The sequence below is a fragment of the Parasphingorhabdus sp. NYA22 genome (genome assembly GCF_976973735.1).
The window spans coordinates 1366437-2289182 of record NZ_OZ333477.1 but is presented as its reverse complement, the minus strand read 5'-3'; the positions used below and the strand labels follow the sequence as shown (position 1 = coordinate 2289182).

Here is a 922746-nt window from a genome sequence, read left to right as displayed (position 1 = left end):
AGGTCTGCCGCCGCTGATCCATCATGAAGACGGGTTTAACGAGGACGAGCAGAAAAAGCTTAACTGGAAACGGAACCTGTTTCGCAAATTCGCGCTCGGGGCAGCCCGGGCGCTGGTCGTACCGTCGGAAAGTCTGGTTCGGATCGCCGAGGACGTCTGGAAACAGCCAGAGCAGAAAATCCATCGCATTCCGAACGGTATCGATGTGAAGCGTTTCGAGAAAAAAACGCAACGCGGTGCTTTGCCCGGCTTCACCCGGCGTGAAGGCGAGGTTGTTGTCGGAACCGTGGCCGGACTCCGCGCGATCAAGAACCTGCCGCGACTGGTGCGGGCCTGTGCTGCAGCGGGTGATAATGTCCGGCTAGTAATCGTCGGCGAAGGGCCGGAGAAGGACAAGATACTCGCCGAGGCACAGCGTCTGGGTCTAGCGGATCGCTTGTTGATGCCCGGATTTCTGGCGGACCCGGCGCGCTATATCGGTCTGTTCGACATTTTTGCCCTGTCCTCCGACAGCGAACAATTTCCGATTTCACTGATCGAGGCAATGGCCGCCGGCTTGCCGGTCGCAGCGACCGATGTCGGCGATATCAAGTCAATGGTGTCGCAGGCCAATCAGGGTTTCATCAAACCGCTCGGTGACGAGAACAAGTTTTTCGAATCGCTGACGACGCTGGTCCAGCATCAGCAATTGCGCGAAGATCTGGGCATGCAGAACCGGCTCAAGGCGCAGGCAGAATATAACGAGAGCAAGATGCTGGCCCGCTACGGACTGCTTTACGGTCAGGCGCTGGGACGCGCGAATTTCGGTTCGGCTAAATAACGAGTTTCATAACAGAGTTTTTTCGAGCATTTTGATGCGCTGCCGTCTATATCGGCATTTGGGGAATAGAGGAGAATTCATTGTTCAAGGGCTTAAAACCTATCCAGTATAACGGTCAGGAAGTATGGCCGTTGATCGAGGGTGGAAAAGGCGTCGCTGCCACCAATCACGCCAGTTCGGGAGCCTGGGCTGCTGCCGGCGGCATTGGTACGGTTTCGGCAGTCAATGCAGACAGCTATGACGAACATGGCAATGTCATCCCGCAAATCTATCATGGCCGGAAACGCGAAGAGCGGCATCAGGAACTGATCCAATATGCGATCGACGGTGCGGTTACACAGGTCAAGCAGGCCTATGAGATTTCGGGCGGCAAGGGCGCGATCAATATCAACGTCCTTTGGGAAATGGGCGGCGCGCAGCAAGTGCTGGAAGGCGTGCTCGAACAGACCAAAGGCATGATCGCCGGTGTTACCTGCGGTGCAGGCATGCCCTACAAGCTGTCCGAAATTGCCCAGCAATATAACGTAAATTATCTGCCGATTATCAGCTCCGCCCGCGCCTTCCGCGCGCTATGGAAGCGGGCCTATAAAAAGGTTCCGGAACTGATGGCAGCGGTGGTCTACGAAGATCCATGGCTGGCGGGCGGTCACAACGGCCTGTCCAACGCGGAAGATCCAAGAAAACCGGAAGACCCCTATCCGCGCGTCAAGGCTCTGCGCGACACGATGCGTGCTGAAGGCATAGCCGACAGTGTTCCGATCATCATGGCTGGCGGTGTCTGGCACTTGCGCGACTGGCAAGACTGGATCGACAGTGAAGAGCTGGGGCAGATTGCTTTCCAGTTCGGCACAAGGCCCTTGCTGACCAAGGAAAGCCCGATTCCGGAAAGCTGGAAGAGCGAGCTGACCAAGATCAAGGAAGGCGATATCCTGCTGCACAAATTCTCGCCGACCGGTTTCTACAGTTCCGCGGTGCGCAATGAATTCTTGCGCAGTCTGGAAGCGCGATCGGAGCGGCAGATTCCCTATTCGACAGAGAAAGCCGGTGAACATACCCATCAGCTCGACGTCGGTATCAAGGGCAAGAATTTCTGGGTTACCCGCAACGACCTGCTCCGTGCGCGCGAATGGGACGGTCTCGGCTTTACCATGGCGATGAAGACGCCGGACAATACTCTGGTCTTTGCCACGCCGGAAGAGTCGAAGATGATTCGCAAGGATCAGGCCGACTGCATGGGATGCCTGTCGCATTGCGGTTTCTCGGCCTGGAAAGACCATGATAATTGGAGCACCGGACGGCTTGCCGATCCGCGCAGTTTCTGTATCCAGAAAAGCCTGCAGGAAATCGTCCATGGCGCGCCGGTTGAGGAACATCTGATGTTTGCCGGCCATGGCGCTTTCAATTTTGGTACCGATCCATTCTATTCCAACGGCTTTGTACCGACGGTGAAGCAGCTGGTGGATCGCATTTTGACTGGCGACTGAATTGGATATCCGGCTCGACGATCTGAGCGGCCAGCTGGTTCAGGACCTCCTGGCCGCGCATCTCGCCGGGATGCAGGAAAACTCGCCTCCGGATAGCGTCTATGCGCTCGACTTGAGCGGATTGCTGGAGCGCGATGTATCGGTGTGGACGGCCTGGGATGAAGCAGAATTGATGGGCGTTGGCGCGCTCAAGCAGCTTTCGTCATCGACAGGTGAAATCAAGTCGATGCGCACCGACCCGCGGCATCTTCGTAAAGGCGTGGGCCTGGCTCTTCTCGATCATATTGTCGCTGTCGCGAATGAGCGCGGCTATCGTCGTTTGAGTCTGGAGACCGGCTCGGGCGCGGAATTTGAAGCCGCGCTGACCCTGTATCGGAAACGGGGATTTGAAAATGGCGAACCATTTGGTGGCTATAAGCCGACCGCATTCAACCAGTTTCTGCATCTGGATCTCTGATATATAATCTGATCGCTGACCGACAAACCTTCTCCCTCAAGGGAGAAGTATGCGCAGACTTGGCAGCTTGCTGCCTAGTCGAAGCTGGGTGAGGGTTTACCTGTTCCACGAGAGCAGAGCACCCTCATCCAACTGCGCCTAATTCGCTTCGCTCATAAGGCTTCATATCCTTCTCCCACAAGGGAGAAGCTGTTCCAATCAATCGAGATCCCACGCCCGTTCGCCATGGTTGGAAATATCCAGACCATCGCGTTCGTCATCCTCGCTGACCCGCATCGGCAGGATATAGCTGATGCCAAAACCAAGGATTGCCGTGGCGACCGCAGACCAGATGGCAACCGCGCCAACGCCGATAAGCTGGGCGACGAACTGGCTGCCGAAGGCCATGCCGTCTGCATAACCGGTGCCGCCGAAGCTGTCGGAGATGAAGAGCGCCAGCATCAGGCTGCCAAGCATCCCGCCGACACCGTGAACCGCGAACACGTCCAGACTGTCGTCAATCTTGAAGCCGTTCTTCACCAGACCGACGGCGAAGAAGCAGACGATCGCAGCGGCCGCGCCGATGATGATCGACGCGCCGGGACCGACATAGCCAGCCGCCGGAGTGATTGTCGCCAGCCCGGCAATGGCGCCGGTAGCGACGCCAACAGCGGTCGATTTACCGACCTTGAATTTCTCGATCAGGATCCAGACCAGAGCAGCCATGGAAGCCGCAATATGGGTGTTGATGATCGCCGAGGACGCATCGTCGGTCGCGGTCAGTGCGGAGCCGCCGTTGAAACCGAACCAGCCGACCCAGAGCATTGCTGCCCCGACAACGGTCAGGGCAGGGCTATGCGGCAGCATCAATGTTTTCGGCCAGCCCATGCGCTTGCCGAGCATGATCGCTACAACCAGAGCCGATACGCCGGCAGTGGTGTGAACGACGATACCGCCGGCAAAGTCGAGCACTCCGAGATTGCTCAGCCAGCCGCCGCCCCAGACCCAATGGGTAACCGGAGCATAGACCACGAGCAGCCAGAGGCCGCAAAAAGCAATCACCCAGCCGAAGCGCGCGCGTTCAACCCATGCACCGATCATCAGTGCGGGCGTGATCACGGCGAAGGTCAGCTGGAACATGACAAATGCGGATTCGGGTATCGCGGTTGCTTCCCGGACATTGCCCAGATTGTTCAGCATCGCGTTGAAGCCGTTGCCGAGAAATCCGTTGGTTACCGGACCAAAAGCCAGCGAATAGCCGATGACAATCCAGAGCACCGAACAGATGCCGACCACGGCCATGCACTGGATCAACACTGACAGAAAATTCTTCGAGCGAACCAGGCCACCATAGAACAGCGCCAGACCGGGCAGGGTCATCAGCAGGACAAGGGCGCTGGAAGTCAATATCCAGGCTGTGTCGCCGCTATTTGCCGCATCGGCAGCAATTGCGGGGTCGATGGCTAGCTGCGCATGGAGCGGAGAGGCCGCCCATCCGGCCGCTAGCAGCAAACCAATGGATTTGACTGGATATTTCATGATGATCCCCGCAGCTATAATTATATTATGTCTGTTCGCCGTTGCGAATCAGAGTGCGCCGAATTTCTAGTCGAGACCGCGTGGCGACTCAACGGAAAGCTCAAATCCAGCCGTCGAGTACCTGATCCGGCGGGCGATGGCCGTCTGCCCACACACGGATATTGGTGATCACCCGTTCGCCGGAAGCCTCGCGTCCCTCGAAGGTTGCGCTGCCCATATGCGGCAGAAGCACCGTATTTTTGAGGGTCAGAAAACGCGGATCGATGGCGGGTTCATTCTGGTAAACGTCGAGGCCGGCACCGCCGATCCGCTCATTTTGCAGCGCATCGATCAACGCATCCTCGTTCACCAGATCACCGCGCGCGGTGTTGATCAGATAGGTGGAGGGTTTCATCATGCCGATCCGCTCGGCATTGATCATTTCATGGGTTTCCGCGGTATGCGGGCAGTGGAGCGAGATGATATCACACTCGCGAACCAGCTCGTCGAGATCTGCGACAAAACTGGCGCGCAGGGATTCTTCGACAGCAGGCGGCAACTGACGGCGGTTGTGATAGACAATCGACAAGCCAAAACCGGAGGCACGACGTGCAACCGCCTGGCCAATGCGGCCCATGCCGATAATGCCGAGCTTTTTTCCGCCGATACAGTGACCGAGCATACCGGACGGCTTCCAGCCTTCCCATTGCCCGCTGCGCATCAGCTTTTCGCCGTCCGAAAGCCGGCGCGGCGCCGAAAGGATCAATGCCATGGTCATGTCTGCGGTATCCTCGGTGAAGACACCCGGGGTGTTGGTCACCAGAATCTTTTTCGCGCGTGCGGCGGCAAGATCGATATGATCGACACCGGCGCCAAAGCTGGCAATCAGCCGGAGCCGGTCCGGGGCATTGGCAATCATTTCCGCGTCGATATGATCGGTCACCGTCGGCACCAGAACATCGCAATCCGCCATTGCCGCAATCAGGTCGTCACGGGAAAAGGGTTTGTCGCTAAGGTTGGGCACCGCATCAAATAGTTCGCACATGCGATTCTGATTGGAGTCCGCCAATTCGCGGGTGATGATGACACGGGGATTCGAGATGGCTGGTGAGTCTGGCATAGACCAAGCGCTATGCCTGAATTTTGGTTCAGGTCAAGCAGGCGGCGCTTGAAGCGGACATGGCTTTCGGGCTATGCTTTGATCAATCTGGGGACGAGTAACCAATCATCATGCGTATTTCGGCTTTCATGCTTGTTGCGATTTCGGGCCTGTCCCTGTCATCGCCCGCTGCGGCGCAACAGGAGCCGCCCTATTGGGCATCGATCGACGAACCCGAGGCGCGGATGCGCACCGGCCCGAGTACCGAATATCCGACGATGTGGATATACAAGCGCGAGAAGCTGCCGATAAAGATTCTCGCCCGCTACAAGGCCTGGCGCAAGGTCGAGGATCATGAAGGCACCCAAGGCTGGATGCACGCGCGCCTGCTCAGCGCATCCCGCACCGGTCTGGTGCTGGCGACCAGCGGCAAACCGGTCGCCATGCGCGCTTTTCCCGATGCCAATGCAAAGGTCATCTGGCAGGCCGAACCAGGCGTCGTCGGTAGTCTGACCCAGTGTGAAGAGGGTTGGTGCCTGTTCGACGTTACCGGCCGTCAGGGATATATCAGCATGACCGATGTATGGGGCGATGAACCGCTGAAATGATCAGTCGATCAGTTCGATCGCCACTGCTGTCGCTTCTCCGCCACCGATGCACAAGGCGGCAACGCCTTTTTTCAGGCCCCGCTTTTTCAATGCCGCAACCAAAGTCACCATGATCCGGGCTCCGCTGGCACCGATCGGATGACCCAGAGCGGTTGCGCCGCCATTGACGTTCATCTTGTCGTGGCTGATGCCAATATCCTGCATCGCAAACATGGCGACGCAGGCGAAGGCTTCGTTCACTTCCCAGAGATCAACATCGTCAACCGACCAGCCGGTCTTGTCGAGCAGCTTCTTGATCGCGCTCACCGGAGCCGTGGTAAATTTCGACGGGGCGTGGGCATGGGCGGCATGGCCGACGATCCGGGCAACGGGCTTAAGGCCTTTGGCTTCTGCGACGCTGGCCCGGGTGAGCACCATCGCTGCAGCGCCGTCCGAGATAGAGGATGCATTGGCTGCCGTGATCGTTCCGTCTTTGACAAAGGCTGCGCGAAGCTGGGGAATCTTGTCGGGATTGCCCTTGAGCGGCTGTTCGTCCTTGTCGACCGTGACGCTGCCCTTGCGGGTTTTGACTTCGACCGCGACGACCTCGTCATCAAAGGCGTCGCCTTCAACAGCGGCTTTGGCACGCGCAAGGGACTCGATTGAAAAGTTGTCCTGTGCTTCCCGGGTCAGCTGATATTCGCTGACGGTTTCTTCGGCAAAGCTGCCCATCGCCCGACCCGGCTCATAGGCATCTTCGAGACCGTCGAGGAACATATGGTCCTTGGCTTCGGTGTGACCGAGGCGTGCGCCGCTGCGCATCTTGGGCAGGAGATAAGGAGCGTTGGTCATGCTTTCCATGCCGCCGGCGACGATCATGTCGATCGAACCCGCTGCCAGCGCTTCTGCGCCCATGATCGCGGCCTGCATGCCGGAACCGCACATCTTGTTGACCGTGGTTGCTTCGACCGATTGCGGCAAGCCGGCAAAAATCGCTGCCTGACGGGCAGGGGCCTGGCCCTGGCCAGCGGAGAGGACGTTGCCCATATAGATGCGTTCGACATCCGCGCCAGCAACGCCAGCGCGTTCGACCGCAGCCTTGACCGCGACAGCACCGAGATGGGATGCGCTGACTTCACTCAATGCGCCCAGCATTCCGCCCATCGGCGTGCGGGCATAGGAAAGAATGACGATCGGATCGGAATTGGACATGGGTGGGCCTTTCTGGGTTTGATGCGCCGCCAAGAGCAAGCGCGATTCTTGGAGAGGACATAGGCGCGGCCAACCGGTTTTTCAATTGCGTCATTGAATGCCCGGGCTGGCCGTGCCAATCGACCCGTGAAATCGTCCTTGGAGTGCCCGTTGCCCGCTTATCTTGTACCTATTGCCGGTTTGCTTGTCGGCCTGATCATCGGGAGCTTTCTGGCGACATTGATATTGAGATGGCCGGAAGACCGTTCGGTGGTCGGCGGTCGGTCTTCCTGTGACCATTGCGGGCACCAGTTGCGTGCCTGGGAATTGGTCCCGGTGGTGAGCTTCATTCTCCAGGCAGGAAAATGTCGTCGATGCGGAGCGGAAATCGCGCCGGATCACCTGGCAATAGAACTGGCCGCTGCGCTGATTGGCGGTCTTGCCCTGTTTGCCGCGCCCGGTTTGGAAGGGCTGGCGGGCGCGCTCTTCGGCTGGCTTTTGCTGACGCTCGCCGCGCTAGACGTAAAGCATCACTGGTTGCCCGATCGTTTGACGGCGGTACTTGCTATATCCGGAATGGCGGCCAGCCTGCTGTTTGCGGATCCATCGTTGCAAGACCGGTTGATCGGCGGCCTTGCCGGATTTATCTCTCTCGCCATTATAGCCGCCATATATAAGAGCATCAGAAAGCGGGACGGCCTCGGTGGCGGTGATCCGAAGATGCTGGGTGCTATCGGCTGCTGGCTTGGCTGGCAGGCGCTGCCGTTCGTGATCCTCGGCGCAAGCGCCGTCGGGTTGTTGGTTGCGCTATCGTGGCGGTTGCGCGGAACCGGTGTCGACAAGGAAACCATGCTACCGCTCGGCAGTCTGATGGCGATCGCCGCTTTTCCGCTCTGGCTTTTCCAGGCGAGCGGCACCGGCTTTCCATATTGATTTGCCGGTGTTGCAGCGTCACTGGAAAAAGCCGTTGCCAGCGCAAAGTCTCTTCGCTAACAGAGCCTCGATTTCGCTGATCGTCAAATGACGCAGCCAAAGAGCCCCTGTGGTGGAATTGGTAGACGCGCTGCACTCAAAATGCAGTTCCGCAAGGAGTGCCCGTTCGAGTCGGGCCAGGGGCACCATTCCCGGAAACTCAAATATTTGTGACTTAGTTGCAACGATATTTGGATTTCTGCAATAATCGGCAGTAATGCAGTCTTTCCTGGCCTCAATATGCTGGACTATCCATGCGATTTGAACGAGGGGACCGAGGCATAAATGGACGGTCCGCTCCATTTTATTTCATGCTCACGGCAAAAGGCCGGAGCGCAGGAGAAACACATGAAAATCGCTAAATTTTTAGCCGCTACTGCTCTTGGCGGCGTTATGGCAGCATCGCCTGCCTATGCACAGGATGTTCAGGAGGAAGAAACCTTTGACAGTAATGTAATCATTGTCACCGCTTCCAAGCGCGAAACCACATTGCAGGAAACACCGATTTCGGTTTCGGTGACAACCGGCGAAACGCTTGAAAATGCGCAGATACGTGACGTGCTCGACCTGCAATCTGTTGCTCCTTCGCTGCGTGTCAGCCAGCTCCAGACTTCATCAGCATCCACTTTCATCATTCGCGGCTTTGGTAACGGCGATAACAATTTCGGCATCGAGCCCTCCGTTGGCGTATTCATTGACGGCGTGTTCCGTTCGCGTTCGGCTGCGGCTCTGTCAGATCTTCCCAACGTCCAGCGCATCGAAGTGCTGAACGGCCCACAATCGACCCTGTTCGGCAAGAATGCTTCTGCCGGCGTGATTTCGGTGGTTACACGCGAACCGCAATTCCAGTTTGGCGGAGCGGTTGAAGCTGTTTACGGCAATTACAATAATGTTGTTCTCAAGGCCGATATTACCGGCCCGATAACAGACAATATCGCCTTCTCGGTCGACGGTAGCTACAACCGCCGCGACGGTTATGCCAAGATTGTCAATCTGAACGAAGAGCAGAATGACCGTAACCGCTGGGCTGCTCGTGGCCAGCTTCTGATCGAGCCAACATCGGATTTGACGATTCGTGCGATTGGTGATTATTCGCGGATTGACGAGATTTGCTGTCAGGTTACGACAGTTCTCGCCGGACCAACCGCCGGAGCGATCCAGTTGCTTGGTGGCGAATTCTCGACAGATCGTTACAGCTATGATGCGTATCTCAATCAGGTTCCGATCAACAAAGTCGACAATTACGGCGGCTCGATCCAGGTCGATTATGACACTGGCCCGCTGTCTTTCACCTCGATCTCTTCCTACCGGGAGCTGAAGAACCTGTTCGTTTCGGACATCGATTACAGCAGCCTGGATGTTGCGAACGAAACCCGCAACCAGAAGGTAAAGACGTTTACCCAGGAATTCCGCGTTGCATCGGACTTTGACGGTCCGGTCAACTTCTTGCTCGGCGGCTATTATTTCGACGAAAGCATCTCGCAGAAAAGCCAGATCGAAAACGGTAGCCAAATCCGTGACTTCTTTGAGCTACTGGCAGGTGGAAACCCGGCTGATGTCCTCGCGGGCAACCCGAGCGTATTCAATGCGGTTGAAGCCGGTCTTGGCCTGCCGCAGGAATCGATCTTCCTCACACCGCTGCTCACATCCGAGCAGTTCTCGATGGATAATACGTCCTATTCGATCTTCGGTACCGTTGATTTTGAACCGATTGACGGCCTCGTCTTCACCGGTGGCTTCAACTACACCGATGACAAGAAGGACTTCGCACTCGCACAGCAAAGCTTTGATCCATTGGGTCAGATCAATCTGGTCGATGCGTTTATCGTAGGTGCAACCAGCGGAACGGTTACCACGCGCGAACAGTTCCAGGCGCTGCCGGCGGCTAACCAGGCGGCTCTGCTCGCTGCAGCACAGTCGGCTGCGAACCCGCTGTTCGGCCTGGATGCTTTCCAGTTCCAGCCTCCTTTCGTGACCATCCCGAACGCTGTCGAAGACGGCAAGACCCGTGATGACAAGTTTACCTATCTGCTGCGCGCATCCTATGCGATCTCGGACCAGGTGAATATCTACGGTAGCTATGCAACAGGCTTCAAGGCGAGTTCGGTTAACCTGTCGCGTGACAGCCGGCCTTCGAGCACCGACTATATCGCGGGCCCGGGTGGATCGACTTTCGCTGCGCCTTCGTCACCGATCCTGGACGCCGGCCTGGCTGTGCCAAATCTGAGAAGCGGCTCGCGCTTTGCAGGACCAGAAAATGCCACCGTCTATGAAGTTGGTGTCAAGGGTCAGTGGGAAGGCTTCGGCTTCAACCTCGCATTGTTCGACCAGACCATCAAAGGCTTCCAGAGCCTTGCTTTCACCGGCACCGGCTTTGCATTGCAAAATGCGGGTCAGCAATCGGTCAAAGGCTTCGAGTTTGATAGTAATATCAACCCGGCCGAAGGTTTGGTGTTCACCTTTGCAATGACCTATCTGGATCCATTGTATGACGATTTCCCGGGTAGTGTCCTGGGCGACCTGAGCGGCCAAACCCCGGGCGGTATCCCCGAGTTCGCCATTTCGACTTCTGCGACCTATTCGCACGAATTCGGCGCCAGCGGGAATATGCTGATCACGCGTATTGATTACAATCATGAAAGCAACACGGCGATCAACAACGGATTGCCGACATTCAACGCTGCATTGGGCAACACCCAGATTTTTGATCGCGAGGTCAATCTGGTCAATGGCTCGATGACGCTCAAGCTTGAAAATGGCCTTGAAGTCGGTGCCTATGTTCGTAACCTGCTCAACGACCAGTTCCTCACGACTGTATTCGATGGCGTCGCGCAATCAGGAACGGTTTTGGGTTATCCAAGTGCGCCCCGTACATATGGTGGTGTCGTCCGGTTCAAATTCTAAACTTGAACTAAAATTACAAAAACAGGCCCTGTCAGGAAACTGGCAGGGCTTTTTTGTATCCAAATTGCATCAAATTGCCCCGATCTGGTGCAAAAATGTAATGAGCTGGTGCATTTTTTATATTTCCGTCTGGACTTAATCACGCGATTAGTTGAATGTTAGGAAATCGGGGGGATGAGCATAAGCTTCACTCTCCGGTGAGATCGTTGGGATTTGGGAGAGAGAAATGCGTAAATCGCTACTGTTGGCTGCTACAGCTATATCTGCAATGTCCGTACCTGTTATGGCACAGGATCAGGACAATGATGTTATTGATGACAACGTCATTATCGTTACCGCGCAACGTCAGGCACAAAGTGCCCAGGACGTGCCGATCGCCGTTTCGGCATTCTCACAAGCGGCGCTCGAAGCGCAGCAGATCGAGAATAGCTCCGATCTCCAGCTAACGCTTCCGAATATCACATTTACCAAGACCAATTTCACCAGTTCAAGCTTTACGATCCGCGGAATCGGCGATCTTTGTGTCGGCGTGTCTTGCGATCAGGCAACTGCCATTCACTTGAACGATCAACCGTTATTTTCAACGCGACTGTTTGAAACAGAATTTTTCGACCTTGAGCGCGTAGAAGTCTTGCGCGGTCCACAAGGCACATTGTTCGGACGCAACGCAACCGCTGGCGTGGTCAATGTTGTGACGGCTAAGCCAAGAATGGGCGAGTTCCAGGCATCCGGTGATGCCGAATATGGCAATTATAACGCCATCAAAGTCAAGGGCATGGTCAACATTCCGATTGGCGATACCCTGGCTTTCCGTGGCGCGGGCATTTACGTAAAACGGGATGGTTATACCACCAATCTCAATGGCGGACCGGATCTTGATGATCGGGAGCTCTATTCGGTGCGTGGTTCCCTGCGTTTCGAACCAACCCCGGACACGACAATTGACCTGTTCGCTTCCTATTTCCGCGAAGACGACAATCGCATGCGGATCCAGAAGCAATATTGTCAACGTGACGAGACAGGCATTCTGGGTTGTCTGAACAACCGCCGCGATGCCCAATCGTTCAATGGCAACGCGACCTTCACGGCAGCGCTGTCTTCGGAGGAATTCCTCGCGACTCAAGGCATTCCGACCATTTTCGCGCTGGGCAGCCTTTATGGTCCGGATCAATATGAAGGCATTGATATTCCGTCCGATCCGCGGACGGTCAACACAGCGTTCACGCCCGAGTATTTTACCAGCGAACTGACGTTCCAAGGCAAGATCGAACATGACTTTGGACCAATCAGCGCGCAGCTTTCCGGTACCTATCAAAAGGTGAAACTGGATTCACGGCAGGACTATAACAACAATATCGGTCGTCGGGACGGATATGCGCCTGGACTGAACTCGCTTGCTGCAGCGGCAGCGGGGCTTATTCCAGGTCTTCCGGCATCCTATTTTGCGCCACTTGCCGCGGCGATCATTCCCAACGGACCAGATGGCGTTTTATGTACGTCGGACACGGACACAATCGGACTTGGATCGTTCGGCGGAAACAGCAATTGTGCGACCACACCGCTACAATATGACCGTTCCAACCAGTATAATAGCAGTTGGTCGGCGGAGGCTATCATCTCAAGCGATCTTGATGGTCCGTTCAACTTCCTGCTCGGCGGTATTTATGCCGACTATCATCTGACCGAGAATAGCTATTATGTGAATGCGTTTGCGATTGATTATGTCGCAGGTTTGCTTGGTAGCTTTACTTCACTCGGCGCTGGTTTGCCGCCTTCATATCTCGGCACACCATATTTCCGCAACAATACGAGTGATTTGAAGGTCAAATCTTATGGTCTGTTCGGTGAGGTCTATTTTGACATCAGTGACACGCTGAAATTTACCGGTGGTTTGCGTTATAACAATGACAAGAAGGACGTAGAGGCACGTTCGACGCTGGCAAGTTTCCTTGTTCCCTATAGTCAAACAACCAACGCGTTTGAATCGCCATATGTCGGATCGTTCGATGCTGACCCTGGCACTTTAGGCAATCAGATTTTACAGAATCGTCAGGTTAAAAACGACGAGATTACGGGTCGTGCGGTTCTTGACTATAAGATATCCGACGACAATCTGATCTATTTTTCTTATTCTCGCGGCTATAAGTCAGGCGGGCTGAATCCACCACTGCAACCGATTTTCGAAGTTCCGGAATCTTTCCGGCCAGAACAGGTTGACGCGTTTGAAATCGGTTCGAAAAATACCTTTGCCGATGGTGCCCTGCAACTCAACGTGACTGCATTCTACTATAAATATAAGGATTTGCAGCTCAGCAAGATTGTCGCACGGACAGCGGTGAACGAGAATATCGATGCCGATATCTATGGTGCGGAAGTCGAGGCAGTCATTCGCCCTGATCCGGACTGGATGATCAATCTCGGGTTCAGCTATCTGCACACCGAGGTCAAGGGTGACACGTTCAATAGCGATCCGCGCGACTTTGGCGGGGCCCGTTCCGATGCCGTTATCATCAAGGACATCACCAACGCATCCAATTGTGCGGTGACTTCTACGTCCGGTAATATCGCTGGCGTGAACCAGTTCGTCAACTCGGTGAACGGTGTCATTAATGCCGGTCTGGTTCCTGGCCTTGCTGCTGGTGCCGGGCTGCAGCCAACCGTCGCTTTTCCGGCAGATGGCGGTATCGCCTCTACCGGCGCGTTCGGTGTTTGCGGTGTGCTTGAAGCCGCAGCCGCAGGCGCATTTGCAGCTGCCGGGCTGGATCCGGCGGCATTTGGCGGGATAGAATATTTTGCTGCAGGTGTTCCCAAGAACATACGTGGTAATGATCTGCCACAAGCGCCTCAGCTAAAATTCTCGGTCGGCGTCCAGTATACCATGAACTTTGACAATGGTATGAGCCTGGTCCCGCGTGTTGACCTTGCTTATACGGGAGAGAGCTATGGCAGCATCTTCAATGGCAATGTCAACCGGATCGATGGCTACGCGCAGGCGAATGCCCAGATCCAGCTGAACGGCACGGATGATCGCTGGTATGTTCGCGGTTTTGTCCAGAACCTCTTCGACAGCAACTCGGAAACCGGTCTTTATGTGACCGATCAGTCTTCGGGTCTCTACACCAATGTATTCACGCTGGAACCACGGCGCTATGGCATCGGTGCAGGCTTCAAATTCTGATCTGAAGCGCCAACGATATGAAGAAAGCCCTGCCGGGAAACCGGCGGGGCTTTTTGTTGTTGGATATTTTATAAGACGGGCTAGCTGTATATCTTATGTTGTTTAGTAATTATAAACCTCCTTTTGACTTTCGCAGTTCGATCGGCATTCACCGGGGGGTCTCTCGCCGCTAGATATTGCATTCCAAGGATTTGATGTATGAATGAAAGACTGGATATCGACTCGATACGAGAATATATTAATCAAAAGATATTGGATTCCGGGCGATCTAGAAGATCAATATCAATCGGTGCAGGATTAACTTCAACAGCTATCAAGGACCTTATGCAGCGTACCGAAGACCCTGGAATTGTAAGAATGTTCAAGATTACTCAAGAATTGGGCATTCCTTTTGAAGAATTTATTAGGAACGTTACGGTTGGAGCCAAATCGGGACTAAGGTGAGGTGATAACTTTATTTAGTAGCCTACACTTTTATAACAGAAGGTAGAAAATAGATCAGGATGAGATTTGCTTCTCATAATATATGCGAAATGAATGAAGTCCTCCTTCGCCAAAGCTTCGGCGGACAGCCTTTCCTCCCCGCGGTTGCTAGACGGCTGGCTTGACAGCCGAATCATTAAGATGGTTGAAAGAAGCCCTTGCATGCGGTGCGGGATTTCTGCGGTCGTCGATCCCCCGGATCGACTTTACTCCGCAAAAATGGTGCCGAATATCCGACTCGAACGGATGACCTACCGCTTACAAGGCGGTTGCTCTACCAGCTGAGCTAATTCGGCATGCACTGGATTTGCTGGGCGCTATTAGCGTCAAACCACGCCAAAGGTCCAGCCCTCTTTTTGCGCGATCTCGTCGGTCATCTCGGGAGGGTTCCAGAGCGAGGGATTGGCCGCTACCTGCTTCATCCACGCTGCGGTTATCAATGCATCGGTACTATGGTCGTCATAACGGGCCAGTCTTGCCGGTGTGGCCGTGTTCAGCCGTGTCAGGGCCTGCTTCAGACCGGCGCGGTCGCGGACCTTGCTGCGTCCTCTGGGCTGGCCGGCGGCCAGAGCGGCAACGGTCGTGTAGATTTCGACGATGGCCGGACCGGAATCGGGAACGGGATCAAATGGCCAGACCGGTATCGCGCCATATAATTGATGCAGCATCCGCATCCCGGTCAGGCTGGATTTCCCGACCTGTGCAGCGCCAACCAGATTAAAGCAACTGGCGCTGTTGGCCTGTCCCGTCGCCCGTTGGTAGCGCTCAACTTCGCGCAAGCGTCCGACGCCGCCCGTGAAAAGATCGCCAACTTGGCCCCCGCCATGACGAAAATGGCGGCTCGCCTGGTGATGGTTCAGAAAACTGGTGACGTTCAAATGCGGATCAGCATCGCACATGGCATCGACGGCACGCCACAAGGCCTTCGCATGGTCGGGGCTTTCGCTCCATTCGGGGAAATAGGCGCCGCGATCATGAAAGGGGAGCGCCATCGACAGGTCAAAGCCGATCAATATGTCCCGTCGGTCTTCTGCAAGACGGAGCAGCCAGTCAAGAACATCAGCCCGAGACCAGCGCGGTTGGGGAGATAACAAGGCGGGAGGTCCGTCCGGACCGATGATCGCTACCGCAATGCCGTCCGGACGCTCGGTCTTGGCACCGGACCAGTCGACACACGCAAAATGGGAGAAGCTTCGCACGAGCCCTCTCTAGCGGATCATAAGGTCAAAAGAAAAGGGCAGGTCCATCGGACCCGCCCTTGTTCATTAATTTTGTCGCCAGTGTCTATTTTTTGACAACTGGTTTCCGGACCGCAGGCTTCGCTGCCGCAGATTGGCGCGCAGCCGGTGCTTTCGGTTTCGGTGGATTGGCGTAGACATCTTCCAACACCTTGCCAGCAACGTGGCGTCCGCCCCAGCCAAAGGCCAGTGCCGCCGCTGCTGCGCCGCCGATGACCAATGCCGTGAAGGCCGTTTGCACGATTTCCTGTCCAACACCCATGAACTGCAGGCCCATGAAGGTGAACAGGATGATCGTTGCATAGCGGACGATCGTCGAAGCCATGCTGCCTTCATCCGTGCCGCCAACAATCTTGGACAACAAGTTGGCGATCAGGAAGCCTACCGCGATCACGATCGAGCCAAAGATAACTCTTCCGCCGAGTTCGAGAACCTGATCAAGGATGGATGTCAGTTCTGCAAATCCGAGCAAGCGCATCGCCGCGATTGCGAAGAACAGCATGATCGCTACCTGGGCAATTCTTGCCAGCACCGACGTCAACGACGTTTTAGCAGGCAGAATTCCTAGAGCTGCAACCGACTGATCGACACCCAGACCTGGCAAGATTTCCGATATGATCTGAACCACAAATTTGCTGATCAGATAGCCGATACCCAGGATGATAGCCGCGCCGATGATGTTCGGAATTGCCGCAAGGATCATACGGAGCATATCGCTGGCCGGTCCTGAAACCGATTCCAGATTCAACGCTTCCAGCGCCAATATCGCGATCGGGATGATGATCAGAACATAGATAATCGTTCCGATCGTCTTGCTGATCGTGGAATTGCCGGTGACCGCATCAATACCGCCACGATTGGCCCATTTGTCGAAATCGACCGTTTGCAAAGCCGTCACGACAAGGTCACGAACGATCCGTGCAACTACCATTCCGATGAAGAATATGATTGCAGCACCCAGCAGATTGGGAACAAAGCCCATGATGCTGTTGAGCAATGTCTGGATTGGGGCGTCGACGCCGCCCAGTCCGAGAACGCGCAGGATGATCAGAAGCCCGAACAGCCAGATCAACAAGGATACAATCTTACCAAGGGATTCGCCTACCGACGTACCAGTAGATGTGTCACGCTGCAGAAACTGCACATTGTCGACAAGCTTGGCAAAAGTCCATTTCGCGGCCTTTGCCAGAACCCAGGTTCCAAGGAGGATGACTAGAGCCAAGCCCAGCTTCTCGCCCCATATCATCATCAGCTCTGTATCCAGAGCATAATTGCCTATTCGCATCCCATCCATGTAGCTTCCCCTATTCCGTTCATTGTTACGCCTGAAACCTTGTTAACACATTTGACGGTGAATAGACAGGAATCAATCTCGGGATAGAAATAGGGCGGCGTAAAAACTGGTAAAGATCAAGAACTTGTAGCCATCTCCACGACAATCCGGCCGATAGCTTCGCGTTTTTCAAGCACCGCCAGCGCCTTGGCTGTATCGGTCAGGGGAAAACGGTGGAAAATATGCGGACGCATTGCGCCATGTGCCGCCAAATCGCTCAGTGCGGCGGCTTGCCGGACGGCGAGTTCGGGATCGCGGCGCGGGCTTTCTCCGGCGCGAACGCCGATCAGGCTATAGGTCTTTATCAACGCATGATTGGCTGGAAAAGACGGGATTTCGCCACTGGCAAAGCCGACAATCAGATAGCGTCCGTTCCAGGCGATCGCTCGCGTGGCCGTCAGCGCCAGGTCACCGCCGACCGGATCGTAGACGACGTCCACGCCTTTGCCATCGGTCAACGCCTTGACCTTTGTCGCGAGGCTCTCGTCCGCTGGATCAAGTAGATGATCAGCCCCTGCTTCCCTGATGGCCTCTCGCTTGGCCTCACTTGAACCGGTGCCGATGACCATCGCGCCGATATGCTTGGCCATCTTGACGGCCGCCATGCCGACGCCGCCACTGGCACCGAGAATGAAAACGGATTCTCCCGCCTGCAGATGCCCCCGCTCGACCAGAGCGTGCCAGGCGGTCGATGCGCCGGTTTGCCAGCAGGCGCCTTCGCTGAAGGAAAGAGCCGGGGGCAGGGGAGAGACTGCCGCCGCATTGACAATCCATTGCTCCGCCAGCGCGCCGCCCTTGCCGCCGGCCATGACGCGGTCGCCGGGTTTGACGCTGTCTACATCAGCTGCAACCTCGATCACCTCTCCCGAAGCTTCCAGTCCGGGGATGAATGGTGGATCGGGGCGGAACTGATATTTGCCTTGGGTCATCAGGAGGTCGGGAAAGTTCAAACCCGCCGCGTGGACCTTGATCCGGACTTCTCCCGTTTGCAGAGGAACCGCATCCTGTTCGATTATCCGGATGGACGAGGGGCCGGTCAGCTCTGTGCAAACCGCTGCATTATATCTGGAGTTCATTATTTTGCCGCTTCTACAAGGTCTTTGGTAAAGGCTTCGATATCAAAGCGATTGTCGCCGGTATCATAGCCACGCCGGACAATTACGAGATCCAGCGAGGGGATGATCACCAGATATTGGCCACGATTGCCAAAGCCTGCAAATGCGTCTTTCGGTATTCCCTCGGAATTGTTCATCAGCCAGAATGTCGCGCCATAGCCAAAATTGCGCGCTTCTGGTTGAGGTCCAGATGGGGTGCTGACAAAATTCCGCCAGTTTTCGGGGAGCAGGCGCTCGCCGTTCCAGACGCCGTTGTTCAGATAAAGCAATCCCAATCGTCCCAGATCCCGCGCTGTGGTCCACACCTGACTGGAGAGGATATAATTGTCCTGCCAGTCGGTCTCGGCATAGGTCCGCGTCATGCCGAGCTTCTGGAAGAAGCCAAAGGGATCGAAATCAGGATGTTGCGCGCGCGTCGCGTGTACGGCTAGCAACGTGTCGTTATTGGCGTAGCGAAAACGCGTTTCCGGATTGTAGAGCAAAGGCCAGATGGTTGCCCGCTCCGTTACGGTTGCACCGCCCATGTAAAGCGCATCGGTGCGATTGCCGGCGGTGTCGCTGACCAGACCGCTGCTCATCCGCATCAATTGATTGATGGTGAGTGACGCGCGGGGATCGCCCGGCCTTTGCCATTCCGCGATTTCCACCGGAGCATTTATATCGACCGTCTTTTGCTGGACAGAATGTCCAATCAAAGTGCCGGCAAGGGATTTTGCGACGGACCAGGTCCGTTGTGCCGTGTGCAGGTCATGGCCTTGTTTATAGGCTTCCGCGTGGATTTTACCATTTTTGATGATCAGCACAGCACTGGTTTTTCCGCCATATTGATCCGTCCGGAATGCGCGTTCGGCCGCGTTTTCAACGGTGGTGGACTGGCGAGCAGATGTTGTCGCCGCATCTCGATCACCGATTGGCCACGGCTGATCATCAACAAGCGTCCGTTCCTCTGTCGGCATCACTTTCTCGGACTCGTCGAAACCGATCGGCATCGATGTACACCCGCTCTGGCTGTTCCAGATCGCCATGCGCGGCGGAACATCATCAGCAAAGCGGACGCGAACCCGTCGCGCTTTTTCATCCACTTCTTCAGCCAGTGTAGGGACGATCTCTGCGACCCGGTCATATATGCCGGTAAGTTCGTCCGACTTGATATCTTCTAGTGATTTTCCGCCGTTCCACAGACCCGAGCAGATGAATTGTGCTTTATAGCCGGCTGCCAGAGCCCGGTCATAGCGCGTCGTTTCATCTTCCTGTGCCAAGGCGCTGGTGGAAAACAACGCACCGACGACGCAAAGACTAGCCAGTTTTTTCCGCACGCAATTTCTCCCAATAATCCAGCCGCTCGCGAATCTTGTGTTCAAAGCCACGATCTACAGGCTGGTAAAAATGTTGCGGCTGCATCTCTTCCGGCCAGTAATTATCGCCCGAAAATCCGTCATCACTTTCATGATCATAGCTATAGCCTGCGCCATAGCCAATTTCCTTCATCAGCTTGGTCGGGGCATTGAGAATATTTTGCGGTGGCATCAGCGAGCCGGTATCTCGCGCAGATTTCCATGAGGCTTTCTGGGCCTTGTACGCAGCATTAGATTTTGGCGCAGTCGCGCAATAGAGGCAGGCTTGGACAATGGCCAGTTCGCCTTCGGGACTACCTAGAAACTCGTAAGCCTGTTTCGCAGCAAGAGCCTGCACCAGCGCCTGCGGATCGGCCATGCCGATATCCTCGCTGGCAAAGCGCACAATCCGGCGGAGGAGAAATAGCGGCTGCTCGCCCGCCACCAGCATCCTTGCCAGATAGTAAAGCGATGCCTGGGGGTCGGATCCGCGCAAGGCTTTGTGCAGCGCCGAGATCAGATTATAGTGACCCTCGCGATCCTTGTCGTAGACCGCCATCCGGCGATGCAGGATTTTTGCCAGTTGGGACGGATCGAGCGGATCTTTGATATCGAGCGAAAACAGCGTTTCGGCCTGATTGAGCAGAAACCGGCCGTCGCCGTCGGCGCTGGCTATCAGCGCTTCTTTTGCATCGACGGTTAGCGGGAGGATCTTGTTTTCGATTGTTTCCGCTTTTTCCAATAGCTGACCCAGGGCTGCGGTATCGAGGCGGTTGAGGATCAGCACCTGCGCACGGCTCAGCAGAGCAGCATTGAGTTCAAAGGACGGGTTCTCGGTCGTGGCGCCGACCAGCACCACCGTGCCGCGCTCAACATAAGGCAGGAAGCTGTCCTGCTGCGACCGATTGAAGCGGTGGATTTCGTCGACAAACAGCAGGGTAGCCTTGCCGGACTGGAACCGCATATCGGCTTCGGCAAAGACTTTCTTCAGTTCCGCAACCCCGGAAAAGACCGCCGATATTGCCTTGAAATGCAATTCCGTCTGATCGGCCAACAAACGAGCAAGGCTGGTCTTGCCTGTACCGGGTGGCCCCCACAGTATGATCGAGGACAGCCTGCCGGCGGCGATCATTCTTCCGATCGTGCCTTCTGCGCCGACAAGATGATCCTGCCCGACGATTTCGCTAAGCAGGCGAGGGCGCAAGCGGTCTGCCAAAGGCGCGTCCGGCGTGCCTTCTGTCTCGCGCTGCTCGTCATTTCCGTCGTCAAACAGACCCTGCATATCTAGCGGACAGCCGCTTGCTTGATCGGACCATGGCCGGCCTGCCGCTGGCGGACCAGTCGCATATAGGTCTGCGCAACAGCATTGTTGATCTGGTCCCAGCTATATTCCTCTGCACGCCGTTCCCCGGCAGAGCCATGGGAGTTGCGCAGATCGATATTCTCGCAATAGAGTTGCAGCGCGTCTGCAAATCCGCGGACCGCTCCGGGTGTGACCAGCTTGCCGGATTCGTTGTTCTTGACGAGGCTTTGGCTACCCGTGGCCTTGGCCGCCACTACCGGCAATCCGCAGGCCATGGCCTCCAGCGTGACATTGCCGAAAGTTTCGGTAATCGACGGGTTGAACAGCATATCCATGCTGGCAACCGCTCGGCCGAGATCCCTGCCTTGCTGGAACCCGACGAAAATGGCACCGGGAATTCTGTCTTCGAACCACTGTTTGGCTGGCCCTTCACCGATAACGATCACTTTGTGTGCCACTTTGCGGCGATTGAGTTCGTCGATTGCATCGGAAAAGACATCGAGGCCTTTTTCCATCACCAGCCGTCCGAGAAAACCGATTACGGGTACGTCGTCTTCGATGCCCAATGATTGCCGCCACGCCAGATCACGGCGTTCGGAATTGAATATGTCACGGTCGACGCCGCGAGACCAGATCCCGACGTCATAGTTCATCCGTTGGTCGCGCAAAACCTGGGCCATCGATTCCGACGGTGCCACCAGCGCGTCGCAACGGCGGTACAGGCGGCGCAATATCGCCTCGATTACCGGCTCCAGAAAAGCGAGATTATAATAGCGGGGATAGGTTTCGAACCGGGTGTGGACGGAGGCGAGTACGGGAATATTCTGGCGACGGGCCCAGGATACCATCTTGTGGCCCACCCGGTCAGGGCTCGAAATCTGCATGATATTGGGATTGAACGCCGCGAGATCCTTGCGAATATCGCTGGAAATACGGGTTGGAAAGCGATATTCGCCGCGCCCGGGAAAGGCGACGGATGGCACGCTGATCAGATCACCGGTGGGTTCAAAAGCCGGCGTATCAGTGGTCGGAGAATAGACCCGGACCGCGGCTCCCTGACGCAGCAAATAGTCGACCAGCCGGTTTAGCGCCTGGTTGGCGCCGTCGCGCACGAAATTATAATTGCCGCTATAAAGAGCAATGCGAAGGTCACTGATTTCCATCAGCGCCTTGAAGCATAGTCAGCAGTAAATTGCCAATATGAACTTGATCGGTTAGCAGTCTGATATGATACAGACTCGCCTCGACCAGTTGCTGATCGGCACGCCAAAAATATTTCGCGAAGATGGCGAAATGAGCGCAATTGCCAAAAAGTCGACGGATGATAGCCTGATGCTGGGGTTCGAGGGCCTCGAAGGAAATCAGGTTGGCGATCCGCTGCGCCATGGCGGCCGTGACAAGGCTGTGCATCTCTATCCGGCTGAACATTATGCCTTCTGGCAGGATAAATATCGTGATGTGGATCTGTTGAGCCAGGCTGGCGCGTTTGGAGAAAACTTCAGCTGCACAGGATTGACCGAAGATCGGCTTTGCCTCGGCGATATTTTCCGCTTGGGTGAGGCGCTGATCCAATGCAGTCATGCTAGACAGCCGTGCTGGAAACTCAATCACCGCTTTGGCAAACCCGATGTTCTGAAAACCGTGATGAAGACCGGAAAATCAGGTAGCTATTTTCGCGTGTTGGAAACCGGTAAAGTGCGGGCAGGGGACGAGTTCGTCCAGCAGGACCGCCCGCTTCCCGAATGGCCGCTGGACCGGGTCTTTGGGTTGATTATCGGCGGCCAGCACAAGGGGCGAGACACCGAACTCAGAGCATTGTCGGAAAACCCTCTGCTTGCTGAAAACTGGCGGCTGCGGGCAGAACAACTCGCCCAATCTTGACTGGCTTACGCGCGGACCTGCTTCGGCGGGTGCAAACGCAGTTTTGTCACGCGGCGATCATCGGCTTTGGTAATTTCCAATATCCAGCCGCTGGGATGTTCGAGCTTCTCGCCGACTGTGGGAATATGACCTGCCAGCACGAAGCACAGACCACCGATTGTATCGACATCCTCGTCGATAATTTCGAGCGCCGGATCAATTGCATCACCGACTTCGTCCAGTTCGGCTCTGGCATCCGCTTCCCAGATACCATCGTCCAGTTTGACCAGCATCGGCACCGGCTCGTCATCATGTTCGTCTTCAATCTCGCCGGTGATTTCCTCGACAATATCCTCGATTGTGACGAGACCTTCGGTGCCGTTATATTCGTCGAATATAATCGCCAGATGGGTGCGGGTGGCGCGCATTTCGGCGAGCAAGTCCAATACGCCCATCGATTCAGGGACGAAGCGAGGCTGCCGCAGAAACGGTGTTATATCATCGGGATGCTTGCCGCCCTTGGCGACGATCGCGAAGATATCCTTGATGTGGATCATGCCGACAATATTGTCGAGATTATCGCGGTAGACCGGGATGCGGCTGTGGCCGTGCTCGGAAAAAATGTCGACAAAATCGCTGAACGGAGAGCTTTCCTCAATGGCGATCATGTCGGCGCGCGGTACCGCTATGTCATCGACCCGATGCTCGCTGAAATGTAGCATGTTGCGCAGCATTTCCAGTTCGAGCGACGATACGTCCGGCTGATTATTGGGATCGGCCTCGGCGTCGCTTTCATGATCGTCGATGACTTCTTCGATCTGCGCGCGCAGGCTATTGTCTTCGTTATTGCCGAACAGCAGAGCCTTCAGGCTCTGCCATATTCGTCCAGGCTCGTCATCTTCCTTGGACTGGTTGCTGCTGCGAGCCGTACCCGTCACACTGTCATTATCAACGTCGGTCATTCTATTTCTTGATTACCTGCTTTACGCTTGTTCTGAATAAGGGTTGGCAATTCCCAGCGTTGCCAATGCATTGATTTCGCAATTTTCCATCAAAGCTGCATCTATCTCGTTTTCGTGATCATAACCTAGCAAATGCAGCGTCCCGTGCACAATCAAATGTGTAACATGCGTGGATATGGCAATATTCTTTGCCGCTGCTTCGTCGAGGCAGGTCTCGTAAGCCAGGATTATATCCCCCAGCAGGGCCTCGCCATCGTCGGTATTGGCCAGGGTTTCGAGCAGATCTGGCTGAATCTGGGGAAAAGACAGCACGTTGGTCGGCTTGTCCTTGCCGCGATAGGCATTATTCAGGGTCCGGACTTCGGCATTGTCGGAGAGCTTGACGCTAAGCTCCATTTCAAAATTCCGGGCCAGTAGATCGGCATGGGATGACGCCGTGATCGCAGCCTTGGCCGCACGCGCTGCCAAGTCCGTCCAATCCTGTTTCTGGTCCCATCGGGAAGATGCGGTCAGTTCAGTCTGGAGCATCTTTGCCTTCATAGGCTTCGACAATTTTGCCGACCAAAGGATGGCGCACAACATCGCTCGCGCCAAATTCGACTACGCTGACTCGCTCGATATTCTGCAATTTGGATACGGCGTCGGCCAGACCGGAAGTGGCTTCGCGCGGCAAATCGACCTGCTTGGGATCTCCGCAAATCACCATCCGGCTGTTCATGCCGAAACGGGTCAGAAACATTTTCATCTGCGCGGCGGTTGTGTTCTGGGCCTCGTCGAGAATGACAAAGGCATCGGACAGGGTGCGCCCGCGCATGAAGGCGATCGGAGCGATTTCGATTTCGCCGCTTTCTATGCGTCTTTCCACCTGTTCGGCGGGAAGCGTGTCATAGAGCGCATCGTAAAGAGGGCGTAGAAACGGATCGACTTTTTCCTTCAGATCGCCCGGAAGAAAACCGATTTTCTCGCCCGCTTCGACAGCAGGGCGCGACAGAATAAGCCTGTCCACAGAGCCGCTCACCAGTTGGGATACCGCCTGCGCCACTGCGAGATAGGTTTTGCCGGTCCCTGCAGGGCCAAGGGCAAAAATCATGTCATCGCGGGCGAGGGCTTCCATATAATGGGCCTGCCGTACAGAGCGCGGGAAAATCGTTTTCTTGCGCGTGCGGATCATCACCTTGGGCGCATCGGCGACATCATTTTTCTCGGTCTTCACGTCGGGTGTGGATTGGTTCGCTGCTTTTGCCACGCGCGGATCTGCTGCCATTGCGATAATCGCTTCGACTGCACCGGCATCAATATCCTGCCCTTGCTCGAGTCGATTATATATGCCGGTCAGCACAACACGCGCTTGAGACACGGCTTCTTCCTCGCCTTCTATCTTCAGTTTCGTCCCGCGGGCAGCGATATAGACACCAAGCCGGTTTTCGATCGCCACGATATTCCGGTCATATTCGCCAAACAGATCGCCCAGTATCTGCGGATCGTCAAATTCCAGATCCACGGTGGTGAGCTTTCCGGTCGTTCCGGCTTTCGTTTTTTGGACCATCAGGCAGCGAGTCTTTCTTTGATCTGGCCGGTCAGACTATTGGGACCGGCCTGGGTGATTTCAACGTCGACCAAATCGCCGATTTGCAGGTCGGGCGAAATGATATGTACCGATTGCAGCCATGGCGTCTTGCCAATCAACTGGCCTTCCAGCTTGCCCTGCCGCTCGAGCAGGATATCCGTCGTCCGGCCCACGGTCTGCTGATTGAATGCATATTGCTGCTCGTTCAGCAAGGCCTGCAATCTTTGTAGCCGTTCATCCATCACTTCTGGTGCGATCTGTTCGTCCATTCCTGCTGCGGGCGTGCCCGGACGCGGGGAATATTTGAACGAGAAGGCTTGGGAATAATTGGCTTCGCGGACAATCTGCAGCGTTTCTTCAAAATCCTGATCGGTTTCACCCGGGAAGCCGACGATGAAATCGCCTGACAAGGCAATATCCGGACGCACTTTGCGCATCTGATCGAGAATATCGAGATAGCTTTGCGCGCTATGCGAGCGGTTCATCGCTTTCAGTATCCGGTCACTGCCGGATTGTACCGGCAGATGCAGGAATGGCATAAGCTTGGCGACTTCGCCATGGGCAGCAACCAGGCCTTCGGTCATGTCATTCGGATGACTGGTCATATAGCGGATGCGCTTCAGGCCAGAAATTTTGTCGAGCGCGCGGATCAGGCCATCGAGACCCTGATGTTGGCCCTTGTCATCCTCGCCGGTCCAGGCGTTGACATTCTGGCCGAGCAGCGTGATTTCGTACGCGCCGCCATCGACCAGTGCCTTTGCTTCATTGACCAGATCCGTCCACGGGCGCGAAATTTCAGCGCCGCGGGTGTAGGGAACCACACAATAAGTACAGAATTTGTCGCAGCCTTCCTGCACGGTCAGGAAGGCCGTTGGCCGTGCCTGTTTGCCGCGCGATGGCAAGACATCGAATTTTGAAATGGCGGGCATGTCGGTGTCGAGCGCCTTCTTGCCCGATTTTGCTGTTTCCATCAGTTCCGGCAGCCGGTGATAGGCCTGCGGCCCGACAACGATATCGACGCTGGGAGCGCGGCGGGAGATTTCCTTTCCCTCGGCCTGGGCGACGCAACCGGCAACAGCGATCATCGGGCTGGTGCCGTCTTTTCTGCGCAACCGTCCGATATCCGAATAGACTTTGTCGACCGCCTTCTCCCTGATGTGGCATGTGTTCAGCACCACCAGATCCGCGTCCTCACCATTTTCGGCGGCGCTCATGCCCTGATCGACGAGCAATTCGGACATGCGCTCGCCGTCATAGACATTCATCTGGCAGCCAAAGGATTTGATGTGGAATTTTTTAAGATTAGCCTGGGTCATAGAGCGCGCCTATACAATGGGTTTGCCCCCCAGGGAAGCTGAAAGCGGTTCGACAATACGTCGTCTCGCCTCGGCTGCGATGTCTTTTCGGGAAGAATAATGGTCCGGATCGAAGGGCTCGAGGAAATGTACTTCAACTAGAAAACTGCTGCGCCGGGTGAGCAGTCGCCAGGCATTTGCCTGAGCGGTTTCTTCGCCGGTCCAGCTGACTTCATGGGCATTGTTCCCATAATTCAGAAATATCGGTTGTACCAATATGCCGGGGGGAGGCGGTTCCAGCACTTTCAGCAGCGGTGCCTTGAATGGCAGCAGGGTGGAGCCGTCGGTCGTGGTGCCCTCCGGAAAGATCGTGATTGCCCAGGTTTCCTCAAGTGCATCGCGCAACTGATTGATCTGCTGGGCTATACCCATCCGGTCCGATCGCGAGACAAAGACCGTATCATTGAGCCGGCAGAGCCAGCCGATAATCGGCCAGTTGCTGATTTCTTCCTTGGAAACAAAGGCGGTGCCACTGTGGCCACCGAGAATCGCAATATCCACCCAGGACAGATGATTGGATATGAAGAAGACATCCCGCTTGATCGGGGTGCCAATGATATTGACTCGCGCACCGCAGGCGAAGGCTGCGATCTTGAGAAAGGTCCGCGGCCAAGGATTGGACAGTCCCAGCAGTCGCCACAGGTAATAAAAGGGAATGCAGACAATCAATGCTGAGAACAGCAGGACTATCCGGAGTGCGAATCTCAAATAACCCATTGGTGACGCTCCGTCCCACAGCCGATATGCCATTGGCTGGGTGTCACAAGGCCTTGCCTCCGGGTCGGGGTCAGGCACTTCAGGTTTTTCTGGCGAGAGATACGCCATATAGCTCCATGCGATGGTCAACCAGCCGATAGCCCAGTTTCTCTGCAATTTGTTTTTGCAGCGCTTCAAGTTCCGGATCGACAAATTCGATGACTTTTCCGGTTTCGACATCGATTAGATGATCGTGATGGGCTTCCGGTACCGCTTCATAGCGCGCCCGTCCGTCGCCGAAGTCGTGACGATCCAATATGCCGGCTTCTTCAAACAGCCGAACCGTCCGGTAGACGGTCGCTATTGAAATGCGGGAATCCACTGCTGAAGCGCGTTCGTGCAGAGTCTCGACGTCGGGATGATCCTCGGCATCGGATATCACACGGGCGATCACGCGACGCTGGTCGGTGATGCGGAGCCCTTTTTCAGCACATAGTGCTTCAAGATCAATTTTTTGCGGCATGGACCCTTTCCGTTACGCTGGGGAAGACTCTATGCGGGGTGCAGGATATTGCAAAGGGAAAATTGCGGCAAGCTTGCCGCAATTTTCCAAATCCAGTGCAATAAGAAATCAGTCTAGTTCTTTTTACCCTTTTTCTTGCCGAGGCCGATGGCCTTTGCAAGCTGCCGGCGCTTTTCCGCATAATTGGGAGCGACCATCGGATAGTCGTTGGGCAGCCCCCATTTTGCGCGATAATCCTCAGGCGTCATGCCGTAATGGGTCATCAGGTGGCGCTTCAGCATTTTCAGCTTCTTGCCATCTTCCAGACAGACAACATAATCCGGCTTTATCGATGCTTTGATCGGAACCGCAGGCTCAGGACGGGCCTGTTCCGCTGCTTGTCCCGAAAGGGAAGCGAGTGCTCCATGAACACTGCTAATGATAAGCGGCAAATCGGATACCGCAACGCTGTTATTGCTGACATGTGCAGCAACAATGTCTGAAGTGAGCGTAATCAACGTCTCATTCAGAGCAATTTCTTCCTCTGTCATAATTTAATACCTTTGTGCGACCATTATTATTATATTGCATATTTTGCGCGCTGGTATTTACACGAACGGTCAACCGCTGCAACAGTCAAACTCATGATACATTTGTTTAGACGGTTAATATCGCTTTGTAAGTAACCGCATCGAATTTTTCCATATTGAGGCCGGTATAATAGGCCTTGCGTAATCCAATCCTCTGGAAGCCGAATTTACTATAGAGTTTTCCCGCCGGATTATCCGCTCTCATTTCCAGGAAAACCGCTACAACGCCGTGGTTTAGCGCCGATTGCAGCATATGTTCGAGTAAACGGTAGCCTACGCTCTGTCCCTGGCAGACAGGCGAAACCGCTATCATCAGAAGCTCTTCTTCATCCGCGGCCTGTCGGCTGATGAGAAAGCCGCAGACCATGTCTTTGCGTTCTGCAATCAATAGTCTCGCATTAGGCATAGAAAGCATCGATCGGCACTGATGGTGGTTCCATCCTTCGCCATAAGTCTTTGGAAAGGCATGTTCCATGACATGCATCACGTCGCTCAAGTCGCTCAGATCACCGGGCCGGATAGCCACCGGGTCAACGCCATTATCATCCCACGAGCTTTGGCGAGTGGCCATCGCTCAGGCCGTTTTCGCAGGCTGGGCGTCTGGTTTGCGCCCGTAATTCGGTTTGGCAGGCATATTTTTCATAGCGGCATCCACTAAAGAGATATGAGCGGCATTTGGCAATATCGGAAAATGCTTTTTGCCTCCGACCAGTGCCGCCAGTTCCGCCGCAGCGGATCCGGCTATCACATCAGCCTCGACCTGGCTCGCGGCCTGTTCGGGCGTGAGCGAGGCGAATTCGTTCGACGGTTCGCCACTTCCGGAAAAATTCTGCACGAAATACTCGCCATGGCCGGCCAGCATCGCGACGCAGACCGGTTGAGGTTCGTTCAGTTGTTCCAGAGCTTGCGCCGCAACCAGAGCGAGGCAGCTATATCCATGAATTTTTGCACCCCAGGCCAAAGCAAGGGCCTGTGCTGCGGAAATACCGATGCGGACACCGGTAAAACTACCGGGGCCGCAATCGACCAGAATCTTGTCCGCTCTGCCGCGTTCCGGAAGCTGCGCGATTGCCGGGATCAGCTTTTCCGCATGGCCGCGACCAATCTCGGCATAGTCCGAGGCGATCAGGGCGCCATCCTCGAACAGCGCAACGGAACATGCGATGCTGGCCGTGTCGATCGCGAGAAGGCGCTCGCCCATCAACTCGTCAGATCAGACTGTTGAATTTGTCGAACTCCGGGCGCGGACTGCGGTCAAAAATGGTCGCCGGATCGCCATAGCCCAAAGTCGAAATGAAGTTGGATTTGACATTGGGCTGGTCGCCGAAAAATTCCTTGTCGACAGCGTCATTGTCAAAGCCTGACATCGGGCCGGTATCGAGCCCAAGAGCGCGGGCAGCCAGAATAAAATAGGCACCCTGCAACGAACTGTTGCGCATCGCGTGCACCTTGCGGGCCTCAGCATCGCCTTCGAACCAGCTTTTGGCGTCTGCGTGCGGAAAGAGTTCCGGAAGATGCTCGTGGAAATCCTGATCCATGCCGATGATGACCGCAACCGGTGCCTTGCGGATTTTGTCCTGATTGCCTTCCGAGGAGATGTTGGCCAGCTGGTCGCGTGATTGCTGGCTATGGCACCAGATCAGACGGGCAGGCAGCATATTGGCGCTCGTTGGCCCCATTTTCATCAGGTTCCAGATAGCATGCAACTGCTCCACCGAAACCGGTTTGTCGTGATAGCCGTTATAGGTGCGGGCTTCGAGAAACAGCTGGTCCAGCGCCGCTTGACCGAGTGGAGAATTCATTAAACTGCCTTTGGTTTGATAATGCTTAAGCGGCCCGGACTTCGGTGACTTCCGGTACATAATGTTTCAGCAAGGATTCGATACCATGTTTCAGCGTGGCCGTGGACGAAGGGCATCCGGCGCAGGCGCCCTGCATTTTCAGGAATACTGTGCCCTTGTTGAAGCCGCGATAGATGATATCGCCTCCATCATTGGCAACTGCGGGTCGGACACGGGTTTCGATCAGTTCCTTGATTTGCGCTACAATATCCGCATCTTCCGGATCATCATGTACTTCCTCTTCGGGCGGCACGATGATGTCGCCGGCACTACCCGGTTTGAATAGTGGCAATCCGGCCGAGAAATGATCGAGCAGGATGCTCAGTACCTGTGGCTTCTGGTCACTCCAGTCGGCGCCCGGTCCACAGGTTACCGAAATGAAGTCCGACCCGAAGAAAACGCCGGTCACATCGCCAAGCGTGAACAGGGCTTCTGCCAGCGGGGAGGTCTCGGCATCTTCCGGCGAGGCAAAGTCGCGGGTTCCGTCGGTCATGACCGGCTGCCCCAACAGGAATTTGAGGGTCGAGGGGTTTGGTGTTTTTTCGGTTTCAATCAACATGACTGTTATCTGGCGATTATATGCGCAGCGATCAAGGGCTAAACATAACTAGTCGAAGCCAGGAGCCGAGAATGTCGGGAATATTCACTGGCCAGTCAGATTGAGCCTGCTTATATCCGGCGCATGAAAACAACATCCCCGCTTCTGTCTCCCTGTCTCTCCACACTGTTTCTGCTATTCGCCTTGCTGGCGATGCCCGGCATGGCCAATGCCGAAGAGGCCAAGGACGATGATGGTTTGCCGTGGCTATATAAGAATAGCGATGTCCCGGTCGACAAGAGCTGGACCTTTGGCGAACTGGACAACGGGATGCGCTATGCGGTCAAACGCAACGGTGTCCCGCCAGGGCAAGTCTCGATCCGCTTGCGGCTTGATGTCGGCTCGCTGATGGAGACCGAGCAGGAACAGGGATTTGCCCATTTCATGGAGCATCTGACCTTTCGCGGCTCGACCCATGTGCCCGATGGCGAAGCAAAGCGTGTATGGCAGAGGCTGGGCGCGACCTTCGGCAGCGACAGCAATGCGGAAACCACGCCGACGCAAACGGTCTACAAGCTGGATCTGCCCAATGCCAACGGTACCAGTCTCGATGAAAGCCTGAAAATACTGTCCGGCATGGTACGCTCGCCGGGGCTAAGCATCACGGCGGTCAATGCGGAGCGCCCCGTAGTATTGGCGGAATTGCGAGAACGCGCAGGGCCCCAGACCATAGTACAAAATGCGACGCGGGAATTATTCTTTGCCGGACAGCGTCTGGCAAACCGCGCGCCGATCGGCACCCCGGAAACATTGGGCGCTGCAACGCCGCAGATGCTGCAACTATTCCATCAGCGCTGGTATCGCCCGGAGCAAGCCGTGATCGTTATCGCTGGAGATGGGGATCCGACATTGTTCGAGGAGTTGCTGAACAAGCATTTCGCGCAATGGCAGGGCAAGGGTGAAGCTGGCATCATTCCTGACTTCGGAGAAGTACAGGATAATGCTGATATCAGCCGGATTGTTATCGAACCCACTTTGCCCCGGTTCATTTCCATGGTCATTGCGCGGCCCTGGGAGCAGGTCGAGGATACGATAGTATATAATCAGCAAATATTGATCGACCTTTTGGCTTTGCAGCTGATCAATCGCCGTCTGGAAGCCCGGGCGAGGGCCGGCGGCAGCTATTTGCAGGCCAGCGTCGGTCAGGATGATGTCAGTCGTTCGATCGACGGCACCTTCATCAGCATCATCCCTCTCGGTGACGACTGGGAAGCTGCGCTCGAAGACGTCCGGGGCGTTATCGCCGATGCTACCACCATAGCGCCTTCCGAAGCGGATATTGCCCGGGAGATTGCCGAATTTGACGCTGCCTTGGCCATTGGCGTGGAGAGCTATCAGACCGAAGCTGCTCGCAAACAGGCCGATGATATCGTCAACGCCGTCGACATCCGCGAAACCATTGCGACGCCTCAAGTGGCGCTCGATGTATTCCGCGCGATGCGGGATCTTTACACCCCCGAGCGGCTACTGGATTCGACTCGCAAATTATTTTCCGGCGTCTCTACCCGCGCCTTGCTGACATCGCCGGATGCCGTTGACGATGGAAAGGTCAGGCTGGCCCAGGCGTTGCGCCGCTCTGTCGATGCGGCGAGTGATGTCCGCGTCACCCAATCCGATATCGGATTTGAAGCGCTGAAAAAAATCGGGATAAAGGGATCGATTCTGTCGTCCAAAATTAACGAGCGCTTCGATATCGAACAGCTGGAGTTGGCCAATGGCGTCAGAGTGTTGATGTTCCCGAACAATGCCGAACGCAACAAGATCATGGTCAATGTCCGTTTCGGCAAAGGCTATAGCGGCCTTTCGTCCCGGCAGGAAACGCTGGCATGGTCAGGCGCCATGGCGCTGATGGCCAGTGGCGTCGGCGATCTCGGGCAGGAGGAACTGGACAAGATTACCACGGGACGCCGGATTGGACTGGGTTTCGGCATCGACAATGATGCCTTCGAGATTTCCGCCGACACACGGCCATCCGATCTTGAAGACCAGTTGCATCTGATTGCAGCCAAATTGGCTTTTCCGCGCTGGGATGCAGCCCCCGTAATCCGCAGCAAGGCCGCTTCCCTGATCAGCTACGACAGCTTCTCGGCCTCACCGCAGGCGGTCATGGGGCGCGATCTGGAATGGCTTGTCCGCGGCAAGGACCCTCGCTGGAAGACCCCGGACAAGGAAGATTTTGATCAGCTGACCGCCGAAAATTTTCGGCAATTCTGGAAGCCGATACTTGCAAGTGGGCCGATCGAGCTGATGCTGTTCGGTGATTTTGACCGGGATCAGGCGATCGAGTCTATTCTCAAGACATTCGGGGCATTGGCAAAACGCGAGCCTCAAGCAGTTTCAGCCGATGCAGAATCTCCGCAATTTCCGACACCGCAAGCTGGTCCGGAAATCCTGGTTCACAAAGGCGATCATGAGCGGGCCGCTGCCATGGTGGCCTGGCCGACAGGCGGCGGGCTGGACAATGTCCGGGAAAGCCGCAAGCTGGAAGTATTGGCGTCGATCTTCAACGACCGGCTATTCGAAATTCTCCGGTCTCAACAGGGCGCAAGCTATAGCCCGCAGGTGGTCAACAGCTGGCCGGTCGAATTTGAATCGGGAGGTTATATTGGCGCGCAGAGCCAGTTGACACCGGACAATATTGACCGTTTTTATAATGTCGTCGCGTTGATTGCCAAGGATCTTCGGGAAAAGCCGGTTAGCGCGGATGAATTGCAGCGCGTGGTAGAACCCTTGCGTCAGTTAATCGCCCGGGCCAGCAGCGGCAATAGTTTCTGGGTGGGCCAGCTTGAAGGAGCGAGCTACAATCCGCAGAAATTTGTCGCCCTGCAAAGTCTGCTTCGTGACTATACGGTGATTACGCCCGAAGAAGTGCAGGCGCTGGCGATAAAATATCTGAATGATGACACGAAATGGAAGCTGGCTGTGTTGCCCGAATCCAATCGTCTGGCTGCCAACGACAATGAACCGACCATCCAGCCTGCGGATGCCGCCGCCAGCAACTAGCCGACAGCTAGCCAGTCACTAGATAGAGTCGACGAGCGCCAATATCTGCTCGTTGCTGGGCCGCTGTTTATAGTCGCCGGATACGGTTCTGGCGATGATCTTGCCGCTCTTGTCGATCAGAAAGACCGAAGCATAGGGGACACCCGCGGCGCGCCCTTCGGTATATTGCGGGTCGCGCAGCCCAAAGCCGTCGATCACTGCGGAAGGCTGGTCGGACAGCATCTCATATTGCAGCATCTGGTTCTTGGAGAAACGGTCCTGCTGGTCAGGACTGTCGTAACTAAGGCCATAGAGATTATAGCCACGTTTCTTCAGATCGCCGACGATCGTGTTGATCGATTTCAATTGTGTCTGGCAATAAGGACACCATTCGACCGAACGCGTAAACACAAGGAGGGCAGGGCCGTTTTCCAGAACCTGGCCCAAAGTGGTTTCGCCCGTGCTGGTCAGCAGGCTGGTGGTCAAGGGAACCTGCTCCCCGACCGCCAGTCCGGCATCTATGCTTTCCGCTTTCGCAACGGGAGCAACCACTGTGTCCCGCTCTTTTTCCGCCTGACCAGTGGCTTCGCCGCTGGCATCGGGAGCAGATTCAGAGCATGCGCTGAGCGCAAGCACTGCAACGGAAGACAATGTCAAAGCGGTTCGTGTCATGGCGTGGTCCATTCGGCTATCTCTGCTCTGGTTCGTCGTTCAAAGCCAGGTCATTACAACTTTGCCATCCCGTTTGCCGGGTGTCAGATACGACGCCCAGAACCTGCAGAGTCTTATCAAAATTCAGCTTTTACCATCACAATACATATTTGGACAGGTCGGTGTCTTTGGCGACGTCCGAAAGCTGTTTCTCGACATAGGCCTTGTCGATGGTAATTTCTTCACCGGCCCGGTCTTCTGCCGTAAAGCTGATCTCTTCGAGCAGCTTTTCCATCACTGTCTGCAGCCGGCGCGCCCCGATATTCTCTACCGTTTCGTTCACATTCGCTGCAATTTCGGCGAGCTTTTCGATCGCGTCGTCGGTAATTTTGATCGTGACATCTTCCGTCCCGAGCAATGCTACATATTGTTCCGGCAAATTGGCTCTGGTTTCGGTCAATATCCGGATGAAGTCGGCTTCGGTCAATGCCCGCAATTCCACACGGATCGGTAAGCGCCCCTGCAATTCGGGGAGCATGTCGCTCGGCTTGGATATAGAGAAAGCGCCCGATGCAATGAACAGGATATGGTCGGTCTTCATCGGACCATATTTGGTCGCAACTGTTGTTCCTTCGATTAGCGGAAGCAGGTCGCGCTGGACGCCCTCCCGACTGACCGATCCGCCGCGCACGTCGCTGACTGCAATCTTGTCGATTTCGTCGAGAAACACGATACCGTTGGATTCGGCGTCGGTGATCGCTGCCCGCGATATATCCTCGTCGTCGAGACGCTTGTCGGATTCTTCCTCGACCAGCTTGTCCCAGGCGTCCGCAACACGCATTTTACGGCGTTTCATGCGCGTCTGGTTAAAGGCTTTGCCCATCATGTCGGAAAGGTTGATCATGCCGACCTGACCACCCATGCCAGGGAGATCCATCGGCATGTTGGGCGCATCTTCCACTTCGATCTCGATCTCGGTGTCGTTCATATGATTGTCGACTACCCGCTGGCGAAAGCTCTCGCGAGTGGCTTCGCTGGCATTCTCGCCGCATAAAACGTCGAGCAGCCGATTCATCGCCGCTTCCGCCGCCGCTTCATGCACGGCCATTCGCCGACGTTCGCGTTCCAGCCGGACAGCCTCTTCCGCGAGATCACGGGCAATTTGTTCGACATCGCGACCTACATAGCCGACCTCGGTGAACTTGGTGGCTTCAACCTTTATAAAGGGTGCATCCGCCAGCTTTGCCAAGCGCCGGGAAATCTCCGTCTTACCGCAACCCGTGGGCCCGATCATCAGGATATTCTTGGGCGTTACTTCCTCGCGCAGCTCGGCCGGAAGCCTCTGGCGGCGCCAGCGGTTCCGCAACGCAACGGCAACGGCGCGTTTGGCGTCTTGCTGGCCGATAATATGTTCGTCCAGTGCTTTGACGATGGCTTTGGGGGTCAGGTTCGCCTGCATGCTAATTTTCTCTTTGTTAGTGATTGTAACGGATCCGACAAGATTTAAGTGTCGCTATCGAGCGTTTCAATCGTGACCTGGTCGTTGGTGAACACGCAAAGTTCGGCCGCAATCTGCATTGATTTTCGGGCCAGCTTTTCGGCGTCCTTTTCATAGTCTTTCAGGGCCCGCGCTGCGGAGAGAGCGAAATTTCCTCCGGAACCGATCGCTGCAATACCTTCTACCGGTTCGAGCACGTCGCCGTTGCCGGTAAGAATCAGCGTTACATCCTTGTCGGCCACGATCATCAACGCTTCCAGATTGCGGAGATATTTGTCAGTCCGCCAATCTTTTGCCAGTTCAACCGCTGCGCGCATCAACTGCCCGTTGTGGCGTTCGAGTTTTGCCTCGAGCCGCTCGAACAATGTGAAAGCATCTGCGGTCGCACCGGCAAAGCCGCCAATCACCGATCCGTCGTGCAATTGCCGTACCTTACGGGCATTCGGTTTCATTACGGTATTCCCCATGGATACCTGACCGTCGCCGACGACAACGACCTTGCCATTTTTCCGTACCGATAGGATTGTTGTGCCGTGCCATTGTTGCAGGCCATGTTGCTGATTTTCTGTCATGAAAACGGATATGGGTAATCCGTTCCAAATGTGCAACCAAAGGCTTCTCAGCTTTACTTCAGGACAGGAAATAGACCAGCGGAATCCGGGCTTCTGCTAGCCCCATAGCCAAAAAAAATGGCGACCGATTGGCCGCCATTTTCAAAATCTATATCTGAACGAGTTCAGGGGGAGGTTGGCGTATCTTCGCTGCCGTCGGCCGCGATGATGATGCCAGCAATCACAGCTGCTGCTGCGAGGATTGCAATAATGATACCGGAACCGCCTTCGAGATCATTTTCGCTATCAACAGTTGCGCTGGTACGTGCAACTGAAGAAACAGGCTGACTAGCCTGTGCCAAAACGGGTGCGCTTACAAGCGATGCGGCTGCAGCTGCAGCCATTCCAATTTTACCGAAACGCATAATTTGCTCCTTCAGGGTTTCGCATTTCACTTAATACGCAACAATCTTTGGCATAACAGGCTACTGAAATCAACCATCTTATTGTTCAAAATCATAATATCGCCGTTCAGTTGCAAAGATCACACAGGTTGAACTTTTGGCCGTTAAATTGAGAGCTTAGGTGCAAGTCGATGGCTCAGGGTTAATTTTTCTGGCCTATCATTCCGGAGTCCCTTGGTTTCCATAGCATGTGCCAATTCAAGACGTTAACCACGGACGTGAATTTCGCTCTGGAATATATAGCTAACAAGTTGTTAACCAGCGCCATGGATAGAGATAGATTGAGAACATTGGCTCTGACCGACGAGGTCGCAAGACATAGCTTTCGCCGCAGTTTGCCGGAAAAAATCATAGGCATTGCGAGAGAAGAGCATGATCTGGATAGAGTATCCACTGCAAAGCAAAAAGGATTCGGGGAAGACATCAGCCTGTTTCTGCTTAGCTTCCTTGCTTTCTTTACTGCCTTTTACATGTTCATCGTCTGAATCGGATTCGGTGACCGATTAGTCGCACGCGCGATGGAGTTGCTCGCCCAGCCATGCTGCTACCAGACACATGGCGGCAACCAGCAAAAGCTGTTCTGTCGTGGAAACGCCCAGCATGCTCAGCCCCAGCGCGACCAGCGCGCCCATAACCATACATCCGGAATTGACGACATTATTGGCGGCAATAGTGCGGGCGGTCTGGCTGATGTCGACCGTCGTGGTCAGAAAAGCGTATAAGGGGACAACAAACATGCCGCCGAATATTGACACGCCGCCCAGCGTACCGAGCAGCGCCCAGGCCCCTTCATGGACGATGAAGGTTTCGAATGTATAGAGCTGGCCATCAGGCAGACCCTGCCAACTGCGGGCTATGAAGAATAAAATAAGCACGAAAACACCCATCATGATGACGCTGGCCGGGGCAAAACGCGCCGAGACTTCGCTCTTCAACAGCCGGTTGACCAGAACCGACCCGATGGCAATGCCGATCGAGAACACCCCCAGAAAAAGACTGGCAACCTGCGGTGTCGCTGTGAGAACATTTTCCACCAGTGGCGGAAATTGAATGATCATGACCGATCCGATGGTCCAGAAAAAGCTGATGGCGATGATCGCAAGATATAATCTGCGCACGTGCAAGGTGGCGGATATCAGCCGGATCGAAGAGCGGACAAAATTGAAATCGATCTTCTCGACTTCTTTTTGCGCTGGGGCCGGCGGCATGAACTGGGCCGCGACACGCCCGATGAGCGCCACGACAAAGACCGCGACAACCGCAATTTCGACTCCGTTTCCATTACGGTCGATGATGATACCGCCGAGAATCGTACCCGCAAGAATCGCGATATAGGTTCCTGCTTCGACCAGCCCGGTACCGGCTAGTACTTCGTCTTTCTCCAAATGTTGCGGCAGAATGGCATATTTTATCGGACCGAAGAAAGTGGATTGCAGGCCGAGGAGAAACAGGGCGGTCAGCATGATGGGAATCGAATGCAGCCAGAGCCCAACGCCGCCGACAACGGCAATGAATATCTCCAACGTTTTTACAAATCGTGTGATTCGCGCCTTGTCGTAATTGTCCGCCAACTGGCCCGCTAGCGAGGAAAACAGGAAGAAAGGCAGAATGAACAGGCCGGAAGCGAGCGCATTGAATGCGAAATCTTCGGATTCACTTTCGTAAATATTGTAGGTCACCAGAATGACCATCGAGAATTTGAAGAGATTGTCGTTAAATGCCCCGAGCAGCTGGGTGAGGAACAGCGGCAAAAACCTTCTAGTTCGCAGCAAATGCGCAGTATTTTGCATAAAGTGAAAATCTCTTTTCGAGCGAAAAATGAGCGTTGCCGTATCCTTAGCCCATTCAGCCCCGGCGTCAAATCGATTGACCGAAGCACCCGCGACGAATTTCCACTCTAGTTGATTGAAACAATTTTCATTTCGGGGAAATCTGTTTATGCGAGAGCCAGCATGCTGAACTTGCCGAACATATTGACACTCTCGCGGATATTTGCGGTGCCGATTCTGGTTTTTCTGCTCTGGCCGAACTTCGAGTCGGCTCGGTCACAGCCTTTGCCGATCGACTATTTGCTCGCCTTCGGGCTGTATTGCCTGATGGCGATTACTGATTATTTCGACGGCTATCTCGCCCGGTCGCAGGGAACGGTATCCAAGCTGGGGATCTTTCTGGATCCGATTGCCGACAAGATCATGGTCGCCGCAGTGGTGCTGATGTTGATATTCACGCGGGATATTAATGGATGGCATACCATAGCCGCGATTGTCATATTGTTGCGGGAAATCACCGTCTCGGGTCTCCGCGAGTTTCTTGCCGGATTGCAGGTCAGCGTTCCCGTGTCGCAACTGGCCAAATGGAAAACCGGATTTCAGATGATTTCGCTCGGTGCTCTGATCCTCGCGGGCGGCTTGCCGCATTTCCCGATTGTGCAGACCGTCGGCTTGTGGACGCTCTGGGCAGCAGCGATTCTAACCCTGATCACCGGATGGGATTATCTGCGCGTCGGCCTGAAGCATATGGACTGATGGATCGCTCGCTCGACATAGTCTATTTTGCCTGGGTGCGGGAACGGCTTGGCGTGGATCAGGAACAGGTAAAACTCGGCGACGGGATCGAGACCATCAGCGATGTATTGAATATGCTTGTCGCCCGAGGCGACGTCTATGCCGATATCTTCGCCGACATTGCAAAACTGCGTTTCGCACTCGATCAGGATTATGGCGTCCCAGCGTCGCCGATCGGATCGGCTCAGGAACTGGCTATTTTCCCGCCGGTAACGGGCGGATGATCAGGATCGAAGTCGGTTCGGCAGATTTCGACATCGGCGTCGAAACGGCGAAAGTCGCCGGGCAGGGCGGCGGCGCAATCGCCAGCTTTGTCGGCCAGGTTCGCGACGACGGCAACCTGCAATCGCTCGAACTGGAACATTATCCGGCGATGACCGACAAGGCACTCACGAAGATTGCCAAAACCGCGCTGTCCGACTGGCCGCTCCACGCCGTCACGATCATCCACCGTGTGGGCACATTGTCAGTCGGCGAGAATATCGTGCTGGTGGTGACCGGATCCGATCATCGCGGGGCGGCGATCGAAGCCTGCTCCTTCATCATGGACAAGCTGAAGACGGTGGCGCCATTCTGGAAGAAAGAGACCCGGACCGACGGTGCAACAAAATGGGTGGAAGAGCGCGCATCCGACGTCGATGCATCGGAAAAGTGGCAGAAATAACCACGAGAATTATGACTGGTTTTTCGAAACCCAGTGCTGAGCACCCTTCATGATCTCCGCCAGCAGCTGAAACTCGCTGCGCCGTGGACTGTTCTTGCGCCAGACCAGAGCGATGTCACGCGTGGCCCGATCCGATTTGAGCGGTCGCGCAACAATATTCGTGTGGTTCAATATTCCGCTGTCGATTGCCATCTTCGGCAGCAGGGTCAGGCCAAGACCATTGTCGACCATTTGCACCAATGTGTGCAATGACGTTCCCATCATCCGGGCGGAGGCTCTCAATTCGGGGCGGTTGCAGGCCGCCAGCGCATGATCTTTCAGGCAATGGCCGTCTTCGAGGAGCAGCAACTGGGTCTCGTCGATTGTCGCCGGATCAACCTGGGCCGGAGGATCGCGGGGATCATCTTTCGGGAATGCTACGAATATTTCATCGCTGAACAGCACTTCGGACTCGACATCGCCGCAAGGGAAGGGCTGCGCCAGCAAGACGCAATCGGCATGCCCATGATGTAGCGAATCGCAAGCCGCCTGACTGGTTTCCTCTTTCAGATAGAGTTTCAGTTCCGGTCGTTCCTTGCGCAGTTGCGGCAGCAGACGCGGCAAAAGAAAGGGTGCGATTGTCGGAATCACGCTCATCCGTATATCGCCCGCCAGCGGTTTGCCCGCAGATCGCGCCATTTCGGACAGCTCTTCTGCCTCGCGCAAGATCCGATAGGCCTTCTCTACCATCTGGTTACCCAGTTCGGTAAAACGGACAACCCGGCGGGTACGCTCGACCAGCACGATATCGAGCAGGGCTTCCAGTTCCTTGATGCCGGCCGACAAGGTGGACTGGGTAACGAAGCAGGATTCCGCCGCTTTACCGAAATGGCCATGTTCTTTCAGCGCCACCAGGTATTGCAATTGTTTGAGCGTGGGCAGGTAGGTCGACATTATCGAGACTTTCGATCAGTAGAAAGGTATTGATCTAATATAGTGATTATGAGGCTTTTGAAAAGCATCATCCGATTTACGTTGCAAGAAAGAACTGGAAATCCGAGCGTGTCGTGCCTAGTTTATGGTCTTCGCAACATCCGGAGGAAATATATGTTTCGGGAACTTGGCGCTTATCTGGATTCCATCAAGGCCCGCGACCCGGCCCCGCGATCGCGCTGGGAAGTGCTGCTCTATCCTGGTGTGCTGGCTATCGGCCTGCACCGGTTCGCGCATTGGCTGTTCAAAGGCGAGCTTTATTTCTTCGCACGGCTGATCAACCACATCTCGCGCTTTTTGACGGCAATCGACATCCATCCGGGTGCAAAAATCGGCCGGCATCTGTTTATCGATCATGGCTTTACCGTGATTGGCGAGACCGCGCTCATCGGTGATAACGTGACCATATATCAATGCGTTACGCTGGGCGGTACCAACCCCACCAATGGTGTTGGCGGAAAACGCCATCCGACCATTGAAAATGACGTTATTTTGGGATCCGGTGCCCAGGTCCTCGGTCCGATCACAGTCGGCAAAAGGGCACGAGTTGGCGCCAATGCCGTGGTCACTCAGGATGTACCGGAAGGTGCCACGATGGTTGGTGTTCGCGCCCGGCCGACTTTGGTCGAGGCAAAAGAATATCAGAAAGAATTTGTTCCCTACGGGACGCCCTGCAGCGAAATTTTTGACCCGTCGACGCAGAAGCTGGAAATTCTCCAGTGTGAAATGGAACAATTGCAGAAACGGATCGCCGCCTTCGCCAAAGAGCGGAACGGCGACGGTGATGCAATCAAAACAAAGGGACGCGATAGCGCTTGATGCGTTTCAGCGATTCCAACATATCGCCTTTTCCACAGCGGGGAACCCCGTCGCAGGTGGGATTCGAGCGCCGCGAAATGGAGCGCATCCTCAGCCTCTACGGCCGTATGGTCGCTGCCGGTCACTGGAAAGACTATGCTATGGACATGCGCAGGGATGTCGCAATATTCGCAGCCTTCCGCCGCGCTTCTGAACGTCCCCAGATCCGGATCGAGAAGCGCCCGTCCGAGCGCAACCGGCAAGGTATGTGGACTCTGCACGGTGAACAGGGGCAGATATTGAAACGCGGCCATGATCTTGCCGGCGTGCTGGCGCCGGTCGAGCGCAAGCTTATGAAACTGGTCGCTGACTAGCAGATCAATTCTGAGCTTGTGCGGGACAGGTCGAAAAACTAACCTTCTACAGCATCGGTATCCAGTGCATAGCCCGCCGATCGGACGGTACGGATGATGTCGGAACGGTCATTGGCGTTCAGCGCTTTTCTGAGCCGCCGGATATGGACGTCGACGGTGCGCAGTTCGATATCGCTATCCTGCCCCCAAACGCTGTCGAGCAGCCGCTCGCGGGAGAATACCCAGTTGGGATGTTCCAGGAAATGGCGAAGCAGGCGAAATTCTGTCGGGCCGAGCGGGATTGTGTCGCCGCCGCGTTTGACCTTGTGGCCGACGGTGTCCATTTCCAGGTCACCAAAGCTGAGTTTTTCACCAGCCAGAGCGGGACGCACCCGGCGCAACACGGCTTTGACCCGAGCGATCAGCTCGCGTGGGCTGAAAGGCTTGGTGATATAATCGTCCGCCCCGGTTTCGAGGCCGCGGATTTTGTCTTCTTCCTCACCGCGTGCGGTCAGCATGATGATCGGGATATTGGCGGTTTCCGAGGAACGGCGCAGCCTGCGACAGACCTCGATACCGGAGAGGCTTTCCAGCATCCAGTCGAGCAAGATCACGTCCGGGCGATGTTCCTGCACCAGCAGCAACGCTTCCTCGCCATCCGGTGTGTGGATGACGTCATATTCTTCTTTTTTGAAGTTCCAGGTCAACAGCTCCGCAAGCGCGGCATCATCTTCGACCAGCAATAATTTGGCATTTACCATCAGTCGGCCTCGTCGCTGAGCGCGTTATCGAGCGGCGTCGTCGGATTCTCGCCGCGGGTCCGCTCCGGCATCGGCTCACCGGTCGCGGCGAAATAGACCATCTCGGCGACATTGGTGGCATGGTCGCCAATACGTTCCAGGTTCTTGGCAATGAACAACAGATGCGCTGCCTCGCCAATGTCCTTTGGGTTTTCGATCATATGGGTGATCACGGCGCGGAAGATGCTGTTGTAGAAATCATCGACGATCTGGTCGCGCCGGTTCACTTCCATCGCCAGTTCCGCATCGCGACGGGCAAAGGCATCGAGCGAGTCCCGCACCAATTCGCTGGCAATTTTCGACATGGATGGCAGCAGCGAAATAGGTGTCAGGCGGTGTGTCTTTGTCACCAGCGGCACCCGTTTGGCGATATTCTTGGCGTAATCGCCAATCCGTTCAACCACTCCGGAGATCTTGAACGTTGCGATCAATTCCCTGAGGTCGTCGGCCATTGGCGCCCGCAGCGCGATCGTCTGGAATGTCAGCTCGTCGATACGCTTTTCGAGTTCGTCGATCAGCTTGTCTTCCCGGACGACTTCTTCTGCCAGTTCGAGATCGCTGTTTTCCAGCGCGCGCATCGCCTTGGCAATCGCCTGCTCGCTGCGTCCGCCGATTTCCGCAACCATCCCGCGCAATTCATTAATGTCGGAATCGAAGGCTTTGACCGTATGCTCTGTGCCAGTGTTGACCATTTTTGAGTTCCTAAACTTCGAGATATCAGCCGTAACGTCCGGTGATATAATCCCGCGTTTTTTCTTCCCGCGGATTGGTGAAAATATCGGTCGTTTCGCCATATTCCACCAAGGTTCCAAGGTGGAAAAACGCCGTTTTCTGAGATACGCGCGCGGCCTGTTGCATATTATGCGTTACGATAACGATCGCATATTTGCCGCGCAATTCATGGATCAGTTCTTCGATCTTTGCGGTCGCGATCGGATCGAGCGCAGAGCAGGGCTCGTCCATCAGGATCACCTCGGGATCAACCGCGATCGCGCGTGCGATACACAGGCGCTGTTGCTGGCCACCCGACAAAGCGGTGCCGCTATCCAGCAGCCGATCCTTGACCTCGCCCCAGAGACCGGCGCGCTGCAAAGAGGATTCGACGATATTGTCCAGTTCGTCCTTGCCGGTGGCGAGGCCATGGATACGCGGGCCATAAGCGATATTGTCATAGATAGACTTGGGGAAGGGGTTCGGTTTCTGGAAAACCATGCCGACCCGCGCCCGCAACTGGACAACATCCATTTGCGGTGCGTAAATATCTTCGCCTTCCAGCTGGATATCGCCGGTGACCCGGGCGATCGGGATCGTGTCATTCATCCGGTTCATGCAGCGCAAAAAGGTCGACTTGCCGCAGCCGGACGGGCCGATGAAGGCAGTGACGCTATCCATGTTTACATCGATGGATACGTCGTTGATCGCCTGCTTGTCGCCGTAGAAAACGTCGACATGACGAGCCGTCATTTTCGGCGTGCCGGCTTCGCTTGTCATATCTGTCTTGGCCGAATCTGTCATATTTACGCTTTCACTCGGTTTTTGCATTGTCTGGTCATCATTCATCATTGCACCTACCAGCGGGTTTCAAAACGGTTGCGCAGATAGATGGCCAGCGCGTTCATCGTCAGCAGGAACAGCAATAGCACGATGATCGCTGCGGATGTTTTCTCGACAAAGCCGCGATCGACTTCATCCGACCACAGGAATATCTGGACAGGCAATACCGTTGCCGGATCGGTGATGCCGCTGGGCGGTGTGGCAATGAAGGCGCGCATGCCGATCATCAGCAGCGGCGCGGTCTCGCCCAGCGCCCGGGCCATGCCGATTATGGTGCCGGTCAATATACCGGGAAGCGCGAGCGGCAATACGTGATGAAACACCACCTGCAGCGGGCTCGCACCGATGCCCAGCGCGGCTTCACGGATCGAAGGCGGCACCGCTTTTACCGCGTTGCGTCCGGAAATGACAATCACCGGCATGGTCATCAGCGCCAAAGTCAGGCCGCCAACCAGTGCACCGGATCGCGGCATCCCGAAAAAGTTCAGGAACACGGCCAGCCCCAGCAGACCGAAGATGATCGACGGCACCGCTGCCAGATTATTGATCGAAACCTCGATCAGGTCGGTCAGCCGGTTTTTCGGTGCATATTCCTCAAGATAGAGCGCCGCCAACACGCCGACCGGGAAAGCCAGGAGCAAGGTCACGATCATGGTGATCAGCGAGCCTTTGAACGCCCCCCAGATGCCTACTTGCATCGGGTCCGTAGCATCGGAATGGCTGAGGAAATTCCAGTTGAAGCCGGTCGATAGTTGATCTCCCAGCTCGCGGACCTTCTGTTCGGATTCAGGATTGCCCGCGTCCTTGTAGGCGACATCGATATCCGAAATAACCGGCAGATATATCGTGGTCTTCTCCCCGACAATATCCGGATTATTCAGGATCATTGCGTTGACTGCTGTCCAGCCACCCGGCGAGAACAGATCGGTGCCGTCCGGTCCATATTGGATTTCGATACTGCTATCGACAATTTCGCGCAGCCCCATGGACTGCAAATTGGCATTTGCATTCGGTCCTTCAAACTGGCTGGGCGATGCGCCTCCGGTCACCGCAGGAAAATCTATCTCGACCGGCAATTCGGTCTGGGTAAAGCCGCGGAAGCCGTTGCCAACCATGACCACCAGCAGAAAAGCCAGAAAACCAGCGGACAGCATGACTGCAGCCATGCCCAAAGCCTTGAATCGCCGTTCGGCGGCATAGCGCCGGGCGATACGCTTTTGCATCGCCGTGCCCTGCCAGTCGGTCGGGTTGCGCTTCATGTCGGTGAGACTATTCATATGCTTCCCGATATTTTTTGACCACGCGCAAGGCGATGAGGTTGAGCAGCAGGGTTACGATAAACAGGACCAGTCCCAGGGCAAAAGCCGCCAGTGTCTTCGGACTGTCAAATTCCTGATCACCGGTGAGCAGTTGGACAATTTGTGTCGTAACAGTGGTAACACTGGAAAAGGGATTGGCGGTCATATTGGCAGCAAGACCGGCCGCCATCACAACGATCATCGTTTCGCCGATCGCGCGGCTTACGGCGAGCAGGACACCGCCCACGACACCCGGCAAAGCGGCGGGGATCAGGACCTTCTTGATGGTCTCGCTATGGGTCGCGCCCATCGCCAGCGAACCGTCGCGCATCGCGCTGGGTACCGCGGCAATACTGTCATCAGCCATTGAAGAGACGAACGGAATGATCATGATGCCCATCACCACACCGGCGGCCAGAGCAGATTCCGAAGAGGCACTGGTGATCCCGATCGAGACTGCAAAATCGCGCAGCGCAGGCGCTACGGTCAAGGCTGCGAAATAGCCATAGACCACCGTCGGTACTCCGGCGAGAACCTCCAGTATCGGTTTCATCCAGGCACGGAATTTCGCAGGCGCATATTGGGTGAGATAGATGGCGCTCATCAGGCCTAGCGGGATCGCCACGATCATCGCGATTATCGCGCCGATGAAAACCGTACCCCAGAAAAGCGGAATGGCGCCAAACCCGGTCTCGCCTCTCGGTCCGGCGACCGCTTTCGGATTCCATTCGGTGCCGAACAGAAAGTCTATCGGTGAAACCATGGAGAAGAAGCGGGCGGATTCGAACACCAGCGACAGAAAAATGCCAACGGTGGTAACGATTGCGATCAGCGATGCGAGCAACAGGACCAGCATCGTCACACGTTCGATTTTTGTGCGCGCTCTCAGATCCGGCTTGATCTGAAGCCAGGCGTAAACGCCGCAAGCAAATACCATGAGCAGCGCCGCAACCGCCCCGATCATCTGGTAATAGGAAATGGCGTCGCGATAAGGCTCGACCATCGATTGGGACAGCGGATTGAAGGCATTGACCTGATTGCCATAGGCAATGGCGCGGGCCTCGGACAGAATCGCCGCCCGGGAGAAACCGTCTTGCGGCAGTCCCGCCGCTGCAGCGCTGGTCAGCGCGGCATCGGTTATCAGCGCCGGGCTGACAAAGCTCCAGACCATCATGAAAATTGCGGCGGGAACGATCGCCCACAAAGCGACATACCAGCCATGATAGCTCGGCAGCGAATGCAGCGCAGATCGGGATGTCTTGCCGCCCGCTTGCATTCCGGAAGCCTTCAGGCGACCAAAAAACCACGCGACCAGACCCAGGCCGATTACGAGAAAAAGAAGCGTTGCACTTGTCACAATATCTGGTTCCGCCCCTGCATCAATATCATCTAAAACGTAACGCCCGCTCAGGCGTGCCTATTTAAGTTCGCCAATGGCAAGCGGTGTCATGTTGCGGACCACATCGGTCATTTTCTCACGTACATTGTCTGGCGAAGCAATCAATCCGGCTTTAACCAGATAACCGTCGCGGGTTCCCGCGTTGATGAACTCCAGCATATATTCGCGAAGCCCCGGGATGACGCCGACATGCTGGTTCTTCACATAAACATAGAGCGGCCGCGCACCGGGATATTCTCCTGAAGCAATGGCTTCATAAGTCGGATTGACGCCTGAAACCGAAATGCCCCGCACGCTGTCGAGATTCTCTTCCAGAAAACTATAACCGAAAATGCCCACGCTATTCGGATTGGCTTTCAGCTTCTGGACGATGAGATTGTCATTTTCACCGGCATCCACATAGGCGCCATCGGCTCTCACTTCATGACAGACGGCATTAAAAGCCTCTTTGTCGCTATCCTTGAGCGCTTTTGTCGCCGGATCGGTAACACATCCGACTTCCATGATCAGTTCGGTGAGCGCATCGCGCGTGCCCGACGTTGAAGGCGGCCCGTAAACGCTGATCGCAAAATCCGGCAGCGACGGATCAATATCCGACCATTTTTTTGCTGTATTTTCTTTTCCGAACGGCCGTTCGGCAATGGCTTTGTATATCTGTGCCGGGGTCAGCGAAAAGGAGACGCCGTTATTTGCCTGAGCAATGGCTATGCCGTCGATGCCGACCTGTACCTCTACGATTTCGGTGACACCATTGCTCTGGCACAATTCAAATTCGGACGCTTTGATCCGGCGGGAGGCGTTGGCGATATCGGGAGTGTCTGCTCCGACGCCAGCGCAGAACAGGCTCATGCCGCCGCCGGTACCGGTCGATTCGAGAATCGGAGACGGATTGGCTCCGTTGATGCTGAATTGTTCGGCCACTGCTTTTGCAAAGGGGAAAACGGTAGACGATCCGACAATCCGGATCTCACTGCGAGTGCCGCCCTGGCCGCCGGAAGCCTGATCCTGACAGGCGGATAGCCCAAAAGAAGCGATCGTCACGAGCGCGAGTGTTCTTAACATTCAAAAATTCCTAATTCATCTGCGCTCGATCCATGGCGATAAGCACCAAGGGCCGGATTAACAGGCTTGTTGGGGAGGCTTTTAGGGAGGTGCAATGTCCTGTTCGTTACAGTTATATTACGAAAATGTGACAGAGGTGAAGAACGGGCTTTTCCGGAAAGAAAATTCCGGCGGGCATTGGTCAATCAACGCTCTTTTCGACAGGATCTACGCCCAGACTATTATTCGCGATCGGCAGCAGCACGGAGACCGTCGTGCCGCGGCCTACTTCGCTGGTAATTTCCATCCGTCCGCCGTGCCGTTCGGAAATATGTTTGACGATGGCAAGGCCAAGTCCTGTCCCGCCGATCGATTTGCTGCGCCCTTTGTCAACGCGATAGAAACGTTCGGAGAGCCGGGGAATATGTTCGGGGGCAATGCCATCCCCCTGATCGCTAATGGCAAGATATAACATCGTCCCGGCTTTGTTGGGCGCGACATTAATTTTGACCGGCGTCCCTTTTTTTCCGTATTTGAACGCATTGCTCAGCAGATTGTTGACGACCTGCGCCAATTGCGCGCGGTCGCCATGGATCATCGGTATATTGGCCGGCAGATGGACCTGTATTTCATTTTCCTTTTTGCCGCGGCTGTTGATGTAAAAATTGCGGGCTTCCTCGACCAGTTCGCTCAGGTCGATTTTGTCGGAGGGCAGTTCGAATTTTTCCGCCTCGATCCGGGAGAGCGACATCAGATCTTCAATCAGGCGCTGCATGCGGTCGGCTTCATCATACATGATTTTCAGGAAACGGGCGCGGGTCGCATCATCCTTGCCGGCCTTGGGGTCTTCCAGCGTTTCCAGAAATCCTTTGATCGCGGCCAATGGCGTACGCAATTCATGGCTGGCATTGGCGACAAAATCGGTGCGCATTCTCTCGGCTGCATAGCGGCTGCTGCGATCCGAAAGCTGGACCAGTTTCAGACCATCCTGCAGCGTATGAATTCGCAATTCCCATCTTTGATCGGTGCTGCCGACGCCGACAAGCAGGATAGGCTCGCCTGTGTGCTTCGCATCCGGATTGGCGAGCCGGTCAGCCGCAGCGGGGTGGCGAATGGCGATCCGCACATCCTCGCCGACAATATGATCTCCCAGAACATGGGCCGCTGCAGGATTGGCTGCGGCCACCTTTGCATTGCGTATCAGCATAATCGGATCGGTAATCGGGTCGATAATATCCTGATAGGCTTCCGACCGGCCCTGATAGAGGATCCGTTTACGCTGCCGCTCCAGCGCTGCCGGGTCTGGCAAGGGCGGAGCAGGCCGGTCCTGCAAGACTGTGAACAAGGCGATTGCTCCGGAGACGATGACGACAATGAACTGCGGACCGGATTGCGACAACTGGCCCGCAAGAATGCCGCCTCCGACAATGAATGCCAGGGCAACCAGCAAGCGAAAAGGGGACACCGAAGTCATCTGGTCGATTCTGGCATTTTCATAGCGGCTATTTAAGCGGTGCAGGGCTGGATCGGCAACGGGAATGTTTCGGCGTCAAAACAGGGTGCTGTAAAATATAGGCGATATTAACGATTTCCATGTCTATGTCCCGAATATAGACGGGGATATCGGCGAGGGAGTGATTGCTCGCTTTTTACCCGATTTCTGCTTATGTGCGGATATCTGAAGCAAGAGAAACCATGGATGGAAATTCGATGAAAGAGGGCCTTCCTTCCGAATCGTCAGTCGAAACTGGCCAGAAAAACGGTATCGTAACCCGCCGTCGCGCCTTGATGATGGGCGCGATCACGGCCTCTGCAGTGGTCAGTATCAAGCCGGCATTGGCCCAGACCGCGGGTTCGGTGCTCAATTGCGAAATCCCGGTTCCCGGCAACCATGCGGCAGGCGGCTATATCGCAGCCGACGGCACGGTTGTCACGGCCGACACGCCAGGTGCTTTTCCGGCAGCAGGGCGCAATTTTACCGGTGAAGAAGTACTCCAGGCGATGAACGGACGGACGCTTCCGGGCACCTCCTATGACCAGTCGCAGGCCTATGTGAATTATATCCGCCGGCTGCAATCCGGGCAGAGCGGGTTCACATGCTATGCTTCGCTGCAGATGCCGCGCTGATATAACCCACGAATTTTAACGTTTGCCTGCTATCATATCGCTATGTCGTAACAGATTCGCAGGTAATCCATCATGACCCAGAAATATCGGGCTGCGCCGAAAGATGATCTGATCTGGCATGATCTGGACAGCATGATGCTGTTATATCACCGACCGTCCGGAATCACCCATATGCTTGCCGACCCTGCGCCCGCGATAATCGAGGTGATGGACGATGCGCCGCTGACCGCTGGTGAAATTGCAGCACGACTGACGGCATTGTTCGACCTTGAGACCAGCGTGGATGCGGAAGATATAGTGATTGCCCGTCTCGACGAGCTGCGCACATTGGGTCTGGTATCGCGAGTATCCGGCTGATGGGCGGGATGCATCAGATCTTGCTCAAAATCGGACCTGCCGCGTTCCGGATTGCTTCGGCATGGCGTGAGCCGCTGGAACAATTGGAGGCACTATACCAAGATTATCCGCAGCCGACCGGCGAACATGTTGATTTCACGGTTCGTCTTGAACCGGAAAAGCCATGGCGGCGCCATATTCGTCCCTCGGTGCATATCGGCGGTGACTTCTGGCTGCCCGATGCCGCGCCATTGCCGCTAACCCAGGGACTGCTGGCCGCCGAAATGGGCATGAACCTGCAAATGGCGCTTGGCTGGCGAAGGCATTTGCTGCTCCATGCCAGCAGCGTCGAAAAGGAGGGCAAGGCACTGATCATGACCGGCCTGTCCGGCTCGGGGAAATCAACCTTGTCGGGGATGCTGGCCGAAAGAGGCTGGCGGTTCATGGGCGATGAATTTGCCTTGCTCAGCCTGGATACCGGCGAAATTACACCATTTCCGCGCCTTATCAGCCTGAAGAACAAAGCTGTCGAGGCGATGCAGCAGCTGGCGCCGGCGAACCGTTTCGGCCCGGAAATGAAGGCCACGCCCAAAGGCGATATTCGCCATCTCGTCCCGCCGAAAGAAGCGATCGCCCGAATGGATGAAACCGCCAGGCCGGCACTGCTGCTCTTCCCCCGCTTTGGTCATGCCCCCGAATTGCGCGATATGGGGCAAGCGGAGATATTCGTCCGGCTGACCCAGGCTTCGACCAATTATGTCGCGCTCGGCGAGGCGGGTTTTCATGCCTTGACGCGGTTCGTCGATCAGGTCCCTACCAGGGCAATGGATTATCAATCGGTTGAACAGGCGGAAGAACTGATCGACAGCCTGTGGAGCCAGTTGCCATGATGCGCGACGCCCGTCCTTTGGTCGATGCTCTGCGGGAACCGGCAAGCGCCGAGGCGCTGAACGGCAGCCAGTGGACTGACCTGATCAGCATAGCGCGGGCGGAATCCTTGATTGGTTCGCTCGCCCACCGGCTCAAACAAGTGACCGTGCCAGATCGCGTTCGCGCGGTTCTGCAGGATGCCATTGAGGCGCATGATCTGGCGCGCAGTCAGGCTCTGTGGGAAGCGGATTGTGCGCAAAGAGCGCTCGCCGATTATCCCGGCAAGATCGTTCTGATGAAGGGCACTGCTTACGTTGCGGCGAACATGTCCGCCGGCGTGGGGCGCAGCATCGGCGATCTCGATATCATGGTTGCCCGGGAAGATCTGACGGTCGTTGAAACCGCCTTGCTTGACGCCGGTTGGGAATGGGTCAAACCCGATCCCTATGATGATCAATATTATCGCGATCACATGCACGAACTGCCGCCTCTGATTCATCGCGAGCGCGACCGGATGATCGACGTCCACCACACGATTTTGCCGCTGACCGCTGGTCCGACACCGAATGCAGGGGCAATATTGAACAGCGCGGTTCGATTGGACAATGGGCTATATGTGATGGCCCCCGCCGATATGGTGCTGCATTCCATCGGCCATTTGTTTGCCGACGGCGATCTGGCGGGCGGCTTGCGGAATCTGTGGGACATCAATCATCTGCTGCGGGACTTTTCTGCAGCGGACGAGGAATTCTGGGCGCAGTTGGATAGTCGCGCAAAGGTTCACGGGCTGGTCGACGAACTGGCGCGGGCGTTGCGCCTTGCCGCCGCGCTATATGATACGCCGGTTGATCCTTCTCTGGCTGGCCGCCCTGCGTTGACTGACTCTCTTTATGTTCGTCGTTTGCTTGCCCGCGACGGATATGGTCGCGAAACACGCAAATTTACCCGCTTTGCATTCTATGTCCGTTCCCACTGGCTGCGGATGCCACCTTTGATGCTGGCGCGGCATCTGTGGACCAAATGGCGAAAAGCCGGAAAGCCGTAAAATAAGACCCGCCATTAGGTAAATAAACGGGCTGGCTTAAGCCCGCTTTGCATGGCATTAACCGCTGCAAATGGCCATGAAGTGGCCGCTATAGACCAACTTTTCCCGGAGAATTTCGATGTCAGATCGCCCGCTAGCCGCAATCATATTGGCCGCCGGACAAGGCACCAGGATGAAGTCGGGAAAGCACAAGGTGCTGCACCCGATTGCCGGCAAGCCGATGCTCCACCATCTGCTCGATACAGTTGATTCTATCGGCGTCGAGCGCACTGTCATCGTCGTTGGTGCGCGCCGTGAACAGATAGAGGCAAGCGTCGAGGGCCGCAATGTCGCGATTGCGGTGCAGGAAGACCAGCTCGGCACCGGCCATGCGGTGGCGCAGGCGCATGACGCGCTCAAGGGCTTCGCCGGAGATGTGCTGATCCTATATGGTGATGTCCCGATGGTCAGCGCCGACACCATGCGCGACATGATTTTCCGTCTGAACAATGGTTCCAAGCCACGCGCGGTGGTCTTGGGCTTCCGTCCGGATGATGCAGGCGCTTACGGCCGGATCATTGCCGATGATCAGGGCGAAATCGAGAAGATGGTCGAGTTTAAGGACGCCAGTGACGCCGAGCGCTCGGTAAACCTGTGCAACAGCGGCCTGATGGCGGCGCGCTCGACCGATCTATTCATTTTGCTCGACCAGATCAGCAACGACAATGCAGCGGGTGAATATTATCTTCCGGACATCGTCATGCTGCCGGGACAGAAAAGCGCGGTCATCGAAGTCGATGATCCAGCCGAGGTCGCTGGTGTGAACAGCCGCGCCGAACTGGCCGCGGTCGAAGGCGAGTGGCAGGCCCGTCGTCGCGAAAAAGCGATGGCCGATGGCGTCAGCCTCATTGCGCCGGATACCGTCTGGTTCTCCCATGATACGGAAATTGCTGCCGATGTCGTGATCGAACCGAATGTGATTTTCGGCCCCGGCGTTTCCGTCGCATCCGGCGCCAAAATATACGGCCATAGTCATATCGAAGGCGCGACCATCGGACCCAACACAAATGTTGGTCCCTTCGCCCGCCTGCGCCCCGGCGCGGTGATGGAAGAAGGTTCTAAAGTCGGCAATTTTGTCGAAATGAAGAAAGCGACACTGGGCAAGGGTGCCAAGGCCAACCACCTGACCTATCTCGGTGATGCCGAAGTGGGCGAGGGCGCCAATATCGGCGCGGGTACGATCACCTGCAATTATGACGGCTATTTCAAATATAAGACGATCATAGGCAAAGGCGCGTTCATCGGCTCGAACAGCGCGCTGGTGGCGCCGGTGACCATTGGTGACGGGGCGATTGTCGGGGCAGGGGCGACGGTTACCAAGGATGTGGCGGCCGGCGATCTGGCCTTGGTTCGTGCGGAGCAGACGGCGAAGGCGGGCTGGGCTACGAAATTTCGTAGCGCTATGCTGAAGAAGAAGGCAGGGAAATGAAGCTAAATTATAGAACATTTAACAGCTTAGCATTGTTACTAATGATTTTTGGCTGTTCTGAATCTGATCAAAGCACTGATGAAGATAATTTAGCATCATCGCCGATTGAAGAGCAAATGTGGGTCACTTCTGAGCGGCTGGATCGCCGAACATGTCCTTCCGATAACTGTGGTGTTGTAGGGCGTTTGTTCTTTCGGGAATCAGCAAAAGTCCTAGAAAAAGAGGATGGATGGGCACGGATTACTGAAGCGTACAATGCATCCTGCACCGCCGGAGTTAGCAAATACATTGACGAAGGTCGACAAGAATGTTCCCAAGAAAATGGGATAATCGATGGAAAATTTGCTGAATGGGTGAAGCTGGACAATTTGTCTACTGAGCGTCCCGCTGATCCAGCGCTTACAGCAAATGCTGATGATAGTTTAGTCGCACAGTCAGATGACTTTTTAAAATATCGGAAGTCGTTTGTGAGTCTGGCTTCGCAATTGATTGCGGATGGCCGTTGCACTGCCGACGACTTTAACCAAATGGGTGGGTGGGTAAAATCTGTGACTCAGTATCGCAACGAACCAGTATATTTTACTTATTGCGGCGGAATGAATTCAGCTAACAAGGTTTACATTAACGCTGAAACAGAAAAAGTAGTTTATTGACATGATATCATGATATGATATCATTATTTCATCATGACCCGAATCCTCGCTGACCTTCCCGAAGACGATGTTAAATGGCTGGACGCGCAAGCGGCGGAGCTGGGCAAGTCGCGGGCGCAGTTGCTGCGCGAGGCGGTAAGCGCCTATCGTTCCGAAGCGCCGAAAGATTGGCTCGATATTGGTTTTGGTGCGTGGAAAGATCGCACGGACGTCGGCGATTCTGTCGATTGGCAACGGCGCGAGCGGGCAAGCTGGACGCGACCATGGGACGATGATTATGAAGCGGTGAAGGCTGAATTCCCAGATCTCTTCGATGAAGAAGATGACCGGCAACGGCAAATCTATATCAACATGCTGGCCGGACAATATCCCGCGCCGAAAAAGCCTTCCTCCCAGTGAGCGGCTTCACCTTCGATTCCAATATCATTATCGATGCGTTTGCGGGCTATGAACAGGCCCGCGCGGAAATCAGGCGTGCGACCGAAGGCGGCTCACGCCCCTGGGTCAGCCGCATGGTCTGGATAGAAGTATTGTCAAAAGGCACCGAGGAGCAGCTGCGCCGGGCATCAATTCTTCTGTCCGGTTTCGGAATTGACGAGATTGACGAGGAAATTTCTGAACGCGCTGCCGCGTTGCGCCGCCAGCGACCCCGGCTAAAATCGCCCGACGCCATCATCCTCGCGACCGCGATGACACGCGGTCGTGTTCTGGTAACTCGTAATATAAAGGATTTTCCTGCAAATATGCCGGGAATCCGCGTACCCTATACACTTTAGTAGAAAGCCCGAAAACCATGTGCGGAATTATTGGAATTGTAGGCAACCAGCCTGTCTCGGATCGTTTGGTGGATGGTCTGAAACGGATGGAATATCGCGGCTATGACAGCGCCGGTATCTGTACCGTGCATAATGGCCAGCTGATCCGTCGCCGCGCCGAGGGCAAACTGGGCAATCTTGTAAACGTCCTCAAAACCGATGATGCCGCTGGCAATATCGGTATCGCGCACACCCGCTGGGCGACGCACGGCGCGCCTACGACAAGCAATGCCCATCCTCATGCGACCGACGAAGTGGCGCTGGTGCACAATGGCATTATCGAGAATTTCAAAAGCCTGCGCGAGGAACTGAGCGCGCGTGGACGGTCGTTCGAGAGCGAGACCGATACCGAGGTGGTTGCGCATCTGGTCAGCGAACAGGTCGAAGCGGGGAAATCACCGGAAGAGGCGGTCAAAACTGTTCTACCTCTGCTTAGGGGTGCATTCGCGCTGGCGATTGCTTTCCGCTCGCAACCCGATTTGCTGATCGGCGCGCGTCTGGGTTCACCCCTGGTGGTCGGCTATGGCGACGGCGAAACTTACCTGGGGTCCGATGCGCTGGCGCTGGCTCCCCTGACCCAGAAAATTGCCTATCTCGAAGAAGGCGACTGGGTCGTCATCACCCGTGAAGGTGCCGCCATTTATGACAAGGACAACAACGCCGTAGAGCGCGAAATTACGACATCCGGTGTCTCGGCTGCAGCCATTGAAAAGGGCAATTACCGCCATTTCATGCAGAAAGAGATTTTCGAGCAACCCACGGTGGTCGCCCAAACCCTGCAAAGCTATATCCGTCCGCTGGAGCAGCAAGTGGCGCTGCCACAAATGGATTTCGATCTGCGCGATATCAAGCGGGTTACCATCGTCGCCTGCGGGACCAGCTATTATGCGGGTATGGTGGCGAAATACTGGTTTGAGACCTTCGCCCGCGTGCCCGTCGATCTGGATTTCGCCTCCGAATTCCGCTATCGGGATCCGGTGCTCGAGGCCGGCGGTCTCGCGCTGTTTATCTCCCAATCGGGCGAGACTGCCGATACGCTGGCGGCATTGCGCCATTCGAAAGAAAACGGTCAGAAGATCGCGGTAGTCGTCAACGTCCCGACCAGCAGCATGGCCCGCGAAGCCGATCTGCTGCTACCTACCCATGCCGGCCCGGAAATCGGCGTTGCCTCGACCAAGGCCTTCTCCTGTCAGCTAGCCGTCCTGGCGGCGCTCGCAGCGCATCTGGCTGTGGTGAAGGGTAGAATGACCCGCGACGAGGAACGCGATGTCGTGAAACATCTGACCGAGGCTCCCGCAGCTTTAAACGCCGCTCTAGACCATGATGAAGATATTGCAGGCATAGCGCACCTGATCGCACCGGCGCGGGACGTGCTCTATCTCGGTCGCGGCCCTGAATATCCACTGGCCCTGGAAGGCGCGCTCAAGCTCAAGGAAATCAGCTATATCCATGCCGAAGGCTATGCCTCTGGCGAGATGAAACATGGTCCGATTGCGCTGATCGACGAAGCTGTACCGGTCATCGTGCTCGCACCATCGGGGCCTTTGTTCGAGAAAACAGTATCGAATATGCAGGAAGTGATGGCGAGAGGCGGAAAAGTCGTACTGATCTCCGACGCAGAAGGCATAGCCGAAGCCGGAGATGGCTGCATGGCGACGATCGAAATGCCGAAAGTCCATCCGCTGATCGCGCCACTGGTCTATGCTGTGCCGGTGCAATTGCTTGCTTATCATGTAGCAGTCGCCAAAGGGACCGATGTCGACCAGCCTCGCAATCTCGCGAAATCAGTAACGGTAGAATAGTCATGGCATCAAATCCCTCCCTCGTCTCCGTCGAGACCGCAAGCGGCAAGTTCCAGCAGACGGTTACGGTCGGAAAACATGTCTTCCTTGCCGATGAACCCGAATCATTCGGCGGCACCGACAGCGGTCCGTCACCTTATGACCTGCTGCTCGCGGCGCTGGGCAGTTGCACGTCAATGACGATGAAAATGTATGCCGACCGCAAGGGCATTGCGCTTGAAGCCGTGCATATCGTGCTCGAGCACAGCCGCGAACATGTCGACGACTGCTTGAGCTGCAATAATGACGACAACCGTATCGATGTGATTGACCGGTCGATCGTCCTGCAAGGCGACCTGACCGACGAAGAACGCCGGAAATTGCTGGAAATCGCGGAGAAATGTCCGGTGCACAGGACATTGGAAAACCGCATCGACATTCACACCACCGAAGTGCGGGACTGATCCGACAGCAGAAAAGATAAGCGGCTGGCGAGCGCTGAACTTGCCAACCCTGCCTGTGTCGCATAGCTGTTTTTATGAAGCGGAGACCGGTGATTGTCTGACAGAAAAATCAATATTTGGCTGGATGCGGGCCTGATCGATGCGGAATCTGCGCAGCGTATCCGGGAATATGAAGCCGATCGGTCACGGCCTCTGGGGCTCTGGTCGCTGATCGGACTGGGCGCTCTGGCCATCGGCCTGGGCATCATCTCGCTGGTAGCAGCCAATTGGGATGACATCCCCGGAATGGTCCGGCTTGCGGTTCACGGACTTCTGATCGCCGGCCTTTGCGCGGCAGTCTATCTCCTTCAGCCACGCAAGGGCTTTCTCGGCCTCTATTTGAAGGACGTATTGCTGTTCGTCCTTGCGGTTCTGGGTTTGACCTTTTTCGGCCATCTTGGCCAAGTCTACCAAACCAGTTCGCCCTTGTGGCAACCGCTGGTGATCTGGCTTTTGCTCTTCTCGCCGCTTCTGCTGCTGACCGGCCGCGGCTGGCTGATTTCCATGCTCTGGATGGTCGGGCTTCTCGGCACAGCGCTCACCTATCTGGGCTGGTATTTTCAACAGACCGATGCACCGCAATCATTCTATTTGGCAATGATCACCAGTATGCCGGTTTTCGCTCTGGTCTTTGCGGTATTCATGCGCAAAATCAGTGCGAGACAGGCTTTCTGGAAGCAGATCGGGCAATTTGCGCTGGCCGCATTTGTCGCAGCTGTTAATCTCAAGTTGATGGCAGACAGTGTGAGTGCAGGCGGCTTTCTGGGTTCGGAAGACTATGTCAGCGATATAGCCGCTATCCAGCTTGTGCTCTGGAGCGTGGCAGCGCTGCTGATCTATAGCTTCAATCGTATCGCCACCGGTGCCAGCATCGGCGGAATTTTGATCGCTGCGGCAATCATCAGCTTTGTCAGCAGTATCGCGCAATCCAGCGAACCATTGGGCAACGCGATATTGTTCATGGCATTTTGGGCCGCAGTTGGCTGGAGTGCGATATATTCCGGATGGCGAAACGTGTTTCAGGTGGTTGTCGCGATCATCGCGCTGCGCCTGATCGTCTTGAGTTTCCAGCTGGCCTATGATCTTTTCAGCAGTGGATTGGGCCTGATAATCGCGGGTTTGATTACCATCGCCATTGCCGTGCTGGCCTATCGTGTTTCCAGGGTTCTCGCTCCCACCAAAATTTCCGCTGGCGAGCAGGATGACGAAGGGGACGATCAATGAACCGCTATCGTCAACTCTTCCTGCCGCTTGCGCTGCTGTTGCCGCTGGTCGGACTGGGCCTGATCTGGTTGATGACGGATCGGGAATCGCGACAGGGAACGGAATGGGATGTGCCGATTGCCGGCTATGACCCGCGCGATTTGCTGCGAGGACATTATGTACAGTTTCGGTACGACTGGCCCGCCGTCGGGCAGGAAGATATTCCGATATGGTCCGCCTCGCGAAAAAGCCTGTGCATCCGGGGCACTGCGCCAGATATCGACAGCGTGGAAGTGCTCGATATCTCCGGTTTCAGCGAACAGATGGAAAGCAGCTGTGATGCCACGGCAAAGGCAAATCCGTGGAGCGAAGAAGGCAATGATGGGCTGATCCGCGACCGCATTTACGTCCCTCAGGAAGAAGGGCGTGACTATGACAGGAAGCTCGCCAATCCACGATTGCAGGGCATCGTGCGCATTCGCATAAACAATAGCGGTTTTATCACTCCGCTTTCGCTGAGCTTTCAGCCGCGGCCCGAGGACGATAGTGAACAGGAGAATGTGCAGTGAAGGCCAGTATATCCGGCGGTTGCCATTGCGGAGCCGTCCGCTTTGAAGCGAAAGTGGAAAAAGCGCCGGAAATGCTCGACTGCAATTGCTCGATCTGCGCGCGGACCGGCTTTCTGCACATGTTCGCGCCACATCAGGATTTTACCCTGCTGAAAGGCGACGTGGATCTTACCAGCTACAGATTTGGCAGCGGGCAGGCAGAGCATCTGTTCTGCAAAATTTGCGGCGTCAAAAGTTTTTATCAACCCAGATCCCATCCGGATAGCTGGAGCGTAAATTATAACTGCCTCGACGCCGGCCATGATCTGCAGCCGAAGATCATCAAATTTGACGGACAGAATTGGGAATCGTCGAAAGCCGGTTTGGCATAGAAGGCGAGCCAAATTGCTCTGATTAAAAAACGGCCCGCGGGACAATCCCACGAGCCGTTTCTGCAGATGCTAGCTGAAAATCAGGCCAGATCAAATCGATCGGCGTTCATGACCTTGGTCCATGCGGCAACAAAGTCGCTGACGAACTTCCGTTCATGGCCGCTTTCGGCATAGACTTCGGCGATCGCCCGCAGTTGCGAATTGGAACCGAAGACGAGATCGGTCCGCGTCGCTGTCCACAATTGCTCGCCGCTTTCACGATCGCTGCCGATGAACTGCTCGTCGCTGCTCGTGTCGACGACCTTCCAGGCTGTCTTCATATCGAGCAAATTGACAAAAAAATCATTCGTCAGCTGGCCGACCCGGCCGGTCAACACGCCATCCTCGATATTGCCGGCATTGGCGCCAAGGACGCGCAATCCTCCGACCAATACTGTCATTTCCGGCGGACTAAGCTGCATCAGCGCCGCGCGGTCGAGCATCAGTTCCTCGGTCGGCACCGAATGTTTGGTCGACAGATAGTTGCGGAAAGCATCCGCCTTGGGTTCGAGTGGATCAAAGCTGTCCGCATCGGTCAGTTCGTCGGTGGTGTCGCCGCGACCGCCGGTGAACGGCACGTCGATGGCGAATCCGGCATCTTTCGCGGCCTTCTCGACCGCTGCCGTGCCGCCGAGCACGATCATGTCGGCCATAGAGATCGGGCTGTCGCCCTTGATCTCTTCGAGCTTGGACAGGACTTTCGCCAATTCCGCCGGATCATTGACCGCCCAGTCTTTTTGCGGTGCGAGACGAACGCGCGCGCCATTGGCACCGCCCCGGTGATCTGAAGCGCGGTAGGTTGCGGCCGAAGCCCAGGCACCTTTCACCAGCTCGGAAACGGTGAGCCCGCTGCCGAGGATTGCCGCTTTCATGTCGGCAACTTCGCTGTCGGTCGGAACATGACCGGCGGGAACAGGATCCTGCCAGATCAGGTCTTCTGCTGGCACTTCCGAACCGAGGTAGCGGATCTTCGGCCCCATGTCGCGGTGGGTCAGCTTGAACCATGCGCGGGCAAAGGCGTCGGCAAAGGCGTCCGGATTGTCGCGAAAATGCTCCGAAATCTTGTGATAGGCGGGATCGACCTTCATCGCCATGTCGGCGGTGGTCATCATCGTCGGCACCTTTTTGGTCGGATCGTCCGCAGCCGGTGCCATATCTTCCGGCCTCTGGTCGATCGGCTGCCATTGCTGGGCACCGGCCGGGCTGTGCACCAGCTCATATTCATAATCGAGCAGCATGTGGAAATAGTTCATCGTCCACTGGATCGGGGTCGGCGTCCACGCGCCTTCCAGACCGGAAGTGATGGCATGTCCGCCGACACCGCTCTCATATTTGCTGTTCCAGCCAAAACCTTGTGCGGCAATATCCTCGCCCTCCGGTTCGGCACCGAGCAGGGCGGCATCGCCCGCACCATGGCACTTGCCGAACGTGTGGCCGCCAGCGGTCAGCGCGACGGTTTCCTCGTCGTTCATCGCCATACGGTCGAAGGTTTCACGAATGTCGCGGGCGGACAGCGCCGGATCGGGATTTCCGCCCGGGCCTTCCGGATTGACGTAGATCAGGCCCATCTGGATCGCCGCCAGCGGATTTTCGAGAACCTTGTCCTCTGCAATCCGGGTTTCGGCACCGGTGTTGACCCATTTTTCCTCGGTGCCCCAATAGATGTCCCGCTGCGGTTCATAGGTGTCGGTTCGACCGCCACCGAAACCGAAGACCGGACCACCCATGGATTCGATGGCGACATTGCCGGTCAGCACGAGCAGGTCGGCCCAGCTGATCTTCTCGCCATATTTCTGTTTGATCGGCCAGAGTAGCCGGCGCGCCTTGTCGAGATTGGCATTATCGGGCCAGCTGTTGAGCGGGGCGAAGCGTTGCTGGCCTTCACCGGCACCGCCGCGTCCATCAGCGGTGCGATAGGTACCGGCCGCGTGCCAGGCCATGCGGATGAAGAACGGGCCATAATGACCGTAATCGGCAGGCCACCAGGGCTGGCTGTCGGTCATCAATGCCGTGAGGTCTTTCTTCAGCGCTTCAAAATCGAGCGACTTGAAGGCTTCGGCATAGTTGAAATCGGGGCCCATCGGGTCGGACGACATGCCGCCCTGGGTCAATATTTCGAGCTGGAGCTGGTTGGGCCACCAGTCGCGGTTCTGCCGGCCAAGCAGGGCGCGTACGCCGCCGTCAAAGCCCATCGGGCAACCTTCTGGGGAACCGATTGTTTTCATATCCATTTGAACGTCTCCTTTGCTGGTGCTGCGTGTCCGTCGCCAGTCACCGATGCCTTTGCCTACGATGTGGCGATGGACCGGCTAAACAAATTATCCCTGTCTCTGTGATCAGAATAGTCACTCAGGTCGATCGTTAGCGCAATGGCGGTCACCGCATTCTACCACGATTGACCGGCTTCACGAAGCGGCATATAAGGGCCGCCTGTTTCGAGAGGCGGCCAACCGGGTCGCCTTTTCTTTTTCGGTTTGCGTCCAATTGTTGGAAGGAAAGTAAGATGACGATTACCCCGCTCATGCCCGTATATCCCCGGTGTGGTTTTCGTCCTGTGCGAGGCGAGGGGGCCTGGCTTATTTCCGAAGACGGTTCCCGGGCGCTGGACTTCGCCAGCGGCATAGCGGTCAATCTGCTCGGCCACGGCCATCCGCACCTGACCAAGGCGATCCAGGATCAGGCCGCAACCCTGATGCATGTCTCGAATCTCTACGGTAGCCCGCAGGGCGAGAAATTCGCCCAGCGCATCGTCGACACGACATTCGCCGATACGGTATTTTTTACCAATAGCGGCGCGGAAGCGGTGGAATGCGCGATCAAGACCGCGCGCGCCTATCATCAGTCGGCTGGCAGCGACCGGTTCGAGATCATCACTTTCAAAAACGCCTTCCATGGCCGGACAATGGCAACAATTTCGGCTTCCAATCAGGAAAAAATGCACCACGGTTTCTCGCCACTGCTCGCCGGATTCAAATATGTCGACTTCGACGATCTGGCAGCGGCTGAAGCGGCGATCACGGACAAGACCGCTGCGTTTCTGGTTGAACCGATCCAGGGCGAGGGCGGTGTGCGCCCTGCCTCTGACGAATTCATGAAGGGCCTGCGCGACCTAGCTGACAAGCACGGCATCTTGCTAGCCCTGGACGAGGTGCAATGCGGCGTCGCGCGCACCGGCGCGCTTTATGCTTACGAACTCTACGGCATCAAGCCTGACATCGTCGCGAGCGCCAAGGGTATTGGCGGCGGTTTTCCGCTGGGCGCTTGCCTGGCGACAGAAGACGCCGCACGCGGCATGGTGCCTGGCACTCACGGCTCTACCTATGGCGGTAATCCACTCGCTATGGCCGCCGGCAATGCGGTCTGGGATGTGGTTGCCAATGACGAGTTTCTCGAAAACGTCCGGACGACCGGCGAGAAACTGCGCGCCGCGATCGAGCAGTTTATCGGCAATTATCCCGATCTGTTCATCGGTGTCCGGGGCAAGGGTCTGATGCTCGGCATGATGATGAAGCAGGAGGCGCGCAGCTTCGTTGCCCATCTCCGTGATAATCATGGTCTGCTGACCGTGGCAGCCGGAGACAACACCCTGCGGATATTGCCGCCGCTGAATATCGATGACAATCATATCGCGACCTTCATTGAAAAACTCTCGGCCGGTGCGGCTGATTATCAGGCACCTGAATCATGAGCCGGCATTTTCTCAATCTCGCCGATGCGGGCGGAGACGCCATTGCAGCGATGATCACCGATGCGATCGACCGGAAAACGGCGCGCGCTGGCTGGCCCAAGGGAAAGCCGGATGCCGACAAACCGCTGGCCGATCATGTGCTGGCGATGATTTTTGAAAAGAGCAGCACGCGAACGCGCGTATCATTCGACGTTGCAATCCGCCAGCTTGGCGGCTCCAGCATCGTCATGGACAGCGGCTCTATGCAACTCGGGCGTGGCGAAACAGTCGATGACACGGCCAAGGTCCTGTCCCGCATGTGCGACGCGATCATGATACGCACCGACGACCATGCGAAAATCGAGCAAATGGCAGCCAATGCCAGCGTGCCGGTGATCAATGGCCTGACCGATCTGTCGCATCCCTGCCAGATTGTCGCCGATCTGCTGACTCTGGTGGAACATGGGAAATCATTGCCGGGCCTTGAAATAGCCTGGCTGGGTGATGGTAATAATGTGCTCAACAGCATCGTCGAAGCCGCCGGGCTGATGAAATTCAATGTCCGGATCGGCTGCCCCGAAGGCTATGAATCGGACCCAGAGTTCATCAAAGATGCTCGGGCTGCAGGCGCGAACATCACTATCCATCGAGACGAGAACGAAGCCGTTGCAGGCGCGGATGTAGTCGTGGCGGATACCTGGGTGTCGATGGGGCAGGAACATGCGGAGGCCAAGCTTGCCGCAATGATGCCCTATCAGGTCAATGATGTAATTATGGAACAGGCCAAGCCGGACGCCTTGTTCCTGCATTGTCTGCCGGCGCATCGCGGCGAGGAAGTCATGCCTTCGGTTATCGATGGCCCCCAATCGGTTGTCTGGGACGAAGCGGAAAACCGGATACACGCGCAAAAATCCGTGTTGCGCTGGTGCTTCGGCCAGATCTGATGGTGGAATTAGCTCTAACAGACAGCATATTATCCTTTGCGATCCCGGCGAAAAATTGTCGGGGACGAGTGGTTCGTCTGGGCCCCGCGCTCGACGAAATCCTGTCGGCCCATAGTTATCCGCCAGTGATCCGCGATATTCTGGCTGAGGCCGTTTGCCTGACCGCGATGCTCGGTGCGCTGTTGAAGGAAGAAGGCTCGCAACTGACTTTGCAGGCCCAGACCGAGGCTGGTGTAATCAGCCTGCTTGCCTGTGACTATAAGGATGGCGCCCTGCGCGGTTATGTCGAATTCGACCGCGAACGGCTCGCCGCCCAGCCTGTAGGACCGAGCCTGATGGCGCTATTTGGCAAAGGCTATCTCGCGATCACCTTCGATCTGCCCGAACCGCGTGGTCGCAATCAGGGGATCGTACCGCTGGAAGGGGGCAGCCTGTCCGAAGCGGTGCAGAATTATTTCTTCCAGTCGGAGCAGATCCCGACGCTGATCCGCGTTGGCGTTGAAGAGATTGCCGGCAATATTTCTGCCGGCGGGCTTCTGGTGCAACATTTGCCAGAAGGCGAGGAAGGTCGCGAACGGCTCCACGCCAAGCTGGATCATCCGGAATGGGAACATGTAGCGATCATGGGCGGCAGCGTGCGGGCTGCAGAATTGACCGACAGGATGCTACCGCTCGAGGACATATTGTGGCGGCTTTTCAGCGAGAGCGACGAAGTGAGAGTTTTGAGCGGTAAAGCGTGCGTTAAGGGATGCCGCTGTAATGAAGAGCATATCAGGGACGTAATCGCACGTTTCCCGAAGGAAGATAAGGACGATATGGTCGACGAACAGGGTGATATCGCGATTGATTGTGCATTTTGCAGCAAGACTTTCACGATTACGGGCGCCAGCCTGAACAACTGAATGCCGTCAAAAATAGGGCAATCACGCGCGATTGTCGAAAAAATCCTATCGATGGACACAATTAGCGACAATATTCGCCGTATTTCGGGAATATCACTACATTTGCAGAAACCATTCACGCGAACGAACATGACAGGAGAATATGTATGAAAGGCTTGAAACTGATCAAAATCATCAGCGGAACAGCCGCCGTCCTGTCGGGGTTTGCGATTCCTGCTCCTGCACAGACCCCCGGCATGGCTTTGCTCGATGGGTTGATGCAGGGCGAGTGGACACTGAAAGAGCGTGGTTCGCGCGGGCCGGGCAAGAAAGTGTGTCTGGGAAACCCCGAATTGCTGCTGCAAATTCAGCATGGCAACGCAAATTGTACGCGTTATGTCATCGAAAATGGTCCGAAGAAGCTTCGGGTCAGCTATAAATGTGGCAATGCGGGCCAGGGCGTTACCGAAATCAAACAGGAATCCAGCACTCTGGTGCAGATTTTCTCTCAGGGCATCCGCAACAACGCGCCGTTTTCCGTCAATGTAGAAGGCCGCCGTACGGGCAGTTGCTGAACCAGTTTTGCGTGCAAAACTTGCGCCGCGCGAGCAAGGTCATTAGCGGGGCGCATCATGACTTCCGAATCGAAAACAGCAATCATCTTATTGTCCGGCGGACTCGACTCGATGGTGTCGGCGGCGATTGCCGCCGAACAGGGCTATCGGCTGATCGCGCTCACCGTCGACTATAACCAGCGGCACAAGGTCGAATTGCAATCCGCGCAGAAAATCGCGTCGAAGCTCGGCGTGGCCGAGCATATCGTCCTGCCGCTCGACCTGAGCCGTTTTGGCGGATCGGCGCTCACCGCCGATATCGATGTACCGAAATCGGGGGTGACCGATGATATTCCGGTGACTTATGTGCCGGCGCGTAACCTGATTTTCCTGTCGCTGACTCTCGGTCTCGCCGAAGCACGAAACGCGCGGGATATTTTTATTGGCGTGAATGCGCTGGATTATTCCGGTTATCCGGATTGCCGACCCGAATTTATTCAAGGATTCGAGAGACTGGCCGATCTGGCGACCAAGGCCGGTGACCAGGGCAGCGGCTTTCATATACAGACGCCTCTGCAACATATGACCAAGGCGGACATCGCCAGGGAAGCGATCCGGCTGGGTCTGGACCCGGCCTGGAGCTGGTCCTGCTACGATCCGACCAAAGACAATCTGCCCTGCGGGCTTTGCGACAGCTGCCGCCTGCGGCAAAAGGGATTTGAAGAGGCTGGCATAGTCGACCCGACGCGATACGCAGCGCTATGAGCTATGCGGTCAAAGAAAGATTTCTGACCCTGCAGGGCGAAGGCGTGCATGCCGGACGCCGGGCGGTGTTCGTCCGCTTCGCCGGCTGCAATCTCTGGTCCGGGCTGGAAAAAGACCGCGCCACCGCAATCTGCCAGTTTTGCGACACGGATTTTGTCGGGATGGACGGCGAGGGCGGCGGACGGTTCCGGACAGCCGGTGATCTAGCCACCGCTGTCGCCGAAACATGGGACGGTGACCGCGAATCGCGATTCGTGGTACTGACTGGCGGCGAACCGATGCTGCAGGTGGACGATGAATTGATCGATGCGCTGCACGCCGAAGGATTTTTCATCGCCATCGAATCGAACGGGACGCTGGCGGTGCCGCGAACCATTGACTGGATCTGCATCAGCCCGAAAGCGCAGAGCGAGACGGTCCAGCGATCCGGCGACGAACTGAAACTGGTCTGGCCACAGGACGATAGCGATTGGCAAGGCATGGAAGGCTGGGATTTCGCCAACCTTTTGCTACAGCCGAAAGATGCAATTGCCGATCCCGCTGCAAGCCAGGGCCATCTCGAACAGGCGATCGCCTTTGTGCAGGCCCATCCGAAATGGCGTCTGTCGTTACAGACTCACAAGATTATCGGACTGGCCTGAGACCCTATTCGGCCGGTTTTTCAGCCGAATCGCCTTCGTCTGCCGATGCATTTTCTTCTTTCTTGTCAGACGATTCGCCGGTCTCTTCGCCGGTCGCGTCGACTTCCTTGATAGTATCGACATCGACCATCTCGTCGCTGATCGTGCCGTCGATAACATCGACATCGTCCATCTGGGTTTCTGTAACGTCGCCGGAATCGGGCGCGTCATTGCCCGAACAGGCAGAGATGGTCAGTGCGACTGCTGCGGCAGCGGCGATTCTGGCAAATTTATACATAATCTTGTCCTCTCGTCGTGGATGGGTGACCGCAGCTTCATAGCCTGCAATCAGTCCTGATCAATCGCTTCGAGGAAACCGCCAACCGTTTTCTGCAACGCTTCGTCAAACTCCTGAAGCTTTATCGCGATACCCAGTTGGGCAAGGCTGGTCACTGGATATTCGCTGATGCCGCAAGGGACGATGCCGCCGAAGTGGCTGAGGTCGGGATCAACATTGACCGAGAAGCCGTGCATCGTCACCCATTTGCGGATCCGGATGCCGATTGCGCCGATCTTGGCTTCCTGTCCGTCAGGTGTATCGCACCAGATACCGACGCGGCCTTCGACGGCCCGGGCCGCGACGCCAAATTCTGCCAGCGCGGCAATCACCCAGTCTTCCATCGCATGGACATAGCCCCGGACATCGGCATTGCGTTTCTTCAGGTTGAGAATCACATAACCCACCCGCTGGCCCGGACCATGATAGGTATGGCGGCCCCCGCGACCCGTGTCATAGACGGGAAAGGCCTGGCTCAACAGCTCCGCCGGATCAGAGCTGGTGCCAGCGGTATAAAGCGGTGGATGCTCGAGCAGCCAGATCAGTTCCTTCGCATCACCTGCCTGAACCGCGGCGTTGCGCTGTTCCATTTCGGCGAGCGCCTCCGGATATTCGATCTTTTCCGACGCAACGCGCCATTCGATGTCTTTGGGACCATTCATAGAAATTTCGTGCACTTTTGCTGACCGGGTGGCAAGGGCTGGCGAGACAGAAATGGATTTGGGAACGAAAACATGAAGCTCGACTATATGCAATGCTGGAATGGTGCGATGGCCCTGCTCTTAGCGCATAAAGAGGCTATCCTTGCGATTGCCGGCGTTTTTCTCTTTCTGCCGACTCTGTTGTTCGCGCAATATGTCGCTCCGCCTGTTTTGACCGGCGATGAAGATGCAAATGCGCTAGTCGCCGCCTATTCCCTCTATTTCAACGAAAATGCGCTTGCTATCCTGGCATCCAATCTTGTGATGGGCTTCGGCGGACTGGCGATCTATTTCGCGCTCGTTCCGTCGCGCAGCCATACTGTGGCCGAAAACCTGGCCGCGGCGCTGAAATTCTTTCTGATCTATCTTCTCGCCAATCTGCTTTCCGGCCTGGTCATTCTGCCCGGCCTTCTGCTGTTCATCCTCCCCGGCCTCTATCTTAGCTGCCGGTTCGTTCTGATCCCGGTGATCCTTGCCGATCAGCAGGAGCGCAGTCCGGTGGAGTTGCTGAAGCAGAGCTGGTCAATAACCCGGGATAATGGCTTTTCGATCCTGCTGTTTCTGGCGATCATCATGGTCGTCGGCGGGATTACACTCAACGTACTGGAAGCGGTGACCGGCGTCGTGGTCGGGCTTGCTACCGGCGGCGAGGGCTGGATGTTGATATTGAATCTTGTCGCTTCGCTGGTCGGGACGATCTTTCAGCTGATAATCTATGCCGTGATTGTATCCATCTATATCGAACTTACCGGTCGCCGGGCGGGTGCGGTCTAGAGGCTATTCGAATATCGGCACATGCGGCGCGGCTGATTTTGGCAAATAGCCGGTCAGGCGCGGATCTTCCATCATATCGATTTGCTGCCTGAAGATGCGAAAGCCGCATTGCTGGTAAAAGGGCAGGGCCCGCGGCGAATCCTGGGTGCAGGTATGCAACCAGACCCGCTCGATATCTTCCCGCCACGCCAATTCCAGCGCCTGATTCATCATCCAGCGGCCATGGCCCCTGCCGTTCATCGCCGGAACCAGCCCGAAAAACGCGATCTCGCACTGGCCGGGCACGCGGAAATCCAGCTCGATAAAGCCGACCGGCTCTTCATCGTCGCGAACGATCGAGATTTCGACTGCAGGATCATCAAGAATCGGCTTGAGTTCATCTGCATCCATTAACAGCCGCGATGTCCACAGCCAGGGTTCTCCAACCTTGCGGAACAGCGCACAATAATCCGCCACCGGCGGATTTGGCCAGCTTTCCAGTATAAGGCTCGATTCGGTTGCTGGCAGCGCAGGTCTTGCACGCATCTCGAGATGGGTGATGATGGTCGCAACATGGCCCTTGGGAATGTCCTGCGGTGCCATATTCAGCTGTTCAGACCCATTTGGCTTCGGGTGGCAGGCTCATCAATATCGCATCGACATTGCCGCCGGTCTTCAGCCCGAAAGTCGTGCCCCGGTCGTAGACCAGATTGAATTCAGCATAGCGACCGCGCCATTCCAGCAGTTGCTGTCTTTCCTCATCCGACCATTTCATATCCATGCGCTTGCGCACCAGTTTCGGGAATATGTCGAGAAAAGCCCGGCCGACATCCTGGGTGAAGGCAAAATGCCGATCAAAATCCGATTCCTTGTCGAGTTCGATATGGTCGTAGAAGATCCCGCCGACGCCGCGGTGCACCTTGCGGTGGGGAATATAGAAATAGTCATCCGCCCATTTCTTGAATCGGGGATAATATTCCGGATTATGAGATGCACAGGCGGAACGGAACCGCGCGTGAAATTCCTCGGTATCCTCGTCATAGACAATCGCGGGGTTGAGATCGGCGCCGCCGCCGAACCAGCGCTTGGTCGTGCACAGGAACCGGGTGTTCATGTGCACAGCCGGGACATGGGGGTTTGCCATATGTGCAACCAGACTGATTCCGGTGGCAAAGAATCGCGGATCCTCTTCCGCGCCGTTGATCTGGGCCTGAAATTCTTCGCTGAACACGCCGTCTACCGTCGAAATATTCACGCCGACCTTCTCGAATATCTTGCCCTTCATCAGGCCCTGGGTGCCGCCGCCTCCCGGGCTGCCATCGGGATTTAGCCGATCCCAGGGGATATAGTCGAACTTGGCATCGCTGCCGGCTTCGGCTTCTATCTTTTCAAATTCCGCACAAATCTGGTCGCGCAGTTCCTTGAACCACGTCTGACTTGTGCGCTGCTGATCATCCAATCCTGAGGTCATTCCGGAAATTGTCCTGTTTGTCTAAGTGCTTCACCCAAAGCCATGCCAGCCGATACCGCGAGATTCAAGCTACGCATGCCCTCTCTCATCGGGATCGTGATTCGACCATCGCATTGCACATGTATAGTCAGGGGAACTCCTGATCCCTCCGATCCGAATAACAAAATATCATCCTTGCGATAGGCGAAGTCGTAATGCGGCGCATCCGCCTTGCTGGAAAGCAGGATAACCCTTGATTTCCGGGAATCAACGCTCGCACGGAACGCATCCCAGTCGGCATGGCGTGTATATTCGACATGCTCGAAATAATCCATTCCGGCACGTTTCAAACTTCGATCGCTAAACGGAAAACCGCAAGGTTCTATGATATCGACTGCGACGTTCAGACACGCGCAAGTCCTTAAAATCGTTCCTAAATTTCCCGCAATCTCGGGTTGATATAATGCTATCCTCATGGTTCGGGCACCTTGCGCGGGAAGTGAATGTTTGGTCAATCGAAAATTCCCTGTTGGCAAACCCTATCCTTCGCGGCTATCAGGCGCGCAATTCACTGCCTGTTCAAACTGCTGTTAAGCGGTGTGGGACGTTCAGGCGGTCTTGGGGTCATAAATTTTCTATAGGGCTTGTTTGCATGGCAACGGTTGAAACAGCTGATACGGCAGTCGCAGAAGAAGGCGGCGTTCGCCGCCGGGACTTTATCAATATAGCAGCAGTGAGCTTCGCTGGTGCCGGGGCGGTGGCGACGGTTTTTCCGTTGGTCAACCAGATGAACCCGAGCGCCGACGTTCTCGCGTTGTCATCGATCGAGGTTGATATTTCCGCGATCGAAACCGGTCAGTCGATCAAGACCAGCTGGCGCAAGCAGCCAATCTTCATTCGCAACCTGACGGAAGCGGAAATCGGCCAGGCCAATGCGGTTGATGTCGCCGGTTTGCGCGATCCCCAGACCCTCGCCGAGCGGACAACCGCCGGCAAGGAAAACTGGCTGATCACTCTGGGTGTTTGTACCCATCTCGGCTGCGTGCCGCTGGGTGCAGCGCAGGGCGAAGTAAAAGGTGAGTTTGGCGGCTATTTCTGCCCGTGCCACGGATCGCATTATGATACGGCCGCCCGCATTCGCAAAGGTCCGGCTCCGAAAAATCTCGAAGTACCGGAACATGAATTCCTATCAGACACTGTCGTGAAAATCGGCTAAGGGGCAGAAGAAAAATGAGCTTTCCTTGGGCAAAACAATATACACCAACAACTGATTTCGGTCAGTGGATGGACAAGCAGCTTCCGCTGCCACGGTTCGTCTACAACAGCGTTGGTGCTGGCTATCCCGCGCCACGCAATTTGAACTATATGTGGAACTTCGGTTCGATGGCCGGCCTGTTTCTGGTTATCCAGATCGTTACCGGCATCATCTTGGCCATGCATTATGCAGCCAATGCCGAAATCGCATTTGATTCCGTCGAACATATCATGCGCGACGTGAACAGCGGCTGGATGATTCGCTATGCGCACGCCAACGGCGCAAGCTTCTTCTTCATTGCCATCTATCTTCATATCGGCCGCGGTCTTTTCTACGGCTCTTACAAGGCGCCACGCGAAATGCTGTGGTTGCTCGGTGTCGTTATCTATTTGCTCGCTATGGCGACCGCATTCATGGGTTATGTTCTGCCATGGGGGCAGATGAGCTTCTGGGGTGCCAAGGTGATTACCGGCCTGTTCGAAGCCATTCCGCTGGTCGGCAAGCCGATCCAGGAACTGCTGCTTGGTGGTTTCGCTCCGGACAATGCCGCTTTGAACCGTTTTTTCTCGCTCCACTATCTGCTGCCATTCGTCATCGTCGGCGTTGTCATCATGCATATCTGGGCGCTGCACATTCCGGGTTCTAACAATCCGACCGGTGTAGATGTGAAGGGACCACAGGATACGGTTCCATTCCATCCTTATTATACCGCGAAGGACGGATGGACGATCGGACTGGCGTTGATTTTCTTCACCGCGCTGATGTTCTTCCTGCCAAACGCTCTTGGCCATGCCGATAATTATATCCCGGCCAACCCGCTTTCCACGCCGGCTCATATCGTTCCGGAATGGTATTTCTGGCCCTGGTATGCGGTACTGCGTGCCTTCACATTCGACTTCCTCTTCATTCCGGCGAAACTGCTTGGTGTGCTGGCGATGTTCTCGGCAATCCTGGTCTGGTTCTTCCTGCCATGGCTCGACAAATCACCGGTACGTTCGGGCAGCTTCCGCCCCAAGTTCAAGATCTTCTTCGGCATCCTCGTAATCGATGTCCTGGTCCTGGGTTATTGTGGCGGTGCGCCGGCAGCGGAACCATTTGTGATGATCAGCCAAGTCGCCGCAGCCTATTATTTTGCGCATTTCCTGATCATATTGCCGCTGTTGTCGCGGATGGAAAAGCCTGAGCCTTTGCCGAACAGTATTACGGAATCCGTAACCGGCAAGCCACTCAACACTGCCAGCTAAGAATTAGGGACCTGTCGTAATGGTAAGAATTTTCGGAATCTTGATTGGCCTGTTCTTTTCAGGTTGGCTCTTGGTCTCATTTGGAATGGGGGCAAAAGAATATATCACGAACCCGCCAGCGGAAACTGCAGAGCATGAGTTCCATCTGGAAGCGAAGGACATTTCCTTCACTTCGGACGGTCCGCTCGGCAAATTTGATCGCCAGCAGCTGCAACGCGGTTTCCAGGTGTTCAAGGAAGTCTGCTCGGCCTGTCACTCGATCCGTCTCGTCGCTTTCCGTAATCTGGAAGAAATCGGCTATAACGAAGACGAAGTGAAGGCGATTGCAGCCAATTGGGCGATCCAGACCCCGGATATCGATCCGGCAACTGGTGAGATGTCCACCCGCGCACCGCTTCCTGCAGACAAGTTCCCCAAGCCGTTCGCCAATAATGTTGCTGCCGGTGCTGCAAACAATAACGCGATCCCGCCAGACCTTTCACTGATCACCAAGGCGCGTGAAGGCGGGGCACCTTATATCTACTCGCTGCTGACCGGCTATAAGAACCCGCCTGCGAACTTGCCCGATGCAAACAAGCCGGGACCGGGACTGCATTATAATCCCTATTTCGCCAACCTGAACCTGGCGATGGCACCACCGCTGGCGGCTGAAGACATGGTCTCTTATTCGGACGGTACCAAGGCCAGCATCGAACAGATGGCAGAAGATGTTTCCGCCTTCCTGATCTGGACTGCAGAGCCCAAGCTCGAAGAGCGGCATCAAACTGGCTGGGCGGTTATCGCCTTCCTGCTGATCGCGACGATCCTCGCCTATCTGTCCTACCGGACAATCTGGGCGGACGTGAAAGCGGAAAAGAAAAAGAAAGCGGCCTGAGGCTGATTGCCTTCACCGCAGATGATTAGAAAAGCCCGCTTCGTGCGGGCTTTTTTATGTCTGGCAGAAATCTAGCTTGCGAGGACCGAATTGATCGCCCGCTTCCACCCTGCCAGCCGCAAATCTCTGGTCTCGGGATCGATAGACGGTTCGTGCACATCCAGCCCCGATATCATCACCGAAGCCGCTTCGAGCGATGGATAGATGCCGCACCCGACCGCCGCGAGCATGGCTGCACCGAGCGCCGTGGTCTCGAAAAACTCCGGTCGTTCTACGGTGATATCGAGAATATCGGCGAGATCCTGCACCATCCAGTCATTGGCGACCATGCCGCCATCGATCCGCAAATTCTGCCAGTCAACGCCATCGGCGGAAAAGGCGGTCTTAAGGTCATTACACTGATAGGCCGTCGATTCCAGCGCAGCGCGGGCGATGTGGGCCTTTTTCGACGCGAAGCTGAGGCCGGATATCGTCGCGGTCGCGTCTGCCCGCCAATGAGGTGCGCCCAAGCCCGACAGGGCAGGGACCAGATAGACCCCGCCATTCTCGTTGACCGAGCGCGCCAGCTCTTCGCTTTCTCCGGCAAATTTCAACAAGCCGATATCGTCACGCAGCCACTGGATCAGACTTCCGGCGACAAAAATGGCGCCTTCCAGCGCATAGATCCGCTTGCCCTCATATTGATAGAGTATGGTGGACAACAGGCGGTTGTCGGAGCGCGGCGGCGTCTCGCCGCTGTTGGTCAGGATAAAAGCGCCGGTTCCGAATGTCGCCTTGGTCTGGCCGACCTCGAGGCACGCTTGACCGATGGTCGCGGCCTGTTGATCGCCCGCAGAACCGCAAATCGCAATAGCGCTGCCAAACAACCCCGCAGCAGTCGCGCCAAGATCGCCGGCGCAGTCGACGATGCTCGGCAGAGCCGCTCTCGGAATGTCGAAGAGCGCAAGCAGCTCGTCATCCCAGTCTTCACCATCCAGCGCCAGCAGCATGGTTCTGCTGGCGTTGCTGGCGTCAGTAACATGCTCGCCACCGGTCAGCCGGTAGATGAGATAGGAATCGATCGTGCCGAACGCCAGATTGTCCCCCGCAGCGCGCACTTCAGGACAGTTGTCGAGCATCCAGCCGATCTTGCTACCCGAGAAATAGGGGTCAAGCAGCAAGCCGGTTTTGGCCTGTACCATCGGCTCGAGGCCGTCGGCTTTCATCCGGTCGCATTTCCGCGCGGTCCGGCGATCCTGCCATACGATCGCCTTGCAAAGCGGCTCGCCGGTGCGCTTGTCCCAGGCCACTACGGTCTCGCGTTGATTGGCAATGCCTATGGCGGCAATCTTGTCGGCGCCGCCGACCTGCTCGATCATTTTCTGGCAGCACCGCAACGTCTTGTCCCAGATTTCTTCCGCATCATGCTCGACCAGACCGGGAGCCGGATAATATTGCCGCAATTCTTCCTGCTGCGAGCCTTGCAATTTGCCGTCGACGCCGAACAGCATCGCCCGCGTCGATGTCGTTCCTTCATCGATGACCAATATATGCTGTGCCGCCATGATCCGCTCCCTTATTGCCCTCGCACGCTATAAGCTGGCATCCAAAAGGCAAGCTAAAGTGGTTTATGTTGCGATGCAACATTGCACTAATCTCCACTTTCTCTATTAAGTGGCTAATGTACGACTTGGCGATCATTGGTGGCGGTATAAACGGCGTCGGAATTGCGCGCGACGCAGCGGGCAGGGGACTGAAAGTCCTGCTGGTCGAGCGCGACGATCTCGCCTCGCATACCTCGTCGGCCAGCACCAAGCTGGTCCACGGCGGTCTGCGCTATCTTGAGCATTATGAATTCAACCTTGTACGCAAGGCGCTAAAAGAACGCGAAGTGCTGCTGCGCGCTGCCCCGCATATCATCTGGCCGATGCGCTTTGTCCTGCCCGTTGACGAAGGCATGCGGCCTGCCTGGCTGCTACGCCTCGGACTGTTTCTTTACGACAATCTCGGTGGCCGCGACATATTGCCCGGCACCAGGAGCGTCAATCTGCTCAAGGACCGCCGCGGCGACCCGTTGCAGAAACGCCTGAAAAAGGGATTCGCCTATAGCGATTGCTGGGTCGAGGATGCCAGGCTTGTTTCGCTCACCGCCCGTGATGCTGCAGACCACGGTGCGGAGATCCGGACCCGTGCGGAATGCGTCGGGCTGGATCGCGGGGCCGATCACTGGGACCTGCAAATCAGGCAGAACGGCGAGACCACCACCGAGCATGCCAGGGTTCTGGTGAACGCCGCCGGCCCTTGGGTCGACCCGGTTACAGCCCTGTATGATCGCAGCAACCACGCGGCGAAACTGCGTCTGGTCAAGGGCAGCCATATTGTTGTGAAGCGCAAATATCAGGGCGATCACAGCTATATTTTCCAGAACAAGGACGGCCGCATCATTTTCGCCATTCCTTATGAAGGCGATCACACGTTAATCGGTACAACCGACGAGCCGTGGACCTATGCCGAAGGCGACGCCAGGATCAGCGACGGGGAAATCGCCTATCTTTGCGATGCCGCCAGCGAATATTTTGCCAAGCCGGTCACCCGCGACGATATCCAGTGGACCTATTCGGGCGTGCGGCCGTTGTTCGATGACCACAGCCGCAGCGCGGCTACCGTCACCCGCGATTTTGTCTTCGACTATGACAAGGATGACGGCGCGCCGGTCCTCTCTATCTTCGGCGGCAAGATTACCACCTATCGCGTGCTCGCCCTGCAAGCGATCCGGACACTGTCGGACGCGCTGGACGTCGACGGCGATGACTGGACCAAAGAAGCGCATCTGCCCGGTGGCGATTTCCGGCCAGACGGTTTTGACGCGCTCGTCGACGAATATGCAGAACAATGGGATTTCATCGACCGGTCTGTCCTGCACCGGCTGGTCCGGGCATATGGCACCGATACCGCCATCATTCTGGCTGACGCCAAAAGAATCGCGGATCTGGGACAGGCTTTTGGTGCCGGCCTTTACGAAATTGAAGTGCAATGGCTAATCGAACGGGAATTTGCCTCCACCGCGGAGGATGTCCTCTGGCGGCGCTCAAAACTGGGATTGCACATGAGCAAGCCCGAGCAACAGGCTGTGGAACTATGGTTTGATCAACAGGACCTCAAGTGAAAGGCAAATCTCGCCCTTTCCTGATTGACGGACCAGAAAAGCGGTGGCAATAGCGGCGCATTCGGTCGATCTGACGTTCGATCTGGAAATGCGGGTGTAGCTCAATGGTAGAGCAGAAGCCTTCCAAGCTTACGACGAGGGTTCGATTCCCTTCACCCGCTCCACATTTCTCAACTAGCCGCAGAAAACCGCTACTTTTAAGGCGGTCTGGCGATGACTTATCCCATAGCTTCTCACATAGCTTCTCACATAGCTTCTCACACATCCATTACCCGGTGTTTGGTGCGTTCACTGATCGCGTTCACCATACAGGGGCGGGGAGATGCGTAAGCAGACCTATCTGATCCGAAAGGGCGCGAGATACCATTTTCGTCGGCGTTTTGAATCAAAACTGTCCAAACGTCCTATAAGCATAACACTGGGCACAGCGGATCCAGGCGAGGCGCGCCGTCTTGCCAGCCGGCTTGCCGTGATATGGGATAAAACAGAAATGGACATGCAATCAAATTTTCAGCGCGGGACATTGACGATCGAAGAGCGCGAGGCAATTTTCAAAAATGCATTAAAGGAAGAACTGGGTCACGCGACAGCGCATAAAGATTCTCCAATAGGAAGTTCCTCAACTCCCCCATTTCTGCATAAGATAATGGCAGCCGCTTACCGGATCGTTCAACAGGTGCCGCATGATGCAAAAGGGATTGATGCAGAAATCATAGAATCCGTAATTGGCGATAACTGGTCAGATAGCGATTTTTTGCGGTTGATCAAAACACTGGAGATCGCGGTTACACCAATGAGCGTCAGCTTGTCTGATGCAAAAGATGCACTGGACGAGCTCGGTATATCTCACAACCAGGCGATCCTTGGCGATGCGCGCTACCAAAAGTTCCGCGGTTATGCCGAGGCTCACGATCGAGCAGCTTTACTCGATCATTCCGTTATCAAAACGTCCGGAAGGGGAGTTATGGCACTCCTCGATGATGATATTATATCGCGCGCTTTGCAGCAGCTGAGCGAGAATAAAACGATCGATCTTTCGCTAGGGCAAGCTGCTGCTAGCATCGGTCCAGAAATCGGTCGTGGAAACCAATATCTAAACCCCAGCAGCTTGAAATTTAGCGAAATTATCGAGCCAACACTCAAGGCGCTTTTCATCCAGAAAAATTGGAAGCCGGACAGGGGGCAGCGAAATGCAATCGCGGAGCGGTTTGCCTGGGTTACAGGTGACAAAAGTCTAAGTGATTATAATCAGCAAGATATAAGAGATTTTGTCGAAATCATGCATCTCATCCCGAAGGATTTTCGGTTCGGCCATTTGGGAAAGTCTGGTCCGATGGCCAAGGCCTTTGATCTTGAGAACATTCCAAAGATCGAGGAAGGCATGGAAAGAAATGACCGCACTATCAACCGAGATTTGAGCGTATTGCAGAATATATCCAAATATCTTTCAAAAACACATTGGCGCTCACAATACAAAGATATTGAAATGAATTTCGTAGAAGAAGGGTCTACGATTGAATTAGACCCAGATGACCCGGATCGTATGCCCTGGACGCCTGCACATCTTAAAGCGATGTTCAATTTACCGCTTTGGCAAGGCGGTGGTGGAGCCCACAACCGGGTCAAAGAAAATCATTCACCAGTAATCTATCAAGATGCTGCCTATTGGGCGCCGCTCATCGGAACTTACTCAGGGCTTGCTCGCGAGGAAGTTTGCGGGCTGGAAGTAGTCGATTTTGGTTTCGACTGCGAAATTCCGTTCCTGATGGTCCAATCAAATATGACACGAAGCCAAGATGGCAAAACTCCTGGAGGTCTTAAACGCAAATCACGGCGGCGCGTGATGCCGCTCCATCCGCAACTTTTGAGGTTAGGATTAAAAGCCTATGTCGAAGCTATTTCTGCGGAGCATGAGAGCAAAAACAGCAAGATACTACCAATCTTCCCCGAGCTTTATGAAGACGAAGCAAAAATTACCAAGAACGGAAAAGTCCCATCGACTTTCGGTGGAAAGCGATTTTATGCGATAGCCTGGTGTTTCCTAGCTGATGCAACGCACGCCGTATTGCCGCTTCCCGAAACAAATAGTGGCAAGCATTCCGATTTCCATTCTTTGCGGACCTATAATCAATCTGTGCTGGCATCACCGGAAATCAGCCAAACCATAATAGACAAACATATGGGACATTCATTGAAAGGCACCGGGCCAAGAAGTTACAACAAACGCGCCGCTGCATTGGGTGAAACCACGGAATTGAAGGAGCGACTACAGATCATGATTTCTGAAATGCCTAACGTAACTGCTCATGTTAAGCTCGTGCCAAAATTGAGACTGCTTCCTATTAACAACCGTTCGCGAGTTGGTTCGGCGAAGGGGCGCAGTGCAAAGCACCGCTTTTGTCAATGATTGCTCCCGTCCACGCGTCCCTCTTGGACCGGAAACGGACTTACCGCTTTTCGGATAGTTACTTGTAACTGGCTGCCTTTTGAGGTTTGCTGGGTGGCGCAAAAATTTGATCCGAACTAGAGACTGTCGATGCTCTTGCAAAAGAAACGCCATACGAGCTTCACGCTCCATCAGCTATCCGGCATGACGGGAGGCAGAAGTGACTGACCGCCCCGTTCCGCTGGAGCGCCGTTTTGAAGCGGTGTCATCTGATGTCGATGAAGCTCAGCAAGCCGACTATCTTGAGATGATGGGCTACGGCAAGCCGATAGGCTGGCGGGAAATCGATGCGCGCTACAGGACGGTCATTCTGGCCGCGGGCGGTGCAGGCAAGACCTTCGAACTGGAGGCTCGCGCCAAATATCTTGATACGCAAGACCGGCATGCTTTTTTCATCCGTATTGAAGATATCAACAGCGATTTCGAAAAGGCTTTCGAAATTGGTAACGCGGCAAAATTCAAAAAATGGCGGAATTCATCCGATGAAGCGTGGTTCTTTCTCGACTCCGTCGATGAAGCCCGGCTCAGCCATCCGCGGGCTGTTGAAAAGGCGCTGCGGACTTTCGCGATAAAGATAGCAGGTGCCAACGATCGCGCGCATATCTGCATCTCCAGTCGCCCTTATGCTTGGCAGCCACGCCGCGATTTTTCTCTTGTAGACCAACTTTTCCCATCGGTGAAGTTGAAACAGGAGCCGACGGGACAAGATGTCGATCCAAGCGACGATGCCGTAACCGTAGACACAGGCTTGAAGGTGTTCCAGCTCAAGCCGCTGGATATTGACGAAATCCGTCTTTTCGCAACACACCGTTCCGCATCAAGGATCGAAGATTTTGTTACGGCCATCGAACGCGCTGATGTTATGGATCTGGCTGGACGGCCATTCGATCTGGAGGGCTTGATTGCCAAGTGGAACAGTGATCGCACATTGGGGGGTAGGCTAGCCCTTCTTCAGCACAATATTGCAGCCCGCTTGCGGGAAATCAGACCTGAGCGAGAATGGCAACAGCCACTCGATATCGAAGGCGCCCGTGAGGGAGCCAGATTGCTCGCCGCAGCTGTCCTTTTGACCGGTGAGCCGGGTATATATGTTCCTGATGAAAGCCACGAAAAACCTGGAATTGACGGCGCAGAGCTTTTGTCGGGCTGGGGGGATCAAAAGGACATTCGCGCGCTTCTGGAACGGCCGCTCTTCAATGATGTGCTTTACGGAATGGTGCGTTTTCGTCATCTTGACGTGCGCGAACTTCTGGCCGCCGAGTGGTTCGATGACCTGCTAAAAAAGGGCTATCGCCGCGCTGTCGAGGACCTCATATTTCGCGAACAGTATGGCGAGCAGATCATCACGCTGCGGTTGCGCCCGATCTTGCCTTGGTTGATCTTGTTCGACGAAGAAATCCGCAAAAAAGCTCTCGCGCTTGAGCCAGAAATAGCGATGGAAGGTGGCGATGTAGCCGGATTGCCGGTCGGCGAACGACGAAAATTGCTTCAGGACGTGATTGCACGCGTTGTCAGCGGCGAAGGTAGCCGGTCGGTTAGCGACAACAGCGCCATTGCCCGGATTGCACAGGAAGACCTGGCCGACGACGCTCACAAACTAATCAAGAAATACGCAGGCCACGACGATGCCATATTCTTTTTGGGCAGGCTCGTCTGGCAGGGGGATATGAAGGTTTGCGTCCCCGCATTGCTGCGCATTGCAGCAGACAACGAGCGGGGAAAATATGCCCGCATCGCCGCAACCCGCGCGGTAATGACATGCGGTGATGTAAAGCAAAAGCGGCGTCTATGGGCTGCGCTGCATGATTCAGCGGACGATCTGCCCCGCGAACTGCTATCGGAAATTATCCAAAATTCCGCTGCCGATGCAGAGGCGGTTGAATTGCTGCTTTCCAGCTTGGAGAAGTTACCACCTTACGAGCGCTTTGAAATAATGGGTCTTAAACAGGCGATGCACGGTCTGATTGAGAGGATGACGATTAACAAGGGTGCAACCGGTAGCCAGCCGTTGTTGGACATGGTCACAGGACTCAATGTCCTTCTGGAACGCGAGCCCTATATAGAGCGCGGCGAGTGTCATGTGTCCGAAGACTATGTCTGGTTGCTTGCTCACGCCAGCCACGCAGCTGAAAAGTTGGTCTCTGCGCATGTCGATGTGGCGCTGTCGGACGACGTAATCTCCGTCATGTTGAAGATCCCTGCTGTGCGATTTTGGCGATCGGGGGATGTCGATGAATATAAAACCAAATTGCATGAACTGGTGCCGGCTTGGCCAGAACTGAATGACAAATTGTTTTGGGCGAGTATCCATCAGACGCGGGCAAGAGCGGAGCGGAACGGCGACCGTCTGACGACTCATCATCAAGTCGACTGGCTTGGCCATTACTGGAAGTTTGCAGCCGAGCGCTTTGACGACGCCCTTGCTTTCATCCGCGATAACACAGGCGGTCATCCCGACGATCCGCAGGTGGCGCTGTCGCTTGCCTATAGAATCTTTGTCGATAACGATAGGCCGCAGCCGTTATTGAGCGCGTTGCGGAAAAGCTTGGTAGGCGACACGGAGCTAACGACCAATTTGGCAAATTGGTTGGATCCTCAGGAATCCGAACAAATGAAGAAGATGCGTGAGGACTCGTTGTCGCGCCAGCAGAAGCGCGAAATGCGAAAAGAGGAGCAGCAACGAAATCGATCGGAATGGATCGCCAAGATAAAGGCCAACCCCGATCATATCTGCTATCCGCCGGGATTGGAGTCGGGCCAGATCAGCGATGACCAATATCGGCTGATGCAGGAAATCGAAAAGGACGAGATGCGGGTCAGTCGCGGAGAAGCCGCGGCTAACTGGCGCTCACTCGTGCCCGAATTTGGCGAAAAAGTTGCCTCCGCGTTTCGCGATGCAGCGGTCGCCTTTTGGCGGACCTACAGTCCCGGACTACGCTCTGAAGGGGCGGATGCCAGCACAATCCCCTATGCGCTGATTTTCGCAATGACCGGCCTCTCGATAGAAGCGGAGGAGCGTCAGGATTTTCCGGAAGGCCTAAGCCCCGAAGAGGTCAAGCAAGCGCTTAGATATATGACCTCCGAACTAAACGGCTTCCCGGCGTGGCTAGAGAGTGTTTACAATGCCTTCCCCGAGCAGGTCCTGACGGCGGTTCACAAAGAACTTGATTGGGAGCTGGATAATAGCGGTCCTGACACATCGCATCACTATATCCTCCATGATCTGGTATATTACGGATCATGGCTCCATGCCGCGCTGGCACCCGGTCTCATCGAGCGCTACATTTCGCAGGACTTACCCAATGACGACGCCTTGCGCCATGTTCTGAACATTCTAGCGGGCGGCAAGACGGAACCGACAAAGCTGTTGCAACTCGCCAAGCGCGGCATTGCAGCAAAGCCGGGGCCGAACCATCTGGCGATCTGGTATGCTCTGTGGGTCGATAGCGAACCGGAAACTGGTATCCCTGCATTGGAAAAATGGCTGGCAACCCTAAAAGCGGGCGAGGCCAAAGAGACTGCGCAAAGCTTCATCACGCGGCTTGTCGGAGGGCGCGGAATGCGCCGAGAAATTGAGTTTCTCGCCAGCAATTTCAAACAGCCAGCATATCTGAAATCGCTCTATGTTCTGATGCACAAGTATATCCGTGCAAATGAGGATAATCACCGCGCAAACAGCGGCGCTTATTCACCCGAACTGCGAGACGATGCACAGGACGCTCGCAATATGCTGTTCAACCTCCTTGTCGAATTGCCCGGCAAGGAAAGCTATATCGCGATCAGAGAATTGATAACCGAGCACCCGGACGCAAGCTTTCGAGAGTGGATGGCACATCAGGCACGCCGGCGCGCGGTTCTGGATGGTGATCTGCCCCATTGGACGGCCGAACAGGTCCGCAAGTTTAGCAAGTCGTTGACGTTCCTTCCGACAACCAACCGTGAGCTTTTCCATCAAGGTATATTGCAGCTATTCGAACTCAAGCACTGGTTGGAACAGGGCAATGAGAGCCCGTATGCTGCTTGGCAAGCGGTTAAGGGCGAAACGAAAATTCGTAATCTGGTGGCGGGCGAACTTAACCGGCGCGGAGAAAAGCTTTTCCGCTGTGCACAGGAAAACGAGTTTCCTAACCGGCAACGGCCGGATATCTGGCTACTGAACAATGATGTGTCCGCGCCCGTGCCGATTGAACTCAAGGTGCTTGACGAGGGCTGGAGTGGGCCGAAGCTGTGTGAAAGACTGCAAAATCAGCTGATCGGTGACTATTTGCGGGAGGATGGCGCCGAATGCGGTATCATGCTGTTGCTCTGGCAAGGCCGTGCAGAAGCGAAGCGGTGGCGGATTGAAGGCAAATCTGTTCCGCTCGATAAACTTGCCGAGTCTTTGAAGCGATACTGGTCCACTATTGCGAACAATTATCCCGAGGTGTCGGCCGTCGAAGTGATTGTCATTGACCTTACTCGGCGGGCTCCAAAGGCGGATACCTTACCGATAGGGAACTGGAAGAGATAATGTAGAGTGAGCGTCCCCTATCTGGGTGACGCTTTGATCAATTTATGTCCGAGATTGGGCGCATTTCAGACTGGCGGCAATTGGGCCGAGACAGGACTGGCAGGTTTGGATCGAGAACCCTCACAAACTGGACCTGAAGGTTAGGCGTGTTCGAGGATCGGAATCTTTCAAAGTGGACGTCAACGCGAGGTCTTCGTCAACGAGGCGGGTATTCGCCTTCAGCCATTGCGTCAATCGCTGCTCCTTGCCGATCAAGTGTTGTCTGAACTGCCGTCACATCCACACCGAACACATTGCACATGCTCGTCTCTGTCTTGGGGTCCAATCGTTGCCACCAATTCTGGACGATCGTCTCTTCATCCAGCGGGAACTGATGCCCCGCCAACCGCGCGTGGGCTTCTTCGATCCTGGTCTGGATGGGCTCCTCCAGTTGCTTGATCAAATCGAAGGGCGTTGGCAGGTCGCCCTCCCAGAGGGAGGCTATCGGAACACGGTTCGCGATCGTCTGCCCATTGACCCGGTGAAGCCTCGTTATATGATAAGCGGGTTCCTGAAAGAAACGGGTGAGAGCTGACCAATCGTGGACGTAAACGCCGTCAAGCGCGCCCGCTAATTGCCAAGTCTCGTTGTGGAGAACAATCGGGATGATGGGCAAGATCGGTGCATCTTTCCCGAAATGCTTCTCAAGGATAGACGAGTTGTCCGCCAACCCCTTCTTCAACCGCTTCACCTGCTCGATATCATCCGCGGTCTGGCTGATCTTGTGATACGCGGTTGCCGGATCATTGTCGCTTAAACCGCGATTTTTGCATTCGATCAGAAGTATGTGATCCTGCCAGCGCGCGAGCACATCATACTGAAGCTCTCCGACGTTCTTGTCATCATGCTTGACGGTTCGCGCATCCATACGCTGTTTGCTAAGAAACTCGAGCACACGCTCCTCAAAAGCTGCGCCTTTGCGCTTGAGCTGCACCCCGCGTGACGCAAGCATGGAGGGAATGATTCTTACAAGGCGCTGGTCAGCCAAGCCCGGCCCTGCCAGCAGAAACCCTGATGGGGTCGCGATCAGAGGCGCGTCTTGCAAGTCACGCGAACTGCGTCCGAAGCTGGCAGCCTTTAGAAACTTTCCAATCTGCTTCGCTCCGATCGACATGCGACTAAGGAACTCGCTGATCTCCTCCATTGTTGACGGAAGAAACCCGTCCTCACCTTCCCGGCTGCTGGCGAGGGCCGAAAGCGATGAATAACAGCGCAACCATTCGACCAGACGAAGGCCGCCGGGTCTATGCTGGTCCGTTGCGACATTATAGCCCAGCGCTTCGCTCAGTGCGGCTGCATGACCTGCCTCCTCGGCGCTGACCCAGGCCTCGGGCCAAAGCGGAACCATTCCATCGATACCGCTCGCACCGTCCAAGACATTGGTCGTGAAAACCATTTTCCCGCCCGACAAGCCCTCACGACGCAAACTGCGCTCATTTGCTATGAAGTCGACCTGATTGGCGTTCCGAGAGCGTTGAAAGAGGGTCACCTTTCGCAATGGCCCCTGGGTAGCACCATCGCCTCCATCCCCCACCGGGATCTCGGCCTGTTCCACCGATATTTCATCACCAAGATAGCGGGCGGTCTTGTGAAAATGCTCCCATTGAAGCCAAAGAGTTCCTAGCACGAGTTCCGAACCTATCGCTATCAACGCGGCCTGGTCCGGAACCACAGGTTCGGGGACGACGAGGCGACCGTCGACATCGAAAAGACCGGCGCCATAGCCTTCCAGCTTCAAGGCTGCTCCGAGGGAGCGGACCAACTGAGAGTGCACGGCCTCGGGCGATATGGGTTCTGCTTCGTCGCGCGGGATCGAAAGCGAGTCGCCCAGGGTCAAAGACCCTGAATCGGCAATAGAACGTTCGATCGACCTATGCAGGTCGTGCAGTTCATGACGAGCCCGGGCAATAAGCGCTCCAATCCGCGCCGGCAGATCCAAGGCTAGAAAGTCGCACTTCTCTCTTGCAGCCAGTATCCGGTGATGACCGTCCTCGGCATGATGGATTGTATTCACTGCTCCGTCAAAACCCGCCAAGGCCACTTCTGAAGCGCCGTCCAGAGCTTTCCTGAGCTCGGTCAGAAAAGCGTTCCGCCGAGCCTGTCGCACGGGATCAGGCCGGTTCTGGATCAAACCGGCATGTCGCAAGATCCTGCCTGCCAATTCGGTAACAGCCATATCTACATCGTCCATCTCGCCGATTTTTGCGACAACCTGTGTGCCGTCCAAGGCCTTAACCGCGTCATTGAAGGCGCTTTGCCCAACTTTGGGGACTCCCAGATTGATGTCGACCACTAACTCTTCTCTTCAAATATAAATGGACGCGATGGCTTTCGCTTAGGTGTCGAACTTTGACAGACGAAGGAATATCGCCTTTCGGAATTAGCTAGAGCCCCTCTTCCTTACGGCGCCAATCGACGCCGTCCTTCGCGATGAGCACAGTATTAGGAATGCCAAGCTTTCTTCCCTCGATATGGTAATACCGTTTGCCGGTCCGCGACAACCGGAATCGGTAAGTGAAAGCGTCAAAATCGTCAGCGTCCGCATCGGGTTCGGAAACGAGATCTTCTCGAAGGAAAGTGAAGACCTTACTTACGGTCGCTTCGCCAGTCTTGAGACTGCGCCAAACCCATCCCGCGTCCTGACTCGCATCGTATTCTAAGACGATGGAACGGCGAAGTTTCTTGAAAGCTACCATGCCGTTAACAACCAATAATCTGCGGATCGTGCGAATTCAGGAACCTAGACGTTTTTGGGGGAGAACGCGAGATCATATTTCGCTACCCTCCTTGCGGAAGAGGTGGCTGCTTCCAGGATCGCGCAGCGACAGGCTCAATGATCGATATTGGGCGCGAAGCAGACTTAAAATCGGACTGCAGGGAATTTCGAAGAATGGTGAGGTCGCCGATAAGCAGCTTGCCGCGTCACAGGCGGAAGCACGACTTTTCGGCAATCCCGACCTAATCACCTAACTCTGAGCGGGAGTAAGTTGGGATTGCCGAAAAACGCAACTCCTTTCAGGTTTAAGCCGCCTGTGCTGCCAACCCAAAGACTTTCTCTAGAAGACTTTCCTGCTCTTCCTTCAAAATCGGCCCAGCTATCGCTTCTGGCCGCTGCCGCAAATATCCTTCAATCAACGCAAAGATGGCTTCCGGAATACGAAGACATGGATCACCCTGAATGCGCCGCCACGCTACCAGCGCAATCGCCGTTAGCAAGGTGTCCAACTCACAATGCTGGCGTGCAAGGTCCCAATTGCCTGTTTCAAACGGGAGATCAGGATTTGCCTTGTCGCGGATCAGCGCCACTGGAATACCGATTCTCACGAGCACCTCAGAAAGATGATGCCATGTTTTGCCAAATCCTTTCATAGCTGCGTTGATATCCAAATGGGCTGGGCGCATTGTGCGAGGGCCAAAGGCCTGAACAAGCTGTGGGGGTAGCGGGAGATCATGCGTCATAGCGGCCAGTTCGATAACTTTGGCGTCCATGGCTGAGCCTCCATATGTGACCAGCATCCGATCGGCAGAGGCGCGCAAATCGTCGAAGGCCGACATCAGCATTTCCCCTTCATCCTGATGTTCTGTCGTCCAGCTGCGCAATTTCCCTACCGATATCCGGCCAAGATCATCGATGCTGATGTCGAGCAATGCGATCATATTGAGTTTGCGTGCAGCGATGCGGGTCTTCTCACATTTCGGATTAATTTCCCGATAGGCTTCGGTATAGTAGCGGTCGAACACCATTTCGGTGTCGAGAATTGTATATTTTTGCATGGTTTTTCTTTCTCCTGCTGACGTGCAGCAGGTTCTTGTTGTTAAAAAGTAACGGGACGGAGGTCGTCAACGCGGCGCCAAGCCTGGAAGGCCGCTACCAAGCTGGCCTGATCCGGATCTTCGGCGAGACAATTGAACACCCAGGACAGCCACAGTGCCTGAGCGTGATCTGCTGCTCGCCTAGATTTTTCCGATGGCCCGGCCATCTCGGACGCCAAAGTTATGCCGAAGAGTTCCGCACTGACCCTGACATATTGGTCTTCCGTTCGGTGAACATGGATCTTGCGGTGGAGACCCAGATTAAAAATCGGCAGAGCATGAAGGACGTCATCAGCAAAGTCGGCTTTGTGTTTTGGCCGGTGAGACCCGCCCGGAGCTTCCAGAACCCCGCAAACGCAGTCGGTTTGTTGATCCAGCAGCTTCGTCATCTCCAGTAAAGGAGCGGTTCGATCCTTATCTGGATATGTATGATGATGGCGCGTGAACAACACGTCATCACCAGGCTGCAAGTTGACTTCAAAGGCTCCAAAGGCGCGAATGAAGCGCTCGGTATTGCGGCGGTAGGGATGGTAGATGACGGAGAAGGTGACGATCCGCTCGGAATATATGGGAGGTTTCATAAAAATTGTCCTGAAACGCCAAACGGGCGGTCATCCGAAGATGCCGCCCGTTTGGCTGGTGAATAAAAATACGCTGCGAAAATCTAGTCGTTCTGGGTTTTGATAATATCTCCTTCAACGGTGACGCGGGTATGTTCCCATCGGACAGTCCGCTCAGAGCCATCAGCGGCAGCTTTGTCCAATATGGATTTGCCCCGGCGAATTGCCCGTTCGACCTTTCCTCCACGGTCGCATTTCGCTTCCACGACAATGGCTCTCTCGTTCAAAAAGAACATCCGCTTTCGATCGAGTGAGACCATAACCAATGGCCGGCTCCTATCGAGCTGCGCTGGCTCGACTTCCAAAACTTCAGCGCCGCCAATGGAACGCAGGATCAGCGCATAGCCAGATGGTTTTTCACAGCTGTTATCGGCCCAGACGCTGACTATCATGTCATGCCTGTTATCGATGGCAGCATCTGCAGCGGCGTTGAACACTGCCTCGGATGGAAAACTGATAGCTCCAAAGGTTATGGCGCAGGTTCCAGTCCGCTCTGCCTGCAAACCCAGCTCATAGCGCAAGGCATGCGTCATCGCCTTGCGCGGACAGCCCGCGCCAGTTGTATTCTTCTTCATTCTGTATTCCTTTTCTTAGTGACGTCCTTTCTGGACGGAGCTTTTCCATTCACTTCGGAAGCTCAAATTCACTTTCAATTTCATTGTTCTCCGGGCAGCGCTTCAGCTGCCCGTTTCTTAATCTTCAGGATTCAGCGGTATCGCTCTAGCCATGTGATTGGCTCGATATGCGGCGTGCCCGAAAATGGCTTTAAAGCCCGCGCATACCAAGCCTCTTCTGCCTCGCGCTGATCATGCGCGACTTCAGTCCACCAGACCTTGCCATTCCAGCGCCAGCCTCGATCTTTTATGATCTGGCGATAATCATATGGCAGTCCGCGCGCTTCAAATAGCCACGTGTCGCGGCGGGCGTTGTCAATTGCTTCGCCCAAGGCTGTTTTGCCGGATGGCGTGACAAAGGTCAGCAAATTGGTGAGACTGGTCACGTCATCCATTGCGCGATGCTTGACCGGATTAAACATGCCAGCCTGCATCAGCAGATGATCGGCCTTGGCCCCATCAAAGCCCCAGCCAGCCCAATCGCAATCGCGCATGGAGCAGATCCATGGTTTTGTATTAAGATCTGGAAGCAGTCTCTCGACAAATCGCCGATCATGAAAGCTGTTGTGAGCGCAAATGGCATCCATCTCATTCAGACGTTCTGCAATGCGAGCAGGATTCATAGTCTGGCCGGCTAACATTTCGTCCGTCAATCCGGTGAGCTGGACAATTTTTGGCGACAAGGGAACGCCAGGGTCTTGCAATGACTTCCCAGCGCTTTTGATCCTGACAATTTGCCCCATTGAATCGACGATGACAAACGCAACTGCAATTTCGATCACCACATCGCGTTTGGGATCAAGGCCCGTGCTTTCGGTATCAAGGATTGCAACGTCCATCAGCGGTTCGACAGGGTCTGCAACTTCTGGCCATTCGCGGAAGGGCGTAACACGGTGCAAAACTCGGACTTTATCGTTTTCGGTTCCGGACGGGTGACCTGTCGGCGAATGCCCAGCAGTGGTTTTTATATTCATGATATACCTCTTGGTAGGAGGCTGGCCGACGGAAACATTTTCCATTCAAATTCCAACCTCAAAAATGAGGCTTCAGCCGGATGCTATTCTACTTTTGACGCGAAAGATAGAACTGCCGCTTTTCCCAATGTGGATTCATGCGGAGGCAAACGGGAAGGCGGTTTATCGACTAGCGGCGCAATAATGGAGGAGGCGGTAAGTCCTCCACCGTTTTCGCCGATGACGATTTCAAATTTGTACACTTTCGCTCGGCCAACATAGAATTATGGCTATGAGGTCAGGCTGGTTTGACGCAATATGGTGTGGCGATTATCTATCGTGGAGTTCAAAACTTTTGATCGGCTGAGAATATGTGCAACCACTATCAAAACCATCCGGAAGCTATTCCCACTTGGAAAGAATATATTGGCGCGGCTGATGATACCCCGTTCTCTGAAATCAAGGTTGATGTCTGGCCGAAATATCAGGGCATAATTGCTCGCGTTGATAACGGTCAGAAGAAACTGGATACCATGCAATGGGGCGTTCCGCTCACCATGAAAGGGAAGCGCCCGGGCACGACTGTTACAAAGAGAATCACCAACGTCCGCAATCTCTCCAGTTCTTTCTGGCGCTCAATGCTGACAAAGCCTGAAAATCGCTGTCTTGTGCCGTTCACCCAATTTGCAGAGCCCAAACCCAATGCGGGGAGGGAAGAATGCTGGTTCAAGGTCGATGAAGCGTCTGTCTCAGCTTTCGCCGGGATCTGGCGACCTTCAGATGAAGGCAGTGTTTATGCGTTTCTAACCTGCGAACCCAATCCGCTTATCAAACCAATCCATCCCAAAGCCATGCCGGTGATTTTGCATCCTGAAGATTATGACGATTGGCTGTCAGGAGATGAGGCGGAGAAGTATGCGGTGCCGTTTCCATCGCAATTGATGTCCATGGCAAACTGATCATAGACTATTATGATCCAGTGCATGAGCAGCAAATGTTGGCTGAAGGCCAAAATTAATCAGTCCATCGATCAAGCGTGATCATTGGTGTTCCTTTGTCAGACGATACCAAAAAATTGCATCGGCCGTCACAATCATAAATTCGGCACGGTGGATGCTTGCCAACTAATGAATAGTCCGGGCCTTTGACCATGATGAGAGCCACAAGGTCGACCTTGAATGTCGTTTGGCATTTCGTGCACCAAGCTTTGATCTGGATGCCATTGAGGAGCATATACGAAAAATCATGCCTACGAGCGCAAGCAGGTTGACCAACTAAATCACAGGGGTGTTTAATCGTAGAAGCATTTTATTGCTTCCTATAAACATGCCTTGCAATATAGGTGTCAGATGACCTCAGAGGCAAAAAACAGAACACTTGCTCTGCTGCTATATCTCGCGGTGCTTCTTGGGATACAGCATTGGTGTATTTCGAGCGGACTAACGCCGGGCGAGAAGTCCATCTGGCTTTATGGCGGAATCGCGAGTCTGCTGTTCGGCAGTCGCCTACTTAATCCTTACTTCGTGGCTCCTGCGGACACAGCCGCAAACGGGTTTGTCGCTCTTTTGGTAATCCTTCCAGTATTTCCAGAAGTGAAGCCGTGGACTGATGATGCCATCGTCGTTGGTGTGATTACGAGTTACGCTGTCATCGTCGCGCTCGGATCAATTGCAGTAATTGTCGTCCGTCGCGCTCAGGGCACACAACAGACGAGACTGGTCCAAGCAATTGACCGGGCCATGAAGGGGCTGGGTCGACCCAATGTAATCTTTGGGTTCTTGATCCTTTCTGCGGTCTGGCTGTTTCATCGAGATAATGCGGTGGAAGCGATTACGATCCTCGTCGCACTCATCGTGATCACCGTAATTAGGCCGTTTGAAGTTGTGCTGGATTTCTTCGGGTGGGTTGGGAAGCTGCCTAAGCCCATAGCGACGGAAAACGTCATCGGAACGGTTGCCGCTCATCAGTCACCCGGCATGGTGCTCATAAGACAAGCTGACGCCAACCCAGTTGCTCGTGGAACGCCGATGGTCGTATCGGATCAGCATGGTCCACCTTTGTTGGCTGTTGCGCTCAACTATGTAGGCCGAGACGAAGGCAACCTCTTACGTGCCGTCACTGGTAAGCTACCTGCATCCATTGCCGCTAGAGCGCAAATACCGGCCTCAGTAGAGGCAGGCACGGCCTACTCCGTGCATCTCGAGCCAGAGGAAGCGGAGCAGATCGCAGCGATTAAGCGAATCGAGAGGCTCTGCGGAATCGTCGATAGCGACACGAGTATCGAATACATGGAGTTCGAAGTGGTCGATGAGTCAGGCCTTTCGGAAGGTTGCCTCGTAGAAGCTCGCATCGGCGACGAGCGCAATGTCATTTATCAGGTGATCGATGGGGTTACTCGGGAAGAAGTTGTTCAGCAGAAGAACAAGTATGGATATGCTCGCGCGAAGGCCCGAAAGATCGGGGCGTGGAATGAAGGGAACGGAAAATTCATCCCTGTTTCTTGGTTGCCGAAGATGAACGCGCCGGTCTTCCTGTTAGAGGCGCAGGATCAAGAATTTGACCCATCAACAATCGGACACTTTCCAGATACTCCCTATGGGGTGCGATTCGATGTCACCTCGGCAGTAACGCACAACACGGCGATTCTGGGCATTTTGGGCGTGGGCAAGAGCTACCTTGCTATCGAACTCGTGGAAAGAATGATCAGTGAGGGTGTGAAGGTTCTGTGCCTCGACCTCACAAATCAATATCAGCTGATGCTAGCTGACTTTCTCGACGAACCATTTGAAGAAGCCAAGCGGCAGGAACTGATGGAGGCAGGAAAGGGCGGCAAGGCTCATCAAAATCGAGTCCTGGGAGGGTCAAAACACGAATTTAAGAAGGCTGTCATCAAGCAGCTGCGCCAATTCATGTCAGGGGACGACGATCACTTTCTGCGTATTGTAAATCCGGCTCAGTTTCGGGTCACGAAGCAACCTTCGTTTATGAGCAAGGGGGAATCCGAGCTTATGCCCCTCACTGCTTCGGAGATAACCGCCGTCTTTTCGGATGCTGCGTTGTTCGTCTGTCAGGAACTCGGCATGACCGAGAACGCTCGCCTTTGTCTTGTCTATGAAGAAGCTCACTCGCTCGTTCCTGAGTGGAATTCTGTTGCCCAAGAAGGTGATCGTCTTGCGACATCGACTAGCGCTCGGGCAATCCTTCAAGGACGAAAGTTTGGCTTAGGTTGCCTACTGATCACCCAGCGCACAGCAAACGTCACAAAGACGATTCTCAATCAGTGCAACTCGATCTTCGCAATGCGGACGTTTGACGACACAGGAAAGGACTTCTTGGGCAATTACATAGGCTCGGACTACGCAAGCGTTCTGCCTTCACTGCAGTCGCGACAGGCGGTAATTTTTGGTAAGAGTTCGTCTTGTGAGAATCCCGTATTAGTGAGGTTGAACGACGCGGAAAAGTTTCGCCCGGCTTTTAGAGCTGACCATCCGCCAAAGGTTCCTACTCCATACGAGCCGGAAGAGGTAATTGAGGACGGTGAAGCAGCCGCTGAAACTGCCGCGGCAGCGGATGAAGGCATTGCCCATTCCACAGACGGTCAGTGATCACCCCTCACAAAAAGCGCACAAAATGGATTCCAGCCTGACCGAAATAATCGAAGAACCGTTTGAAAAGAATGGTGGACGCACGAGAGCTTGAACCTAGGACCCACTGATTAAGAGTTAGCTGCAAACGGTAGCTATTGCTGATCCGACTGTGAAACCCGCCGGTCCGCCAACGGCCCAACTGTCGACGGGAGAAGCACCATTATTAACCGATTGGTCAGACTGTTTCTAATTGGGACAGAAAAATTCATGAAAGTTATTTGAAACTAACCAATTGAAATATTATTCAAAAAATAATACCATACCGATATGGCTGACAGTGATCTTGATAAAGGCGAACAACTTTCGAGTTGTGAAAAATCGGAGATGGTTCCGATCAACATCGGCCGCCTGCTTGCCTATGTCGCTGAAATAATGTTCCCACTGCCATTGTGGGTATACGGACGTTTTGCAGCAATCTCCATTTTCAGCGGAGGGAATGCTGACCAACTGACTTCGGAACAAGCAAAAGATCCCTTGTTAAAATGGATCGTTTTGCAGCAGAATTCTGTTCGGCTGATTGCCAATCCACCAGCTGCCTGGACCGCTCCCTAAAATTTCGCATTATCGATAACCTGTTTGAGCGTGGTTGCGCTTGGACACCATTGATTATGCGAGAGCGTTCTGAAACCCGCCACAACTGCGTCAAGTGCGTTACCGCAGTTGCCGCAGTTGCGTAAGCGAGAGCTGTAGGCCGCCTTGCGCGTTATGGCATTTAAGGGTTGAAGGCTGCTTATTTGGGAGCGGCGATTATGGACGACATGGGTTCGGGATCAGCGAGCAGTCATACGATTAGTCATATGACCACTCATATGAGTGGTTCTAGTCTTGGCCGTGTAGAGATTGTCGGCGGCCGTCGGCGCTGGACAGCCGAGCAGAAGCTGGCGATGCTGGCAGATGCATTTGGTCCGGAAGGATCGGTTGGCCAGACTTGCGAGCGTCACCGGATTGGCAGTGGCCAGCTATACACATGGCGGCGTCTGGCGGTGAACGGTCAGTTAGGTGGCATGAACCCGTCAGGCCGAGCGCTTGCCGCACCTGCTTTTGCCGAAGTCTCGCTGGATACTGGCCCAAGCGACCGAGCGGCGGTAAATCCTGCACAGCCTAGTCTGATCAGGATAGACCTGCCGACAAGGATAAGACTGACGGTGGACGCGGCGGTCGATGCCGATGCGCTGACACGGGTGCTCGCGGTGCTTTCCCGATGATCCCGCCATCTCCTTCGACGCGCATTTACCTAGCTTGCGGTGCGACCGACATGCGCAAGGGTTTTAATGGTCTGGCGGTACTGGCGCAGCAAGTATTGCAGAAGAACCCGCATTCAGGGGCGCTGTTCGCCTTTCGTGGCAAGCGCGGTGATCTGGTCAAGCTGCTGTGGTATGACGGCCAAGGGATGTGCCTGTTTTCCAAACGGATGGATCGTGGCCGTTTCGTCTGGCCGGTGACCAGGACCGGCAAAGTGCACCTCTCTTCTGCCCAGCTTTCCATGCTTCTCGAAGGCATTGACTGGCGTAGACCTGAACGCACGGCCGTTCCGCTTCTGGCGGGATAAAACGGCATATTTGGGCGGGTTTTACTGGTAATCCATGAGCCACTCGGCTATTAAATGGCGGTGTCAGATACCGCTCATTCTTACCCCGATAAAGACGCCCGGATCGCCGAGCTGGAAGCTGCTTTGGCGGCCCGTGACACGCTGATCGAGACGCTGCGGTTACAACTGGACAAGCTGCGCCGTATGACCTTTGGCCAGTCGTCGGAGAAGCTGTCGCAGCAGATCGAGCAACTGGAACTGACGCTCGAAGAGCTGGAGAGTGAAGCTGCGATTTCCGATGCCCGGGCGCCTGAGCCGATCGTAAAAGCCGGACGGCCATCGCCCGTTCGCGCTTTGCCTGATCATCTGCCACGCGATGAACGCCGCATTGAACCGGAGACAGGTGCCTGTAATTGTCCTGATTGCGGCGGCACCCTTCGCCCGCTTAGCGAAGACAGCGACGAGATACTTGATGTACTGCCGGTGCAATGGCGCGTTATCCGTACCATCCGTCCCAAATATAGCTGCCGTTCCTGCGAGAAGATTGTGCAGGCCCATGCGCCTGCCAAAGCCATTGCCCGGGGTAAAGCCAGCTTCGCCACCCTTGCCCATGTCGTCGTGAACAAGTTCGATCATCATCTACCGCTCTACCGTCAGTCCGAGATGATGGCGGCGCAAGGTGTGGACATCGACCGTTCGACGCTGGCCAGTTGGGCTGGCCAAGCCGCCAGTCTGCTCGATCCTATCGTTAGCCGTATCCGCGAAGAAGGCTTAAAGGCCGCAAAGATCCATACCGACGATACGCCGGTCCCGATGCTGGTACCCGGCAAGGGTAAAACGGCACAAGCGAGGCTGTGGACCCATGTTGTCGATGACCGCGCATCCGGCTCTACCGGTCCGGCATTGGTCTGGTACAAGTTTACCCTTGATCGCAGCGGTATCCATCCGCAGACCGAGCTTAAGACATTTACAGGTTTGCTGCAGGCCGATGGCTATGCTGGTTACGATAAGCTCTATCAGGATGGCCGGATACGCGAGGTCGCCTGCTGGGCGCACTTCCGGCGCAAGATATTCGAGAACCATCAAGCAAGTCCGACGCCGCTCACCACCGACCTGCTGGAACGGATTGCAGGACTATACCGGATCGAGGACGATGTTCGCGGTCAGCCACCCGATATCCGCCGTCAGCAGCGCCAAGAACATAGCAAACCGCAAATCGAGACGCTGCACAGCGTGATCGACGATGCCTTGCGCCGTCTGTCGCCCAAATCAAGCATGGCCAAGGCGCTAACCTATGGCCGCAAACGCTGGGATGCGCTCACGCGCTATCTCGGTGAAGGCATAGCCGAGATGGATAATAACATTGCAGAACGCTCCATCCGTTCCATAGCGATAGGCAGAAAAAATTGGCTATTTACCGGATCCAAGGCCGGAGGAACACGCGCTGCCGCTATCTACTCGGTTATCGAAACCTGCAAACTCAATGGCGTAGAACCCCAAGCCTATATTACCGATGTTATTGAAAAAATCGCATCCGATTGGCCCGCTTCCCGTTGGGACGAACTCATGCCATGGAACTGGACAGACAATAACAAACGGAACCGTCAAGCCGCATAATACGCGGCCCCCAGCTCTCGCTTACGCAGTTGCCGCACCTTAGGGTTTTTCAGCGCCTCGCCGTTTCAGGCGAATAGAAATGAAAAAGCAAACTCATTGGAAAAATCAAACAGAAGTATTCAATGCGGCCGACCAAATGGTGGCCGCCAAGAACTGCGGGCCGTATGATATCACAGGCTACGACGTAGCAAAATCGCTGGGCATGGATAAGCCGAACGGGCAGCTCTATAAAAACTTCAGACAATGGCAAGAACAGACCAGCGCCTTAAATGCTGGAGCTGCCGTTGCCGCGCCTCCTTCAGTTATCGAACCAATATTCAAACTGCTTGATAACCAGCACCAGGAGCATCGCGACTTAATCACCAGCGCTCTGGGAACGGCATACACAGAATTGAATAATTCTGCGGAATTGAAAATCACTGCAATGTCCCGAAAGCGGGACGCGATCGAGCATTCGTCGGACGAGATGATCGAACTGCTGACAGACGCAGAAAGCGATCTGCAAGCGACAAGAGATGCAAATGACGAACTGACGGCACAGAATGCAAGGTTGAGCGGTGAAAACGAAAGGCTTGCGGCGCGTAACAGACAGCTGAGCGAGATACTCGAGAAACATTTAAGCACGCCGCAATCCGGTATTGGACTTCAATCCGCTGAAGCAGCTGAACTCGACGATCAAGTTGGCGCAGAAACTTCTCGGACGGTCGCTGAACAAGTCCCGGATGCGGGTTTAACACAGGCCGTTTCTGATGAAACGGAGCCAGCGCTGAATGATGCTGAGCCAAATATTGATCCTGATGCTGCTGCTCGAGATGCGCCGGGCTCATTAGCACATGACCAGGCCCCGACTGAGCAATAGCCTCTGTGGCCTGCATCAAATTTTTGAGGTCTGTGGGCCACCTATAGCCAATTCAATCAAGATAGCGCGAATTTATGTTCGTGCAGGAGAAAACTCATGACTAACAAAAAAACACTCCCATATGGCGAGACAAAGAAAGTCGAGCTGATGGATCAGTTTGGAACATTGCAAGCTCACTTCCCGGATTCTGACGACATCAGCATGGCTCCGATGTCGAAAATTGAAGCGCTGCATAGGTTCGCTGAACAAGCTGAGGCGACGATCGACGATAGATTTGCTGAAATGTCAGACAATTTGTTGATGCCTGAAACCTTTTCAAGCGACGAGTTTCCGGCGCGGAATTTGGATCAATTCTATTCTCCCTGGGAGAACGACGAAGCTGGCAAATGGGATATTGTCGATTACGACTTCAAAGGCGTCGAGGAATATGATGCTCAAACAATGCAAATCGTATCAGAATGTAAGGCCAGATTTCTGGATGATGATGACATCGAAAGCCCGCCGGCTGCCCTAACTGACGAGTGCCGTGAAACAAACGAGGCAGAGCAGGCACAGCCTGCTACACTTCTGCTCGAGGAAAGACTGCTCGAAACCAGTGCTCCTAAGCTTCCTCGGTCACTAAGCGTCGCCCCTGTTGAGGGCGGCATAACGCAGGGACCGAATGCGGATGATCCGCACGGAAGCTCCCCTTCTGGAAACTATGGCGGCGATGATGATTGAATTCATCAACGCCGGCAGTGCTTGCCGTTTCGGCAAGCACTGCCCCGTGCCGGAAGGCGAAGGGGCATTCAACGGCGTGTATTCCAACGCCGGCGAACGGGGCTAATTCGAAGTATTAGCCCGGAGTGAGTGTTTAAAGCTAATTAATCTCAGGGACCGAACGCGTAATGCGAGCGGAAAACATTATGACGATAAAAAAACATTATGCCATCCTTCGGGTGGAGAAGATCAAAACTTTTGCGGACCTTCGGGCCGTCGGGCAGCACAACACTAGGGCTATCCCGGCAGCAACCGTTCCAGGGGCAGCCCCACCAGTGGAGCGGCTACGACTGACCGGTCCATTCGATCAGCGCGCTAAATCGCTTCTTAAAAAACTGGAGGTGAAATTTAAGAAGAACCAGATAATTGCCGTTGAAATTTTGCTGTCAGCTTCTCCTGAGTGGTGGGCACAGGCTTCCAATTTGCATAAAAAGGAGTGGATCGAATCTACCGAAAAATTCTTGCACGAGAAATTTGGCAAAGGTCTGATTTCTATTTCGTACCACACGGACGAAAGTACGCCGCACATTCAGGCGGTCGCATTGCCCATATATTATCGAGCTGTAAAGAAATGCGGTGCAAAACCAATCAAGGCAGAAAGCATCGCCAAACGGCAACTCGAAGAAGCCAACGCGCCTAAGATATGGCGCTTATCTTATGATGAAATATTGGGAGGCGAACCAGAAAATTTGTCTAAACTCCAGACCCGGTATCATTCCTTTGTCGCCCATCTTGGCCTCGAGCGAGGAAAAATCACCCTTGGCCAGGGCATCAAGCACGGACCACTGAAGCAGTATGCAAAAGAACTGAGACAAAAAGAACGCGAATTGGAAGCGTGGCAGGAATCGCTTGCGGGCGATCAGGCTTTTTTAGCTCATGAAGAAGACAAGCTCCGTGATCAAATATACAACTTCCGTCACGAGGAACGTGACGTCGATGCTAGACTGAAGGCTCTGATCAAAAGAGAGGAAGCAATTACGGACCGGGAGGTTGAACTCGATGCCCGCGAGACGGGATTAGCAAACCGCGAAGAGACACTTAAAAACCGCGAATTTATGTGCGAAATACACGAGAAAAAAGTGGAAGAGCGTTCTAATTCTATACAAATCCAACAGCAGGATATTGATCGCCAATCCCAAAATATCCAAGCCAATATCCAAAATATTGCTGATCGCGAAAATAAACTGCGCTCAGAAATCGCTAGGCTTGAAACCCAAAAAGAAAAACTGGGAATATTTGAGCAGCAACTGATCTGGGTCAGCCAAATCCCAATCACAAAACCTAAAAAAATGACGTCAGGAATAGAATCTCTCGCTCCAAACGCCGACAGCGATAGTAAGCGGATCTATCACAAGGCCTTAAATGCCGAATGGTCAGAGCCCCTAAAAGCCATCTTTTTGAACTTTATGAAAGATCTTGCGAGAAAGGCGAGGCTGAAAGCGATGATCATTCGGGTTCGAAAGACAATGAATGCACTGCGCCGCAAAGAGGTGGCTTTAACCGATAGAGAAAATAGGCTCATTTCCGAGGAACGGAGAATTGAACCGTTGGTCAGAAAGGCAGAGGATAAACTCGCGGCGGCTGAGGAAATTACAAAAATTGCTGAGCAGTCGGTGCAGCAGAATATCAGTCACGCCAAATCCGCTCAGAAAATAGCTGAGAACGCCGAAAACCAGTGGAAAAGCGCAAAGACCAGCTTGAATGCAGTCAATGCCGGCATTCAAGTTTCCCAACGAGAAGTGGAGGATCTCCAGGAAAAACGTGATAATCTAGCGAATGAGCTTTCAGGATTGGAAGCCAATAATACGCTCATTGTAGAACATACCAAGGCGTTACGCGTTGAAGTTGCAAGTTTGAATTCCCGCAAAACGGAACTTGAAGCCCAGAAGCGTGAGCTGAGCGATGAACGCCAAAAGTTGGATGGAGATCGAGAACAGCATAGTTTGGAGCGAAAAAGCTTCGACAAGGAACGGAGCGCAGCCGATTTGGCTGAGCAGCTGCTTAACGATGCAGTCTCCGGCCGTGTATCGTTGAGGTTGAGACATGACATGGTGTTGATGACGCCTCTAAATAATGATAAAATGCTTCAGCGGAGAATTTATCAAACTTTCGAACTACCTACTTGGCTGCCGGATATAGTTGATGGGCTAGAGACGCTGGATAATGTCGTGAAGCAGACGGATACGGATGCGATGGATCTTCAGGTATCTCGCAAAAAATTGGCGGCGCTCCATCCGGAACTGGCGCCGAAAATTGAAGAACAGCGGAAGGAAGACCCGATTGCCGTTCAGAGAATGCTCCATCAGCTGTCGTCAGATGGACAGAGGAAAGGATATTGAGAGGGTCTGCGCGGTGATGACAGTATCGCCGACAGGTGCTCGTGGAAAATTATCGATGGCAAGCGAACATTGAGCCGTTGAACACCGCGATGACCGCTAACGCCCCAATAGCGGACATTCCGAGGGCCGGGGGTGACTGCGGGTTACGTGCCTGTTAGGTGAGACCGCTAATGGCGATCGGAAGTCGATCAGCCTTAAGGAGAGTATGCATGCTTTTTCACACCATGGTCGGATCGAACGACATTGAACGATCCAAGCGCTTCTACGACACGGTGCTCGGCACCTTGGGTGCAGGGGAAGGGACGCGGAACATCGCCGACAGCGGCCATACCCGTCTGATCTACAATAACGGCAACGGAACCAACTTCATCGTCAGCCAGCCGATCAACGACGAACCGGCAAGCGTCGCCAACGGCAGCACAGTCGCCTTTTCCTGCGACTCGCCCGAGCAGGTTAAGCAGCTTCACGATACCGCCGTTGCCGCTGGCGGAACCTCGATCGAAGCTCCGCCAGGACCGCGCGAAACTGCCTCCATGGGCACCATCGAACTGGCCTATTTTCGTGATCCCGATGGCAACAAACTGTGCGGAATTCATTTTCCTGCCTGATCCGTCAGGCACGGGTCTGCTTCTAAACCTAGCGGACCTCGATCATGCGATCCCGCGAATGACCGCTTTCCACCCACTTGTTGCCATTCGAAGGGATTAGATGGGAAATGGAAGCGGCTGGTCTGCAAACGCCCCAGAAGCCGACAAAAAGGGATTGAGATCAAAACAGAGCTTCGAAATTCCCGCAATACCACTCTGTGGCCACCTTTTCACGTTTAAGCTCAAAGCCTAGGCCCTCCCCAACGTAGTGCGTTTGACGGAAAAACAGGATCGGCGCGATAGGATAAAGTTCAGTGCAGTATCTACGATAGTCGAGTTGGCCGGACGGTCCGCGAACCTCTTCAAACTCTGCAACGAACTCGTTGCCCTCGCGAGCTGCCCTCAAATCAATCGGCTGTCCGTGTGCAGTCACTGGCTGATTGATCGACCATAAACCATGACGGATTAAATAGTCAGAGTTCGATACTTTTTTCGACAGCTCGTAACATCGGTTTCGGAGTGACTCCCAAGAAGTTCTGTTGAGGAACTCAACGCGATTGGGATGAGTGATCGTTTGACAATCGACCTCAGCCCTTCTTCGATACGTTGCTGACGTAATGATGCGACCAGCCTCGCCCCGTCGCAATTCCGTATCCGATAAAGGCTCAATGTTGGCCATAGTGACTGTGACAACGTCGTTTTGGTAGAGCAGAGTCTTGCAGAAATTATCACAGCTGACGCCTCGCTGGAATCGAGTTTTACCGGACACAGTAGAATCGTGCCATTCAACGCTGACATTCCCTTTTACCTTAATAGGGTTCGATACAATGCTATGTTCACCCACCGGATGCAGCGCGTAAGTCTGCATTCGATAATGCGCGATTACTTGGCTGGGTAAAGGCACGATTACATGCACAAAAACCATGAAACACGCCGCGAGAAAAAGTGAAGTGGCAACTGACCAAGATTTTCTAGCAAAATGGAAACCGGTAAGAAAAAAGATAATTGGCAAAACAAAGATTGATGCACCGATTATTATGAGCGCAGCATGCATCGCGAAAAAAACAGTAAGAGTTGCTGCCCAAAACCATTGAGAGCGATCACGGCTAGCCGACACCTCAATTTCGAAATCTTGCGTCATCCTGCCTCTTTAATTTGCGTTTGGCCGCCTGTGCAAACGTCGCCGAAAGTTCTTGGCTGTATATGGATTGCAAAGGCGAACAAATTCTTACGATTCAAAGCGCTGCTAATCGGCCAAACAGGCGATTAGGCATTTTAAAAAATCAGTCTGCCGAAAATTCGATGTGTTAACTACCGTTCCGCAAGGAGAAGTATGATTACTGTCGCACAATTCCGCTCACGCCTACGTCAGCTTCCCACCCAGTTTCGGACATTATGATTTGACCGCATTGACTTCAGGCAATGGCAGCTTTCAGGAACGTGCGTCGACCTTGGGAATGACGACAATTGGGCGCATTTCGGGCCGACTGTAGTTGGGCCAATTGCGGACTGTGCGGTTCTGGTTAGGCTTGTGAAAGTGTTCAGCAAACAAGTTTGGCCCTTTGTAAGCCGCAATATAAATTGGTCCTTGACCTTCTCACATAGCAGGATACATATAGATTTCGAACTCATATAAACCTAGGTTTTGTGCGGCTTACAGAGTTTTGGGAATGTGGAGCAGAATCCCTTCACCCGCTCCATCACCAAGATCAGTTCACGCCAGTCCGCACAGAATTTTCTTCAGCCATCCGCCCGATCACCCAATATATCTTCAGCGACACGCCGTGCGTGGCGGGAACATTCCACCAGTCCCTGCGAAAACGGATAACGTTCCAATATTTGCGGCAGCGCCAGGCAATGGATCCGGCTTGCTTTATCCGTGGCGAAGTCCAGCGCAAACGGCTGTAACAGTGGCTCGTCGGGCGCGCGCAGGGCCTCTACCAGTCCCGGGAATGGTAATTCCGTCAGACTTGCCGGAGCCTGTCCGCGCGCATCCACCATGACGTCAAATCTGGCGGTGCCATCTTCGGTCTCCACCGCAATATCGCCATTTTCCGTCTGCGAAAATTCAGCACCTTCTTCGGTCGCCACAAGCTCGAGCACACCGGCATCATGAAGCGCAATGACCCGCGCCAGAGAAAGATGCGGAACTGCCGCATAGCAATCGGCAAAAACAGGCATGAGATGGTCGAGAAAACGCGCATAATCCGCTTCCGTCAGTTCGCGTAATATCCGGTCGAACGCTTCGTGACCGCGGAGCAGGGCATAGCGATGGGGGATGGTCTCCTTGCGCCGCATCGTCTCGCGCGCTCCAGCCAGATCCCGCTTTACCGAACGCAGCCCGCCAAGCTCGCGCCGACGGGAGAAATAGGCCGATGCAAATCCCTCTACAGTCCGTGCGGTTTCAGGCAGGCCGGCCAGATGGTCCGGATCGGCGGCATCCAGTTCATCGCAGAGCAGCGCGAATACGCGATCGAGCAGTCCATCCGGCCCGCGGGCGATCTCCTCGTCAATGGCCTCCTGTGTGAGGCAGGTCAGCGGCTCGTAGGGAAATGGATAATAGAAATCACCCTCCGGCATGATCCCCATATGCGACACCATCGTGATCTTTAGCGCGTCATCCACATCATTCGGCAACCAGCTGATCCGGTCGCCGCTTTCCGCAAATTCGCCCCGCGCATGGCCGATGGCCACGACGATATCGATCGCCGACAGCGAGGATCCAAGGACGCCGATATCGTCCTGATCCAGCCCGGTGATATTGGTATAGGGCCAGGGCGAGACCAGCTTTACGTCGTCAATTTCGGGAACGTCCGGCCAGCTGTGACCCGATGCGATCACGACTTCGTCAAATGCTATGGTTTTGGCAGACTGCCCGGACTCACAGTGAACCGTAGCCTTCGTCCCGTCTGCGACCTCAATATCGGTCACGCGGCATTTCGTCAGCACGTTGATCTTGTGCCCGGCAGCACGCGCATTCTTACATAGATCGCCAAATTGTGAATGAAGATATTCACCGATCAGCACGCGCGGATAAAAAGCCCGGGCCGTCAGGTCATGCGCCGACAACTCCCAGTCGCCGAGCTCGCGGGCCGGACGGTCCTTCAGCCAGTCGACCAGAGGCCGAACCGGTGCCGGGATTTCGCGACTGAACGCGTTGCAAAGCATGTAATCGGCGTTGAGGGCAGGGTCATAGGGCATGCCGGTCCCGGCAGTCGACGAGGCTTCAAAGATGCTGATGGCAAGCGGTTCATCGCTGGCAGCAAGATACTTCAGCAGATAAATCGCCATCGGGCCGCTTCCCACGATTCCAATCTCACGCACGAAACAATCCTTTCCATCCGGGCAAAGCGCAGGTTGGTTACGACCTACCGAAAATAGCGGTCAACGCCGATATGTCACGAAAACAGTATTTATTATCTCCCAACGCTGCACAGGATAATCCGTTGCGTGATCGGTTATCCGTGTTGAACGGCCTCGAACGAGGAGCAGTCAAAAATTTTCATACACTCGAAAAGTTTTGGTTACATTTTCTGAAAATAGACTAAATTGCCCGGCTACGCCGCCGTACCCCGAATTGTTATATCACCTGAGCTTCAGTCTCAACAAACAGTGGAAGCTGATTATGCCGACCCGTAGCCAGATCAAGAATTTCAGGTTGAACGAGTTTAAAGACCGACAGGCAAATGACTCCCGATTGCTAGAACGTGGAGCGTTGCAACAGAGTGGCGATGCATTCCATGCGCTGGCCGACACGATGCCGCAGATGGTCTGGTCGACATTGCCCGACGGCGATCATGATTATTATAATGCCCGCTGGTATGAATTTACCGGAGCGCCCGCCGGATCAACCGATGGCGAGGCCTGGGCCGACATGTTCCATCCCGAGGATCAGCCGGAAGCCTGGAAAAGATGGACGCATAGTCTGGAAACCGGTGAGCCCTATGAAGTCGAATATCGGCTTCGCCATCGCTCCGGCCAATATCGCTGGGTTTTGGGGCGGGCGCTGCCGATCATCGGGCCGGACCAGAAAATCCAGCGATGGATCGGCACATGTACCGATATCGAAGACGCGAAGCAGACGGCGAGCCATAACGAGATGCTCAGTCAGGAACTGAGCCATCGTATCAAGAATATTTTCGCGATCATCTCAGGCCTGATCAGCATGACCGCGCGCGGGGACGAGAATTTCCGTGAGCCGGCGGAAACGCTGAAGGGACGGATAGCTGCTCTCGGGCGTGCGCATGAATATGTCCGGCCGCATAATGACAACGAGCAGGCAGAAATGGGCGACGTCACGATGCAGCGCCTGCTGTCCGAGATATTTGCATCCTATCCGGCTTTTTCGGACAACAGGTTGCTGATTTCCGGAGGTGATATCGCGGTGAGTGATCGGGCGGCAACGCCTATTGCCCTTGTTTTTCATGAACTGGCGACCAATTCGATGAAATATGGCGCACTGGCCGCCGATGAAGGCCAGGTAGAGCTGGCCATATCACGCGATCAGGACATGGTGGTCTTCAAGTGGTCGGAAAAAGGAGGCGCTCCGATCACGAGCCCGCCGACCGAGTCAGGATTTGGCTCCAAGCTTGTCGAAATGTCGGTTACGCAGCAACTTGGTGGCAAGCTTGACAGAATGTGGCTGCCAACCGGTTTGCAGATAAATATGGAGGTTCAGGCGTCCCGGTTGTCGGGCAGCTAGAACGCGGGCTTGTCTTGCGTCAGTCGAAAAGCTTCATTCGTGGCGGCGGCTCGACATCGTCCTTGTCGTTCGAAACATCTACCAGATAATTCAGTACATCCTTCAGTACTTCGATCTCGACGGGTTTGGTAACCGCGCCCAGCGTTCCCTCGACACCGTCTCCCAACAGCCTGGGGTTGGCGGTGATAAAAACGACCTTTACCCCGAAATCGTTGGCCAGACGCGCTCCGATGATCGGTCCGGTCGGACCATCGCTGAGATTGACGTCGACAAGAGCAATGCCGGGCTTTTTTGCAACCAGCTTCAGGGCGGATTCCGTGTCATCGGCTACGCCGATACAGTCATATCCCAAGTTACCGACAATTTGTTCCAACTCCATGGCGATGAGAAACTCATCTTCCACGATCATAATCTGAGGGGTCATAATAATGGTCCGCTAAATTGTATTTGCATCCTTAACGCGAGAACCGCGAATCTGGTTCCCGGAAATGATCAAATACTGCATATTTCAAACGTTTGGACAAAATCAATCGTCGATAATCACTGCGGACGGGATTGATACAGAAGCCGTTCACCAATCCGGTATTTTTTCCGATCACGCTTTGTAAAATCTGTTCCGGAGTCATGATGCGGCCCTAATCCATTTGCTTCGCTTTCTGACAAGGCTAAGGTTCAGGCCGAGAGGGAGTTTGATGAATATTGAGGTTTTGAAGCGGGCTAAACTGGTGATTATAGCGACCAGCATGGGTGTGATTCTAACGCCAATGCCGGCGTCGGCGCAATTCGGCAGTTTCTTTGGTGGCAAATCCAAGGAAGAGCTAAGCGATGAAGCAACGGCTAGCGAAGACCAGGATGTCGCGGCAGAATCCGGGGATAAAGCCGTCACCGCCGCAGATCCGCAGAGCGCCGCCGCCGCGCCGACCGGTGCCAGTTCTTTCGATACATTGTGCGGGAACGGACAGGGAAAGCTGGACGGGACGGAAGCCAGGCCAACGCGCAAAGGCCTGTTCGGCATGGCCGACCGGATGGCGAGCATGACCAGAAAAATACCGCTGGTCGGCGATTTTCTTGTCGATAGCGCCAACAATCTGTCACAGGCAGCCTCGTGCCGGCTCTATCCCGAAGAACAAGAACAGGCTGCGGAAGCCACGCAGGTCGCTACCGAGGGCGGGGAGATCGGCAAGAAGGTCGAATGGCAGAGCACTGTCCGCGAAAATGTCTCGGGAAGCTCGACAGTCTCGTCGAAGAATGCATTGCCCAACGGCACGCCGTGCATGGTGCTCGCCGATATCGTGATCGTTGACGGCGAGGAGCTGAAAGTCTCGAAGACCATGTGCAAGCTGCCCGGTGCAGCCCGTTACACCATCATGGATTCCTGACCCGGGGTATCGCTCCGCTTCACTTCCACGCTAATTTTGCGCCATTCGTGGCTGCAATCTGTCGTGGATATGAACCGTTTCCGCCAATTGTTACAAATTGCGACAATTTTCGTCTGTTCTGACAAAGTTCAGCGACAAGTTGCTATTAGAACAACATTCATGGCGGAACGATAAACCGTTTCCCTGAACAGGAACATGAGGAACATATTATGAAAAAAGCAATTTTGATCTCGAGCGCTACCGCACTTTTGATGGCTGGCGGAATCGCCGTTGCCGCACCCGGTGACCGCGGCATGCGGGCTGATACCAATGCAGACGGCGCCATAAGCCGCGCTGAAATGACAGCGTCGCTGAACACCCGCTTTGCCAAGATGGATGTGAATAGCGATGGCTATCTCTCCAAGGAAGATCGTGAAGCGAAACGCGCTGACCGTTCATCGAAACGCGGTGAACGCTTTGCCAAGGCCGATACCAACGGCGATGGCGAATTGAGCGAGGCCGAAATGGAATCGGCTCGTGCTGAACGCAAGGCTGCCAAATTTGCCCGCGCCGACAAGGACGGCAACGGCAAGCTCAGCCAGGAAGAAGCCCAGTCCATGAAGGGCAAGCGCGGCGGCAAAGGCATGCGCGGCAAAGGCGACAAACGTGGCGGCGGTATGGCAATGATGCGCAATGCCGACACCAATGGTGATCAGAAGATCAGCAAGGCCGAATTTACCACAGCAGCGCTGGCCCGTTTCGACGCAGCCGATGCCAACAAGGACGGCAAGCTCACCAAGGAAGAGCGTCAGGCTGCCCACAAAGGCCAGCGTGGCGAACGGAATAAAAGAGGCGGTTAATCCCTGAACCACTCTTTTCGCGAACGGATCGTCAGCCATCTCCCCCTTCTCCCCCAATTGGCTGGCGGTCCGTTCCTTTTTCAAGATCCTGTGATAGGGCGATCCGATGACGAACAAGACTCACATATTGCTGGTCGATGACGAAGCATCATTGCGCGAGCCATTGGCCGAATATCTGATCAAGCAGGGCTATAAAGTGCAGCAGGCAAGCGACGCCAGCGTCGCTCGGTCACTGCTCAACGCCTATGATTTCGACATCATCCTGCTCGACATCATGATGCCCGGCGAAGACGGCCTCAGCCTGTGCCGCTTTGTCACCGACAAGACCGATATCCCGGTCATTTTCATCAGCGCCAAGACCGAGGAAACCGAGCGGATCATCGGCCTTGAACTCGGTGCCGACGACTATATCACTAAGCCATTCAGCCCGCGCGAACTGGTTGCGCGGATCAAGGTCGTCCTGCGTCGCGCCGACAAGGGTGGAACCAGCCAGAACGGCACCACCGGCGGCGCTTACCAGTTTTCCGGCTGGACGCTCAAATGCGACAAGCGCAGCCTGATCGATGCCGATGGCGTCAATATCTCGCTCTCCACCGGTGAATATCAGATGCTGCTGGCGCTGGTGTCCCGTGCCGGCAAAGTGCTCAACCGCGACCAGTTGCTCGACATCACCCAAGGCCGCGAGGCCCATGCGTTCGACCGCGCCGTTGACAACCAGATAAGCCGGCTTCGGCGCAAAATCGAGAGCGATCCGAAAAATCCGGAAATTATCAAGACCGTGTGGGGCGGCGGCTATGTGCTGGCCGGAGAGGTTAAATCCCTGTGAAACGTCTATGGCCTAACAGCCTGGTCGGCCAGCTGCTGCTGGTCGTCGCGCTAATTCTGCTGCTGGCGCAGGGTATCAACAGCTTCCTCCTCTATCGCGGAGCCCAGAACCAGAATCTGGTCGAAGCGTCGACATCTGCGGTCGCCCGCATTGCCTATGGTTTCGAACGGACGACTAATGATCGCTCGGCCTCGCGCCGCGGTGGCAAACGGTCCCGACGGTGGGGGCAGCTTAAATTTAGCCCTGAAAGTGCAGTTGGCGACGATATGCGGCGGTTACCGGAGCTGGAAGCGCGCGCCGGTCAGGCCTTTGCCAATATGGGCATCGGATTTTCGGATATTCGTGCGACTTCAATCCGCGATCTGACGACCGATATGACTGGCTATGTGATTGGTGCCAATCGCGGCGAGTGGCGTAACGATCCTATCAACCGGTCGATGGGCGGTGACCAAAATACCCCGGAGACCAAGGGTTTCGTGATCATTTCGGCGCAGCAGGCCGACGGCCAGTGGGTGAGCATCGCTTCGGCTGTACGAGAGCGCACACCCTTGCTGGTCCGGACCCTGCTATTCCAGACATTCACCATCTATCTGCTGATGCTGATCCCGCTGATTCTGCTCGGGCGCTATATTTCGCGCCCGCTCAAATCGCTCACCGCCGGAGCACAGTCTTTCCAGCCCGGCACGACCAAAGCGCTGGAAGAGCAGGGGCCACCCGACACTAGGGAACTGATCCGGGCATTCAATGACATGAGCGGTCGCGTCACAAGGATGATCGAAGAGAAAGACGTCATGCTGGGCGCCATCGGTCATGATCTGCGGACACCGCTGGCGGCGCTGCGGGTGCGCGTCGAAAGCGTCGAGGACGAGGCCGAGCGCGAACGGATGGTCGCGGGCATCGAAGACATGAACAGCATGCTCGAGGATATATTGTCGCTTGCCCGGCTGGGGCGCTCGACCGAACAGTCTGATCCGGTCGACATCCGCTCGTTAATCGAAACCGTCGTCGACGAGTTTACCGATCTCGGTCAGGACGTCCGCTATCAGCGTGGAGACAAGCAGATTGCCACGGTTCGCGAGACTCTGGTCCGGCGGGCGCTACGCAATTTGATCGGCAATGCGACCCTCTATGGCAAGGCTGCGGATATATCTGTGGAAAAGTCCGGTAGCAGCCTGTTGATTCATGTGGATGATGACGGACCAGGGATCCCCGAGGGAAAGATCGCTGCGATGTTCGAGCCGTTTCTGCGCGGAGATGCATCGCGCAATCGCGCCACCGGCGGGTCCGGTCTGGGGCTGACGCTAGCCCGCGCCATTGCCCGCGACCATGGCGGTGATATCATCCTGAAGAACCGGGAAAATGGCGGATTGCGCGCCACATTAATTTTGCCGGTTGGCTGATCGGGCCGCAAATCGCCACACGACTGGCGCAGCGATCTAATGGCTAGTTTGCCTTAGTCTCCGAAGTAGTTTCCGAAATCGCAGCCGGATCGGCAATGCCATCAGCGGCCAGTTCGGCGTCAATATCCTCGGCCATCACCTTCGCCGCCTCGTCAGCCGCTTCTTCGAGCGAGCGCGCGTCCTGCTCGATATCCGCTTCCATTTCGGCAATCGCTTCGTCGCCCTTTTCCTCGACCGGCGTTTCGGAACAAGCGGCCAGCAGCAGGGCACTCAGACCGAGAAGCGGGAGCGCTCTCATTGTTTTGCCGGCATGGTGAAGTCCGCATCGCTATTCGCTATGATCGAAAGCACCGTGCTCCAGGCCGCGACATTCTGCCGCAATTGTTCCGGGTCGATTTTGTCCAGCGTATCATCCGGCGTGTGGTGCAGATCGAAATAGCGGCTGCCGTCCTGCTGCAAATCGATGATCGCGAGATTGCCGTCGCTGATGATCGGACCGACATCGGCGCCACCACCGGCCATACCGGCAGAGCGACCAATGCCGAGGTTAAGCAGGCTGGACGAAATTGCATCTTCCACCTGCTTTGCGCCATCGGGCAGAGTATATTCCACCCGCCAGACATTGTCCGCGCCAAAATCCGATTCCATGGCGATGGCGTGTTTCTTGTCACGATGGGCATCGCGATAAGCCTTGCCGCCCCAGATGCCGACTTCCTCCGCGCCAGCCCACAGCAACCTGATAGTGCGCAGCGGCTGGCCGTGGTCCTTGATATTCTTCGCAGCGGCGGCAATGATCCCGCAACCGGCAGCATCATCAAATGCGCCAGTGGCCAGGTCCCAGCTGTCGAGATGGCAGGCGATCAATATCATCGGCAGATTCGGGTCACGCCCGACCACTTCGGCGATAACATTACCCGATTCCTGCTGACCGATATTCATCGGCGTCAGCACCAGATTCATCGTCACCGGCTTGCCCAATTTGCGCGCCAGCTTGACCATCCGTTCGAGATTATCGGCATCGGGCAGGGACAAAGCACCCGCCGGGATCGGCTTGACGCCTTCGCCAAAACCGGTGCTGCCGGTGTGGGGATTGCGGTGATAATCGGTTCCGATCGACTTGATGACATAGGCCGCCGCACCTTTTTGCGAAGCAATCGAAGGTCCAAACCAGCGAACCGGACCGAACGCGCTATAGCTGGAGCCATCCTGCGTCCGGTGCATATTGTGAGTTACAAAGGCGATCTTGCCGGCCAGACTGCCATCGGGAACCGCCTTCAGCGCCTCGAGAGAGTCGAAATAGGCGACCTCGGCCGTAATCCCCTTGTCGCCTGTGCTGGCACTATTGCCGAGTGCGGTCACAAACAGCTTCTGCGGATAAGGCGCGACCACCGCCGCCGTTTCATCGCCGCGCACCCAGGTCGGCATCATGAACAGCTCGTTGCGGACATTGTCGAAACCGAGCGCCTTCAGCCTGGCAACCGCCCAGTCCCGCGCACGCGCTTCGGCTTCCGTGCCTGCCTGCCGTGGCCCCACTTCGGTGGTCAGTCCTTCAATAATGTCATAAGCGACATCATCCTGCAGCGCTTTGGCCTGCAGCATCATCGGATCATGATTGTCGGCCAGAGCGGCGGTGGACAGAAACAGCGCGGACGCGCCAGCGAGCAGGGTGGATATTTTTCTCATGGACGCTGACTAACCCGCCTTTTGCCGTTTGCCAATAGCCTGACCAATGGTCCCTTGCGACAGGCGGGCGGAATAGCTACATGGTCCATCAAACAAGCCCTATTTCCCGTTAATGCTGTGCTTGCCGAAACATGCCGAACGATCGGCGCGTTCGACAGGTTCAGGGCTAACGATATTGAATAAGAAAGAATATAAAATGGCCGTCCAATATAGCTATGTCATGAAAGGTCTGACCAAGACTTTCCCCGGAGCGCCAAAGCCGGTTCTCGACAATATCCATCTGCAATTTCTGCCCGGCACCAAGATTGCCATCATCGGCAAGAACGGCGCCGGTAAGTCGACATTGATGAAGATCATGGCTGGCCAGGATGACGAATTTCAGGGTGAGGCATGGGCAGGCGAGGGCATTCGCGTCGGCTATCTGGCGCAGGAACCGCAGCTCGACGAGACCAAGACCGTCAAGGAAAACGTCATGGACGGCGTCCGCGAAGTCGCCGATCTGGTCGCGCGCTTCAATGAAATTTCCACGATCATGGGCGATCCGCCGGAAGACGTCGATTTTGACGCGCTGATGGAAGAAATGGGCGAACTGCAGGAAAAGATCGACGCAGTCGACGGCTGGACCCTCGACAACCAGCTGGAAATTGCGATGGAAGCCTTGCGCTGCCCTCCCGGTGACAGTCCGGTGACCGATCTCTCCGGTGGCGAGAAGCGCCGCGTTGCGCTCTGTCGCCTGCTGCTCGACAAGCCGGAAATCCTGATGCTCGATGAGCCTACCAACCATCTCGATGCCGAAAGCGTCGCCTGGCTCGAAAAGCATCTGATCGACTATGCCGGCAACGTCATTCTCGTCACCCATGACCGCTATTTCCTCGACAATGTGGTGAACTGGGTGCTCGAACTGGATCGCGGCAAGGGCTATCCGTTCGAAGGCAATTATTCCAGCTGGCTCGACAACAAGTCGAAACGTCTGGCGCAGGAAGAACGCGAAGACAAAAGCCGCCAGAAGGCAATCGACAACGAACTGCAGTGGATGCGGCAAAGCCCTAAGGCGCGGCAGACCAAGTCCAAGGCGCGTATCAAGTCTTTCGACGATCTGGTTGCATCGCAGGAAAACCGGGTGATCGGCAAGGCGCAGATCCTGATCCAGACCCCGGAACGGCTCGGCTCCAAGGTGATCGAGGCCAACGGCCTGACCAAGGCTTATGGCGATAAACTGCTGTTCGAAAATCTCGACTTCTCGCTGCCACCGGGCGGTATTGTCGGCATCATCGGCCCCAACGGCGCCGGTAAAACGACCCTGTTCCGGATCATCACCGGTCAGGAAACCCCGGATAGCGGTACGCTGGAACTCGGTGAAACGGTGAAGCTCGGCTATGTCGATCAGAGCCGCGATACGCTCGACGCGTCGAAGAATATCTGGGAAGAAATTTCCGGCGGCCACGACTATTTCACCTTCGGCAAGAATGAAGTCCAGACCCGCGCTTATGTCGGCGCGTTCAACTTCAAGGGCGTCGACCAGCAGAAGAAGGTCGGCCAGCTCTCCGGCGGTGAACGCAACCGCGTCCATCTCGCCAAGATGCTGAAAGAGGGCGGCAACGTGCTGCTGCTCGATGAGCCCACCAACGATCTCGACGTCGAAACGCTCCGCGCGTTGGAAGACGCGCTGGAAACCTTCGCCGGCTGCGCCGTGGTCATATCGCATGACCGCTTCTTCCTCGATCGGCTTGCAACCCATATCCTGGCTTTCGAAGGTGACAGTCATGTGGAGTGGTTTGAAGGAAACTTCGAGAGCTATGAAGAGGACAAGCGCCGTCGTCTGGGTGATGCGGCGGATCGGCCTACACGGGTGGCTTACAAGAAATTGACGCGATAATTATATCACAGGGGATTGGCTGCGATTGCGAAAGCTCCGGCCATTCCCGCTGTGAGTTCGTGAGATTGTCAGAATCGGCCAATTAACTACTGACATCTCTTGTTATCAGAGTTGAGGCTCACAATCTTGAGAGCATGAACGATCCCACAGCAATTGAGGAATTTGAGCGTACGGCCCGAAAGGCGTTCAAAGATATTCCCTCGCCCTTTGCTGATTATCTGGGCGATATCGTGCTGCGAATTGACGACTGGCCTTCACAGGAAATTCTCGACCATTTCGGGTTGGGCAGTCCTTTTCAACTTTGCGGTCTCTATCAGGGTGTCCCGGTTGGTGAGAAATCACCTTGGTCCATACCCAACGGGCAGGGGGACCGGATCACTCTCTATCGACGCCCATTGCTAAATGAGATGCAAGCGACCGGTGTCGAACTGGACAAGTTGATCCAGCATGTTGTGATTCATGAAGTTGGCCATCATTTTGGTCTATCTGACGCGGACATGCACCAGATCGAGGACAGCGCGGACGATTAATGGTTCGACGAAGCGAAAGCGGAAAACGTTGAACCCTTCTCCCGTGAGGGAGAAGGATAAGGAGGCTTGCGCGCGTAGCGAGTTAGCCGGAGTTGGATGAGGGTGTTCTGACGGTGGTTTGGGTGCGCATCTTTTGGCGGCTGTGATCCCTCACCCAGCTGCGACTAGGCAGAAAGCTGCCAAGTCTTCGCAACCCTCTCCCTTGTGGGGGAGGGGGATTATTCGCCTCTGGCGTTGTGTACTTCCCTGACTATCGTCTCCAATACACCTTCAACATTCTCCATCACGTCGTTGTTCCAGAAACGGATGACGCGATAGCCGTGGGCTTCGATGACCTTGGTGCGCTCGGCATCCTTGCTTGGGCTGTGCTGGCCGCCATCGAGTTCGATCACCAGACTGAGGCTCCTTGCGGCAAAGTCAGCGACATAAGGGCCGATGGGAAATTGTCTCACAAATTTGGTGTTCTCTAGTTGCCGGTTGCGGAGACGAGACCAGAGCTTGCGTTCAACGCCGGTCATATCGCGGCGCAGAGCACGGGCTCTTTTGGTAAGACGCTTCTCTCCCAACATCCCCTCATTCACCTTCTCCCGTGAGGGAGAAGGATACAGAGCCTTATCGCTTTAGCGATCAGGCGGCGTTAGATGAGGGCATTCGGCCCTCTGGAATGTGGAACACCCTCATCCAGCTACGACTAGCGAACAAGTTCGCAAGTCTTCACATCCTTCTCCCTCACGGGAGAAGGAGAGCGCAATCTTTTCAGATATAAATGACCGTCAGTATCAAGCGGTAGCGGTCGGTTTCCCGGCCAGACTAACCCCGACGATCGCCGCCAGCGCCGCCGCAAACCCCGGAATGATCTCGTAAACCCCGGGACCACCCAGAAACTCCTTGTTCCAGCCCATAGCGATCCACAGGATCACCACGCCAGCACCAATCACCAGTCCCGACACTGCGCCAGCACCAGTCATCCGCTTCCAGGTCAGCGACAGCAGGATCAACGGCCCGAACGCCGCACCAAAGCCTGCCCAGGCGTTTGACACCAGTCCCAGCACCTTGCTGTCGGGATCGCGCGCGATATAGATCGCGACCAAGGCCACCAGCGCGACGAACAACCGCCCGACATTGACGGTTTCCCGCTCGCTGGCGTTCTTACGCAGGAACAGGCGGTAGAAATCCTCGGTCAGCGAGCTCGACGAGACCAATAATTGCGAGCTGATCGTGCTCATGATCGCGGCCAGCAGGGCGGCGAGCAGGAAGCCGGTGATCAGCGGGTGGAATAATGTGTTGGCCAGCAATATGAAGATGGTTTCGGGATCCTCGAGCGCCAGTCCGTTCATCTCGACATAGGCGCGCCCGGTGATGCCGACGCCGATTGCGCCGAGCAATGCCACGCCCATCCAGCTCATGCCGATGGTCCGCGCCTTGGCGACGTCGGGAATCGAGCGGATCGCCATGAAACGGACAATGATATGCGGCTGGCCGAAATAGCCGAGTCCCCAGGTTACGGCGGAGAGAAAGCCGATGAAGGACAGGCCAGCGGTCAGGCTGAGGAAATTCGGGTCAACCCCTTGAAGAGTCTCGGAAACCGCGCTGATCCCGCCTTCGTCGGTCAACACCACGATCGGCATCAGCACCAGCGCAACCACCATGATACATCCCTGAACAAAATCGGTCAGGCTGACGGCAAGAAAGCCGCCAACCATTGTATAAGCAAGAACCACGCCTGCGGTTAGCCAGATGCCGGTCATATAGTCGCTCATGCCGGTGTCGCCGAACAGGCCGGCGAAACTGGTCTCGAACAATTTGCCACCGCCGACCAGACCGGCTGCCGTATAGACCGCGAAGAACAGGACGATGATGATCGCCGATGTTACGCGCAAGGCCAGGGCCTTGTCAGGAAAGCGGTTGGCGAGAAACTCGGGGATGGTGAGGGAGTTGCCCATGCGCTCGGTCTGCTCGCGCAATCGCGGCGCGACGACGATCCAGTTGACCAGAGCACCGGCGAATAGCCCGATCCCGATCCAGACCTCGACCAGTCCCGCCGCATAAAGTGCTCCGGGAAGGCCGAGCAAAAGCCAGCCCGACATATCGGACGCGCCGGCAGACAGCGCGGCGACGGCCGGATGGAGATTTCGTCCCCCCAGCAAATAGCCTTCGCTACTGTCGGTGGATTTGCGCCAGGCGTAAAAGCCGATGGCCAACATGCCGACGAAATATAGGGCGAGTGAAATCAGGGCTCCGGTTTGCATTCGCTCTACATAACGATTTTGGGCAGGGAGTCACCACCTGCCTTTTGGAGAGGCCGCTTCGTCTGGCCGAGGCGGTTAATGTGTACCTTCTCCCGTGAGGGAGAAGGATGTGCAGACTTGGCAGCTTGCTGCCTAGTCGAAGCTGGATGAGGGCGTTCTGCGCTTCGGAGATCGAAACGCCCTCATCCAACGTCGCCTAATTCGCTTTGCTCATAAGGCTTTGTATCCTTCTCCCGCACGGGAGAAGAAGCACTCACCGCAACCGTTTCACAAATAACTGCCCGTTTTCAGCGCGTTTCGTCTGAAAGTTCGGAACCTCTTCAAACATTTCCGAAAGCCGCGCGAAACCATAGTTGCGTACATCGAAGCTCGACCGGTTGCCGGCAATCTTGCCGACTTCGCTGAGGCTGGCATAGCCCTCGGCGTCGCGTTTGGTGGCCTGATAGGCGTCGATCAGCAGGTTGAGCAGTTCGTCGTCGACCTTGCCGCCGTTGCTCTCGCCTGAGCCGCTTGCGGTTTCCGGTTTGGCTGACGGCTTGACGTCACTCCTGCCTCCGATCCGATGGCGCTTGTCCGCCTTGATCAGCGCATCGACGTCGATAAAGCGACTGCATGCCTGCTTGAAGGCTTCCGGTGTCTTGGCGCTACCGAAACCATAGACGGGCAGGCCTTCCTGCCGGATGCGCATCGCCAGCGGCATGAAGTCACTGTCGCTGCTCATGATCCCGAAACCGGTGACATTGCCGCGGAACAGCAGGTCCATCGCGTCGATGGTCATTTTCATGTCGGTGGCATTCTTGCCCTTGGTCATGTCGAACTGCTGCTGCGGCTCGATGCCATATTTGTGGAGGATATCAACCCAGCCCTTGAGCGATTGCTTGCGCCAGTTGCCATAGGCGCGGCGGATATTCACCGTGCCCAGTTCGGCCAGCGCGGTGAGCACGGGATCAAGGCCATTGTGACTGGCGTTATCGGAATCGATCAGCAGAGCGATATTGTCATTATGTTGGTTCATCCGATCAAGATGGACCGCCAGGGGAGGGCGTTCAAGTAGAAAAATGCTATCCTACAACACGGCACATGGATTAGGCTGGGCGAGGCTCTTTGACAATTTTCATGCTGGGATCGTGTGGTCGATGCTGCCCAGAATCACGAGGAATTATTTAATCGTGATCCTTCTCCCGCGAGGGTGAAGGGGAAGGGATTTCTTTTCATAACACTGTAAAGTTTGTAAAGATCAGGCTGACGTCTGCTCCAAAAAAGATTCGACACATCCTGAAGAGTCAGACTCACATCTTTGAAATCACTGAAACAATCTGATTTTTCAGTCCACAGCGGCGAATTTATCGCTCTCTTCGTCTAGCACATGCAGCTTGCCTTCGGCAATCGCGAACCAGGCGCCGATCAGGCGAATCGATCCATCGGCCTCTTTCTCCTGGATGCAGGGGAAGGTCCGCAAATTGGCAAGACTGGTGCGAATGCCTTCATGCTCCATCGCCAGTTGCGCTTCGGCTCCGCTCAAGTCGCCATGATCATGGGCAACCTTGGCCCGGGCGCCGTCGAGCAGGGTGATCCAGTCGGCGATAAAGCCGCCTTTGCCGTGCGGCATATCCTTCATCTGCTCGGACAGTGCCGCTGCACAGCCGCCGCAACTGCCGTGACCCATGACCACCACTTCGTCGACTTTGAGAAACTGGACGGCAAATTCGAGCGCGGCCGATACGCCATGCTGCCCGGGCGTCGTTTCAAACGGCGGAACGAGAGCGGCCACATTGCGGACAATGAAGGTCTCGCCGGGGTTGGTGTCGAAAATCTGCGTGGGATCAACGCGGCTGTCGCTGCAGGCGATGATCATCACCTTAGGGCTCTGGCCTTCCTTGAGTTCATCCCAGCGTTTGCGCTGCGTCTGCCATTGGTCGGAACGGAAGCGGCGATAGCCATCGAGCAGATCGGTGAATTTTGTCATGTTTCGATCCATATCACCGGTTTTGGGGGTGGCAAGAGCGGTTTTCCATCGCTATCTGATAGAAATGAACGAAATCACCAAGATCACCACGCCCGATAGCCCCCCAGAGCGCCTGCGCAAGCCCGACTGGATTCGCGTCAAAGCCCCGATGGGTGCCGAATTCGAGAAAACCCGCGCCTTGATGCGCGAGCATAAACTTAACACCGTCTGTGAAGAGGCCGCTTGCCCCAATATCGGCGAATGCTGGACCAAGAAGCACGCGACCGTGATGATTCTCGGCGATGTCTGCACCCGTGCCTGTGCCTTCTGCAACGTCAAGACCGGCATGCCGATGCCGGTGGACGCGCTGGAGCCGCAACATACAGCCGATGCCGCCGCCAAGCTGGGGCTCGAGCATATTGTCGTGACCTCGGTCGACCGCGATGATCTCGCCGACGGCGGCGCCAGCCAGTTCGTCAAGGTGATCGAGGCCTTGCGACGGACGACACCGAAAACGACGATCGAGATTTTGACCCCGGATTTCCGCAACAAGACCGAAGCAGCGGTCGAAGCGATCGTCGCGGCGCGTCCCGATGTCTACAATCACAACCTCGAAACCGTTCCCCGGCTCTATCCTACGATCCGCCCCGGCGCGCGCTATTATGCGTCGCTGCGTCTGCTCGAACAGGTCAAACGGCTCGATCCGTCGATCTTCACCAAATCGGGTGTCATGCTCGGTCTGAGCGAGCAGCGACTCGAAGTACATCAGGTAATGGACGACATGCGCAGCGCCGATGTCGATTTCCTGACCATGGGCCAATATCTCCAGCCGACGACAAAACATGTGAAAGTCAGCGAATTCGTCAAGCCGCAAGCCTTTGACGCTTATGCTTCAGTTGCCCGTGCAAAGGGCTTTCTGCTGGTCGCCTCGAGCCCGCTGACCCGCTCCAGCTATCATGCTGGCGAGGATTTCGCCAAAATGCGTCAGGCGCGTGAAGAAAAACTGGCGCGTTCGGGTGCTTCGAATGCCCGTCCATAGGGAAACCCGCGATCTGCCTTACAGCGCTGCACAAATGTACGCGCTGGTGGCCGATGTCGGTCGCTATCAGGAATTCCTGCCCTGGGTGGTCGGCACGCGGATCCGGGCCAATAGCGAAACCGAAATGCTTGCCGATGTTCTGGTCGGTTTCAAGGGCCTGCGCGAGCAATTCTCGTCTCGGGTGATCAAGGCGCACAACCGGTCGATCGATGTCGATTATCTCGATGGTCCGCTGAAGCAGTTGCACAATGAATGGCGTTTCCGGTCCCGCGAGAGCGGCGGCTGCCATGTCGACTTTTACGTCGAATTCACCTTCAAAAACCGGATGTTCGAGAAACTGGCAGGCCAGATGTTCGCCAAGGCCTTGAACAAGATGACCGGTGCCTTTGTCGAACGCGCTGGCGAAATATACGGTAGCAGCTACTCGCTTTCGTCGGGCAGCAGCAGTTCGAGCGCGACCAGCACAGCCTGAAGCCGGATATCGGCACGGCTTTTATCATCGCCAAAATTCTTGCGGTCGGCAACAACGTCATCGACGCTTTTGCCCTTTTCCGCCTTGGCGAAGACGACAGTCCCAACCGGCTTTTTCTCGGAACCACCACCTGGTCCGGCTACGCCGGTAATGGCAACAGAGACATCACAACCGGAGCGGCCCAGAGCGCCCTGTGCCATTTCCCAGGCAACCGCGATTGAAACCGCACCGAATGTCTCGAGCAAGTCACCGCTCACGCCGAGCATATTCTGCTTGGCATCGTTGGAATAGGTAGTGAAACCGCAATCGAATACATCGCTGCTACCGGCCACTTCGGTCAGCGCCGCGGCGACCAGACCACCGGTACAGCTTTCGGCGACGGTGATCCGCCTGCCAATCTTGCGGTTCTGTTCAATCACTTTGTTAGCCAATGTGACCAGCTCGGGGGGAAGAAGATTTTGCATGGGGGTGCGGTTAGCCTATTTTGCGCCGGTTTCACAAATATTTATCGGCGGATTCTTGTCACCTTCAGCACCGACCTTCATAAGCAAGCCGATCAGACCGCCGAAATTGGCTGCGGGCAGTGGTTCCAGCAATGTATAGGCCTCGCTGATTATCGAGCAGCTTTTGGGCTTGATCCCGTCGCTGACCATCGCGGTGACGAGACCGTCGATGAAGGGGCGCACCGCTTCGATATCCATGCTTTCCGGCATTTTATCACCAAAGATGATCCGGATGCCGTTACTGGCCGTCGGCCAGGCCTGCTCTGAAGCAATGACATATTTCTGATAGGATTCAGATTCTTGCTGCATCAATGCAACATTCTTGTCCAGATACGGACTGCATTTTGATCCGGCAGCATCGAAAACCACCGGCAGGATATAGGTGAATATGGCGTTGGCTTGTTCGGAAGATACGCAGGCTTTCGTTTCTGCAGCCTGAGCGGCGCCCATGTTGAACGCACTGAGCAAGGTCACGCAGCAAGCAAGCTTTTTCACTCTTCTATCCTTCCAATATAATCGTAGCAATGGCTTGCGCCGCTATGCCTTCCTTACGCCCGGCGAAGCCCAGACCTTCGGTCGTCGTCGCCTTAACGCTCACCCTATCCTGGTCAAGGTTCAGCATGGTTGCAATATTCTCCCGAATGGCATCCCGGTGCGGCTTGATCTTGGGGGCTTCGCAGATAATTGTCATGTCGACATTCTGGATGATGCCGCCTTTTTCCGCGATGAGCGCGGTCGCATGTTCGACAAACCGCGACGAGGCGACGCCGCGCCATTGTGGGTCCGAAGGTGGAAAATGGTCACCAATGTCGCCGGCTGCAATTGTTCCAAGCAAAGCATCGGTCAGCGCGTGCAGCAGAACATCGGCATCGCTATGCCCGGACAGGCCTTTGTCATGTTCGATTTCAACGCCACCCAGCCACAATTCTTCACCTGCGGCCAGTCGGTGGACATCATAGCCCATTCCGGTTCGTGTCTGGCGCATATGCTCTTTCCCTTTTTCGGCGAAATCCGCTGGCAATGTATATTTCTTGAGCGCTTCATCGCCTTCTACCGTTGATACGTCATGGCCGGCTGCCAGGATTATCTGCGCGTCATCGCTGGCATCATCGCCTGCAGCAAAGTTTTCATGGGCAGCAATGAGCTTCAGAAAGTCGAATGCTTGCGGGGTTTGCACGCGCCACAGACTGTTCCGGTCAACCGTCCGTTCGAGCCGGTCGTTGTTCAGTTGCACCATCGTATCGACGCAGGGCAACACCGGAATGGCGGCGGGCGCGATTTTCAATTGATCAAGGAGACGGTCGATCACCATATCCGCTACAAAGGGCCGCGCCGCATCATGGACAAGAATATCTCTGGCGCCTCCGGCCTGCCGGATCGCCATCAGACCGTTGTAAACCGATTGCTGGCGGGTGGCGCCGCCGATCACGATCTTGTGGGAGAAAAAGGATCCAAGAGCCTGGTTTAACTGTTCTTCCTGTCCCGCTGCCACCACGATCCAGATCTGGTCAATAGCGGGATGGGCTGAAAGCCTCTCGACGCTGTGCCGGACCATCGGCTTCCCGCCAATGACCTCGAACTGCTTCGGAACGTCCAGACCCGACCGCGCGCCGACACCGGCGGCAACAATCAGTGCATGGGTTTGTTCGGAGGGATCAGGGGCTTCAACCATGAATCGCGATCTACGCCGAGAAAGTAGATGAAGCAATTCTTGCCTCGAAATTGATTTGTCGATAGAGGCTGCTTAAAATTTAGGCAGTAGATATGAAACTTGACCCCATCTTCATTGGCGATTTGAAAATTGAAAGTCCGGTCATTCTGGCTCCGATGACCGGTGTCACCGATTTGCCGTTCCGGAAACTGGTCCGGCGATTTGGTTCCGGGCTCAATGTGACGGAAATGATCGCCAGCCAGGCGATGATCCGGGAAACGCGCCAGTCGCTGCAGAAATGCGCATGGGACGCGACCGAAGAGCCGGTATCGATGCAACTTGCCGGCTGTGATCCCGCTATTATGGCCGACGCCGCAAAGCTGAATGAAGATCGCGGTGCGCAAATAATCGACATCAACATGGGCTGCCCGGTGAAAAAAGTCGTCAACGGCGATGCCGGTTCCGCTTTGATGCGCGATCTTCCTCTGGCGGCGTCGCTGATCAAGGCAACGGTCGAGGCGGTCAATGTTCCGGTCACCGTCAAGATGCGGATGGGCTGGGATCATCAGAGCCTGAATGCGCCCGAACTGGCGCATATTGCCGAAGATCTCGGTGCGAAAATGATTGTCGTGCACGGGCGGACTCGCTGCCAGATGTATCGCGACAGTGCAGACTGGGAATTTGTCAGCAACGTCAAACAGGCGGTTTCCCTGCCGGTGATCGTCAACGGCGATATTTGCTCCATCGAAGATGGACAGATGGCGCTCGAGCAAAGCGGTGCTGATGGCGTAATGATCGGACGCGGCGCTTATGGCAAACCCTGGCTATTGGGTCAGTTCATGCATTGGTTCAAAACCGGAGAGCGTCTGCCTGATCCGGATATTGCTACCCAATATGCGATACTCAACGAACATTATCGCGACATGCTGAAGCTCTATGGCGAAGATGTCGGGGTCAAAGTCGCGCGCAAACATATCGGCTGGTATACCAAGGGGCTGACCGGTTCGGCGGAATTCCGCAATCGGGCGAATAGCGAGGCCGATCCTCATATTGTGCTGGAAATGCTTGAGGAATTTTATACGCCCTGGCTGAATCAAGCCGCTGCTTGATGGACGGTATCCCTCCGGCTGAGCAAATATTGGCGGGGCTCAGCCATGCTTTGCTGGTCGTCGACTCGGATCATATCGTAACCCGGATCAATCCATCCGGCGAGGCCCTGTTCGGGACCAGTGCCAAACATCTGATCGGCCGCAAGATCGATCACGTCCTGCACTTCTCCGATCCGAGACTGGATGCGGCGCTTACCGAGCAGGACATCAGCCTGACCGCGCGTGGGGTGATGATCTCCGGCGATGACCGCAAGCTGGGCATTGTCGATTTTGACATTCACCCCCTGGCTTCGGATTCCGAATGGCGGCTAATATCCCTGTCGCCGATGCCGCAGGATGGCCCGATTCTCGAGAACGAGAATAATGATCCGTCCAATCTCGCCATCCGCGCGCCGGACATTCTCAGCCACGAGATTAAAAATCCGCTGGCGGCGATAAAGGGCGCGGCGCAATTGCTCGACCGCCAGCTCGACGAGAGCCAGAAACCGCTGACCCAGATGATCACCGGAGAAGTGGAGCGGGTGGTCAATCTGCTCAACCGGATGCAGACCCTGTCGTCCAATCAGCCGGCGCAGACCAAGGCGGTCAACATCCACACATTGATCGATCGCGCGCGGCGTTCGATCGAGGCGGCAACCGGCCAGGCGGTGAAGATCAATGACAAGTTCGATCCTTCCTTGCCCGATGCCCTGATCGACCCCGATGCGATGATGCAGGTATTGACCAATGTGCTGGCCAATGCCGTCGATGCGACCAAACATCTGCCCAATCCGGAAATCCGGATCATCACCCGCTACAGCTTTGGCGCATCCCTGTCGGCGCAGGGCCAAACGGCGGCGGTCCGGCTGCCGATCCAGATCATGGTCTGCGACAATGGCCCGGGCGTTCCGGCGGAGCTGGAGCGGGAAATTTTCTCGCCCTTCGTCTCGACCAAGAAAGAAGGGCAGGGGCTCGGCCTCGCTCTGGTGAAAAAACTGATGCGCGATATGAACGGGCGCATCCGCTATGACCGCGAAAATCAGGACGAGATGAGCCGGTTCACCCTGTTTCTTCCCGTTGCTCCGAAAAACTGACGTCAGGACATAATCATGGCCAAAGAAAAAATCATATTGGTGGAAGACGATCTGTCGGTCAGTCATGTCATCATCACCGCCCTGCGCGCCGAGGGCTATGAAGTCGAGAATTGCAAATCGATCGCCGAGCGCGACGCGCTGATGTCGAGCAGCCGCTATGATCTGCTGCTCACCGATGTCGGGCTGGGCGAGGGCGAGGGTGACGGGATTTCCTCGCTCGCCAGCGTCAAGGCGACCCATCCGGATATCCCGATCATCATCATTTCCGCCCAGAATACGCTGAACACCGCGGTGCGGGCATCGGAGACCGGAGCATTTGAATATCTGCCCAAGCCCTTTGATCTCGACGAACTGGTCGAAGTCGTCGGGCAAGCACTGAAGCCGAAGAATATCCAGCCACTTGAACCGTCGATGGACGAGGAAAGCCTGCCGCTGGTCGGCCGCAGCCCGGCGATGCAGGACGTCTACCGGATGATCGCGCGACTGCTGAAAAATGATCTGTCGGTGCTCGTGCTCGGTGAATCCGGAACCGGCAAGGAACTGGTCGCCGAAGCCATTCACGGTCTCGGGCACCGCAAGTCCGGTCCGTTTATCGCGGTCAACATGGCCGCCATCCCTTCGGAACTGATCGAAGCGGAGCTGTTCGGCCACGAAAAAGGCGCTTTCACCGGTGCCGTCGCCAATGCATCGGGCAAGTTCGAACAGGCGCAGGGCGGCACGCTGTTTCTCGACGAGATCGGCGATATGCCGATGCACGCGCAGACCCGCCTGCTGCGCGCGCTGCAATCGGGTGAAATCAACCGGGTTGGCGGCAAGGGGCTGGTCAAGCTCGACGTCCGGATCATCGCTGCTACCAACCATGATTTTCTCGACCTGATCGAGCAGGGCAAGTTCCGTGAAGATCTGTATTACCGGATCAACGTCGTGCCGATCGAACTGCCGCCGCTCAGGGAGCGCGCCAGCGATATTCCGGCGCTCACCAAACATTTCCTCAAGCTCGCTGTCACCGAAGGCCTGCCGCACAAGCAGATTTCCCCGGAGGGGATGAACCTGCTCTGCCATCATTACTGGCGCGGCAATGTCCGCGAGCTGAAGAATGTCATCTACCGCCTGGTCGTCACCGGCAGGGAGAATACGCTCTCCGAAGACGCCATCCGCCAGATACTCGCAGCCGAGCGCGGAGAAGACCGGGTTGAATCGGCCAGTATGGAGTTCGAAGCCCATATCAAGTCGATTGTGCTGGGCCTGATGGCCGCGCCCGAGAAGGAAAATCTCTACGCCCAGGCGCTGGAAAAATTCGAGAAGCCCTTGCTGACCGAAATGATGCACCACGCCCACGGCAACCAGATCAAGGCAGCGAAGATTCTCGGTATCAACCGCAACACTTTGCGCAAGAAGCTGAACGAATATCAAATCGATCCCGCCGAGTCGAAATAGCGCGCCGCGATGAAGTGACGTATTGCTTCGCCCAACCGTGATATTTTTACAATATTAGTGCTTTTTCTGCAACGAAACTGTTGTATTGAAAGCACAATGACAGTTTCCAACCATTCGACGGAACAGCGTGTCCCCAACTGGCTCCGGCGTCTCTCGCTGATGGCCGAAAAAGAGGCGATCATGCGCCGGGTCGAGTGGATCGTGGCGCTGCTGTTCGGCGCGATCATGCTGGGCACATATTTTCTGCTCCGCACCCAATCCGACCAGACCGACTTCATTTCCCCGCCTTTGACCGCCGCTCTGCTGGTCGCCAATCTGATTCCCGCGATGACCCTGCTCGTGCTGTTCGGGCGCCGGATCGCCAAGGGCAGGGCAGCGCAATCATCGATCGGCAGCAAGGGCCGTCTGCACGTCCGGCTGGTCGCCCTGTTCTCGCTGGTTGCCAGCATTCCTATGGTGCTGGTGGTTATTTTTGCCTCGCTGCTGTTTCAATATGGCGTCGAATTCTGGTTTTCGGATCGCGCCCGCGGCATGCTGGAAAATGCCAATGATTTGGCGCGCGGCTATTATGAGCAAAACCAGCGCGAAGTCGGTGAAGAAACGATCACGATGGCCAATGACTTGCGCAATTATTTGCAGCAGGCCGACCTGGAAAGTCCGGAATTTGCCGAGGGCTATGTGTTTCAGGTGCTGTCGCGCAAGCTCAATGAATCGGCGATCATCGAATATGGACCGGATGGGGTGGCAAGAACCGCGGCGGCGGTCGATCCCGATGACGGAGACCAGCAGCCGAAGATAACCGAAGCGGTGCTGAAACAGCTGCAGCAGGGTCAAAGCTACGTCGTAACCGCAAGGCCCAACAAGATCGAGGCGGTGACCGCGCTCGACCTGAACTCGCGGATATTCCTCTACGCGGCCCGGGACTCCGACATGCTGGCGCTGAGCCAATGGGAAAGGGCGCAATCTGTCCTTGCCGATTATGAGGACCTGTTCTCGCGATCGCGCAGCCTGCAATTGCAGTTCAACATCGCCCTGTTCGTGATCTCGCTGTTGATTGTCGGGCTGGTGTTATGGATCGCTCTAGTGGTTGCCGACCGGATGGTGAAGCCGGTCAGCGATCTGGTGCACGCGGCCAAGCGGGTCACCGAAGGCGATCTTGCCACCCGGGTGCCGACAACATTCGAGAATGACGAGATCGGTACGTTGGGCCGGGCCTTTAACCGCATGACCGAGCGGCTGGAAACCCAGACAACCGCCCTGATCACCGCCAACGAGCAATTGGGTAGTCGCCGGGCGTTTATCGAGGCGGTGCTGGAATCGGTCACCGCCGGTATCATCAGCCTGGACGAGAAAGGCGAGATCAAGCTGGTCAATTCGCAGGCCCAGTCGCTGCTTTCCAAGCCGATTGACGACCTGCTCGATGTCGATATCGCCAAGGCTGCACCGCAATTTGGCGAGCTCATTCAGGATGGTGTCGAAAACAGCATCATCGAATTTGCCTCGGATTCGGACATGCGCACTCTGGCCGTCAAAATCGTCGGCGGACCGAACGGCCATGTCATCACTTTTGAAGACATCACCCAGCAATTGCTCGATCAGCGGCGGGCCGCATGGTCCGACGTCGCAAGGCGTATCGCCCACGAGATCAAAAACCCTCTGACGCCGATCCAGCTGGCTGCGGAACGGCTGCAGCGGCGATTTGGCTCGCGGATGACGGAGGATGTCGCGATATTTGAAAATCTCACCAACACGATTGTCCGGCAGGTTGGCGATTTGAGAAATATTGTCGATGAATTCTCTTCTTTCGCGCGGATGCCCAAACCGGTATTCCGGCAGGAGAATCTCGACGATATTCTGAAGCAAGCCCTGTTCATGCAGGATGTCGCGTGGCCGACTGTCGCATTTAACTTTATCTCGGACGATCAGCCGATATCACTGGTCTGCGATCGCCGCCAACTGGGACAGGCATTCACCAATATCATCAAAAACGCTGCGGAAGCGATTGAACAAAAAGCGGAATCCAGCGCAGATTTTCAAGTATCCGATGGCGAAATAGATCTGGCGATCCGGACCGAAAACCAGATTGTCGTCATCGAACTGACGGACAATGGCATTGGCCTGCCGATCGAGCGGGACCGGATCGTCGAGCCTTATATGACAACCCGGGCCAGCGGCACCGGACTGGGCCTAGCGATCGTTAAAAAGATTATCGAGGAACATTTCGGCGAGATGAAGTTCAGTGACGCGCCCGATGGTGGCACGCGAGTGACGATCCGCCTCAGCCCTTCGCAACTGGCGCGATTATCACACGGAACCGCAGAGATCTCCGACGATGGCGACAATGGTCCGGACGGGGATGACCCGAAAACCGCAGAAATTGAGTAATGAGGAATAGAGGTTCAACATGGCGTTAGATATTCTGGTTGTCGACGACGAACCCGATATCCGTGATCTTATATCCGGTGTTCTGGAAGACGAGGGCTATACCACCCGCGTAGCCGCCGACAGTGACGCAGCCCTTGCGGCTGTCAACGAGCGGCGGCCGTCGCTGGTACTGCTCGACGTCTGGCTGAGAGGATCGCGTCTGGACGGACTTGAACTGCTGACCGAGTTGAAGCAGCTCGACGCAAAAATGCCGATCATCGTGATCTCCGGCCATGGCAATATCGACACGGCGGTTGCCGCGATATCGCAGGGTGCGGTCGATTTTATCGAAAAACCTTTCGAAGCCGAACATCTGCTGCATCTGGTCTCGAGAGCGACCGAAACCGAACGGCTTCGCCGGGAAAACGAGATTCTCAAGGCGCGGGTCGGCTTTGCTGACGAGTTGACCGGAAATTCTGCTGCCGTGAATAATGTGCGTGCCACGTTGAAACGCGTCGCCGGCACCGGCAGCCGCCTGCTGATTTCCGGTCCGGCTGGTGTCGGCAAGGAGGTTGCGGCCCGTTTGATGCACAACTGGAGTTCGCGCTCCAATGCCGCCTTTGTCACCATCAGCGCCGCCCGACTGTCACCGGAGAGCGTCGAAGAGGAGCTGTTCGGTACCGAACGCAACGGCAAGATCGAAAAAACCGGCCTGATGGAAGAGGCCCATGGCGGAACCCTGTTCATCGACGAAGTCGCGGACATGCCGCTCGACACCCAGGGCAAGATATTACGGGTTTTGACCGAGCAGAGCTTTAACCGGCTCGGCGGTTCGCAAAAAGTGAATGTCGATGTCCGGGTCGTCTCGGCAACATCGCGCGATCTGGAAATCGAGATCCGCGAGAAGCGTTTCCGCGAAGATCTGTTCTATCGTCTCAACGTCGTGCCGGTCATCCTGCCGCCACTAAACCAGCGGCGCGAAGATATCCCGGTTCTGGTCGACCATTATGCCGCCCGTTTCGCCGCTGAGCAGCGTTTGCAGCCACCCGAAATCTCCGATGAAGCCATGGCGGCACTGCAGGCTTGCGACTGGCCGGGCAATGTCCGGCAGTTGCGCAATGTTGTCGAGCGCACGATCATCCTGGCGCCCAAGGACAATTTTAACAAAATAGAGGTGGAAATGTTACCACCGGAAGTGCTGGGCAATGACGATGATCTCGACCAGGGCGTCGCTTCGCTTATGGGGTCGCCGTTGCGGGAGGCGCGGGAAAGTTTCGAACGGGAATATCTGAAAGTGCAGATCCGGCGCTTTTCCGGCAATATTTCCAAAACCGCGAATTTCATCGGCATGGAACGGTCGGCCCTGCACCGCAAATTGAAGATATTGGGCCTGGCTTCGCGAAAGAAAACCGACATCGAATGATATTGCGGGTTTGCCGGTTGTCGTGACCGAGCGAATATCATATATGTCAGACAACGCTCCTCAAGAAGAGCAGATGCTGTCAGAGAAATATAAAATGCCATCGCAAAGCTGGCCAATAATTGGAGTCAAATATGACCGATAAATCAAACAACTTGCAGGATTTATTCCTGAACTCCCTCCGGAAATCGAAAACCTCTGTGACCATGTTTCTGGTCAAGGGCGTCAAACTTCAGGGCATCGTGACCTGGTTCGACAATTTTTCTGTACTGCTGCGTCGCGACGGGCAATCGCAACTGGTGTACAAACATGCCATTTCGACGATCATGCCGTCCGAAGCGCTCGATACGCAGCCTTTTGCCGACCTGATGGACAATGCCAAGGCGCGGCCAGGGGTATTGCAGGAAGTATTCCTCACTGCGGTACGCGACAGCAACGATCCGGTGACGATGTTTCTGGTCAACGGCGTGATGCTGCAGGGTGAAGTCGCTGCCCATGATCTATTCTGTATCCTGCTCGAGCGGGAAGGCCTGTCGCAACTGGTCTACAAGCACGCCATATCGACCGTGCAACCGGGCGGAGCGCTAAATCTGGCCGATTATAACAATGCTGATGACGGTGCGCATTGATACCATTTGAGAAGGAAAGTCTCGACAGCAAGAGCCGCAAGGCGCTCGTCGTACATCCCGACATGGTGTCGCTGAGCCAGTCCGCGCTCGAGCATCGCCTTGATGAAGCCGTCGGCCTCGCTCTGGCCATCGGACTGGTCGCGACTGCGTCCCATTATTTTTCGGTTCGCAAGCCCAAGCCGGCAACATTGTTCGGATCGGGTCAGGTGGACCAGATACGCAAGATGATGGAAGAGCAGGAAGCCTCGATATTGATTGTCGATGGCAGTCTCAGCGCGATCCAGCAGCGCAATCTGGAAGAGAAGCTCGAGGTCAAGGTCATCGACCGGACCGGCCTGATCCTCGAGATATTCGGCGCCCGGGCGGCTACCGCGGAAGGCCGTTTGCAGGTCGAACTGGCGCATCTTGATTATCAGGCAGGCCGCCTTGTCCGCAGCTGGACCCATTTGGAACGGCAGCGCGGCGGTTTCGGTTTTCTCGGCGGACCGGGCGAGACTCAGATCGAGTCCGATCGGCGGATGATCCGCGACCGCATGGCCAAATTGCGCAAGGATCTCGCACATTTGCGCAAGACCCGCGCTTTGCACCGGGAGCGGCGCCAGCGCGCGCCTTGGCCAGTCATCGCGCTTGTCGGCTATACCAATGCTGGCAAGTCGACCTTGTTCAACCGGCTATCCGGCGCCGACGTCTTTGCCGAGGATCTGCTCTTTGCCACGCTCGACCCGACGATGCGGGAATTCCCGCTGCCGGGATATGACAAGGCCATCCTGTCCGACACGGTTGGATTTGTGTCCGACCTGCCGACTCAACTGGTAGCGGCTTTCCGGGCGACGCTTGAAGAGGTTAGTGCGGCCGATATCGTCGTCCATGTGCGGGATATCTCGCACGAGGCAAGTGATGCCCAGGCCCGTGATGTCAGGCAGATATTGGCTGACCTTGGAGTGTCGGAAGAAGCCGGCGAGGGGCCGCCCGTCATCGAAGCGTGGAACAAGATCGACAAAATCAGCCCCGACGATCCGCAATATGCGCGTATCTCGTCGCCACTACCGGAAAATGTCTGCACCATTTCTGCCGAGACCGGAGCCGGCGTCGATACGCTGGTCAACCTGATCGCGAAAACATTGTCGGAAGGCTATAAATCGGAAAAAATCACGATTGATGCGTCTGATGGCAAGAAAATGGCCTGGCTGCACGAAAACGGCCGGGTGTTGAGCAGCGAACAGGATGGGGACAATCTGATATTGTCGGTCGAAATGTCACCGCGCAATTGGGGTCGTTATCACGCGCTTGACTGAGCGATCAGCTGTCTGCCAGACTTGCCTTGGCCCTTTGCCATTCCACTTCCAGTTCGTCGATCGACATTTCCTTCAGGTCTTTGGTAGAATTTGATTCTATCTGATTGAATCTATTGCTGAATTTCTCCGTTGCATCGGCGAGGGCGCGTTCTGCGTCGACCTTGTAATGGCGGGCAAGATTGACCGCGGAAAAGAGCAGATCGCCGATTTCCTCGTGGACTTCTGCTTCGCTGGTGGCAGCCGCAACCTCGTCCAGCTCTTCGAGCAATTTATCCTTCACCGGAGCCTTGTCGGGCCAGTCAAATCCGACACGGGCCGCCCGTTTCTGGATTTTCTGCGCCCGCAACAAGGCGGGCAGGGCGAACGCGACGCCATCCAGAGCGCTTGACTGACCGGTTTCCGCGCGCTCATCGGCCTTGATCTGTTCCCATCCGGGGCTCTGCTGCGCTTCACCAAAGATATGAGGATGACGCCGGGTCATCTTGTTACAGATCGATGTGACGACATCCTCGAAGGAAAACTCTCCTGCATCTGCCGCAATCTGGCTGTGAAACACGACCTGGAGCAGGAGATCACCGAGCTCGTCCTTGAGCGCCAACATATCGTCACGATTTATCGCATCGGCAACTTCATAGGCTTCCTCGATCGTATAGGGTGCAATGGTCCGGAAGGTTTGCACCTTGTCCCAGTCGCAACCATCGTCCGGATCGCGCAGACGCCGCATGATTTCTAGCAGGGGATCGATCAATATCGCTTCCATTCTAACCCATATTTAAGGTTGATAATATATATTATGTTAAATTATTCTTCATCCGGCAGGGCCGGTTCCAACACCATTTCACCCCCCGCTACGCGCCAACTTCCCAACTTTGACAAAAAATTCATGCCGATCACATTTGAATCGCCAAATTCCTCCGCCACAACAATCGGCAGATCATGCGCGACCAGCGGACCGACCTGCAAAGATTGGATTTTCCCGCGCTGGGCCTCAACTGATCCATTGGCTGTGCTCAATATAACCGGAAACGGACTGCTGCTGATATCGACGCCAGCGGCTTCCGCCGTTCGCAAAGTCATCGCCGTTGTCGTGGCTCCGCTGTCGATCAGGAACCGAACCGGCTCCGCGTTAACCTTTGCATCGACCCAGAAATGGCCATCGGCAGATTGGCGAATCCGAAGCGTCTCTCCGACCACAAGTTGTTCATTCGAACCTATCAATTCACCCGAAACCCGGTTCCAAACGGCCAATATTTCCGGCTTGTAAGAGAAACCGACAATGAAAAGTGCAAATATCGCGACCCAGGCCAAAGCGGTCCGGACAATCTCGCCGAAGCCTATTCGCCGGGAAAACAATGCGCTCGCCACCAGCACCAATGCACCGATTGCAAATATAAGATTGATATTCTGGTCTTCGGTCAAGGTTTCAGATTTCTTTCACATAGCCATCATAAGCGGGCCGGACATGGTCGGGCAATATGGACATAAGATGGTGATAATCCATCGACTTGTCCATATGTGTTAACAGGCTTAGCTTCGGTTGGACATCGCCGATCAGGTCCAATGTCATGCCCAGATGCGCGTGAGTGGGATGCGGTTCGTCGCGTAACGCATCCACGACCAGAAGATCGCAATCGCGATATAAGGCTCGCATATCTGGCGTTATCTCGCCAAAATCGGTTGCGTAAACGATCGATTTACCCTGATGCTCGAAGCGCAATCCCGCAGACGTGATGCTGCCATGCGGCTGATCGACATAGCGAACCGAAATATCACCAATCTCGACATCGCGATCCAGCGCAATTCCTTCACAAATTGATGGATAATATTTGTGTCCTTCAAAGGCATAGGCAAAGCGATGTTTCAGACTTTCGAGTGCAAATGGCCGAGCATAGCCGGGTATCGGTTTGCGCGTCTGCTGGAATACAGCCCTCAGATCGTCAATGCCATGGCAATGGTCGGCATGATCATGGGTCCAGATCACCGCATCGATCCGGTCGATATCATTGTCGATGAACTGATTCCGCAAATCCGGAGATGTATCGACCAAAATGCGCGTAGTCGCGCTTTCTACCAGGATCGAGACACGGCTTCTCCGGTTTTTCGGCTCGTTTGGATCACAATCACCCCAGTCATTGCCAATCCGGGGCACGCCCGCCGAAGTCCCGCATCCCAATATCGTCAGTTTCAAAGCCACATTCAGGGGCGTGCCTTGGTGAAGAGCTTATAGAAATTGCGACTGGTTGTTTCGCAAAGCTGACCATAATCCTCGTCCCGCAGTGAAGCGAGAAAACGGGCCGTATCTGCGACAAAGGCTGGCTCCCCTGTCTTTCCACGGTGCGGCACGGGAGCCAGGAAAGGTGCATCGGTTTCGACCAGAATCCGGTCCGAAGGCAGTTTTGCCGCCGTTTCCTGAAGATCCTTGGCATTTTTGAAAGTCACAATGCCGGAGATCGAAATATAGAGCCCCAGAGCCAGCGCCTTCTGTGCGAAATCCTCGCTAGCGGTGAAGCAATGGATGACACCGGAATAGGCGCCCTGCTCCATTTCTTCGTCCATGATTTCGGCCGTGTCCGCTTCGGCATCGCGGGTGTGAACAATGATAGGTAGGCCGGTTTCGCGCGCCGCATGAATATGGGTGCGAAAACTCTGCTTCTGGCGATCCCGGTCGCTGTGATCATAATAATAGTCCAGCCCGGTTTCACCAATGGCGATAACCCGCGGATGAGCAGCCTCCTCTACCAGTTTGGCGAGATCGACATCGGGATGGGCATCGGCTTCGTGCGGATGGATACCGATGCTGGCCCACACATCTTGTTCCCGCTCGGCAGTAGCGACAATGTCGCGCCATTCGCTCTCGCGGGTCGAGATGTTGAGCATCGCGGTAACACCGCTCTGCCGTGCGCGATCCAGGGCAGCGCCCTGCTCCTCGACGAGACCTTTGTAATTTAGATGGCAGTGGCTATCGACGAGCATATCAGGCCTCTGCCTCATCTTTCAGCAGTTCGAGACGCGGGAAAATTCCTTCCGGCTTCGGCAGTTCAAGCCCCTGCTCTATCGGCATACCAAGATGTTTAAAATCGCGGCTGTCCGGCGACTGGGCAAGCAGATCGAGCATCCTGTCACAACTGTCCGGCATCGCCCAGCGCAACATGATCGCCAACTGCCGGATCGCTTCTGCGGTATAGTAAAGCACGCTGTCAGCGCGGGCAGGATCGGTCTTGCGCAAGGCCCATGGTGCCTGATCAGCAAAATATGTGTTGGTGGCGCTCAACCGCTCGCGAATGATATCCAGCGCCTGGTCGATCTTGAACAGGCCGCCCGTCATCGCCGACTTCACATCCGCAAAACAACTGTCCAGCTGGCTGAGCAATTCCTGCTCAGCGGCGGTTGGCTCACCCCGAGGCGGTATTTTCCCGTCACAATTTTTGGCAATCATCGACAGGCTGCGCTGCGCCAGATTACCGAAATTATTCGCGAGATCGGCGTTGGTCTTGGTGACAATCGCGTCGGCCGAATAAGTCCCGTCCTTGCCGAAAACAACGTCGGCAAGCAGGAAATAGCGCAATTGATCAACACCGAAGCGCTCCGCCAATTCCATTGGATCGACGACATTGCCGACCGATTTCGACATTTTTTCACCGCGGTTGAGCAGAAAGCCGTGCCCGAAGACCTGCTTGGGCAGCGGCAGACCGGCACTCATCAGAAAGGCGGGCCAGTAGACCGCGTGAAAGCGGACAATGTCCTTGCCGATAAGATGAAGGTCCGCCGGCCAATATTTGGCAAACATCCCCTCGGTATCGGGATAGCCGACTCCAGTCATATAGGTGGTCAGCGCGTCTACCCAGACATACATCACATGTCCCGGTGATCCAGGCACCGGAACCCCCCAGTCAAAGCTGGTTCGGGACACACTGAGATCCCGCAATCCGCCTTCAACAAAGCGCATGACTTCATTGCGACGGCTTTCTGGCTCGATGAATTCCGGATGCTCTTCGTACAGCTTCAGCAATTTGTCCTGATATTTGGATAATTTGAAGAACCATGTCTCTTCTGCGGTCCACTCGACCGGAGTGCCCTGAGGAGACAATTTCTCACCCCCCTCGCCTGTTTCCAGTTCGTCTTCCGCGTAAAAGGCTTCGTCGCGTACCGAATACCAGCCTTCATAACGATCCAGATAGAGATCACCATTGGCCTCCATCGCTTTCCACAATGCCTTGCTAGCCTCATGATGAGCGGGCTCACTGGTTCGCCGGAAGCCGTCATGATTGATGTTAAGCTTATTGCACATCTCAATGAAATATGACGACATTTCATCGGCAAGCTTGATGGTTTCGACACCGGCTTCACGGGCCGTCTGGACCATTTTCAGTCCATGCTCGTCGGTTCCGGTGATCAGACGAACGTCGCGCCCGCTCAACCGGTAAAAACGTGCGATGGCATCGGCTGCGATCGCTTCATAAGCATGACCGATGTGCGGGCGGCCATTTGGATAGCTTATGGCGGTGGTAATATAGAAAGGTTCTGACATAACCGTCTCTCTTGATGCATTGGCGGCGCTTGTAAACAGCCAAAATATCAATTCTTTTCAACCGTCCTTGGCGAGATCCCCCATCAGGCTACCAAGCCGGAATATTACCGCCTGGTTATCCAGCGCTTTCGGAAGCGCAGCCGAAGCCAAGTCGCTGGCTTCGCGCCATTTTTCGATGGCTCGCATCGAACAGGCAAGCTCGGGTCCTTTGATCTGTTCCGCAATGAGGCTGGGGGCCCGTTCCAGAAATGCGCGATATCGTGGTGTTGCTGCCTTCAACGCAAGCTTTCGGGCCAATTCGCTCTTCAGACTATTATCCCGGTCGCCGGACTTTATAATTTGTCGGGCAATACCTTCCAATTCAGCAAGTCCGACTTCGGCATATTGCAAGGCACGTCCCGGCGAACCTCCACCGGCGAGAATAAGCGCCTCGAGATCGGCCTCTCCCAGTTTCGGTGCGGCATTCTTCAGCACAATGCGCATGTCCTCAGCACCCAGAGGGTCAAATCGCAGCATCTGGCAACGCGACCGGATCGTCGGTAACAGCCGGTCCGGCATATGGCTGATCAAAAAGAAGATGGTATTCTTGGGCGGTTCTTCCAGGTTTTTCAAAATGGCATTGGCGCCTGCACGCTCCAGATCGTCAGCGGCATCAATGATGACGACCCGATATTCGGAAATGGAAGCCTGATTCTGGAACAGAGGTTGCAGGGCACGAATCTGGTCGACCTTAATATTGCGGGCCAGTTCATGCTCGTCGAGCGAATCCAGCCCATTGTCCCGCGCCTTTTTATCTTCCTTGTCACCTTTCGGCCCCCGGCGGAGCAATCGAAAGTCCGGATGCGAGCCAGCGGCGAGAAGGTGCCCGGCCTCATCATCCTGATTGTCCGAGAAACCCGATTGCAAATTGCGCGAATTGAGGAGAAAATGAGCAGCTTGCTGGGCAAAGGCTGCCTTTCCCAATCCCTTGTCACCAGCCAAAATCCATGCGTGGTGAAGCATATCTTTTGCGAGAGCCTGTTGGAATATCTGCCTGGGCCTGTCGTGACCGAGATATGACGTCATGACATCAAGCCATCGAGATTCTGCACGAGATTTCCTGTGATAGCTTTCACGGATTGCGACGCGTCAACAAGGCGGATGCGCTCAGGATCGTCCGCTGCAAACCTTCGGAAATTGGTCATGACTGCCCGATGATATTCACTGTCCCTGCCTCCGATCCGGTCACTGTCGCCACGATCCCTCGCGTCCGCTCTTCTCGACGCAACTGCTTCCGGCAAATCAAGAATGAAAGTACGATCCGGCATCAGATTTTCACTGCCGATCCGGTGCAGATCCATAATTTCTGAGTCGCTTAGCTGTCCATCGACACTTTGGTAGGCTCTGCTGCTATCGATAAACCGATCACAGATCACCCATTCTCCCCGTGCTAGCGCCGGACGGATCAATTTTGCGCAATGTTCGGCACGGGCCGCAGCGAACAGCAGCGCTTCGGTTCGAATATCCCATTTTTCCTCTGCGCCAGTCAGCAACAGTTCGCGAATTGTCTCCGCGCCTGACGTGCCACCCGGTTCCCGGGTCAACAGGACTTTATAACCGATTTTTTCCAAAGCGGCCGCGACTGCTCTCGCCTGGGTAGACTTACCCGTCCCCTCCCCGCCTTCCAGGCTGATGAAGCGGCCCTGGGTCACGCCAATCCGAGCAAGGATTTCAATCCGGCCCAGACACGATCAAAGAAACCGGCTTCGCCAACATCTTCGCCAGAGACCAGAGCCACTGACTGCTGTCCGGCATCCGCCGTGCTGACAATCAGTGTAGCGATTGGCTGACCTTTGCTGATCGGGGCTTTGATCGGACCATCGTAAGTGACCTTCATTGAGATCTTTCCGTCCGAAGCTTTTGGAATAGTTGCAAAAAGATCCTTCGCCGCAACCAGCGATACCGTAGAGTTGTCGCCCAGTTGCACTTCTGCATTCTGAATTCGTGTACCCTTGTCGAAAAGCTTCTTCGGCTCCCAGGCATTGAATCCCCAGTTCATGAATTTGACCGATTCCTCGACTCGACCACCATAGCTATCAAGCCCGGCGAGCACCGATACCAGACGCCGGCCCTTTTGTTCGGCCGAACCGGTAAAACCATAACCGGCTTCTTCGGTATGACCGGTCTTCAGCCCGTCCGACCCGGCCACTTTGCCCATCAGGGGATTGCGGTTCGATTGCGTGATACCATTCCAGGAAAATTCGTCCTGGCCATAGAAACCGTCATATAGTTTCGGGAAATTATTAACCGTCGCCGAACCGAGTTTGGCGAGGTCCCGTGCTGTGACCATGGTCCGGCCTTCATCCGGCCAGCCATTGCTATTGCCAAAGCGGCTCTTCGACATGCCCAGTTCTTTGGCGCGCTTGTTCATCAGCCCGACAAAAGCTTCTTCGGTGCCGGCGATGCCTTCGGCCAGCACGACACAGGCGTCATTGCCAGAGAGAGTCACGATACCGTGCAGCAGATCGCTAACACTGACCTGATCGCCCACGCCAAGGAACATCGTGGACCCCTGGTTGTTCCATTTCTTCCAGGTTTCCTCGTTAACGCGAAACTTGTCATCCAGCTTGAGCTTGCCCTTGTTGATCAGATCAAACGCGACATAGACGGTCATCATTTTCGCCATCGATGCGGGCGGGATTTGCTTGTCCGCATTTTTTTCGAACAGAACCGCTCCCGATGACAGGTCCGTCATATAGGCGATTGGGGCATCGGTATCGAAGCTGGGTGCAGCGACTACAACGGAGGATAAAGCGATGAAAGGCAGTGAAGCCAGAAGATATTTTTTCATTTAGGCCAGGATTCCCGATCAAAATTTAACGGCAAAAACTATTTGTCCGCGCGCAAGATTCGAGCTCCGCTATAGCCGCGCTGCTGCGCCTGTGCCAGCCCTGCTTGTGCATCCTTTTCGTTGGAATAGGGCCCGTAGCGAACGCGCCAAATGGATCGCGTGCCGTCGGGCATAACCTTCGCCCCAATCTTTTGGGCTAGCACATCGGCCCGCGATTTATCGCTAAATGCTGCGACTTGCACGAAAAAGAACCCTGGCAAACCGCCAACATAATTGTTGCCGACACTATTTTGAGCGGCAACCGGACGTCCGGCGCCTTCAATGATGAAGCGGCCATCGCGTGTTCCCGCTGCCGGCGAAGGCCTGGGGCCAGCAATAGCATCTTTGCCCGGAGGGGTAGAGCCAGGCGCAGCGGTTGGCCTGATTGGCGCTGCCGGTCTTGGCAGCTTGGCCAGGTTTTTCCGCAATATCAGAAGCAGTGAATCCGGTGTCGCGATGCGCTCGGTGGCAGGCGCGCCCATGCGAAGCACCGCGCGTTCCTGTTCATTGGGATTGACCTTGCGAACGCGGACACCGGAGACACCGTCCTGATCGATACCCAGTTGCTTGGCCGCTCCATGGGACAGGTCGATCAGCCGGTCGTTGGCAAAAGGTCCACGATCGTTGACCCGAACCAGGATTGTGCGCCCGGTATCCAGCGCCGTTACTTCGACATAGGATGGCAGCGGCAGCGTCTTGTGCGCAGCCGAAATGCCCTGAGGATTGTAGAATTCACCATTGGCCGTCTGATTGCCCGACAGCTCTTCACCATACCAGCTGGCATAGCCCACTTCATCGTAACTCTGCACATCTTCGGGCGTATAGGTGCTGCCACCGACCTTGTAGGGATCACCAATTTTCCGCGGATAGTCGGAAACCGCTGCGGATCCCGCTGCCGGTCCCGCCCCACTGGGCGGAGGCGCGCCATCCGGAAACTGCCCAAAATCGCGCGAACTGCTACACCCGGCCAATGCCAGGGTGGCAGTCGATAATATTCCAAGTTTAACTGCGTATTTCATCCGCTAATAACCCCACTGCTAGCCCGTAAAAATTCGAACAATTATAATCCAGTATGACGCGATAATTGCCGGTCAGCAAATAGGCGGTGCTGCCCGCGCCGTCTGGCTCAAGCAGGGTCGCCATCACATTCTTGTCAAGACTCTTGCCCGTCGCAGGCACAACCCCGAGCGAGCGCCATTCGGCCATGCTTTTCCATTGGCTATGGCGGCCAAATACGCGCGGACAGCGTGTCGGCACGATCTTGCTCGCCACCGCGTCACGGTCGAGCGACGACGGGACGTTGACGGCGATGCCCCACGGCTCTCCGCGGCGCCAGCCCGAATTGACAAAATAATTGGCGATCGAGGCAACCGCATCATATTCGCTGTTCCAGATATCTGCATATCCGTCACCGCTGCCATCTTTCGCCAGTCGCAAATAAACCGAAGGCAGAAATTGCGGCATGCCCATGGCCCCTGCCCAGCTCCCCTTGAGCGCGGATTGCGGAACGCCCTTGTCGATCAGCTGGAGCACGGCGAGCAATTCAGGTTCGAAAAGCGAGCGGCGCCGGCCTTCATACGCCAGGGTTGCCAACGAGCGGGGAATATCAAAGTCGCCCATGTAGGAACCATAGTTGGTTTCTTTGCCGTAAATCGCCATAATGATCGGGCCGGGCACTCCGGTCTCGCGCTCGACATCGATCAGCTTGGCAACCAGGCGACGATAGGCCGCTTTGCCGTTTGCGATCCTCTGACTCGTTATATGCCGCTGCTGATAGGGCGCGAAGGGCGGAATCGCGCTATTGGTACTTCCGCCAGGCTGCGACTGGTCCAGCTGGATCACTCTGGGATTATAAGTCAGGCCCGGCAGCACTTGATCCAGGGTCTGCGCCCGCACACCCTGCTGCAAGGCCTTCTGACGCACCTCCTGCAGATAGGATTCAAAACTGGAGCTGCTTTGTGCTTTGGCGTCTTGCATCGGTGTTGCGGCGCTCATGCCAAAAAGAGCAAAAGCGCTGCAAGCGATAGCGGTCATGATACGCATGAATACTTCCTTTTCGTCTTCCCCGTTGTCGCACAAAGCGAGTCGGAGGGGAATCCCTAAATAACCCGGAGAAGCAACCACTCGCCCCGAAAGCCGTAATCCAGCAAAATCTTGTTCGGATATTTCAAACATTTACAAAATGTTTTGCGCTTTCAAATCGGGAACGCTAGGACGCGTGCGACCCGGCCCTAAGGGCCATGCGGACAGGTGGCAGAGTGGTCGAATGCAGCGGTCTTGAAAACCGCCGAGGGTGCAAGCTCTCCGTGGGTTCGAATCCCACCCTGTCCGCCACCGGCTTGTCCAGCCCAATCCACTGACATCCAGAACTGCACGAAAGCCTTGACTTTTCTGGCGTTTTCTCATCAATTCCATCCAATCCAATCCAGCCTTATCCACAAGATAGTTGGGGTATATTGGGGGTATGATTTTACCAAAATGGGGGTATCAAGATGCTAACGGACAAAGGTGTCAAAGCAGCGGCTGCAAAGGAGAAGCCGTATAAGATAACTGATGGAAACGGGCTTTTCCTCCATGTTTCGAAAAAAGGACACAAAACCTTCCGCTTTAAATTTCGATTCGAGAAGAAAGAGCAGCTTCTTATTATAGGTGCCTATCCAGAGATGTCTCTGGCCGATGCCCGAGAACGGCGCAACGATGCACGCAAGCTGCTCCGCGAAGGCCGCGATCCGCGCCACTCTTTTAACCGCTTGAAACTGGTAGGTAATGCCGCAGGCACCAAAAGCTTCGAGACCTTGGCGCGCGAATGGCATGATAATAGGCGACCACATTGGAAGCCCGTCCACGCCAAGGATGTCATTACAAGTCTCGAACGGGATATATTTCCTATCCTGGGTCCGATGCCGCCCACGGAGATTGATGAGCAGCTCTTGCTTAAGGTCTTACAAAACGTTGAAAATCGCGGCGCGATCGAAACAGCGCGGAGGCTTAGGCAAAGGATTAGCTCTGTATTTGTCTACGCCCGCGCCCATGGAATTAGGATCAGCAATCCTGCTGCGCTGATAGGCGAGTTGCTTAAGCCCCGCCCCCCTTCCCGAAAGCATCCGGCTATTTTGACCGTGGACGGCATACGCCGCTTGTTGTCGGACTGTGATCGGGCCGGAGCTTTCCCCGTTACAAGATTGGGGGCACGGTATTTGGCGCTTACCAGCCAGAGGCCGGGTATGGTGAGGCATATGGAATGGAATGACCTTTCCGGTATCGATTGGGGTGACCCCAGCGCCGACAGCCCGGAAGCCTTGTGGACGGTTCCCGCAGGAAAGCTGAAATTGGAATTGAAGCTAGCAAATGATGAAACCTATAATCACATAGTTCCGCTCGCTCCTCAAGCTGTTGAAACACTGCGAGCAGTTAGATGGCTCACTGGGCGCGACCGATATGTGTTTCCCAACTCGCTATCCGGGTTAAAACCAATGACCGAGAATGCGATTGGCTATCTTTATAATCGGGAAGGATATAAGGGAAAGCATGTTCCTCATGGCTGGCGCAGCAGCTTCTCTACCATCATGAACGAAAAGGCTGAACGGGAATTGGGGCAGGATAGACGCTTGCTAGCGGACCGCTTCATCATCGATCTGATGCTTGCCCACACGCCGACAGGCATGTCAGCGAAAGAACTTGTCTACAATAGGGCAAGCTACATGCCCCGACGTCGCGAACTCGCTGGGATCTGGGCCGATATGATTATGGAAGGTGCTTTGGACACTCAACAAATCCTTAACAGTCCGCGGCGGAAACAGCGAGTTTAGGCTTGCCGCTTGTTTGCATTTTCTTCGATCCATTGCACGATTTCAGATTCCAGCCAAAAGGACCCGCCGCCGATTTTTGTTTGTTCAGGAAACGCATTTTTTTTGATTTTGACATATACGGATGACCTGCTCAGACTGACCATATCCAAAACTACAGGTAGCTTGAGGAATTTCGGCACAACGCCTGGCGGATTGGCAGGTATCGTTTTGTCCGATATTGAGTTTCTTTCAACCTCCTGCTCGATCGAGGCACCATGCACTTCTGTTTTTCGATCACGACCAAACGGGTCGAGAATACGGTTCACTTGATCATCATCCAGATAGCCATAGGGCCGCAAGTCTCTGGCCCAGTTTTTGAATTGTTCTTCATTAACCAAAATACGGTGCGTGTATTCCGCAGTGGCGTCCATCCAGTGTTCGAGATTCAGGGAGGCAAATGAAAACCGATCTAGTGGTTGATCAAGTTCCCAGACATTCGGCTTGAGCAATATGATATCACCTCCACCAATAGGGCGGGCGTAGGTCGATATATTGCCGTTCAATATCTCGTTGGTCAGCGATTCAGCTTCCAAGCGAACTAATTCGCGGGCCGCATCATTCTCGCCTTCGTCGGTCGGAGCGCTAAATATGTCGGGCAACTCAAAGGCCTCTATTTCAACGCGGTCGGATACGAGCATGGCAAAAGCCATTTCCAGTGAGATACGACCAGCAGAGCCCGCACTCAGGCGGCCGTTATAAACGGCCCAAGGTCGTATCGGTTCCATCATGGCTACATCCATAAGGTTCGATCGATTACGAATTGCTAAATCTGCTGGTCACGTATTTTTAACGCATTTGCGTCTTATTTTCCGCCAAGATGCCGAATTTGGTTATCAGAGGCGCTCATCTGCCGCGCGCCTGCTCATCGGCCCACATTTGGCCTTGGATCTTTTGAACATTAATTGGATCTTGCTTCCGCTGTTCCTCAATTTTCGGGGCTAGTTCAGGGTGGAGCGCTTCCAATTTGGCCCGAGATGCCTGGAGTTGAATATCAGCCATCTTTACCTTCTTCATTGCACTATCTAACGCGGCCATCCGATCAACTACATTAGATATCCACGGTGGAAGCTCCTCCGAGGAATAGGTTTGCGGTTGAAAGCTGCGGTCAGTTCCTCGCGGCGCAACAATCAGATCATCGCCTTTAAACTGCAGTGAAATTTGACCGGAGACAGCGCCCATTATCAATTTTTCGCCGAGCACAGCTGAGTGAAGGTTCTTTTCAAAGAGACGGCGCTGCAGATCATGATTTTCTCGATCCTTATCCAAGTTTAGACGATCATCCAATAGTCCACGCTTCTGGGCCTCAAGTTCCATTTTGCGGGAATCCAAACTTGCAACTTCAACGCGTAACGCCTTGGTATGTTCTACAACGAGCGTATTTTTGGCTTCCAATCCTGCAAGCTCATTCGCTAGATTCTCACGTTTTATCCGGAGATCCTGCTCTACTTGTTGGGAAACTTGAATGCTGGCATTGACTGCAATCAAGCTGGTCTTTGCGCTTCTCCACTGGATTTCGGCGTTCTCAACTATTTTTTGAGCGGATTTAGCGTGACTAACACTCTGCTGCACCGACTGCTCGGCAATTTCCTTGATCTTGGTAGCTACCGCTAGTTTGTCTTCCGCCTTTCTGACCAACGGTTCAATTCTTCGCTCCTCGTGAATGAGCCTATTTTCTCTTTCGGTCAAAACCATGTCTTTGCGGCGCAGTGCACTCATTGTCTTTCGAACCCGAATGATCATCGCTTTCAGCCTCGCCTTTCTCGCAAGATCATTCATAAAGTGCAAAACGATGGCTTTTAGGCGCTCTGACCATTCGGCATTTAACGCCTTGTGATAGATCCGCTTACTATCGCTGTCGGCTTTTGAAGCGAGGGACTCTTTTCCTGATATCATTTTTTGTTGTTTTGGGGATGGGATTTTGGACACCCAGATCAGTTGCTGCTCAAATATTTCCAGTCTTTCTTTTTGGTTTTCAAGCCTAGCGACATCTACGCGCAGATTATTTTCGCGATCAGCAATAATTTGGATATTGGTTTGGATATTTTGCGATTGGCGATCAATATCCTGCTGTTGGATTTGTATAGAATTAGAACGCTCCTCCACTCTTTTCTCGTTTATTTCGCACATCAATTCGCGGTTTTTAAGTGTCTCTTCGCGGTTTGCTAATCCTGTTTCGCGCGCATCGAGTTCAGCCTCCCGGGCCGTGATTGCTTCCTCTCTTTTGATCAGCGCCTTTAGTTTAGCATCAACGTCACGTTCCTCGTGACGGAAGTTGTATATTTGATCACGGAGCTTGTCTTCTTCATGAGCTAAAAAAGCTTGATCGCCCGCAAGCGATTCCTGCCACGCTTCCAATTCGCGTTCTTTTTGTCTCAGTTCTTTTGCATACTGCTTCAGTGGTCCGTGCTTGATGCCCTGGCCAAGGGTGATTTTTCCTCGCTCGAGGCCAAGATGGGCGACAAAGGAATGATACCGGGTCTGGAGTTTAGACAAATTTTCTGGTTCGCCTCCCAATATTTCATCATAAGATAAGCGCCATATCTTAGGCGCGTTGGCTTCTTCGAGTTGCCGTTTGGCGATGCTTTCTGCCTTGATTGGTTTTGCACCGCATTTCTTTACAGCTCGATAATATATGGGCAATGCGACCGCCTGAATGTGCGGCGTACTTTCGTCCGTGTGGTACGAAATAGAAATCAGACCTTTGCCAAATTTCTCGTGCAAGAATTTTTCGGTAGATTCGATCCACTCCTTTTTATGCAAATTGGAAGCCTGTGCCCACCACTCAGGAGAAGCTGACAGTAAAATTTCAACGGCAATTATCTGGTTCTTCTTAAATTTCACCTCCAGTTTTTTAAGGAGCGATTTAGCGCGCTGATCGAATGGACCGGTCAATCGTAGCCGCTCCACTGGTGGGGCTGCCCCTGGAACGGTTGCTGCCGGGATAGCCCTAGTGTTGTGCTGCCCGACGGCCCGAAGGTCCGCAAAAGTTTTGATCTTCTCCACACGAAGGATGGCATAATGTTTTTTTATCGTCATAATGTTTTCCGCTCGCATTTCGCGTTCGGTCCCTGAGATTAATTAGCTTTAAACACTCACTCCGGGCTAATACTTCGAATTAGCCCCGTTCGCCGGCGTTGGAATACACGCCGTTAAATGCCCCTTCGCCTTGCGGCACGGGGCAGTGCTTGCCGAAACGGCAAGCACTGCCGGCGTTGATGAATTCAATCATCATCGCCGCCATAGTTTCCAGAAGGGGAGCTTCCGTGCGGATCATCCGAATTCGGTCCCTGCGTTATGCCGCCCTTAACAGGGGCGACGCTTAGCGACCGAGGAAGCTTAGGAGCATTGGTTTCGAGCAGTCTTTCCTCGAGCAGAAGTGAAGCAGGCTGCGCCTGCTCTGTCTCGTTTGTTTCACGGCACTCGTCAGTTAGGGCAGTCGGTGGGCATTCGATGTCATCATCGTCCAGAAATCTGACCTTGCATTCTGATACGATTTGCATTGTTTGAGCATCATATTCCTCCACGCCTTTGAAGTCGTAATCGACAATATCCCATTTGCCGGTTTCATCGTTCTCCCAGGGAGAATAGAATTGATCCAAACTCCGCGCCGTGACCTCGTCGCTTGAAAGGATTTCAGGCATCAACAAATTGTCTGACTTTTCAGCAAATCTATCGTCGATCGTCGCCTCAGCTTGTTCAGCGAACCTATGCAGCGCTTCCATTTCCGACATCGGAGCCATGCTGATGTCGTCAGAATCCGGGAAGTGAGCTTGCAATGCTCCGAACGGATCGATCAGCGCGATTTTCTTTGTCTCGCCATATGGGAGTGTTTTTTTGGTAGTCATGAGTTTTCTCCTGCACGAACATAAATTCGCGCTATCTTGATTAAATTGGCTGTAGTTGGCCCACAGACCTCAAAAGTTTGATGCAGGCCACAGAGGCTATTCCTCAGATGGGGCCTGGCCATGTGCTATTGAGCCCAGCGCATCTCGATCAGCGGCATCAGGATCAATATTTGGCTCAGCATCATTCTGCACTGGCTCCGTTTCATCGGAACCGGTCTGTGTTGAACTCGCATCCGGGATCTGTTCAGCGACCGTCCCAGAAGTTTTTGCGGCAACTTGATCGTCGAGTTCAGCTGCTTCAGCGGATTGAAGTCCAATACCGGATTGCGGTGTGCTTATATGTTTATCGAGTATCTCGCTCAGCTGGCTGTTACGTGCCGCAAGCTTTTCGTTTTCACCGCTCAACCTTGCATTCTCTGCCGTCAGTTCGTCATTTGCATCTCTCGCCGCTTGCAGATCGCTTTCAGCTCCTGTCAGCAGTTCGATCATTTCGTCCGACGAATGCTCGATCGCGTCCCGCTTTCGGGACATTGCAGTTATTTTCAATTCCGCAGAATTATTTAATTCCGTGTATGCGGTTCCCAGAGCGCTAGTGATTAAGTCGCGATGCTCCTGGTGCTGGTTATCAAGCAGTTTGAATATTGGTTCAATAATTGAAGCAGGCGCGGCAATTGCAGCTCCAGCATTTGTAGCGCTGTTCTGTTCTTGCCAGAGCCTGAAGTTTTTATAGAGCTGCCCGTTCGGCTTATCCATGCCCAGCGATTTTGCGACGTCGTAGCCAGTGATATCATACGGCCCGCAGTTCTTTGCTGCCATCATCTGATCTGCCGCATTGAATACTTCTTTTTGGTTTTTCCAATTATTTTGTTTTTTCATTTCTATTCGCCTGAAACGGCGAGGCGCTGAAAAACCCTAAGGTGCGGTAACTGCGGCAACTGCGGTAACGCACTTGACGCACTTGTGGCGGATTTCAGAACGCTCTCGCATAATCAATGGTGTCCAAGCGCAAACACGCTCAAACAGGTTATCGATAATGCGAAGTTTTAGGGAGCGGTCCAGGCAGCTGGTGGATGGGCAACGAACCTGACGGAGTCCTGCTGCAAACTGATCCATTTCAACCACGGATCTTTTGCTTGTTCCGATGTTAGTTGGTCGGCATTTCCGGCGCTGAAAATGGAGATTGCTGCAAAACGTCCGTATACCCACAATGGCACTGGGAATATTATTTCAGCAACATAGGCAAGCAAGCGGCCGATGTTGATCGGAACCATCTCCGATTTTTCACAACTCGAAAGTTGTTCGCCTTTATCAAGATCACTGTCAGCCATATCGGTATGGTATTATTTTTTGAATAATATTTCAATTGGTTAGTTTCAGATAACTTTCATGAATTTTTCTGTCCCAATTAGAAACAGTCTGGCCAACCGGTAGATATCGGTGCTTATCCCGTCGACATTTGGGCCGTTTGCTGATTGGCTACTTTCGGGCAGTGGAACGCAAGTAGCTGTCTTTCGCCAAGTGATGCGATACACCATAGGTCACCGCAGATGAAAGATAACCTATGCGCCTCACTATCCTCCATCCCGAAATGAAGCGGGAGATTGCAAAGTTTGCCGGGGGTCTGATGCCCCTCCGGCTCAGTCATGACGAGCAGCTTTCTCTGGTCATTAAGACCCAAAAAGAAGCGATTCTTGCCGCTCAAATGCATGGGCAGATCGCCTTCTACCTGCCCGCTTTGCTGTCATCCACGGTGACCACGACGTCGCTAATAACCGCCTTCTTCGATGACGATGACGAGCCGCTCACCATCCAAACACCGCTATTCGGCGATGATGACTTCTCGCAAGACATAATCGAACTTCTGAAGTATGACGAAGCCGATATCTACTTCTTCGATGAGAAAAATTACGAGTGGATGAGCTTTCGCACGGAGTTCAAGGATAATGGAAGCTGCCTGATCGGTGATGAGAAAATCTACCTTCTCGGATACCATTCCCAGACGGCGAAAAGCATTCACGGCGCCCTGAAGGCGTGGTTCGGCGCTCGCACCACTGAGGATGACCAGCGCGCGATCCAGGCCGTGTTCAAGGACTCGCACTCCCCAAGCGACCTCTTCGTTCTTGATGCGACGCCGGAGATGAACGGCTATCAGGGTGGGACCACCTTTCGCCACGATTCTCTTAGCAGGACAGATCCCGGCTATCATCAGGAGCGGGATATCTCCGCCTGCCTGCTGCGGGCTTTCGAGCCAGATCAGGTCATGATGAATCCAAGGCGCAAGGACAATCACAAGGAAATCCTCGACCATCTGGTCCTTACTAAAGAGCTAGCTATCCTTGTCCAAGCCAAGGACAGCCCGACGACAGAGGCAAGCCTCACCCGCACGATCCAGCGCAAGCGTCTGGCGACCCATAGCCAGATCGACGCCGCCGTGCGTCAGATCAATGGCGCTGCGCGTTATCTTCAGCAGGAGACTGCTGCAAAGTTAGTGGTTGGCGGGCAGGATATCGAGATTGACCTTGGCGACAGGCGAGTCATCGGTCTTGCGATCGTCAAGGAGCTCTTCGACGATGAAGGCGAAGCCTATGCCGCTGCTTGCGCCAAGATGGCCGCTCTTTCGGGTGGCGGGATGGTGATGGACTACAATTCCTTCCATGCTTTTACCCACCGGTTCGCATCCCACGATGCGTTTGTGCAAGCGCTAGAAAAACTTATCGCCCATGTGCCGAGAGTCGGGTGGATATCGGTGAAGGACGTAGTGCTCGACGGCATCTTGGACTGGGTTGAAACTGTCCGCGCTGATCGCATCAGGGATGGCGGAATGCCTTAGTCTTGATCATGTTTGAATAGAATCACGTTGCTTCACTAGCCGCGACCAGTTGGGGTAGCGAGACGCATTTTTCCCGCACCACGAAATCCGTGCGCTTCGCTTCGGAAGGCAGCATATACATTATGTGGAGCGGGAGTTCTTCCTCCGCCAGTGCCATCTCCGCCTTGAGGCGGGACAAGGCATCGCCGGGCGGGCCGACGATCAGTATGTCGATATCCTGGCCGATCCCGCGCAAGGTTGAGCCAAAAATGTAGGCCTCAAAGTTAGCCAGCGCGCTGCAGCACTCCATCAGATACGCAGCGACTTCACCGGCGGTCATTACGCCGCCCTGAGATACCCTTTCAGTTCGTCCCATTTCATTACCTCGCACCCAAGCTCTTTCCCGGCGTCGACCGCCTCGACCGACGGATTTCCGTTCGGGTTGATGTTCCAAGCGATGTCGACGGCGCCGAACCTGTCCCACAGCTCGCGAACGGCGTTCGCATTTGGCTCATAGTCGGCTATCATGCCTATCCTAACCGCCGTGCCGCTCTTCAGCTTTACGCGGTGGATACGGTCAAACTCGCGCACCACCTCCCGAACCACGCCCAGCTGTCGAAGGAGGCGGTCTGAAAAACGGTAGGTTTTGTGAGACGCGGTGTTTGCGTCTCCGTCTAACGCCGCCGAGTTCAGTGTTCCGGAGCTACCCCATCCAATGCCCGCGTTTTCTAGATACTCGATAGCCTCACCATGCCACACGCACAACGTGCGATAGCCGCATAGAAAATCCATATCCGGGTGCTTCTCTCGGTAACGTTCAGCCGTCGGCGCATCAATCTCGCGTGCGGCCGATATGACGGCAAGCACGTCTGGCTGACCTTGGCTGCCGATCTGTATGAGCTCCCCCTCAATAAGCTCTCCTGACAATTGATGATGCTCTGCGATGTAAGCGAGGGCATGTTCGACTTGCCAGCTCATGAAAACATAGCCTCCATCTCTTCGGGAAACCGGACTGCGCGCCCGGCGACGCCACATAAATGGCGCTCCGCCAAACCCCGGACATGTTCCTGATAAACCGCAAATGTCTTACGTTCCTCGTCGCTCGCCAGCCCAAGATTGGCCTCGATAATCGCTTGGGTGCGATAATGGTTGGGCAGGATCACAGTCCGCATCCGCTGACTCCACGCATGCGCGACACCGGATTCGGGATCATATTCGAACTCCGCACCATCCTCGGGTGCAAACCTTTCCCAAATCGCTCTGCTTTCAGCCATGATCGCTGCGATCGCAGCTTTTGCCTCGGCACGATTATCATAGGCTCTAATGCCTTGTTTTGCGGCCAGATTGGCGAGGTGGGTTTCCTTCCAGTCCAAGAGGACGTTTCGGGGAAAACCTTCGGGATCCTTGTCGATCTTCGTATGACACGTTGGGCACAGTAGGATCAGATTCTCAAAGGCATCCGGCTCGAAATCATCCGCCGGTCGATCTGCATGTCGCGGGCCTGCCTCACCATGGGGTATAACATGCGCCATTTCGGCAATGTGCTTATCTCCGCCAAGCTCGGCTGGGAACAACGCACCTAGACAATCAGGCCTCTGGCAATGGCCAGCGGCCTCGGAGAACAGACGCAGCCGCGTCGCTGTCGGAATTTTTTTTCGATCTGCCATCATCCAGAAGACTCGCGATACCTTCTCGCTCGATCGCGGCCAGTAAGCAGGAAGCCATCGTAGAATAATGACATTGGAGGGCGAAGCTGTCACTGTCAAGGATCTGAGCGAGTGACCGCTTTTGGAAATGCGACGCGTTAGTCCGAATGACCGGGATTGGGGCACAAAGCGGACAGAGGATCAAACTGGCACAGATGTCAGCGCAAAGAACTGGTCAAAATTTACCAATCGGCTTCAACTTCGCGCCAATATTGCCAGAGCAACCGGTTTGCCAAAATCGAAGCACACCTTTAAAATGCGTTTGAATCTGGTCCAGAATGCGATAGCTCTGCCCACTATGAGCCTTTTTGATCTATTCAAACTGCTCCACGAAGAGACAATTCTCGGTGTGGAGATTGGCTTGGCAGTCGCTATAATTTTTCATTTATATTCCTGAAACAGCTTTTCCATCCGTTCACTTTCTGTTCTCAAGGAGCGATGGGTTCCAATACAAACAAGCCGATTCTCCCGAAGGCCTTTTCAACGGCAGGAAATATGCGCCTCAATGGAATCCAAATCAAAGCTTGGTGCACGAAATGCCAAACGACATTCAAAGTCGACCTTGTGGCTCTCATCATGGTCAAAGGCCCGGACTATTCATTAGTTGGCAAGCATCCACCGTGCCGAATTTATGATTGTGACGGCCGATGCAATTTTTTGGTATCGTCTGACAATGGAACACCAATGATTACGCTTGACCGATGGGCTGATTAATTTTCGCCTTCAGCCAGCAACTGCTGCTCATAAGCTGGACCATAATAGTCGATGATCAGTTTGCCATGGACATCAATTGCGATGGAAACGGCACCGCAAACTTCTCCGCCTCATCTCCTGACAGCCAATCGTCATAATCTTCAGGATGCAGAATCACCGGCATGGCTTTGGGATGGATTGGTTTGATAAGCGGATTTGGTTCGCAGGTTAGAAACGCAAAAACATTGCCTTCATCGGAAGGTCGCCAGATCCCGGCGAATGCTGAGACAGGCGCTTCATCGACCTTGAACCAGCATTCTTCCCTCCCAGCATTTGGCTTGGGCTCGGCAAATTGCGTGAACGGCACAAGACAGCGATTCTCAGGCTTTGTCAGCATTGAGCGCCAGAAGGAACTGGAGAGATTGCGGACGTTGGTTATGCGCTTTGTAACGGTCGTGCCTGGGCGCTTCCCTTTCATGGTGAGCGGAACACCCCATTGCATGGTGTCCAGTTTCTTCTGACCTTCATCTACGCGGGCAACTATGCCCTGATATTTCGGCCAGACATCAATCTTGATTTCAGAGAACGGGGTATCATCAGCCGCGCCAATATATTCTTTCCAAGTGGGAATAGCTTCCGGATGGTTTTGATAATGGTTGCACATATTCTCAGCCGATCAGAAGTTTGGTGTGTGGTGATTGCTAATCGCTATATCACAGCGCGTCAAACCAGCCTGACCTCATAGGCATAATTATATGTTGGCCGAGCGAAAGTGTACAAATTTGAAATCGTTTTCGGCGAAAATGGTGGAGGACTTACCGCATCCTCCATTATTGCACCGCTGTTCGATAAACAGCTTTCCCGGTTGCCTCCGCATGAATCCACATTGGGAAAAGCGGCAGATCTATCTTCCGCGCCAAAAGTAGAATAGCATCCGGCTGTAGCCTCAATTTTGAGGTTGGAATATGAATGGAAAATGTTTCCGTCGGCCAGCCTCCTACCAAGAGGTATATCATGAATATCAAGACCACCCCTGGACATTCGCCGACGGGTCACCCGCCTGGAACCGAGCAAGATAAAGTTCGGATATTACACCGTGTCACACCATTCCAAGATTGGCCAGAAGTTGCAGATCCAGTCGAACCGCTGATGCGCGTCGCAATCCTTGATACTGAATCGACTGGTCTTGATCCCCAACGAGATGTCGTGATCGAAATTGCGATCGCATTTGTCATCGTCGATGCAATGGGGCAAATTGTCAGGATCAAAAGCGCTGGGAAGTCATTGCAAGACCCTGGCGTTCCCTTGTCGCCAAAAATTGTCCAGCTCACCGGATTGACGGACGAAATGTTAGCCGGCCAGACTATGAATCCTGCTCGCATTGCAGACCGTCTGAATGAGATGGATGCCATTTGCGCTCACAACAGCTTTCATGATCGGCGATTTGTCGAGAGACTGCTTCCAGATCTTAATGCAAAACCATGGATCTGCTCCATGCGCGATTGCGATTGGGCTGGCTGGGGCTTTGATGGGGCCAAGGCCGATCATCTGCTGATGCAGGCTGGCATGTTTAATCCGGTCAAGCATCGCGCAATGGATGACGTGACCAGTCTCACCAATTTGCTGACCTTTGTCACGCCCTCCGGCAAAACTGCCTTGGGCGAAGCAATTGACAACGCCCGCCGTGACACATGGCTGTTTGAAGCGCGCGGACTGCCATATGATTATCGCCAGATCATAAAAGATCGAGGCTGGCGCTGGAATGGCAAGGTCTGGTGGACTGAAGTCGCGCATGATCAGCGCGAGGCAGAAGAGGCTTGGTATGCGCGGGCTTTAAAGCCATTTTCGGGCACGCCGCATATCGAGCCAATCACATGGCTAGAGCGATACCGCTGAATCCTGAAGATTAAGAAACGGGCAGCTAAAGCGCTGCCCGGAGAACAATGAAATTGAAAGTGAATTTGAGCTTCCGAAGTGAATGGAAAAAGCTCCGTCCAGAAAGGACGTCACTAAGAAAAGGAATATAGAATGAAGAAGAATACAACTGGCGCGGGCTGTCCGCGCAAGGCGATGACGCATGCCTTGCGCCGGGAGATGGGTTTGCATGCCGATCGGACTGGAACCTGCGCCATAACCTTTGGAGCCATCAGTTTTCCATCCGAGGCAGTGATCAACGCCGCTGCAGATGCTGCCATCGATAACAGGCATGATATGATAGTCAGCGTCTGGGCCGATAACATCTGCGAAAAACCATCTGGCTATGCGCTGATCCTGCGTTCCATTGGCGGCGCTGAAGTTTTAGAAGTCGAGCCAGCGCAGCTCGATAGGAGCCGGCCATTGGTGATGGTCTCACTCGATCGAAAGCGGATGTTCTTTTTGAACGAGAGAGCCATTGTCGTGGAAGCGAAATGCGACCGTGGAGGAAAGGTCGAACGGGCAATTCGCCGGGGCAAATCCATATTGGACAAAGCTGCCGCTGATGGCTCTGAGCGGACTGTCCGATGGGAACACACCCGCGTCACCGTTGAAGGAGATATTGTCAAAACCCGGAACAACTAGATCTTCGCAGCATATTTTTATTCACCAGCCAAACGGGCGGCATCTTCGGATGACCGCCCGTTTGGCGTTTCAGGACAGTTTTTATGAAACCTCCCATATATTCGGAGAGGATCGTCACCTTTTCCGTCACCTACCATCCCTATCGCCGCAACACCGAACGGTTCATTCGCGCTTTTGGTGCCTTTGAAGTCAATTTCCAGTCTGGTGACGATGTATTGTTCACGCGCCATCATCATACATATCCGGACAAGGATCGAACCGCTCCTTTACTGGAAATGACGAAGCTGCTGGATCAACAAACCGACTGCGTTTGCACAATTCTGGAAGCTCCGGGCGGGTCTCACCGGCCAAAGCACAAAGCCGATTTTGCTGACGATGTCGTTCGTGCTCTACCGATCTTCAATCTCGGTCTCCACCGCAAGATCCATGTTCACCGGACAGAGGACCAATATGTCAGGGTCAGCGCCGAATTGTTCGGTATTCCTCTGGCTTCGGAGATGGCCGGGCCATCAGAAAAATCCCGGCGAGCAGCAGATCACGCACAGGCGCTGTGGCTGTCATGGGTGTTCAATTGTCTCGCCGAAGATCCGGATCAGGCCAGCTTGGTAGCTGCCTTCCAGGCTTGGCGCCGTGTTGACGACCTCCGTCCCGTTACTTTTTAACAACAAGAACCTGCTGCACGTCAGCAGGAGAAAGAAAAACTATGCAAAAATATACAATCCTCGACACCGAAATGGTGTTCGACCGTTACCTTACCGAAGCCTATCAGGAAATTAATCCTGACTGCCACAAAACCCGCATCGCTGCGCGCAAACTGAATATGATCGCATTGCTCGATATCAGCATCGATGATCTTGGCCGGATATCGGTCGGCAAATTGCGCAGCTGGACAACAGAACATCAGGATGAAGGAGCGATGTTGTCCGCTGCCTTCGATGATTTACGCGCTAGTGCCGATCGGACGTTGGTCACCTATGGAGGCTCAGCGATGGACGCCAAAGTCATGGAACTTGCAGCTATGTCGCATGATCTCGCCCTGCCTCCACAGCTTGTCCAGGCTTTTGGGCCCCGCACAGTGCGTCCAGCCCATCTGGATATCAACGCAGCGATGAAAGGGTTTGGCAAAACCTGGCATCATCTATCGGAGGTGCTCGTCAGGATCGGCATTCCGGTGGCGCTTATTCGCGACAAGGCCAATCCTGATCTGCCGTTTGAAACCGGGAACTGGGATCTTGCGCGCCAGCATTGCGAGTTGGATACCTTGTTGACGGCCATTGCACTGATTGCGTGGCGGCGCATTCAGGGCGATCCATGTCTTCGGATTCCGGGAGCCATCTTTGCGTTGATTGAAGGATATTTGCGGCAGCGGCCAGACGCGATAGCTGGGCCGATTTTGAAGGAAGAGCAGGCAAGTCTTCTAGAGAAAGTCTTTGGGTTGGCAGCAGAGGCGGCTTAAAACTGAATGGAGTTGCGTTTTTCGGCAATCCCAACTTACTCCCGCTTAGAGTTACGTGATTAGGTCGGGGTTGCCGAAAGGTCGTGCTTCAGCCTATGGTGCGGCAAGCTGCTGATCGCCGACGGCACCATTCTTCGAAATTCCCTGCAGCCGAATTCTATGTCTGCTTCGCGCCCAATTGCCGTCATCCCAAACGCCCACTCTCGTCCCCCGAAAGCGGCCATATCCGCGTGCACAATTCACCAGCGTCCAAACGGCCCAAATTGGGTGGGAAGCGGTCGTGCTACAAATCGTATTCACACGACCGCTTTTGGCGCCGGAAGTTGCCTATCCGCTTACGGAAACTGAACTGGTCTTAGCGAAACTTCGCTCGTGCAATTCTGAATAGGCTACTGAGAAGTCGGTCGTAAGCAATCCAGGGATTGGATGTCTCACTAGTCGATATGTCCGCCTCCGTTTTGCCCATCTGGATCCGTGCGTGGATCGAGAGCCATTGCGATTGGCGTAATATCTGGAAGGGACACATATTTTTCCCTCTGATCCGCAGCCACACCTGGACGCCGGAAGACTCGGACAAGCACAAATACCGCGTAGAGTATCGCCACGGCGGATTCGAACAGGAAGAAGCTGGATGGACCATAAATCGCCATGAGCGTCGCGGCGAGCAGCGGACCGATCGTCGCGCCGATGGAATAGACCATCAATAACCGACCCGACGCGGCGATATAATATTTGCTATTTAGACGATCGAATGTCTGAGCGACGCAGAGCGGGTAGAAGCTACTCATTGCCCCTCCAAACAACGGTGCTACAATCACCAACGCTATAAACGGCAAACCCGAAGCCAGTAGGCTCGCAAGTGAACCCCAAGCGATGCCGATTGCTATTAATGCCCCCGACATCACGACGCGCCGGTCATACCGATCCGCCAATGCGCCCATCGGAACTTGGAATGCCAGCCCTCCCAGGACGACTGTGCTCATAAACAAAGCAGATTCAGACACGCTGAGGCCGATCTGCCGTGCAAATACGACACCAAGAGCATAGAATGAACCCACGATCAAACCCGCGACCGCACAACCAATCACGCCGGCGGGTGAAGCTGAATAAAGTGCTCTGACGTTCAACACACGACTAGTTTTCAAATTGGGCTCGCCCAGACTAGTCATTGCAACCGGAATCAGGGAAAGCCCGATAAGCGATGCCGCAAGCATGAATAGATCGGGCGCACCAATATCGGCCACGTTGACCAAGGTCTGCCCCGCCGCGATCGCGAAATAAAAGGTCAACATATAGAAACCGAGGACCCGCCCGCGCGTTTCATTGCTGCTTCGCATGTTCAGCCAGCTTTCGATTACGGCAGTCATTCCCGCGATGCAGAAGCCGTTGATAATCCGGAAGATTAGCCACGCCGCAGGATGGAAAAAGGCTTCATATGCAAGCACGGTGGCCGCTGTGAGTGCTGCAAAAACAGCGAAGGAGCGGATATGCCCGATCCGCAAAATCACGTGCTTGCCGTATAAGCCGCCAAGGGCCAGACCAAAATAATAAGCCGCCATTATAGCACCGGTCAACGCAATTGGGTAACCGGCGGCCTCCATACGAAGCGGCAGGATAACTCCAAGCAGGCTATTGCCAAGCATGAATCCAGCAGTGCCGCCCAATAGGGATTTAACCGAGGCAAGAACTTTGCGCACGCTTTGGGTCATGAACGGGACCATGACCACATTGATTCAAGATTTGCAACGGGAGATGGACTGATGATGCTTGCTCCAGAGATTTATGTAGTTAGGGTTAGCAGCGACGGAATAGAAAGATCGATCTTCAGTAAATCAGTCTGGCATGCTATTCTTTTGTAACTTAATAATGCTGGAGAACTATTTTGGCATATACCGGAAAATACAAGTCCCCTACGGAACTGATGAACGACGAATGTCTGAACCGTGAAGAGAAAATCGAGATGCTTGAGCAATGGAGCCATGATAAAGAAGCTCTCATGCGCGCTGCGGATGAAGGCATGGGTGGCGACTTCCGGGCCGATTTTCTCAAAAAAATCGAGAAAGCATTAGCTCTGCTCAAGGAGAAACCTCCCAAGCAGAACTAGTGCGATCTCATCCGCATCATTGCGTCCGGTAGCCTATCGGATGTTCAGGCCGGGCCGGATTCCTAAGATGCGGTGCAATTGACCCCTGTGGTCGAAGCCGTAGTCTCGCCTTCAGCTAGCGGAGACAACATGCCTTCGGTCATACCTTTGGTCCACCATTCCCAGCCGCCGCCGACATAGCGTGCGCCGCTGGCGGAAACGGCAGAAGCCATCTCGATCGGTTTTCCCTGGATGACGACTTGTGCCGTCTCAGATGTCGGATAAGATGCTTCGACCACGGAGCCATCATTACATTGATATACTGTCGTCGACGCTGATTCAAAAGTGGGTTGATCCGTGCCGGCATCGGCGCACGCGGCGAGTAGCAATGTAGCGATAAGCGCGACTGGCTTCATGGTAACGTTCATTTATCTATTTCCGGTCCGTATTTCTGATTGGGCGATCTTGAGAGATCGCCGCTGGCTCAATTAATCTTCGACGGCGTTCGCCCCGATAAACCAAGCGTCTTTATCGACTATTCCGCACGCTTGGGTGAACAGATCGGCTGTCACTTCGTCACCTGCCTCACTCGCGGCGTTGATGGCATCACGAAGTTCACCGCCATAGGCCATCAACCTCTCCTTCAACTCACGAATATGGTCTCCGGTTTTCAGAATATCGTCCGGATAAGCATCCAGTGAACTTCGTTCGGCAACATTCTGCAGCGTCCCTTTCGCGACGCCGCCCAGTATGACAGCACGCTCGGCCATCGAGTCACTGAGATCGCGCAGACGGTCTGCAACTTCATCAAGCAGTTCGTGAAAGGCGATAAAATTCTTGCCCGTCGTATTCCAGTGAGCCTGCTTGACCGCAAGCACCAGATCAATGGCACCTGCCAAGCGCGCGTTGAGGAGATCGGTCATCTGACCGATGGTGTTATCTTCAAGATTTGAAACAAATTTCTCTGGCATGGTTCACCTTTCTACTAGAGGAATGACAAATAGTTAGACTGTAAATAGTAGCGCAACCCCATGCTGCCGATCAACAGGGTATTACTACGTGGTTGCGACCATACATATGACGCTCAATCAATTCCGCCGCGCAGTAATCGTCCGGCCATTCTCGCTTATGATGGTTAGCTCACCATTGTTAATCGAGTAGTTTTTCACTTTTTGCAGCACAGTCAGCAATTTCTGGTCCTGATTCATCAATGCGGGCGCGCAAGCTTTCTGGGTCAAGGCTACACCGCCGACCAATTCTATATTATTATCGGTGGCCGAATAGTTGCCGGAATAAAAATTGCAGCCGCCCGAACCTGATATTTTGCCATCCTTTGTGAAGGAGATGTTGACGTTGCTCCTGTCAATGACGCCACCGCCGTTGATGTCCTCAACCTGCCAGGCATCGCCGACCAAGGCCGCGCTTCCGGCATTGCCGGATGTATCGACCATCATCAGCTCAAGCTTACCGGTATTGTAGGACGTCGACGATAGGTCGACCGTGTGACCGGTTCGGGTTCTCCAGATAATATCGCCTTCCAGCGACTGAATGACGGCACGAACTTCATAGTCATTGCCAGCAATCATCATAGATTGATCCGCTACAAACGCGAATGGCACAGGCACATTTTTGCCATCGAGCGGAACGGTCGTTCCGGCGAATAAGTTGGCCAGCGGGTTATTGAGCGATTTGTCCAGCAAAACTACCGAAAGCTCTGCCCCTGGAGGCAACGCAATGCGCGGCAGGTAATAGACCTCGCCTGTAATCGTTGTTTTCATGGCTTGGTTACTCGTGATATTTGTATCGCCAGCGGTGGTCGTGCAACCGGCAGTTAAACCCACCAACATTGTCGCCGCCATTATTGTGCGAATTTTCATTATTCAGCTCGCTTTCATTGGTTTGATTGAACCAAGTTATTTGGTCATCAAGTGAAGCTTTCTGCTCCACATTGTCTATAGTCTATAACGATGTGGAGCCCAATAGGTTGCCGAACTTGGGGCTTAAAACCGCACAAACTGCGGGAAAGGGAAAATTTGACGGAGAAAAATTCAATCGACCGGATTGACCGTAAAATTCTTGCCGTGCTGCAGGAAGATGGCCGGATTACCAATCAGGAACTAGCTGATCGCGTCGCCCTGTCTCCAAGCGCCTGCCTCGCCCGCGTCAAACGTATGGAAAAGAGCGCCATCATCAATGGGTATAAGGCGCAAGTCGATGTTACTAAATTGGGACCAAGCCTGACTATATTTGCCGAACTTACCAGCTCGGCACACGATACAGCGAATAATCGCAAAATCGAACAGGCGTTAGAGGAACTGCCCGAAGTAATTGAGGCCTATCAGGTGTCGGGCAGCTATGATTATCTTGTTCGCTTTCTCGTGCCCGATATCGAACGCTGGACAGCATTGGCAGATCAACTTGTTGATGGCGGTCTAAAAATCGAGACAATCAGGTCGGTAGCCTCGATGAAAAAGGTAAAAAGCTGGACCGGCGTGCCAATGGACACGGGTAAAAGCCCAGGGTAGCAAGCGTTGGTCTTCTCATCGCCTTTGCCGCGAGCCGGGTTCTAGGCTAGTTCGGGATATGGCCGAAATAGCAAATACCTCTATTGTTACGCAAAACCGAGTGTCGGACTGAACGTGTTGAAAGCAATATTCATTGTTGTAGCCGCGATGGTTGTTGCCATCGTGATCGCGCGGGTCACTTTCCGGCTGCCGTCGCTTGCGGATCGCCCGGCCAGTTCTGCAACCAAAACCGCTACAAGCGGGCCTTTGCTCAAGCCCGTTGCTCACCTTTTAGAGGAGCATCCCGATAAATCCGGCGTTTATGCGCTCAGCAGCGGGCTTGATGCTTTTGGCGCAAGGGGATTGCTTGCCCGGGAAGCTGCCCAGTCTCTCGATGTGCAATATTATATCTGGCACGGGGATCTGACCGGCTTGCTGTTGTTGGAATCTTTGCGGGAAGCAGCAGAACGCGGGGTCACTGTTCGCTTGCTGCTGGACGACAACGGCATCAGCGGTCTCGACCCGATTTTGTCGGAACTAAACATGCATCCACATATTGAAGTGCGTCTTTACAATCCCTTCACGCTGCGAAAATTCAAAATGGCCGGTTTCCTGTTTGATTTTCTGAGGCTGAACCGCCGGATGCATAACAAGTCTTTCACAGCTGACGGACTGGCGACGATTGTCGGCGGACGGAACATTGGCGATGAATATTTCGATACCGGATCACAGCCGATGTTTCTTGATCTGGATGTTCTAGCCATCGGTAAGGTCGTGCGGGACGTCTCAGCAGATTTTGAAAAATACTGGTCGAGTGCATCTGCCTACCCGCTTGAGTTCATAATTACGGAGTCGGTGACGGGAGGCGACGAACTTGACCACGCACTGTGGGAGATTTCAAAATCCGCCCAATATGACACATACAAAAAGCGTCTAAGCGCTTCGGCTGTAGTAAACGATCTGGAGGCGGGCACATTGCCCCTCGAATGGACCGAAGTCAGGCTAATCAGTGATAGCCCACTGAAGACACTGGGCAAAGCAAAGTCCGATCAGATGCTTATCGGAAAAATCGACAAATTGATGGATGATGTCCATTCAAGCATAGACGTGATCTCGCCATATTTCGTGCCGGGTAAGCAAGGCGTTGAGGAATTCGCGGCGCTGGAGAAAAAGGGCGTAGAGGTGCGCGTTCTGACCAACTCGATGAGCGCTAATGACGTTAAACTCGTGCATAGCGGCTATGCAAAATACCGCGAGAAAATGCTTAAAGCGGGGGCGGAGCTTTTTGAATTGAAAGCCCAGCATTCCCCGCCGGACAATAGCCGCGATGCAGGGATCGCCGGGTCATCAGGATCAAGTCTCCATGCAAAGACTTTCGCCACCGATGAGGAGCGCATCTATATCGGCTCGTTCAACTTCGATCCCCGTTCTATGCAGCTCAACACAGAAATGGGTTTTCTGATTGAGAGTAAAACAATGGCCAGACAACTGAAATACGGTTTTGACGAAACGCTGGAAGACATAGCCTACCGTCTCGAACTGGACGATAACCACCAAATTGAATGGCTCGACCGGTCCGCCTCCGGGGATGCACAGCGCCTAGATGTCGATCCTGAAACGACCAGAGCCGAACGGATCGTCGTGAAGCTGCTTGGTTATCTGCCGATTCAATGGCTGCTATAGATCTGTAGGACTTTCGCAGTCGGATGGACGAGAGATATTTCCGATTAAGTTTCGATTTTAGGTGTTTCTATCCGCATGCCATCGGGAAAGGGCATCTGCGTAAGCGCGCGCAATGAATTCCGGGACGGGGCCGATGGTATTCTCAAGGTCCTCTTCGCTTAGCCCCGCTCGAGCGGCCTCCTTTCGGAACAGCGCAAGGGGACCATCATAAATCGAAAGGTCGTCCGTCGAAAATGGTCCCACCATAATATTGCTGGCAACCCAACCATTTGAAAACGTCAGAACTTTACGGTGTTGAGACTTTATAATTGGCATGGTGGACGGCCTCGCGTCTTGATGTGATGGATCGTGACTGACATGATCAACTCAATAATCCGCCAGAAAAGCAGCAACGTCCTGCGCCGGCCGTGCTGAATAGTCACGATAGATTTCTTCCGCGATCAGTTTAAGCAGGGCAGGACTATAGTGCTTGCGCGCGGTGCCAAGCGCGTCCGGCGGCGCCAATATGATTACCTGTTTGCGCTCTTTAGTCGCAAGTTCTTCCAGTCGGCTCAGGCACTGCATGATGAACCGCTCTTCTTCCTGGCTATGCAGGTCAGTCGTCTCGTAACCACTTCGACGGCTACCCACTCTTTCGAATGACCGTCCAGGCCTGTCGCGGCCAAGTTCGGCGGTCTCGGGAACATGTTGGCGCTTTTTTTCAACCAGTTCCAGTTCGACATGGAGGGCCTTACCAAGATTACGATACAGCGCCATGTTCGCGCCGTTAAGCGCCATAATATAACTACCATTTTCTATAAGCATCAATGCCTCCTTGAGTGTTTGAAGAGCAGAATTTTGGGTCGCGTGGCTAATGGTTTTTGCGTGCGATTTTGGACGGTCGCTTCGACAGTATTTGTGATGAGCCTCGCCAGTTTTTTGCCGCATTTGTAGTCGGCAATAGCGCACCACCTTCGTTTTCCCAGTTTGGGATTGCCGCCTGGACAAACATAGTTGGTCCCGGAATCGCTATACTATGATCAAATCCTTTTTGTGCCATCATGGCCGTATTCCTTCTGAATATTTGCACATGGTAACGGAGCCACTCGATGTGACTCCGACCTGTATGTGTTAAAATGCAGCTGCAGCCGGTTTGGCTGACACCGCTTCAATGCGAGCGATCTGATCCTTGATCGAAAGCTTCAATTTCTTGAGCTCGCTCATTCTTGCGGGGTCATGACTCGCCACCTTTTGTTTTTTTGCAATCTTGCGATCAATTACGTCGTGCTTTTTTCTGAGCCGACGAAGGAATGATTTAGACATTTTTTTCTCCGTTTAAGTTAGAAAATTACGATGCCGATCCGTCGGGCATGGGCTGCCGAATGAGGGAGGAGGCTGGCAGCCCATGCCCATTGGAGCAACAGCGTTATGCGGGCTTTGGCTGACCTGACATTTGTCTGCTCAGCGCACCTGAAACGCTGTTATCCAAATTAGTTTTCACCTTTTGTTGCTTGGGTTTTCTCGGTTCCCGGTTTCCGGTTCTATTCTTCTTTGCCATTTTATTATCCTGTCGATTAAGTTCATATCAAAAGAGCCGTGAGCTCCCGCTGTTATGCGCCTGACCCGGACGGCAATCCCGTGTCCCGGATCAGGCAGAACCAATTGGTTCCGGCGGATAGGCAAGAGTTTTTCTATAGTTCATTGTTGATATCTCCGCATCTAAGCAGAAGCCTTTCATCCATCAAAAATTGTTGTTTTGGCTTTAATCCTCCTACTCGTCACTTATCTCACATGTTCATGGCCATTTGGATCAACACCATAATCGAGAGGGTCAGTGAAACCGCGAATATGCCAAGAATAGCGCGATATTCGCCTTCGCCGATTGGCGGCTCTTGGACATGAACTTGCGCCGTATGAAATATTTGACCTGCTATATCCTGTATCATTTCTTAGTCCCTTTAGCGCGCGACCACCCGCTACCAGCTCACACTAGTCCGCGGTTGTCAGCGCATAAGCGACGGGAAACACCTGCGAATAATCGCAGCATTTATTTCCCACCTATAAATATTGAAAGTGCAGCTGATTTATCGAAATTCTAAGCTGCAGTGTGCGTCGACGACGCATATCCCCGTTGCCGAGAGACTCTTGTCTCCCGATCGGGGCGGGCTATAGTGTCAGCAGTTTTTCCATGCTGTAAAGCCAAAGAGATGTTAATTGCATAACCATATAACTAAGATGGGGTCGCCGGTTTTTTATTCAAGCTGTGGGTAGGAAATTCTATTCGGGGGCAACAAAATGTGAGATTGATCCCATGCATCACGACAATCAGTTCCATTGGCGTCCCATGGTCGCAGAAGATGTCAAAGCGATATCTAATCTGGCGTCGGGCATTCACGTCGACTTTCCCGAATCCGAAAGCGTTTTCCGGGAGAAGCTGGCGTTATTTCCGTCCGGTTGCTTCACACTCGCGAATGGAGAATTGATCTCGGGCTATCTGTTTAGCCATCCTTGGAAACGTTATTCTCCCCCTCCAATCGATAAGTTTCTAGGAGAATTGCCGCCTAGCAAAGACACATATTATATCCATGATCTGGCCGTTGCGGCATCCGCACGGGGACATGGCATGGCTGAACAGATAGTGGCAAAGATTGTACAATTTGCACAATCGTTGGATCTGCTATCGGTCTCGCTCGTCGCTGTAGGTGGTTCGAGGTGCTTCTGGGAGCATCAAAAATTCACAGCGCTCGACACGCCGGACCTAAATGAAAAACTTGGAACTTATGGCGCGCAAGCCTATTACATGGAGCGCTCGGATTTTTAGCGATTGGAACCGGCTATAGTGTGCGGCATATGGGCTCCGTCCGTCCCTCTGTGAGAGACATTCAATCCGATTTAAAACGCCGTCTCAAACGCGTCCATAAGCCAGGTTGTGGCCAAGCCCGGCAGACGATCCTTGCGCCAAAGCGCATGCAGGCCGTAATCTACGCTGGAGCCTTCAGGAAGTTTTAGAACGTGAAGGCGCCCTGCGGCAATGTCCGCCTCGACGGCATGCCGTGGCATATTGCCCCACCCGTTTCCGCCTATCAGCAATTCGTGTCTTGCACCAAGATCGGCGAGGCGCCAGTTGCGGGGACTGAGCACTGAAAATTCCCTTGCTTCGGTATAATTGGACCAGTCCGTTAGCATGAACTGGAGATATTGACTCGCCTCATCAGGTCTTATCGCTGCAATCCGTGCTAAAGGATGGTTGGGAGCGGCTACTTGCGATCGCGAAGCGGACATAGAACGGGAATGAAGTGATACACCACCATAAGGGGCGATTGCGGGCGTTTCTGAACCGCGGGTCAGAACATCAGCTTTGTCGGCGCTCCAGATTAAATGCGGACAGTCTGCTATCGGCCCATTTCCTGCCGTAGGAGCCGAAGTCGTCTTGCGTCGGCTTTTAGGCTCTCACGATTGCCATGCAAATGTCTGATGTTGGGTGGTAAGCTGACTGGCGGAATTTAGGCTTGTAGCGCGAAGTGCAGACATCCCTGAGGGCTTAGGGGAAGTTGTTACCAAGTAGCAGGCAGGCCATTTCTCGATTGCTAGCGTTTATTTTCCCCGATCCTTTTTGCTTCAAAAAATCAAACAACCGTCGAACCGTTCCAACGTGCAATGAGTATAATAAGAATAGCGGTCGAAAAAATCCGATCCGGTCATCAGCATTCAGTTTCCTGCCGGAACCTCGTCTACTTCGAGCCTACCATATTTTCTGAGCACATCTTGAAGCCTATCTTGCGGCAAGGCATGTGCGGTGTTGCCGTTGCTTCCTGTCATCGTGCGCGCTGCTACCAGTGCATTAATAACTGCTTCCTCGGTGGCTTCAACTGTTGCTCGAAAAAGCGGGCTCATTGAATCATTGGGCAAGCTCGTTACGGCCGCAGGCGTAACCCTGTCCCAAGCTCCAGTGTTAGCCGTCGAGAATGCAATAAAAATGTCACCTGAACCATTCGAAGCGTAAGAGCCGGTGCGGGCAATTCCCATGGTGGCACGCTTTGCAATGCGCTTGAGCTGATGGGGTAGCAGAGGGGCATCCGTTGCGACGACAATGATGATTGATCCGTTCTCTTGATTGTGATCGCCATAGGTGGTTGTGAGGTCGGTTATTTCGCGGCCAACCGGGACGCCAGCGACGGTGAAGGTATCACGAATGCCATAGTTGGATTGAACCAGAACCCCCAGCGTATATTCAGTCTCCCCGATCGAAACCACACGTGAGGACGTCCCGATACCGCCTTTGAATCCATGGGTGATCATGCCCGTGCCCCCGCCAACATTTCCCTCGGCAACGCGGCCCGAACTGGCTCCGTCGAGGGAGGCGAAGACATGCGGCTTTTTTACGTGAAATCCGTTGATATCACTCAAATCGCCATCATAAGTTTCAGCAACGACAGGGAGCATCCAGAATGTATCTGACTCCCCTGCAAGGGGTCGGAAATACTTGTTTTTGTGTGCCCATTCGATTGTCGCGTCGCGCACTGTGCCAACACTATGCGTGTTGGTTATCATCACGGGGCCTTCCAGCCAGCCCGATTCATCAACCCATGTTGTGCCTGTCATTTCGCCATTCCCGTTCAGCGAGAACCAACCGGCATAAACAGGATCATAGGTTTTGCCGCGCGGTAGAATGGCGGTTACACCAGTGCGTACTGGTCCTTCACCCGTCACCAACTTTCCACTGCCGGATATCAGCGTCGTGTGCCCAACCTCAACACCCGGAACGTCTGTGATAGCATTGAGCGGGCCGGGATTCCCGTCGAACGGGACACCCAGTTCCCTCGCACGGACAATGTTTTCTGCCGGATCAGTTGTTTGAGACCAGGTTGTTTGATGCGAGACGGCCATTGGTGTGACCAGCATCCATTGGCATGCCCTAGAAAGTTTTTTCATTGAGTAATCCCTCGGCAGAGCATTCTAACTTTTCCCATTTGAAGCAGAATAGAGCAAACGGAAAAGGAAGGAAACACAGATCTACAAAAATCAATCATAGCCTTCGTTACTTCAGACGTTGTGCCAATAATCTGAAATTCACATTTGCAATAAAGCAAATACAGCACGCACAGGCCTGTGGGTCGCGGTCTTCCGTCAAAACCGTCTGCAAAAAGAACGTATTCACTGCTTGGCAATTAGCGCTGCAATCAGCTTGACGATATTTAGAGCCAACTTTTCAGAAAGTCGAATTGGAGAACCGGCGTCCAATAGCGCCATTTTCATCGATCGAATACGTCTGAAAGTATGGCTGTTTAAGAAAAACCTTCTTTGAACTCATAACGACCGATAATTGGGGCGGTAGCCGACTGACTGCTTTTATATTGCCATTGCTGCGATCCTATGTCGCAAAGTGGGGCGTTAGCCGAAGGTCCGCTTTCCACCGCCCAGCATCCAATAGCGGCCGTCGAGATATAATCGTTCAAATGCCCCCTCCCCACCCATTTCTTGCCATGCTAGCGTGAATAAATTATGTGAATTCCTCTTCTCAGGACCAAGCATCAACATTGTTCATGGCAAGAAGAAGCAGGAATCTGACCAATTTTGCAGCTTTTTCAAATCGGGGTATGACTAGGGGTATAATTATAAATTGCTATATAAATATATAGCAATTACAATGCTATAAAGTCTTATATCGACTGTCACCCTGTCCGCCACCGATCTATGGGCATTTTCCACGCCCTGAAACGAGCAGCTCAATTGGCCACAACGGTAATTTTTGGGTGTGGGATCGGGGCCGAAACTCGCACAATCAGCTCTAAACTCACAGAATCTTAGCTTGCAGCCTGAGTTCGGCCGCTGGAGCAGATCTGTTTAAATGCCTGCAAGAGGCTCCACAGTGGACATTTTGATTCCGCCCCGTATAAATCCGGATCAAAATAGTCCATTGCACTTGAAACAAGCGATCTCGACAACACTGACAGGAGAATTCAACATGCGTGAAGCAGTCATCGTATCCTATGCCCGCACCGGACTTGCCAAAGCTGGTCGCGGCGGATTCAATATCACGCCGCCAATGACAATGGCTGCTCATGCCATCAAACATGCCGTCGCCAAGTCGGGTGTTGAAAGTGATTATGTCGATGATTGCATGTTCGGTAATGTAGCCCATGCTGCTCCCAATATCGGACGCAATGCGGCGCTTCTTGCCGGCCTTCCAAAGACAACGGCCGGCGCTACGGTCAATCGTTTCTGTTCGTCGGGCATGCAGGCCATTGCGATAGCTGCAAACCATATTCGTGGTGACGGTGCAGATTGCGTTGTCGCGGGCGGTGTCGAGAGCATTTCTATGCAAGGGCCCCGCGCTCCGGAAGGCAGCATCGACGAAGAAATCCTGAAAATTGCGCCCGCAATCTTCATGCCGATGATCGAGACCGCTGATATTGTCGCGGAGCGTTACAATATCAGTCGCGAATATCAGGATGAATATTCCCTGCAATCGCAACAGCGGATGGCGAAGGCTCAAGAAGCAGGGCTGTTTGCTGACGAAATCGTGCCGATGCACACCAAGATGAAAGTCGTTGACCGCGAAACCAAGGAAGAAACCATCGTCGACTATACAGTCGACCGGGATGAGTGCAATCGACCGACAACAACGCTGGATGGCCTTGCCAGCTTGAAGCCGATCATGGGCGAAGACAAATTTATAACGGCGGGGAATGCCAGCCAATTGTCCGATGGAGCGGCAGCGCTCGTGCTGATGGAGGCCAAGGAAGCGGAACGCCGCGGATTGAAGCCACTGGGTCGCTTTGTATCGTGGGCCGTTGCCGGATGCGAGCCGGATGAAATGGGAATCGGCCCGGTTTTTGCCGTTCCCAAACTGCTCGAACGCCAGGGTCTGACCGTCGACGATATCGACATCTGGGAACTGAACGAAGCTTTTGCCAGCCAGTGTCTTTATAGTCGTGATCGTTTGGGCATTGATCCAGAGAAATACAACGTCAATGGCGGTTCCATCTCTATCGGCCATCCCTTCGGTATGACCGGTGCGCGCTGTGCCGGGCATCTGTTGCAGGAAGGCCGCCGTCGCGGCGCGAAATGGGGCGTGGTCACCATGTGCATCGGCGGCGGCCAGGGCGGTGCCGGACTTTTTGAAATATATTCCTGAGCCTTCAGTCCAGTCAGAATAGAATCAATCTAAAGGAGTAGGGTCAGTTTTGGATCAACTCACAGACGAACACGTCAAGCGCCGGTTGGCCGACGCTTTGGCCCATCGCTCCTCCGTACCTGCCGAGAAGCTAGTTGCCGGATTGCTCCGTACTTTTAGCCTCCAAGCGGATGGTGATGGTGAGTTCATATATCCCGCGCTCAGTTCAACCGCGCGCGAACGGATTTTCGGTGGCCAGGTCATTGCCCAGGCGATTGTGGCCGCCGATCGCACCGTTGATGACGAGAAGAATATCCATTCGCTCCATTCCTATTTTCTGCGGGCGGGGGATGAGACAAAGCCGCTGCATTTCCGGGTTCACCGCGATTTTGACGGACGCAACATCTCTAATCGCAGGGTCGTTGTCCGGCAGAATGACAAGGTCATCTTCAACTTGACGGCCTCTTTTCAAAAGCCAGCAGAGGGGCTTCATCATCAGGTGGATATGCCCGATGTTTTGCCACCCGAGCAATGTATGAGCGCAATGGAACAGATTGCCCGCAACCCGCAGGTTTCGGACGAGCATATCGAGCGGATGAGCATGCCGCGGCCGTTTGACGTCCGCAGCTTTCGTCCGGAAGGGAAGACCAAACACGCACATCAATATCAATGGCTCAAGACCGTCGCACCACTGCCGGATGATCCGCTTACCCATAGAGCGGCTTTGGCTTTCGCCTCTGATATGGGATTGCTCTCGACATCCATGATTCCGCATGGATTGCACTGGACAACGCCCGGATTGTTCTCGACCAGCCTTGACCACGCTATGTGGTTCCATGATGATTTCCGCATGGATCAATGGATCTGCTATGTGATGGATAGCGATTGGACCGGCCATGCGCGCGGTCTCAATCGCGGGTCGCTCTATACGCAGGACGGCATATTGGTCGCTTCCGCGGTGCAAGAGGGAATGATCCGCCTTGCACCGAAAAGCGATTGAGCGTCAGAACAGCCCCTTCAGATCCTTCTTCAATATTTTGCCGTTGGCGTTGCGCGGCAGGCCTTCATCGCGGAACAATATTTTTACCGGTACTTTGAAGCTCGCCAGCCGCTCGCGCACCCATTGCTGTAGCTCGGCTTCGCTGGCTGTTTTTCCTGGCACGAGCTGGACAATGGCAGCCGGTTCTTCGCCCAGCGTCTTGTGATCTATACCGATCAACGCTGCATCCATCACGGCCGGATGGTCATAGAGGACATTCTCGACCTCGGATGAATAGATATTCTCGCCGCCGCGGATGATCATGTCTTTTGCGCGGTCGACAATATAGCAGAAGCCCTCGTCATCAAGTCGCGCCAGATCACCGGTACGGACCCAACCATCGACGAACGTTTCGGCGGTTGCCTCCGGACGCTTCCAATAGCCTTTCGAGACCATCGGTCCACGCGCCCAAAGTTCGCCAACTTCGCCGATTGGCATTTCGCTGCTGCCATCGTCGCCCATGATTTTCAGGTCGGCGGCGGCCACCGGCGGTCCACAGCTGGTCGGCCGATTGAGATAATCCTCGGCGCTATGGCCCGTCACCGTCGCCATGGTTTCGGTCATGCCCCAGCCGTTGCCGGGTAGAGCACCAAAAACTTCATATATTTTCCGGGCCAGTTCGGGTGCCGACGGCGCCCCGCCATAGCTGATCGAATCGATCGAACTCAGGTCATATTGTTCGCGGTCGGGATGTTCGATCAATTGCCATGCAATAAACGGCACACCGCCGGTTGCATTGACCTTTTCCCGCTCGATAATTTCCATCGCCTTGACCGTGTCCCACTTGTGCAGGAAGATCATCTTGTGGCCGCCATGTACAGTCGGCATCATGGTTGCAGAACAGGCAGTGCAATGGAACATCGGTATCACCGTCAGGCCAACCCGGACGGTCGGTTCGGGCATTTCATTGCCCCTGCGCAAAGCTGCGACCGCTCCACTATAACCGGCAGAAACAGCGTTGGTCGTCAGGTTGCGATGACTGCCGAGAGCGCCCTTGGGTTGCCCGGTCGTGCCACTGGTATAAAAAATTGTCGCGGCATCGTCCGGTGCAATGTCGACCGCGGGCAGATCCTGATCCGGCAAATCGCCATAGTCATGGGGTCGGCCGATAATGTCTTCTAGCGGACGTGCCGGCGCTGCCAGTGCCCCCTGGCTACGCGCTACGATGACATGTTTGAGCTCTGGCAACTCTGCCATATGCGGAGAAATCCGATCCCATCTTTCAGCATCGCATAATAATATACTCGACTCAGAATTCTCCAGACCGAAAACCAGTTCCTGATCGGTCCACCAAGCGTTGAGCGGTACGGCAATGGCTCCGATCGATGTCACGGCGAAGAAAATCACCGGCCATTCGGGCAAGTTACGCATGGCGAGCGACACCCGGTCACCCCTGGATACGCCCATTTTCTGAAGTTCTGCCGCAAGAGCAGCGACAGCGCGATACCAGTTGGCATAGGTGACGCGCTCGTCTTCAAATATCAGAAATTCGCTGTCGCCATGACCGCGAGCATGTTCCGCCAGAGCCGCGAGGCTGGGGTGGGCATTTTTCCAGACCCGGGTCGCGACCCCGTCGATGTCGACCATTTCCATTTCAAATGGCTGGCCGGGGGCACATAATAAGGCTTCTACTTCATCACGCGACCGCAGCGGCCATCCATTGCTGGGCGTCCACTTTTCCAGTGGATCTATTGCTTGAGTTGCCAATTTATTCTCTCCTATTCGATATCCGTAGACCTACCCGTTGAATTTTTCGCCTTTGCTGGCCTTGTTCCGCAGCATATCGGCGACCGGCAGATTGTGTTTTTCCAGTCCGGCAACGACTTTGTCGAGACCGACGGTATCGGCCCAGAACATCGGCCCGCCAGTATAAAGCGGCCAGCCGTAGCCGTTAATCCAGACGACATCGATATCGCTGGCCCTTTGTGCCATGCCTTCTTCGAGGATTTTGGCGCCTTCATTGACCATCGGATAGAGCAGCCGCTCGCGGATTTCGTCCTTCGAAATTTCGCGCTGCTGCTTGCCGGCTTTGGCGGCGAATTCGGCGATGATCTGTTTGACTTCATCAGAGGGCGTCCGTTGACGCGCCTGATCATAGTCGTAAAATCCCTTGCCGACTTTTTGTCCCCAGCGGCCGACGGCGCACAAGGCGTCGCGCATGGATTCGATGCGCGACGGATCGCGATGCCATCCAATATCTATGCCGGCCAGATCGGACATCTGGAACGGTCCCATCGGGAATCCGAATTCCAGCAGGACATCGTCGACTTCCCAGTAATTCGCGCCTTCCATGAGCAACGCATTGGCCTGTTCCTGACGCGGGCTGAGCATCCGGTTGCCGATGAAGCCGGGGCAGACACCCGAGACTGCGGCGACCTTGCCTATTTTCTTCGACAGCTTCATCGCCGTCATCAGCACATCGTCAGCGGTCTTTTCACCGCGTACAATTTCCAGCAATTTCATCACATTGGCGGGCGAGAAAAAGTGCAGACCGAGCACGTACTCGGGGCGCTTTGTTGCCGCTGCAATCTCGTCAATATTCAGGTAGCTGGTGTTGCTGGCAAGGATCGCGCCCTGTTTCACAATACTATCAAGCTTGGTGAACACTTCCTTTTTAACGTCCATATTCTCGAACACCGCCTCGATCACCAGATCGCAATCGGCGAGATCGTCATAAGACAGGCTGGGGGTCAATATGCCCATCGCATCCTCGACCTGTTGCTCGGTCATGCGACCGCGCTTGGCGCTATTCTCGTAATTTTTGCGGATCACGCCGACGCCGCGATGCAGCGTTTCCTCTTTCAGCTCGACGATGGTCACCGGAATGCCGGCGGACAGAAAGTTCATGCCGATGCCGCCACCCATGGTGCCGGCGCCCAAAATCCCGACCTTCTTGATAGGGATCAGATCGATTTTGGGATCAATCCCGTCAATCTTGTTGGCCGCGCGTTCGGCAAAGAAATAATGCTGCATCGCAGCCGCTTGGGTACCGGTCATGAGCTTTGTGAACAGCTCGCGTTCTTTTGCCACGCCGTCGGCATAAGAAAGTTCGCCCGCGGCTTTGACCGCCTGGATCCCCGCTTCCGGTGCATCAAAGCCACGAATCTTGCGACCACTTTGCTGCCGGAATTCATCGAATATAGCCGGGTTCTTGATGCCGTCTTCGTTGGCTGTGCCTTCGGAAGAGCGCGGAGGCGCCTTGCCAATCTGCTCGCGCGCAAAGGCTATCGCGTCGTCGGCCAGACTGTCTTCGCCGACGATCTTGTCGATCAGTCCGATGGCATGCGCTTTTTTAGCGGAGATCGGGTTGCCGATCACGACCATCGGAAGCGCTGCCTCTGCGCCAACCACCCGCGGCAGACGCTGGGTTCCGGCGGCACCCGGGATCAGGCCCAGTTTGACTTCCGGCAAACCGATTTTCGCTGACGGGACCGCAACCCGATAGTGACAGGCCAATGCTACCTCGCATCCACCGCCAAGAGCGGTGCCGTGGATCGCCGCAATAACCGGCTTGTCACTGACCTCCAACCGGTCAAGGGCTTCACCCAGATTGGGTCCCTGCATCGGTTTGCCAAATTCGGTAATATCGGCGCCGGCAAAAAACGTCCGTCCATCACAGCGGATAACCACAGCTTCAATTTCATCGTCAGACAAAGCCTCTTCAATACCATCGACCAGTCCTTGGCGAACGGCGGCGCCAAGCGCATTGACCGGAGGATTGTCGGATATGATGACCAGAATATTATTCTGTTTTTCGGTGGTAACTACAGACATTTTTCTCTCCTCAAAGATTATGCCTAGATGAAGAACAGATGCGATGCGGCATGTCAATTGCGCGATTAAATTGAACCAGCTCTCCGGGCATCGTTGATCAATTACCATTCATGCCGGAAACATGCTTTGTCGCGCTATCCCCAGATTATATTTGGTGATAGTTCGCTTCCGGAAACCGGTGCAGCTCCCCAGGAATTCGTCATCGGGGACGTACCAGTGACATGAAATGCAATTTCTCGAAGTTCGGCATAGCTGAAGCCATGCCTGTTTGCTGCGATTGCATTATATGAATATGACGATGATCCGCAGATTGTTATTCAATGGCATCTTGTCGAGAGCAACGGCAGACCGACAGAACTTGTCAGACCATCACGACGAGCGGACCGAATATGTTGCTTGTTAATCCAGAACATTCTGGGCGCTCAACAGGCGATATTCCGACATCAGGCCTTTGAACAGGCTGTAGCAGCACACCAGCAACACCACTGTGAATGGCAGGCCGCTCGCTATCGTCCCGGCCTGCAGCGTTCCCAGTGCCGCAGCACCACCGCCGACCAGCAATGCCGCTGCGACCAGGCCTTGTAATACTGCCCAGAAAATACGCTGTGCAACAGGTGCATCGGTTCGGCCGCCTGCCGTTATCGCATCAATCACTAGTGAACCGGAATCGGACGAGGTGACAAAAAATACGATTAACAGGACGATGGCCAAGGAAGATGCGATATAGGGGAACGGCATATTCTCCAGCATCTGGAACAGCACCAGCGGCACTTCGCTTATCCCGGCAGGCAATTGACCAACGCCTTCCTTGACCTGCTCTATGGCCGTCACGCCAAATGTTGTGAACCAGATGATCGCGACGATCACCGGTACAATCAATACGACGGTCAGAAATTGCCGGATGGTACGACCTTTGGAAATGCGGGCGATAAACATGCCGACAAATGGCGACCAGCTTATCCACCACGCCCAGTAAAATATCGTCCAGCCATGATACCAGATTTTGTCGTCGCGGTCGTTCCAGTCACTCAATGGAATCGCATATTCAGCATAGCTGACGACAGCCGTTCCAAAGCCTTTGAATATCTGCAGCGTAGGTCCGGCCACAAAAACAAATGCGAGCAGCAATGCAGCCAGAACCATATTGATATTGCTCAACAACTTTATCCCGCCGTCCATACCACGGATCACCGAAATGATAGCCAGTCCCGAAATGACGACGATCAGTAATAGCTGCGACGTCAGGCTCGCTTCGACCCCGAACAGAAAGGAGATTCCGGTCGCCGCCTGTTGCGCGCCAAAGCCCAATGATGTTGCCAGACCGAACAGCGTCGCGATCACGGCCAGAATGTCGATAAGATGCCCGGGCCAACCCCAGATACGGTCACCCAATATCGGATAGAAAGCCGAGCGTATGGTTAGCGGCAGGCCTTTGTTGAAGGAGAAAAAAGCAAGCGCCAGACCGATCACGGCATAGACCGCCCAGGGGGTAAGCCCCCAGTGGAACACGGTCGCGCCAAGCGCCAGACGTTCGGCCTCCGGCGTCAGGGCTTCGACATTGAGCGGCGTTCCGCCCCAATCCGTATAATAAGCCATTGGTTCGGCTGCGCCGTAGAATAGCATGCCTATACCGACGCCGGCAGAGAACAGCATGGCGATCCAGGAGGCCATGCCAAATTCTGGCTTGGCGTCCACGCCGCCCAGACGGATTTTACCCAATGGTGAAATTGCGACAGCAAGGCAGAAAAACAACACGAAGTTCGTGGCAATGACAAAGAACCAGTCAAAATATTGCAGCGTCCAGGCCTTGGTCGCCTCTAGCCCGTCTTGCGAGATATGCGGGAATATCAATGACAGGAGCACAAATGCGATAATCAGGATGGCGCTTATAAAAAACACCGGATTGTGCATTTCCAGACCGAATGTATTTACATTGTCCTGTCCCGCTTCATAATCGGTCTCATAATCAATATCGACAACGTCCGCCGCTGCTGTTTCCGTTCCGCTCACTGTCGAGGCTCCAATATTGTTTTTCCCAACGCATCTTTCAGCGGTTGCAAATGTGATTGATAGTGACGCCACAGATCGACGCTCGCTTTGGTGATCGGCTGGCGCACCTGCTCCGAACTGGCGGTACGAACAGCGCGTTCTGTCTGGTGAAAATCGATGCAGGCCTGCTCGAAGGGCAAGCCCAGATAATCGAGCATACGGTGCACCTGCCCGTCGAGATCATCGAGCACCTCTTCATGCTGTACCCGCAGGACAGCGCTGGGCAACACGCTGTCCCAATGTTCCATCAGCTGCACATAGTCCCGATAATATTGGCCGATTTCCTGCAATCCATAGGTGAACTCCTGCCCTTCCGCGAACAGTTGCTTGAAGCCGGAAAAACAGCAGGCCATTGGCTCCCGCCGTGCATCGATAATTTTGGCATTGGGCAAAATGAGTTTGATCAAACCAATATGGCGAAAATTATTGGGCATTTTATCGATGAAGAACGGTGCGCCCTTACGGTGGATCCGTGTGCTATCGATATATTCCTGCCCCATTGCCCGCAACTGAAGAGCCTCGAGATCATGTAGGTTCTCAGGATAAAGCGAGTCATTGCTCGCCTGCTTTGTCCGCCGCAACCGATGCGCGAGTGACAATATATTTGGCAATTCCAGCGTGCCATCAATCTGGCTATGCGATGCCAATATCTGTTCCAGCAAGGTCGAGCCTGCGCGCGGTAGCCCGAGAATGAAAATCGGATCCGGAGCATCGCACCCGTTACCAGCCTGCTTTTCAAACAGCGCCGCCGTACATGCCGTTATCTGACTATCGAGTTCCCCGGTCATCTGATCGGCATCGTAGCGTGACTGCACGCGTTTCAACTGGTTGCCCCGATCATAATTGGCGAAAGACCTGTCATAATCCTTGCGGTCTTCATAGGCCTTGCCGAGCGCGAAACAGATATGGATGCGGTTTTGATAACTCAACCGGTTGCCTTGTTCCTGTGCCTCCATCTGACGCAATTCTTCGTCACTGAAGCTATAGGTTTTGAGGTTCGCCAGACCGTAATAGGCATCGCCATGGCCAGGGTCTGATACGATAGCGTTTTGATAGGACAGGACTGCTTCTTCATGGCGACCAAAGGTTTTCAGTGCGTGACCGCGAGAGGTCAGCGTTACCGGATCATCCGGCAGCCGCTGCAAGACTTTTTCGAATAATTGCAGCGCCTGTTCATAGTCTCCGGTCTGCATGGACTCGATGGCGTAGAGCGATTGGAAAACCGGATTATCTGGTTCCCGCTGATATAGGAATTCGCTTTGCTTCAAAGCCTCTGCAAATTTCTGGCGCTTTCGAAGAGTTTGAATATAATCAATCCGCACCTGAATATTGTCCGGTTCGAATTCCAGCGCGCTCTCCAGCAGAAAATCAGCATCTTCCAATATACCCAACCGCGAACCGATATCGGCCAGCAATCGCATGGCTTCGACATCGTGAGGATTGGTTTGCAGAAAATGCCGACAGGCTGTTTCCGCCTTGATCAGTTTTCCCTCATATAAGAGGTGCGCTATCGCCACCAATGGCTTGGGCATATTGGCAATGCGCTGTTCCTGCCCGCGCATTTCCCTAGCAGCTTCACGGCGTCCCCAGCCCTCCAGTATCTCTGCTTGTGCTTTCCAACTCGCTTGCAAGACGGGATTGCATTGGCAGGCACGGCGATAGGCGATCATTGCGCTTTCGAAATCGCTCTTGGCCTTGAAAATATGGCCCTCTTCCTGATGGGCCCGGCCGAAATCCGGAGACAGGGCCTTCAGCAGGTCAACGCTCGCTAGGGCGGCGTCAGCATGTCCCAGATAGCGTTCGCAAGCCGCCTTCGTATAAAGTGCGTCGATACTCTCTGCATCGTTGCGCAAAGCAGTCTTCGCCAAACGCAGCGCAGCCTCGAACCGCCCCTCATACATTTGAGCGCGTGCCAGTTTCAGCTGTTCTTCGATATCAGGACCAGTTTCAGACATCTATTCTCGGCTTGCAGTCCTTAATAGCAGGGGAAGCTCTCCAATCGGAAAGCCTCCCCCGGCGTTTACACATCTTAATAGGCGAAGGAAACGCGTGCGCCCACGGTTAGCGGACGATTAACCGTTATCCGCGCACGATCATAAACGAAACTACCGCTGATCTCGGCCCGTTCGTCGGTCAGATTCTCACCGAAGATTTCGAATGACCAGCTCTTGTCCGTCACACCGGCCGTAAGTCCGAAGGTTGTCCAACTGTCCAACGTGATCCGGTTGATCTCGATAATGTCGGTAGCCGAAGATGCCGAATATGTAATCTGCGGCTGTATATGCGCTGTCCAGTCACCGAAAGCCTCCCATTCGTAGCGAGCACGGATATTGCCTTGGAAACTCGGCGCATAAGCGAGACTGCGTCCTTCAATCACATCGTTGGTTGGCGTCAGAACGTCGGTAATCTCCGTATCCAATATGGAGAAAGCCGCACTAATCGTCAGACCGTCGATAGAATAAGGTGCGATCGTAATATCCGCCTCGATACCCCGGATCTCCGCATTCGCCGCATTGTCCGAAAAGAACAAATTGGTGATGCTGGTGTCAAAGATCGTCGTCTGCAAATTCTGCACGTCGACAAAGAAGGCGCTGCCGTTGAAACGCAGCTGATTGTCAAAGAGTGAGGTCTTCCAGCCGATTTCATAATTGGTCACATCATCGGTTTCGAGCGCAAACGGGACGGTAAAGCCACCCGGACTTTGCGCGCCGCCCGGCCGGTTCAGCAAGCCTGGACGGAACCCTTCGGAATAAGTTGCATAGAACAGCAAATCATCCGTCGGCGTCCATGTCAGATTGGCTTTGAAGATAAAGCCGTCTGTTGCCGCCTTGTCGGGAGCGCTCAGCGAGTTGAACACTTGCTGTGCCTGCGCCTGGCTCAACCCGGCAGCCTGGATTTCGGCGACTGTTTGACCCTGTGTAAACGTCTGGCGGAGGGCATCATTACAACTGCCGATGAAGGTAAAGCTGCCATCACCATCATAGAGGTCGCTGATATTGGTGCCAAAAGCATTTTCATCAACGCCGCTGGAATTACAGAAAGACGAATTCGCGCTACCTTCCAGATCAACTTCTACGTCATAATAGCGCGCACCGAGGGTGATCGCGAACTGATCCGAAATATCATATGTCGCTTCACCAAACAAACCGAACTGCTTGTCGGTTCGACGCACGTCATTACGGAAAATGACGCCTGCCGGATAAGCGCCGCTATCGGTGTTAAAGACATCGGGCTGCGAAAAGTTGGCCGGAAAAGAGCCGCCGAACAGATCAATCGCAGTGCTGCCGGGATAAGTGAAGTCGTTGCGCTCCGACAGTTCCAGATCGCTATAAAACGCGCCAGCGGTCAAGCGCAGCGGATAGTCTGCCGGTGTGTTGAAACGCAGTTCATGCGTCATCACTTCGGTCTCTGTGCGCGAATTTACTAGCAAATTCGGCGCCTGACACGTTCCTGTAGGAGCGCCGCCTGGATAGGAAACCGAACCGTCGCAGATATAATATGGCAGATATTGGCCAACGAACAGATAGTCCGTATAATCCACCCGCTGTGTTGTTTCGCGCTTGGTATAAGCACCGGTGTAAACCAGTTCCAGTGCGCCAATCCGGCCTTCGAGCGTCCAGCTTGTGTTGCTGAAATCATCCTTGATTTCATCCTGTTCAAAACGTTCGATCTGCAAATCACCGAGCGTTGGATCTTCAAAGAAAACGCCATCGGAATCCAGCCCCTGGCGGGCATGGGCAACGGTCAGGCTCCAGTCATTTGAAAATTCATATTTGCCGCCGACCCGGAAACCGAGATATTGGGTATCGTTAAAATTCTTCTCGGCCAGAGCTGAATTGTCCGCCAATATGAAATTCACACCCGACAAATCGGCGCCCGACTGCAAGCCGTCGCGAGCGGCGCTTACCGGGACGCCATTGTCACGCACCGTGCCAGCGGCACGGAAACGAGCACTGTCAGCCGTGCTGCGTGTTCCGGCTACATTGTCGATATAGCCGCCCTTGTTGTCATAATAGCCAACCGCACGGATAGCGAACCTATCAGTAACCGGGATATTGACCATGGCTTCGATGTTGTAGCTCGGATCACCGCTTTTCGTAAAAGCGAGACCAGATTTCACTTTGGCCTGGAACTGCCCGAGAACAGGCTTGTTCGTGATCAAACGCACTGTACCCGCTTGCGAACTTGCGCCGAACAAAGTGCCCTGCGGCCCAGACAATACTTCCACGCGCTCAAGATCGGCTGCGTAGACATCCAGATTACGGCCCGGCTGTGATACCGGCTGTTCGTCAAGATAAAGAGCCACATTAGGCGCAAGTCCGGCGACGCCGGCAGTGGTCAGATTTGGCGTAGTCGATGCCAGGCCACGAATATATATCGTGCTTTGGCCCGGTCCGCCGCCGCCAGCTGTTACGCCGGGCAATTGCTGAAGATAGTCGTCAAATACGGTGACGCCCAATTGATCGAGAGTTTCTTCGCCCAGGGCCTGCACGGCGATCGGGACATCCTGCAAATTGGCGCTCCGTTTTGTCGCGGTAACGACAATTTCGGTCACGCCCTTCTTCTGCTCTTCAGAGACTGCTTCTTGAGCTTGTGCTGATGCACAGCCCAGCGCCGCGATGACCGCGAGCGATGTGCTCGTTTTTAAATAGTTCAAATTAACCCTCTTGTGGTTTCAATTTTAAATTTAAGGGAAAAACACGTCCGACCGGATAACCTATCGAACCCACTGCAAAGCCGAAAAATAAAATGTCCCCTGCGACATCGGCTTTCAAATATGGGGGAGCTATAGCAGCTATTACAGTTTTGTGAACCGCAGTGTTTAATCGGTCAGTTATCACGATTAACAGGCGCTGACTGTACATAGTTTGAACAATGAACACCGGTTTTGACGATCATCAACACCTTCGTCCTGCTAATGGTCTCCCGACCGAAGCCGCAAGAGAAAGACGCTCGATCTCATACCGATGAAGGCAGGGAAAAGCGAAGAGATCTGCCGCCTGCCCTAGCCCGATCAGTCACCCTCCAGGAACAATTACAAAAAATGATCACGCCTGGTTCTCACGATCTGCCAGCACTTCGGTTTCAGGAGTCGTGTTTCGCGCGAACGGGATATTCTGGAAACTTGCCTTATCCTCTGATCCCACTTGCTCTCGCCGCCACATCCGCAACATGGCAAAAAGCACGATAAAAAGATGTGCGGCCAAAAGGGTCGAGAATAATGCCATCGGTCCGAACAACGTCAAAGCGAGGCCGGCAATGAAAGGTCCGGCAATCGACCCGATTCCGAAGATCATCAACAGCCCGCCGCTGGTCTGGATAAACTGGCCGGGATCTGCGTGGTCATTGGCGTGCGCGACAACGATCGGATACATCGCAAAGATCGCCGCTCCCAGTACCGAACCGATCAGGATATTGGCCGTGCCGGATTCAGGCTGCAAGAAAACAAATACACCGTCTGCCGCCATTGCAACGAGCGCCAGGAATACCAGTACCTTTCTTCGGTCAAACCGGTCCGAGGCGCGACCGACGGGTATTTGCGACATTGCTCCAGCAAGAATGGGTGCGCTGCAGAAAAGAACTATGGTCGTCAGATCAAGGTCGATGTTGTTGGCATATACAGGCGCCAATGCTCCAAAACTGCCGTTCGAGATGCCAATCATCAGCACGGCAAACACTGCGACCGGAGAATTGCGCCAAAGCTGCGGAATATTGAGTTTGACTTCGAACAACGGTGACGGCGCCCGGTTCGAACTGATCGTGGTCGGAATCAGCGCCAGGCAATAGAAAATGGCAGCAAGCATGAAAAACCAGGACGTAGATACATCCGCACCGATCAGGACCAATTGACCGCCGGTCGTACCCACCAGATTTATCATCGTATAGGTTCCGAAAACGCGCCCGCGTATGGATGAATCAACTTCCTCGTTCAACCAGCTCTCTACGATCATTGCCGCTCCGGCAAAACAGAAACCTGATACCGCTCTTAACGGAATCCAGCTCCAGGGACTCGGAACCATCGCCGACAATAATATTGCAATCGCAGCAGTTGCAGCGAGTGTCCCGAACACGCGGATATGACCGACTCGGGATACCAATAATGGTGTATATAGGCAGCCGAGCACATAGCCTGCCGCCCAACCGGTGCCGAGCAATCCCAGGGAAAAGGCGCTGAAGCCCTCGTCTGATCCGCGTAGCGGCAGAATGAGGCCATTTATTCCGCCCGCGATCAGCAGGAAGAGAGAGCCGAGCAACAGCGCGCTGAGGGGGATTAGTCTGGTTGTCATGACCGCTTGGTAACTGCTCGAATTCATGGGCGCTGTCCAGCGAAGCGTCAGCGTGACGCCGCAGAGGTCTGATATCAAATTTTCAGAATCCGAATGCTGAGCATGCGCGTATCCTGCCACATGCGGTCGTCAGATGGCTGATGCCGAAAGCTCCAGAGCTACTCGGTCGCTTTTCCGGCTTAGCGTCCGGGCGTTATTTCCGGCGTTTTTTGCGCTTGGCGTAGCGCTCGTCACGAGCGGCTTTCTTCTCGGCTTCGGTCAGTCCTAGCGCCAATTTTGGCTTGGTTTTTTCTTTCGCGGCTTTGCGCTCTGCCTTCGCTTGTTCAAATGCCGCGCGTTTCGCTTCGCTCGCTGCAGCCTGTTTTTGCTCGCGTGCTAGCTCGGCTGCCTTGCGTTCGGCAATGACTTCATCGCTAAGCGGAGGCTTTGCCTTCAGTTTTTTCAGCGCAGCCTGCTTGGCTTTGGCCGCCATTTGAGTGCGTTCTTGGAAGGTTGGTGGTGTAAAAGGCGGCATTTGAGTTTATATTTCCTTGATAGTGCGATTAAGGCGTGCGCCGGTTTATTCCCGAACAGCGTTGCAGCCCGTACAGTCATTAGAGCAATCGGGCAATGTTTAAGCAACAGTACAGGTTTATATAGCCTAGCGGACGCAAAGAATCAGACCGAAAAGCAACCGGATGCAGCAACGGCACGCAAAAACGGGCCGTCAACAGCCCGCCGCTTTCGATTTAACCGACTATTCCTGTTTGACGGGCCGGGTGCTCGAACTCACGTAACCCGCATAGCTGTCGGTGAAGGCAAACAAGACGCCATCCGCCTCTTCTATGGCAAAGCTGGTCGCTTCGTCATCCGAACTGCCATAAGTCATTTCGTCTTTTTTTATGGCAGAGATCATTGCTTCGCGCTCTCCAGAGCAAGCTGTTTTCGCGGCCTTTTTGAACGCGCCCGTGCCGGTCTTCTCGTCCAGTTGCGTCGTTGTAAACTCGACGAGGCAGTTGGAATAAGTAACCCGCGCTGTTTCCGCGTCGGCGATTGTTGCGGCTGATACGGTGCTGAACAAGGCAATACTCAAAAATGCAATCATGACTATCATTCCTAAATTGAGAACGTCCCTATAGCATAACTCGATTTCAGGAGCGAAGCAGATTCCGCCATCATCCCGCTAAAATCTGTGTTCTGAAATCCGGTGGCATCCAATTTTGGTTTTTGGCGATCACCCACGTAGGATCACGCTCATCCAGCGATCCATTTTACATTTGCACTTGCAACTCGAATCATTTTCGACGAATGGTCGCCAGATATTGGGTTTCTCTTAATCGAGAATTCAAAGGGAAATCGGTGAGAAAAAGGCTTCGGCCCGGCTCAAATCCGGTACTGCCCCCGCAACTGTAAGCGGCTAGCCGATATGCCAAATGCCACTGGATCCGCGGATCTGGGAAGGCGGTATATTCGACAGCGATCCGCAAGTCAGGAGACCTGCCCGGTATCGTCGTTCTTCAGCCGGACGGGGTGTGTCGGGTGAACGGGGTTTTCCCCTGCGTAGCGGCAACTATGTCGTTAACAAAAGGGACTCCCAATGTATAAATTCCGAACCTTAGCCACGCTTTTGGCATCTTCCGCATATTGCTATGCTGTGCCGGCACTCGCCGCCGACGATTCCGAGATCATTGTTACCGCCACCGGCGTCGAACAGGATATCGAAGATACCGGCACCGCCATTTCCGTTATCGATACAGCAGACATACTCGAACAGCAGATCATTTCGATTGCCGATATTCTGCAGGAACTGCCGGGCGTGAACGTCACCCAGAGCGGAGGTTTGGGGTCGCAGACTTCGGTCCGTATCCGCGGTGCCGAAAGCGACCAGACACTCGTTCTGATCAACGGCATCAGGGTCAACGATCCCTCCTCGCCAGATGGCGCCTTTGATTTCGGCAATCTGCTGGCCGGCAATATCGAACGCGTAGAAGTGCTGCGTGGCGCCAGCGGCGTTACCTGGGGAAGCCAGGCAGTCGGCGGCGTCGTCAATATTACAACGAAACGTCCGACCGAAGATTTAACCCTGTTCGCGCAAGGCGAATATGGCGCGCATGATACCGTGCGGCTCGTCAGCAATGCCTCTGGTAAAGTTGGACCTGTGGGCCTGAGCATCGGTGGCGGCTATGTCCGTACCGACGGTATCAGCGCCTATTCCGGCGGTACCGAACCGGATGGCTATCGCCAATATTCGGCTTCCGGACAATTGCAGGTCGATCTGACCGATGCGATCAGCTTTGAAGCCAGCGGCTATTATGCGGACAGCCGGGTAGACAATGATAGCGTCTTCCCGCCTTTCAGTTCCGACAACAGCCAGTTTTCGCTGGCAAAGGAAATTTACGGCAACGCAGCCATTCAGGCTCAAACATTTGACGGCCGGTTCCAGAACCGCTTTGCTTTCAGCATCGCCGACATCAACCGCGATATCGTAAACCCCTTCTTCACCTCGTTGCCCAGAGGGCGGACAGAACGGTTTGAATATCGGGGCGATTTTGCCGCGGCCGAACAATTGCGCTTTATCTTCGGAGCCGAAACAGAAGAGAGCCGCTATGAAAATATGGGCGTAAGTGACTCGACCGGCATCGACTCCATTTTCTTCCAGACCGTGTTCCAGCCTGTCGACGGGTTGACGCTGACTGGCGGGATACGACACGATGATCACGAAGATTTTGGTGGCAATACCAGTCTCGCGGGAAATCTGGTCTATCGGCTCAGTGAAGATGGCCCGACCATTCGTGCCAGCTATGCCGAAGGGTTCAGAGCGCCTTCGCTGATCGATCTTGATGATCGTCCATTCGGCTATGGTACACCCGATCTGGTACCGGAAACCGCAAAATCCTATGAGATAGGCATTGAGCAATCGCTGATCGAGAAAGCGGTGCGGGTCTCTGTGACCCTGTTCCAGCGGGACACAGACAACCAGATATCCTTCGCTGCCTGCCCGGTAGCGCCCGACCCGGCGCCGGAAGTGTGCACCAACGGCAGCCGTCCTTTTGGTACGACGCTCAACATCGAGCGCAACCGCACCAAGGGTGTCGAGGCGGTGTTGTCGATCAGCCCGGTTGAACAGTTGCGGATAGACGCAAATTACACCTGGCTCGACACCGAAAACCGGTCTTCCGGCGCCAATTTCGGTAACGAACTGGCCCGCCGTCCGGCGAGCAGCCTCTATCTCAACGCCAGCTACCAGACCGGTTTCGGCCTGAAACTGGGCGCTGACATGCAGATGGTCGGCGACAGTTTCGACGATCTCGCCAACAGCCGTCGCATCGACGGCTATATACTTGCCGGAACACGCGCGAGCATTCCGGTGACCGATATGCTTGAGGTCTTTGGACGTATCGACAATCTGTTCGATGTCACCTATGAAACAGCCACAGATTTTGGCTCTCAGGGGCGTTCGGCATACATTGGAGCGCGCGCGCGCTTCTGACATCCAATAGCAAAAGGGAATTTGATCATATGCAACTCGTTCAATCTTCATCGTCCGTCCAGAATATCTGGGCCGGTGTGCTGGCAACTTCGTCGGTTCTGGGCAGCCTTGCATTAGCCTGCATATTCCCTTTTGCCGCGATCGCGACCTTGCTGGCGGCAACTTTGCCGTTCCGCAAGGCGGCGGTCTGGATGGGCGCTGTCTGGTTCGCAAATCAACTGGTCGGCTATCTGATCCTCGGCTATCCGCAGACAGCCAACAGTTTCGGTCACGGCCTCGCGATGGGCGTGACTGCGATGGCAACGCTCGGGGTAGCGAAGATGATATTCACCTTGCGCGGTAACCAGTCGCCGGTCTCGTCTTTATTGGCTTTAGGCGGAGCCTTTGTCGCTTTTGAGGCATTGCTTTATGTCGCCGCGCTCTATCTCGGCGGAGTAGCGAATTTCGCGCCGTCGATTGTCTGGATGATCGCGCAAAACGACATCCTCTGGTTCGCTGGCCTCGGCGTCCTCTATCTGGTTCTCGACGGCACATTGTTCGGACGGATTGGAAAGCAGGCAAGCCCGCTAGGCTGATCGCGCTATAGCCTGATCCGCATTTCCGAAAGTTGTGCATAGGCGTCGCGGCACTGGTCCGCGATCGCCTGCCTGCTTTTCTCCAGTTTTATAATGGCGCTTTCCGCCTCTCCAAATCCTGTTGTCTCGACGACACGGCCATACCAGTGGCTGGCCCAGATGCCATCGGTATCGCGCTGACCTGATTGCCAAGAGAGCATGCCCGCGTCCCACGGGATATCCAGCGCAGCGCACAAGGCGCCTAAATGCGCTTCAGGATCGCGTAATATGTCAGCGCTATCCAGCACAACCGGAGCCTTGCCGGTCATTTGGGCAACCCGATCGGCATATTCCAGCTGCCGCGCGTAGCCGAGATCATCGGCTGCCACCTCGACCCGTTTGACGGCGTAACTCGCCACCACGCGTTCAGGATCACGGATCAGGAAGGCGTGGCGATGGTCGGGGAAGTCGGCAATGGACACATCGGCGACCATATGGTGCGGCATATGCTTCTGGTACCAGAGCGGCTTGCCGCCCGGGACCGGGCCCCGCATGCTGTCCGTCACCGATTGCCAGTCACAATCCATCGAGGCGATGATTTCATCCGCCATCGGTTGGCGTTGACCGGAGGTTTTCAGGAAAGCGCCATAAAAAGGTTCGTCGCTGACCGCGCAATCGCTGCGCCCGCCGAAGCTTCGCATCATCGCGGTCGAGATATTGCGCGGGCCGGACCACATGGCGACGCGGGTTGATTCATTCATAACCGTGCTTTCGTCTTTGCGAGGAGCGCAGCGAAGCAATCCAGTGGCCCAAGCGACGCTCTGGATTGCTTCGCTGCGCTCGCGATGACGGACCTAGGCAACATCACGGTCTATCAATTTCTTGTACAGCCCCTGCAGCCGCTCGACCATCGGTCCCCTGCCCTCGGTCAAGATCCGTCCATCGACTTCGGTGGCCGGCACAACCCCGGCAAAAGTTCCGGTGACAAAGGCCTCGTCCGCGCCGTAAACATCGGTGAGCGAGAAATTCTTCTCGAAAACCGGAATGTCGTTCTCGCGGCAGATCCTGATGACATTGGCCCGGGTTATCCCGCCGAGACAATAGTCGCCGCTCGACGTCCAGACCTCCCCCTTGCGCACGATGAAGAAATGGGTGCTGTTGCAGGTTGCAACAAAGCCTTGAGGGTCGAGCATCAGGGCCTCGTCCGCACCGGCCTGGGTGGCCTGGATACAGGCAGTGATACAGTTGAGCTTGCTGTGCGAATTGAGCTTCTGGTCCTGCACCGCCGGGTCGCCACGCCGGACATGGACGGTGAACAGACGGATGCCATTCTCGACCGTGCTCGGCAACGCTTCCTTATATTCCGGGATGATAACGATCGTCGCCGGCGAGATCACCACGCGAGGATCCTGATAAGGCGTTGAACGGATGCCGCGCGTCACCATCAGACGGATGTGGACGCCTTCCTGATCCGCCATGTCATTGCCGCCGATCGTCTCGTAAAGCCGCTCGACCAATGTTTCGCGCGAGATACCGATGTCCATGACAATCGCCTTTGATCCTTCGAACAATCGATCGAGATGAGCGTCGAGAAAAGCGATCTTGCCCTTGTGCACCCGCAGCCCTTCCCAGACACCGTCGCCGAGCATGAAGCCGCTGTCAAAAACCGAAACCACTGCCTCGGCGCGCGGTGTCATCACGCCGTTAACGTTGATCAAAATATTCTCGTTCCGCGGATCGGCGGTAAAGTCATGCGTGCCTTTGGCCATTTTATACAACCTTCTGATTTAGTGAAAAAGCCTGGTGAACTTTACGAACTTTACAGTGTTAAAGAAAAGAAACGGACTGCCGCGGAAAATGAGCATTTTTACGGGTCTAGCTGGTCTGGAAACAGTGTGATTCATGGCCTTCAGGCTAGCGCAAATGGCGGCGTGTAGGAAAGAGATTCGTGTCCTGCGGTGGGGAACAATCATCAGGAGTTTGCCCTTGAAGACTTTGCCTCGTTTTTCCTTCTCCCGTGAGGGAGAAGGATAAGGAGCCTTGCTGAGGAACGAAGCTAGGCGCAGTTGGATGAGGGCGTACTGAACCCCGAAGCTAAGTACGCCCTCACCCAGCTTCGGCTAGGCAGCAAGCTGCCAAGCCTGCACATCCCTCTCCCTCACGGGCGAGGAAAGCAGTGCCTCTCCAGCTTGTTCCCCGGCGCAGGGCTGGGTCCAGACGATCGGGCAGGACTGTCCTGGGCCCTGCCCTACGGCAGGGAACGGCTAGAAATTCTTGGCATACAAAGAATATCGCCTGCTCCCCTGCGCAGGCATTGGGCCATCTCTTGCATGTGCCTATCGCAGCAATGGGCTACTGCCCCTCCGCAGGAGCACATTACATATGCAAGACGCGGTCGTAGGCATCGAGCACGCTCTCGTGCATCATTTCACTGAGCGTCGGATGCGGGAAGACCGTGTTGATCAGTTCCGCTTCGGTGGTCTCCAGAGTCTTGCCGATCGTATAGCCCTGGATCAGTTCGGTCACTTCCGCGCCGATCATATGGGCACCGAGCAATTCACCCGTCTTGGCGTCAAACACGGTCTTGATGAAGCCCTCGGTTTCACCCAGTGCGATCGCCTTGCCATTGCCGATGAAGGGGAATTTTCCAACCTTGACGTCATGACCCGCTTCTTTCGCCTTGGCTTCGGTCAGGCCGACGCTGGCGATCTGCGGGTGGCAATAGGTGCAGCCCGGGATATTGTTCACGTCCATGACATGCGGATGACCGTCCTTGCCCATCGACTGGGCAATGGTCTCTGCCGCAATGACGCCTTCATGGCTCGCCTTGTGCGCGAGCCACGGTCCCGCGGTGCAATCACCGATCGCGTAGATGCCGTCGATATTGGTCCGGCAATGGTCATCGGTCTTAATATGATAGCGTTCGTCCGGCTGGACGCCGAGTTGGTCCAGGCCGATGGTCTCGATATTGGGCATGATGCCAACGGCGACGATGACATGGCTGAAATCGTGCGTCTCTTTCTTGCCCTTGCTGTCCTCGATCTCCGCCTTGACGCCTTTATCGCCGGTTTCGATGCTCTTCACGCCGGCGCCGGTCATGATCGTCATGCCCTGCTTTTTCAATGACTTCTCGAGGAATTTCGAGATTTCCTCGTCTTCCACCGGAACGATCCGGTCAAGCATTTCGACGACTGTCACATCGACGCCGATATCATTGTAGAAGCTGGCAAATTCGATGCCGATCGCGCCGGAGCCGATGACCAGCAATTTAGTCGGCGTTTCGCTGGGCGTCATCGCGTGGCGATAGGTCCAGATGCGCTTGCCGTCGGCCTTGGCAAAAGGCAGATCGCGGGCGCGGGCGCCGGTGGCGATGATGATATTCTTTGCGGAGAGTTCTTCTTCGCCCTTGTCGGTCTTCACGGTCAGCTTGCCAGGCGCGGTGATCGTGCCATCGCCCATGACAACGTCGATCTTGTTTTTCTTCATCAGGCCGGTGACGCCCTGATTAAGCTGCTTCGCCACGCCGCGCGAGCGTTTGACGATGGCGTCGAGATCGGCGCTGATCTTCTCGGCAGCCAGACCATAATCGGCCGCATGTTTCATATTGTGAAACACTTCGGCGGAGCGGAGCAAAGCCTTGGTCGGGATACAACCCCAGTTGAGACAGATGCCGCCGAGATTTTCCCGTTCGACAATCGCCGTCTTGAGGCCCAGTTGCGCAGCGCGGATCGCGGCGACATAGCCGCCGGGGCCGGAACCGAGAACAATGAGGTCATATCCGTTTGCCATGTTATTCCTTTTCGATAATCTCTAGTCTAGTGCGGGGACCTGCACCGGCTTGCCGTCTCCGTCCACCGCCACAAATGTGTAGACGCCCGACGCAGCTTTGGTCATTTCATCCTCGTGCCGGTCACGACGGAAAGCTTCGACTTGAACGGTCATCGAGCTGCGTCCGATTTTGGAGAATTCGGCATAGACCGACAGCTCGTCGCCGATGCCCACCGGATGCCCGAAACGGACGTCATTCGCGCCCACCACAACCGACTGGTGCTTGCTGTGCTGCGCCGCGAGCGCGCCTCCGGCCTGGGCCATCTGTCCCATCAGCCAGCCACCGAACGCCACGCCATAAGGATTGCCTTCGGTCGGCATGACAATGGTGCGGATAGCCGGGACTTTTTTGGTCAGGTCAGTCAAGCGAGCATTCCCAGTGGATTTTCCACGGTTTCCTTGAACGCCTTCATGAAGGCCGCACCTGTCGCACCATCAATCGCGCGGTGATCAAAGCTGCCGGTAGCGGTCATGATCGTGGCGATCTGGACGCTGTCATCGATCACCACCGGTTTCTTGATACCAGCGCTGATCGCCAGGATCATCGCCTGCGGAGGATTTATAACCGCATCAAATGTCGTGACCCCGAACATACCCATGTTCGAAAGGCTCGCCGTGCCGCCCTGATATTCATGCATCTTCAGCTTGCCGGCCTTGGCGCGCTCGGCGAGATCTTTCATCTCGGTGGCGATGGCGCTGAGCGACTTGGTATCGGCACTGGTGACGATTGGCGTAATCAGGCCACCCTTGATGCTTACCGCCACAGCAATATCGGCGCGCTGATAACGGATCAGATTTTCTTCGGTGTAGCTGACATTGCTGTCCGGCGCCTGCATCAGCGCGACCGCCTGCGCCTTGATCAGCAGATCGTTGACCGACAGCTTGACGCCCCGCGCTTCGAGCGAAGCGTTGAGCTCGCCGCGCAATTTCAGCAGCTTGTCGATATTGACATCGATACTGACCCGGTAATGCGGGATCGTCTGCTTGGCTTCGGTCAGGCGGCGGGCGATGGTCTTGCGCATGCCGGAGAGTTTTTCGGCCGTGTGCGGGATGTCAAAGTCACTGACCGGGGCAGCTTTCTGCTTGGCCGGTGCTTCGACAGGCTCGGCACCAACCGATTTTTCTTGGGGCCGTTCGCCCTGAGCTTGTCGAAGGGTGCCGCCTTCCGCTGCGTCAATATCGGCCTTGATAATCCGTCCGTTGGGACCGGAGCCCGACACAGCGGTCAGATCGACACCTTTCTGTTCGGCCAGACGTCGCGCAAGCGGACTGACTTTCAGGCGGTCTTCGTCGCCATTCGGTGCGGCTTTGGGCGCGGGAGCAGGCGCCGGAGCGGGGGTTGCTTTGGGGGCTGGCGCAGGCACCGGAGCGGGTTCTTCCGCCCTGGCGGCCGGCTCTGCTGCGGCTTTTGCTTTCGGCGCTGGCGCTGCTGTCGCATCGCCGACATCTTCGCCTTCTTCGGCTATTACCGCGATGACTTCGCCAACCTTCACATTTTCGGTACCCTCGGCGACAAGGATTTTGGCAATCACGCCCTCATCGATTGCTTCGAATTCCATCGTCGCCTTGTCGGTTTCAATTTCTGCCAGCAAATCGCCGGATGAGACACTATCGCCTTCCTTCACCAGCCATTTGGCAAGAGTCCCTTCTTCCATTGTCGGGGAGAGCGCAGGCATTTGGAGATTGATGGGCATGGCCGATGATCTTTCCTGAATAAGTCCTGTTTTCGCCTAAAGCTGTCCAACATTGCGCCCATGGCGTCAAGGGCGCTCGCTTGCCTTGTGGCCATTTTTATCGCAACAGGTAATTCTGACAGGGCGAGGAGGCTTCATGCGTACATATCTGGTGGTGATCGACGAGACCGATGAGGCAAGCCTGGCGCTGCGCTTTGCCTCGCGCCGTGCGATGAAGACCAATAGCGCCCTGCACATTTTGGCGCTGGTCGAAAGCGAGGGCTTTGTGGCCTGGGGCGGCGTCCAGGCGACGCTCGAGGAAGAATCGAAAAGTCGGGCCGAGGCGCTGGTATCAAGTGCGGCGGGCAGTTTGTTCGAGGAAACCGGCATCCGGCCTTCGATCACGGTCAAGCAGGGCAAGGGACCCAAGGTCGTCCGGCAAATGATGGACGAAGTCGACGGCCTGGCGGCTCTCGTACTGGGAGCGGCGGCAACCGGAGCGCCCGGCCCGCTGGTCAGCCATTTTGCCGCGACCGAGGCAGGGACGCTGCCCTGCCCGGTGATGGTTGTTCCCGGATCGTTGACCAAGGAAGAAATTGACCGGCTGAGCTAGCGCTATTTTGCCAGTTCGCCGCGCGCGGGATAGTCATTCTCCAGCGCATAATCTATGCCCTTGAGCAGCTCGTCAAACGGAGGCCGGGTGAATGGCATGCTCTGGATGCTGGTAAAATAGAGTGTCTGGTCAGGCTTGACCAGCAGCATCCCCGGTTCGGAAAATATTGACGGCTCTTCGCTTCCCGGACGACCCGACGAGATATAGAGATCAAGATCGCGGGCCAGGTCTTCGCTGAGTCCGTAGCCGAGCAAAAGCTCGTCAACGCCCCATTCGTCGACCGACTTTTGCGCCCGTTCCTTGCTATCCATGCTGATCGCCACAACGGTGACACCGCGCTCGGCGAAATCGCCCAGCTTGCGCTGCAATTCGCGGACCTGCATCTTGCAGATCGGGCAATGCACACCGCGATAGAACAATAACAATGTAAAATTGTCGCCGAGCCGCTGGCTCAGCTGAAACTGGCCGCCATCGATAAGCGGGACGGTGAAATCGGGAACGGCTCGGGTTGGCATAATATTAGGCATGGGAGGACTCCTTTTCCATTGCTAAGGTAACCCCTGTTCAGGCCATATGGTTGCGTTGTTACAACAAACTATTACTTCTTCCGGACCTTGCCCTTGTTTCCGCGAATATTGGCGGGACGGCCGGGCTTGCCCTTGCGATGGGGCTTCTTGCCAGCGCGAAACGGCGCCGGACGGCCGGGCATATGATTGGCGCCCTCGGCCAGTTCGAACAGCAGGCTGCCGGTCGCGGCGTTGGCCTCGATCAGACGCAGCTCGATTTTCTGGCCGACATTATAAGTGACGCCGCTATCCGAACCCGTGAGCTGCTGTTTCGACTCGTCATAATCAAAGCGTTCGGCACCAAGCGTGCGCACAGGGACAAGGCCATCGCCGCCCAGCTCTTCCACGGTCGCGAAAAAGCCGAAGTTCTGCACACCGGTAATCCGGCATTTGACGACTTCGCCGACCCGGTCCGCCAGATGCGCCGAGATATAGCGGTCGATGGTTTCCCATTCCGCTTTCATCGCCCGGCGCTCCAGCTTGGAGATTTTTTCCGAGATCAGTTCGAGACGGCCCGCTTCTTCCTTGCTCAGTCCGGAAAATTCCGGAATGGCGCTGTTTTCCGGAGCCGGCTGCTCCAGCTTGCAAGCGCTGACCAGCGCGCGGTGCACGATCAGATCGGCATAGCGCCGGATCGGGCTGGTGAAATGGGCATAGCTTCCCAGTGACAGGCCGAAATGGCCCATATTGGTATGGCCGTAATAAGCCTGGGTCTGGCTGCGCAATATCTGCTCCATGACCAGAGGCAGCAGCAATTCGTCGTCGACTTGCTCGATCAGGTTGTTAAAAACCGCCGGCTTGATCACCTGGCCCATCGCAAAGCTCATATCGAAGCTTTTGAGATAGTCCTTCAGCGCAATCAGCTTCTCGCGGGACGGTGTTTCGTGAACACGATAGATGACCGGAGATTTTTTCGATTCCAGCATCTTTGCCGCCGCAACATTGGCGACGATCATATAATCCTCGACCACACGGTGCGCGTCGAGACGCTCGCGGATCGCAATTTCTACAATCTTACCTTGATCGTCCAGAACCACCCGCTTTTCTGGCAGATCGAGATTGAGCGGTTCGCGTTCGTCACGCGCCTTGGCGAGTAATTTCCAGCAAGCCCATAGAGGTTCGAGCGCGCTGCTTTTCAGCGGATGATCGAGCTTTCCGTCCATCGCCGCCTGCGCATCTTCATAGGCAATATTGCCGGCCAGTTTGACAATCGCCCGCGTGAAACGGGAACCGATGACCTGTCCTTTTGCATTGATCGTAACGTGACAGACCAGAGCCGCCCGTTCGACACCCTGTTTCAGCGAACAGACATCGGTCGACAAAGCTTCCGGCAGCATCGGCACAACCCGGTCCGGGAAATAGACGCTGTTGCCGCGCTTATAGGCTTCCTTGTCGAGCTTGCTGCCCGAACGGACATAATAAGAGACGTCGGCGATGGCGATCAGTGCCTTGAAGCCGCCCTTGTTATCCGGATTGTCATCTGGCTCGGCCCAGATTGCGTCATCATGATCGCGGGCATCGGCCGGATCAATCGCGACAATTGGCAGATGCCGCAAATCTTCGCGTTTCTCTGTCGACACTTCCAGCTTGGTCGCCTGCTCGGCTTCCTCTTTCACCGCATCGGGAAAGTGCAGCGGGATTTCAAATTTGTGGATAGCAATCAGGCTGAATGACTTGGGTGCGAACGGATCGCCCAATATTTCCTTCACCCGCGCTTTGACCTCGGAGCCGCGCTTTAGCGGTTCGGCCAGCACCAGATTGCCCGGCTTTGCCTCGCCCAATTCGATAATCGGTGTGCTGCGCCGGATCTTGCGATCCACCGGCTTTAACCAGTAACGGTCGCGTTCGTCCTTCTCGACGACACCCAGAAGCATTTCGTTGCTCTGGGCCAGTTTCTTCATCAGAAAGGCAATATGCCCCTGCCCGCGTTCTTCGGTCCGCGCGAGGATGCGATCACCGATTGCCAGCGCGGCGCGGCGGCCTTTTTCCTTGATCCGTAGCTTCGGTGCGGGGCCGCTTCCTTCTTCCCAGCGCTCGGGCATACCTATCGCTTCATTGCCGTCAATCTCGACGATCTTGAGCACGGTGACTTTCGGAACGCCGCCCACCTTATGCAAAGCCCGCCCCAGTTCGCCTTCGAGCAGCCCTTCCTTGGTCATGTCCTTGAGCAAAGCCTTGAGCGCGATCTTGTCCGGCCCGCGCAATCCAAAGGCTTTTGATATCTCTCGCCGTCCTGCAGGCCGCTCCGATTGCTCGATAAAATCCAGTATCTGCTGGCGAGAAGGAACCTGTTTCGGTTTGTGAGATTTTTTGGGACCTGCCATTAATAAGCTTTACCTATGATTATGCGCTCGACCGCCGGTTTGCCGGTAAAGATACATTTGCCATCTGCGGCTTCAGAATCAACCGGTACGTTGCGGAAGGTCAGCTTCAGTTTTTTGAGCCGCTCTTCGATCGCTTCCAGTTCTTCGCCGGTCGCCTTGCACCATTGCACTTCCAGCCATCCCGGATGTTTCTTTTTCGCTGCATAGAAACGTTCGACATCCGACCAATATTCAACGCCCTTCTTGACGTTGCTATCGAGACGGTCTTTCGCTTCGGTGTGCAATGCGGACTGGATCTCGGACAATAGCGCAGGGATTTCAGGGATGAAATCCTCCTTGGCGAGAAACTTGGTGTCCAGCTTGCCGCTGTCCTGATAGAGTGCATCGCGACGGATCATCGCGACCTTGCCTTCTGCCATGTCGCGCGGCCCGATTTCGAGAATGATCGGCGCGCCCTTCTTGATCCAGGACCAACGTTTGGTCTGGGTTTTGGCGCCGCTGATATCCAGCTTCACCCGGACCGGTTCGTCAAAGGCTCTCAGCTGGGCGATTTCCTTCGCCAGCGCCTTGCAATAATCCAGGACCTCTTCATCTTCCGGCTTGTCACGCAGCATCGGCACGATCACCACCTGATAGGGCGCAATCAGTGGTGGCACGCGCAATCCGTCATCGTCACCATGGGTCATAATGACGCCGCCGATCAGACGGGTCGAAACGCCCCAGCTGGTGGTATAGGCAAACTGGAATTCGCCGTCCTTGTCCTGAAAGCGGATATTCTGCGCCTTGCTGAACGTCTGGCCGAGAAAGTGACTGGTTCCGGCCTGCAAAGCCTTGCCGTCCTGCATCATCGCTTCGATCGAGTAAGTCGCATCGGCACCCGGGAACCGTTCGTTCTCCGGCTTCTCTCCGGCGACAACCGGCATCGCCAATACATCTTCCGAAAATTCGCGGTACATTTCGAGAATTTTGAGCGTTTCTTCCATCGCCTCGGCTTTGGAAGCATGCGCCGTATGGCCTTCCTGCCAGAGAAATTCGGTGGTCCGCAGAAACATTCTCGTGCGCATTTCCCAGCGCACGACATTCGCCCACTGGTTGATCATAACCGGAAGATCGCGCCAGCTTTGTACCCAGCGGGCAAAGGCGGTGCCGATGACCGTTTCGGATGTTGGCCGCACCACAAGCGGCTCTTCCAGCTTGGCATCCGGATCAACTATCAAGCCGCCATCTTCGCCCTTCTTCAGACGATGATGCGTAACGACCGCCATTTCCTTGGCAAAACCGTCAACATGCTCGGCCTCTTTGGCAAAATAGCTGAGTGGAATGAAGAGCGGGAAATAGCAGTTTTCATGGCCGCTAGCCTTGATCCGCTGATCCATCAGAAATTGCACCCGTTCCCAGATGCCATAGCCCCAGGGCCGCATGATCATGCTGCCGCGCACACCGGATTCTTCGGCGAGGTCGGCTTCGGTAATTACTTGTTGGTACCAGGCCGAAAAATCTTGTTCGCGGCTGATTGAAAGGGCATTTTTCTTCACTTGGTTTTCCTGCGGATTATTATGTTCCGGTAATCAGCTATCGAGCTTGTCTATCTTGGACTGGATATCGGCCAGCTGTTTTTTCAGCGCTACGATCTCGGCGTCTTTTTCCGATGCCGTATCTTCCGATGGCTCGTCCGCCTGCGCATTGTCATTCTGGCCGAGGCTCAGCGCTTTTTCAAAGACACCCGCCAGCGGACTTGCCTTCAGGGCATTTTCGACCGCTTCCTGAAACTGCTTCTGGTTCTTCACCGCCATCTGGCCCAATGGATTTTTGTTGAGCGCGCCTTCGACAGCCTCCTGAAACTGCTTCTGGTTTTTGCGAAAATTGTCCATCGACGCTTCGAGATAGGAAGGCATCAGCGACTGCATGCTATTGCCATACATCGAGATCAACTGGCGCAGGAATTTCACCGGCAGCATCTGCTTGCCGCTGCTTTCCTCATCGACGATGATCTGGGTCAGCACATTATGGGTGATATCTTCACCGGTCTTGGCATCGACTACGACAAAATCCTGATCGTTGCGGGTCATCTCGGCGAGAAAATCGAGCGTGATATAGCTCGACGTCTGGGTGTTGTAGAGACGGCGATTGGCGTATTTCTTAATCGTTATCGGATCACCTGGATTAATGTTCTTGGACTTGGCCATATCAGCTCCCGATGGGTTAGAATTGTTGAAAGTGTTTCAGGTCTTCTAACCATCAAATATTAATTGTTGCACAAGCACTAAACCTATTTGTGCATTGCCGCAACTTCTGTTGTTATGCAGCATTTTTGCGCACCATTTTTATTTTGTGCAACTGCGTTAGTGGGTTTTTATAAGAGCGTTATGTCCACTCTCTCGCCAGTCGATTGCCAAGACCCGTAATCAGCTCATATTGCGACAGTCCCGATTGCCCGGAGGCGATCCCAAGATCATATTCGCAATCAACCCAATCGCCCTCTTTCAGATTCGGTTCGTCTGATAGATCGATTGCGATCAGGTCCATCGAGACACGGCCCAGCACCGGAAGCACAATGTCCCCGTGCATGAACATACCGCTGTTCGAAAATCCCCGTAAATACCCGTCGGCATAGCCCATCGCCAATATACCGACCTTGTGGGGTTCGGCTGCAACATATTGCGCGTTATAGCCGAGCTTGTCGCCCGCACGGAGCGAGCGAACCTGGATGATTTCTGCCCGAGGGAACGCCACCTGTCTGATGAGGTCTTCCAAGGCAGGGCGTTGAACACCGCCATAGAGCGACAGGCCGGGGCGCGTGACATCGAAATGAAATTCGCTACCCAGCGCTATGCCTGCACTGTTGGCCAAACTTTTCCGCTTGGCCGGAACGATTCCGAGCGCAGCATTAAACTGTTCGAGCTGCGCCGCGTTCTGCGGAACGTCTTCATCGGCGGAGGCAAGATGGCTCATTACCATATCGATCGCCATCCCTGCGACAAGACTGGCATTGAGATCTTCCAGATTGATGCCGAGCCGGTTCATCCCGCTGTTGATCATGATGTCGCATGGCCTGCCCGACGTCTTCCAGCGCTGCACTTGCTCCAGACTGTTGAGCACCGGTTTGGCCGGAGACTGGAGGGCAAAAGGCAAATCTGCCTCTCGGACGCCATTGAGCACGGACACCCCTGCTCTGCCAGCGGTCAGATCTTCGATCTCGCCGGCTTCCTGCCAATTGGCGACAAAATAATCCGTGCAGCCCGCCGCCATCAGCCTTTGCACAACATCGCGCACGCCGAGACCATAGGCATTGGCTTTTACCGCGGCTCCTGCTTTCGCCTGCCCCGACATTTGGTCAAGCGCGCGCCAGTTTGAAACCAGCGCATCGGAATCGAGCCTTACAGTCGCGGTCGGTGGTATGATCGGTTTTGCGTCAGTCATCGACCGAGCGATAGTGCCTTTATCGGTCTTCGTCGAGAGCCGCTTCGGGGTCGCCAGGAATACCCCACCATGCGACGATGACTCCGAATGCGACGACGCCCCATGTGTACCAGAGCCCGGCATAGATATCACCGGATCGCGCGACAATATATCCGGCTATTAGCGGCAGGAAGCCACCCAGATAGCCCGCCCCGATATGATAGGGTATCGACATCGAACTGTAGCGGATTTTTGCTGGAAACATTTCAGACAGCAAAGCTGCCACCGATCCGTAGGTCAAGGCGCTCAAGCCACCCAGGACCAGCAAAATCGCGACAATCCCCAATATGCTGATCATGCCCGGTTGCTGTTTGGAAAAGTCATAACCGTAATTGGTCAGAGCATCGCGGACACCGCTGCTGCGGGCAGCACCATCTTCCAGCCGTGCAGGATCAATGGCGATCGCATTGCTACCCGCGCTCAGGCTCAGTTCACTGGCGTCGACAAGCGTGTAGGAGACGCCGGCAGAGGTCAGGGTTTCGAGAATTTTGCCGCAATCGCTCTGCTCGCGACTGAACAGTTCGGCAAAAGGATCGGTGCTGCACGCACTCCCCTCGACGCGCACCGGATTCGCCGCCGCTGCCTCGGTCAATCCGGGGTTGGCAAAATGGCCCAATGCCCAAAATGCCGGAAATAATAATAGCAGCGAGAGCAGCGCGCCGACGATGATCGGCTTTTTGCGTCCGACCCTGTCCGACCATTTGCCGACAACAAGATAGAATGACATGGCGATCAGGCCGGAGACGAATAATATGATGTCGACGGTCCGCGCCTCCATATTCATTGGTCCCCGCAGGAACGACATGCCGGAGAAAAATGCGGTGTACCAGATGGTCGTCAATATGCCGGTAATGCCGAAAAGAGCCACGAAGATGCGCTTCTTGTTTCCGGGATAGGTGAAACTTTCGACAAACGGATTACCCGCAGTTTCGCCAGCCTCTTTCATCGCCTGGAAGACCGGACTTTCATTGAGCTTCAACCGCATCCAGAGCGAGATTGCGAGCAGGATGATCGACAGCAGAAACGGTACCCGCCAGCCCCAGTCGTTGAATTCCTGTTCGGGGATCAGGAAGCGGCAGGCCAGTATGACACCGATCGACAGAACGAACCCGCCAGCAACGCTCGCCTGGATATAGCTTGTGTAATAGCCGCGCTTTTCCCTTGGCGCATGTTCCGCAACATAAATTGCTGCGCCGCCATATTCACCGCCGAGCGCAAGCCCCTGCAATATCCGCAGGAAGATCACGATCAGCGGAGCCGCCAGCCCGATCGTCTCCGCGCTGGGAATAAGCCCGACGCCTGCAGTCGCAATGCCCATCAGGGTAACCGTGACAAGGAACGTATATTTGCGCCCCAGTTTGTCGCCCAGAAAACCGAAAAGAATGGCACCGACCGGGCGAAAGCCGAAGCCGATGGCAAAGGTCGCCCATACCATCAATATTTCAAGCGTCGGATTGCCGCTGGGGAAAAAGGTCGGCCCGATAATGTAGAATAATGTGCCGTAGATGAAGAAGTCATACCATTCGAAAATGGTGCCGGCTGAGGACGCCGCGATAACCAGACGAATTTCCTTGGTCGTCGGTTGGCGTTGCCCCGCCATTGCAACTTCACTGGCCATATTTTACCCCTCCCAAGGCGTTTATTCTATTCCAGTTCGAGTATCACGGCGTCGACCGCTAGACTATCTCCTTGAGCGGCTTCGACCGATTTCACCACGCCATTTTTTTCGGCGCGCAGGATATTCTCCATTTTCATTGCCTCGACAACCGCCAAAGGCTGACCTTCTACCACTGCCTCGCCGACCTCGACATGCAGGGCAACCAGCAGGCCTGGCATCGGGCAGAGCAGGAACTTGGACAGATCGGGTGGAATTTTCTCGATCATGTGCACAGCATGCTGCGCAACATGGGCGGGCAATATCCGCGCTTTGTGGGTCGCGCCGTGGCTGTTGAGCGCAAAACCGCTGGCGGTTTTGGCGATCTTTACCGACAGTGGCTTGCCGTCAATCTCTGCGAGGATCAGGCTGTCGCCAGGCGTATATTCCATGGACAGGTCGACGGCCGCGCCATCGACCGAAATTTCCTCTTCGGAAATCGAGACGTCCATGACCTTGTCGCCGATCTTCACCTGCCACTCCGATGGCGGGTCAAGCCGCTTGCCAAGCTGATTATCGACCCGGCGGGCGCGGTCGGCATGGGCTGTCGCAGCGAAAGCTCCGATGGCAGCGAGATTGGCCAGCAACTCGTCAGACGCCGGAGCGCCCTGGAAACCGTCGGGATATTCCTCGGCGATAAAATTGGTGGTGATATTGCCTTCGCGGAACCGCTCGTGCTGCATAAGCGCCGACAGGAAATCGATATTATGGCCGGGGCCGACCAGCTCGAAACGGTCGAGCGCGTCGATCTGGCGGTCGATCGCCTCGATGCGGGTTTCCCCATAAGTGATCAGCTTGGCGATCATCGGATCATAGAAGATCGAAACCTCGCCGCCTTCGGCCACGCCATCGTCAACGCGAATGCCTTCTTCGGCTTCGGGCGGACGATATTTGACCAGACGACCGGTGGAGGGCAGGAAGCCGCGATAGGGATCTTCTGCATAGACACGGTTTTCGACTGCCCAGCCTGTTAGCTTGACCTCGTCCTGCGTCAGCGGCAATTTCTCGCCATAAGCGACGCGGATCATCTGTTCGACCAGATCGAGACCGGTGATATATTCGGTGACCGGATGTTCGACCTGAAGCCGGGTGTTCATTTCGAGGAAATAGAAGCTCTTGTCCGCACCGACGATCAGCTCGACCGTACCGGCGCTATAATAGCCCACGGCCTGTGACAGCGCGACGGCCTGCTCGCCCATCTTCTTGCGCATTTCGGGATCGACGAAAGGCGATGGCGCTTCCTCGACGACCTTCTGGTGACGCCGCTGGATCGAACATTCGCGTTCGCCGAGATAAATCACATTGCCATGCTTGTCGCCGAGCACCTGGATTTCGATATGGCGCGGCTGTTCGATGAATTTCTCGATAAAGACGCGGTCATCGCCAAAGCTGGCAAGACCTTCGCGCTTGGTCGCTTCAAAGCCTTCGCGGACGTCTTTCTCGTTCCACGCAAGCCGCATGCCCTTGCCGCCGCCGCCGGCGCTGGCTTTCATCATCACCGGATAGCCGATTTCACCGGCGATTCTGACCGCATGTTCGGTGTCGTCAATCTCGCCAATATGGCCGGGAACAACGCTGACCCCTGCCTTCTCGGCCAGTTTCTTCGATTCAATCTTGTCGCCCATTGCCGCAATGGCATTGATTGGCGGGCCGATGAAGGCGATGTCATTGTCATCGAGTTGTTGCGCAAAGCTGGTCCGTTCCGACAGGAAACCATAGCCCGGATGGACCGCTTCCGCGCCGGTTTCCTTGCAGGCCGCGATAATCTTGTCCGCGATCAGATAGGATTCGCCGGCAGGCGACGGGCCGATATGCACGGCTTCATCCGCCATTTTGACATGCGGCGAGCGCGCATCGGCATCGGAATAAACAGCAACCGTCTTGATACCCATTTTCTGGGCGGTACGAATAACGCGGCAGGCGATTTCGCCACGGTTGGCGATCAGGATTTTTTTAAACATTAAGTCTTGTCTTTCGTCATGTGGCGCACGAGCAGAACGCCTCCAATAAATAATAGGATCTGCAGGCCAGGAAACGCAACAAACTTGGCTAGGCCGTCATTTTCACAACCGGTTTCGTCTGGGCCAGGTGCACAATCACCGAGAGCCGCAAAGAAAAGTCCGACAGCACCAACTAGCATCGCAAATAAGCAATAGATGAAGCAACCGAGCTTTTGGGCTACGGTCAGTCTCGGTTGTTCAGTGAAACTCACTCAGCCGCCTCTAACTCAACATCCCGCTGCTCCGCTTCCATCGGAACCAGCCCCAGTTTTGCAAATAATGTCTCGTCCGCATCATCGCCGGCATTGCCGGTGGTCAGCAATTTGTCGCCGGTGAAGATGCTGTTGGCGCCGGCGAGGAAACACAAAGCCTGCGTGCTTTCCGACATGCTTTCGCGGCCAGCGGACAGGCGCACCATCGATGCGGGCATCGTGATCCGCGCCACGGCGATCGTGCGGACAAATTCGATATCGTCGATCTTCGCCAGCGGCGTATCGGCCAGCATATCGCCGAGCACGGTGCCCTTGACCGGAACCAGCGCGTTTACCGGAACGCTTTCCGGATGCCGCGGCAAGGTCGCCAGAGCATGGACAAAGCCGACCCGGTCTTCGCGGGTCTCGCCCATGCCGACGATGCCTCCGGAACAGACGTTGATGCCGCTATTCCTGACATTCTCGAGCGTTTCGAGCCGGTCGCCGAAGGTGCGTGTGGTGATCACCTTCTCGTAATGTTCCGGCGAGGTATCGATATTATGATTATAATAATCGAGGCCCGCTTCGGAAAGCATTTCGGACTGTTCCTTGGTCAGCATGCCCAAAGTCATGCAGGTTTCCATACCCATCTGCCGGACGCCTTTGATCATCTCGATGATCGCCGGCATGTCGCGATTCTTGGGGTTACGCCATGCTGCGCCCATGCAGAAGCGTGAGGAACCGCGGTCCTTCGCCTGCGCCGCGGTTTGCAGCACGGTGCGGACGTCGAGCAGCTTTTCCGCTTTCAGACCGGATTTTGCGCCAGCGGACTGGTTGCAATAGCCGCAATCTTCGGGGCAGCCGCCGGTCTTGATCGACAGCAGGGTCGAGAGTTGCACCTCGCCGGCCTTGTGATTGGCGCGGTGGACCGTTGCTGCCTGAAAAACCAGTTCGTCGAACGGCAGATCGAACAGCGCGGCGATTTCCTCGCGGGTCCAGTCGTTGCGGACTTCGTGTCCCTGCGAAGGCAGGGACCCATCTCGGACCTGCTCGTCCGGACGCGATGGCGGGAGATGGGCACCTGCCTGCGCAGGTGCACTGATATTTTCGTCTAAACTCATTCCGCAGCTTCCTCTTCGGGGGGCATATTATGACCCAGCAATCTCAATATATCGGCTGCACATTCCACAATATTGCTGCCCGGTCCATAGATTCCGACCACGCCGCTTTTGCGCAGAAATTCATAATCCTTGGCCGGGATAACGCCACCGGCAAAAATCTTGATATCGCCGCGTCCGGCTTCTTTCAGCAGGTCGATCAATTCGGGGATCAGCGTCTTGTGACCGGCGGCAAGGCTCGACGCGCCAACCGCGTCGACATTTTCGGACAGAGCCAGATCGCGGGTCTCGCCCGGTGTCTGGAACAAGGGCCCGGAAATCACGTCGAACCCCATGTCGGTGAACGCGCTCGATACAACATTGGCGCCACGATCATGCCCGTCCTGCCCCATTTTCGCGACCAATATCTTGGGCTTGCGGCCAAGGCGCTGCGACACGGCATCGACGCCCTCAATGACCATCGCATAGCGGGCATCGCCTTCATAGGCTTTGCCATAAATGCCTTTGACCGGTGTCGGTTTGGTTTCATAGCGGCCGAAGACTGCTTCCATGGCATCGGATATCTCGCCGAGCGACGCCCGCTTGCGCGCCGCGTCAACCGCGAGCGCCAGCACATTGCCGCCACCCTTCGCACCCTCGGTCAGCGCCTTGAGCGCCGCCTGACAGGCTGCTTCGTCGCGATCGGCCCGCATTTTCTCGAGCCGCTTGATCTGGCCGTCGCGAACCATCGCGTTGTCGATGTCCAGCGTTTCCATCGCGTCTTCTTCGGCCAGGCGATATTTGTTTACCCCGACGATGACGGCATCGCCCTTGTCGACAGCGGCCTGACGGCCGGCAGCGGCTTCCTCGATCATCGCCTTGGGCCAGCCATCGGCCACCGCTTTGGCCATGCCGCCCTCGGCATCGACCCGTTCGATAATCTCCCAGGCCTTCTCGACCAGTTCGTCGGTCAGCGCCTCGACATAATAGCTGCCACCGAGCGGATCGACGACCTTGGTAATCCCGGCCTCTTCCTGCAACACGATCTGGGTGTTGCGGGCAATGCGAGCGGAGAAATCTGTCGGCAGAGCAATGGCTTCGTCGAGCGCGTTTGTATGCAGCGACTGGGTCCCGCCCAAGGTCGCGGCCATCGCCTCGATCGTCGTACGGATGACGTTGTTATACGGATCCTGCTCGGTCAGCGAAACACCAGAAGTCTGACAATGGGTCCGCAGCATTTTGGATCGTTCGGATTGCGCGCCCAGATCGGTCATCACGCGGTGCCACAAAGTTCGCGCGGCGCGGAGTTTCGAAACCTCCATGAAAAAGTTCATGCCGATTCCGAAGAAGAAGCTCAAACGTCCTGCAAAAGCATCGATATCAAGCCCGGTCGCCATCGCCTGCTTGGCATATTCGCGGCCATCGGCAATGGTGAAAGCCAGTTCCTGCACCGCTGTCGCACCGGCTTCGTGCATATGATAGCCGCTGATCGAGATGCTGTTAAACTTCGGCATATGTTCCGACGTGTAGCCGATGATGTCGGAAATGATCCGCATCGACGGCGCCGGCGGATAGATATAGGTGTTGCGGACCATGAACTCTTTGAGAATGTCATTCTGGATCGTGCCGGATAATTTCTCCTGCGAAACCCCCTGCTCTTCTGCTGCAATGATATAGAAAGCGAGGCACGGAATGACCGCGCCGTTCATCGTCATCGACACAGACATTTCGTCGAGCGGGATCTGGTCGAACAGGATTTTCATATCCTCGACACTGTCAATTGCCACACCAGCCTTGCCGACATCACCAACCACCCGCGGATGATCGCTGTCATAACCGCGATGGGTCGCGAGATCGAAGGCTACCGAAAGACCTTTCTGCCCCGCGGCGAGATTGCGACGGTAGAAAGCGTTGGATTCCTCGGCCGTCGAAAATCCGGCATATTGGCGGATCGTCCACGGCCGGCCGGCATACATGCTGGCCTTGACGCCGCGGGTGAACGGACCGAAACCGGGCAGTCCGGGGTCGATCCCTTTTCCGCTGGCATCTTCCGCAGTGTAAAGCGGTTTGACCGCAATACCCTCGGGCGTTTCCCAAGTGAGGTCGCGGCCCTTCACTTCCTTATTGGCCAGTTCCTGCCAGTCTTTGATCGTCGGTTTATCGGTCATATCTGCCTTGCTTGTAATATTCGTCCGTATCAGCCGTTAACGGTGAGCGGTCTATTCACCCTTAAATTCTGTTGGCCGCTTCTGCAGAAAGGCAATCGCGCCTTCGCGCGCGTCCTTGCTGTCGCCGGCAATCCGCTGTCCTTCGGCTTCGCGAACCAGCGCCGAAGCATAATCGCTTTCGAGCGCAGCTGCCAGATTCTGGCGCATCACGCCGAGAGCCACGGTCGGGCCACCCGCCAAGCGTTTTGCCAGCATACCCGCTTCATCCATCAGCGCAGCATCTTCCACGCATTTATAGATCAGTCCCCAGTCCGCAGCCTTCTCGCCATGGATCTTCTCGCCGAGCAGCATCATTTCCGTCGCCCGCGCCTTGCCGACAATACGGGTCAGCATCCACGATGCGCCGCCATCGGGCACAAGGCCGATATTGACGAAGGCCTGCAGAAAATAGGCCGACTTCCCGGCGATCGCGAAGTCGCTCGCCAGCGCAATCGAACAACCGACACCTGCAGCCGGTCCGTTGACCGCGGTGATCGTCGGGATGTTGAGCTTCGCCAGTTTCAGCATCAACGGGTTATAATGCTGATTGAGCGCAGCATAGCTGCCCTGCCCGCCCGACAAGGCGCTGTCGTTCTTCGCCTGCAAATCGGCGCCGGCGCAGAAGGCACGGCCTTCACCGGTAATCACCAAAGCGCGCGCATCGTCCAGCTTGTCGAGCGCAATGAAGATATCGTCCGCCATGCCCAGCGAACAGGCGTTGAGCCGCTCCGGCTTGTTGAGCGTGATGGTGGCCACCTGATCGGTGATGTCGAGCTTGATATTTTCGAATTCCATGTGCGGTCCTTTTGAATATTTCGTCATCCTGAACTTGTTTCAGGATCTCGCGGGGTCCTGAAATAAGTTCAGGATGACGATTGTAAGTTTAATGCCCTTTGGGCGTTTCCATAATCTCGGTTAGCATCCCGCCCATATCCTTGGGATGCACAAAAAAGATAAGCGTGCCGTGCGCGCCGATGCGCGGTTCGCCGAGCACGCGCTTGCCCATCGCTTCGAATTCCGCCTTGGCGGCGTGAATATCAGGCACCTCGAAACAGATATGATGCTGCCCGCCGAGCGGGTTTTTGGTAAGAAAGCCATATATCGGGCTGTCTTCACCAAGCGGTTCGATCAGTTCGATCTGGGTCCCGTTGGTAGGGCCTTCCGCTGGCGTATCGACGAAACAGACCTTCACGCCTTGCGCTGGCAGATCGAACGGTTCGCAAATCGATGTCGCGCCCATGACATCGCGCCAATGCGCGATGCTGTCGGTAATGGATGGCGTGACTACGCCGATATGATTGAGACGACCCAATTTCATTATGCTTCTCCGTGCGGAAAGAATTTATGTACCAGCGGCGCGATGCCCGCGCCAACGAGAACGCCCAAAATGCCCGACAAGAGGGCAAAGGCGATGCCGCCGACCATCATCTTCGCCGAGGCCGGGAACAGGCCGACCAGGGGATGCGAAATGATATCGATCAGATGTTCGGGGCCATGCCAGCCAATGGCTGCGATATTGTGCACCAGCAAGCCGCCACCGACCCAGGCCATGGCCAGCGTGCCGATGATCGACAAGGCGGCGAGCAGCTTCGGCATCAAGCGGACCAGACCGCAGCCAAAGGAGCGCAACGCACCCTCATTATTCTGCGCGATATGCAGCCCGATGTCATCCATCTTCACAATCAGCGCGACCGCGCCATATACGGCGACGGTGATCACGATGCCGATGATCGCCAATATGATCGCCTGTTCCCACCAGATCTGATTGGTCAACTCGGACAAGGCGATGGCCATGATCTCGCCGGACAGGATGAGGTCGGTGCGGATTGCGCCCGAGACCATGTCCTGCTCGCGGCCTGGACCCTCGACGATTGCGGGTTGCTCATGTTTGGTGGACTCGTCGACATGGAAGAATTCAAGCACTTTTTCGGCGGCTTCATAACAGAGGAAAAAACCGCCGAAAATGAGGATGACCGGTATCAAAAATGGTGCAAATTGTCCCAAAAGGACCGCTGCGGGTAACAAAAACACCAGCTTGTTCTTGAACGATCCCTTGGTGATTTTCCAGATCATCGGCAATTCGCGCGACGGATCGAAACCGGTGACATAAGTCGGCGTAACCGCCGCATCGTCGATCACCACGCCAGCGGATTTCGTGCCGGCACGCGTTGCGGCGACACCGATATCGTCAATCGATGCAGCAGCGACTTTCGCAATGGCTGCGACGTCGTCGAGGAGGGCTACTAGGCCTGTTGGCATAATCTATCCAACACTGCAGGGCAGCGATGCATCGATCGAAAAATCTGCAAGCGCATCACAACGGAATATTATCATGCTTCTTCCACGGGTTCTCGAGCTGCTTGTTCCGCAGTTTCCGTAACCCCAGAGCCACCCGACGCCGGGTCGAATGCGGCAGGATCACCTCGTCGATAAAGCCCTTCTGCGCCGCGATGAACGGGTTGGCAAAACGCGCTTCATATTCCGCCGTACGCTCGGCGATTTCTTCCGGCGTCTTCCCGCGGAAGATGATCTCGACCGCGCCCTTCGCGCCCATCACGGCGATTTCGGCGGTCGGCCAGGCATAGTTGAGATCGCCGCGCAGATGCTTGGAAGCCATCACGTCATAAGCGCCGCCATAGGCCTTGCGGGTAATAATAGTGATTTTCGGCACCGTCGCTTCGGCATAGGCAAAGAGCAGTTTTGCGCCGTGCTTGATAATGCCGTTATGCTCTTGGCTTGTGCCGGGCAGGAAGCCGGGAACGTCAACCAGAGTCACGATCGGAATATTGAATGCATCGCAATAGCGGACAAAGCGCGCCGCTTTCTTGGAAGCATTGATATCTAGGCAACCGGCCAGAACCATTGGCTGGTTGGCGACCACACCGACGGTGGAGCCTTCCATCCGGCCAAAGCCGCAGATGATATTGCCGGCATGGGCTGGCTGCACTTCAAAGAAATCGCCTTCGTCGACCATCTTGCGGATGACTTCGTGCATATCATAAGGCTGATTGGCATTGTCAGGGATTAGCGTGTCGAGGCTTTCTTCCAGACGATCCCACGGATCAGCGGTCGGGCGCTCGGGCACTTCTTCGCGGTTGGACAAGGGCATGAAGTCGATGAAATCACGCGCTGCCAGCAGTGCTTCAATGTCATTTTCATAGGCAACATCGGCAACGCTGGTCTTGGTCGTGTGGGTTACCGCCCCGCCCAATTCTTCCTGCGTCACGATTTCGTTGGTCACGGTCTTGACCACATCGGGGCCGGTGACGAACATATAGCTGCTGTCCTTCACCATGAAGATGAAGTCGGTCATCGCCGGTGAATAGACCGCGCCGCCAGCGCAAGGCCCCATGATCAGGCTGAGTTGCGGAATAACGCCACTGGCGAGAACATTTTTCTGGAACACATCGGCATAGCCGCCAAGCGATGCCACACCTTCCTGAATGCGGGCCCCGCCGCTGTCGTTGATGCCGATGACCGGCGCACCGACCTTCATGGCGTTCTCGAGCACCTTGCAGATTTTTTCGGCATGGCGTTCGGATAGCGAACCACCGAAGACCGTGAAATCCTGCGAGAAGACAAAGACCAGACGACCGTTGATCGTACCGGAACCGGTAACGACACCGTCGCCGGGAATATGCTGCTCGTCCATGCCGAAATCGACGCAATTATGTTCGACATACATATCGATTTCTTCAAACGAACCGTCATCGAGCAATATCTCGAGCCGTTCCCGCGCGGTCAGCTTGCCCTTGGCATGCTGGCTATCAATCCGTTTTTGCCCGCCACCGAGCATGGCTTCGGCGCGCTTGGCTTCCAATTGTGCGATAATGTCTGACATTAAACCCCCGGCTGTGAATCACTTGGTGCGGTAGGCCCTAGCCAATGCACAGCCGGTTAGGCAATCGTCAATAGTAATTAATCGCGCGATTAAACCTGACCTTTTCGCTACGGTTGCCGTAACGTTATCTATTTGAACAGGACCAACTCCTCAGCCATGCTCGGATGCAAGGCCACCGTATCGTCAAATGCCTGTTTGGTCAGGCCCGCTTTCACAGCGATCGCCGCCGCCTGCAAAATTTCCGGCGCATCGGGACCGATCATGTGCAGGCCGAGAATCTTCTCGGTCGGATGCTCGACGATCATCTTGTAGAGGCTCCGCTCCGCCCGGTCGGCAAAGACATTGCGCATCGCGCGGAAATCCGACGAATAGACTTTGATATTGCCATATTGTTCGCGCGCTTCGCTCTCGGTCAGGCCGACCGAGGCAATCGGTGGCTGGGAGAATACCGCCGAGGGAATATTTTCATAGTCAACCGTGCGCGGGTTATCGCCGAACACGGTATCGGCAAACGCCTGCCCTTCGCGGATCGCAATCGGGGTCAGTTGCACGCGGTCCGTGACATCTCCAACGGCATAGATATTATCGACATTGGTCTGGCTATAGTCGTCGACAATGATGGCATTTTTGTCGTTGGTGGCAACGCCGGCATTTTCCAGCCCCAAACCGTCAACTTTTGGTCGTCTTCCGGTCGCTGCGAGCACAACATCGGCACGAACCGGATTTCTTTTGCCATCCATATACACGTCGAGAGCGCCATCATCCCGCTTCTCGATTCTGTCGAATGCACAGTTGAATTTGAAATCAATGCCCTTGGCGAGCGAGATCTGGATCAGCCGGTCGCGCACGCTTTCGTCATAGCCGCGCAATATGATGTCGGATCGGTTGACCACCGTAACATCACTACCCAAGCCGTTGAATATGCCGGCAAATTCATTGGCGATATAGCCGCCGCCAGCGATGATGATATTCTCAGGCAGTTTCTCCAGATGGAACATGTCGTTCGAAGTCGACATAAGATCACTACCCGGAAAATCAGCCACGGCAGGCCAGGCCCCGACCGCAATCAGGATATATTTGGCCGTCACAGTCTTTCCACTAGCCAGCTTGATCTCATGCGGTCCGGTCAGTTCGGCACGCTCGAGAATGATCTCAACCCCGTGGTTTTTCAACGTATCGGTATAGGCATTGTTCAGCCGGTCGACGTCCTTGAGAACATGGTCGCGTAATCTGGTCCAGTCGAATTTGGCATTGTCCCAGGTCCAGCCGAAATTCTTGCCGTCTTCCAATTCTTCCGAGAAATGGGAGCCGTAAACCAGCAGCTTCTTGGGAACACAGCCGCGGATTACACAGGTTCCTCCGACCCGATATTCCTCGGCTACCGCAACTTTTGCACCGTAAGACGCAGAGACGCGCGCGGCCCGTGTTCCGCCGGAACCTGCCCCGATAACGAACAGGTCATAATCATATTCAGCCATCTATAATTCCTTGTTGTCAGGCTCCAAAGGCCCGCTTTTTCAATTGTTCGGTCGATGCGTCCAATTGGTTACCATCTTCAGCCGCCAGCTTGTTTGCCATCTGCTTGCCAAGCTCGACGCCGAATTGATCGAATGGATTGATATTCAGCAAAACAGCGTTCACAAAAGTCCGATGCTCGTAGAAAGCCAGCAGCGCACCCAGTGAACGTGCCTCCAATTCTTCCAATAATATCGTGACCGACGGTCTGTCACCCGTATAGTTTCGATCACTGTCATCGGATTTTTTACCCGCCATCAGCGCTGCCCCCTGCGCAAAGCAGTTGAGCAGCAAACCATTATGGTGGGCCGGACTCAGTGAATCGCCCGGCTCGATCACCGCAAGAAACTCTACCGGCACCAGATGCGTACCCTGATGGAGCAGTTGAAAAACCGCATGCTGGGCATCGGTGCCAATGCCGCCCCAGACGATCGGGCTCGAATGCAGCACAAGCGGCTCGCCATCGAGAGTTACCGATTTGCCATTGCTCTCCATTTCCAGCTGCTGGAGATAGTCGGGCACCAGGCCCAGACGTTCGTCATAGGCAAAGACAGCCCTCGTCTCGCACCCTCGAACCTGAGTATAATATTGATCGGCGAATGCCGCCAGCACCGGAATATTCTGGTTCCAGGGTGCATCCTGAAAATGCTGATCCATTGCAGCAGCGCCAGCCAGCAAATCTTCGAACACGTCATAGCCCAGCGCCAATGCAACGCTAAAGCCGATCGAGGACCACAAGGAATAGCGCCCGCCGACCGTCTCGGAAAAGGGGAGAATCCGTGTTTCATCCACGCCCCATTCCACCGCCTGGTCCGGATCTGCAGTCAGCGCGATCACTTGCCCCAGCGGATCTGCAACGCCCTGCTCCGACATCCAGTCGAGCACCGATTGCGCGTTCAGCAGCGTTTCAGCAGTGGTGAAGGTTTTCGAGGCGATTACGAGCAGGGTCTTGTTTGCATCGAAACGCTCCAGAACCGGCTCAAGGGCAGCGCCATCGATATTGGACACAACCGCGAGTTCATATTTTTCGTCACCCAGCTTGAGCGCCTGGTGCAGCATTTTGGGGCCCAAAGCCGAGCCGCCAATGCCGAGATGGATGATTTGCGTGAATTCGCCGAGGACACCGGCGTCGATCACCTCGATCAGACTTTTCATCCGCTGATGTAGCGCGGCGGCATTTTCGACGCTCGCCGGATTGCCGGTGCCGCGTTCTGCGCAATGTTCCGCTGCCCGGCCTTCGCTGATGTTAACCGGTTCGCCGGAAAGCAAAGCTTCTGTCTTTGCCGACAAACCCAAATCGTCGGCCAGTTTCTGGAAGGCTCGAACCACGCTCTCGTCCAGATGGGTTTTGGAAAAATCGAAATAGAGGCCCGCATGTTCCAATCCGAGGCTGGCGACCCTGTCACCATCTTCCTCGAACATCTGATTTAGCGAAACCTTTGGTATCGCCTTGATCGCCTGCCAATGGTCTGAAGTCATTCAATCATCCAATCTCTAGATCTGAAATTGCGAGCATCCCGTGAGTTACTCCGCCCTATCCGCCCAACAGGCCGGTCTCAAGTTGAAAATCTCCACCGGTTCGAGATCGCAAGAAATCTTGACGCCAAAGCCAATGTCGGCGAAGGGGCGCCATGGCGCGAGATAAAGCAGAACGATCGGAAACCGGCGACTTTGTCGCGTTCCTTGTAAAACTTGCATTATTCATCCTGATATTGCGCAGTTTCATCATCTCTCCTTTCAATATTCCATCAGAATCGATGCAACCGCGTTTGGTCGTCGGTGATTATCTGCTGGTGGCGAAATGGCCCTACGGTTTTTCTAGATATAGCCTGCCGTTCAATATTCCGCTGTTTCCCGGACGCGTTCTACCCAATTCTCCTACGCCGGGCGATGTCGTCGTGTTCAAGGCGCCGCCAAGCGCGCAAGATGACTATATCAAGCGGGTAATCGCTCTGTCCGGGGACATCGTACAGGTCACGAAGGGTGTCGTCTCGATCAACGGCAAGCCAGTCAAACGGCAGAGGATCGGTGATTTCGAGCATCCTGTGACACCCAATAGTCCCTGTTATCGTGCTGAATTTGAATCGGCAGCAGGCAACGGCACAGCAGCCTGCCGCTATCCGCAGTTTCAGGAAACATTGCCCAACGGCGTAAGCTATCGCATTCTGGATATCTACGAGAATAGCGAAGGCGACGATACCCAGGCATTCGTCGTACCGGAGGGCCATATGTTTTTGATGGGTGACAACCGCGACCGCAGCGCCGACAGCCGCTTTCCTGCGCAAGAGGGGCAGGCGATCGGCATGGTGCCGGAAGAGAATCTTGTAGGCAGAGCCCTGGTCTCCGTTTTTTCGACTGATGGTTCTGCCGAATGGATCAAGCCGTGGACCTGGTTTACCGCTGCGCGCTGGGACCGCATCGGAGAAGGATTTTGAACCGCCCGGAGTTTCTTGACTGGATCGCAGAGATCACCGGCGCGCAGCCTGTGACTCCTGATCTCTATGTCAGGGCTGCAACCCACGGCAGCCACGGGCAAAAAGATTATCAGCGCCTGGAATTTCTGGGCGACCGGGTTTTGGGTTTGGTGATCGCAGATCATCTCTATCACCAGTTTCCGCAGGAGCCCGAAGGACAATTATCGCAGCGGCTCAACGGGCTGGTTTCCGGTTCAGTCTGCGGTGAAGTCGCCAAGCAAATCGGGGTTGGCAACCATGTACTGCTGGGGAAACAGGCGCGTGACGATGGCGCGCGGCAGAGCGTCAAGGTTCTGGGAGACGTCATGGAATCGCTGATCGGTGCCGTCTATATCGACCATGGTATGGAGGCTGCCCGCAGCTTCATTCTCCGCCATTGGGAGAGCCGTTTTACCGCAACGATTGGCGATATCCGGCATCCCAAATCCGCATTGCAGGAATGGGCCGCAGCCAATAATCGCAAGGTTCCGGCCTATGAACTGGTCGAAAAAAGCGGTCCCCATCACGATTTGAAGTTCACCGTTCGGGTGCATGTTAGCAATATTGGCGAGGTCGAGGCTACCGCTTCCGCCATTCAGGCAGCCGAAACCGAAGCTGCCAAGAAATTTCTGGAAAAATTCACATGACTCAAAAATGCGGCGTAGTTGCATTGATAGGCGCGCCCAATGCAGGCAAATCAACCCTGATCAATGCCTTGGTCGGACAGAAAGTCGCGATCACCAGTTCGAAACCGCAAACCACTCGAACGCGGCTTCTGGGCATAGCGATCGAAGAAGATACACAACTGCTGCTGGTTGATACCCCGGGCATCTTCGAACCGCACCGCCGCCTCGACCGGGCGATGGTGTCCGCTGCCTGGGAAGGCGCTGAAGACGCCGATATTATCGTCATGCTCGTAGATTCACGTGCCGGTCTTGGAACAAAGGTCACCTCGATTGTCGAACGGATCAAGCATCGGTCGGAAAAGACCATTTTGGTGATGAACAAGGTCGATATTGCCGCCAAAGACAAGATGCTCGGCCATGTCGTCAAACTGCATGAACTGGCCGATTTTGACGAGACATTTTTCGTCAGCGCCAAAACCGGCGACGGTCTCGAAGAACTGCGGGCCTATCTGGTCAAAGCTATGCCGGAAGGTCCATGGCACTTCCCTGCCGATCAGGTGTCGGACGCCAGCGAACGCATTCTCGCTGCGGAAATCACCCGCGAGCAGGTTTTCCGGCAGTTGCACGCGGAACTGCCATACGCCACCGCCATTGCGATGGAACAATATAAGGAGCGGCCGGATGGCTCGCTTGAAATTCACCAGCAGATTCTGGTCGAGAAGGCCAGCCAGAAGGCGATCATCCTCGGCAAGGGCGGTCACCAGATCAAGGAAATCGGTGCTAAAGCCCGCGCGGAACTGTCCGGCATATTGGGCAAGCCCGTTCATCTTTATCTCCACGTCAAGGTGAGCGCGAACTGGGATGAAGATCGAAGTCTTTATCAGGATATGGGCCTGGATTGGGTTAAGTAGCCGCAACGGCCGGGATCGCGAACTTGGTTCGGCGGACGGTAGGTAGAATCCCTGATAGGCGAGCGCATGGCTTGCGAATAGTTGCGATGGTAAGAGGCGCTGGAGCGGTTCGGCAATCCGGGCCTTATCCAGCGCCAATTCAATAAGTTCCATTAATCGCAACAAAGGAATATCAATGAGCCACGTAGCGCACGACCTCCATGCCGAATTTCCGGACGACGTCGAAATCCTCCACGAATTGAAGCTTTCTGACGGACATTTCCGGACAGTTTCAGACCGTTATCACGACGTGAACAAGGAAATTCACCGGATTGAATCGGAAGTGGAAGCCGCCTCCGATGAACGCGCCGAGGATTTGAAAAAGCAGCGCCTGCTTATCCTCGACGAGGTTGCCGCAATGATTTCCAAAGCCAAAGCGGCTTGAATGCAAGATGGCGCAGGTAGCAACGAAACTTGCTGCCTGTCGCCTGCTTCCAGTTATTGCCTTATGCCTTCTTGTTCTCACATTATCGGGTTGTGTCTCCCTACCTAGACCGCTCCCGGCCAACGCATCATCACCGGTTCTGGACCCACTGCTATTCTTTGCCGGCCGGACCGAAGGACGCGGAGAATTGAGAAAAATCCTGTCGTCGCCGATACAGGTCACCGTCCGCGGTCACGGCATAGTCGACGAGGAGAGAATTCTCACCCTGGAGCAAGAGGTCCTGGAAGGCGAGAAGCCGCCCCGCAAACGCAGTTGGCGAATCCACCGCGTCGACAGCAACTTATACCGCGGCTCGTTGAGCGATGCCAAAGGTCCGGTAACTATTTCGGTGGACGGAAACCGCATGCACATCGCCTTCACAATGGAGGGCGGATTCCCGGTTGATCAGTATATATTTCTTGCCGCTGACGGGCAGTCGGCAAGAAATATTCTGGTGGTCAGCAAGCTCGGCATGAGAGTGGCTGTACTGGAGGAAGAGATCGTAAAAACCTCCGAATAGCCGGCGAGATTATTTACTTACCGAAGCCAAAGCAGAGCCGGTCTGACCGCCGGACAATGGCAGCAGGCAACCCGAGAATCCGCTCTGCTGCGCCAAGCCAGCGCCCAGAACCGATTTTCCCGCACCTTTGGATAGTGGTCAATCAGCCCGCTATTCGGTCTTCGCCTTTGCTGGAGCCTTCTTGGCTGCCGGTTTCTTTTTCGCCGCTGGCTTTTTCTTCGCAGCAGGCTTTTTCTTGGCAGCCGGCTTCTTTTTCGGTGCAGCTTTTTTAGCCCGTTTTTTGGCTGGGCCTTTGGCAGCGCGATCATCAATCAACTGCGCGGCTTCTTCCAGAGTCAGCTGATCCTTGTCGACCGTCTTCGGCAACGACGCATTGGTCGTACCGTCGGTAACATAAGGACCATAGCGGCCGTCCATCAGCTTGATCTCGGACTCGGTACGCGGATGGTTGCCCATGATCTTGAGCGGTTCCATCTTGCCACGACCACGACCACCACCGTTTTTCGCAGCATCTGCCAGTTTGGCAACGGCAGCGTTCATGCCGATTTCGAAAACTTCCGCTGTGTTTTCAAGGCGCGCCGATTTGCCATCATGACTCAGATACGGACCATAGCGCCCGATTTGGGCCATCACGGGTTCGCTGGTTTCGGGATGCTTGCCAACTTCGCGGGGGAGCGACAACAGCTTCACGGCCCATTCCAGCCCGAAATCTTCCGCCGGAATATCCTTGGGGATCGAAGAGCGTTTGGCTTCCTTGCCCTCCCCTTTTTCGATATAAGGTCCGAAGCGACCGACTTTCTTGGTGATTTTTTCATCGCTGTCGGGATCAACGCCCAGTTCCTGCGGACCCTCATCCTCGTCGCCATTGGCACCGCCGCCCTGCGCAAAACGCCGGGTGAATTTGCATTCCGGATAGTTGGAGCAGGCAACAAAGGCGCCAAAGCGGCCACCGCGCAGGGCCAGCTTGCCCTCGTTGCAGCGCGGGCAAAGACGCGGATCTGTGCCGTCTTCTTTTTCCGGGAAAAGATAATCGCTGAGGAAAGTGTCCAGTTCTGCGGTCACTTCCGATGGCAATTTTTCCATCACCTCGACGGTCTTCGGTTTGAAATCATGCCAGAAGGCTTCGAGAATAGCCTGCCATTGGGCGCGGCCGCCGCTGACTTCGTCGAGTTCATCTTCGAGGGCGGACGTATAGTCATAGGCTACGTAACGGTCGAAAAAGCGTTCGAGGAATCCGGTCAGCAACCGCCCACTTTCCTCAGCGAAGAAGCGGTTTTTCTCGATCCGGACATAGGCGCGATCTTTTAGCGTCTTAATGATCGATGCATAGGTCGATGGCCGTCCAATACCCAGTTCTTCCATCTTCTTGACCAAGCTGGCTTCGCTGTAGCGCGGTGGAGGCTGGGTGAAATGCTGGGAAGCGTCGACGGATTTCTTCGCCGGGCTGTCGCCTTTGGACATAGCTGGCAACAAACCGCCGTCGTCATCCTTGTCGTCATCACGACCTTCTTCATAAAGCGCGAGGAAACCGGGGAATTTCACAACCTGTCCGTTAGCCCTGAGACCGGTCTTACCGGTGCCATCGAGCATTTCCACGGTGGTGCGTTCGAGCCGTGCCGACGCCATCTGGCTGGCCATGGCCCGCTTCAGGATGAGATCATAAAGCTTGGCATGATCCCCGCTACCGACGGTGCGCTTGGTGAAACTGGTCGGACGGATCGCTTCATGCGCTTCCTGCGCATTTTTGGCCTTGGATTTATAGATACGCGGGCTGTCGGGAACATAGCTCGCGTCATAACGATCCGCGATCGCCTTGCGCGCAGCTGAAATGGCGCTGCCGTCCATTTGCACGCCATCGGTACGCATATAGGTTATCGCGCCATCTTCATATAATTGCTGGGCAATCCGCATGGTGTGACTGGCGGAATAGCCGAGCTTGCGCGCGGCTTCCTGCTGCAGGGTAGACGTTGTAAATGGAGGTGGCGGATTGCGGGTAAGCGGTTTTGTTTCGATCGATTCAATCGTGAACAGACCATTTTCAACCGCAGCCTTGGCGAGCATGGCCTGATCTTCGTTGGCCAGATCCATCTTGCCGAGCTTCTTGCCGTCATGGATCGTCAGTCGTGCTTCAAAAGCCTGACCGCCCTGCTCCATTTGAGCCGTAACCGACCAATATTCCTGCGGTCTGAAGGCCTCGATTTCCCGCTCCCGCTCGACGATCAGCCTGAGCGAAACCGACTGTACACGACCGGCAGATTTCGCGCCCGGAAGCTTGCGCCACAAAACCGGGGACAAGGTAAAACCGACCAGATAGTCAAGCGCACGGCGTGCCCGATAAGCATCGATGAGATCCTCGTCGAGCGCCCGTGGGTGGGCCATGGCGTCGGTAACCGCGGCCTTGGTGATTGCGTTAAACGTCACCCGGTCGACTTTATCCGGCAGCGCTTTTTTATTCCGCAACACTTCCTGAACGTGCCAGCTGATCGCTTCTCCTTCACGGTCAGGGTCGGTCGCGAGGATTAATCGCGTTGCTTTTTTCGATTCGGCGGTGATCTCTTTGAGCTGCTTCGCCTTGTCGGGATAATTCTGCCAGGTCATGGCAAAGCCGTCATCCGGATCGACCGATCCATCCTTGGGTGGAAGGTCGCGAATATGGCCGTAGGATGCCAATACCTTGAAATCCGATCCCAGATATTTTTCAATGGTTTTGGCTTTGGCGGGTGACTCGACGATAACTAGCTGCATATGTTCCGATTTTCTTTGTTCTCACGTATACGCGCGAGGCTGTGGCAAGGATTGGGCTTAGGTCAAGGCCCTGAATGAAGTTTTTTGTCAATGGCGATTGAAAATTAGCCTGTCTACCAAAGTTCAGTTCAACAAGCTCACGCGGGCGCCCGCATGGCGGGTCAGCCGACCGGCGAGTTCCAATTCGAGCAGCGCCAATTGCACCGAAGGTGCCGCCAGCCCAGATTGTCTGACCAGTTCATCGACGGCCACCGGCGCGGCGCTGAGCAGGTCTATCACCGGCGCCCGTTCCGAACTGTCAATATCCGTCCGCCCCGCTTCGCGAACGATCGCGTTGTCCCGTTCTGCCCGCAATTCTTGGTCAAGAGTCGCTGATTCCGCCCGATCATCGAAATGACGAATCATTTCCAATATGTCGTCAGCCGCCTGGATCAGGGTTGCCCCTTCACGGATAAGCGTGTTGCAGCCTCTTGACCGGGGATCCAGAGGAGAGCCCGGGACAGCCATGACCTGTCGGCCTGCCTCTGCGGCCAATCTTGCGGTTATCAACGACCCGGAACGGGGCGCAGCCTCGATAACCACTGTGCCTCTGGCGAGCCCGGCTATGATCCGGTTGCGATAGGGAAAATGCCGAGCGCGGGGTTCCGTTCCGGGTGGCTGTTCTGCCAATAACAATCCGTACTCGGCAATCCTTCGCTGTATTTCATCATTCTCCGGCGGATAAAATACATCCAGTCCTCCGGCTATGACAGCAATTGTCGCCTTTTTGAGCGAGCCCTGATGGGCCGCTGTGTCGATGCCTTTGGCAAGCCCCGAAACCACCGAGACGCCTGCCTCGACCAGACTATTAGCCAGATCACGGGCAAAGCGGCACGCAGCGGCAGAAGCGTTTCGTGCGCCTACCACCGCAACCATCGGCTGTCGCATAAGCTCCAGTCGCCCTTGCCACAGCAATATTGGCGGTGGATTTCCCAGTTCCGCCAGCAAGGCCGGATATTCGGGGTCATCGATAAACAGCAACCCCGCACCGAGACCCTGTATCGTCTTTATTTCGGACGCAATTTGACGCGCGTCGGCAATTCGTGGCGAGCGTCCGCCACCACGCGCTGCCAAATCGGGAATAGCTTCCAGCGCACGCGCTGCAGAACCAAATCTTCTGATCAATTGCCGGTAGGTGACGGGTCCGATATTCTCGGATCGGATAAGCCGGAGCCGGTCAAACGCTTCCTGGCTTTCTTCCATTCACTTCAGACCTTTTTTGATGCTCCGACTTTCGGCTCTTCGCCAGCGATCAACCGTTCGATGTTGGAGCGGTGCTTCCACAATACCAGCAGCGCCAAGCCGATGAACATGGGCATCATGGCATATTCTCCCAGAACGAAGGCCGCTATCGGCACCGAAATGGCGGCAAGCATGCCCCCTACCGAAGAATAGCGCCAGATCGCCAGCGAACCAAGCCATGTGACCGCAAATATCAACCCCGCCATCGGGATCAGGGCGGTCACAACGCCGAGCAGGGTCGCGACGCCTTTACCACCGTTGAACCGGAGCCAGACAGGGTAAAGATGGCCGAGAAAGGCGCCAAGCCCGGATAAAACGCCCAGTCCGTCGGAAATCTGCAGTGCAATATAGACCGCAGCATATCCCTTGCCCATATCGAGCAACAGGGTCAGCGCGGCTAGCCCCTTGTTACCGGTGCGCAAAACGTTGGTAGCTCCGATATTGCCGGAGCCGGTCTGTCGCAGATCACCACCGCCGGAAAGGCGCGTCAGAACAAGGCCAAAAGGGACCGAGCCCAGCAAATAGCCGAACAACAACGCCAATATTGGTTCTATCCACATAGACTGCACTTAAAACACCCCTATTTCGATCCGCGCTATATTCACAAACGATGATGAGCAAGTATCGCGGCCGAAAAAACGGCCAAGGCCAAACGCCTGTCAGACGAACCGAAGCGGTTGCCGTCTCTATGCTATTCTGGCTATGGGAAAAATATGACCGAAGCGCAGACTGGCGAATGCCCTCCCTTGTTATTTTTCGATTCCGGCGTCGGCGGACTATCGGTGTTGAAAGAGACGATAAAATTGCTGCCCCGAGCGCCAATTGTCTATGCCGCAGATTACGCGGGCCTGCCTTATGGCATGAAATCCGAAGCGGAATTGGCAGCGCGCGTTCCGGCTCTTCTTGGCCGCCTGGTCGAACGATACAAGCCGCAGTTGGTTACCATTGCCTGCAACACCGCCTCGACAATTGCGCTCGATCACGTTCGCTCCGCCCTGGATATCCCGGTTGTCGGGACCGTGCCGGCGATCAAACCGGCTAGCGAACTTTCCAAGACCGGCGTCATCGGACTTCTTGGCACGCGGGCAACCATCCGGCAGCCCTATGTCGACCGGCTAGCCGCCGATTTTGCCGCCGACAAGATATTGCTTCGCCATGCAGCTCCCGAACTCGTCTATGCAGCAGAGGCCAAGCTGCGCGGAGAAAAGCCGGATATCCGGGTTATCGAAGAAGCGATGTCGGGGCTGATCAGTCAGCCGGAAGGCGAACAAATAGACACGGTCATTCTCGCCTGCACCCATTTTCCTTTGTTGCGCGACGAGCTGGCCGACGCAGCGCGAACGCCTATTCAGTTCATCGATGGCGCGCAGGGTATCGCTCGCCGGATCGCCTATTTGACGAAAAACACAACATGGCCCGGCGATAGTAGAGACGGGATATTTGTAACGACAGGCGATATCGCCGATATCGAACCCTATCGCCCGGCGTTCGCAGAATATGGCATAAGACGGTTTGAAAAGTTGTAAGCCTATGGGGAACAACTCTTATTGCGAGTGGTTCGCGCTGGAAATTCTGGGAAAAGGCCGCTAAAGGCCATTCCGAGACGATCGCAAGAACAGATTTGAAGCAGGATTTGGTGCACAGTGGACTACGATAAAATTTTTTCGCAAGCGATTGACCGGCTTCATGCCGAGGGACGCTATCGGGTATTCATCGACATTTTGCGCAACAAGGGTTCGTTTCCGAATGCCCGCTGCTTCGCGCATCACAACGGACCACAGCCGGTCACGGTCTGGTGCTCGAACGACTATCTGGCGATGGGCCAGCATCCCGATGTGATTGCCGCTATGGAAGAAGCGTTGCACGATGTCGGCGCCGGTTCTGGCGGAACCCGCAATATTGGCGGCAACACCCATTATCATATCCAGCTCGAGCGGGAACTGGCCGACTGGCACGGCAAATCCGGCGCGCTGCTGTTCACATCCGGCTATGTGTCGAATGAAGCAACGCTTTCAACGCTGACCAAGATCCTACCGGGCTGCATTATTTTTTCTGACGAGCTGAACCATGCTTCGATGATTGCCGGAATCAAGAACAGCGGCTGCGAGAAGCGGGTATTCCGGCACAATGATCTGGAACATCTGGAAGAATTGCTCGCCGCCGAAGATACGGAAGTGCCAAAGCTGATTGCCTTTGAAAGCATCTATTCGATGGATGGCGATATTGCGCCATTGCACGCAATTTGCGATCTGGCAGACAAATATAACGCCCTTACCTATTGCGACGAAGTTCATGCTGTTGGCATGTACGGGGAGCGCGGTGGCGGCATTTCGGAACGTGACAAAGCGGCCGAGAGAATTACGATCATCGAGGGAACACTGGCCAAGGCCGTCGGTGTCATGGGTGGTTATATTACCGCAGACCAGAAGATCGTCGATGTCATCCGGTCCTATGCTCCTGGCTTCATCTTCACGACCAGCCTGTCTCCGGTGCTTGTAGCCGGTGCATTGGCCAGCATCCGGCATCTGAAGCAATCAACGGCCGAACGCGATGGCCAACAGGCCGCCGCCCAGACGCTCAAGGACCTGTTTGCCGACGCCGGCCTGCCGGTCATGGACTCAAAGACCCATATCGTGCCTCTACAGGTTGGCGATCCGGTGAAAGCAAAGAAGATCAGCGATGTCCTGCTGGCCGAATATGGCGTCTATGTGCAGCCGATCAACTATCCAACGGTGCCGCGCGGGACAGAACGTCTTCGCTTCACACCGGGTCCGGCACATAGCGAAGCCATGATGGTCGATCTGACGAAGGCTTTGGTGGAAATCTGGAGCCGGATGGACTTGGAACTGGCCATCGCGGCCTAATTTCCGGCGATAATTTTCGCAAATAGCTGATTGTCGACATTGCCGCCGGAAAGCGTGATAACAGTGCGATCCGTAAGCCTTACCTTACCGGCTAAAGCTGCTGCCAGAGCAACCGCGCCGCCCGGTTCAACCACCAGACGCAATTTTTCAAATGCTACCCGCATGGCGTGATGCACTTCAGCTCGGGAAACGGCGATTCCTGTTGCGTTGCGGTCTTTTAAAATATTGAACGTGATCGAGGCGACGCTGAGCGTCTGCAGTGCGTCACATTCGGTCGCGGGCGGGTTTTCCTCTACCGGCACGATTTCTCCACCTTCCAGCGAGCGTTTCATATCATCCCAGCCCTCGGGTTCTACGACCATGATTTTTGCGTCAGGGTTAGCGAGAGCCGTCCCGCTCGCAAGACCACCGCCGCCGCAGCAGATGACGAGCTGATCCGGCTGATATCCGGTTCGTGCCAGCATCTGCTCGCGTATCTCGATACCGCAACTGCCCTGCCCTTCGACGATCCAGGGATCATCAAAGCTGGGAACGACAACGGCTCCGGTTTCCTGTGACAGCTCAGCGGCCAATTGCTCGCGATTACCGCTCATCCGGTCATAGGTAATTACATTGGCACCCAATGCCCTGGTGTTCTCCAGTTTCGCTCTGGGCGCATCCTCGGGCATGATGATCGTCGCTGTCACGCCAAGCCTGCGGGCAGCCCAGGCAACTCCTTGTGCGTGATTACCGCTGGAGAATCCGATAACGCCACGCCCGCGCTGGTCGTCGGTCAGATCGGTCAGGCGGTGCCAGCCACCGCGAATTTTGAAGGCGCCGATCGGCTGCAAGCATTCTGCCTTGCACCAGATTGTTGTGCCGTCAATTTCCAGTGGCAATAGCGGTGTAGCGGGCAATATCGCCGCGATTTTCTGTGCCGCTCGTTCCACCCCCGCCAGAGTGGGTTGCCGCTGCGGGTTCATCAGGTCTTGCTCTGTCATAGTCTCTCCCTATATGCGGGGCTATCATTTCTCCAGCATTTAGAGTGAAAATCATGGGCAAGATATTGGTGATCGGCGCAGGCGGCGTCAGTTCGGTAGCAGTGCATAAAATGGCACAGTTGATAGCGGCAGACAGCGGCCCTTTTACCGAGATATTGCTGGCCAGTCGCACTTTATCGAAATGCGATGCAATTGCCGAGTCGGTCAAACAGCGGACTGGTGTGGCGATTACCACCTCCCAGATTGATGCCGATGATGTTCCTGCGCTGACCGCGCTGATCGAGCAGGAAAAGCCCGATCTGGTGGTCAATCTGGCGCTGCCCTATCAGGATCTGCCGATCATGGATGCGTGCCTGGCGACCAAGACCGACTATCTCGACACAGCCAATTACGAACCGCGCGACGAGGCGAAGTTCGAGTATAAATGGCAGTGGGATTATCAGGACCGGTTCAAGAATGCGGGGATCATGGCGCTGCTCGGCTCCGGCTTTGACCCGGGCGTCACCAGCATATTCACCTGCTGGCTGAAGAAGCATCATTTCGACCGGATCGACACGCTCGACATTCTCGACTGCAACGGCGGCGATCACGGTCAGCATTTCGCGACCAATTTCAATCCGGAGATCAATATCCGCGAAGTCACGGCCAATTCGCGTCACTGGGAAAATGGCGACTGGGTCGAAGGTCCGCCGCTGACGCAGAAGCAGGAGTTTGATTTCGAGGCGGTCGGCCCGAAGAATATGTATCTGATGTATCACGAAGAAATCGAGTCGCTTAAGACGCATCTACCGGAAATCCAGCGTATTCGCTTCTGGATGACCTTTGGCGATGCTTATCTGACCCATCTCGAAGTGTTGCAGAATGTCGGCATGACCCGGATTGATCCGGTGATGTATGAAGGGCGGGAGATCATTCCGCTTCAGTTCCTGAAAGCGGTGTTGCCTGAACCGGCTAGCCTCGGCGAAACGACCAAGGGCAATACCAATATCGGGGTGATCGCTACCGGTGTGAAAGACGGCGTGCAGAAGACGCTCTACGTCAAGAATATCTGCAGCCATGAAGCGGCGTTTGAGGAAACCGGCAATCAGGGAGTCAGCTATACCACCGGCGTTCCGGCGATGATCGGCGCGGCGATGATGATGTCCGGCCAATGGAAGGGCGACGGCGTATTCAACATGGAACAGTTCGATCCGGACCCGTTCATGGAGATGCTGAACCAGCATGGCCTGCCATGGAAATTGGAAGAATTGGAAGCACCTTTGGCGTTCTAGGATGGAGACCAAGGCAGGCGATCCCGGCGCTTTTGCGCATTTTGATCTGGCGCGGGTGCCCTCGCCTGCCTTTGTCGTGGATGAGGTTGCGGTGCGCCGGAATCTGGAGATATTGGCCGATATCAAGGACCGCTCCGGGGCCAGGATTTTGTTGGCGCTGAAAGCCTTTTCGATGTGGTCGCTCGCTCCCCTGATCGATCAATATCTTGATGGCTATTGTGCTTCCGGTCTGTGGGAAGCGCGATTGGCCAAGGAGCATTTCAGCGGCCCCATCAGTACCTATTCACCCGCTTATAAGGCTGACGACCTGCTCGAACTATCGCAGATATCAAAGCATATTACGTTCAATAATCCCCAGCAGATTGAACGATGGAAAAATGATTCTAATCATAATCTTATGCTCGATAGTTCAGAAATTGGCCTAAGAATTAACCCGGAGATCGCACTGGGTGAAACGGAAAAATATGATCCGAGCCAGCCGCATAGCCGGCTGGGCTTCCCGATCAGCCAGTTGCGGCCTGACCATTTTCAGCATCTCTCTGGCATCCACTTCCACAATCTCTGTGAACAGGGCTTCGATGCTCTGCAGAGGACCTGGGAGAAAGTCGAGCCGATTATCGCACCGCATTTCGGCACGTTGAAATGGATCAATCTTGGCGGCGGTCACCACATTACGCGTGACGATTATGACCGTGACGCGCTGGTCGGCTTTCTGAAAGACCTGAAAGCCCGTTCAGGCTGCGAGATCTATCTCGAACCCGGCGAAGCCGTCGCGCTGGATGCCGGCATATTGGTCGGCGAGATACTGGATGTGTTCGACAATGGCATGCCGGTTGGCATTACCGATATTTCCGCAACTTGCCATATGCCGGACGTTATCGAGGCGCCCTATCGCCCTGCGATGCTGGGGGAGCGCTCCGAAGGCACAGCTATTCGACTCGGCGGGCCAAGCTGTCTGGCCGGAGATATTATTGGCGATTATGTTCTACCCGAACCGGCGCATATCGGGCAGCGGATCGCGTTTCTCGATCAGGCGCATTATTCGATGGTCAAGACCAACACGTTTAATGGTGTGCCGCTTCCCTCGATCTGGCTGTGGAACAGCGAAAAAGATGAGTTGAAATGCGTCAAAAGCTTCGACTGGACGGCGTTCAGGGATCGGCTCAGCTAAAAAATGCTTTTGTTCAGCTTCTGTAAGGACTTCGGTCTTTACAGAGCCATCAAGTGGCCATATAGCCGCGCCTTGCTGCCCCATGGCCGCTTGCGTATCCGCAAGGCAGCTCAATCGATCTTAGCCTATAAGGGGGTCCCTTGAGTTGCACCATTATCTTGATGCTGAGGAGCTGACGAACGCTCTAAGCCCAGACATTCCAGTTTTGCTTAACCGGCCACATGCAGCACGACGCGCTGCGCGTTATTTTGTCGAGCAATTTCCCGGAAAATCGCTTTACGCTGTGAAAGCTAATCCCTCTCCCGCGTTGCTGCAGCTGCTGTGGGAAGAAGGCGTGACCCATTTTGACGTGGCTTCGATTGACGAAGTGCGCATCGTTCGCGCGGCATTGCCTGACGCTACGCTCTGCTACATGAATCCGGTCAAGCAGCTCGCTTCGGTACGTGAAGCCTATCACGAACATAATGTACGGATTTTCTCGCTCGACAGTCTCGAAGAGCTGGAAAAGATCGAACGGGGAACCGAGCTTGCCGAAGACCTGACGCTTTGCGTCCGGATTCGCGTGGCTTCGGAATTTGCAGAAATCAGTCTTGCTTCGAAATTCGGCATCGATGTCGATGAATCGGCGGAATTGCTCCAGCGGGCACGACAGCGGGCCGACTGCCTCGGCATCTGTTTTCATGTCGGCAGCCAGGCGATGACGCCGCTCGCCTATGTGCATGCCCTGGAACGGGTTCGCACCGCTATTGTCGGCGCGTCGGTGACCGTCGACATCGTCAATGTCGGGGGTGGATTTCCGTCAATCTATCCTGATCTTGAGCCGGTCTCGCTCAATCATTATTTCACCGCTATCGACCGCACGTTCGAGGATTTGCCGATCAGCTATTCCGCCGAACTCTGGTGCGAGCCCGGACGCGCGCTGTCGGCCGAATATAGCTCGCTGGTGGTCAAGGTCGAACGCCGCCGCGGCAACGAACTGTTTATCAACGACGGCGCCTATGGCACGTTGTTTGACGCCGCGCATATCGGGTGGCGGTTCCCGGTTCGCCAGGTTGGTGCGGATGCGGAAGCCGGAACGACCACCGGCTTCAGCTTCTACGGCCCGACCTGCGACGACATGGATTTCATGGCCGGTCCGTTTAACCTGCCCGACAGCATAAAGGCCGATGACTATATCGAGATTGGGATGATCGGTGCCTATGGATCAGCGATGCGTACCAAGTTCAATGGTTATGGCAGCAGCCACGAATATGATGTCGCAGACGAACCGATGGCTAGCCTCTATGTCGGTGACAATCTGGACCGGTCCGACCGCGACAATGTGGTGTCTTTCCCTAGCGCCTGAGCCTCAAACTAGGTTGCAATTGACAATCGGTTACAGTTGAAGCAGTTTCTCCCGGGTTTTGGGAGAATAAGAATCATGGATATTGCTATTTTGGCACCGGCTGCGGTGCTGATCCTCTGGTCGCTGATCATGTTGTTCTGGATGGCCGCCACAAGATTTCCGGCCATGGCCAAATCAGGGGCAGACCTTGCCAAGGCGCCTCCCGGTGGTCGCGGGAGTGATCTGGAAGGCGTGATCCCCGACAATGTGAACTGGAAATCCCACAATTACACCCATTTGATGGAACAGCCGACGCTGTTTTACGCCACGGTCGTCATTCTCGCGCTCGTCAATGCGGGCCACGGACTGAACCTCTATCTCGCCTGGGCCTACGCGATCATCCGGATCATTCACAGCATCTGGCAGGCGACCGTCAATCTGGTCAATGTCCGCTTCATGCTGTTCATAGCGTCGACCGTCTGCCTGCTGATCATGGCGATAAACGCCCTGTGGGCCACGCTTTTCTAGATTTATAATAATATATTGGGAGGGAATTTTATGGAGAATAGCCTGTTGCTGCAGCCGATGGTTGCGCTCATTTTATGGACGATGCTGATCTGGCTGTGGATGTATGTCACGCGGATTCCGGCGATGAACAAAGCGAAGATAGATTCCGCCAATCTGGTTGGCGGCAAGGGCGGTGACCTGGACGAGCTTTTGCCACCGGAAGTGCAGTGGAAGGCGCATAATTATAACCATTTGCTTACAGAACCGACGCTTTTTTATGCAATTTGCGTCGTTTTGATCCTTTCCGGTCAGGATTATGGACTGAATCTGACCATAGCCTGGATCTATGTCGGCCTGCGAGTGCTGCACAGTCTTGTTCAGGTGACGATCAACCGCGTGCTCTTTCGGTTCATGCTGTTTTCCTTGTCGAGCCTGTGCATCATTGCCCTGGCAATCCATGCGGCGATTGCAGTATTCCACTAGCTCCGGCGTTCCTGCGAAGGCCTTTGCTTTCGCAGGAGCCCGCTAGCGGCTGAAGCTGGACACGATCTCGACATGGGTAGACCATAGGAACTGCCCGACAGGCCAGACCTGCCGGAGCTTGTATCCGGCGTCGCAAAGCTGTTTGGCATCGCGTGCAAAGCTGGCCGGATTGCAGCTGATATAGCAGATTTTGTCGACCTCTGATTGCGCGAGCTGCAAGATCTGTTCGCGTGCGCCTGCCCTTGGCGGATCGAGAATGACGGCGTCAAAGCGATTGAGCTCTTCGGCGCTTAGCGGCCGGCGAAAAAGGTCGCGATGTTCGCAGAATATCTGGCGTTTCGAATGATTGGCGACCATTTTCAGCGCACCCATCGTGTCGCGAGCGCCTTCTGCAGCATAGACTTTTTTGTCGGCGCCGAGAGCCAGAGTGAATGTACCCAGTCCCGCAAAAAGATCCGCGACAAGCCGCGCATCGCCAACGGCCTCCAGCATCGCCGAAACCAGAACCTGTTGGCCATCGCGGGTCGGCTGCAAGAAGGCGCTATGCGGGAAGCTGACCGGAATGCCACCCAATGTGACCGTCACCGGCTCCGGTTCCCACTGGGTTTCCGGACCATAGCCACCGTCGACGGACAGGCGCGCCAGCCCGTTGGTCTTGGCAAAGGCGGACAAGGCTTCGCGTTGCTCCAGACCCTCAGGCTCGTAATTGCTGATCAGCAGGTCGATTCCCTGATCCACCAATGTCATTTCGATATTCATGTCATGCTTGCGGCGGGACGAATTTTTGAGAAAAGCCCGCAAAGGCGCAAGCAGAGCGAATAATTCAGGTGCCATGATCTCGCATTGTTTGAGATCGACGATCCGGTGGCTGCCGGCGCCGCTGAACCCGAGTTTGAATTGATCGCCGAGCTTGGCTGCACGGAGGCTGGCGCGGATACGGGTTTTTGGCGCGGAGACCTGGGGCGGGTGTAGGATTTCTGCTGCCAGCCCCTGTCCTTCCAGTGCGTAGGCCACGCGCTCGGTCAGGAACCGGGTGTAGCTCTCGTCATCCAGATGCTGCAGGCTGCAACCGCCGCAGGACTGGAAATGCTGGCAGGGAGGCTCGACGTGATGCGGCCCCTTGATCAGGCCGCCTTCGTCATTCAACCGGTCCAGCGGTGCGGAAAAGGCGATATGGCGGCCATCGGAGGTCACACCATCGCCCTTCGCGGCAACGCGAATGATCAGGTCGGGATCGGCAGTCGCGGTCATAAACATTCCTGCAATGTGGCGGGGAGTTGGTCGATAAGCATTTCCGGCGTGAAAGCGGGGCCTGCCAATTGTCCGGCCCGGCTGTGCAGCCATTGGCCTTCGCAGGTTGCCTTATAAGCACTGACGCCCGTTGCCAAGCGACTTGCGATGATCCCGGTCAATACGTCGCCGCTCCCGGCTGTGGACAGCCATGGACAGGTTTGCGCGGAAACAAAGACTTTGCCCTCCGGGCTTGCGATGACGGTGTCAGAGCCTTTCAGCAAAATAGTGCATTCTGCCTGTTTGGCGAGTTTGCAACTATCAGCGAGTTTATAATGCAGCGCCTCCTTCGTCAGAGAGGCAAATTCTCCGGCATGGGGTGTAGCGATAGTCTCGGCTGAGCGCTCTTTTACCAGATTGGCGAATTGCGGTCCGGCAACGGTCAGCCCGTCGGCATCGATCACCAAAGGCGCATCCGCCGCTATCGCGGTGGTCAAAAGATCTTTCGCTCGCTCATCCCGGCCCAGGCCAGGCCCGAGAATGATGGCGGAGATGCGCTTGTCGGAAAGCTTTTGGCGAAGGTCAGCCATGTCTTTCACTGTCTCGACCACGATACTCGGATGCGGGGATTCGAAGCCGGAGTATGCAAAGATTTTGACATAGCCTGCCCCCGCTTTCTGGGCAGCCATCGCAGTTAGCTGCGCTGCACCCGGCATCGCACCGGCGACCACGGCAACCAGGCCACGGCTATATTTTTGATCTTGCGATGTCGGCGCGGAAATTTCGGGCTTGGACAGAATTTCGAGATCGCTGTCGGTGGCGATACCGATATCGATCCCGACCAGATTGCCCATTTTTGATCGCGCCGGTTCCAGAAAATGGGACGGCTTGAACGCACCGAGGGCAATGGTTGTATCAAATGCCGGAATATCGTTGAGCAGCGTGCCATGGTCGGATCCGACACCGCTCGGCAGATCGACTGCTACCCGCCGCTTTGCGCCTGCAAACAGGCGCGAAAAATGGCCGAACCACTCGTCGCCTACAGAGCGGGTCAACCCCGTGCCGAAGAGGCAATCGACAAATTGCGCTGCGGGCTGGGCATCGGTCAGTGCAATCGTTCTGCCGCGCCACAATGATTTCGCATGTTGCGCTGCCTCGGTCGTCGGTTCGAGCGGCGCGGCAATGCTGACATCAACATCTTTTTCGAGCAACCACTGGGCGATGACATAGCCATCGCCACCATTATTGCCCGGACCGCAGAGCACCAGAGTTGGCATATCAGCCGAGATCCGCCAGATCATCTGTGCGGCGCCCTGCCCGGCCCGGCGCATCAGTTCCTGAACCGAAATGCCGGAGTCGATCAGCCGCTGTTCCGCCAGCTTCATTTCAGCGGCGGTCAATATATTCCCGTGATTGATCAAGCGCGCCTCTAGTTTCCGGCTTGCGCCGGGTGTTTTTCGACAGCGGGTGCTGCACTTGCATTGGCACCGGGTTTAATCTGTGCTGGCAGCAGATATTTATCCGGTCCAACGCTGACCTGTATCTTGCCGTCCTCGACAATCGAGACATGGGCCTTGTCAAAACCGTCGGCGGCTTCGAGCCCGTGACCGTCGGTCAGCAGATTGAACCGGCGAAAGCCACCATCGGGATGACGGATGATCATCGTCACCCTGCCCTCGCCGCTCAGCCGTTCGGTGAAACAGTCGCGGGTGAAATTGCTGTCACCATTGATCGCACATTCGATCTTTCCGTCATCGACCGCCTGATCCGCTGCCCGTTGTTCCGCTTCCGCGAGCACGCTATTATCCGGCCTGTTTTCGCAGGCCGTCAGCATTAAAGTACAGGCAACAGCGCTAGATATCCGCATAGACATGTTTTTCAGCCTTGGCTCCCGGATGGGTTACCGCTCCCTGATAGGCCGGCCCCACATTTTGCGCATAGCGCCACAATGCTCCTGAACCATAATCGGTTTCGCGTCGTGTAAATTTTTTCCGGCGTTCGGCCAATATCGCCTCATCGACCTCCAGATCTATAATGCCCTTCTCGGCATCGATATTGATCATGTCGCCTTCCTCGATCAGACCGATAGGTCCGCCATCGGCGGCTTCCGGGCCAACATGGCCGATACAGAAGCCCCGGGTAGCGCCGGAGAAACGGCCATCGGTGATCAGCGCGACTTTCTCGCCCATGCCCTGACCGTAAAGCGCAGCGGTGGTGGCCAGCATTTCGCGCATGCCGGGACCGCCTTTTGGTCCTTCGTTGCGGATGACGACAACAGCGCCTTCCTTGATTTCGCGTTTTTCGACGGACGCGAAGGCATCTTCTTCACATTCAAAGACCTGAGCGGGGCCGCGGAACTGTAGACGGTCCATGCCGGCGACTTTGACGATCGCGCCCTCTGGTGCCAGCGAACCGCGCAGGCCGACGACGCCGCCGGTTGCGGTGATCGCGTGCTGAACATCATAGATGACCTTCTGGTCGGGGTTCCAGACGATTTCCTCGATATTCTCGCCCAGGGTCTTGCCGGTGACGGTAATGCAATCACCGTTGATCAGACCGTTATCCATCATCGTCTTCATCAGCATGTAGACGCCGCCGGCATCGTGCATGTCCTTGGCGACATATTTTCCGCCCGGCTTGAGATCGGCGAGATAAGGCGTCGTTTTGAAGATCTCCGCGACATCGAACAAATCGAATTCGATACCCGCTTCGCTGGCCATAGCCGGCAGATGCAAGGCGGCATTGGTTGAACCGCCGGTGGCGGCGACAACGCGGGCGGCGTTGATGAACGCGTCTCTGGTGCAGATATCGCGCGGCCGGAGATTGAGCTCGATCAGGTTCATGATCTGCCGGCCCGCTGCCCGCGCCATGTCGTCGCGGGTTTCATAGGGGGCTGGTGCCATATTGCTGTTTGGCAGCGACAGGCCGATCGCTTCGGCGACGCAGGCCATGGTGTTGGCGGTAAACTGGCCACCGCAGGCGCCGTGGCCGGGACACGCGACTTTTTCGAGTTCGATCAGTTCCTGCAGCGGGCAGTTGCCGGCGCTATGCTGACCGACCGCTTCGAACACGTCGACGACAGTTACATCATGGCCATGGAACCGTCCGGGAAGGATCGAGCCGCCATAGACGAAAATCGACGGCACATTGAGCCGGAGCATCGCCATCATCATGCCGGGCAGACTCTTGTCGCAACCGGCATAGCCGATGACCGCGTCATAGCAGTGGCCGCGAACGCTGAGCTCGACGCTGTCGGCGATGACTTCGCGGGAGACTAGCGAGGCTTTCATGCCCTGATGGCCCATGGCGATCCCGTCGGTGACGGTGATCGTGTTGAACCGGCGCGGGGTGCCGCCCGCTTCGATCACGCCTTCGCGCGCGATATCGGCCTGACCGTCGAGCAAGGTGTTGCACGGAGCGCTGTCATTGCCCGCAGAAGCGATCCCGACGAAGGGTTTGGCAATATCCTCTTCGGTCATGCCCATCGCATAATAATAGCTGCGCTGGGGCGCGCGTTCCGGCCCGACGCTGACGTGACGGCTTGGCAAACGGGATTTATCGAATCTGTTGGTCATTCTGGCTTCCAATATGGCAATTTCCGGATCGTCCTTTCAAAAGTCCGCCGGTTAAGCAAGGGCTGTTCTTATTTTATCGCAACTACGCAATAAAATATCAGCGAAACGGCGCTGTCCTTCCTCTTCCCGGATCAGATCCTGACGGACCTCGACGCCGATATAGGGCTGACCGATGGATTCACACTGGCGGTTCATCGTCGCGTTCAGGTCTTTGCCGGAATAGGGCATCTGATCACCGACGATCAGTCCTTCCTCTTCGCCGAGGTACTGGAGCGCCAGGCGCGGGGCCGTCTGATGTTCGTTATACATGATTCCCATATCCCACGGGCGTTTCAATTGCGGGTTGGTGCGCAGCGTCGGCGAGAAGCTGTGCAGCGATGCAACGAGCGCTGGCCTCAAGTCCGCGATCAAGGCCGCTACCCGGTCGTGATAGGGGGTGAAGAAGCGATCCAGCCTCGCTTGCCGGTCTGCGGCGGACAGATGATTGCCCGGGATTTCCACGCCGTCGCTGCGTTCTACGATAACGGCCGCTTCATCAGGATAGCGGTTGAGATCGACGATCAGCCGGGAAGCCGTGCTGAGAATGGCAAGATAGCCGCCATGTTCCGTCATCAGACGGGCGATCGGCGCGATACCGGGGTCAAAAGCGATATGGTCTTGCTGATATTGCGGTGAAATACCCAGATTAATGTCGTCCGGTACGTGGCTGGAAGCATGATCGACAACGATCAGCACGCCTCCTTCTGAGGGAACACCGGATATTTCAAAAGCTTCGGTCATCGGATTTCCCCAGTCATCGTCCATAGCCCGTCGATCATATTCTGGCAGTGGCTCTCGGCATTTTTGGCCTCCGCGAGTGACCTAAACAAGGCGAAACATGTCGCGCCGGACCCTGACATCCGCGCGATGACAGGCTGGCAATCGTCCAGCACTTGCAGCACATCCGACAATAGCGGCACCATGGCGATGGCCGGTTTCTCCAGATCGTTTCTGCCATTGCGGGCGGCGGTGATGACCGGTCCGCTTTCGAGAGCGCCACGATCCATACCATCCCAGGCGCGGAATATGTCCGCGGTAGACACCGGAACCAGCGGATTGATCAAAAGTGCCGTGCAGCCCGGCAGATCCTTATCGGATATCACCTCGAGATCCTGACCGATACCGGTGCCGCGACAGGTCTGGCTGGCTACACAGGCGGGGACATCGGCACCCAACGGCTTCGCGATTTCCGCCAGTTCTGCAACCGAATGATCAAGCCCCCAGAAGCGGTTGAGCAGCCGCAACGTCGCCGCAGCATCCGCCGAGCCTCCGCCGATCCCCGAAGCGACCGGCAGACGCTTGTCGAGATGAAGGTGGGCGCCGTGCTTCACATCGGATAGCTCCGCAAGCCGCGTCGCAGCCTGCACAACCAGATTGTCGGTCCTGCTCAGCCCTTGCGCAAAGGGACCGCCTATTTCCAGAGTTACGCCCTCGCCCGGCTGAACGGAAATCAGATCACCCTGGTCGAGAAACGCGAATATCGTCTCAAGCTCATGATAGCCATTCGGCAGTCGCTTGCGGACATGGAGCGCCAGATTGATTTTTGCATAGGCCGTTTCACTATTCGCCGCGCCCCGGTCTTGATCGGACATCAGGGCGATACAAGATCGGGCCGGAGACCCAGGTCTATTTTGCTGGCGAGACGTTGTGCATCCTCATCCTCTGCGAATAATTTTGCAGATTTCCAAGCATAGCGCGCTTCATAGAGACGGCCTACTGTCCAGTAAGCATCGCCGAGATGTTCGTTGATCGTCGGGTCCTGCGGCTGGCCTTCGAGCGCGCTTTCCAGATAGGCAACAGCACGATCATGCTCGCCGGTGATGAAATAGGCCCAACCGAGGGAATCGGTGATTGCTGGCGACGTCGAGCGCAATTCATGCGCGTGCTTGATCGCGGCAATCGCTTCTGCTTCATTTTCGCGCCGTTCAAGTTGGGCGTAGCCGAGATAATTCAGGATCGTCGGCGAATTTGGCAGCAGTTCATTGGCTTTGCGCAAAGATTCCAGTCCCGCCGGCCAGATACCGGCCTGTTCCTGTGCACCACCGAGCGCGAGCCAGTAATTGGCCATGATCACATCGGACCGGCCCAGTTTTTCACCCAGTTTGATCGCCGATTCAAAAGCGCTGGCCGCTGCTTTATTGTCACCGTGCGCTTGCAGCGATTGCCCCTTCAATATGTATAGTTCGGGAGCCTCCGGATTATATTCCAAGGCCGCGTCGAGCCGTGCAACCGCCCGGTCATAGTGATTATTTGCCACGAGACTCGCGATCTCGGAACTCAGTCCGACCAGAAAATAGGGACTGTCACGACCGATCCGTGCATATTCCGCTACCGCCAGATCGTGGTTTCCAGCAATCGCATAGGAACGCCCAAGCGTCAGATGGGCATAGTCTGATTTGCCGGCGACGTGCGTGCTGGCCTGGGCCACCATCTGCGAGAGAAACTCGGCCCGCTGCGCCGCCAGATCGTTCGACAGTCTCTGAAAGAGAAATGCCAGCCCGATCGAAGGCGTGACCTTTTGCGCAACGCCCTTTTTCCGGCCGGCCTCAATCTGCTGATATAATCGCTGCTCCGGTGCCGAAGGCCGGAATTTTAGAATTGCCTTCGCCGTCTCCGCATCATTTTCTGCCAAGAAATGCTGGGCAGCGATTATCCGTACCGGCGCCATGCGCGATTCGTTGCGCTCGACCATCGCAGTCAGCATGCGAATCGCTTCGCTTTCCTGCCGATTGGCCAGGCTGTTCAATATGAGATTTTCTTCGAGATAATATTGAGCGGTCGCATTGGTTTTTGACCGCGAAAGAGTGGCCGTGCCGTCCCGTCCTCGCGCCGTTTCCAGCCATGCTTCGAGATAGGGCTGCAGAAAGGCAAAATTCTTCAGCGCCTCCAGTTCGACGGTCGCCAGATCAGCGCCGTTCCAGTCGCCCTGCGCAAAAGCCGCCGCGAAGAGCACCAGCGGCATTTCCGGATCCGCCTTGCCGCGCAATTGCAGGACCCGGACGGCTTTCGCCGCCAGATCAAAATCACCCGTTTCGATGGCGCTGACATAGGCTTTCCCGGCCAGCAGCTCATTGTCCGGCTGTTCTTTCAGGCTCTCGCCATAAATTGCAGACGCAGTCTGCAATTCATCGGAAGATTCAGCCAGCCGGGCTTCGACAAAACGGTTGAGCGCTGCTGCACTGTCGCCGCGGCTGGCAAGCGCCGGTGAAGCTGCTTGTCCGGCGACAAGCAGCGCACATAGGCCGAGACTACATATTCGGATAATTTGGACCTCCGCCACCTTCCGGTACGACCCAATTGATATTCTGGGACGGATCCTTGATATCACAGGTCTTGCAATGCACGCAATTTTGCGCGTTGATCTGGAACTTCGGCTTGCCTGCCTCGTCCTCGATAAATTCGTAAACACCCGCCGGGCAATAGCGTGCCGAAGGACCGGCGAACACCGGCAGATTGACATCAACCGGAATATTCGGGTCTTTCAGCTGCAAATGCACGGGCTGGTCTTCTTCGTGGTTGGTGTTCGACAGAAATACCGAAGACAGGCGATCGAAAGTGAGTTTCCCATCGGGTTTCGGATATTCGATCTTCACACAATGTTCCGCCCGTTTCAGCCTTGACCAGTCGGGGTGCAATTTCATCGTGAACGGCATTTTGATCTTGAGATGCTCAGCCCACATGTTGATGCCGGAAATGATCGTGCCAAGGAAATCCCCATATTTTTCCACCGCCGGCAGGACATTGCGGACCACGCGCAATTCTTCGCGGACCCAGCTATTCTCGTAGGCTGTTCCATAAGCGGTGAGCTCGTCGCTCGTGCGATCAGCCACGATCGCCTCATAAGCGGCTTCTGCGGCCATCATGCCGGTCTTCATCGCAGTATGCGTACCCTTGATCCGCGGCACATTTACGAAACCGGCTGAACAGCCGATCAGCGCGCCACCGGGGAAAAATAATTTCGGCACGGCTTGAAAGCCGCCGTCATTGATAGCACGCGCGCCATAGGAAACGCGCTTCCCGCCTTCCAAAATCTTGCGAATTTCAGGATGCAGCTTCCACTGCTGCATTTCTTCAAATGGCGACAGATACGGATTCTCATAGTTCAGCCAGGTGACAAAGCCGAGCGCGACCTGGTTATCTGCCTGATGATAGAGAAATCCGCCACCGTTAGCGCCTTCGCTCAGCGGCCAGCCTTGCGTATGAATGACGCGGCCCGCTTTATGTTTCGCCGGATCAATATCCCACAATTCCTTGACCCCGAGGCCATAAATTTGCGGCTGGCTCTCGGCATCAAGCGCGAACTGGTTCTTGAGAATCTTGGTCAGATGGCCGCGCGCGCCTTCAGCAAAGAATGTGTATTTTGCGTGCAGTTCGAGACCGGGCTCGTAGTCCGGCTTATGGCTGCCATCGCGGGCAACGCCCATATCGCCGGTGGCGACGCCCTTTACCGAGCCATCTTCATTGTACAAAATCTCCGCAGCAGCAAAGCCGGGGAAAATCTCGACGCCCATATTCTCGGCCCGCTCGCCGAGCCAGCGGCAGAGATTGCCGAGCGATCCGGTGTAGGTGCCCTTATTGTGCATGAATGAGGGCGTCATAAAATGGGGGAAGGCGAATTTTTTCTTCTTGGTCAAAATCCAGTGGTGATTCTCGGTCACGGGCGTTTTTGCGAGCGGACAATCCTCGTCCCGCCAAGCAGGAAAAAGCTCGTCCAGGCCTTTGGGATCAACGACCGCGCCGGACAGGATATGCGCGCCGATTTCGGAGCCTTTTTCCAATATGCATACCGAGAGGTCCTTGCCTGCCTCGTCCGCCAGTTGCTTGAACCTTATTGCTGCACTGAGACCGGCGGGACCACCCCCGACTATCACCAGATCATACGGCATTGACTCTCGTTCGCTCATGTCGATTTTCCTACAATTCTTGCTTTTATTCTCTTGTACATTCGGTCTGTCGTAAACCGCAACCCGCTGGGCAGAAACCTGCTTTCCCGCCAATTGACCTATTCGTCAACTCATGACTCTATGCATAAATGAATTTAATCTCCGCACCAACGACTAATCCGTCCGCTGAGTCGATGATCCACAGCCTGCAAGACTGGTGGTCGCTCGCTGGCGTGGAGCTGGATTATGCCGATCAACCGGCAGCGCTTTTGGCTGCCGAGACTGTATCCCAGATAAAAGAAGCGCCGCCGACGGCAGCCGTTACGGAACGCGTGCCGGAGCAGGCCAAAATTCCGGTACAGGACGAACCTCTGCCTGCCGCCTATCCGGACTTTCTCGAATGGCTGGCCAATGGCGATAGTCTGATCGAAACAAGCTGGTCGAAACAAAAAGTGTCCCCGCAAGGCGCTCTGGAACCGGAGATCATGGTGATTTCCGCGCTACCGGAAAAAAATCGCAATGGGGAAGTCCAGTTGTTCAATCCGGACAATCAGAAGTTGCTGGAGAAGATGCTGGCGGCAATCGGATGTGATTCGCAGCAGTCCTATCTCGCGAATATTGCCGTATCTATTCCCTATGACGGCAGGATTAACGAACAGCACTGGCCCACCTTTAAAAATCGGCTCTTGCATCACATCGCACTGGTCCGTCCGAAACGCATAATCTGCTTCGGTGACCTGGCGGCAAAGATCCTATTCGGCGAAGATCTGCTGACGGCGCGCAAAAATAAGCAATTTATTAACCATAGTTCATCAAAAACAGAGGCGATCGTGACATTTCACCCGCGGATCCTGATCGAGCGGCCATTGTTCAAGGCCGAAGCTTGGAAAGATCTGCAAATGCTGACAAGGATTTCTGCCTCGTGAAAATGAAATTTGCACTGACCGCTTCGCTTTTCACCCTCTTTGCAACGCCAGCGCTGGCCGATGATGGAGCGGTTCTCTACAATAGCGCTTCGGTCGCGAAATATGTCCCCTCGCAGCTGAAGCAACGACAATCCGACCATTATCGGGCCTTGTTCTCGGCAATGAGCACCAATCACTGGGATGTTGCAAAAAACCTGATGGATACGGCGCCGACCGGTCCGCTCAGATCGATCGCTCAGGCCGAATATTTTCTGGCCGCCAATAGCCCGCGGGCCGAACTCGGGCCGCTGCTGACTCTGGTCAATGAAGCACCGCAAATACCGCAGGCAGCCCAATTGGGTCGACTGGCACAGAAACGCGGCGCCCAGTTGCTGCCTGACCTGCCACAGCGTCGCAATCTGTCATGGGTTCCCGGCTCCCCGATCCGGTCAAAGCCGAAGGATGTAAGTTCCGACAGCGCGGCAAATGGCGTGCGCGGCCAGATCATCGATTTTATCAAACATGACAATCCGCAAGGCGCCGAGTCATTGCTCAGCGCCAACGCAATGCAAATGTCGTCCGAAGGGCGTACGGAACTGGAACAGCGGGTCGCCTGGTCTTATTATATCGAGAATGATGACGCTTCGGCTTTGCGTCTCGCCCGGCAGGCGCAAAACGGTTCCGGCGAATGGGTTGGTCACGCGAACTGGGTCGCCGGATTGGCTGCCTGGCGACTGAATGACTGCCGGTCAGCGAGCAGTGCTTTCGAAACCGTCGGCCGGTCGGCCTCCAACGTCGATCTGCAAGCCGCCGGTCTTTATTGGAGCGCCCGGTCCGATTTGAAATGCGGCCAACCAGAGAGGGTACAAGGCAAGCTGCAGGCTGCGGCTCGTCTCGACGACAGTTTCTACGGCATGCTAGCCGCGCAAACGCTCGGCATGGAGCCAAGCAAATCCAAACAGAGCGAGTCATTTGAAAAATCGGACTGGCGGGCGCTCGAGCGGCATGAAAATGTCCGCGCTGCCATCGCACTGGTTGAAATTGGCGAAGAACAATTGGCGGATGAGGTGCTTCGGCATCAGGCCACTATCGGCGACAGCGGCGACCACCCTGCCCTGATCAAACTGGCGCGGGAGCTGGATCTGCCACGCACCCAGCTCTGGCTGGCCCATAATGCGCCGCGCGGCATGAAACCCGATGTCCAGGCCCGTTTCCCGGCACCAAAATGGAAGCCCGACGGCGGCTGGCGTGTCGATCCGGCCCTTATCTATGCGCATACCTTGCAGGAATCGGCTTTCCGCAGCAAGGTCGTGAGCCCGGCCAATGCCATCGGACTGATGCAGGTCCGTCCCGGAACAGCCGGCGATATAGCGAGAGCCAATGGCCTCAACTTCAGCGAATCCGATCTTTATCGGCCTTCTACCAACCTCGAATATGGCCAGTCCTATCTGGAATATCTCGGCAAATCATCGATCACCGGCGGCAAGCTGCCGAAAATTGCGGCTGCCTATAATGCCGGACCCGGCGCGGTGCAGCGCTGGAACAGCGAAATAAAGGATAATGACGATCCGTTGCTGTTTATGGAAAGCATTCCCTATGTAGAAACGCGCGGATATGTCTCGATCATCCTGCGCAACTACTGGATGTATGAAAAGCAGGCCGGCATCCAGTCGGTCAGCGCCCGTGCGCTATCGCAAAATCACTGGCCGCAATTTCCGGGCAATCCGGATGGCCGCAAGACCCAGTTCACCTCGCGCTGACAACAGCGTGGCGCATTAAAAAGCCGGGCAATGCTTTATGCACTGCCCGGCTTTTTCATTTCAGAATATTTCTCGCCTAGTAGCGATAGTGATCCGGCTTGAACGGGCCTTCGACCGGTACGCCGATATAATCAGCCTGATCCTGGCTGAGCGTGTCCAGCTTCACGCCCAGTTTCGCGAGATGCAGTTCGGCGACTTTCTCGTCGAGATGCTTCGGCAGAACATAGACATCATTTTCATATTGTTCCGGACGCAGCCACAATTCGATCTGCGCCAGCACCTGGTTGGTGAAGCTTGCAGACATCACGAAACTAGGGTGGCCGGTTGCACAACCGAGGTTCACCAAGCGACCTTGGGCCAGAATGATCAGCTTCTTGCCGTCTGGGAATTTCACTTCATCGACCTGAGGCTTGATTTCGGTCCATTGCATGTTCTTCAGGCCGCTGATCTGGATCTCGCTGTCGAAGTGACCAATGTTACAAACGATCGCACGATCCTTCATCGCGCGCATGTGATCGACGGTGATGACGTCCTTGTTGCCGGTGGTGGTGACAAAAATATCAGCCCGTTTCGTGGCTTCGTCCATCGTCACAACTTCGAAACCTTCCATCGCCGCCTGAAGCGCGCAGATTGGATCGATTTCGGTCACCAGTACGCGCGCGCCGCCGTTGCGGAGCGATTGGGCCGAGCCTTTGCCAACATCACCGAAGCCTGCGACCGCTGCGACCTTACCGGCGAGCATGACGTCGGTCGCGCGACGGATCGCATCGACCAGCGACTCTTTGCAGCCATAGAGATTGTCGAACTTGGACTTGGTCACGCTGTCGTTGACGTTGATCGCCGGGAAAGGAAGTTTGCCGATCTTGGCCAGTTCATAAAGACGGTGAACACCGGTGGTGGTTTCTTCCGAAACGCCCTTGATGGCTGCTACCGTCTTGGTCAGATAGCCGGGACGTTCTGCAAGAAAGCGGGTCAGGGTCGCAACGAAGACTTCTTCTTCTTCGTTTTCCGGCTTGAACAATTCTTCGCCGGCTTCAACCCGTGCACCCCAGAGCGCGAACATGGTGGCATCGCCACCGTCGTCGAGGATCAGGTTGCAGGTTTCATCCGTGCCCCAGTCGAAGATACGCTCCACATAGGACCAATATTCTTCCAGCGTTTCGCCCTTGATCGCGAAAACCGGAGTTCCGCCCGCTGCTATAGCCGCTGCGGCGTGATCTTGTGTCGAGAAAATATTGCAGGAAGCCCAACGCACGTCTGCGCCAAGGTCGAGCAGGGTTTCGATCAATACCGCCGTCTGGATGGTCATGTGCAGCGAACCGGTAATCCGGGCGCCTTTCAGAGGCTTGTCTGCGCCAAATTCTTCACGCAGAGCCATCAGGCCCGGCATTTCGGTTTCGGCTATTTCAATCTCTTTGCGTCCGAAATCGGCGAGAGAAATATCCTTGATTACATAATCCTGGGTACCGGTGGCCACGTCTTGTCTCCTTGAAAAACGAAATGCCGCACGGGCAATCCGGTGCGACAACATGGATTTTCAATAGAGGCTTGTGGCCTTGGAAGCAAATATAAAGATGTCTTTATATTTGATATTTTGTGAGTCTGGCGCGCCGCAAGCCGTAATAATCAGAAGGTCAGGCGCTGCCGAATCCACTCGACAGTTTGCTCGGATCAATGCCCAGCGCTTCCCAGGCCATCAGCCATTTGTCGCCGGATTCGGTCTCGTACAACCAGTCCGGAGACCCCTCAGCGATCGTCCAGCCATTCTGGGTCAGTTCGCCTTCCAGCTGGCCTTCACCCCATCCGGAATAGCCAAGCGCGATGATCCATTTTTCAGGACCGCGGCCCTGGGCAATTGCATTCAGCATATCGATCGAGCTGCTGAGACCCCAGCTATCTCCCACCTGGAGAGTGTCCGACATATTGATATCAAGGCTGTGGAGGATGAAGCCGCGCTGTGTTTCCATCGGGCCACCCAGAAAGACGTCACAGTTCGGCGCTTCGGCGGTATCGATGTCAAACTGTTTGAGAATATCGTGAAAGCGGATGCCCTCCATCGTCTCGCCGATATTGATACCCAAAGTGCCGTTTTCATCGTGGGAGCAGATAGCCACCACCGATCGTGCAAAGCGCGGGTCTGCCATTCCGGGTGTGGCGAGGAGAAATTGTCCGGAGAAAAAGACGGGATCATTCATGAAGGGCAGCATAGCGCCGCAAATCTGAACTTCCCATGGCAAATGTCAAAAGTCCCATTCCTGGTCGTTTTGCCAGCTTGCAATTTCGCGCCTCTGTCACCACTATCAACTGTAGAGGCAGGCGTTCACAGCCCAATCAAAACCAGGAGCAAGACATGATCAATATAGGCGACAAGATTCCCGAAGTAAAACTGGTCAAAGCGACCGCCGAAGGCCCACAGCAAGTGAGTTCCAGCGAATATTTCGCCGGCAAGAAAGTGGCGCTGTTTTCCGTTCCCGGCGCGTTCACCCCGACCTGCTCCGCGAAGCACCTGCCCGGCTATGTCGACAAGGCTGCCGATCTTAAAGCCAAGGGCGTTGATGAAATTGCCTGCACCGCTGTCAACGATGCTTTTGTCATGGGCGCGTGGAATGATGCATCGGGTTCCGAAGACGTCACCATGCTCGCCGACGGCAATGGCGAATTTGCTCAGGCGGTCGGCCTGACCATGGATGGCTCAGGCTTTGGTCTGGGCCAGCGCGGCCAGCGCTTCTCGATGATCGTCAATGACGGCGTCGTCGAAGAACTGAACGTCGAAGCGCCGGGCGACTTCAAGGTCAGCACGGCAGAATATATGCTCGATCAGCTCTAGGCCGAACTCAATCGAATAAAAGGCCGGCGAGAACTTGGGTTCCCGCCGGCTTTTTCATGCCTACCATCCGCAGGACTTGCCCTTATTCTCTTCCTTCAGCCAGTCCATCAGCGGCGCGAAATAGCTGATCATCGCCGAGCCATCCATTTCACGCTTGCCGGTAAAAGCTTCGAGCGCGTCGGGCCAAGGTTTGGATGCACCCATTTCCAGCATCGCGTTCAGCTTTGCACCGACCTGCTCGTTGCCATAGAAAGAACAGCGGTGCAGCGGTCCCTTCCATCCGGCTTCATCGCAGGCCGCTTTGTAGAACTGGAACTGCAGGATTCGGGCGAGGAAATAGCGTGAATAAGGCGTGTTGCCCGGGATATGATATTTGGCACCCGGATCGAAGGCATCGTCGGGCCGGTCGACCGGCGGCGTGATGCCCTGATATTCGAGCTTCAGGTCATGCCAGGCCTTAGTATAATTATCGGGCGCGATCTCGCCGGAGAATACCTCCCAGCGCCATTTGTCGACCAGCAGGCCGAATGGCAGGAACGCGACCTTGTCCATCGCCTGACGCAGCAGCAGACCAACATCCTTGTCGGCGCTCGGAACCTTGTCAGCGTCGAGCAAGCCGACCTGAACCAGATATTCCGGTGTGATCGACAGCGCGATCGCGTCACCGATGGCTTCATGGAAGCCGTCATTGGCGCCGTCGAGATGCAAATAGCTCTGCTTGTTATAGGCGCGCTGGTAATAATTATGGCCAAGCTCGTGGTGGATGGTGGTGAAGTCATCGCCATTGACCTTGATGCACATCTTGATCCGGATGTCGTCCTTGTTGTCGATATCCCAGGCGCTGGCGTGGCACACGACTTCGCGGTCAGCGGGCTTGGTGAACAAAGACCGCTCATAGAAAGTTTCCGGCAGCGGGTCGAAGCCAAGCGAGGAGAAGAAGCCTTCGCCTGCCTTGACCATCTTCATCGCATCATAATCATTAGCGACCAGCAATTCGGTCGTATCGAAACCAATATCGCCAGCTCCTTCCGGTGCGACGATATCATAGATATTGCCCCATTCCTGCGCCCACATATTGCCAAGCAGGTCCGCGCGGATCGGGCCCGTTTCCGGCTGGACGGCGTCGCCATATTTTTCGTTTAGCTTGTCGCGGGTGTAGCAGTGGAGCTGGTCATAAAGCGGCTTTACCTGCGCCCATAGCTTATCGGTCAGTTTGGCGAAATCGTCGGCCGGCATGTCATAGCCCGACCGCCACATTGCGCCGACATCGGCAAAGCCGAGTTCCCGGGCGCCTTCATTGGCAATCTCGACCATGCGGGCATAATCATCCTTCATCGGCGCGCCGACATTGCTGTGCCAGCTGGCCCACATTTCGGAAAGCTCTTCGGGATTGCGATTGGTGCCCATCGCCGCTTCAATATCGGAACCGTTAATTTCCTGGCCGTTGAGCGTGCCTTTGCCCTTACCATAAGCCGAGTTAAGCTTGGTGGCGATCTCGTTCAGTTCGGTGGCGGCGCCCTCTGTGGTTGGCGCAGGAAGAACAATCCCGCCGCGCAATTTGTCCAGCTTGCGCCGTGTGACCGCGTCAAGACCTTGAACATCGTTGAACATCGCCGCATCAATGGCAGCCTGCACCGACATCGTCGTTCCTTCTGCGCCGACCTTGGCGGCCAAAGCGTCGGTATCATCGGTAATGAAATTCGCGTTTATCCAGTAGATCCGGGAAGCGTCTAACGAAAAGTCGTACAATTGCTTTTCCGTATCTTCGACGAATTGCTTGGCATCGTCGGCGGTTGGGGCAGCAGTTGCTTCCATAGCATCATGCTCGTGATGCTGGGCCAAGGCCGGGCTTGTCAGGGCCATAGTAGCGATTGCGACGATCGAAGCGGCGGTTTTCATATATTGATCCTCAACTGTTTTGACTTTGGTTGGAATTGAAACTTTATTGCCTGGCGGTCAAGCCCGCGTTTCGCGCCATCGCCAGATAAGCGCGCCGATCATCGCGACGGTACCGATGATCCAGCTCAGGGTTTTTACCGGTTTTGCGAGCGCCGCCGTCCCGGCGAGAATGTCACTGCCCTGCTCGTTGACCAGCTGGATCAATTGGCTGACGGTTTCGATATAATCAGTCAGGCCAAAGACAAAATAGCTGAGAACGCATAGCAGGCCGACTTTTTTGAGCGTGGGTGAATTGGCCCGCTGCCAGATCAATCGTCCGCCGATGATGCCGCCGGACATATAGAGGGTGATGAAAACAAGGTCGGCGAACATGCCCCAGCGAGCAAGTTCAAGCGCGCCTGCCGCAGCCCAGCTTTGCTGGATCGCGTTCACCCGTTCCGCTGTTGCCGCGCTCTGGTGATCCAATATGCCTCCAGGCGCGACAGCCGTTTCGAGTACCCCGCCGGTAGCGACCAGATAGAGAAACAGCGCCAAGCCTCCGCCCCAGAATATCCAGAAATTACGCCAGCTATAGAGTTTCGGCATTGTTCCTCCTATCCGACCAGAAAGCGCACCATTTCCTGGCTCATCTCCGCTTTGGTCACACTGCTCATATGGGTTCCCGGAATCGCGACATGGTGGCCGTTGAGCAAAATCGCCGCCAGTTCTTCCGGATCGCCGTTGTCCCGATCTTCACTGCCGCACAGAACCAATGTTTCGGTTTCTATGCTTGCTGCATCAGCGGGATCCATATCGGAAAATGTCGCCAGCAACAAACTCGCCGCCACCGGGTCGATTTTCTGGCTTTTCATAAACTGGATGGCGAACCAGTGCGGGTCGCCGCGCTTGGCACTGTCCTTGAGCCGGATCGCCTCCTGGAAAAATTCCTGTCGCCGTTCCCATCCGGCAAGCCCCTGGAGCCCCATGCCGGCGAGTATCGCCTTGGCCGGATTGGCACCGGTGACCAGCAGCCGTGCCGTCGTCCGCGCACCGAGCGAGAAGCCGCCGAGATCATAATCGGTCAATTCCAGATGCTCGATCAGTGCCAGCGCGTCCTTCACCAGCACATCATCGGGATAGGCGGCCGGATCATGCGGCGCTTCGCTTTCACCATGGGCGCGCAGGTCCGGCATGATTACCCAGAAGCCGGCATCGACCAGCGCCTGCGCCTGGCCAAATTTTATCCAGTTGGTGTGAGCGGTGGAGAATAGGCCGTGGAGCAGGATGACAGGGCGCCCCTCCCCCATTTCATGGATTTTGAGGGTCACACCGTCAAAGGATGAAAAGTCCCAGTTATTTGCGGTCATCAATCGACTCTCTTATTCCAAAGTTTGTCAAAGTTGGGGCCAATGAAGGAGGTTCAGTTAAGTCCATCGGTACAATATTCTAATTCTATGAAAAGTCCGGTCAAATTCAGGTGAAATGCGGACGTCAGGTGCAGCCTGACGCTCCAAATCAATGTAGAAAAGCCCCATAAATCTATCGTTCAACAAGACCCTTTTGCTTCATCCGCCATACCGCCAGATCAATCCGGTCCTGCCCGAAAAACGGCTCGCCTTCGAAGACGAGCGTCGGAACGCCCCAGTGGCCCGCGGCTTCGAGTGCTTGCTGATTCTCCGCGATTTCGGCGTCCAGTCCTTCTGACTGGGTTGAGGCTTCGACTCGAAGCTCGGTCAGATCCAGCCCGGCGCGCTCAGCCCCTATTTCCAGATGGTCACCTTCGTTCCAGCCAGCGGTGCCACCCCAGATCATCTGCGAGACTTCATTGGCAAATTCCAGCCCCTTGCCGCGCCGCGAAGCCGCCTGCCCCATCCGGGTCAGTTCGAAAATATAGGGCTGCTCGGCTGCAATCTTGCGGGTGGCAATATCCTGAACGATCGGATCCGGATTGGGCGGTGCCATCGGTATGCCCATATGTTGCGCCACTCGGAATATATCCCTGAACACATAGCCCAGCCAGTTGGGATGGTTCTTCTCGAAGAAATCCGGTTCGCGGATCGCCAGCGGGTACACGAAACGCTGGTTGATTTTCAGGTCATATGCCTCGGTCAGCGCGACGTAACGCCGCGTAGCCAGATAGCTATAGGGTGAGCGGAAGGACCAATATACGTCTGCTTTCAATGTCATGGCGGTCATATGGCACAATCATCAGTCCGCTTCCATAATTTTCAAAGCTAATCATTGCATATAATAAAATATGTTATTAAATCGGCTCGATGAGCGATAATATCGGATTTATGATCGGTGACATTTCACGCCTGATCCGGCGGACATTTGACCAGCGCGCCAAGGCGATCGGCGTGACCCGTCCGCAGTGGCGGGTCCTGACCTGGCTGCAGCGGCACGAAGGGATCAACCAGAGTGCGCTGGCCGATATGCTGGAACTGGATGCGATGACGCTGTGCCGGATGGTCGACCGGTTGCAGGCTGCAGATCTGGTCGAGCGCCGTCCTGACCCCGCTGACCGGCGGGCGTGGAAGCTTTATCTGACGCCCAAAGGCATTGCCTTGACCGAACAGCTGCAACCGATCGGGGAAGAATTGTTGCAGGAGGCGCTGCACAACGTGCCGAAGAAGGAGCAGGAACAGCTTCATCATCTGCTCGAGCAGTTCCGCCGCAATTTGCAGTCCATCTATGACGGGGATTCACAAGAGAAACGGGCCGCCAATGGCTGATAACCCGAATCCGGAAATGGAAACAGCCGCAAGCCAGCCAATAGAGGAAGTGCCTGCGCCGCGCTCGCCGGCACGGCGCATCGGCCGTTGGCTGTTGATGCTCTCGGTTCCGCTGATATTGGCGGGCGCCGGCACCTATTACTGGATTGTCAGCGATCATTACGCGTCCACCGACAATGCCTATGTCCAGCAGGATATTGTTTCCGTCTCACCCGAGATTGGCGGGAAAATTGTCGAAGTGGGGGTGAGCGAGAATCAGCTGGTTGCAGCAGGTGATCTGCTTTTTGCCATCGATCCGGTTCCCTTTGAGCTGGCCGTTGCTCAGAGCAATGCCCGTATCGCCGCCGCGCAAGTCGAGGTGCAAAATCTGCAGGCCGACTATCAGGTAAGCGGCGTCGATATCGAGGTGGCGCGGCAGGATATCGCCTTCGCTCTGTCCAACTATCAGCGACAGGCGGCGTTGATGGAAAAAGGCTTCACTACCAGAGCGCGACTCGACGCTGCGCAGCATGAAGTCGATCTGGCCCGTGCGAAACTGAAATCTGCGCAATCCGATGTGGTCGCGGCCAAGGCACGCCTGTCAACGGGCTCGGCTGCACCCGGAGAAAATCCGGATATCGCCGACGCCAAAGTGGCGCGAGACCAGTCCTTGCTTGATCTCGCGCGCACGCGAGTGGTAGCGCCCGTCGCTGGACGCGTTGCCCAGTCGACCCGGTTACAGGTCGGGCAAATGATGGTTTCCGGCTTGCCGGTCGTTTCGATCGTGAATGACCAGAATAGCTGGATAGAGGCCAATTTCAAGGAAACCGATCTGGCCAAGATGAAGGTCGGACAGAAAGCCAAAATCACTTTTGATGCCTATCCAGACCTGGAGCTCAACGGCCGGGTCGACAGTATCGGCGCAGGCACCGGGTCGGAGTTTTCCGTGCTGCCGGCGCAAAATGCCAACGGCAATTGGGTCAAGGTTACCCAGCGGGTGCCGGTACGGATCAGGATATTGGACAAATCCCCACGACAGCTGATCGCCGGGATTTCGGCGGAAGTGACCGTCGATCTGCGCAATGGTAAAGAGTGAACACCCCAAATCCTGATGTAGCAGCCCTGCCGGTGAACAACCGGCTGCTGCTCACAATTGCTGTCATGCTCGGCAATATCATGCAGATATTGGACTCCACCATTGCCAATGTCGCCCTGCCGCACATGCAATCGGGCCTCGGAGCCACGCTCGATACGGTGACCTGGGTATTGACCAGTTATATATTGGCTTCCGCAGTGGCTATCCCGATCACCGGGTGGGTCGCCGACCGTATCGGTTCCCGCAACCTGTTTCTCTTGTCGATCGCCGGATTTACCGCGTCGTCCTTGCTCTGCGCCACAGCATCAAGTCTTGAGATGCTGGTCTTTTACCGGGTGATTCAGGGAATGTCAGGCGCGTTCGTGATGCCGCTTTCGCAAACGGTGATGCTCGACATCAATCCGCCGAAAAACCATCCGCGGGCCATGGCGATATGGGGCATGGGCATCATGATCGCACCGATCATGGGGCCGATTATTGGTGGCTATCTGACCGAGAATTACAGCTGGGAGTGGATTTTCCTGATCAATGTGCCGCTTGGCATCATCACCTTCGTCATGCTCTGGACGCTGCTGCCCTCGCGGCCGATCGCCCGCCGGAAGTTCGATATGCCCGGATTTCTTCTGTTCGCTATCTTTATCGCCACCTTCCAGCTCATGCTCGATCGGGGCAATAGCGAAGACTGGTTCGACAGCTGGGAAATCATCATAGAATTCGGGATATCGGCAGCCGCCTTGTGGATATTCGCAATCCATATGGCGACGGCAAAAAACCCGTTCCTGTCCCGGGATCTGTTCAAAGACCGGAATTTGATCACCGCCATGTTATTGATGATCGTTGCCGGCGTGTCGATGTTCTCGACCATGGCGTTGCTGCCGCCGATGCTGCAGAACATCTATCATTATACGCCGATTGATGCCGGCCTGATATTGGCACCGCGCGGCGTCGGTGTCTTCCTGGGCATGGCGATCGGCAGCCGTCTGGCGACAGTGATCGATGCCCGCTATGTCGTCGCAGCGGGTATGGCACTGGCTTCTTACTCTGCCTGGATGATGACCGGATGGAGCCTCGAAATGGACCGGTGGCCGGTGATCACCAGCGGCGTCGTCCAGGGCCTAGGCATGGGCGCTCTGTTCGTGACCATGAATATATTGGGATTTTCGACGCTTTCACCGGCTCTGCGGACCGATGGCGCCAGCTTGCTCAACCTCGCGCGGACCATCGGCGCGTCGGTCGGGATCGCGGTATTCGTCGGCCTATTGGGCCGCAACTGGCAGACCAGCCACGCAGACCTTTCCGCCAATGTAACCGAAGCGAGACTGTCACCGCTCAGCCCCACCAGCATCAGCCGTTTGGGACAATATGGCGAGCAGGCGATGACGATGATTGATGGTGAAGTGAACCGGCAAGCTCTGATGATCGCCTATCTGGGCGATTTCTGGCTGATGTCGGTGGTCACCGCATTATGTGTTCCGCTGGTGTTCCTGATGAAGAAACCCCAGCGGATGAAAGTCGATTCAGCCGAAGCGGCCAGTGCGGCGCACTAGCCCTTTTTCAGATGTTTGCGGCCCAACAGTTCAGCGATCTGCACGGCGTTGAGCGCAGCGCCCTTGCGCAAATTGTCGCTGACGCACCAGATGTTCAGGCCGTTTTCAACCGTCGGATCTTCGCGCACGCGGCTGATGAACGTTGCGCCATCGCCGACACATTCGACTGGCGTCACATAGCCTTCGTCTTCACGCTTATCGACCAGCATGATGCCGGGCGCGTCGCGTAGAATCTTTTGCGCGTCCTTGGCAGACAGCTCGTTTTCAAATTCGATGTTGATCGACTCGCTGTGGCCGACAAAGACCGGAACGCGGACGCAGGTCGCGGTGACCTTGATCTTGGAATCGAGAATTTTCTTGGTCTCGACGACCATTTTCCACTCTTCCTTGGTCGAGCCGTCGTCGAGGAACACGTCGATATGCGGGATCACGTTGAACGCGATCTGCTTGGTGAAGACGTGGTTTTCCTTGGGATCGCCGACGAAAATGGCGCGGGACTGTTCGAACAGTTCGTCCATGCCGCCCTTGCCTGCCCCGGAGACCGACTGATAGGTCGAGACAACGACACGCTTGATCTTTGCCGCATCATGCAGCGGTTTCAAAGCCACGACCATCTGGGCGGTCGAGCAATTGGGGTTGGCGATGATATTGCGCTTGGTATAGCCACTTATCGCTTCCGGGTTCACTTCCGGCACGATCAAGGGCACGTCCGGGTCCATCCGGTAAAGCGAGCTGTTGTCAATTACGACACAACCGGCAGCGGCTGCCTTCGGCGCGTATTCCCTGGTCGGGCCGGAGCCTGCAGCGAACAAAGCCATATCCCAGCCCGAAAAATCGAAATTCTCGATATTCTGGACCTTGAGCATCTTGCCGGTGTCGCCAATCTCGATCTCGCTACCTTGCGACCGCGAGGATGCAACTGCGGCAATCTCGTCATAGGGAAATTCGCGCTCTGCGAGGACGTTGAGCATTTCGCGTCCGACGTTACCCGTCGCACCGACAACTACAATTTTGTAACCCATGAAACTTTTCCTGCTCCTGATATTAAAACAGCCGGTTATCCGTGGATGGAGAACCGGCTGTTTGAAACTTTGATGAAGCGAAGTCTATTTCGCTTCTGTGCCTTTCGCAGGCTGGTTCAAACGGCGTTCCGCAATACGGGCCCGTTTACCAGTCCGCCCGCGCAGATAGTAAAGTTTCGCACGACGCACGATACCGCGGCGAACCACGGTGATGCTGTCGATGTTCGGAGAGTAAAGCGGGAACACACGCTCAACGCCTTCGCCGAACGACATTTTGCGTACGGTGAAGTTGGAGCCCATGCCGCGATTGGTCCGTGCGATGCACACACCTTCGAAATTCTGGGTACGAACGCGCTCGCCTTCAACGACGCGAACACCGATACGCACTGTATCACCAGCGCGGAACTCGGGGATTTCTTTCGACGCGATAAATGCGTCTACGGCTTCTTTTTCCAATGTTTGAATCAGGTTCATGACCTATTCCTTATCTTTATCTTTTTCCTGCGCACCAGAGGGCGACTGATCCGGAGTGTCCCTGTGACGCTCCCATAAATCCGGCCGCCTTAGCCGTGTATCTTCCTCTGCCCTTTGTTTCCGCCAAGCAGCTATTTTCGCATGATCCCCCGATCGCAAGACTTCAGGGATTATGCGCCCTTCCCATATTTGAGGTCGGGTATATTGCGGATATTCCAGAATAACATTCTCGAAACTCTCGTCATCTCCGCTAGAAGACGCGCCCATTACCCCGGGAAGCAGCCGAATGCAAGCGTCTAAAAGCACCAGAGCGCCCAATTCTCCGCCGGAAAGCACATAGTCGCCGATCGAGACTTCCTCGATATCGCGGGCGTCGAACAGGCGCTCGTCAAATCCCTCGAAGCGGCCGCAGATTATGGTGACGCCGGGACCGGCTGCAATTTCGCGGACACGCGCCTGGGTGAGCGGCTTTCCGCGCGGGGTCATGGCGATAATGGGAGTTTTTTCGGAAACAACCGTTCGTGCTAAGCCTGTCGAAGCATCGCTTTGCTCGGCACCAGGTCCTTCGACAGGCTCAGGACTAACCAAGCTTTGTGCCGCGATCGTTTCTGCCATCCGCGCCACCGCATGATCCACCGCTGCGGCCATGATGTCAGCCCTGAGCACCATACCCGCACCTCCACCCGCTGGCGTGTCATCGACGCTGCGATGCTTGTCGGTAGTAAAATCGCGGGGGTTTATCGGGTCACAGGTCCACTTCCCCTCCACCATCGCCCTGCCGGCCAGCGATGTGCCGAGCGGTCCGGGAAACATTTCCGGATAGAGTGTGAGAATTTGGGCGGTGAAGGTCATTTCTTCTTGCGCCAGTTTATCCACAATATCGCGGTTGTCATGCCGACGAAGAAACTGCCAAACATACCCACGGCGGCACCAATAGACATGTAGACGATGCCTTCCCGACCGCAAACCTGACCGCCCAGGCAGTTAGCAGATTGCAGCCACCAGAGGTTGAATAGCCAATATAGCAAAAGCAATCCGGGTATCGGAAGACTGGCCCAGAACGGCAGCCACGCGAGGCTTATTTCTGGCTTGAGCCGTTTCGCAATCTCGATAATCGCGATGGTCAGTCCTGCTATCAGAAAAATGATGACAATCAGGATCATTGCGGCTCGACAAAATCCGCTTCTACAATCGCAGGGTCATTACCCATATCAATCGCGATCACCGGGACCATGAATTTCTTGCCGTTTGGCCGTTCTATCTCGATGACGTCGCCAGCACCAAATTCGTAGATGGCGAATATCTTGCCCAGTTCCTCGCCGGTATCGGAGACGCAGCGCAAGCCAATGATGTCGATATGGTAAAATTCGTCTTCGTCCAGTTCCGGCAAGGCCGAGCGCGGGACGGTTAGTTCGGTGCCGCGGGCCGCTTCAGCGCCGTTGCGGTCGGTGATTTCGGCAATACGTGCAATCGCACCCATCTTATGGGGTTTGACGGATTTCAGCGTCAACGCGCCGCCATTGAAATCCTTGTGCACAGTCAGGCTGTCGAGACTGTCACAGAATAGCTTGAGCCGGACCTCGCCGGTGATCCCGTGAGCGCCGATGATGACGGCGAGCGGGACGGGTTTGTCCGGGGTCATTGATCAAATCCGATCGGGTCGAGCCTATGATGATGACAGGCCGGCCACAAAAAAACGCACCGTTCCCCTTCGACAAAGCCGGGAAGAACGGTGCGCGTTATCATTGGTCGATTAACCTTCAGCTTTGTCTTCAGCCTTAGCTTCTTCAGCCTTAGCTTCTTCAGCCGGAGCCGCTTCTTCAGCCGGAGCTTCTTCAACCGGCGCAGGAGCCGCAGCGGCTTCTTTCGCTGCTTCTTCTGCAGCAGCTGCTTTTTCAGCTTTCTCTTCAACACGCTCGGTGGCTTTTTCGCCAGGCTTGCCCTTGTTCGGGTTGTTGCGTGCTTCACGCTTCAGCAAACCGGCTACGTCCAGAAAACGAGCAACGCGGTCGGAAGGCTTCGCGCCCATTTCCAGCCAATGCTTCGCACGCTCGGTGTCGAGAACAACGCGCTTTTCGTCGTCTTTTGCGAGCAGCGGGTTGTAGCTGCCGATCCGTTCGATGAACTTGCCGTCGCGGGGTGCGCGGACGTCAGCGATAACGATCTTGTAATAAGGGCGTTTCTTGGATCCGCCGCGGGACATTCTCATTGCTACTGCCATTGTAATAAACCTTTCTAAAAATACCAAAATTCAAATTGTTACGACTATTTCTTCTTATTCAATAAATTTGCCAGATCAGGAGGAAGGCCACCCGAGGACATATCCGGAAGGCCGGGCATGCCGCCGCCCTGACCGCCCATTCCGGCGCCAGCGGCTCCGCCGCCTCCACCGAACATCGACATCAGCCCCTTGATTCCGCCCATCTTCTTGATGCGCTTCATCGCCTTGGCCATTTCCTGATGCATTTTGAGCAGCTTGTTGACGTCCTGCACGGTTGTGCCGGAGCCAATCGCGACCCGCCGCTTGCGCTTGGCATTGAGCAGTCCGGGCCGTGTGCGCTCTTCCCTGGTCATCGAGCCAATGATGGCATCCATGCGGACCAGAACCTTGTCGTCCATTGCTCCGCCGGCCATCGCAGCTTTCGCCTTTTTCATGCCGGGCATCATCGATGCCATTGCACCCAGACCACCCATTTTGGTCATCTGGTTCAGCTGGGAGCGGAGATCATTGAGATCGAACTGCCCTTTGAGCATTTTCTCGGCAAGCGCTTCGGATTCTTCCTTGTCGACGACCTGGGCCGCTTTTTCGACCAGGCTGACGACATCGCCCATGCCCAATATCCGGCCCGCAACGCGTTCCGGGTGGAATTCTTCAAGCGCATCTATCTTTTCGCCGACACCGACAAATTTGATCGGCTTGCCGGTAACCGCGCGCATCGACAGCGCCGCGCCGCCACGTGCATCACCGTCCATGCGGGTAAGCACGACACCGGTCAGTGGGACCTGGTCGGAGAAATTCTGTGCAACGTTGACGGCATCCTGGCCAGTCAGCGCGTCGACAACCAGCAGGATTTCCTGCGGCCGGGAGATGTCGGCGACGGCCTTCATCTCGTCCATCAATTGCTGATCGACATGAAGACGCCCTGCGGTATCCAGAAGCAGTACGTCAAAGCCTTGCAATTTGGCAGCTTGCAGAGCACGGCGGGCAATCTCGACCGGTTGCTGACCTGCAACAATCGGCAAGGTGACGGCACCAATCTGCTCGCCCAATACAGCCAATTGTTCCTGTGCAGCCGGGCGATTGACGTCAAGCGAGGCCATCATGACCTTCTTGTTTTCTTTGTCTTTAAGCCGCTTGGCAATTTTGGCGGTGGTGGTCGTTTTACCTGAGCCCTGCAGACCGACCATCATGATGATAGCAGGCGGCGCGACGGAGAGTTCAAGCGCGCTGACCTCGGAGCCCAGCATTTCGGCAATACCGTCATTAACGATCTTTACCACTTGCTGGCCGGGGGTCACTGATTTCAGAACCGACTGGCCAACGGCCTTCTCGGTTACCTTTTCAACGAAATCCTTGACGACGGGGAGCGCGACATCGGCTTCGAGCAAGGCAATCCGCACTTCGCGCATAGCGCCGCGAACATCTTCTTCCCTGAGCGCACCGCGCCCGCGCAGCTTGTCGAAGACTCCGCCAAGGCGGTCGCTTAACTTATCAAACATGTTACCGCCTTTCCTTCTTCAAAACAGCCCGAATTCAGGCCAACGCAAAAAGCGCCGGTGGGCGAAACCTCGCTGACCGACGTGTGAGTTTTTCGAACTCTAAACTGGATTGGCAATACAAGCATTGCCTGACTTGGCAGCCTATTAGTGCAGTTCTCCCGATATCGCAAGCCCGGATTTTTCACAAATATGAACGATTGTTAACCAGAAATTGAGAAGTGTTTGGCAAAAGCCTTCCGGCAACAGCGGGAAAACAACTATGGCTCGACCAGCAGCCGACCAACATCTCAGGGTGATGAAAAACGGATATAAGATATCCGTTGGCCGTGACGTTGTGACCGGCATCATCGTCATTCTGGCGATACTCATGTTTGCCGGCACCGGCGGCACGGTGCTCTCCGATGCGATCGACTCTATTACAGGTCAGGCCAGAGCTGCTGACAACGTGCTGGTTTCCGCATTCCTGCTGAATATTGCCCTGATTCTGTTCGGCTGGCGCCGTTACAACGATCTGACCAAGGAAGTTGAAGAACGGGCCGCGGCCGAACAGCTTGCCCACTCCCTTGCCGTTACCGATCCGCTCACCGGATTGCTCAATCGCCGTACGATTGGGGAAAAAACAGCAGAGATGATCAGCCTCGCGCAACGGCAACAAAAGAGCATCACAGTCATGATGCTGGATCTCGACAATTTCAAAAACATCAATGACGTGCATGGCCACAGCGCCGGCGATGCCGTGCTAAAACAGGTGGCAGCCCGCCTTAAGCAAGTCTTGCCACCCCATAACCTTCTCGCACGCCTTGGTGGCGACGAATTTGCCTGCGCGTTTATTTTTGATCCCGAACAGCCGAAAATGGTCGAACGGATTGCCGACGATCTCATAGAAGCTATCGCAACGCCAATCGTCGAAAATGGCAACCAGCTTGTTGTGACCACTTCCATCGGCATGTCGCGATATGATGCAGAGTCGGAAGGCGTCGATCTGCTGATGCGCCGCGCCGACATTGCCATGTACAGCTCGAAAAAGCAGGGTCGAAACCGCCATTGCTGGTTTGATGCGAACATGGAAAAGGAACTGCAGACGCGGAGTTTACTGGAAACAGGCATGCGAATGGGCATACCCAACGGGGAATTTGCACCCTATTTCGAGCAGCAGATAGATCTCGCAACCGGCAAATTGACCGGTTTTGAGGTTCTTGCCCGTTGGGAATCTCCGACACAGGGATTGATCTCTCCCGAAATATTCATCCCGATTGCCGAAGAAACCGGCATGATCGGCGATCTCTCGCTCAGCATTATGCGGCAGGCGTTCAACCATGCGAAATATTGGGACGCCGGCCTGACGATCTCCGTCAATATTTCACCGGTCCAACTGCTCGATCCGTGGCTGGCGCAAAAAATTGTCAAATTGCTCGTCGAAAGCGGATTTCCGCCAAGCCGTCTGGAAATCGAGATCACCGAGAGTGCGCTGTTTGAAAATCTCAGCCTGGCGCAATCCATCGTCGGCAGCTTAAAAAATCAGGACATTAAAATCGCATTGGACGATTTCGGTACCGGCTACAGTTCTCTCGCGCATCTGCGCGCATTGCCGTTTGACCGGATAAAAATCGATCGCAGCTTTGTTTCTTCGCTTCTCGGCAATGCGGAAAGCAAGGCCATTGTAAAGGCAATCAACGGCCTTGGCGAGAGCCTCGGCCTGCCGATCACTGCAGAAGGTATCGAAGACAAGGATACCGAGGACGAACTGCGCAGCATCGGCTGCGCCCAGGGTCAAGGCTGGTATTACGGACGCCCCTTGACCTTTCTGGAGACACGGAAGATGCTGGCAAAACGCAATTTGCTGCAAGCCGGCGATCTGGAAGACGCGGCGGCTCTTCAAGCCGACCCGGGGCCCTCCTCCATTGAAAAAAATCTCATGCAGAAAGCAAGTTAGACCTGCTTACCGCAACCAATTGCGAGCCGAATTGCTGGACTCCCGGGAACGGCATCCCTAAATCGCCAATCATGACCACAGGACGCTTCCACAAAATGCACGGATTGGGCAATGATTTTGTCATTATCGATGCGCGCGAAGAAGAAATGGAACTGTCCAGCGCGAAAGCGACCGCTATTGCGGACCGGCGCAGCGGGATTGGCTGCGACCAACTGATCATCCTGCGCCCATCCGACAAAGCCGACGTCAGGATGCAGATCTATAACGCAGACGGCAGCGAGGTCGAAGCCTGTGGCAATGCTTCCCGCTGCGTCGCAAAACTGATTGGCGACGAAACCCGGATTGAAACTGCCGGCGGCATCATTATCGGCAGCGCGACTGAGGACGGCGCCATCGTCGATATGGGCAAGCCCCGTTTCGAGTGGCAGTCCATCCCCCTCGCCTATGCCATGGATACGCTCAACATGCCGCTTGGCTGGGAAGATTTGCAAAATCCTGCCGCCGTCAATGTCGGCAATCCGCATGTAATCTTCTTTGTCGACGATAGCGATATCGTCGAGCTGGATCGGCTGGGCCCGATGATCGAGGTCGATCCGCTGTTCCCCGACAAAGTGAACGTCAATGTGGCGCATATCGAGGACGGCACGATCCATTTGCGCGTCTGGGAGCGCGGCGTGGGCCTGACCCGGGCTTGCGGCACCGGAGCCTGCGCGACCGCTGTCGCCGCGATCAGGCGCGGCTTGGTCAGCAGCCCTGTACAGGTCGATTTGCCGGGCGGATCATTGGTTATCAGCTGGAAAGACGGCGAGAATATCCAGATGCAGGGCCCAACGGCCTATGTCTATTCCGGCGAAGCAGACTGGACCCAGTTCGGATGAACGCTCCGGAAATGATCAGCATGGGATGCCGGCTCAACATCGCCGAGAGCGAGACGTTGCGGCAGAATCTGGCGGCGAACAATATCGACGGTGACAATCTGATCATCGTCAACAGCTGTGCCGTGACCAACGAAGCGGTCCGGCAGACCCGGCAAGCGATAAGACGGGCAAAGAAAGACAATCCGGAAAAGAATATCATCGTCACGGGCTGTGCCGCTCAGGTCGATCCGGCAATGTTCGCGGATATGCCTGAAACCAGCGCGGTCGTCGGCAATTCTGACAAATATGACGCAGCCAATTTCAAGCTCGGCCTGCAAAGCAACCGTCCCGATATCCGGGTTTCCGATATCATGCGGATCACCGAAACCGCTCCGCATATGGTCAGTTCTTTCGCCGACAGGTCCCGCGCCTTTGTCGAGATCCAGAACGGCTGCGATCATCGCTGTACTTTTTGTATCATCCCCTTTGGCCGTGGTAACAGCCGGTCAGTGCCGGCGGGCCTGATCGTCGATCAGGTGCAGGCTTTGGTCGACAAGAGCTTTCAGGAAGTCGTCCTGACCGGTGTCGACGTCACCAGCTATGGCCCCGACCTGCCCGGCGAACCGACCCTGGGCATGCTGATCGAACGGATATTGAAGCACGTCCCCGAGCTACCGCGGCTGAGGCTGTCCTCGCTCGATGGTATCGAGATTGATGACCGGTTGTTCGACCTGCTCACCGGAGAAGCGCGGCTCATGCCGCATGTCCATTTGTCGCTCCAGTCGGGGGACAATATGATTCTCAAGCGGATGAAGCGGCGGCACAGCCGGGAACAGGCGATTGCTCTGGTCGAAAAGCTGAAAGCCAAAAGACCGGAAATAGTGATAGGCGCTGACATCATCGCCGGTTTCCCGACTGAAGATGAGGCTATGTTTGCCAACAGCCTGTCGATAATCGATCAATGCGACATTGTTCATGGTCATATTTTTCCCTATTCGCCGAAGCAGGGCACGCCAGCAGCGAAAATGCCGCAGGTTGACGGTCAGGTGATCAAGCAAAGAGCAAAAATATTGCGGGAGGCAGTCAGCCGGCGTGCACGGTCGTGGCGGCATTCGCTGGTCGGGTCCCGACAGAATATTCTCGCGGAGATCTCCGGTGATACCGGCTATTCCGAAAATTTCGCCCGCGTTCGCCTTGATGGTTCCGCGAACAAGGGTCAGATAGTTCCGGTCGAGATTATCGACGTTCAGGACAAGCAATTGATTGGCAGGGTGTTAGCGTGACCGAGAAAAATAGTTGGAAAGATCGTCTGTTCGGCGGTTTCAGCAAGACATCATCGCGGCTGACCGAAAATCTGGCGGGCCTGGTTACCAAGGCGAAGCTGGACGAGGCTACGCTCGACGACATTGAAGACGCGCTGATCATGTCGGACCTTGGCCCGGCAACGGCTGCTTCGATCCGCGCGAAGCTTGCCGTCGAACGTTTTGAAAAAGGCCTGACCGAGCATGCGGTAAAGGAAATCATTCAGCGCGAGATCGCCGCGATATTGGAACCGGTGGCGATTCCGCTGGAAATCGATGCCTTTCCTCGTCCGCAGGTAATTTTGGTGATCGGCGTCAATGGCTCCGGCAAGACCACCACGATTGCCAAGCTTGCTCATCTGTTTCTCGAACAGGATTATGGCGTGATGCTGGCGGCGGGCGATACGTTCCGGGCAGCGGCCATCGGGCAGTTGAAGATCTGGGCCGAGAGACTGGGCGTTCCTATTATCAGCGGGCCGCAGGGCGGCGACAGCGCTAGCATTGTCTATGAAGGTGTGAAGCAGGCGACGGCGACCGGTATCGACGTGTTAATCGTCGATACAGCCGGTCGGCTGCAAAACCGGACCGAGTTGATGGATGAACTGGACAAGATCAGGCGGGTACTGGGTCGGCTCAATCCGGCGGCTCCGCATAATGTGGTACTGGTACTGGATGCAACGACCGGACAGAATGCCTTGTCCCAGATAGAAGTGTTTCAGGACGTGGCCAAGGTCACGGGACTGATCATGACCAAGCTGGACGGCACCGCGCGCGGCGGCGTATTGGTAGCAGCAGCGAAACAATTTGGATTGCCGATACACGCGATCGGGATCGGTGAAACCGTAGAAGACTTGAGGCCGTTCAAGGCCGAAGATTTGGCCGCAGCCATAGCCGGGATAGAAACATGACCGAAGCCACAGCAATTGAAGAAATTCCGAAAGAACATAGAGGTCTCAGCTTCGCGCTCGATTTCGGGCCGCTGCTGATATTTTTCCTCGTATATAAATTCGGGGCTCCCGAAGGCAATCCGGTCACTTCGGCGATCTACGGTACGGTCGCCTTCATGATAGCGATTGTCGTAGCGATGATCGTTTCCAAGTGGAAACTGGGCAAGATTTCACCGATGATGTGGATGTCGGCGATCCTGATCCTCGGTTTTGGTGCGCTCACCATCTATTTCAACGACCCGCGTTTCATCCAGCACAAGCCAACGATTATTTATGCCGGGTTCGCGATTATATTATTCGGCGGGTTGCTGCGCGGCAAAGCGATGCTGAAAAGCCTGCTACAAGCGGCGTTCGAAGGTCTGTCCGACGAAGGCTGGCTGAAACTCTCCCGCAACTGGGCCCTGTTTTTTACAGCCATGGCGGTGATCAACGAACTGATGGTCGCAACGCTCAGCTTCGACTGGTGGCTAACCGTAAAAGTCTGGGGCGTAACCACCACTTCGTTCATTTTCGCGATGGCGAATATTCCGATGCTGATGAAGCACGGCTTTTCGGTAGAAGAAAAGCCGCGCCCCGAAAGTCAGGACGCGGCTTAAAATTCTTTATTGTCGGCCTGCTTAGCCCTGATCGGCGCGGCTGACGCCGTCTCCGTCGAGGTTCAGCGCAACAAAGTCCCAGTCGATCGCATTGTCGAGCAACGCGGAGACATAGTCCGGGCGCGCATTCTGGTAATCCAGATAATAAGCATGTTCCCAGACATCGAGCGTAAACACAGGCTTCACACCATGAGCGACCGGTGTGTCCGCGTCGTGATAGGATGTGATTTTCAGTTCTTCACCGTCGAGTACCAGCCAAGCCCAGCCACTGGCGAAATGACCGGTCGCTTCATCTTTGAACTTGCTTTTGAAGTCGTCAATTGAACCGAAAGTGGTTTCCAGACGGTCTTTCAATTCGCCGGTGATTTCCTTTTTCTCCGGCGACAGGCACAACCAGTAGAAGCTGTGGTTCCAGACCTGAGCCGCATTATTGAACAGGCCGCCATCAGCAGCTTCGATAATTTCCGAAAGCTTTTTGCCTTCATGATCGGTGCCCTTGATCGCGTCATTGGTCTTGCTGACATAAGCATTGTGATGCTTGCCGTGATGATAGTTGAACGTTTCCTCGGAGATCAAATCTCCGAAAGCGGTTTTCGCATATGGGAGCGGGGGAAGTTCAAAAGCCATTTTCTCTTTTCTCCATTTTTTCGAGATTCGGTGGTTCAACGCACCAATAGCGGAAAAGATGCAAGGACAATTGTCTCTTTGATCGCCTGGCGTTGTCAAAAACCTATTTTTTCGTGACATCCTGAGGGTGCGGGCATAAAGTTATGTTCTAAATAGGGATTAACTCTTGGGGGGAATATAATGGCGAAATTTTTCGGAAATCTGAATGCGGTGATGATTGTCGGCTTGATTGCGGCAATCGCGCTGATGTTTGGCTTGGATGGCGATATGGTCACAGGCAATGCAATCGGCCGCTGGCTCCACCTGTTCTTCGGTGTGCTATGGATCGGGCTGCTCTATTATCTGAACTTTGTTCAGGTGCCACTGATGCCGACCATCCCGGACGAGCTAAAACCCGCAGTCGGCAAACATATCGCACCCAAAGTATTGTTTTATTTCCGCTGGGCCGCTTTGCTAACGGTAGTAACCGGCCTGTATGTCGCTTGGGCAAGCGGCTGGGTTCATCAGGCCATGACGCTGCAACAACCATTCACGCTGATTGGTGTCGGAATGTGGATCGCCATTGTCATGGCCGCCAATGTCTGGTTCATCATCTGGCCGAAACAGAAAAAGGTTCTGGGTATCGTTGAGGCAACAGCCGACGAAAAAGCGGCCGCAGGCAAAATCGCGCTGATGGCCTCGCGCACCAATGTCCTGCTGTCACTGCCGATGTTCTATGCGATGGTAAACGCCAACGCCGGATAAGATTGGAAGAATTGGAAGCATAAAAGACAAAAGGGGGCTTGGCGGCCCCCTTTTTCATGTTCCGAGCAGATCATGCCTTTTCAGCGAATGGCGCAACTGATCATAGGTCAGGTTCAATGCCTTGGCCGTCTGCCGCTGGTTGTAGCGCGATTTGGCCAAGGCAGCTTCCAAAATCCGTTTCTCGAAGGCTTCGACCGCCGCTTTCATATCGTCGACATCCTGGAACGCGGGTTCGGACGAAGCGGGTGCAGCGGCCGCTGGAGAGGCTTCTGCTGCCGACCGGGCAGCCGGCTCGGCTTCCTGCTGAGGTTTTGTTTCCCGGGGTTTCCAAGGCGATTCAAAAGGATCGAACACGACATGGTCTACCGGCCTGCTGTGGTCATTCCATTGATAGACCGCGCGCTCGATCACATTGCGCAATTCCCGGACATTGCCCGGCCAATCGTGACGATTGAGAGCTTCTGATGCGAGCCGGCCAAAGCCTGGCCATGATGGCCAATCCAGTTCCGCCGCCATCCGCCGTCCGAAATAATCTGTGAGCACGGGGATATCGCCTTCTCGCACGCGCAATGGGGGCAATGTGACCACTTCGAACGAAAGCCGGTCGAGCAAGTCGGCGCGAAATCTGTTTTCTGCTGCCATTTTCGGCAGGTCCGCGTTGGTCGCGGCGACAATCCGGACATCGACCCGCTGCGGCCGCGAGGATCCGATCCTGGTGATTTCGCCATATTCGACCGCCCTCAACAGTCGCTCCTGAGCGCCGGTCGACAATGTCCCGAGTTCGTCGAGAAACAACGTACCGCCGTCGGCTTCCTCGAACCGCCCTACCCGCGCCTTGGTCGCACCGGTGAAGGCACCGGCTTCGTGGCCGAATAATTCCGCTTCTATCAGCGTCTCGGGCATGGCTGCACAATTGAGCGTTATGAACGGACCGTCCCAACGCAGGCTGAGCCGGTGGAGCCGCTCTGCGATGAGTTCCTTGCCGGTCCCGCGTTCTCCGACTACAAGGACCGGACGGTGCAGCGGTGCTGCCCGGCTGGCTTTTTCCACCGCATCGAGAAAAGCGCCCGATTCCCCGACAAACTGACTTTCGCGTTCCATGGCCAACATATAGTGCAAAATCCCACTAAATAGCAATTAATACTATATGCGTCATGCCGGGAAATTAATTATTTCCATATATATCAGTATGTTAATCAGTTTGGCACGACTTCTGCAAAGTAGGTTTCAGATACGAAACAAACCAACTTCTGGAGCACATCATGCCAGCACTGAACAAATTGAGCCGCATCGACATTTCCGCAATCATCTCGATCCTGCTTTTTGGCGTGACGATTTTGATCAGCGCTGTCGGACCGGCGCAGGCCGAAGGCACGATGGCCAAAAGCCAGAACGATTCCCCCGCTGTCGTATTCGTTAACCTAGGTTATCGAGCATGACAGACAAAATGGCCGGGACCCCTTCTTTTCCCCTTGCCGAAGTCAGGTCCCGGCCACCTTTCGAAATTCACCAGGTTGATGTAGAACAGGACTGGAGCGACGGCTCGAACAGGTTCACACACAACCACAGACGTAACCGGAGTATGTACATGGCAGGTATTTTTTCAAGAACGCGCGACATCATCGCCGCCAACGTTACCGACATGCTGGACAAGGCCCAGGACCCTTCCAAAATGATCCGTATGATCATTCTAGAAATGGAAGAGACCCTGGTCGAGGTGCGCGCCTCTGCAGCTCGCACGATTGCCGACCAGAAGGAAATGCGTCGTCATATCGACAAGCTTGATCATCTGACCGAAGACTGGAGCGAAAAAGCCCAGCTGGCCCTTTCCAAGGATCGGGAAGACCTCGCCAAGGCGGCGTTGGTAGAGAAGCGCAAGGCGGCCGACATGGCCGACGAGCTAAAAGCGGAAATCAAGGTTCTGGATGACACGCTTAGGGCCTCTGAAGGTGACATCGCGAAACTGCAGAAGAAATTGCAGGAAGCCCGCTCGCGTCAGAGCAGCCTGGTCAATCGTCTCGAAAGTGCTGAAAATCGTGTGAAATTGCGTGAAATGTACAATGGCGAAAAGGTGCACGATGCCTTCTCGCGGTTCGAATATCTCGAACGACAGGTCGATTTCGCCGAAGGCCGCGCCGACTCGATGGGCATGGGCGGCGAGCCGCAGAGCCTGGAAAATCAGATCGCCGCGCTGGAATCCAGCGACAAGGTTGATGAAGAACTCGAAGCCATGAAGGCAGCTATGAAAAAAGGTGACGCATAATGCAGGAAGAACTCATCATCATTCCCATCGTAATGGGAACCTTGTTCATCGGTCTACCCTGGTTGATATTTCATTATGTCACGAAATGGAAAACCGCCGCGACGATCACCAACGAAGATGAAAATCTGCTGGAAGAATTGCACCATATGGCGCGTCGACTGGATGACCGCATGGAAACCATTGAACGGATCATGGCGGCAGACAATCCCGAGTGGCGTCAGTCCGGACTACCTAGCCCGACCAACACCCCTGCCCCATCGCTCGAAAATTTCGACGAGCTGCTGAAAAAAGAAAGGCACCCCTCATGAGCTCCTCTCGCACAAAATTCTATCTCGACAAGCAGCGTGCAAAATGGAGCGGTGTCTGCGCCGGGATCGCCGATTACACCGGCATCAATGTAGCCTGGGTCCGTTTTGCAGCGATTGTAGCGACGGTGACCTTTGCCTTCCCCTGGACGCTGATAGCCTATTGGATCGCGGCGAAAATTTCCGATCCGAAGCCGGTAGGCATGTATCTGAGTGACCCGGAAGATACGAAATTCTGGCAGGGCGTGCGACAGTCACCCCGCCGCACAACCCGCGACATCAAATCGCGCTTTCGGGAAATTGACCGCAAGCTGGCCGATATGGAACTTTATTACACCAGCAAGAACACGACGCTGTCGAACGAAATAGAAAACCTGCGCTAAGCAGCCGAATTGGGAGAATGAACATGGATTGGGGAAGCCCCGGATTTGTAATCGCGATAATCGCCATCAGCACCGTAGGATGGATCGTGAACAACTGGATCCGAGCCAAACACGGCTATGAACTGGAAGACGAATGGGGCGGAAAAACCGGCAAAACTGCCAAAACCAGCCCGGATGAGCATCGCAAGATCGAGCTTCTCTCCACTGAAAATGAGCAACTGGTCGGCAAGATCGACCGGCTGCAGGAGCGGCTTCAGGTGCTCGAGCGGATCGCCACCGACCCCGCCAAACGGACGGCGGATGAAATCGAAGCACTAAGGGAGAAGAACTGATGGATCCGGAAAAGATCGCCATGATCACCGAGCTTGCTCCGATAATCGCCACTGTAGCAGCGATTGCAGTCACCGGTTGGGTCGTCACCACCTGGATGCGGATCAAGAACGGCTATCCCTTGGAAAACCAGTGGGGCAAGTCCGTCTATCCCAAAACCGATCAGGAAGCGGTCGAGCGAGTCAAATTGCTGACCAATGAGAACGCCGAACTGCGTGCCGAACTGGGGTCTGTCAAAGACCGGCTGGCCAATGTCGAACGGATTGTCACCGATGACAGCCACCGGCTGACCCAGGAAATAGAACAACTGCGCGACAAGCGCGCGAACTGATAGGAGATATCGAAATGGACGTTGGAGTTCTTATCCCGATACTCGGCATTTCCTGCGGGTTGCTGGCAATTATCGGCGGCGTTTTCGTCAAGCCCTGGATTAAATATAAACAGGAGCAGTTGAAGGTTCAAACCCAGATGACGGCCGAAAAAGCGGCGCAATATGCCGCTCATACGGAATTGCTGGAACAACGGGTCCGGGTGCTGGAACGCATCGTCACCGACAAAGGCATGGATATTTCACAGCAGATTGAAAAGCTGCGGGACGCGACCGATACGAAGGAGCTCAACTGATGTTTGACGAAATCTGGGTCCTGATCCCTCTCGCTCCCTTTCTACTCGGTGGCCTCGCGATCTGGACACGCCATCAGAGCAAGATGGTCGAGAAGCAGAAAGAGCTCATCCTTCTCGGCGAACGCGGGCCGGAAAATAACGAAAGTCGCCAGATGCGCGAAGAGATGAAATATCTCAAAGATCGCGTCGCGGTACTCGAGCAGATCACGACCGATGGTCACAGCACACGGCAGCTCGAAAGCGAAATTGAACAATTGCGCGACCGCTAGACAGGTTCAGCGCGGACTGGAGGGAGATTTTAGATGAATCCGTTTGAAATGGTTGTTGCCATCATCATCGTCATTACGATCGGAAAGGTGCTGAGCACCCGGTTCCGGGCCCAACACGGAATTTCCGAAGATGAAAAGGGCAATGCGATTATCGCAAATGATCCCGATGCAGGGCGACTGAAAGAAGAAGTCAAATATCTCAAGGAGCGCGTCGCCGTGCTCGAGAAAATTGCCACAGATGGTCGCGGTGCCCGGGAACTGGAAAACGAGATCGAGAAATTGCGCGACCGGTAAGCCGGTCCAGAAAGTGGAAGGACAAGCATGATGCAAGAACCTGCTTTTTATATGATCACCGCGGCCTTTTCGCTGATTGGCTTGACGGTTGTCGCACTCATCACCCTCCGGGGCTGGCGCGACTGGATCGCCCTGAAATCCCGCGAAATCGAGCAGCGGCGCGAAGATAATCCGCCGACCGCGACGTCGCGGATCGAGGTGGCGGACTTGAAAGAACGCATCCGCAAACTGGAAGCGATTGCGGCGGGCGTGGAGCTATAGTCACACGCCGTTCGCGCTGAGCCTGTCGAAGGGTCGGCATCGCGCATAAGTCCTTACTTCGGCGAGCTCAGCACGAACGGATTTCTTTTAAACAGATGACCTTTCAACAAAGCCCTGCTAACCGCCCTCCCCATGAGCAAAATTGACGACCTTATCGAAGAATATGAATTTCTCGAACCCGATGATCGCTACCGGCTGCTGATCGATCTCGGCAAAGAGCTTGATCCGATGCCGGACGCGCTGAAAACCGACGCGACGCTGGTACGGGGCTGTTCTGCCTCGGTCTGGGTCTATCCGACGCAACTGGATGACGGACGCCTGCATTTTCTGGCTGACAGCAATGCCGCTATCACCAAGGGCATTATCGCGCTGGTGCTGGAAACGGTACAGGATCAGGCCGCCGAGCAGATCACAGGCACAGATATTGCTGCCGTGCTCGAGCCTTTTGATCTGAAAAACCAGCTCAGTTCAAACCGCACCCAGGGCATTCCGAATATGATCGCGCTTATTCAGCAGACCGCGTCGCGGTTGCAGAGCAACTAGTAGCCCTGCGACGGCACGGGTCCATCTCCGACTCTTCAATCCAAAATATTTCTAGAGGCTCGCACTCGACTATCGTCTGGCGCCATTTCGAAGGGCTATGATTGCCGCAATGGCGGGAGATGGATTCCTGCCTTAGCAGGAGAACAGAAGCTAAATCGGCTTCCAGACCCGCCGTTCTTCGGCGATCCGCAACACATCATAAGCCGCCTGGGCCGCCTGGAATTTCTTGGCAGCCTCGGCATCGCCGGGATTGACGTCGGGATGATATTCCTTGGCCATCGTCCGCCAAGCCTTTTTCACCGAGTCAAATTCAACGTCGGGAGTCAGGTCGAAAATTTCCAGTGCCGTCATTTCGTCACGCGAACGGCTGCCGTCACCGGAACCCATCCAGCTGTAATGTGCCGCTTCCTGATAGGCATTGGCATCGCGTTGCTCGTCGGCTTCGCGCTTCTTGCGCTCTTCCTTGTCCAACCCTTCGAAATAGTCCCATCCCCGGTTATATTCCGCCGCGTGGGTCTGGCAGAAATACCAGCGTTCCGGACTGTTGGGGGATTTGGGCGCAGGACAGCTGCCCGCTTCGTCGCAACCGTGCCGGTCACAAATCTTGACCTGCTGTGTTTCGCGCGAGCTTTCGTAGCTTCCCCATCTCGGGAAACCCCAGTTATCTGATCGTTTTGCTTTTGGCATAGTCCCTATTCTAACAGAGGAACCCGGCGAGTTCCACCGCAAAGATAATACCAGAGGGTCTGTAAGCCGGGTTCTGTCCATCCGCCGAAACGGAATAGCCAGCCATTCATCTAGGCCATGCATTACTGCGTGGCTCAAGCAACCAACCCGGGCAGCAAGCCGAAAAAGCCATATGCCGCCCCTATTTGGTTTTGCTCCAGGTGGGGTTTACCATGCCAGGCCTGTTGCCAGTCCCGCGGTGCGCTCTTACCGCACCCTTTCAATGTCACGTGACCGAAGTCGTCGCGACCTGCTTTCTGTTGCACTTTCCCTAGGGTTGCCCCCGCCGGACGTTATCCGGCACCTTTTAATCGTGGAGCCCGGACTTTCCTCGACATAAATGCCGCGGCTGGCCGACCCTCTGGTGCGCCCTATTTAGTGATTCCGCGCTCTCTGTCCAACATTAAAGACAAAAGCAGCGAGCGGCATTCGCCATCGATCACTCCGTCAATATTTTTTGGCCGGAAGCGCCGTTGAAAAGCGACAACCGCGGCGGTCTGGTCGGAAATATCATAGCCGAACCGTTCCAGTGCCAGCATGAAGCCGCCATCGGTCCAGGGCGGTTCGTTCAGCTTCACAGCCGGTTTTTTCAAGGCAATGCCGTGACGGGCCAGTCGCTCCCAGTCGAACAATTCGCCCGGGTCCTGCTTGCGCGCCGGCGCCAGATCGCTGTGCCCGATTACATTGGATGACGAAATATCGTGCCGCTGGACGATCGAATGGGCAAGCCGGGTCACCGCATCCATTTGCTCTTCAGGGAACGGGACATAGCCCCATTCATGACCGGGATTGACGATCTCGATGCCGATACTGGCGCTGTTCACATCGGTGATACCGCGCCAGAAACCGCGCCCTGCGTGCCAGGCCCGTTTTTCTTCATCGACCATCTGCACGATCTGGCCGTCCTCGGTCACGACATAATGGGCCGAGACTTTGGCTTCCGGATTGGCCAGCCAGTTGATCGCCGACGCCGCATCCTTCATCCCGGTATAATGCATGACGAGAATGCTGATCGGCAACTGGCGATCGTCAAAATTCGGAGACGGCGTCCATATCACATCCATGAAAGACCTCTCCTTTTAAAGCTCAAGCGGTGACGATAGCACCCAAAAGCAATTCTGTCGTGGATGGTGGCGAAATCCGCAAATCGCCGCCATTTTTCAACGTCAGCTCTCGGGTCATCCACGCGCCCGCTGTTCGCGCGCTGAGATCAGCCGGTGCTATAGTGCCGTCCAGAGCAGTCCGGATGCCTTCATCAAGCGCGATTTTTGCGCCTTCTGCTCTGATGACGACTTCGACGCCGAGTTCACCATGCTCGGCACCGACGTCCAGTCGGCCGCCGCGGACGAGGGATTCTTTTGCAATCAACGCGAGATTGAGAAGGATCTTGATCGCCTTTTTCGGCAATGCTTCGCCCTGCAAGGCCCAGCCCAAAGTGATTTTGCCCGAATCGCCGAGCAACGATTCGATCAGCTGCCGCGCCTCTGCCGGATCGACATTGTCGCCGAAGCCACCGGCGGCACCGAAAGCGAGCCGGAAATATTTCAATTTGTCGGCCGATGCTCTGGCACTGTCCGCCAGCAAGTCCATGCAGCGATCGCGCATCACCGGATCGGTTTCGCCTTCCAGCAATTCAAGGCCGTTGTTGAGCGCTCCGACCGGGCTGAGCAAATCATGGCATATTTTCGAACAAAGCAGTGATGCCAGGTCAACTTCACTATTCGACATATAAACGCGCCCTTAACTATGATTTCATTCCGCGGCTGTTTGGCCTTTTGCACCCGAGCAATCAAGGGTGATCGCGTTGAACCGACCATAAAATTCGCCCTTTTCAACTGCGTGCCATGCTGCTGCCTCCTGCCCGTTCAAAATCAGCCAGAGCCGCCCGTCCGGCGCAGCACTATTGGCATCGGTCTGGGAAGGCTTGACGATTCCCCCGGGATGCGAGTGATAATAGCCGAGGATCGGTTCGCCTCCGTCCCGCGCATCGCGCTCCGCCGCGATCAAAATGGCGGGATCAATCTCGAAATGACGGACCGGATCATCTGCCACATTTGCGGCTGCGCGATGGGTGCGGACCTTGCCATTGCGGCCAAACAAGATCCCGCAGACTTCCTGCGGCACTGCCGCAAGGGCCAGGCGCTGGAGTTCCGCCAACATGGCGCTTGATATAAACAGTTGCATGGCCCACATCTACGCGATGAACGAGGCGCAATCCACAATATCCGGAACATTACCGGATTCTCCCAAAAAACAGCGTCTCGATGCGGCTTTGACAGAAGCGGTAGACGGGCTTTCGCGCGAGCGGGTGAAATCACTGATCTCGAGCGGCAACCTTGTGCTGGATGGCGCGACATTCACCGATCCTTCGGCCAAGAAAATCGGCAACAAGCCATTCGAGCTGACTATTCCCGAACCGATAGCCGGCCCTGCCCTGGCGCAGGATATTCCGCTCGATGTGATTTTCGAAGACACGCATCTGATCGTCATCAACAAACCGGCAGGTCTCGTTGTCCATCCCGCCGCCGGTCATGCCGATGGCACGCTGGTCAATGCACTGCTCCACCATTGCCGGGGGCAGTTGTCGGGCATTGGCGGTGTGACCAGACCGGGGATTGTCCACCGCATCGACAAGGACACCTCGGGATTGATGGTCGCGGCCAAAACAGATGCCGCGCACAAGGGCTTGAGCGCGCTGTTCGCCGAACATGACATAGAACGACGCTATATGGCGATCGTCAACGGCAGGCCTAATCCGGCTTCGGCGACGATCGAGGGCGCCATCGGTCGCAGCAATGTCAATCGCAAGAAAATGGCGGTTGTCGGCGATGACCGGGGCAAGTCGGCGATGACCCATTATACGGTCAAGGAAATGCTCGACGGCGCTGCTTTGGTTGAATGTACGCTGGAAACAGGACGCACTCATCAGGTCCGGGTCCATATGACCCATATTGGACATAGTCTGATTGGTGACCCGCTCTATGGCACTCGTCGAAAATCAATGCTTTCCCGTCGGAAAGATATTCAATTTGGACGCCAGGCGCTTCATGCTGCTAGTCTTGGATTTGTTCACCCCATAACGGATGAAAAATTGATGTTTTCTATCGGTTTTCCGGACGATATGCAGGAACTATTCATGAAGTTGCGTGTATAGGTAATACACCTTATATCCGCTTTTGACCAAAGGGTGCTTAATGAGGCCTGGAGGCGCAACAAAGAAGGAACGAAAATGGCTAATGGTAGCAATGTTCCGGCAAAAATCCCTGCCTTAGGGGGGGACGCGAGCCTGAACCGGTATCTCTCGGAAGTTCGTAAATTTCCGTTATTGACCCCCGAACAAGAATATATGCTGGCGAAACGCTATTCTGAACACAAGGATCAGGAAGCGGCAGCCCAACTGGTTACGTCGCATCTGCGACTCGTCGCGAAGATTGCAATGGGCTTCCGCGGCTATGGCCTGCCGGTGTCCGACCTGATTTCCGAAGGCAATGTCGGCCTGATGCAGGGCGTGAAGAAATTTGAACCGGAACGCGGTTTCCGCCTCGCGACCTACGCGATGTGGTGGATTCGTGCGTCTATCCAGGAATATGTGCTGCGCAGCTGGAGCCTCGTTAAAATGGGGACAACTGCCGCACAGAAGAAGCTTTTCTTTAATCTGCGCCGGATGAAGAATAATCTCGATGCCTTCGAGGATGGTGATCTGTCGCCGGAAGACGTGCAGAAAATCTCTACCGATCTGGGCGTTGCCGAACATGAAGTGGTCAATATGAACCGCCGCATGTCGATGGGTGGCGATGCTTCGCTGAACGTCTCGCTTTCGTCCGAGGACGGCGATGGCGGCCAGTGGCAGGACATATTGGAAGACGACGGCCCGCTGCACGATGAATCCATCGCTGCCGCACAGGAAGCCAACTTCCGCCATGAAATGCTGACCGAAGCGATGGGCTCGCTGAACGAACGCGAGCAGCATATTTTGGCTGAACGCCGCTTGTCGGAAGATCCGAAAACACTCGAGGATCTGAGCAAGGTCTATGAAGTCAGCCGCGAACGCATAAGACAGATTGAAGTCCGCGCCTTCGAGAAGCTGCAAAAGGCGATGCTTCGCATTGCGGGAGACAAGCAGCTACTGGCAGCAAGCTAGGCCTCGAAAACCGCTCTAAAAATTATTGGTAAGCGCCCCGAAACAAAATTTGTTTTCGGGGCGTTTTCAATTTAGGCTGCTGCGATGCGGGCAATCAAGTTTCTCCTCAAATTCATCGTCTATTTCATCCTGATCACGGTCGCCTGGGTCGGCATTTACGCGATTGTGCCTCCCCCGATCACTGCGACGATGATCATGGACGGAAACGGGATCACCAAGGACTGGACGAGTTTCAGCGACATATCCCCGAATATGGCGCGGGCGGTGATCGCTGCCGAGGATAGCAAGTTTTGCAGCCATAATGGGTTTGATACGGAAGCGATCCAGAAAGCAATCCAGCGCAATGCCCAGGGAGGTCGGATACGCGGCGGCTCAACCATTTCGCAGCAAGTCGCGAAAAATGCCTTTCTCTGGCAGGGTGGCGGTTTCTTCCGCAAGGGGCTGGAAGCCTATTTCACATTCCTGATCGAGACGATCTGGAGCAAGCACCGGATCATGGAGGTCTATCTCAATATCGCGGAAACCGGCATCGGCACCTATGGCGTGCAGGCGGGCGCACAGCGCTATTTCAACAAAGACGCGAAGGATCTAACCAAGATCGAAGCCGCGCGGATTGCGGCTGCCCTGCCCTTGCCCAAGAAACGGGCCGTCAACGGCGCCAGCGGCTTTACCCGTCGCTATGGCAATACGATTGCGGCGCGGATCAATGTGGTGGCCAACGAGGGGCTGGATAGCTGTATTTATAAGTGAATATGTACGCACGTCTACTGTGATGAAAACTGAACGCAAAATTCTTGTCGGCGTCTGCCTTGCGCTTATCCTTGCCAATTTGTGTTGGTACAGTTTCAACCGACGTACTGATCAATCTGCTGATGTTCAATTGGGCACAACGATTGCGGCTTTAAGTTTTTCCGACAAAGCGTTCATCGATAAATTACCGCACTATGACCAAGCTCAAGCCGCTTGGATTAAAAATGATGTTGAGGTGAAAGACATTGCGACTGAGCTGGTCGACGATGATCCTGACGACGTCGGACCTGATAGCGTGGGCAGATATGTGGTAGTGCGCCTCGAAAAGAAGGCCGGCGCTACAGCCTATATCGAGACAATCGGGGCGCTGGCTTCAAAAGGGATCTGCTTCGTCGCATTAGTAGATGCAACAAACCCTCGACAAGCTGATGGTGTTTTCTGGGCGGACATATCCAGGATTATTAAGGTCAAAAATGACCGTGGGCAGCAGGTAAACTGCCACGACCGTTTTAATATCTAGATGTCTAAGCCATTCTTCGGGATTGCAACGCAGGACCAAGGAAAGAGCCGGATTTTCTAAGCCGCGTCTTCCTTCTTCGCCTTGCTGCTTTTCGCGATCACCTTCACCGGTTCTTTGGTGCCGGCAATGACGTCCTTGTCGATCACAATCTCGTCGACGCCTTCAAAATCGGGCAGGTCGAACATGGTGTCGAGCAGAATATTCTCGACAATCGAACGCAGACCGCGCGCACCGGTTTTCCGTTCGATCGCCTTTTTGGCAACCGCAACCAGTGCGTCATCGGTGAAGGTCAAACCGACGCCTTCCAGTTCGAACAATTTGGCATATTGCTTTACCAACGCGTTTTTCGGTTCCTGAAGAATCGTCACAAGCGCATCGACATCAAGATCTTCGAGCGTGGCGATCACTGGCAAACGACCGACAAATTCCGGGATCAAACCGAATTTCAACAGATCTTCGGGCTCGCCCTGCGCCAGCAGTTCGCCAATACGCCGTTCTTCTGGAGCGGCTACATGAGCGCCGAAACCGATCGACTTGCCTTCCAGACGGTCACCAATGATCTTTTCCAGACCAGCAAATGCGCCGCCGCAGATGAACAGTATGTTGGTGGTATCAACCTGCAGAAATTCCTGCTGCGGATGCTTGCGACCGCCTTGCGGTGGAACGCTGGCGGTTGTGCCTTCCATCAGCTTCAGCAGTGCCTGCTGGACGCCTTCACCGGAAACATCGCGAGTGATCGAAGGATTTTCCGCCTTGCGGCTGATTTTGTCGATTTCATCGATATAGACAATGCCGCGCTGGGCTTTCTCGACATTATAGTCAGACGCCTGCAACAGCTTGAGGATGATATTCTCAACGTCTTCACCGACATAGCCGGCCTCGGTCAAAGTGGTCGCATCCGCCATGGTGAACGGCACATCAAATGTCTTCGCCAGAGTCTGCGCCAATAGCGTTTTACCGCAACCGGTAGGACCAACGAGCAGGATATTCGACTTTGCCAGTTCGATATCGCCGGATTTGGCGGCGTGGTTGAGACGCTTGTAATGATTGTGAACCGCGACCGACAGCACACGTTTCGCGCGCTTCTGGCCGATCACATAATCGTTCAGCACATCGCAGATCTCCTGCGGTGTTGGCACTTCACCGTCTTTACGGCCGGTGGCGGCACCCTTGGTTTCCTCGCGAATGATGTCATTGCACAGCTCTACGCATTCATCGCAGATGAAAACCGTGGGCCCCGCAATCAGCTTGCGGACTTCATGTTGGGATTTGCCACAGAAAGAGCAATATAATGTGCTCTTCGAATCAGATCCCGTCAATTTCGTCATAAAAAGTCCTTTAAACCGGCCAATATTGTATATCTAACCGTCATATTGCAAATTGCCACCGCTTTTTTCGCAGCTTTCCTAGCGAATAGCCAAGTCTATCAAATATGGCTTAAATTTCGTTTAGGGCTGCGCTAACCGCTTATTTATTATCTTCTGATGGCACCGGACGCTTGTCATAAACTTCATCAACAATGCCGAATGCCTTGGCTTCGTCGGCTTCCATGAACGTATCCCGGTCCATGGCCGCTTCGATTTCTGCCAAAGGTTTGCCGGTATATTTCGCATAAAGGTCATTCATGCTGCTGCGAATGCGCAAGATTTCCTTGGCCTGGATTTCGATATCCGATGCCATGCCCTGCGCACCGCCGGAGGGCTGATGCACCATGATCCGGGCATTGGTCGTCGCCATCCGCATGCCGGGCTCGCCCGCCGCAAGCAGGAAGCTACCCATGGAGGCCGCCTGGCCGACGCACACCGTACCGACGCGAGGGCGGATATACTGCATCGTATCATGGATCGCCATGCCGGCAGTCACAACGCCGCCCGGCGAGTTGATATAGAGATAGATATCCTTCTTCGGATTTTCCGACTCCAGAAAGAGCAATTGCGCGGTGATGATCGAAGCCATCCCGTCCTCGACCGGACCGGTGACGAAAACGATACGTTCACGCAGCAGCCGGGAAAAAATATCGAAACTGCGCTCGCCCCGGTTCGATTGTTCGACAACCATAGGGATTAGAGCGTTTGTAATCGGATCATGCATCTTGAAAATTGTCCTGTTTTTGGCTTCGATACTACATCGGGATTATCGCGGAATTGTTCAAGGGCTTTAACGATGTTACGTAGGAAGGAATGTCATCTGTAAAAATCACGTCTCCGATACGACGATCATTGCGCACCATGCACGCTATCCCTACATGTTGATCAAGACAATGCTGATCATCCGGTGATCGGTGCTTCTCAAAATTCCATTAGCGGAGTCCAGAATGACAACCAACAACAGCCCAATCTCTCCCACATTTAACAATGACGAAGAGGACGAAGAGAATAAATCCGGCGGCCTCCCGGGTGCCATGATGACAAAATTTCTGGAAGCCCGCACGATCATGATATTCGGCGGAATTGACCAGAAGCTGGCCGAACGCGTGGCCACGCAATTGCTCTATCTCGACCATGTCAATCACGACCCCATCCGCATTTTTCTGAACTCTCCCGGCGGTCATGTCGAATCGGGTGACACGATCCATGATCTGGTCCGCTACATCAGTTCGCCAGTCGCGATGATCGGAACCGGATGGGTGGCCAGCGCCGGTACCCATATTTTCCTGGGCGTGCCCAAGGAACGGCGCTTCTGCCTGCCGAACACAAGATTTCTGATCCATCAGCCATCCGGCGGCGCTGGTGGCAAAGCTTCGGATATCGCCATCCAGGCGCAGGAAATCGTAAAGATGCGCGAGCGGCTTGCTCGAATTATTGCCCAGGAAACCGGACAGGACGTTGAACGCGTCCGCAAGGATATTGATCGCGATTACTGGATGGGTACGGAAGAAGCCAAGGAATATGGCATTCTCGGTACGGTCATCGACAAGGCTAGCGAAGTCACCTTTTAAGATTGGCTAAAACCGCCAGATGCCGACGGGCATCTGTTGAAAGCAACATATAAAAAGCCGGACAGGTCCTCCCTGCCCGGCTTTTTTATAATCAAACCAGAAGACTTATTTCTTGGCTGGAGTTTTTTTGGCAGCAGGCTTCTTCGCCGCTGGCTTCTTGACAGGTGCCTTTTCCGCCGCAGCTTTGGCAGGAGCCTTTTTCGCTGCGGCTTTCTTGGCTGGCGCCTTTTCAGCGTCGTCTTTTTTCGCGGCAGATTTCTTGGCTGCAGCTTTTTTCGCCGGCGCCTTTTTCTTGGCAGCCGGCTTGGCTTCAGCTTCGTCTTCTGCCTCGATCGCCGCTTCCAGTTCTTCGCGCGTTACCTTGCGGTCGGTGACTTCTGCCTTGTCAAACAGGAAGTCGACAACCTTGTCTTCGTACATCGGTGCACGAAGCTGGGCAGCGGCCATCTGGTCCTGCTGGATATATTGAACAAACCGTTCGCGATCTTCCGCGCGATATTGCTGCGCCGCCTGCTGGATCAGCATGCCCATTTCCTGCTGGCTGACTTCAACGCCATTGGCCTGGCCGATTTCCGAAAGCAGCAATCCGAGACGAACGCGACGAACGGCGATATCGCGATATTCGTCCTTCTCGTCTTCCATTTCCTTGCGAGCGGCTTCGGAATCTTCTTCCTGCTCGGCTTCCTGCTCCAGCTGCTGCCAGATCTGGTTGAACTCGGCTTCTACCATGCCCGGTGGCACTTCGAAGTCATGGCTTGCGGCCAGCTGGTCAAGCAGCTTGCGCTTCATGTGGGTGCGGGTCAGGCCGTTGAGTTCCTGTTCGATCTGCCCCTTGAGCAATTCGGTCAGCTGGTCGATGCCTTCCAGGCCCATGGATTTCGCCATTTCGTCGTCGGCCTTGGCCTCCTTCGGCTTCTGCACTTCGGCGACAACAACGTCGAACGTCGCGTCTTTGCCCTTCAGGTCTTCGACATTATAGTCGTCAGGGAAAGTCACTTTGACGAGAACTTCGTCATTGGCTTTCTTGCCGATGAGCTGGTCTTCGAAGCCCGGGATCAAACGGCCGGAACCGAGTTCGATCGCCATGCCTTCGCCCTTGCCGCCGTCAAACGGCACGCCGTCAACCTTGCCTTCAAAGTCGATCAGGCACTGGTCGCCGGTCTGGGCCTTGTAGGATTTGGCAGCGGTTTCAAACTGCTTCTGGCTCTCTGCGAATTTCTGCAGCGCTTCATCAACGGTCTTCTTGTCCGCTTCGACTTGCAGCCGTTCCAGCTTCAGGCCTTCGACATCCGGTGTCGGAACATCCGGCAGGATTTCCAGATCCAGCTTCACATTGGCGTCCTTGCCAGGCTCATAGCCTTCTTCAAGGTCGACATTGGGCTGCATCGCCGGACGGAGCTTGTTATCCGTCATGGTTTTTTCGATGCTTTCCTGGATCGAGCTGGTCAGCGCGTCCTGCATCAGCGCATCATTGTGCATCTTGCGGACAAGATTCGCAGGGACTTTGCCCTTGCGGAAGCCGGGCATATTCACCTGCGGTGCCATTTTCTGCACTTCGGCTTCTACGCGCGATTCGATATCCTTCGCGGTAATCTTGATTTCATAGGCCCGTTTCAGACCTTCGTTCAGCGTTTCAACAATCTGCATGACTATCCTTCTGGTGCCTTCATATTCGGTGTTTTTCGATAGATATTGCAACTAACTTGGTGCGGGCGAAGGGACTCGAACCCCCACACCCGAAGATACCAGAACCTAAATCTGGCGCGTCTACCAATTCCGCCACGCCCGCCCAGTTACGTCGTCAAACTCTATCGAAGTACGATTGACCCGCGCGCCTAGCGTAAAGGCGCGTTGAGGGCAAGTGGGGTTTGCGAAGGAATTACCCCAGTATCTTCTTCAACAACTCATTCACCACCTGCGGATTGGCTTTGCCCTGCATCGCTTTCATGGTCTGACCGACGAAGAAGCCGAACAGCTTGTCCTTGCCGTCGCGATATTGGCCTACCTTGTCTTCGTTGGCAGCCATGACGTCAGCAATGACTTTTTCGATCGCGCCGGTGTCGGATTCCTGCTTGAGGCCCTGTTCCTCGACGATTTTCTTCGCGCCTTCGCCACTTTCGAGCATGATCTCGAATACCTGCTTGGCGATTTTTCCGGAGATCGTGTCATCGGCAACCAGGCTGAGCAATTCAGCGGCCTGCGCTGGAGAGACGGGGCTATTCTCGATATCGAGCCCCATGCGGTTGAGCGCACCGAATAGTTCGGATGTCACCCAGTTGGCTGCGCTGCTGGCGATTTTTTCGGGCTGGTCGGTGGTTTCGAGCAGTTCCTCGAACCACAGAGCGGTTTCATGCTCTGCCGTCAGGACCGCTGCATTATAGGCGCTCAGCCCGAGCACACTCTTGTAGCGCGCGCGTTTTTCGTCCGGCAATTCCGGCAGGCTGGCCTTGCAGTCGAAGATGAAATCATCTTCCAGTTCCAGCGGCAGCAGATCGGGATCGGGGAAATAGCGGTAATCATGCGCGTCTTCTTTCGAGCGCATCGACCGGGTTTCATTCTTGTCGGGGTCGAAAAGCCGGGTTTCCTGCACAACAGCGCCGCCATCCTCGATCAGATCAACCTGACGCTGGGCTTCATATTCGATCACCGCCTGGATGAAGCGCATCGAGTTGACATTCTTGGTCTCGGTCCGGGTACCGAGTTCGCCGCCGGGTTTGCGGACGCTGACATTGACGTCGGCGCGCATCGAGCCCTGTTCCATATTGCCATCGCAGCTGCCGACATAGCGCAGGATCGAACGGAGCTTGCGGACATAGGCCGCGGCTTCCTTGGGCGAGGTCATATCCGGTTTTGAGACGATCTCCATCAGCGCGACGCCGCAGCGATTGAGATCGACATAGGACATGGTCGGATGCTGGTCGTGCATCAGCTTCCCGGCATCCTGTTCGATATGGATGCGCTCGACGCCAATCGCCTTGCCGTGGGCATCAGGATCTTTCTCGTCGAGCGAAATCTGGATCACGCCCTCGCCCACGATCGGATGATAGAGCTGGGAAATCTGGTAGCCCTGCGGCAGATCGGCGTAGAAATAATTCTTGCGGTCGAAGCGAGAATATTTGTTGATCTGCGCGTTGATCGCCAGACCTGTGCGTACCGCCTGACGAACGCATTCGCCGTTCAGCGTCGGCAACATGCCGGGCATCGCTGCGTCGACCAGACTGACCTGCGTGTTCGGCTCCGCTCCAAATTCGGTGGAAGCCCCGGAAAAGAGCTTCGATTCGGAGGTGATCTGGGCGTGGACCTCCAGGCCGATCACGACCTCCCATTCGCCGGTTCCGCCCTGGATACGATATGTTGATTCGGTCATAATTCCTGAACCCATTTTTTAACTACAAAGCACGATACTTGAGCACGGTCATCTGCGATTCTGGTTGCAGACGTGGTTTTTGAAAACCCGTGAATAATCGCGACTTTCTTATGGAGTCCTTCTTTTCTGGAAACCACGAAAGCTAACTCGTCTTCCAGAACGGGTTTTCCATTGTCATTGATCTCACGGATTGGCGTAACAGTAAAATTAGGGGTCGAGAAGGTTTGTAGGCCACCGGGAAAAGGCAGATTGCTCGATAGCTTCTCTTCCAGTTCTTTTTTCGCCATTCGCCAGTTCAATTCGTGAAATACTTCCACTTTCCCATGTTTTTTACATTTTTCTGTAAATGAATCTTCACTTGAGCATCCTGAAACAATCAGTGCACCGGCCAGTGTGATCGAAAGACTTTCAGCTGAAATCACCACCACTGCTCCGGTTTCGCCACGAATCCGGCGCGTTCTTCGATCGCCAATCCTGCATTAAAGACGCTCTGTTCGTCCAGTGCCTTGCCGATGATCTGCAGGCCGAGGGGCAATCCCTTGCCGTCCAGTCCGGCTGGCACCGACATCGCCGGCAGACCGGCCAGCGAGCTGGGCACGGTGAACACGTCGTTCAGATACATGGCCAGCGGATCATCCATTTTCTCGCCCAGACCGAAGGCGGCGCTTGGCGCGGTCGGGGTCAGCAGCAGGTCACAGCTGTTCCACGCCTTGTCGAAGTCCTGAGAGATTAGCGTCCGCACTTTCTGCGCCTGGGTATAATAAGCGTCATAATAGCCGGCGCTCAGAACATAGGTGCCGATCATTATCCGGCGCTTCACTTCCGGTCCGAAACCGGCTTCTCGGGTGGCGGCATACATGTCCTGCAGGCCTGCCCCGTCCGGGAGATCGCGCAGACCGTAGCGCACGCCGTCATAGCGCGACAGGTTGGACGATGCTTCGGCAGGCGCAATGATATAATAAGCCGGCAGCGCATATTTGGTATGCGGCAGCGAGACATCGACGATGGTCGCGCCAGCATCCTTGAGCATTTCAATGCCCTTCTGCCACAGTGCATCGATTTCGGCTGGCATGTTTTCAACGCGATATTCCTTGGGAATACCGATTTTCTTGCCGGCCATATTGCTGCTGAGCGCCGCTTCCCAGTCGGGAACGGGCAGATCAAGCGAGGTCGAATCCTTGGCATCAAAACCGGCCATCGATCCGAGCATGATCGCGCAATCGCGGACATCATGGGCCATCGGGCCTGCCTGATCGAGCGAGCTGGCAAAGGCAATCGTGCCCCAGCGCGAGCAGCGGCCATAGGTCGGCTTGAAGCCGGTTATGCCGACAAAGGCAGCGGGCTGGCGAATCGACCCGCCGGTATCGGTGCCGGTTGCTGCTGGCGCGATATGGCCGGAGACCACCGCCGCGCTGCCGCCCGATGAACCACCGGGAGCCAGATCGGCGTTACCGCCATCATTGCGCCGCCAGGGCGAAATCACATTGCCGAATGCGCTGGTCTCGTTCGACGAGCCCATGGCGAACTGGTCCATGTTGAGCTTGCCGAGCATCCCGGCGCCCGCCTTGAACAGGTTGGACGAAACGGTCGATTCATACTGGGGAACAAAACCTTCGAGGATAAGGCTGGCGGCAGTGGTCGCGACGCCTTCGGTGCAGAAAAGGTCCTTCATGCCAATCGGCACGCCGGCCATCTTGCCGAGGGTCTCGCCCGCCGCCTTGGCCTTGTCGGTGGCTTCTGCCGCCGCCAGAGCATGTTCCGGTGTTTCGACCAGAAATGCGTTCAATGGCTTGGCCGCGCTGACCCGCGCGATGAAAGTTTCCGCGACTTCCTTCGCGGTGAAATCGCCGTCGGCAATGCCGCTGCGGATATCTGCGATACCCAGTTCAAATATTGCGGTCATTATTCAATCACCTTGGGAACTGCAAAAAAGCCGTGTTCGGCAATCGGCGCATTGGCCAATATCTTGTCGCGAATCTCGCCGTCGGTGACGACATCCTCGCGCAGCCGCAATTTGTTCGGGATCACCGCCGTCATCGGCTCGACCTTCGAACAATCCACTTCGCCCAGTTGCTCGACCCAACCCAGAATCTGGTTAAGCTCGGGCACGAAGGCATCCGCTTCGGCTTCGGTAATCGCGATCCTCGAGAGGCTGGCGATCTTTTTGACGGTTTCCTTATCGATTGACATGACTCATTCTTTTCAGGTTCATCTTTTTGCGGGTATTTCGGAATTAAATATTGTACCGAGCGCCGCTAGCACCGGCGCGGAGCGGCTTCAAGCGGATTGAGGCAGCAGCATATAGGTTGGAGTGTCATTTGGCCCGAAAGTTTCTCTATTTTGTCGCAGGCATGGTCATCCTCGTGCTCGCCGGCGCATTTGTTTATCAGGTCTATGGCGAAGAGCTGATGGAAGTGGCCTTTGTGCCCGACACCGAATTTGCGGCACAGGAAGTGCTGGAAACCAATGTTTATGCCGACACGGCGATGTGGCTGGCGCGGCCCGAACTGGTGAAAGGCAATCCTGCCCTGTGGCTTCCGGAAGGATATGAGGATGCGGAGGATGCGTTTCCGAAAGACAAGAAAGCCGCTGTTTTCTTCGTCCACCCCACATCCTTTCTGAAGAAAGACCGCTGGAATGCGGCGCTGGATGATGACGAATCGCAGGCCCGGGCGCGGATATTCCTGCGCGGTCAGGCCAGCGCCTTTAACGCTATCGGCGATGTCTGGGCACCGCGCTATCGACAGGCGACACTGGGTGCGTTTCTTACCACAAAGCCCCAGGGCCAGCAGGCGCTGGACGCTGCCTATCAGGACGTGCTGGCGGCCTTTGACTATTTTGTTGCGGAAATCCCGGGCGACCAGCCGATCATATTGGCCGGACACAGCCAGGGCAGTCTGCATCTGACCAACTTGCTCAAGGACCGGGTCGCCGGCACGCCGCTCGCCAACCGGGTCGTCGCCGCTTATGTCGTCGGCTGGCCGGTTTCGGTGGACACCGATATCCCGGAAATGGGTCTCGACATTTGCGAAGCGCCCGATCAGACCCGCTGCATCATGGCCTGGCAGAGTTTTGCAGAGCCGGCAGATTACGGCCGGATCGTCAAAGTTTACGACATGACGATCGGCTTTAATGGCGAGCCGCGCAAGGAAACCAGGCTGCTTTGCAGCAATCCGATCAATGGTGATGTCAATTCGTCTGCGGCGGCATCGGCCAATCTCGGCACATTGGTTCCCAATGATGATCTTAGCGAAGCGAGCCTGACTATCGGATCGGTGCCAGCCAAATGCGATGCCAGGGGATTTCTGCTGATCGGTGATCCGCCGGAGATGGGCCCCTATGCGCTGCCCGGTAACAATTACCATGTTTATGATTATAGTCTTTTCTGGGCCAATGTTCGCGCCGATGCACGCCGGAGGATGGTAGCATTTCCGGCACGTTGATTTCTGACGATGTCGCGGCCTTCGCGCAAGCGCTGCCGGATGGTGGCCGTTTGCTGGGCCTCGATATCGGCACAAAGACGGTCGGCATGGCCATATGCGATTCGCACTGGACCTTCGCAACGGCGGCGGAAACGATCGAGCGGCGCAAATTTTCCAAGGATCTCGAACGGATCAAGGCGGTAATTGTCGAACAGAATATTGTCGGACTCGTCGCCGGCCTGCCGCTCAACCTCGATGGCAGCCAGAGCCAGCAAACCCAGGCAGCACGGTCTTTTGCGCAAAACCTGAAACCGCTCGGCCTGCCGATATTATTGTGGGACGAACGGTGGAGCACGCAGGCCGTCACCCGCGATCTGATTGCATCGGACGTCAGCCGGAAGAAACGGGCAAAGGTCGTCGACAAAATGGCCGCCGCCTATATTTTGCAAGGCGCCATCGACAGGCTTGCCGCACTGCAATGATGACTCTATAGAACCCGCTTTAATGACATCGCAAAAAACCGCATCGTCGCAGACCTTTCCAGCCGGATCGGATGCTTTCCCCCATCGTCATCTATTGGGCATCGCCGGGCTGCATCCCTGGGAGATATTATTTCTGCTCGAGGAGGCCAAGCAATGGGTCGATCTCAACAGGAAATCCAGCAAGCACGCGAACAAGCTGGATGGCCTGACCGTCATCAATGCCTTTTTCGAAAACAGCACGAGAACGCTGCTTTCCTTTGAAATTGCCGGAAAACGCATGGGCGCCGATGTCGTCAATATGCACGCCGCGCAATCGAGTATCAAAAAGGGCGAAACGCTGATCGATACGGCGGTCACCCTCAACGCGATGAAGGCCGATGCGATTGTCATCCGCCATGGCAGCTCCGGCGCTGTGCAGCTGATTGCCGACAAGGTCGACTGTCCGGTGCTCAATGCCGGGGATGGCAGACACGAACATCCGACGCAGGCTCTGCTCGACGCTTTGACGATCCAGCGGCGCAAGGGTGACATCAGCGGGCTGACCGTCACCATCTGTGGCGACGTGATGCACAGCCGGGTGGCGCGATCGAATATATATTGCCTGACCACATTGGGCGCCAAGGTAAGGGTCTGCGCCCCGCCTTCCCTGGTCCCCGCCGATCTTGACCGATTCAATGTCGAAGTGTTCACCAATTTTGACGAGGCGCTGAAAGGCAGCGATGTCGTGATGATGCTGCGGCTCCAGAGCGAGCGGATGAACGGCGATTTTATCCCTAGCCCGCGCGAATATCACTATCTCTATGGCCTGACGCGGGAACGGCTCAAACTAGCCAACACGGACGCTTTGGTGATGCACCCGGGCCCGATGAACCGCGGGGTCGAGATTGACAGCGACGTTGCTGACGATCTCGATCATTCCGCGATAACCGAACAGGTGGAGATGGGAGTCGCGGTGCGCATGGCCTGCCTCGATATATTGACTCGCAAGTCCCGCGGCGTGGAGGGCTGGTCATGAAAAAGATCTTTACCAATGCGCGCCTGGTTCTACCAAACGAAGAACAGCCTCAAGACGGCAGCCTGATTGTCGAGGGTGACCGCTTCGCTTCAGCGGATGATGCCACCGATGCTGAACCCGGCGAAACAATCGACTGCAAAGGCAGGCTTTTGGCTCCGGGCATCGTCGATCTCGGCGTTTTCGCGATCGACAAGCCGGCCTTTCGCTTTGGCGGAGTCACCCGGGCCGCATTGATGCCTGATCAGGCCCCGATTCTCGATCTGCCGGCGATGATCAAGCATAATGCCGTCGAGGGGAAGCCGGACCTCTGGTCGCATCCGATCGCTGCGGCAACCAAAGGACTGGAAGGCAAGCAACTGGCCGAGATCGGCCTGATGCAACGCTCCGGCGCCAAGGCTGTGGCCACGGGCCGGCAATGGATCGCCGATAGCGGCATCATGCTCAGGCTGCTGCAATATTGCAAATCTCTGGACTTGCCGCTGATTGTGCACAGCGAGGATGCCGGGCTGACCGCCGGCGCTGTCGCCACCAATGGTGAAACTGCAACCCGGCTGGGACTGGCCAGTGCCACGGCTGCGGCCGAAGCGGTGTCGATCGCCCGTGATATCGCGCTGGTCCGTGAAACCGGGGCCCATGTGCATTTTCGCCAAGTGACCACTGCGGACGGTCTCAGCCTGATTCGGGCAGCCAAATCCGAACAGCTGCCCGTGACCTGCGGGATCACCCCTGCCCATCTGCTTTTGTCCGACATCGCGATCAGCGATTTCCGGACATTTGCCCGGCTATCCCCGCCGCTACGAAGCGAAGAAAACCGTCTAGCCTGCGTGGAAGCCGTCAAGGACGGGACAATTGATGTAATCTCGTCGGGTCATGATCCGCGCGGTCCCGAGGACAAGCGACTGCCTTTTGCGGAGGCCGCACCAGGCATGGCAGGAGCCGAGACATTGCTCGCCCTGTCATTCACTCTGGTTCGCGATGAGTTAATTTCAATCGGCCGCCTGTTCGAGCTTTTGTCCGGCAATCCGGCAAAGATTCTCGGAGTCGAGGCAGGCCTGCTGCAAGCCGGATATGAAGCCGATTTCATCCAGATCGACGAGGACGCTCCGTGGCAGGTGGACACCCGCAAAATGGCGGCTGCTGCCGGCAATACTCCGTTTGACGGGCTCCCGGTCCAAGGCCGGGTTACGGCAATATATAAAGGCGGCCGAGCTTATTAGCTCGCCGCCTTTATCGGATTTCTGGATGAACTAGCGCGAAGCCAGTTTCTGCGGAGCCTGACTGGCCATTCGCGAAGGTGCAGCCTTGTTGACGCCTTTTGCCTGGCGCACGATGCAATTGCCGCCCTTCGCCTTGATACCGTCACACATGGCTTCGGCGGTTTGCGCATTGCCAAAACCGATGGCTGCCAGTCGATAGAGCGTCCGGCCCTTCACGTTGATTGATGAACTGGCATAACGAAATGACTTCAGATCGCTGTTTCTGGCGGACAATATTCCCCAGGCGCGCTTGGCGCTTGCCGGCGAGGAAAATGCACCGAGCTGCACCAAATGGGTGCCCGAAGTCGAAACCACGGTTTGCGACGCTGGCTGATAGGCCGTTTTCTGCAATACGGGTTTGGCTGCAGCCGTGTTCTGGACGGCAGCAGTTTTCACCGGAGCCGGCTTTGCGCCTTCTACGACAAAATTGGCGGGCGTCGCAGCGAGGGCTGGTTTCGGCTGCGCCTTCGCCGCAGAAACAACTGCCGGTGCTTTCGCCACAGCATTGCTGGCTGGCAATGTCACGGAAGCCACTTTGACATTATTTTCCTTGGCGAGAAAATCGGCGTCATCGCCGGCGTTTGGCGCAGGGCCGATAGCCGGAAGCGGGGTATTGCGATCAAAACTGGCCACTTCGCGACCATAATCTTCTTTGGGTGATGCCGCGACATTCGTCGGCCCAAAATTGGAGCGAAGCGCCAGTTGAACCGGTTGACCCGGATCATTGGCAACCGGAGTCACATTGAGGACAGTAGCGATGCGTGTCTGATAAGCACCGGGACGGGCCATCTGGGCCCATTGCATGACCCGTTCAGTGACTGCTGCCGGCGCTACATCCTGCACCGCCATCAACTTGGCTTCTTTCCAGCGACCGTCCAGCGCGTAAGCCAGGCCGAGATTCTGGCGGGTACGGCCCGTAACATTGGATCCGCGGATTGCCTGTTCGAGTACCTCGATTGCAGTCTTGGTGTCACCGGCCAGCGCCAGAGCAAGGCCGTAATCAGCGGCCGGAATATATTGACGATTGTTGACGATGAGGGTTTTCGCCTCGTCCGCCTTGCCCTGCCCCAGTTGCGCGAGGCTGAGGCTCAGGATCGTACGGGCGTCGGACTTGCCGAGTTCCATGGCATCCTGAAAGCTTCGTTCGGCTGAAGCCATGCGACCGGCAGCCAGATAGGTCTGGCCCAGAAGCGCCCGTGTTTCAGGATCGCTGCCAACGCCGGCAACCGAACGCTCGGCATAGGCAATCGCATCTTCGAGATTGCCTTTCGCCAATGCCTTTTCGGCCTTCTTGGCATATTTAGCGCCATCTTTGACCGTTGCCGGTTTGCTGGACATGGATGCGACCGAGCCGCCGCCAAAGGGACCGCAGCCTGTCAACACGGTGGCAAACACCATGGAGGAAGCAGCCATTTTCAAAATTAGATCGCGTTTCATTTTTATGCCCTCGCACTAAAAGTCAGTCGTTTCCGTTCAAAATTCTGTTCGAGCCTGTTTCAGGCAGCGCCACGCGACGGAACGCGTTCGGCCAAGTCATCCAGTTCGGGGATAGACTTCAGATATTCGTCCACAGCCTTGGTCACCAGTTGCTGGGCCGAGATGTTTTTTACCGCGGTTGCCAACCGCAATTTCAAATGTCTTTCCGGATCAAGCCGGAGGGTGAACGCCGTTTTTGCCTTGCGGGTCCGGGATTTCGTCGCCGGGCGTGGCTTTTTGGCTTCGCTCTTCTGAATTCTGGCAGCTTCCAGCGCCGATGATTGTTCGGCAAGTGGCTGAACCTCGCGGGATATCGACAGCGGTACAGGCGCATCGCCGGTTTCTTCCCGGTTGGATTGCTCCGCGACTTCACTCGAAGGCTTCACGCCCAATTTGGCGGCAATTTCTTCCTGCTGCTGCCTGACGGCTGCGCCCGGGTTCGGAATTGCTCCGGCCAGAGGATTGTGAACATGTTCAATCGGATGCGCATCATGATCAGGGTCGACATCATAACCCATGTCATCCCAGCCCAGATCCTCGTGCATTTCACCATCAAAGTCGGATGAATGGTCAGGAAAATTCGTGTAGCCCTGGCGACGCATCGCCGGCTTCGCACCACCTTTTCGGGCCAGCAAGCTGGAGGAAAGAGACGCAAGAGGTTTCGGATCGCTCATTTTTTCAGCCTCCCCCATCACGAACCAACCACGCGGCGGCCAAAATTGCCGCCAGCCCGTTGCATGCCCGGATTGACATTTTGTGCCATCGCGGGGGCGCTGAAAATTGTCCGACGGAAATTTTTCTCAAGCCGGTCGGAGATATAGGACCAGAGATGGACGACTTCCTGCGCCGAACGGCTCTTGGGGTCGACTTCCATCACGGTGCGGCCATCAATCATCGAACCGGCAAAATCAGTGCGGTGATGAACGGTGATTGGCGCGACAGTGCCGTGCTGAGACAGGGCGACCGCCGCTTCTGAAGTAATCTTTGCTTTTGGCGTCGCGCCATTGACGACGAAAAGCAGCGGTTTGCCGGCCCGTTCACAAAGATCGACGGTGGCGCCAACCGCTCTGAGATCATGCGGACTCGGGCGTGTCGGAATAACAATCAGTTCGGCGACCGAGATCACGCTCTGAATCGCCATGGTTATGGCCGGCGGTGTATCGATGACGGCCAGCTTGAAACCCTGCTGGCGCAATATCGCCAGATCCGAGGCAAGGCGCGAAACCGTGGTTTGCGCAAATGCCGGCAATTCGGCTTCCCGCTCGTTCCACCAATCGGCCAAGGAACCTTGCGGATCGATGTCAATCAATACGACAGGACCAGCCCCGGCCAGTTGTGCCTGCACAGCTAGATGACCCGACAATGTAGTCTTGCCGGAGCCGCCTTTTTGCGAAGCCATTGCTAGAACTCGCACGCTCTTCCCCTTGTTCAATCACGGCAATATCTGCCTGGAAATCTCTAATCAGAGGCTTTTGTGACAGAACAGGGCTAAAATAGGGTTAACAGGATCGACGGGAATTTTGCGCTGGCGGGATTATCGGTTACATTCCCTTGGCAGAGGATTCCCGAGCCACCTCTCCAGTTTTTGCTAGACTTGAAGAGTCCCAGCGGTTTAGCAACATGGAAACGGCTGATATCGCGTTACTTTTGAAATTTGATGACCAAGGAAATTCCATGAAAAAGGCCCATTATTCCATCGCTCCGTTGTTCGGTCTGGCGCTGATGCTGGGTTCGGCACCGGCCCTGGCCGATGTCAAAGACGGCGTCGACGCCTGGGGGCGCGGCGATTTTGAGACGGCGATCAACGAGTGGCGCGGTCCTGCCGAGAAAGGCGATGCTGATGCGCAGTTCAATCTCGGCCAGGCCTATAAACTGGGCCGCGGCGTTCCTCAGGATCTGGGCCAGGCGGAAAAATGGTACAAGAGAGCGGTCGATCAGGGGCATTTGCAAGCCATTGATAATTATGGCCTGATCCTGTTTCAGGAAAACCGCCGAACCGAAGCCCTGCCCTATTTGCAGGAATCCGTCCAACGCGGCGAACCGCGGGCGCAATATATTATGGGCACCGGCCATTTTAATGGCGACTTTGTCGAAAAGGACTGGGTCAGGGCTTATGCGCTGATGACCCGCGCCTCGGCGCAGGAACTGCCGCAGGCAACCTCCAACCTCGCCCAGATGGACCGCTTCATTCCGGTAGAGGACCGGCGGCGCGCGGTCGAACTGGCCGGTCAGATGGAACAGGACGAGAAGCGAGTCCGCACCGCACAAATCGGCGGTCTGCGGCCTGCCCAGTCGACCAAGCCTGTGCAAACTGCGCAATTGCCGCCTTCCCGCCCGGCACTTCCCGATCCGGCTCCAACGCCCGCCCCGGTCACGCCCGGCGTGACTTATGCTCCTTATCCGAAAGCTGCGCCGGTCGCGACAGCAGCGCCGGTTACGACACCGGCGCCGGTCCGTGCTGCCGCAGCAACAAGTGGCGACTGGCGGGTGCAACTGGGAGCATTTGGCGACGAGAATAAAGCCAAAAATCTGTGGACCAAGCTTGAAGGCAGCGTTTCTGGCCTAGCCGGAATGCAGCCCTATCTGGTCAAGGCGGGCGGACTCACCCGCTTGCAGGCAGGACCATTTGAAACCCACGCACAAGCCGATTCGATGTGCGGCCGCGTTAAAGCTTCCGGCAATGATTGCATTTCAAAACGACGCTAGGATGCACTTATTCGGTAATCCACTGGTCTCTCGAAATCCCCTGAACATATAGCAGCGCCGTCAGATCATTATATTCGATAGCGACATTCGCGGCTTGCGCGGCCTTCGGCTTGGCATGATAAGCGACGCCCAGTCCCGCTCTTTGCAGCATCGGGATGTCGTTGGCCCCGTCACCGACCGCCAGACAGGATTCCAGCGACAGACTGCCTTCCCGGGCAGCGGATTGCAGCAGTACGTCCTTGCGGGTCGAATCGACAATCGGCCCGTCGAGTCCGCCGGTGAGCAGGCCGGCAGCTTCACCCAGCACATTGGCATGAAAGGATCCAAATCCAATGGCTTGCGCGACAGGCTTGGCAAATTTTGTGAATCCGCCGGAGACCAGAATCGTCGCGGCTCCGCCTGCAGCCATCGTCCTGACAAGGGTCTCCGCGCCCGGCATGATCCTGACCCGTTCCTCGAGGCATAGCTGGATCGCGGCGGTCTCGAGCCCTTCGAGCAGCGCCACCCTGCCGCGCAGTGCTTCTTCGAAATCCAGTTCACCCTGCATCGCCCTTTCGGTGATCGCTGCGATTTCGGACTTGATACCCGCATAATCAGCCAGCTCATCGATACATTCGACAGTGATCATGGTGCTGTCCATATCGGAAATCAGCAGTTTCTTGAGGCGATTGGCTTCCGGCTGCACCGCGACATCAATATCACCTTCGATCTCTTCAAGATGTTTCCGGGCAGTGACGGGATCGCCATCGAAGAAAATATCCAGCACCCGCTCATCAATCACATCGGACTGACGCGTGACGGTGGCACCAGCCCCACCGAGTATGGCAATCGCCGACTGAATATCTCTCTCATTCAGAGATTCTTTTGCTATGAGCGTGGCGATGAACATGATTTCTCCGAAACAGGACCAGAATGTTGCGCTGGTTGTCGGTCCGACGGCCAGCGGTAAATCCGCCTTGGCATTGGACATTGCCAAAAAGCAACCCTCGGTAATCATCAATGCCGATAGTGCCCAGGTCTATCGCGATCTCACCATATTGAGCGCGCGCCCGACCGAGGAGGAGATGCAAGGCATAGAGCATCAGCTGTTCGGCTATATTGACGGCATGGAGGCCTGTTCTGCCGCACGCTGGGCAAGTGACGCCAAGACGGCAATCGCCGCAGCTCATGCGCGCGATCTTTTGCCGATACTGGTAGGCGGCACCGGACTTTATGTCCGCATCCTGCTCGACGGCATCGCTCCGATTCCAGAAATCGATCCGGAAATCCGGCAGAAAATCAGGAAAATGGAAACATTGGAAGCATATCATGCCCTTCAGGATCTCGATCCGGTATCGGCGGAACGGCTCAACGCGACCGATACAACCCGGATCCAGCGCGCGCTGGAAGTAATCCGGTCAACCGGCAAGCCGCTAGACCATTGGCAAAAGCACAAGGTCGGCGGGATTGGCGATCAAATCACATTGCATCCTCTGGTCATTCTGCCTCCGCGCGATTGGCTATACGAACGTTGTGACCGGCGATTGCGCGAGATGATCGAACGAGGTGCGAGGCAAGAAGTGGAACAGCTTCTGGCCCGCAATTTGCCGCCGAATCTGCCGGTTATGCGGGCAATCGGGGTTGCTGAAATCGCGGCCTGGTTATCAGGAGATATCGGCAAGGATCTCGCGATCGAGAGGGCGCAAGCTGCCACGCGACAATATGCCAAGCGCCAATATACCTGGTTCCGCAATCAGAGCCCGCCCGATTGGTCCAGGATAGAAATCGCCGAAAATATCAATATGGGCACAATATTTGAAACTATATTACGCAATTAGCCCTTGACATAACATATTCAAATATGTAGCCAGCCCCGAAATACAAAGCCTTGCCTATTGTGTTGCAGTGCATCATGGCGGGCGAGCAGCACGTAACAGACAGTTGATGGAGCATGATGTGGCCGAAAAAAGCGGCGCCGATATATTGGTAGAAACCCTTCTGGATCTGGGTGTGGATACCGTTTTCGGCTATCCGGGCGGCGCTGTGCTTCCCATTTACGATGCGCTCTACGAGCATCCCAAGATCAAGCATATTCTGGTCCGGCACGAACAGGCCGCGACCCATGCAGCGGAAGGCTATGCCCGGTCTACCGGCAAGCCCGGCGTCGTACTGGTTACATCCGGCCCGGGAGCGACCAATGCAGTCACCGGTATCACCGATGCGCTGATGGACAGCATTCCGATGGTCGTCATCACCGGCCAGGTTGCAACCAATCTGATCGGCACCGACGCCTTTCAGGAAGCCGATACAGTAGGTATCACGCGCCATTGCACCAAACATAATTATCTCGTGAAAAAGCCTTCCGATCTGGCGCAGGTCGTTCAGGAAGCCTTCCATATTGCAACGCAGGGCCGCCCGGGCCCGGTGGTCATCGATATTCCGAAGAATGTCCAGGTTGCAGCGGCTGAATTTAGCCGTAATGCTGCCAGGATCAATACCCGCTATCAACCGCAGACCGAGGGCGATTTCAAGGCGATCAACACCGCTGCCGAAATGATCATGAGTGCAAAAGCACCGGTCCTCTATACCGGCGGCGGGATTATCAACAGCGGACCCAAGGCCAGCGAGACCCTGCGGGAACTGGCCGAATTGATGGGGTGCCCGGTAACCTCGACGCTGATGGGCCTTGGTGCATTTCCGGCGTCCTCTGACAAATGGCTGGGCATGCTCGGCATGCACGGCACATATGAAGCCAATATGGCGATGAACAAGGCCGACCTTGTCGTCTGTCTCGGCGCCCGTTTCGACGACCGGATCACCGGACGGCTTGATGCTTTCTCGCCGAACAGCAAGAAAATCCATGTCGATATCGACCGCTCGTCGATCAACAAGACCATCCGGGTCGACCTGCCGGTTGTCGGCGATGTCGGCCGGGTGATGGAACAGTTGATTGCTGTGCTCAAGGGCCGCCGCTTTGCCGCACCGGACCAAGCCGAATGGTGGTCACGGATTAAAGGCTGGCGCGCAACCAATTGCCTCGATTATCCAGAGAGCAAGACCGAAATCATGCCGCAGGAGGCGATCCGCAAATTGTGGGAAGCAACCCATGCACGCGAACCGATCATCACCACTGAAGTTGGCCAGCACCAGATGTGGGCCGCCCAGCATTTCGATTTCGAAAGCCCCAATAAATGGCTGACCAGCGGCGGTCTCGGCACGATGGGCTACGGCCTTCCCGCCGCGATTGGCGCGCAACTCGGCAATCCCGACGCCCTGGTCATCGACATTGCCGGTGAAGCATCGATCCAGATGAATATTCAGGAACTTGGCACCGCCACCCAATATCGTCTGCCGGTGAAGATATTCATTCTCAACAATGAATATATGGGCATGGTCCGTCAATGGCAGGAACTGACCTATGAAAGCCGCTATTCAAATAGTTACAGCGATAGTCTCCCGGATTTTGTGAAGCTTGCCGAAAGCTATGACTGGACCGGCATCCGGATCGAGGATCCAGCTGATCTGGAATCCGGGATACAGAGAATGATCGAAACAGACGGCCCGGTCATGGTCGATTGCCGCGTTGCAAAACTGGCAAACTGCTTTCCGATGATCCCGTCCGGCGCAGCCCATACAGAAATGCTTCTGACCGAAGCCGACGTAAAGGGTACGATGGACGACCAAGCAAAGGCCCTTGTCTGATGCATATTCACGAAGAAGCCGTTGAACGGCACGTTCTTGCTGTTCTGGTCGATAACGAGGCCGGTATATTGGCGCGTATAGCGGGCATGTTCACCGCGCGCGGCTATAATATCGAGAGCCTGACCGTCGCTGATATCAGCGAGGATCACGCCATCAGCCGGATCACTATCGCCACAAATGGCCCGCCGCATGTCATTGAGCAGATCATTGCCCAGCTGGACAGGCTTGTTCCGGTGCACAGCGTGCGTGACCTCACCGAGTCTGGCCCGCATGTGCAGCGCGAACTGGCGCTGGTTAAGGTCGCCGGCAAGGGTGAGCATCGCATCGAAGCGATGCGACTGGCGGATATATACCGCGCCCGGGTTGTCGATGCGACGACCGAGAGCTTTGTCTTCGAGATTACCGGGGCTCCGGAAAAGATCGAAACATTTGTCGGATTGATGCGCGAAGTCGGTTTGGTAGAAGTTGGCCGCACCGGTGTCGTTGCCATTGGCCGGGGACCGGATACTGCATGAGCGAGATATTGCTCCTGCTGGCTGCGGTACTTGGACTTGCGACGTTGTTTGTGCATTCCATTTTCGGAGAGAAATATCTTATTGGCCCGCTGGTAAATTCCGGTGAAGGAGTCATGCGAAATGATCTTGCTCAACAGGTCGTCCGCTTTGCATGGCATTTGACCAGCTTTTTCGGCTTGATCGCCATTTATATACTGGCAAAAGCCGCCTATGATTTTGCAGCAGCGGATATTGCTCTGCTGGCGGTTACAGGATCAGTATTTTTAGTCGCTGGCATTTACGATGCTATTGTTACCAAGGGCAAACATATCGGCTGGCCTGTGCTAGCCGGAGTGGGCGCCCTTACCTTATTCGCCATCATCTGAAATTTAAGGAAGAAAAATGAAAGTTTACTATGACGCCGATGCTGACCTTGGCCTGATCACCGGCAAGAAAATCGCGATTGTCGGTTACGGCAGCCAGGGCCATGCCCATGCCCAGAACCTCCGTGACAGCGGCGTCAAGGAAGTGGCTATCGCGCTGCGCGCCGGTTCAGCCACCGCGAAAAAGGCTGAAGATGCCGGTTTCCAGGTAATGACCAATGCCGAAGCGGCAAAATGGGCCGATATCGTCATGGTCCTCGCGCCAGACGAGCATCAGGCTGCGATTTATGCCGATGACTTGCACGGCAATATGAAGGAGGGCGCCGCCCTCGCCTTTGCTCATGGTCTCAACGTCCATTTCGGCCTGATCGAGCCACGCGAAGATCTCGATGTGATCATGATCGCTCCCAAAGGCCCCGGCCACACGGTGCGCAGCGAATATCAGCGCGGCGGCGGTGTGCCTTGCCTGATCGCTATCGATCGTGACGTGTCCGGCAATGCCCATGACGTGGCGCTTGCTTATGCTTCCGGCGTCGGCGGCGGTCGCTCCGGCATTATCGAAACCAATTTCCGCGAGGAATGCGAAACCGATCTGTTCGGTGAACAAGCTGTTCTTTGCGGCGGCATCACTCACCTCATCCAGGCCGGTTTCGAAACCCTGACCGAAGCGGGCTATGCTCCGGAAATGGCATATTTCGAATGTCTGCATGAAACCAAGCTGATCGTTGATCTGCTCTATGAAGGCGGGATCGCGAATATGCGCTATTCCATCTCCAATACCGCAGAATATGGCGATATCACCAGCGGCCCGCGGGTTATCACTTCCGAAACCAAGGCGGAGATGAAGCGGATATTGGAAGATATCCAGTCAGGCCGTTTCGTGAAAAACTTCGTGCTCGACAACCGCGCCGGACAGCCGGAACTGAAAGCGGCTCGCAAGCAGGCTGCGGCCCATCCGATCGAGGAAACCGGCGCACAGCTTCGCGCTATGATGCCGTGGATTGGCGCAAACAAACTGGTTGATAAAGAAAAGAACTAGGCCTTATCCGGTCGGGCGGCCTCGTTTGCGGCCGCCCGGTCCCGGGCTTCGGCAAAATTGAGCAGCTCAGCCGCGAGTTCATGGTCGCAATGCTGCACCAGTCGTTCGACGGAGGTTTTCAGACTTTCGTCGGCAGTCACCGTCTGCGAGGCCATCGCCCATTCGGGAAACTGTCGCCGGCTGATCGTACCACTTTTCAAACGAATGATGGCCTGATGACGCCGGTCCATTGAAATCCGCGCAAATGTTGCCTCGACCTTGGCTTCGTCCCCCTCCAGATACTGATAATATCTCCGACGATCATGGATCAATATCCCGGTTATCCCGTTACGATCATTATTGTTTTTGGCCCTCCGCAAAAGATCCTCAGCCTCGTCACCGTCCATTGCGCGGGTTGGTCTGCTCATGTAGACAAGACAATACATTCGCGTTTTTCCATCGATAGTTCGCGACGATCGTAATCCGCCAGTCTTAAAATACTGTAACTTAACGTAAAAAGGCGACGGAAATATTTCCACTGGCTGGCTGGTTTTCGCACCTGCTATCCCCTGACCGCACCGATCGTCGCGCGGATACGACCACAATATCAAAAAAATGCCGCAGCAAGGTTGATTTATCTGGCCATCCAGATAAAACCGGCGGCATGACACGGTCACAAGCTCTATTGCTGCTACGACTTATACGCCCTTAGGCGTACCAATGCTGCTGCCGCAAAGGCGCAGCGCCCCGCCTAAGGGACGATTTTCCAGATATTATAAGCAAACCCTCGAATTTGTGCCTTGCGCGCATCTTCCAGCAGCATAAGAGTGAAGTCATGCACCAGAACCCGTCACAAAAATATCGCCCGTTCCCGCAAATTGACCTGCCCAACCGGCAATGGCCATCACGCACCATCGACAAGGCGCCACGCTGGCTGTCCACCGACCTGCGCGACGGCAATCAGGCCCTGATCGATCCGATGGATGCCCAGAAGAAACAGCGTTTCTTCGATTTGCTGGTCAAAATAGGTATCAAGGAGATCGAGGTCGGCTTTCCGTCCGCCGGTGCCACCGATTTCGACTTCATCAGCGGTCTCGTCAAATCCGGCAAGATTCCGGATGACGTCATGGTGCAAGTCTTGACCCAGTCCCGCCGCGACCTGATCGAAACAAGCTTCGCCAGCCTCGAAGGCGCGCGGGCAGCCATTGTCCACCTGTATAACGCGGTGTCGCCCGCCTGGCGCGATGTCGTATTCCGGCTCGACAAACAGGGCGTGAAGGATATTGCCCGCGAAGGCGCGACCATCTTGCGCGAACAGGCCGAAAAATATCCCGATACCGACTGGCATTTCGAATATTCGCCCGAAACATTCTCGACCGCAGAACTGGATTTCAGTCTGGAAGTGGTGGAAGCGGTGATGGAAATCATCGAGCCGACCGCAGAAAAACCGCTGATCCTGAACCTGCCGGCAACGATTGAAGCGTCGACACCCAATATCTACGCCGATCAGGTCGAGTGGATGTGCAATAATATCAGCAAGCGCGACCATGTGGTGATCAGCCTGCACACGCATAATGACCGCGGGTCGGGCATTGCCGCATCCGAACTGGGCATGATGGCCGGCGGGGACCGCGTCGAAGGCTGCCTGTTCGGCAATGGTGAGCGCACCGGCAATGTCGATCTGGTGACATTGGGTCTGAATCTCTACACGCAAGGCGTTGATCCTGAACTGGATTTTTCCAATATGGACGAGATCGTCAAGACTGTGGAATATTGCAACCAGTTACCGGTTCCGGCGCGCCATCCTTATGCTGGCGAGCTGGTATTCACCGCTTTCTCCGGTTCGCATCAGGACGCGATCAAGAAAGGTTTCACGGCGCAGGAACAGCGCAATGACGAATATTGGAACGTACCCTATTTGCCAATCGACCCGCGCGATCTCGGCCGCGACTATGAAGCGGTTATCCGGGTCAACAGCCAGTCCGGCAAGGGCGGCATTGCCTGGATCCTGGAACAGGACCATGGCCTGAAGCTGCCCAAGCGTCTGCAAGCCAATTTCAGCCGTACAGTGCAGGAACTGGCCGACGAAACGAGCCGCGAATTGTCGTCGGACGATATCTGGGATGCGTTCCAGAAACGCTATCATCTCGATGGCAGCGGCGAATATGCTCTGATCGACTATGAAGAACGCAAAACCGGTACCGACCGGATATTCGTCGGCAAGATCAAAGGCCCCGAAGGCGAAATATCGGTCAGCGGCCGCGGCAACGGACTGATTTCCAGCGTGGTGGATGCTGTTTCAACAGCTCTCGGCATCAATCTGGAGATCAAGGATTATTCCGAACATGCGCTGGGATCCGGCAAAGATGCGCAAGCGGCGGCCTATGTCGAATGCAAATCCGATGACGGCAAGGAATTTTACGGCGTCGGCATCAACAGCGATGTCGCGCGGGCTTCGGTCGAAGCATTGCTCAGCGCCGTGAACCGGATTTAAGCGTTCAATTAAAAAAACAGTAGAATATGCCGCCGCATCGGGTAATGCGGTGGCATAATTTTTGAAAACGGGGTTTCCATGACTTTACCAGCCATTTTTGACAATCTTCGCCTGCCGCTTATCGGCTCGCCTCTGTTCATCATTTCCGGACCGGAGCTGGTCATCGCGCAGTGCAAGGCGGGCATCGTCGGCAGCTTCCCTGCCCTCAACGCCCGTCCCCAGTCGATGCTCGACGAATGGCTGCACCAGATTACCGAGGAACTGGCGGCATGGAACCGGGACAATCCGGATAAGCCGGCAGCCCCTTTCGCGGTCAACCAGATCGTTCACAAATCCAATGATCGTCTCGATCAGGACATGGCGACCTGCGCAAAATGGAAAGTGCCGATCGTAATCACCTCTCTGGGAGCGATTGAAGACCTCAACACGGCCGTAAAGAGCTGGGGCGGTATCACGCTTCATGACATCATCAACAACCGCTTCGCCCACAAGGCGATCGAAAAGGGGGCAACCGGCCTCATTCCGGTTGCCGCTGGCGCTGGCGGCCATGCCGGCACCTTGTCCCCGTTCGCCTTGATGCAGGAAATCCGCGAATGGTTTGATGGTCCGGTTGCTCTTTCCGGTTCGATTGGCAACGGCGCATCGATATTGGCGGCGCAAGCAATGGGCGCTGATCTCGGCTATGCCGGATCGGCCTTTATCGCCACCAAGGAAGCCAATGCAGACCAAGGTTATAAAGACGGCATTGTCGAAGGCAAAGCCGCCGACATCGTCTATTCCGACCTCTTTACCGGCGTGAAGGGCAATTATCTGCGCCAGTCTATCGAGAGCGCAGGTCTTGACCCCGACAATCTTCCGCAAGGCGATTACAAGACCATGAACTTCGGTTCCGGTGGCAACACCGAGAAGAAAGCCTGGAAAGACATCTGGGGCTGCGGCCAGGGCATTGGCCTGATCAACGACGTAATGAGCGTTCAGGATATGGTCGACCAGTTCACCAGAGAATATCGCGACGCTCGCGAAAGCCTGAAAACCCGGTTCAACTACTAGGAAAAAAATCTCTCTGGAGACTGACCGACGACTGTCAGTCCGGATTGGACGCATTGTCCTGATAGGCCGATGCACCGCTCGGGAAATAAATCGGCCCGTCGCTACCCAGCGCGATCCGTCCGCCGACCAGTCCGACAAACAGAAACAGAATCACCAGCCATATGAAAAATATGCCGCTGGTGATTCTCCAGTTTCTGGGCGGCAGTCCCTGAACCAGAAATGTCACGATACCGGCGACGTTGATGCACACCAGGTTGGTCGCGAGCAAGAACAGCGCCTTGAACCCCAGCATTTCTTGACCACTGCCAAAGAACAACCCGGCTGCGGCGATCGGCGGCACCAGCGCGACTGCTATCATGACGCCAACCAGCGAAAGTGAAGCGCCCTGACTGAACGCCAGAACGCCAGCAGCGCCACAGGCCAGCGCCAGCGCGATATCGGCAGGATGGACGATGGTGCGGTTTCTGAGTTCAGGCACCAGCGGATTGACCTCGATGAACATGCCAAGCACATAAGTGAAAACCAGCGCAGCCAATATCCCCGTGACCAGCGTGATGATTGCCTTGCGACCAAGCGCTTTGTCTCCCACCGTTGCTGCCATGGCCATCGCCATGGTCGGACCTAGAAGCGGCGCTATGATCATCGCACCGATGACCACCGCGGTCTGGCCGCTGCGCATGCCCAGAGCCGCGATCAGCGCGGACAATATCACCGTCAGCAGATAATTGGGCCGCAGCTCCAGACTGGCTTCGATATCGTCATAAAGTTCGTTGGTACTGATCCGGTCGCGCGTAAAAAACACTTCCAGCTTGCTCGGCGGTTTCCGATTGCTGGCCGGGGGCGTGATTTCCTCCAGCTCGGGAATTTCCGGTAATACTGCCTCGACCTGCAGAACAAGAACCGAGAAGCCTTCGATCCCTTTGAAGTTGCCGTCCAGGTCGGCAATCAGCGGTTCAATCGAACGGCTCGGCACGACACAGGAATATTTCTCGAGGCCATCTGGTACCGGTTCCTGCCAGAAACGGCTGCAATGTTTTGCAATAATGGCTTTCGCCTGCGGCACTTCGGCGTCCGGGACGATTATCTCAACCAGCCTTGCCGACATAGTCTGTTCCTTCCGCTTGCGAGACGATTGCGAGTCCCGGCAATGCTACATTTCGCCGCGCTCGCGGCGGAGGGCGAACCATTTTTCGACGTTGCGGTTATGCTCTTCCAACGTGTTGGCAAATACATGACCGCCCTTGCCGTCGGCGACAAAATATAGCGCTTCGGTTTTCGCAGGGTTGAGCACTGCCTCGATCGACAAACGTCCCGGATTGGCAATCGGCCCTTTCGGCAGACCGACCATCGCATAAGTATTATAGTCATTCACCTGCGCGATTTCCGATTGGCGGATGCGGCGGCCGAGAGGTTTGCCCTTCGTAATCGGATAGATGATCGTCGGGTCGGCCTGCAGCATCATATTCTTGCGAACGCGGTTGCCGTAGACACCGGCCACCGTCCGGCGCTCTCTCGCCAATGCGGTCTCTTTTTCGACAATCGCTGCCAGTGTGATTGCTTCGTGTGGCGTTTTTACGACGCTCGCTTTTGAACGCTTGGGCCAAAGCTCGGCGATCGTATCTTTCATCGCTTTTTGCATCCGTTCGACCACGGCGGCGCGTTGCTCTCCACGTTCAAAACTGTAGCTGTCCGGCAGGATAGAGCCTTCTGCCGGGACCGGAATCTCGCCCTTGAGCAGTTTTTCGGCCATCAGCTTCTCGTACACGATGATCGACGGCGTGCCTTCCGGAACTGTGATCAGACGTTGCACCGCCTTACCGCCCTGCAGAATATCGAGAATTTGCGCGTTGCTTGAACCGGAGGGAATTTCGAATTCACCGGCCTTGATCGGTTCAGAACCACCCAGGATCTTGGCCCGCGTCAGGAAATCATCAGCGGATTTGATAACGCCTTCCGATTCCATAGTCTGCGCCGCCATGGCCAGACTGGAACCGGACTTGATCACAAGCGTCCGTTGCTCTTCCAGCGGTCCGCTGGCGTTCCAACCATAGAGGAAGTTCCCCGCCAGCAGGACTGCTATGACCGCCGCTGCCACCAATATCAGGCAACCGAGACGGCGCATGATATTAGATGGCCTTCATGATAATGCTGGCATTGGTTCCGCCAAAGCCGAAGCTGTTGCTGAGCACAGCCTTCACTTCGCGCTTTTTCGCAAAATGCGGCACCAGATCAACGCCTTCACATCCTTCGTCAGGATCGTCGAGATTGAGCGTCGGTGGCACAATCTGGTCACGCAGGGCCAAGATGCTGAATATGCCTTCAACCGCGCCAGCGCCGCCAAGCAAATGGCCGATCGCCGATTTGGTCGAGCTCATCGACATGGTTTTGAGATCATCGCCAAACAAGCGCTTGATCGCCGCCAGTTCGATCGTGTCGGCCATCGTCGACGTGCCGTGCGCATTGACATAATCGATATCGGCCGTGGTCAGGCCCGAGCGTTTGAGCGCCATTTCCATCGACCGGTAAGCTCCCGTGCCGCCTGGATGCGGTGCAGTAACGTGATAAGCATCGCCGGACATGCCGTAGCCGACAACTTCGCAATAGATTTTGGCGCCGCGAGCTTTGGCATGTTCATATTCTTCCAGACAGACGACGCCTGCGCCCTCGCCCATCACAAATCCATCGCGGTCCTTGTCATAGGGACGGGATGCCGCAGTAGGATCATCGTTGCGTTTGGTGGACAAAGCTTTCGCCTGCGCAAAACCGGCGATTCCGATAGGACAGATGGTCGCCTCCGCGCCGCCGGCCAACATCACGTCGGCATCATCCAGAGCAATCATTCGTGCGGCGTCGCCAATACTATGAGCGCCGGTCGAGCAAGCGGTCACGACGGCATGATTCGGCCCCATAAGACCATATTTGATCGAAACCTGACCAGAAATGAGGTTTATCAGACGTCCATGGACAAAATGCGGGCTGACCCGGCTTGGTCCGCGTTCGTATAAAACGATGGATTCTTTTTCGATTCCCGGCAATCCGCCGATTCCGGAGCCGATCGAACAACCAGCGCGCAGCCGTTCTTCCTCGGGCATATCGGTAAGACCGGCATCCTCGAGCGCCTGACCGGCCGCATCGATGCCGTAAATGATGAAGGGATCGACCTGGCGCTGTACCTTATGGTCCACGCGCAAATTCGGATCGAAACCATATTCATGATCAGCGGGCTTTACCTCGCAAGCAATATGGCATTTCTGATCGGATGCATCAAAACGGGTGATTTTTCCCGCGCCTGACTTGGAAGCCAATATATTGGCCCAGGTCGTTTCCACATCTCCGCCCAGCGGCGTTACCAGGCCCATTCCGGTTACAACTACACGGCGCATAACATGCCTCTCCTTGCGGGCTTTCCCTGCCCAAAATCAAAAACGGCCACCGGTTCAGGATATTCTTCCCGGGCCGGTGAGCCGCTTTGCTGTTCTTCAGCGATCATTGGCCCCGAGGCGCGCCCATTTTTCGTGGCAGCGCCCCAAAATCAATTAACCCTTGTTTTTGTCGATGAAATCGATGGCGTCTTTGACGGTACCGATTTTTTCGGCTGCATCATCTGGAATTTCGACGCTGAATTCTTCTTCAAACGCCATAACCAGCTCAACAATGTCGAGACTGTCAGCGCCCAGATCGTCGATGAACGCCGCTTCTTCGGTCACTTTGTCAGCTTCAACACCCAGATGCTCAACAACAATCTTTTTAACCCGGTCTGCAGTCTCACTCATGAGAGTTCCTTCTTAGTTTTATTAATTTCGAAATTGTCCTACTGCCATGCTGCGCCGCTTGCAAGAGGGCAACAGCAGCTTTGTGAAACGACAGAAACTATTGCCGCAATTCTCCAAAGCGAAAATCATCCTCGATACCGCGAAGGGCGCCGCGCCATTCAAAATAATCATAGACCCATTCGCGCTGTTTCTTGTCGCCCGGATAACCGACAGCATCCAGATCCCTGTCCATTTTTCCTGACAGGAAAACATCTTCCAATATCTGCCGTCCGGTGGCACCGACATTGTCTTCATAATATCGGTCGAGCCACGGTTTGAAATCCCCGAGACTCTGGATATTCTCGATCAGTCCCTCTGCCAGCAGCCAGCCGTCCATCAAGGAAACGCGAAAAGCATTTCGGGCCTGTATATCCGACCAGCCATGTTTGACCTGACAAGCCTCAGTGACATGCGGCTCGGCTTCAAATGCTTCGATCTCTGTCCCTTTACGCATCATTGCATAATATGCCTGCGCCCGATCGATGGGGATTTGGCTGCTGATACAGTCGAAATTTTCAATCCTCAGCAATCCTTGCGTCGGCATCGCGGGCTGCGCACTCGCAACCACCGCCAAGAGCAGAACAGGCGACATCCTATTTGTCCTGACGCTAGGAAATCATCGCCATGCCGCCATTCACGTGCAGCGTCTGGCCGGTGACATAGGAGGCCTCCTGGCTAGCCAGATAGACGACGGCGGCGGCTATATCGTCGATGCTGCCCATTTTCCCGGCCGGAATCTTGCGATTGATCTCGTCTTTCTGGGCCTCGGTCAACGCATCGGTCATCGGCGTTTCAATGAACCCGGGAGCAACGCAGTTGACCGTGATGCCGCGGGACGCGAGTTCCTGCGCCAAGGCCTTGGACATGCCGACCAGGCCTGCCTTGGATGCGACATAATTGGCTTGGCCCGGATTACCGGTGGCACCGACAACCGAGCTGATCGAGATAATCCGGCCGTGGCGCGCCTTCATCATCGGGCGGGCAGCGGCACGGATCAGGCGAAAAGCCGACTCCAGATTGACGCGGATTACATCGGAAAAATCTTCGTCCGACATGCGCATGACCAGCCCGTCGCGAGTGATACCGGCGTTGTTGACCAATATGTCGAGCTTGCCGAGCTTCGCCACCGTATCAGGCACAAGCGCATCAACCTCTTCCGGTTTCGAAAGATCGCACGGCATGACAATATGTCCTTCACCGGCCATTTGTGGAATCATCTCCATCAGCACGTGCATGCGCGTTCCGGAAAGCGCCACTGTCGCGCCCTGCGCAGCAAGGGATTTGGCGATGGCTGATCCGATCCCGCCCGATGCTCCGGTTACCAGAGCGGTCATTCCGGTTAAGTCAAACATTCCAAATTCCTTCACGATTCCAGATAATTGAGGATAGATGATTGGGTTAGAGAGTCTTCAGAAAAGTCTCGATATCCGCCAATGAGACAAGGCTGACGGTTTCCGCCTCCGGTGCAATACGTCCGACCATCCCGGTCAGGACCTTGCCGCCAAATTCGACAAATTGCTCGACACCGGCTTCTGCCATATTGCCAACCGATTCCCGCCAGCGCACTGTTCCGGTCACTTGCTGGACCAGCAATTCACGGATTTCATCCACGTCCGAGACCGGCGCTGCCGTGACATTGGCAAAAACGGGAACTACGGGCGGCAATATGCTCGCTTCCGCCAGCGCTTCTTCCATCGCTTCGGCCGCCGGGGCCATCAGCGAACAATGGAATGGCGCCGACACCGGGAGCAAAATGCCGCGCTTGATGCCGTGCTCCTTCGCCGCTGCAATCGCGCGTTCGATCGCCCCCATATGCCCCGAGATCACGACCTGAGTCGGGTCATTGTCATTCGCTACCGTGCAGATTTCGCCCTGGGACGAGGCATTGGCCAGCGCTGATGCCTTTTTGATATCGGCACCCAGCAAGGCCGCCATACCGCCCTCGCCTACCGGCACCGCCTTCTGCATCGACAGGCCGCGCAGTTTCAGCAGTTCGGCGGTCGTCGTCAGGTTCAAGGCTCCAGCAGCGCACAATGCGGTATATTCGCCAAGGCTGTGGCCGGCGACATAGGAACAGAGGTCCCCGAGCGACTTGCCGCCATCTTTTTCCATCACCCGCAAGGTCGCGATGGCATTGGCCATGATCGCCGGCTGGGCATTTTCAGTCAGGGTCAGCTCATCGAGAGGACCGTTACACATCAATTCGAACAGATTTTGCTCGAGCGCGTGATCGACTTCTTCGAACACTTCGCGAGCGGTGCTGCTCGCCTCGGCAAGCGCTTTGCCCATGCCAACCGCCTGGCTGCCTTGTCCCGGAAAAATAAATGCGCGCATGATGACCCCCAGTTACAATTTGTGATGCGGAATTAGGGAGGATTGACCGGTCATGCAAGCATCGCTGTCACGCGGTAAAAGCATTGCGTATTTTTAATCGTCTGATTAAACCCCTGTCATGAGCGATGAAACATTCCGGGAAAGACTGGCAATATACTGCACCAAAACCTTTGGCGCAGGCGGTGAACTTGGCGACGTGCAGCGGCTCTCGGGCGGCGCAAGTATGGAAAGCTGGGCCTTTTCATTTGGCGGAGAAGATTATGTTCTGCGCCGCCTGCCCGGCGGAATTTCTTCGGATGACGACGGCTTGCGCGCCATCCCCCTCGCTACCCAGGCGGATATCATCGAACTTGCCTGCAGCGCCGGAGTGACCGCTCCACAGGTTCGTGGGCGACTGGAGCCTGGTGATGGACTCGGCGAAGGCTTCATCATGATCAAGGCAGAGGGAGAAACCCTGCCGCATAAAATACTCGGCAATCCCGAATTTGCGGTAGCCGAAGCACAGTTGACGGAGCAATGCGCGCGCGAACTGGCGGCGATCCACAAGATTCCGCAGGATTCCCTGCCCGCCACTCTGGAATATTTCTCTCCTGCAAAACTGATCGAGGTTCAGAAAAACACATATCACGAGATCGGCGGCCAAATTCCGATTTACGAATATGCCTTCCACTGGCTCGAGCAAAATGCGCCTGACGCCAGTGACAAATATCTGGTCCACGGCGACTTCCGGATGGGAAATCTGATGATCGACCATCAGGGGCTTTCCGCAGTGCTCGACTGGGAACTGGTCCGGCTGGGCGATCCGGTGCAGGATCTTGCCTATCTGTGCACGCCAAGCTGGCGATTCGGCCATTATGAGAAGGAAGCCGGCGGCTTTGATAGCGCGGAATCTTTCCTGCAGGCCTATGCGGACGCCAGCGGTGCAGAGGTCGATCCGGACCGCTTCCGCTTCTGGCTGATCTATTCCACGCTCTGGTGGGGTGTCGCCTGCATGGTGATGGGGCAGATCTGGCGCAGCCATGGTGACCGCTCGCTGGAACGCACCGTGATCGGCCGCCGTGTGTCCGAAGTGGAAATCGATCTGGCCCTGCTGTTCGAGGAAATTCTGCCCGATAGCATAGCCACGCCGCTCGACTGGTCGGCTCCCGAACCGGAAAGCGCGACCGGCGAGACCGGCTATGGCGAACTGCTGACGGCGCTGGACGAATGGAATGCAGAGCAGGTGCTGCCCGGCCTGAAAGGACATGACAAATTCCAGTCCCGCGTCGCCGGCAATGCGCTCGGTATCGCGCGGCGACGGGCCGAATGGGGGCCGGGGTTCCGCGATGCCGCCAACGCGAGGCTCGCCGCTATCGGTTATGATCATCGACAGCTTTGCGCCGGCCTTTCACAAGGTGACATCGCGATCACCAATTCGGCTGTCTGGGACCATCTGCGGCTATCTGCGCTGGAACGACTGTCCATCGATCAACCCAAATATGCCGGCCTGAAGGTCGCGCTCAACAAATGGAGTCCATCATGACCAATTTTGAAATTCCGCAGGAAATTGAAGATTATCTGGACGTGCTGGACGCCTTTATCGAGGCCGAGATCAAACCGGTCGAGCAGCGCGATGACAATATCCGTTTCTTCGATCATCGACGCGAAGATGCGAGAACCAACTGGGAAAATCAGGGGCTACCGACCGAGGAATGGGAAGCGCTGCTGGTCGAGATGCGGCAGATCGCCGATGCCGCCGGCCATTATCGCTATGCCTTGCCGAAGGAATTCGGGGGCCAGGACGGGACCAATCTCGGCATGGCGCGGATTCGGGAGCATCTGGCGCACAAGGGGCTTGGCCTGCATAACGACCTGCAGAACGAGAATTCGATCGTCGGCAATCTTGTCCAACCACTGATGCTCCGCGACTTTGGCACCGAGCAGCAAAAGCGCGACTATATTCCCGAGATGCTGGCCGGCAAGATGGGCTGGTGTTTCGGGCTGACCGAAGAAGATCACGGTTCGGATGCAACATGGATGGACACGACCGCCGTCCGTGAAACCCGCGACGGCGTCGAAGGCTGGCTGATCAACGGAAACAAGATGTGGACCACCGGCCTGCACAAGGCTTCACACGTGATGACCTTTGCCCGGCACAGCGGCAAGGATGGCGACGCCAAGGGTATCGGCTGTTTCATTGTGCCGGTTGATGCCGAAGGGTTCAAAGTCGGCGAATATATGTGGACATTCAATATGCCCACGGATCACCCGAAATGCTCCTACACCAACGTCTGGATTCCCGCTGATGCGGTGCTTGGCGATCTCGACATGGGTCTCGCCTGCGCACAGCATTTTGTCCATGAGAATAGAATAAGACAAGCTGCTTCTTCGCTCGGTGCCGCGCAATATTGCATCGATGAATCGGTGAAATATGCCGGTGAACGTAAACCGTTCGGCAAGCCCTTGTCGGTCAATCAGGGCATCCAGTTTCCGCTGGTCGAACTGCACACAGAGGCCGCGATGTTACGCCAGCTGATCTACGCGACAGCGGCCAAGATGGACACCATGCCGAAACCCGATGTCGCCAAATATCTCTCCGCCCACGTCAGCATGTGCAACTATCGCGCGAACCGTCTGTGCTGTGACGCCGCCGACCGCGCGATGCAGGTCCATGGCGGCATGGGCTATTCCCGCCACAAACCGTTCGAACATATCTACCGGCATCACCGCCGTTACCGGATCACCGAAGGCGCGGAAGAAATCCAGATGCGAAAGATCGGCGGCGATATGTTTGGATTTTTGAACAGGAAGAAATAGCTGCTCACGCAGACATGATATCCCTGCCCGCTGTGAAGCAGGACGTTGATGCTCGGGCAGGATCGGATCCCGCCCCTGACCCACGCTAAAGACGAGTACTTGCGCCAAAAAACGACCAAAATACGTATAGATGAAATATTGAATCATTTATACTATTGACAGCTCCCTTAAATGAGCCAATCCGGTCAATATTGACAACATGTCAAGCTGGGGAGATTGTCGTGAAGAAAATACTGTTTTTAGGCGCCATGTTGACACTCTCCGCTTGTGGCGGAAGCGGAGGAGGCGTTGCATCCACGCCTACTCCCACCCCGACACCAACACCCACACCGGAGCCCACCTATACCAAATTTGCCGACCTGACCGGAGACCAGCTTTTCCAGACGGCTTCCGTAACGATGCCGATTGTATCGAGTGGAGAAGGTGCGATAAATTCTCCCTCCCAAGCTTTTGGCAGTGGCTATACAATCGACTTTGACGCGACCAACAACAGCTATACCGTTTCGGGCTTGCTGAATGTCGCGACGGGTGCGCCAGTGACGCATAGCCAGACCTTTGTGCAAAGCGAAATAACGCGAAATGATGCCGATGCGCTGATCTACAGCAAGCCATCTGCCGGCCAGCCCAATGTCTTCATCATCAGCGTTCCCAAGGTGAACAGCGTTCCTCTTACTTACACCCGGATCAGCGCATGGAATACGGGTACAACTTCGACGCCGAACGTCTTCGCATTTGCGATGCTGGGCGTTTCCACCAAGACCGGCGATGTTCCCACCACCGGCAGTGCTACCTATAAAACCGGGGTTGGCGGTGTCGCGTCCACGGCTTCTGCTGCCGCTGCACCGGTTTTCTATGACTTGTCCCATTCCACCGCAACATTGTCGGCAGATTTTGCCACTGGTGCGATTGCGACCGATCTGATGCTGACCGGAGTCTTGTTCAACCCGTTGACCGGCGGCCCGACCGCAGGACAGCCTGACGTTGCGCTGGGCATATTCAACGGCACGGGTCTGTTGAACGCAGGAGCAAATACATTTGGTGGTTCCTTCTCCCCGGCTAGCGGCTCTGTTTCCCTGGGCTCCAGCAATTTCTTCGGAGCCTTTTTCGGGCCGCAGGCGCTGGAGTTCGGCTATGTATATGATCTCCGGACGGTCAACGGCGCCTTTGGTGATCTGGCCGCGTCGGGATATGTTTACGGCATCAAGCAATAAATGAGCAGGGCGGTACTAATATTTTCGCGGGGGCAATCTCGGTACCACCGCTGCAGCTCCACAAACAGCGCCGAAGGAACAGAGAGCCGCTAAATAACGGAGATCCAGTTTTGATGGCGATTTTACTGCCGACGGCATTTTCACAAACGGGGCGTTTTCCGGTTCATTCTTCGGCCCTGCCGCATCGGAATTCGGCTATGTTTTCATACTCAACGGCAACGGGGACGTTGATGGCACCGTGGAGAATTTCTCGATATATGGCGCCGTTGCCGGTGCCAAAGGACCGTGAGTTCACTTTCCCTTTTACCAATAAATTATAGCTCGGAACATAGAACTTGCCCTATTATTCACCGGTCAGGCTATTTGCAATCACCTGCGCAACTGTCCCCATTGTCGCATTGGCTCCGGCACATGCACAGGAACAACAGCTGTCGTCGATCGATATGTCGGTTTCTCAACTCTTCGCTTTCGCCGATGAAGCGCGCGACCGTGGTGACTATCCGACAGCCGAAACCGCCTATCGCGCCCTTGCCTCCAATCCGGATCTCGAATTGCGCACCGAAGCGCGCTTTCGCCTCGCGCTGTTGTTCGCAGGGCAGAATCGCAACACCGATGCCGCCGTTCTGCTGCGCCAGATACTCGACGAGAAACCCGATGCCGCCCGGGTCCGTCTGGAACTGGCACGCATCCTGGCGCTGATGGGCGACATGTCGGGCGCGGCCCGGGAGTTGCGTCAGGCGCAGGCTGCCGGTTTGCCGCCCGAAGTCGCCCGGCTGGTCAGCATTTACACCAGTGCTTTGCGCTCACGGAAGCCTTTCGGCCTGTCAGTCGAGATCGCCCTCGCCCCGGACAGCAATATCAACCGCGCGACACAGTCAACGACACTCGACACGATCATCGCGCAATTCGATCTGTCGGAAGACGCGCAGGCGCAGTCGGGAATTGGTTTGTCGTTAAAGGGTCAAGCCTATTTTCGCACCGGGATCGACAAGCGGTCCAATCTGCTCGTCCGGATCTCGGGCGATGGTGATCTCTACAAGAAAAGCCAGTTCAACGACATTTCGCTCGGCATACAGGCAGGCCCGGAAATGCGATCGGGGAAAGACCGGATCAGCCCGAGTGTGGGTTACAGCTATCGCTGGTACGGCAATGATCCTTATGCGGACACAGTCAACGTCGCAGTCAACGTTCAACATCCGATGGGAAACAAGGCGCAGGCGACGTTCAACGGCTCCATCGGTCACAGCAATAACCGCCGCAATAATCTGCAAGATGGCGAAATCTATGCAGCGTCACTATCGTACGAACGGGCGATATCGGCTAAATTCGGCGCGGGACTGTCGATCAACGCGGTGCGCCAGGACCTGCTCGACCCCGGCTATGCAACCGCATCGGGTTCGGTCAACATATTCGCTTATCGGGAACTGGGCAAAACCACGGTCGTCGGCTCACTGGGTTACAGCCATCTGGAGGCCGACAAGCGGCTGTTCCTGTTCCCGCGCAGACGGATCGACGACCGCTACAATATTTCGCTCAGCAGCACATTCCGGCAATTCACTTTCAAGGGCTTTGCCCCCCTGCTCCGCCTTTCCTACGAGCGAAACAAGTCCACCGTCGGCATCTATGACTTCGACCGCGTTGCCACCGAGATAGGTATCACGCGGGCATTCTGACGGAATTTTCGCGGAAGAAAGCGGATCCCGAACCCTCGCTCGAAAATTCCCGCTTATTTTGGTTTGATCTGGGTAGCTTTCCAGTCTGCGACGGTGCTGAACGCGGGGACCGAAAGCGAATCCTTGTCGATTTTCGACGTCGGAACATATCCCGCGGGCATATTGGGGACTTCCAGACCGGCTTCGGCGATCAGATAGGGCGATACGCGTCGGCTGGTGCACAGTCCGCCATTGCCGTCACTGACCAGTCGCGTTTCAAATTCAATCCCCTGCTGATTGCCGCTCGACCGGCTGACCGTCGCTACCGCAAGCTGGCCATCGCCAAAGTCGATCACGAATTTTGTACCGACCGGTACATTGTACAATCCATCAACCAGAGCGCCGGTGACCGACAGGTTGCGAATGACGATGGAATAGACATGATTTTCATGGATCATCCGCACCTTGCGGTACATCGACAGACGGTCGTTGCGATGATGCCGCGGACCTGAAGGTTCAATCCTCCAGCTTCCGCCCTCCAGATTCTCGATCAACGTCGCTTGGCTCACCGCCTTGCTGCAGATATGACCCTGGACATGACTGACGTTCAGCTTGCTTATCAGCTCGAATTCGTCGAGCGTTTCGATGCCCTCGGCCGTTGTGTCCAATCCGAGCGCTTCCGCCAGCGCGACAATAGCCGAAATGATCGCGCCATTGCGCGATCCCGGCTCGGTGGCGCCGCGAACGAAATTCTGATCGATCTTGATTTTGTCGAACGGGGCTGTCTGCAAATAGCTCAGGGAGGAATAGCCGGTTCCGAAATCATCCAGAACCAGACGCACTTGCCTGTTTTTGAGAGCCTCGAACATGGCAGTGGTTTCATTGGTTTCGGCTAGAAACACGCCTTCCGTGATCTCCAGCTCAAGCCTTTCGGCAGCCAGGCCTGATGCGCCAAGCGCTGCATCGACAATCGCGGGAAAGCGGTCATTGGCGAACTGGCTGGCCGAAACATTCACTGCCACCCTGGCTTTTCCAGGCCATTTGGCGGCATCTTCACAGGCCCTGTGTATGGCCCATTCCCCCAGTTGCCAGATAAGATTGGCATCTTCGGCAATGGGAATGAACAGAGTCGGAGAAATCAGCCCCCGTTCCCCATGGTTCCATCGCATTAACGCTTCGAAGCCCTCGACGATATTGGTCTTGGTGTTGACGATCGGCTGATAGACGAGCTCGAGTTCGTTCTTTGCTATTGCGTCGCGCAAATCTTCTTCCAGCACGCGCCGGTCTTCGGCGGATTGCTTCAGGTCTTTGGAATAGAAGCGGAAGCGTCCGCGACCATTGCCCTTCGCCTCATAGAGCGCCAGATCAGCGCTTTTCACGATATCATCGCTCGACAGTCCGTCAAACGGGGCAACAGAGACACCGACTGATGCCCCGATGATACACCGGTGACCGTCGACCGAATAAGGCTGGGAAAGGCTGTCAATGATCTTGCTGGCGAGATCCCCGAGAGTTCCCCGGTCATCACAGTCCGGCAACATGATCTGGAATTCATCACCACCCAGGCGGCAAACTTCGCCGCTTTGACCGACGATCTTGAGAAGCCGTTCTGCCACCTGTTTGAGTAATGCGTCACCCGCAGGATGACCCAATGTGTCATTGATCTGCTTGAACCGGTCGAGGTCGACCAACATCACGGCACAAGTCCGCTTCTGTTGCCTGTAGGCCGCGAGTGTGGCCTCCAGTTTCTTCGACATACTGGCCCGGTTAGGAAGCCCGGTGAGAGAATCAAACATCGCCAGTCGCGAAGTATCGTCGGATGCTTTGCGTTGCGCGGTTACGTCGCTGCCGCTGCCGCGGAAGCCCAGAAAGTCGCCTGACTTGTCAAAATGGGGCCTGCCCGAAATCGACAACCAGCGCTCCCCGGCCGTGTTACCAGCCTGTACTTGCAAGGCGTTAAATTGCATTTTCTTGGTGAAAATGAATGGCAGGGACCTGGAGCCGGCATCATTGTCCACCGGCTTCAGAAACAGCGAAACAATCGGCTTACCAAGCAGTTCGAGCGAAGTGCTGCCAAGCACCTCGGCGACAGATTCCGTAATATAGGTGAGATTTCCCGATGCATCCGTCGACCAAAACCAGCCTTGCTGACTTTCCTCGAAATTTTGCAGCAGAAGAAGAGCATCGGACGCTTTGAGATTGCATGTTTCAACCGGTGTCTGTGCGCCGATCCGGGAGCCGATTTTGCCAAGAAAGCCCCGAGAACCGGAGCGAGCAGCTGGCATAGCCTGGTTTTCATTACCGATGGATGTATCGACTTCCATTCGTGATTTCTTCTCGCTTAACTATTTCATCCATAGATATAGGCCCGAGGTGTTGCATATTGGTAAACACTTGTATGTGCCGAAGCAGCATTCCAGGTTGCAAGTGCGGCTGACTTGGGATCGGGCCCACCATCTAGGCTCGTATATACCGGAATATCATGCTCTCGTTCTCTGCCGTAGAACAATGGTCGAACCGAGAAGCACGATGGTGGGAATTGTAAGGGATCAGGCAGAGCGTCCCGACCGCAATTCCGTCGCCAACCAACAGCAGCGCAGCTGCCTGGCATCGGATATTCGATGACCAGCGGACCGGCACAAAACCACACTTGCTTTCCCCCGCCAATTCCGCCATAGGCGCCGCTTCCGCTCGGTTTGGCCTGTCCAGATCACCGGAAAAAGAAGAAAGCCGGAGGGGCGTTCGCATGGTGCGGCGTCAGCGATCGGCGGTAAATGAAGGAATGATTGCATGCCAATGTATGAGCATGTCTTCCTTGCGCGACAGGATCTGAGCCAGTCTCAGGTTGATGCTCTTGCGCAGGAAGCCACCAAAATTGTTGAATCGAATGAAGGCAAGGTCGTTCTGACCGAAACCTGGGGCTTGCGTACGCTCGCCTACAAGATCCAGAAGAACCGCAAGGCACATTATGTCATGCTGCGTCTCGATGCACCGGGCAGCGTTGTCCTGGAACTCGAACGCCAGACCCGGATCAACGAAGATGTCATCCGTTTCCTGACCATCCGCGTCGACGAGCATGAAGAAGGCCCGTCCGTGATGATGCGTAAACCCGAACGTGATCGCGAACGCAAACCGCGCCGCGACGACAATTAAGCCAGAGAAGGAGTTAAAACATGGGACGTCCATTTTTCCGTCGCCGCAAAAGCTGCCCCTTTTCCGGCAAGAACGCAAAGCCCATCGACTATAAAGACGTAAAGACGCTGCAGGGATTCATTTCCGAACGCGGCAAGATCGTACCAAGTCGTATCACCGCAGTTTCCGCCAAGAAGCAGCGCGAGCTTTCCAAAGCTATCAAACGCGCACGCCATCTCGGCCTGCTGCCATATCTCGTGAAGTAGGAGCGAAACAATGGATATTATTTTGCTTGAACGCGTAGAGAAACTGGGAAGCATTGGCGACATCGTCACCGTTAAAAACGGCTATGCTCGCAATTTCCTGCTGCCCAACAAGAAGGCGCTCCGCGCCAACGCGGCTAACAAGAAGATCTTCGAAGCCAATCGCCAGCAGATCGAAGCGGACAATGAAACGAAGCGCACGGAAGCCGAAGCGGCATCCGGTAGCATCGATGGCAAGCAGGTCGTATTGATCCGTGCATCGTCCGCCAGCGGCCAGCTTTATGGTTCCGTGTCGGTACGTGACATTGTCGAAGCGCTGAACGCTGACGGCAAGGGCACCGTGGTCGAAAAAAGCATGGTCATTCTGGAAAAGCCGATCAAGACACTCGGCGTTTTCGATGTTCGCGTTCGCCTCCACCCGGAAGTCAACGTCAACATTCAGGCCAATGTCGCCCGTTCGGATGACGAAGCTGATCTTCAGAAGGACGGCGTCGACGTGATCGCACAGATGTTTGAAGATGATCAGGCTGAACTGGCCGCTGCTGCGCTTTCGCCTGAAAGCGAAGATGACGGTGAAGAAGCTGTCGCAGCCGATGCAGATGCAGAAGCCGCTCCGGAAGCCACAGAAACAGCAGAACAGGACGATTCCGAAACCAAGGAATAGTCTCTTCTGACTTTAATATAGAAAGCCCGGGTCCGGACCATCGCAAGATGGCTACCAGACCCGGGCTTTTTCTTTGCCGACTGGTTTGAGCAGCGATTCGCACGCCCTTTGATAAGATTGCCGGACGTGCAGACCTATTCAAGCAATTCAGCTCGCTGCAACGGCCCTTGATCCAGTCATTGTGATTTATGTGGTCAGCAGAAGCTGACAGCAGGCCTCGAGATCAAGCCTGAGCTCAATAGCCCATCAGGCTCATGACTTCCTCACGGCTACGCGCATCCTCGAGGAAACAGCCGAGCAAACGGCTGGTGGTCATCGAGACGCCCGGCGTACGCACACCGCGCGCGGTCATGCAACTGTGGCTTGCTTCGATCACGACGGCGACTCCGTCAGGCTTCAGATTTTCCCAGATACATTCGGCTACTTCCGCGGTCAGTCTTTCCTGCACTTGCAACCGCCGCGCGAATCCATGGAGTACACGCGCCAGCTTGGAGATACCGACGACCTTGTCGGTCGGCATATAGGCGATGCTCGCCTTGCCGATGATCGGTGCCATATGATGTTCGCAATGGGAATGGAACGGGATGTCCTTGAGCAACACCAGCTCGTCATAGCCGCCGACTTCCTCGAAGGTCCGCGCCAAGTGCATGGCGGGGTTCTCGGCATAGCCTTCGCAATATTCCTTCCAGGCCCGCGCCACACGCTTCGGCGTGTCAATCAGGCCTTCGCGTTCCGGGTCTTCGCCGGACCAGCGCAACAGCGTCCGCACCGCTTCCTGAACCTCGTCGGGTACCGGAATTTTCTGGGCTTCGCGCTCCGCAAGAGCGTCGATAATGGATTGGGAATAATCGGCCAAGACAGGTCCTTCAGTTCATCGGATTTGTTGCCGATAAACTAGGCCAGCATCGGGCCCCGCGCAAGTGCACCTTGGGGCATGATCCGATAAAATAAGGAAAGGTGGTGCGCCCAGAGAGATTCGAACTCCCGACCCCTTGATTCGTAGTCAAGTACTCTATCCAGCTGAGCTATGGGCGCTAACCAGACGGTGCAGATAGGGGGTGAACTCCCCGCTGGCAACCCATAATTTGCGTTGCCGGCCCTACAATCAAAACAATCTTGCCTCGTTCGCGCTCACCGCCGGATACGGAGGCCTGAATGAGGCAGAATTGTCTTGCCGCCTGCCCTCCGCATCCCGTGCGGAGTGCATGATTCTATTTGTTCTGCAGCGCCGCCTGTGCCGCTGCCAGACGTGCAATCGGCACGCGATAAGGCGATGCACTGACATAATCGAGGCCGGTTTTCTCGCAGAAGGCGATCGAAGCCGGATCACCGCCATGTTCGCCGCAAATGCCAAGCTTGATGCCGGGTCGCGCTGCCCTGCCCCGTTCGGCCGCGATTTCGATCAATTGGCCGACACCCTCGATATCGAGGCTGACAAACGGATCGCGCGGGAAGATTCCCTTGTCGACATATTGGGTCAGGAACCGGCCTGCATCATCACGGGAGACGCCCAAGGTGGTCTGGGTAAGGTCGTTGGTGCCAAAGCTGAAAAACTCGCCATGTTCGGCAATCGCGCCCGCCATCAAGGCTGCGCGCGGCAATTCGATCATCGTACCGACGAGATATTCAATCTCGCGACCTTTTTCGGCAAAGACTTCCTTCGCCATGCGGTTGACCACATCCTTCATCAGTTCCAGTTCGCGCGCAGTCGCGACGAGCGGGATCATGACTTCAGGAATCGGGGCTTCGCCGCTGGCTTCTGCCACTTCACAGGCCGCTTCGAATATCGCCCGTGCCTGCATTTCGTAGATTTCGGGATAAGTGACGCCAAGACGGCAGCCACGGTGGCCGAGCATCGGGTTGAATTCGTGCAACTCATTGGCCCGCTGCTTCAGCGTTTCGACGCCGACATCGGCGGCTTTTGCGACTTCCTCGAACTCCGACTGCTGATGCGGCAGGAATTCGTGCAGCGGCGGATCGAGCAGACGGATTGTCACCGGAAGGCCGACCATCACTTCAAATATCTGGCGGAAATCATCGCGCTGTTCAGGCAGCAATTTCGCCAGAGCCACGCGCCGGCCCTTTTCGTCGGGTGCAAGGATCATCTGCCGAACCGCGGTAATACGGTTTGCGTCAAAGAACATATGTTCGGTGCGGCACAGGCCGATGCCCTCGGCACCGAAATCGCGCGCCACCTGGCAATCCAACGGGGTTTCCGCATTGGTGCGGACGCCAAGACGGCGGACCTTGTCGGCCCAGACCATCAGGACGCCGAAATCGCCGACCAGTTCCGGCTGGATCGTATCGACACGGCCGGCCATGACCTGACCGTTGCTGCCGTCAATGGTCAGCATATCGCCTTCTTTAAGCTCGCGGTCGCCAACCTTCATGACCTTGGTTTCATTGTTGATCGAAACCGTACCGGCACCTGAAACACAAGGTCTTCCCATGCCTCTGGCAACGACAGCGGCATGTGACGTCATGCCGCCACGCGCGGTCAATATGCCCTTGGCCGCGTGCATGCCGTGAATATCTTCCGGCGAAGTTTCGGTCCGCACCAGGATGACGTCATCGCCCATTTCCGTGCGCCGTTCGGCGGTGTCGCTGTCGAACACGATCAGGCCGCTGGCAGCACCGGGAGAAGCCGGCAAGCCGGTGGTCAGCACATCACGTTTGGCTTCGGGATCGAGCGTCGGGTGGAGCAACTGGTCGAGCGCCATCGGATCGACGCGCATCACCGCTTCTTCCTCGGTGATCAGGCCGTCATGGGCCATGTCGACCGCGATTTTCAGTGCCGCCTTGGCGGTGCGCTTGCCCGAGCGGGTTTGCAGCATCCACAATTTGCCGCGCTCGACGGTGAATTCGATATCCTGCATGTCGCGATAATGGCGTTCGAGCAGGTCGAATACGTCGGTCAGTTCCTTGTAGGTCTCCGGCATCGCCTCTTCCATCGACAGCGGCTTGGCATTGGCCAGTTCGCGCGCGGCCCTGGAGAGATATTGCGGGGTGCGGATGCCGGCGACGACATCCTCGCCCTGTGCGTTGATCAGCCATTCGCCATAATAAGCGCTCTCGCCGGTAGCCGGATTGCGGGTGAAGGCAACGCCGGTCGCGCTGGTTTCGCCCATATTGCCGAATACCATCGCCTGGACGTTGACCGCTGTGCCCCATTCGCCGGGAATATCGTTAAGACGGCGGTAGACTTTTGCCCGGTCCGCCTGCCAGCTGCCGAATACGGCGCTGACCGCGCCCCATAGCTGGTCATTGACGTCCTGCGGAAAAGGCTTGCCCCAGAGTTTCTCGACCAGGCCCTTATATTCCGCGACCAGGACTTTCCAATGCTTCGACTCCATCTCGGTATCGGTGAAGAAGCCATTGTCTTCCTTGATAATTTCCAACGCTTCTTCAAATGCATCATGGTCGAGTTCGAGCACGACATCGGAATACATCTGGATGAAGCGGCGGTAGCTGTCCCAGGCGAACCGTTCGTCACCGGAGGTCTTGGCCAGACCTTCGACGGTGTCGTCGTTCAGACCAAGATTGAGTACGGTGTCCATCATGCCGGGCATCGAGGCGCGGGCGCCGGAGCGCACGGATACCAGCAACGGATCGGCGGCATTACCAAATTTCTTGCCGGTCACCGATTCGATATGGGCGACGCCCTGCGCGACTTCATCGCGGACGCTGTCGGGATATTGGCCGCCTTCGGCATAATAGCGCGTACACATTTCAGTGGAGATCGTGAAACCGGGAGGAACCGGCAGGCCGATATTGGCCATTTCGGCGAGATTGGCGCCCTTGCCACCGAGCAGGTTGCGGGCCTCTGTGGAATCACCTGGTGCGCCATCTGCGTCCATGCCGCCACCGAAACGATATACATATTGGGTCATTCTTGCTTTCAACTCCATATGTTAGCCCCTTCTCTTCAGAGAAAAGGTCGGGGTGATGCCGTGCCGTAAAAATCCGGAAAGTGCCATCGAGCCCCTTTCCGCATATTTCACCCCTGGATCCCCTCACTTTAAAGAAAGGGTCTTGTTGGTCGGGTCGCTCTAGCGAAAAAACCCGCCGTCAAACTTTACAAACTTTACACTGTTATGAATCAAATATCTTCTAGCCCTCAATCTGAGAGAAATCAGCGACTTGGTGGACGGCGTTGCGGAAGCGTGCCAGCAGGGCAAGCCGGGCTTCACGCTTTGCTTCGTCATCGTCGTTCACGGTCACATCCTCGAAAAACTGATCAATTGGTCCGCGCAGTGCGGCCAGCGCGGTCATCGCTGCTTCAAACTGCTCTGCCTCGATCGCGGCGGTGACTTCCGGCTGCGCCGCATCTAGCGCGTCTATGAGCGCCTTTTCCGCTTTTTCGGGCGTGTAGGAAAGGACATTGTGCTCCTGCGCAGGCAGGAGTCCATCACGGACCGGTGCGTCAAGATCAGAGGTCGGGAGATGGGCCCCTGCCTCCGCAGGGGCACTGGTGGCACCCTCTTTCTTCAAAATATTCGAAGCCCGCTTGTAACCGGCGAGCAGGTTCACGCCATCCGTAGTTTCCACAAAAGCCTGCAAGGCCTTCACGCGGGCGAGCAAGCGCACCAGATCATCTTCACCGCCCAGCGCGAACACTGCGTCGATCAGATCATGACGGACACCCGCTTCGCGTTGCTGGACTTTCAGGCGGTCGGCAATGAACGTGAACAGATCATCAAATATCTCATTTATGTTATCGCCAAACGTAAATGAATCGAGCAAATACCAATTATCAAAATCCTCAGCCAGTGCTTCCACTAGTTGTTTTGGTTCGCTGCCTTTCGCTAACCGTTGAAAAACCATAGATTCTGGATGATTTCCATCTGCCGAAAAATAGAACCAAGCTGAGAGCAATTCCCAGTAACCAATCCTAATTCCATTCTCCAGAATCAAAGAGTTAGCCGATATGGCAGCCCGCCTAAGTGCAAAGGGATCTTTACTGCCCGTCGGCCGTTCATCGATAACAAAAAAACCAAACAAAGTGTCCAGCTTATCCGCCAAACTCACCCAAACCGTCACCGGATCGGTGGGCACATCGTCGCCCTGCCCGACCGGCTTGTAATGATCTCTGATCGCGTGTGAGACTTCTATCGGAAGCCCTTCTTTCTCTGCATAATAGCCGCCCATCAAGCCTTGCAGCTCGGGGAACTCGCCGACCATTTCGGTGACGAGATCAGCTTTGCAGAGACGTGCAGCCAGTTGAGTCTGTTCTGGGTTGGCACGGAGTAACCCAGTCCCTTCTAAAGACGCCAACCACTCAGCCAACTTGACTACACGCTCTACCTTGTCGGCAACCGTTCCCAATTTCTCGTGGAACACAATGTTGCTCAATTTTTTCGCATGATCCTCCAACTTGGCCTTCTGGTCAAGTTCCCAGAAGAATTTGGCGTCGGAGAGCCGCGCAGCGAGGACTTTTTCATTCCCTGCCGTAATTGCCTTGCCGCCATCACTGGCGTCGATATTCGCCGTGCAGACAAAATTCGGGGCCAAAGCGCCCTTTTTGTCGCGGCAGATAAAATATTTCTGGTTCACCCGGGCGGTCAGCTGGATCACCTCTTCGGGGACATCGAGGAAAGCAGGGTCGAACGACCCGAGCAACGGCACAGGCCATTCGGTCAGACCGGCATTCTCGATCACCAGACCTTCGTCCTCGACCAGATCAAGGCCGGCATCGGCTGCCGCCTTGGCAGCACCATCGCGGATGATGTTTTGGCGCTCTTCATGATCGACCAGAACGTGGCAGGCGCGGAGCTTTTCGGCATAGTCCCCGGCATTCCCTATGGTGATCATGCCCTGATGATGAAAGCGATGTCCGACAGTATCATAGCCTGACGTCATGCCGTCAATTTCGCACTCTACCAGATCATCGCCGAATATCGCAACGATCCCGCTCAGCGGCCGCACCCAGCGCAGGCTTTCGGTTGACGCGCTGGCGTCACCCCAGCGCATCGATTTCGGCCATGGAAAGGCTTTGATGATCGCAGGAATGGCTTCCGCCAGAACATCCTTGGTATCGCGGCCTGGCTTGTTGATCACCGCGAACAAAGTCGGACGCCCTTTGACGTCACGCACTTCGAGCTGTTCGCGAGTAACGCCGTTCTTGCGGCAGAACCCCTCGACAGCCTGGTCTGGCGCCGCTTCCGGCGGCCCTTTGGCTTCCTCGCTGACCGCTTCGGTCTGCTCGGGCAGGTTCCTGGCGATGAGGGCAAGTCGTCTTGGCGTCGAATAGACGGTGATAGCACCGGCTTCCAGGCCTGCTTCCGCCATTTGCGCGGTGAACAGGCGTTCGAGGTCGATGCGTGCCTTGGCCTGCATGCGGGCGGGGATTTCTTCGGAAAGCAGTTCGAGAAGGAAATCGGTCATCTATTTCCTCCCTGACACTCGTCATCCTGAACTTGTTTCAGGATCTCGTTCGGCAAGCGCGCAATCTCAAGGGGTCCTGAAACAAGTTCAGGATGACGGAACTGATGACCCATCACGCGGCCCACCCGTTTTTTTCCATATGCGCTTCACAGCTGCCTTTGGCCAGATCGCGGACACGGCCCATATAGCTGGCCCGTTCCTGAACGCTGATCACGCCGCGCGCCTGCAGCAGGTTGAACACGTGGCTCGCCTTGATCGCCTGCTCATAGGCCGGAATCGGAAGCTTTGCTTCGAGGCAATTTTCGCATTCGCCGACCGCCTTGTTGAACAGGTCGAACAAAGTCTCGGTATTGGCTATTTCGAAATTCCATTCCGACATCTGCTTCTCATTATCCAGGAAGACATCGCCGTAAGTCACTCCATTACCGTTGAAATCCAGATCGTAAACACTGTCGACATTCTGGATATACATGGCCAGCCGTTCGAGCCCGTAGGTCAGCTCACCGGCCACCGGCTTGCAGTCAAAGCCGCCCATTTGCTGGAAATAGGTGAACTGGGTGACTTCCATGCCGTCGCACCAGACTTCCCAGCCGAGGCCCCATGCGCCGAGAGTCGGGCTTTCCCAATCGTCCTCGACGAAGCGGATGTCGTGCAGCATCGGATCGATACCGATCGCGACAAGGCTGTCGAGATAAAGCTGCTGGATGTCCGGCGGCGATGGTTTGAGCACCACCTGATATTGGTAATAATGCTGCAGCCGGTTCGGATTTTCGCCATAGCGACCATCGGTTGGACGGCGGCAGGCCTGGACAAAAGCGGCGTTCCACGGATCAGGCCCCAGCGCGCGCAGGGTTGTTGCGGGATGGAAGGTGCCGGCGCCCATTTCCATATCATAAGGCTGCAATATCACGCAGCCCTTGTCGCTCCAGTAATTGTGGAGTTTCAGGATGATCTGCTGGAAGCTGAGAGGCCTCGTATCGGACAATTTCAGGGCTTTCTTCGCGAGTGCAATATTTACGCGCTGCTTTGGCGAAGGAGGGCACTAGGGTCAAGGGAGGATTGGTCCGACTGCGACCTTATTCGTCAGGCGGAACCCGTTTCAGGACCCCTTGAGATCACGCGCTGCCTTTGGAGGTCCTGAAACAAGTTCAGGATGACGAGATTATTCCGATGACGACATCATTCCGCCGCCACCATTTCTTCTGCGCGCTCCACCGTCACCGAAACCGCATTCAAGACGGCATTGCCGGATAGCGGATCAAACACCTCCGTATCGGTCAGATCATTGATCGAAACCCCCGGTTTTTCGCGCGCTACCGACAGGCCGACGCCTTTGCGGCCATGGCCGAAGCCATGCGGGATCGACACAACGCCCGGCATGACGTCATCGGTGACCTCGACCGGGATTTCGACGCTGTTCACCCGACTGGTGACTGACGCCATGCCGCCATCAACTAGCCCGCGCCGCGCCGCCTCATCTGGATGGATCATCAGGGTGCAACGATCGGGCCCTTTCAGCAGTCGCTTGCTATTATGCAGCCAGCTGTTGTTCTGGCGGACATGGCGGCGGCCGATCAGGCGGAGAGCGTCCGGTTGCTCGTTATCGAGCGACGCGGCGAAGCGCTGCAGTTCGGCTAGAAAATCGGGATGGGCGCACTGGATCATCTTGTCCTCGGTGCGCAGCCGCTCGGCCATGCACGGGCGCAGCGGGCCGAGATCGATGCCATTGGGTGCCGCTTCGACTTCCGCCAGCGTCAGGCCGGCGGGCGAGCTTTGCAACATACCGTCAAGCACATCGCGCGGTTCGCGGATATTGGGAACATCCTGCCCGTCCTGGGCCAATATTTCCCGCGCCAGTTCCGCGATAATCTCCCAGTCGGTCTTCTCGCCATCCTGCAGTTCGAAAATTGCCGGCGAGTAGCTGGCATAGTTGCGGATCGCCAGCGGCCCGAAGAAAAACGGATAATGATCCTTCTCCAGCGGTCCACAGGGCGGCAATATATAGTCGGCGTGGCGGCTGGTTGCGGTGACATACATGTCGAACGAGACCATCAGGTCGAGTCTTTCCAGCGCCCTGTCCAGTTTCGCGCCGTCGGGAGCGGACAGCACCGGATTGCCGGTGACCACGAACAGCGAGCGAATCCGCTCTTTATCGTCTTCGTCGCGCAGCATTTCATCGGCGAAGGTGACCATCGGCAGTTCGCTCATCACCGACGGCATGACGCCACGAACGGTGTCCGCCGTGCGCACCGAGCCTCTGCCCACCAGATTGATCGTGTCGAGCGCCGGTTCCGGCACCATCGTGCCGCCGACCCGGTCGAGATTACCCGATGCGATATTGATCACCTGGATCAGCCACTGGTTGAGCGTGCCATATTCGCAGACCGAGACACCCATGCGGCCATAAATCGCGGCAGGCTGGTCAGCGGCCAGATGCGCGGCCATATCCTTCATGGCGACAACGGAAATTCCGCAATGGGCAGACAGTTGCTCCATATCGAAGCCCGCAATCGCCGGCGCGATGGCGCTCCAGCTATCATCCAGTATCGCATCGAGTCGGGAGGTATCGACCAGCCCGGCATCAAACACGCTTTTCAATATCCCGATCAACAGCGCCGTATCCGTCCCCGGCTTCACGAAATGATGCGCATCGGCCAGTTTGGCGGTCTCGGTCCGGCGCGGGTCGACGACGACCAGCTTGCCGTCGCGGGCCTGCATTTCCTTCACCCGCTTCTTGAAGTCGGGTACGGTCCAGATGCTGCCATTGGACGCAGCCGGATTGCCGCCAATGATCAGCAGATACTGGCTGCGGTCTATATCCGGCACTGCGGCAAGACTGACATGGCCGTACATATGATATTGCACGACATGATGCGGAATCTGGTCCAGCGTCGAGGCGGAATAGATATTTTTCAGGCCGATCGCCCGGCGCAAGGTACTGATCTGGGTCGAAATGCCATAATCATGCGCCGCAGGATTGCCCATATACATGGCGGGCTTGGCGCCCTGCCCCTTGAGCGCGGTCATTTTCGCGGCGATTTCGGTAAAAGCCTGTTCCCAGCCAATTTCCTGCCACTGGCCATCGACCTTTTTCACCGGCTTGTGCAAGCGGTCCGGATCATCCTGCAAATCGGCGATAGCGGTCGCCTTGGGACAGATATGCCCCCGGCTCAGCACATGATCGGGATTGCCCTTGATCGAGAGTATCTCCCGCCCCTCGACCTCGACCAATACGCCGCAATTGGCTTCGCAGATATGACAGGTGCGGGCGTGAATCGTGCTCATCGGGAAACTCCTTGATTTAACCATTCGGTTAACAGATTTGCGGCACGCTCGCCAGTGCCACCTCATTATCGGCCAATTTTTGCGTCAATTTTTACTGGGCATTTGCCATCAATTGTTCAATGAAGCGCGCCACACCTTCTGTTGGAGCAATTTCTTCATGCCGCGTAACTGGCTTTTTAACGTCTTACTCCTCCCGCTATATCTGGCACTTACCGCCTGCCCGGCCCCGCAGCAGGATATTGCCAGCACCGGTAGCGATGCGGGTCCCGCGACGATGGATGAAGCCGAATCCGCCGTTGATTATATACCCGCCGTGATGCCGGATGATGCAGATCCCGCGCTCTGGGTAATCAGGGACGAGGACACGACCATCTATCTGTTCGGCACCGTCCACATCCTGAAACCCGGAATGAGTTGGTTCGACGAGGCGGTGAAGGACAGTTTTGAGGCATCCGACGAACTGATTGTCGAAATGATCAAACCCGACGCAGCGGCGATGATGAAAATCGTCAATGAAATGGCGATCGACAAGACCGGCGTTTCGCTGCGCGACAAATTGACCGCAGAAGACCGCGCCGATTATGAAGCAACAATGACCAAGCTGAACCTGCCGGTCACCTCCTTCGATCCGCTCGACCCGTGGTTCGCCAGCGTCAATCTTTCGCTCATCCCGCTGATGCGCAACGGATATGCAGCGGATCAGGGAGTCGAGGATGAATTGCTGGCCCAGGCCAGGGCCCGGGCTATCACAATTACCGGCCTTGAAACGCCGGAGCAGCAGCTGGGTTTTTTCGACAATTTGCCCAAGGAAGTCCAGATTCGCTTTCTCAATTTCACCGTCGATAATATTGACGAGACCACCGAGGGCATGGAGCAGATGGTCGCCGAATGGGCCAATGCCAATGTCGATGCGCTGGGCGAATTGATGAACGCCGGACTGGAAGACAAGATTCTCTACGAAACGCTGCTGGTCAATCGCAACGTTAACTGGGCCAATTGGGTCGATCAGCGAATGGGACAGCCGGGAACAATATTCATGGCGGTCGGCGCCGGTCATCTCGCCGGAGAAAGCAGTCTGCAAGCGATACTGGCGCAAAAAGGACTTGTTGCGGAACGGATCGAATATTGATTATTCTCGCCGTCAGCCTTCCTTTTCCCTGCACTCTCACCAGATAGGCAATATGCGCATCATTACCACCATCCTGTCCCTGATCGCTTCGTTGCTGCTTGGCGCCTGCAATAACACACCCGATCATGTGACCCTGAACACCGTCAAGATAGGCACGCCCGCGCTTTGGAAAGTCAGCGGCACCCGGCCCGGGCAAGTCGGCGTCGCCTATATGTTCGGCACCATCCATATCCTGCCCGATGACGTGCAATGGCGCACGCCGGCGCTGGAAGCCGCGATTGCCGAATCGGACCAACTGGTCATCGAAGTGCTGGGCCTGGAAGACACCCAGAATGCAGCAAAGATATTTTCCCGGCTGGCGATTTCACCCGGACAGAAAAAGCTGGACGACCGCATCAACCCAAAGCTGCACGATGACCTCGACCGGATTATCGACGCCGCCAATATTTCCGAGCGCACGCTCAACCGGATGGAAACCTGGGCTGCGGCGCTGTCGCTGGCATCCGCACAGACCAGAGGCCTCGGACTTGATTCGACCGGCAGCGTCGAGAAAAAGCTCACCGCCCAGTTTGAAAAAGCCGGAAAGCCAATCGAAGCACTGGAAACCATCGAACAGCAACTCGGCTATTTCGACAAGCTTCCTGAAGAGCAGCAGCGCAAGATGCTGGCCAGCGTGGTGGAGGAATCGGACGATGCCCAGCAGGCCTTCGAACTGCTGTTCAACGCCTGGATGACGGGCGATCTGGAACATATTGTGACACTGTCCGATACCGGCATCCTTACCGACCCCAAGACCCGCCAATATTTGCTGGTCGCGCGCAATCTCGATTGGGTGGAGCAGCTGGACAAACGCTTGCAACGCCCCGGCACATCTTTAGTAGCGGTTGGCGCAGCCCATCTGGCAGGTCCGGATGCGGTTCAGGCAACGCTCGCAAAGCGCGGGTATAAAATCGAAAAAATTCAATAATCAGGGCCTAGCATGACATATATATTTGATCGGGAAACCGCGCTGGTCGCGCTGGAAGACGGACTGTTCACGGTCCAGGCAAGCGACGTTTATCGCAATCCGACAGGCATGGCCTTTGGTGGCTGGGTCGCCGCGATAGCCGGACGCGCAGTCCAGATGCATCCCGAATGCCGTGGCCCTTTGGTGTCTCAGCAGATCGTCTACATGACCGGCGTCGGCCCCGGCGAAGTCAAGCTGTCGGTCAAATTGCTCCGCGCCGGATCGTCGACGCAATTCTGGCGCGTGGAACTGTCGCAAAACGGCTCGCTGACCAACGCCGCCGATATCGTCACCAGCACCCGCCGGCCGACGGATATCGACTATCAAGTCGAAATGCCGGCGACCAAATCACCGGAAGAATCTATTTCCCTGCCCTCGGTCAATCCAATGGCGCCCGAATGGGTCACCCATTATGACCAGCGTATTGCCAAGGGCATGCCCTTTGCTGTGAACGATTCGCCCGAAGCAATCGTCTGGATCAAGGAAGCGGACGGCCGTCCGGTTGACCGGGTCGGTCTTCTTTCGATCCTCGATACGCCAATGCCGCGGACATTTTTCGTCACCGAACAATTCCGGCCCGGCTCTACCGTATCAATGGCGACTTATATTTATGCCAGCGAGGAAGATCTGGCGGCTGCCGGAAGCGAATTCATGCTGCTGCGGGTGACCGGCGCGACGGTTAGAAACAGCGCCACCGACGGACGGGTCGAGATATGGTCGCAAAACGGCACATTGCTGGCGACAAGCTCCCAGATCGGCTTTTTCCGCTAGACCTGATCCGGTGCCGCAAACCCCTTGCTTTTGCGATGTTCCGACCTTATAGCGCCCTCTTTCCGACCATGAGCACCCTGGAGGCGTGGCGGAAATCTAACAAAACTTTATTTTTGGAGCAACATTATGAGTGATCAGCTGACTATTTCAGCCGAGCCACGCGAACGGGCTGGCAAGGGAGCCTCCCGTGCACTGCGTCGTGAAGGCCGTATCCCCGCCGTTATTTATGGCGACAAGAAAGAAGCCATCGCAATCCACGTTGAAGAGCGTGCATTGAACAAGCTTCTTGGTACCGGCCACTTCATGAACTCGCTGGTTCAAGTCGAAGTCGACGGGAAGAAAACCCGGACACTGCCAAAAGATGTTGCTTTTGATCCGGTCACCGACCGTCCGCTCCATGTTGACTTCTTCCGCCTTGCAAAGGGCGCGAAGGTTCAGGTCAATATTCCTGTTGTCTTCATCAACGAAGAAGAATCTCCTGGCCTGAAACGTGGCGGCGTCATGAACGTTGTTCGTCACGAACTCGACCTGATGTGCGATGCGGATCATATCCCTGACCAGATCGAAATCGATGTCACCGGTCTCGAAATCGGCGATTCGATCCATATCTCCAGCATCACCCTGCCAACCGGCGCTGAAAGCTCGATCACCGATCGCGACTTTACCATTGCCGGTGTAACCGCACCATCTGCTCTGAAATCTTCTGACGACGAAGCCGAAGAAGATGAAGCCGGTGAAACAGAAGTCACCGAGCAGGATGCCGATACGGTCGAGGGCGAAGACAGCTAGACCTTCAGCCATCAAACAATGTAACGAAAAACCGTCCATGCTACGTTTACAAAGCATGGGCGGTTTTTTTGTCATTCAACAAGCTCAAGGCGAGCTGGAAGAGCGTTAGAAAATGCAACTATGGGTCGGCCTTGGCAATCCGGGCGCGCAATATGCGATGCACCGGCACAATGTCGGCTTCATGGTGATCGACGCGCTCGAAGAAGTGCATGGTTTTCCCGCCCCGAAACAGAAGTTCAAGGGCTGGACCATGGAGGCGCGGCTGGGCGGCGAAAAGCTCGTCCTGCTCAAGCCCGCGACTTTCATGAATGAAAGCGGCCAAAGCGTGCGCGCCGCGCTGGATTTCTACAAATTGCAACCGGAGGATGTCACCGTCTTCTACGATGAGCTCGACCTCGAGCCGTTCCGGATAAAGGTCAAACGCGGCGGCGGCGCGGCCGGTCATAATGGCATAAGATCAATGATCGCCCATATCGGCCCCGAATTCCGCCGCGTACGAATCGGCATCGGCCATCCCGGACACAAGGCGCGGGTGACCGGCCATGTTCTGGGCAATTACGCCAAATCGGAAATTGACGATCTGGCGGATATGCTGGGTGTGATCGCTGCGGAGGCGGACTGGCTGGCGAAGAATGACGACGCGCGCTTCATGAGCGAAGTCGCGATGCGGATGCAGGAATAGCGGGCAGTTTAGAACAAAATCGTCACCCTGAACTTGATTCAGGGTCCAGAGCGTATATGCGCAACTTTTGAACGATTTGGCACGGGATGCCGAGTCAGGTTCAGCATGACGGAGTATTACAATGGGTTTCAAATGCGGTATCGTTGGCTTGCCCAACGTCGGAAAATCAACGCTTTTTAATGCACTGACCGAGACACAGGCAGCGCAGGCGGCGAACTATCCATTTTGCACGATCGAGCCGAATGTCGGCCAGGTTGCGGTGCCCGATCCACGGCTCGACCAGATCGCGAAAATCGCCAACAGCGCCAAGATCATTGAAACGCAGCTCGCCTTTGTCGACATCGCCGGCCTCGTCAAAGGCGCGTCGCAGGGAGAAGGCCTGGGCAATCAGTTCCTCGGCAACATCCGCGAAGTCGATGCCATCGTCCATGTGCTGCGCTGTTTCGAGGATGACGATATCCAGCATGTCGCGAACAAGATCGATCCGATTTCGGATGCGGAAGTGGTCGAGACCGAATTATTGCTGTCCGATCTCGAAAGCCTCGAGAAGCGCGTTCCTGCCTTCCAGAAAAAAGCCACAAGCGGCGACAAGGAAGCCAAGATTGCCGCCAGCGTATTGGGCCAGGCGCTCGAATTGCTGCGCGAAGGCAAGCCAGCCCGACTGACCCAGCCCGAAGGCGAGGAAGAGCAGCGGATTTTCGACCAGTCGCAGCTGCTGACCGCCAAGCCGGTGCTTTATGTCTGCAACGTCAGCGAAGCCGATGCCGCAAAAGGCAATGAGCTGAGCGCCGCCGTGTTTGAAAAAGCCAAGGCCGAGGGTGCCGAAGCGGTGATCGTCTCCGCCGCGATCGAATCCGAACTGGTCGAAATGGAGCCGGAAGACCGTGCCGAATTTCTCGCCGAACTTGGCCTCGAGGAATCCGGTCTCGCACGGGTGATTCGCGCCGGTTATCAGCTGCTCGACCTGCAGACCTTCTTCACCGTCGGTCCCAAGGAAGCCCGCGCATGGACCGTGCACAAGGGCGCCAAGGCCCCCGAAGCCGCTGGCGAAATCCACAGCGACTTCGAACGCGGCTTCATTCGCGCCGAAACCATCGCCTTTGATGACTATATCGAGCTCGGCGGTGAAAGCGCAGCGCGAGACGCCGGTAAATTGCGGCAAGAGGGCAAGGAATATGTCGCTAAAGATGGTGATATCTTCAATTTCAAATTCAATGTCTGAATTGTCACATTGTCCCGCTAGGGTGTGACGCTCGGAGGATCGACATAATGCTCAAGAACCTGATTTCGCTGATTTTGGCTAGTTTTCTACTGGTTGGCGCCCCTGTCTTGGCGGCGACCACGCCCGAGCATGACGATTCTGCCAGCGAAAAAGTCGAGACAAGGGATCCGGTGACGATCCTGATCTCGATCGACGGTTTCCGGCCTGATTATCTCGAGCGCGGGATCACCCCGAATCTGAGCGCGCTGGCCGCTTCCGGCATATATGGCCCGATGCGCCCGTCCTTTCCGAGCAAGACCTTCCCCAATCACTGGACACTGGTGACCGGCAAAACACCGGACCATCACGGCATAGTCGGCAACACCATGGAAGATGCCGCACGGCCTGACGAGGTCTTCAAGATGGCGACCAAGGATCCGTTCTGGTGGGATCAGGCAGAGCCGATCTGGATCCGCGCCGAGAAACAGGGCATCCGTTCCGCCACCATGTTCTGGCCGGGATCGGAAGTGGATTTCAACGGCGTTCGTCCGGCGGACTGGTGGCCGTTCAACCAGAAACTGTCCAATGATCGCCGGATCAATGCGGTGGTCGACTGGATGCGGCGGCCAGCAGATATCCGGCCCAAGCTGGTGACACTCTATTTCGACACGGTCGACACCGCTGGCCATTATTACGGCCCTGCACCGGGCGAGAAACTGCACGCTGCGATCGTTGCGGTGGATAGTGAAATCGGTCGTTTGAAACAGCAGCTGGACATTATGGGACAGCCGGTCAATTTCGTGATCGCATCGGACCATGGCATGACCGAAACCGCACCGGAGCGGATCATCCATCTCGACCAGATCATGCCGCGCGACCAATATCATCTGGTCGAAGACGGCAATTACGCCGGACTGGCGCCGCTGGACGGCAATATCGATGCATTGCGCGCAGCCTTCCTCCGCCCGCATGAGCATATGCAATGCTGGGACCGCGACAATATTCCGGAACATTTCGCATATGGTAAAAATCCGCGCGTACCTGCGATTCTTTGCCTGCCGGAGATCGGCTGGGTGGTCTATCAGGACGCCCCCGAATGGATGACCGGCATTGGCGGCGGCCACGGCTATGATCACCGGGAACAGGACATGATGGCCTTTTTCCTGGCCAACGGACCGGCCATTACAGCCGCTGGTCAACTACCGGTGTTCGACAATGTGAATATCTATTCGCTAGTCGCCAGGCTGGCGGGCGTAACTCCGGCTGCCAGCGACGGCAGCCTCGCCCCGTTCGAGCAAGCCCTCAAACCCTGATTTGAGATTGATCCGCCGGCATTATTGCAAAAGGTCGCTGTCGGCGACTCTGGTATAGACAACTGCGACCGGTGCGCTGTCGGTGACGCTGCATGTTTTCGGATCGACGATCCGGTCTCCCCGAAAACCCCTTAAGTCGAGACCGTCGTCACTCAACGTCAGGCCCATGCCGACCCATATTTGCAGCGCGCATTTTTCCTGCATAGCTCGCGGAAATGGACCGCGATGCGCGCCGTAGATCAGGTTTCCGTGAATGGTCGCGGTAAAGTCGATGTCATTTTCATCATTATTGTTGGAACGCATCCGATATCGCGAGGTCAGGCTGGTCCCGTCCTGCGTGAAATGGAAGATATTGCCATCAGCCTGTCGCCAGTAGCCGGTCAGATCATGATCGACATTCTGCGCCTGATCAGCATCCGGTCGCGCATCGGCGGCGGCACCATTGACCATCATCAGGGCGGCAAGTGCGTAGATCGCTTGGCGATATATCATGGCGAACTCCATTTCATCCTGACCCTGCGCCTAGGACAGTCTCTGCAACAAGCAATGACCTTGATCACAAGCCGCTGGTTAAACAGCATTGCGCCTATTTCCGGCCAAACAGTTTTTCCACGTCTTCCAGCGCCAGCTTCACCCAGGTCGGGCGACCGTGGTTGCACTGGCCGCTGTGCGGAGTCACTTCCATCTCGCGCAGCAAGGCATTCATTTCAGCAACGCTAAGCACGCGCCCGGCCCGGACAGAGCCGTGACAGGCCATGGTCGACGCGACATGATCGACGCGCTCCTTGAGGCTGAGCGCCTGATCATAGGCACCCAGTTCATCGGCCAGATCAGTGACCAGTTCCTTGACATCACCCGAACCCAGCATCGCCGGTGTCGCGCGGACCAGCATCGCGGTCGGACCGAACCGTTCCAGTTCCAGCCCGAATTCAGACAATTCTGCCGCGCGCGTTTCGAGCCGGTCGCAGGCATTTTCGTCCAGTTCGACCACCTCCGCCATCAGCAGTGCTTGAGAGGCCACCGTGCCGCCTTCGACCGCCTTGCGCATTCGTTCCAGCACAAGCCGTTCGTGCGCCGCATGCTGGTCAACGATCACCAGTCCGTCTTCGGCTTCCGCAACAATATAGGTTTTCGCAACCTGCCCGCGGGCGATACCCAAGGGATGGCGGCTGGCTTCCGGGACTGGCTCCGAAGCCTCTTCTGCCCTGCCCATCAGCGGCGCGATTTCCTCGCGCAGATCCATCTTCGCAAAACCAGTGTGCCCATCACGGACCGTGGCGGATGGATAGGGTTGCTGCGCCACGCTGGCCCTGCCCTGCGACGTAAATATGTTCGATTGCGGATCGGGAGCCACCGGCTCGCTTTGCCATCTTCCGAGTGCCGATTCTGCCGGGCGCTGGACCGCGCGAAACCCGCCTTCGTCGAGCGCCTTGCGCAAGCCGCTGACAATCATGCCCCGGATCATCGCCGGTTCGCGAAACCGCACCTCGGTCTTCGCTGGATGGACGTTCACATCGACCAGTTCAGGCGGCATATCGATGAATAGCGCGACAACCGGATGGCGGTCACGCGCGAGCATCTCGGCATAAGCGCCGCGCACCGCTCCGACCAACAGCCGGTCCTTGACCGGACGGCCGTTGACGAACAGAAACTGGTGATCGGCCACGCCGCGATTATAGGTCGGCAGGCCGGCCACGCCGGTCAGGCGAATCTCTTCCCGCTGCAGATCGACGCCGACGCTATTGGCCCGCAAGTCACGGCTGGTCAGCGCGGCGACTCGCTCGGGCCCGGTTTCTCCGGCCTGTACCGCTATCGCCTTGCGCCCCTGATGCTCGAGCGTGAAACCGATATCGGGCCGCGCCATCGCAAGGCGCCGGACGATATCGGTACAGGCAGAATATTCGCTACGCGCCGTGCGCAAAAATTTGCGTCTGGCCGGCACATTGGCGAACAACTGCTCCACCCGCACTTTCGTTCCCGGTGGAATCGCGGTGGGCCCCTCTTGCGCCAGTTCGCCATGATCGATCACCCGGCTCCAGCCATCCTCGCCGGCCATGCGGCTTTCGATCGTCAGACGCGCCACGCTGGCGATCGACGGCAAGGCTTCGCCGCGAAACCCCATGGTCGTCACCAGCTCGATTGCCTCGTCCGGAAGCTTCGAGGTAGCATGGCGTTCGAGCGCGAGAGGTATGTCGTCGCGGCTCATGCCGCAGCCATTGTCGGAGACCTGGACCAGGTCCAGACCGCCCTCCTCGAGGCGAATATTGATCTGGCTCGCCCCGGCATCAATCGCATTCTCGACGAGCTCTTTCAGGGCGCTGGCAGGGCGTTCGACGACCTCACCGGCAGCGATCCGATTTATCAGGCTATTTGGAAGTCTTCTTATTGACATAATCGCGTTCCTAGCCCAAGCGACCTTACCAAGCGACCCCTGATTTTTTGGGCGATTCCCATGGTTAACTTCATGACCCGTTCAGCTTGACTATCGCTTGGTTTAATTGTTGCAGCAAGCTCTGCAAACACAAGAAATTACGGACAAAAATATGTTTGAAAATCTGTTCAAGTTCCGTTCGCAAGATTTGGCGATCGACCTCGGCACCGCGAATACTGTGGTTTATCTCCGCGGCCAGGGAATCGTTCTCAACGAACCATCCGTTGTCGCGATCGAGACCATCAATGGTGTAAAAAAGGTCAAGGCCGTCGGCAATGATGCGAAGATGATGATGGGCAAGACGCCCGACAGCATCGAAGCCATTCGCCCCCTGCGCGACGGTGTCATCGCCGACATCGATGTCGCCGAACAGATGATCAAGCATTTCATCCAGAAAGTGAATGGCAAGAGCAAGCTGTTCAGCTATCCCGAGATCGTGATTTGCGTTCCCAGCGGATCGACTTCGGTCGAACGCCGCGCCATTCGCGATGCCGCATCCAATGCCGGCGCCCGTCAGGTGTTCCTGATCGAGGAGCCGATGGCAGCAGCCATTGGCGCCGATATGCCGGTCACCGAACCAATCGGCTCGATGGTCGTCGACGTAGGCGGCGGCACCACCGAAGTTGCTGTGCTCTCGCTGCGCGGCTTGGCCTATACGACGTCGGTTCGTACCGGCGGCGACAAGATGGACGAAGCGATTGTCTCTTATGTCCGGCGTCACCACAATCTGCTGATCGGTGAAACCACGGCAGAGCGGATCAAGAAAGATTTCGGCGTTGCCCAGGCTCCTGCTGACGGCGTGGGTCATACAATCCATATCAAGGGCCGCGATCTGGTGAACGGCGTGCCGAAAGAAATTTCGATCAACCAGGGCCAGATCGCCGAAGCGCTGAGCGAGCCGATCGGCACGATCATCGAAGGCGTTCGCATCGCTCTGGAAAATACTGCACCGGAACTGGCTGCCGATATTGTCGATCAGGGCATTGTCCTGACCGGCGGTGGCGCCTTGATCGCCGGTCTCGACGCAGCGCTTAGCGATGAAACAGGCCTGCCGGTAACGGTAGCCGAAGATCCGCTTGCCTGTGTTGCCATCGGCACCGGTCGTGCAATGGAAGATCCAATGTTCAGAGGCGTTCTCACAACCGCCTGATTTCGGTCTTGTGATCGAACAACGATAGGAAACGAAAGGATAAACCGATATGGCGCCGCCAAACAATCGGCGTCCAGGATTTTCCAAGCGGGCGCAATATAGCATATTCGCCAGCTATTTACTGGGCATATTGGGAGCGGTCTTGGGACTGCTTCTGTTGCTTGTCTCCTTCATCGATCCCAGAGGTTTTTCGGCCCTTCGCACCATCGGTGCGGAAGCCATGGCGCCAGTCAGCAAGACCCTGTCCGAATTTGGCAGTCTGACCGGAAATGCGGGGGATCAAGTTTCTGCCTATTTCAATGCGGCTTCGAAAAATGCCGAGATGCAGCGGGAACTGGAGCAGAACCGGATAGAGATCCTGGAAGCCCGCGCCCTCAGGCAGGAAAACGACCGCCTCAAGCGGCTGTTGAAGCTGAACGAGGAAGTGCCCGATTCGATCGCCATGGCCCGGCTGATCAGCTCGACCGCGTCCAGTTCGCGCCGCATTGCGACGCTGGGTATCGGCAGCAGCAGCGGCCTCGAGCCCGGTCAGCCCGTCCGCTCGCCGGAAGGCCTGGTCGGTCGGATTTTGGAAACCGGCCCGACAACCGCGCGCGTGCTATTGGTTTCTGATGGCAAGAATGTAACGCCGGTGCAGCGCGCCAGCGACAGCCTTCCTGCCTTTGCCACCGGTCGGGGTGACGGCACCGTTGACATTCAACCGATAAATATCGGCATCAACCCTTTCAAGGGCGGCGATCTGATGATTACCTCCGGTAGCGGCGGCCTGTACAGCCCGGGAATTCCCGTGGCAGTCGTCATCCGGAAAACCGAAACCGGCGCCATCGGGCGGGTATTGGCTAATCCCGCCAAAGTCAGCCACGCGATCGTCCAACCGATTTTTCAGGCTGAAACGGTCCGTCAGATCGAGGAAAACCCGATGGGTGATCTGGAAGAGGAAAACGGCGAATAGTGCCCCGTTCCCGTCAATCCAGGATTGGCCGACAACCGTCACAGTTGCGGATCAAGGTGATACCGCCGGTGACAGTAGTCCTCGGCTCGATGATCACCGCGCTGCCGATCATCACTGATTATCCGATCCTGCCACCCATGGGTTTGCTTGTGGTGCTGGCGTGGCGCCTGATCCGCCCGGGATATTGGGCGGTCTGGGCCGGCTTTCCGCTGGGCTTGATTGACGATATTTTCAGCGGGCAGCCCTTTGGCAGCGCGGCCTTTCTCTGGTCGGTTATTTTCATCCTGCTCGAGACCGTCGACAGGAGAGCGGTCCGCCGCGACTATTGGCAGGATTGGCTTATCGCCTCCACCGCCATCGTAATTGTGCTAATATGCGGAATGCTGATCGTCGATTTTCAATCCAGTTTTCTGCGTCTAGACCTGCTGCTTCCCCAGATATTGCTGTCGATTCTGCTCTATCCGTTTGTCGCGCGGCTGATCGGCGCGATCGATAATTGGCGGGTGGCGTCATGAGACCGGCAAAAACGATCAGTAGCGCCATGCAGGAGCTGACCTTCACTCGACGGGCGACGGTGATCGGCGGATTGCAGGTCGGAGTCGGTGTATTGCTGGCGGCCCGCATGGCCTATATTTCGGTTGCCGAGAACGAGCGCTACAAGCTTCTGTCGGAGAGCAACCGGGTCAATCTTACGCTTGTACCGCCCCGGCGCGGCTGGCTGATCGACCGCAACGGCAAGCCGATCGCCAATAACAAGACCGATTTTCGTATCGATATCATTCCGGACCGGTTGCGCGACAAGGAAAAGACCGTGGCGACGCTGGCGAATTTGCTGGCTCTCGATCCCGAAGAACTGGAACGGATCAACAAGGAACTGGAACAGGCGAGCAGCTTCCAGCCCGTTCAGGTCGCCACCGGACTGGATTCGGAACAATATGCCGCCGTCAGCGTCCGGCTTCCCGACATGCCCGGCGTTTCGCCGCGTCAAGGCTTCTCGCGCAACTATCCGAGCGGCCCGGCGATCGGGCATCTGGTTGGCTATGTCGGTATTGCATCGGCTGAAGACTATAAGGAAAATCCGGATCCGATATTGATCACGCCCGGTTACAAGATCGGCAAAGACGGCCTGGAAAAAATGTTCGAGGACCGTTTGCAGGGCAAACCCGGAGCAAAAAGGGTCGAAGTGACAGCGCGGGGCAAGATCGTCCGCGAACTCAACACCCGCCCGGATGTTCCAGGCAAACCGTTGCAATTGACCCTCGATATCGACCTGCAGGAATATGCCGCTCGCCGGCTGGGCCCCGAATCGGGATCTGTGGTGGTCATCGATTGCCTCACCGGCGACATTTTGACGATGACGTCGATGCCCTCGTTCGACCCGAACAGCTTCTCCGATGGCATCGGTGTCACCGAATATGGCATGCTGCGCGAAGACGATCATGTGCCGCTGCTCGACAAATCGCTGAAAAGCCTGTTCCCGCCGGGATCGACGGTCAAGCCGATGGTTGCCCTGTCCTTTCTGGAAGCCGGACTGAGCCCCAACGAGACGGTCAATTGCAATGGCGGCCTTCAAGTCGGCAACCGGCGCTTCCGCTGCTGGAAACGGGGCGGCCACGGGCGGGTCGATATGGCCAAGGGCATCTACCAGAGCTGCGATGTCTATTTCTATTATTTCGCCCAGAAAGTCGGCATCAATCCGATCGCCTTGATGGCCAACCGCCTCGGACTGGGGCAAAAATTTCCGTTACCGGTGGCGAGCCAGTTCTACGGCACGGTTCCCGATCCGGCCTGGCTGCGCAAGAAATACAAGCGGGAATGGCAGGCCTATGACACGGTCAACACCACCATTGGTCAAGGCTATATGCTGGTCAACCCGACCCAGCTTGCGGTCATGGCGTCACGGCTCGCGACCGGGAAAAATATCGTCCCGCGCCTGATCATGGAGGAGAAAAAATCGCCGATCCCGACACTGAATCTGGACCCCGAGCATCTCCTCTACGTGCAAAAGGCAATGAGCGACGTCGTCAACGGACCGGGCACCGCCGGACGCGCGCGGCTACCGATTGAAAATGTCAAAATGGCCGGCAAGACCGGTACCGCCCAGGTCGTCAACCTCGATTTCGGACGCGGTGGTCAGGATGTCGCCTGGAAATATCGTGACCACGGCCTGTTCGTCTGCTTCGCCCCCTATGATAATCCGCGCTATGCGGCTGCTGTGGTCATCGAACATGGCGGCGGCTCCGGTTCGGCCTATCCCGTCGCAAGGGACGTCCTGACCTTCCTCTATGATCGTCAGAAAGCAATGGATGTACTGACGGGACTCGAAAAGTCCTGGGGTGGCACGATTCAGGAACGGATGGACACCAAAATGGCAGCCTATCGCGCCCGGAAGAATCTCGAGAAAGCGATGGCCAAACAGCCTGCTGCCGCCACACCTGCACCTTCCGAAGCCGGCACCGGAGAATAGAAATTGAGTGATTTCATTCCGGCTCCGATTGCGCAGCTTCCCTGGAAAACGATTCTGCTTCTGTTCGTGCTGGCCAGCTTTGGCTTCATCGTGCTCTATTCGGCGGCCGGCGGCAGCCTGACACCATGGGCAGGCCTGCATATGGTCCGCTTCACCATCTTCGTCGGGATGGCGATCGTGTTGTCGCGGTTCCGGGAATCTTTCTGGAAGGCAGTGGCTTTCCCGGTCTATATTGCCGTGGTTCTCATGCTGCTCGGCGTGGAGTTGATCGGCGCGGTTGGCGGCGGCAGTCAGAGATGGCTCAACCTTGGCGTCATCCGGCTGCAGCCTTCGGAACTGATGAAGGTCGCGATCATATTGGCGGTGGCCCGATTCTATGACCTGTTGCCACCCAGCCAGATACGGACATGGGGCGCGATCTGGCCGCTATTTGCGCTGCTCGCGGTGCCCTGTGCGCTCATCCTGCTGCAACCCGATCTGGGGACGACGATAACCGTCGTCGCCGGCGCGCTGACCATCGCATTTCTCGCCGGACTGCCGCTGCGCCTGTTTATCGGCGGCGGTGCGGCCATCGCGGTGCTCGCGCCCCTCGCCTATTTCTTTGCGCTGGAAGAATATCAGCAACGGCGCGTGACCACTTTTCTCAATCCGGAGAATGATCCGCTGGGCGCCGGCTATCATATCAGCCAGTCGAAGATCGCGATCGGTTCCGGCGGCCTGTTCGGCAAAGGCTTCATGAACGGCACCCAGAGCCATCTCGATTATCTGCCGGAGGGCCATACCGACTTCGTCTTTGCCACCATGGCCGAGGAATGGGGTCTGATGGGCGGGATATTGGTGCTGTTCTGCTTCTTCCTGCTGTTCCGCTGGGGTCTTGGCGTCGCGATGAAGGCAAAAACCCGTTTCTCCCAACTGACCGCAGCGGGACTGACGGTGACTATTTTCTTCTATGTCGCAATCAACCTGATGATGGTGATGGGACTGGCCCCGGTCGTCGGTATTCCCCTGCCCTTCCTTAGCCACGGAGGCTCGTCGATGATGACAATAATGATCTGCGTCGGCATCCTGATGTCTATCGAACGCAATCCTGGCCGAAGCGGCAACGCATTTGGTTGATTTTTCGAACCAAGCGGTTGCGTTCACAAAATCCGGCCCTATATAGCCACTCATATGGACGCTTAGCTCAGTTGGTAGAGCAGCTGACTCTTAATCAGCGGGTCGTTGGTTCGAAACCAACAGCGTCCACCAAATTTTTTCAATGGCAGAGTAGTTACGCCGCTGGAATTGGAAAATATCTCGCGACCACATAACAACCACTCGACTTGGTAATATGTGGTAAGTCAGAACAAATTAGGCACCGTTTTTTAGAGAGAAAGAGCGGCACAATCTGACGGCTCTGTTCCTGTTGGCTATCAACCTGCCGCCCTAGGTTCTTGCAGACTGTTCATGAAAACCTTCAATAAGGCGGATGTCGGAGAGCCATGATAGCCACCGATGTCGGCGAACCAATGTATCTATCGGCTACCGGCATCGTTCATATCTTCGCTTGCTACCTTCCGAGCGAGCCGGTCCGCGCGTCGGCGTTGCTTCTTTTCAAGAATTTTGCGGCTGGCTTCGCCGAGAAGTACGGTATCTGCCATGACCGCGCCGCGCTCGCCGATGGGCCTGTCTTTTCCTGTCGTCGAATCCTCGAACGTCTGGCGTTCGGTTTCCGCATTTATTTCCGCTCCGATCAGAACCGAATAAGCTGACAGGAACAACCACATCAGGAAAATAACAACCGCAGCGAGCGATCCGTAAGTCGCGTTATAGTCGCTGACATTGGCGGCATAATAGCCGAAACCTATGGTGATCAACAACCAGAGCAGAGTTGCCACTACCGATCCCAGCGAGAGCCAGCGCCATTTTGCGGGCCGGCGATCGGGCGCATAGCGAAAGAACAGGCCAAAGGTCAGGCTGACCAGAAATCCCGCCATCAACCAGATCGCCAGTTTCAGAAAGACCAGCACACTATCGCCAAGATAGCCCTGCAGGAAATTGCTGATATAGGTGAATAGTGAGATTGCGGTAAGACCGACAATCGCGACCCCCGCCATGCCGATGGTAATCTGCGCGCCAACGAGTGTCGTCATGAAAATATTACGCGATTCATGTTCTTCATAGATGATATTGAGCGCTTTCATCATCGCATTTGCCGCTCGCGTCGCGCCATAGGTCGAGACAAACAAGGCGATCGCCAGGCCCAGACCTTGGGCGGCCTTGTTCGTGTTGACGACCGATAGCAGCTGCTCGCGCAGGATGGTAAGCACGGCAGTGGGTAGGATGGCAGACAATTGTTCAATGCTGTCGGTAACCGTATCGGGGTTACCGACCAGGCCATATAGCAGCACGATGACTGCGATCAGTGGCACAAAGGCGAGAAAAGCGAAAAAGGCAACGCCGGCCGATAGCAAGGGCAGATTGTGAAAGTCGTTCATCACATATAGGCGCTTCAATATCGCCCACCATGCTTTCAGCGGGAAATGAAGCGGAGACCGAGCCTTTGCTCCGGGCGTCTGCGCCTCGATATCGCTCAGGCTGAGATTCTCATCAAACCGGTTGGTTTGGGCTTTGTCATCGTCAGGCTCACCAATCATCGGGTCGACCCGATTTGCCTTTGGATTGCTTCTTCCGGTTGTCCTGCGGACTCAATGATTTTATCCGCCTTGCGTCCCTCGGCCAGATGTTCGTTCACGCCGGACTCGATTCTCTTGGCCTCTTCGTTCAACTGATCGAGATTATCCTGATATTTTTCATCAAAATCTTTCTCGCAGGCGTTCAACGATAGTAGCGAGATTGCGAGCAATATGATTTGTCCGCGCATTAATAATCCTTCCGGTATCGCACATTGACGTTCGAGCCGCCAAAGCTGCCGACCGAACTCAGGACGGACAGCGCAGGCGTCAGGCTGATTTCCAACTGTGTCGCCGTATAGCCGCGCGCATCGGTCACGATCTCGACATAAACGTCATTGGTTATATATTGCCCGGCGGCAATTGACGTGCTGCGGCCCGTGTCCTTGTCTGCACCCAATATGCGCAGGCGATCGATGCCCACCGAGGATTGCAGCACACCAAGCGGATTGAGCCCTCCCCCACCGCCACGCAATCCGTTTAGCGACGATGCCAGTTGCACGGCTTGGATTGGTGTCAGTTCACCGATCGAATTGCCAAATAATATGCGCGCCATAATCTCGTCCTGCGGCAAGCCGGGCGTCGAACTGAACGCGATTTCCGGATCCTCGGCGCTGCCCGTGATGTTGACGTTGATGTTCACGTCATCCACTTCACCACTGGCTACCAGCAGTAACGTCGGGTTGGTCATCGAACCGCCATTGAAGCGCAGGCGCCCTGATTCCAGATCGAAAGATCGACCGGCAAAGCCAAGCGTTCCGCGGATCAGATCAATGCCGCCGGTCAGCACAGGCTTGCCCGTGGTGCCGCGCACCTTGATATCGGCGGACCATTCGGAATCGAGCCCCATTCCGCTGACATAAATCTGGTTGTCGGCTATCAAATCGATGTCCAGCTTCCAGTTGCCGGGCACCCCGCTAATAGGTTCAGCATCACCGGTGATTTTCTTGCGACCCAAAGCAGGTTTGCGCCGCACTCCGGTCAGGGTCGCGACTTTCGTCGATCCTTCATACACGATCTTGTAGCGCGTTTCGGGCAGGCGAATACGGCCACGGATCGTCGCAGGGGTGGTCGAATTGTTGACTAGCTGGATTTCGCCGGTGGCCGATGCGGCAAGATCGCTGCCTTTTGCAAGCGTTGCATTGTCCAGATCGAGTGCCAATTGCAGCGGATAGCCCTTGGCGGAACTCAACGATACAAAACCCTTGCCGCTGATCGTTCCGTCTCCGGCATTGGCGGTCAATTCGGTCACCTCCAAACGGTCGTTGGTGAAGTTGCCGCGGATCTTCATATTGGTAAGGCGGGTGCCGTAGGCATTGTTTTCGTAAACCAGCTTGTTCGCGCGGACCACACCGGTCAGTACCGGTGACTGCACTCGACCGGAGAAGTCTGCCGCCACGCCGATAGGGCCCCGCAGATCCTGATCGGGAAGCGCCGCGAGAGAGAATAAAGTGCTAGCCGGTCCATTATAGCGCAGGCCTCCGGATAGCGGCGCTGCAAGCAACCGTGTCGTCCATGATCCGGCAGCAGGTGGAAGCGGCGTCAGGTTTACATGCATCCGGCCGATAGCAGCACCCCTGCGCCGGAAAATCGCACGAGCATTGCCGCCATCAGCGAGCAGCCGTCCGACAAAGTGCAGATCCACCGGCTGCGATACCGACGCCAGGCTGGTGCGGGTAAAATTGTCGATCCGCAAGCGCGCGTCCGCTTCCGGAAATGCGCTGGGCGAGCTTTGGGAAAAATCGAGGCTACCCGTCGCTGTTCCCCCGAGGCCAAGACCGGGCATCATCGGGTTGATGAGCGCCAGATTCACGTTGTTCAACCGGCTTTGAATATCGAGGCCGCGCCCGTAATCGCCCGCTAGCTGGATGCTGCCTTTCGACAAGTCGATGGTCGTGGGCAGCAGGCTATATTTGTCACGCCCGGGAATGATCCGCGCGGCTTTGCGGGTTTTAAATTCAACGCCGTTGGCCCGGCCATCAAGCGCCACTCGCCAAAGCTCGGGATCAAGGGCGGCGTTGGCTGCGAAACGGAAAGGAACCTGGTTTCGGCCTTCCGCCATGATTTTCGCTGTGCCTTTTCCGCCGCGATAATCGATTATTGCCCGCGCTGCAGCAATTTGCAGATCTTGCATTTTCAGGCCCTGGATCTGGACATCGGCAATGACCTGCGGCTGGTCATAAAGAATGATATCCGCATCGATGATGGCCCGCTCGATCGCCAGATTGGCAGGGCCAGGCAATAGGGTTTGCACAGCAGTTGCGGCGATGATTGCCCGCTGCTTGCCGCTGAAGGCACTCAGGATCACGTCCCCCTCTATCCCGGAACCACTGGCGGCCAGTTGCCCAGAAAATGGACCGGCTCCGGTCTGACGGATGCGGCCTGTCAAACCGACTCCGGCAAACTGGGTTCCGCTATTCACGTCAACCGTCAGCGGACCACTACCCGCAAGGATATCGACATTGGCGTCAAATTGTCCGTAATCGCTATTGCCATCGGCGACGATGGCATAACCCTTTGCATTGCCCCTGATAGTGGCAACAACATTATTCATGCCCACTCCGAAACCAGGGCGCGCAGCGGCTATTATGGCAACCGGGCGAGCCACGCTGCCGCTGACTTTTACGCCGATCGGTCCATATTGGTCAGACATACCCTTGGCTGCAAAATTGATTCCGCCAGACGGGGTATAGCTGCCACTGCCTTGGGTCAGCCGGAAAGATGGAGCTGCAACATTCAGGCTGCTGACCCGGGCGATGCCGTTCGTGTCATAGGATAGTTTCGCGACGATCAGGCTGTTGCCGCCGAGAAATTCCCGAGCGCCGTCGTTGAATATCTGGCTCGACCGCGCGCGGACTGTGCCGGTCAAGGCAAAGGCGCCATTGCTCCCGGATTCCAGGTCGATATCGCTATCGATATTGAAGACACCCACGCTTTCGACCCGATAGCCGTTGATGCGGCCCTTGAGCCCGCCGGTATATAGTCCCTGGTTGAGATCGGCAACGATGACTGCGGTCGCATTGATCCGGTCTGAAACAATCTTGAGATTGTCGGATAGCAACCTGCCATTGGCATAACCGAAGTCACCATCCAGCCGGACATTGGTAAGCAATGCGCCGACGCCTTCGTCGAGTCCGGCAATCCTTTGCGCCCGCGCCTGTAAAGGAATGCGCCATTCTTCTTCTTCCAGCTTAACATTGCCGCTGGCGCGCAGGCCGATCACCGACGTCTCATCAAAGCCGATCCGCGCTGCATTGATTGTATATGCGATAGCGGGGGCAGCGAAATCACCGTTCAATATCATATTGGCGGTGACGCCGGCGCCATTAACATTGGCGGCAATTACCGATGGCTGAAGCAATCGGAAATCGACGTTGAGATCCTGCATCTTGTTGTTGCCGAGATCAACGATACCGTTGGTCGCCAAAACGAAATTGTCACTAGCAAGCCGCCCGTTGATGTCGAACTTCCGGTCCTCGCCGGCGGCGGTAAAGTCGATGTGGGTGACTGGCTCGAGCATGTTCTGGCCGGGGCCGGAAGTAAACAAACCGGGCCGCGCATCGCCGCGCAATGTGAATGTACCGTTCCGTGCCGATATGGCTACGTTTGCGAGCATGTCCTCGCCGCTTTTGCCTTCCAGTGTACCGTTCCATTTGGCCCAGTCGCCCTTGCCGTTCAGTGCGAGGCTCATCGGCTGACCAGTGCCGGAGAAACCGGCTACAAGTCCATTTTCCGGAGCATCCAGATTGAGCGCGAGGTCGAGCTTATTCTGTTCCGGCATGGCGTCGAGTCTGAATTTCAAACTGTCGCCGCCTGCAACACCCGGCCTTGCAAGCGCCCGGGCTCGTCCGTTTAGAAGCGCGCGGGCATCAGCAATTTTCACCTCCGCTGACAGGCTGAGCACGTGACGTTCGCCAGTTATCACCTTGGCAATATCCAGCTCGCCGACTTCCAGTGTACCAACATCTATATCGAGGTCGGGCAACAGGGGCCCCTCGGACTCTGTTGGTAAAAATTCAGGCATGCGGAGCAGGCTAGCTTTCGGAATGATTAGCGAACGAATATCAACATGACTGCCAATGAAAGCGAAGGGCCGCCAGTCCATTCTGACGGTGTCGGCGGTAGCGAAAACACCTTCCGGATCTCGGATTTTCAGACCGGCAATTTCCATCTCGCCGTAGATGGAACCGCTGATCTCATCGACTTCCAGTTGCATACCGTTTTCGAACTCGAACGCCTCAATCTGATTTTCGACAAAGCGATGTCCGCTGCTGCTGTCCAGCCAGAGATAGCCGGCAATCAGGATCACCAGAACCAGCGCGATCAATGCGCCCGACCAGATCGCAACTTTATGAGTCCAGGGCCCGTAAGTCTCAGTTTCGCTCATGGTTTCGTTATCCGCCATCAGAATGCCTGTCCGATCGAGATATATACCGAAACTCGCGATTCACCCGGTTGCCGGTTTATCGGGGTGGCGACATCGACCCTGAGCGGTCCGAAATTGGTGTAAAAGCGCCCGCCTATGCCGACGCCGTAGCGCAAATTATCAAAGCCCGGAGTGGAACTCGTGTATACTTGCCCGGCATCTACAAAACCGACTATCCCGTAGTCGCCAAAGCGATAACGGACTTCCGCCGCCGCTTCGACCAGACTGCGCCCGCCAATCGGACGGTCTTCAATGTCTTTGGGGCCAAGTTCCTGATACCCGAAGCCGCGAACAGATCCGCCACCGCCGGCATAATAGCGCCGCGAAGGTGCAATCATTTCCCGATCCGCGCCGGCGATAGATCCGACGCGCGTACGGCCCGCAATGATGATACCGTCATCGACCTGAAAATATGCGGTTCCTTCGAGAAGGCCGCGGCCATAGATTTGCGTGCCGCTGCCAAGCGATGCTTCCGGCGACAGTTTCGCAGACAGACGGAAGCCTTGCGTCGGGTCAAGCAAACTGTCCGTCGTATCAAATGTGACCTGACCCGGCAGCGCGGCGACGTAAAAAGTACGCCGATCCCTTTCTCCGGTAGCAAAATTGAAATCTTGTTCATTGGAGCCGAGAACCTCGAAACCATAGCTATAGGTCAGCCGCTTTTGCCAGATTGGGGTGCTGTCGTAAGAGATGCGCCCGGCCAGCTTGCCTGTGAACGCCTCATAGGCTTCAAAATCGCTGTGCAACGCGGAGATGCCCAGTTCGACCGTTCTGTCGCGGCGACCGGCATTGCTGCGACGAAACGTCAAGGACGCACCCTGTTCCTGGGTTCCTGCCACTCCGCTTGCGATAAGCGCGCCTTCTGGCGGGAATAAATTGCGATGGGTCCAGCTGCCTTCCAAACGAAAGCCCTGCCCGGTACTATAGCCTGCGCTGCCCGCTAGAGTGCGCGGTGGCCCTGCTACCTGCTCGACATTGATGGTTGCATATTCGGTTCCGTCCGGCGCGGCCTCTCCACTCGCGGTTGGCTTGACCGATACGATCGAAAACAGACCGGTGGCGACCAAGGCCTTGCGGAGATCGTCGACCATGCGGCTGTCGTAGAGTTCGCCCTTATCAAAACGGCTCAGCACCCCGATATGGTCGGCGTCAAAGGCGGTTGTGCCGGTCGTGATTATCTCGCCATAGCTGCTCCGTGGGCCAATATTGACAGGCAGCGTATAATCTCCGGTGCCGGTTTCTGGGTCGAGTAGAATATCGCGCTGTCCGGTTTCAGCGAAAGGATAGCCTTCCTGTGGCAGAACCACCGCAATATTGGCTTCGGCTGCCAAGACCCGCTCGGCGACAATTGGCTCACCGGTTTTGGGCACAAAATTTCTGGTGATCAGGTCTTCGGGAACGACTCTATCAGCATCGAATATTATAGTGCCGAGATCGTAGCGCCTGCCGGGCTCAACCTGGAGCACGACCGTCAGCTTCTCGCCGTCGGTCTCGGGAAGTTCTACCGCACCGTTCACCAATGCGTCAAAAAACCCCTGACCGGTCATGATGTCGACCAGCAATTGCTGATCCTCTTGCATCCGGGCAGAAACCATTGCGCCGTTCGCGGCTTTGCCGTCAGCCTCTTCCAGTGCAGAAAGCTCCTCAAACAGGCTGCGAATATCATCCGCACTGACAGGACGAACTTGGGTCTTTCCGGTTTCTTCGAGCGATTCGAGTCCTTCTATCCGGTAATCATATCGTAATGCCGCGGTCTGCTCGCTGTCGTCGGCCTCCGTATACTGGCTCTCGTCGAACGGCTCGACATCGAAGCTATCAATTGGTGTCAGCGGATCGTCGATTTCAGGATCATTCACCGGCGCATCGGCAATCAACTCGTCCGCATCGGCATCTTGCAGTTCAGGCAATACCGCTATCCCGTCCCGCGCATTTTCCTGTTGTGCTTGACGTTCCAGTCTTTTTTGTTCGGCAGCCCAGTCTTCGACGCTCCCCATGGGGGCATCAGGATTATCATCAATCGCGGGGATGGTCGCATCGAATTCGGAATCATCAATGATCGGTGCGCGCGGGTCTGTTGGAGACTGGGTGGCATCCAACGCTTGAGCCAGGGCGGCGGTCGAGTTTAAGCTCGCTAGCGATATAATTGCGGTGAATGCCGGGAACATGTTCTTATGACGCATTCTGGTGCCGCACCTAGTTAAACGCACATCAGGAATGAAATGCTGTGATATTGTTTGTCAAAATGAGGCCGCCGAAAATTTCGACAAATAATAGCCTCAGCGACCTTACGCTCAAATCGTCAACCGGTTCCCTATAGAAAACATATTTTCACTCGTCATTGATTAAACGACGGCTTCCCACCCAATTGAGGCCTTTTGAAATGATTAGATGGAAAATAAAAGCAGCCTGACGGCGATCTCCCAAAAGAAGCGGACATCAGCCCGTAAGTGACTGTTGTCCGAGGCAATTTCGAACTGGACTGGCCGTCCGGGTTTGTGCTGCCGGTTCGAATTGTGACGTCCCACTGTTTTTCTCCTTGGCCGGAATGGCCATGAAGAGCGTCAACTGTTGGGGGATAAAAAATCCAGCTGCTATGTCGGAAGTTGGGCCTGAAGCGGACATATAATCGAGTTCACCGGAATGTCTGACATTGGGCCGGTTACACCGATTAAGAGCACGTTGCTGCTCGATTTTCAGGAACGTCAGCTTCGACCCGGTTGGCTGAGTATACACTCCCCCGTTCCTGGGATTTTCAGGATAATTCTATCAACGTCCGATCGTGAAGCTCATTCAACAGATCAAGCACATCCTTGTCGCACACGTCTTTGGAGATATGATATTCCTGCAATATTGCTGTCTTTATCTCGCCAAATTTTTTGCCGTCTCCGATGAGTTCCCATATATGGCGGCCGGAATCGCTCAAACTGTAAAATTTACCGCTTTCCGTGTGCATCAATGCGAGTTCATCATCGACAACCGCCTCGACGCAATCCGCAGTTTTACTGATGAAGCTATTGTCCGTGATGGCGCTCATATTATCCGATAGTCCTGATCATGACAGGGAATGTGTATTTTTGCTGACTCTTAATCAGCGGCTCGTGGGTTCGAATGCACACGGCGGCGATCCGGGACAGGTCATGCCCCCGACGGAACCCCGCGGTCCTGATCTTGCGGCAAGTCTATCGGCGTGGCCGCACAAATCGTGCGTAGCGCCTGTTTCAGCCCTTCTTCGACCGTCGGGTGGTAATATGGCATTTCCAGCAACTGGCTGGCCGTCTGCCCCTGCTGGATGGCCCATGTCAGCATATGCGCGAGATGTTCGCTGGCCGGCGTGCACAAGTCCGCTCCGATCAAGCGGCCATCCGGTGCTGCGGCATAAAGCGTGAGAACACCCTCGTTGGTGCCTTCGACGCGCGCCCTGCCCTGATCGCTGAAATCGGCGGTACCGGTGATCACCCCGTCTTCCTCCGACTGGCCGATACGGGCCACCGGCGGGCTGGTGAAGGTGATACTGAAATGCGGGAAGCGGTCGGCGTGCATCGATGCCGGGAAAGCCACGGCATTCCGCCCGGCAATCGCACCGTCTTGCGAGGCTTCGTGCAACAGAGGCAAATCATTGGCGACGTCGCCGGCCAGGAAGATCGAACTATCCCCGCATTGCATGGTATCGCGGTCGTGGACGGGCACACCATCATCATCGAGCGCGATCCCGGCGGTAGCCAGATCGAGGCTTTCGAGATTGGGTGGCCTGCCGGTGGCAACCAGCACATGATCAAACTGTGCCTGTCCCGAAGAAGCGCCACTCCACGAAAGATGCGCACCGTCTTCGGTTGCGCCGGCCTCCAGTTCCACGCCCAGCTTCAGCGTCAGGTCCGCCTCGATTATTCCCTTAAGCGCCGCATGCACCTTGTCGCAGCGGATGCCGCCAAGGCGTTCACCCTGATCAAACAGCGTCACATCAACGCCCAGTCGCGCCATAGCCTGCGCCAGTTCCAGACCGATGGGTCCCGAGCCGATGACGGCTAGCCGGGCCGGCAGATCGATGAGATCGAATATATTCTCATTGGTCAGCAAATGCTTTCCCAGCCCGGCGAACTGGTCGGGAATAAAGGGCGCCGAACCCGTGGCGATCACTATGCGGCGGGCCTCGATCTGACGGCCATCGTCCAGTTCAAGACTGTCTGACGCAATGAATCTTGCCCTGCCGCGCAAGCGAACGCGGTCGGGAATATCGGCAATGCTCTCGCGAGTCAGTCTGGCAAAGCGGTCGCGCTCGTCGCGCACCCGCTGCATCACAGCTTTTCCGTCGATCTTGATATCCGAGACCGTGATCCCGAACAGGCTGGTTGATCGGGCGGCATGGGCCGCATGCGAAGCCGCGATCAACAGCTTTGACGGCATGCAGCCCACCGTGGCGCAGGTTGTTCCATTATAATAAGGATCGATCAGCAAAGTGCTGGCGCCATTGGAGCGCGCCGCCCGTTCTGCCGCGAGCCCGGCTGTACCGGCCCCGATAACCGCGACATCACATCGCAACATTTTGGTCATATCAGGCGCCAATCGTAATCGACTTGACGTTTACGAACTCCTTCAGCCCGACTTCGCCATGCTCGCGGCCATAGCCGCTATCCTTGACCCCGCCAAAGGGCATGTCCGGTGACGCAATTGCGTAAGTATTGATATTGACCATGCCGGTGTCGAAATAGGTCGATGCCATTTTGACCGCGCGATCGACGTCCTTGCTGAAGATACCGCCGCCCAGCCCGTAGCGGCTGTCATTGGCAATGCGCATTGCGTCTTCGTCGTCCCTGGCTTTGATGATCGACGCAACCGGACCGAAAATCTCGTCATCATAGGCGGGCTGCCCGGGCGCAACATCGACCAGCGCGGTGGCGGGGTAGAACCATCCTTTATCATCGGGGATGACGCCGCCAGCGACGACCTTCGCACCCTTGGACACGCTCTCCTCGACCTGGGAATGGACCTGGTCACGCTGGCTACGTGACACCATGGGGCCAAGCTGGGTATCCTCTTTATTCGGGTCACCCATATTTATATCTTTGAAAGCGGCGGCATAGCCTTCGACAAAGGCATCATAATTTTTCTCGGTGACGATGAAGCGTTTCGCATTCACGCAGGTCTGGCCATTGTTAAAAATCCGGCCCTGTACACAGGCTTTGATTGCCAGATCGAGATCGGCATCGTCGAACACCATATAAGCGTCGTTCGAACCGAGTTCCATGACCGTCTTTTTGGTCACTGCTGCTGCTCTCTGGGCGACAGACCGACCGGCCTTGTCGCTGCCGGTCAGGGTAACACCGCGGACCAGTTCATGCTCGATAATCGCGTCCGACTGATCGTGCGTGATCAGCAGCACGCCGAACAGGCCATTGGGCAATCCCGCGGCTTCGTAAATATCGCGCAGCATCAGACCGCTGCCAGTGCAATTGGCCGAATGTTTCAGCAGCACGCCGTTGCCGACCATCAGGCTGGAAATCGAATAGCGGATCGCCTGATAGCAGGGGAAGTTCCAGGGCTGGATGCCGTAAATAACGCCGAGCGGGGAATAGGTTACTAGCCCGCGCCCTTCCGGTATCTCGCGTTCTTCGTCGGCGAGCATGCTCGGCCCGTGCTTGGCGGTATAATCGCAGATGCTCGCGCACAGTTCGATTTCCTCGCGCGCGTCGCTGAGCAGCTTCCCCATTTCGTCGGTCATCAGCTGGGCAAATTTATCCTTTGATTTCCGTAACTCGGCGCCGATTGCTGCAATCACGCCTGCCCTTTCATCAAGACTTTTCAAACGCCAGTCGAGAAAAGCATCATGGCTGGTCTGGACCACTTCCATGGCCTCTTCATCCGACATGATCGGATAGGTTTGCAGGAGCTCTTCGGTAAGCGGGTTCACGGTTTTAATTGTCTTGTCAGTCATGGGGGATCCTTGTTTTCAAATTTGGTCTGAAGCCTGGGGGATTGGGGATTTGCTCAGCCGTAGGTTTTGCGGTGATCGTCCAGCGTATCGGAAACATGTTCCAGCGCCTTGTCGATTGCCTCTGCGAAGCTTTCGTCGTCGAGACGCAATATGCCGCTATGTGCAGCGCAGACGATATTGGTGTTGGCCCAGTCACGGGCCAGGTCCCTGGCCCAGCGGATATAGTCATCCGCCGCGCCGGCACGCTTTTCCAGCCCGTCCGCAAGCTTGGGATGGAAGCGCAATTTCGGGCCCGGCACCATTTTCTGGGCGAGCGCCGGTAGATTGATGACCATCAGCGTATCATCGACATGGACAATGCCGCTCTCCCTGTGCCGCACAATGACCGAACCGACATGCACACTGTCGTCATCGGAAATGAAGTCGACGCCGGAAGGGATTGAAAAATCGAGAATATCGGCAAATTGCTGTTGGGTAGCCGCATCCTCGATGAGATCCTTGTCCCAATGCAGATGCGGGGCGTGCTCGTGATGGCGACGGGTACCGATGAGCCGGGCATGGGGCAGCATCTCATGCATGAATTCGCAGTGGATGGTGTGAAATGGATGAACGTTCAGCACCGCCTCGATCAATGCGCCGCCATCGGTCAGCGCCATCAGTTCATCTTGGTCGGACTTGTCCAGCTCGTAGGAATCAAGCAATAGGAAGGTCCCGCCGGGCTTGCGAACCAGCGACATATGGGTCCCTATGTTGATAACGTGCGCGATTTTAAAATCACCGCGGATGTTCCAGAAATTGTCAGCCAGATGTTCGATCGCAACGCTCCTAGGAAAATTCGATGGGGGTTGCCTAGACAACACCCGAGAGCTGTATCGGTTCCTACGGAAACGGGAATCATATGGAGCCCGCTGGTAAGGGATATCTTAAAGCTACGGATTTGGCATTTCGATCATGAAACGATCATTCTCGAGAGTGAGACGCTGCCGTCAGATAATGATTATGTCGGGAAATTGGAAAGACGAACGCCCGCTAGCGCAACTGGCTGTCCTTGCTGCCGCGCCGGTTGAAGCCGGCACTCTTCCGGTCGGCATCGCGAACGGACTGACAGACGACACAGGTTCTTGTGCCGGGCAAGGCGCGGCGGCGCGCTTCAGGGATTTCGTCACCGCATTCGGCGCAATATTTGGCGGCGTCTCCGGTCGGCATATCGGCCCGGGCACGTTTCACCGCGTCCGCAATCGTGTCGTCGATCTGATCCTGTACCGCGCCATCGCGCGCCCAACCGCCTGCCATAGAAAGCTCCAGTTTTTCTCTATTGATAAAAGTCTGTCTCTGGGAATTAACGAACAGAAAGCGAGATGGTTGCCATCGTCAGAAGCTTCGGTCCGGCTGCCGGCATTGCAGCCTCATCCCGTGTCACTCTCTCATCCCGTGTCACTCTGGCGCGGTCAAAGAATGTCCGATGACGATCGCTGCCTCCAGAAATTGCAGTAGGTTCGCGATGCCTTCGATACATATAGAAAAAGGCGGGCCCCTTTTCGAGGTCCCGCCTGATATTTCTAGAACAAAGCGCGAAAAAAATGGGGAGCGATACTCTGCTCCCCGGTTTGTTTACTTGTTAACAGCGTCTTTCAAACCCTTACCGGCTTTGAATTTTGCTTGTGTCGATGCTGGAATCTGCATCGGTTCACCGGTACGCGGGTTGCGGCCGGTAGAAGCTTTACGCTTTGAAGTTGAGAATGTGCCAAAGCCAACGAGACGAACTTCGCCGCCGCCGGACAATGCACTGGTGATGGAATCGAATACGGCGTCTACCGCTTTGCCGGCATCGCTTTTGCTGAGGCCGCTGTGATCCGCTACGTTACTGATAAGGTCCTGTTTATTCATTATGGGAATCCCCCCTTCTCTATTGGCAATTCATTTTGAATCGCGCCGTTGTCTGCCAGCAGTAATGCGAAATTATCCGGACGAGTCAAAGAAAAACCGCTGTTTTCTGCGCCAAAGCCCAATTTTCTGCGCCGAATGACAGGAAATGAGACGAACGGTTGAGATGCGGTAGCTGTTTGGATTATTTTACTACCGCATTTCACCTTTGTTTCGAAAGCGCGAATCGCCGATGATCGAGGATCAGTGGCGCGCTGCGGACCCCGCGTCGTCGGCAACAGGGGCCGTGGCATGGCTCGCGAGCTCGTCTGCATCGCTCCACTCAATCGGCTCGACTTTCTCGGCAAGCGCTTCGGCGAGCACTTCATCGACATGGCTCAGCGGAATGATCTTGAGTTTCGACGTGATATTTTCCGGAATTTCGACGAGGTCTTTCTCATTATCCGCCGGGATCAATACCGTGGTGATACCGCCGCGCAGCGCTGCCAGCAGCTTTTCCTTCAATCCGCCTATCGGCAAAATCCGGCCACGCAAAGTGACTTCGCCGGTCATCGCGACATCGCGGCGCACCGGAATTCCGGTCAGGGTCGAAACGATTGCGGTGACGATACCGACACCGGCTGACGGGCCATCCTTTGGCACAGCGCCTTCGGGCAAATGGATATGGATATCCTTGCGGCTGAAGACACTGGGCTTGATGCCGTAAGAAGGCGCGCGCGCTTTCACAAAGGAGAGCGCGGTCTGGATGGACTCGTTCATCACGTCACCGAGCGTACCGGTGGTCTTGATCTGGCCCTTGCCGGATACGGTGACCGATTCAATGGTGAGCAATTCACCGCCGACTTCAGTCCAGGCGAGGCCGGTTACGGCGCCAACTTGGTTCTCTTCTTCGCCGATGCCATGACGATATTTTTGCACGCCGGCATATTCCGCGAGATTATCGGGCGTGATTTCGACGTTCTTGTAATCACCTTCGAGAATGCGGCGCAGCGCCTTTCGGGCCAGCTTGGCAATTTCGCGTTCGAGAGTCCGGACGCCGGCTTCACGCGTATAATAGCGGATCAGATCGCGCAACGCATCATCGCGCAGGGCAAACTCACCCTTTTTCAAACCATGTGCCTCGATCTGCTTTTCAATCAGATGGCGTTTCGCAATCTCGACCTTCTCGTCTTCGGTATAGCCTTCGAGCCGGATGATCTCCATCCGGTCGAGCAGAGGCTGCGGCAGATTGAGCGAGTTGGCGGTGGTCACGAACATGACGTCCGACAGATCAATATCCACTTCGAGATAATGGTCCTGGAACTTGTCATTCTGCTCCGGATCGAGCACTTCGAGCAAAGCCGAGGCCGGATCACCACGGAAATCCTGTCCCAGCTTGTCGATTTCATCGAGCAGGAACAACGGATTGGACGTGCCGGCCTTCTTCAGATTGGAGACGATCTTGCCGGGAAGCGAACCGATATATGTTCTGCGATGGCCGCGGATTTCCGCTTCGTCGCGTACGCCGCCGAGGGACTGACGGACGAATTCGCGTCCGGTGGCCCGGGCGATCGAACGGCCGAGCGATGTCTTGCCGACACCGGGAGGACCGACGAGGCACAGGATCGGGCCTTTCAGCTTGTTGGTACGGGTCTGCACCGCGAGATATTCAAGAATCCGTTCCTTGACTTTTTCCAGCGCGAAATGGTCATCATCCAAAACCTTCTCGGCCTGTTTCAGATCTTTCTTGAGCCGTGATTTCTTGCCCCAGGGCAATCCGAGCAGCACATCGAGATAGTTGCGTGTGACGGTAGCCTCGGCCGACATCGGCTGCATGCCTTTAAGCTTTTTCAGCTCGGCAGTGGCCTTGGCTTTGGCTTCCTTGGAAAGCTTCAGATCCTTGATCTTCTTGCTCAGCTCGGCAAGTTCGTCGCCCTCGCCATCTTCGCCGTCACCCAGTTCTTTCTGGATCGCCTTCATCTGTTCGTTGAGATAATATTCGCGCTGGGTCTTCTCCATCTGGCGCTTGACGCGGCCACGGATTTTCTTCTCGACCTGCAACACGCCCAGCTCGCCTTCCATGAAGGCAAAGACCATTTCAAGCCGTTTGACGGGATCGCTCTCCATCAACAGGCTCTGCTTGTCAGCAACCTTCACATTTATATTGGCGGCCACGGCATCAGCGAGACGGGCAGCATCGTCAATTTCGCCCAGTTGCACGACGGTTTCCGCCGGCATTTTCTTGTTGAGCTTGGAATAATTTTCAAACTGGTCGACCACAGAACGCATCAGGGCCGAGGCTTCGGCGCCTTCCGCCTGCTGCTCGTCAAGCAGATCTATCGCGGCCAATACATAACCTTCCGATTTCTCTTCCAGCGAGACATGCTTGGCGCGCTGCTTGCCTTCGACCAGCACACGAACGGTGCCGTCGGGCAATTTCAGCAATTGCAATACGGTTGCGACCACGCCGAGATCATAAAGCTGATCGCGCACCGGATCGTCTTCCGCCGGATCGAGCTGCGCGACGAGGAAGATTTCCTTGTCCGAATCCATCGCCTTTTCAAGCGCGACCACCGATTTGTCGCGACCGACAAACAGCGGCACGATCATATTCGGGAACACCACGATGTCGCGCAATGGCAACAAGGGCAGTGATTTTGATTCAGGGGCAGGATTGGCTTCGATCTCGGACATTTTTACTCCAACTTTTTGCGCTGCAACAGCGCTTCTGTCCACTATATGGTGCCTGTTGGAGACACTTCAAGCGGAATGCACCCGATCGGAAGGACAGCCTAGAATGGCAGTTTAAAACCTGGGGGTAACTGCATACCGCTGGTCATCTTGCCCATTTCCTCGCTGCTTACGGCATCGGCGCGGTTGCGGGCGTCGTTGAAAGCGGCTGCGACCAGATCTTCCAGCATCTGCTTTTCTTCGGCCTTCATCAGGCTTTCATCAATCGTCACGGCAAGGACCCGGCCTTTAGCGGTCGCCTTGACCTTGACCAGTCCGCCGCCGGCCTGTCCTTCGACTTCGAGACTATCGAGCTTCTTCTGCGCGTCCTCCATCTGGGTCTGGACCTGCTGCGCGGCTTCTTGCGCGGCTTTCATCATTTCTTCCATCGATTTCATGGCTATGCGCTCCTTGTTTCTTGTGGGCGAGGATCATCGTCCTCCAGCAATATGGCATCGGGAAAGGCTTCAAAAGCGGCTTTCACCATCGGGGCATCGAGTATCGCCTGACGTTCGGCATCTCTGATCTGCTGCTCCTTCTCGACCAGACTGGGCTGCGCTTCGCCCTGTCCCTCGGAGATGTTCCACTCCTGACCAGTCTGCTGCTTCAGCGCATCGGCAATTTTCCGGATATCCGCATCGGCAATCGGACGCGCGGGCTGATAGACAAGATTGGGCGCATCGAGCGAGATCAGGCGCATGTCGGCCATCAATATGCTTTCCAGAACGGCAGAGACCTGTCCGACCGCGGTGATAACGTCCGCGAATTCAGTGGGCAGCGTGCTGGTCTGAGGCTCTTGCGCAACGACCGGCGCAGGAACGGCTTGCGCAACGGGCTCGGTCACGGGTGGCGCAGACTGTTGGACTGGCGGAGCACTGGCGGTCGCCGACGCGCCCTGTTCAAGCATTTTCGCGAGCTTTCCCGGGTCAGGCATATCGGCGGCACAGAGCACGCGGAGCAAAGCCATTTCACAGGCTTCGCGCGGCAAATGCGCTTGCTGGACTTCCTGATAGCCCTTGAGCAGCAATTGCCAGAGCCGGTGCAACACCGGATAGGAAAGCTGTTCCGACCAGTCGGAAAATTGTTGCCTTGCCTCTTCCGACAAGGTCGGATCGCTGGCCCGGCCAACCTTGAACAAGGTCACCTGATGCGAAAGCGACAGCAGCCCGTTCATCAGCGACAATGGCTCGACACCGATTTTATACTGGTCGGCAATTGCATCGAGCAGCGCTGCAGAATCGCCTTCGAGCAATCTGGCAAAAAGCCGCCGGACCGCGCCGCGATCGGAAAGACCGAGCATATCCCTGATCTGGGCAGCCTTGACCTCGCCATCGCCGTCCATATCGGCATGGGCGATTGCCTGATCGAGGATCGACAGACCGTCGCGAACCGAGCCCTCTGCCGCCTGCGCAATCAGATCGAGCGCTTCCTGCTCTGCGGTCACGCCTTCTTTTCCGACAATCATGCCGAAATGTTCGGACAGCTGCTCCGGACTGATCCGCTTCAGGTCAAAGCGCTGACAGCGTGACAATACGGTGATCGGAACCTTGTTGACCTCGGTGGTCGCGAAAATGAACTTCACATGTGGCGGCGGTTCTTCGAGCGTCTTCAAAAGCGCATTGAAGGCGTTTTTCGACAGCATGTGCACTTCGTCGATGATGTAGATTTTATAGCGCGCCGAGACCGATGAATAGCGCACCGCCTCGATAATCTCGCGGACATCGTCGACGCCGGTATGGCTGGCGGCATCCATCTCGATGACATCGATAAAGCTGCCTTCGGCGATGCTGCGGCATGGTTCGCATTTGCCGCATGGATCGATAGTCGGGCCGCCCTGCCCGTCTTCACCAATGCAGTTCAGCGCCTTGGCAATCAGCCGCGCGGTTGATGTCTTGCCGACCCCGCGCACGCCGGTCATCAGGAAGGCATGTGCGAGCCGGTCACGCTTGATCGCGTTGCCCAGTGTCTGCACCATTGCATCTTGGCCGATCAGTTCGGAAAATTTTGATGGCCGATATTTGCGCGCCAGCACCCGATATGGCTGCGCTGCGCCCGGGGCGGGCTGCTCCGGCGCATCGACACCGCCAGCTGCGAATATATCTTGTGAATCGGACATGAAGCAACAGTTTAGGCGAGAGGCCGCGGCTTGTCGAAGGCTATTCGCGGTCATTTCTAAGTCTGTCCGAAAACAGGCCGAAAATTCCGCAAGTCACTGATTTTAAGGGTATTTTTATATTTGCAGCCGCTGCCAAAGCTGGGCGCTGGTGCAAAGTAGGAGCCGGGCGACCCGCAGAAAAATCGTTGCGGCTGCTTCCTTCCGGACCTGACCGGGTTGGCGAAGACTGCGTCCACCCGACTCCCGCTGCGCATATGGTGGGAGTTGGGCAAAAAAGCAAGCCGTTAGATGATCTGCATATTGTGGCTTTCGCCGGGCATATGCACGGTCAGCCCGTCAAGTTCGGGGGTCAAGGTGATCTGGCAGGCAAGACGGCTGGTACGGCGCGCTCCGGCGGCCAGATCGAGCATATCCTCTTCCATTTCGGTAGCCGGGGGCAACCGGTCAAAATCCGCAGCCTCGACGATCACATGGCAGGTCGAGCAGGCCATCTGCCCCTCGCATGTTCCCTCCAGCGGCTGATCATGAATTTGCGCAAGGGTGAGCAGATTATCGCCATCGGATGCCTCGACGGAGAGGGTTTTTTCGTCATCGGCGCTGACAAAATGGACGGTGATCTTCTTCATGATAGCTGATTCTCCGCTGCTTGATTGATCAGACCGGCTACCCGTTCGACTTCTTCGACCGTGTTATAGCGCCCGAATCCCAGACGAATCGATGATTTTATTTGTGCCGGCTGCAGTCCCAGCGCCGCCAGCACATGACTGGGCCGCCCCGAACCGCTGGCGCAGGCAGAACCGGCGGAAAAGGCGACGCCGCGAACATCGGACATCAGACGGGCGACATCGAGGCCATCGCGGCGGATGTTGAGATTGCCGGGATAGCGCTGATCGAGAGAACCATTCACCGTCCAGTCGCCAAACAGACTGTGCGCTTTTTCGGCGAGGCTCACGATATGCTGCATATCCTCTTGCCGTCGTTCGGCACAGAGTTTTGCCGCGGCACCCAGTCCCGCGCAGAGAGCCGGAGACAGCGTACCCGAACGCACGCCCTGCTCCTGTCCACCGCCATGGATCGATGGCGGCACATCGATACCGTCGCGCACCCAGAGAGCACCGATACCTTTGGGTCCGTAAATTTTATGTCCGGACAGCGCGATCAGATCGGCTTGCTGCGGAATATCGATCCGGCCATATCCCTGCACCGCATCGCAGAGCATCAGCGCGCCTGCCTGATGCGCCATTTCCGTGATCCGATCGACCGGCTGGACAACCCCTATTTCGTTATTGACCAGCATCGCGCCAACCAGCGCGGTTCGCGGCCCCAAACATGCTTCCAATTCTTCCAATAGGACCAGACCCTGCGGATCAACCGGAATCAGGCTGGTTTCAAATCCCTGCGTGCCATACCAGAGCGCGGTGTCACGGACCGCAGCATGTTCGGTGTCGACAATGGCGATCCCGTTGCGGCCTTGCAGCATCCGGGCCGCACCCATTGCCAGATTGATGGCTTCCGTCGCACTGCCGGTGAATATCACGCGCCCTCCATTGGGGAGCAAAGCAGCAACCTGATCGCGGGCGACCTCGACTGCGGCTGCAGCCTGCCGCCCCATCACATGTGGACTGTGCGGATTGCCGAATCCATCTTTCAGCCAGGGCAGCATCGCATCGAGGACCTCGGGCGCGAGTGGCGTGGTTGCCTGATTGTCAAGATAGATGGGGTTCATCTGCCGGGCTCAGCTCCGCCGGGATTCCGCGAAGATGGACTTCCATTTTTCGATGAAGGCGTAAATATGTGCCCGGCTGGTGTCGCGCCCGATACTCACCCGGATGACTTCCCGCGCGACTTGCGGATCGGTACCCATGGCTTCGAGCACATGGCTGGTCTTCAGCGTCCCGGAAGAACAGGCGCTCCCAGCGGAGACCGAAAATCCGGCCATGTCAAATTTGATCAACTGCGTATTCGCAGCGACACCGGGCATATGATAGCTGGCAATGGTGGCGATACGGGGCGCCTTCTCGGCGATCACCGAGCCGCCTTCTTTCCGGATCGCATCGTCCAGATGCTGGCGCAGTTCCGAAGCGCGCCCGGCCCAATTGGCCGGCGCTTCCAGTGCTGCGGTCATGCCCATTATATAGGGCAGATTCTGGGTGCCGGACCGATAGCCCTGTTCCTGCCCGCCATCGGCTTCGAGCAGCCGGAGATCCTTGACCAGCAGCGCGCCGACACCGGGAGGTCCGCCAAATTTATGCCCGGCGACAATGATCAGATCGGCATCCGGCAATGGCATTTTCCCTATCGATTGCGAACAGTCGGCCATAAGATAGCAGCCCCGATCGCGCGTGACTTTTTCCAGCGCATCCAGATCCTGGATCACGCCGGTTTCATTATTGACCGACTGGATCGACACCAGCGCCGTTTCCTCGGCAGCCTTCAGCAGATGGTTCAGGTTCATCGGAACGACCAGACCGTTCATGTCGACCGGAATCGGTTTCGCGTTGCGCGCGAATCGCAGAACCACATCATGCTCGACCGGCGAGACATATTGTATGGCGGGCTTGGACTTGGTCAGCGCGATCTGAACCGCTTCGCTCGCCCCGCTGGTGAAAATAACGTCGCCATCCCAGTCGAGAGCGGTCTTGAATCGCCGCCGGGCGTTTTCCAGCATCGCCTGGGCGGCGCGCCCGTCGCCATGCGGCGAAGACGGATTGGCCCAATGCTCGAAACCCTCCGCGCAGGCTTTCTTGGCCACATCGAGCATCGGCGCGGTAGCAGCATAGTCGAGATAGATGCGTTTGGTCTCGGTCACGATATTGGCAAAAACTCTCTGGCTTGCGGGATTGAGTTGCGGATTGGTTCACTCTCCCTATATAGACGCTGCATCCAGCGCAAAAGCTATTCTGACTTCTCGCGTTCTGGAGACGACAATCTAGATCGAAGAATTGAAAATCCATGCCTGACGTAATTTTTACCGGACCCGAAGGCCGCCTCGAAGGCCGCTTTAGCCCAGGACCCCGTGACCGCGCACCCGTCGCAATGGTTCTGCATCCGCACCCGCAAGCGGGTGGCACGATGAATGACCGCATCACCCAGGCGATATACAAGACCTTTGTAAAGCGCGGTTTCGCTACACTGCGCTTCAACTTTCGCGGCGTCGGTCGCTCTCAGGGCACATTCGACAATGGCATCGGCGAATTGTCCGATGCTGCGGCAGCGCTCGACTGGGTTCAAAGCTTCCATCCCGAAGCACAGACCACCTGGATCGCCGGCTACAGCTTCGGTGCCTGGATCGGCATGCAGCTTTTGATGCGCCGTCCGGAAATCCGCGGTTTCATTTCGGTGTCTCCGCCAGCGAACATGTATGACTTCAACTTCCTGGCACCCTGCCCGTCCTCGGGCATCATTGTTCAGGGCGTGAATGATGAAGTCGTGACCCCCAGCGCCGTCCAGAAACTGGTCGACAAGTTGCGGACACAGAAGCACATCACCATTCACCATGACGAGATTCCCCGCGCCAATCATTTCTACGAAAATGAAATGGAATTGCTGATGGGATCGATCGACAATTATCTCGACATGCGGCTGGCGCCGGATTCGCCGATCAAGTAAATTGCAGGCCTAGTCGCCGGATTGCGGCGATAAAGGCTGATTGCTCTCCGGTGTCGGTATCGTCCAGATTCCGACATTGGCGAACATGACGGCGGCCGCCACGAGCATCAGCAGGCCCTGCTTTCTGTTGGTGCCCTTGCGCAATATATAAATTCCGCCAGCCAGCAGTGCGGCTCCCGCCAGCATGAGTATCGATAAGATCAGGTTCGACATGCCGAAGCCGTTACCGGTGCATCGGCAGGCTGACAATCAAATCTTTCGAAGATTTCCGGAAATCGCCGCGCCTCCGGAACCGCTACATATACCATTTCCGGCCAAAGCCTGTGGCCCAGATTGCCTGTCACTCACTGCATTGTTACACTTCAGAATACGATAGACTTGATGAGCCTGAAACGGACAATGCTTGATCAATTTTGAACCACCACTCCTGATCGTCGCTCCCTTGGCGGACGATTTCGCCCTGACGCAAGTGCCTTGGTGTGATGCGGCCAGAACAAATATATCGGTCAACCGCGCGAAGTTCAAAAACCTGGAAATGGCCGAAGTCATTGTCGACGCCATGCCTTTTCGGCTCTCTCGTCTGACGGCAGCGGAGGCCAGACGAAAATTGACCGCCGAGACATCTGAATTAAGCTTCTGTGACCTGCCGTCTTCGGCAGAATTTGTCATCGGCGTAGTGCCGGGAGACAACCTGACCAGCGCCAGACATATTCCCGAGGTCAACCGCCGATTGCTATTGCTTGGCAAATGGATCGGGGAAAGCCTGACCGCAACGGGAGCAGCATGGATGCCGTCGCGCAGGCTGGTGAATTTTTCCACCTTTCACCACGCCGTCGTCCAGTATCTCGCTGGCGGGCCGTTTCCGACGCTACTCCGGACCTCTGTATCAGAAGTCCGCAACGGCCATTTCGTGACGACCGGGCTGCATTATTTTACCGGTCAGGAAGTCCGCCTGACCACGCCCGAGAGCTATGATCTCGCTGCGGTCAGCAAACATCTGTTGCGGATCATCGACAACATCACCACCCACGGAAAAATAATCAGACCGGCCCGGTCAGAGGGTCTCGTTCAGGGAGAGACTCTGACATATACCCCCAGTGACAATCTTGCCCATGTCGAAGTCGGCATCGCCAACGATGCCTTCAACTCCGACCGGGTCAAGATTCAATAGGGAACTAGGCTGCCGTAGGCGCCGCTTCGCGGACATTCTGGTCAACATGCTCGGCAAATTGTTCGAAATTGTCGATGAACAGTTTTACCAGCTTTTGTGCGGTTTCGTCATAGGCGCTCGGGTCAGACCAGGTCGAACGCGGATCGAGGATCGCGCTGTCCACACCGGGAACCGATACCGGCACTTCGAAGCCGAAATTTTCGTCGATCCGGAATTCGCCGTCGTTGAGGCTTCCGTCCAGAGCTGCGTTTAGCAATGCGCGGGTTGCCTTGATCGGCATCCGGCTGCCTTCGCCATATTTGCCACCGGTCCAGCCCGTGTTGACCAGCCAGCAACGCACGCCGCCCTTGGCAATCCGCTCTTTCAGCAAATTGCCGTAAACCGACGGATGGCGCGGCATGAATGGCGCACCGAAGCAGGTCGAGAAGGTTGCTTCCGGCTCGGTCACGCCGATTTCGGTGCCCGCGACCTTTGCGGTATAGCCGGAGAGGAAATGATACATCGCCTGCTCTGGTGTCAGCCGGGAGATCGGAGGCAATACGCCGAACGCGTCGGCGGTCAGCATGATGATATTCTTGGGTACCGGACCCATATTTTTTTCCGAAGCATTCGGAATGAATTCGATCGGATAAGCGCCGCGGGTATTTTCCGCTTTGCTATTGTCATCCAGATCCAGTTCGCGGGTTTCCGGGTCCATCACAACATTTTCGAGAACCGTCCCGAACCGGCGCGTGGTTGCGAAAATTTCCGGCTCCGCTTCTTCGGACAGACGGATCATCTTGGCGTAACAACCGCCTTCGAAATTGAACACTGCGGTGTCGGACCAGCCATGTTCGTCATCGCCGATCAATACGCGGCTGGCGTCAGCCGACAAAGTGGTCTTGCCGGTACCCGACAGGCCGAAGAAAATCGCCGTATCGCCTTCCGGACCGATATTCGCCGAGCAATGCATCGGCATGACCGAATCGAGCGGCAGCAAATAGTTGAGCAGACCGAATACCGACTTCTTCATTTCGCCGGCATAGGCGGTGCCGCCGATCAGGATCAGCTTCTCGGTGAGATTGACTGCAATGACGGTTTCGCTGCGCGTGCCGTGACGCGCTGGATCAGCCTTGAAGCTCGGCAGATCAATGATCGTATATTCCGGATCGAAAGCCGCAAGTTCGTCTGCACTCGGCCGTACCAGCATCGTGCGGATGAAAAGATTGTGCCAGGCCAGCTCATTGATGATGCGGACATTGACACGATGTTCCGGCTGCGATCCGCCAAAGAGATCCTGCACGAACAACGTATCTTTCTCGGCCAATGCGGCGAGAAAGTCTTCCTTCAGAGCGGCAAAATGGTCCGGTGTCATGCCGACGTTTGTTTTGCCCCACCAGACACTGTCCTCGGTCTCGCCATCACGGACGATGAATTTGTCATTGGCCGAACGTCCGGTGTGCTTGCCGGTTTCCACAACCAGAGGTCCGTCTTTGGCCAAATGGCCTTCGCCGCGGGAAACGGCGGCTTCAACCAAAGCGGGAGCACCCAGATTCCAGTGCTGCTCGCCTGAATTGGTAAAACCCTGATCATTTAACGTTACAGACGAAACTTTTGGCACTGATAATCCCCTATGGCTTGAAACAGGTTAGGTCACGCCCACCCGGCGTATTTAAAATGGCGCTTACTGAACGCTGTCGAGTCGGTCAAATTTCTTCCCGCGACCTGACAAAAATACAGATATTCAAGACAGATTGCGACTCCATGTGTCAATATCGATAACGACAAGCTATCTTGTAACATATTATCCCATCCACTAGGTCACATTCAGCGCAAGTGGCAAAGGAACGCGAAATAATGGCAGCCAATATTGCTCTTGTCGATGACGACCGCAATATATTGACATCCGTGTCGATCGCTTTGCAGGCCGAAGGCTTTATAACCCGTGTATATTCGGACAGCGAAGCGGCGCTTCATGCGATATTGGAGAATCCGCCGGACCTTGCGGTTTTCGATATAAAAATGCCGAAAATGGACGGACTGGAACTGCTGAGGCGAGTCCGCGAAAAGTCGAATGTACCGGTTATTTTCCTGACGTCGAAGGACGAGGAGCTGGACGAGGCACTCGGCCTTGCGATGGGGGCGGATGACTATATCAAGAAGCCATTCTCGCAGCGGCTGCTGATCGCCCGGGTCCGGTCGATATTGCGACGGACGGAATTTATAAAATCCGTCGACGAAGGTCAGGATGAGGAAGCCGCCGAGCCATTGGTGCGCGGAAACCTGGAAATGGATCCGGCGCGCCATCTGGTCCGGTGGAAGGACGAAAATGTCACTCTGACGGTCACGGAATTCATGATCCTGGAGACATTGGCGCACCGGCCCGGTGTGGTAAAAAGCCGCAACCAGCTGATGGACGCCGCTTATCAGGATGATGTCTATGTTGATGATCGCACGATCGATAGCCATATCAAAAGATTGCGGCGAAAATTCCGTGAAGTTGATCCTGAATTTGATGCAATAGACACGCTATATGGAGCCGGATATCGCTACACGGAATAAAGATAGGCAAGAGGGTGACCGCAGCCTGTCACTCCGCTGGTCAGCCCGGCTTTCGCTGACCACCCGCATCCTGGTCGTCAATGTTCTGGCGATTGCGTTGCTGGCCGGTGGTCTCTTCTATCTCAATAATTACCGCGACCGGCTGACCGAAGAGCGGCTGGTGCAAGCCAGAATGCAGCTGACGATTGTCGCCGATTCCTTAGCGGCCGTTGACGCCCAGTATAAGAATGCCCTCATCCGGCAATTTTCCGACCATCTCGGTGCGCGGCTCCGGCTTTACGGTCCGGATGGCACAAAGGTCATCGACAGCTTTGCGCTGGCAAAACCGAATTACAAATTTGTCGATCCCGAAACAGAGCCGTTGCGCAAGGATATCGCCCGCCTGCTGGACCGCACCATCGAGAGCCTGGTTTTCAGTGCCCCGATCCCGAATTTTGGCGAACCGGCGAATGACGTCGCCGGCGAATGGCCGGAGCTTGTCGCTGCCCGGGACAGGTCAAAAGCCGTCAGCTCCGTCAGCCTGGCGCCCGACCGTACGCCGGTTATTGTAGCCGGCAAATCACTGCCCGACGGTGCCGGCACAATCCTCCTGACCGCAAACGCACGCGATATCACGCGGATTGTCAGAGCCGAGCGGTCGAGCGTGCTGCTGGTGATACTGATTGCCGCAACAGTATCGATATTGCTCTCGCTGTTTCTCGCGCGGACGATTGTCCAACCTATCAGAAAGCTCGCCCATGCCGCCCTGCGCGTTCGCATGGGACGCTCCGACGAAATTGCCATTCCGCGAATGCCGGACCGGCGCGATGAAATCGGCCAGTTGAGCCGTGCCCTTTCCGACATGAGTTCAGCCCTGCGGTATCGTATCAACGCAACCGAAGCCTTCGCCGCCGACGTCAGCCACGAAATCAAGAACCCCCTCGCCTCGCTGCGCTCGGCGCTGGAAGGGCTGGAGCGCGTTGATGATCCGGGCTTGCAAAAACAGCTTTTGGACGTGGCCAACGACGATGTCCGGCGAATCGACCGGTTGATCAACGATATCTCCGATGCTTCGCGCGTCGATGCCGAACTGGCCCGGGCCAAGTTTGAACCGATTGATATAGGGAAAATGCTGGAACAGTTGCTTGCCGCGCGCGAGCAGCGGGCCTCCAATCTCGACGTGCATATCGCCTTCGCACGGCCGGCAAAAGATGTCGCCAGAGTGATGGGTGACGGCGGCCGTCTCGAGCGTGTGTTCAGCAATCTATTGGACAATGCCGTTTCTTTCTCGCCCGATGGCGGTCTGGTTGAAATATTGGCTACCCCCGATGGTGACGAAATTGTCATCCATGTCGCCGATCAGGGCCCGGGCGTGCTCCCCGAACAGCGCGAACAGGTTTTTCAACGGTTCCACTCTGACCGGCCCGATGGCGAAGCATTCGGAAAGCATAGCGGCCTGGGACTGGCGATCGCAAAGACGATCGTCGAGGGCCATCAGGGTACGATCCGCATCCTGGACAGGCCCGGCGGACAAACGGGCGCCTTTTTTGAAATCCGGCTGCCAAAGGCCGCGGGGTGACCGATAGCAGCGATAGCGAGGAGCGGATGATCGTGCACGCCACCGCTGTTGCGATTGACGGCGCTGGCCTGTTGATTCGTGGTAAATCCGGGTCCGGAAAGTCCGATCTGGCTTTGCGGTTGATCGACCGGGGCGCGATGCTGATCAGCGATGACCAGGTCGAGATTAGCCGCGAGAATGAAAAATTATGGCTGAGCCCGCCAGCCAGCCTCGCCGGCAAACTGGAAGTGCGCTCGCTTGGCATATTGGAGCGCGATCATGTTTCCGGGATCGCGCTGGAATTGATCATCGACCTCAACGACAATCCGGACCGGTTCCCGATGGACAGCCAGAGCATGATTTTGCTGGGCATAAAATTTCCAGCCTGTACATTGGCGGCTATGGAGACGAGCGCAGCAATAAAGGCCGAACTGGCCATGCAACGCATAATGCAGGGCGCAATAGAATCATGAACGAGAAATCTGTCAAACCGGTCCTGCTGGTTACCGGCCTCTCCGGGGCCGGAAAATCGACCGCTTTGAAAACACTGGAAGATATCGGCTGGGAAACGATCGATAATTTCCCGTTTCGTCTTGTCGAGCGCTTGCTGAAAACCCCGCCGTCCAGTTCCCGCGGTGACAGCGATCCGCCGCTGGCAATCGGATTCGACAGCCGGACCCGCGGATTTGAACCCGACAAGCTGATCAAAAGCGTCAAGCGCCTGCAGAAAAAACAGGATTATCAGATTACCACGCTTTATCTTGATTGTTCCGGCAGCGAACTGGAACGGCGCTATAGCGAAACCAGAAGGCGGCATCCGCTGGCGCTGGACCGTCCGGCCAAGCAGGGCATAGCGCTCGAACGGACCATGCTCGCCCCGTTCCGTCGCTGGGCAGACCATGTGATCGACACCACCGATCTGACCGTCAACGACCTGCAGCGCGAAATCCGGCAGCAGTTCACGCTCGACAAGGATGCGGTCACCACGATCACCCTCACCAGCTTCGGTTTCTCCCGGGGTATTCCCAATAATATTGACCTTCTGTTCGACGTTCGCTTTCTAGCCAATCCGTTCTGGGATCCGGAACTCAAGCTGAAGACCGGGCTCGACGCAGATGTAGCCGAATATGTCGGCAATGATCCAGCCTATCCCGAAGCGATTGAAAAGATACTCGATCTACTCAAATTCCTGCTTCCGCGCTATCAGGAAGCAGGCAAGGCCTATGTCAACATCGGTATCGGCTGCACTGGCGGGCGTCATAGATCGGTACATGTTGCCGAGCGTCTGAGCAAAGACTTGCGTGCCACCGGATTTTCGCCCAATGTCCTGCATCGCAACTTGGCTTCAAGGCCAGTAGAAGCGCTCGAATCAATGCAGAAATCAAACGGAAACAGGGGAATTTAATCAAGTGATTGGATTGGTCCTCGTCACACACGGGCATCTCGCAACCGAGTTTGTCATTGCCATGGAACATGTTGTCGGCGCCCAGAAAGCGATCGCCGCGATTGGCATTGGTGCGCGCGACGATATGGAAGAACGCCGCAAGGAGATAGCCGGTTGTATCGCGAAGGTGGATTCCGGCGATGGCGTGATCATATTAACCGACCTGTTCGGCGGCACCCCCTCCAATCTGGCCATTTCTCTGATGGAAAAAGGCAAGGTCGAGGTAATCGCTGGCGTGAACCTGCCGATGCTCATCCGCCTCGACGGTGCGCGCAAATGCATGGACATTGCATCGGCGATCGCCGCGGCCAAGGAAGCCGGAATCAAATATATCAGCGTTGCTTCGGAAATATTGGGAAGCGATGCGTGAGTGAATTTCGTAAAACGGTAGAGATCACAAACAGCCGTGGGCTGCACGCAAGAGCCAGTGCGAAATTCGTGACCTATGTCAGCAAACTGCCGGAAGGACTGGATGTCCGGGTGGCGAAGGACGGCACAGAAGTGACCGGCACATCGATCATGGGACTGATGATGCTGGGCGCAGCCAAGGGCGACAGCGTCGAAATCATTGTCTCCGGCGACCAGGCCGAAAGCGCGCTGGAGAAACTGACCGGCCTGATCTTTGACGGCTTCGGCGAAGACTGAGACAATGCGCCACCAAATTACCGGTTTTTCCAACCCGACGATAAAACGGCTCAGAAGTCTGCGCGAAAAGAAGCACCGCAAACGCGAAGGACTGTTTCTCGCGGAAGGGCTGCGGATTCTGACGGAGGCGCTGGAAAGCGGCCGAACCCCGAAGATATTGGTGGTTGTCGAAGATACAGAACTGCATCCGCTGGCACAGAAAATCGAGGCAGCGACCATTGCTGACGGCGGTGATGTCATCGAGACCAGCGAAGCAATCATCGCCAAGCTCTCGGGCAAATCCAATCCGCAATCGATCATCGGAATTTATCCCGATCATCCCGTCGCACTGGAAGAGCTGGATCGATCCAAATCCAATATCTGGCTCGTCGCGCAAGCGCTGCGCGACCCCGGCAATCTCGGTACGATATTGCGGACCGGCGATGCGGTTGGCGCCGGCGGTCTGATCCTGATCGACGATTGCGTCGATCCCTTTTCGGTCGAGGCAGTGCGCGCCAGCATGGGCGCGGTTTTTACCCAGCAGATCGCCCAGGCTCGCTGGCCGGAATTTCTGTCCTGGCTGCGCGACGGACCCGGGGAACTGGTCGGCACCAGTCTCAACACCGACATGGACTATCAGTCGGTGCAATATCAATCGCCGACCTTTCTGCTGATCGGCAACGAAGCACAGGGATTGCCGGAAGAATATGAAGCGGCCTGCGACACGCTGGTCAAGATGCCGATGATGGGCAAGGCCGACAGCCTAAACGCTGCGGTCGCCGCCTCGGTCATGGCTTATGAAGTGCTGAACCAGGGCCGCCATAGATAGTTTGGCGTTATTCCCCTCTCTATGTTAGCTTGCTGACGGAGGGGGAAAATATGAAAAAGATAATCTCATTGTCATCGCTGGCAACACTGGCGCTCACGGCCTGCGGAGCGCCTGCGGAAGAACCACCGGTCGTCGAGGAGCAACTGGGCGACTATAGCGCCATCGGCACCGAGCCCGGCTGGAACGTCGAAATCAAGGACGAGAAAATCCTATTCACTTCTCAGGACGGCAAGGATTTCACGTTGCCGGTTGAACGGACGAAGAAAACCGAGGGCGGCTGGGAACTTAGAGGCTTTTCCGGCACCGATAATATCAACGTCTACATCACCAGCGGCGACGAATGTAACGATGGCATGAGCGACCGCACCTATGCCGATACGGTCAAGGTAGAAGCAAGCAACAACGGCGTGTTGAACGGTTGCGGTGGAAGCTTTACCGAAGGGCCGGACGGTCCGGCCTAGGGCCTATTTTGATGCCCGGTCGCTGATTTCCCGATCATCTTCGATCAGTTTGTCGGCGACCGAATCACTATAGCGGGGCAAAGCTTCGATTTCCGGTACCGGTTCGAGATCCTTCTTGCCGGTTTCGATTTGCAGCTCGGCAAATTTGCGTCCGGTCGCCATGATGTTCCGCTCGAAGCTACCGACAAATTTATTATAATTACCGACGGCGCTGCCAAGGCCCGAACCCATGCGCTTCAGATGTTCGCCGGCAACCGCTAACCGGTCATACATTTCCTTGCCCAATTGCCCGATCTGCTTGGCTTCGGCGGCCATTTTTTCCTGCCGCCAGACGCCAGCGACAGTCCGCGCTATTGCCACCAGATTGGTCGGCGTGGCGAGCAGCACCTTCTTCTCGAAAGCATGGTCCCACAGTGTAGGTTCATGCTCGAGAGCAGCGGCGAGGAAATGCTCGCCGGGCACAAACATGATCACATAATCCGGCGCGTCCTCGAACTGGTCCCAATAGGCTTTTTTCGACAGGCCATCGATATGCGCCTTCATGCTGTTGCAGTGGCGCGCCATGGCAAAATTGCGCGCCGCTTCGTCATCCGCTTCAAATGCATCCTGATAGTCGTTGAGCGACACCTTGGCATCGATCACCAGCTTGCGACCGCCGGGCACGTTTATCACCGCATCGGGACGCAGACGGCCTTCATCGGTATCTATACTCTGCTCGGTAACGAAATCGGTATGTTCGGACAGTCCGCAGGTCTCGAGGACATTTTTGAGCTGCTGCTCTCCCCAACGCCCGCGCGATTTCGGCGCGTTGCGCAGACTGTTCACGAGACGGGCGGCTTCCTGTTGCACCCTGTCCTGCCCCTGCCTTACCTGTTCGATGGTCGCGCTGATCCCGGCGTAGGATTCGGTGCGCTCTTTCTCGATCTTGGTGATCGACGCTTCGTAAGTCGCCAGTCGTTCGTGCACGGGCTGCAAAAGCTTGGCGATCTTCTCGCCGCCCTTTTCATTGGCCTGATCAAAGCGCTGGTCGGCGCGCTCGAGAAATTGCCGCTGGGCCGTTTCCAGCATTTTCGCGCCAATTTCGGAAAATTGCGCTGACAACGCCTCTTTTGCTTCGATCAGCTGCTGCATCTGCTTGTCATGATTGCGGGCATCGGCCTGCAGCGCTGCCAGCTCGGTCTTCGCCGCATCGCGCTCGTCGCGAACGCCGTCGAGCGTGATCCGCAAGGCATCGGTAGCCTGAGCGGCTTCCTTGGCCGCCTGGACCGCATCTCTGGTTGCCTGAGCGGCATCCTTGGCCGGCTTGCCGCCGATAAACCAGCCCAGCGCCAGACCGCCCAGCAGAGCGATGACGATAGCGAAAATGACAATGATGGGATCCAAATTAATTCACTTTCCAATAAGAACGAAAAGAGAACCTAGGATCGTTTTGAAAAATAGGCAATACTCGTCAATCCGCGAAAGACAATTCAGAGCGGTGCATTCGATAGCTGCCGTTCGTCCTGAGCCTGTCGAAGGACAGTTCAAGCCGATAGCTGCGCTTCGACAAGCTCAGTGCGAACGGAGTCTTATAAGCTGTGAAATGAACTGACCATCAGGCCGCGATGCCGTGTTCCTTGCGCAGCTTCGCCAGCTTCTTCAGCACCATTTGCCGCTTCAGCCGCGACAGATGGTCGATAAACAATATGCCTTCGAGATGGTCCATCTCGTGCTGCAGACAGGTGGCCAGCAAGCCTTCGATCTGCTCTTCATATTGCTTGCCTTCGACATCCTGCCAGCGCGCGGTGATCGCTGCGGGGCGTTCGACATCGGCATATTGATCGGGCACCGACAGACAGCCTTCGCTGTACAGGTTCAGATCCTCGGACGGGTCCAGTATTTCCGGATTGATGAACACCAGCGGATCGTTGATCACGCCATGGTCATGGTCGCAATGTTCGCCATGTTCATGCTCGTGCGGTGCCGGTTCCTGCAAATCGATCACCAGCACCCGCTTTGGCACACCGACCTGTATAGCGGCCAGACCGATGCCGGGCGCGTCATACATGGTTTCAAACATGTCCTTGACCAGCGTTTTCAGTTCGTCATCAAACGCGGTCACGGGTTCGGACACAATTTTCAGGCGCGGATCAGGCACCTCGAGGATCGGTAATATAGCCATGCTCCAAATTTAGGGATTCCAGCGGGATTCGTCAAGCGGCGAGCAAGAGTGTTGCAGACCATCGAAAGATCCGGCTGCAATCAAAGACCCGTCTCGCGTGCCGGAACGGTTTTGCAGTCAACGCGATCACCGGCGTGTGCGGGGAAAATAATAAGGCGTGCGGTCCATTATCCTGAACCGCACGCCTTATTTAATCAGCGTCTGATGTTTGGCTTAGAACTGGCCACGCAATGTGATGCCATAGGTTCTTGGTTCCGCAAGGAAGGCCGAATAGGTCTGCTGCGATGCGACAAATGGCGTGTTGAACGCAACCTGCGAATAATTCACATTGAACAGATTTTGTGCCCAGCCTTCGATGGCCCATTTGTTGTCAGGGCCACGGATACCGATCCGCGCGTTTACCAGCGTGAAACCGTCCTGCTCCTTGCCGTAAAGCAAATCCGATCCGGTGTTATAGTCGCTGGTCGTACGCGCATTCACATAGAACAAGCCCGTCAGTCCGCTGCTTCCGATTGGCGGCGTATAAGACAGTGACGCGGTGGCTGTGATTTCAGGCGCGTTCGACAAATTGTCACCTGGCAGCAGGCGCAACGCAGGATCCAGCGCTTCGCCGGTATCCCGGCCCACCAGATCATTTTCGTAGCTGGTATCGGTATAGGTCAGGCCCAGAGAGACATTTACGTGCCGAACCGGATTGAGAGACGCTTCCAGTTCAACGCCCTGCGCGACAACGCCATATTTGACATCATCAGAGGCACAGTTGCCTGTTGTACCATCAGCATCAATGTCCGCGCCGTTCAGATCAGTGCTGCAAGCATTGATATTCTGGACGAGGAAAACAGAGCCGTTGAACGTATTCAGCTGGAAATTGTCAAACTGCTGACGGAACGCAGCAACGCTCAGCGAGAATTCCCGCGTCGAGTATTTTGCGCCAATTTCAAATGCGTTCACCGTTTCCTGGTCGAACTGAAGATTGTCCGTGTCGCCAGTCAATGCCGGATTGGCCAAAGTTGAACTGGTCAACGCAGACCGGTCAAGGTTGAAGCCGCCAGCCTTATAACCGCGCGAATAGCTACCATAGAGCAGCAGATCATCGGTTGGCTTGTAGGAAAGGATTGCCGTGCCGGTAAATTCATTCTCGCTGCGGCTGTCGCTCAAGGTAACGCCGTCCAGTTCAGACGTTGAATTACCCTGACATGACAGACCGATCAGACCGCCTGCCAATGCACCAAGTGGTCCACCGAGCAACGGCGTAAACAATGCGCGTTGCGTTGGGCACATCGTGTTGTCGTTGGTAAAGGCAGCGTTAAAATCCTTGGTTTCATTGGTATAACGCAAACCAAGGGTCAGATCGAGCTTGTCGGAAATGTGGAAGATGTTGTGGGTGAAAAACGCAAAATTCTCGCTTTTCTGATTATAGACATCGAGCACCGTTCCCTTGTCATTGATCGTCGCCAGATTATCCAGTCCGGCAAAAATCAGTGGCGTGGCAGCACCGAACGCGCCAGCGCCGCCATTTGCGGCTTGTAGTGCAGCTCGTCCGCCCGCGCTCAGGCAGCCTGTGCTGGTTGGTGACGCCAGAGCAGGATTAACCGCGTTGACAATACGGCATGGCGCGAAGGCACCATATTGCGTACCGAAACGGATATTATCCCGTGTTTCAAGCTTTTCGTTCGCGTAAAAACCGCCGATCAACCAATCCAGCTTGTCGTCGAAAGCCGAACCCTGCAGCCGCAGTTCCTGGGTGAAGGTTTTAAATTCCCGGGCACCGGCATCTTTATTCGGCTCGCGATAAAGGATGTCCACCTGCGTGTAATCCGTGTCGGATGCCTGGAAGTTGGAATATTCACGATATCCGGTGATCGACGTCAGGTTGAGGTTGCCCAGTTCGGCATTAACTTCAATCGAACCACCGAAATCCTCTGTTTCTCCGGCATAAGAACGACCGGGTGTGACATAGATATCCCGGTTAAACGTACTTTGAGTAAGCGCGTTCGAGTTTTGGCCCAAAGCCAAAAGCACCGGAATGATCGGATTTTCTACACTCGTCAAAGCGGGTGAACCAGGTTGAGGACGGGTAAAAGGATCCAAACTCAGGTTTCCGTTTGGTAAAACTCCACTTTCCCGGAGGGCCAACGGAGCAAATTCAGGTTGGACGAACGTTGCTGCGCAGCAGGACTCGTCTTTCTTGGAATAGTCACCGATAACGCGGACGCTCAGGCCGTCATTTGGTTCAAACAACAATTGGCCGCGCACCAGATAGCGGTCTTTGTTGTTGACGTCGGTGCCGTTTACGACGTCGTTATAGAAACCGTCGCGCTTCAGATAAACGCCGTCGATACGCGCAGCGATCGTGTCGCTCAACGGACCATTGATGCCGCCTTCCAGGCGAAGCTGATCATAATTGCCATACGTCGCGGAGGCGTGTCCTGAAAACACGAATTCCGGTGCTGCAGTGGTGATGCTGATCATGCCGGCAGAAGAGTTCCGCCCGCCCAACGTTCCCTGCGGACCCCGCAGAACCTCGATCCGGTCGATCGGACCAAGTTCGCTGAGCGCATTACCGCTACGCGAACGATACACACCATCAATGAACACCGCCACGGAGCTTTCGAGACCGGGGTTGTCACCCACGGTACCGATACCGCGGATACGGGCAGAGCCGTTGGCTTCGTTGCCGGTCGATGACACAAGCAATGAAGGCGCAAGCTGATTGAGCTCGCGAATATCGCTGGTTCCGCTCTGCTGCAATTGTTCCGCGCCGATGGCCGACACGGCAATAGGCACGTCGGACAAAGCCTGCGCCCGGCCCTGTGCGGTTACCACGATCACATTATTATCGTAAGTGCCCTCATCGCTTCCGCTAGCTTGGTCGGCCGCATCTGATTGGGTCTGTGCATAGACGGGGGCCGTGGCGATTGCTGCTAGTGCGATTGCGCACGCAGACAGATTCAATGCTAGTTTCATAACATGCTCTCCTAAAAACTTCTTTTTTTTATACCCAGAGATGATAGCCCGGCATTTTGCATTTGAAAGCCAAATCGGGGGGTGTTGCGCCGGTTTTCTGCCAACTGTGTCTTTATTGTCATTATTGTTAGTACAGGCAATTTTGCCAGTGGCGCTCTGCATCGAGCATAATTTGCAAGTCCGTTCCCCTCCGCAACCGCTTGGCGCTGGCGTCATCGACGAGAAATATAAATGATTCTGGCGCTCAAAAAGCATGTTTTGCGCCATTCACAGGCCATCGCCTGAGGCAACGCGGGTGCTCGAACCTCGCCGAACGTCACAATGATTGAGTCCACCAGCGGCTGCTTAATCTTTATTAATCGGCCTTCGTGAGCGCAGCGCCTGCGCCAAAGTGCCTTCATCCAGATAATCCAGCTCCCCACCCACCGGTATGCCGTGGGACAATTGGCTGAGTCTGATCGGATAATTCTCCAGACGCTCCGCGATATAATGGGCGGTGGTCTGGCCCTCGAGCGTTGCATTCATCGCCAGCACGACTTCGTCGATACCGCCCGCCTCGACCCGCCTGATCAACGTATCGATCCCGATATCTTCCGGGCGGACACCGTCGAGCGCCGACAGTTTGCCGCCCAGCACATGAAATTTTCCGGGGAACAGCCGGGACTTGTCCAACGCCCAGAGGTCGGAAACTTCCTCGACGACGCACAGCGATTTCTCATCGCGGCGGGGATCGGTGCAAATTTGACAGGGATCCTGCGTATCGACATTGCCGCAGACGCCGCAGGTTACGAGCCGCTCATCCACTCTCTCCATCGCCGCCAATATCGGCTTCATCGCCGTTTCCGGACGCTTGATCAGATATAATACCGCTCGCCGCGCCGAACGCGGACCAAGGCCGGGGAGCTTGGCGAGGGCCTGAACCAGATTTTCGATCTCTTGCGATGCCATGGCTTAGTCATTAGGAGCAGCCGCACAAACCTGCCAAGCACAAAATGCCTGTCCTACAGGAACGCGAATGTTTATCGTCCCGCTCATGCCAAGGTCTGATCAAATATTTGAAGGCAAAAGCAGAATTTTGTAAAAGAACGCCGCTGATCCGGAAAATCAGATTTCCGATTAGGGGGTGTGACCCGTGTGACCCGAAGAAAGATAATTTATGACGTCCGGCACGAAATCTCTGCGCATTGCCTTCATGGGCACCCCGGACTTTGCGGTGCCGGCGCTGAAGGCATTGCACGAAGCCGGGCATGAGATTGTTGCGGTCTATTCGCAGCCACCCCGGCGCGCGGGTCGCGGCAAAAAACTGTCGCCCTCTCCTGTTCAGCGCGTTGCGGAAGAGCTCGGCATAGAAGTGCGCACGCCGGTTTCGCTGAAGGGTGAAGAGGAACAGACCGCCTTTGCCGCGCTTCAACTGGATGTTGCGGTGGTCGCCGCTTATGGATTGATTCTGCCCCAGGCGATACTGGATGCACCGGCAATGGGCTGCCTGAATATCCACGGCTCTTTGCTCCCCCGCTGGCGCGGCGCGGCACCGGTGCAGCGCGCGATATTGGCGGGTGATACGGTAACCGGAATCACCATCATGCAGATGGAAGCGGGACTGGACACCGGCCCGATGCTCTTGAAGTCGAAAACGCCGATTGACGGCAAAACCGCTGGCGAACTGACCGAAGAACTGGCTGAGACGGGTGCGGAGCTGATGGTGCAATATTTGGCAAGCCCGTCGGAATATTCCGCCGAAACACAGGATGATGCGCTCGCGACCTATGCGAAAAAGATTGAAAAACAGGAAGCGCGACTGGATTTCAACAAGCCTCCCAATCATGTCGAACGCCAGATACGGGCCTTCACTCCTGTCCCCGGTGCCTTTTTCAAATTCGAGAATGTTCGGTACAAGATACTCGAAGCGCAGGTCAGCAATTCGGACGGCGAACCTGGCATAACAGTGGACGACCATTTGCTAATCGGCTGCGGCGCCGGATCGATCCAGCCCAGAGTAATCCAGAAAGCCGGCAAGCCGGCCATCGATCTCAAATCCTTCCTCAACGGCACAAAAATCCCGAAGGGTACCCTGTTGCAATGACCCGCTTCGCCCTCACACTGGAATATGACGGCCGGCCGTTCATGGGCTGGCAGCATCAGGATCACGGCCCGAGCGTCCAGCAGGCGGTGGAACAGGCGATCCACAAGATCACCGGTCAGGAGGTGCGTGTCTTTGCAGCTGGCAGAACCGATGCTGGCGTCCATGCTCTGGCGATGCGGGCGCATTTCGATCTGGACACAAAGCTGACTCCCTTCCGGTTGCGCGAAGGTATCAATGCCGGCCTGCGGCCCAATCCGGTTGCGGTGCTGGCCTGTGACATTGCCGACGAGGAATGGCACGCGCGTTTTGCCTGCGAGGGGCGGCGCTATCTCTACAAGATCACCAATCGCCGGGCACCCTTGACCTTTGATCGCGGGTTGAGCTGGCAAATTGCTCCAGACCTTGATGCCGAAGCAATGCACAATGCGGCCCAGGCGCTCATCGGCCAGCATGATTTCACCACCTTCCGTTCGGCGCATTGCCAGGCGCAAAGCCCGGTCAAGACATTGGACAGCATATCGGTCAGCCGCTTTGGCGAGGAGATTGAAGTCGAAGTCGCGGCCCGCTCGTTCCTGCACCACCAGGTCCGCTCGATCGTCGGTTGCCTGAAACTGGTCGGCACCGGAAAATGGACAAAAATAGATCTGAAAAACGCGTTGCAGGCGAAAGACCGCAACGCCCTCGGCTTCAACGCGCCGCCCGATGGCCTCTATTTTGTCGAAGCTGTCTATCCGGAATGACCGTGCCCCTGCGTAGGCAGGGGCCCATCACGGACCAGCGCGCCTGGACGCGATCGGGAGAGATGGATTCCTGCCTACGCAGGAATACTAGAGACCAAACAACCGCGACAGCGACTTGTCCAGCATAAGCAGTTGCCACAGCAAGCGACTATTGTCCGATCGTCCTGCGATATGATCGTCCGCCACCTTGCGTAGCGCGTTGCTGTCAAACCAGCCGGTGCGCGCCAATGCGCCGCCACTGGCAATATCCCGGGCGGTGTCGGCCAGCGGCCCGCGAAACCATTGCGCGATCGGCGTGACGAAGCCCATTTTCGGCCGGTAGAGGATATCATTGGGGAGATATTGTTCCATCGATTTCTTGAGGAGATATTTGCCCTGTCCCTTGTGCACCCGCAAATTCGTCGGCAACTTCGCGGCAAATTCCATCAGCTTGTAATCGAGCAGCGGCTCGCGCGCCTCGAGCCCCACGGCCATGCTGGTCCGGTCGACCTTGGTCAGGATATCTCCGGGCAGCCACATTTTCATATCGGCATATTGCGCCTGATCGAGGCCATTTTGCGCCGGCGCATTTTCCATCAGGTCGATCATCCGCTGCTCCGCCTGATAGTCACCCAGATCGCTGCGCATGCGGTCGGAATAGATCTGCCGTCGTCCCGATGGCGTTGTCACACCGACCGCTTCGGCATAGCCTTCCGGACCGGTTCTCGCGAGCGACAGAAGGGTAGACTTGGCGCGAAACGGCCGCGGTGCCCAATCGGCCTTGGGATAGACCGAACCCAGCCAGCCGAATGCAGGCCCGCGAAAGGACTGCGGCAACAAGCCCCTCACCCGCTCTTCACCATGGTGAAAGACATGACGGCGATAGCCCGCCATCGCCTCGTCCGCTCCGTCGCCCGACAGAGCTACGGTCACGGTCTCGCGAGCCAGCTCGGCCACCCGGTAGGTCGGCAAGGCAGAGGCATCGGCAAAGGGTTCGTCAAAATGATCGGCCAGCGTGTCGATCAAGCCGAAATCATCGGCCGCAACAGTGCGTTCGCGGTGATCGGTCTGGAAACGCTCTGCAATCTGCCGGGCATAGCCGGTCTCGTCCAGCGACTGCTGGTCGAAACCGATCGAACAGGTCTTGACCGGCCGGCGGCTTTTCTCCGCCATCAGAGCGACCACAGCGCTGCTGTCGACACCACCGGAGAGAAATGCACCGAGCGGCACATCCGCGATCATGCGCGAGCCTACGGCCTGTTTCAGCAGATCGACCAGTTCTTCTTCCAGAGCGCCCGCCGAGGCCTTGTGGCGCTGGCTGAAATCCATATCCCAATATTGGACCGGTGCGGGTTCCGGCTTGCCCTGCTCGAGCAGCAAATAATGGCCAGCCGGCAGCTTCTTCACCCCCCTGAGCAGCGATGTCTGATCGGGCACATACCCAAAAGCGAGATAATCATCGACCGCCCGCATATTGGGGTCGCGGCGCAACAGGGGATTTGCGAGCAGCGCTTTCAGTTCCGAACCAAACAATATACTGCCATCGGAAACGCGCGCATAAAACAATGGCTTCACGCCCAGCCGGTCGCGGGCCAAAAACAATTGGCGTGTGCGCTGGTCATAGAGCGCAAAGACAAACATCCCGTTCAGTCGTTTCAGGCACTCCACGCCCCATTGCCGCCAGGCATAGAGAATGACTTCGCTGTCACTGCTGGTCTGGAACTGATGGCCCAGCCTTTCGAGTTCCGCGCGCACCTCGAGAAAATTGTAAATCTCGCCGTTGAAACTGAGCACCTGTGCTTCATCAGCGGTCAGCATCGGCTGCGCGCCGCCTTCGAGATCAATGATCGAGAGCCGCCGATGTCCAAGCCCTACACCCGGCGCGGTCCAGATGCCCGATCCGTCCGGCCCTCGGTGGGTCAGACTGTCGGTCATCTTGCGCAGACGATCAGGATCGACCGGCTTGGCCGTCTCCAAATGAAAGATACCTGCAATTCCGCACATAGGTGCGCCCTAGCGCAGCCCCGCCATCGCGTCAGCCAATTTGTCGACCGGCCCCAGATCAGCAAGAAAGGCATCAATCGAAATCCGGGGAGATGCCTCGCGCTTCGTCTCGGACGAAATCAAGACCGCCACGGCCTGTTGCGGCCCGCCAAGCAGTTTGCTCTTCAGCGTTTCCAGCTTCACCATCGAGCCGCTGCCGGTAAGCTTGCCACCAATGCGATAAAAGGAAACAACATCGCGCACCACCGGTCCGGGCGCGATCAACTCAATGGCAGCCGCGCCTTCTGGCGCTTCGAGGACGCGATTCCGGGACCACTCGGTTTCGGGAACATGAGCGCCCTGCCCATAGCCGACAATCTCCCGCCCATCTTCCTGACGGTTATAAACGGCAATGGAAAGATCGACCTCCATACCGGTCGACAGGTTCCGGTAGCGACCGAGCAGCTGATGACTGGCACCATCGAACCGTGGTTCCCACGGGTAAAGGGGCTGGTAGTCCACTCTTTCCCAACCGGCGACTTTCGGCAGGGCAATCCTGTCGGGCACGGTCGATTCCTGAGCCGCGAGAACCGATATCCACAGCACCGGCGTCAAGATGACAGCCGCCATCGCGGCCATGATCTTCATCGGATGCTGACTGCCAGACGGGATAGACTGCCGACGAGCCAAAGCATCTCCATCAATCATCGGATCGTCGATCTTGCGATCGTAGAAGGGCCAGCCGATCGCCATGAGCAAGACCAGGACGAAGGCGAAAAAGAACCAGCCGTAGAAAATATGATCAAAGCCGACAGCGAAATCGAGCGATGTATGATGCGCGATATAGATGGTGCCAAAGGCGCGGACACCATTGGCAAGGATCGGCACGATGACTGCAGCGATCATGAACAATATCCGGCGGTTCCAGCTCTGGAAGCAGACATTACTGACCAGCGCGCCATAAGCGAACATCGCGATCAGGAACTTGATGCCCGAACAGGCCTCGGCCACTTCGAAATAGGCGGTCGGCGTGGAAATGAATATGCCGTCGATAAAGGCCGGAATATCGGCCCAGCCGAGAAAGACCATCGACAATTTGGCGGTCACCATTTGCAGGAACGGTACAAACTCTTCACCGAACGGGACAAGGAAGAAGCTGAAACCCAGCGGGAATATCAAGCCGCGGGCAACGGTTGGACCGAGCAAAGTGACAACGGCGCCCTGCAGCATCATCAGCAGACCGAGATGGCGCGCAAAGGAAACGCCGGCAGCCTCACCCAGCAACCAGCCGAAAGCAGCAGTTCCCGTCCAGAACAACCCCGGCCACCAGATTTCCGGCGTGAGCTTCGCCAGTTCTTCTCTACGTTGCTGCACCAGCCAGTAGAGGATCGGTACAATCAGCAGACAGTGATTATAGGTGGAGATAGCCCACCATGTCCGGACCATGTCCGCGCCATCGCGCCAGAACATCGCCAATATGGCCAGACTCGCAAATGCGAGCAGTTTCAGATGCGCCGACCAGAGCGACGCCGGAACGGCAGCCTTTTGGCTGCTCTGCACCTGATCGGCAGTCGCACTCGTCATTCCGCCGCCTCGGCAACCGCAGGCTCAGAAAATCCGCACAAGGCTGGCAAGCCGATGAGCTGCCTTGCCCATGAATATTGCGCATGAATAAGTTGTTTCGCCTGCTCGCCCAGACGCTCCGCCCGCTCGGAATCCTGCAGCAATTCGCAAACCAGTTGCGCTTCGTCATCGACAGAATCGGCGATCAGAAAATGCTCGCCGTTGATCGCGTCTATCCCCTCGGCGGCACACTGGGATGCAACCACCGGCTTGCCCATGGCCATCGCCTCGAGCACCTTGTTCTGGATACCGCGAGCAATCCTCAGCGGCGCGACGACAACATCGGCAGCCATGATCCAGCTGCGGATATCATCGACAGCGCCAACCACTACCGTGCCGTTCTTGCCATCGAGTTGCATGACCTTGTCGGTGGGCGACCGACCCACGATAGCGAAACGGGCAGCCGGAAAGCGCGCGAGAATCGCTGGCATGATCTGATGGCTAAAACTCTGCACCGCTTGCACATTGGGCTGATAGTCCATCTGGCCGGTGAACAGGATCATCTGCGCACTTTGTTCGAGCCCTTCTGGCTGCACGTCTGGTGCGCCATAAAATTCCAGATCGATCCCGTTGCCCACCGCTTTCACCCGGTCATCGGTCAATCCCGAGCGCGTACGAAACAACCGCGCCTCGGCTTCGCTGACAAACAGACTATGGTTGGCCCGTTCGGCAATATCGTTTTCGAAGTTCCGCAACAACCGGCCCTCCCGGCGATTGACCCAGGCCATCGGACCCGAGGCATCGTCGGCATAGCTTTCAAATTTCGCGCTATCGACGTCGGCAAAATCCATCACCACCCGACCGTGGAAATTCTCGGGAATGAACTGCGCCATCTGACCGGAGAATACGAAGATGCAGTCAATTGGTCGCGTCGCGATAACATGCGCAACATAGGCGCGGATTTCAGCACTGTCGAAACATGTCAGCGAAACCGGTTTGCCAGAGAATATCGCTTCAATCCCGCCCTGCCATCTGGGCTTGGTCCGCAATATAATCTCACAAGAAGCCAGTTCCGCTTTGCGCTCCCAGCCTAAACTTTGTTCCTCTTCATCCTCGGCAAAGCAGGCGACATGTACCGGCGCGCAGTCCATCAGCTTTTGCAGGAAATGATGCGATCGAATCTTGTCGCCGCGGTTCGGCGGCCAGGGGACGCGATGCGTCAGGAACAATATTTCGCCCACTAGCCGAGGCCTTTGGCGATGATCGGTCCAACACGGTTGGCAACCGACAAGGGCAGACGCTGCCACAGTGCTACCTGCATCCGGTATTTGGGGCTCATCGGATTGACATCGCGGGCCTCTTCGCCATCTGCTGTGCGCGTCGCATAGGAAAGCGGTTGCGGTTCGAAACCCCAGTTTTTCTTGAAGGAAAAAGCGCCCGTACCGTATTTCGATCGCCCAAAGTCGAACGATTTGCATCCCCGTTCGCGGGCATGGTTCATCAGTTCGTAATACATGATCTCGTTGGCCCGAAAACGCCGCGCATCCCACGTTCCGCCGCCCCAGTAAGGCATCACCGTCTGATGATGATAGAGGCTGAGCACACTGGCTACCGGAACGCCATCGCTGAGCACGGTCAGGATATCGGCATTCTCGCCAAATGCGTCGAGAACTTCGTCGAACAGCGCTTTGGGGAACACCGGTGTTCCAAGATTACGGACGCTTTCTGCATAGACGGCATAATGATCCGCCCGGTCTTGCTGCGTCGCCCCGATGCGCACCGTCAAACCGTTCTTCAGACCCTTGCGGACTTCAGCGCGCTGCTTGCGAGGGATCGCGAGCAACTGGCTCTCCGCATCTTCTGCCAGTTCGGTGACAAAACCGGCATAAACATTCTGTTTGCGCTGCCATTGTCCATCGGGCACGGGCCCGCCGCGCAACTCAACGGTAGGAAAGCTGTTGCTTTCGGCAAAGCGCCAGGCTTCGTCGGCGAGCGACTGGATCGCCCGGTCAATGTCCGAGAGAATACCGCCACCCACGGCAAAACCGGAAGAGACCAATGCCCTGCCGAACAAGCCGGAATGGATCAGGTTGAGCGGCAGAATGCCGTGCAATTGTCCTTCGCGATCTTCGGCCAGAAGATAGCGCCACTCATGGCCGCAAGCCTTGCCGACCGACAATACCCATGCAGGGCGATGAAAGGCCGTGCCTTGCGACGAAGCGTCGACAAAAGCTTCAATCCGGGCCAGTTCATTGGCATCGGCTTGCGCAAGAACACGGACGGTCAAGGACTCTGGCTGGAATGCCATGTTCATCACATCAGCCCCGCTTCCAAGGCCGCCAGTTCGTCAACCCTGCCCCATTTGAAATCCTGCCCGACCCGCAACAACTTCGCGCGCATCACTTTCAAATTGGTATAATGGCGGAGTTTGGATCGAAGCGGTGCATTGGCGACGCGCGGCTGATCGGGATCGATTTCCCAGGGGTGGAAATAGAATATCGCCCCATGCCCGTCATCTCGCTGCATTTTTCTGATCGATAGATCATATAAGGCATAAGGCAAAAGCCGAAAAAACCCGCCTCCGCCGGCAGCGAAAGCACGCTTGCCCAGCTTGACCGTGGTGACCGGCAATTCGATAAAATCGGACTGATCCACGGGCTTCCAGGCGAAGCGGGGTGAATCCGCCCAGCCATAATGATCGTGGTTGATCGGCGCGACGCTGGATGAGTAGGTATAGCCCTCTTCGGCCAGTATCTCGTGCGCCCAGGGTGTCCGCTGATCGATAGAAAAACTGGGAGCCCGATAGCCGATGACCTGCTGGCCGGACGTATCCTCGATGATCTTCCGGCTGCGATCCAGGTCGGCGCGAAACTGGTCGGGTGACAGGGTGAACACGCGGGCGTGATCATAGCCGTGATTGGCGATTTCATGACCGGCGTCGGCAATCTGCTGCATCAACGCCGGATAGCGTTCGGCTACCCAGCCCAATATGAAAAATGTCGCCTTGATGCCCGCTTCGTCGAACAGCGACAGCACATCATGGGTGTTGCGCTCTACGCGATGCTCGAGCTCATCCCAGTCGGCGCGATCGATGACCGTCTCGAAGGCTCCCACCTGAAACCAGTCCTCGATATCGACCGACATGGCATTGAGCAAAGCATCCGCTTTTCTCGCCGTGGCGAAAGATTCAGGCCGCACGTCCCGCATTGACATAGCTTTCCTTGCTCCGGACATCGCTCTCGACCCATTCCACAAGCATCGTCAAGACGCGGTGCAGATTTTCTTCCTGATCGCTCATGCGCGTTTCCATCAGCGAGAGCCGCTTCGCTATGATATCGATCCGCTGTGCCATCGCCTTGTCGACAGCTGGCGGAGCAGTAACAGATTCCTCCGCCTTCGGTTCAGTTGCGATCTGTGCTTCGGCTGTCTGCCGGACAAGTTCCGGTTGAGTTTCCGGTCTCCGCAGATTGACAACTTCATGTTCCGGTGCGGGCGCTGGTTCAGCCACAGCCCCGGACTCCGGGCTCGATGACTTGGCAACGGGATCGACACCCGGGTCCTGAACCTTTTTAGGCTTTTCCCAAAGCGGATTCTTGGTCTCGGTTGAAGCAGTAGGTGGCGATGCAATCTCCACGTCTTCGCCATTCAGATCGGCAAGCACCCGTTCGACCATTGGCTGGTCGATCATCTCGGCATGCTCGATGGATCCCATCAACAATATCCGGCTCATCAGAGCGTTGATTTTGCGCGGAACGCCATCGGTCTCGGAATAGAGCAGTCGGAATACACTCGAAGTGATCTTCGGGCGTCCCGACCAACCGCTTTTCGACAGGCGATGGGTGATATAAGGTTCGATTTCTTCAGCATCCATCGGTTCGAGGTGATGGTGCGCGATGACTCGCTGGCGCAATTGTTCGAGCTGGTTGGAGTTTTGCAGCATGTCGCGAAATTCCGGCTGCCCGAGCAGGAATATTTGCAACAGCGCCTGCCCGCCAAGCTGGAAATTGGACAGCATCCGCAATTCCTCGAGCGCGCCCGCCGGAAGATTTTGCGATTCATCCACGATCAGCAGACAACGCCGGCCGGCGCGCGCTTCGGCGTGCAGAAACTCTTCAAAAGCGCTTAGCAATTGCGCTTTGTCCATATGGTCTGTGTCGATATCGAAATGGTTGGCGGCAACGCGCACGATATCTTCGCTGTCCAGTTTCGTGGTCACGATATTGGCAGCGGTCAGACGCGCCTTGTCGATCGTAGCCATAAGATGACTGACCAAAGTCGTCTTGCCCGCACCGACGTCACCGGTGATGACGATAAACCCTTCGCCCTGCGCCAGGCCATAGCCCAGATAGGACAGCGCCTTGCGGTGCGTCAGGCTCTCGAAATAGAAATGCGGATCCGGGGTCAGCTGGAAGGGCCGCCCGTTCAATCCGTAAAATGTGTCATACATGCGTGTATCTCCGATCAACGGCGGTGATGAAGCTGTTAAAAATCATATCTGAGTCCCAGTAGAGCAGAAGCCGTAAGCTCGCTGTCGAAACCGTCTTGCTGGAAGCTATCCAGGCCGACAGCCGCAGTACCCTGCAGTCTTGGCAAAATTTGGCGATAATAAGCTGCGTTGGCGCCGACCCCCAAAACATTGGGTGCATTGGCAAAGCCGCTATCCAGCAGATTGGCGTAAACATTGGCATCGAAACTGGAATAGATATCGAGTTCCCGGCCAATCGTCAGATTGGCATAATAATTCTGGTCCACGAGGCCGTCGACTGCAGAAACTGAACCCAGTTGCGAAGCAAAGAAGCGACGACGCGCATAACCCACGCCAAGCCCGGTATTCCAGCCGCCGGAGTTATAGGTAAGCTGCCCGTTGACACCCCGCGCACGGAATGACGACGAAGCGGCGGATTGAAGCACATCATTGAAGCAGAGGCTGCTCGTCTGACCGAAGGCACAGCCATTCAGTTCACCGCTCAGAGGATTTCGCGTACTGGTAAAACCGGCACCCAGATTTGACAAATTGTCATTGAGCAAATTGCCGAAACCCGAAACCGTGTCATAGACTGAAATACTTAGCGCTGTGTTCTTGTTGGGCTGATAAGCGAAGCTGCCAAAATAGGTTTCACTGCCATAGCGCTGACCGACCCGCGCTTCGAGCGAGGTGCGGCGACTTGGTCGCCACAGGACACCGGCATCCCAGTAAATTCCGTCCTGATCATAAGACAGCAATCGGGGTGATGTTTCGTCGGTGACGAAGCGTCCATCGTCTCCGATAATCGGCACTCCGTTGATGTCGCGTACGGCATCCCGTTCCGAAATCTCGATATCTTCATAGCCAACACCGCCAACCAGCGCCAGGGTTGACGAGACCGGCACAGTTACATCTGCCCGGACCTGTTTTCCTTCAAAGCGCTGATCAAGCTGGCTGCCATCCTCGCGTTGCCAGCCCGCACTAACGGCCCAGCCAAAGGGAAGATCGCCCGGCTGCATTCCGACGCTGGCGCTGGCCGAATGGCTGACACTGTCATCGAAAACATCAATCGGAATCTGACCGGGCGGCAGGACACCGGTAGATTCGTTCTCTACCTTGGTATAGCCGAGCCGGTAAGCGGCATTCACATCCAGTGCGCCGATCCGGGTCGACAGGGTCGGACCGGCATAAACTGAATAGACCTGTGTCACATTGTCGATATTGCCCACCGTATTGGACGGCGCTTCGCCGCGCAGATCGACCCGGCTGCGGGTAGCGATACCGCCGGCTTCCAATGACAAAAGATTGGGAACGACCTGCACGCTGCCGCGGGCCAGACCGGTTATGATATCTTCGTCACCCAGATTATCCTGATAGAAAAATCTGCGTTCATAGCGGATGTTCAACTGGGCTTCGGCATTGCGCGTCTGGAGGGACGTGTCGACACCGGCAGCGACCGACGTATAGGTCAGCACATCGCTGCCGTCTTTCAGATCGGCGACCAATATTTGCTGGATTTCGATGTAGGGTGCCACGTCGGCTTTACGCTCACGTGCCTCGACGGCCGGCGCAGCCATCCCCAGCAGCGGAAGAATAGCCGCTCCATATTTCAGGACATTTCTAGTCATATGCGCGGTCATGGCTTACTCTCCATATCCATAATAGGATCCAAAGCGCCTGCCTGTCGGCGAGAATTTCGTACCGTTCAGGAGGAGTTGGATATGATCACAGCCGCCCAACAAACTCAGCGCATCGCGCAGGGCGGTTTCGGTCGTTTCGTCTGCTTTGACCACCATCAGGACCTGACCGACATGCGTTGCCAGGACAGAGGCAGGTGATGCCGACAAAGCCGGCGGTGAGTCAAAAATCACGATGCGATTGGGGTTATTCTGGGTCAGACGGTTGAGCACCTGCTCGGTCCGTGACGACGCCAGATATTCCGTATCGGCATTAGTCTGATCACCGGCCGGCAGTATTGCCAGGCCGGGAATATCTGTATGGATGATACAGCTTTCTACCGGCAATTGCGGATCGGCAAGCGCGTCCATAAGGCCTTTGCTGCCCTCCAGACCAAGACTGGACAGGATGCTTGGTTTTGCAAAATCCGCATCGACCAGCAGGACTTCATTATCCTTTTCCGCCGCGATCGAGAGGGCGAGATTCAAGGCGCAGAATGTCTTGCCTTCATTGGGGTGCGCCGAGCAGATCAATATCCGTTCGCCCTGTGGTATGGGGTCTACTTTCTGGCTGCCCTTTGCGGCCAGCAGCAATTGACGTTTGATGATCCGAAACTCTTCCGAGATACCGGTCACTGGTCCGTCAGGGACAATGAATCCGGCTTCCCGCAATTTGTCCCGATCGACAATGACGGTCGGACCATCATAGGATTCGACCGGCCTTTGCGTGACCGGCATGACTTGCCGGGCCGGCGTTTCGGGCGGCAAAGAATTCGACGCGCCATCTCGATGTTCGACAGTCCGGACTGCGGGGATATAATCATAGATTTCCCCTGCCCTTTCGAGCAACGAACCGGTCTTTTTGGGAGGATTATATTCGTTCATTTCTGCTCCCTCAGGCCACCATGCCGCGCTGGATAAATTCGACGATCATCAGCATTCCGAACACGCCAAAGAGCGCGCCACTTGTACCGAGAAAGATACGCATTTTTTTCTTCTGTATTTCGCGCTGTGCGTTGGTCAGAATCTGGGAAACAGACCCGATCACCGGCAGTCCGCTGGCTTTTTCCAGCCGGGCTGCGGTCGGATAGCTGGTCTGGACATGGCCCATCGCGAATGCTGTGCCGACACCGCCACCGATTCCGGCGATCAGAACCATCGCGAGCAATAGCGGCCGGTTTGGCGCAGCCGGAGATCGCGGACTGGACGGCGGATCAATGACACGAAACTTGAGCGAGTCGGTTTCCGATTCCACCTGCCCGCGCAATTTGATCTGCTCCCGGTCGGTGAGCAGCTTGTCATACTGGCTTTTCAGCACCTCATGGTCACGATTGATCCGCGACATTTCGGCAGCAACACCAGGCTCCAGCGTCTGTTTCGAGGCCAGTTGCGCCATATCCCCCTGCAGCGCATTTTTCCGCGCCTGCAGTGCGGCGAGGCTTGCCTGACGTTCTGCACGCATGCTTTGCAACGAACTATAGGCCGGATTCGGGGTACGATAGCCACCGCCACCAGCCGGCTCCTTGCCCGCCTGTATACGCAGCGCTGCAATTTCGTTTTTCATCGAGATGATATCGGGATGGCTGTCGGTCCAGCCGCGAGCGCGAGCGCCGGCCAGATTGGCCTCCATCTGTGCAAGTTGGCCACGGGCACCGCCGCTGCCAATTCCGGGCGTCGCGATGGAAGAAGGTGTACCGGCAAGCTGACCATTCAAGGCGGCCAGTGATCCCGATGCCTGACTTATCTGCGAATCAATTTGCCCCAGTTCCGCCCGGGCCGCTTCCATCCGTTGGCTGATCGAGCCGACACCCGGCAGCAGACCCAGATTTTCAGTCTCGAACTGGACCCGTTTCTGCTCGACTTCCTGAAGCTCTTTTTCTCTCTGGGCGAGTTGCGCATCGAGAAACTTGATCGTCTGGCTGGTCTCGTCGCGGTCACCGGACAGATTCTCTTCGACAAAAATATCGATCATTTTCTGGACAATATCGCGGGCCAGAACGGCATTTTCCGCATCGGAAAAATTGCTGGCAGAAGATTTTGCGGTAATCTCGAACAGATTGTCTTTTTCCGACTTTATCTCGATGCTTTTGCGCAGCATCTCGACTTTGCTGGACAATTCACGATCCGTAGCCACCGACTGGTTCAGTGCGGTTCCGCGAACGACTTTTTCGAGATTGATGGTAGACGCCAGTGTTTCCTGAACGCGTTCCATACTCTTCTTGCGTTCGCGCGCATCCACTCCGACCTTGTCGGACAGCAACGACTGCATCTCGACAGAAATGCGCGCCTGCGACTCATAGCTGTTGGGGATCAGCGCGACGACAAGCCAGCCCAGCAGGCAAAGCCCCCAGGCAACAGCCAGTGCAAGCCAGCGTCGATTCCAGACGCTGTGCACCGCTATTTTAAATTCATCATAAAGGCCGTTCATGTGTCTATTCAATTCCTGTGATGGGGAGCCAAAAACAGATTAAAACATACTTTCCGGAATGATGATCACATCACCGGGACGCAGCATGACATTGGCGCGGGTCTCGCCCTTCTTCATCAAATCGTCGATGCGCAGCGAGAATTCCTGTTGCTTGCCGGTACCGCGATCAAAGCGGATCAGGCGTGCGCGGTTGCCGGAAGCAAATTCCGACATGCCGCCCACTGCGATCATCGCGTCGAGCAAGGTCATATTGGCGCGATAGGGTATCGAGGCCGGTTTTTCGGTGGCACCGACAACCCGGATTTGCTGGGAAAATGTGCCGGAGAAATTATTGACGATGACCGAAACCAGCGGCTCGTTGATATATTGGGATAGCTGCAGCGTCAGATCTTGCGCCAGCATTGCCGGCGTCTTGCCCACTGCAGGCATATCCGTGATCAGCGGTGTGGTGATCCGGCCATCGGGGCGGACCTGCACCTTCGCTCCCAATTCGGGATTGCGCCAGACAAATATCGTCAGTTCGTCGAGCGGACCGATAACATATTCTTCTCCGGGCCCTTCCTGCATGGAAACAAAGGACGCCGGCGGCAGTTGCGGCCCGCTGGAATTGCCGGAACAACCGGCAACGGCAAGTGACGCCATGCCGGCACCGACCATCAACTTAGCCAAGTGATTGTTTTTTATCGCAGAACGCATTTTTACCACCTCGTATAAACCATCATGTGAATGGCCGGTTTTCGAGGGAAAACGGGCAATCCACGCAAAGTCACAAGGTGGCTATGCTAGAAAATAGTGAATATAGCGTTAGGATTAGCTGAATTTGCGATTAACGGGAGCTCCGGTTTGACCGCAGCCCGAACCATCGAGACTAGTCTACCAACAGCTCTGTGGCCGGTCCCTGGCCCAGAAAATTTGCCGGGCTCGCCGTCGCCCCATAGGCACCCGCACAGAATATGGCGACAATATCACCGACGCTCGCTTCCGGCATAGCGGCATTGTCGCTCAACCGATCAAGCGGCGTGCAAAGGCAGCCCACTATCGACACCGTTTCCGCCGGTTCTTCGGAAAATCTGCTGGCTATGGCTGCCGGATAATTGCGCCTGACCACTGTCCCGAAATTGCCGCTGGCGGCGAGCTGGTGATGGAGACCGCCATCGGTCACCAGGAATATCTGTCCCTGGCTTTGCTTGCGGTCCACAATCCGCGTCAGGTAAACGCCCGCTTCACCGACCAGATAGCGGCCCAGCTCGATGGCAAATTGCGTAGCAGACAATATCTTTGGCAATTGTGCGAGCTGGTCACCCAAGGCTGCACCAACCTTGGCAATGTCCAGCTGTTCATCGCCCGGGAAATAGGGAATACCGAAACCGCCGCCGAGATTGACATGGGCCGGTGCCTGACCGATTTCGGTCGCCAGACGTGCGGCCAGATCCAGAGTTTGCGCCTGCGTGTCGATAATCGCATCAGCGCTCAGTGCCTGCGAACCGGCAAAAATATGAAAGCCGCGCCAATCTGCTCCGGCGTCCAATATTTTCTTTGCCGTCGGAGCGACCAGCTCGATATCCATCCCGAATGGTTTGGCCCCGCCACCCATTTTCATGCCGGAGCCCTTCAGATCGAAATCCGGATTGACGCGAATTGCGAGCCGGGGCTTTTTGCCCAAACGCTCACCGATTTTAAGCGCCCGATCGCATTCACCCGGCGATTCGATATTGATAGTAACACCCGCCTGGATGGCTTGTTCGAGTTCCTCTTCCCGCTTCCCTGGTCCGGCAAAGCTGATATGCTCAGGCGCCGCTCCCGCTTCCAGCGCCATCTGCAATTCCCCACCGGAAGCGATATCGATACCATCGGCCAGCGCCACCATATGGCGGAGCACCGGCGGAAAGGGATTGGCTTTCATCGCATAATGTAAATCGAGACCGTCGGGCATTGCCGCCCGCAATTGTGCCATACGATCGTCGAGTCGGCTTTTCGAATAGACAAACAGCGGCGAGCCATTTTCCGCAATCAGCGCGCTGCATTTCTGTCCGCCAATGGCGAGTTCGCCGTCGATGGCATCATATCCGGCTGGAATGGGCCCTGTAGCTTTGGTCTTGATCATTCGACATCCATGCTGGCCAATGCGTTGCGGTCCAGCTTTCCATTTGGGTTTTTGGGAAATTCAGAGAGCAGAATGATATCCCGGGGGTGCATAAAATTCGGTAAATTCTGCTTTAAATATTTTGCCAATTGCTCCGCGATAGCTGAAGTCTCCGGTCCAAGCTCAACCGGTCGAGCAAATAACCGGATCGCATGGCCCAGTCGCTCTTCCGTGACTCCCAGGGCGACCGCTTCCGCTATGAGGCCTGATTCGACCGCGATTTCCTCAATCTCTGTCGGGCTGATCCGGTTGCCCGAACTTTTGATCATCGCATCATCGCGGCCAACAAAATAGAGCAAGCCGTCATCACCGCGTTTCACCGTATCCCCGGAGAAAACTGCCATGCCGGTATATTGTGATGCTTCGGGCGCGCTTTTGAACCGTTGCGCCGTCCGTTCGGGGTCATTCCAATAGCCTTGCGCCACCAGCGGTCCGCAATGGACGAGTTCCCCGGACTGATCGGGCGCGGCAACTTTGCCAACTTCGTCCAGCACAAGAATTTCCGCAAACGGAATCGCTCTACCCATGCTGGTCGGCTTATCGTCGATCAGAGCAGGATCCAAATAAGTCGATCGGAAAGCTTCGGTCAGGCCGTACATCGCATAGATATCGGTTCCGGAACCAAAGATGCCCCGTAACTGTTTAACCAAAGTCGGGGTCAGCGCACCACCGCTATTTGTCAGCCGCCGCATCGAAGCGACCGCCTCCTCCGGCCATTCATGCTCGACCAGTTGCACCCACAGCGGCGGCACAGCGGCCAAAGTAGTGATCTGTTCGCGCGCGCACGCCTTCATGACGTCACGTGGAGTCAGATAGTCCAGCGGCACCGCGCATCCGCCAGCGGCCCAGGTCGAGAACAGCTGGTTCTGGCCATAGTCAAAGCTCAGCGGCAACACGCATATCGTGCGATCATCGGCTGAAAGCTTAAGATATTCAGCAACACTGAGCGCCCCCAGCGTCAAATTGGCGTGACTGAGCATGACCCCTTTTGGGCGCCCGGTGGAGCCGCTGGTGTACAGTATCGCAGCCAGATCATCGATATCGGTCGTTGCCGCGCTGGCCGCGATTGGATCTGCAATCGACTCCAGGGCTTCCTCAACGAGCTTGTCCTCGAACAGGCGGCAATCTTCTTCACCATTGTTTTCCAGAGTTTTGAGGCGACCGGCGTTACTAATCAGCAACTTGGCACCGCTATCTGAGACAATATGAACAACTTGAGCTGACTTCAGCAGAGGATTGACCGGCACATGGACGAGACCAGCGCGGGCCGCTGCCAGCGGCATGATGCAAGCGAGTTCGGTCTTGGACAACCATGTCGCCACCCTATCCCCCTTGGCCAAGCCCTGCCCGTGCAGCCATGCCGCCAGCAGGCCGACACGATGATTTAACATCTTGTAGCTAAGAGATCCCGAACGCGTCACGAGGGCGCTTGCATCCGGGTCCTTGCCTATCGCCAGATGGTCAAGCGGGAATGCGGCGGTTTCGATAGCAATGTTCAATTTTTGACCTATGGGAAAAAGAGCAGATTTGTGACAGATACAACCTTAACCATGACCAGCGAATATCATAGCAATTTTCAATCCGTGCAAGCCATTGCCGGAGAAAAACTGGGTAGATCGGTCCAGAAGTCTCTATTCGACCGGATCGACTGGCTGAAACCGCTGCACGAACTGTGCCTGCCAGATAAATCGCCATTGATCGTGCATAGCAAAGAAGGCGAAGCCGAAGCGTGGATGTTCTTGATGAAAACCGGCCTCGGTCGGCATGCCGCCCTGGCCAACTGGTATAATTTCACCTTTCGACCGATTTTCTTGGGCGACTATGACGAAGTGACCAAATTGGCGTTGCTGGCAAAACTGGCAAAGCAACTCAAATCCAGCTCGCACCGTATTGAAATCACGCCGGTTCCTGACGAGGATTCCGCCGCCAGCCTGACCGAACGCGCGTTCGAACAAGCGGGATGGATTGTTTTCCGGTCAAAGGCGGATGACAATCATATCCTGAACGTCAAAGGCCGCACCTTCGACCAATATTGGGCCGATCGTCCGGGACAGCTACGCAACACGGTGCGCCGCAAGGCAAAGAAAAACCTGGTGTCGGTCAGGATCGAAACGCAATTTTCCGACGAAGACTGGAACGATTATGTCTCGGTCTACGAAAGCAGCTGGAAACCGGAAGAAGGCAATCCGGATTTTCTCAGAAAGCTGGCCCGGCACGAAGCGGCCGCCGGCTGCATGCGCCTCGGCCTCGCCTATATCGATGGAGAGCCGGTTGCCGCGCAATTCTGGACCGTTGAAAATGGCGAAGCGCTGATCCACAAGCTGGCCCATATCGAAGATGCGACAAAAACGTCCCCCGGAACGCTGCTATCCGTCGCCATGTTCCAGCACGCAATCGATATTGACCATGTCGATCTGATCGACTTCGGCACCGGCAATGACGGCTATAAGCGCGAGTGGATGGAAGATGTCCGCGATCGCTACCGACTGGAATTCTACTGGCCGAACAATCCTTTGGCCTGGCTACCAATTTTGCGACACTACCTGTCGGGCCTTGCCGGAAAGCGCCCACCGCTTTAGGGAAACGCCGTTATCCGAGATTCGGGGGTTTTTGATGCAGAATAAGGTCGAGTTGACGCCGGAAGCCGCCGTGCGTGCAGTAATGCGGGATATTTTGGGGCTGAGCGAAGTTCAGGTCGCGGAATTTACGGCAGAAACGGAGCTTTTCGGCGCTCTACCGGAACTGGACAGCATGGCTGTCGCAGGATTGCTCACCGAACTGGAAGATCGTCTCGACATCATGATCGACGACGATGAAGTCGATGGCGAACTGTTTGAAACTTTTGGCAATCTGGTCGCCTTTGCCGAGATGAAAGTCACCGGGTGACGCTCATCCCCGCATTCGTCTCCTACGAATTTGCGGATCGCAAAGAATTATGTTTGTCTCTCGCAGCCCAGTCTGGCCGACGCGTCATGCTGGTCCCTCCGCTGTTCGACGAGATGAACCGCATGCGGAAGATGCTGATCGATGTCATGCGATCGCTTGAAGCCCTTGAAATCGCAAGCTTCCTGCCTGATCTTCCTGGCACCAACGAAAGCCTGCTGCCACTGGAGCAGGCCACGCTATCTGACTGGCAAAGAGCCCTGGAAGCTTGCGCGCAACAGCATCAGATTTCGCATATCGCTTCGTTCCGGGGCGGCGCTTTGGCTGTTGCGGAATTGCAAAGCGCCGACCACTGGGTTTTTAGCCCGGTGAAAGGCGCGACCATCTTGCGAACAATGATGCGGACCAAGGTTGCATCTGATCGCGAAGCTGGACTGATCACCAGCCTCTCCGAACTGGCGGCACGGGCCAAGACTGGACCGCTAGAGCTGGCCGGAAATATCATCGGCTCCGGTCTGTTCACGCAGTTGATTGCTGCTGAAATACCGACAATGAGAAACCAGCGGATCGTCCGTCTCGAATCCGATAATAAACCGGGAGACGTTCAAATCCCGGGCACGGCCCTATGGCTCCGCGCGGAACCAGACGATGATCTCGCCATGTCCGCGGCCATCGCGCAGGATATCGCCCTCTGGATCGGCCAATGACGCGGAGCTTCCACCAGATCGACTGCGAGAACGGCATGCTTGCAGCAACGCTCGATGGCGGGACAGGTCCGACCGCCCTGCTGATTGTCAGCGGCGGCAATGAAATACGCTCAGGCGCCCATAGCGGTATGGCACGATTGGCATTGCGGATTTCGGAACAGGATTTCCCGGTGCTGCGCTACGACCGCCGTGGGATTGGCGAAAGCAGTGGCGATAACCAAGACTTTCTCGGTAGCGCAGAAGAAATCGCAGCAGCGGTCAAGTTTCTTCGGCAGGAGCGGCCGCACGTAAAGTCAGTGATCGCCTTCGGAAATTGCGATGCGGCCACCGCTCTGGCTCTGTTTGGGCCGGCTGCCGGTATTAACGGCTATATATTGGCCAATCCGTGGGTTTTCGAAACGAGCAATGAAACGGACACGGAAGAACCGACAATGTCGGCTGGCGCAATCCGTTCCCGCTATTGGGACCGGATCAAAAACCCGAGGACGATCATCGATCTCCTGTCCGGGAAAATAGATTTTGGAAAGCTGCTGAAGGGTCTCAAACAAGCCGCGCGATCAGAAGAAACTAGCGCGCTTTCCTTGCAGCTGCGCGATGCGCTCTCCGGGCTGGATGAAAATACCTATATTCTGCTAGCAAAGCGCGATACCACAGCTCGGGCATTTCTCGCTGTGTGGAACAGCCCGGATTTCGAGTCGGTGCGAAGAAAATCTGCGATCACCGTCGAAACCCTCGACAGCGCATCGCACAGCTTTGCCGATGAAGCGGCGAAAAACTGGCTCACCGAAAAATTGCTGGAGGCGCTGCGCGCCGCCTGACTATTCGGCAGCGATCAGTTCAAATTCCTGCTCCGCCAGAAAACGCTCGGCATCGAGCGCCGCCATACAACCCGTGCCGGCTGCGGTCACGGCCTGACGATAGACATGATCCATCACATCACCACAGGCAAACAGACCCGGAATTTTGGTTTTCGGTGTGCCCGGCTCGACGTGGATATAGCCACCATCGATCAGATCGAGATGATCCTTGAAAATCTCTGTCGCCGGTGCATGCCCGATTGCAACGAACGCACCATCGAGAGCCAGGTGGCTTTTGTCGCCATTTTGGGTGTCGATCAGATCCAGCCCGACAAGCCCGACAGGGTCACCGCCGCCGACAAAGCGTTCGACATTGGTGTTCCAGAGCACCGATATCTTGGGATTGGCAAATAGCCGATCCTGCAAAATCTTCTCCGCCCGCAAGCTGTCGCGCCGGTGGATCAGGGTGACATCATCGCTGTGATTGGTCATGTAGAGCGCTTCTTCGACTGCGGTATTGCCGCCGCCAATCACTGCAACTTTCTTGCCGCGATAGAAAAACCCGTCGCAGGTCGCGCAAGCCGAGACGCCCTTGCCCGACAATTCCTCTTCGCCAGGAAGGCCCAGCCATTTGGCCTGCGCGCCGGTTGCGATCACCAAAGTATCGCCTTCGTAAATATCGCCGCCATCGCCGGTCATCCGGAATGGGCGCTGGGAAAAGTCGACATCGACGATCGTATCGAAAATAGTGCGGGTGCCGACTTTTTCAGCCTGGGCCTGCATCTCTTCCATCAGCCACGGTCCCTGAATGACATCGCGAAAGCCGGGATAGTTTTCAACATCAGTGGTGATGGTGAGCTGTCCACCCGGCTGCAATCCCTGCACCACAATCGGTTCCAGCCCCGCGCGAGCGCCATAGATAGCAGCCGACAATCCAGCGGGTCCCGAACCCAGGATGAGCATTTTCGTGCGATATGTTTCGGCCATATTCCATTCCCAACGATGATGATTCTGTTATCTGCAAATAGGGACGCGCAACACCGGTAGGCAAGGCCTATCACCGCCAAAACTGGCGAAGAATATTTTTGGCCGGTGATAGCGGGCTTTGCCGGCCCGGAAGCTCGGGTCATATTCCAGAAAAATACAACCCCAGCATCGGCCAGCCGTTCAAGCAGAATCTAGACAGGAACGAGATCCGTCGCCCTATTCAGGAAGATGGGCAAATGCGCAGATCTTGTTCCCGACCGTATCGCGCAAATAGGCACCAGCAGCCCTGGTGCACCTTCGTCACGCCCGCCATTGGCAAGACTGGCGGCGGGGAAGCTGTCTACAGCATCCGTGCTAGCCGCTGATGGTGCCTTCGTCATAAGGTGCCATCACCAGCAATTTCCCGGAGTCGGTAGCATAGACGCAGGTGCGGTCGTTGACCTGGCCAACACTATGCAAGCCAAACGGCGTCAACGTGGGATCGTAGTGACAGCGCAATTCCGGAGCGACCAAAAATCGGGACGGTCATGTAAAGCGGGGTGATTACGGGATTACCCATTCCGGGTCGGACGTTTCCGGTCAATCGGTTGGCACTGATGCCGAACTCGGCACCTTGGGCGGCACCAGTTATGCAGAAAGGGACGGGGAAAACCAATTTGGTTCTCCCCCTCCCTTTCTGCCATTACATGAATGAGCGCAGCGCGATATTCAGACCTCGCTATCGTGGCTTCACCCACTTGTAATCTATACGTAAGACTGTACCCATTCAGGTGGATCAGGGGATTGTCAGGGCAAGTGTCGAACATCGCGAACAACATGGAAGCTGCAGTCAATTTCCGGTGGGATAATCCGGATAACGGTTCCGAAAGCGATGGGAACTGCAAAATGGTTTTTTGCATCGCTCGCATTGATAATCACCAAGAGCTTGCCCGTCAGTTCTCGCTTGATCCCGGAATTTCTGTCTCGGAGCTAATAATACACCTATACCGAAGCTGCGGAACGGATTGTGCAAAACAGTTTCTCGGTGATTTCGCTTTTGCGATTTGGGACCCGAAAAAGCGGCACATCTATGCCGCACGGGATTTCATGGGATGCCAACCCGTCTATTATTGGCGTGACGGGCAAGCGATGATGATTGCCGACAATATCGAAAAATTGATCGCCCTGTCCGGGGAATATCCGGCACCCGACGAGGCCTATATTGCAGCGAGCCTCAGCAGCGCCTTCGCGCATCATGAAAGAACCCATTTCGCAGATATCAAGAAGATTCCTCCAGCGCATTATCTGATAGCTGCCAGGGACTCGTGCCAAACATATCGCTACTGGCGGGCCGAAGATATCGCAGAAGGCAAATGGAGCAATCACGAAGATTGTCTCGAAGAATTCCGCACTTTATTGAAGCAGTCAATACGCGACCGGTTACCCCGCGACGGGCGGACAGGGGTGCATGTCAGCGGCGGCCTAGACTGTTCTTCGCTGGCAATTCTTGCGGCAGAGGAATTGCGCTCGGAGAACAGAAAACCGCCCGTGGCCCTGACCTGGTACCCTCCGCCCCATCCCGATCATACCGACTATGAAAGAGGCGAATATGACCGGATATTCTCCGTCTGTGAAAAGGCAAATATCGACCCCGTATTTACGACGCAGACAGCCCACAATATTCGCGATGTTCTCAGGCGAGACAATCGCATCCGGCCCATATGCAATGCGTCATATAATGAACGGCTGGTTCAAAAAGAGGCTCAGAAGATGGGTGTTTCTGTCATATTATCGGGCTTTGGCGGAGACGAAGCGGCATCATTTGACGGTCGTGGCCATTTCCAGCAGCTTGCGCTTACGGGACGATGGATGCAGCTTGCGAAATTTGCAAAAGCCAGTGGAGCCAACCCGCTTCGCTTCTACGTGAGGCATTTAGTCAGGGGCCTGAATGACCTGTTTCTAACCGACGCCGACCTGAAAAAAATGACGGCTAACATTGCCTGGCTGGATGCTACCTATTGGAAGGCCCTGCTGAATATATTGAATCCGTTTTCACGGCGCCGGATGCTTACCCCGTCCCGAGAGCAGCAAAAGCTGATCGATGAAGGCTTGCCCTACATCGATAAAATGTTTGAAACACGGGTCCAACCATTGCCTGCCTTTCCTCCCATCCGCAGGACCAGCAGCAAGAGTGTCCGCTGCCAGTTGTTACAATGGAGCATCAATACCGCGCGCATTGAGTCCTGGGCGGCAGACGGCGCGCGCTTCGGTATCAAATATACATATCCGCTATTGGACCGCCGCGTGGTCGAATTTGCGCTCTCGCTTCCCGGCCATATGTTTATCGACGAAAACCACAGGCGGATCTTTTTTCGGCAGGCCATGGCTCCTGTGCTGCCCCACAACGCATGTTGGGAAGAGACCAAGGCCGATCCGGCGAGGATCGACCCGTTGATCAAGTGCATGATGGAAGCCTATGTCTCGATCGGCGAGCAGCTTGCACACCAAGGCACCCAATCCCCCAAAGCCGCCTATATCGATATGCCTCGTTTCATTGATGATCTCGAAGCCGATAAAATTAACAACCGCACCAGGAAAGGCAAAATCATCCTGGCAATGGAGTTTTTGGGGATTGAAGATCTCGAAGAGCAATAATGTGCTTCCCCTCTGCCTCAAGCGCTCTTCCGGCCGTCTCTCGACAGCGACAGCAATTCAAAACGAAAAGGGGTGAATGATGCCGGATCGTCCAGTCGCAGAAATTGAAGATTGCCGATACCGTCCGTCAAGTCGCCCAGAACGTCTTTGAGAGAGGCTGGCGTATAGGCCAGAACCCGGAGAGGCTCGCAGCCGAGGTGAGGGAGCAGGCAATCGCAAAGCGTGCGCAAAGTCTCCAGGCGAATGGTTTTGCAATCTGGATCAAATCCGATGGCATCGCCCATGGTCCGGCGATTGTGGTGGAACCCCAGTTGCTGGGCAACTCTCTCCAATTGCCCGAAATCGATTGTATATTCATCATGATTGGAAAATCGGACGGCTTTTGGGGATTGGCCTTGGCTGCCATATTCGGTCACCACGACATGGCCACTATCGTTCAGACATTTGTCCAGATTCTGCAGCATTTTGATCGCACCGAAATTGATCACCGCCATTCGTTCCCCGCCTTGCGCAATGGGAACGGATTGTAGCTGGAAATCTTGCGCAAGGATCTCGGCTTCCGACTGCGGCGAACCGCTTTCGCTATTATCGAGCGAAATGGTCGCTACACTGAGGTCGGCGATCACTTCGTTGGATAGCGCCAGATCAAATCTCTGATCCCTGAAATCATAACTTTCAATATTGCCCGAGATAAAATGCGTTTTACCGGCATGGCGGGAACAGTTGGATTTCTGAGCCATCTGCAACTCGGGCGACAGATCGAACAGAGTATAGGAAAGCCCGTCGTAAATTTGGGGATGTTCTTCCTGAAGCCGGTCCAATATGGCATTTGCGAAATAGCCAAGACCGCAGCCAATCTCGACAATCTTGCACGGAGATTTCAGTTGCCCGCTCGCGACCAGCCAGTCGCAGAAGGTCTGACCATAGCTTCTGTTATCAAGGGCGGCATGCGGTTCACGAAATATGTGGGAAATAGTGGTTTCAATTTGATCAAACTGCCGCTGCGAATCCGTCAGCTGCGTCCTGTGAAAGACGTCATTTCCGTCGGCTGTAGCAGCCATTGCCGTCGCGATATCGCGCAACCTGGCGGTCTCGATCAAACGAGCGTGGTCCGCCAATGCTCTAGATGTTTCGCTATTCTGCCACCGAAGGGCACCCTCCCCCCACATATTCAGGCTCTTCAGAAATTCCGCCAGATCGGAAGGCGCGACATTGAGCCGATCCTGAATTTCGGTCCTGGTCGCACCGGTAGAAATATATTGCAATATCTCCGTTTCCAGCTTGGTGAACCTGCGCACTGGCGCCGAATGCGACGCGGTTTGATAAAAACCGAGTGATCCGTCTTCATCGCGCAACCAGATGACCGCCGGATTAAGAATGAACAGCGCGTCGTCTGGGATGTCGATAGAATTTATCCTATTGGCCATCTAAATTCGGTCGCTTTTTCGGTAGAGTTCAGCCCGCTTGAACAGGCGTCGATATCGCGGCTCCATTTTTTCCAACACATCAGCGTCCACTTGCAGCGGATTAACATCCTGAAAATTCTTACTATCCAGGAACCAGTCCCTTGAATAAGCTAGGCATAATATTGGACGGATCTGCGGAGAGAGATTGGCGGTTCCGCCATGCAACACCCGATAGTCAAGCAACAGAGCCGAACCCGGTTCCAGCTGAGGGTCGAACCAGTCATCCTTGTTTGCTTCGCCTCCACGGTCAGGCTTTCGATGACTGTAAGGCCAGATGCGGGTTGTGCCATTTACGCCATTGAGGGACACCAGTGGAACGAACAGATTGATTGCAAAACTGGGCGAGAACCCATCGATCGCGCTGTCAAACAATCCGGCGTAATCCTGATGAAGATGCTGGTTTGGAGCACCCGGCTTTGCTGCAACACAGGTGAAGCAGCTCAGTAGATAACGATCACCTAAAGTCAGCGAGAAAAATTCGTCGAGTTCTTGCGGAGCATAAAGTTCGCCATCATTGAAAGCTCCATCGATCGGAACAGAAATCATCTGTCTTTTGGTCCCGACTTGAATCGATTGCGATCCAGCAACTGGCCGACCAAGAATAGCAGCCGCGTCTTTTGCCAGCGCAGCAATTTTTGCTTCCGGGAGAAAATTGGCGATCTGCAAACATCCTGCCTGTTCGAACCGTTTGACAGCCTCCGGCGTACCGAGAGCGGATCGATCAAAATGCAGTTCTTCTGGCAGCCTGTTTTTCAGATTCTTGGCTCCTGCCAAACGGTCAATGCGCATGTCACTGAAAAATGACGTACCGCGAACGGGGGCGTGGGAAACAAGTTCAGGAAGGCCGGTAGAAATTTATCACTGCGGTTGGTTGAACGGAACCAATGCCATTTTTCGTAACAGACAGAATGTCCGATGCTTCCGATTTCAAGGGTTTCCAGAGTTTTTATCGGATGTCGTCGTCTCGCTGCCGACTTGCATAAGAAGCCAAATGCCATTGACGGCTCAACCTGCAGCAACAATCATTTCGGCATCATGCAGATCCTTCAACAATGCCAACAGCTCTTGCTGGCATTGTTCAGCCTCGACATCATATTCTTCGAGCAAAACATCAAAAATGGCCTGAACGGTGGTTCCGTTTCCGATCAGCTCCCATACTCGGCCCGACGGCCCCTTCAGGCTGAAATATTTGCCCAGATTAATATCCATCATCACCATCTCGTCACCGATATCGGATGAAAGAATCTGCTCTGAGGCAGAAAATTTCGTGTCCATTAATATATTTAGCGACATCCTCACCCCCCATATATTCTATGCCATTATATTATTATCAATACGGATTGCATGACCGGTCGCGACTTTGACAGCAATTCGCGAACCTCAGCCAACGCTAGTCCAACTGCTCCGGAGAATTTAGTGATTCTGAGATGCAGGGCGGCAAATCTAGTACTTCTGCAAACCAGACGGCTGGATATTACAGATTATCTCGCATCACAGTTGCATTCACCGAATGAACGCAGGAGCCTTTGGCCTTAGGAAGGTTTGTAAAAGTTAAATGATTCAGGAGACTGAATACGGCCTATGGGCGTGCCACCCTGAGTAGCGGACGGCACGTCCAGAACATCCAACTTGAGAGGCTTCCAGAGCTTTCTGCCGGAGGTGCTCGGCTTATCGCCTCCTACATTTTTATAATTGTCTACCATCGCAATTCGGCCTTTCTGGTCACTGGCGTCAAAATCAATTGCTTTAATAGCAGCTTACTTACGGATTTCCAACAAAAATGTATTTTCCATTGCGTTACGCTTTGACACTGGACAATAACGAAGGACAGCATCGAAGTAACACCCAAATGCTATTTCGAACTCGGTCAAATAGTAATGTTTCTAATTTGAGAATGGCGGCTTGAAGCCGAAGCGAGAGAAGATACCCTCGCTCTTGAGAGCCGCTTGCAATTTTCGACGAGTCAGAAACTCGACAAACCCGGCTTGCCACATTTGAAAAGCCGTAATGATAGCCCCGTCATCATCCACACGATAAAGAATTTCCATCAGCGACCAAGGCTTGGCCGATCCGGTAAAATGCAGGACTTTGGCGTCTTGCAGCAGGACCTCGCTACTTTCCTGAATAAGCTTTCTGTGCGACAGAACAAAATTATAGGCGGGAGACACCAGCTTCTGCTTGCCTGCAAATAATATATTGAAGAGCATCTGGTCGGTATGACCAGTCGCGTCAGCATGCCAACGATCTGCCGTGATCATTGACAGCATGGCTTGATAATTTTCGGCGCTCAGCAAAGCCTTGCCAAGAATCATGAACCCCGAGTTGAAGGACTCGGGCAATGCCTGACTGTTTCCGGAGGTTGACGGCAATTCGGAAAAATCTTCCCGACTGCGCGCATTCCCCCGATAATATGCCCCGTCACCGCAGCAGATCAAAGGATCAGGCAATGCCATCAATTCTTCGATTGAATCCAGAATCAGAAGATCGCTATCGCAAAATATTATGCGGTCCTGATCGGCAAAGGAAAGAATTTCCAGGGATCCGAACTGCAATTTTCTGCTTTGAATCCACGGCACAGCATCAGCAAGCTGATCCAGGCGCCCGCCCAATGCGTCGGAGATCGAATGCATGATCACATTTGGGAAACAGTCGGTCAGCAAGTCTATCGCGTCATTGCCAAGATCTTGATGGATGATGAATATATCGCCGCGAAACCATTTGTTATGGTTGAGGAAACTGCTCAACATGACCAGAGTTCCGGGCAGGAAGTCTTCCGATGTCACGGTCGCCAGACCCATTTTTTGTGCGCGAGGTTCGTCGGTCATTCAGGTGTCCCGTGGCAGATTTAGATCATAGTCAAATTTCTCAAAATCCAGTCGGTAAAATTCCCTCACCATCTCCTCGAGTTCCCCATCAAAGTGCCGGGCCGACGGTTGCCGGGCCGAGGCATTGACCATTTCAAGCTCGCCCGAAGCTATATCAATCTGCACGCAAATCTTCGCAAAGTCCTTTTGCAGACGCTCATATCGACCGACGAATGAAACCGCCGGATCACCATTTTCGTCCTCCAGAAACATATGCTGCGGTTGCATCAGAACATGTTGGCGCAGTTCCGGGTCGGAGATCATATTTTTCATTGTTGCGGAAGGATCGTCGGCGTTGCCCATGTCACCCGGATTGTAAAAATTACAGAAGGACACAAAGCGATCAAACGGGTTTCGGACAAATGCAAAGCTGAAAAAGCTCTGCCACATACCGGGCAGCAAGAAGGGCTGGACCTCGGCCACCCTCAAATGACCATGCCCGAGTTGTGCGAGACGCGGGACGGGAAACAGTCTCGGTTCATCAAAGACCGATTGCTCCCAATCCCCTTCCCGCAAAAATGGTCGCAGATGCTTGCGCACAGCCTGCGATCCGGTTTTCGGTATCGCAACATAGGCATATTTCTTTTCGAAGGATATGATCATGCATACCCGAACATTTGCATGGTCGAACCATGATCGGACAGAATCTGGTCTCGCTGCTGATCGCTCAATATGTCTTCCCACGTCCCCGAGCGGCCATTTCTGAAGAAATGCGAACTTGCCAGTGGTCGTTCGGAAAATCCGGTTTCTTTTTCCTGCGCCTGCAACGCATCGAACCGGGAATATTCAATAGCCTTGCCCAATCTGTCGCGATCAAGCGAAAGCTCGCTAAAGCTAATGACACGAGAAAAAACATCAAGCGGGGCCGTCAGCATGTCTTCATAGCGAATGGTCAGCACCGGCAGCGCGTCCTGTTCTGACCATCGCCGTACATGACGATCCCAGGGCCCGATATGTTCGGAAAAAGATGTCTTCCCGTGAAGAACCATCGCCTGCTCATCTGCCATCCGCCTGATCATCTCCTCTATGCTGCAATTTTCGTGATGCGCAAATGACGGAGCAACATCCAGCGGGTTTCGAACCAGATAGATCACCTTGCAACGGTCATCTGCAGGAAATACGGTTGGAGCGTCATGTTGGCCGTCATAAGTTTCGTGCACCTTGGTGAAGCTCGTGCCGGGATATTTTTCAATGAATAGCGTGTGAAACTGATGCCGATAATGCGCCAATTCCTTGGCCGAAAGATCAGAGGAAGGGATACCCATGATCTCGTCGAAACCATGGCGAGACAAATGCGATTGAGCACCGACCAGCGGTTCACTTAAATTTGCTGCCCCCATAGCGTCGCGGCGATAATTGCTGAGCAGAACACGCAGCCATGTATTACCGGACTTGGGATAGGAGACGAGCCAGACGAACGCCATCTCAATCGATCACCATGGCTTTTCCATCGACCATTGGCGCTCCTATTTCCTCGACAATCCTGCCAATCAGTTCGTCGAGCATATAAGGATAATCAGGGCGACAAATCTTGTGCACGGGCGTTGCATGAACAAGCTTGGAAAGCTGTTGAAAATGAAAATCACTTAGCTGCATACCATCATAAAAGCGCTTGCGGAAAGTGAAATAGGACAGCCAGTAGAACGCGTCGGTGAAGCCCAGAGGCTTTATATCTATTTCCGGCTTTTCATTGATATCCAGCAGGAAAATTCGTTGCACCGGTTTCGGCGCGGAGTCGAAACCGTCCATGGGCACAATATATTTTTCGACTTTGCTGCGGAGCCTGGAATAGTCTTCTTTCGATTTCCCGAGTTTCGCAATCGCATCACCCCGCAGGCGTGCGAACGGAAAGCTGGGAATGATGTCGGCAGTTCCGTCATCGCCGACCGAAAGTGCAGCTATGTCATCTGTCACCATGTCATAGCCCTTGTCCGCAAGCGCGGCCAAGGTCGTGGATTTTCCGGAACCTGACAATCCCACAAACAGGATAGAACCATGATCGGTCATGATCGCGCTTGCATGGATCGTCAGAAATCTGCGTTGCTGCAGCAATGCAGCAAATGCCGAACTGATGAGGAAGGCATTGATATCATCACCGCTCGCCGCAGGCGCCGCCTCAATCCATATTTCATTGCCATTGTGAACCAGATATTTCGCGACATTCTCGATCTCGAGCGAAAAAATATCTTTGCCGGCCCTCCAGTTGGCATGGCGGGTCGTGAAATTCCGCTGCCCGATATGATCAGCAATCAGGCCGCGGCTTATGGTGACTTGGGCTTCCTGCTTTTCGACCGGCAACAGGGAATCAACAGGCTGATCAGATTGAAAGGTCAGGCCATAGGCTTGATAGAAAAAAGGCGCGCTCATTATGTTGACGACGTGTCGGCGTCAAAATGTTCGAAAATCAGATGGACACGATGCTCTGCGCCGCGATTTTCTGCTGCATGTCTGACAATATTATTCACCTCATAAGCATTGCCATAAGCAAGATGACGCGTGTCATCTTCGATCGTGAACAGAGCGTCCGGGTTGGTCTGGAGCGGGATATGGATTTTGTGAGTCAGAAGATTGGATCCCGCACCGTCAACATGCCGGTCAATCTCCTGACCAGCCAGAAGCCGCGCGAGCATGACTTTTGAATATTCGCAGCGGATATGGCCATATGGTTTGGTAATCGCATCCATCAGCGGCAGAAGTCTGTTTTGCCAAACGGACCAGATCGGGTTGGAATAAAATTTCCGGGGATCGTGGTTGCCTTCGGTAAAACGGAAAATAATATGCTGCGTATGATGAAAAACTGCAAAGCTGTTTTCCTTGCGTCCATCCTCGATCGACCACAAACTGTCGGGAATGGTTTTTACCAGCGCCGATATTGGTTCAACGTCAAAGCTTCCCAGATCGCTAAACGTTTCAGGCTTTTGAACATAATTCATCTGGCTGGATTTTCTATGTGAGTGCCTTCAGATATCGGTTAATAATTGATAACCAAAGAAGCGCATTAGGTCCAGTTTTCTAGCAAAGACTTTGTTAATCGCTCGAATGTCTTCTGGGCCGAGTCGGCCAATATGATCGTCATTCATATCCCTCAGCTGTTCGTCATACATGCCCTTGACGGCGATCCGCTGATTGAAATCAAGTTCGGTTAATTCGGGGATCAGGCGCTGCATTTTTTTTGCGGATTCCAGCGGCTGGCTGCAAATGCTCTCATAGCTCAAGAACAGTCCCGTCGCTTGATAACTTTGAATATTTTGCTTCTGATATTCGAAACAGGTCATGATATGGCTGGCCGCTAGCCTCAATGCTTCCGCCCGCTGCGATTCCTGCTTGATGGTCCGTCTGCAAATCCCTTCGACAACAGCATAAGGGTTGCGGAGAAGAAACAGGAAGCGGACCTGCTCAAAATGCTCCACCAGTTGATCTGCAATCAACAGGAATGGCGGCGACTTGGTGACGAATATATTCGCATCACGGCGCGCGGCCTGGGCTTGGAAATACCAGGCCTTCCGGTTCTTACCCCAGTCATAATTGCCACGGGCCCTTATGAAATCCACTGACTCGGAGGATGATGCCCATGTGAGTGGGATGTCATGATGAAGCGTATCGGGGCCCTGATAGCCAAGCATATGCTGGGCTTCCCGGGACAAGCTCCAGGTTGCGAAACATCTCTCAATCGCTCTTGTTACAAAGGTCGACCCGCTTTGATTGGGACCGATCACAAACAGATGGGTTTCGACAAGTTTTTCGAGATCCTGGTCGGCACCAAGATATTTTTTCGACGGCCCATTTTCCATCAAGCGACCGAACCAATATCATCAATCACAGGCAGCAGTTTTGAAACATATTCAAACCTCTTTCGGGTGAATGAAACCGCAGACCGACAGGCGAGAATCTGCAGCGTTCAGAGACAGGTCAAGCGCTGCGACACGCGTAACCTGATGAAAATATTGCGGCGGAAAAATCACAAGCAGATTATCCTCATGACATATCCGGGTGAACTGATGGGGCAAGGGTTGCCCCGTTTCCCTGTTCCGGTCGAAGAAAAGCAAATCACCGCCCCGGAATTTCTTCGGCTGTCTGTTGAAATAATAGAGATAACTGAGCCGCGCGCCAAATCCGACATCCTGATGCATTTTACCAAATCCACCATCTGGTGTGTAGTCCAGCCGCAGGTCATGCCTGCCCGGCGGAAACTGGTCGACATTTAGCGCGTCACAATAGGAGGGGAATTCATTCATCACCGCTGTCTGGATAATTTCTTCCAGCTCCGGCCTGCAATAAATACCGAACTGGTGCCGTATAGAGCGATCGATCTTAAGTTCCGCATCTCTGTTTTTATCCGCAAGAGTTACTTCCAACTCTTCCATTTCCGGATATTTCGCGTCGAACAAGCGAAGTAGTGCATCGCGTGCATCCAGCGTCAGAAAATTGCGTCGCAAGACAAAGCGTGCAGGCTCGACGGGTCCACTCTCACATTGATTTTCTCCCAGATTGCCGCTGCAGATTTGCGCCACCTTTTTGGCAAAGCCGTCTCCCCCATCCATTGCCGCCAATCGCGCATAAATGCCGGCCGCTTTCGCCAGTTCGCCACTTTGTCGGTAGACCGAGCCAAGCCGGTGTAAAATGCTTTGGTCAGCTGGGCCTCGTTCAATTTGAGACAGAAGATTTCGTTCAACTTCGGCCCAGAGCCCCGCCTCGCCGGCATCGACAATTTTTTGCGCAATATCGTCCATCTAAAAAAGGCGGCTCCCTATTGGCCTATTGGCAAAACGCTTTTTGCTTGCTGTCGGCAATAAAAACTGTTTGTCGATATATGGTATGGAGGGATCATCTGTCGAATGCCAGAAAATTGGATTGCCTATGATATCCTCCGGGAGCGCAAACGTACGGCTTTGACCGCGATTTTATTCAGTGGTTTGAAAGAACAAATTGCGCCTCTCGCCTTGTGTCATCTACTTGGCGACATCACCCAATTGGACGCACACGACACTGGGAATATCGTCAAGCTGGCATCTGCGCTCTTGGAATATGCACCGGACCATGCATGCACTTGGTCGGCCTACGCACAGAGTTTGCGTTTGAATGATCAATTAGCCGAAGCAAAAAAAGCAACGCACAAAGGACTGGAGATAGATTCCGACAGCGTCGAGTTGCTCACGCTTCTCGGAAAGCTCTATCTCGAAGAAAATGAAGTAGCGAAGGCCGAACATGTCTTGCGCCAGGCCTTTGAGAAAGATCCCCAATATAGCGTTCTCCCGTTCTGCGAAACGCTGATCAAAGCGGGAGCCGTGGACAATGCCGAAAAATGTTTAAGCGATACCGTGCGCAAATATGGCCGCACCACAGCAAGCGATGCAACCTCTTATGTCATTAAGCTTCTTAAAGGCGGCGAGCAGAGCCCGAGCATCTCTCAACACCGAGAATTGTTGCAGCAAAGCCAGCAGTCCGAGCATTATGATCCAGATGAAATTGCGCGATTGAATCAGGAACTGTCCAATTGCCTGAAGGCGCACCCGGCGCTATTGTATGAACCCTCCAATACCGCAACCGCGCAAGGCAGGCAGGCCGCGATCCATAGCTTGCTCCCGCCGCAATTAATCAATCCTGTCATCGGCATGCTCCAGGCCGAATCCGAACGGTATTTCGAACGACATCGACAACATGAATTTATGAACTTGCGCCCAGAAAATCTGGCCATCACAAGTTGGGCCGTGGTTCTGGAAAAAGGTGGTTATCAGCATCCCCACATTCATCCCAGTGGCTGGCTGAGCGGCGTATATTATGTGGATATCGGAGGCGACTATGACGTTGATGATAACGGCGGCGCTATCGAATTTCTAAAACCGCCCAAAAGCCTGATCGGTAAAATGGAACCGGAAACAATTGTCATTAAACCTCAAGACGGCTTGATGCTGCTCTTCCCTTCCCATTACTACCATCACACCTTGGCGCACAGCGGTGACAGGAAGCGCATCACCATTTCATTCGACATCGGCTGATTGGTCGGTGACCCGTCCAGGCGGTTTCGACATATTCCTTGGTCAGAGTTTTCGGTAATCCTGGCGCTTCAGCATGGTCACACTGCCTTGACGATATTTGTGCGGCTCGACCAAGTCGATCTGGGACCACAAGCTCTTCCCGTCTTCATCGAGATATTTGGGCGCAGACGTAAATTCTGAGATAATGTCGTGATTGCTATTTGGCTGACCACGATAATAGGTGAAATGAAAGAATATATATCCCGAGCAAATAGGCAAATATTCTTCGCAGAAACTCCGATATTCCTCTGGTCCACCACAGTCAAACCAGACGAAATCCAGCTCGCCATATTCTTCCTTGATTTCCTCTGCCAGGCCTTCGAACATAGCCGGGAAAAACTGAATATAATTCGACTGTAATAAGTCGCTCGAACCGCCCTCCGGTTTTTCGGGTGCGTCATCGTGATTGTCGATACAGATCAGTACCGGATCGTAAGATTTCTTGAAATATTCTGGATCGGCGTTCCAGTCGATGTGGACTTTTTCATTATCCTCGAGCGCCTTGACCAACCATCGCGTGGTATATCCGCAACCAATTTCCAAGAGCCGCATCGGGCGAAGCATGCGAACCAATGAATATAAAAAAGGTGCAACCAGTTCCGTCCCCATGCCCGCCTGGAAAGAGTCCGAAAATGGAAGCAACGGACGGCGCTCGGGGTCGACATCGAAAAACGGATGCTTTTGGTTGGCAGGTTGCTCAGGAGGAGTCATGTAACAGAAGCTTTCGATTGGAAGTCAGCCTGAATTGTGAATCGCGATATTTCGCGACATCCACGCTCAGCAACACGATGCCATTTTCAATGCCTTGCTATTTTCTATCTGCGAATAGACGTTTTCAGCGCCCAACTGAACCGCCCAATTGCGTTCTTCGGCGCCCAGTTCAAAATCATTGACCCGACAAAGTTCCGGAGAGATATTTGAACTTGCCGAGGCAAATTGTTCAGGCGATGGCTGCAGGTTCAATATCTCCGAAATACGCCTGATGTAATGTTCCGGATTTTTTGCTTCGGAATAAGCGACATAATCCAATTTCGGTGCCAGCGCCTGAAGCTTGCTGCGCAACAGCGGCTGGACAGCTCCGTAAGTCTCGACGTAATCTTTCAGGAAGCGGGTCAGGAATGTAAATTCAAAAGTCCCGCTGTCGTGGTGACCGGGATCGGTGTCTGTCATGAATTCGGAACGCGCTTGTTCGGAAGGTTTACGATAGGACAGCAGAATGGAGGAAATACCTTCTGCCGCATCGATCCAGTACGGCAATTGCTTCTCGTCGACAAAGTGACGCACATCCATTTTACAGGCAATATCAGAACGACGAGTTTTTAACACGGCCTGGAATTCGTCCGATGACGGACCGCCATAGAATATTTCCGGCTTTTCAAAATAGCCTTTCGGATTCAGATTCTCGTGAATCTGCTGGGACAGCGGATCGGCTTTTACATCGAATTTCTGGCCGATAACCGTGACACCCAGTTTCTGCAAAATCTGCATGAGCATCGAGGAACCGGACCGTCCCAGTGTCAAAACTATGATCATGGCAACACTGTCTCGCAAATATTCAAGCCTGATGCCTCCATGAAATGTCAGGGATAATGAATCTTCGGTATGCCTGTCGCTACAACATCTTCCGTTTCCACAGATTTCAATGCAGAAAGGTCGATCTGGTCGGCAATTTTTTGAGCGACAAATTTCGAGAAATTGGGCGAATAATGAGCCGCATCCATGATCGCTTTGCGATCACCCCATTCAGCAAAAAGTCCGGTCAGATCCACAAAGCCGCTGTTTTTCGGAAACGCGGCGTAAAATTCCTTTTTCTGCTCTCTTGCTCGCGGTAAACTTGGCGATTTTCCGGAACCGTACAGGTGGATCGGATAGTTATAATGACCGTCAGGTTGCAAAAAAAACATGGACTGGATGCCATATAGATCGGAAATTGCGAGCACGCCGTTGCGAAACTGCAGAAACCTCTCAACAAGCTGTTCGGCTCGCACACGCGCTCTCGCCCCCTTTTCATCCGGTATCGCCGGAGAACTGAATCGCGCGATGAGCGAACGGGCAGCACGCACCATCGGCAGCGACTGCCATTTGTGATCCGATCCAACCTGCGCTTCATTGATGGTACGGTGGTAGCTCGGGGTCAGGGCCGGCGTATCATCATCGCGTCCTAGATTCACTCCATCAAGAAAAATTGACAGCTCTGGTCGTTGACCGCTGCGCAGGACACCCAGAAGCAAGTGCAATTCCTGCGTCGGATAGAAACCGACTCTACCGTAATTTGTCACTTCGACCCGAATATCCAGATTTTCTTTCCGGGCGCGATCGTTGAGAATTTGACTCAAATAGGATGGCCAAGTGTGCTCATCGGGAACGCCACTGCCAAAGGTGGTGCTGCCACCAAAGGCATAGATTTTTATCGTTCTTTCGCCTGCTCCCGTCTCCGGCGATTCAATCGTACGCCGAACGGCCAGACCATTGGGTTCGAGATCGACGTTCAGATATTTTCCGGAGAAGACCCTGGGGCCATATTGGCTCCATGGCTGATATTCGAAACCCAGTTGCGAATCGTCGTAAAATTCATCGAGCATCTCGCTGATTTCCAGCTCGCTCATACTGTCTTCAAAAGCTCTGTAATCGAAAATATTCAAATTGGATGCCGTTCGCTTGCCATTATCAACCGCAGTACCATTTTCATGGAAATGACCCGATTTGGAATAAGCAGAGTTCGTATCGGGCGTGATCTTCGCCTCGTCAAAGGCCCTGAATATCATGAAAAGAACGAGGTTGATGACGATCAACAATAATAGCGTGTTGAACACGATCAGAGCAGCCGATTTATATCCCCGTGCAAATTTCTCGAAGGCGGACACTAGCTTTCGGCATCCCGTTTATCGTTTAAAAAAATCATGATCAGGCAATCTGTTCTGAAGGGCTTGATACGGTTCGCTTCGCCTTGATGTTAGAGACCATCCTGCGGAACAATGTCTCTTTTTTGGTGCGCGCAATTTCGCAACCGCGACAGAGAATATCGATGCTATCGTCCAAATGGCCCCGCATTACGGTCTTGAATTCCGGGCTTTCAAACAGGGATTCATAACGTGTCTCGAGTAAATTTCCGATCATATGCTTCATATCCCAGTCCATACAGCACAGAGCCACGTCACCGCTCGGGAGCAACACATTGTGATAAATCCGGGGGCAGATTTCCAGTTCGCCAACCAGCCGTTCCGGAGCCCGTTTCGCGTCGATTTCAATATTGCCGGCGCGGGTGTTGATCCAGCGGTTTTCCGGTTCGATATTGCGCGCGACCAGCAACACATCGACTTCCTCGTGGACGGCTTCAGGTCCGTCGAGGCCTTCATGAACATGAAAGCCTATATTGCAAATACCGGCTTCCGTCAGCCGGGACAAGGCCGCCATATAGCGTTCATCCACGATGATTCTGGTCAGTTTTTTCGTATCCGGGAGGTGCACAGAAAATTTCACGAAGGGAATATGCTTAAAGCGGTCGATCTGCTCGGGCTCAAGACCCATGACGGTTGTCGAGAGTCTGACCGGCAGCCCTCGGTCTGCCGCATATAAAATCATATCCGTACAGTGGGGGTTGAGAAACGGCTCGTAGAAACCGGTAAAATCCACGGTGACATCGTCGGGCAATTTATCGATACAGGATTTGAAAATCTCCAGACTCATGCTGGAAGGCCCCCGCACTTTTTTATATGCCTGTCCGATCGCCACCTGCGGGCAGTAGGAGCATAATACTCCGCACCCGATCCCGGTGGATATGAGCAAAGCCCGATTCATATATCCATCCCGACCAGAGTCATCCGCATATATGACCAGTTCATAACTTTCGGCTTCCCGGATTTGAGCTTAACCGGCTAAAGGCTAAACCGACTGTTTACTTTTATCCAGCGTTTTGTCGACAAACCTATTCATCCGGTTTTTGCGCACAAAATTTATCGCTGATCATACGATCAATATCTGGCCTGATGAAACCGCTACAGTGAATTCTGGCCGGATTTCGGATACTTTACCGTTCGACTAGCCCAAGCGCTGGAATGAAAAATCGAATGAATGTTCAAGCCATAATCGCATATTTCGACTGACCGGCGCCGCGGCACATTTGTTTGGATATGCGCGTCTCTTCCCCGTCGATAATCGCAACATCGGTAATGGTAAGACATTTGCGACCGTCTGGTTCGGTGTTCAGCGCCGTTACCGTAGAAGATCCTGACACTCCGCCCCGGGTCGGACTTTTCCAGTTTGCGACCGCTCCCACGGTCTCCTGATCGACAACCGCTAAAGTCGCCTCGGCCGCTTTTTCCTGTTCATCCTCACTCAGCTTGCAGGCAATTTCGCCGACAAGAACCGCGCCTACAGCACCGGCAATCAAAACGCCGACATCGTCAAGCCCGGCCACGGATCCGACGACGCTACCGAAAATGCCGCCCAACAGTCGACCACGCCCTCTGGATTTCTTGCAGCTTTTGTTGCCATCCGCTTTCGCCTTGAGTTTCTTCGGCTCTTCAAGCTTGGCGAGACTCTCTGCCACATATGTATAACCGTAATTTTCCGGGACGGGATAACCGCCGCACCCGGTATTGTAGCAATATCGATCGCTCAGATAGTTTCGATCCGCATGGTAGAGCTGCTCTGCCGCCCGGTAGATGGCCATATTGGCACCCTCAGGATCCGAGTTCGCATGTTCCTGCATCATTTCCTGATAGAAACGGTCTCGACTGGCGGCAGAATATTCCATCCTCCCCGCCACTTTCTCCGTGTAAATCCGGGAAAGCTCATCCTGGTACTGGTTCATGCGTTCGCGATATTCAGTCAACACGCCGCTGTAATAATTGTCCAGCGCTGTTGTGCACTGATTGATGTTCTTCGCCTTGTCGTGAGGGTCTGGCAAATGAAGATGATCTTCGCGACAATCCGGATAATCGCGCTGCAATAATGCCGGGAGCGGCGGCAATTCAGGCAAAGGTGGCTCCGCTTGCACGGGCGGCACATAGGCCTTGTCTGCCGATGCCTGAGCCTCCGGACTTTCCGGACTGGCTCCGGAGTCTGCTTCTTGTTGCGACTGCGGCGAGCTTAACGGCTGGCCGACACCGGATGACCCGCCCGGCCCATTTGCAGGGTTGCTGTTGAGGGAGGCCCCAAATCCCGGAGAATCATTTTGCGGCTGCAGACTTCCATAAGCCGAGGATGGCAAAGGAGCCGGTTGCGGTGATGCCGAAGTTCCCGATCGCTGCCAGCTTTGTGCCTGGACGTTGCAGTTCGGCTGGCCTGGAACCGGGCTATAGAGGCATTTGCTATAGGCCATGCCAAGGCTGGTCAAGGCCCTCATCTTGGGATCGGATGGGTCGGAATGACAGTCGGCGCAAGCGATGCCGGTGTTGGATGCAATTGCCACGTTGGCTTCAACCGGACTTGGAGACAAGACAAACGCACCGATCGCGAATGCACCCATCGATCCAACGGCCGTGACAGAAAGCGCTGCTTGAACCTTACCCAAATATTCCTCCTGTTTCGTGCCCCGAGACGAACCGAGAGACCCTTCCCTAACCGAAATGACTGTCCAAATCTAATATAGATCGACTTTGCGCGACCTTTTCAGATCATCGGGTACCATCGAAACGATCTCCAGAATGCTCCAGCCCGGGATTAATCGACCAATGGCTTTCACTTACCCCCTCTGGCGAGCGGCGATTGCGCGCAAACCCGGTTGCGAATTGAAAGTGATTTGATTTCATTAATGTCGATCAGACAAAACACTGTGATCAACGCCACACCGCCCCTTGCCGTCCAGCAACGTTAGTTAATTACTTTCGGATGGCAGCAAGGCCATGACCCGACAAATTCGCCGGAAAAATAATCGCGAGAGTAAAACGCTTTATGTCAAAATGTGATCGACCAAAGCCGCTCGCACAAATTTGCCAAACACAAAGATATCCAGATTCCAGTTTTTGGTAGCGGAGGAGGGACTCGAACCCCCGACACATGGATTATGATTCCACTGCTCTAACCACCTGAGCTACTCCGCCAACCGGTTCCGGCGATCATCACAATCGCTACAAAACTCTCTCTGGACGGCGGCGCTATAGTCATAGCCTTCGGTCTGGTCAACAAGCTGAAGCGAGAAATACGCTAAAACTTGCACGGCCAATACGATCCGCGCTAACAGCGCTTTTCAAGCCGATATGTGGCACCAAGGGACAGATATGAACGCATTTTATGACATATTGATTGTTGGCGCTGGCCATGCAGGCGCGCAAGCGGCCATCGCATTGCGCCAAAAGAAGTTTGAAGGCTCTATCGCCTTGGTCGGAAACGAGAAATATCCGCCCTATGAGCGGCCGCCGCTTTCCAAGGAATATCTCGCCGGAGAAAAGCCTTTCGAGCGGATTTTGTTGCGGCCGGAAAGCTTCTGGGTCGAGCGCGAGATTGATTTGCTCACCGGCCGGAGGGTGTCCAAACTGGACCCGATTGGCAAGACAGTGACTTTGGCCTCCGACGATGAAATCGGCTATGGCAAGCTGATCTGGGCAACCGGCGGTTCTCCGCGCATGCTCGATTGTCCGGGCAGCCAGGCGCGCAACATTCACGCCGTCCGCTCCCGCGCCGATGTCGACAAGATCATGGCCGCCCTACCAACGGTCAAAAAGGTCGTGGTTGTCGGCGGCGGTTATATCGGACTGGAAGCGGCTGCGGTGCTGACCAAATTGGGCAAGCAGGTGACGATCGTCGAATCTCTTGACCGGGTGTTATCCCGCGTGGCCGGCGAACCGCTCTCCAGATTTTATGAAGAAGAACATCGCCGTCAGGGCGTCACCATAGAACTGGAAGCAACCGTCGCCGGATTTGAAACCGGTGACGACGGCATTGCCACCGCCGTTACACTCGCTGACGGACGAAGTCTGGAGGCGGACATGTTCGTGGTCGGAATCGGTATCATTCCGGAGACCGGTCCGCTTGTCGCGGCCGGCGCAGCGACCGGCAACGGCGTTGACGTCGATCAACATTGCCGCACCAGTCTGGAAGATGTCTATGCAATTGGCGACTGCGCCGCGCACAGCAATGCCTATGCCGATGGCGCGATGATCCGGCTCGAGTCGGTCCAGAATGCCAATGACCAGGCAAAAGTGGCCGCGCTCGATATCCTCGGTGAAGAAACCGAATATGATGCCGTGCCGTGGTTCTGGTCGAACCAATATGATCTGCGATTACAGACCGTCGGCCTCTCGACCGGCCATGACAGCCATGTCGTTCGCGGCGATCCGGATTCGCGCAGTTTTTCGGTGATCTATTATCGCGACGGCAAGGTCGTCGCGCTCGATTGCGTCAACGCCACCAAGGATTATGTGCAGGGTCGCAAGGCCGTTGTCGAGGGATTGAACCTGGACAAGGACGAACTGGTCAATACGGAAATCCCGATCAAGGAAGTTGGCGTCCGCTAACGCCCGCGAAAGGGCCAGCTACCGATATCCTGCCAGGGACCGTCGACATAATAATGCAGCCCGATTCCGTGGATGGTAAAGTCACGCGGTTCAAACTCGTCTGACAGCTCTTCAAAAAGGCGCTGAGCCTCTCTCGGGATCACCTTGTTCTGCACAGTGATGTGCAGCCTTGGCGTCTGTTGATCCTGCGCTACGAGCAGCCCGGCGAACCGGTCTGCCAGGTCCATCCGCAGAGATAGCAATTCCGGCGCATGCAGTTGATAGGCCACGCCGCGTCCGAGATGGATCAGACCGGACAATCTGGCTTCCGGTTTCGGCAAGCTGCCGGTCAGGTCGATGACGGCAGACCTGATTTCATCCAGCGCCTGTGGCGGCAGATGGTGGAATAAAGTGATATGGGCGTCCACGACGTTCCGCTCTGGCGGGAAATAGCATTTGCGCAAGCCATTGGCCCAGGCGAATTCCGCCTTGCCCATTTGCGCCGTCATGATGATGGGTTTGTTGAGGCGTTCCATGGAGCGATGCTATCGCACAATGTAAAACCGCGAGCAATTTCTTGCTCGCGGTTCCATTTGCATAAGCTGGGAAAGCTCAGGCTTTATTGTTGTCGAGCCACTCCAGCAGCTTTTCAGGGGTCGATTCGACATAGGGGTCGTTGTCGACGCCGTCATCATTAATACCGGGCTCTTCGAACCAGGCACTGACGACACCATCGTCGGCGATCATCGAATAGCGCCAGCTGCGATCACCAAAACCGAGATGGTTTTTCTTGATCAGCATGCCCATGCGGCGGGTAAAATCGCCCGAACCGTCTGGCAGCAATTTGACTTTTTCGAGACCGAGGGACTTGCCCCACTGGTACATCACAAACGCGTCATTGACGGAAATGCAATAGACTTCGTCCACGCCGCGCGCCTTGAATTCGTCATAGAGACGCTCGTAAGCCGGGCACTGCTCGTTCGAACAGGTGGGGGTAAATGCGCCCGGCAGGGAGAAGACAGCGATGCGTTTGCCAGCGAACAGGTCCTTGGTGTTCACATCCAGCCAGGTAAAGGGGTTTTCGCCGTCGACCGATTCGTCGCGGACGCGGGTTTTCAGGGTAACTTCAGGGATATTTCTACCGATCATTATAGACTCCATTGGTTTCAGATAGCGCCCGTTACCATCGAAGTTTTGAGAGGTTAAATTGATTTATTCGACCCCTCTGATTGATATAATCACTTAAGGATTTTGAGCATAACCAATCGCCCTGCTGGCGCGGCATCTTCAATCCTTCCCGGATTTTATCAGCTTTTTCGACCGTGATAAGACAGCCTGAAACGTCTACATTCCGCCCATCGTTCATTCTACTTGATTGGTAACGGCGGGAGTTGCACTATGCGGCGTCTACGGGAGGATAGAATGACAGGACAGGCGAAACCATCAATCTGGTTCTGGATCATCGGCGTAATTGCGCTGCTGTGGAATATCATGGGCCTCGGCGCCTATTTTCAGCAATTCATGATGAGCGCAGAGTCTTTCGCAGCGCTTCGTCCGGAACAGCAGCAAATGCTTGTCGGCCAACCCTTCTGGCTGACCGGCGCTTTTGCTACCGCGGTATTTGCGGGATTTATCGGTTCCATTGCGCTGCTTTTGCGAAAGCCCATTGCTGTCCGACTATTTCTATTATCGATGATCGCCGTTTTCATCCAGTTCGGCGGGCTCTTCCTGGCTTTCGACTATGCCAATGTGCTGATCGGCGGCGAGTGGGTCATGCCGATTCTGGTCCCGGTTATCGCAGTCGGGCTGTACCTCTATGCTCGCAGGTCTGAGCAGAATCGAATCCTCACCTAAGTCGAAGTACTGAACGGCGTAAAATCGGTGTCTTCATCATAGATATCGATACCCTCGCGCCGCTTGAGCCAGCCGACCACCAGATAGGTCACCGGCGTCAGCACCGCTTCCCACAGCACTTTCAGCGCCCAGTTGGTGACCATCACGGTAAACACGACCGACGGCTCCCATAGTCCCCAGAATGCCAGTGGATAGAAGATCAGGCTATCGACACCCTGCCCCACCACCGTCGAACCGATCGTCCGGCTCCACAAAGCCTTGCCCTGCGTCCAGACCTTCATCCGCGCCATCACGTAGCTGTTCACAAATTCACCGGCCCAGAAAGCGACTATTGATGCCGCGACGATGCGCGGGACCTGACCGAAGACGCTCTCGTAAGCCGCCTGCCCTTCCCAGCCATCTGCTGGCGGCAATGACACCACCACCCAGCTCATGAAGGCCATGAACAGCAGCGCCGCGAAGCCTGCCCAGATCACCCGCCTGGCCCGCGCATAGCCATAGACCTCGGTCAGCACGTCGCCGATTACATAGCCGAGCGGGAAGAATAATATTCCCGCGCCATATATCCATTGCTCGCCGCTGATCATGATGAAGGTCGGCTTGGCTGCGCCGATAACATTGGACAGCAGCAGCACGGTTACAAAGGCCGCCATCACGAAGTCATAATAGCGGAACCGGTGGCCGGTCTGGCTGGAAGCGGAGGTCCGCTGGACGGGGCTATTGATCATAGACTGTTCTTACCCCACATCCGCGACAATTCAACATTTATGGCGGCCGATGCACATCACGGTTTGCAGCCGGTCAAAAGATGGCTAAAGCCCATGCAAATGACGCGCCCGTAGCTCATCTGGATAGAGCGCGAGACTTCTAATCTTGAGGCAGCAGGTTCGAGTCCTGCCGGGCGCACCATTTTTCCTATTTTTTAAAACCGCGCTGGACAGCTTGCATCGGTTCCGATGTAACCGGATAACCAATGCCCTCCGGTATGCACAAATGGACTTCTTCGCCCCGTTTCTCGATATTGGGAGAGACCATCACCGACGGGTAATCCTTCACGTGGGCAACCGCCTCATCGAACGATCCGAATTGCGCCAGCCGTTCCAGATTGCGCTTGGTCGGAAAGATGATTTTCACCTCGCCGGCTTCGGCGCGATCCAGCACCGATTGCGCATTGCCCCAGAACAGATTGTAATTCTCGGTTTCGTCGACCGTGGCCAGAGCCTGGTGGTCATCATGCGAGATCATGTAGAATCGCGTATCAAATACGCGCTTTTCCGCAAAGGGCGGGCACCAGCGCGAGAAGGGTATCAGTTTTTCCAGTTCCAGCTGCCAGTCGAACTGGTTGCAGATATCGGCGAGGACGGTGCCCTTGTGAAGCGCATCCCGGGCTTCCAGAACGCGTTTGGCATCCAGATCGCCCTCCACCGCGACCGCGATCCCGGTTTCCTCGATCGATTCCCGGACTGCGGCGATTCGCGCGCCATATTCGTCAAAATCATCATGGCCGAGCGCCTTGGCATATTCAAAGTCCGCGTCATCGATCCGGCCACCGGGGAATACTGCGGCTCCGGCAGCAAAGACCATTTTGGCCGAGCGTTCCACCATCAACAGATCGGGTGCGCTCTGCCCCGGCTGATCGCGAAATATCACCAGCGTTGAGGCGGGAATCGGTTTCGGCATCGGCTTGCCGGTGATTGCATCCATCGCGGGTGCTGCGCTGTCGGTCTCTGGTTTGTTCATGCTTTCATATGAACAGCAAGCGACTGCTTTGCCAAGCCTTTTGATCGTCAGCGGCACATGCAATCGGATTTGCCAAAAATCGAACAGCGTGGCAAGATCAGGATATGGGAATGTTCGAGCTATTGGGATTGGCCGGTAGCGTCAGCCTGATATCAGGCTGGCGGCTTTATCTGACGGTGTTTGTGACCGGTCTCGCCATGCGCCTCGAATGGATCAGCCTGCCGGAAAATCTGCAGATGCTTGATGCGTTTGCCAATCCCTGGGTCCTGGCAATCAGCGCGCTCGGCGCGGTAGCCGAATTTTTCGCCGACAAGATTCTCTGGCTCGATTCGATCTGGGACACCATCCACACCGCAATCCGGCCGCTGGGCGGTGCCCTGCTCGCGCTGGCGGTCGTCGATGCCAGCGATCCCGCTTGGCAAGTCATCGTCTTTCTTTTGGGCGGCGGTGCTGCCCTGATGAGCCATAGCGCAAAAGCAGGCGCTCGCGCCCTCGTCAACACCAGTCCGGAGCCGGTCAGCAATGCGGTGGTTTCAACCGGCGAAGATATTGCGAGCGGCGGTCTGCTCTTTCTTGCATTCGCGAATCCGGTGGCTGCGCTGATCATCGCATCGGTGATGCTGATCCTCTGCCTGTTCCTGGTGTATAAAGGCTTCAAGCTCTGGCGGAAAATGGTGTCGAACGGCAGCTAGCCGGCGACGGCCCAACAGCTAGCTTCGTTTCAGAAACGATTCTCAGGGAGGCAGGTTAGGCATCGAGACCAATCCGCCGCTTCTTGACCAACCACCTACACTGGGCAGCGTCCGTTCCTTCCATAAGAAGGTCCGAAGCGCTTGCATGCCCAGAGATGGAAATTGCTACAGTGCAATTACAAGGGCTAATCAGGGTCAATTAGCAAAAAATGGTCGGGGAGACAGGATTTGAACCTGCGACCCCCTGTACCCAAAACAGGTGCGCTACCAGGCTGCGCCACTCCCCGACGCGCGCTTCCCCTAGGCGGTGCTTTTCGGAAAAGCAAAGGGTTTTTCACGCTTCTTTTTGCCGTTGCTCAGAAGCTGAGCGATTCACGGCTTTGGAAAAAAATATGGTGGGCCCGGAGGGATTCGAACCCCCGACCTAGCCGTTATGAGCGGCCAGCTCTAACCAACTGAGCTACAGGCCCATATGAGCAGCTTTTCCAGGCAGATCTCAATGGGATGGTGCGATAGCGGAAGCTGTAACGATTTGGCAAGACCGATCATCGCAATTCGTGCGATTGGCGGCAATCGGATGCTAGCCGCCTGCCGCAGCCGCCATCATCTGGCCGATATCGACGGGTTTCACGTTTCTCGTTTCGAGATGTCCGAGAACCTCGCGCCACCAGTCGTAAAAACCGTCCAGATCCTCCTGAGAGCGCACATAAGGTGTATGACCCGGAGCAAGTGACGGGGAATGAAAGGAGAAAACCAGCAGCCGCAAATCATCGTCCAGCGCGACATCAATGGCTTCTTTTGTTTCACGCGCCGATATGCCTTCAGGCGTCAGCGGAATGCGCTCCAGCATCTTGCTGCGGGAGAAGACGGCATTGACCAACGGATATTTTTCCATGATCCCCGCGACCAGGCCCGCCTGTTTGCGCAAAAGGCCCGAATAGACGGTCGTCAGCGGCACTTCGAGGAGTCTGTCGGCTCCATTCCACCAGAAGGGCTCCGAGCCAACCGCCAGAAAGTCAGGACCGCCCTGCCCGCTATAATCAAAGCGCGACCTGATACTGCTGTCCAAGACAAATCCGTGTTTGATCAACAACTCGGCGGTATGCGGCCCGATTCCATAGCGCCCGGCGCGAAAAATCGTCGGCGTGATGCCGATTCTATCGCGAATGGCGTCGCGCAAGATGACCAGCTTTTCTTCTTCCAGCTCTTTCGGCAGATTGCCGGCAAAGCTGTTGTGAACATTAATATTCTCTACCAACGGCGGATTGATCCAGGGATGTAGATGAACGCCGATTTCGGCAGTCTTTTTCTCTGCAACGCTCTTGAGAAACGCAACGGCCGTGTCGTCCTGGACAATCGCATAGTCGATAAAATAGACCGGCTTGAATGCGTGAGCCTCGGAAAATTCCTGAAATTCCTGCAGCTTGGGAACCGATATGGTCGTGTGGCCATCGCGCTGGAACGGGGCGTTCCAGTCAAATTCCTCTTCGGTGTCTATGGAGATCAAGAAGCGCCTGCCGAAATTTTCCGGCCAGATGACGTGGCTATCCGGTCTGTGGATTTTCATCGGATGATAACCCTGTGCAGAAATTTCTGTCACCTCCCTGTTGCCGGCAATCTCGCAAAAACGACAGCTCGAACAGACAGGCTATTCTGATTCCGTTTCCCGAATTTTGATTTTGCTAGTCGTCGCTGCCGGAAGGGTCAAGGCAATGTTATCCGCGTTTATGGTGAGAGAGCCACCGGCTGACTGCGCGAGATTCCGCACCAGACGCAGCGAGAAACCGAGCCCCAGCAGCGAGGATTCGCCGATCTCTCCATCAATGCCCTGCGACGGGTCGAGCAATATGCTTTCGGCAACATCCTTGATCCGCGACGGACGCGAGAGAGTGAACTGGTTGGTCGGTTGCACGCCGATCCGGGTCCGCAATTCTCCCTTCAGAATTTCGCCATTCTCGCAGGAAATAATCGCGGCCGACAACAAGCGGGCAAAAATCCGTTCCACCGATTCGCCATCCAGCGCGAACGGTCGAACCGGCTCTGCCTTGCTGATGTTGAGTTCGACCACTTTGCTCTGCGTCAGGCCCTGCAGGCGCTGCGTCATCCGCTCGAACAGCCAGTCGGCCTTGGTGGTACCGCTGGATTCCGGCAATTGTCCCGAATCGACTTTCACGGCGATATCCAGATCTTCAAAACCGGCCAGCAAACGCCGCGCTTCGTCCATGATGTTGCGCGCCAGTGACCGATATTCGAAGGAGGCCGGGCCGAAGAGCTGCTGCTCGATAATCTCGCTAAACCCGATGACGGCGTTCAGCGGTGTCCGCAGTTCATGGATCAGTTGTTGCAGCTGTTCACGACGCTCGACGTCAATGCCGCCATGACCGGCATCCTCGGCCATATTGGGTCGCCGCATCACTCCGCGATAGCCCTCGAAACGACCGGTTTCCTCGCTGAAACAGGGTATTGCGCTCATCCGCCAGTCGCCGGTAACAATGGCTGCTCCGCAAAGCCGCATCCGGGCGTTTTCCATCGGCATGCGCTGACGAAATGCCGCCGCACCATAAGCATCGGGACCTGGCCCTTCATCAAAGGCCGGCTGGGCTATGGTGACACCGACAATTGCCCCTTTTGGCGGCCCTTCGGTCCAGTTGATCGTGCCCGATTCATCGGTTTCAAAGCGGATCATCTCGAGCGATTCGGCAAAGAAGCCTTTACCGCCACCGTCATTGACCGGCGCGCGCGCCATGTCGACCGGGCGGTTCTTCTGATAGTCGGCAATCTTTTCGACCAGCGCACTGATCTGGGATTCTGCCAGTTGTTCGGCGGGATCGGCTGGCTCGTCCGCTGGCGAATCGATCGCAGGCATTTCGCCCGGACTTTCGTCGGCCGGCAGCGCCTCTTCCGGGGCCTGCGGGGCTGGCCGGTCGGGATGCTCATCTACAATCGCGAAGCCCTGAGCACGCAATCGTTGCTGCGCGCGCGAAGAAAGTCTCGGGAACGCGTCCGAGCAGATTTCCGGTGTCAGATCTGCAGCGGTCATCGCTGCATCACAGATCGCATCGGTATCGGCGGTCAGATAAACCAGCAGAGGAGCGGAGCGCAATCGGCCGTTCAGTGATTGCACCGCGATCAGACGATCCTGTTCGGAAACCCGTTCGTGCAGATCACGCAACCGGGTCAACCCTGCCTGCACGTCCTGATTCGCCAGATCGCCGGGTTTCTGCGCCAACAGATCGATCACTTGCCGCCATTGCGTAGCGGCGCCAGCGCCTTCGGGCAGGCTCCCCTTGAGCACGGTGGTCAGGCGGTCATCGAAGCGCAATATCAGATCCCGAAAATATGTGGCTTATCCAATTGTTAACTGGGTGATAACCCTTTCGGGCGGCAACTGGAAGGGATGAAAATTTCGCGTCACAATGTGGGACATGGGAGAAAGCGTTGCTTGGTCTGCTTATTATATTATAACGATCAAATGATTCGCGAACGGATATTACATCTCTATGGCTGATACGAACCTGGACGAAATTGACTTGAAAATCCTGCAACGGCTGCAGGATGACGGTCGGATTACCAACGTGGAACTAGCGAACAGCGTTGGCTTGACGGCCCCGCCCTGCCTCCGCCGGATGCGGGCGTTGGAAGACGAGGGAGTGATCAATTCCTATCATGCTGCGATTGATCCGGCCAAAATGGGCTATACGATCACGGTGTTCGCGATGGTCAGTCTGAAAAGTCAGGCAGAAACCGATTTGCAGGCTTTTGAAGAACATGTGCAAAAGCTTCCCGAAGTACGCGAATGCTATATGCTCAACGGCGAAATCGACTTTATTTTGAAGGTGGTCGCCAAGGACCTTCAGCAATTTCAAAGCTTCTTGACCAGCCAGCTGACCGCAGCGCCCAATGTGGCCAGCGTAAAAACATCGCTCACGATCCGGTCGGCCAAACATCTGCCCGGGGTTCCGATCCAGGACTAGAAGGGCCGATCCAGGAATAAAAAAGGGCGCCATGAGCGCCCTTTTTCAAATATTCTGTGGATAGCCGATTAGCTTGCGGGTTCCGCAGTCGCTGCCGCAGGGGCCGCTACCGGAGCCGCCGGTGCCGTTTGCTGATCAATCCACGTCTGCCACATTCCAGCCAATGGCGCCCGGGGGCCGGACACTTTGCTGAAGGCCTGCTTCGCTGCCGTGTAGTCGCCGGCATAGGCGTGAGCCGTGCCAACGCCCATATAGCCGCGGTTCAAATCGGCACTCGGCTTCGCAAGACCGGCTTCGTAAAAAGCGACAGCCTTGTTGAAGTCTTTATAACCCAGCCAGACATCGGCAAAGTTCATCATAACCGAGCTGCTGCCGGAGCCTCGCACACCGGATGGCTGGGCTGGCAGGGAGGCTTTGTCGCCGGAAACTTCACGCCGCGCTGGTACCAGCAATTCGGCGATCAGCGGATGGGAAGAGCCTACGGTTCCGTTTTGCTGGCCTTCTTCAAGAACGGCAACCACTTCACCAAACAGATTCTTGCGCTGCGCTTCTTCTGCATATTCCTTATAGTCACTCGACGTCTTGAGCGCGCCAGTGGTTTTCATGAACCGAAGCAGTTCGAGATTCTGCGTACTGTCAGCCTTCAATGTGCGCCGGGTGGCCGCTACGGCGTCGCCCCAGGAATCTCCGGAAGGATAAGCGGACGCCCATTTTGCAGCCCACTTGGCGTAGACACCCATGTCACCAGTCGCCAGCGCGCGATCACGCGCTAGCCGATACCAAGTTTCCGGCGCCTTGGTCTGCGAAGCATTGGCATCGGTAATGATCTGATCCCATTTCGTCAGCCCTTCACTAGACATGTTCCGCTTGAAAAATGTTTCCGCCAACAGAGGTTCGAAATTGTTTCCGCGATAGCCAAGATCATAAGCGGTCTGGAAATAATGCGCGGCCTCGCTCCAGCGTTCATCTCCAAAGGCAAAATTGCCGAGATAGAAGTTAAACGCAGGCATTTGTTCGGCTGGCGCGAAACCGCTGGCGACCATTGCGGTCAAACCGGTTTCCTGCAGACCCTGATCTTTCAGTTTTACGCCGAGATTAACGGCGAACTGGCCCGCGACAAACTGGTCATAACCTGTCCATGTCTGGGCAAGAACACTATCCATCAGCGGTTTTGCCAAGGTTGGATCTTCGCCTTCCATTGCCTTCTGCACAGGAACGATCACCGCGGTGAATTCCTTGCTATTTTTGGGGGCTTTCGGCTTCTTCTTTGCAGCTTCGGCTTTCTGCGGCAACGCGGTCACTGCCAGCGTGCCGACCGCTGCCAACGCAACAGCCATGGAAAAATGAGATAAAAAACGCATGAATATCCTCCGGATGATTATTATTTGGGAGAAACGGGTTCCCCGGAATATGGTTGCACCACACACTCTTGGCCCTATTACCAAGCTTTCTAGTCTTTTCTAGCGTTAATGCGCTGAATAGAGGTTGAACAGCCCCGGTCAGCGACCGCCGCTGGGCATCCACTATAGTATAATGAGGTAAAATCGCGTGCTTGCAATCATATCCCCCGCCAAATCCCTGGACTTTGAATCCGCTATTCCGTCGACCCCGCCATCGGAAAACCGCTTCCCCGATGAAACGGAGAAACTCGCCACGGCAATCGGCAATCTGACCGTCAAGAAGCTGAAAGCAATCATGCCGGTCTCGGACAATCTGATCGCCCTCAACCGCAAGCGCTATAGCGAATTTTTCGATCAGCCGGAACGGCCTGCAATCTACGCCTATAATGGCGATGTATACACCGGGTTTGAAGCAAGCAGCATCAGCGAAGAGGCCATGACCTTTGCACAGGGTCATCTGCGAATCCTTTCCGGCCTCTACGGCTTGCTCCGTCCTCTCGACCCGATCCGTCCCCACCGCCTGGAAATGGGCACAAGATGGGCACCGCGCTACAACAAGCTGACCGACTTCTGGAAAGACAAGATCGCGGGCGCACTTGCAGATGATCTAGAGCAAATCGGCAGCGAAACCATCGTCAATCTTGCGAGCAACGAATATTGGGCTTCGGTCAAACCGCATGTCGCGAAATTGCCCGGACCAATCATCGAAGTGGATTTCCGCAAGGACAGCCCGGACGGCCCCAAGTTCATCAGCTTCGAGGCCAAGCGGGCACGCGGGATGATGGCACGCTATATTTGCGAGAACCATCTGACCGATCCGGAAGCGCTCAAGGGCTTCGACTATGACGGCTACCGCTATGATGACGACGGCAGCACAGAAAGCAGCCTTCGCTTCCTCCGCTCATGACCGGTAAATCCGCCGTTGTTTTTGGTGCCACCGGCGGGATTGGTGGGGCGATCGCCGATGCGCTGCAATCGAACGGCCATTTCGAGACCGTTATCCGCTTTTCCCGCTCAGGTGACACCCCTGTGCCCGTCGACCTTACTTCCGAAGCCAGCATAGAGGCAGCATCAGCGTGGATGAAGGCCGAACGGATTTCACCATCCATGATTTTCGTCGCTACCGGTCTGCTTCACGAAGCGGAACGGGGACCGGAGAAAAGCCTCCGGCAGCTGGACGCCGACTGGCTGATGCAAAATTATCAGGTCAATGCGATTGGCCCCGCCCTGATCGCCAAATATTTCCTCCGTTGATGAACCGCAACGAAGCCATCAGATTTGCCGCACTCTCCGCCCGCGTCGGCAGCATCTCGGACAACCGGCTCGGCGGCTGGTACGGATATCGCGCTTCCAAAGCCGCGCTTAATATGATGATCCGCAACCTTTCCATCGAATGGTCGCGCAAGAATGACCGATCGATAATTGTGGCTCTGCACCCGGGCACGGTCGATACAGCGCTGAGCGCCCCATTTCAGGGCAATGTTTCGCCCGAGAAATTATTCGATTCCGGTCGCGCCGCTCGTCAGCTTCTCGCCGTTCTCGATGCGCTGGCACCCGCCGACAGCGGCAAGATTTTTGCCTGGGACGGCAGTGAAATCCAACCCTGATTTCAGCCCTGTAATATTATTGTAAAACTGGCCCGAAAGGCTGGCTTTTGCCTCCCCGTTCCCCTAGAAGAACCGACAAGAAAAAACCCATTAAAAAGGCCCGTTTGTGAACGAACAAACCACTCCACCGTCGCCATCCAATATCGAACCGATAGACATCGTCGACGAGATGAAAACCAGCTACATGGATTATGCCATGTCGGTCATCGTCAGCCGTGCGCTGCCCGATGTCCGCGACGGCCTGAAGCCGGTCCATCGTCGTATATTATATGCTGCGCAAGAAGGCGGCATGGTCGCCGGACGTCCCTATCGCAAATGCGCGAAAATCGTCGGTGACGTGATGGGTAACTATCACCCGCATGGCGACAGCGCGATTTACATGGCGCTGGCCCGGATGACCCAGGACTGGTCGATGCGCGTGCCATTGATCGACGGTCAGGGTAATTTCGGCTCGATGGATCCGGACATGCCTGCATCGATGCGTTACACCGAAGCGCGGCTGAACAAGGTTGCCAATTTCCTGCTCAACGATCTCGACAAGGATACTGTCGATTTCGTGCCTAACTATGACGGCAGCCTGCAGGAGCCAAGCGTGCTCCCTGCCCGCTTCCCCAATCTGCTGGTCAACGGCGCTGGCGGCATTGCGGTCGGCATGGCGACCAACATCCCACCGCATAATCTAGGCGAAGTGATCAACGCCAGCCTCGCCTATATCGAAAATCCCGGAATCACGATCGACGAGCTGATCGAAATCGTCCCCGGCCCCGATTTCCCGACCGCGCCACTGATATTGGGCCAGTCCGGCGCACGCGCGGCCTATAAGGATGGTCGTGGATCGATCATGATGCGCGCACGCCATGTGATCGAGGAAGGACGCGGCGACAAGCGCTCGATCGTCCTGACATCGATTCCGTTCCAGGTCGGCAAATCCGGCCTGGTCGAAAAAATCGCCGAAGCCGCCAAGGACAAGCGGATCGAAGGCGTCTCCGATATCCGCGATGAATCCAGCCGCGCCGGTGTCCGCGTGGTCATCGAGCTCAAACGCGATGCGACGACCGATGTCGTGCTCAACCAGATCTGGCGCTTCACGCCGGCACAGTCGAGCTTCCCTGCCAATATGCTCGCCATTCGCGGCGGACGGCCGGAAGTTCTGACGTTGCGCGATATCATCGAATCCTTCGTCAAATTCCGCGAAGAAGTCATCACCCGCCGCACCAAGTTCGAACTGAACAAGGCGCGCGAACGGGCGCATATCTTGCTCGGCCTGGTGGTTGCAGTTACCAATATGGACGAAGTTGTCCGCATCATTCGCGGATCATCGACACCGGCAGAAGCGCGGGAATCATTGCTGCGGCGCGAATGGCCGATTGCCGAGATTGCCGGCTATATCCGGCTGGTCGAAGCGACCGAAACCGATGTCGAGGGCGACGTCTACAAATTGTCCCAGGTTCAGGTGAAAGCGATCCTGGATCTGCGTCTGCAGAAACTGACCGCACTCGGCCGCGAAGAGATTGGCGACGAGCTCAAGGAACTGGCGACCGCGATCGAGGAATATCTCGCGATCCTGGCAGACCGCGAAAAGCTCTATGCCGTGATGCGCGAAGAGCTGGAACAAGTGCGCGATGAATTTGCGACGCCGCGCCTTTCCGAAATCACCGCTGCATGGGATGGTCTCGAAGACGAAGACCTGATGGAACGGTCCGAGATGGTCGTGACCGTCACCCACGGCGGCTATATTAAGCGGACACCGCTCGATACGTTCCGGGCCCAGCGTCGCGGCGGCAAGGGCCGCGCCGGCATGGCGACCAAGGATGAGGATGCGATCACCGAATTATTCGTTACCTCGACCCACACGCCGGTTCTGTTCTTCTCGACCCACGGCAAGGTCTATCGCCTCAAGGTCTGGAAGCTGCCGGAAGGCGGACCGCAGACCAAGGGCCGTCCGATGATCAACCTGCTGCCGCTGGCGGACGGGGAAGTCATTTCCACCGTATTGCCGTTGCCGGAAGACGAGGCGGAATGGGCTGCACTGCATGTCATGTTCGCAACCGCCAAAGGCGGCGTCCGGCGCAACAGTATGGACAGCTTCACCAACGTGCCGTCCAATGGCAAATTTGCGATGAAGTTCGAAGAGGGCAGCGATGACCGCCTGATCGGCGTGGAATTGCTGACCGATGATGACGATGTCCTGCTTGCGACCAGAAACGGCAAAGCCATCCGCTTCGCCGGTGACGCTGTCCGCTCTTTCCAGAGCCGCACATCCACCGGTGTCCGCGGCATCGCGCTGAAAGGCGATGACGAAGTGATTTCGCTATCGGTCCTGCGCGGATTTGAAGCGTCGACCGAAGAACGGGATCAGTATCTCAAGGCCGCTCCGTGGAAGGATAACGAGAACGCTCCCGAACTGTCCGCCGAACGCATGGCGGAATTCAGCGAAACCGAAGACTTCATTCTCACCGTCTGTGCCAACGGCTATGGCAAGCGCTCGAGCGCCTATGAATATCGCCAGTCAGGCCGCGGTGGTCAGGGCATTCTCAACATCGACAATATCAAGCGTAACGGTACAGTGGTTGCCAGCTTCCGCGCATCCGACGACGAGCAGGTCATGCTGGTCACCGACCAGGCCAAGCTGATCCGCATGAAAGTCGCGGACATGCGCGTGATTGGCCGGAACAGCTCGGGCGTCAAATTGTTCGACGTCGCCAAGGGCGAACATGTCGTCGGCGCGGCCAAGATTGACGAGGAAGAAGAACCGGAAAACGAAGCGGAAGAAGCCGTGGTCGAAGAGATGGTTGATCAAGGCGTTTCCGATGGTGATGTTGCTGCGCCGGAAGAACCTGAAGAGCCTGAAGATACAGTCGAATAATCCGAATGCATTCATGCTGAGCCTGTCGGTGGACATCTTGCAAAAAGATGCCGCGACAGGAACAGCGCAAACGGAATAAGTCTTGGGAGAGAGCTAATGAAAATCACACCATCCGGGCAAGCCTGCGGTGCCGAAGTGACGGGCGTAGACCTGACGCAACCGCTTTCCGCTGACAGCATTGCCGCAATCCGGTCGGCATGGCTGGAACATCATGTTCTTTCCTTCCCGAACCAGACGATGAATGATGACGATCTGGAGCGGTTCACCCGCTATTTTGGCGACTTCGGCCATGATCCGTTTTTCGATCCGATTGCGGGCCGCAAAAATATTGCCGCGATCCGGCGCGATGCCGACGAGAAATCGCCTTTGTTCGCCGAGAACTGGCACAGCGACTGGAGCTTTCAGGCCCAGCCACCAGCGGGAACCTGCCTGCTGGGCATCACCATTCCTCCAGTCGGCGGCGACACATTGTTCGCCAACCAGCACGCCGCACTCGACGCGATGCCACCCGAAATGCGCGCACAATATGACGGTCTGACCGCGATCCACAGCGCTGGCCTCGCCTACGCGCCCGACGGTGCCTATGGCGAAAAGGACAAGGGCCGCAGCATGGCGATCCGTCCCGACGAATCGGCCCGCGCTGTCCAGACACACCCATTGGTCCGCGAACATCCCGAGACCGGACGTCCGGGACTGTTCAGCTGCATGGGCTATATCATGGGCTTCGAAGGCATGGCGCAAGAAGAGGCCCTGCCCTTGCTCCAGCAATTATACGTATGGCAAAGCCGCGACGAATTTGTCTATCGCCACCAGTGGCAGGAAAATATGCTGATCATGTGGGACAATCGCTCGGTGCTGCACTGCGCGACCGGCGGCTATGACGGCCACGACCGGTTGCTGCACCGGACAACGATCGCCGCTTATCAGGCCTGAACCGGATCGGCGCTGTCTGCGGCCATTTCGTGCCGCAGGGTTCTCACAATCCCCGTCGCGATCATGAACTGGCCGAAATAATAGAAAGGCCAGACCAGCAATGTCGGGATGAAGCTGGTTTCCAGCGGCCCCATCCTGGCAAAGATCAACAGGTCCGAGACGAGAAACAGGATCGCGCCCGTGCCGACCTGATAACGCGAGAAACGGCTGGTCCATGCCATCGACGCCATCACGGCGACCGACAGGCAATAAATTCCGATGGTCAATGCGTCGGCTCTGACAGATGGCAAAGCCCATGCAATCAACACCGATAGCGGCACCAGGAGAATCGCAAACATCTTCTGGCTGAAACCGAGCTTGTGCCGCCGGTAACGGGAATAAAAACCGATCGCGATAAGATGGCCGATCATGAACGCGCCCGCGCCGATCCTCATGTCATATTCCAAGGTCATGTCGCCGATCGCGCCAAAAGCCATGATCGCCCCGACAATCTTGCCATCCAGCCGGTGCAGCCGGATCAGGGCGTATATCGCCAGAAAACTGACGCCTGCGCCCTTCCAGGCGACGATCAAGGGCTCGGGCAGCTCCGGATTGTTGAGCACGCAGGCAAAATAATAGCTGATGCCGAACAGCAGGCTGAGCATCAAAAATGGTCGGTTTTCAGCAAATGCACTTTTCATCGGAATATTCTCTCCCCTACGTCGCAGCGGTCTCTAACACGCAACATGCGCGACTGCCAGATTGACATTAGGGCCTTACCACAACACTAAGGCGCGCATGACACAAGTACATATTATTGGCGGCGGACTCGCCGGGTCGGAAGCAGCATGGCAACTCGCGGAGCAAGGCGTAAAAGTCCGTCTTTCCGAGATGCGCGGGAGCGGCGAGATGACGCCGGCCCATCAAACCGAAGGCCTGGCCGAGCTGGTCTGCTCGAACAGCTTCCGCTCCGATGACGCCGAGAAAAACGCAGTCGGCCTGCTGCATCAGGAGATGCGCGACCTCAATTCGATCATCATCGGCGAAGGCGACAAGCACCGTCTGCCCGCCGGCTCGGCGCTGGCCGTCGACCGCGACCATTTCTCGGAAGGCGTCACCAAGAAGCTGAGCGAACATCCCAATATCGAGGTGGTTCGCGAGCGAATCGACCAGCTGCCCGAAAGCGGACTTACCATCGTCGCTACCGGCCCGCTGACTGCCATGACGCTCGCCGAGAGCATCGGCGCTGCAACCGGCGAGGATTCGCTGGCCTTTTTCGATGCGATTGCACCGATCGTCTATAAAGACAGCATCAATATGGACATCGCCTGGATGCAGTCGCGCTGGGACAAGGTCGGACCGGAAGGCGACGGCAAGGATTATATCAACTGCCCGATGGACCGCGATCAATATACCGCCTTCATTCAGGGCCTGCTCGACGGCGAGAAAACCGACTTCAAGGAGTGGGAAAAGAACACGCCCTATTTCGAAGGCTGTATGCCGATTGAAGTGATGGCGTCCCGCGGTCCGGAAACATTGCGTTTTGGACCGATGAAGCCCGTCGGCCTGACCAATGCCCACACTGGCCAGAGCGAATATGCCGTGGTCCAGCTCCGCCAGGATAATGCGCTCGGTACACTCTGGAACATGGTCGGATTCCAGACCAAGCTGAAATATGGCGCGCAGGCGGATTTGCTCAAAACCATACCCGGCTTGGAAAATGCGGAATTCGCCCGGATGGGCGGCCTTCACCGCAACACCTTCATCAACGCACCCAAATTGCTCGACAAGGAACTGCGCCTCAAGAAAGCCCCACATATCCGCTTCGCCGGTCAAATCACCGGCTGCGAAGGCTATGTCGAAAGTTCGGCGGTCGGGCTGATGGTTGGCCGGATGGTCGCTGCAGAGATCCGCGGTGAACCCTTCACCCTGCCCCCGCAGACCACCGCTTTCGGCGCACTGCTGTCGCATATCACCGGTGGTGCCGACGCGCGCGACTATCAGCCGATGAACGTCAATTTCGGCCTTTTCCCGCCCTTTGAACAGCGGATCAAAAAGAAAGAACGCAAGGAAGCCTATACGACAAGAGCCCGGGCGGATTTCGCCCAATGGCTGCAGCCCTTGTCAGCAGAGGGTCTGCAACTCGCCTAGCATTTGCACCGCGATGCAGAGCGCTTGGGCCGCGTGGTCCGGAATTCCGTCCGCGTCAGTTGTCCGTTGCCATCGTTGTCCGCACCGGAGAAGCGGTCACTGGTCGCGACAGCCCATTCCTCGAAGGTCAGCAGATTATTGCCGTCCGTATCGAGCTTCCTGAACGCGTCAGTGCGGCTGCTCATCATCTCCAGACGGGTAATGCGCTCGTTTCGATTGCGGTCATAGCGGTTGAACCGCATTTCCTCGCGTGTGGCCTTATAGGCTTCGGGCGGCGTCGGCCCGACGGTTTCCTCGTCCAGATCAGCCTCGGGCAAGATTTCAGGATCCATCTGTTCCGGTGGTGGCGGTGCTTCGGGTATCGGAACATCCTGCCCATCTGCACCGATCCAGAGGAACAGGCCCGCCGTTAACATCAGCATCATGCCGGCAGCACCGGCGACGAATTTCTTCATAAGCGGAATCCGCAGATTAGCGGCTGTTGATCCAGATGCTAGCGGCCAGCAATCCCGTGCCAGATAATGCGCGCGGCGCTGGCCGGATTATAGAGATCGGCAGCCAGTTGCCCCTTCCTAACATCGCGGATCATCAGGTTGCAGAGGATTGAGAGTGGTCGTCCGCTTCTGTCAAAATTGGGGCGCCTCTGGGCTGTCACAATCTCCGAGCAGCGGTCGAACGCAGACTGGCGCATCTTTGCATCCGAACAATGGCGGGCAAAATCCCACAAAGCCCACGCCCGGCCCAGTTCGGCCTGCCGCTCGCTCAATGCCTCTTCACCCGCCAGCCCGAATGCGAAAAATCCACCGCCGCGCGCAACGGCATAATTGTCAAACTCGCGATCCTGCCAGGGAAAATCATCGAGCATTGCTTCCCACCCGTCGAGCAGGGTCAGGAGCGGTGCGAGATTCACACCCTTTTCCTCAAGAAGACCGATCTGCCCGACCAGCGGTTCGCCCGCCGGTCTTTCAGACGCAGACTTGGTTAAAATATCCCGCCACCAGGTTAACCGCATCTGTCCAATCAATATTTCCGACGTCGAGCGGATTATATCGGCGAAACGGGCATCGAGCGCGAACAGCAATGCGTATCGAGAGCGATCATCCTGCTTTGCATATGCGTGAACCAACCTATGAAATGGTTCAAGTTGTAAAACCGTGTCAGACATGGACATTGCGTCAACGGTTTTCTGCGAAAAATCAAGGTAAACATGGCCTTAACCATTCCTATTGCGCCGTCACTAACCCTTTTATCCCTATCAGGCAGACCGAATTGAAATTGGATGGCACTGCCGTTCGCGCACAAATCAAGGGCATGGCATGGTTGACAGGAACAAGATGAAAACAGCGAAATCTTTTTTACAAGAGCTGCGTTCAAATACCGCCGGCAACACGCTTGCCATGGCCGGCATGGCACTTTTCCCGCTCGCCGCCATGATTGGCGGTGGTGTTGATGTCAGCCGCATCTATCTGGTGCAGACGCGCTTGCAGCAAGCATGCGATGCCGGTGCGCTGGCAGGCCGGCGCCAAATGGGCAGCGGTAACTGGACCGCGAACGGCAATGCAGCCAACACGGCCGCCAATAATATGTTCAAGGCCAATTTCGATACCGACGCCTTTGGCTCCTACAATGGGTCATCGTCCTTTTCGGAAAATGCCGGAACCGTAACGGGCGTTGCTTCGGTAAAGATCGATATGGCCGTAATGCAGATGTTCGGCTACGGCACCAAAAATGTCTCGGTCGAATGCGACGCCTCGATGAGCATTCCCAATACCGATGTGATGTTCGTTCTGGATACGACCGGTTCGATGAATTGCCCCGATACCGGGACGTCCTATTGCAGCAACAACAATAATAACGAAGCTTCAAATGCCAGGATTAGAGGCCTGCGCTCGGCCGTCAAATGTTTCTATGAGACATTGGCAAAAAGAAACAGCTCCGAAGATTGTGGATCAACCCCGGCAGCAGGCAGCGAAAATACCGCTCACCTTCGCTTCGGCTTCATGCCGTACAGCACGAACGTGAACGTAGGCAAATTGCTGCCCAATGATTATCTGGCCGACAACTGGACCTATCAGTCGCGTAAAGCCGTCACCCGGCTGGAAAATGTGATTGTCGATTATACAGCAGGCACGCCCTATCTTTATGGAACCAACTATTATTATGATGGCAATTGGAGCAATACATCGACTGTTGATACTCATTATAATGTCCGCAACAGTAGTGCGTGTTATGACCTTCAACCCGAAGATTATGACGACATGTCCGGTAGCGAAGGTGCCAAATATAATGAATATACATGGACCTCTGGTGATCAACAGATAACCCGCTGGTACCGTGATATAAACGGAACCAGATATGATTACAGCACCAGTTACAACAGTGGGCGGGACCGTTGCCGTATCCAGCGGCGGACACGGGATATAGTTGAACAACGGGAATATCGGCAAGTCAACACGCCTGTATATGAACAGCAACAGGTCTTTTCCCACTATGATTATGAGCCGGTCACTTTCGACGTCAGCGGTCTGAAAGCAGGCGGGTCATTGTGGAATAATTCGATCGATCTTCCTGTTGGAAATCAGGGTCTGGACACTGGTGTGCGTTGGGATGGCTGTATCGAAGAACGGCAAACGGTAAGAACCACAAATTTTAGCCCAATCCCCACAGCCGCATATGACCTCAATATCAATCTGGTGCCGACCATCGGTGATCCCGCGACGCAATGGGGTCCTTTGCTCGATGAGGCGGTTTGGGATAGATATGATTCCAATGGCTATCGCACAACATCAACGGTTTCCACGTCCAATGACCTACGAAAATATTTCAGCTATACCTGCGCGTCCGAAGCGCGCAAATTGCAGCGCTGGGACAATCCCACCGATTTTGACAGCTATCTGGATAATCTTGATGCCATTGGCAGTACCTATCACGATATCGGATTAATCTGGGGCGCTCGTTTTCTTACGCCTGTAGGGATTTTCGGATCGGAAAATGCTGCGACGGAAACCGGCGGCGCCATTGACCGCCACCTGATTTTCATGACCGATGGCGACACCACCACCAGCAGCACCCAATATACGTCTTATGGAGTGGAATGGTATGATCGTCGCAGAACTTCATCAAGCAGTTCACCCTCGGACAATGATCTTGAAACGCAGGTCAACAGTCGTTTTCTGGCGATGTGCAGTGCTATCAAGAACCAGAATATCACCTTATGGGTTGTGTCATTCGGAAATGGTGTAAGCTCAAGCTCGATCACCAATCTGCAAAATTGTGCGACCTCGGGCAAATTTTATAACGCCAGTAACAGTGCCGAATTGTTGAACAATTTCCGCTCCATCGCCAGCGACATCTCGCAACTGAGACTGACGAACTAATGCGGGAATTTCTGAACAAGCTCCGCGCACTGAAAAGGGATGATGTTGGTGCCGCGCTAGTGGAATTCGCGCTGGTCGCGCCGGTCCTTATCCTGCTGATCATGGGCATGCTCGATCTCGGACATCGTATTTATGCGACGGCAATTCTGCAAGGTTCCGTGCAGAAGGCCGCTCGCGACGCCAGCCTGGACAACGGCTCAGCCAATGCCAGCGCTATCGATGATCGGGTCAAGGAACTGATGCTGCCGGTTGTACAACCGGAACCGGTATCGGATTTTGACTTCAGTCGCCAGAATTACAGCGATTTTTCGGATGTCGCAAAGCCCGAAGATTTTACCGACAATAATAATGACGGTGAGTGCAACAACGGCGAACCTTATGATGACGCCAATGGCAATGACAGCTGGGATGAAGACCGGGGCGCTGCCGGTCAGGGTAATGCCAAGGATGCCGTTCTATATACCGTCAAAGTGACTTATCCCCGCCTGTTTCCCATGGCGGAGCTGATCGGGTTGTCACAAGATGAAGTCATTCAGGCGAGCACAGTTGTCCGGAACCAGCCGTTCGGTGAACAATCTGAGCGCGGGGAGATAAAAAATTGTACCTAAGACCAAAGCCCGGCAGGCTGAAACCCTTCTTGTCTATCAAACGCACCTTGTCCGCTCTCGCGGTCAATACCAGCGGCCTTGCACTCATTGAACTGGCCTATGCGCTGCCGGTCCTGATGGGTGTCGGCATGTATGGTGCAGAAGTTGCGAATGTCGCGATGGTCAGAATGCGTGTGAACCAGATTTCCATGCATGCTGCCGACAATGCTTCGCGTATTGGCGAAGGTTCATTATTGTCGCAGAAGAAAATCTACGAAAGCGATATCAATGACCTGTTCGTCGGCGCGGATCGTCAGGCCGGTAAATATGTCGATATATTTGAAAATGGCCGCATCATCATAAGCAGCCTCGAAAAGCATAGCGATGGCGGTCAATATATCCATTGGCAGCGATGCAAGGGCAAGAAGGTCCATGTATCAAGCTATGGAACCGCAGGCGTAAATTCTTCATCCCGTCCAGTAAACGGCATGGGGCCGGCAGGTGCACGCATAACCGCGCCCGCCGATCAGGCGGTGATCTTTGTCGAGATTTCCTACGATTATCAGCCGCTGATATCGAGCACGTTCACGAACACGCGAACGATCACGACGCGCGGTGCTTTCAATGTGCGTGACCGTCGTGACCTGACGCAAATCTATGACCGGACAGGAAGTGATCCGGTTTCGAGTTGCGATACATATGACGGTGTCGACTAGACCGCTTCAGAACAGCAAGACCCTATTTATAGCAGACCTTCTTCACCGCAGCGATGATCCGTGCGCTGTCGATCAGCGCCGCTTTCTCCAGATTGGCGGCATAAGGCAGCGGCACATCTTCGTTGGTTACCCGCATCACCGGAGCATCGAGATCGTCGAAGCCCTGTTCCATGCATAGCGCCACAATCTCGCTCGAAATCGAACAGGTCGGCCAGCCTTCTTCGGCAACAACCATCCGGTTTGTCTTGGCCAGACTCTTCAGCACCGTTTCCGTATCCAGCGGCCGCAGCGTGCGCAGATCGATAACTTCCGCTTCGATACCCTCGCCTGCCAGAACATCTGCCGCTTCCAGCGCCAGACCGACACCGATCGAATAGCTTACGATCGTGACATCGCTGCCTTCGCGCATGATCCGGGCCTTGCCGATCGGCAGCGTATAATCCTCGATTTCCGGCACATCGAACGAGCGTCCATAGAGCAATTCGTTTTCCAGGAATACGACCGGATCGGGGGTCTGGATCGCCGCTTTCAAGAGGCCCTTGGCATCGGCTGCATCATAAGGCGCGATAACGATCAGGCCGGGAACGGCCGCATACCATGGACCGTAATTCTGGCTATGCTGCGCGCCCACGCGGGAGGCAGCGCCATTGGGACCGCGAAAAACGATCGGGCAACGCATCTGGCCGCCAGACATATAATTGGTCTTGGCCGCCGAGTTGATGATCTGGTCAATCGCCTGCATGGCGAAGTTGAAGGTCATGAATTCGACAATCGGTTTGAGACCGCCCATTGCTGCGCCAGCACCGATGCCGGCAAAACCATGTTCGGTAATCGGCGTGTCGATCACCCGCTTCGGACCAAATTCCTCGAGCAGGCCCTGGGTTACCTTATAGGCGCCCTGATATTCGGCGACCTCTTCACCCATTACGAACACCGTCTCGTCCTTGCGCATTTCCTCGGCCATGGCATCGCGCAATGCTTCGCGAACGGTGACCGAGACCAAGGCGGTGCCAGCGGGGACTGACGGGTCATCTGCCCGCGATATCGGAGCCGGCGGTGCGGTTTCCATGATTTCCGGCTTCGCCTCTTCGACGGGTTCGGGCTTGATTTCTTCCTTGGCTGAATCAGCCGGTGCTGCTTCGGCCTCGGAGCCCGCCTCTTCGTCTTCGCCAGCCATTTCGGCAATGACGGTTCCGACCGCAACTTCGTCGGTTCCGGCGGCAACCAAAATCTTCGTGATCACGCCTTCGTCAATCGCTTCAAATTCCATCGTCGCCTTGTCGGTTTCGATCTCCGCCAATATGTCGCCGGACGTAACTTCATCGCCTTCCTTGACGAACCATTTGGCCAGGGTGCCTTCTTCCATGGTCGGAGACAGGGCGGGCATTTTCAATTGGATGGCCATCAATATTGCTCCACCAAGACGTTGGTATATAGTTCGGAGAGATCCGGTTCCGGCGATTCCTCGGCAAAGTCCGCCGCTTCCATCACCGTCTTGCGGACCTTCTTGTCCAGAGCTTTCAGATCCTCTTCCTTCACGCCCTGTTTTAGCAAAGCCGCTTTCAGGCGTTCGATCGGATCGGATTTCTCGCGCACATCCTGCACTTCGTCGCGGCTGCGATATTTGGCCGGATCGGACATCGAGTGCCCTCGATAGCGATAGGTTTTGAGCTCCATCAACACCGGACCGCCGCCGCCGCGAACATCCTTCAAGACTTCTTCCACTGCGCCGCGCACCGCCAGCACATCCATACCGTCGACTTGCACGCCGGGAATGCGGAAGCTTTCACCACGCCGGTAGAGCTGATCTTCGGCGGACGACCGGTTGACGCTCGTGCCCATGGCATATTGGTTATTCTCGATCACGAAAATCACCGGCAGCTGCCAGAGTTCCGCCATGTTGAAGCTTTCGTAGACCTGCCCCTGATTGGATGCACCATCACCGAAATAGGCCAGACAGACGCCGCCATCTTCCTTATATTTATGGGCAAAAGCCAGTCCGGTACCAAGCGAGACCTGCGCACCGACAATGCCGTGGCCACCATAGAAACCGTGATCGACCGAGAACATGTGCATCGAACCGCCCTTGCCCTTCGAAATACCCGAAGCGCGGCCGGTAAGTTCCGCCATCACGATATTGGGATCAATACCGCAGGCCAACATATGACCATGATCGCGATAGCCGGTAATGACACTGTCCTTGCCCGGATTGATCGCGGACTGCAGTCCGGTCACAACCGCTTCCTGACCGATGTAGAGATGGCAAAATCCGCCAATCAGTCCGAGACCGTATAGCTGTCCCGCTTTTTCCTCGAAGCGGCGAATGAGCAGCATTTGCTCATAGAAATCCAGCATCTCTGCCTTGGTGGCAGTATAAATTGGTGCCTTCAGACCTCCGGTCGAATGCACGACCGGCTTGGCTTTCGCCGGCGCGCGTTTGGGCGCTGCTGGTTTTTTGGCTGGGGTGGTTTTCCGGGGAGCTTTTGCCACGCGAGCGGGATCCTTTTTTTGACTAGCAAATAGCATAGCCAAAACTGTTCCGTTACCCAAGTACTTAGGTTCAGTGAGCGGTTAAATATCTGAATGGCGGCTGGAAACGGCTGATCACTACTTCAACGGAACGATGATTTCGTCCGGATGAATGACATTTACCTTCTTGCGCAGCAACTCGCCGATCAGGTCCGGGTCAGCGCCTCGGGGGTCGAGCAGTTCCACCCTGTTCTTCAGGGCATCCCGCTCGGCCTCCAGCTTGGCCAGTTCGATTCCGCGCGTTTCCAGCTTTGTCTGGTATTCACCCCAGGCCAGAACGCCGGTTGGGCCGAGCACGGCATAGCCAGCAATGGCAAGCAAAGTCATCAGAGCGAATCCCGGCCCGAGAGCCGCTCTGATCAGACCTGAAATTTTTTCCTGCTGTGCCATGACTTGCCTTGAATCAGAAAAGTGATTCGCTGGCAAGAGGCTTAACACCCATTTTGGCTGTTCAGCGCCCAAACGCCCCCGAAAAACGAGGAACCGGCGATCAGCTGAAAATCGAGCGTCCTGCGTAATGCGCGACATCGCCCAATTCTTCCTCAATCCGGATCAACTGGTTATATTTGGCCAGCCGGTCGGAACGCGCTAGACTACCGGTCTTGATCTGACCGCAATTGGTCGCAACCGCCAGATCGGCGATGGTCGAATCTTCGGTCTCTCCCGAGCGATGCGACATCACCGCTGTATAAGAAGCGTTATGCGCCATCCGCACGGCTGCCAGCGTTTCCGAAAGCGTTCCGATCTGGTTGACCTTCACCAACAGCGAATTGGCCAGACCGTCGTTGATACCCATCGACAGCCGCTCGGGATTGGTAACAAACAAATCGTCGCCGACCAGTTGAACTGTGTCACCCACCGCATCGGTGATCAACTTCCAGCCTTCGAAATCATCTTCCGACATGCCGTCTTCGATCGATTTGATTGGATAGTCCTTGCACAGAGCGGCGAGATAGTCTGACATTTCTGCCGGGCTGAGCACCTTGTCCTCACCCGAGATATGATATTTGCCATCGCGGAAAAATTCGGTAGCGGCGCAATCGAGCGCCAGCACCACTTCGTCGCCAATCTTGAAACCGGCCTTCTCGACCGATGCCATGATGAAATCCAGCGCTTCACGGGTCGACCCCAGATTGGGCGCAAAACCGCCCTCGTCGCCAACTGCCGTCGCCAGACCTTTTTCGGACAGGCCCTTTTTCAGCGTATGGAAAATTTCCGACCCCCAGCGGACCGCTTCGGAAAGGCTGTCGGCACCCACTGGCATCACCATGAATTCCTGAAAATCGATCGGGTTGTCGGCATGTTCGCCACCGTTGATGATATTCATCATCGGCACTGGCAACACATGCGCTGAAACGCCGCCGACATAACGATAGAGTGGCAGGCCGCGCGCATCGGCAGCCGCTTTTGCAGCCGCGAGGCTGACGCCCAGAATCGCATTCGCACCCAGTCTCGCCTTGTTGGGCGTGCCATCGAGCGCGATCATCGCCGCATCCAGTTCTTCCTGATCCTCGGCGTCCAGATCGAGCAAAACCTCCTTGATCTCGCCATTGACCGCGTCAATTGCTTTGAGAACCCCCTTGCCGAGATATTTGCTCTTGTCGCCATCGCGCAATTCGACCGCTTCATAGGCTCCGGTTGAAGCACCGGACGGAACCGCTGCGCGACCGAAACTGCCGTCTTCCAGCAATATATCAACTTCTACCGTCGGGTTGCCCCGGCTATCCAGAATCTGGCGGGCATGAAGGTCGATTATTGCGGTCATGATGGGGCTCCGAATGAAGGATAATAATGGCCACGGTCTTATAGAGATGACCGGCTTCTTGCAATCCATTGAACCGCTTTTATCGCCGCTTTCCCCCTTGATTCAAAAGCAAATGATACCATTTCGAATGTAAGGGAACTACAAATGGAACGCTTTCCGCTTGTGGAGTGTTGGCAAGAGACAAACGAAGAAGGAAAACTGATCATGGCAGACATCAAGAAATCAACCGAAAAGGCATCGACAAAAGCCGCGGCAAAGAAGCCCGCCACGAAGAAAGCCGCAGCCCAAAAGACCGCTGCTACAAAAGACACTTCGGAAACGCGCACCACAAAGGCGCAGAAAGCCGCTCCGCTGAAAGCGGGCGCTACCAAGGCTGCAGCGACGAAAACCGAAACCACGAGTGATTTCAAGGACCGCGCTCTGACGAAAGCCAAATCAGCAGCCAGCCAGGGCAAGGAACGCACCGGCACTGCGATCGAGAACCTGAGCAGAATGATCGAGGACAGCGCAAAAACCATCGATGACAATGTCGGCGAAAAATACGGCAATTATGCTCGCTCGGCCGCTGACGCCGTGTCTTCCTTTGCAGAGAAGCTAAATTCCAAGGAAGTTGATGAAATTGTCGAAGATGCGCGCGGATATGTTCGCAAAAGTCCGGCTGTGGCGATCGGTGCAGCTGCGGTGGTCGGATTTCTTCTATCCCGTCTGATCAAATCAGGGATGGATGATAACGACGCATGAGTGTAGCATGGCGACGCCATATGCACGGGTGACGAATGTTGCAGGACAAGGAAATTCCAGTTTTGGATGAAGAGCGTCTTTCCGATGACGCCGCAGCCTCGTTTGCGGATGAAGCGGAACCGAAATCCCTGAAATCCCAGGTCACCGGCCTGATCGAGGACGTGCGCATATTGGCGCATGCCGAAGTCGACTATTATCGCGCCAAATTGTCGATCAATATGGCGGCGACCAAGCGCGTCGTGGTGCTCGCCGGCGTTGCGATCATATCCGGATCGACAGCGATCATTGCCTTGATCCTCGGGCTGCTGCTAATATTGTCGGACTATTTGGGCCCTATCGCCGCGACCGCTATCGTCACGGGAGCGGCTCTGCTGATTGCCGCGATCACCATGGGCATGGCAATAAAACGGGCAAAAAGGCTGCCGCTGGACGAAAATGATGCGTGAGATTGATGATGCCGAAAAATAACGACGAGATATTCAGCCTGCGCAATCTTGCCATCGACCGCGATCAGGCGCGCGCCAATCTGAAACGGGATACGGCCGAGACCCGTACCAGGCTTAAGCCGGCCAATCTCATGACAGAAGCGAAGAATAACGCGGCAGATCGTGTTCGCAAAGCCGGTATGACCGCCATCGACGGTATCCGGGCCAATCCGGGCCTGTCTGCTACCGTTGCGGCAACCGCGACGCTGATCGCCATGCGCCGCCCGATTGCCAAGCTTATCGCCAACCGCAAAATATCCGAGCCGGATCAAACCGAGGAATAGACTATGAACAAACTGACCGACAATATCGACAAAGCCCGCGCAGCATCCCGGGAACGGCTCGAAACGGCGAAGGAAATCGCAACCGAAGGCTCGCTCGTCGCCCGCGAGAAAATGTCCGAAAGCAAGGCACGCGCTGCGGCGATGCTCGGCGAAGGCCGTGATAAAGCGGCCGAAAGCGTTGCCGCCACCAGAGATGCGGCGAAAAAGGCCGTGGCCAAGTCCGAAGAGACCTTGACCAACAGCCCGCTGGCAATCGTCGCAGGTGGCGCCGCCCTTGGTGTCCTGATCGGAGCGCTGCTGCCAAAAAGCAAAGCCGAAGGCAAATATGTCGGCGGTGCCGGTCGCAAGATCAACGAAACCGCAAGAACCGCTTATCAGGCCGCCAAGGATGCCAGCCGCGACCAGATCGGTGAACTGGGTCTGAGCAATGACAATATGCGCGCTCAGTTCAAAGATCTGTTTGGCAAAGCGATCGAGGCTGCTAAGACCGCGATGGCCGCAGCACAGGATGCGGTGAAAGACGAACATCAGGGCAAAAAATGAGCGAACAACGCAGCAAAATTCATCTGGTCATGGGCGGACGGGTCAAGGATCCGCGCGGCGTGGAATTTGTCAATCTCGAAAAGATGGATCTGGTCGGTGTCTATCCCGACTATGAGGAAGCCGAAGAAGCCTGGCGCTCCAAAGCCCAGATGACGGTCGACGATGCCGAGATGAAATATGTTGTCGTGCACCTGCACAAGCTGCTCGAACCGGATGTGCCACTCGAAGACTAGCCACTCGAAGATCAGGCCACTCGAAGATCAGGCCACTCGAAGATCAGGCGCTGCGGAAACGCCAGCTGAGCAACGGCCTGGTCAAGACCAGACCGGCTACAAATCCGCCGATATGCGCGAATATCGCAATGCCTTGCAGGCTTCCGCTGGTCGCCACGCCAATCATGAGCTGAATCCCGACCCACGCCAGCGTCAGCCAGACGATGCGGACAATATGGCCCGGGATCGGCCCGACCGGAGCGACTTTGTTGCGCGCAAACAGCAACGCATAAGAGCCCAGTATCGCCGAGATTGCACCGCTTGCGCCGATCATAGGGATCATCGAATCGCTCTCGACGGCATATTGCGCAAAGGCCGCAGCATAAGCACCGACCACATAAAGCACCGCCATCAACTGCGCGCCCATTGCCTGTTCGACAAAGCGGCCGCAGAACAGCAGCATCAGCATGTTGAAGCTGAGGTGCAACAATCCGCTGTGCAGGAACGCCGAGGATAATGGGGTCAGCCAGGCCGGAACCATCCAGCCATAAGCCGTCAGATCAAGCGCTTCGCCACTCAGACGGATCGGGAACATGCCGCCGCGCAGCAGCGCTTCCTGCTCCCAGCCGAAAATCCAGATTATCAGATAGATCACCACATTGGCGATGATCAGTCCGTTGGTCAGCTTTCCGGCGGGTATATTCATCTGGTTCAGATGAACTCGATTTTTTCGAGCAGGAAATATTTATCGCCCGCCGGCACGGTCACTTCAATCTCTTCCCCGACGCTGCGACCGATCAGGGCCCGGCCAATCGGCGAATTATAGCTGATCTTACCGGACTTGGCATCGGCTTCGGCCTGACCGACCAGCTGATATTTCACCGGCTTGTCATTTTCGTCGAGCAGGGTCAGCGTCGCGCCGAACACAGCCTTGTCACCGGACAGGGTAGTCGGATCGATAACCTGGGCGCGGGACAATTTGTCCTCGAGATCGCCAATGGTCGCTTCGACCTGGCCTTGCCGTTCCTTGGCCGCATGATATTCGGCGTTTTCCGACAGATCACCATGGGCCCGCGCGGTCTCGATGGCGTCGACGATGATCGGACGCTCCAGCTTCAGCGCCTTGAGTTCGGCTTCCATTTTTACATGGCCTTCGGCGAGCATTGGTACTTTTTCAACAGCCATTAGATTGGCCTTTCCTTACTGATACGCTGCCGATTTCTGCCGTGCAGCGCCTAAAACAGTTTTCCGGCGCCCCGCTTGTCAGGAGCGCCCGCAGTGTGACGAAATGTCGGAAAATTAAGTCTGCGAAGCCTTATAATAGGACTGTAACGCGCGAACTTCAAGAGTCTGATCACGCATCGCCTCAATCGCCTGCATCGCGGCGTTGCTCGCCGTCGCCGTTGTGAAGATCGGAATCTTGCCAACCAGCGCCGCCGCCCGGATCGATTTCGAGTCCTTCAGCGACTGCCAGCCTTCGGTTGTGTTGAAGATCAGATTGACTTCACCGTCCTTGATCCGGTCGACAATATGCGGCCGTCCCTCGATGACCTTGTTGACCTTCTCCACCTTGATCCCGTGCTCGGTAAGATAATCCGCAGTTCCGGAAGTGGCGATGAGCTTGAAGCCCAGCTTCTCGGCCAGACGCGCGGCCGGTTCGATCACCTTCTTGTCCGTTTCCTTGACCGAGATGAAGATCGTTCCGCCATTGGGCAATATATTGCCCGCGCCGAGTTGCGCCTTGGCAAAGGCAATCGGGAAGCCCTGGTCGATACCCATGACTTCGCCGGTCGATTTCATTTCCGGCGACAGGATCGGATCGACGCCGGGGAAACGGCTGAACGGGAAGACCGCCTCTTTGACAGCGGTATAACTGATATGCCGGTCTATCGCCGGCAGGTCTTTCAATTTTTCACCCGCCATAACCCGCGAAGCAATCTTGGCAATCGGCACGCCGATCGCCTTGGCGACGAACGGCACTGTCCGGCTGGCGCGAGGATTGACCTCGATCAGATAGACTTCGCCGTCTTTCACCGCGAACTGGATATTCATCAGGCCGCGCACTTTCAGGCCGAAAGCCAATGCCTCGGTCTGCCGTTCCATTTCGGCAATGATTGCGTCATCCAGACTATAAGGCGGGATCGAGCAGGCGCTGTCGCCCGAGTGCACGCCGGCTTCCTCGATATGCTGCAGCAGGCCGCAGACAATCACTTCGTCACCGTCACAAATCGCGTCGACATCGACTTCGACCGCATCGCGCAGATATTGGTCAACCAGCACCGGACTGTCGCCCGACACTTGCACCGCGGTGTTGATATAATTTTCCAGCTGGGCCGGCCCGTCGACGATTTCCATTGCCCGGCCACCAAGCACGAAGCTGGGACGCAGCAATACCGGATAGCCGATACGCTCGGCGATTTTGACCGCTTCGTCGCGAGTCCGCGCCATGCCGTTTTCCGGCTGCTTGAGCTTCAGCTTGTTGACCAGCTTGGCGAAACGTTCGCGGTCTTCGGCCAGATCAATCGCGTCCGGCGAGGTGCCGAGGATCGGAATGCCCGCGTCTTCCAGGGCCTGCGCCAGTTTCAGCGGTGTTTGCCCACCAAATTGCACAACCACGCCGACCAGTTCGCCCGACTGCTGCTCGACATGCAGGATTTCCAGCACGTCTTCCGCGGTCAGAGGTTCAAAATAAAGCCGGTCGGACGTGTCATAATCGGTCGACACGGTTTCCGGATTGCAGTTGATCATGATCGTCTCGAAACCGGCATCCGACAGCGCGAAACAGGCGTGGCAGCAGCAATAATCGAACTCGATCCCCTGCCCGATCCGGTTCGGTCCGCCGCCGAGAATGACGATTTTCTTGCGATCCGAAGGCTGCGCCTCGCATTCCGGCGCCCCGAAAATCGGCGCTTCATAGGTGGAATACATATAGGGCGTCTTGGCTTCAAATTCCGCTGCGCACGTATCGATCCGCTTGAACACCGGCCGCACACCGAGCTTGTGACGCAAGCCGCGCACTTCGGCCTCGGTCGTCGCGCCCGCCATCGCGGCAAGCGCGTCATGCACCAGCCCGTGGCCTTCGGCGACCGCGCGCCCTGCTCCACCGGCAACATGGACCGAATCAATCGCCAGCTTGGCCAGCCGCGCATCGGAGAAGCCCATCGACTTAAGCTTGCGCAAAGCTTGCGCATCATTGGGCAGTCCTTTGTCGATGATCTGCTGCTCGGCATCGATAATTTCGCGGATTCGGGACAGAAACCAGGGGTCGAAACCGGCAATATTGTGGATTTCCTCGTTGGAAAACCCCTCCCGCATCGCCTGGGCAGCGACGAGAATACGATCCGGTGTCGCCCGCGCCAAAGCCGCCGCGATATCTTCGCGCGGCGCATCGATCAGTTCCTGCACGCGGTTAAAGCCGTCGAGACCGGTTTCCAGACCGCGCAAAGCCTTCTGCATCGATTCGTGGATATTGCGGCCAATCGCCATCACTTCACCGACAGACTTCATCGCGGTCGACAGAAGCGGCTCGGCGCCCTTGAATTTTTCAAAGGCAAAGCGCGGGATCTTGGTGACGACATAATCAATCGTCGGTTCGAACGACGCCGGAGTTGCACCGGTAATGTCATTGTCGATCTCGTCGAGCGTATAGCCGACCGCCAGTTTAGCCGCGACGCTGGCAATCGGAAAGCCGGTCGCCTTGGACGCCAGCGCAGACGAGCGCGAAACCCGCGGGTTCATCTCGATAACGACCAGCCGGCCATCCTTCGGATTGACCGCAAACTGGACGTTGGAACCGCCTGTTTCGACACCGATTTCGCGCAGCACCGCGATGCTGGCGTTGCGCATGATCTGATATTCCTTGTCGGTCAGGGTCAGCGCAGGGGCAACGGTAATGCTGTCGCCGGTATGCACGCCCATCGGATCGACATTCTCGATCGAGCAGATGATGATGCAATTGTCCGCCTTGTCGCGGACAACCTCCATCTCATATTCTTTCCAGCCGATCAGGCTCTCGTCAATCAGCACTTCATTGGTCGGCGAGGCATCGAGCGAGGTCCGGACATAATGGACAAATTCCTCGCGGTTATAGGCGACACCGCCGCCGGTGCCGCCCATCGTGAAGCTCGGCCGCATGATCGCCGGCAGGCCGATATCCTCGAGGATTTCCATCGCCTGTTCTTCGCTGTGCGCGACCGCGCTGCGGGGGCTTTCCAGACCGATCTTGTCCATCGCCACCTTGAACTTCTCGCGATCCTCGGCCTTGTCGATGGCTTCAGCATCCGCCCCGATCATCTCGACGCCATATTTTTCCAGCACGCCCATCTTGTTGAGCGAAAGCGCCGTGTTCAGCGCCGTCTGCCCGCCCATCGTGGGCAGGATCGCGTCAGGCCGTTCCTTCTCGATGATCTTCTCGACAATTTCGGGCGTGATCGGCTCGATATAGGTCGCGTCCGCCATTTCCGGATCGGTCATGATCGTCGCCGGATTGGAGTTGACCAGAATGATCCGGTAGCCCTCTTCCTTCAGCGCCTTGCACGCCTGCGTGCCCGAGTAATCAAACTCGCAGGCCTGACCGATGATGATCGGGCCTGCGCCAATGATGAGGATGGATTTTATGTCAGTTCTTTTGGGCATTTAGCTTATCGACTTTTCTATTCTGAACGAAATATCTTGTTCAACCACCGCGAAAATTACGCATTCCAATTCATCATCAGTGACTTGTGATATCAAGAATTGATACTCAATAGAGGTATGATGCGGATATGTGACTTGAAATGCAGAAACCCCACAATTGAGCAAAACTTTGCCACCATAAACAGCAGCTGTGTGTCCTGCATCACGATCTCTCTTCTTTTCTATTGGAGCAGTCTCAATCCGATTTTCGACTATTTCGGGAAATGCTTCTTCTGGTTCCAACAAAACGAAGAAAACATCCTTAGAATCGGTTGCGGCTTGGCTGATTTGAAACCCAAGGAACATGAAAATTGATGCAGCAACTATGCCTCCACCCCAAAGAGCAAATCTATTAATCATGCCGGTCCGCCGACAAACTTCTCGAACAGACAAAAGTCGTATTGCTCACCAAGGCTAGATTCGCACTGATATAACCCACCCATCACGCCGGGTTCTCGTCAGAAATCTCGCCATTCTCGTTGCAGGCAAAGCAGCCCCAACCGTCATGGTCGATGTCATATTCGCTTTCGATCTCGAGGCATTTGCGGGTCAGCTCGCGGATTGTTTCGCGCTTGGTGTCCAGATCAATCTGCAGCTCGATCACCCACTCGTCATCCTCGTTGGAGACCAGCGCCGAGCGAAAGCCCCATTTCGCCGCGTCATTCTTCAGCTTGTTGAGATCGGCAACCGCACCGACAAATTGCACGTTAATTTCGCGCACAACATGCGCGACATCGCCGCCAGCTGCCATATTTTGCAGGATTTCGTCATCAATTGCCCATTCTTCGGCAAGATGCGCAGGATCAATGGGGCCGCTCATTGGCTTAGCCCTCCGATAACGTTATTGGATATATTAACTGGCTGGGTATTAATGTCGCGTTTCACTCCATAGTCGCCAATCTTGATAATCAGGTCGCTACCTGCAGTTCTGTTGGCGGTCCTTGGCATTGATTTCTCAAAGTCAAAGACTTCACGCAAACTAGCCGAACCGTTTCCATCCTTTTCAAACCGAAATAGAACACGCCCCTCTTCTGCTGGATTTTCCGACTTCAAGCTCCAGCCATTTGACAGCATATCTGCTTTAAGATCTTCCAGATGCACGGGATATGCTTCAAAATTCATAAAATCACTGTTGATATCGCAACGGGATCGCCTGCGCGCCTCTCGATTGCTGCTTAAATTAAACCAAAGCATCGCTATCCCACCAATAACCAACAGCAAAATTACTGGAACAAATTCAATCAGAACATCAATCATTCCAACCCCCCGACAAATTTCTCGAACAGATAGAAACTGTCCTGCGGGCCGGGGCTGGCTTCGGGGTGATATTGCACGCCGAATGCGCGTTTGCCGATGATTTCGATCCCGCAATTGCTGCCGTCGAACAGGCTCTTGTGGGTTTCATGAATATTGTCGGGCAGACTGTCGCCGTCGACCGCAAAGCCGTGGTTCATGCTGGTGATCTCGACCAGCCCTTCGGTCTCGGCCCAGCCGCCGCCGATCCGCTGCACCGGATGATTGGCACCGCGATGGCCCTGGTGCATTTTCACCGTCTTGGCGCCCGCCGCGAGGGCGAGCATCTGGTGACCGAGGCAGATGCCGAACAGCGGAATATCCGCTTCGAGCAGCTGTTGGATCACTGGAACCGCATATTTGCCGGTCGCCGCCGGATCACCGGGGCCGTTGGACAGAAACACGCCAGCGGGCTGCAAAGCCATGATTTCTTCATATGAAGTTTCCGCAGGAACTACAGTAACTTTTGCGCCAGCCTTCACAAGGTTTCTGAAGATATTGCGCTTCGCACCATAGTCGATGGCGACAACGTGAGGGCGCTCATTGGCCCCAAGTTTGACAAACTTTGGATCCCCCCCGTTCGTCTCGAGCGAAGTCGAGAGACCCGCTGCCGACGGAGCAGAAGATGCTTCCAATTCTTCCATTCTGGCATAGCCATGACCCAGTCGCCACAGTCCACCCTTGTCCCACAAATGCGTCTGGTGCCCGGTCACTTCCTTGGCCAGATCCATGCCCTCGAGGCCGGCCCAGGCCCGCGCATTGCCTAGCAACTCATCGATATCAAACTTGCCCTCGGGATCATAAGCAATCACCGCATTCGGCGCGCCCGCTTCGCGGATCCGCCGGGTCAAAGCCCTTGTATCAACACCGGAAATTCCGATCCGGCCATTTTCCGCCATCCACTGGTCAAACGGCTTCTGGTCGCGGAAATTGGACGGTGCGGTAATATCCTCGCGGACGATGCAGCCCAGAGCATGCGGGCTGTCCGCCTCGATGTCCTCGTCGTTTGTGCCGGTGTTGCCGATATGGGGAAAGGTAAAGGTGACGATCTGCCCGGCATAGCTCGGGTCGGTCATCACTTCCTGATAGCCGGTCATCGCGGTGTTGAAGCAGACTTCACCGACCGCTGAACCGGTGGCACCAAAGCCCCTGCCCCAGATGATCGTGCCATCGGCCAATACCAATATCCCTGTTGCACCCTCGGGAGCGGCGGGATTATGGTCATGGGTCATGGGCTGTTCCTTTGGGTCCGTCTGGGGCGCAAAATTTCATGGGACCTAGAACCAGATTTCTGGCGTCACAATCTATGAAAAAAATTATCTTCCCGCTATGGTGGTCGCTTACTCCAAAAATATGAGGAACGCCATGATTCGCGATACCGTGAAAGCCGCGCAAATTGCCGCCATGAAGGCCGGTGACAAGGATCGCACCGCCGCAACCCGCAGCATATTGGCGAAGATCAAGGACAAGGACATCGAACTGCGCACCAAGGAAGATGGTCGCGACGACGACACCATCCTGATCGATGTGCTGCAAAAAATGGCCAAGCAACGCCGCGAATCGATCGACATGTTTGAATCCGGCGGCCGCACTGAACTGGCCGCAGCGGAGAAAAAGGAACTGGCCGTGATCGAGGAGTTCCTCCCCGCCCAGCTGAGCGACGAAGAAACCGCGACATTGATCACCGGTATAAAGACGGAACTCGACGCCGACGGCATGAAAGACATGGGCCGCGTAATGGGCGAACTCAAAAAACGCCACGGCACCGAAATCGACATGAGCAAAGCCAGCGCGCTGGTGAAGGCGGCGCTTTCGTGAGAGTTTCGGATTATATCGGCTGTGCGACGCTGGTTCTGGCCACTGCTTCGCTTGCCGCTTGTGCAGACAATGATCTTGGCGATAGCCCGGATAACGCTGTCGATGAGGCGACCGGCAATACCACTCCGCTTGAGGAAACAGCCAGCGACAGCGCCATCCCTGCGATGGATTTTGACAAGGAACAGCTGGGAGCGAAAATTGAAGGGCCGGTCGGGCCAGAAGTCAATGCGTCCTTTTTGCTCGACGAAAAATCCTATGGCGATATCGAAAGCTACGTGGCTTGCCCGGCCGATATCAGCGATTGCAATCCCAAGAACCTGCCCGCCGGCACGGTTTACACCTATGTCCATGTGGTGACTCCGGGTGTCGACAAAGACAATGATAAGCCGTTTCTGCCGAACAAGGATGTGATGACCGTAACGGCCACCGATATTTTCAAGATGACCTCGCCGCCGACCGGATTTGCCGGAGAAGTCGGCTATTCTCTGGGCCAAGCCCGTGCCGCCGCAGGACCAGACGCTGCTTTTTCCGTCACGTGCCAAGACAACCATTTGGTGTTTGAAAAGACATCGGGTGAAGCTTGGGCAACCGGCGAAACAATCACGTTTTACTGGAAATCAACTGTCCCGCCGAAAGGCCCAGCCCAAGACTATTCCTTGGGCGTCGATGGCAAAATGACGGTCGGAACCGGCCCCGTTCCCGGCACTGCTCCAGCTGACGGGGTTAAAGGTTGCTCCTGATCATGATGTCTGAACTGTGACCCTATCCCCGCAATGGCTAGAAGAACTGCGATCGAGGGTCACTTTGTCCACGTTAATCGGGCGAACGGTGAAAGTGCAAAAAGCGGGCCGCGAATATAAAGCCTGCTGCCCGTTTCATAACGAGAAATCGCCCAGCTTCACAATCAACGACGAAAAGGGCTTCTATCATTGTTTCGGCTGCGGCGCGCATGGCGACGCGATCAGCTGGATGACCGAACAGCGCGGACTCGGCTTTATGGACGCGGTCAAGGATCTGGCGGCCGAAGCGCAAATGGAGGTCCCTGCCCCCGACCCGCGCGCGGCACAACGACAGGAGACCCGGGCAACCCTGCATGACGTCATGGCGGCAGCGCAGGACTGGTTTGTCGAACGATTCAACAGCACCGAGGGTGCCGGAGCGCGGGAATATCTCAAAAATCGCGGAATATCGGAGAGCACGATCCGCGAATTCGGCTTCGGCTTCGCGCCCAATTCCCGTGGGCGGCTCAAGGACGCGCTCTCCAAACACGGTATGGACCAGCTGATCGAGGCAGGCCTGCTGATCAAGGTCGACGACAAGGATCCCTATGACCGGTTCCGCGGGCGTCTGATGATCCCGATTCGCGATCCACGCGGTCGGGTAATAGCTTTTGGCGGCCGGATATTGGGCGACGGCGAGCCGAAATATCTCAACTCTCCCGACACGCCTCTCTTTGACAAGGGCCGCACGCTCTACAATCTCGACAAGGCTTCGCCCGCCTCCCGCCAGACCGGACGGATACTGGTGGTGGAAGGCTATATGGATGCCATCGCGCTGGCGCAGGCCGGGTTTAAAGATGTCGTCGCCCCGCTCGGCACTGCGCTGACCGAGCATCAGATCGAGCGTATCTGGAAAATGGTCGAGGCGCCGATCCTCTGCTTTGATGGCGACAACGCCGGTCAAAAGGCCGCCATGCGCGCTGCCTTGCGGGCGTTGCCGATATTACGCCCATCGCACAGCCTGAACTTCATTTCGCTGCCTGCGGGACAAGACCCGGACGACCTGATCCGCTCCGACGGCGCTCATGCCTTCGCCGCCCTGATCGCGAAACCGCAGATGCTCGACGACAAGATCTGGCAGGTGGAATATGACGCGGAACCGCTCAACACGCCGGAGACCAAAGCCGGTCTGAAGAAGCGCCTGTCCGATCACGTTCGCGACATCGCCGATCAGGATATTGCCCAGCATTACCGGCAGGTCTTTAACGACCGCTATCAGGCGACGTTTTTTACCCAGACGGACAATCGCTCCGAAGGCCGTCGCCCGCAGAATTCAAACCGCAAGTTCCCGTCGAAATTTGTCTCTTACAAGCCGCTGGAGGACACCAGGACCTTTTTGATCGAGGGCTATGACCTGCAGATTGCGAAGGGCATATTGGGCGGTCTGATCCGTCATCCGTGCCGGATTTCCAGCCATTTCGAAGAGCTCAGCGCAATCAAACTGGCCGATTCGCAACTGCAGTCCTTGCTCGGTGAATTGATCAATGTCGCAATGCGCAAAGAAACGCTTGATATGCAGGGCCTTCTTACCATATTGGGAAAGACAGATTGTTATAATGTCGCAAAAGGGCTGTTACGGGCCGACGCGCTGAATTTCACTTTCAACCGCAAGCTGCCAGACGATGCCCCTTCGCTATTGATCGAACGGGCGCATAAGGATTTGGCAGAAGCGATAAAAGTGGTGACTGCGCGCCCCGGACTGGAAGCAGCTCTCGCAGAGGCAACGCGGCGGGTGCAGGATGATCTTACGGAAGAAAGTTATGCCGAGCAGCAGCGCCTTCGCGAAGCGAAGCAGTTATTTCACGAGCGATTGGTCGAACTGACCCAGATCGACGACGCTATATAGTTTTTAAATTAGGGGCCTGAGCCATTGGCAAGTAAAGCAAAAAACACCAAAGCCGAAGACGAACCGTTGATTGATCTCAACGATAGCGCCATCAAGAAACTGATCGCTCAAGGTAAAAAGCGCGGCTATCTGACGATTGACGAGCTGAACGAAGCCCTGCCCCAGGACCAGAACGAGCAGATTGAGGACGTCATGTCCGCAATTTCCGAAATGGGTGTCCGGATTGTCGAGAATGACGAGGAAGCCGCCGAAGAACTCGCCGGTGAAGAAGTCGAATCCATTGACGGCAAGGACAAGGACAAGAAAACCGCTGCCGCCGTTCCCAAAAAAGCTACCGCCGACCGCACTGACGATCCGGTGCGCATGTATCTGCGCGAAATGGGCGCTGTGGAATTGCTCAGCCGCGAAGGCGAGATTGCGATTGCCAAGCGTATCGAAGCTGGCCGCGACACGATGATCTGGGGGCTGTGCGAAAGCCCAACCACCTTTAACGCGATCATCGAATGGTCGACGGCGCTCAACGACGGCGAAATGCAGTTGCGCGAAATACTTGATCTCGACGCCATGCTTTCCAAGGATCCCGTTCCGGAGAATCTGGAAGAGGCCGAAGATGATGATGATGGCGAAATCAGCGAGAAAACCGCTGGCCCCTCGTTCAAGGACGATGACGAAGTCGAGGATGAAGAATCGGCTGACGGCGAAGATGATGAAGAAGCAGAACTGACCGAACGTCGCACCAAGCGCGTGGTCGAAGAGGAAGAGGAAGACAACACGCTTTCCCTCGCGCAGATGGAAGAAGCGTTGAAGCCCGACGCGCTGGAGAAATTCGCGCTGATTACCTCGGTGTTCAAGAAATTCTCGAAATTGCAGACGACCCGGCTGGAATCGCTGGCGGCGGGCAAGGATTTTCCGGCAGCTTCTGAAAAGAAATATCATGATTTGCGCGAAGAATTGACCGCATTGGTCGAAAGTGTGCAATTTCATGCCAATAAAATCGAGTTTCTGGTCGACCAGCTTTACTCGTTCAATCGCCGGCTGACGACTTTGGGCGGGCAGATGCTCCGTCTGGCAGAGCGTCACAAGGTTCCACGCCGTGCATTTCTGGAAAGCTATGTCGGTAACGAACTCGACGACGGCTGGCTGGCAAGCATGGCCAAGACCGACAAGAAATGGGCCGCCTTCGTTGAAAAGGAAGCGGAAGCCGTTGATCGTATCCGCGCAGAAATTTCCGACATAGCCAATGCTACCGGCACGTCGCTGGTCGAATTCCGCCGGATCGTCAACATGGTCCAGAAAGGCGAGCGCGAAGCGCGTATCGCCAAGAAGGAAATGGTCGAGGCCAATCTTCGCCTCGTGATTTCGATCGCCAAAAAATATACCAACCGCGGCCTGCAGTTTCTTGATCTCATTCAGGAGGGTAATATCGGCCTGATGAAAGCGGTCGACAAATTCGAATATCGCCGGGGCTACAAGTTCAGCACCTATGCTACTTGGTGGATTCGCCAGGCGATCACGCGATCCATTGCCGATCAGGCGCGGACCATCCGTATTCCGGTGCATATGATCGAGACGATCAACAAGCTGGTCCGCACAAGCCGTCAGTTCCTGCATGAGCAGGGCCGCGAGCCGACTCCGGAAGAAATGGCCGAGCGCCTCTCCATGCCGCTCGAAAAAGTGCGCAAGGTGATGAAAATTGCCAAGGAACCGATTTCGCTCGAAACGCCAATTGGCGACGAAGAAGATTCTCATCTCGGTGATTTCATCGAAGATAAAAATGCGATCATTCCGGTCGATGCGGCTATTCAGGCGAACCTGAAGGAAACCGTGACCCGTGTATTGGCGAGCCTGACTCCCCGGGAAGAACGCGTGCTGCGCATGCGCTTCGGGATCGGCATGAACACCGATCATACGCTTGAGGAAGTCGGCCAGCAGTTCAGCGTGACGCGCGAACGTATCCGGCAGATTGAAGCCAAGGCACTGCGCAAGCTGAAGCATCCAAGCCGCAGCCGCAAGATGCGGAGCTTCCTGGATCAATAATCTCGCGATACGCGCCAATTGCTATGGTTTGTAAATCCCTAACAGCCGGTAAACTTACTCTTTAGGTATCGTCGCTATATTCGAAGGCAGACGAGAATGCTCAATGCATTTTCGCAACCTTAATCGGATATCGGAAACGCGATGCTAGGACAAAATGCACAATTGGTGACACAGCCAGGGTTCGCTGGACAGGTCGGCACATATGGCAGCGACACAGCGCCCTATGTCCAGCTTATCGCCGAGGATTTTTCGACTCTGTCAGGAGCGGATGTCGCCGATATCGTCCATTTCCTGTGCGTTTTGCACGGGCGCCATCCGGGCGTGATCGATCATGCGGCGACCAAAACCGTCGATGATGCCGCGCGCGAATGGCTGATTCAGGCGACCGACGGCTTTGCTGCCGAACGATCTTTCCTGACCAAGCTGACCGTGGCTGCCGGACCGATTTCGGGCGTTAGCCTCGACGACCAGAGCAACGCCGCCGTGCTGGGTCAACGCAAGGCGCTCGAGATGCTGTCCCAGTCCGATCGCAGCGGTTGCGCCATCGGTGCAGCCATCGCCCTGGTTGCAGACTGGCATCATATCAGAAATATTCTGGAGCAGATTGCCCTCCGTGTCGGCGTTGAAGCCCGCTCCTCGATTCTACCCAGCGCCGAAAAAACCTCGGATCTCAACAGCCTCTTGGCAGAAACGCCCGCTTTGGAACGAGCGCTGAATTTCGGGGCGGAACAGCTGCTCAACCAGCATCGCGGCCTGTGGCAGCTACTGGAAGCCCGGCGAAATATGCGGCTTTCCCGTTAAATAACTCGCCATTTTCCTTAAAACTTAACTAAATGATTAACTTGCCTGGAACGGGAGTTTTCCCTATCGCCTATGCTTTGACGTTCACGGCAAGGAATAGAAAATCATGCGTTTTGACGGTACCAAAGACTATGTTGCAACCGATGATCTGAAGGTTGCTGTCAACGCTGCCATGACCCTCCGCCGCCCGCTCCTCGTCAAAGGCGAGCCGGGCACGGGCAAGACGGTTCTGGCCTATGAAATTGCCAAGGCAATGGGGACGCCGCTGATCGAGTGGAATGTCAAATCCACCACCAAGGCACATCAAGGCCTCTATGAATATGATGCGGTAGCGCGTCTCCGCGATGGCCAGCTCGGCGATGAGCGGGTCCACGATATTTCCAACTATATCCGCAAGGGTAAACTGTGGGAGGCCTTCACGGCTCCCGAACTGCCAGTGCTGCTGATCGACGAGATCGACAAAGCGGATATCGAGTTTCCGAACGATCTGCTGCAGGAACTTGATCGCATGGAATTCCATGTCTACGAGACCAAAGAGACGATCAAGGCCGTCGAACGCCCTATCGTGATCATCACCTCGAACAACGAGAAAGAGCTGCCAGACGCATTCCTGCGCCGCTGCTTCTTCCACTATATCAAATTCCCAGATCGCGAGACGATGCAGGAAATCATCAACGTCCATTTCCCGGACATTCAGGGCATATTGGTCAAAAAGGCGATGGATATTTTCTACGATGTCCGTGACGTCCCGGGCCTCAAGAAGAAGCCAAGTACCAGCGAATTGCTCGATTGGCTGAAACTGATCCTCAACGAGGACATGCCGCTCGAAGCCTTGCAATCGAGCGACAGCAGCAAGGCAATCCCGCCATTGCATGGTGCGCTGCTCAAGAACGAGCAGGACGTGATGCTGTTCGAACGCCTGGCCTTCATGGCGAAACGCGAAGCGCGCTAAGCAAAGGCACTGACGATGTTCTTTAACTTCATGGACGAACTCAGGGCCGCTGGCATTTCAGCGTCGCTCAAGGAACATCTGGTGCTGCTCGAGGCGCTTGAGAAAGACGTTATTCGGCGTAGTCCGGAGGAATTCTATTATCTCTCCCGCGCAACCTTCGTGAAAGATGAAGGATTGCTCGACCGCTTCGATCAGGTTTTTTCAAAGGTCTTCAAAGGCATAGAAACTACCTACGGGACCCAGGAAGAAGATATTCCGCTCGACTGGCTGAAAGCGGTCGCCGAGAAATATCTGTCCGAAGAGGAAATGGAAAAGATCAATTCTCTCGGCAGCTGGGACGAGATTATGGAGACGCTGAAAGAGCGTCTCGAAGAGCAGCAAAAACGGCATGAAGGCGGCAGCAAGTGGATCGGCACCGGCGGCACCTCGCCTTACGGCAATTCGGGCTATAATCCCGAAGGCGTCCGGATTGGCGGCGAAGGCGGCCAGAAAAAGGCGATCAAGGTCTGGGACAAGCGCGAGTTCCAGAATCTCGACAACACCAAGCTGCTCGGAACGCGGAACATCAAGGTAGCGCTCCGCCGCCTGCGCAAATTTGCCCGCGAGGGTGCCGCTGACGAGCTGGATATCGACCGGACAATCAATGGCACCGCCAAACAGGGCTGGCTCGACATTCACATGCGGCCGGAACGGCACAATGCGGTAAAGTTACTGCTGTTTCTTGACGTTGGCGGCTCGATGGATCCGTTTATCAAGCTCTGCGAAGAACTGTTCAGCGCCGCGACCACCGAGTTCAAAAATCTCGAATTTTTCTATTTCCACAACTGCCCCTACGAAGGCCTGTGGAAGGATAATCGCCGCCGCTTTTCCGAGCGCACCAATACCTGGGATGTGCTCCACAAATATGGCCACGACTATAAGCTGATTTTCGTCGGCGACGCATCGATGAGCCCTTATGAAATCACTCATCCGGGCGGTTCGGTCGAACATTTCAACGAAGAAGCCGGCGTCACCTGGATGCACAGGCTGACCAACACTTATCCCGCTGCGGCCTGGCTCAATCCGGTGCCTGAAAAGCAATGGGGCTATTCACAAAGCGTCAAAATCATCCGCGAACTGATGAATGACCGGATGTACCCGCTAACGGTCGACGGATTAAGTGACGCAATGAAAGAATTGACCCGAAAACAGGGTTGATTGTCAGTCTTCGACCGCCAGCAGCGTAGTTCCGTCATATTTTTCGGCAGCCGGCTCAAAGATTTCCGACTTCTCGAAATGCAGGTCTTCGACCCGAACATCTTTCAAGCCGGAAAGCTTGAACGTCCCGATCTTGATTTCACGCGGTGGTTGCCCGTCTTTTTCCAGCGGCACGGCATCGACATACATTTCGTCATGGCGCGTATAGAGAATATGCGGCGCCAGCTTGAAAATCGTATTGTTATAGGTCGCGGCCACACATTTTTTCAGTGCAACGCCTTCGAAAAATTCTTTGCTCGGTAACATGCCGGCAAATTACCAGATTCCAGAACAAATGCAATAAATATGTTGCAGTGCAGCATACTTAGTAAAGGCGGTATTTACCCGATATCTCGCCCCACGCCAGTTCATCCGGCGCGACAATTGTGTCCAGATCATCCGCGTTCGACGATGGGTGCTCGATCCATTCGCGCAAGACCGGTCCGCCGTTGATCACGTCAAACGCCAGTTTGCCCTCTTCATATTCATAGGGAAAATCGCGCCACAATTCATATCCGGGATAAAGCTTGCCAATCGCCTTAAACGCCAGCGCCTGAAGCCGCCAGGGTCGGAAAGCGGCGTGATCATACGCCGGACCCTCGGCGTGAATCTGGACGCCATTGCACAATTGGCCCTGATGTTTGTGAAAAGTCGGTTCGAACCAGATTTCCCGCAATATGCAGCCTTCCAGCCATTGCGGCGCCATCTGCTGCATCTCCGCAATGACCGCCCGTGCATCGATATCCGGCGCGCCGAACAGTTCCAGAGGCCGCGTCGTGCCACGTCCTTCGGATAGCGTCGTCCCCTCCAGCATCACGGTTCCTGCATAGGCCCGCGCCATATTGACGTTCGGAGCATTGGGGCTGGGATTGATCCAGATGCGATCTTCCGGCCAGCCAAATCCGGGGCCTTCCGGCTGCCACCCATCCATTTCGATGACCCGATAATCGACTTCAATATCGAAATGACTGATCATCCAGCGCCCCATTTCGCCCATGGTCAGCCCGTGACGCATCGGCATCGGCCCTGCCCCGACAAAGCTTTCCCATCCTTCTTCGAGGAGCGTGCCTTCGATCGGCCTCCCGGCCGGATTGGGCCGGTCCAGCACCCAGACCGTCTTGCCGTGTTCCGCGGCGGCTTCCAGCATATATCGCAAGGTGGTGATGAACGTGTAGATTCGGCATCCCAAATCCTGCAGATCGATCAGCACAATATCGAACGTACCCATCGACTGGCCTGTCGGCCGACGAACCTCACCATAGAGGCTGAACACCGGTATATTATGGATCGGGTCGTTAAAATCGGGCGACTCAATCATATTATCCTGCTTGTCGCCGCGAAGACCATGTTGCGGGCCAAAAGCCGCCGTCACTTTAATCCCGTCAATCGCCGACAATGCATCAAGGCTATGGACAAGATTCTGCGTCACCGAAGCTGGATGCGCAAGCAACGCCACCCGCTTGCCCGCCAATGGCCCCCGCAGGTCCGCGTCTTCAATCAGCCTGTCTATACCAAATTTCATCAACGTTCCGCTGCCTCCATTTTGAGCGTGAAACCATCCCGGTGGTGGAAATCCGGATTAGCTGCAGGATGGGCCAAAGCCCAGAGTGATTTCTCACCGTCTTGCGTTTCAATGACCGCCGAGAGGCCCGCATCGAATTCTTCGCGCACCCAGATATCGGGCAATCCGAAGGTTACTTCGAGAGCCATATGTGTATCACTGAAATCCATGTGGATTTCGGGTGGTTGAGCCAGGGCGAACTGGTCCATTCCGTCACGATACCGGTCGAAACTATAGGCCGCCCAGTTGCCGGATGGCGAAAAGTTAAATTCGCAATAGGGCTCTTTTCCCGGTTCGCCGAGGAATAGTTCGAAACAGGTATTCTGCCACAAATTGTCCATCCGCTGCGACTGGTCGAGATTATCCGGTAACGTGATTTCTTCAACATTCCCGTCTGCATGATATCTCAGCCATATTGTGCCGGACGCGGACATCGACCATTCGACCGCGATTTGATCGATCGCCGATACCGGAGTCATCGAATGGCATTGCAAGTTCAAACGCATATTGCGACTTTCGTTGTCCCCATGTAACGCACCAATCCATGACCAATTATCAATCCGATCTCCTGCGTCTACTGAATGATCGCGGCTATATCCACCAGTTAACCGATGCCGATGCATTGGACTCTCTTGCCAGCAAGAGCATCATTCCCGGTTATATCGGATTTGATGTCACTGCGGATTCTCTTCACGTCGGGAATCTGGTCCAGATCATGATGCTCCGTCGACTGCAGCAAGCAGGGCATAAGCCAATCGTTTTGATGGGCGGTGCAACCACCAAGATTGGTGATCCGTCCGGCAAAGACGAGATGCGAAAATTGCTAGACGATGATGGAATTGCGTCAAATTTTGCTAAAATTCGGGATAGTTTCGAGAATTTTTTGACATTTGGTGACGGTCCCACCGATGCAATAATGGTCAACAATGACGATTGGCTGGGCCAACTCGAATATATACCATTTTTGCGCGATATCGGTCGTCATTTCACGATCAATCGCATGATGGCGTTTGATTCTGTAAAACTTCGACTGGAACGCGAACAGCCGCTGACCTTCCTCGAATTCAACTATATGATCCTGCAAGCCTATGATTTTCTTGAGCTATCGCGCCAGCACGGCTGCAAGTTGCAAATGGGTGGATCCGACCAGTGGGGCAATATTGTCAACGGGATCGAACTAGGCCGCCGGATCGATGGAGCCGAACTATTCGGTGTTACCACGCCGTTGATCACCAAAGCCGATGGTTCGAAAATGGGCAAATCGGTGGATGGTGCGATCTGGCTGAATGCTGCCCGTCTCTCTCCTTATGATTACTGGCAATTCTGGCGCAATACCGACGATCGCGATGTGGGCAAGTTCATGAGACTGTTCACCGATATTGATCTGGAAGAGATCGCGCGACTGGAAGCCCTGCAAGGTTCCGATATCAACGAGGCCAAGAAAATCCTGGCTGATGCCGCAACAACATTGGCGCACGGTCAAAATGCTGCTGAAGATGCTGCAAAAACAGCGCAACAGACTTTCGAACAAGGCGCTGCAGGCGGCGATTTACCGGTATTCGAGATAGCAGACGGTCAGATTTCGATTCTCGATGCCCTAGTGGGGATCGGGTTCTGCGCATCCAAAGGCGAAGCCAAGCGGATGGTCGCGGGCGGCGGCGCTCGGATTGATGACGAACCGGTTAGGGATGCAGGAGCCATGATCGACTTGACGGACGATGACAAAAAAATATCAGCCGGCAAGAAAAAACACGGGCTACTTCGCAAGGTCTGACTGCAGGGAAAATAATAGACTGCAAAAGTCATTTACCATTTATTCTCAATCGGCCGTTATGGTTGCTACGAACCATGTACGGAGCTCGCAGCGAATGACCGGTCTACCACCTCAAACAGCCTCGGACATGCGTCGTGCTACGCGGTTTGCAGTCGATTTTGAGACGATTTGCGAATTTCATCCCCATCAGGAAATCCGGGTCCAAATTTCGAATATTTCCGCTAACGGCATGATGCTTTCCGACCCGATCGATATGGCAAAGGGAGACCGGCTAATCGTTCGTCTGCCAGTCGCCGGACGCATCGAAGCCTATCTGGTCTGGTCTCATCAGGGACGCCACGGCTTCAAATTCGAGCGGGTGATCCGGGAACCGGATTTCTATGCAATGCTGGACAAGATCAACGGCATCTAGGCGCTATCCGCTCCGCAACAGACTGACGCCCCAATCACGCTCGAACAGGTAAAGCGCTACACGCGCTGCTTGCCCTCTTTCGCTGTCCAACCCTCCATCGCGGTCGAGCAACAGCCGGGCATCGTCAGTGGCAGCTCCGATAAATTCACTGACCTGCGCCGGCGTGGCGACGCGAAAGCCGGCATCCCCGGATTGTCGCGTACCCAATAGTTCCCCTGCCCCGCGTAACCGCAGATCTTCCTCGGCAATCCGAAAACCATCATTGGTCTCGCGCATCAGCGTGAGTCGCGCGCGTGCTGTTTCGCTCAGCGTTTCGCCGCGAATCAACAGGCAGTTGGATTTGACGCTGCCTCGCCCGACGCGACCGCGCAACTGGTGCAATTGCGCCAGCCCAAAACGATCGGCGGCCTCGATGATCATCAGGCTGGCATTGGGCACATCGACGCCGACCTCGATAACCGTGGTGGCGACAAGGATCTTGATCTCGTCCCGCTGAAAGCGGCCCATCACCAGGTCTTTTTCAGGCCCCTTCATCCGGCCATGCACCAAACCGACCTGGTCACCAAATCTTGCCTTCAAACCGGCTGCGCGGTCTTCCGCCGCAGCGAGATCGCTTTTTTCGCTCTCGTCGATCAACGGGCATACCCAGTAAGCCTGGCCGCCGGAGCCTATATGCCGGGCCAGGCCTTCAACCACGTCCGGCAAACGTGCATCGGAGATCACGCTGGTATCAATCGCTTGCCGCCCCGGAGGAAGTTCGTCGATGCGGGAGACGTCCATCTCGCCATATTGGCTGAGAGTCAGCGTCCTTGGAATGGGTGTGGCGGTCATTGCCAGCAAATGCGGTGTGCGCTCGGCTTTTTGGGCCAGCATCAGCCGCTGGGACACGCCGAATTTATGCTGCTCGTCAATGACGGCCACGGCGAGATTCTTGTACCGGACATGCTCCTGAAAAATCGCGTGGGTACCGATCAGGATATTGATCGACCCGTCCATCAATCCCATCAGTGTCGCCTCGCGAACCTTACCTTTATCGCGACCGGTCAAGATGGCGATGTTCACTGGCAGTCCGGCTAGTAATTTCTGCAGACCTTGAAAATGCTGTCGCGCCAAAATTTCCGTCGGTGCCAGAAAGGCACCCTGATATCCCGCCTCCACCGCTGACAGCAGCGCCATCAGCGCCACCAGCGTCTTTCCGGAGCCGACATCGCCCTGAAGCAGCCGCAGCATCGGTGCGCTTTGCGCGAGATCGCCCTCGATCTCGGCGATGCAGCGTTTCTGGGCATTGGTCAGCTCGAACGGCAGCTTCAACTGGTCACGCAGCCTGCCATCGCCTTGGATCGGAACACCTTTCTTGGTCCGATTGCTGGCCCGGACCAGCATGAAGGCGAGCTGGTTGGCAAATACCTCGTCATAGGCGAGTCGGTCACTGCTACCCTCGCTTTCGGTATAATGAAGACCGAGGATACTATCCTTCCAATTCGTCCAATTTTTCGCTGCCAGCTGGCTCGGCTCGATCCATTCCGGCAGCGAGGGAGCAAGCGCCAGCGCCTGCCCGACCAACTGCTTCATCCGCAAATTGCCAAGCCCGTCGGCCAATGGATAAATCGGCTCCAGAAGCGCAATATCGTCCGCCTGTGCCGGATCGAGCACTTGATCAGGATGAACCATTTGCAGCTCATCACCATAACGCTCGAGCTTCCCGGAAATGACCTTGGGCTCGCCGAGCGGCAGCAGTTTCTTGGGCCAGCCCGGGTTCCGCCCGAAAAAGGTCAGGCTGATATAATTGCCAAGTTTGTCCGTCGCATGGACCCGCAAGGGGCTGCGCGGACCACCGGTGCGATAATCGACCGGGGTAACCTCGACGATGATCGTCTCGCCGACATCGATTTCATCCAGTTCCTCGACCCGTTTCCGATGCATCCAGTAGCTCGGCTGATGGTAGAGCAGATCCTTGACGCGGGTCAGCCGCAGCTTCTCGAGCGGCTTCGCCAGCACCTTACCGACGCCTTTGAGCGACTGGGTTTCGCCAAATAATGGATTGAGTATCTCGGGCCGCATGTCTATCCGCCTTTATACCGTCGCTGGCTCATTATGCCAGCCAAGTTGGAGCAACAAATATGGATCGCGAAACAAAGCTGAAACGGCTGCAATTTCGCGCCTGGCATCGCGGAACCCGTGAAGCAGACTTTTTGATCGGCGGTTTTTTCAATCGCTATAGTGCGGACTGGTCCGACAAGGAGATCGACTGGTTTGAACTGTTGCTCGTCGAAGATGACGTGGATGTCATGGCCTGGGCGATCGGGACACAACCCGTTCCTCCGGTTTTTGAAGGACCGCAAATGGATAATATGCAGAAACTCGACTATATCGATGCAACGAAATAACTTTCCCGCCCCAAATCCAGAATCGATCCCAAGTGTCTCATCTAGATAGCCTATTATCCTCTGAAAAAGGCATGACTGTAGCCGGTGTGCCCGCTGGTTATCGCCCGCTATTTCTGTCGGATATTGCGACCCAGTCTGGCCGGCGCACGATGTTCATCGCCACCGACGACGCGGCGATGAGTGCGGTTGTCGAAGCCGCCCATTTTTTTGCACCGGATCTGGAGATCATCGAATTTCCGGCTTGGGACTGCTTGCCCTATGACCGCGCATCCCCGGCGCTGCACACCACCTCGGACCGACTCGCTGCTTTGTCCAAGCTGGCAATGCCCTTCACCGGCTCGCAGCTGGTAGTCACAACAGTCAACGCTGTAACCCAGCGGGTGCTGGCGCCATCGCGAATCAAGGAATTTGTCACTCGTCTCGCGCCCGGCACAATTGTCGAACAGGAAAAACTGATTTCGTTCCTCTACGCCAACGGCTTTGTGCGAGTGGATACGGTAGCTGACAGTGGTGAATTTGCGGCCCGTGGCGGATTGATCGATCTATTCCCGCCAGGCGCCGAGCTACCAATAAGGATCGACCTATTTGGCGACGAGATCGAGACCCTGCGGCAGTTCGACCCAGCCGACCAGCGCACCGTCGGCAATATCGACGGGCTTGATCTGCTTCCCGTATCCGAGTTTCTGCTCGATGCCGATAGCATTACCCGTTTCCGCACCCGCTATCGGGATCTTTTTGGTGCCGTTTCGACGAGCGATGCAGTTTATCAATCCATCTCGGAAGGCCGCCGCCTGGCGGGGATGGAACATTGGCTGCCGCTACTCGAAGAACGGCTGGCGACCATCTTCGATTATGTCGAAGATGATTGCATGATCTTGCGGGATGCAGCCGGCTCTGCGGCAGCAGAGGCGCAATTTGTTGCCATTGCAGACTATCACAAGAACCGGGTTGAGGCCGACAAAGCCAATCTGTCGAGCTACCGGCCTCTGCCACCGGAGATGTTATATTTGACGCCGGAAGAATGGCGGGCCCGCGAAAATGACGCTCCCATCCATGTTCTGAGCGAATTTGACGAACCGGAATCTGAAACCGTCATGTCGATGTCCGTGTCCTCACCGCGCGATTTCTCTCCGGAACGAGCGCGCAACGAGAATATTTATCAGGCTTTGGGTGCCCACCTTAACAGTCTGAAAAAGTCAGGTACCACTGCGGTTGTCGCGAGCTATAGCAAGGGATCGCGAGCGCGTATCTTTGACTTGCTCAAAGACCATGATGTCAAGGGAGCGGTGCTTTGCGATGACTGGGATTCCTGCCTCTCGGCCGACCCGGGCATCGCTCTGACAATATTGCCTCTGACTTCCGGCTTTCGGACAGAAGGGCTGTCGCTGCTCACCGAACAGGATATTTTCGGAGACCGGCTGGTCCGCAAATCCAAGCGGCGCAAGAGCAGTGATGCCTTTATCGAGGAACTGTCAGCGCTCAGCCAGGGCGACCTCGTCGTTCATCTGGAGCATGGCGTCGGCCTCTATGAGGGCATTGTTTCCATTCCGGTTGGCACCAGCCCGCATGATTGTGTCCATCTGAAATATGCCGGGGGCGACAAGCTCTATGTCCCAGTCGAGAATATTGATGTTCTCAGTCGCTATGGCGAAGGCGGGGACAGCGTCGTGCTGGACCGTCTCGGAGGCGAAGGCTGGCAACGACGCAAGTCCAAACTGAAAGAACGTATCCGGGCGATTGCCCATGAGCTGCTAAGAACCGCTGCCGCTCGCGCGCTTCAACCCGCGACCCCTGCCCGCGTTGAAGCCAGCGAAATGGCCGGCTTCGTCGATCGCTTCCCCTATCAGGAAACAGACGACCAGCAGCAGGCAATCGAGGAAGTTCTCGCCGACATGGCCTCTGGCAAGGCAATGGATCGCCTGGTCTGTGGTGACGTCGGTTTTGGCAAGACCGAAGTCGCGATGCGCGCCGCTTTTGCCGCAGCTATGGCCGGGATGCAGGTTGCCATAATCGCGCCCACCACCCTTCTCGCTCGTCAGCATTTCAACAATTTCGAAGAGCGTTTCCGGCCCTTCCCCGTGAAGATTGGTCGGCTATCCCGACTGGTACCACCTGCAGAAGCCAAGAAAACCAAAGAAGGCTTGACCAGCGGCGAAGTCGATATTGTCATCGGCACTCATGCCCTGCTCGCGAAATCCGTCGAATTTCAGCGGCTCGGCCTGATCATTATCGATGAAGAGCAGCGTTTTGGCGTGACTCACAAGGAACGGCTCAAGGCGATGAAGGCGGATGTCCACGTACTGACCCTCACCGCCACGCCTATCCCGCGGACACTGCAGATGGCCATGACCGGTATGCGCGAGCTGTCGGTGATCCAGACACCGCCTGTCGACCGACTGGCCGTACGAACCTATGTCATGCCGTGGGACCCTGTTCCACTGCGCGAGGCGCTGCTGCGTGAACATTATCGCGGCGGCCAGTCGTTCGTGGTCGTCCCCCGTATCGCTGACCTTGCCGATATCGAAGATTTCTTCAAGAAACATGCCCCCGAACTGACCTATGTCGTCGCGCACGGACAAATGCCGCCGGCGACCGTGGAAGAACGAATGTCGGCCTTTTATGACCGCAATTATGATGTGCTGCTCTCGACCACGATCGTCGAAAGTGGACTCGACATTCCCAGCGCCAACACGCTGATCATTCATCGCGCCGATCGTTTCGGCCTTGCTCAGCTCTATCAACTGAGAGGCCGTGTCGGGCGCTCCAAAACGCGCGCTTATGCTTATATGGTCACACCACAAGACCGGATAATTACCGAAAAGGCAGAGAAACGACTGAAAATTCTCGGCGATCTCGACAGTCTTGGCGCCGGATTTGAACTTGCAAGCCTTGATCTCGATATTCGTGGCGCCGGAAACCTCCTGGGCGACGAACAATCCGGACATATCAAGGAAGTTGGCTTCGAGCTGTACCAGTCGATGCTGGAAGACGCGATTCTTGAAGCGAAGGCCAAAGGTTCTGGCCTACCAGTGCGAACAGACGGATTCTCTCCTCAGATCACGGTCGACGCGCCGATCCTGATACCGGAAGCCTATGTCCCCGACCTGTCGCTTCGAATGGGGCTGTATCGCCGCATGAACGGCCTCAAGACCCTTCCGGAAATCGAATCCTTTGCAGCGGAAATGATCGACAGATTTGGCGACCTGCCAATCCAGACCGACAATCTGCTAAAGCTCATGCATATCAAGATGAATTGCGTGAAGGCACAGATCGCCAAAATCGAAATGGGTCCACGCGGCGCTTTGGTCACCTTCCACAATGACAGCTTCCCCAATGTTCCCGGCCTGCTGGACTATGTCGACCGTCTCAAGGGAACCGCGAAAATCCGTCCCGACAATAAATTGTTCATCGAACGCAAATGGCGCGATCCCAAGTCGCGCCTCCATGGCCTGACGCAATTGACAACGGGACTATCGAAACTGGCGCAACGCGTGTCTGCCTAATTGCTCCGCAGCGCAAAGGCTTCAAACTCGTCGGGCGACAGCGGTCCGGAGCGCAAGAAGCCCTGGAAAAACTCGCAACCCTGATCTGCCAGGATATCGAGCTGGGATTCGGTTTCAACACCCTCGGCGATGACACTTAAATCAAGACTATGCGCCATATCTATTATGGACCGCACGACCACCTGATCCTTGGTTGAACCGCTGATATCGCCGGTCAGCCCGCTGTCGATTTTCAAATAATCGACCGGTAGCTCCTTGAGATAAGACAGGCTGCTGTAACCGGTGCCGAAATCGTCAATCGCTATGCAAATGCCCGCCTTGCGCAGGCGATGCAATTTGTTCGCCGAAGCCGAAAGGTTGCCGATCAACTCGGACTCTGTGATTTCGAGAGTGAGATGGCTCGGTTCAAAACCGGCGGTATCGACCTGCGCCAGCATATTATCGACAAATGTTTTTGCCGCCAAATCGCCTGCGGTGACATTGATTGAAAGCCGCAAGAAACCGAGGCTTGCTGGCCAGCCAGCAGCCAGTGTCAACGCCTGCTTATGGATCTGGGTCGAGAGCGAATCCATCACCCCTGCCCGTTCCGCGACGGCGAACAGAGTGGAGGCACCCAATAATCCATATTCTGGATGCTCCCAGCGCGCCAAGGCTTCCGCGCCGGACAGTTCCCCGGTGTCGACCTTGATTTGTGGCTGGAAGGCAATGACGATTTCTCCGCGGCCCATCGCCCCGGCCAATTGATCTTCCAGCACTTCTTCCAGATGCACATCGGCTTCCGAAACGGTGCTGAAATTGATCGGAAGCGCGTCGGCAGCGGTCGCTTCCGCAAGCGCCAAGACCGCTTTTCTGATCAATGTCTTTTCGCTGGAATCGCTATTTCCGATCGCGACGCCGGCCCGCGCAACCGGGTTGATCGGGCGCCCCTCCAGCTGCAGGTTCTCAAAGATGCTGCCGATCAAGTCATTGGCAAAATCCGATATCTGGCTACTTTGAATATTGGCGAGCACGATCAGAAAATTCTGACCGTCCAGACGTGCGACCAAGTGCGGCCCTGCATATTGCCGCTGCGTGTGGTCCATCAGCCGGTGACCGACGATCCGCAGCAACTGGTCCCCCGCATTGCGACCGAAAGCGGAGTTGATCATCCGGAAGTTTTTGATACCGATCGCTATCAGTGTCAGTTGGCTGCCGTCTTCCAGCTTTTGCCGAATCCAAGAGCGGGCCGATGCCGTATTGCGCAACCCGGAAAGCAGATCACGCCCGGTCCAGTCGTCCGCTTCTTCATTGTTGGCGAGATATTCAATTCTGCCAAAAATCCGGCCGTCTGCTTCGTGCAAGTGATGGATAACCGGCCGGCCATTGAACCGGTGGGGCACCGCTGCCTGTCTGGCGCCATCGCGAAGACGCCCCATCGCGCCTCTCACACGCTTCTGCTCTTCGCGCGATAGGGCGCGGTAGATACCGGTCACCGGATATTTTTCGAAATCAATCTCGCCGGCGGCAGTCAGGAGGCTATCGCTGATCCAATATTCCATGACCGAGCCCGGGATTATCGACCATTGCAAATCGCCAAATGTCAGCAGAGACTGTTCATGGCTCGCGCGTTCGGCGCCGCCTCTGAAATTTTCGACATAGCGAAAGGCATATTTGATCGACTGGTCGAGATCCGCGCCAGCATCGGCAAAATCCAGATAATGGGTCGCGCCTGAATCAAAGCATTGCCCGATAATGTCCCGGCTTTGACTGCTGTCGACCAGCGCCAGTATCGCAATCCCGCCTTCGGTTGCAGCTCTTGCAAGTTCTGTAATCGCCTTCAAGCCATCATTTTCGGCGCGGCGGGTATCGATCACGGCGATCATCGCGCCGGCAGAGAAAAACCGCGCGCTGAGATTATCCAGTCTGCGGGCCGACTGCACCCGCCAGCCAAAAGACGCAATTTCTGCGGCCAGCGGATCACGCTCGTGGAATGACAGCAGGAACAGATTTCTGAATTCAGCCGGATGCATAGTCGGGATGGATGATATTTTGACCTCGAAACTCCTTAAACTGTGTGGGCGGCAGGGCCGATTTGCACACGCCCGACTATCTTTTTCCGTAGCAGGAAAACCTTTATAGGCCGTTGCCTGCCTATCTGGAAAGCGCTAGCCCTATAGCATTGAATCAACATGAGGCGCCCAATGCAAGACGGTTTCGGACGCAAAATTGATTATCTGCGTATTTCGGTCACTGACCGATGCAATTTCCGCTGCCAATATTGCATGTCGGAGAAAATGACCTTCATGCCGAAGTCGGAACTGCTGACGCTGGAAGAAATCACCCTGATCGCAGAACGGTTCATCGGCCACGGCATCCGCAAGATCCGGCTTACCGGCGGTGAACCACTGGTCAGACGGGATATGAAAGATGTTATCCAGCGGCTGGGCAGAAAGATTGCCTCTGGCGAGCTGGAAGAATTGACGCTGACCACCAACGGATCGCTGCTGACCGAATATGCCGACCATCTTGCAGCCCATGGCGTGCGCCGGATCAATGTCAGCATGGACACGCTGGACCCCGAACGGTTTTCCGAGATCACCCGCGGCGCCGATGTGAGCGTCGTGCTGGACGGCATCAAGGCCGCCAAGGAAGCGGGTATCCGGGTCAAGATCAATATGGTTGCAGTACGAGACTTCAATGAAGCCGATCTTCTGCCCGTGGCCGAATATTGCGCAGAGCACGGCCATGACCTGACGATCATCGAGAGCATGCCTTTGGGCGATGTCGGTGCGGATCGAAAGCTTGCCCATATTTCTGCCGATGAGTTCCTGGTTCCGTTGAGAGACCGTTATTCAATCCTCCCCATTGCCCATCGCAGCTCGGGTCCGGCGCGCTACGTTTCGGTCGAACAGCTTGGCCTGCGACTGGGCCTGATCACACCGCTGAGCAACAATTTCTGCGATGATTGCAACCGGTTGCGCCTGACCACCGATGGCAAGATATTCATGTGCCTCGGCCACAACGCGCATGTCGACCTGCGCGCGGCGGTTCGCAAGGATGGCATTGCTGCCGTTGACCAACTGCTCCAACAGGCCCTAAAGCTCAAACCGCAGCGCCATGATTTCAATGCGCAGCTCGATGGGTCCGCAGAGATATTGGAGCGTCACATGAACGTCACGGGCGGATGAACGACAAGAAATGGGCACTGATCGTGTCGCCTACGCAGCCGGCGCAGGAAGCCGCCGAAAAGCTGAAATCGCTGATCGACTGGGTTCCGGTCGAAGAAGCCGACCGGGCCGTGGTTCTGGGCGGTGACGGCTTCATGCTGCAGACCCTGCACCAGATGCTCAATCGCCGGAAGATCATGCCGGTCTATGGCATGAATCTGGGCACCGTCGGCTTCCTGATGAACAACTGGCACATGGAAGACCTGAACGAGCGCCTGGCCAAGGCCCGCGCCTTCAAGGTCAAGCCCCTCAAAATGGAGGTTGAGACCATCTCCGGCGCCAGCTTCACCCTGCCCGCGATCAACGAAGTGTCACTGCTGCGCGAAACCCGGCAAACAGCGAAGCTCGAGATCGAGATCAATGGCCGTATCATGATGGAAGAGCTGGTCTGCGACGGCGTGCTCATTGCTACGCCCGCTGGCTCCACCGCCTATAATCTTTCCGCCAACGGCCCAATCCTTCCTCTGACCTGCAATCTTCTGGCGCTGACCCCGATCAGCCCGTTCCGGCCGAGACGCTGGAAAGGAGCAATATTGCCGGACAAGATGGAGATCACCATCCGCGTGCTAAACCCCGAAAAACGGCCGGTTAGTGCGGTTGGCGACCAACAGGAAGTCCGCGATGTCAGCTGCGTCAAGGTCGCAATCGACCGCAGCCAGTCGCTGACCATGCTGTTCGATCCGGAGCATGCGCTCGACGATCGCATCGCCATGGAACAATTTGTCGTTTGATGGCTTGCGGGACGCAAATGACATTGTTATAGGCGCGCTTCACCAACAACGGCTCGGTCCATTATCGAGCTTGTTCCCCGATAGCTCAGCGGTAGAGCGTTCGACTGTTAATCGAAATGTCGTAGGTTCGAATCCTACTCGGGGAGCCATTTTCCATGGCTCTATTTTCCAAAATATCAGCGACTTTATCGCCTCAGGATATCGCGAAACAATTTCGAGCGACGCCGGGATTATGAGCATCGAACCTGCGACAATGCGAATCTATCATGCCCAAATCTAACATATCCGGGCCATTGTAGGAAAGCCTGCGCTGCGCGCGACCGGCGATCGGGTTCAGGCGGCCTCGGCCAGTGCGACCTGATTGCGGCCGTTTCGCTTGGCGTGATATAGCGCCTGATCGGCCCGGTCCATTGCGTCATGCAGCGAATCAGCGTCCGTCAGCACCGCCAGCCCGAAGCTCGCAGTAACCTTGTGATCCGGAGCCAGTTCGGGATGGGCGATGAATCGCAGCGAATCACAGATATGCTGCGCCAGTAGCTGCGCCGTTTCGAGCGGGATCCAGTCGGTCAGAATCGCAAATTCCTCGCCGCCGGTTCGGGCCACCTGGCCTTGTTCCTGACAAAGACCGGATGCTGTTTTTGCCACTCTTTGCAAAACTTTGTCGCCCACCGCGTGGCCATATTGATCGTTTACGCGCTTGAAATGATCGATGTCGAAAAGAATGATGGCCCGCACATATACCTTTTTCTGGCGCCGGTCTGCGGACGCATTGAATGATCCCTTCAGCCCACGCCTGTTTAACAGCCCCGTCAACGGGTCGCGGTTGGACTGCCCGTGGAAATGCCAGACCATGTCGAGCCCAGCGGCGTATAGAAGCACCACCGCGAGGGCCAGCGCGCAGATGCCGCTGGTGAAGTGGAATATCCAGGCATATTCCGACTGCGAATAGCTCTGCTCGGTCAGGGTCAGGCCATGCAGGGAATAGACGATCACAATGCGCGCGATGAACGTAGCAGCCACGGTTGCAATCACGCCGAACAGGACCCCGTCGATCACCTTTTCTCCCGCCCTCCACAAGGGCGGCAGTGCCAAGGCCAGAAGAATGGCGGCCACCACGCTGACCAGCACCGACCGGATGGATATATCGGGCGCGACAAAGGTAAGCACGACGAAGGACGTCATGGCAGAGGACAGAATAAGCCCCATGAGGACATTGGGGAAAGCCGCCTCGCACCGGACATAGATCGCTTTTGCAATCGCCAGACTGAATATCCAGAACAAGCCGGTCGACACGAAGATAAAACCGATATTGGTCGAGGCACTGCGCGTGCTGTCGATGATATAGGCCGCCAAAGCCGCCGAATAGGCGACTGCGATCCATCCGGAGAACGGCTGGCGCTTGTTGAAAAAATGGATCAGCCAGAATACCAGCGCAAAGATCGCCAATATAACAACCGTTTGTATATGAAAGCCGGAATTCTCAGACATTGAACCCAAGTTAGCAGCTATCCGTCAATTATTTGTTAACCGGAGCCCCCTCTATTCGCTCCGGCAATCCCAAAGTTTGTCAAAGTTGCGGCCAAGGAAGCATTGTCCGGAAGACATATTCGACCATTATTGCAGCTTTCAACCCCATGTAATTCCAGGAAAATCCCGAAAATAAAAATCAGGGTCTCACGGGTCACACCCCCTAAAGCGGAAAAAGCTTTGCCGGGGAAAAAGGCTTATCGGGACATAGTGTGGACAGTCTCCTTTTGCGTAGAAAAATGGTGCCCGGGTCGCGAAGCAGCGTGCCGGGGCATAGAACGGCGGACGGGTGGTTGGGTGTGAAGCGGCATCTTCATGGCAACAGTTTAACAGATCGGGGATGCTGTAGGAAAGAGCGGATCTGGTCATAATACAGCCTGATGCACCTTCTCCCGTGCGGGAGAAGAAAAGCGCAGATGCTGCAGCGGGCGTGATCATATGTCCAATGGACTCACGCGAAGCCGCGAAGGCGCAAAGTGAATGCGCCCTGTCTTCCAGCCTCGGTGGCTTCGTGTCTTCGTGTGAGTCCGACCATTGTCGTTCTGGTTCACATGGTGCGGGATGTCAGGAAGAGCTACTCGGGCAAAGCGGGACAAAGGGTGTCGATTTGACAGCTACAGTGGGTGGCAAATGGCGGGAGCTTGTCAGGTTCGGTCAGGGGTTTAGTGCATTTTATTCTAAGCGCTGAAACCGATTACTGCCTTACTACCACAATCAGAAGCCGCCCCGGCGCACGACACCCGCACTCGTGGCGCGGGTGTCTTGTTTGTATCTAATGCTCAGAGCTTCCTTTTCCGGATTCAGTTTGGCCAATTATCCTCAGCACGCTTGGAAGCTTCTCTGTTTTGCGTTGCCCGGTCATTTGCATAATCCCGCACTTCCTGAGCCTTTTTTGATTCGCCTTGGCGGTCCATCCTGTCGGCCCGCTCATACTGCTTCGATTCCCACTGCCCCGGGTTTCCGCTATCGCGTTTTTCTTTATATTCGGGCGGTTCTGACAATGCCGGCTGAGCGAGGCAAGATGTCAAAAAAAGGCCTGCAATGATCTTTGCATTTTTGGTAAATTTCATGATCCATACTCCATTGGTTGAAGCATTGAGATACTGATTGAGTGCAAACCGCACCCGTGATGGTGATCACGGCGACAGGAAGACTCGTTCAATTGGACGACAGTACACAATTTCCGGACCGGAAGAACGGCCAAAAGACCCGAGGCACACCCCCTTCAAACCCACAAGATCCTTACCGCCACATAGAGGATCAGCAAAGCGGTCAGCCGCCTGATCCATATTTCCGGCAAGGCCTTGCTGGCCAATATGCTGCCGACTTGCCCGCCGAGCAGCACGCCGAGGAACAGCGGCCAGTAGGCGAGGATCGCTTCTCCGCCGCTGCTCCATCCCGATTTCATCAACTGCCCGGCTAGACCGGCGATTGAATTGACCAGAATGAATACGCTGGCGGTCGCGGCGATGCGGCGGCTGTCGGACCAGCGGGTGAGCAGCAGGATCGGGGCGAGGAAGATGCCGCCGCCGATGCCGACCATGCCGGAGAGGAAGCCGATGCCGGTGCCGGTGGCGGGGGCGAACAGGCGGTGGCCGGTCCATTGTCCTGCGGGGGCGCTATCCCCTGCCCGCTTGATGAAAGGTTCGATGATCAGCAACAGGCCCGCTGCCGCTAGCGCCAGGCCGAGCAGCAGCATGAAGCTGTCCTGCGCGAGGACCATACGCCCGCCGAGCCAGGCGGCCGGCACGGACAGCAACAGGATCGGCCAGATCTTTTGCCAGTCAATCAGGCCGCGCGACTGGAAGCGGATGGTCCCTCCGGTGACCACGATGATATTGCACAATAGAGCAATAACCGGCAGCGCCCGGTAATCGAGCGCGGCCAGCGCCAGCAGGGCGATATAGGTGGAGCCGCCGCCAAATCCGACGCTGGCGTAGAGTGCGGCGGTGACCGCAAACAGCAGGGCCAGGGCGAGAATTGAAAGCTCCATCTCAGTTCCCGCTTGGCCGCTGGCGTTTCAGATCAAAACTTGCCGTGGCAATGCTTGTATTTGCGGCCCGAACCACAGGGGCATGGCGCGTTGCGACTGACCTTGCTGCCGTCGAAGGCATCTTGCGGATTGTCCATCTGTCCCGATTGCCGTGGCGGCAAGGCGGTGGAGACCGTCCCCAATGTGCCGCCATCGATATCATTGCTGTTATCTTCGCCGGTCAGCGGATCGATATGCGTGGTCAGGAAGTCCGGCAGTTCCGGTAGATCGGGTACGACAAGTTCTTCCGGCTGGCTGAACTCGCTGATCGCGATTGTCTTCGTCACGCCTTCGCGGATGATTTCCAGCATCCGTTCGAACAGACCGAAGGCTTCCTGCTTATATTCGTCGAGCGGCTTCTTCTGGGCATAGGCGCGCAGGAAAACCACCTGACGCAACGCATCCAGCGTGGCCAGATGTTCTTTCCAGTGATGGTCGAGCAATTCTAGCAGGATCGATTTTTCGATATCTTCCCATACGCCGGGCTTTTCAGCATCGACTTGTGCTTTTTTGGCAGCGAAGTCGGCATCGGCCATTTCTGCGATCCGGGTCTCGATCAGCTCCGGCTCGACCGCGTCTTCCGTTAGCCAACTGTCGAAATCGGGCGTGAGGTTGAGTACGTCCTGAACGCGGGTTTTCAGCCCTTGGATATCCCATTGCTCGGGGTAGCTGCCCGGCGGGCAAGCGTCGGCGACAATCGCATTGACCGTTTCGTGCCGCATATCCTCGACAACATCACCGACCGTTTCCGCGTCCATGATTTCCGAGCGCTGCTCGTAGATCACCTTGCGCTGATCGTTCATCACGTCATCATATTCGACGACCTGCTTGCGCGCTTCATAGTTGCGCGCCTCGACCTTTTTCTGGGCGGTTTCAATGGCTTTCGACAACCATTTGCCGCCGATTGCTTCGCCGTCCTCGAGATTCTTGTTCATCATCTTGGCGAACATTGTCTCGGTGCCGAAGATGCGCAGCAGATCATCCTCGAGGCAGAGATAGAAGCGGCTCAGTCCCGGATCGCCCTGACGACCGGAACGGCCGCGCAGCTGGTTATCGATCCGGCGGCTTTCGTGCCGTTCGGTGCCGAGCACGAACAGGCCGCCCGCTTCTCTCACCGTCGCGCGCAGAGCCCGCACTTCTTCCTCGATCTTGGCAATGGCCTTGTCTCTTTCCGGCCCTTCTTCCATGTCGCCAAGCTCTTCTTCGATCCTAAAATCGATATTGCCGCCGAGCTGGATATCGGTGCCGCGACCAGCCATGTTCGTCGCGATCGTGACCGCGCCGGGAGAACCGGCCTGCGCTACGATAAGTGCTTCCTGTTCGTGGAATCGGGCGTTGAGAACATTATGCTTCACGCCTTCCTTGTTCAGGAAGTCGGAGAGCAGTTCGGATTTTTCGATCGAAACGGTGCCGACCAATACCGGCTGGCCCTTATCGCTATGTTCCTTGACGGTTTTCGCAATGGCGGCAAATTTGTCGAGCGTATTCTTGTAAAACTCGTCATTCTCGTCAATCCGCAGCACCGGCTTGTTGGTCGGGATGGTGACGACGTTCATCTTGTAGATTTCGAAAAATTCCGCTGCTTCGGTTTCCGCGGTGCCGGTCATGCCGCCCAATTTGGGATACATGCGGAAGAAATTCTGGAAGGTGATCGATGCCATGGTCTGGTTTTCCGGCTCGATCTGGACGCCTTCTTTCGCTTCGACCGCCTGGTGCAGGCCGTTGGACCAGCGCCGTCCGTCCATCATCCGGCCGGTAAATTCATCGATGATGATGACCTTGCCGTCCTTGACGATATAGTCGGTGTCGCGCTTGCGCATGACATTGGCCATCAACGCCTGATTGAGGTGGTGGACGACCTGGGTATTTTCAAAATCATAGAGATTGTCGCCAACCAGCAGACCGGCTTCCTCGAGCAGGCGCTCCGCCTTTTCCGTGCCTTCTTCGGTCAGCGAGATATTGCGCGACTTCTCGTCTTTTTCATAATCTTCTTCGGTGATATTCTGGACCACCGCGTTGACCTGCAAATAGAGGTCGGACTTGTCATCGGTCGGTCCTGAAATGATCAGAGGCGTCCGCGCTTCGTCGATCAGGATCGAGTCGACTTCATCGACAATCGCAAAGTTGAAAGGCCGCTGGACCATCTGGGCGCGCTCGTGCTTCATATTGTCGCGCAGATAGTCGAAGCCGAATTCATTGTTGGTGCCGTAGGTGATATCCGCTGCATAGGCCGCCCGGCGCTTGTCCTCGCCGAGGTTCGGGATGATCACGCCGACTTCCAGGCCGAGGAAATTATAGACCTGGCTCATCCATTCCGCATCGCGGCGGGCGAGATAGTCATTGACGGTGACGACGTGCACGCCCTTGCCGTCAATCGCATTCAGATAACAGGCGAGCGTGGCGACGAGAGTTTTACCTTCACCGGTGCGCATTTCGGCGATTTCGCCGCGATGCAGCACGATGCCGCCGATCAGCTGCACATCATAATGGCGCTGGCCGAGGGTCCGCTTTGCCGCTTCGCGAACGACCGCAAAGGCTTCCGGCAAGATGTCGTCGAGCGTTTCGCCGCCGGCGACCCGTTCCTTGAACTGGACTGTTTTCGCCGCGAGCTCTTCGTCCGAAAGCGGCTCGATCTGCGGTTCGAATGCGTTGACCGCATCGACCACTTTTTGCATGGATTTGACGTACCGGTCATTGGCTGACCCGAAGATGGATTTGGCTAAACCGCCGAACATGACATTTTCCAATTTGTAAATTTTGCCGGCCGGGAAACGGCCGCGAACAGGATGAATTTAGGGAGAGTCGCTCGCCATTCAATATCGGCGAGACCGGGAATGGCGCTAGGGCGCGCCTTCTTCATGCTCCAGCTTGTCGCCCGCTTCGGTGCGTATCGTGACAACGGCCCAGACCAGTGTCTTGTTGCCGGTTTTGACCATGACGCGGGGTGCTGACAGGCAGCTTTCCACCGTCGCGCACAAGTGACGGTCCGCTAATGCAAACCTTGCCGCTTCGATGACCGAAGATGAATCGGCAACTGCCGCTTCGGACAGATTGGCAGCGCTGCCCAATTCCGGCACGATGCGTTCTGCAGCCGCAGCCGACACAGGCACGGCCAGGCCGACAGCGTTGAATAGCAGCAACATAAAACTTGCAAAATATGCGTTCATGGACAAGGCCTCGTCAATATCAGCGCGTTCTATCAAAACATTGTATAAAGGCAAGTTAAGTGTCGGACAAACTTTCGCCCCTGGCGCCAGCACAATCTCCCGTTTTACCCGTTATTGCGGGCGTAACCACCCGCATTGCCCGCGCCCGCTACAAGGATTGGGATCGCTGCGATCTGACCTTTGTGGAACTGGCTGCCGGAACGTCGGTTGCCGGCGTACTCACCCAAAGCAAATGTCCCTCGCCTGAAGTCGAATATTGCCGGGAAGCGCTCAAGGGCGGCAAGGCGCGCGGACTGGTCGTCAACGCCGGCAATGCCAATGCCTTTACCGGCGCGCGCGGCATGGCGGCGGTGCAGAAAATATTGTCGCTGGCCTCGGCCCATCTCGGCTGCGCGGAGCATGAAATATTCGTATCCTCGACCGGGGTGATCGGCGTGCCGCTGCCGCAGGACAAGGCCGAAACGGGCCTGAAAGCAGTGTTTGCAGCTGAGCCTTGCAGCTGGGAAGAAGCTGCGGCGACGATCATGACGACCGATACGTTCCCGAAGATGGCGACTACGAGCGCTATTGTTGGCGGCCAGACGGTCCATCTCAACGGGATTATCAAGGGCTCGGGCATGATTGCCCCGGACATGGCAACGATGCTCGGCTATATTTTCACCGATGCAACGGTGAAAGCCGGTTTTCTGCAGGAAATGCTGAGCGCGGCAACTGGCAGGAGTTTCAACTGCATCACCGTCGACAGCGATACATCGACCAGCGATACCGTGCTCGCCTTTGCCACCGGACAGAATGATGCCCCTGCCCTGAAGTCATTTGACGACGATGGCGCCTATGCCTTCCAGGCGGCCCTGAGCGATTTGTGCATGCAGATGGCACATCTTGTCGTCCGCGACGGCGAAGGCGCGACCAAATTTATCGAAATCGCGGTGTCGGGAGCGGAAAGCGACGACAGCGCGAAACGCATTGCTCTCTCGATTGCCAATTCTCCGCTGGTCAAGACCGCCATTGCCGGAGAAGACGCCAATTGGGGTCGTGTGGTCATGGCGGTCGGCAAGGCGGGCGAACCGGCAGATCGCGACCGGCTGTCGATCGGCTTTGGTGGCGTCACCGTGGCACGCGACGGCCTTGTCGTGCCGGATTATGATGAAGCGCCGGTTGCGGCCCATTTGCAGGGCAAAGAGATCAACATTGCCGTCGATATCGGCCTTGGCAACGGTAAGGCAACAGTCTGGACCTGCGACCTGACCCACGGCTATATAGATATCAACGCCGACTATAGGAGCTAGACCCGTGCATGCACTTTATCAGCCCGTTGTCGACATAATCGAAAATGCGTCGCGCGATATCGTGATGCCTTATTATCAAAATCTGAAATCCGATCAGATTGACGAGAAAACACCCGGTGATCTGGTGACGGTGGCAGACAAGCTCAGCGAGGAATATATTGCCGGGGCGCTCGCAGATCTGCTGCCGGAATCAAAAATCGTGGGCGAAGAAGCCTATGCCGCCGATGAGGCCGTTGTGGACCAGCTGGCCGATGGTGTGGTCTGGATCATCGATCCAATCGACGGCACGGGCAATTATGCCGCCGGACGACCGCCGTTCGGGATTATGATTGCTTTGGTCGAGCAGAATGAGACCGTGGCAGGCTGGCTCTACGACCCATTGACCGGACGCATCTGCCATGCCGATAAAAATGGCGGGGCGTTTATGAATGGGGAACGGGTCTCGGTTCCGGAAGATCATCCGGAAAGACCGGTTGCGGCGCTGGCGACCGGGTTCATGACGGCCGAAGAGCGGGACAGATTATTGGCCGCGGCCGAACCTTATTACGAGATTGTCGATATTCCACGCTGCGCCGCCGAGCAATATCCGCGGCTGGTGCAGGGAACCAATCATGTGTCGGTATTCAAGCGCACCCTGCCCTGGGACCATGCCTCGGGCGTGTTATTTCTGAACGAAGCCGGCGGAAAATGCGCGCGCTGGGATGGGTCGGATTATCGCCCTGCCGACCGCAGGAAAGGGCTACTCGGCGCTTCGTCACCGAAACTCTGGGACGAAGCAGCCGAGCGGCTCGGGGATATTTTCAAGACTTAAGCGGTCAGCGACTGTTCGAGCCATTGCTTGAGCTGGCTTTTCGGAGCCGCGCCAACCTTGGTTTCAACCGCAACGCCGTTGTTAAACAGGATCATGGTCGGAATACCGCGGACGCCATATTTCGCGGGCGCATCCGGACTGTCATCAATGTTGAGCTTGGCAATGGTCACCTTGCCGACCAGTTCATCGCTGATTTCTTCCAGCGCGGGGCCAATCATTTTGCACGGACCGCACCATTCTGCCCAGAAATCGACGAGCACGGGGCCGTCAGCTTTCAGGACATCGCCTTCAAAACTTGCGTCGGTAATTGCTTTGGTAGCCATAACGAATCTCCAATTGTTCAGAACCTATTTAGGTATGGTCGGGCCTCGGCTCAAGCGCGGTAGCGGAAAGGATTTTCATATCGGCTCAAAGCCGGGCTTGTGCCGGTCGATCAAATCCGGAGATAGCTCCAGCATTTGCGGGCCATGCGAGTAGAGCAGGCCCGCCTTGATCGGACGATCCGGGAATATCTTTTCCAGCGCAGCAACATAGGCGGCCATCTGCCGCAGATAGGAGACCGGCGCCAGTTCGGCATTGTCCGGAACCCTGCGGCCGGTTTTGAAATCCACAACGTAGATATGATCGTCGGTGATCAGCAAGCGGTCCACGGTACCGGAAATGACATGCTCGCCGACAACTGCGGCGATTGGTGCCTCCGCGAGACTTTCCGGTGCGAACAAAGCCGACCATATCGGATTGTCCATGACCGACAATACCGTCTTGATAATCTCTGCACGGCGGGCCGGGTCGGCGATCTGCTTCTGCTTTTCCAGCCAACGGTCGGCGACATCCATCCGGCGTTCCGGTTCGATATTCGGCAATCGCTGGAACAGGCTGTGCAGCAATATCCCGCGCTCGGCTGCGTCGCGCATGATCAGGTCCGGTGGCGGATTGCTGGCATCATCGGGGCCGAGGTGCGAGGGGGTTAGAGGTCGCGGTGGGCGTGATTCTTCCGGTGCTGCCCGGAATAGCCAGTCCGGTGGTGGCGCTGCGCCATTATCCTGATCGCTGCCAGCGTCGTTAGCAGACGATATTGTAGGCTTGTTCTGGCTCTCCGTCCGGTATTCCCGAACCGCGAACCAGTCCGGGTCTTCGCGCCAGTCTGAGCCCAGAGCGATCAGGCCGCGTTCCATCGCGCCATACCAGCTCAGTTCCGGTACTTCGCCTTTCGCCCTTGGTCCGAGAACACCGGCAACAACCAGATGTTCTTCCGCCCGGGTCATCGCGACGTAGAGCAGCCGCCAATGTTCCTCCATCGCGACCTTGTCGGCATAAGCGGCATGTTCGGCCAATATGCCGACACGCTCCGCCTTGCGAACCGGGACAACCGGATATTCCAGTTCGCGATCGGTCCCCTCGCCCAGTTTGATCGAGAAGCCGCCGCTTTTCTTGCTCGCCGGATCGAAGGTTGCGTTGGCCAATATAACCAGCGGTGACTGCAATCCCTTTGCGCCATGGACGGTCATCAGGCGCACTTCATTGCCGCCCTCGACCTGTTCGCGCTTGATTTCGACATCGCCCCGGTCGAACCAGTCGAGAAATCCCTGCAGGGTCGGGATATGATCGCGCTCGAAGGCCAGGGCGGTCGCCAGCAATTCGTCGAGCGGGTCCACGGCCGCATGGCTGAGGCGGGACAGCAATTTGCGCCTGCCCTGCATCGGTCCGGACAAGATCGTCTCGAGAAATTGGTAAGGCGTGTTGAAATCGGCCATCGCCAGCAATTGCATCAGCGGTTTTATCTGTTCGCCCAGGCCGTCCTGTCTGCGCAGAAATTCCCAGAGGCTTTTTTCGCCGTTGGTCTTGCCGCGATGGCCGCGAGCCAGCAGATCCTCTTGCGTCCAGCCGAGCAGCGGCGAGACCAGCAAGCTGGCGAGATTGAGATCGTCATTCGGCTGCAGCACGAAGCGGATGGCCGCGAGCAGATCCTGCACCACCAGCGGCTGGTTTAGGCGGATACGGTCGATCCCGGCGACCGGAACCTTTTCGGCAAACAGGCGAGCGACGATCAGCGCGCTCAGTTCGTCGCGCTTGCTCACCAATATCAATATATCCTTGGGTTGCAGCGCCCGGTTTTGCCGATCCAGCCACAGCGGATTTTCCGGCGACAGCCATTGCTTGATCTGCAGTGCCAGTTGCTGGGCAAAAACCCGCTTTTCTTCGCTGGCCCAGGATTCCTCGTCCTCGTCATCACCGTCGCCCGTGTTGGCAATCGGCTTCCATAGGGTGACGCTGCCGCTTGCATCGAGATAATTGCTGCGATGTTCCGGGATTTTCTGGTCGAGGCCCAATTGCTCGTGGCTCAGCTGTTCCAGCGTCGCATCGACAACCTGCAAAATCGGCGGTGTCGAGCGGAAGCTGCGGTCCAGCGACAGGTCGCCAAACGGCTTTTCCGACGCTTCGGCCAGAGCAAAAAATTCGGTTCGCGCATTGGCATAATTATGCGGACTGGTGCCCTGAAAACCGAAGATCGCCTGTTTGAAATCGCCCACCGTGAACAGTGTCCGGTGCCGCTCGGGTTCCACGCCCATGCCGGCAAAAAATTCGCCGGCGAGCGCCCGGACGATATCCCATTGCGCGACATTGGTGTCCTGCGCCTCGTCGATCAATATATGGTCGGTGCGCTGGTCGAGCTTGTAGCGGATCCACGCCGCCATATCGCTCTTCTGCAAGAGCCGGGCGGTCATCCGGATCATATCGTCAAAATCGACAACGCCGTGCAACCTCTTGGCATCAGCATAGCGATGGTAGAAAGCGCGTCCGGCTTCCAGCGCGCCTGCGAACAGGTCGGCATATTCGAACAAGACTGCTTTTTCGAGCAGGCCGTTGCTCCACTCAAACAACGAACCGGCAATGAAATCATAGTCCGGCAGAGTTTTCAGCAACCCTTTTGTTGGTTTTGGCGGCGCCCCTGTAGTCTTGGTGGCCCAGGCCAGATGAACATCGACCAAGCCAGCAGCGCGCTCCTGCGGATTGAGCGTCAGCCAGAGGCGGATCGCCAATTGCCGTTCCTGCTCCTTCTTGCCACCAGATTCCGCCATCGCATCGCGCAATAAGGTGATCGAACGGAGGTCGATCGCTTCGTCACTACAACGACCCGCCAGCCACGATTGCGCATCGCCATCAATCGGCAGACCGAGCAGCCCGCGGACAAAAGGCAATATGCCAGAGGCCAGCCCTTCCATCGCATCGGCCTTGGCCGCGCAGGCCATAAGAAATTGTTCGGTCGCCTCTTCGCCCATACGGACGCTCAAACGCTGGATCGCTTCGATGATCTGCGGACGCTTTGCCTGCTCTTCCTCGAGCAACAGATCGCCGAGAGCCTCACGCGCCAAAATCTTCTGATCGCGGGCCTCGATCGGCTTGAACATCGAGGCAATGCCGGCCTCTTCCGGGAAAGAGGCGAGCAGTGACTGGCAGAAACCGTGGATAGTCATGATCCTGAGGCCGCCGCCTTGCGCGTCAAGCACGCGGGCAAATAAGGTCCGCGCGCGGTCTCTGGTTTCCGGTCCGGTCGATGCGCCGATGGCAGCAAGGTCGCTGGCCAGTCTGACATCGTCCATCCGCACCCAGGCGGCTAGCTGCCGGTTAATCCGTTCCGCCATTTCGGCGGCACCCGCCTTGGTGAAGGTCAGGCAGAGAATATGCTCGGGATCGACTTTTTCCGTCAACAGCAGGCGAAACACCCGCGCTGTCAGGACCTGGGTTTTGCCGGTACCAGCTGAAGCGCTGAGCCAGATATTGGTCTCCGGCTCGACCGCATCGATCTGCCGGTCCTTGAGCGGAAAGATTTTTGACTTTTCGCTACTCATCATCAGCCATTTCTGCCGGTGCACGACCGTACCATTCTTCGAGCCGCATCAACTGGTCATAGTCGGCATAGCGGGCATATTCCGGATGTAGCTTGGCGGTCATCGGCTCGGTGCCCTTGAGATATTGATCGGCCGCCTCGTTGAACCGGGCCACCGCGTGGTCGACCATTGCGTCCGCCGGGATGATATTGTCGCCGCGCCCTTTTGTCGGTGAGCGGACATAGCCGAAATCGTCGGTGCCGCCCTTTTTAGCCAGCGCCCAATATTCGAAGGCGACCGCCTCCCCTTCAATATCCTTGAAGCCGCCCAGTTCGGCGATGGCAGCGAGAAGGCCCAGCTGAAGATTATATCCTTCGGCCACCGCCTTGTTGCTCGGCGCGCCGCCGGTCTTGTAATCGACAATCGCAAGACCACCATCGGGCATTCGATCGATACGATCGGCGATGCCGGACAGCTCGATACCGGCGATCTCGGCCTTGCCGTAAATTTCCGAGACAAGCGGTTCGCGGCCATTCTTGCGGCCCTCCGCCAGCGTGGCAGCGATCCAGTCCAACCCTTCGAGCAAGCGCGGCGCCCAGAGACTGCGCATCAGCGGGTGGAGACCGGGGTCATTGAGGAACGCCTGCGCTCTTTCGCGCAACGCCGCCGGTACATAGTTGTCCTGCTTGGCCCATTGTTCGAGAATGTCGTGGATGATCGTCCCGCGCCAGGCCGCGCTCGGGTCGGCATCGATCATGTCGAGCGAGGCAAAGCCCATGATCTTTTTCGCGTAAAAGGAATAAGGATCAGCGATCAGGCTGTCGACCTGGGTCACCGAAATCGGAATATGGCGCTGCTCTTTGCTCGGCAAGGGAGCGGGGCGCGCATAAGGCAGGGATTCACTGTCCGGCTGGTCGATCGCGGACAACCAGGCGCGCGCCTCCGGATGTTCCTTCAGATTGTCACCGCACATGCCCTTTAGCCGGAGCAGGAAGCGAGACGCAATGGCCGGACCGGAATCATCGCGGTGGGCGCGGGAGAGAATGACTTTCTTTGCTCCCATCGCGCCGACCAGATCATGAGCCGACAGACCGATTTGCCGTTCCTGCGCAGGCAGGCCGAGCGATTTGCGGATCATCGGCGCCAGCCACGGATCGGGCGTTATCGCCTGCGGCCAGCTGCCTTCGTTGAGGCCGCAACAGATCACCAGTTCGGACTGTTGCAGCCGTGCTTCCAGCAAGCCGTAAAGCGCGATGCGCGGGTGGCCTCCGTAGGGCGGGCGCACGGAAATATCGGCCATCAATGTTTCGAAATAGCCGGGCAGCTCGTTCGCCTTGATGCGGATTGGTCCCATTTGAGCGCGGATTTGCAACTTGGCCAATAGATCAGCGAGTTCTCGCCCACCCGGTCCGGCCCAGACAGCTCCATCGGTCAAATTTTCGGCGAGTTGCCGCAACTGGTCGAGAAGTTTCGGCCAGTCCAGCGGTGCTGCAAAAAGCGTCGCGATGGGTTCGAACATGGTGCGGGTCGATTGCCACCATGGCGTGATTGCTGCGCGCAATTTCTTCGTCCGGTGATTGTCGGTCCGCAACAACGCGTCAATGCCCGCCAGTCCTGGCGCCGGGCGCGGGCCGCGAAGCAACAGGTCGAGCTTGCGGACATGGTCGAGCCATTGCAGCCGCCCTTCCCCCCGCTGCACCAGCGGATGTTTGAGCAGAGCGAGAAATTCGGCCGGCGGGAAACCGTCGGCGGTCGCTGCCAGCAGGTTCAGGAAAAACACACCCTCCGGCAGTTTCGCCAAAGGCTGACCGGCGGTATCGTCTACCTGGATGTCCCAGCGCTTCAGATGCGCCGAAATCCGCGTTGCCAGAGACCGGTCCGGCGTAACAATCGCCACCCGCTGGTCCGGGTCTTCCAGCGCCTCACGCGCCAGCAGCGCAATGATCTGCGCTTCCTCGGCGCTGTTGCGCGCTTCGACCGTCTGCACCCCGGCGAGGCTGCGTTCGCTGCTTTCCAGCGTCTGCCAGCGCACCGTCAGTTTCGGGATCGCGAATGCATTGCTCAGCGCCCGGCTGCGCTTGGCTGCCGCGCCGCTTTCGCCGGTGCGCGGCCAGCGCAGGATTTCACCGCGCGCAATCGACATCCGGTCGAGCAGCAACTTCATATGATATTGCGGATGGGTTTCCTGCGCGCGCTTTGCATAGCCACTGTCCGGGTCGGGCTGGAACGGGCCGAGCAAGTCCCATTCCTCGTCCGGCATGATCAGGTCGAGGTCGGGCAAAACCACCAGCCCCTGTGGCACGAAGGATATGGTCTCGAGAAAGCGGGCAATGGCGGGAGCGGAGGTGGTGATGCCAGCCGCGACAACGAAATGGTCGGGCGGCGATGTCTTCCAGCTCTTGGCGATATGATCGAACAGGGCGTTGCGACGCACCGCCTGATCGACCCGCTGCCATTTTTCCAGCTGCTGCTGCCATTTCTCGGCGATGATCAGGAAGAAGCGGTAGGAATCCTGCCAGTGGCTGGACAGGTCAAGGCTCTCCGGCTCCGTCTTCATCAGGTCGGATAGCGAAATTTCTTCGACATTCAGCTGGTCGAGCGTGCTGGCGAACTCGCGCGCCAGCCGCAGCGCGTCCTTGGCCAATATGGCGTCGTCGCGCAGCCGGATTTCTTTCTGGATCAGTTGCGCCAATGTGAGCAAACGATCCATCGGATCGACGGCTGCTGGAATATCGAGCGCCAGTTCCCCGGAATCGAGCGCCACGCCGATGGATTCATCCAGATCGAGATCACCGATCACCGCCATCTGCGGCAACAGCAGACCGTTCTCGCTCAGCCGGACAAAAGCTTCCTGCAGCGCGCTCTGGGCGCGGTTATTGGGCAATATGACGAGGCCGCGGGCCAGTCCGAAAGCATCCTTGGCAAAGCGGTCAATCAGGCCCTGCGCCAGCGCATCGGCGAAGCCGCCGTGCGCGGCAATATTGTAGATGGATGGCCGGCGACGGTCAGACATTCGCCAGCGCGGCTTCTGTCGGTGCTATCGCTTGCGGTGAACCAACCTCGAACCATTGACCTTCGTGCACCGCCCCAAACAGGCGCCCTTCGCCAATCGCCCGCTCCCAGAATATATTGGTGGAAAATGCACCTGTCGGCGCATCACGCAACAGTCGTTTGGAAATCAGCTGGATACCGGAATAGATCAGCGGTGCGGTTTGCCTCGGCAGCTTGCGCGAGATCCGCTTGTTACCGTCGAGATGAAAATCGCCGTCGCCCTGATAATTGTGGGCAGTTTCTCTTGGTATCAACAGGAGCAGCGCGTCCATTCGCTCTTCATTCCATAGCTCTGATAACTGGTGCAAACTGTTCGTCGGACCATCGGTCCAGAGATTGTCGCTGTTGATGCAGAAGAAAATATCTTCTGCGATCATGGGCTCGGCCTGCACTAGTCCGCCACCCGTTTCCAGCAGCTGCGCCCGCTCGTCAGACACCCGGATATCGATCGGATATGCCAGAGCCGCGAGATGCGCTTCCATCATGTCGGCGCAATAATGCACGTTGACCACAGCCTTGCCTATGCCCGCCTCGACCAGCTTCTCGAAACAATGGTCGATCATAGCCTTGCCAGCCACCTCAACCAAAGGCTTTGGACGATTATCGGTAAGCGGCCGCATGCGGGTACCCAGCCCTGCCGCCATGACCATCGCCGTTTCGATCTTGGTCATGGGGCGGCTTTCGTGACGGATATGGGGCGGTTGCGCACCTCATCCGGGATGTTATCGTCAAACCATCCGGCAATGGGTGCCAGCGCCGGATGACGCAAATCCTTCTCCAGCAAGCGCCACATTCTGGGCAGGAAATCGAGATAGCGTTCCTTACCATCGCGCACACAAAGACGCGTGAAAATGCCGATGATCTTGGTGTTTCGCTGCGCGCCGAGAATGGCATAATGGCTGCGGAATATTTCGGCGGCCTTCTCGTCATGATCGGCCAGATAATATGCGAGCATATTCTCTTCCAGATCGTCTGCCACATCGCGGCGGGCGTCCTGCAGCATCGACACCAGATCATAGGCAGGGTGGCCCATCAGCGCGTCCTGAAAGTCCAACAGGCCCATTCGGCCGTCGTCCAGCAGCATGATATTCTCGGCATGATAGTCGCGCATCACCGTCACCGGTGGATTTTGTGCCGCAATAACCGGGGCAAGAATTCGCCGCCAGATCGTTTCGAACCCCTCTGTGTCAACATCCAGCTGCTGTGCCGGGCAATAATATTCGGTCAGCAAATTCACTTCGCGCAAATATTGCGCCTCGTCATAAGCCGGCAGCGCTGCCGGAGGTGCTTGGTGCAATTCCCGAAGCAGATGGATCACCCGACGGTAGATCGCGTCCTCGTCCTCCGGATGAACGTCGAGATGCTCGCGCATCCGCTGGTCGCCAAAATCCTCCAGCAGGACCAGACCCTGGTCCAGATTCCTCGCGAGAATCTCAGGTGCCGCAAAGCCGGAGCCTGTCAGATATTCGGCAATAGCGATAAACGGTTTCGGGTCTTCATGCGGCGGCGGCGCATCCATCAGGATCGCCTTCCGATCGCCGTCTTGAACACGGAAATAGCGGCGGAATGACGCATCCCCCGCTACTGGAGAAATCCGGGCATTATTCCACCCGTTCTGCTTCAAAAATTCTGCCGCTGCTGCTGGCGGTTTCATGTCAGTGGCCATCGATCTTTCCAAGCGTCCCCGGCTGTCCAAGTCAACTGGCGATTGCCCTCGCCGGTTATTTCCAGTTCAATATTGAGCGCATCCGTCCAGAAGCTGTCCGGCATCCGGTCTGGCCATTCGACGATCATGGCGCCGTCGATCAGCGCGTCTTCCAGACCCAGTTCGGGAATTTCCTCGGCATCTTCGATTCGGTACAGATCGACATGCGCGACAGGGATTCTGGTTTCGGGCGGTTCATAGGGCTGGACAATCGCGAAGGTCGGGCTGGGCACTTCCTCGCCAAATCCCAGCCCTTCCAAAATGCCTCTCGCCAATGTGGTCTTGCCCGCGCCCAACGTGCCCCGCAGCGCGATCTTGTCGCCTGCACGCAACAGAGCGCCCAATTTTCGTCCGACATCCAGAGTCGCTTGCTCGTCATCCAATATCATCATGATATCATTGCCGCGGCAGATGCAGGGTGACCAGCGTGCCCTGCCCCGGTTCGGAGGTCAGAGTCAGATCACCGCCATGGGCCCGGACCAGTTGGCGCGCCAAAGGTAGCCCGAGGCCTCCCGATTTTTCATTGGCTTTCTGATCCCGCGATCGGGCGAAACTGTCGAATACCTTGGACTGGTCGCCAGCGGTCATGCCGGGGCCGTTGTCGGATATATGGATCAGGGCCTGCTTCACATTTCCTGATCCATGAATGAGCAACCGCCCGCCCTCACCGGTATATTTGATCGCATTGTCGACGATTTGCGAAATGGCCTGGGTGAGCCGCTTCTTGTCGGCCATCACCGAACCCAGCTTTTCGTCCAGCTGCAGTTCCACCCCGATGGCCTTGCCAGAAGCATCGTCGGCGAAATGACCCGCGATATCCTCGATCAGCTTCTTCAGATTGACCTTTTCCTTGGCGATCGGCAGCGCGCCGGCTTCGCTCTGGCTGAGGTCGAGAACATTTTCGATCTGGTTCCCCAGCCGTTTGACCGACTGCAGGATTGCGCGCACATATTCATGGCCCTGATCGGTCAGCGGTCCGGCAATGCCCTGATCCAGAAGCTCCGCAAATCCGCCGATGGAGGTGAGAGGCGTCCGGAATTCGTAACTCATGTTGGACAGGAAACTGCCCTTGATCGAATCCGCTTCGACCAGAGCCTCGTTGCGTTCGCGCAGCGCCTGCTCGATCCGGTAGCTGTCCGAAATGTCGAGCATCGTGAACAATGCATTGCCATCGGGCAAGGGAATCGCGGCAAATTCGAACCGTCGTCCATCGGCAAAATTGAGCCGGCCGCCTCTTTGCTGGCGCTCGGTCGTTGCGCTGCGCACCATTTCGCGCACTTCCGAAATGCGGGCGGGATGTTTCAACTGACCCGCCATTTTCTGCATCAGCGAATCCACGCGGGGATGCTTGCCGAGATCGGTTTCCTCGAGACCCCAGTTGTTGGCAAACTGATGGTTCCAGATATTCAGCTTCCCGTCGGCGGCAAAAACCGCGAGGGATTCAAACAGATTGTCGAAGGTTGCGGTCCGGACCCTGAGCAGGGTATCGCGGGCGCTCGCAAGCTGGACCTGTTCGGTGCGGTCTTCGAAAATGACCAGCAGCCCGCCGTCCGGAGTCGGATTGGCCAGCACCCGGAGATGGGTCCCGTCGGCCAGCAGCCAATTTTCTTCCATCGCCTTGGCGGACTGGAACCAGCCGGTTCGCTCCTCGCGCCATTCCGGGAAATCACGGACTTCCGGAATGCGGTTCATTTCGCGCATACGATCCAGCACACGCGGGAATTCCGGTCGCTCCGCTATCCATTGCTGGCGCATGGAAAAAATCCGCTGGAACGGGAGATTGCAGAATTTCAACGATTTGTCTGCGGCGAACTGGGCCACGCCGGCGGAAATCCTGTCGAGCATGTCGCGCTGTGATTCACCGAACCGCCGCTGCTCCCGCCGCGCATCGTCGAGTTCCTGGATATCGATTGCATAACCGGCAATGCCGGACTTGCCGAGCGGTACGTCGACGACCTGAGTCATGCGCCGTTCGCCGCCTACCGTGGTCGCCACAACCCGTTCAAAGGGCTCGCCTCTGTCTCTTGCCCTGGCAGCCGCATCAACCGGGCTGAAACCGTCGACCGGTTCGACCAGTTCGACGCCATTGGCGATGACCTGTTCGCCATTTTCGGCATCAACGGCGGCGACATAGGCGCTGTTGACCAAGGTCAGGCGCAAGTCAGGCGAGCGGTGCCACATCGGAACCGGCGCCGCCTCGATCAAGGCGGAAAGCGCATCAAAGGCCGCGCGCGCCGCTTCGTTTTCGTCGCGCAGCTTGGCGATCTCCCCTTCGCTGTCGGTCGCGTCGAAAATCCATAGCAGAGCACTGCCATTGGGCGCGATTTTCTGATCAGCCAGTCCGCCGCGGATCAGCAGCGCCTTGTCCGAACCGCGCACTTTTATCGCGCGAACGAAGCTGCTTCCGGTTTTCTGGGCGAGATTGACATCCTGCATCAACGCATCCAGATCCCGCCGGATCATGCCGCGCGATTCCTCGTATAATTCCGAGATATGCGCTGGCAGGTGATCGAAGCCGAGCCAGTGCATCAGCCTTTGTGATGCCTCCAGCTTGCCATCGGATCGCACCAGCAATGGCAAGGCCGGCGAAGTTTCCAGCAATCGCCCCAGTCGTCCGGATTGCCGGAGGGTGGATTCAGCCTTGTTCTTCATCGCCAGGCCGGTCCAGATAGCCCAAGCAGCCGCGCCCAGCCAGACAGCAAGTATGAGGCCCAGTATGACAGCCGTGAGATCAGGGACGTTGGACATTGACTAATCCGATTAGACGGATAGTTAACCTACGAAAACCCCTATTCTTTATGACTTGGAAATGCGCCGCAGACTAAGCTATTTGCGGTGTCGCATCAAAGCGGAGAACAGCCATGCCAATCGACGAAAGCCGGACCTTCAAACCGATCAATATCGCGTTGCTGACCGTTTCCGATACGCGCACGCCGAAAGAAGACACATCCGGTGAGATATTGGCCGAGCGGATCAAGAATAAGGGCCATATATTATTCTATCGCAACCTGCTGAGAGACGAAAAATCCATTCTTGTCGCTCAGCTCCACCAGTGGATTGACGACGAGCAGGTCGATGTTATCATCACCACCGGCGGCACCGGCCTGACCGGCCGCGATATAACGCCGGAAGCGCTGAATGCGGTCAAGGACAAGGACATTCCGGGCTTTGGCGAATTGTTCCGCTATCTGAGCATCGCCAAGATAGGCACGTCGACGGTGCAGTCCCGCGCGTGCGCCGTGGTTGCGCGCGGAACCTATATATTCGCCCTACCCGGTTCCAATGGCGCGGTGAAAGACGGCTGGGACGGCATATTGGACACCCAGCTCGACAGTCGCCACCGGCCCTGCAATTTTGTCGAGCTGATTCCCCGACTGCTTGAAAAATAGCGGTTAAATCCATTTGTTCTTACTATGTTCTCATAGTATGAAGAGCACATGGTCGACAAGAGCACAGAATTTCATCTGACCCAGAAGGGCAGAGGCGCGCCAAGCAACGGGGTGTCACAGCGATTCAATCTACAGGATCGGGAGATTGACGGCGACTGGCTCGATGAAAAGGAGCGGATCGGGGACAGTGCCGCCAAGCTGAGGACCGACGTCACCGTCGAATTTCCCAAATCGATCATCAATTACAACACATCGCCCGACCTGCCGTTTGATCGCTCGATCAACGCCTATCGTGGTTGCGAACATGGCTGCGTCTATTGCTTTGCCCGGCCTACGCACGCCTATCATGATCTATCGCCCGGGCTCGATTTCGAGAGCAAGCTGTTCGCCAAACCCAGTGCCGCGGAACTTCTCCGTCAAACATTTGCCAAGCCCAATTATCAGCCGGCCAGTCTCGCCATCGGCACCAATACCGATCCGTACCAGCCGATCGAGAAATGCTACGGGATCACACGGCAGATATTGGAAGTGATGCTGGAAACGCTCCATCCCGTGGTTATCACCACGAAATCCAACCGCGTGATCGAGGATATCGATCTGCTGGTGCAACTGGCGGTTCAGCAGCTCACGGCGGTGACGATTTCGGTCACCACTCTCGACCCCCGGACCGCTCGCCTATTGGAGCCGCGGGCACCGGCACCCGCACGGCGGCTCGAAGCGGTGCGGAAACTCAGCGAAGCCGGAATCTATGTGCACGTCAATATCGCGCCGGTCGTCCCCGGCATCACCGATCACGAGATTGAAGCGATTGTCGCTGCCGCCGCGGATTGCGGCGCTACCAGCATCTCCTTCATCCCCATGCGGCTGCCGCACGAAGTGGCACCCCTGTTCGAACAATGGCTGGAAAGTCATTATCCCGAACGCAGGTCAAAGGTGATGAGTATCGTCAGACAGATCCGCGGCGGCAAGCGCAACGATCCCGACTTTCACAGCCGGATGCGTGGTCAGGGCCCGTGGGCGGACCTGATCCGCACCCGGATCGCCATTGCGTCGCGCAAAGCCGGCCTGGACAAGGCCAAACTCAAGCTCAGAACTGATCTGTTCCGGCGCCCCATAGTCAAGGGCAGCCAGATGGAACTATTCTAGGCGTCCGCCAGGCTCTTCAGCTTATAATCCCGATATTCTTCCCGCAGCGACCGTTTCAGGATTTTGCCGGTGGCGGTATGCGGCACTTCAGCGACGAATTTCACTTCATCGGGCAGCCACCATTTGGCGACCTTGTCGCCGAGATATTCGAGGATGTCGGCTTCGGACACATCGCTGCCCGGTTTGCGCACAACCAGCAGCAATGGCCGCTCGTCCCATTTCGGGTGATGGACGCCGACCGCTGCCGCTTCGGCGACACCGGCACAGCCGACAGCCGCGTTTTCCAGTTCGATCGAGCTGATCCATTCACCGCCTGACTTGATCACATCCTTGGCCCGGTCGGTAATCTGCATCGTGCCGTCGGGATGCAGCACCGACACATCACCGGTATCGAACCAGCCGTCATCTTCCACGGCATCTTCATCCGCGCGATAATAGCGCTTGATGATCCAGGGCCCGCGAATTTCGAGCGTGCCGCTGGTTTTGCCGTCGCGGGGCGCGACATTGCCTTCTTCGTCAATCACGCGCAACTCTACGCCAAATGGCGGCCTGCCCTGCTTGCAGATGACATCGACCTGCTCGTCGAAGTTGAGTTCATCCCAATTGGCCGGAAGCGAACCGGCGGTGCCGATCGGAGAGGTCTCGGTCATGCCCCACGCATGGGCGACGCGAATGCCGTTTTTCATCAGGCGCTCGATCATCGACCGTGGACAGGCGGAACCGCCGATCACGACAACGCCCAATTTGCCATAATCACCGCCATTTTCATCCATATCGGCGAACATCGACAGCCAGACCGTTGGTACGCCAGCGCTATGGGTGACGCCTTCCTCGCGGATCAATTTCCACAAGACATGCGCTTCGTTGCTGGCTGAAAAGACCATTTTCGCGCCGACCGCAGCGCAGGCAAAGGGCAATCCCCATGCGTTGGCATGAAACATCGGAACCACTGGCAGCATCACCGATCGGGTCGCCAGTCCCATGACATCCGGTTGTACTTCGGTGATCGCGTGCAGGACATTGGAGCGATGCTCGTAGAGAACGCCTTTTGGATTACCGGTGGTGCCGCTGGTATAGCAAAGCCCGCACGGGTCATTTTCATCGACATCGACCCAGTCAAAATTCCCGTCTTCGGCATCGACAAGCTCGCGAAAAGTCGGATAGTCGCCTTTTTCGCCGTCAAACTGGATATAATGTTCAACCGTTTTCAGCTGTGGCTTGATCAACTCCACGATCGGAGCGAACATCTTGTCGAACAAAAGCACGCGGTCTTCGGCATGGTTGATGATATAGACCAGCTGTTCCTCGAACAGGCGCGGATTAACCGTATGAAGGATCCCGCCGATACCGGCAGAGCCGTACCAGCTGACCAGATGATGGGCATGGTTCATGGCGATCGTGGCGATGCGGTCGCCTTTCTTCATGCCGAGACGCTGCATTGCCTGAGAGAATTTACGCGATTCAAGCCCTATTTCGGCCCAGTTGCTGCGCGTGACATTTCCATCTGCCCAGTAGCTGACAATCTCGCGGTCGCCATGCTCTCTTGCGGCATGATCGATCAAATTGGTGATCTTGAGCGAACTCGCTTGCATTGCACCGGCCATATTTACTCTCCACATTAGTTATATTTGGCGGGTTTCTGGTATGTTTAGCGCTAGCTGACAAGCCTTAATTTGGGTTTTGCTACCCGCATCGGTCGAGCCGGGCCCAAGCGGACGTTGCCAAGACCATGAACCCGCTCCAGCATCTCCACCGTTTCGGCATCCAGACGGAAGGAGCGCCCGAGACAGACTTTGACCAGATCGCCGTCGGGCCCGGCCATAGTAGCTACGATTTCGCTCTGGCCGCCGAGCAATGGCGCCACCAGATTGGTCAACTCCTGCAATCCGGCGATATCATGAACTTCAAGCTCCATGCGGGTCCGGGTGGTTTTTTCCAGCCCGTCGAGCGGTTGAACCGTCCGGATCGCAACACGCGGATTTTCATCTTCCGACTGCTGGTCCAGTTCGACCTTGAGCAGCGCACAGCGCCCCTGTTGCGCAAGCTCTTCCAGAATCTTGCACTGGTCTTCATCAAAGCAACTGGCAGAAAACTGACCGCTGCTGTCGGACAGGTCGGAAAGTGCGAACCTTTTGCCCCGGCGGCTGTCACGCCAGCGCACTTTTTCGATCAGAGCGGACATGACCGCAGGCTTGCGAATCCCTTCGCCGATCGGGTCTCCGCTGCACAATGCCGCATAGGTCATCGCGCCAAGCGAAGAGGAAACCGCCTGGAACTGGGAAACCGGATGCGAGGAGAAATAGAAGCCGAAGGCATCGCGCTCATGGATCATGATCTCGTTCAGCGACCAGTTGCTGTTCTCCGGCAACCGGATCGCCTGCATTTCACCGCCGGCACTGCCCTCGCCGAAGAGACCGCCCTGCCCGCTTTCGCGCGCGTCGGCGGCACTGTTCGCGACCGACAATATCATGTCCGCGCCGTCATAGATTGCGGCACGGTTTGGTTCCAGATCGTCAAAGGCTCCGGCCGAGGCTAGACTTTCCAGTTGGCGCTTGTTGAGGCCGTGCGGGTCGATCCGGTTGGCGAAATCCTCGATCGACGAAAACGGACCATCCTGGGCGCGTTCCGCTACTACCGCCTGCATCGCCTTTTCGCCGACATTTTTCAGACCGGCCAGCGCATAGCGGACGGCCAGCAGAGCTTCCGGCTGCTCCTCGACAGAAAAATTGGGACGGCTTCTGTTGATCGCGGGGCCCAATACGGTAACGCCCAGCCGCTTCATATCATCTACAAAAATGCTGAGCTTGTCGGACTGGTGCATGTCGAAACACATCGAGGCCGCGTAGAATTCATGCGGATAGTGCGCCTTCAGCCAGGCGGTCTGATAAGCTAGCAACGCATAAGCAGCGGCGTGACTTTTATTGAAACCATAGCCGGCAAATTTGTCGATCAAGTCGAACAGCTCGTTGGCCTGCTCGCTGTTCAGGCCATTTTCCGCGGCACCCGTCACGAACCTCTTCCGCTGGACATCCATTTCCGCCTGAATTTTCTTACCCATGGCGCGGCGCAGCAAATCTGCTTCACCGAGTGAATAGCCGGCGATGATCTGCGCCGCCTGCATCACCTGTTCCTGATAGACAAAAATCCCGTAGGTTTCCTTGAGGATGTCTTGCAGCAAGGGATGCGGATAGGCGATTTCGACGCGGCCGTTTTTGCGATCGCCGAACAGAGGGATATTGTCCATCGGACCTGGGCGATAGAGCGACACCAGTGCGATAATATCACCGAAATTGGTGGGCTTCACCGCCGCCAGAGTCCGCCGCATACCTTCGGATTCGAGCTGGAACACACCAACGGTATCGCCGCGCTGGAGCAACTCGAAAACCTTTTCATCTTCCCAACTAAGGCTATCCAGATCGACTTCGACGCCGCGTTCAGCGAGCAACTGGACGCCCTTTTTCAACACCGACAGCGTCTTCAGGCCCAAAAAGTCGAATTTCACCAGACCGGCTTTTTCGACAAATTTCATGTCGAACTGGGTCACTGGCAGGTCCGAACGGGGATCGCGGTAAAGCGGCACCAGCTGGTCCAGCGGGCGATCGCCGATCACCACGCCGGCAGCATGGGTCGAGCTGTGCCGCGGCAGGCCTTCGAGCTTCATGGCCAGATCGAAAAGGCGCTTCACGTCCGCCTGCTTATATTCCTGCGCCAGTTCCGTAATGCCGTTGAGCGAACGCTTCAAATCCCAAGGGTCGGTGGGATGATTGGGGATCAATTTGGTCAGCCGGTCGACTTGCCCGTAAGGCATTTGCAACACCCGGCCAACGTCGCGCAACACCGCACGCGCCTTCAGCTTTCCGAAGGTGATGATCTGGGCGACCTGCCGATCGCCGTATTTTTCCTGCACGTAGCGAATGACCTCGCCGCGCCGGGTTTCACAGAAATCGATATCGAAATCCGGCATCGACACACGTTCCGGATTGAGGAAACGTTCGAACAGCAGGCCCAGCTTGATCGGATCAAGATCGGTGATCGTCAACGCCCATGCGACGACCGATCCAGCGCCCGAACCACGGCCCGGTCCGACCGGAATATCCTGATCCTTTGCCCATTTGATAAAGTCGGCAACGATCAGAAAATAACCGGGAAATCCCATGCTGACGATGACATCCAGTTCGAAAGCCAGCCGGTCGAAATAGATTTTCCGTTCTGCCTCGTCCGACAGTTCCAGAAGTTCCAGCCGTCTTTCGAGCCCTGCGGTGGCATCGCGGCGCAATTGCTCGATTTCACCCGCGAGATCTCCGGCCAGACTGGGCAGGATCGGATCCCTTTTCGGCGGTGAAAATGCGCATCTTTGCGCTATCACCAATGTGTTCTGCAGCGCTTCCGGGATATCGGAAAACAGATCTTCCATCACCAGCGCGCTTTTCATCCACAGATGTTTGGACGGCTTTTCGCGCTCGTTATTCTCGACATAGGCCGATTGCGCGATACATTTCATCGCATCATGCGCTTCGTGGAAATCGGGTTCGGAGAAGCAACTCGGATTGGTTGCCACCAGCGGGATATCCCTGTCCATCGCCAGAGCAATCAGGCCGGATTCCGCCGCCATTTCGACCGGATCCTCGCGGCGGGACAATTCGATATAAAGCCGTCCGGGGAAATATTGCTGCAGCAGGGACAGATAGGCTTTGGCTTCCGGTTGCTGTTCTTCCGCGATCAATCGCGCCAGCGCACCCTCGCCGCCGCCGGTCAAGGCGATCAGACCATTGCTGTGCTGGCCCAGCATATCCATTGCGACATGGGCGTCTAGCTCGCTCGGACGGTCGAGATGGGAAGCGGAGACCAGCTTGCAGAGATTTTCATATCCCTCAGCATCCTGCGCGTAGAGCGCGATCCAATCCAGCACCGGCTTGGTCGGATCGGCACCGCCCGGTCGCGCAACCCTCAGGAAGCAACCGGTGATCGGCTGTACGCCCTGGGCACGGCAACCGTCATCGAAAGCCATGGAGGCGAAGAGACCAATCCGGTCGCACAGTGCAACTGCCGGAAAACCGCGCTCTTTTGCCGCAACGCCAATGGCTGCCGGCTCCATCGCTCCGTCCAGGATGGTATAAGCAGAAAAGGTACGGAGATGGACGAAAGGGACTTGGGCCATATTGTCAGACTAGCGCGGCAATCTGGTCTTGGATATGCCGACGATCATCGTGGCCGAAACTATCGACCATTTGTCCACAGCATATTTGCCGGATGGTAGCGCATGATCCTGACCAGAACGAAATTTCGCCCCTGACCAGGCTGCCTATAGCAGCGCTTCAATCTCGTTTTTGAGCTGCTCCGGCTTCACCGCGGGACCGAAACGGCTGACAACATTGCCTTCGCGGTCGACCAGGAATTTGGTGAAATTCCACTTGATCCGGGAGCCGAGAAGCCCGGATTTTTCAGCCTTCAGATATTTCCACAGCGGGTCGGCGTCATTGCCGTTGACGTCAATCTTGCCCATCAGCGGAAAGCTCACATCATAGTTGAGCGAGCAGAAATTCTTGATTTCGTCGGCATCGCCCGGTTCCTGATTGCCGAACTGGTTGCAGGGAAAGGCCAGTATTTCGAGGCCCTTGTCCCCATATTCCTGGTGCAGCTTTTCGAGCCCTTCATATTGCGGTGTGAACCCGCATTTCGAAGCGGTGTTCACGATCAGAAGCACCTTGCCCTTATGGGCGGACAAGTCCTCCATCGAACCATCCGCCTGCTTAACCTGAAATTCCGTAACCTTCATATGCGCCCCGCATTGTTTGTTTTTTTAGTTTTTCTCGCCCCACAGATTGATACTCGCACGAGAAAAGTCAAAGCCATTCTCGATTCGAACTGAAAAGCCTAGGTTAAAACACCCTCATGAAGGCGCACAACCCGGTCCATTTTGGCAGCCATGCGTTCATTATGCGTCGCGATCAGCGCGGCGCTGCCTTCCTGCCGTACCAGAGCGATAAATTCGGAGAGAACCAGATCGGCGGTCGCTTCGTCAAGGTTACCGGTCGGCTCGTCGGCCAGCACCAGTTTCGGCGCATTGGCCAGCGCGCGGGCGACAGCAACCCGCTGTTGCTCCCCGCCGGACAATTTGCTCGGATTATGATCCAGTCGCGCACCCAGCCCCAGGCTGCGCAACAATGTTTCCGCTCTTTCTTCTGCTGCCTTCTGGCTCACACCAGCAATCAGCTGCGGCATCACCACATTTTCCAAGGCTGTAAAGTCAGGCAGCAGATGGTGGAACTGATAGACGAAACCGAGCAGATCGCGCCGGATCCGCGTATGACCGCTGGCTGGCATATGTGCGGTTTCTTCGCCGGCCAGCTTGATCGAACCTTCAAACCCGCCCTCGAGCAATCCGACCGCCTGCAGCAGCGTCGACTTCCCCGAGCCGGACGGACCGACAAGCGCGACGATTTCATTGGCATGAATGTCGAGATTGACGCCGCGAAGCACCTCGATCTTGACATCACCCTGCACAAAGCTGCGCTTCACATCGCGCAATTCGACGGTTTTCTCGATTTTTCTGTCACTCATAGCGAAGCACCTGGACCGGGTCGGTACTGGCCGCCTTATAGGCGGGATAGAGTGTCGCCAGGAAGCTGAACAACAGCGCCAGCCCGGCGATACCGACCACTTCCATCGGATCGGTGCGCGCTGGTAATTCAGTCAAAAAGCGGATCGACGGATCCCACAGATTCTGTCCGGTGATGATCTGGACGAAATTGATCACATTCTGGCGGAAATAGATTGCGATCAAGCCGAGGATTATGCCCGCGGCTATGCCGAGCGTGCCGATAGCCGTCCCGACGGTGACAAAAATCCGCACCAGCGAGGCACGCGAGGCACCCATGGTGCGCAGGATCGCGATATCCCGGGTCTTGGCTCGCACCAGCATGATCAGCGACGACAATATATTGAAGACAGCAACGAGAATGATGATCGACAGGATCACGAACATCACCACTCGCTCGACTTGCAGCGTTTCGAACAGCGATGCATTCATCGTCTGCCAGTCGGTGATGACCCCGCGATCGGCCACCTTGGGCACCAGGGGTGCGATTATCTTGCCGACATTGTCGGCGTCATCGGTCTTTATCTCGATCATCCCGATCTGGTCGCCGAGCAGTAGCAGGGTCTGCGCGTCCTCCATCGGCATGATTACAAAAGCCTTGTCATAATCATAGACACCGACTTCGAATATCGCGGCGACATCATAGGCAATTTCGCGCGGCACCGTTCCGAACGGCGTCGAACGTCCTTGCGGATTGATGATGGTAATCCGGCTCCCGACCTGCGCGCCCAAAGTCGTTGCCAGCCGGCTTCCGATGCCGACCCGCCCTGATCCTGCCTCGAGACGCGCCAGATCACCGGCGACAGTTTTTCCGTCGAGTGTTTCATTGTTCAATATGTCGGGAACAAGCATCCCCCGCACCAGAACGGCCTCGACCCGCCCGTTGAACGTGGTCAGCAAGGGCTGTTCGATCAAAGGCGATGCGGAGACGACACCTTTGGTTTCGCGAGTTTCCTCGAGCAATTCGCGCCAGTCCGGCAGACGGCCACCATAGCCCTGGATCACGGCATGGCCGTTCAGGCCAACGATTTTGTCGAACAGTTCCGCGCGGAAACCGTTCATGACGCTCATTACCACGATCAGCGCGGCGACGCCGAGCATGACCGCGACCAGACTGATACTGGCAACGAGGAAGATAAACCCCTCCCCTTTGCCGGGTAACAGATAACGTTTTGCGATGACCCATTCATAACGGGATAGGAGCATGACTTGCGACGACTTCCTTGGATCAGGTTTCCCTGCCTTTACGTTCGCTGGTCGGGGCAAGCAAGTGGCATGGTGGTAAATCTGCTGTTGCCGATATGCCACAAGCCGTGACCAATCTTCCCAAACGCCCAAATTTGTCATGACAAATTTATGTCAGTCGATCACACATGGTTACAGAATCAAACATCTCGATTAACGGGTCATGGTTCAGGGATCCCTTCCGGTTCCGCCAAATGTTGGGGGACAAGCGGCGTTGAATAGGACGGGAAAACAGGGGACGAATTAATTCGTCACCATTTTCGCCCGGGTGCTCATTGGCATCCGGGCGTTTTTTTTGCGCAATAAATTTTCTAAACCGTTGGCAATCGGCCTTTTTCTTCCTCTTGAAATCCAGCAAACCGATCATATCTTTATGGGTGTGGAACGCCAATTCGGGTTTCACAACAGCGAACCGGATGCCGCATTTGCGGGTCCAGATTTACATTGCTCAATTGCAGAGGATATAGATATGAATCGTTTTGACTTTACCCCATACCGCCGCTCAACCGTAGGTTTTGACCGGCTTTTCGACCTTCTTGAAAATAATGCCCGCGCGCAGCAATCCGAGAATTACCCGCCGTTCAACATCGAACGCAGCGGCGAAGATCAGTATCGGATCACGCTAGCCGTCGCCGGTTTCAAGGATGAAGAAATCGAAATCACCGCCCAGCAGAACCTGCTGCTCGTCGCCGGCAACAAGAAAGCCGACGATCATGAAGGCAAGCAGTTCCTGCACATGGGCATCGCCAACCGCAACTTTGAACGGCGTTTCGAACTCGCCGATTTCGTCCGCGTCGAAAATGCCGAACTGGCCGATGGCCTGCTGGAAATCGACCTGGTCCGGGAAATCCCCGAAGCGATGCGGCCGCAGACGATCGCCATCAACAAGGGCGACAATGTCACCAAGATCGCCGACAAGCGGAAAAAGAAAGCAGACAAAGCCGCTTAAGCGCGTCTTTTAACCGAAAGCCAGAGGCAGCCAGAGCAATCTGGCTGCCTTTTTTATCGATGGAAAAATAAAATGGGGCAGCCGGATGAGGATCCGACTGCCCCTGACACCCGCTTGGTGTCACTCTCGACGATAATTAGCCCGGGTCGCAAAAGGCCAATTTTCGTCAAGAATCTGCTTCGGCAATATGGGAAAGCATCGCATGGTCCAATATCCGGACCTTTCCGCTCTCCACTGCCACAATCTCGCTTTCCGACCAGGCAGAAAGCTGCCGATTAATATGTTCGCGCGACATGCCGGCAAAGTTGCCGAGTTCGCTCTGGCTCAGGTCCAGCTTCAGTCGCCCTTCTTCTGCCCCGACCACGGATAGTCTCAACAGATAGCGCGCCAGTCGCGGACCGGAAGTATAGGCACGATCGCCTTCGATCATGCTGTTGGCCATCCGGATCCTCTTGGCCATGACTTTCAAAAGCCGCAGCGCCATATTCTTGTGCTTGGCCAAGATATCTTCAAAAGCTTCGCGCGTTATCGAAAGCGCCGACGTCGGTTCAATTGCAGTAACGCTGGCCGTCCGTTCGCCACCATCCAGCAGCGCGATTTCACCCAGGACCTGCCCGGCTTCCGCATAATCGAGAACAACTTCATAACCATTGCTGGCGATCATGCTGGTGCGCGCATTGCCTGACAATAATATCAGCAGCGAGTTTCCAGGATCACCTTGCATGATCAGTTCGTCCCCTTTTTTATATTGCACGAAATGTCCACGCAATATCAAGTCTGCCAGCTCAGCTTCGTCGCAATCGGCAAACAGGCTGTGTTCCGCCAATATATCTGCCAGTTCTTCGGCTCTCACTGCAACCATCCCTCGACCCTGTCTGGAAGTTTTTGCTAACTTCCTTATGCTTTATTTGTGTGACAATAGTCACATCCTGTAAAATATATTGGACAGATTCGACATCCGCCGGAATCTAGCGATAACAATTGATTTCGGCGCCTAGACGAGCCTGCTTTGTTGCAGTGCTGCCGCGATGAAAGAGGCAAAAAGCGGATGCGGATCAAACGGCTTGCTTTTGAGTTCCGGATGGAACTGGACGCCGACAAACCAGCTGTGATCAGGCCTTTCGACGGTTTCAGGAAGCTCGCCATCTGGTGACATGCCGGAGAAGATCAGGCCGGTTTGTTCCAGCCGTTCGACATAGCCCTTGTTCACCTCATAACGGTGGCGGTGGCGTTCGCTGATTTCGCGAGTGCCATAAATTTCGCTGATTTTTGACCCTTTCTGCAGCACCGCATCATAAGCGCCGAGTCGCATCGTACCGCCCATGTCGCCGCCAGCTTCGCGCTTTTGCAGACCTTCTTCGGTCATCCATTCGGTGATCAGGCCGACAACCGGCTCTTCGGTTTCACCAAATTCGGTGGTTGATGCAGTGTCGATGCCAGCCAGATTGCGGGCCGCTTCGACACAGGCCATTTGCATACCAAGACAGATACCGAAGAACGGGATATCATTCTCGCGGGCAAATTTGACCGAGCCGATCTTGCCTTCGCTCCCGCGTTCGCCAAAGCCACCGGGAACCAGAATCGCATGAAGCGGTTCCAGTTTTGCAGCGAGATCCTCTTCATTTTCAAACAGTTCCGCATCGAGCCAGCGAACCTGTACCTTGACCCGATTGGCGAGGCCGCCGTGGAACAGGGCTTCCTGAAGCGACTTGTAGGCATCCTGCAGCCCGACATATTTGCCGACCACGCCGACAATGACTTCGCCTTCCGGATGCTCGATCCGTTCCATGACGTCATACCAGCGTGACAGGTCGGGTTCCGGCGCATCATCAATGGAAAAGGCGCGCAGCACCTCCCGGTCCAGGCCTTCCTTATGATATTGCAGCGGCACGTTATAGATATTGCTCGCGTCCAGCGCCGGTATCACCGATTCCATGCGAACATTACAGAATTGGGCGATTTTGGCCCGCTCGCTCTCGGGCAACGGATGTTCGCAGCGGCAGAGCAATATGTCCGGCTGGATGCCCAGCGAGGTCAATTCCCGGACGCTGTGCTGGGTCGGTTTGGTTTTCAGCTCACCGGCGGCGGCGATATAAGGCACGAGAGTGACATGGACGGAAATCGCATTGTCCCGGCCGACCTTGTTGCGCAACTGCCGAATCGCTTCGATGAATGGCAGGCTTTCAATATCGCCCACAGTCCCGCCGATTTCGCACAAGACGAAATCGATGCCGTCGAGCTTGTCTTCAGCAAATTCCTGAATCGCGTCGGTGACATGCGGAATGACTTGTACGGTCGCACCAAGATAGTCGCCGCGGCGCTCCTTGGTAATGATCGACTGATAGATTCGCCCCGATGTGACATTGTCGGATTGCAGTGACGGGACGCCGGTAAAGCGCTCGTAATGGCCAAGATCGAGGTCGGTCTCTGCACCGTCATCGGTAACATAGACTTCGCCATGCTGATAAGGCGACATCGTGCCTGGATCAACGTTGAGATAGGGGTCGAGTTTCCGGATTCGCACGGAATATCCGCGAGCCTGCAACAGAGCGCCGAGGCTCGCCGCCATCAGACCTTTGCCAAGAGAGGAAACCACACCGCCGGTAATGAAAATATATCGCGCCATGGGAGGAGAGGCTTAAGGCGTAAATACCACTTATGGCAATCCCGCGAATCCGGAAAAGCGAAATAAATATTATTTGGAGGTGGTCATTTTCCGCTCATCGAACGGATAGCGACGCAGCGCCCGAAGGCACTGGTCGCAATGCCCGGAGAATCAAAGTCAGCCGATGGCTTTGAAAAAGCCTATTGGTCCAGCGGGATGGAACTGTCCGTGCTGGTTGCCGGCGCTTCTTCTGCCGCTGCAGCAGCAGCTGCGGCCAATGGATCGTCGCCGACCAGAGGAACATCGTCAGCCGGAGCGGAAATCGGCGCTGTATCCCGTTGCAGGCTCTGGTCGATTGTTTCGACCTTCCCTTCTGCAGCAGCCAGAACCGCCAGAGTGATCGACAAGGCGACAAACAATACCGCCAGAACCGCGGTCGTCCGGGTCAGCAAATCCGCTGCGCCGCGCGCCGACATCATGCCGGATGGCGAGCCGCCGACACCCAGTCCGCCGCCTTCGGATTTCTGCATCAATATGACACCCACCAGCATGGCGGCGACAATGGCTTGAAGGACGGTGAGAAAAAGAAACATGAATTTTCCGAACTAATATAGCGAGCATGCGCTCCGACGTGCAGCGCACATAGCGATTGACCGGTCCGAGTTCAAGCGATGATCCACTCTGCCTCAACCGGCTAAAGTTGGCGAAGTTGCGGCGGAGAGAGCGTGGAAACAGGTGCTGTTGGATAGAATATACCAAATGTAGGAAATTATATTTCCGATAAGATGGTCATCCGCCGCGCTCCAGGCCGGGAGATATGCTTTTAAATCAAACCCTTTCAGGCCGCCGCAGCCGCCTCGATAATCGGACCAAATTTGGCTGCCGTCAGACTTGCGCCGCCGACCAGTCCGCCATCGACATTGGGAACCGCCAGCAACTCGGCTGCATTGCCGCCATTCATCGATCCGCCATAGAGGATGCGCACGGCGTCGCTGCCCTGCCCCATCAATTCTCCGAGCTTCGCCCGGATCGCGGCGTGCATTTCTTCGACATCGCTGGCTTCGGGAACGCGGCCGGTGCCGATCGCCCATACCGGTTCATAGGCAATGGTCAGCCAGTTTGCGCTGGCGCCGGCGGGAAAGGAGCGGGCGAGCTGGATGGTGACTATTTCAATCGCCTGTCCGGCATCGCGTTCTTCTTCGGTTTCGCCAACGCAGATAATTGCGCCCATGCCGGCTGCGTGGACCGCCTCTGCTTTGGCTTTTACTTCGGCATCGCCTTCCTGCTGATCGGCGCGGCGTTCGCTGTGGCCGAGGATCGAGTAAGTAGCGCCTGCTTCCTTCAGCATCGCTGCAGACAGACATCCGGTATGCGCGCCGTTTTCGGCGAAATGGCAATCCTGCGCGCCGATGGCAAAGCCCGGATTGGCCTGTGTGGCTGCGGCAATCAGCGTGGCTGGAGGGCAGATGCCGACATCGGCACCCTCATGATTGGCGGCGATCGCGGCAATAGCCGCTATATCCGAAAGCTGCTCGCGCAGTCCGTTCATTTTCCAGTTGCCGACAATATATTTGCGGTTTGCCATGATGCCCTTAGCCTTTTCCATTTTTATAATGTCCATCCGCTAACAAATATCCTTCCGCTTGCCAATTTCCTTCCGTAGTCTTTTGCTTGAACCACAAAGCCAAGCCGCCTAAAGCAAGCGCAAATCCACCTCCCGCAATGGAACATTTCTTTCATGATCAGTTTTTTCCGCCGTATTTTTTCCTCGAAACTGGGCCTTTTTCTGACCTTTTGTTTCGTCGGGTTGATCGCCATTGCCTTTGCCACGGCCGACGTGTCGAGCAGCGGTACATTCGGCGGGGTCACCGGCTCGGGCACGGCGGCGAAAGTCGGCGACAGCAAATTGTCCAGCGCGGAACTCGGCCAGTCGGTAAACAATGCCTTTCGCAACGAGCAGCGTCAGAACACCGGGCTTGATCTCAAGACCTTCATCAATGGCGGTGGCTTTGACGATGTGCTGGACCGGCTGATCAACAGCTTTGCCATTGCCGATTTCGGTGCCAAATATGGCATGGCTGCCGGCAAGCGCCTGGTCGATGGCGAGATTGCCAGCATCCCGACTTTTCAAGGCGCAGATGGCCAGTTCAGCGAAGAAAATTTCCGCCGCGCCTTGCAGCAACAGGGTATCAACGAAACCCAGTTGCGCGACGATTTTACCCGCAATCTGATGGCTGACCAGTTGTTGACGACAGCCGGGTTCGGGGCCGCAGTGCCGCAGAAGCTTGTCATTCCCTATGCCTCACTGTTGCTTGAATCGCGCGAAGGACAGATCGCAACCATTCCGTCTGTGGCCTTCATTGAAAACAGCAAACCGGCAAAAGCAGCCGTTGAAGCCTTTTATGCCAAGAACGCATCGCGCTACACGATCCCCGAACGACGGACGATCCGCTATGCCCTGTTCGAAAGATCGCGTTTCAACGACAAGATCAAGCCCAGCGAAAAGGAAATCGCGGGCTATTACAAACTGAACAATTCCCGCTATTCAGCCAGCGAGACCCGCAAACTCAATCAGGTTATCCTGCCAACCGAAGCCGCCGCCAAGGCGCTGGCCGACAAGATCAAGGCCGGCACCTCGCTAGAGCAGGCCGCACAGTCGGTCGGGCTTTCCGCCTCCGCAGTGGGACCGGTCAACAAAACCGACTATGCCAATAACGCGTCGCAAGCCGTCGCCAATGCCGCCTTTGGCGTTCGTTCGGGCGCGATTGCCGGACCGGCGCAAAGCGCGCTCGGCTGGCATATCGTCAAGGTTCAGGATATCACGCAAATCCCTGCCCGCTCGCTGGAGCAGGTCCGCAGCGAGATTGTGACCGAACTGACTCGCGAGAAGATCGAAGAAGCCATGGCCGAACTGACCGTCCGGCTGGAAGATGAATTTGCCGATGGTGCGACGTTGGGCGACATTGCCAAGGCGGAAGAGCTCAAGATCGAGTCCACCCCGCCGCTCCTCGCAAATGGCCAGAACCCGAACGATCAAAATTACCGGCCGATCCCGGAGATGCAGCGCATATTGCCGATCGCCTTTGCAGTGGATGAAGATTCCGATCCGCAGATTGTCGAGATCGTTCCCGGCGAGAAATATGCCGCGATCGACGTATCGGAAATTACCGAATCCGCACCGCCGCCTCTGGCGCAGATCGAGCAACTTGTGACCCGCGATTATATGCTGGATCAGGGATCGAAAAAGGCGAAAGCCGTCGCCGACAAGATTGCCAAGGCAGTCAGCAGCGGCACGTCCCTGTCCAAGGCTGTCGCCGACGCCGGGGTCAAATTGCCGAATGTCCAGAAGATCAGCTCCACACGGGCCGAACTCGCACGGCAAAGCCAGCAGGGACAGGTCCCCGCGCCGCTCAGCCTGATGTTCAGCATGGCGCAGGGCACGGCAAAGTCATTGGCTGCGCCGCGCGATCAGGGATGGTTCGTGGTCGTGCTCGACAAGCTCAATCGCGGCGATGCCTCGAAACGGGAAGATTTGCTGAACGCCACCAAGACGCAGTTCAAACAGGTGTTCGGCAACGAATATACCGCACAGTTCATCAATGCGATGAAGGCGGATATCGGCGTCGAGCGTAACGAGGATACGCTGACTGCGCTGAAAAACCAGCTGCTCGGCGGTAACTGATCCCAATATGGGTGGCAGTTTCGGAATAGAAGCGGCGCGCGCGGCTCTCGACAGCGGCAAGCCGGCGCTGATCTGGCGGCGGCAGGTTGCCGACACCGAAACGCCGGTGTCCGCTGCCTTGAAGCTGATGGAAGATGGCCGCGGCGACTATCTGCTCGAATCGGTTGAAGGTGGCGAGACCAGAGGACGGCACAGCATGATCGGCCTTGCACCCGATCTGGTGTTCCGCGCTGATGGCGAGAAGGCCGCGATCAATCGCACATGGCTGCAGGACCGCGAAGCCTTTACGCCGGAGAGCGGCGACAGCCTCTCCGTCCTGCGCAATCTGGTTAAGGCCTGCCAGATGGACGTGCCGGAAGAATTGCCCCGCGCCCTCGCCTGTCTGGTTGGCTATTTCGGCTATGAAACCATCGGGCTGGTCGAGAAGCTCCCCCGCGCCCCTCAATCCGAGCTGGACCTGCCCGACATGCTGTTTGTCCGGCCGACGGTGATCCTGATTTTTGACCGGCTGGCTGATGAGCTGTTTCTGGTCGCTCCGGTATGGCCCGAAACTGACGGCGATAGCGAAGCCAAGATCGAATCCGCAAAGGAACGGCTGGATGAGGTCGAGCGCGGTCTGATCGAAATCCGTCGCCCCGGCGAAGGCCGGGGCCTCTCGCCGTCGAGCGCATCTGGTGCCGAAGGCGGCCCCGGCCTCCGCCAGGGTGACGACATAGAATTCACCCCGCAAATATCCGCCGAGAAATATGGCGAAATGGTGCTGCGCGCCAAGGATTATATCGAGGCCGGTGACATTTTCCAGGTGGTGCTGGCACAGCGTTTCACCACACCCTTCACCCTGCCGCCGATAGAGCTCTATCGCGCGCTTCGACGGATCAACCCCTCACCCTTCCTGTTCTTTCTCGACCTGCCCGGTTTTGCCCTAACCGGGTCCAGCCCGGAAATACTGGTCCGCGCGCGCGATGGCGAAGTAACCATCCGCCCGATCGCCGGCACCCGCCCGCGCGGCAAAAATACTGCCGAGGACAAGGCGAACAAGGACAGCCTGCTCGCCGATCCCAAGGAACGGGCCGAACATCTGATGCTGCTCGATCTCGGCCGCAACGACGTTGGCCGGGTGGCTAGCGCGAACAGCGTCGAGGTCACCGACAGCTATACGGTCGAGTTCTACAGCCATGTCATGCATATCGTCTCCAACGTGGTCGGAGAGCTGGCACCTGACAAGGATGCGCTCGACGCCCTGTTCGCCGGCTTCCCCGCCGGTACGGTCAGCGGCGCACCGAAAGTGCGTGCCTGCCAGATTATCGCCGAACTCGAGCCCGAAACCCGCGGCGCCTATGCCGGCGGGGTCGGCTATTTCTCTCCCGATGGCAGCATGGACAGCTGTATCGTCCTGCGCACCGGGATTGTGAAGGACGGCATGCTGCACGTGCAGGCCGGCGCGGGGATCGTCGCAGATAGCGATCCCGCTTATGAGCTGGCCGAATGCCGGGCCAAGGCCGGCGCTTTACTAGCAGCGGCCAAAGAAGCAGTGAAGCGGGCGCAGGATGCCGGTTTCGGGCAGTGAATGAATAGGCCCGGACAAACGGTCAACAGTCAGACAAGATCACAGACGGAATGAAACGCCCAGATTGACTCCGTGATTGACCCGCGCATCGTTGAAGGAAAGATCGCCCGACACCGGGAAGAAAAAGATTGCTCGATAGCGGATATCGAGCGAAATATTTTCCGCAATGCCCGCCTGCAGGCCGACCGCGATATCGGGACCGACGCTGGTTTCTCCGACCTCCTCAAATATAACCGTTTCGGGACTTAGCGAGAGCAAGGAGGCCGCGACCTTATAATCCGGCTGATGGCTGACATGGAGCATTCCGTTGAAAAATGCGGTTATCGAATTGTCGATCGGGACAAAGGCTGTCGCCCCGAGACGAGCGCTGAATATCTCGATTTTTGTGTCAAGCAACAGATCGGCAAAACCTAGGCTCACCGGCGGTTGCGCGGGTCGCGTCGGGTTCAGCGTGGCATTGGCAAAATTGTCGATGTTGAACGAAACGTCGGCGGAAAGCTGACCCGATGCGTTGACGTCCAGACGCTCGTATCGCAAGCCTCCCGACAGAGCCAGTTTTTCGTTCAACCGCCGTTGCCAGGTCAGTTCGATATCGTAGCGATCGATTTCATTGTCTATCGCGGCATCAATGACTTGCAGGTCTGTAATCGTCTGCACGCCACTATTGAGGCGCTTGTTGGTGATCAGCGTCTGGGTGCGATTGCCCGATCCGGAACCGAACATTCCGGTGAGTGTGAACCGGTCCTTGTCGTCGCCAATCGAGATAGCGGCTCCGATCATCGGATAGGCAATCTGGTCGCCGATGGATGATGCCCTGTCCTCCACCTCCAAACTGGCATCCGGTGTCTGGGCGAGAAATTGCTCGACCTCTGGCGAGACATCGAAAGATGCAATCAGCTCATTATCATCCGTCAGATTGGACGTACGCAAATTGCTATTGTCGAAATAATAGGAGACGCGAGGGCCAAAGATTACTTCGGCCTGCGCCGATTGTGCAAAGAGCAAAGAGCCACTTACCAGTGCGACGCGACCAATATATTTCACTCTGTACCCCCATTTGTGCAGAATTATGGCGGAATGGCATAGGCATCTTGTACATCATATGCAAACCGGCCCGCAGCTTCCCGGCAATGTCGGGCAAAGGCGGGTGTGTTGCTGGCACCTGCGAAAGAACCGGTGAAGCGCGCGCGGGATTTCGGATTTGGGGAGTGATTTATAAGCTTCGCTATGGCCGCAAAAGGGGCATGGCGCGTGCAGTTTCTGTCCGTCGGCAAGCGAACCAGTTCCGGTCATTCCGGACAGTTTATTCCTTTGCTTAAAACTGCCAACAAGTGAGGCAGAGCCTAAGGTCCGGGTTCGGCCCGCTAGCGACTGGTCCGACAAAGGCACGCGAAACGGCTGATTAACGAAACTCTTACTCATATTGTAGCCGTCTCCCTTCCTCAGGCCGGAAGGGATTAGCATTGAATGTCATGCAGGCGATCTGGCGACAAATTGATACAAGATACTTTTATCACAGCCTAGTCTGTATGCTACATATGCTATGCTGCCAGCCGAGGATGCGCCGCCGGTAGCTCTTATCAACGGCATGACCGGTGCCGTTGTTGGTAATGCGGCCTGACAAGCTTTAGCTGAAATGGACTGCGAAGGACTTGGCTGAACAAATATTGCTCCTGTGAATCGGGACGCAGTGAAACCGAAAAACAAGAAGGCCTGAATGTGTTTGTAAAAAACCTCGCTGTAATATCCCAAACACTGCCAATTCTGGCCTTGGTGGGTCTGTCTGCCGCATGTTCACCGACAACCGCGTTGAACACGGCTCAGAATGGAACCCGCTGCGCCGAAGTTACTGCGTCGGTCAACGATGCGGGATTCGGGGAGAAGGTTTCGGTGGACTGCGCAGATGGCAAGGCCGTCATACATTCCAATAGCTATCCCGACCATATTCTGATGACCGGCATAAAGGGAACAAACGAACAGGTTCCGGTGCCGGCAGAAGGTTACGCCGCGCCGCTCCCGCTCGAGCCGGTCTTGGGTGATACGCCGCAGACCAGGGACGCCGCTCTGGGGGTTGCCGTGAATGGCGTTCCCATTTTCGATTATACCGGCGGAGGCGAGATGACCGTTGCCGATCTCCATCACCACCAGACGCAGCATGATACGCTGCAAACCGAGCAGCTTGATGTGTGCGGCGGACATGCAGGCCGGGGGGACGATTATCACTATCACGTAAAACCCACCTGCATGGTTGATCAGATGAAGAATAAAGGCGATGCAGCGATTATCGGCTGGGCCTTTGACGGCTTTCCAATTTACGGCGACAATAATCCTGACGGGACCACGATCGCCGCCGGCGCACTGGATGTCTGCAACGGGCAGCCCGATGCTTCTTATGGCTACCGCTATCATACATCGGCCGAGGCGCCGTATATTGTCCAATGCCTGATGGGCGTGGTTGCCAATATGCGCGAGTTGCCCAGGATTTCCCCTTTGGTTCCGAAATCTGGTGTACCCGGTCTCGATCCGGGTGTTCCACCACAAGGCGGAGTGGAAAATCTGGTGTTCTCGGAAGACGAATCCGGCCAACGCAGCATGGACTACACCTATCAGGGCGAAGCATATTATATTCGCTACAAGCCGGGAAAGACGGCGGGTTGCTATACGTTCGAAACACGGACAGTCACCAATGACGGCGCGCCGATAACCGGAGAATATTGCCGGTGATACGCGCAATTAGCCTGCCTTTCGCGTTATTGCAGGTGGGGGGGGGCTTATCGCCGACAGAGAATTGAAAGAAAAAGGTAAATCTGATGCATAAACTACTGGTGATGGCATTTCTTCTCAGCACAGGATGCGCGGCGACTCAGGATCAGAATCCAGCTGTGTCCGCAGATAAAGACCAAAGTTCCGGGGTGACCGCCGAAATATGGGTCGACAACTGGTTCGAAATGTATGTGAACGGTGAAAAGGTTCTGGAAGACAGCGTGCCGATCACAACCGAGCGCTCGTTCAATGCCGAAACCATCACACTCGAAAACCAGTTGCCGATGACCGTCGCGTTCATGGCCAAGGATTTCAAAGAAAACGATACAGGCCTGGAGTATATTGGCACGAACCGGCAACAGATGGGCGACGGCGGGATGATCGCGCAGTTCCGGGACGCCAAGACGGGCAAGGTTATCGCCGCTACCGACAAGACAATGCGTTGTATGGTCGTCCACCGTGCTCCCGTAGACCGGTCATGTGCCAAGGAAAAAGATCCCGTCGTAGGTGAAGGTGCGTGCGCTTCTGTCAAAACAGAAATCCCGGCGAACTGGACCGCGACTGACTTTGACGACAGCAGTTGGCCTGCGGCAGTGGAACACAGCGTGCAAGAGGTGAGCCCGAAGGATGGCTATGACGAGATTCAGTGGGATGCTTCCGCCAAGCTCGTCTGGAGCGATGATCTGGTGCAGGACAACACGCTTCTGTGCCGCATGACGATCGGGAAATAAGGCAGACCAGGGAGAGACAATCTTCAAGAATTGTAACATTCACCACTATTTGGATTAGCTCTGCATCAGACGAATTCGTGCAGGTTGTTGCGAGTTTCTCTCCCCACATAAACGGCCAGTTTTGGTTAGCATTTGATAGTTATCAAACGACCACAATTGCGCGGCTTGTGCCTTTTAAACTTTCTGGCAGGATTGTCCGCCAAACCACGTTCTCTTTCCAAAAGCAGGCAGGGAACGGTATCTGGCGCAATGTCGTGCTCCAGATGGCCGAGATGCCCCCCTGTCGGCGCAATGTTTATTTCAATATTAGTTTCGCGTCCGCAAATTCACCGGGCGAGAATTGGCCAGGCACAGCCGCTGATGTCTAGGAACGGCGTATTTACGGGGCCTTGTCCTCTCCCATCGATTTAACGCTGCAACTAAGGCTTTGACACAATTTACCGCATGTTCCAGATCGCCTTGAACTGAAATTGGCGATACATGCAAAAGCCAAATGTTAGAGGCATGAGCATATGGCTGCAATAGGGGCAATTTTCGAACGAGACGGAACGCCTGTTTCAGCTAATCATATCGAGCGGATGGCGGCTGCGCTTCAAATTTACGGACCGCTAAGCCAGAACCATTGCCGGTTGGGAAATGTCGGTCTGTGCTGGAACAAGCTTGCCGATTTTATACCGGAAGATCGGTATGACCGCGAGCCGATAGTCGAGGGTTCCATGGCGTTCGTCTTTAGCGGTCGTCTCCATTTTCGCAAGGACTTGGCGCGTGCCGTGGGTTTGGAGGCAGCGCAAATAAGGACGATGGCGGACGGCGAGATTGCGTTCGCTGCCTGGCGCAAATGGGGGAAAGCCGCTCTCGACCGGCTTGAAGGCGAATTTGCACTCATTTTTTCCAATGAAGCGACAGGAAAGCTGATCGCAGCACGATCGCCGTTCGGGGCGCCTCCGTTGGTCTATCATGAAACAAACCGGTCATTCGCTATCGCCTCCGCACCAAGAGGGCTATTCGCCCTGCCCCATGTTCCGCGCGAACTTGATGAGCAGCGTATGGCCGACATGCTCATCCTCAACAATCAGGACAAAAGTCGGACTTTCTATAAGCAAATACAAAACCTGCCGATGGGCCATTGGCTGGAAATTTCCCGTCACGCCATTGAGGTGCAGCAATATTTTTACTTTGGTCAGGTGGAACCGGTCCGGTTGGCAAACGATGATGAATATGTCGAGGCTGCAGATGCTCTGATGCGGGACGCAGTGGAGGACGCCATGCGCGGGATTGTCACACCGGCCTTCACGATCAGCGCTGGCCTCGATTCCTCGACGGTTGCCGTTTACGCCATTGAAGCACTCAAACGCGGTTCAATAACCACAGCCGAGCCATTGATTGGCTTTACCACCGTGCCGGAACCGGGGTGGGACGGGCGGACATATGGCGCTGGTCGGATCGGCGACGAGTCAGGTCCGGTCAAGGCATTCGTGCAAAAATACCCGGAATTCTCGGTCGAGTTCATCGACGGTGCCGGATTGGCTCTCGACCATGAACTGGATACTATGTTTCGACTGGCGGAATCGCCGCCTCACGCCTGGAACAATAACTACGGGGGCATCGCGATTAACAAAAGAGTGAGGGCCAACGGGCGCAATATACAAATTGGCGGAGGCGGCGGGAATCGGTCTCTCTCGTTCAGCAATCGTATGAATTATCCCAATCTCTTTGTGCGGGGTCGCTGGGGCGAGTTGCATGGACACTTGGCCAAGCTTAATGATAGCCAAGGCTTATTGAAATCCTATTATAGACGCGTTTTTCGTCCTCTGTTGCCCGCATCAATATCCAGAAAGATCAATCGCCTGCGCGGCAACCTCAACCAAACAGGATGGGCGAGCTTTTCTGCAATCCATCCTGATTTCGCCGCCGAAATGAATGTTGATAGCAGGGCCAAAGAAATGGGCTGGGACGATAGCTACAGTAGCTTTCGCAGTTCTCGCCAATTGATGAAACATATGACCAATTCAGGTGCCAGGGAATTGGGCGCATCCGAGCGACTTGCGATGCAGACACTATACGGGATGGAAGGCCGAAACCCGCTCAACTACCAGCGCATATCAGAATATTGTTCAGCTATTCCGGAACAGCAGTTCATGAGCAAGGGGCGGGATCGCTGGCTGATCCGCAGGCTCATGAAGGACAGGCTACCCGAAGAGATTCTGACCGCGCCGCGCGGGCGGCAGGCGGCGGACTGGCACCTCCGCATGACTCGTGATCTCGACCGCTATCGTCAGGACATCGACCGGATGGCCGCCGATCCCAAACTGGCCCGCATGTTCGACGTCCCGCGCATCCGCAAGATACTGGATAGCTGGCCAGACAAGACGCCACTTGGGAAAGCCGACCACCCCGATTACATGCTGGCAATGGTCGGGATCGGGCGCGCGATAACCGCTTCGCGCTTCATCAATTGGGTGAACGGGAAGAACGATTGAGCCGAGGTGCCCTTGCCGGTTGGTCTGATCCGGGTCCGGGCGCCGCTGGGCTGACAATCTGCGAAAGCACCAAGCGAGCAAGCCTTCCTGAGAGAGAACTCTGTCCTGATCAAACGGCTTGAAGCCAAAAAGTTTGTTATCGCCACCTAAGTCACAATCAAAATTGATATTGTGCCATTGCACAATGTCTTTATGTCTTTGGAAAGAAGGAAATTCAATATGAATGATATTTCAAAGGATCAATTGAAGAAGCTTGAAAGTCCAGCAGCTTCAGAAAAATGGACGACGCCGCAGCTCATTGACTTGGATGGAGTCGACGGTATCAATAGTTTCGTTGGTCCGCTTAGCGACGTTCAGGGTATTGCTAATGGTACCGATCCAACGACATCATAACCACTTATCGGTCGCCGCTGGTCCAGATTCCCAATATTTGGTTTCTGCCAATTTTAGTCGGGTCAGGTCGATGCGCTACGCTGGTTCAACGAGGCCGGCCTCGACGATAGCATCTACAAAAGCATTGACCTCAATGTCGCAAGTTTGAGCATCAATGCCATATTGGTCGATAATCATATCTTTGATCGACTCCAGATTGTTCGATCCGTCAATTAATCGCCAAATCGACAGGCCGGTATCTTTCAGAGCATGAAACCGCCCGGATTTCGTGTTCATCAACACCAGTTCGCCGTCTAATTCGGTTTCGAGAAAATGGCTGATCGCCTTACGATAAATCATGTTGTTCTTCATTCCAGCTGCTCATTTCTAAAGGCCATAGTTGAACCGTTTCATGATATTAACATGGCACTCGCAAATGCGGTTCACTTGTTCATTCGAAAGATGGTTTTTCCAATCACCGGCCTTTCCATTGCGAAAAAACCGCTTCGCTTTTGATGGCGTTTCTCGAAAACGAGTTTCGCTTTCAGCAGTCTGCATTTTATCAAAAGCTGCGTTTCTGACAGCCTTTTCCAGACGCCAAATTTCTACCGCTTTATCCGGGCGCGCAAAAGCAATGACCCGCTCTAGTTCGGAAATAGTATCTGCAAGCATATCCTCATACCGGACGACCAGTACCGGAATCTCCGATTGGTCGGTCCAACTGCGGACATGATCGCTCCAACTGCCCATAAATTGCCGCAACTGCGCCCGTTGTTCTCCCCCAAGCGCCATATCGCGATTACACATTTTGCTAACCGCGCGGTCCATATCCTCATGCCCGTCATGAAATGCGAGAGAAACAGTCACATCCAGCGGATTCCGAATTAGATACACTACCGAACCAGAGACCGCAGGCGGGAAAAGCCACCGACCATCGGGAAGCATTGCTTGGGCATCGTGGACCTTCAGCCAGTGATGCTGCCGGTTATGTTCCGTTAGCAACTTGTAAATATGCGGTTGAAGTGTTTTGACTTCTTCGGCCGTCAAGTCTGAACTGTCGATCCCCAAAAACTCGTCAAACAGCATGCGTGATGAAGCGATGCCATTGGTTATACCGGGCTTGTTAATGTCATGCGGATCGTCTTGTTCGCTGAAATAATTGGACAGCAACATTCGCATCCAGGTGTTGCCTGATTTCGGGTAGGATGCCAGCCAGTCAATTTTCCCTACCGGCAAATCGCTATCCATGATTACTCTGAATGGCAGCGGCCGCAAAATCGGCGACCTTGTCAAACTGTTTGCTACCGCGCGGACGGTCAAAGCGCGACATCGGTATTTGCCGGCTGATCCGTTCAATGGTCGAAAACAGATCCATTTTTTCAACAATCGAGTTGTAGAATCTGGGTCGGTAGAAGGCCGTACGGGCACGCGTAAACCGCTCAATACCGGAGATGGAAGTTTCTATCGGTTGACTGGCGCGATCCTCCAGAAAGCTTAAATGTGCAAAGGGCAGTGGTTCAGCCGACAAGCCGGCTGGTGGCAAGGCATAGAACTTGTCGAGATCAGGCCGAACCCGAGCTTCGGCGGTGGCTCCCGTCAGCTCCAACGCGTCTCCCCACAATTTTATCTGCTTATGTCCCGGTAAACAGACAATCCCGTTGGGAGCGTTCAAATCAAGCACCAGAACATCGTCAGCCTGCAAAGGGAAACCCCTTGATCCGAGCGCAGCGGCTAAAGTCGATTTCCCCGCTCCCGAATTTCCAGTGAAGGCATATACTTTACGATCATGGACCACTCCGGAGGCGTGGAGCGGTACATAGCCATTGAGCCACGCAATTGCGCCGTAAACAGAACCATTCAGAAACAGCAGGACCTCTGAATCGGAAATATTCTCGGGTTTCGATACAATGACTCCATTCCCGCGTTGATAATGGAATTTTAGCCCACTCGGCAATTTCAACTGGAACGCATCTGCTGAAATCGCAAATGTTGGCGCTTCTGTCAGCGCGTCTTTCAGAACTTTCGGCACTTCTCCATAGCGGACCGAGGCTTCCGCCGCCAAAATTTCAGACGCGCTAGTAGTCATCCGATGGTCATGGGGAAATTTTCGTTAAAATTCAATATCTAACGATTTGCAATTCTGCCTTGAATTTATAGAAATGGACTGCGTGCGCAAAATGCAGGGAAGTATTCCACTGACGAACGGCAATTTGCGGTTTCGTTAGAAGTCGTCCAATTGCCCGAAGGCTTGAAATTCTTTTCTCTCATGCTGACCGGTCACGCAGACTTCACCGTGCATCAACCAGGCATGGAACTGAGATTCTTTTGTGTCCCGGTCTCTTCTTGCACCAATAAATAACTGGGTTGAAATATTGCGACGCGTCAACATCCAACGCGCAGCCATCGCTTGTGGCAGGCAGACCGCCTTAAACGGTACTTTAGAGGCAGTGTTACGCACCCATCGGCCGACTAGCGCCGCTTCGCTGCCGGCTTCAACCGAAGTTGCCAGCCGCTTTTCTTGACGCGACACGCTGTCAATATCGCCGAGGGTTTTATGCCAATATCGAAAGGGGATAAATTTAACGAGAAAACGGGCAGCGGCAAGCATAACAGCCGTTTCAGTCAGCCATTTAGACCGGCCCAACACCTTTCGCGTTTGTCGGTAAATGTTCATAAGCAAAGCATGATTTCCCCGGACTCCGTTTTCTTTCCCGAACCTTTTATCTCCGCATAGTCGAGACCGGAAATACATTCAGCTAGATAATTGTCATGGATTGTTCAGGTGTGTATCCATGCTCCATTCCCAAATTCCAAAAAATATGTCTGAATTGGTTATTTTGAAATTGATCGAAAATCGGGGGTGTACACAATAGAAGGATCCGAAGAATTTTGCGCAATCTGCTGCATTTCATCCAATCCGACCAGAGCATCTAAAGTCTATCCCTAACTTCGCACCCAAAACAGGCCTGTCCGAAAACCACCCAATTGCTCCCAATTGCTGACGTCAGAAATGATCAACGCTTTCGTCGGTTTACGGCTTAAGGCCATTCGGGGCCAACCGACCTACTCCAGCATCTTCGGCGCTTCCTTCATCAGCTTTGCCTTTATCTTGTTGGCGAACATCGCCAGCATCGGCGGCAGGTCGAGAACAACGTACACCTCATCTTCGCGGACGTGCATGTCGCTGACGATCCGCTGGCCGACGGCCTCGAGAGTGAAGTGAAGATGGTCGTCTTCCCAGCGATGACCGGTCAGGCTGGCACCCGGGATGATATCGCTCAAAGTGTGGACACCACTGCCGATCCGGCTTTTGGCTTCGGTCAATCCCAGTTTGTGGGGCACGGTTACGGTTACAGGTTCGCTCATTATCCTGCCTACCAGATCTTCACGCGTTTTTCGGGCGGAATATACATGGCGCTGTCGGGCGTGATATCAAATGCCTTGTACCAGGCGTCGATATTGGGGACAACGCCATCCACCCGATATTCCGTCGGGCTGTGCGGATCGGTGAGCAATTGCTCGCGCAGCGCGTTTTCGCGGGATTTACCGCGCCAGACCTGGGCCCAGGACAGGAAGAAGCGCTGGTCGCCGGTCAGACCGTCGATTACCGGCTGCTCGCCATGGCTGGCGACGTATCGGCGATAGGCGGAATAGGCCATCTCGAGGCCGCCCAGATCACCGATATTTTCGCCCATCGTGAGCTGGCCGTTGACGTGAACGCCGGGAACCGGTTCAAACTTGTCATAGGCAGCCCCGAGCAATTTTGTCCGCGCTTCGAATTTTTCTGCGGATTCCTTTGTCCACCAGTCGCGCAGCTTGCCGGTGCCGTCAAACTGGCGCCCCTGATCATCAAAGCCGTGGCCGATTTCATGGCCGATCACACCGCCGATCGCGCCGTAGTTGACCGCGGGGTCGGCGTTGGGATCGAAAAACGGCGGCTGCAATATCGCCGCTGGAAAAGTGATCTGGTTGAGCAGCGGATTATAATAGGCATTCACGGTTTGCGAATTCATTTCCCACAGCTCGCGATCGACCGGATGTGGCAAGCGAGCCAGATCGACATCGAACGCAAATTTTGCGGCCCGCTGGACATTGCCGAGCACGTCATCCGGCTTCACCACGAGCGGAGAATAATCGATCCATTTCGACGGGTAACCGATCCGGGGTTCAAAAGCGTCGAGCTTCTTTTGTGCTTCGCCGCGGGTCGCTGCATCCATCCAGTCGCTCTTGCTGATCCGTTCGCCCAAAGCCGCAGTCAGATTGGCGACCAGTTCGGTCATCTGACGCTCGCTTTCGGCAGGATAGTGGCGATCGACATATTTCTGGCCGATCGCTTCGCCGATATGACCGTTGACCAGATCGACACCCCGTTTCCAGCGCTCTTTCTGGACCGGAATGTCGCGCAGCGCCTTGCTGAAGAAATTGAATTTTGCCTCGTCGAACGCCTTCGGCAAATAGTCCGCATTATCGCTGATGAAATGCGCCGCCAGATAGTCTTTCCAGGTGCTGACCGGGACAGTTTCGAGCAGTTTGCCACTCGCGGTGATTGCGGTTGTTTCGGCCGCTATTATCGTATCGACCTTGCCAAAGCCGCTGGCTTCCAGCCAGCTGGTCCAGTCGAATTCCGGCGCCAGTTCCATCAACTGCTCGCGATTCATCGGGTTGTAAATCTGTTTGATATCGCGCTGCCGCTCGGGCTCCCACTGCGATTTGGCGAGGGCCGTTTCCAGTGCAATGATCCGGTCGGCCTTGGCAGCAGCATCGCCGATACCGGCCAGTTCCTGGATTTTGATCAGATAATCCCGATAGGCCGCGCGAAACGTGTCATATTCCGCGCCTTCCTTGAGATAATAGTCGCGGCTGGGCATGCCCAGTCCAGCCTGACCGGCTGCCACAACATAGCGGGTGGGATTGGCAGGATCAGGCAAGGTACCCACCCCGACCGGCGAGGCATAGCCGACGGTTCCGAACAGTTTCAGCAATCCCGCGCGATCCTCGACGGCCTTTATCTTCGCGAGATATGGTTCGAGTGGCTTGGTTCCGAGTTTTTCGATTGTAGCCTGATCCATCCATGCGCCGTAAAATGCACCGACTTTCTGATCCAGCGCATCGGCTCCGTCACCGCGTGCGGCGAGATCGTCGAGTATCGCGTGGACCTGATCGTCGGATCGTTCCCGCAATATGTCGAACGAACCATAGCGCGACCGGTCCTCGGGAATCTCTACCGTATCCAACCAATGCCCATTCACATAACGGAAGAAATCCGCACCGGGTGTCACCGACATGTCCCGCGCGGAGAGATCAATTCCCCATGCGCCGATTTCCGCTTTTTCTGTATTCGCAACATTTTCATCTGCCGTCACTTCGGCGGCAGCGTCTTTTGCCAGGCTTGGTGCACTAACCGAGAGGGCGAGCAGCGATGCAGCTGCGGACAGGAAAACATGACTGGTTCTCATTGGAAGATCCTTTGGTTTCAATTGATAATATTGTGGACGCTCGGCGCGCAAATTACAATTGCTGTTGATCGAAAAATTGCGCTGTCTGGTCGCCCCCCGATCAGCATCAAACAGCGGAAAGAACGAAATTCTGCTTGGCCGGTCAAACACGGCCCGTTAGACGCGGTTGATGATTCTGGTTATCGACAATTATGACAGCTTTACCTTCAATCTGGTCCATTATCTGATGGAACTGGGCGCGGAGGTTCGCGTAGAGCGCAACGACGCGCTGAGCGCCAGCGAAGCGCTGGCCACCGGCGCACAGGCCCTCCTGATTTCACCAGGTCCCTGCACCCCCAATGAAGCCGGCATATCGCTTGATCTGGTCGCGGCCTGCGCCGATGCGGCAAGGCCCTTGCTCGGCGTGTGTCTCGGCCATCAGAGCATCGGTCAGCATTTCGGCGGCAAGGTCGTGCGCGGCGGGCTGATGCATGGCAAGACATCGCCGGTCACCCATGACAGCAGCGGCGTCTTTGCCGGCCTGCCCTCGCCTTATACCGCGACCCGCTATCACTCGCTGATTGTCGAGGATATTCCAGACTGCCTGCCGGTCAACGCGACCGCCGATGACGGTTCGGTGATGGGCTTCCGCCACGAAAGCCTCCCGATTCACGGCGTGCAATTCCATCCTGAGAGTATCGCCACCGAACATGGGCACGCGCTGCTGGCCAATTTCATGGCGATTGCGGGGATCGAAGCGAAGGAAAGGGTATGACCTTGCCCGATCCGGCGAGCGCCCTGTCCGAAGCGTCTGCTCGCGAAGCTTTTTCCGCGATATTTGATGGCTCCTGTTCCGCCGACGAAATCACCGCCTTTCTGGTCGCGCTAGCCGACCGGGGCGAAACTGCCATTGAGATCGCAGCAGCAGCAACAGAAATGCGCGCGCGGATGATCGGCGTCGACGCGCCTGCCAATGCGATTGATGTCTGTGGCACCGGCGGCGATGGCAGCCACAGCCTGAATATTTCCACCGCCACCGCGCTGGTGGTCGCCGCCTGTGAAATACCGATGGCGAAGCATGGCAACCGCGCCGCATCGAGCAAATCAGGCGCGGCGGACACGCTGGAAGCGCTCGGGCTGGATTTGGCGAAAGCAGCCAACAAGGCCGAGCAAAATCTGCGCGACATCGGCATCGCCTTTTTCTTCGCGCCCAACCATCATCCCGCGCTCGGTCCGCTGGGACCGATCCGCAAGGCCATCGGCCGCCGGACGATCTTCAATCTGCTCGGCCCATTGTGCAATCCCGCGAAGGTTAAACGCCAGCTGATCGGCGTGGCCTCGCCCGATCTGGTCGAAACTTATGCCAAAGCGGCGCTGCAACTGGGCTATGACAAGGCGATGATCGTCTCCGGCGAGGAAGGGCTCGACGAGCTCAGCATCTCCGGCCCCAGCCGCGTTGCCATGATCAGCGACGGCAGCGTCACGATCAGCCGCATAACACCGGAAGATGCAGGCCTGACCCGCCACCCGGCGGAAGCGATAAAGGGCGGCGAAGCCGACTATAATGCTGCGGCACTCAAATCGCTGCTGCAGGGCGAGAAGTCCGCCTATCGCGACGCCGTATTGCTCAACAGCGCGGCGGCGCTGATGGTTGCGGGCGAAGTCGACAGCTGGGAAGAAGGCGTCGAGGAAGCCGCAGAAGCGCTCGACAAGGGACTTGCCAACGCCATGCTCAACTGCTGGATCGCCAATCAATGAACAAGCTTGATGAAATCTGTGCCACCAAACGCGACCATGTCCGGCAACAGCAGGCTAATGTATCAGCCGCGGCGCTGCGCGACGATATCGAGCACCAGACCCCGCCGCGTGGCTTCATCGCCGCCATCCGGGAAAAATCGGCTGACGGCTTCGCCCTGATTGCGGAGATCAAGAAGGCCAGCCCGTCCAAGGGATTGATCCGCGAGGATTTTGATCCTCCCGCTCACGCCCGCGCCTACCAGGCGGGTGGAGCCGCCTGTCTGTCGGTTCTGACCGACCAGCCCTATTTTCAGGGCGCCGATGATTATCTTGTCACCGCTCGCACCGCCGTCAACCTGCCCTGCCTGCGCAAGGATTTCATGGTCGACCCCTGGCAGGTCGCTGAATCGCGGGCGCTGGGTGCGGACGCTATCCTGATCATCATGGCGGTGCTGGACGATGCTCTGGCAGCGGAGATCGAGGCGGAAGCCCTGTCACTCGGTATGGACGCGCTGATCGAGGTGCATGACGAAGCGGAGCTCGAACGGGCGCTGAAACTGCAATCGCCCCTGCTCGGCATCAACAACCGCAATCTCAAGACCTTCGAGACCAGCCTCGACCAGACCGAACGGCTGGCCAAGCTGGTGCCCAACGACCGGATCATGGTTTCCGAAAGCGGCATATTCACCCATGCGGATTGCCAGCGCTTGTCGCAATCCGGCGCGCGCGCCTTTTTGGTAGGTGAATCCTTGATGCGGCAGGCTAATGTGGAGAGCGCAACCCGGCAGCTGCTGACAGGAACCCAATGAGCAAATTGACCCATATCGACGGCGACGGCGCGGCCCATATGGTTGATGTGGGCGGCAAGGCCGACACCGTTCGCGAAGCCCATGCTGAGGGCCGGATCGCGATGAAAACGGAAGTTTTGGAGGCTATAAAAGCGAACGCCATGAAGAAGGGTGATGTGCTGGCGACCGCCCGCATTGCCGGGATCATGGCGGCAAAAAAGACCAGCGATCTCATCCCCTTGTGCCACCCGCTGGCGCTCACCAAGGTGGCGGTCGATTTCACCTTTCTCGATGACGCTATCAAGGTCTCGTCCATGGCCCGCCTGTCCGGCAAGACCGGCGTCGAAATGGAAGCTTTGACAGCCTGTTCCATCGCACTCCTCACAATCTATGACATGTCCAAGGCGATGCAGAAGGATATGGTGATCAGCGACATCCGGCTGCTCTCGAAAAGCGGCGGAAAATCGGGAGACTGGGTCGCGCGATGAGCGCGCTGCTGCCTCTCGACGAAGCGCAGCAGCGCCTGATCGCGCTGGCGGCCCGCCTGCCCGCCGAAACGCTTTCCGTCCATGATGCGCTCGGCCGCTATATCGCCACAGACCTGATCGCCAAGCGCGAGCAACCGGCGGCCGATATGTCGGCGATGGACGGCTATGCGATCCGCTTTGAAGATAGAAATGGGCCGTGGACCTTGGTCGGTGAATGTCCGGCTGGCAGACCGCCCTGCCGCGCGCTTAAAGCCGGAGAAACCGCCCGTATTTTCACCGGAGCGCTGCTGCCCGAAGGCGCCGATACCGTGGTCATGCAGGAAAATGTCGGGGCAGACGGCGACACCATCCGCCTGACCGCAGAGCCCTCACCCGAGAAAGGCCGCCATGTGCGGCATCAGGGCGGCGATTTCAACCAAGGAAGCGTCGGATTACCCGCAGGCAGCCTGCTCAATGCGGCGGCTTTGGGCGAAGCGGTAATCGCTGGCTATGGCGAGGTATCGGTCGGCACACTGCCCCGCGTGGCCGTGGTCTCGACCGGCGACGAACTGGTCGCGCCGGGCAGCGACACCCTGCCCCACCAGATACCCGCCAGCAATGACGTCATGCTGTCAGCCATGCTCTCCGGCCTGACCGCCGAAACCCGCAGCCTGAGCCGGATTCCGGACGATATGGATATCTTGTGCCAGACGCTGGAAAGCGCAAAGGACTGCGATATCATCGTCACCATCGGCGGCGCATCGGTCGGCGATCATGATCTGGTCGGCCCCGCCTTCCGAAAGCTTGGCGCCGCAATCGACTTCTACAAGATCGCGATGAAACCGGGCAAGCCGGTGATGGCCGGAAGGCTCGGCAAGACGGTGATCCTGGCCCTCCCAGGCAACCCTGCCTCCGCCTTTGTCTCGGCGACCCTGTTTCTGCTGCCGCTGATCCGCTTCATGGCCGGAGCCGGCCGCTACCTGCCAGAATATCAGAGCGTCCCGGCCAGCGAAGCCCTTCCCGCCATTGGCCCCCGTGCGCAATTCCTCCGCGCCAAGGTCGATCAGGCCGGGATCACGCCTTTTGGCAGCCAGGACAGTGCGAAGCTTTCGGTGCTCGCGGCGGCGAATGCGCTTCTGTACCGGCCTGCGGGTGCAGAGGCGGCGGATGTTGGTGAGATGGTGCCTTATATTGCGATATAGTTGGTAGCGTCCGGAGAAAATATATTCGTACCAACAATTTACGCGGACTTTCTCTGGCTTTTTATCATATACCCAGAGGCCGTCCGCTATCAGCGCCCTGATAAAACGCGCTGAAAAGCTCAAAATGGGTGAATTGCTGACTATTCCCTCATAGTTGAACCGGGCTAAACGAAATCTTCACATGGCGGCGCTACGCAACAATGCTTGTCCTTGCTGAAATTCAGCTTCAGGCCGCAGCAAATGATGGAGCCAATGAATCAATTAAATTCGAAGAATTTTAATAACGCAACATCGACAAATTTGGATAAACGGCTGGGGTCTCTGGACCTGTTTGACCAAGCCGCTCCATTGGTTTCCATTGGCGCATGGTCATGCGATCTTGCAAATGAACGGCTTGACTGGACCGACGGCGTTTTTGACATTTTTGGTCTGACTAGTGTCGACGCCTTGGACCGGGAGTCCGCGATCGAACTTTATAGCGAGGAATCGCGCGAGTTACTTGAGCGGAAACGATCTCAGGCGATAGAGAAACGCGCTGGCTTCACACTGGACGCAAGCATCGTTCGCCCTGACGGAATCGAGCGCTGGATACGAATTACCGCTGCGACACGAGGTTCGAACGGGCGGACCGAGATGCTTTTTGGCATGAAGCAGGATATAACAGATGATCGTATGCGATGGGAACTTCTCCGGGCGCAAGCTGAATGCGACCCGCTCACCGGCGTTGCTAACCGGACCCGCTTTCAACGTTTTCTAGATCAGTCGAGTAATGGCGTTGCGTTGGACGACATCGGCACGTTGATCCTGTTTGACATTGATGATTTCAAGCAAATCAATGATCGTTGGGGTCACGCTGCTGGCGACGCATGTCTTGTCAACCTTGCGGATAATCTTCGCAAAGCGTTCATCAACGCCCATCTGGTCTCGCGAATTGGCGGTGACGAATTTGCAGTGTTGCTGCCATCTTCGATATCGCGCGCACAGACTAAGGTTGAATTACAATCTCTTATTGGTAGCCTTCTCAGGCCAATACAGTGGAACGGATGTTTGTTGACGCTGAAGGTATCGGTCGGCTTTGCTTTCGCCTGCAAGGACGGTAAATATAATCCCCAAACGTTGTTCAACACGGCCGACGAAGCGCTTTACTGCGCCAAGAATCGAAAAATATTTCCTTCCGACTAGGCTCCCGAATCAAAAGATCAGTGTTTCACGTGTCGAAAGATCCTGATGCAACAACCACTATTGGGCGTGTCTGGAACGCCAGCTTTTCAACCAAAAACCCAGATAGCCGCCATTGAGGCAGCGGAGCAATTTGTCCAAGTCGCCTACCGTTCTGCTAAAAGCGCAACCACTTCCCGCTTAGTGATTATCCCCTTGCCATACGTAGTAATTTATGCTACATAATAGGCATGAAACAGAAGCCCCTCACAATCGCGCAATTCTTTCGGCAATTCCCAGATGATGAGACTTGCTTGCAGCATATCTTTGATGTTCGTTTTGGACAGGGCTACGAATGCCCAAAGTGCGAAAAGGCTTCAAACTGGTATAGGATCAAAGCAGAGCGCGCTTATTCTTGCCAGTGGTGCGGCCACCACCTGCACCCGACTGTTGGCACTCCCTTTGAAAAGAGCCGGACGCCTTTGCAGCTTTGGTTCTATGCGATCTATCTGTTCACCACCACCCGCCACGGCGTTGCAGCCAAGGAATTGGAGCGCCAGCTAGGCGTCACTTACAAGACTGCATGGCGCATGGCTGGCCTTATCCGTGAACATATGGCCGATGTAGACGGCGAAACCCCCCTAGGCGGCTTTATGAAAATCGTTGAGGTTGACGAAACCTATATCGGCGGTGTCAATCATGGTGGCGGACCGGGCAACAAAGACGGCAAGACAGCGATCATGGGTATGTTGCAGCGTAACGGCGAAGTCATGACGGTTGTTATCCCTAATCGCCGCAAATCGACGCTACAGGGCCATATCGTTGCCAACGTGCTGGCACATACCGAGATCCACACAGATGATTTCATGAGCTATGCTGGTCTGGACGGAACGGGTCACAAATATTGGCACAAGACAGTCAATCACAGCGAGAAGCAGTGGGTTAGCCCTACCGGCACGACCACCAACGGGATTGAAGGTTTCTGGTCACAGTTGAAGCGCGGTATCTTTGGCACTCACATTCACGTTTCGCCGCAACACCTTTGGAAATATGCAAAGGAAGCGGAATATCGCTTCAATCGCCGTCACCGTCCCGAGACGATGTTTTCGGAACTGGTTTCGACTTACCAACCATTGACCTAAGCGTTGCCGCAATGGCGGCTTCGTCGCCGTCATGGTCGGCTTCGTGTTCCTTGATGAACTCTTTGAGTTTGCCCTTTTGTCGGGCTTCTTTAAGTGTGGTCATATCGCGTTCTACCATGTTGATGGACTCTTCTGCAAATTGATGTTTTAACTCGGTTGTGAAGAAAGACCCAGAATTTTCAAAATCCAAATTAGGATTGGCTATTATAGCCTTTTTTGGCATCGCTATAGGTGCTTGGTTGTGGATATCTTCCCAAAACCTAGAGGCCGCTATAGACCATCAAGCAGCCGAAAATGCCCATGATTACACACAATCCCCCTACATAGGCGTGGAAGACGAATGCCCCATGATCTCGTCTGCGGAGATCGATAAGTGCATATTTGAGAAACAAGAACGAGCCCGCGAAGGACGTCGCAAAGAATACGATCTTCAGGCACAGCAAAAAGCCGCTTTGTGGAGCCGCACTACTGGACGAGCTACTATAATAGCTATGGCCGTAGGATTCTTTGGTATTGGTCTGGTTTTTTACACTTTTTGGGAAGCTAGGCGCGCGGCTAATGCTGGCTTTGAAGCCAATAGAATTGCTCAGAATGCGCAAAGACCATGGTTGATAGTCAACGCCATTAAAATGAATGAAGATGGCAGTATTAGCGTGTGCTTCAAGAACATTGGGAAAACTCCAGCCACTAACTTTTTGAAAGATGGAGACTCCGTTGCTATGCCACCAGTTTTTTATGCAAGTCCAATTCCTGAACTGGATGACACGAATGGCACTACGGTTTTCCCAGGCCAAACCGAGTTTATGAAGATTAATAACGCAGGCTCTGACTTGCCAGTTGGGTACGAGTTGTACGTTAGGATTTTCGGTAGCTACCAGTTGCCGTCCGGAGATATTGATCGAATTACAGAGGGTTATGCACTTACCACTACTAAAGGTGCTCGGAAGGTAACTGGCAGGGACTTCATCCCCTTGGAAGATCGTAAAAAAGCAGAGTAAAGCCAGCTTAATCACCGCCCATCTCCCCGCTTAAGGAGGGGTCGCTCGGTGTTACGTATGCAAGAGGGATAATCACTTCCCGCTTGACTTAACCTGTTTTGTTTCATAATTGTTCTTTATTCGTTCCCTGAACAGGATTTTGGACATGCTCACGCAAAAGCAACATGAATTGCTCTGTTTCATTGATGACAGGCTGAAGGATAGCGGCGTTTCTCCCTCGTTCGAGGAAATGAAGGAAGCGCTCGGGCTCAAGTCCAAGTCGGGCATTCACCGGCTGATCAGTGCGCTCGAGGAGCGGCACTTCATTCGCCGCCTGCCCAACCGGGCGCGCGCGCTGGAAGTGTTGAAGCTGCCGGAAGGCGGCGTGCACGAAGCGGAGCCCTCCAATGTTGTCTCGCTGCACCCGGAAACACCGGTGCGCGAAGTCATTTCCAATCCTGCTCCGGCTGCCAATAATGATGTGCTGGAAATTCCGTTGCACGGCCGGATCGCCGCTGGCGCTCCGATCGAGGCGATGGAAGGCCAGTCGGCGCTCAGCGTCCCGGCCGCCCTGCTCGGCCCCGGCGAACATTTTGCGCTGGAAGTGTCAGGCGATTCGATGATCGACGCAGGCATTCTCGACGGCGATTACGCGCTGATCCAGAAAACCGAAGTCGCGCGCGATGGCGAGATTGTCGTGGCCTTGATCCACGACGAAGAAGCGACGCTGAAATATCTGCGCAAGGAGGGTCGAAGCATCCGCCTCGACCCCGCCAACGCCGCCTATGAGCCGCAGATTTATGGCGAAGGCGAAGTGCGCATTCAGGGCAAGATGGCCGGATTGCTGCGCCGCTACTGATCCCGCTTGCCGCTGTCATCGCCTCCGGTCGCAGCGGCGCGATAGCGGGTCCATATATGCCTGCCGGTCCAGCCTAGCGCGGCAGATATGTGCTGGTTTTCCAGATTGATGGTCATGCCGCCAACCTGTGACAGCAGGCTGCGGTCGGCCTTTAACCAGCGCGGCGCACAGCTTTGCGGCAGCCGTCTTTCGCTGACCACAATATCCGCGCGGCGGCAGGCGGCCGACAATGCCAGGGACGGAATATAGTGAGCGCTGCGGGTCGCCAATATCTGCCAGTCCCGCTCGCCCGCACGGATCGTGACCAGACAGCTGTCGGCGTTGCAATCGGCATTCGGCCAGTCTTCGAGCGCCTGCGATTTCCCCTCCACGCCGGCATTTTCACGGATCATGTCGCGAATAAAGTCTCCGCCGCTGGTACGGAGCATCGCCAGCTCTCCCTGATCGTTGCGGATACCGACATGGCGGCCGTCACCGGTGATATAGATATCCGGTGCGCGGTTTGTGATGATGAGCAATGCCCCGATAACTGCCGGGATCACACCCCAATAGCGCCAGCGCTCTCGCCACAGACAGAGCCAGAGGCCGCCGAGCAGCACCAGTCCGAAGGCGATCACGTTCATGGTCGGCAACATCGTCACCGCTCCGGGCCGGCTTGAGACAAAATGGGCCAATGCGATCAGGCTGCCCAGTGCCTGTTCGCAGAGCCACCAGACCGGCGCGCCCAGTCCGACGCTATCCAGCACCAGGGCCAGCGCCTCCAATGGCATGATCACGAAGGTCGTCAGCGGGATGGCGATGATATTGGCCAGCGCGCCGTAAAGCCCTGCCTTGTGAAAATGGTAGAGCGCGATCGGCATCAGCGCGATTTCGACCACCAGACCGGTCAGGAACAGCGCAAAGATAAACCGTCCGGCGCGGCGCAGCAGGCTCTCCTCGCGCAGCATGAACATAGTCTTGATCCGCGGATGCTCGTGCAGCGCGATGATCGCGGTAACCGCCGCAAAGCTCAGCTGGAAGCTCGGCCCGACCAGCGATTCGGGCCAGAATATCAAGACAAACAGCGCCCCGGCTGCGACCATCCGCAAGGTGATCGCGCTGCGCCCCATCATCAGCGCGACCAGTACCAGCAAGGCGGCGACGCAGGCCCGGATCGTCGGCACCTGCGCCCCGGTCATCAGCGTATAGGCAACCGCCGCCAGCGCAGCACAACCAGCTGCCACTACCGGCAATCGAAAGCGCAACGCTAGCGGTGGCGACAAGGCGAGAAGCTTGAGCACCAGCAGATAGATAGCGCCGACGACGGCGGTCACGTGCAGGCCGCTAATCGACAGCAAATGCGCCAGTCCGCTGCGCCGCATCGCTTCGGCATCGGCTTCGTCAATCGCACCACGATCGCCGGTGGCCAGGGTCGCACCGATCGCCCCGGCAGCACCCGCCATTTGCGACTGGACATGGGCCGACAGCTGCTGCCGATATCGGGACAGCGCGAAAATCGGATCGGCAGGACGCAATATCCGGACATCTCCCAGCGCTTGCCCCGTAGCGCCCAGCCCCTGAAACCAGGCCCGTTCCGAAAAATCATAGGCGCCCGGCAGCGCCGGCATCGCCGGTGGCATCAAACGCGCGCGCAACTGGATCAGCGCGCCGTCCTGCAAACCGGGACCGGCCCGATCAAGCGGCACATTGACCCGAACCCGTGGCGGCAGCTCAGGATTATCGCCGGTGCTCAGCGTCAGACGAACCATATCGCGGGCCAGGACCGGCTCGACCCGCTCGATTTCGGCATTGAAAATGGTGACAAGCGGCCGCTCCAGTACTGGCGCGGCAACGCTCCACGACCGAAACCAGATCAGCGCGCAGCCGATGGCGGCCAGCAGCGTGAACCAGAACAAAGCCTTGCCGGCTCTTGTGTCTCTTCCGGCCACCACGGCCAGCAGGGCAATGCCGCCGCACAGGCTGATGAAGGCCAGCCACCAGGCGGGATTGGCCAGATTGAACCAGGACGCAATGCCGCAGCCCAGCGCCACCGGCACCCATAAGGGAAGCTTGTCCCGCTCCTTCTCGAGCTGCGTTTCAATCAATTTGGAGAGTTGCGCGCCCTGCCATAAATCAGACAATTGTCGGGGATGAAACAGCGTGCTAAGGGCGGTGCCAGTCGAACCGGAACCGGTGCCTGTGGTGCCATTCGGGCTCAATCCATCCCGCATTTCAAATACCTATCACAGGGACCTTGCAAGCGTGAATTCAAATGATGCTGAACAGCCGAAAGAGACAAATATGGTCGTAACCCGCTTTGCCCCCTCCCCGACCGGGTTCCTGCATATCGGCGGTGCCCGTACCGCCATGTTCAACTGGCTGTTCGCCCGCCATCACGGCGGAAAAGCGCTGCTGCGGATCGAAGATACCGACAAGGCCCGCTCTACCCAGGAAGCGATCGATGCGATTTCCGAAGGGCTTGATTGGCTGGGCCTCGACTGGGACGGCGAAACGGTGTTCCAGTCGGAACGCGCCGAACGCCATGCCGAAGTCGCCCACGAACTGCTGGCATCGGGCAATGCCTATAAATGTTTTGCTACCCCCGACGAACTGACCGAAATGCGCGAAAAGCAGCGGACCGAGAAAAAGCCGATGCGCTATGATGGCCGCTGGCGCGACCGCGATCCCTCGGAAGCCCCGGAAGGCGCGCCGTTCGTGATTCGCCTGAAAACCGAAACCGCCGGCAAGGTCACCATCGCCGACATGGTGCAAGGCGATGTGTCGGTCCAGAATGGCGAGATTGACGATTTCATCCTGCTGCGCTCCGACGGTACGCCGACCTATATGCTCGCCGTGGTTGTCGACGATCATGACATGGGCGTCACCCATTTGATCCGCGGCGATGACCATCTCAACAATGCTTTCCGGCAACTGGCGCTGATCAAGGCGATGGGCTGGGCCGAGCCGGTTTACGCGCATATTCCGCTGATTCACGGCAATGACGGCGCCAAATTGTCCAAGCGCCACGGCGCGCTGGGCGTGGACGCCTATCGCGACATGGGCATATTGCCCGACGCGATGTTCAACTATCTGCTGCGCCTCGGCTGGGGCCACGGGGATGACGAGATCATCTCCCGGGCACAGGCGATCGAGTGGTTTGCGCTGGAAGGCGTCGGCAAATCGCCGTCGCGCTTCGACGCAAAAAAGCTGCAGAATCTGAACGGCCAATATATGCGGGAGGCCGACGACGCGGCCCTCGTACGGCTCGCGACCCCTTGGATAGAGCAGGAATTGGGCACAACATTATCCGCTCCGGACAGTGAATTGCTCGGCAAAGCCATGCCGGTTTTGAAAAGCCGGGCGAAAAATCTGATCGAATTGGCCGGATCCAGTCTTTTTCTCTTTAAAAAACGCCCACTTGGCCTCGACGAACGGGCAGAAAATCTGCTAGACGATGATGCAAGGACGCTGCTTAAATCGATTCACCTTGGCTTGACTGATCTGGAAGACTGGACACTTGAGGCAACGGAAGAAGTCATAAAAGCGATCGCGGAGTCTGCCGAATTGGGGTTAGGAAAGCTCGCACAACCTATGCGCGCGGCACTGACAGGAAGTACCAGTTCACCCGGAATTTTTGACGTCCTGATACTTCTTGGCAAAGAAGAATCATTGGGGCGTCTTGCAGATCAAATAGAAAAAACCTGATTTTTCAGGAGCAGAAAGGACAATATCGTGGGCGATAACGCAAAATTCAGCATCAATGGCGACACTCATGAATATCCGATTCTGACGGGCACAGTAGGCCCTGATGTCGTAGATATTCGCAAATTATACGGCCAGACCGGTGCCTTTACCTATGACCCGGGCTTCACCTCGACCGCCAGTTGCGAATCCGAGCTGACCTTCATCGATGGCGGCGAAGGCGTATTGCTGCACCGTGGCTATCCGATCGAACAGCTTGCCGAGAACAGCAGCTTCATGGAAGTCGCGCATCTTCTCCTTCGTGGCGAATTGCCGACGGCGGATGAATTCTCCGACTTCACCAATACAATCACGCGCCACACGATGGTGCATGAGCAATTGCGCGGTTTCTATCAGGGCTTCCGTCGTGACGCCCACCCGATGGCAATCATGTGCGGTGTGGTTGGCGCATTGTCGGCTTTCTATCATGACAGCACCGACATCAACGATCCCGCCCAGCGGATGATCGCCAGCCACCGTCTGGTCGCGAAAATGCCAACCATTGCCGCCATGGCCTATAAATATTCGATCGGTCAGCCGTTCGTCTATCCGGATAATGAACTGTCCTACACCGGCAATTTCCTGCGCATGACATTCGGCGTTCCCGCCGAGGAATATGAAGTGCATCCGGCGATTGAAAAAGCAATGGACCGGATTTTCATCCTCCATGCCGATCACGAGCAGAACGCATCGACCTCGACCGTCCGGCTTGCCGGTTCTTCGGGTGCCAATCCGTTTGCCTGCATCGCGGCCGGCATAGCCTGCCTCTGGGGCCCTGCCCATGGCGGCGCCAATGAAGCAGCGCTCAACATGCTGAAGGAAATCGGCCACCCCGATCGCATTCCGGAATATATTGCACGCGCCAAGGACAAGGACGATCCGTTCCGTCTGATGGGCTTTGGCCACCGCGTTTACAAAAATTACGATCCGCGTGCATCGGTGATGCAGGAAACCGTGCGTGAAGTATTTGAAACGCTGAAGGTCAAGGATCCGGTCTTTGATGTTGCCCTGAAGCTGGAAGAAATGGCGCTCAACGATCCGTATTTCATCGACAAGAAACTGTTCCCGAACGTCGATTTCTATTCGGGCATCATCCTGTCGGCGATCGGTTTCCCGACCTCGATGTTCACGGTATTGTTTGCCCTCGCCCGCACCGTCGGCTGGGTCGCACAGTGGAACGAAATGATTTCCGATCCAGGCCAGCGCATCGGTCGCCCGCGTCAGCTCTACACGGGCCCTGCGAAGCGCGACTATGTGTCGATCGACAAGCGGTAAAGACTTTAGATATTGAGAAAGAGGGGAGCCGGCGTGCTCCCCTTTTTTATGCGGTCTTCCGCTCTGGCAGTGACAGGGTGAAGGTCGACCCCTTGCCGGCCTTGCTGTCTACGGTCAGGCTGCCGCCCATCGCGCGAGCCAGACGTCGGGAAATGAACAGTCCCAGCCCGCTACCGCCGTCGCCGGACCGTCCCAGACGTTCGAATTTCTCAAAAATCCGCTCCAGATCCTCCGCAGCGATCCCGTCCCCCTGATCGGTCACGGCAATCCGGGCGAAGCCCTCTTCGGCAGAGACCCGCAGCTTGATCACCGAACCATCCGGCGAATAGCGAATCGCGTTACCGATAAGATTGACGAGAATTTGCAGTGACCGACGGAACTCGCCGCGGGCAGGACGTTTTTTGCTCTCGTCTGGAAGATCTATCCGGATATGATGGTCTGCCGCCTTGACCGCGAGCAAGCCTGCCGCGCGGTGTGCCAGATCCACCAGATCGATATCATCGCCAGCAACGGTGAATTCGGGTCGTTCGATCGCCTCGAGATCGGAGAGATCATTGACGAGGTCGAGCAAATGCCGTCCCGCCGAAGCAATATCCTTGGCATAGCTGGCATAATCGCCGCGTAGCGGGCCTTCCAGCTTGCTGCTGATCGTCTCGGCATTGGCGATAATCTTGCCGAGTGGCTGGCGCAGGGCCGGGCCCAGCTGCATACCAAACAGGCTGTCACTGATCAGTTTTCCGCTGGCATGCTTTATATCTGTACCATTGGCTGCCGGAACATCTGGCGCGTCGTCCGGCGTCGCCGTGAAACGATAGCCGGCGAACAAGCCGGCCTTGTCGATAAGCGGATTGCCCTGCAGCACGAACAGGCGTTGCGCTGCATTCTTCTGCCGCATCCGCTGATTGCGGATCGGCTGGCGCTCGGCCACGGCTTCCAGCAGACTCGCGTTCGCCGAAGGCGGAATTACGTCATATATGTCGAGCAGAGACTGGCCGATGACGTCGAAATCCTGCCCTGCTTCTCCCGACATTTGCTGGGCAATGATCCGCAGCGCCGCATCGGTGCGAATCGCTCCCCGGCCTTCCAGCCGGTCAAAATCGCGCTCGCGCGACGGATCGACCTTGTCGCTCTCGTCATGCGGATATTCTTTCCAGTCGATGATCGAAAGGCTGAGCGGATCTGTCTTGTCCGAGGCAGAGAATCGCGTTTCGACCCACATTTCAATGCGGGATTCGTCATCCGAAGCCTGTACCGGGCGCGAGAGATTCATGCCCAGCCGGCGGCTGAGACGGCACAATTCGGCCAGTTCGGGCACAGCCAAAGGCCCGCCCTCCTTGCCGCCACAGCGCAAATGAAGCCGCATCAGCAGCTGATCGGCCGAAAGAAGCAATCCATCGACATCCACCTGCCCCGACACCGGCTCGGTCAATTTGCGATCGGTGGTCATTTTCTCTGAATATCCAGAAAGTCATCGGAAAGAAGCCGTTCGGCATTCTGATAGGCATCAGGTGATGCCCAGCGCGACACCAAGGCCAGACAGCGGTCCCGGTCGGTCTCGCCATAGGTTGCCGCAGTCAGAATATGGTCGCCGCCGTCGAGCGCGGCAAATATCGACAGGGCTTCCTGTACCGGAAAATCCGCCGCACGCATGACAACGACAAAACGCGCCATATTCGGCTCGGCCGTGAAGGCTACAATCTGGTCGCTGGTCAGGCCGGATTGCCGGGCAAGCCGCGCGACAAACAGCGTCAGGCCGTCTCTCATCGGATGAGGAATGGAATTTTTTTCTGCTTCGGACTGGTCGAGCAACTGGGCCAGACGCTCGGCCTTGCGCGCCACGCCAGCACTTTCGTCATGCGCGGCGAGCAGCCGTTCCGTCGCCTGCTGCAGCTGCGGGCCGGAGAAACCGGACAGTTTGGCAAGCGCGGCGGTTACCGGCCAGGCAAAGGCATAGGCAATTTCCGGCGGTAAATCGGCAAGACTGGCGGCAATCTGACCTGCCGCACCGGTTGTCTTGGACTGGGCTATCAGCAATCCCATCGCCGCTTCGGCGACAGCCGGATCCTCATGATCCAGATGGCGGGTCAGCGTCGATTCCAGATCTTCCTGCGAAATCTTCTGCAGCAATCTTGCCGCCAGTTCGCTCTGCTGTGTTTTGACAAAGAGATGCTGGACGATTTCGGGGGCCTTCAGCAGACCGGATTGCTCAAGCATGGCATAGCTCTGGCCATCACCGCCCTGTGCGATACCCAGCAGCACTTGCTGGCTGACGCCCAGATCCTGGGTCGCGATGATGCAGATACGTTGTTCAATCTGGCCGACGACGCTACGCAGATATTGCTGTGCATTCGAACGCATGCGGTCGTTGAAAATAACGTCGGTTCTGGGAAACAGGGCCTGCGCAAAATCATCAGCCACGAACGAGGCTTTATCGGCCATCGCGCTAGCGTGGCGGACAATATCATTATGCTTGCTTCGATCCATCGGGAAAACTCGCTGTGCCATAGCTAGGCCGTAACCTAATGTGGTTAACAAGCCGCTAAGCCGAATATTGCTCTATTCGCCCCGCGAACCAGATATTTTCGGCGATTTTTTGGCCAAATAGCGATCGAGAAGGAGCGACAGGCCGGAGTAGAGCGCGGCGGGGTAAATGCCGTAGCTGATTGGCCCGAAAATACTGGTCACAAGCAGGATCAGCAGGATCAGTCGCAGATCCGGCCTGATCAGGGCGAAGCGAATATTCTCCGGCGCGGCGCGCAAGAGCAGCAGATGCGCCAGCAGCAATGCGAAAATAACCAGATTGGGCGTTATGGTGATCGCGTCAGAGGCCTGCAGCAACAGAATGGCCACACCGCTGGCCACAATCACATCCAGCGCCATCGCGGTCCAGTCCCGAATTTTCACGACACTGTCAAATTGCACCATCGAGGTCCGGGCAAATTGCGCAACGCTGCCGAAAAACAGCAGGCCGAGCGCAGGAATAGAATAACCGAAAGCCGCCGTCGCTATGCCGGCAAGTCCCGCAGCCAGTGAGAAAATCTGCAGATATTGCGGGGCAGCCTTCCTGGTCCACAGCCTGGGAAGACTTCGCTTGATCAGGGGGCGCAGCAGAAAGCGGTTCAGGAAATTGTCCTTTTCGCCGGGCATTTCTCGCAACTTGCGCCGGGTATATTGCGCCGCGCTGATCTCGCTCTGGATATGGGAAATCGCGCCCGATCCCATCCGTCGGTCCGAGATGATCGCGCGCGGGCAATCGGCCTGAACAGCGGTCCGCAGCAGTGCCGATCCGATCTCCCATTCATCCGGAATATCAATCATGGCAACCAGCCGCGCTGCGTTGAGCGAGACGATCCCGAGCCAGCGCTGGTTGAGGTCAATACGCTCGAATTCCTGATATTCCTCGGCATGCAGCACGGTGAACAGCAATTCCTGCGGCGCTCCGCTCAGCTGACCGACAATCTCGTCATTGGGAATGATGCCGTCGGCGATATAGACGATATGGTCCTGATCACTGGCATATTGGACAAGGTCACTGGGGCTGCGAACATATTCTGCATCCAGTCCCTGCTGCTTCATCTCGTCGATTTTCTGTAAAAGCGCGCCGTGGGTCACTGGACAGAGGAAGATAAATTTCTCGCAGCCGAAGCGCTGCGCGGCCTGAATCTGCAAATCGAGCAAAGTGCCGGCGAACAACGGCAGCAGGGCTATTGGCCCGGTACCGTCAAGATCGTCTTTTGCCAGAGAAATCAGTGCCAGTTTCACGAAATTTGGGGTCCCGAACGATGAAGAGGAAGCATGCTCCTGTCCATAGATGGTGGCGTGCGGACATGCCAACCTATATTCAGCAATCTATCGGTTTGAATCTCCGCTTTTGGGTGGGAAGTGGCCAGCGAAACGCCTGTTTTCTAACGGCAGTGCCATCTCGAATGCGGACACTGGATTGGCTTGCATTTGGTATACTGTCCCCGAAAATTGGGACTGCCGTCGTGGATCGCGAACTGGTCGCCAATGCTGGTCGCATGCTAAACGTGACGACTTTGGGCACGTACACAACCGAAGCGCCATCAAGCGCCGATGAGGCGGTCGACAAAGTGAATTTCAAAAACGGCTTTTGCCGGCGCGTTATTGGCTGGAGTGAAATTGAACGCGCGAAACGTTAGTGTGTTTCGCAAATAGCCGCTACAATAACGGTTAAACAAAACAAAAAAGGAAATCGATATGCGTGCATGGGCCCTGAAGAGCCGTCCCGCCGGTACCCCGGTGGCTGATAATTTCCAGTTGATAGAGGCAGCCGATGCCCCGCTTGGCGAAGGCGAATATCGCATCACCAATAGCTGGCTGTCGGTTGACCCCTATATGCGCGGCCGGATGAATGACGTGAAAAGCTATGCTCCCCCGTTCGGCATCGGTGAAGCGATGACCGGCGGCGCGGTCGGCACGGTGACCGAAAGCAACAACGCGGATTATCCAGTCGGATGCAAAGTGTTGCATATGGCGGGTTGGCGCGACACTGCTGTCGCTGGCGGCAGCAATCCTCCCGAAGGCGGAATGCCACCGGTGAAACTTCCCGATCTCGGTGTTCCCGACCAACATTGGTTGTCAATCATCGGAATGCCCGGAGGCACTGCCTGGTTTGGCTTGCTGAAAGTCGGCGCGGCCAAAGAAGGCGAAACCGTTTTCGTGTCTGCGGCGGCTGGCGCGGTTGGCTCGACCGTTACCCAGATAGCCAAGGCCAAGGGGATGACCGTGATCGGATCAGCCGGCGGCGCTGATAAATGTGCATGGGTTAAAGAAATCGGCGCCGATGCCTGCATCGATTACAAGGCCGGTCCGGTATTGCCGCAATTGCGCGCAGCCTTGAAAGAACTCGGCAAATCCGGCGTTGATGTCTATTTTGACAATGTCGGCGGTGAACATCTCGATGCGGCGCTCGCCTGCTCCAACGAACGCGCCCGTGTGGCGATTTGCGGGATGATTGACGTTTACAACAATCAACAGGCGCAATCGATGCAATATCTGACCATGATCATTGGCCTGCGCATAAAGATCGAAGGCTTCCTCTATCCCGATTTCGCCGCGCAAGTGCCCGAATTCAACGCCGATATGGCGAAACTGATTGCATCGGGCGCTGTGAAGGGCCGTGAAACGGTGATGGAGGGACTGGAGAAAGCACCGGACGCGTTCATCGGGTTGTTTACCGGCGCGAACACCGGCAAGATGCTCGTCAAGGTTTAGGGTTCCGGCGGAAGTAGGTTTTATTGACCGCAACATCCCGATAGCGGAATGTTGCGGTCGATCTACGATACCGACAAAGCAGACACTAGAGCCGAATAACATGAACGACCGCTTTTGGGGCGGAAACGGAAATTTGAACCGGGACATTACCCGATATTCTGGTGATACCGACGGACTCGACGCGCAGGAGCCGGAATATCAGTCCCGATGGGCCTCGACCGCAGAAACGGCGCGTTCCAGTTTCTGCAAGATGACCGGATCGCCCGGCGCGCTATGGGCGGCCTCGTCGGCGAGCTGGAGAATCTTGGTCGCAGAGAAACTCGCGGCCAGTCCTTTCAGGCGCCAGGCGGCATATTCCCAATTGGCGTCACAACGGGCCCTTCCGAGCAGGTCGACCTGCCGTTTTGCGCTCTCCAGAAAAGCCGCACGCAATTCTGCAATAAGGGGTTGATCATCCCCCACTGCAGCCGTCAGAGCGGCATCTAAAGCTCCATAATCAAATGACATTCCTGCCGTTTACACGCAATATGGTTAACTTATGGTTTCTATGATCTGATATTGTGTTAAATAGTCCCATGGCAGGTGAATCTAAGATAATCGGGATGTGGCGCGGTCGGGACGAAAATACCGACGAGGACCAGACAACAACAACCACGAGCGTGGAAAGCGAAGCGCTCGACCGGGCATCGGAAGAGCATGATTTTTCCGAAGAAAATCAGCAAAATAGTGATGGTTCGTCGGAAGATGACTGGAATCATTATGCCGATGATCTTGCCTCTGCCCCTGCCCGTTCCCGCTTCATCCCGCTGCTGTTGTTAGCCATTGCCGGGGTCTGCTGGACCGGATTTTTCCTCTGGGCCAACCGCGACATTTTTACAACAATGGTCACGCCCAAGGCCGGGATCGACCTGCTGACCCAATGGTGCCTGCCGGTCGCCACGCTCGGAATTGCCTATCTGCTGTACATGCGTAACAGCACCCGTGAAGCCGGTCGCTTTGCCGATGTCGGCCTTTCGCTGCGCACCGAGTCCGAATTGCTCGAAACCCGGTTGAAGACGGTCAACAATGAACTGAGCGTCGCCCGCGAATTTCTGAGCCAGGAAAGTCGGGAACTCGAGTTTCTCGGAGACCAGTCTTCCGGCAAGCTGACCACAGCCGCCGGCCTGATCCGGAAATCTCTGGAAGACGGTCTTGGCAAGATGCAGAAGCTGGATGATGTCGGCGGTGCCGCCTATAAGAATCTCGAGCAGTTGCGCGAACATTTGCCGGTGGTGATCAACACCGCCAAGGACGTGACCAACCAGATCGGCAATGCCGGACGCACCGCCCAGACAGAAATGGCGGCAATGGTATCCACGCTCAAGAAAATCGGCGAAGTTGGCACGACGGCCGAGCATAGCCTCACCGCCCTGACCAATAAATCGACCCTGTCGGTCGAAAATCTTGCCGTTGAAGCCGAGCGGATCAAGGCCAGCCTGACAGAACAATTGCAGGAAGCCGAGGCCGGATCGGACCAGCTGTCGGCCCTGTTGCGGAAAACCACATCAGAAACCGTTGAAACCATCCACAAGACACGGGCGCGGCTCGCCACTGAAGCTTCGGACTCGACCACAGCGATGCGGGCCGATCTGGACGCGCTGGAAACAGCGCTGGCAAGCGCCGGACAAATTGCTGACGGGGAAGAAGTGCGGCTGAAAGCGCTGGCCGAGACGCTCAATCAGAATATCTCCGAGATAGCAGAAAATCTCACGAAGCTCGACAATGACAGCGGCGACAAGACAGCCAAGCTGGCCTTTGCCATGACCGCGATGGAGCAGAATAGCGAAGCTCTGCAGCAGTCGCTTGAAAAAGGCTATGGCGTCGCCGATGGCATGATCGAGCGGATGGAGAGACTGCTGGTCGCGCTCGACAGCAGTGCCCGGGAAATGGACGAGACCCTGCCCACGGCTTTCGAACGGGTATCGGAGAAATCACAGGAAAGTCTGGCACTTTATGGCCAGATTGCCCGCGAAGCCCGCAAGGCGCAGGAAGACGCCGGCAGAGTGGCGCAACAGGTTGCGCAGACCGACCATTCGATCACCAAGCAGCAGGAACAGCTTGGCAAATTGCGCGACAAGGGCGACGACGCGAGCAAGTCGATCGTCCAGCAGATTGACGATATTTCAAAAGCCATCGAGGCCGTGCGCGAGCAGAATGAATCATTGGCCGAAAGCGCTGGCGAGAAGATGATCAGCGCGCTGTTGCGGGTCAAGGACACCGCCAAACAGGCTTCAGAACATTCGCGCCAGGCGCTTGAAAATTCTATCGCCGGCTCGACGCAAAAATTCGAAAAGATGAGCGAAGAAGCGCTGAACCGGATTATCGATGACAAGATCGCCTCTATTGCGCCTAAACTGGAACAGGCGGTATCAAGCGCGGTTGTGACCACCCAGTCCACCGCGGCCCATCTCACCGATCAACTGGCGGCAATCGAGGATATGACGACGAAGCTGGAGCAGCGCATCCTGTTCGCCAAGGAAAAGGCCGAGCAAAGCAGCGACGAAAATTTCACCCGGCGGGTGGCGCAGTTGACCGAATCGCTCAATTCCATCTCGATCGATGTCGGCAAGATTCTGTCGAACGATGTTACCGACACCGAGTGGGCTGCCTATCTGAAAGGCGATCGCGGTATCTTCACCCGGCGGGCGGTTCGTTTGCTCGACAATAGAGAAGTCCGCGAAATCCTCGCGCAATATTCAGGCAATGACGAATTCCGCGAGCATGTGAACCGCTATATCCATGATTTCGAAGCGATGCTGCGCGGCGTATTGGCTACCCGGGACGGCAGTGCGATCAGCGTGACCCTGCTGTCATCGGACGTCGGCAAGCTTTATGTCGCGCTGGCTCAGGCGATCGAGCGCCTGCGCAACTAGCGTCAGGTGCCTAGCCCATCCGTTTCCGGCTATCGAAGAAATCAATCGTGTCGATGCTGATCCAGCCATAGACATAGTTGAGATAGAATAGGGCAAATCCAGCTGTTGCGAGCAGAGTCGTAAGCAATAATACCCGCAAGGGACGGAAATTTGCCGGCGCGCCGTCCGATTGCCCCTTCACCATTTCTTCGCCGGTTTCATGGTGACTGCGAATCCCGATTGGCAGGATGATGAACGCGGCGGTCACCCAGAATAATACATAGATCGCGAAGACGGAGTAGAGTTGCATGACCTGCTAGGCCTCCACTGTGAGCACCGAAACGATGGGTTTCTTGCCCGTCCACTCGGTCGCACTGCGACGGACGAGCAAGCGGATCGCTTCATTGAACTTGTCGATATCGCCAACCGGTTTGGAATATTTGCCGACAATCTTGTCGACTACCTCGTCGAGGAAATCCTCTTCGTCTTCCTCGAGCGGTACGCCATGCATTTTCAGCACCGGCTGTCCAAAGATATTGCCCTTGTGGTCGAGACCGATAGCAACGGAGATCATTCCGTTATGGGCTGTCTTGCGGCGGTCATTCAGGGTTCTGCCGTCGGCAGGGATTATCACGTCGCCGTCAACGACAAGCCGTCCGGTGCGTTCCTGCCCCACTATTTTCGGTCCATTGGGCGCCAGACGCACAACGTCGCCATTCTGCTGGAATATCGCTTTTGGAATGCCCTGCTCCAGCCCGAAAGCGACCTGGGTTTTCATGTGGCGGATCTCGCCATGGACCGGCACCAGTATTTCCGGTTTGATCCATTCGTACATTTGCGCCAGTTCCGGCTGTCCGGGATGGCCCGAAACATGGATATGCTCCTGCCGCTCGGTGATCATGACGACACCCTTGGCCGCCAGCTGGTTCTGGATCCGGCCGATGGCAATTTCGTTGCCCGGGATCTGCTTGGACGAGAAGAGCACATGATCGCCTTCGGACAATTTGATCTGGTGGCTATCGCCGGCAATCCGCCCGAGAGCCGCTCTTGCTTCACCCTGACCACCGGTTGCAATGATCATCACATCGCCGCGTGGCAGGCTCATCGCTTCCTGAAAATCGATTGTCGGCGGGAAATCCTTGAGATAGCCGTTTTCGCGACAATTCTCGATGATGCGGTCGAGCGAACGTCCGGCAACACAGAGCTTGCGGCCCGCTTGAATGGCAACCTCGCCCAAAGTCTGGAGCCGTGCGGCATTGGATGCGAAAGTAGTCACCACAACGCGGGTGTCGATTTCGTCGACCACCCGCATCAGATTGCGACGGACTTCGCCTTCCGAACCGGATGCCTTGTCGTTGAAGACATTGGTCGAATCGCAAACCATAGCGAGGATGCCATCGTCACCAATCTTCTTTAGCGTTTCCGGTGAAGACGGGACACCGAGTACAGGCTCGTCATCCAGCTTCCAGTCACCGGTGTGGAAAATCCGGCCATAAGGCGTGTCGATCAGCATCGCATTGCCTTCGGCAATAGAGTGGGCGATCGGCAGATAGCGGAAGCCGAACGGTCCGAGATCAAAACTGCCTTCATTGGGAATGATATTGAGTTCTACATCATTCTGCAGGCCGACTTCTTCCAGCTTGCGACGGATCAGGCCCGCCGTGAACGGGGTCGCGAACAGCGGAACATCAAGATCAGCGGCGAAATAAGGGACCGCGCCGATATGATCTTCATGTCCGTGGGTCAGCACGATGCCGAGCAGATCTTTCCGGTGCTTCTCGATAAATTCGAGATCGGGAAGGATCAGGTCAATGCCGGGATAGCTCGGGTCAGCAAAGGTCATGCCGAGATCGACCATCACCCACTTGCCGTCACAGCCGTAGAGATTGACATTCATGCCGATTTCGCCCGACCCGCCAAGGGCCAGGAAGAGAAGTTCTTTTTTAGGTTTTGTCATGAAGCGTTTGTTGCTCGCTGATAGAGGAAATGCAGGCCCTGAAGTGTCAGGTCCGATTCCAGATGGTCAAATACATCTGTATGTTCGTCAAATAATACGGCTAATCCGCCGGTAGCGATGATCTTGGTCGGGCGTCCGATTTGCGTTTTGGTACGCGCTACCAGCCCTTCGATCATCGCGACATAGCCCCAGAAAATGCCGATCAGCATCTGGCTTTCGGTCGTCGTGCCAATCACATTGTCGTCTTCAGGGGACTCTAGCGCAATACGTGGCAATTGTGCAGTTTTTCCGACAAGCGCATCGAGTGAAAGATTGATCCCGGGCGCGATGATACCGCCCTTATAGGCGCCTTCATAGTCGGCGACATCAAAGGTGGTGGCAGTACCGAAATCTATGATGACGATATCCTGCTTATATTTCTGATGCGCCGCGATCACGTTGAGCACGCGGTCGGCCCCTACGCTATCGGGTTGTTCCACGTCGAGCGCGACGCCCCATTCGGCTGCGCCACGACCGGCGACCAGCGGGGTGACGCCAAAATATTTTTCCGACAATACTGTCAGATTATGCAGCGCCCGCGGTACAACCGTACCAATGATTACCGCATCGACTACGCTCAGTTCCAGTCCTTCTAGCTCGAGCAGCTGCCTCAGCCAGACGACATATTCGTCGGCAGTGCGCCGCGCGTCAGTGGCGATCCGCCAGCGCGCACGAATGTCATCGCCGTCGAAGAGGGCGAAGACAACATTGGTATTTCCAGCGTCTATGGCCAAAAGCATGGGCGAATCGTCTTTCTATCCGATTGAAATGTCACCAGCGCGTATTTCGATAAGCGTTCCGTCGGTTTTTCTCAAGCGCAGCGCACCGTCCGCATGCAGGCCGGCGAATTCTCCGGTGATTTTCTCGCCGCCATCGTCGCTTGTCGTCACCGCCATACCGACCGGATGCGCCAGGCTCTGCCACTGTTCCAATATATGGGTCAGGCCGGCATCGCGCCATACGCGCAGCCATGACTCGAATCCACCGGTCAACCGATCGAGAAAGCCGGCAGCGTCCACGTCAGCGCCTTCCGCTGCCATGCTGGTCACCGACCTTCCTTCCACCTGAGGGGCTTCGGCAATATTCACGCCGATACCGACCACAACCTGTTCTTTTACCCGTTCAAGCAATATGCCGCAGATCTTGGCCTCCGATACGAGCACGTCGTTCGGCCATTTGAGCAGCATCGGCACATCGGGCAAGAAGGATCGAATGGCCGCATGGACGGCCAGTCCGGCGACAAAGGACAAGGAGGAAGGCGCTGGATCAGACGGCCGAATATCGACCACTGTGCTGCAAAACAGATTGCCTTGCGGACTCTCCCATTTGCGGCCCCGGCGCCCTACCCCGCCCGTCTGTTTCTCGGCCCGCAGCCAAAAACCTTCCGGTGCACTGCCGGCAAGAGACAGCGCCTTCAGGTCCGCATTGGTCGATGCGGTTTCGGCAACAGTCTCTACGAATATAGTCAGAAAAGCGACGCCGCAGCAGCGTCGGTTATCGGCGCCATGAACGGTATCGCCAGATAGCCTAGCGGAGATACGAAAAGCGCCAGAAGTGCAATCAGGCCGTTTTCGGTCTTGTGCCCCGTCGCTACGATCTCGCCGGCAGGATCATCGAAATAGATGATCTTGACGACCTTGATATAGTAGAAGGCACCGATCACCGAGGCAGCGATACCGATTACCGCGAGCGGTAACATGCCTGCGGCTACGGCCGCATCAAAGACCAGGAACTTGCCCCAGAAACCGAACAAGGGCGGGATACCGGCTAGCGAGAACATGAAGACCGCGAATGCGGCAGCAAGACCGGGACGTGTCTGCGACAGACCAGCCAGACTGGAGAGGCTTTCCAGCGGCTTGCCATCCTTGTCGCGCATCTCGAGCACGCAGACAAAGCTGCCGAGCGTCATCGCGACATAGACGACCAGATAGAACATCATCGCCGAGATGCCCTGCGCAGTACCGGTGGCAAGGCCGATGAGCATGAAGCCGACATTGTTGATCGAACTATAGGCCAGCAGGCGCTTGATATTCTGCTGTCCGATCGCGGCAACCGCGCCGAGGATGATCGAAGCCAGAGCGACGAACACGATGATCTGCTGCCAGGCCGATGTCTGGCCGCCAAAGGCCTCGATAATTACCCGTGCCGTCAGGGCAACAGCGGCCACTTTAGGAGCACTGGCAAAGAAGGCGCTAACCGGTGTCGGCGCGCCTTCGTAAACGTCGGGCGTCCACATGTGGAACGGTACGGCGCTGATCTTGAATGCGAGACCCGAGAGCACCAGAACCAGCCCGATCAGTGGGCCGGTCGAGAGATCACCGCTCAGCGTTTCGCCGATCACCGCGAAGCTGGTGGAACCGGCAAAGCCATAGACCAGAGAAATACCGAACAGCAGCATACCGCTCGCCAGTGCGCCGAGAACGAAATATTTCAGACCGGCTTCGGACGACCGCACGTCGGTGCGGATGAAGCTGGCCAGAACATAGGCCGAGAGGCTGTTCAGTTCGAGACCGATATACAGCGTCATCATGTCGGTTGCCGACACCATCATGCCCATGCCGACACAGGCGAACAGGATCAGAACCGCATATTCCGGGCGATATTTACCGCCGGCCTGAAAGAAACGCGGCGCAATCATCAGAGATATGATCGCCGCGATATAGATCAGGAATTTCGCTGCACTACCGAACGCATCCATACGATATTGGTCGCTGAATGCGGATGCACCGTCCTTGAATTCGGGCATATGGGCCAGCACCATCAGCAGGATCGAAGCGCCGAACAGCGCCGCTGCCGACAATATCGTAACTAGGCGCGCCGATTTTTCGCCACCCCAGGCGGCGATCAGCAAAAGGATCAGGCTGGAAACCGTCAGAAAGACTTCCGGCGAAACCAGATAAAGGGAATTTCCGATATCCATCAGTGTGCCTCCCCTTGGGCATGGTCTTTGGCGACGGCTTTCGCCTCACCCATTTTGAGATGTGCGTCGCCTTCAGGGGCAGCGCGGTCGATGCGCGCAACCAGCGCGCCGACGTCACCGCGGATCGGCGCCATGAAGCTTTCGGGATAGACACCCATCCACATCACAGCAGCGGCGATCGGCGCGAGCAGCGCCATTTCCCGTGCAGACAGATCCGGCATCGCTTTGACATCCTCGTGGACAAGTTCACCGAATGCAACCCGGCGATAAAGATAGAGCATATAGCCTGCGCCGAGGATGATCCCCGTTGTCGCGACAAGCGTGACCCAGCTGTTGACCTCGTAGAGGCCGACCAGCGAGAGAAATTCGCCGACGAAACCGCTGGTGCCCGGCAGGCCGATCGAGGCCATGGTGAACAGCAGGAACAGGATCGCATATTTCGGCATATTGATCGCCAGTCCGCCGTAGCGGCTGATTTCCCGCGTGTGCAGACGGTCGTAAATCACGCCGACGCAGAGGAAGAGCGCAGCGGATACCAGACCATGGCTCAGCATCACGATGATCGAACCCTCGATACCCTGCCGGTTAAACGCGAACAGGCCGAGCGTCACGATCGCCATATGGGCGACGGATGAATAAGCGATAAGCTTCTTCATATCCTGCTGCACCAGCGCCACCAGCGAGGTGTAGATCACGGCAACCATCGACAGGCCGAAGATCAGCCAGATGAATTGCTCGGACGCTTCCGGGAACATCGGCAGCGAGAAACGCAGGAAGCCGTAGCCACCCATTTTCAGCAGCACGCCAGCCAGAATAACCGAACCGGCAGTTGGCGCCTGAACATGGGCATCCGGCAACCAGGTATGAAACGGCCACATCGGCATCTTGACCGCGAAGCTGGCAAAGAAAGCCAGCCACAGCCATGTCTGTGCCTCGGGCGCAAAATCATAGTTGAGCAGGGTCGGAATATCGCTGGTTCCGGCATCCTGTACCATCCACAGCATCGCAACCAGCATCACCACCGAACCGAGCAAGGTGTAGAGGAAGAATTTATAGCTGGCGTAAATCCGGTTGGCTCCGCCCCAGATACCGATGATCAGATACATCGGGATCAGGCCAGCTTCGAACAAAATATAGAACAGGAAGATATCCTGCGCAGCGAACACGCCGATCATCAGCACTTCCATGAACAGGAAGGCCGCCATATATTCGCCGACCCGAGTCTGGATCGACTCCCAGCTCGCGCCGATACAGATCGGCATCAGGAAGACGGTGAGCATGATCAGCAGCATGGAGATGCCGTCGATACCCAGCGCCCATGCAAAACTGCCGAACAGGTCGGCCCGTTCGACATATTGCCACTGCGGACCGCCAATATCGTAATTGGCCCAGAGAACAACGCCGAGACCGAACAGCACCAGCGTCGTCACCAGCGCCAGCCAGCGCGCCGTCTGCGCGTTGAGGAACAGGCAAATAATCGCTGCCAGCATGGGCAGCCCCATCATCAGGGACAGGATCGGGAAATCAAGCTGGTTCATTAGCTGGCTCCCTGCACGATAATCCAGGTCGCGGCGGCGGCTAAGCCAAGCAGCATGACGAGGGCGTAAGTATAAAGATATCCGCTCTGGAAGCGTTTCATCACGCCGGAGCCGCTGGCGACGACCGAAGCGATGCCGTTGGGACCGAAGCGATCAATCATGCCTTCGTCACCGGTCTTCCAGAATTTCCGGCCCAGCCAGAAAGCCGGGCGGATGAAGATCAGGTTGTACAGCTCGTCGAAATACCATTTGTTGAAAAAGAACTGGTAGAGCGGGCTGAATGTCGCGGCCAGACGCGCCGGACGGTCCTTGCCAAAGAAATACATGAAGATGGCAGTGCCCAGACCGGTCAGCATCGCGACGGTCGAGGACAATTTCACCCACATCGGAACATTGTGAATTTCGTGCATCAGATGCTCGTCAAAGGCCAGACTTCCGGCCCAGAAGGCTGCACCCTCGGCTGCTTCGACAAATTGATTGTGGAACAGGAAGCCGGCGAAAACCGCACCGGTGGCCAAAACGCCAAGAGGGATAAGCATCGTAAGCGGACTTTCATGCGGGTGATAGCCGCCGGTCTGATCGGCTCCGGCTTCCTCGGGTGTTTTGTGGACGCTATGCTGGATATGCTCGGACTGGATCCAGCGCGGTGTGCCCGAGAAGGTCAGGAACATCAGCCGCCAGCTGTAGAAGCTGGTCAGCAGAGCCGCGAGAACGCCGATGAAGAAAGCAAACTGGCCGACTTCGGTACCGCTGGCAAAAGCGACCTCGATAATCGCGTCCTTGGAATAGAAACCGGCAAAGCCGCCGAGCCCGACAATACCGACGCCGGTAATCGCCAGCGTGCCGGCCATCATCGCCCAGAAGGTCAACGGGATTTCTTTCCGCAGGCCGCCATAATAGCGCATGTCCTGCTCGTGGTGCATCGCGTGGATCACCGAACCGGCACCAAGGAACAGAAGCGCCTTGAAAAAAGCGTGGGTGAACAGATGGAACATCGCAGCGCTATAAGCGCCAACGCCGGCGGCGAAGAACATATAGCCGAGCTGCGAACAGGTAGAATAAGCGATCACGCGTTTGATATCATGCTGGACCAGACCGACCGTGGCCGCGAATATCGCGGTCGAAGCGCCGACGATGGTCACAACCATCAAGGCAACCGGGCTGGTTTCGAACATCGGTGACAGACGGCAGACCATGAATACGCCTGCGGTAACCATAGTGGCGGCGTGGATCAGGGCGGAAACCGGTGTCGGCCCTTCCATCGCGTCGGGCAGCCATGTGTGCAGACCAAGCTGAGCCGACTTGCCCATCGCGCCGATGAACAGCAGCAGACAGATTATGGTCATCGTATCGAGACGCATGCCGGCAAAAGTAATGGACGAACCCGCCATGCCCGGTGCGGCTTCGAGGATTTCGGGAATGGATACGGTCCCGAAGACCAGGAACGTAGCGAAAATCCCCAGCATGAAGCCAAGGTCACCGACGCGGTTGACGACAAAAGCCTTGATCGCGGCAGCATTGGCGCTCGGTTTCTTGAACCAGAAACCGATCAGCAGATAGGATGCGAGGCCGACGCCTTCCCAGCCAAAGAACATCTGGACCAGATTATTGGCGGTCACCAGCATCAACATGGCAAAGGTAAACAGCGACAGATAGGCGAAGAAGCGCGGCTGATCCGGATCTTCGTCCATATAACCCCATGAATAGAGGTGCACGAGCGCGGACACGGTGGTCACTACGACCAGCATCACCGCAGTCAGCGCATCTACGCGCAAGGCCCAGTCGAAAGTCAGGTCACCCGAGACGATCCAGGTCAGAACCGGAACGACTTCGGCGCTGCTGGCTCCGCTCAGGAAGCCGATGAATACTGGCCAGCTCAAGGCACAAGACGCGAACAATGCGCCCGTTGTGACGATTTTGGCCGGCACATTGCCGATGATCCGATTGCCGAAACCGGCAACAATCGCTGCCAGCAAAGGCAGGAATACTATGAGGGTGATGTTGTTCACGAACTAACCTCGTCGCCCCAGCGCAGGCTGGGGCCTAACCCGCCTATGGTGGGAGCACATGATTTGGGTTGGATCCCAGCCTTCGCTGGGATGACGATATTGAAATTCACCGGCGCTACCCCTTCATCCGGTTGACATCATCGACGGCAATGGTGCCGCGCTGACGGAAGTAAATCACGAGAATGGCCAGCCCGATGGCGGCCTCGCCTGCAGCCACGGTCAGGATGAACATGGCGAACACCTGTCCGGTCATGTCGCCGAGAAAGGCGCTGAACGCGACGAAATTCAAATTCACCGCAAGCAGGATCAATTCGATCGCCATCAAGATGATGATGATATTCTTGCGATTGAGAAATATGCCGAGCATGCCCATCACGAACAGGATCGAGCTGACGACGAGATAATGTTCAATGCCGATCACAATTCCACTCCCTTGCCAACTTCGGGCTGTGTGTTGCGGGTCGCGTCTTCGGGACGCCGGGCAACCTGATCGGCGATATTCTGTTTGCGGACGCCGCCGCGGGTGCGGTGGGTCAGCACGATCGCGCCGACCATGGCGACCAGCAAGACCATGCCCGCAGCCTCAAACAGGAAAACATATTTGGTATAGAGCAAAGCGCCCAGCTGTTCGATGTTCGACGGCGCGCCTTCCGGCAGGCCGACCACAGCGGTGGCCTCGCCCATACCTGCAGATTGCCAGGTACCGACGCCAAAGATGATTTCCACCACCAGCACCAGAGCCAGCAGCAAGCCGAGCGGCAGGTTCTTCATGAAACCGGCCCGCAGTTCGGCAAAATCGATATCGAGCATCATCACCACAAACAGGAACAAAACCGCGACCGCGCCGACATAGACGATCACCAGCAGCGCCGCGATAAATTCCGCGCCGACCAGCAGCATCAGCCCCGCCGCGTTGAAAAATGCCAGGATCAGCCACAAGACACTGTGCACCGGATTGCGCGAAAAGATGCAGAAAGCACCGCTGGCAAGCACGATGGATGCGAATAGATAGAAAGCGAATATTTGCATATTATTCTGTCTTAGCCCCTGTCCACATTTCCCGTTCGTCTCGAGCGAAGTCGAGAGACGTTTGCGTGATTTCCCTGTGTCTCGACTTCGCTCGACACGAACGGAGCCGGATTTTGATTTTCAATTCGCACGCCCATTACCGATAAGGCGCATCGGCGGCAAGGTTTGCCGCGATTGCCCGCTCCCATTTGTCGCCATTTTCCAGCAGCTTCGATTTGTCGTAAATCAGCTCTTCGCGCGTTTCCGTCGCATATTCGAAATTCGGCCCCTCGACGATCGCATCGACCGGGCAGGCTTCCTGACAGAAACCGCAATAGATGCACTTGGTCATGTCAATGTCATAGCGCGTGGTGCGGCGCGAACCGTCTTCGCGCGGCTCTGCCTCGATCGTGATCGCCTGCGCCGGGCAAACCGCTTCGCACAGCTTGCAGGCAATGCAGCGTTCCTCGCCATTGGGATAGCGACGTAGCGCATGCTCCCCCCGGAACCGCGGCGAAATCGGGTTTTTCTCATAGGGATAGTTGATCGTTTTCTTCTTCTTGAAGAAATATTTCAGCGTCAAAGCATGCGCGCCGATAAATTCGAACAGGGTGAAGGCCTTAATGGTTTGTGCGATACTCATAGCGGTAATCCAAACTTGTCGATCATCACATATCCGCTGACGAGAACAACCCACAGCAGGCTCAGCGGCAGGAATATTTTCCAGCCCAGACGCATCAGCTGGTCATAACGGTAACGCGGTACGGTCGCCATCACCCAGCTGAAGATGAAGAAGAAAAAGAACATCTTGCCGAACAGCCAGATGATGCCCGGAATATCGAACCACGGAATCCAGTCGACGTCGAGCGGCGGCAGCCAGCCACCCCAGAACAGGATGACGTTGAGCGCGCACATCAGCAGGATATTGGCATATTCGCCCAGCCAGAACAGAGCGAAGGACATGGACGAATATTCGGTCTGGTAACCGGCAACCAGCTCGCTTTCGGCTTCGGTCAGGTCAAACGGATGGCGTGCGGTTTCCGCCATCGAGGCGATCAGGAACACCACCGCCATTGGGAACAGCAGCGGGTTGAAGCCATAAGCATTGATCAGCCCGAAGATATGGCCTTCCTGCGAACGGACGATGTCGGAAAGATTGAACGTTCCGGCGAACAGCACCACCGTTATCAGAATGAAACCTATCGAGACTTCATAAGAGATCATCTGCGCGGCAGCACGCATCGCGGAGAAGAACGGATATTTGGAGTTACTCGCCCAGCCGGCAATCACCACGCCATAGACGCCCAGCGAACTGATCGCGAGAATGTAGAGCAGGCCGATATTGATATTGGCGAGCACCATGCCCTCGCCGAACGGAATCACCGCCCAGGCGAGCAAGGCCACGGTGAAGGTGATGATCGGCGCCAGCAGGAACAAGCCCTTGTTGGCACTCGACGGAATGATCGTTTCCTGCAGAAACACTTTCAGACCATCGGCAAAACTTTGCAGCAGGCCAAAGGGGCCAACCACGTTCGGCCCCTTGCGCAGCGCCATCGCCGCCCAGATTTTCCGGTCGACATAGATAATCATCGCGACGGCCAGCATCAGCGGCAGCGCGATCAGCAGGATCAGCGCCAGCGTGGCAACGAACCAGCCGAGCTCTGCGCCAAGGAAGGTGGTTTGGAGATATTCGGTCATCTAATATTTCCTCCCTGTTGCGCAGCAATGGGGAGGTGGCGCGCCGAAGGCGTGACGGAGGGGCCGAACGCAGTGAGGTGGCGCGGCGCCCCTCCACCATCCTGCGTATGGTCCGGCTTAGGGTCGATCGATCTCCCAGATCGATCTTGGATTGCCGGGGGCAATCCAACCCTGCGCCCCCCGTGCTTCGCACAGGGAGGAAAAATGGCGGTTAAATCATTCACTCTGCCGCCTCCATCATCTCATCATCGGCATGCAGCAATTCCGCGGAGCAGCGCTGCATCGTCGCGCTGGCGCGGGCGATGCTGTTGGTCAGGTAGAAATCCTTGATCGGGTGCACGCCCTGCCCCTTTGGCTTGTCGGGCAAGCCGGTTGGCGGCGACCATTCGAGCGTCACCAGGCCTTCGGCCGCCAGCGCGGGATGATCCTTGGCCATTTTCGCGCGCAATTCCGCGAAGCTGTCGAAAGGCAACGTCTTGCCCATCACATCGGACAGGGCCCGCAAGATGCTCCAGTCCTCGCGCGCGTCGCCCGGCGCGAATATCGCCTTGTTCGACCGCTGCACGCGGCCTTCCAGATTGATATATGTGCCGTTTTTCTCGGTATAGGCAGCGCCCGGCAGAATGACATCCGCCGCATGGGCGCCGGCATCGCCATGATGGCCGATATAGACTTTATAGCAGCCTTCGAAGAGGCTGTAGTCGGTCTCGTCCGCACCGAGCGAGAACAGCAATTTCGGCTGCTTCGCCGCTATTGCTTTGATCCCGCCGTCATAGGCATAGCCGAGCATCAACCCGCCGGTCCGCGAGGCACCGATATGCAGGACGTTGAAGCCGTTCCAGCCGTCGCGGACCAGTTTATATTTTGTTGCCAGCTTGAGCGCCGCGCCATGCGCGCCTTCGACGCTGAGCGCGCCGCCGCCAAGGATGATCGCCGGCTTCTCTGCGCCTTTCAGCGCATCGACAGCCGCTTTCGGCAGTTTCGCCAGCAGCCCCATATCATCACCCAGCCATTCGACCGGATAGGTCTGGTCCGCTTCCGGCCCGATGCCGAAGACTTTCGCGCCGCCCTGACGCACAGCCTTGCGGATGCGGGTGTTGACCAGAGACGCTTCCCAGCGCGGGTTGGTCGAAACCAGCAGAATTACATCCGCTTCCTCGATACCGGCGATGGTAGAGTTGAAATTCACCGCCGCGAGACTGGACACATCATAAGACAGCCCGGTCTGACGGCCTTCCAGCATGTCCGATTTCATCGACTTGAGCAGTTTTTTCGCCGCATACATGGTTTCGCAATCGACCAGATCGCCGGCGATGGCGGCAACCGAACTGCCTGCGTTCACATCGGCAATCGCCTGGAATGCTTCGTTCCAGGTCGCTTCTTCCAGCTTGCCGTTCTTGCGCACATAAGGCTTGTCGAGACGGCGCTTCATCAGTCCGTCAATCGCGTGGCGGGTCTTGTCGGTCGCCCACTCCTCGTTCACGTCATCATTGACCCGCGGCAAAGCGCGCAGCACTTCGCGGCCGCGGCTGTCGATGCGGATATTGGTGCCAACGCCGTCCATCACGTCGATGCCGAGCGTCTTGGTCAGTTCCCACGGACGCGCTTCAAACGCATAAGGCTTGCTGGTCAGCGCGCCGACCGGGCAAAGATCGACAACATTGCCGGACAATTCGCTGTGCACCGCGCCTTCGAGATAGGAGGTGATCTGCATGTCTTCGCCGCGACCAACAGCACCGATTTCCTCGACGCCGGCGACTTCCTCGGCAAAGCGCACGCAGCGCGTGCAGTGGATGCAGCGGGTCATCACCGTCTTGACGATCGGCCCCATATATTTCTCGGTAACCGCGCGCTTATTCTCTTCGTAGCGCGAGCCGCCTTTGCCGTAGGCCATCGCCTGATCCTGAAGATCGCATTCGCCGCCCTGATCGCAGATCGGGCAGTCGAGCGGATGGTTGATCAGCAGAAATTCCATCACCCCTTCGCGCGCCTTCTTGACCATTTCGCTATCGGTACGGATTTCCTGACCTTCGGCCGCCGGCAGAGCACAGCTCGCCTGTGGCTTTGGCGGGCCCGGCTTTACCTCGACCAGACACATGCGGCAGTTGCCCGCGATGGACAGCCGCTCATGGTAGCAGAAACGCGGGATTTCCTTGCCGGCAAGCTCGGCGGCCTGCAGCACGGTAGCGCCCTGTGGCACTTCAATTTCGATGCCATCTACGGTGACTTTAGGCATTAGTTTTGCGCCTCGGTTGTTTCAGTGGCTTTCATTCCCAAAGCCAGTTTCATATCCAGTTCATAAGCGACTTCTGCAAGAAGCGTTCGCAATTCAAGACGGGTGAAGCCGAATTGCTGGCCTTCGGAAACCGGCAGACAGTGGCTCATTTCGGCTTGCAGGGATGCGAATGCTGCATCCTCGTCGTTCGAATAAGGCTTCGTGCCAAAAAGCGCGAGCGTTTTGGCCGGAGCCATCCGGGAAACACATTCGGAAAACTGCTTCAGGGCGATGTCTTTTACGACCGCATCACTCGTACCATCGGCCAACGTCGTGACCCGGTAGAGGGGTTCGACAGAAGAATAGTCACCCACTGCGTTGTTGCGATATTTGCGGCTCAGCAATGCCCCGGACAGTGCGGCCCTGAAAAGTGACCCGGAAAATTTCATTTCCGATCCAGCAGGGATACAGCCGCGGTTTTTCGTGGCGAGCGACTTTGTCATTTTCACATTTTCGTCCGAGTTGTCCGCACCAATCAAAACATCTTCAGCGCGCCGGCGGTCATTTTTCGCAACGCAATTGGCAAATCTCCAGAAATGCGTGACAGCCTGTCGTTCGCTGGCCTGCGAAGATTGCGCATAGGCCGGGTCATCAACCCCGCCCATTACCATCATGGCCACGAGTATGAATGCAAAGACCGGTTTCACGCGGCTGCCTCCGGCACAGCTGACCCGATCGGGTAGCCATGTCCCATGTCATATATGGTGAATTCAGACATTAGTCCTGCGCCTCCGGCGGAGTGCTGTCACTGGCGGACGGCGCTCCAACGACGAAGCGTTGCCACATTCCGTCTGCGGCGAAACCGCGGATGTTGGCGGGCGTAAGTTGCAATTGCTGGCCGGCAACGATGCAGGCACTCAGGGCCGGGACCAGAGCCATCGCGGCCTGTTTTTCCTTCTGCGTGCCAGACGCTGTGCGCAGCAGCTTATCCGCGCCCACTGAATCCTGGGCTGCGATACAGTCGGACATTGTGCCCAGAGCGGTTGCAGTCGGCAACATATCGCCCGTCGTCACATAGTCACGCGGTTTGGTTACCCAGCTTTCGTGGTTGGCCGGAACTTTAGGATGCGCGCGCAGATAGGCTGCTTCGAGCATCATATATCGAAAGGCGACCGGGGAGAAGGAGATCGAACTCTGGACGGCATCTCCCTGCATAACGAAGCATTCGCGGATATCCCAGCGCCGGAACATTTTTGAATTATCAATGCCCGCACCTTCGAAATCGACGGTTATCGGATCGCTGATTTCCAACAATCCATCAACTTCCTTTTGATGCGGTCCATAAGCGCAGCTGACATAGCGGTCTCTTACCAGACCATCCTTGACAGGATCGGGCTTCTCCGGCCGGACCGGTATCTTCGAACCCAGCTGGATATCCGGGTTTACCTGTGCATGGGCAGGACTGCTTATCTGCCCGCCAAGGCCCAAAATCACGAGCGAACCCAATATTGCCGATGCGATCCTCATTCCGCTGCCTCCAATATTTCTGCGCTTTTATGTTCGTTTATCCGCCGCTCCATTTCGGGGCGAAAATGCTTGATCAGCCCCTGGATCGGCCAGGCCGCTGCGTCGCCAAGCGCGCAAATGGTGTGGCCTTCGACCTGTTTGGTCACTTCATACAGCGTGTCGATATCGCCGATTTCCGCGTCACCATCGCGCATTTTTTCCATTACCCGCCACATCCAGCCGGTGCCTTCGCGGCATGGCGTGCACTGGCCGCAGCTTTCATGCTTGTAGAAATAGCTGAGCCGCGAGATCGCGCGAACGATGTCGGTCGACTTGTCCATCACAATAACCGCCGCCGTGCCGAGCCCCGAGCCAAGCTCCTTCAGACCGTCAAAGTCCATTGGCGCGTCCATGATCTGCGCGGCAGGAACCAGCGGAACCGATGAACCACCGGGAATGACCGCCAGGAGATTGTCCCAGCCGCCGGTGATTCCGCCGCAATGTTTCTCGATCATATCCTTGAACGGGATCGACATCGCTTCCTCGAACACCGCCGGTTTATCGACATGACCCGAGACCTGAAACAATTTGGTGCCGTGATTGCCTTCGCGGCCAAAGCTGGCGAACCAGGCAGCGCCGCGCCGCAGGATCGTGGGAACGACCGCGATGCTTTCGACATTGTTGACCGTCGTCGGGCAGCCATAGAGACCTGCACCGGCGGGGAATGGCGGTTTCAGACGCGGCTGGCCCTTCTTGCCTTCAAGGCTTTCGATCATCGCGGTTTCTTCGCCACAAATATAAGCACCGGCGCCGCGGTGGACGAAGACGTCGAAATCATAGCCGGATTTGGCGGCATTCTTGCCGATCAGGCCAGCGTCATAGGCTTCCTTGACGGCCGCCTCCATGACCTTGGCTTCGAAAATATATTCGCCGCGAATATAGATATAGGCGGCACGAGCGCGCATCGCGAAACCGGCGATCAGCGCGCCCTCGATCAGCTTGTGCGGATCGTTGCGCAGGATTTCGCGGTCCTTGCAGCTGCCGGGTTCGGATTCATCGGCGTTGATGACGAGAAAGCTCGGCCGTGGATTGCCCTGGCTGTCCTTCGGCGCTTCCTTGGGCATGAACGACCATTTCAGACCGGTCGGAAAACCCGCCCCGCCACGACCGCGCAGGCCGCTGGCCTTCATTTCCTCGATAATCTTGTCATTGCCGCGCTTGATGATGTCGGCAGTATTGTCCCAGTCACCGCGCTTCTGCGACGCCTTCAGGTCCCATGACTGGAACCCATAGACATTGGTGAAGATACGGTCTTTGTCCTGAAGGAAATCAAACGCCATTATTTTTTCCTCCAACGGCCCCAGAGGCCGCCAATGATGCCAATGATGACAACGGCGAGTCCGATCCAGCCTGCATATCCGTCAACGTGCATGGCATCAATATCCTCCACGCTTTTCGTCATCCTGAACTTGGTTCAGGATCTCCATCGGAGAATAGCGCTCTTGCCGCGCGGGGTGCTGAAACAAGTTCAGCATGACGAAGTTGGCACAAATACCCATCACCATTCCCCCCGGTAATCGTGGTTTTCTTCAACCATCGCCTGCAGGTTCGTCGGACCACCTTCGGCTTCGCTGGTCTTGCGACCGATCTGCGAGCCGACCTTGATATCCTTGCCCGCAGCCAGATCTTCGAGGATCCGGGTCATGATGTCATAATCGAGATCTTCGTAATTATCGTCGTTGATTTGGACCATCGGCGCGTTGGAGCAATTGCCCATGCACTCGACCTCGGTCAGCGTGAACAGGCCGTCGGGCGTGGTCTTGCCCTTGGCCATGCCCTTGTTCTTGCAAGCGGCCATCACATCATCGCTGCCGCGCAACATGCAGGGCGTAGTGCCGCAGACCTGGACATGGAACTGCCCGACCGGAGCGAGATTATACATGGTGTAGAAGGTCGCGACCTCATAGGCCCGCATATAGGGCATATCGAGATAGGCGGCGACATATTCGATCACCGGAACCGGTAGCCAGCCCTGCGTTTTCGTGTCTGCACCAACCTGCCGCTGGGCAAGGTCGAGCAAAGCCATGACCGCCGATTTCTGGCGGCCAGCCGGATATTTCGCGATCTGCCACTTGGCGAGCTTCTCGTTCGCGGGCGTGAAAGCAAAATCGCCCCATTTGGCGCGGGTTTCGATTTCGTCTGGGATGTTGGGTGCTTCAGCCATTATCGGTCACACTCTCCAAATACGATATCAATCGCGCCCAAAATAGCGGTCGCATCCGGCAGCATATGGCCCTTGGTCATGAAATCCATCGCCTGCAGATGCGAGAAGGCGGTCGGCCGGATCTTGCAGCGATAGGGCTTGTTGGTGCCGTCGCTGACCAGATAGACGCCAAATTCGCCCTTGGGGCTTTCGGTCGCAACGTAGACTTCGCCCGCCGGAACGTGGAAGCCTTCGGTGTAAAGCTTGAAGTGATGGATCAGCGCTTCCATCGACTGCTTCATCTCGGCGCGCTTGGGCGGGACGATCTTGCGGTCGGTGGAGGCGACGGGGCCATCGGGCATTTCATTCAGGCATTGGCGCATGATCCGTGCGCTCTGCCGGACTTCCTCGACCCGGACCATGAACCGGTCGTAGCAGTCGCCGCTGGTGCCGACCGGAACATCAAATTCCATCCGGTCATAGACATCATAAGGCTGCGACTTGCGCAGGTCCCAGGCGACGCCGCTGCCGCGCAGCACCGGACCGGAAAAGCCCCAGCGCACGGCATCGTCTTGCGAAACCGTCGCGATATTGACATTGCGTTGCTTGAAGATGCGGTTGCCGACCACGAGGCTCATCGCATCCTCGAACAGGGTCGGGAATTCGTCGAGCCAGTCGGCGATATCGGTGAGCAGCTTCAACGGCACATCCTGATGGACGCCGCCGGGCCGGAACCAGGCGCTGTGCATGCGGGCGCCGCTGGCCCGCTCAAAAAATTCCAGGCACTGTTCACGAATTTCGAACACCCAGATATTCGGCGTCATCGCGCCGACATCCATGACATGGGCGCCGAGATTGAGCATATGGTTGCAGATCCGGGTCAGCTCGGCGAACAATACCCGCAGATATTGCCCGCGCAACGGAACCTCGAGATCGAGCAATTTTTCAATCGCCAGCACATAGCTATATTCCATCGCCAGCGGCGAGCAATAATCGAGCCGGTCGAAATAGGGCAAAGCCTGCAAATAGGTCTTGTGCTCGATCAATTTCTCGGTGCCGCGGTGCAGCAGGCCGATATGCGGATCGACGCGTTCGACAATCTCGCCGTCCAGCTCCATCACCATCCGCAAAACGCCATGCGCGGCGGGATGCTGGGGACCGAAGTTGATCGTGAAATTCTGGATCTCGAGATCGCCAACCGTCGGATCGGCTTCGTCTGCGAGATGGTCCATTTCGTCGAGGTAGTCAGACATATTGCACCTCCGTCACCCCTGCGCAGGCAGGGGTCGCTGGGGTCTGCGTGTAATCTGCAGAGGTTCCCGCCTTCGCGGGAACGAAAAACGATGACAATATCATCACTTCCCCTCCCCCTTCTTCTGCGTTCCGGACCTGGTGCGTTTCGGCGCAGGCTTCCTGGCCGCCGCCGTTTTGCGCTTCGATGGCTTCGCGGCTTCCTTGTCGGCCTTTGCGCCAGCGCCGGTATCGCTCTTCTTGTCGGTGGTTTTCGGTGTTGGCGGCGGCGCTTCGCCACCAACTTTTTCGTCACCGGGCAGGATATAGTCCGCGCCTTCCCATGGCGACATGAAATCGAAACTGCGGAAATCCTGGGCCAGCTTGACCGGCTCGTAGACCACGCGCTTGGCTTCTTCGGAATAGCGCATCTCGACATAGCCGGTCAGCGGGAAATCCTTGCGGAACGGGTGGCCCTGAAAACCATAGTCGGTCAGGATGCGGCGCAAATCGGTGTTGCCGTCGAACAAGACGCCATACATGTCGAACACTTCGCGCTCGAGCCATCCGGCGACTTCCCAGATATGGGTGACGCTCGGCACCGGATTGTCTTCGTCGGTCGATACCTTGACCCGGATACGGTGGTTCCTGGTCAGGCTGAGCAGGTGATAGCAGACTTCGAACCGCTCCGGCCGATCCGGATAGTCGACGCCGGCGATTTCGACGAGCTGCTGATATTCATGCTTGTCGCGCAGCTTTTCGAGAACCGTAGCCAGCTTGTCGCGCTCGACCGTGAAACTGATTTCGCCATAGGCCTCGACAGTGTCGATCAGGGCAGCGCCGATAGCTTTGCCTAGTTTTGCAGCAACCCCGTCGTTGCTGGAGATTGTGGGTGCGCTATGAGCCATTAATATGCTCCCTTGCCGTTCGTGCTGAGCTTGTCGAAGCATGACTTCGAAAAACCCTTCGACAGGCTCAGGGCGAACGGATTTATCAAATATACCATCCTAGCGCTCGAACGTCCCGATGCGGCGGATTTTCCGCTGCAATTGCATCACGCCGTAGAGCAAGGCCTCTGCGGTCGGCGGGCATCCGGGCACGTAAATATCGACCGGCACAATCCGGTCACAACCACGAACCACGGAATAGCTGTAATGATAATAGCCGCCGCCATTGGCGCAACTGCCCATCGAGATCACATATTTGGGATCAGACATCTGGTCATAGACCTTGCGCAAAGCCGGCGCCATTTTGTTGCAGAGCGTTCCGGCAACAATCATCACGTCCGACTGGCGCGGACTGGCGCGCGGCGCAGCGCCAAAGCGCTCCATGTCGTAGCGCGGCATGTTGACGTGAATCATTTCAACCGCGCAGCAGGCGAGACCAAAGGTCATCCACCAGAGCGAACCGGTTCGCGCCCATTGAAAAAGCTCTTCGGTCGAGGTGACAAGAAAACCCTTGTCATTCACTTCCGAATTCAAATCCTTGAAAAAGCCTTCATCAGGCTGCGTATCGGGGCGCATCGGCGTGCCGTCTGCGTTCAATATGGCAGAACCACTGGTATTTGCCTCTAGTCCCATTCCAGCGCTCCCACTTTCCAGGCATAAGCAAAACCGATGATCAGCTCCGCAAGAAATACCATCATCGTTGTCCAGCCGACCCAGCCGGTGAACTCCAGCGACACTGCCCACGGGAACAGAAACGCCGCTTCCAGGTCAAATATGATGAACAGGATCGCCACCAGATAGAAGCGCACGTCAAACTGGCTGCGCGAGTCTTCAAAGGCAGGGAAGCCACATTCATATTCCGAGAGCTTTTCGGCGCTCGGATTATGGGTTCCGGTTAGCCGGGAGACGCCCATTGGCAGGAACACAAAGGCTGTGGACAGCCCTGCGGCTACAAACAGGAACAATAATATTGGTGCATATTCGGAAAGATCGACCACTGATGACTCATTTCGCTAATATTCGGGGCCGCTTTTAGGCAGTGGCTCCCCATGCCGCAAGGGTGAAGTGGCTTAAATTTATGAGCTTTTGCGAGCCATTCGCATTTACAGCAGCGACTTTGCCAATATCCTGTGCAGCTTGCTGTGCAGCGCTTCGTTCGACGCCAATATTTCGCCCTGCCCGATCGGCTGATCGCCGCCGGTATAGTCGGTGACAAAACCACCGGCTTCGCGGACCATCAAAATCCCTGCGGCAACGTCCCAGACTTTCAGTCCCGCTTCGAAAAAACCGTCATAACGACCGGCTGCGAGCCAGGCGAGATCGAGTGCAGCCGAACCGTTGCGACGGATACCGGCCACCTGTGGTGCGACGGCACCGAAAATGCGCGCCCATTCACTGAGATCGCCATGGCCCTTGAAAGGAATGCCAGTGGCAATCAGCGCTTCCGACATATCACGACGGGCCGACACGCGCAGACGGCGTTCGCCAAGCCATGCGCCCTTGTCCATTTCTGCCCACCAGGTCTGGTCATTGAGCGGTTCGTAGATCAGTCCGCTGGTAATCTTGCCCCAGCCGCGGCCGTCGAGCGAAGGTTCCTGAACCGCGATGGAAATCGCGAAATGCGGAATGCCGTGGAGAAAGTTGGTTGTGCCGTCGAGCGGATCAATGATCCAGCGCGGCTTGCCTTCCTCGCCCTCGATCATGCCGCCTTCTTCGAGCACGAAGCCCCAGCCGGGCCGCACTTTCAGCAGTTCGTCGTAAAGAATCCGTTCGGCACGCATATCGGCCTTGGATACGAAATCGGCAGGACCTTTTTTGGAGACCTGCAGATGCTCGACTTCGCCAAAGTCGCGGCGCAGGCGCGATCCGGCCTTGCGTGCTGCGCGCTCCATGACGGTGATAAGGGCGGAATGTGCTGGCATTTTAATATCTCCCCCCTCCCGTGTAAGGGAGGGGCTTGGGGTGGGTCTATTTATTTTTCAAAGAACGGGCGAGCGGCATAGTCATGCCCGCCCCAACCCCTCACGCAAGCGGAAGGGGAAATATTCATTTTCAGGCCTTGCCTACATATTCGCGGGCATAGACATCGACGATGATCCTTGTACCGGCCGAAATAAACGGCGGCACCATGACGCGGACACCATTGTCGAGAACGGCCGGCTTGTAGCTGGAAGAAGCAGTCTGGCCCTTGACGACGCCATCGGCTTCGACAACCTCTGCTTCGATCTGGTCGGGCAATGCCACGGAGATCGGCTTTTCGTCATAAAGCTCGAGCTGCACATCCATGCCGTCCTGCAAAAATTCGACCGCATCACCGATCAGGTCGGCGGGCAATGTGATCTGCTCGTAATTTTCCTTGTCCATGAAGGTCAGCAAATCGCCATCGGCGAACAGATATTGAAAGGTCTTCGTATCCAGGCGGACCTTCTCGAGCGTGTCGGCGCTGCGGAAACGGACATTGGTCTTGCGACCGTCCACGAGATTTTTCATCTCGACCTGCATATAGGCCCCGCCTTTGCCCGGCTGCGTATGCTGGATCTTGGCAACCTTCCACAGGCCACCTTCATATTCCAAAATATTGCCCGGACGGATATCTACACCGCTGATCTTCATCGCTAGTCTCGCTTGATAGATTGTTTGATTGAGCGGCGCTGTAATCTGCTGGCTGATAATAGGCAAGCCCGGTGACGCCTAAAGGCCGCGCGATCACGCACAGGTCTTTTCCATACAATACTTCGAATCACTCCGCGCCTATTGATAAATCATGGCACAGACAGAGATCACACGGTTCCGCGGCAATTATCGAAATGCGAGCCCCCGACGCAAAACTGCGTTGGCCGCTGGTCTGTTTGGCTATTCGATCGCCGATGGCCGGACACACTCGTTCAAGGAAACCGAGGGCTATTTACGCGACATGGAACAGATGCCCCATTTTGCCCCGCCTTCGGTCAGTAGTTTTGTCGCCCAATATCTGGCTTCAAATATCGGCAAGACGCACGGCTCGTCCTAGTCCGCCGGACGGTCATCCATTATATCGATAAATTTCCTGACGGCCGCTGCCGGGCCAGCCGGATCACTCCACACCGCGCCGCATACGGCGAGAAAGTCGGCTCCCGCATCGATCAGCGGCTGGCAATTTTCCGGGGTGATCCCGCCAATCGCCACGCAGGGTATTTCCATCATCTCTGACCACCACTGGAGCAGATCCAGTTCCGGCTTGTGATGGGTTACCTTGGTAGCGGTGGGAAAAAACGCGCCAAAAGCGACATAGTTCGCACCACCCTCACCCGCTTCCATCGCCAGATGACGGCTGTCATGGCAAGTGATGCCGATCTGCACATCGAGGCCCAACGTGTCGCGGGCATTTTTCAAGCTTTCGTCGCCCTGCCCCAGATGTACGCCATCCGCACCCAGTTGCCGGGCCAGCGCGACATCGTCGTTGACGATGAAGGCCACGTCAAATTCATCGCAAATCGCTTTCAGCGGTTCGGCCAGCCGGGCCGCTTCCTGCTGATCGACATCCTTCACCCGAAACTGGAACGCAGCGACGGGGCCAGCTTCCAGCGCTTCGCGCAGATGATCGGGAAAGGACCCGCCAACGTCCAGTGGCGAGATCAGGTATAGCTGGCAGGAAGTGTCATTCATTTGCCGGGTTCTAGCGCCTTCATTGGACCAAGGCGAGCAGGAAACCGTCCCACTTCTTGCTGCCCACGGTCTGGATTGCGGTGGCGTCGATTTTCGGATTGTCTTTCAGCGCGTCGTACAAGGCGCGGGTGCCGGCAACCTTGGGATCGCTGGACTGCGGATTTATGACTTCGCCTTCCCGCACAACATTGTCGAAAACCAGCATCGTGCCGGGGCGGGATAACTGGATCGCATAGTCTAGATAGGCGGGGTAATTATCCTTGTCAGCGTCGATGAAGACGAAATCGAACGCCGTCTCGCCATCGCTGCACATCTCGGCGAGCGTGTCGCATGCCGGTCCGATGCGGATATCAACGCGATGGCCTACACCCGCATGATCGACATTGGCGCGCGCCACGGCTGCATATTCCGGCTCGAGCTCCAGCGTGACCAGCACGCCATCGTCGCCCAGCGCGCGGGCAAGAGCGATGGCCGAATAACCGCCGAGTGTGCCGATTTCGAGTATGCGTTTTGCCGCGACAGCGCGCGCCAGCAATTGCAGCAGCTTGCCTTGCGCCAGCGAGACATCGATTGGCGGCAAGCCTGCCTGCCGGCTATTCTCCAGCGCCGCTTCCAGTGCCCTGTCCTCACCGATCAGTTTACCGACGATATAATCATCGACAGCAGACCAGCGGGGATCGGACATGGACAAGCCTAGGCCTTCCGGTCAGGCGATCGAAGCGCGATAAATCTGGTCAATCGCGCCACCGAGTACGGCATCAAATTCCTCGTCGCTCTGCGAAACCCGCAAGTCCTGCAGCAAGCCACGGCTGAAGCTGGCAATCATGCCTTCATTCTTCGCCAGTTCCGCGCAGGCATCATCGGTGGAATAGCCGCCGGACAGGGCGACCAGACGGACCACCTTGGGATGGTCTGCCAGCGATTTGTAGAGATTGGCTTCGACCGGGATCGACAGTTTCAGCATCACCCGCTGGTCATCGTCCAGCGCATCGAGCTGCTTGTTCAGCTCGCCGAGCAGGATTTTGTCGCATTCGGCGCGCTCGTCGCTCTTGATATTCACTTCCGGCTCGATGATCGGCACCAGTCCGTTGGCCAGGATCTGTTTGCCGAAATCGAATTGCTGCGCGACAATCGCCGCAATGCCTTTCGCATTGGCCTTGTTGATCACCGAACGCATCTTGGTTCCGAACACGCCTTTAGCCAGCGCATGTTTGCACTGCTCGTCGAGATCAGGAATCGGTTTCATCAGCTGCACGCCATTGGCCTCGTCCTCAAGCCCCTTGTCAACTTTCAGAAACGGCACGACGCCGCGATCCCAGAGCGCTTCCGGCACCGGCTTGCCGCCAGCATCGCCATTCATCGTTTTTTCGAACAGGATCGCGCCGATGACCTTGCCGTTGCCGAAGCTGGGCGAGGTGATGATGCGGCTGCGCATCTTGTGGATCAGGCCGAACATCTCGTCATCATTGGAGAATGAATCCGCGCCAATGCCATAGCCTGCGAGGGCTTTCGGCGTCGAGCCACCGCTCTGGTCCAGTGCGGCGATAAAGCCTTGGCCATTTTCGATTTTGCTCATCATTTCACTATTCGCCATTTTTGGTTTCCTGATATTTTCACTGTAATTGGTTAAGCGCTTCGACGCCAGGCAGGGGCTTGCCTTCCATCCATTCGAGAAAGGCGCCTCCTGCGGTCGATACAAAGCTGAAATCGTCGGCAACGCCGGCATGGTTGAGTGCCGCGACCGTGTCGCCGCCACCGGCCACCGAAAGCAACTGGCCTTCTTTGGTCAGCGCAGCCGCTGTTCTGGCAAGAGCAACGGTGGCAGAGTCGAACGGCGGCGTTTCGAACGCGCCGAGGGGACCGTTCCAGACCAGAGTCTTGCAGGTCTTGAGCACATCGGACAGCGCTTCCACAGCGGCGGGCCCGATATCGAGGATCATCTCGTCATCGGCCACTTCGTGAACATTGACCGTGCGGGTCGGTGGATTGGCGCGGAATTCCTTTGCCACCACCACATCATAAGGCAAATGCACGGTGCAGTCGGCTTTGTCCGCGGCTTCCAATATGGCATTGGCGATGTCCGCCAGTTCATGTTCGCACAGGGATTTTCCGACATTGACGCCGCGCGCCGCCAGAAATGTATTGGCCATGCCGCCGCCGATGATCAGATGATCGACTTTTTCAACCATCTGCCGCAGCACGTCGAGCTTGCTGGAGACTTTCGCCCCGCCGACCACCGCCGCGACCGGATGTTCCGGATTGCCCAGCGCCTTGTCGAGCGCGGTCAGTTCGCGTTCCATCGAACGGCCTGCATAAGAAGGCAGAAGATGCGCCAGCCCCTCGGTGGTTACGTGGGCGCGGTGCGCAGCGGAGAACGCATCGTTGACGTAGAAATCACCGAATGCGGCAATAGCCTTGGCCATTGCCGGATCATTCTTTTCCTCGCCCGGTGCAAAACGGCTGTTTTCCAAAACCGTAATGCTGCCCTCCGGCAGAGCATCAATGGCGGCCTGATCCGGTTTTTGCATGAAACCGACTTCCCGGCCCAGAACCGCAGCCAGCGGCGCGACCACGGGTTCGAGCGAATATTCCGGAACAAACTCCCCTTTCGGGCGCCCGAAATGGGCGAGCAACAGCAGTTTCGCGCCCTTGTCAGCCAATTCGACAACCGTCGGCATCAAGGCCTTCAGGCGCATGTCGTCGGTTACCTTGCCATCCGCCATCGGGACGTTCAGGTCAACGCGGATCAGACCGCGCTTTCCCCGAACATCACCGATATCATCAAGCGTTTTGAAATTGTTAGCTGACATTAATCAGAACCTTTATGAGTTAAATCAGGCCTGCCATCACCTTGGCAGTATCGATCATGCGATTGGAGAAGCCCCATTCATTGTCATACCAGCTGACGACGCGGACAAGCTTGCCGTCCATCACGGTTGTTTCGAGACTGTCGACCGAGCTGCTGGCCGGCTGATGGTTGTAATCGCTGGAGACAAGCGGCTTGTCTTCAAAGACCAGCACGCCCTTCATCGGACCTTCTGCGGCGGCTTTCAGCGCGCCGTTGATTTCCTCGACCGTGGTGTCGCGGCTTGGCGTGATTACCAGATCGACCAGGCTGACATTCGGTGTCGGTACGCGGACGGACGAACCGTCGAGCTTGCCGTTCAGTTCCGGCAGCACCAGACCGACAGCGCGGGCAGCGCCCGTTGTCGTCGGGATCATGTTGACCGCACCGGCCCGGGCACGGCGCATGTCGCTGTGCATCTGGTCGAGGATCCGCTGGTCATTGGTATAGCTGTGGATCGTGGTCATGAAACCGCGCTCGATGCCAACCGTGTCGTTGAGCACCTTGGCGACCGGTGCCAGGCAGTTGGTCGTGCAAGAAGCATTGGAAACAATGATATCCGATGATGTCAAGACGTCGTGATTAACCCCGAAGACGACCGTTTTCAGGTCACCCTTGGCCGGAGCCGAGATCAATACGCGTTTCGCGCCGGCATCGATATGCGGTTGCGCTGCATCCTTGGACTGGAAGAAGCCGGTGCACTCCAGCACGATGTCGATACCCATGGCGGCATGCGGCAGATCGCCGGGATTGCGTTCCGAGGTTACGGCGACTTTCTTGCCATTGACCATGATGTGATCGCCATGCGCAGTCACTTCACCGGGGAAGCGGCCGTGCACGCTGTCATAAGCGAAAAGCAGCGCATTGGATTCTGCATCGGCGAGATCGTTGATCGCGACCAGTTCAAAATTGTCATCATCGCGTTCCAATATCGCGCGGGCGACAAGACGGCCGATCCGGCCAAATCCGTTAATTGCTACTTTTGTCATCAATTCTGCTCCTTTGAATGCGAACTTGCTGGCCTTAGTTCAGCCAATTTTTTCTAGAATCTGCGGGGTAATGGCATCAGCGGTCAGACCGAAATGCGCGAAGAGATCGTCGATCGGCGCCGACGCCCCGAAACTGTCGATGCCGAAGCGCAGCCCGTCAAGACCGGTATAGCGCTCCCAGCCGAAGGTCGTGCCCGCTTCGATCGAGACCCGCAATATACCGTCGCCGCCAAGCAGACCATTACGATATTCTGCGGATTGATCGTCGAACAATTCGGTGCAAGGCATCGACACAACATCCGCGCCGGTTCCCGCCGCTTCCAGTTTCGCCGCAATAGCCAGCGCCAGCGATACTTCGGAACCGGTTGCGATCAACACGACGCGCCTGGCATTTTCTGCCGCCTTGGCGCGATATCCGCCTTGTGCGCAACGATTTGTGCTGACGTCGTCCCGGAAGGGCGCGAGACCCTGACGGGTCAACGCAAGAGTCGAAGGACCGTCGGACCGCTTGATAGCGAGCGCCCAGCACTCTGCCGTTTCGATCGCGTCAGCGGGCCGATATACGTGCATGTTCGGCATCAGCCGCAGGCTCTGGATATGCTCGATCGGCTGATGGGTCGGACCATCCTCGCCAAGACCGATGCTGTCATGCGTCATGACATAGACGACCCGGGCGTTCTGGATCGCGGAAAGCCGCATCGCGCCGCGGCAATAATCGGTGAACACCAGGAATGTGCCGCCGTAAGGAATGATACCGCCGTGCAGCGCCATGCCGTTCATCGCCGCTGCCATGCCGAACTCGCGGATACCATAATAGATATAGCGTCCCGAATAATCGTCTTTTGTCAGAGGCTTGGTCGAAGGAGTTTTGGTATTGTTTGAACCCGTGAGATCGGCACTGCCGCCGATCATCTCGGGCAGCGCCTCGGTGATCGCGCCCAGGGCCATTTCGGAAGCCTTGCGAGTCGCCCATTTCGGCGGCTCCTTGGCGAGGCCTTCCATATAGGTCTGCATCGCCGTGCCGTCCGGGAGCTCGCCCGACATGCGGCGCGTGAACTCGGCGGCCTGGGCATGGCCTTTCAGCCGTGCATCCCAATCGGCATGCGCCGCAGCGCCCTTTTCTCCCAATTGACGCCAAGACGCCAGAATATCGTCGGGAATGACAAATGGTTCGGAGTCCCATCCCAGCGCCGCGCGGGTACCGGCGATTTCCTCATCACCGAGCGGGGCGCCGTGGGTTGCCGATGTGCCCTGCTTGGTCGGGGCTCCGTAACCGATAACCGTCTTGCAGGCGATCAGCGATGGCCGGGGATCGGCCTCCGCTTCGCTCAGCGCCTTGCGAATGTCGTCAAAATCATGGCCGTCGCAGGAAACAACGTGCCAACCTGAGGCCCGATAGCGCGCCGGAATATCTTCACTTGTCGATAATTCCGTTCCGCCGTCGATAGTTATACCGTTATCATCCCAAAGAACATTAAGTCTTCCGAGACCCAGATGGCCGCCGAGACCGACCGCTTCATGGTTGATCCCTTCCATCAGGCAACCGTCACCGGCAATCACCCAGGTTTTGTGATCGACCAGATCATCGCCGAAGGTCGCGTTCAGATGCCGTTCGGCTATCGCCATGCCGACAGCCGTTGCAAAGCCCTGCCCCAACGGTCCGGTCGTCGTTTCAACGCCTTCCAGCTTGAAATTTTCGGGGTGCCCGGCGCAAGGCGAGCTGAGCTGGCGGAAATCCTTGATATCCTGCAACGTTGGCCGCGCATAGCCGGTCAGATGGAGCAAGGAATAGATCAGCATCGAGCCATGGCCGGCTGACAGGACGAACCGGTCACGATCGGCCCATTTCGGCGCCTTCGGATCATATTTCAGAAAATCGCTGAACAGGACCGTCGCCACATCCGCCATACCCATCGGCATTCCCGGATGGCCGCTGTTCGCCGCCTGCACCGCATCCATGGAGAGCGCTCTGATGGCGTTTGCCATGCTTTTTTCGGTAACGGTCATATCTAGTCTGATCCCCTGGATTGGACGCGTGAAAAAACGCAACGGAATGCCGCGATTCGCTATTTTGCCTCTTCCTTTGATGATCCAGCGACGCGGCGTCAAGGATCGCTTTTCATCATCCGGTGTTTACGGCGTCAGAATAGATTGATAGCAACGAAAGACGGGAACTTACCTGTTGGGAACAAGCTTTGGAAAATGCTCATGGACAATGAACGTGTCATCCTGGCCATCGGTCGGATCGAACGGGCGCTCAGTCGCATAGAATCGGCAGCCAGTATGACGAAGGCCGATGCCGACCCGGCGCTGGAAGCGCGCCACGAGGCGCTGAAAGCGGAAATGCAGCAGGCAATCCGGACGATAGACGGACTGATCGAGCGACAGGAGCACTGACATGGCGCAAATGAAACTGGAAATCGGCGGCCGCTCCTTCATGGTGACCTGCCAGGATGGCGAAGAATCCCATCTGACAAAACTGGCCGCGATGGTCGACGGAAAAGCGCGCGAATCCGGCGATCCGGCAGGACTAACCGAAAGCCGTATGCTGCTGTTCACGTCGCTGTTGCTCGCGGATGAATTGCACAGCGCACAAACCGCCAATGCCGCACCTGCAGAAGCCAGCGCGCCGGCCAAACCCGACCCGATGGACGAGCAGGCGATTGCCGCTCTGGAAAAACTGGCAGATCGTGCCGAACAATTGGCGAACAGTCTTGAGTAACGCCCCCATCGCGCCTAGATAGAGTCCGACGGGTACTGTCTGGCACGAGCTTGATACGAACATCCCTGAGGCGATATAACTTCCTAGGGAGCTGTCCCTGCCCGGATTGCGGACTGTTTTGCAGTCGGGTCCGAAGCACATGGCGCCCACCTGACGTAATAGGCGTCAGAGGATTTTCCGGCCAACGACCAAGACGGTCCCGTCACCTTTCCAAAGAAAGATATTTTTTTGAGTAGTTTAAAAGAGAAAAAGCAGAAACTACGTAAAGAATATAGAAGGCGGCGAGATAGCTTTGTCGGGCAACTGGATGCCGCAAGCCGCAACCTATCCTTCCGCCGCCCTCCCTCGCCTCTGGCCCGCCTGTTCAAATCGGGGCAAACGGTCGCATTCTACCGGAGCGTCGGCAGCGAAGCGCCCACCGGGCGGCTGATCGAATATCTGACAGAGACCGGCGTTAATATCGCCTTTCCTCGCGTAACGGATAACGGCGTGCTGGAATTCCGGCTGGTGACCGGCCCTGAATTACTCGAATCCGGATTCCGGGACATTCCAGAACCTGGCGACACATGCCCCCTCGCCGATCCGGACGTGATCATAGCCCCGCTTGTAGCCTTTGACCGGTCGCTGCGACGCCTGGGCCAGGGTGGCGGATATTATGACCGGAGCTTTGCGCAATATCCCGATGTACCCCGTATCGGCCTTGCCTGGTCGGTTCAGGAAGCAAGTGACATACCGACCGAGCCGCACGACCTGCCCCTGCAGATGATCGTGACGGAATGCGAAATAATAGAATGATACAGGATGACGCCATGACAGCAGAAATCGACACCAAGCCAAAGGATCAACCCAGCTGGCGCAAGCCGGTTGGCATGATATTGATATTAGTATTGATCTTGCTGTGGTGCGGCATTGCCGTAACCCTGATCGAAAAACTTAGTGCGCTGAATTTCTGGCTGCAATTGCCAGTCTATGCGATCCTCGGGATTGCGTGGATTTTTCCGATGCGCCCATTGTTGACCTGGATGAATACGGGGTCTTGGCGCCATTTCCCGGAAAACAAGGGAAATGGCGCGAGTGACGAGACTTGAACTCGCGACCTCCGGCGTGACAGGCCGGCGCTCTAACCAACTGAGCTACACCCGCTTATGTGCCTCTATAGGCGGTGAAGCAGCGCAAGTATAAGAGCGCTGCATCCCTGTCAACTACACTCTTTCGATTATTCTATATATTTCCGATCATGGCTCATTTCGTCGTCATATAAAGCCGTCCCATATCGTGGTGATGGAGACGGATTCCGGAATTCGCAGAACCAGCCGTGTACGGTCGGCATTGCCAGAAGTTACGCGCCATCATGGTAAACAGCGGGTTAACCGCGCCGAAATGACTGCTTAATACACTCAGATAAACGGCTGTTTTCCGTGCCTTTGTAAGACAGAAACCGCAAAACATCATTTATTTTCCGTTTACCAAATATTTTGCTTTCTTTGGCATATGACCGGCATGGAAAACGCACAGACACAGAATTTGGGATGCCGGTTGCCATTGCGAGCAGCTTCTGCCGTTGGTTGCCGACTGGCGCTTGCGATCGGGACGGCTGCCCTTGCCCTGGCATCGACTGCAGCGCAGGCAGCAGGCACGCTGGCCGGAACCGACATCGTCAATGTCGCCCAGGCTACTTATGACTCGCCCGAAGGCGGCACGCCGATCACGATCGATTCGAATACAGTCATCATCAAGGTCGACGAGCTGCTCGATGTCACAGTCGTTTCAAGCGACCCCGGTGACGTGGCAACCGCTCCGGCGCTGACCACACAGGTGCTTACCTATCAGGTCACCAATAGCGGAAACGGATCGGAAGCCTTCACCCTGTCGGCCGATACCGCAAAGCCCGGCGATGAATTTGACACCAGTTTTGAACAGACCATTCTCGATAGCAACGGCAACGGAGTCTATGACCCGGGCGTCGACACTATATATACGCCCGGCACCAATGATCCGGTGCTGGCGCCAGATGAAAGCATAGCGGTTTTCATCCTCTCGACGATTCCTGCTTCTGCCAATGACGGGGATCGCGCCGAGATCGAACTTTCTGCTGTCGCCAATACCGGCAACGGCACGCCCGGCACCATATTCGCGGGACAAGGCGATGGCGGCGGTGATGCCGTAATCGGCTCAACCGGCGCGCGCGATGCCGACAGCGGCTTTTTCGTGATCCAGGCCTCCGATGTCACTTTGACCAAAAGCGCGACCATCACCGATCCCTCGGGTGGTACGCAGCCGGTACCGGGCGCGGTCATCCTCTATCAGCTGGTTGCGACAACGGTCGGCTCCAGCGACGTGACCAATCTGGCGATCAGCGACGATATTCCCGCCGAGACCACTTATAAATCCGGAACCATCACGCTTGAAGGCGCGCCGCTCGGCGATGCCGCGAGCGACGGCGATGCCGGATCGTTCGACGGCGATTCGATCGCCGTGGCGCTCGGCACGGTTCCGGGCGGGCAAACACGCACCATCACTTTTCAAGTCGTCATCGACTGATTTCAATCGGGGTATAGCAAAATGATAAAAGCAATTTCTCTCGCGATAGCGCTGATGATGCCGGGCATGGCGATGGCGGCCAATAATGTCAGCCTGTCGAGCGATGTGTTCGTCGAACGCAAAGTGGCCAAGCCGAACGGCACCATGGCCCTGATCCTCGAACAGCCGACGACCGTCACACCAGGCGACAAGCTTGTGTTCGTCGTCAATTATAAAAATGTCGGCAGCGCGCCGGCTACGGATTTCTCTGTCACCAACCCGCTACCAAAGGCGGTGGCGTTCAATGGAACGTCTGATGGCACTGAAATTGTCTCCGTTGACGGAGGCAAAAACTGGGGCCCGCTTGCGGACCTCACTTACCTGAGCGGAAACGGCAATGTTCGTCCCGCTCTTCTGACCGATGTCACCCATGTGAAATGGACATTCAATCGTGCCCTTTCTGCAGGTTCGGGAGGGAAATTGGTTTTTCGCGGCACTGTGAAGTGACCGCAACCGTACCGGATCGCCGCGGGGTTAGGCGATCCAAATAAGTGAAACAGGAGACAGTTATGACCAGTATACTGAAACTTCTCGTTGCCACTAGTACCATTTCTGTAGCGGCGTTGGGTGCAAACCCTGCGTTCGCTGCAGATCTGGGCACTGATGCGGGCACGAGCATTACCAATACCGTAAGTGTAGCATATAGCGTCGGGGGGACCGGCCAGACCGCGGAAACCGACAGCGACGTGTTTGTAGTCGACCGTAAAGTGAACCTTGTCGTAGCCAAAAGCGATGCGGTGAACACATCGGTAGCGCCGAACGCGACGCAGCAGGCGGTGACCTATACCGTCAGCAACCAGACCAACGACACGATCGACGTGCTGTTGAGCGCCGAGCAACCGGCCACGGACGATTTCGACGTGACCGGCACGCTCACCTACTATCTCGACAATGGCACCACCGCCGGCGTTTTTGATGGCAGTGATACGCTGATCACCTATATCGACAATCTCGGCGAAGACAGCAGTGTTACGATCCACGTCGTGGCAAATATTCCCGGCGGCGTCGTCACCGGCGATCTGTCGGATGTCATTCTGATCGGCCAGGCGGCAGCCCATGGTGGCAGCGGCCTTCCGGCAACCGGTTCGGGCGTGCAGGGCCTTGCCTTCTCGGACGATTCGGGTGAAGCGGATGATGCTTCGGAAGTGCAGAATGTCTTTGCCGACACGGCGGGCACCGGAAGTTCCGATGGCGCTGGCGACGGCTATCACAGCGCAACGGACACGTATGAAGTGGCCGCTGCAGACATTACGGTTACCAAAACCAGCAGTGTCTTGTGGGATCCGGTCAACGGCAGCACCAATCCGAAAGCCATACCCGGTGCAATTGTCGAATATTGCATCGCCGTTGCCAACGCTTTGGGCAGCGCACCGGCAACAGGTGTCGCCATTTCGGATACGATTCCGGCCAACCTGGCATATTACAGCAGCCTGGCCACCGGCCCGTCCACGGTTCCGACCGTGATCGGCGTGGTAACCGAAGGCTCGGTAACCGGGTCCACCTGCAACGCAGATGGCAGCGGCACCGGAGCACAAGCTTCCGGTGTGGTTTCGGGCAATCTCGGTACCGTCGCAGCGGGCGAGACCGAAACCCTCATCTTCCGTGTAACGGTAGAATAGAGCCTTTCGCAATTTGACGGCAAACCGGCGCTTGTGCCGGTTTGCCGCTAAATTCCGGCTTTATCTGTGGGTAAATTCACCACCTTTTTCAAGCCAGTCGGTCTGGCTCTGGCTGCTTGCGCCCTCGGCGCGCCGGCCTCTACGGCACTCGCACAACCCGAGTTTGCCGAGGAGCAGCCGCACGCGCCCGATTTCGCGATCGAACAGGCGCAGCATCTGCCGCTGATCAGCAATATTGCGAGAGCGGAATGGGATATCGGTGGCCAACGGCTGCAGAAACCGTCCAATCGCATAGATATTCAGGTTGTGTCGCCTCCCTACGAGCCGCTCGAGGTCAGGATTTTCCACTTTACCGACCCGCCAGGATCCGAGAATTTCCCGATCGCGGAAACAATGTGCCGGCGTGCGCAAGGCAGTGTGCCGATCGAGCTCACCGGCGCCTTCGCAGGAACGCCCCGAAGCCCGGCCTCGGTCAGGCCGACCGACAATATCAGGGCCGGCGAGCCGCTGATCATCTCTATCATCGACGAAAACCGGAACCTGAATCCGCAGGCAATCGATAATTTCGACATATATCTGTCGACCCCGACCGGTGATCTCGAGCAGATAAATATTGTCGAGACAGCGGTCGACAGCGGCAGGTTTGTCGGGCTGATCAACACCGCTGCGGTCCCGCCTGCCCCGGTTCAGGGCGATTGCGTCCTGTCGGTCAAACGGGGTGAGACGTTCGACATCACCGTCCATGAAATGGGCGGCAACATGATCGGCAGCGCAAAAGTCGGGATCCTGATCGATCCGTTCGGCGAAGTTTTCGACAGCGCCGACGGCACACCGATTTCCGGCGCCCGCGTAACCCTGATCGACGCGTCCACCGGTCTGCCAGCGGACGTGTTCGGCGATGACGGGGTTTCGGCCTTCCCGAGCACGGTCGTCTCCGGGGAAAGCGTGACCGACAGCGGCGGCACGATCTACGATTTCCGCGACGGCTTCTATCGCTTCCCCTTTGCCAGAGCGGGCCGCTACCGCCTGCTCGTCGAACCGCCGCAGCCCTACAGCTTTGCGTCGGCGGCGACGCCCCAGCAATTGGCCGGATTACGGCGGACAGACGGGCTTCCCTTCACCATTGTCGACGGATCCTACGGCGGCATCATCGTCCTGAACGACCCGGCACCGGTCCGCGTCGACGTGCCGCTGGACCGGCCCGGTGCGCCGCTGCTGATCACAAAATCGGCCTCCACCGCCCAGGCAGCACCCGGAGACGCGGTTCAATATCGCATCACGGTCACAAATTCCGATGTCTTGCGGAGCACCGGCCAGATCACGATTTCCGACCAGCTCCCCGGAGCCATGCGCCTGAAGACCGGCACGGTCCGCTATAATGGCGACCTGATCACGCCCGGCATCGAGGCCAATGGCCGCGATTTCTCCGTCGAGGCACCGCCCCTGCTCCCTTCGGGCAGCGCGTTGCTGACCTATATTGCGGAAGTGCGGCAGGATGCGCAGCCGGGAGACGCGCTGAATCTCGCCTCTGCCCGCGATGATCGCGGCGCCACCAGTCCGACGGTTGACGCAATCGTCAGCATCGTTCGTGACGGCATTTCCGAAAGATTCACGCTTGTCGGCCGGATCACGGACGGCGGCTGCAGCACCGATCCCCGGACAGCAGCAGGCATCGGCAATATCCGCGTGATGCTGCAAGACGGGACCTACACGGTCACCGACAGCGACGGTCGCTATCATTTCGAGGGCCTCAAACCCGGCCTGCACGTGGTCCAGATCGATCCGTCGACCTTCCCGGCCGATAGGGCTCCGGTTGATTGCGCGCAGAACACACGGAGCGCAGGCAGCAATATCTCCCGCTTCGTCGAAGGCCGGGGCGGCGCGCTGAAACGCGCAGATTTCCGCGCCATAAAAGTCGCTCCCAGAGATATGAAAGTCGCAGAGAACTTCCATAAACCGGAAGTATTGTCGGATCCGGAAGCGGCAGGCGCTGGCCGTGACTGGGTTACCGGCGAAGAGCCAGGCATTGCTTGGCTCTTCCCCGAAGAAGAGCATAATCCGCGGGTTAAGGCGCTGCGCGTCGCGATCAAGCATCACGCCGGCCAGAGAATTGAACTGTCGGTCAACGGCAAAGCGGTCAATCCCCTCGCCTTTGACGGCATCAAGAAAAGCGCCGACGGCCAGGTCCGGATCAGCACTTGGCGCGGGATCGAGATCGAGGATCGCACCAATGTCCTGACCGCCCGCGTTGTCGACCGCGACGGAAAACTGGTTCAGCAACTGGAACGCAAGGTCCATTATGCCGGCAGCCCGCTGCACGCCGAACTGCTCAAGGACCGCTCGATTCTGGTCGCCGATGGCGTAACCCGTCCGGTCATTGCCGTGCGGCTGACGGACCGCGACGGCAAACCGGCACGCAACGGCATGGTTGGCGACTTCTCGGTTCCGGCCCCTTATTCACCCGCGATTGAAATTGACGCCCAGCAGGCCAACCAGCTTGCCGGCCTCGAACGGGGCAGACCCGTATGGCGGGTCGAAGGCGAGCAAGGCATCGCCTATATCGAGCTGGCACCGACCACCGCTTCCGGTTCGCTCAGCATCAGCTTCCCTTTCCGTGACGGCGAAGTCGAACGCGCCCAGCGGGTGGAAACCTGGCTCGATCCCGGCGACCGGCCGTGGACCGTTGTCGGCTTCGCCGCCGGTACGCTTGGTTTCAACACGCTCGACGAACGGCTCGAGGATCTCGCCGACGACGCAGACAATATCAACGTCGATGGCCGCATCGCGCTTTATGCCAAGGGCCGGGTGACCGGCAAATGGCTGATGACCCTGGCCTATGACAGCGACAAGGAAGAGGACGAAACCCGTTTCCAGGGCGTCATCGACCCGCGCCGCTATTATACCGTCTATGCCGATCGCAGCGAGCAACGCTATGATGCCGCTTCGATCCGCCGCCTCTATCTGAAGCTGGAACGGCCGCAATTTTATGCGCTGTTCGGCGATTATGAAACCGGCATCAGCGAGCCAGAACTGGCCCGTTACCAGCGCGCCTTCAACGGCATCAAGGCGGAATATAAAAGCGATCAGGTGCATCTCAACGGCTTTGCCGCGGATTCGCCGAACCGGTTCCGCCGCGAGGAAATCCAGGGCAACGGCCTGTCCGGCCCTTATGCCCTCGCCACCCGCGATATTTTGGCCAATAGCGAACGGATCACCTTGGAAACCCGCGACCGTTTCCGTTCCGAGCAGATCGTCGAACAGCGCGAACTGACCCGCCATATCGATTATGACATCGACTATCTCGCCGGAACGATCAGCTTCCGCGAACCGATACTCAGCCGCAGCAGCGATCTCGATCCGCAGTTCATCATTGCCGAATATGAAGTTCTCGGCATTGGCGGACGCAATCTCAACGCCGGTGGCCGCGCCACCTACCAGACCGCCGACGAGAAGCTGAAAGTCGGCGCGACGGCGGTGCATGACGAGGACGAGAGCGTCAAAACCGATCTGCTCGGCGTCGACGTCCGCTACCGGCCGGACCTCAAGACCGAATTCCGCGCGGAAATCGCCCTGACCGATAACGAGGCGAAAGACCTTTCCGCCACAAATAGCGGCAAAGCGGCAACCGCATGGCTGGTCGAAGCGGAACATCATGGATCGAAATTCGACATTCTCGCCTATGTCCGGCGTCAGGCCTCCGGCTATGGTCTGGGACAGCTGAACGCCGCAGAAAGCGGAACCCGCAAGTTCGGGATTGATGGCCGGGTTCGCGTTCGGGACAATCTGTCACTCGCGATCACCAGCTATCAGGAGAATTTCCTGATGTCGGATGCGCGCCGCCGTGCGGCGACCGCCGAGCTGGAATATCGCACCGGCAACACGTCTTTCCGCGCCGGCCTGATCTATGCCAATGACCGGCTCTCGGACGGCACGGTAAATGAATCCACCCTCGTCCGGCTCGGCGCGACCCAGCGTTTGTTCGGTGGCAAGCTGGAACTGGATGCGCAAACCGAATTTGCTCTGGGCGGTCAGGACGAAAGCATCGACTTCCCCGCCCGTCACAGCTTCTCGGCGCGCTATGCGGTGACCGAAGACATCAAGATCATCGGCACCTACGAGATTGCCGATGGCGAGAATATCGATGCCCGCACCGCCCGGATCGGCGTTGACGTCTCGCCCTGGAACGGCGCGCGTATCGTCAGCAGCATGAACCAGCAGGAAATTACCGAATATGGTCCGCGCAGCTATGCCGCTTATGGCCTGACGCAAAGTATTCCTATCGGCGACAAGTGGACCGTGGATTTCTCGCTGGATGGCAATGAAACCATCAGCGGATTTGATCGCAGCGATGTCATCAATAGCGAGCAGCCGGTCGCTTCGGGCGGTTTCCTCGGTAATGACGCGACGCTGACCGAGGACTTCCTCGCGGTCACCGCCGGTGCCACCTATCGGCACGCTGACTGGAGCTGGAACAGCCGCGCCGAATATCGCGACGGCGATATCAGCACCCGCTATGGCGCCACCACCGCTTTGCTCAAGCAGATCGGTGAAGGCAGCGCTCTTGGCGCACTGGCCAGTATATTCATTGCCAAAGACGAAACCGGCGTCAGCTCACGCATCATCGAGGCGGAAGCCAGCTGGGCGCACCGTCCATCGGACAGCGAATGGTCGTGGCTCGAGAAGCTCGAATTCCGGGAAGATCGCGTGCGCAACGCCGTTTCCGGCACATCGGGACCGATTGGCGGCGCGGCGCTGCTCGTCGACGGCGATGTCACATCGCGCCGAATCATCAACAGCCTGAGCGTGAACTACACGCCGGTCGATGCAGATCACGGCCTCTTCAAGGAAGCCGGAGAATATAGTCTCTTCTGGGGAAGCCGCTATGTTTTCGACCGTTTCGGTCAGGATGATGTCGAAGGCTGGAGCAATATCGTCGGCGCCGACGTCAAGTTCGACCTGTCCGACACGATCGATGTCGGCGGCCAGGCGACGGCCCGCGTCGGCAATGATTTTGACAGCATCGCCTATTCCGGCGGGCCGAGCGTCGGCATCACCCCGTTCAAGAACGCCTATATTTCGGTCGGCTATAATGTCGTCGGCTTCGCAGACCGCGACTTTGAAGAAAGCCGCTACACCAGAGACGGCCCGTTCGTGACCTTCCGGCTGAAATTCGATCAGGAAAGCCTGGGCGGCCTGGGGCTTTGAAGCTCGACTTCTTCTCCCGTGAGGGAGAAGGATACAAAGCCTTATGAGCGAAGCGAATTAGGCGGCGTTGGATGAGGGTGTTCTGTCCTCTGAAGCGCAGAACACCCTCATCCAGCTGCGACTAGGCAGCCAAGCTGCCAAGTCTTCGCATCCTTCTCCCTCGCGGGAGAAGGACTGCATTTGCCCCATTCCGTTCGCACTGAGCCTGTCGAAGTGCACCTATCGACGCGCGTTGTCCTTCGACAAGCTCAGGACGAACGGCAGTTCGCTCGCCCTCTTCAGTCAGCGAACAGCAGCACCGGCGTTTCCAGAAAATGCTTGAGCGCCTGCACATAGCTGGCCGCATCATAGCCATCGACCACCCTGTGATCACACGAAATCGACAGGTTCATCAGTTTGCGTGCGTGGATTTCGCCGTCGATGATCATCGGCCGTTCGACAATCTTGTTCGGTCCGATGATCGCCACTTCGGGACGATTGATCACCGGCGTGGTGGCGATGCCGCCGAGCGGGCCAAGAGACGTCAAAGTCAGCGTCGATCCGGTCAGTTCCTTCGCCGTCGCGCTACCATCGCGCGCGGCCGCAGCCAGACGGCTGATTTCCGACGATAATTGCCAGATATTCAGATCCTGCGCGTTGCGCAGAACCGGCACCATCAACCCTTGCGAGGTCTGGGTTGCCATGCCGAGATGGACAGCGCCATGACGCGTGACAAAGCCCGCCTCATCATCATAAGTTGCGTTGAGCATCGGGAAGTCGCGTAACGCTTTGCAGATCGCTGCAATCATCAGTGGCAAGATGGTCAGCTTGGCCCGCTCGCCGCGATTGGCATTGAGATCGGCGCGCATATCATCGATCTCGGTCATGTCGATTTCGTCGACATAGGAGAAATGCGGAATATTCCGTTTCGAATCTGCCATGTTTTGCGCAATTTTGCGCCGCATTCCGATGACTTTGATCTTTTCGTCGTCGCGTTTCTGCACGGCACCGGACGGACGATAGCCCTGCCCCGAACCATAGTTCAGATAGGCATCGAGATCGCTATGCCGGATATGCTCGCCCTGTGCCTTGACCTCGCTCAGGTCGACACCGAGATCGGCAGCGCGCTTGCGAACCGCCGGAGTAGCGAGCACCTTCTGACGGTCGTTTACCGGCGGCTTGACGTCGGAATTTGCTGGACTGACAGAAGCGTCTTCAGACTCTTTCTCAGGAGTTGTCTTGGCCGGAATATCTGGCATATTTTCTTTATTATCAATGACTTGATCTGCTTCCAAGACTTCAGATTCCAGTTGATCAGGCGCATCGGCAGCCGTACTGGATGCTTCCAACTCTTCCAGTTTCCCGGCATCGATCTCGCCCTCGACCTCGATCTCGACCAGCATCGAACCGATCGCGATAATGTCGCCTTCTTCACCCGCGATCGCGACAATCTTGCCCGAAACCGGTGCTTCCATCTCGACCGTCGCCTTGTCGGTCATGACATCGGCAATCTGGTCGTCTTCCGCGACAACATCGCCAACTTTGATATGCCATTTAACGATTTCCGCTTCGGCAATACCTTCGCCAATATCAGGCAGGTTGAATGTATATTTGCTCATGATTTCAGGTCCCTGACAATTTTCTCCAGCGCTTCACCGATCCGCACCGGACCCGGAAAATAGGCCCATTCCAGACTGTGCGGATAGGGCGTGTCAAATCCGGTCACCCGCTCGATCGGCGCCTCAAGATGATAGAAACAGCGTTCCTGCACCAGCGCCGACAGCTCCGCACCAAAGCCGCTCGTCCGCGTTGCTTCGTGCACGATCAGGCAGCGCCCGGTCTTCTTGACCGATTTTTCAATCGTCTCGATATCGACCGGCACCAGAGTGCGCAGATCGATAACCTCGGCATTTATGCCATGTTCCTCGACCACCGCTTTGGCGACATGGACCATCGTGCCATAGGCCAGAACCGTCACCGCATCGCCTTCGCGGACGATCTTCGCCTTGCCCAGCGGCACAGTATAATGGCCTTCCGGCACTTCGGACTCGGCAAATTTCGACCAGGGCGAAACCGGATTGTCATAATAGCCGGTGAACGGGCCATTGTAGATCCGCTTGGGCTCGAGAAAGAGCACCGGATCATTATCCTCGATCGAGGCAATCAACAGGCCCTTTGCATCATAAGGTGTTGAAGGAATTACAGTCTTCAAACCGGACACATGGGTGAACATCGCCTCGGGCGACTGACTGTGCGTTTGCCCGCCGAAAATACCACCGCCGACCGGCGACCGGACGGTCATGGGCGCCGTAAATTCACCGGCCGAACGATAGCGTAGCCGCGCCGCTTCCGAGATCAGCTGGTCCATGCCCGGATAGATATAATCGGCAAACTGGATTTCCGGCACCGGCCGCAAACCATAAGCGCACATACCCACGGCAGCGCCGATGATGCCGCATTCGGAAATCGGCGTATCGAAACAGCGCGTCTTGCCGAATTTTTCCTGAAGGCCGGCCGTCGCGCGGAAAACACCGCCAAAATAGCCAACGTCTTCGCCCATGATCACGACATTATCGTCGCGCTCCATCATCGTCTCGAGGCCGCTGTTGATGGCCTCTATCATGTTCATGACGGCCATTTGATTTCCCGTTCTTTATTCGCTTGCGCCGCTTGCTCTTTGAGATGCCAGGGCATTTCCTCGAACACATCCTGAAACATGGTTTCAAACGGCTGATGCAGGCCGTGACCCAAAATGCCGTTTTTGGCGGCTTCGGTGACCGCTTCCTTGACCGCTGCGAGACATTCCGCGTCGAGCTGCTCCTGCTGTTCGACACTCCAGACACCGCGATGGATCAGATACCGTTTGAGCCGCATGATCGGATCGCCGAGCGGCCATTCTTCCCGTTCCTGCGCGCTGCGATAGGCGGTCGGATCATCGGACGTGCTATGGGCTTCCGCGCGATAAGTGAAATGTTCGATCAGCGTCGGCCCCTGATTGGTCCGCGCCCGTTCTGCCGCCCAGCTTGTGGCCGCATAGACCGCCAGCGGATCATTGCCATCAACACGCAACGCGGCAATGCCATAGCCGGCACCACGTGCGGCAAAGGTGGTCCGCTCTGCCCCGGCGAAACCGGAAAAAGACGAAATTGCCCACTGGTTGTTGACCACATTCATAATCACTGGTGCATTATATACTGCGGCAAATGTCATCGCAGCGTGAAAATCACCCTCCGCAGTCGATCCCTCGCCGCACCAAACGGCGGCAATCCGGCTGTCACCCTTGCTGGCGCTGGCCATCGCCCAACCCACTGCTTGCGGATATTGGGTCGTCAGATTGCCCGAAACGGTGAAGAAATTCAGTTCGCTCGAACTGTACATGATCGGCAGCTGGCGGCCCTTGAGCTTGTCCGCCTTGTTCGAGAAGATCTGGTTGACCATCTCGATCATCGGATAACCGCGAACGAACAATATGCCCTGCTGGCGATAGCTCGGGAAACACATGTCATCGCCGTGCAATGCCATGGCGGCGGCAACCGAAGTCGCCTCTTCGCCAGTGCATTTCATATAGAAGCTGGTTTTACCCTGACGCTGCTGGCGATGTAGCCGATCATCAAAAGTACGCACCTGCACCATCGTGCGGAGCATCTTGAGCAATATTTCGTCATCCAGCTTTGGATCCCACGGACCGACGGCTTTATGATCATCATCCAGCACACGGACCATATCATAAACCATATCCCGCATATCTTTGGGTGCAGTGTTTATGTCTGGCCGCGCCTGCGCGCCGGCTTCGGGAATATCGAGATCGCTATAGTCAACCACATCGCCCGGACGGAATTTCGGTTCGGGTATGTGCAAAGTCAGCGGCGGCAAATTGCTTTTGGTTTTTTCATCAGCCATCAGGCCTCTCCAGCAAGAATCGCGCAGTTGTTGCGCTGCAATATTCGTTCAACAAGCTGTTACAATATTACAAAACGCAATTTAGGTCAATCTCCCTGCCCTTTTGATCACTCAAACAGCTACCGGCGCGGAGATATGCCGTTGGGGGTGATAATCCTGCACCTCGAAATTACCGATATCATAGCCAAAAATCGAACCGGGCTTGCCGAGAATTTTCAGTTTCGGAGCGCCCGAAGGCTCACGCGAGATTTGCTCTTCGACCAGATCGGCGTGATTGAGGTATAGATGCACATCACCGCCATTCCAAACCAGTTCTCCCGGTTCCAGATCGCATTGCTGTGCGATCATCCGGATTAGCAGCGCCGCCGAAAAGACATTGAACGCAAAGCCGAGGCCGAGGTCACAACTGCGCTGATAAAGCAGCCCCGACAATTTCCCGTTGGAGACATAGAACTGATAGGTCTTGTGGCAGGGGGGCAAAGCCATCTGGTCCAGTTCGGCAACATTCCAGCCCGTAAAAATATGACGCCGGGAACCGGGATTATTCCGGATTCCCTCGATCAGCAATTCAATCTGGTTGATGCCCTTTTCCTCGCGGCGATACAGCCCCTCGCCTGCTGGCGTATAGCGCGGCCAGTCGACCCATTGCTTGCCATAAACCGGACCGAGATCGCCCCATTTTGCAGCGAAACCGTCATCTTCGATAATCCGCTGTTCAAAAGCGTCCCGGTCCAGTTGCTCGCCGGTTTCCTTGCGATATTTGGCGAGTGGCCAGTCCGTCCAGATATGTACCTTCTGCTTCACCAGCTCGCGGATATTTGTATCTCCGGTCAGGAACCAGAGCATCTCGCGTGCCGCCGTTTTCCAGAAAACACGCTTTGTTGTCAGCAGCGGAATAGCGTCGTCGGCAAGATCAAAGCGCATTGTGACCCCGAAAATGGCGCGCGTGCCGACACCGGTGCGATCGATACGTTCATCACCCTGCGTCCAGATTTGACGCATCAGGTCGAGATATTGCTGCTCATAATGCTGTCCGGGAATCAAACCATCAAACTCCAACTAATGTTCTGCAAACGCTAGACCGCTCTGTGGATATCCTCAACCAAATCCGGTGACAGATATGATCGCACTATAGTTTTGACGACGCGCCTTGCCGATGGCTTGAACCGCAAATCAGACTGGCATATAATGGGCGCATCACATCCCTCGCGCCGAAAAAAGCGAGTAGATCGGGAAGTAGCTCAGCCTGGTAGAGTACTGCGTTCGGGACGCAGGGGCCGGAGGTTCGAATCCTCTCTTCCCGACCACCGGTTTCTCAAACATGCCTCCAGATCTTCCAGAAAAGCTGGCCACGGCAAAGGCTGATGACCGGCATTAAGATGGAAAATGATCCGATAAATAGACGTTAACCTTATCTTGATCATAGCCATGTAGTGCCTTCAATCATGAGCACGCGTGTTTTAATAGTCGATGACCGGCCCACCAATCTGCGGATCTATGCGCAGTTTGTGACGCTGATGGGGGAAAAATATTCCGCCGTCACCTATGCTGATCCCGTTGAGGCGCTGGAATGGCTGCGCGACAACAAAGCAGATTTGATGGTTGTCGATTATCGAATGCCCCAGATGAACGGTGCGGAATTCATCCGCAAAGTCAGGCTGATGCCCGGTGCCAACGAAATACCTGCTATTGTCATTACGGCGCATCAAGATCGCGAGTGCCGACTTGCCGCGCTTGATGCAGGTGCCACAGACTTTCTACAGAGCCCGGTTTCGCATGTAGAATTCTGTAGCCGCGCTTTATCGTTGCTGACCAAAAGCAAGAAAAGTGTGACGCTGCGCAAGCGCGCGTCGGAAATCGGCCGCAAGCATGCCGCGTTCGGCGCAGCAGCCTCAAACGAAGGCCCTTCAGGCAAAAGCATGCTTGAGCAAATCATCGATACAATCCCGATCATGATCAACGCCACCGACCGTTCGGGAAAATGCCTATTTACCAACGCTTATCAATCGGCCTTGTTTGATAAAGACCCGGACGAGATGGTGGGCACGGATTTTGCCAATAATTTCGAACCCACCTTGGCGGCCAACACCCGTCGACGCGATGCAATGGTTTTAAAATCAAGCCTTGCCATTCCGCATTATGAAGAGAAAATCACCAGCGACGGTGTTGATCTGATTTTTCATTGCAACAAATCACCATTGCTTAATCATAAGGGTGAGACGATTGGCGTTTTGACAACTGCAGTTGACATTACAGCCCGAAAATTTGCCGAGGAACATAGAACACATCTGGCATTGCATGACATGCTGACGGGACTGCCCAATCGCGTGCTGCTTGCCGAGAATGTTAAATCAACCATTGCCAATTGCAAGACTACCAACAGCCAGGCCGCCCTTCTGCTGCTTGATCTGGATCGCTTCAAAATCATCAACGATACCCGCGGTCATCATAGCGGTGACGCGCTTTTGCGCGAAGTTGCGGAACGCATTTCCAAGGTCATCGGCCCCGAGGATTTTGCAGCACGCATTGGCGGCGACGAATTTGCGGTCATTTTGAACAAGTTCGAAAATATTGATTCGATCAATTCGCGCTGTTCCAAAATATTGAAAGCGATCAGCGAGCCCTATGCGATTAGTGGTGTGGGCCAGGTTATCAGCGCATCAATCGGCGTAAGCCTGATCCCCGATGACGGCGATGAATATGAGGAAGTCCTGCGCATGGCCGATCTCGCGATGTATGATGCGAAGGCCAACGGGCGCAATTGTTACCGGTTTTTCTCGGACGACATGAACGAAATTGCCCAAGCCGATGCCGCGTTGGAAAACGAATTACGGGACGCATTTAACGAAAACCAGTTCGCGCTTGAATATCAACCGATTGTCGATGCCAAGACTCTAGAATATGTCGGCCTGGAAGCTCTGATCCGATGGGATCATCCGCGTCGGGGCCGGTTGCTGCCGATCCAGTTCATTCGGGTTGCCGATGAAAGCGGACTTATGGATATTCTAGGCCGATGGGTGATCGGTGAAGTGTGTCGGGAAATAAAATCCTACGCAGACCGGGGCATTGATCTGCCACGCGTTGCTATCAACGTTTCCCCGCGACAGTTCCAGAACCAGAATCTGTGCGATGAATTGCTGGAAAATATCAGGGCCAACGGCATCGAACCGTCGAAAATCACTATCGAGATCACCGAAGAATTGTTGATCGACAATAACGAACAAGTCAGAGCGACGCTTCAGCAGATACGCAGCAGTGGCGTCGGAATTTCCATAGACGATTTCGGAACCGGCTATTCCTCTCTGCAATATCTGAGGGACTTGCCCGCCAATTGCCTGAAAATTGATCGCACCTTTATCTCCCGCATCGAGCATAGCCCGGCCGATCGCGCGATTATCGGAACCATCGCGCATCTGGCGCATGCGCTGGACATGCGTGTCGTCGCCGAAGGGGTTGAGAATGATGCACAGCTCGATCTGCTGCGCGTTTCGGGATGCGACGAGATTCAGGGATTCAAGATTGCGCGTCCGCAACGGGCCGAAGATCTCGGAAAATTGTTTGACGGTCGGAAAAATGATCCGCCCAGTCGTGCAGCAGAAGGCTAATCAACTTGCTATCCGCCTCAAAAAACGCGCCGACGAGGTCGCATAGGCACCACATGCATCCAAAAGGCGGCATGGACGGTCAGGTGCGTGACCGTGAGCATGAGATGATCAAAAACCGGATCATTCTGATCATCATCGCATGGTCATCTTTCGCTATCCTCGATGCTTCCTCCGGATTGATCATCGGTTTCGGCGTCTATTTCATTGTGAGCATCGCTGTAGCAATTGCCTATCGCATGCACCCCAAGCCGTCGAGTTTAAGGCGTTTTCTAGGGCTTTGCATAGATTTTGGAGCGGCAGCTTTCCTCTTCCAGATCGGCGGAGAAAGCTTTGCCGCTGTTTATCCGGCATTATTGTGGGTCATCCTCGGCAACGGCTTCCGTTTTGGCGTCAACTGGCTGTATCTGGCATCGGCGATGGCGGCTATCGCATTTGGATGGACCATCTATTCGGTCGATTATTGGCGCAACAGCCCGTCGCTCTCGATCGGATTGCTGGTCGCCCTTATAGTGATACCGGCATATTGCTCGACGCTGATCACCAAAATCTCTCAAGCCAAGGAAGAAGCCGAAGCAGCGAATAAAGCCAAAAGCCTGTTTCTCGCCAGCGTCAGCCATGAATTGCGTACGCCATTGAACGCGATCATCGGCTACGGCACCCATTTGCTTGACATGAAGCTGCCGGAAAAACAGCATCAGATGGTCGCTACCAGCGTGTCAGCGGGCCGTCATTTGCTGCACCTGATAAATCAGCTTCTCAACTTTGCGCATTCGGAATCTCGCGATGAACTGCCTGAACCAAAACCATTTTCTCTTGTCGATGTGCTTTCCGAGGTTCGCGATATCATGCAGATCGCGGCCGACGAGAAAAATCTCAAGATCATTCTTCAAGCGGAACCAAGCAGCGACCAGATCATCTCAGGACAACTCGGCTATATTCGTAATATTCTCATCAACCTGACGAGCAATGCTGTGAAATTTACGGAAGCCGGATCGATCACATTGAGATGCGGATTCAATTCGACAAAAGACCAAGGACAGATGTGGGTTTCGGTAACCGATACCGGCCCCGGCATTCCAGTGGATGCGCAACGGAAGATCTTTGATGTTTTTCAGCAAGCGAATGATACGATTGCCAACGAATTCGGCGGAACCGGTCTGGGCCTAGCGATATGTCAAAAACTGGCCAATCAGATGAATGGGGAAATTTCTGTGGACAGCGAGCTCGGCTCGGGCAGTAAATTTACTTTGTCCTTTCCTACAGAAGTTTTGGAGACTCCAGAAACCCGCCTGGATCAGGATTGCGTCCGGATTCTATCGCTGACGCGAGACCTCGACGCACCGGTCATCTGTAACGATGACAATCAACCGATTAAAATCGACCATATCCAATGTCATGAATCCGACGATATCGGAGAAATTCTCGGTCGCCGTAATCTTGAGTTATACGATATCGCGTTGCTGGATGAAGCCATCGCAAGCGAACATGACGACCAGTCCCCCTTATGGTCCGCATTCCGGGATGCCAAGCTTCCGCCCGTCTTGTTTGCCGAAGACAAAAAGAAAAATCTGAAGGACCTTCAATTGCGTGCGGCGTTCGCGACATTGCTGCCGCCGGGTTCGGACTTTAGCGCGATCCGCAGTGCCGTTCAGATTGGTTGCTCATTCGTCGGTTCGACCGCACGGCAACAGCCCGAGTCAAACGACAATGCCCGAACGCCGGACATTGCGCCGGTTCGAGTGCTCGTCGCGGATGACAATCGCACTAACCAGATGGTGCTTGAAACGATTTTGGCCAATGCCGGTCACGAAGTTACCGTGGTTGAAGACGGAGAGAAAGCTCTCGAGGAGCTCGAAAAAGGAACTTTTGAGATTGTTTTCCTGGACGTGAACATGCCCATCATGGGTGGTATCGAGTGCTGTCGGCTATGGCGCCAGATCGAGGGACCGCGGAAACATATCCCGATCATCGGTTTGACAGCCGATTCTACCGAGGAAACCGAGAAAAAATGCCTTGATGCCGGCATGGATCTGAGGATGACGAAGCCAATTGAGGCGGGCGAATTGATCGAAGTCATCGCTTCGCAGACGGCCAACAGAGCCACCACACCGGCGGACGAAATCGACACCGACCCGATGGGCGTGGTCAGCAATTTCGACAGTAAGTTGCGGCGGCCGGAGCCTCCGGCAGTCGATCCGACACAGCTGGATTATCTTCTATCGATCGGCGATGAGGCTTTTGTGCAATCTATCATCGAAGCCTATCTGGAGGATACCAGCGAGATTCTGGTCGCCTTCCGCAAATCGGTGGATGATGAATCTGTTGATGATTTCCGCTTCCACGCCCATGCGTTCAAGAGCGGTGCTTCGAATGTCGGTGCGAGTTACCTGGTCGAGACATGTTCAAAGCTCGAGGTTATCACCGAGCGAGAGTTCATGGAGAGACGGCATGAATATCTGACGAAAATTGAACGGCAAGTCACCGATATTCGCGCCTATCTCGAAACCAAATCGGCGAGCAGCAACGACAATGCGCCGACCGAAAAGACTGCGCAAATCTAACGGATCGTCAAACGGCCCGAAGTGACCGCAAAATGCGCCGGTCTTGCGCCGATGCTAATCGTTCCATCTTGCGGACATCCGCTTCTTCCAGATAGAGCGCGGTCTCAGCCCATGTATCGGTGATTTCCAGCAACTCTTCGAGGCTCACCGGATTGGCAATTTTCCGCGCACGATACACCGCCCGTTCTGCGTGGAAGCGTTTGCGGTTTTCCTTGGTATATTCGACGATGGCGGCTTCGCCCATCCCATCCTCTGCCAATATGTCAACGACACCCATGTCATATAACTCGGAAGCCGAATATAATTTTCCTTCGAGAATGAACCGCTCGGTTTCCTTGCGGCTGAGGCGCTGACGCAGGAAGCTGTACGCGCCCATCCCGGGGAAAAGATTAAACAATATTTCCGGCAGTCCCAGTCGTGCGCTTTTTTCAGCTACCAATATATCGAAAGCAAGCGCATGTTCGAAACCGCCGCCTAGGGCATCACCCTGCACCAGAGCCATCGTGATGATCGGTGCACCAAATGCGGTGCTATTCTCATATTGCATGTGGACGCATGTACGGGCGTATTTCTTCAACGCTCCCAGGTCACGACGCCGGATGCAATCGGCAAAATGCTTTAAATCCCCGCCAAGATTGTAGATTCCGGGCGTGTGTGAAGCGGCAACGAAATAGCGCAACGGATCCACAGCCTTTGACCCGTTTATTGCATAAGTGGAATGAATCCAGTCCTGAACCTGCTGGATCTCGTCACCGAGTTCATATGTATAGCTGGGACGTGATTTCTGGTTCATATAGCACCAGAATATTTCGTCGGAACGATCGAACCGCAGATCGATTTCGCGAAACTGTTTTGAGAAAATATCAGGTTCCGAAATGGGCGATGCGTGAACTAACATATCATTCGCCTCTACCGTCAAATTCCGATCCAACTCGTTGGCAGCGCGACTGCGAAAGTCCATATTATACTCCATATCTGGCACGATGTTCGACGATACTCAGCCTAACAAATCTATATGCCTTATATGTAAAATTTTATGACATGCCCCATTTCAATGCAAGTAAAACCGAGAAGATGGGGTAACATGCTTAATTGACTCCAAAATTTTCTTATCTTTGAGTCATTTGAGTGATATTATTTCTCCCAAAATGGTTAATATCCTGCAAGAGAAGGCGAGAAATCACCTTGCTTCCCTGTAATTTTGATTGTGATTTCCGGTGTTTGCGCTTGCCGACCAGCGAGTATTTTCAACCCGCGTCAGACTCCGCGCCGGCCGACTGATTGACCAATCCGCGGAATGCACGGACCGCAGACCGGTTGCCTTTTGTGACTTCGAAAACATCCTCGGCAATCGGCATCGCAACGCCATATTTCTTGGCCAGAGCTATCACTGTCGGCGCACTTTTCACACCCTCTGCGACCATGTGCATTTCGTCGATGATTTCATCAATATGGCGGCCTTTGCCCAGCTCGACACCGACATGACGGTTGCGGCTCAGCGGGCTCGTGCAGGTGGCTATCATATCGCCCATGCCGGTGAGCCCCGAAAATGTTTCGGGCTTCCCACCCATGGCAACGCCCAGACGCGTGATTTCGGCAAGCCCTCTGGTGATCAATGCCGACCGCGTATTGTCGCCGGCACCCAGACCATCCCCCATGCCAACAGCGATGGCGATGATATTCTTGAGCACGCCGCCCAATTCGCACCCCAGCAGATCGGTATTGGTGTAAACGCGAAACAGGCCCGAGTGGAACAGCTGCTGCAATTGTTTCACGATAATCTCGTCTTCCATGGAGATCACGCTGGCGGCCGCTTGCCCGGCCATGATTTCGCGGGCCAGATTGGGACCCGTCAATACCCCGACCGGATGGCCCGGCAGAACCTCTTCGATAACCTCGGTCATCCGCTTGCTGGTGGCCAGCTCCAAACCCTTGGTAAGGCTGATAACCGGAACCCATGGCCGGAGATATTGCTTGGCTTCTTCCAGTACACTGCGAAAATTATTGGAGGGTATCCCCATGACCAGGACATCTGCGCCTGACACGGCCTCCCCGATTTCCGACGTTGCGGTCAAAGCAGGGGGCAATTTTATATCGGGCAGATATTTGCTGTTGCAATGATTATTGTTGATATCGCTGACGGTTTCAGAATCCCGCGCCCAGATTTTTATCGGCGCATTGCGCGAAACCAGAGACGCAACCGTGGTTCCCCATGAGCCACCGCCGAGCAATCCAACTTTCAATTCCATAAACACCCTCCATCGGCGACTCCTCTAGCGGAAGCCCATCCTGTCCAAACTGAAGGGAATTTCAGTATTTTGCAAGGAACTCGAGATGACGCTTGGCGGTCCCCTTGGGGTTTTCGATCATCGGGATATGGCCGACTTCCTCAAACACCACTGATTCTGCATTGGGGATGCCGTCTTCCAGCACGTCGACACAACTGACATCGATCAGCTGGTCATGGCGACCCCAGATGATAAGGGTCGGCGCCTTTACCTGATCGAGCTGGTCATTCAGGGCCTTGCCCGTACCATCCTCTACCAAAGTCCAGAAAATCTTGTCGAGCAGCTCGCGATGTACGGCAAAATCCTCGTAGAAAATCTTGCGGAATTGCCCGGGGACTTTCATCGGCTTGTGTGCGACGAACGCGAGCATCCGCTTCACGTCGTCAGGACTGTGAATTTCGAGCGGATTTTTCCCGGCCTGGGCCTCGATCTGAAGCTTGCTTTCATTGGCTCCGACAACGCCCGCATTGTTGAACAAGGTCATCGACAGCAAGCGTTCGGGATAATCCAGCGCGAAGCGCAGCGAGACAAAACCGCCCATGCTGTTGCCGCCGATATGGCATTTATCTATCCCCATGGCGTCCAGAAATTCGCGCACGCGGGCTGCTTGTGTCGCCATGTCATAATCACGATCTACTTCCCGGATATTCTCTCCGAATCCCGGCAAGTCCGGAGCAATCAGGCGGTATTTTCCAACGATTTCCGGCGCGTATATCGCCCAATTATCCTTGTCGCCGCCGAATCCGTGAAGCAGTACCAATGGCTCGCCGTCCGATGGCCCACCTTCGAGATATGGCCAGATCATATCGCCCGCTTTGATCGACTTTGCCGTCAGCTTGCCTTTTCGCCGCAAAGTGTTGCGCAGGAAACCGTATAAAGTTCGCGGGAACAGCACATATAGCGCGATCAGCGACACCATCAAGATGCCCAAAATGGTCAGGAAAATTTCGACTGCTTCCAAGTTACGTTCCTCTCGCCGCCAGTTGTTTGTCCAACCAGTCGGTCATGTCGTTCAATATTGTGTCTTTTTCCGGTTCATTGAAAATCTCGTGAAACAATTCCGGATAGATTTTGAGCTGTTTCTCGCTTGAGGATATATGACGATCCAGAAATTCCGAACCTTCGACCGCAGCCAGGCTGTCCTTCCCACCGTGAAGCAAAAGCATCGGCAGCGAAATCTGTCCGGCATTTTCCTGCACGGTGTTCATATTGGCCAACATTTCAGCAGCCAGTCTTGCACCCATTTTGCCATTGTAGACGAGTGGGTCCGCGAGATAGTCTGCAACGACTTTCGGGTCGCGACTGACCCCGTTCGGATCGAGTTCGAGTACCCCGAGCTTCGGAAAGAAGCGGGACAGAAAGCCGCCGATAGCCTTGAGAACCGCGGATGGTTCTTCGGCCGCCTTTATTGCCGGACCGGAAAGCACACAGGCAGCGAACTTGGTTTGCTCGGTAAGCAGATAGGTCGCGCTGATCAATCCGCCCATGCTATGTCCGACCAGCATGACGGGTAGATCGGAGAAATCCTGCGTGGCTTGAGCGAGCAGACGATCAACACCGTCACGAAAAACCGAAAAGCCTGGCACGAACCCGGGCGTGCCGTCCGATTTTCCATGCCCCCAATGATCCATGGCAAAGACTGCATAGCCCCTGCCTACACAATGTTCGGCAAAATACTGATAGCGCCCGGCATGTTCGGCATAGCCGTGAACGAGCAGGATTATCGCTTTCGGCTTATCGTCGGGCAGCCATTTCTGCCAATATAATTTCGCCCCGCCCGCCCTGGAACCGGTCGCCAGCGTCAGCGTCCCGTCTTCGTGTTTCAAGCGATATTCCTTTTCATCACCAATTCATGGTCGTGCGTCAGCTCATTTTCATATTCGAACAAGATGCGGTCCAGAGTCTGGCTGATCTTGGTCTGAGTGCGAACCATCTCTATTTTCGGCCAAGTCGTGCGCTCGCCAAGCTGGATCAATTCGGCAATGTCCTCAACGGGCAAATTGCTCAAAATCTTGGAAGGTCCCCAGAACATCGTCGGACGAATGATATTTATGTCGCCGGTATAATCCTGGTTGATCACCGACAGCGCCATATTCGCCATGCTATTCAGGCGCGGAAAATAGGACAAGGGTTTCTGCATCATTTCAACATTTGCGTTGAGCCATGCTTTCATGGTGGCCGTCGTTGCATTGCGGATGGACGACAGTGGATTGCGTGTCTGGCTGAAATCAGTGGAAAACGGTGTAATCAGCGGATTGGCCTGACTGACAATATGGTGATTCACGCCATAGAGCCGCGCAAGTCGTTTGACTGGCAGATCGTGGGTAACCGAACCGTCAACCCATTTGCGATTGGGCAGATAGGGCACCCGTTCTCCGCGATGATCTTTGGCCGCCAATGTGACGGGTGGATAGATGCCCGGCACTGCGCAGGAAGCCAGAACCGCTTCGCGAATATAGACATTCGGCGATGCAATTGCGTTTAGCAGCCGGGAAGTCTGATGCTTTTCCGCCGGCGCAATCGAAACGTTGAGATGCCGACCGGTCAGCTCATAGGCCTCCTGAAACGTCAGATCGGGGAGCAAGTCTGTCAGACGCTGGCGTATTTCGTCCGCGCGCATACGACTGGGACCGCCCAGAAATCCGCCCTGTCCTTCATCTTCGTGATCCGTACCCAGAGTTAGGTTTTCCGGTTTGAAAAATGGCGGTATTTCCTTGTCAACATGGGTGCTGATCAAGGCGCCAACGACCGATCCACCGCTGGAACCGGACATAATATCGGGTAGCAACCCTTCTTCCCACAGTGCTTTTGCGACTCCGACATGAAAATAGAGATAGGCACCTGAACCGCTCATCAGAAACGCTGACCGTCCGTAGCAATGCTGCGCCCGCCGAAAGAAATCGAGCTTTTCCTCGAATGGAATATCTGTAACCTTCTCGCTCGCCAGATATTCCAGCGAGTTGGCGATCGCGTCCACATAATCCTGGATAAGCTGTTTGGTGCCAAATTTGGCTTTCTGGTGAAGCCGGGCATGACCCATGCCATCCATATTCCCGTGAATGCCTTCATTCAGCGCGTAGAGAAGCCCAGCATTGTCCTGCGACTTCCATAGCTTGGAGAGGCGTTTCAGCCGGCGGCGAATGGACTTATGATCAAAATGCTTACTTTCGTCAGACGACTTCCATATGTCGACTCCGGTTGATTTGTCGTGCGCTTTCGCGGCTTTTGACCATTCGGAATAGCTCTTGGCCTGGGCCATGGCCTTTTCCATTTTCAAAGTCGTGTTGAGGATCATCTTCGGTTCACTCTTTCACCAAAATTACGCATGGTAGCGCTCACCGCCCGGGAATCGGGCGACGTACGATCTATCCGCTCCTTATTTCACTTTCGGCTTGCCTCCACCGATCGCCTTCGATGCAACGGTTCTAGGTTTTTTGGCAACCCGCCGATACATCGCCGAACCTTCTTTGGGGGATACCGGCCGTTTGGGTGCCACCGCCGCTTTCTTGGTCCGACGTGCAACAGCATTTGGCTTGGCATCCCGCAGTTCGTTAAATGCTCTTTGCAGGCATTCGCGGAAAAACTCAACATCGGGCATCATTTTGCGGTCGGATATGATGCTGAAGGAGATTGTTCCGTTATAGCTTGGCGTGGCGATGAACAGGCCCATTCCGTGCGCCAGAGGGGCCAGTCCATATTGATGGGTTAGCTTTGCACCGTTCATATATAGCTGAATCTGGGGTCCGGGAACGTTGGAAACCATCAAATTGCTCATTTTCGGTGCGAAACGTTCGTCGGTCATGATCCGCGCCACACCCGCCATGGTCACACCAGGAATATGCTTGGTCAGATCGGTCATGATCCGCGCGCTAAGCCCGGACTTTGCCGCCTTGGTTTCACGCGTGGTGTCCCTGATGGCTTCAAGCCGCTCCAACGGGTCAGCAATATTCGACCAGATTTTTATTGTCATTGCCGATATATTGTTGCCGGGATTGGCTTCATCCCCCGAACGGCTGCGCGCGTTGACCGGCGCCACCGCCACAAGCGATTCCTTCGGAAGCTCCTTATGCTTGGTCAGATAATGGCGTAGCGCGCCGCTGCAGATCGCAAGCACCACATCATTTATCGTCGCATCACTTACTTTGAGACGCATTTTCTTCAGCTCGTCGAGATCAAAAGTGACCGCATCGAACATTTTATGCGGCGTAACGGGGCCGTTGAATCTGGTTTCTGGAACGCCGGACTCCGTCTTCTCGCCGCCACCTGTGAGATTTTTTTGAGCGTTTGAAAGCAGTGCGGGCGCAAATTTCAGCAATGCCTGAGCCAATTTTACTGGTGACGTCACCGTGCTATTGACCGCACGGCTCAATATTTCGGCAGCTGTCGGCAGCTCATTTGCCGCCACTTTGCCTTCTGGCAAAGGTATCGCAGGCGTGCCTTTGCTGTCCTTGTCCGAGATGGCGGCAAAGAAATGAGCGCCGGACACGCCATCAATGGTCGAGTGATGAATCCGCGTCAAAATCGCATAGCTGCCCTTGGCATAGCCTGGAATATTGTCGAGCCCCTCGAGCACATACATATCCCACAATGGCCGGGTCATATCCAGCGGCTTGCTATGATGGCGCGCAACGTGAATGCAGAATTGGCGCCAGTCGCCAGGCTCGGGCAGCCGGCTGTGCGAGATATGGGCTTCGAGATCAAAATGCTCGTCCTGAACCCAATAGGGATGGTCGATATCCATCGGCAGACGGTATAGTTTTCGTTTGAACATCGGCGAGATGTCCATCCGCTTGCGCATATGCTCGATAATATCCTTGAACCTTACCTTCCCGCCCGGAGCGGTGGACGGATCATAGATATAGACGGCCATCACGTGGGTGAGATTGGTGGCAGACTGAATATAGAGAAACTGGGCGTCCTGTGCACTCAACTGGCTTATATTGCTCTGCTCGGTCATCAATCATGTCCTTTCGACAGCGCGATCATTCAAATATCTTGTCGGCTAGCACAAGCAGTTCGAGCCTGGACTTTTCCATACGCCGGGACAGCGCTCTGAATTTGCGCAGTAATGCTTTCCGTTCGGCGATCGTGTCCGTGGTGGTTTCGCCGGTCAGCCCTAGTCCTGCGGCCATTCTGAAGCCGTTTTCAAACAGGATTTTTCCGATCGAGGCCTCGCTGGTGATCCGGCGGAGCAGATAGGCCTGCCGACCTTCTTTCAACGCCGTTTCCACACAGCTTTTCTTGTCGATCACATCGCCAGGCTCTAGCCGCGACAATATATCCAGAACGATAGTATAGGCTTCCACGAACGGCAGGAAAACGGCATGGCCAATCAATGGCTGGAAACGGTTGGTCAGGCTGGCCAGCTTGACGCCGCCCTCCTCAAGCTTCGCCTGCCAATCCGGATCGGCCCGCTGCAGTTCGGCTTTCAGGTTTTCGCGATATTGCTGTTTCTCGGGGTAGAAAAATTCAAATTTGAACAGGTCGCGAAGACGGTCGGTCTCTTCCCAGAATACTTCCGCCGCGTTGCGGTCATTGACCTCGCGCGCCTTCAGCACCGACAATTCGATAATCGCCTTGTCGAGAAAATGATGGATGATGGTGTTGCGATAATAGCTGGCGATCGGGTGCTGGTCCGGTTCGATCGCGTAAACCAGAGTCGACCCTTTGTCGTAGCGGACGAGCAGTCCGTTATTGACCAGGGTTTCTATAACACGCTGAACGCCCTCCAGATTCTGGTCGGTCAGGTCTTCGCTCAAGCGGATGTCACGTTCCCGGGCCCAGCCGACCAGAAAGTTGATCACCGCGCGCAGCTCATCTTCTGTCATCGCGCGGGGGGCGGTGCCGAGCAGGCAGAGGCACATCAATGAAGTCAGGGTCAGCGGCGTGGCCCGATTGGCCTGCACGGCAACTTCAAAAGCCATTTTCGACAGCGCCAGCCGGTCATTCGGATTGGGCGCCTTTTTGACTACGACCGGCTCGCCGAAATCGACATAGACCTTGCCCATCGGCTCACGCAGGCTGCGCAGATAGCCGATAAACCAGCTCAACGATTCCGGTTTCTTGAGCCGTCCTGTCTGTTCGCTGGCATATTCCTCGACATCCCGGATAAGGTCAAAGCTGGTGACGACGGGGATGATATGGACATTTTCAATATCGTTGCTGTGCGCACTATCCATGACATATTTGAGCAAGCCATAGCGCGGCGGCATCAGCTTGCCGAGCCGCGAGCGTGTGCCTTCAAACGCCCAGGTCATCGGGAAGCGTTTCTCGAGCAGATAGCTGACATAATAGCGCAACACGAGCTTGTAGACCGGGTTGTTCTCGAAACTCCGGCGGATGAAGATGGTACCGGCACGGCGCAACATGAAACCCAGACCAAAAAAATCCAAATTGATGCCACCGAACAGGTGAATGAGCGGCAAGTCGTTCTGATAGGCGAGATCAGTTGCGGTTACGCCATCGATATAGGTTTTGTGGGTAAACAGCAGCAGCGTCGGATGTTCGCGCATCGTCTGGCGCAAACGGGTCAGTTCCTTGCGATCAAAAACCACCTGGTCGTCATAGCCCTGCGACAGCATGAACCGGTCAAGCTTCGCCTTCATGTCAATGAACAAGGGACTGGGCCGGGCGATCAGTTCCTTCATATATTTTGCAGCTTGCTCGTAGAGCGCCACTTCGCTTTGCCCCGTTTCGCCGGAAAGCTTGGTCATCGCGGCCCGAAACCGCGCATCACTGCGCAGGCCGTCTGCGACATGCCGGGGCACCTTATAGCGCCGTCCGCGCAATCCGCGTTCGGCAATATCCAGAACCAGACCGGCCTGCCGGACCACGAAAGCGGCAAATTCGGTAGTGTCGGTCTGGTCGTAATCCTTGCTCAGTTCGGCAAAATTCTGTTCAAGCTCGCCAATCGTCGCGGGCTGCCCGATCAGGCACTGCGCGCGGCGCTTGTTACGCAACAGGATAGACCGGGCGCGAAAAGCCCCCGGATTTCGCGGATCCCCAAAAATGACATGGCGCATTTTGACCGCACGCCTTTTTTCAAAATTCGGGATACGCCATGCGATGCGGACCGGCACCACCAGAGTATCCGGATTTTCTTTCAGCTTTTCCTCGAGACGGCCGAGACGCATTTTTGCGCGTTCATCGGATATCGGCAAGCTGACCCAGTTGAGTTTCTCACCTGACCCGACGTCGGGCATCGAGGTCTGTATCCAGTTGAGCAGGTAGCGGCGTTCGACACCATTGCGCGCGTCGATCACAAATAGCTTGGGACCTTGCGCCAGCAGCGGCCCGGAATTTGCTATTTGCGCTGCTTCGTCCATCCCCACTCCCTGAATTCAGCCTATTCCGCCGCTTCCATTTTTATCGACTTCCCGGTAGCTCGACCAGCTGTCGAGGTAGATCGACTTGCGGTCTGCTTTGCAACGGATTTTTTGCCAGTTGTTTTTTTGGCACCCGCTTTCCGACCGACGGTCTTTTTCCTCTGCCCCGTTTTTTGTGGCGGTGCCTGCTCTTCGCTTAGAAGCGTTTCAAGTGCTTCCTCTTCTTCTGCCTGTCCGAGAGCCTCGAGGAACATACCCCGCACTTCGGCAACATGGTCATTCATAGTCCGGGTGGTCCATTGGCTGGTGTCGACTGCCGGCAGGACATCAACCCTGACCTTGGCCGGCCGCATCAGAAATTCATTTTTCGGAGCGACATCGCCAGCGTTGTGAATGACAATCGGCACAATCGGAACACCGGCTTGGATCGCCATATGAAAAGCCCCCTTTTTGAATGGGCCCAATTTCGGGGACAGTGTACGGGTGCCTTCGGGTGCGATGACGATGGATTTACCATCGATTTTTATCGCGTCGATCAGCGGCGCCATTGCCTTTATCGCGCTTCTAGCGTTGGCACGGTCGATGAATACGGTGCCGGCCAGTTCCATCAGCTTGCCAATAACCGGCGTATCACGGACCTCCTTCTTGGCAACCCCGCCCATATCCTTTCGGATCAATTTGGCGAGGATCATCACATCAGCCTTGCTCTGATGATTGAAGACAAAGATACAGGGCCGGGAAATCCACAGATTTTCCTCGCCGGTCACCTCCAGCTCGCAACCGGTCAGAGCGGTGGCAATATCGCCGAACAGGCCAGTTGAAAAATTCATTGCTTCTCGCTGCGACCCGGTCAGCGCCCAGATCGGCAGCGATGCGATAGCCGAACCAATCAGCGAACCGGTTGCGTAGATAGTCCGGATATAGTCCACCGGCTTGCCCTGCCCACGGCTTTCATATTTTTCCAGCGGCCAGTCATTTTCCCGTGCTACTTCGCGCAATTTGCCATTCGGGTTCAGCGGCCGAGGCTTGCCAACCCGTTCCAGCAATTCGATATCGTCATAGCTGTCGGAGTAGAAATAGCTGTTATCGAGATCCAGTCCATATTCCGCCGCAAGCCCTTCGGCTGCGATCACCTTGCCTTCGCCAAAGCACAAGGGCCGGATGATGTTGCCGGTAAATTCGCCATTCTCAACTTCATATTGCGAGCAAAGCACATGTTCGATGTCCAGATCGCGGGCGGTCGGCTCGATCTGGTAGATCGTGGCGGAGGACACGATGGCAATCGTATGACCCTTGGCACGGTGGGCCTCGATCAGGGCCCGCGCTTCCGGATAGACTTTGCGCGCGATATGTTTTTCGTAAAGCTCTTCGCCAAATTCGAAATAGCTGTCCTCGGTGACGCCTTTCATGAATTTTGCCGCGCCCGACATCAGTCCTGAAAAACCCATGTTGCCGGTGCTATACTGCGCCATCACATTTATCGTTTCGACGACTTCCTCGGCTGTCATTTCCCGCCGTTTGATTTTCTCCCACAACATCGCGGTCGCAGAATAGCCGGCGATAATAGTACCATCAAAATCGAAGAGAGCGGCGATATGCGCGCCTTCCGGAGCGTCCAGAACGTCTTGCAAATGGGATTGATAGTCAGCCGTTTTTGTCTTGGTCATCAAAATGTCCTTCGCCGGGAGTCCATCGTGCCAAAAAACAGCAGCATTTCCCAGCTATTATTGGCGAAAAGTCGATTCACCGCCTAATCGGCTGTGAAAGCTGCTTTATGGTTCAACTGTGACCGAAGAGTGAAGATTCTCCGGTTAAAAGCAGGCGAAGAGGGATGCCAGGCGAATCCCTCTCGGATTGTCCCAACGATTGATCGAAATCGGAGCCCACCAAAATATCCGATCCCCTCTTCTGTAGCCCGAGTTCAATTTTAGCCAGGCTATCCAGAAAGGAACGGACACGTTTTGCATTCACGCCAAGATCACTCACACCGACCCGACTGACAGAACGCATATCGACGACACTGGCCGCGCCGTCTTCGGCCGGCACCACGCGCAAGACGATGTCATCCTGGAAGCGGATATAGGAGACATTGGCGGTAGCTTCGAAATGCCCTGTTTCAGGATCGGCGACAACGACGTCCCACCCCAGTTCACCGGCGGTTTCCTGAGCATCGGCAATGACTTCGGCCACCGGCTTGGCGATGGTGACCGGCTGAAGATCGGGATAGCCCTTGCTGTGGATTGCCCGCCAGTTTTCAATTGTATCTACGCCGGCAAGATTGTCGGCGCGGAGCGAAAGCTCAACAAATTCCGGCGGATTCGCGAGGTCGGTTGAGATGTCGTGGATAGGCGGAACATCTCCGCCTGCCGCTGCGCGAGACCCGAGGAAGCCAATATGGATTAGCGCGAGGAGCAATCCGAAAAGCGCAGCTTTCTTGCTACCGCCGTTTTTGAAAGCGAGAACAAGTGCACTCACGCCCACCAATAATCCGATGACGGCGATCAGCCCTCCGGCCAGAATTCCGGAGAATCCGGTCAGTTTACCAACGATATCATAGCGCGCGAGAGTGACACCGATCAAAGCGACAAGCGGCGCTGCAATGCCAAAAGTCAGCGCTGATTTACCCAGTCGCTTGGTCCAATTACCGTCTGCCATCAAAACCCCTGTCATATTTGCCGCGCAGTCTGCGCCCGCTTTTGTTGCCTGCCTGTTATCCGAGCCGGCGGTCTCACAGGCCGGTTAGGGAAAGTCAACTTTCGCGGCGATGGTCCGCTGGATCACGGTGATCACGCACATCGCCGAATAAATAACCGCGATGGCAGCAAAATATTGGGGCAGCAGGCACATCAGGACAAAGGCGGTGATCGTCTCCGTGCCTTCCGCGAGACCTGTGTTGTAGAAGAAGCTCTTCTTGCCGTGCGCGTCGGTTTCACGGCCCGCTTTGGCTGCCATCACCGCGTAAGCGAGGAAGCTGATACCGGTCAGGGTGAAGCTGGCGATCAGGATCATCGCGTAGGGAAGATTGGCGAAGGCGGCAAAGCCGAAGCCGACAGGCACCGCAACGTAGAAAGCAAAATCGCTGACAATATCGAGATAGCCGCCGAAATCCGATTGTTTCGTCGCGCGGGCAACAGCGCCGTCCAGCCCGTCGAGCACACGGCTCAGCAGCACCAGCACGAGACCCAATAGATAATAATGGTAACCGATGGCGACGCCCGCACCGATGCCGATCACTGCGCCCGCAATTGTGACCTGATTGGCGGTTAAGCCGGATCGCGCCAGCCCCTTGCCGATGGCATTCAGCGGCGGATCAATCAGCGGTCTCATCCGGGAATCAAGCATCTATCTTCCTCACGCAATGGTTATCAGCCCAATCACCGCTCCGGTCATCGCGGTGGCGCAATTGCCGGCGATCCAGCTTTTCATGCCGAGCCCCGCCACTTCGACGCGGCGCGATGGAGCAAGGGTGCCGATTGTCGACACCAGTAATCCTACGCTGGCAAGATTAGCGAACCCGCATAGCGCGTAGACGACAATCAACTGGCTGCGCGGATCGAAGGTGCCCTCCGGCAGCGCTGAAAGGTCGAGATAGGCGACATATTCGTTGAGGATCGTCTTGGTACCCATCAGAGCCCCGGCGGCGGGCGCCTGATCCCAGGGCACACCCAATGTCCACATCACGGGCGCGAAGAGCCAGCCGAAGGCACGTTTGATCGTTATCGCCTGACCATCAACATAGGGCAATATTGTCAATATCTGGTCGACCAAAGCGACCAGCGCGAAGACCACCAGGATGATGCCGATGACCGCGAGAAACACCTGCACGCCTTCCATCGTTCCACGAACAATGGCGTCGATACTGCCGTCATATTTCAATCCCGGCTCATCCTTGTCGCTGGTCTCGGTCTTGCCGTCACCCGGCACCATCAGGCGCGCCAATAATATCGCGGCCGGCAGCGAGATCAGCGATGCGGAGATCATATGGCCGACGGCATTGGGCACGGTAGCAGACAGGGTTGAAGCATAGAGGACCAAGATTGCGCCGGAGATGGTCGACATCGCCAGCACCATCACCATGAACAGTTCCGCCCGGCTCATTTTTTCAAAATAGGCGCGCAAGACCAGCGGCGATTCCACCACGCCGAGAAAGATATTCGCCCCGCCGCTCAGCCCGACCACGCCGCTGACACCCATGGTCTTGCGCAGCGCCCAGGACAGGCCGCGCACAATCCACGCGAGTACGCCCCAGTGCCACAGCAAGGCGGACAGCGCCGAGAAGACGATGACCAGAGGCAAAATCTGGAAAGCAATGATCAGTGGAGGCTGAGCGCCTTCCTTCAAGACAAAGGGCAATTCCGCCCCGCCGGCATAACCGAACATATATGCGGACCCGACCAGCGTCGCTTTTTCAATCGCCATCACGCCCTGATTGGCGAGACCTATGATATCCCAGACAAAGGGCACCCGGACAATCACCAGCGCGATGGTGAACTGCAGCAGCAGCGCGCCGCCGATCCATTTCCAGCTTGGTCGCGCTTGTCGATCTTCGGATAGCAGCCAAACGAACAGAAGGATCAGTGACAGGCCGATCAGGCCCTGCCCTTGCTGCAGGATGCCGATCATCCGCGCATCCAGCTGTGATAGCGCTCGACCCAGCGCAGCAGACCTTCCGGCGCATGGGCCCGTTTCCATTCGCCGGCGGCATATTTATTGGCTTCGGCCATGGTCGGATAGGTGTGGATCGTTCCCAATATCTTATTTAGGCCGAGTTTATATTTCATCGCCAGCACATATTCGGCGAGTAGTTCGCCGGCATGATCGCCAACGATAGTGACGCCTAGGATTTTATCCTTGCCCGGCGGCGTCAGAACTTTGACAAATCCTTGGGTGGCGCTGTCGGCGATCGCCCGGTCCAGTTCGTGCATCTGGTAGGTCGTGACTTCATAGGCAACGCCCTGCGCCTTGGCGTCCTGCTCGTTCAGGCCGACCCGGGCAATTTCGGGATCGATGAATGTGGTCCACGGGATCACCCGATAGTCAGCCTTGAATTTGCGGAACTGGCCGAACAATGCGTTCACCGCAGCAAACCAGGCTTGGTGTGACGCAACGTGAGTGAATTGATAGGGCCCGGCCACATCGCCGGCTGCGAAAATATTCGGATAGAGAGTCGCGAGATAATCATCGGTGACGACCGTTCGGTCGGTTTCGATGCCCAGTTGCTCAAGACCAAATCCACTCAGGCGCGCTCTGCGGCCGACCGCCACCACAAGCGCATCAAAGGCGATGCTCTTTTCTTTGCCATCTGCGGAGAGGATCAGACGCTTCTCGCCGTCCACCAGCTCACAGCGGATCGCATCATGGCCGGTCAAGACTTCGACGCCCGATGTTCGCTGCGCACCAAGCGCCAATTCCGCGACATCATCATCTTCGCGCGCCAGCAGGCGTCCGGAACGCTCTACCTGCACCACCTCTGCACCCAGCCGGGCAAAGGCCTGGCTCAGCTCGCAGCCAATCGGGCCACCGCCGAGTATGATCATGCGCTTGGGTATATCGTCAAGTTTGGCGAATTCTTCCCAGAGCGTGTCGCTCGTTACATAGCCGACGTCGTCGATACCGGGCAGATCGGGCACAAACGGCCGGCCGCCGGTCGCGATGACGATGGAACGCGTGGTGAGCCTCTGTGTCTCGCCATCCTCGCGCTTGATTTCAACAGTCCAGGGATCAACGATCGTGGCATAGCCCTTCACCACATCGACACCGAGATCGGTATAGCGCTCGACGCTGTCATGCGGTGCAATGTCCGCGATAATGCCGTGAATACGCTGCATCACCGCCTTGAAGCTATATTCCGGCTCGACCTTGTTCAGCCCGTAAATGTCACCGTGGCGCATCTGCTCGGCGACCTTGGCGCTCTTGATCAGTGCCTTGCTGGGCACACAGCCATAGTTGAGACAGTCGCCACCCATCTTGCCGGCTTCGACCAGGGTAACTTCGGCTTTGACCGTGGCGGCGATAAGAGACGACACCAGTCCGGCGGCTCCGGCACCAATCACCACCATGTTCCGGTCATATTTTTTTGGCCTGGTCCAGCGCGCGTAGACTTTCCGGCGCTTGATCAGTCCGACGATCCACTTGCCGATCCACGGCGTTATGCCGAGAGCGGCGAAGGACAGCAGCAAGCCGGGCGAGCCGACATCGCTGACTTCATCGATATTGGCGAGCTGGGTTCCTGCATTCACATAGACGACCGTACCCAGCAACATGCCGATCTGGCTGACAATGTAGAAGGTACGCGCCTTGATCGCGGTCAGGCCCATCAACAAGTTGATCAGAAAGAAGGGAAAGATCGGAACCAGCCTGAGAGTGAGAAGATAGAACGGCCCGTCTTTTTCGACGCCATCGTCTATCGCCTTCAACCGGTCACCGAAACGCGCCTTGATCGTGTCGCGGAACAAATAGCGGGACGACAAGAAGGCGATGGTCGCGCCGATCGTCGATGCGAAGGACACTATGATCGTACCGGCTAAAACCCCGAACAGGGCACCAGCCGCCAAGGTGAGAATGAGCGCACCCGGCAGGGATGCCGCTGTCGCCGCGACATAGATCAGGAAGAAAATACCAATGACCAGGAAGGGTGCGGCCTGATATTGCGCGTCAAAGGCAGCTTGCTGCTCCTTCAGATTGGCCAATGTCAGCTGCGAGCCAAGATCGAAATAGAAGAAGCTGGCGATGGCAACGGCGAAAAGGAAAAGTATCAGTATTTTTTTCATGTAAGACTTTCTGCCCGACGGGGCTCCTCTGCAATGGCCAGCTGTATATATATTTCCCTATATGGAGCTTATGACCGCTTTGGAACCTAGCGTAATTTCCGGATCAGGAAGATTTTCTTTTGTAACCTTTTGCCTTGTCTGGCCGATAGCGTTTCTGGAACGGAAGCGCCAAGCTCCACCACAGGGCCGCCGGGCCGTCTGTCTGATATTCCTTCAGGCCTATGACCATATCGTCATGGCCGGCTTCCGGCTGTGGAATATATGTGTCGAATATCCGGTCCCATAAGGCAATGCTGAAACCGTAATTGCTGTCGGTTTCCCCGGGTACGGTCGAGTGATGGACCCGGTGCATGTCGGGCGTGACGAGAAACAGGCGCAGTCTTTTGTCCAGCCAGTCGGGCAATCGCAAATTGCTATGGTTGAACATGGCGCAGAGATTGAGGATCAGCGCGAACACAAACACCGCCAGCAGGCTCGGGCCGAGCAACAGGACCAGCGCCGACTTGTACAGCATCGACAAGATGATCTCGACGGGGTGAAAGCGTATCGCGGTGGTCACGTCAATGTCGCGGTCAGCGTGATGGACCTTGTGCAGAGCCCATAGCAGCGGGATTTTATGGGTAGCGATATGTTGTCCGTAAATCGCCAGATCGAACAAGATCAGCGCCAGGGTGAACTCCAGCCAGGCCGGCCAGTCGGTCCAGTTGAACAGGCCGATATGATGCTGCGCCGCATAGCTGGCGGCGGCGAGCGCGGCGATCGGGCCCACCAAGCGAAGCGCAGCGCTATCCATCAGGATGATCAGGATATTGGTCCGCCAGCGTTTTACACGCGGCAGCGAGCGCTTCCGGCGCGGGAACATAGCCTCGCTCGCCGCCAGAATCGCGAACAGCAGCAGCGACAGAAGCAAGCCATATTGTGCGAGATCGGATGTCATGAGGGGTGGTACAGCTTCGCCTTTCGGGCTTTCCTGATTCAGGGATAGCGGGAAATCCCTCTATAGCAGAGATGTGAGGCACAAAAGCCTATATTCGAATTTCCCCGTTTTTACAGCGGTTTCAGAGCGAAATTACGATCATTCGCTGCCCGTCTCACCGGTGATTTTTTGCTACGCCGCGATATGGGTTGCAGCGCTGCGTCATGATCGCTAGATGCTGCCCCGTCTATGAGGTGCGTTGGCTGAGTGGTCGAAAGCGCCGCACTCGAAATGCGGTATGCCAGCAATGGTATCTAGGGTTCGAATCCCTAACGCACCTCCACAGACACAGCGGGTTTGATCGCCGACGCTGTTCCCGCCAAATGGGAACGAGATCGCCGCCACTTTCCCGAAATCGGTAGTCATCATCATATCAGCGGCACCTGTTCCGCCGCAAAAATATTATTTCGGGTCACACGGGTCACACCCTCTAAAGCGGAAAAACCTGTGGCCGATGAAACGAGCTATTTTGCTATAAAATCAGCCACCTCCCTATTGATAGAGCACGCGCCCGTCGGCCGGATAGCTTTCCAGCGGCGCTCAAGGTTGCACCGGCAAGGCAGAGCATGATGGCGCGGGTTCATGGGATCGTTGTACCAGAAGGGGGAGGTTGTAGGAAAGAGGGGTTGGAGGGTTATCGAACCTTTCATATCGGAAAGAAAGCCGTTTTCTGCGGGTCATCTGAATAACGTGCCCCCGTAAAATTGGCAGAAATTTGTTCCGATGGATGAAATATGCATCTCGCTTCGTTCTCGTTGCACAAACATAAAGGAGGCATTGAAATGAGAACTACATTTTTGACTACAAGCTTCGCGGTTATCGCGATCACCGCCACCCCGCTGGCGGCTCATGTCAGCCAGCAAAGCGAGGTCGACATCCGCGAGGAACCAATTGCCGGTCAATATAACAAGCATTGGTATAATTATCTGGCCGATATTCTGGAAGCCGACAAGGAACTCAAAAGCGATTTGCGCCGGGCGACCGATGCGGAAGACACGCGCGAGGCGTGGGAAGAATATGAAAATTAGCTTGTCGATGCTAACAAGGACTATGTCGAGGAAATGCGGGATCGTAATTTCCGGGTTGGCCGGGTCACAGTCGGCGACTAGTTCGCCTCAACAGAGGACAAGTAAGGCGGGGATCAAACCCCGCCTTTTTTATTTTCCGCAATATCGCCCCGATTAACCCGTCGGATAAAGATCCTTCGATGTTGCATCTATGTTCGGAGAGCTATTTCCAGCCTTTTTCCATTAATTTGCGTTCGCTGTCCGCGTCCTCGGGAGCGTCGGCCATCATGGCCGCGGCGCGAGCGTTGATTTCGCTGCTCGAGGCCTGCCGGTAGCCGCCTGTGGCCTTGCCGGGAATCATGTCCTCCAGCTGCCAATGATCATTGGCCTTGCAGGCAATTCCGGCAAGAGATTCACCGTCAAAGCTCCGGCAAATCTGATTCGACTGGGAGCGGAAGGTCAGACCGATGCGATAACTGCTGTCATCACTCTGGGCGGAGGCTAGCTGCCTTTCCAGAGCATTTTCGAGCGCGCCGCTGGCGATCAGGGCGCCGTCCTGCTGGGCAATGGGACCACCATTCTGGCCAAGCCCGAACTGGCCAACCACAATGCCCAGCGCCAGCGTTGCCGCCATCGCGCCCCATTGCGCGATACCAAAGCCTTGCTGGCTGGCCGTTTTCCGATCCTCGTCGGCTTTTCGCCCGGCAAAGCTGTTATCGACATTGCTATCCATCGAAGCGGTCAGCAGCGCCGTCAACCGATCCGGAACGGGCTCCTGTGCGACCGGATCATAATGGGCCGCCAATCGGCTTCGTAACGCCTGTTCCCGGGCGATGCGTTCAGCCAATATGCCATCCGTCGCCATCGCTTTCTCGATCCGCCTGGCGGTCACCGCATCGCACTCGCCATCGACATAGGCGATGATCTTTTCCTCATCAAATGTCATGCTGCCTCTCCCAGTCCACGTTGCAATGCCTCTCGTCCGCGGACCAGTCGCGAGGTCAAGGTTCCGATCGGTATATCAAGCAGCTCTGCCGCCTCCTTATAGGCAAAACCCTCGACCAGAACGAGTACGATTGCTTCGCGCTGTTCGAGCGGCAAGCGGTCCATTGCGCGATCGACATCGGAGAGTTCCATCCGTTCCTCCATGCGCTGGTGATCGTCGCCCGCAACATTCTGCATCGCGTCTTCATCATTGGCGACATGTTCCCGCCGACCCGCCGCGCGGACCGTATCGATCCAAATATTTCTTGTAATCCTGTACATCCAGCTATCCAGTCTTGTTCCCGTTTGCCATTGGTCACGCTTGTTCAGCGCACGTTCGAGGGCCATCTGACACAGATCATCTGCATCATCGATATTGCGCGTTAGGCTGCGGGTGAAACGCCGCAGTTGCGGGAGCAATTCCAGCAAATCCTGTTCAAATGCCATTCAGCGCGGATATCCTTTATTCATGGTCTATGGATGAAACGATGGAACGGGTTCGTTTAATCCATGAAGACAAAAAAAAGCAAACGGGCAATGGCCTGTGTCGCTTGGAAGGAATGGAAGCATGAAATTGACGCGCAACTGGTGGATCATTGTGATTTTGTTCATGCCGGCCACTGCTTGGGCGCAATTATCGCTGCCCGGCGTCGGCCCAAGCCTGGCTTTCCCCGATCGAACCATAAGCGACGCAGCCAGCACAATGGTCGATCCGGTTACCGGCGCTGTCGAAGGCCACCTGTTGGACCGGCTTAGCAAATCGGAGCTCAACAATCTGCTCAACCGGTTGCGCATTGACCGCATCAACCGTTTCTTGCGTGAGAACCGGGCTCATGTTGAACGGGATCGCAATGGTGATCCTGCGGTCCGCGGGATTTTGGTGGCGACCGACATTTCGGAAACGTCCATCAGCAAGGCTGTGGAAAATGGCTTTACCGTCGTCGAGCGCGGCCGGATCGACGGGCTGGATCTGGCTTTCGTCAAATTTTCAACCCGCAAGAGCGAGAGCCTGAAATCGGAGCAGAAAAAGCTTCAGAAAATTGCGCGCGAGGCCGATATCAGCGGTGACAATATCTATTTCACCAGCGCCACTGCCCCATCCCGCACCGCGGGTGTCCTGCCCGCTGCGTTGCTTGCCGGAGGTGCGGCGAAAGGCGCGACAATCGGTCTGATTGATGGCGGCGTCGCCCGACACAGTATGATAAAAATCCCCGTTGAACAGCGCGGGTTTGCCAAAGGTGCACCCGTATCGAGTTCCCACGGAACCGCAATCGCGTCGCTGATTTCGATGAGCCAGAAAAATAGCAGGAGCGGCCTATTGTCTGCGGATATCTATGGCAGCGATCCAGCAGGTGGTAACGCGACCGCAATAGCGCGCGCGCTCGGCTGGATGGCGTCGCGGAAAATTTCGGTAGTCACCATCAGCCTTGTCGGCCCGGACAATGGCCTGCTCCACCGGGCGATCAGGTCTGCCCAGGGCAAGGGCATGCTGATCGTGGCGGCAGTGGGCAATGACGGGCCAGCGGCACCGCCGCGTTTCCCGGCTGCTTATAAAGGCGTCCTCGGCGTGACAGGAGTGGATCGCCAGCATCGGGCATTGCCCGAAGCAGGAATTGCGACACCGGTCGATTTCGCGGCCCCCGGCGCGGACATCAAAGGCGCCTTTCCGGGTGGCAAAACCGTGCCGTTGCGTGGCACATCCTTCGCTGCCCCAATGGTGGCGGCGCGGCTCGCCGCTCATTATCCGTCTCCCAATATAGCGCTCATCGAAAATGCGGTGATCGCGCTGATCGGCGAAGCCAGAGATCTCGGCAAAAAGGGCGCGGACAAGGTCTATGGCCATGGCCTGATCTGCGAAAACTGCGCTGTCCGCTAAGCTGATAAATATTTTTTGCAAATGACGGATTAATTCAGCAAGTCGGGTCGTTCTCCTAGCAGATGGCGAAAATACCATCGTCAAAAACGGAGAAACGTCATGAAAAAATTAATCACAAGCACAATCACAATCACACTTCTAGCGACAGCGCCCGCATCGGCCCAGTTGCTTGGTGGCAGCGGCGGTCTCGGAGGCTCGCTCGGTGGTTCACTGGGCGGCAACCTGGGCAGCAATATCGGTTCCGGACCGGACACGATCGGCCAAGCTGGAGGAACCATTACCGGACGTGGTGGAGTCACCAGTTCCACGAAAGTTGACCGCACTGTTGACACCAAGTCAGGCCGGGTGGCAACCGATGCCAGTAGCAGTTCAAGCGCCAACGGCTCGCTGCTCGGCGGTGTGAATTCATCGAATAATGCAGTGAATGGGGCTGTTAACGGGGCCGCAAGCGGGTCCGCTTCCGGTTCTGCAAATGGTAGCTCCGACACGACCTTGCTCGGCACCGATGCCGTGCGCTCGACCGCCGGACAAGCCATCGGGACAACCCGCAATGCTGCCGGGAGCGCAAGATCAGCCGCCAGCGGCGCGGCAGCGACCGCCACCGGAACGGCTCGTAACGCCGTCAGCGGCGCGAGCAATGCCGGCTCCCTTGCTGGCAATGTCGCAGGCAGCGGCAGCGGCATGGCGATGGGCAATCTGGGCCAACTCGCAGCTTCGGGTAGCACAGCAGCTAACGCGGGTGGCATGTTTGCTGTCGCACCTGGAATGCCGATCGAAGACCCGAAGGGCCGCGTGATCGGCTATGTTCAGGATGTCCGGCAGAGCGGCTCGGGCGTTGTCAGCGCGGTGGTTGTTGAAGCCGGCAACCGCACTGCCACCCTGCCGGCGGCGAATTTTGCCGGATCAGGCAACGTGCTGGTGACCGGAATGAGTAAAGGCGAAATCAAACAGTCTGCCAAGCAGCAGGAAAAAGCACCTCAGGGTGAAACCAATCAATAAAGAGTTTGCAGACAGGCTGTCTATGATCTGATCGTCGCCCCACCCCGACATCCTGTTTGCAATTGGCGCGTCAGACCTAGGTCTGGCGCGCTTTTTTGTGCATCGTCGTCTGGTAGGGCGCGCCCGCCTGCCCCACCATCTTACTTCGAGCCAGCAGAAACCCGATGTGGCGCTTGCATCTGATTCCAAAGCGCCTAAATTGTGAATATGAACTCAGCAGACCCATTCAAGTCCGGCAATCCCTTGCCGCCCAATACGCCCGCCATTCTCGATGCGCGCTTTGCCATTGGCGATGTCGTGCGGCACCGGATTTTCGATTTTCGCGGCGTGATCTATGATATCGACCCGGTCTTCGCCAATAGCGAAGAATGGTATGAGGCGATTCCAAAGGATCTGCAGCCGCCGAGAGACCAGCCATTCTATCATCTGTTCGCGGAGAATACCGACAGCAGCTATGTTGCCTATGTCAGCCAGCAGAATCTATTGTCCGATGATAGCGGCGAACCGGTCAGCCATCCCGATGTCGCACGACTGTTTCAGGCGACCGAGAGTGGCAAATACAAGCTGCACCAAATCCACCAGCACTAGTTTTTTGGCGCCGGTGTGCGCCGGGTCAGGACTTGATTTTCCAGCCCGATTTCAGCAGAAAATAGCAAAGCAGCGTCAGGCCGATGTTGATCGCCAGCAGGATCAGCGCGCCCTGCACGACCGGCGAATCCGCCTCGGCGAGAAAGCCATAGCGGAATCCGGATATCGCGTAGAAAAACGGATTCACATGGCTCACGGCCTGAAAAGCTGGAGACAGGCGGTCAATCGAATAAAATGTACCGGACAGCAGCGCCAGCGGCGCAACTACGAAATTGCTGACCGCTGCGGCATGGTCGAATTTTTCCGCCCAGATCGATGTCAGCACGCCGAGCAACGACAGCATAGCTGCACCCATCAGGCCGAACCAGATCACCGCCCACCAATGTGAAACCCCGACATTGACACCCGGCCAGATGAACATCGCCAGCCAGACCGCAAAACCGACCAATATCGCTCTTGTCATCGACGAAGCGACCAGCGCTGCCAGCAATTCGCCGACCGACAAGGGTGGCGTCAGATAGTCGATGATCGTACCCTGGATCTTGCCGACCAGCATCGAGAAACTGCTGTTGGCAAAGGCATTTTGTAACATGCCCATGCAGATCAGGCCGGGCGCGATAAAGTCGGCAAAGGGTACGCCCAATACGGTACGGTCGCCGCGACCCATGGCAACGGTAAAGATGATCAGGAACAATAATGTGGTGATTGAAGGTGCCCAGATGGTCTGCAGCTGGACTTTGACAAAGCGTCTGACCTCTTTCCAGTAGAGCGCCAGAAATCCGGCCCAGTTGACGCCGCGGATGATTGGCTCGCCAGGTTCGGCGAAGCGCATTGCATTGACCGGAGAGCCGGTCGTCTGTTCTTTTTCGGGTTGGTCGAGCATATGCATATCGCCTATCGGCTCGGAGCGCCAATCACAACCCCATATCGCGCTGTGCATGCGCCATCATCACGGCCAATATCGTGGTTGTATAATCACCCCGGCGACCCTATATCCCGCATAACTCGAGATAATTAGGACTTTGCATGGCTTGGACGGATGAGCGGATCGATTCGCTGAAGAATATGTGGGAAAAAGGCCTGACTGCCAGCCAGATCGCGGAAGAACTGGGCGGCGTCAGCCGTAATGCCGTGATCGGCAAGGCGCATCGCCTTGGCCTGAAGTCGCGTCCCTCACCGGTAAAAGCAAAGCCGGCAGCGAAAAAAGGCGCAAAACCCGCGCCCAAGCCGAAAAAACCACCGGCAAAGGCTGGCGCCGTGGCCAAGCCGAAGGAAGAGCATGTTGCGCGCCGCGCCATGCCGCCACCAACGCCGGCAGCCCGTACCCATGCCGCGCAGCAGGCGCGTCAGCCCAAGCATGATGGCCCGAAGATCGTCTCCGTCGGTCCCGGCGGCTTCCTGCGTCAGGGTCCCGGCGATCAGCAGGCACCGATTCCGCCAGCACCGCCGCGCCGTCTGGTTCCGGCCAAGCCGAGCGACGAAATTGCCGACAAGACCAGCCTGCTCGACCTGAACGACAAAATCTGTCGCTGGCCGATCAATCATCCCGGCGAACCCGACTTTCACTTCTGCGGCGAAGAAGTGAACCCGGGCTTTCCTTATTGCGTCGAACATTGTGGTCGTGCGTTCCAGGCCCAATTGCCTCGCGGTGCCCGTCGTGCGCCGCCACCGCTGCCCTTCGGCGGCCCGAGAGTTCGTTAAACAACGCACCAAATAACAAGAATTTTCAATGCACTGGCCAGAGACCACATAAGTCTCTTGCCAGTGTGACTCCTGCGCTCTTATAGGATCGAACATGTCTGATGATCTGTTCGGTTCCAACCCGCCAACCCAATCCAAAACCGGTGACTATGATGCCTCGGCAATCGAGGTTCTCGAGGGGCTGGAGCCTGTTCGCAAACGACCCGGCATGTATATCGGCGGAGTCGATGAACGCGCGCTCCACCATCTCGCTGCCGAAGTCATCGACAATAGTATGGACGAAGCGGTCGCCGGCCATGCCAGCCGCATAGAAATCACGCTGGATTCAGAAAACCGTCTGACCGTCACCGACAATGGTCGCGGCATTCCCGTCGATCCCCATCCAAAATTCCCGGGCAAGTCAGCGCTCGAAGTGATTATGACAACGCTCCACTCGGGCGGCAAATTCTCCGACAAGGCCTATGCGACCTCAGGCGGACTGCACGGTGTCGGCGTATCGGTCGTCAACGCCTTGTCCTCCGACACGGTCGTCGAAGTGGCGCGGAACAAGACCATCTATCGCCAAACCTTTTCCCAAGGGCTGGCAACCTCCAAACTCGAGGAAGTCGGCACAGCACCCAACCGCCGTGGCACCAGCATATCCTTCGTTCCCGATGTCGATATTTTTGGCGAAGGCAACCGGTTCAAACCATCGCGACTGTTCAAACTGGCGCGCTCCAAAGCCTATCTCTACGCCGGCGTTGAAATCCGCTGGAAATGCGACGAAAGTCAGGCCAGCGACGATGTGCCCGCTGAAGCAACCTTTCAGTTCCCGGGCGGCCTCTCCGACCATCTGCGCGAACAGCTTTCCGGGCGCGAATGCGTCACAACGGATTTCTTTGCCGGCAATCAGGATTTTCCCGATGCACAGGGCCGCGTTGAATGGGCAATCACCTGGCCGATCTGGACCGATGGCAGCTACAGCTGGTATTGTAACACTATTCCGACGCCCAATGGCGGCACCCATGAAACCGGTCTTCGTACCGCCCTCGTTAAAGGATTGCGTGCTTTCGGTGAACTGGTGCAGATCAAGAAGGCGTCACAGCTGACTGCCGATGACATTATCTCCGGCGGCGAAATGATGCTGTCGGTGTTCATTCGAGACCCGCAATTCCAGAGCCAGACCAAGGACCGGCTGACTTCTCCTGAGGCGTCAAAGCTTGTCGAGAATGCGATCCGCGATCATTTCGACCATTTCCTCACCGACAATATGGATCGCGGCAAGGCGCTGCTCGGTTTCGTCATGGAACGGATGGACGAACGGCTGAAGCGCAAAGCCGAGCGCGAGGTCAAGCGCAAGACCGCGACGTCGGGCCGCAAGGTCCGTCTGCCCGGCAAGCTCACCGACTGCTCGATCGGCGATCCGGCGGGTACCGAATTGTTCATCGTCGAAGGCGACAGTGCTGGCGGTTCGGCGAAACAGGCGCGCGAACGCAAGACCCAGGCGATCCTGCCGATCCGCGGTAAAATTCTCAACGTCGCGTCCGCCAATAACGCGAAGATCATGGCCAATAGCGAGATTGCCGATCTGATCCTCGCCCTCGGTTGCGGCACCCGCAAGGACTGCGATCCCGACAATCTGCGCTACGAGCGGGTGATCATCATGACCGACGCCGATGTCGATGGTGCCCATATCGCGACCTTGTTGATGACCTTCTTCTTTCAGGAAATGCCCGAGATGGTCCGGCAAGGGCATCTCTATCTCGCACGGCCGCCGCTCTATCGCATCAGCGCCGGGAGCAAGAGTCTCTATGCCCAGGATGACGCGGCCCGCGCGAAAATAGAAAATGGTCCGTTCAAGGGCAAGAATGTCGATGTCAGCCGGTTCAAGGGCCTTGGCGAAATGAACCCATCGCAGCTCCGCGAAACGACAATGGACCCGAAAACCCGTTCGATGTTCAAGGTGACGCTGCCGCAGGAATATGAGCAGCGCGCAAGCGTCAAGGATCTGGTCGACCGGTTGATGGGCAAAAACCCCGAGCACCGGTTCAACTTCATCCAGCAGAATGCTGCCAGCCTTGATGAAGATGTGATCGACGCCTAGTGGATAAAGCTTGATTCATAGATAGTTAGGGGAGATTATTGTGCGGTTCCTTTACGCTTTCGCGCTTTATCTTCTGCCCTTCACACTCGCGTTTGTTTCAAGTCCTGCCACAGCACAGACGCAGACCATCATATCTCCGCAGCTTTCGCTTCGCGCCAATGATGTGCTGCGCCTGTTGCAAGGCGCAGAGATTGAAGCCGAAGTGTTTGACGAGAATTTCCGCAACGCCGTGCCCCCTGCCCAGTTTCGCGCGCTCGTCCAGCAAATGTCTGCTCAGCAGGGACAACCGCTCGCAATATCATCGATCGAGCCGCGTAACGCCAATTCGGCGATCCTCAAGGTTCGCTATGAAAAATCGACTGGCGCGGTCAATATAGATCTAGAGAACGATCCGCCGCATCGCATTTCCGGACTACAGTTAACCGGCTTTGAAGCTGACGGCGATTCGATTGGCGATGTCATGGCCGCGATTGACGCTCTGCCGGGGCGTCAGGGTGTGTTGGTCCAGTCCCTGGATGCGTCCGACCTGCAACCCATCGCCGCGCTCGACCCCGACGGGCGCTATGCCATCGCCTCGGCGGTTAAACTCTATATACTGGCCGAACTCGACCGCGCTATCCAGGCGGGCGAAAGACAATGGTCCGATGTTGTGCAACTGGGGCCGAAATCCCATCCGTCCGGAATCAGCCAGAACTGGCCCGACGGGTCACCGGTCACGCTGCACACGCTCGCGACGCTGATGATCTCGATCAGCGACAATAGCGCCACCGACACGCTCATCCGGATTATCGGTCAGGACAAGTTGGCCCAAATGGTTACAGCCACCGGCCATCACAACCCGGACGAGTTGCGCCCCCTGCTGATGACGCGTCAGGCATCGGCCCTGAAAATGCCGGTTCATGCAGAGCGGCGAGAGCAGTATCTGAACGCAGGTCCCGCTGAGCGCAAACAACTGCTGGCCGATTTTGACAGCGTTCTGACGCTGGACAGTCTCGATTCCCGGACATTGACCCATCGCCCCAATTTTATCGATCAGCTGGAATGGTTTGCGACCCCGACGGACGTCATCAAATTGCTCGATTATCTACGCCGCAACGCCAGCGAGGAAAGCCGGACCATATTGACGATCAATCCCGGTATCGGCCAGGGTGCGGCAGATAAATGGGATTATTTCGGTTATAAGGGCGGATCGGAACCGGGCGTTCTGTCCTTCAATTTTTTACTCAAGTCGAAATCGGGCGAAAATTACGCCGTCTCGGTTAACTGGAACAATGAGGAAATATCGCTGCAGGAAAGTGATTTGCTCGCCCTGACCACGCGCCTGGTCAATCTGCTCGCAGAACAATAGGCCAAAGCCCGGCAAGCTAGGCGTTCGCCAGAGCCTCGACCAATGCCTTCACCTTCTGCTGCCGCCATTGCGGGAGCGGTGCCATCAGCCAGTAGCCGCGCGACGAGACGCTGTCTTCGCCAATAATCTCGATCCGGCCCGCCGCGAGATCGCGCTGAACCAGCATCTTCGGCACCCAGGCATAGCCGAAACCATTGGCCGCCGCCTCGATCGCAAGGCCCCCATCAGCAACCCGCATCAGGGTTTCTTCGCCTTCGGAAATCGGACAACCAGGCCAGTCGATCTTGTTGCCGCCCTTGAGACCCGGCGCAGCGACCTTCACGAAGACGGTATCGCCGAGCATTTTGCCTTCATGCTGCCCCGGCCCGTCACCAAGCCAGATCGCGACATCGAGATTGGCTTCGGTAAAATCAATTTCGTCATCCGCGGCGACCAGCGCGAAACTGGTGTCCGGATTATTGGCGGAAAAGCTCGATAGCCTCTCGTTCAGCCATTTCTGGGTGAAGTCGCGCGGCGCAGCGATGGTCAGCTTGTGCGAGGACTGGCCCGATTGCATTGCCCGGACGGCTTCCTCAAATTGCAGGAAACCGGAGCGCAAAGCATCCAGTCCCGCCGATGCTTCGTCGGTTAATTCGAGACCTTTGGGCGTACGGCGAAACATCACTACGCCCAGCATGTCCTCCAGCGCCCGTATTTGCTGTCCGACAGCCGCTGGGGTTACCGCCAGTTCATCGGCCGCCTTGGTGAAGCTGAGATGCCGCGCAGCAGCATCAAGCACACGCAGCCCGTTCAATGGCAAATGGGTGCGCTTCATTGCTCGACGGTCGGTTCGGTGAGAGGGAAATGCGGAATGCGGACCTCGAAGGCGGGCGGCGTGCTGCCGACCATGACAAAATGACCTTCCATCGCGCCGTTCGGCGTATTGAGCGGGCAACCCGAAACATAATCATGGGATTTTCCCGGCTGGATAACCGGCTGTTCGCCAACCACACCGTCACCGTCGACCATCTGCAGTCCGCCACGCGCGTCCGTGATCTGCCAGTGCCGCATCAACAGCTGTACCGCGGTGTCCCGATGGTTTTCGATCCGGATATGATAAGCCCAGAACCAGCGGTTGCCATCGATATCGGACTGTTCCGGCAGGAAGGTCACAGAGACGCGCACGGTGACGCCATCGGTGGTTTCAGCAAACGGGAAGAATGATTCCATGATCATGATATAGAGTTAAAGCCCGACCGACGAAAGGGCCTGATCCAAGTCTTTGATCAGGTCGATCGGATCTTCCAGGCCGACATTGATCCGCAGCATGTCTTCGGTGATGCCGATCTCCACTCTGGCCTCTTCTCCCAGTCCATGGTGGGTGGTCGAGGACGGATGACACATGAGCGACCGGCTATCTCCGATATTGTTCGATATATCGATCAAATTCAATGCGTTGAGCAGGCCATGCGCTTGCTTGCGGCCCCCACCGACATAGAGAGAAAAGATCGGTCCGGCAGCTTCCATCTGGCTCATCGCGAGATTATGCTGCGGGTGGCTTGACAGTCCGGGATGCAGGATTTTCTCTACCCGCTGCTCTAGAAACTTGCCCACTTCGACCGCATTATTGCTCTGCCGACGGATGCGCAGGTCGAGCGTTTCGAGCCCCTTGAGCACAACCCAGGCATTGAATGCGCTCAATGTAGGGCCGGTGTTGCGGGTGAAAGCGAGCAGCGGACCTTCGATAAATTCTTCGGTCCCGCAGACCGCACCGGCCAGGACACGCCCCTGCCCGTCCATCATCTTGGTAGCGCTATAGGCCACAACGTCGGCGCCATATTCCATCGGCCGCTGCAGCACGTTAGTGGCGAACGCATTGTCGACCACGCTGGTGATACCCTTGGCCCGGGCGAGATCGCAGACTCTGCGGATATCGATCACATCCATGGTCGGGTTGGCTGGTGTTTCGAAGAAGAAGACCTTGGTTTTTGGCGTGATTGCCCGCTCCCAGTTCTCGATATCGCGGCCGTCGACCCCGGTCGTGTCGATGCCGAATTTGGGCAGCAGACTGTCGGTCAGCCAGCGGCAGGAGCCAAACAGGGCGCGGCTGGCGACAACATGATCGCCAGCTTCCAGCTGACACAGCAAAGCCGCGGTCATCGCTGCCATGCCCGATGCCGTGGCGCGGCAGGCCTCCGCGCCTTCCATGATCGCAATCCGTTCTTCCAGCATCTGCACCGTCGGATTTTGCAGGCGGCTGTAGGTCATGCCATCCTGCTCGCCGGCAAAGCGGGCCGCGGCATCCTCGGCGCAGTCGTAGCTATAGCCGGACGTCAGAAACAACGCCTCTGAAGTTTCACCAAATTCGCTGCGCATCGTGCCGCTGCGGATCGCCTGCGTCGCCGGGCGCCAGTTCTTGGTGATTTCGCGGTCTTGGCCGGTGTTTCTTTTCATGAGTCTGTCCTAGCCGCCCGTCAGTTGCGCGACAATAGCGTCGCCGATTTCCGTGGTTGAAGCCTTCCCGCCGAGATCGTGACCCAACACGCCTTGCGCGAGCACGGCGGCAACCGCCGCTTCGATCCGGCTGGCTTCCGCTTCCATGCCGAAGCTGTGCCGCAACATCATCGCCGCAGACAGGATCATTGCCGAGGGATTGGCAATCCCCTGCCCGGCAATATCCGGCGCGCTGCCATGGATGGGCTCGTAGAGGCCCTTGGTGCCTTCGCCGAGCGAGGCCGATGCGAGCAGGCCGATCGACCCGACACACATGCTTGCCTGATCGGAGAGTATGTCGCCGAACAGATTGCCGGTCACGACCACGTCAAACTGGCCCGGATTGCGCACCAGCTGCATCGCTGCATTGTCGACATACATGTGGCTGAGTTCGACTTCGGGATATTCGGCCGACGTCTCGATCATCACATCGCGCCACAATTGCGAGGTTTCCAGCACATTGGCCTTGTCAACCGAACAGAGCCGCTTGCCGCGCACCATGGCGGTCTTGAAAGCGACATGGGCAATACGCCGGACTTCGCTCTCGTCGTAGGACATGATGTCATAGCCTTCGCGCAGGCCGTCCGCGGTTGTGCGTATGCCCTTTTCGCCAAAATAGACATCGCCGTTCAACTCGCGAACAATAACAACGTCGATGGTGCGCGCGATTTCCGGTTTGAGACCGGAAGCATCTTCCATGCCCGGAAACATTTTGGCGGGCCGCAAATTGGCAAAGGTCTGCATTTCCTTGCGCAGGCCGAGAACTGCTTGTTCGGGGCGCAGGTGCCGCTCCAGATTGTCGCAGGATGGATCACCGACCGCGCCGAACAGCACCGCGTCGGCCTCTTTCGCCAACTCGACGGTTTCCGGCGGCAGCGGATGGCCGTGGTTGCGATAGGCAACACCGCCGACATCGGCATGATCGAGACAAAGATTCGGCAAGTCCATCGCCCCCAGCACGCGCAGCGCCTCGACCATGATTTCCTGACCAATGCCGTCACCGGCGAGCACCGCAATATGCATGAGAGTTCCTTCTTGTAAGCGCGCCGTTCCTGCCGATTATCGCGCGCTTAGGCAACCACCCTTTTCAGGCGATCGACCAAAACCGTTCGTGCTGCCATCACATCCTTGCGGCGGTCTTCGAAGAAATGGCGTTTGAGAAAAAATCCGGTAACGCGCAGGCCGTCGAATATATCGTCCCATTCGGGGGTGACCGAATCTTTGAGGAAAGCCGGAAGCGGCAAAAGCCGTTCCTTATATTCCTGCCCCGCAAAGGCGCTGACCGCCGTGGCGCTCTTTGGGCTGATATAGACCAGATCATCTTCCGACCCCGTCACCGCGCATTTTTCCAGTGTGAGTCCAAAGCCCAGTTCCGACAACAGCAGCAGCTCGTAACGCACCAAAGCCACTGCCCATCCCTGAGCAGACGGAGCACTGCAAATCGCATCAAGCAAGGCGGACAGAGCCGAATGCAATTGGGGATAGCTATGTTCTTCCGGCAGGATCGCTGCCGTCAAGGCGGTCACCCAGTCGAGCGCGGCACTGGCCAGCGGCTCGCCCAGAAACGGCCCCCGGCTCTGCTGCAATTCCGCTGTCATCGACGCCAATTGATCCTCGGTCCGCGCGCGATAGTCAGCCTGCACGATATTGGAGGGGATCAATACCGGTCGCATATTGCGCGAATGCGCGCCGCGGACATAGCCGGTTACCAGACCATTTTCGGGGGTTAGCGCGCGCACGACTGCGCCATGCTCGCCATGGGAACGAACCGAGCAGATGATGGCGGAGGTGCGGAGGCTAACCATGAAAATAGTCGTAGATTTTCTGCGCCACCGTCGCCGACACGCCCGGCGCTCCCTGCAGATCGTCGAGCGAGGCATTTTTCACTGCTCGCGCCGTACCGAAATGCAGCAATAGCGCCTTTTTTCGGGCCGGGCCGATGCCGGGCACGTCATCCAGTGAACTATGGCCGACAGATTTGGCGCGTCTCGTCCGGTGTGCGCCAATCGCGAACCGGTGGGCTTCATCGCGCAGACGCTGGAGATAGAAGAGCACCGGGCTGTTCATCGGTAGATTGATCTGGCGGCCGTCTGGCAAGTGAAATGTTTCCCGTCCCGCATTACGGTCGGGGCCTTTTGAGACGCCGATCATCACCACATCCTCGACGCCAATTTCGGCGAGAGCACCTCGCGCTGCGCTCATCTGGCCCTTGCCGCCGTCGATCAGCACCAGATCGGGCCACTCGCCCTTGTCGCGATCCGGGTCTTCCTTTTGCGCACGGGCAAAGCGCCGTTCGAGCACTTCGCGCATCATCGCAAAATCGTCGCCGGGCGCGATATCGGGATTTTTGATATTGAACTTGCGATAGGCGTTCTTGCGAAAACCTTCGGGTCCGGCGACGACCATGCCACCGACCATATTGGTGCCCTGAATATGGCTGTTATCGTAAATCTCAATACGATCCGGCACAGCGTCCAGTTCCAGCAGGTCAACCATTTCGCGCATGATCCTGGCCTGGGTGGAGGTTTCCGCCAAGCGCCGGTCGAGCGCCTCTTCGGCATTGCGGCTGGCCTGCGCCAGCAATTTCCGCCGATCCCCGCGCTGCGGCTTGGAAACACTTACCTTATAGTCCGCCTTGGTGCTGAGCGCCTCGGCCAGCAGTTCCGCATCGGGCAGTTCGCGGTCGAGCAACACCAGCTTGGGTGGTGGCATCTGGTCGTAAAATTGCATCAGGAAACTGGAGAAAACTTCTTCAATCTCGACATTGGTCGTATGCGCCGGAAAGAAGCTGCGGTGGCCCCAGTTCTGGCCGCCACGGATGAAGAAGGCCTGGACGCAGACGGTCGAACCCTTGGCTGCCAGCGCAAAAATATCGGCGTCCGGCAGGCCGGCTGCATTGATCGCCTGACTGCCCTGGATAAAGGTCAGCGCCCTCAACCGGTCGCGGTAAACCGCGGCCATTTCGAAATCGAGAGCCTCGGAGGCCTTTTCCATCGCGCCGCCTAGCTTGTTCTGCACCTCGGTCGATTTGCCACACAGAAAATCGCGCGCATCCTCGACCAGTTCGGAATAGTCTTCCTTGCTGATCCGGTCGACGCAGGGCGCCGAGCAGCGCTTGATTTGATAGAGCAGACAGGGACGCGACCGGTTGTTGAAGAAACTGTCGGTGCAACTGCGCAGCAGAAACAGCTTTTGCAGCGCATTGAGCGTCCGGTTGACCGAGCCCGCACTGGCAAAGGGTCCGAAATATTGCCCCTTGGTACGCTGCGCCCCGCGATGCTTGGTGATCCGTGGAAAATCATGATCGTCGCGCAGCAGGATGAACGGAAAGCTCTTATCATCGCGCAGCAGGACATTGTAAGCAGGACGGAATTTCTTGATCAGCTGCGCTTCGAGCAGCAGCGCTTCGGCTTCGCTGCCGGTCGTCACAATGGTCATCGAGCGGGTCTGCGCAACCATCCGCATCAATCGCTGCGGCAGCCGGTTCATCTGGACATAGGCACCGACGCGGGCCTTTAGCGACCGCGCCTTGCCGACATAGAGCACGTCGCCACGCTTGTCCTGCATCCGGTAGACACCCGGCCTTGTCGGCAGGGTATTCAAGACCTCGCGGATAGCCGCCATCCCGGCTTCGAGATTGGGCGTATCCCCCTCCCCGCGCACCGCATAGGTCGCTTTATCCTCGTTGAAACGGGAAGCGGCATTGGGATGATCGGGACGGTCGGCTTTGGACATGGGGTTTTGTTTAAGTGAGGGATAGCAGCATTGCCAGAGCAATTGCATCCTCTCCCACAGGGAAAGGCAAGTGTAGCTTGTCAGCTTAATGACTAGCGAAACTCGGTGAGGGGTTTGCAGGTCGGGAGGGCAAAACCCCTCACCGACTGCGCCTAAGGCAATGAACTGCCAAGGCTTGTTGCCTCTCCCTATGGGAGAGGCTTCTCGCTCAGTTCAGCGTCTTGCCGATATCGCCAATGGCCTTGTCGACCAGGCTCTTGTCGGCTGCTGCATCATGGCGTGCCGCAATCAGGGCTTCCGCTGCCTTCGTAGCGGCCATCGCGGCCTTGGCGCGAACGGCGGCTATCGCAGAGCGCTCCGCTGCACCAATCTTGTCTTCTGCCATTTTCTTCCGGCGGGCAATCAGAGCTTTGGCTTCCGCTTCGGCTTCACTGACCATAATGGCAGCTTCTTTTTCAGCACTGTCCATCAGCGCTTCAATTTCAGCCTGCGCGCCAGCCGTTTTTGCTTCATATTCGGCTTTCAGCGCTTCTGCTTCCTTGCGCAGATCGGCCGCTTCATCGAGCGTCTTCTTGATCTCGGCAATTTTGTTATCCAGCATACCGCCTACGATCTTGGGGACTTTCGTCCACAACATGATCGCAAATACCACCAGAACGCCGACCGCAACCCAGAATGTGGGATCCATAAACGGACCGCCGGTCCCAGCGCCTTCTGCCAAAATCGTCAATAGCATGTTCTATCTCCTTCAGCAGGCGCTCAGAAAGCCGCCTTGACCGCCTTTTTTGCATCGGTGGCCGTAACCTTGGCACCGGACACCGTCTTGACGATAGCCTGAGCGGCATCTGCCGCAACGGCTTCGATTTCTTTCAGTGCGTTGATTTGAGCCGCCTTGAGCGCAGCATCCGCTTCGTCCGCTTTTTTTGCGATGGCGGTATCCGCACGTTTGATGGCTGCCTCGTTTTTCTTGGTAACCTTCGCTTTGGCTTCGCTGACCTTACCAACCGCATCGGCGCGGGCATCATTGATGCTCACCCGGTAATTGGCTTCGATCTGCTCGGCCTTGTCCTGCCCGGCCTGCGCCGCAGCAAGGTCGTCGGAAATCCGCTTTTGGCGGTCATCGACGGTTTTGCTGATCTTCGGCACCATATTTTTAGCAATGCCAAAATAGATAATACCGATCACGATCAGCAACCAGAAAATCTGGCTGCCGTAAACTTCCATAAGCTGACTAATTTGAGGCATTATTCACCCGATGTTTCGAGACGCAAATAGGCAATTTCGGGGCGAGCCGGACCTGCCGGCCCGCCATCAAAATTATTCAGCGAGTTCAGCTGCCGGAGCTTCTTCAACTACTGGCGCGTCGACAGCCGCAGCTTCGACAACAACAGCTTCAACCGGCGTTGCCGCTGGCGGAGCGTAAAGAATCATCATCGCAACAGCGAAGGCGATCAGGCCGAGCAATTCAGCAGCAGCAAAGCCGATGAACAGACGTCCCTGCTGGCCGTCAGCCGCAGATGGGTTACGCAAAGCGCCTTCAAGGAAGGAAGCGAAAACATTACCAACACCGGATGCAGCAACACCGATACCAATTGCCGCGATACCAGCGCCGATTACTTGTGCAGAAGCGAGATCCATTTTTTAAACTCCGTATTGAAAAATTAGTATTGAAAGTGACTTAGTGAAGATTTTCCGCATCGCTGATATACAGTGATGTCAGAAGAGCGAAAACATAGGCCTGAATTGCGCATACCAGAAGTTCCAAGGCGCTGACAAACGCGATGAAGAGAATGCTCAGCAACGCGATACCCCAGCTAGCCCCGCCTGCGTCGATGGCCTGCACGACGAAACTGGCGAACACCTTGATCAGGATATGACCGGCGATCATCGCCACGAACAACCGCAGCGCGAGGCTGAACGGGCGTACGAGGAACGACAGAAGCTCTACCGAGAAAATCAGCGGCATCATCCACAGCGGCGTACCGTGCGGAATGAACAGGCTGAAAAACTTGAAGCCATGCTTCCAGAAACCGACGACCAATACGATCGAGAAGCTGATCGCTGCCAGCAGGCCGGTAACGGTGAACTGGCTTGTCACGGTAAACGGATGGATACCGGGAATAATGCCGAAAGGCATCATGCCCAACAGGTTGGAAAACAGAATGAACATGAACAGGGTAAAGACCCATGGAGTATATTTCTTGCCATTCGGGCCGATACTGTTGGCGATGATATTGTCGATGAAACCGACTACACCTTCAACCATGACCTGCCAGCGCCCGGGAACCAGCTCGCGCTTCATTCCGCCGATCATGAAAACATAGAGCAGCACAAGGACGGCGAACATCCAAAGCGCGCTGTTAGTGAAATCAATCTGCTGACCGAAAAGAGTGAAGCCATCAAAAATGGGCTGCACTTCGAATTGGTGCATCGGATCAATTTTGCCTTCGGTAGCCACTAATATAACCCCTGATCGTCAATCGTCATCATCTGGTAACGCCGTACCGATGTCATCCACCGGCTGGCTCGAAATCATATAAATTTTCCTGAACGCTACTCCCACCCCAAGGAAGAAGAATAGCAACAGGAACAATGGCGTCGTTCCCAACCAAGTGTCAAACAACCACCCGAGAAGAAAACCGGCAGCCACGCCTCCAATCAAATAGCTTAGCACCCTTGCGCCGAGCCGCTGACTTTCGTCTGGCCCTTTGTTCCGGTGCCCCGCTTTGATCCGCTCCCGATTCTGTGCAGATATCAGTCGCTCATCCAGCGATGAAACCCGCATATCCTCTTCGAGTGGATCTCGATCAGATTCGCTTATTGCCATTATGACCCCTCTAATTGCCCCGAAGAGCGCCGAAAAGAGCCATATATGACAGTAGGCCGACCCGCCAAGGCGCGGTCCGTTTAGGAAAGCAACGTACCCAAGTCAACAGCAATGCTGCAACGCGGAAATTACATAGAATATCAGCGCAATTTTGACAGACTAACCTGCCGGTGGTGACGATAAAAGCGCAACCGTGAAGCAAGCTTGCAACGGACCGGGACGAACCTCCATATAAAACCCATTTTCTTGACGGCAGATAGATTGTGGTGAAAGGTAAAGTCTTCGCGGCAGGAGGCCGCGCTGTAGATGGCATCAGGTTCCAAGACGGTTATTTACGCGGCATTGGCTGGCAATAGCCTGATCGCCGTTTCCAAATTTTTTGCAGCATCCGTCACGGGCAGCTCTGCGATGTTCAGCGAGGGCGTGCATTCGGTGGTCGATAGCGGCAACCAGTTGTTGCTGCTGTTCGGTATGAAACGTGCCGTTCGACCACCCGACGAGAAACATCCGTTTGGCTATGGCATGGAATTATATTTCTGGACCTTCGTCGTCGCGATACTGATCTTTGCCGTAGGCGCCGGTATTTCCATCTACGAAGGCGTGCAAAGCCTCTCTAACCCGCATCCCGTGGAATCGCCGATATGGTCTTATGCCGTCCTGTCCTTGGCGATGGTCTTCGAAGGGGCTGCCTGGTGGGTGGCCTTCCGGGAATTCCGGCGCACAAGAGGTAACCAGTCCTGGTACGCGGCCGTGCGCAATTCCAAAGACCCGACGGTTTTCACGATATTGTTCGAAGACAGCGCCGCAATGATGGGCTTGATGATCGCCTTCGTCGGCATATTCGCCTCGCAATATTTCGACATGCCGATACTCGACGGCATCGCCTCGATTTGCATCGGCGTGGTACTCGCATTTGTAGCTTTGCTGCTGGCTTATGAAAGCAAGGGCTTGCTGATCGGCGAAGGCGCCTCACCGGAAGTCGTTGCGGGCATCCGCGCCGTGGTTTCCGATGACAAAAGGATTACCGGCCTGAACGAAATATTGACCATGCATATGGGGCCGGAAGATATATTGTTGGCGGCCAGTGTGGATTTTGATGACCGTTTGACCGCCGACAAGGTGGAACAGGCTATTACCGATTTCGAGAAGGCTATCAAAAGAGAGTTTCCGCAAGTGAAGCGAATATTCATCGAGGCCCAAAGCTGGCGGCAGCATCATGCGACCGCCATTGCCGCGGGAGAAATGAGTTCACAGCGACCTCCGGACGGGAAATAGAGGGCCGATGACGGGCAGACGGGACAGATAGAAAGCAGGAATAGTAGCCAATGACTGATACACCCGTGGTAAAATCCCGCGTTCACGATATCGAACCGGAAGACGGGCTGTTGTTCGGCTGCATATTGGACGGCAAGGGCGGCGGACGACTATGTGACTGGGCGGAAGTCGAAACGACCGACACCGAGAAAAATCCACTCTGGCTCCATCTCGACAATGTTTCCGATCGGGCTGAAACATGGTTGCGCGAAAAATCCGGCATCCCTGCCCCGGTCGTCGGCGCGTTGCTGGCAAAGGAGTCCCGACCGCGAAGCCTGCGTGTCGACGACGGACTTCTGGTAATCCTGCGCGGCGTCAATCTCAACGAAGGCGCCGAACCGGAGGATATGGTCGCTCTGCGCATGTGGGTGGAACCGACGCGGATTATCACGGTGCGATACGAGCGATTGATGACGCCGCGCGATGTGCTGTCGGATATTGTTGATGGCGGTCATGGGGCCGAGACGACAGCCGATCTGTTTGTCGCCCTGTCCGAACGCCTGTCGCTGAAGATCAACGATGTCATCATCGAACTGGAGGACCGGCTCGACGCGCTGGAGGCACAGGTCGACACCGAGCAGCCGACAAAATTGCGCAGCAGAATAGCCGAGTCCCGTCAGGACACTGTCGCATTGCGCCGTTATCTGTCTCCGCAGCGGGAAGCGCTGGCAAATTTGCAATATGACGCACCGGACTGGCTCAATCCAAGTCAGCGCATGGGACTGCGGGAAACAGCAGACCGGACGATGCGCTATCTCGAAGATCTGGATGCAGCGCGCGACCGGGCAATAGTCGTACTCGACGAACTGGCCAACAAGATGGCAGAATCAATGAACCGGACGATGTACGCCCTTTCGATCGTTGCAGCCATCTTCCTGCCGCTCAGTTTTCTTACCGGGCTGCTCGGCATCAACGTCGGTGGCATGCCCGGGGTGAATAGCAATGTCGCGTTCTGGATCACCTGCGCCATCATGACGATATTGATGGTCACCGAGGTTTACGTACTCCGGCGCCTGAAATGGATATGAGAATATGATCGTGAATTTTCTGGCCCTGACGAACACTATACCGGACATAACCGACGTCCCTTCGCTTCAGGATATCGGCGCCGGGTTTCGCGACATCAGCACGTTTTTCTCCTCCTTCTTTCTGCGCATGCAGGCTGAACTGTTGTCGGGAACAATCTGGCTGCAGCTGGGCGGTATCGTCGTCGCGCTGCTGCTCGGCTTTATATTCACCCGCATATTACGGGCAGCAACCGGCAATTTCTTTGCCGATCTGGCGGAGAGTTTTCACGGCGGAAAATATGAAGCCGTTTCCGCCACGCTTGTCTTTCCGCTGATCGCTTCCACGATTATCTGGATGGTCATCTCCGGCTTCGCGGGACGCGGCATTCCGGTGGACTATATGCGGATAGTTGGAGCCGCGCTCGTCGCGACGCTGATCATCCGCACCTTTGCCCTGACCAGCCGTGACCCGCTGTGGCGCTGGACGACGATCATATTGACGATAATCGGCGCATTGCTGGTGGTGGTGCGTCTGTTCACGCCGCTGATCGAATTTATCGACAGTCTGGCGATACCCGTGGGCGAAAATCTTTCCCTGCTCGATATTTTCAAGGTTCTGGTGATCGCGGTTGCGCTTGTTTGGGGGGCGTCGTTTTTCTCCCGGCTGATTGAAACACGGCTGAGCAAGTCCGAGCGGATGACCCCTTCGGTCCGCGGGCTGTTCGGCCAGTTGGTCCGCATATTGATGATCGGTATCGCCATCTTCATCGCGCTCAACATGATCGGCATCGATCTGACCGCATTTGCCGTATTTACCGGCGCTCTGGGCGTCGGCATCGGCTTTGGCCTGCAATCGATTTTTTCCAATTTCGTCGCCGGTATCATCATCATTCTCGAAAAAACCCTCAAGGTCGGGGATTTTGTCGATCTGGAGGGCGGGATTACCGGCGAAGTTCGCGAAATCAATGTTCGCAGCACATTGATCACCACCAACGACAATATCGACATGCTGATTCCCAATTCGGAATTTATCAACAAGCGGGTGATCAACTGGACCTTGCGGGAAGCCAAACGCCGCATGCACGTGCCGGTTGGTGTGGCTTATGGGACGGACAAGGATCTTGTTAAAAAGGCGATATTGGAAGCGGCGGGCAATGTGGAATTCACCCTGAAGGGCTTCAAGAACCGCAAGCCTGATGTCTGGCTCGTCGGATTTGGCGACAGCAGCCTCGATTTCGAACTGATTGTCTGGCTGACCGATGAAGCTACCAAGAAACCCGGCCGGGTTCACGCGACCTATTGCTGGGAAATCGAAACGGTGCTGAGCAAATATGGTATTGCCATCCCCTTCCCTCAGCGCGACCTCCATTTGGTCAGTAAATCATTCGACAACGAAAAAGGCGCGCCAGCCTAGCCGACGCGCCTTCCCGTTAAAATTTTATGATGCTCTAAATCAGGGGCAGCGCGAATCCCGTACCGGGTCCGAACTGTCTCGTGTGTTCCAGGTTCCGGCCGGCGTCTGGTATTTTTCACCTGCCGAGGTCCGCATGATCAGGTTGCAACCCGAGGTGAAAGCAAATTGCTCTACGGTTGAATTGGTTTCCTGCGCCTTGCGGGTATAAGCCGCTTTCCGTTTGATATTGATATCCTCGACCAGCGCCTTGATCGCTGGTGACGGTGACGTCACATAGCCAAGATAGCCGTCCGGCTTTTCACCGATCTTTCCAGCGGACCGCGCCGCTTCATAGGCGGGATCGCGCTGTGCCATCACCGGCACAGCGACGACCGCCGTCAGAACCAGTCCGCCAATTACGGCCAAAGCCTTGTTTTTCTTCATATAGTCAAACATTAGAAAATATCCGCTTCTTCGTTGATCAGGTCTTTCGCATCACCGTCCAGGCGATACACCACTTCCTGCTTGATATTGATATTGAGGTTGATGACAATCGGCTTGTCCGGTGCAGTCACCTGCACACAGGCAGAAAGCCCGGTCAATGCACCCAATATCAGGCCGACAGTGGTTAAATTCCTCATATTGCTACGAATCGCATCATCTGATCGATCCGTCAATTGACTTGTCTGATAAAGCATCATCGCTTTCCCCCGGCTGAATGGACTATTCATCTTCTTCGAGCACCTTCACGGCTGCCTTTGCCCGTGCCTCCTGCGCCCGCAATAGCGCTGGCAGGTTCTGACCGACCAGTATTTCGGGCTCATAATAGGATTTGGCGCTACTCATCATCTGCATGAAGGGCGCCTGGATCCGCACGTTGAACTGGATCGGAATGCGGGCCAGCTGTTTGGTAATGAAATTGCGGCTGGCATCATCACCCTGCTGCAGCCCGTCGAATTTTACCTGGGTGATGATTTCGCCGGCAATATCGCCGTCCATACCGATCGTCAGATTGCGATATTTGATCGATTTGAGCGCGTTAAAGGCGAAATTGGCCATGGTGCCCATGTCTTCATAGGTCAGTTCCCCGACATAGGCGAGCGTACCGCCACCTTCGCGCGCTACCAGATAACCACCGACAACCCGGCCACCATCCTGATCAAAGACCATCGGCAGCTTGCCGTCGAACACGCCTGTTGCCGTCATATTCTCGAAGTCGAACTGGGTCAGGAACTGCGCGGCATCGACGCCCTCGACAGTGAATTGCAGCCGCCGCTCGGCCTCTTCGCTCAGATCCAATATGGTCGGTTCTAGGTATAGCTTGCCACCCGCGAACGGCCACTCCCCCGCTTCCACCTGTAATTTGAAATCGGGGAGCAGACGGTAGCGGATCTGACCGTTGAACACCGCGACGCCGGGATTGACTTCGGACAGGCTCACTATCTGACCCGGTCTGGTTTCCAGCGCGAGCAGATCGGAAAACTGTATCTCCCCCGCCAAGCCGGTCACCGGACCGAATGCGGCCGCCAGATTTAAACCATGGGTGCTAAAAGTCCCGGAGCTTTTTATGCCATTTTCAGAGGCATCCCAGTCAATCCGGCCCGCACCCGATATCTCTCCCTGCACGTTGGCGATCACACCGAGGGTCAGCGGAGTTAGCTGTTCCGGCTGCAACCGGTCGTTGAAGGCCAGCGACTGGACGTCGATCAGCGCTCTGCCTGCACTGGTTTTCAAGGTGTGAGCAATATCGATTGCGGCAATGGCGGTCAGAGTTTCCGGCTCGCGGAGCCAGCCGGTGGCGGTCAGATCACTTCCGTCAAAGCCCAGCTCGACGTCGTTGCTGATCAAGGGGCGGAACCGTTCCACCGGTTGTTCGTCGCGGACCAGTAGGCTGGCATCAGCCAGGAATTTGCCTTTTTCATAGCGCCAGTCGCCCTCGATCTTTTCCATCAACAGCGGGACATTGGCGACCTTGCCGGAAGCGCCCTCAATTCTGCCGTTGATCGTATCCCCGAAAGCAGCGTTCAGCACCGCCATATCGAGCATTGTCATGCTGTCAGCCGTACCCAGGCGGATGCCGACATTTTGCGCCGTCAGGCCTTTCGCCAACGAAAACCCCAGCGCGCCGCTCGTAATGGCCAAGGGCGTGTTACCGACAGCGCCGTTCAGCTTGAGCGACGGCGCATTGGCCGCGATATTCACATTCGATCCACTACCGGTCACGATGGCACTGCCTTGCGGGCATAGTCGCGCACTGGTCGGCCCGGCGGTCAGGGATGCGGTGCGCAGGCTGGCAAATTGCAGATTGATACATTGTCTGAACAGAGCGAAATCGCCATTTCGGGTGATGTTTCCGCTGACGGGCACTTGCAGCCCGGTGATTAGTCCGTCACCGACCGGCCCGGTCAGGATGATCCGCCCGTCAATATTGGTGCCGCCCTGACGCGTCGGCGAGAAGGCCATCGCGGGAATCTTCAACTGTGCCGAGCCGACCTGATAATTGGCCATTTCGAGCCGTCCGGAAAATCCGCGCGACAGGCTGCCGTCGTCAAGCAGCAATTTGGCACTGGGAAAACCACCCCCGGCAAGCTGAATGGGACCGTCGGCGAGCATCCTGATATTCTTGTCGGTAAAAACCAGCAGCAACGGATCGCTCAGGCTCACTGTTGCGCCCGAACGCGAGCGGGCTCCCGCGGTATTGAGCGCAAGCGTTGTCCGCTCGACCGTCCTGGAAAATTTTATGTCGCTGGAAACATCAAACTGGCTGCCGGCCTGCTGCACCGCTTTCGCGATCCGGTCAGCGATCGGACCGACGGGCGTCCCCGCGACCGATGTCGACAGGCTGCCGGCTTGCCGCAACAGGCTTTGCGCAACCTGGACGCCGCGAATTTCCGGCTGGCCGGTAAAGCTTGCCGTCAGAGTTGCGGCGCCATAGCCCAGCGCAAACGGACCCTGGACCTGCGATACGGCCGCCTTGCCAAAAGGGGATTTCAATCCGCTTGCGGTCAGATCGATATCGCCGCTGGTCTGCTGGAAATCGCCGGTCAGTTTGACGGAAGCCTTGATTTCCTGGCTGCTAAAATCGGCATAGCGAAGCGGCCCGCCGAGCAGGCCGACATTACCGGTCCAGCTCGCCAGATCGACCCCGAGATCAACCGAGACCTGCGCGGCGAAATCTTCTGCCGTCAGATCAAGATCACTGCATGTTACATTGGGAAGCCTCAACGGCCCCTGCAAATGCGGTTTCTTTCCGCGTATCGCGACCTCGCCAAAGAAGGTCGGTTTCCGGAGTGAACAGCCGCCGGCTTCCAGCTGGCTGCTGATCGCGGCAATTTCTCCGCTGAAACCGTCTTGCAATTCGCCTTGCCCGTTGAGTGCCAGCCCAATGGCGCCATATTCGCTATCGATGCGAAGCTTGGCATCGTTCAGCCCGAGCCAGATATCCGGCAGCGCCAGCGGGCTGTCATCTTCGGGATCGTTGAATTTGTCGAGCTCACCAAAGCTGAGCTTGCCATTTTCCATCCGCCCGAACAGCTTTACACCACTCGCGCTGACCCAGTTGATGCCGACACCGCCCAGAGTAAGGCTATTGCCGACTTCTACCAGCTCAGCGGTCAGGTCCGGCCGCTCCGGGTCACCGATGACCAGATTGCGAATGACCTGTTTGCGCAGACCGATGTCCTCGATTTCATATGTCGCCGCGACATCCATCTGTTCGAGCTGGGATTTGACGAAATTGTCGGCCAAAGTCGTTCGACTCACCCACAGGGCAATCAGCCCGAGCAGAATCAGAACAAGCAATATCCCGCCGAACAGTCGAAACCGGGAGCGGCGACCGACGGGGTCATTGGCGATTTCTTCTTCCATTGCGGGTGAAATGCCGAAGTCTGCCTTAAGTTGCAATGTACAAGTGTCTGAACGCCCAGTTTTTGTAGCTGATCCAAAGATTGGACATTTTCGGTCTGTTGTCTTCTAAACGGCGAAGTTCCTGATTTGTTCTGCTATTGAGGGCATATGAGCAAGGGATATGAAATTCCGTCAGGCTTGCCGAAGCAAAGCAGCGGGCACCGCGCCCGGCTTCGTCACCGCATATTGGCCGGCAAGGGCAACGGGCTGCACGATCACGAACTGGTCGAATATTTGCTCGCGCTGGCCATTCCGCGCCGCGACACAAAGCCATTGGCAAAACAATTGATCGACGAGTTCGGCGGCTTCGCCCGCCTGCTGGTTTCCGATGCCGACGCGTTGCAAAAATTTCCGGGCATGGGCGAGACCAGCGTCGCTGCGCTAAAAATTGTCCAGGTCGCGGCCTTGCGCCTGATCTCCGAGCCAGTGCGAATCCAGCCCATCTTGTCGAGTTGGCAGGCTTTGCTCGACTATTTGCGGGCCGATATGGCCCATCTCGCCCATGAACGGGTGCGGGTGTTGCATCTAGACAGCAAGAACCGGTTGATCCGCGATGAGCTGGTGAGCGAGGGATCGATTGATCAGGCGGCCATCTATACCCGCGAAGTCATCAAGCGGGCGCTGGATCTGGGGTCAGCTGCGATCATCCTTGTCCATAATCATCCGAGCGGCGACAGCACCCCCAGCCGACAAGATATCGCGATCACAAGAGACATTTGCGCCGCTGGCGCCACATTGGGCATTGCCGTTCACGACCATATCGTCATCGGCCGGGACGGCCATACATCCTTCCGGTCGAAAGGACTGATCTAGTGATTGAGCCGGCGCTCAATAAAGGAACATCGGCATGCCTTCGACCTGGATGAGACTGGCGCGATACTGGTTCGCATCATAGAGGCCGGAGACATTGACCCCCTTGCTATCCTCAAGCAGCGTGCCGATCGGCACCGAGCTATAATTGCCGTCGGTCAGGCATACCATATTCGCCATCCGGTCCTGCTCGATCAACTGCACCGCCAGCGCACCGAAAGCAAAGCCGACCATCCGGTCCATAGCGTCCGGTTCTCCGGCGCGCATCAGGTAAGCGAGTTCCTGAACGATCGTTCGCTCGTCCGAGCGCGCCTCGATTTCGCGCGCCAGTTGCGTGCCGATATTCAGTCCGTCGCGGCTAGTATTCGATTTGTTTATTTCGTCTGCATAATCCGTCCCACCGGAAAGCCGGGCACCCTCGGACACCAGACAGATGGCGTAGGATTCCGGGTTGGCCTCCTTGTCCTTCAGCAGCAAAGGCAGCAGCACATCCATATCCGCCGGCACTTCGGCGATCACCGTCCTGTCCGCTTGCGAGAGAAAACCGGAGACCAGGGCGGTCTCCCCTGACTGCCGCCCGAATAATTCGATCACCGCTATCCGTTCGTGGCTCGCCGTCGTGGTGCGCAGCGAGTTGATCGCCTGGACCGAACGGGTGACGGCAGTAGAGAAACCGATACAATAATCGGTGCCATAGACATCATTGTCCATCGTCTTGGGGATAGAAATCACGTTGCGGCCAAGGCTCGCCAGATGGGCCGAAAAACGCAGCGTGCCATCGCCGCCCATGGTGATCAGCGCATCGACTTCCAGCGCGTCGAGAATATCGAGTATCTTTTGCGTCTGGTCACCTTCTTTGGTCGTACGCGGATCGCAGCGGGAGCTGTGCAATATCGTGCCGCCTTGCCGGTCAATGCCGCGCACCCGGTCCTGGTCGAGCATCATGACGCTGTTTTCGTTGGCCCAGGGATCGGCGGGATCGATCTCCAGCACCCCTTCCCAGCCGCGGCGCAATCCGACCACATCCCAGCCGCGCTGCCAGGCCGAGGTCGCAATCGACTGGATGCACGGATTGAGGCCCGGGACATCGCCGCCGCCGGTGAGTATAGCCAGACGCATTTTATTCTCCCTGTTTCCGCCGCTGCATTGCCGACTCATTTCGTAGGTGCTAGCGGGACGGCAAATCAAGGCACTTCATTGCCGTAATCGCACTCTTTGTCCAAGGACCAATCATGATCCCACGCTATTCCCGTCCCGAAATGGTTGCCATCTGGGAACCTGAATCGAAATTCCAGATCTGGTTCGAGATTGAGGCGCACGCTACTGACGCGCTGGCCGAGCTGGGCGTGGTGCCAAAGGAAGCGGCAGAGGCAATCTGGGCCAAGGGTAAATTTGACGTCGCCCGGATCGACGAAATCGAGCGCGAAGTGAAGCATGACGTGATCGCCTTTCTGACCAACGTTGCGGAAAATGTCGGCGACGAAGCTCGCTTCATGCATCAAGGTATGACCTCGAGCGATGTCCTCGACACTTGCCTCGCGGTGCAACTCACACGCGCGTCGGACATATTGCTCGCCGATATTGATGCCTTGCTGGCAGCGATTAAAAAGCGGGCCTATGAGCACAAGTTCACACCCACCATCGGCCGCAGCCACGGCATCCACGGCGAGCCCGTCACCTTCGGCCTCAAACTCGCACAGGCCTATGCCGAGTTTGAACGCAACCGTGAACGGCTGGTCGCCGCGCGCAAGGAAATCGCCACCTGCGCCATTTCCGGCGCAGTCGGCACTTTCGCCAATATCGATCCCAAGGTCGAAGAATATGTCGCGGAGAAGCTGGGCCTCGAAGTCGAGCCGGTTTCCACCCAGGTGATCCCGCGTGACCGTCACGCGCAATTTTTCGCCACACTCGGTGTCATCGCCTCTTCGGTAGAGCGGCTTGCGGTTGAAGTCCGGCATTTGCAGCGCACCGAAGTGCTCGAAGCGGAAGAATATTTCTCACCGGGTCAAAAGGGCAGCAGCGCGATGCCGCACAAGCGCAACCCGATCCTGACCGAAAACCTCACCGGTCTCGCTCGCATGGTCCGCAGCTATGCCCTGCCCGCCATGGAAAATGTCGCCTTGTGGCACGAACGCGATATTTCGCACAGCTCGGTCGAACGGATGATCGGACCGGACGCGACAATCACACTCGACTTTTCGCTGGGTCGGCTGACCGGCGTTATCGAAAAGCTGCTGATCTACCCCGAGAGGATGCAGAAAAACCTCGACCGCATGGGCGGCCTGGTCCACTCACAGCGCGTATTGCTGGCGCTTACGCAAGCCGGCATCAGCCGCGAGGACAGCTATCGCATCGTCCAGCGCAACGCGATGAAGGTCTGGGAATCGGACGGGCAAGTCGCCTTGCTCGACCTGCTCAAGGCTGACCCTGATGTCTCGGCGAAACTGTCAGACGAAGAGCTCGAGGAGCGCTTCAACCTCGATTATCACTTCAAGCATGTCGACACGATTTTCGCCCGAGTCTTTGGTGAATAGGCCCGTTTCGGGAACCGCTGCATAGCATCTGGTCACTCGCCTTCTTTAGGGCTAGGATGGCTCCAACACGGCAAAAAAAGGTGAAGCATGCAATTTATCAAAATCCTGTTCTGGGTTCTCCTGCTGGTCGCGACCTTCATTTTCTGGTGGACCAACGAAGCGCGGGCTTCGCTCGATCTGGGAGCGGCAGTGGTCGAGGCACGGGTTTCGACTTTTGTCGTCGGCGCCTTCCTGATCGGCTTCCTGCCCACCTGGATGCTCCTGAGGGGTTCCAAATGGCGGGCCTCGCGGCGGATCAAGACGCTGGAAGGCGCGGCAAGACCCGCAGTTGTTCCAACGCCGGCCGCAAGCCGGGCGCCCACGCCGTCCCCTAGCCCGGAGCGAGCGCCAACGCCGGCACCGGCAACCGCCGCCAAACCGGCTCCAACCCCCACAGCGGCGGCCGAACCCGCTGCTGCGGTATCATCGATCGACAGTGGAAAGGCACCAGACGCATGAGCAATCCGGTATTTGTCGCGCTCGACACGCCCGACCTCGACCGCGCCATTGAAATCGCGCAATCGGTCAAGGGCCATGTCGGCGGCCTGAAACTGGGGCTCGAATTTTTCTGCGCCCATGGTCATCATGGCGTCCACGAAATCCAGAAACTCGACCTGCCGATCTTTCTCGATCTCAAACTGCACGACATTCCCAATACGGTTGCCAAGGCGATGCAGGCGATCAATGTGCTGGAACCCGCGATTGTGACGATCCACGCATCCGGTGGCCGCGCGATGATGGAAGATGCCAAGGCGGCAGCGAACGAACATACCAAGGTTGTCGGAGTCACTCTGCTGACCTCGCTCGACGAAAGCGATATGAGCAGGATCGGCTATAGCGGCTCCCCGCATGACCAGGTCGAGCGACTGGCCGGACTGGCCCGCGAGGCTGGACTGGACGGCATCGTCTGCTCCGGCAACGAAGTCGAGGCGGCGCACAAGATCTGGAAAGACGGCTTTTTCGTCGTCCCCGGACTGCGTCCCAAAGGCGGCGCGATGGGCGACCAGAAGCGAGCTGTGACTCCGCGACAGGCGCGCGACAATGGGGCGAGCGTGCTGGTGATTGGTAGGCCGATTACTGGCGCAGAGGATCCCAACGCGGCAGCGCGGGCGATCGAGGCGACGCTTTGAAAACACCCAAAATGAAATTCACCATCCAAAATTTTCGACAAAGTTCAATTCATTAGTCTCCGGATTGAACAAAATTATTGGCTTATCCTGAAAATTTTCCGGCGTCAGAATTGTGGGTTTCCCGACTACCTTACCGACCATTCGCATGAACTCGCACAACGCATCTAGATCTGATTGCTCGGTCACATCTTTAGGGTCGATATCAAACTCAATTTCTTCCTTTGAAAAGAAATGACAATTTATCAAAATTCCGGAAGCATCAATCTTCATCGTTGTAACAAATTCGTTTGATTCATCAAAAATGACCGATGCATTATCGGGCCATTGTCTAAATTGATTATCCGATTCAATTTTCGGTTGAGGTTGATAATTCTTTAAGCCTGACAATAAGGCATCCCAGTCGTTAATAGACGTGTTTTGAACGTAGATATCCCGAAGTGAACCGGCGTCTACAAAACTCTTTGAAACAAGACTCCAATCGATCATCCCAACGCTATAACAAGATTTTGAATTTCATCACAATCCGTCATCCCCGCGAATACGGCGACGCTTTAAGGCAAAGCTGCCTTAGGCCGACAGAGACGTCATCCTGAATCAGGAGTCGTCATCCTGAACTTGTTTCAGGACCTCCACCGGCACAGCGCAGTCTCCCGGGGTCCTGAAACAAGTTCAGGATGACGAATAATGGTTGGCTCGCTAAGACCCTTCCCATGAAAACCAAAATCAAAATCTGTGGACTATCCACTGAAGCCACCATTGACGCAGCCATCGAAGCCGGTGCCGACTATATCGGCCTTGTCCATTTCCCAAAAAGCCCGCGCCATGTCTCATTGGAACGAGCGACAGAAATCCGCCAATATGCGGGCCAGCGGATTAAGACGGTGCTTTTGCTCGTCAACGCCTCCCCTGAATCAACCGGCCAAGTCATTGCCGACGTCAAACCCGATGTCGTCCAGTTCCACGGCAGCGAAACCCCGGAATGGCTGAAACTGGTGCAGGACAATAGCGGTCTTGAAATCTGGAAAGCGCTGGGCGTCAAGGACAAGCCGACGCTGGCGAAATCCAGCCGCTATGTCGGCGCGGCCGACCGCTTGCTGTTCGACGCACCAGCCCAAGCCCTGCCTGGCGGAACCGGCACCTCTTTCGACTGGTCCCTGCTCGCCGGACACGACCATCAGGTGGACTGGGGCCTCGCAGGCGGGCTTGATCCGGACAATGTAGCCGACGCGCTGAACGCCACGCAAGCGCCGCTCGTCGACGTGTCCTCCGGCGTTGAATCCGCTCCCGGTGTCAAAGATGTGGACAGAATCGTCGCCTTTTGCCAAGCGGTGCGGGACTATGATGCGTCCAAGTAAGACCCGTTCGCCCTGAGCCTGTCGAAGGGTGATTGCCGCAAGGGTTCCTGCTTCGACAAGCTCAGCACGAACGGATATGATCGCACAATGAACGACACACCTCCCAACAGCTTCCGCAACATGCCGGATGACCGCGGCCATTTCGGCGAATTTGGCGGTCGCTATGTCGCCGAAACCTTGATGCCGCTGATTCTCGATCTGGAGAAACATTATCGCGCGGCGCAAGCCGACCCGGCGTTCGAGGAGCAGTTCAACGACCTGCTGCAAAATTATGTCGGTCGCCCCTCGCCTTTATATTATGCCGAGAGCCTGACCGAGGAAGTCCGCAAGGATGCGCCCGAGGGCAAGGGCGCGCAGATCTGGTTCAAGCGCGACGAGCTCAACCACACCGGCGCGCACAAGATCAACAATTGTGTCGGCCAGATATTACTCGCCATGCGCATGGGCAAGACGCGGATTATCGCCGAAACCGGCGCCGGTCAGCATGGCGTGGCAACGGCAACCGTCTGCGCGCGCTTTGGCCTGCCCTGCACCATTTTCATGGGCGCAACCGATGTCGCGCGGCAGAAGCCAAATCTGTTCCGGATGAAATTGCTCGGCGCGGAAGTCGTTCCGGTGACCAGCGGCGCGGCGACGCTGAAAGACGCGATGAACGAGGCGCTGCGCGACTGGGTCGCCAATGTCCACGACACATTCTACATCATCGGTACCGCCGCCGGCCCCCATCCCTATCCCGAACTGGTCCGCGATTTTCAAAGCGTGATCGGCAAGGAAGCGCGCGCCCAGATGCTCGACCGCGTCGGACGCCTGCCGGACATGCTGGTCGCGGCGATTGGCGGCGGTTCCAATGCGATCGGCCTGTTCCATCCTTTCCTCGATGATCCCGACGTCAAGATGCTCGGTATCGAAGCGGCGGGCCATGGTCTCGACAAGGAACATGCGGCGAGCCTCGCCGGCGGCGGCCCCGGCATTCTTCATGGCAACAAGACCTATTTGCTGCAGGACGAAGACGGCCAGATCACCGAAGCCCATTCGATCAGCGCCGGCCTCGACTATCCCGGCATCGGCCCGGAGCACAGCTGGCTGAAGGAATCCGGCCGCGTCGACTATGACAGCGCCACCGACACCGAAGCGCTCGACGCCTTCCAGCTGCTCTGCCGCACCGAGGGGATCATCCCGGCGCTCGAGCCGAGCCACGCGATTGCAGCGGTGGTGCGCGAAGCGGTGAAGATGGATCGGGATAAGATCATCCTCGCCAACCTCTGCGGGCGCGGTGACAAGGATATTTTCACCGTCGCGGAAGCGTTGGGGACGGAGATATGAGGCGGGATTGGCGAGCTTTGGCTTCAGCGATTCTCGCAATTGTCGCCTTCTGTTTCTTCATTGCATTTGGGCGTCAGGCGTTTTCGGAGATGGTTTTGGCAGTTCCTCAGTCCACGACGTCCTACTTGCTTGGGTGGGCAGCGTTAATAAGTGGTATTTTGGTTGTAATCCTAAATCTTTGGGTGTTTCTGAGGCCGAATAAATGACCCGTCTCTCAAACGCTTTCCCGCCCGACCGCGCGGCCCTCGTCGCTTTCGTCACCGCTGGCGATCCGACCCCTGCCGACACCGGCGCGATATTAGACGCGCTTGTTGAAGGCGGAGCCGACATCATCGAGCTCGGCATGCCGTTCACTGATCCGATGGCAGACGGCCCGTCGATTCAGGAAGCGGATATCCGCAGTCTGGCCGCAGGCACCAGGACCGCCGATATCTTCAACATGGCGAAGGAATTCCGCCAGCGTCACCCCGACACACCACTGGTGCTGATGGGCTATGCCAATCCGATGACGATCAGAGGCTCCGAATGGTTCGCCGATGCCTGCGTCGATGCCGGTGTTGATGCAGTGATCTGCGTCGATATCCCGGTCGAGGAAGATGAAAGTCTAGGTGATGCCCTGCGCGCCAAGGATGTTGCGGTGATCCGCCTCGCGACGCCAACCACCGACGCAGAGCGCCTGCCCACCATATTGAACAACGCCAGCGGGTTTCTTTATTATGTATCGGTAGCCGGTATCACCGGCCAGCAGCAGGCCGCACAGGCCAGCATCGAAGAAGCCGTCACCCGGCTAAAAGCAGGCACTGACCTGCCCGTTGCCGTCGGCTTTGGCGTGCGCACCCCCGAACAGGCCGCAGAGATCGCCCGCGTCGCCGATGGCGTTGTCGTTGGCTCGGCAATTGTCGAGATTGTCGCCGAACATGGCAAAGACGCCGCGCCCTATGTCAGGGACTATGTAAAGTCGCTTTCCGATGCTATCAGAGTGGCTAGAGAGATTTAATAATCGTTCGCATCGAGCGAAGTCGAGAAGCCTGTGTGCAAAAAGTCTCTCGACTACGCTCGAGACGAACGGAATAAACGATAAGGGTAAATCATGTCCTGGCTAAGCAATGTCCGCAACAAGATCGCGTCGATCACCAAGAAGGAAACGCCCGATAATCTCTGGCACAAATGCAAGAAATGCGAAGCCATGGTGTTCCTCAAGGAATATCAGGACAATATGTATATCTGTCCGAAATGCGACCATCACGGCCGCATCGGTCCGATGGTCCGCTTCGCCCAGATCATGGACGAGAATAGCTGGAAGTTCATTCCGTGGGCGCCCGTGCAGGAAGACCCGCTGAAATTCAAAGACCAGAAGAAATATTCTGACCGGCTGAAAGACGCGCGGACAAAAACCGGCGAACAGGATGCGCTGATCAACGTCAAAGGCACGATCGAGAATATTCCCTGCGTCGTCGGCGTACAGGATTTCGCCTTCATGGGCGGCTCGATGGGGCTGGCCGTGGGTCAGGCATTCGTCGACGGTGCTAAGCGGGCGCTGAAAGACCAATGCCCATACATCATCTTCACCGCCGCCGGCGGCGCTCGGATGCAGGAAGGCATTTTGTCGCTGATGCAGATGCCGAAGACCACGGTGGCGATCTCGATGTTGCGCGAAGCGGGCATCCCGTTCATCGTCGTGCTGACCGACCCGACCACCGGCGGCGTGACCGCCAGCTATGCGATGCTCGGCGACGTACATATCTCCGAACCCGGCGCGATGATCGGCTTTGCCGGCCAGCGGGTGATCGAGAACACCATCCGCGAGAAACTGCCCGAGGGATTCCAGACAGCAGAATATCTGCTCGAGCACGGGATGATCGACATGGTCGTGCACCGCAAGGAACTGCGCGAGAAACTGGCCCATATCATGGGTTATCTGATGGCATGGAAAGAAGCGGCCTAATTCCCCCTCCCGCTTGCGGGAGGGGAGTTTGTCAGCCCTTGGCTTCATCTGGGAGATGAAGCTGCAACCAAACTGGGTGGGACTATCATCCATGATCAGAACCGCAATTTCAAATACTCAGGCCCACCCCCGGCCCCTCCCGCGAGCGGGAGGGGAGTAGATGGCTGACGGCGCGAAGTCGGATCATCCGGCGGTACAGACACAGCTTGACCGGCTGGAAATGCTCTCGCCTGGCCGCGATGTGCTGGGGCTGGAGCGAATCCACGAAGTCCTCAAGCGTCTCGGCAATCCACAGGAGAAGCTACCCCCCATCTTCCACGTTGCCGGCACCAATGGCAAAGGCTCGACCTGCGCCTTCCTGCGCGCGGCGATCGAAGCGGAAGGCCTCAAGGCCCATGTCTACACCAGCCCGCATCTGGTCCGGTTCAACGAACGGATCCGGCTCGCCGGCAAGCTTATCGAGGATGAATATCTCGCCGAACTGCTCGCCCGGGTTCTCGATATCAGCGAGGATATCAACCCCAGTTTCTTCGAAGCGACCACCGCCGCAGCGTTTCTCGCCTTCGCCGAAAATCCCGCAGACGCGTGCATCCTGGAAGTCGGTCTCGGCGGTCGGCTCGATGCAACCAATGTCATCTCCCGCCCCGTCGCGACCGGAATAGCGGCGCTCGGCATCGACCATGAAGGCTTTCTCCTCTCCCCCGAAGAAGGCACACCGGACGATCCGATGACCCGCATTGCATGGGAAAAAGCCGGCATAGCCAAGAAGAATGCGCCGCTGCTCACGCAAAAATACGCTGACGAAATGCTGCACGCAATCGCCGATCATGCTGCAGATATCGGGGCGCAGCATTTTCCGCGCGGCGAGGAATGGGATGCGGCCATTTACGAAGGTCAGCTGCACTACAAAGACACGACCGGAAAGCTCAACCTGCCCCTGCCCGCTCTCGTCGGCGCACATCAGGCGGACAATGCCGCGCTCGCCATCGCGATGCTCCGCCATCAGAGCGCGGTCACCATTTCAGATGCGGCGCTCAAGGCCGCCATGGGCTGGGCGCAATGGCCGGGACGGATGCATTTCCTGATCGCTGGACCAGTGACCCACCTGTTGCCACCGGACGCCGAAGTCTGGGTCGACGGCGGCCATAATGTCAGCGCCGGCCTGGCGCTCGCCAAATATTTCGCGGACTATGAAGCAGGGTCGATCGATCTGGTGATCGGCATGCTGTCGAACAAGGATCCCGCCGCGATCATCACGCCGCTGCACGAAAAGCTGGCAAGCGTAACGGTGATCCCGGTGCCGGGTCATGAATCGCATACTCTCGGTGATTATCCGGATGCCGGTGCACCGATGAAGGAAGCGAGCGATATTACGGCTGCGCTCCAATCTCTAGAAGCGGGATCCGGCAAGACGGTATTGATTGCAGGCTCGCTCTATCTGGCAGGCGACGTGCTCAAGCTTAACGAGCAGGTTCCGGATTAGTCAGGCTTCTCGTCCGCATGAACCGAACCAGCCGTACCCAGTGACCGGTCAACCAGACCATAACGGATCATCAGCCAGAACATGATAACACCGGGCAAGGCCGCCACGGTGGTGAGCAGATAGAAGTTCACATAGCCCATGCCCTCGATCAGCGAGCCCGCCGTCGTTCCGGTCAGGAAGCGCCCCAATATACTGGCCGCCGCAGACAGAAGCGCGAACTGGGTTCCGGTAAATTGCAGATTGCACAGCGCCGACAGATAAGCGACCACCGCAACGCCGCCGACACCGCTGGCGAAATTCTCGAAGCCGATTGCCCCTGCCATGCCCCAATTGCTGTGACCTGCTGCGGCAAGTGCGGCAAAGGACAGATTGCTGACCGCCATCAGGATCAGGCTTAGCATCACCGCCTTTTTCATGCCGAGGCGCGAATAAACCATGCCGCCGATGAAAATGCCGACCAGAAAGGCAAAGAAGCCCAGACTGACATCGTAAAAAGCAATCTCGTCATTGGTAAAGCCAAGGTCTTCGAACAACAGCCGGAAGGTCAGATTGGCCAAAGTGTCGCCGATCTTGTGAACCAGAATGAACAGCAAGACGAGCAACGCACCGGAACGATTGAAAAATTCGACCAGCGGGCTGACGTAGGCTTTCGCCGCTTCCAGTGGACCTTTCAAGGCCATCGGTTCCTGCCGGCGGCTCGGCTCGCGCATGATCAGGCCGACGATGACCGCGAATAAGGCGAATAAAGAGCAAACATAATAAGCAACAGACCAGTTGGTTCGCGCCGCGACAACCAGCGCGACCGCGCCAGCGGTTGCTGCACCGATGCGCCAGCCATATTGCGACATGCCGGAGCCGACACCCAACTGTTCGGGCTCCAGCAATTCGATACGATAGGCATCGATCACGACGTCGAACGTAGCGCCGGCGATGCCGACCATGATGGCGGCAACCGCGACAGCTGCGATATCCTTGGCAGGGTCCAGAGAGCCCAGATAGATAATCGCTGCCATGGCCAGAGCCGCAGTAACAATCAGCCAGGACAATCTTTGCCCGACACGGCCGATGATCGGCAGCTTCACCACATCGATAATCGGCGCCCACAGCCATTTGAAATTATACGCAAGAAAGGTCAGTGCAAAAGCGGTGACGGTCGATTTCTCGATACCCGCTTGCGCCAGCCTTGTGGTCAATGTCGCGGCGATCATGGTCAGCGGAAGCGCGGAAGAGACGCCAAGAAATAACGCTGCCAGAGGAGCCGCTTCGCTATAGGGGCGCACTCCGGCGGGAAGACGCCCGCGCCATCCCAATTTTTCTGCTTGCTCACTCACGCCAAATTCTCCCTCGAACAGGGGGAATCTTTAGCGCCTATTCACCTGAATGCCAGCTTGATTTTGATGCGCCTCAGATATCCAGCAGCTTTGCCGCGACAATCGGCCCTGCTCCCGGACGCTGGACAACAATCGCATATTTGTCCGCGCCGCTGATGTTCAGATTTTCAGGCGCTATGGCAAGCTTCATCGGCTTGCCGCGCCAGCTGCCGAGATTGCGTTCGGCCTTGACGACATTGACATAATGCATCGTTCTCCCGCCATTTTCGCCACGACCGATGCGCACCGTTTCGGAAGAACTGAGCGCGATCAGCGAAACGCTGGCGAGATAGTCAGACTTGCCGCTGATCTTCACGATTATTTGTCCACTCGCATCAGTCGCAGCCGTGATCGAGGGACCGGACCGGTCAGCCCGCCGGACCAGCGAGCGGATATCATTTTCGCGCGAACCCACTGCACCGCCACCGCCGTTGACCACCATTTGCGGCGTGTACACACCCGAGCCGTCATTGCCTTTTGCGGCATAGGCCCGCTGCAACCGCGTGTTTTCCTCGCGTGCCAGCGTGTCCTTCCAGCCAAGCCGGTCCCAGTAAGTCACCGGCCGCGTGATCACCAGCAGGGAGTCGTCTTTTGCCAGCCGTCTGGCCAGCAAATCTGCGGGGGGACAGGACGAGCATCCCTGACTGGTGAAAAGCTCGATGACGACAGGGTTGGCGGGTCGAGCCACGTCATCGAAACTTTGCGCGGATGCCACCAGCGAACCAGAGCCGGCCAGAGCCGATGGTGCGAATTGCATGCCGATCAAGCCGGTTAAAGCCGCTCCGGCAAACAATAGACACGGGATGATCTTGCTCATTTCAAACTCCAATGAGGTGACAATAGCTATTCGCAGCCACCAAACCAGAGGTTACAGATTGCAGACAGCGCATTTTTCCGCCATGGAACCCGCCTATGACCGAAGATAAACCAGCCAAGATATATCGTGCAAAACCGACCCCCGGAGCAAAGACGCCGGCGGTTGCAAAAGCGCCGACCAGTGACGTTCGCGAAGGGCAGCGCATTGCCAAATTGCTCGCCCGCGCCGGCGTCGCATCGCGCCGCGAAATCGAACGGATGATCGATGCGGGACGGATTGCCTTGAACGGCGATCTCGTCGAGCATCCATCGCTGCTGCTCAAGAATCTGACGGGGATCACCGTCGATGGCAATCCGGTTGCTGAGCCCTCACCCGCCAAACTATACCGCTTTCACAAGCCCAACGGCTATCTGACCGCCGAGCGCGACTTTTCCGGCAAAAAGACGATCTATGACGTCTTGCCCGCGGATATGGAGCGGGTCATGCCGATTGGCCGGCTCGATATGAACACCGAGGGTCTGTTGCTGATGACCACCGATGGCGAATTCAAACGCGAGATGGAGCTGCCAAAAAATGGCATCGAACGCTCCTACCGCGCCCGGACGTTCGGTGACATCAGCCAGAACCAGCTGGAAGAACTATATCGCGGCATCACCATCGAGGGCATGCATTATGGTCCGATCACCGCCAATCTCGAACGGCGCACCGGACGCAACCAGTGGATCGAAATGACCCTGACCGAAGGCAAGAACCGCGAAGTCCGCCGGGTGCTGGAGCATTTCGGTCTGGAAGTATCGCGCCTGATCCGCACCCGCTACGGGCCTTTCGTGCTCGGTGACCTGGAAAAAGGCGAAATCGAGGTCGTCCGCCAGCATGATCTGGTACAGTTCCGCAAGTCGCTGAAATGATTGACTGGGCTAGAGTATCCGTTCGTGCCGAGCCTGTCGAAACACATGGTGGCAGCATGAACGGTCCTTCGACAAGCTCAGGACGAACGGCATAAGATGCGCATAATTGCAGGAAATTGGCGGGGCCGGAAAATCGTCGCGCCCAAAGGCGAAACCACTCGTCCGACCGCCGACCGCACGCGCGAACGGCTGTTCTCGATGCTGACCAGCCGACTCGGCGACTTTGAAGATTTGCAGATACTTGACCTGTTTTCCGGTTCGGGCGCTCTGGGCCTGGAAGCCTTGTCACGCGGAGCCGCGCATTGCACCTTTGTCGAGCAGGACAAGGACGCGATCAGGGCGCTGGAAAAGAATATCGAAACGCTGGGAGCAGATGCCGATGTCCGGATCGGTTCCGTCCTGCACTTGGGTGCAGCGCGGAAACCTTATGATCTGGTTCTGATGGATCCGCCCTATGATTCGGGCGCTGGCGCGGTGGCGCTGGATAAGTTAGGCCGTCACGGCTGGTTCGGGCCATATAGCTGGATCGCCATTGAGACGGCGCGACATGAAAATGTTGAAGTGAAGGGGTTTGATCTCGATTGCGTCCGCGACAGCGGCAAGGCGCGGATTCATCTTCTGCGCCCCACGCAGTCGTCTCAACCGGAAAGCTAGCCGCCCATCATCGTCAGGATCGAAGCGGTTTCACTGCCATGCTGGTACACCGTCGAATAGACGCTGACGCCAGCCATCATCAAGGTCGCGACAATCGCGCTGGTAAATAGTCTCTTGCTCATCTTATGCTCCATCTGCTGGCCGATACCGGCATTTGATTGACAAATGGTGCACCGCAACAAAGATTACAACCTGCCCTTTGGGTCATGTCAAAATAGATATTGGCCTTGCCGCACGCGTCGATGTTCCCTAACTGTTCACGCGTGACCGATACTGTCAATATACCCAAAGAGAATGACCCGCCCTATGTCCGTGGTCTGAATGCACCCCAGCGCGAGGCCGTGCTGACCAGCGAAGGGCCGGTGCTGGTGCTCGCTGGCGCAGGCACCGGTAAAACCGCGGCCCTCACCCGGCGAATCGCCCATATCGTCTATTCCCGCAAAGCGTGGCCCAGCGAGATTCTCGCGGTGACCTTTACCAACAAGGCCGCCCGCGAGATGAAGGAGCGGATCGCGACGATTGTCGGCGAGAATTTTGAAGGCATGCCCTGGCTTGGCACCTTCCACAGTATCGGCGCGAAAATGTTGCGCCGTCATGCCGAAATGGTCGGACTGCAGAGCAATTTCACCATTCTTGACACCGACGACCAGATTCGCCTGCTCAAGCAATTGATCCAGGCCGAGGATGTCGACGACAAGCGCTGGCCGGCAAGGATGCTTGCGGGGCTGATTGACCAGTGGAAGAACCGCGGCCTCAACCCGCGAGATCTCGATGCCAACGAGGCCGAGCGCTATGACAATGGCAAGGGCCAGCATTTCTACACGCTTTATCAGGAGCGGCTGAAAGCGCTCAACGCCTGCGACTTCGGCGACCTGCTGCTGCATTCGCTGAACCTGCTCAAGAATCACCGCGATATTCTCGAGCGTTACCAGAGGCAGTTCAAATATATTCTCGTCGACGAATATCAGGACACCAACAGCTCGCAATATCTCTGGCTCCGCCTGCTCGCGCAGAGCCACAAGAATATCTGCTGCGTCGGCGACGACGACCAGTCGATCTATTCGTGGCGCGGCGCGGAAGTCGCCAATATCCTGAAGTTCGAGAAGGATTTTCCCGAAGCCAAGGTGGTCAAGCTGGAGCAGAATTACCGCTCGACGCCGCATATATTGGCCGCCGCATCGGGCCTGATCAATCACAACTCCGGCCGCCTCGGCAAGACCCTGTGGACCGAGGAAACCGAAGGCGACAAGGTGCAGGTCATCGGCGTCTGGGACGGCCCGGAAGAAGCCCGGCGCATCGGCGATGAAATCGAGGCATTGCAGCAGCTCAAGCAAGTCTCGCTCAACGATGTAGCGATCTTGGTCCGCGCCCAGTTCCAGACGCGCGAATTTGAAGACCGCTTCATCTCGATCGGCATGCCCTACAAGATCATCGGCGGCTTCCGTTTCTACGAGCGCGCCGAAATCCGCGATGCCCTCGCCTATCTGCGGGTCATCACCCAGCCCTCGGATGATCTCGCCTTCGAACGCATCGTCAACACACCCAAGCGCGGCCTCGGCGACAAGACCATCGAAAAGGTCCACCGGCTCGCCCGCGCGCAGGGCATTCCCCTCGCCGCCGCTGCGCTCAGCATCTGTGACACCGACGAACTGCCGCCGCGCGCGCGCAACACCCTGCTTGAGCTTATGCGCAATTTCATCCGCTGGCGCGACATGGCCGCCGACACCGATCATGCCGAACTGGCCCGGGTCGTTCTCGACGAGTGCGGCTATACGACGATGTTACAGGCCGACCGCTCGACCGAAGCCGCCGGCCGTCTGGAAAACCTGACCGAACTCGCCCGCGCCATGGAAGAATATGAAACGCTCGGCGATTTTCTCGAGCATGTATCTCTGGTGATGGACAATGACGCCCGGGACGACGAGCCAAAGGTCACGATCATGACCATGCACGGCGCCAAGGGTCTGGAATATGACTATGTTTTCTGCGTCGGCTGGGAGGAAGGCGTGTTCCCGTCGCAGCGCAGCCTCGACGAAGGCGGCAACGCCAGCCTCGAGGAAGAACGCCGCCTCGCCTATGTCGCGATCACCCGCGCAAAGAAGAAATGCACGATCTTCCACGCCGCCAACCGGCGCATCTACGGCCAGTGGAACAGCTCGATCCCGTCGCGCTTCATCAGCGAATTGCCGGACGACCATATCGAGCATGAAAGCAGCATGAGCGGCGGCGAAAGCCTGTGGCGCGCCAACTGGAGCGAGAATAGCGACCCGTTTGCCCATCTCGCCGCGACCAATGCCACCAGAGCCGGCAAACGCGGCCCCGGCTGGCAACGCGCTGCCTCTTCGGGTTTTGATAAAACGCCCAAGAACATCAAGGAAGCCCGCCGCAGCGCCGTCTCCCTCGGCAACAAGGGCCGAGCCGACGTCACCGTCGGCATGCGCGTCTTCCACACCAAATTCGGCTATGGCGAAGTAAAGGTGAAGGAAGGCAACAAACTGGAGATCGCGTTCGAGAAGAGCGGTGACAAGCGGGTTTTGGACTCGTTTGTCGAGGTGGCTTGAGCAGCTGCGTTGGACACCCGCAACAGGTCCGTTAGCCCCGAATAGCCCAACCGCCTTCCGCTCGTCCTGAGCATGCCGAAGGACAGCTCTCGGCATGAAGCGTGGTTCGACAGGTTCACCGCAAACCACTCTAATCCCAACCCCTCCCTTTCAAGGGAGGGTATCAAAGACCGGGATAACCGCGAACCGGCTCGATGCCGGTCGTGGCTTGTTGGCGCCTGCTCGGCTTTGCCTCGCCACCACCCCAACCCCTCCTCTGAAGAGGAGGGGCTTACACCAACCGCCAATTGTGCGATGGCGGAGTAACCGTGAAGGAAGCCAACAACTTGGCATCGCGCATATTCTCAACAGCTCATCCTCCCTCGCAAAAGCAAGCCTGGCCGTAGTCCTATTGGTCAGGTGCCTTCACCAATCAGGGCAAAGGGAGCCCAGGCATTGGGATGTGCCCAGGTATCAATTTCACTATCATTGGACCGGTCCGCGCGAATCTCGCGCATTGCGTGCTGGAATGCCTCTGCCCGACTAAGATTCGGGTTATCGCGCGCAATCTCTATCGTTCGCACGGTCAGCCGGGCGGCGACCTTGTCGCGAACTGGCCAGTGCGAAGCCAGCAGGTTTCTTGCGCCGGCATAAAAGAATGACCGGGCCAAGCCAGACAGGCCGGGCGCGCCGCTCGAGCCATCGCCAGAGGCCGTGTTGCACGCGGATAAAATCACCCAGTCGGCATCCAGTCGTAACGCAGCCACTTCGGATGCGCTTAAAAACCCGTCATCCTTATCGGTAGCGGTCGACGGGGGACTGAAAACCAGACCTGGTTCACTGGCCCCTTCAATCTCGCCCGCCAACAAACCGTGCGTTGCAAAGGCGAGGATCCGGGCACTGGTCAGGTCGCTCGCTCTTACGCTGGCCTCGCTGGCCTTTGCTGCCGTCAGCACTGCGGATGGAGGTGCATTCAACGCCCGTCGCATCTGCTCCAGTTCCACCGCCGTGCCCGGCAACCGCGCCAGCTTTTTAATGTCATCGACATTGGCAATTCCGGCCTCGGCGTTCACACCATTAGCGGTAAAAATGGAACCCGCTGTCGCTCCGCGTTGTCGCCCTCTTCCGCCACCGCGAATTTCCGCACTGCCGTCCAATAAAGGATCCCCAAAACCCAGGAAACTTACCCGCTCTTGGTTCACTGGTGTCTTTTCAGACCCATATTGCTTGAGAAATTGTAAGGATTGTATCGACGGAATGCTTATCAGGGCGTGGTCGTCGGCAAACCATCGGGTTGCGCGCAGAACCGCAGGATCGCCATCGTCGCCGGTCGGCTCGGCGCTAACCAAAATCCCGAACGGCAGACCGCTTAATGCCCCTCCGGCTGCAATATAAACGTGACGCTTGTTGCCGAGGACATCTCGCATAGGGCCGATCAGCTGTTGATACAGATGATAAGCAGTGGAGCGATCATAAGGATAGGCTCCTTTCCCTTCATCGGCCCATTCTGCAGCCTGAATATTGCTCACGTCGACATTGGCGCCAACGTCCCACAGCAGACGTTTGACCATCGCGTTGATCGTTTTGCGCGTTGCAGTGGATCGTACCCACCGGACATCTTGCCGGGACACGGCGAATACATGCGCTCCCATTTGTGTGGGAACCACCATCAGGAAGGCATCATCCGGCCCAAGCATGGCCTGGGTTTCCGCAATGCTAAGCGGTTCTGGCCGGACCATCGCAAAATATTGAGGAAAGTCTTTTCCCACCCGGATATCAACCGCCTCTATTTTTTCAACCAGTGCGGCTTTCTTCTGACGCAATGTCTTGAGTCTTCTGTCGGGTCGCTGCTGAATCCGGGCCAGTCGCTTGTTTATGAGCGCTTCTGTGCTTTGCCACTGATTGGCGAGAGATTGTCTCTGGCGAAGAAGCTCGTCCAGTCCGGCCACTTCGTTTTCCGCTGCGCGCCGCGCCGCAGTTTGGGCAACTGCGCGGGTGGCGGGCCCCATCATCGCCCGTTGTAACGCACCATATACTTCTTCCTGTAATTCTGCGCGCTGATCGGGACCATCCCTGGCCGCTATCCAGCCCGCATCGGCGAAAAGCGTGAAATAATGCCGCCGATTCTTTATTTCGCGCTGATATTGCAACTCTGCGCGGGCATCATTGCCCCGAATATTCCAGCGATCGAGCCAACCGGTTAACACCGCTCTGGCGGGGATTATGGCCAGATTGGCGCGTTCAGCCTGTTCTATTAAATTATAGGCGAGATTGCCCTGTGTGGACAATGTGTCGGGATGGTCTTCACCAAGAGTTTGCTCCCGCAACGTCAGAACACGACGGTATATTTCTTCAGCCTCGGCGTCCTTTCCCATGTAATTCAAGGTCAGGCCGAGGTTGCCCATAGCGGCCAGGGTTGTGTGATGCGCCTCGCCCATAACCTCGGTCATATATTGCACCGCGCGCCGTTCGAGCGCCTCGGCTTCATCATATCTGCGCTGTTTTTTAAGATTGCCGGCCAGCATACCCATGCTGACAAGTGTATTGGGGTGCTTATCTCCCAATATTCCGATACTCGCCGCATAAGCGCGGCGGTGAAGCGGTTCTGCTTCTTCGAAGCGCTCCAGTTTGTTTAGAATTGTCGCGAGATTATCGAGAACAACCAGAGTCTCCGGATGCTGTTTACCGGATATTTTCGTGCGAATGGACAAGGCTTGGCGAAACAGGGGTTCGGCTTCGGCGTAACGTTCTTGTAACTGGAGATTGCCAGCAAGATTGTTCAGGCTGGAAACCGTCTCTTCATGTTCGCTGCCCAGAATTTCTGTCCGTAGCGCAAGGGCCTCCCGGTTCAGCGGTTCGGCTTCACTGCGACGACCCTGCAGCATCAAATTTAGCGCAAGATTGGATAAGGAAGAAGCCGTCTCGCGATGTTTTCGGCCAAGCACCTCCTGGCGCAATGCCAAAACCTTCCGGTATATCGGTTCTGCGTCAGCGTATCTCCCTTGACCAAAAAGGTTCGCAGCAAGGTTATTATAGGCCGTCAAAGTCTCCGGATGAAGGAGCCCAAAAATATCTTGGTGAAGCTTCAGCGCTTCTCGAACAATTGGTTCCGCCTCCCTGGCACGCCCCGCGTTCATCAGATCGACGCTATGAACAACCAGCGCGTTTGCATAATCCTCGGATTGACGACCTTTAGTAGTAGCGATGAGAGGCAATAGTTGAGCCGATAAGGCCGCTGCCTTCTGATAGTCGCCGGATCGGCGATCTTTACCAGCCTGCTTGCGAAACGTCTTGATATTCGCCTTGATCTCCCGGCTTGTCTGAACGGAATCCTGCGCGGATAGCGGGCCCTCTAGTCCGGGAACAGCGGTCAATGTAAAAAGGGCAATGATGGTAACGATTAAACCCCTGACCCCGGTTAGTATTACGACCTTGCTTGCCATGCTCATCCCCCCAGACGACTGTTTCGAAATGCCCGCATTCCCGCTGTGACACATCTAACTTCATGCTACTGTGAATTTAATCACTGCGGATTGTGATCATCCGGCACAGCCCATGACTTCCCGCATAGGCGATATGAACCGGATGAAAAAGCGGCGAAGAAGAAAAGCGCGTCGGACTATGCGCCGCGCGGACTTGTCCAGCCAGTGCCTGTCCCAGCAATGCGGTCCACGGGCAAATTATCGAAATGGGTAAAGACTGGCGCAGAATCAGCCAAAAGACAGCCCTGGTGACAACCAGCTCGCCATCCGGCATGCCTGCGTCGTCCCATGTATAACAACCGCGCCCAACGCGTCAGCCAGGGCCGCAATAAGCGCATAAGCGATCATCAGGCTCAGCGGTGTATCAATTCCTGTTCTGTAGCGCCTCGGCTTCGTCTTCGTCGGAAAATTCCAGCGCGATTTCCGCATCGAGCTTGTCGCGCGGACTGACGTGGCCGGCCTCGCGTTTTTCGGCCTGGATCGCTTCAAGGCCCCACGCCTTTGCGGCAGCAGCGGCGACCTTGCGGCGGCTTTCCAGCGGGTCATTGGCAGCCAGATCGAGCTGACGCGCCTCCTGTTCCCGACAGGTGGATGCTTTTACACGCATGTGCGTAGCCTTTCCTGTTCGATCATTTTCCGCGATTGCTTTTCATATTATCAAGGCCGACGACCACGCCTGCCTTGCCCGATGGGTTGGACGCATTATTCTTGACCTTGGCGGCCTTCGGCTTGCGGATTTCTTTGTTCGATTTCTTCTGTGACTTGGCCATGATATTGTCCTCTCGGGTTGATTTTCAGACGGCAGCCAGCGGGTCTGCCTCAAGGAGGCGACGGATCGGATCGGCTGTCGGCGAACAAACTAAAACGATAGTGCTGCGAGTGATGTCCTGCCTCAGGAAAGCCGATCAGAGTCATTTCGGATCGAGAAGAGACAATGCCGTTGCGTATTGCAATCGCGCGATCACAAGGGCCTGTTTAACATATAGGGACGCAGGAAGGCGATTGTAAGGCTTTGCGCCTCGGTGACGACTGTTGGACTGTCGCACCAATGGTCACAAAATGGCGTCACCCATATTCATCATCTTGCCGTTGGTGACGATCACCCGGTCGCCGAGCTTGGCCTGCTCGAACAGTCGCCGCGCAAATTCCAGCGGCACACCGATACAGCCCCGTGTCCCCCAACCCCATTTGACGTCGGAAGCATGAATGGCAACGCCATCGTTGGTCAGCCGCATCATATAAGGCATGGGCGATCCATAGATGTTGGAGACATGGTCCTTGCTCTTCTGGGTGATCGGAAAGACTCCGGTCGGAGTCGGTTTTTCGGAATCACCAAAGGTGATCACCGCCGCGCCGATTTCATAGCCGGCGCGGAAGACAGAAATGCTCTCGGCCTTGAGATCGACGGTGACGACCAGTTCGCCTTCGGGCACGCCTTCGTCATCCCATTTATAATAGCCGTGGACGAAGGGCTCATCGATCTGGAGGATGCGCTTGACCACGAACGTGTCGTTCAATAGTAATTTTTCTGCAATTTCCAGCGACTCTGCCGCCATCGGTTCTGGCAAGGAGGCATTCTTAACTAGGGGTTCGGGAGCCGCATTCTCGATCGCAACCGGTTTCGATCGCACAGAAGCGGATTCTGCGTCGGCGCGGGTCAGTCCCATTACCAGCATTGCGAGTATCGCCAGTGCCGCCAGCAGCAAAACCGATGCGCTCACCCGATAGGCTATTTTCTCGACCATCGCTCATACTCCACAAGTTAACGGAGTCTTTACCATGGATTCGCGACGTGAAATGCCCGATTTTTCCGCCGTCCCGCAGCGGTACGGTGGTTACGAGCATGTTAAGAGGGAGCGTTAAGGGGGAGCGTTAACGGGCAGATTTGGGCACCCGTGCTGACGGGTACCCATGATGTTGGTCTCTTGCGCGGAATAGCCCTTACGCCCGAACGGGAATAGCAAGCCTAGAAAACCGCTTTTGCCTCGGTTTCCTTCATCATCGCCTTGCGCACCATCGGAATGGGCGGGCCGCCGTAGCCGAGAAACTCGTCGTGGAAAGCCTTCCACTTGCTGCGGTCTCCACCGGTCCAGTCTTCGCGCAGCTTGCGGATCATCAATTTGCCCATCGTGTAGTTGAGATAGGCCGGATCATAAGTGCCCCGCGCCGCCTGCTGGTCGGCATTGCCTTCATCCTGATAGCATTGTTCGAGGAACATTTTCGTTGATTCCGCGACGCTCATGCCCTGCGAATGGAGTCCGATGGCGGAAAGATAACGGCAATCGCGGAGCAGCGCGTTGGACAATTGCCCGATATGGGTTTCATTGTCGCCCGCGTTGAGGCCCGCCTCCCACATCATTTCCTCGCTATAATGCGCCCAGCCCTCGGCAAAGGCATAGCCGACGAACAATTTGCCGAAGATCGACTGAGCGCGGTTGCTGTGCAGGAAGTTGAGGAAATGGCCCGGCCAGACTTCATGGATCGAAGTGAACAGCAGATCCTTGGTGCCCGGAATATAGGCGGCCCGCTTGGCTTCGTCCCAGGACGGATCCGGCGGCGAGATATAATAGACCGATGGCAAACCTTTCTCATAGGGGCCGGGAATATCGATATAGGCGCTGTTCTGCCGGTTATAGGGTGGCGATTCCTCTACCTGCGCTTCCTCGGTACCGAGTATCGAGACGATATCCTTTTCAATCAGAAAGGCGCGCAGACCCGGCAATTGCAGCCGCGCTTCCTCGACCGGCCCGTCCTTCGGCTTGTCACTGCCCATTTTCGCCATGCAACCATTGATGCTCGCACCCGGTGCAAATTTTCCGCACGCATCAATCAAAGCCGCCTGATTGCGCTTGAGATCCGCCCGGCCAATGGCTTCCAGCTCGTCGAGCGAGATATTGACACCCTCGGTCTTGCTCACCATCGCGGCAAATTTGTCGCCCCCCAGAGCATAGCCGTCCTTGGTTGCCGGAACCGAACCGATATGACCGGCAAGGTCCTTCATCGCCGCAGCAGCTGCAGCTGCTGCAACATCAAACTCCCGCTGGAGCTCGGAATCCTTCACTTCGGCAAAGGCCGCCTTGGCGTCCCCGGTGAAATAATCGGCAAAACCGCCAAAGCCGGCCTGACCAAATTTCAGATAGGTTTCCGGCAATGGCAATTGCAGATTTTCCTTGATCTGCGCCGCAGCAGCAGGGACGGCATTGGCATATTTGATAAAGGCCTTCATCCGCGTTTCAGCGTCGGCATAGGGCCGCGCGATATAGACATTGGGGTCCAGCGCTCCGACATAATAAGCCGGATTTTTATGCGGCCAGTCGGCGGTCTCCAGCCAGAAAAGCTCGCCTTCCATCACATTGACCAGATAGTCCCGCTCGAACTGTTCCGCTTCACTGAGGTTAGCGGCATCGATCGCCTGCGCGTCCGCTATCGCCTGCTTGCGGATATCCACCGCTTTTTGCAGGCCCTCAGCGCTCCAGTCTGGAAGCTGGCCGTCGAATTCGTGCTTGCCCTGATAGACGGCAAAGGTCGGATTGACCGGGAAATAGCCGTCAAGAAAGCCCGAGAGATAACCACCCCAGACAGTGTCCTGATCAATTTCCATCGCCGCGACCGGTTGATCCTCGATCTTCTTGCAGCCGGTTACCGTCAAGGCGGCCAGCGATACCGCCAGCATCAGATTGCGCATCTTCATTTCTGTCTCCCCGGGGAATATTTCTACCTGTGACAGACTGGCATAATCGCCGGTGGCTTGGCCAGTGCTATTCGACCAACCGCCATCTGCAAAATTATCTCGCGGGCGCACGAATTGATTGCAGCAACATCCGGCAATCGCTAGCAGATATCCCGTGATTAGTTCCGCACCACATCCCTTCACTATCGCCAATTATCGCTACCTGTGGTTCTCGCGACTGGCATCGATGTTCGCGCTTTACGCGATGATGCTGATCCTCGGCTGGCAGGCTTATAATCTGGCCCGCGAGGACATGGGCGTCAGCGCCTCGGCGGGGATATTGGGCCTGCTCGGCCTGCTCCAGTTCGTACCCCTGTTCATTCTGACGCCGCTGGTTGGCTGGGTCGCAGACCATATGGACCGCCGCTGGATCGCGCGCATCGTGCTCGCAGCCCAGGCTCTGATTGCGCTCGCCCTGGGATTGCTGACCGCGACGGGCGGGATCACTTTGTGGACCATCTATATAATCGCCGTGCTGCTGGGTATTTGCCGCGCGTTTCTGGGTCCCGCGATCACTTCGCTGGCACCCAATCTTGTCCCGAAAGCATCGCTGCCCCGCGCCATCGCGCTGTCGACCATCGCCTGGCAAGTCGGTGTCATTGCTGGTCCGGGCATGGCGGGGCCGCTTTACAAGGTTGACGCCGCCCTGCCCTATTTCGTCTGCGCCGGCCTTTATTCCCTCGCCACACTGGCGGTCTTCCTGATCGGACCGGTCGCCCGCCCTGCAGCGGACAAAACCAAGGGGCCATTGCAACAGGTCGGCGACGGCATGGCCTATGTCTGGACCAACAAGCTGGTGCTCGGCGCGATCACGCTCGATCTGCTGGTCATGTTCCTGGCAGGCGCAACGGCTATGATCCCGGTCTTTGCCAAGGACATATTGAACGCCGGTGAAATCGGCCTGTCACTGCTCGCCGCCTCCCCGGCTGTCGGCGCGGTTATTGTCGCGCTGATCTTCTCCTTTGCCCCGCTCAGCAAGAATGTGGGCAACAGTATGCTGGCGGCGATGGCCGTGTTCGGTCTCGGCACAATCGGCTTCGGCCTCAGTACAAATCTATACCTGTCGATGGCCTGCCTCGGGATATGCGGTGCCGCCGACATGTTCGGCGTCTATGTCCGCAGTTCGCTGATCCAGTTACACACGCCCGATGCCAAGCGCGGGCGCGTCGGTGCGGTCAGCCAGATGACGATCAGCGCGTCCAACGAACTCGGCGATGCGCTGTCGGGTGGCCTTGCCGTACTGGTCGGACCAATAGCTGCCATTGTCGCAGGCGGAGCCGGTGCTATAGTGGTGACAGGACTCTGGTCGCGCCTGTTTCCCCAACTGGGTGCTGCCAAGACATTTGATCCGCCGGAAGATCTTGAAGCGAAACCGGTAAAAGAATGAGAAGATAAACAGGAGCGCAGGATAATGATTGCCAACAATATTCTCGAAACCATTGGAAACACACCACATATCAGGATGCAGCGCCTGTTCGGCGATGCCAATGTGTGGATCAAGTCCGAACGCTCCAATCCGGGCGGATCGATCAAGGACCGGATCGGTCTTGCGATGATCGAGGCAGCCGAAAAATCCGGCGCGCTCAAGCCCGGCGGCACCATCATCGAACCGACATCCGGCAATACCGGCGTCGGTCTTGCGATGGTGGCAGCGGTCAAGGGCTATACGCTCATTCTCGTCATGCCCGAGTCGATGTCACTCGAACGCCGCCGCCTGATGCTGGCTTATGGCGCAACCTTTGATCTCAGCCCGAAAGAAAAAGGCATGAAGGGCGCGATCGAGCGGGCGCAGGAACTGGTCGACCAGACCCCCGGTTCATGGATGCCACAACAGTTTGAAAACCCGGCCAATTTTGAAGTGCATAAACGCACGACCGCGATCGAAATCCTCAATGATTTCAAGGATGATCCGCTGGACGCCATCATCACCGGGGTTGGCACCGGCGGCCATATCACCGGCGTGGCCGAGGTGCTGAAAGAGCATTGGAGCCATTTGAAAGTCTACGCGGTTGAACCGACCTCCTCGCCAGTGATCAGCGGCGGCCAGCCAGGCCCGCATCCGATCCAGGGCATTGGCGCCGGCTTCATCCCCGGCAATCTCCACACGCAAAGCATCGACGGCGCGATCCAGGTCGAACCCGCCGATGCCAAAGCCATGGCGTTGAGAGCCGCCAAGGAAGAGGGCATGCTGGTCGGCATATCCTCCGGCGCAACGCTGGCGGCTATCGCGCAGAAGCTGCCGGAACTGGGCAACGGGGCGAAAGTCCTCGGCTTCAACTATGATACCGGCGAGCGCTATCTCTCCGTGCCAGAGTTTTTGCCCGAAGAATGAGCTCGATCGAGGTCCAGCAATTCACCTACCGGCATGGTGATGTGGTGCTGTCCGGCTATATGGCGCAACCCAGCCGCTATCCGCGCGCGGGCATATTGATCGTTCCGACCATTGCCGGACCGACCAAGCAGATGTTCGATCGCGCCAGATGGCTGGCTTCGCTCGGCTATAGTGCGATGGTCTGCGACCTCTATGGCAAGGGCGTGATTGACGATATGCGCGAAGCGCGGCAACTGGCCGACGCCTTGCGCGCCGATGCCGAATATTATCGCGATCGGTTCCGCTGTGCGCTTGATGAACTCCGGACGCGGTCGAAACTGGCGAACAACCGGCTTGCTGCGATCGGCTATTGCATGGGCGGTGAAATCGTTCTCGAAATGGCCCGCGGCGGCGAGGACATCGCTCTCGTAGTCAGTTTCCACGGGCTGCTGGCAACACCGCTTCCGGCCAAGCGCGGCACGATAAAGGCACGCATCCTGGTCTGCCACGGCCGGGCCGACCCGCTCGTCCCGCCCAAACAGTTCCGCGAATTTCTCGAGGAAATGGATATTGCCGGTGCCGATTGCCACATGCATATCTATTCCGGCGTGGTCCACGGATTCACCGACATCAGCAGCAATTCAAGATCGATCGAAGCCGTCCGCTACAACGCATCGGCGGACCGGCAAAGCAAGGCCGCCATGCTCAGCATGTTTGACGAGCTGTTCGAGAATAAAAGAACACCGGACCAATATTAGGTCCGGTGTTCCAAAGTTGCGGGAACGGCGGAACTAGTCCGGCTTACCGTCACCATCATTGTCGAGCAGATCGGGCTGGCCATCACCATCGCTGTCCCAGGCATCGGGCTGCCCGTTGCCGCTGCGATCCCAGGCATCCATCAATCCATCACCATCGGTATCGATGGTTGGTGCCGGGATTTCCGACTGCATCTCGTCGGTGGCTTCGGGTTCTGCCGCATGGGCTGCAACCGATAGTCCCAGTCCGACGGTAATCAGAAAGGGCGTCATCCGGCGCATGTTGTTTTGGGCTCTTCTGGAATGCATTGCATATACTCCTTATGCATATCATTCCCCTGTCACCGAACGTGCTGCCGGATTCGCCGCCACGGGTCCACAGACCTTCGACCACATGGTCGAAAGCGGCGATAAATGGCTGAATTCAGGCATCTATCGACAAATAAACACCATTTGTCGCAGCCGAATACCGGTGCCGCTTCTGACAGAATTTCGGCAACACTCTGTCGAATTATCGTCACATTTCGCTGTATAATCCCAACAACGGGTCGGCGATATTTCAACTGAAAGGTTGCAAGCCATGACCACGCAACAGCAACAGGATCGCCCCCTGATCATCAAGATCGGCAAGCGGCTGCGCGACACGATGAACCGTATATCGACAGGCCAGTCGAAAATCCCGACAGAACCGGTCATTCAGGCCAATGCTTTTCCATGGACCGACAGCCTGACCGAAAAATGGCAGATCATCGCCGCGGAAGCCGCTGCAATTCTGCGCCACCGCGATGCCGTGCCGCCGCTCAGGGACATTTCACCCGATCATGCGCGGATTGCCGGTGACGGAAACTGGCGCTCCTTCTTTCTGATCGGCTATGGTTATGAAGTGGCGGAAAATTGCGCCCGTGCGCCGGTAACAACGGAGCTGGTGCACCGGATACCCGATCTCAACTCGGCCTTTTTCTCGATTCTCGAGCCCGGTGCCACGATTCCGCGTCACCGAGGGGTTACACGCGGTCTGGTCACCTGCCATCTCGGGCTGATCATCCCCGACAGGGCGGAGAAATGCGTGATGCAGGTCGAGGATAGCGACCTGCACTGGGAGCCCGGGAAATGGCTGATCTTCGACGACAGCTATTTTCACGAGGTGCACAATGCAACCAATCAGCGACGAGTCATCCTGCTGGTGCAGGTGAAGCGGCCGATGCGCCTGCTTGGCCGGCTGGCCAATGACCTCGCTTTGTGGGGCATTCGCCGGTCACCCTTTGTACAGGATGCCCGGCGAAACCTTCATATGTGGGAAGAGGCCTATCAACAGGCGGAACAGAATGAAGCCGCCTGATCCAATAGCTTAGGCGACCCCGAACATTTCCGGGTCGAGGGCCATGATCGAGTCGGCACCACCTTCAATCTTCCGGCGAAGCGATCCGGTATCCGGCAGGAACCGTTCGGCAAAATATTGCGCGGTTACCAGCTTGGCTTCGTAATATTTCGCATTGTCCGTGCCCGCATCGAGAGTGGCCTGCGCCGCCTTGCTCATCCGCAGCCACATCAGTCCGAGCGACACAATGCCCATGATATGCATATAATGGTAAGCGCCGGCGCCGGCGTTGTTCGGATTGGCCATGCCATGCTGCATGAACCACATCGTCGCTTTCTGCAGCTCGCCATTGGCTTTTTCCAGAGCTTCGGCAAATCCGGACAGTTTCTCGTGCCCTTTTGCTTCGGCGATCTCGTCGGCAACCACCTTGAAAAAGGCCTGAACCGCACGGCCACCGTTCTGGCCGAGCTTGCGACCGACCAGATCCATCGCCTGGATACCGTTGGTGCCTTCGTAGATCATCGCAATCCGCGCATCGCGCACGAACTGTTCCATGCCCCATTCGCGAATATAACCGTGGCCGCCGTAAACCTGCTGCGATTCTGTGGCGATCTGATAGCCCATATAGGTGCCATAGCCTTTGACCACGGGGGTCAGCAGGCTGACCAGATCATTGGCCAACTGCCGATCTTCCTCGGTTTCGGCCTTGTCCGCCAGATCAACCTGCAAAGCGCCCCATAGAACCAGTGCGCGCATCGACTCGGTAAACGCCTTGCCGTCCATCAACATCCGGCGAACGTCGGGGTGGACGAACAATGTATCCGCTTTTTCTTCCGGATCCTGCGCTCCGGTCAATGCCCGGCCCTGACGCCGGTCACCAGCATAGACCACCGCATTCTGATAAGCGATCTCGCCCTGCGCGAGGCCCTGCAGGCCAACACCCAGTCGCGCTGCGTTCATCATGATGAACATCGCGCGCAGGCCCTTATTCTCTTCGCCAACCATATAACCGGTCGCGCCGTCATAGTTCATCACGCAGGTCGCGTTGCCGTGGATGCCCATTTTTTCTTCAATCGAGCCACAGCTCACACCGTTGCGTTCGCCGAGCGAGCCGTCTTCGTTGACCAGGAATTTCGGCACGATGAAGAGCGAAATGCCTTTCGAGCTATCGGGAGCGCCCGGCGTCTTGGCCAATACGAGGTGGATGATATTTTCCGCCATGTCATGCTCGCCGGCAGAGATGAAAATCTTCTGTCCGGTGATCGAATAGCCACCCGCTATCGGTTCCGCCTTTGTACGGATAAGACCCAGATCGGTACCGCAATGCGCTTCGGTCAGGTTCATCGTTCCGGTCCATTTGCCGGAAATCATCTGGGTGGCGTATGTCTGCTTCTGCTCTTCGCTGCCTTCGGTGAGGATCGAGGCAATCGCGCCTTGCGTCAGACCGGTATACATCTCCAGCGCCTGATTGGCCGAGACCATGAATTCCATTACCGCATTGCCGATCACGCGTGGCAGTCCCTGACCACCAAATTCCTCGGGCGACGACAAGGTCGTCCAGCCGCCGTCGGTCAGCTGCTGATAGGCTTCCTTGAAGCCCTTTGGCGTGGTGACCGATCCGTCTTCGTGACGGGTGCAGCCTTCTTCGTCGCCTGACTGGTTGAGCGGATGCAGCACTTCGGTCGAAAATTTCCCGGCCTCGGTCAGGATCGCGTCGACCATTTCCGGCGTCGCATTTTCAAAACCGGGGAGATTCAAATAATTCTCGAGATGCAGAACTTCGTTGAGGATGAACCGGACTTCGCCGATCGGTGCGGTATAACTGGGCATGATTTTCTACTTTCTACTCAAATGGGGCTACCGGATATTACCGGTGTCTATCCTCTATTGATGCTGTGCTTTGGCGTCCGCCATGGCGTCCTGCACAGTCTTTATGAAACCGGTCAGTTCCTTGATCGAACTGTCGATGTCGGCGCGCTGTTTCTTCAGCGTATCGACCTTTTCCTGACATTTTTCGACGGTAACCTGCATCTGCGTCTTACGGCCGTCGCCAAGATCGTAGAGGTCGATCATGTCGCGGATCTCGGTCAGGCTGAATCCGACATTTTTAGCCCGCATGATCCAGGCCAGACGCGCACGGTCGCGCTTCGTGTAAATGCGCGACAGACCCTTGCGGTGCGGGGCAATGAGCCCCTCGTCCTCGTAGAATCGCAAGGCTCGCGCGGTGACACCAAATTCGTCCGACAGGTCGGATATCGTGTAGGTTTCCCGGTTTTGCAGGTCGGGCGTGTCAATTTCGGCATGATTTGGTGGCTGTGACATGACCACCGTATAGCTTACGCTAACGTAAACGTCAATGTTAGCCGCCAGGGCATAGATTATCGAAATCGCGGCCACTGGTTGACCGGGCAACCGCATCGCCCTCGCCTATCATGTAGAAACTGACCCCTTCGAAACCGGCGCGCGCGCTGCAGTAGCTTGAACAGGCTTCCGGCAGACTGCCGGGCAATTCCAGCTCGACCCCGTCAAACCGGGCGGAGAAGCTGCAGCTATCCTCGCTGTTGAGGGTGATCCGGACTGTTTCCCCGTCACGCTCGGCCTCGCCCAGCCCTTCGCACTTGGTTTCCGGCCCGAACACCGCGATCATCCCGACCTGATAGCCATTCTCGTCATTACCCACCGCGCAAAACCGGTCGGTTCCCAAATCGCTGCGCCGTTCAAAGGCACCCGAAAGCGTGACATTGCGGGCATCGGGAATGACGCCAGCATCGATCGCCGCCTGCTCCAGCGGAGAGAGTTCCGCGACGGTTTTTTCGGCTTCGGGTTGCCCCTGACCGCAGGCCGCCAGCAACAATATTAATGAAAGCGCAGCAATGCGACTCAAGCGACCGGCTCCAGCTTGCCGTCGACAATCTTGCGGTAAAAACAGCTTCTCTCGCCGGTGTGGCAAGCGGGGCCCGCCGGCACAGCCTTGATCCACAGCGCGTCCTGATCGCAATCGATCCGCATTTCGGTCACCGTCAGAATATTGCCCGAGGTTTCGCCCTTCTTCCAGAGGCACTGGCGGCTGCGCGAATAGAAATGCGCGATGCCACTTTCCTGGGTCAGTTGTAGCGCCTCGGCATTCATATGCGCGAGCATCAGCAGTTCGCCGGACGAATCATCGGTGACAACCGCCGTGATCAGGCCGTTCGAATCATATTTCGGCTGGAGCGTATTTCCGGTCTCTCGATCATCTTCATTTTTTGTCATGGCAGTGGATTAAGGCGCGATCCGTTCCCGTGCAACGGCTAATGGCGCAATTGGCAGAGCCCCTTTTTGCCCAATCACGCAATATTATGATTTTATGACATTGGGTGCAGACAAAGCACCCTTTCGTACCTATATGGCAGGCATCCCGCGCCCGTCCAATTACATGCCAGGTGAGATATGCTGACAACCCACCCGTTTGAAGATGACAAGCTGCGGGAAGAGTGTGGCGTTTTCGGCATTGCCGGCATTGACGACGCAGCCGCCATGGTTGCGCTCGGCCTGCACGCTCTCCAGCATCGCGGTCAGGAAGCCGCCGGCATCACCTGCCGCAATGGCAAGGAATTTTACAGCCACCGCGCGCTTGGCCCTGTAGCCGGCAATTTCGACAGCGAAGAGATAATCAACCGTCTGCGCGGCGACTCGGCCTGCGGCCATGTCCGCTATTCGACCACCGGTGCAGGCACGTTGCGCAACGTCCAGCCGCTCGAGGCCGACCTCGCGTCCGGCGGCTTTGCCATCGCCCATAATGGCAATATTTCCAATGCTCTGGCATTGCGGGACGAACTGGTTCGCCATGGCTCGATTTTCCAGTCGACCAGCGACACCGAAGTCATCATCCATCTGGTCGCGACATCCAAATATCGCACCTTGCTCGACAAGTTCATCGACGCCTTGCGACAGGTCGAGGGTGCCTATTCGCTGATCTGCATGACCGCCGAGGGCATGATCGCCTGCCGCGATCCGCTCGGCATCCGTCCGCTGGTCATGGGCCGGATCGGTGAGGCCTATGTTTTCGCATCCGAGACCGTCGCGCTCGATCTGGTTGGCGCGGAATATGTCCGCAGCGTCGAACCCGGCGAACTGATCGTAGTCACCAACGGCGAACTGCGCTCGCATCGTCCTTTTCCCGACAACCAGGCCCGGCCCTGCATTTTCGAACATGTCTATTTTTCGCGGCCCGACTCTATCGTCGACGGCAGTTCGGTTTACAGCGTGCGCAAGGGCATCGGCGCGCAACTGGCGATCGAAAGCCCGGTTGTTGCTGATTATGTCATCCCGGTTCCGGACAGCGGCACACCCGCAGCGCTCGGCTTTTCCGAAGAATCGGGAATTCCGTTCGAACTCGGCATCATCCGCTCGCATTACGTCGGCCGCACCTTCATCCAGCCGACAGACGGCGTCCGCCATCTCGGCGTTAAGCTGAAGCACAACGCCAACCGCCCGCTGGTCAACGGCAAGAAAATCGTACTGGTCGACGACTCGATCGTGCGCGGCACCACCAGCCTTAAAATCGTCCAGATGATGCGCGAAGCGGGCGCGGCCGAAGTCCATATGCGGATCGCCAGCCCGCCGACGATGCACAGCTGCTTTTACGGTGTGAACACGCCGAAGCGGGAAAAGCTGCTCGCGGCCCGGAAATCGATCGAGGAAATGCGCGAATTCATCCAGGCAGACAGTCTGGCTTTCGTTTCCATCGATGGCCTCTACCGCGCTGCCGGTGAAGACAACCGCCACGATATCCAGCCGCAATATTGCGATGCCTGTTTCACCGGTGCCTATCCGACCGTTCTCACCGACCGCGATGGTGAAGAAGAGCCGGACCAGTTGACGATGCTCAACGAGCGTTCCGACTCATCGGGTACGGCTCGGGACCATGAACCATCCGGCGACCTGCCTCGCCTCAAACAATCAGCGAACTGACTATGAAATTTGAAGGCCAACTGGCGCTCGTTACGGGTGCAAGCCGCGGTATCGGTGCGGCAACCGCCCTGGCATTGGCCAAGGAAGGCGCCCATGTCGTGATTACCGCGCGCAGCGCCGATGATCTGGAAAAGATCGAAGAGCAGATCCATCTCGCTGGCGGCGCCGCAACCATCGCTCCGCTCGATCTGACCGATGGCGACAGTATCGGCCGTCTGGCCACCGCAATATCCGGCCGCTGGGACGGACTCGACATTCTCGTGCTCAACGCCGCCATGCTCGGATCGCTGGGACCGGTTCCAGCCATTGACGGCAAGGAATTCAACAAGGTCCTGACGCTCAATCTAATCGCGCAGCAGGCGCTGATCGCCGGATTTGATCCGATGCTTCGCAAAAGCGCCAACGCAAGGCTGATCGGGATTACGAGCAGCGTCGGCCGCAAGCCGCGGGCATTCTGGGGCGCATATGGTGCATCAAAAGCCGCGCTTGAGACACTTTTGCTCAGCTATGGTGAAGAAATGCGCAATTTGGGCAAGATTCGCACAGCAATTGTCGATCCCGGCAAGACCCGCACCGAAATGCGGGCCAGCGCCTATCCGGGTGAGGATCCATCCACCGTCAAGCTGCCATCGGTTGTTGCAGACCGCCTCGTCGAAATATTGGCGAGTGATTTCGAAACCGGCGAGCGGTTCGAAATCACCCAACCCTGATAAGTTAGCCGGCCCTAATCAGTTAGCTGGCGCAGCCTCGCTGTCCAGATAGGCCTGCACCGCGTGATAGAAAGCATCGCGCCCGGCCTTCTTGTCATCCGGCGTTGCCCGCGGCCAGTTGCCATTGCTGGCGATCACCAGTTTGCGCTTCGGATCAACAAAGATGCCCTGACCGAAGATGCCCTGAGCGGCAAAACTGCCGTCATCATAGGTCCACCACTGATAACCATAGCCGCGGCCTTCCAAGCCGATATCAGCCTGTTTCGTGCCGGCTTTTTCATACCAGCCATCGGGCACGACCGACGTGTCACCGATCTTGCCGCCGTTCATCGCGAACTGGCCGAAAAGTGCGAAATCTCGCGTGGTGGCCGAGATACAGCAACCGCCGATTTCCTTGCCACCGTCATTCAATATCCAGACCGCATCCTTGGCCATGCCATAAGGCTTCCAGACTTTTTCGGAGAGATATTCGGACAGCGATTTGCCCGTAGCCTTGGCCACCAGCACACCGATCAAATTGGTCTCGCCGGTATTATATTGCCAGCGCGTGCCGGGCTCGGCCTCGTTGACCAGAGTCTTCATATAGAGAATGACCGGATCGACGCCGTCTTTCGATTTGGTCGTGTTGAACTTGGCGACATCGCTATTCTTGTCTTCATAATCCTCGTTCCATTTGACGCCCGAGGTCATCGTCAGCAGCTGTTCGACGGTCACGCCGTCATAGCCGCTGCCCGTCAGTTCCGGGATATAGGTGGTCAGCGGATCATCCAGAGACTTGATGAAACCGTCCTTGATCGCCGCGCCGACCAGCGTCGAGACCAGAGACTTGGCGACCGAGAAGCTGGTCCAGCGGTCGTCTTTGGTAAAATCCATCCGATATTCTTCGAGACGCGCCTTGCCGTCCTGCAATACAACCAGTCCCGCGAGCCGCTGGTCCGCCATGTAATCGTCGATAGAAATACCGGCACCATCGGTTTCATCAGCCGCTGGCAAAAGGGCCGGCAGCGGTTTTCCTGCAGGGATTTCCCGGATAGTATCGCCCGCCTCGATCGTCCGCGTAGTGGTCAGCACCTCCATCTGACGGAACGCATTGTCGCGTTGATCCTGGGTCCAGAACAGCACGTTCTCGTCAGTCGGCAAGCCGGCGGCATTTGCCGCGACTTTCTGCACCTGCTCGCAGGCCGTCAGGCTGATGCAGGCAACGCCCAGCATCGCCATTTTTCCGATAAATCTCATTATTCCACTCTCCCGTGTTTATCATATTTTTATCAGTGTTACTTGTGCGACATTGATGCCGCCGCCGCGAAAACCGCCTTCGCAATAGGCCAGATAATAGCGCCACAAACGAACGAACCTCTCGTCGAATCCGGTCGGCAGCGCCCCGCGCTCGACCGCTTCATCGAAGCGCTCGCACCAGATTTTCAGGGTCTCCGCATAGTCGAGGCCGAAATTCTTTTGATCACTCCATTGCAGACCGCGTTGCTCGGCCAGCGCCCGGAACCGGCTCTCCGAAAGCAGCATGCCGCCAGGGAAAATATAGGTCTGAATGAAATCGGCGCTGCTGGCATATTGTTCGTAAATATCGTCGGCGATGGTGATATATTGCAGCGCCGCGCGGCCACCGGGCTTCAGATTGCGAGCGATGCAGTCGAGAAAATCGGGCCAATATTGCTGGCCGACAGCCTCCACCATTTCAACGCTGGCGATCGCATCATACTGGCCTTCCACGTCCCGGTAGTCCTGAATGAGGAACTGCGCCTCGGGATGATGTTCTCTCGCCCATGCCGTCTGTTCGTCGGACAAAGATATGCCGGTCACGTCTAGACCATGGTCGCGCGCGAGACTGCCCGAAAGGGCGCCCCAGCCGCATCCGATCTCCAGAACGCTGTCGCCCGGGCTAGTCGCCAGCCTCTGCGCTATTGCGTCGATCTTGTTCTGCTGCGCCTGCTCCAGGCCACCCTCATCATCGGCTGCTTCGCCGTTAAAAATGGCGCTGGAATAGCTCATGCTCTCGTCCAGCCAGAGGCCGTAGAAATCGTTGCCGAGATCATAATGATACTGGATATTCTGCCGCGCGCGCCGTTTGTCATTGTCGCGTTTCTGGTGCCGCCGCCGGACCACCCAGTTGAAAAAGCCCGAAGCCCGGCCGGTATTTTTCAGTCCGTCGCGATTGCGGGTGAACAGATCGAACACGGTGACCAGATCGGGACTGTCCCACTCACCCAGCTCCCATGCCCGATACCAGCCGACCGAGCCGCTGTTGATCAGCCGCAGCAACGCGTTCCAGCTGTGCAGGTTGATCGCTGCCATCGGGCCTTCGCCGCGACCGCCCAATATCCTTGTTGTGCCGTCGGGCAGCTTGCCCTCGAACGTGCCATGATCCATGCCCGCATCGATCCGGTCGAGAATATGATGAAAGCCGGGAGCGAACAGGCGCGCAAAAAAACCGCCGCCGGTGGCGAAACGTTTGCGCGCATCAAGCAGATGTTGCCCGCGCCTGGGAGTCTCGACATTCATGCGCGCAAATATGGACCAGCGCTAAGCGCTTGGCAACGTAGAACTATCCGTTAATTCACGATCCAGGTGCGGCCGCAGAGCCGGCGAGAATACCGCCATCGATATTCAGTTCCGATCCGGTGATATAGCCCGCTTCATCCGATGCCAGCAGCACCGCGATCGCCGCCACTTCGCTATCCTTGCCGAACCGCTGCAGCGGCGTGTCGCGGACCAGCGCTTTCTCGGATTCCGCTCGAGCCGCGCCCTCGCCCAGCATCGGTTCCCACATCGGGCTCATGATCGCTGCCGGATGAATCGAGTTGCAGCGAATTTGCCAGCCCTGCTGCGCGCAATAGAGCGCGACCGATTTGCTGTGGTTGCGGATCGCGGCCTTGGACGAGGCATAAGCGGCAGCGCCCGGAATACCGACAAGACCGGACCGCGACGAAATATTGATGATCGATCCCGTGCCCTTGTCCTTCATTGCCTTTATCGCATAGCGGCAGCCGAGAAAGGTCCCGTCAAGATTGACCCGGTGCACCGCGCGCCAGTCTTCGAGCGAGGCATTTTCCGGATCATGCGGACCGATGCCCTTCTCGAAACCGGTCACGCCGGCGTTGTTGACAACGACATCGGCAACCGGGTGCAAAGTGGCGAGCCGTTCCCAGTCCGCTTCCTTCTCGACGTCCAGCACGAGCGTATCACAGTGCAGCTCGTCGCCAGCCGCCATCAATGTCTCGGGATCGCAGTCGGTTAGAAGAACCGTCGCTCCCTCGTCGACGAAAGCCTTGGCAATAGCCTTGCCAATGCCGCGGGCAGCACCGGTGATGATACAAAATTTTCCTGATAGTCTGTGCATGAGAGATCCTGAATATAGGTGTCAAAATATCCGGCCCGAAGGACCGAAGTGAGTAATTTTGATATTGCCTGACGGCGACCTACTTATTCATCGACCCAGTATCCTTTTGATCTGCGGACCATTGATATCGTCATCCCGCCCGCATTTCAATCCCCGCGCTCATTTCACCTTTGCATAGGCGTCCAGAGCACGGACTCGCGCTTCTTTATGTCCGATGATCTTGGCCGGATAATCTTTGGGCTTGCACCCGTGATCTTCCGGATCGTGGATATAAGGCTCGTCTATATCGGCCAGTTCCGGGACCCATAAGCGGATATAGTCCCCGGCATTGAATTTCTCCGACTGGCTGAGCGGCGCCATGATCCGGACGAACATATTGCTGTCGACACCGGTGCCGGACACCCATTGCCAGTTGACGCTGTTGGAGGCGTAATCGGCATCGACCAGAGTGTCCCAGAACCATTGCTCGCCCTCGCGCCAGTCGATCAGCAGATGCTTGATCAGAAAGCTCGCGGCGATCATCCGCACCCTGTTGTGCATCCAGCCGGTCGCCCAGAGTTCGCGCATCCCGGCATCGACGATCGGATAGCCGGTCTTGCCGTGGCACCAGGCCTTGAAGTCGGCTTTGACGTCTGCATCACCCATATCGCGCCACGGCAGCGCCCGCATCTTCTCGCGATAGCTCTCGCCGCCATATTGCGGGAACTGGTCGATCACATTTTGCGCATAATCGCGCCAGACCAGTTCCTTGAGATAGGTCTCGACCTTGCTCCCCTGCCCCGCCAGCCGGTTCCAGACGGTCGCAGGGCTGATCTCGCCGAAGTGCAGATGCGGCGACAGGCGCGACACCAGTTCTTCTGAAGGCAGGTTGCGACCCTCGTCATATTCGGCCGCCTTGTCGGCAAAATCCTCGAGATTGTCTTCCGCTCCAGCGCTCCCCGGCTGCCAGTGGTCGCCGAAGGTTGCTGCCCAGTCCGGCTTGGTCGGCAACAGGCCCCAATCATCCAGCGCATCGCTATCCGGCCAGCTGTCCGGCGCATCGAGGCTTTCAGGTGCAGCAGCGGCTTCCCCCGGCGGCATATGCTGGCGCAGCGCCTTCCAGAACGGCGTGTAGATTTTATAGGGCGTGCCAGACCCGGTCGTCACCGTCCCCGGCGGCAGCAGATAATTGCCGTCATGCAGGATCAGCCGCGCCTCATCGCCGAGTGACTTTTCCAACATTCGTTCGGCATTGCGCCACCAAGGCTCGTAATGATGCAGCGCATGCACTTCATCCGCACCGGTCGATTTGACAATTTCGGCCAAATGCTCTGAAGCCGGCCCGCACCGCAAGATCAGCCGCGACCCAAGATTCTGCAAACATGCTTCCAATTCTTCCAGTGACCGGTGCAGCCACCAGCGCGAAGCCCCGCCCATGATGCGGTGTTTTGGCGTTTCATCGTCGAGAATATAGACTGGAATGACGGGGCCTTTGGCAGCAGCAGCTACCACAGCGGCTTGATCGGAAAGGCGAAGGTCCCGGCGGAACCAGATGATGCTGGGTTTTGTCATATCCCACCCATCCCTCAGGGAGCCGGTCGTTCCAACCTGTCTTTTCGGACATTGATCCGGACCGAGAACCGGTCCCCGACCAGCGGATCCATAAAGCGCTGGTCTCGCACGGTAACGCGAGCGCCGACCGCCTTGATCACCGGCATTCTGGACCAGAACAGAAAAGCTGCGGCGTCATCGCTGGCTCTTGCTATTTCAGGCTCTAAGACCCGGCTATAATCCGGGATTCGTTGTTCTTCGTCGAGGACCAGGCCACCAAACAGATCATAAGCTCCTGATCCGTATGCGGATTCGTTCCGCCACAATATTTCTCGTTTCCAGAACTGGAGCGGAAGCGGGTTTGCCACGACCATATTCTCAGGACTCTTCGCAACAGCTGCAGAAACCTTGGTGTCAAGAAGCGTCGCCGTCTCTGCTTCTGCCCTGCCCGTGATCAAACCATTGGCAAAAATATAAGCGCAGACCGTGGCAAAGCTGATCCAAGCCGGCCGCCGCCAGTTGCCAGTCCCCTTCGTCTCCCGCCGCCGAGAAATCCAGACGCCGGCGATCAGCGCCGCCCAAATCCAGATATCGATAATGAAAATACTGTCGCCGTAAAACCATTGCGACGAAAACGGCTCGAGCAGGCGGATGCCATAGCTGTTCAGCCAGTCCAGCGCCGGATGGCTGAGACACCCGATATAGGCCAAAGCCAGCAGCCAGCCCTTGTGGATCGGCAACCGGTCCGCAGGCCGTTTTCCGCGCTTCGTCTGCCATCGGTCAAACCAAATCATGATCCCGGTCAGCAACAGGGGCAGAACCAGCATCGCGATCGGCCCATGGGTGATACCCCGCCGGAGCGCCAAATGTTGCACCCCGCCGAGCAAGGTTGTCACTGCATCGATATCGGGAATATTGGCGGCGATGATCAGCGTCGCCATGCCGAGGCCGGTTTTCTTTTTCAGGCCCATCTGGCCGAGTACGGCACCGGCGAGGCTGTGGGTCAGGTTGTCCAAAATTTTATCTCGCACGAAGCCACGAAGGCACAAAGAAAGAGGGGGTTAGTTTGCATAATAGTCATTGGCTAGTCGCTTCAGACCTTCTTTGAAAGTGGCAGCGCCAAAGTTCATCAGGAAACCGAATGGCAAATCCATCAAACGCAAATAGGTGACCACCTGTTTTGCATGGATGGGCGCGAAACGCTCGGTAGACTTGAGTTCGATCAAAATTTGCTTTTCAACGATCAAGTCAGCCCGAAAAGCTTTTTCCAAAACCCGGCCCTTGAAGATCACTGGAATGATCTTCTGTCTTTCGACAGCAAGGCCTTTCTCCTTCAAGCTTTCAAAAAGCAATATCTCATAGGCAGATTCGAGCAGCCCCGGCCCAGTATCCCTGTACAGGTGAAACCCGCAATCAACAGAGATTTTGGCGATAGATTCAAGATCTTGCACGATCCCATCTTAGTGCCTTCGTGTCTTTGTGCGAGTCCCAAACCTTTACAGTTCCGGCCCACCCTCGGTCACGGTCCAGGTCTGCCCCTTGCTCAACAACGCTTGCAAATCCGGTGTCTTGCCCGCTGCTGCCGCTTCGTTCTGAGCGACCACAGCCGCTTCAAACGTCGGCCGCGGATCGTCATAGAGGACGCCTAATGCCATAGGGAATTCGCCGAACTGCATTTCGATCAGCATATGCGCGACCGAACGGTTGGTGACATCGTGAACAATCACGTCAGCCGCTTCCCAGTCGCCATCGACAACGTCGACCACTTCCAGTTGCAAGGTCTTGCGATTGAGCGTGATACCCTTGGTGCCCTTGCCGAACAGCATCGGTTCGCCGTTCATCAGATGCAGTTGCGTGTCTGCTGCGGTTTTCTTCGCCGCAAATTCCTCGAACACATCCTTGTTATAGACGATGCAATTCTGGAAGATCTCGATGAAGGACGTGCCTTTGTGGGCATGGGCCGCCTTGAGGACATCGGGCAGGCCCTTGTGGATATCGATACCGCGCGCAACGAACCGCGCACCAGCGCCCAAAGCAAAAGCACAGGGCGAAGCGGGCCGGTCGACCGAACCATAAGGCGTCGACGGGCTTTGGGTACCCTGACGGCTGGTCGGCGAATACTGCCCCTTGGTCAGGCCGTAAATTTCATTGTTGAACAGCATCACCTGGCAATCGAGATTGCGGCGCAGCAAGTGCATCGTGTGGTTGCCGCCGATCGACAGCGCGTCGCCGTCGCCAGTGATGATCCACACATCCAGTTCCGGATTGGCCAGCTTCACGCCGGTTGCCACCGCCGGCGCACGACCGTGGATGGTATGGAAACCATAAGTCTCCATGTAATAGGGAAAGCGCGAGGAGCAGCCGATACCGCTGACAAACACCGTCTTGGACGGATCGGCACCCAGATCGGGCATGGTACGCTGTACGGCCTTCAAAATGGCGTAATCGCCGCAACCGGGGCACCAGCGTACTTCCTGATCGGTTTCCCAGTCTTTCAGCGTCGTCGTGATTTTTGTCATCTCGTTCATGACAGATTCTCCTCAATCGCCGCTTCAATTTCGGCAATGGTAAACGGCTGGCCGGAAACCTTGTTCACCGGCTTCGCATCGACCAGATATTGATCGCGCAACACCGTTTTCAACTGCCCGGTATTCATTTCAGGCACGATGATCCGGTCATAGCTTTTCAGCAGGTCACCAAGATTTTTCGGCATCGGCCAGATATTCCGGATATGGATATGGGCCACATCCTTGCCCGCTTCGACAGCCCGGCGGACCGCCTGATGGATCGGCCCGAAGGTCGATCCCCAGCCGACAACCGCCAGCTTGCCGCCAGCCTTGCCCAACGCAACGTCCTGATCGGGGATGCTGTCCGCGACGCCCAGAACCTTGTCCCGGCGGATTTCGGTCATTTTCTGGTGGTTGGCCGCACCATAATCGATATGCCCGGTATCAATGCCTTTTTCGATGCCGCCAATACGGTGCATCAAGCCCGGCGTGCCCGGCTTGATCCAAGGCCGCGCCAGCTTCTCGTCGCGGGCATAAGGCTTCAAACCATCTTCAGGCATCGTTTCGAGGAAGGTGGTCGGGAATGGTTCGAGACCGCTAACATCCGGGATTTTCCAGGGCTCTGCCGCATTGGCAATATAGCCGTCGGTCAGCAGCATCACGGGGGTCATATATTGCACCGCAATCCGCACCGCCTCGATCGCGCATTCAAAAGCATCGCTCGGCGAACGGGCGGCAATGACCGGCATCGGCGCATCGCCGTTGCGGCCATAGACAGCCTGATAGAGATCCGATTGCTCGGTCTTTGTTGGCAGGCCGGTCGAAGGTCCGCCGCGCTGCGAATTGACAATGACCAGCGGAAGCTCGGTCATGATCGCCAGCCCCATCGCCTCGCCTTTCAGCGCAATACCCGGACCGGAAGATGACGTGATCCCAAGTTTACCGGCATAGCTGGCACCAATCGCTGCTGCGATCGCGGCAATTTCGTCTTCTGCCTGAAATGTGGTCACGCCAAATTCTTTCAGCCGTGACAGGTGATGCAGGATCGCCGAGGCTGGCGTGATCGGATAGCCGCCGAAGAACATCGGCAAACCGGCCAGCTGCGCGCCAGCAACCAGACCAAGCGACAGGGCTTCTGCGCCCGTTACCGTGCGATATTTACCCGGCGCCGCAGGAGCAGCACCCACTTTGCGGGTGGTCAGATGGCCGCTGCCAAGTCCGTCACCGGATAGTTCAGCGGTTTCGCCATAAGCATGGCCGGCGTTGAGCGCCGCGATATTGGCTTCCGCAACATCCGGCAATTTGGCAAATTTGCCCTTCAGCCAGTCGACGATTGGCTGCCGATCGCGTTCGAACATCCAGAGAGCAAGGCCCAGCGTCCACATATTCTTGCAGCGCAGGGCTTCCTTGTTACCCAGCCCGAACGGTTTCACCGCTTCGAGCGTCAGCGCGGAAATATCCAGCTTGAGCAACTGCCATTTCGCCAGGGATCCGTCTTCCAGCGGATCATTCTCATATTTCGCCTTGTCGAGATTCCGTTTTCCGAACTCGCCAGAGTCGGCGATGATCAGACCGCCGGCGCGCAAGGCGTCGACATTGGTTTTCAAGGCCGCCGGGTTCATCGCGATCAATACATCAGGCTGATCGCCAGCGGTTTCAATCGCGCGGCTACCGAAGTTGATCTGGAAAGCGGACACACCGAACAAGGTACCCTGCGGCGCACGGATTTCAGCGGGAAAGTCGGGAAAAGTCGCTAGATCACTGCCGGCCAACGCGGTTGAAAGCGTGAACTGCCCCCCGGTCAGCTGCATCCCGTCGCCGCTATCGCCGGCGAAACGGACGACGACATTCTCGGCGCCTTCGGGATTGGGACTATTCGGTACTTCCTGCTTCAGTGCGGTGGCCATAATGGGTTTTTCCGTGCCTTTATTATTATTACGCAACCCGCTCTAGAGCAGCAATGCGCCCCGCTTCAAACCACAAAAACTAATAGGGATAAAGCATTTGTTTGGGACGCGCGTCCCGATTAGCGCTTGCCTAGTGCGCGCAGCCTGATCTAATCGGTCAATTAAACGCTAGGAGATGATCGATGACTGACGCTTATGTACGCCCCGATGTGCAGATGATTTTGACGATGATGGCACAGTCGGACCAACCGCTCATGTCGGAAGTCGAACCTGCGATGGCCCGCGAAATGTACAATGTTATGGCGGCAATGCTCGAAGCAGACGCGGTTGAAATCCCGCGAATCGAAGATATCTCTTGCCCCGGACCAGCAGGCGACATCGCGCTGCGGCTTTACGACAGTCAGGCCGAGCGCAACACGGAAACGCCGGTCATTATCTTCTATCATGGCGGCGGTTTCGTCATTGGCGATCTCGAGTCCCACCATAGTTTCTGCACCTATATCGCCCGCGAGATGGATATCCCGGTCATCGCCGTCGATTACCGGCTGGCCCCCGAAGCGCCCTTCCCGGCTGCTCCCGAGGACAGCCTGGCCGCAACGCGCTGGGTTGCCGACAATCAGGCGCAGCTCAAACTCAAGATCAGCGGCATGATTCCATGCGGCGATAGCGCCGGCGGCAATCTTGCGCTGGTAGTCGGACAAGTGCTCGCAACCGAACCGGCATCGGTTCCCATCGTCGCCCAATTCCCCATTTACCCTGCAACCCGAATGGATGCAGAAGGCGGATCGATGGACGAATTTGCCGAAGGCTTTCTGCTCACCAAAGAAAGTATGGAATATTTTGACCAGCAATATGCGCCAAAGGATGATGACATTCACGTATCGCCCTATCTCGGCGATCTTGCCGCGTCGCCTCCGACCGTGCTCGTCACCGCCGGCCTCGATCCGCTTCGCGACCAGGGTCGCGACTATGCCGCCGATCTGATCCGCCACGGCGTGAACACGACTTTCATGGAAATGCCCGGCAACGTACATGGCTTCATCAATATCCGCAAAGCCGTGCCGTCGGCGCAGCAGGATGTCGACAAGATGATTGCCGCGTGGAAGACATTGCTCGCTTCGCTGGAATCATAGGGCGGGATGCTCGCCAAAAGATTTTTGAATTTTGGCGCTGTGCTTCCTATTGCTGACAAGGCACCGGATATCTGAATTCCATATCAAGAGTCGCTAGGCTCGACGGTGTGAAATGCGCTAAGAACAGCCTGAACGCGCCGGTTCGATATTACGGCAGCGATTCGGCTGAAGACTATCAAACGTCTGGTGCAGCGAAGATTTTGAAAAGGTTTAATGAAATCGATTATAGCAATCTCCCATACCGCCCTTGCGCCGGTATCATGCTCGCAAACCGGTCGGGCCAGGTGTTCGTCGGCCAGAGGCTCGATGCGGCGGACAGCAACTATCCCGACGCATGGCAAATGCCGCAAGGCGGGATCGACAAAGGTGAAGAACCCGAAACGGCAGCCTTGCGCGAGCTTCGGGAAGAAACCGGCGTTATCGAAGATCTCGTGCAGATCATCGGACGCAGCACCGAAGAATATCTCTATGATTTGCCCGACGAACTGCTCGGCAAGATCTGGAAAGGCAAATATCGCGGCCAGCGGCAAAGCTGGTTCCTGATGCGGTTCACCGGCGAAGATGATCATATCGATATCCAGACCGAACATCCCGAATTCAAGAACTGGAAATGGACCGACCCCACGGGCTTGCCAGATTTGATCGTCCCCTTCAAAAGGGACCTGTATCGGTCGGTGTTGAAAGAGTTTCTGCCGCTGATCTAGTAACAGTAAGCGGGATTTTTCTATGACCAGACCAGCATTAGCATCCGCAATTCTCGTTGCGGCAAGCATCTCCACGCCAGCCGCCGCATTACCGCCTCCGGTCAAGGCCATGATCGATGCCGCCATTGAATCCGGCAACAAGCAGGATGTGCTCGCGGTTGTAAAAATCGCCAAAGCGACGAACCCGGATGATCTCGCCGAAATTGATGCCTTGATGTCCGCCTATAATGCTCGCCTCGCGGAACAGGCCGCAGCGGCACAACGCGAGAAGCAACAGGCCAGCTTCTTTAAAAACTGGAAAGGGCAAGGTGAAATTGGCGGCTTTCGTGCGACCGGAAATACAAAAAGCCTGGGCCTCTCCGGCGGGGTAAAACTGGTCAAGGACGCGGTAAAATGGCGTCTGAATTTTCAGGCCCGCGCGGATTATGAACGCAATAGTGGCAAAACCACCCGCGACCAGTTGAGCGCGACCATCGAACCCAATTACAAGTTCAACAAACGACTCTACGCTTATGGGCTGGGGCAATTTGAGCGCGACCGTTTTCAGGGGTTTTCAGCCCGGTACACTTTGTCGGGGGGGTTGGGTTACGAACTGGTAAAAACCAAAGAATTGCGCCTCGCGGTAAAAGCGGGTCCAGCACTTCGCATCACAAATTTTTCCGGCGGTGCTTCCAAAAGCAGCCTTGCCGCTCTGGCCGGTCTCGATCTCGACTGGAAAATTTCGGACAACCTCAAATTTTCCCAGGATGCCGGCGGCACCTACGCCAGCGATGCACAAGGGTTTAGCTCGGCTGTGGTTGTCATCGATAGCGACAACACCAGTTTGACGGCGACGTCAGCGCTTGATGCAAAACTGATCGGCGCGCTTTCCGCTCGTCTTTCCTATACGATTGAACATGAAACCAACCCGCCAATCGGCCGGATCAAAACCGATACGCTCAGCCGCGCAACATTGGTCTATGATTTCTAAAGTGTAACGACGGCCTGTTTCAGGGCGTTTCGGTAACCGGTTCTTCGTCACCGATTTGCGGCTTGGGCGTAACCGCTTCCGCCGACAGAACCGGTTTCTTTTCCGCCAGTTTGATCGCCGATGCCAGCTGGTCATTTTGCGCACAGCGTGAACGGCAAAGGGTTTCAATCCGCGACAGGTTCACCCGGGCTTTTTCCAGCGCGCCGCGCTGGATAAGCGCCTCACCCTGTCCGGCCAATGCGTCAAGATTATTCGGGTCCAGGATCAGTGCTTCGCGATAGAGACGGATCGCCTTGCCAGGCAGTTCCTGCACCCGGGCAATTTGCGCCAGAGCGATGAAAGCCGACCCGTTGCGCGGATCCACGACCAGAGATGTTTCATAAAGGTCTGCGGCCAGATCAAGTTCGCCGCGCTTCTGCGCAGATTCACCCAATTGCATATATTCAACCGAGCGCTGCTTGATTTCGATATCCGCAGCCTGGCCGAAAGTGGCGCTAGAAACGGTGGCAAAAACGAGAGACAAGGCGACAACAGCCGGTGAAAAACGCATAATCAGCTCCAATAGGGTCTCGCGACCATAGCCAGATTCATCTGCATGCTGGCTTAACATGTTTTGCTATCACAATTTTTCGAGACAGGTAAAATAAAAGCCATCCGTTCCGTCATGATGCGGTGAAAGAAGAGTGCCTTTACGATATGGGCGGCCAATCGGCAAATCAATCGATATTTCCCGCCACTCCGGATGGCTTTCGAGAAACCTGTCCGTCTGGTCGCCACCTTCTGCATCGAGAAGCGAACAAACGGCGTAGACAAGCCGTCCGCCGGGCTTCACCAGCTCGCTGCCGAGTTCGATCAGTCGTTGCTGCAATTCGGTTGTGTGTTCGAGCCGCTTCGGCGTCATCCGCCAGCGCAACTCGGGGTTGCGCCGCCAGGTGCCGGTGCCGCTGCAAGGCGCGTCGATCAACACCAGATCACAACTGGCTTGCAGATGCTCAAGCGACTCCATTTCCTTGCCCGGCCCGAGCAAGATGGTCTCGATATTGCGGGCGCTGGCTCTGCGCTTGCGGGGTTCGATGCGGCTCAAACGGCCGCGATCCGTGTCCGCCGCGATAATCTTGCTTTCCGCAGGCAGCATCGCCGCAAGAGCAAGCGTTTTGCCGCCAGCTCCCGCGCACAAATCCAGAACCAGCTCCGGCTTCGCAGCAGCGCCAGCCATTGCAATAGCCTGACTACCGAGATCCTGGATTTCGATTGCGCCTTCGCGGAACAGCGCCTTGTCTTCGAGCTGGCTGCCGGCCGGCAGTTCATAGCTGTGCGGCAAGGCAAGAGCGACTGCTTCCGGCCAGGCGGATTTGACTTCCATGTCGGTAGAACGCTGGCCGTTGACACGGACATGGAGCGGTGCCCGATCGAACAGCGCCTCACGTTCCGGCTCGTCGATCAGACTGGCGAATTTATCCGCCAGCCAATCCGGAATTTGCGCGCCGCTGGCAACCGGCTCCCCTTCTGCGATCGCAGCGGGACCATAGTTTGAACCGCTGAAAAGCTCACGCAACTCGGGCTGCTCGGCTACCAGACCGAGCAAGGCCTGCCTGCCGCTTTCCGGCCGGTCGCCCCAGCGCCGGATGGCGGAATAGACCAGTTCGCGAATAGCGCGGCGATCACCGGACCCCGCGTAGCGCCGTTCCTTGAAGAATTTCTTGGCGATATTGTCCGCGGAAGCCCCATTGTCCCGCGCAGCAGCGATGATCCAGTCGAGCATCTCTATCGCGGCTTGCATTCTTGCCGCAGGAGTCATGTGTCCACCCGATCATCCAAATGGACGCATTGATGTTCCATCCGGGTAGCAGACCCATATTTCGCGGCAATTTTGGCTTTCAGCACCATAGCATCCTCTTCGCAGCTCTCGACAGTCAGATAAATCTCGTTCGTCCAGAGCGGCTTGTCGTCCATCTGCCCGGCAGGCCAGATGAACATCATCAGGACTATCTTGGCTTCGATCACGCGATGCCTCCGGAGACCCTATCGCGTAGGATAATTCGGCGCTTCTCTGGTGATTGCCACATCATGCACATGGCTTTCCTGCAATCCGGCATTGGTAATCTGGACAAATTCGGCGCGTTCGCGCAAATCCTCGAGCGTCGCAGAACCGGTATAGCCCATTGCCGCTTTCACGCCGCCAACCAGTTGATGGATGACATCGCGCGCCGGTCCCTTGAAAGGCACCTGCCCTTCGATACCTTCTGGCACCAGTTTCATCTGGTCAGTGATATCCTGTTGAAAATAGCGATCTGCCGATCCGCGCGCCATGGCGCCGACCGAACCCATGCCGCGATAGCTCTTGTAAGCACGACCTTGGTAGAGGAAGGTTTCGCCCGGCGCTTCTTCAGTTCCTGCCAGCAGAGAACCAATCATCACCGCAGATGCACCGGCGGCGAGCGCCTTCGCCACATCACCAGAAGTGCGCAATCCGCCATCGGCAATAACCGGAATTCCCGATTTATCGGCTTCTTCCGCACAATCCATGATCGCGGTCAGTTGAGGAACACCGACACCGGCGACCACGCGCGTGGTGCAGATCGATCCGGGTCCGATACCGACCTTGATGCCATCAGCGCCCGCATCGATCAGCGCCCGGGTCGCCGCGGCTGTTGCCACGTTACCTGCGATGATCTGGGTATTGTTCGAACGTTTCTTGATGTCTTCCACTGCCCGCGCGACCATGGCGCTATGACCATGCGCCGTATCGACCACGATCAGATCGCATTCCGCGTCGATCAGCGCCTGCGTGCGTTCCAGACCGCTTTCGCCGACAGTCGATGCCGCAGCGACGCGCAGGCGACCGGTTTCGTCCTTGGTCGCATTGGGATAGGTAACGGCTTTCTCGATATCCTTGACCGTAATCAGACCAACGCAGCGGTAATCATTGTCGACCACCAGCAATTTTTCAATCCGCCGCTGATGCAGGGTGCGCCGCGCTTCTTCCTGACTGACGCCAGCTGGAACCGTTGCCAGATTATCCTTGGTCATCAGTTCGGAAATCAGCTGCTTGGGATTTTCGGCAAAACGGACATCGCGATTGGTCAATATGCCGACCAGCTTGCCGGATTTCTCGACCACCGGAATACCGGAAATGCGGTTCTGTGCCATTGTTGCCTGCGCTTCTGCCAGCGTCGCGTCCGGCGCGATGGTGATCGGATTGACCACCATGCCGGATTCAAAGCGCTTAACCTGCCGTACGGCTGCGGTTTGCTGTTCCAGGGTGAGGTTGCGGTGCAAGACACCGATGCCGCCCATTTGCGCCATGACAATCGCCATGTCGGACTCGGTCACGGTATCCATAGCGGAGGAAATAACCGGAATATTGAGCCCGATCAGCTTGGTCAGACGGGTTTTGGTATTGGCCTGACTAGGCACGATATCTGATGCAGCCGGCCGCAACAGGACATCATCAAAAGTCAGCCCCAACCGAATTTCTTTATGTTTGCTCGACCTGCTCATTATCGCCACTTTCCGATGTCTGAATGTGATTCTGTGGCGGCCCATGTAATCAGTTATCGGCAGAACCGCTAGTGGCTTTTCCGGGATATGTCACAGTCGAGGAGAAATAGCGGCCGAGCGCGACATGGAAATCGGCATCGGCAGCGGCGCCCCCCAGCAACAGACTGTCGTTCACCTCATCGCTAACATCATGATAGGGACCGTTAATATAAGCCTGAAGCCGTTCCTCGTCGGCGAATGCGCTGGTGATCATATAGGCGGGAATGTCGCGTTCCAGAAAAACATAGCCGTCCTGCCGTTTGATATAGGCGTCCGCCTTGCCGCTGCGATCGATCTCGCGCCCCTCTTGCGCGGCAACGATCTCGATATCCCCGTCCAGCACCGTCTCTCCCAGCCCGACAACAGCGATCTTCTTGCGATTGTCGGAAAGGGCGACGGTATCGGCATTGAAGACAGCAATGAAATTTTCGAGTGCAACCGGGGGAGCCTGGACAAATGCCCGCGCGCCCAGAAGACCTTTTTCCTCCGCGGTCGTGGCGAGAAAATATATGTCTCGGTCGTGCTCCTCGGCGGACAGGCGCCTGGCGGTTTCGATCAGCAGCGATATGCCGCTGGCATTGTCGACCGCGCCATTGCAAATCCGGTCCTTTCCCGGTTCCAGCGGGTCTTCGGTCCGGCAAATGCCGAAATGGTCCCAGTGCCCCATGAACAGCAAGGCGCCGCTTGCCGGATCGGCGCCGGGAATCTTTCCGACGACATTGTGGGACAGATACTTGCGGACCTTGGTCTCCACCACGGCATCTGCGCTCAGACCAAGATCAAAGCCGGCAGTGCTGCCGCTTTCGACCAACAATTTTTCGGCATCCAGGCCGGATGGCCGGACCAGCTTTCTGAACTGATCGTAGCTGATCACGCCTTCGACCTCCGCGTGGTTTTCAGGGTCGGCCAAAGCCGTCGACCCGCGCTGGAAGGCTCTGGAATATCTCGGCCAGAGCCCCTCGTCTTCGACAATGGCGATCACCCCGACCGCGCCGTCCCGGATCAACTGGAGTTTGCGGTCACGATATTCCGGCAGATCGTCGTCACCTTCCGGTGGATTACGCGGAAGAAATACCAGCTTTCCTGTGACCGACGCTCCGCTCTGCCCTTGATCGGAATCGGCATAGCCTGCGAAAACAAGCGGTAAATTATATTGCCGGAAGAACGAATTCCGGCTCCGCAGGATAATCTCATCCTGCGGCAGGCGCACGGTATCACTCCGGCTGCTGCCTGTAATATATATGCGATAGGTCGCTGGCGTTCGCTCCACCAGCGGCACTGGCGCGTACCAGGAGCCGTTTTCGCCTGCCGCTTCGAGGCCTGTCGCCGACCATTGGCTGGCGATATAGTTGACGGCCTTGTTTTCGCCGGTCGTGCCGGGTTCCCGTCCTTCGAAATCATCGCTCGCTAATATTTCGATATGCCGGAGCAGATCGGCTTCGCCAATCGGTTGCGCGCGAGCCGCACTGGGGAAGATCAAACCGGTAAAAATCAAAACAGCAATGAAACGCATGGCAATTGCAACCCTTGTGCTAGCGCGAAAAATTCGCTTTTTCCTTGGCATTATCCCGCAAATAATCAATGATAATGAGATGGTTCGCAAAGGAGAATAGAAATGGGTATTCCGCTGTTATTGTTGGTGCTTTTGGTCACCATCATCTATCTTTTTGCGAGTATCAAGATCGTCCGGCAGGGCTTTAATTATACAATCGAATATTTCGGACGCTTCACCACGACGGCGCAGCCGGGATTCAATTTCTACCCCGCCTTTCTCTATCGCGTCGGTCGCAAGGTCAACATGATGGAGCAGGTGCTCGATATTCCCGGTCAGGAAATCATCACCAAGGACAATGCGATGATCTCCACAGATGGCGTGGTGTTCTTTCAGGTTCTGGACGCGTCCAAGGCCGCCTATGAGGTCAATGATCTTTACAATGCGATTCTCAACCTCGTCACCACCAACCTGCGCACCGTCATGGGTTCGATGGACCTTGATGAAACACTATCAAAGCGGGACGAGATCAATGGCCGGTTATTGACGGTGATTGACGATGCGACGACGCCTTGGGGCATCAAGATCACCCGGGTCGAGATCAAAGACATTCGTCCGCCTCAGGATATCATCAACGCGATGGCCCGGCAGATGAAGGCAGAGCGCGAGAAACGCGCCAACATCCTCGATGCAGAAGGCGCACGCGCCTCCGAAATCCTGCGCTCCGAAGGTGAAAAGCAGGGCCAGATTTTGCAGGCCGAAGGCCGAAAAGAAGCCGCCTTCCTCGATGCCGAAGCCCGCGAACGCGAAGCCCAGGCCGAAGCGAAAGCGACCCAAATGGTGTCCGAGGCGATCGCCGGCGGCAATGCCCAGGCGATCAACTATTTTGTTGCACAAGACTATGTGAAGGCGGTCGAGAAATTCGCGACATCGCCGAATGCCAAGACGATATTATTCCCGATCGAGGCCACGCAGCTTATCGGTACATTGGGCGGGATTGGCGCATTGGCCAAAGAAGCACTTGGCGACAATCCACAGATATTCTCGCCACCCGCGCGCAAGGGTCCGTTCGACAATCAGGACAAGTGAGACCGGTCAGAAGCGGAGCATGAACCATGGATGATTTCACGTTGAACAATCCGGAATATCTCTGGCTGGGCCTGGCCGCGATCCTCGCGCTGGCGGAACTGTTCGTTCCCGGTGTGTTCCTGATCTGGGTGGCGGCAGCGGCAGCGCTTACCGGAATCCTCTCGCTATTTATCGACATGACCTTGGCCGGTCAGCTAACCGTATTTGGACTAGCTACGATAGCCGCGGTGCTCGGCGGGCGGCGCTGGTATCTGACGCACAATGTCGAAAGCGAAAATCCCATGCTCAACAATCGTTCGGCGCAGCTGGTCGGCAGGACTGTAACCATCGTGGAGGCGGTCTCGTCGACCAGTGGCCGCGCGAAAGTCGCTGACGGCGTCTGGCCAGCAACAGGGCCGGACATGAAAAAAGGCATGGTCGCGAAAGTCGCCGCGGTCGAAGGCGGAGTCCTCCGTCTGGAAGCACTCGAGGACCCCGTTCCACTGGAAACCAAGCCTATTTCTTGAAGAAGCCCTTGGCCATATTGGTGAGGTCATTGATCGGGTTACCGTCGCCATCGCGGTCGAACAAACCGGTAACCTTGCCCAGCAGCCCGTCATCACCGGTCAGCTTGTCCATCAGACTGCCTTCGCCGTCGAGACCGGCCTTCTCCGCCATGGCCGGCAACAGCCCCTTCAGTTTTTCGGGATCGACACCGGCTTCGGCAGCGGCTTCCCTGATCGCGGTCATCTTGTCGGTGTTGCCATCGCGCAATTTGGCGAACAAGGCCTCGCCGCCCTTTTTGGCTTCGTCCGCCGTCATTCCGGCTTTTTCCGCAATATCGTCGATACTGAAATTTTCAGGCAACATATCCATGATCTTTTCGAGCATGCTCATATTCAAATTCCTCTGGTTCGGGAAAGATTAGCGCGTCAATTTGCCGGCCATGCCGATGATATCGTCGAGCGGATTGCCATCACCGTTGAGGTCGAGCATCGAAGCCAGACCGCCCAGACCGCCGGATGATGCCTTGTTACCGCCGCCCAGCAGGCCACCGATCAAACCACCGATACCACCGCCGTTGCCGGCAGTGCCAGCGCTGTCGCCGCCCTGTTTCGCCATATATCCCGTCACCATCATCGCGACGACCGGCAGCATTTTTTTCAGCAGGTCGCTGCTGATCCCGGTCTGCTGTTCCGCTCCAGCGGCAACAGTCCGGCTGACTTCCTTCGAACCGAAAATCTGGCCGAGCACTTCATTGCCCTTTTCAACCGGCGTCGGCTGTGTACCGAGCACACTGTCGAGCAGTCCGCCGCCACCGAGTTGACCCAGCAATCCGCCGAGACCGTCCAGTCCGCTTGGTTGCGCCTGCGTGGTTTTCTTGAAGCCGCCCAATATGGCAGGCAGCAGTGCCGCAGCGCCGGCTTCAGCGACGCTTTCGTTGATCCCGAGATCCTTGGCCATCGTGCCAATGCCACCCGACTGCTGCAACATATCCAAAATACTCATCATCATTCTCCTTCAATGCCGTGACGGCACGCTTGATTCATTGCTTGCCATGTCTCTAGCATATTTTCAGGCGAGAAACCGCCCAATCGAGGACTTTACGAGTGTTTACACGGCGCAGGTGGCGCATATCCGTGGGGACCGGAGAAGGACAATTGACTCCACGACCGCGAACACCGAGATTGCCATCCAAGGGTGTAGGCAGGCAAAAGCCGGACAGAGAGCCCCCCAACTCAACGAGGAGCATGACATGAGTATTTTTGGAAAAATCAAGAACGCAATCTTTGGCGGCGAAGCCAAGGCAGCAGAACCCGAAGTTGCTGCGACACCTGTTGCAGCGGCACCAGCTAAACGCGCAGCGATTAGCGAAGTGGACGTTGCGTCCCGGCTGGACAGCATCCCGGGCTCCGACAAGCTCAACTGGCGGACATCGATTGTCGACCTGATGAAGCTGGTCCAGATCGACGCCAGCTATGGCAACCGCAAGGAACTGGCGCAGGAACTGGGCAACAGCGATTATAGCGGATCTGCCGAAGACAATATCCTGCTGCACAAGCAGGTGATGAACAAGATCGCTGCAGCCGGCGGAATCGTTCCGGCTGAACTGAAAGACTAATCATCTGGACGACAAGTCCGTTTGAAATTAGGCGGGGGCTGTGAGCGATCATAGCCCCCTTCCTGTTGCGGAAGCCCCGAAAGGCTGCCGCCGCTGCCCGCGCCTGGTCGACGTGCGCAAAACCCTGCGCAAGGACCATCCGGACTGGTGGAACGCGCCCGTACCGGCCTTTGGTGACCCTGAGGCATCGCTGGCGATCGTAGGTCTGGCTCCGGGCACAGAAGGCGCCAATCGCACCGGCAGGCCATTCACCGGTGACGCCTCGGGCGAATTGCTGTTCGCCACCCTGACCAAATATGGTTTCGTGGACGGCCAGTTTGCCAATGACCCCGCCGATGGCATCACACTAAATGGTGCAATCATCCTCAACGCCGTCAAATGCCTGCCGCCGGAAAACAAACCGACCGGCGAGGAAATCAACAATTGCCGAGTCTATCTCAAAAAGCCCATCCGCGCCCTGCCCAATCTACAGGTCATAATAGCTCTCGGCAAAATCGCCCACGACAGTATCATCCGGATGGAGGGGCTGAGGCTGGCGGACCACAAGTTCGCCCATGGCACGGAACATCCACTCTCCTTTGGCCGCGTTCTGATCGATAGCTATCACTGCAGCCGCTACAATCTGAATACGGGGCGGCTCACGGTGGCGATGTTTGAGGATATTTTCGATCTGGCCATCGATGGACGGCCCGATCAATAAACTTCAGGCCGCCAGTTTCGCGTCACCAGAACCTTGTCGCCCTTGTGCACATTGGCAAACAACTTGCGGGCGAATTCCAGCGGCACACCGATACAACCATGGGTAGCCGACAGGCTGTCGACCTCTGCCCCGTGGATCGCAACGCCCTTCCAGGTCAGCCGTAAATTATAAGGCATCGGAGCGTTATTATAGGTGCCGCTATAATGGTCCGCATCTTTTTCGAGAATCGGGAAAACGCCGGTGGGCGTGTCATATTCTTCCCAGCCGCGGGTGATCCTGGTGCGGGCAATCTCTATACCGGCGCGATAGACGTAGAGCTGCTCTGCTGCCAGATCGACGACAATCTGCGCTGAACCCCGCGCCCCGCTGGCCCGTGCGAAACTCTCATCCCAGAAATGCTCGCCGAAATCGAGCGGTCGGTCGAGTTCGATATAATGGTCGACGGCGAATGGCGAGTGTGGCTTTGCCGGAGCAGTTGTGCGCGGTGAGGTCGCGGTCATGCCGGACTCATATTCGACGATAAAGTCAGTCTGTGCAAAGGACGGCGCAGAAATGGAAACCATGCCAACCAGCAGCAATGCGGTCAGCTTTTGGAACCATATCTGCAGGGACACGCCTAAATATCCTCGGTCAACCGACCGTAAAGCTCCGGCCGGCGGTCGCGGAAAAATCCCATGCCGGCGCGGTGCTTGCGCGCTTCTTCAAGATCGATAGATGCGGTGAGAACGCCGGTTTCCTCTGAGCCATATTCCACTACCAGATCACCCCATTGATTGGTGATAAAGCTGTGGCCGTAGAAAGCCTGGCCTTGCTCCAGCCCGATCCGGTTGCTCGCGATCACCGGCATGCAGTTGCTCACCGCATGGCCCTGCATCGCCCGGCGCCACATATGCCTTGTGTCAAATTCCGCATCATAAGGCTCGGAGCCGATTGCAGTCGGATAGAAAAGCAGCTCTGCACCCATCAGGGCCATCGCCCGCGCGCTTTCCGGATACCATTGGTCCCAGCAGATGCCGACACCGATCCGGGTACCGCAGACATCCCAGACCTTGAAGCCCGTATTGCCGGGGCGGAAGTAGAATTTTTCCTCATAGCCGGGGCCGTCGGGAATATGGCTTTTGCGATAGACGCCCATGATCTCGCCATCGGGATTGATCATCGCAAGGCTGTTATAATGATGCGGTCCGTCGCGTTCGAAAAAACTGGCCGGGATTGCGACGCCATATTGTTTGGCCAGTTTCTGCATGGCGAGCACCGGCGTGCTTTCGCCCACGGGCTGGGCCAGAGCGAACAGCGCCTCGTCCTCGGTCTTGCAGAAATAGGGACCGGCAAATAGCTCGGGTGGCAGGATGATCTGCGCGCCCTGCTCCGCCGCTTCGGCGATCAGGCCGCTGACGGCATAGATATTTGTCTGTTCATCGCCACCGAGGGGCAGCTGCAGGGCTGCTACGCTTACATTGGTCATAGCAGCCCTGATAGCGGCTTAAGGGCGCTTCTTAAACAATAATGTCATACGGTCGGATTCGCCGATCGCCTGATATTTATCTTTGTCGGCATCGCCCGATCCGAGAACAGGAGGCAATGTCCAGACCCCGCCTTCATAGTCGGACATATCGGCCGGGTTGGCATTGACTTCGGATTCACTGACCAGCTCGAAACCGTTCAGCTCGAACAGCGCCACAACCGAAGCCTGCTTCAGATAGCCCTTGCTGCCATTGGACATGGCATAGGTTGCGTCTTTCTTGGCCCGGTGCTGGACAATCCCGACCATGCCGTCATCCGCCAGCATATTCCGCAAGGCGCGCAATTCGGAATCAGCGCTATTGCTGTTCAACATTCCGTGCAGAGACCTGAATATCAGAATCCGGTCGACCTTGCCCTTCATGTCTTCAGGCAATTCATCGCTTTCAAAGGCCAATATTTTCTTGGCATCAACGCCTGTCCACTTCTCTGCTGTAGCCGGAAAGCTTTCGGGCCAGCCCTTGGTACGCGCTTCGCGGGCCCGGTTCGGGAAGCTGCTGCCGGAACTGTCTGCGTTGATCGCAATATATTGCCCGCTAGCAGCGAGATAGGGCGCCAACACGCGCGTGTACCAGCCACCGCCGGGTCCGTATTCGACAACCGTCTGTCCGGGTTTGACGCCGAAGAAACTGAGCGTCTCTGCAGGATGGCGATAGACATCGCGGGCCTTGTCTCCGGCGCGGCGTTGATGATCCAGGATCGCCTGCAGACTGGCGTCGGTCATTGCGGCGCCGTGTTTTTCATGGTGATTTGCAGCCGCAGGGACGGCGGCTCCCAGCATTGCCAGTGCCGCGCTCGCCATCAGTAATTTCTTCATCTTGTCGTTCCTTTCAGATGTCCGGTATCTTTCTTGCCTGCATAACTACGCGAGCAAGGTCAGTACACAATATATATTAACGGGCGTTTTCCATAGATGCCCTATATTGCGGCAAAACCTCGGGCCGCGGATAAAGTTCGTCGAACGGAACGGATTTACCGGTATCCTGGACGATCCGGACATGCTTGCGGCCCAGTTTGCGAGGCTCGTCAACGCCGCAACTATGCGCGATCACTTCGACCTCGTGGACGATATTCTTGCAGTAATTGGCCACTTTGACTTTCTTGTCCTGCGGATCGAGTCCGCGCTGCAGACGGGGATTATGGGTGGTGACGCCAGTCGGGCAGGTATTCTTGTTGCATTTCAGCGACTGGATACAGCCGAGCGAGAACATGAAGCCACGCGCCGTGTTGATAAAATCCGCACCCGCACAGATCGCCCAGGCGGCGCTGGACGGTGTGATCCGTTTTCCCGAAGCGATAATCTTGATCCGGTCGCGCAAGCCATAGCGATGGAAAATATCGGACAGCATCGGCAGGCTTTCCTTCAGCTGCAGCCCGACATTGTCCATCAGCGGCATTGGCGCGGCGCCGGTCCCTCCGTCCCCGCCATCCAGCGTGAAAAAGTCCGGAGCACTCTCGATCCCGCGCTGATGGATGGCCTCGCACAATTCCTCCAGCCAGCCATAGGCCCCGACCACCGCCTTGATCCCGGTGGGTTTGCCCGTCACTTTCCGCACATGGTGAATGAAGTCGAGCAATTGATCGACGCTGTTGATCTCGGGATGGCGGTTAGGCGATATGCTTGGCTGTCCCTCCGTGATGCCGCGAATTTCCGCGATCATCCGGTTCACTTTCTCGCCAGGCAATATGCCGCCCTTGCCGGGCTTGGCGCCTTGCGACAGCTTTATCTCGAACATCCGGACCTGTTTGTGCGCCGCGATACCACGCAGCTTCTCGTCGCTGAGGCTTCCGTCAGTATCACGAACGCCATATTTCGCGGTGCCGATCTGGAAGACAATATCGCAGCCACCTTCAAGATGGAAAGGCGACAATCCGCCCTCCCCGGTGTTGAGCCAGCATCCCGCCAGTTTGGCCCCATGTGACAAGGCCTGAACCGCTGGCACGGACAAGGCCCCGAAGCTCATCGCGGAAATATTGAAAAAGGATGTGGCTTCATAGGGATGCCTCGAATGTTCGCCGATGATGCAGGTCGTCGTTTCCGCTGCATCGGTCTCGAGCGTCGGGAACGGGCAGTTAACGAAAATTGCCGTACCGGGGGGATCGAGATTCTTGGTCGATCCGAATGCGATCGTATTGTCCATGCCCTTGCCGGCGCGCTCTACCCATTCCCGCTCGGCGCGGTTGAACGGCATTTCCTCGCGGTCCATGGCGAAAAAATATTGCCGGAAAAATTCACCCAGTTCGGAGAAAATATGGCGGAAGCGCCCGATTACCGGATAGTTCCGGCGCACCGCGTCCTGTTTCTGGGTTATGTCTATGATGAACAGAACGACGAAAGCCGCCAGTCCCAGCCCGAGCAACAGAATGAAAATATAGGTCAGCGCACTCAATACGCCCAATATGCCGTCCGTCATCAATCGTCCCTTCGATAGGAATGGAAGCGTAGCATCTTCCACCCTCCGGACAAGAGTTCGTGCAAATTGGCGTTCAGGTTACGCTTGCAGCGGGATCTGTTGCGATATGCAATGGAAACTGCCGCCGCCTCGCAACAGCGCCTGGCTGGATAGCCCGATCACTTTACGGTCGGGGAAAAGAGCCGCTATCCGATCGACCGCCTTGCTGTCGTTCGCAGCTCCATATTGCGGAACCGCGACCACAGTGTTCCCGATATAGAAGTTCATGTAACTGGCCGGCGCGATGTCGCCGTCAACCTCATATCGTCCGGCCGACGGCAGCCGAACCACTGTGAGACCGTCAGATTCCGCACGCCGTGCGGCATCGTCAAAAATCTCCGCATTGGGATCATCATCAGTCTCGGCTTGCGGAATAACCACAGTGCCCGGAGCGACAAAACGGGCAAGATTGTCTACATGGCCATCGGTATGGTCGGCAGCCAGCCCGTCACCCAACCAGCAGATATGCTCCACCGCCAGAGCTTCGCGCAATCGCGCAGCGGCCTGTTCCTTGGTTAGCCCGTCATTGCGATTGGCATTGAGCACGCATTGCTCGGTGGTAATCAAACGGCCCGTGCCATCGCCGTCGATCGCACCGCCCTCCAATATCCAAGCCTGCTCGCTGTTGCCCAAACCGAAGCGGTCCGACAAGCGCGCCCCGATATCCTGATCGCCAGCCATCTCATATTTGCCGCCCCAGCCGTTGAAGCCGAAATCCCGACCGTTAAGGCCATCCGGACCGATGACAAAAATTGGCGCGGTATCACGTAGCCAGACATCACCAAAAGGCTCGAGAACCACGTCTACGCAGGACTGAACCAGCCCCCGTGCGACATCTGCATCCGCAGCCTCACGGCACACCAGCACAACGCGCTCGCCAGCACCTTCATCGGCAACGGCATTAGCAAAAGCCGCTACTTCCTGCTGCGCGGCATCCCGACCCTGCGGCCATTCCGCCGGATCACCGGGAAAGCCGATCCACACCGCCTGATGCGGTTCCCACTCTGCGGGCCATCTCGTCATGCCTGTTGTCCGGAATCAGTTGCCGGCGCGGCTCTTGTCCCGCGTTGCGCGGAATTCGTCGCCTTCGTTCCAGTTGGGCCAGTCTTCCGTCATCGCCAGCATCCGGGCGACGGTATAATAGACTTTCAAGTCGCCCATCACGCCATCCCAGTTCCAGTTCGGATCATATTCGTCCTTCGGACCATGATAACGGTTTTCGGTATAGTCTTTCGAAATCGCTTCACCGGCTTCGCGGCCACCCTCGACCAGATCCTCGCCACCTTCGAAATAGATCATCGGTACGCCGAGCTTGGCAAAGCTGAAATGATCTGACCGGTAATAATAGCCCTTCTCCGGTGTCGGCTCGGCTTCGGCCACCCGGCCATCTTCCGTCAGCGCCGCTTCGAGATAACGATCCAGTTGCGACTTGCCTTTCCCGACAACGATCACATTTTTCGCCGGTCCGGCCATTCCGAATGCATCCATATTCACTCCGCCCACCGTCTTGCTCAGCGGGTAAATCGGATTTTGCGCATAATAAGCCGAACCCAGCAGGCCTGACTCTTCGGCGGTGACAGCGAGGAAGATGATGCTGCGATCGGGTGCACCGGCTTTGACATGGGCTTCCGCCAGAGCGACCAGCGCTGCCGTACCGGTAGCGTTATCGACCGCACCATTGCAGATATCGTCACCATCCGGCGCCGGCTTGCAGCGGCCAAGATGATCCCAATGCGCGGTATAGATTACATATTCATCAGGACGGGTCTTGCCCTTCAAAATCCCGACGACATTCTTGCTGTCGGTTTTGTTGATATCATTCTCGAGCGAAGCAGATGCCTTCAGCTTCAGGTCAATCGCCTTGAAACCCTTTTTCTTCGCTGCCGCCATTTGCGCGGTCAGGTCCTGACCAGCTGCTGCAAAAATCTTGGCTGCCGCATCCTTCTGGATCCAGCCGTTCAATTTGGTCTGGTCCGCGCCGCCATTAGCCGACTGCGCGTAAAATTGTTCGCCTGTCCAGCTCGATTCGACCACATTCCAGCCGTAAGCTGCTGGCTCGGTGTCATGGATGATCAAAGCCGCAGCAGCCCCCTGTCGCGCCGCTTCTTCATATTTATAGGTCCAGCGCCCGTAATAGGTCATCGCCCGGCCACCAAATTCGCCTTCGAGGCTTTCGGTGCCGAAATCGGGATCGTTCACCAATATGACGACGGTTTTGCCTTTAACATCTACCCCGGCATAGTCGTTCCAGCCGCGCTCGGGAGCGTTGATACCATAACCGACAAACACCATGTCGCTGTCAGCAACGTCAATTTTCGGCTGTTCCTGATAACTCGAGACGACATAGTCACTGCCAAAAGCAAAAGACAAATCGCTCTTTCCGCCGATGATTTTCAAAGGAGACATGTTTTTCGAGGTAATCCCGACCAGCGGCACATCCTGAAACCAGCTATCGCCATTGCCCGGCTCCAGTCCGGCTTCGGCAAATTTGCTCGTCAGCAGCGCCAGCGTCTTTTCCTCACCGGGCGTACCAGGCGCACGGCCTTCATAGGCGTCCGACGAAAGTTCCTCGGTGATCGACTTCATCGTTTCAACCGACAGTTCCGGTGCCGCGATTTCGGGCAGCGCTGCTGCCGTATCACCCTCTTCAATCTTCGTGCAGCCGGCCAGTGCCAGAGACGGCGCCAACAGCACCCAGAGAGACCGTTTCAACATCATGCTTTTCCTTCTGAAATTTTCAGTTCCGAAAATCGTTATGTACTCAATGGCAGACGATATTCAGCAAGGCAAGGAGCCTTGAAGACGTTGGACCGCGGCCTTGCCACGGGCCAACGATCACCACCGAAACACAGGACAAAAAAAAGGCGGCTGTTGAAAGCCGCCTTTTCTTGAAAATTTCTGAAAACAATCAGCGCGAATAGAATTCGACGACCAGATTGGGTTCCATGGTTACCGGATACGGCACTTCGTCCAGTGTCGGGATGCGGACATAGGTTACTTTGTCCGTGCCGTCTGGATTGACATATTCAGGAATATCACGCTCTGGCAGGCTCTGCGCTTCGATAACGAGCAGCATTTCCTGAGCCTTGTCGCTCAGCGAAATCACATCGCCCGGTACAACCTTGCGCGATGCAACATTACATTTGACGCCGTTTACCCGGATATGACCGTGGCTGACGAGCTGACGGGCAGAAAAGATGGTCGGGGTGAATTTGGCGCGATAGACAACCATGTCGAGACGCTGCTCGAGCAGGCCGATCAGGTTCTGGCTGGTATCGCCCTTCATCGCGGCGGCTTCTTTATAGGCGCGGCGGAACTGCTTTTCCGTCACGTCGCCATAATAGCCCTTGAGCTTCTGCTTGGCGCGCAGCTGAATACCGAAATCGGAAAGCTTGCCCTTGCGGCGCTGACCGTGCTGGCCCGGGCCATAGTCGCGACGATTGACGGGAGATTTGGGACGGCCCCAGATATTCTCGCCCATACGGCGATCGAGTTTATACTTGGAACTGGTACGTTTGGTCATATCAATGACTCCTGATTTGCTGTTTTTACGTCTTCCCGGAGCGCACCATCAAAACACAGGTCTTGATGCGGCCGCCGCTTCACCGGGGTGCGGGGCCAATTGCTGTGGCGCCTTGAACAGATTTCTTCAAATCTGTCAAGGCGCCTGATACATGAAAATTCTTGAAAATTCAGGCAAACAGCATGAACTATTACTTAGCTCAGTTACTGTTTTGCGTGCCTCGGCTGTAACTATGATCGCGCCGGATCGATTCTGTGCTCATGCTTGAGTTTGCCCGGTCCAACTGCGCCCATTCTCCTTGGGTACGACAGACACGCTTGGGGATTTTGGACCCGAGAGTCTCAACAGACCGACATACGCGCTTGTTGTCGTCCGCCGATTGCTCTTTGCTATCCATCGTCTGCGTATCGCCAACCATTGCCAGTGATAAAAGTAGTGAAATCATAATTACTCCGAACTTAAAATCTAATGTTACAAGCAATATATCGGTAGTCCGCCACAATATCCACCCCCAAACTGCCTTCTTGCTCGACATTCTGCTCTTAGTAAATTATTCGCGCTGCCATGACCGTAACCACTGAAACCATTAATCAAATTCGCGATATGAAGCACGTGCGGGAAGCTGTTGATCAACTTGATGCGGAGTTGATTGATCTTTTCCGGCGCCGTTTTGCCTGCATGGATGCGGCAGCGCGAATCAAACAGGACCGCAAGGCAGTCAGGGACGAGGGCCGCAAGGCAGAGGTTCTGGCGAATGTAAAAAGGCTGGCAGAGCAAGCATCCATACCGGTGCCGACTATGGCGGCCATATGGGAAATGCTGGTAGAAACATCGATCAGCTATGAAATGCAGAAATGGGACCAGCTTCGCAAATAGCCGATATGATGGCTATTTTTTCTCGGCCTTATCCTTGCGCGGCGGTCTCTCCAGCGAAGATACAACACCGCGCCATGTCTTGACCTCTTCGGTCGTCCAGGCCGGCTTGGTCAGCATATTTCGAAGCGTGACTTTCGTGGCAACAGCCCGCTCGGCCGGATAGAAATAGCCGTTCTTGTCCAGCGCCCGCTCCAGATGCTCGTAGAACATATCCAGCTCTTTTTGCGGAGCCGGTTCGGTCGTTTTCTTTTCCAGCGTCGGCTGGACATTGGCGGCGCTATCGATTTTGGATATTTCATAAGCCACAAGGATGACAGCCTGCGCCAAGTTCAGCGATCCGAACTCGGGGTTGATCGGCACGGTAATGATCTTACGCGCAAGTTCGACATCGACAACTTCCAGACCTGATCTCTCCGGCCCGAACAGGATCGCGCATTTGCCGCTCGCCTGCGCCATGTCTTCTGCCGCTTCCCAAGGCGTCAGCACCGTCTTGGTCATGCCCCGTTTGCGGACCGTGGTGGCATAGACATGGGCGCAATCAGCCACGGCCTCCGCCGTGGTTTCAAAGACCTGAGCATGTTCCAGCACCTGATCCGCGCCCGAAGCCGATGGGCCGGCATCCGGATTGGGCCAACCGTCCCGCGGCTTGACGATGCGCATCTCGGTCAACCCGAAGTTCAGCATGGCTCGCGCAGCTTTTCCGATATTCTGGCCGAGTTGCGGGTTTACCAATATGATTGCGGGCTGATTGCTCACGCCCCGTCAACGTCTTTCAAGCTGCCTGCGAATTCTTTAAAATCCTTGGCCTCGGTAAAATCCTTATAAACCGACGCAAAACGAATATAGGCAACGCTGTCGAGGGCTTTGAGACCGTCCATCACCATCTCGCCAATTCTCTGCGAAGGAATTTCGGTTTCGCCGCTGGTTTCCAGCTGCCGCTGGATCCCGGATACAAGCTGGTCCATCTGCTCTTGCGCCAGCCCGCGTTTGCGGCAAGCCAGGGAAACCGACAGGTCGATCTTCGACCGGTCGAAAGGTTCCTTGCGGTCTTCGCTCTTGACCACCGTAATTTCGCGAAGCTGCACGCGTTCGAAAGTTGTGAACCGCGCGCCGCAGCCCTCGCACTGACGCCGGCGTCTGATCGTGGTATTATCCTCGGTCGGACGGCTGTCTTTTACCTGACTGTCGTCATGGGCACAAAAAGGGCAACGCATGGTCTGGTTTTCCGATCAATCCTGATAGATCGGAAAACGGTCGCAAAGCTCTTGCACCCGCTCACGAACATCCGCTTCTACCGACGGATCACCGCCCTCGCCTTTTTCGCGCAGTCCGTCCAGCACATCCGCAACCATGTCACCGATCATCCGGAATTCGACCGGGCCGAAACCGCGGGTGGTACCGGCGGGAGAACCGACGCGGATACCGCTTGTCTTCATCGGCGGCTGCGGATCATTGGGAATGCTGTTCTTGTTGCAGGTGATGCCAGCCCGTTCGAGCGCTTCATCGGCGTCGCGGCCGGTGATTCCCAGAGGTGACAGATCGATCAGCGCGAGATGGGTGTCGGTGCCACCGGCGACGACATCGGCGCCGCGTTCCTTGAGTGTAGCAGCGAGAACCTTGGCATTTTCGATGACAGCAGCAGAATAGCTTTTAAACTCGGGACGCAATGCCTCGCCGAAAGCAACCGCTTTGGCAGCGATCACATGCATCAGCGGGCCGCCTTGCAGGCCAGGAAAAACCGCAGAATTGATCTTCTTGGCAATAGCTTCGTCATTGGTCAAAATCATGCCGCCACGCGGTCCGCGCAGGGTTTTGTGCGTCGTAGTCGTGACAACATGGGCATGATCCAGCGGGCTGGGATGCAGTCCGGCGGCAACCAGTCCGGCAAAATGCGCCATATCGACCATGAAGATCGCACCGACAGAGTCGGCAATCGCGCGGAACTTGGCGAAATCGATCTGGCGCGGATAGGCGGAACCACCGGCGATGATCAGTTTCGGCTGGTGCTCCTTGGCCAGAGCCTCGACTTCTTCATAGTTGATCAGGTGATCATCCTCGTTGACGCCATATTGGATCGCATTGAACCATTTGCCCGATTGCGCAGGTTTTGCGCCATGGGTCAGATGGCCGCCCGCATCAAGCGACATGCCGAGGATGGTATCACCAGGCTTGACCAGCGCCAGCATAACTGCGCCATTGGCCTGCGCACCCGAATGCGGCTGCACATTGACAAAACCGCAATCAAACAGCTGCTTGGCGCGCTCGATCGCCAGCGTCTCGACATCATCAGACGGCGCGCAGCCCTGATAATAGCGGCGTCCGGGATAGCCTTCGGCATATTTGTTGGTGAAGACCGAGCCTTGCGCCTGCAACACCGCCTTGGAGACGATGTTTTCCGACGCAATCAGTTCGATCTGGTTCTGCTGGCGCGTCAATTCGGAATTGATCGCTCCGGCAACCGCAGGATCGCTCTCGTCGACCGAAAAGTCGAAGAAACCGGTCTGCCTGATATCCTGAATATCTGCGACGTTGCTCATGCGCTTGCTCCTTGGGCTTGTGGTGCGGACAGTTTATCGACGCGGCGCTGATGCCGGTCGCCGCCAAATGGGGTTTTCAGAAAGACGTCGAGACAGTCTTTCGCGATTTCGATACCGACGAGCCTTGCGCCCATCGCGATGACATTCGCGTCATTATGTTCGCGCGAGAGTTTCGCCGAAAGGCCTTCGGAGACCAGTGCACAGCGACAGGCCGGATTGCGATTGACGGCCATGGAAATTCCGATGCCGGACCCGCAAAGCGCTACGCCGCGCTCGACACGGCCCGATGCCACTTCCTGGGCCAGCTTATAGCCATAATCGGGATAGTCGACACTATCGGCTGTCATCGGCCCCAGATCGCTGACCTCGTGACCTGCCTCTTGCAACCAATCCACCAGCGCAGCCTTCATATCGAGGGCGGCATGATCGGAGGCAATGGCGACGCGCATGGGCTGTTCCTGTCAATAGAATCGGGATGGCCGCTATTTAGTAGAGAGCGCAATGATAGGCCACCAAATATTTGACGCGCCACGTGATGCGCAGCGTGACGAAGCAGCCTGTCGCAGCGCAGGGTGGGATCAACCCCGGCGAAGGCCGGGGTCTCTTTCCGATAGAAAAACATATGCGGCCTTAACCGTGTTCAATAACGTCCTGAAATATCATCCAGATACCAACCTACCCGCCCGTCAGATTTCCATCTGGCTTCCCAGCTCCACCACGCGATTGCTGGGCAATTTGAAAAATTCCATCGCGGTCGCCGCGTTGCGCAGCAGCCAGGCGAAGAGTTTTTCCCGCCAGATCATCATTTCCGGTTTCTTCGACGGCAGCAAGGTCTGGCGCGACAGGAAGAAGCTGGTGGTCATCATGTCAAATTCCATACCGCAGCCTTTGACCTGTTTCAGCGCTTCCGGAACATCGGTTTCCTGCATGAAGCCGAAATGGAGAATGAGGCGGTAGAAGCCATGCCCGAGATCCTTCACTTCGCAGCGGTTGTTGGCAGAAACCGTCGGGACGTCTTTGATGTTGACGGTCAGGATTACCACCCGCTCGTGAATGACCTTGTTATGCTTGATATTGTGGAGCAGCGCCGATGGCACGCCGGCAGAAGAAGATGCCATGAAAATCGCAGTTCCGGGTACGCGGGTGGCGCTATTGGCAGCGGATTTGGTGAAAATTTCGATCGGCATGGCTGCTTCTGCCATATTCTTCCGCATGATCTGCCGGCCTTTGGCCCAGGTCGTCAGGATGATGAAAGCAACGCCACCAACAGCCAGCGGGAACCAGCCGCCATCGGGGACCTTGGTCAGGTTGGCGGCAAAATAGGCGCCATCGACGATGAAGAAGATGGCCAGCAATGGCACCGTGATCCATAGCTTCCATTTCCACAGAACCACCATCACGATCGCCAGCAGGCAAGTGTCGATGAACATCGCACCGGTGACGGCGATACCATAAGCCGAGGCAAGGTTGCTCGAACTCTGGAAGGTCAGCACCAGCAGGATGACCGCGATCATGATCGCCCAGTTGACGAAGGGAATATAGATCTGCCCCGCTTCCGACGCGCTGGTATGCTTGATCGTCAGGCGCGGAATGAAACCAAGCTGGATCGCCTGATGAGTGACCGAGAAAGAGCCTGAAATCACGGCCTGGCTGGCAATGAATGTCGCCATGGTCGCCAATATGACCAGCGGCAAGCGCAGCACTTCCGGTGCCATGATGAAGAAAGGACTTTCAATCGCTGCGGCTGCGCCAGCGGCATCGAGCGAGAGGATCATCGCGCCCTGCCCGAAATAGTTGCAGAGCAGAGCCGGCATGACAAAACCATACCAGGCGACGCGCATCGGCTTCTTGCCGAAATGGCCCATGTCGGCAAACAGGGCTTCGGAACCGGTCACAGCCAGCACGACCGAACCGAGCGCCAGAAAGGCTTTCACTCCGTCGGTGATGAAAAACTGCACGGCATACCAGGGGTTGAAGGCAAAGAGGATCGAGGGATGCTCGACGATCTGGATGATGCCAAGCGTAGCGATGACAGCAAAATAGACAAACATCACCGGCGCAAATAATGCGCCAATTTTCGCGGTACCGCGCGACTGCAGCAGGAAGAGGAATATCAGCAGGGTGAGCGCGATCGGAATGACCAGGTGGCCCAGTCCGGGCTGAACAACAGCCAGACCTTCAACCGCCGAGAGCACCGATATCGCCGGCGTAATCATGCTGTCGCCATAGAAGAGCGCCGTCGCGAAAACACCGAGCAATATCGCCAGCCAGCCATATTTTGATCGTCGCATGGCTCCCGAAATCAGCGCCACCAGCGCCAGGCTGCCGCCCTGCCCCTTGTTGTCCGCCCGCATGGTGATACTGACATATTGGATCGTCACCACCAGGGTCATCGACCAGAATATCAGGCTGACCACGCCGAGAACATGGACTCGATCCAGTTCCAGCGGATGCGCGCCGATGAAGGTTTCACGAAACGCGTATAGCGGGCTTGTGCCAATGTCACCGAACACGATTCCAATCGCGCCCGCTGCCAGCTTGGCTATGGCCGTATTGCGTTGCGGCGAGCCGTGGGTTTGCACCGTGCTGCCTTGCGCATCTGCGCTTTCGGTTGGTTCTGCGGACATTGGTTGGCCGTTACGGCGTACCCCGATCAATTTGGACACAACAAGCTGTTTACTGACATTCGTTTCAGCAAGCGCGAGCGCTTAGCACCGGCTTTTATCAGGCGCAACAAACTGACGGACTGCGAATATCAACCCATTCATAATGCAAGGTTTTTACTGCTCTGCAGGCGACTCCGGCGTCACAGGAAGCGATGGTTGTATCTTTTCCATAGTCGCCAGCCGCGACTCGAGATCTTCGCGCCACGGAGCGTCTTCACTGCTCCGGGCCAGCAATTCGGTCCAGATTGCCCGGGCCTGATCGATCTTGCCCGACTGCGCATAAGCCAGCCCGAGGAAAAACGGTGGCCCTGGATGCTCCGGCGACAGATCGGCGGCTTTCTGGAAAGCAAATTGCGCGGCAGGCGTGATCACCCCGTCAGCATGGACCACCAGCGCATTGCCCAATCCGACCCAGAGATCGGGATCGTCCGGATGCTCTCTTACCCCGTTGCGCAGATAATTGGCGGCGGCGCCATGTTTTTTCGCGCGGTTGAGGGAGTCGGAAAAGATCAGCCATTCCTGCGCGGTGCCGAAACGTTCACCCATTTCGTTGCGCGCATCGATCATATCATCGTCGAAGCTATTCGGCTTTTCGATCGGCACCACCGAGACGCCGGCCATGCCGGGATGCCCCTGCCAGGCATAACCGGCAACACCGAGCAACAGCGCCGCAGCGGTTATTTCATAGGTACCGCGCGACAATTTACCCAATTTGATCAGAGCGCCAGCACAAATCAGCACGAACAATAAGAGTATGATCCAGCCCATCATTCACCATCCTTGGTTTTGCGGAACCGTCCGCGCGCCAGCCACAGGGCAGCGAGCAACAGGATTATCGGCGCGACCCACAGCGGCCATGTGACAGCCGAGGCTATCGGCGGATTGTAGGATACCCAGTTGCCATAGCGTTCGATCAGCCAGCCTCTGACCTGTTCCGGAGTTTCGCCGGCGGCAATTCTCTCCCGCACCTGACTACGCATATCACCAGCCATTGGTGCATTGCTGTCGGCAATCGACTGGCTCTGGCATTTCAGGCAGCGCAATTCTTCCATCAGATCGCGCGCAGCGGCTTCCTGCTTTGGATCATCCAGTTGCCGGTCGGCATAAGGCGCCGGTGGCAAGCCGGTTTGAGCCGCAATGGGAGTCGCGAAACAGAGAATGAGCAGGACAAGGAATCTCTTCATCCTGCGTCCTCCAGCAATTCGATCAGCTTGGCGATATCCTCTTGGCGGATGTCACCTATATGCTGGTGAACAATGATGCCATCGCCGTCGATGACGAAGGTCTCAGGTACACCGGAAGAACCCAGTTCCAGCTGCACCTTGCTGGTCGTGTCGGTGCCGATCCGCGTATAGGGATTGCCCCAGCGGTTGAGGAAATTGGCGATATCTTCGGGTGTGTCGCGGCTGGCTATCGCATTGATTTCAACACCCGCCCGCTGCAGCGCCAACAGTTGCGGAGCCTCGGCTATGCAGGGCACGCACCAGCTGGCGAAGATATTGAGCAAAGTCGGTTTGCCTTTGGTCAAGTCGGCGCTGCTCAAGCCAGGCCGTTGCTCGACCGCTGCGGGTAACGCAAAGGCAGGCATCGGCTTGCCGACCATTTTGCTCTCGATGACGTTATCTTTCGGCATGATCAGGCCAGTCGCAACCGCGGCGAAAAAGATGCCGAACAGCACGAGCGGCAGCCAGAGCAACCAGCGGTTCATAGTGTCGCCTCGGCATATTCCCGCTGCTTGCGCTGTTTATAACCGCGCCGCAAGCGGCCGACCATCGCAAGAAACCCGCCGAGCGCGACCAATATGCCGCCATACCAGATCAAAGGCACGAATGGCTTCCACCAGACCCGTATCTGCCAGCGGCCTTCGCTGTCGCCGTCGCCGAGGACCACATAAAGCTGCCCGTTCCAGCGAGTCAGCAGCGCCGCTTCGCTGGTTTGCGTCTGCGCAGCGGCAAACATCCGGTTTTGCGGTGTAATTTCGTGGATGGCGCCATCGCCATATTGCGCGGTCATCCGGGCTTCGAGCGCAGTCCAATTGGGTCCGGCCATAGGCTCGATCGCTTCAAACTTGAGTTTCCACTGGTTCACTGCGATTTCGTCACCGGGTTGGGCCGCGACCAGTCTTTCTTCGGTAAAGCTGCTTTCGCAAGCCATGCCGACGAGAGCCACCGCGATACCGAAATGGGCGATCACCATGCCATAAGTGTGCAGCGGCGTGCGGCGGAGGTTGCGTTTCCACAAAGGTGCGAAACTGGCAACGGCAACGCCGGCTGCCAGCCCGAGGCCAAGCAGTGCGAGAATCGACATCCCGGTGGTGAATAACGCCAGTGCAAACAGGGCAGCGGCGGCAATCAGAATCGGGATCGAAATACGGTTCAGCAAAGCCTTGGGATTATCACGTCGCCAGCGCAGCAGCGGACCGGCTGCCATAACCGCGACCAGCATCAGCGCCAGCGGGCCGGTCGCAAGATTAAAATAGGGAGGGCCAACCGACAGCTTGTCGCCGGTGACCGCTTCGACCAACAACGGATAAAGCGTACCGATGAAAACCAGCGCCAGAATGACCGACAGCAACAGGTTGTTTGCCACCAGCGCGCCTTCCCGGCTGACCAGTTCAAAACGCTTGCCTTCCTTCACCGTGCCGACACGCAGCGCGAATAGCGCCATTGCGCCGCCAATATAGATGGCGAGCAAGGCCAGAATGAAACTGCCTCTTTCCGGATCAACCGCAAAGGCATGAACGCTGGTCAAGATACCGGAGCGCACCAGAAATGTCCCGATCATCGACATTGAAAAAGCCACCACAGCCAGCATCAACGTCCAGGCCCGCAGACTGTCGCGCGTCGCCAGCACCGTTACCGAATGGAGCAAGGCCGTCGCTGCCAGCCAGGGCATGAGCGAGGCATTTTCGACGGGGTCCCAGAACCACCAGCCGCCCCAGCCGAGTTCATAATAGGCCCAGTAGCTGCCAGCGGTAATACCGAGTGTGAGGAATATCCAGGCGCCCAACACCCATGGCCGCATCGCCTTGGCAAAATCTGCTCCGACATCGCGGGTGATCATCGCGCCAACGGCGAATGAAAAGGCTACCGAAAGCCCGACATAGCCGAAATAGAGCGTCGGCGGATGGAAGGCGAGACCGGGGTCCTGCAGCAGCGGGTTGAGCCCCTGCCCGTCCGCCGGCACCGGAAACATCCGTTCGAACGGGTTGGATGATACCAGCAGAAATGCGTAAAACCCCAGACTGATGAAGGCTTGCGCCGCCAGCGTTGCGACCAGCGTTCTGGTCTTTAGCGAGCGTTCGAACAGCGCGATAAAAGCACCGGCCAGACCCATCACCGTAACCCAGAGCAGCATCGATCCTTCATGATTGCCCCAGGTTCCGGCAAATTTGTAGAGCAACGGCTTTACCGAAGCGCTGTTCATCACCACCAGCTTGACTGACATATCGGAACGCAGGAACAACCAGATCAGCAGCAAAAAGGACAGGCTGACAAACAGACCCTGCGCAACCGCTACAGGCCGGATCGCGGCATAATAGTCTTCCCGCTGAGCGCGCAGGCCAATCGCACCCAGAGCAAATTGCAGAAGTGCGAGCGCAGCAGCGAGCCATAGCGCGATCAGACCTGTTTCGGCGATCATTGGACCAGCGTCTCCGTTTTATGCTTGCCGGATGTCATATCAATGCCTTCCAGCTCTCGCGGAATGTAATTTTCATCATGTTTGGCGAGCAATGTCTCGGCGACGAACATGCCATTGGTATCGAGCCGACCATCGGCAACCACGCCCGAACCTTCAACAAACAGGTCTGGAGTGATGCCGGTATAGGTAACTTTTTGCCGGGCACCGGCGTCCTGAACGATGAACTGGACCGTGACACCGTCTGCCGAGCGCTGGATAGACCCATTCTCGACCATCCCGCCAAGACGTATGGCCGCGCCCGCTTCCGGTTTCTGCTCAGCGATATCGGACGGCGTGTAGAAATAGCTCGCCTGATCCTGCAACGCATAGGCGGCCAACAGGCCGGCGCCGATCAGTGCGACCACAGCCAGCAACACCAGTGTCAGTCTTTGATGCTTTGCTTTCATTTCCGCTTGCTCAACTGATCTGCCTTCGCTTCCGCTTTGCGCATCGCCAAATAGCTATGCGCCACAACCATGGCTGTGCCCAACAGCACAAACGCGTAGGAAGCAATCACAAAGGGCAAATGATTCATTCTGCTGCCATCCTTTTCAGCCGTGCGTCGACTTTGGTTTGCGCCAGACTGGCCCGCATCCGCATAAGCACAATCGCGCCGAATAGCAGAGAGAAACCTATCGCCGAAACCAATAGAGGCCATAAATAGAGCGTATCGATAGTGGATTTTCCCATGATGCTGATGCTCGTGCCCTGATGCTGGGTCTCCCACCATTCGACTGAAAAACGAATGATCGGCAGATTGATGATGCCGACAACACCAAAAATTGCGGCAATCCGGCTCTGGCCCTTGCTCTTGCTGGTCTCGTTGGCCAGTACGATATAGGCAAGATAGAGAAAAAACAGCACCAGCATCGAGGTCAGTCGGCCGTCCCAGACCCACCAGGTGCCCCACGCCGGTCGCCCCCAGATCGCGCCTGTGATCAGACACAGCAGAGTGAATAACGCTCCGGGCACAGCGATCGCGCGCGCGGCGTGCGAGGCGAGCGGGTGCCGCCAGATCAGTTCGGTAATACTGGCAATGGCAATGCCGGACCATCCCGCCATGCCAAGCCATGCCATCGGCACATGGACAAAGATTATCTTCACCGTATCGCCCTGCAACCGCTCTGCCGGCGTTCCCCACAGGCCCCAGATGCAGGCAGCCAATACCATGGCGATCCCGCCGAAAAGCAAAAACGGCGTCAGCGGCCTGGCAAGTGACAGGAAGCGGGTGGGATTGGCATATGCGTGCATGGGTAAAGCGATATTGCCTCGGTTACGGATGTTCAACATCAATCGCGGCTTTCGATGGCAGAAGCGCGGCAAGGCGACAAGCGTTTTTCCGAATTGCGACCGGTAACAAGGCTGCACGCCCGCAAATGGACAGCCTTTGCGCTCCCTATCACTTCGCCTTGCCGGAACGGGCTAGTGCACAGTTATCATTGTCAATTGTTCGGCATGGCGCAGCGCAGCAGCATAATCGGCTTCGAAATAGACGCCTGCCTCGTTGTCATCCGGCAAGCCGATACGCTTGAGCATTTCCCGTGGCTGTGGCTGCACACCCGACAGGATGATCTTCGCGCCCGAGACACTGGCCTGCTCGATAAACTCCTCGATCATTGTCACCCCGCTGGCATCGAGCATCGGCACCAGCCGCATCCGTAATATGATGACCTTGGGCGTGCGGCCGATCTTCCGCATCGCATCGAGCAATTCACCGGCCACACCGAAAAACACCGGTCCGTTGATCCGGAATACTTCGACACCCTTCGGAAGATCATCGCGCTGGGTCAGATCGTCTCTATCGGGTTCGTTATCACTATCGGGTGCATTTCCATTATCGAACTGCACGGTCTCGCTCATCCGCGCCATGAACAGGAGCGACGCCAGGGTAACGCCAACACCGATCGCCACGGTTAGATCGACCAGAACCGTAAGCCCGAAGGTCAACAACAGCACCGCACGGTCGCTATTGGGCATGCGCAGCAAAGCGATGAACCGGTCGATCTCGCACATCCCCCAGGCGACAACAAACAGGATCGCGGCCAGCGCGGCCATCGGCACATAAGCCATCAAGCTGCTGCCGAACAAAATGAACAGCAGAATGAACAGCGCATGCATCATGCCGGCCACGGGCGTTTTCGCGCCGGCCTTGATATTCGTCGCTGTCCGCGCGATCGCTCCTGTTGCAGGCAGTCCGCCAAACAGGACCGACCCGAGGTTGGCAATGCCCTGCCCGATCAATTCCTGATTGGAGCGGTGGCGGGTGCCGGTCATGCCGTCCGCTACCACTGCTGAGAGCAGCGCTTCGATCCCGGCAAGAAAGGCAATCGTGAAAGCCGAAGGCAGCAATTCAGCAACCCTTGCCCAGGTCACGACTGGCAGCGACGGCATCGGCATTGTCGCCGGCATATCCGGAAAGCGCGTCCCGATCGTATCGACGGGCAGCTTGAGCAGCGCGACCACGATCGAGGCCAGCACGAGCGCAATCAGGAAACCGGGCAGCTTGGGCGCGAATCTCTTAAGTCCGATAATCACGAAGAATGCGCCGAGACCGACCAGCAAAGTTGCCATATGCACCGTCGACATGGCTCCGAAATAGGCCTGCCATTTCGGCAGAAATTCGGACGGAACAGTATCAAGCGACAATCCCAGAAAATCCTTCACCTGACTGGAGGCGATGATCACCGCGATCCCAGCAGTAAAGCCAGTCACCACCGGATGCGGGATGAACTTGATCAACCGCCCGATCTTGAACGCCCCGGCGGCGATCAGGATCAGCCCCGCCATGAATGTGGCGATCAGCAGGCCGTCATAGCCATGCTGGGCAATGACGTTGAACACGACCACGACAAAGGCGCCCGTCGGCCCACCAACTTGAACGCGGGAACCGCCGAGAAAGGAAATCAGAAAGCCGGCGATGACTGCGGTAATCAGCCCCTTGTCTGGCGATGCGCCGCTGGCAATGGCCAGCGCCATCGATAAAGGCAGAGCAACGATGGCAACGGTGAGACCGGCCACTGCATCGGCCTTGAACAGGCCGGGATTATAGCCTTCGCGCATCGTCGTAATGATTTTGGGGGTAAAGCTCTGCATCGGACGAACCTCTATTCCGCGCCCGCGTCCGACCCTGCCTGGTCGAACAGGATCGAGCCTACCGCATTGGCCGCCTTGCCATCCATGGTCTCGCGCATCCGCACACCGCGGCCGATGCCGATGCTCGATGCATTTTCGCCAATCAGCTCGATCCCGCTATTCTCAAGCGCCCCGATAACTTTGACCAATGTATCGACGACACCACGCACCTGCCCGCCCGACGCTTCCATGCGCTGAATCGTGGGTAGCGAGAGGCCGGCCAGTTCTGCCAACTGCCGCTGATCGATACCTAGCAAGGCGCGCGACGCCCGCATTTGTTGCGACGTGATCATTAATCTATCCTTACTGATATATAAAACATCAAATATCAGTATTAACAATTTATTCTAATAGTGTATAGAGGGTATTCGTCGATGACGGTATATCAGGACCGGCGATCCCGACAGGAACACAAACCAGACCAATTTCACCGCGATGATGGTACCTGTCTTATGATCGGCCCGTTCATCGCCCTCACGGACGCCTGCGGAATATTCCGCAGCTGCCGCAAACCAGAGGCTGCCATAAAGTCAGCCGGAATTTCCAAAGAAGATTGGACAGGAAAATATTAATGGCCGGATTTGAAACTTTGCTCGACAGAATCGTTGACGACATGAGTAGCAGCGATGGAGCAGACGATAATATGACGGAGAAACGCATTATCCCCGCTCTGCCGAGAACGGCGTTGGAAGCGTGCACCCGTGGGCTACTGGGCCGCTGCCCGAGCTGCGGCGAAGGCAAGATGTTCCCCCGCCTGCTCAAGCCTATCGAACATTGCCCGGCATGTGGCCAGGACTGGACCGCGCAACAGGCCGATGATTTTCCAGCCTATGTCGCGATCATCGTGACCGGGCATTTATTGGCGCCCGTCATCATCTTCATGATCAACGAGACCGGCTTTTCGATGTGGACCAATCTTGCGATCATTATAATCCTCGCGCTCATTCTGATTGCGGCCTTGCTGCAACCGGCCAAGGGCGCGATCATCGCCCTGCAATGGTGGATGGGGCTGAACGGATTTGACAAGCCCGCGCGGCCGACTGCGGCCATAATCCCCGATAATGGTCGTGATCTCTGACAACCGGAATTTCGGTCTGGAGACGCGACCCCCCGCGACATGATTTTGGCGTTTTCGTGCTTGTCACGAAAGCGTCAATAAAGATTCACCCAGGAGTCTTCGAAACGGTCATTTCCCTTCACAATTAGCGCCTAGAGGCCCGGTACATCAGATTTACCGGAGGGCATCATGGCCAGAATATCTAAGTTTCGCAAAGAGTTACTAATCGGATCAGCGGCTATTCTGCTCGCTCTTCCGGGCGCGGCATGGGCCGGTACGGTCAGCGGCGTGGTCAGTGACCCGAGCGACACCAGAGGATTGCAGTCCGCCCAGGTCCGCATCGTCGAACTGGACCGCGTGGTCACCACCGGTCGCGATGGCAGCTATCGCTTTCCCGATGTTCCCGCCGGCACCTATACGCTGGAAACCCGCTATGTCGGTGCAGACACCGGTCAGAGCAGTGTAACCGTCACCGAAACCGGACCCACCGTCGCCAACATCATGTTGCAGACCGGATCGGGAATGGAAATTCTGGTCATTGGCCAAAGCGCCAATCAGGCCAGTTCGCTCTCCCGCAAGCGCGAAGCGGACGGCGTAAGCTCGGTCATCACCCGCGATTCCATCGGACAGTTTCCCGACCAGAATGTTGCGGAATCCCTCCGCCGGGTAGCCGGTGTCAACATATTGAACGATCAGGGTGAAGGCCGGTTTGTTTCGGTGCGCGGCCTCGACCCCAATTTGAACGCATCATCCTTGAACGGCGTGCGCATTCCCTCGCCCGAAAGCGATGTCCGATCGGTCGCGCTCGACGTAATTTCCAGCGACCTTATCGAGTCGATCGAAATCAAGAAATCGCTGACCCCCGATATGGACGCCGACACGATCGGCGCCTCGATCGAAATCAAGACCGTCAGCGCATTTGACCGCAAGAAAGACCTGCTGACGGGCAAGATCGAGGGCAGCTACAACGACTATGCCGGTCATGTGTCTCCAAAAGGCAGCATCGACTTTTCCACAAGGCTGACCGACGATATCGGCGTTGCAGGCGGCATATCATATTATAAGCGCAAGTTTGAAACCGACAATGTCGAAGCCGATGGCTGGGACATCAACGACGATGGCGTCGTTTATGCCGAAGAAATCCAGTATCGCGACTATGATGTCGAACGCGAACGGATCAGTGCGTCACTGTCCTTCGATTTCCGCGCCAGCGACAGCACAGAATTATATGCTCGCGGTATCTACAGCCAGTTCGACGATCAGGAATTTCGGACCCGCACCACGTTCAAGCTCGATGAGGAAGCCAGCAGTGGCGATGCGACTAGCGCCCAGTTTGATGACGCCGATGGCGAAATCGAGATCGAACGGGACGTCAAGGACCGTATGGAAAGCCAGAAAATCCGCTCGCTCGTGCTCGGCGGCAAGACCGAAACTGGTCCCTGGAAAATCGAATATTCGGGCAGCTGGTCGAAATCGAGCGAATATGAAAATGGTTCGCTTGACCCCACCACCTTTTCCAACAAGTTCGAAGGCGACGGCGTCGGCGTCTTGTTCGACTATAGCGACCCGCGGATCCCGCTTTACAGCATCGTTTCCGGCGCGGCTCTCGCCAATGATGCCAGCGTCTACGAACTAGACGATGTCGAACTGACCACCTTGTCCGATGCGCAGGACGAAGAATATTCGGCCCGCCTCGACGTCTCCCACATATTCGCAATGGATAGTGGCGATTTTACCGTACAAGGCGGCTTCAAGGGCCGCTGGCGCGAGAAAAGCCACGATAACAACGTAGAATTCTACGAGGACGGTACCGGCAATTATACATTGGCCGATGTGCTGGGCACGCAAACCTATCGCATCGCCGATCTCGGTCCGGTCGCCAGCCACACAGGCCCGACGGAATATTTCCGCGCCAATTTCGGCGATTTCGAGCTGCAGGAAATCGATAGCCAGTTCGACTCCGCGGTTTCGGACTATGTAAATCAGGAAGATATCTACGCCGGCTATCTTCTCGGCCGCTGGGACAGTAACAAGCTTCGCGTCATCGGTGGTCTCCGTTTCGAACGGACCGAAAATGTCATCTCGGCAAACACGGTGACCCTCGTCGAGGAAGATGCGACCTTTGGCGGCGTGCTGTTTACCGAGGATACGGTCGTTGTCGCTCCCAACAGCTTCACGCGCAGCTATGATGACTGGTTGCCAAGCCTGAATATCCGCTTCGAACCGCAGCGCAATCTGGTGTTGCGCGCTGCTGGCTATCGCAGCATCGTTCGCCCCAACCTGTCCGATCTCGCTCCCCGCTTCGCTGTCGAGCAGAATGACGATGACGAGCGCGAAGGTGAATTCGGTAACCCCGACCTCCAGCCTTATGAAGCCTGGAACTTCGACGCTTCGGCCGAATATTATTTCAGCTCGAACGGCGCGCTGACGGCCAATGTCTTCTACAAGGACATCAAGAATTTCATCGTGGATTCGCTCGAGGAAGACGGCACCCGCTTCGGCATTGACTTTGACGAGGCAACCATACCGATCAACGGTAGCAGCGCCGAAGTCTTCGGCATCGAACTGGGCTTCGCGCAAGCGCTCAATTTCCTGCCCGACCCGCTCGACGGCTTTCTCGTCAACTTCAACTATACCTATACCGACGCCACCGGCACGGTGCCGACCGACGGCGACATCACCGACCTGCGCAGCATAAAGCTGCCAAGTAGTTCCAAACATACGTTCAACGCTGTGCTTGGTTATGAAAAGGGCCCGTTTGATTTCCGGCTGGCCGGCACGTACCGCGACCGTTATCTTGATGAGCTCGGTGCGGAAGCCAGCGAGGACCGCTATGTCGACAATCATTTCCAGCTCGACGCCAGTGTGAAATTCAAACTGAACAAGAATATCCGGCTGTTTGCGGAATGGATCAACATCAACAATGCCAAATATTTCGCCTATCAGAATTTCGAATCGACCCAGCGTCTGCTGCAATATGAAGAATATGGCTCGACGTTCAAATTTGGCGCAAAGATAACAATGTGATGAAAAATACTGCACTTTTGCTGCTCTTGAGCAGCGCCGCTCTCGCCGGATGTACGGCCCAAAACGGGATCGCTTCATCCGCCGCCTCTCCGGCACCTACGCTGGAACTGACCGCAGACGCGGAAACGGTTCCAGTCGGTACGGTCAACCGCGACGCTGCGGATGATCCGGCGATCTGGCGCAATGCCAAGGATCCGGCGAAAAGCCTGATCATCGGCACCGACAAGCGCGCCGGTCTCTATGTCTACGGGCTGGACGGATCGAAAAAATCCTTCCTTCCCGAAGGCGAGCTCAACAATGTCGATCTGCGCGAAGTCATGATAGACGGGAAGAAAACCGTGCTGGTCGGGGCAAGCATCCGCAATGATCCCGCCAATGCCCATGTCGGTCTCTACAAGCTCGACACGGTAACCGCTAAATTGTCGCTGCTGGGCAAATATCCGGCGGGTGCCGGCGAAGCTTACGGCTTTTGCTTTGGCCAGGATCACGGCGGCGAAATTTTCGCCTATATGATCGAGAAAAGCGGCTTCGTCCGTGAGCTGACTTTGTCATTTGCCGATGGCAAAGCGACATCGAAGGTCACGCGGGAATATAAGCTGGCAACCCAGCCGGAAGGCTGCGTTGTCGATGATCGCACCGGACGGCTCTATGTGGGTGAGGAAAATACCGGCATCTGGCTATTCGATCTGAACGCCGACAGTTTCACGCCACAGCGCTTTGCCAATATCAATGGCCGTGAACTGGTTGCGGATGTCGAAGGTCTGGCACTTGCAGCCGACGGCGAGAATGGCGGCTATCTGGTCGCATCCAGCCAGGGCGACAATGCCTATGTGCTCTATGACCTTGTAACAGGAAACTATGTGAACCGCTTCCGTCTCGTCGACGGCGCCATCGACGGCACCTCGGAAACGGACGGCATCGAAGTCATAATGGGCGACTTTGGCCCGGCCTATCCCGAAGGCCTGATGGTGATGCAGGATGGCGCCAATGAAGGCGGCACGCAGAATTTCAAACTGGTAAGCTGGTCAAAGATCAAGGCTGCGGTCGCGCCATAATATTGAACGCTGGAACGGAAGGGAGCGCATCTGCGCAGCTCTCTTCCGTCAAAACTTCTTTCCTACAACCGACCCGGTCCTCTATCCTCCGGCCTGTCCTTCGCCATGCGCGGGACAGGCTCTTTGACATTCAAACGGAAGGAGGATGCTCACACGACCTTTGAAACCCCGCGCACCGGGGCGGAAAATCCAAAGGTTACACTAGGCGCCAGCATAGCGGCCAGAAAATGGCAGAAAACTCAGGATTTCAGTCAAAGGTCACAGAAAACAATACAAGTGATCTGTGTAAAGTTCGGCCTGCGCTTAACCCCGCCCGATCAGCTTCATCGCCATATTGTCCGCAACGTCAGAATCCGGCAATTTCTGTGACGCGCTCTGTTCCCATATTTCAGTCAGACGCTCTGGAATCATCGCAACCCTGCGATTGACTTCCTTGACATCACCGTCGCCGAGATATTCCAGAGCAACGCTGATGATACCGCCGCTATTGATGACATAATCCGGCGCGAACAGGATGTTACGGTCAAAGATTCGCTGTCCGTCTTCCGGAGTCGCCAGCTGGTTATTGGCGCCGCCCGCAACGATCGGAACATTGAGATGAGCGATAGAGACCTTGTCGAGTATCGCGCCCAAGGCATTGGGACTGAACACATCTGCCTCGATCCGCATGACCTCGTCGAGTCCGACGACCGTCGCGCCGATTTCCTTTGCCAGCGCCGCAGCATGGTCCTTGTTGATATCGGCGATGCTCAGCTTCGCGCCATCCTTGGCCAGCAAACGGGCAAGACCGCCGCCAACGCTGCCCACGCCCTGAATCGCGACGTGGACGCCATCCATAGTGTCGCGGCCAAGCTTGTGCGCCACAGCCGCCTTCACGCCGAGATAGACGCCCATCGCGGTGAACGGACCGGGATCGCCACCGGCTTCGCCGCTGTTGCTGACCGGCAGGCCGGAAACATATTTGGTCTCTTTGGTCAAAGCGACCATGTCGGCAGCGGTGATACCGACATCTTCCGCAGTCACATATTGGCCGCCAAGCGACTCGACCATCCGGCCGAAAGCGGCCAGCATTTCTGGGGTCTTGGTACGATTGCGATCAGCGAGAATCACGGCCTTGCCGCCGCCCAGCGGCAGACCGGCCATGGCGTTCTTGAAGCTCATGCCGCGCGACAGGCGCAGCGCGTCGGTCACCGCGGTTTCGCGATTCTCGTAATGCCAGAAACGGGTTCCGCCGGCACCGGGGCCCAGATGGGTGCTGTGCAGAGCAATAATCGCGCTGAGGCCGCTGTCGGCATCATGAAAAAAATGGACCGCTTCATGGTCGTCAAAATCCGGCAAATCCCACATCACGCTCATGGCGGTTGTCCCTAGCAAACTGGAGTAATTAAATATCTCATAGCTGTAATTTAATTACAAATAAATAGAGACTTTGCAGCACGGCCAAGTGGTGATGGCCTTATGCTTCTAAGGGGAAAATGGGGCGATCGAGGGGTCTTGAACCCCCGACCTCCGGTACCACAAACCGGCGCTCTAACCAACTGAGCTACGATCGCCACAAGCCGCGCACTATATAGCCGCATTGCGATGGGGTCCATAGGGATAGCCGGTAGCCATCGTCAAGCATTTAGCGGGCCATTCCGGAATTAAAACGCATCGCCGCGCTGGCGATGGACGAGGCGGGCCGGTTGCCGGGCCGCATCGATCAAAGCACGCTCCTCGACCAGCGCGCTTTGCATCTCGACCGCCAGGTCGACGCGGAACCAGCGTGTGGTCAGCTTGACCTGACTTTGGACTTCGGACGTTGCTCCCAGACTGGCCGGATAGGATTGCGCCCAGAAATCATTCAGACTGCCGTATCCCAATTCCGGCCGCCGCCCGAGAAATTGCCGCGCTGGTGTCAGATCGGAAGGCACAGCTCCCAGCATGGCGAGCAATATCGCCTGCTCCGGCCGGAGAGTATTGATATTTATCGGCGACAGATCGGTGGTCGGCAAGGCGCATATCCATGGTGCGAGGCGGACGTACACATCATCGGATACGCCCTTGATCGTTCGCAACTCGCTGACATCGACGATCAGCGCATTGGCCGTGCGATAGGGACTTTCTTGCTGCAGATAATATTGATCCTCTGCCCCTCGGGGAGCCGCCACCATATCGCTGTCGATCCAGTCCGCGACCGATTCCGCAATATCAGCGGCATCGCCGTCCAATATGCCTAGCATGACCATCAGACGTGAAAATTGCGCCATGCCTTCCGGCCTTGCCGAAAGCAAATCCTGCTGCTGCGTGACGAGGCTGTTGATATTGAAGCAATTGCCGCCGTCGGCCAGCGATGCGGTGATCATCCCGCCGGGCACCGGAAAGCTCTGCTCCTTACCGTTCCAGCCGCCAACGTTGATCGTCCGGCCCGGCGAAGCGGACACAATCTCTTCGGCAGACCGCATGCCGATCGATTCCGCCGCGATCAGATAGGCCTTGGCCTGCGACAATTCCCGCGCATTGGAAGCAAGCTTGGTCGCGCCGGCCAGTCGGTCAATCCCGTGCGCCGCCAGGATCGCGATCACCGCGACCAGCAACAACACCGTCAACAGCGCCGCGCCGCGTTCCTTCTCCGTCCCTATCTCCCGAAATTCGCTCACAAATAGCCCGTCCCGACCAGAAACAAATGGCGGTATCGCCGCCCTTGCTGATCAAACTTGACCTCAATCGCCCGCGGCAAATCTGCCAGTCTCTCGGTTTCCCAACGCCCGGACCACAGCCCGCGCTTGTCACGAAAGCGAACCTCCAGTGTCTCGACATTCGAGATCAGCACCGCCGGCTGATCAATCGTGCCGCCGTCGGTCATCCGGTATCGCCACCGCTCCAGATTGCCGTCCGTCAGCCGATATTCGACCCGTTCCAGATTGGATCGCGCCTGCCCGTTGATATTGCTCTGGCCACCCCGGGTGAATTTCAGGAAAGCCGCTTCCGGCCCACCGGTCTCGCTGACAAAGGCTGGCATCCGGTCGCCGCGATCATCGCGATAGCTCCGCGGCAAAGCCTGGCTTAGGTCAGCCTCCATCAATGAAACAAAGCGCTGCATTTCCGCCATCTGGCCCAGATTCTCTGCGGTTGTCTCGTCACTGTCGACAGCAGACCGGAGCATGATCACCCCCGCGACAGACAGCATCGCGAAAATGAACAGCGCCACCATCATCTCGACCAGAGTGAAGCCATTGCAATTGCGGGAGTTGGCGAAAAATTCGTTCATCGTCCTCGCTTATATTCAGATTGGCCCAAGCCGCAAACAGCGGTTGCGATCAACGGGGATTCATTTATCGTGAGACAGGGTAGTTAGGCACAATTTTGGACGATCATATGACAGAGGCCAATAATACATCGGCTGACTATCTTGTCGCATTGGGAAAAGTGCAGCGTTTTCCGCGCAAGGAAATAGAATTGTGCATCGTCAGGAATTTCCTCAGTCCTGACGAATGCAGCAAACTGGTGGCGCTGATCGACGACCAGCGGCGCCCTTCCACCATTGCCGATCCGAACGGTGACGATTATTTCCGGACCAGCGAAACCTGCGACCTCGATCATGAAGACGGCTTCGTCGCCGAGATCGATGCGAAGATCTGCGCTTTTGCGAATATCGACAAGAAATTTGGCGAACCGCTGCAGGGCCAGCGCTATGCCGTCGGTCAGGAATTTAAGGCGCACACGGATTTTTTCGATCCCGCTGGTCAGGATTTCCCAAAATATTGCTCGATCTCCGGCCAGCGCACCTGGACATTCATGCTCTATCTCAACGAACCCGATGCTGGCGGGGCCACACGCTTCACCGAATTCAAGAAGAGCTTCACCCCGGAAACCGGTACGCTGTTGTGCTGGAACAACCGGAATAAAGATGGCAGCGTCAACAACTGGACATTGCACCACGGGATGAAAGTCCGGCGCGGCACAAAATATGTGATTACCAAATGGTATCGCGAGAAACCCTGGCCATGGAACGGTTGAATCAATTGCACCAAAGACGATGAAACTTAGCAGCTATCGGCCCGGTCCGGGCATGATGGTTTCCGCTGCCTTCATCGGCCCCGGAACCGTTACTGCCTGCACATTGGCGGGTGCTAATTTCGGCTTCGCGCTGCTGTGGGCCTTGGTATTCGCCACCATCACGACAATCATCCTCCAGTCCTTCGCCATCCGCATTGCGCTGGTCACCCAGTTGGGACTGGCAGAAGCGATGCTCAGATCCGTCACTTCGCCAATCGTCCGAGCGCTGGCTGCCTTGCTGCTGATTTCTGCACTCGTGCTGGGCAACGCAGCTTATGAAGCGGGCAACATGTCGGGCGCAGCGCTGGGCCTGGAAGCCGTTAATGGTGGTTCGTTGCCCTTTGGCATGGCGCCGGTCATCATCACCATTGCCCTGTTCGCATCTGCCATGCTGATATTCTCGAAACCGAGATGGGTGGAAAATATTCTGATAGGCTTGGTATTATTGATGAGCGCTGCCTTCATCCTGACCTTTCTGCTCATCAGGCCCGACCTAGGGGCCTTGCTGCAAGGTTTTGTGCCTTCAATCCCCGATGGCGGCCTGATGACCGCGATCGCTCTGATTGGCACCACAATCGTGCCCTATAACCTATTCCTGCACGCCGCGAGCGTGCGGGAGCGCTGGGACAAAGAACAACTGCCCGAAGCGCAGCTGGATACGACGATCTCGATCGGAATCGGCGGATTGGTATCCATGACGATATTGGCAACCGCCGCAGCTAGCCTTTTTGGCAGCGGCAAGACGATAGAAAATGCGGTCGACATGGCCCAGCAGCTCACGCCACTGTTCGGCAACATGGCGACCATCACGCTGGGCGCGGGACTATTTGCAGCGGGCCTGACCTCCGCAATCACCGCGCCACTGGCCACCGGCTATATCGTGCAGGAGATTTTCAAATCTTCCAACTCGCGCAGACCGTTCCAGATCGGCGCTCTGATTGTGATCCTCTCCGGTACGTTCGCAGCGCTGCTAGGCTATCGTCCGGTTGAGCTGATTTTCGTTGCCCAGATCGCCAACGGGCTGCTGCTCCCGATCATCGCGATTTTCCTGCTCCGACTGGCGAATAACAGGAAGCTGCTCGGAGAATATGCGAATGGTCTCAAAGCCAATATCCTCGGAGCCGCCATTTTGCTGATCACCACCGCTTTGGGCTTCCGGTTGATCGCCCGTGCTTTAGGATTCTGGCCATGACCTTGACGATCGATTTGAATGCCGATCTTGGCGAAGACGAGAGCCCTGCGGGTATCGCGCGCGATATCGCAATCATGGATATCATCTCCAGCTGCAATATCGCCACGGGCGGCCATGCCGGCTCGCCAGAAAGCATGCGAACGATGCTGGCGGCTGCCAAATCTAGGAATATTGCCCCCGGAGCCCATCCTTCATACCCGGATCGCAGCAATTTTGGTCGCCAATCGATGGATATCTCGCTGGAAGAATTGGAAGCATGTTTGACCGGCCAGTTGCACGATATCATATCCATAGCGAAACAAGTCGGCGTGCCGTTAACCCATCTCAAGCCGCATGGTGCTCTGTACAACGATGCACAGGATGATCCGTCTCTCGCGAATCTGCTCGTCGAGTTGGCAAGCAGAAGCAATCTTGCGCTGGTGGGCATGCCAAGATCCCTGATCCAGAAAACCGCCAAGGAGAGAAAAATATCGTTCATCGCCGAAGCTTTTATCGATCGGCGATATAGCAAAGACGGTCGACTGGTACCCCGCAGCGAAGCGGGAGCTGTACTTGCAAACGAGGGTGAGCGTATCCGACAGGGTCTGTCACTGGCTCAAGGATCCGAACTGACAATGCATGATGAAAGCCTTCTGAGAATCAAAGCACATAGCCTGTGTATTCATTCCGATAGCGATGGCGCTCTGGAAACCGCAAAGAAAATGCGGCTGGCGCTGGAAAGAGCCGGCATAGCGATTAGGCCGGTCGGATAGTGGCGGACGACGAACCGGCGATCCACATCTGCGATGACTGGATCAATTTGACATTTCCCGACTGGAAAGCGGTTCGGGCAGCACAAATTGCCCTTTCTGCCGACAATTACTGGACAGAAATTGTCCCCGGTCTCGACAGCATAGCAATCCAGTTCGACCCTGCCCTTGTTTCACCCGATGAAGCCGTCACCATAGTAAGAGACCAACTGGATCACGCGGCACCCGCTTCCAACAAAACCAATATTTTAGTGACAATTCCAGTATGTTATGATGCAGAGCTGGCTCCAGATCGAGAATATGTAGCCAGAGAACTGGGGATTGCGGCTGAGGCATTGCCATCCTGGCATGCATCACGCCTGCAACGCGTGTCCATGCTGGGCTTCATGCCGGGATTTGCCTATCTCGAGAGCGCGGAGACATGCCCCGCCATTGGCCGACTGGCAAATCCCAGACAATTGGTCAAAGCCGGCTCCATTGGCATCATTGGCCGGCAAAGCTGCATCTATTCCTTCGACAGTCCTGGCGGATGGCCGATCATTGGCCGTACCCCTCTCCGCCTGTTCGATCCCGCAAAAAGCCAGCCAGCATTGCTTTCAGCAGGAAATTCTGTCCGCTTCGAGTCCATTTCAAAAGAGGCGTTCGACCGCTGGCCACAGGAAGCGGAAAAATGAGCTTCACCGTTCTCAAAGCCGGGTTGCAAACGACTTTGCAAGGCGCACCCTTCACCGGGCATCGATATCTGGGCATGCCTGCGGCAGGCGCCGCCGATTGTCTCTCACTGGCACTGGCGAATTTCCTGGTCGGCAAGTCCTTTGATGCAATCGCGATCGAAATCACGCTCACGGATGCGCTTTTCCAGATGAACGAGCCCTGCTCGGTCGCTGTCGTCGGTGCGGCGGAACATGTCCGGATCAATGGCCACGCCCATCCCCAGCACCAGACGCTGAAAGTCATGGCGGGAGACAAAGTCGACATCGGTCCGAGCCGACCGGGATGCCGGACCTATGTGGCGGTATCTGCGAACATTAATGCGGATCGGCTACTCGATGGCCAGTCTACCTATCTCGCGGCGGCTCTCGGCGGCTTTCACGGCAGGGCGCTCAGGAAGGACGATATCATTTCCTTCGCACCGCATTCGCCAGTCACCGACGTGGAACGATTCACCCCGCAAAATCTCAAGCTACATTATAGCGATGACCATGTGCTGCGGATTATACGGGGGCCCGAGGCTTCTATTGCTAATGCTGGAGTGCTCGATGATTTATGCCTGAGCACATATGCTGTCGGAGCACGCGCCAATCGAATGGGCTTGGCGCTGGAAGGTGCGCCTCTAAGCGCTAGCAACTCGTCCAATATGCCTAGCGCCGCGGTTTTCCCCGGTACAATCCAGTTACCGCCAAGCGGCCAACCCTATCTGCTCGGTGCCGATGCGCAGACAACCGGAGGCTATCCCCGGATCGCACAGGTAATCAGGGCCGACCGTCATCTAATCGGGCAACTGGGTTCGGGATCACGGGTTCAGTTTGTGCAGACCACGACAGAACGGGCCACAGAAATATACCGGGAAAAGCTTTCCCTGCTATCTTCCTGGCTGGGCCAGATCAAATTGTGGTAATCTATCGAGGCTATTCAATAGCCTCGATAAAGATCAGCTCTTTTTGAGCGACAAACCACCAAAGCGCTTGTTGAAGCGAGCCACCTGGCCACCTTGATCGAGCAGACGCTGGTTGCCGCCGGTCCATGCAGGGTGCGAGGAAGGATCAATATCCAACTGCAGCGTGTCGCCTTCTTTGCCCCATGTTGAACGGGTTTCAAAAGTCGTGCCATCGGTCATCTGAACGGTGATCATGTGATAGTCTGGATGCGTATCGGATTTCATTTTCGGCTCCTAAACAGGCTGGTTACCGACCAGACCCAAAGCGAATAAATTTAACGGAAGCGGCGCATTAACCGCGGAATGACAAAAGGGCAAGATTCTTTTGAAAAAGCCTATGCTGCGGGAGGGTCGGCTATCATCGCGGTAAAGCTCGCTTCTGCAGCCAGCTTGTCGCCAATCATCGCCCGTCCGGAAAATTTGCAAACGCGCGCGCGCTTCTGCTCGAATTTCACGTTCAAGGACAGCAGGCAACCCGGCTCCACAGGCTGACGGAATTTCGCGCCGTCTATCGCCATGAAATAAACCAGCTTGCCCGATCCGACCATGTCAAAGCTTTCCATCGCGAGAACGCCGGCTGCCTGAGCCAGCGCCTCGACAATCATCACACCGGGCATGATTGGACGACCGGGGAAATGTCCCTGGAAAAAGCCTTCGTTCATCGTGACAGCTTTCACCGCCCGAATGGACTCGTCTTTTACGAGTTCTTCCACCCGGTCAACCAGAAGCATGGGATAGCGATGCGGTAGCACCGCCATCACCCTGGTTACATCATAATCGAGAAGCTCGGTCATCAGCGATCAACTAGCGACTGGCTGGCTGAGCAGCAGGCGGTTGTTGTTGCTGAGCCTGAGCCGCCTGATTACGGGCACTAGCTACCAGCAGCTGCTGCAGTTGCTGATGAAGCGCAACGGTATTGCGCTGCGGTTGCCAATCTGCACCGGGCGTCGTGCTGACGGTCGGAATTCTTGCGTCCAAAGCCGCGGTGATGGCATCGGTTACGTCAATCTGGGAAGGAGCATAGAGAAATACTTCAGGATCCAGAATAACGCTGATTTTCTTGTCCGCGACCACTTTTTGCTGGGCATTGCCATATTCAGAAAAAATGCCTTCAACCGCAAACATCTGGGCCTTGATTGCCGGAGTTTGCAATTTCTGGATTTCATTTTCTTCCGTCTGGATGGTCTGCAAAACGGGGTTTTTCGCCTTTACCGCAGCATCAAGCTCTTCCTGCGTCAATTGCTTGTCGTTGTTCGTATCCAGCTGCGCGCGCAATCCGTTGAGGGTTTTATTACGGGCATCGATCTGGTCGAAATAGGACTTATATTGTGTGCCGATTTGCGAATAGGCAGCCGAGAAAGCTTTTGTCTTGGCAATGGCGACCGTGGGGTTCGCCGTAGCAATGCCGGAAACCTGAGCGTTCGCGACCGAACCAAAAGCCAATGGCGCAGCAGTTACAGTGAGAACGGTGAGTGCAGTTTTAAAAAAACGTGTCATCAGAATTGTGTTCCTACGTTGAAAGTGAATAATTTGGTATCATCGCCCGGCTCTTTCAACAGAGCCTTGGCTATATCGATCCTGAATGGACCAAATGGTGAATTCCAGTTCACACCAAAGCCTACGGACAAGCGTGGACTTATTGTATCACCAAAGAAACGTTCGGTGAAGCTGGTAGCGATCGGATTGGCGATACCGTTAGTCGTTGCATCGAACGTGGTTGCCGCCGCCCCGTTGGCATCGGTGGTAAGGTAAAGCGGCGCAGCAGCTCCCGTGGGCGACGCATTACCCTGACTGTCAAGAGTGCTGAATGACTGGGTCTGAGCGTCTGTCAGTAGCAGAGGCTGGGTCACATTGAAGACGGCTCCGACATCGAGAAAGATCGACGGCCGCAAGCCAAGTTCACTGGCACCGGAACCGAGCGGAATTTCCAGTTCTGCACGCCCCAGATAATAAGCGCGACCACCGATCGCATCATCGGTTTGCGTAGCACTGCTGGCATCCGCGATCATGTTGATCGGATTACCACTGGTGTCGAGCCCGGGAATGGTTGTCGAACGTACAACGCGTGGACCAACACCGCGGATGTCGAAACCGCGAATTTGCGGTTCACCCAGGAAAAAGCGGTCTGTCAGCCGGACGTCGTCAATACCGTCACCCGGAGTCTGCGAGCGCTTTTCCAGCGGATGGATATATCCGCCTTCAGCCTTGGCTGTAAAGATGAAGTCGCCCAGGACACGCCAGTGCTTGGACGCATTAAAACGGCCGCGGAGATATTTGACACTGCCGCCCAGACCGGCGAAATCGACACTTCCAACCACGGTCTGGCCGCGGGTTGGCCGGATACGATTGTCCCGGTCATCATAAATCAGCGAAGCGCCGACCGAGGATGTGGTGCGATTGCCCAGTGCGTCGCAAAGAAAGCGCCCTGCGATTAGCGGGTCACAAGCATCTGCGTTGCTGTTTCCCCTGATCCCGTCTCCATTGCTATCCGTGAAATATAGCGACGGTTCCAGCGTCACATCATCCTGGCTGAGGCCATAGCGAAATGATGCAGAGAGATATTCGGTGATCGGCACGCCCGCCCGGACCTGGAAACCCGTGGTCAGCTGCTCGAAGGTTGTTTCGCGGCTATTGTTGACGAAATTAAAGCTGTTCAGGTCGCGGCGAAACAGGTCGACGCCGACCGCGATATTCCGGTCGAACAAATAGGGTTCGGTGAAACCGAGTTCGATTGATTGCGAATAGCTCGAATAGCTGACACTTGCGCGCAGCTCCTGACCTTTGCCGCGGAAGTTGCGTTGGCGCACGGACGCCTGGAGAATGAAATTCTCGACGCTGGAGAAACCTGCGGAAAGTTGCAGTTCGCCGGTCGCCTTTTCTTCAACATTGGCTTCCAATATGATGCGGTCGGGCGCGCTACCCTGCTTCTGCTCGATTTCCAGATCTTCCTGGAAGAAGCCGAGCGATTTGATACGGTTGGCGGACCGCTTGACCTGGAAGCTGTTGAACGCGTCACCTTCATTCAGGCGGAATTCCCGGCGTACAACCTTGTCCTGGGTCAGAGTGTTGCCGTTGATATCGATCCGTTCGACATACACACGGTCACTTTCCGCGACCTGGAAGAGAACATCCATGGTCAACGTTTCTTTGTTCCGCGTAAATTGCGGACGGACATCAGCGAAAGCATAGCCGAAAAGTCCGGCGGTTTCTGACAACCGCTCGACGGTATCTTCAACCTGCTTGGCGTCGTAAAAGTCTCCGGCTTTCATCGGCAATTGCGGCGTTAGGAATTCGGGAGTGAAATCGCGGATGTCGCTTTCAACCGACACTTCGCCAAACTGATACCGCTCACCTTCTTCAAGCACATAGGTGATGATGAAGTCACGCTTGTCCGGCGTAAGCTCGGCTACAGCCGAGATGACGCGAAAATCTGCATAGCCTTCGGTCAGATAGAACTGACGCAATTTTTGCTGGTCGAAAGCGAGACGATCCGGATCATAAGTGTCACTGGAACTGAAGAAACGATAGAAGCGCGATTGCTTGGTAACCATTTCCCCGCGCAGCTTGCCGTCTGAAAATTCTTCATTCCCGATGATGTTGATCTGCTGAACCTTGGACTTTGGTCCTTCATTGATCTCGAAAACAATATCGACGCGATTCTGGTCCAGTTGAACCATCTTCGGTTCAACATTCGCCGCGAAGCGGCCCTTGCGCTTATAGAGCTCGACGATCCGGGCCACGTCGGCGCGGACTTTTGAACGTGTAAATATCTGTCGTGGAGCCAGCCGGATTTCAGGATAGATCTTGTCTTCCTTGATCCGCTTGTTGCCTTCCAGCAAGATGCGGTTGATCACCGGATTCTCGACAACCTCGATGATCACGGCACCCTGATTGTTCCGGATGCTGACATCCTTGAACAATTCCGTCCCGAACAGATCCTTCAGCGCCTGATCGGCAGATTCTTGCGTATAGGGCTGGCCGGTCCGCAGTTTCATATAGGACAAGACCGTGGTCGGCTCCAGTCTCTGGGCACCATTGACCACAATCGTACGGATAATATCTTCAGCAGGAGCCGCTGGCGCGGCTTGCGCCGCTTCCTGCGCTAGCGCCTGCGAAGAAACCGCTGCGCCACTCAAAATAGTGCCGCACATTAACAAGGGCAAAAGCCGCTTTTTATGATCCACAGACAAACTCGCTTTCACACCATAAATAAAAATGAAACTGACACCAAGGCACCAACTTCGCCAACCCCCTGCCCCAATGCAGCGTGTCAATCAATGGCCAATCAGCCGGAGATAGCTCGGAACACGCCAAATGACGATAAATCGTTAAATGTCACCACCAGCATGAACACCATGACCAATGCGAACCCGGACCGGAACGCCCATTCTTGTACCTTCGGACTGGCAGGCTTCCTCCGAACCGCTTCCAATGCATAGAACATCAAATGCCCTCCATCGAGCATCGGGATTGGCAGCAGGTTGATGAACCCCAAGTTAATTGAGATCAGCGCTACAAAAAGAATGAAGCTTTCCAGCCCCAGTTTGAACTGCTCGCCGGAAACCTGGGCAATTTTGAGCGGCCCGCCAAGTTCCTTGATAGAACGCTTGCCCGTGATCACCTGCCCGAGAGTGGTGACGATCTGATCCACGATGCCGATTGTTTTCTCCACGGCGACGGCAGGCGCTTCGAGCGGAGTGACTTCGCGCCACTCGACTTTGCTGGATGACATACCCAACATGCCGAGCCGATATTCGTTACCGAACCGGTCCTTCATTATATGAACGCCGATAGTGGCCTGCTTGGCGATGCGCTGGCCATCCCGTTCGTAGACGATTTCGACATTCTGATCGGGGATCAGAATCATTTTCTGCCGCAAATCCTCAAACAGATCAATTTTATCTCCGTCGACCGACACAATCCGGTCGCCGGGCTTCATGCCAATCGCCGCCGCCGTCGAATCCGGGGAAATTTCCTGCGCAACCGGCAGGGTTGCGCTGGTGCCATAAGCGATGACAAAGCCCATGATGATCAAAATGGCGAAGATGAAATTGATCGCCGGTCCCGCAAACACGATCGCGGCGCGCTTCCAGAGTGATTTGGACTGGAAGGTTTGATTGCGTTCCGCGGCCGGCAGGCTCAGCCACTCTATACTCTTTGTCCCTGCCGGGTCCATATCTCCGGCAAACTGGACATAACCGCCGAGTGGCAACATGCCGATTTTCCAGCGCGTTCCGCGTTTGTCGGTCCACCCGGTAATTTCTTTGCCAAAACCGATCGAAAAGGTCTCAGCCTTGACGCCACACCAGCGCCCGACCAGATAATGCCCCATTTCGTGCACGAACACGAGCACGCCAATGACGATCAGAAATGAGAATAAATAAATCAAAATACCGGGATTGTCCGTCAAACCTTCAATTCCTCAACCAGCTGTTCGGTCCGAACGCGGGTCTCTTTGTCTATCGCAAAAATATCCGCCAACTCACTAGGGTCTGGCGGGCTATAACTATCTAACAGCCGCGATACAATCTCTGTGATGTCCAGAAACTGAACCGCACGATTCAGAAATGCAGCAACGGCGACCTCGTTGGCCGCATTCAGCATCGCCGGCTTGGCACCGCCCGCCATGATTGCGGCTCGCGCAATTTTGGTGGCCGGGAAGCGATTTTCATCGGGCTGCTCGAAATCCAGCCTGGCGATTTCGGCCAAATTAAGCGGCTGGCAATTGGTGGTCATCCGGTCCGGCCATGCCAGAGCGTTGGCAATCGGTATCCGCATATCTGGCGAGCCTAGCTGCGCCAGTGTCGAACAATCCCGATATTCGACCATGGAATGAATCACCGACTGCGGATGCACCAAAATTTCGATGTTTTCGAGACCGACCGGAAAAAGATGATGGGCCTCGATCAACTCCAGCCCCTTGTTCATCATCGTCGCGCTGTCGACAGATATTTTCGCGCCCATATCCCAGTTGGGATGCGCAACCGCCTGCTCCGGCGTGACGTCGGCCATCTGTTCGCGCGACCACGTCCGAAACGGCCCGCCGCTGGCGGTCAGGGTAATCTTGCGGACCTGATCGATCCGGCCGCCCTGCAGGGCCTGGAATATCGCATTATGCTCTGAATCCACCGGCAACAGGGTAGCACCGGCTTTTCTTGCCTCGGTGATCATCAAGGCACCTGCGGAAACCAGGGCTTCCTTGTTGGCCAGAGCCACCGTCTTGCCGCAACGCAGGGCTTCGAGTGTGGGCGGCAGCCCGGCACAACCGACAATCGCCGCCATCGTCCAGTCTGCGCCCAGAGCCGCCGCGGCGATCAGCGCATCCGGACCGCTTGCGGCCTCGATTGACGTTCCTGCCAGTTGCTGCTTGAGTTCGGGATAGGCGGCGTCGTCTGCAACCACTGCGATCTCTGCAGAAAATTCCTTGGCCAGAGCGGCAAGCTGCGCAGCGTTGCCGTTGGCGGTCAGGGCAATGATATTATATTGCTCCCGATGCTGGCGAACAAGATCCAGAGTCGACAGGCCCACCGATCCTGTTGCACCAAATATCGAGATCGATTTGGTCATGACAGGCTGGGCCAGTTTTCGACCAGCATGATCACGGCAACGACCGGCGCGACCGGAATCAAACCGTCGAGACGATCCATCACGCCGCCATGGCCAGGGAAGATTGTCCCGCTATCCTTGGCACCCGCTTTTCGCTTGAGCCAGCTTTCGAACAAGTCACCCATTTGCGCCAACGCCGCCAGGGGAATGCTGAGCAGCACCAGATGGAAGGGCAGCCCCCAATAGATATGCAGTAGGAAACTCAGCGCCGCTGTCAGGACGACGCCACCGATCAAGCCGGCCCAGGTTTTGTTGGGACTGACTTGCGGTGCCAATTTGGGTCCACCGATCGCACGACCGGAAAAATATGCACCTATATCCGTCGCCCAGACCAGAGCAAGCGTCCACAGCATGATAAGAATGCCGTTATCAATTTCGCGCAAGAAGAGGATCGCAAGAGCCGGAAGGCCGGCGTAGATCACACCCGCAGCGAGCTTGATCGAGCGGTCGAATACCGCGACAAACATTGCAGCCCCGAAAATCAGGCAGAGCGCCAAAAATGATGGGCCCGCAGCCCAGGGAGACATGATCGCCAGGGGAACGGACAGTGCATACATGGCGAGCAGTCGTTTCTCGCGACGCCCTGTCAGCCCTGCCCACTCACTCATGATTCCAAGCGACATCAGCACCGCCAGCAACCAGAGATACATGCCACCAAAATAACCCGCCAGCAAGGCGGCCACAATCAATAGAACGCCGACAATGATGCGGGTTTGCAATTCATTGGCCTTGCCGGGGGCTGGTGCAGCTGGTTTAGCCATGTTCAGCGTCCACCAAAGCGTCGTTCACGATTGCCAAATGACTGCAATGCCTTTTCAAGCTCGGCCTTGTCGAAATCGGGCCAGAGCGTATCGGTAAAATAAAGTTCCGAATAAGCCGCCTGCCACAAAAGGAAATTGGACAGACGCAATTCGCCGGAGGTCCTGATCAGCAGATCCAGCGGTGGCAGACCGGCCGTATCCAGCGCACCCGAAATATGATCGAGACTGATCGCTTCCGGCTTCAGCTCGCCTTGCTTTACATTGGTCGCGATATGCTGGACCGCGCGCAGCATTTCGTCCTGCGCGCCATAGTTAAGCGCTACCGCCAGCGTCATCTTGTCATTCCCGGCCGTTTTCTCGATCGCATTGTCGATCATGCTGACAATATCGGGATCCAGCGCTTTATAATTGCCAATGACCGTCAACCGCACGCCATTTTCGACAAATTCATCAATATCCGACTGTATATATTGCCGCAGCAACCCCATGAGATCGCTGATTTCCTCTTCCGGCCGGTTCCAGTTTTCGGATGAGAAGGCATAGAGCGTCATCGCTTCGATGCCCATTTTTCCGGCTACGCGGACAATATTGCGGACCGCCTCGACACCTTTCTTGTGCCCTAGGGCGCGCGGCAAATGCTTGCGCTTCGCCCACCGTCCGTTGCCGTCCATGATGATCGCGACATGACGTGCACCATATGTCGGGTCGGATATCCCGGCCTTGGCTGGGACCGAGTCTGAAGAACCATTTTTTGAACGCGTAAGCTTCACTGCGTCAGAATTTCCTGTTCCTTTGCATCCGCCAGCTTGTCGGCTTCCGCAATCATCTCGTCGGTCAGCTTCTGAACTTCGGTCTCGAGCCGTTTCCGGTCGTCTTCGCTGATTTCCTTCTTATTCTCGTCGGCTTTCAGGTCATCCATACCGTCCCGCCGGACGTTGCGAATGGCGATACGGGCTTTCTCGGCAAACTGTCCGGTCAGTTTTGCGAGATCCTTACGCCGCTCTTCGGTCAGATCTGGAATAGGGAGCCTGACATTGGGTCCGTCAGTCATCGGGTTCAAACCAAGCCCCGCGGAGCGGATTGCCTTTTCCACGGGCTGGACATTGGCCTTGTCCCACACCTGAACAGACAACATACGCGGCTCGGGCACCGAAACAGTGGCCACTTGATTGAGCGGCATTTTCGAACCGTAAACCTCGACCGTAATCGTATCCAGAAGAGCGATATTAGCCCGTCCGGTACGCAGGCCGCTCAAATCATGCTTGAGCGCCTCCAGCGTACTATTCATCCTCGTTTGCAGATCGGCTTTGTCATATTTTGCCATTGCTGGTTCCTCTAAATTTTATTCAGTTGTCCCGACCATGGTCGCAGTGCCACCACCGCCCAAGACGGTTGCAAGATTGCCCTGCTCCCGGATCGAGAACACGACGATCGGTATCTTGTTTTCACGGCAGAGCGCCACGGCACTGGCGTCCATGACCTTCAGATTATCGCTCAAGACGCGATCGAAGCTCAATTCTTCATAGCGGGTCGCGTTCGGATCGATTTTCGGATCGGCGTTATAGACGCCATCGACACTGGTGCCTTTAAAAAGCGCTTCGCAGCCCATTTCCGCAGCGCGCAATGCAGCAGCGGTATCGGTTGTGAAATAGGGGTTGCCTGTTCCTGCTGCAAAAATAACGATGCGGCCCTTTTCCAGATGCCGCACGGCCTTGCGGCGAATATAGGGTTCGCACACGCTCGCCATCGGTATGGCGGACAGGACCCGCGTGTCGCAGCCCATCTGTTCAAGTGCATTCTGGACGGCGAGCGCATTCATCACGGTTGCCAGCATACCCATATAATCGGCGCTGGTCCGCTCAAAGCCCTTTGCCGCCGCAGCCAGACCCCGAAAAATATTGCCGCCGCCGACCACCAGGCAAAGCTCAAATCCTGCCTCTTTTGCAGATTTCACTTCGTTCGCGATGCGGTTGACCGTTTCCGGGTCAATCCCGAATTCGCTCGAGCCCATCAGGACTTCACCAGAAAGCTTCAGCAAAATGCGCTTGAACGCCGGTCGTTTCATGCAAATCCCATCCTGCCGGAATCAATGCCCGGCCCCAAAAACAGATATGGCGCAGACCATAGATAGTCCGCGCCATGCTGCCAAGCGTTACCGCTTGAAATATTCAATCGGTTGCTCGATTAGCCGGCAACCGCAGCAGCGACTTCTGCTGCAAAATCTTCTTCTTTCTTCTCAATGCCTTCGCCAAGCTGGAAACGGACATATTCCGTCAGCTTGATTTCTGCGCCGGCATCTTTTCCTGCTTGCTCCACAACCTGAGCGACAGGCGTCTTGTTATCCATCACGAACGTCTGGCTGAGCAGCGCATTTTCCTTGGCAAATTTTGCCATCGCGCCATCGACCATTTTTTCGACGATATTGTCAGGCTTGCCGGACTCGGCTGCCTTTTCGGTAGCAATTGCGCGTTCACGAGCGAGCAATTCCGGATCAAGGCCGTCTGCGTTCAGAGCCAGCGGGAATGCGGCGGCGATATGCATCGCAATCTGCTTGCCGAGTGGTTCGAGAACATCAGCGCCAGCGGTGCTTTCCAGCGCAACCAGCACGCCGATCTTGCCCATCGTGGGAGTGACTGCATTGTGAACATAGGGAACGACGAGGCCGCTGGAAACCGCAACGGTTTTCATACGACGGATCGCCTGGTTTTCACCAATTGTCGCAATATTGTTGGTCAGCACTTCTTTTACGGTACCGCCGGAAGGATAATCCGCAGCGGCAAGCGCTTCGATATCATCTTCGTTCAGGCCCAGCGCAACGCCTGTTACCTTGGCAACGAAATCCTGAAACTGCTCGTTTTTAGCGACGAAATCGGTTTCGCTGTTCACTTCAACGGCGACACCCTTGGTGCCTTCGACGGATACGCCGACAAGGCCTTCAGCCGCTGTACGGCTCGATTTTTTCTGTGCGGCGGCGAGACCTTTGGTCCGCAACAGGTCAACCGCTGCTTCGACGTCACCATTGGTTTCGCTCAGTGCCTTTTTGCAATCCATCATGCCCGCACCGGTGCGCTCACGCAGTTCTTTCACTGCTGCTGCTGTAATAGCCATTATTCGTTCCTCAATTTCTTGACCGGGAAATGTGAAATTGGGGCGACAAAAATGCCGCCCCGTATTTATTCTATTACGGTCAATATATGACCGCAGAAAGAAGCTTCAAGTTCAGGCTTTTTCGCCTGCCTTTTCGTCAGCTTTTTCCGGAGCCGCTTTTTCTTCAGCTTTCGGTTCTTCTACCGGAGCTTTTTCAGCCGCCGTCATTTCTGCTGCGATGTCCGCAATATCGGCAACCGCTGCTTCTTCGCCAGAAACCATCGCGCTTGCATTGGCTTCGCTCGAAACGATCTGCTCGACCGGAGGAGCAACCGCTGCTCCAAGATCTGCACCAGCTGCAACCATAGCGTCCTGGCCGCCCTTGGTGGCTGCCGCAGCAACGGATTCGCAATAAAGCCGAATCGCACGCGCGGCATCATCATTGCCCGGTACCGGGAAAGCGATGTTGCTTGGATCAACGTTCGAATCGAGAATCGCGACAACCGGAATGCCCAGAACATTGGCTTCCTTGATGGCGAGTTCTTCCTTGTTGGCATCGATCACGAACATGACATCGGGAATGCCGCCCATGTCACGGATACCGCCAAGCGAAAGCTCCAGCTTGATGTGCTCGCGCGTCATCTGCAGGACTTCTTTCTTGGTAAAGCCAGCGGTGTCACCACCGAGCTGCTCTTCCAGGGTTTTCATCCGGCGGATCGAGTTGGAAATCGTTTTCCAGTTGGTCAGCATGCCGCCGAGCCAGCGATGGTTTACGAAATGCTGGCCACTTGCGCGGGCTGCTTCAGCGATAGGCTCTTGCGCCTGACGCTTGGTACCGACGAACAGGACCTTGCCGCCAGCCGAAGCGGCATTGGCGATAAAATCAAGTGCCCGTGCGAACAAGGGCACGCTCTGCGAAAGGTCAAGAATGTGGACACTGTTGCGGGCGCCAAAGATGTACGGTTTCATCTTCGGGTTCCAGCGGTGGGTCTGGTGGCCGAAGTGAGCTCCGGCTTCAATCAATTGCTGTAGGGTGACGACAGGGGCCGCCATAATATTTCTCCTTATCCGGTTATGCCTCTGGAAAGCTGAGAACCTCAAACGACCTTAAAGACCGCTATCGGCACCGGTATGAGTGCTTTCCATGTGGAATGAGCGTGCCGTTAAGGTGAAGCTGAGAAAAATGCAACCACATTTTGCGCGAAGACGAGAACTTCTCCACAACCACAACCTGACGGATCAGTTGGCGACAAACGCATAACCACGTGCCGCACATTGCCTGGCGGTGACCCGGCATATTTCGGTCAGTGGGTTTGACGGGCCTCCTGGTTTACCGTCGGTTCAAGCAACTGCCCCAGTTCTTTAACCAGGAGCGCTGATTGAATCGGCTTTGCCAGATGAGGAGAATCGCTAAATATATCAGGCCGGTCTTCTCTGCTACGCCCCGAGATCGAGAGATAAGGCGTTCCTGTTTCGGAAAGCAGCTTGGCAATGGGCGCCGATGTCTCTTTACCCAAATTTATATCCAGCACCGCAGCATCGCACCTCTCATTCTCCAATATGGCAAGCGCCCCTGCGGCCGTGGCTACCGGGCCAAAAATTTCGAATCCGGTAGCCTTCAATATTTCGGCTATTTCCATTCCAATCAGTATTTCGTCTTCCACGACCAAAATGCGGCGGGAATCCGAAGTAGACGATTGCCCCGTGTGGGAAGCAACCCGCGATTGCTGGCTCGATATCTCCAGATTATCGAGAACCTTCTCGGCCGGGCAGCTTACATGGCAGGCAAGACCGGTCGGGAGCCAGTCCATAATGACATCGCCATTGATGCTGGCTTCCAATATCTGGTCAATCACCGTGGAGCCGAAACCGTTCCGGGACGGCTTCGTGACTTCCGGCCCTCCCCGTTCGATCCAATCCAGCAACAGTCGTTGCTCAGAGACGCCGCTTCCGTCGAGCTTCCAGCCGATTTCGATCGTACCGTCTTCGTTGGACAGCGCGCCATATTTCGCAGCATTTGTAGCGAGTTCATGCAACGCCATGCCAATCGCCTGCGCCGCCGGAGCTGTGATCTTGAGCGACGGACCTGATAATTTTATCCGCGCTCCGAATATGTCCTGAAAATGTCCCAGCTGCGATCTGACGAGTTCATCCAGCGGCACATTCTGCCAATAGCTGTTCACAAGAACATCATGACTTGCGGAAAGCGCGAGAATGCGTTCGTCAAAACGCTGCGCGAATGTGTGGGCGTCATTTGCGGCGGTCTGGCGCGCAATCACCTGCACCAGCGTCAGCATGTTTTTCGCCCGGTGGTTAACCTCTCCCATAAGCAGTTGCTCGCGCGCTTCTGCGAGTTTCCGGTCACTTATGTCATGGGCAATTTTTGATGCGCCAACGATCTTCCCTGCAGAATCGAAAATCGGCGAAACGGTGACAGACACGTCTACTTCCCGCCCATCCCGGCACAATCGTACCGTTTCGTAATTATTGACCTGCTCGGCGCGACTGATCTGCGCGAGTATATCTTCCTCTTCATTCTGCCGGTCAGCAGGGATGAGCAGGCGAATGGACTTTCCGATCATCTCCTCTGCCGAATAGCCGAAGATTTTTTCCGCTCCGTTGTTCCAGCTTCTGATCGTCCCGTCCAAAGTCTTGGATATGATCGCTTCGCTGGAGCAGGAGACAATGGCTGCAAGATGGGCTTGCGCTTCTTCTGCACGTTTCCGATCGGTGATATCGCTAATCGAAGCATAAAAAAGATTTTCAATGCCAGGGAAAAACTGCACCTGCACCGCAACGTCATAGACGGAACCGTCTTTTCGCTGATGCTGCGTTTCAAATAGCTGGTTTGCAACCTCGCCCTTCCGTAGCGGCGTTACATGCTGAATGAATTCGTCCTTGGTGAATTGGGGCTTGATATCCCAGGGCGTCAATCGACGAAGTTCCTCCATGGAATAGCCGAGATTTTCCCGTGCTCCCCGGTTTACCAACTCGAAATGATAGCTGTCCGCATCGAAAATATACACTTCACTGACCGAATCTTCGACAATACGCCCGAGCCGTTCGTTCAGAGAAGCTGTCGCCAGCCGCTCCAGTTCAGCCGCTGCGCGCCCGGAAAACACTTCAATCACTTCGGAAGCCTGTTCTACATTTTCAAACGGCTTTTCATCCAGCACGGACAGCAGGCCCAGAACTTCCCCCGACGATCTCCGCAACGGCGTTCCAACATAGCTTACAGCGCCCATGTCTTTCAGCATCTGGTCCCGCGGAAAGAGATCGGCAATATTATCGGGATAACAACAGGCGCCATCCCCCACGATATTTTCACAGGGACTGTCTTTCAGATCATATTCGAAATTGTCACCAGGCCCGTTGTCCCATACCGCGACCGTACAAGCTTTCCCGCGATCAACCGGATGAAGAGTGCTCAAAAGCACCCATCGAGCCGAAAGCGCTTCTGCCAGCGCTTCTACCATGACCGGGAAAAATGCCTCTCCCACGACTTGGGAGCAGGAGGCCAATTTGGCCTGAATGGATGGAAAGGAAGAAACAGAGCTTTTTGTCGGCTGTGTAAATTGAACCATCGATCAGTTCCCAAAGAATAACGAGATAAAAGGTTCCTGTGGTTACTGCAATAGATTCTTGGGGTCGACGCACGTCGGCCGTCCCGGATTCTCGAAGGTTTTCGAATAGCGCTTGACAATGAGAACAGAAATGGAACATTAAGGGTTCATCAAAAGAACAAACGGGATTGTCACATGCTTGCTATCGCCATCTCAACCTTTTTTGCCCTCGCCTTTTTGGGCTCGGTCGCCGTCATTACGATGATGTTTTTCCAATATCGTGACAGGATCTCGGATGTCATTCAGAGCGAGTTGAATGGCCACCGGCCCGAAACCGTTATCCCGCCGACAGCCTATCGCCACCGGACGGTCAAAGCGCCACAGCTTATGACCCAGCATCGCTCGCTGCAGCCCGCTCCGCTGCGCGCTGCCGCTTGACCCTTGCATAGCTGCGGACGCTGAATGGAATCATTATCAGATAGATGATACTGATCGCTGACAGCATGATCCACGGTGAATTGATCAGCGCAACACCGATCAAGGCGATGATAGCAATCGCTTCCAGCCTGATATTCTTTCGCAGACGCAAGGAAGACCAACTGTAGGTCGCGGTGTTGGACAGCATCAGAAAAGCAATCAGAACGATCCAGGGAGATACTATCGCATAATGGCGGAAGATTTCCTGATCGGTTATCATCCAGAGATAGAGCGGCAGCATTGCCAAGCCGGCGCCTACCGGTGCCGGAATTCCGGTAAGAAAGCCTGCAGATTTATGCGGCTGATCTTCATCATCGATCAAGGCGTTGAAGCGCGCCAGCCTGAGGGCACAGGCGACCACCATCGTCAGTGCCAGCACCCAGCCGAATTGCGGCATATATTGAGTCGACCAGAGGTACATCACCAGCGCCGGCGACACACCGAAGGCGATCACATCGGACAGCGAGTCGAGTTCCGCGCCAAAGCGGCTCTGCGCATTCAACAACCGGGCAATCCGGCCATCAAGGCCGTCCAATATGCCAGCCAGCACAATCGCTGCGGCTGCCAGCACCCAATTGTCCATATAAGCGAAACGAACGCTGCTCAAACCCACGCAAAGCGCCAGCGCGGTCACCGCGTTCGGAACAAAGGCACGCAGCGGAATACCGCGTTCGGGGCGTTTCATCGAACCTTTGCCAGCCATCAGCGTTGCTCCATCCGGCCATCAGCCCGCCCGGAGGTCATTGGCCGACGCCTTCAATTTCTTTTGTCTGGCCGATCACGGCAAGCACGGTTTCCCCGGCAATGGCCCGCTGCCCCAGAACAACATTCGGTTCCGTTCCCTTGGGCAAATAGACATCAACCCGGCTGCCAAAGCGGATCAGTCCGATTCGCTGTCCGGCGGCAACGAAGTCGCCTTCCTTAACAAAGGCCATGATCCGCCTGGCCACCAGCCCCGCAATCTGGGTAAAGCCGACCTTCAGGCCGTCATTGCGTTCGACCATGAAATGCTGCCGTTCATTTTCGTCGCTGGCCTTGTCGAGGTCCGCGTTCAGAAATTTTCCGGAAATATAGGCCTGGCGTTTCACGGTTCCTTCAATCGGAGTCCGGTTAACATGGACATCAAACACACTCATGAAAATCGAGACACGGATCAGCTCTTCGCTGCCAAGACCGCCCTCGCCCTGCAATTCGACCGGTGGCGTAACCGGCATGATAAGGTTCACCAGACCATCGGCAGGCGCGATGATATATTTTTCATCGAGCGGCGTAACCCGCTTGGGATCTCGGAAAAACGCCAATATCCAGACGGTTATGCCGGCCATGGGCCAGGCAAGAGTTTCCCAGGCCATGAGCGCAAAAAACACGGTGATGACTCCCGCGATGACTGCAAATTTGCGGCCCTCAGGATGAATCGGCGGGAAAGACCATTTAGCCTCGCCCAACCCCTTGTTTGAATATTTCTCGATTGCCATGACCGCTACTTAGTGGCGGGCCCTTGTTCTGACAACACTCCCGTTGATATATTGAAAATTCAATATCGGGATTTTGCCCGACCGCCAGCAAATCGACCCCGCAACTCTGGGTTGAACAAATGGCAATCTTTGCTAAGAGGCTGGCAACATCATTCCTCCCTACTTGTTCCCGTTTCAGGAAAGAAATAAACGATATGTCGAAAATCAAGGTCAAAAACCCGGTCGTCGAAATTGACGGCGACGAAATGACTCGCATCATCTGGCAATGGATTCGCGAGCGGTTGATTGAACCTTATCTCGACATTGATTTGCATTATTATGACCTTTCCATCGAGGTCCGCGATGACACAAACGACAAAATCACGGTCGACGCGGCCAATGCGATCAAGAAGCACGGCGTTGGCGTAAAATGCGCGACGATTACCCCCGACGAAGACCGGGTCGAGGAATTTGGCCTGAAGCGGATGTGGAAATCGCCAAACGGCACCATTCGCAACATTCTCGGCGGCGTTGTATTCCGCGAACCAATCGTGATCGACAATGTCCCGCGTCTCGTACCGGGCTGGACCGATCCTATCGTTGTCGGCCGTCATGCCTTTGGCGACCAATATCGTTGCACAGACTTCAAGGTACCCGGACCCGGCAAGCTTCGGCTGATCTGGGAAGGCGACAACGGCGACAAGATCGACGAAGAAGTATTCCAGTTCCCGTCCCCCGGCATTGCCATGGCGATGTACAATCTGGACGACTCGATTCGCGATTTCGCCCGCGCTTCGATGAACTATGGCCTGAACCGCGAATGGCCAGTCTATCTGTCGACCAAGAACACGATCATGAAAGCCTATGACGGCCGCTTCAAGGATCTGTTCGAAGAAATCTTCCAGGCCGAATTCAAGGACAAGTTCGACAAGGCCGGCATCACCTATGAACATCGTCTGATCGATGACATGGTCGCTTCCGCTCTGAAATGGAGCGGCAAATTTGTCTGGGCTTGCAAAAACTATGACGGCGACGTCCAGTCGGACACGGTCGCGCAGGGCTTCGGTTCGCTTGGCCTGATGACCTCGGTTTTGATGACCCCGACCGGAGATTGCGTCGAAGCAGAAGCGGCGCATGGTACGGTTACCCGCCACTATCGCCAGCATCAGCAAGGCAAGGCGACATCGACCAATCCGATCGCGTCGATCTTTGCCTGGACCCGCGGCCTGATTTACCGCGGAAAATTTGATGATACGCCTGATGTCACGCGCTTTGCCGAAACACTGGAGCGCGTCTGCATCCAGACCGTTGAAAATGGCGACATGACCAAGGATCTAGCGATCCTTATCGGTCCTGACCAATCCTGGATGACGACCGAACAGTTTTTTGAAGCCGTTCGCTCCAATCTGGAAACGGAAATGGAAAACTGGCAGAAGTCATAACGGTTTAACGGGGTTTTCGGGCGAGTGGATATCCTCTCGCCCGAATCCCAGACCGACGACGCGGCCGGGAATACGGCGCAAAAACGCCACCCGGTTTAACAGCCTTAATATTAAAAACGGTCTTTCGATCGGCTTGGTACGTCGCAAAAGCGGCGCAATGACCTTGTCCTGCGCAAATTTCTGCAATGCCTGCATCCGGCGCACCGGTTTTATTCTGCGCGCATAAACCTGCTCCAGCAGCGGATCGGGATTATCTCCCCTAGCCATTGGAGCGGCCAGGACATTCGCGGCGGTTACCGCGTCCTGAACAGCAATATTGATTCCGACGCCAGCAATCGGTGACATGGCATGGGCAGCGTCACCAATCGCCAGCAAACCGGGGCGATGCCAGCGCTCCAGTCGATCAAGCGCCACTTCCAGCATTTTGACCTGATCCCAACTGGCGATCTGGCTAAAAGCCCCGGCCAGGTCGGGAACCAGCGACCGTAAGCCCGCGCGAAAGGCCTCCAGCCCGGCGGCTTTCACTTCGTCAGCCTGCCCCTTGTTGAATATATAGGCGCATTGATAATAGTCCTGGCGATCGATCATCACCATGAACCGGCCCGCCAGAACCGTCCCGAAAACGTCGCCACCAGCATTGTCCGGTTTGTCGACCCGAAACCAGAAAACGTCCATTGGCGCGCCGATATTCCGCAACGGCAATTCGGCTTTGCCGCGCAACACCGATCGCCTGCCGTCCGCAGCAATGACCAGTTTTGCGTCGAGAATTTGCCCGTCGGCGGTCTCAACGCCGCACACACGCTCAGCATTGTCATAGACCAGGCCCACCGCTTCGGTTTCCATGTGCAAATCAAACCCGGGATATTGCTTTGCCTTGCCGGTAATGAAGTTGAGTAAATCCCATTGCGGCATCATCGCAATATAGGGCGCCGCTACCGGCAAATGCCGGAAATCCAATACTTTCATCTGCCGCCCCGCGATGTGGATGGAGGCCTGATCCACTCTGCTGTGCGGCAGTTGCAGCAAATCATCCAGCATTCCCAATTGATGGAAAAGCTCCAGCGTCGAAGGATGAACCGTATCGCCTCGGAAATCCCGCAGAAAATCGGCATGTTTCTCCAGCACAGCCACTTTCAGGCCAGCACGGGCGAACAGCAAGCCCGCCATCATCCCGGCAGGGCCGCCGCCAACTATTACAATGTCACGCTTCTCATTCATGATTCGCCTCCACCGCAATGTAACCTGCTGACAAATAGCATCGTTCGTATATAGAGTCGCCCATGCACAGTCCGCTCGAAAACCCAGCCTTCATCGACGCCATCGTAATCCTCGGTGCCGCCGGGATCGTGATCCCTGCCTTTGCGCGTTTTCGAATCACGCCAATCATCGGGTTCATTCTGGTCGGCGTTTTGCTCGGCCCATCCGGATTGGGCTCACTCCAGGGTCAGTATAGCTGGTTGCAATTTGTAACAATCAACGATCGCGAGGCTATCGAGCCCTTCGCCGAGATGGGCATCATATTATTGCTCTTTTCCATTGGTCTGGAGCTCTCGTTCAAGCGCCTCTGGTCCTTGCGCCGCCTCGTCTTTGGCGTCGGTGCTGCGGAATTGCTGGCATCCGGCCTGATCATCGGTTCTGTCCTGTATCTTCTCGGCCAGAATTCAGCCGGTGCCCTCGGCCTCGGGCTGGCATTGGCACTCTCCTCAACCGCCCTGGTTCTCCCCATGTCGGGCACCAAAAGTCCGGTCGGACGAGCCGCTCTGGCCATGCTCCTGTTCGAGGATGTCGCCATCGTTCCGATCATTTTCCTTCTCGGTGCCATCTCTCCGGCGATAACTGCCGATGGCGGGTGGGATGATCTCGGACGTACGTTGTTGATGGGTGGCGCAGTGATTATTGGCATGCTGGTCCTCGGCCGGCTGCTTCTACCCCGCATCTTTGCGCAAGCGGCCCGCACCAAAAGCCCGGAACTGTTCCTTGCCGTCAGCTTGCTGGTCATCATCCTGGCCAGTCTGGCAACCGCCGCTACCGGCCTTTCGCCGATCGTGGGCGCCCTGCTCGCTGGCCTGCTGATCGCGGAAACCGAATATCACGGTGAAGTGGAAGTCATCACCCAGCCATTTAAAGGCCTGGCGCTTGGCGTGTTTCTGATCACCGTCGGCATGCAGATCGATATTCGCGTGATCATCGCCAACTGGTCGGATTTGCTGATCGCTGTGGTCGGGGTTGTATTGATCAAGGCCGTCGTCACCAGCAGCCTGCTCCGCGTTGCCGGTGCCCGTCCTGGCACCGCGACCGAAGCCGGCGTTTTGATGTCCAGCCCGTCTGAAACCACCTTGATCGTATTGGCCGCAGCGACGCAAGCCCAACTGATCCAGCCACAGACGGCAGCCTTCTGGCAGATTGTAACCGCCATCGGACTGACCATCACCCCCTTGCTCGCCCGCTTTGGCCATGACATCGCCCGGCGGATGGAAATGCGCAGCGGTGGGGGTGCAGCGGCGGATGAATTGCCTGTGGAAGCCCAGCAGACCATCATCATCGGCTTTGGCCGGGTCGGCAAGCTGATCGCTGATCTGCTGACAACCCATAATCAGAAATATCTGGCGGTCGAAACCAACATCGATACGGTCGCCAAGGCCCGGCGCGACGGCTATCCGATCATGTTCGGCAATGTCTCTCGCAACGAAATGCTCGACCGATTGCGGCTGGGCCATGCAAAGGCTCTGGTGCTGACGATGGACGAGCCCGTTCTCTCGGTACAGATCGTCAAAAAGGTCCGGGCCTGGGTGCCCGACCTGCCGATTATCGCAAGGGCAAGAGACATTGAGCATGCCGCCGAGCTCTATCAGGCCGGCGCGACCAATGCCGTGCCCGAGGCGCTCGAGGGCTCCCTGCAATTGTCAGAGGCCGTGCTCGTTGAAAATGGCGTTGCGATGGGCCCTGTAATCGCCTCGATCCATGAACTGCGCGATATCTACCGCAAGCAGATTCAGGAAGACGGAGATCTGGAACAAGAACCCAAGCTGAAATCCTACTCCACTTCCAAAGGGCAGGCGACAGCCGACGATCTGGTGCCGGACGGCCTCAGCCCGCAAGAACAGACCTGATAGCGGCAATCGCGTCATCCGCTTTGGCGCCATCGGGACCACCGCCCTGCGCCATATCCGGACGGCCGCCGCCGCCCTTGCCGCCAACCGCAGCCACCCCGGCCTGAACCAGATCAACCGCGCTGAAGCGTTCGGTCAGATCATCGGTTACACCAACGGCAACGGTTGCCCGACCATCGTTCACCGCGACCAGCGCGCTTACACCGCTCGAGAGTTGCTTCTTCGACTGGTCGATCAGGCCGCGCAATTCCTTGGGATTCAACCCCTGGATGACCTGGCCAACAAAAGCAGTATCGCCAACGGTTTCCGTTTCCGCCGTTTTCGCGCCGCCGCCATCGCCGGCCAACGCCAGAGCCTTTTTCGCCTCGGTCAGTTCGCGTTCAAGCTTCTTGCGTTCGTCGATCAATATGGCAACGCGATCCGCGGCCTCTTCGGGTGATGCCTTCAGCGCTGCAGCAATCGACTTCAGCTTGGCATCACGATCAGCAAGCCAAAGCCGTGCCGCTTCGCCGGTCAGCGCTTCGATCCTTCTCACGCCACTGGCAACGGCAGATTCCGAAACGATCACCATCAGACCGATATCGCCTAAAGCATGGACATGAGTGCCGCCGCATAGCTCTACCGAATAGTCGAGATCAACCTCACGGCCCATCGAAAGAACCCGCACTTCATCGCCATATTTCTCTCCGAACAGAGCGAGCGCGCCTGCGGCGACCGCGTCATCGGGACTCATCAAGCGGGTGGTGACCGGGCTGTTGCCACGAATCTGCGCATTCACATCCGCTTCAACAGCTTTCATTTCGGAATCGGTCAGCGCCGAGACGTGCGAAAAATCGAAACGCAGACGATCCGGGGCAACAAGACTGCCCTTCTGCGTCACATGGTCGCCGAGATGATGGCGCAGCGCCTTGTGCAACAAATGGGTAGCGCTATGATTGGCGCGAAGCGTAGTGCGCCGGTCTGCATCCACCATGAGATGGACCATATCGCCGACCGACACGGAGCCCGACCTGATTTCAATCTGATGTGCGTGGAGCCGTCCGAGCGTCTTTCTGGTGTCGGTCACGGTGGCTGCGAAACCGTCCGCGCCGGAAATTTCGCCAGCATCGCCCATCTGGCCGCCGCTTTCGCCGTAAAACGGCGTCTGGTTGGTCAGCAACGTGATCGTATCGCCGCTCTGGGCGGTTTCGATTTCTGCGCCGTCCTTGACCAGAGCGACAACGACGCCCTCGCCTTCCTCGGACGTATAACCGGTAAATTCGGTGCTACCTTCGCGTTCGGCTATGTCGAACCAAACCGTGTCGGAAGCCTGGTCGCCGGAGCCTTTCCAGGCGGCGCGGGCAGCTGTTTTCTGCTCTTCCATCGCCTCGTCAAAGCCTTCGCGATCCACACCAAGCGATTTGGCGCGCAATGCGTCCTCGGTCAGGTCATACGGGAAACCGAAAGTATCATAGAGTTTGAACGCGGTTGCGCCGGGCAGGATATCACCTTCGCCCATGTCGGCGATTTCGGCATCGAGCAGCTTCAGGCCATTGGCCAATGTCTGGCGGAAATTGGTTTCCTCGCGCAGCAACGTCTCTTCGATCAGCGGCTTGGCGCGGATCAGTTCGGGAAATGCATTGCCCATTTCGCCGGTCAGCGAACCGACCATACGATGCATCAACGGATCCTTGGCGCCGAGCAAATGGGCGTGGCGCATCGCCCGGCGCATGATCCGGCGCAGCACATAGCCGCGCCCCTCGTTGGATGGCAGCACGCCGTCGGCCACCAGAAAAGAGGATGCCCGCAAATGGTCGGCTATCACCCGGTGGCTGGCCTGATTGTCACCGGTCGTGACCGTGCCGGTCAGCGAACCGGATTCGGCGATCAGCGCCTTGAACAGGTCAATGTCATAATTGTCATGCACACCCTGCATGACCGCAGCAACGCGCTCGAGTCCCATGCCGGTATCGATCGAGGGTTTGGGCAGATCGACGCGGTCGCCTTCCCCGCGCTGGTCATATTGCATGAACACGAGGTTCCAGATTTCGACAAAGCGATCGCCATCCTCGTCCGGACTGCCCGGAGGGCCACCGGCAATATGCGCGCCATGATCGTAGAATATCTCGCTGCAGGGACCGCAAGGACCGGTATCGCCCATCGACCAGAAATTGTCATTAGTCGCGATGCGAATGATCCGCTCGTCCGGCAACCCGGCAATTTTCTTCCAGAGGTCAAAGGCTTCGTCGTCGGTATGATAGACGGTCACGGTCAACCGGTCCGGCGAAATACCCCAGACCTTTGTAATCAGGGTCCACGCATGAACAATCGCCTGCTCCTTGAAATAGTCGCCAAAGGAGAAATTCCCCAGCATCTCAAAGAAGGTATGATGGCGCGCGGTATAGCCGACATTATCGAGGTCATTATGCTTGCCGCCGGCGCGAACGCATTTCTGGCTCGATGTCGCGGTGGAATAAGAGCTCTTCTCCGCTCCGGTGAAGATATTCTTGAACGGGACCATCCCCGCATTGATGAACATCAGCGTCGGATCATTATAAGGAATGAGCGGCGACGAAGGGACGATCTCGTGACCTTCGGCCGCGAAATAGTCCAGAAAAGAGCGTCTTATATCATTGGTGGTTTGCATGAAATCGACTTAGGCGACCGATCTGCCGTTGACAATCCCGAGAATGGATCAAAACCTAATCCCGCCAGCAGGTCACGCGCGCGGCGTCCTCCTTCTCGGCGGATTGGCTGACGCCAATAGCAGCATAGCCTTCCAGACCTTCAATGTCCCGCGCCTGACCGAAGACGGGGAGATTCCATCCTCGCCCATTCCACACCGCGCGAACGTCTTCCGGCTTATCCTCGAAGATCAGTGAATAATTGGCAGGCCCCCGCTCGATGCCGAAATAGAGATGAACCCCGGCGAGTTTCAGCCCGTGCCAGTCGGCGGGTTCATCAAGCGCCAGTTGATGCTCGATATTTCCCGACACGGCTTGCAAGACGGATAGATCGATATCCTGACCAGCCATCATATCGACAATCTTCTGAAACGCGGCGTTGGGGCTGCAATCCGGCTCAAAATCAATCTCTTCTACCTGGAATATATCGCCGGAAGCCGCGAGCGGTCCCGAAGCGGACACAGCAACAGCGGAGAGTCCCAGAAGCAAAAGACCATCAAGCATAGGCGTAGGGGCCGCCTTTTTCGAGGGCAGTCTGATATTGCGGACGGGCGTGGATCCGCTCGAGAAATGCCATCAGATTGGGATAGCGCTCGTCCAGTCCGGCGCGGGACTGGCAGGCTTCGAGCGGGAAGCTCATCATGATATCGGCAGCCGTCAGTTCATCGCCGGCAAAATAGTTGCGGTCGGCCAGTTCGGTTTCCAGCCAGACCAGCAGGTCGGTGGTCATTTTGGCAACCGGCTTGCGCGCGGGCAAGCCGAGCAGGCCAAGACGGCCAACGACGAGCAGGCCATAGAGCGGCGGCATCATCGAACCCTCGGCAAAATGGAGATATTGATTATAGAGGCGCGCGCTCTTGGCGTCTTTCGGAGCACCCAGCTTGCCGCCAGCCTTCTTGACCAGATATTCGGCAATCACCGCGGTCTCGATAATCACTTCGCCGTCATCCTCGATCATCGGCGATTTGCCGAGCGGATGGATGGCTTTCAGGCTGTCCGGGGCTTTCTGGGTTTTGGGGTTCCGCTCGTAGCGCTTGATCTCGTAGGGCAGGCCAAGCTCCTCGAGCAGCCAGATGATCCGTTGCGAACGGCTGTTTTCGAGATGATGGAGGATGATGGTCATGGTGTTCCTTATCAGTGATTGATGTGCCTGGCCTTCGCTGACATCAGGAAGGTCATGATCCAAAAGAAACGAACCACCCAAAGGTCCCATACCTCGGGTGGTTCCATTTCAATCGATCAAAGACGGTAAAGCCGATAATCGATATCGAGCTATGCTACTCCGGTTGCGAGCCGTCCGGTTCGTTTTCGGATTCCTCGGCAACAGCTTCTGAAGGCTGTTCATTTTCTTGGGAATCGACAGTCTCTTCAGAATTGGCTTTTGCTTGTAAAAGGGCGGCTTCTTCCTCAGTTACAATCATTACAGGTTTGTCGGTCGATGTCATCAGGCCTCTTTTCATCAAAGACTTTTCAACATCATCACGAACCTTGTAATTATGCTCCGCGACGGTTGAGACGACTTCACCTTCTTTGCCGAGCAACACTGCTTCGTCTGTCGAACCGTCAGCCACGAGCCGGACATGCAGCGGGCGAGGATACAGGCTGTTTGACGCGCCATTGCTGGCATCAACGACACCGCCGATCAGACCACCCATCAAGATATTGCCAGCAGCGGCTCCTCCGGTGCGGCTTTGCACATATACATATTCAGATTTATAGCCATCGAGCACAAAATCTGCTCGATAATCATCCTTCCGCTTCAAGCTGAGCTCGCAGGGAGCGGTACAGCCAATGCCGCCGGTAAATTCGACGGTTGCACCGGATGGCTCCGAAGCAACCTGAATATCCTGACTAGTGCCATTGATAACCGTTGCACAGCCGCCAAGCCCCATTGGCAGCACTATCAGTGCCGCCATTGCTTTTATAGTTTTCATGTATTCCCCCACAAATGTCAGAATTGACGAGTAACTATTTCAATCAAAATTGATGTTGGCAAGTGACAATTTTGGATCAGCAAATATTGGAAGCCTTTTAGCCTCTAATTGGGTTTTATTTTCAGACACAAAAATGGGCCGTCCTTGATGTCGGGGGACAGAAGGACGGCCCTATGCCAGGGATCGCCTCGGGGGAGAGTGATCCGGCAAAACTCGTAATATTTCTATATCGTCGTGGCAGCGCCTGCCGGGTCACCAGAGGCGATGTTCAGATGAGAGCGGCGATCGTCGAGGCGGTGACAGTGGTCACCGCCTCGACGACAAAATCACCTATTTTTCATCATCATCATCGGCTTTGCCGATCGGACCCGTCATCATTTCCTCGGCTACGGCTTCCTGTTTGCCGCGAATCTGGTTTTCCAGCTTGGCCATCATCTCCGGATTCTCGAGAAGGAAGCGCTTGGAATTTTCACGGCCCTGCCCGATGCGAACCGAGTCATATGAGAACCAGGCACCCGATTTTTCGACGACGCCGGCTTTCACGCCGAGGTCGATAATCTCGCCAACCTTGGAAATGCCCTGGCCGTACATGATGTCAAACTCGACCTGCTTGAACGGCGGCGCGACCTTGTTCTTGACCACTTTGACACGTGTCGAGTTGCCGACAATATCGTCGCGTTCCTTGATCTGGCCGGTCCGTCTGATGTCGAGCCGTACAGATGCATAGAATTTCAGCGCATTACCGCCCGAGGTGGTTTCCGGATTGCCGTACATCACACCGATTTTCATGCGGATCTGGTTGATGAAAATCACCATGCACTTGGAACGGCTGATCGATCCGGTCAGCTTGCGCAGCGCCTGACTCATCAGACGCGCCTGCAGACCAACATGGGTATCACCCATTTCGCCTTCGATTTCAGCGCGCGGCACCAAAGCGGCAACCGAATCGACAACCAAGATATCAATCGCATTGGAACGCACCAATGTATCGACAATTTCCAGTGCCTGCTCGCCGGTATCGGGCTGGGAAATGATCAGCTCGTCGGTATTGACGCCCAATGCCTTGGCATAGACCGGATCGAGAGCATGTTCCGCGTCGACAAAGGCAGCGGTGCCACCGTTTTTCTGCGCTTCGGCGATGACGTGCAAGGCGAGCGTGGTCTTGCCGGAGCTTTCCGGTCCGTAGACTTCGATCACGCGGCCTTTTGGTAATCCCCCGATTCCCAACGCGATATCCAGTCCCAGGCTACCGGTCGAGATAGCTTCAATTTCCAATGCCTTGCGCTGGCCCAGCTTCATTGCCGAGCCCTTGCCGAAGGCGCGATCGATTTGCGCCAATGCGGCGTCGAGCGCCTTTTGTCTGTCTGATGAGTTCAACTGATTATCCGATTCTACGACTTTTAAATTGCCGGCCATTTGCCTGTCCCCTTCGCTAAATGCTTAACCATCATCAATCAATGATTGTGATGATGTACCGCATTTGTTCTTATAGAACAAGGGGGGAACATAATTTTTTTGAGGCGAGGCTAATTTGTTGAAAATTAATTGAAATATCGCCGCTTTCTAGCCTTTCTTGGCATGTTCGGCCAAAGTCTCTCCGACCGCTTCCGCTATTTGTGCCACCGAAAAAGGTTTGGGCAGAAAATTCACCTTGTCGAGATCGATCGACTTGCGCAGTTGCTCCTCGGCATAGCCGGACATGAAAAGGATCGGCAGGTCCGGATAATTTTTCCGGACATGTCTCGCCATGGTCGGGCCGTCCATATTGGGCATCACCACGTCGGAAACGATCAGGTCGAACTGCTGCTCCTTGTCGGCCTGCACCGCGAGCAGTCCCAGCGCTTCCTCGCCCTCGCTGGCCGTCACAACCGTATAGCCCTGACGGGTCAGAGCCCGCTCCGCCACGGCGCGCACCATATCCTCGTCCTCGACCAGCAATATGTGGCCGCTGCCCCACAATTCCTTCTTGGCCGTCGCCTTGACCGGCAGCGAATTCAACGTCGCCCGATCGAGATCTTCCTTGGTCGGATGGTGAACCGGGAAATAGATCGAGAAGGTCGTGCCCTCGCCCGGTTTGGAATCGGCAAAAATATAGCCGCCGGATTGTTTGATGATCCCGTAAACCGTGGACAAGCCTAGCCCTGTCCCCTTGCCGACCGCCTTGGTCGTGAAAAACGGCTCGAAGATCTTGCCGATGACATGCGGCGGAATACCGTTCCCGCTATCGGAGAAGATCAACGCCGTATAGTCGCCCACCGGCAGAATATCGCTTTTCAGCGCGCGCACGTCGGATGCCACCACGGCCTGGGTCGAGATCGAAATCTTGCCGCCTTTGGGCATGGCGTCGCGGGCGTTGACACCCAGATTGATGATCACTTGTTCCAGCTGCCCGGGATCCGCGCGAACCAACCCCAGATTGCGGCCATGGCGCACTTCCAGCTCGATGGTCTCGTCGAGCAGGCGCTTGAGCAGGTTAGAGACATCGGCGACCACGTCCGGCAATTGCAACACTTGCGGCCGGAGTGTCTGCTGCCGCGAGAAAGCGAGCAATTGCCGGGTCAGGCCGGCCGCGCGGTTGCTGTTATTCTTGACCTGCTGGATATCGTCATAATCGCTGTCACCCGGCGCATGGCGCAACAGCATCAGGTCGCAATGGCCGATGATGGCGGTAAGAATATTGTTGAAATCATGAGCAACGCCACCGGCCAGCTGACCAACGGCCTGCATCTTCGTGGCCTGCGCCACCTGGCTTTTCAATTTCGACTCTTCGCTATTGTCGCGGATCGACAGCAGCACCGCCGCTTCGCCCAGTCCGCGAACGCCGGCAATGCCCAGCGCGACGGGCTCCTCGCCGCCATTGCGCAGCCGTACCGCCAGATCGCCCGCCAGTGGCGGACCGCTCGCATAGCGACGCACGGCATCGGAAACCGCCGATTTGTCGTCGCGGATCATCAGGTCGCCGGGATAGAGTGGCTGCTCCTTTTCCCCAATGCCGGCGGTTTTGGCAAAAGCCTCGTTGAGGAACAGGAACCGTCCGTCGCGATCCGTCAGGGCCAGACCCAGCGGCAGCAGCGACAGCATCGATTCCACCTGTTCCAGAGCCTTGCCGCGCTCGACCATTCCGCCATCATCGTCGATCAGCAGGATCAGCGCCGGACCCTTTTCCTTTTCCCGGTCGAGCGGCACATGGAAAAGACGCACCGGCGTACCATGCTGTCCTTCGCGTTCGAAAAAGATCGTGCCCTTGTCATCCGAACGCAGGAAATTGATGAAGTTACGACCGGCAATATTGGCATCGACCCGGCCGGTCGCGCGCAAGGCAAAGGCCTGATTGGATGCGCGTATGCGGCCTTCGCCGCCGATAACGCTGGCCAATATGCCGACTTCCGAAAAGGCCCGGCCGCCACCGCCGCTAACCAGACTGACCATCTCGTCCAGCAGGTCCGCCTGGATTTGCGGTATCATCTGCCAAAGCAGATATTCATCACCCTGCCCCGCGCGAACAACTTTCGCGCTATATTCGGCGACTCCACGCTTCAGGCCCTCGGCATAGCCACGACCATCGCGCCAGGCGGTGCGGCCGGCCGTCGCCAGCAATTCATTGCCGCCCGCCTGCAACGGCAGTTCGGGAGGTACGGCCGCACCATTGAACCACTTGGTAAAAAGCTCGTTGGCACAGACCAGCCGGCCGGCCCGGTCGGTAATCGCCAGACCGATAGCTGACTGATCGGCGACCATGCGGGTCACCGCCCAGTCTTCGGGATCGGCTTGGTCCTGATCGGCAGCAATATTCTGCGGGCGCAGGAAAAACGCGACTCCGGCCAGGCTGAGCACCAGAGCCAGAAAGGCGATGAGCAGGGTAACATTCTGCACTTTCCAGTAGAGCAGTCCCGCCGAAGCCAGCACCGCCACGACCAGAACCAGAGCGCGTGTCCGCACATCGCTTTGCGCCTTGCGCGTACTGGGGTTCAGCAATCCGGTCTTGTTCTGCGCCTTACTGGCCATCGTCGGTCCTGTTGGCGCGAATCTTGTTCAACCGCCCTTTCCGTTTCCGGCCAATCCACCAGCGCCATCCGAACGAACTGACCAGATAGCCGACCGCCGCGAAAACTATCGCAAAAATCAGAAATCCGAACGCGGTCACGCCCGCTTCGCGTCCCAGCCAGCTCAGCCACTGGCCGAATTCGCTCTGGATATGGGTGTTGATCGGCTGGCTTGATGTCATCGCATCGATTTGCAGGGCAAATTTTCCGGTCTGGTTGGCCGCGGCGATCCAGAACGGATAGGTCAAGGGGTTGGTAATGAATGTCGTGATCGCCGCAATCGGTACATTAGCGCGCACCGGGAGCGCCAGAAAAACCGCCGCGAATATCTGGCCGACCGGGACCAGAAAGGCAGCCAGCATGCCCAGGGCAACACCGCGCGGCACCGAGCGACGGGTAAATCGCCACAGTTCCGAATGCAGAAAGCGATGGGCTATCGGCTTGAGATATTTGTTCCGTTCCATCCCGGCGCGGGTCGGCATCCTTTTCTGCAACCAATGAACCGTGAACATGATCCACCGCGCGGCAAAATCCTTGTCTTGGATATTGGGCTTGGGGTCAGCCATGTTCGCGCATCAGCCGGCCCTGCTGCCTTTTCCAGTCGCGATCTTTTTCGGTCTGCCGTTTATCCGGCGCTTTCTTGCCCTTGGCCAGAGCCAGTTCCAGCTTCGCGCGTCCCTTGCTGTTGAAATAGATCGACAGCGGCACGATCGTCATGCCCTTGCGCATCACCGCGCCGTGCAGCTTGTTTATCTCGCGACGGCTGAGCAGCAATTTGCGCGGTCGCGTCGGGGTATGATTGTGCCGGTTACCGTGGCTCCACTCCTGGATATTGGCATTGATCAGCCAGACCTCGTCATCCTTCACCTCGGCATAGCTTTCGGCAATGGTGCCCGACCCGGAGCGCAGTGATTTCACTTCGGTCCCGGTCAGCATGATACCGGCTTCGAACTTGTCATCCAGAAAATAGTCATAACGCGCGCGCCGGTTTTCGGCGACGACCTTCTGCTTGTCAAATTCTTCTGGCCGCGGTTTTGCCATCAGACCAGCCCAGCCCCTTCCAGAGCAGCATCCACAGCCTTGCGACTGGCTTCGGACGGCGGTGTCATCGGCAAGCGCAAGTCGGTCGAGAAATCTTCGAGAACCCGCGACATGGCATATTTGATCGGCCCGGGAGACGCATCCGAGAACAAGGACTTGTGCAATGGATAGAGCACATCATTGAGTTCGCGTGCCTTGGCATAGTCGCCGGCGGCACAGGCGGCCTGAAACTCGGCACATAATTTGGGCGCGACATTGGCGGTCACCGAAATACAGCCGATACCGCCTGCTGCGTTAAACGCCAGCGACAGTTCGTCGACACCCGAAAGCATCACAAAATCATCGGCACAATTGAGACGATGTTCAGTAACCCGGTCGAGATCGCCACTGGCATCCTTGATCGCCACGACATTGGGCAGCTTCGACAAGGCCGCAACCGTGTCGGGCATGATGTCCGTCACCGTCCGGGCCGGGACATTGTAGAGAACCAGCGGCAAATCCACATTTTCCGTCAACGTGGTAAAATGGGCGGTGATGCCCTCCTGATTGGGCCGGTTATAATAAGGGGCAACGACCAGACCGGCGGTGGCTCCGCATTTCTTCGAGAAATTGAGGTGCAGCAAGGCGTTGGTCGTATCATTGGAACCGCAACCGGCGATAACCGGCACCCGGCCAGCCGCCTGCTCGATGCATATTTCGATAACCCGGTGATGCTCCGCATTGGACAATGTGGAAGCTTCTCCGGTTGTCCCGCAGGGCACGAGGGCGCTGCTGCCCTGGTCGATCTGCCAGTCCACCAGAGCGCGAAACTGGTCTTCGGCAAACGATCCGTCGCGAAAGGGAGTCGCCAGAGCCGGTATTGAGCCCGAGAACATCTAATAATCCTTTATGTTTGCCTTGGACATTGGCAAAGCCGCCACCAAGTCATTTTCAATATTAACGGTGATATAGTTCGCCGTTCAGCACCTGATAAGGAGCCTAACCGTAAAATGTCCAGCATGGTATCAAGATTTGTTATAGCGGCACTGCTTTTAAGCCCTGCCACCTGCATCGCAGCCGAGAATATCGGCGAACAAACCGGCTGGCAAAATGAAAGCGCCGGCCTGTCCGATCCGACCGGCGGCAATGCGGTACTGGGCCTGCAACGCTGGCGCGTGCTGACGCAATCCGACAATTATTCTTTCGAGGATTATGCCGGCTTTCTGGTCACCTTCCCGGGCTGGCCGGAAGACACGAGAATGCAGCGCAATGCCGAGCAGGCGATCAATATCAACAGCTTCTCGCCCGCTCGCGTGCTTGCCTATTTCGGTCGATTCGAACCGACCACCAACGCTGGCGCGGCAAAATTTGCGGTCGCCCTGCAGGCCACCGGGCAGCAGGACCTGGCCAATCAATGGGCCAGAACGGCCTGGCGTGGCGGCACGCTGACCGACGAAGATGAAGCGGCGCTGATCTCGCGGTTCAGCTCTGCGTTCAGCATCGACGATCATGACGCGCGCATGGATGCGCTATTATGGGCCAGAGCGACGCGCGATGCCGCGCGGCAACTTGGCTTCACCTCGCCGACACGGCGGCCGGTATTCGAAGCGCGACTGTCTCAGCTAACCGAAGCATCCGACGCCAATGCACAGGCCAGCGCTGTCGGTGCCATCGCCCGCGATGACGCTGGCTATCTGGCCGATCGCGCCCGCTATTTGCGCAACCAGGGACAAAGCGCGGCGGCGCGGCAATTGCTCGCCACCCGTCCGGAGCTGCGCGTCAAACCGGCAGCTCCCGATACCTGGTTCGAGGCAATGCTGATCAATGCCGAGGCCGCCGCCAATGACCGGCAATGGTCGACCGCCTATAATATCGCCTCGAAAATCGAGGATGCCTATGCCGTTCCGACCCGGATCGCCGACCAGAATTCGCGCGTACGGGACAAATATTCCGATCTCGCGTGGATTGCCGGCACGTCCGCGCTGAACGGCTTGCGCCAACCGGCCAAAGCTGTGCCGATGTTCGATCTTTATGCGCAATCCTATGACTCGCCCAATATCACGTCCAAGGGCTATTACTGGGCCGGCCGCGCCGCAGCCGAAGCGGGCCAGACCAAACAGGCCAATGCCTATTTCGAAAAAGCAGCTGCCTTTCCCGACTATTTCTACGGCCAGTTGTCGCTGGAACGGCTGGGTCGCCCGCTGCCGGAATTCAACCGCAAGCCGACGATCGAAATAACCGAGGAAGACCGTAAAGCCTATGACAGCGAACCGCTTGTCATCGCGGCCAAGGCGTCAATCCGCACCGGTCCGTGGAAAGAGCAGATCCGCTTTCACAGGGCGCTCGCCTATAATGCCAAGACAGCCAAGGACTATCTGCTGCTCAGCGATCTCGCGACCCGCATCGGCGCCCGCGATCTCGGCGTGATCAAGGGCATCAGCGCGCTGGGCGCTGGCGTCGGCGCGATTGATGAAACCTCCTTCCCGACCATGAATGTTCCCTTTGGCCATGAAAGCAGCTGGACGCTGATCCACGCGATCACCCGACAGGAAAGCCAGTTTGCCGAAGGCGCGATCAGCCATGCCGGTGCGCGCGGCCTGATGCAACTGATGCCGGGAACCGCCCGGGAGCAGTCGGGCAAGGCCAACCTGTCCTATAATCTGTCGTCGCTGACTGGTGACCCGCAATATAATATCCAGCTCGGCAGCGGCTATATCCAGCGGATGATGGACTATTATGGTGGCAGCTACCCGCTCGCCGTCGCCGCCTATAATGCCGGTCCGGGCAATGTGAACAAATGGCTCCGTGCCAACGGCGACCCTCGCATGGGCGGCATCGACTGGGTGCAGTGGATCGAGGATATCCCGATTTCCGAAACCCGCAATTATGTCAAACGCGTGCTGGAGAATGCCGTGGTCTATGACACGAAAAACCCGCGCGGTCCGACGATCCGCAGCGACACGCCGCTGACCCGCTATATCGGGAAGAATTACAAGGGTTGAGCGCTCGGCGTTCGCATTCGATGAAGGTAGAACGGGCAAAGCAAGGCATGCCCTACGCTGATCTCGTCGGGACGTTGGCAGACGTGGGAGTCTTTCACTCTGAGCCGAATATAAGGAATAAGATCAGCCGGGGAAAGTCTACGGCTGTTTTCCTTCTGCAATGTCTCGAAGCCGTTGGGGCAAAGAACTTGAACTGGGAGCGAAGTCCCCCAAATTTTTGGCTGTTTGTTGCAGCATCGCTTTCAGTATTCCAAGAAACTGATTGGCACCTCTGGTATTTGCCTGTGCTTCATGCCACCGCGCTCTAGTTTGGTCATCGGGGAAAAAGCTACCGCGTTCGTGCGCCTTCCAACTGTCTTCAGGGGGAACTTTTATTGGATAGGGTCTTTGAAGAATATGCACCACATCATGCCCAAGCATTTGTGACATGATGTTACGAATATGATCGAGCCGATCCCTGATCTCCGTTTCTCGCTTGTCAACCACATCGTATACCTCTCGGAGCCTGCCTCCTTCGCCGATGCCGTCCAAGTCTGGTGTAATCAAAATCCACTCATCAAATGTTTGCATTTCGTCAAACCGCGTCCAGTCAATTTCTTTCAAAATCCGATCTGCAATATAAGCATCTCGCAGTTCTACCAACTGTTCATCGCTCGCAATTTTTTGAAATTCGCCGCTCCTTGCCTCTTTTTTGAGAATAAACTCAGCAACCTTGATGAGTCTGGCCGAGCCTATCCAATTAAGAACAAATGCAGCTACCATGATAGCCAAGCCAAGGCAGCTCGCCCAAAGTGGGGGGCCGGAAAGCCAAGCCCAAATAGCATCTATAGAATTTATCACAGCGATGACAATCTGCGGCGTGTCATCCCGGAAAGTAGCCATTCCGCCAAAGCTGAGGATTGATCCGCCGATAGTAACCAAAAGAACCAGCGGCAAAATGATAATTTTATATCGCATTGGTTATTGTCTGCCACTTGTTAGCCGCACTGTGGAGTCTTTTCATTTAGATACTTAATCACGCTCTACATTCCTTAGTAGAGCAGCATGGGCAGAACAGCTTGGTGGAATTGCTACATAATGCCGGATCTCAAAACACCCTATGATTCTGCGATAAAGCGCGCAGCCAGCCTCCGCGCCAGCGGCTCCGTTGCCATGATCACATTAACCGACTCACCGCATGCTGCCTATATCACCAGCCAGGATTGTCTGGCCAAGCCACTAGCCCGCTTTGCCAGAAACCCGAGAGCAGTCAGCTCACAAACCTGTGCCCCGAAAAATGTCGCAATTACTTTTCCCTGAAACTAGCGCATCATAAGCCCAAGAAATCTTCCTGCGGCTGTAACGAATCAACTCGTCCGCTTGAATAGCCCTCAAACCATCAGGAATTCTGGAGAATTTATGCCACAGACAACCCGCCGTGTAGCGATACTGGTATCGATAATGCTTCTGCTCACCGTAGCGACACAAGTGCTCTATATCATGACTCTGAAGGGAGTCGGGATTGTTGACGGCTGGCCGTTGCGGTCGACCATCTGGACCACAGAACTTCTCCTGTTTACCGGCATCGCGATCGCGTCGCTCGTCGGCCTGGTCCGGTCTCCGGCGATGCAATGGGGCTGGGCCGCTCTGGTCGCGGCAGGGCTGATAAATATCGTCCAGTCGGGCATCGGACTATCGATGTTTCTGCCCGCAGCCAAAGCCGGTCCCGAGTTCGCGCCGCTTATGGGCACCTTGCTCGCCGGATCATTTCTATTCTACAATCTTTCAAAGGCGATAATCGGACTGGCTGCTCTGCTCTTCGGACTGTCGCTATTCCGCAACGACAAGACAAAAGTCCGGGTAATCGGCCTGATCAGCATGATCGCCGGCGTGATTGCAATTGTCCTGAATATTGCTGCTGTGCGCCTCGGACTTGGGTCCGTGCCTTTTTCCGGTGCGAGCGGAGCAATTGCAACCTTGCTTGCCGGTTGCACAATCTGGTTGTCCGCTCGCTCGGCGGAATGACACTGGCTCGAACTTTTCCGGACTGAGAATTAGCGCTTCAACTGCTAATCCTTGACCACATAGCCAAAGGCGTCATGCGCCAGTTTCACCAGTTCCGGGTCGGCATCCGGAAAATCCTTGGGCAGCGCGGCTTCCAGCGTATCGGCGACATGGGTCATTGCGGCGATGCGCGCGGACTTCTTGTCGTTACCGGCGATCACTTTCCATGGTGCCCAGCGGGTGTCGGTATATTTGAACATGTCGTGCATCGCTTCGAGATAGGCATCGCGCTTTTCCCGGTTGCGAAAATCCTCGGCGGTAATCTTCCAGCGCTTGTACGGCGTGTCGAGCCTCTTGGTCAGACGCTCGTCCTGCTCTTCCTGCGTCGTGTGAAAGAATAATTTTACCAGATTGGTGCCGCCGTCGATCTGCTGCGCTTCAAATTCGTTGATCTCGTCATAGCCGCGCTTCCAGTCGGAAGGCTCGCAAAAACCCTCGACCCGTTCGACCAATACGCGGCCATACCAGCTGCGGTCGAACACGCCGATTTCTCGGCTGCCCGGCAATTTCTGCCAGAAGCGCCAGAGGAAATGCCGGTCTTTTTCTTCCCTGGTCGGGGCGCCGATCGGCCAGACGTCATAATAGCGCGGGTCCCATTCGCCGGTCATCCGGCGGATCGCGCCGCCCTTGCCCGCAGCGTCCCAGCCCTCGAACACCAATATCGAGCGGCTGCCGTGGATGATATGCTTGAAATGGATATGCGCCAGCCGGTCCTGCAGCGCTTCCAGCGCCTCACTATAATCACCATCAAATTTGTCATCGGATTCATAGTCGGACAGGTCTATGGTCATTCTCACTCCGTTCGCGCTGAACCTCTCAACCCGGAGGGCGAGGCACATCAATGGCATCTATCGCATATCGCGAGCCTTTGACAAGCTCAGCCCGAGCAGGTCAATCTATATCAGATGCGTCCGGACGGCCAGCCGCTTAACCACGGTCATCAACCGTGATTTCAGGAGCTTCCGGACCGACGCAATGCCCACTCGTCCAATGCGCGCCGGTGATCGCTCACGCGCCGCAGGGATTCCGTCACTTCAAGCTTGCCGCTCGAAAACCGGTCCGCTTCTTCATAGAGCGCCAGCGCAGCATCAAGATCGCCGCGCTGTTCCGCGCAAAGTCCGCGATTGAACGTCAGAGAGATATGAACCTGTCCGTTTCCAGCAGCCTCGTCCCACATCCGGCAAGCTTCAGTGGCGTCGCTCTTGGTCATCTTGATCGCTGCCTTGAAAAAATTTCCTTCGACTTTGCTCATGCCCTTGCGGCTTTCCAATATCCGGATGTCCTGACGATATTCTTTCGGGGCGAGATCATCGCGAACCGCGCTTGCGGTCCCGGATATCATGCTCCGGATCACCGACTCGCTGCTGACAAAATCCTCGTCATCGCCGAAGCATATCGTCTGCTCATTCTTGTCCGGAAAGCTTTCGGTATAAAGGCTGCGCCCATCGCTATATCGCGTCGCCCGGACCTGCGCCCGATAATCGATAATCCGGGTCTGGCACGGCACTTTGATATTTTTATGAGTGACACATTTGTCCTTGTCATCCCGCTCGACACAGCGCCGCCGCTTCGCGGTCGTGTCAAACTGCTCGACGCCGGCGGTGACATTGCCGGAAAGCGTCGCATCTGACTGCACCGCCGACCGACCGCCGATCACAGCAAAATAGGGCTGGCCAAAGATGGTGATGGCGGAAAGCCGGTCTTCCAGTTCAAACGCCAGTGCCCGACCGTCGCGGCCGCCAAAACGCTCGATGGACAGGGATTGAATTTCGGCAAATTCCGGGGAGTTGGCCGGCGTCATCCCCTCGATGGTCAGAACCTCTGCCTGCGCGGCAGCAGAAAGGCCTGTGACGGCCATCGCAGCCGTGATTGCAGCGGTCAATAATCTGTTCATGCCCATCCCCCGAAATTTGGTCGTTCACGAATATCGATACAAATATGAACAGAATATTAGCCGCTGATGATCAGTTCCGCAATCCGTTTCGGGTCCTGCATCGGCATGAAATGGGTCAGATCGGGCAGATAGACATCGGTCCCATGGGCAAAATCGTCAGCCAGTCCAGGTGGTGTCGGCGAGCCGGCAAAATCAAACGCGCCTTCCCGCTGGATCTGCGGCGCCCGCAAGACAGTGACTGGCTGCTTGATCGTGTCAATCAGCGGCCAGGGATCAACAGTGGCGCTGGTCGCGTAGACCGACGCCTCGGTCTGCGGCGGACAGGCCAGCCTATAGTCGCCCTGCCCGTCCGGCAGCAGTCCATAATCGCAATAATCCTTTAGCACCGCCGGGTCCCACAGCTTGTACGGATGCCGGTCCCTGAACCGCTCGAACATGGCATCCGGCCCGGTCCAGCTGTTGCGGCGCTTGGCAACCATCTCGTAGGTCGCGCTAAAATCAGACGGATTTTGATAGGCCTGCCGTTCCATGATCACCGGGTCGATCAAAACGAGCCGCTCCAGCAGATCAGGGTGGCTGGCCGCGACCTGCACCAGACAATGGCCGCCCATGCTGTGCCCTGCTCCGACCGCGAAGCAGATGCCGAGCGATTGCACCAGTTCAGCGGTTGCGCCGGCGACATCGGTCCAGTCGGTGATAATCGGCGCGGCGCTTCGTCCGTGGCCGAGCTGATCGACCGCAATCACATGGGTGCCGTCCGGAAAGGCTGCGACGACCTGATCCCAGCACCGCGCATGAAAGCCGGTTGCGTGGAGCAACAGAATCGACGGGCCGTCGCCCGCCTTGCCCCATTCGAAATAGCAGATATCGCCATGGGATGACGCGAAATGATGTGTTTCGGAATTTGTCATATGTTTGTTCCGTTAGCCCTGAGCCCGTCGAAGGGCGATTATCGATAAGCGTGGTTCGACAGGCTCACCACTAACGGATTTGAGCCTAGCCTTCCTTCGGCGGCTCGACCACCCGGATATGCAATTCGCGCAGCTGTTTCGCGGCAACCGGACTCGGCGCGCTCATCATCAGGTCTTCGGCCTTCTGGTTCATCGGGAACAGCACGACTTCGCGGATATTCGGTTCGTTCGCCAGCATCATCACGATCCGGTCGACGCCCGGAGCCGAACCACCATGCGGTGGCGCGCCATATTTCAGCGCGTTGATCATGCCGGAAAATTCCGTGTCGACCTGTTCCTTGGTGTAACCGGCAATCTCGAACGCCTTGTACATGATGTCAGGCCGGTGGTTCCGGATCGCGCCGGAGGACAGTTCGATACCGTTGCAGACAATATCATATTGCCACGCGAGAATATCGAGCGGGTCCTTGCTTTCCAGCGCTTCCAGCTCACCCTGCGGCATCGAGAATGGGTTGTGCGAGAAATCCATTTTCTTCAGCTCGTCATCATATTCGAACATCGGATAGTCGACGATCCAGCAGAATTTGAACGCATTTTCGTCGATCAGGCCCAGCTGCTCGGCAGTACGGGTCCGCGCCAGACCGGCCAGTTTGGCCGCATCGGCTTCCTTGCCGGCGGCGAAGAACACACCGTCATCCGGACCACAACCAAGATCGGCGAGCAGCTTCGCCGTGCCTTCTTCGCCATGGTTCTTGGCAATCGGCCCGCCGGCCGCGCCTTCCTTCATGTTGATATAGCCGAGCCCGGCAAAGCCTTCGCTGCGCGCCCAGTCATTCATGGCATCAAAGAACTTGCGGCTATTCTTGCCGGCTTCGGGCGCGACAAAGGCGCGCACGGTGCCGCCGGTCGAGGTGATCTTGTCGAACAGACCGAAACCGGAGCCCTTGAAATGCTCGCTGACGTCCTGAATGATGATCGGGTTGCGCAGATCCGGCTTGTCATTGCCATATTTCAGCATCGATTCCTTGTAGGGAATGCGCGGAAATTCGCCAGCCGGGGTGACCGAGCGGCCATCGGCAAATTCCTCGAACACGCCGGCCAGAACCGGCTCCAGCGTCTGGAACACATCTTCCTGCGTGACAAAGCTCATCTCGAAATCGAGCTGGTAAAATTCGCCCGGCGAACGATCGGCGCGGGCGTCTTCGTCGCGGAAGCAAGGCGCGATTTGGAAATAGCGGTCGAAACCGGCAACCATCAGCATCTGCTTGAACATCTGCGGAGCCTGCGGCAGCGCATAGAATTTACCGGGATGGACACGGCTCGGCACAAGATAGTCGCGCGCGCCTTCCGGTGACGACGCCGTCAAAATTGGCGTCTGGAATTCGGTAAAGCCCTGTTCGGTCATCCGGTTGCGCAGACTTGCGATCACCTTGGAACGCAGCATCATATTCGCGTGAACCGACTCGCGCCGCAGATCGAGGAAACGATAGCGCAGGCGGATATCCTCGGGATATTCCTGTTCGCCGAACACCGGCATCGGCAATTCGTCAGCCGGGCCCTGCATGCTCACCGTATCGGCGACCAGCTCAACATCGCCGGTTGGTAGGTTCTTGTTCACCGTTTCATCATCGCGGGCAACAACCTTGCCGGTCACCGTTACAACCGACTCAACCCGTGCGCCGTCTAGCGTCTTGAAAGCCTCGCTGCCGGTTTCGCTGACAATCTGGGTCAGACCGAAATGGTCGCGCAGATCGACAAACAGCAGATTGCCGTGATCGCGCTTGCGATGAATCCAGCCGGACAGACGAACTTCCTCGCCGACGTTCGAAGAGCGGAGCGCGGAACAATTATGGGTGCGATATGCGTGCATGATGGACCTTTGGAATTGGGTGCTTTCCCAGATGGAAAGATTGCACGCGTAACACAGGTCTGCGGGCCATTTGTCAAGGCTTGAGATTGCCGGAACGGGCTGTGCGCCGCGCTAGATGCGGCGTTTTGGGAGAGACAAGGCTATGGTCGCCGCAAGTACCGCATCATGTGGAAGAATTTAGCGGCGCATCTCATCGTTGCCACACTTTCACGCCTGGCTGTCCTTACGGTCTTTCAGCGGATAGTCTTCGGGCCGCACGGTTGAAACATTGGGGCGGTCGCTGACCCTGTCCGGGGATTTTCCTCCGGGGGTCAGATCATCGTCTTTTTTCTCCGGTACATTTTTGGCATCTCCATACGTACCCCCGGCCTTTCCCTTATCCATGCCATAAGAAGTGTCTGGTCTGTGCGGGGTCCCCAGTGCTGCCCCGGGATTCAACCGTTCATATTCGTGGGAATGTCCGGTTTTCTTATTGTCACTCGTGGCCATAGCGAAACCTCCATTATGTGATGTCATACTGGAATTACGCTGCGACCGCTGGATAGTTCCCGTGATATGGTTGCAAAAACAGCCAATTCGCGAGCAAATAAGGTTTAGGGTCGTTGGCCAGGGATTGCCTTGCATTCCTCAAAGAAATGGCCCCGCACAGGCATCTTGGCGACGCTGCACGGGGCTATCTTTGGGTGATATTATTTGGGTTGGATGCAATCAGAAGCTACGTTCAAACTCGTCGATCTCGCGTTCCGCTTCATCCTCGGCGCGGCCATATTTTTCCTGGATTTTACCGGCAAGAATTTTGCGGTCGCCATTGATTTGGTCGAGCTCGTCGTTGGTCAATTCGCCCCATTTTTTCTGGACATTGCCTTTGACCTGCTCCCAGTTTCCTTTGATCATATTCTCGTTCATAATATTCTCCATTGTCGTTCGTGATACTTAATCAATGGACGACAATCGTTTCTGTTCCCGGATATCGGAAAATTTTTCGAAATTAGGGAAACTTGAATAGAGACAGGATTATATTGTGAGCGGGCAATAGAGTGAACTCCCCCAGTCACCTGCAAAATACATGAAGTTCACGATCGCTTATCAGCGAATCCGGGGTGATCGCCGATCAGCCGATGATATGTTCCATCTGATCAGTGCAAATGACAAAAAATGGGTGGAAACCGGCCTGACCGCTTTCAAAGAGCGGACATAGCAAAGCTGGCAGTCCATTTGAAACTAGATCAGAAGATCAATAGAAACAAAATACCCACTCCAATGACCATGACGATAACATTGACAAAGAGACCCAGTGGGCCGGAGAATATCTCTGCTTTATTGGCTTTACTCGCTAACAGTCCGGCGGACAGTCCCCACCAAGAAAGTCCTAAGCCTAAAACCACAAATATGATGACTGTGAGAACCATTGTATTTCTTTCGATATTGAAACCATGATCTGAATCTGCACTCCTTCGGACAGCAGAATATCTCGAAGGGGCGAAGACCAAAAGCTCAGCCTACATACTGCTGTCCTGCGGTATGTAGCCTAAGCCTGCAACCACCGCCATAGCTATTGTCTATCAAATTATACGTAATCATTCGATTTGATCAATACCCCTGAACATTGCATATCGGCGAGACAACCAATGGAGACAAGCGATGAAAAATTACCTGAATGAACTTGTCAGACGCCATCGAAGCCTGAACCGCCAAATCGACAACCGCAAAGCGGCAGGTTGGCAGGTGGATATGAAGCAGCTCAAACGCCTTCGATTGCGTATCAAGGATGAAATCCAAGCGATACGTAAACGGATGCAAAAATCACCTTCATAAAGCCCGAGAAATTGCGTCGGACGGCGCAAACTTCCCCCACTCTACGCGCGCCGTCCATAACGTTTAACTAAGCCTGCTGATTATAGTAAAGGTAGCAGATAGAATGAGTACAGCACCTTCAATGTCCTGCCCCGTTTGCTCGGTTGCATTGGTCATAAGTGAGCGTCAATGCATCGAGATTGACTATTGTCCGCAGTGCCGCGGTGTTTGGCTTGATCGCGGGGAGCTCGACAAGTTGATTGAACGTTCAGGCCAACCGGTAAAGCAATTTCAGGAGCGACAGCCCTCCGGCAAAGACTATCGGGACAATCGAGACCATGATGAGGGTTATGATCGCGGACATAAAAAGAAGCGCCGGAAATCCTTCTTAGAGGAGCTATTCGACTAACGACTATATTTTGAGCCACTGGTTTCCCGACATTATCAGATGACAACGATGTTTCGCGTCCGTGCTTCTAGGATAAATATATGATTGAATCTCTGACCTATTTAGCGATAGGTCTTGTGGCTCTGCTAGTGGGCGGTGAGGTGCTTGTGCGCGGCGCTGTCCAGTTGGCTTCTCGCGCCGGAGTAACGCCACTCATCGTCGGTCTTGTGATCGTCGGTTTCGGGACATCAATGCCGGAATTGGTAACGAGTGTCGAAGCGGCTTTGCTGGATGCTCCCGGAATCGCGTGGGGCAATATCGTCGGTTCCAATATTGCTAACGGCTTGCTGATACTGGGCGTTGCCGCGCTTGCTTCGCCCATCATCATTACCAATGCCAATTATTTGCGCGACCCGGTGATCATGATCACTGCCTCATTCGGCTTGATTGCGGTTGCCTTGACCGGGCTCGGTCATAGTCTCGTGGGCGTAGCTATGGCCGGATTGCTTGCCGCCTATATCACTTATTGCTACCGACAGGAGACTGTTGCTGTCCGTCTAACTCCTGCTGATCATGATCCGGAATTCCATAATGCACCGCATGACAAGGCGGTGGCGCTGGAACTGGCTGATCCCCTGCTGCCTCATCCGCTATCGCAGGGCGCGGGCAATGGCTGGCTCAAACCAATCATCCTGACGCTAGCAGGGCTTGCCATTCTAATCATTGGCGGGCGGATTCTGGTGTCAGGAGCGATAGATCTGGCACGTATGGCGAACCTGTCGGAAACACTGATTGGGCTGACCATAGTCGCCGTAGGTACGTCCCTGCCGGAACTGGTAACTTCAGTGATCGCAGCTATCCGCAAACAGTCAGAAATCGCCTTTGGCAATGTGATCGGTTCAAACATATATAATATCCTCGGGATCGGCGGTGTCACAATGATGTTTGCACCGAGCGGTGTGCCTGATGAACTGATCAGCCGCGACCTGCCGATCATGCTGGCAACCAGCATTTTGATCATTTTGATATTGATAAAATGGCGTGAATTTAGCCGCATCAGTGGCGCGACCTTGGTCACGTGCTACTTCTTGTATCTCGGCTTTTTGATCTACGGGAACATGGGTAATGGGTAAAATCATTATATTGTCACTGTCAGGCTCAAGCGGGCATTAAAGAAATGACTTTTGCAGATATTGTGGTCCGGATTCTTGATTTTTTGATCATCGGCTTTGCTTTGGCATCGGGCTGGCTCTGGCTAGCAGCCAGCAGGCGGCGTCTGCGGCGAGTGAGCAAGCATGAAACCCTTGATGCCGCCGATTACAACCGGATTATCACGGCCCTCAATCGCACACAGATTCTCAATGCCCGCGCCGCGCTGGCTACAGCAATGGCAGCGTTTATAGCTGCGTTGCGCATCATTTTTTATGGGATTTCCGGAAACTGATTTGGGCTAGGCTTTCCGTCGTTAGATAGCTGTGTAAATGCTGCAGGCGGTGGTCAGGGTATCCAAAACGATCCCTTAGCCAACGGCTGCTTTGGAGGATTAAACCATGGTATACGAACGGCAATGTCTGGGGCGATTGCAGAAGGGCAGCTTCAGCATATTTTTTATCGGGCAGCCTAGATCAACCCCAGTTTGACCAGTTCATCATTGGCGAATACCTGCCGGTCGGCCGGATCAGGCATCACTTGCGCCTGTGCCCATTTCCAGTCGGCAAACTTCTGCCCGTAGTCCCGCTGCACCCGCCGCTTGTCGAGATTGTTGGTCTTGCCCCAATGGCGGGTGAAGGCGATCCCGGCATCATCCAGCGCCTCGATCACTTTCTTGTAACCTTTGTGACTGGATTCAACATTCGGTCCGTCAAAGTCGATAACGACATTGTCCGGCCAGTGGGCGGGCGCGAGCAGACCTTCGGCTTGCCGGACGAAGCGCAGGGTGACAACGGTGCCGCCGCCACCGCGCCTGAAACTATCTATAATTAAATCAAACACTTCACCCAGCTTGTTACGGTCCAATGTCACTGATCCGTTGAACAGGCTGGCAATCGGCTCATGTTCCTCGGTCGTATGGCCCCAGGTAGCGATGGCCGGCGGATCGTCGACATCGCGATTGTCGGGATAGCCCTGTTCCATCGCAAATTGCATGATCGCGCCCTTGAACATGTCGCTTTGCGCCATCGCCTTGCCGAGCAGGGTCAGCGCGTCATAGCCGGCCCCCATGTCCCGCGGCGGCGGCGGCGGGATGCTGGCGTCGAATGGCCGCTTGTAGAGAAAGCGCAGCAGGCATTTCTTGTCGAAAGGATCGAAAGGATTTAGTATAACCTGTTGAAAATAAGGGCTTTCATTCAGGCCGAACGCGCAGGAGAATTTCTTGAATTCGCCGCGGCACAGCCAGTCGATATGCTCGCGCTTTATCTTTGCCGCCTTCTGGATATTCTGCACCATATAGATCGGATCGGTCTCGATCAGCATCGCGGTGACAAAGCCCATGGCGCCGACGTGCAACTGGGCAGCGGCAAATATCCGGTCATCGCGGATGATCTCCGATCCGGTCTGCGTGATAAACGCATCCGACAGCATCGCTTTTGCCGGCGCGATCCACAATATCCGCTCGGGTGTCACCAATTGCACCGCCCGGACATGGTCCTGAATGCCACCCGCCTGCCAGACGCTGCCATGGGTTCCGGTGGCACAGGCCCCGGCAAAGCTCTGTCCGTTGCTGGCACCGCCGGTGCGCAGCGACCGGCCAATCTCTTCGGCACTTTCGTAAACTTCGTCAACCGTCGCACCGGCCTGCACCAGCAACAGCGCTTCCGCGGCAACTTCACAATCTTCATGCAGATCTTTGGCCGACAATTTATAGGTTCTGTTCAGCCGCAACGTCTCGACCAGCCAGCCATCCTCAACGACATTGATCGGCGACGGCGACCAGCCTGCCCCGATCGGCCTTACGGGAATCTGATATTGCTTCGCTTCCCGGAGCAGCGCCAATACTGTCTCTGCCACGCCTTTCAGATGCGCCCGGCCGTTTTTCTCGTCGCCGTTGGCCAGCTCGATCCGGTCCTTGAGATTACATTCCGCGGTTTCGTGATAGTTGGCCCAGACTTGCTGGCCGAGATGAACAACCCGCGCCATCAGGCTTCTCCCACGTCATGGTCGCCGGCATAGCAGCGATAGGCAATGCTCACCTTCCGGACAAAGCCGAAGGTCACCAGACAGACCAGAACATCCTTGCCGGTCATGAAAAAGCGCATGTCGTTGATACCGAGCTGATAGCAGTCATCAACTTGCAGCGATCGCCCTCGCCGCGAAGCAAAACCCCAGGCCAATATCGTGATCTCGATTGTCTTGCCGCCGACCGGTCGCGGATCGGCAACCGCCAGACAGGCGTCACCCCACAGCGCCATAATCTGCCCCAGCAATAGCAGCGCCAATGCACCGATCAGGACCAGTGACCAAAATGTCATGATTTCCCCCAAATTTTATCCTGCACCCACGAATTGTTTGCGGGATGAGCCGCCCGCTGTATAGGATAAAAATGCACATCCATAATTTGCTGACGACCAATCAGGACATCGCCGATATCTGCACTCGCTTTGCGACTGCCGATTTCGTGGCAGTTGATACAGAGTTCATGCGCGAGAATACCTATTGGCCTATTCTCTGCCTCATCCAGATTTCCGATGGCAAGGAAGCGGCCGCGATTGACCCCTTGGCCAAAGGTGTTGACCTCGGTCCGCTGATGGAACTGCTGGTCAACAATGAAAACGTGCTCAAGATTTTCCACGCCGGCGGACAGGATGTCGAAATCATCCACAATATCACCGGCAAGACCCCCCACCCGATTTTCGATACCCAGATTGCCGCCATGGCGATCGGCCAGAGCGAACAGATCGGCTATGCCAATCTCGTGGACAGCTGGCTCGGTATCACTTTGGACAAAGGCGCTCGCTTTACCGACTGGTCGCGGCGCCCGCTCAATGCACGCCAGCTGGAATATGCAATCGCCGATGTCACCCATCTCGCAGATATTTTCCCGAAAATGCTGGATAAATTGCGGGAGACCGGTCGCGGCATGTGGATCAATGCAGAGATGGAAAAGCTCGCTGATCCCGACAATTATGTCAATGATCCGGAGAAATCCTGGCTGCGGGTCAAATCGCAAGGCCGCAATCTGGAGATGCTGGGAAGGCTGAAAGCAATCGCCGCCTGGCGGGAGATTGAAGCCCAGTCGAAAGACTTGCCACGCGGGCGGATCATGCGCGACGAAACACTAGCCGACATTGCTGCCAATCCGCCCAGAGACCAGGTCAAGCTGGGACAGGTCCGCGGTCTTTCGGCCGGCTGGAAGAATAACGATATAGGCGCGCGTTTGATGGAAGTGATCGAACAGGCGGAGCCCCTGTCACGGGACGATTTGCCACTGAAAATTGGCCGGCGCCCCAAAAATGGCAAGTCCAATGCTCTGGTAACCGATCTGCTAAAATTGTTGCTCAAGATACGGTCGGCGGAAATGAATGTCGCATCCCGGCTGCTGGCCCGCGCCGACGATCTGGAACGTATTGTCGCCGGAGAGCGCGAAGGTGTTCCGCTGCTGGAGGGCTGGCGCTACGAAGAATTTGGCAGGGACGCACTGGATCTGGTCGAAGGCCGGGTGAGCTTCACGGTCAAGGACGGCAAGCTCAAAATGACCCACCAGCAGGAAGGTGACACCGCTGAAGCGGAATAGCTAGACGGCGATCATCACCGGCTCCAACCCCATCATGTTCGCGAGATGGCCGTGCCGTTTGGCAACCGCATCACCATAAAGATGGACCAGGTCACCGGCGATCGTCAGCTCGAGCTTTTTCCCGGACTTGCGGATTTGCGTTTGCTCCAGCGGATTGCGGGTCCCGCCGCTCAGTCGCTGCGCCAGCCGCATCGCAAGCCCCCAACTGATCGCACGCTGCGTTGCCTGTTCACTGGCGAGCTTGCCGCCACCGGGGAATATGTAATTGCCGCCGCCGAAACTGGTAAAGAGCGCCTGCCCCAGCATCTCGCGTTCCGGGCCGCTGATAGCCACCCAGTTGCCGTGCAATCCGATTTCCAGTCCCCGCTCGGCCCGGAAGTTCGGATTCGCCCGCCACGCGACATCGCCCAGATTGCAGGCGGCCTGACGGATACGATGCCATTCGACCGGCTCATCGGAAAAAATGTCGGCAATCCATTTGCCGAGCAATTTGCTGTTCGCCGGGAAACGGGCTTGTGCCGCTCCGGCATCTTCGGTCGCAAGCAACAGCGGATCACGTGCCGCTTCCTGCTTGCTGATGCTCTGGTAGAGCAAGCCTTCCCGCACGCCATAAGCAGAAACCACCATCTTGCTGCTGTTCAGATAGCGCACCAGCATCGACAACAGCCAGGCGGCATCCTTCAGCGTCGGGATGCGCGAGGTAGAGAGCCCGGGCACATTCTTGAGCTTGTCCCGGTTCAATTGCGCCAGCCGACTGACCAGCCGCTGTGCGCGGCGCGGTTCCATTTCGTAATTGTGAATAACGGGAAGCGGATAATGGCTGTCAAACATGTCGAGCCGCGCCAGCGACCGCCAGGAACCACCGACCAGATAGAAGGGAAGCTCCTGCGCCTGCTTCTCCCATCCGGTTTTTTTGAGCATCTTGCGCACCTGGGTTTTCAGAGCATCCTGTCCCTTGGCGCGCAGATCGGCGACCCTCAGCACACCAAGCGGGAAGGAAAAGCGTTCCAGAACCTTGCCATTTGCGACCATCGCCAGCTCCAGGCTGCCACCGCCCAGATCGCCTACTATGCCCTTGGCATCCGGTATTCCCGAGATGACACCCAACGCCGCCGATTCGGCTTCTTCGTCCCCTTGCAGAACCACCACATCATAGCCGATCTCGCGCGCGGCTTTCAGCAGATCCTTGCCGTTGCTGGCATCCCGCACGGCAGCCGTGGCGAAACTCTTGATGCTGTCGACTTCCATTTCCACGCACAGGCGATGGAAACGCTTCAGGCCACGCTCGGCGAGCGCCATTGAATCCTTTGCAATCGCTCCAGTGGTCGACAATTCCTTGCCGAGGCCGGCCATCACCTTTTCATTGAACAATATCGCCGGAACCCTGACCGGACCCTGGTAGACAACCAGCCGGATCGAGTTTGAGCCGATATCGACGATTGCCGTACGCTGGCTGCCGTGTTTCTTTCTCGCTTGAACGGATTGAGACTCAGCAGCTGTTTGCACCAGCACCCCGGTCACGCCTTTTTCTTGCGGCGGCGCAAGCTGAGGCGCGGCACTGCATTGCTTTTCTTGAGCGCCTTGCCACGTCCGGAGAGCGATGGATTGGTCATGAAATAGCGATGCAGGTTGAACGGCTTGTCGGAAGGTTTCACTCTAGTATAGCTGCCATCGGAATTCAGCTCCCAGCTCTGCTCGTCATCAATCAGATTGGCCACCATGACCTGGTCCAATATCTGGTCATGAACGGTCTTGTTGGTGATCGGCATCATATATTCGACGCGGCGGTCGAGATTGCGCGGCATCCAGTCCGCAGAGGAAATATAGAGTTTTGCTCCGTCATTGGGCAAATCCTTGCCGTTGCCAAAGGCCCAGATACGGCTGTGTTCCAGAAAACGCCCAACCACAGATTTTACGCGGATATGATCCGACATGCCTGGCACATCGGGTCGCAGGCAGCAGATACCCCGAACCACCAGATCGATTTCGACACCGGCATTGCTCGCCTGATATAATTTCTCGATCAGCGCCGGATCAACCAGTGAATTCATCTTGGCCCAGACCATGCCGGGTTTGCCGGCGCGGACATTGGCAATTTCCTGATCGATCAGTCCCATCAGGTCGTTGCGCATGTCGCGCGGGGACATCGAGATGAGCTCCAGCGCTTTCGGCTCAACATAGCCGGTGATATAGTTGAACAACTGCGCCGCATCGCGCGCGGCCCTCGGGTCAGCGGTGAAGAAGCTGAGATCGGTATAAATTTTAGCGGTTATCGGATGATAGTTGCCGGTGCCGAAATGGCAATAGGTGCGATAGCCTTCCTGCTCCTTGCGCACGACCATCGATATTTTTGCGTGGGTCTTCCATTCGATAAATCCGTAGACGACCTGCACACCGGCACGCTCCAGCGCGCTTGCCCAGAGCAGGTTCTGCTCTTCGTCAAAGCGTGCCTTGAGTTCGACGATTGCGGTTACCGATTTGCCCGCCTCGGCGGCATCGATCAGCGCTCGTATGACGGCGGATTGCTTGCCTGCACGATATAGCGTCTGTTTGATCGCCACCACGTCGGGATCGGCAGCGGCCTGCCGCAGAAACTCGATCACCACCTCGAACGATTCATAGGGATGATGGACGAGGATATCCTTGTCACGGATCGCGGCAAAACAGTCACCGCCATGATCGCGAATGCGTTCTGGAAAACGCGGGCTGTAAGGCGTAAATTTAAGATCGGGGCGATCTTCATCGACCAATATGTCGAGATCACCGACACCAACCAAACCATTGATGCGGCTTTCGGTGGCACCGTCATCGAGCAGATTTGCACGCAACATTGCAATCACCGGTTCGGCGAGATTCGGCCCCATTTCCAGCCGGATTACATCACCGCGCCGCCGACGTTTGATCGCACTGCGGAAATAGCGGACAAGATCTTCTGCCTCTTCTTCAACCTCGATATCGCTGTCGCGGATGATCCGGAAAAGTCCGCTGTTTTTTACTGCATAGCCAGGAAAAAGAATGTCGGAAAATTCCTGGATTGTTGTCTCTACAGAAACATAGATAGCCGATTCACCGGGCAAGCGGATGAAACGCGGGAGGCCCGACGGAATCATCACCAGTTCCCTGATACCCTGATTGTCCGATTCCCTGACCAGATCGAAAACCAGGCTCAGCCCCTTGTTGGGGATGAACGGGAAGGGATGGGCCGGATCGAGCGCTTGCGGAGTCAGCACCGGAAATATCTGGTCGATAAAATGTTGTCTCAACCAGGCCTTCGATTCCTTGGGAAGATCGCCCACTGCCGAGACAAAAATATCTTCGTCGGCCAGCGTCTTGGACAGGGCCGCCCAGACCCGTTGCTGATGTTCTATCAGCAAATCCGTTCGGGCAGCTATGGCGTCCAGCTGCTGCGTAGCGGTCAGGCCATCGGCTGAACGCTCCTCTATCTTCTGGCGATATTGTCCGACCAGTCCGGCAAAGCGAACCATGAAGAATTCGTCGAGATTGTTGCCCGATATCGACAGGAAGCGCAGCCGCTCGAGCAATGGATGAGCAGTGTTCTCGGCCTCTTCGATAACCCGCTCGTTAAAACCCAGCCAGCTTATTTCACGGTTGAAATAGCGCTTGCTGCCATCTTCCGAAAAAGCACCGGAGGCATCATCCCCTGTCGATATGTCCGTATCCGGTGACTCTGTAGCAGGATTTTCCATGGGCTAAATATCCACCTTTTCATCATCAGCGTCAAAAAAGCCGAGCGCTGATTTCGCGATCGCCAGATTGATCGGTTTTTTACTCTCAATCGCAAGCGCATCCATTTTTTGCGCCAGTTGACGCACCATGGCATAGGACCGGACCATGCGCTTTTCCAGATAACGCAGCGCGTCTTCCGATATCGTCAAACCGCGAATCGCGAAAAATTTCTGAAACAGGCCGTCGATCATCGCCTGATCGGGCGCGCCGATTTCCAGATGCAGCGACGCGGCCAGACGTGATTTCAAGTCCGGAAGCATAATCTCCCACTCCGAAACCGGTTTTGATGACAAGAGCAAAAGCGGCTTATGCTCGCCATTGGCGCGATTCCAGAGATGGAATATCTCCGTATCCTCATATTCTGCAGCATCGTCGAGGCAGAGCCCGCCACTCTCCGCTTCAAAAGCCGCAGCCATGGCGGTTTTTCCAGAGCCTTCGGGGCCAGTCAAAATCAGCGTGTGGTGCGCCCAGTCGTGCCAGTTCTGCAAGTGCCGATGCACCTCGGCATTGGCAGCGGTCACCAGATACCCCCCCTGTTCCGGCGACGGTTTTTGTTCAAGAGGGAGAGCTATCTGACTCACGGTCTCGCTACATTATTGTCCGGAACGACTGATACGCAAGGCGCCCGCTCCTTGCTGGACTTGCCAGCCTTGTGCCCGCAGCGCCTGGGCCAGCGTCGAAATATCGCCCCTGTACGTCACGCTCATGACAGAAACTCCGCCCAGAGCGAGGCTGGATGTGGAAGCGGACGTGACACCCGGGATCGAGCGTACCGAAGTTTCACCGCGTCCGACAGCGCCGACATCCGGCGTATCGAATTGCAGTGAGATGCTGGTCGCGGCAGCCGTAGCCACCACGGGCGCTTCTCCGTCTGGTTCGGACGCGCTGGCACCCGCTGCAGCCGCAGAATTATCGCCCTCACCGACCTCAACAGCCAAATCGTCATCCAGATCGAAATCATCCAGGTTCAGTTCGTCGAGATTGAATGGATCCTCAATGATCAGCGACTTGTCGGTTTTCAGAATGCCGCGCGACAAGGCGCTCGAATAGATATTATCCAGTCGTACGATGCCCTGATCCATCATCTTGGGAATATCTTCGCTGCGGTCCACTTTCAGGGTGAAGCTGTCGATATAACGGTTGTCGGGACCATAGCGGGCGGTAAAGCGGCCCGTCACGGGACCACCGGGATATTTATAGGTGAGCCGGACGATCGGGATGATGACATCCGCTGCGCCAAATTGATCAAGAATATTGCGCCACCATCGGCGACTCGGACGATTAGCCTGCCCTGCCGTCAGCACCAGCGATTCGCTGTCAGATCCATAAGGGCGCACATAGTCGATAGCGCTGTCGCCCGAGCGGAATCGCGCCCAGGCCTTTTGCCATTCGGTACGGCTTTCGAATACCTGGGGTGAGCCCCCGCTCCACATGATCGGCAGCACCAGCAGCGGCGGCGATCGCAATCGTCGGCCGCCAACGCCCAGAATCGATCCTGTTCTGGCACGATCGAACATCACGCCGAGCGTGGCGATATAGCGTTTAGGTCCGATCTGCTCTTGCTCGACGATGATCGCGGAGACGATTGTATTGAGGGTGCCGTCAGGCAGGCCGGCGGTTTCTCCACCCTGCGTCCGTTTGTAGAGCATCTTCCAGGCTTTGCGCTGTGCTTCTTCCCAGCCTTTTCGGCGCGCATCAAAAGCATTGTCACCATGGACATCAACTTCCACGCCCATCACTTCGAAATCGCCGGTGCTGGCCAATGGCGCGACGCCGCGTTGGGTGCCTTCCAGCTGGGCATAGACAACCGTTCCGGCGAGCACAGTCACAACGGTAATAGCGGCGGCAATCTTGACCCGGAAGTTACTCAAAAAACTCATTTGCGCCCTTTTGACGATTATGGCGTGGAAATCCAGCCGCGACTTGTCTAATCGCTCAAGTTATGAGTGAAAAGCAAAATGAGCCGGATTCGTACACCTATGCAAAAGCAGGTGTGTCCATCGAAGCGGGCAATGCCCTGATAAAGGCGATCGCGCCGCTGGCAAAAGCCACGGCGCGTGCGGGTGCAAACGCCGAACTCGGCGGTTTCGGGGGATTTTTCGATCTGAAAGCGGCTGGCTATCAAGACCCTCTGCTGGTCGCTGCCAATGACGGTGTCGGAACAAAGCTCAAGCTGGCAATAGATTATGACCGCCATGATACGGTCGGCATCGATCTTGTCGCCATGTGCGTCAATGATCTGATCGTTCAGGGCGCGGAACCTTTGTTCTTCCTCGACTATTTTGCCACCGGCAAGCTGGAAAACGGCATCGCCGAACGAGTCGTCGCCGGGATAGCCGATGGCTGTAAAATGTCAGGCTGCGCTCTGATCGGTGGTGAAACGGCAGAAATGCCGGGCATGTATGCCGAAGGCGACTATGATCTCGCCGGTTTCTGCGTCGGCGCAGTCGAGCGCGAAAAAGCCGTTACCGGAGCGACAATTGAAGCAGGCGATGTCCTGCTTGGGCTCGAATCCTCGGGCGTGCATTCCAACGGATTTTCACTTGTCCGTCGGCTGGCGGCGGACAAGGGCTGGAGAATGGATCGCCCTGCCCTGTTCAACCCCGACATATTGTTGATCGAAGCCTTGATCGCACCAACCCGGATCTATGTGAAGTCGCTCTTGCCGCTGATGCAGTCTGGCCGGGTCAAGGCACTTGCCCATATCACCGGAGGCGGTTTGCTGGAAAATATCCCGCGCGTGTTGCCGGATGGCATGCATGCCCATGTCGATGCGTCAAACTGGGACCAGCCGCGTCTGATGGCCTTCCTGCAGGCGCAGGGCAATATCGAGCCGGAAGAAATGGCGCGGACGTTCAATTGCGGCATCGGCATGGTGCTGGCTGTGTCAGCAGACGAAGCGGATGCAATCACATCGGACCTCGAGGCGTCTGGTGAGACAGTCCACAGGATCGGCGATGTTCGCGATGGCCCCAAAGGCTGCTCGGTATCAGGCGCACGCGGTATATGGTCGGCAACGAACGACTGGACCGCCACCCACAATGGCTGAAAAAGCCAAAATCGCGATATTAATTTCCGGCCGCGGATCCAACATGGCGGCGATGGTCTATGCCGCAAAATCATCCGACTGCCCCTATGACATCGTACTTGTCGCATCCAATGATCCCGATGCGCCCGGCCTGAAGCTGGCCGAGGCAGAAGGCATCGCGACCTTCGCCCATCCGCACAAAGGCCTGACGCGCGAAACGCATGATGGCATCATGCACGATGCTATCGTCGCATCTGGCGCCGAATATGTCGCGCTGGCCGGCTATATGCGGATCCTGAGCGATGGCTTTGTCAGGAAATGGACGGATCATATGATCAATATCCATCCCAGCCTGCTGCCGAAATACAAGGGCCTCGACACCTATCAGCGCGCTATCGATGCCGGCGACAGCGTCGCGGGATGCAGCGTGCATCTGGTCACCGCCGAACTGGATGACGGCCCGGTGCTGGCCCAGACCGAGGTCGCCATCCTGCCCGATGACGATGCCGACAGTCTGGCCAGCCGTATCTTGATCGCCGAGCATCAACTCTATCCGGCCACGCTGGCCAAATATGTCACGCGCGAAGCCGACCCGGACTGGATCTTGACGCAGATTCGCGAGCGTGCGCTGGCGCTCGAGGAAACCCACGAACGGACCAGCTTCGGTGCCCCCGGCTGGCGGGTGGGGAGCAAAACGACGGGAAAATATTTCGCCTATTTCGCGCAGAGTCATCATGGCGAAGCCAGTATCGCCCTGCTCGTCAAGACGGCTGGCCTGGACAAACAGTCTGCGCTGATCGATGCCGATCCCGAACTATATTATGCACCCAAATTCTACGGAAAGTCTGGCTGGATCGCGATCCGCCTCGACACCGGTCGCACCGATTGGGACCATATTGCAAGCCGGCTTTACAGCAGCTGGTGCCAGGTAGCACCAAAGCGGCTCACCAGGATGATCGCGATCGCCGATCAATTTTAGGGAAAAGTGCATCACGGGCTGAAAATCTTTGGACAACAAGGAGGAGGGAGAAATGTTATCCAAAAAAGTCTGCGGCCCGAATTCGGAAAAGAAACTCCAGCCCGCGATGCATTTTCATAAATAGATCGTGATCAGCGCCAAATCTATACGGCCCTAGGACCGTATGATTACATTCCCGCTTCGACAGCCAGCCGGACCATGTCCGCCGCGCTTGGAACATCGAGCCGTTTCATCAGGATCGAACGATGCATTTTCACGGTCCGCTCGCTGAGACCCAGTTCATGCGCGATCTGTTTGTTGAGCAGTCCCTTGGCGATGAATTGCAGCACTTCCCGTTGCCGTTTCGACAGCTCTTTCACAATCCCGACAGCCCGCATCCGCCGCGCTTTCGCCAGGCTCGGCACATCGGCATCGATTTCCACCTGTGATCCGAGAAAATACTCCAGTTCGCCATCTTCGTCGAACAAGGGAGCCACCAGCACAGCATTCTGGAACGGCGTGCCATCCTTCTTGTAATTCAAAATCTCGACCAGAACGGACTTTTGCTGTCTTACGCCGCGCCGGATTTCCTCTGTCAGCCAGGGTTTTGTCTCTTCACCAGACAGAAAGCGGCAATTTCGGCCGATAATGAAGTCCCGGTCATAGCCCGTCAGTTCCACAAAGGCATCATTGACGGCGACAAGCGGATTGTCCGGCAAACGCGGATTGCTAACCACCGAGGCAATCGGGCTTTTTTCGATCAACCCCATTACCGAGGCCGTCGGCAAATCCGATTTGGAAATCGCCATCTGATTTTTCATGCTGGAATTTTTTTCGCGCTCCATCAGGATAAGCTACTCTAGATACATGGTTAAAGGCAAGCGTAGAGCGAACCGGTAGCCCCGAGCATTAACCCTCGGCTGGAGCCGCCCGACGGCATCCAAACCCTCAGGTCAGTAGCGAGACATTTCCCCCCGCAGCGGTTGTATCAATACAGACGTGCCGTTCGACCAGACACTGGTGACCAAAATTCTCTTCGGTAATTATCGGGATCAGCGGTCCGTCCCGTTCGGCAAGCGCCTTGCGGATGGCTCGGATATCTTCAATCTCACTCCAGCAGACAACGGCGTCAATACCGGTCAACACGGATAAAGTTTCGCGAGGTACAAATCCGTCGAGCGCCTGCTCTCCCGCAGCGCCGGGAACGCAGATCAGCGATACACATCCTTGCTGATGCGCCGTCTCCGACTGCTTTGCAGCATCTTCCGGCGTTGGGCCGAGGCACAATATCGTTCCTCGCGCATAGGTGAACAGCTCGTTCGATTCCCCGGTAGGTCCGGGCATGATCTCGGAACTGCGGGGTCGCGTATCGACCGCCGGTAGATTGTTTAATGCCTTTTGCACCGCTTCAAGGCTCAATTCCCCATCATGGATCACGAGCGATACCGGTCTGGAGCCTTGATAAAAGCGCGGCAGATAATGCGGGCCGCCAGCCTTCGGACCAGTACCGGAAAGGCCTTCCCCGCCAAAGGGTTGCGAACCAACAACAGCGCCGACCTGATTGCGATTGACGTAGATATTCCCGACCTTCATCGCGCTGGTCAATTTGTCGATGCGCCGCTCGATGCGTGTCTGCAGGCCAAATGTCAGCCCATATCCGCGTCCGTTGATATCGCTGATCACCTTGTCGAGTTCGCCGCTCTTGAATGTGGCTACATGCAGGACCGGACCGAATATCTCTTTTTCCAGATCGCCAATTCCGTCGACCTTGATGACTGCCGGTCCGACAAAATGACCTTCATCGGGACAGTCCAGCTGTTTCAGCAGCCTGCCCCCGGTCTGTGCGGCGGCAATGTGCGCGCTGATCTTGTCATGGGCCGCCTGATCAATGACAGGCCCGATATCGGTCGACAGCCACCAGGGGTTGCCCATCTCCGTTGCGTCCATTGCACCGTAGAGCATGTTCAGAAATGGCTCGGCGACATCCTCTTGCAGATAGAGCACCCGCAACGCCGAGCAACGCTGCCCGGCCGACTGGAACGCCGACGTGATAATATCGCGAACCGATTGTTCCGGCAAAGCGGTTGAATCGACGATCATGCAGTTCAGGCCGCCGGTCTCTGCGATCAGCAGCGAGTCAGCCTGACCATTTCCGGCGATATTCCGGTTTATCGTCTGCGCTGTTGCAGTGGAGCCGGTAAAAACCACGCCATTGATGCGGGCGTCACCACTGATTGTGGCCCCCACCGTGGCGCCGGCACCCGGCAGCAACTGCAAAGCAGCCGCAGGTACGCCAGCTTCGTGCAGCAAATTGGTGGCAAGAGCGGCAATAAGCGGCGTCTGGTCCGCCGGTTTCGCCAGTACCCCGTTGCCGGCAGCCAGAGCCGCAGCCACCTGACCGGTAAAAATCGCCAGCGGGAAGTTCCAGGGAGAGATGCAGCTGATTATGCCGCGCGGCTTGCTCAGGGGATGCTTCTCAGCTTCCTTCGCGTAATAGCGCAAAAAATCGACCGCTTCGCGCAATTCAGCGATGGTATCGAACTGGGTCTTGCCCGCTTCCCGCGCCAGCAATGCGAAAATTTCGCCGTGATGATGCTCGTAAAGGTCGGCAGCCCTGCGCAGTATCGCAGCGCGCTCGGCGACGGGCGCATCCCAGACGCGCGCATCTTCTATCGCTTCAAGCGCCTGGCTTTCATCGGCCTCGATCACTTCGCCAACCTGGCTGTCGTCGCGCGCCGGATTGAAAATCTTCCGCGCGGTTCCGCTGGTCACCGGCCGCACGGTGATCGGCGAGGAACGCCACAGCTTCTCGGCAAAGGGAGCGCGCTCGCCGACATATTCATTCATGTCGGTGCGATTGGCCAGATCCCAGCCGCGCGAGTTGACGCGTTCCGGCTGGTACAGATCGGCCGGCTTGATGATCTTCGACTGGCTGGATTGCTGATCCGCCTCCAGCGTCTCGAACGGATCAGTGGCAATCATTTCGGCAGCCACGGTATGGTTGGCCAGCTGGTTGACAAAGGACGAGTTGGCACCGTTCTCGAGCAGGCGGCGCACCAGATAGGCCAGCAATTCCCGGTGTTTCCCGACAGGCGCATAGATCCGTGACCGGACTTTTTCGTTGCGGAGCAGCGCATCGTGCAAGGTCTCGCCCATGCCGTGCAGCCGCTGGAATTCGAAGTCCTGCTGGTTGCCCGCCATTTCAAGAATGGCCGCAACGCTGTGCGCATTATGCGTGGCAAATTGCGGATAGATACGATCGGTCATTTTCAGCAGCTGGGACGCGCAGCAGATATAGCTGATATCGGTCGCCGATTTGGTCGTGAATACGGAAAAGTCTGGCACGCCATCCATTTGCGCGCGCTTGATCTCGCTGTCCCAATAGGCGCCCTTGACCAGACGGACCATGATCTTTCTGTCGAGCTGGGTCGCCAGCGAATAGAGCCAGTCGAGCACGAAGCTCGCCCGCTTGCCAAAGGCCTGCACGACAACGCCAAAGCCGTCCCAGCCGGCGAGCCGCGGATCGCTGAGTACCATCTCGATCATGTCGAGCGATATGCCGAGACGATAGGCTTCCTCGGCATCGATGTTCAGCCCGACATTGGCATCGCGCGCAGCGCGCGCCAGTTCACCGACACGGTCGGCGAGTTCGGGAACCGCTTTTGCCTGCTGGCTCATCTCGTAACGGGGATAAAGCGCCGATAATTTTATCGACAGGCCGGGATTTTCCCGGAGGTCATCAGAAACGGCAACCTTGGCGATTTCCTTGATCGCGTCGGCATAAGCGGCGAAATATTCATCCGCGCCGTCTTGCGTAATCGCAGCCTCTCCCAGCATGTCATAGGAGTAAGTGGCGCCCTTGGCCTTCCACTTCTCTGCCCGCTTGAGCGCCAGCTTCATATCTTCCCCGAGCACGAACTGATTGCCGAGTTCTTTCATCGCCTGACGCACAGCCACCCGGATCACCGGCTCGCCCAGTCGCTTGATCGCGCCGCGCAGAGCATCCAGCGGTCCGCGACTTGCCGGCTTGTTGATCACGCTGCGCGTCATCTCCAGCGCATAGGTCGAGGCATTGACCAGCGAGCTTTCCGACTGTCCGATATGATCGCGCCAGTTGGAGGGGCCGATCTTGTCCTCGATCAGCGCGTCAATCGTCTGGTTGTCCGGCACGCGTAGCAGCGCCTCGGCCAGCGTCATCAGCGCCAGACCCTCGTCGGTCGACAGACCATATTCGCCCAGAAAACTCTCGGTCAGTGTCGGCCCGGATGCACTCCGTACGTCCCGGACGACCTGTATCGCCCGTTCCTGAATCCGCTTGCGCGTCTGCTCGTCCGGACCGAAATTCGATATCAGATGGTCCAGAATCTCGGCTTCATCGCTGCGATGATGCGTGCGGATTTTTTCCCGGTAGTCCATCAGAGTGTTCATGGATCAAAGACTTCCTAATAAATTTGCCGACATGTTTTCGATTGGGGGATTCAAATGTCATTGTGAGAGCAGACAATGATCAATGGATTCATCGTGTTGATCAGTTGCCAGATGATAACCGATTATCTCACTTCCGGTTGCAAACGCAACCTTTGTCGCCTGGCGGGCGCAAATTTGCACTTCAATATCGGGACGTCATCGTAATTCGAAGATAGCGAGGGATCGGGCGCTGTCTTCCAGCCTTTATGACTTCGTACCGACCGTACCAATCCCGCGTTGCAACGTAAACTTTACAGAAATGACTGCTTTTGTTTTCCGTGATTTTTGCCCCGAAGCCAGAGCTTTTCTCGACTTTCGGACCGGCAGTAGTGCGGCGAGTGTGACCTTTCTATCTTCGCTGCCATTCGGTCCGTTCAGTTTTTGTGGGCGTGCAGAAGGGGGTTCGTAATCGCTAAATTGTCAAAGAGCCCGGTCCACGCCTGCGCTGAGCAGACCGAGAGACCCGCGGCAATAATAAACGAAGGGATCGGGTGTAGGAAAGCGGTTTTCAGGCAGCAATCAGTTCTGGCTGGCCGGGCGATGCCAAGCGTATCCGGTTTCTGCCGGACCTCTTCGCTTCATACAGCGCCTTGTCGGCCAAACGGAAACTTGTTCCCAGATCGGTCTCTGACTCGTTGTCCAACACGTGCAGACCGATACTCAGGGTCACCTGGCCGATCGTATCTTCACCGTCCTTGAAATCATGCTCGGCGCAGCTGTCCACCAGTTCCTGCGCAAAGCGCGCTACATCATTTGTGGTCCGGCCGGAAATCAGCACGGCAAATTCCTCACCGCCGAAACGCGCGAAATAATCGCCATGTCCGCAACGGCTGTTCAGGATTGATGCCACTTGTACCAATACCTTGTCACCGACGTCATGGCCGTAGCGGTCATTTACATTTTTGAAATTGTCGACGTCGATAACCCCCAATGCCCAGATCCGATCCCGGTTCTTCCGGAGCCCGGCAAATTTGGAAAATGCCATGGAAAAGGCACGGCGATTGGGCACGCCAGTCAGTTCATCAGTATATGCGATATCTTCGAGCCCCTGCCTGACCATGAGGGCATCATCTCGCTCGCGACGCATACCCATCGCTCGATATCCGACGACAATGCTGGTAGCCAATACTTCCGCCAGAATAGCGATGTAAAATCCGAAATCAAAAATCGGCAGATCGTCAATCCAGCCGAAAGCGCGGACAATCCGGCACAGAGCTATAAATCCCGCACCAGACAGGCCCATCAGCAACAACATTGCCATTTTGTCACCCTTGACCGCGCAGTGTAGCAAATTGCCGAGCGCGACAAGAGCCATGGAACCATAGACAACATGGAAGATTAGCGAACCGGTCAGCGACAATTGCTCGGCAAAAATCATGACAATAGTGGTCGTGGCCAAAGTGCTCCAGGCCACAAATTTTAGTGAAAACGCGCCCCATTTTCCAAGCTTGTCCGGATTGCAAAGCGAGCGGATCAGCATGCATCCGCCAAAGGCCAGAGTCGCCAGCGCGATAAAGGCGATCCATGATCGCTGAACCAGGGTCGCCGCAGGAAACAGGTCAAATATCTGCCCCGACCAGCAGATGTGATTGACCACAATGGCGACCACCATCAAGCTGTGGTAGAGAATGAAACGCTGGCGCATCACGACGAAAAACACAAAGTCCAGTAGCAATGGAGCGAGAAGCAGTCCCGCAACCAGGACGCTGACCATCTCGCCGCGTTCATGCAGCGCCAGATCGTCCTTGGCATCAACCAATTCTATGTCATTCCAGTTGGACGGATCCCATGGATTGGCGGCGCCGATCAGAACCGTTTCCGGATGCTGGCCATCACGGCTGACCAGAGGCAGCGCGACAGCATAAGGCGAGCGCCAGCGTGCGGTCATCTCGGCCTGATTATATAATTTTGTCTGGCTGCTACCATCGGGATAAATGCTATGCAGCGTCACAGCGCCCTGCCGCGCCGCGCGAAAGCGCATCACCGGCTCCGCCATATCTTTTTGCAAATCACCGATATCCGCTATCATCCACAACATATCGGTGTTTTTGGCCAGCTTGTCGGGACCGCAATCAAAAGCGGGGCGCAATTTCAATATCTCTTCCGGGCCGGCCTCGGCATGGCCTGCCAGACTACAAATGCGGTGACTGAAATTCGTTATGGCCGTCGACTCTGCCATCGCCGGAGACATAGGTGGCGCTATGAAAAGCGGGCTGATCAGAAACAGCCACAATAGATAACGCAATTTCATCATTATAAGCGCGCCGATTTCCAGAATCTTTTGATTTTCAACCCTGGAAGGACGCTAGCCCAACATCCTTTACGGAGCGTAAACAAGCGTATCCACCACGCATCAGGACGAGTTCAACGTCAGTCAGATCCGCTTCGCCCTATCGTTGCGCGGACGGTCAGAAATCGCGCTGGCTATTATACGAAATATGGAAACATCGGTGCTTACTGTGCCAGTAGGGGGGAAGCGAGGATTGTTCCGCAGCAGTGGATGAGACTCACCATCGCAGGCAGGCGTCGAAAAGCGAACCATCAGATCAAAGTGCAACCTGTTCTGCGCTGAAGCGACAGGAACTGGAGACGACGCAGGCACAGGCCTGCGCCAACATAATGACCCGACTCAGATCGAGAGCGACAATCCAGACCGCTGCTCTCCCTCAAGACATCAGGGAACCACGCCTTCCACCACCGACTTCGCATTATCCACGCGGATCGCCGCACCGTTGATGAACTTGCTTTCGTCAGAGGCGAGGAACAGCACGGTGTTGGCGATATCATCCGGTTCGCCCAGTGCGCTCGGCGCCGGTCCGTCGCTCGAGGGGCGGAGATCGTCGCGGCCCATGACCTTGGGGCCAATGGCCTCGACCATCGGCGTCAATATGCCGGCAGGATGAACGCTGTTACAGCGAATATTATATTTATTATTCGCGCAATGGACCGCGACGCTGCGGGTCAGGCTTTCGATCGCGCCTTTCGCCATCGAATAAGCGACGACAATCGGCTCGCCGATGATCGAGGCGATCGAGCACATATTGATGATCGCGCCGCCACCCGATGCTTTCATCGCAGGAACTGCATATTTGCAGCCATAAAAGGCGCCATCGGCGCTGACCGCCATGACGAAGCGATATTCCTCGGTCGTTTGCGTCTCGATCGTCCCGGGTTCGACCACGCCGGCATTATTGACCAATATGTCGAGTCTGCCATGGCGCGACACAACATCGGCAATCAGATCCTCCCAGCCCTGTTCATCAGCGACATCCTGGACCAGAAACTCCGCAGCGGCTCCGATCTCTCCGGCAACCCGCTCGCCGTTCTCTGCATCCATGTCAGTCAGGATGACGGTCGCGCCCTCCCGCGCGAACATCCGCGCATCGGCTTCACCCAGTCCCTTGGCTGCACCTGTTATTATTGCCACTTTGCCTTGCAGTCTGCCCATGCTTTATCTCCTCATCAGATATTGGTTTCAGGCTAGGACCAGAGTCAAATAATAACGACTGACAAAATTAGGAGATATCAAGGATGTACACTTTGGAGCAACTGTCGGCACGCGAGGAAATTCGCGATATCCTGCACCGATATTGCAAGGGGATCGATCGCCGCGACTGGCCGCTCGTCCGCTCCTGCTTTGCCGATGACCATGTTCACAAACATGGCGATTACGAAGGCCCGCCGGACGAATTTATCGGCTTTGCCAGCCAGACCCTGGAAATTATCCCGGGCACCCACCATTCAATCTCCAATGTCCATATTGAGCTGTCGGACGATGGCAACAGCGCCACCACCGAAGCCAATTTTGTTGCCTATCACTATATCGAGGCAGGCAACCCGGATTTTCATGCTTGCAACGGCAGCAGCAAAGCCACCGACTGGACCGTCGCGGGCCGCTATTGCGACACGCTGGAAAGACGCGATGGCGGCTGGATCATTGTGCGCCGAAACGCATTTCACGACTGGGAACGTTCAGAAGACGCAACCGGCGCAGCGCTGACGGTGGGGAATCATGTGGGCGGCGGTTAGTTTCGCCGAAACTTAGGAACCCTAAGACCCTCGCAGAACGGGGGCTTCCGTGCTACCAGAGCACCCATTCCGTTAGGTTTAAACCAGCAAATACCCGCCATCGACCGTGATGATCTCGCCGGTCATGAAGGCCCCTGCACTGCTTGCCAGCAAGAGTGCCGGTCCCATTATATCCGCGTCATGGCCCCAGCGGTGCAGCGGTATCATTTCGATTTCCCGCTCATATTGTTCCTTGTCCTGTTCAACCAGACTGGTCATTTTGGAATGGAAGCGTCCGGGCGCAATTGCGTTTACCCGGATATGATCATCGGCAAGGAGGCTGGCGAGATTGCGGGTCAGATGGTGGATCGCCGCCTTCGACGTGCCATAGCTAATGCCGCTTCCGGCGCTTCCCATGATTCCGGCTATGGAACCAATGTTGATGACGGAGGCGCTTTTCTCTGCCGTCGCATTTGCTTTCAACAATGGCAAAAGCTGCTGGGTGAGGAAGAAAGGCGTCTTCACGTTGAGGTCCATGACCTTGTCCCAGCCTATTTCGGGAAATTCTTCTACCGAAGCTGTCCACCCGGTGCCGGCATTATTGACCAGAACGTCGATATGATTTTCCCGTTTAGCCAGAGCCTTTGCGAACTCTGCGATTGCTTCTCCGCTACTCATGTCGCCCGGAAGCGCCACGCATTCACCGCCATCGTTCAGTCCGGACAGTTCTTCGGCAGTTTGCTGACATTCCTCGGGTTTGCGAGCAGTGATATAGACCTTGCGTGCTCCAGCCTGCAGAAAGGCACGTGCCATGGCTTTCCCCAACCCTCTGGAACCTCCGGTGATAACGCAGACTTTATCGTGCATGGAAAACAGATTATTTTGCATAGGAAAACTTCCTTCTGACAGGGTGTAGATTCTGGGAACACGCTACACACAAATTCTGTCAGTTGTCAGGAAGTTTCGGATAAATATTGCAGCGAAATTTGCCGTACGAGTGGATCGGGCTTGCCCCACCTGGCCGTCTCGATAACCAATGAAAAACGCCCGGCCGCAAAAATTGCAACCGGGCGTCTATAACCGTTAAAAATTTCGTAGGGTTCAGCCGACGATTTCATCGTCCTTGAAGAAATAGGCGATTTCAATCGCCGCATTTTCGTCGCTGTCGGAGCCGTGAACCGTGTTCGCTTCGAGGCTTTCGGCCAGTTCCTTGCGGATCGTGCCCGGAGCGGCATCAGCAGGATTGGTCGCGCCCATGATGTCGCGGTTGGCCTGCATCGCATTTTCGCCTTCGAGAACCTGCACGACGCAAGGGCCGCTGATCATGAAATCAACCAGTTCGCCGAAGAAAGGACGTTCCTTATGAACCGCGTAAAAGCCTTCGGCCTGTTCCTTGGTCATGTGGATACGCTTGGAAGCGACAACGCGCAGTCCGGCTTCTTCCAGCATCTTGGTTACAGCGCCGGTGATGTTGCGGCGGGTAGCGTCGGGTTTAATGATCGAAAATGTCCGTGTCACGGCCATGATAAAACTCCATAAATGTAGGGATAGTCAAAAGTTGCGCCGCCCTTAGCCGCTGCACTGCAGCATGGCAAGTTTTCGATGATGTGGCCCTTGTTCCAAAGGCGGAATTCCCGAAAATCAGGGACCTTCGACCCAGCGGCCACCATCCTGCTTCCAGTAGCGCGGCGTGACATCGTCTTTGGCCTTGAGATCCCGCCAGACAGTGCGCGCATGATCGATCTGCTCGGCGGTGAACAGGAAGAAGGCGCGCTCGAAAGCCAGCGCCGCGTCCCGCCACAGGCCATCGGACAAGATGATATACGGCGCACCATTGGCCGGTTCGCATTGGTCAGAAATCAGGATCGGTTGCTCCGCCTGCTGCTCGGAACCGCCAAAATCATGAGCGAGGAAGCTGGCCGGCTCAGCGCTCCACAAGGCATCGCTGAGCGCGCCACGGCGGCCCTCGTCCTGCGACAGCAGCAGCAGCCTTTTTCCGACATCCAGCGATTTTCCGGCCAGCATCGGCACCAGTTTTTCCGCCGGATCGCGGGTCAGGTGATAGAAATCAACCCGCACCGCACGACCTTCGAGCCAGACTTCGCCGCATTGTTACTACCGAATCAATCTTCGAAATTGTCAGCAACATATTGGTTGAGCAGGCGCACGCCATAGCCGGTCGCGCCCTTGTCCCAGACCGGGCTGGGCTTGTCGGCCCAGACCATACCGGCAATATCCAGATGCGCCCATTTGACGCCGTCCTTGACGAAGCGTTTGAGGAATTGCGCCGCGGTAATCGACCCTGCCCCGCGCGGTCCGACATTCTTCATGTCGGCAATCGGCGAGTTGATCAGCTTGTCATAGGCAGGACCAACGGGCAGCCGCCACAGCGGATCACCGGAATCCTTGCCCGCATCGATCAGGTCATCGGCGAGATCGTCATCATTGCTGAAGCAACCGGCATGTTCGTTGCCCAGCGCGATAATCATCGCACCGGTCAGGGTCGCCAGATCGATCAGTACTTCCGGCTTAAATGTCTCCTGCGTCCAGTGCATCGCGTCGCACAATACCAGCCGACCTTCGGCATCGGTGTTGATCACTTCGATGGTCTGGCCGTTCATGCTGGTCACGACGTCACCGGGGCGCTGCGCCTTGCCGTCCGGCATGTTCTCGACCAGTCCGCAAACACCGACGACATGCGCCTTGGCCTTGCGACCAGCGAGCGCCTTCATCGTTCCGGCAACGGCGCCGGCGCCGCCCATGTCCCATTTCATCTCTTCCATGCCAGCGCCCGGTTTCAGGGAAATGCCGCCGGTGTCGAAGGTGACGCCCTTGCCGACCAGAGCCAGCGGCGTTTTCTGCTCGCCATTGGTGCCGTCCCAGCGCATCGCCAGCAACCGTGGAGGACGCTCGGACCCTTGCGAAACCCCGAGCAGCGCGCCCATGCCGAGTTTTTCCATCTCGTCCCAGCCGAGCACAGTGAATTCGACGCCAAGCTCTTTCAGTTCCTCGCAACGGGCGACGAAGCTTTCGGGGTAGATGGCGTTCGCCGGTTCGGCGACCAGTTCGCGAGTCAGCGCAACGCCGTCCGCCACGGCCGACAAATCTGTCCAGGCTTTGGCGGTTTCCAGATCCTGGTCGAGCATGGTGATTGTCTGGAGCGTTACCTTTTGCTTTTCAGGCATGGTTGTCCGGTATTTGTCATGCCGCCAGCTGCGCAATTTTGCACCAAAGAGCAATTTCGCCAGACGCTCCTCGTCGAGACCCGATGGCTCGATGACCGCATGCCTGGCACCGGATGCGAGAATTTTGGCGATTGCCGAACCACCGGCTGATTCCGCATTGTTTGGCTTGCCCGTACCCAATCCGGTCAAGACGACCCGCAAGACCTTGTCCGCTTCGGTCACGAAAGTTTCAAAAACTTCGCCCAGTTTCCCCGCAAATCGTGCGGCTTTTGCTCCCGCCTTGACTATATTCGATTGCTCGAGTTCGAGGTTGAAATCGTCCAGTCCATTCTCGGCGATTGCAAAGATAATCGCATCAGCATCTGCGGGCCGCTCGTTGGCAAAGTTGAAATTCATTGGAAAACTGTCCCTATTTTTATGTTTTGAGGAGTGAAAGGCCTTATTGGCTCACTCGTCGATCCGACTCATTGATGAACGGGCCGACATTCATTCTATCGTGGGGCATTGCTGCACCGTCTAGGTTTTCTGGTCAAGCATCTGTTCATCAGAATCTGTCAAAGAAAATTTGCAGACGAAGCAAACTGGTGCAATAGGCGTTCGGAATGTGGACAGTGCGATATTCAATGCCGTCCAAAATGGGGCTAAAAGCAGGTTGAGCCAGTCGATGAAATCTTCACTCGCCGTTTTTACTCTGGGTCTGGCCGCTGTGACGCCGGCTGCCGCTATGGGACAGTCGCAAAGCGACGATGCCGTTTCATCCGATCAGCAAGCCGATGAGATCGAATTCAGCGCCGACAGCATCGACTATGATTTCGAGAATGACTTCGTCACGGCAGAGGGCAATGTGGTGCTCAATCGCGACGGATATGAATTGCGTGCCGATCAGGTTGTCTGGAACCGGAAAACCGGCGCCGTGGTGGCAGAAGGCAATATCAAGTCCGTCAGCCCCGATGGCGATGTTGCCTATGGCGATCGCATCGAACTGACCGACAGCCTGCGCGATGGCGCTGTCGACAACCTCCTGCTCGTCCTGGAAGATGGCAGCCGCCTGGCAGCTCGCCGCAGCGAACGCTTTGTCGACGGCTCGCTGGCGCTGCACAATGCCGCCTATACTGCATGTGCGGTCACGACCGAAGATGGATGTCCGAAAAACCCCAGCTGGCAGATCAAGGCCGTAAAGGTGATCTATGATCCGGTCAAAAAGCGCGTAAAATATCAGGGCGCGCGTATCGAGATTTTCGGGCTACCGGTCATTCCCCTGCCCGGCCTCTCCCACCCGGTTAGCGACGAAAACCGCAGCGGCGTTCTGGTACCGGACATCCAGTTCGATTCCGTCAACGGCGTTGGCGTAACGGTGCCATATTATTTCAGCATCGCGCCTAATCAGGATGCCACCGTTACCGCGCAGATATTTACGGATGTCGCACCGCTGCTCAGCGGTACTTTTCGCAGCCTTGATCAGAAAGGCGCCTTTCAGATTACCGGCTATGCCACTTATGGTTCGCGCATTGCCGCGGGTGCATCCGAGGTTTCACCGGATGCCGAAGAAGATTTTCGGGGTTATTTTTCGACCAGCGGTCGGTTCGTACTTGATGATAATTGGACGATTTCCCAGTCGGCACGCATCGTTTCAGATCGCACATTTCTGAGGCGCTATGACATTAGCGACGACGACAGCCTTCGCTCTACTATCAATGTCGAACGCACCAGCAACAGCAGTTATTTTTCGCTGGCGGGCTGGGCTTTCCAGACTCTAAGGGTCGATGATCCGCAAAGCAGCGTTCCGGTTGCATTGCCGGTGATGGACTATCGAAAACGCTTGAATGATCCCATCTTGGGTGGTCGGCTAGAGATACAGGCCAACAGTCTGGCAATCGGGCGTGGAGAAGGTCAGGACACACAACGGGCCTTTGGTTCGGTACGGTGGGACATGCGAAAACTCACCGACTGGGGTCAGGAAATCACGTTGACCGGATTTGCCCGCGGTGACGTCTATCACAGCGATGATAATTTGCTGAATGAAACAGCAATCTATCGCGGCGACGGCGGATGGCAAACACGCGCCATCGCATCCGTTGCGATTGATGTGAAGTGGCCGTTTATCGGCGAGGCTTTCGGTGGCACGCAGACGATCACGCCGCGCTTCCAGATCGTGGCAACTCCAGGCTTGGCCAATAATTCTCTTCCCAATGAAGATTCCCGATCGGTCGATCTGGACGACAGCAACCTTTTCGCGCTCAACCGCTTTCCCGGCTATGACCGTTACGAAGATAATGTCCGGGCGACTTATGGAGCAGAATGGGAGTTGAATCGGCCGAATTTGCAAGTGAACATGATCGTCGGCCAGAGCTATCGATTGGAAAATAACAACAATATTGTACCGGAAGGCACCGGCCTGTCCGATCGCTTTTCCGATATTGTTGGTCGCACCAATGTGCGGTTCAAGGACATTGTAAAATTCACACACCGCTACCGTCTGGACAAGGACAACCTCGCGGTTCGCCGCAATGAAATTGACGCGACCGTCGGTTCGAAAAGCACTTACGCGCAAATTGGCTATCTACGGCTGAACCGCAATATCAGCTCGGATCTTGAAGATCTCAGAGATCGCGAAGAAGTCCGGGTCGGGGGACGTTACCAGATTGATCAATATTGGTCGGTTTTCGGATCTGCAATCGTCGATCTGACCGATCGTAGCGAAGATCCCCTTTCTGTAGCCGATGGGTACGATCCGGTAAGACACCGGCTTGGCGTTGCCTATGACGACGGCTGCCTGTCGATGGGCGTTACCTGGCGCTATGATTATGAAGATACCGGCGACGCCACTCGAGGCAGTACCTTCCTGTTCCGGCTGGCCTTGCGCAATCTGGGCGTGTAAAGGGCTCTCAAACGGGTTGGCCCGCTCATATTGGGTTCAGCAGATATTTGCTATTTGCTTCGTAAAATTTACTCTTTGTAGTTGAGAAGAAACAAGAAATGAATGTATTGAGCATGAAAATCCAGAGCTTCAAAACCAAGGCTATATTGATCACAGCGCTTGCCGTTGCAGGGGCTTCACCGTCCGCCAGTCAAACGGTAGAGGATGCGTCGCTGCCGCAGACCGGACTGGATATTCCCGACGAATTGACGATATTTGGCGAGAATGACCCGAACGTTCGCCGGGCCACGGCAAAGGTCAACGGAGACATCATCACCGGAACCGACGTCGGTCATCGCCTCGCCTTGATAGTTGCCGCCAATGGCGGCGAAGTCTCGGATGAAGAGAAACAGCGTCTGCGGCTCCAGGTGTTACGCAATCTGATCGATGAAACACTGCAAATTCAGGAAGCCGAAGCCAATGAAATCGTCATTGCGCCAGAGGAAGTCGAAGCCACTTTCCGCCAGGTTGCGCAGCAAAATTTCAAACAGGACCTTAACGCATTCGATCAGTATCTACGCACGCAAGGTTCGTCTGCCGACACGCTGAAACGCCAGATCAAGGGCGAACTCGCTTGGAGCCGCCTGCTTCGCCGCAACATCCAGCCGTTCATCAATGTCGGCGATGAAGAGGTCAACGCCATCATCGAACGGCTGAACGCGTCCAAGGGCACCAGCGAATTTCGTATCGGTGAAATCTATATGTCGGCCAATCAGGAAACCGTCGAGCAGGTCGCCGAAAATATGCGCAAAATACTGGAGCAGATCCGTGCCGGTGGTTCCTTCGTTGCTTATGCCCGGCAGTTTTCGGAAGCTTCGACCGCCGCGACCGGGGGCGATCTCGGTTGGGTCCGCCCAGCTCAATTGCCGCAGACACTTGCCGAAGCTGCAGAGCAAATGCAGGTGGGACAGGTTGTTGGCCCGATCGAAGTACCAGGAGGGCTCTCGATCCTCTATCTGATCGATTCGCGTCAGGTGCTCACCGCCGATCCCCGCAACGCGCTGCTCAGCCTCAAACAGCTGGCGATCGATTTTCCCAAAGGCGTCACCGAAGCACAAGCATCTGCACGAGCCGCAAAATTTGCCGCAGAGACTCAGGGCATCAAGGGTTGCGGCGCAGCCAATGAAGTGGCTGCTCAACTGGGCGCCAGTGTGGTCGATAACGATCAGGTGAAACTGCGCGACCTTCCTGCCGCCTTGCAGGGCGCGATTGCGGAACTGCAGATCGGGCAGGCGAGCCAGCCATTCGGTTCGGTCGAAGATGGTGTCCGCGTTCTTATTCTGTGCGGTCGGGATGACCCGCAGAGCGCTGCAGCACCGTCGTTCGACGCGATCATGTCGCGGCTGGAAAATGACCGGGTCAACAAACGGGCGCAAATCTATCTGCGCGACCTTAGACGCGACGCCATTATCGAATATAATTAATGGCGGATTGGAACGCAAAGCCATTTGCCATCTCATGCGGGGACCCCGCTGGCGTAGGGCCGGAAATCATCGGGAAGAGCTGGCAACAGCGGATGGAAGCCGGGCTCAAACCGTTTTTTGCGATCGGGAATATTGCCGACTTTGAGAATCTCGCCGGCGTTCCGGTCCGGAAAATCGAACAGCCGGTGGAAGCCAGCGAGGCTTTTAATGAAGCATTGCCGGTGTTCCATATCCATGACGCCGCAGCCGCTGTTCCGGGCGAGGCAACGATGGACAGCGCGCAATGTTCGCTGCACGCGCTCGAGATCGCCTGCGGGCTGGCGCGTTCCGGGGATGCCGGCGCGGTCATCACCGCTCCCGTATCCAAGACACAGCTATACAAGATTGGTTTCCGCTATCCAGGTCAGACCGAATTTGTTTCCGAGCGCTGCGGAATAGCGAGAGAGAATGCGGTGATGATGCTGGCGGGGCCGACGTTGCGCGTCATTCCGATGACAACGCATATCGCTCTGAAAGACGTGCCGGAGCAGTTGACGGGGCGGTTGATCCTTGCTCGCGCGCGCGCTGCGGAGAAAGCGATGGTCCGCAATTTTGGCATTGCAAAGCCCCGCATCGCCATAGCGGGTCTTAATCCGCACGCCGGCGAGAACGGGAATCTTGGCGATGAAGAACAGCGGATCATGCAACCGGCGATCGATGAGCTGCGCCAGGACGGAATGGATATCACCGATCCGCTGCCAGCCGACACGATGTTTCACGAAGAAGCGCGGGTTAAATATGATGTCGTGCTGTGCCCTTATCATGATCAGGCATTGATACCTCTGAAGACCCTGCATTTCTTTGATGGAGTCAATATCACTCTGGGTCTTCCGATTGTCCGCACTTCGCCGGATCATGGCACCGCATTCAATATTGCCGGTCAGGATATTGCCGATCCCCGCTCAATGATTGCCGCGATCCAGATGGCCGCAACAGCGGTCGCCAATCGCCAGATCCAAGACAATTGAAACAGCGGGTCGCCCTGCCCCCGCTGCGCGAGGTGATCAAGAAATATGGCCTGTCTGCCAACAAGGCGCTGGGCCAGAATTTCCTGTTCGACCTGCAGCTTCTCGACCGGATCGCTGCCGTTCCCGGTGACCTCGACGGGCAACGGGTCTTCGAAGTCGGCCCCGGACCGGGCGGATTGACCCAGGCATTGTTGCAAGCCGGTGCGCGGGTGACCGCGGTGGAACGCGACAGACGCTGCCTACCGGCATTGGCCGAACTGGGCGCCTATTTTCCCGGCCAGCTCGCGGTCATTGACGATGATGCGCTAAAAATCGATCTGGCCAATCTGTTCGACGAGCCCTTCCACATCATTTCCAACCTGCCCTATAATGTCGGCTCGGCCTTGCTGATCAAATGGCTGTCGGAGCCGCAATGGCCTCCGCAATGGCAGTCGCTCACCCTGATGTTCCAGCGCGAGGTCGCCGACCGGATTGTCGCCAGCGAGGGCAGCGAGGCATACGGCCGCCTGTCGATACTGGCGCAATGGCGGTGCGAAGCGAAGTTGGCGATGACGGTTCATCGCTCCGCTTTCACGCCGCCGCCGAAAGTGATGTCGGCGATTGTCCACCTGACACCAAAGGCCCAGCCGGAGGGCGTCAGTCCCGAGGTTCTGGCCCATCTCACACAGGCCGCCTTCGGCCAGCGGCGCAAGATGCTCAGACAGAGTCTGAAAGGCCTCGCCGGAGCGCTCGATGCGCTGGAAAGCTTGGGAATCGACGGTTCCAGACGCCCAGAAACGGTGAGCGTCGAAGAATTTGTCAATATCGCCCGCCTGCTTTCCTGAAAGCCCGCCCCTTCAGAAGGAGCTTAACCCGCAGCCTTCAGCTTCCGCCGATAAGCATGCAGCAACGGTTCGGTATAGCCGCTCGGCTGCTCGACACCCTTGAACACCAGATCACGGGCCGCCTGGAACGCCAGACTGTCATCCGGATTTGGTGCCATTGGCCGGTACAGCGGATCGCCTGCATTCTGCCCGTCAACCTTGGCCGCCATCCGCAACAGGGCCGCATTAACCTGCTCGGGTGAACAGACACCGTGCAACATCCAGTTGGCCATATGCTGCGATGAAATCCGCAAGGTCGCGCGATCTTCCATCAAGCCGACATCATTGATGTCAGGAACCTTGGAACAGCCGATTCCCTGATCGATCCAGCGGACCACATAACCCAATATGCCCTGCGCATTATTGTCGAGCTCGTGCTCGATTTCTGCGTCCGACCAATTGTGGCCATCGGCGAGCGGGATGGTCAGCAATTTGTCGAGTGGTGCAATGCCGTCAGCTGCGACCTCTTTCTGCCGGTCAAAAACATTGACCCGGTGATAGTGGATCGCGTGCAGCGTTGCCGCGGTCGGGCTTGGTACCCAAGCGGTGTTGGCACCAGTCATCGGATGGCCGATTTTCTGTTCCATCATGTCGGCCATCATATCGGGCGCGGCCCACATGCCCTTGCCGATCTGCGCCTTGCCGGACATGCCGCAAGCGAGCCCGATGGCGACATTGCGCTGTTCATAAGCAGTGATCCAGTCGCTCTTCTTGATATCGGCCTTGGCGAGCACCGCCCCGGCCTGCATCGAGGTGTGGATCTCGTCTCCCGTACGGTCAAGGAAGCCCGTATTGATAAACACGACCCGGTCCTTCACCGCGTGGATACAGGCAGCTAGATTGGCCGAAGTCCGGCGCTCTTCGTCCATCACACCGACTTTGATGGTGTGACGGTCAAGACCAAGCAGATCTTCCACTGCATCGAACAGGTCATTGGTGAAAGCGCATTCTTCAGGCCCGTGCATTTTCGGCTTCACGATATAGATGGATCCGGCGCGACTGTTACGCAGCTCGCCCAGTCCCTTGATATCGTGCATCGCGATCAGGCTGGTGAAGACACCGTCGAGCAGCCCTTCCGGCGCTTCCGACCCGTCCGCCAGCAATACCGCCGGGTTGCTCATCAGATGGCCGACATTGCGGACAAACATCAAGCTGCGGCCCGGCAGAGTGAAAGCATTGCCCTCCAGATCGGCATAGTCGCGATCCGGATTTGCCTTGCGTTCGACGGTCTTGCCGCCCTTGTCGAAGGACGCATCAAGATCGCCGCGCATCAGGCCAAGCCAGTTGCTGTAAGCCAGCACCTTGTCTTCAGCATCCACCGCGGCGACCGAATCTTCCATATCGATGATCGTGGTCAGCGCCGCTTCCATCAGGACATCTGCGATATGGGCGGGGTCATCCTTGCCGATCGGATGCGCCGGGTCGATCACAACTTCCGCGTGCAGTCCGTTATGTTTGAGCAGCAGAGACTGGCCATTCCGGCCAACCAGTTGCGATGGATCAGCCAGGGCGGGTTCACCGCCCGTATAATCGGTCCATGAGCCCGTCGACAGAGGGAAGGCTTCGTCGAGAAAGGCCTTCGCCGCCTTGATAACCGCGGCCCCGCGCTGCGGGTCATAGCCGCCAGGCTTGGCCGGTGGCGCGTCCAGCGCATCCGTTCCGTAAAAAGCATCGTAGAGACTGCCCCAGCGCGCATTGGCCGCGTTCAGGACGAAACGGTCATTGAGCGATGGTACCACCAGTTGCGGCCCGGCCATGGTCGCGATTTCAGGGTCAACATTTTCCGTGGTGATGGAAAAAGCGGCTGGTTCTTCAACCAGATAGCCGATGCTATTGAGAAAGGCCTGATATTCAGCCTGATCAATCGGCTGTCCCTTGTGGTCGATATGCCACGCATCAATCTGCGCCTGAATATCTTCCCGCTTTGCCAGCAGTTCGGCATTGCGGGGAGCGAATTTGCCGAGCAGATTCGCAAACCCGGCCCAGAATTGGGTACCGTCCACACCGGTTCCCGGCAACGCACGGTCATTGACGAAATCAAACAGCTCCTGCGCGATCTGGATACCATTCTGGCTGACATATTTGGACATGGGATTTCCTCTTCAATGATAAGGCACTTTTCGATGCTGAAAGCGAGTATCAGTGCCGATTTGCAGATAGTCCGGGGAGGAATTACGGCGGGATATGACGTTGTGAACCCGTTTTGTAAATGGCAGAATTGAGTCATTGCGGGCCCAATCTTATAGGTTCAGGTATCGGGACATATGCCAACGAAACAAAAAAACGAACTTCTGGAAGCCAGTCTTGAACGGGCCGCAACCATTTTGGGTGATGTGACGGAGCCCGTCATGGCGAGATATTATGCCAGCCATCCCGGGGCAAAAATATCTTTTGAGGAACATGGTCTTGGCAACAGCGTCAAGCTCGAGGCCGAAATGGTCGAAAGCGTGATCTATTGCCTGATGAACTGGTATGACAGACCAGAGGAAATCCGGATCATGTTCGGCAGCACCGTTCCCCATCACAAACATGCCCTGAACGTTTCAAATGAATGGTTTGCGGGATTAATCGACGCCGCGATCACGATCATTTCGGACACGGTGCCGGAAGCAAGCGCCGACGAACTGGCGGTCTGGGCAGAAATACGCACCGGCTTCCAGACGCTTGTCGAGGAAGCGCAAAGCTGATGATCCGCTATTCAGGAAGTCGAAGAGAAACGGGTTACGATTAATGGCTCGAAATGCTATCGGTTTCAAATGAAAGCAGATTCCTTCCCCGAACAAGAGACGCTAAAACGGGCGACCGACCTGCCCTTGTTGCCGCGCACGCTCGAATGGGCAAAAATCAACAGCGGCACCACCAATCTCAATGGCCTGGCAGCCGTTGCCGGGATGTTGGCAGATGCTTTTTCGGTTTTGCCCGGAGAGACCAGCCTGATCGATCCCGCACCAGTCGAGGCGGTGCGCGCCGATGGGACGGTAGATCAGGTCCAGCGCGGCAAGCACTTGGTCGCCTCCGTACGACCGGAAGCGCCAGTTCGTATCCTGCTGACCGGCCATATGGACACTGTGTTTGCGGCAGATCATCCGTTTCAGCGGATCATCGAGCTGGAAAGCGGCATATTAAATGGCCCCGGCCTTGCCGACATGAAGGGCGGCCTGTCGGTCATGCTCGGCGCGCTGCAATTGCTCGAGCAAAGCGAATTTGCCAGTCGCATCGGCTATGACGTGATGATCAACAGCGACGAGGAAGTCGGTTCCGGATCATCGGCATCGCTGATCACGCGACTGGCCAAGGGCAAGACCGCTGCTCTGACCTATGAACCCGCCCTGCCCGACGGTACCCTTGCTGGGGAGCGTGGCGGCAGCGGCAATTTCTCGATCATCTTTACCGGCAAAAGCGCGCATGCTGGTCGCAACCCCGACGAAGGGCGCAACGCGCTGATCGCGGCGGCGGATATGGCCTTGCGACTCAAGGCGCTGCACCGCGAGGGCCTGAGCGTCAATCCAGCTAAAATCGACGGTGGCGGACCGAATAATTCGGTCCCCGACCACGCCATATTGCGCGTCAATTTTCGACCCAAGACATTGGAAGATCAGGACTTGGCGCAAGGCGCACTTGATCAGATGGTCACGGATATTGCGAAGCTGCACGATCTCGGTGTTCATTGCCACGGCAGCTTCGGCCGCCCGCCCAAACCGACTGATCCACAGGCAGAAAAGCTTTTCGGCCTGGTAAAACAATGCGGCGCAGAACTCGGCCTCGACATCAATTGGCGCGGCACCGGTGGAGTCTGCGATGGCAATAATATCGCGGCTTGCGGCATCCCGGTGGTTGACACGATGGGCGTGCGCGGAGGAGCCATCCATAGCTCCGACGAATTTCTAATCACAGAAAGTCTGGTAGAGCGGACACAATTATCGGCGCTGACGATCATGCGGATCGCCGAAAAGGGAGGATTATGAGTTTCCGGATACGCGCAGCGCGGGTCGATGATCTGCAGCATCTTTACGAAATGGCGAAACTGACCGGCGGCGGGTTTACCAATCTGCCGGCAGACCGGGACTCGCTAACCCAGAAGCTGGAGCGGTCAGAGCGCGCCTATCAGAGTGATAGCAGTTCGCATGGTGATGACCTGTTCGTCATGGTGCTGGAGAATGTCGAAACCGGAGCGGTCCGCGGCACCTCGCAATTGTTCACCAAAGTGGGCCAGACCTGGCCCTTCTATTCCTATCGCCTGAGCACCTTGTCGCAAACCAGCAAGGAGCTGGATCGCACGTTCAGCGCCCAGATGCTGGGCCTTGTCACCGATCTCGAAGGCGCCAGCGAAGTCGGCGGCCTGTTCCTCCACCCCGGCGAACGCGCTGGCGGCCTTGGCATGTTGCTGGCCCGCAGTCGCTATCTGTTCATCAAGGAGCATCGCGAACGTTTTGGCGACAAGATTTTTGCGGAGCTGCGGGGTATTATCGACGAAGCGGGTGGCTCCCCCTTCTGGGACGGGCTCGCCGGTCGTTTCTTCGGCATGAGCTTTCAGGAAGCCGATTATTTCAATGCCATCCACGGCAACCAGTTCATCGCCGACCTGATGCCCAAACATCCGATCTATACCGCGATGCTCAGCGAAACCGCGCGCGCCGCCATTGGCATCCCGCATCCCAATGGCCGTGCCGCCATGCGGATGCTGGAGAATGAGAATTTCTCCTACGACGGCTATGTCGATATTTTCGACGGCGGCCCGACGATGATCGCCAAAACCGATGACGTGACCAGCATCCGCAACGCAAAATCGGCAAAGATCAGCACTATCAAAGAAGGCGAAACGAAAGTAATCATTTCGCACGGCAATCTGAGCGATTTTCAGGCGACCTATGCCATGCTGAGCGAGAATGATGATGGCGTGATGATCGACGAACAGGCAGCGGCCAATATCGGCCTCTCGGTCGGTGACGAAATACGGTATATTCCGCGATGAGCGCGCTGGTTGAGATCAATTTCGACGGAATCATCGGTCCAAGTCATAATTATGCCGGTCTCAGCGTCGGCAATATCGCGTCTTCGACCAATGCCGGGGAAACCGCCTATCCGCGCGAAGCGGCTTTGCAGGGCATCGCCAAGATGCGCCACAATCTGGATCTGGGGCTGGCACAGGGGTTTTTCATGCCGCTAGACCGCCCGAATGAGGGTTGGCTGGCTGGTTTGGGAACCGATTCCATCCTTGCTCCCAAACACTTGCTCGCAAATGCTCTTTCTGCTTCTTCGATGTGGGCGGCCAATGCCGCGACAGTATCACCAGGGCCAGATACGATGGACGGTCGTTGCCACCTTACCGTCGCTAATTTGAACACTATGCCACACCGCAGTCATGAGTGGTCGGGTACATTAAAGCAACTCAGGCTCGCCTTTTCCGATACAGGCCATTTTGCCGTGCACGCACCGGTACCGCCTCCCTTCGGAGACGAAGGCGCTGCCAATCATATGCGACTCTGTGCAAATCACGATCGTCCGGGCGTCGAGATATTCGTCTACGGTGTTTCGGGTGGCCCGTTTCCCGCACGCCAGCATATCGAGGCGTCAAAAGCTGTGTCGCGCATCAACGAAACGCAATCTGTGCTTTTTGCTCAACAATCCGAGACTGCGATCGCGGCTGGAGCCTTTCACAATGACGTGGTCGCGGTTGCCAATGAGCATGTCTTGTTCGTCCATGAACAGGCATTTGCAGATGCAGACCCGTTGTACACCGACTTGCGGGACCGGGTACCGGAGACCGAGATCATCATCGTACCAGCCGAAAGGGTCAGTCTGGAGGATGCGATCAAATCCTATCTTTTCAATGCGCAACTGGTGACGCTTCCTGAAGAGGCCGGTATGGCGCTGATTCTGCCTACTGAGGCGCGCGAGAATGATGCGGTCTGGAGCTATCTGACCGATTTGGTTGCCGGCAACGGGCCGATCCGCCGACTTTGCCCGGTAGACGTCCGGCAGTCGATGGCCAATGGAGGCGGCCCGGCCTGCCTGCGCCTACGAGTCGTCGCAGACCCCGGGGCGGTGGACCAGCGGTTCATGGCTACCCAAGAGAAGCTGGACCAGCTTGCCGAAGTGGTAGCTGAGTATTGGCCGGAAGCGATCAATCCGGATCAATTGTCCGATCCTGGACTGGTCAAGGCCATCGTCAAGGCCAGAAACAGCCTGCTCGACGCCTGTGGTCTGATCGAATTGCAGGGCTAGGCACCGCTCCCGACTGTCGGATTAACTTACAGTTTACCATATTTATTTGGCAGAAACGCCCGATTTCTGCGCTTGGCACGGCGCTTGCTACGGAATGGTCATGTGGAAAAAATTCAGACGGCTATTCGTGATAAAGACCAAGTTCGAGGCTTTCCTGATTACCTATGCCCTCGCCACTGGTGCTGTTCAGCGTGGCCAGCATTATCTGGTTGAATATCCCGGCTGGGGTGGAAAAATGCTGTTTCTCGCGGTAACCGGCGCGGTATTCATGGCCGGCGCCAAGATGATCGAGGCAATCGACCTCAACCGGATTTACAGCTCGGAATATTAAAACCGGTCCGTAGCGGCACATCGATCCGATCACTCGATGATCGGGATTTTTCTGTCATTTTGAATGAAGTGGAAGGCTTCTGTTGCCCGGTGCCTTCCAAACCGCTGAATTCCCTTCTGTTGCCCGGTGGGTTCAACCGCGCGTAGCTTTCTAACTTATGACCGTGAGGTCAATGGGTTAGGCAGCGATAGCGAGTGCTTCATTATCGTTTGCACTTATAGGTTTTGAGCAATCACGGCATACTCAGGCCGGGCAAAAATAACGCCTTTGAACACCCGTCGATCCTAGTTCGGCCCCATCAACAAAAGCGTCCCGCATTGCTGCAAATCGCCTGAAATGGTGGAGCCGCCGGGTACTGCCCCCGGGTCCGTAGTGTCTATTACACGCCATCATTTATCACCATAGTCCGTCGAAACGGACGCTTCCTATATAGGGATATAATTCTGAATGAACAGTGCACAGACAAGAAAAAGGGCCAACCGGTCTCCCGGTTGACCCTCCTCTAGTTCCCCAAAGGGAATTCGTGATTACTGGGCGAGAACGCCTTCTTCAGCATCGGCTTTGTCTTCCAGGGCGTCAGCCTTGTCTTCCATGGCCGCTGCCTTGTTTTCCATCATGTCTTCGCCGGCTTCGGTCGGAGCCGCGTCAGCAGCCTCGTCCAGACGGTCTGCTTCCATCTCAGCTTCCTGAGCCTGCAGTTCGGTTTCGGTTTCCGCACCGCTGGTGTCTTCCTGAGCGCAAGCACTCAGTGCCAGAGCTGCGGTAGAAGCGGTCAAAATCATCAATTTACGCATAATAATCCCTCGTCAATTGGAAGAAGCAAAATAGGCTCCTCGGCTATATGAACCCGTCGAACAAAAATAGGTTCCCGCGTGCAGAAAAAAATAATAAAAAAGGGCCAACCAGTTGCCCGGTTGACCCTTCTCTAGTTCCCCAAAGGGAATTTCAGTTGTTTCGAGCTTACTCGGCAACAGCTTCTTCAGCAGGTACAGCAGCTTCGTCAGCAGGAGCAACTTCAGCAGTTGCAGGAGCAACTTCTTCGGTAGCCATAACGTCTTCAGCAGGTGCAACTTCTTCGGTAGCAACTTCGTCGGTTACAACAGCATCTTCAGCTGGAGCATTACAAGCAGACAAAGCGAATACGGCTGCTGATGCAGCCAAAACAGCGAATTTACGCATAATAATTAGTCCCCATATCGTCGTTCAAATCGGCTGAGAATCAATCCAGCCGAGCGAGCCTATAGGATCGAAAATTCCCAATGTATCTCAAAAAATGATGCTATTTGTTATGATATTGTAATAGCACGATTATTATTAGATTTTGGCCGTATTTCGACCGGTTTCCGCGGCACCTTCCCGACCTTTAGAAACAAAAAACGCCCCATTTGCGATGCATGTTTGCGTTACACAAACCACGCTGCAAAAGGGGCGATATTGGCGATCTCGAATTTTTACTTTTTCAGGCTGTCCCGGATTTCGGTCAGCAAATCAATTTCGCTTGGGCCCGGATCCGCCGCTTCCTCTTCCGCTTTTTTCATCACCTTGTTGGCATAGCGGACGATCATGAAGATGATGAACGCCAGAATGATGAAGTTGATCACCACGGTCAGGAACTGGCCCCATCCGAGCATCGGTACGCCCGCTTCCTTCAGCGCCGCATAGTCGGTCATTGCACCGGCATAATCGGCAGGTGGCGAGCCGAGCAGAATGAACATGCCGGAAAAATCGGGAACACCGAATAAGGCGCTGACAATCGGCATGATCACATCTTCGGTCAATGATGTGGTGATTGTCGCGAAAGCCGCGCCGATAATGACTGCGACAGCCAGGTCGAGCACATTGCCCTTCAGAATAAATGCCTTGAACTCGTTTAACATATATATTGCCTTCCCATTTCTAAAGGCGTGTAAATGTATGAAAAATCCAAAATAGTCGAGCGAAGTCGTTGCAAACGCGACCATTGATACCTATTTTTACAAAGTGGTGCGGCGTTTCGCCGTGTGGATGGAGGGTTTTCAAATATGCTGAATAAATTGATCAAGTTTCTAGTGGTTCCAGCCGTGGCCTTGTCGCTGAGCGCCTGCGGAATCAACAGCGTACCGACGGCGGAAGAAAATGCCAAAGCCAAATGGGCTGATGTTGAAAGCACCTATCAGCGCCGTGCCGATCTTATCCCGAATCTCGTCGAGACCGTGAAAGGCTTTGCTACCCAGGAGCAGGACACGCTGACCGCCGTGGTAGAAGCCCGGGCAAAAGCAAGTTCGATTCAGCTCAGCGCAGATGACCTTGGCGATGCCGCGAAGGTCCAGGAATTTGCCGCCGCACAAGGCGCGCTCTCGCAAGGGCTTGGACGACTGATGGCGACGGTAGAAGCCTATCCCGAGCTCAAATCGAACCAGAATTTCCTCGCGCTGCAAAGCCAGTTGGAAGGCACGGAGAACCGCATCAATGTCGCTCGTCGCGATTATAACGAAGCGGTCCGCGAATATAACACCACGATCCGGACCTTCCCGGACATTATCGGCGCGAAGATCATCCACGGCGCGGAACCGATGGAACCCTTTGCCGCAACCAGCGAAGGCGCTGACGAAGCACCTGAAGTCAGCTTTTAAGGGTGATTGCACTTCGGTCCATCCTGCCGCTTAAAACCGTCATTGCCGGTCTGGCTATCGCCTTTATGGCGGTAGCCAGCCCGGCTTTTGCTCAAAGCTTCCCCGAACTCACCGGCCGCGTTGTCGATGAGGCGAATCTGCTTGATCCTGCTCAGGAAGCTGAACTTACCGCAAAGCTGGCTGCGCTGGAAACCCAGTCCAACCGGCAGCTTGTCGTCGCGACGGTCAACAGTCTCGAGGGCTATGATATCGCAGACTATGGCTATCAGCTGGGCCGGGCTTGGGAAATCGGACAAGACGGCGAAGGCGAGGCGGAAAAGGACAATGGCCTGATCCTGCTGATTGCACCCAATGAGCGCAAGGTGCGTGTCGAAGTGGGCTACGGCCTTGAGGGCATCATGACCGATGCCCTGTCGAGCATCATCATCCAGAATGATATCCTCCCCCAGTTCCGCAATGATAATATGGCCGGCGGTATAATCGCTGGCGTGGACCGTATATCGACACAATTGACGCTGCCGGAGGAACAAGCTCTCGCGGTTGCCCAACAGGCTGGTCAACAAGCCAGCAAAGGCGATGGCGAGAATATCGGCCTGATTATCTTCTGGGCGTTCATTCTGATATTCTTTGTTATTATCCCGATGTTCTCGAACCGCGGTGGCAAACGCTACCGTCACGGTGCCGGTCCGGTCGTCATCTGGGGCGGCGGATCAGGCTTTGGTGGTGGCAGTTCCGGCTTTGGCGGCGGCGGATTCGGTGGCGGCGGTTTTGGCGGAGGCGGCGGCAGCTTTGGCGGCGGCGGCGCATCGGGGGGCTGGTAATGAGCAAAGTGAACCAGTTTACGCCCGATGATCACAAGATCGTCACGTCCGCAGTCTCGCAGGCAGAGAAATCGACAGATGGCGAAATCGTCACCATAGTGACCGGCGAGTCCGATCATTATGGCGATGTCGCCTGGGCCCTATCGGGCCTGGTAGCGCTGACCGCGTTGCTGGTCGTCAGCCTTTTTCCGGAAATCTATCTGAATATCATCGACTGGCTGGCCGGTGGCTGGAGCGGCATCACCGCCCTGCCCTATTGGGCCCTGTTTGTTTTTACTGCGATGAAATTTTTCGGCACAAGGCTGATCCTGATCTGGAAACCGTTGCTGTTCCTCCTCATCCCGTCACCGATCAAAAAAGCCCGGGTACGCAAGCGGGCGGTATCCTTGTTCCGTGTTTCGACGGACCATCGAACGGTCGGTCGCACCGGGATATTGCTCTATCTGTCAATGCGCGAACATCGGGCAGAAATCGTGGCCGACGAAGCCATTGTCGCCAAAGTGGAGCCGGCGATCTGGGGTGATGCGATGGTTGCGATGATCGATCTGGTACGCGCTGGTACACCGGGTGAAGGCATGGCCGAAGCGGTCCGCCAGATCGGCATTGTCCTGACCGAACATTTTCCCAAAACCGACCAGAACCCGAATGAACTGCCCGACCGGCTGATCGAGCTCTGACATTCCATTCGCTCTGAGCTTGTCGAAGGGTGAATTTTGCGGCAGGCCTACTTCGACAGGCTTAGCAAGAACGGGGTAGAAATGTCCGACAATATCGAAGTCATGTGGGAAGGCCGGTTCATCACGGCCAAACGCGAAGGCAAGTGGGAATATGTCTCACGCAGCCGCGGCATCACGGCTGCGGTCATTCTCGCGATCGATGCAGGCCATGTGCTGCTGGTCGAACAATATCGTGTTCCGCTGGGCAAAAATTGTATCGAGCTTCCGGCAGGGCTGGTCGGCGATCACGACGACAATGCCGACGAAGACAGTGCTATCGCGGCGATCCGCGAACTGGAAGAAGAGACCGGCTATCGCGCGGAAACCATGGAGAATTGCGGCGAATATTATTCCTCGCCGGGCATGGTGTCGGAGAGCTTTTCGCTGTTCAAGGCCAGCGGTTTGACCAAGGTCAGCGAAGGCGGAGGCGTCGACGGGGAGAATATCACAGTGCACCGCGTCGCATTGAGCGAGCTTAGCGATTTCATCGAGAGCAAGCGTCAGGAAGGCGCCGGTATCGACGTCAAGCTGATGATGTTTCTACAACTGGTTTGAATGGGCCGTCATTATTCCACCGCGCAGACGGGGATGTAACTAGCGGAAGTTGTCGGCGTAAGCCTGAATTTTCAGAGTCTTGTGCGGTGTCGGAATGATCGCATAGACAATCGCATGTTTATCCGCATAAGCCTTTGCCGCATCGCAGCTATCGAAAGTCAGCTCTACCTGCCGCTGCGTATCACCGGAACCGGCCCAACCGGTCAGGGGATCAGGTTTGCGCGGTTCCGCCGGTTCAAATTCCAGCACCCATTTATCGGTCAGCGCTCTGCCCGACTGCATTGCATTTCTGGGAATTTGATAAATCCGTGCGGCCATTTTCTGTTCCTGTCCTGAACCGGCTCAATAAGCGCGGGAGATGGCAAATTCAACCGCTTCGGTCATAGCGTCTTTCGCTTTGCCCGACGCAAATATGCCTAGCGCATCAATTGCCCGTTGACCATAGTGCCGGGCCCTCGACATCGTGTCTTTCATCGCCCCGGTCGAGTGGATCAACGCAGTGGCCCGGGCAAGATCTTCGTCCGAGGATTTGTGCCCGATGATCGCGTCTTTCCAGAATTTCCGGTCTTCTTCATTGCCCCGCGCATAGGCCAATATGACCGGCAAGGTCACCTTGCCTTCGCGGAAATCATCACCGGCATCCTTGCCCATTGTTTCACGATCGGATGAATAGTCAATTGCATCATCGACCAACTGAAACGCTATACCAAGATTTCGACCATAGCTGTCCAGAGCCAGTTCGACTTCATCATCACATTCCGCAACCACGGCAGATATCCGGCTGGCTGCGGCGAACAGGGCCGCTGTCTTGGCACCGATGATATCAAGATAGCGATCTTCGCTGGTCTCGATCTTGCGCTGCGCGGTCAATTGATTGACTTCGCCTTCGGCTATCACTGCAGAAGCATTGGACAATATTTTCAGTACTTTGAGGGAGCCGTCTTCGACCATCAGCTCGAATGAGCGGCTGAACAGGAAGTCACCGACCAATACGGTCGCCGGATTGCCGAAAATGAGATTGGCTGCGGTTTTGCCGCGCCGCATGTCGGAACCGTCGACAACGTCATCATGCAGCAGAGTCGCGGTATGAATGAACTCCACCGCCGCCGCGAGCTTGAAATGGCGATCACCCGGATAACCGATCAGCTTGGCTGCTGCCAGGGTCAGCATCGGACGCATCCGCTTGCCGCCGCCAGCGATAAGATGCCCGGCAAGTTCCGGAATCAGGGGTATTTCCGATTGCATCCGGTCCAATATGACGCTGTTGACCTGGTTCATATCGCTGGCGACCAGCGATATGATGGGTTCAAGTGAAGGCGCGGTGTCCCGCCCGATATGATGGACCGTTGCTGACATGTTGCACCGGATGTGGCAATTCACTAGGGATAAGGCAAGTGAAATCAGGCCATATTCGGTTGCATCTCGTGCATGAAGTGCTGAAATCGAAACAGGTGGAATTGGGGCAGCGTAAAATGGACGAAAAGCTTAAGCAATATCGTGAAAGCATCAACAATATCGACGCGGCGCTGGTGTTCATGCTGGCCGAGCGCTTCAAGGTGACCCAAGCGGTCGGCGAATATAAGGCCGAAAACAGCCTGCCACCCGCCGATGGCGCCCGGGAACAGGAACAGATAGCCCGCCTGCGCCAACTCGCCAGCGATGCCAATCTAGATCCCGAATTTTCGGAAAAATTCCTGCGTTTCATCATCGACGAGGTGATTCGGCACCATGAGCGGATCAAGGCTGAAGCCGACTAGGAATCAACCCCTTCAGACTTGGGCAATCGCAACCGCACCAGCAGGCCGCCCAGATCTTCGCTTTCTTCGAGCGATACAGAGCCTTCATAGATTTCCGCAACATCGCGGACGATGGCCAGCCCCAGACCGGTGCCCGGCTTGCCGCTGTCCAGCCGGACGCCGCGATCGAATATCCGCTGCCGTTCTTCCTCGGGGATACCGCGGCCGTCGTCTTCAATTAGCAGCTCGACAAATTTGTCGTTGCTTTCGACGGTGATGAACACGCTGCCACCGCCATATTTGGCAGCATTTTCGACGAGATTGCCGATCATTTCGTCCAGATCCTGGCGCTCGACCGAAGCAACCGCATCCTTGTCGCCGTCAATGTCGATCCGGACATGCGGGTATAGCCGTCCGACCGCGCGTTCGACCGCCTGCAGACTTTGCCAGACCTTAGCCCGGCTATGCGCGTGGCCGCGCCGGCCCACCGCCCGCGCGCGCGCCAGATGATGGTCGACCTGCCGCCGCATAACGCCGGCTTCACGGATCACCGTATCTGCGAGATCGTCGGCTTTGGCCGTAGCGCTGTTCATGATCACGGTGAGCGGGGTCTTCAGGGCATGAGCGAGATTGCCCGCATGCCGCCGCGCTTCCTCTGCCTGCTTCTCGTTGTGATCGAGCAAGGCGTTGAGTTCATCGACCATCGGCGTGACCTCATTCGGCATCGGTTCCACCACCCGGCGCTGCTGGCCGGTGCGCATGGAGGCAATGGCGATGCGAATCTTGCGAAGCGGCCATAGACCGTAAAGCGTCTGCAACGCCGCCATGCCAATCAGGCCGAGCGCCAATATCAGGAAGCTGTTCACCAATATCGAACGAATATTGGAAATCTGGCCATCCAGACCATCGCGGCTTTGCGCCACCTGGAACAGCCATTTTGTGTCCGAATCAGGCAATATTATCGTGCGTTCAAGCACCCGCAACGGCTCGTCCGGGAACTGGTTGCTGTTGTAGATATGGGTTTCGCGGTCATCGTGGGTGATATTCGACACCATCGTGCGATCCCACAGCGAGCGGGACGGGAAATCGTCATGGCCCTTGCCGCTGATCTGCCAATAGAGGCCGCTATTGGGCTCGAGAAAACGCTGGTCTCCGAGCGGCCGGTTGAGAAAAACCTCTCCATCGGGACCGATCTCTGCCGAAGCGATCATCGCCGTCAGCACATATTCCAGCTGATTGTCGAAATTGCGGGTCACCGCATCGTTCAACACGCGGTCCAACGCAAAACCACCGCCGAACAGCAGGATGACAATCCATGCCGCCGCAATGCCGATCATCCGGCGACCGAGCGATCCGGTGGTCTGCGTGCCTAGCCGAGATTGGGTTGTCGGTGCCTTTTCATCGAACGGACTATCTATCTGGCTCGTTTCACTCAGGCTTCGGGATCCTCTAGACTATAGCCAAGCCCCCTGATCGTCGAAATGACTTCTGCACCCAGTTTTTTGCGAATGCGGGTGACGAACACCTCAATCGTGTTGGAATCCCGATCGAAATCCTGATCGTAAATATGCTCGATCAACTCCGTGCGCGACACGACCTTGCCCTTGTGATGCATCAGATAGGAGAGCAATTTATATTCCTGTGCGGTCAGCTTGACCGGACTGCCATCGAGCGTCACTTTCCCCGACCGCGTATCGAGACGCACGGCACCGGCGGTCAGTTCGGACGAGGCATTGCCGGAAGCACGACGGATGAGCGCGCGCAGACGGGCGATCAGTTCCTCGGTCTGGAACGGTTTTGCCAGATAATCATCGGCACCGGCGTCGAGCCCGGCAACCTTGTCCGACCAACTGTCGCGCGCCGTCAGCACCAGCACCGGAAAATTGCGCTCTTCCTTGCGCCAGCGATCAAGCACGGTCAAACCGTCGATTTCGGGCAGGCCGAGATCGAGGATCACCGCATCATAGTCTTCGGTCGAACCCATGAAATGGCCATCCTCGCCATCTGTCGACAGGTCGATGGCATAGCCATTGGCTTCCAATGTCGATTTCAGCTGTTGTCCCAGCGTGGGTTCGTCTTCAACGATCAAGACGCGCATGCTTGTCCTCCGAAATAATGCCTGTTTCTGTGGAATAGCCTATATCACCATCCCGAAAACGCACAATGATATTAGAAAATTGGAAAATGGCCGATTTTGATCAGCGGGTCTGGCGCAAAATTGTACCGGTCCGGCCATCGACATCGACAAAAATCACCCGCCCGTCGCGAATGAATTTCAAGCGATAAACCTGCGCACCGGGGTCAAATTCGGGACCTATATATTCGCTATCGCCCATTCTTGGCAGAACCCGGTTCTCGATAGAACGGATTGACTTAACCTTGCCCGCCATCATTTGCGCGCGCGCTTCATTCTGTTCACCACGGCGATCCATGGCGCCAGCAATCTGCGGCGCCAGCAGCGGCAATCCGAGCGCTAGGAAGGATAAAAAGGCGAATTTTTTCAACATCGTCACCCTCCTAGGCTCGGTGGTTTTAACATCAGGTGAATGGCGGGTTCAGGCTAGAGATCGCTCTGTTAGCGCGTCATCTCATAAGTAATGTTGAGCGAAACGACGGTTCCGACCTGCCCGGGCGCTACCGGCGGTGCAGAAGAAGCGGCAGAAGCCTCCATCCGCATCATCGGCGCCTCCGACTGGTGCGACATGCCTTCGCTGATCGAAAGCACCCGGACGCCACTATATCCTTCGGACCGCGCATAGCTCATGGCCCGCGCCTTGCCGTTGGCAAGCGCCCGCTCGCGCGCGAGATCCTTAAGCTTGCTATCATCGCTGATCGAGAATGAGGGCCCGTTTAAATTGGTCGCACCGCTGCTGACGATCGCGTCGAGAATCTGGCCAAGCTTGGAAATATCATTCACCGTCGCTGAGACCTGATTGGAAACAACATAGCCGACGAAGCGGTTCTGCCGGCTTTCCTGATCATAATCATAATCGGCGCGGAGATTGATACCGGTTGTCTGAATATCTTTTTCGGCAATGCCGAGCGTTTTGAGCCGGTTAATTACCGCGCGAGCCTGCACCGAATTCTGGCGCAGCGCCTCGGTCGCAGTCTTCGCCTTGGTTTCAACGCCGGTACTGAACGTCGCGGTGTCCGGCGCGCTATCAACCTGTTCGGATACGCTGAGTTCGATCACCGGATTCTGCGCAACTATCTCGACATTCGCGGCTTGCGCGAGGGTAATCGGGGTAAAGACCAAAGCCGCGCCGGCCAATAGAATTGAAAATCTCATATTGTTCTCCATTGTTTCAGCTCGTTATAAATCAAGCTCTCTGAACGGCAGCTATATAGTTTCGACGGATTTTCTCCGTCCGGTCGCCTGGCAATCCATCGCCAATCTTATGGCCGTCAATTTCGACCACTGGCATGATCAGCAAGGTCGACGACGAAACAAATGCTTCTGCCGCGTTTTTCGCTTCGTCAATCGAGAAAGCGCGCTCTTCGACCGTTAGTTCCATGGATTTTGCCTGTGCGAGCATTTCGATACGGGTCACACCAGGCAGGATGCGGCGGTCGAGCTGATGCGAGATCAGAACACCGTCCTCGCTAATGATATGCGCATTTTGCGAGGTCCCTTCGGTAATCATATCGTCGCGGGTCATCCAGACATCATCGACTCCCGCCGCCACGGCCTCCATTTTCATCAGCGATGCATAGAGAAGCTGTGTGGTCTTGATATCGCATCTTTGCCAGCGCAGGTCGGGCCGTGTGATGATTGTCATGCCGCGATCGGCCATCGGGTTGGCGACCAGCACCCGGTTCTGGGCAAAGGCAAATATCGTCGGAGCCGTTTCCGGTGCTGGCCAGCGATAATCGCGTTCGTCCATCACTCCGCGCGACACTTGCAGATAGACCAGACCTTCCCGCAATTCATTTTCTGTTACCAGATTCTCCGAAATCGCTGCCCAGTCGGCAAAGCCATCAATGGAAAGCTCGCCAAGCGATCGCTCCAGTCGGCTGATGTGTCGATCCATGTCGATCAGGCGGCCATTGATAACCGAAATCACTTCATAGACCGCGTCGGAAAACAGCAGTCCCCGGTCGAATATCGATATTTTGGCGGATGACTTGGGAACATAATCGCCGTTCAGATAGACCGTGTTCAATTCGCTTACCTACCCCCGGAATGCCATATGCATCACTAACAATCCGATATAGCGGGGCACGTCAATGGCCTTTGTTCAGAAGAGAAGGCTTGAGCCCAGGCCCGCTTGGCCCTAACGCCCGGGAACCATGGCTCAACCCCCGATCTTCGCTTATGAAAACCTGTCCCTCCATCAAGGAGAGGGCTGGCTGTTTGAAAATCTCGATCTCCACGTCGGGCCGCGCGACCGGCTCGCCCTGATTGGCCGCAACGGTGCCGGAAAAACGACGCTCCTGCGCCTGATTGCCGACCAGATCGAAGCGGACAAGGGCCAGCGGATGATCCAGCCCGGCACCAATATCGTTTATCTGGAACAAGAGCCGGATTTCACACCGTTTGAAACCTTGCTCGATTTCGCCATATCGGGCGAGCAAGGCCCTGCCCTCCACGAAGTCCAAGCCATTGCCGATCAATTGGGTACCGACCTGTCCAAGGGAGCGGCAAAGGCCAGCGGCGGCGAGAAACGCCGCGCAGCCATATGCCGGGCGCTGGCATCCGATCCCGATCTGCTTTTGCTCGACGAACCAACCAACCACCTTGATCTCGGAGCGATCGACTGGCTGGAAGACTGGCTTGGCCGCTACAAAGGCGCGTTCATCACTATTTCCCACGACAGAACTTTTCTGACCCGGCTGACTAAACAGACGATCTGGCTGGATCGCGGGGCGCTGCGGCGGCAGGAAATCGGTTTTGGCGGCTATGACGCGTGGATGGAGAAAATCCATGCTGACGAAGCACAGGCCGCGAGCAAGATTGACGCGAAGCTGAAGCTTGAAGCGCGCTGGCTGGAACGCGGTGTCACCGCGCGGCGCAAGCGCAATCAGGGACGGCTCGAGAAATTGTGGCAGATGCGGGAAGCCCGTGCGGCAATGATCGGCCCTGCCGGCACCGCCAATCTCAAGATCCAGAATGACGACAGCCGCACCAAATCGGTCATTACGGCCGAGCATATCTCCAAGTCCTTTGGTGAAGGCGAGAAGGAACGCCAGATCATCCGCGACTTTTCGCTGCGCATTCAGCGCGGCGACCGGATCGGCATCGTCGGAGCCAACGGCGCTGGCAAGACCACCTTGCTGAAAATGCTCACCGGCGAATTACAGCCGGATAGCGGCAAAGTGTCTCTCGCCAAGACACTCAACGGCGTTTTCATCGACCAGCAGCGCAGCCTGCTCGAAGGCAATAAATCGGTCCGCGATGTGCTGGCGGATGGCAGCGACTGGATCGACGTGCGCGGCGACAAGAAACATGTGCAGGGCTATCTCAAGGAATTTCTGTTTGCGCCATCGCTGATCGACGCCAAAGTCGGCACATTGTCCGGCGGAGAACAATCACGGCTTTTGTTGGCTCGAGAATTTGCGCGGATGTCCAATCTACTGGTGCTCGACGAACCGACCAATGACCTCGACCTGGAGACACTCGATCTCTTGCAGGAAGTAATCGCCGATTATGAAGGCACCGTCCTGCTGGTCAGCCATGACCGCGATTTTCTCGATCGCACGGTGACGGTGACGCTGGGCCTCGATGGCAGCGGAATGGTCGACATAGTCGCCGGCGGCTATGCAGAATGGGAGCAGCAGCGCAAAGACCGGAATTCTCCAAAAAAGGCAGCAAGCGCGCAGAAAAGTTCCACCAACCAGCAACCTCCGCGCTCCGGCAGCCCGGTCAAGAAATTGAGCTACAAGGACCAGCGCGATTATGATCTGTTGCCAGAGCGGATCGAGGCGATTGACCAGCGCATGGCCGAAATCGAACAGTCGCTGGCCGATCCCAATCTTTATACGCGTGATTTCCCGCGCTTTGACGCACTTTCCAAAGAGAATAGCGCACTGATCGAAGAGAAGGACGCGGCCGAAATGCGCTGGCTGGAACTGGCGGAAGAAGTCGAGCGGCTGGCCGATAACTGATCAGCCCGGCAGGCGGTAGAAATTCGCCAGCCGGTCCAGTGCGATCTTCAAAACCAGCTTGCCTGAGCGCGCTGGCCAGCCGAGATTTTTCTCCGCGACGGGCGTTCCCTCCCCGCCGCAGATAATCCGCCAGGCGATATCGGACAAATCGCTGCCCAAATCGTCAATGGCATTTTCGAAGCGCAGCTTGGCGGCAAGTTGCGCTTCTGTTTCGTTCAATATCGCGGGGGCCGCGCGTTTTCCTCCCGCAACCGGCGCCGCATCCCAGCGCATCGTCACGCTCGGTGCCAGATTGGCTCTCTCCCAATCGGCGCGAAGCTTTTCGCCTGCATCAAATTGGCGATCGGACAAATGGCCTCTGGCATGCAGCCAACCCAATGGCGATTCCGACAGATTGACCGTGACGCTCCGCGCGCGCTTGCGCTCTGGCTCGCTTCCATTACGCTCCTCGCCATCTTGCGGCAACGCCCGTTCGGCGAGCAATCTCGGATCATATAGAGATTTATCTGTTTTGGTTGTATGGACTGGCATAGAATCTCCTGTTTGGCTTTGTTACCCTCTTGCCATTTTGGCGATAATGTAGGAAAGGATAAAACCATATAGGTTTGGAGATATATATGATCAGCCGCATCAGAGAGGTTCGCAAAGCCAAGGGATTGACGCTGGATGACGTAGCGCGGCGGTGCGAACCACCTACCACCGCACAAACGATTGGACGGCTTGAGACTGGCACAAGGACGTTGTCGCTCGACTGGCTGAACCGGATTGCCGATGCGCTCGGCGTGGACAGCGCCGCACTGCTATCCTTGCCCGACCAGGAAGAGCTTCCGGTTGCCGCAATCCTCGATCACAAGGGTGCGCACGCTCTGGGCAAGGTCGAGAATATTTATCAACCTGCGATCGAACCAGCGATGGTCGCGCTGCGCGTCAAGAGCGGTGTCGGCGATTATCGCGCGGGTGACGATGTCTGGCTTTCACGGCGTACTTCGGACCAGTTTAGCGGGGCACTCAACCGTGACGTTTTGGTTCCTCGCCCTGCCGGACGCTATCTGTTTGGGCGCCTGATCGGGCGCCAGGACAACAAGCTGCAAATCCTGCCCCTTGGCAGCGGAGCCCGGCAGCAGATTGTCAGCGATCCCGAGTGGATCGGCGTTGCGGTCCGGCTGGTAAGGGAGCTTTAGGGCCTTGATGCTAGGACGCCTGCCATGACCCAGCCGCTCCGCATTCTAACCTTGTCGACATTATTCCCCAATGCGACAGCGCAAAATTTCGGGATATTTGTCGAGCGGCAAACGGCGGAACTGGCCAGTCGCCCGGAGGCCGGGGTAACCGTCCTCAACCCTGTCGGCTTACCGCCTTGGCCATTGAGCAAACTGCCGCAATATCAGGCGCTAGAAGCTCTGGCGGAGCATGAAGAATGGCGCGGCCTGGACGTTCATCGCCCCCGGTTCAGGTTAATCCCAAAGATTGGGGGTGCTGACAACCCGCGACGTATCGCTGACGCGACCCTGTCCTTGGTAAAAGAATTGCACCACAAACAGCCCTTTGATCTGATCGATGCAGAGTTTTTCTATCCCGATGGACCGGCGGCGATGCGGCTGGCCGCTGCACTCGACGTTCCCTTCACGATCAAGGCCCGCGGTGCGGATATCCATCACTGGGGCAGCGAGCCAAAATGCCGCGCCCAGCTTCTGCAAGCGGCGGAGAAGGCCAGCGCCTTGCTGGCGGTGTCCGAAGCGCTGAAGCAGGATATGGTTGAACTTGGAATAGATGGAAGCAAGATTGCGGTTCACTATACGGGCCTGGACCAGAACAGCTTTGTTCCCGTTGATCGGGTCGCTGCGAAACAAAAACTGGGCGTCAGCGGACCGTTGTTCATTACCACCGGCGCGCTGATCAAGCGCAAGAACCAGGATCTGGTTATTCGCGCCATGGCGAGTTTCCCCGATGCCGAGTTGATCCTCGCTGGCTCCGGCGAAGAAGAGCAGGGTTACCGTGCGCTTGCCGAGCGGCTGGGCGTCGCTGACCGTGTACGTTTTCTGGGCAGCGTGCCGCACGAGCAGCTATCGCATCTGACCGCCGCCGCCGATATTGCCATTCTTGTGTCGAAGTCCGAGGGGCTTGCCAATGCATGGGTTGAAGCCCTCTCCTGCGGCACGCCGGTGATCATCAGCGAGGCCGGTGGTGCACGGGAACTGGTTACCAGCCCCTCTGCCGGACGGGTTGTCGACCGGACTGTCGAGGCGATTGTCGAAGCCGCGACGGCCATCCTTGCAGCGCCGCCGACACAGGATATGGTCCGATCATCGGTGAGCCAGTTCAGCTGGAAAAATAACGGCGACCAGTTGCTGGCAATCCTGCAGCAGGCCGCCGGCAAGCTTTAGGAAAGCGGCAGAAACGCGCCGATTATCCAGCGCTCTTCGGCCCGCAACACGCCCCAGGTCCGTGCCGCAGCGCGACTGTCCATGACTTCCAGCCCCATGCCTGCTGCTTCTACTTCCCGCCGGAAAGCGGCGGGCGGTTGCAGCATCGACGGACCGCTGCCGAGCAGGAGAAATTCCGCCTTGGGAGACAGGTTCAGAGTGGACAATATCTCCGCCAGATTCAGCCTGTCGAGCGCAGATCCGGGCCAGCCGACAGCCTGTTCGGGCGAAATCAGCAGGCCTTGCTCAAACCGCTGGTCGCCGCTCTTGAAGCCGCTAGCCGTGAAACCGGTGATAACCGGCCCGGTAAATTCGACGTCCTTGCGTAATTCTACCAACGGTCAGCCAACCTGCTCTGGCCCACCGAGCTTCTCCGCCTTGTCATTGTCTGATTCAGCGGGGACGAATGTGTCCGGACCAACCTTCAGCCAGATCAAGATCGGCGCGGCCATGTAGATCGAACTGTAGGTGCCGACAAATACGCCGAAGAACATCGCAACGGAGAAACCGAAAATCACATCGGGGCCCCAAAGAATCAATGCGCCCAGCGCAATCAACATGGTCAAGCTGGTCATCACAGTACGCGCGAGGGTCTCGTTCACCGACAGGTCGAGCAAGGCAATGATGTCCATCTTGCGATATTTCTTCAGATTCTCGCGAATCCGGTCGAACACGACAATCGTATCGTTCAGCGAATAGCCGATGATGGTCAGCAACGCCGCGACGATATTGAGGTTGAACTCCATCTGGGTCAGCGCGAACAGACCGAATGTCAGCGCGACGTCGTGCACCAGTGCGAACAGCGCACCGACACCGAACTGCCATTCAAAGCGGATCCAGATATAGATGGATATAGCGATCATCGCGAACAGCAGAGAATAGGCGCCGGTTTCAAACAGTTCCGACGAAACCTTTCCGGAAACAGACTCCACCCCATCAACGCGGACATCGGGGTGATCGGCCTTGAGCGTCGAAACGATCTTTTCGGTCATTTCATTGGCCGCTTCCGGGCGCGTTTCCGCTTCGGTTGGTAGCCGCATCCGGATCGAGACTTCATTGGCATCGCCAAACCGCTGGATCGTCGCTTCGCCATAACCAAGCCCGCCAATACTGTCGCGCAACTCGGAAATCGGTGCGGTTTCGGTCTCGGTGAAAGTGGCCTGAATCATCTGACCGCCGATGAAGTCGACGCCGAAGTTCAGCCCCTTGGCTGCCACCAGCCCGATCGATGCGATAATCGTCAGGATGCTGAACGCCATGGCGACATTGCGCCACTTCAGGAAGCTGATGTTGGTGTCGTCCGGAACAAGTTTGATCAATCTCATATCACCAACTCCTGCGGGCGGGCTTTCCTCGCCCAGAGCGCCACAAACATTCTGGTTACGACCACTGCGGTAAAGACGGAGGATGCGATACCGATCATCAGCACGACCGCGAAGCCCTTGACCGGTCCGGAGCCGAACATGAACAGCAGCACACCGGCGATGATATTGGTGACATTGGCATCCATGATCGCTCTTGATGCTTCCTTATAGCCGACTTCAATCGCTTGAATGACCCTTCGCCCTCGCCTGCGCTCTTCGCGTATTCGCTCGTTGATCAGCACATTGGCATCAACCGCGGCGCCAACAGTGAGAACGAAGCCGGCGATACCCGGCAGCGTCAGCGTGGCGTTGAACATTGCCATGACGCCGACGATGATGAACAGGTTCAGCGCCAGCGCGATATTGGCGTACATGCCAAAGCGGCCATAGGTGACGACCATGAAGGTCAGCACGGCAACGGTTGCGATGATGGCGGCAATCATGCCTTTATCGATCGAATCCTTGCCAAGATCTGGACCGACGGTGCGCTCCTCGACAATCTTCAATTCCACAGGCAGTGCGCCGGACCGCAAGGCAATCGCCAATTGGTTTGCGCTTTCCACCGAGAAATTCCCGGAAATCTGCGCCGAACCACCAAGGATCGGCTCGTTGATATTCGGCGCGGAAAGCACCTTGCCATCGAGAATGATCGCAAAAGGCTTGCCGACATTATTTTGTGTCAGGCGCGCAAATTTCGAACCACCTTCACTGTCAAAGGTGATGTTGACCACCGCTGCGTTGGTTTGCTGGTCAAAGCCCTGCCCTGCATCGGTCAGCTTGTCGCCGCTGATACCGCCGAGGCGCTTGACCGCGAGGTTTGGAAATCCGGACGGATTGTCGGGATAAGGGAAAATCTGGCTGCCGACCGGCGCCCGGCCTGCTGCGACCATATTGGGATCGGCTTCAAAATCAACCAGTTTGAAATCCAGCTTGGCAGTCTGTCCGAGCAAGGCTTTCAGCGCTTCCGGATCATCCAGACCCGGCACCTGCACCACGATCCTGTTGTCACCCTGCCGGATGATCGTCGGTTCGCGGGTACCCATTTCATCGATCCGGCGGCGGATCACGTCGGTTGCCGTCTCCATCGCATTTTCGACGGCATTTTCCAGACCGGCTGCGGTCGGAGTCAGTACAAAGCGCGTATCATCGCGCACTTCGATATCCCAGTCGCGCTGACCGGTCAGGCCGGCACCGCTGGTCAGCGGAACGATCGCGTCCCGCGCGGCATCGACCTGGGTACTGTCACGCACCATGAAGCTCAAAACGCCGTTTTTACGGGAAATATCACCAATGCCGATACGCGGAGTGGCGCGGCGCATTTCCGCGCGGACCGATTCTTCCATCGTCTCCAGCCGGGTTGTCGCAACATCCGCCGGATCGGCTTCCAGCAGAATATGGCTACCACCCTGAAGATCGAGCCCCAGGTTGATGGTTTCACTGGGCAGAAAGCTCGGCCAATATTGGCGACCATTCTCGCCAAGCAGGCTGGGAATGGACATCAGCACGCCAAAGGCCAGCAGCAGAGAGATGGAAATGACTTTCCAGCGCGGGAAATCGAGCATCGAAACTAACTTTCTATATCACCGCGATCAGTCGTTCGCAGGTTTGGCACCGCCGCGTGGCATGACATCGGTCAGGGTCGCCTTGATCGCCTTGACGCGGACGCCATTGGCGATTTCGACTTCTACATATTCGTCATCGACCTTGACTGCTTTGCCAACCAGTCCGCCGCCGGTCACGACTTCGTCATTCTTCTTGACCGAGCCGACCTTTGCCTGATGCTCTTTCATCTTCTTTTGCTGGGGGCGAATGAGCAGAAAATAGAAAACCGCAAAAATAAGCACCAGCGGCATTACCGAAATCAGAAATCCTCCGGCGCCGCCAGCGCCAGCTGCTGCAGATAATATAGTGATTGATGTCATGAACTCGTCCCGATTGTTGCAATTTTTTATGTGTGATGTCCGGGCTCGCGTTTCAAGCCCTCGAACAGCCGACCCAGATGTTGCGCGCGCCTATCACGCGCTTGTCACAGGTGCAACGGAATCCGTATTCGGGAAAGGTTACGAGCATGACGCAAACGACTTGCCAAGCCTTACCGACCTCCATATATGCGCAGCCTCGGTCGGGACGTAGCGCAGCCTGGTAGCGCATCACACTGGGGGTGTGGGGGTCGGAGGTTCGAATCCTCTCGTCCCGACCAGTTTTCAGCCATTTTTTAAAATGCTGAATTCTTATATCACTGCTGTAAGTGCAATGTAAGTGCAGATTTTCTGTTTTTGTTCTCCAAAGCATCACCATCATCCCGGGGATCATCATCGGAGGAATATTTGCGCCAACCAGATAGGTTCTTCAAATATGAGATCGCCTGAATTGGAATAGTGCCAAACATCACCATCCGGACACTTGCCGCAAATACTAACTTTTAATCAGTAGGTCGCTGGTTCGAACCCAGCAGGGCTCACCATAATACGTTGAAGATAAACGATTTTCTGACAGAATGATATTCGAAGTTGCAATATTTGCAACTTGGGTAGCATTTTGGGTAGCAAATGGAAGAAATTCCAATATTCGAAGAACTGATGATGGACCAGTTCTTTCAAAGGTAGGGAATACAACAGCGTTGATTGCTAAACCAACGAACCATCCAACCCAAAACAGTGATAAATGTAAAAACGATTTCCGGTAGCGGCGCCTGCTACCATTTCTCGTCGCGAGTAAACTCGACTGCGGTCGCGTCAAGATCTTTCGCCAATTGATTGAACTCACGATATGCTCCAAGGCGCTCTAGACCATCAAGTCGCTGATCGCCGGAAAGGCGGTCCATGCGGGTTCGAATTAGCGCCGCCACAATTTTCAATGTTGCTGGATCTGGCTTGGTCATAGTTGCGTTGTATCACGATTCAAATTGCGATGCGAACAAGAGCTTTAGGTGTTCAGCGAAACAACACCAGAGGGCAGACGAATAAGATGTGTCATGGTAATCTTTTTTTCTGACAAAAATAAACACTGATTGAACAATCCTGGCTAAAGATGATCGCGTTATCCTGAGCAGTCGATGCTGGGGGGGATCGGAGGTTCGAATCCTCTCGTCCCGGCCAGTTTTCAGCCATTTTTTCAAAATGCTGAATTCTTATATCACCGCTGTAAGTGCAATGTAAGTGCGGATACTCTCTTTTTGTTCTCATCGCACCCTATGGATTTCACGCTCATTCTAGAACATGGTCAAAAAGATCAACCAAATAGGTTCAATTGAAAACAATTTCAATTGAGCGATCTTGGCATGACAAATCAGGCTTTCCTATACTATTTTCAGAAAGTGGCAGTCGCACGTCAGGCTTGAACGACCTGCTGGTCGATCACACCACATGGGGATGAGCCGTCAATTCCGCGCCCTTCGATGCGAATAGGGTCACCAAAAGACAGGAACGGCGTTGTGGCTAGGCCCTTGTCGCGGATCACCTCGATCGCACGAACCTCTGAAATACAGCTTGATCCGACTTCTGTATAGTTTGAATCGGAAACGGTACCCGACTCAATAATCGTTGCCGCTACCAGATCGCGCGTCAATGCAGCATGAGCAACCAGTCCCTGGAAACCAAAATCCATGGCTGCACCAAAACGTTCACCGTACAAGTCAATTTATAAGTCGTGTCAAACACGCCATCTTTCTAGACTTCACCCAGTTCATCGGGTGTCACCGCAAAGGGCACCATCGAACAGGCCGGTTTTGCCTGCACCCAACCAAAGCCGGTTGCCATTTCTATCGGAGCAATCGCGCGCAAAGAGCAGTCGTTGATTTTGACGATTAGTCTGATGTGTTTCGTTGCGTCCGTAGCGCATGTTCCCATTGGAACATGATCTACAATAACACCGAACTCGCCTTCAAAATCAATACCATGTTCGATAGTCGGCAACGACACATCTTCGGTCGGGCCGAAAAACCGATCCGAACACCCTGATACATGAGCGGTTTGTCGGTATTGATTGGATCCAGACCAAACGCGACTTGCATAAGGTCTCCATGAGTTGAAAAGGCAGAGCCGTCGAGCCATTGCCAGCTGCGCGGCATCAGCGCAGCACAGTCGGTGGTCGCAAACTCTTCACCTTCCCCCGAAAAAAGGCGATCAAGTGCTTTGGCAACGCTCGGCTGAACCACTTGCCAGTCACCGAAAACAGCGAGCAAATTGGTTGCCGGACCATCGACCCGAAAAACAGCGCCTCCTGCATCACCGTCCGCTCGCCCATCATCGCAGCATCTCCCGCCTCTACAGGAATGCTGAATCGCATCTCTACAATGCTGACAAGACCGAGTTTTTCAACACAACCCGCCCTCTTGTCGGTCGGTCGACCACCTCTTCGGTATTCTTACAAGCAAACACAATCCGCGCTGGGAGATTCTCGGTAGTCTCGGGCGCTATGCCGTCCAACGGCTACATGGCGCAGTGTAGATCATATCCGCTGTATATAAGGATGAGGATATCTACTCTATCCACGTCGTACATCCCGTTAAGCAACTTCTAGCCGCGGATGACTGCCTGATTTATGCTCCGGCAGGAGTCGATCGCTAGCAACGCCAATAACTGGCTTATACCAAAAAAGGGAGCGAGTGGCCCCAGCCACTCGCTCCAGCTGATCCTATGGGAGAGAAGGATCAGAACCAGTTAGATTTTGGGATCTGACGTGTTCAGCACACCCTTAGATTCCCAACCATTTTTTCCATCGCGGTTCGTATGATGGTCAAGTCTGCTTTGGAAATGCCTTTGAACATCTTCTGATAAACGGCGTTGGCTTCTTTCCGAAGTTCCGGAATAATGTCGATTGCCTTTGGACGCAGGAATATCCGCCAGACACGCCGGTCATCTTCTGCGGACCGACGTTCGACAAATTCCAGTTTTTCAAGATGATCAATCGTCAATCCGATCGTAGCTCGTTCCAGTTCTAGGCAAACTGCCAGCTCGGTTTGCGTCATTCCCTCGGTCTTGATCAGATAGGCCAATGTTCTCCACTGGGTGCGGGACAAGCCGAACTGGGCAATCGATTCATCAAATGACTTGCGCAGGACTCGCGGTACTTCCTCCAGCAAAAACGCAAACTCATCGGTCTCATTCAGGAAGCCGTCTTGCGCGTTTGCGCTCATTGTAGCTGTTTCGGTTGTCATGATAGTGACCATATCATAAATTCAATATAATATAAAGCCCTTTACTGCATAAATGCCGTCAAGGCGACACGCTCCCGCGATTACTCCATGTAGGTTCACGGGTTGGGGCTGAAGCCAGCTTTGTTTGGGTTAGTATGCTTGTCGAGATAATTGAGGATCACGTCGTCGGTGATATTGCCTGAGGTGGTCGAGAAATAGCCTCGTTGCCAGAAGCGCTGGCCCCAGTAGCGTTTGCGGATATGCTCGAACTCCTGCTGTATCTTGCGCGATGAGCGTCCCTTTGCCCGGCGCACGAAGTCGCTGACTGCAATATGGGGCGGGATCTCGACAAACATATGCACATGATCGCGTGACAGAACGCCATGGATGATCTTCACGCCCAGTTCGCTGCAGACCTGCCGGATGATCTCCCGCACCCGCAGGCGGACCTCCCCATGCAGCACCTTGAAGCGGTATTTTGGTGCCCAGACAATATGATAACGGTGATGAAAAGCCGTGTGGCTCCCGCGTGAATATGGCATAAGCACTATCCTCCAGAAAATGACTTCGCCTGCGAGCCGGTCATTTTCTGGAGGATAGTGCTGAGCAAACAATAACGGCTGAAGCCTTCTACCAGCTATAAGCTGGTGAGTTTCCTTCAAAGGCGAGACATTAAATAACTTTACTGTTTGGGGCGCCGGAAGCTAGGGGTAGTCCCATGTATTGCGAAACAGTCAGCATTGAAGGAGCTGGAGACTTGACCCTCAAAGCCGAAGCCAACGGCGAGAGTGGTGCGATGCCCATCCTGCTCGCTCATGGTGGTGGGCAAACACGTCGTGCATGGAAGAACGTGGTCGGCGACCTTGCGGAGGCGGGTTTCCACGCAATCGCCATCGACATGCGGGGCCACGGCGACAGCGAATGGGCAGCCGATGGCGCTTACGAAACACACGATTTCGCGTCCGATCTGGTCGCCATCGTATCACGGATGGAGCGCAAGCCTGCGCTGGTCGGGGCGTCGCTGGGCGGAATGGCCGGTATACTCGCCGAAGGGGATTTGGCGCCCGGCAGCTTCGCTTCCCTGACACTTGTCGACATCGCACCGCAGATGGAAGTAAGCGGGGTCAACCGCATTGTCGGATTTATGGAAGAGCATATCGAAACCGGTTTCGCCTCGCCCGAAGAGGCGTCGGAAGCGATCGCGCGTTATATGCCTCTTCGACGCAAGCGGTCGAGCGGCGAAGGGCTGCGTAACTATCTACGACACAAAGCCGATGGGCGGTATTACTGGCATTGGGATCCAGCCTTTATCCTTAGCAGCAGGACGGTCAGCAAACGCGATGAAGGGCGCCATCTACGCCAATTTGAAGCATTAAGCCAGGCGACCCAGAACCTCACCTTGCCGGTCCATCTCATTCGCGGCGGTTCGAGCGACCTCGTTTCCGAAGACGCGGTGGAGCATCTACGCGAACTTGCGCCGCATGCGGAATATACCGACATCGCCGGCGCCACTCACATGGTTGTGGGCGATGCGAACGATTCGTTTTCTCACGCCATTCTCGATTTCCTGAAACGACATCACTCCATGCGGGGACGAGAAACATGAGCGAGGCGCCAGCGCGAATAGATCGGGCACGCATAGAGGAAATTCTCCGTATCGCGCCTTTCCATGCGTGGCTCGATCTGAAGGTTAGGTCGCTGACTCCGCAGCGGCTGGAGCTCGAAATGCCATGGCGCGACGAAATCGTTTCCAATCCTATAATCGGATCGGCCCATGGCGGCGTACTTGCGTCTCTGATCGACCTGACCGGTTTCTACGCCCTCATTGCACAGGGCACGAAAGTAAAGGCTACTGCCGATCTGCGGGTCGATTATCATCGCCCGGCAACCTCAGGCCCGCTCGTCGCAACCGGTTTGATTGTGAAAGTCGGTCAGCAAATTTCAGTGGCCGAAACCAGCGTTACCGGGCCGAATGAAAAATTGCTCGCTAGCGGGCGCGGTGCCTATATATGCGGTGACCTGTAGGGTCGGCATCTAGGATGGCGCCTGCCATCCCAGGCCGAGCGATTTTTGCACCGCAATCCACGCAAGAGTAAGGGCAGCTCTGCCCCGGGCCAAGTCCGTATTGGCCTTCTCCTGCTCGCGCAAAGTCCGGTTGAGATCGATGCGCGAGATCGCCCCCGACTCAAAGCGCTGCCGGTTGAGATCCGCCGATTTATCGGCATGTCGCTTGACCTGGATCAAAGCCGCCAGCGCAGCGCGCTGCTGCGCGAAACGGGCTAAGGCGCGCTCGGCATCCTGCAAAGCTGCAAGCACGGTCTGCCGGTAATTTGCAGCAGCCTCGCGGCGAGCCGCACCTGCCCGGTCGATCGACGCGTCGACCCTTCCGAAATCAAGGAAATTCCATTGCAGGCGCGGAATCGCAATGGCAGAAAACTCGCCTACGTCGAAGATATCTTCCGGCGAGGTTCCCCCCAGCCCGAGGATGCCCATGAACGAGAGTTTCGGAAACTTCGCAGCCTCGGCCACACCGACCCGCGCCGTCGCGGCGGCCAAGGTGCGTTCAGCGGCGCGGATATCGGGCCGCCGCGCGATGAGACTAGCGGGATCACCTACCGCCACTCTTTCGGGCGGCAGGGGGATCTCGCCAATCGGTGCAACTTCGAGAGAAGGCGCTCCCGGAGCGCGCCCGGTCAGAACGGCGAGCGCATCGAGCAACACGGCCTCATCTGCTTCGGCCTCGGCCAGTTGCGACTTGAGCAACTCCAGTTCTGCATTAGCATTTCCGACCGGAAACAGCGGTAGGGTACCTTGCTGATAACGCTGATAGGTCAGAACGAGTATCTGCTCCTGCAACTCGCTTTGCAGGCGGTACCGCACGACCCGCTGCTGTGCCTCGCGCAGGTTCACATAGGCGTTGGCGACGTCTGCAGTTAGCTGGACTCGCGCATCCTCGGCATTCGCTACGGCAGCGGCCAACTGTGCATTGGCTGCCTCGATCCGCCGCCCGGTCCCGCCACCAAAATCGATCTCCCAATTGGCGTTGAGGCCGGCATTATAAAAACTGATGGTATCGTCTTCCTCTTCTGGCGGCATTCCGGGCGTCCCTGGAGGAAGTGGCGGACCGCCCTGAATGTCTAAACCCGGCAGACGGCCCTGCACGACCGTTGCTTGGGTGCCAAGCGATGGCAGGCGGCCTGCGCTTTCCTGCGCGAGGGATGCGCGGGACTGCGCGATGCGCGCACCCACCGCCTCCAGCGAAGGATTATCGGCGAGCGCCGCCTCGATCAGTCGATCGAGTCCGGGATCGTCGAGTAGAATCCACCACTCGGCGAGTTCCGGCACTGTGCTGCTCACCTTGTCGCCGGCCCGGATGAAACCCCCGGCTCCGCCGGCGGCAGCCAACTCGGGCGGCCCCGCATAGTCTGGGCCGGCGGTGCATCCTGCCAGAGTGGCGGCAATAAGAAGAAAAGGAATTGATTTTCGGATCATGTCGGTATCAGTGCATCGAGAGGGAAACGTTCTTGGGCAGCGGCTTGAGGAACACGACAAGCGGCACCGTTATCACCGTCAACAGACCCATCACGAAGAACACGTCGTTATAGGTCATAACAAAGGCTTCACGTTGGATGGTCCGGTCCAGCACGGCCATTGCTTCATCCATACCGCCGAAGGTCCGCGCCAGCGAATCCAGGTAGCTCTGCAGCGAGACGCTGTTTGCATTCAGAGTTTCTTCCATCCGGCGGCTGTGATGCCAGGTGCGCTGGTCCTGGAACGAGGCGAGGCCCGCTAATGCGAATGACCCCCCCAGATTGCGCGCGGCATTGAAGATGCCCGAAGCATCGCCGGCTTCGTCCTTCGCCACCGAGGCAACAGTCGCCTGGTTGAGGAACATCATCGCCAGGATCATACCCACCCCGCGTATTAGCTGGCTTTCGGTAAACACTGCGCCACCGGATTCGGCTGTAAGGCTGGTGCTCACAAAACAGCTAAGGGCCATCAAGAGCATACCAGCCCCTACTGCGATGCGGATATCAACGCGACGGATCATGAAGGGTAGAACCGGCATCAACAGGAACGCCGGCACACCCATCCAGAAGATTACCAGCCCGGTCTGGAAGGCGTTGTAATCAGATATAATCGCCAGGAACTGTGGGATAACGTAGATCGAGCCATACATCACCATCCCCAACGCGAGCGCCATCACAGCGACGCTCCCGAATTGCCGACTTAAGAGTAGCCGGAGTTTAAGAACGGGTTTGGAGGCGTACAATTGACCGTAGATGAGGGACGCGAACCCGATTACAGTGATCAGGGTAAGCCATCGGATGAGAGAGGAATCGAACCATTCCTCGCGGTGGCCTTCCTCCAGCACGACCGTCAGTCCACCAAGCCCGAGAATCATGCCAAGGATACCGGCCCAGTCTGCCTGGGTCAGATATTCCCAGTTCGGCTTTTCGTGTGGCAAACCTACGAATAGGAGCAAGAGGAGGGTCGCGCAGACCGGGACATTGACAAAGAAGGCGTAGTGCCAACTAAGATTCTCAGTCAACCATCCGCCGATCAGCGGCCCCATGACCGGACCTAAGACGACGGTCATGCCGAACAGCGCCATACCGATGGGTTGCTGGTGGGGAGGCAGCCGCTTCGCCACGATCGTCATCGCAGTCGGAATCAGTACGCCGCCCATAAATCCCTGACCTGTACGACCGATAATCATAGTCGTCAGATCGGTCGCGATCCCGCATAGTATCGAGAAGCCTGTAAACGCAGTCACGGCGATGATGAGCAGCGTACGCAAGCCAAACAGGCGCTCCAGCCAGGCGCTGAGCGGGATGACGACAATCTCGGCGACGAGAAAGGAGGTAGCGATCCAGGTGCCCTCGGTACCGGTCGCCCCGATTTCGCCCTGAATGACGGGAAGCGCGGAATTGACGATTGAGATGTCCAAGGTCGCCAGCATAGCGCCGAGCGCGCCCGCCACCACCGCGACCCAGGCAGTGACGTCGGCATTCTGCGGCTTGGTTGGAGCACCGGTCGGGCCAGCTTGGGCAGGCGCTGCCTCGGTCATTCGGCAGCGCTCGAAATCTCTTCGAGTTCGCCGACGGCACCGCGGGTGTCGATGGTAGCGACGACCGACATGCCGGGCACGAGCAGGCGGCGCACTTCGGGTGCTGCGTCGATGGATATGCGGACCGGGATACGCTGGACGATCTTGGTGAAGTTCCCGGTCGCGTTTTCTGGTGGCAAAATCGAAAATTCGGCCCCGGTTCCGGGCGAGATGCTGTCCACCGTTCCAGCAATCTTGCCATCTGGCAATGCATCCACTTCGAGTCTGACCGGCTGACCCGGTCGCACGAGACCGACCTGCGTTTCCTTGAAATTGGCGGTAACGTAGATCTGGCTCACCGGCACCAGAGTCATGAGCCGCTGGCCGGGCTGGACGAACTGCCCGACCCGGACCGACAGGTCACCAATGCGCCCTGCCCTGCTCGCTTCCAGCCGGGTCGAAGAGACATTGAGGTCGGCAACATCGAGCTGCGCGCGAGCAGCATCGGCCTGTGCCCGGGTCTGCTCGATCTGCTCAAACAACGTGGCGCGGCGCCCTGTGGCGGCCGCGACCGCAGCCTGCGCGGAGGCAAGTTCGGCCCGAGCCTGCTGCGCTTGTGTCACGTACTGGTCGAGTTTTTCGCGCGGTTCCGCCCCGCTGGCGGCGAGCGGGCGATAGCGGTTCACCTGTTTGTTGGCAAGGTCTAGCGTCGCGCGCGCGACGGCCAATTGCGCGCGCGCCTGGCGGATCGCGGCGTTCTGTTCGCTCACCTGCGAGCGGATCGTGTCGGCACCGGCCACCGTGGCCGCGATCTGGGCGCGTGCCTGAGCGGCTTGGGCGCGGTAATCACGCAGGTCGAGCTGGACCAGTGCTTCGCCGCGGGCAACCTGTTGGTTTTCCGAAACCAGCACCGCATCGACGTATCCGGCCACCTTGGAAGAGACCACCACACTGTCCGCTGCAACGTAGGCATTGTCTGTTGACTGCATGTATTGCCCGTAGGTAACATAACGATAATACCACCAGGCACCTGCAAGAACGGCCACGATCACCGCCGCGAGGATGAACAGGCGTAGTTTCCTGTTGGAACGCGATCCCGCAGCCGGTGCATTGTCGCCCTCTACAGCTTCGGAAATATCCTTCATTTGTCCGCTCACTCTATCGAACCCGATTCATTTAACGGGTGAGTTAGAGATAGCCCGACAGATCGTAAAGCACTTTATTATATTTGTTTGGTGTTTCATACCAAGTTGGCTAAAGCAATCCCATGGCCATCTATGAACTCCAAGTGCGCGAATCGAAAGACCGTCGGGAGATAATCACTGACGATGATCGGATATCCAAGAACCTTGAAAAACTCCCGGACGCAACGGACTGAGCCAGATGCCCGGAGATTCGGAAAAACTCATAGGCGACCTTTCGCGATTGGCGGAACTCGGTCGAATTTTTGCCCGTCACGGTGCAATGAATCTGGGTAATGCCCTTGGAATTGCACCTTTTCCGGAAGAAGATGTCAGTCCAGAGCACTTGCGACCGAAATCAATGGTTGCCTTGCTGCGCGATATTGGCCCGATCGGTGTGAAACTCGGCCAACTTCTCGCAACGCGCGGCGATGTGTTCTCTGACGAGTGGATAGACGCCTTGGCCAGTCTTCAGGAACGGGTCGAGCCCCTGCCGTTTGACGCGATCGAGCCTGTTCTCGTCGCCAGTTGGGGCGAGAAGTGGGAGGAAGATTTCACGGCATTCGAGCGCGATCCGATGGCCTCCGCCTCTATCGCCCAAACCTATACGGCAACCTTGCTGAATGTAGATATGTAGGGACTCGTGAGACATCTTCTGTAAATTCCTGAAGCAGGAAGGAGATGTATCTATGACCAAGGAAGACGAGCGCGAAGTACAGCGCAAATTACGGATATTGCAGCACGCAGAGAAGATAGGGCATGTCGCTAAGACCTGCCGCTATTTTGGCATTGGCCGGGCCAGCTTTTACAGATGGAAGCGCGCTTATGAGCGCGGCGGTGAAGCTGGGCTGGTCAATGCCAAAACAATTCCTAAAAATCCACCCAACCAGACACCGCCTGAGGTTGCCGAGAAGGTTCTTCATCTGCGCCGCAAATACCACCTCGGACCCGAACGGATCATGTGGTATCTGGCGCGCTACCATGGCATAAAACTATCCGACGCCACGATATATCGGATCCTCAAACGCAATGGCCTAAATCGGCTCCCGCGCGGAACCCGCCTCCGTAAGGTTCACACCAAGCGCTACAACAAACAGGTCCCGGGTCACCATATCCAGATGGATGTTAAGTTCCTGACTTTTATCGGAAAGAAGGGCGAGAAGATACGCCGCTTCCAATATACGGCAATCGATGATGCAACGCGGGTAAGGGCATTGAAGGTCTACAGAAAACATACACAAGCCAACGCGATCGACTTCGTCGATCACATTATCAACAAGTTCCCGTTCCGTATCAGAGAAATCAGAACCGACAACGGCCACGAGTTCCAGGCCAAGTTCCATTGGCACGTCGAAGATCTGGGTATCCGACATGCCTATATCAAACGCGGCACACCACAACTGAATGGCAAGGTGGAACGATCTCACCGCTCTGACCAGCAGGAATTTTACCAGCTGCTAAGCTATAAAGGAGATGTCGATCTGATGGCAAAACTCGATCAATGGGAGCAGTTTTACAACTTCCACAGACCGCATGGCGCGTTTAATGGAAAAACACCTTACGAAGCTCTTCGGGAAAGGCTATAACGCCATGAAGTGAATGTCTCACCAGTCACCCGATGTTACACTCCCCATCTACGATCTGACCGGGGACGAACATTTCGCAGAAGTATTCTTTGACGATGTCGAACTTGGTTCCGACTCGCTGATCGGAGAGGAAGGCAGAGGTTGGCAGCAGGTCGGCGCCGAACTCGCTTACGAAAGAAGTAGGCCCGAATGCATTTATACCTCCACTGTGCTGTTCGACGGACAGTCTCAGCACCTGCGAAAAATGATTGGGCGGATGAGACTACCGCTCGGATCGTGGGCGCGAGAGTTGCGTGCGCACATGCCGCTTAGCTAGCCTTCCTCGCGCAGCTAGCGGCAGGCGAAAGCTCAGCGCGGTACTGAAGCGCTAAGAAGGTGGCGAGCATCTGGTTGAACCGCACGTGCTGCTTCAGGTAGTCAAGCGTGCTGTCGAACAATGCCTGCGCCAAATCGAGCATCTCGGCAGCAGCCTGCCACTGCCTCATATGCCTTGGGCCCAGTGGGCGTGCCCAGCCCCGAGCACCGATATGACTCACGCCATTTTGTATGGAGAGGCGTTTCGTTTGTCGGAATTTTCAGGCCTGCTAGCAAGGTTGACCTTGCTCTTGAGTTCTTCCGGTAATTTTTCGCTAAGAAATTCGTGTACTTCTGTGCGAAACGCGTCGTCGTCCGCGTGGGTGTTCTCTTTCAGCTGGGTCGCCATCATGGTCTCCATCTGAGGATCAGGGTTGCTTCTCCATCGATTGGGCGAGGATTGCGAGACCTATCTCGATGGATCAATATTGCTGTTCGGGCACGTGAAGCACTAGGCCATCCAGCATCGGCTTCATCGGAATCTGGCACGCGAGGCGGCTGTATTCTGTAGTGCCTTCGGCGAACTGCAGCAGCTCGGCTTCCATCCCGTCTTCCTGCAGCCGACCGACCTTGTCGATCCATTCGGGGTCGACATGGACGTGACAGGTCGCGCAGGCGCAAACGCCTCCGCAATCGCCGTCGATACCCGGCACGTCGTTGAACAATGCCGCTTCGCGCGCGGTTTCGCCTTTGTCGATCTCGACTTCCCGGCGCTCTCCGCCGCTCGCGACGAACGTTACCTTTACCATTTCTATCTCCGCAATATTTGGTTCGGACAATCAGCGGGCATGCAAACGCACCGGCAGATTGGTGATTCCCCGCACCAGATTTGAATACAGGCGCTCAGGCTCGCCTGTCACTTCGACCCTTGAGAAACGCTTGTGAATCTCTTCCCAGATGATACGCAGTTGCAGTTCGGCGAGGCGGTTGCCCATGCAGCGATGAATTCCATAGCCAAAAGAGAGGTGATGGCGCGGATTTTTGCGGTCGATAATGAATTCGTCCGCTCGGTCGATGACGCTGCCGTCGCGGTTGCCGGAGAGATACCACATCACGACCTTGTCGCCCTTTTTAATCTGTTTGCCGCCGATCTCCCAATCTTGGAGCGCAGTGCGGCGCATATGGGTCAGCGGCGTCTGCCACCGGATGATTTCCGGCACCATGCTGCCAATAAGCGAAGGATCATTATTCAACTTTTGATATTCGTCTGGGTTCTCATTAAGAGCCAGCACGCCTCCGCTGATCGAATTGCGGGTCGTGTCGTTGCCGCCCACGATGAGCAGCAGAAGGTTACCCAGAAATTCCAGGAAGGGCATGTCCCTTGTCGCCGGGGAGTGCGCCATAATGGAGATCAGGTCGTTCTTTGGCTCCTCATTGACGCGCTGTTCCCACAGCCCCTTGAAATACATTGCGCACTCGATGAGCTCTTCGCGCCTCGCCTCGTAGGATTCGACGATGCCAGTTTCCGGCGCAGCCGTTGTGATGTCCGACCAGCGGGTGAGCTTGCGCCGTTCTTCCCAGGGAAAGTCGAACAGCGTCGCGAGCGTCATAGTGGTCAATTCGATCGAAACCTTGTCGACCCAGTCAATCTCCTCACCGACCGGCAGGTCGTCGAGAATCTTGGCGGCACGTTGGCGAATGATCGGTTCCAGCAGCTGCAAGTTGGACGGCGCGACCGAGGGCGTCACAGCCTTTCGCTGCTGATCGTGCTTGGGTGGATCCATGGCAATGAACATTTCCAGGTCAAGCGCACCCTCAACCGAATGCATGTCCTGAATCGCGATACCGCCAAGCTTCGCCTCGGACGAGAACACCTTGTGGTTGGTATCGACCGCCATGATGTCGTCGAACTTGGTGATCGACCAATAAGGGCCGACATAGCTGTCGCGGCAGTAATGAACCGGATCTTCCTTGCGCAGCCGATCAAAGAACAATCCGATGGTATCGTTCTGGAACAGGCTTGGCCGGGCAACGTCGATCTCTTCAATCGGAATCGCGGCGATCTTGTCTGCAGTATCCATTTCCATGACCTGGGTATTCATATCCTGTCTTCCTCTCCCGCAAGCAATCCTGCCCTAATCTTACAAAAATAATGGTCTAACCGATTCTTGTCAAGAAAGCTTATAATATTTTCTACTTTTTACCCCGCCCTATCGTTAAAAGGCCATTGACAGCGGGCATTGAACGCTTTTAAATGTTATACGACTTTAGCCAAGGGGCAACGATGCAGCCGCAGGTCGAAACAGTGAAGAAAACCAAGCGCGCCTTATCGCTCGCCCAGAACATCGTGCGCGACATCGAGGCGGGGGCGCATTCTCCTGGGGACCGGCTGCCGCACGAGGACGAGATGCTGGCGCGCTACGAGGTTGCCCGTGCGACCTTACGCGAAGCCTTGCGCTTCCTAGAACTCCAGGGCGTGATCCACCTGCAACTGGGGCGCGGAGGCGGGCCGGTGGTGGCACGCCCGCAGACTGGTGATTTCGCCAATAGCCTGTCGCTGATCCTCCATTTCATGGAAGCGGACCTGCGCGGATTGCTGGAACTGCGCGAGGCGATTGCGCCCGATGTCGCCGCCTATGCCGCGCTGCGCGCGACCACGGGCGACCTGAGTGCACTTGCCGATTGCTTCAAAGAACTGGAGCGCAATGAAGCCGACAATAATTTCGAGGAACTGAACCGCCGTTTTCACGACCTGCTTGGCTGGGCAAGCGGCAATCCGCTCTTTGGCTTGCTAACCTCGACGATGCATTTGCTGACCCGCGAATTCTCGAACTCGCTGGGGTATTCGGCACAAGAGCGAGCGGTCCAACTACGATTTTTGCGCCGCGTTCTCGAATCGGTGCGCACTGGCGACCAGGCAGCTGCGCGGCAGGCGATGAGCCGCCTCGTCTCGGGCTCGGCATCCTATCTTGCGGAACGCAGCCCGGAACTGGTGTCCCAACGGGTCAAATGGGGGCAAATTTAGCAGTTGTAACCAATTGAAGCGTTCCAAAAGGCATCGATGCGGAGAGGAAGAGAAAATGGCGCTGAAAAGCCGAATTTGCGGAATGCTGGGAATCGAATATCCGATCCTGCTGGCCGGCATGGGCGGTGCAAGCGTTCCGGCGCTGGCCGCGGCGGTATCGAATGCGGGCGGGTTGGGCGTGCTGGGTGCGGCGGCGTGTTCGCCTGAACAGCTGCGCGACTGGATTCGTCAGACCCGCGAGCTGACCGACAAGCCCTTCGGCGTCGATACGCTGCTGCCCGCCTCGGTCACGCGCGGATCCGCACCGCAGAACGGTGGCGCACCCGAAAATCCGATGGAACTGCTGGGCGAATACCAGCAGTTCACCCGCGATTTCATGGACCGCGAAGGCCTTCCTCAAGTTGATACTGAGGCGGCCATGCGGGCGGCTGGCGCCGCCGAAATGGGGAAAGGCGGGCCTCAGCTCTTCTCGAAGGAGTTCTTTGAAGCACAGATGGAAGTGGTGATCGAGGAAAAAGTGTCCGTCTATGCTGCGGGTCTTGGCAATCCCGAACCGTGGGTGGACCGCCTGCATGCCAATGGCACCAAGGTCATGGCGGTGATCGGCAAGGTTAAACATGCCGAGCAAGTGGTCGGTTCGGGCATCGACATGATTGTGGCGCAGGGTCACGATGGTGGCGGTCACAATTCGCCGATCGGCACCATCTCGCTCATCCCGCAAGTGGTCGATGCGGTAGGCGATCGCGTTCCCGTCATCGGTGCCGGCGGCATTTCGGATGGCCGCGGCGTTGCTGCCGCGATGATGCTTGGCGCCGAGGGCGCATGGATCGGAACGGCGTTCCTCGCGACCGAGGAAGCGGGTATCGAACACTTCCAGAAAGAAGCGATCACCGAAAGCGGCGAGGACGACACGGTGGTCAGCCGATCGCTTACCGGCAAGCCTGCGCGCATGATTCGCAACAGATGGGCCGATGCATGGGCTGCAGCCGACAAAGAGCCCCTCCCCATGCCGTACCAATCGATGATTTCCGGGCCGGTAATGGCCTCCGGCATCAAGGCGGAGCGAAAAGACGTTATTCCCGGTTTCGCAGGTCAGGGGATCGGACTGATCCACGCGATCCGTCCCGCCTCCGAGGTCATGCAGGATCTCGTCACGGGGGCCGAAGAGGCGCTTTCATCCGCCAAGTCCTACTCGTGAACCGCAACGGAGGTATTGTCGTGAATGATGCACCAAACCTGCCGCAAGGGCACGAATTGCGCCGCGGCATTCGCCCTGGAGAAGCCTTGTCGGCAATGCGCCAGCTGATAGCGGACAAGGAAGACACTTCGCAGGTATTTCGCATCGTCCAGGCGCTATCGGGCAATTCCTACTACCGCAACTTCCGCCGCTTCGCCGCCTCGCCGCAAGGGCAGACGATCCTGACGGAACGGGCCGATTTGCTCGGCACGCTCAGCGACCGGGAGCGCCTGGCGCGCTGCGCGCCGGGGACGCTTGGCCGCGCTTATCTCGATTTCGTCTATGGCGAGGGACTGACCGCTCAGGGCCTGGCCGAGGCGAGCGAGGCAAGCGGCATGACAGAATTCAGCGATCCTGCGGTCACGCGCTATCGCCAACGTCTGCGCGATTCGCACGATCTGTTCCATGTGGTGACCGGTTATGGCCGCGATGCATTGGGCGAATTGTGCGTACTCTCTTTTGGCAATGCACAATTCTACAATCACGGCATCACCTTCATCGTTGCGGTCGGTATCCCCAAACTGCTGGCGGAGCAATGGCAGCTCCCCGTCGCGCGCGCCGCGTTTGAGGCGTGGCGACTGGGTCGCAAGGCAGCGGACCTGACCACTTTCTATTGGGAAAGGTACCTCGATCACCCGCTTGAGGAAGTGCGCCGCGATCTGAACCTCCAGCCCCCGGCAGTATATGTAGGCGTGCGTGATCTTTCACAGCGACTGGAGCGTGAGTTTCAGGCGCGCCGGCAAGGCGAGCTGCAGGCATGAACGGTCCCGCCGCCCTAAGCTTCAGCGACAGGTCCGCTATCACTGGCGTTGGCGAAACCGCTTTCGTCAAAGGCACCGAACGCACCGCAGTGGACATGATGCTGGAAGCATCGCGCCGCGCCATCGCGGATGCCGGGCTGAAACCTTCCGATATCGATGGCATGGTGCCGCCGCCGATCTATACGACGTCAGAGGAAATGGCCGCCAATCTGGGTATCGATGTGCTGCGCTATGCCGCCACAGTGCATATGGGCGGGGCCAGCCCGACTACGGCGCTGCAAAACGCGGCAATGGCGATCGCCAGCGGCCTGTGCGACCATGTGCTCATAACGCTGGGCTGGAACGGATATTCAGCGCTCAGGCCCAAGCCAGGTGCGCCGCCGACGCGGCCGATGAACATGAACACGCTGACCAACACGGTCAAAGGCTATTACAGTCCCTATGGCGTGTTTTTGCCGGTGCAAATGTATGCCTGGCTCGCGACCCGCCATTCAAAGCTTTACGGCGTCGGGCCTGACGCAATGGCGGCCGTCGCGCTGGCCTGCCGCCGCCATGCGCAGATGAATCCGCAGGCCTTTACCTATGGGCGCGAGCTGGACGCGGAAACCTATCACTCGGCACGGTTGATTTCCGAACCTTTCCGCCTTTACGATTGCTGCCTGGAAACCGACGGAGCCTGCGCGGTCGTCGTGTCGCGGATGGACCGGGCAAAAGACATGCCGCATGTCCCTGTCAGCATTGCGGGCGCAGCCGAGGGACATCCCTATCCGGCCGACGACATCCCTTCCCGGCCCGATCCGTTCAAAATCGGCCTCAGCTATGCCGCCCCGCGCGCCTTCGACATGGCGGGCGTTCGCCGCGAGGACATGGATTTCCTGCAGATCTACGACTGTTTTACCTATGTCGTCCTGCTACAGCTGGAAGCGCTGGGTTATTGCGAGCCGGGCGGACAGGGTGAATTTGTCGCCGACGGGCAGATCGAGCTGGGCGGGCGCTATCCGGTCAACACCCATGGCGGCCTGCTGAGCGAAGCGCATGTCTGGGGCCTCAACCACGTGGTCGAGGCGGTGCGTCAACTGCGCCACGATTGCGGCGAACGCCAGGTCGAAGGCGCGCAGACCGGACTGGTCACCGGCTGGGGCGACTTGGGCGATGGCAGTATCGCTATCCTGAGGAGGTTTGCATGAGCGACGAGAAGAATCTTCCGCCCAAAATGCGTGCCTCGGCGCAGAAGGCGCCGCCAAAGCCGCAACCGCGCCCGCAGGATCCGGTGGAACAGGAATTCTGGAACCGTTGCCAGGACGGCAATCTCTATTTCCAGCGCTGCGGCGAATGTGGCACCTTCCGCCACCTGCCGCGCTACATGTGCGCAAAATGCGGCTCGCCAGACTTTTCTTGGGAGCAAAGCAGCGGAAAAGGTACGCTGTTTTCCTGGACGGTCACACATCAGGCTCTGCACCCTGCCTTTGCCGCTGACATTCCGTTCGTCTCGGCGGTGGTGGAACTGGAAGAAGGCGTCCGCATGGCCACGCGTCTGATCGATTGCGACCGCGACAAGCTAGAGCTGGACCTTCCGGTAACGCTCGATTTCGAACTGATCGGCGCGGATTTCCGCCTGCCGGTTTTCCGCCCCGATACGAACCTGCCCCACGAAGGATAAGCACGAAATGGATCTCGAATATGGACCCGAATATGACGCTTTCCGCGAGGAAGTGCGACAATTCCTAAAGACGTACGGGAATCGTGCGCCAGCCGGGCAGGGCCGGGCCGCCCGCCCCTGTCCCGAGGCGGTCGAGTGGCAAAAACTGCTGATCGAACATGGCTATACCGCCCGCACGATCCCCACGGAATACGGGGGTTACGGGGCCGAGCCCGACATTCTCAAATCGCGAATCATCGCCGAGGAATTCGCGCGCGCCGGCATTCCCGGCGGACTTGCCAACCAAGGCATATCGATGCTGGTCCCTACACTGCTGGAACTGGGAACCGAGGCACAGAAACGCCAGTGGGTCGCGCCGACGCTGAAAGGCGAGGTCGTATGGTGCCAGGGCTATTCCGAGCCCGGCGCGGGATCGGACCTTGCCAGCCTGAAAACCAGCGCGCGGATCGAAAACGGCGAATTCGTGATCAACGGCCAGAAGATCTGGACCAGCACGGCCAAGCAGGCGGACATGATCTTCTGCCTGGTCAGGACCGAAGCTGACGCGCCCAAGCATGGCGGGATTTCCTACCTTATCTTCTCGATGGATACGCCGGGGATTGATGTGCGTCCGCTCAAGACCATGACCGGTCACGCCGAATTTAACGAGACGTTCTTCACCGACGTGCGGGTGCCGATGGACCAGATCGTCGGCCAGCGTGGTCAAGGCTGGTTCGTCGCCAATGCGACACTGGGTCACGAACGCGGCATGCTGGGCGATCCCGATGCGCTGGAAAACCGATTTCAGGCACTGGTCAAGCTAATGCAGAAAGAACGCGTCGGCCAAGGCCGCGCGATCGACAATGCCGTGCTGCGCGACCGGTTGGCGGCGCTTCAGGCCGAAGTTGCAGCGATGAAATACAACGGAATGCGTATCCTTTCGGACAATCTGAAGGGCGAACCCGGCGGCATGGCCAAGCTGATTGTCAAGCTGCAAAGCTGCGAACTGGCGCATCAGATATCGGCTCTGGCGATCGACGCCATGGGCGAGATCGGCATCCTTTATCACGGTAGCAATCGCGAGCGCGAAGGAGGCGCGTGGCAGTGGAACTACATGTTCCAGCTGGGCCTTATCATCGGTGGAGGTACCGCGCAGATCCAGAAGAACATCATCGCCGAACGCGGTCTCGATATGCCGCGCGAACCTAAGCTGGCCAAACCTGCGCCGGCCGAACAGGGCGCCGCCGTCGCGGCCCGCCAGAAAAAGGGAGCCGCCTGATGGATTTCGGACTGTCGCAAGACCAGCAGATGCTGCGCGATACAGTCGCGCGATGCCTCGCCGACACCTGCCCGCTCGACCATGTGCGTGAGTGCGCCGAAGGCGAAGCTTCTTACAGCGAAAAGGTGCAGTCTGCACTGAGCGAACTGGGCATCACAGGAATGATGGTTCCCGAACAGCATGGCGGCCTCGGTATGACCTTGCTAGATGCAGCTGTTGTGGCCGAACAGCTTGCCTATGCGGTCGCTCCGGTGCCGTTTCTCGCCAGCCATGTGCTTGCACCCATCGCGCTGGCGCAAGCCGGCAACGAGCAGCAGCAGGCTGAGTGGTTGCCTCAGATCGCCAGCGGCAAAGCGCAGATCGCCGTTGCCATTGCCGAGACTATTGAGGTGCGCGACGGGGCGGGCGTGTCCTGCAACGGCGGAAAGCTGAACGGAACGGCATTGTTCGCGCTCGATTTCACCGGCGCCGAGGCCTTTCTGGTGGCCGATACCGCCGGGCGGATGCACTTCGTCCCCGCCGATGCACCGGGGCTGGAGAAAATCCCGCTGACGACGACCGACCGCACCCGCAGCGTAGGGGAAATGCGGTTCGAGACCGTTGCGGCCGAACCACTGGCCGACGATGGCGGAGCGACTGCGGCACGGCTGCGCGATGCGGGCCGGGTGATCCTGGCCGCTGACAGCCTCGGCGCGGGTCAGGCCATGATTGAGAAGGCGGTCGATTATGCCGGACAGCGCGAACAATTTGGGCGGATCATTGGCAGCTTTCAGGCGGTCAAGCATATGTGCGCGGAAATGGCAGCCCGTCACGAACCATGCCGCTCCCTGATTTGGTACGCAGCGCATGCTTTCGACGCAGCGTCGGATGAAGCCACGCTCGCCGCGTGTCACGCGAAATCGCATACCGGCGAGGTGTATCGCTTCGTCGCGCGCACTTCCACCGAAGTGCATGGCGGGATGGGCTTCACCGACCTGCTTGGGCTCCATTATTGGTTCAAGCGGATCGGTTTCGATCGCCAGGTTCTTGGCGGCCCCGAAGCGGTGAGAGCCGAAGCAGCAGCGCGGCAGGGGTGGACCCGGGCAGCGTGATTTAAGTAGCTGCGGGGACGCCGCGAGACAAGCGGCGCCCCGCCAAGAGATGAGATGGAAACGTGATCGACTGGAACCTTGGCGACATTCTTGATGCTATCGAACCGGCCATGCCGAAGGATGCGCCCGCGCTGATCCATGGCGACCGGATCATCACATGGCCGGAAATGTCAGTCCGTTCGAACAATCTCGCGCGCAACCTGCGGGAACGCGGTGCCGTCGACGGGGCGAAGGTGGCGTTCTACATGCGAAACCGTCCCGAATACGGCGAGCTGATGGCGGCCTGCTTCAAGGGTCGGCTCACGCATGTGAACATCAATTATCGCTACGTGCCCGAAGAAGTATTCTACATCTTCGACGATTCCGACAGCGAGGTGATCGTCTACAGCTCCGAATTTCGCGACTATATCCTTGAGCTGAAGGACCGGCTTGAGAAGGTCCACACTTTCGTCGAGATTGGTGATGCGTCGGAAATCGCCCCTTTCGCCGTTCCCTATGAACATCTCACGACGCAGGGAGACGGTTCGCCTCTAGGCATCGAGCGCTCACCAGGCGATCTGCTGTTCATCTATACCGGCGGCACCACCGGCATGCCCAAGGGCGTGATGTGGCGGCACGACGACATGCGCAAGGCTCAGCTCGATGCGCAAAAGCTGCTCGGCCCGGTGCCGCAGTCGCACGAAGAAAACGTCGCGCTGATCAAGAGCCAGGGGGCGGGACGCCGCACCCTCCCCTCCTGCCCGCTGATGCACGGCACAGGCTTTATCACCGGGATCGGCGCGCTGATGTCGGGCGGTGCAATCGTTACACTCTCCGACCCGTCATTCGATGCCGAAGAGTTGTGGGAGACGGTCGAGAAACACAAGGTCGAGAGTATCGCAATCGTGGGTGACGCTTTCGCCAAGCCGATGCTTCGCGCCCTCGACGAACATCCCGGCCGCTGGGATACCAGCAGCCTCGTGTCGATCATCTCGTCCGGCGTGATGTGGAGCAAGGAGGTCAAGGCCGGTCTTTGCAAGCACATTCCTCAAGTCATCCTGATGGACAGTTTCGGCGCTTCCGAAGGCCTCGGCTACGGCCTTTCGGTCACCACCGCGCAAGGCGGCACCAACACCGCCAAATTCGGCATTGGCGAATTCTGCGACGTGTTCGACGAGAACGACCAGAAGATTGAGCCGGGCAGCGGCGTACCTGGCTTTATCGCGCGCAAGGGTGCGATCCCGCTCGGTTATTACAAAGATCCTGAAAAGTCGGCCAAGACTTTCAAGACAATCGACGGTGTGCGTTACTCGATACCGGGCGACTGGTGCCGCGTGGAGACCGATGGCAGCCTGACCCTGCTCGGCCGGGGCAGCGTGTGCATCAACACCGCCGGTGAAAAGGTCTATCCCGAAGAAGTCGAAGAGGTGCTGAAGACCCACCCCGCGATCGCCGATGCGCTGGTCGTCGGGGTACCGCACGAGAAATGGGGTCAGGCGGTAACCGCCGTGGTCCATCTCGATAAACAGGGCGAATTCGATGAGCAAACTGTAAAGGACCACGTCCGCGAACAGCTGGCAGGATATAAGACGCCCAAGTCGATCCATCCTACCGACACGCCTCTGCGCGCCTCGAACGGAAAGGCGGATTACGCAGCGGCAAAGAAAATTGCGGAAGGCAGCAGGGTGGCAGCGTGAGCGGCAAGACCACGCCAGACTATGACGCGGTGATCGTCGGTGCCGGTTTCAGCGGCATCTACCTGCTTCACAAACTGCGCGAGGCCGGGTTCAATGTCCTGCTGGTCGATGCTGCCGCCCAGCCCGGCGGCATCTGGTACTGGAACCGCTATCCGGGCGCGCGGGTCGATTCGCAGGTTCCGCTTTACGAATTCTCTCTTCCCGAAGTCTGGCGGACATGGTCGTGGACTGAGCGCTTCCCCGGCTGGAAAGAGCTCCGGGCCTATTTCCGCCATGTCTGCGATACCTTCGATCTGTGGCCGCAAATGCGCTTGGGCACGAGGGTCGAAAGCGCGCGCTTCACCCAAGAGGCCTCGCTCTGGCGTCTTCAGTTGGACGGCGGAGATACGGTAACAGCGCGGTTTCTTCTCCCTGCGCTCGGCTTCGCATCGAAACCTTACGTGCCCGATATTCCGGGCCTCGACACTTTCTCGGGCGACTGGTGTCATACTGCGCGCTGGCCGCAGGACGGGATCGATCTAACCGGCCGCAAGATTTGCCTGATCGGCACCGGCGCCAGCGGTGTGCAGGTGGCACAGGAGGCAGCAAAATCAGCAGACCGGCTGACACTGTTTCAGAGGACGCCGATCCTGGCCCTTCCCATGCGGCAGGAGACAATGACCGAGGAAGGGCAGGTGTGCGAAAAGCAGGGGTATCCGGCCATTTTCGAACAACGCAAGCAGACCAGCGGGGGTTTTGAATACCAGTCGCTGGAAAAATCGGCACTTGAGGTTAGCGATGAGGAGCGCACCGCACATTTCGAGCATCTCTGGCAGCGCGGCGGTCTAAAATTTTGGTATCACAATTTTGCGGATATGCTCACCAACCGCGAAGCAAACCGCTACGCTTATGATTTCTGGCGCGACAAAGTCCGGGAGCGGATCGTCGATCCGGCGCTTGCGGAAAAACTTGCTCCTGCCGAGCCGCCCCACCCCTTCGGCACCAAGCGGCCATCGCTGGAACAGAATTATTACGAGATTTTTGCGCAGGAAAATGTCGCGCTCGTCGATCTGAAGGAAACGCCGATCGTCCGGATCAGCGCGGACCGTATCGAAACTCAGGATGGGGCGTTTGACTGCGATCTGCTCGTCTTTGCAACAGGCTTCGATGCCGGACGCGGCGGACTGATCGACATGAATATAACCGGGCTGGGCGGGCTCGGTTTGGCACAGGCCTGGAACGATGGCTTGCGCGCCTATCTGGGCATGTCCGTGACGGGCTTTCCCAATATGCTGTTTTCTTACGGTCCCCTGAGCCCATCAGGTTTTGCGAACGGCCCAACGAGCGCTGAGATACAAGGCGACTGGATTTGCGACTTTCTGATATGGCTGAGGCAAGGCGGGATCAAGCTCTTCGATGCCGAACCGCAGGCCGAGACGACCTGGACCGAAATAGTCGCCCAAGCTGGCGCGATGACACTCTTTCCCGAAGCGGACTCCTGGTACATGGGCGCAAACATCCCGAGCAAGAAGCGCCAGCTTATCAATTTCCCAAGCGTGGTTGGCTATGCCGCCGTATGCGACGACGTAGCGCAAAATGCCTATCGCGGATTCGCCACCTAAAAACTCACCAACAAGGAACCTTTCGCGCAATGAATGAAATGACCCCTGTAAACAACCTTCCGACTGACATCGATTCCTTGTGGGCCGGGGACGGTTCGCACCTGCCCGAATGGTTCATAGCAGCACTGAACGTGCCGCGCGAAGAAGCTTATGTAGAGATTTCCGGTGCCAAGGTGCACTATCTCCGCTGGGGCAGCCCCGATAAGCCCAAATTGCTAATGACACATGGCTTCCTCGCCCATGCCCGCTGCTTCGCTTTTATTGCGCCGTTCTTCGCGGAAGAATATGATGTCGTGGCATTCGATTTGGCGGGTATGGGGGACAGCGAAATGCGGGGGGCAGCTGACACGGCGGCCCGCGGGAGGGAATTCACCGAGGTTGCCGAGGCCCTGAACATGTTTGCGGATGGCCAAAAGCCAACGATCATCGCGCACAGCTTCGGTTCGGGTGCCGCGCTGACAGCCGTGACCCAGTCGCCCGACGCCTTTGCTGGAGTGGTCGTATGCGACCTTATGATCATGCGCCCTGAATTGCTTGAAAAATACTGGAAGAACGATCGGTCGAGCCCGGGATCAGGGAATCCGGACAAGCCCAACAAGCGCTATCCCAGCTATGAAGCAGCGCGTGCGCGCTACATCCTATCGCCGCCTCAGCCCGCCGAGGAGCCATTCCTGCTAGATTATATTGCGTATCATTCGCTGAAGCATAAAAGAGGCAGTTGGACGTGGAAATTCTCACCAGAGGTTTTCCGGCGGAGCAATAGGCCCGAGGAGTGGCTGAACATGGGTAAGCGGCTGGTGCAAGCGCCGGGCCGCAAAGCAATCGTGCACGGCGGTAACAGTCTGCTCTTCTCACAGGATTCTGCCGATTACATCCGCGAGATGGGTGGAAACGACATCCCGATAATAGCCATACCGGAAGCCCGCCACCACCTGATGCTCGATCAGCCATTGGCCTTTGTCGCAGCTCTCAGGAGCGTTCTTTCTTTTTGGAAAAGCTCCCACGAACGCTAACCGCAATGTTAGAATGACCTGTCATATCTTCGATGAATTGGGTGGTCGAGAATACCAAATATGAATTTTGATACCTTGATTTGAAGCTAGGTGTTTAGTCTAGGCATTTGATGAGTTGGATTAAGTGTAAATCTGTTTGGTTCAGTTGTCCACATTTTGCAGATGTATTCGAAGGGTGTGAGTCTCTTGAGGGTCTTCAGCCGCCGACCATAATTGTAGGCGTCAATGAAGTCGTTGAGATGCGCGGTCAGCTGGGCATGGCTGTCATAATGATACCGTTTGACGGCGGTCTCCTTGATCGTCCGGTTCATCCGTTCGACCTGCCCGTTGGTCCATGGATGCTTGATTTTGGTGGGGCGGTGCTCGATCCCGTTTTCTTCGCAGCGCATGTCGAACATGTGGGTCATGTAGGTGGCGGTCGGGCCGTCAGCGTAGCGCGGCGGGAGGGTGAACTGGATGCCATAGCACATTGGGAAGCATTTACTGGAAGGGCCGTATTGCCTTGATGAAGCCTGCGGGCGCGTAGCGTCCGCAGGCTTCATCAAGGTGGCCACAATCGGTCAGCAGGTCTCTAAAATGAAGTTATCGACTCAACATTTTGGAGACTAACCGATCATGACCAAGCTTAATCCTACCCCCGATAGTGCCGTTCTGGTAGCCATTGATATGTCAAAGCATCGCCAAGAGGTGTTGATCGAACGCCCGGAGGGCGGAAGGCGCAGGCGCATGACCGTGATGGCTACCAAGACAGACTACGACCGCCTAGCCGACGACCTCTCTGCAATACGTCTGTCGATGACAGAGTAATCTGCCCCAGTTGTGACAATTGAATATTCCCCACTTCTTTTGGTTTCATGCTGTCCGGGGCGCGCCCCGGACAGCATGAAAATGGAAATTTCTGGCAAGTATCTCCTGCGAGGAGGTGCGGCTGCAATGAAGAATTTTGGGGATTTGATTATGATTTTGGACTTACACCGTCAGGGACTGAAGATCTCGATGATCGCCCGCCAACTGGGTATCGACCGCAAGACCGTCCGAAAATATCTCGCCATGGATGTCGGCATTCCGACTTACGGACCAAGACAGCCAAGAAAGCGGTTGATCGATGGCCATGTCGAATATCTGAAGCAGCGGCTTGATGCCTATCCTGGCCTTACTGCGCAGCGCCTGATGCGCGAGATCACCGAGCGTGGTTATGAAGGTGGGTACAGCACGGTGCGTGATGTTGTGCGAGAGCTGCGACCACCGGGCGGCGGGCGTGGGTTCGCGGTGCGGTTCGAGACGCCGCCTGGCCATCAGGCGCAGGTCGATTTTGCCCAGTTCCAGGTGCGCTTCAGCGACAAGCCGGACAAGGTCCAGATCGTATGGCTGTTCTCGATGGTGCTGGGCTTCTCGCGACTGATCTGGGCCCGCTTTGCTTACCGTCAGACACTGCAGACGGTCCTGGCGTGTCACAGGGCTGCGTTCGAAGCGATCGGCGGGGTCCCGCGCGAGATTCTTTATGACCGGATGAAAACTGCGGTCATTGGCGAGGATGAGGAGGGCCGTGTCGTCTACAACCGGGCGCTTGGCGACCTGGCGGGCCACTATGGCTTTTTGCCCAAGGCGTGTCGGCCGTACAGGCCCGAGACAAAAGGCAAGGTCGAGCGACCGTTCCGTTATATCCGCGAGGACTTCTTCCTGGGAACCGTCTTCCGTGACATTGATGACCTGAACGCGCAGCTGTCACGCTGGCTTGGCGATGTCGCCAACCCGCGGGTCCATGCAACGACGGGGCGGGTTGTCAACGAAGCCTTCGCCGAAGAACGAGCGACATTGCAGAGCTTGCCGCTGATCCCGTTCGGATCGGTTCTGAAGCTTGAACGGCGGATCAGTCATGAGGGGATGGTGAGCGTTGCGGGTAATTACTACTCGGTCCCCGACGCCACGCGCAGGCGTATGGTTGAGGTCCATAGCCTGGCCGACGAGATCCAGATCTTCGAAGGGGACCTGCTGATCGCCCGACATCCGATGCTTGAGGGCCGGCGACAACGCTCGGTGCTGAGCGGACACAGAAGGCCCAATCGCAAATGCGACATCTCTACGCCGCCCGCGATACACGGCGACCTCGTCACATGCAGACCGCTCGATATCTACGCCGCCATTGGCAAGCGTCTTGCAGCATCGGGAGAAGCGGCATGAACAGCCTGCTTCCAGAACCCGCCGCACCGCTGCTTGACCGGATCAAGACGTGCATGGTTGGCCTCAAGATGCCGCGGGCCATCGAAGTGGTTGATGAGTGCACAGCGCGGCTTGATCGCGGTGAAATCACCGCGATGGAGACGATCGAACAACTGCTGGTCGAGGAGCTGACGTTCCGCGAGAACCGACGGATCAAGACGGCGCTCGTGATGGGACGGCTGACCACGTTCAAAACGCTCGCCGGGTTCGACTTCAGCTTCCAGCCATCGCTCGACAAGGCCAGGATCCAGGCGCTCGCCCAGCTGTCCTTTGTCGAGCGCGCAGAGGTCGTCCATCTTCTTGGGCCGCCGGGGACGGGCAAGAGCCACCTGGCGACCGCTATTGGCATCGAGGCAGTGAAGGCTGGAAAAAGCGTTTACTTCATCCCGTTGGCCGACTTGCTGGGGGCGTTAGCCAAGGCCGAACGTGAAGGAACACTGCGTGAAAAGATCCGGTTCTACTGCAGACCCGCGTTGTTGATCGTCGACGAAATCGGTTACCTTCCCGTCATTCCCGGTGGCGGCAATCTCTTCTTCCAGCTCGTGAACGCACGCTACGAAAAGAGCGCGATGATCCTCACCTCCAATCGCGGTTTTGCAGAATGGGGGGAAATCTTCGGCAGCCCGGTCGTCGCCACGGCGCTCCTGGATCGCCTTTTGCATCACGCCATCGTCATCCAGATCGACGGCTCAAGTTACCGCCTGCGCCGCCACACCGACCTTCTGCCCGAACATGTCCGCTCCACCGCAAACCTCTCGCCGCCAGCGCCGGAGGCACCGAAGCGGCGCGGGCGGCCACCCAAAAATGGAGGTGCCATGCATCAAACAAGCTGAAAACGCTCCACCGCAAAAGTGGGGATTTTCACTTTGTCACAAGTGGGGATTTTTAAAGTGTCATTGACAACGTCGCCCGATTGTAGTCGGCTTTGAGGCTACAGGCAACTATCATCGGACATTGGCACACGGCTTGTTGAGCGCAGGTTTCGAGCTGCTCCTGATCTCTTCGGCCGCATTGGCCCGCACGCGTGAAGCGCTGCACAATGGCTGGGACAAGAACGATTCCAAAGATGCCCAAGTGATCCTGCACATGCTGCAAATTGGAGCCACCCAGCGCTACGTTGATTCTCTGGCAGCTGGCATCAATGATCTGCAGGAGATGTCGAAGACGCATGAGATGATATCAAAGGCCAAGACCCAGACCTGGCATCGGATATTAACCCACTACCAAAACGATAAATGCCTTTACTGAACCACTAACCGGCTGACGCCGGTCGTCTAATCGAGGGTCATAATGCAAGTCCTTTATTTTAATTGCACGCCGTAAGCGTGTTGGCTGATCATGAAAGTGTATACCGGGAAGCAGGGTCGTCTTCGCAGTCAGCATGAGCCGCTGCATGATGGAGCTTCGCGGGAGGGGCCTTCCAATGTAGGTTACGCACTTCGCTAAAGCACGGTGCAACCGGCATCGCGGAATGGCCCGGCTCACGTCCCCGGCAGGGACACGACCAAGCGTTCAATGCATGAACGCCAGGACGTGTCGCGCGACAATCTAGGTGAAAAAGCGCCGTCAATCAGGATAAGAACTCACCTTTGAGGATGTTGCCTGCGGGCTACGCCCGCAGGCAACATCCTCAAAGGTGACGGCGCGATCTTTAGGGACCGCGCCGTCGGTGATATTGCCTGAGGTGGTCGAGAAATAGCCTCGTTGCCAGAAGCGCTGGCCCCAGTAGCGTTTGCGGATATGCTCGAACTCCTGCTGTATCTTGCGCGATGAGCGTCCCTTTGCCCGGCGCACGAAGTCGCTGACTGCAATATGGGGCGGGATCTCGACAAACATATGCACATGATCATATGCACATGATCGCGTGACAGAACGCCATGGATGATCTTCACGCCCAGTTCGCTGCAGACCTGCCGGATGATCTCCCGCACCCGCAGGCGGACCTCCCCATGCAGCACCTTGAAGCGGTATTTTGGTGCCCAGACAATATGATAACGGTGATGAAAAGCCGTGTGGCTCCCGCGTGAATATGGCATAAGCACTATCCTCCAGAAAATGACTTCGCCTGCGAGCCGGTCATTTTCTGGAGGATAGTGCTGAGCAAACAATAACGGCTGAAGCCTTCTACCAGCTATAAGCTGGTGAGTTTCCTTCAAAGGTGAGACATTAAAATTACAAAATATGGCCCTGCCGAGAAATCGGCAGGGCTTTTTTGTAGCAAAATTGCATCAATTTGCCTGTGTATCGTGCTAAAATGGAGCAAAACTAGATGTTTCACGATTTGAGCCTGGACTTAATCGAGCGATTAGTTAAGTAATAACGGAATGGGGGGGGGTGCGTAAAAATATCACTCTCCGATAAAATGTTGGGATTTGGGAGAGAGAAATGCGTAAATCGTTATTATTAGCCGCCACAGCTATATCTACAATGTCCGTACCTGCCATGGCGCAGGACCGTGATGATGGTACCATTGATAGCAATGTCATTATCGTGACCGCGCAGAGGCAGGCACAAAGTGCTCAGGATGTACCGATTGCGGTTTCCGCATTTTCCGGGGCAGCCTTGGAAGCCCAACAGATCGAGAACAGTTCCGATCTCCAGCTAACGCTCCCGAACATCACCTTTACCAAAACCAATTTTGTCAGTTCCAGTTTTACAATTCGCGGGATCGGCGATCTTTGTGTCGGCGCGTCGTGTGATCAGGCAACCGCCATTCACCTGAACGATTCGCCTCTTTTCGCGACGCGACTTTTTGAAACAGAATTTTTCGATCTCGAACGCGTCGAAGTGCTGCGCGGTCCGCAAGGCACGTTGTTCGGACGCAATGCGACCGCGGGTGTGGTCAATGTTGTCACTGCCAAGCCACAAATGGGAGAGTTCAAGGCATCCGGCGATGCCGAATATGGCAATTATAACGCGATCAAAGTCAAGGGCATGGTCAACATTCCCATCGGTGACAATATCGCATTCCGTGGTGCCGGCGTTTATGTAAAACGCGATGGTTATACCACCAATCTTAACGGCGGCCCTGATCTTGATGACCGGGATATGTATTCGGTGCGTGGTTCGCTGCGTTTCGAACCAACTGCGGATACGACGATTGACCTTTATGCTTCATATTTCCGCGAAGATGACAATCGTATGCGGATTCAGAAGCAATATTGTCAACGTGACCCTACAGGTATTTTGGGTTGTCTGAACAGTTCTCGCAATGCAGAATCGTTCAACGCGAACTCGACTATTGCGGCTACATTATCGTCGCGCGAATTCCTTGCAACTCAGGGTATTCCAACGGCTTTTGCTCTCGGTAGTCTTTACGGTCCAGACCAATATGCAGGTGTTTCCGTTCCCGCGGATCCGCGGACGGTCAACACGGCCTTCACGCCGGAATATTTTGCCAGCGAGTTGACGTTCCAGGGCAAGATCGAACATGACTTCGGGCCGATCAGCGCGCAACTTTCCGGTACCTACCAGAAGGTCAAGCTGGATTCTCGGCAGGACTATAACAACAATATTGGCCGTAGGGATATTTATGCAACTGGATTAAACACGCTTGCTGCAGCTGCAGCTGGTGCGATCCCAGGTCTTCCTGCAGCTTATTTTGCACCTCTTGCTTCTGCGATCATTCCGGATGGACCGAACGGCGTGCTTTGTACTTCAGATACTGATACCACCGGTCTCGGGGTATTTGGGGGCAACAGCATTTGCGACGCAACACCGCTTCAATTTGACCGGTCGAATCTGGATAACAGCAGTTGGTCCGTCGAGGCGATCATCTCAAGCGATCTGGATGGTCCGTTCAACTTCCTGGTCGGCGGTATTTATGCCGACTCTCATCTGACCGAGAACAGCTATTATGTGAACGCCTTCGGGCTCGATTATGGGGCAGGTTTGCTCGGTAGCTTCATTTCGCTTGCCGATGGCTTGCCGCCTTCATTCCTCGGCACGCCATATTATCGCAACCATTCGGATGATCTGACGGTCAAATCCTATGGCCTGTTCGGCGAAGTCTATTTCGATATCAGCGACAAGCTGAAACTGACGGGTGGACTGCGTTACAACAACGACAAGAAAAAAGTTAGAGCGCGTACAACGCTGGCAGACTTCCTTGTGCCATATAGTCAAACAACCGATGCGTTTGAATCACCATTCGTCGGATCTTTGGATGCCGATCCAGGTATACCCGGTAATCAACTTTTCCAGAATCGGGAGGTCAAGTTCAATGAAATCACTGGCCGTGCGGTGCTTGATTATAAAATCACCGACGACAATCTGATCTATGCATCCTATTCTCGCGGTTATAAGTCAGGTGGTATAAATCCGCCACTGCAGCCAATTTTCGCAGCTCCGGAATCCTTCCGGCCCGAGCAGGTCGATGCGTTTGAAATCGGATCGAAAAATACATTTGGCGATGGGGCTCTGCAACTCAACCTGACTGCATTCTACTATAAATATAAGGGTTTGCAGCTCAGCAAGATTGTTGCTCGGACCGCTGTAAACGAAAATATCGATGCCGATATTTACGGTGCGGAAGTCGAGGCAGTCATTCGTCCTGATCCGGACTGGATGATCAACATGGGCTTCAGCTATCTGCACACCAAGGTCAAGGGCGATACGTTTAACAGCGATCCGCGCGATTTTGGCGGAGGCCGGTCGGATGCGGTCATCATCCAGGATATTACCAATGCATCCAATTGTGCGGTGGCTTCCACGTCCGGAAATGCAGCTGGTGTAAATGCTTTTGTCAACACGATAAATGGTGCGATCAATGCCGGTCTGGTGCCGGGACTTGCACCTGGAGCAGGCCTGCAACCAACCACGGCATTCCCTGCTGATGGTGGCATTGCTTCAACCGGTGCCTTTGGTATTTGCGCTGTGCTGGACGCAGCGGCCCAAGGAGCTTTTGCTGGTGCAGGCGTTGTTCCGGCAGCCTTTGGCGGGATCGAGTATTTCTCTGCCGGTGTTCCCAAGAACATTCGTGGGAACCAGTTGCCACAGGCACCTCAGCTGAAATTCTCCACTGGCGTGCAATATACCATGAACTTTGACAATGGCATGAGTCTGGTCCCGCGTGTTGACCTTGCTTATACCGGTGAAAGTTTCGGCAGTATCTTCAACGGCAATGTCAACCGGATCAAAGGTTATGCGCAAGCAAACGCCCAGATTCAGTTGAACGGTACGGATGACCGCTGGTATGTTCGTGGATTTGTCCAGAATATTTTCGACAGCAACTCGGAGACCGGACTATATGTCACCGATCAGTCGTCGGGCTTGTACACGAATATCTTCTCACTTGAGCCACGCCGCTATGGTATTGGAGCTGGCTTCAAGTTCTGATCTGAAGCGACCATGATATGAAGAAAGCCCTGCCGGGAAACCGGCGGGGCTTTTTTTGATCATCTAAGATGCCTTTTGGCGAAAGCGCGACCTGATCCGGATTTTAGATATATCTCGAAATTGGCAGCCATTTTGCCATCAGGAAAGCCGTGCATGGAGACTAACTCCCAAGGGCGAGGCTTGCTGTAAGCGTGGCGAGGACCTTCCAATTACCCACAAGTCGTCGCACGTGTGATTCCATTGGCCGCGCGGACCTTGCTCACGTGGAATCGAGTATGATTCATCCTCTGGCACCTGAAATAGCTGACGGGGTGCACAATGGGGAATTCTGGTTTCGACGCAGTGAGATGGGCCGATGGGGAAGTTGATATCGGCGCATTTCGCGACAAGCGTCTGGGCGAGCGGCTTAGAACGATGCTTGCGCAGATGGCAGGAGCGATTGGCGCACCGATCCCGATGGCCTGTCAGGACTGGGCGAATACCAAGGCGGCCTATCGCTTTTTGTCGAATGAAGCGGTGAACGAAGGCAATATCCTCACTGGTCATTTCCAGGCGACCCGGGCGCGCGTTGCTGCGCTTGATGAGTTTATCCTCGTTCTACAGGACACCACTGAATTCTCCTATCAACGCCGCGCGCCGGAAAAAATCGGTGCAATCGGTCTGGCACCGAGCCGACGCGATAAAAATGGCAGGCTGCGGCTTCATACGGTCTGTGGTCTGCTCATGCATTCTAGCCTTGCGATCACGACCGAGGGATTGCCGCTAGGTCTGACAGCGGCAAAATTCTGGACCCGTACCAAATTCAAGGGCACCAACGCGCTGAAACGAAGGATCAATCCTACGCGTGTGCCGAACGAGGAGAAGGAAAGCTACCGCTGGCTCGAGAACATGCGTCAGTCGACCGCTATGCTGGGCGAGTCCGAGCGACTGGTCCACATCGGCGACCGGGGGAGTGTCAGTAATTTCGTGTGCGGGCGGGCATAATGGGTAAGAAGGAGACTCACTATGTCACGACGCAAAGAACCTGTGATCCCGCATGAACTTCTCGATCAACTGCTTGCCGGCAGCGATGCCAGCTCTGTTTTTGAACAGGGCGGTTTGCTGGATTCGCTGAAAAAGGCGTTTACCGAGCGGGCGCTGGGTGCCGAGATGGATCATCATCTTGGCGAGAACAAGGAAGCAGGAAACAGCCGCAACGGCTACGGCAGCAAGACCCTGATAACCGATACCGGCAAGTTCGAGATCGACATCCCGCGGGATCGTGCTGGCAGCTTCGATCCGCAGCTGATCGCCAAATACCAACGCCGCTTCCCAGGCTTTGATGACAAGATTATCTCGATGTACGCGCGGGGCATGAGCACGCGCGAGATCACCGGGCATCTGCGCGAGCTATACGGCATCGACGTTTCCCCCGCCCTGATATCGACGGTGACCGATGCAGTGCTGGAAGAGGTCACAGCCTGGCAGCAGCGTCCACTGGATCCGGCCTATCCGCTGGTGTTCTTTGACGCGATCCGGGTCAAGATCCGTGACGAGGGCATGGTGCGCAGCAAAGCCATCCATATCGCGCTTGGCGTGCGCGCAGATGGCCGCAAGGAGGTGCTCGGCCTGTGGATTGAGCAGAATGAGGGCGCTAAATTCTGGCTCCGCGTCATGAATGAACTCAAGAACCGGGGCGTTGATGATATCATGCTGGCGGTTGTCGACGGCCTCAAGGGCTTCCCCGATGCGATCACCGCCGTGTTCCCTGATGCCGTCGTCCAGACTTGCATCGTCCATCTGCTGCGCAACTCGATGGATTTTGTCTCCTGGAAAGACCGCAAGCCGCTCGTCAGCGCCCTGAAGACCATCTACCGGGCTGTGGATGCCAAGGCCGCCGAGGAAGCGCTGACGGCCTTCGAGGCCAGTGAATGGGGCCAGCGTTACCCCGCCATCAGTCAGAGCTGGCGGCGGGCATGGGCCGAGGTTATCCCGTTTTTTGCGTTCCCCGAGGAAGTACGCAGGATCATCTACACCACCAACGCCATTGAGGCGCTGAACTCAAAGCTGCGGCGCGCCGTCAGGGCCAGGGGCCACTTCCCCAGCGACGAGGCGGCAACCAAACTGCTTTATCTGATCTTGAACCGATCCGAAAAAGAGTGGAGAATGCCGCCACGTGAGTGGACCATGGCTAAGGCTCAGTTTGCCGTAATCTTCGGTGAACGCTTCATCAAAGCCATGGCGGCGTAATGTTAAACCGCCCGCCCACACACGAAATTACTGACAGTCCCGCGACCGGGAGAACGACATTTACGAATTCTTTTGCGAAGCGCAGGCACTCGGCACACATTTTCTGGTCCGCACCTGTGTCGATCGTCTGGCCGGTGACGGTGACCACACCATTGCCGACGAAATGAGCGAGGTTTCCGTGCAGGGCATGCACCGGGTCGACATCGACAAGGACGATCATGCCGACATTGAGTTACGCTATAGACGGATCCAGGTGTTGCCACCGATCGGCAAGCAAAAGCGCTATCCGTCTCTCAACCTTACCATCCTGCATGCCCGTGAGTGTAGAGCACCTGAAGGGCGGCCCCCTATCGATTGGAGGCTTATCACTGATCTGCCGGTAACAACGCCTGCCGAAGCGATTGAAAAGCTCGACTGGTACGCCCAACGCTGGAAGATCGAGCTTTTCCACAAGATACTGAACCACTAACCGGCTGATGCCGGTAGGTTCATGGCCTGGGGCTGAAGCCAGCGTTGTTTGGCTTGGCATGCTTATCCAGATAATTGAGGATGACGTCGTCGGTGATATTGCCCGAGGTGGTCGAGAAATAGCCTCTTTGCCAGAACCGCTGTCCCCAATAGCGTTTGCGAATATGCTCGAACTCCTGCTGTATCTTGCGCGATGATCGCCCTTTTGCCCGGCGCACGAAGTCGCTGACCGCAATGTGAGGCGGGATCTCTACAAACATATGGACATGATCACGCGACAGAGCGCCATGAATGATCTTCACACCCAGTTCGCTGCAAACCTGCCGGATGACCTCTCGCACCCGCAGGCGAACCTCCCCATGCAGCACCTTGAAGCGGTATTTTGGTGCCCAGACTATGTGATAACGGTGATGAAAAGCGGTGTGGCATCCGCGTGAATATGGCATAAGCACTATCCTCCAGAAAATGACTTCGCCTGCGAGCCGGTCATTTTCTGGAGGATAGTGCGGGGCAAACCAAAACGGCTGAAGCCTGCTACCAGCTATAAGCTGGTGGGTTTACTCCAAAGGTGAGACACTAAAATCCGGCTGTCGGGCTGAGGATGCACGGCTCCGGACTGCCGAACGACTTGTCAATCTGATCGCAATATTCTGCATCCTGTCTTGGCGCATCTTCTGGATGACCATGATCAATCGCGCCGCGCCTTCCGCATCACCCAGGCTCGCGCTGACCGATGACAAAATCGTCCTGATCGATCATCTTGTGGCTTCCAGAAAGAAGGTGCCCAGGCTCATAACCATATCCGATTACCTGTACGAAATCGCGCGGCTCGGCGGCTATCTCGCTCGCGCCCATGACCCGCCTCCAGGTAACATTGTGATCTGGCGAGGATGGACCCGCCTCATGGACATCAAAATCGGTGCCAACGCCATCCGTAAGACTTGTGGGTAATTGGAAGGTCCTCGCCACGCTTACGTGGGTGTGGCCCCTCAATACGTATCAATGTTGGGCAAGTGCACGCGGCCTCACATGGGCCGTCGGCATCCCGTACAAGCAGAAAGTCTATCCCGCCGACGTGGCGATGATTTTTCCCGTCGCCGGGCGTGGTCGCCCCCGCAAGCGGCACATTCCCGACGCTACATCCGTATCGGCGAAGGCGATGTTGGAGGTAGCAAAGTGGCGCAAGGTCAGTTGGCGGCGCGGAACCAAGGGGCTGCTCTCGGCACGCTTCGCCGCCGTTCGCGTGCGAGTTGCCGATGGCCCGCCTCAACGCATCCGGAACAGTGGCGCGCAACATCTGCCCGGCGAGGAAGTGTGGCTGGTCGGCGAACATCGCTCAACCGGCGAGCGCAAATACTACCTCCCCAACCTGTCCTCCGACACGCCGATCAAGCCGCTTGCCGGAGCCATCAAGGCCCGTTGGGTCTGCGAACAGGGACATCAGCAACTCAAGGAAGAGCTCGGCCTCGATCACTTCGAAGGCCGATCATGGAAGGGGCTTCACCGACATGCGCTGATGTCGATGATTGCCTTGGCCTTCCTGCAATCCCGCCTCCTCAAGCAGGCCAAGGGGGAAAAAAGAATCGCCGGGTCGCCACCACAGCCGAGCCTGCCGACGATCAGGCAGGCCATCATTGAACGCCTCGCCAAACCTCCTGATCTGACGTGTCCACAGTGCGGACACTGCATCTCTCATCGCTCGCTCACAAATCTGCCAAAGTAGTGTTAGAACTGGCCACGCAATGTGATGCCATAGGTTCTTGGTTCCGCAAGGAAAGCCGAATAGGTCTGCTGCGATGCGACAAATGGCGTGTTGAACGCAACCTGCGAATAACCAACATTGAAGACATTTTGTGCCCAGCCTTCGATCGCCCATAGATCATCCGGACCACGGATACCGATACGCGCATTCACCAGCGTGAACCCGTCCTGTTCCTTGCCATACAGCAAATCCGAACCGGTGTTATAGTCGCTGGTCGTACGAGCGTTCACATAGAATAGACCGGTCAGCCCGCTATTTCCGATTGGCGGGGTATAGGACAATGACGCCGTAGCAGTGATTTCAGGCGCGTTGGACAGATTGTCGCCTGGCAGCAGGCGCAAAGCCGGATCGAGTGGAGAGCCAGTATCACGGCCAACCAGATTATTTTCATAGCTGGTATCGGTATAAATCAGGCCCATCGAGATATTCACGTCTCTGATCGGGTTGATCGACGCTTCCAGTTCGACACCCTGCGCGACAACGCCATATTTGACGTTATCCGGGGTACAATTGCCCGTTGCGCCGCTGGCATCGCGATCCGCACCACCGAGATCATCGCTACACGCGTTTACATTCTGAACCACATAAGCGGAGCCATTGAACGTGTTGAGCTGGAAATTGTCAAACTGCTGACGGAAGGCAGCGACGCTCAGCGAAAATTCCCGGGTCGAGTATTTTCCGCCAATTTCGAACGAGTTCACCGTCTCCTGGTCAAATTGCAGATTGGCGGTGCTCCCTGCCAATGCCGGGTTGACCAGCGTCGAACTGGTCAACGCGGACCGGTCGAGGTTAAAGCCGCCAGCCTTATAACCGCGCGAATAGCTGGCATAAAGCATCAGATCGTCAACTGGCTTGTAAGACAGGATAGCCGTACCCGTGAATTCATTCTCGCTCCGGCTGTCACTCAAGGTGACCCCATCCAGTTCGGCGGTTGAGTTACCCTGACATGACAGACCGATCAGACCGGCTGCCAATCCGCCAAGTGCACTAGGGAGCAACGGTGTGAACAATCCCCGTTGAACCGGACACATCGTATTGTCGTTGGTAAAGGCAGCGTTAAAATCCTTTGTTTCATTGGTATAGCGCAGTCCCAAAGTCAGATCGAGCTTGTCGGTAACGTGGAAGATATTGTGGGTGAAAAAAGCAAAATTTTCGCTTTTCTGATTATATGTGTCGAGCACCGTTCCCTTGTCATTGATCTGAGCCAGATTGTCCAGACCGGCAAAAATCAACGGTGTCGCTGCACCGAATGCGCCAGCACCTCCATTTGCGGCTTGCAATGCAGCCCTGCCGCCAGCGCTTAGACAGCCTGTGCTGGTTGGAGATGCAAGGGCCGGGTTAACGGCATTGACGACACGGCATGGTGCGAAGGCACCATATTGCGAACCAAAGCGCAGATTATCTCGTACCTCAAGCTTTTCGTTGGCGTAAAAACCGCCGACCAACCAATCCAGCTTGTCGTCGAACGCCGAACCCTGCAGTCGCAGTTCTTGCGTAAAGGTTTTAAACTCACGAGCACCGGCATTTTCATTCGGCTCGCGATAAAGGATATCTACCTGTGTGTAATCGGTATCACTACCCTGAAAGTTGGAATATTCACGATATCCGGTGATCGACGTGAAGTTCATCTCACCCAGTTCGGCATTGAGTTCAACCGAAGCGCCAAAATCCTCGGTTTCACCGGCATATGAACGACCGGGTGTGACATAGATATCCCGGTTGAACGTACTTTGCGTAAGCGCGTTGCTGTTTTGACCGAGCGCCAACAGCACCGGTATGATCGGATTCGCCGTGTCGGTAAGAGCGGGCGCACCAGGCTGTGGAAGAGCGAAAGGATCAAGTCCCGGGCTTACTCTTGCCCGCTGCGCAAATTCAGGCTGGACGAACGTCGCTGCACAGCAGGATTCGTCTTTCTTTGAATAGTCACCAATCACCCGGACCGTCAGTCCATCCTTTGGCTCAAACAACAGCTGGCCACGCACAAGAAACCGGTCTTTGTTATTGACGTCGGTTCCGTTTACAACATCATTGTAAAAGCCGTCGCGCTTCAAATAAACGCCGTCGACGCGCGCAGCAATCGTATCGCTCAACGGGCCATTAATGCCCCCTTCCAGACGTATCTGGTTGTAATTGCCGTAGGATGCTGCGGCATGTCCTGAGAATGTAAATTCAGGGGCGGCAGTGGTAATGCTGATCATACCGGCAGAAGAGTTGCGGCCACCCAATGTTCCTTGCGGACCCCGCAGAACTTCGATCCGATCAATCGGGCCAAGTTCGCTGAGCGCATTACCACTACGCGAACGATAGACACCATCGATGAACACGGCCACGGAGCTTTCCAGTCCGGGGTTGTCACCCACGGTACCGATACCGCGAATACGGGCAGAGCCATTGGCTTCGTTTCCGGTCGATGACACAAGCAATGAAGGCGCAAGCTGGTTGAGCTCACGAATGTCGGTTGCCCCACTCTTCTGCAATTGTTCCGCGTTAATGGCCGAAACAGCAATAGGAACATCGGACAAAGCTTGCGACCGGCCCTGTGCGGTCACCACGATCACATTATTATCGACGGCACCCTCATCACTTCCGTCAACTTGGTCGGCGGCATCCGATTGCGTCTGTGCATAAACGGGGGCGGTGGTGATTGCTGCAAGTGCAAATGCGCACGCAGATAGATTCAACGCTAATTTCATAACATGCTCTCCTGAAAATTTATTTTTTATCCTCATTAATGTATAGCCTAGCCCGTCACATTTGATAGCCAAATCTCGCATCAATGCACCGTTTTCTGCAAACTGTGGCTTTATTGTCAGCCTATGCGGCACTTTTGGCGCAACAAATGAGCAGCCGATTTGCTTCCAACATCCAATGGCCCGCATCTTCTGGAAACAGAGAATAATTAATAAGAGCAGGATGACGTAGCGTCATAGCTGGCGCGGCCTGATCTCCCCGCATTTTGGATGGTTTCCAGGCAAATTTTTGGCCGTCCCAAACACTGCTTGGACCGAAACCGGGTCAATCACTATTTATCGGCCGTCGAGAGCGCAACGCCTGCGCCAGAGTCCCCTCATCGAGATAGTCCAGCTCACCGCCCACCGGTATCCCGTGCGACAGCTGACTGAGTCTCACGGGATAATTTTCCAATCGCTCGGCGATATAATGGGCCGTCGTCTGACCCTCCAAAGTGGCATTCATCGCCAGAACGACTTCGTCAATCCCGCCCTGCTCGACGCGCTTGATCAGCTTGTCGATCGCAATGTCTTCGGGCCGCACGCCGTCCAGTGCTGACAACCGCCCGCCAAGCACATGGAATTTTCCGGGAAACAGCCGCGGTGGGGCATAATGGGTAAAAGGAGTCCCACTATGTGACGACGCAAAGAGCCGACGATCCCGGCAGAGTTACTGGATCAACTATTGGCATGATCGGATGCAGCTTCTGCGCTGGATCAGGGAGGGTTGCTGGATTCGTTGAAGAAGGCGCTCGCCGAACGGGCGTTGAATGCCGAGATGGATCATCATCTGGGTGGCGATGAACAGGTAGGCAACAGCCGCAATGGCTATGGCCGCAAGCGCGTCATCACCGATAGCAGCAAAATCGAGATCGAGGTGCCGCGCGACCGCGAGGGCAGCTTTGATCCGCAGTTGATTGCTAAATACCAGCGCCGGTTCCCTGGTTTTGATGAGAAGATTATCTCAATGAATGCGCGCGGGATGAGCACACGAGAGATCACCGGGCATCTGCGCGCCCTGTACGGCATCGACGTATCGCCTGACCTGATCTCGACTGTCACCGACGGCGAGCATCGCGCCGTGCCGGGGGCACGGGAAGACGCGCAGCGCTGGAAGAAGTTACTGCCTGGCAGCAGCGGCCGCTTGATCCGGCCTATCCACTGGTGTTTTTCGACGCCATTCGCGTCAAGATCCGCGATGAAGGCATGGTTCGCAGCAAAGCTATTCATATCGCGCTTGGCGTCCGCGCTGATGGCCGCAAAGAGGTTCTCGGCCTGTGGATTGAACAAAATGAAGGTGCCAAATTCTGGTTGCGCGTTATGAACGAGCTTAAAAACCGGGGCACCGAGGATATCATGCTGGCAGTCGTTGATGGTCTCAAGGGCTTTCCCGATGCGATAACGGCGGTATTTCCCGAAGCCGTCGTGCAGTGAGAACGGCGGTGCAAAAGTCGGCCACGGTAGCGGCGGGATGAGCTTGCTGCGGGCGGTGTAAAAGTCGTCCACCTTTACCCTTTCTGGCGACAGGGAGGGCGGGAGGATTTTTACTGTGTATTTATATCGGAAGGTTCGGCTGGCCTGTGCTGAGGGCATGAGCCAGCGGGAGGCAGCGCGGCATTTCAACATCTCGCGCGACAGTGTAGCCAAGATGATGGCGTTCTCGGTTCCGCCGGGTTACCGGCGATCGGCACCGGTCAAGCGACCGAAGCTGGATGGCTTCACTGGGATTATCGACGGCTGGCTGGACGGCGATCTGGGGGTTCATCGCAAGCAGCGGCACACAGCGAAGCGGGTGTTCGACCGGCTCCGCGATGAACACGGGTTCACCGGCGGCTACACGATCGTGAAGGACTACATGCGGGAGCGCGAACGGCGCGGTCGCGAGATGTTCGTGCCGCTGGTCCATCGGCCCGGCCATGCCCAGGCCGATTTCGGCGAGGCGGTTGTCATCATTGGCGGTGTCGAGCAGAAGGCGCATTTCTTCGTCATGGACCTGCCGCACAGTGATGCCTGCTTTGTGCGGGCCTATCCGGCGGCAACGGCGGAAGCCTGGGTTGATGGCCACGTCCACGCCTTCGCGTTCTTCGGCAAGGTGCCGATATCGATCCTCTACGACAACGACCGCTGCCTGGTTGCGAAGATTCTTCCGAACGGAACGCGTAAGCGGGCCACGCTCTTCAGCGGGTTCCTGTCGCACTACCTGTTCCGCGATCGCTACGGCCGCCCCGGCAAGGGCAACGACAAGGGTAACGCGGAAGGGCTGGTCGGCTATTCCCGCCGCAACTTCATGGTACCGATCCCGCGGTTTGCGAGCTGGGAGGCGTTCAACGCCTATTTGGAGGAGCAGTGCCGCGAACGTCAGGCGGATGTCCTGCGGGGCCAGTCCGAGACGATCGGTCAACGCCTCGCGCGGGATCTGGCGGCGATGACCGGCCTTCCTGCGGCACCGTTCGATGCCTGTGACCAGGCAACCGGAAGGGTCAGTTCGCAGGCGCTGGTGCGCTACAAAACCAACGATTACTCGGTACCGGTCGCTTACGGCCACCGCGACGTCTGGATCAGGGGCTATGTCGACGAGGTGGTTATTGGCTGCAGCGGCGAAGTCATCACACGCCATCCCCGCTGCTACGACCGCGAGGACATGGTCTTCGATCCGCTGCATTACCTTCCGCTGATCGAGCGCAAGATCAACGCCCTGGACCAAGCAGCTCCCTTGGCTGAATGGAGCCTGCCGCCCGAGTTCGCAACACTGCGCCGCCTGATGGAGGCGCGGATGATCAAGGCCGGACGCCGCGAGTACGTGCAGGTTTTGCGCCTGCTCGAGACCTTCGACATCGACGATCTGCATGCCGCCGTGAAGAAGGCCCTGCAATTGGGGGCAATTGGCTTTGATGCCGTCAAGCACCTTGTTCTCTGCCATGTCGAGAAACGGCCGCCGAAGCTCGACCTCGATGTCTATCCCTACCTGCCGCGCGCCAATGTCGAGACCACATCGGCCGCCAGCTACATGGCCCTGATGACGGAGCCGGCGGAATGACCGACGCGCCGAAGATCCTGCTGGCCGATCATCTGAAGACGCTGAAGCTGCCGACATTCCTGCGCGAGTATGAAAAGCTCGCGCGCCAGTGCGCCGCCGAGGGGCTGGATCATGTCCAGTTCCTGGGACGTCTGGTCGAGCTGGAGCTGATCGATCGCGAGCGCAGAATGATCGAACGCCGTATCAAGGCCGCGAAATTCCCGGCCACCAAGAGCCTCGACAGCTTCGACTTCAAGGCGATCCCAAAGCTGAACAAGATGCAGGTGCTGGAACTGGCCCGCTGCGAATGGATCGACCGGCGCGAGAATGTCATCGCCCTTGGCCCGAGCGGCACAGGCAAGACCCATGTCGCCCTCGGACTTGGGCTGGCTGCCTGCCAGAAGGGCCTCTCGGTCAGCTTCACCACCGCCGCGACGCTGGTCAACGAGATGATGGAAGCCCGAGACGAGCGCCGTCTGCTCCGCCTGCAAAAGCAGCTGGCCGCGGTCAAGCTGCTCATCATCGACGAGTTGGGCTTTGTGCCATTGTCCAAGACCGGTGCAGAGCTCTTGTTCGAACTGATCTCGCAGCGCTATGAGCGCGGCTCCACGATGATAACCAGCAATTTGCCATTCGACGAATGGACCGAAACCTTCGGCACCGAACGTCTGACCGGAGCACTGCTCGATCGGCTGACCCACCACGTCAACATCCTCGAGATGAATGGCGACAGCTATCGACTCGGCCAAAGCCGTGCCCGGAAGGCAAAAGCCGCCACCTGATCCAGCCAATCCAGATTTGGCCCTGACGGGCCAAAGCGGCCAGTCAACCGCCAGCTATTTGGGGAGCGCGGCTGACTGGCCGCCGCCATTTTGCACCCATCACGCTCAACCAAAAACTGGTCTACTTTTGCGCCGCCATATGGCCTGATTTTACTCCGCCGTTGACAATCGCCAAGCCATATTGAAAAAAGAAACGTCCGACTATCCCTTCCATAAAGGCAATAGGCACAAACACTGCCAACGTGGCAAATGTCCCGGCAAGCACCGCCAATGCGACCCGCTTGGTTGCTATTGGTGCGGCCTCCATTGGATCAGCACCTTCATCGACATCGCTTTGCACGGCTTCAACAACGACGATAGCGTCATCAACAAGCAATCCAATCGCGACCGTCAGCGCCAATAATGTCATGAAATTAAGCGTAAAATCGAAGGCAGCAAAGGCAGCGAACGTGGCAATAACGGAAGTCGGGATGGCCAGCATAACGATAAAAGTTGCCCGCCAGCTGAGCAGAAAAAAGAACGTGACAAAAACAACCAATACCACCGCGATCATCAAATCAAACAGGACATCACCAATGGCCGATTCGATAAATCTCGCGGTCTCTCTCGTGACAACAATTTCAACTCCGCTCGGTAGCTGGCCCTTGATTTGCTCTATCTCCGCTTTGATTGCCCTGGTCATTGCAACCGTATTACTTCCAGATTGCTTGCGAACCTCAAGGACAACTCCAGGGCGACCATTCAACTGGGCATAGCTGGTTTCATCCTCGACCGAGTCTTCCACGCGCCCGATATCGCGGACCCGTGTGACCTGTCCGTTGGGCCGATAAGCTACCGCGAGATTGCCAAATTCCGAGGCTGTATTGGCTTCCGCCAATGTTCTGGTTCCATATTGCTTACTGCGACCATCAATCTCAAGACGGCCGCCCGGCAACTCGGCATTTTCGTTTCTCAATGCCGTTATAACATTATCCGCACTAACGGCGCTCGAACGCATCTTTGCAGGATCAAGCCAGACCCGCATTTCTCTTTCCCGCCCACCTACAATTGAGATAGAACCTACACCGCGAATACGCTGAAGCCTCTCTTTAACGACCTCATCTGCAAAGACTGTAAGTTCTCGGACCGGCGCATCTCCTGCTATCAGCAGCGACAATATCGGCGCTGCGTCCGGATCAAGCTTTTCGACAATAGGCGCGTCCGATTCTTCCGGCAAATTGCTTAATATGCTGGCCACCCGGTCCCTGACATCCTGAGCCTTCACATCGGCATCTTCCGACAACTCAAACTCCAACACCACCTGACTGACGCCTTCGGCGCTGACTGAGCGCATTTGCCGAATGCCCGAAACGCTGTTGACCTCTTCCTCGATAACGTCGGTTATTTCAGTCTCAATCGTATCTGGAGACGCACCGGGCAAAGTCGTTGTTATCGAAACATAAGGAAATTCGATTTTGGGGAACAGATCAACACCTAATCTCCCAAAACTCAACAGGCCCAGAACGACTAGCGAAGCAATCACCATTGTCGCGAAAACGGGACGCCGGATCGAGACATCAGAAATCCACATCAGCTTACCGTGCAGACTTTCTTTGCTTGCGCTCTACTTTTTGCCCATCGCGCAAAGTGGATGGTGGGTTTTGGATGATTTTTTCGCCGCTCTGAACGCCTTGGGTGACCTTGACCCGTTCGAAATCTATGCTTTCGACCTTTACATCCCTTTGGCGTGCAATACCATTCTCGAACAGGAATATATATGCGGCCGCGCTATCACCTTTGACAGCCGATTTAGGAAGAATAATTGCAGATTCTGGCGGCGTCTCGATTAGCGCCCGCACACCAAGTCCGCTACTGATCCGATAGTTCGGGTTTCTTATCAGGCAATCGCAATTCGACCGTCCGGGATTCCGGGTCAACCCGGTCATTGATGATGAACACAAAGCTGTCGAAAGGCTCATCAAAGCCATCAATATAAACCTTTGCCTTCTGGTTGAGCTTGAAATCATCAACCCGGGCCTGCGGAGCACTGACGATTGCTGCTACTATTTCTAATTCCTGTAGTTGCAAGGCTGCGGATTGTTCACCCATCGAAAAGCGATTGTTGAGATAGGACCCCTCGTCGACCAATCTGGCTGTAACGACGCCGTTATATGGAGCGCGGGCAACAGTATCGCGCAGCGCTTGTTTGGCCGTGGCCAGTAGCGATTGCGATTGAGAAACCTGCGCTTTCGCGACGATCAAGTCTGTTTCAACCCTTTCGACCTGTGCTTTCGATACAAAACCTCGCGGGGCAAGCGCAATTACGCGGTCATATTGGCGCTGGGCCTGTGTCGCCTGTGCTTCCGTCAGGCGTAGCGCCGCTGATGCTTCCGCGACGCGTCTTTTATAATCTGCTTGCCTGATCTGGAACAGCGCTTGGCCCTTCTTCACCCGGTCACCGACCGTCACAAACATGGTTTCGAGCGGTCCTTCGACGAGAGCGCCAATTGCGCTGCTTTGCTTGGCCGCAATCGTGCCAAAAACCTCTACGGGCTCGGCTAAAGGTTCGGATTTGGCTGTTAAAAAGTCTACTTCGAATGTCGCGCTTTTATGAATGTCATCATCATTGGCATTCTCGGTATCTTCGCTCGCGCAGCCCGAAACCAAGCCCAACATGACTAGAGACAAGAGCATTATGACTTTTTTGACAACCATCTACGTGCTCAAATATGTCCCGCGACCGCTAGCCACCAAGCGATCATCATCGTCGATAATGCGCGTGTCTGCGGTGCTTATGGTTTTTCCAAGCTTCACGACCTGCCCAAATGCAAGAAGCGGGCCGTTGGTGGCTGCCCGATGATAATCTACCCTCATATCCACGGTCGCCTTGGCAATACCCCCTGCAGCAATAATGGCATAAAGCCCGGTCAAATCGATCAGAGACGCCAATATGCCGCCATGCACGGCCCCAATCACGGGATTAGATACAAGTTCGTCCCGCCACGGCATTTCCAGTTCCAAATGATCGTTGTTTTGCTGAATAATTTTCAGACCCAACCAGCGATGGAAAGGCGCAATCTGCATTATGTCAGCAAGATTTTCGGTATTATATTTCATGCTGCGGCACCGCGACTGTGGGTCGCATTCAAGAAGGATATTATCGCCGAGCAAAACGCATCGTTGCGGTCACCAACAACCATATGGCTAGCGTCTGCAATGTCGGTTAAAAGCGCGCTAGGAACCAGCGTTTGGAAATGAGCTACGGCCTCTTCAGACACCATGTCGCTGGAACCTCCGCGTATGAGATGAACTGGCAGTGTCAACTTCGCGGCTGCCGCACTTAACCTGTCAAAACCATTGTCTTTTGCTTCGATAGAGTTGTCGCGAGTATGCGTCACGTGGTGAATAAAATTGGGGTCCCAATGCCAATAATATCGCCCGTCTTCCCGTTTACGTAAATATCGATCAAGCTTGCCTGTGCCGGTGCGTTTCTCTCGCTGCGGCATGTACTCGGCGATAATTCTGGCAGCTTCTTCTGGGGAGGAAAATCCATCTGTCATGTGGGCCTGCATGAACCCGACCACTCTCGACACTCCGACGGCTTCCATCTTCGGCGCGATATCAACCAGTGTCAGCGACCTAAAGCTAGTGGGAGCCAGTTCACCGGCCGCAATCATGCCCGCGATTCCGCCCAGTGATGCTCCCACTAACGCTGGAGGATTACTTAGCTGCTTGGAAATAGCGATTAGATCACGCGCAAAATCGCGCATATCGTAAGCGCCATCTGATGCCCATTCACTGTCCCCATGACCACGCATGTCAAGGGCCGTCGCGCGGTAACCAGCGTTGGCGAGTTCATCCAGCACCTTCGCCCAGGCATGACGGGTTTGTCCGCCACCATGCGCAAGCATTACCGGAAAGCCGGTTTTTGGCCCAGTCGTGCTTGCCGTGATCTGCAAGCCGTTGTGACCGGCCAAGATACTCTCTTCATGATCCATACCGATTTTATAGGCTGTATAGTGACAGACAGTAAAGGGCTTTATATTATATTAAATTGATGATATGGTCACTATCATGACAACGGAAACAGCTATAATGAGTGCCAACGCGCAGGACGGCTTCCTCAACGAGACCGATGAGTTTGCGTTTTTGCTGGAGGAAGTACCGCGAGTTCTGCGCAAGACATTTGATGAATCCATTGCCCAGTTCGGCTTGTCCCGCACACAGTGGAGAACATTGGCCTATCTGATCAAGACCGAGGGAATGACGCAAACCGAGTTGGCAAATTGCCTTGAGCTGGAACGCGCTACGATCGGATTAACGATTGATCATCTTGAAAAACTGAGATTTGTCGAACGCCGGTCCGCAGAAGGCGACCGGCGCGTCTGGCGGATATTCCTGCGTCCAAAGGTAATCGATATCATTCCACAACTTCGGAAAGAGGCTAACGCCGTTTATAAAAAGATGTTCAAAGGCGTTTCCAACGCAGACGTGGCCATCATCCGAACCGCGATGGAAAAAATGGTTGGGAATCTAAGGGAATGTTGAGTGTTTAATCTCCCAAAATTTTAGCGAGTTCTGATCCTTCTCTCCCGTTGGATCAGCTGGAGCGAGTGGCTGGGGCCACTCGCTCCCTTTTTTTTGCAGTCCAGGCCAATTAATTTAATAATTATCGGACGGTGAATTATACCGTTGATACCTGCCGGGACACCAATCAAATATGCGCTAGCGCACAAAAGTTGCTATCGCTGTGGCTAGCGGTTTCTCTGGTTCATGGAAACAGCTGGCGCGGACAAAGCTCGCGGCTTTGCCTTCACGTTCAAAACAACTGTTCGTGAATAGATCGCGCGAACCTACGGCTGGACGCAAATAACGAATGTCAATTGACTCTAGCTGCTGGCCGATCGAACTTTCACCGCCTGCCACACGGCCCTGGCATGCAGACATCAGCGCCGCAGCAACGGCGCCGCCATGGACAATATTTCCGCTTTCCCATCCCAAAACGGCCCGATTTCCTGCTGCAATTTGTGGAGAGTCTGGTGCGCCCGATAAACCCAAACTGGTGCTCATTGGTCCGGGCATTGCTTGAGGACTGAAATCACCGATCAAATTATAGTCGGCCGGAGCGCCCCCCGGGAAGCTCCCCAAACGAAACAGGCCTGTTGCTGTTCCGACGATATCTTTGGACGAGTTGGTTACACTGCCTGTTACAGTGGCAGATGTTTTCCCAACCATCACCGCTTCGGCGGTCAACGTCAATTCATCCCCCATCGAAGATCCTGATAAAAGTCCGATCCGCAAATCAAAAGTTGAAATTCCGATTTCAGCCGCAATCAGTCCTTTCAACGATTGGGACAATCCTTGATCGATAAAGCCCATGAGTGCCAGCGGATCAAGGTTTGGATTTCCCGGTGCTTTGGCAATCCGCCTATTGGCTTTCATTCGACTGATCGAACGCCCGCTGCTGCATTCCAGCAACTCCATGCCGAGCGTCAATTGATAGGGGGTTACAAGTCGAACCCGCATTTTCTCACCCGTCTGTCCATCTGGCTTGATTGCGCAGTCATCCATTTAACTTCCAATAAGGCATACTCAAAATTCCTTAGTTAGGCGTAAATTGCAAACAAACGACTCCGTTCGCCGGAGACGCGAAAATTGATGCCCGCAAAACCCGAACGGTGCAAGGTCATCATGATCTTGGGGAATGAGGTCCGATGATTGCTTTTACAATTCTGGCCAACATCCCCTTTGTCATTTGGTCATGTTAAACTAGCAGGGCAACGTTGAGAGGCGTAGGCAGCGTTGCGCGCGTCGCGCATTAGATATTCACCGTTGCGTCGATGCCATATGCGCGCGGTGTGTACATCGGGTGTCTGGGGAGACACTCTCTACCTGCGATTATAGCCTTTCCCGAAGCGCTTCATAGGGCGTTTGGCAAAACCAAAGACTCTTGTCTCGGCTTCGTCGCGCTCGCCTCATTCTTATTTGCGCCTCCTAAGCCGGTACAATCCTATCCCGCGGCTCCTCAGAGGCGCTCCTTAACGGCCTATCCAATCGAAAAACGCCTAAAACTACCCGATCAGGTAGTTGAATACCCCTCATATGCCTGTCTACTTGTTGCAGATAGGAATCGGACACGAAATTCGAAAAAGTCCGATCCATTTATGGACTAGGGATGCATTTGAAAGGTAGAACGGATGGTGAGCCACGCATTGAATAAGTCGCATCTAGATGGCGATGCGGCACTGAACTATGTCGACAAGAAAAAAGCACTATGGATACTCTCCGTTCTTTGGCCAGCAACGCCTCTGGTAGGCCTTTATCTCGTTTCGGAAACGGGCTGGAGCATCTGGTATGGACTGGTTCTGATCCTGTGGTATTTAATTATTCCAGCGCTTGATTTTGTATTTGGTCAGGATTACTCCAATCCGCCCGAAAGCGCGGTAGAAAAACTTGAAAAAAGTACATATTATCGCGTGCTTCTCTACCTTACGGTGCCAATACACTTCGCCGCGCTGATCGGCTGCGCATGGTGGGTTGCCACCCAGGATCTCAGCGCGCTTGAATTTATTGCGCTGGCCCTCTCGTTGGGTGTCGTCAACGGATTGGCACTCAACACCGGCCACGAACTTGGACATAAGAAATCCTCGTTCAGTCGCTGGATGGCAAAGCTTGTGCTTGCCGTTGTCGGCTACGGACACTTCTTCATCGAACATAACAAAGGGCATCACCGCGACGTAGCGACGCCGCTAGATCCCGCAACTTCGCAAATGGGCGAGAATATTTACATTTTCTCGCTGCGCGAAATTCCGGGTGCATTCAAACGCGCTTGGCATCTGGAAAAGGAACGCCTCGCCCGTTGTGGCAGTAGCCCCTGGACTCTCAAAAACGAGATTCTCCAGCCGATGGTCGTCACCGTCCTGCTTTATGGTGCGCTGATCGCCGCATTTGGCACGATCATGCTAGTCTTCCTACCGATTCAAATGGCGTATGGCTGGTGGCAGCTGACGAGCGCGAATTATATCGAGCATTACGGCCTGCTGCGCGAGAAGTTGCCGAATGGCCGGTATGAGCACCAGCAGCCGCGGCACTCGTGGAACGCGAACCATATCATGTCAAACCTGATCCTGTTTCATTTGCAGCGCCATTCGGATCACCATGCGCATCCGACGCGGTCCTATCAGTCTGTCCCCCGTCAGCAATTGATAGACAGATTGGGTTATTAAAATAGGAGAATGTTTTGGTATCATCGCAGTGACGTAAGGAACGAAGATGAGACCAAAACAGAAAAATTCCAAAGCCTCCGCTGAGCGGGTAGTGAAGGACATTCGCAGAGCGACCCGCAAGCAATATGGTGCGGAAGAGAAGATACGGATCGTGCTGGAGGGTCTGCGCGGTGATGACAGTATTGCTGAGCTGTGCCGTCGTGAAGGCATTGCACAGGGTGTATATTACAAATGGTCAAAGGACTTCATGGAGGCTGGCAAGCGGCGGCTTGCTGGTGACACGGCCCGTGCTGCCAACACTGATGAGGTCCGCGATCTTCGTAAGGAAGCCCGCGATCTGAAGGAGGTTGTAGCTGAACAGACCCTTGAGATGCGGCTTCTTAAAAAAAGCATGCTCGGGGATGGGGGAGAAGACGAATGAGATATCCTGCCACCGAGAAGCTGGAGATCATCAAGCTGGTCGAACGCTCGCACCTGCCTGCCAAGCAAACATTGGACAGGCTGGGCATCGCCCGGCCTACCTTTTACCGCTGGTATGACCTTTATCAGCAGTTCGGGGAGGAGGCGCTGCAAGACAAGCGGCCTGGGCCTCGTCATGCATGGAACCGGATCCCCGATGATGTGCGGGGCCAGATACTGAACATGGCTCTGGAACGCACCGATCTCAGCCCACGCGAACTGGCGGTGACGTTCACGGACACCAAAGGTTACTTTGTGTCCGAGGCCAGTGTTTACCGGCTGTTGAAGGCGCATGATCTGATCACCAGTCCGAGCTTCATTGTGATAAAAGCTGCCAGCGAGTTCAAGGATAAGACCACCGCCATCAATCAGCTGTGGCAGACAGATTTTACCTATCTGAAGATCATTGGCTGGGGCTGGTATTATCTGTCGACCATTCTGGACGACTTCTCGCGCTTCATCATCTCGTGGAAGCTTTGCACCACAATGAAAGCAGAAGATGTCACCGACACACTGGAGCTGGCATTGACCGCATCGGGCTGCGATCAGGTGCATGTGTTGCATAAGCCTCGGCTGCTCAGCGATAATGGCCCCAGCTATGTCGCAGGCGAACTTGCCGAATATCTCGCTGACAAGAATATGAAGCATGTGCGTGGTGCACCATTCCATCCGCAAACGCAGGGTAAGATCGAACGCTGGCACCAGACCTTGAAGAACCGGATACTGTTGGAAAACTATTATCTACCCGGTGATCTGGAAGCGCAGGTCGAAGCGTTCGTCGAACATTATAACCACCAGCGCTATCACGAGAGCCTCAGTAACGTAACGCCTGCTGATGCCTACTTCGGCAGGGCAGAATCCATCATCAAACAAAGAGAAAGGATCAAACGAAAAACCATGAAACAAAGACGCTTGCTTCACAGCAAGCTCGCAGCCTAATATAAATCAAACAGATGATGCCAAACATTCACCAACGTGAAAACCGCATCTGTCTCAAATTATATGACAACGGACACTCGGGGAATATAGCGATGCTTACCCATCAAACATTGCGTATGATCCGCGGCAAAGAGCTTATGTGCGCGGGACGGCCTTTGCGCCCCAGCTGACTGATGGCGATGTTTCAGAATATCTTGCCCAACTGGAAATGCTTAGCAAAGGCTATCGCGAAGAAAGCGAAATTTGGCCGGTCAACATCCCGGAATTTGATACCGTGGCTGTTCACTCACGGCCGATTGCGCCGGAGACGTTTAAACTCGTCCTTGCGGCAATCCGACAGCGGCAATGTCTCAAGGCTAGATACGTTTCCCTCAGTTCCGGTAGTGAAGGGTTCCGAGCGATCCTTCCTCATGCCTTGGCAAGCGACGGTCACCGTTGGCATATGCGAGCGTTTGATTTTGACAACCAACGTTATTCCGATTTTGTGCTTTCCAGACTGGAGGCCAAAGGCTTTGCTGATACACCCAGCGGTGATCTTCCTCGCGATGTTGATTGGACATCTACAATACAGCTGGTCCTCACGGCGGACCCAGCGATGCCGGAACCTAGGCGCGAGAGATTGGAATCTGAATATCGGATGCGGAAAGGCGCTCTCAGGGTCAAGATCAGACAGGCAATGTTGTTCTATTATCTGAGATTCTATGGCTTCAATCCCCATGATCTGGAAGGCGGAGCCATGCGCAATGTGAGCAGTTTTCACCTCAAAGTCGCTAATATGGAGGAGGTCGAAAAATGGCTTGGCCGGAGAAATTAAGACACCTTTTCCAACCTAGAAAATCATCTCAAGATTCCGCGCTTTACGACGGAGAAACGGGGCGGGAGCGAGTAATCGCTATTCTTCGCGAAAATCCAGTTGTGGATGGCCAAGGCGAAGTCGCGGCGACGTTGTACGATCGAGGGGCTTTCCAAGGTTTTAGCAAGGGTGAAGATTTGATCTTGCAGGGAGCGAACGACGACGACGTTTACTTCCTCTTGTTCGGTGAAGTTGATATCTTAATCGACAAGAAATGGCGCGCAAAACGTGTTGCTCCCAACCAAGTCGGCGAAATGGCTGCCTTGGATGCAGGTATGCCCCGGTCGGCCACTGTGCGAGCAAAAACTGACGCGGTCTATGCGTGGAAAGTTCCGGCGCAAAACTTTAACGAACTCTTCGTAGCCGATGGCAAGGCTGCCCTTCGTATTAGGCGGGAGTTATCGTCTCGCCATCGAGAGCAATTGGCTTGGAAGCCCGCTCGAGACGGTTTGAAAAGCTTCGCTTTATGGACCGTCATATCCTTACTGGTAGCGGTTCTATGTGCGGCGATTGCCTGGACAACAACCGCTTTTTTACCCTTTGGGGAGATAGAGCGGGCCGTAACCACTGGAGGAACGGCACTTCTATTTTTCATATTCACGATGCTGCTAAACCCGGCGTTTTTATGGCGCAGGTTGATTTCGTATGTGCTGTTGGGATGGGCCGGGTTGTTCGTGATGGATTGGACTATCGCCGCCAAGATGAAAAACGGATCAGAGGAAACAGAGGTGTCTTTGGTGTCAAGCGGACTGGACCTCGACTGGACCATTCTGACACCCATCGCAATCGTGTCGGTAGTGCTGATTGGAATCTTTGCAGTTTTCGAGCACAAAAGAATGGAGGGTTGAAATGCGACAATCAAATGGTGCCGAGAACCCTATTTCGAGGGCAATGCAACAAGGAATCGAGAGTGGCATAACTCCCGCGACCGGAGGCGCAATAGTGGCCGAATGCCAAGCGCGCTTGCATAGCGCGAACGTTGCACAACGTACTGGAGAGAGTTCGTGTCCCTGAAGGACGATCTCGAGGCGGAGGTCGCCGAAACCTTCGAAACAAAATGGACCACGCGAGACGGCCAAGTTGTACCATCCCCGGCAGACGTCAAACTCGGCAACGACGCAGTCAAGCTGAAGGGCACCGTACTGTATGCCGATCTTTCGGAATCTACCGCGATGGTCAAATCGAAAAAGGATTGGTTCGCAGCTGAAGTGTACAAAACCTTTCTTCATTGTTCAGCGAAAATCATCAAACATTTCGGCGGCACGATAACCGCTTATGATGGAGACCGCATCATGGCGGTCTATTTGGGCAAAAGCAAAAATACCAGCGCCGTAAAAACTGCTTTGAAAATTCACTCAGCTCGGCAACATATCATTCAGCCCGCGCTAAAGAAGCAATATCCCAATAGTACGTTCGAACTGAAACATACTTGCGGGGTGGACACGTCGAACCTCTTTGTCGCCAGAACCGGTGTACGGGGCGATAACGATCTCGTATGGGTTGGACGTTCCGCGAATTGGGCGGCGAAGCTTAGTGATCTTCCCAATACACACGCGACTTGGATTTCCGCAGCCGTATATGATGTGATGCACGAATCTGTGAAGCTGGATGGCAACAAAGACAACATGTGGGAAAAACGCTCATGGACGCCGCAGAATGGAGCTACAATTTATCGTTCCGATCACTGGTGGAAATTGTGAGCTAGATAGGGTCCATTCGCCCTCAAGATGTCGCACGCGCCTCATTGCGGCAATCACTGAACTTAAATTCATAACTCCGAGGATCGATAAAGGGTCAAAAATGGCGATAAACAAAGCTGGATCAGTCTTCGGTTTAGCCGACAAAGAGCAACATTGGTCGACATCGCCTTTGTATGTTTACTACGCCATTGACATATACGCCAATGACGTATAGAAGGCTTGCAATGAATAGCCTTCAAACCGTTGTAGAGCTTCCTGAGTTCCAGAAACGTGCAAAGGCGATAATGTCCGATTCAGAGCGGCATGAAGCAATTGATTACATTGCGGCGAACCCTGAATCTGGCGCTCCGCTTGGCGGGGGATTGAGAAAAGTGCGTATCCCAAGAGAGGGAGGCGGAAAGAGTGGCGGCTTTCGAACGATATATGTGTTCGGTGATAGGCATATGCCGATTTTTTTAATCACGGTCTTTGGGAAAAATGAAAAAGGTAATTTGACTAAATCGGAACAGGCAGCAGCTGTTGCATTGAGCAAAAAAATCATTGCGGCATATGGAGAAAAGAAATGAGCGCTTACGATACTATTGAAAAAGGGTTGAATGAAGCCTTAGCTTTCGCCGAAGGCCAGACTAAAGGCGCTCGTGTTCACAAAATTGAAGTACCGAGCGTCGATGTCGTTGACATTCGGCAAAAAACCGGCCTGTCGCAAACAGACTTCGCCCGCAGCATTGGAGTTGCAAAAGGTACATTACTCAATTGGGAGCATGGCCGAAGAGATCCAAGCGGTCCCGCTCAGGTGCTCCTAGCATTGATCGCGCGCAAACCTTCTGTCGTGCAGGAATTGCTTCGCTAACATCTCACCCAATTCAATACTAAGATGCCAAATGTAAAAATACAATCTTTCATCATACATTGGCCTGGATACTTGTATCAATGAATTTTGGCCCGCAGCCAGCTACATGCACAAAAAATAGGTAGATATACCCCGACTCCTTGAGGATCCGAAAAAATAGCGGTTGCGTTATAGTCGGGAAGCGATTCTGTATTGGGGCATGATCCGCAGTGGTTTCCTGAGCAAAGCAGAACGGCTTGAGCTACGCGCTCTGGCGCGGGATGGGCTGAGTGAAGCGCGCGCGGCGCGCCGTGCCAATGCGATCATTCTGCTGGACAAGGGATGGAGCTGCCAGGAGGTGGCGGAGGCTTTGTTGATCGACGATGACACGGCTCGCTCCTGGCACAGACTTTATGACGAGCATGGCCTGACCGGCCTTGTGGTCTTCGATGTTGGGGGCAGTCACAGCCGGCTTTCTGCGGAACAGGAAGACGCGCTGTTTACGTGGGTCAGCGCCAGCCTGCCACGCAACGCGCGCACGATCGGCGCGTGGATCGCCGGTCGCTTTGGCATTGAGTACAGCCACGCGGGGCTGATCGCGCTGCTGCATCGGCTGAAGCTTTCGTACCGCAAGCCTGCGATGGTGTCGGGCAAGCTGGACGCGGCCAAGCAGCAGGCGTTCATCGCAGACTATGACCGGCTGATGTGCGGCCTTGAGAACGACGAGGCAGTGGTGTTCGTCGACGCCGTTCATCCGACCCATCAGGTCCGTGCGGTGGGCTGCTGGGCACCCACGGGCGAGGCGGTAGCGATTTCCCCCAGCAGCGGCCGTGACCGGGTGAATATTCATGGCGCCATCGACCTCGAGACCGGCAAGACCCAGATGCTCGATGTCCTCACCGTCGATGCGCAAAGCACGATCCTGCTGCTCATGGCGATCCTTGCCGCCCATCCGTCGCGGCGGTTGATCCACGTCTTCCTCGACAACGCCCGCTACCATCATGCCCGGCTGGTGCAGGAATGGCTGGCCCGAAAAGGCCAGCGGATCAGGCTCCACTTCGTGCCGACCTACAGCCCCCACCTCAATCCGATCGAGCGACTCTGGGGAGTGATGCACAAAAACATCACCCATAACCAAGGCTACGCAACGGCGCGCGAATTTAGGGCAGCGATCCTGGGGTTCCTAACTCAAAACGTGCCGAAACAATGGCACGTCTTCCGCGATCAGGTCACCGACAACTTTCGCGTCATCAATCCCGCAGATTTTCGGATCCTGAGGTAGACGGGGTATAGTCAGTAACATGATCTCCTCCTCCTGCTCCATTGCCCATCAAATGATCCGGTGGAATCTTCAAGGCCATCCCAACGAATATATCATCAGGATCATCGAGTTGATCCCGATTGAGATTGAAAATCTCGTCATATCTGTTCTTGTTACCCAAATATTTTGCCGCCAGTTTCCCCAGCGTGTCGCCACGCACTACTGGATGGACCAGTGCAATTTCGTCATCTGATCCCTCAGCATCCACGCCCAATACCGTCATCCTAGAAGCAACGGCGTCCAGAGTCTTTGGCCGATACGCAGCAGCACCTCGTCCTGCACTAGGTTCAGCGTTCCAGCGGCGGCGAGCGCTTGCGCTGACCTGGACAATATCATTTGGTCCGACACGGTCCGAAGAAAGCATGGCGCTCTTCAACTTGCCGATGAGCGAGTTGGCGCTGCGCGCAACCTCGGGATCGTTCTGCAAGGGAGCCAAATGGTTGGGGGAAATTTCATAGGCTCGTGATTCCGGGCCGTTGCGAACTTCTAGTCCTTGCGCTCTGGCACCCTTCAAAACCCAGGCTAGCGTTGCATCTGAAAGCCCCCGTTCCGGACCGCCGCCGCCGACCGAACCATGAACGCCAGGAAACCATTTTTGCTGATATGGGGCGTGGGGATCATACATCGACCAGTCTTGGTCGGTGTTCAGATCCGCCACGTTGTTCCACAGGACAGGCTCAAACAGGACACGGCGCTCATCGATTGCCACAGCATGGCGCGCCGCCTGCAGCTTGCTGGTTAATTTGGCATCGTGAAACTTAAATTTTCGGTTTATCCAAGTGGCTCCAGGAATAAATTTGGGACAGCCCAGCGCAGCCACCGTGTCCCAAACACCAATATATTTGATTTGCAGGATAGGAATATCGCGCCAGTCCATTTCGCTACAATTCTCCTGCCGCCAGTCCTTATCCCACTCGCTCACACAGATTTGTGAAGAATATTGGGAACGGAATTTGAGCGCATCAAGCGAGTCATCGCCGTCACCCTTGAAAACTGCCTTATAAAGACCGATCGCTTCTTCGATTTCTTTAGCGCTATCGACATTCAATATTCCGGCATGTCGGATAAAACCGACAAACGAGCGGGCCGTGAAGGCCCCCCGGGAGAAACCGAAAGCAAAAATATGATCGCCGGGTTCGTAATTGAACAGCAAAAAGCGATAGGCATCCCGGATGTTGTCCATCATCCCCTTGCCAAATGCGCCACCGCGAAACCGTTCATCCTTAGCGGTACCGATACCTTCGTCATAGTAGATTAACTGAGGCGTACCATCGGATGCGATCGGCTTGGTCATCTCTGCCAACAGCACAACATTAGTCGGTGAGTCGGCGGCAAGCTTATTCCAAGTCCCGTCAAAACAAAATACCAGTCTTTTCATGCGTGCCCCCAATTTTCGCCAATGTCTAAGTTTTCAATATGCCCCAAAAACCTTTGATGTTAGAAATGCAGGAGAACAATACTAACCCTTAAGACCAGAGCCGTGTGTTCAGCAGTAGTACAGTTTTGGTATTTTCAAATTTCATGCTAAATCAAATGGCTCCGTATTGGAAGATTAATGCGAAACTATATTTGGCACGATAATCTGAGTAAATTCTGAAGGTGTCCGTACACTAATTGCCTATAGGCCTCACGTTCGATCTGAATCGAATAAACCGCATCAACTATTGTTGAGCCCAAGTGGTTGTGATCCCGAGCTAAAAGCTTCTTGTTTCCGCAAATATTCCTCCACTTTCTTCAACGTCCTGGCACGCGGCCTGCGCCCTCCCCTTAAATCCAAAACAAACCTCGGATCACCCACCGCGCGCCTGCCAAACCGCGTCGGCGACATATGTGTCTGCTTAAGGTGCATTTCGATACGATCCAACAGTTTCAATTGAGGTCTCCTCGAATCATAAATTCCTTGCGTTCTTGTTATGTTCCTAGTAGGAAGATTGCATATTGTCTAGGATAAATCCTATTGAGGGGTCGAAAGGCACAAAAGATGGATGATGTACGAAAAACTCTGGACCGGCTGATCCGCGAAAACGGGGATGATTATTCCGGCCTCTCAAAAATGCTTGGCCGTAATGCAGCCTATATCCAGCAGTTCATAAAGCGCGGCACACCGCGCAAACTGGATCCGGAGGACAGGCTTAGGCTGGCGAGCTTTTACGGCATTGACGAACAACTCTTGGGCGGGCCACCGCCAACCGGCAGCGACGGTATGGTCGAAGTCCCTGTGCTTGATGTCAATGTTTCTGCAGGACATGGCGCGCTTGCGACAAGTGAGGATAGGAAAACGCGTTTCTCATTCGATGAACGCTGGCTGCGCAAACTGACACCGGCGAGAGGCGTCAGCCTATCGGTAGTCCGCGTCATGGGCGATTCCATGGAACCGACCCTGTCGGACGGTGATGATGTGCTCGTGGACGCTTCTGATCATGGTTCGCGGCTCCGCGATGGGATCTATGTGATGCGGGTTGATGACACGCTGGTGATCAAGCGAATTGCGCTGCGTCCTGATAGTCCCTTCATTACCATTGCCAGTGATAACCCGACCTATCCGACCTGGGAGGATGTTGATCGCAGCACCGTCCATATCGCAGGTCGCGTGCTTTGGTTTGGTCGCGCGCTTTGAGAGGAATATCGCTCTGAGCTATTCTAAATCCCCATATCCAATGGCTTGCTGTGCTCTTTCTCAAGTTCTCGCTGGTCCTGTTGCGGTTCTTTGGGCGCAAGTTCATTTCCTTTGGCAAGCCCCGTGGCAGCGGCTTTACCAAGACGCTTGGTCACTTCGAGCGCCGATGTTTTTGCGCCGTCATTCTTTTCAACCGCCGTTTCCAGTTTCTCGCGGTTATCAACAATTAGCGTCAAACCATCCCGCAATCTGGTAATCGTAACCAGAAACGTCTGCTTGTTGGAAAGATTGCGTTCACGGCTATCCATGACGGCGATCCCGCGATCTGAGGTTAGCCCTTGAGCCATATGGGCATTGAGCGCGTAAGCCAGATCAATGCGTTTGAGCATCGGATCATCATGGCGGAGCCGGTGTTCGATGCCGGAAGATGTTCGCAAGCTAACATGCTTGGCATCAATGTCTGTGATGCTTGCCTGATCCGCATTGAACAATCCGCGTTTGTGATCGCTATCGGTCCAGCGGATTTTATCACCGGCATAAATATCAAGATGCTTCTTTTCATAGAGAGCAATCTGGTCTTCAGATGCATTGGCGCGAAGTTTGCTGACCTGAAAGCTCCGCTCCCTGCCCCTGTGATCTTTCAATACAAGCTTCTTTGGGCGTTCATCGACCGAGACGACATCATATTGCCCTTTGCTAAGGCGCTGACTTCTGTCCGGAGCTTTAAGTTCAATCATCATGCCCGGTTTGTAGCTGTGAATATAGCGCAGTTCTTCGCGGGTGCTGTTGACCCGGGAGAAAGTTTCCAATTTGAGTCCGCGTTTGCCGAGCTCACCGTTTTGTTTAAGCCCGGTCTGGACCGCTTCATTGACGGCGGTGCGCAGCGCCCGACCCGAAGCATAAATGGCCGTGGATTGCCGTTCGTGCGGAGAGAGCGCGAGCCAGCGTTCGGCAGCGATCAGGGCGCTGCCCTCTTTGGTTTCGATAATATGGTCCTTCAAATAGGACATGGCCTCGCCGATATTTCCGGCCTGGGCTGAATATTGTGCGCGGCGTAATATTTTATCACGCGCGCGCAAATTGGTGATCATTTTTGCGGTATCAATGCCCGAGGCCTGCACAAGCGCGAAGGGCTTGCCGGCATCGACAGCGCCAAGCTGCTTCTTGTCCCCGATCATCACCAGACGGTCTACCTCGAGCAGGTTTGCGAGCCGGACCAGCTTTTCTTTTTCGACATTGGATACCATCGAGGCCTCGTCGAGCACCAGCACATGGTCTTTCATGGCGGCTTTGGCTTCTGTGAGAGCATTTTTATCCGCTCCCTCCTGTAGGAGGTTTTTGTGACTTCCGATGAAGCGCGCCAGGGTCATCGACGCAATCCCGGTATCGCGTTCGAGCATCTGGACGAGCGTATTCTGGACGGCGAGACCCAGAACCGTTTTACCATTCTCGCCAAAAAGCTGCGAGACGGGTTTAAGAAGGCTGCTCTTGCCTGCCCCGGCAATGCCCTGCACCGCGATAATGCGGTTGGACGATGATAATATCATCCGGCCTGCGGACTCTTGTCCTTCGTTAAGTGTCATCCCAAAGTTAAGACCCGCGACCGCTTGCAGCTGATCGCCTGCCATGCCCGATGACAAAAAAGGCTCTGACTTGCCCCTGCCCGCTTCAACCTGTCCAATTATCCGCTGCTCGGTCTGCAAAGCATCACGCGTGGTGACAAAATCACGGTCGCGTCCTTTGCCCCGGACGAGCTCACCTTCCCTGACCAGCGCCCGTACACGGCGTTCGACATGGGCAATGGATGTCGGTAGGCCAAAATCCAAAGCTGTCTTGTAAACATCATGAACCCCAAAGGCTGCTTCGCGCTGCGCCAGATGGCGAATGGCTGAAGCGGTCGCCTGCGCTGCAGCTATCTCTTCGCGGGGTTTGTTCAGGATATGCACTGGCACCAAAGGATCGGCGGAAGGCTTTGGACCAAATCCCTGAATTTTTTCTGCAAACGCGCGCAGGAAAATCATCCCTTTTTGCGCCAGCGACAGATTGGGATTTTTATCAACCTCCAAACCAGCTGCGCGAATGTTCGCTTTGTCGATCAATCCGCCAAGATCGAGATCCATCGCCCGTGCTGCTTCCTGCCATGTTGTAGACAAGGCATCCCTGTCCTTTATGGCTTCTTTGGGCGCACGGGTGGCCAGAGCGGCAATCTTGCCAGCTTCCAGTCCTGGTCCCCGGCGCGCATCAAGCACCTCCTGTCGGCGGGTCGAAAAGGCCATGACCGCTTCGCGCGATATACCTGCGGCTTCAAAATTACCGTGCTTGCCTTGATGGGCAGGCTGATAGCCAAGCTTTTCGATTTCAAGACGAAAGCGCGCCATCGTCATGCTGTTCAGAAGCGTGTTGTTCGACCAGAGCTTGTCATTATGCAGCGCCCGCCATTTGGCGTCCGGGCCTTGGGTGATATTGGCGACAACCGCGTGAAAATGAACATTGGGTTCAGAATTGCGATTGGTATCATGCTGGAACAGTCCAATGGTGAGATTGCCGGAACCAATGGCCTTGATCTTGCCGCGAGAAAAAACCCGTGTTTCGGCGATATTTTTCTCGGCCCATTGCAGCGTCTCGATCACCGCCGTCCGGTAAGCTTCGATGATCCGTTTATCGCCGCCCACCAGAGCGATTAACGACCAGCTTTTGGGCAGCGAGAAAGTAAGATCGGTTCCGGCGCGGTGATATTGTTTATCGCTGCCAACACGCTCGCCATTTGGCAATTCACCGCGCAGCAAAGCTTCAAAGCCGCTCGCGTCCACCTGGCCCTTTAAACCTAACCGCTCCGCTCCTTCTCCGATCCACTGACCGGACCGGTCGGCATCGGCTTTGGTATAATAGTTATCCGCCGCAAAATAAGTTGCAGCGCCGCCCGCAGAGCGAACATTGGAAGCGGAGAGCATAGTCCATTCCTATCATTGAACGCGCCCTCCACCGCGCAGGTTTCACATGTCATATTCGCCGATATCGCGGTCCGGCTCATCACGCACAGCGCCCTCACGGAGATCCCGGCCAGCATCACGCGGCAGACCGCTCAGCGACCGGGCCTTGTTCGCTGGATCGGATGGATCAGGCAGATCAGAGCGCTGCTGTTTGTCATCTTCGGGAGACGGTGATGGCGCCTGCTCATCCTTGCCGAGCGATTTAATCGGACCATCGGTAGCGGGATCCGCTGTGTTGCCCTTCAGTATTTTATCTTGAGGCTCATCGGACAACTGGACGTCGGTGATTTCTTCGGGCTCCCGAAAGGCAAACTCCTTCTGATCGGCCGCAGATTGTTTGACGCCTTCGTCATTGTCATCGGAGTCCGCTGCTGGCTCCTCCTCCCCGCTGTGGCTATTTTTAGCCGTCCCTTCAGACTTGGAAGACGGCAGTGGTTCTTTGCTGGGTGCGCGAGGTTTATACAGTTCATCGGGCTCATCAAATGCCCGCGCAATAAATCCTTCTGCCAGACTGGGCCAGGATTGCGGGACCAGTTTAACCGGCGCAGCGGGGAAGCCATCGGGGAACTTGATGTAGCCGTTGAGCCGCGGCAAGTTCATAAATTGATCGGGCAGCAGCAGCGGTTCGATCTGCCTTCTGGGGGTTAGACTGACGGCATCACGGGCATTATTATAGCCGTAACTATAGCCTTCTTCCATGTCGCGTATCTGCCGGTGACCGATAAAGTCTGAGCACCATGTTGCCGTTTCCCGGTCGGCTGTAGCCAGTATTAATTTGGTGCGCGCAAGCGAAGACAATGTCATCGCCATATTTTCACCATACACCTCCTTGAGTTTGGCAAATGCATGAATACCAGTCACGATAGCGCCGCCAAAATTGCGGGCCGTTTGCAAACCTTTTTCCAGCGCTGGCAACCGGTGCAATGCGCCCAGCTCATCAATCATGAACCACACCCGCAAATCGGATGTCCGGCTCATCGACATGAGGGTATTCATCGCAGTGTCCATCCACAATGTTAGCAGCTTGGAACAGATACTCATGTCCACATAGCGCGCGGATATAAATATGATCCCGCCGCGTTCGCATTCACCCTGCACCCAGTCGCGGATTGAAAAGTGCGGACCATGTTTGGGCAGCAACATCAAAGCCTCGGCATTTGCATTAAGCACAGCCCGGATTGAGGTTGCCATCCGGGCCGCTTTGGGCGCGGTCAGTTGCTCCGCGACAGTACCCTTTAGGAGCTTATGAACATCTGTGAGATCGGCCGTAATCAGCTTGTTTGCGAGCGCCTCGTTGGTTGGCGTTCCCGCCTTCATCAGTTGCATGCAGGATTGCACAAATACCGAGCGGGCACCAATAACCCAGAACTGGTCATCGCCGCCGCCATCCTGGGGTACTATTGCTTCAGCAGCGCTGTGAAATTCGGCAATGGTGCTGCAATCATTGAACACACTCCATTGCGGACAGCGGGCATCAAGCGGGTTCAATATGACATCACGCGAAGGGTCATAGAAATGTTCGATAAAAGCGCCGGTCAGATCGAATATGACGGCGCGCTGTCCCTTTCTGCGGGCCTCGTCTATCATCTCCAGCAGGGCAACGGTTTTACCGGTTCCGGTGGTTCCGATCAGCATCGCATGGCTCTGTTCAAGCCGCCAGGGATAACGAACACCTGTAATTGCAGAGGGAGTATAATAGCCCGCCGCATCGAGCCCATGCTGCCCTGCCAGTCGCCAACGCCGGCCTAATTCGGCGCGCATTTCCCTTACCTGCTCGCTAGCATTATGGCGGGTTATTTCCGCTTGCAGCTGGGGCAATGTTGCAAGCTGCGCTCCGCGTTCATGTTTACTTTCTTTCGACCGTCCACCAAAATATTCAGCCACCCAATAAAATAGTATAAAGGCAGGCAGAAACAGCAATACGGAGATGGCCAAAGCCGTCCGGAGCGCAGTCCATAATGCTTCCATTGCGCGCACGACAGGAGGGAAGTTCTGAACCGTTGAAATCGCCATTTCAGTGCTCGCGCCACCGGCAAGATCAAGATTAACCGGCTTGGTAGGATCAAACTCCATGAACCCGTAGAGCGATGCATAAAGGTTCATGCCGGCAAGGTAGCGCTGATGGTCGGTGAGGCCAGATGTTACCTGCCAATAGCACATCCCTAACAGGAGAATAGCAGCGATAATGAGAGGGGCTTTGAGCCCACTTGCGAACATGAATCCAAAGTGCCCGAGAAGCTGGCTACCGCGCGTGAAATTGACCAGATTACGCTTCATCACGACCTCCATTCGAAGAGGCAGGAGCAAGCCCCAATCGCTGCAGGCGGCGGGCATAGGCATCATGGGTTTTTTGCCGAAGCGAACTATCTGGATGGGCAGTCAAAATGGCATCAAGCGCTACGGACGAAAATACAATCTCGCGGGCTTTGTCGAGGCCTTTTAAAGCGTCGCTATTACCTTCATCCTGCGCAATATACGCCGCCATCACAAGATCACGAATGAAGACGCTGACACATTCCCCGTGATCGTCAGCCTCCGACCTGACCCACTGCGCCAGCGGATAAGAAAGATAGGTTTGTAAGCAAATATGGTTGGTCATACTCAGGTTCCTTGACGTTCAAGAACCTGGTTCACCCTTCGAAAAGCCCAATAAGAATAAATCGTGAACAAGTCTAAGTCAATCGGTTATATATCGCTTTTTATCAATATGTTATGCTGACGTGATTGGGGTAAGACTTGCCCAAAACCCACCAAGTCTTAGAGGATTTGTCTGTTACATCGGGCCATTTTGGAACTTAAACAATTGATATAAAACAATATACCCAAGGCAGCGAGCTGCGTACGGTGTGCGCTCTTTTGTTCCCAGCTCGGCAGTAAATTTCTAGGAATTTTCTCGATTACATCATGTGGCGTTATGCCACGTGGATAGCATGGATAAAAACGCGCGCTGATGCTTGACATCGGCGTTCCACAATTACCCCATGGCTAGAATTACAAACTAAAGCACGAGCAAAAAATAAGGGCAGCAGAATGGGGATTCCGCTGCCCCTATGTCACCCGATTTGGGTGTTTTCCATATCAACGCCAGCCCGGGTCGCAAATGGCCAGAATCGATACGGAAATTCTGAATAATCTTTATTCCTGATAGTTAGCAACTCGATTCCCGGAATGATTGTATGGAATCGCCTTTCGGCAAAGTACCTTGTATTTCTCCCTGTTAGGTTTAAGCCAACCGACAGTGCAGAAAATGTCTTTCAGGCCGACGGTCGGGGGGCTAGGTTTGAAAGACATTTTCGGCGCTACCACTTTCTGAAGCGAACAAAAATAGTGGCAGAGACCGTTTCCGGCCCCTGCCCTGTGTGCCGTCCTTAGAATTCATCCAGCAGCGCCCCATGGACAGTATGGACAACCCGGTTCATTGCCCATGTCGGTAGCGCGTTATAATCTCCTTCATCCAGTGCTACATAACCCTGGTCGTCGTCCTCAACGACATGCTGATCAAAGAAGCTGTGTAGAGCCCTCCGTTCCGCTGTTTCTACTGCCGCAAAATAGCTTTGTGCATCAAATACCGTATCTATAACCTGTGTCATACTACCTCCTGAAATTTGTCAAAATGACGACAAGTCTCGTGATGCGTGAAGGGTTACCGGGTCACAGGACCGGCTGGAACAGGCGGCCGCGAAGCGGCGATGGGGGAAACGATTTTATCGCGTAAGGCGGCCCAGCCGCCGGAGCGGTAAAATGGTGGGGCCCCGTCGTCCTTTACGCGGTGGCCCTTCGCGCATCATACTTGGACTTCAAGTGAGCAACCCCTCCCCAAATTCGTATTCCACATCCAGATTACATTCGCAAAAATCATTTTCCTACAGGTGGGACAATATGCAATTACGGAGTTTCAAGGGGTCAACACTGAGAAAAAGGAAATCTCATGACCAGAAAAACAGGTGCGCTGGCAGCGCTCAAAAAGCTTGAAAGCGAACGCGCAAAACTCGACACAAAACAGCAAGAGCTGGAGACCAAAGCGGCAATCGAACTTGGACGGATGTTCTTGGGAACCGGCGTCGAAACGTTCAGCGCAAAAAGTCTCAAGCGCATGGGAACAGTTCTTGGAAAAATGAACGAAGAGCAGGCGCTAGCCACACTCAAAATTGGAAATTCTACTTCAGCGCGCTAACTCCCTAAACACGCATGTGAACATAAAAAAGGCCCCGCCGGGAAACCGGCGAGGCCTGATTGATTAAGCATGAAGATCAAGGATTATTCACCGATATCGGGTGCATCCTTGTTATCCTGGGAAGCACCGCGGGTGAGAAAATCCACCTTATCGGCAAGAATTTCGCAGCCATAGCGTTTGATTTTATCGGCATCTTCCCATTGCGTATAATGCAGGCGCCCTTCGATCGAAACCATCTGGCCCTTGGTACAATATTGGGCAACGTTTTTGCCAAGACCGTTGAAGCAAGTGATACGGTGGAATTCTGCATCTTTGACCGTAAAGCCTTTTTCATCCTTGTAGGTCTTGCCTTCACTGTTGCGGGCTGGCCGATCGGTTACGACCGAAAGATTTGTAACCGTTGTACCACCGTTTGTTTCCCGGCTTTCTGGATCGCGAGTGACACGTCCAACCAAAACTACGATATTTGTCATTGTTATTCTCCTGATATTAATCTTCAAACCGGACCATTCCGGCTTGCGAACATCCGTTAGAAACAGGGAGAAGCGGGATTGCACCGAAGGGAAACCAGCTTTGTCCGGGTGGTGCGGGCAGCACCTGAAAGGTGCAACACGGCCGGTAACAAAGCTGGTTGCAATGCGGCTGACCTGGTTCAGGAAGGTTCGCGAAAAAGCCGAATTGGTCACGGTTGATTTGATCTTCAGGAGACGCTGACAGCGCGTGTTTTGGATCCGTCAATCACGATTGAAGCAAGCATGTTTAACGGCTGGCTTAGTGGTTATATATTGGGAACCCGCCTGCAACACCGGCACACGTAGTACGGAACAGGCTGCGCGTGAAAAAGCCTTACGCCGCCATATTCGCTTCAACGGCGACGAGCTTTGGTTGCCCTCGCATCATCCAGGCCTGTGGTTCGATCAGCCGCGCCCAATCCGCAAACGAGGGGATGGTTCCCAAATCTTCCATGACATGCTGTTCGCCGATCAGGCGGACAGGAACCTCGCGGCCATCGGCGTTAACAATGGTCGTACCGAAGAGTGATTCCAGCATGAATATACCTTCGGCATGATGCCGGAGCGCCCGGTGACGCGGGTCCGCCAATATTTCCTTCGATTTATCAAACCATTGATGCAGGGGCAGATAATCGCTTGCCTCCCCGCCCCATTTACGGACCGAAGAAAGCGCATGATAATGACAATGCGACATTATTCCTCTCCGCCGATTTCTGTTTCGGTATAGTCGGTGCTCCGAAGACTACAGCACAGTGCCATCGTACCCTCTTCAACCTCGATCCTGAAGATGCCATAGGCTCCTTCATTGATTTCCCATCCCGGATGATGAACTTCCAGCGCATCATAAGCGAGAGTTTCAAGCGCTTCTGCCAGTGGCATGGATTTACGCATGATCATGGTCGAACCAATCTCAAAAATTTCAATTGCAACTTTGGTATCGGAACAGTCGATTGGTTTGTTATCGTTCGAATAATAGGTAGCACCTTCCAGACAACCACTATCGCCCATACCGTCATAGTTGAGCTCAACGCTCGCTACATTTGCTTCTCGCAGCCCATCAAGAATAGCTGACTTGTTGCGCTGAAAAGACTGGATCAAACGCGCATTGCGGGTTTTCTGTTTGTCGAAATAGTCCGTCATCCATTCCCTCGTTTCCATGATAAATACCTCCGGTTCTGTTTCAGCCGATCACACCGTGTGTCCGGCTCAGGGAAACCCGAGCCTCCTTTCCTCTCAGCGAGAAAAGTCAGCGCCGCCAAAGCGGTGCTGACTCGGACAGCCTAGCTGCCTGTATCGGCTGGCTTTGTCTTGGGACTGACGCCAAGAGGCCCGCGCCGATCAACGACCGTGATACGCCGTCTCTTGGCTTCGATGACCAAACGTTCCAATACGCCATTCCCGGGAAATGCAATGACGTAGCGAGGAGCGAGCCCCAGCATCTGTTCATTGCGTTTGAAGCCTGCTCGTGCGCCCAAATGGCGATCCAGCGAAAAGGTAAGCTGCGCAACGCCGCGACGCTCAGCCCAAGAGGCAGCTAAACGGTCGGCACCCTTGCCATCTCCGCCATGGACCAACACCATGTCACCAACGGAATTATGCACCTTGTCGAGCGTGGCCCAGACATTGTTGGCAAAAGTCTTCGCATCTTCAGTACTGTCTTGCTTGTTGCGGCCACCAGCAAAGATTATTGGCGCACCCTCGGGCATCAGCGCTTTGCGTCTGGACTGGCTGCGAGCTTTGAGAAAATCCCGCCCCTGAATGACGGCAGAGGTCAGCATCGCCCCGTGGCTGGCGCGGGAACTGGAAACTGGTTTCCAGGAGCTGTGCGTTTCATCGAGATAGAGCGCTGCTGCAACCTCGCGCATTTCTTCAAAGGCGACCATGGAGGCTTCTGCGGCTTGCGCGCGTTCTATCTGCTCTTCCAGGTTGCTGGTATGAACTTCCGATCCATCAGCAGATGCGATGAGTGCCCGGACCTCATCCGATGCACGGTCAAGCTGCTTTGATTTACGCTGCGCAGCGCGGTGGAAGAGATTGACGAAGCCCCATCCGAGATCTTCAACGTCGGCTTCAAGAGCGGTATCGGTAAAGACAGCGAATAAATCCGACCAAACAGCTGCAAGTGTCTGCGAGATAGCATCCTGAGCTGGAAAATCCGATGATATAAATGGGGAACTGCTGATCGTGAGACCGGAAAGGTCAAGACCAGCAAGTTGCTGTTTGAATAAATTGTCCATGATGTTCTCCTGATATGCGGGAGATGTTCGGCACCTTGCCGCTTTATCCCGCAAGAGCCCGAAAGGAACGTCAGGGCGCATGACGCACCGCTTGCCCAAGCGGGGAACCTCGCGAGACAAGGCTGGCGCGGGCCACACGGGCCGCAGTCCTCGCGGGGTTGCGTCAAAGCCCTGATGGTCCAGGGCCTCTCTTGCGGGGAGAAAAAACGGCTGGATGCTCAGTCTACCATCAGGAGATTATGGGATCAGTGTCCAGGCGAACTTGGTAGTCCGAAAATCTTCGGTTCAAAGGCGTAGCTTCCCCCGCCCGGAAAAGCCGCAATGGCGTTCAGTCGCCCCTGCTCAAAACGGAAATGCCAGGTCTGGCGATAATCCGGTGTCTTCCCGGCGAATATGGACGGGTCAAATATCGCGCTATTATATCCAGCATCCGGATCTCGCACCGAGACTGTGCGAATAAGCTGCGCATCTGCTTTGCGAGCTACATCAGCAAATTCCTGACAGGTTTTGTATTCGTTGGGATGCACCCAGTCTGATGCTTGCGCGTCAAATGGCGGCCTGGAAAGATCAACCGCGCGTAAGGTCGAAACAGCAACGGAAAAACTCAGATGCTCGCTGGTCCGGTTCCCCGGCACAAAATCCGGTGATCGGCTGAAAAAACGCAGTCGCCAATAGGCAGTCTCTGCAATCGCTGTGGCTTCGGCCTCACTGGCATAGAAAATGCCGGGACGCTCATTCGCCCGCCGGAACCGGCTCAGACTTTTATGACCGTATCGAAAGGGTGAAGCGAGAAGATAATGCAGACCCTGAGCAGACTTCGGAAGGTCGGGTTTTGCTGCTTCGGCAAGCTCTTCAAGGCGTGCCTGATCTTCGAAGGTTTCCGCCAAGCGATTGGTCGATATACGGTGCTGCGCTTCGACCACCCGCCAAACGGTTTTGCGGTAGCGGCGAAATTCAGACGCGAGCGCGGTGGGCGTCCACATAGTCACATACCGTCAAAAGTCCCTTGAAACTGTCGATGAGATCAATCGGCCGCGCCTCGAGATCAAGGTTATGCGATGTCAGCCAGGATTTGGCTGCATCATCATCACTGCCCATAAGCGCGTCCAGACTGCGGAACAGCCGCAGGAGAAACTGCCCAGCTTCAAAAGATTTGGATGCAGGATCCAGAAATGTTTTTCCCGAACGAAGCCGGGAAATGGTTGCTTCCGACAGGCCCAGCACCGCACTTAATTTGACATTGCTCAGGTTCCAGAATTTTGCAATTCTACCAATTGCAGAACTTAGCAACCTATCATCGCTCCGTTCTATTTTGAGTGCCCGTTTAGTCATTTTCATTTCTTTCTAATGAATGTATTTTACAATAATCTTTCATTTGCAAGATTGCAAGTTTTTTGCTCAATCATGCGGCATCGGATAATTCACCAGACTCTTGTTGCACATAACCGCCAAGGCTCAACAGCAGATTTGACGCCTCTTCCGCGCGCGCCGCCGCTGTCAGTATAGCGCGATCATCCTTTTTGAGCAGCTTTAGCCAACTGGCGATATAGCTTGCATGATTATCCAGATGTCCGACCGGAAGGCCAAGCTCCGCGCCCAATATGGCACTGGAAAGCTCTGCTACCAGCTCTTCGGCGGCATAAGCAGCACTGCCAAAACGGTTCTTGAGATCACGATTCAGGCGCGACTTATGGCCTGACCAGTGACCAAGTTCATGAGAAAGGGTCGCACAAAATTGGTCATAGCCATCAAACAGACTGATGGGCGGCATCGTAATACGGTCAGCTACCGGTTCATAGTAGGCGCTGCTGCCATGCTCGCGGGTATTGGCACCAATTCGCGCAAAGAATTGATCCAACTCTTCCGCTCGTCCCTCCGGTTCGATATCCAATACTTCAGCCGTGGGATGGTAGCGTTCGGGCAGACCGTCGCATTGATCGGCATTGAATATAGCATAGGATTTGAGCACGCGGCGGGTTTCCTCCTGCGCTTCACCATGATCCGCAGCTTCGACTTCTTTGGTATAGCTTTTGTAGAATATGGCGATGGACGATTTTTCGCCCTTGCGGACCTGACCGCCAAGCGATGCGCATTGCCGGTAGGTCATCCAGTATGGCGCGCTATAGCCGTTCTCTTGCGCCATCATCCAGAGCCAGAATACATTCATTCCGCGATAGGGCGTACCGCAACTGCGCAAGGGCCGTGAGACTGGAAGTCCTCTCCAAGGCTGTATCCAGGGTTTTGTTCCAACTTCCAGTTTTTCAATGATCGCGGCGGTGATCCTTGCGGCTGGGGATATCTTCGGTGAGAGATATGATCTTTTGGGCATGTGTATTCTCCTGAATATATCCAGCAAAATTGCCGGATCAGACAGGCCCAAGCCCCCCTCTCCTCTCTCATCAGGAAGTCAGGCTATCAATATAACTTGCAATTCTGGAACTGTACTCCATAAATGCAAGGATGATTAACCGCCGAATCCACGATATTTTGCTCGAAAGACTGGATGAAAGTCCAGCAGTAGCCTTGCTTGGGCCGCGTCAGGTGGGTAAAACGACTCTAGCGCAGGAAATTGGTGAAAGCGGTCCTTCCCTCTATCTCGATCTGGAATCGGATGCTGACCGGTCCCGATTAAGAGAACCGGAGCTTTATCTTGGCAATCATGAAGACAAGCTTGTAATCCTCGACGAAGTTCACCGTGTTCCGGATCTTTTCCAGAACTTGCGCGGATTGATTGACAAAGGGCGTAAAAAGGGAAGGAGAACGGGCCGGTTCCTCCTGTTAGGATCAGCATCTCTGGACCTGATGCGCCAGTCGGGCGAAAGTCTGGCGGGCCGCATCTCCTATCTGGAAATGCGGCCACTTGACCCTCTGGAAATTGATCCAGGCGATTTGAATGAACTTTGGGTAAGGGGTGGCTTCCCGGACAGTTATCTTGCCAAAAGCAATCAGATGAGCCTACGCTGGCGCAGGGATTTTATCCGCAGCTATCTGGAGCGGGACATCCCGCAACTGGGACCGAGAATTGCCGCTGAAACACTAAGACGTTTCTGGGTCATGCTCGCGCATCATCAATCAGGCTTATTAAATGCTGCCGATTTCGCAAGATCATTGGGGGTCGATGGAAAAACGGTTGCATCCTATCTTGACTTGATGGTTGACTTGCTGCTCGTTCGGCGTCTTGAGCCCTGGCACAATAATACCGGCAAAAGACTGGTCAAATCTCCGCGTGTTTATGTACGCGATAGCGGCATTGTTCACGCGCTACTGGGCATAGACAGTCTCGAAGCCCTGCTTGGCCATCCGGTCGCCGGAGCCAGCTGGGAAGGATTTGTCATCGAAAGCCTGATCGCTGCCGCACCTGAAGCTGCGCTGGCTAATTTTTACAGGACATCGGCAGGAGCGGAAATCGATCTCCTTTTGACGCTGCCCACAGGCAAACGATGGGCGATTGAGATCAAGCGAAGCTTGACGCCAAAATTGGAAAGAGGCTTTTACAACGCCTGCGACGACATACACCCGGATCGCAAGCTTGTCATATATCCAGGCTCCGAAAGCTATCCTCATTCCGAGGGCATTGAAATTGCATCACTCCCGGAAGTTGCCGGTCAACTGGCCGCGATCCGGTAACCGCCTACTGCCATGATTTTGATGAAAAGAAGCGGCTTGCCTTAAAAAGGCAAGCCGCTTCAGCCAGAAGACCACCTGTCAGGAGGAGGATCAGGCAGCCTTGTCGGCTATCTCTGGAATATCTTCTGATGCGCCGGCTTCCGAAGCTTCATCTTCCAAAACTTCATCAGCCGCAGACAAATCAGCAAAGCGCATCGCATCGGGAACCCACCGCGCAGCTTGCTGTTTGACTTCAGCCTCTGCGATGAAGTTTCCGGAGAAGATGCGTTCGGCGGTTGCTGCAAGATCGGATTTTTTGGACGCGCCGTAGCGGTTTGAAAGCTCCAAACCGCCGACCTCATGCATGCCGTCAAGCGTTTTGGCCTTGGGTACACGGTCAAAATAATTGGCCGCAGTCGGTCGCCACCAAGCCGCCATATCGATTTCCAAGATACCGCCCAGATAATCGTGCATTGAAACTTGGCGATCGCCTTCAACATTCAGGCTCGCAATCAGCGTTCGCGAGACAACATGGCCGAGCCACGCGCTGCGCGCGTCATCGCTGAGCTCCCGAAATGCCACGAAACGCTCGACATCGGTAGTGCTAGCTTTCCAACTTTCATCCAGCGATCCGCGCAATTCCGCTAGGCTTGCACTTGCCGGTGCATCCTTTGCCTCGAAATTATGCGCCGGACCATTTGCAACAGGGCCTTTCAGCGTCGATGCCTCCTGTGCCCGCCAGTCATGGCTGTCGCTATCCGCAAGCGTAAAGATCATAAAATCGAGCGCGAGCGCCGGATCGCTTGCCACATGAAGCGACAAAATATCGCGCCGCTGCATCGCCAGTTCATCGACAAGGCGTTTGGAAAGCGCCGTGCGCTTGGGTTGGGCGGCCTCGCCTTCCTCGACTAGTTCAACGCCTTCATCTTCATGCTCGACATCAACCTTGTCCGTATAATATTGCGGAACCAATGTCGGTATCCCGTCGTTACCAAGTGCCAGAAAAGCGCCTGCTTCGCTGCGAAGCGCATCGGCCAGAACTGGTTTGCGATCATCCAGCGAGCGCATTTCCTGTTCGATTTCCGACACGCGTTTCTCGGCTGCGAAAACGTCATCTTCGCTGCTGTCTTCATTTTCGAGGATGACAGCTTCGCCGTCATATTCGATTTCCAATTCAGACAGACGCGCGATTGCCTCCTCGCTAAGCGGTTCAAGCTCGGTAGGAAGCCGGTTCAAGCCTTCGACAAGTTCATGCGAGACATAACAGTCGAGCGTCGGCTTTACCCAAGCAAGACCATGCTGATCTTTGATCTCGTCGGATCGCCATTCCATTTTCTCAGCAGCGAGACGTTCAAGAAGAGCAACGTCAACCCAGCTTTCAGTTTCATCATCATCGAAGAGCTCCCGGTCGATCTTGCCGCCTGCCTCGAGATAAGCATCGCGTCCGACCAGAACGGCGCGGGGATCGCTGGCCTGGACACTGGCGTCCAGAACCATGCGCCGGATGCTGTCGGAATTTACGCTGTAATATCCTCCAGAGACTTCCTCGAACACCTGGGCCTGACGTTCGACATCCGAGGTCGCGCCGTAAGCTTTTGCAATATCAAGCGTGATGTCACCGCTTGCCAACGCCTCAAAAACCACTGGTGCGAGCTTGGCGAGCCGCAAACGCCCTTCGACAAAGCGAACGGTCTGACCAAAGCGAATGGCAACATCTTCAACGCTTGCGCCGTCGTTCACAATATCCTGAAACGCTTCGGCTTCATCAGCCGGATTGAGTTTTACGCGCTGGAAATTCTCGGCCAGACTGATTTCCCGGATTTCATGCGCTTCGCCGTTTTTGACCAGACATGTGATCGGCTCGGTCTTCTTAATCGCTTTGTCCTTGGCAAGTGCCTTCAACTGGTTGAGACGGCGGCCACCTGCCGTGACCTCAAATTTGCCGCGCGCAATCGCGTTGACGACCAGATTTTGCAACAATCCTCGCGCAGCAATATCCGCCTTCAGCCATGCATCGGCTGCCGGATCAGTCCGCTTGCGGACATTTTTCTTGGATTCAACGAGTTTGTTGAGTGGAATAGATTTGAACATTTTTAACTCCTGATTGATCGAACTAACGATTTTCGGCGACCATCGCCAAAACCGGGTTCAAAAGGGCCAAGCCTCCTCCCCTCTCATTCTTAGAGATCACGCGTTCGCTTTCTGGTGGTTTGAGATTGAGGGAGAGCGGAAGCGCTTAGGCAGTCAGTTTTTCCAGTATCTGCGCTGCTTCATTGACCGGCACGAATAGACGCGTGCGGTAGCGGATAATCTCGGTGAAACAGCCTTTGGATTTATACCAGACGAGCCGCTCGGCTGAAAAGCCCGTCAGTTCCAGTCGCTGGCTGCCATTGACCAGTGAGCGTTTGGCCATAAGGTCATCATGGCTTTGAACTGAAAACGGCTTGCCGCTTTGCATCACCATTTCTGCAATCCGGGAGGGATTGATAGTCTGGTTCATGTCGAGACCAAAGGCCCGTGCGAGATCAGCCATATCGAGTTCGGAAATTTCGCGGCCAATGATCGAACGCCCGTCGCTCGCTGCAATGCGGGTGACACGAACAAACTCTCCGGGGATTTTATTCCAGACTGGCAGCAGTAATCCGGTGGCGAGATGTACGCGTTCATGGGCCGTTTCCATCGCCGCTTGTTCTTCCTCATCCATCCAGCCTTTTCGGAAGCTTTTGAAATCGACCTGCTCCCAAAGGCTTTCCGACAAAGCTTCGAGTGTCCAATTTACCGATTTTAGCGGCCTGATCAGGCGGCGGCGTTCGATTGTCTCTCCCTCATCGGTGATCATACGCCGGGTCGGAATAGATAAGGCGACACCGCCCGAGCGCGCGTTTTGCAGCAGATGGATATTTGGCAAGCTGAAATCATATAGTTGGTACAGTCGCTTGAAACGGAGCGGTTTAAGCGGGCGCTGTGTTTCCAAGGTCACAAGATGCGTGGTTGCGCCAGAAATACCATCCGTTCGCAGAAGCTTGTCTGACATAATTTCAAATGTATCAACCGCAATGGTTTCAACGCCCATATCCAAAGTTCCCGCTTCACGCGCCGCTTCGACGCGGGCTTCGATCAGCGACAGATATTCATCAAATATTGCATTCTGCAGAGCGATGGGCAGCGCCAATATCCGGTTTAGCCAGCGCTGGATGGTTGGCAGTTTTTCAGCCAGATCACCATCGGGTGTTTCAAGCTTAAGGCCCGTGACATCCTGAAAGCGGTCCAGTGATACGGCATCCAATTTACCTGCATAAAGCAGGTGGAACCAGCTAGTGAGCGCGTCGCGAGCATATTCGCTTTCAAGATTATCAGCCGGGTTAAACAGGTTTTGACCGCCTGTTTGTCTTTGGCCGCGAGTCAAAGCGCCAAGGCTGTCGAGGCGCCGGGCGATGGTGGAGATAAAACGCCGTTCACCTTTGACATCAGTGGTTACGGGCCGAAAGAGCGGCGCGGATGCCTGGTTGGTACGATTGGTGCGGCCCAAACCCTGTATGGCATTGTCGGCCCGCCAGCCCGGCTCGAGCAAGAAATGCACGCGCCGCTGCTGGTTTTGTACGTCCAGATCGGCATGATAGGACCGGCCTGTCCCGCCTGCGTCAGAAAATATAAGCACGCGCTTCTCGCCGTCCATAAAGCTCTGAGCTTCGATTAAATTCGACCGCGCCGTGCGGCGTTCGAGACGTTGACGTCCGTCGCTGCCATTTACAAGCCTGCGGGTCCGGCCCGTCACTTCGGCAACATGATCTGTTCCAAAACGTTCGATTACCGCATCAAGCGCCGCCCAAATGGGCGGAAGCGCGCACAGCTTTTCGATCATCGCGTCTCTTGCCTGAACGGCGCGCGGGCAGAGGACTGGATGGCCTTCCGAAGTGGACATAGGCTCTGATCGCAAGTTGCCGTCATCATCGAGGAACACCTGCATCAAACGGACCGGAAAACTTTTGGCCAGATAATCAATGACATATTCGCGCGGGGACAGGTCGATATCAAGCTGCTCGCGTTCTTCAGCACTGAGATCGGCAAGTCTGCGGTTGAGCATTGCCTCGGCGGTCGAGACAAGCTGCACAACGGCGGAATGTCCCTCTTCCAATGCCTGTTCGATCGCCGGGAGCAGGCTGGGAAGTTTCATCGATAGCAGCAGCTGCGCGAAGAAACGCTGCTTGGTACCCTCGAATATCGAAAGCGCCGCTGCTTTTGCATTTCGGTTAAGCGTATCGCCGCTATCCTCATCAACGATCCGCGTGGCTTCAAGGGCCGCCTCGAGATTCTTGTGAATAATCGCCCAAGCCCCGGCATAACTATCGTAAACCGATATTTGTTCCTTGGTCAGTTCATGTTCGAGAAGCTCATATTCAACGCCCGCGAAGGACAAGGCGCGGGCCAGATAGAGACCTTGGGATTTAAGGTCGCGCACGACCAGTTCCATCGCAGAAATACCGCCCGCTCGGATATCGGTGAGGAACGTGTCATAATTGGGAAAGGCGGTTTCCGGTCCCCACAATCCAAGACGCGCCGCATAACCAAGGTTGGCAATATCAGATGCGCCGGTTGCTGATGCATATAATACTCGCGCGCTGGGCAGAAGATTTTGAAGACGCAGACCTGCAATGCCCTGTTCGGATCCTTTGACTTTGCCGCGGCTTCCCGTTCCCCCCAGCGCACCCGCCATCGCATGAGCTTCATCAAAGGCTATGACGCCATCAAATTCCTGCCCTGCCCATTCCAATATTTGAGCAAGTCTAGTCGTATCCATCCTGCCCGAGCGCAGCGTTGGATAGGTGACAAATAAAATCCCGCCTGACATTGAAATCGGCCTTCCCAGCTTCCAGCTCGAAAGCGACTGGATATCAAGCGGCAAGCCGCCGAGCGCGGACCAGTCCCGGCGGGCGTCCTCAAGCAAGGTCTCGTTTTTGGTAATCCAGATATGACGGCAATGACCCTGCAGCCACCGGTCCATGATGACACTAGCAATCTCTCGGCCCTTCCCCGCGCCAGTTCCATCACCTAGGAAGAAGCCAGTCCGATAACAGAAACCCTCTTCGGACGGTTCCAGCCCAGAGCCTTTGTTGATTGGCCTGTAAGTACCGGGCAAATCGCGGGCGAAGGCGTTTACTGCATAAATAAGCGTTTCGCATTGTGCATCGGAAAGAAGCTGTTTCTCCCGCCAGTCTGCCGGAACCAATGGCTGGTGCTGCGGGACTGGCGCAGCAACAGACCCCATCGCTACCGATTCCACCAGTGGGGTCGGGTGAACGGGAGCATTGGCGATTGATATCCGGCTTGGCCGATAGGCTAGATAAATGCCTTTTTGCTCCGGTGTTGGTGCCGCATCGCCGAGAACTTCAAAGATGAGTTTTTCGGATATTTGCGAGTCTGGAGAGGATTTGGAAACTGGCGCGACAGGGCGTTTCGAACGATCGTTCGATACCAGCGCGAATGGCTTTGCATTGGACCTGGAAGTTTGCGCCGTTGGTTTGGAGGTAGCGCGAGCGGGCAAAGCACAGCAGGCTCTGTACAAACCCTCAAAATCAGCGATGTCGATTGGTGTTACGCATTGCTCGGAAACAAATTTATCGAAGACCACCAGGCGCACGGTGATGCCGGTTCCCCGGCGGGCGAAAGATCGCATGATGCGCGCATCCAAACGCAGAGCGCAGGGAGCAGGATCGTTTTTAGCAAATATGGTCGCGTCAAAGCCTTCGGGCATGATCGCGACAAGCCGTCCGCCTGGCGCCAGACGCCGCCAGGCAGAGCGCAAGTGCCGCAGGGCTGAGCGGTAGTCTTTGCCCCGTTCTGCGCTACGGGCAAATGGCGGGTTCATTATGACAAGATTTGGATTGTGGCGCGGTGGAAGCAGTTCGTCGATCAGCTCGCCATCGTGTGAGGAGAGCGGAGCGCCCGGAAACAGCTCGTTTAGACACGCACCGCGCAGGCCGTCGATCTCATTGAGGATTAGCTTCGCGCCAACAAGATGCGGCCAGATGGCGAGAATTCCCGTTCCCGCGGATGGCTCGAGTACGATATCTTCGGGCTTTGTGCCCGCTGCCAAAGCCATAGCCCAGGCAAGCCGGGCGGGGGTCGAAAACTGCTGGAGGGCAATCTGGTCATCATGCCGGTTATGTTGTGGCGGAAGAACTTGCTCCAGAGTTGCGAAGCATCTGTCGGCTTCAGCAAAATCGGAATGGAGTGAAATACCGGAATGATCACGAAGCCACATCAGTTCGGCCAGCTCGATAGCGCAGCCGGACATTTTTACCGACCAACCATCTGTCGCGTCGCTGCTTCCGGTGAAGGTCTTGAATATGGCATTAATGTCTTTTCGTGTGACTTGGGAACTTGTCTCTAGACGACCTGCTATTTCGTGAGCGGCTTTGATTATTATTTCGCTGGCCAGATCCTGTGTATCGTCAAGTTGCAACTGTGCGTTTTGTAGAGTCATGATGGTTTTCCTCCGTTAGGCACGGACAGACCTCAGACGGCCTTCTCGTGCACAAACAGCGAAAAGCCCCCTTTCCTCTGGATCACAGGTGGACCGGGTTAGGTGGAAGCTGCGTTTGCTCGAAACAACTCATTATTCCAGTCATCGCCGCGCCGGCTAGGCCGGCGCGCTATAATGGACCGGCCGGGCATCTGAAAATGTTCACGGGCCTTGGCTTCGGCAAGGTCGCCGCCAGCGTCATGATCCACGAAGAGATAAAGCTGCTTCACGCTTTCCGGGATGGTAACGATCCCAAAGCGCTCATTGCCCAATGTTGCCCAGGTCGGGATGCCGGTCAGCTGCGTCGCGGACATGGCGCTTTCTGTGCCTTCTGCCAATCCCAGAACACCATCTTTGGGTGGAAAAAGGCGCACAGCCCCGGTCCCGAGGGATCCGAGTGCGCGTTTGGGTTTTATGAAATCAGACTGGCCTGAACCATCGGGAAGCAGGAATGTACGGTGAATGGCCATAATATGCGCATCGGTGCGCACCGATGCCAGCATCGCTGGTAGAAAGCGGACATGGCTCTTGGGACCAAGCGGCGTGCGTTCGAGGAAGCGCAATTCTGGAGAAGTAATACTAATCAGGCGCTTTTTGAGATAAGTCCGGGCAATAGTTCCTTGCAGGCGCTGAGCCTGCCGCCAGAGTCGCTGTGCATTGGCGCTCGGCTTTATCTCTTTGGGACTTGTTGCGGGAATTGGAATGGAGCTTCCGCTGAACAGACTGCGCGCGGGCACACCTTGGCGCTCAAAACCCGCAAGCACCTCTTTCTGCGGACACCCCGCAAAACAGTGAAAGAGAATCGCGTTTCGGCCGATACTGACACCAAGCGACGGCGTATTATCATCATGTGCCGGGCAGCAGCACATTCCTTTGTCATTTTTCCAATAGCCTGAAAATTTTTCACAAATCTGTCTGGCAGTATTCTCGAGGGATGATGTGGGATTAGTCAGGACGTTACGGGACATCGAGGAGTTCCTTGCATCTGCGCCAGTTCTCCCCTTCCCGGCAGCCTCCCCTCTTCAACACGTAAGAAAACACTTTCCTACAGCTATATGTTCTATTTATGTTCTCATCCGATTCGATACAAGATGGAGATGAATTTTGGCAAAGAAGCTATCAATGGGACTGCTTACAATAGCGATGTGTTCAAGCGTGACATGGGCGCAGGATGTGAGTTTACAAGAAAGCAATGCCCCCACTGAACGGGAAGCTCTGGATCAACACGCAAGTGAAAAACCCACGTTTCGGTTGTTCCAGCATGGAATTTGGCAACCGGAAAATCAGCTAAAGCCCGTGACTGGAGCACCGACAAATCATGAAGGTACTAAAACCAATCTACAACCAAGAAAGCTTACAGGACTAAGCCGATCAGCCTCGTCAAGGCGGTTTATTTACCTAACCTCCATCCGGGCAGCCGAAAAAAAACACGCCCTACCCTTTGGGTTGCTCGACGCTCTAATTTGGCAGGAATCGCGGTACAATCCTATGGCTGTTAGTTCTGCTGGTGCTGGCGGTCTTACGCAGTTGATGCCTGGAACCGCATTAGACCTTGGGGTTGAGAACCGGTTCGATCCTTCCGCCAATATTGACGGGGGAGCACGGTATCTCAAGCAAATGCTGGATAAGTTTGGGGGGATTCACCTAGCGCTGGCGGCATATAATGCCGGACCTAACGCCGTGCTGAAAGCCAATGGCATTCCCCGATACCAGGAAACACGGAATTACGTAAAGAAGGTCCTTGCGCGCTGGACAGAATCGGGGCTGTAGGACAGAGAACACTTGATCATGAACCATTCAAACTCAAACCGCCTTCGGCTAACCGGTAAACTCATCAAAGGCGAACGCCACTATTTGCTTCAATGCGCAGATGAAAATGTTTGGCGGTTAAACTTTTTGGACGTGAAAACCCCAAAGGACGGCACCCAAGTGATCATTGAAGGCGTTCAATCCGGTGTTGACGGGATTGAAGTGGACTGGATTGGTGTCAAAAATTGAATAATTGAATTTGCTAATCAAGCAGTTCAACAGCTTTTCTCTTATGCTCGGGAGCAAGATGCGCATAGCGCAAAGTCATTTCGTAATCGCTATGACCCAACAGCTCTCTGATAGCGTTCAAATCCACTCCCGCCATAGCCAAGCGGGACGCAAAATGATGCCGCATGTCATGCCAACGAAAATTGACAATTCCCGCTTGTTCTAAGATTGCTGTCCACGATTTTTTCACATTGTTAAAACGCATTCCATCAGCATTTTGAAATACCCTGCCCGATGATTTTGCGCATTGTTTCTGCCAACGGCCAAGAACTTCCAAGCAAGTGCGGTTCATGGGAATATGTCTCGTTTTTCCTGACTTCGCCGTTTCACCAACAACAGCAATTGATCTCACGGTAAAATCGACATGCTGCCACTTAAGATCGAATACCTCCCCTCGCCGCATACCGGTGTGCAGCGAAAGTATGATCATTGGCTTGAGGTGATCTGTGAACGCGCACTTCTTAAAGTCAGGAAGTCGGCGATAGCCGCGTTCACTTCGCCACCGGTTTGCACTGTCCCGTTCACCGCACCTGCGTTCCTCGCGGCGATCTAACGATTCGAGCAGCAACTTCAGTTCTTCATCATTGAGATAGCGAACACGCGGCCTGGTATCCTCTCTTGCCTTCTTCACTTTGGCGATTGGATTTTGTTCAATGATCTCAAAATCGACAGCTCGGTTAAAGACTGCTTTTATGGATGCGATGTCGCGATTGGTGGTTGTTGTTTTGTTTCCCACAGCAATTCGGCTAGCTCTCCACCGCTCCAGATCAATAACATTGATATCATCCATTTTACTTTTCAGAAAATCTTTGAACACGGTTCGGATCCGCTTGATATTTTGCTCATGTGCCTTTTGATGAGATTGAGCCCAAGGTTGGAAAAATAGATCGATAAACTCACCGAGCGTGATTGCTCTGGCGTTTGATTTTTTCTCATCCATCGGATCAATACCGGAATGATACTGAGAAATGATTCGTTTAGCCTGATTTCTTGCTTGTCCAACGGCCATGGAGTCTGCGCGTCCTAGCCGCCAGCGCTTGCCGCGATCATATTCGCAGTAGAATGATTTTACGCCCGAAGGTTGCACCCGAACCAGAAAACCATTCAAACGGCTATCTCTAATTTCATAAGGTCTTTTAGCCAATTTGGCACGGTCTATGACAGCCTGTGTAAGTGCAGTTTGCACGGCCATTTCCTTTCTATCTCAACACACGCACTTTTTCTGTAAGTGCAATGTAAGTGCAAAATGATGAAATCTACCGGGATCAATGAGTACAAAACGGGAACGTCAAAATCAAGCTATCTTTTTGATTTTATTGCAATTATAGTCCCAAATCATACCAAACCGTCCCAGTAAATATCACGCATTTATCAACTGGGGGTGTGGAGGTCGGAGGTTCGAATCCTCTCGTCCCGACCAGTTTTTCAGGCCCAGAGCGCGCCTGAAAAACGAGCGACCGAAAAGCGCAAAGATGCACGCGCGAGATTGGCGGTATCGGGCAATAATCCCCATATAGCCTGTCTGATGGATCCCAAAGTTTTTGAAAATTGCGGCCAAGGAAGCGTTCTACGGGCGCTTGATTGTAAAGCCCGGATCCATTTAAATTCCACAAACACACGGAGACACAAAACAATCATGCGCTCTTCCAGCATGGTGCGAGTCCAGCCATTGCGATATTTCGCCTCAAACTAGACATTGAACCCCTGTTTTGTTTTCCGTAACCTTTGCCTCCAAGCCGCAAAATTCCTCTATCTAGGAGCGTCCACCCAAGCATCGAGTGTAACCTTTCAGATCGCCCTGTCCACCACCGACGCGGCAGAAACAGACCGGCAGGAGCGAGGGCCGTTTTCCTTATCCAAATTGTCAAAGAGCCAATCCCGGGACCGGTAGTGACAATGCGCTATTCGGGCGGTTGTAGGACAGAGTTTTTCCGGCGCGGCGGCGAAGGTGGTGGTGATAAGGGAAAGGAATCGGCACCGATATCGGCGGCTAGTCGCGCATTGCGGACCTGCTCCAACCTGGCAGGGCCATGGAAACAACAACAAGACTGCTATATCAGGACGCGGCCCTCAGGCCCTTTTTGACCAGACCGGAATCCTCCACCGTGGTCCGGCCAGCGGTGACTCGCGTTGGCAGGCCGTATACCGGCTCCAGCTTGTCCGCTCCGCTCTGTTGCGCGTGTTTCAGCAGCAATTCGGTCGCACTTTCGCGCGGGACAGCGGCCGAGTATAGATAGCCCTGCCCCAGTTTGCAGCCGATTTCCTCGAGCAAATAGCCCTGGTTCTCGGTCTCGATGCCCTCTGCGATCACCCTTATGTCGAGCTTGCGCGCGATGCTGAGCAGGCCTTCGATAATCGCCATACCCCGGTCGCCATGCCGCAACTGGCTGACGAAGGATCTGTCGATCTTTATGATATCCACCGGCACCGTCAGCAAATGGGTGAGCGAGGCGAAGCCCGTGCCAAAATCATCCAGTGCCACACGCAGGCCATGGCCGCGCAGCGCCTTGATCTCCTGCGCGACAACCGGGTCATTCTGCCCGAGATAGACCGATTCCGTCACCTCGAGAACGACATGTTTCAAAGGCACATTTTCACGGGCAAAGGCTGCCTTGATACGGTCATAGAGCGTGCCGCTATGAAAATCGGCCGACGAAATGTTGATCCCGACATGCTGGAACGGTATCCCGCATTCAAGCCAGGACCGGACGTCGGCAGCGACCAGGGCCAACATGCCCTCGGTCAGCTTGGCGGCGACATCCACATCGGTGGTGGCCTGATGAAATGACCCCGCCGATACGATATTGCCCTCCGGCTTGCGCAGCCGGCACAGTGCTTCCATGCCGACGATCTCGCCCGTGTCGATCCGGACGACCGGCTGGTAATACGCCTCGATCCGCCCCTCATCCAGCGCTACATCGACATCCTGGATCACCTCGATCCTGTGTTTAATTGCTGTGCCGATACCGGGCCAGTAGCGGACAAAGCCGCCGCGGCCGGTTTCCTTGGCATGATAGAGCGCAAAATCGGCATGCCGGTGCACCGTTTCGGCATCATGGTCGCCCGGTGAAAGTGCTGCGCCGCCGATTGTCGCGCGCGGCTGGATCATATGCCCGCTGCAACTTGTGACAATGCCGACCGCTTCAAGAATCCGCGATGCCGTGCCGCTGAGATCGGCGACCGCCCCGGTTTCCTGGAGGATGATGGCAAATTCGTCGCCACCCAACCGGAACACATGATCGGGCAGGACACTGGTCCTGATCCGCTGTGCGACGCTCTGCAGCAGCTCGTCACCGGCCTGATGCCCGAACGTGTCGTTGATCATCTTGAGATTGTCGAGATCGACCACCAGCAACGCCCAGGTGCCCGGTTCCTTGCAGGACAGGCGGCTCAATGCCGCGTCGAAACCCGATCTGTTCGGCAAGTCGGTCAGTGCATCGACCGAGGCCCGCCGCTCCTGCTCGAGCACCCGGTCATGCCGTTCCAGCGCAATCGCGCAGAGATGGATGCTGGCGCTGACCAGTTGTTTTTCGCGGGCACGCGGCATCCGCTTTTGCTTGAAATATAGTGCAAAGGTACCAAAGACGACGCCATCGGCATTGTAGATCGGCACCGACCAGCAGGCCTTGAACCCGAAGGGCAGGACATGTTCCTTGAACGCAGTCCAGCGCGGATCCCGCTCGATATCGGTCACTATCACCGCTTCGCCAAGATAGGCCGCGCTGCCGCAAGAACCGACGTTGGGACCGATCATAAGACCCTTGATCAGTCCGGAAAAATTTTCCGGGAGACTGGGCGCGGCTAGCGGATCAATTGTTCCGTTATCCATTACCCGCAAGACAGAACAGGCAATGCCGGGCAACAAAAGCTCAATCTCGTGACACAGTCGTTCCACCGTAACATCCAGCGAGACACCGGTAGCGATCATCTCCAGAATCTTGTTTTGGAACAGCAGCAACCAACATTACCCTCTTTACTCGGAACGAATTTCATCAAATCTACCGTATCGGAGTAAACAGAAGATGAAATATTGCCGAAGCGGACCTTTACAGAGAGATTTACGGCTGCGGGGCTGGTAAATTAAGGCGGCCGCGGCGAAAAACCAGAGTCATTGCGCGCGCTGTTTCAGCCTTTGTGGCCAGATGTCTTCGTGCGAGCCCGAACTTGACAGAAAAGCGCGGCTATGTTTTCCGGGACCTTTGCACCGAAGCCGCAGATTTCCCGTCTTTTCGGGCTTTTATCATGCCGCCGAGTGTGACCTTTCAAATTGTCAAAGAGCCTGTGCCACGCCTGTCGCGAAATCGGCGGCTATAATAAGCGATCGGGTCGGGTGTAGGACAGCAATATTTCGCCTGCTCCCCTAAGGGAGAGTGATGTAAAATCGCGCTGCAGAAGCGCCAGCACGGGCGACTAGATACTGTCGGACAAGGGTGGCCCGCTGGTGGATCGCTGCGCCATCTACGTCGCCATTCGTTTTTCATAAGCCAGCACGTCTGCGCGTAGCCGGAGCGCATCGTGATAGGCATTGTGCGGAATGGCACTGCCCTCGCCCGAACTAACGAGAGCGGCATCGACCAGATCAAACCGAATATTGCGCACCGGTTTCATAAGACCCGGACCAATGACCAGCAACCGCGCTGCATGCGCAATATCCTCCGGCCAGTCTGCGACCAGCACAGGCTCCGGATCGTCGCCGAGATAGTCCGCGAACAGGTCCACGAGACCGCTGCGCGTCACTTGCTCCACGTCCAGCACAGGAATGATATGCTCGACGACCCATGGCGTGAGATTTTTGCATTCGACCGCTGCGTAGAAGGGAGCAAGACCGTCATTTTCGGGAACCATAGCGATCGAAATCAATTCACCGCCAAAGCCGTTAAATTCAGTATCAAGAAAATAGCGCATCGTTGAGTATCCCCGTGGTTTCAGTCCTCGTCACGCTTCATTCGTCAATGATTGTGACAGAGGCCCTATGTTCGGAAATCACTATCAAAAAAGCATGAAGCATTACTGTCACCGTAATTCCAATCGGCAATGTAAGTATTGTAATTTTATTTAACTATATCCAATGTTAATCTAATTCCAAAAAATATAATATAGACAATGACCATAGAATATTAATAAACATTGTAATAAATATCAATAATTTCCATATGGCATTTGTATGCTTCATTCCCATGATCCATGAAAGATGAAATATGTAAAGCGTCATTACAGATATTGTTACCAAACATATTATTGGGCTGACCCAGTATAAAAGCCCGAGTGAGAAGCAAATGGTCATTATTTGAGCGCCAATCGCCGAAGCAAAAAGAGCATAAGGTCTTTTCTTTTTTTCTACTATTGGGGATGAATTATTAGGAGTTTCTGCTTCCATATGCCTATCTACGATTTTGCGAGTCCAATATGTCAGTGACGCCGCTAACGTTAGACGCTATCTCAAATTAGAAAGCTCCGCTATCGGTAATCGACGATATTCTCCATCTGGAAATAAATCACTCAAGTCCGACCCATAACTGCCTACCTTCCGGTGTTAGAGGAAGAATTAAAGCTGTTTTTCCATGCTCGCGCATTCGATGTACCCGTCACAGTCATCACAACCGATCCTTGGTCGACAGCACTAGAGCCCCGAGTATTCGTGTGATAAGTTGTCCCCGTTGGACCAGCCTTGGAATACACCTGAACTTGACCCATATAGCTATTCGAATTTGGGTGATATTTGAATTACGGTGAATTACGGTGACAGTTGCAACATTCCCCTATTATTCTCCCTTAGAATTACGGTGCCAATGCACTTTTCTAATGAGGATTAAGTAATTAACCCAAATTCACTGCCACCCTACCCAAACGGCCGGCAAATATCCGCTTGCGGGTGCGTAAACCACTCCGGCCCCGACGCCGTCATATAGAAATGATCTTCCAGCCGGATACCATATTGGCCGGGCACCACGATCATCGGTTCGTTGGAGAAACACATGCCCGCCGCCAGCGGTGTCGCATCGCCTTTGACCAGATAGGGGCCTTCGTGGATATCCAGACCGATGCCGTGGCCGGTGCGGTGGGGGAGGCCCGGCAGATCATAGTCGGGGCCGAGGCCGTGGCTGATCAGCACATCGCGGGCGGCCTTGTCGACGGCTTCGCAGGGCGTGCCGATGGCGGCCGCATCAAAAGCGGCTTGCTGGGCTTGTTTTTCCATGTGCCACAGCTTCTCAATCTCGCTGTCCAGTTTGGACAGGGCATAGGTGCGGGTGATATCGCTATTATAGCCATCGATGGTGCAGCCGGTGTCGATCAGGATCAGTTCGCCCTCTTGCAGCGCCGGGTCGCCCGGTACGCCGTGTGGATGCGAGGTCGCTTCGCCGAACTGGACGGCACAGAAACTGTTGCCACCATCCGCTCCACCAGCGCGGTGCAGGCGGTCGATTTCGGCGATCACGGCGCTGGCTTTCATACCCGGCTTGATCCACTCGAAAATTGTTTCATGGACCGACAGCGTCAGCTGCATGGCTGCGATCATCAGATCGATCTCGGCCTGTGATTTTATCGCGCGCAGCGGGGCGATAATCGACGCGGCAGAGCTTTGGAGGACCGGTTTTTCCAGCTGTGCCAGCGCATCGGACAGGCGCGCGGCATGGCCGTAGGAACATTCAGGATCGAGCGCGCATCGCTGGCAGCCCGCTTCCGCCAATAGAGACGCGATCAGCGCGAAGGGACTTTCATGCTCCTCCCAGAAGGCCATTTCCGAAGCCATCGGGAATTTGGCCCGGATCGCGGATTCCTCGAATTTCGGGCAGATGAAAATTGTTCGTTCCGCCGTAATCAACACACCGACAAAGCGTTCGCTTTCATAGAATGCCTCGGCGAAAAAATAGCGCATATTGCTGCCCGGCGTGATGATGACGGCATCAAGGCCGCTCGCCGACATAGCGCGACGCAACTTGTCCAGCCGCTGTTTGCGTTCGGCGTTACCGATCGATGGCGGTCGCGATATTGTGGTCATGGTAGGAAACTCCAAAAAGGGTGCGCCAATGCCGCGATCACAGTCGTTCGGCATGCCAGCGCAATTGGTCGGCCATGAAAGTGGATATGAAATAATAGCTGTGGTCATAGCCTTCGCGCATGTTCAGGCTGAGCTTTATGCCCGCCTTGTCACAGGCATCCGCCAATAGTTGCGGCTTCAGCTGTTCCTCGAGGAAATTATCGCTCGTACCCTGGTCGACCAAGATGTCGGCAACGCGCGCGCCATCCTCGATCAGCGCGCAAGCATCATATTCCCGCCACGCCGCTTCATCGCTGCCGATATAGCCGCCCAGCGCCTTTTCGCCCCACGGGCAGTTGATCGGCGAAACAATCGGCGCAAAAGCGGACACGCTCTTGTAGCGGTCGGGATTGCGCAGGGCGATGGTCAGCGCGCCGTGGCCGCCCATGCTGTGGCCGAATATTGCCTGCCGTTGCATATCGACCGGAAATTCCCTGGCGATCAGAGCGGGCAGTTCTTTCTCGAAATAGCTGCGCATGCGGAAATGCTCTGCCCATGGCTCTTCTGTAGCGTCGACATAAAATCCGGCGCCCTGTCCCATGTCATAGGCTTCGTCATCGGGCACGCCCCCGCCGCGCGGTGAGGTATCCGGCGCGACAATGATCAGGCCGAGCTCGCTGGCCGCCCGGCGATATTCGCCCTTTTCCATGACATTGGCGTGAGTGCAGGTCAGGCCGGACAAATACCAGACGACCGGCAGCTTCGCGCCTTCTTCATGATCGGGAACATAGACCGCGAAGGTCATCTCGGTGCCCGTTTCGGCGGACGCATGGGAATAGACGCCCTGCGTTCCGCCATAACTTCTGTTGGTGGAGACGGTCTCCATCAAAAGACCACGACGCTGCGAATGCTTTCGCCTGCATGCATCAGGTCAAAGCCCTTGTTGATTTCGTCCAGCGTCAGCGTGTGCGTGATCATCGGATCGATTTCGATCTTGCCGTTTACATACCAGTCGACGATTTTCGGAACATCGGTCCGGCCGCGCGCGCCGCCGAATGCCGTGCCCTTCCAGACCCGTCCGGTAACCAGCTGGAACGGGCGGGTGGAGATTTCCCTGCCAGCTTCGGCCACGCCGATGATGATGCTTTCACCCCAGCCGCGATGACAGGCTTCCAGCGCCTGACGCATCACGTCGGTGTTGCCGGTGCAGTCGAACGTATAGTCCGCGCCGCCGTCGGTCAGCGCCACCAAATGCTCGACAATATCGCCCTTGATCTTCTTCGGATTGACGAAATGGGTCATGCCGAAACGCTTGCCCCATTCTTGGCGGTCGTCATTGATATCGACACCGATGATCTTGTCCGCGCCAACCATCCGCGCGCCCTGCAGCACGTTCAGGCCGATCCCGCCGAGACCGAAGACGATGACATTGGCCCCGGGCTCAACTTTCGCCGTATTGACCACCGCGCCAACACCGGTGGTGACGCCGCAACCGATGTAGCAGCTGGTGTTAAACGGTGCATCGGTACGGATTTTTGCGACGGCAATTTCCGGCACGACAATGAAGTTGGAGAAGGTCGAGCAACCCATATAATGGTAGATGGCCTCGCCCTTGTAGGACATGCGGCTGGTGCCGTCGGGCATAAGCCCTTGCCCCTGGGTAGCGCGGATCGCGGTGCACAGGTTGGTCTTGCCGGACAGGCAGCTTTTGCACTGGCGACATTCCGGCGTGTAGAGCGGGATCACATGATCGTCGGGCGCGACCGAGGTGACGCCTGCGCCCACTTCGCGCACGATGCCGGCGCCTTCATGGCCGAGAACACTCGGGAACTTGCCTTCGCTATCCAGCCCGTCCAACGTGTAGGCATCGGTATGACAAATGCCGGTCGCCATGATCTCGACCAGCACTTCACCCGCTTTTGGGCCTTCCAGATCAAGTTCCACGATCTCGAGTGGCTTTTTGGCTTCAAATGCTACGGCTGCACGGGTCTTCATATGACTAATTTCCTTCTTTTGACCAGTCGATCATATTTGTAGGCCGCACCGATGGTTGTTCGCAAGACAAAGCTCCCGGTGGCAAGCGATAGGTAAAAATATTCATCTACCATCAAGCTAACCTGTTTCCCGTAACATTTCCATTATCATCAACAGCCCAGATAGGTCATCGAGACTTGTCCCGTTGCTTTGGCGCAGAGCGGCCTGCAAGGGGCGACGAAAAGCCCTTCTTCAATAAATGTCTAGCCAGACTTACTCATAAATCGCATGTACCGCGCCCAATCACGCGATTGAAAGAATCGATATGCTGACCGAAAGACAAATATTGACCCTGTCCTGCCCGGACCAGCCGGGCCTGGTCGCGAGCGTCGCCAAAATATTGGCTGAGAATGGTGGTAATATCGTCGACTCACAGCAGTTCAACGACAGCGAAACCGACCATTTCTTCATGCGCGTGGTCTTTGACCTGGCTGAAGGAGCGGCCGTCAACGCGATTTCCGACGCGATGCGGCTGTTTGCCAAAGAAAAGCTGGTGGAATGGAAGCTGCGAAGCAGCCACGAGCGGACCAAAGTCATCGTGATGGTCTCCAAATTCGACCATTGCCTCATCGATCTCCTATATCGCTACCGGATCGGGGAACTGCCGATGGATGTGGTTGGCATTATCTGCAATCATCCCCGCGAGGCCCTGAAAATATCGCTGATCGAAGACGTGCCCTTCCATTATCTCCCCGTCACGAAAGACACCAAGGCGCAGCAAGAAACGCAAATCAAGCAGTTGGTGACCGAAAGCGGAGCGGAACTGGTCATTCTTGCCCGCTATATGCAGATCCTGTCGGATGATCTCGCCAGCTTCCTGTCCGGTCGCTGCATCAATATCCATCACAGTTTTCTGCCCGGCTTCAAGGGAGCCAAGCCTTATCATCAAGCGCATGCACGCGGCGTGAAGATGATCGGTGCTACGGCTCATTATGTAACCGCAGATCTCGACGAGGGACCGATCATCCATCAGGACGTGGAAGCCATCAGCCATGCCGACACGCCCGAAGAGCTTGTGAGCAAGGGTCGCGATATCGAACGCCGGGTCTTGTCGCAGGCGGTCCATTACCATCTGGCTGACCGTGTGTTCCTCAACGGCCACAAGACGGTGGTTTTCAAAAACTGACTGCAGCCGATGGGAAAGTTGCGAAAACGGCTGCCTCAGGATTGGCAGTTGATCTTCCGGCCAAGTTCGTTTCAATCAATATGGATATGACCGCAGCCTGTGCGTTGTCAGGACTTTGCGCCTTTCGCAAAGACTCCCGCAACCAGGCATAGCCGGTCAGCCGCACAAGATTGAAGGACAGGAATACATGCAGGATTACAGTAATATACGCGAAGAAGTTGCCAAGCTTTGCCAGAAATTCCCTGGCGAATATTGGCGCGCTCGTGACAAGGCGCGCGAATATCCGAGCGATTTTGTCGCCGCTCTCGGAGAGGCCGGATATCTTGCCGCATTGATCCCGGAAGAATTTGGCGGCGCGGGATTGCCGATTTCGGCGGCAGCAGCGATCCTCGAGGAAATCCAGGCGCAGGGCTGCAATGGCGGCGCGGTGCACGCGCAAATGTATATCATGGGCACGATGTTGCGGCACGGATCGGACGAGCAGAAAGCCCAATATCTGCCAAAGATCGCAACCGGCGAATTGCGTCTGCAGGCATTCGGCGTCACCGAACCGACCAGCGGCACCGACACGCTGGCGCTCAAGACCGTCGCCAAGCGCGACGGCGATGATTATGTTATCAACGGCCAGAAATTATGGACCAGCCGGGCCGAGCATAGCGACCTGATGCTGTTGCTTGCCCGCACGACACCGCGGGATCAGGTGAGCAAGCGCACCGACGGCCTGTCGGTCTTTCTCGTCGACATGAACGCGGCCAAAGACAACGGACTGACCATCCGGCCGATCGAAACGATGATGAACCACAGCACCACGGAGCTGTTTTTCGACAATATGCGGGTACCCGCCGCCAATCTGATCGGCGAGGAAGGCAATGGCTTCCGCTACATACTCTCCGGCATGAACGCAGAGCGACTGCTGATCGCGGCGGAATGTATCGGTGATGCCAAATGGTTCATCGAAAAAGCGACCGCTTACGCCAAGGAACGCGTGCTGTTCGGACGTCCGATCGGCCAGAACCAGGGCGTGCAATTCCCGATCGCTCGCGCCTATGCGCAGATGCGCGCCGCCGAATTGCTGGTTCACGAAGGCCTGCGCAAATATGAAGCGGGCGAAAATTGCGGCGAGGAAGCCAATATGGCCAAGATGCTCGCCGCCGATGCCAGCTGGGCGGCCGGGGAAGCCTGCGTCCAGACCCACGGCGGTTTCGGCTTTGCCGCGGAATATGATGTCGAGCGCAAGTTCCGCGAGACAAGACTCTATCAGGTCGCCCCGATCAGCACCAATATGATCCTGTCCTATGTCGCCGAACATGTGCTGGGCCTGCCGAGGAGCTATTGATGAGCGACTGGTCAGACTGGATCGGCAAGAGCGAGACGCGGCATGATGTGATCACGGCGGGGTTGCTGCAACGCTTTTGCGCGACCATCGACCGGCCGGTCACGGACGACATTCCGCAGGGACTGCACTGGTGTCTTGGCCTGCCCGATATGCCAACGGCACAACTGGCCGAAGATGGTCATCCCGCAAAAGGCGGTTTCCTTCCACCCGTCCCCCTGCCCCGCCGGATGTGGGCGTCGAGCGAAGTTGCGTTCGAACATCCGCTGCAACTCGGCGATGCAATATCACGCGTGTCGACCGTTGCCAGCATCGAGGAAAAGTCCGGTAAGTCGGGCGATCTGGTATTTGTCGCTGTCGATCATGAAACGCGCGTCGGCGATCAGGTGGCGATCAGGGAACGGCAGAATATAGTTTATCGCGAGCCTGCGGTGGCCTCCGCTCGCGCCGCGATGATCAGCACCGATCCGGTGGACCTGAGCGGTTGGGATTGGCAACAACAAATCGTCCCGTCCGAACCATTGCTGTTCCGCTATTCGGCGCTAACCTTCAACAGCCACCGTATCCATTACGACAAACCCTATGCGATGCAGGAAGAAGGCTATCCCGGCCTTGTCGTTCAAGGCCCGCTGATGGCGACATTGTTGCTCAATCTCGCCGCAAGCGAGCTGGGCGCGAACAAGCTCTCGAGCTTTTCCTTCCGGGGCCAGGCGCCCGCTTTTGCCAATGCCGCGATATATCTCGTCGGCAAACAGGACGGCGAGAATATCACGCTGGCCGTGATCGGCAGTGAC

856 protein-coding genes, 17 tRNA genes, 3 other RNA genes, 11 pseudogenes and 1 riboswitch (2 of these 888 running past the window's edge) are annotated in these 922746 nt (G+C 55.9%); of the genes and pseudogenes, 369 read left to right on the top strand and 518 right to left on the bottom strand.

The window, feature by feature from the left end; genetic code table 11:
- The 3 genes from ACWFTY_RS11040 to ACWFTY_RS11030 all read left to right on the top strand — a co-directional run.
- Positions 1 to 820 carry the 3' portion of a glycosyltransferase gene (locus tag ACWFTY_RS11040; RefSeq protein WP_447524276.1) on the top strand. 326 nt of this gene lie to the left of the window's left edge, so 820 of the gene's 1146 nt are visible here — the last part of the coding sequence; the start codon falls outside the window, past its left edge; it ends in the stop codon at positions 818 to 820.
- An 80-nt stretch (positions 821 to 900) separates the two neighbouring features.
- On the top strand, positions 901 to 2304 hold the full coding sequence (locus ACWFTY_RS11035) for an NAD(P)H-dependent flavin oxidoreductase (protein ID WP_447524275.1): 1404 nt from the start codon (positions 901 to 903) through the stop codon (positions 2302 to 2304).
- A gap of 1 nt (position 2305) precedes the next feature.
- Positions 2306 to 2761 carry a GNAT family N-acetyltransferase gene (locus ACWFTY_RS11030; protein ID WP_447524274.1) on the top strand — a complete coding sequence of 152 codons (456 nt, stop codon included), beginning with the start codon at positions 2306 to 2308 and terminating at the stop codon, positions 2759 to 2761.
- Positions 2762 to 2959: 198 nt separating this feature from the next.
- Here ACWFTY_RS11030 and ACWFTY_RS11025 read toward each other — a convergent pair whose 3' ends face one another.
- Both ACWFTY_RS11025 and ACWFTY_RS11020 read right to left on the bottom strand, forming a co-directional pair.
- Complete coding sequence (locus ACWFTY_RS11025; protein WP_447524273.1) at positions 2960 to 4279, bottom strand: ammonium transporter; 1320 nt, start codon at positions 4277 to 4279, stop codon at positions 2960 to 2962.
- 100 nt (positions 4280 to 4379) lie between these two features.
- The gene (locus tag ACWFTY_RS11020; protein WP_447524272.1) at positions 4380 to 5378 is read right to left on the bottom strand and encodes a 2-hydroxyacid dehydrogenase; all 999 of its coding nucleotides are present in this window, start codon (positions 5376 to 5378) and stop codon (positions 4380 to 4382) included.
- A 110-nt stretch (positions 5379 to 5488) separates the two neighbouring features.
- Between ACWFTY_RS11020 and ACWFTY_RS11015 the strand changes: the two genes are divergently transcribed.
- Positions 5489 to 5965, top strand: coding sequence for an SH3 domain-containing protein (locus ACWFTY_RS11015; protein WP_447524271.1), 477 nt, complete (start codon positions 5489 to 5491; stop codon positions 5963 to 5965).
- On the opposite strand, the gene ACWFTY_RS11010 is transcribed toward ACWFTY_RS11015, so the two are convergent.
- Positions 5966 to 7156 (bottom strand): acetyl-CoA C-acyltransferase, encoded by a 1191-nt coding sequence (locus ACWFTY_RS11010; RefSeq protein WP_447524270.1) that lies wholly within the window; start codon positions 7154 to 7156, stop codon positions 5966 to 5968.
- Positions 7157 to 7306: 150 nt separating this feature from the next.
- On the opposite strand from ACWFTY_RS11010, the gene ACWFTY_RS11005 reads away from it, so the two are divergent.
- From ACWFTY_RS11005 to ACWFTY_RS10985, 5 genes are all read left to right on the top strand, one after another.
- Positions 7307 to 8068, top strand: a complete 762-nt coding sequence (locus tag ACWFTY_RS11005) for a prepilin peptidase (protein WP_447524269.1) — start codon at positions 7307 to 7309, stop codon at positions 8066 to 8068.
- Between the two features lie 103 nt (positions 8069 to 8171).
- Positions 8172 to 8256 (top strand) — tRNA-Leu (locus ACWFTY_RS11000).
- 199 nt (positions 8257 to 8455) lie between these two features.
- Positions 8456 to 11011, top strand: a complete 2556-nt coding sequence (locus tag ACWFTY_RS10995; RefSeq protein WP_447524268.1) for a TonB-dependent receptor — start codon at positions 8456 to 8458, stop codon at positions 11009 to 11011.
- A gap of 268 nt (positions 11012 to 11279) precedes the next feature.
- Entirely contained in the window at positions 11280 to 14189 is a 2910-nt protein-coding gene (locus tag ACWFTY_RS10990) for a TonB-dependent receptor (protein WP_447524267.1), read from the top strand.
- A gap of 198 nt (positions 14190 to 14387) precedes the next feature.
- On the top strand, positions 14388 to 14633 hold the full coding sequence (locus tag ACWFTY_RS10985; RefSeq protein ID WP_447524266.1) for a hypothetical protein: 246 nt from the start codon (positions 14388 to 14390) through the stop codon (positions 14631 to 14633).
- Between the two features lie 259 nt (positions 14634 to 14892).
- Here the strand turns inward: ACWFTY_RS10985 and ACWFTY_RS10980 are convergent.
- The 7 genes from ACWFTY_RS10980 to ACWFTY_RS10950 all read right to left on the bottom strand — a co-directional run bounded on the left by ACWFTY_RS10980 (position 14893) and on the right by ACWFTY_RS10950 (position 22158).
- Positions 14893 to 14968: transfer RNA gene (locus tag ACWFTY_RS10980), tRNA-Thr, on the bottom strand.
- Positions 14969 to 14998: 30 nt separating this feature from the next.
- Positions 14999 to 15871: a hypothetical protein gene (locus ACWFTY_RS10975; protein WP_447524265.1), complete on the bottom strand. Its 873-nt coding sequence runs from the start codon at positions 15869 to 15871 to the stop codon at positions 14999 to 15001.
- Positions 15872 to 15956: 85 nt separating this feature from the next.
- Positions 15957 to 17195 carry a mechanosensitive ion channel gene (locus ACWFTY_RS10970; RefSeq protein ID WP_447524264.1) on the bottom strand — a complete coding sequence of 413 codons (1239 nt, stop codon included), beginning with the start codon at positions 17193 to 17195 and terminating at the stop codon, positions 15957 to 15959.
- A gap of 125 nt (positions 17196 to 17320) precedes the next feature.
- Positions 17321 to 18319: an NADPH:quinone oxidoreductase family protein gene (locus tag ACWFTY_RS10965; protein WP_447524263.1), complete on the bottom strand. Its 999-nt coding sequence runs from the start codon at positions 18317 to 18319 to the stop codon at positions 17321 to 17323.
- Entirely contained in the window at positions 18319 to 19674 is a 1356-nt protein-coding gene (locus ACWFTY_RS10960) for a serine hydrolase domain-containing protein (protein WP_447524262.1), read from the bottom strand. The genes ACWFTY_RS10965 and ACWFTY_RS10960 overlap by 1 nt, the downstream gene beginning before the upstream one ends.
- Positions 19655 to 20974, bottom strand: a complete 1320-nt coding sequence (locus ACWFTY_RS10955) for a replication-associated recombination protein A (protein ID WP_447524261.1) — start codon at positions 20972 to 20974, stop codon at positions 19655 to 19657. The genes ACWFTY_RS10960 and ACWFTY_RS10955 overlap by 20 nt, the downstream gene beginning before the upstream one ends.
- Positions 20975 to 20976: 2 nt before the next feature.
- A complete protein-coding gene (locus tag ACWFTY_RS10950) occupies positions 20977 to 22158 on the bottom strand; it encodes a glycosyltransferase family 4 protein (protein WP_447524260.1) in 1182 nt (393 codons plus the stop codon).
- Positions 22159 to 22222: 64 nt separating this feature from the next.
- Here ACWFTY_RS10950 and ACWFTY_RS10945 point away from each other — a divergent pair, with 64 nt between their 5' ends.
- Positions 22223 to 22876, top strand: a complete 654-nt coding sequence (locus ACWFTY_RS10945) for an MOSC domain-containing protein (protein ID WP_447524259.1) — start codon at positions 22223 to 22225, stop codon at positions 22874 to 22876.
- Positions 22877 to 22881: 5 nt separating this feature from the next.
- Here the strand turns inward: ACWFTY_RS10945 and ACWFTY_RS10940 are convergent, their stop codons facing one another.
- The 11 genes from ACWFTY_RS10940 to ACWFTY_RS10890 all read right to left on the bottom strand — a co-directional run bounded on the left by ACWFTY_RS10940 (position 22882) and on the right by ACWFTY_RS10890 (position 30927).
- Positions 22882 to 23817, bottom strand: coding sequence for a hemolysin family protein (locus ACWFTY_RS10940; protein ID WP_447524258.1), 936 nt, complete (start codon positions 23815 to 23817; stop codon positions 22882 to 22884).
- 21 nt (positions 23818 to 23838) lie between these two features.
- Positions 23839 to 24345, bottom strand: coding sequence for an rRNA maturation RNase YbeY (gene ybeY / locus ACWFTY_RS10935; protein ID WP_447524257.1), 507 nt, complete (start codon positions 24343 to 24345; stop codon positions 23839 to 23841).
- The gene (locus ACWFTY_RS10930; RefSeq protein WP_447524256.1) at positions 24332 to 25363 is read right to left on the bottom strand and encodes a PhoH family protein; all 1032 of its coding nucleotides are present in this window, start codon (positions 25361 to 25363) and stop codon (positions 24332 to 24334) included. The genes ybeY and ACWFTY_RS10930 overlap by 14 nt, the downstream gene beginning before the upstream one ends.
- Positions 25363 to 26700, bottom strand: a complete 1338-nt coding sequence (gene miaB, locus ACWFTY_RS10925; protein ID WP_447524255.1) for a tRNA (N6-isopentenyl adenosine(37)-C2)-methylthiotransferase MiaB — start codon at positions 26698 to 26700, stop codon at positions 25363 to 25365. Before miaB ends, ACWFTY_RS10930 begins: the two co-directional genes overlap by 1 nt.
- 9 nt (positions 26701 to 26709) lie before the next feature.
- Entirely contained in the window at positions 26710 to 27456 is a 747-nt protein-coding gene (locus ACWFTY_RS10920) for a lysophospholipid acyltransferase family protein (RefSeq protein ID WP_447524254.1), read from the bottom strand.
- Positions 27457 to 27535: 79 nt separating this feature from the next.
- Positions 27536 to 27958 (bottom strand): Fur family transcriptional regulator, encoded by a 423-nt coding sequence (locus ACWFTY_RS10915; RefSeq protein ID WP_447524253.1) that lies wholly within the window; start codon positions 27956 to 27958, stop codon positions 27536 to 27538.
- Between the two features lie 113 nt (positions 27959 to 28071).
- The gene (locus tag ACWFTY_RS10910) at positions 28072 to 28488 is read right to left on the bottom strand and encodes a MucR family transcriptional regulator (protein ID WP_447524252.1); all 417 of its coding nucleotides are present in this window, start codon (positions 28486 to 28488) and stop codon (positions 28072 to 28074) included.
- Positions 28489 to 28594: 106 nt separating this feature from the next.
- Complete coding sequence (rimI, locus tag ACWFTY_RS10905) at positions 28595 to 29098, bottom strand: ribosomal protein S18-alanine N-acetyltransferase (protein ID WP_447524251.1); 504 nt, start codon at positions 29096 to 29098, stop codon at positions 28595 to 28597.
- Between the two features lie 3 nt (positions 29099 to 29101).
- Positions 29102 to 29728, bottom strand: a complete 627-nt coding sequence (gene tsaB / locus ACWFTY_RS10900; RefSeq protein ID WP_447524250.1) for a tRNA (adenosine(37)-N6)-threonylcarbamoyltransferase complex dimerization subunit type 1 TsaB — start codon at positions 29726 to 29728, stop codon at positions 29102 to 29104.
- Positions 29729 to 29735: 7 nt separating this feature from the next.
- Positions 29736 to 30329: a malonic semialdehyde reductase gene (locus ACWFTY_RS10895; RefSeq protein WP_447524249.1), complete on the bottom strand. Its 594-nt coding sequence runs from the start codon at positions 30327 to 30329 to the stop codon at positions 29736 to 29738.
- 25 nt (positions 30330 to 30354) lie between these two features.
- The gene (locus ACWFTY_RS10890) at positions 30355 to 30927 is read right to left on the bottom strand and encodes a NifU family protein (RefSeq protein WP_447524248.1); all 573 of its coding nucleotides are present in this window, start codon (positions 30925 to 30927) and stop codon (positions 30355 to 30357) included.
- Between the two features lie 123 nt (positions 30928 to 31050).
- Here ACWFTY_RS10890 and ACWFTY_RS10885 point away from each other — a divergent pair, with 123 nt between their 5' ends.
- Positions 31051 to 33969 (top strand): M16 family metallopeptidase, encoded by a 2919-nt coding sequence (locus tag ACWFTY_RS10885; RefSeq protein ID WP_447524247.1) that lies wholly within the window; start codon positions 31051 to 31053, stop codon positions 33967 to 33969.
- An 18-nt stretch (positions 33970 to 33987) separates the two neighbouring features.
- Here ACWFTY_RS10885 and ACWFTY_RS10880 read toward each other — a convergent pair whose 3' ends face one another.
- From ACWFTY_RS10880 to ACWFTY_RS10865, 4 genes are all read right to left on the bottom strand, one after another.
- The gene (locus ACWFTY_RS10880; RefSeq protein ID WP_447524246.1) at positions 33988 to 34620 is read right to left on the bottom strand and encodes a peroxiredoxin family protein; all 633 of its coding nucleotides are present in this window, start codon (positions 34618 to 34620) and stop codon (positions 33988 to 33990) included.
- Positions 34621 to 34756: 136 nt separating this feature from the next.
- Complete coding sequence (gene hslU, locus ACWFTY_RS10875; protein WP_447524245.1) at positions 34757 to 36058, bottom strand: ATP-dependent protease ATPase subunit HslU; 1302 nt, start codon at positions 36056 to 36058, stop codon at positions 34757 to 34759.
- A gap of 44 nt (positions 36059 to 36102) precedes the next feature.
- The gene (gene hslV, locus ACWFTY_RS10870) at positions 36103 to 36669 is read right to left on the bottom strand and encodes an ATP-dependent protease subunit HslV (RefSeq protein WP_447524244.1); all 567 of its coding nucleotides are present in this window, start codon (positions 36667 to 36669) and stop codon (positions 36103 to 36105) included.
- 164 nt (positions 36670 to 36833) lie between these two features.
- The gene (locus ACWFTY_RS10865) at positions 36834 to 37073 is read right to left on the bottom strand and encodes a hypothetical protein (protein WP_447524243.1); all 240 of its coding nucleotides are present in this window, start codon (positions 37071 to 37073) and stop codon (positions 36834 to 36836) included.
- 329 nt (positions 37074 to 37402) lie between these two features.
- On the opposite strand from ACWFTY_RS10865, the gene ACWFTY_RS10860 reads away from it, so the two are divergent.
- Positions 37403 to 37597: a hypothetical protein gene (locus ACWFTY_RS10860; RefSeq protein WP_447524242.1), complete on the top strand. Its 195-nt coding sequence runs from the start codon at positions 37403 to 37405 to the stop codon at positions 37595 to 37597.
- Between the two features lie 18 nt (positions 37598 to 37615).
- Here ACWFTY_RS10860 and ACWFTY_RS10855 read toward each other — a convergent pair whose 3' ends face one another.
- Positions 37616 to 38902, bottom strand: coding sequence for an MFS transporter (locus tag ACWFTY_RS10855; protein WP_447524241.1), 1287 nt, complete (start codon positions 38900 to 38902; stop codon positions 37616 to 37618).
- 162 nt (positions 38903 to 39064) lie between these two features.
- On the opposite strand from ACWFTY_RS10855, the gene pgsA reads away from it, so the two are divergent.
- Genes pgsA through ACWFTY_RS10840 form a run of 3 tightly spaced genes read left to right on the top strand, consistent with a single transcriptional unit; the run spans position 39065 to position 40340 of the window.
- Positions 39065 to 39637 (top strand): CDP-diacylglycerol--glycerol-3-phosphate 3-phosphatidyltransferase, encoded by a 573-nt coding sequence (pgsA, locus tag ACWFTY_RS10850; RefSeq protein ID WP_447524240.1) that lies wholly within the window; start codon positions 39065 to 39067, stop codon positions 39635 to 39637.
- On the top strand, positions 39637 to 39900 hold the full coding sequence (moaD, locus tag ACWFTY_RS10845; RefSeq protein WP_447524239.1) for a molybdopterin converting factor subunit 1: 264 nt from the start codon (positions 39637 to 39639) through the stop codon (positions 39898 to 39900). The genes pgsA and moaD overlap by 1 nt, the downstream gene beginning before the upstream one ends.
- Positions 39897 to 40340, top strand: a complete 444-nt coding sequence (locus tag ACWFTY_RS10840) for a molybdenum cofactor biosynthesis protein MoaE (RefSeq protein ID WP_447524238.1) — start codon at positions 39897 to 39899, stop codon at positions 40338 to 40340. Before moaD ends, ACWFTY_RS10840 begins: the two co-directional genes overlap by 4 nt.
- 9 nt (positions 40341 to 40349) lie before the next feature.
- Here ACWFTY_RS10840 and ACWFTY_RS10835 read toward each other — a convergent pair whose 3' ends face one another.
- A complete protein-coding gene (locus ACWFTY_RS10835; protein ID WP_447524237.1) occupies positions 40350 to 41273 on the bottom strand; it encodes a hydrogen peroxide-inducible genes activator in 924 nt (307 codons plus the stop codon).
- Positions 41274 to 41426: 153 nt separating this feature from the next.
- On the opposite strand from ACWFTY_RS10835, the gene epsC reads away from it, so the two are divergent.
- The gene (gene epsC / locus ACWFTY_RS10830) at positions 41427 to 42131 is read left to right on the top strand and encodes a serine O-acetyltransferase EpsC (protein WP_447524236.1); all 705 of its coding nucleotides are present in this window, start codon (positions 41427 to 41429) and stop codon (positions 42129 to 42131) included.
- Positions 42131 to 42484 (top strand): DUF2794 domain-containing protein, encoded by a 354-nt coding sequence (locus tag ACWFTY_RS10825; protein ID WP_447524235.1) that lies wholly within the window; start codon positions 42131 to 42133, stop codon positions 42482 to 42484. The genes epsC and ACWFTY_RS10825 overlap by 1 nt, the downstream gene beginning before the upstream one ends.
- A gap of 38 nt (positions 42485 to 42522) precedes the next feature.
- Here the strand turns inward: ACWFTY_RS10825 and phoB are convergent, their stop codons facing one another.
- The 7 genes from phoB to ACWFTY_RS10790 form a co-directional block, all read right to left on the bottom strand.
- Positions 42523 to 43224 (bottom strand): phosphate regulon transcriptional regulator PhoB, encoded by a 702-nt coding sequence (phoB, locus tag ACWFTY_RS10820; RefSeq protein ID WP_447524234.1) that lies wholly within the window; start codon positions 43222 to 43224, stop codon positions 42523 to 42525.
- Complete coding sequence (gene phoU, locus ACWFTY_RS10815; RefSeq protein ID WP_447524233.1) at positions 43224 to 43955, bottom strand: phosphate signaling complex protein PhoU; 732 nt, start codon at positions 43953 to 43955, stop codon at positions 43224 to 43226. Before phoU ends, phoB begins: the two co-directional genes overlap by 1 nt.
- Positions 43956 to 43980: 25 nt before the next feature.
- On the bottom strand, positions 43981 to 44778 hold the full coding sequence (gene pstB / locus ACWFTY_RS10810; RefSeq protein ID WP_447524232.1) for a phosphate ABC transporter ATP-binding protein PstB: 798 nt from the start codon (positions 44776 to 44778) through the stop codon (positions 43981 to 43983).
- A 53-nt stretch (positions 44779 to 44831) separates the two neighbouring features.
- Entirely contained in the window at positions 44832 to 46094 is a 1263-nt protein-coding gene (gene pstA / locus ACWFTY_RS10805) for a phosphate ABC transporter permease PstA (protein ID WP_447524231.1), read from the bottom strand.
- The gene (gene pstC / locus ACWFTY_RS10800; protein WP_447524230.1) at positions 46087 to 47472 is read right to left on the bottom strand and encodes a phosphate ABC transporter permease subunit PstC; all 1386 of its coding nucleotides are present in this window, start codon (positions 47470 to 47472) and stop codon (positions 46087 to 46089) included. Before pstC ends, pstA begins: the two co-directional genes overlap by 8 nt.
- A gap of 60 nt (positions 47473 to 47532) precedes the next feature.
- A complete protein-coding gene (locus tag ACWFTY_RS10795) occupies positions 47533 to 48576 on the bottom strand; it encodes a substrate-binding domain-containing protein (RefSeq protein ID WP_447524229.1) in 1044 nt (347 codons plus the stop codon).
- A 181-nt stretch (positions 48577 to 48757) separates the two neighbouring features.
- Entirely contained in the window at positions 48758 to 50029 is a 1272-nt protein-coding gene (locus tag ACWFTY_RS10790) for a sensor histidine kinase (RefSeq protein WP_447524228.1), read from the bottom strand.
- A 236-nt stretch (positions 50030 to 50265) separates the two neighbouring features.
- On the opposite strand from ACWFTY_RS10790, the gene ACWFTY_RS10785 reads away from it, so the two are divergent.
- From ACWFTY_RS10785 to ACWFTY_RS10725, 13 genes are all read left to right on the top strand, one after another.
- A complete protein-coding gene (locus ACWFTY_RS10785) occupies positions 50266 to 50682 on the top strand; it encodes a hypothetical protein (protein WP_447524227.1) in 417 nt (138 codons plus the stop codon).
- A 72-nt stretch (positions 50683 to 50754) separates the two neighbouring features.
- Positions 50755 to 51039, top strand: a complete 285-nt coding sequence (locus tag ACWFTY_RS10780; protein ID WP_447524226.1) for an HPr-rel-A system PqqD family peptide chaperone — start codon at positions 50755 to 50757, stop codon at positions 51037 to 51039.
- 8 nt (positions 51040 to 51047) lie between these two features.
- The gene (locus ACWFTY_RS10775) at positions 51048 to 51908 is read left to right on the top strand and encodes an HprK-related kinase A (RefSeq protein ID WP_447524225.1); all 861 of its coding nucleotides are present in this window, start codon (positions 51048 to 51050) and stop codon (positions 51906 to 51908) included.
- Complete coding sequence (locus ACWFTY_RS10770; protein ID WP_447526882.1) at positions 51908 to 52933, top strand: nucleotidyltransferase domain-containing protein; 1026 nt, start codon at positions 51908 to 51910, stop codon at positions 52931 to 52933. Before ACWFTY_RS10775 ends, ACWFTY_RS10770 begins: the two co-directional genes overlap by 1 nt.
- Positions 52934 to 53051: 118 nt before the next feature.
- On the top strand, positions 53052 to 54401 hold the full coding sequence (gene glmU, locus ACWFTY_RS10765; RefSeq protein ID WP_447524224.1) for a bifunctional UDP-N-acetylglucosamine diphosphorylase/glucosamine-1-phosphate N-acetyltransferase GlmU: 1350 nt from the start codon (positions 53052 to 53054) through the stop codon (positions 54399 to 54401).
- Positions 54398 to 55054, top strand: a complete 657-nt coding sequence (locus ACWFTY_RS10760) for a hypothetical protein (RefSeq protein WP_447524223.1) — start codon at positions 54398 to 54400, stop codon at positions 55052 to 55054. The genes glmU and ACWFTY_RS10760 overlap by 4 nt, the downstream gene beginning before the upstream one ends.
- 33 nt (positions 55055 to 55087) lie before the next feature.
- The gene (locus ACWFTY_RS10755) at positions 55088 to 55453 is read left to right on the top strand and encodes a ribbon-helix-helix domain-containing protein (RefSeq protein WP_447524222.1); all 366 of its coding nucleotides are present in this window, start codon (positions 55088 to 55090) and stop codon (positions 55451 to 55453) included.
- On the top strand, positions 55450 to 55830 hold the full coding sequence (locus ACWFTY_RS10750) for a PIN domain-containing protein (protein ID WP_447524221.1): 381 nt from the start codon (positions 55450 to 55452) through the stop codon (positions 55828 to 55830). The genes ACWFTY_RS10755 and ACWFTY_RS10750 overlap by 4 nt, the downstream gene beginning before the upstream one ends.
- Positions 55831 to 55847: 17 nt before the next feature.
- Positions 55848 to 57671 (top strand): glutamine--fructose-6-phosphate transaminase (isomerizing), encoded by a 1824-nt coding sequence (gene glmS / locus ACWFTY_RS10745; RefSeq protein ID WP_447524220.1) that lies wholly within the window; start codon positions 55848 to 55850, stop codon positions 57669 to 57671.
- A 2-nt stretch (positions 57672 to 57673) separates the two neighbouring features.
- The gene (locus tag ACWFTY_RS10740; protein ID WP_447524219.1) at positions 57674 to 58114 is read left to right on the top strand and encodes an OsmC family protein; all 441 of its coding nucleotides are present in this window, start codon (positions 57674 to 57676) and stop codon (positions 58112 to 58114) included.
- A gap of 93 nt (positions 58115 to 58207) precedes the next feature.
- Positions 58208 to 59377: a DUF2157 domain-containing protein gene (locus ACWFTY_RS10735; RefSeq protein ID WP_447524218.1), complete on the top strand. Its 1170-nt coding sequence runs from the start codon at positions 58208 to 58210 to the stop codon at positions 59375 to 59377.
- On the top strand, positions 59374 to 59925 hold the full coding sequence (locus ACWFTY_RS10730; RefSeq protein WP_447524217.1) for a GDYXXLXY domain-containing protein: 552 nt from the start codon (positions 59374 to 59376) through the stop codon (positions 59923 to 59925). Before ACWFTY_RS10735 ends, ACWFTY_RS10730 begins: the two co-directional genes overlap by 4 nt.
- Positions 59922 to 60296: a GFA family protein gene (locus ACWFTY_RS10725; protein WP_447524216.1), complete on the top strand. Its 375-nt coding sequence runs from the start codon at positions 59922 to 59924 to the stop codon at positions 60294 to 60296. Before ACWFTY_RS10730 ends, ACWFTY_RS10725 begins: the two co-directional genes overlap by 4 nt.
- Before the next feature lie 80 nt (positions 60297 to 60376).
- On the opposite strand, the gene katG is transcribed toward ACWFTY_RS10725, so the two are convergent.
- Complete coding sequence (gene katG, locus ACWFTY_RS10720) at positions 60377 to 62566, bottom strand: catalase/peroxidase HPI (RefSeq protein WP_447524215.1); 2190 nt, start codon at positions 62564 to 62566, stop codon at positions 60377 to 60379.
- A gap of 272 nt (positions 62567 to 62838) precedes the next feature.
- Here katG and ACWFTY_RS10715 point away from each other — a divergent pair, with 272 nt between their 5' ends.
- From ACWFTY_RS10715 to queE, 6 genes and pseudogenes are all read left to right on the top strand, one after another.
- A complete protein-coding gene (locus tag ACWFTY_RS10715; RefSeq protein ID WP_447524214.1) occupies positions 62839 to 64023 on the top strand; it encodes an acetylornithine transaminase in 1185 nt (394 codons plus the stop codon).
- Positions 64020 to 64946, top strand: coding sequence for an ornithine carbamoyltransferase (gene argF / locus ACWFTY_RS10710; protein WP_447524213.1), 927 nt, complete (start codon positions 64020 to 64022; stop codon positions 64944 to 64946). Before ACWFTY_RS10715 ends, argF begins: the two co-directional genes overlap by 4 nt.
- Positions 64946 to 65848 carry an Hsp33 family molecular chaperone HslO gene (gene hslO / locus ACWFTY_RS10705; protein ID WP_447524212.1) on the top strand — a complete coding sequence of 301 codons (903 nt, stop codon included), beginning with the start codon at positions 64946 to 64948 and terminating at the stop codon, positions 65846 to 65848. Before argF ends, hslO begins: the two co-directional genes overlap by 1 nt.
- Before the next feature lie 146 nt (positions 65849 to 65994).
- On the top strand, positions 65995 to 66402 hold the full coding sequence (locus tag ACWFTY_RS10700) for a DUF3617 domain-containing protein (RefSeq protein ID WP_447524211.1): 408 nt from the start codon (positions 65995 to 65997) through the stop codon (positions 66400 to 66402).
- Positions 66403 to 66447: 45 nt separating this feature from the next.
- Positions 66448 to 67146, top strand: a pseudogene (gene queC, locus ACWFTY_RS10695) (7-cyano-7-deazaguanine synthase QueC); the annotation flags it as partial.
- The gene (gene queE / locus ACWFTY_RS10690) at positions 67143 to 67787 is read left to right on the top strand and encodes a 7-carboxy-7-deazaguanine synthase (RefSeq protein ID WP_447524210.1); all 645 of its coding nucleotides are present in this window, start codon (positions 67143 to 67145) and stop codon (positions 67785 to 67787) included. The pseudogene queC and the gene queE, both read left to right, overlap by 4 nt.
- 4 nt (positions 67788 to 67791) lie before the next feature.
- Here queE and ACWFTY_RS10685 read toward each other — a convergent pair whose 3' ends face one another.
- Together ACWFTY_RS10685 and lipB are read right to left on the bottom strand one after the other, a co-directional pair.
- Positions 67792 to 68064 carry a hypothetical protein gene (locus tag ACWFTY_RS10685; RefSeq protein ID WP_447524209.1) on the bottom strand — a complete coding sequence of 91 codons (273 nt, stop codon included), beginning with the start codon at positions 68062 to 68064 and terminating at the stop codon, positions 67792 to 67794.
- 50 nt (positions 68065 to 68114) lie between these two features.
- Positions 68115 to 68765: a lipoyl(octanoyl) transferase LipB gene (gene lipB / locus ACWFTY_RS10680; RefSeq protein ID WP_447524208.1), complete on the bottom strand. Its 651-nt coding sequence runs from the start codon at positions 68763 to 68765 to the stop codon at positions 68115 to 68117.
- Between the two features lie 72 nt (positions 68766 to 68837).
- Between lipB and ACWFTY_RS10675 the strand changes: the two genes are divergently transcribed.
- Positions 68838 to 69578 carry a hypothetical protein gene (locus tag ACWFTY_RS10675; RefSeq protein ID WP_447524207.1) on the top strand — a complete coding sequence of 247 codons (741 nt, stop codon included), beginning with the start codon at positions 68838 to 68840 and terminating at the stop codon, positions 69576 to 69578.
- A 3-nt stretch (positions 69579 to 69581) separates the two neighbouring features.
- On the opposite strand, the gene ACWFTY_RS10670 is transcribed toward ACWFTY_RS10675, so the two are convergent.
- From ACWFTY_RS10670 to ACWFTY_RS10660, 3 genes are read right to left on the bottom strand one after another with little or no spacing between them, the layout of a single operon-like run.
- Positions 69582 to 70160, bottom strand: a complete 579-nt coding sequence (locus tag ACWFTY_RS10670; protein ID WP_447524206.1) for a GNAT family N-acetyltransferase — start codon at positions 70158 to 70160, stop codon at positions 69582 to 69584.
- Between the two features lie 10 nt (positions 70161 to 70170).
- Positions 70171 to 71028 carry an oxygen-dependent coproporphyrinogen oxidase gene (gene hemF / locus ACWFTY_RS10665; RefSeq protein WP_447524205.1) on the bottom strand — a complete coding sequence of 286 codons (858 nt, stop codon included), beginning with the start codon at positions 71026 to 71028 and terminating at the stop codon, positions 70171 to 70173.
- A complete protein-coding gene (locus tag ACWFTY_RS10660; protein ID WP_447526881.1) occupies positions 71025 to 71483 on the bottom strand; it encodes a tRNA (cytidine(34)-2'-O)-methyltransferase in 459 nt (152 codons plus the stop codon). Before ACWFTY_RS10660 ends, hemF begins: the two co-directional genes overlap by 4 nt.
- 176 nt (positions 71484 to 71659) lie before the next feature.
- Here ACWFTY_RS10660 and petA point away from each other — a divergent pair, with 176 nt between their 5' ends.
- The 3 genes from petA to ACWFTY_RS10645 are packed head-to-tail and all read left to right on the top strand — an operon-like array spanning position 71660 to position 74380.
- Entirely contained in the window at positions 71660 to 72223 is a 564-nt protein-coding gene (gene petA / locus ACWFTY_RS10655) for a ubiquinol-cytochrome c reductase iron-sulfur subunit (RefSeq protein WP_447524204.1), read from the top strand.
- A gap of 14 nt (positions 72224 to 72237) precedes the next feature.
- Entirely contained in the window at positions 72238 to 73506 is a 1269-nt protein-coding gene (locus ACWFTY_RS10650; RefSeq protein ID WP_447524203.1) for a cytochrome b, read from the top strand.
- Positions 73507 to 73525: 19 nt separating this feature from the next.
- Positions 73526 to 74380: a cytochrome c1 gene (locus ACWFTY_RS10645; protein WP_447524202.1), complete on the top strand. Its 855-nt coding sequence runs from the start codon at positions 73526 to 73528 to the stop codon at positions 74378 to 74380.
- 71 nt (positions 74381 to 74451) lie between these two features.
- Here the strand turns inward: ACWFTY_RS10645 and glpK are convergent, their stop codons facing one another.
- Positions 74452 to 75924 carry a glycerol kinase GlpK gene (gene glpK, locus ACWFTY_RS10640; protein ID WP_447524201.1) on the bottom strand — a complete coding sequence of 491 codons (1473 nt, stop codon included), beginning with the start codon at positions 75922 to 75924 and terminating at the stop codon, positions 74452 to 74454.
- Positions 75925 to 76040: 116 nt separating this feature from the next.
- On the opposite strand from glpK, the gene ACWFTY_RS10635 reads away from it, so the two are divergent.
- The 4 genes from ACWFTY_RS10635 (at position 76041) to ACWFTY_RS10620 (ending at position 84481) form a co-directional block, all read left to right on the top strand.
- Positions 76041 to 77525 carry a glycerol-3-phosphate dehydrogenase gene (locus ACWFTY_RS10635; RefSeq protein WP_447524200.1) on the top strand — a complete coding sequence of 495 codons (1485 nt, stop codon included), beginning with the start codon at positions 76041 to 76043 and terminating at the stop codon, positions 77523 to 77525.
- A 90-nt stretch (positions 77526 to 77615) separates the two neighbouring features.
- A tRNA-Gly gene (locus tag ACWFTY_RS10630) sits at positions 77616 to 77689 on the top strand.
- A 158-nt stretch (positions 77690 to 77847) separates the two neighbouring features.
- Complete coding sequence (locus tag ACWFTY_RS10625) at positions 77848 to 79932, top strand: DUF6538 domain-containing protein (RefSeq protein ID WP_447524199.1); 2085 nt, start codon at positions 77848 to 77850, stop codon at positions 79930 to 79932.
- 199 nt (positions 79933 to 80131) lie between these two features.
- Positions 80132 to 84481, top strand: a complete 4350-nt coding sequence (locus ACWFTY_RS10620; RefSeq protein WP_447524198.1) for a hypothetical protein — start codon at positions 80132 to 80134, stop codon at positions 84479 to 84481.
- A 196-nt stretch (positions 84482 to 84677) separates the two neighbouring features.
- Here the strand turns inward: ACWFTY_RS10620 and ACWFTY_RS10615 are convergent, their stop codons facing one another.
- The 6 genes from ACWFTY_RS10615 to ACWFTY_RS10590 form a co-directional block, all read right to left on the bottom strand.
- Positions 84678 to 86813: a nuclease-related domain-containing protein gene (locus ACWFTY_RS10615; RefSeq protein ID WP_447524197.1), complete on the bottom strand. Its 2136-nt coding sequence runs from the start codon at positions 86811 to 86813 to the stop codon at positions 84678 to 84680.
- A gap of 91 nt (positions 86814 to 86904) precedes the next feature.
- The gene (locus ACWFTY_RS10610) at positions 86905 to 87216 is read right to left on the bottom strand and encodes a hypothetical protein (protein ID WP_447524196.1); all 312 of its coding nucleotides are present in this window, start codon (positions 87214 to 87216) and stop codon (positions 86905 to 86907) included.
- Between the two features lie 325 nt (positions 87217 to 87541).
- Positions 87542 to 88264 carry a hypothetical protein gene (locus ACWFTY_RS10605; protein ID WP_447524195.1) on the bottom strand — a complete coding sequence of 241 codons (723 nt, stop codon included), beginning with the start codon at positions 88262 to 88264 and terminating at the stop codon, positions 87542 to 87544.
- A 71-nt stretch (positions 88265 to 88335) separates the two neighbouring features.
- Positions 88336 to 88914, bottom strand: coding sequence for a hypothetical protein (locus ACWFTY_RS10600; RefSeq protein ID WP_447524194.1), 579 nt, complete (start codon positions 88912 to 88914; stop codon positions 88336 to 88338).
- An 83-nt stretch (positions 88915 to 88997) separates the two neighbouring features.
- Complete coding sequence (locus tag ACWFTY_RS10595; RefSeq protein ID WP_447524193.1) at positions 88998 to 89528, bottom strand: hypothetical protein; 531 nt, start codon at positions 89526 to 89528, stop codon at positions 88998 to 89000.
- A gap of 131 nt (positions 89529 to 89659) precedes the next feature.
- Positions 89660 to 90586 (bottom strand): 3'-5' exonuclease, encoded by a 927-nt coding sequence (locus ACWFTY_RS10590; protein ID WP_447524192.1) that lies wholly within the window; start codon positions 90584 to 90586, stop codon positions 89660 to 89662.
- A gap of 305 nt (positions 90587 to 90891) precedes the next feature.
- Between ACWFTY_RS10590 and ACWFTY_RS10585 the strand changes: the two genes are divergently transcribed.
- The 10 genes from ACWFTY_RS10585 (at position 90892) to ACWFTY_RS10540 (ending at position 101877) form a co-directional block, all read left to right on the top strand.
- A complete protein-coding gene (locus ACWFTY_RS10585; protein ID WP_447524191.1) occupies positions 90892 to 91479 on the top strand; it encodes an SOS response-associated peptidase family protein in 588 nt (195 codons plus the stop codon).
- Between the two features lie 390 nt (positions 91480 to 91869).
- Positions 91870 to 94125: an ATP-binding protein gene (locus ACWFTY_RS10580; RefSeq protein ID WP_447524190.1), complete on the top strand. Its 2256-nt coding sequence runs from the start codon at positions 91870 to 91872 to the stop codon at positions 94123 to 94125.
- Between the two features lie 309 nt (positions 94126 to 94434).
- Positions 94435 to 94719 carry a hypothetical protein gene (locus ACWFTY_RS10575; RefSeq protein ID WP_447524189.1) on the top strand — a complete coding sequence of 95 codons (285 nt, stop codon included), beginning with the start codon at positions 94435 to 94437 and terminating at the stop codon, positions 94717 to 94719.
- A gap of 245 nt (positions 94720 to 94964) precedes the next feature.
- Positions 94965 to 95372: an IS66-like element accessory protein TnpA gene (gene tnpA / locus ACWFTY_RS10570; protein WP_447524188.1), complete on the top strand. Its 408-nt coding sequence runs from the start codon at positions 94965 to 94967 to the stop codon at positions 95370 to 95372.
- Positions 95369 to 95716, top strand: coding sequence for an IS66 family insertion sequence element accessory protein TnpB (tnpB, locus tag ACWFTY_RS10565; RefSeq protein WP_447524187.1), 348 nt, complete (start codon positions 95369 to 95371; stop codon positions 95714 to 95716). The genes tnpA (ACWFTY_RS10570) and tnpB overlap by 4 nt, the downstream gene beginning before the upstream one ends.
- 54 nt (positions 95717 to 95770) lie before the next feature.
- On the top strand, positions 95771 to 97312 hold the full coding sequence (gene tnpC, locus ACWFTY_RS10560) for an IS66 family transposase (RefSeq protein WP_447524186.1): 1542 nt from the start codon (positions 95771 to 95773) through the stop codon (positions 97310 to 97312).
- Positions 97313 to 97391: 79 nt separating this feature from the next.
- Entirely contained in the window at positions 97392 to 98171 is a 780-nt protein-coding gene (locus ACWFTY_RS10555) for a hypothetical protein (RefSeq protein ID WP_447524185.1), read from the top strand.
- Positions 98172 to 98267: 96 nt separating this feature from the next.
- Complete coding sequence (locus tag ACWFTY_RS10550) at positions 98268 to 98891, top strand: hypothetical protein (RefSeq protein ID WP_447524184.1); 624 nt, start codon at positions 98268 to 98270, stop codon at positions 98889 to 98891.
- Between the two features lie 185 nt (positions 98892 to 99076).
- Complete coding sequence (locus tag ACWFTY_RS10545) at positions 99077 to 101269, top strand: plasmid recombination protein (protein ID WP_447524183.1); 2193 nt, start codon at positions 99077 to 99079, stop codon at positions 101267 to 101269.
- Between the two features lie 209 nt (positions 101270 to 101478).
- Positions 101479 to 101877, top strand: a complete 399-nt coding sequence (locus ACWFTY_RS10540; protein ID WP_056422467.1) for a VOC family protein — start codon at positions 101479 to 101481, stop codon at positions 101875 to 101877.
- Positions 101878 to 102037: 160 nt separating this feature from the next.
- On the opposite strand, the gene ACWFTY_RS10535 is transcribed toward ACWFTY_RS10540, so the two are convergent.
- Together ACWFTY_RS10535 and ACWFTY_RS10530 are read right to left on the bottom strand one after the other, a co-directional pair.
- Entirely contained in the window at positions 102038 to 102997 is a 960-nt protein-coding gene (locus tag ACWFTY_RS10535) for a hypothetical protein (RefSeq protein WP_447524182.1), read from the bottom strand.
- Between the two features lie 599 nt (positions 102998 to 103596).
- Positions 103597 to 105180 carry an FAD/NAD(P)-binding protein gene (locus tag ACWFTY_RS10530; protein ID WP_447524181.1) on the bottom strand — a complete coding sequence of 528 codons (1584 nt, stop codon included), beginning with the start codon at positions 105178 to 105180 and terminating at the stop codon, positions 103597 to 103599.
- A 301-nt stretch (positions 105181 to 105481) separates the two neighbouring features.
- On the opposite strand from ACWFTY_RS10530, the gene ACWFTY_RS10525 reads away from it, so the two are divergent.
- Positions 105482 to 106558 (top strand): sensor histidine kinase, encoded by a 1077-nt coding sequence (locus tag ACWFTY_RS10525; protein ID WP_447524180.1) that lies wholly within the window; start codon positions 105482 to 105484, stop codon positions 106556 to 106558.
- Positions 106559 to 106577: 19 nt separating this feature from the next.
- Here the strand turns inward: ACWFTY_RS10525 and ACWFTY_RS10520 are convergent, their stop codons facing one another.
- Positions 106578 to 106982, bottom strand: coding sequence for a response regulator (locus ACWFTY_RS10520; protein ID WP_447524179.1), 405 nt, complete (start codon positions 106980 to 106982; stop codon positions 106578 to 106580).
- 268 nt (positions 106983 to 107250) lie between these two features.
- On the opposite strand from ACWFTY_RS10520, the gene ACWFTY_RS10515 reads away from it, so the two are divergent.
- From ACWFTY_RS10515 to ACWFTY_RS10500, 4 genes are all read left to right on the top strand, one after another.
- Entirely contained in the window at positions 107251 to 107937 is a 687-nt protein-coding gene (locus ACWFTY_RS10515; RefSeq protein ID WP_447524178.1) for a hypothetical protein, read from the top strand.
- Between the two features lie 209 nt (positions 107938 to 108146).
- Entirely contained in the window at positions 108147 to 108776 is a 630-nt protein-coding gene (locus ACWFTY_RS10510; protein ID WP_447524177.1) for a hypothetical protein, read from the top strand.
- Positions 108777 to 108882: 106 nt separating this feature from the next.
- Positions 108883 to 109602 (top strand): response regulator, encoded by a 720-nt coding sequence (locus ACWFTY_RS10505; RefSeq protein ID WP_447524176.1) that lies wholly within the window; start codon positions 108883 to 108885, stop codon positions 109600 to 109602.
- Entirely contained in the window at positions 109599 to 111002 is a 1404-nt protein-coding gene (locus tag ACWFTY_RS10500; RefSeq protein ID WP_447524175.1) for a sensor histidine kinase, read from the top strand. Before ACWFTY_RS10505 ends, ACWFTY_RS10500 begins: the two co-directional genes overlap by 4 nt.
- A gap of 43 nt (positions 111003 to 111045) precedes the next feature.
- On the opposite strand, the gene ACWFTY_RS10495 is transcribed toward ACWFTY_RS10500, so the two are convergent.
- Together ACWFTY_RS10495 and ACWFTY_RS10490 are read right to left on the bottom strand one after the other, a co-directional pair.
- A complete protein-coding gene (locus ACWFTY_RS10495; RefSeq protein ID WP_447524174.1) occupies positions 111046 to 111300 on the bottom strand; it encodes a hypothetical protein in 255 nt (84 codons plus the stop codon).
- The gene (locus ACWFTY_RS10490) at positions 111297 to 112685 is read right to left on the bottom strand and encodes a M28 family peptidase (protein ID WP_447524173.1); all 1389 of its coding nucleotides are present in this window, start codon (positions 112683 to 112685) and stop codon (positions 111297 to 111299) included. Before ACWFTY_RS10490 ends, ACWFTY_RS10495 begins: the two co-directional genes overlap by 4 nt.
- A 196-nt stretch (positions 112686 to 112881) precedes the next feature.
- Between ACWFTY_RS10490 and ettA the strand changes: the two genes are divergently transcribed.
- Complete coding sequence (gene ettA / locus ACWFTY_RS10485; protein ID WP_447526880.1) at positions 112882 to 114561, top strand: energy-dependent translational throttle protein EttA; 1680 nt, start codon at positions 112882 to 112884, stop codon at positions 114559 to 114561.
- Between the two features lie 134 nt (positions 114562 to 114695).
- Positions 114696 to 115091 carry a metallopeptidase family protein gene (locus tag ACWFTY_RS10480; RefSeq protein ID WP_447524172.1) on the top strand — a complete coding sequence of 132 codons (396 nt, stop codon included), beginning with the start codon at positions 114696 to 114698 and terminating at the stop codon, positions 115089 to 115091.
- A gap of 218 nt (positions 115092 to 115309) precedes the next feature.
- Here the strand turns inward: ACWFTY_RS10480 and ACWFTY_RS10475 are convergent, their stop codons facing one another.
- The 4 genes from ACWFTY_RS10475 to ACWFTY_RS10460 all read right to left on the bottom strand — a co-directional run bounded on the left by ACWFTY_RS10475 (position 115310) and on the right by ACWFTY_RS10460 (position 119306).
- Positions 115310 to 115672: an endonuclease domain-containing protein gene (locus tag ACWFTY_RS10475; protein ID WP_447524171.1), complete on the bottom strand. Its 363-nt coding sequence runs from the start codon at positions 115670 to 115672 to the stop codon at positions 115310 to 115312.
- A 198-nt stretch (positions 115673 to 115870) separates the two neighbouring features.
- Entirely contained in the window at positions 115871 to 117340 is a 1470-nt protein-coding gene (gene putP, locus ACWFTY_RS10470; protein WP_447524170.1) for a sodium/proline symporter PutP, read from the bottom strand.
- Positions 117341 to 117593: 253 nt separating this feature from the next.
- Complete coding sequence (locus ACWFTY_RS10465; RefSeq protein WP_447524169.1) at positions 117594 to 118355, bottom strand: NYN domain-containing protein; 762 nt, start codon at positions 118353 to 118355, stop codon at positions 117594 to 117596.
- Positions 118356 to 118664: 309 nt separating this feature from the next.
- Positions 118665 to 119306 carry a carbonic anhydrase gene (locus ACWFTY_RS10460; RefSeq protein ID WP_447524168.1) on the bottom strand — a complete coding sequence of 214 codons (642 nt, stop codon included), beginning with the start codon at positions 119304 to 119306 and terminating at the stop codon, positions 118665 to 118667.
- Between the two features lie 64 nt (positions 119307 to 119370).
- On the opposite strand from ACWFTY_RS10460, the gene lipA reads away from it, so the two are divergent.
- Positions 119371 to 120324 (top strand): lipoyl synthase, encoded by a 954-nt coding sequence (gene lipA / locus ACWFTY_RS10455; RefSeq protein WP_447524167.1) that lies wholly within the window; start codon positions 119371 to 119373, stop codon positions 120322 to 120324.
- The gene (locus tag ACWFTY_RS10450) at positions 120311 to 120796 is read left to right on the top strand and encodes a type II toxin-antitoxin system RatA family toxin (protein WP_447524166.1); all 486 of its coding nucleotides are present in this window, start codon (positions 120311 to 120313) and stop codon (positions 120794 to 120796) included. The genes lipA and ACWFTY_RS10450 overlap by 14 nt, the downstream gene beginning before the upstream one ends.
- On the opposite strand, the gene ACWFTY_RS10445 is transcribed toward ACWFTY_RS10450, so the two are convergent.
- The 3 genes from ACWFTY_RS10445 to ACWFTY_RS10435 are packed head-to-tail and all read right to left on the bottom strand — an operon-like array spanning position 120745 to position 122971.
- Positions 120745 to 121260: a CinA family protein gene (locus ACWFTY_RS10445; protein ID WP_447524165.1), complete on the bottom strand. Its 516-nt coding sequence runs from the start codon at positions 121258 to 121260 to the stop codon at positions 120745 to 120747. The two genes, ACWFTY_RS10450 and ACWFTY_RS10445, sit on opposite strands and share 52 nt — an antisense overlap.
- 15 nt (positions 121261 to 121275) lie before the next feature.
- Complete coding sequence (locus ACWFTY_RS10440; protein ID WP_447524164.1) at positions 121276 to 121794, bottom strand: hypothetical protein; 519 nt, start codon at positions 121792 to 121794, stop codon at positions 121276 to 121278.
- A 4-nt stretch (positions 121795 to 121798) separates the two neighbouring features.
- On the bottom strand, positions 121799 to 122971 hold the full coding sequence (locus ACWFTY_RS10435) for a bifunctional 2-C-methyl-D-erythritol 4-phosphate cytidylyltransferase/2-C-methyl-D-erythritol 2,4-cyclodiphosphate synthase (protein WP_447524163.1): 1173 nt from the start codon (positions 122969 to 122971) through the stop codon (positions 121799 to 121801).
- Positions 122972 to 123063: 92 nt separating this feature from the next.
- Here ACWFTY_RS10435 and dusB point away from each other — a divergent pair, with 92 nt between their 5' ends.
- The 7 genes from dusB (at position 123064) to hflX (ending at position 132277) form a co-directional block, all read left to right on the top strand.
- Positions 123064 to 124059, top strand: coding sequence for a tRNA dihydrouridine synthase DusB (gene dusB / locus ACWFTY_RS10430; RefSeq protein WP_447524162.1), 996 nt, complete (start codon positions 123064 to 123066; stop codon positions 124057 to 124059).
- Complete coding sequence (locus ACWFTY_RS10425; protein ID WP_447524161.1) at positions 124059 to 125132, top strand: two-component system sensor histidine kinase NtrB; 1074 nt, start codon at positions 124059 to 124061, stop codon at positions 125130 to 125132. The genes dusB and ACWFTY_RS10425 overlap by 1 nt, the downstream gene beginning before the upstream one ends.
- 15 nt (positions 125133 to 125147) lie before the next feature.
- On the top strand, positions 125148 to 126569 hold the full coding sequence (locus ACWFTY_RS10420) for a sigma 54-interacting transcriptional regulator (RefSeq protein WP_447524160.1): 1422 nt from the start codon (positions 125148 to 125150) through the stop codon (positions 126567 to 126569).
- Between the two features lie 96 nt (positions 126570 to 126665).
- Positions 126666 to 128954, top strand: coding sequence for a sensor histidine kinase (locus ACWFTY_RS10415; RefSeq protein WP_447524159.1), 2289 nt, complete (start codon positions 126666 to 126668; stop codon positions 128952 to 128954).
- A gap of 19 nt (positions 128955 to 128973) precedes the next feature.
- Positions 128974 to 130356 (top strand): nitrogen assimilation response regulator NtrX, encoded by a 1383-nt coding sequence (ntrX, locus tag ACWFTY_RS10410; protein WP_447524158.1) that lies wholly within the window; start codon positions 128974 to 128976, stop codon positions 130354 to 130356.
- Between the two features lie 131 nt (positions 130357 to 130487).
- A complete protein-coding gene (gene hfq / locus ACWFTY_RS10405; protein ID WP_447524157.1) occupies positions 130488 to 130982 on the top strand; it encodes an RNA chaperone Hfq in 495 nt (164 codons plus the stop codon).
- Positions 130979 to 132277: a GTPase HflX gene (hflX, locus tag ACWFTY_RS10400; RefSeq protein ID WP_447524156.1), complete on the top strand. Its 1299-nt coding sequence runs from the start codon at positions 130979 to 130981 to the stop codon at positions 132275 to 132277. Before hfq ends, hflX begins: the two co-directional genes overlap by 4 nt.
- A 4-nt stretch (positions 132278 to 132281) precedes the next feature.
- Here hflX and mazG read toward each other — a convergent pair whose 3' ends face one another.
- The 10 genes from mazG to ACWFTY_RS10350 are packed head-to-tail and all read right to left on the bottom strand — an operon-like array spanning position 132282 to position 141708.
- Positions 132282 to 133037, bottom strand: coding sequence for a nucleoside triphosphate pyrophosphohydrolase (gene mazG, locus ACWFTY_RS10395; RefSeq protein WP_447524155.1), 756 nt, complete (start codon positions 133035 to 133037; stop codon positions 132282 to 132284).
- Positions 133038 to 133078: 41 nt separating this feature from the next.
- On the bottom strand, positions 133079 to 133696 hold the full coding sequence (locus tag ACWFTY_RS10390; protein WP_447524154.1) for a retropepsin-like aspartic protease family protein: 618 nt from the start codon (positions 133694 to 133696) through the stop codon (positions 133079 to 133081).
- 4 nt (positions 133697 to 133700) lie between these two features.
- Entirely contained in the window at positions 133701 to 134471 is a 771-nt protein-coding gene (locus tag ACWFTY_RS10385) for an MBL fold metallo-hydrolase (RefSeq protein ID WP_447524153.1), read from the bottom strand.
- Positions 134472 to 134473: 2 nt separating this feature from the next.
- On the bottom strand, positions 134474 to 135250 hold the full coding sequence (locus ACWFTY_RS10380) for a TatD family hydrolase (protein WP_447524152.1): 777 nt from the start codon (positions 135248 to 135250) through the stop codon (positions 134474 to 134476).
- Between the two features lies 1 nt (position 135251).
- Positions 135252 to 136805: a methionine--tRNA ligase gene (metG, locus tag ACWFTY_RS10375; protein WP_447524151.1), complete on the bottom strand. Its 1554-nt coding sequence runs from the start codon at positions 136803 to 136805 to the stop codon at positions 135252 to 135254.
- Positions 136806 to 136862: 57 nt separating this feature from the next.
- Positions 136863 to 137870 (bottom strand): DNA polymerase III subunit delta', encoded by a 1008-nt coding sequence (locus ACWFTY_RS10370; protein ID WP_447524150.1) that lies wholly within the window; start codon positions 137868 to 137870, stop codon positions 136863 to 136865.
- Positions 137867 to 138496 carry a dTMP kinase gene (gene tmk / locus ACWFTY_RS10365; protein ID WP_447524149.1) on the bottom strand — a complete coding sequence of 210 codons (630 nt, stop codon included), beginning with the start codon at positions 138494 to 138496 and terminating at the stop codon, positions 137867 to 137869. Before tmk ends, ACWFTY_RS10370 begins: the two co-directional genes overlap by 4 nt.
- A complete protein-coding gene (locus ACWFTY_RS10360) occupies positions 138493 to 139635 on the bottom strand; it encodes a D-alanyl-D-alanine carboxypeptidase family protein (protein ID WP_447524148.1) in 1143 nt (380 codons plus the stop codon). The genes tmk and ACWFTY_RS10360 overlap by 4 nt, the downstream gene beginning before the upstream one ends.
- Positions 139636 to 139673: 38 nt before the next feature.
- Positions 139674 to 140693, bottom strand: a complete 1020-nt coding sequence (locus tag ACWFTY_RS10355) for a septal ring lytic transglycosylase RlpA family protein (RefSeq protein WP_447524147.1) — start codon at positions 140691 to 140693, stop codon at positions 139674 to 139676.
- The gene (locus ACWFTY_RS10350; RefSeq protein WP_447526879.1) at positions 140677 to 141708 is read right to left on the bottom strand and encodes a lytic murein transglycosylase; all 1032 of its coding nucleotides are present in this window, start codon (positions 141706 to 141708) and stop codon (positions 140677 to 140679) included. Before ACWFTY_RS10350 ends, ACWFTY_RS10355 begins: the two co-directional genes overlap by 17 nt.
- A 210-nt stretch (positions 141709 to 141918) precedes the next feature.
- Here ACWFTY_RS10350 and ACWFTY_RS10345 point away from each other — a divergent pair.
- Positions 141919 to 142008 (top strand) — tRNA-Ser (locus tag ACWFTY_RS10345).
- A gap of 158 nt (positions 142009 to 142166) precedes the next feature.
- A complete protein-coding gene (locus tag ACWFTY_RS10340) occupies positions 142167 to 143483 on the top strand; it encodes a tyrosine-type recombinase/integrase (RefSeq protein WP_447524146.1) in 1317 nt (438 codons plus the stop codon).
- Here ACWFTY_RS10340 and ACWFTY_RS10335 read toward each other — a convergent pair.
- From ACWFTY_RS10335 to ACWFTY_RS10315, 5 genes are all read right to left on the bottom strand, one after another.
- Complete coding sequence (locus ACWFTY_RS10335) at positions 143480 to 144250, bottom strand: helix-turn-helix transcriptional regulator (RefSeq protein WP_447524145.1); 771 nt, start codon at positions 144248 to 144250, stop codon at positions 143480 to 143482. The two genes, ACWFTY_RS10340 and ACWFTY_RS10335, sit on opposite strands and share 4 nt — an antisense overlap.
- A 115-nt stretch (positions 144251 to 144365) precedes the next feature.
- Positions 144366 to 146558 carry a plasmid recombination protein gene (locus ACWFTY_RS10330; RefSeq protein WP_447524144.1) on the bottom strand — a complete coding sequence of 731 codons (2193 nt, stop codon included), beginning with the start codon at positions 146556 to 146558 and terminating at the stop codon, positions 144366 to 144368.
- A 185-nt stretch (positions 146559 to 146743) separates the two neighbouring features.
- Complete coding sequence (locus tag ACWFTY_RS10325) at positions 146744 to 147367, bottom strand: hypothetical protein (protein WP_447524143.1); 624 nt, start codon at positions 147365 to 147367, stop codon at positions 146744 to 146746.
- A gap of 96 nt (positions 147368 to 147463) precedes the next feature.
- Complete coding sequence (locus tag ACWFTY_RS10320; RefSeq protein WP_447524142.1) at positions 147464 to 148243, bottom strand: hypothetical protein; 780 nt, start codon at positions 148241 to 148243, stop codon at positions 147464 to 147466.
- Between the two features lie 167 nt (positions 148244 to 148410).
- Positions 148411 to 148695 carry a hypothetical protein gene (locus ACWFTY_RS10315; protein ID WP_447524141.1) on the bottom strand — a complete coding sequence of 95 codons (285 nt, stop codon included), beginning with the start codon at positions 148693 to 148695 and terminating at the stop codon, positions 148411 to 148413.
- Positions 148696 to 148928: 233 nt separating this feature from the next.
- On the opposite strand from ACWFTY_RS10315, the gene ACWFTY_RS10310 reads away from it, so the two are divergent.
- Complete coding sequence (locus ACWFTY_RS10310) at positions 148929 to 150197, top strand: hypothetical protein (protein ID WP_447524140.1); 1269 nt, start codon at positions 148929 to 148931, stop codon at positions 150195 to 150197.
- A 22-nt stretch (positions 150198 to 150219) separates the two neighbouring features.
- On the opposite strand, the gene ACWFTY_RS10305 is transcribed toward ACWFTY_RS10310, so the two are convergent.
- From ACWFTY_RS10305 to ACWFTY_RS10290, 4 genes are all read right to left on the bottom strand, one after another.
- A complete protein-coding gene (locus tag ACWFTY_RS10305) occupies positions 150220 to 150516 on the bottom strand; it encodes a nucleotidyltransferase domain-containing protein (RefSeq protein ID WP_447524139.1) in 297 nt (98 codons plus the stop codon).
- Positions 150516 to 151154 carry a hypothetical protein gene (locus ACWFTY_RS10300; protein WP_447524138.1) on the bottom strand — a complete coding sequence of 213 codons (639 nt, stop codon included), beginning with the start codon at positions 151152 to 151154 and terminating at the stop codon, positions 150516 to 150518. Before ACWFTY_RS10300 ends, ACWFTY_RS10305 begins: the two co-directional genes overlap by 1 nt.
- Positions 151151 to 151708, bottom strand: coding sequence for an HNH endonuclease (locus tag ACWFTY_RS10295; RefSeq protein ID WP_447524137.1), 558 nt, complete (start codon positions 151706 to 151708; stop codon positions 151151 to 151153). The genes ACWFTY_RS10300 and ACWFTY_RS10295 overlap by 4 nt, the downstream gene beginning before the upstream one ends.
- Positions 151709 to 152651: 943 nt before the next feature.
- The gene (locus tag ACWFTY_RS10290) at positions 152652 to 153239 is read right to left on the bottom strand and encodes an SOS response-associated peptidase family protein (protein WP_447524136.1); all 588 of its coding nucleotides are present in this window, start codon (positions 153237 to 153239) and stop codon (positions 152652 to 152654) included.
- Between the two features lie 350 nt (positions 153240 to 153589).
- On the opposite strand from ACWFTY_RS10290, the gene ACWFTY_RS10285 reads away from it, so the two are divergent.
- From ACWFTY_RS10285 to ACWFTY_RS10270, 4 genes are all read left to right on the top strand, one after another.
- Complete coding sequence (locus ACWFTY_RS10285; protein WP_447524135.1) at positions 153590 to 154471, top strand: 3'-5' exonuclease; 882 nt, start codon at positions 153590 to 153592, stop codon at positions 154469 to 154471.
- 132 nt (positions 154472 to 154603) lie between these two features.
- Positions 154604 to 155134, top strand: a complete 531-nt coding sequence (locus ACWFTY_RS10280; protein ID WP_447524134.1) for a hypothetical protein — start codon at positions 154604 to 154606, stop codon at positions 155132 to 155134.
- An 83-nt stretch (positions 155135 to 155217) separates the two neighbouring features.
- Positions 155218 to 155796 (top strand): hypothetical protein, encoded by a 579-nt coding sequence (locus ACWFTY_RS10275; protein WP_335658180.1) that lies wholly within the window; start codon positions 155218 to 155220, stop codon positions 155794 to 155796.
- A 41-nt stretch (positions 155797 to 155837) separates the two neighbouring features.
- Positions 155838 to 156590, top strand: a complete 753-nt coding sequence (locus tag ACWFTY_RS10270) for a hypothetical protein (RefSeq protein WP_447524133.1) — start codon at positions 155838 to 155840, stop codon at positions 156588 to 156590.
- A gap of 434 nt (positions 156591 to 157024) precedes the next feature.
- Here the strand turns inward: ACWFTY_RS10270 and ACWFTY_RS10265 are convergent, their stop codons facing one another.
- Complete coding sequence (locus tag ACWFTY_RS10265) at positions 157025 to 158299, bottom strand: MFS transporter (RefSeq protein ID WP_447524132.1); 1275 nt, start codon at positions 158297 to 158299, stop codon at positions 157025 to 157027.
- 173 nt (positions 158300 to 158472) lie between these two features.
- Here ACWFTY_RS10265 and ACWFTY_RS10260 point away from each other — a divergent pair, with 173 nt between their 5' ends.
- Positions 158473 to 158694 (top strand): hypothetical protein, encoded by a 222-nt coding sequence (locus ACWFTY_RS10260; protein ID WP_447524131.1) that lies wholly within the window; start codon positions 158473 to 158475, stop codon positions 158692 to 158694.
- Positions 158695 to 158756: 62 nt separating this feature from the next.
- Here ACWFTY_RS10260 and ACWFTY_RS10255 read toward each other — a convergent pair whose 3' ends face one another.
- The 3 genes from ACWFTY_RS10255 to ACWFTY_RS10245 all read right to left on the bottom strand — a co-directional run bounded on the left by ACWFTY_RS10255 (position 158757) and on the right by ACWFTY_RS10245 (position 160550).
- Positions 158757 to 159101, bottom strand: a complete 345-nt coding sequence (locus ACWFTY_RS10255) for an MliC family protein (RefSeq protein ID WP_447524130.1) — start codon at positions 159099 to 159101, stop codon at positions 158757 to 158759.
- A gap of 60 nt (positions 159102 to 159161) precedes the next feature.
- Positions 159162 to 159644: a DNA starvation/stationary phase protection protein Dps gene (dps, locus tag ACWFTY_RS10250; RefSeq protein ID WP_447524129.1), complete on the bottom strand. Its 483-nt coding sequence runs from the start codon at positions 159642 to 159644 to the stop codon at positions 159162 to 159164.
- A gap of 117 nt (positions 159645 to 159761) precedes the next feature.
- A complete protein-coding gene (locus tag ACWFTY_RS10245) occupies positions 159762 to 160550 on the bottom strand; it encodes an META domain-containing protein (RefSeq protein ID WP_447524128.1) in 789 nt (262 codons plus the stop codon).
- Between the two features lie 156 nt (positions 160551 to 160706).
- Here ACWFTY_RS10245 and ACWFTY_RS10240 point away from each other — a divergent pair, with 156 nt between their 5' ends.
- Positions 160707 to 161198, top strand: coding sequence for an Lrp/AsnC family transcriptional regulator (locus ACWFTY_RS10240; RefSeq protein ID WP_447524127.1), 492 nt, complete (start codon positions 160707 to 160709; stop codon positions 161196 to 161198).
- A gap of 147 nt (positions 161199 to 161345) precedes the next feature.
- On the top strand, positions 161346 to 162860 hold the full coding sequence (locus ACWFTY_RS10235) for a phospholipase D family protein (RefSeq protein ID WP_447524126.1): 1515 nt from the start codon (positions 161346 to 161348) through the stop codon (positions 162858 to 162860).
- Between the two features lie 366 nt (positions 162861 to 163226).
- Here the strand turns inward: ACWFTY_RS10235 and ACWFTY_RS10230 are convergent, their stop codons facing one another.
- From ACWFTY_RS10230 to ACWFTY_RS10215, 4 genes are all read right to left on the bottom strand, one after another.
- Entirely contained in the window at positions 163227 to 163664 is a 438-nt protein-coding gene (locus ACWFTY_RS10230; protein WP_447524125.1) for a baeRF12 domain-containing protein, read from the bottom strand.
- A 46-nt stretch (positions 163665 to 163710) separates the two neighbouring features.
- Positions 163711 to 163902 carry a hypothetical protein gene (locus tag ACWFTY_RS10225; RefSeq protein ID WP_447524124.1) on the bottom strand — a complete coding sequence of 64 codons (192 nt, stop codon included), beginning with the start codon at positions 163900 to 163902 and terminating at the stop codon, positions 163711 to 163713.
- Positions 163903 to 163970: 68 nt separating this feature from the next.
- Positions 163971 to 164162: a YdcH family protein gene (locus tag ACWFTY_RS10220; RefSeq protein WP_447524123.1), complete on the bottom strand. Its 192-nt coding sequence runs from the start codon at positions 164160 to 164162 to the stop codon at positions 163971 to 163973.
- A 464-nt stretch (positions 164163 to 164626) separates the two neighbouring features.
- The gene (locus ACWFTY_RS10215; protein WP_447524122.1) at positions 164627 to 164785 is read right to left on the bottom strand and encodes a hypothetical protein; all 159 of its coding nucleotides are present in this window, start codon (positions 164783 to 164785) and stop codon (positions 164627 to 164629) included.
- Positions 164786 to 165150: 365 nt separating this feature from the next.
- Here ACWFTY_RS10215 and ACWFTY_RS10210 point away from each other — a divergent pair, with 365 nt between their 5' ends.
- Positions 165151 to 165660: a GNAT family N-acetyltransferase gene (locus ACWFTY_RS10210; protein ID WP_447524121.1), complete on the top strand. Its 510-nt coding sequence runs from the start codon at positions 165151 to 165153 to the stop codon at positions 165658 to 165660.
- Between the two features lie 71 nt (positions 165661 to 165731).
- On the opposite strand, the gene ACWFTY_RS10205 is transcribed toward ACWFTY_RS10210, so the two are convergent.
- Both ACWFTY_RS10205 and ACWFTY_RS10200 read right to left on the bottom strand, forming a co-directional pair.
- Complete coding sequence (locus tag ACWFTY_RS10205; protein WP_447524120.1) at positions 165732 to 166121, bottom strand: substrate-binding domain-containing protein; 390 nt, start codon at positions 166119 to 166121, stop codon at positions 165732 to 165734.
- Positions 166122 to 166547: 426 nt separating this feature from the next.
- On the bottom strand, positions 166548 to 167771 hold the full coding sequence (locus ACWFTY_RS10200; protein WP_447524119.1) for a DmpA family aminopeptidase: 1224 nt from the start codon (positions 167769 to 167771) through the stop codon (positions 166548 to 166550).
- 1033 nt (positions 167772 to 168804) lie between these two features.
- Here ACWFTY_RS10200 and ACWFTY_RS10195 point away from each other — a divergent pair.
- A complete protein-coding gene (locus ACWFTY_RS10195) occupies positions 168805 to 169977 on the top strand; it encodes a thiolase family protein (RefSeq protein ID WP_447524118.1) in 1173 nt (390 codons plus the stop codon).
- Positions 169978 to 170026: 49 nt separating this feature from the next.
- Positions 170027 to 170956: an acyl-CoA thioesterase gene (locus ACWFTY_RS10190; RefSeq protein ID WP_447524117.1), complete on the top strand. Its 930-nt coding sequence runs from the start codon at positions 170027 to 170029 to the stop codon at positions 170954 to 170956.
- Positions 170957 to 170959: 3 nt separating this feature from the next.
- On the opposite strand, the gene ACWFTY_RS10185 is transcribed toward ACWFTY_RS10190, so the two are convergent.
- The 8 genes from ACWFTY_RS10185 to ACWFTY_RS10150 all read right to left on the bottom strand — a co-directional run bounded on the left by ACWFTY_RS10185 (position 170960) and on the right by ACWFTY_RS10150 (position 184189).
- On the bottom strand, positions 170960 to 172702 hold the full coding sequence (locus ACWFTY_RS10185) for a class I adenylate-forming enzyme family protein (protein WP_447524116.1): 1743 nt from the start codon (positions 172700 to 172702) through the stop codon (positions 170960 to 170962).
- A gap of 30 nt (positions 172703 to 172732) precedes the next feature.
- Positions 172733 to 174769, bottom strand: coding sequence for a 3-hydroxyacyl-CoA dehydrogenase NAD-binding domain-containing protein (locus ACWFTY_RS10180; protein WP_447524115.1), 2037 nt, complete (start codon positions 174767 to 174769; stop codon positions 172733 to 172735).
- A gap of 399 nt (positions 174770 to 175168) precedes the next feature.
- Positions 175169 to 176779: a BCCT family transporter gene (locus ACWFTY_RS10175; RefSeq protein ID WP_447524114.1), complete on the bottom strand. Its 1611-nt coding sequence runs from the start codon at positions 176777 to 176779 to the stop codon at positions 175169 to 175171.
- Positions 176776 to 178773, bottom strand: coding sequence for a tetratricopeptide repeat-containing sulfotransferase family protein (locus ACWFTY_RS10170; protein ID WP_447524113.1), 1998 nt, complete (start codon positions 178771 to 178773; stop codon positions 176776 to 176778). Before ACWFTY_RS10170 ends, ACWFTY_RS10175 begins: the two co-directional genes overlap by 4 nt.
- A gap of 74 nt (positions 178774 to 178847) precedes the next feature.
- Positions 178848 to 181475 (bottom strand): TonB-dependent receptor, encoded by a 2628-nt coding sequence (locus ACWFTY_RS10165; RefSeq protein WP_447524112.1) that lies wholly within the window; start codon positions 181473 to 181475, stop codon positions 178848 to 178850.
- Between the two features lie 391 nt (positions 181476 to 181866).
- On the bottom strand, positions 181867 to 183105 hold the full coding sequence (locus ACWFTY_RS10160) for an MFS transporter (RefSeq protein WP_447524111.1): 1239 nt from the start codon (positions 183103 to 183105) through the stop codon (positions 181867 to 181869).
- Positions 183106 to 183298: 193 nt separating this feature from the next.
- Positions 183299 to 183619 carry a DUF6481 family protein gene (locus ACWFTY_RS10155; protein ID WP_447524110.1) on the bottom strand — a complete coding sequence of 107 codons (321 nt, stop codon included), beginning with the start codon at positions 183617 to 183619 and terminating at the stop codon, positions 183299 to 183301.
- A gap of 222 nt (positions 183620 to 183841) precedes the next feature.
- The gene (locus tag ACWFTY_RS10150) at positions 183842 to 184189 is read right to left on the bottom strand and encodes a hypothetical protein (protein ID WP_447524109.1); all 348 of its coding nucleotides are present in this window, start codon (positions 184187 to 184189) and stop codon (positions 183842 to 183844) included.
- A 202-nt stretch (positions 184190 to 184391) separates the two neighbouring features.
- A riboswitch (cobalamin riboswitch) is annotated at positions 184392 to 184603 on the top strand.
- A gap of 78 nt (positions 184604 to 184681) precedes the next feature.
- On the opposite strand from ACWFTY_RS10150, the gene ACWFTY_RS10145 reads away from it, so the two are divergent.
- Entirely contained in the window at positions 184682 to 186574 is a 1893-nt protein-coding gene (locus ACWFTY_RS10145; protein WP_447524108.1) for a TonB-dependent receptor plug domain-containing protein, read from the top strand.
- A 29-nt stretch (positions 186575 to 186603) separates the two neighbouring features.
- Positions 186604 to 187149: a hypothetical protein gene (locus ACWFTY_RS10140; RefSeq protein ID WP_447524107.1), complete on the top strand. Its 546-nt coding sequence runs from the start codon at positions 186604 to 186606 to the stop codon at positions 187147 to 187149.
- Between the two features lie 5 nt (positions 187150 to 187154).
- Here the strand turns inward: ACWFTY_RS10140 and ACWFTY_RS10135 are convergent, their stop codons facing one another.
- The 5 genes from ACWFTY_RS10135 to ACWFTY_RS10115 all read right to left on the bottom strand — a co-directional run bounded on the left by ACWFTY_RS10135 (position 187155) and on the right by ACWFTY_RS10115 (position 192650).
- The gene (locus ACWFTY_RS10135; RefSeq protein WP_447524106.1) at positions 187155 to 187889 is read right to left on the bottom strand and encodes a sulfotransferase-like domain-containing protein; all 735 of its coding nucleotides are present in this window, start codon (positions 187887 to 187889) and stop codon (positions 187155 to 187157) included.
- Between the two features lie 93 nt (positions 187890 to 187982).
- Complete coding sequence (locus ACWFTY_RS10130; protein WP_447524105.1) at positions 187983 to 188897, bottom strand: aminotransferase class IV; 915 nt, start codon at positions 188895 to 188897, stop codon at positions 187983 to 187985.
- A 607-nt stretch (positions 188898 to 189504) separates the two neighbouring features.
- A complete protein-coding gene (lpdA, locus tag ACWFTY_RS10125; RefSeq protein ID WP_447524104.1) occupies positions 189505 to 190917 on the bottom strand; it encodes a dihydrolipoyl dehydrogenase in 1413 nt (470 codons plus the stop codon).
- Between the two features lie 21 nt (positions 190918 to 190938).
- Positions 190939 to 191322, bottom strand: a complete 384-nt coding sequence (locus tag ACWFTY_RS10120; protein ID WP_447524103.1) for an acyl-CoA thioesterase — start codon at positions 191320 to 191322, stop codon at positions 190939 to 190941.
- A complete protein-coding gene (locus ACWFTY_RS10115) occupies positions 191319 to 192650 on the bottom strand; it encodes a pyruvate dehydrogenase complex dihydrolipoamide acetyltransferase (protein WP_447524102.1) in 1332 nt (443 codons plus the stop codon). Before ACWFTY_RS10115 ends, ACWFTY_RS10120 begins: the two co-directional genes overlap by 4 nt.
- 136 nt (positions 192651 to 192786) lie before the next feature.
- Here ACWFTY_RS10115 and ACWFTY_RS10110 point away from each other — a divergent pair, with 136 nt between their 5' ends.
- Positions 192787 to 193242 (top strand): universal stress protein, encoded by a 456-nt coding sequence (locus ACWFTY_RS10110; protein WP_447524101.1) that lies wholly within the window; start codon positions 192787 to 192789, stop codon positions 193240 to 193242.
- A 2-nt stretch (positions 193243 to 193244) separates the two neighbouring features.
- Here ACWFTY_RS10110 and ACWFTY_RS10105 read toward each other — a convergent pair whose 3' ends face one another.
- The 16 genes from ACWFTY_RS10105 to pgi all read right to left on the bottom strand — a co-directional run bounded on the left by ACWFTY_RS10105 (position 193245) and on the right by pgi (position 213575).
- Entirely contained in the window at positions 193245 to 193769 is a 525-nt protein-coding gene (locus ACWFTY_RS10105) for a peroxiredoxin-like family protein (RefSeq protein ID WP_447524100.1), read from the bottom strand.
- 71 nt (positions 193770 to 193840) lie between these two features.
- Positions 193841 to 196132 carry a ribonuclease R gene (gene rnr, locus ACWFTY_RS10100; protein ID WP_447524099.1) on the bottom strand — a complete coding sequence of 764 codons (2292 nt, stop codon included), beginning with the start codon at positions 196130 to 196132 and terminating at the stop codon, positions 193841 to 193843.
- Positions 196132 to 197667, bottom strand: coding sequence for a proline--tRNA ligase (proS, locus tag ACWFTY_RS10095; protein ID WP_447524098.1), 1536 nt, complete (start codon positions 197665 to 197667; stop codon positions 196132 to 196134). The genes rnr and proS overlap by 1 nt, the downstream gene beginning before the upstream one ends.
- A 33-nt stretch (positions 197668 to 197700) precedes the next feature.
- Positions 197701 to 198318 carry a polyhydroxyalkanoate synthesis repressor PhaR gene (phaR, locus tag ACWFTY_RS10090; RefSeq protein WP_447524097.1) on the bottom strand — a complete coding sequence of 206 codons (618 nt, stop codon included), beginning with the start codon at positions 198316 to 198318 and terminating at the stop codon, positions 197701 to 197703.
- 178 nt (positions 198319 to 198496) lie between these two features.
- Entirely contained in the window at positions 198497 to 199552 is a 1056-nt protein-coding gene (gene alr, locus ACWFTY_RS10085) for an alanine racemase (protein WP_447524096.1), read from the bottom strand.
- A 19-nt stretch (positions 199553 to 199571) separates the two neighbouring features.
- Positions 199572 to 201209 carry an MFS transporter gene (locus ACWFTY_RS10080; RefSeq protein WP_447524095.1) on the bottom strand — a complete coding sequence of 546 codons (1638 nt, stop codon included), beginning with the start codon at positions 201207 to 201209 and terminating at the stop codon, positions 199572 to 199574.
- Between the two features lie 26 nt (positions 201210 to 201235).
- Positions 201236 to 203206, bottom strand: a complete 1971-nt coding sequence (locus ACWFTY_RS10075) for an acetyl-CoA carboxylase biotin carboxylase subunit (RefSeq protein WP_447524094.1) — start codon at positions 203204 to 203206, stop codon at positions 201236 to 201238.
- Positions 203206 to 203457 carry a hypothetical protein gene (locus ACWFTY_RS10070; RefSeq protein ID WP_447524093.1) on the bottom strand — a complete coding sequence of 84 codons (252 nt, stop codon included), beginning with the start codon at positions 203455 to 203457 and terminating at the stop codon, positions 203206 to 203208. Before ACWFTY_RS10070 ends, ACWFTY_RS10075 begins: the two co-directional genes overlap by 1 nt.
- Complete coding sequence (gene bioB / locus ACWFTY_RS10065) at positions 203454 to 204557, bottom strand: biotin synthase BioB (RefSeq protein ID WP_447524092.1); 1104 nt, start codon at positions 204555 to 204557, stop codon at positions 203454 to 203456. Before bioB ends, ACWFTY_RS10070 begins: the two co-directional genes overlap by 4 nt.
- On the bottom strand, positions 204554 to 206701 hold the full coding sequence (scpA, locus tag ACWFTY_RS10060) for a methylmalonyl-CoA mutase (RefSeq protein WP_447524091.1): 2148 nt from the start codon (positions 206699 to 206701) through the stop codon (positions 204554 to 204556). The genes bioB and scpA overlap by 4 nt, the downstream gene beginning before the upstream one ends.
- A gap of 51 nt (positions 206702 to 206752) precedes the next feature.
- A complete protein-coding gene (locus tag ACWFTY_RS10055) occupies positions 206753 to 207535 on the bottom strand; it encodes an enoyl-CoA hydratase-related protein (protein WP_447524090.1) in 783 nt (260 codons plus the stop codon).
- Positions 207536 to 207623: 88 nt separating this feature from the next.
- Positions 207624 to 208058 carry a methylmalonyl-CoA epimerase gene (gene mce, locus ACWFTY_RS10050; protein ID WP_339824389.1) on the bottom strand — a complete coding sequence of 145 codons (435 nt, stop codon included), beginning with the start codon at positions 208056 to 208058 and terminating at the stop codon, positions 207624 to 207626.
- Positions 208058 to 208999, bottom strand: coding sequence for a DUF808 domain-containing protein (locus ACWFTY_RS10045; protein WP_447524089.1), 942 nt, complete (start codon positions 208997 to 208999; stop codon positions 208058 to 208060). The genes mce and ACWFTY_RS10045 overlap by 1 nt, the downstream gene beginning before the upstream one ends.
- 55 nt (positions 209000 to 209054) lie before the next feature.
- A complete protein-coding gene (locus ACWFTY_RS10040; RefSeq protein ID WP_447524088.1) occupies positions 209055 to 210581 on the bottom strand; it encodes an acyl-CoA carboxylase subunit beta in 1527 nt (508 codons plus the stop codon).
- A gap of 128 nt (positions 210582 to 210709) precedes the next feature.
- Positions 210710 to 212059, bottom strand: coding sequence for a glutathione-disulfide reductase (gor, locus tag ACWFTY_RS10035; RefSeq protein ID WP_447524087.1), 1350 nt, complete (start codon positions 212057 to 212059; stop codon positions 210710 to 210712).
- 16 nt (positions 212060 to 212075) lie between these two features.
- Complete coding sequence (pgi, locus tag ACWFTY_RS10030; protein WP_447524086.1) at positions 212076 to 213575, bottom strand: glucose-6-phosphate isomerase; 1500 nt, start codon at positions 213573 to 213575, stop codon at positions 212076 to 212078.
- 152 nt (positions 213576 to 213727) lie between these two features.
- Between pgi and lepB the strand changes: the two genes are divergently transcribed.
- From lepB to ACWFTY_RS10005, 5 genes are all read left to right on the top strand, one after another.
- Entirely contained in the window at positions 213728 to 214531 is an 804-nt protein-coding gene (lepB, locus tag ACWFTY_RS10025) for a signal peptidase I (RefSeq protein ID WP_447524085.1), read from the top strand.
- Positions 214528 to 215196 (top strand): ribonuclease III, encoded by a 669-nt coding sequence (gene rnc, locus ACWFTY_RS10020; RefSeq protein ID WP_447524084.1) that lies wholly within the window; start codon positions 214528 to 214530, stop codon positions 215194 to 215196. Before lepB ends, rnc begins: the two co-directional genes overlap by 4 nt.
- Complete coding sequence (gene era, locus ACWFTY_RS10015) at positions 215193 to 216086, top strand: GTPase Era (protein ID WP_447524083.1); 894 nt, start codon at positions 215193 to 215195, stop codon at positions 216084 to 216086. Before rnc ends, era begins: the two co-directional genes overlap by 4 nt.
- Positions 216087 to 216261: 175 nt before the next feature.
- Positions 216262 to 216510, top strand: coding sequence for a YdcH family protein (locus ACWFTY_RS10010; RefSeq protein WP_447524082.1), 249 nt, complete (start codon positions 216262 to 216264; stop codon positions 216508 to 216510).
- Between the two features lie 7 nt (positions 216511 to 216517).
- The gene (locus tag ACWFTY_RS10005; protein WP_447524081.1) at positions 216518 to 217069 is read left to right on the top strand and encodes a DUF3833 family protein; all 552 of its coding nucleotides are present in this window, start codon (positions 216518 to 216520) and stop codon (positions 217067 to 217069) included.
- Positions 217070 to 217219: 150 nt separating this feature from the next.
- Here ACWFTY_RS10005 and topA read toward each other — a convergent pair whose 3' ends face one another.
- From topA to plsY, 3 genes are all read right to left on the bottom strand, one after another.
- Positions 217220 to 219814 carry a type I DNA topoisomerase gene (gene topA / locus ACWFTY_RS10000; protein ID WP_447524080.1) on the bottom strand — a complete coding sequence of 865 codons (2595 nt, stop codon included), beginning with the start codon at positions 219812 to 219814 and terminating at the stop codon, positions 217220 to 217222.
- Positions 219815 to 219937: 123 nt separating this feature from the next.
- Complete coding sequence (gene dprA / locus ACWFTY_RS09995; protein ID WP_447524079.1) at positions 219938 to 221056, bottom strand: DNA-processing protein DprA; 1119 nt, start codon at positions 221054 to 221056, stop codon at positions 219938 to 219940.
- A 5-nt stretch (positions 221057 to 221061) separates the two neighbouring features.
- Positions 221062 to 221655, bottom strand: coding sequence for a glycerol-3-phosphate 1-O-acyltransferase PlsY (gene plsY / locus ACWFTY_RS09990; protein ID WP_447524078.1), 594 nt, complete (start codon positions 221653 to 221655; stop codon positions 221062 to 221064).
- A 153-nt stretch (positions 221656 to 221808) separates the two neighbouring features.
- Between plsY and murI the strand changes: the two genes are divergently transcribed.
- Both murI and hemA read left to right on the top strand, forming a co-directional pair.
- Positions 221809 to 222621 (top strand): glutamate racemase, encoded by an 813-nt coding sequence (gene murI, locus ACWFTY_RS09985; protein WP_447524077.1) that lies wholly within the window; start codon positions 221809 to 221811, stop codon positions 222619 to 222621.
- A gap of 117 nt (positions 222622 to 222738) precedes the next feature.
- Complete coding sequence (hemA, locus tag ACWFTY_RS09980) at positions 222739 to 223959, top strand: 5-aminolevulinate synthase (RefSeq protein ID WP_447524076.1); 1221 nt, start codon at positions 222739 to 222741, stop codon at positions 223957 to 223959.
- Here hemA and ACWFTY_RS09975 read toward each other — a convergent pair.
- The gene (locus ACWFTY_RS09975) at positions 223956 to 224939 is read right to left on the bottom strand and encodes a threonine ammonia-lyase (RefSeq protein WP_447524075.1); all 984 of its coding nucleotides are present in this window, start codon (positions 224937 to 224939) and stop codon (positions 223956 to 223958) included. The two genes, hemA and ACWFTY_RS09975, sit on opposite strands and share 4 nt — an antisense overlap.
- 53 nt (positions 224940 to 224992) lie before the next feature.
- On the opposite strand from ACWFTY_RS09975, the gene ACWFTY_RS09970 reads away from it, so the two are divergent.
- The 5 genes from ACWFTY_RS09970 (at position 224993) to ACWFTY_RS09950 (ending at position 229695) form a co-directional block, all read left to right on the top strand.
- Complete coding sequence (locus ACWFTY_RS09970) at positions 224993 to 226210, top strand: saccharopine dehydrogenase C-terminal domain-containing protein (protein ID WP_447524074.1); 1218 nt, start codon at positions 224993 to 224995, stop codon at positions 226208 to 226210.
- A gap of 1 nt (position 226211) precedes the next feature.
- Positions 226212 to 227381, top strand: coding sequence for a carboxynorspermidine decarboxylase (locus ACWFTY_RS09965; protein ID WP_447524073.1), 1170 nt, complete (start codon positions 226212 to 226214; stop codon positions 227379 to 227381).
- A 145-nt stretch (positions 227382 to 227526) separates the two neighbouring features.
- The gene (locus ACWFTY_RS09960) at positions 227527 to 228726 is read left to right on the top strand and encodes a type III PLP-dependent enzyme (RefSeq protein ID WP_447524072.1); all 1200 of its coding nucleotides are present in this window, start codon (positions 227527 to 227529) and stop codon (positions 228724 to 228726) included.
- 75 nt (positions 228727 to 228801) lie between these two features.
- Complete coding sequence (locus ACWFTY_RS09955) at positions 228802 to 229233, top strand: MAPEG family protein (protein ID WP_447524071.1); 432 nt, start codon at positions 228802 to 228804, stop codon at positions 229231 to 229233.
- 30 nt (positions 229234 to 229263) lie between these two features.
- Positions 229264 to 229695 (top strand): MAPEG family protein, encoded by a 432-nt coding sequence (locus ACWFTY_RS09950; RefSeq protein ID WP_447524070.1) that lies wholly within the window; start codon positions 229264 to 229266, stop codon positions 229693 to 229695.
- Positions 229696 to 229737: 42 nt separating this feature from the next.
- On the opposite strand, the gene ACWFTY_RS09945 is transcribed toward ACWFTY_RS09950, so the two are convergent.
- Genes ACWFTY_RS09945 through ACWFTY_RS09910 form a run of 8 tightly spaced genes read right to left on the bottom strand, consistent with a single transcriptional unit; the run spans position 229738 to position 239443 of the window.
- Positions 229738 to 230946: a class I SAM-dependent RNA methyltransferase gene (locus ACWFTY_RS09945; protein WP_447524069.1), complete on the bottom strand. Its 1209-nt coding sequence runs from the start codon at positions 230944 to 230946 to the stop codon at positions 229738 to 229740.
- Positions 230943 to 232325: an NAD(P)H-hydrate dehydratase gene (locus ACWFTY_RS09940; protein WP_447524068.1), complete on the bottom strand. Its 1383-nt coding sequence runs from the start codon at positions 232323 to 232325 to the stop codon at positions 230943 to 230945. Before ACWFTY_RS09940 ends, ACWFTY_RS09945 begins: the two co-directional genes overlap by 4 nt.
- A 29-nt stretch (positions 232326 to 232354) precedes the next feature.
- Entirely contained in the window at positions 232355 to 232792 is a 438-nt protein-coding gene (locus tag ACWFTY_RS09935; RefSeq protein WP_447524067.1) for a hypothetical protein, read from the bottom strand.
- Positions 232779 to 234500: a dihydroxy-acid dehydratase gene (ilvD, locus tag ACWFTY_RS09930; protein WP_447524066.1), complete on the bottom strand. Its 1722-nt coding sequence runs from the start codon at positions 234498 to 234500 to the stop codon at positions 232779 to 232781. Before ilvD ends, ACWFTY_RS09935 begins: the two co-directional genes overlap by 14 nt.
- A gap of 51 nt (positions 234501 to 234551) precedes the next feature.
- Complete coding sequence (locus ACWFTY_RS09925) at positions 234552 to 235280, bottom strand: N-formylglutamate amidohydrolase (RefSeq protein WP_447524065.1); 729 nt, start codon at positions 235278 to 235280, stop codon at positions 234552 to 234554.
- Positions 235277 to 236131, bottom strand: a complete 855-nt coding sequence (locus ACWFTY_RS09920) for a 4-(cytidine 5'-diphospho)-2-C-methyl-D-erythritol kinase (protein ID WP_447524064.1) — start codon at positions 236129 to 236131, stop codon at positions 235277 to 235279. The genes ACWFTY_RS09925 and ACWFTY_RS09920 overlap by 4 nt, the downstream gene beginning before the upstream one ends.
- Positions 236131 to 237819 (bottom strand): tetratricopeptide repeat protein, encoded by a 1689-nt coding sequence (locus ACWFTY_RS09915; protein ID WP_447524063.1) that lies wholly within the window; start codon positions 237817 to 237819, stop codon positions 236131 to 236133. The genes ACWFTY_RS09920 and ACWFTY_RS09915 overlap by 1 nt, the downstream gene beginning before the upstream one ends.
- Positions 237788 to 239443, bottom strand: a complete 1656-nt coding sequence (locus tag ACWFTY_RS09910) for an electron transfer flavoprotein-ubiquinone oxidoreductase (protein ID WP_447524062.1) — start codon at positions 239441 to 239443, stop codon at positions 237788 to 237790. Before ACWFTY_RS09910 ends, ACWFTY_RS09915 begins: the two co-directional genes overlap by 32 nt.
- Positions 239444 to 239616: 173 nt before the next feature.
- Here ACWFTY_RS09910 and ACWFTY_RS09905 point away from each other — a divergent pair, with 173 nt between their 5' ends.
- Together ACWFTY_RS09905 and ACWFTY_RS09900 are read left to right on the top strand one after the other, a co-directional pair.
- Entirely contained in the window at positions 239617 to 240348 is a 732-nt protein-coding gene (locus tag ACWFTY_RS09905; RefSeq protein WP_447524061.1) for a uracil-DNA glycosylase family protein, read from the top strand.
- A gap of 2 nt (positions 240349 to 240350) precedes the next feature.
- Positions 240351 to 242087 (top strand): transglycosylase SLT domain-containing protein, encoded by a 1737-nt coding sequence (locus tag ACWFTY_RS09900; RefSeq protein ID WP_447526878.1) that lies wholly within the window; start codon positions 240351 to 240353, stop codon positions 242085 to 242087.
- 76 nt (positions 242088 to 242163) lie between these two features.
- Here ACWFTY_RS09900 and ahcY read toward each other — a convergent pair whose 3' ends face one another.
- A complete protein-coding gene (ahcY, locus tag ACWFTY_RS09895; RefSeq protein WP_447524060.1) occupies positions 242164 to 243618 on the bottom strand; it encodes an adenosylhomocysteinase in 1455 nt (484 codons plus the stop codon).
- A gap of 103 nt (positions 243619 to 243721) precedes the next feature.
- The gene (locus ACWFTY_RS09890; protein ID WP_447524059.1) at positions 243722 to 244282 is read right to left on the bottom strand and encodes a YqgE/AlgH family protein; all 561 of its coding nucleotides are present in this window, start codon (positions 244280 to 244282) and stop codon (positions 243722 to 243724) included.
- A gap of 155 nt (positions 244283 to 244437) precedes the next feature.
- On the opposite strand from ACWFTY_RS09890, the gene ACWFTY_RS09885 reads away from it, so the two are divergent.
- Entirely contained in the window at positions 244438 to 244914 is a 477-nt protein-coding gene (locus tag ACWFTY_RS09885) for a redoxin family protein (RefSeq protein ID WP_447524058.1), read from the top strand.
- 60 nt (positions 244915 to 244974) lie between these two features.
- Here the strand turns inward: ACWFTY_RS09885 and ACWFTY_RS09880 are convergent, their stop codons facing one another.
- The 4 genes from ACWFTY_RS09880 to ACWFTY_RS09865 form a co-directional block, all read right to left on the bottom strand.
- Positions 244975 to 246813: a M2 family metallopeptidase gene (locus ACWFTY_RS09880; RefSeq protein ID WP_447524057.1), complete on the bottom strand. Its 1839-nt coding sequence runs from the start codon at positions 246811 to 246813 to the stop codon at positions 244975 to 244977.
- Positions 246814 to 246870: 57 nt separating this feature from the next.
- A complete protein-coding gene (locus ACWFTY_RS09875) occupies positions 246871 to 247398 on the bottom strand; it encodes a hypothetical protein (protein WP_447524056.1) in 528 nt (175 codons plus the stop codon).
- Between the two features lie 8 nt (positions 247399 to 247406).
- A complete protein-coding gene (locus ACWFTY_RS09870; RefSeq protein ID WP_447524055.1) occupies positions 247407 to 248159 on the bottom strand; it encodes an alpha/beta fold hydrolase in 753 nt (250 codons plus the stop codon).
- A gap of 172 nt (positions 248160 to 248331) precedes the next feature.
- Positions 248332 to 248979, bottom strand: a complete 648-nt coding sequence (locus ACWFTY_RS09865; protein ID WP_447524054.1) for a DsbA family protein — start codon at positions 248977 to 248979, stop codon at positions 248332 to 248334.
- An 89-nt stretch (positions 248980 to 249068) separates the two neighbouring features.
- Here ACWFTY_RS09865 and ACWFTY_RS09860 point away from each other — a divergent pair, with 89 nt between their 5' ends.
- Genes ACWFTY_RS09860 through ACWFTY_RS09850 form a run of 3 tightly spaced genes read left to right on the top strand, consistent with a single transcriptional unit; the run spans position 249069 to position 252149 of the window.
- Positions 249069 to 249527 (top strand): MarR family winged helix-turn-helix transcriptional regulator, encoded by a 459-nt coding sequence (locus ACWFTY_RS09860; RefSeq protein ID WP_447524053.1) that lies wholly within the window; start codon positions 249069 to 249071, stop codon positions 249525 to 249527.
- Positions 249520 to 250602, top strand: a complete 1083-nt coding sequence (locus ACWFTY_RS09855) for an HlyD family secretion protein (RefSeq protein ID WP_447524052.1) — start codon at positions 249520 to 249522, stop codon at positions 250600 to 250602. Before ACWFTY_RS09860 ends, ACWFTY_RS09855 begins: the two co-directional genes overlap by 8 nt.
- Positions 250599 to 252149 (top strand): DHA2 family efflux MFS transporter permease subunit, encoded by a 1551-nt coding sequence (locus ACWFTY_RS09850; protein WP_447524051.1) that lies wholly within the window; start codon positions 250599 to 250601, stop codon positions 252147 to 252149. Before ACWFTY_RS09855 ends, ACWFTY_RS09850 begins: the two co-directional genes overlap by 4 nt.
- On the opposite strand, the gene ACWFTY_RS09845 is transcribed toward ACWFTY_RS09850, so the two are convergent.
- From ACWFTY_RS09845 to ffh, 7 genes are all read right to left on the bottom strand, one after another.
- Entirely contained in the window at positions 252146 to 253171 is a 1026-nt protein-coding gene (locus ACWFTY_RS09845) for an aspartate-semialdehyde dehydrogenase (RefSeq protein WP_447524050.1), read from the bottom strand. The genes ACWFTY_RS09850 and ACWFTY_RS09845 overlap by 4 nt on opposite strands.
- 84 nt (positions 253172 to 253255) lie before the next feature.
- A complete protein-coding gene (gene rplS / locus ACWFTY_RS09840) occupies positions 253256 to 253645 on the bottom strand; it encodes a 50S ribosomal protein L19 (protein ID WP_447524049.1) in 390 nt (129 codons plus the stop codon).
- Between the two features lie 3 nt (positions 253646 to 253648).
- Positions 253649 to 254497 (bottom strand): tRNA (guanosine(37)-N1)-methyltransferase TrmD, encoded by an 849-nt coding sequence (gene trmD, locus ACWFTY_RS09835; protein ID WP_447524048.1) that lies wholly within the window; start codon positions 254495 to 254497, stop codon positions 253649 to 253651.
- A complete protein-coding gene (locus ACWFTY_RS09830) occupies positions 254494 to 254808 on the bottom strand; it encodes a hypothetical protein (protein ID WP_447524047.1) in 315 nt (104 codons plus the stop codon). The genes trmD and ACWFTY_RS09830 overlap by 4 nt, the downstream gene beginning before the upstream one ends.
- Complete coding sequence (gene rimM / locus ACWFTY_RS09825; protein WP_447524046.1) at positions 254805 to 255287, bottom strand: ribosome maturation factor RimM; 483 nt, start codon at positions 255285 to 255287, stop codon at positions 254805 to 254807. The genes ACWFTY_RS09830 and rimM overlap by 4 nt, the downstream gene beginning before the upstream one ends.
- Positions 255288 to 255398: 111 nt before the next feature.
- On the bottom strand, positions 255399 to 255866 hold the full coding sequence (gene rpsP, locus ACWFTY_RS09820) for a 30S ribosomal protein S16 (protein ID WP_447524045.1): 468 nt from the start codon (positions 255864 to 255866) through the stop codon (positions 255399 to 255401).
- A 44-nt stretch (positions 255867 to 255910) separates the two neighbouring features.
- The gene (gene ffh, locus ACWFTY_RS09815) at positions 255911 to 257365 is read right to left on the bottom strand and encodes a signal recognition particle protein (RefSeq protein WP_447524044.1); all 1455 of its coding nucleotides are present in this window, start codon (positions 257363 to 257365) and stop codon (positions 255911 to 255913) included.
- A gap of 259 nt (positions 257366 to 257624) precedes the next feature.
- Here ffh and ACWFTY_RS09810 point away from each other — a divergent pair, with 259 nt between their 5' ends.
- From ACWFTY_RS09810 to ispZ, 5 genes are all read left to right on the top strand, one after another.
- Positions 257625 to 259298: a putative bifunctional diguanylate cyclase/phosphodiesterase gene (locus ACWFTY_RS09810; protein ID WP_447524043.1), complete on the top strand. Its 1674-nt coding sequence runs from the start codon at positions 257625 to 257627 to the stop codon at positions 259296 to 259298.
- A 71-nt stretch (positions 259299 to 259369) separates the two neighbouring features.
- A complete protein-coding gene (dapF, locus tag ACWFTY_RS09805) occupies positions 259370 to 260176 on the top strand; it encodes a diaminopimelate epimerase (protein ID WP_447524042.1) in 807 nt (268 codons plus the stop codon).
- The gene (mtaB, locus tag ACWFTY_RS09800; RefSeq protein WP_447524041.1) at positions 260173 to 261438 is read left to right on the top strand and encodes a tRNA (N(6)-L-threonylcarbamoyladenosine(37)-C(2))-methylthiotransferase MtaB; all 1266 of its coding nucleotides are present in this window, start codon (positions 260173 to 260175) and stop codon (positions 261436 to 261438) included. The genes dapF and mtaB overlap by 4 nt, the downstream gene beginning before the upstream one ends.
- Positions 261435 to 262364, top strand: coding sequence for a signal recognition particle-docking protein FtsY (gene ftsY, locus ACWFTY_RS09795; RefSeq protein WP_447524040.1), 930 nt, complete (start codon positions 261435 to 261437; stop codon positions 262362 to 262364). The genes mtaB and ftsY overlap by 4 nt, the downstream gene beginning before the upstream one ends.
- Positions 262361 to 262999 carry a septation protein IspZ gene (gene ispZ / locus ACWFTY_RS09790; protein WP_447524039.1) on the top strand — a complete coding sequence of 213 codons (639 nt, stop codon included), beginning with the start codon at positions 262361 to 262363 and terminating at the stop codon, positions 262997 to 262999. Before ftsY ends, ispZ begins: the two co-directional genes overlap by 4 nt.
- Positions 263000 to 263020: 21 nt before the next feature.
- Here ispZ and ACWFTY_RS09785 read toward each other — a convergent pair whose 3' ends face one another.
- Positions 263021 to 263626, bottom strand: coding sequence for a superoxide dismutase (locus ACWFTY_RS09785; RefSeq protein WP_447524038.1), 606 nt, complete (start codon positions 263624 to 263626; stop codon positions 263021 to 263023).
- Positions 263627 to 263806: 180 nt separating this feature from the next.
- Here ACWFTY_RS09785 and ACWFTY_RS09780 point away from each other — a divergent pair, with 180 nt between their 5' ends.
- A complete protein-coding gene (locus ACWFTY_RS09780; RefSeq protein WP_447524037.1) occupies positions 263807 to 264370 on the top strand; it encodes a urate hydroxylase PuuD in 564 nt (187 codons plus the stop codon).
- 54 nt (positions 264371 to 264424) lie between these two features.
- On the opposite strand, the gene pspF is transcribed toward ACWFTY_RS09780, so the two are convergent.
- Positions 264425 to 265471 (bottom strand): phage shock protein operon transcriptional activator, encoded by a 1047-nt coding sequence (gene pspF / locus ACWFTY_RS09775; protein ID WP_447524036.1) that lies wholly within the window; start codon positions 265469 to 265471, stop codon positions 264425 to 264427.
- Positions 265472 to 265632: 161 nt separating this feature from the next.
- On the opposite strand from pspF, the gene ACWFTY_RS09770 reads away from it, so the two are divergent.
- The 11 genes from ACWFTY_RS09770 (at position 265633) to ACWFTY_RS09720 (ending at position 269642) form a co-directional block, all read left to right on the top strand.
- On the top strand, positions 265633 to 265809 hold the full coding sequence (locus ACWFTY_RS09770; RefSeq protein WP_447524035.1) for a hypothetical protein: 177 nt from the start codon (positions 265633 to 265635) through the stop codon (positions 265807 to 265809).
- Between the two features lie 149 nt (positions 265810 to 265958).
- Complete coding sequence (gene pspA / locus ACWFTY_RS09765) at positions 265959 to 266633, top strand: phage shock protein PspA (protein ID WP_447524034.1); 675 nt, start codon at positions 265959 to 265961, stop codon at positions 266631 to 266633.
- Entirely contained in the window at positions 266633 to 266941 is a 309-nt protein-coding gene (gene pspB / locus ACWFTY_RS09760; protein WP_447524033.1) for an envelope stress response membrane protein PspB, read from the top strand. Before pspA ends, pspB begins: the two co-directional genes overlap by 1 nt.
- The gene (gene pspC, locus ACWFTY_RS09755) at positions 266938 to 267321 is read left to right on the top strand and encodes an envelope stress response membrane protein PspC (protein ID WP_447524032.1); all 384 of its coding nucleotides are present in this window, start codon (positions 266938 to 266940) and stop codon (positions 267319 to 267321) included. Before pspB ends, pspC begins: the two co-directional genes overlap by 4 nt.
- 23 nt (positions 267322 to 267344) lie before the next feature.
- Positions 267345 to 267653 carry a hypothetical protein gene (locus ACWFTY_RS09750; RefSeq protein WP_447524031.1) on the top strand — a complete coding sequence of 103 codons (309 nt, stop codon included), beginning with the start codon at positions 267345 to 267347 and terminating at the stop codon, positions 267651 to 267653.
- Positions 267654 to 267673: 20 nt separating this feature from the next.
- Positions 267674 to 267982 carry a hypothetical protein gene (locus ACWFTY_RS09745; RefSeq protein ID WP_447526877.1) on the top strand — a complete coding sequence of 103 codons (309 nt, stop codon included), beginning with the start codon at positions 267674 to 267676 and terminating at the stop codon, positions 267980 to 267982.
- A gap of 14 nt (positions 267983 to 267996) precedes the next feature.
- On the top strand, positions 267997 to 268275 hold the full coding sequence (locus ACWFTY_RS09740; protein ID WP_447524030.1) for a hypothetical protein: 279 nt from the start codon (positions 267997 to 267999) through the stop codon (positions 268273 to 268275).
- A complete protein-coding gene (locus tag ACWFTY_RS09735) occupies positions 268275 to 268544 on the top strand; it encodes a hypothetical protein (protein WP_447524029.1) in 270 nt (89 codons plus the stop codon). The genes ACWFTY_RS09740 and ACWFTY_RS09735 overlap by 1 nt, the downstream gene beginning before the upstream one ends.
- A gap of 33 nt (positions 268545 to 268577) precedes the next feature.
- Positions 268578 to 268838, top strand: a complete 261-nt coding sequence (locus ACWFTY_RS09730) for a hypothetical protein (protein ID WP_447524028.1) — start codon at positions 268578 to 268580, stop codon at positions 268836 to 268838.
- A gap of 30 nt (positions 268839 to 268868) precedes the next feature.
- Positions 268869 to 269099, top strand: coding sequence for a hypothetical protein (locus ACWFTY_RS09725; protein ID WP_447526876.1), 231 nt, complete (start codon positions 268869 to 268871; stop codon positions 269097 to 269099).
- A gap of 132 nt (positions 269100 to 269231) precedes the next feature.
- A complete protein-coding gene (locus ACWFTY_RS09720) occupies positions 269232 to 269642 on the top strand; it encodes a SufE family protein (protein ID WP_447524027.1) in 411 nt (136 codons plus the stop codon).
- A 150-nt stretch (positions 269643 to 269792) separates the two neighbouring features.
- On the opposite strand, the gene ACWFTY_RS09715 is transcribed toward ACWFTY_RS09720, so the two are convergent.
- The 5 genes from ACWFTY_RS09715 to ACWFTY_RS09695 form a co-directional block, all read right to left on the bottom strand.
- Positions 269793 to 270329, bottom strand: coding sequence for a DnaJ domain-containing protein (locus tag ACWFTY_RS09715; RefSeq protein ID WP_447524026.1), 537 nt, complete (start codon positions 270327 to 270329; stop codon positions 269793 to 269795).
- A 46-nt stretch (positions 270330 to 270375) separates the two neighbouring features.
- Positions 270376 to 270733, bottom strand: an RNA gene (rnpB, locus tag ACWFTY_RS09710) — RNase P RNA component class A.
- A gap of 6 nt (positions 270734 to 270739) precedes the next feature.
- Positions 270740 to 271432: an N-acetylmuramoyl-L-alanine amidase gene (locus ACWFTY_RS09705; RefSeq protein WP_447524025.1), complete on the bottom strand. Its 693-nt coding sequence runs from the start codon at positions 271430 to 271432 to the stop codon at positions 270740 to 270742.
- A gap of 22 nt (positions 271433 to 271454) precedes the next feature.
- Positions 271455 to 272096 (bottom strand): histidine phosphotransferase family protein, encoded by a 642-nt coding sequence (locus ACWFTY_RS09700; RefSeq protein WP_447524024.1) that lies wholly within the window; start codon positions 272094 to 272096, stop codon positions 271455 to 271457.
- A gap of 24 nt (positions 272097 to 272120) precedes the next feature.
- Positions 272121 to 272528, bottom strand: coding sequence for a M67 family metallopeptidase (locus ACWFTY_RS09695; protein ID WP_447524023.1), 408 nt, complete (start codon positions 272526 to 272528; stop codon positions 272121 to 272123).
- A gap of 40 nt (positions 272529 to 272568) precedes the next feature.
- Here ACWFTY_RS09695 and ACWFTY_RS09690 point away from each other — a divergent pair, with 40 nt between their 5' ends.
- From ACWFTY_RS09690 to ACWFTY_RS09675, 4 genes are all read left to right on the top strand, one after another.
- Complete coding sequence (locus ACWFTY_RS09690; RefSeq protein ID WP_447526875.1) at positions 272569 to 273522, top strand: RluA family pseudouridine synthase; 954 nt, start codon at positions 272569 to 272571, stop codon at positions 273520 to 273522.
- A gap of 75 nt (positions 273523 to 273597) precedes the next feature.
- Positions 273598 to 274509: an RNA polymerase sigma factor RpoH gene (gene rpoH, locus ACWFTY_RS09685; RefSeq protein WP_447524022.1), complete on the top strand. Its 912-nt coding sequence runs from the start codon at positions 273598 to 273600 to the stop codon at positions 274507 to 274509.
- A gap of 84 nt (positions 274510 to 274593) precedes the next feature.
- A complete protein-coding gene (gene mtgA / locus ACWFTY_RS09680) occupies positions 274594 to 275259 on the top strand; it encodes a monofunctional biosynthetic peptidoglycan transglycosylase (protein WP_447524021.1) in 666 nt (221 codons plus the stop codon).
- A 22-nt stretch (positions 275260 to 275281) separates the two neighbouring features.
- Positions 275282 to 275779, top strand: a complete 498-nt coding sequence (locus tag ACWFTY_RS09675) for a hypothetical protein (protein ID WP_447524020.1) — start codon at positions 275282 to 275284, stop codon at positions 275777 to 275779.
- Positions 275780 to 275835: 56 nt separating this feature from the next.
- On the opposite strand, the gene clpX is transcribed toward ACWFTY_RS09675, so the two are convergent.
- On the bottom strand, positions 275836 to 277107 hold the full coding sequence (gene clpX, locus ACWFTY_RS09670; protein WP_447524019.1) for an ATP-dependent Clp protease ATP-binding subunit ClpX: 1272 nt from the start codon (positions 277105 to 277107) through the stop codon (positions 275836 to 275838).
- 139 nt (positions 277108 to 277246) lie between these two features.
- Entirely contained in the window at positions 277247 to 277870 is a 624-nt protein-coding gene (locus tag ACWFTY_RS09665; RefSeq protein ID WP_447524018.1) for an ATP-dependent Clp protease proteolytic subunit, read from the bottom strand.
- A gap of 223 nt (positions 277871 to 278093) precedes the next feature.
- Between ACWFTY_RS09665 and ACWFTY_RS09660 the strand changes: the two genes are divergently transcribed.
- Positions 278094 to 278717 (top strand): ATP-dependent Clp protease proteolytic subunit, encoded by a 624-nt coding sequence (locus ACWFTY_RS09660; protein WP_447524017.1) that lies wholly within the window; start codon positions 278094 to 278096, stop codon positions 278715 to 278717.
- A 105-nt stretch (positions 278718 to 278822) separates the two neighbouring features.
- On the opposite strand, the gene tig is transcribed toward ACWFTY_RS09660, so the two are convergent.
- The 6 genes from tig to gatC form a co-directional block, all read right to left on the bottom strand.
- Entirely contained in the window at positions 278823 to 280364 is a 1542-nt protein-coding gene (gene tig / locus ACWFTY_RS09655) for a trigger factor (RefSeq protein ID WP_447524016.1), read from the bottom strand.
- 57 nt (positions 280365 to 280421) lie between these two features.
- Positions 280422 to 280506 (bottom strand) — tRNA-Leu (locus tag ACWFTY_RS09650).
- Positions 280507 to 280596: 90 nt separating this feature from the next.
- Positions 280597 to 282084: an Asp-tRNA(Asn)/Glu-tRNA(Gln) amidotransferase subunit GatB gene (gatB, locus tag ACWFTY_RS09645; protein ID WP_447524015.1), complete on the bottom strand. Its 1488-nt coding sequence runs from the start codon at positions 282082 to 282084 to the stop codon at positions 280597 to 280599.
- A complete protein-coding gene (locus tag ACWFTY_RS09640) occupies positions 282081 to 282512 on the bottom strand; it encodes a hypothetical protein (protein ID WP_447524014.1) in 432 nt (143 codons plus the stop codon). The genes gatB and ACWFTY_RS09640 overlap by 4 nt, the downstream gene beginning before the upstream one ends.
- Positions 282503 to 283987 carry an Asp-tRNA(Asn)/Glu-tRNA(Gln) amidotransferase subunit GatA gene (gene gatA, locus ACWFTY_RS09635; RefSeq protein WP_447524013.1) on the bottom strand — a complete coding sequence of 495 codons (1485 nt, stop codon included), beginning with the start codon at positions 283985 to 283987 and terminating at the stop codon, positions 282503 to 282505. The genes ACWFTY_RS09640 and gatA overlap by 10 nt, the downstream gene beginning before the upstream one ends.
- Positions 283987 to 284274 (bottom strand): Asp-tRNA(Asn)/Glu-tRNA(Gln) amidotransferase subunit GatC, encoded by a 288-nt coding sequence (gene gatC, locus ACWFTY_RS09630; protein ID WP_067199340.1) that lies wholly within the window; start codon positions 284272 to 284274, stop codon positions 283987 to 283989. Before gatC ends, gatA begins: the two co-directional genes overlap by 1 nt.
- Before the next feature lie 128 nt (positions 284275 to 284402).
- Here gatC and ACWFTY_RS09625 point away from each other — a divergent pair, with 128 nt between their 5' ends.
- Genes ACWFTY_RS09625 through ACWFTY_RS09610 form a run of 4 tightly spaced genes read left to right on the top strand, consistent with a single transcriptional unit; the run spans position 284403 to position 288220 of the window.
- Positions 284403 to 285527, top strand: coding sequence for a DUF3089 domain-containing protein (locus ACWFTY_RS09625; RefSeq protein WP_447524012.1), 1125 nt, complete (start codon positions 284403 to 284405; stop codon positions 285525 to 285527).
- A complete protein-coding gene (gene ruvX / locus ACWFTY_RS09620; protein ID WP_447524011.1) occupies positions 285524 to 285988 on the top strand; it encodes a Holliday junction resolvase RuvX in 465 nt (154 codons plus the stop codon). Before ACWFTY_RS09625 ends, ruvX begins: the two co-directional genes overlap by 4 nt.
- A gap of 22 nt (positions 285989 to 286010) precedes the next feature.
- On the top strand, positions 286011 to 287003 hold the full coding sequence (locus ACWFTY_RS09615; RefSeq protein WP_447524010.1) for an aspartate carbamoyltransferase catalytic subunit: 993 nt from the start codon (positions 286011 to 286013) through the stop codon (positions 287001 to 287003).
- Entirely contained in the window at positions 287000 to 288220 is a 1221-nt protein-coding gene (locus ACWFTY_RS09610; RefSeq protein ID WP_447524009.1) for a dihydroorotase, read from the top strand. Before ACWFTY_RS09615 ends, ACWFTY_RS09610 begins: the two co-directional genes overlap by 4 nt.
- A gap of 30 nt (positions 288221 to 288250) precedes the next feature.
- On the opposite strand, the gene ACWFTY_RS09605 is transcribed toward ACWFTY_RS09610, so the two are convergent.
- Genes ACWFTY_RS09605 through ACWFTY_RS09595 form a run of 3 tightly spaced genes read right to left on the bottom strand, consistent with a single transcriptional unit; the run spans position 288251 to position 291149 of the window.
- A complete protein-coding gene (locus ACWFTY_RS09605; protein ID WP_447524008.1) occupies positions 288251 to 289696 on the bottom strand; it encodes an SPOR domain-containing protein in 1446 nt (481 codons plus the stop codon).
- A 59-nt stretch (positions 289697 to 289755) separates the two neighbouring features.
- Positions 289756 to 290409 (bottom strand): hypothetical protein, encoded by a 654-nt coding sequence (locus tag ACWFTY_RS09600; RefSeq protein WP_447524007.1) that lies wholly within the window; start codon positions 290407 to 290409, stop codon positions 289756 to 289758.
- A 17-nt stretch (positions 290410 to 290426) separates the two neighbouring features.
- The gene (locus ACWFTY_RS09595; RefSeq protein ID WP_447524006.1) at positions 290427 to 291149 is read right to left on the bottom strand and encodes an AAA family ATPase; all 723 of its coding nucleotides are present in this window, start codon (positions 291147 to 291149) and stop codon (positions 290427 to 290429) included.
- Positions 291150 to 291409: 260 nt separating this feature from the next.
- Between ACWFTY_RS09595 and ACWFTY_RS09590 the strand changes: the two genes are divergently transcribed.
- Entirely contained in the window at positions 291410 to 292441 is a 1032-nt protein-coding gene (locus ACWFTY_RS09590; RefSeq protein WP_447524005.1) for an SPOR domain-containing protein, read from the top strand.
- A gap of 7 nt (positions 292442 to 292448) precedes the next feature.
- Here the strand turns inward: ACWFTY_RS09590 and serB are convergent, their stop codons facing one another.
- The gene (gene serB, locus ACWFTY_RS09585) at positions 292449 to 293330 is read right to left on the bottom strand and encodes a phosphoserine phosphatase SerB (RefSeq protein WP_447524004.1); all 882 of its coding nucleotides are present in this window, start codon (positions 293328 to 293330) and stop codon (positions 292449 to 292451) included.
- Here serB and miaA point away from each other — a divergent pair.
- The 5 genes from miaA to ilvC all read left to right on the top strand — a co-directional run bounded on the left by miaA (position 293323) and on the right by ilvC (position 298038).
- Positions 293323 to 294258, top strand: a complete 936-nt coding sequence (gene miaA / locus ACWFTY_RS09580) for a tRNA (adenosine(37)-N6)-dimethylallyltransferase MiaA (protein WP_447524003.1) — start codon at positions 293323 to 293325, stop codon at positions 294256 to 294258. The two genes, serB and miaA, sit on opposite strands and share 8 nt — an antisense overlap.
- Positions 294259 to 294376: 118 nt before the next feature.
- Positions 294377 to 296122: an acetolactate synthase 3 large subunit gene (locus ACWFTY_RS09575; protein WP_447524002.1), complete on the top strand. Its 1746-nt coding sequence runs from the start codon at positions 294377 to 294379 to the stop codon at positions 296120 to 296122.
- Positions 296122 to 296637 carry an acetolactate synthase small subunit gene (gene ilvN / locus ACWFTY_RS09570; RefSeq protein ID WP_447524001.1) on the top strand — a complete coding sequence of 172 codons (516 nt, stop codon included), beginning with the start codon at positions 296122 to 296124 and terminating at the stop codon, positions 296635 to 296637. The genes ACWFTY_RS09575 and ilvN overlap by 1 nt, the downstream gene beginning before the upstream one ends.
- Positions 296634 to 297002 carry a hypothetical protein gene (locus ACWFTY_RS09565; RefSeq protein WP_447524000.1) on the top strand — a complete coding sequence of 123 codons (369 nt, stop codon included), beginning with the start codon at positions 296634 to 296636 and terminating at the stop codon, positions 297000 to 297002. The genes ilvN and ACWFTY_RS09565 overlap by 4 nt, the downstream gene beginning before the upstream one ends.
- Before the next feature lie 16 nt (positions 297003 to 297018).
- Positions 297019 to 298038 carry a ketol-acid reductoisomerase gene (gene ilvC, locus ACWFTY_RS09560; RefSeq protein ID WP_447523999.1) on the top strand — a complete coding sequence of 340 codons (1020 nt, stop codon included), beginning with the start codon at positions 297019 to 297021 and terminating at the stop codon, positions 298036 to 298038.
- Here the strand turns inward: ilvC and ACWFTY_RS09555 are convergent.
- Positions 298035 to 298463 (bottom strand): BLUF domain-containing protein, encoded by a 429-nt coding sequence (locus tag ACWFTY_RS09555; protein WP_447523998.1) that lies wholly within the window; start codon positions 298461 to 298463, stop codon positions 298035 to 298037. The genes ilvC and ACWFTY_RS09555 overlap by 4 nt on opposite strands.
- A gap of 389 nt (positions 298464 to 298852) precedes the next feature.
- Between ACWFTY_RS09555 and leuA the strand changes: the two genes are divergently transcribed.
- Together leuA and ACWFTY_RS09545 are read left to right on the top strand one after the other, a co-directional pair.
- Positions 298853 to 300511, top strand: coding sequence for a 2-isopropylmalate synthase (gene leuA, locus ACWFTY_RS09550; RefSeq protein WP_447526874.1), 1659 nt, complete (start codon positions 298853 to 298855; stop codon positions 300509 to 300511).
- Positions 300512 to 300589: 78 nt separating this feature from the next.
- Positions 300590 to 301561, top strand: coding sequence for an NAD(P)H-dependent flavin oxidoreductase (locus tag ACWFTY_RS09545; RefSeq protein ID WP_447523997.1), 972 nt, complete (start codon positions 300590 to 300592; stop codon positions 301559 to 301561).
- Positions 301562 to 301595: 34 nt separating this feature from the next.
- On the opposite strand, the gene ACWFTY_RS09540 is transcribed toward ACWFTY_RS09545, so the two are convergent.
- From ACWFTY_RS09540 to fabD, 7 genes are all read right to left on the bottom strand, one after another.
- Positions 301596 to 302666: a TIGR00341 family protein gene (locus tag ACWFTY_RS09540; RefSeq protein ID WP_447523996.1), complete on the bottom strand. Its 1071-nt coding sequence runs from the start codon at positions 302664 to 302666 to the stop codon at positions 301596 to 301598.
- Positions 302667 to 302711: 45 nt separating this feature from the next.
- Complete coding sequence (gene mltG / locus ACWFTY_RS09535; protein ID WP_447523995.1) at positions 302712 to 303683, bottom strand: endolytic transglycosylase MltG; 972 nt, start codon at positions 303681 to 303683, stop codon at positions 302712 to 302714.
- 4 nt (positions 303684 to 303687) lie between these two features.
- Complete coding sequence (fabF, locus tag ACWFTY_RS09530) at positions 303688 to 304944, bottom strand: beta-ketoacyl-ACP synthase II (protein ID WP_447523994.1); 1257 nt, start codon at positions 304942 to 304944, stop codon at positions 303688 to 303690.
- 153 nt (positions 304945 to 305097) lie between these two features.
- On the bottom strand, positions 305098 to 305334 hold the full coding sequence (locus ACWFTY_RS09525) for an acyl carrier protein (RefSeq protein WP_089132491.1): 237 nt from the start codon (positions 305332 to 305334) through the stop codon (positions 305098 to 305100).
- Positions 305335 to 305431: 97 nt separating this feature from the next.
- Positions 305432 to 305965, bottom strand: a complete 534-nt coding sequence (locus ACWFTY_RS09520; protein WP_447523993.1) for a hypothetical protein — start codon at positions 305963 to 305965, stop codon at positions 305432 to 305434.
- Positions 305966 to 305981: 16 nt separating this feature from the next.
- A complete protein-coding gene (fabG, locus tag ACWFTY_RS09515) occupies positions 305982 to 306725 on the bottom strand; it encodes a 3-oxoacyl-[acyl-carrier-protein] reductase (protein ID WP_447523992.1) in 744 nt (247 codons plus the stop codon).
- A 46-nt stretch (positions 306726 to 306771) separates the two neighbouring features.
- Complete coding sequence (fabD, locus tag ACWFTY_RS09510; protein ID WP_447523991.1) at positions 306772 to 307707, bottom strand: ACP S-malonyltransferase; 936 nt, start codon at positions 307705 to 307707, stop codon at positions 306772 to 306774.
- Between the two features lie 118 nt (positions 307708 to 307825).
- On the opposite strand from fabD, the gene ACWFTY_RS09505 reads away from it, so the two are divergent.
- The 4 genes from ACWFTY_RS09505 (at position 307826) to ACWFTY_RS09490 (ending at position 313387) form a co-directional block, all read left to right on the top strand.
- Complete coding sequence (locus ACWFTY_RS09505; protein ID WP_447523990.1) at positions 307826 to 309229, top strand: phosphotransferase family protein; 1404 nt, start codon at positions 307826 to 307828, stop codon at positions 309227 to 309229.
- The gene (locus ACWFTY_RS09500) at positions 309226 to 310503 is read left to right on the top strand and encodes an acyl-CoA dehydrogenase family protein (protein ID WP_447523989.1); all 1278 of its coding nucleotides are present in this window, start codon (positions 309226 to 309228) and stop codon (positions 310501 to 310503) included. The genes ACWFTY_RS09505 and ACWFTY_RS09500 overlap by 4 nt, the downstream gene beginning before the upstream one ends.
- 221 nt (positions 310504 to 310724) lie before the next feature.
- A complete protein-coding gene (locus tag ACWFTY_RS09495) occupies positions 310725 to 311714 on the top strand; it encodes a hypothetical protein (RefSeq protein ID WP_447523988.1) in 990 nt (329 codons plus the stop codon).
- Between the two features lie 335 nt (positions 311715 to 312049).
- A complete protein-coding gene (locus ACWFTY_RS09490; protein WP_447523987.1) occupies positions 312050 to 313387 on the top strand; it encodes a surface lipoprotein assembly modifier in 1338 nt (445 codons plus the stop codon).
- A 53-nt stretch (positions 313388 to 313440) separates the two neighbouring features.
- Here the strand turns inward: ACWFTY_RS09490 and ACWFTY_RS09485 are convergent, their stop codons facing one another.
- The gene (locus ACWFTY_RS09485) at positions 313441 to 315690 is read right to left on the bottom strand and encodes an EAL domain-containing protein (RefSeq protein ID WP_447523986.1); all 2250 of its coding nucleotides are present in this window, start codon (positions 315688 to 315690) and stop codon (positions 313441 to 313443) included.
- A gap of 466 nt (positions 315691 to 316156) precedes the next feature.
- On the opposite strand from ACWFTY_RS09485, the gene rpsF reads away from it, so the two are divergent.
- From rpsF to rplI, 3 genes are read left to right on the top strand one after another with little or no spacing between them, the layout of a single operon-like run.
- A complete protein-coding gene (gene rpsF, locus ACWFTY_RS09480; RefSeq protein WP_067199293.1) occupies positions 316157 to 316519 on the top strand; it encodes a 30S ribosomal protein S6 in 363 nt (120 codons plus the stop codon).
- Between the two features lie 20 nt (positions 316520 to 316539).
- On the top strand, positions 316540 to 316764 hold the full coding sequence (gene rpsR, locus ACWFTY_RS09475; RefSeq protein ID WP_089132498.1) for a 30S ribosomal protein S18: 225 nt from the start codon (positions 316540 to 316542) through the stop codon (positions 316762 to 316764).
- 10 nt (positions 316765 to 316774) lie between these two features.
- Positions 316775 to 317425 carry a 50S ribosomal protein L9 gene (rplI, locus tag ACWFTY_RS09470; RefSeq protein WP_447523985.1) on the top strand — a complete coding sequence of 217 codons (651 nt, stop codon included), beginning with the start codon at positions 316775 to 316777 and terminating at the stop codon, positions 317423 to 317425.
- 235 nt (positions 317426 to 317660) lie between these two features.
- Here rplI and folE read toward each other — a convergent pair whose 3' ends face one another.
- From folE to ACWFTY_RS09440, 6 genes are all read right to left on the bottom strand, one after another.
- A complete protein-coding gene (gene folE, locus ACWFTY_RS09465) occupies positions 317661 to 318281 on the bottom strand; it encodes a GTP cyclohydrolase I FolE (protein WP_447523984.1) in 621 nt (206 codons plus the stop codon).
- 102 nt (positions 318282 to 318383) lie between these two features.
- Positions 318384 to 318460: transfer RNA gene (locus ACWFTY_RS09460), tRNA-Arg, on the bottom strand.
- Between the two features lie 176 nt (positions 318461 to 318636).
- Complete coding sequence (gene ppdK, locus ACWFTY_RS09455; RefSeq protein ID WP_447523983.1) at positions 318637 to 321315, bottom strand: pyruvate, phosphate dikinase; 2679 nt, start codon at positions 321313 to 321315, stop codon at positions 318637 to 318639.
- 220 nt (positions 321316 to 321535) lie between these two features.
- Entirely contained in the window at positions 321536 to 323809 is a 2274-nt protein-coding gene (glyS, locus tag ACWFTY_RS09450; protein WP_447523982.1) for a glycine--tRNA ligase subunit beta, read from the bottom strand.
- Positions 323810 to 323921: 112 nt separating this feature from the next.
- Positions 323922 to 324794, bottom strand: a complete 873-nt coding sequence (locus tag ACWFTY_RS09445) for a glycine--tRNA ligase subunit alpha (protein WP_447523981.1) — start codon at positions 324792 to 324794, stop codon at positions 323922 to 323924.
- Between the two features lie 194 nt (positions 324795 to 324988).
- Positions 324989 to 327094, bottom strand: coding sequence for a molybdopterin oxidoreductase family protein (locus ACWFTY_RS09440; RefSeq protein WP_447523980.1), 2106 nt, complete (start codon positions 327092 to 327094; stop codon positions 324989 to 324991).
- 157 nt (positions 327095 to 327251) lie between these two features.
- On the opposite strand from ACWFTY_RS09440, the gene ACWFTY_RS09435 reads away from it, so the two are divergent.
- From ACWFTY_RS09435 to ACWFTY_RS09405, 7 genes are all read left to right on the top strand, one after another.
- On the top strand, positions 327252 to 328223 hold the full coding sequence (locus ACWFTY_RS09435) for a TraB/GumN family protein (protein WP_447523979.1): 972 nt from the start codon (positions 327252 to 327254) through the stop codon (positions 328221 to 328223).
- Between the two features lie 52 nt (positions 328224 to 328275).
- Positions 328276 to 329190 (top strand): TraB/GumN family protein, encoded by a 915-nt coding sequence (locus ACWFTY_RS09430; RefSeq protein WP_447523978.1) that lies wholly within the window; start codon positions 328276 to 328278, stop codon positions 329188 to 329190.
- A gap of 12 nt (positions 329191 to 329202) precedes the next feature.
- The gene (locus tag ACWFTY_RS09425) at positions 329203 to 330000 is read left to right on the top strand and encodes an acyl-CoA thioesterase (RefSeq protein ID WP_447523977.1); all 798 of its coding nucleotides are present in this window, start codon (positions 329203 to 329205) and stop codon (positions 329998 to 330000) included.
- Between the two features lie 126 nt (positions 330001 to 330126).
- A complete protein-coding gene (locus ACWFTY_RS09420) occupies positions 330127 to 330789 on the top strand; it encodes a 50S ribosomal protein L25/general stress protein Ctc (protein ID WP_447523976.1) in 663 nt (220 codons plus the stop codon).
- 112 nt (positions 330790 to 330901) lie between these two features.
- Positions 330902 to 331471 (top strand): aminoacyl-tRNA hydrolase, encoded by a 570-nt coding sequence (pth, locus tag ACWFTY_RS09415; RefSeq protein WP_447523975.1) that lies wholly within the window; start codon positions 330902 to 330904, stop codon positions 331469 to 331471.
- Between the two features lie 121 nt (positions 331472 to 331592).
- The gene (gene ychF / locus ACWFTY_RS09410) at positions 331593 to 332693 is read left to right on the top strand and encodes a redox-regulated ATPase YchF (RefSeq protein WP_447523974.1); all 1101 of its coding nucleotides are present in this window, start codon (positions 331593 to 331595) and stop codon (positions 332691 to 332693) included.
- 47 nt (positions 332694 to 332740) lie between these two features.
- On the top strand, positions 332741 to 333985 hold the full coding sequence (locus tag ACWFTY_RS09405) for an alkaline phosphatase family protein (protein WP_447523973.1): 1245 nt from the start codon (positions 332741 to 332743) through the stop codon (positions 333983 to 333985).
- A gap of 21 nt (positions 333986 to 334006) precedes the next feature.
- Here ACWFTY_RS09405 and ACWFTY_RS09400 read toward each other — a convergent pair whose 3' ends face one another.
- Entirely contained in the window at positions 334007 to 334477 is a 471-nt protein-coding gene (locus tag ACWFTY_RS09400) for a hypothetical protein (protein ID WP_447523972.1), read from the bottom strand.
- 94 nt (positions 334478 to 334571) lie between these two features.
- On the bottom strand, positions 334572 to 336377 hold the full coding sequence (gene mutL, locus ACWFTY_RS09395; protein ID WP_447523971.1) for a DNA mismatch repair endonuclease MutL: 1806 nt from the start codon (positions 336375 to 336377) through the stop codon (positions 334572 to 334574).
- A 151-nt stretch (positions 336378 to 336528) separates the two neighbouring features.
- On the opposite strand from mutL, the gene ACWFTY_RS09390 reads away from it, so the two are divergent.
- The 6 genes from ACWFTY_RS09390 (at position 336529) to ACWFTY_RS09365 (ending at position 342233) form a co-directional block, all read left to right on the top strand.
- Complete coding sequence (locus ACWFTY_RS09390; RefSeq protein ID WP_100094904.1) at positions 336529 to 337566, top strand: rod shape-determining protein; 1038 nt, start codon at positions 336529 to 336531, stop codon at positions 337564 to 337566.
- 49 nt (positions 337567 to 337615) lie between these two features.
- Complete coding sequence (mreC, locus tag ACWFTY_RS09385) at positions 337616 to 338518, top strand: rod shape-determining protein MreC (protein WP_447523970.1); 903 nt, start codon at positions 337616 to 337618, stop codon at positions 338516 to 338518.
- 68 nt (positions 338519 to 338586) lie between these two features.
- Positions 338587 to 339033: a rod shape-determining protein MreD gene (gene mreD / locus ACWFTY_RS09380; RefSeq protein ID WP_447523969.1), complete on the top strand. Its 447-nt coding sequence runs from the start codon at positions 338587 to 338589 to the stop codon at positions 339031 to 339033.
- The gene (gene mrdA / locus ACWFTY_RS09375) at positions 339030 to 340985 is read left to right on the top strand and encodes a penicillin-binding protein 2 (RefSeq protein WP_447523968.1); all 1956 of its coding nucleotides are present in this window, start codon (positions 339030 to 339032) and stop codon (positions 340983 to 340985) included. Before mreD ends, mrdA begins: the two co-directional genes overlap by 4 nt.
- A gap of 3 nt (positions 340986 to 340988) precedes the next feature.
- On the top strand, positions 340989 to 342101 hold the full coding sequence (rodA, locus tag ACWFTY_RS09370; RefSeq protein WP_447523967.1) for a rod shape-determining protein RodA: 1113 nt from the start codon (positions 340989 to 340991) through the stop codon (positions 342099 to 342101).
- Positions 342102 to 342157: 56 nt separating this feature from the next.
- Positions 342158 to 342233: transfer RNA gene (locus ACWFTY_RS09365), tRNA-Lys, on the top strand.
- Between the two features lie 266 nt (positions 342234 to 342499).
- On the opposite strand, the gene ACWFTY_RS09360 is transcribed toward ACWFTY_RS09365, so the two are convergent.
- From ACWFTY_RS09360 to ACWFTY_RS09280, 17 genes are all read right to left on the bottom strand, one after another.
- Complete coding sequence (locus ACWFTY_RS09360) at positions 342500 to 343621, bottom strand: YihY/virulence factor BrkB family protein (RefSeq protein ID WP_447523966.1); 1122 nt, start codon at positions 343619 to 343621, stop codon at positions 342500 to 342502.
- Entirely contained in the window at positions 343618 to 343848 is a 231-nt protein-coding gene (locus tag ACWFTY_RS09355; protein ID WP_447523965.1) for a hypothetical protein, read from the bottom strand. The genes ACWFTY_RS09360 and ACWFTY_RS09355 overlap by 4 nt, the downstream gene beginning before the upstream one ends.
- On the bottom strand, positions 343848 to 348044 hold the full coding sequence (locus ACWFTY_RS09350) for a translocation/assembly module TamB domain-containing protein (RefSeq protein ID WP_447523964.1): 4197 nt from the start codon (positions 348042 to 348044) through the stop codon (positions 343848 to 343850). The genes ACWFTY_RS09355 and ACWFTY_RS09350 overlap by 1 nt, the downstream gene beginning before the upstream one ends.
- Before the next feature lie 17 nt (positions 348045 to 348061).
- The gene (locus ACWFTY_RS09345; protein WP_447523963.1) at positions 348062 to 350263 is read right to left on the bottom strand and encodes an autotransporter assembly complex protein TamA; all 2202 of its coding nucleotides are present in this window, start codon (positions 350261 to 350263) and stop codon (positions 348062 to 348064) included.
- A 572-nt stretch (positions 350264 to 350835) separates the two neighbouring features.
- Positions 350836 to 351117, bottom strand: coding sequence for a PqqD family protein (locus ACWFTY_RS09340; RefSeq protein WP_447523962.1), 282 nt, complete (start codon positions 351115 to 351117; stop codon positions 350836 to 350838).
- 101 nt (positions 351118 to 351218) lie between these two features.
- Entirely contained in the window at positions 351219 to 352631 is a 1413-nt protein-coding gene (locus ACWFTY_RS09335) for a dihydrolipoyl dehydrogenase (protein ID WP_447523961.1), read from the bottom strand.
- Position 352632: 1 nt separating this feature from the next.
- Positions 352633 to 354012 (bottom strand): NAD-dependent succinate-semialdehyde dehydrogenase, encoded by a 1380-nt coding sequence (locus ACWFTY_RS09330; protein WP_447523960.1) that lies wholly within the window; start codon positions 354010 to 354012, stop codon positions 352633 to 352635.
- A 53-nt stretch (positions 354013 to 354065) separates the two neighbouring features.
- Positions 354066 to 354749 (bottom strand): hypothetical protein, encoded by a 684-nt coding sequence (locus ACWFTY_RS09325; RefSeq protein ID WP_447523959.1) that lies wholly within the window; start codon positions 354747 to 354749, stop codon positions 354066 to 354068.
- Between the two features lie 292 nt (positions 354750 to 355041).
- Entirely contained in the window at positions 355042 to 355305 is a 264-nt protein-coding gene (locus ACWFTY_RS09320; protein ID WP_447523958.1) for a DksA/TraR family C4-type zinc finger protein, read from the bottom strand.
- 318 nt (positions 355306 to 355623) lie between these two features.
- Complete coding sequence (locus ACWFTY_RS09315) at positions 355624 to 355899, bottom strand: HU family DNA-binding protein (RefSeq protein WP_348019993.1); 276 nt, start codon at positions 355897 to 355899, stop codon at positions 355624 to 355626.
- A 240-nt stretch (positions 355900 to 356139) separates the two neighbouring features.
- Entirely contained in the window at positions 356140 to 358569 is a 2430-nt protein-coding gene (gene lon / locus ACWFTY_RS09310) for an endopeptidase La (protein ID WP_447523957.1), read from the bottom strand.
- 98 nt (positions 358570 to 358667) lie between these two features.
- Complete coding sequence (locus ACWFTY_RS09305) at positions 358668 to 359003, bottom strand: YbaB/EbfC family nucleoid-associated protein (protein ID WP_447523956.1); 336 nt, start codon at positions 359001 to 359003, stop codon at positions 358668 to 358670.
- 2 nt (positions 359004 to 359005) lie between these two features.
- A complete protein-coding gene (locus tag ACWFTY_RS09300) occupies positions 359006 to 360721 on the bottom strand; it encodes a DNA polymerase III subunit gamma/tau (protein WP_447523955.1) in 1716 nt (571 codons plus the stop codon).
- 152 nt (positions 360722 to 360873) lie between these two features.
- Positions 360874 to 360968, bottom strand: an RNA gene (gene ffs, locus ACWFTY_RS09295) — signal recognition particle sRNA small type.
- Positions 360969 to 361005: 37 nt separating this feature from the next.
- Positions 361006 to 361347: a 2Fe-2S iron-sulfur cluster-binding protein gene (locus ACWFTY_RS09290; RefSeq protein WP_447523954.1), complete on the bottom strand. Its 342-nt coding sequence runs from the start codon at positions 361345 to 361347 to the stop codon at positions 361006 to 361008.
- Positions 361344 to 362447: a cysteine desulfurase family protein gene (locus ACWFTY_RS09285; RefSeq protein WP_447523953.1), complete on the bottom strand. Its 1104-nt coding sequence runs from the start codon at positions 362445 to 362447 to the stop codon at positions 361344 to 361346. Before ACWFTY_RS09285 ends, ACWFTY_RS09290 begins: the two co-directional genes overlap by 4 nt.
- Before the next feature lie 9 nt (positions 362448 to 362456).
- Positions 362457 to 363530: a cysteine desulfurase family protein gene (locus ACWFTY_RS09280; protein ID WP_447523952.1), complete on the bottom strand. Its 1074-nt coding sequence runs from the start codon at positions 363528 to 363530 to the stop codon at positions 362457 to 362459.
- Between the two features lie 143 nt (positions 363531 to 363673).
- Here ACWFTY_RS09280 and ACWFTY_RS09275 point away from each other — a divergent pair, with 143 nt between their 5' ends.
- Positions 363674 to 364330, top strand: coding sequence for an alpha/beta hydrolase (locus ACWFTY_RS09275; RefSeq protein WP_447523951.1), 657 nt, complete (start codon positions 363674 to 363676; stop codon positions 364328 to 364330).
- Between the two features lie 9 nt (positions 364331 to 364339).
- On the opposite strand, the gene ACWFTY_RS09270 is transcribed toward ACWFTY_RS09275, so the two are convergent.
- Positions 364340 to 364543 (bottom strand): hypothetical protein, encoded by a 204-nt coding sequence (locus ACWFTY_RS09270; RefSeq protein WP_447523950.1) that lies wholly within the window; start codon positions 364541 to 364543, stop codon positions 364340 to 364342.
- A gap of 190 nt (positions 364544 to 364733) precedes the next feature.
- Here ACWFTY_RS09270 and ACWFTY_RS09265 point away from each other — a divergent pair, with 190 nt between their 5' ends.
- On the top strand, positions 364734 to 365501 hold the full coding sequence (locus ACWFTY_RS09265; protein ID WP_447523949.1) for a hypothetical protein: 768 nt from the start codon (positions 364734 to 364736) through the stop codon (positions 365499 to 365501).
- 4 nt (positions 365502 to 365505) lie between these two features.
- Here ACWFTY_RS09265 and ACWFTY_RS09260 read toward each other — a convergent pair whose 3' ends face one another.
- On the bottom strand, positions 365506 to 367101 hold the full coding sequence (locus ACWFTY_RS09260; protein ID WP_447523948.1) for a phosphoenolpyruvate carboxykinase: 1596 nt from the start codon (positions 367099 to 367101) through the stop codon (positions 365506 to 365508).
- A gap of 236 nt (positions 367102 to 367337) precedes the next feature.
- On the opposite strand from ACWFTY_RS09260, the gene ACWFTY_RS09255 reads away from it, so the two are divergent.
- From ACWFTY_RS09255 to ACWFTY_RS09220, 8 genes are read left to right on the top strand one after another with little or no spacing between them, the layout of a single operon-like run.
- The gene (locus ACWFTY_RS09255) at positions 367338 to 368042 is read left to right on the top strand and encodes a response regulator (RefSeq protein ID WP_447523947.1); all 705 of its coding nucleotides are present in this window, start codon (positions 367338 to 367340) and stop codon (positions 368040 to 368042) included.
- Complete coding sequence (locus ACWFTY_RS09250; RefSeq protein WP_447523946.1) at positions 368014 to 369600, top strand: ATP-binding protein; 1587 nt, start codon at positions 368014 to 368016, stop codon at positions 369598 to 369600. Before ACWFTY_RS09255 ends, ACWFTY_RS09250 begins: the two co-directional genes overlap by 29 nt.
- A complete protein-coding gene (locus ACWFTY_RS09245; RefSeq protein ID WP_447523945.1) occupies positions 369597 to 370052 on the top strand; it encodes an HPr kinase/phosphorylase in 456 nt (151 codons plus the stop codon). Before ACWFTY_RS09250 ends, ACWFTY_RS09245 begins: the two co-directional genes overlap by 4 nt.
- On the top strand, positions 370049 to 370984 hold the full coding sequence (rapZ, locus tag ACWFTY_RS09240; protein WP_447523944.1) for an RNase adapter RapZ: 936 nt from the start codon (positions 370049 to 370051) through the stop codon (positions 370982 to 370984). Before ACWFTY_RS09245 ends, rapZ begins: the two co-directional genes overlap by 4 nt.
- 4 nt (positions 370985 to 370988) lie before the next feature.
- Positions 370989 to 371393: a PTS sugar transporter subunit IIA gene (locus ACWFTY_RS09235; RefSeq protein WP_447523943.1), complete on the top strand. Its 405-nt coding sequence runs from the start codon at positions 370989 to 370991 to the stop codon at positions 371391 to 371393.
- Positions 371390 to 371668, top strand: coding sequence for an HPr family phosphocarrier protein (locus tag ACWFTY_RS09230; protein ID WP_447523942.1), 279 nt, complete (start codon positions 371390 to 371392; stop codon positions 371666 to 371668). Before ACWFTY_RS09235 ends, ACWFTY_RS09230 begins: the two co-directional genes overlap by 4 nt.
- A 4-nt stretch (positions 371669 to 371672) precedes the next feature.
- Positions 371673 to 372476: a TrmH family RNA methyltransferase gene (locus ACWFTY_RS09225; RefSeq protein WP_447523941.1), complete on the top strand. Its 804-nt coding sequence runs from the start codon at positions 371673 to 371675 to the stop codon at positions 372474 to 372476.
- Between the two features lie 50 nt (positions 372477 to 372526).
- On the top strand, positions 372527 to 372937 hold the full coding sequence (locus ACWFTY_RS09220) for a COG3650 family protein (RefSeq protein WP_447523940.1): 411 nt from the start codon (positions 372527 to 372529) through the stop codon (positions 372935 to 372937).
- 3 nt (positions 372938 to 372940) lie between these two features.
- Here ACWFTY_RS09220 and ACWFTY_RS09215 read toward each other — a convergent pair whose 3' ends face one another.
- The 4 genes from ACWFTY_RS09215 to recR form a co-directional block, all read right to left on the bottom strand.
- On the bottom strand, positions 372941 to 374320 hold the full coding sequence (locus ACWFTY_RS09215; RefSeq protein ID WP_447523939.1) for a DNA recombination protein RmuC: 1380 nt from the start codon (positions 374318 to 374320) through the stop codon (positions 372941 to 372943).
- A 211-nt stretch (positions 374321 to 374531) separates the two neighbouring features.
- Positions 374532 to 375098, bottom strand: coding sequence for a peptide deformylase (gene def, locus ACWFTY_RS09210; RefSeq protein WP_447523938.1), 567 nt, complete (start codon positions 375096 to 375098; stop codon positions 374532 to 374534).
- A gap of 213 nt (positions 375099 to 375311) precedes the next feature.
- The gene (locus tag ACWFTY_RS09205) at positions 375312 to 378065 is read right to left on the bottom strand and encodes a TonB-dependent receptor (protein WP_447523937.1); all 2754 of its coding nucleotides are present in this window, start codon (positions 378063 to 378065) and stop codon (positions 375312 to 375314) included.
- A 345-nt stretch (positions 378066 to 378410) separates the two neighbouring features.
- Complete coding sequence (recR, locus tag ACWFTY_RS09200; protein WP_447523936.1) at positions 378411 to 379013, bottom strand: recombination mediator RecR; 603 nt, start codon at positions 379011 to 379013, stop codon at positions 378411 to 378413.
- Between the two features lie 229 nt (positions 379014 to 379242).
- Here recR and fmt point away from each other — a divergent pair, with 229 nt between their 5' ends.
- Positions 379243 to 380148 carry a methionyl-tRNA formyltransferase gene (gene fmt / locus ACWFTY_RS09195; protein WP_447526873.1) on the top strand — a complete coding sequence of 302 codons (906 nt, stop codon included), beginning with the start codon at positions 379243 to 379245 and terminating at the stop codon, positions 380146 to 380148.
- On the top strand, positions 380145 to 380888 hold the full coding sequence (gene truA / locus ACWFTY_RS09190) for a tRNA pseudouridine(38-40) synthase TruA (RefSeq protein ID WP_447523935.1): 744 nt from the start codon (positions 380145 to 380147) through the stop codon (positions 380886 to 380888). The genes fmt and truA overlap by 4 nt, the downstream gene beginning before the upstream one ends.
- Positions 380889 to 380975: 87 nt before the next feature.
- Here truA and ACWFTY_RS09185 read toward each other — a convergent pair whose 3' ends face one another.
- The 12 genes from ACWFTY_RS09185 to ACWFTY_RS09130 all read right to left on the bottom strand — a co-directional run bounded on the left by ACWFTY_RS09185 (position 380976) and on the right by ACWFTY_RS09130 (position 396624).
- Positions 380976 to 382871 (bottom strand): XrtA/PEP-CTERM system amidotransferase, encoded by a 1896-nt coding sequence (locus ACWFTY_RS09185; RefSeq protein ID WP_447523934.1) that lies wholly within the window; start codon positions 382869 to 382871, stop codon positions 380976 to 380978.
- Between the two features lie 9 nt (positions 382872 to 382880).
- Positions 382881 to 384434, bottom strand: a complete 1554-nt coding sequence (xrtA, locus tag ACWFTY_RS09180) for an exosortase A (RefSeq protein WP_447523933.1) — start codon at positions 384432 to 384434, stop codon at positions 382881 to 382883.
- Entirely contained in the window at positions 384431 to 385654 is a 1224-nt protein-coding gene (locus tag ACWFTY_RS09175; RefSeq protein WP_447523932.1) for a TIGR03087 family PEP-CTERM/XrtA system glycosyltransferase, read from the bottom strand. The genes xrtA and ACWFTY_RS09175 overlap by 4 nt, the downstream gene beginning before the upstream one ends.
- Positions 385654 to 386727 carry a FemAB family XrtA/PEP-CTERM system-associated protein gene (locus tag ACWFTY_RS09170; RefSeq protein WP_447523931.1) on the bottom strand — a complete coding sequence of 358 codons (1074 nt, stop codon included), beginning with the start codon at positions 386725 to 386727 and terminating at the stop codon, positions 385654 to 385656. The genes ACWFTY_RS09175 and ACWFTY_RS09170 overlap by 1 nt, the downstream gene beginning before the upstream one ends.
- Entirely contained in the window at positions 386727 to 387620 is an 894-nt protein-coding gene (locus ACWFTY_RS09165; RefSeq protein WP_447526872.1) for an XrtA system polysaccharide deacetylase, read from the bottom strand. The genes ACWFTY_RS09170 and ACWFTY_RS09165 overlap by 1 nt, the downstream gene beginning before the upstream one ends.
- Entirely contained in the window at positions 387601 to 388860 is a 1260-nt protein-coding gene (locus tag ACWFTY_RS09160) for an XrtA/PEP-CTERM system-associated ATPase (RefSeq protein WP_447523930.1), read from the bottom strand. Before ACWFTY_RS09160 ends, ACWFTY_RS09165 begins: the two co-directional genes overlap by 20 nt.
- A gap of 35 nt (positions 388861 to 388895) precedes the next feature.
- Positions 388896 to 390518, bottom strand: a complete 1623-nt coding sequence (locus tag ACWFTY_RS09155) for a hypothetical protein (protein WP_447523929.1) — start codon at positions 390516 to 390518, stop codon at positions 388896 to 388898.
- Between the two features lie 3 nt (positions 390519 to 390521).
- Positions 390522 to 391439 carry an AAA family ATPase gene (locus tag ACWFTY_RS09150; protein WP_447523928.1) on the bottom strand — a complete coding sequence of 306 codons (918 nt, stop codon included), beginning with the start codon at positions 391437 to 391439 and terminating at the stop codon, positions 390522 to 390524.
- 10 nt (positions 391440 to 391449) lie between these two features.
- A complete protein-coding gene (locus ACWFTY_RS09145) occupies positions 391450 to 392982 on the bottom strand; it encodes an XrtA system polysaccharide chain length determinant (protein ID WP_447523927.1) in 1533 nt (510 codons plus the stop codon).
- Positions 392983 to 393021: 39 nt separating this feature from the next.
- A complete protein-coding gene (locus ACWFTY_RS09140) occupies positions 393022 to 393639 on the bottom strand; it encodes an XrtA/PEP-CTERM system exopolysaccharide export protein (protein WP_447526871.1) in 618 nt (205 codons plus the stop codon).
- 211 nt (positions 393640 to 393850) lie between these two features.
- Positions 393851 to 395086: a pyridoxal-dependent decarboxylase, exosortase A system-associated gene (locus ACWFTY_RS09135; protein ID WP_447523926.1), complete on the bottom strand. Its 1236-nt coding sequence runs from the start codon at positions 395084 to 395086 to the stop codon at positions 393851 to 393853.
- A complete protein-coding gene (locus ACWFTY_RS09130; protein WP_447523925.1) occupies positions 395083 to 396624 on the bottom strand; it encodes an acyl-CoA ligase (AMP-forming), exosortase A system-associated in 1542 nt (513 codons plus the stop codon). Before ACWFTY_RS09130 ends, ACWFTY_RS09135 begins: the two co-directional genes overlap by 4 nt.
- Positions 396625 to 396654: 30 nt before the next feature.
- Between ACWFTY_RS09130 and ACWFTY_RS09125 the strand changes: the two genes are divergently transcribed.
- From ACWFTY_RS09125 to ACWFTY_RS09110, 4 genes are read left to right on the top strand one after another with little or no spacing between them, the layout of a single operon-like run.
- Positions 396655 to 397704 (top strand): GNAT family N-acetyltransferase, encoded by a 1050-nt coding sequence (locus ACWFTY_RS09125; RefSeq protein ID WP_447523924.1) that lies wholly within the window; start codon positions 396655 to 396657, stop codon positions 397702 to 397704.
- 34 nt (positions 397705 to 397738) lie between these two features.
- Complete coding sequence (locus ACWFTY_RS09120; RefSeq protein ID WP_447523923.1) at positions 397739 to 398011, top strand: acyl carrier protein; 273 nt, start codon at positions 397739 to 397741, stop codon at positions 398009 to 398011.
- Positions 398008 to 398715, top strand: coding sequence for a hypothetical protein (locus tag ACWFTY_RS09115; RefSeq protein ID WP_447523922.1), 708 nt, complete (start codon positions 398008 to 398010; stop codon positions 398713 to 398715). Before ACWFTY_RS09120 ends, ACWFTY_RS09115 begins: the two co-directional genes overlap by 4 nt.
- Positions 398712 to 399533: a hydrolase 1, exosortase A system-associated gene (locus ACWFTY_RS09110; protein WP_447523921.1), complete on the top strand. Its 822-nt coding sequence runs from the start codon at positions 398712 to 398714 to the stop codon at positions 399531 to 399533. The genes ACWFTY_RS09115 and ACWFTY_RS09110 overlap by 4 nt, the downstream gene beginning before the upstream one ends.
- On the opposite strand, the gene trxB is transcribed toward ACWFTY_RS09110, so the two are convergent.
- Positions 399534 to 400499: a thioredoxin-disulfide reductase gene (gene trxB / locus ACWFTY_RS09105; RefSeq protein WP_447523920.1), complete on the bottom strand. Its 966-nt coding sequence runs from the start codon at positions 400497 to 400499 to the stop codon at positions 399534 to 399536.
- A gap of 690 nt (positions 400500 to 401189) precedes the next feature.
- Here trxB and ACWFTY_RS09100 point away from each other — a divergent pair.
- On the top strand, positions 401190 to 403133 hold the full coding sequence (locus tag ACWFTY_RS09100) for an asparagine synthase-related protein (RefSeq protein ID WP_447523919.1): 1944 nt from the start codon (positions 401190 to 401192) through the stop codon (positions 403131 to 403133).
- Between the two features lie 17 nt (positions 403134 to 403150).
- Here ACWFTY_RS09100 and ACWFTY_RS09095 read toward each other — a convergent pair whose 3' ends face one another.
- The 10 genes from ACWFTY_RS09095 to ACWFTY_RS09050 all read right to left on the bottom strand — a co-directional run bounded on the left by ACWFTY_RS09095 (position 403151) and on the right by ACWFTY_RS09050 (position 412193).
- On the bottom strand, positions 403151 to 404560 hold the full coding sequence (locus tag ACWFTY_RS09095) for a class I SAM-dependent methyltransferase (RefSeq protein WP_447523918.1): 1410 nt from the start codon (positions 404558 to 404560) through the stop codon (positions 403151 to 403153).
- A complete protein-coding gene (locus tag ACWFTY_RS09090) occupies positions 404561 to 405388 on the bottom strand; it encodes a phytanoyl-CoA dioxygenase family protein (RefSeq protein WP_447523917.1) in 828 nt (275 codons plus the stop codon).
- 216 nt (positions 405389 to 405604) lie between these two features.
- The gene (locus ACWFTY_RS09085; RefSeq protein ID WP_447523916.1) at positions 405605 to 405874 is read right to left on the bottom strand and encodes a PqqD family peptide modification chaperone; all 270 of its coding nucleotides are present in this window, start codon (positions 405872 to 405874) and stop codon (positions 405605 to 405607) included.
- A gap of 608 nt (positions 405875 to 406482) precedes the next feature.
- Positions 406483 to 407424 (bottom strand): glycosyltransferase family 8 protein, encoded by a 942-nt coding sequence (locus ACWFTY_RS09080; RefSeq protein ID WP_447523915.1) that lies wholly within the window; start codon positions 407422 to 407424, stop codon positions 406483 to 406485.
- Positions 407425 to 408066, bottom strand: coding sequence for a sulfotransferase family 2 domain-containing protein (locus ACWFTY_RS09075; protein ID WP_447523914.1), 642 nt, complete (start codon positions 408064 to 408066; stop codon positions 407425 to 407427).
- Positions 408063 to 408887 (bottom strand): sulfotransferase domain-containing protein, encoded by an 825-nt coding sequence (locus ACWFTY_RS09070; protein WP_447523913.1) that lies wholly within the window; start codon positions 408885 to 408887, stop codon positions 408063 to 408065. Before ACWFTY_RS09070 ends, ACWFTY_RS09075 begins: the two co-directional genes overlap by 4 nt.
- Before the next feature lies 1 nt (position 408888).
- Positions 408889 to 409830, bottom strand: a complete 942-nt coding sequence (locus ACWFTY_RS09065; protein WP_447523912.1) for a hypothetical protein — start codon at positions 409828 to 409830, stop codon at positions 408889 to 408891.
- Entirely contained in the window at positions 409830 to 410396 is a 567-nt protein-coding gene (locus ACWFTY_RS09060; protein WP_447523911.1) for an aspartyl/asparaginyl beta-hydroxylase domain-containing protein, read from the bottom strand. The genes ACWFTY_RS09065 and ACWFTY_RS09060 overlap by 1 nt, the downstream gene beginning before the upstream one ends.
- A 27-nt stretch (positions 410397 to 410423) precedes the next feature.
- Entirely contained in the window at positions 410424 to 411254 is an 831-nt protein-coding gene (locus ACWFTY_RS09055; RefSeq protein WP_447523910.1) for a sulfotransferase, read from the bottom strand.
- Positions 411255 to 411305: 51 nt separating this feature from the next.
- Entirely contained in the window at positions 411306 to 412193 is an 888-nt protein-coding gene (locus tag ACWFTY_RS09050) for a 2OG-Fe(II) oxygenase (RefSeq protein ID WP_447523909.1), read from the bottom strand.
- A 105-nt stretch (positions 412194 to 412298) separates the two neighbouring features.
- Here ACWFTY_RS09050 and ACWFTY_RS09045 point away from each other — a divergent pair, with 105 nt between their 5' ends.
- On the top strand, positions 412299 to 413459 hold the full coding sequence (locus ACWFTY_RS09045; protein ID WP_447523908.1) for a putative 2OG-Fe(II) oxygenase: 1161 nt from the start codon (positions 412299 to 412301) through the stop codon (positions 413457 to 413459).
- A gap of 42 nt (positions 413460 to 413501) precedes the next feature.
- Here the strand turns inward: ACWFTY_RS09045 and ACWFTY_RS09040 are convergent, their stop codons facing one another.
- From ACWFTY_RS09040 to ACWFTY_RS09015, 6 genes are all read right to left on the bottom strand, one after another.
- Positions 413502 to 414050 (bottom strand): hypothetical protein, encoded by a 549-nt coding sequence (locus tag ACWFTY_RS09040; RefSeq protein ID WP_447523907.1) that lies wholly within the window; start codon positions 414048 to 414050, stop codon positions 413502 to 413504.
- A gap of 225 nt (positions 414051 to 414275) precedes the next feature.
- On the bottom strand, positions 414276 to 415031 hold the full coding sequence (locus ACWFTY_RS09035; RefSeq protein ID WP_447523906.1) for a hypothetical protein: 756 nt from the start codon (positions 415029 to 415031) through the stop codon (positions 414276 to 414278).
- A 47-nt stretch (positions 415032 to 415078) separates the two neighbouring features.
- Entirely contained in the window at positions 415079 to 416362 is a 1284-nt protein-coding gene (locus ACWFTY_RS09030) for a hypothetical protein (RefSeq protein ID WP_447523905.1), read from the bottom strand.
- 40 nt (positions 416363 to 416402) lie between these two features.
- Entirely contained in the window at positions 416403 to 417296 is an 894-nt protein-coding gene (locus ACWFTY_RS09025) for a radical SAM/SPASM domain-containing protein (protein WP_447523904.1), read from the bottom strand.
- A 277-nt stretch (positions 417297 to 417573) separates the two neighbouring features.
- Positions 417574 to 419013, bottom strand: coding sequence for a hypothetical protein (locus ACWFTY_RS09020; protein ID WP_447523903.1), 1440 nt, complete (start codon positions 419011 to 419013; stop codon positions 417574 to 417576).
- Between the two features lie 452 nt (positions 419014 to 419465).
- Positions 419466 to 419542, bottom strand: a tRNA-Met gene (locus tag ACWFTY_RS09015).
- Positions 419543 to 419719: 177 nt separating this feature from the next.
- On the opposite strand from ACWFTY_RS09015, the gene ACWFTY_RS09010 reads away from it, so the two are divergent.
- On the top strand, positions 419720 to 420955 hold the full coding sequence (locus tag ACWFTY_RS09010; RefSeq protein WP_447523902.1) for an NAD(P)/FAD-dependent oxidoreductase: 1236 nt from the start codon (positions 419720 to 419722) through the stop codon (positions 420953 to 420955).
- On the opposite strand, the gene ACWFTY_RS09005 is transcribed toward ACWFTY_RS09010, so the two are convergent.
- Both ACWFTY_RS09005 and ACWFTY_RS09000 read right to left on the bottom strand, forming a co-directional pair.
- Positions 420952 to 421470, bottom strand: a complete 519-nt coding sequence (locus ACWFTY_RS09005) for a 2'-5' RNA ligase family protein (RefSeq protein WP_447523901.1) — start codon at positions 421468 to 421470, stop codon at positions 420952 to 420954. The genes ACWFTY_RS09010 and ACWFTY_RS09005 overlap by 4 nt on opposite strands.
- Before the next feature lie 76 nt (positions 421471 to 421546).
- Entirely contained in the window at positions 421547 to 422083 is a 537-nt protein-coding gene (locus tag ACWFTY_RS09000) for a redoxin family protein (RefSeq protein WP_447523900.1), read from the bottom strand.
- Positions 422084 to 422356: 273 nt separating this feature from the next.
- Here ACWFTY_RS09000 and ACWFTY_RS08995 point away from each other — a divergent pair, with 273 nt between their 5' ends.
- Positions 422357 to 422788 carry a sugar transporter gene (locus ACWFTY_RS08995; RefSeq protein ID WP_447523899.1) on the top strand — a complete coding sequence of 144 codons (432 nt, stop codon included), beginning with the start codon at positions 422357 to 422359 and terminating at the stop codon, positions 422786 to 422788.
- Here the strand turns inward: ACWFTY_RS08995 and ACWFTY_RS08990 are convergent.
- Complete coding sequence (locus ACWFTY_RS08990; protein ID WP_447523898.1) at positions 422785 to 423516, bottom strand: queuosine precursor transporter; 732 nt, start codon at positions 423514 to 423516, stop codon at positions 422785 to 422787. The genes ACWFTY_RS08995 and ACWFTY_RS08990 overlap by 4 nt on opposite strands.
- A 104-nt stretch (positions 423517 to 423620) precedes the next feature.
- Here ACWFTY_RS08990 and ACWFTY_RS08985 point away from each other — a divergent pair.
- Positions 423621 to 423697, top strand: a tRNA-Arg gene (locus ACWFTY_RS08985).
- Positions 423698 to 423703: 6 nt separating this feature from the next.
- On the opposite strand, the gene ACWFTY_RS08980 is transcribed toward ACWFTY_RS08985, so the two are convergent.
- Entirely contained in the window at positions 423704 to 424528 is an 825-nt protein-coding gene (locus ACWFTY_RS08980; RefSeq protein WP_447523897.1) for an NUDIX hydrolase, read from the bottom strand.
- Between the two features lie 104 nt (positions 424529 to 424632).
- Between ACWFTY_RS08980 and ACWFTY_RS08975 the strand changes: the two genes are divergently transcribed.
- A complete protein-coding gene (locus ACWFTY_RS08975; RefSeq protein ID WP_447523896.1) occupies positions 424633 to 425220 on the top strand; it encodes a DUF4126 domain-containing protein in 588 nt (195 codons plus the stop codon).
- A gap of 210 nt (positions 425221 to 425430) precedes the next feature.
- On the opposite strand, the gene ACWFTY_RS08970 is transcribed toward ACWFTY_RS08975, so the two are convergent.
- From ACWFTY_RS08970 to ACWFTY_RS08955, 4 genes are all read right to left on the bottom strand, one after another.
- Positions 425431 to 425507: transfer RNA gene (locus ACWFTY_RS08970), tRNA-Pro, on the bottom strand.
- 106 nt (positions 425508 to 425613) lie between these two features.
- Positions 425614 to 425690, bottom strand: a tRNA-Ile gene (locus ACWFTY_RS08965).
- Between the two features lie 110 nt (positions 425691 to 425800).
- Entirely contained in the window at positions 425801 to 426787 is a 987-nt protein-coding gene (locus ACWFTY_RS08960) for a polysaccharide deacetylase family protein (RefSeq protein WP_447523895.1), read from the bottom strand.
- Between the two features lie 81 nt (positions 426788 to 426868).
- Entirely contained in the window at positions 426869 to 428542 is a 1674-nt protein-coding gene (locus tag ACWFTY_RS08955) for a histidine kinase dimerization/phospho-acceptor domain-containing protein (RefSeq protein WP_447523894.1), read from the bottom strand.
- A 178-nt stretch (positions 428543 to 428720) separates the two neighbouring features.
- On the opposite strand from ACWFTY_RS08955, the gene ACWFTY_RS08950 reads away from it, so the two are divergent.
- The gene (locus ACWFTY_RS08950) at positions 428721 to 429194 is read left to right on the top strand and encodes an Lrp/AsnC family transcriptional regulator (protein ID WP_447523893.1); all 474 of its coding nucleotides are present in this window, start codon (positions 428721 to 428723) and stop codon (positions 429192 to 429194) included.
- 68 nt (positions 429195 to 429262) lie between these two features.
- Here the strand turns inward: ACWFTY_RS08950 and ACWFTY_RS08945 are convergent, their stop codons facing one another.
- Entirely contained in the window at positions 429263 to 430555 is a 1293-nt protein-coding gene (locus tag ACWFTY_RS08945) for a hypothetical protein (RefSeq protein WP_447523892.1), read from the bottom strand.
- Positions 430556 to 430742: 187 nt separating this feature from the next.
- Here ACWFTY_RS08945 and ACWFTY_RS08940 point away from each other — a divergent pair, with 187 nt between their 5' ends.
- The 5 genes from ACWFTY_RS08940 to ACWFTY_RS08920 all read left to right on the top strand — a co-directional run bounded on the left by ACWFTY_RS08940 (position 430743) and on the right by ACWFTY_RS08920 (position 436000).
- Positions 430743 to 431501: a YaaA family protein gene (locus ACWFTY_RS08940; RefSeq protein ID WP_447523891.1), complete on the top strand. Its 759-nt coding sequence runs from the start codon at positions 430743 to 430745 to the stop codon at positions 431499 to 431501.
- Entirely contained in the window at positions 431498 to 431848 is a 351-nt protein-coding gene (locus ACWFTY_RS08935; RefSeq protein ID WP_447523890.1) for a hypothetical protein, read from the top strand. Before ACWFTY_RS08940 ends, ACWFTY_RS08935 begins: the two co-directional genes overlap by 4 nt.
- Positions 431848 to 432201: a hypothetical protein gene (locus ACWFTY_RS08930; RefSeq protein ID WP_447523889.1), complete on the top strand. Its 354-nt coding sequence runs from the start codon at positions 431848 to 431850 to the stop codon at positions 432199 to 432201. Before ACWFTY_RS08935 ends, ACWFTY_RS08930 begins: the two co-directional genes overlap by 1 nt.
- Positions 432202 to 432370: 169 nt before the next feature.
- Positions 432371 to 435067: a DNA gyrase subunit A gene (gene gyrA, locus ACWFTY_RS08925; protein ID WP_447526870.1), complete on the top strand. Its 2697-nt coding sequence runs from the start codon at positions 432371 to 432373 to the stop codon at positions 435065 to 435067.
- A gap of 96 nt (positions 435068 to 435163) precedes the next feature.
- Positions 435164 to 436000, top strand: a complete 837-nt coding sequence (locus ACWFTY_RS08920) for a TauD/TfdA dioxygenase family protein (RefSeq protein WP_447523888.1) — start codon at positions 435164 to 435166, stop codon at positions 435998 to 436000.
- On the opposite strand, the gene ACWFTY_RS08915 is transcribed toward ACWFTY_RS08920, so the two are convergent.
- On the bottom strand, positions 435991 to 436680 hold the full coding sequence (locus ACWFTY_RS08915) for a lysoplasmalogenase (RefSeq protein WP_447523887.1): 690 nt from the start codon (positions 436678 to 436680) through the stop codon (positions 435991 to 435993). The genes ACWFTY_RS08920 and ACWFTY_RS08915 overlap by 10 nt on opposite strands.
- Positions 436681 to 436777: 97 nt before the next feature.
- On the opposite strand from ACWFTY_RS08915, the gene trmFO reads away from it, so the two are divergent.
- On the top strand, positions 436778 to 438130 hold the full coding sequence (gene trmFO, locus ACWFTY_RS08910; RefSeq protein ID WP_447523886.1) for a methylenetetrahydrofolate--tRNA-(uracil(54)-C(5))-methyltransferase (FADH(2)-oxidizing) TrmFO: 1353 nt from the start codon (positions 436778 to 436780) through the stop codon (positions 438128 to 438130).
- On the opposite strand, the gene ACWFTY_RS08905 is transcribed toward trmFO, so the two are convergent.
- Together ACWFTY_RS08905 and ACWFTY_RS08900 are read right to left on the bottom strand one after the other, a co-directional pair.
- Entirely contained in the window at positions 438127 to 438585 is a 459-nt protein-coding gene (locus tag ACWFTY_RS08905; protein WP_447523885.1) for a hypothetical protein, read from the bottom strand. The genes trmFO and ACWFTY_RS08905 overlap by 4 nt on opposite strands.
- Before the next feature lie 38 nt (positions 438586 to 438623).
- Positions 438624 to 439211 (bottom strand): hypothetical protein, encoded by a 588-nt coding sequence (locus ACWFTY_RS08900; protein WP_447523884.1) that lies wholly within the window; start codon positions 439209 to 439211, stop codon positions 438624 to 438626.
- On the opposite strand from ACWFTY_RS08900, the gene ACWFTY_RS08895 reads away from it, so the two are divergent.
- Genes ACWFTY_RS08895 through ACWFTY_RS08880 form a run of 4 tightly spaced genes read left to right on the top strand, consistent with a single transcriptional unit; the run spans position 439211 to position 442810 of the window.
- Complete coding sequence (locus ACWFTY_RS08895) at positions 439211 to 439468, top strand: hypothetical protein (RefSeq protein ID WP_447523883.1); 258 nt, start codon at positions 439211 to 439213, stop codon at positions 439466 to 439468. The two genes, ACWFTY_RS08900 and ACWFTY_RS08895, sit on opposite strands and share 1 nt — an antisense overlap.
- Positions 439465 to 441507 carry a Tad domain-containing protein gene (locus ACWFTY_RS08890; protein ID WP_447523882.1) on the top strand — a complete coding sequence of 681 codons (2043 nt, stop codon included), beginning with the start codon at positions 439465 to 439467 and terminating at the stop codon, positions 441505 to 441507. Before ACWFTY_RS08895 ends, ACWFTY_RS08890 begins: the two co-directional genes overlap by 4 nt.
- Positions 441507 to 442115 (top strand): TadE/TadG family type IV pilus assembly protein, encoded by a 609-nt coding sequence (locus tag ACWFTY_RS08885; RefSeq protein WP_447523881.1) that lies wholly within the window; start codon positions 441507 to 441509, stop codon positions 442113 to 442115. The genes ACWFTY_RS08890 and ACWFTY_RS08885 overlap by 1 nt, the downstream gene beginning before the upstream one ends.
- Positions 442116 to 442144: 29 nt before the next feature.
- Positions 442145 to 442810 (top strand): TadE/TadG family type IV pilus assembly protein, encoded by a 666-nt coding sequence (locus tag ACWFTY_RS08880; RefSeq protein ID WP_447523880.1) that lies wholly within the window; start codon positions 442145 to 442147, stop codon positions 442808 to 442810.
- A gap of 22 nt (positions 442811 to 442832) precedes the next feature.
- Here ACWFTY_RS08880 and ACWFTY_RS08875 read toward each other — a convergent pair whose 3' ends face one another.
- The 4 genes from ACWFTY_RS08875 to eno form a co-directional block, all read right to left on the bottom strand.
- Entirely contained in the window at positions 442833 to 444215 is a 1383-nt protein-coding gene (locus ACWFTY_RS08875) for a pyruvate dehydrogenase complex E1 component subunit beta (protein ID WP_447523879.1), read from the bottom strand.
- Complete coding sequence (gene pdhA / locus ACWFTY_RS08870; RefSeq protein ID WP_447526869.1) at positions 444215 to 445336, bottom strand: pyruvate dehydrogenase (acetyl-transferring) E1 component subunit alpha; 1122 nt, start codon at positions 445334 to 445336, stop codon at positions 444215 to 444217. The genes ACWFTY_RS08875 and pdhA overlap by 1 nt, the downstream gene beginning before the upstream one ends.
- A gap of 81 nt (positions 445337 to 445417) precedes the next feature.
- On the bottom strand, positions 445418 to 445729 hold the full coding sequence (locus ACWFTY_RS08865) for an FtsB family cell division protein (RefSeq protein ID WP_447523878.1): 312 nt from the start codon (positions 445727 to 445729) through the stop codon (positions 445418 to 445420).
- 100 nt (positions 445730 to 445829) lie between these two features.
- Positions 445830 to 447104: a phosphopyruvate hydratase gene (gene eno, locus ACWFTY_RS08860; RefSeq protein WP_447523877.1), complete on the bottom strand. Its 1275-nt coding sequence runs from the start codon at positions 447102 to 447104 to the stop codon at positions 445830 to 445832.
- A 204-nt stretch (positions 447105 to 447308) separates the two neighbouring features.
- Here eno and ACWFTY_RS08855 point away from each other — a divergent pair, with 204 nt between their 5' ends.
- The 5 genes from ACWFTY_RS08855 to ACWFTY_RS08835 are packed head-to-tail and all read left to right on the top strand — an operon-like array spanning position 447309 to position 449390.
- Positions 447309 to 447845: a hypothetical protein gene (locus ACWFTY_RS08855; RefSeq protein WP_447523876.1), complete on the top strand. Its 537-nt coding sequence runs from the start codon at positions 447309 to 447311 to the stop codon at positions 447843 to 447845.
- A 35-nt stretch (positions 447846 to 447880) separates the two neighbouring features.
- A complete protein-coding gene (locus ACWFTY_RS08850) occupies positions 447881 to 448291 on the top strand; it encodes a phage holin family protein (RefSeq protein WP_447523875.1) in 411 nt (136 codons plus the stop codon).
- 5 nt (positions 448292 to 448296) lie between these two features.
- Positions 448297 to 448614: a hypothetical protein gene (locus ACWFTY_RS08845; protein ID WP_447523874.1), complete on the top strand. Its 318-nt coding sequence runs from the start codon at positions 448297 to 448299 to the stop codon at positions 448612 to 448614.
- 3 nt (positions 448615 to 448617) lie between these two features.
- Positions 448618 to 449157, top strand: coding sequence for a DUF883 family protein (locus ACWFTY_RS08840; RefSeq protein ID WP_447523873.1), 540 nt, complete (start codon positions 448618 to 448620; stop codon positions 449155 to 449157).
- On the top strand, positions 449154 to 449390 hold the full coding sequence (locus ACWFTY_RS08835; protein ID WP_447523872.1) for a DUF4170 domain-containing protein: 237 nt from the start codon (positions 449154 to 449156) through the stop codon (positions 449388 to 449390). The genes ACWFTY_RS08840 and ACWFTY_RS08835 overlap by 4 nt, the downstream gene beginning before the upstream one ends.
- Before the next feature lie 43 nt (positions 449391 to 449433).
- Here ACWFTY_RS08835 and ACWFTY_RS08830 read toward each other — a convergent pair whose 3' ends face one another.
- From ACWFTY_RS08830 to carA, 7 genes are all read right to left on the bottom strand, one after another.
- The gene (locus ACWFTY_RS08830) at positions 449434 to 450075 is read right to left on the bottom strand and encodes a rhomboid family intramembrane serine protease (RefSeq protein WP_447523871.1); all 642 of its coding nucleotides are present in this window, start codon (positions 450073 to 450075) and stop codon (positions 449434 to 449436) included.
- A 5-nt stretch (positions 450076 to 450080) separates the two neighbouring features.
- Positions 450081 to 450554 (bottom strand): transcription elongation factor GreA, encoded by a 474-nt coding sequence (gene greA / locus ACWFTY_RS08825; protein ID WP_447523870.1) that lies wholly within the window; start codon positions 450552 to 450554, stop codon positions 450081 to 450083.
- A 114-nt stretch (positions 450555 to 450668) separates the two neighbouring features.
- Positions 450669 to 454004, bottom strand: a complete 3336-nt coding sequence (carB, locus tag ACWFTY_RS08820) for a carbamoyl-phosphate synthase large subunit (protein WP_447523869.1) — start codon at positions 454002 to 454004, stop codon at positions 450669 to 450671.
- Positions 454005 to 454403: a hypothetical protein gene (locus ACWFTY_RS08815; protein WP_447523868.1), complete on the bottom strand. Its 399-nt coding sequence runs from the start codon at positions 454401 to 454403 to the stop codon at positions 454005 to 454007.
- A gap of 82 nt (positions 454404 to 454485) precedes the next feature.
- Positions 454486 to 454863, bottom strand: coding sequence for a ribonuclease E inhibitor RraB (locus ACWFTY_RS08810; RefSeq protein WP_447523867.1), 378 nt, complete (start codon positions 454861 to 454863; stop codon positions 454486 to 454488).
- Positions 454860 to 455300 (bottom strand): hypothetical protein, encoded by a 441-nt coding sequence (locus ACWFTY_RS08805; protein WP_447523866.1) that lies wholly within the window; start codon positions 455298 to 455300, stop codon positions 454860 to 454862. Before ACWFTY_RS08805 ends, ACWFTY_RS08810 begins: the two co-directional genes overlap by 4 nt.
- A complete protein-coding gene (carA, locus tag ACWFTY_RS08800) occupies positions 455297 to 456568 on the bottom strand; it encodes a glutamine-hydrolyzing carbamoyl-phosphate synthase small subunit (protein ID WP_447523865.1) in 1272 nt (423 codons plus the stop codon). The genes ACWFTY_RS08805 and carA overlap by 4 nt, the downstream gene beginning before the upstream one ends.
- A 133-nt stretch (positions 456569 to 456701) precedes the next feature.
- On the opposite strand from carA, the gene ACWFTY_RS08795 reads away from it, so the two are divergent.
- The 7 genes from ACWFTY_RS08795 (at position 456702) to ACWFTY_RS08765 (ending at position 464766) form a co-directional block, all read left to right on the top strand.
- Entirely contained in the window at positions 456702 to 457154 is a 453-nt protein-coding gene (locus tag ACWFTY_RS08795; protein ID WP_447523864.1) for a GatB/YqeY domain-containing protein, read from the top strand.
- The gene (locus ACWFTY_RS08790; RefSeq protein WP_447523863.1) at positions 457151 to 457894 is read left to right on the top strand and encodes a hypothetical protein; all 744 of its coding nucleotides are present in this window, start codon (positions 457151 to 457153) and stop codon (positions 457892 to 457894) included. Before ACWFTY_RS08795 ends, ACWFTY_RS08790 begins: the two co-directional genes overlap by 4 nt.
- A 16-nt stretch (positions 457895 to 457910) precedes the next feature.
- Entirely contained in the window at positions 457911 to 459779 is a 1869-nt protein-coding gene (gene dnaG / locus ACWFTY_RS08785; RefSeq protein ID WP_447523862.1) for a DNA primase, read from the top strand.
- A gap of 24 nt (positions 459780 to 459803) precedes the next feature.
- Positions 459804 to 461816, top strand: a complete 2013-nt coding sequence (rpoD, locus tag ACWFTY_RS08780) for an RNA polymerase sigma factor RpoD (RefSeq protein WP_447523861.1) — start codon at positions 459804 to 459806, stop codon at positions 461814 to 461816.
- A 141-nt stretch (positions 461817 to 461957) separates the two neighbouring features.
- On the top strand, positions 461958 to 462617 hold the full coding sequence (locus tag ACWFTY_RS08775) for a DUF6975 family protein (protein WP_447523860.1): 660 nt from the start codon (positions 461958 to 461960) through the stop codon (positions 462615 to 462617).
- A 106-nt stretch (positions 462618 to 462723) separates the two neighbouring features.
- Positions 462724 to 463569, top strand: a complete 846-nt coding sequence (locus ACWFTY_RS08770) for an AAA family ATPase (protein WP_447523859.1) — start codon at positions 462724 to 462726, stop codon at positions 463567 to 463569.
- Between the two features lie 15 nt (positions 463570 to 463584).
- Positions 463585 to 464766 carry a vWA domain-containing protein gene (locus ACWFTY_RS08765; protein ID WP_447523858.1) on the top strand — a complete coding sequence of 394 codons (1182 nt, stop codon included), beginning with the start codon at positions 463585 to 463587 and terminating at the stop codon, positions 464764 to 464766.
- A gap of 3 nt (positions 464767 to 464769) precedes the next feature.
- Here the strand turns inward: ACWFTY_RS08765 and ACWFTY_RS08760 are convergent, their stop codons facing one another.
- From ACWFTY_RS08760 to ACWFTY_RS08750, 3 genes are read right to left on the bottom strand one after another with little or no spacing between them, the layout of a single operon-like run.
- On the bottom strand, positions 464770 to 465072 hold the full coding sequence (locus ACWFTY_RS08760; RefSeq protein WP_447523857.1) for a hypothetical protein: 303 nt from the start codon (positions 465070 to 465072) through the stop codon (positions 464770 to 464772).
- Between the two features lie 58 nt (positions 465073 to 465130).
- Positions 465131 to 466327 carry an exo-beta-N-acetylmuramidase NamZ family protein gene (locus ACWFTY_RS08755; protein ID WP_447523856.1) on the bottom strand — a complete coding sequence of 399 codons (1197 nt, stop codon included), beginning with the start codon at positions 466325 to 466327 and terminating at the stop codon, positions 465131 to 465133.
- Positions 466327 to 466872, bottom strand: coding sequence for a DOMON-like domain-containing protein (locus ACWFTY_RS08750; RefSeq protein WP_447523855.1), 546 nt, complete (start codon positions 466870 to 466872; stop codon positions 466327 to 466329). The genes ACWFTY_RS08755 and ACWFTY_RS08750 overlap by 1 nt, the downstream gene beginning before the upstream one ends.
- 38 nt (positions 466873 to 466910) lie before the next feature.
- Here ACWFTY_RS08750 and tyrS point away from each other — a divergent pair, with 38 nt between their 5' ends.
- Both tyrS and ACWFTY_RS08740 read left to right on the top strand, forming a co-directional pair.
- Entirely contained in the window at positions 466911 to 468140 is a 1230-nt protein-coding gene (tyrS, locus tag ACWFTY_RS08745) for a tyrosine--tRNA ligase (protein ID WP_447523854.1), read from the top strand.
- Positions 468085 to 468552, top strand: a complete 468-nt coding sequence (locus ACWFTY_RS08740) for a PilZ domain-containing protein (protein ID WP_447523853.1) — start codon at positions 468085 to 468087, stop codon at positions 468550 to 468552. The genes tyrS and ACWFTY_RS08740 overlap by 56 nt, the downstream gene beginning before the upstream one ends.
- A gap of 3 nt (positions 468553 to 468555) precedes the next feature.
- Here ACWFTY_RS08740 and recG read toward each other — a convergent pair whose 3' ends face one another.
- Positions 468556 to 470613 (bottom strand): ATP-dependent DNA helicase RecG, encoded by a 2058-nt coding sequence (gene recG, locus ACWFTY_RS08735; protein ID WP_447523852.1) that lies wholly within the window; start codon positions 470611 to 470613, stop codon positions 468556 to 468558.
- 59 nt (positions 470614 to 470672) lie between these two features.
- On the opposite strand from recG, the gene ACWFTY_RS08730 reads away from it, so the two are divergent.
- Both ACWFTY_RS08730 and mfd read left to right on the top strand, forming a co-directional pair.
- Complete coding sequence (locus ACWFTY_RS08730; protein ID WP_447523851.1) at positions 470673 to 470939, top strand: FAD assembly factor SdhE; 267 nt, start codon at positions 470673 to 470675, stop codon at positions 470937 to 470939.
- Between the two features lie 32 nt (positions 470940 to 470971).
- Positions 470972 to 474442, top strand: a complete 3471-nt coding sequence (mfd, locus tag ACWFTY_RS08725) for a transcription-repair coupling factor (protein ID WP_447523850.1) — start codon at positions 470972 to 470974, stop codon at positions 474440 to 474442.
- Here the strand turns inward: mfd and ACWFTY_RS08720 are convergent.
- Positions 474439 to 476451, bottom strand: coding sequence for a putative bifunctional diguanylate cyclase/phosphodiesterase (locus ACWFTY_RS08720; RefSeq protein ID WP_447523849.1), 2013 nt, complete (start codon positions 476449 to 476451; stop codon positions 474439 to 474441). The genes mfd and ACWFTY_RS08720 overlap by 4 nt on opposite strands.
- A 159-nt stretch (positions 476452 to 476610) precedes the next feature.
- On the opposite strand from ACWFTY_RS08720, the gene moaA reads away from it, so the two are divergent.
- From moaA to ACWFTY_RS08705, 3 genes are all read left to right on the top strand, one after another.
- Positions 476611 to 477609 (top strand): GTP 3',8-cyclase MoaA, encoded by a 999-nt coding sequence (gene moaA, locus ACWFTY_RS08715; protein WP_447523848.1) that lies wholly within the window; start codon positions 476611 to 476613, stop codon positions 477607 to 477609.
- Positions 477606 to 478379 carry an NAD kinase gene (locus tag ACWFTY_RS08710; protein ID WP_447523847.1) on the top strand — a complete coding sequence of 258 codons (774 nt, stop codon included), beginning with the start codon at positions 477606 to 477608 and terminating at the stop codon, positions 478377 to 478379. Before moaA ends, ACWFTY_RS08710 begins: the two co-directional genes overlap by 4 nt.
- 74 nt (positions 478380 to 478453) lie before the next feature.
- A tRNA-Asn gene (locus tag ACWFTY_RS08705) sits at positions 478454 to 478528 on the top strand.
- 184 nt (positions 478529 to 478712) lie between these two features.
- Here ACWFTY_RS08705 and ACWFTY_RS08700 read toward each other — a convergent pair.
- From ACWFTY_RS08700 to ACWFTY_RS08680, 5 genes are all read right to left on the bottom strand, one after another.
- Positions 478713 to 479867, bottom strand: coding sequence for a GGDEF domain-containing protein (locus ACWFTY_RS08700; protein ID WP_447523846.1), 1155 nt, complete (start codon positions 479865 to 479867; stop codon positions 478713 to 478715).
- An 839-nt stretch (positions 479868 to 480706) separates the two neighbouring features.
- The gene (locus ACWFTY_RS08695; RefSeq protein WP_447523845.1) at positions 480707 to 480976 is read right to left on the bottom strand and encodes a hypothetical protein; all 270 of its coding nucleotides are present in this window, start codon (positions 480974 to 480976) and stop codon (positions 480707 to 480709) included.
- A 155-nt stretch (positions 480977 to 481131) separates the two neighbouring features.
- On the bottom strand, positions 481132 to 481899 hold the full coding sequence (locus ACWFTY_RS08690) for a sulfite exporter TauE/SafE family protein (protein WP_447523844.1): 768 nt from the start codon (positions 481897 to 481899) through the stop codon (positions 481132 to 481134).
- 32 nt (positions 481900 to 481931) lie between these two features.
- A complete protein-coding gene (secA, locus tag ACWFTY_RS08685; RefSeq protein WP_447523843.1) occupies positions 481932 to 484673 on the bottom strand; it encodes a preprotein translocase subunit SecA in 2742 nt (913 codons plus the stop codon).
- 105 nt (positions 484674 to 484778) lie between these two features.
- Positions 484779 to 485105 carry a hypothetical protein gene (locus ACWFTY_RS08680; protein ID WP_447523842.1) on the bottom strand — a complete coding sequence of 109 codons (327 nt, stop codon included), beginning with the start codon at positions 485103 to 485105 and terminating at the stop codon, positions 484779 to 484781.
- A gap of 59 nt (positions 485106 to 485164) precedes the next feature.
- Here ACWFTY_RS08680 and argJ point away from each other — a divergent pair, with 59 nt between their 5' ends.
- Together argJ and ACWFTY_RS08670 are read left to right on the top strand one after the other, a co-directional pair.
- Positions 485165 to 486394 (top strand): bifunctional glutamate N-acetyltransferase/amino-acid acetyltransferase ArgJ, encoded by a 1230-nt coding sequence (argJ, locus tag ACWFTY_RS08675; protein ID WP_447523841.1) that lies wholly within the window; start codon positions 485165 to 485167, stop codon positions 486392 to 486394.
- A gap of 4 nt (positions 486395 to 486398) precedes the next feature.
- Complete coding sequence (locus ACWFTY_RS08670; protein WP_447523840.1) at positions 486399 to 487205, top strand: inositol monophosphatase family protein; 807 nt, start codon at positions 486399 to 486401, stop codon at positions 487203 to 487205.
- Here the strand turns inward: ACWFTY_RS08670 and trxA are convergent.
- From trxA to ACWFTY_RS08635, 7 genes are all read right to left on the bottom strand, one after another.
- The gene (gene trxA / locus ACWFTY_RS08665; RefSeq protein WP_447523839.1) at positions 487202 to 487528 is read right to left on the bottom strand and encodes a thioredoxin TrxA; all 327 of its coding nucleotides are present in this window, start codon (positions 487526 to 487528) and stop codon (positions 487202 to 487204) included. The two genes, ACWFTY_RS08670 and trxA, sit on opposite strands and share 4 nt — an antisense overlap.
- A gap of 75 nt (positions 487529 to 487603) precedes the next feature.
- The gene (addA, locus tag ACWFTY_RS08660) at positions 487604 to 491059 is read right to left on the bottom strand and encodes a double-strand break repair helicase AddA (protein ID WP_447523838.1); all 3456 of its coding nucleotides are present in this window, start codon (positions 491057 to 491059) and stop codon (positions 487604 to 487606) included.
- Positions 491049 to 494048 carry a double-strand break repair protein AddB gene (gene addB, locus ACWFTY_RS08655; protein WP_447523837.1) on the bottom strand — a complete coding sequence of 1000 codons (3000 nt, stop codon included), beginning with the start codon at positions 494046 to 494048 and terminating at the stop codon, positions 491049 to 491051. Before addB ends, addA begins: the two co-directional genes overlap by 11 nt.
- Positions 494041 to 494757: a nucleotidyltransferase family protein gene (locus tag ACWFTY_RS08650; protein ID WP_447523836.1), complete on the bottom strand. Its 717-nt coding sequence runs from the start codon at positions 494755 to 494757 to the stop codon at positions 494041 to 494043. Before ACWFTY_RS08650 ends, addB begins: the two co-directional genes overlap by 8 nt.
- Positions 494754 to 495740 carry an aminoglycoside phosphotransferase family protein gene (locus tag ACWFTY_RS08645; protein WP_447526868.1) on the bottom strand — a complete coding sequence of 329 codons (987 nt, stop codon included), beginning with the start codon at positions 495738 to 495740 and terminating at the stop codon, positions 494754 to 494756. Before ACWFTY_RS08645 ends, ACWFTY_RS08650 begins: the two co-directional genes overlap by 4 nt.
- Positions 495737 to 496183, bottom strand: coding sequence for a tRNA (adenosine(37)-N6)-threonylcarbamoyltransferase complex ATPase subunit type 1 TsaE (gene tsaE / locus ACWFTY_RS08640; RefSeq protein ID WP_447523835.1), 447 nt, complete (start codon positions 496181 to 496183; stop codon positions 495737 to 495739). Before tsaE ends, ACWFTY_RS08645 begins: the two co-directional genes overlap by 4 nt.
- Before the next feature lie 4 nt (positions 496184 to 496187).
- Positions 496188 to 498539, bottom strand: coding sequence for an ATP-binding protein (locus tag ACWFTY_RS08635; protein ID WP_447523834.1), 2352 nt, complete (start codon positions 498537 to 498539; stop codon positions 496188 to 496190).
- Positions 498540 to 498652: 113 nt separating this feature from the next.
- Here ACWFTY_RS08635 and moaB point away from each other — a divergent pair, with 113 nt between their 5' ends.
- Positions 498653 to 499180 (top strand): molybdenum cofactor biosynthesis protein B, encoded by a 528-nt coding sequence (gene moaB / locus ACWFTY_RS08630; RefSeq protein WP_447523833.1) that lies wholly within the window; start codon positions 498653 to 498655, stop codon positions 499178 to 499180.
- 48 nt (positions 499181 to 499228) lie between these two features.
- A complete protein-coding gene (locus tag ACWFTY_RS08625; RefSeq protein ID WP_447523832.1) occupies positions 499229 to 500326 on the top strand; it encodes a PA0069 family radical SAM protein in 1098 nt (365 codons plus the stop codon).
- On the opposite strand, the gene ACWFTY_RS08620 is transcribed toward ACWFTY_RS08625, so the two are convergent.
- From ACWFTY_RS08620 to ACWFTY_RS08595, 6 genes are all read right to left on the bottom strand, one after another.
- Positions 500323 to 501930, bottom strand: coding sequence for a long-chain fatty acid--CoA ligase (locus ACWFTY_RS08620; protein WP_447523831.1), 1608 nt, complete (start codon positions 501928 to 501930; stop codon positions 500323 to 500325). The two genes, ACWFTY_RS08625 and ACWFTY_RS08620, sit on opposite strands and share 4 nt — an antisense overlap.
- 50 nt (positions 501931 to 501980) lie before the next feature.
- Complete coding sequence (gene dnaE / locus ACWFTY_RS08615; protein ID WP_447523830.1) at positions 501981 to 505484, bottom strand: DNA polymerase III subunit alpha; 3504 nt, start codon at positions 505482 to 505484, stop codon at positions 501981 to 501983.
- A 144-nt stretch (positions 505485 to 505628) separates the two neighbouring features.
- A complete protein-coding gene (locus ACWFTY_RS08610) occupies positions 505629 to 506102 on the bottom strand; it encodes a glutathione peroxidase (protein ID WP_447523829.1) in 474 nt (157 codons plus the stop codon).
- A 98-nt stretch (positions 506103 to 506200) separates the two neighbouring features.
- Positions 506201 to 506887 carry an ABC transporter ATP-binding protein gene (locus ACWFTY_RS08605; RefSeq protein ID WP_447523828.1) on the bottom strand — a complete coding sequence of 229 codons (687 nt, stop codon included), beginning with the start codon at positions 506885 to 506887 and terminating at the stop codon, positions 506201 to 506203.
- On the bottom strand, positions 506880 to 508130 hold the full coding sequence (locus ACWFTY_RS08600; protein WP_447523827.1) for a lipoprotein-releasing ABC transporter permease subunit: 1251 nt from the start codon (positions 508128 to 508130) through the stop codon (positions 506880 to 506882). Before ACWFTY_RS08600 ends, ACWFTY_RS08605 begins: the two co-directional genes overlap by 8 nt.
- Positions 508131 to 508278: 148 nt before the next feature.
- Positions 508279 to 508536: a hypothetical protein gene (locus tag ACWFTY_RS08595; RefSeq protein ID WP_447523826.1), complete on the bottom strand. Its 258-nt coding sequence runs from the start codon at positions 508534 to 508536 to the stop codon at positions 508279 to 508281.
- Between the two features lie 102 nt (positions 508537 to 508638).
- On the opposite strand from ACWFTY_RS08595, the gene ACWFTY_RS08590 reads away from it, so the two are divergent.
- A complete protein-coding gene (locus tag ACWFTY_RS08590; protein ID WP_447523825.1) occupies positions 508639 to 509118 on the top strand; it encodes an Hsp20 family protein in 480 nt (159 codons plus the stop codon).
- A gap of 166 nt (positions 509119 to 509284) precedes the next feature.
- Here the strand turns inward: ACWFTY_RS08590 and ACWFTY_RS08585 are convergent, their stop codons facing one another.
- From ACWFTY_RS08585 to tpiA, 4 genes are all read right to left on the bottom strand, one after another.
- A complete protein-coding gene (locus ACWFTY_RS08585) occupies positions 509285 to 509980 on the bottom strand; it encodes a Crp/Fnr family transcriptional regulator (protein WP_447523824.1) in 696 nt (231 codons plus the stop codon).
- Between the two features lie 132 nt (positions 509981 to 510112).
- The gene (locus ACWFTY_RS08580) at positions 510113 to 511744 is read right to left on the bottom strand and encodes a CTP synthase (protein ID WP_447526843.1); all 1632 of its coding nucleotides are present in this window, start codon (positions 511742 to 511744) and stop codon (positions 510113 to 510115) included.
- Positions 511745 to 511923: 179 nt separating this feature from the next.
- On the bottom strand, positions 511924 to 512316 hold the full coding sequence (gene secG, locus ACWFTY_RS08575; RefSeq protein ID WP_447526842.1) for a preprotein translocase subunit SecG: 393 nt from the start codon (positions 512314 to 512316) through the stop codon (positions 511924 to 511926).
- 245 nt (positions 512317 to 512561) lie between these two features.
- Positions 512562 to 513308: a triose-phosphate isomerase gene (tpiA, locus tag ACWFTY_RS08570; RefSeq protein WP_447526867.1), complete on the bottom strand. Its 747-nt coding sequence runs from the start codon at positions 513306 to 513308 to the stop codon at positions 512562 to 512564.
- 153 nt (positions 513309 to 513461) lie between these two features.
- On the opposite strand from tpiA, the gene ACWFTY_RS08565 reads away from it, so the two are divergent.
- Together ACWFTY_RS08565 and trpE are read left to right on the top strand one after the other, a co-directional pair.
- A complete protein-coding gene (locus ACWFTY_RS08565) occupies positions 513462 to 515405 on the top strand; it encodes a SurA N-terminal domain-containing protein (protein WP_447526841.1) in 1944 nt (647 codons plus the stop codon).
- 7 nt (positions 515406 to 515412) lie between these two features.
- Positions 515413 to 516972 (top strand): anthranilate synthase component I, encoded by a 1560-nt coding sequence (gene trpE / locus ACWFTY_RS08560; protein WP_447526840.1) that lies wholly within the window; start codon positions 515413 to 515415, stop codon positions 516970 to 516972.
- A gap of 39 nt (positions 516973 to 517011) precedes the next feature.
- Here the strand turns inward: trpE and ACWFTY_RS08555 are convergent, their stop codons facing one another.
- Positions 517012 to 518016, bottom strand: coding sequence for a hypothetical protein (locus ACWFTY_RS08555; protein WP_447526839.1), 1005 nt, complete (start codon positions 518014 to 518016; stop codon positions 517012 to 517014).
- Positions 518017 to 518922: 906 nt separating this feature from the next.
- On the opposite strand from ACWFTY_RS08555, the gene ACWFTY_RS08550 reads away from it, so the two are divergent.
- The 4 genes from ACWFTY_RS08550 to ACWFTY_RS08535 all read left to right on the top strand — a co-directional run bounded on the left by ACWFTY_RS08550 (position 518923) and on the right by ACWFTY_RS08535 (position 523339).
- A complete protein-coding gene (locus tag ACWFTY_RS08550; protein WP_447526838.1) occupies positions 518923 to 519696 on the top strand; it encodes a YHYH protein in 774 nt (257 codons plus the stop codon).
- A gap of 86 nt (positions 519697 to 519782) precedes the next feature.
- On the top strand, positions 519783 to 520466 hold the full coding sequence (locus ACWFTY_RS08545; protein ID WP_447526837.1) for a hypothetical protein: 684 nt from the start codon (positions 519783 to 519785) through the stop codon (positions 520464 to 520466).
- Between the two features lie 512 nt (positions 520467 to 520978).
- Positions 520979 to 522946 carry an asparagine synthetase B family protein gene (locus ACWFTY_RS08540; RefSeq protein WP_447526836.1) on the top strand — a complete coding sequence of 656 codons (1968 nt, stop codon included), beginning with the start codon at positions 520979 to 520981 and terminating at the stop codon, positions 522944 to 522946.
- 219 nt (positions 522947 to 523165) lie between these two features.
- Positions 523166 to 523339, top strand: coding sequence for a hypothetical protein (locus ACWFTY_RS08535; protein ID WP_447526835.1), 174 nt, complete (start codon positions 523166 to 523168; stop codon positions 523337 to 523339).
- A gap of 75 nt (positions 523340 to 523414) precedes the next feature.
- Here the strand turns inward: ACWFTY_RS08535 and ACWFTY_RS08530 are convergent, their stop codons facing one another.
- From ACWFTY_RS08530 to ACWFTY_RS08505, 6 genes are all read right to left on the bottom strand, one after another.
- Positions 523415 to 523690, bottom strand: a complete 276-nt coding sequence (locus tag ACWFTY_RS08530) for a PqqD family protein (RefSeq protein ID WP_447526834.1) — start codon at positions 523688 to 523690, stop codon at positions 523415 to 523417.
- A 15-nt stretch (positions 523691 to 523705) separates the two neighbouring features.
- Positions 523706 to 524566 carry a sulfotransferase domain-containing protein gene (locus tag ACWFTY_RS08525; protein WP_447526833.1) on the bottom strand — a complete coding sequence of 287 codons (861 nt, stop codon included), beginning with the start codon at positions 524564 to 524566 and terminating at the stop codon, positions 523706 to 523708.
- Positions 524559 to 525404 (bottom strand): hypothetical protein, encoded by an 846-nt coding sequence (locus ACWFTY_RS08520; RefSeq protein ID WP_447526832.1) that lies wholly within the window; start codon positions 525402 to 525404, stop codon positions 524559 to 524561. The genes ACWFTY_RS08525 and ACWFTY_RS08520 overlap by 8 nt, the downstream gene beginning before the upstream one ends.
- Positions 525405 to 525539: 135 nt before the next feature.
- Entirely contained in the window at positions 525540 to 525992 is a 453-nt protein-coding gene (locus ACWFTY_RS08515; protein WP_447526831.1) for a lasso peptide biosynthesis B2 protein, read from the bottom strand.
- Positions 525993 to 526381: 389 nt separating this feature from the next.
- The gene (locus ACWFTY_RS08510) at positions 526382 to 526684 is read right to left on the bottom strand and encodes a polyhydroxyalkanoic acid system family protein (RefSeq protein ID WP_447526830.1); all 303 of its coding nucleotides are present in this window, start codon (positions 526682 to 526684) and stop codon (positions 526382 to 526384) included.
- An 8-nt stretch (positions 526685 to 526692) separates the two neighbouring features.
- Entirely contained in the window at positions 526693 to 528774 is a 2082-nt protein-coding gene (locus ACWFTY_RS08505) for a M13 family metallopeptidase (RefSeq protein WP_447526829.1), read from the bottom strand.
- Positions 528775 to 528943: 169 nt separating this feature from the next.
- Between ACWFTY_RS08505 and ACWFTY_RS08500 the strand changes: the two genes are divergently transcribed.
- The 9 genes from ACWFTY_RS08500 (at position 528944) to lexA (ending at position 537083) form a co-directional block, all read left to right on the top strand.
- A complete protein-coding gene (locus ACWFTY_RS08500) occupies positions 528944 to 529528 on the top strand; it encodes an anthranilate synthase component II (RefSeq protein ID WP_447526828.1) in 585 nt (194 codons plus the stop codon).
- Positions 529525 to 530511: an anthranilate phosphoribosyltransferase gene (gene trpD / locus ACWFTY_RS08495; RefSeq protein ID WP_447526827.1), complete on the top strand. Its 987-nt coding sequence runs from the start codon at positions 529525 to 529527 to the stop codon at positions 530509 to 530511. The genes ACWFTY_RS08500 and trpD overlap by 4 nt, the downstream gene beginning before the upstream one ends.
- Complete coding sequence (trpC, locus tag ACWFTY_RS08490; RefSeq protein WP_447526826.1) at positions 530508 to 531299, top strand: indole-3-glycerol phosphate synthase TrpC; 792 nt, start codon at positions 530508 to 530510, stop codon at positions 531297 to 531299. The genes trpD and trpC overlap by 4 nt, the downstream gene beginning before the upstream one ends.
- On the top strand, positions 531296 to 531766 hold the full coding sequence (moaC, locus tag ACWFTY_RS08485) for a cyclic pyranopterin monophosphate synthase MoaC (protein ID WP_447526825.1): 471 nt from the start codon (positions 531296 to 531298) through the stop codon (positions 531764 to 531766). Before trpC ends, moaC begins: the two co-directional genes overlap by 4 nt.
- The gene (locus ACWFTY_RS08480; protein WP_447526824.1) at positions 531763 to 532947 is read left to right on the top strand and encodes a molybdopterin molybdotransferase MoeA; all 1185 of its coding nucleotides are present in this window, start codon (positions 531763 to 531765) and stop codon (positions 532945 to 532947) included. Before moaC ends, ACWFTY_RS08480 begins: the two co-directional genes overlap by 4 nt.
- A gap of 252 nt (positions 532948 to 533199) precedes the next feature.
- Positions 533200 to 534129, top strand: coding sequence for a GGDEF domain-containing protein (locus ACWFTY_RS08475; RefSeq protein WP_447526823.1), 930 nt, complete (start codon positions 533200 to 533202; stop codon positions 534127 to 534129).
- Between the two features lie 227 nt (positions 534130 to 534356).
- Complete coding sequence (locus ACWFTY_RS08470; protein WP_447526822.1) at positions 534357 to 535247, top strand: IS1595 family transposase; 891 nt, start codon at positions 534357 to 534359, stop codon at positions 535245 to 535247.
- 158 nt (positions 535248 to 535405) lie between these two features.
- Positions 535406 to 536245: a hypothetical protein gene (locus ACWFTY_RS08465; protein WP_447526821.1), complete on the top strand. Its 840-nt coding sequence runs from the start codon at positions 535406 to 535408 to the stop codon at positions 536243 to 536245.
- 145 nt (positions 536246 to 536390) lie between these two features.
- Positions 536391 to 537083: a transcriptional repressor LexA gene (gene lexA / locus ACWFTY_RS08460; protein ID WP_447526820.1), complete on the top strand. Its 693-nt coding sequence runs from the start codon at positions 536391 to 536393 to the stop codon at positions 537081 to 537083.
- Here lexA and ACWFTY_RS08455 read toward each other — a convergent pair.
- Positions 537077 to 539293, bottom strand: a complete 2217-nt coding sequence (locus ACWFTY_RS08455; protein ID WP_447526819.1) for a ComEC/Rec2 family competence protein — start codon at positions 539291 to 539293, stop codon at positions 537077 to 537079. The genes lexA and ACWFTY_RS08455 overlap by 7 nt on opposite strands.
- A 70-nt stretch (positions 539294 to 539363) precedes the next feature.
- Between ACWFTY_RS08455 and gltX the strand changes: the two genes are divergently transcribed.
- Positions 539364 to 540767 carry a glutamate--tRNA ligase gene (gene gltX, locus ACWFTY_RS08450; RefSeq protein WP_447526866.1) on the top strand — a complete coding sequence of 468 codons (1404 nt, stop codon included), beginning with the start codon at positions 539364 to 539366 and terminating at the stop codon, positions 540765 to 540767.
- 27 nt (positions 540768 to 540794) lie between these two features.
- Positions 540795 to 542078, top strand: a complete 1284-nt coding sequence (locus ACWFTY_RS08445; RefSeq protein WP_447526818.1) for a citrate synthase — start codon at positions 540795 to 540797, stop codon at positions 542076 to 542078.
- A gap of 46 nt (positions 542079 to 542124) precedes the next feature.
- Here the strand turns inward: ACWFTY_RS08445 and ACWFTY_RS08440 are convergent, their stop codons facing one another.
- The 3 genes from ACWFTY_RS08440 to ACWFTY_RS08430 form a co-directional block, all read right to left on the bottom strand.
- Positions 542125 to 543525, bottom strand: a complete 1401-nt coding sequence (locus ACWFTY_RS08440) for a sensor histidine kinase (RefSeq protein ID WP_447526817.1) — start codon at positions 543523 to 543525, stop codon at positions 542125 to 542127.
- Complete coding sequence (locus tag ACWFTY_RS08435) at positions 543522 to 544562, bottom strand: hypothetical protein (RefSeq protein WP_447526816.1); 1041 nt, start codon at positions 544560 to 544562, stop codon at positions 543522 to 543524. Before ACWFTY_RS08435 ends, ACWFTY_RS08440 begins: the two co-directional genes overlap by 4 nt.
- A 72-nt stretch (positions 544563 to 544634) precedes the next feature.
- Positions 544635 to 545840, bottom strand: coding sequence for a hypothetical protein (locus ACWFTY_RS08430; protein ID WP_447526815.1), 1206 nt, complete (start codon positions 545838 to 545840; stop codon positions 544635 to 544637).
- Between the two features lie 224 nt (positions 545841 to 546064).
- Between ACWFTY_RS08430 and ACWFTY_RS08425 the strand changes: the two genes are divergently transcribed.
- Positions 546065 to 546238 (top strand): phosphoribosylglycinamide synthetase C domain-containing protein, encoded by a 174-nt coding sequence (locus tag ACWFTY_RS08425; RefSeq protein ID WP_447526814.1) that lies wholly within the window; start codon positions 546065 to 546067, stop codon positions 546236 to 546238.
- 58 nt (positions 546239 to 546296) lie between these two features.
- The gene (locus tag ACWFTY_RS08420) at positions 546297 to 547313 is read left to right on the top strand and encodes an NADP-dependent oxidoreductase (RefSeq protein WP_447526813.1); all 1017 of its coding nucleotides are present in this window, start codon (positions 546297 to 546299) and stop codon (positions 547311 to 547313) included.
- A gap of 198 nt (positions 547314 to 547511) precedes the next feature.
- Here ACWFTY_RS08420 and ACWFTY_RS08415 read toward each other — a convergent pair whose 3' ends face one another.
- The gene (locus ACWFTY_RS08415) at positions 547512 to 547820 is read right to left on the bottom strand and encodes an Hpt domain-containing protein (protein ID WP_100095058.1); all 309 of its coding nucleotides are present in this window, start codon (positions 547818 to 547820) and stop codon (positions 547512 to 547514) included.
- 68 nt (positions 547821 to 547888) lie between these two features.
- Between ACWFTY_RS08415 and ACWFTY_RS08410 the strand changes: the two genes are divergently transcribed.
- Positions 547889 to 550225, top strand: a complete 2337-nt coding sequence (locus ACWFTY_RS08410; RefSeq protein WP_447526812.1) for a hypothetical protein — start codon at positions 547889 to 547891, stop codon at positions 550223 to 550225.
- Positions 550226 to 550235: 10 nt separating this feature from the next.
- On the opposite strand, the gene ACWFTY_RS08405 is transcribed toward ACWFTY_RS08410, so the two are convergent.
- The 22 genes from ACWFTY_RS08405 to efp form a co-directional block, all read right to left on the bottom strand.
- Positions 550236 to 550514, bottom strand: coding sequence for a DUF1467 family protein (locus ACWFTY_RS08405; RefSeq protein ID WP_447526811.1), 279 nt, complete (start codon positions 550512 to 550514; stop codon positions 550236 to 550238).
- A gap of 6 nt (positions 550515 to 550520) precedes the next feature.
- Positions 550521 to 552161: a ribonuclease J gene (locus ACWFTY_RS08400; RefSeq protein ID WP_447526810.1), complete on the bottom strand. Its 1641-nt coding sequence runs from the start codon at positions 552159 to 552161 to the stop codon at positions 550521 to 550523.
- Complete coding sequence (locus ACWFTY_RS08395; protein ID WP_447526809.1) at positions 552158 to 552940, bottom strand: type III pantothenate kinase; 783 nt, start codon at positions 552938 to 552940, stop codon at positions 552158 to 552160. The genes ACWFTY_RS08400 and ACWFTY_RS08395 overlap by 4 nt, the downstream gene beginning before the upstream one ends.
- Before the next feature lie 15 nt (positions 552941 to 552955).
- Entirely contained in the window at positions 552956 to 553663 is a 708-nt protein-coding gene (locus ACWFTY_RS08390) for a biotin--[acetyl-CoA-carboxylase] ligase (RefSeq protein WP_447526865.1), read from the bottom strand.
- 2 nt (positions 553664 to 553665) lie between these two features.
- Positions 553666 to 555120: an NADH-quinone oxidoreductase subunit NuoN gene (gene nuoN, locus ACWFTY_RS08385; protein ID WP_447526808.1), complete on the bottom strand. Its 1455-nt coding sequence runs from the start codon at positions 555118 to 555120 to the stop codon at positions 553666 to 553668.
- Positions 555120 to 556658 carry an NADH-quinone oxidoreductase subunit M gene (locus tag ACWFTY_RS08380; RefSeq protein WP_447526807.1) on the bottom strand — a complete coding sequence of 513 codons (1539 nt, stop codon included), beginning with the start codon at positions 556656 to 556658 and terminating at the stop codon, positions 555120 to 555122. Before ACWFTY_RS08380 ends, nuoN begins: the two co-directional genes overlap by 1 nt.
- The gene (nuoL, locus tag ACWFTY_RS08375) at positions 556658 to 558667 is read right to left on the bottom strand and encodes an NADH-quinone oxidoreductase subunit L (RefSeq protein WP_447526806.1); all 2010 of its coding nucleotides are present in this window, start codon (positions 558665 to 558667) and stop codon (positions 556658 to 556660) included. The genes ACWFTY_RS08380 and nuoL overlap by 1 nt, the downstream gene beginning before the upstream one ends.
- Positions 558668 to 558782: 115 nt before the next feature.
- Entirely contained in the window at positions 558783 to 559088 is a 306-nt protein-coding gene (nuoK, locus tag ACWFTY_RS08370; RefSeq protein WP_067198924.1) for an NADH-quinone oxidoreductase subunit NuoK, read from the bottom strand.
- Entirely contained in the window at positions 559085 to 559696 is a 612-nt protein-coding gene (locus ACWFTY_RS08365; RefSeq protein ID WP_447526805.1) for an NADH-quinone oxidoreductase subunit J, read from the bottom strand. The genes nuoK and ACWFTY_RS08365 overlap by 4 nt, the downstream gene beginning before the upstream one ends.
- 136 nt (positions 559697 to 559832) lie before the next feature.
- A complete protein-coding gene (nuoI, locus tag ACWFTY_RS08360) occupies positions 559833 to 560318 on the bottom strand; it encodes an NADH-quinone oxidoreductase subunit NuoI (protein ID WP_447526804.1) in 486 nt (161 codons plus the stop codon).
- Complete coding sequence (gene nuoH, locus ACWFTY_RS08355) at positions 560315 to 561373, bottom strand: NADH-quinone oxidoreductase subunit NuoH (RefSeq protein ID WP_447526803.1); 1059 nt, start codon at positions 561371 to 561373, stop codon at positions 560315 to 560317. The genes nuoI and nuoH overlap by 4 nt, the downstream gene beginning before the upstream one ends.
- Before the next feature lie 220 nt (positions 561374 to 561593).
- Positions 561594 to 563609 carry an NADH-quinone oxidoreductase subunit NuoG gene (gene nuoG, locus ACWFTY_RS08350; RefSeq protein ID WP_447526802.1) on the bottom strand — a complete coding sequence of 672 codons (2016 nt, stop codon included), beginning with the start codon at positions 563607 to 563609 and terminating at the stop codon, positions 561594 to 561596.
- Positions 563609 to 564295: a hypothetical protein gene (locus ACWFTY_RS08345; RefSeq protein ID WP_447526801.1), complete on the bottom strand. Its 687-nt coding sequence runs from the start codon at positions 564293 to 564295 to the stop codon at positions 563609 to 563611. Before ACWFTY_RS08345 ends, nuoG begins: the two co-directional genes overlap by 1 nt.
- Before the next feature lie 70 nt (positions 564296 to 564365).
- Positions 564366 to 565115, bottom strand: coding sequence for a hypothetical protein (locus ACWFTY_RS08340; protein ID WP_447526800.1), 750 nt, complete (start codon positions 565113 to 565115; stop codon positions 564366 to 564368).
- Positions 565112 to 566434 carry an NADH-quinone oxidoreductase subunit NuoF gene (gene nuoF, locus ACWFTY_RS08335; RefSeq protein WP_447526799.1) on the bottom strand — a complete coding sequence of 441 codons (1323 nt, stop codon included), beginning with the start codon at positions 566432 to 566434 and terminating at the stop codon, positions 565112 to 565114. The genes ACWFTY_RS08340 and nuoF overlap by 4 nt, the downstream gene beginning before the upstream one ends.
- 218 nt (positions 566435 to 566652) lie before the next feature.
- Positions 566653 to 567318 (bottom strand): complex I 24 kDa subunit family protein, encoded by a 666-nt coding sequence (locus ACWFTY_RS08330; protein ID WP_447526798.1) that lies wholly within the window; start codon positions 567316 to 567318, stop codon positions 566653 to 566655.
- Positions 567318 to 568550 carry an NADH-quinone oxidoreductase subunit D gene (locus tag ACWFTY_RS08325; RefSeq protein WP_447526797.1) on the bottom strand — a complete coding sequence of 411 codons (1233 nt, stop codon included), beginning with the start codon at positions 568548 to 568550 and terminating at the stop codon, positions 567318 to 567320. The genes ACWFTY_RS08330 and ACWFTY_RS08325 overlap by 1 nt, the downstream gene beginning before the upstream one ends.
- A gap of 102 nt (positions 568551 to 568652) precedes the next feature.
- Entirely contained in the window at positions 568653 to 569435 is a 783-nt protein-coding gene (locus ACWFTY_RS08320; protein WP_447526796.1) for an NADH-quinone oxidoreductase subunit C, read from the bottom strand.
- Positions 569436 to 569534: 99 nt separating this feature from the next.
- Positions 569535 to 570050 (bottom strand): NuoB/complex I 20 kDa subunit family protein, encoded by a 516-nt coding sequence (locus ACWFTY_RS08315; protein ID WP_417621871.1) that lies wholly within the window; start codon positions 570048 to 570050, stop codon positions 569535 to 569537.
- Positions 570051 to 570097: 47 nt separating this feature from the next.
- Entirely contained in the window at positions 570098 to 570472 is a 375-nt protein-coding gene (gene ndhC / locus ACWFTY_RS08310) for an NADH-quinone oxidoreductase subunit A (RefSeq protein ID WP_447526795.1), read from the bottom strand.
- A 105-nt stretch (positions 570473 to 570577) separates the two neighbouring features.
- Positions 570578 to 571396, bottom strand: a complete 819-nt coding sequence (locus tag ACWFTY_RS08305) for an inositol monophosphatase family protein (protein ID WP_447526794.1) — start codon at positions 571394 to 571396, stop codon at positions 570578 to 570580.
- Positions 571397 to 571526: 130 nt separating this feature from the next.
- Positions 571527 to 572087, bottom strand: coding sequence for an elongation factor P (efp, locus tag ACWFTY_RS08300; protein ID WP_447526793.1), 561 nt, complete (start codon positions 572085 to 572087; stop codon positions 571527 to 571529).
- Positions 572088 to 572238: 151 nt separating this feature from the next.
- Here efp and ACWFTY_RS08295 point away from each other — a divergent pair, with 151 nt between their 5' ends.
- Complete coding sequence (locus ACWFTY_RS08295) at positions 572239 to 572484, top strand: hypothetical protein (RefSeq protein ID WP_447526792.1); 246 nt, start codon at positions 572239 to 572241, stop codon at positions 572482 to 572484.
- On the opposite strand, the gene thiE is transcribed toward ACWFTY_RS08295, so the two are convergent.
- Genes thiE through tkt form a run of 6 tightly spaced genes read right to left on the bottom strand, consistent with a single transcriptional unit; the run spans position 572481 to position 578960 of the window.
- Positions 572481 to 573119 (bottom strand): thiamine phosphate synthase, encoded by a 639-nt coding sequence (gene thiE, locus ACWFTY_RS08290; RefSeq protein ID WP_447526791.1) that lies wholly within the window; start codon positions 573117 to 573119, stop codon positions 572481 to 572483. The genes ACWFTY_RS08295 and thiE overlap by 4 nt on opposite strands.
- Before the next feature lie 19 nt (positions 573120 to 573138).
- Complete coding sequence (locus tag ACWFTY_RS08285) at positions 573139 to 573804, bottom strand: O-methyltransferase (RefSeq protein ID WP_447526790.1); 666 nt, start codon at positions 573802 to 573804, stop codon at positions 573139 to 573141.
- Positions 573805 to 573825: 21 nt separating this feature from the next.
- Positions 573826 to 574713, bottom strand: coding sequence for a fructose bisphosphate aldolase (locus tag ACWFTY_RS08280; RefSeq protein WP_447526789.1), 888 nt, complete (start codon positions 574711 to 574713; stop codon positions 573826 to 573828).
- Positions 574714 to 574732: 19 nt separating this feature from the next.
- The gene (locus tag ACWFTY_RS08275; protein ID WP_447526788.1) at positions 574733 to 575929 is read right to left on the bottom strand and encodes a phosphoglycerate kinase; all 1197 of its coding nucleotides are present in this window, start codon (positions 575927 to 575929) and stop codon (positions 574733 to 574735) included.
- A gap of 19 nt (positions 575930 to 575948) precedes the next feature.
- A complete protein-coding gene (gap, locus tag ACWFTY_RS08270) occupies positions 575949 to 576956 on the bottom strand; it encodes a type I glyceraldehyde-3-phosphate dehydrogenase (protein WP_447526787.1) in 1008 nt (335 codons plus the stop codon).
- A 36-nt stretch (positions 576957 to 576992) separates the two neighbouring features.
- Positions 576993 to 578960 carry a transketolase gene (tkt, locus tag ACWFTY_RS08265; RefSeq protein WP_447526786.1) on the bottom strand — a complete coding sequence of 656 codons (1968 nt, stop codon included), beginning with the start codon at positions 578958 to 578960 and terminating at the stop codon, positions 576993 to 576995.
- Here tkt and ACWFTY_RS08260 point away from each other — a divergent pair.
- The 5 genes from ACWFTY_RS08260 (at position 578926) to ACWFTY_RS08240 (ending at position 580763) form a co-directional block, all read left to right on the top strand.
- Positions 578926 to 579108: a hypothetical protein gene (locus ACWFTY_RS08260; protein WP_447526945.1), complete on the top strand. Its 183-nt coding sequence runs from the start codon at positions 578926 to 578928 to the stop codon at positions 579106 to 579108. The two genes, tkt and ACWFTY_RS08260, sit on opposite strands and share 35 nt — an antisense overlap.
- A 53-nt stretch (positions 579109 to 579161) precedes the next feature.
- On the top strand, positions 579162 to 579350 hold the full coding sequence (locus ACWFTY_RS08255) for a hypothetical protein (protein ID WP_447526785.1): 189 nt from the start codon (positions 579162 to 579164) through the stop codon (positions 579348 to 579350).
- Position 579351: 1 nt separating this feature from the next.
- Positions 579352 to 579675: a cell division protein ZapA gene (locus ACWFTY_RS08250; protein WP_447526784.1), complete on the top strand. Its 324-nt coding sequence runs from the start codon at positions 579352 to 579354 to the stop codon at positions 579673 to 579675.
- A 228-nt stretch (positions 579676 to 579903) separates the two neighbouring features.
- Positions 579904 to 580470: a 5-formyltetrahydrofolate cyclo-ligase gene (locus tag ACWFTY_RS08245; protein WP_447526783.1), complete on the top strand. Its 567-nt coding sequence runs from the start codon at positions 579904 to 579906 to the stop codon at positions 580468 to 580470.
- A gap of 14 nt (positions 580471 to 580484) precedes the next feature.
- Entirely contained in the window at positions 580485 to 580763 is a 279-nt protein-coding gene (locus ACWFTY_RS08240; protein WP_447526782.1) for a DUF2842 domain-containing protein, read from the top strand.
- Here the strand turns inward: ACWFTY_RS08240 and ACWFTY_RS08235 are convergent.
- Positions 580742 to 580818, bottom strand: a tRNA-Asp gene (locus ACWFTY_RS08235). The genes ACWFTY_RS08240 and ACWFTY_RS08235 overlap by 22 nt on opposite strands.
- Before the next feature lie 348 nt (positions 580819 to 581166).
- Between ACWFTY_RS08235 and ACWFTY_RS08230 the strand changes: the two genes are divergently transcribed.
- From ACWFTY_RS08230 to ACWFTY_RS08215, 4 genes are all read left to right on the top strand, one after another.
- Positions 581167 to 582216, top strand: coding sequence for a hypothetical protein (locus tag ACWFTY_RS08230; protein ID WP_447526781.1), 1050 nt, complete (start codon positions 581167 to 581169; stop codon positions 582214 to 582216).
- 21 nt (positions 582217 to 582237) lie between these two features.
- Positions 582238 to 582702 (top strand): hypothetical protein, encoded by a 465-nt coding sequence (locus tag ACWFTY_RS08225; protein ID WP_447526780.1) that lies wholly within the window; start codon positions 582238 to 582240, stop codon positions 582700 to 582702.
- Positions 582703 to 582764: 62 nt separating this feature from the next.
- Positions 582765 to 583874, top strand: coding sequence for a hypothetical protein (locus ACWFTY_RS08220; RefSeq protein WP_447526779.1), 1110 nt, complete (start codon positions 582765 to 582767; stop codon positions 583872 to 583874).
- Between the two features lie 66 nt (positions 583875 to 583940).
- On the top strand, positions 583941 to 589079 hold the full coding sequence (locus ACWFTY_RS08215) for a hypothetical protein (protein ID WP_447526778.1): 5139 nt from the start codon (positions 583941 to 583943) through the stop codon (positions 589077 to 589079).
- A gap of 278 nt (positions 589080 to 589357) precedes the next feature.
- On the opposite strand, the gene ACWFTY_RS08210 is transcribed toward ACWFTY_RS08215, so the two are convergent.
- The 4 genes from ACWFTY_RS08210 to thyA all read right to left on the bottom strand — a co-directional run bounded on the left by ACWFTY_RS08210 (position 589358) and on the right by thyA (position 594002).
- Positions 589358 to 590677, bottom strand: coding sequence for a dihydrolipoamide acetyltransferase family protein (locus ACWFTY_RS08210; RefSeq protein ID WP_447526777.1), 1320 nt, complete (start codon positions 590675 to 590677; stop codon positions 589358 to 589360).
- Entirely contained in the window at positions 590674 to 591696 is a 1023-nt protein-coding gene (locus ACWFTY_RS08205; protein WP_447526776.1) for an alpha-ketoacid dehydrogenase subunit beta, read from the bottom strand. Before ACWFTY_RS08205 ends, ACWFTY_RS08210 begins: the two co-directional genes overlap by 4 nt.
- Positions 591684 to 592958 carry a thiamine pyrophosphate-dependent enzyme gene (locus ACWFTY_RS08200; protein WP_447526775.1) on the bottom strand — a complete coding sequence of 425 codons (1275 nt, stop codon included), beginning with the start codon at positions 592956 to 592958 and terminating at the stop codon, positions 591684 to 591686. Before ACWFTY_RS08200 ends, ACWFTY_RS08205 begins: the two co-directional genes overlap by 13 nt.
- Before the next feature lie 111 nt (positions 592959 to 593069).
- Positions 593070 to 594002, bottom strand: coding sequence for a thymidylate synthase (gene thyA / locus ACWFTY_RS08195; RefSeq protein ID WP_447526774.1), 933 nt, complete (start codon positions 594000 to 594002; stop codon positions 593070 to 593072).
- 186 nt (positions 594003 to 594188) lie between these two features.
- Between thyA and ACWFTY_RS08190 the strand changes: the two genes are divergently transcribed.
- From ACWFTY_RS08190 to ACWFTY_RS08180, 3 genes are all read left to right on the top strand, one after another.
- Positions 594189 to 594265, top strand: a tRNA-Pro gene (locus ACWFTY_RS08190).
- A gap of 138 nt (positions 594266 to 594403) precedes the next feature.
- Positions 594404 to 596563 (top strand): EAL domain-containing protein, encoded by a 2160-nt coding sequence (locus ACWFTY_RS08185; protein WP_447526773.1) that lies wholly within the window; start codon positions 594404 to 594406, stop codon positions 596561 to 596563.
- A 53-nt stretch (positions 596564 to 596616) separates the two neighbouring features.
- Positions 596617 to 599124: an ATP-binding protein gene (locus tag ACWFTY_RS08180; RefSeq protein WP_447526772.1), complete on the top strand. Its 2508-nt coding sequence runs from the start codon at positions 596617 to 596619 to the stop codon at positions 599122 to 599124.
- A gap of 7 nt (positions 599125 to 599131) precedes the next feature.
- On the opposite strand, the gene ACWFTY_RS08175 is transcribed toward ACWFTY_RS08180, so the two are convergent.
- From ACWFTY_RS08175 to ACWFTY_RS08115, 13 genes are all read right to left on the bottom strand, one after another.
- A complete protein-coding gene (locus tag ACWFTY_RS08175) occupies positions 599132 to 600022 on the bottom strand; it encodes a crotonase/enoyl-CoA hydratase family protein (protein ID WP_447526771.1) in 891 nt (296 codons plus the stop codon).
- A gap of 349 nt (positions 600023 to 600371) precedes the next feature.
- Complete coding sequence (locus ACWFTY_RS08170; protein WP_447526770.1) at positions 600372 to 601373, bottom strand: NAD(P)H-dependent glycerol-3-phosphate dehydrogenase; 1002 nt, start codon at positions 601371 to 601373, stop codon at positions 600372 to 600374.
- A 61-nt stretch (positions 601374 to 601434) separates the two neighbouring features.
- A complete protein-coding gene (locus ACWFTY_RS08165; RefSeq protein ID WP_447526769.1) occupies positions 601435 to 602373 on the bottom strand; it encodes an alpha/beta fold hydrolase in 939 nt (312 codons plus the stop codon).
- Position 602374: 1 nt separating this feature from the next.
- Positions 602375 to 603238 carry an alpha/beta hydrolase gene (locus tag ACWFTY_RS08160; RefSeq protein ID WP_447526768.1) on the bottom strand — a complete coding sequence of 288 codons (864 nt, stop codon included), beginning with the start codon at positions 603236 to 603238 and terminating at the stop codon, positions 602375 to 602377.
- A complete protein-coding gene (locus tag ACWFTY_RS08155) occupies positions 603235 to 604683 on the bottom strand; it encodes a DUF3336 domain-containing protein (RefSeq protein WP_447526864.1) in 1449 nt (482 codons plus the stop codon). The genes ACWFTY_RS08160 and ACWFTY_RS08155 overlap by 4 nt, the downstream gene beginning before the upstream one ends.
- 105 nt (positions 604684 to 604788) lie before the next feature.
- The gene (locus ACWFTY_RS08150) at positions 604789 to 606369 is read right to left on the bottom strand and encodes a WS/DGAT/MGAT family O-acyltransferase (protein ID WP_447526767.1); all 1581 of its coding nucleotides are present in this window, start codon (positions 606367 to 606369) and stop codon (positions 604789 to 604791) included.
- A gap of 25 nt (positions 606370 to 606394) precedes the next feature.
- Complete coding sequence (locus ACWFTY_RS08145; protein WP_447526766.1) at positions 606395 to 608737, bottom strand: glycerol-3-phosphate 1-O-acyltransferase; 2343 nt, start codon at positions 608735 to 608737, stop codon at positions 606395 to 606397.
- A gap of 20 nt (positions 608738 to 608757) precedes the next feature.
- Complete coding sequence (locus tag ACWFTY_RS08140) at positions 608758 to 610404, bottom strand: HAD-IB family hydrolase (RefSeq protein ID WP_447526765.1); 1647 nt, start codon at positions 610402 to 610404, stop codon at positions 608758 to 608760.
- Between the two features lie 112 nt (positions 610405 to 610516).
- On the bottom strand, positions 610517 to 611392 hold the full coding sequence (locus tag ACWFTY_RS08135; RefSeq protein WP_447526764.1) for a DUF1499 domain-containing protein: 876 nt from the start codon (positions 611390 to 611392) through the stop codon (positions 610517 to 610519).
- Between the two features lie 84 nt (positions 611393 to 611476).
- The gene (locus tag ACWFTY_RS08130) at positions 611477 to 612064 is read right to left on the bottom strand and encodes a CDP-alcohol phosphatidyltransferase family protein (protein WP_447526763.1); all 588 of its coding nucleotides are present in this window, start codon (positions 612062 to 612064) and stop codon (positions 611477 to 611479) included.
- Positions 612065 to 612088: 24 nt separating this feature from the next.
- A complete protein-coding gene (locus tag ACWFTY_RS08125) occupies positions 612089 to 613360 on the bottom strand; it encodes a NupC/NupG family nucleoside CNT transporter (RefSeq protein ID WP_447526762.1) in 1272 nt (423 codons plus the stop codon).
- Positions 613357 to 615507: an FAD-dependent oxidoreductase gene (locus ACWFTY_RS08120; protein WP_447526761.1), complete on the bottom strand. Its 2151-nt coding sequence runs from the start codon at positions 615505 to 615507 to the stop codon at positions 613357 to 613359. The genes ACWFTY_RS08125 and ACWFTY_RS08120 overlap by 4 nt, the downstream gene beginning before the upstream one ends.
- A gap of 103 nt (positions 615508 to 615610) precedes the next feature.
- On the bottom strand, positions 615611 to 616444 hold the full coding sequence (locus tag ACWFTY_RS08115; RefSeq protein ID WP_447526760.1) for a sterol desaturase family protein: 834 nt from the start codon (positions 616442 to 616444) through the stop codon (positions 615611 to 615613).
- 232 nt (positions 616445 to 616676) lie between these two features.
- Here ACWFTY_RS08115 and ACWFTY_RS08110 point away from each other — a divergent pair.
- Together ACWFTY_RS08110 and ACWFTY_RS08105 are read left to right on the top strand one after the other, a co-directional pair.
- Positions 616677 to 616766, top strand: a tRNA-Ser gene (locus ACWFTY_RS08110).
- Positions 616767 to 617265: 499 nt separating this feature from the next.
- Positions 617266 to 617511 carry a hypothetical protein gene (locus tag ACWFTY_RS08105; protein ID WP_447526759.1) on the top strand — a complete coding sequence of 82 codons (246 nt, stop codon included), beginning with the start codon at positions 617266 to 617268 and terminating at the stop codon, positions 617509 to 617511.
- Between the two features lie 202 nt (positions 617512 to 617713).
- Here ACWFTY_RS08105 and ACWFTY_RS08100 read toward each other — a convergent pair whose 3' ends face one another.
- Both ACWFTY_RS08100 and ACWFTY_RS08095 read right to left on the bottom strand, forming a co-directional pair.
- On the bottom strand, positions 617714 to 618436 hold the full coding sequence (locus ACWFTY_RS08100; protein WP_447526758.1) for an anti-sigma factor family protein: 723 nt from the start codon (positions 618434 to 618436) through the stop codon (positions 617714 to 617716).
- Positions 618433 to 618921 (bottom strand): RNA polymerase sigma factor, encoded by a 489-nt coding sequence (locus ACWFTY_RS08095; protein WP_447526757.1) that lies wholly within the window; start codon positions 618919 to 618921, stop codon positions 618433 to 618435. The genes ACWFTY_RS08100 and ACWFTY_RS08095 overlap by 4 nt, the downstream gene beginning before the upstream one ends.
- A gap of 121 nt (positions 618922 to 619042) precedes the next feature.
- Between ACWFTY_RS08095 and ACWFTY_RS08090 the strand changes: the two genes are divergently transcribed.
- The 3 genes from ACWFTY_RS08090 (at position 619043) to hspQ (ending at position 621937) form a co-directional block, all read left to right on the top strand.
- Complete coding sequence (locus tag ACWFTY_RS08090; protein WP_447526756.1) at positions 619043 to 620350, top strand: S8 family serine peptidase; 1308 nt, start codon at positions 619043 to 619045, stop codon at positions 620348 to 620350.
- 99 nt (positions 620351 to 620449) lie between these two features.
- Positions 620450 to 621349, top strand: a complete 900-nt coding sequence (locus ACWFTY_RS08085; RefSeq protein ID WP_447526755.1) for a hypothetical protein — start codon at positions 620450 to 620452, stop codon at positions 621347 to 621349.
- Positions 621350 to 621556: 207 nt separating this feature from the next.
- On the top strand, positions 621557 to 621937 hold the full coding sequence (gene hspQ, locus ACWFTY_RS08080) for a heat shock protein HspQ (RefSeq protein ID WP_447526754.1): 381 nt from the start codon (positions 621557 to 621559) through the stop codon (positions 621935 to 621937).
- Between the two features lie 25 nt (positions 621938 to 621962).
- On the opposite strand, the gene ACWFTY_RS08075 is transcribed toward hspQ, so the two are convergent.
- Positions 621963 to 622820: an ABC transporter permease gene (locus ACWFTY_RS08075; protein WP_447526753.1), complete on the bottom strand. Its 858-nt coding sequence runs from the start codon at positions 622818 to 622820 to the stop codon at positions 621963 to 621965.
- A 143-nt stretch (positions 622821 to 622963) separates the two neighbouring features.
- Between ACWFTY_RS08075 and ACWFTY_RS08070 the strand changes: the two genes are divergently transcribed.
- The 3 genes from ACWFTY_RS08070 to ACWFTY_RS08060 all read left to right on the top strand — a co-directional run bounded on the left by ACWFTY_RS08070 (position 622964) and on the right by ACWFTY_RS08060 (position 627069).
- Positions 622964 to 623638, top strand: a complete 675-nt coding sequence (locus ACWFTY_RS08070) for a GcrA family cell cycle regulator (RefSeq protein WP_447526752.1) — start codon at positions 622964 to 622966, stop codon at positions 623636 to 623638.
- 94 nt (positions 623639 to 623732) lie between these two features.
- Positions 623733 to 625721 carry a DNA topoisomerase IV subunit B gene (parE, locus tag ACWFTY_RS08065; RefSeq protein WP_447526751.1) on the top strand — a complete coding sequence of 663 codons (1989 nt, stop codon included), beginning with the start codon at positions 623733 to 623735 and terminating at the stop codon, positions 625719 to 625721.
- 40 nt (positions 625722 to 625761) lie between these two features.
- Complete coding sequence (locus ACWFTY_RS08060) at positions 625762 to 627069, top strand: serine hydrolase (protein WP_447526750.1); 1308 nt, start codon at positions 625762 to 625764, stop codon at positions 627067 to 627069.
- Between the two features lie 16 nt (positions 627070 to 627085).
- On the opposite strand, the gene ACWFTY_RS08055 is transcribed toward ACWFTY_RS08060, so the two are convergent.
- The 11 genes and pseudogenes from ACWFTY_RS08055 to ACWFTY_RS08005 form a co-directional block, all read right to left on the bottom strand.
- On the bottom strand, positions 627086 to 627883 hold the full coding sequence (locus ACWFTY_RS08055; protein WP_447526749.1) for a LysR family transcriptional regulator: 798 nt from the start codon (positions 627881 to 627883) through the stop codon (positions 627086 to 627088).
- The gene (gene apaG, locus ACWFTY_RS08050; RefSeq protein ID WP_447526748.1) at positions 627880 to 628278 is read right to left on the bottom strand and encodes a Co2+/Mg2+ efflux protein ApaG; all 399 of its coding nucleotides are present in this window, start codon (positions 628276 to 628278) and stop codon (positions 627880 to 627882) included. Before apaG ends, ACWFTY_RS08055 begins: the two co-directional genes overlap by 4 nt.
- 15 nt (positions 628279 to 628293) lie before the next feature.
- Positions 628294 to 629502: a trans-sulfuration enzyme family protein gene (locus ACWFTY_RS08045; protein ID WP_447526747.1), complete on the bottom strand. Its 1209-nt coding sequence runs from the start codon at positions 629500 to 629502 to the stop codon at positions 628294 to 628296.
- A 9-nt stretch (positions 629503 to 629511) separates the two neighbouring features.
- Positions 629512 to 630564 carry a 3-isopropylmalate dehydrogenase gene (leuB, locus tag ACWFTY_RS08040; protein WP_447526746.1) on the bottom strand — a complete coding sequence of 351 codons (1053 nt, stop codon included), beginning with the start codon at positions 630562 to 630564 and terminating at the stop codon, positions 629512 to 629514.
- 47 nt (positions 630565 to 630611) lie between these two features.
- Positions 630612 to 631346: a DNA repair protein RecO gene (gene recO, locus ACWFTY_RS08035; RefSeq protein ID WP_447526745.1), complete on the bottom strand. Its 735-nt coding sequence runs from the start codon at positions 631344 to 631346 to the stop codon at positions 630612 to 630614.
- Entirely contained in the window at positions 631339 to 633276 is a 1938-nt protein-coding gene (gene uvrC, locus ACWFTY_RS08030; protein WP_447526744.1) for an excinuclease ABC subunit UvrC, read from the bottom strand. The genes recO and uvrC overlap by 8 nt, the downstream gene beginning before the upstream one ends.
- Before the next feature lie 208 nt (positions 633277 to 633484).
- The gene (locus ACWFTY_RS08025; RefSeq protein ID WP_447526743.1) at positions 633485 to 634012 is read right to left on the bottom strand and encodes a F0F1 ATP synthase subunit B family protein; all 528 of its coding nucleotides are present in this window, start codon (positions 634010 to 634012) and stop codon (positions 633485 to 633487) included.
- Between the two features lie 23 nt (positions 634013 to 634035).
- Complete coding sequence (locus ACWFTY_RS08020; protein ID WP_447526742.1) at positions 634036 to 634521, bottom strand: F0F1 ATP synthase subunit B family protein; 486 nt, start codon at positions 634519 to 634521, stop codon at positions 634036 to 634038.
- Between the two features lie 174 nt (positions 634522 to 634695).
- Positions 634696 to 634914, bottom strand: a pseudogene (locus tag ACWFTY_RS08015) (F0F1 ATP synthase subunit C); the annotation flags it as partial.
- Between the two features lie 40 nt (positions 634915 to 634954).
- On the bottom strand, positions 634955 to 635707 hold the full coding sequence (locus ACWFTY_RS08010) for a F0F1 ATP synthase subunit A (protein WP_447526741.1): 753 nt from the start codon (positions 635705 to 635707) through the stop codon (positions 634955 to 634957).
- A gap of 45 nt (positions 635708 to 635752) precedes the next feature.
- Entirely contained in the window at positions 635753 to 636103 is a 351-nt protein-coding gene (locus ACWFTY_RS08005) for an AtpZ/AtpI family protein (RefSeq protein ID WP_447526740.1), read from the bottom strand.
- A gap of 306 nt (positions 636104 to 636409) precedes the next feature.
- Between ACWFTY_RS08005 and ACWFTY_RS08000 the strand changes: the two genes are divergently transcribed.
- From ACWFTY_RS08000 to ACWFTY_RS07990, 3 genes are read left to right on the top strand one after another with little or no spacing between them, the layout of a single operon-like run.
- Positions 636410 to 637378 (top strand): cation diffusion facilitator family transporter, encoded by a 969-nt coding sequence (locus ACWFTY_RS08000; RefSeq protein WP_447526739.1) that lies wholly within the window; start codon positions 636410 to 636412, stop codon positions 637376 to 637378.
- A gap of 50 nt (positions 637379 to 637428) precedes the next feature.
- Entirely contained in the window at positions 637429 to 638445 is a 1017-nt protein-coding gene (locus ACWFTY_RS07995) for a zinc transporter ZntB (protein ID WP_447526738.1), read from the top strand.
- 4 nt (positions 638446 to 638449) lie between these two features.
- Positions 638450 to 639838, top strand: a complete 1389-nt coding sequence (locus tag ACWFTY_RS07990; protein ID WP_447526737.1) for a mechanosensitive ion channel family protein — start codon at positions 638450 to 638452, stop codon at positions 639836 to 639838.
- Positions 639839 to 639877: 39 nt separating this feature from the next.
- On the opposite strand, the gene ACWFTY_RS07985 is transcribed toward ACWFTY_RS07990, so the two are convergent.
- The 3 genes from ACWFTY_RS07985 to ACWFTY_RS07975 form a co-directional block, all read right to left on the bottom strand.
- Positions 639878 to 640273 (bottom strand): YdbL family protein, encoded by a 396-nt coding sequence (locus tag ACWFTY_RS07985; protein WP_447526736.1) that lies wholly within the window; start codon positions 640271 to 640273, stop codon positions 639878 to 639880.
- Positions 640273 to 640458, bottom strand: a complete 186-nt coding sequence (locus ACWFTY_RS07980) for a YnbE family lipoprotein (protein ID WP_447526735.1) — start codon at positions 640456 to 640458, stop codon at positions 640273 to 640275. The genes ACWFTY_RS07985 and ACWFTY_RS07980 overlap by 1 nt, the downstream gene beginning before the upstream one ends.
- An 82-nt stretch (positions 640459 to 640540) precedes the next feature.
- Positions 640541 to 643684, bottom strand: coding sequence for an intermembrane phospholipid transport protein YdbH family protein (locus tag ACWFTY_RS07975; protein ID WP_447526734.1), 3144 nt, complete (start codon positions 643682 to 643684; stop codon positions 640541 to 640543).
- A 147-nt stretch (positions 643685 to 643831) separates the two neighbouring features.
- Between ACWFTY_RS07975 and radC the strand changes: the two genes are divergently transcribed.
- Positions 643832 to 644536: a RadC family protein gene (gene radC, locus ACWFTY_RS07970; RefSeq protein ID WP_447526733.1), complete on the top strand. Its 705-nt coding sequence runs from the start codon at positions 643832 to 643834 to the stop codon at positions 644534 to 644536.
- Between the two features lie 15 nt (positions 644537 to 644551).
- On the opposite strand, the gene ACWFTY_RS07965 is transcribed toward radC, so the two are convergent.
- Entirely contained in the window at positions 644552 to 645652 is a 1101-nt protein-coding gene (locus tag ACWFTY_RS07965) for a 6-phosphofructokinase (protein WP_447526732.1), read from the bottom strand.
- A gap of 113 nt (positions 645653 to 645765) precedes the next feature.
- On the opposite strand from ACWFTY_RS07965, the gene purB reads away from it, so the two are divergent.
- From purB to pyrF, 3 genes are all read left to right on the top strand, one after another.
- The gene (purB, locus tag ACWFTY_RS07960) at positions 645766 to 647067 is read left to right on the top strand and encodes an adenylosuccinate lyase (RefSeq protein ID WP_447526731.1); all 1302 of its coding nucleotides are present in this window, start codon (positions 645766 to 645768) and stop codon (positions 647065 to 647067) included.
- 87 nt (positions 647068 to 647154) lie between these two features.
- Positions 647155 to 647565 (top strand): LapA family protein, encoded by a 411-nt coding sequence (locus ACWFTY_RS07955; RefSeq protein WP_447526730.1) that lies wholly within the window; start codon positions 647155 to 647157, stop codon positions 647563 to 647565.
- On the top strand, positions 647562 to 648236 hold the full coding sequence (gene pyrF, locus ACWFTY_RS07950) for an orotidine-5'-phosphate decarboxylase (RefSeq protein ID WP_447526729.1): 675 nt from the start codon (positions 647562 to 647564) through the stop codon (positions 648234 to 648236). Before ACWFTY_RS07955 ends, pyrF begins: the two co-directional genes overlap by 4 nt.
- A gap of 18 nt (positions 648237 to 648254) precedes the next feature.
- On the opposite strand, the gene ACWFTY_RS07945 is transcribed toward pyrF, so the two are convergent.
- Positions 648255 to 648722, bottom strand: coding sequence for a hypothetical protein (locus ACWFTY_RS07945; protein WP_447526728.1), 468 nt, complete (start codon positions 648720 to 648722; stop codon positions 648255 to 648257).
- Positions 648723 to 648946: 224 nt separating this feature from the next.
- Here ACWFTY_RS07945 and ACWFTY_RS07940 point away from each other — a divergent pair, with 224 nt between their 5' ends.
- The 5 genes from ACWFTY_RS07940 (at position 648947) to ACWFTY_RS07920 (ending at position 654342) form a co-directional block, all read left to right on the top strand.
- On the top strand, positions 648947 to 649591 hold the full coding sequence (locus tag ACWFTY_RS07940; RefSeq protein WP_447526727.1) for a phosphoribosylanthranilate isomerase: 645 nt from the start codon (positions 648947 to 648949) through the stop codon (positions 649589 to 649591).
- Positions 649592 to 649678: 87 nt separating this feature from the next.
- Entirely contained in the window at positions 649679 to 650914 is a 1236-nt protein-coding gene (trpB, locus tag ACWFTY_RS07935; protein ID WP_447526726.1) for a tryptophan synthase subunit beta, read from the top strand.
- A 202-nt stretch (positions 650915 to 651116) separates the two neighbouring features.
- Positions 651117 to 651911, top strand: a complete 795-nt coding sequence (gene trpA / locus ACWFTY_RS07930; RefSeq protein ID WP_447526725.1) for a tryptophan synthase subunit alpha — start codon at positions 651117 to 651119, stop codon at positions 651909 to 651911.
- Between the two features lie 93 nt (positions 651912 to 652004).
- Positions 652005 to 652859 carry an acetyl-CoA carboxylase, carboxyltransferase subunit beta gene (accD, locus tag ACWFTY_RS07925; RefSeq protein ID WP_447526724.1) on the top strand — a complete coding sequence of 285 codons (855 nt, stop codon included), beginning with the start codon at positions 652005 to 652007 and terminating at the stop codon, positions 652857 to 652859.
- 160 nt (positions 652860 to 653019) lie between these two features.
- Positions 653020 to 654342: a bifunctional folylpolyglutamate synthase/dihydrofolate synthase gene (locus tag ACWFTY_RS07920; RefSeq protein WP_447526723.1), complete on the top strand. Its 1323-nt coding sequence runs from the start codon at positions 653020 to 653022 to the stop codon at positions 654340 to 654342.
- Here the strand turns inward: ACWFTY_RS07920 and ACWFTY_RS07915 are convergent.
- Both ACWFTY_RS07915 and ACWFTY_RS07910 read right to left on the bottom strand, forming a co-directional pair.
- A complete protein-coding gene (locus ACWFTY_RS07915) occupies positions 654339 to 655673 on the bottom strand; it encodes an AmpG family muropeptide MFS transporter (RefSeq protein ID WP_447526722.1) in 1335 nt (444 codons plus the stop codon). The genes ACWFTY_RS07920 and ACWFTY_RS07915 overlap by 4 nt on opposite strands.
- 73 nt (positions 655674 to 655746) lie before the next feature.
- Positions 655747 to 656529 carry a DUF1223 domain-containing protein gene (locus ACWFTY_RS07910; RefSeq protein WP_447526721.1) on the bottom strand — a complete coding sequence of 261 codons (783 nt, stop codon included), beginning with the start codon at positions 656527 to 656529 and terminating at the stop codon, positions 655747 to 655749.
- Between the two features lie 95 nt (positions 656530 to 656624).
- Between ACWFTY_RS07910 and ACWFTY_RS07905 the strand changes: the two genes are divergently transcribed.
- Positions 656625 to 657437, top strand: coding sequence for a pseudouridine synthase (locus ACWFTY_RS07905; RefSeq protein WP_447526720.1), 813 nt, complete (start codon positions 656625 to 656627; stop codon positions 657435 to 657437).
- 93 nt (positions 657438 to 657530) lie between these two features.
- Positions 657531 to 658091: pseudogene (gene rsmD, locus ACWFTY_RS07900) on the top strand (16S rRNA (guanine(966)-N(2))-methyltransferase RsmD); the annotation flags it as partial.
- Here rsmD and ACWFTY_RS07895 read toward each other — a convergent pair.
- Complete coding sequence (locus ACWFTY_RS07895) at positions 658088 to 658213, bottom strand: hypothetical protein (protein ID WP_447526719.1); 126 nt, start codon at positions 658211 to 658213, stop codon at positions 658088 to 658090. The pseudogene rsmD and the gene ACWFTY_RS07895 overlap by 4 nt on opposite strands.
- Before the next feature lie 141 nt (positions 658214 to 658354).
- Between ACWFTY_RS07895 and ACWFTY_RS07890 the strand changes: the two genes are divergently transcribed.
- Positions 658355 to 660652 (top strand): ATP-dependent helicase, encoded by a 2298-nt coding sequence (locus ACWFTY_RS07890; protein WP_447526718.1) that lies wholly within the window; start codon positions 658355 to 658357, stop codon positions 660650 to 660652.
- 395 nt (positions 660653 to 661047) lie between these two features.
- Here ACWFTY_RS07890 and ACWFTY_RS07885 read toward each other — a convergent pair whose 3' ends face one another.
- The 5 genes from ACWFTY_RS07885 to ACWFTY_RS07865 all read right to left on the bottom strand — a co-directional run bounded on the left by ACWFTY_RS07885 (position 661048) and on the right by ACWFTY_RS07865 (position 667798).
- On the bottom strand, positions 661048 to 663768 hold the full coding sequence (locus tag ACWFTY_RS07885; RefSeq protein ID WP_447526863.1) for a tetratricopeptide repeat protein: 2721 nt from the start codon (positions 663766 to 663768) through the stop codon (positions 661048 to 661050).
- Positions 663769 to 664477: 709 nt separating this feature from the next.
- Positions 664478 to 664720: a hypothetical protein gene (locus tag ACWFTY_RS07880; protein WP_447526717.1), complete on the bottom strand. Its 243-nt coding sequence runs from the start codon at positions 664718 to 664720 to the stop codon at positions 664478 to 664480.
- Between the two features lie 22 nt (positions 664721 to 664742).
- On the bottom strand, positions 664743 to 664883 hold the full coding sequence (locus ACWFTY_RS07875; RefSeq protein WP_447526716.1) for a hypothetical protein: 141 nt from the start codon (positions 664881 to 664883) through the stop codon (positions 664743 to 664745).
- A 282-nt stretch (positions 664884 to 665165) separates the two neighbouring features.
- A complete protein-coding gene (locus ACWFTY_RS07870) occupies positions 665166 to 665858 on the bottom strand; it encodes a L,D-transpeptidase family protein (RefSeq protein WP_447526715.1) in 693 nt (230 codons plus the stop codon).
- A gap of 221 nt (positions 665859 to 666079) precedes the next feature.
- The gene (locus tag ACWFTY_RS07865; protein WP_447526862.1) at positions 666080 to 667798 is read right to left on the bottom strand and encodes a DUF885 domain-containing protein; all 1719 of its coding nucleotides are present in this window, start codon (positions 667796 to 667798) and stop codon (positions 666080 to 666082) included.
- 160 nt (positions 667799 to 667958) lie between these two features.
- On the opposite strand from ACWFTY_RS07865, the gene ACWFTY_RS07860 reads away from it, so the two are divergent.
- Genes ACWFTY_RS07860 through ACWFTY_RS07850 form a run of 3 tightly spaced genes read left to right on the top strand, consistent with a single transcriptional unit; the run spans position 667959 to position 670912 of the window.
- Positions 667959 to 669230, top strand: a complete 1272-nt coding sequence (locus tag ACWFTY_RS07860) for an MFS transporter (RefSeq protein WP_447526714.1) — start codon at positions 667959 to 667961, stop codon at positions 669228 to 669230.
- Positions 669231 to 669254: 24 nt separating this feature from the next.
- Positions 669255 to 670175: a cysteine synthase A gene (gene cysK / locus ACWFTY_RS07855; RefSeq protein WP_447526713.1), complete on the top strand. Its 921-nt coding sequence runs from the start codon at positions 669255 to 669257 to the stop codon at positions 670173 to 670175.
- Positions 670172 to 670912, top strand: a complete 741-nt coding sequence (locus ACWFTY_RS07850) for a dienelactone hydrolase family protein (RefSeq protein WP_447526712.1) — start codon at positions 670172 to 670174, stop codon at positions 670910 to 670912. Before cysK ends, ACWFTY_RS07850 begins: the two co-directional genes overlap by 4 nt.
- A 33-nt stretch (positions 670913 to 670945) precedes the next feature.
- Here the strand turns inward: ACWFTY_RS07850 and ACWFTY_RS07845 are convergent, their stop codons facing one another.
- Entirely contained in the window at positions 670946 to 671218 is a 273-nt protein-coding gene (locus ACWFTY_RS07845; RefSeq protein WP_447526711.1) for a hypothetical protein, read from the bottom strand.
- Between the two features lie 271 nt (positions 671219 to 671489).
- Here ACWFTY_RS07845 and ACWFTY_RS07840 point away from each other — a divergent pair, with 271 nt between their 5' ends.
- A complete protein-coding gene (locus ACWFTY_RS07840; RefSeq protein ID WP_447526710.1) occupies positions 671490 to 672248 on the top strand; it encodes an aspartyl/asparaginyl beta-hydroxylase domain-containing protein in 759 nt (252 codons plus the stop codon).
- A 9-nt stretch (positions 672249 to 672257) separates the two neighbouring features.
- On the opposite strand, the gene ACWFTY_RS07835 is transcribed toward ACWFTY_RS07840, so the two are convergent.
- The 4 genes from ACWFTY_RS07835 to hisI are packed head-to-tail and all read right to left on the bottom strand — an operon-like array spanning position 672258 to position 675479.
- Positions 672258 to 674057 (bottom strand): acyl-CoA dehydrogenase C-terminal domain-containing protein, encoded by a 1800-nt coding sequence (locus tag ACWFTY_RS07835; protein ID WP_447526709.1) that lies wholly within the window; start codon positions 674055 to 674057, stop codon positions 672258 to 672260.
- Positions 674058 to 674111: 54 nt separating this feature from the next.
- Complete coding sequence (locus tag ACWFTY_RS07830) at positions 674112 to 674549, bottom strand: MerR family transcriptional regulator (RefSeq protein ID WP_447526708.1); 438 nt, start codon at positions 674547 to 674549, stop codon at positions 674112 to 674114.
- A 37-nt stretch (positions 674550 to 674586) separates the two neighbouring features.
- Positions 674587 to 675111 carry a hypothetical protein gene (locus tag ACWFTY_RS07825; protein ID WP_447526707.1) on the bottom strand — a complete coding sequence of 175 codons (525 nt, stop codon included), beginning with the start codon at positions 675109 to 675111 and terminating at the stop codon, positions 674587 to 674589.
- Positions 675108 to 675479 carry a phosphoribosyl-AMP cyclohydrolase gene (gene hisI / locus ACWFTY_RS07820; protein ID WP_447526706.1) on the bottom strand — a complete coding sequence of 124 codons (372 nt, stop codon included), beginning with the start codon at positions 675477 to 675479 and terminating at the stop codon, positions 675108 to 675110. Before hisI ends, ACWFTY_RS07825 begins: the two co-directional genes overlap by 4 nt.
- Positions 675480 to 675656: 177 nt before the next feature.
- Here hisI and purF point away from each other — a divergent pair, with 177 nt between their 5' ends.
- Positions 675657 to 677180: an amidophosphoribosyltransferase gene (purF, locus tag ACWFTY_RS07815; RefSeq protein ID WP_447526705.1), complete on the top strand. Its 1524-nt coding sequence runs from the start codon at positions 675657 to 675659 to the stop codon at positions 677178 to 677180.
- Positions 677181 to 677182: 2 nt separating this feature from the next.
- A complete protein-coding gene (locus ACWFTY_RS07810) occupies positions 677183 to 677890 on the top strand; it encodes an SDR family NAD(P)-dependent oxidoreductase (protein ID WP_447526704.1) in 708 nt (235 codons plus the stop codon).
- 18 nt (positions 677891 to 677908) lie between these two features.
- Here the strand turns inward: ACWFTY_RS07810 and ACWFTY_RS07805 are convergent, their stop codons facing one another.
- From ACWFTY_RS07805 to ACWFTY_RS07770, 8 genes are all read right to left on the bottom strand, one after another.
- Positions 677909 to 679126, bottom strand: a complete 1218-nt coding sequence (locus ACWFTY_RS07805; protein ID WP_447526703.1) for a serine hydrolase domain-containing protein — start codon at positions 679124 to 679126, stop codon at positions 677909 to 677911.
- 21 nt (positions 679127 to 679147) lie between these two features.
- The gene (locus tag ACWFTY_RS07800) at positions 679148 to 680407 is read right to left on the bottom strand and encodes a class I SAM-dependent methyltransferase (protein WP_447526702.1); all 1260 of its coding nucleotides are present in this window, start codon (positions 680405 to 680407) and stop codon (positions 679148 to 679150) included.
- 55 nt (positions 680408 to 680462) lie between these two features.
- Complete coding sequence (locus ACWFTY_RS07795) at positions 680463 to 681245, bottom strand: SDR family oxidoreductase (RefSeq protein WP_447526701.1); 783 nt, start codon at positions 681243 to 681245, stop codon at positions 680463 to 680465.
- A gap of 159 nt (positions 681246 to 681404) precedes the next feature.
- Positions 681405 to 682796, bottom strand: coding sequence for a cryptochrome/photolyase family protein (locus tag ACWFTY_RS07790; protein WP_447526700.1), 1392 nt, complete (start codon positions 682794 to 682796; stop codon positions 681405 to 681407).
- 14 nt (positions 682797 to 682810) lie between these two features.
- On the bottom strand, positions 682811 to 683791 hold the full coding sequence (locus ACWFTY_RS07785) for a metal-dependent hydrolase (RefSeq protein ID WP_447526699.1): 981 nt from the start codon (positions 683789 to 683791) through the stop codon (positions 682811 to 682813).
- A gap of 45 nt (positions 683792 to 683836) precedes the next feature.
- Entirely contained in the window at positions 683837 to 684226 is a 390-nt protein-coding gene (locus tag ACWFTY_RS07780) for a GxxExxY protein (RefSeq protein ID WP_447526698.1), read from the bottom strand.
- Between the two features lie 45 nt (positions 684227 to 684271).
- Entirely contained in the window at positions 684272 to 685303 is a 1032-nt protein-coding gene (locus tag ACWFTY_RS07775) for a 2-oxoacid:ferredoxin oxidoreductase subunit beta (protein ID WP_447526697.1), read from the bottom strand.
- Positions 685300 to 687189, bottom strand: coding sequence for a 2-oxoacid:acceptor oxidoreductase subunit alpha (locus tag ACWFTY_RS07770; RefSeq protein ID WP_447526696.1), 1890 nt, complete (start codon positions 687187 to 687189; stop codon positions 685300 to 685302). Before ACWFTY_RS07770 ends, ACWFTY_RS07775 begins: the two co-directional genes overlap by 4 nt.
- 182 nt (positions 687190 to 687371) lie before the next feature.
- Between ACWFTY_RS07770 and ACWFTY_RS07765 the strand changes: the two genes are divergently transcribed.
- The 3 genes from ACWFTY_RS07765 (at position 687372) to ACWFTY_RS07755 (ending at position 689996) form a co-directional block, all read left to right on the top strand.
- Positions 687372 to 688322, top strand: a complete 951-nt coding sequence (locus tag ACWFTY_RS07765) for an alpha/beta hydrolase (RefSeq protein ID WP_447526695.1) — start codon at positions 687372 to 687374, stop codon at positions 688320 to 688322.
- Positions 688323 to 688540: 218 nt separating this feature from the next.
- Positions 688541 to 689026 (top strand): RNA pyrophosphohydrolase, encoded by a 486-nt coding sequence (locus ACWFTY_RS07760; RefSeq protein ID WP_447526861.1) that lies wholly within the window; start codon positions 688541 to 688543, stop codon positions 689024 to 689026.
- 22 nt (positions 689027 to 689048) lie between these two features.
- On the top strand, positions 689049 to 689996 hold the full coding sequence (locus ACWFTY_RS07755) for a DUF481 domain-containing protein (protein WP_447526694.1): 948 nt from the start codon (positions 689049 to 689051) through the stop codon (positions 689994 to 689996).
- Positions 689997 to 690015: 19 nt separating this feature from the next.
- Here the strand turns inward: ACWFTY_RS07755 and ACWFTY_RS07750 are convergent, their stop codons facing one another.
- From ACWFTY_RS07750 to ACWFTY_RS07730, 5 genes are all read right to left on the bottom strand, one after another.
- A complete protein-coding gene (locus ACWFTY_RS07750; RefSeq protein WP_447526693.1) occupies positions 690016 to 690546 on the bottom strand; it encodes a tetratricopeptide repeat protein in 531 nt (176 codons plus the stop codon).
- A 69-nt stretch (positions 690547 to 690615) separates the two neighbouring features.
- Positions 690616 to 691794 (bottom strand): RsmB/NOP family class I SAM-dependent RNA methyltransferase, encoded by a 1179-nt coding sequence (locus tag ACWFTY_RS07745; protein WP_447526692.1) that lies wholly within the window; start codon positions 691792 to 691794, stop codon positions 690616 to 690618.
- Entirely contained in the window at positions 691791 to 692000 is a 210-nt protein-coding gene (locus ACWFTY_RS07740; RefSeq protein WP_447526691.1) for a hypothetical protein, read from the bottom strand. The genes ACWFTY_RS07745 and ACWFTY_RS07740 overlap by 4 nt, the downstream gene beginning before the upstream one ends.
- A gap of 18 nt (positions 692001 to 692018) precedes the next feature.
- Positions 692019 to 693497: an IMP dehydrogenase gene (guaB, locus tag ACWFTY_RS07735; protein WP_447526690.1), complete on the bottom strand. Its 1479-nt coding sequence runs from the start codon at positions 693495 to 693497 to the stop codon at positions 692019 to 692021.
- A gap of 49 nt (positions 693498 to 693546) precedes the next feature.
- Complete coding sequence (locus tag ACWFTY_RS07730; RefSeq protein ID WP_447526689.1) at positions 693547 to 695049, bottom strand: M28 family peptidase; 1503 nt, start codon at positions 695047 to 695049, stop codon at positions 693547 to 693549.
- A 102-nt stretch (positions 695050 to 695151) separates the two neighbouring features.
- On the opposite strand from ACWFTY_RS07730, the gene ACWFTY_RS07725 reads away from it, so the two are divergent.
- Positions 695152 to 696117 carry an SPFH domain-containing protein gene (locus ACWFTY_RS07725; protein WP_447526688.1) on the top strand — a complete coding sequence of 322 codons (966 nt, stop codon included), beginning with the start codon at positions 695152 to 695154 and terminating at the stop codon, positions 696115 to 696117.
- Between the two features lie 26 nt (positions 696118 to 696143).
- A complete protein-coding gene (locus ACWFTY_RS07720; RefSeq protein WP_447526687.1) occupies positions 696144 to 696623 on the top strand; it encodes an NfeD family protein in 480 nt (159 codons plus the stop codon).
- Here ACWFTY_RS07720 and ACWFTY_RS07715 read toward each other — a convergent pair.
- Both ACWFTY_RS07715 and ACWFTY_RS07710 read right to left on the bottom strand, forming a co-directional pair.
- Positions 696613 to 696993: a hypothetical protein gene (locus tag ACWFTY_RS07715; RefSeq protein ID WP_447526686.1), complete on the bottom strand. Its 381-nt coding sequence runs from the start codon at positions 696991 to 696993 to the stop codon at positions 696613 to 696615. The two genes, ACWFTY_RS07720 and ACWFTY_RS07715, sit on opposite strands and share 11 nt — an antisense overlap.
- Positions 696994 to 697020: 27 nt before the next feature.
- Positions 697021 to 697605, bottom strand: a complete 585-nt coding sequence (locus ACWFTY_RS07710) for a DUF937 domain-containing protein (protein ID WP_447526685.1) — start codon at positions 697603 to 697605, stop codon at positions 697021 to 697023.
- Positions 697606 to 697852: 247 nt separating this feature from the next.
- On the opposite strand from ACWFTY_RS07710, the gene ACWFTY_RS07705 reads away from it, so the two are divergent.
- Together ACWFTY_RS07705 and ACWFTY_RS07700 are read left to right on the top strand one after the other, a co-directional pair.
- Positions 697853 to 698218, top strand: a complete 366-nt coding sequence (locus ACWFTY_RS07705) for a DUF3597 domain-containing protein (RefSeq protein ID WP_447526684.1) — start codon at positions 697853 to 697855, stop codon at positions 698216 to 698218.
- A 40-nt stretch (positions 698219 to 698258) separates the two neighbouring features.
- Complete coding sequence (locus tag ACWFTY_RS07700; RefSeq protein ID WP_447526683.1) at positions 698259 to 698918, top strand: uracil-DNA glycosylase; 660 nt, start codon at positions 698259 to 698261, stop codon at positions 698916 to 698918.
- On the opposite strand, the gene ACWFTY_RS07695 is transcribed toward ACWFTY_RS07700, so the two are convergent.
- From ACWFTY_RS07695 to rpsD, 7 genes are all read right to left on the bottom strand, one after another.
- Positions 698912 to 699532: a L,D-transpeptidase family protein gene (locus ACWFTY_RS07695; protein WP_447526682.1), complete on the bottom strand. Its 621-nt coding sequence runs from the start codon at positions 699530 to 699532 to the stop codon at positions 698912 to 698914. The two genes, ACWFTY_RS07700 and ACWFTY_RS07695, sit on opposite strands and share 7 nt — an antisense overlap.
- A 2-nt stretch (positions 699533 to 699534) precedes the next feature.
- Positions 699535 to 700383 (bottom strand): N-carbamoylputrescine amidase, encoded by an 849-nt coding sequence (gene aguB / locus ACWFTY_RS07690; RefSeq protein WP_447526681.1) that lies wholly within the window; start codon positions 700381 to 700383, stop codon positions 699535 to 699537.
- 18 nt (positions 700384 to 700401) lie between these two features.
- Complete coding sequence (locus tag ACWFTY_RS07685) at positions 700402 to 701256, bottom strand: class I SAM-dependent methyltransferase (protein WP_447526680.1); 855 nt, start codon at positions 701254 to 701256, stop codon at positions 700402 to 700404.
- A 76-nt stretch (positions 701257 to 701332) separates the two neighbouring features.
- Positions 701333 to 702853: an FMN-binding glutamate synthase family protein gene (locus ACWFTY_RS07680; protein WP_447526679.1), complete on the bottom strand. Its 1521-nt coding sequence runs from the start codon at positions 702851 to 702853 to the stop codon at positions 701333 to 701335.
- A gap of 78 nt (positions 702854 to 702931) precedes the next feature.
- Positions 702932 to 703915, bottom strand: coding sequence for an agmatine deiminase family protein (locus ACWFTY_RS07675; protein WP_447526678.1), 984 nt, complete (start codon positions 703913 to 703915; stop codon positions 702932 to 702934).
- A 15-nt stretch (positions 703916 to 703930) separates the two neighbouring features.
- Positions 703931 to 705610, bottom strand: a complete 1680-nt coding sequence (locus tag ACWFTY_RS07670) for a M28 family metallopeptidase (RefSeq protein ID WP_447526677.1) — start codon at positions 705608 to 705610, stop codon at positions 703931 to 703933.
- A gap of 190 nt (positions 705611 to 705800) precedes the next feature.
- Positions 705801 to 706415, bottom strand: coding sequence for a 30S ribosomal protein S4 (gene rpsD / locus ACWFTY_RS07665; RefSeq protein ID WP_447526676.1), 615 nt, complete (start codon positions 706413 to 706415; stop codon positions 705801 to 705803).
- Between the two features lie 564 nt (positions 706416 to 706979).
- Here rpsD and ACWFTY_RS07660 point away from each other — a divergent pair.
- Entirely contained in the window at positions 706980 to 707291 is a 312-nt protein-coding gene (locus ACWFTY_RS07660) for a chorismate mutase (protein WP_447526675.1), read from the top strand.
- A 12-nt stretch (positions 707292 to 707303) separates the two neighbouring features.
- Here ACWFTY_RS07660 and ACWFTY_RS07655 read toward each other — a convergent pair whose 3' ends face one another.
- The 14 genes from ACWFTY_RS07655 to ACWFTY_RS07590 form a co-directional block, all read right to left on the bottom strand.
- A complete protein-coding gene (locus ACWFTY_RS07655; protein ID WP_447526674.1) occupies positions 707304 to 708047 on the bottom strand; it encodes an RNA methyltransferase in 744 nt (247 codons plus the stop codon).
- Positions 708044 to 708505 (bottom strand): transcriptional regulator NrdR, encoded by a 462-nt coding sequence (nrdR, locus tag ACWFTY_RS07650; protein ID WP_447526673.1) that lies wholly within the window; start codon positions 708503 to 708505, stop codon positions 708044 to 708046. The genes ACWFTY_RS07655 and nrdR overlap by 4 nt, the downstream gene beginning before the upstream one ends.
- Before the next feature lie 15 nt (positions 708506 to 708520).
- A complete protein-coding gene (glyA, locus tag ACWFTY_RS07645) occupies positions 708521 to 709828 on the bottom strand; it encodes a serine hydroxymethyltransferase (protein WP_447526672.1) in 1308 nt (435 codons plus the stop codon).
- Entirely contained in the window at positions 709825 to 710277 is a 453-nt protein-coding gene (gene rpiB, locus ACWFTY_RS07640) for a ribose 5-phosphate isomerase B (RefSeq protein ID WP_447526671.1), read from the bottom strand. Before rpiB ends, glyA begins: the two co-directional genes overlap by 4 nt.
- Before the next feature lie 237 nt (positions 710278 to 710514).
- Positions 710515 to 712455 carry a potassium transporter Kup gene (locus ACWFTY_RS07635; RefSeq protein WP_447526670.1) on the bottom strand — a complete coding sequence of 647 codons (1941 nt, stop codon included), beginning with the start codon at positions 712453 to 712455 and terminating at the stop codon, positions 710515 to 710517.
- A 153-nt stretch (positions 712456 to 712608) separates the two neighbouring features.
- Positions 712609 to 713265: a tetratricopeptide repeat protein gene (locus ACWFTY_RS07630; RefSeq protein WP_447526669.1), complete on the bottom strand. Its 657-nt coding sequence runs from the start codon at positions 713263 to 713265 to the stop codon at positions 712609 to 712611.
- Positions 713262 to 713678 carry a cytochrome c-type biogenesis protein gene (locus ACWFTY_RS07625; protein ID WP_447526668.1) on the bottom strand — a complete coding sequence of 139 codons (417 nt, stop codon included), beginning with the start codon at positions 713676 to 713678 and terminating at the stop codon, positions 713262 to 713264. Before ACWFTY_RS07625 ends, ACWFTY_RS07630 begins: the two co-directional genes overlap by 4 nt.
- Positions 713675 to 714202, bottom strand: a complete 528-nt coding sequence (locus ACWFTY_RS07620) for a DsbE family thiol:disulfide interchange protein (RefSeq protein ID WP_447526667.1) — start codon at positions 714200 to 714202, stop codon at positions 713675 to 713677. The genes ACWFTY_RS07625 and ACWFTY_RS07620 overlap by 4 nt, the downstream gene beginning before the upstream one ends.
- Positions 714199 to 716136, bottom strand: coding sequence for a heme lyase CcmF/NrfE family subunit (locus tag ACWFTY_RS07615; protein WP_447526666.1), 1938 nt, complete (start codon positions 716134 to 716136; stop codon positions 714199 to 714201). The genes ACWFTY_RS07620 and ACWFTY_RS07615 overlap by 4 nt, the downstream gene beginning before the upstream one ends.
- Positions 716133 to 716582, bottom strand: coding sequence for a cytochrome c maturation protein CcmE (ccmE, locus tag ACWFTY_RS07610; protein WP_447526665.1), 450 nt, complete (start codon positions 716580 to 716582; stop codon positions 716133 to 716135). The genes ACWFTY_RS07615 and ccmE overlap by 4 nt, the downstream gene beginning before the upstream one ends.
- Complete coding sequence (gene ccmD, locus ACWFTY_RS07605) at positions 716579 to 716710, bottom strand: heme exporter protein CcmD (RefSeq protein WP_447526664.1); 132 nt, start codon at positions 716708 to 716710, stop codon at positions 716579 to 716581. Before ccmD ends, ccmE begins: the two co-directional genes overlap by 4 nt.
- Entirely contained in the window at positions 716707 to 717426 is a 720-nt protein-coding gene (gene ccmC, locus ACWFTY_RS07600) for a heme ABC transporter permease CcmC (RefSeq protein WP_447526663.1), read from the bottom strand. The genes ccmD and ccmC overlap by 4 nt, the downstream gene beginning before the upstream one ends.
- Before the next feature lie 171 nt (positions 717427 to 717597).
- Positions 717598 to 719268, bottom strand: a complete 1671-nt coding sequence (locus ACWFTY_RS07595) for a SulP family inorganic anion transporter (RefSeq protein WP_447526662.1) — start codon at positions 719266 to 719268, stop codon at positions 717598 to 717600.
- An 11-nt stretch (positions 719269 to 719279) separates the two neighbouring features.
- Positions 719280 to 719600: a helix-turn-helix domain-containing protein gene (locus ACWFTY_RS07590; RefSeq protein ID WP_447526661.1), complete on the bottom strand. Its 321-nt coding sequence runs from the start codon at positions 719598 to 719600 to the stop codon at positions 719280 to 719282.
- Positions 719601 to 719878: 278 nt separating this feature from the next.
- On the opposite strand from ACWFTY_RS07590, the gene ACWFTY_RS07585 reads away from it, so the two are divergent.
- The 3 genes from ACWFTY_RS07585 (at position 719879) to ACWFTY_RS07575 (ending at position 724446) form a co-directional block, all read left to right on the top strand.
- Positions 719879 to 720385, top strand: a complete 507-nt coding sequence (locus ACWFTY_RS07585) for a DUF983 domain-containing protein (RefSeq protein WP_447526660.1) — start codon at positions 719879 to 719881, stop codon at positions 720383 to 720385.
- Positions 720386 to 720553: 168 nt separating this feature from the next.
- Entirely contained in the window at positions 720554 to 723391 is a 2838-nt protein-coding gene (locus tag ACWFTY_RS07580) for a TonB-dependent receptor (protein WP_447526659.1), read from the top strand.
- On the top strand, positions 723391 to 724446 hold the full coding sequence (locus ACWFTY_RS07575; protein ID WP_447526658.1) for a phytase: 1056 nt from the start codon (positions 723391 to 723393) through the stop codon (positions 724444 to 724446). Before ACWFTY_RS07580 ends, ACWFTY_RS07575 begins: the two co-directional genes overlap by 1 nt.
- Positions 724447 to 724749: 303 nt before the next feature.
- Here ACWFTY_RS07575 and ACWFTY_RS07570 read toward each other — a convergent pair whose 3' ends face one another.
- The 4 genes from ACWFTY_RS07570 to gspJ all read right to left on the bottom strand — a co-directional run bounded on the left by ACWFTY_RS07570 (position 724750) and on the right by gspJ (position 727696).
- Positions 724750 to 725802, bottom strand: a complete 1053-nt coding sequence (locus ACWFTY_RS07570) for a Leu/Phe/Val dehydrogenase (RefSeq protein ID WP_447526657.1) — start codon at positions 725800 to 725802, stop codon at positions 724750 to 724752.
- Between the two features lie 120 nt (positions 725803 to 725922).
- A tRNA-His gene (locus ACWFTY_RS07565) sits at positions 725923 to 725999 on the bottom strand.
- A gap of 90 nt (positions 726000 to 726089) precedes the next feature.
- Complete coding sequence (gspK, locus tag ACWFTY_RS07560; protein ID WP_447526656.1) at positions 726090 to 727085, bottom strand: type II secretion system minor pseudopilin GspK; 996 nt, start codon at positions 727083 to 727085, stop codon at positions 726090 to 726092.
- The gene (gene gspJ, locus ACWFTY_RS07555) at positions 727082 to 727696 is read right to left on the bottom strand and encodes a type II secretion system minor pseudopilin GspJ (RefSeq protein ID WP_447526655.1); all 615 of its coding nucleotides are present in this window, start codon (positions 727694 to 727696) and stop codon (positions 727082 to 727084) included. The genes gspK and gspJ overlap by 4 nt, the downstream gene beginning before the upstream one ends.
- 107 nt (positions 727697 to 727803) lie before the next feature.
- Here gspJ and ACWFTY_RS07550 point away from each other — a divergent pair, with 107 nt between their 5' ends.
- Genes ACWFTY_RS07550 through ACWFTY_RS07530 form a run of 5 tightly spaced genes read left to right on the top strand, consistent with a single transcriptional unit; the run spans position 727804 to position 732043 of the window.
- A complete protein-coding gene (locus ACWFTY_RS07550; RefSeq protein WP_447526654.1) occupies positions 727804 to 728445 on the top strand; it encodes a prolyl hydroxylase family protein in 642 nt (213 codons plus the stop codon).
- Positions 728446 to 728464: 19 nt separating this feature from the next.
- Positions 728465 to 729676 carry an Nramp family divalent metal transporter gene (locus ACWFTY_RS07545; protein ID WP_447526653.1) on the top strand — a complete coding sequence of 404 codons (1212 nt, stop codon included), beginning with the start codon at positions 728465 to 728467 and terminating at the stop codon, positions 729674 to 729676.
- Positions 729673 to 730428 carry a 5-oxoprolinase subunit PxpA gene (pxpA, locus tag ACWFTY_RS07540; RefSeq protein WP_447526652.1) on the top strand — a complete coding sequence of 252 codons (756 nt, stop codon included), beginning with the start codon at positions 729673 to 729675 and terminating at the stop codon, positions 730426 to 730428. The genes ACWFTY_RS07545 and pxpA overlap by 4 nt, the downstream gene beginning before the upstream one ends.
- Positions 730428 to 731099, top strand: coding sequence for a 5-oxoprolinase subunit B family protein (locus ACWFTY_RS07535; RefSeq protein WP_447526651.1), 672 nt, complete (start codon positions 730428 to 730430; stop codon positions 731097 to 731099). The genes pxpA and ACWFTY_RS07535 overlap by 1 nt, the downstream gene beginning before the upstream one ends.
- Complete coding sequence (locus ACWFTY_RS07530) at positions 731096 to 732043, top strand: 5-oxoprolinase subunit C family protein (RefSeq protein ID WP_447526650.1); 948 nt, start codon at positions 731096 to 731098, stop codon at positions 732041 to 732043. Before ACWFTY_RS07535 ends, ACWFTY_RS07530 begins: the two co-directional genes overlap by 4 nt.
- A 33-nt stretch (positions 732044 to 732076) precedes the next feature.
- Here ACWFTY_RS07530 and rpmE read toward each other — a convergent pair whose 3' ends face one another.
- The 15 genes from rpmE to ACWFTY_RS07455 form a co-directional block, all read right to left on the bottom strand.
- Positions 732077 to 732307, bottom strand: a complete 231-nt coding sequence (gene rpmE / locus ACWFTY_RS07525; protein WP_067198668.1) for a 50S ribosomal protein L31 — start codon at positions 732305 to 732307, stop codon at positions 732077 to 732079.
- Positions 732308 to 732417: 110 nt separating this feature from the next.
- A complete protein-coding gene (gene fabZ, locus ACWFTY_RS07520; protein WP_447526649.1) occupies positions 732418 to 732876 on the bottom strand; it encodes a 3-hydroxyacyl-ACP dehydratase FabZ in 459 nt (152 codons plus the stop codon).
- Positions 732877 to 732886: 10 nt separating this feature from the next.
- The gene (locus ACWFTY_RS07515; protein WP_447526648.1) at positions 732887 to 733579 is read right to left on the bottom strand and encodes an OmpH family outer membrane protein; all 693 of its coding nucleotides are present in this window, start codon (positions 733577 to 733579) and stop codon (positions 732887 to 732889) included.
- On the bottom strand, positions 733579 to 736233 hold the full coding sequence (bamA, locus tag ACWFTY_RS07510; RefSeq protein WP_447526647.1) for an outer membrane protein assembly factor BamA: 2655 nt from the start codon (positions 736231 to 736233) through the stop codon (positions 733579 to 733581). Before bamA ends, ACWFTY_RS07515 begins: the two co-directional genes overlap by 1 nt.
- A 134-nt stretch (positions 736234 to 736367) precedes the next feature.
- Complete coding sequence (rseP, locus tag ACWFTY_RS07505) at positions 736368 to 737492, bottom strand: RIP metalloprotease RseP (RefSeq protein WP_447526646.1); 1125 nt, start codon at positions 737490 to 737492, stop codon at positions 736368 to 736370.
- Positions 737489 to 738649, bottom strand: coding sequence for a 1-deoxy-D-xylulose-5-phosphate reductoisomerase (locus ACWFTY_RS07500; protein ID WP_447526645.1), 1161 nt, complete (start codon positions 738647 to 738649; stop codon positions 737489 to 737491). The genes rseP and ACWFTY_RS07500 overlap by 4 nt, the downstream gene beginning before the upstream one ends.
- Positions 738646 to 739449, bottom strand: a complete 804-nt coding sequence (locus ACWFTY_RS07495; protein WP_447526644.1) for a phosphatidate cytidylyltransferase — start codon at positions 739447 to 739449, stop codon at positions 738646 to 738648. Before ACWFTY_RS07495 ends, ACWFTY_RS07500 begins: the two co-directional genes overlap by 4 nt.
- A gap of 2 nt (positions 739450 to 739451) precedes the next feature.
- Positions 739452 to 740162, bottom strand: coding sequence for an isoprenyl transferase (locus ACWFTY_RS07490; protein WP_447526860.1), 711 nt, complete (start codon positions 740160 to 740162; stop codon positions 739452 to 739454).
- Between the two features lie 53 nt (positions 740163 to 740215).
- Positions 740216 to 740773 (bottom strand): ribosome recycling factor, encoded by a 558-nt coding sequence (gene frr / locus ACWFTY_RS07485; RefSeq protein ID WP_447526643.1) that lies wholly within the window; start codon positions 740771 to 740773, stop codon positions 740216 to 740218.
- Positions 740774 to 740791: 18 nt separating this feature from the next.
- On the bottom strand, positions 740792 to 741514 hold the full coding sequence (gene pyrH, locus ACWFTY_RS07480; protein ID WP_447526642.1) for a UMP kinase: 723 nt from the start codon (positions 741512 to 741514) through the stop codon (positions 740792 to 740794).
- A 119-nt stretch (positions 741515 to 741633) separates the two neighbouring features.
- Positions 741634 to 742557 carry a translation elongation factor Ts gene (gene tsf, locus ACWFTY_RS07475; protein WP_447526641.1) on the bottom strand — a complete coding sequence of 308 codons (924 nt, stop codon included), beginning with the start codon at positions 742555 to 742557 and terminating at the stop codon, positions 741634 to 741636.
- Between the two features lie 111 nt (positions 742558 to 742668).
- Positions 742669 to 743589, bottom strand: coding sequence for a 30S ribosomal protein S2 (gene rpsB / locus ACWFTY_RS07470; protein WP_447526640.1), 921 nt, complete (start codon positions 743587 to 743589; stop codon positions 742669 to 742671).
- Positions 743590 to 743840: 251 nt separating this feature from the next.
- Entirely contained in the window at positions 743841 to 746120 is a 2280-nt protein-coding gene (locus tag ACWFTY_RS07465) for a PAS domain S-box protein (protein WP_447526639.1), read from the bottom strand.
- A gap of 364 nt (positions 746121 to 746484) precedes the next feature.
- Positions 746485 to 747279 carry a CDP-alcohol phosphatidyltransferase family protein gene (locus ACWFTY_RS07460; RefSeq protein WP_447526638.1) on the bottom strand — a complete coding sequence of 265 codons (795 nt, stop codon included), beginning with the start codon at positions 747277 to 747279 and terminating at the stop codon, positions 746485 to 746487.
- A gap of 37 nt (positions 747280 to 747316) precedes the next feature.
- A complete protein-coding gene (locus tag ACWFTY_RS07455; protein ID WP_447526637.1) occupies positions 747317 to 748051 on the bottom strand; it encodes a phosphatidylserine decarboxylase in 735 nt (244 codons plus the stop codon).
- 194 nt (positions 748052 to 748245) lie between these two features.
- Here ACWFTY_RS07455 and ACWFTY_RS07450 point away from each other — a divergent pair, with 194 nt between their 5' ends.
- Complete coding sequence (locus ACWFTY_RS07450; RefSeq protein WP_447526636.1) at positions 748246 to 749472, top strand: NADP-dependent isocitrate dehydrogenase; 1227 nt, start codon at positions 748246 to 748248, stop codon at positions 749470 to 749472.
- On the opposite strand, the gene ACWFTY_RS07445 is transcribed toward ACWFTY_RS07450, so the two are convergent.
- A complete protein-coding gene (locus tag ACWFTY_RS07445; protein ID WP_447526635.1) occupies positions 749467 to 750690 on the bottom strand; it encodes an FAD-dependent oxidoreductase in 1224 nt (407 codons plus the stop codon). The two genes, ACWFTY_RS07450 and ACWFTY_RS07445, sit on opposite strands and share 6 nt — an antisense overlap.
- Before the next feature lie 62 nt (positions 750691 to 750752).
- Between ACWFTY_RS07445 and ACWFTY_RS07440 the strand changes: the two genes are divergently transcribed.
- Positions 750753 to 752582, top strand: a complete 1830-nt coding sequence (locus ACWFTY_RS07440; RefSeq protein WP_447526634.1) for a cation:proton antiporter domain-containing protein — start codon at positions 750753 to 750755, stop codon at positions 752580 to 752582.
- Here the strand turns inward: ACWFTY_RS07440 and alaS are convergent.
- The 9 genes from alaS to dapA all read right to left on the bottom strand — a co-directional run bounded on the left by alaS (position 752560) and on the right by dapA (position 763138).
- Positions 752560 to 755208, bottom strand: coding sequence for an alanine--tRNA ligase (gene alaS, locus ACWFTY_RS07435; protein WP_447526633.1), 2649 nt, complete (start codon positions 755206 to 755208; stop codon positions 752560 to 752562). The two genes, ACWFTY_RS07440 and alaS, sit on opposite strands and share 23 nt — an antisense overlap.
- A 55-nt stretch (positions 755209 to 755263) precedes the next feature.
- The gene (locus tag ACWFTY_RS07430) at positions 755264 to 755749 is read right to left on the bottom strand and encodes a hypothetical protein (protein WP_447526632.1); all 486 of its coding nucleotides are present in this window, start codon (positions 755747 to 755749) and stop codon (positions 755264 to 755266) included.
- Positions 755742 to 756368: a glutathione S-transferase family protein gene (locus ACWFTY_RS07425; protein ID WP_447526631.1), complete on the bottom strand. Its 627-nt coding sequence runs from the start codon at positions 756366 to 756368 to the stop codon at positions 755742 to 755744. Before ACWFTY_RS07425 ends, ACWFTY_RS07430 begins: the two co-directional genes overlap by 8 nt.
- 154 nt (positions 756369 to 756522) lie before the next feature.
- Complete coding sequence (locus ACWFTY_RS07420; protein WP_447526630.1) at positions 756523 to 757179, bottom strand: hypothetical protein; 657 nt, start codon at positions 757177 to 757179, stop codon at positions 756523 to 756525.
- Between the two features lie 330 nt (positions 757180 to 757509).
- Positions 757510 to 758595: a recombinase RecA gene (gene recA, locus ACWFTY_RS07415; protein WP_447526629.1), complete on the bottom strand. Its 1086-nt coding sequence runs from the start codon at positions 758593 to 758595 to the stop codon at positions 757510 to 757512.
- Positions 758596 to 758742: 147 nt separating this feature from the next.
- The gene (locus tag ACWFTY_RS07410) at positions 758743 to 761184 is read right to left on the bottom strand and encodes a response regulator (protein WP_447526628.1); all 2442 of its coding nucleotides are present in this window, start codon (positions 761182 to 761184) and stop codon (positions 758743 to 758745) included.
- Complete coding sequence (locus tag ACWFTY_RS07405) at positions 761174 to 761788, bottom strand: DUF2062 domain-containing protein (protein ID WP_447526627.1); 615 nt, start codon at positions 761786 to 761788, stop codon at positions 761174 to 761176. The genes ACWFTY_RS07410 and ACWFTY_RS07405 overlap by 11 nt, the downstream gene beginning before the upstream one ends.
- Positions 761781 to 762263, bottom strand: a complete 483-nt coding sequence (gene smpB, locus ACWFTY_RS07400; RefSeq protein ID WP_447526626.1) for an SsrA-binding protein SmpB — start codon at positions 762261 to 762263, stop codon at positions 761781 to 761783. Before smpB ends, ACWFTY_RS07405 begins: the two co-directional genes overlap by 8 nt.
- On the bottom strand, positions 762263 to 763138 hold the full coding sequence (gene dapA / locus ACWFTY_RS07395) for a 4-hydroxy-tetrahydrodipicolinate synthase (protein ID WP_447526625.1): 876 nt from the start codon (positions 763136 to 763138) through the stop codon (positions 762263 to 762265). The genes smpB and dapA overlap by 1 nt, the downstream gene beginning before the upstream one ends.
- Positions 763139 to 763252: 114 nt before the next feature.
- On the opposite strand from dapA, the gene ACWFTY_RS07390 reads away from it, so the two are divergent.
- Complete coding sequence (locus ACWFTY_RS07390; protein ID WP_447526624.1) at positions 763253 to 765244, top strand: lytic transglycosylase domain-containing protein; 1992 nt, start codon at positions 763253 to 763255, stop codon at positions 765242 to 765244.
- A gap of 20 nt (positions 765245 to 765264) precedes the next feature.
- Positions 765265 to 765375 (top strand): annotated as a pseudogene (locus tag ACWFTY_RS07385) (DUF6471 domain-containing protein); the annotation flags it as partial.
- A 7-nt stretch (positions 765376 to 765382) separates the two neighbouring features.
- Here the strand turns inward: ACWFTY_RS07385 and ACWFTY_RS07380 are convergent.
- Complete coding sequence (locus ACWFTY_RS07380; protein WP_447526944.1) at positions 765383 to 766201, bottom strand: hypothetical protein; 819 nt, start codon at positions 766199 to 766201, stop codon at positions 765383 to 765385.
- 441 nt (positions 766202 to 766642) lie between these two features.
- Between ACWFTY_RS07380 and ACWFTY_RS07375 the strand changes: the two genes are divergently transcribed.
- Complete coding sequence (locus tag ACWFTY_RS07375) at positions 766643 to 767248, top strand: hypothetical protein (RefSeq protein ID WP_447526623.1); 606 nt, start codon at positions 766643 to 766645, stop codon at positions 767246 to 767248.
- Between the two features lie 44 nt (positions 767249 to 767292).
- Here the strand turns inward: ACWFTY_RS07375 and ACWFTY_RS07370 are convergent, their stop codons facing one another.
- The 6 genes from ACWFTY_RS07370 to ACWFTY_RS07345 all read right to left on the bottom strand — a co-directional run bounded on the left by ACWFTY_RS07370 (position 767293) and on the right by ACWFTY_RS07345 (position 772868).
- A complete protein-coding gene (locus ACWFTY_RS07370) occupies positions 767293 to 768078 on the bottom strand; it encodes a polyphosphate kinase 2 family protein (RefSeq protein ID WP_447526622.1) in 786 nt (261 codons plus the stop codon).
- 161 nt (positions 768079 to 768239) lie between these two features.
- On the bottom strand, positions 768240 to 769181 hold the full coding sequence (locus tag ACWFTY_RS07365) for a hypothetical protein (RefSeq protein ID WP_447526621.1): 942 nt from the start codon (positions 769179 to 769181) through the stop codon (positions 768240 to 768242).
- A gap of 56 nt (positions 769182 to 769237) precedes the next feature.
- Positions 769238 to 770092 carry an alpha/beta fold hydrolase gene (locus tag ACWFTY_RS07360; protein WP_447526620.1) on the bottom strand — a complete coding sequence of 285 codons (855 nt, stop codon included), beginning with the start codon at positions 770090 to 770092 and terminating at the stop codon, positions 769238 to 769240.
- Positions 770093 to 770177: 85 nt separating this feature from the next.
- Entirely contained in the window at positions 770178 to 771962 is a 1785-nt protein-coding gene (aspS, locus tag ACWFTY_RS07355; protein WP_447526619.1) for an aspartate--tRNA ligase, read from the bottom strand.
- A gap of 207 nt (positions 771963 to 772169) precedes the next feature.
- Complete coding sequence (locus ACWFTY_RS07350; protein WP_447526618.1) at positions 772170 to 772346, bottom strand: hypothetical protein; 177 nt, start codon at positions 772344 to 772346, stop codon at positions 772170 to 772172.
- A 324-nt stretch (positions 772347 to 772670) separates the two neighbouring features.
- Complete coding sequence (locus ACWFTY_RS07345) at positions 772671 to 772868, bottom strand: CsbD family protein (RefSeq protein ID WP_447526617.1); 198 nt, start codon at positions 772866 to 772868, stop codon at positions 772671 to 772673.
- Positions 772869 to 773028: 160 nt separating this feature from the next.
- Here ACWFTY_RS07345 and ACWFTY_RS07340 point away from each other — a divergent pair, with 160 nt between their 5' ends.
- The 5 genes from ACWFTY_RS07340 to ACWFTY_RS07320 all read left to right on the top strand — a co-directional run bounded on the left by ACWFTY_RS07340 (position 773029) and on the right by ACWFTY_RS07320 (position 775588).
- Entirely contained in the window at positions 773029 to 773160 is a 132-nt protein-coding gene (locus ACWFTY_RS07340; protein ID WP_447526616.1) for a hypothetical protein, read from the top strand.
- A gap of 443 nt (positions 773161 to 773603) precedes the next feature.
- Positions 773604 to 773777: a YdcH family protein gene (locus ACWFTY_RS07335; protein ID WP_447526615.1), complete on the top strand. Its 174-nt coding sequence runs from the start codon at positions 773604 to 773606 to the stop codon at positions 773775 to 773777.
- A gap of 103 nt (positions 773778 to 773880) precedes the next feature.
- Positions 773881 to 774165 (top strand): TFIIB-type zinc ribbon-containing protein, encoded by a 285-nt coding sequence (locus tag ACWFTY_RS07330; protein WP_447526614.1) that lies wholly within the window; start codon positions 773881 to 773883, stop codon positions 774163 to 774165.
- 80 nt (positions 774166 to 774245) lie between these two features.
- Complete coding sequence (locus tag ACWFTY_RS07325) at positions 774246 to 775277, top strand: calcium/sodium antiporter (RefSeq protein WP_447526613.1); 1032 nt, start codon at positions 774246 to 774248, stop codon at positions 775275 to 775277.
- Positions 775278 to 775321: 44 nt separating this feature from the next.
- Complete coding sequence (locus ACWFTY_RS07320; RefSeq protein WP_447526612.1) at positions 775322 to 775588, top strand: hypothetical protein; 267 nt, start codon at positions 775322 to 775324, stop codon at positions 775586 to 775588.
- 176 nt (positions 775589 to 775764) lie between these two features.
- Here ACWFTY_RS07320 and ACWFTY_RS07315 read toward each other — a convergent pair whose 3' ends face one another.
- On the bottom strand, positions 775765 to 777279 hold the full coding sequence (locus ACWFTY_RS07315; RefSeq protein WP_447526611.1) for an FAD-binding oxidoreductase: 1515 nt from the start codon (positions 777277 to 777279) through the stop codon (positions 775765 to 775767).
- The gene (locus ACWFTY_RS07310) at positions 777279 to 777611 is read right to left on the bottom strand and encodes a hypothetical protein (RefSeq protein ID WP_447526610.1); all 333 of its coding nucleotides are present in this window, start codon (positions 777609 to 777611) and stop codon (positions 777279 to 777281) included. The genes ACWFTY_RS07315 and ACWFTY_RS07310 overlap by 1 nt, the downstream gene beginning before the upstream one ends.
- 71 nt (positions 777612 to 777682) lie before the next feature.
- Here ACWFTY_RS07310 and rnd point away from each other — a divergent pair, with 71 nt between their 5' ends.
- The gene (rnd, locus tag ACWFTY_RS07305; RefSeq protein WP_447526609.1) at positions 777683 to 778873 is read left to right on the top strand and encodes a ribonuclease D; all 1191 of its coding nucleotides are present in this window, start codon (positions 777683 to 777685) and stop codon (positions 778871 to 778873) included.
- Here rnd and ACWFTY_RS07300 read toward each other — a convergent pair whose 3' ends face one another.
- The 4 genes from ACWFTY_RS07300 to ACWFTY_RS07285 all read right to left on the bottom strand — a co-directional run bounded on the left by ACWFTY_RS07300 (position 778874) and on the right by ACWFTY_RS07285 (position 784500).
- Entirely contained in the window at positions 778874 to 780394 is a 1521-nt protein-coding gene (locus tag ACWFTY_RS07300; RefSeq protein WP_447526608.1) for a Ppx/GppA phosphatase family protein, read from the bottom strand.
- Positions 780391 to 782580, bottom strand: coding sequence for an RNA degradosome polyphosphate kinase (locus tag ACWFTY_RS07295; protein WP_447526607.1), 2190 nt, complete (start codon positions 782578 to 782580; stop codon positions 780391 to 780393). Before ACWFTY_RS07295 ends, ACWFTY_RS07300 begins: the two co-directional genes overlap by 4 nt.
- A gap of 3 nt (positions 782581 to 782583) precedes the next feature.
- Positions 782584 to 783141, bottom strand: a complete 558-nt coding sequence (locus ACWFTY_RS07290; RefSeq protein WP_447526606.1) for a hypothetical protein — start codon at positions 783139 to 783141, stop codon at positions 782584 to 782586.
- A 72-nt stretch (positions 783142 to 783213) separates the two neighbouring features.
- Complete coding sequence (locus ACWFTY_RS07285; protein ID WP_447526605.1) at positions 783214 to 784500, bottom strand: heavy-metal-associated domain-containing protein; 1287 nt, start codon at positions 784498 to 784500, stop codon at positions 783214 to 783216.
- Between the two features lie 62 nt (positions 784501 to 784562).
- Here ACWFTY_RS07285 and purM point away from each other — a divergent pair, with 62 nt between their 5' ends.
- Positions 784563 to 785669 (top strand): phosphoribosylformylglycinamidine cyclo-ligase, encoded by a 1107-nt coding sequence (purM, locus tag ACWFTY_RS07280; RefSeq protein ID WP_447526604.1) that lies wholly within the window; start codon positions 784563 to 784565, stop codon positions 785667 to 785669.
- Complete coding sequence (purN, locus tag ACWFTY_RS07275; protein WP_447526603.1) at positions 785662 to 786627, top strand: phosphoribosylglycinamide formyltransferase; 966 nt, start codon at positions 785662 to 785664, stop codon at positions 786625 to 786627. The genes purM and purN overlap by 8 nt, the downstream gene beginning before the upstream one ends.
- Before the next feature lie 167 nt (positions 786628 to 786794).
- On the opposite strand, the gene ACWFTY_RS07270 is transcribed toward purN, so the two are convergent.
- From ACWFTY_RS07270 to ACWFTY_RS07255, 4 genes are all read right to left on the bottom strand, one after another.
- Complete coding sequence (locus ACWFTY_RS07270; protein WP_447526602.1) at positions 786795 to 787427, bottom strand: LuxR C-terminal-related transcriptional regulator; 633 nt, start codon at positions 787425 to 787427, stop codon at positions 786795 to 786797.
- A gap of 127 nt (positions 787428 to 787554) precedes the next feature.
- Positions 787555 to 791034, bottom strand: a complete 3480-nt coding sequence (putA, locus tag ACWFTY_RS07265) for a bifunctional proline dehydrogenase/L-glutamate gamma-semialdehyde dehydrogenase PutA (RefSeq protein WP_447526601.1) — start codon at positions 791032 to 791034, stop codon at positions 787555 to 787557.
- 547 nt (positions 791035 to 791581) lie between these two features.
- Positions 791582 to 793327, bottom strand: a complete 1746-nt coding sequence (locus ACWFTY_RS07260; RefSeq protein ID WP_447526600.1) for a sensor domain-containing diguanylate cyclase — start codon at positions 793325 to 793327, stop codon at positions 791582 to 791584.
- Positions 793328 to 793747: 420 nt separating this feature from the next.
- The gene (locus ACWFTY_RS07255) at positions 793748 to 794521 is read right to left on the bottom strand and encodes an SDR family oxidoreductase (RefSeq protein ID WP_447526599.1); all 774 of its coding nucleotides are present in this window, start codon (positions 794519 to 794521) and stop codon (positions 793748 to 793750) included.
- 83 nt (positions 794522 to 794604) lie between these two features.
- On the opposite strand from ACWFTY_RS07255, the gene ACWFTY_RS07250 reads away from it, so the two are divergent.
- A complete protein-coding gene (locus ACWFTY_RS07250) occupies positions 794605 to 795102 on the top strand; it encodes a nuclear transport factor 2 family protein (protein ID WP_447526598.1) in 498 nt (165 codons plus the stop codon).
- Between the two features lie 78 nt (positions 795103 to 795180).
- Here ACWFTY_RS07250 and ACWFTY_RS07245 read toward each other — a convergent pair whose 3' ends face one another.
- From ACWFTY_RS07245 to ACWFTY_RS07230, 4 genes are all read right to left on the bottom strand, one after another.
- Positions 795181 to 795969 (bottom strand): SDR family oxidoreductase, encoded by a 789-nt coding sequence (locus ACWFTY_RS07245; RefSeq protein ID WP_447526597.1) that lies wholly within the window; start codon positions 795967 to 795969, stop codon positions 795181 to 795183.
- Positions 795970 to 796182: 213 nt separating this feature from the next.
- Entirely contained in the window at positions 796183 to 796605 is a 423-nt protein-coding gene (gene ndk / locus ACWFTY_RS07240) for a nucleoside-diphosphate kinase (RefSeq protein ID WP_335663651.1), read from the bottom strand.
- A 117-nt stretch (positions 796606 to 796722) separates the two neighbouring features.
- Complete coding sequence (locus ACWFTY_RS07235) at positions 796723 to 797160, bottom strand: DNA polymerase III subunit chi (protein WP_447526596.1); 438 nt, start codon at positions 797158 to 797160, stop codon at positions 796723 to 796725.
- Positions 797161 to 797204: 44 nt separating this feature from the next.
- Positions 797205 to 798662: a leucyl aminopeptidase gene (locus ACWFTY_RS07230; protein ID WP_447526595.1), complete on the bottom strand. Its 1458-nt coding sequence runs from the start codon at positions 798660 to 798662 to the stop codon at positions 797205 to 797207.
- Between the two features lie 268 nt (positions 798663 to 798930).
- On the opposite strand from ACWFTY_RS07230, the gene ACWFTY_RS07225 reads away from it, so the two are divergent.
- The 4 genes from ACWFTY_RS07225 to rsmA all read left to right on the top strand — a co-directional run bounded on the left by ACWFTY_RS07225 (position 798931) and on the right by rsmA (position 804438).
- Positions 798931 to 801144, top strand: coding sequence for an LPS-assembly protein LptD (locus ACWFTY_RS07225; protein WP_447526594.1), 2214 nt, complete (start codon positions 798931 to 798933; stop codon positions 801142 to 801144).
- Positions 801145 to 801242: 98 nt separating this feature from the next.
- Entirely contained in the window at positions 801243 to 802607 is a 1365-nt protein-coding gene (locus ACWFTY_RS07220; protein WP_447526593.1) for a foldase protein PrsA, read from the top strand.
- The gene (gene pdxA, locus ACWFTY_RS07215; protein ID WP_447526592.1) at positions 802607 to 803614 is read left to right on the top strand and encodes a 4-hydroxythreonine-4-phosphate dehydrogenase PdxA; all 1008 of its coding nucleotides are present in this window, start codon (positions 802607 to 802609) and stop codon (positions 803612 to 803614) included. Before ACWFTY_RS07220 ends, pdxA begins: the two co-directional genes overlap by 1 nt.
- Positions 803611 to 804438 carry a 16S rRNA (adenine(1518)-N(6)/adenine(1519)-N(6))-dimethyltransferase RsmA gene (gene rsmA, locus ACWFTY_RS07210; RefSeq protein WP_447526591.1) on the top strand — a complete coding sequence of 276 codons (828 nt, stop codon included), beginning with the start codon at positions 803611 to 803613 and terminating at the stop codon, positions 804436 to 804438. Before pdxA ends, rsmA begins: the two co-directional genes overlap by 4 nt.
- Before the next feature lie 23 nt (positions 804439 to 804461).
- Here rsmA and ACWFTY_RS07205 read toward each other — a convergent pair whose 3' ends face one another.
- Positions 804462 to 806567, bottom strand: coding sequence for a malate synthase G (locus tag ACWFTY_RS07205; RefSeq protein WP_447526590.1), 2106 nt, complete (start codon positions 806565 to 806567; stop codon positions 804462 to 804464).
- Between the two features lie 174 nt (positions 806568 to 806741).
- On the opposite strand from ACWFTY_RS07205, the gene ACWFTY_RS07200 reads away from it, so the two are divergent.
- From ACWFTY_RS07200 to ACWFTY_RS07180, 5 genes are all read left to right on the top strand, one after another.
- Positions 806742 to 807164 carry a hypothetical protein gene (locus ACWFTY_RS07200; protein ID WP_447526589.1) on the top strand — a complete coding sequence of 141 codons (423 nt, stop codon included), beginning with the start codon at positions 806742 to 806744 and terminating at the stop codon, positions 807162 to 807164.
- Positions 807165 to 807233: 69 nt separating this feature from the next.
- A complete protein-coding gene (locus tag ACWFTY_RS07195; RefSeq protein ID WP_447526588.1) occupies positions 807234 to 808442 on the top strand; it encodes a hydrolase in 1209 nt (402 codons plus the stop codon).
- The gene (locus ACWFTY_RS07190) at positions 808439 to 809449 is read left to right on the top strand and encodes an arginine N-succinyltransferase (RefSeq protein ID WP_447526587.1); all 1011 of its coding nucleotides are present in this window, start codon (positions 808439 to 808441) and stop codon (positions 809447 to 809449) included. The genes ACWFTY_RS07195 and ACWFTY_RS07190 overlap by 4 nt, the downstream gene beginning before the upstream one ends.
- A complete protein-coding gene (locus tag ACWFTY_RS07185; RefSeq protein WP_447526586.1) occupies positions 809446 to 810702 on the top strand; it encodes an N-succinylarginine dihydrolase in 1257 nt (418 codons plus the stop codon). The genes ACWFTY_RS07190 and ACWFTY_RS07185 overlap by 4 nt, the downstream gene beginning before the upstream one ends.
- A gap of 100 nt (positions 810703 to 810802) precedes the next feature.
- The gene (locus tag ACWFTY_RS07180) at positions 810803 to 811033 is read left to right on the top strand and encodes a hypothetical protein (protein ID WP_447526585.1); all 231 of its coding nucleotides are present in this window, start codon (positions 810803 to 810805) and stop codon (positions 811031 to 811033) included.
- 105 nt (positions 811034 to 811138) lie between these two features.
- On the opposite strand, the gene ssrA is transcribed toward ACWFTY_RS07180, so the two are convergent.
- From ssrA to mscL, 4 genes are all read right to left on the bottom strand, one after another.
- Positions 811139 to 811491: a transfer-messenger RNA gene (ssrA, locus tag ACWFTY_RS07175) on the bottom strand.
- A 69-nt stretch (positions 811492 to 811560) separates the two neighbouring features.
- Entirely contained in the window at positions 811561 to 811827 is a 267-nt protein-coding gene (locus tag ACWFTY_RS07170) for a hypothetical protein (RefSeq protein WP_447526584.1), read from the bottom strand.
- A 166-nt stretch (positions 811828 to 811993) separates the two neighbouring features.
- A complete protein-coding gene (locus ACWFTY_RS07165) occupies positions 811994 to 812212 on the bottom strand; it encodes a hypothetical protein (RefSeq protein WP_447526583.1) in 219 nt (72 codons plus the stop codon).
- Positions 812213 to 812484: 272 nt separating this feature from the next.
- On the bottom strand, positions 812485 to 812910 hold the full coding sequence (gene mscL / locus ACWFTY_RS07160; protein WP_447526582.1) for a large conductance mechanosensitive channel protein MscL: 426 nt from the start codon (positions 812908 to 812910) through the stop codon (positions 812485 to 812487).
- A gap of 144 nt (positions 812911 to 813054) precedes the next feature.
- Here mscL and ACWFTY_RS07155 point away from each other — a divergent pair, with 144 nt between their 5' ends.
- From ACWFTY_RS07155 to ACWFTY_RS07140, 4 genes are all read left to right on the top strand, one after another.
- Complete coding sequence (locus ACWFTY_RS07155; protein WP_447526581.1) at positions 813055 to 813645, top strand: LemA family protein; 591 nt, start codon at positions 813055 to 813057, stop codon at positions 813643 to 813645.
- A 5-nt stretch (positions 813646 to 813650) separates the two neighbouring features.
- Positions 813651 to 814466 (top strand): TPM domain-containing protein, encoded by an 816-nt coding sequence (locus ACWFTY_RS07150; protein WP_447526859.1) that lies wholly within the window; start codon positions 813651 to 813653, stop codon positions 814464 to 814466.
- Positions 814466 to 815143 (top strand): TPM domain-containing protein, encoded by a 678-nt coding sequence (locus tag ACWFTY_RS07145; protein WP_447526580.1) that lies wholly within the window; start codon positions 814466 to 814468, stop codon positions 815141 to 815143. Before ACWFTY_RS07150 ends, ACWFTY_RS07145 begins: the two co-directional genes overlap by 1 nt.
- A gap of 81 nt (positions 815144 to 815224) precedes the next feature.
- A complete protein-coding gene (locus ACWFTY_RS07140) occupies positions 815225 to 815737 on the top strand; it encodes an NUDIX hydrolase (RefSeq protein WP_447526579.1) in 513 nt (170 codons plus the stop codon).
- Between the two features lie 39 nt (positions 815738 to 815776).
- Here ACWFTY_RS07140 and ACWFTY_RS07135 read toward each other — a convergent pair whose 3' ends face one another.
- Positions 815777 to 816055, bottom strand: coding sequence for an ETC complex I subunit (locus ACWFTY_RS07135; protein WP_447526578.1), 279 nt, complete (start codon positions 816053 to 816055; stop codon positions 815777 to 815779).
- Between the two features lie 24 nt (positions 816056 to 816079).
- Positions 816080 to 817093, bottom strand: a complete 1014-nt coding sequence (locus tag ACWFTY_RS07130; RefSeq protein WP_447526577.1) for a polyprenyl synthetase family protein — start codon at positions 817091 to 817093, stop codon at positions 816080 to 816082.
- Positions 817094 to 817209: 116 nt separating this feature from the next.
- On the opposite strand from ACWFTY_RS07130, the gene ACWFTY_RS07125 reads away from it, so the two are divergent.
- A complete protein-coding gene (locus ACWFTY_RS07125) occupies positions 817210 to 817494 on the top strand; it encodes a chorismate mutase (protein ID WP_447526858.1) in 285 nt (94 codons plus the stop codon).
- On the opposite strand, the gene ACWFTY_RS07120 is transcribed toward ACWFTY_RS07125, so the two are convergent.
- The 5 genes from ACWFTY_RS07120 to ACWFTY_RS07100 form a co-directional block, all read right to left on the bottom strand.
- Positions 817491 to 818810 (bottom strand): sensor histidine kinase, encoded by a 1320-nt coding sequence (locus tag ACWFTY_RS07120; protein ID WP_447526576.1) that lies wholly within the window; start codon positions 818808 to 818810, stop codon positions 817491 to 817493. The genes ACWFTY_RS07125 and ACWFTY_RS07120 overlap by 4 nt on opposite strands.
- A gap of 95 nt (positions 818811 to 818905) precedes the next feature.
- A complete protein-coding gene (locus ACWFTY_RS07115) occupies positions 818906 to 819571 on the bottom strand; it encodes a response regulator transcription factor (protein WP_067198543.1) in 666 nt (221 codons plus the stop codon).
- Positions 819572 to 819671: 100 nt separating this feature from the next.
- On the bottom strand, positions 819672 to 819980 hold the full coding sequence (locus ACWFTY_RS07110) for a PepSY domain-containing protein (RefSeq protein ID WP_447526575.1): 309 nt from the start codon (positions 819978 to 819980) through the stop codon (positions 819672 to 819674).
- Between the two features lie 68 nt (positions 819981 to 820048).
- Complete coding sequence (locus ACWFTY_RS07105) at positions 820049 to 820762, bottom strand: SIMPL domain-containing protein (RefSeq protein WP_447526574.1); 714 nt, start codon at positions 820760 to 820762, stop codon at positions 820049 to 820051.
- Between the two features lie 31 nt (positions 820763 to 820793).
- A complete protein-coding gene (locus tag ACWFTY_RS07100; protein ID WP_447526573.1) occupies positions 820794 to 821636 on the bottom strand; it encodes an aminotransferase class IV in 843 nt (280 codons plus the stop codon).
- A gap of 127 nt (positions 821637 to 821763) precedes the next feature.
- Between ACWFTY_RS07100 and ACWFTY_RS07095 the strand changes: the two genes are divergently transcribed.
- Positions 821764 to 823578, top strand: coding sequence for an ABC-F family ATP-binding cassette domain-containing protein (locus ACWFTY_RS07095; RefSeq protein ID WP_447526572.1), 1815 nt, complete (start codon positions 821764 to 821766; stop codon positions 823576 to 823578).
- Here ACWFTY_RS07095 and ACWFTY_RS07090 read toward each other — a convergent pair whose 3' ends face one another.
- A complete protein-coding gene (locus ACWFTY_RS07090) occupies positions 823579 to 824109 on the bottom strand; it encodes a DUF6456 domain-containing protein (RefSeq protein WP_447526571.1) in 531 nt (176 codons plus the stop codon).
- Between the two features lie 86 nt (positions 824110 to 824195).
- On the opposite strand from ACWFTY_RS07090, the gene ACWFTY_RS07085 reads away from it, so the two are divergent.
- Both ACWFTY_RS07085 and ACWFTY_RS07080 read left to right on the top strand, forming a co-directional pair.
- On the top strand, positions 824196 to 824759 hold the full coding sequence (locus tag ACWFTY_RS07085) for a helix-turn-helix domain-containing protein (protein ID WP_447526570.1): 564 nt from the start codon (positions 824196 to 824198) through the stop codon (positions 824757 to 824759).
- 24 nt (positions 824760 to 824783) lie between these two features.
- On the top strand, positions 824784 to 825962 hold the full coding sequence (locus tag ACWFTY_RS07080; protein WP_447526569.1) for a glycosyltransferase: 1179 nt from the start codon (positions 824784 to 824786) through the stop codon (positions 825960 to 825962).
- On the opposite strand, the gene ACWFTY_RS07075 is transcribed toward ACWFTY_RS07080, so the two are convergent.
- The 4 genes from ACWFTY_RS07075 to yajC are packed head-to-tail and all read right to left on the bottom strand — an operon-like array spanning position 825959 to position 829287.
- Positions 825959 to 826339 (bottom strand): MTH938/NDUFAF3 family protein, encoded by a 381-nt coding sequence (locus ACWFTY_RS07075; RefSeq protein WP_447526568.1) that lies wholly within the window; start codon positions 826337 to 826339, stop codon positions 825959 to 825961. The two genes, ACWFTY_RS07080 and ACWFTY_RS07075, sit on opposite strands and share 4 nt — an antisense overlap.
- A gap of 3 nt (positions 826340 to 826342) precedes the next feature.
- Entirely contained in the window at positions 826343 to 827326 is a 984-nt protein-coding gene (secF, locus tag ACWFTY_RS07070) for a protein translocase subunit SecF (RefSeq protein WP_447526567.1), read from the bottom strand.
- The gene (gene secD, locus ACWFTY_RS07065) at positions 827323 to 828927 is read right to left on the bottom strand and encodes a protein translocase subunit SecD (RefSeq protein ID WP_447526566.1); all 1605 of its coding nucleotides are present in this window, start codon (positions 828925 to 828927) and stop codon (positions 827323 to 827325) included. Before secD ends, secF begins: the two co-directional genes overlap by 4 nt.
- Before the next feature lie 27 nt (positions 828928 to 828954).
- Complete coding sequence (gene yajC, locus ACWFTY_RS07060; RefSeq protein WP_447526565.1) at positions 828955 to 829287, bottom strand: preprotein translocase subunit YajC; 333 nt, start codon at positions 829285 to 829287, stop codon at positions 828955 to 828957.
- A gap of 201 nt (positions 829288 to 829488) precedes the next feature.
- On the opposite strand from yajC, the gene ACWFTY_RS07055 reads away from it, so the two are divergent.
- Positions 829489 to 829565, top strand: a tRNA-Pro gene (locus ACWFTY_RS07055).
- A 495-nt stretch (positions 829566 to 830060) separates the two neighbouring features.
- Here ACWFTY_RS07055 and ACWFTY_RS07050 read toward each other — a convergent pair.
- The 6 genes from ACWFTY_RS07050 to tnpA (ACWFTY_RS07025) form a co-directional block, all read right to left on the bottom strand.
- Positions 830061 to 830246, bottom strand: coding sequence for a hypothetical protein (locus ACWFTY_RS07050; RefSeq protein ID WP_100092225.1), 186 nt, complete (start codon positions 830244 to 830246; stop codon positions 830061 to 830063).
- Between the two features lie 449 nt (positions 830247 to 830695).
- Positions 830696 to 830998 (bottom strand): hypothetical protein, encoded by a 303-nt coding sequence (locus ACWFTY_RS07045; RefSeq protein WP_339689400.1) that lies wholly within the window; start codon positions 830996 to 830998, stop codon positions 830696 to 830698.
- A 35-nt stretch (positions 830999 to 831033) separates the two neighbouring features.
- A complete protein-coding gene (locus tag ACWFTY_RS07040) occupies positions 831034 to 831285 on the bottom strand; it encodes a fumarylacetoacetate hydrolase family protein (RefSeq protein ID WP_339689398.1) in 252 nt (83 codons plus the stop codon).
- Complete coding sequence (locus ACWFTY_RS07035) at positions 831225 to 831548, bottom strand: hypothetical protein (RefSeq protein ID WP_339690278.1); 324 nt, start codon at positions 831546 to 831548, stop codon at positions 831225 to 831227. The genes ACWFTY_RS07040 and ACWFTY_RS07035 overlap by 61 nt, the downstream gene beginning before the upstream one ends.
- Positions 831549 to 832049: 501 nt before the next feature.
- Entirely contained in the window at positions 832050 to 832523 is a 474-nt protein-coding gene (locus ACWFTY_RS07030; RefSeq protein WP_240616806.1) for a MarR family winged helix-turn-helix transcriptional regulator, read from the bottom strand.
- A gap of 95 nt (positions 832524 to 832618) precedes the next feature.
- The gene (gene tnpA / locus ACWFTY_RS07025; RefSeq protein ID WP_335653126.1) at positions 832619 to 833044 is read right to left on the bottom strand and encodes an IS200/IS605 family transposase; all 426 of its coding nucleotides are present in this window, start codon (positions 833042 to 833044) and stop codon (positions 832619 to 832621) included.
- A 176-nt stretch (positions 833045 to 833220) separates the two neighbouring features.
- Here tnpA (ACWFTY_RS07025) and ACWFTY_RS07020 point away from each other — a divergent pair, with 176 nt between their 5' ends.
- The gene (locus tag ACWFTY_RS07020) at positions 833221 to 834108 is read left to right on the top strand and encodes an alpha/beta fold hydrolase (RefSeq protein WP_418889444.1); all 888 of its coding nucleotides are present in this window, start codon (positions 833221 to 833223) and stop codon (positions 834106 to 834108) included.
- Positions 834105 to 834527 carry a hotdog fold thioesterase gene (locus ACWFTY_RS07015; protein ID WP_100092230.1) on the top strand — a complete coding sequence of 141 codons (423 nt, stop codon included), beginning with the start codon at positions 834105 to 834107 and terminating at the stop codon, positions 834525 to 834527. Before ACWFTY_RS07020 ends, ACWFTY_RS07015 begins: the two co-directional genes overlap by 4 nt.
- Positions 834528 to 834536: 9 nt before the next feature.
- On the opposite strand, the gene ACWFTY_RS07010 is transcribed toward ACWFTY_RS07015, so the two are convergent.
- Genes ACWFTY_RS07010 through ACWFTY_RS07000 form a run of 3 tightly spaced genes read right to left on the bottom strand, consistent with a single transcriptional unit; the run spans position 834537 to position 838697 of the window.
- A complete protein-coding gene (locus ACWFTY_RS07010; protein ID WP_335648075.1) occupies positions 834537 to 835994 on the bottom strand; it encodes a TolC family protein in 1458 nt (485 codons plus the stop codon).
- A gap of 7 nt (positions 835995 to 836001) precedes the next feature.
- The gene (locus ACWFTY_RS07005) at positions 836002 to 837573 is read right to left on the bottom strand and encodes an MDR family MFS transporter (protein ID WP_100092232.1); all 1572 of its coding nucleotides are present in this window, start codon (positions 837571 to 837573) and stop codon (positions 836002 to 836004) included.
- Complete coding sequence (locus ACWFTY_RS07000) at positions 837570 to 838697, bottom strand: HlyD family secretion protein (protein ID WP_335648076.1); 1128 nt, start codon at positions 838695 to 838697, stop codon at positions 837570 to 837572. Before ACWFTY_RS07000 ends, ACWFTY_RS07005 begins: the two co-directional genes overlap by 4 nt.
- A 238-nt stretch (positions 838698 to 838935) precedes the next feature.
- On the opposite strand from ACWFTY_RS07000, the gene ACWFTY_RS06995 reads away from it, so the two are divergent.
- Positions 838936 to 839370, top strand: a complete 435-nt coding sequence (locus ACWFTY_RS06995) for an AarF/UbiB family protein (RefSeq protein WP_447526564.1) — start codon at positions 838936 to 838938, stop codon at positions 839368 to 839370.
- 52 nt (positions 839371 to 839422) lie between these two features.
- Complete coding sequence (locus ACWFTY_RS06990) at positions 839423 to 840319, top strand: IS481 family transposase (RefSeq protein WP_335648078.1); 897 nt, start codon at positions 839423 to 839425, stop codon at positions 840317 to 840319.
- A 532-nt stretch (positions 840320 to 840851) separates the two neighbouring features.
- Here ACWFTY_RS06990 and ACWFTY_RS06985 read toward each other — a convergent pair.
- From ACWFTY_RS06985 to ACWFTY_RS06975, 3 genes are all read right to left on the bottom strand, one after another.
- The gene (locus ACWFTY_RS06985; protein ID WP_335648079.1) at positions 840852 to 841025 is read right to left on the bottom strand and encodes a hypothetical protein; all 174 of its coding nucleotides are present in this window, start codon (positions 841023 to 841025) and stop codon (positions 840852 to 840854) included.
- 70 nt (positions 841026 to 841095) lie between these two features.
- Positions 841096 to 841422: a 2Fe-2S iron-sulfur cluster-binding protein gene (locus ACWFTY_RS06980; RefSeq protein ID WP_335648080.1), complete on the bottom strand. Its 327-nt coding sequence runs from the start codon at positions 841420 to 841422 to the stop codon at positions 841096 to 841098.
- A 30-nt stretch (positions 841423 to 841452) separates the two neighbouring features.
- Complete coding sequence (locus ACWFTY_RS06975; protein WP_335648081.1) at positions 841453 to 842715, bottom strand: cytochrome P450; 1263 nt, start codon at positions 842713 to 842715, stop codon at positions 841453 to 841455.
- Positions 842716 to 842897: 182 nt separating this feature from the next.
- Here ACWFTY_RS06975 and ACWFTY_RS06970 point away from each other — a divergent pair, with 182 nt between their 5' ends.
- The 10 genes from ACWFTY_RS06970 (at position 842898) to ACWFTY_RS06925 (ending at position 853935) form a co-directional block, all read left to right on the top strand.
- Positions 842898 to 843638, top strand: coding sequence for a FadR/GntR family transcriptional regulator (locus ACWFTY_RS06970; protein ID WP_089132090.1), 741 nt, complete (start codon positions 842898 to 842900; stop codon positions 843636 to 843638).
- Between the two features lie 55 nt (positions 843639 to 843693).
- On the top strand, positions 843694 to 844836 hold the full coding sequence (locus ACWFTY_RS06965; protein WP_335648082.1) for an NAD(P)H-dependent flavin oxidoreductase: 1143 nt from the start codon (positions 843694 to 843696) through the stop codon (positions 844834 to 844836).
- A 20-nt stretch (positions 844837 to 844856) separates the two neighbouring features.
- A complete protein-coding gene (locus tag ACWFTY_RS06960) occupies positions 844857 to 845636 on the top strand; it encodes a Coq4 family protein (RefSeq protein ID WP_335648083.1) in 780 nt (259 codons plus the stop codon).
- Entirely contained in the window at positions 845633 to 846823 is a 1191-nt protein-coding gene (locus tag ACWFTY_RS06955; RefSeq protein WP_100092240.1) for a thiolase C-terminal domain-containing protein, read from the top strand. The genes ACWFTY_RS06960 and ACWFTY_RS06955 overlap by 4 nt, the downstream gene beginning before the upstream one ends.
- Positions 846820 to 847296, top strand: a complete 477-nt coding sequence (locus ACWFTY_RS06950; RefSeq protein WP_100092241.1) for a Zn-ribbon domain-containing OB-fold protein — start codon at positions 846820 to 846822, stop codon at positions 847294 to 847296. The genes ACWFTY_RS06955 and ACWFTY_RS06950 overlap by 4 nt, the downstream gene beginning before the upstream one ends.
- A gap of 7 nt (positions 847297 to 847303) precedes the next feature.
- Positions 847304 to 848554: an acyl-CoA dehydrogenase family protein gene (locus ACWFTY_RS06945; protein ID WP_335648084.1), complete on the top strand. Its 1251-nt coding sequence runs from the start codon at positions 847304 to 847306 to the stop codon at positions 848552 to 848554.
- Positions 848554 to 849645 carry an acyl-CoA dehydrogenase family protein gene (locus ACWFTY_RS06940; RefSeq protein WP_335648085.1) on the top strand — a complete coding sequence of 364 codons (1092 nt, stop codon included), beginning with the start codon at positions 848554 to 848556 and terminating at the stop codon, positions 849643 to 849645. The genes ACWFTY_RS06945 and ACWFTY_RS06940 overlap by 1 nt, the downstream gene beginning before the upstream one ends.
- A gap of 62 nt (positions 849646 to 849707) precedes the next feature.
- Positions 849708 to 851321 (top strand): acyl-CoA synthetase, encoded by a 1614-nt coding sequence (locus ACWFTY_RS06935; protein WP_335648086.1) that lies wholly within the window; start codon positions 849708 to 849710, stop codon positions 851319 to 851321.
- A complete protein-coding gene (locus tag ACWFTY_RS06930) occupies positions 851318 to 852922 on the top strand; it encodes a flavin-containing monooxygenase (RefSeq protein WP_335648087.1) in 1605 nt (534 codons plus the stop codon). Before ACWFTY_RS06935 ends, ACWFTY_RS06930 begins: the two co-directional genes overlap by 4 nt.
- A gap of 29 nt (positions 852923 to 852951) precedes the next feature.
- Positions 852952 to 853935: an alpha/beta fold hydrolase gene (locus tag ACWFTY_RS06925; RefSeq protein WP_100092246.1), complete on the top strand. Its 984-nt coding sequence runs from the start codon at positions 852952 to 852954 to the stop codon at positions 853933 to 853935.
- 86 nt (positions 853936 to 854021) lie between these two features.
- On the opposite strand, the pseudogene ACWFTY_RS06920 reads toward ACWFTY_RS06925, so the two are convergent.
- Positions 854022 to 854345, bottom strand: a pseudogene (locus ACWFTY_RS06920) (integrase core domain-containing protein); the annotation flags it as partial.
- 205 nt (positions 854346 to 854550) lie between these two features.
- Between ACWFTY_RS06920 and ACWFTY_RS06915 the strand changes: the two are divergent.
- The 4 genes and pseudogenes from ACWFTY_RS06915 to ACWFTY_RS06900 all read left to right on the top strand — a co-directional run.
- A pseudogene (locus ACWFTY_RS06915) lies at positions 854551 to 854721 on the top strand (IS110 family transposase); the annotation flags it as partial.
- Positions 854722 to 854868: 147 nt separating this feature from the next.
- The gene (gene istA / locus ACWFTY_RS06910) at positions 854869 to 856116 is read left to right on the top strand and encodes an IS21 family transposase (protein ID WP_335648092.1); all 1248 of its coding nucleotides are present in this window, start codon (positions 854869 to 854871) and stop codon (positions 856114 to 856116) included.
- A complete protein-coding gene (gene istB / locus ACWFTY_RS06905; RefSeq protein ID WP_335648088.1) occupies positions 856113 to 856988 on the top strand; it encodes an IS21-like element helper ATPase IstB in 876 nt (291 codons plus the stop codon). The genes istA (ACWFTY_RS06910) and istB (ACWFTY_RS06905) overlap by 4 nt, the downstream gene beginning before the upstream one ends.
- A gap of 70 nt (positions 856989 to 857058) precedes the next feature.
- A pseudogene (locus ACWFTY_RS06900) lies at positions 857059 to 857379 on the top strand (IS110 family transposase); the annotation flags it as partial.
- A 402-nt stretch (positions 857380 to 857781) separates the two neighbouring features.
- Here the strand turns inward: ACWFTY_RS06900 and tnpA (ACWFTY_RS06895) are convergent.
- Positions 857782 to 858191 (bottom strand): annotated as a pseudogene (gene tnpA, locus ACWFTY_RS06895) (IS200/IS605 family transposase); the annotation flags it as partial.
- Between the two features lie 391 nt (positions 858192 to 858582).
- Here tnpA (ACWFTY_RS06895) and ACWFTY_RS06890 point away from each other — a divergent pair.
- The 4 genes from ACWFTY_RS06890 to ACWFTY_RS06875 all read left to right on the top strand — a co-directional run bounded on the left by ACWFTY_RS06890 (position 858583) and on the right by ACWFTY_RS06875 (position 864190).
- Entirely contained in the window at positions 858583 to 861492 is a 2910-nt protein-coding gene (locus ACWFTY_RS06890; RefSeq protein ID WP_246255331.1) for a TonB-dependent receptor, read from the top strand.
- Between the two features lie 318 nt (positions 861493 to 861810).
- Complete coding sequence (locus ACWFTY_RS06885; protein WP_335648090.1) at positions 861811 to 862476, top strand: IS4/Tn5 family transposase DNA-binding protein; 666 nt, start codon at positions 861811 to 861813, stop codon at positions 862474 to 862476.
- Positions 862477 to 862497: 21 nt separating this feature from the next.
- Positions 862498 to 863721: an IS256 family transposase gene (locus tag ACWFTY_RS06880; protein WP_447526563.1), complete on the top strand. Its 1224-nt coding sequence runs from the start codon at positions 862498 to 862500 to the stop codon at positions 863719 to 863721.
- A 163-nt stretch (positions 863722 to 863884) separates the two neighbouring features.
- Positions 863885 to 864190, top strand: a complete 306-nt coding sequence (locus ACWFTY_RS06875) for a hypothetical protein (RefSeq protein ID WP_335647974.1) — start codon at positions 863885 to 863887, stop codon at positions 864188 to 864190.
- Positions 864191 to 864209: 19 nt separating this feature from the next.
- Here ACWFTY_RS06875 and tnpA (ACWFTY_RS06870) read toward each other — a convergent pair whose 3' ends face one another.
- Complete coding sequence (tnpA, locus tag ACWFTY_RS06870; RefSeq protein WP_335647968.1) at positions 864210 to 864635, bottom strand: IS200/IS605 family transposase; 426 nt, start codon at positions 864633 to 864635, stop codon at positions 864210 to 864212.
- Between the two features lie 232 nt (positions 864636 to 864867).
- Between tnpA (ACWFTY_RS06870) and ACWFTY_RS06865 the strand changes: the two genes are divergently transcribed.
- Positions 864868 to 865140, top strand: coding sequence for a hypothetical protein (locus ACWFTY_RS06865; protein WP_335647967.1), 273 nt, complete (start codon positions 864868 to 864870; stop codon positions 865138 to 865140).
- A gap of 61 nt (positions 865141 to 865201) precedes the next feature.
- A pseudogene (locus tag ACWFTY_RS06860) lies at positions 865202 to 865827 on the top strand (transposase); the annotation flags it as partial.
- 87 nt (positions 865828 to 865914) lie between these two features.
- On the opposite strand, the gene ACWFTY_RS06855 reads toward ACWFTY_RS06860, so the two are convergent.
- Positions 865915 to 868644 (bottom strand): TonB-dependent receptor, encoded by a 2730-nt coding sequence (locus ACWFTY_RS06855; protein WP_335647973.1) that lies wholly within the window; start codon positions 868642 to 868644, stop codon positions 865915 to 865917.
- Between the two features lie 322 nt (positions 868645 to 868966).
- Positions 868967 to 869281, bottom strand: a pseudogene (locus tag ACWFTY_RS06850) (toprim domain-containing protein); the annotation flags it as partial.
- 111 nt (positions 869282 to 869392) lie between these two features.
- Here ACWFTY_RS06850 and ACWFTY_RS06845 point away from each other — a divergent pair.
- The 3 genes and pseudogenes from ACWFTY_RS06845 to istB (ACWFTY_RS06835) form a co-directional block, all read left to right on the top strand.
- A pseudogene (locus ACWFTY_RS06845) lies at positions 869393 to 870111 on the top strand (IS256 family transposase); the annotation flags it as partial.
- 118 nt (positions 870112 to 870229) lie between these two features.
- Positions 870230 to 871717 carry an IS21 family transposase gene (istA, locus tag ACWFTY_RS06840; RefSeq protein ID WP_123906195.1) on the top strand — a complete coding sequence of 496 codons (1488 nt, stop codon included), beginning with the start codon at positions 870230 to 870232 and terminating at the stop codon, positions 871715 to 871717.
- Positions 871714 to 872478, top strand: coding sequence for an IS21-like element helper ATPase IstB (gene istB / locus ACWFTY_RS06835; protein WP_100092247.1), 765 nt, complete (start codon positions 871714 to 871716; stop codon positions 872476 to 872478). Before istA (ACWFTY_RS06840) ends, istB (ACWFTY_RS06835) begins: the two co-directional genes overlap by 4 nt.
- 121 nt (positions 872479 to 872599) lie before the next feature.
- Here istB (ACWFTY_RS06835) and ACWFTY_RS06830 read toward each other — a convergent pair whose 3' ends face one another.
- Genes ACWFTY_RS06830 through ACWFTY_RS06810 form a run of 5 tightly spaced genes read right to left on the bottom strand, consistent with a single transcriptional unit; the run spans position 872600 to position 876455 of the window.
- On the bottom strand, positions 872600 to 874048 hold the full coding sequence (locus tag ACWFTY_RS06830) for an efflux RND transporter permease subunit (protein WP_100092251.1): 1449 nt from the start codon (positions 874046 to 874048) through the stop codon (positions 872600 to 872602).
- 4 nt (positions 874049 to 874052) lie between these two features.
- Positions 874053 to 874316, bottom strand: a complete 264-nt coding sequence (locus ACWFTY_RS06825) for a hypothetical protein (protein WP_123906196.1) — start codon at positions 874314 to 874316, stop codon at positions 874053 to 874055.
- A 10-nt stretch (positions 874317 to 874326) separates the two neighbouring features.
- A complete protein-coding gene (locus ACWFTY_RS06820) occupies positions 874327 to 875151 on the bottom strand; it encodes an efflux RND transporter periplasmic adaptor subunit (RefSeq protein ID WP_447526562.1) in 825 nt (274 codons plus the stop codon).
- Positions 875152 to 875172: 21 nt separating this feature from the next.
- The gene (locus tag ACWFTY_RS06815) at positions 875173 to 875574 is read right to left on the bottom strand and encodes a hotdog fold thioesterase (RefSeq protein ID WP_100092254.1); all 402 of its coding nucleotides are present in this window, start codon (positions 875572 to 875574) and stop codon (positions 875173 to 875175) included.
- Positions 875571 to 876455: an alpha/beta fold hydrolase gene (locus ACWFTY_RS06810; RefSeq protein WP_100092255.1), complete on the bottom strand. Its 885-nt coding sequence runs from the start codon at positions 876453 to 876455 to the stop codon at positions 875571 to 875573. The genes ACWFTY_RS06815 and ACWFTY_RS06810 overlap by 4 nt, the downstream gene beginning before the upstream one ends.
- Positions 876456 to 876552: 97 nt before the next feature.
- On the opposite strand from ACWFTY_RS06810, the gene ACWFTY_RS06805 reads away from it, so the two are divergent.
- Positions 876553 to 877005, top strand: coding sequence for a MarR family winged helix-turn-helix transcriptional regulator (locus tag ACWFTY_RS06805; RefSeq protein ID WP_100092256.1), 453 nt, complete (start codon positions 876553 to 876555; stop codon positions 877003 to 877005).
- A gap of 177 nt (positions 877006 to 877182) precedes the next feature.
- Here ACWFTY_RS06805 and ACWFTY_RS06800 read toward each other — a convergent pair whose 3' ends face one another.
- On the bottom strand, positions 877183 to 878028 hold the full coding sequence (locus tag ACWFTY_RS06800; protein WP_100092257.1) for an acyl-CoA thioesterase domain-containing protein: 846 nt from the start codon (positions 878026 to 878028) through the stop codon (positions 877183 to 877185).
- Between the two features lie 626 nt (positions 878029 to 878654).
- Here ACWFTY_RS06800 and ACWFTY_RS06795 point away from each other — a divergent pair.
- From ACWFTY_RS06795 to ACWFTY_RS06760, 8 genes are all read left to right on the top strand, one after another.
- Positions 878655 to 879683: an alkane 1-monooxygenase gene (locus tag ACWFTY_RS06795; protein ID WP_447526561.1), complete on the top strand. Its 1029-nt coding sequence runs from the start codon at positions 878655 to 878657 to the stop codon at positions 879681 to 879683.
- Positions 879684 to 879729: 46 nt separating this feature from the next.
- Positions 879730 to 881081, top strand: a protein-coding gene (locus ACWFTY_RS06790; protein ID WP_335647960.1) for an IS3 family transposase whose coding sequence is annotated in 2 segments (ribosomal slippage) — positions 879730 to 880065 and positions 880068 to 881081 — 1350 coding nt in all. Because the reading frame shifts where the segments join, the coding sequence is not laid out codon by codon here.
- 139 nt (positions 881082 to 881220) lie between these two features.
- Complete coding sequence (locus ACWFTY_RS06785) at positions 881221 to 881895, top strand: WYL domain-containing protein (RefSeq protein WP_176280150.1); 675 nt, start codon at positions 881221 to 881223, stop codon at positions 881893 to 881895.
- Positions 881874 to 882782, top strand: a complete 909-nt coding sequence (locus tag ACWFTY_RS06780) for a cyclic nucleotide-binding domain-containing protein (protein WP_176280149.1) — start codon at positions 881874 to 881876, stop codon at positions 882780 to 882782. Before ACWFTY_RS06785 ends, ACWFTY_RS06780 begins: the two co-directional genes overlap by 22 nt.
- A 156-nt stretch (positions 882783 to 882938) precedes the next feature.
- A complete protein-coding gene (locus ACWFTY_RS06775; protein WP_176280148.1) occupies positions 882939 to 883634 on the top strand; it encodes an adenylate/guanylate cyclase domain-containing protein in 696 nt (231 codons plus the stop codon).
- Between the two features lie 224 nt (positions 883635 to 883858).
- Positions 883859 to 884200 carry a type II toxin-antitoxin system RelE/ParE family toxin gene (locus ACWFTY_RS06770; RefSeq protein WP_176280147.1) on the top strand — a complete coding sequence of 114 codons (342 nt, stop codon included), beginning with the start codon at positions 883859 to 883861 and terminating at the stop codon, positions 884198 to 884200.
- Complete coding sequence (locus ACWFTY_RS06765) at positions 884197 to 884484, top strand: helix-turn-helix domain-containing protein (RefSeq protein WP_176280146.1); 288 nt, start codon at positions 884197 to 884199, stop codon at positions 884482 to 884484. The genes ACWFTY_RS06770 and ACWFTY_RS06765 overlap by 4 nt, the downstream gene beginning before the upstream one ends.
- 199 nt (positions 884485 to 884683) lie before the next feature.
- Positions 884684 to 885745, top strand: coding sequence for an IS630 family transposase (locus ACWFTY_RS06760; RefSeq protein ID WP_176280145.1), 1062 nt, complete (start codon positions 884684 to 884686; stop codon positions 885743 to 885745).
- On the opposite strand, the gene ACWFTY_RS06755 is transcribed toward ACWFTY_RS06760, so the two are convergent.
- On the bottom strand, positions 885714 to 887162 hold the full coding sequence (locus tag ACWFTY_RS06755) for a phospholipase effector Tle1 domain-containing protein (protein WP_176280144.1): 1449 nt from the start codon (positions 887160 to 887162) through the stop codon (positions 885714 to 885716). The genes ACWFTY_RS06760 and ACWFTY_RS06755 overlap by 32 nt on opposite strands.
- 603 nt (positions 887163 to 887765) lie before the next feature.
- Here ACWFTY_RS06755 and ACWFTY_RS06750 point away from each other — a divergent pair.
- Complete coding sequence (locus ACWFTY_RS06750; protein ID WP_176280143.1) at positions 887766 to 888401, top strand: S24 family peptidase; 636 nt, start codon at positions 887766 to 887768, stop codon at positions 888399 to 888401.
- A 23-nt stretch (positions 888402 to 888424) separates the two neighbouring features.
- On the opposite strand, the gene mobF is transcribed toward ACWFTY_RS06750, so the two are convergent.
- The 4 genes from mobF to ACWFTY_RS06730 all read right to left on the bottom strand — a co-directional run bounded on the left by mobF (position 888425) and on the right by ACWFTY_RS06730 (position 894981).
- On the bottom strand, positions 888425 to 891352 hold the full coding sequence (mobF, locus tag ACWFTY_RS06745) for a MobF family relaxase (RefSeq protein WP_176280142.1): 2928 nt from the start codon (positions 891350 to 891352) through the stop codon (positions 888425 to 888427).
- 42 nt (positions 891353 to 891394) lie between these two features.
- Complete coding sequence (locus ACWFTY_RS06740; protein ID WP_100092290.1) at positions 891395 to 893668, bottom strand: type IV secretion system DNA-binding domain-containing protein; 2274 nt, start codon at positions 893666 to 893668, stop codon at positions 891395 to 891397.
- Positions 893658 to 893990 (bottom strand): hypothetical protein, encoded by a 333-nt coding sequence (locus ACWFTY_RS06735; protein ID WP_100092291.1) that lies wholly within the window; start codon positions 893988 to 893990, stop codon positions 893658 to 893660. Before ACWFTY_RS06735 ends, ACWFTY_RS06740 begins: the two co-directional genes overlap by 11 nt.
- Positions 893991 to 894759: 769 nt before the next feature.
- Entirely contained in the window at positions 894760 to 894981 is a 222-nt protein-coding gene (locus ACWFTY_RS06730; protein ID WP_089132038.1) for a hypothetical protein, read from the bottom strand.
- Positions 894982 to 895319: 338 nt separating this feature from the next.
- Between ACWFTY_RS06730 and ACWFTY_RS06725 the strand changes: the two genes are divergently transcribed.
- Positions 895320 to 895565 carry a DUF6437 family protein gene (locus ACWFTY_RS06725; RefSeq protein WP_100092310.1) on the top strand — a complete coding sequence of 82 codons (246 nt, stop codon included), beginning with the start codon at positions 895320 to 895322 and terminating at the stop codon, positions 895563 to 895565.
- 83 nt (positions 895566 to 895648) lie between these two features.
- Here the strand turns inward: ACWFTY_RS06725 and ACWFTY_RS06720 are convergent, their stop codons facing one another.
- The 7 genes from ACWFTY_RS06720 to ACWFTY_RS06690 form a co-directional block, all read right to left on the bottom strand.
- Complete coding sequence (locus ACWFTY_RS06720) at positions 895649 to 896038, bottom strand: single-stranded DNA-binding protein (protein ID WP_100092311.1); 390 nt, start codon at positions 896036 to 896038, stop codon at positions 895649 to 895651.
- Between the two features lie 373 nt (positions 896039 to 896411).
- Positions 896412 to 896771 carry a DUF6915 family protein gene (locus ACWFTY_RS06715; protein ID WP_176280140.1) on the bottom strand — a complete coding sequence of 120 codons (360 nt, stop codon included), beginning with the start codon at positions 896769 to 896771 and terminating at the stop codon, positions 896412 to 896414.
- A complete protein-coding gene (locus tag ACWFTY_RS06710) occupies positions 896771 to 897217 on the bottom strand; it encodes a DUF6878 family protein (RefSeq protein WP_100092313.1) in 447 nt (148 codons plus the stop codon). The genes ACWFTY_RS06715 and ACWFTY_RS06710 overlap by 1 nt, the downstream gene beginning before the upstream one ends.
- 140 nt (positions 897218 to 897357) lie before the next feature.
- Positions 897358 to 898314 carry a DUF2493 domain-containing protein gene (locus ACWFTY_RS06705; protein ID WP_176280139.1) on the bottom strand — a complete coding sequence of 319 codons (957 nt, stop codon included), beginning with the start codon at positions 898312 to 898314 and terminating at the stop codon, positions 897358 to 897360.
- A 245-nt stretch (positions 898315 to 898559) separates the two neighbouring features.
- On the bottom strand, positions 898560 to 899297 hold the full coding sequence (locus ACWFTY_RS06700) for an RES family NAD+ phosphorylase (RefSeq protein WP_100092315.1): 738 nt from the start codon (positions 899295 to 899297) through the stop codon (positions 898560 to 898562).
- Entirely contained in the window at positions 899269 to 899646 is a 378-nt protein-coding gene (locus tag ACWFTY_RS06695) for an MbcA/ParS/Xre antitoxin family protein (RefSeq protein ID WP_100095351.1), read from the bottom strand. Before ACWFTY_RS06695 ends, ACWFTY_RS06700 begins: the two co-directional genes overlap by 29 nt.
- Before the next feature lie 70 nt (positions 899647 to 899716).
- Positions 899717 to 900643, bottom strand: a complete 927-nt coding sequence (locus tag ACWFTY_RS06690) for an ArdC family protein (protein ID WP_176280138.1) — start codon at positions 900641 to 900643, stop codon at positions 899717 to 899719.
- Positions 900644 to 900774: 131 nt separating this feature from the next.
- On the opposite strand from ACWFTY_RS06690, the gene ACWFTY_RS06685 reads away from it, so the two are divergent.
- Positions 900775 to 901941 carry an ATP-binding protein gene (locus tag ACWFTY_RS06685; RefSeq protein WP_173202588.1) on the top strand — a complete coding sequence of 389 codons (1167 nt, stop codon included), beginning with the start codon at positions 900775 to 900777 and terminating at the stop codon, positions 901939 to 901941.
- A gap of 90 nt (positions 901942 to 902031) precedes the next feature.
- On the opposite strand, the gene ACWFTY_RS06680 is transcribed toward ACWFTY_RS06685, so the two are convergent.
- The 3 genes from ACWFTY_RS06680 to ACWFTY_RS06670 form a co-directional block, all read right to left on the bottom strand.
- Positions 902032 to 904011: a ParB/RepB/Spo0J family partition protein gene (locus tag ACWFTY_RS06680; RefSeq protein WP_173202587.1), complete on the bottom strand. Its 1980-nt coding sequence runs from the start codon at positions 904009 to 904011 to the stop codon at positions 902032 to 902034.
- A gap of 145 nt (positions 904012 to 904156) precedes the next feature.
- Entirely contained in the window at positions 904157 to 908404 is a 4248-nt protein-coding gene (locus ACWFTY_RS06675) for a strawberry notch-like NTP hydrolase domain-containing protein (protein WP_100092319.1), read from the bottom strand.
- A 98-nt stretch (positions 908405 to 908502) separates the two neighbouring features.
- Positions 908503 to 909411: a DUF7146 domain-containing protein gene (locus ACWFTY_RS06670; RefSeq protein ID WP_100092320.1), complete on the bottom strand. Its 909-nt coding sequence runs from the start codon at positions 909409 to 909411 to the stop codon at positions 908503 to 908505.
- Between the two features lie 136 nt (positions 909412 to 909547).
- On the opposite strand from ACWFTY_RS06670, the gene ACWFTY_RS06665 reads away from it, so the two are divergent.
- Positions 909548 to 910213, top strand: coding sequence for a lytic transglycosylase domain-containing protein (locus ACWFTY_RS06665; protein ID WP_240616820.1), 666 nt, complete (start codon positions 909548 to 909550; stop codon positions 910211 to 910213).
- Positions 910214 to 910231: 18 nt separating this feature from the next.
- Positions 910232 to 910441, top strand: coding sequence for a DUF5818 domain-containing protein (locus ACWFTY_RS06660; protein ID WP_123906201.1), 210 nt, complete (start codon positions 910232 to 910234; stop codon positions 910439 to 910441).
- A 13-nt stretch (positions 910442 to 910454) separates the two neighbouring features.
- On the opposite strand, the gene ACWFTY_RS06655 is transcribed toward ACWFTY_RS06660, so the two are convergent.
- The 7 genes from ACWFTY_RS06655 to ACWFTY_RS06625 form a co-directional block, all read right to left on the bottom strand.
- On the bottom strand, positions 910455 to 911666 hold the full coding sequence (locus ACWFTY_RS06655; RefSeq protein WP_164088932.1) for a phage integrase: 1212 nt from the start codon (positions 911664 to 911666) through the stop codon (positions 910455 to 910457).
- Between the two features lie 239 nt (positions 911667 to 911905).
- Positions 911906 to 912133: a hypothetical protein gene (locus ACWFTY_RS06650; RefSeq protein ID WP_447526560.1), complete on the bottom strand. Its 228-nt coding sequence runs from the start codon at positions 912131 to 912133 to the stop codon at positions 911906 to 911908.
- 403 nt (positions 912134 to 912536) lie between these two features.
- Positions 912537 to 914438 (bottom strand): sensor domain-containing phosphodiesterase, encoded by a 1902-nt coding sequence (locus ACWFTY_RS06645; protein WP_447526559.1) that lies wholly within the window; start codon positions 914436 to 914438, stop codon positions 912537 to 912539.
- Between the two features lie 500 nt (positions 914439 to 914938).
- Entirely contained in the window at positions 914939 to 915385 is a 447-nt protein-coding gene (locus ACWFTY_RS06640; protein ID WP_447526558.1) for a hypothetical protein, read from the bottom strand.
- A gap of 934 nt (positions 915386 to 916319) precedes the next feature.
- Positions 916320 to 917480: a M24 family metallopeptidase gene (locus ACWFTY_RS06635; protein ID WP_447526557.1), complete on the bottom strand. Its 1161-nt coding sequence runs from the start codon at positions 917478 to 917480 to the stop codon at positions 916320 to 916322.
- Positions 917481 to 917517: 37 nt separating this feature from the next.
- Positions 917518 to 918345 (bottom strand): S-formylglutathione hydrolase, encoded by an 828-nt coding sequence (fghA, locus tag ACWFTY_RS06630; protein ID WP_447526556.1) that lies wholly within the window; start codon positions 918343 to 918345, stop codon positions 917518 to 917520.
- Positions 918345 to 919454, bottom strand: a complete 1110-nt coding sequence (locus tag ACWFTY_RS06625) for an S-(hydroxymethyl)glutathione dehydrogenase/class III alcohol dehydrogenase (RefSeq protein WP_447526555.1) — start codon at positions 919452 to 919454, stop codon at positions 918345 to 918347. The genes fghA and ACWFTY_RS06625 overlap by 1 nt, the downstream gene beginning before the upstream one ends.
- Positions 919455 to 919761: 307 nt before the next feature.
- Here ACWFTY_RS06625 and purU point away from each other — a divergent pair, with 307 nt between their 5' ends.
- The 3 genes from purU to ACWFTY_RS06610 form a co-directional block, all read left to right on the top strand.
- The gene (purU, locus tag ACWFTY_RS06620) at positions 919762 to 920619 is read left to right on the top strand and encodes a formyltetrahydrofolate deformylase (protein ID WP_447526857.1); all 858 of its coding nucleotides are present in this window, start codon (positions 919762 to 919764) and stop codon (positions 920617 to 920619) included.
- 187 nt (positions 920620 to 920806) lie between these two features.
- On the top strand, positions 920807 to 921955 hold the full coding sequence (locus ACWFTY_RS06615; RefSeq protein WP_447526554.1) for an acyl-CoA dehydrogenase family protein: 1149 nt from the start codon (positions 920807 to 920809) through the stop codon (positions 921953 to 921955).
- Positions 921955 to 922746 carry the 5' portion of an FAS1-like dehydratase domain-containing protein gene (locus ACWFTY_RS06610; RefSeq protein ID WP_447526553.1) on the top strand. The gene runs 63 nt beyond the window's last position, so the window shows 792 of its 855 coding nt (coding positions 1-792); its start codon is at positions 921955 to 921957; its stop codon lies off the right edge, out of view. Before ACWFTY_RS06615 ends, ACWFTY_RS06610 begins: the two co-directional genes overlap by 1 nt.

Bases quoted from the DNA above. Each gene is read 5' to 3' on its own strand.
- ACWFTY_RS07575 (WP_447526658.1), top strand. From the start codon at position 723,391: ATGAAAAATACTGCACTTTTGCTGCTCTTGAGCAGCGCCGCTCTCGCC.
- ACWFTY_RS09540 (WP_447523996.1), bottom strand. From the start codon at position 302,666: ATGTCGGCAAGGCTGGTTGAGATAATCGTCCCGGACGCCGAAGTGCCG.
- ettA (WP_447526880.1), top strand. From the start codon at position 112,882: ATGGCCGTCCAATATAGCTATGTCATGAAAGGTCTGACCAAGACTTTC.
- ACWFTY_RS08695 (WP_447523845.1), bottom strand. From the start codon at position 480,976: ATGAAATTTACCAAAAATGCAAAGATCATTGCAGGCCTTTTTTTGACA.
- ACWFTY_RS10220 (WP_447524123.1), bottom strand. From the start codon at position 164,162: ATGTCTAAATCATTCCTTCGTCGGCTCAGAAAAAAGCACGACGTAATT.
- ACWFTY_RS07545 (WP_447526653.1), top strand. From the start codon at position 728,465: ATGAAACTTAGCAGCTATCGGCCCGGTCCGGGCATGATGGTTTCCGCT.
- ACWFTY_RS08420 (WP_447526813.1), top strand. From the start codon at position 546,297: ATGCGTGCATGGGCCCTGAAGAGCCGTCCCGCCGGTACCCCGGTGGCT.
- gor (WP_447524087.1), bottom strand. From the start codon at position 212,059: ATGGCTGAATATGATTATGACCTGTTCGTTATCGGGGCAGGTTCCGGC.
- ACWFTY_RS06800 (WP_100092257.1), bottom strand. From the start codon at position 878,028: ATGGATGACTGCGCAATCAAGCCAGATGGACAGACGGGTGAGAAAATG.
- ACWFTY_RS06700 (WP_100092315.1), bottom strand. From the start codon at position 899,297: ATGTGGACGCCCACCGCGCTCGCGTCTGAATTTCGCCGCTACCGCAAA.
- fabF (WP_447523994.1), bottom strand. From the start codon at position 304,944: ATGCGCCGTGTAGTTGTAACCGGAATGGGCCTGGTAACGCCGCTGGGC.
- ACWFTY_RS10535 (WP_447524182.1), bottom strand. From the start codon at position 102,997: ATGACGCAAGATTTCGAAATTGAGGTGTCGGCTAGCCGTGATCGCTCT.
- ACWFTY_RS08580 (WP_447526843.1), bottom strand. From the start codon at position 511,744: ATGGCGCGATATATTTTCATTACCGGCGGTGTGGTTTCCTCTCTTGGC.
- ACWFTY_RS08805 (WP_447523866.1), bottom strand. From the start codon at position 455,300: ATGATTGATGTTCTGATTGAATTTGTTCCAGTAATTTTGCTGTTGGTT.
- ACWFTY_RS08890 (WP_447523882.1), top strand. From the start codon at position 439,465: ATGAAAACAGCGAAATCTTTTTTACAAGAGCTGCGTTCAAATACCGCC.
- ccmD (WP_447526664.1), bottom strand. From the start codon at position 716,710: ATGAATCATTTGCCCTTTGTGATTGCTTCCTACGCGTTTGTGCTGTTG.
- ACWFTY_RS08505 (WP_447526829.1), bottom strand. From the start codon at position 528,774: ATGAGAACCAGTCATGTTTTCCTGTCCGCAGCTGCATCGCTGCTCGCC.
- accD (WP_447526724.1), top strand. From the start codon at position 652,005: ATGTCCTGGCTAAGCAATGTCCGCAACAAGATCGCGTCGATCACCAAG.
- ACWFTY_RS08455 (WP_447526819.1), bottom strand. From the start codon at position 539,293: ATGCGGGATGGATTGAGCCCGAATGGCACCACAGGCACCGGTTCCGGT.
- ACWFTY_RS10315 (WP_447524141.1), bottom strand. From the start codon at position 148,695: ATGGCTGACAGTGATCTTGATAAAGGCGAACAACTTTCGAGTTGTGAA.
- ACWFTY_RS09150 (WP_447523928.1), bottom strand. From the start codon at position 391,439: ATGAACGAATATAATCCTCCCAAAAAGACCGGTTCGTTGCTCGAAAGG.
- secD (WP_447526566.1), bottom strand. From the start codon at position 828,927: ATGCTCGATTTCCCGCGCTGGAAAGTCATTTCCATCTCTCTGCTGCTG.
- ACWFTY_RS09520 (WP_447523993.1), bottom strand. From the start codon at position 305,965: ATGTCGCCTGTTCTGCTCTTGGCGGTGGTTGCGAGTGCGCAGCCCGCG.
- ACWFTY_RS06625 (WP_447526555.1), bottom strand. From the start codon at position 919,454: ATGAAGACCCGTGCAGCCGTAGCATTTGAAGCCAAAAAGCCACTCGAG.
- ACWFTY_RS09040 (WP_447523907.1), bottom strand. From the start codon at position 414,050: ATGCGGCTCTTGGAAATTGGTTGCGGATATACCACGCGATGGTTGGTC.
- ACWFTY_RS07755 (WP_447526694.1), top strand. From the start codon at position 689,049: ATGACCAGACCAGCATTAGCATCCGCAATTCTCGTTGCGGCAAGCATC.
- ACWFTY_RS07155 (WP_447526581.1), top strand. From the start codon at position 813,055: ATGCTGAATAAATTGATCAAGTTTCTAGTGGTTCCAGCCGTGGCCTTG.
- ACWFTY_RS07965 (WP_447526732.1), bottom strand. From the start codon at position 645,652: ATGCGTCTGGCTATACTCACCGGCGGCGGCGATGTCCCGGGCCTCAAT.
- ACWFTY_RS09110 (WP_447523921.1), top strand. From the start codon at position 398,712: ATGACGCGGAGCTTCCACCAGATCGACTGCGAGAACGGCATGCTTGCA.
- ACWFTY_RS08645 (WP_447526868.1), bottom strand. From the start codon at position 495,740: ATGAAACCGCCAGCAGCAGCGGCAGAATTTTTGAAGCAGAACGGGTGG.
- ACWFTY_RS07620 (WP_447526667.1), bottom strand. From the start codon at position 714,202: ATGAACCGCTGGTTGCTCTGGCTGCCGCTCGTGCTGTTCGGCATCTTT.
- ACWFTY_RS09855 (WP_447524052.1), top strand. From the start codon at position 249,520: ATGGCTGATAACCCGAATCCGGAAATGGAAACAGCCGCAAGCCAGCCA.
- ACWFTY_RS08770 (WP_447523859.1), top strand. From the start codon at position 462,724: ATGCGTTTTGACGGTACCAAAGACTATGTTGCAACCGATGATCTGAAG.
- ACWFTY_RS07875 (WP_447526716.1), bottom strand. From the start codon at position 664,883: ATGGCCAAGTCACAGAAGAAATCGAACAAAGAAATCCGCAAGCCGAAG.
- ACWFTY_RS07180 (WP_447526585.1), top strand. From the start codon at position 810,803: ATGTGGAAAAAATTCAGACGGCTATTCGTGATAAAGACCAAGTTCGAG.
- ACWFTY_RS08365 (WP_447526805.1), bottom strand. From the start codon at position 559,696: ATGCAAATATTCGCTTTCTATCTATTCGCATCCATCGTGCTTGCCAGC.
- ACWFTY_RS08170 (WP_447526770.1), bottom strand. From the start codon at position 601,373: ATGGAATTGAAAGTTGGATTGCTCGGCGGTGGCTCATGGGGAACCACG.
- ACWFTY_RS09290 (WP_447523954.1), bottom strand. From the start codon at position 361,347: ATGAAGAAGATCACCGTCCATTTTGTCAGCGCCGATGACGAAAAAACC.
- era (WP_447524083.1), top strand. From the start codon at position 215,193: ATGACTCAAAAATGCGGCGTAGTTGCATTGATAGGCGCGCCCAATGCA.
- ACWFTY_RS10970 (WP_447524264.1), bottom strand. From the start codon at position 17,195: ATGCGAATAGGCAATTATGCTCTGGATACAGAGCTGATGATGATATGG.
- fghA (WP_447526556.1), bottom strand. From the start codon at position 918,345: ATGGAGACCGTCTCCACCAACAGAAGTTATGGCGGAACGCAGGGCGTC.
- ACWFTY_RS07120 (WP_447526576.1), bottom strand. From the start codon at position 818,810: ATGATCGGCATTGCGGCGGCATGGATTGTCATCCTGCTGTTCGGCGGT.
- ACWFTY_RS10145 (WP_447524108.1), top strand. From the start codon at position 184,682: ATGTATAAATTCCGAACCTTAGCCACGCTTTTGGCATCTTCCGCATAT.
- ACWFTY_RS09830 (WP_447524047.1), bottom strand. From the start codon at position 254,808: ATGATCCTGATTGTCATCATTTTTCTGATAGCAGGACTGACCATCGCG.
- ACWFTY_RS08230 (WP_447526781.1), top strand. From the start codon at position 581,167: ATGACCGGCATGGAAAACGCACAGACACAGAATTTGGGATGCCGGTTG.
- ACWFTY_RS09185 (WP_447523934.1), bottom strand. From the start codon at position 382,871: ATGTGCGGAATTGCAGGTATCTTTCATTTGGAGACGGCCAAGCCGGTC.
- ACWFTY_RS06670 (WP_100092320.1), bottom strand. From the start codon at position 909,411: ATGTCCCGTAACGTCCTGACTAATCCCACATCATCCCTCGAGAATACT.
- ACWFTY_RS07550 (WP_447526654.1), top strand. From the start codon at position 727,804: ATGACAGAGGCCAATAATACATCGGCTGACTATCTTGTCGCATTGGGA.
- tyrS (WP_447523854.1), top strand. From the start codon at position 466,911: ATGACCAATTATCAATCCGATCTCCTGCGTCTACTGAATGATCGCGGC.
- lexA (WP_447526820.1), top strand. From the start codon at position 536,391: ATGCTCACGCAAAAGCAACATGAATTGCTCTGTTTCATTGATGACAGG.
- rpsR (WP_089132498.1), top strand. From the start codon at position 316,540: ATGGGACGTCCATTTTTCCGTCGCCGCAAAAGCTGCCCCTTTTCCGGC.
- ACWFTY_RS07345 (WP_447526617.1), bottom strand. From the start codon at position 772,868: ATGAACGAGAATATGATCAAAGGAAACTGGGAGCAGGTCAAAGGCAAT.
- ACWFTY_RS06635 (WP_447526557.1), bottom strand. From the start codon at position 917,480: ATGACCACAATATCGCGACCGCCATCGATCGGTAACGCCGAACGCAAA.
- ACWFTY_RS08550 (WP_447526838.1), top strand. From the start codon at position 518,923: ATGACCGGCATAAAGGGAACAAACGAACAGGTTCCGGTGCCGGCAGAA.
- ACWFTY_RS07330 (WP_447526614.1), top strand. From the start codon at position 773,881: ATGAGTACAGCACCTTCAATGTCCTGCCCCGTTTGCTCGGTTGCATTG.
- ACWFTY_RS10210 (WP_447524121.1), top strand. From the start codon at position 165,151: ATGCATCACGACAATCAGTTCCATTGGCGTCCCATGGTCGCAGAAGAT.
- ACWFTY_RS06805 (WP_100092256.1), top strand. From the start codon at position 876,553: ATGAGTGCCAACGCGCAGGACGGCTTCCTCAACGAGACCGATGAGTTT.
- ybeY (WP_447524257.1), bottom strand. From the start codon at position 24,345: ATGCTCCAGACTGAACTGACCGCATCTTCCCGATGGGACCAGAAACAG.
- ACWFTY_RS08175 (WP_447526771.1), bottom strand. From the start codon at position 600,022: ATGTTAGTTCACGCATCGCCCATTTCGGAACCTGATATTTTCTCAAAA.
- ACWFTY_RS10045 (WP_447524089.1), bottom strand. From the start codon at position 208,999: ATGCCAACAGGCCTAGTAGCCCTCCTCGACGACGTCGCAGCCATTGCG.
- ACWFTY_RS07765 (WP_447526695.1), top strand. From the start codon at position 687,372: ATGACTGACGCTTATGTACGCCCCGATGTGCAGATGATTTTGACGATG.
- fabG (WP_447523992.1), bottom strand. From the start codon at position 306,725: ATGTTTGACTTAACCGGAATGACCGCTCTGGTAACCGGAGCATCGGGC.
- ACWFTY_RS07370 (WP_447526622.1), bottom strand. From the start codon at position 768,078: ATGACCATAGACCTGTCCGACTATGAATCCGATGACAAATTTGATGGT.
- ACWFTY_RS09735 (WP_447524029.1), top strand. From the start codon at position 268,275: ATGTTTGACGAAATCTGGGTCCTGATCCCTCTCGCTCCCTTTCTACTC.
- ACWFTY_RS10305 (WP_447524139.1), bottom strand. From the start codon at position 150,516: ATGACCGCCGGTGAAGTCGCTGCGTATCTGATGGAGTGCTGCAGCGCG.
- ACWFTY_RS10965 (WP_447524263.1), bottom strand. From the start codon at position 18,319: ATGAACTCCAGATATAATGCAGCGGTTTGCACAGAGCTGACCGGCCCC.
- ACWFTY_RS08535 (WP_447526835.1), top strand. From the start codon at position 523,166: ATGAATGATATTTCAAAGGATCAATTGAAGAAGCTTGAAAGTCCAGCA.
- pyrF (WP_447526729.1), top strand. From the start codon at position 647,562: ATGAGCAATCCGGTATTTGTCGCGCTCGACACGCCCGACCTCGACCGC.
- ACWFTY_RS08795 (WP_447523864.1), top strand. From the start codon at position 456,702: ATGATTCGCGATACCGTGAAAGCCGCGCAAATTGCCGCCATGAAGGCC.
- ACWFTY_RS07310 (WP_447526610.1), bottom strand. From the start codon at position 777,611: ATGACATTTTGGTCACTGGTCCTGATCGGTGCATTGGCGCTGCTATTG.
- ACWFTY_RS07980 (WP_447526735.1), bottom strand. From the start codon at position 640,458: ATGAGGAATTTAACCACTGTCGGCCTGATATTGGGTGCATTGACCGGG.
- tnpB (WP_447524187.1), top strand. From the start codon at position 95,369: ATGATCCCGCCATCTCCTTCGACGCGCATTTACCTAGCTTGCGGTGCG.
- mscL (WP_447526582.1), bottom strand. From the start codon at position 812,910: ATGTTAAACGAGTTCAAGGCATTTATTCTGAAGGGCAATGTGCTCGAC.
- ACWFTY_RS10335 (WP_447524145.1), bottom strand. From the start codon at position 144,250: ATGATGGAACCGATACGACCTTGGGCCGTTTATAACGGCCGCCTGAGT.
- ACWFTY_RS08960 (WP_447523895.1), bottom strand. From the start codon at position 426,787: ATGAAAATCCACAGACCGGATAGCCACGTCATCTGGCCGGAAAATTTC.
- ACWFTY_RS07845 (WP_447526711.1), bottom strand. From the start codon at position 671,218: ATGCATTCCAGAAGAGCCCAAAACAACATGCGCCGGATGACGCCCTTT.
- tkt (WP_447526786.1), bottom strand. From the start codon at position 578,960: ATGACCGTTACCGAAAAAAGCATGGCAAACGCCATCAGAGCGCTCTCC.
- ACWFTY_RS10310 (WP_447524140.1), top strand. From the start codon at position 148,929: ATGCGCCTCACTATCCTCCATCCCGAAATGAAGCGGGAGATTGCAAAG.
- parE (WP_447526751.1), top strand. From the start codon at position 623,733: ATGTCTGATGATCTGTTCGGTTCCAACCCGCCAACCCAATCCAAAACC.
- istA (WP_335648092.1), top strand. From the start codon at position 854,869: ATGAAGAATTTTGGGGATTTGATTATGATTTTGGACTTACACCGTCAG.
- ACWFTY_RS07995 (WP_447526738.1), top strand. From the start codon at position 637,429: ATGACTGATACACCCGTGGTAAAATCCCGCGTTCACGATATCGAACCG.
- ACWFTY_RS10245 (WP_447524128.1), bottom strand. From the start codon at position 160,550: ATGAAAATTCGCACAATAATGGCGGCGACAATGTTGGTGGGTTTAACT.
- ACWFTY_RS06880 (WP_447526563.1), top strand. From the start codon at position 862,498: ATGTCACGACGCAAAGAACCTGTGATCCCGCATGAACTTCTCGATCAA.
- ACWFTY_RS08100 (WP_447526758.1), bottom strand. From the start codon at position 618,436: ATGACATTTGATGAGGAAAAGATCATCGCCTATGTCGATGGCGAGTGC.
- ACWFTY_RS11010 (WP_447524270.1), bottom strand. From the start codon at position 7,156: ATGTCCAATTCCGATCCGATCGTCATTCTTTCCTATGCCCGCACGCCG.
- tsf (WP_447526641.1), bottom strand. From the start codon at position 742,557: ATGGCTATTACAGCAGCAGCAGTGAAAGAACTGCGTGAGCGCACCGGT.
- petA (WP_447524204.1), top strand. From the start codon at position 71,660: ATGGCAACGGTTGAAACAGCTGATACGGCAGTCGCAGAAGAAGGCGGC.
- ACWFTY_RS06875 (WP_335647974.1), top strand. From the start codon at position 863,885: ATGAGCGAGGTTTCCGTGCAGGGCATGCACCGGGTCGACATCGACAAG.
- ACWFTY_RS09330 (WP_447523960.1), bottom strand. From the start codon at position 354,012: ATGACTGACAAGACAATTAAAACCGTGAACCCGCTTACCGAAGAGCTC.
- ACWFTY_RS10930 (WP_447524256.1), bottom strand. From the start codon at position 25,363: ATGGTCCAAAAAACGAAAGCCGGAACGACCGGAAAGCTCACCACCGTG.
- ACWFTY_RS07380 (WP_447526944.1), bottom strand. From the start codon at position 766,201: ATGCGATATAAAATTATCATTTTGCCGCTGGTTCTTTTGGTTACTATC.
- ACWFTY_RS06685 (WP_173202588.1), top strand. From the start codon at position 900,775: ATGATTAACCGCCGAATCCACGATATTTTGCTCGAAAGACTGGATGAA.
- ACWFTY_RS06765 (WP_176280146.1), top strand. From the start codon at position 884,197: ATGAGCGCTTACGATACTATTGAAAAAGGGTTGAATGAAGCCTTAGCT.
- ACWFTY_RS10670 (WP_447524206.1), bottom strand. From the start codon at position 70,160: ATGGCACCGCAGGACATTCCCAAGGGCCATGTTGCGACCATCATCACC.
- ACWFTY_RS07880 (WP_447526717.1), bottom strand. From the start codon at position 664,720: ATGCGTGTAAAAGCATCCACCTGTCGGGAACAGGAGGCGCGTCAGCTC.
- ACWFTY_RS08525 (WP_447526833.1), bottom strand. From the start codon at position 524,566: ATGGATAGCGATTTGCCGGTAGGGAAAATTGACTGGCTGGCATCCTAC.
- ACWFTY_RS10420 (WP_447524160.1), top strand. From the start codon at position 125,148: ATGGCCAAAGAAAAAATCATATTGGTGGAAGACGATCTGTCGGTCAGT.
- queE (WP_447524210.1), top strand. From the start codon at position 67,143: ATGAGCTATGCGGTCAAAGAAAGATTTCTGACCCTGCAGGGCGAAGGC.
- ACWFTY_RS06990 (WP_335648078.1), top strand. From the start codon at position 839,423: ATGACCAAGGAAGACGAGCGCGAAGTACAGCGCAAATTACGGATATTG.
- ACWFTY_RS09055 (WP_447523910.1), bottom strand. From the start codon at position 411,254: ATGGAAAATGGGCCGTCGAAAAAATATCTTGGTGCCGACCAGGATCTC.
- ACWFTY_RS07730 (WP_447526689.1), bottom strand. From the start codon at position 695,049: ATGCGTTTCATTGCTGTTTTGATTTTTACCGGTTTGATCTTCCCCAGT.
- ACWFTY_RS09905 (WP_447524061.1), top strand. From the start codon at position 239,617: ATGATCCACAGCCTGCAAGACTGGTGGTCGCTCGCTGGCGTGGAGCTG.
- ACWFTY_RS09270 (WP_447523950.1), bottom strand. From the start codon at position 364,543: ATGTCGAACCTGATCTTATCGATACTCATGCTGGCGGGAGCCGCACTG.
- ACWFTY_RS09080 (WP_447523915.1), bottom strand. From the start codon at position 407,424: ATGACCGACGAACCTCGCGCACAAAAAATGGGTCTGGCGACCGTGACA.
- hemF (WP_447524205.1), bottom strand. From the start codon at position 71,028: ATGACCTCAGGATTGGATGATCAGCAGCGCACAAGTCAGACGTGGTTC.
- ACWFTY_RS06690 (WP_176280138.1), bottom strand. From the start codon at position 900,643: ATGCCCAAAAGATCATATCTCTCACCGAAGATATCCCCAGCCGCAAGG.
- ACWFTY_RS08875 (WP_447523879.1), bottom strand. From the start codon at position 444,215: ATGGCCATCCAATTGAAAATGCCCGCCCTGTCTCCGACCATGGAAGAA.
- ACWFTY_RS10170 (WP_447524113.1), bottom strand. From the start codon at position 178,773: ATGTCTGAAACTGGTCCTGATATCGAAGAACAGCTGAAACTGGCACGC.
- ACWFTY_RS07445 (WP_447526635.1), bottom strand. From the start codon at position 750,690: ATGAATGAGAAGCGTGACATTGTAATAGTTGGCGGCGGCCCTGCCGGG.
- ACWFTY_RS08935 (WP_447523890.1), top strand. From the start codon at position 431,498: ATGACCGGTAAATCCGCCGTTGTTTTTGGTGCCACCGGCGGGATTGGT.
- ACWFTY_RS07945 (WP_447526728.1), bottom strand. From the start codon at position 648,722: ATGATCGATTGGAGTCTTGTTTCAAAGAGTTTTGTAGACGCCGGTTCA.
- ACWFTY_RS09220 (WP_447523940.1), top strand. From the start codon at position 372,527: ATGAAAAAGATAATCTCATTGTCATCGCTGGCAACACTGGCGCTCACG.
- ACWFTY_RS08150 (WP_447526767.1), bottom strand. From the start codon at position 606,369: ATGACCGAGCAGAGCAATATAAGCCAGTTGAGTGCACAGGACGCCCAG.
- ACWFTY_RS08930 (WP_447523889.1), top strand. From the start codon at position 431,848: ATGAACCGCAACGAAGCCATCAGATTTGCCGCACTCTCCGCCCGCGTC.
- ACWFTY_RS06815 (WP_100092254.1), bottom strand. From the start codon at position 875,574: ATGAAATATAATACCGAAAATCTTGCTGACATAATGCAGATTGCGCCT.
- ACWFTY_RS08980 (WP_447523897.1), bottom strand. From the start codon at position 424,528: ATGAACAAACCAGAGACCGACAGCGCAGCACCCGCGATGGATGCAATC.
- trpD (WP_447526827.1), top strand. From the start codon at position 529,525: ATGACCTTGCCCGATCCGGCGAGCGCCCTGTCCGAAGCGTCTGCTCGC.
- ACWFTY_RS06820 (WP_447526562.1), bottom strand. From the start codon at position 875,151: ATGCTCTTGTCTCTAGTCATGTTGGGCTTGGTTTCGGGCTGCGCGAGC.
- ACWFTY_RS06795 (WP_447526561.1), top strand. From the start codon at position 878,655: ATGGTGAGCCACGCATTGAATAAGTCGCATCTAGATGGCGATGCGGCA.
- ACWFTY_RS08315 (WP_417621871.1), bottom strand. From the start codon at position 570,050: ATGCGCCCCGATACGCAGCCTGATGAAGGCTTTTTCAAGGATTTGAAT.
- efp (WP_447526793.1), bottom strand. From the start codon at position 572,087: ATGAAGATCAGCGGTGTAGATATCCGTCCGGGCAATATTTTGGAATAT.
- ACWFTY_RS08605 (WP_447523828.1), bottom strand. From the start codon at position 506,887: ATGAGTGACAGAAAAATCGAGAAAACCGTCGAATTGCGCGATGTGAAG.
- ACWFTY_RS10890 (WP_447524248.1), bottom strand. From the start codon at position 30,927: ATGTTGATTGAAACCGAAAAAACACCAAACCCCTCGACCCTCAAATTC.
- ACWFTY_RS09745 (WP_447526877.1), top strand. From the start codon at position 267,674: ATGATCACCGAGCTTGCTCCGATAATCGCCACTGTAGCAGCGATTGCA.
- ACWFTY_RS09725 (WP_447526876.1), top strand. From the start codon at position 268,869: ATGCAAGAACCTGCTTTTTATATGATCACCGCGGCCTTTTCGCTGATT.
- ACWFTY_RS06890 (WP_246255331.1), top strand. From the start codon at position 858,583: ATGTCCGTACCTGCCATGGCGCAGGACCGTGATGATGGTACCATTGAT.
- ACWFTY_RS09610 (WP_447524009.1), top strand. From the start codon at position 287,000: ATGAAAAAGATCTTTACCAATGCGCGCCTGGTTCTACCAAACGAAGAA.
- ACWFTY_RS08095 (WP_447526757.1), bottom strand. From the start codon at position 618,921: ATGGCATTTGAACAGGATTTGCTGGAATTGCTCCCGCAACTGCGGCGT.
- ACWFTY_RS07005 (WP_100092232.1), bottom strand. From the start codon at position 837,573: ATGACCGAGGCAGCGCCTGCCCAAGCTGGCCCGACCGGTGCTCCAACC.
- ACWFTY_RS06780 (WP_176280149.1), top strand. From the start codon at position 881,874: ATGGCTTGGCCGGAGAAATTAAGACACCTTTTCCAACCTAGAAAATCA.
- ACWFTY_RS08475 (WP_447526823.1), top strand. From the start codon at position 533,200: ATGAATCAATTAAATTCGAAGAATTTTAATAACGCAACATCGACAAAT.
- dps (WP_447524129.1), bottom strand. From the start codon at position 159,644: ATGCCAGAGAAATTTGTTTCAAATCTTGAAGATAACACCATCGGTCAG.
- ACWFTY_RS10885 (WP_447524247.1), top strand. From the start codon at position 31,051: ATGAAAACAACATCCCCGCTTCTGTCTCCCTGTCTCTCCACACTGTTT.
- nuoH (WP_447526803.1), bottom strand. From the start codon at position 561,373: ATGACCGAATATCTCCAAACCACCTTCCTTGGCGCAGAGCTCGGCTGG.
- ACWFTY_RS07200 (WP_447526589.1), top strand. From the start codon at position 806,742: ATGCCAACGAAACAAAAAAACGAACTTCTGGAAGCCAGTCTTGAACGG.
- ACWFTY_RS08295 (WP_447526792.1), top strand. From the start codon at position 572,239: ATGGCACAGACAGAGATCACACGGTTCCGCGGCAATTATCGAAATGCG.
- ACWFTY_RS08250 (WP_447526784.1), top strand. From the start codon at position 579,352: ATGGCGCAAATGAAACTGGAAATCGGCGGCCGCTCCTTCATGGTGACC.
- ACWFTY_RS08995 (WP_447523899.1), top strand. From the start codon at position 422,357: ATGACAGGACAGGCGAAACCATCAATCTGGTTCTGGATCATCGGCGTA.
- ACWFTY_RS09145 (WP_447523927.1), bottom strand. From the start codon at position 392,982: ATGAACGGCCTTTATGATGAATTTAAAATAGCGGTGCACAGCGTCTGG.
- ilvN (WP_447524001.1), top strand. From the start codon at position 296,122: ATGCATATTCACGAAGAAGCCGTTGAACGGCACGTTCTTGCTGTTCTG.
- pth (WP_447523975.1), top strand. From the start codon at position 330,902: ATGCAACTATGGGTCGGCCTTGGCAATCCGGGCGCGCAATATGCGATG.
- aguB (WP_447526681.1), bottom strand. From the start codon at position 700,383: ATGACCAATGTAAGCGTAGCAGCCCTGCAGCTGCCCCTCGGTGGCGAT.
- ACWFTY_RS06985 (WP_335648079.1), bottom strand. From the start codon at position 841,025: ATGATGGCGACCCAGCTGAAAGAGAACACCCACGCGGACGACGACGCG.
- rpsB (WP_447526640.1), bottom strand. From the start codon at position 743,589: ATGGCGGCCCCTGTCGTCACCCTACAGCAATTGATTGAAGCCGGAGCT.
- ACWFTY_RS08915 (WP_447523887.1), bottom strand. From the start codon at position 436,680: ATGAAAAGTGCATTTGCTGAAAACCGACCATTTTTGATGCTCAGCCTG.
- ACWFTY_RS08740 (WP_447523853.1), top strand. From the start codon at position 468,085: ATGACAAAAAAATATCAGCCGGCAAGAAAAAACACGGGCTACTTCGCA.
- ACWFTY_RS10215 (WP_447524122.1), bottom strand. From the start codon at position 164,785: ATGATACAGGATATAGCAGGTCAAATATTTCATACGGCGCAAGTTCAT.
- trxA (WP_447523839.1), bottom strand. From the start codon at position 487,528: ATGGCTACCAAAGCAATTACCGACGCAAGTTTTGAAGGCGATGTCCTG.
- trpE (WP_447526840.1), top strand. From the start codon at position 515,413: ATGGGTGGCAGTTTCGGAATAGAAGCGGCGCGCGCGGCTCTCGACAGC.
- gatA (WP_447524013.1), bottom strand. From the start codon at position 283,987: ATGACCGCAATATTTGAACTGGGTATCGCAGATATCCGCAGCGGCATT.
- ACWFTY_RS10510 (WP_447524177.1), top strand. From the start codon at position 108,147: ATGAAAAAAGCAATTTTGATCTCGAGCGCTACCGCACTTTTGATGGCT.
- addB (WP_447523837.1), bottom strand. From the start codon at position 494,048: ATGTCTGACCGTCGCCGGCCATCCATCTACAATATTGCCGCGCACGGC.
- rimM (WP_447524046.1), bottom strand. From the start codon at position 255,287: ATGACCCCGGACAAACCCGTCCCGCTCGCCGTCATCATCGGCGCTCAC.
- ACWFTY_RS07255 (WP_447526599.1), bottom strand. From the start codon at position 794,521: ATGGGCAGACTGCAAGGCAAAGTGGCAATAATAACAGGTGCAGCCAAG.
- ACWFTY_RS10780 (WP_447524226.1), top strand. From the start codon at position 50,755: ATGACCCAGAAATATCGGGCTGCGCCGAAAGATGATCTGATCTGGCAT.
- moaD (WP_447524239.1), top strand. From the start codon at position 39,637: ATGGATCGCTCGCTCGACATAGTCTATTTTGCCTGGGTGCGGGAACGG.
- ACWFTY_RS09135 (WP_447523926.1), bottom strand. From the start codon at position 395,086: ATGATCAAGACCAAAGCTACAGGGCCCATTCCAGCCGGATATGATGCC.
- ACWFTY_RS06940 (WP_335648085.1), top strand. From the start codon at position 848,554: ATGGATTTCGGACTGTCGCAAGACCAGCAGATGCTGCGCGATACAGTC.
- ACWFTY_RS10635 (WP_447524200.1), top strand. From the start codon at position 76,041: ATGTACGACTTGGCGATCATTGGTGGCGGTATAAACGGCGTCGGAATT.
- ACWFTY_RS09225 (WP_447523941.1), top strand. From the start codon at position 371,673: ATGCGCCACCAAATTACCGGTTTTTCCAACCCGACGATAAAACGGCTC.
- ACWFTY_RS10265 (WP_447524132.1), bottom strand. From the start codon at position 158,299: ATGACCCAAAGCGTGCGCAAAGTTCTTGCCTCGGTTAAATCCCTATTG.
- glyA (WP_447526672.1), bottom strand. From the start codon at position 709,828: ATGAGCAACGTCGCAGATATTCAGGATATCAGGCAGACCGGTTTCTTC.
- trmD (WP_447524048.1), bottom strand. From the start codon at position 254,497: ATGACCTTCACCGCCCAAATTCTCACACTCTATCCGGAAATGTTTCCC.
- ACWFTY_RS07185 (WP_447526586.1), top strand. From the start codon at position 809,446: ATGAGCGCGCTGGTTGAGATCAATTTCGACGGAATCATCGGTCCAAGT.
- ACWFTY_RS08775 (WP_447523860.1), top strand. From the start codon at position 461,958: ATGCTAGGACAAAATGCACAATTGGTGACACAGCCAGGGTTCGCTGGA.
- ACWFTY_RS07135 (WP_447526578.1), bottom strand. From the start codon at position 816,055: ATGGCCGCACGGATTTATCAAATTCCCAGAAATGCAATGCAGTCGGGC.
- ACWFTY_RS08255 (WP_447526785.1), top strand. From the start codon at position 579,162: ATGGACAATGAACGTGTCATCCTGGCCATCGGTCGGATCGAACGGGCG.
- ACWFTY_RS07660 (WP_447526675.1), top strand. From the start codon at position 706,980: ATGACCGTAACCACTGAAACCATTAATCAAATTCGCGATATGAAGCAC.
- ACWFTY_RS08275 (WP_447526788.1), bottom strand. From the start codon at position 575,929: ATGTCAGCTAACAATTTCAAAACGCTTGATGATATCGGTGATGTTCGG.
- ACWFTY_RS09555 (WP_447523998.1), bottom strand. From the start codon at position 298,463: ATGTATTGTCTTGTCTACATGAGCAGACCAACCCGCGCAATGGACGGT.
- ACWFTY_RS07030 (WP_240616806.1), bottom strand. From the start codon at position 832,523: ATGACAACCGAAACAGCTACAATGAGCGCAAACGCGCAAGACGGCTTC.
- ACWFTY_RS08010 (WP_447526741.1), bottom strand. From the start codon at position 635,707: ATGCACCAATTCGAAGTGCAGCCCATTTTTGATGGCTTCACTCTTTTC.
- ACWFTY_RS07095 (WP_447526572.1), top strand. From the start codon at position 821,764: ATGGCTCAACCCCCGATCTTCGCTTATGAAAACCTGTCCCTCCATCAA.
- ACWFTY_RS09010 (WP_447523902.1), top strand. From the start codon at position 419,720: ATGAACGCATTTTATGACATATTGATTGTTGGCGCTGGCCATGCAGGC.
- ACWFTY_RS08515 (WP_447526831.1), bottom strand. From the start codon at position 525,992: ATGAACATTTACCGACAAACGCGAAAGGTGTTGGGCCGGTCTAAATGG.
- gltX (WP_447526866.1), top strand. From the start codon at position 539,364: ATGGTCGTAACCCGCTTTGCCCCCTCCCCGACCGGGTTCCTGCATATC.
- trpC (WP_447526826.1), top strand. From the start codon at position 530,508: ATGAACAAGCTTGATGAAATCTGTGCCACCAAACGCGACCATGTCCGG.
- ACWFTY_RS10985 (WP_447524266.1), top strand. From the start codon at position 14,388: ATGAATGAAAGACTGGATATCGACTCGATACGAGAATATATTAATCAA.
- fabD (WP_447523991.1), bottom strand. From the start codon at position 307,707: ATGCGCGCATTTATTTTTCCGGGACAAGGCAGCCAGGCGGTTGGCATG.
- ACWFTY_RS09885 (WP_447524058.1), top strand. From the start codon at position 244,438: ATGATCAATATAGGCGACAAGATTCCCGAAGTAAAACTGGTCAAAGCG.
- nuoG (WP_447526802.1), bottom strand. From the start codon at position 563,609: ATGCCTAAAGTCACCGTAGATGGCATCGAAATTGAAGTGCCACAGGGC.
- ACWFTY_RS10340 (WP_447524146.1), top strand. From the start codon at position 142,167: ATGCTAACGGACAAAGGTGTCAAAGCAGCGGCTGCAAAGGAGAAGCCG.
- ACWFTY_RS08885 (WP_447523881.1), top strand. From the start codon at position 441,507: ATGCGGGAATTTCTGAACAAGCTCCGCGCACTGAAAAGGGATGATGTT.
- ACWFTY_RS07775 (WP_447526697.1), bottom strand. From the start codon at position 685,303: ATGAACGAGATGACAAAAATCACGACGACGCTGAAAGACTGGGAAACC.
- ACWFTY_RS08125 (WP_447526762.1), bottom strand. From the start codon at position 613,360: ATGATCGGCATCCTGCAGCAAGGGCAGGGCCTGATCGGCCTGTCACTG.
- gspJ (WP_447526655.1), bottom strand. From the start codon at position 727,696: ATGAACGAATTTTTCGCCAACTCCCGCAATTGCAATGGCTTCACTCTG.
- ACWFTY_RS07830 (WP_447526708.1), bottom strand. From the start codon at position 674,549: ATGTCACAGCCACCAAATCATGCCGAAATTGACACGCCCGACCTGCAA.
- ACWFTY_RS07015 (WP_100092230.1), top strand. From the start codon at position 834,105: ATGAGCGAGGCGCCAGCGCGAATAGATCGGGCACGCATAGAGGAAATT.
- ACWFTY_RS10770 (WP_447526882.1), top strand. From the start codon at position 51,908: ATGCGCGACGCCCGTCCTTTGGTCGATGCTCTGCGGGAACCGGCAAGC.
- ACWFTY_RS11020 (WP_447524272.1), bottom strand. From the start codon at position 5,378: ATGCCAGACTCACCAGCCATCTCGAATCCCCGTGTCATCATCACCCGC.
- ACWFTY_RS09545 (WP_447523997.1), top strand. From the start codon at position 300,590: ATGACTTTACCAGCCATTTTTGACAATCTTCGCCTGCCGCTTATCGGC.
- ACWFTY_RS08180 (WP_447526772.1), top strand. From the start codon at position 596,617: ATGCATCCAAAAGGCGGCATGGACGGTCAGGTGCGTGACCGTGAGCAT.
- rapZ (WP_447523944.1), top strand. From the start codon at position 370,049: ATGAACGAGAAATCTGTCAAACCGGTCCTGCTGGTTACCGGCCTCTCC.
- ACWFTY_RS10760 (WP_447524223.1), top strand. From the start codon at position 54,398: ATGAAGCTAAATTATAGAACATTTAACAGCTTAGCATTGTTACTAATG.
- ACWFTY_RS08540 (WP_447526836.1), top strand. From the start codon at position 520,979: ATGGCTGCAATAGGGGCAATTTTCGAACGAGACGGAACGCCTGTTTCA.
- ACWFTY_RS09600 (WP_447524007.1), bottom strand. From the start codon at position 290,409: ATGAGCGATCCGAAACCTCTTGCGTCTCTTTCCTCCAGCTTGCTGGCC.
- hfq (WP_447524157.1), top strand. From the start codon at position 130,488: ATGACCGATAAATCAAACAACTTGCAGGATTTATTCCTGAACTCCCTC.
- ACWFTY_RS08690 (WP_447523844.1), bottom strand. From the start codon at position 481,899: ATGGAGCTTTCAATTCTCGCCCTGGCCCTGCTGTTTGCGGTCACCGCC.
- secA (WP_447523843.1), bottom strand. From the start codon at position 484,673: ATGTTCGGCGGTTTAGCCAAATCCATCTTCGGGTCAGCCAATGACCGG.
- rpsF (WP_067199293.1), top strand. From the start codon at position 316,157: ATGCCAATGTATGAGCATGTCTTCCTTGCGCGACAGGATCTGAGCCAG.
- ACWFTY_RS09095 (WP_447523918.1), bottom strand. From the start codon at position 404,560: ATGGCCAATAGGATAAATTCTATCGACATCCCAGACGACGCGCTGTTC.
- tnpA (WP_447524188.1), top strand. From the start codon at position 94,965: ATGACCACTCATATGAGTGGTTCTAGTCTTGGCCGTGTAGAGATTGTC.
- ACWFTY_RS07440 (WP_447526634.1), top strand. From the start codon at position 750,753: ATGCACAGTCCGCTCGAAAACCCAGCCTTCATCGACGCCATCGTAATC.
- ACWFTY_RS08200 (WP_447526775.1), bottom strand. From the start codon at position 592,958: ATGGCTGATGAAAAAACCAAAAGCAATTTGCCGCCGCTGACTTTGCAC.
- ACWFTY_RS09090 (WP_447523917.1), bottom strand. From the start codon at position 405,388: ATGCGCATTGACCGTTTGGCAGGAGCCAAGAATCTGAAAAACAGGCTG.
- ACWFTY_RS08830 (WP_447523871.1), bottom strand. From the start codon at position 450,075: ATGAATATACCCGCCGGAAAGCTGACCAACGGACTGATCATCGCCAAT.
- ACWFTY_RS06965 (WP_335648082.1), top strand. From the start codon at position 843,694: ATGGCGCTGAAAAGCCGAATTTGCGGAATGCTGGGAATCGAATATCCG.
- ACWFTY_RS09950 (WP_447524070.1), top strand. From the start codon at position 229,264: ATGGAGAATAGCCTGTTGCTGCAGCCGATGGTTGCGCTCATTTTATGG.
- ACWFTY_RS07865 (WP_447526862.1), bottom strand. From the start codon at position 667,798: ATGCGCAATCTGATGCTGGCGGTATCGCTGGCCGCCTTGACGGTAACC.
- ACWFTY_RS10225 (WP_447524124.1), bottom strand. From the start codon at position 163,902: ATGATGGCACAAAAAGGATTTGATCATAGTATAGCGATTCCGGGACCA.
- ACWFTY_RS07495 (WP_447526644.1), bottom strand. From the start codon at position 739,449: ATGGCTAAACCAGCTGCACCAGCCCCCGGCAAGGCCAATGAATTGCAA.
- pdhA (WP_447526869.1), bottom strand. From the start codon at position 445,336: ATGCTATTTGCTAGTCAAAAAAAGGATCCCGCTCGCGTGGCAAAAGCT.
- recR (WP_447523936.1), bottom strand. From the start codon at position 379,013: ATGGCATCGCAAGAGATCGAAAATCTGGTTCAGGCCCTCGCCAAGCTC.
- ACWFTY_RS08260 (WP_447526945.1), top strand. From the start codon at position 578,926: ATGGCGTTTGCCATGCTTTTTTCGGTAACGGTCATATCTAGTCTGATC.
- ACWFTY_RS09430 (WP_447523978.1), top strand. From the start codon at position 328,276: ATGCGCATCATTACCACCATCCTGTCCCTGATCGCTTCGTTGCTGCTT.
- ACWFTY_RS08285 (WP_447526790.1), bottom strand. From the start codon at position 573,804: ATGTCCGATCCCCGCTGGTCTGCTGTCGATGATTATATCGTCGGTAAA.
- ACWFTY_RS07455 (WP_447526637.1), bottom strand. From the start codon at position 748,051: ATGGCAATCGAGAAATATTCAAACAAGGGGTTGGGCGAGGCTAAATGG.
- ACWFTY_RS07625 (WP_447526668.1), bottom strand. From the start codon at position 713,678: ATGAAGAGATTCCTTGTCCTGCTCATTCTCTGTTTCGCGACTCCCATT.
- ffh (WP_447524044.1), bottom strand. From the start codon at position 257,365: ATGTTTGATAAGTTAAGCGACCGCCTTGGCGGAGTCTTCGACAAGCTG.
- ACWFTY_RS08755 (WP_447523856.1), bottom strand. From the start codon at position 466,327: ATGAAATTTGGTATAGACAGGCTGATTGAAGACGCGGACCTGCGGGGG.
- putA (WP_447526601.1), bottom strand. From the start codon at position 791,034: ATGAACACTCTGATGGACTACCGGGAAAAAATCCGCACGCATCATCGC.
- ACWFTY_RS09665 (WP_447524018.1), bottom strand. From the start codon at position 277,870: ATGCATGATCCGATTACAAACGCTCTAATCCCTATGGTTGTCGAACAA.
- ACWFTY_RS10835 (WP_447524237.1), bottom strand. From the start codon at position 41,273: ATGTCGACCTACCTGCCCACGCTCAAACAATTGCAATACCTGGTGGCG.
- ACWFTY_RS08085 (WP_447526755.1), top strand. From the start codon at position 620,450: ATGAAAAAATTAATCACAAGCACAATCACAATCACACTTCTAGCGACA.
- ACWFTY_RS07685 (WP_447526680.1), bottom strand. From the start codon at position 701,256: ATGAAGAAATTACTGATGGCGAGCGCGGCACTGGCAATGCTGGGAGCC.
- pdxA (WP_447526592.1), top strand. From the start codon at position 802,607: ATGGCGGATTGGAACGCAAAGCCATTTGCCATCTCATGCGGGGACCCC.
- ACWFTY_RS10450 (WP_447524166.1), top strand. From the start codon at position 120,311: ATGCCCGTCCATAGGGAAACCCGCGATCTGCCTTACAGCGCTGCACAA.
- ACWFTY_RS09845 (WP_447524050.1), bottom strand. From the start codon at position 253,171: ATGGGTTACAAAATTGTAGTTGTCGGTGCGACGGGTAACGTCGGACGC.
- ACWFTY_RS07020 (WP_418889444.1), top strand. From the start codon at position 833,221: ATGTATTGCGAAACAGTCAGCATTGAAGGAGCTGGAGACTTGACCCTC.
- putP (WP_447524170.1), bottom strand. From the start codon at position 117,340: ATGCAAACCGGAGCCCTGATTTCACTCGCCCTATATTTCGTCGGCATG.
- ACWFTY_RS08400 (WP_447526810.1), bottom strand. From the start codon at position 552,161: ATGACAAAACCTAAAAAAGAACTTCTCTTCCTGGCCCTTGGCGGGTCG.
- def (WP_447523938.1), bottom strand. From the start codon at position 375,098: ATGGCTATATTACCGATCCTCGAGGTGCCTGATCCGCGCCTGAAAATT.
- ACWFTY_RS10005 (WP_447524081.1), top strand. From the start codon at position 216,518: ATGGCGCAGGTAGCAACGAAACTTGCTGCCTGTCGCCTGCTTCCAGTT.
- ACWFTY_RS07410 (WP_447526628.1), bottom strand. From the start codon at position 761,184: ATGGCCAGTAAGGCGCAGAACAAGACCGGATTGCTGAACCCCAGTACG.
- ACWFTY_RS08020 (WP_447526742.1), bottom strand. From the start codon at position 634,521: ATGCCTCAAATTAGTCAGCTTATGGAAGTTTACGGCAGCCAGATTTTC.
- ACWFTY_RS09975 (WP_447524075.1), bottom strand. From the start codon at position 224,939: ATGACAGAGCAAGACCTGATGAACCCGCAGCGGCAACCCACTCTGGCG.
- ACWFTY_RS08765 (WP_447523858.1), top strand. From the start codon at position 463,585: ATGTTCTTTAACTTCATGGACGAACTCAGGGCCGCTGGCATTTCAGCG.
- rpsP (WP_447524045.1), bottom strand. From the start codon at position 255,866: ATGGCAGTAGCAATGAGAATGTCCCGCGGCGGATCCAAGAAACGCCCT.
- nuoF (WP_447526799.1), bottom strand. From the start codon at position 566,434: ATGGCGTTTGATTTCCTTCAGGACAAAGACCGTATCTTCACCAATGTC.
- ACWFTY_RS08625 (WP_447523832.1), top strand. From the start codon at position 499,229: ATGGTCGACAAGAGCACAGAATTTCATCTGACCCAGAAGGGCAGAGGC.
- lpdA (WP_447524104.1), bottom strand. From the start codon at position 190,917: ATGGCAAACGGATATGACCTCATTGTTCTCGGTTCCGGCCCCGGCGGC.
- rplI (WP_447523985.1), top strand. From the start codon at position 316,775: ATGGATATTATTTTGCTTGAACGCGTAGAGAAACTGGGAAGCATTGGC.
- ACWFTY_RS07590 (WP_447526661.1), bottom strand. From the start codon at position 719,600: ATGATCACGTCGCAACAAATGCGGGCGTCGCGCGCCTTGCTAGGTATC.
- ACWFTY_RS08895 (WP_447523883.1), top strand. From the start codon at position 439,211: ATGCGTATCGAGAGCGATCATCCTGCTTTGCATATGCGTGAACCAACC.
- ACWFTY_RS09025 (WP_447523904.1), bottom strand. From the start codon at position 417,296: ATGAATCGGGCTTTGCTCATATCCACCGGGATCGGGTGCGGAGTATTA.
- mce (WP_339824389.1), bottom strand. From the start codon at position 208,058: ATGAAATTGGGTCGTCTCAATCATATCGGCGTAGTCACGCCATCCATT.
- ACWFTY_RS10825 (WP_447524235.1), top strand. From the start codon at position 42,131: ATGCGTTTCAGCGATTCCAACATATCGCCTTTTCCACAGCGGGGAACC.
- ACWFTY_RS10855 (WP_447524241.1), bottom strand. From the start codon at position 38,902: ATGCAAAATACTGCGCATTTGCTGCGAACTAGAAGGTTTTTGCCGCTG.
- ACWFTY_RS10645 (WP_447524202.1), top strand. From the start codon at position 73,526: ATGGTAAGAATTTTCGGAATCTTGATTGGCCTGTTCTTTTCAGGTTGG.
- ACWFTY_RS07635 (WP_447526670.1), bottom strand. From the start codon at position 712,455: ATGTCCGCAGAACCAACCGAAAGCGCAGATGCGCAAGGCAGCACGGTG.
- ACWFTY_RS10865 (WP_447524243.1), bottom strand. From the start codon at position 37,073: ATGCGTTTCGGTAAAATTGGAATGGCTGCAGCTGCAGCCGCATCGCTT.
- smpB (WP_447526626.1), bottom strand. From the start codon at position 762,263: ATGGCAAAACCGCGGCCAGAAGAATTTGACAAGCAGAAGGTCGTCGCC.
- ACWFTY_RS07905 (WP_447526720.1), top strand. From the start codon at position 656,625: ATGACCGAAGATAAACCAGCCAAGATATATCGTGCAAAACCGACCCCC.
- ACWFTY_RS08545 (WP_447526837.1), top strand. From the start codon at position 519,783: ATGCATAAACTACTGGTGATGGCATTTCTTCTCAGCACAGGATGCGCG.
- ACWFTY_RS08730 (WP_447523851.1), top strand. From the start codon at position 470,673: ATGGATCGCGAAACAAAGCTGAAACGGCTGCAATTTCGCGCCTGGCAT.
- ACWFTY_RS08650 (WP_447523836.1), bottom strand. From the start codon at position 494,757: ATGACCAAGATCGAAACGGCGATGGTCATGGCGGCAGGGCTGGGTACC.
- ACWFTY_RS10445 (WP_447524165.1), bottom strand. From the start codon at position 121,260: ATGCAAAATCTTCTTCCCCCCGAGCTGGTCACATTGGCTAACAAAGTG.
- ACWFTY_RS08760 (WP_447523857.1), bottom strand. From the start codon at position 465,072: ATGTTACCGAGCAAAGAATTTTTCGAAGGCGTTGCACTGAAAAAATGT.
- gatB (WP_447524015.1), bottom strand. From the start codon at position 282,084: ATGACCGAATCAACATATCGTATCCAGGGCGGAACCGGCGAATGGGAG.
- ACWFTY_RS08405 (WP_447526811.1), bottom strand. From the start codon at position 550,514: ATGCAACTCTACTCCGTCTTCGCGATCTATGTATTATTCTGGGTGACC.
- ACWFTY_RS09505 (WP_447523990.1), top strand. From the start codon at position 307,826: ATGAGCGATGAAACATTCCGGGAAAGACTGGCAATATACTGCACCAAA.
- ACWFTY_RS08340 (WP_447526800.1), bottom strand. From the start codon at position 565,115: ATGAGGATCGCATCGGCAATATTGGGTTCGCTCGTGATTTTGGGCCTT.
- scpA (WP_447524091.1), bottom strand. From the start codon at position 206,701: ATGACCGATAAACCGACGATCAAAGACTGGCAGGAACTGGCCAATAAG.
- ACWFTY_RS10945 (WP_447524259.1), top strand. From the start codon at position 22,223: ATGATACAGACTCGCCTCGACCAGTTGCTGATCGGCACGCCAAAAATA.
- ACWFTY_RS07975 (WP_447526734.1), bottom strand. From the start codon at position 643,684: ATGGAAGAAGAAATCGCCAATGACCCCGTCGGTCGCCGCTCCCGGTTT.
- ACWFTY_RS07340 (WP_447526616.1), top strand. From the start codon at position 773,029: ATGAAGTTCACGATCGCTTATCAGCGAATCCGGGGTGATCGCCGATCA.
- pstA (WP_447524231.1), bottom strand. From the start codon at position 46,094: ATGAATAGTCTCACCGACATGAAGCGCAACCCGACCGACTGGCAGGGC.
- ACWFTY_RS06955 (WP_100092240.1), top strand. From the start codon at position 845,633: ATGAACGGTCCCGCCGCCCTAAGCTTCAGCGACAGGTCCGCTATCACT.
- radC (WP_447526733.1), top strand. From the start codon at position 643,832: ATGAGCAAGGGATATGAAATTCCGTCAGGCTTGCCGAAGCAAAGCAGC.
- ACWFTY_RS07530 (WP_447526650.1), top strand. From the start codon at position 731,096: ATGAGCTTCACCGTTCTCAAAGCCGGGTTGCAAACGACTTTGCAAGGC.
- mrdA (WP_447523968.1), top strand. From the start codon at position 339,030: ATGAGACCGGCAAAAACGATCAGTAGCGCCATGCAGGAGCTGACCTTC.
- pgsA (WP_447524240.1), top strand. From the start codon at position 39,065: ATGCTGAACTTGCCGAACATATTGACACTCTCGCGGATATTTGCGGTG.
- moaA (WP_447523848.1), top strand. From the start codon at position 476,611: ATGAGGCGCCCAATGCAAGACGGTTTCGGACGCAAAATTGATTATCTG.
- ACWFTY_RS07870 (WP_447526715.1), bottom strand. From the start codon at position 665,858: ATGGTCGAGAAAATAGCCTATCGGGTGAGCGCATCGGTTTTGCTGCTG.
- ACWFTY_RS10590 (WP_447524192.1), bottom strand. From the start codon at position 90,586: ATGGAAAATGTTTCCGTCGGCCAGCCTCCTACCAAGAGGTATATCATG.
- serB (WP_447524004.1), bottom strand. From the start codon at position 293,330: ATGTTCATCGCCACGCTCATAGCAAAAGAATCTCTGAATGAGAGAGAT.
- mtaB (WP_447524041.1), top strand. From the start codon at position 260,173: ATGAACGCTCCGGAAATGATCAGCATGGGATGCCGGCTCAACATCGCC.
- secG (WP_447526842.1), bottom strand. From the start codon at position 512,316: ATGTTTCTTTTTCTCACCGTCCTTCAAGCCATTGTCGCCGCCATGCTG.
- rpmE (WP_067198668.1), bottom strand. From the start codon at position 732,307: ATGAAATCCGATACGCATCCAGACTATCACATGATCACCGTTCAGATG.
- ACWFTY_RS09590 (WP_447524005.1), top strand. From the start codon at position 291,410: ATGAAAAAGGCCCATTATTCCATCGCTCCGTTGTTCGGTCTGGCGCTG.
- gyrA (WP_447526870.1), top strand. From the start codon at position 432,371: ATGAAAACCAGCTACATGGATTATGCCATGTCGGTCATCGTCAGCCGT.
- ACWFTY_RS09420 (WP_447523976.1), top strand. From the start codon at position 330,127: ATGAGTGATCAGCTGACTATTTCAGCCGAGCCACGCGAACGGGCTGGC.
- ACWFTY_RS10795 (WP_447524229.1), bottom strand. From the start codon at position 48,576: ATGTTAAGAACACTCGCGCTCGTGACGATCGCTTCTTTTGGGCTATCC.
- ACWFTY_RS10610 (WP_447524196.1), bottom strand. From the start codon at position 87,216: ATGGTAGCTTTCAAGAAACTTCGCCGTTCCATCGTCTTAGAATACGAT.
- ACWFTY_RS07170 (WP_447526584.1), bottom strand. From the start codon at position 811,827: ATGCGTAAATTGATGATTTTGACCGCTTCTACCGCAGCTCTGGCACTG.
- ACWFTY_RS09425 (WP_447523977.1), top strand. From the start codon at position 329,203: ATGACATATATATTTGATCGGGAAACCGCGCTGGTCGCGCTGGAAGAC.
- ACWFTY_RS09785 (WP_447524038.1), bottom strand. From the start codon at position 263,626: ATGGCTTTTGAACTTCCCCCGCTCCCATATGCGAAAACCGCTTTCGGA.
- ACWFTY_RS08810 (WP_447523867.1), bottom strand. From the start codon at position 454,863: ATGAGCGGCCCCATTGATCCTGCGCATCTTGCCGAAGAATGGGCAATT.
- ACWFTY_RS10330 (WP_447524144.1), bottom strand. From the start codon at position 146,558: ATGACGATAAAAAAACATTATGCCATCCTTCGTGTGGAGAAGATCAAA.
- purN (WP_447526603.1), top strand. From the start codon at position 785,662: ATGGCTGAAAAAGCCAAAATCGCGATATTAATTTCCGGCCGCGGATCC.
- pstB (WP_447524232.1), bottom strand. From the start codon at position 44,778: ATGACAGATTCGGCCAAGACAGATATGACAAGCGAAGCCGGCACGCCG.
- ACWFTY_RS10580 (WP_447524190.1), top strand. From the start codon at position 91,870: ATGACCTCAGAGGCAAAAAACAGAACACTTGCTCTGCTGCTATATCTC.
- ACWFTY_RS07750 (WP_447526693.1), bottom strand. From the start codon at position 690,546: ATGCGTTTTTCACCGGCTGTTGTCGCCTTGTCTCTCGTTTTTGCCACC.
- ACWFTY_RS10105 (WP_447524100.1), bottom strand. From the start codon at position 193,769: ATGCCTAATATTATGCCAACCCGAGCCGTTCCCGATTTCACCGTCCCG.
- ACWFTY_RS07010 (WP_335648075.1), bottom strand. From the start codon at position 835,994: ATGATCCGAAAATCAATTCCTTTTCTTCTTATTGCCGCCACTCTGGCA.
- ACWFTY_RS10625 (WP_447524199.1), top strand. From the start codon at position 77,848: ATGCGTAAGCAGACCTATCTGATCCGAAAGGGCGCGAGATACCATTTT.
- secF (WP_447526567.1), bottom strand. From the start codon at position 827,326: ATGAGATTGATCAAACTTGTTCCGGACGACACCAACATCAGCTTCCTG.
- tnpC (WP_447524186.1), top strand. From the start codon at position 95,771: ATGGCGGTGTCAGATACCGCTCATTCTTACCCCGATAAAGACGCCCGG.
- phaR (WP_447524097.1), bottom strand. From the start codon at position 198,318: ATGGCCAAGTCCAAGAACATTAATCCAGGTGATCCGATAACGATTAAG.
- rpoH (WP_447524022.1), top strand. From the start codon at position 273,598: ATGGCTAATGGTAGCAATGTTCCGGCAAAAATCCCTGCCTTAGGGGGG.
- ACWFTY_RS10080 (WP_447524095.1), bottom strand. From the start codon at position 201,209: ATGGCCAGTGAAGTTGCAATGGCGGGGCAACGCCAACCGACGACCAAG.
- ACWFTY_RS10370 (WP_447524150.1), bottom strand. From the start codon at position 137,870: ATGACGTCATATCTCGGTCACGACAGGCCCAGGCAGATATTCCAACAG.
- recA (WP_447526629.1), bottom strand. From the start codon at position 758,595: ATGGCCGGCAATTTAAAAGTCGTAGAATCGGATAATCAGTTGAACTCA.
- ACWFTY_RS06755 (WP_176280144.1), bottom strand. From the start codon at position 887,162: ATGAAAAGACTGGTATTTTGTTTTGACGGGACTTGGAATAAGCTTGCC.
- tpiA (WP_447526867.1), bottom strand. From the start codon at position 513,308: ATGGCAAACCGCAAATATATTGTCGGCAACTGGAAAATGAACGGACTG.
- trpA (WP_447526725.1), top strand. From the start codon at position 651,117: ATGACCCGTCTCTCAAACGCTTTCCCGCCCGACCGCGCGGCCCTCGTC.
- ACWFTY_RS07840 (WP_447526710.1), top strand. From the start codon at position 671,490: ATGACCACGCAACAGCAACAGGATCGCCCCCTGATCATCAAGATCGGC.
- ACWFTY_RS10465 (WP_447524169.1), bottom strand. From the start codon at position 118,355: ATGAACCAACATAATGACAATATCGCTCTGCTGATCGATTCCGATAAC.
- lipA (WP_447524167.1), top strand. From the start codon at position 119,371: ATGAACGAAATCACCAAGATCACCACGCCCGATAGCCCCCCAGAGCGC.
- tnpA (WP_335647968.1), bottom strand. From the start codon at position 864,635: ATGCCATATTCACGCGGATGCCACACCGCTTTTCATCACCGTTATCAC.
- ACWFTY_RS06925 (WP_100092246.1), top strand. From the start codon at position 852,952: ATGAATGAAATGACCCCTGTAAACAACCTTCCGACTGACATCGATTCC.
- truA (WP_447523935.1), top strand. From the start codon at position 380,145: ATGACCCGCTTCGCCCTCACACTGGAATATGACGGCCGGCCGTTCATG.
- ACWFTY_RS06740 (WP_100092290.1), bottom strand. From the start codon at position 893,668: ATGAAGCGTAATCTGGTCAATTTCACGCGCGGTAGCCAGCTTCTCGGG.
- trxB (WP_447523920.1), bottom strand. From the start codon at position 400,499: ATGGCCGAAACATATCGCACGAAAATGCTCATCCTGGGTTCGGGACCC.
- hslU (WP_447524245.1), bottom strand. From the start codon at position 36,058: ATGCAGGCGAACCTGACCCCCAAAGCCATCGTCAAAGCACTGGACGAA.
- nuoI (WP_447526804.1), bottom strand. From the start codon at position 560,318: ATGAGTATCGCACAAACCATTAAGGCCTTCACCCTGTTCGAATTTATC.
- rnr (WP_447524099.1), bottom strand. From the start codon at position 196,132: ATGGCAGGTCCCAAAAAATCTCACAAACCGAAACAGGTTCCTTCTCGC.
- ACWFTY_RS09750 (WP_447524031.1), top strand. From the start codon at position 267,345: ATGGATTGGGGAAGCCCCGGATTTGTAATCGCGATAATCGCCATCAGC.
- ndk (WP_335663651.1), bottom strand. From the start codon at position 796,605: ATGGCCGTGACACGGACATTTTCGATCATTAAACCCGACGCTACCCGC.
- tig (WP_447524016.1), bottom strand. From the start codon at position 280,364: ATGCAGATTGTTGAAACGCTGAACGAAGGTCTGAAACGGGCCTATGAA.
- ACWFTY_RS10325 (WP_447524143.1), bottom strand. From the start codon at position 147,367: ATGACTACCAAAAAAACACTCCCATATGGCGAGACAAAGAAAATCGCG.
- rpsD (WP_447526676.1), bottom strand. From the start codon at position 706,415: ATGACCAAACGTACCAGTTCCAAGTATAAACTCGATCGCCGTATGGGC.
- ACWFTY_RS08135 (WP_447526764.1), bottom strand. From the start codon at position 611,392: ATGGCAGACGGTAATTGGACCAAGCGACTGGGTAAATCAGCGCTGACT.
- ACWFTY_RS08210 (WP_447526777.1), bottom strand. From the start codon at position 590,677: ATGAGCAAATATACATTCAACCTGCCTGATATTGGCGAAGGTATTGCC.
- ACWFTY_RS06865 (WP_335647967.1), top strand. From the start codon at position 864,868: ATGACCATGATCAATCGCGCCGCGCCTTCCGCATCACCCAGGCTCGCG.
- ACWFTY_RS07895 (WP_447526719.1), bottom strand. From the start codon at position 658,213: ATGAGCAAGAGACTATTTACCAGCGCGATTGTCGCGACCTTGATGATG.
- ACWFTY_RS06680 (WP_173202587.1), bottom strand. From the start codon at position 904,011: ATGTTCAAATCTATTCCACTCAACAAACTCGTTGAATCCAAGAAAAAT.
- ACWFTY_RS09970 (WP_447524074.1), top strand. From the start codon at position 224,993: ATGGGCAAGATATTGGTGATCGGCGCAGGCGGCGTCAGTTCGGTAGCA.
- ACWFTY_RS09860 (WP_447524053.1), top strand. From the start codon at position 249,069: ATGAGCGATAATATCGGATTTATGATCGGTGACATTTCACGCCTGATC.
- ACWFTY_RS07430 (WP_447526632.1), bottom strand. From the start codon at position 755,749: ATGCTTGATGGTCTTTTGCTTCTGGGACTCTCCGCTGTTGCTGTGTCC.
- epsC (WP_447524236.1), top strand. From the start codon at position 41,427: ATGTTTCGGGAACTTGGCGCTTATCTGGATTCCATCAAGGCCCGCGAC.
- ACWFTY_RS10755 (WP_447524222.1), top strand. From the start codon at position 55,088: ATGACCCGAATCCTCGCTGACCTTCCCGAAGACGATGTTAAATGGCTG.
- ACWFTY_RS07850 (WP_447526712.1), top strand. From the start codon at position 670,172: ATGAGCTCGATCGAGGTCCAGCAATTCACCTACCGGCATGGTGATGTG.
- ACWFTY_RS10950 (WP_447524260.1), bottom strand. From the start codon at position 22,158: ATGGAAATCAGTGACCTTCGCATTGCTCTTTATAGCGGCAATTATAAT.
- ACWFTY_RS09005 (WP_447523901.1), bottom strand. From the start codon at position 421,470: ATGGAACGCCTCAACAAACCCATCATCATGACGGCGCAAATGGGCAAG.
- ACWFTY_RS06675 (WP_100092319.1), bottom strand. From the start codon at position 908,404: ATGACTCTACAAAACGCACAGTTGCAACTTGACGATACACAGGATCTG.
- miaB (WP_447524255.1), bottom strand. From the start codon at position 26,700: ATGACCCAGGCTAATCTTAAAAAATTCCACATCAAATCCTTTGGCTGC.
- ACWFTY_RS09100 (WP_447523919.1), top strand. From the start codon at position 401,190: ATGAGCGCAGCGCGATATTCAGACCTCGCTATCGTGGCTTCACCCACT.
- ACWFTY_RS10605 (WP_447524195.1), bottom strand. From the start codon at position 88,264: ATGGTGTTCGACCGCTACTATACCGAAGCCTATCGGGAAATTAATCCG.
- dnaE (WP_447523830.1), bottom strand. From the start codon at position 505,484: ATGGCCCAAGTCCCTTTCGTCCATCTCCGTACCTTTTCTGCTTATACC.
- ACWFTY_RS10915 (WP_447524253.1), bottom strand. From the start codon at position 27,958: ATGCCGCAAAAAATTGATCTTGAAGCACTATGTGCTGAAAAAGGGCTC.
- ACWFTY_RS10480 (WP_447524172.1), top strand. From the start codon at position 114,696: ATGAACGATCCCACAGCAATTGAGGAATTTGAGCGTACGGCCCGAAAG.
- ACWFTY_RS10555 (WP_447524185.1), top strand. From the start codon at position 97,392: ATGAAAAAGCAAACTCATTGGAAAAATCAAACAGAAGTATTCAATGCG.
- ACWFTY_RS06950 (WP_100092241.1), top strand. From the start codon at position 846,820: ATGAGCGACGAGAAGAATCTTCCGCCCAAAATGCGTGCCTCGGCGCAG.
- ACWFTY_RS06885 (WP_335648090.1), top strand. From the start codon at position 861,811: ATGGGGAATTCTGGTTTCGACGCAGTGAGATGGGCCGATGGGGAAGTT.
- ACWFTY_RS07125 (WP_447526858.1), top strand. From the start codon at position 817,210: ATGGACGAAAAGCTTAAGCAATATCGTGAAAGCATCAACAATATCGAC.
- ACWFTY_RS10110 (WP_447524101.1), top strand. From the start codon at position 192,787: ATGCGTACATATCTGGTGGTGATCGACGAGACCGATGAGGCAAGCCTG.
- ACWFTY_RS09435 (WP_447523979.1), top strand. From the start codon at position 327,252: ATGCCGCGTAACTGGCTTTTTAACGTCTTACTCCTCCCGCTATATCTG.
- ACWFTY_RS07745 (WP_447526692.1), bottom strand. From the start codon at position 691,794: ATGACTCCTGCGGCAAGAATGCAAGCCGCGATAGAGATGCTCGACTGG.
- ACWFTY_RS09065 (WP_447523912.1), bottom strand. From the start codon at position 409,830: ATGAGCGCGCCTTTTTTCTATCAAGCCTATGGCCTGACCTTTCAATCT.
- ACWFTY_RS08530 (WP_447526834.1), bottom strand. From the start codon at position 523,690: ATGAAGAACAACATGATTTATCGTAAGGCGATCAGCCATTTTCTCGAA.
- ACWFTY_RS07460 (WP_447526638.1), bottom strand. From the start codon at position 747,279: ATGGCTGGCAAAGGTTCGATGAAACGCCCCGAACGCGGTATTCCGCTG.
- ACWFTY_RS08565 (WP_447526841.1), top strand. From the start codon at position 513,462: ATGATCAGTTTTTTCCGCCGTATTTTTTCCTCGAAACTGGGCCTTTTT.
- ACWFTY_RS08520 (WP_447526832.1), bottom strand. From the start codon at position 525,404: ATGACTACTAGCGCGTCTGAAATTTTGGCGGCGGAAGCCTCGGTCCGC.
- nuoN (WP_447526808.1), bottom strand. From the start codon at position 555,120: ATGGATATCGGAAATTCCCTTTATCTGGTTTCGCCGGAAGTCTTTCTG.
- purM (WP_447526604.1), top strand. From the start codon at position 784,563: ATGAGTGAAAAGCAAAATGAGCCGGATTCGTACACCTATGCAAAAGCA.
- ACWFTY_RS08000 (WP_447526739.1), top strand. From the start codon at position 636,410: ATGGCATCAGGTTCCAAGACGGTTATTTACGCGGCATTGGCTGGCAAT.
- ACWFTY_RS06730 (WP_089132038.1), bottom strand. From the start codon at position 894,981: ATGACACAGGTTATAGATACGGTATTTGATGCACAAAGCTATTTTGCG.
- ahcY (WP_447524060.1), bottom strand. From the start codon at position 243,618: ATGTTGTCGCACCGGATTGCCCGTGCGGCATTTCGTTTTTCAAGGAGA.
- ACWFTY_RS07710 (WP_447526685.1), bottom strand. From the start codon at position 697,605: ATGAGTATTTTGGATATGTTGCAGCAGTCGGGTGGCATTGGCACGATG.
- ACWFTY_RS08005 (WP_447526740.1), bottom strand. From the start codon at position 636,103: ATGGCAATAAGCGAATCTGATCGAGATCCACTCGAAGAGGATATGCGG.
- ACWFTY_RS10840 (WP_447524238.1), top strand. From the start codon at position 39,897: ATGATCAGGATCGAAGTCGGTTCGGCAGATTTCGACATCGGCGTCGAA.
- ACWFTY_RS07680 (WP_447526679.1), bottom strand. From the start codon at position 702,853: ATGACGGACGGCATATTGGGCGTATTGAGTGCGCTGACCTATATTTTC.
- ACWFTY_RS08815 (WP_447523868.1), bottom strand. From the start codon at position 454,403: ATGATTAATAGATTTGCTCTTTGGGGTGGAGGCATAGTTGCTGCATCA.
- ACWFTY_RS09000 (WP_447523900.1), bottom strand. From the start codon at position 422,083: ATGATCGGTAGAAATATCCCTGAAGTTACCCTGAAAACCCGCGTCCGC.
- ACWFTY_RS07245 (WP_447526597.1), bottom strand. From the start codon at position 795,969: ATGCAAAATAATCTGTTTTCCATGCACGATAAAGTCTGCGTTATCACC.
- mutL (WP_447523971.1), bottom strand. From the start codon at position 336,377: ATGTCAATAAGAAGACTTCCAAATAGCCTGATAAATCGGATCGCTGCC.
- ACWFTY_RS10290 (WP_447524136.1), bottom strand. From the start codon at position 153,239: ATGTGCAACCATTATCAAAACCATCCGGAAGCTATTCCCACTTGGAAA.
- ACWFTY_RS10790 (WP_447524228.1), bottom strand. From the start codon at position 50,029: ATGACTTCGGTGTCCCCTTTTCGCTTGCTGGTTGCCCTGGCATTCATT.
- ACWFTY_RS08320 (WP_447526796.1), bottom strand. From the start codon at position 569,435: ATGGCTCATAGCGCACCCACAATCTCCAGCAACGACGGGGTTGCTGCA.
- ACWFTY_RS08220 (WP_447526779.1), top strand. From the start codon at position 582,765: ATGACCAGTATACTGAAACTTCTCGTTGCCACTAGTACCATTTCTGTA.
- ACWFTY_RS10940 (WP_447524258.1), bottom strand. From the start codon at position 23,817: ATGACCGACGTTGATAATGACAGTGTGACGGGTACGGCTCGCAGCAGC.
- ACWFTY_RS08595 (WP_447523826.1), bottom strand. From the start codon at position 508,536: ATGATCGGTTTGCTGGATTTCAAGAGGAAGAAAAAGGCCGATTGCCAA.
- ACWFTY_RS10595 (WP_447524193.1), bottom strand. From the start codon at position 89,528: ATGAAGAAGAATACAACTGGCGCGGGCTGTCCGCGCAAGGCGATGACG.
- ccmC (WP_447526663.1), bottom strand. From the start codon at position 717,426: ATGCACGCATATGCCAATCCCACCCGCTTCCTGTCACTTGCCAGGCCG.
- guaB (WP_447526690.1), bottom strand. From the start codon at position 693,497: ATGAGCAGGTCGAGCAAACATAAAGAAATTCGGTTGGGGCTGACTTTT.
- ACWFTY_RS09695 (WP_447524023.1), bottom strand. From the start codon at position 272,528: ATGTTGGCGGAACTCCAGCGCCTGGCCCTTGCGGCAGTGCCGCAGGAA.
- ACWFTY_RS08055 (WP_447526749.1), bottom strand. From the start codon at position 627,883: ATGAAGCGCACCCATTTGCCATTGAACGGGCTGCGTGTGCTTGATGCT.
- ACWFTY_RS07425 (WP_447526631.1), bottom strand. From the start codon at position 756,368: ATGACCATCATCCTCCATCATCTCGAAAACAGCCGTTCGCAACGGATC.
- ilvD (WP_447524066.1), bottom strand. From the start codon at position 234,500: ATGACCAACAGATTCGATAAATCCCGTTTGCCAAGCCGTCACGTCAGC.
- ACWFTY_RS07050 (WP_100092225.1), bottom strand. From the start codon at position 830,246: ATGACCAAGCCAGATCCAGCAACATTGAAAATTGTGGCGGCGCTAATT.
- ACWFTY_RS10600 (WP_447524194.1), bottom strand. From the start codon at position 88,914: ATGAAACCTCCCATATATTCCGAGCGGATCGTCACCTTCTCCGTCATC.
- ntrX (WP_447524158.1), top strand. From the start codon at position 128,974: ATGGCGTTAGATATTCTGGTTGTCGACGACGAACCCGATATCCGTGAT.
- ACWFTY_RS07515 (WP_447526648.1), bottom strand. From the start codon at position 733,579: ATGACACGTTTTTTTAAAACTGCACTCACCGTTCTCACTGTAACTGCT.
- tnpA (WP_335653126.1), bottom strand. From the start codon at position 833,044: ATGCCATATTCACGCGGGAGCCACACGGCTTTTCATCACCGTTATCAT.
- pyrH (WP_447526642.1), bottom strand. From the start codon at position 741,514: ATGAAACGACCGGCGTTCAAGCGCATTTTGCTGAAGCTTTCTGGTGAA.
- ACWFTY_RS06810 (WP_100092255.1), bottom strand. From the start codon at position 876,455: ATGGATCATGAAGAGAGTATCTTGGCCGGTCACAACGGCTTGCAGATC.
- dapF (WP_447524042.1), top strand. From the start codon at position 259,370: ATGACCACAGGACGCTTCCACAAAATGCACGGATTGGGCAATGATTTT.
- ACWFTY_RS10575 (WP_447524189.1), top strand. From the start codon at position 94,435: ATGGCTGACAGTGATCTTGATAAAGGCGAACAACTTTCGAGTTGTGAA.
- ACWFTY_RS09910 (WP_447524062.1), bottom strand. From the start codon at position 239,443: ATGAGCGAACGAGAGTCAATGCCGTATGATCTGGTGATAGTCGGGGGT.
- ACWFTY_RS07450 (WP_447526636.1), top strand. From the start codon at position 748,246: ATGTCGAAAATCAAGGTCAAAAACCCGGTCGTCGAAATTGACGGCGAC.
- ACWFTY_RS06725 (WP_100092310.1), top strand. From the start codon at position 895,320: ATGACCAGAAAAACAGGTGCGCTGGCAGCGCTCAAAAAGCTTGAAAGC.
- ACWFTY_RS09305 (WP_447523956.1), bottom strand. From the start codon at position 359,003: ATGAAATCGATGGAAGAAATGATGAAAGCCGCGCAAGAAGCCGCGCAG.
- ACWFTY_RS07325 (WP_447526613.1), top strand. From the start codon at position 774,246: ATGATTGAATCTCTGACCTATTTAGCGATAGGTCTTGTGGCTCTGCTA.
- ACWFTY_RS06640 (WP_447526558.1), bottom strand. From the start codon at position 915,385: ATGCGCTATTTTCTTGATACTGAATTTAACGGCTTTGGCGGTGAATTG.
- ACWFTY_RS07335 (WP_447526615.1), top strand. From the start codon at position 773,604: ATGAAAAATTACCTGAATGAACTTGTCAGACGCCATCGAAGCCTGAAC.
- ACWFTY_RS10255 (WP_447524130.1), bottom strand. From the start codon at position 159,101: ATGAACGTTACCATGAAGCCAGTCGCGCTTATCGCTACATTGCTACTC.
- ACWFTY_RS09355 (WP_447523965.1), bottom strand. From the start codon at position 343,848: ATGCGCGGACAAATCATATTGCTCGCAATCTCGCTACTATCGTTGAAC.
- ACWFTY_RS09945 (WP_447524069.1), bottom strand. From the start codon at position 230,946: ATGACCGCGACTGCCGATCCCGACCTGATCATTCGCGTTGCCGCGAAG.
- ACWFTY_RS08325 (WP_447526797.1), bottom strand. From the start codon at position 568,550: ATGTCTGACTACCTCGACGAAATGGACCATCTCGCAGACGAAGCCGAT.
- ACWFTY_RS08115 (WP_447526760.1), bottom strand. From the start codon at position 616,444: ATGACATCCGATCTCGCACAATATGGCTTGCTTCTGTCGCTGCTGCTG.
- ACWFTY_RS06770 (WP_176280147.1), top strand. From the start codon at position 883,859: ATGAATAGCCTTCAAACCGTTGTAGAGCTTCCTGAGTTCCAGAAACGT.
- ACWFTY_RS10205 (WP_447524120.1), bottom strand. From the start codon at position 166,121: ATGTCCGCTTCGCGATCGCAAGTAGCCGCTCCCAACCATCCTTTAGCA.
- ACWFTY_RS09250 (WP_447523946.1), top strand. From the start codon at position 368,014: ATGGAGCCGGATATCGCTACACGGAATAAAGATAGGCAAGAGGGTGAC.
- ispZ (WP_447524039.1), top strand. From the start codon at position 262,361: ATGACCGAAGCCACAGCAATTGAAGAAATTCCGAAAGAACATAGAGGT.
- ACWFTY_RS07080 (WP_447526569.1), top strand. From the start codon at position 824,784: ATGACCCAGCCGCTCCGCATTCTAACCTTGTCGACATTATTCCCCAAT.
- ACWFTY_RS10895 (WP_447524249.1), bottom strand. From the start codon at position 30,329: ATGAATTCTCCACTCGGTCAAGCGGCGCTGGACCAGCTGTTTCTCGAA.
- ACWFTY_RS09325 (WP_447523959.1), bottom strand. From the start codon at position 354,749: ATGTCGCTGGTTCGCAAGCCCGGCGGGACCTTCCTATTGCTTGATTCC.
- ACWFTY_RS10785 (WP_447524227.1), top strand. From the start codon at position 50,266: ATGAAAGAGGGCCTTCCTTCCGAATCGTCAGTCGAAACTGGCCAGAAA.
- ACWFTY_RS09615 (WP_447524010.1), top strand. From the start codon at position 286,011: ATGACATCGCAAAAAACCGCATCGTCGCAGACCTTTCCAGCCGGATCG.
- mltG (WP_447523995.1), bottom strand. From the start codon at position 303,683: ATGCGCCGTCTCGGTTGCCTGATATTGGTGGCAGCGGCGGTCATAGCA.
- ACWFTY_RS06830 (WP_100092251.1), bottom strand. From the start codon at position 874,048: ATGTGGATTTCTGATGTCTCGATCCGGCGTCCCGTTTTCGCGACAATG.
- ACWFTY_RS09870 (WP_447524055.1), bottom strand. From the start codon at position 248,159: ATGACCGCAAATAACTGGGACTTTTCATCCTTTGACGGTGTGACCCTC.
- ACWFTY_RS10040 (WP_447524088.1), bottom strand. From the start codon at position 210,581: ATGTCAGACATTATCGCACAATTGGAAGCCAAGCGCGCCGAAGCCATG.
- rnd (WP_447526609.1), top strand. From the start codon at position 777,683: ATGCACATCCATAATTTGCTGACGACCAATCAGGACATCGCCGATATC.
- recG (WP_447523852.1), bottom strand. From the start codon at position 470,613: ATGCGGCCCGAGATACTCAATCCATTATTTGGCGAAACCCAGTCGCTC.
- ACWFTY_RS10010 (WP_447524082.1), top strand. From the start codon at position 216,262: ATGAGCCACGTAGCGCACGACCTCCATGCCGAATTTCCGGACGACGTC.
- ACWFTY_RS06705 (WP_176280139.1), bottom strand. From the start codon at position 898,314: ATGGACAATTTATTCAAACAGCAACTTGCTGGTCTTGACCTTTCCGGT.
- ACWFTY_RS07205 (WP_447526590.1), bottom strand. From the start codon at position 806,567: ATGTCCAAATATGTCAGCCAGAATGGTATCCAGATCGCGCAGGAGCTG.
- ACWFTY_RS08610 (WP_447523829.1), bottom strand. From the start codon at position 506,102: ATGAAGGTTACGGAATTTCAGGTTAAGCAGGCGGATGGTTCGATGGAG.
- ACWFTY_RS09075 (WP_447523914.1), bottom strand. From the start codon at position 408,066: ATGATCATATCCTTCGAAAAGAAATATGCCTATGTTGCGATACCGAAA.
- ccmE (WP_447526665.1), bottom strand. From the start codon at position 716,582: ATGAAAGCAAAGCATCAAAGACTGACACTGGTGTTGCTGGCTGTGGTC.
- ACWFTY_RS08950 (WP_447523893.1), top strand. From the start codon at position 428,721: ATGGCTGATACGAACCTGGACGAAATTGACTTGAAAATCCTGCAACGG.
- ACWFTY_RS10685 (WP_447524209.1), bottom strand. From the start codon at position 68,064: ATGTATAAATTTGCCAGAATCGCCGCTGCCGCAGCAGTCGCACTGACC.
- ACWFTY_RS07885 (WP_447526863.1), bottom strand. From the start codon at position 663,768: ATGAACGCGGGGCGTGCCAGGGAGGCGGAACCAATTGTTCGAGAAGCG.
- ACWFTY_RS07350 (WP_447526618.1), bottom strand. From the start codon at position 772,346: ATGGATAAGGGAAAGGCCGGGGGTACGTATGGAGATGCCAAAAATGTA.
- gatC (WP_067199340.1), bottom strand. From the start codon at position 284,274: ATGTCAATCGATAAGGAAACCGTCAAAAAGATCGCCAGCCTCTCGAGG.
- ychF (WP_447523974.1), top strand. From the start codon at position 331,593: ATGGGTTTCAAATGCGGTATCGTTGGCTTGCCCAACGTCGGAAAATCA.
- ACWFTY_RS09165 (WP_447526872.1), bottom strand. From the start codon at position 387,620: ATGCGGGACGTGCGGCCTGAATCTTTCGCCACGGCGAGAAAAGCGGAT.
- pspF (WP_447524036.1), bottom strand. From the start codon at position 265,471: ATGGAACGCGAAAGTCAGTTTGTCGGGGAATCGGGCGCTTTTCTCGAT.
- ACWFTY_RS10700 (WP_447524211.1), top strand. From the start codon at position 65,995: ATGAAAGGCTTGAAACTGATCAAAATCATCAGCGGAACAGCCGCCGTC.
- ACWFTY_RS07985 (WP_447526736.1), bottom strand. From the start codon at position 640,273: ATGTTTGACTATATGAAGAAAAACAAGGCTTTGGCCGTAATTGGCGGA.
- ACWFTY_RS09275 (WP_447523951.1), top strand. From the start codon at position 363,674: ATGCCTGACGTAATTTTTACCGGACCCGAAGGCCGCCTCGAAGGCCGC.
- ACWFTY_RS10320 (WP_447524142.1), bottom strand. From the start codon at position 148,243: ATGAAAAAACAAAATAATTGGAAAAACCAAAAAGAAGTATTCAATGCG.
- ACWFTY_RS10150 (WP_447524109.1), bottom strand. From the start codon at position 184,189: ATGATTGCATTTTTGAGTATTGCCTTGTTCAGCACCGTATCAGCCGCA.
- ACWFTY_RS08045 (WP_447526747.1), bottom strand. From the start codon at position 629,502: ATGAAAAGAAACACCGGCCAAGACCGCGAAATCACCAAGAACTGGCGC.
- ACWFTY_RS06995 (WP_447526564.1), top strand. From the start codon at position 838,936: ATGCCCGGAGATTCGGAAAAACTCATAGGCGACCTTTCGCGATTGGCG.
- ACWFTY_RS08075 (WP_447526753.1), bottom strand. From the start codon at position 622,820: ATGCTCGACCAACCCGAAAAAGAACAGACGACCGGCTCTCCGGTCAAT.
- ACWFTY_RS09525 (WP_089132491.1), bottom strand. From the start codon at position 305,334: ATGAGTGAGACTGCAGACCGGGTTAAAAAGATTGTTGTTGAGCATCTG.
- ACWFTY_RS10360 (WP_447524148.1), bottom strand. From the start codon at position 139,635: ATGAAAAAATATCTTCTGGCTTCACTGCCTTTCATCGCTTTATCCTCC.
- pspC (WP_447524032.1), top strand. From the start codon at position 266,938: ATGAGCTCCTCTCGCACAAAATTCTATCTCGACAAGCAGCGTGCAAAA.
- hspQ (WP_447526754.1), top strand. From the start codon at position 621,557: ATGAACTCAGCAGACCCATTCAAGTCCGGCAATCCCTTGCCGCCCAAT.
- ACWFTY_RS09770 (WP_447524035.1), top strand. From the start codon at position 265,633: ATGCCAGCACTGAACAAATTGAGCCGCATCGACATTTCCGCAATCATC.
- ACWFTY_RS07390 (WP_447526624.1), top strand. From the start codon at position 763,253: ATGTCCAGCATGGTATCAAGATTTGTTATAGCGGCACTGCTTTTAAGC.
- ACWFTY_RS10660 (WP_447526881.1), bottom strand. From the start codon at position 71,483: ATGAGGATAGCATTATATCAACCCGAGATTGCGGGAAATTTAGGAACG.
- ACWFTY_RS07670 (WP_447526677.1), bottom strand. From the start codon at position 705,610: ATGATGTTGAAACGGTCTCTCTGGGTGCTGTTGGCGCCGTCTCTGGCA.
- ACWFTY_RS10990 (WP_447524267.1), top strand. From the start codon at position 11,280: ATGTCCGTACCTGTTATGGCACAGGATCAGGACAATGATGTTATTGAT.
- frr (WP_447526643.1), bottom strand. From the start codon at position 740,773: ATGGCAAAATATGACAAAGCCGATCTGCAAACGAGGATGAATAGTACG.
- ACWFTY_RS09300 (WP_447523955.1), bottom strand. From the start codon at position 360,721: ATGTCCGATTCACAAGATATATTCGCAGCTGGCGGTGTCGATGCGCCG.
- ACWFTY_RS10955 (WP_447524261.1), bottom strand. From the start codon at position 20,974: ATGCAGGGTCTGTTTGACGACGGAAATGACGAGCAGCGCGAGACAGAA.
- ACWFTY_RS08090 (WP_447526756.1), top strand. From the start codon at position 619,043: ATGAAATTGACGCGCAACTGGTGGATCATTGTGATTTTGTTCATGCCG.
- ACWFTY_RS10350 (WP_447526879.1), bottom strand. From the start codon at position 141,708: ATGACCGCTATCGCTTGCAGCGCTTTTGCTCTTTTTGGCATGAGCGCC.
- ACWFTY_RS08600 (WP_447523827.1), bottom strand. From the start codon at position 508,130: ATGCTCCTATCCCGTTATGAATGGGTCATCGCAAAACGTTATCTGTTA.
- ACWFTY_RS08590 (WP_447523825.1), top strand. From the start codon at position 508,639: ATGAATCGTTTTGACTTTACCCCATACCGCCGCTCAACCGTAGGTTTT.
- ACWFTY_RS08070 (WP_447526752.1), top strand. From the start codon at position 622,964: ATGGCTTGGACGGATGAGCGGATCGATTCGCTGAAGAATATGTGGGAA.
- ACWFTY_RS09440 (WP_447523980.1), bottom strand. From the start codon at position 327,094: ATGAGCACGATTCACGCCCGCACCTGTCATATCTGCGAAGCCAATTGC.
- ACWFTY_RS10075 (WP_447524094.1), bottom strand. From the start codon at position 203,206: ATGTTTAAAAAAATCCTGATCGCCAACCGTGGCGAAATCGCCTGCCGC.
- ACWFTY_RS08280 (WP_447526789.1), bottom strand. From the start codon at position 574,713: ATGGCGAATAGTGAAATGATGAGCAAAATCGAAAATGGCCAAGGCTTT.
- tsaE (WP_447523835.1), bottom strand. From the start codon at position 496,183: ATGATGATATTGGATGACGAGCAAGCGACTCTGGATGTCGGACGAAAA.
- ACWFTY_RS07570 (WP_447526657.1), bottom strand. From the start codon at position 725,802: ATGAGCGTGATGTGGGATTTGCCGGATTTTGACGACCATGAAGCGGTC.
- ACWFTY_RS08835 (WP_447523872.1), top strand. From the start codon at position 449,154: ATGAGCGAACAACGCAGCAAAATTCATCTGGTCATGGGCGGACGGGTC.
- ACWFTY_RS10545 (WP_447524183.1), top strand. From the start codon at position 99,077: ATGACGATAAAAAAACATTATGCCATCCTTCGGGTGGAGAAGATCAAA.
- ACWFTY_RS10505 (WP_447524176.1), top strand. From the start codon at position 108,883: ATGACGAACAAGACTCACATATTGCTGGTCGATGACGAAGCATCATTG.
- ACWFTY_RS10515 (WP_447524178.1), top strand. From the start codon at position 107,251: ATGAATATTGAGGTTTTGAAGCGGGCTAAACTGGTGATTATAGCGACC.
- ACWFTY_RS07795 (WP_447526701.1), bottom strand. From the start codon at position 681,245: ATGCACAGACTATCAGGAAAATTTTGTATCATCACCGGTGCTGCCCGC.
- ACWFTY_RS09345 (WP_447523963.1), bottom strand. From the start codon at position 350,263: ATGCGTCATAAGAACATGTTCCCGGCATTCACCGCAATTATATCGCTA.
- istB (WP_100092247.1), top strand. From the start codon at position 871,714: ATGACCGACGCGCCGAAGATCCTGCTGGCCGATCATCTGAAGACGCTG.
- ACWFTY_RS07105 (WP_447526574.1), bottom strand. From the start codon at position 820,762: ATGAGATTTTCAATTCTATTGGCCGGCGCGGCTTTGGTCTTTACCCCG.
- ACWFTY_RS09730 (WP_447524028.1), top strand. From the start codon at position 268,578: ATGAATCCGTTTGAAATGGTTGTTGCCATCATCATCGTCATTACGATC.
- istB (WP_335648088.1), top strand. From the start codon at position 856,113: ATGAACAGCCTGCTTCCAGAACCCGCCGCACCGCTGCTTGACCGGATC.
- ACWFTY_RS09035 (WP_447523906.1), bottom strand. From the start codon at position 415,031: ATGATCATAGTTTTGACACTGGGACGGTCCGGTTCCTCGATGCTCATG.
- ACWFTY_RS08140 (WP_447526765.1), bottom strand. From the start codon at position 610,404: ATGACCAAGACAAAAACGGCTGACTATCAATCCCATTTGCAAGACGTT.
- ACWFTY_RS10140 (WP_447524107.1), top strand. From the start codon at position 186,604: ATGCAACTCGTTCAATCTTCATCGTCCGTCCAGAATATCTGGGCCGGT.
- ACWFTY_RS06615 (WP_447526554.1), top strand. From the start codon at position 920,807: ATGCAGGATTACAGTAATATACGCGAAGAAGTTGCCAAGCTTTGCCAG.
- ACWFTY_RS08305 (WP_447526794.1), bottom strand. From the start codon at position 571,396: ATGCCAGCACATTCCGCCCTTATCACCGTCATGGAGCGCGCAGCACGC.
- ACWFTY_RS09170 (WP_447523931.1), bottom strand. From the start codon at position 386,727: ATGAACATGGCATTCCAGCCAGAGTCCTTGACCGTCCGTGTTCTTGCG.
- ACWFTY_RS09120 (WP_447523923.1), top strand. From the start codon at position 397,739: ATGCAGAATAAGGTCGAGTTGACGCCGGAAGCCGCCGTGCGTGCAGTA.
- ACWFTY_RS09935 (WP_447524067.1), bottom strand. From the start codon at position 232,792: ATGCGGATATCTAGCGCTGTTGCCTGTACTTTAATGCTGACGGCCTGC.
- ACWFTY_RS06855 (WP_335647973.1), bottom strand. From the start codon at position 868,644: ATGAAATTAGCGTTGAATCTATCTGCGTGCGCATTTGCACTTGCAGCA.
- ACWFTY_RS07720 (WP_447526687.1), top strand. From the start codon at position 696,144: ATGGATGATTTCACGTTGAACAATCCGGAATATCTCTGGCTGGGCCTG.
- ppdK (WP_447523983.1), bottom strand. From the start codon at position 321,315: ATGACCCAATATGTATATCGTTTCGGTGGCGGCATGGACGCAGATGGC.
- ACWFTY_RS10285 (WP_447524135.1), top strand. From the start codon at position 153,590: ATGAATATCAAGACCACCCCTGGACATTCGCCGACGGGTCACCCGCCT.
- ilvC (WP_447523999.1), top strand. From the start codon at position 297,019: ATGAAAGTTTACTATGACGCCGATGCTGACCTTGGCCTGATCACCGGC.
- ACWFTY_RS07315 (WP_447526611.1), bottom strand. From the start codon at position 777,279: ATGGCGCGGGTTGTTCATCTCGGCCAGCAAGTCTGGGCCAACTATCAC.
- cysK (WP_447526713.1), top strand. From the start codon at position 669,255: ATGATTGCCAACAATATTCTCGAAACCATTGGAAACACACCACATATC.
- ACWFTY_RS07000 (WP_335648076.1), bottom strand. From the start codon at position 838,697: ATGAAGGATATTTCCGAAGCTGTAGAGGGCGACAATGCACCGGCTGCG.
- ACWFTY_RS07090 (WP_447526571.1), bottom strand. From the start codon at position 824,109: ATGCCAGTCCATACAACCAAAACAGATAAATCTCTATATGATCCGAGA.
- ACWFTY_RS07375 (WP_447526623.1), top strand. From the start codon at position 766,643: ATGCCACAGACAACCCGCCGTGTAGCGATACTGGTATCGATAATGCTT.
- metG (WP_447524151.1), bottom strand. From the start codon at position 136,805: ATGTCAGAACCTTTCTATATTACCACCGCCATAAGCTATCCAAATGGC.
- ACWFTY_RS09085 (WP_447523916.1), bottom strand. From the start codon at position 405,874: ATGGACACGAAATTTTCTGCCTCAGAGCAGATTCTTTCATCCGATATC.
- ACWFTY_RS07805 (WP_447526703.1), bottom strand. From the start codon at position 679,126: ATGAGATTTATCGGAAAAATGGCGATGCTGGGCGTTGCCTGCATCAGC.
- ACWFTY_RS06715 (WP_176280140.1), bottom strand. From the start codon at position 896,771: ATGTCGCATTGTCATTATCATGCGCTTTCTTCGGTCCGTAAATGGGGC.
- ACWFTY_RS09705 (WP_447524025.1), bottom strand. From the start codon at position 271,432: ATGGATGTGATATGGACGCCGTCTCCGAATTTTGACGATCGCCAGTTG.
- xrtA (WP_447523933.1), bottom strand. From the start codon at position 384,434: ATGACGAGTGCGACTGCCGATCAGGTGCAGAGCAGCCAAAAGGCTGCC.
- lepB (WP_447524085.1), top strand. From the start codon at position 213,728: ATGGCGCGAGATAAAGCAGAACGATCGGAAACCGGCGACTTTGTCGCG.
- ACWFTY_RS07110 (WP_447526575.1), bottom strand. From the start codon at position 819,980: ATGTTGAAAAAATTCGCCTTTTTATCCTTCCTAGCGCTCGGATTGCCG.
- ACWFTY_RS10920 (WP_447524254.1), bottom strand. From the start codon at position 27,456: ATGGGTTATTTGAGATTCGCACTCCGGATAGTCCTGCTGTTCTCAGCA.
- ACWFTY_RS07365 (WP_447526621.1), bottom strand. From the start codon at position 769,181: ATGAACAGATTATTGACCGCTGCAATCACGGCTGCGATGGCCGTCACA.
- uvrC (WP_447526744.1), bottom strand. From the start codon at position 633,276: ATGTCCAAAGCCGACCGTCCCGATCATCCCAATGCCGCTTCCCGTTTC.
- ACWFTY_RS08500 (WP_447526828.1), top strand. From the start codon at position 528,944: ATGATTCTGGTTATCGACAATTATGACAGCTTTACCTTCAATCTGGTC.
- ACWFTY_RS09925 (WP_447524065.1), bottom strand. From the start codon at position 235,280: ATGACCGAAGCTTTTGAAATATCCGGTGTTCCCTCAGAAGGAGGCGTG.
- ACWFTY_RS09205 (WP_447523937.1), bottom strand. From the start codon at position 378,065: ATGAAACTAGCATTGAATCTGTCTGCGTGCGCAATCGCACTAGCAGCA.
- ACWFTY_RS06760 (WP_176280145.1), top strand. From the start codon at position 884,684: ATGATCCGCAGTGGTTTCCTGAGCAAAGCAGAACGGCTTGAGCTACGC.
- ACWFTY_RS09700 (WP_447524024.1), bottom strand. From the start codon at position 272,096: ATGTCGAATAGTGAAGTTGACCTGGCATCACTGCTTTGTTCGAAAATA.
- mobF (WP_176280142.1), bottom strand. From the start codon at position 891,352: ATGCTCTCCGCTTCCAATGTTCGCTCTGCGGGCGGCGCTGCAACTTAT.
- ACWFTY_RS10520 (WP_447524179.1), bottom strand. From the start codon at position 106,982: ATGACCCCTCAGATTATGATCGTGGAAGATGAGTTTCTCATCGCCATG.
- ACWFTY_RS08155 (WP_447526864.1), bottom strand. From the start codon at position 604,683: ATGGAAAAGGCCATGGCCCAGGCCAAGAGCTATTCCGAATGGTCAAAA.
- ACWFTY_RS08750 (WP_447523855.1), bottom strand. From the start codon at position 466,872: ATGCGTTTGAACTTGCAATGCCATTCGATGACTCCGGTATCGGCGATC.
- eno (WP_447523877.1), bottom strand. From the start codon at position 447,104: ATGACCGCAATAATCGACCTTCATGCCCGCCAGATTCTGGATAGCCGG.
- ACWFTY_RS09780 (WP_447524037.1), top strand. From the start codon at position 263,807: ATGGCGAAATTTTTCGGAAATCTGAATGCGGTGATGATTGTCGGCTTG.
- ACWFTY_RS10550 (WP_447524184.1), top strand. From the start codon at position 98,268: ATGACTAACAAAAAAACACTCCCATATGGCGAGACAAAGAAAGTCGAG.
- ACWFTY_RS10525 (WP_447524180.1), top strand. From the start codon at position 105,482: ATGCCGACCCGTAGCCAGATCAAGAATTTCAGGTTGAACGAGTTTAAA.
- ACWFTY_RS09350 (WP_447523964.1), bottom strand. From the start codon at position 348,044: ATGAGCGAAACTGAGACTTACGGGCCCTGGACTCATAAAGTTGCGATC.
- ACWFTY_RS07230 (WP_447526595.1), bottom strand. From the start codon at position 798,662: ATGAATTTCAACTTTGCCAACGAGCGGCCCGCAGATGCTGATGCGATT.
- ACWFTY_RS08865 (WP_447523878.1), bottom strand. From the start codon at position 445,729: ATGGCACAGCAGGAAAAAATTTCAGGTCTGATCAGAGCGGCTCTCGGG.
- ACWFTY_RS09405 (WP_447523973.1), top strand. From the start codon at position 332,741: ATGCTCAAGAACCTGATTTCGCTGATTTTGGCTAGTTTTCTACTGGTT.
- ACWFTY_RS06975 (WP_335648081.1), bottom strand. From the start codon at position 842,715: ATGAATACCCAGGTCATGGAAATGGATACTGCAGACAAGATCGCCGCG.
- ACWFTY_RS08205 (WP_447526776.1), bottom strand. From the start codon at position 591,696: ATGGCCGTCATGAACATGATAGAGGCCATCAACAGCGGCCTCGAGACG.
- ACWFTY_RS07955 (WP_447526730.1), top strand. From the start codon at position 647,155: ATGCAATTTATCAAAATCCTGTTCTGGGTTCTCCTGCTGGTCGCGACC.
- ACWFTY_RS07585 (WP_447526660.1), top strand. From the start codon at position 719,879: ATGGCCGGATTTGAAACTTTGCTCGACAGAATCGTTGACGACATGAGT.
- ACWFTY_RS08330 (WP_447526798.1), bottom strand. From the start codon at position 567,318: ATGGCTGAAGCACCCAACATCCCAGACGAAATCGAAACCCGCGCCAAA.
- ACWFTY_RS10055 (WP_447524090.1), bottom strand. From the start codon at position 207,535: ATGGAATTCGAAAATATCAAGCTCGACATCACCGATCAGGTGGCCACC.
- ACWFTY_RS09880 (WP_447524057.1), bottom strand. From the start codon at position 246,813: ATGAAAACCGCCGCTTCGATCGTCGCAATCGCTACTATGGCCCTGACA.
- ACWFTY_RS08185 (WP_447526773.1), top strand. From the start codon at position 594,404: ATGAGCACGCGTGTTTTAATAGTCGATGACCGGCCCACCAATCTGCGG.
- dprA (WP_447524079.1), bottom strand. From the start codon at position 221,056: ATGGAAGAAAGCCAGGAAGCGTTTGACCGGCTCCGGCTTATCCGATCC.
- apaG (WP_447526748.1), bottom strand. From the start codon at position 628,278: ATGGAATCATTCTTCCCGTTTGCTGAAACCACCGATGGCGTCACCGTG.
- ACWFTY_RS09605 (WP_447524008.1), bottom strand. From the start codon at position 289,696: ATGAAACGCGATCTAATTTTGAAAATGGCTGCTTCCTCCATGGTGTTT.
- ACWFTY_RS07940 (WP_447526727.1), top strand. From the start codon at position 648,947: ATGAAAACCAAAATCAAAATCTGTGGACTATCCACTGAAGCCACCATT.
- ACWFTY_RS10355 (WP_447524147.1), bottom strand. From the start codon at position 140,693: ATGAAATACGCAGTTAAACTTGGAATATTATCGACTGCCACCCTGGCA.
- pspB (WP_447524033.1), top strand. From the start codon at position 266,633: ATGCAGGAAGAACTCATCATCATTCCCATCGTAATGGGAACCTTGTTC.
- ACWFTY_RS08510 (WP_447526830.1), bottom strand. From the start codon at position 526,684: ATGAGCGAACCTGTAACCGTAACCGTGCCCCACAAACTGGGATTGACC.
- ACWFTY_RS08680 (WP_447523842.1), bottom strand. From the start codon at position 485,105: ATGAACGCATATTTTGCAAGTTTTATGTTGCTGCTATTCAACGCTGTC.
- ACWFTY_RS06735 (WP_100092291.1), bottom strand. From the start codon at position 893,990: ATGACCAACCATATTTGCTTACAAACCTATCTTTCTTATCCGCTGGCG.
- ACWFTY_RS07260 (WP_447526600.1), bottom strand. From the start codon at position 793,327: ATGATGAAATTGCGTTATCTATTGTGGCTGTTTCTGATCAGCCCGCTT.
- ACWFTY_RS08440 (WP_447526817.1), bottom strand. From the start codon at position 543,525: ATGACCACCGATCGCAAATTGACCGAGCCGGTGTCGGGGCAGGTGGAT.
- fabZ (WP_447526649.1), bottom strand. From the start codon at position 732,876: ATGACCGAGCTTCTCGATTATGATGTAACCAGGGTGATGGCGGTGCTA.
- carB (WP_447523869.1), bottom strand. From the start codon at position 454,004: ATGCCCAAAAGAACTGACATAAAATCCATCCTCATCATTGGCGCAGGC.
- rimI (WP_447524251.1), bottom strand. From the start codon at position 29,098: ATGGCCACTCGCCAAAGCTCGTGGGATGATAATGGCGTTGACCCGGTG.
- ACWFTY_RS10380 (WP_447524152.1), bottom strand. From the start codon at position 135,250: ATGCTCGTCGATAGCCACTGCCATCTAAATTACAAAGGTCTCGTCGAG.
- ACWFTY_RS10995 (WP_447524268.1), top strand. From the start codon at position 8,456: ATGAAAATCGCTAAATTTTTAGCCGCTACTGCTCTTGGCGGCGTTATG.
- ACWFTY_RS08710 (WP_447523847.1), top strand. From the start codon at position 477,606: ATGAACGACAAGAAATGGGCACTGATCGTGTCGCCTACGCAGCCGGCG.
- ACWFTY_RS07360 (WP_447526620.1), bottom strand. From the start codon at position 770,092: ATGACAAATTCCGAAACACATCATTTCGCGTCATCCCATGGCGATATC.
- phoU (WP_447524233.1), bottom strand. From the start codon at position 43,955: ATGGTCAACACTGGCACAGAGCATACGGTCAAAGCCTTCGATTCCGAC.
- ACWFTY_RS09140 (WP_447526871.1), bottom strand. From the start codon at position 393,639: ATGGTCGGTGCCGGCATGGCGTCACTTGCCGTTGCCGGTTGTTCCGGC.
- ACWFTY_RS10910 (WP_447524252.1), bottom strand. From the start codon at position 28,488: ATGACAGAGGAAGAAATTGCTCTGAATGAGACGTTGATTACGCTCACT.
- ACWFTY_RS10495 (WP_447524174.1), bottom strand. From the start codon at position 111,300: ATGAGAGCGCTCCCGCTTCTCGGTCTGAGTGCCCTGCTGCTGGCCGCT.
- ACWFTY_RS10490 (WP_447524173.1), bottom strand. From the start codon at position 112,685: ATGAGAAAAATATCCACCCTGCTCGCTGGCGCGTCCGCGCTGTTTCTG.
- ACWFTY_RS10275 (WP_335658180.1), top strand. From the start codon at position 155,218: ATGAAACCTCCCATATATTCGGAGAGGATCGTCACCTTTTCCGTCACC.
- thiE (WP_447526791.1), bottom strand. From the start codon at position 573,119: ATGAATGACACTTCCTGCCAGCTATACCTGATCTCGCCACTGGACGTT.
- recO (WP_447526745.1), bottom strand. From the start codon at position 631,346: ATGGTTAGCCTCCGCACCTCCGCCATCATCTGCTCGGTTCGTTCCCAT.
- ACWFTY_RS09920 (WP_447524064.1), bottom strand. From the start codon at position 236,131: ATGTCCGATCAAGACCGGGGCGCGGCGAATAGTGAAACGGCCTATGCA.
- moaB (WP_447523833.1), top strand. From the start codon at position 498,653: ATGCCAATCGACGAAAGCCGGACCTTCAAACCGATCAATATCGCGTTG.
- ACWFTY_RS10180 (WP_447524115.1), bottom strand. From the start codon at position 174,769: ATGTCTGTAGTTACCACCGAAAAACAGAATAATATTCTGGTCATCATA.
- ACWFTY_RS07220 (WP_447526593.1), top strand. From the start codon at position 801,243: ATGAATGTATTGAGCATGAAAATCCAGAGCTTCAAAACCAAGGCTATA.
- ACWFTY_RS09160 (WP_447523930.1), bottom strand. From the start codon at position 388,860: ATGTATGACACATTTTACGGATTGAACGGGCGGCCCTTCCAGCTGACC.
- ACWFTY_RS07405 (WP_447526627.1), bottom strand. From the start codon at position 761,788: ATGGCTGACCCCAAGCCCAATATCCAAGACAAGGATTTTGCCGCGCGG.
- ACWFTY_RS07715 (WP_447526686.1), bottom strand. From the start codon at position 696,993: ATGAGCATGCTCGAAAAGATCATGGATATGTTGCCTGAAAATTTCAGT.
- ACWFTY_RS07085 (WP_447526570.1), top strand. From the start codon at position 824,196: ATGATCAGCCGCATCAGAGAGGTTCGCAAAGCCAAGGGATTGACGCTG.
- katG (WP_447524215.1), bottom strand. From the start codon at position 62,566: ATGGATATGAAAACAATCGGTTCCCCAGAAGGTTGCCCGATGGGCTTT.
- ACWFTY_RS07115 (WP_067198543.1), bottom strand. From the start codon at position 819,571: ATGCGCGTCTTGATCGTTGAAGACGAACCCACGCTGGGACAACAGCTG.
- ACWFTY_RS10200 (WP_447524119.1), bottom strand. From the start codon at position 167,771: ATGAAAAAACTTTCTAGGGCATGCCAATGGATGCTGGTCACACCAATG.
- pspA (WP_447524034.1), top strand. From the start codon at position 265,959: ATGGCAGGTATTTTTTCAAGAACGCGCGACATCATCGCCGCCAACGTT.
- ACWFTY_RS07225 (WP_447526594.1), top strand. From the start codon at position 798,931: ATGAAATCTTCACTCGCCGTTTTTACTCTGGGTCTGGCCGCTGTGACG.
- ACWFTY_RS07705 (WP_447526684.1), top strand. From the start codon at position 697,853: ATGAGTATTTTTGGAAAAATCAAGAACGCAATCTTTGGCGGCGAAGCC.
- ACWFTY_RS08920 (WP_447523888.1), top strand. From the start codon at position 435,164: ATGAAAATCACACCATCCGGGCAAGCCTGCGGTGCCGAAGTGACGGGC.
- ACWFTY_RS10415 (WP_447524159.1), top strand. From the start codon at position 126,666: ATGACAGTTTCCAACCATTCGACGGAACAGCGTGTCCCCAACTGGCTC.
- ACWFTY_RS10585 (WP_447524191.1), top strand. From the start codon at position 90,892: ATGTGCAACCACTATCAAAACCATCCGGAAGCTATTCCCACTTGGAAA.
- pxpA (WP_447526652.1), top strand. From the start codon at position 729,673: ATGACCTTGACGATCGATTTGAATGCCGATCTTGGCGAAGACGAGAGC.
- ACWFTY_RS10270 (WP_447524133.1), top strand. From the start codon at position 155,838: ATGCAAAAATATACAATCCTCGACACCGAAATGGTGTTCGACCGTTAC.
- ACWFTY_RS08480 (WP_447526824.1), top strand. From the start codon at position 531,763: ATGAGCGCGCTGCTGCCTCTCGACGAAGCGCAGCAGCGCCTGATCGCG.
- ACWFTY_RS10650 (WP_447524203.1), top strand. From the start codon at position 72,238: ATGAGCTTTCCTTGGGCAAAACAATATACACCAACAACTGATTTCGGT.
- ACWFTY_RS07500 (WP_447526645.1), bottom strand. From the start codon at position 738,649: ATGACCAAATCGATCTCGATATTTGGTGCAACAGGATCGGTGGGCCTG.
- mreC (WP_447523970.1), top strand. From the start codon at position 337,616: ATGGCGCCGCCAAACAATCGGCGTCCAGGATTTTCCAAGCGGGCGCAA.
- ACWFTY_RS10155 (WP_447524110.1), bottom strand. From the start codon at position 183,619: ATGCCGCCTTTTACACCACCAACCTTCCAAGAACGCACTCAAATGGCG.
- tsaB (WP_447524250.1), bottom strand. From the start codon at position 29,728: ATGGGCGAGCGCCTTCTCGCGATCGACACGGCCAGCATCGCATGTTCC.
- ACWFTY_RS07615 (WP_447526666.1), bottom strand. From the start codon at position 716,136: ATGATCGCCGAAACAGGTCTGATCGCGCTATGGCTCGCTGCTGCGCTC.
- ACWFTY_RS10230 (WP_447524125.1), bottom strand. From the start codon at position 163,664: ATGCTTATAGAAAATGGTAGTTATATTATGGCGCTTAACGGCGCGAAC.
- ACWFTY_RS07595 (WP_447526662.1), bottom strand. From the start codon at position 719,268: ATGCAGAGCTTTACCCCCAAAATCATTACGACGATGCGCGAAGGCTAT.
- ACWFTY_RS06970 (WP_089132090.1), top strand. From the start codon at position 842,898: ATGCAGCCGCAGGTCGAAACAGTGAAGAAAACCAAGCGCGCCTTATCG.
- ACWFTY_RS07130 (WP_447526577.1), bottom strand. From the start codon at position 817,093: ATGTCAGCAACGGTCCATCATATCGGGCGGGACACCGCGCCTTCACTT.
- ACWFTY_RS08410 (WP_447526812.1), top strand. From the start codon at position 547,889: ATGGCAGGTGAATCTAAGATAATCGGGATGTGGCGCGGTCGGGACGAA.
- ACWFTY_RS10740 (WP_447524219.1), top strand. From the start codon at position 57,674: ATGGCATCAAATCCCTCCCTCGTCTCCGTCGAGACCGCAAGCGGCAAG.
- mazG (WP_447524155.1), bottom strand. From the start codon at position 133,037: ATGGAAGCGATATTGATCGATCCCCTGCTAGAAATCATGCGGCGTCTG.
- ACWFTY_RS09255 (WP_447523947.1), top strand. From the start codon at position 367,338: ATGGCAGCCAATATTGCTCTTGTCGATGACGACCGCAATATATTGACA.
- ACWFTY_RS07630 (WP_447526669.1), bottom strand. From the start codon at position 713,265: ATGATGGGCTGGATCATACTCTTATTGTTCGTGCTGATTTGTGCTGGC.
- leuA (WP_447526874.1), top strand. From the start codon at position 298,853: ATGCACCAGAACCCGTCACAAAAATATCGCCCGTTCCCGCAAATTGAC.
- ACWFTY_RS07195 (WP_447526588.1), top strand. From the start codon at position 807,234: ATGAAAGCAGATTCCTTCCCCGAACAAGAGACGCTAAAACGGGCGACC.
- ACWFTY_RS08120 (WP_447526761.1), bottom strand. From the start codon at position 615,507: ATGAAAAAAATACTGATACTTTTCCTTTTCGCCGTTGCCATCGCCAGC.
- ACWFTY_RS07320 (WP_447526612.1), top strand. From the start codon at position 775,322: ATGACTTTTGCAGATATTGTGGTCCGGATTCTTGATTTTTTGATCATC.
- ACWFTY_RS09965 (WP_447524073.1), top strand. From the start codon at position 226,212: ATGGAGACCAAGGCAGGCGATCCCGGCGCTTTTGCGCATTTTGATCTG.
- ACWFTY_RS08620 (WP_447523831.1), bottom strand. From the start codon at position 501,930: ATGGCCGGTGCAATGCAAGCGAGTTCGCTCAAGATCACCAATTTGATC.
- ACWFTY_RS10280 (WP_447524134.1), top strand. From the start codon at position 154,604: ATGAAGAAGAATACAACTGGCGCGGGCTGTCCGCGCAAGGCGATGACG.
- ACWFTY_RS11025 (WP_447524273.1), bottom strand. From the start codon at position 4,279: ATGAAATATCCAGTCAAATCCATTGGTTTGCTGCTAGCGGCCGGATGG.
- ACWFTY_RS07420 (WP_447526630.1), bottom strand. From the start codon at position 757,179: ATGAAAACTATAAAAGCAATGGCGGCACTGATAGTGCTGCCAATGGGG.
- ACWFTY_RS09070 (WP_447523913.1), bottom strand. From the start codon at position 408,887: ATGGCGTTCGTCTGGCTCGTCTCCTATCCCAAGTCCGGTAATACATGG.
- hisI (WP_447526706.1), bottom strand. From the start codon at position 675,479: ATGACAAAAAATGAAGATGATCGAGAGACCGGAAATACGCTCCAGCCG.
- ACWFTY_RS09660 (WP_447524017.1), top strand. From the start codon at position 278,094: ATGACAACCAACAACAGCCCAATCTCTCCCACATTTAACAATGACGAA.
- ACWFTY_RS09675 (WP_447524020.1), top strand. From the start codon at position 275,282: ATGAAAACTGAACGCAAAATTCTTGTCGGCGTCTGCCTTGCGCTTATC.
- ACWFTY_RS07295 (WP_447526607.1), bottom strand. From the start codon at position 782,580: ATGGAAAATCCTGCTACAGAGTCACCGGATACGGACATATCGACAGGG.
- ACWFTY_RS09050 (WP_447523909.1), bottom strand. From the start codon at position 412,193: ATGGACGATATTGCGCAAAAAATTGTCGATGCCGGCGAGGCGGGGCTC.
- murI (WP_447524077.1), top strand. From the start codon at position 221,809: ATGACCGAAGCGCAGACTGGCGAATGCCCTCCCTTGTTATTTTTCGAT.
- argF (WP_447524213.1), top strand. From the start codon at position 64,020: ATGAGCCGGCATTTTCTCAATCTCGCCGATGCGGGCGGAGACGCCATT.
- ACWFTY_RS07580 (WP_447526659.1), top strand. From the start codon at position 720,554: ATGGCCAGAATATCTAAGTTTCGCAAAGAGTTACTAATCGGATCAGCG.
- ACWFTY_RS09955 (WP_447524071.1), top strand. From the start codon at position 228,802: ATGGATATTGCTATTTTGGCACCGGCTGCGGTGCTGATCCTCTGGTCG.
- leuB (WP_447526746.1), bottom strand. From the start codon at position 630,564: ATGCATATTGCGGTGCTCGCCGGTGACGGCATTGGTCAGGAAATCATG.
- clpX (WP_447524019.1), bottom strand. From the start codon at position 277,107: ATGACGAAATTGACGGGATCTGATTCGAAGAGCACATTATATTGCTCT.
- glmS (WP_447524220.1), top strand. From the start codon at position 55,848: ATGTGCGGAATTATTGGAATTGTAGGCAACCAGCCTGTCTCGGATCGT.
- ACWFTY_RS08380 (WP_447526807.1), bottom strand. From the start codon at position 556,658: ATGAACCAGCTTGATTTCCCGATCCTGTCCCTGATGATGGGGCTGCCC.
- pgi (WP_447524086.1), bottom strand. From the start codon at position 213,575: ATGACTTCAGACCATTGGCAGGCGATCAAGGCGATACCAAAGGTTTCG.
- ACWFTY_RS07165 (WP_447526583.1), bottom strand. From the start codon at position 812,212: ATGCGTAAATTCGCTGTTTTGGCTGCATCAGCAGCCGTATTCGCTTTG.
- ACWFTY_RS09400 (WP_447523972.1), bottom strand. From the start codon at position 334,477: ATGATATATCGCCAAGCGATCTACGCACTTGCCGCCCTGATGATGGTC.
- ACWFTY_RS07675 (WP_447526678.1), bottom strand. From the start codon at position 703,915: ATGACGAGATGGCCCGCAGAGTGGGAACCGCATCAGGCGGTGTGGATC.
- ACWFTY_RS08850 (WP_447523875.1), top strand. From the start codon at position 447,881: ATGTTGCAGGACAAGGAAATTCCAGTTTTGGATGAAGAGCGTCTTTCC.
- dapA (WP_447526625.1), bottom strand. From the start codon at position 763,138: ATGTTCTCGGGCTCAATACCGGCTCTGGCGACTCCCTTTCGCGACGGA.
- ACWFTY_RS09315 (WP_348019993.1), bottom strand. From the start codon at position 355,899: ATGAATAAACAGGACCTTATCAGTAACGTAGCGGATCACAGCGGCCTC.
- alaS (WP_447526633.1), bottom strand. From the start codon at position 755,208: ATGCAAACCACCAATGATATAAGACGCTCTTTTCTGGACTATTTCGCG.
- ACWFTY_RS08225 (WP_447526780.1), top strand. From the start codon at position 582,238: ATGATAAAAGCAATTTCTCTCGCGATAGCGCTGATGATGCCGGGCATG.
- phoB (WP_447524234.1), bottom strand. From the start codon at position 43,224: ATGGTAAATGCCAAATTATTGCTGGTCGAAGATGATGCCGCGCTTGCG.
- ACWFTY_RS08945 (WP_447523892.1), bottom strand. From the start codon at position 430,555: ATGCGTTTTTTATCTCATTTTTCCATGGCTGTTGCGTTGGCAGCGGTC.
- glpK (WP_447524201.1), bottom strand. From the start codon at position 75,924: ATGGCGGCACAGCATATATTGGTCATCGATGAAGGAACGACATCGACG.
- ACWFTY_RS09340 (WP_447523962.1), bottom strand. From the start codon at position 351,117: ATGAGCGCCATCACGGACAATAGCTTCATCAGTAAAACTGCGGATTGC.
- ACWFTY_RS08990 (WP_447523898.1), bottom strand. From the start codon at position 423,516: ATGATCAATAGCCCCGTCCAGCGGACCTCCGCTTCCAGCCAGACCGGC.
- ACWFTY_RS09155 (WP_447523929.1), bottom strand. From the start codon at position 390,518: ATGACCGCGCATATGACTAGAAATGTCCTGAAATATGGAGCGGCTATT.
- ACWFTY_RS10460 (WP_447524168.1), bottom strand. From the start codon at position 119,306: ATGACAAAATTCACCGATCTGCTCGATGGCTATCGCCGCTTCCGTTCC.
- ACWFTY_RS06980 (WP_335648080.1), bottom strand. From the start codon at position 841,422: ATGGTAAAGGTAACGTTCGTCGCGAGCGGCGGAGAGCGCCGGGAAGTC.
- ACWFTY_RS09500 (WP_447523989.1), top strand. From the start codon at position 309,226: ATGACCAATTTTGAAATTCCGCAGGAAATTGAAGATTATCTGGACGTG.
- yajC (WP_447526565.1), bottom strand. From the start codon at position 829,287: ATGACATCAATCACTATATTATCTGCAGCAGCTGGCGCTGGCGGCGCC.
- ACWFTY_RS07790 (WP_447526700.1), bottom strand. From the start codon at position 682,796: ATGACAAAACCCAGCATCATCTGGTTCCGCCGGGACCTTCGCCTTTCC.
- ACWFTY_RS08635 (WP_447523834.1), bottom strand. From the start codon at position 498,539: ATGTCCAACGTCCCTGATCTCACGGCTGTCATACTGGGCCTCATACTT.
- ACWFTY_RS09865 (WP_447524054.1), bottom strand. From the start codon at position 248,979: ATGACATTGAAAGCAGACGTATATTGGTCCTTCCGCTCACCCTATAGC.
- ACWFTY_RS07990 (WP_447526737.1), top strand. From the start codon at position 638,450: ATGATCGTGAATTTTCTGGCCCTGACGAACACTATACCGGACATAACC.
- lipB (WP_447524208.1), bottom strand. From the start codon at position 68,765: ATGAATGGTCCCAAAGACATCGAATGGCGCGTTGCGTCGGAAAAGATC.
- ACWFTY_RS09485 (WP_447523986.1), bottom strand. From the start codon at position 315,690: ATGGAAGTCGATACATCCATCGGTAATGAAAACCAGGCTATGCCAGCT.
- plsY (WP_447524078.1), bottom strand. From the start codon at position 221,655: ATGTGGATAGAACCAATATTGGCGTTGTTGTTCGGCTATTTGCTGGGC.
- ACWFTY_RS08240 (WP_447526782.1), top strand. From the start codon at position 580,485: ATGACAGCAGAAATCGACACCAAGCCAAAGGATCAACCCAGCTGGCGC.
- ACWFTY_RS06695 (WP_100095351.1), bottom strand. From the start codon at position 899,646: ATGACTAAACGGGCACTCAAAATAGAACGGAGCGATGATAGGTTGCTA.
- mtgA (WP_447524021.1), top strand. From the start codon at position 274,594: ATGCGGGCAATCAAGTTTCTCCTCAAATTCATCGTCTATTTCATCCTG.
- ACWFTY_RS10425 (WP_447524161.1), top strand. From the start codon at position 124,059: ATGGACGGTATCCCTCCGGCTGAGCAAATATTGGCGGGGCTCAGCCAT.
- ACWFTY_RS08840 (WP_447523873.1), top strand. From the start codon at position 448,618: ATGAACAAACTGACCGACAATATCGACAAAGCCCGCGCAGCATCCCGG.
- ACWFTY_RS10300 (WP_447524138.1), bottom strand. From the start codon at position 151,154: ATGAGCTGGCAAGTCGAACATGCCCTCGCTTACATCGCAGAGCATCAT.
- miaA (WP_447524003.1), top strand. From the start codon at position 293,323: ATGAACATGATTTCTCCGAAACAGGACCAGAATGTTGCGCTGGTTGTC.
- purF (WP_447526705.1), top strand. From the start codon at position 675,657: ATGCTGACAACCCACCCGTTTGAAGATGACAAGCTGCGGGAAGAGTGT.
- ACWFTY_RS09740 (WP_447524030.1), top strand. From the start codon at position 267,997: ATGGACGTTGGAGTTCTTATCCCGATACTCGGCATTTCCTGCGGGTTG.
- ACWFTY_RS09390 (WP_100094904.1), top strand. From the start codon at position 336,529: ATGTTTGAAAATCTGTTCAAGTTCCGTTCGCAAGATTTGGCGATCGAC.
- trmFO (WP_447523886.1), top strand. From the start codon at position 436,778: ATGACACAAGTACATATTATTGGCGGCGGACTCGCCGGGTCGGAAGCA.
- ACWFTY_RS08435 (WP_447526816.1), bottom strand. From the start codon at position 544,562: ATGGATCGAAGCAAGCATAATGATATTGTCCGCCACGCTAGCGCGATG.
- ACWFTY_RS10235 (WP_447524126.1), top strand. From the start codon at position 161,346: ATGGTTGTTGCCATCGTGATCGCGCGGGTCACTTTCCGGCTGCCGTCG.
- ACWFTY_RS09360 (WP_447523966.1), bottom strand. From the start codon at position 343,621: ATGATTGGTGAGCCTGACGATGACAAAGCCCAAACCAACCGGTTTGAT.
- bamA (WP_447526647.1), bottom strand. From the start codon at position 736,233: ATGTGCGGCACTATTTTGAGTGGCGCAGCGGTTTCTTCGCAGGCGCTA.
- ACWFTY_RS09335 (WP_447523961.1), bottom strand. From the start codon at position 352,631: ATGACCAAAATGTTGCGATGTGATGTCGCGGTTATCGGGGCCGGTACA.
- ACWFTY_RS10130 (WP_447524105.1), bottom strand. From the start codon at position 188,897: ATGGCCAAAGGCACGCATGACTTTACCGCCGATCCGCGGAACGAGAAT.
- ACWFTY_RS10775 (WP_447524225.1), top strand. From the start codon at position 51,048: ATGCATCAGATCTTGCTCAAAATCGGACCTGCCGCGTTCCGGATTGCT.
- ACWFTY_RS07140 (WP_447526579.1), top strand. From the start codon at position 815,225: ATGTCCGACAATATCGAAGTCATGTGGGAAGGCCGGTTCATCACGGCC.
- ACWFTY_RS08105 (WP_447526759.1), top strand. From the start codon at position 617,266: ATGAGAACTACATTTTTGACTACAAGCTTCGCGGTTATCGCGATCACC.
- ACWFTY_RS09810 (WP_447524043.1), top strand. From the start codon at position 257,625: ATGGCTCGACCAGCAGCCGACCAACATCTCAGGGTGATGAAAAACGGA.
- ACWFTY_RS07465 (WP_447526639.1), bottom strand. From the start codon at position 746,120: ATGGTTCAATTTACACAGCCGACAAAAAGCTCTGTTTCTTCCTTTCCA.
- ACWFTY_RS08025 (WP_447526743.1), bottom strand. From the start codon at position 634,012: ATGCTATTGACGATTTTGGCAGAAGGCGCTGGGACCGGCGGTCCGTTT.
- ACWFTY_RS10730 (WP_447524217.1), top strand. From the start codon at position 59,374: ATGAACCGCTATCGTCAACTCTTCCTGCCGCTTGCGCTGCTGTTGCCG.
- glmU (WP_447524224.1), top strand. From the start codon at position 53,052: ATGTCAGATCGCCCGCTAGCCGCAATCATATTGGCCGCCGGACAAGGC.
- ACWFTY_RS07725 (WP_447526688.1), top strand. From the start codon at position 695,152: ATGGGTATTCCGCTGTTATTGTTGGTGCTTTTGGTCACCATCATCTAT.
- ACWFTY_RS07835 (WP_447526709.1), bottom strand. From the start codon at position 674,057: ATGCCCAGTTATACCGCACCGATCGGCGAAGTCCGGTTCATCCTCAAC.
- ACWFTY_RS09900 (WP_447526878.1), top strand. From the start codon at position 240,351: ATGAAATTTGCACTGACCGCTTCGCTTTTCACCCTCTTTGCAACGCCA.
- ACWFTY_RS09565 (WP_447524000.1), top strand. From the start codon at position 296,634: ATGAGCGAGATATTGCTCCTGCTGGCTGCGGTACTTGGACTTGCGACG.
- ACWFTY_RS09715 (WP_447524026.1), bottom strand. From the start codon at position 270,329: ATGCCAAAAGCAAAACGATCAGATAACTGGGGTTTCCCGAGATGGGGA.
- ACWFTY_RS08130 (WP_447526763.1), bottom strand. From the start codon at position 612,064: ATGAGACCGCTGATTGATCCGCCGCTGAATGCCATCGGCAAGGGGCTG.
- carA (WP_447523865.1), bottom strand. From the start codon at position 456,568: ATGACCCATGACCATAATCCCGCCGCTCCCGAGGGTGCAACAGGGATA.
- ACWFTY_RS07910 (WP_447526721.1), bottom strand. From the start codon at position 656,529: ATGAGCAAGATCATCCCGTGTCTATTGTTTGCCGGAGCGGCTTTAACC.
- ACWFTY_RS10540 (WP_056422467.1), top strand. From the start codon at position 101,479: ATGCTTTTTCACACCATGGTCGGATCGAACGACATTGAACGATCCAAG.
- ACWFTY_RS07920 (WP_447526723.1), top strand. From the start codon at position 653,020: ATGGCTGACGGCGCGAAGTCGGATCATCCGGCGGTACAGACACAGCTT.
- ACWFTY_RS09060 (WP_447523911.1), bottom strand. From the start codon at position 410,396: ATGAATTATGTTCAAAAGCCTGAAACGTTTAGCGATCTGGGAAGCTTT.
- greA (WP_447523870.1), bottom strand. From the start codon at position 450,554: ATGGCTGTTGAAAAAGTACCAATGCTCGCCGAAGGCCATGTAAAAATG.
- hslV (WP_447524244.1), bottom strand. From the start codon at position 36,669: ATGACAGAAAATCAGCAACATGGCCTGCAACAATGGCACGGCACAACA.
- rplS (WP_447524049.1), bottom strand. From the start codon at position 253,645: ATGAACCTGATTCAAACATTGGAAAAAGAAGCCGTAGACGCATTTATC.
- ACWFTY_RS08585 (WP_447523824.1), bottom strand. From the start codon at position 509,980: ATGGTTGCAGTGAGAGCCGAAGAACTGGCAGATATATTGGCGGAACAC.
- ACWFTY_RS09890 (WP_447524059.1), bottom strand. From the start codon at position 244,282: ATGAATGATCCCGTCTTTTTCTCCGGACAATTTCTCCTCGCCACACCC.
- ACWFTY_RS09875 (WP_447524056.1), bottom strand. From the start codon at position 247,398: ATGCCGAAACTCTATAGCTGGCGTAATTTCTGGATATTCTGGGGCGGA.
- ACWFTY_RS09045 (WP_447523908.1), top strand. From the start codon at position 412,299: ATGCCAGAAAATTGGATTGCCTATGATATCCTCCGGGAGCGCAAACGT.
- ACWFTY_RS07810 (WP_447526704.1), top strand. From the start codon at position 677,183: ATGAAATTTGAAGGCCAACTGGCGCTCGTTACGGGTGCAAGCCGCGGT.
- ACWFTY_RS08395 (WP_447526809.1), bottom strand. From the start codon at position 552,940: ATGCTTTTGGCCATAGACGCTGGAAATACCAATGTTGTCTTCGCCCTC.
- ACWFTY_RS10435 (WP_447524163.1), bottom strand. From the start codon at position 122,971: ATGGTTGAAGCCCCTGATCCCTCCGAACAAACCCATGCACTGATTGTT.
- topA (WP_447524080.1), bottom strand. From the start codon at position 219,814: ATGCAGCTAGTTATCGTCGAGTCACCCGCCAAAGCCAAAACCATTGAA.
- ACWFTY_RS08975 (WP_447523896.1), top strand. From the start codon at position 424,633: ATGGGAATGTTCGAGCTATTGGGATTGGCCGGTAGCGTCAGCCTGATA.
- ACWFTY_RS06660 (WP_123906201.1), top strand. From the start codon at position 910,232: ATGAACCATTCAAACTCAAACCGCCTTCGGCTAACCGGTAAACTCATC.
- ACWFTY_RS08720 (WP_447523849.1), bottom strand. From the start codon at position 476,451: ATGCATCCGGCTGAATTCAGAAATCTGTTCCTGCTGTCATTCCACGAG.
- ACWFTY_RS09690 (WP_447526875.1), top strand. From the start codon at position 272,569: ATGAACGAGGCGCAATCCACAATATCCGGAACATTACCGGATTCTCCC.
- ACWFTY_RS06710 (WP_100092313.1), bottom strand. From the start codon at position 897,217: ATGACGGACTATTTCGACAAACAGAAAACCCGCAATGCGCGTTTGATC.
- ACWFTY_RS10715 (WP_447524214.1), top strand. From the start codon at position 62,839: ATGACGATTACCCCGCTCATGCCCGTATATCCCCGGTGTGGTTTTCGT.
- ACWFTY_RS07190 (WP_447526587.1), top strand. From the start codon at position 808,439: ATGAGTTTCCGGATACGCGCAGCGCGGGTCGATGATCTGCAGCATCTT.
- ACWFTY_RS07145 (WP_447526580.1), top strand. From the start codon at position 814,466: ATGAGCAAAGTGAACCAGTTTACGCCCGATGATCACAAGATCGTCACG.
- ACWFTY_RS10160 (WP_447524111.1), bottom strand. From the start codon at position 183,105: ATGACAACCAGACTAATCCCCCTCAGCGCGCTGTTGCTCGGCTCTCTC.
- ACWFTY_RS11015 (WP_447524271.1), top strand. From the start codon at position 5,489: ATGCGTATTTCGGCTTTCATGCTTGTTGCGATTTCGGGCCTGTCCCTG.
- ACWFTY_RS08855 (WP_447523876.1), top strand. From the start codon at position 447,309: ATGGCAGACATCAAGAAATCAACCGAAAAGGCATCGACAAAAGCCGCG.
- ACWFTY_RS10135 (WP_447524106.1), bottom strand. From the start codon at position 187,889: ATGAATGAATCAACCCGCGTCGCCATGTGGTCCGGCCCGCGCAATATC.
- ACWFTY_RS08905 (WP_447523885.1), bottom strand. From the start codon at position 438,585: ATGAAGAAATTCGTCGCCGGTGCTGCCGGCATGATGCTGATGTTAACG.
- ACWFTY_RS10295 (WP_447524137.1), bottom strand. From the start codon at position 151,708: ATGGCGCATGTTATACCCCATGGTGAGGCAGGCCCGCGACATGCAGAT.
- nrdR (WP_447526673.1), bottom strand. From the start codon at position 708,505: ATGCGTTGCCCTTTTTGTGCCCATGACGACAGTCAGGTAAAAGACAGC.
- ACWFTY_RS06750 (WP_176280143.1), top strand. From the start codon at position 887,766: ATGGATGATGTACGAAAAACTCTGGACCGGCTGATCCGCGAAAACGGG.
- ACWFTY_RS08845 (WP_447523874.1), top strand. From the start codon at position 448,297: ATGATGCCGAAAAATAACGACGAGATATTCAGCCTGCGCAATCTTGCC.
- ACWFTY_RS07250 (WP_447526598.1), top strand. From the start codon at position 794,605: ATGTACACTTTGGAGCAACTGTCGGCACGCGAGGAAATTCGCGATATC.
- ACWFTY_RS10675 (WP_447524207.1), top strand. From the start codon at position 68,838: ATGAAGCTCGACTATATGCAATGCTGGAATGGTGCGATGGCCCTGCTC.
- ACWFTY_RS06650 (WP_447526560.1), bottom strand. From the start codon at position 912,133: ATGCTGGAAGAGCGCATGATTGTTTTGTGTCTCCGTGTGTTTGTGGAA.
- hslO (WP_447524212.1), top strand. From the start codon at position 64,946: ATGGTGGAATTAGCTCTAACAGACAGCATATTATCCTTTGCGATCCCG.
- ACWFTY_RS09720 (WP_447524027.1), top strand. From the start codon at position 269,232: ATGAGCAAAATTGACGACCTTATCGAAGAATATGAATTTCTCGAACCC.
- ACWFTY_RS07285 (WP_447526605.1), bottom strand. From the start codon at position 784,500: ATGAGTTTTTTGAGTAACTTCCGGGTCAAGATTGCCGCCGCTATTACC.
- ACWFTY_RS06945 (WP_335648084.1), top strand. From the start codon at position 847,304: ATGGATCTCGAATATGGACCCGAATATGACGCTTTCCGCGAGGAAGTG.
- bioB (WP_447524092.1), bottom strand. From the start codon at position 204,557: ATGAGTTTAGACGAAAATATCAGTGCACCTGCGCAGGCAGGTGCCCAT.
- ACWFTY_RS10880 (WP_447524246.1), bottom strand. From the start codon at position 34,620: ATGACACGAACCGCTTTGACATTGTCTTCCGTTGCAGTGCTTGCGCTC.
- ACWFTY_RS08415 (WP_100095058.1), bottom strand. From the start codon at position 547,820: ATGTCATTTGATTATGGAGCTTTAGATGCCGCTCTGACGGCTGCAGTG.
- ACWFTY_RS08700 (WP_447523846.1), bottom strand. From the start codon at position 479,867: ATGTCTGAGAATTCCGGCTTTCATATACAAACGGTTGTTATATTGGCG.
- glyS (WP_447523982.1), bottom strand. From the start codon at position 323,809: ATGACCGATTTCCTTCTCGAACTGCTTTCCGAAGAAATCCCCGCCCGC.
- ACWFTY_RS10115 (WP_447524102.1), bottom strand. From the start codon at position 192,650: ATGCCCATCAATCTCCAAATGCCTGCGCTCTCCCCGACAATGGAAGAA.
- purB (WP_447526731.1), top strand. From the start codon at position 645,766: ATGATCCCACGCTATTCCCGTCCCGAAATGGTTGCCATCTGGGAACCT.
- aspS (WP_447526619.1), bottom strand. From the start codon at position 771,962: ATGCACGCATATCGCACCCATAATTGTTCCGCGCTCCGCTCTTCGAAC.
- ACWFTY_RS08145 (WP_447526766.1), bottom strand. From the start codon at position 608,737: ATGGACGAAGCAGCGCAAATAGCAAATTCCGGGCCGCTGCTGGCGCAA.
- trpB (WP_447526726.1), top strand. From the start codon at position 649,679: ATGAACGACACACCTCCCAACAGCTTCCGCAACATGCCGGATGACCGC.
- moaC (WP_447526825.1), top strand. From the start codon at position 531,296: ATGAGCAAATTGACCCATATCGACGGCGACGGCGCGGCCCATATGGTT.
- ACWFTY_RS07800 (WP_447526702.1), bottom strand. From the start codon at position 680,407: ATGAATGTCGAGACTCCCAGGCGCGGGCAACATCTGCTTGATGCGCGC.
- dusB (WP_447524162.1), top strand. From the start codon at position 123,064: ATGAAACTTGACCCCATCTTCATTGGCGATTTGAAAATTGAAAGTCCG.
- ACWFTY_RS06720 (WP_100092311.1), bottom strand. From the start codon at position 896,038: ATGACAAATATCGTAGTTTTGGTTGGACGTGTCACTCGCGATCCAGAA.
- ACWFTY_RS09320 (WP_447523958.1), bottom strand. From the start codon at position 355,305: ATGGCAGGCGGTTGGGCGCGCGATGGCGCGGTACAGGATCAGATCGAC.
- alr (WP_447524096.1), bottom strand. From the start codon at position 199,552: ATGACTGACGCAAAACCGATCATACCACCGACCGCGACTGTAAGGCTC.
- ACWFTY_RS07270 (WP_447526602.1), bottom strand. From the start codon at position 787,427: ATGAAAAATCAGATGGCGATTTCCAAATCGGATTTGCCGACGGCCTCG.
- ACWFTY_RS09285 (WP_447523953.1), bottom strand. From the start codon at position 362,447: ATGAACCCCATCTATCTTGACAATCAGGCAACCACGCCACTCGCGCCC.
- ACWFTY_RS10195 (WP_447524118.1), top strand. From the start codon at position 168,805: ATGCGTGAAGCAGTCATCGTATCCTATGCCCGCACCGGACTTGCCAAA.
- ACWFTY_RS08470 (WP_447526822.1), top strand. From the start codon at position 534,357: ATGAAACAGAAGCCCCTCACAATCGCGCAATTCTTTCGGCAATTCCCA.
- ACWFTY_RS07770 (WP_447526696.1), bottom strand. From the start codon at position 687,189: ATGGCCACCGCACTGAAGCAGGAAGTACCGAATAGTCCCAATCCCGAA.
- addA (WP_447523838.1), bottom strand. From the start codon at position 491,059: ATGATGAGTAGCGAAAAGTCAAAAATCTTTCCGCTCAAGGACCGGCAG.
- rpiB (WP_447526671.1), bottom strand. From the start codon at position 710,277: ATGCGCGTCGCCATTGCCTCCGATCATGCCGCCCTCGATATGAAGGCT.
- lon (WP_447523957.1), bottom strand. From the start codon at position 358,569: ATGTCCGAGATCGAAGCCAATCCTGCCCCTGAATCAAAATCACTGCCC.